The sequence below is a fragment of the Rhodococcus sp. Chr-9 genome (assembly GCF_000801125.1).
Taxonomy (GTDB): Bacteria; Actinomycetota; Actinomycetes; order Mycobacteriales; family Mycobacteriaceae; genus Rhodococcus; species Rhodococcus pyridinivorans.
The window spans coordinates 1-829,447 of the sequence record NZ_JTIZ01000122.1 but is presented as its reverse complement, the minus strand read 5'-3'; the positions used below and the strand labels follow the sequence as shown (position 1 = coordinate 829,447).

Genomic DNA, 829,447 nt, shown 5'->3' with positions numbered 1-829,447 from the left:
TTGATTCGTGGGTAACGATCCGGTGGATTAGCCGGTCAACAGGCAGGCGCCGACTCGGCCCATCGATCCGACCATCGCGTGCCGGCCGAGAGCGTGGACGAATTTCCTGGACCGGAATTGCGATCCGCGGTCGCTGTGGACGATGCAGCCGGCGACCTGATCTCCGGCCGCGGCCCGGCGGGCGACGGCGGAGTCGAGGGCGTCGACCGCGAGTCGGGCTTTCATTCTCGAGTCGATGGAGTAGCCGACGATCCGGTTCGAGTGCACGTCCTTGATCGCGCACAGGTAGAGCTTGCCCTCACCGGTGTGATGCTCGGTGATATCTTTGAGCCACAATCGATTCCGCTTATCGGCGGTGAAGTTGCGGGCGACGAGGTCGTCGTGGACCGGCGGCCCGGAACGGACGTGTTTGGTGCCGCGTTTCTTGCCGAACGAGCTCCACCACTTGTTGGCTGAGCAGATCCGCCACCCGGTGCGCTGCGCCATCGTCTGGCCGGCGTCGGCGGCCTCGTCGACGAGGAACCGGTACCCGAATTCGGGGTCGTCGCGGTGGGCGTCGAACAGGGCGTTGGCCCGGTAGGCCTCGTCGAGTTCGGCAGCGGTCACCGGTGTGGCGAGCCACCGGTAGTAGGGCTGGCGCGCGATTTTGAGGACCCGGCACGTCACCGCGACGGGGATGCCGTCAACGGCCAACTCACGGACGAGCGGGTACATCATTTTCCCGGCAGGTTCGCCTGCGACAGATATGCCGCGGCGCGACGCAGGACCTCGTTCTCCTGTTCGAGCAGCCGGATCCGTTTCGGGGCTTCGCGCAGCTCGGCGTTCTCACTGGCGGTGGTTCCGGGCTTGACGCCGTCCTCGACGTCGGCGGCCTTCATCCAGTTCGCCAGGCAGGACTCGCTGATCCCGAAATCGGCGGCGATCTGCTTCAGTTGCTGACCGGGCTCACGGCCACGGGCAACACGGACGACGTCGTCACGGAACTCTTTGGGATACGGCTTCGGCACAGGGCACATCCTTCCAGCAGTGCCTTGCGGCACCACAGATCAGATGTCACCTATCCGTGCAGCAGTCCCCGGCTTGCTATGAACCATCCCGGGTTTCATGCACACACTGTCATTTGTGTGCGACCGGTTGATCGGCACGGTGTTCAGCGTAGTACCTGGCTTCGTACTCGGCCGGTGGGATCCGCCCGAGGCGATGCATAAGCCGGCCGGTGTTGTACCAGTGCACCCACGCAAAGGCAGCCTCCTCGACGTCACTGATGGTGCGCAACGGGCCCTCGCGGAACGGGGAATCGTCGGCGATGCACTCGGTCTTGTAGAGCCCGATCGTCGTCTCTGCGAGAGCATCATCGTAGGCATCGGCCACCGAACCTATTGACGGCCGAATCCCTTGCAGGAACAGGGTTTCCCCGAACCAAGAAGCCGCATACTGCGAGCCCGCATCTGATTGGTGAATAGTTCTCTCGCGCAACGGATTGCCGTGCATCGAGTGCAGCATGCAGGCCTGATTCACTGCCCGCTGCACAAACGCGGTCTCCTTCGACGTCGACACCTCCCAACCGACGATCGTGCCGGCGAACGCGTCGATCACGAACGCCGTGTATGCGAAGCACGGCACCATTCGCACGTACGTGAAGTCGGCGACATAGAGCGCGTCGGGCCGCTCGACCCGGAAGTTCCGGTCGACCAGATCCGGTGGCCGCGGCGCCGACGGCTCCGAGATCGTGGTGCGGACCTTGGAGCGAGCGGCGCGGACCCAACTTCGGATTCGGGTGGCCGCGCGTGGCGCGCTGTCGTCGGGTGCTCGACTCCGGCCTGCTTCGACCTCTGGGGTGGTAGGACCGGCCGGCGCAACTGTGTCTTCGACGGTGGTGGCTCCTGGTTGTTCCGACCGCGGCTGCAGAGATTCGAGGCGCTGCGGTGGGGATGGAGCCACCTCTGGTGTCCACGACGGCACAGAAGGCCGCCACCATGAAGGTGGAGTCCACTGCGGCGGCGTCGACGTAGGAGGTCGAGGGGGCGGCCGCGAGAGGGTGAGAGTCGGGGCCCGCGGAATGACGACTTCGCCACCCGTTCCACCGGAACCGCGCTTCGAACCGGATCCATCACCTCCCGACGTCCCTCCTTCGGTACCGGACTCGGTCTCTCCTCGGTCGGGCCCCGAACAGGTCGAACACGCGTCGACTCCGGGCTTCCTCTGTGCTGCTGCGTGCATTGTGGACATCCCACCAACGAGAACCACTGCAAGGCAAAGCGTGAACAAGGCGCTGTATCGGCGTGACGGTGTCATCATGGTGCCCTCCGTGCGTGACATCCACTTTCGCGTCGCTTTACGGGCAACTCGCGAGTAGAGCACTACGCGAATCGGCGAACACGGTGGCGCACGCGGTGGCCTGCGGGTCCCCACCGAGGTTTCGATCGCTGCCGCACCGCCGTTCGACGTCCTGCTGGTCTGGCACTGCACCCGGTCTCGCTCGTCGACCACGAACCGGCGTGCCGGGTCGCGCGACAGATGGACTACCGGTGGCAGGAATCCCCGGAACTCGACAGACCGGGACCGGCCGACCTCTGGCCGCAATGCAAAAATCCACCCCCACCGGCCCGGACGTGGCTGACAGAATGAAGCAGCCGGTCGTTCCGACCGGTATCGCTCGCCGGAAGGACATTCACGATGGCGCATGTCAACCTCGGTAAGCAGCACCCGGCCGCCTACAAGAGCGTATTGGCCCTGAACGAGGAGGTCGAGGAGGCCGTCGCGCGAGCCGGACTCGATGCGAAGCTGGCCGAACTGGTGAAGGTCCGGACGTCGCAGCTCACCGGATGCGCGTTCTGTCTGCGCATGCACACACGCGACGCGCTCGACAAGGGCGAGACCACCGATCGTCTCGCGGTCCTTGCCGCATGGTGGGAGTCGCAGTACTTCACCGAACATGAGCGGGCCGCGCTCGCCGAAGACGTCACTCACCACATGGAACCCGCTGGTCACGAGTGGGACAACGGATCACTGAGCGACGAGCAGGTCTCCGCGATCACGTGGCTCACGATCGTCATGAACGCGTGGAACCGCATCGCCGTCCGAAGCCACTACCCCGTCGCTCCGTGACCTGCGCCGGACACCACCTCCGACCGGAAGATCTCCCGCGTCAGAAGTCGGTGAGGTCCGGGAAGAACAACACCTGCCCGACGGTGATCTTGTTCGGATCGGCGATGTGATCGGCAGCCGCAACGATCGGGAACATCTCCGCGTTCCCGTAGTGGTGTTGCGCCAAGACCCGCAGGGTATCGCCGGCGACGGCGGTGTGCCGGAGATTGAGTCCCGGACGGATCAGCACGCGTCCGACCTCGACGTGGTCGGGGTCGGCGATGCGGTTCGGGAACGAAATGATCGGATGCAACTGCGCCTCGCTGTACCAGCGACGTGCCCGTTCCGAGAGCGTCTCCCCTGCGACCACGGTGTGCCCGACGTCCCCGAGTTCGGGAATGAGAAGCGATCGACCTACCCGGACAACGTTCGGATCGCCGATGTGGTTGGCCGCTGCGAGTACCGGAAAGAAAGTCCCGTCATCGTAGAAGTGCTGAGCCAGCCCCGACAGTGTTTCGCCGGACGCGACGGTGTGCCGGCGGGTGATATACGGGATGAGCAGTTCCTGACCCACACTGATCGTGTTCGGGTCGGCGATGCCGTTGGGGACAGCGATGACGGGGAAAAGAGTTGCGTCGCCGTAGAACCTCTGAGCCAGCTTCGACAGGTATCGCCTGCGGCAACTTCGTATTTCGTAACCATGGCCGTGCCCCGGGTGGTGTGGACGTCGGCGATTCGGATCGAGCCGCCGATGACCATGCTGCTCACCATCAGGAGCAGGTACACGCGTAGCGCGCTACCCGAAATCACTACCGAGGAGTCCCTTCGACTACGTCGGTGGCAGCAGTGGTCAGCAGAGAGGAGTGCGGCACCAAACCCGCACGAGTGAGCGCGCTCATCACGATGCTCTCGATGTGTCGCCACCGGCTCGGTCGGTAGGTGCGCTCGGGACGGAACGAACTATCGGTCATGGTCTGCCTTTACGACCGTCGCGCACCCCGGAAAGCGCGCGGAACGTGCTCGAAAAGGTTGGACACCGGCGTCCCACACGCCCCGGGCTCCCTGAGCCGGGGCAGTGTGGCCGACATGTCCACATGTGTCCGGTCGGTCGGGCGACCCGTCAGTGCCGGCTGGTGGATTCGTCGGTGACGAGGCGGTACAGCACGTACACCGCGAACCACGCGATGAGCACCGACGCGATCACGAGCGCGATCTCGTAGAAGAGGACCATGTGCTCGATGCTACGACCCGCCGTGGCTACCTGCCTGTTATCACCGGAATTGTCCGCCGCGCCAGGTCGGCAGGTCGCGCGTTCCGAGTGCCACCTCGAGGGCCGCCTGTCCGGACAGTCGTGTCGAGTCCAGTACCGGTAACGGCGAGTCGGCCGGGGAGACCAACGGCGGGATCTCGGTGCACACCAGCGCAACCGCGTCGCATCCAGAGTCCGCGAGTCTGCCGACGAGGTCCACGAAGGACGTCCGGGTCTCGTCCCTGAAGACGCCGTGCACCAGTTGGTCGAAGATCGTCGCGTGTACCAGGTCCTGGTCGTCGTCGGTCGGGATGACGGCCTCGATCCCGCGTGCCACCAGTTCGCGAGGATACAGAGGGCCCTGCATGGTGAACCGCGTTCCCAGGATGCCGACGCGTCGGTGCCCGGCACGCTGCGCTGTGTCGGCCACGATGTCGATCAGGTGCAGCCCGGGAATTGCGAGTGGCTCGCCGGGTGCTTCGAGCGCGAGGTGTGCGGTGTTGTCCGGGCACACGAAGAAGTCGCAGCCGGCCCGGGCCAGTCGATCGACGCTGGTCGCCGGCACGGCGCGCACCGCTTCGTAGTCTCCGCGCTCCCACGCGGGCATGCAGCGCTCGAAGGAGATGCAGTCCATCGTCACGTCCGGATGTGCCGGGTGCCCGAGACGGTTGCTGTGCTGACAGACCTCACGCCAGCACAGCGAGGCACCTTCCCAGCTGCGGCCCAGGATTCCGACGTCTTTCACCCCTGCACCCTCTCTGTCCTGCACCTGTGGTCGCTCTCCGTGTGACGAGCGGGAGAGCGACCACGGCGGTGACGGATCAGGATCCGGACGACGATCCGGTCTCGATCAGCTGCGTGATGACGGCGACGAGAACATCCGTGAGGAACGTTGCTGCAGAGCCCATTCGATTACCTCTTCCTTCGGTGTACAGGTACGCGCGCTCGGGCGAGCGCAGACTGCCTAGCGCTGCAATGGCTTTCATTGCATCCGCCGGCTGGGGCAGACAGTAGGCAATTCTTGCTCCGCGCACTCGGTGACCGACGCCACAGCCGAGGGGCGCTCCTCCCTCGGCAACCTTCCCGGCCCCGATCCGAGAGGTGCACAGTTTTCGATCCGCGCGCGTGTTTGATCGTCATAAGTGGGGATTATGACGATCAGTACGCACACTCGATCACAGATGAGATCAAGTTGTTTCTACTGCGCTCTTCGTTACGAAAAGCCACATCGTGTGGTTTTTACCCAGTTCACAGCGTTACATATCGTTTCGTTTCATCACAGTCCCACTGCTTAATTACGTAACTAAATGCGGTACGATACCTGCGACCCGGGATTTCGACGCGCCACGACGAGGACCTCCATGACCGACGCACACTCCCCCACTCCCGAAGCGACCACCGACGAGGAGGACTCGAGCAAACCCCGGGTGGGACGCCCTCGGAAGTACGCCACGGCAGCCGACCGTGTGCGCGCCTATCGCGAACGCGAACGCGCCAAGAAAGAAGCCGCCGGCACGGCCCCGGCGGTCGTCGAGAGCCCGGACGATGCGGTCTCCGCGCTCACGGCCGCCACCACTGCCCTACGCGCCCTCGCAACCAACAGCGTCGAGCAGTACTCGGCGATCGCCGAACGGATCACCACCGCGGTCGACAAGCTCACCGACGCCGAGGCTCTCGAGGCGCAGATGACGCGGTCCGCCGCCGAACTCGCGAAGGTCAAAGCCGACGCCGACGCGAAGATCGTCCGTCTACGCGAACAACTCGCCCAGGCACTCGAGGACCGCGACAACGCCGACGCGGCAGTGGCCGCCGTCGACGCCGAACTCGCCGACGCTCGTACCGCACACACCGAACAGGTGCGCCGACTCGACGAGGCGCATCGCGCCGAGTTGACGCGCCTCAAGGACGAGCACGCCGCAACACTGCAGCGGTGGAAGGACGAGTTCGAGGCCGCGACCGCCGAGCACACAGGGGCAGTCGGCGACCTGCGTGCGACGATCGTTCAGCAGGACGAATCCCTCACCGCGCAGCGACGCGAACTCGACGAGGCAGCAGCCCAGCGTGAGCGCGCTACCGTCGAGGTCACCGACCTGCGAGCCGAGATCGCGCGCCTGCAGACCGCACTCGACCGGGAGGTCTCTACCCGCGAGCGCCTCGACACCGAGCTCACCACCGAGCGCGACCGCACCTCCGAGCTACGGAGCCGACTCGAGGAATCGCGCATCACCGCCGCGACGGCCCAGGCAGCCGAGACCGCGGCACGAGCACGCGGCGACGAACTGCGGGCCGAACTGTCGGCACTGCGCGACGAGATCACCGCCTTGCGCGACGAGACGAAGACGCTTCAGACTGAAAATCTGACGCTGAGAACCGAATCGACCTCTCTCCGCGCCGAACTGGATGCAGTGGGGGCCGCCGGGACGAGCTGAGCCGGTCGCCCGATCATCGAGAGGTTCGATGCCGATCTCCGCCGGCGGGGGCGAGCGTCAACCGAGCTGTTCGAACAACGACACGATGATGCCGTCCGGTCCCCGCACGTACGCCATTCGCACGCTGTTCTCGTATTCACCGATACCCCCGACGAGCCCGTAACCCTGCTCTGCTACAGCGTCGACGGCAACTTGGAGGTCGCCGACCTCGAACGACACATTGCGGATCCCGAGCTCGTTCGGCATCGCCGTCGGCGAACCGGGGAGGTGGTCGGGCGCGATGAAGCGCGAAAGCTCGAGCCGGGTCCCTCCGTCCGGGGGTCGGAGCATCACGATCTCGCAGTGCGTGCCGGGGAGTCCGCAGACGGTCGCAGGAAAGTCGCCCTGCACAGAGCCGGTGCCTTCGACCTCGAAGCCGAGGCCGGCGAAGAACGCCGTCGCAACGTCGAGGTCGGAGACGGTGAGGCCGACATGGTCGAAACGTCGTACGTGTGCCATGGGATCCATCCTTCGATGTTGTCTCGTCCGTTTACTGCTGGGACGGAGCCGGTGCTCGGATCTCGGCATTCCGCGGACTCGGTGGGATATCGGATCGTTCCCCACCACCGCATCGATGAGCTACGACGCGCCCCTCTGATCCGAGCAGCCCTGACAAGCATCAGCAGGCACAGCGCGATGCCCCATCCGATCTCCGACAGCATCACACCCGCACCACCGCCCCGTCATATCACACACCTGCTCATCCACATTCAGAGCAGTAGAGCCCGAATTGTTTCTGTGAGAAGTTCAATTCTTCCACTGCGACAGGGCATTTCGTTGTTACGACGCGCTGGTTATCTCCGCCGGTTCGGTGCATCCAGGCTTACCGGTAGCTACGGTCAAGGCCACGAACTCGGGGTGGATGTCTTCGTCGAAGGTCAAGGCACTCCGCTCGGAGCGACAGACCGGCCGACCCCGCGGCCACCGCTTCGGACTTCGGCGCACCCACCCGCACGGGTGCCGCGCCGCAGACCGGCTCGATCGACTGCGTTCGGTTCCCGAGCAGACTGAACAGTCATGTCAAGGTCCTTACCTCTGACTGTGGAAGGCGTCCGGGTAGAGCCGCTCCGCGATGGTTTCGACCGCCTCGACGTTGCCGATGGTGCCGGGATAGAAGTCGCTCTGTGGGACGCCGATGAGCAGACCGTCCCGAACCGCTGTGACGTTCGGGAATGTGGCGCGCAAGTATTCGAGCACCTGCTGTTCCTGCTTGTCGCTGGTGGTGCCGAACACAATGGCGTCGGGGTTGCGGCTGATGATCTCTTCAGGGTTGATCTCGGCCGAGAAGAAGTCCGCGAACTCCGGGGCGTCCGGGTCGAAGACGTTCTCGCCGCCGGCGGTGCGGATGATGTCGTACTCGATGCCCGCACCGATCGCACCGAGAACGTTCCCCTCGACCCAGACCTGGGCCACGGTCACAGGCTCTTCTCCTCTGATCGACTCTTCGACGGCCTCGAGGCGGTTCTGCGCGCCCTCGGCGAGCGCATCGGCCGCGTCGGCAACTCCGAGGATCTGCCCGAGGTTGGCGATGTCGATGAACAGGTCGGTGACTTGTGCGCTGGAGCGACGGTCCGCGCATCCGCCGGTGGCAACGTAGGCCTGGGCGCCGTTTTCGGAGAGTTGTTCGATGCTGGCGTAGCCCTGCTCGGCGGTGAACTCGTACTCGGTGGGCGAGACCACCAGATCCGGTGAGACCGTCAGGAGGTCCTCACGAGCCGGAGGCGTGTCCGTGCTGAGCACAGGGACGTCGGCAGCACGACCGGCGACGTCGTCAGGGAGTTCTGAGGTGCTGACCTGGGCCTGGCCGACGAGCGTGTCCTGGGCTCCGAGGCGCAGCAGCAGATCGGTCTGGGACGGCATCATGCCGACGACCCGAGTGGGCGGTTGCTCGAAGGTGAGCTCGCGCCCGCAGTTGCTGAACGTCACCGTCTCGCGCGTGCCTTCGGAAATGCCACTGCCGGTGGATGTCACGCTCGTGCCGCAGGCAGTGAGCAGAAGTGATGCGAGGACGAGAAGACCGACACCAGCGGTCAGGCCTTTACTCGCTGGTCTCGGGTTGCTGGAAAGAGAGTTCATCGGATGGGGATTTCCTTTCTCAGGGTGATACCGGCTTCATCGGCGGTGCGTACGCGCTCGTCGAAGACGAAGTGCCGTTGTCCGGTACGCGGGTGGACGACCGAGGTGGACTCGACATGGAAGACCGAACGGATGAGGTCGACGTCGAGCACTTCGTCGGGGGCTCCGTAGGCGATGAGCCCTCCGTCTGCGAGCACACCGATCGCGTCGCAGTTGCGAGCCGCGAGGTTGAGGTCGTGGAGGGCGACAAGTACTGTGCGCTCGGTCGTGCGCACAAGGTCGAGCAGCTCGAGCTGATGGGCAATATCGAGGTGATTCGTCGGCTCGTCGAGAATGAGCACCGGCGTGTCCTGTGTGAGCGCCCGGGCAAACAGCACGCGCTGCCGCTCACCGCCGGACAGCTCCGAGAACGCTCGAGATGCGAGGTGACCGGCGCCGACCTGGGCAAGCGCGCCCAGCGCGAGCGCGATGTCCGAGTCCGAGTCACGTCCGAAGCCCGCCCCGTGCGGGATGCGTCCGAGGAGTACAAGATCGAGGACGGGGATCTCGAATTCTTCGCTGTGCTCCTGCGTCATCACCGCCACCCTCTGCGCGAGCTGGCGGCGGGTGAGGGCGGCCAGCGAGGCATTGTCGTAGCGCACCGTCCCTGCTGATGGGATGTCGATTCCGGAGAGGGCGCGCAGCAGAGTCGATTTCCCGCTGCCGTTCGGCCCGAGCAGGCCCAGAACCGTGCCGGAAGGGACCTCGAAGCTGATGTCGCGGAGGATGTCCCGGTCTCCTCGGCGCGCGCCCAGTTGGTCGACGGTAACTCTCATCGGCTCATACCCAGCCGGTCGGCGCGGTCGCGGCGCAACAACCACAGGAAGAACGGGGCGCCGACCAGTGCGGTGAGCACTCCGAGAGGGACCTCCGCAGGTGCGGCCAGCGTGCGTGCCAGCAGGTCGCAGGTCGTGAGGAACACCGCTCCCCCCAGGACTGCGACCGGCAGCATCTTGCGGTGATCGGAGCCGACGATGATGCGGGCCACGTGCGGCACGACCAGGCCCACGAACCCGATGCCGCCGGAGACTGCCACCACCGCGCCGGTCAGAAGCGCGGCGGCGATGAGGACCGTGGCGCGCAACCCGTTGACGTTGATGCCGAGTGAGGTGGCCGCGTCGTCGCCGACGAGCAACGCGTTGAGCGCACGCGCACGGGTCGCGGCGAAGATCGCAACCGCGATCAACGCGATCACCGGGAGGAGCAACTGTGGCATCGTCGCCGCCGAGACGGAGCCGAGCAGAAAAAACATGATGCTGTACACGTTCTGTGCATCGGTTGAGATCGTCAGGTAGCTGGTGACTGCGCTGAACAACGATCCGAGAGCAACCCCTGCCAAGATCAGCCGTTGTGGAGCGATTCGACCGCCCTTGCACGCCAGGAGGTACACCGCACCCGTCGCGATCCCCGCCCCGATGAACGCTGATGCCCCGATACCGAGGGAACCGATCCCGATGCCGAGCACGATGTACGACACGGCCCCGACGCCGGCACCCGCCGAGACTCCGAGGATGTACGGCTCGGCGAGCGCATTGTGCGCCACGGCCTGGATGAGCGCTCCCGCCAGCGCGAGCGACGCACCGGTCAATGCCGCGAGAACGGCACGCGGAAGCCGGAACTGCCACACTGCGTTGTCCTGCATCGTCGTCAGCGAGCCGTCCGTCATCCACGGCATACCCGGCACCAGATGTCCGACAAGGATCTTCACGGCGTCCATCGCAGGTACCGCGATCGTCCCCACGCTCACGGACAACACGAGCATCACCACTAGGAGCACCGACAACGACGGCACCAGGATCCGCACCGCCAGCGCGCCCCTTCGGCGGGGGACGTGCGCGGCAGCGGCTGTGTCATGACCGGCCGCAGCTGAGAGGGAAACGGGCGGCTGCGGCGTTGCCGCAGCCGTCGAAATATCCGGTGTCATGCGTGTCGTCCTTCGGAAGAGCGGGTGCGTCGGGTGGTGTGTGCAGCGAAGCTGAGAAGCACCGAACCCATCGAGTGCAGACTGTCGAGATGATTGGAGCCGTGACCGGCGTGCGGTGCTTCCCACACGAGTGCTTCTGCTCCCGCTTCTCGGAGAACTGAGGCCAACGCATAGCTGTCATCGGGATTCACGCGCGAGTCCTCGGCGAGCACGATCCCGAGGAATCGCGGCAGCCTGTGCTCCGGGTCGATCATCTTCGCGCGGTGCAGCGGTGATATCGCACGAAGTTCCTGCGTGCCTTCGGGACTGCTCGTATCACCGAACTCGTCGAGCCAGATTCGGCCGAGCGGGTGCTTCTCGAGGGAGAGCAGATCCAAAGGTGCTGCCGTGGTGGCGAAGCCCGTGCATATTCCGCGATGGTCGAGAGCGCAACTCGCCACCACGGTTCCGCCGTGAGAAGCACCGGCGAGCACGAGCAATTCGGGGTTCGTCAAGTCTGCGCCGGCCAGACCACGAGCAGCGTCGGCAAGGTCATCGATCCCTCGCCGCTTCCCGGCGCCGTAACCGGCCCGACGCCACTGCTCACCGTGCTCCCCACCGCCACGGATGTGTGCTGTCGCGTATCTGCCCCCGGACTCCACCCACGCGGGAATCGTCGGTTCGAAGACGGGAAGGTCAGGGACTCCGAAGCCGCCGTAACACGTCAAAATGGTCGGGGCCGGGCCGGTGAGCCCTTTCGGAGAGGTGACGACGACCGTCAAAGTCTCCCCATCATCTGCCGCGAACTCGTGCCGCACAGTCTCGAAGTCTCCGGCGACCGTCGCCGCGCCACCGCCGCGGGTGCGCTCGTCGACGGTTACCACGTGCGGAGGCACTGCCGGTGCTTCGATTACGACATACGTTCTGCCGCCGTCGGCGCCCAGATCCGTGATCGATGCGACCGACCCGCCGCTATTCACGGGCCATTCGTCGATCACGGTTCCGTGTGCGAGTCGCAGTAGCACGCTGGCGCCGGCGCGAACCGCGCTCGCATGAACCGTGTCCCCGGTGACGGTGACGGCGGTCAGCCGCACCGCAGGGTCCATCCATCGCCATCGTTCCACCCCCGAATGCGCGTCGAGCACGTGCAATGCATTGCCCCCATACACGAGGACGTCGCCGTCGTTGCTTCCGAATACACCCGTGATCGATGGGAAGGAACCGAGACGCGCACTGTTGTCGAGGCGGATCAATCGGGTCGGGCTCGCTGGTCGACTCTCGGCGAGAAGCATGTGGATGCCGGCAGAGAAGAGTCTGCATCGTGCATCACCGGCGACCGGTTCGACGGTGACTTCGTCGTGGACGACATCGACCTGCACGAGCCGTTGAGGGGAACGAGCAACCACTGCCAGCGACCGGGCGTCCGGAGTCCATTGCATCGGTTCGTAGCGGCAATGGATGTCGTTGTAGTGGCGGAGATTTCCGGAGGTGGTATCGAGCACGGCGAGAACCCCGTCTTCGTCTGCCCGCTCCGCGAGCTGAAGGGCGATGCGGCGGCCGTCAGGCGCCGGCGACATCGCCAGGATGTGCGCGTCCGGTTCGAAGATCGGTTGCTCCGATCCGGCGACGTAGATTCCGCGTGTGCGTCTGCCGGGCAAGCGGCTGAGTACGAACCCCGTGTCAGGTGTGCCGGGGCGGCCGTACTGTTCCCAACGTGCGAGCGCGGCATCGAGAGCATCGTTGATCGGGAAAGAGGATGAGGTCACGACTCAGCGGCCCATTCCGTCGTGAGGGCCTCCCGGCCAGAACAGCAAGCCCCCCTCGTCCACGGGGGTGGGAACAGTGACGGTCTCGAACGATCGGTCGGCGATCAGGTGGAGTTCGCCGTCCCCGCCGCGTGTGACGGCAACAGTGTCACCGGCGGGGGCAAGGGCGACGGCCCTGCGTTGCGCCGGTGCGTCACCGACCGGATCCCAGGGCAGGCGTCCCGGTGTCGGAGGGGCACTCATGTCGGGCAGTGACAGCTGCCGGTGAATGCGTAGCTGCGGTCTCTGCCGTTCGAAGATCGTAAGTTGGTCGCCGTCCGGATGGATCGTTGCGACTGCAGCGCGGTTGCGTGCCAGCGCGAAGCGAAAGGCAAGTCCCGGGGGCAGTGATGCGTGAGCGGTTCGGCCGGTGGTGAGATCGATCTCGACGAGGTGGTTCGTCCATTCCGCCCATGCAGTCGGGTTCGCCGGGCCCCCGCGCACAACACCTAGGGCTTTTCCTGCGTCGGAGTCCATGCGCAGGTAGAACGCACGACCGGGTACCGGCCACGGTACGATCCCCAGTGGCACAGGAACGCCCGCTTCCACCGCGAAGCGCTCGAGACCTCGGCTCGTCGCGGTGGCGAAGATTCCGGTCCGCGCATCTGCGACATCGCCATGCCCGTCGTCCGCGACCTCGGTCATCGCTCCGCGCAGGACGGGAACGTGGGGACCGACCCTGAGCGCTGCCGCGAGCGCGAGCGCCTCAATCGCCCCTGGCGAGCGATGCCGGAGGACGATGAACGGTTCACCGGTCGCTCGATCGCGGACGAGGCCCGCGCCGGGTTCGCCGATGCGTGAGCGGAACCGCCTGGATGTATTCGTATCGAGGTCGACGACTGTCACGACGTCACTCCACGGCTCGGAATTGGCACCGAAGCCTGTAGTTGCCACTACGTATCGTCCGCTCGGGTCACTTGCGATGTGTTCCACAGGCGTTGCGACCGGAACCGTCGCTGCGACGCCCTGTCGCACCACAATGAGTTCGCCGCGCAGATCATCGGCGAAGGCGTGCCCTCCCGATGTTCCCCCCAGGGAAAGAACCCCTGCGTGCTCCGCTGCGTGCCCGCGCCCGGGCCCGTGGAGCGTCGCTGTCGTATCGCTGATGCCGTACACGCGATCGGCGCGGTAATCGACGAGCACGAGCTGCGAAGGTCTCATGCGTCCACATGCTATTGATTCTGACAATCGTTTTCAATTATGCTCCGGTCGTTCGCCTCGCGGACACGGCCACCCCATCCGGTGCGGCCGACAGAACACACGAAGGAGAAGTCCCATGGACAAGCAGATCCTCGCCGAGATCGAAGAGACCGAGCAGCTGGCCCACCTGTCGGCCACGCACTCGAACGCACTCGTCGAGAACCCGTTCGACTGACCTTCGCAGCACACACTGCACACGCCCGGTCGAGCAGCCACCGGGGCTGCTCGACCGGGCTCGTTCGAAAGGCTGCCGATGTCCTCCAATTCTTCCGTTGTTGCGCTCCCTGGCGCTCCAGGCCATCTGATCGCCTCCAGGGACAACACAGTCACGCTCCGCACCACCGCGGGCACGCTCCTGCAGATCCAGAACCCGCCGACCGATCTTCTTCCCGCACTGCAAGATCCGGCGTCAGCGACCGAGACTGCCTGCACCTACGTGCAGCGCCTGAACGAGGAAGTCGCCGAACGCGACACCGCCGACATGCAGGCACGCTGGCCCGAAGCGCGACGTGCAGTCATCCTTACCGGAACGGGACCGATCGCCGACGACACCGCCGACGCGCTCCGCACGTGGGGAGCCACACCGTCGCGTTTCGCCACCACCCAAGAACTCTCGAGAGATCCGATTCTCCGCGACGAAACCTGCGCCGACGATCCGAGCCTGGTGATCTCATACGCGGACTCGCCGAACGAGCGCCAACATTGGGGCCTGCTGGACGCACAACGTCGCCCGTCCGTCGCCTGGCTCCGCACATACCGAGAAGGCGACGTGTGTTTCGTGGACCCATTGACACTCGCTGCGGGCGACGCAACGGCCGACCACGTGCTACGGCGACGTATCGCCGCCAGCCTCACACCCACTGCGATGACCGAGTGGATCCACAACGCACCCGGTGCCACCACGGTGCCCGACACCTACGCCCGCGCCATGACAGTGAGCAAAGTCCTCACCGTCGCGCTTGCATGGGCGCAACAAGCGCCGACGCTGACACACCACCGCCACACACTCTGGAAACTCGTCCCCGCCACAGGCAGGACGACCGAACATCCGATCCTCGGATACGAACCGCCGTACCTCCCCGACCAACCGCAGGCCACGGCATGACCCCGCCACCACTCCCCCGGTTACACACCATGACGACCTCGGACGACATCCGCCTCGGCGGCCTGTTGTGGGAGATCGACGACGCCGCCGGGATCGTCCTGCTCCGCACCCCGTACGACGCCCGGCGTCACACCGAGACCGGCCGATCCTGGGCAGGCCGCGGATACCACTGCCTGATCCAGGACGTACGCGGACGGTATCTTTCGTCCGGCGAATGGGATCCGTATCAGCATGAGACCATCGACGGCGCCGAGGTCATCGCGCAGCTCCGCGCGCACTTCCCGGGTCTACCGCTCATCGCATTCGGGGCCTCGTACGCTGCACATGCAGCACTCGAAGGCGCGTACGGCGCGATGCGGCACGAGCACTCAGCCCCCGACGGGATCATCGTGCTGGTGCCGGCACTGGGATTGGCAGAGACGGCATGGAATCCCGACGGTGCCCCTCAGATCGAACATCGCATCGCGTGGTGGCACGAGCACGGCATCGGCCCACGATCGCGGAAGCCGCTGCCCCCTGACGAGCTCGCCACCCGCGTTCGCCGAACCGAACAAATCGGCGTGATCTCAGCCGCCCGCGAATGGTCCTGGCCGGCAGCCGTGTTCGAGCGCTGGGAACGTCTCTGGACTGCGACGCACCTCAGCGTGCGCACCCGCTACGCAGAACTGATCTCACCATTGCTCGTCGTCACCGGAGCACACGACTTCTTCGACGCCGATGCCCGCCGCCTGGCCGCTTCCTGGCCGAGCGACAGTCATCTCGTGACCGGCCCGTGGGGGCATCGTCTCGCCGCAGACCTCACTGACCCCCACACGCGCGAACAACTCGACAACAGCGGAGGCATCGGGGGCATCATCGACGGCTGGCTCCGCACCCACACACCCTTCGCTGCACGGCTCGGCCGGCTCGAGCCCGCTCGTTACGTTTCTGCTTTCGATCCGGACAGCGGCAGCTGGCAGCAGAGCAGAACGGCAGCATGAGCAGAAAGGACCGCCCATGAACCCCCGAGACAGCGGCAAGAATTCACACAGCAGCGACCTCACCGTCCACGAGCTCCCTACACTGCCGGTCGAGTCACTGGTCGACGCAGAGTGCGGTGTCATCCGATCCGTACGCGCCGTTCCACACCCCGACGGCGCCCCCACCGCCTACCTGGGACTGACCGCGTCGGTAGCGGATGCTCGCCAGCTCGGGGAATGGCCCGCCGATCGCGTCTCGCTCGGCACGTCATTCGACGACCCGGACATTGCGCGGATCGCCGCGATCGCCGAGGGCGTCGAACGGTACTGCGGCAACTGGCTTCCCGCCGAGCTCCCTACCGAACAGTTCAGAATCGCTACATACGCAGACCTGCTGTCCGACGACAACGCCCCACTTCCACTCGACGACCTCCCCACATTTGCGTCGTGGCAGTACCAGCGATCGCGATTTCCCTACGCACCGTTGACGGAAACCACTCCCACGCTGTGGACCCGGTGTCAACGCACGGACGGTGAACACGCCTGGATCCCGGCGTCATTGATCTACCTGAACTGGCGGCAGTCGAGATTCCGACACCTGCCGCGAACGCATCACCTGAACTATGCAGGGATCGCTACCGGTCAAGGCGCCGACGATGCCCGGGACCGAGGTGTTCTCGAAGTCATCGAACGCGACGCACTGGAAGTCTGGTGGCACCTCGACGGGCCGACATACGGCATCGACCCGGACAGTGTTCCTGGCCTGCGTGACGATCTCACCGGGGGCAACTTCGAGGTGTCACTCGTCGCCATGCCTTCCGAGTTCGCTCCCGCTGTCGCCGCTCTCCTCCGCGACACGAAACGAGGGATCTACGCCGCCGGGTTCTCCGCTGCACTCGATCCGGACCGGGCCGCACGCAAGGCCGTCCTCGAAGCCGTGCATACCTGGGTCTACACCCAAGGTTGCACCACAGCCGACGGCTGGGTGTTCCGTGCAGTCGAACAGGGGCTCATGGCTCGCGGCCTCTACCTGGACTTCCGCAGCGACGCGCGCTACCTCGACGATGTCGGGGAACAGTTCGAGCATGTCGTCGACCTCGGCGCTCACGTACAGGTCTGGCTCGATCCGAGGGCCCGCCGCCACGCTCGACGCTTCACAGCCCCCGCACTCGGGATTCGGGCCATCGACGAAATGCCGACGGCCACGATGGCGGATATCTACGAACGGCTCGCCTCGCACGGGCATCAGATCTTCACGCGAGACGTGACCACCGCTGACATCCGGCGTACACCTCTACGCGTCGTTCGTACCTTCATCACCGGTCTCGTCCCGAACGCCCCGGCCGCATTCGCCTACTTCGGCATTCCCAGATTCCGAGCAGCCGCGCAGAATCGCGGCTGGCGCTCGACCTGGGAAGACAACGTCAACGACTTCTCACTCCTACCCCCTCCGCACATGTAGGCCCGCGATGACCACCTCGAATCGACCAGCGCACCCATCCGCACCGAACGAACCCGGTAGCAGCATCGGCCTCCCGCCGACGCTGGCGATGTCATTGACGGCACACACCCCCGGAGCCCCCCTCCCCCCAGGACCGCGGATGAACCCGTGGCGCCGATTCGGTACTCCATGTGTTCCCACAGAAGGACGAATCGAAGAGCTGCTCTGCGCCTTGTGGTACCCGGGCGACTGGCACCTCCGCGACGACGGCAGCGTCACAAGTATCGCGCGCCGGCCCATCCCGTCAGCCGGCGCGACATACGCGGTGCATACTCACGTGATTGTCGGCGGGGATGGAACCGACGGCCTCGATCCAGGCCACTATGCGTACGACCACGACAAAGGACAGCTTCTTCGCAGAGACAACGCCAGGGAAACCGCGGCGGGCTGGGAACTACCGCGCAGCCCTTCCCCAGGCTCGCGGTTGGTGTTCAGTGTGCAGCCAGGCCGTAGCTTCGGCCGATACCGGCACCGCGCGTGGCCGCTGTGGATCGCCGATGCCGCATATGCGCTGGAGGCGGTGCGCTTTCTTCTCGACACGGACTTCCCCACCGTCTTCGGCCCAGGGCCGGAGATCCGTGCACAACTCGGCGTGCCACCTGCTACCGAGACGTCCGCCTGGCTCTCTCGGGGCCTCGTACCCGAGATTCCGCTCGTCTCCATCGAACTGCCCAGCAACTGGGACATCGCCTCACAGCGGAGACATGCGCTTGCGCGGCGACGCTCACCGAAACTTGCCGACTTCGTACGAAATCCGGTCCGCGACACCAACGCCGCACACCTCGCCGAACTCGCAGGCCAGGCCTGGATTGCCCATGCCGACCGCATCGAGACATGGAAGATCATCCCGAGTGCCTCAGCCGAGACCATCTACGACGCCCTCTGGCATGCCCATCGCGCCGCCGCCCGGCTGTGCTACGACGCCGCGCTGTCCCAGAAAGTGAGATGCCGGCCTGTCTCCGGAATCCCTGCTGCGGCAGAGAGCTGGACGATGCACGCAGTGGCAATGCTCGACGGCGTCGAGAATAAGGAGGAAAAGGCCGAATGATGATCGTCCGCGAGCTGTGGCGTGAAGCGAGGCACTTCCCCGGATTGCTCGCCGGGAGCGTGCTGCTTGCTCTGCTGGTGTTCGCCAGTTATGTCGGCCAAGCGGTCGCGATCGCGTGGGCACTGACCGCGACGCTCCAGGGCACCGGCCCTACGGTGATCATCGCGCTGGCATCTGTCACAGGGCTCGCAGTTGCGCGAGTGCTGCTGATGGTGGCGCAAGATTCGGTCTCGGCGCGTCTCGGAGGCCTGGTTCGTCGAGAATTGCGGCATCGAGCAATCCGGTCGGCGTTGACCGCAGAACGGTTGCACGATGCGGGAACCCGCGACGGCTCCATTCGCGTCGCGCTCAGCGACGGCATCGATGGGACGGACACGTACGTCTCGAAGTACATCCCTGCCGTTGCTCTGATCCTCATAGCATGCCCGTGCATCGTCGTTGCTCTCGCGGTACTGAACCCCTGGGCGGGTTTATGGGTCGCGGTCGCCGTGGTCATGGCTCTGGCAGGACCGCTTGCGTGGAAGACGATGATGTCGCGCCGGGGCCTCGAGCATTGGGACTCCTATGAAGCACTGAGCGCGGACCTGCTCGAGTCGCTTCGAGGCATGGCGACATTGCGTGCACTCGGCGACGTGCCCAGCACCCGGCAGCGGATGCACGAGCGATCGGAGGCGCTGCGCACGGCAACCGAACGGGTGATGCGAGTGTCCCTGGCAGAGAACGGCGTAACGGATTTCGCGATCCAGGCAGGTACCGTCGCCGCGGTCATGACGGCGATCGTCCACGCCGCGACCGGGCAACCCCCGGCGTTCGAGGTCTACCTGATTCTTCTGCTGTCCTCGGAAGCGTTCCGCCCGATCCGTGACCTGTCCCGCTACTGGCACGCCGGGTTCCTGGGGCTGACCGCGGTGCCCGGCCTGCACCGCTTGGGCGCGTTCGATTCGCCCGACAACGGTTCGGGTACGTGTGTCGTCGAACACGGAAGGTCCGGCAGGAACATACAGTGCCTGCAAGCTCGAGGACTGCGATACCGCTACCCAGGCTCCGACACCACGGTGTTGGAGAGTTTGGATATGACGGCACATCGGGGCGCACTCACGGCGATCATCGGTCCGTCCGGGGCCGGCAAATCGACGTTGTTCGACGTGCTCCTCGGCTTCCTGACACCCGAGTCGGGCACAGTCGAACTCGACGGCGAGTCCCTGCGCGCCGGAGACATCGCCGTCGTGTCGCAACGCCCCGTCCTGTTCACCGGAACGATCCGCGACAATCTCACCGTCACAGGCGAAACGACGGACGCCGACCTTGTGGACGCGTGCCGGGCAGCGGGCATCCTCGACGAGATTCTGGCCTTACCGTACGGTTTCGACAGCCGCGTCGCCGAAGCCGGCCTGAGCCTGTCCGGCGGTCAGCGGCAGCGTCTCGCGCTCGCACGCGCCCTGCTGACACGGCGTCCGGTGCTCCTCGTCGACGAGCCCACCAGTGCGCTCGATCCCGCACGCGCCGCTGAGGTAATGGAAACGCTCCGACATGCTGCGGCAGATCGGATCGTCGTGATGATCACGCACCGGCCCGAAAGCCTGTCCGGTGTCAACGAGCAGTTCCGGCTCGAGCACGGCCGGCTGGAAAGGAAACTCGTTTGAGCATCCGCAGCTCCCTCCATGCGTTCCGCGCGCTACTTCCCGCACTGCGCCCCGAATACCGCGGCATGCTCGTCAGCTATCTCACCGGCACAGCCAGCGCCCTCGTCCTTGCTGCGCTGGGCGTTCTCACCGCCTGGGGTATCGGACATACGGTCGTCGAACGCACCGTCCCCGGCGCGACGTGGTGGGTTGCTGTAACCGTTCTGGTGCTGGTCCGCGCTGTTCTGACCTGGCAGGAGATGAACGTCTCGCATGCCGTTGCCTACCGGGTGCTGGCTCGGCTGCGCATGGCGCTGTTCGACTCGTACGCACGCAGCGTGCCCGGACGCCGTCGTGAACACTCGGGCCGCGCGGCCGCGGTCGCGATGGACGACATCGAAAAGCTCGAGTTCTTCTACGCACACACACTCGCCCAAATCGCCACATCACTCACGGTGTTCATCTCTTCATTCGCCACGGCGTTCATCTTCCTGCCGTCCGCCGCGTGGATCATGCTGGCCGGAGCTGTACTCATCGCGGCCACCGCACTGGTCGCGCGACACCGGATCCAGCAGCTGGGTGATGCGGAGCAGCGACTGCGCGCGGACCTTTCGACGCAGATCGTCGATGCACTCGGATCGCTCCGAGAAGTCCTCTCCTACGAACTGGAAAGCAAGGTTGTCGCTGACACCCTTAACACGACGGAGCGGGCTACCGACGTCACCCGGCACCAGGGAAAGCTGACACAATTCGTTACCGGACTCCGCGAAGCGCTCGTCACCACGACCATCATCGGTGTCGTCCTTGTCGGTGCTTATGCGACCGGAGCGCTGGGCGGCGCCGCGACCGGAAACTTGCAGCTTGCGCTGCTCCCCTCGATGGTCGCTCTCACCCTCGCCGGTGTCTCGGCGGTCTCTGACGCTGCGACCACGCTCACGCAGCTCCATCCCCTCACGGCCAGCGCCGGACGCGTCCACGACGTCCTCCGGCGCGAGCCGGTTGTTTCCGAGCCGCCCTGCCCGCGCGCGATCCCCGACGGGCCGCTCGGACTGCGAATCCAGAACCTGTCGTTTACCTACGATGACCGTGCCATGGCGGTATGTGGCTGGTCTGTCGAAGTGCAACCGGGAGAACACGTCGGTCTCACCGGGGCTTCGGGAGCGGGCAAAAGCACGATCATCGCGCTGGCCGCACGGCTCTGGGAACCCCTGTCAGGAACGATCGAGCTGTTCGACGATCACGGCGAGCGCGTTCCGCTCCAGGACGTTGACGATTTTGCGCTCCGGCAGAGCGTCGCGCTGGTGGATCAGGAGACCACACTGTTCCATGGCACCGTGCGAGACAACCTGCTCCGCGGGGCAGGCCCGGTTTCGGATGACGAACTTCTCCGGATACTCGAACGCGTCGAAGCGGACGGGTGGGCCGGTCTCGACAGCGAGATCGGGCAGGGAGGGATCACTCTCTCCGGTGGGCAGCAGGCGCGCCTTGTCCTTGCCCGAGCGCTTGTTCGTCGGCCGCGGATCCTTCTCGTCGACGAAGTCACTGCCAGCCTCGATCCCGAGACCGAACACGCGATCTCCGGTGTTCTTGCCAACTACCCGGGCACCGTTGTAATTGCCTCGCACCGGGACGAAACCCTTCAGCGCATGCACCGGGTAGTCCCGATCCGATCTGCAAGTGAAGCCATCGCGTCACCGGCACGATAGGTAACGATCAGCTCGTGGTTCGGCCGCGCGGCGATGCGCGCCGCGCAGTCGACTCTATGGTCGACCCGGTTCAGCCCCTGATCGCCGGACGGCGGGGTCCCAGATTCCCGTCTCATCACCGCACAGTGCATCGTCATCGAAGTTCCCATTGCGGTTGCCGCAGGATCTGGTCCGGGCGGGGTCAATTCGCCACCAAGCGCAGATACAGCAATCTGTCATCAGCGACGATGACGCCGAGCTCGGGAGAACCCACCCGGATCAGCCGTCCGTAACGGACGACCCCGAGCACGATGACGGGCAGCTCCCGCGGCGAAAGGCCGAGGTCGTGCGGCTCCACACCGCGTTCAGAGACGGCGAACCCATCCTAGGGAGTCAACAGGTCCTCGATCATCTCCATCACCGTGGGAGTGGCAGGGGCCAGGCCCAGCAACCGGCCCGCCCGTCTCAGCGGACACCACGACCGTATCGGCACCAGACTGGCGCAGCACATGGCCCCGGCCAAGTGCAACACATCCGACTTGGTGGCCGAGCCCTGTACGGTCACCAGACCCTGCCGCGATGAGGAAGAACGCTCGCAGCGGCGTGATGACCAGGATGTTTACCAGCCGCGCCTGCGGGGTGAGCGGAGTGATGTCGCCGTAGCCGGTGGTCGACAGCGACACGGTGGCGTAGTAGACGCAATCCAACAGCGGCAACGGGGTTGTCCTGTACGTCGCGGTAGCCGTCCCGACCCGGATACACCACGATCACCGCCGCGGTCAGCGCGGCCAGGGCGTAACCGATGCGGCGCACGATCGCCCGGCCCGGGCTGGTCTGTTCCTCCGGGACCCGCAGCACCCCAACCAGAGCGAAGTCGGGACGGTCGGTGAGGGTATCCGAGCGTCGCAGCGGCACCCGCAATCTACTGGGCATCGACGGTCGGATCTGTCGATCGGACGGTGAAAAGCGCTACCCACGGCATGGTCATCAGCGTCTACGTAACCCTGATACTGAACCATCCCGGGTCTCATGCACACATTGTCATTTGTGTGCGACCGGTTGATCGGCACGGTGTTCAGCGTAGTACTTGGCTCCATACTCGGCCGGTGGGATCCGCCCAAGGCGGTGCATGAGCCGGCCGGTGTTGTACCAGTGCACCCACGCCGAGGTGGCTTCCTCGACGTCACTGACAGTGCGCAGCGGGCCCTTGCGGAACGGGGAATCGTCAGCGATGCACTCGGCCTTGTAGAGCCCGATCGTCGACTCTGCGAGGGCATTATCGTAGGCATCGGCCACCGACCCTATCGACGGCCGAATCCCTTGCAGGAACAAGGTTTCCTCGAACCGAAGAGCCGTATACTGGGCGAGTTCAACCGGTCGATGCAACACCGGGCTACTGCAGGGAGCGTAGCTGCTCGGCGAAGACCTCGGCCGGGGTTCGCCAGCCGAGCACCTTGCGTGGCCTGTTGTTGATCGCCGGTCTGCAGGCAGTCAACTACGACGACAAGCTCGACGCTCGGTGGATGTCGCTGGTCACCGATCTCGACGGTCAACTGGCAGCGCAGATGAGCAGGGACTCCGACGCCGGGGCGATCACTTCGCTCTCGGACGACCATGAGGGTCTTGTCACGACGCTGACCGACATGATCGTCATGGCGTTCTCGAGGACCGATCGAACCCGCCGTCGCATCGAGTCGACTGATACGGCGGCGTGCTATCGCCTTCGTGGCGTGATGCGACCGGTCCACGCCCCTCTCTACTACCGGGAGGCAGTTCGCTTTTCCACTACCTCTTCACCTTCGTTTCGTCGCGCGCTCAGAACAGCCCGACTGCTCGGATGATCAGACCGACGGCCACCACCAGGACCACGATCACCACGATCGCGATGGCGATGAGGGCCCCGGCACTGCGGCGCTGCGGCGGTTCGTGTTGCGGACCGCCCACAGCAGTCTCGGCGGGCGGAGTATCTCCGGGCGACACCCCGCCTCCGGGTTCGAGACCAGGAGTGTTCGCGGGATCAGGGTTCTGCGGGTCGAACTCGGACGCGTCGGGATTCTCGTCAGCCATACTCTCCTGTACCCGATTATCGGCGAGCAACGCGTCGACTTTTCTTCTTCGCAGCGCCGCACCTGCGAGTGCGCGGGCTACAACGTCTGGGACAACGGTTCGATGATCCCGGAATCGACGTGGCCGCCGATACGCCGGGATAAGCTGACAACGGCCGAACAATACACCGCTGCAGGCTCCGGGAGCCGGTAACACCGCTGCTCCCAAGCCTTTTGACCTCGGGAGGAATCATGACCGACCCACAGCAGGATCCGAACAAGGACGAAGGTGAGGAGGGCCCGGCGGACGGCGGTGCAGCCGGCGTCCCGGGCGTTCACGATGGCGGAGCTGACGGGGGTTCCGACGGGGGCGCCGACAGCGGTGGCGACGGCGGAGCCGATGAGGGCGCCGACGGCGGGGCTGACGGAGGAGCCGATGGCGGAGCCGACGGAGGCAGCTGAGGGTGAGGACTCCTCGCACCGCACCCAGGACTCCGGCGTCGAAACGGACGCCGGAGTCCTGGAAACCCGCCTGATCGACATCGGTCGGGAGAAGTTCGCGTCCGAGATCTGGGGGCGGGCACCACTGCTGACGCGTCGCGCCGGCACATTCGCCGATCTTTTCTCCGTCGAGGCGGTCGACGAACTCATCTCACGCCGAGGACTTCGCACGCCCTTTCTTCGCGTCGCCAAGGACGGGACGACACTGCCGGACTCGTCGTTCACCTCCCCCGGCGGTGTCGGAGCGACCATCTCCGACCAACTCGACGACACGATGCTCTGGCGTAACCTCGCCGACGGTGCCACCCTCGTCCTGCAGGCACTGCACCGCACATGGGAACCGATCTCGCAGTTCGGCACCGCTCTGAGCGACGAACTCGGACATCCCGTCCAGGTCAACGCGTACATCACTCCACCTCGGAACCAGGGGTTCAGCCACCACTACGACGTCCACGACGTCTTCGTCGTGCAGATCGAGGGAACGAAGAGGTGGGTGATCCACGAGCCCGTCCACCCGGCGCCGCTACGCAATCAACCCTGGACCGATCATCGCCCCGCTGTCGCCCGAGCCGCGACAGAGCCGGCGTGCATCGACACGGTGCTCGAACCCGGCGACTGCCTCTATCTGCCGCGAGGCTGGATCCATGCCGCCGAGGCCCGAGGGGAGATCTCGATCCACCTCACCGTCGGCATCCATACGTGGACGCGCCACGCACTCGCCGAACATCTGACCCGAGCAGCACTCGCTGCGCTCGGCGACGATCCCGGGATGCGCGGCGCACTGCCCATGGGCATCGACGACCCGAATGATGAGGTCACCGCTGTCCGTGAGCATCTCATCGCCGCAATTGCCAACGCGGACGTCACCTCCCTGTTCCATCGTGCCCGGCGGGAGCAGGCGCGTCCGGCACCGCTGGGGCCGCTCGCCCAATTCGCCGCCGTCCACGATCTCGGCCCCGACACCACGGTGAAGCTCCGCAGCGCGCTGTATGCGCGTCTGGAAGGTTCACACCTGGTCACGCGCGTCGGCCGCGTCACCGTGGCGGACGATGAAATGCCGTCTGTCACGCGCCTGCTCGACGGCGGATCCCACCCGACGAAAACCCTCGGGACCGACCTGGTCGAACGGCTGTTGCGCGCAGGGATCCTCGTCCCCGCGGAACAGTGACGGTGCACTGTGGCCTCAGCCGAACGCTTCTTCTGCGCAGACAGTGCCCGACAGCGGGGTGATCCGATGGCCGGCACGGCCCCACGCGGATTCGTTTGGATCCTCGTCGAATATCGGGGCAGATGGCCGGTGAACGGGTTCGAGGGGCTCGATCTCGACGCCGCGACCAAGACGGCCGTGTTCTCCGCCGCGCAGGCGGCTCGCGCACGCATACTGCTGGTCAAGCGCCCGGGCCGTCGTCGCCGCGGAGGACACGACCAGTGGGCGGTGCTCCGCCGCGAGACCTCGGGCACGGTGCGTCAGCAATGGGGAACGTGGGATCGCGAGGAGGATCTGACACAGATCGTCACCGCCCTCGAGACTCCCGGCGACCCCGGTGGCCCCTCCGTCCTCTTGGTCTGCGCTCACGGTCACCACGATCCGTGCTGCGCCGTGCGTGGACGGCCGGTCGCGCGCGCTCTGGCCGAGCGCTGGCCCGATCAGGTCTGGGAATGCTCGCACGTAGGCGGAGACCGGTTCGCCGCCAACGTCGTCGTCGTACCCGACGGTGTCTACTACGGCGGTCTCGACGCCGAATCGTCCGTCCTCACGATCGAGGAACACTTCTTCGACCGGATCCACCACCACCATCTACGCGGCTACACCGATATGTCTCCGCCTCAGCAGGCCGCGCTCGCCGCCACGCTCCGACGCTTCGGTCCGGCCGGGCGCAGCGGTTACGTGATCGCCGAGAGTGTGCGCGAGGGTGATCGCTGGCGGGTCCGGCTCGCCGGTCGTGCACCGCACCCGGAGCGTGTCGACGTCGAACTGCAGGCCCACCGCACTCCCCCGTGCCGATTGACCTGCCGTGGAGCGCCGACGGGTTCCGTCATGCTCTACGAACCCACCTCGGTCCGCGCGGTGTGAGCGGACGGCCGCGCAATCGGCCGCAGGTCGTCACCCCAGCTCTTCCTCCGCCTTCGCGAGGGCCGCGAACTCCTCGTCCGGGGAGTTCGCGACGAGGTGGTGGCGGCTGTAGAGACCGAAGTAAGCCATGCATGCAGCGAACGCGGCGAACGTCCACAGAGCCGCAACAGGATCGACGAGGAAGGTGGCCACCACAGCGGCCGCAGCGATCACCAGCGCGAACGATGTCGTGACGATTCCACCGGGTGTGCGGTACGGACGCCGCATCCCGGGCTCGCGGACGCGCAGCACGATGTGGCTGACCATCATGAGTACATAACTCACGGCGGCACCGAAGACCGCCATGTTGAGGAGCATCGCGCCCTCACCGGTCAGCGACAGGACGAAACCGATCACGCCAGGAACGATCAACGCGAGCATGGGTGCCTTGCGGGAATTCGTCACCGACAGGCTCGTCGGCAGGTAGCCGGCCCGGGACAGCGCGAAAGTCTGCCGCGAGTACGCGTACATGATGGAGAAGAAGCTGGCGATCAACCCGGCGAGCCCGATGTAGTTGACGACCTTCGCCGCTGTCCCGTCACCCAGCGCCTCGACGAGCGGGTTGCCCGAGGTCGACAACCCCTCGGCGCCCAACGCACCGGTCGCCAGGAACAGCACGGTCGCTCCGGTCAGCAAGAGCACCAGCATGCTGGAGATGATGCCGCGCGGCACGTTCTTCTCCGGCTCACGAGCTTCCTCCGCAGCGAGAGGAACGCCCTCGATCGCCAGGAAGAACCAGATCGCGAACGGGACCGCGGCCCAGATACCGAAGTAACCGAACGGCAGGAAGCCCGAGGCGCCGACGGCATCGGTCGGCGCGATGTCCGTGAGATTGTCGGACTCGAACAGTCCCACCGCAGAGACTGCGAAGATCACGAGTCCGACAAGTGCGATGGCGGTGATGACGAACATCGCCTTGAGCGCTTCGCCCGCACCGGTGAGGTGGATGCCGATGAAAATGGCGTAGACAGCGAGGTAGATCCACCATCCGTCGGTGATCCCGAAGATGTTCAACGATTCGACATAGCTGCCGATGAACGTCGCGATGGCCGCCGGTGCGATCGCATACTCGATGAGAATGGCCGTACCGGTGGCGAATCCGCCCCAGGGGCCGAGCGCGCGGCGGGCGAAGGTGTATCCGCCGCCTGCGGCCGGAAGGGCCGACGACAATTCCGCCATCCCGAGCACCATCGCGAAATACATGCCCGCGATGACCACGCCGGCGATGAGCAGACCGCCGAATCCGCCTTCGGCGAGTCCGTTGTTCCATCCGGCGTAGTCACCGGAGATGACATAACTGACACCGAGTCCCGCAAGGAGCACCCACCCTGCGGTTCCTTTACGAAGTGAACGTTTTTCGAGGTATTCGCTCTTCTCGGCGTGGAAGTCGGCGCCGTCGTGGTGCTTGCGGGTCCTCGAACTCTTCGATGGTTCTACGACTGCCATTCCGTCTCCCTGAGGCGATCGGTTCGTACGGCGGCGTCACGCCGAGGTGGAACGTCGCGCGAGCAGCTGCCGGTGTTCATGATCTACCCCCCGGGGGCGTGGAGAATCGCGCAACGAGATGGAGTGCAGCCGTGTAACTCGGATGATCCAGCATCCTCCCGGGCGAACAGGGTGTCTGTTCGTTTCTCGAGTATCGGAGAAGACTGTTGCAACTCTGTTGCGCGCCTGTAATGGAACGCACGGTTACGCAGCCTGCGGGCGGTCTTCTACCAACCGACGACACGTGGAGGATTCGAAGTGACAGCGCCGCTGTGGGCGGTAGCGATCGTGGCCGTGGCTGCGTTCGGATGGGGCGCATCGGTGGTGTAGCGGGCTCATCGAAGTGTCGTGCGCCGATCCGAGGGTCCGCTCTCGGCCACGGGGCGTACCCGCATGGTGTCGGTCAGGCAGGTACAGGTCACCTTCGATTTCGTCGGACCCGAGCGAAGGCTGCGAAGAATCGGGTGCATCTCGATGTGCGCGTCGGCACAGGCTTGGAGAGCGACGAGCGACTGTCTGCTCTGCAAGCGGAGTCCGACCGACTGGTGACGCTCGGCGCTGCGCAAGTGAAGGTTCTGCACGCCGACGGTGTGGACGAGTCCTGCATCGTCGTGCAGGACATCGAAGGCAACGGGTTCTGTCTGGACTGAGCCCGTATACCTCGAAGTTCCGTGATCCGACAAACGATCACAGAGAAGCGGTGTGGTCCTCGACGATTCGCTCGGCAACTCGGGCGAGGGCGACGTTGAGATCCTGTGACAGCGTCCGCAGCATCACGAACGCGCGGGCGGTGTCGACGTCGCAGCGCTGGATCAGAACACCTTTGGCCTGGCAGATGGTGTCTCGGGTGGCCAACGCCGAGCGCAGATGCAGCTCCGCGCGTGCAGCCGTGAGCTCGGCGGCCGCCTGCGCCGCCAGTGCGATGCCCAGCGCTACCGCGGCACCGTCGAAGGCCTGCGGTTTCGATGCGAACAGGTTCAGCGAACCGGCAATGTCGGTGCGGGTGTGGAGTTGGAAGGACAACACGCTGCCGACCCCGACCATCAGGGCTTCTTCCGTGAACTGCGGCCAGCGCATCTCGGATCGGAGGTCGCTGCTGTAGACCACGCTCGTGACCCCGGCAGCGTCGATGCAGGGACCACCGGCGTCGCGTTGGATCCGACCGAGTTCCCGGGACAACGACGAGGTCGCTCCGTGGGATTCGAATGTGTCCTTGCCGATGAGGACGATGTCGGCGCACTCGACCCCGGCGATCGTCACCGCGGCGGCCGGGGTCACCGCACGCAGTGCTTCACCGAGATCGTGCCGTCCGCTCGGCGGTCTTCATAGATCTCCAAGGGCCTTGATCAAGATTTCGATCGATTCGGCCATGAAATGCAGCCTCTTCCGCCTGTTTCACGATGCCGCGTGTCAAGGCGAGAAAGTGGCGGGCAAGATGCCCGTACCACCCACGCTACCCGCGATTGCCGGCACGGGAGTGTGAAGAGCACCCTCTGGGCGTTCGGCGGACGCCTCAGGAATGGGGTGGCCGACCGTGGGTCGGAGGTCAGAGGGTGTGGCCGAGGATGTGGGTGAGAGCGATGAGGGCGGCGAACCAGATGAGAGTTCCGCCGAGTGTGGCGAAGTCTGTGTACATGAGTGGTGTCGAGCGTACGCCGGTTGAAGCATCAACCGGCGTATCGTTCGTCACAGCCTGTCGCGCACGCAATCAGCTTCCGCACGCGCTTACCTCCCGCGGGGAATAGACGGGGATCTGGTCGCGTTGTGCTGGGCGGATCGGGTGTATATTCGTGTCCCCCGGGCTCAACCCTTTGCCTTCACGGAAGTCCCGTTCGACTGGAGCCGTGTTGCGCCTTTCGCCGAGAGGCGACCGAACGCACCCGATCCCTTCACACTTCGTAACGCGAGTCGGCGCACTCCGCCACGCGAGCCTTCGCCACCGGATGCGCTTCCCGCACGGATGTGGCCGACCCGCCCCGGCGACCGAATACCACCGGGTTCGGCCACCGCTCCACCGGGTACCTCCGGAAGACACCGACAGGTTCGAAAGAACAGCAAGTGCAGGAGGACATGTGCCCACCAACTTGACCGCCATCGACCTTCGAGAACTCCTCGATTCGACGCTCGATGACCCCGCACTCGTTCTGGAGGAGGGACGCTTCCGCGTGGTCGGAGGTCAGGAGCTCACGGATGAGAACCGAGCGTTCCTCGTGGTCACCAGGGAAGACCTCCGCAAGCAGCTACCGCAGGATCGGGACCACGACGAGAGCGACCTGGAGCTACAGGCGGGCGTGCTCGGCTCGACCGTCGCGAACCTCGGCGGGTGATCGCCTTGTATCGGCTGCCGACCGGAACAGTAGGTGACACACTCGGAGAATGAGCGAAGAACCCACATCCGCGCCGGTCTGGAACTACCTGATGGACATGGATGGTGTTCTCGTGCACGAGGATCACCTGATCCCCGGTGCCGACGCGTTCCTGACGGAGCTCCGCGACACCGGTACGCCGTTCATGGTGCTCACCAACAATTCCATCCGCACACCCCGAGATCTGCGGGCGCGCCTGCTGCGCTCCGGCCTCGACGTGCCCGAGAAATCGATCTGGACCTCCGCGCTGGCGACGGCGACGTTCCTCGCCAATCAACGTCCCGGTGGCAGCGCTTACGTGGTGGGTGAATCCGGATTGACCACCGCGCTGCACGACATCGGCTACGTCCTCACGGACAGCGACCCGGACTACGTCGTCCTCGGTGAGACACGCACGTATTCCTTCGAGGCGATCACCACCGCGATCCGACTGGTCGAACGCGGCGCCCGGTTCATCGCGACCAATCCGGACCCGACCGGCCCGTCACGAGAGGGTTCGCTTCCTGCCACCGGGGCAGTCGCAGCGCTCATCACCCGCGCGACCGGCCGTGAGCCGTATTTCGTGGGCAAGCCGAACGCCCTGATGATGCGGTCGGCCCTGCGTGCGATCGGTGCGCACTCCGCACACACGCTGATGATCGGTGATCGCATGGACACCGACATCGTCTGCGGCCTCGAGGCCGGTCTGCAGACACTGCTGGTCCTGACCGGCATTTCGACCCGCGAGTCCGTCGAGCGGTTCCCCTACCGCCCGACCCGCGTCATCAATTCCGTTGCGGATCTCGTTGGGTCAACGGCAAACCCGTTCTGAAGAGTATCGGGGGTCCGAACTTTCGGCCGGATCCGATGAGGGTGGGCTTTTCATGCACCGAGAGCGAAGGCGACCAGGAATCCCAGCGAAGTGCAGATACCGACCCACCATCCGCCTTCTCGATAGGCTTCCGGCATCAACGAGTCGGCGATCACCGCAATGGTGGCGCCTCCGGCGAATGCCTGGATCAGCGGAATTCCCGCTTCCGGCAGAGAATCGGCGAACGCAGTGGCCACCACAACCACCGCCACCAGCAGAACGGCCGTCACGCCCCAGATGAGCAGAGCAGAGCGATGCGACAGAGCCGACCGCATCGACGCCGCACCCGCCACCGCCTCGGGGATGTTGCCAACCGCCACGGCCACCAGCAACACGATTCCACCGCTGCCGGATGCGAGAGTGGTCCCCAACGCAGCATTCTCCGGAACGCCGTCGAGGAGGGCCCCGAGCATCAGCGCCCAACCCAGGGCTGCAGGGCCGAGCATGTTCTCGATCACGCGATCGGCAACGACATAGACGACGGTTCCCAGCATCAAGGCCCCGCCGGCCGCCCACAACCCCTGGTCGGCGAAGGCCGGGGCGAACAGTTCTGTGGAGACCGCCGCCACCATGGCACCGGCGCCGAAGGCCATCAACCCCGCGAGCACCGGGCGGGGCAGATTGTAGAGCAGGCCGATCGCAGCTCCGAGGAACAAGGGCACGGCGGTCCCCAGTCCGTACCACAGGGCCGTCAACATCGAACCGAACCCCCGCGTCGGCACCGTCCTCTACTCGCTACGCTCATGTGTACCTCTTCCGTCCCGGCGACCGGGTACCCAGGGACGTCACCGCCGACCGACTCGGCAGGGTCACCTATAACGCGATGATCGACGATTCCGTCGGCAAGGACACGGTGCCCAGGCATAATTTGCTCGAATCAGCGAGTATCGGCCCACCCCATCGATGAAGCACCGAGTCCGAGCGAAGCATCGTGAAGGGCCGAATCGACCGGTGGAGGATTCGTGCGCATGGGCCGTGCACCGATTATTCCGCGCGCCGCTCATCATGTCGGCGCACACTGGCGTGCTCTGTCCGAGATCAGGGGCACCGGTGACCGGTTCGTCCCGGCCCTGACCGAACCCCTGCCGCCTGCTGCGCGGCGTTGGATCAACCATGCGGTGGCCGAGGGCACGCCGATGGCCGCAGCCGCACGACTCGAGATGTCCGGGCAGATCCGGCTCGGATCCTGGCGACCGTTCACCGCTGTCCAACTCCTCGCCCCGACGTCGGGATTCGTGTGGGCTGCGACCACTCGGATCGGCCCGGTATCAGTGTCGGGGTACGACCGCTTCACCGACGGTTGTGGCGAGATGTGTTGGCGAATAGGGGGAATCATTCCGGTGATGTCCGCGGACGGCCCTGATGTCAGCGACAGCGCGGCCGGCCGCCTGGCCGGGGAGAGCATCTTCGTGCCGACGTCGTTTCCCCTCGCACGGTGGCGCGGCGACGAATTCGTCGCCGCGGCGACCTGGACGGTGGCCGGCCGCAAGGAAACCGTGCGTCTGGATGTCGCCGAGGACGGGGCGTTGTGCGGGGTGCGGATGCTGCGGTGGGGCAACCCCGACAATCACGAGTTCGGCCGGTATCCGTTCATCGTCGCGGTCGAGGCCGAACACCGGTTCGGTGGCATGACCATCGCCTCACGGATCCGCGCGAGCTGGGACACGGGTACCGGCACGGACGGCGAGTTCTTCCGCGCCGAGATCACCTCTGCCGACTTCTTCTGACGGTCCACGAGGCCTGCCGCGTAAACCGACGTCGTCACTGTCTGCCGGGTGTCTGTGTGCGGTCCCGCCGGTCGGCCGTCCACACCGATTGCAGCATGTGCCAGTCGGCGGGATGCGCGGCGATACCGGCGGCGAACCGGTCGGCCAGTAACTGGGTCGTGGCTTCTACGCCGCCTGCGGTATCGATCGGGGCGTCGATGTGGAACCCCCAACCGCCCGGAGTGAACCAGCAGTGCACCGGCAGCAGCGGCGCACCCGTATCGATCGCGAGCTTGGCCGGGCCGGCAGGCATGCAGGCCGGTTCGCCGAAGAAGGTTACCGGCACGCCCGCTCCGGTCAGGTCACGCTCACCGAGGAGTCCGACGAACCGTCCCTCCCGGATCCGGGCGATCAGCTGTTCGAACGGTGGAACTGTGCCACCGGTGAGCGGGATGATCTCGAAACCCAGGCCTTCCCGGAACCGCACGAAGCGGCGGAACAACGATTCCGGTTGCAGCCGCTCGGCGACGACGGTCGGTGTGCCGATCCGCTGTACGATCCACACTCCCGCCAGGTCCCAGTTCCCGCTGTGCGGAAGCGCCAGCACTGCGCCGCGCCCACGCGCGACGGCCTCGTGGATGTGTTCGAGACCGGTGGCCGCGGAGTCGATGGTCTCGGCCAGCCGTAGCGGATCCATCGACGGCAACCGGAACGCTTCGCACCAATACCGCGCGTACGAACGTAGACTCGCGCGCACGAGTTCGTCGGGCACCTGAGCGGGAGTGGTGGACAACACCCGAGCGAGGTTGCGTCGTAATTGGATCGGCCCGCCGTTTCGGGCCGCTCGATCCGCAGCCATCTCGAACAGGCGCCTCGCCGGTTTTTCCGGTAGCGCGCATACCGTCCACCAGCCGGCGGCGTACGCGAGGTCCCAGGCTCGATCCTTCATGCGCATCGAGTACCCCGAACGCGGAGGTCGACAACGATGACCATCACGACGGGCGCTGCGCGACGTTCATCCGATCGGCCACCCCGGGAGTCGTCCTGCTTCCTGCCACTTACGGTCCCACCGAGACAGTCTCTGCCGGTTCATCTCGACGTGGACGCCGAACAGCGTGAGCGCGCATGCCACGGTGCCGAGGACGAGAATTGCCAGAGCCGCACCGAGGGCCGCGAGCGCGTTCTCGATTCCGGTGCGGGGAACCGGCATGTAGTCACCGGTCTCGTCGACCCAGATGCGTACCGTCTCCCCTGCACGCCCGCGGGCTTCGAGTCCCACGCGGCCGATGTGCTCGACGCCGTCGACCTCCCACCGGGCGAGTGCCGGACCGGGCGACGACGAGGACTCGGCCAACGGGTTGGGGACCGACGCTTCGTCCGGATCGTCGTCGAGAACGAACGCCGGTACCTGCCGTCCTTCGGCCACCTGCTGATGTGACTGTTCGCTGAACTGCGCATACGACACGGTCCCGACGACACCGGCAACGGGCACCACCAGGAGCATCAGACCCACCAGGAGCATGAACGCGACAGCTTCGACGCGGTCGATTCCGCGCAGGAGCGGATTCGCGCTCCATGGCCGCAGACGCCACCACCGCACCGCCAGGGTGTCTTCGCGGATCATCACACTCTCCGGACATCGAGCTCCTGCCCCCGAGTGTCGATCGTGCGCGCCTGTAGATGTAGTGCCGAAGGTCGTATCCCAACCGGGTCCACCTGCAACGATCGAGGGACCTCGGTAACGAACCACGCCCGCCCGCGAACAGAAAATCCGGCTGCCCGCAGATTCGCTCTGCCGACAGCCGGATTCGGTGTGCCGTATCCAGTTTCACCTATCCCATGGGCTGGGCGGCCGGTGCCTCGCGCGACAGGATCGGAAGCCGCGACGCGAACGGCAGAAGCACCACGACGACCAGCGCGACCATCAACACGCCGAGCGCCATGCCCGACAGCACGTCGTGGACGTAGTGCACCCCCACCGTCACCCGGGAGAAGGCGAGCACCGCGGCGAGCGGAGCGACCAGCCAGATCAGACGCGGAGCCGCGAGGACACACGCCGTGGCGAACGACGCCGCGATGACGGAGTGGTTCGACGGCCAGGACCAGTCACCCACCTCGGGGCATTCCAGCACCGTCTCGATCCCGAGTGCGCGACACGGTCGCGGCTCCGTCACCACGAGCTTGACGAGTTCACTCGACAGGTAGGCACCCACGACACCGATACCGCCGACGGCGAGGGTGCCGAAGCTGCGTCGATCGTTCCGCCACAGCCACGCCGCGAGCACACCGGTGAAGGCGACCAGGACGAGCAGCCCCTTGTCCGCGACGAGACCTGCGAGCGGTCCGAGGAAGGACCCCTCGACGGTCTGAGCGACGGACAGATACAGGCGGTCGCGCATCGGTACCGTCGCCGCCGCGAGAAGAGTCAGCACGAGCGCCACCCCTACGGCAGGGATGAACATCGAGCGGACCAACCGCGGGGATACAGGAGGTGAATTCTCGGTGACGACCATGACCGAAGACGCTATCGCGCCACCTTGCCCGGCGGCAGACCGGCTGGTCGGGCGGGGTGACGGGGAGCTTCGAGCCTGCGACGCGTCCCGTTCCGAGGCGACTGCAGGCCGGCGGACGAAGTGGCTTCTGCCTCCCGCCCGGGCGATAGGCTCGCACGCGTGTGGCGAACCTGGATCCTCTCCGCAGCGATGGTGGCCGTCGCGGCGGTCGTTCTGCTCACTGGCGCATTCGACGTGACCTCGGTGGTGACGGCAGTACTGCTCCTCGTCTTTGCGTGGGTCACCTCTCCCCTGTTCTTCCCCCATCACGTCGACGACGCGACCGCCCGTCGCGACGCCGCAACCCGCGGCGTTCCGGTGGTGTACTGGCGCCCGGGGTGTACGTTCTGCATCCGGTTGCGCGCCACCCTGCGCACTCGCGCGCGTCGCGCGATCTGGGTGAACATCTGGCGGGATCCCGCTGCGGCCGCTCGGGTCCGGGAAGTCAACGGCGGGAACGAGACGGTGCCGACGGTGTTCGTCGGCGACGTGTCGCATACCAATCCCGACCCACGTTGGTTTCGCGATCAACTGGTCTGACGAGCCGACCCCCGACACGAACGAGGTCCCGGATCCGTGTGGATCCGGGACCTCGTTTATGCAGAGCGGTCAGCGGCGCACGCCTCGGCCGGTGACGGCCTTGACGAGGAACAGCAGGATGACCGCGCCGAGGAGGCAGGTCAGGAAGCTGAAGATCAGTCCGCCGCCTTCGACATCCACCCCGAAGACCTTCAGCAGGAAACCACCGATCAAGCCGCCGATGACGCCGACGACGATGTTGAGAAGAATGCCCTGCTGGGCGTCGGTGCCCATGATCTTGCTGCCGATCCAACCGGCGAGACCACCGATGATGATCCAACCGAGGATTCCGAGTCCGAGCATGTGCAGTCCTTTCGTGAACACTGGCTAGTTCGACCCAACTCAGATACCCAGTCGTCCCACCAGTCACACCTCTCACTTCTGACAAGTTCAGAGTGGCACGAATGCGACGCCCGGAAGGACGGATTCGACGGCTCCGACCGTGGCACGTGCCGTCTGCCCGACGGGGACGGCTCGCGCTGGCACACTCGTGCGCATGACCCAGCCTCCCGTCACGATCACCGTCACCGGCCACGCCGAGCGCACCGTCGCACCCAACCGGTGCACGGCGGTGTTGCGGGTGCACGCCGACGGCTCGTCGCGCAAGCAGGCCGCTGAACCGGTGACCGCGGCCGTCGCCACCATCACCGATCTCGTCACCGAACTGCACAAGCGCACCCCGAACCCGGTGAAGCGGTGGACCTTCGATCGGGTACGCCACAGCCGGCGGCGCCCGTTCAACCGCGAAGGCAAGAACCGGCCGTGGGTGTACAACTCGTCGGCGTCGATCACCGTCACCTTCCACGAGTTCGACGCTGTGGGTGCGTTCGTCGAGCAGGTCGCCGAACTCGAGGTGGTCACCGTCGCCGATCTCCAGTGGTGGATCACCCGCAAGGCGCGAAAGAAGCGACTCGCACAGGTCCGCGACCTCGCCGTCCGCGACGCCCTCGACAAGGCGAAGGCGTACACGACGTCCTTGGGTCTCGACACCGTTCGTGCGGTGGCCATCGCCGATCCGGGCATGCTCGGCTCCCAGCCCTCACCCGTCCACGCGGGCGGCGCTCCGATGATGCGCACAGCGATGCTGCGCTCGGATGCGATGAGCGCACCCGAGTCCGCCGAACCCGCGCTGGTCTTCGAACCCGACCGCGTCACCCTCACCGCCGACGTCGAGGCGCGGTTCGAAGCGTCCCCCTAGCGTCGGGGAAACCTCGGTGTTCCGGACCCCGCTCAGCGACGTCGAGAACACCGAAACTCGAGCACCCTCCGCTCGATTCCTTGCGCGCCTTGTACAGACGGTGGCACGATGCCAGCACGCCGCCGATCCGCGCGGCCACAATCGAATAAGGCCCGCCAGGAGTTGCAGCTCCCGACGGGCCGGATGTCCGACTGTAAGGGAGTCGAACGTGGGTCAGAATACCCTGGCCGGCGGCGTGCGTCGTGGACCGCGCCTTGCCGCCAACTTCACCGTCCTCAGCAATGCCGTCATCACCGACGAGCGGCTGTCCTTCCGCGCGCGGGGTGTGCTCGTCTGGTTGCTGTCCAAGCCCGACGACTGGCGCACCCGCGCCGACTCGATCGCGGCACAGTCACCGAAGGAAGGTCGCGACGCGATCCGATCCGCTCTGCGCGAGCTCGCCGACCTCGGCTACCTGGTACGCGAGAAGATCCAGAACGAGCTCGGCCAATGGATCACCATCCAGACCATCTACGAACGTCCCGCCACCGACCCGGCGCCTGAGAATCCGACCCGCGGCAGCGCGGACATCGCAGACCCAGGCGCTCTTTCAAGTACCGATACACCAAGGACGGAAACCAACCGCACACCGCGCGTCGCGAAGACACCGCTCGGTCCGGCGGTGGTCGAGCTTGCGGCAGCCTGCAGGCAGGCCGGGCTCACCGCGACCTTCGTCTACCTCAAACCCGATGCGGCAGCGGCGATCGAAACACTCGTCGCCACACACGGCGTGCCGGCTCTGGTTGCGGCAGCGAAATCCGTGCACAGACCGGGCAATCCGATGCGACTGGCGCACGGATGGTTGCCGTTGTGGCGGTCGCTGTCGACGCCCCGTGTCCTCCACCCGAAGTGCGGCGACTGCGACGAGTACGGGTGGCTTGCCGATGACGAGCAGGGGCGTGCCGTGCGGTGCGGGTGTCGCGCGCCGGCTGCGGCCTGAGATCCGATGCAAAGGCGCTCGGCCGAATTCCGTTGACCGATCGGATGGATCGGTTGTCTCATGAGGGGTAGGTAACGTTCTGCGGTAGACAGTCTCGCCGAGCTATCGACGGCGAGGGATGGTGATGGTGTCGGGAACCCGTATCGAAGTGCCCGTCGACGACGGCGTGCTGTCGGGACTCGATTTCGGTGGCCGTGGGCAGGAAGTGCTGTTGGTCCACGGCAGCGGACACAACGCCGTCACTCGTGATCGCCTGGTGTTCATTCGTGCTCAGCAGAATGGCGTAAATTCCATTGCCCCAGCACTTGTCGAGGAGTACTACTGGACGCTGGCGAATTTCGAGATCCTCGAGGAGAAACACGGCGATGGCCACCACGATCGAACGGCCGGACGGCACGAGCATTCACGGTCCGGGCAAGCTGTCTGCGGAGCGCTTGCAGCACGAGCTGGCGTTGCGTCGACGTGCGCAGCGGATACCGGCAAGGCGACGTCACGACGGAAAAGGCGGGCGTCGGCAGCAGCGACGTGCCGCCGCCGGAGCGTGGTAACTCTGCCCAGCATCGTCGAGGCCGCGGCGTGATCGGTCAGCGGCGCGCCGGCGAGGCGAGAGGAGAATCCCGACGACCTCCGGCGACGGCACTCCCCCACTGGCCGATACAACCGGACGAGCAGGGGGCATCAGCACGATCGCCGACAGCGCGGCGATGGCCACCGAGAGGATGCCGCCGAGGGGAAATCCGACCAGAACGTTGAGCCGGGACTTCGCCAGATCCCGCACCGTCCACTTCTCTTCCACCGCCCCGGAGGAGAAGTAGAACACCTCGTACGGAGTCATCGCCGCACCGAACAACGCGATCGCGTAATACCGATATGCCGCCAGTTTCTCGCTGTCCACCAGGGATGGAGTGAACACCTGGTTCGCGAGCTGCCCCCCAATCCGGGCCGAGAAGGAACACCGCCACTGCGAACATGACCAGGCACAGTCCGACCACCCCGGTGACGTTCTCCATCACCGAGAACTTCACCCGCCAGATCACCAGCCACACCGCCAGGGCGGCTACCGGAATCCACATCTTCGGGTTCACACTGCTCGCCAACTGCAACGCCAGCGCGATACCACCGACCTCGGCGGTCCACGTCGACAGGTTGATCAGAAACGACGCGCTCAGATTCGCCACTGCCATGCGCGGCCCGAGACGTTCGCGAATGATCTCGAAAGTGGCTCGGCCGCTGACCGCAGCGACGCGGCCGGACATCTGCGGAAGACACAGATTCCCAGCACGCCTACCGGCACCACCCAGGCCAGGACAACCCGAAACGCGCGCCCACCACGGCATTGGTGACCAGGTCACCGATGTCGAGAAATCCCCCGATCGCGGTGAGGATGCGGTGAGGATTCTGAGAGCGACGGCGAAGAGACTTTTCATCCGGCCGCCTCGAGACGGTCTCCGAGATCGAGCAACTCCGTACCTGCACGTCCGAGCTCGGCCGCAACCGCAGTCAGGTCGGTCTGCTCGCCGACTCCGGCAACCATGTCTCGTCCCCGGATGATCTGTCCGGTAACCGTGTTCGCCGCCTGCAGGACCTCGGCGCGCAGGGTTCCCTGGCCGGGGGTGTCCACCTCTCGATCCGCGGTTGCCGAGACGGCCTGGTCGACCTCTTCGAGCATGTCCGACAGGGCGGTGTCCGTGGCGGCGGTGGTGTTGTGACCGTCGGCGAAACCTGCAGGCTCAGCTGAGCCGAGACCGCCGCCGAACCGATCTGCTGCGCTGCCCGACCGAAATTGCCTTCCACCCCGCCGCGCATCGAAGCGCACCCTGATGCGAAGACACCCAGGAGCAGCGCTGCAGCGACCACAGAAAGCAGCACACCCCTGCTCCGGCGTCCACCCGTCTCATGCGAGACGCGCCGTGAAGACCACGCTTTCCTCAGCAACCTCACGATAGAAGCCGGTTTCCGTCGCCGGTCGGTTTCGACAGCCGACACTTGCCGCGCTGTCGACCGGCGCCTATCGTTGTTCCCATGGATCCGCCCGTGACGCGGTACTCCAGCGCGACGGCGCCGCACTGACGTATCAGATCGTGGGTGAGGGGCCACATCCGATCGCGTGGTTCTTCGAAGACATGATGCATCCGGACCTGATGTGGACCGATCCGCACTTCCACTACAACTTCGAACGTTGTGCCCGCTTCGCGCGTTCGCTGTTCTTCCAGCGACGCGGATTCGGACTGTCCGATCCCGTCGAGCACGTCCCCACGCTCGAGGAGCAGGCCGACGACGTCGTCGCGGTGCTCGACGACGCCGAGGTCGATCGCGCCACGCTCGTCGGCGCAGCCAGCACCTGCGGGCCCCTTGCCCTGGTAGCCGCTCGGCACCCCGACCGCGTTTCCGGGCTGGTCCTCGCCGAACCCTGGTCCGATACCCTGCTGTCCGACGGTGATCCGCCACCAGGATGGACTGCTGACGAGCGAGACCGGTTCGTCGATTCGTATCGGGATGCGTACGCATGCTGGGGTCAAGGGAAGCTCACGTCCCTGGCACACCCGACCCTCGATGTCCCACACAATCGACGGATCATGGCGCTGCTCGAACGCTGCTCCGCCACACCGAGAACTGCCCAGAAACATCTCGAGTGGGCTCTCCGCGCGAACTACTCCTTGATTCTGCCGGCAATCCAATGCCCGACGAAGGTGTTGCATCAGCCGGACACTCTGTTCGCTCGAGAGGCCGGCCGCAGGATGGCCGCGCAGATTCCGAACGGCCGCTTCTACGAGCTGCCACCGATCGCCCTCGGCTCAACCCTGGGTGAAGTGCTGATTCCTGTTCTCGACCACGTGGAGGAACTCGTCAGCGGCACGGACCATCCGGTCGAGGCCGATCGGTTCCTGGGCGCGGTTCTGTTCACCGATGTCGTCCGCTCCACCGACCTGCTCGCGGAGGTCGGTGACAACCGGTTCGCGAGGTTGCTGGGCGCGCACGACCGACTCGTGCGCGCGGAGGTCGAGGCCGGCGGAGGCACGCTGGTGGGCATCGCGGGCGATGGGACCCTCAGTGTCTTCGACGGTCCAGTGGCCGCACTGCAGTGCGCGCACCGGATCATCCGATCGACATCGACTCTCGGAATCTCTGTGCGCTCCGGCGTGCATGTCGGGTCGGTGACCCGCACCGGTCCCGGGTTGACCGGAATGACGGTCCATATCGGAGCGCGGATCGCTGCCTCCTCCGGGCCTGGCGAGGTGCGATGCTCACAGGCGGTGCGCGAGCTTGCGGTCGGCGGAGATTTCGATTTCACCGACCTGGGCAGGCATCGGCTCAAAGGTGTGCCCGGTCAGGTCCAGGTGTTCAGGGCGACGGTCGGGGCCCGTCCTGCACAGCCTGCGCTGCCACCACGCCCGACCGTCTCGGACCGGGCAGTATTGACCATGGCGCGCCGGGCTCCCGGCATGCTTCGTGAGCTCGCCCGCCTCGCAGACCGTCGCAACAAGGCAGTGAGGCGTCCACGATGATCGTCGCCGACTAGGCTCGGCTCCGTGAGCGTGCGTGCAGGAATCATCGTGACCGGGACCGAAGTGCTGACCGGGAGGATCTCCGACCTGAACGGACCGTGGTTGTCCGACCAACTCCTGAAACTCGGCGTCGACGTCGCCCACATCACGATCTGCGGTGACCGGCCCGCCGACCTGACCGCACAGTTACGGTTCCTCACCGAGCAGGGCGTCGATCTCATCGTCACCAGCGGGGGCCTCGGTCCCACCGCCGACGACCTCACCGTCCCCACCGTCGCCGAGTACTGCGATCGCGAACTGCTGCTCGACCCCGAACTCGAAGAACACATCGCAGGTGTCATCCGCCGGTTCCGCCCGGACACCCCCGATCTCGACACCGGACCGACGCGTATCGGGATCCGAAAGCAGGCGCACGTGCCCGCCGGTGCCACCGCCCTGCCGCCCACCGGTACAGCGCCGGGCGTGGTCATCCCCGCGGTCGCCGGCGAACGGCCGGTACCGACCATCGTCATCCTGCCCGGCCCGCCCGGTGAGCTGCAGGCGATGTGGCCGAGCGCGGTCGCCTCCCCCGCGGTCGCCGACGTGTTGGCGCGAGCCGACGACCTGCAGCAGCACACCGTGCGCGCCTACGGATTGCACGAGGCACAACTCGCCGAGACGCTGCGCCGGGCCGAATCAGAGATCGCCGGCCTCGAACGCCTCGAGATCACCACCTGTCTCCGACACGGCGAACTCGACATGGTGACGCGAGTCGCCTCCGGTGACGCGGACATCTACCATCGCCTTCTCGACGTCCTCACCGAACACCATGGACGCGAGATCTTCTCGACCGACGGTTCCACCATCGACGACCAGCTGATCGCCGTCCTCGACGGCCGCACGATCGCGACTGCGGAGTCGTGCACCGGCGGACTCGTCGCCGCGCGGCTCACCGACCGTCCCGGGTCGTCGGCCTATGTCATGGGTGGCGTCGTCTCGTACTCCAACGACGCGAAGTCCGATCTGACCGACGTACCGGCCGAGATGATCGCGGAACACGGGGCGGTGAGCGAGCAGGTCGCCGCAGCCATGGCCGAGGGTGCCCGACGGCGCCTGAAGGTCGACGTCGCGGTCTCCACCACCGGGGTCGCCGGCCCCGACGGGGGAACCGAGGCCAAGCCGGTGGGCACGGTGTGCTTCGGCGTCGCGATCGAGGGACGGCCGACGTACACGGTCACCCGCCGCTTCCCCGGAGACCGCGAACGGGTCCGGACTCTCACCACCACGGCGGCACTGCATCTGGTTGTCGGACAGCTCGGCCGGGATTGAGCCTGCACGCGCGCCCCTCGGCGGCCGTCAGTTCTCCCCCACCGCCTTCAGCTGTGCCCGAAGAGAATCCACTTCGGCTCGAAGGTCGTTGATCTCGTCGATGTAGGGACGGATCCGGGCGCGGACCGCTTCGTCGGTGTACTGCGGGATCAAGCTCCGTGAGCAGTTCCAGTCGAAGGCCTCGACATCGATGACGATGCTTCGCTCACATCGCGCCGAGATTCTCCGACCGTCACCGAGATCGCGCAGCCGGTCGAGAAGCTGCGGGTCGTCGTCCGCATCGACCACCCGCGCGGTACCGAAGACCTTCAACCGCCTCTTCAGCGGAAAGTCGGCGAGGAACAGCGCGACCCTCCCGTTGTCCGCGATGTTCCCGACCGAGACGAACTGCTGGTTGCCTCGGTGATCCGCAAACCCGATCGTCTGCCCACCGAGGTGGTGCAGGAACCCGACGGGTCCGCTGCGGTACTGGACATAGGGCCATCCGCTCGGGGTCACCGTCGCCATGTGGAACTGGAAGCTTTCGCGTACGAGAGCGAGTTCCCGGTCACCCAACGGCTGAGGTCCTCGGTCGGGTTCGTCGAGGTCGGCACCATAGGCAACGATGCTGCCCGCAGCTTCCTGACGAGCGACCGCCTCCGGGCCGAACGCCAGATGGTGATACCTCAATCCCATACCGATCTCCTCGCCGATGTCCGTTATGCCGACAGCGAGACAGTGCATCACAATCGACCGCGACCGGAAAGACGCGGGTGTCGACCCTGCAGTTCGCCGAACAGCGGCCGCCTGGTTTACGATACGGAACGTGTCGTATCTGAATGAGCCGCCTGCGCAACGCGGACGTCCACGCGACGCCGAACTCGAGCGTCGGATCACCACCACCGTTCTCGAACTACTGGCCGAACAAGGCTACGAGGGCGTGACGTTCGAAGCGGTCGCTCGACGTTGCCAGGCGTCGAAGGCAACGCTGTATCGACGTTGGCCGTCCAAGCGCGACATGGTCCTCGCAGCAGTGAAGGACGCCCCTGCGCATCCCTCGGCGGTTCCGCTCCGGCGCGGCGACACACTCCGCGACGATCTGCTGATGCTTGCGCAACGCCTCAGCCTCACCATGTCCGCAACCGACAGCAACGCCGCCTTCATGCTGCTCCACGCGGGACTCGAAGACCCGGAGTTGTGCGACGCCATCGAGGAGACCGTCGGCCCGACAGGCGCACGTCTCCCCCAGGCGGTCCTCGACGATGCCGTTGCGCGAGGCGAACTCCCTTCGGGCGCTCAACCATTCGCATACGAGGAAGTCGTGGGAACCGTCCTGCTCCTGCGACGAGCGAACGGCCTCACCGTCGACGACACCTACCTCGAAGCCCTCGTCGACACCGTCATCATTCCCGCGCTCACCGCGTCCTCCGACCGAACGGACCTGCCCGCCGGGATCTTCTCCGGCCACCCCGAAACCTCCACCACGACTACGACTACGGAGACCCCATGACCCGCTGCACCATCGAGGACTTCACCTACCGCACGATCACCGTGGACGGCGGCGTGAAGCTCAACGTCGCCGTCGGTGGGCAAGGTCCGGCCGTCGTCCTGCTGCACGGTTTCCCGCAGACCCACTACATGTGGCGCCACGTCGCCCACGCACTCGCTGAGGACCACACCGTGATCGTCCCCGACCTGCGCGGCTACGGCGCCAGCGACCAACCCCCGGTCGACAATCCCGAGTCGTATTCCAAGCGCACCATGGCGAACGACATCGTCGCGGTCGCCCGCGAGATCGGTTTCGACCACTTCGGGCTCGTCGGTCACGACCGCGGTGCGCTCGTCGCCGTCCGTGCGGGACTCGACCACCCCGACGCCGTCGACTACCTCGGCATCCTCGATGTCCTTCCCACGATGGACACCTGGGCCGTACTTCAGGGCGTGAACGCCAAGGTTGCCTGGCACCTCTACCTCATGGCCCAGCCCGCAGGGATGCCCGAGAAGATGATCGCCGCTGTCGCCCCGGAATTCTTCGGCTCGTTCCTCGATGCGTGGGACCCCACCGGAACCACCTTCACGCCCGAGGAGCGCGATCACTACGTCACCAGCTCGATCAGCTCTGTCGACTCGATCGTGGCCGACTACCGCGCCACCGCCGGCATCGATCTCGACATGGACCTCGCCGACCGCGAACGCGGGGCTCGGCTCACCATGCCCGTCGCGGTCATCTCCCAGGACTGGGGCTCGCAACTGGGCTTCGACGCCTCGGCTCTCTGGCAGGCGTGGGCACCCGATCTCACCTACCAGGGCACCACCAGCGGCCACTTCATGGCCGAAGAGAACCCCGACGAGATCGCCGGCTTCATCACCGAGCTGGCCGCCCGAATCCCGGCCGACCAGCCCTGACGGACATGCCACCGGAGTCACCGGTCGGGGGTGACCACGATCACCGAAAAGCACGCATCCTTAACATGACGAACAAACGGGACATCGATATCATCGACCGCAGTTATTGTCTGTCGGGGGCACACGAGGAGAATCGCGCATGTCCCGGATCGATCGCAGACGCACACGCACCGTCGGCCTGCTCGCCGCAGGTCTGCTCACCGCAGGTCTGAGCGTCGCGGGTCCGGTCGGTTCCGCGTCCGCTGACCCGGTCCGCAATTGCCCTGAACGGTACGTCCTCGCCGTCGACGGAACCCGCGGCTTCGAAACCCGCGACTCGATCGACCCGGCATCCCCCTTGGCGAAGATCTCCGCTCGGTTCGAGTCTCCCGGCACCGTGGTCGAACACATCCGCTACCCCGCAGTGGTTGTGCCGTTGCCCGGGACCGGCTCGCACGACGATTTCGACGGCATCGACGACGACGGCACCATCGCCTACGACAGGTCGAAGCAGATCGGGCATCAGCGACTCCGCCAGACCATCACCGTCCGACACAGCACCTGCCCCGACTCGGACCTGTTGGTGCTCGGCTACTCGCAGGGCGCCTCGATCGCGGGCGATGTTCTCGCCGAGATCGCAGCCGACGGGTCCGTTCCCCCCGAACGGATCTCGGGCGTCCTCTATTCCGACCCCCGCGACGACCGCGGCGTCGAGACCCTGTTCCCGGGTCCCGTCGCTCCCGGTGTGACGCTCGGCGGCGGCCGGAACGACTTCGGTGAGATCCACGTCGAACGAGTCTGCATCGAAGGCGACGCGATCTGCGACGGTCGCACACCCGAGGACGGCAAGGACTGGCTCCGCGAGAACGTGACGGGGTACTTCCAGCTGCACACGAAGTACCCCGACTACCAGCCCTGACCGAGTCGGGCCGGAGAGTTCGCCGACCGCGCGGTGTGCATCAGTTCCAGAGTGACGAACTCGGGGGAGGTTGTGTGCGTGTTCTTCGCCGGAACCGCACACAACCTCCCCCGAGTTTCGACGGCCGCTACTCCTCCTCGACGCCACCAATGGCCCAACGCAAAAGGGAACCCATCCTCAGGTAAGGATGGGTTCCCTCGTCGGCGAGTCCCTAGCGGACTGTCGTTACTGCAGTCTGCGCAGGACTGTTATGCCTGTGCAGCGGTAGGTTCCTCGACGTGCTCCACGGGGCCGGCTTCCGTGATGGGATAGACGGGGTATTCCACACCCGACAGGTACTGGACCGTTCGCACCACCTGGCACGAGTAACCGAACTCGTTGTCGTACCAGACGTAGAGGATGGCGGTGTCGCCATCCACGATCGCTGCATTGGCGTCGATGATGCACGCCGCGCGCGAGCCGATGAAGTCGCTCGACACTGCGTCGGTGGCCGAGGTGTAGTCGAGGTTGCGGCGCAGCGCACCGGTGAGCGACTCCTGGTGCAGGTGCTCGAGCACCTCTTCCTTGGTGGTCTCACGAGTCAGCTGAAGGTGAAGGATCGCGACGGACACATCCGGCGTAGGAACGCGGATCGAGTTGCCGGTGATCTTCGCCTTCAGATCGGGAAGCGCCTTCGCGACCGCCGAAGCGGCGCCGGTCTCGGTGAGCACCAGGTTGAACGGCGCGGAACGTCCGCGACGGTCGGCCTTGTGGTAGTTGTCCAGCAGGTTCTGGTCGTTTGTGAACGAGTGCACCGTCTCGACGTGACCACGCACCACACCGAATTTGTCGTCCATGGTCTTCAGCGGCGGAACGATGGCATTGGTGGTGCAGGACGCGCACGACACGATCGTCTCGTCCGGGTCGAGGTCGCGGTGGTTGACACCGTGCACGATGTTCGGGAGATCACCCTTACCCGGTGCGGTGAGCACCACCTTGGCGATACCGGGGCGGAGATGCTTCGACAGACCGTCGCGGTCGCGCCAGATTCCGGTGTTGTCGACCAGGATGGCCTTGTCGATGCCGTACTCGGTGTAGTCGACGCTTTCCGGATCGTTGCTGTAAATGAACTTGATGACATTGCCGTTGGCGACCAAGGCGTTGTTCTCGGTGTCGACCTTGATCGTGCCGTTGAACTGTCCGTGGACGGAGTCGCGACGCAGCAGAGAGGCACGCTTGGTCAGGTCGTCGTCACCTCCCTTACGGACCACCACAGCACGCAGGTTCAGCCCATTGCCCGAGCCTGCCTTCTCGATGAGCAGACGGGCGACGAGCCGGCCGATTCGCCCGAACCCGTACAGGACCACGTCCTGCGGTTTCGCGGGGCTCGTCTGCGCGCCGCCGACCAGATCCGCGAGGCTCTCAGCGACGAAATCCGGGATGGATCGTCCGGCACCCTGGGCCTGATAATCCGTCACCAGCAGGCCGAGGTCGATCTTCGACGGCTGCAGGTCGAGGTCGGTCAATGCCTGGAGGAACGGGAAGGTTGCCTCGACCGACAGCTCGTCGCCGCGGATCTGACGCGCGAAACGGTGCGTCCGCAGAATACCGATCACCGACTTGTTCACGAGGGAGCGGCTGTGAAGCAAGATCGTGACCGAATGCCGGCGGTGCAGACCGCCGATGATCGGGATCATTGCTTCCGCAATAGCCTCTTGCGAGTTCCACTGTGCCAATTCCGGGGTGCTCACTGCGCTCCTCTGCCTTTCCGGCTCGTCTGACACGTCGCAGGCTGTTGGGTGCAGCCCAGACGAGACGCACGTCACTCGCCGGTCGGTGTCCGGATCGGTGGAACCGTACGCGACCGACGCCGATTACGGCGTGCGTACCGCCAAGCATATGAAAGAGCTCTCACGGTTCGACGCCCGGTAGGCGAATCGTGCCCGCGCGTGCGTGAAGCTGATCGTCCCTCCCCGGATAGGAAGGCGTCGTCGACCCTGGAGCTGTAGATGAACCGGCGAGCTGCGTGTGTCGCCAGTCACAACAATTGTGGCGGCATGCCGGATGGTATCGAGAGTCCATCGGCGGGTATTGCGTCATCAATATTCCGGCGCGCAAATGAATCCGGGTCACATCCTATTTCGAAACCTTCGAACCGCCAACAGATCTACTTGTCATTTCACACAACCGGGGCAGAGCCCAGGACTTACTCCGAGCTGCGAGAATCCGCGGCTTGCGCGTTCCGATGCCAAGACCGTGCTGCACGTGGCAAACCCGTGAGAAATGACGAGGCCGAGGAATACTTGATTAGCCTCGATCTTTCGCGCGGATCACGTGTCGGACTGAGCAGCTTCGGATTCGGAGGGGAGACCGTGGATGCGGTGTGCATCCACGGTCGACTGCCCGACACGGTCGGGTGACGCCGAGGTCCACGGCCCCGGAAACAGTTCCTTCGTCTCGATGGAGCAGGTACGCGCACAGCAGATGGAAAACGAAGCCTCGCGTGAACGTCGGGGCGGCCTGTTCCTTCTCGGAATGCGCGGTGACCTTCGGTGGCATCGATGTCGAGGACCAGCGGATGCGCTTCGTCGATGGCGTGCTCGGGGGAGCCGACGCACCGGCGGCGGTCCAGGCGTGGCGACGGGCTGTGGCGCGGGCCCGGTCGATCGCGGCGAGCGCGGTGTCGGCGTCGACGGCCAACACGCTGATCAGGCGGGAGACGGTGGGTCGGAGGCCACCGCACCGAAGATCTCCGGGTGAGCCCGCAGTTGGCTGATGTCGGCGAGGCAGTCCCCACCGATCGCCAATGCCGTCGCGAGATCGGGCACGATCCTGCCGGGATCGTGTCGGGTCAGCGGTTTTCGATACGGTGCGAGCTCGGCCCGAGGTTAGGACGATCCGCTCCCCGATGAGCGTCGGTCCGCAAGCGCAGCACCCCGGCTGTCGTGTCGGTCATGACGGACGCAGATCCGGCCCGTAGCCCTCCACAGTGCGTCGCGCCGCGTCGGCAACCACATCGGTGAAGGAACCCCCGCTCTCGAGAATGCGACGCTGCCTGATCGCCCCATTACCTCGATCCAGGGTTCCCGACAGAGTGTCGTGCACGGAGCGGTAGACGTCGAGTTCCTCCAGGATCGGCCGGACCTGAGCGAGCAGTCGCCAGATCAGGTCGACTGCCGGAACCAACTGCCCAGAGCCGAGATCGACACCGCGCCCGGCCAGACCGTCCCGGGCCGCTCTCCAGCACGCCGCGCGCAGCAGCTCCTGATCGACCGAGGGCGTCGGCTCGCCGCGTTCGATCGATGCCGTCGCCTGGGCGACCAATGCATACACCAAGGTGGCCAGCGTGACGGTCTCCTCGACGGTCGCGGGCACGTCCGCGATGCGGATCTCGAGGGTCGGATGATGCGCGGAGATCCGCACATCCCAATAGACCATTCGAGGATCCAGGATCGTGCCGGTGGTGAGCAGCGATTCGACCGCCGCGTCGTATTCCGCGGCCGAGGCGCACTGCGGGGGCAGTCCCGCGCTCGGCCAGCGCCCCCACCGCAGGTATCGCCAGCTGGCATATCCGGTGTCCCGGCCGTCGGTGATCGGCGAGTTGGCGGTCAGCGCCAGCAGGGCGGGAAGCCATGGGCGCAGATGGTTGATGAGCTGGGCCGCGCGGTCACGATCGTCGACACCGATATGCACGTGGCATCCGCAGATCACGCCGTCGGCGACGCCACGATAGTGCTGTGCCATGCGTTGGTAGCGAGGCGTGGCGGTGACCGATCCGCTCGGAGGTTCGAAGATCGGTGTGCCGACCGCTACGAGCCGGCATCCTGCGCGCGCTGCGGCGTCGGCGGCCGTCGCGCGGGAGCGGCGCAGCTCTTCGCGTAGGTCCTGCAGGTGTGTACATACCGTGGTGGCGGTCTCGACCTGACACGGGGAGAGCTCGACCTCGAGCTCGATGCCGAGTGTGCGTCCGGCCGCGAGCACGTCGAGACTGCGCAGGAGGGGACGACCGGTACGGGGATCGACCAGGACGAATTCCTCTTCGACGCCGATCGTGGCCGCCGCCCCGCCGCGCACAGGAGAGGTGTCGGTCGGTCCTGTGGCGGCCATGGCGTTCTCCCCACTCGAGATCTTTCACTCTACGAAGGAAGAGCGGCCGGCGTGGGTGTACTGCAGTCGGAGATCTGTCTTACCGGACAGTGCGTGCGCGTTGCCGGTTGGCGGCGTGGCGGAGCTGCAGAATCCGCAGGCCCCCGGCGAGGCCGACGATCACCGCTCCGGCGATCGCAGCGAACAGCAGTGCCACACCCAGCGGCAACGAGAAGTCCCACGCGAACAGTTCGAGGGTGACGCTGTCCAGGTTCTGCAGGATGAACACCAACAGCAACAGCAGGATCAACACACCGACGATCAGGGCAGTCCACAACGCCCCGGTGCGGGTGCCTCTGATGCCTTTGCCCCGGGCGACGTCGGGATGCAGCCTGCTGGGAGCGTCCGGATCCGGTGTCGCCCCGGATGGGGGTACCGGAGTATCGCTACGTCGCGCGGGCGGCGAGAAATCGGGGTTCGAATCGCCAGGGCCCCTCGAGCTGGTCGTCATGTTCGATCGGGTACCCCGGCCCTGTTCCGGTTATCCCACCGGCAGAATCTTTGCGGTCAGTTCACGTCCCGGCTCCGCACCAGAATCCCGGTGGCGACCACTGCGACGGCAATGTAGGCGGCGACGGTGATGAGCGCCCTCGGTCCCGAGATCACATCCACCACCCCGGGTGTGCCCTCCCCTCCCCCGGTCACCGCGCCGACGAGCGATCCGGCTGCGGTTCCCGACAGGAAGGCCGTCACGTCCTCGACGAGCTGCAGCGCGGAGCCGACGCCTCGCAGCAGATTCTCGACGACAACCGTCCATACCAGCCCCGGGCCGACCGACAGCGCCGCACTGCGGGCGTAGGTGCCGAGGGCGAAGCCGATCGTTCCCCACATCATGAACACGAGGTACGCCGCACCCGCGGAGCGAAGAAGTGCGCCGGCCGACGGCATCGTGAGCGGTTGTGTTTCGATCGTGGCGAGCGAGACGGACACGACCGTGCACAGCACAGCGGTGACGACCACCATCGCGGCAACGATCACCGCAAGAGCGAGCAGGGCACCGATTGTCGGGCGCAGACGGCCGTGAGTGAACACGGTCTTCCACGTTCCCCAGCTGTACCCGTTCCCGGCAATGAGAGCACCCAGGACGAGCACGAGCGCACCACCGAACAACGGTGTGCCCTGGACCAGGACGTCAGGGATCGATTCGGGCAGGACGCTCTGCAGCAACGCTTCGGTCGGCTCCCCTTCCGTGGGGAAGCCGGCCGTTCGGGTCGTGTAGGAGACGTACGGGAACACGTAGCCGAAAACCATCGCGAGCAGGAACCACGTGCCGACCGTCGTCCACATCGCCGGCCACGAACGCAACCGGTACAACTCGGCACGCAAGCTCCGAGCAACGGTGTTGTGCCGTGCGGCAAGTGAGGTGGGATCGGAGTGCGAGCGGAGTGTCGAGGCGGACATGTCACGCCCCCTTCGTGGGTGTGGAACGAGTGGTCATTTCGAGGAACACGTCCTCGAGGATGCGTTCGGCCGGTCCGACCGACAACACATCCACGCTGTCGGCGACGAGCGCGCGGACGACGTCGGGCCGCGATCGGGCGGCAGATCCAGCAGCACCGAGTCGCCGTCGATTTCGAACCCGTTCTCTCCGGCGAGATCCGATGCGATCGAGACCACCCGATGCCCGGGCGTGCCACGATCTTTCAGCACCGCGTCGCCGAGCAGGGTGGAGACGGTCGTTTCGCGCACCCGGCGCCCGGTGACGAGATCGGCAGGATCGGTATTCGCTCCGCACAAAATGACGCAGGGCCTCGGGTGACACCCTCTCACCGAATGTCCCACCACGGGCGCCGCTTCTGTAGGAACGCCGTCATCCCCTCCGCGGCTTCCTCGGAACCGAACATCCGCGCCGAACGTGCTGCCAGGTCGTCTCCGTAACGATCGAAGTCCTCGAGGATCCGCTGCGTGACGAGGCGTTTCGATTCGGCCAGACCCTGCGGTGAGCAGGCACGGATCTCCGCGAGCAACTCCACCAGGACAGCGTCGGTATCGGACACCGACAGGGTGACGAGACCCTCGGAGGACGCCTCCTCGGGACCGAACCGTTCGCCGGTCAGGAAGTACCGTGCCGCTGCGCGCGGCGACAATCGCGGGAGCACGGTCAAGGAGATGATCGACGCGGCCAGACCGAGCCGTGCCTCGGTAAGTGCGAACGTCGACGCCGGCCCGGCGACCACGATGTCGCAGGCACCGATCAGACCCATGCCGCCGGCGCGGACGTGCCCGTCGATGCGGGCCAAGACCGGCTTGGGGAGCTCCAGGATCTGCCGGAGCAAGGCCGTCATGTCGCGGGTGCGTGCGGCAGCCGTTTCCTGCGCGGATCCGGAGAATCCGCTCAGATCCGCTCCGGCACAGAATGTTCCACCGGTATGGGTGAGGATGACCGCGCGGACGGCGGGGTCGGCGGCCGCGTCGACGAGTCCGCGGCTCAGTTGGGTCAGCAGCGGTACGGACAGGGCGTTGCGGTTGTGCGGGGAGTCGAGGGTCAGTGTCGCAGCGCCGTGGTCGACGACGTAGCGCACCACCACCGGATCGGGTTCGGTCATGACAACTCCTCGATGTGGTGGCCCCCTTCGCTGTCGGGGCTCTCGACCGGTGCGGACACGTCGTGCGGGGTGAGGACAGCGAGGACGGTGCCGACGGCGACCTGATCGCCGACTTCGACGGCGAGCGTCGTGAGCGTGCCGGCAGTGGGTGCGGTGACGGTGTGCTCCATCTTCATCGCTTCGAGCCACACGAGCGGCCTCCCCGCTTCCACCACATCGCCGACGGCAGCGCCGAGCCGGATCACCGATCCCGGCATGGGTGCGAGCAGTGATCCTGCAGCAATTCGGGCGGTGGGGTCCACGAAACGCGGCACCGCAGTCAAGCGCACCGGTCCGAGCGACGAGTCGACGTGCACCGCGTCGCCGTATCGCGCCACCACAAAATGCCGGCGGACACCGTCGACGTCCAGAACCACGCGATCCGGGGCGAACCCGACGACACCGAGGTCGTCACGGCCGTCGACGTGGACACCGTCGCGGGTGACTCGGTAACGCACCACGTGGTCATTGTGGACGCCCGTGAATCGTGTGGCCTGCGGCTGCGAGGGCAGATTCCGCCATCCCGAGGGCAGTCCCGCATTCACCGTGGCAGCGGTGCGATTGGTGGCCGACTCCGCCAGAGCAGCGGCGATCGCGGACACCGCTTCCGCGTGCGCTGAGGCGAGCGGTGCCGACAGTTCCGTGAGTCCGTGGGTGTCGAAGAAGGCGGTGTCGGTCTCCCCCGCACGGAAGGCGGGATGTTTCAGCACCGCGACGAGGAGGTCGCGGTTGGTGACAATGCCGTGGATCTCGGTGCGCGTCAACGTCGATGCCAGCAGCCGCACCGCGCGGTCGCGGGTCGGTGCGTACGAGATGATCTTGGCGAGCATCGCGTCATAGTGGACCCCGACCTCCGATCCCGCGAGGACACCGGAATCGACGCGCACACCGGTGTGCCGGAGCACGTCGAACTCGCGTGCCTCCTGCGGCAGCGCGAAACGGTGCACGGTGCCGGACTGCGGTTGCCAGTCTCGGGCCGGGTCCTCGGCGTAGAGCCTGGCCTCCACGGAATGGCCGTGTACCGGGGGTGGTTCGGGGTCGAGGAGGTCACCGTCGGCGATGCGGAACTGGAGATCGACGAGATCGAGCCCGGTCGTGCATTCGGTGACGGGATGCTCGACCTGCAGGCGCGTGTTCATCTCCAGGAAGTGGAACCGCCCCGAGCGGTCCGCGAGAAACTCGACGGTGCCGGCGCCCTCGTACCCGATGGCCTGAGCGGCGCGCCGGGCGGCGTCGAACAGGCGTGGGCGCATCCCCTCGATCGCGTCGACGAGCGGCGAGGGGGCTTCCTCGATCACCTTCTGGTGGCGACGTTGGATCGAGCATTCGCGTTCGCCCACCGCCCACACCGTGCCGTGGCGGTCCGCGAGGATCTGGACCTCGATGTGCCGCCCGTTCTCGAGATACCGCTCGCAGAACACCGTCGGGTCGCCGAACGCCGACGCGGCCTCCCGGCGGGCCGCGTCGAGTTGCCCAGGCAGGTCGGCCAATGTCCGCACCACCCGCATTCCGCGCCCACCGCCGCCTGCGGAGGCCTTGACGAGCACCGGGAGGTCGGCGTCGGTGATGTCGGCAGGGTCGAGTTCGGCAAGAACAGGGACACCGGTGTCGGCCATGATCTTCTTGGCCTCGACCTTCGAGCCCATCCGTTCGATCGACTCCGGGCGCGGTCCGATCCAGATCAACCCCGCCTCGAGCACTTCGCGCGCGAATCGTGCGCTCTCGGAAAGGAATCCGTAACCCGGATGGACCGCGTCGGCGCCCGTCGTCAACGCTGCCGCGACGATCTTCTTCCCGTCGAGGTAGGTCTCGGAAGGGGTGACTCCCGCAAGTCGCACGGCGGCATCGGCGTCGCCGACATGCGGACTGTTCGCGTCGGCATCGGAGAACACCGCGATCGCCCCCAGTCCGGCCCGACGGCACGACGCGAACACGCGGCGGGCGATCTCCCCGCGATTCGCCACGAGCACCGTGGTGATGGTCGATTCGGTCACGGGAACCTCACATCCGGAAGACGCCGAAGGATTCGGCACCTGTGATCGGGGCGGTGGCAACAGCCGACAAGCACAGTCCCAGCACAGTGCGGGTATCGCGGGGGTCGATGATGCCGTCGTCGTAGAGACGACCGGACAGGAACATCGGCAGCGATTCGGCTTCGATCTGGTTCTCGACGGCCGCGCGCATCGCCTCGTCGGCGGCCTCGTCGAAGTCCTGGCCGCGTGCCTGCGCGGCAGCGCGTCCGACGAGAGAGATGACCCCGGCCAGTTGGGCACCGCCCATGACCGCAGACTTGGCGCTGGGCCACGCGAACAGGAACCGCGGATCGAAGGCACGTCCGCACATGCCGTAGTGACCGGCGCCGTAGGACGCGCCGATGAGGATGGAGATGTGCGGCACCGTGGAGTTGGCGACCGCGTTGATCATCATCGCCCCGTGCTTGATCATGCCGCGTTCCTCGTATTCCCGACCGACCATGTACCCGGTGGTGTTGTGCAGGAACAACAGCGGCGTATCGGCACGGTTCGCGAGTTGGATGAACTGGGCTGCCTTCTGCGATTCCTCGTTGAACAGCACGCCGCGCGCGTTGGCGAGAATCCCGACCGGATAGCCGTGCACCTGTGCCCAGCCGGTCACGAGCGACGACCCGTAGAGCGGTTTGAACTCGTCGAAGTCGGAATCGTCGACGACGCGGGCGATGACCTCACGCGGATCGAAGGGTTGCCGAAGATCCTCAGGGACGATCCCGAGCAGCTCCTCGGCGTCGTACCGCGGTTCGCGTACGTCCGTCCGGGGTGCAGGGCCGGCCTTGCGGTAGTTGAGGCGCCGCACAATGCTGCGACCGATGCGCACCGCGTCCTGTTCGTCGACCGCGAAGTGGTCGGCCAGACCCGAGATACGCGCGTGCATCTCGGCGCCGCCGAGCGACTCGTCGTCGGATTCCTCACCGGTGGCCATCTTCACCAGCGGCGGGCCGGCGAGGAACACCTTCGACCGCTTCTCGATCATCACGACGTGGTCGGACATGCCGGGGATGTATGCGCCGCCGGCGGTCGAATTGCCGAAGACCACCGCGATCGTGGGGATACCTGCCGCCGACAACCGGGTCAGATCGCGGAAGAGCCGGCCACCGGGAATGAACACTTCTTTCTGCGTGGGCAGATCCGCGCCGCCGGATTCGACGAGGGAGATCAGCGGCATCCGGTTCTGCAGGGCGATGTCGTCGGCACGCAACGTCTTGCGGAGCGTCCACGGGTTACTGGTTCCCCCGCGCACGGTGGGGTCGGTGGCCACGATGACACATTCGACGCCTTCGACCACACCGATGCCCGTGACGACGCTGCCGCCGACGGGAAACTCGGTGCCCCAGGCCGCGAGCGGTGAGAGCTCGAGGAACGGCGAGTCGGGGTCGAGGAGTAGTTCGATCCTCTCCCGCGCAAGCAACTTGCCTCGGTCGTGGTGTCGCCGGACGTACTTTTCTCCCCCGCCGGCGAGGGCCTTGCCGTGTTCTGTGTCGAGTTCGGCCAGGCGAGCACGCATTGTATCGGCGGCTGCGCCGTATTCGGTGGAGCCGGCATCCAGGGTCGAGATCAAGGTGCTCACGTGTGCTTCTCCAGCAGGACGGTAGGGATGTCGAGGTATCGGGCGCGCAACCATTCACCGAGGCCCTTGGCCTGGGGGTCGAAGCGGGCACGGGAGGCGACGCCGCGACCGAGGATTCCCTCGATTACGAAGTTCACGGCCCGCAGGTTCGGGAGCAGATGACGTGTGACAGGCAAGGGTTCGATCTCGGGGAGCAGGTCCTTCAGCGTGTCGACGGTGAGAGTGTTTGCAAGCCATTGCCATTCGTCGTCGGATCGGACCCACAACCCGATGTTGGCGTCACCGCCCTTGTCGCCGCTGCGGGCACCGGCGATCGTGCCGAGCGGAACGCGACGAGTCTGTCCGGGCGACAGCGGCGCGGGCACACTCGGGTCCGGCAACGGTTCGAGGGTCCGGGTGGTCGCCGCGGCCGGGATGTCGACGCGGGTGCCGTCGGGCAACACTGCAATGTGCGGCACGCGGGTCGCCTCGACGTACTCGGCCGCGTAGACACCGTAGGCGGTGCCCGGGCCGGGCGGAGCGGTGACGAAGAACCCGGGAGAGCTTGCAAGGGCGAACTCGACCGCCGTGGAGGTGAATGCGCGTCCGACGACGTCGGGATCGGGATCGCGCGCAGTGCAGCGCAGCAGAGCGCTCGCGGTTTCCTCCGTGTCGGCATCGGCATGGTCGGTGCGAGCGAGAGTCCATTCGAGTTCGGCAGGCCGCCTCGGCAGATTCGATTCCATCTGAGATCGCACCAACTGGGCCTTCGCGTCGATGTCCAGTCCGGTGAGGACGAAGACGACCTCGTTGTAGAACCCGGCGAGCGCGTTGAGGCACACCTTCAGGGTCGGTGGGGGCGGCTCGCCCTTCACGCCGGTGATGCGGACACGATCGGGTGCTTCCCGGCTCAGCGTGGCGGTGTCGATGCGCGCGGTGACATCGGGGTTCGCGTAGCGTCCGCCCGTCACCTCGTACAGCAGTTGTGCGGTGACCGTGCCGATGGTGACGGCTCCTCCCGTACCCGGATGCTTGGTGATCGTCGCCGCGCCGTCCGCCCCGATCTCGGCGATGGGAAATCCGGGGCGGACGAGGTCGTCGAGTTCGACGAAGAATGCATAGTTTCCGCCGGTCGCCTGGGTACCACATTCGATGACGTGCCCGGCGACAACAGCACCCGCGAGTGCGTCGAAGTCATCGGGTGCCCAACCGAAGTGGGCGGCGGCGGGACCGACGATCACCGAAGCGTCGGTGACGCGTCCGGTCACGACGATGTCGGCTCCGGCATCGAGGCACCGCACGATGCCCCACGCACCGAGATATGCGTTCGCGGTGAGCGGGCGCGGGTCGGCGACGAAACCGAACTCGTCGATGCGAGTGAGGAGATCGTCGCCTTCGACGTGGGCGATGCGTGGTGACAGACCGAGCCGATCCGCAACCGTGTGCAGCGCCGCAGCCAGACCCGCGGGGTTGAGACCACCGGCGTTCGCGACGATCCGCACCCCCTTGTCGAGAGCGAGCCCCATGCAGTCCTCGGCCTGCCGCAGGAACGTCTTGGCGTAGCCGAGTTCCGGATTCTTCAGACGGTCGCGACCGAGGATGAGCATCGTCAGTTCGGCGAGGTAGTCACCGGTCACATAGTCCAGTTCGCCGCCTTCGAGCATCTCGCGCATCGCCGACAGACGGTCGCCGTAGAAACCGGAGCAATTGGCGATTCGCACGACGCGGCTCACGCGATCCGCTCCTGAACCGTGCGTCCTGGCCGCTGAGGAACGAGCGGACAGAGATCGTCGAGAAGCTCACGCGACTCCACCATGTGGTCAGCGTCACATGTCGCTGCTCTTGGAGCAAGCACTCATGACTGTTTCACGCGGCCCCTGGTCGTACCCCTCACGGCCGATAACGGGCTCACCGCTGTGTGCGGCGACGACGCCTCCCATCCGGCACGTCGGATTTCCCGGACGGTTCTGCAGCTCCCCGAGTGCTCCCGAACTCGACGACATCTGCGTCCGCACCCCGACCGGTCAGTGCCTGCACCACCATCTCGAGGTCGTGCAGCGTCACCTCATCGGCCGACGAACGGCCTTCTTCATCTCGAACGGAACGGGCCATGACAACTCCTGACAGAAGAACCACCGACCGCACCGTCGACCGTTGCAACACGAACAAAACCATCGCCACACGAACCGGCGCCGGCAAGGCACCGGGCCCGACATCATCGGCAGGCCTGCGACACCGGCAAGTCTAATCGCGCCCGGAAGTACTTTCGCCGCGATCGGTCGCGCGCACGTAACTTGCCAGGACGGCGAACCTCGAAATCGTCACGACTCCTCGTTCACGACTCCTGCCTACCTCGCGGCAGATACCGTGGATGCATACTTCACCGAGGTCAGGAGTTGCCGTGCCGAAGCTGGAGATCAAGCAGAAGGCCGAACTTTCCCGCAAGCAGGCATCCGAGCGGTTGATCGCACTCGGCCGCGCCTTGGCGACGGGATCCGAAGTGGAACTGGACTCGGGCGGTGACACCATTTCGCTCGTCGTCGCCGACCGACTCGAATGGGAACTCGAAATCGAGGTGGACGGCGACCAGGTCGAGATCGAGGTCGAATTCAGTTGACGCGACGCACCATCCGACAGCCCAAAAGCCGATGCGGACGAGGAGGAGGACGAGGAACCGGACGAGGAGCCGGACGAGGAAGCGGACACCGCCGAAGGTTCGGATGAGGACCCGGGTGAAGACGAGGACGAAGGCGAGCCGCAGCAAACCGAGCCGCGACGAAGAGCCCCGGTCAAGAAGACGGCGCGGCGTGGCCGGCCACGTAAGCGCGCCGCCGACCGATCGATACACAGCCCCCGGCGTCGCTCCTACCCTCGCGAACACCTCGGGGCCGACACCGCATTCCTTCCTGCCGCCCGACAGCGTCGGATCTTTTCGGGCACTCGACCCCGTCACTGCGGTCGGTCACCCGCTCGGACTGAGCGCTTGGCGCGCTCACGTACCCCCACTACCGCCCAGAACACAGCCGCCACGCGGTATGTTGTCCCTGGTCGAGCCCGGCGACCGATGCGTGCCTAGCGAGCTGAAAGGGATCTATGCGATGACGGTCCAGCGACATCGGGCAGTCATCGAGACCGACTTATCAGCAGTTCCTCATCGAGGCCGGTCCACCACGTGAACCCATCCACGGCCGATACCCCGAACTCCCCCTCGCATCCTTCGCCGAGGACACGATCAGCGTGAAAGTCGGCATCAAGGCCGGACCGGTGAACGTCGCGGTGGAACCCCATGACACGCCAGCGGTATTCGACGGCACCGAGTGGGAGGATGTCGCCGAAGGCGATCTCCTCGCCACCGCAGACCACGCTGTCAACGTGCTCACGTTCTGGGACGACGAACCCGAGGCACCCAGCATCCGCGGCATCACCGAGACCGGCAACCATCGATACCGAGTCCGTATCTGCGCCCGCGGCAGCGATACTCGCCTCGACGGTGACCCCGTCGAGGACTACCTGATTCAGCCGTGGCCGACGACGGACGTGGCAACCCCGCGACAGATCAAACACACCTCGGGGTCGGTGATCTGACGCCGCGCCCCGGCATCGACATCTTCCACCCGTCACGGCCACGCCGGTAATGATCTACTGGACGCCATGAGCACGACACCGGACCCTCCGGCGAACCCGACCGAGGCACTGCTGGCGGGTCCACGCGGTCGTCGTCTACTCCTCGAATACGCGCAGATCGCCGACAACAATACGGGTGACGAACACACCCGGGAGTCGTTCTCCTCGGCAATTTTCTACGCCGCTTACCAGCTCGACGTGGCGCGCGGAACCGCAGGCGTCCTCTACGGGCCCGGCGCCGACCGACCCCTCCCGAACATCACCCCCGACGACGTAGCGCGACGGTTGGCGGACGTGCCGCTGCCGGACGTGACAGAAACCGACCTTCGCGCCGTGCTCGCCGCCACCACCGACTCCGCCCGATACTGGCAGCCACCCGACGGCGACGACATTCTCGCTGCGACGGAGCCGATGCGCCCGCACCTGCGCCGCATCGCCGAGCACCTCGCCGGATCGGAGCACACCTGGTGGTGGACCACCGAGATCGCGCGGGACGCACAGTGGTCACTGGGCTGGACCGAGCGGCAAAGTAGTGTTCCCCGGGTCGGTCCCGCGCTTGCTACCTGGCGGGACAAGGTCGTCGCCGAGGAACAGCGAGCCGCACACCAACGCCCCACCGATCCGACAGCCCACTGGTCCGGGGTGTGGTGGTCGGCGCCACTCGGCGTCCCCTGCTCCACACGGACACTGGTCGGCGGCTCACCCGCATGCTTGTGGTTCGTCGAAGACTCCGGAGGCGACAACCACGCCGGGGCGCGGCGGCATCTCGTTCCTGACACCGTCGACGTACTCGAGATTCACGGCCTCGACGACTGGGCGCAGCTCTGCCGGCGGTTTCCGCTCGAGGTCACCGCACAGAAACGCCACGACTGGTACCGCACCACCGGTCGCGACGGACGATGGGTTCTGCCCGACTGGCAGGCTGTGGCCGAGGTGTACGGCGGAGTGCACCTCACGGTCGCCGGTTATCTCACCGCAGCGGGCACTGCCATCGACGTCGACGGTGACGCGGCGTCGATGATCGCGGGATGGGCACCCGACGAGACATTCTGGCTCACCGATGATGTCCACGCCGATGGCGAGATCATTGACTGGATACGTGACCACCACGACAACACCTGGTCCAGGATCTGATTGCTCGGTTCGAATGGTGAACCGCCTCACGGCGATACCGGATCGCGACACGAACCGCTGACAGACCAGCCCGCCGTAGGGTCGACGTCCGGTCATCACCTCAGCGCGCTACCGCCGCCTACGGGCAGAGCTCAGAAACGTTCCACGAATCGATACCAATCGCCGCTGTACTGCTCGTACCCGATGTCGCCGTCGTGGCGGGGCTTACCCAGATACGGCGCGCCATCGGGCAGATACGCAAGTCCGATCGGGTCGATCAGCCCACCTTCGATGTAGAACAGACACCCTCCGTCGACGGGTTGAATCCGCCACACCTGATACACACCGATCCGCCGACCGTCCCAGGACGGCGCACATTGCGCCGACGCTGCGACCAAGGACCCCTTCGACACCGCAAACGCCACCGTTGACGGAACCGACAAAACTACGAGCACCGCGGTGGCAAGCACCAACGCCGGCGCGATCGCGCTCATGCGCAGAGCGCGAAACTTGAACCAGCCGAACAACCCGACCACCAACCACACCGCCCCCAGGATCAGAAGAACCCAGGACGCCAGAGCAAACCACGGGAAGAACACCACCGGCGGGGCGAACGTCCACACGATCACCCCGCACACCAACCCGACAAGGACCGCGGTCACCCCCGACAGCACAGTCCACCAACGAGCCGGACGCCCAGCGACAGTCATAACTCACCTTCGCACGAACCCTCGCACCAGAGCGCAACCACCGGACTGTGTCGGGCGAGCGGACCCCCTTCGGAGGATCCACGAAAAGCCGGCATCACCTCGGCAATCGGTACCATTCGAACCATGAGCCTTCGAGCGGCGACCCTCTCGGGGATCCTTGCTGCCATCCTGGCCGGCTGCTCGAGCACCGACACCGACGCGGGCACCGATCAACTCGACCCGTCCACGAGTCCCCCGCCACCCAGCGAGCAGTCACAGCTCTATGCCGCCGCCCTGCACCACCTCATCCTCGTCGACAATCCCTTCGCGACAGCACCGACCCCGATCGGGTCCGTCTACATCGTCGACGGCGCTGCCTCACGCAGCGCACACATGTTCACCGTCGCCGACGGGCCACCGTTCGACACGGAACTGAAGAACGAGATCACCGCGCAGTCCGCGGATCTGCCGCCGGTCGAGTTCACCACCGACCCACAGCAGTACGCAGATCGCGCACGGCAGGGCCTGACCGGGGTCGCACACGACGGCGTCATCGTCGGCCTGTCCCCCACCTGGCCGCAGGACGACGGAACAGTCCATATCGGCGCGGGACTCTGGTGCGGCATCGACTGCGGACTCGGCCTCACCTACGTCCTCGACCAGGTCGACGGACAGTGGACCGTGACCGGCACAACCGGACCGCTCTCCATTTCATGACCGAAGTTCACCTCGGGCAAGCGCGACCTCACCGCTATCGACGTCGACAGCGACATTGCCTCGGCGGGCGCCCAACTAAACGCGATATGCGCAGTACTTGTCGATCCGGACATCGACCAACGCTTCCGCCACTATCCCCAGCTCTACAGCCGCCTCGGCTTCTTGCACCGCTACCGGATTCTCGGGAAAGATGACTGCTCTTCGATCCTCGATCGCCGCGCAACACAGAAAACCGACGATCAGGCGTGATGCAAGGATGACCGCATGTCCTCGCAGCCGAGCATCGACCGGTTTCGTGTCAACTCGCGAAATGCGATACCGCAGGATTCGACGAACGAGCGGAACCGAGAACCGGTGAGGACAGTGACCTCGTGCCCTCGATCGCCGAGTGCGGATGCGACCGCCAGGATCGGAGTGACATGCCCTCCCGCGGGAGTGGCACACAGTAGATAGCGGGCCATCCTGGTCAGCCTATCCGCACCGCACTCGCCGGTGAAGACCGTCGGGGTCCCGGCTGTTCGTTCCCGCGTTCACGGCCTCCACGCGTGCCTCCCACCCGATGCCGCCGCTCCGATCTGCCACGCCGACGCCGAATCCCGCTGCGTCCAAAACTCCGCGAAACACCCACCCGCAGAAAGGAATTCGTCGACCGTTCCGCCCTCCGCGATCCGGCCGCGCTCAAGGAACACCATCCGATCAGCGGTCCGGATGCTCGCAAGCCGGTGCGCGACGATCACCCGCGTGCGCGACACCGGATCTGCCCCGAGCGCCTGCACGACCGCCGTTTCGTTCTCGGTGTCCAGCGCACTCGTCGCTTCGTCCAGGAGCAGCAGCGTCGCCGGCGCCATGCTTCCCGCGGTGATCAGCGCGGTGCCGAGTGCGGTGAGCAGCAGCAGGAACGTCGCGGGTCGGGTGGCGAGGTCGATGAGGGTCTTCTTGCCAGCCATCGGTCGCTGCCAGTCCACGAGGAACCGCACGTACTCCCCCAGCCGCGCGCGGAAGGTCGACGCGGCCGCGCCTCCGAAGACCCGGATCACGGGCTGCCCGTCCAGGTAGGCGGCGGCTTCGCCGTCCATGCGTTCGGCCCACCGCGCGGATTGCACTGTGCGCGGCCCGGACTGCGACATCATGACGGTCATCAGCACGAGGTAGACGAGGATCGGGAGGAACAGCACCAGGGCTAGTCGCCAGTCGACGGCGAACAGGTAGACGAGCACCGCGACGGGTGCGACGACAGCGGCGACCGCATCGGACACGGCATGGGTCACCAGGTAGTGCAGCGACAGCGTGTCGTTCTGAACGACGCGCTTGACCTGCCAGGAGTCGCGGGCGGTGAACCAGCCGAGGGGGATGGCCGACAGCGTACCGAGCAGACGGTGCCGCAGGTCGCGTTCGAAGCGCGCGTCGACGAGGTGCAGCCACTGGCTCAGGGCGGCCGCGAGCAGGGTGCCCACCGCGGTGAGTCCGATCGCCCAGAACCCGACGGACCACAGTTCCGAGTTCGGAGCTTCGGCGAGCAGGCGGCGGGCCAGTTCGGTGAGCAGCACGAACGGCACGAGCTGGATGAGGGTGATGACGGCCTGCAGCACCTCGGCGGCGATCAGTGTCCGCTTCAGTGGCGCGAGGAGCCGACCCCCACCCTGGGCCCGCCACGTGCCGCGTGCGGGTGTGGTCTCGGGTTCAGGGACCGGCGGAGCGGTCTCCGCCGGGGCCGGTTCGGCCTCGTGAGTGCGCTCCTTGCCCATGGCGCGTTCGTCGTGCCAGTACGCCTGGGCGTAGACCTCGGACTTGGGGAAACCGAACTCGTCGCGCAGACGGGTGCGCAGGTGTTTGAGCGAGTTCGATTCCGGCGCCACCCATGCGTACCAGTTCGACCAGTCGCGGTCCTCGACGGCGGCGGCGAACGATTCGTGGTCGCGGCGCGGCACCCAGTGCTTGCGCAGCAGCGGGTGGTCCGGCATTGGGATGAGTTCGTCGTTGTCGTCGCACTTCTCGAGATACAGCTCGATCGCGACGTCGCGCGGTAGTGCTTCGATGATGCTGTTGATGCCGGGGATCGACGCGGAATCGCCGATCAGCAGGTAACCGGCGGGACGTTCGTCGGGGATGTCGAAGCCGCGCGACCCGAACGAGGTGACACTGATGACATCACCGGGTTCGGCTCGCTGCGCCCACGTCGACGCCGGCCCGGCCGGTTCGTGCAGGACGAAATCGACGGCGAAGTCCCCGGTCTCCGGATCGCATTCCGAGACGGTTTATCCGCGTTGGCATTCGGTGTCCGATCCGTCGGGGTCGGGAAACCAGATCCGGATCCACGCGGTCGGTCCGGGAACGACGTCCTCGAACAACGACGGGGACGACATACGCACCCGGCGGAAGTGCGGCGCGATCTGTTCGGTGCCCGTGACCACAGCGTCGTGATCACGGGCATCGAACCCGCGCATCATCATTCCCTGAAATCCACGGCGAGCCATCACTTCCCCAATCCTGTCGTCGCGAGATCGGCGACCACTTCTTTCAGGGCCGCCCCGGTGGAGGGACCGCTACGAGTCCACGAATCGTGGTGGCGAGAACGAGCTTGGAGAACTCCCCGGCGTCGACGGCGGGTAGTTCACGGTGGGCCTCGCGTCGGTGTCGAGTTGCTCGCTGACGGCGCGGCGCCGTTCGTCGAGGCCCTCGACGCGCAGCCGCTGGGTTTCGTCGGCGACGGTGGTGTTGATGGTCGATCCCGCGACGACGCTCGCGACCGACACTGCGACGTCCGGGTTGTATCCGGCACGGCACAGTGCCACGATCTCGTCGGCCATGAGGCGACGTCCCGCGTCGCCGCGTGGGAACAAGATCTGCATGTAGGTGCCGAGACCGGGGTGGTCGAGCACGAACGCCCGCAGTTGCAACCCGAAGGACAACAGGTGCCGTTCGACCGTGTGGTGGGGATCGTGGTGGAGCACGAGGTCGCCGAGGATGTTTTCCCCCGCGAGCCGAGCGCGCGACCGACCCGGACGATGTCGTCGAGGTCGATCTTGCGTGCGCGTCTGCCCAGCTGAGCCACCCGATCCCCTCCCCCGAAGCGTTTAAGTTATACCTCATAACTTAGGTGAGTCCAGCAGGCCTTCTCGTTTCCGGATGCAAGACGTATCGCGCGGAAGGTCCACAACCGAAAAGCGAGGCTCACATCACCGAACGCGGCCCCGGGTTCGTCACCGCCTCGGTCGTCGACCCGTTCGGCAACGTGCTCGCGGTGATGTACAACCAGCACTATCTCGACATCGTCGATTCCGTGAAGGTTGTCTGAAATACACCTCGCGACGGACGTGCGCACACCGACCCCGGCGACCGGCGACCTGCACCCGCCTCGCTACGCTCCAGCTCATGAGTGAGCCGACTTCGACCTACGCCAACGTGACGCTCGACCCGCGTGCCAACGTCTACTTCGACGGCAAGTGCGTCAGCCACAACTTCCACCTGGCGGATGGAACCCGCAAGTCGGCCGGCGTGATCCTGCCCGCGACCCTGAACTTCGGCACCGCTGATCCCGAGGTCATGGAGCTGCACAGCGGCGCGTGCCGCGTCCGGCTCGCCGGCAGCGAGGACTGGACCTCCTACGGCGCAGGCGACTCCTTCTCGGTGCCCGGCGACTCGTCGTTCGACATCGAGGTCACCGAAGCCGTCAGCTACGTCTGCCACTACGGCTGACCACACCCTCAGCATGCGAGAACGCTCCCACCGAGTCCTGCTCGGTGGGAGCGTTCTTCCGTTCGTGGCGACCGGGCCACTACATACGAACCCGACTCAGCCGGTGACCTCTGCGCGGTCGGCCGAAGTGCCGGCCTGCGCCTTCCGCTGCGACGAGGCGTGGCCGACGAACATCGCCGACGCCACGATCCCGATGATCAGGACCGAGGCGGGCAGGAGCATCGACTGGCTCAGCGCGGTGCTGAACATCTCGGCGATCTGCTCCGGGAGAGCGGTTCCCATCGCGGCTCCGCCGCCCTCACCGGCCTGCACCTCACCCAATCCTTGGGCGGCCATCCGCGACGAGATCAGAGCACCGATCGCGGCGCTGCCCAGCACCGAACCGACCTGACGGGTGGTGTTGTAGATGCCGGCACCGGCGCCCGCCTGGTGGATGGGCAGGTTGTGCGTGGCAGTGGAGGCCAGCGGTGCCCAGATGCACGAGTTGGACACGCCGGCGATACCGGCGATGAGCAGGAACAGCACGATGGGGCTGTCCGGCGTCATGAGCACCGCGAAGCCGAAGATCGTCGCGGAGAAGAGCGTGAAGCCGACGGTGGGCAGCACCCGGGGCGGCATCCGGTCGGAGAACTTGCCGATGAGCGGTGCCGTCAGACCGGTGACGATCGCCATCGGGGCGAAGATCAGGGCGGCTTTCGTGGGTGAGAATCCGCGGACCGTCTCGAGATAGAAGTAGGCCGGAACCATCAGGGCGGTCATGGCTGCGCCCATCGACGAGATCGCGATGTTCGACATCGAGAAGTTCCGGTCGCGGAACAGGGCCAGGGGCACGAGAGGTTCGCCCTTGTTGCGCGCCTGGTTGAGCACGAACAGCACCATCACCGCGATACCCGCGAGGATCATCGTCCAGGTCCAGACGTCCCAGTCGCGGCTGGAACCTTCCTGGATTCCGAAGACCAGCAGGAACAGTCCGACGCCGCTGAGGATCACGCCGACGACGTCGAACTTGTGCGGTTGGGTCTCGAGGCTGGGCACCAGCCATGCCGCCAACACGAAGGCGATGATGCCGACCGGGACGTTGATGTAGAAGATCCAGTTCCAGCCCTGCCAGTCGACCAGTACACCGCCGACGAGGGGCCCGAGCAGCGAGGCCAGTCCGGCGACCGCGCCCCACAGACCCATGGCGGCGCCGCGCTTGTCGGGCGCGAAGGTGCGGGCGATGGTCGCCATCGTCTGCGGCGTCATCAGCGCCGCGACGAGTCCCTGGACGGCGCGGGCGGCGATGAGCATCTCGATGGTGCCGGAGGTCGCGCACCACAGCGACGCCGCGGTGAACACCACCAGGCCCGCGAGATAGACGTGCTTGGGTCCGAGCCGGTCGCCGAGACGACCGGTGAACAGCAGGGGCACCGCATAGGTGAGCAGATAGGCGCTGGTCACCCAGACGACCTGATTGATGTCGGCCTGCAGGTCGGCCATGATCGCCGGGTTGGCCACCGCGACGATGGTCAGATCCAGCAGGATCATGAAGAACCCGACCACCAGGGCCGACAGGCCCCACCACGGATTACGTTCGGTTTGCATCGATTTCGTTCCTGTTCGTACCGGTCGAGCACGACCGGCGATCTATTGGGTCGAGGTGTTCCGGTTCGGTCGTTGCGTTACGACCGACCGGGACCGCTACTTTCCGCACTGCTCCTCCGCAGTTCGGCGAGAGTCTCGTCCGTCAGCGCCGCACCCCAGTCGCGGCCGAGATCACGGGGCGGGTCCGGAAGTCGTCGATCGGCGGCATCGACGCTCTGCCACACCAGGGAGCCGTCGCGGATCTCCTCGATCAGTGCACGAAGCCACTCCGATTCGTGGGCGGTCCTGTCCCGGAGGAAGTCGACGGCCACCCAGTAGCGACGCGGCACGCCGTTGTCCGCGGCCCACGTGCGGATCGCGTCGAACTCGACAAGTTCCTCCTCGAGCCTGTCGATGCGCTCGCCGAGGAGGACGACGACCTCGTCGGCCGGAAGGTTGTGCGATTCGGCGAGGCCGAGGGGAAAGATCGGATACCCCCCACCGGGCGTCGGATGATCTCGGCGAGGCGGGCCCGCACGGTCGCGGCACCGGCCTCGGTGATGCTGTAGGTCGTCCGCTCGGGCCGATTACCTGCGCGTTCGGTGCCCTCCTGCCGGATCAGTCCGCTTTCCGCGAGACGGGAAACGGTGTGGTACAGCGAGCTCGGCCGGAGCTTGATCAGGTTGTCCTCGCGGCGCCTGAGCAGAAACTGGGTCGCTCGACATCGGCACGCTCGAGCGACCCCGGAATCGGCGCGTCCGGGTGGCAGACTGCCTGGGGGTGGAGGCCGATTCGCCGACGCACACCTGATGGGCACGTCCGAAGGAAGGACTTTCGAGTAGTCCGCTACGCATGGTTCCGCAGCACCGAGGGTGATGCTTCATTCGATGCCGCTTCCGGAGCAGGAGAGGATCCGTCATGGCCGACCTGGACTCCCCATCGACCCGCGAGGTCTGCGGAACGCCGGACAGGGCAGCGCGCACCGGCCCCGACAGGTGTCGGGAGCATTCCGGTCGTCGTTCACGTCGCGCATGATCCCGCGTCGCCGTCCCAGATCCTCAACTACGCCCAGTTCCCCGGCGGACCGGCAGCGACCGACGGTGTCGTCATCGCCCACTCGTGCTTCGGGACCACCGGCACAGCGCGACCTCCCTTCCATCTCGGTCGCACCGCGACATACGAGATCGGTCGCTGGTTGAGCCAGCGCCGCATCTGGGGCGACGGCGGCGATGCGATGCTCATGTTCACCTCCGGGCAGTCGCTCCGCATGCGGGCGTACCTGGAAGGACCGCGTGCGCCGTTCCTGCTCGGGGCGATGGACCCGGCCCAGACNCGGCAACGGCGGGACACGAGCCGATACCTCGGCACTTGTGTCACTCGACGGCGAGGTGGACGAGCTGCGACGTCAGATCGCCTCGCTCCGGTCGCTTCTCGATCAGATCGGCGCAATCCTGGACCGCGTCGGCTGATCACCCACCACGGACCCGTCAGGACGCACTGTGAGCGAACCGTCGTCGATCATCGGTACCTGGTTCCATTCCTACGAGGAGGACACCGACACCGCGAGGGTCTACCGCCCTCGCGGGTTTCCGTTTCCTCGCTCACGAGGTCCTCACGTTCGAATCGGGGCAACCATGAACCTGAGATGAGCGGTTCAGGCCGATGCGACGCACCGGCCGGAACCCGTCGTTCGAATACGGTCACGATCTGTGCAGCCACACATCGACGATGCCGAACCCCATGTGTCCGCGCGACCGTCCCCGGTTGTATCCACCAGGAACCGCGGGGATGCCGATCGATGCGCCACGATCCGGCGTTGTACCCGAAAATGTTGACGGCGAGCTGCGGCACCCATACGAGGTGCCCGCGAGTGAAGCCGCAGACAGTGAACGTGTTGCCCTTCATCAGGCACGGGACGCCACCTGCGGCCGCGCAGTTCTCGAGGTCGGAAACACCGAAGATCGTGTGCGGTCAGTGGTTGAGATGTTGCAGCCGTTCGTGTTCCGACAGTCCACCCCACACTCCGTGCGGTTCGCCGCTGAGTATCGCGTGGGTGCGGCACTCGGCCAGCACCGGGCAGTTCGCGCAGATGCGCTTCGCGACGACCTCGCGCCGCCTGCGGATGTTCGGTGGTTCGCCCTCCGGGGCGAAGAAGAAGTACTCGTCGGAGGTCCGGCAGTTGGCATGCTGTTGCCATCCGAGTCGCGGCCGGACACGCTCGGTCAGCATGGTCATCCGACCATCACCACCTCCAGTGTGCGGGGGCCGTGCACGCCCTCGACGCGTTCGAGTTCGATGTCCGACGTCGCGGACGGTCCGCTGATCATCGTGATCGGCCGCTCCGGGACGAGCCGGGCCAGCGCTTCGGGCACTCCCACCTCGACGTCGCCCATCGCCACCACACACACGTGCAGGTCGGGGACCAGTGTCAGCGCGCGTCGCCCCTGGTCGGGGTTGCCGTCGAGGAAGATCGTGCCCGTCTCGGCGCAGGTGACCGCAGAGCCGGTGACGACCCCGTCGAGATCACCGAGGTCGGCTGCAGGTCGGTCGGTGGAGTCGACCACCACCTCGCCACCGAACTCCGCCATCCACGAGCGTTTCAGGCCCTCTGGGATCCCGACGCGGCGCACCCCGCGATCCGTGAGAATCTTCGCCAGCACGACGGGTAGATCCTCCGGCGTGCTCTGGTGCACGTGGGCCTTGTAGTCGACCAGTCGGTCGACCAACAGCTCACGGCGTTCGGCGTCCGGCAGGGTGCGTCCGAGACGGTAGTCGCGCGGTACCTCGACCGGTACCGGCGGTGCCAGGGTCTGCGCCGAACGGATCCGGCCGAGAATCGCGTCGCGACTGCTCATCGCTGCTGTCCTTCCTCGCGTGCCTTCGCGAGCGCGGCACGTCCTTCGTCGGATGCCCACCATTGCCGGAAGGTCTGTTTCGGCGGGGCCGGCATGTCGCGGGCGTCTGTCCAGCCGGCCAGTGGACCGGGAAGATGGGTGATCTTTCCCTTCTTGCCGGCGAGGACGCGGCCGAGCCCGGCGGCCTTCTGCGCGGCCGTCCAGCGTCGTGAGGTCGACATGGCCAGCGAGGCGGCCTTCATCGCCGCGGCCTCGGGTCCGAAGCGGGCGTGTTCGACCTTCTGGTGGCGCAGTTCCACCAGCAACGAGGGGATGTCGATCTTGACGGGGCAGGCGTCGTAGCAGGCACCGCACAGGCTCGATGCGAACGGCAGGCTGGCGTTGGGGTCGTCGGGTTCGTCCATCCCGGCCAATTGCGGGCTGAGGACGGCGCCGATCGGGCCCGGATAGGTCGAGCCGTAGGCGTGGCCTCCGGTGCGCTCGTAGACCGGGCACACGTTCAGGCAGGCCGAGCAACGGATGCAGTGCAGTGCTTCACGTCCGATCTCGTCGGCGAGCGCGGCGGTGCGGCCGTTGTCCAGCAGTACGAGGTGGAATTCCTGCGGGCCGTCGCCGGGGGTGACACCGGTCCACATCGACGTGTAGGGATTCATGCGCTCTCCCGTCGACGAGCGCGGCAGCAGCTGCAGGAACACCTCGAGGTCGCGGAAGGTGGGCAGCAGCTTCTCGATACCCATGACGGTGATGAGCGTCTGCGGCAGCGTCAGGCACATGCGGCCGTTGCCCTCGGATTCGACGACGGCGAGGGTGCCGGTCTCGGCGATGCCGAAGTTCGCGCCCGACACCGCAACCGGCACCGTCATGAACTTGTGTCGCAAGAATTTTCGTGCCGCGGCTGCGAGATGACGGGGGTTGTCGTCGAGGTCGGGGTCGACGTCCGGCATCTCACGCAGGAAGATCTCGCGGATCTCGGCGCGGTTGCGGTGGATGGCAGGCACGAGGATGTGCGAGGGCTTGTCGTGGCCGAGCTGGACGATGAGCTCGGCGAGGTCGGTCTCGTAGGCCGCGATCCCTTGTTCCTCGAGGTGCTCGTTGAGTCCGATCTCCTGGGTGGCCATCGATTTGACCTTGATGACCTCGTCGGATCCCGTCTTCCGGATCAGGTCGGTGACGATGGCGTTGGCCTCGGCGGCGTCGGCCGCCCAGTGCACCACGCCGCCGCGCGCGGTCACCGCCTCCTCAAGCTGGGTGAGCAACTCCGGGAGGCGGTTGAGCACGTCGGTCTTGATGGCGGCGCCGGCGTCGCGCAGTTGCTCCCAGTCGGCCAGTTCCCCGGTGACGTCCAGTCGCTTGGCACGGATCGTGTGGGTGGCCTTGCCGATGTTGCGGCGCAACTGCGGGTTCGCGAGTTCCTGGTGCGCTGCGTCGGGAAACTTCCTGATGCCGCGCAGATTTCCGGATCCACGCGGCGGGACGACGGGCATACCGAGTGCGGTCACGCGGGCACTCCCTTGGGGGCGACGGCCGGTTCCACGGAGGCGAGGATCTCGGCGAGGTGGATGGTGCGGGTACCGGTGCGCAGTCGTGTGAGACCGCCACCGATGTGCATCAGGCACGACGAGTCGCCGGCGCTGCAGTATTCGGCACCGGTGGCGGCGACATTGTTCAGCTTGTCGGCGAGCATCGCGGTGGAGGTCTCGGCGTTCTTGATCGCGAAGGTGCCGCCGAATCCGCAGCACGAGTCGGCCTCGGGCAGTTCGACGAGGTCGATCTCGCGCACGGCCCGCAACAGCTGGAGCGGCTTCTCCCCCACTCGCAGCATCCGCAGCGAGTGGCAGGTGGGGTGATAGGTCACCCGGTGGGGGAAGTAGGCGCCGACGTCGGTGACGCCGAGGACGTCGACGAGGAATTCGGACAACTCGTACGTCTTGGCCTTGACGGTGTCGACCCGCCCGCACAACGACGCGGAACCGTAACGGGAGGCGACGATTTCGTGCTGGTGGCGAACGGATCCGACGCATGATCCGGAAGGGGCGACGACGGCGTCGATACTGGTGTCGTCGAAGGCGTCGACGTAGTTCTCGACGAGCGGCAGCGCGTCGGGTTGGTAACCGGTGTTGACGTGCATCTGGCCGCAGCAGGTCTGGCGTTCGGGGAAGACGACGTCGTGCCCGAGCCGGGTGAGGAGCAGGGCGGTGGCCGAAACGGCCTTCGGGAACATCGTGTCGCCGAGGCACGTCGCGAACAGGGCGATTCGCATGGAGATCTCCGCATCGGGGGTGTGGTCTGACCACATTGAACCACACGTTCCGGAGATGCACCGCACATTTTCGGATATCGACCGCACATTCCGTCAGGGGGTCGACTGTGACGCGGACCATGGTGTACCTTCACGTGGTCTGACCACATCGGTCGAAATCACATCCGCCGCCGACAGCGGCGCAACCACAGGAGTTTCGTGTGGCAACCCGTATATCGGCGGTGACATTCACTCCCGCCACTGACGCCATCGCAGGCAGCCTCACCGCATCGGCTCTCGTGGGCCTTGCGCCGCTGCTGACCTTCTTCGTCCTGCTCGCCGGCTTCAAACTCAAGGCCTGGTATTCCGGACTCGGTGCCCTCGTCGTCGCGCTCGTCGTCGCGATCATCGGTTTCGACATGCCCGCGCCGCTGGCCGGCCTGTCCGCCCTGCAGGGCATCACCTTCGGGCTCTTCCCGGTGATGTGGATCGTGATCACCGCGATCTGGTTCTACGAACTCACCGTCGTCAGTGGCCGGTTCGAGGATCTGCGGCGCATCTTCAACTCGATCGGTCACGGCGACATGCGGATCCAGGCGATGCTCATCGCTTTCTGTTTCGGCGGCATGCTCGAAGCACTCGCCGGATTCGGCGCACCCGTCGCGATCACCGGCGCCATGCTCGTCACCCTCGGTATGCCCGCCCTGCGGGCCGCGGTCACGGTCCTGATCGCCAACACCGCACCGGTCGCCTTCGGCGCCATGGCCATCCCGATCACCACCGCCGGCGCCCTGACCGACATCCCCGCCACCGAGATCGCTGCCGTCGTCGGCCGTCAGACACCCGTCCTGGCGCTCTTCGTGCCGCTGTTGCTGCTCTTCCTCGTCGACGGTCGTCGCGGTGTCCGGCAGGCCTGGCCGATCGCACTGGTCACCGGCACGACCTTCGCACTCGCCCAGTTCTGGTGCTCGAGCCACTTCTCGTACGAACTCACCGATGTCGTCGCCTCGCTCGCCGGCCTCACCGCAGCCGTGCTCATGCTCCAGATCTGGAAGCCGCGGACCCCCGAGGACCAACTATCACGCACCCGCACCCGCACCGATGCCGTCGCGGTCCAGGCCGGCAAGGAGGGACCCGGAGGCGCTCACGCTCCGCAGCGTCCCGTCGCCGACGAATCGCTGACCGCTTCGCGCGTCGTCATGGCCCTGTTCCCGTACCTACTGGTCATCACGGTGTTCGGTATCGCGAAGCTGTGGACCGTCGGTGTCGATCTGCCGGAGCGTCTCGCCGCCACCGACGTCAAGATCGAGTGGCCCGGCCTGTACGGCAATCTGATCACGGGCAACGGCGACGCATCGAGCAGCGCGGTCTACACGTTCTCGTGGCTGTCGTCGCCGGGAACACTGCTGCTGCTCAGCGGCGCGATCGTCACCCTCGTCTACGCACGGTGGGACAGCGGTGGCATGTTCCCGCTGACCGTCCGCCGGGCCGCGGCCACCTTCGGCACCACCGTCGTGAGGATGAAGCTCGCCATCGCCACGGTGGCCACCGTCCTGGGTCTGAGCTACGTGATGAATCAGTCCGGCCAAACCGTCGCGATCGGCACGTGGCTCGCCGGAACCGGCGCGATCTTCGCCCTGTTCTCCCCGATCCTCGGTTGGCTCGGCACCGCCGTCACAGGCTCGGACACCTCCGCCAACGCCCTGTTCGCCCGCCTGCAGCAGGCCGCCGGGCAGACCGCCGGCATCGACCCGACTCTGCTGGTCGCGGCGAACACCTCCGGTGGTGTGGTCGGCAAGCTGATCAGCCCGCAGAATCTCACCATCGCTGCCACCGCAGTCGATCGGCCGGGCAGCGAATCGGTGTTGCTGCGCAAGGTGATCGGCTACAGCGTCGCGATGCTCGTCATCCTCTGTGTGCTGGTCTACCTGCAGTCCACCCCGGTGTTGTCCTGGATGCTTCCCTGATCCGGAATCGACTAGGCTCTGAAGTCATGTCGTCGTCCGAGGGTCGTGCCTGGGAGCAGGTGCTCAACCACTTGGAGCAGATGCTGGTCACGGGAGAACTCGGCCCGGGCCAGCGTCTGCCCCCGGAGCGCACGCTCGCCGCACAACTCGGCGTCGGCCGGTCCTCTGTTCGTGAGGCGCTGCGGGTGATGGAAGCCCTCGGTCTGCTCAGCACCCACACCGGATCCGGGCCGAACGCCGGCGCGATGATCGTCTCGCGACCCACCGGCGGGATGTCGATGCTCATGCGCCTGCAGGTCGCCGCGCAGAACTTCCCGGTCTCCGACATCGTCCGCACGCGCCTGGTGCTCGAGACGGAAGTGATGCAGACTCTGGCCGACCGGACCCCGGCACCGGAGCTCATCCAGGCCGAGGAACTCTTGGACGCGATGGACGATCCGGAGTTGGCCGCACCCGAGTTCCTGGTTCTCGATGCCCAGTTCCACGTCGCGATGGCCGACGCGGCGGGCAACCTCGTCGTCGCGGCGATGATGGCCGGTCTGCGCGACTCCATCGAGAGCTACGTCCTCGCGGGCGCACCAAGTACCGACTGGCCCATGACCTGCGTGCGGCTGCGTCACGAGCACCGTGGTCTCGTCGACGCGGTCCGCGCCGGCGATGCCACGCTCGCCCGCAAGCGCATCGTCGAGCACATCCGCGGTTACTACACTCAAAGTTTCGGCGCCGACGCGTTCTGACGTCCGACTCGGGCGATGTCCACCGAAGGGTCTGTGACCGGTTCGGGGACGCGTGTGGATCGTCGGCGATCGACCAGCACCGCGAATACCACGATGAGCAGCAGCGACCACCCCCAGGTAGGGCGCATGTACTCGGCATACCGTCCCGCCTCCACCCATCTGCCCGAGTACCATTCGTCGGCACTGAGGAAGCCGTACACCGCCAGCCAGGCCGGCCAGTTCCGCATCACGGACTGTGGGAGGACCACGCTCATGAGCAACGGGAACAGGAGCATCGAGTAGTACATCTGCCCGAGCGAACCGAGCAGGAACGACGCGGTCATCAGCACGCCGGCACCGGTGACGACGAAGAACACCTCGTCGTGCCGGTGGTAGCGGTGGAGCAGATACATCGTGGCCGCGGCGAGGAACGCGAAACCGATGCGCAGCGCGAGGATCAGTGGTTCGGGCAGACCGTAGTAGGTGCCATTGCCGGTGATCGAACTGTTGAAGTAGTCGCGGGACTGCAACAGATACGGAACGGTGCGTTCGACGAACTGCCACGGATCCGCAGCCCACGGCCACGCCAATGCGGTGAGCCCGACCGGCACCAATGCGGCGGTCAGGAGAACCTTGCTCTGGCGGCGCAGCACGGGAAGCAACAGCAACGGCGCGAGAATCGGTTTGATCGCGAAGGTCACCCCGATCGCCGCGCCCGCCCAGAGGTCCCGCCGCGCCAGCAACAACGTCAGGAACGCCACCTGGCCGAGCAGGATCACCCCGTTGATGTTGGTGAACACCAGGGTGTTGATCACCGATTCGGACGCGAAGGCGACCGTCACCGCGATCGGGAACACCGTCGATCGCGCCGTGTACCCGAACATCCGCACGACGAGATACACGGCGACGAGGACGGCCGCCGCGTTGACCCCGATGAACGCCCATCGCGAGAGTTCGTGTTCGAGGACCGCGAACGGTGCGATCAGCAGCGAACCCGACGGCGGGTAGAGGTAGTGCGGGTCGACGTGTTCGTACGTCGCTGTGTAGACCGGTTCACGGTTCCAGAAGGCGACGGCTGCGCGGTAGACGCCAGTGAAGTCGTCCGTGCGCGCACCGTCCACGGCGCGGATCACCGTGCGATGGACGACGAGCATCACGGCGACCGGCCAGAAGACACACTTCAGCAGAGCCTGCGGTGACCGCACGGTCGGCTGGACCCACCACGGCCCACCGTCCCGACCGCGATCCGAGCTCTCGCTCATCGCTGATAAACGTCGGGAATCCCGTCGCCGTCCTCGTCGACCCGCTCGGCTGCCGTGATCCTGCGGTAGGCACGGTTACGGGCGACGAGAACAGTCGAGGCCAGAGCGGCGCTGAGCAACGATCCGCACAGCACGGCCACCTTCACGTGATCGGCTGCGACGGTGCCTGCACCGTAAGCGAGGTCGCCGATGAGCAGGGACACCGTGAAGCCGATACCGCCGAGCAGGGACACACCCAGCACGTCCACCCAACTCAGCTCGTCGTCGAGATGTGCTCGGGTGAAGCGCGCCACCAGGTAGCTGACCCCGAAGATTCCGACGACCTTGCCGACGACCAGACCGGCGATCACCCCGGCGGAGATGGGATCGGTGAGGGCGTTCGCCAGGCCGGTGAATCCGCCGACGGTGACGCCGGCGGCGAAGAAGGCGAAGACCGGCACGGCAATTCCGGCGGACAGTGGCCGGATCCGGTGTTCGACGTGCTCGGCGACCGGAATCGTGCGGTCCCCCACCTGCCGGGCGACGGGAACCGCGAAGCCGAGCAGTACACCGGCGATGGTCGCGTGCACACCGGATTCGTGGACCAGCCACCAGGTCACTGCCGCCAACGACGCCAGGAGCCACCAGGCACCGAAGCCGCGTCGGAGCGCGATGCCGAACAGCGCCAACGGGATCAGCGCCCCGCCCAGGTAGAGCAGGTTCACCTCGTCGGTGTAGAAGACCGCGATCACGGTCACGGCGAGCAGGTCGTCGACCACGGCGAGGGTGAGCAAGAACGTTCGCAGCGCCGACGGGAGATGACTACCGATGACGGCGAGAATCGCTACGGCGAACGCGATGTCGGTGGCCGTCGGGACCGCCCATCCGTTCAACGCGTCGGCGCCACCACGAAGATTGATGACGGCGAAGATCACGGCCGGGACGATCATGCCGCCCAGGGCGGCGGTCACCGGCATGGCGGCACGCCGCAGGTCCCGCAGACTGCCTTCGACGAACTCCCGTTTGAGTTCGACGCCGACGACGAAGAAGAACACGGCGAGCAGTCCGTCGGCCGCCCAGGTGCCCAGGGACAGGTCCAGGTGCCATGACGCCGGACCGATACGGGTCTCCCGCAGGGCGTGGTAGGAATCCGACCATCCGGTGTTCGCCCAGATCAATGCGATGACGGCGCCGATGAGCAGCAGGACACCGCCGACGGTCTCCTTGCGGAGGATCTCCGTCACACGGCGTGTGTCCTCCCATGTTCCGCGAGAGAGGAAAGGGACTCCGGAGAAGATGTTCGGCATCACAGGTCCTCGGAATTCTCGACGGCACGCGGTACGCGAACGTGGACCGGCTGGGTCGGATGCACCCGATCCGCATGGGCGGCAGTATGTTCCGATCCTCGGAGTGGAATCGGATACCGAAAACTAGGGCATCCCTGCGATTTCGGTGTCGGACGCCGACACGCAGCAGGGAGGCCGATGCGACCTCCGGCGCTGCGGTGGGAATGCCTCGCGAGAGTTCCGCTCACTGCGCCGGCCGCAGAGCTCGGGCGCGACGGGTGGCGACGGGACAGACGGGTACAGACACGGGTCCTCCGGTTCGACGACGTAATTCCTTCTGCCGACCAGACTTCCCGGCGCACCGAGATCGACCATACCGCATCGGGTCAGTTCGACGCGGTGCCCGTCACGTTCTCCTCGGGAGCGACCCGAACGGCGACCGTGGGTTCGTTCGTACCCCCATCCGGCGAGATGACGGTGGGATCGACGACGAGCACAGGCACATGAGAGTGCCCGATGAGGTATTCGGCGACGCTACCGAGCATCCGGGAGGACATGCCTCGTCCGCGGCGCCCTACGACGAGAACGTCGGCGTGGTGTTCCTCGGCGAACCAACCCAGGCATCGACCGGCCGGGCCGGCGAGGACGGCATATCCCACCGAAATATCACCCATCGATTCGACGGCCTGCTCGAGGCGTCGTCGCACCGTGGCGAGAAGTTCGGAGTCGGGATCGCCGGCGTCGTCGTAGGAGATCACGACGACGAGTTCGAGCACTCCACCGGCGGGGCCGAACAGTCGTCGCGCCGCATCCAGCGCATGCTTGGCCTCGGTGGATCCGTCGTAGCCGACCATCACGCGAAGTCCGCCCTTGTCGACCTCTCCGGCGTGCTGCCGGGCCACCGTCGTCACTTCGACGGACCGGGGAACACGCTCGATGCGCTCGAAGGCGATGGGGACGAACAGCGGTCCGAGGATGACGGCGATGATCGTCCAGCGAGGGTCGTGGCCTCGACGTGCCATCCACAGACCGGTCACGAGTCCTGACAGCACCCATACGACGAGGAAGGCGACGAAGACTGCCCAGTTCATGGCGTGCCCCCAGATGCGTGCGCCGAGAAGAGGTGTACCGCTGCGTTCATGTCATCCTCCGGGGTCGTCGAAGAAACCTGTTCCCGCCGACCAGTCTTCCCGGCACACCAGGGGAGACGATACCCGACCCGGCCGCGTGATCTCACCTGTTGTTCCGACAGGTCTGTGCGGAGGACGTCGCCGCGAGATCGCCCCCGTCAGCGTCGAGTCGGACCCCCGGCGGTATCCGCCCGATCACTGTCCTGCAACTGCCGGATGGCATCGACCAGCGGCGCCAGGACGGGTTCGGTTGCGGCCTCGTCGAGCGCCTCCCGGAGGGCGGCGTTGTGGGTGGGCCGGGCCTCTTCGAGCAGGCGCCGACCGGCGTCGGTGACGTCGGTGTAGATGCCGCGGCGATCGGTGGGACACAGATAGCGCGCGAGCAACCCACGATCCTCGAGCCGGGTGACCAGCCGCGTCGTCGCGCTCTGACTGAGGACCACAGCGTCGGCGACCTGGCGCATCTGCAGGTGCCCGCCCTCCCCGTCGTGCTGACGGTTGAGCACGTCCAGCAGCGAATATTCGCGCACGCTCAATTCGTGGCCGGACTGCAGAGCGCTCTCGATCCGGTTCTCGATTCGCCCGTGCAGGAGCGACAGCGCCGACCACCTGTTGGCCAACGCGGTCATCGACGGGTCCGTGGCGGTCATGGTGGGCTCCTGGGTCGGCTCGTACGAACAGGTGACGCGGACGGCATGCCGACGTCGCCACATCGCTCACTATACCCGCGCTTGCAGTTAGTCGGCGTCTGCAATTATTGTTTACGCCAGTAAAGCGCGTCTGCGTCTCTTCTCGATCGAAGGATCGTTCTCATGCCACTCGCCCTGCTGGCCCTGGCCATCGGTGCCTTCGGAATCGGCACCACCGAGTTCGTGATCATGGGGTTGCTCCCCCAGGTCGGATCGGATCTCGGAGTGTCGATCCCCACCGCCGGATATCTCGTCACCGGCTACGCCCTCGGCGTCATGATCGGCGCCCCGATCATGACGGCGCTCGGCACCAGGATCTCCCGTAAGAACATGTTGATGCTGCTCATGGGCCTGTTCGTCCTAGGCAATGCCGTCTCTGCCCTCGCGCCCACCTTCGCCGTCATGCTGATCGGCCGCGTCGTCGCNCGGCTCGGTGGTCGCCGCGGAGCTGGTGGCACCGCAGAAGAAGGCCGCTGCCATCTCCCTGATGTTCACCGGACTGACGGTTGCCAATGTCGTCGGCGTCCCACTGGGTACCTTCGTCGGCCACACCGCGGGCTGGCGGGCGACGTTCCTGGTCGTCGCCGCGCTCGGCGTCGTCGGTCTCGTGGGCGTCACGAAGCTCGTCCCCGACGTACCCCGACCCGAGGGCGTCCGGCTGCGCCACGAGATCGCGGCGTTCAAGAACGTCCAGGTCGTGCTGGCCATGACCATGACCGTCCTCGGCTTCGGGGGCGTGTTCGCCGCGATCACCTACATCGCACCGATCCTGACCGATGTCGGCGGTTTCGCCGAGTCCTCCGTCCCCTGGCTGATGGCCGTGTTCGGAACCGGCATGGTGGTCGGCAACCTCGTCGGGGGACATTTCGCCGACCGCAATCTCATGCCGATGCTCTACACCGCCCTGGCCGGCCTGGCCGTGGTGCTCGGTCTGTTCACCTTCCTGGCCTCCGACGAAACCGTGTCCGTCGCGGCGGTCTTCCTGATCGGCGCTCTCGGTTTCGCGACCGTCCCGCCCCTGCAGAAGCACGTGCTCGACCATGCGCACGGCGCCCCGACCCTGGCGTCCGCCGCCAACATCGGTGCCTTCAATCTCGGCAACGCTCTGGCCGCCTGGCTCGGCGGCATGGTGATATCCGCCGGATTCGGGTACACGGCACCCGACGCCGTCGGGGCCGTCCTGGCCGCGTCCGCTCTGATCCCGGCGGTCCTGTCCCACCGACTACAGCGAAAGGACGATCACGCCAACGCAACTCGCCCATCCGCAGAACCCGACCTCCACAGCACCTCCCGTACTGCCGTCGACCCCGTCCGACTCTGATCCCGAACTACGCGAACACCCCCGAAGGAGCACCATCTCGTGACATCGTCCACGATCCCCACCGTCACCCTGAACAACGGCGTCGAGATCCCCCAGCTCGGCTTCGGCGTCTTCCAGATCCCCGAGGACGAGACCACTGCGGCCGTCAGCGCCGCACTCGAGACCGGCTACCGCCACATCGACACCGCCGCGATCTACGGCAACGAGGCCGGCGTCGGCCGCGCGCTGGCGGACTCCGGACTGTCCCGCGACGAGCTGTTCATCACGACGAAGGTGTGGAACTCCGATCAGGGCTACGACGCCACCCTCCGTGCCTTCGACACGAGCCTCGCCGCGCTCGGCCTCGATCGTCTCGACCTCTACCTGATCCACTGGCCGACCCCGGCCCGCGACCTCTATGCCGACACCTGGCGTGCCCTCGAACGCCTCGTCGAAGAAGGACGCCTCCGCGCCGCGGGCGTGTCGAACTTTCAGCCCGCCCACCTGCAGCGCCTGCTGGACGGCAGCTCGCTCATCCCGACGATCAACCAGATCGAATTGCACCCCGGTCTGCAGCAGAGCGAACTGCGCGCCTTCCACGCCGAACACGGAATCGCCACCGAGGCATGGAGCCCGCTCGCCCAGGGCGCCGTGCTGAACGACGAGGCGATCACGTCGATCGCCGAACGCACCGGCAAGTCGCCGGCCCAGGTGGTGCTGCGCTGGCATCTGCAGCTCGGCAACGTCGTGATCCCGAAGTCGGTCACGCCGTCCCGGATCCGGGAGAACTTCGAGGTCTTCGACTTCGAGCTGACCGACGAGGACATGTCGACCATCGCCGGTGCCGATNGGCTCCGGGCGGATCCACCGCCCGGAGCCGGTAAGGCGCTCGAAGAGCTGCGTTCAGGTGTATTCGACGGTCATCCTGTCGATGCCCCCGTCGAACGGGAACGGTGCACGGTCGAAGTAGTCGAGCGAAACCGGTGAACCCAGGCAGGTGCCGATGTCCAGGCAGTCGTTGGCCGTGAACAGCAACGGCGCACTGACCGGCACGACGGTCTCCCCCACCGACTGCCCGTCGACTGACATCCGGACGTTCAACGGACCACCGGGGCGCGCTTCGGCGTACTTGGTGACCACCTCGACGAGGTGGTGCCCGGGTGCGATGCGGGTCGCCGAACGCATCTTCGTCCGCATCAGGATGAAGAGGTTGTACTCGTAGCAGAGGTAGCCGTCGTCGGCGAAGCACGTCAGGCCACCACCGTTGGCGCCCAGCGCATATAGGACGCCGTGTGCCCGCTCCGGGAAGGTCACCTCGATGCAGACCCGGTTGTTCTTGTTTCCCAATGCGGGAGCGCAGAATTCGGGCATACGCGTGACGTCACCGGTGAAATCCCAGCTCGTGTACGGCGTGGTGATGCGTTGCTCGGGATGGATCGCCGCGACCCAGAGACCCCCACCGATGGGAAGAGCGTCGTTCTTGGCCGCTTCGATCGCGAAGATCTCCCGCATCTGGGCCAACTTCTCGGGGTACTGCTCTGCGAGGTCGCGGTTCTGCGTCCAGTCCTCGTCGAGGTTGTAGAGCTCCCAGGTGTCGTCGTCCGGGCTCCAATCGCGGATCCCGCCGGGCAGCCCCGGCAGCCACGGTGCGCGGGGACCGAAGGCCGACGCCATCCATCCGTCGTGATAGATCGCTCGACTGCCCATGACCTCGAAGTACTGGGTGAGTTTGCCCGCCGGCGCGTCACGGTCCACGAACGTCCGGGCGAAACCGGCGCCGTCGATCGGATCCTGCGGAATCCCGTTGACGGTCCGCGGCCGTGTGATGCCCAGCAGCTCGTAGAAGGTCGGCACCAGGTCGTTGCAATGCAGGAACTGGGTGCGTGGGGTGCGATCCGGCGTGATGCGCGCAGGCCAGCGCACCACCATGGGATTGCGGGTTCCCCCGAGATGGGAGGCGAGAAGCTTCATGCCCTTGTAGGGTGTGCTCCCCGCCCACGCCCACCCGGCGTGGTACATGTTGTCCGTTTTCGGGGAGCCGAGAACATCGAGTCCGCCGAGTTCGTCGAGGGCCGCGATGTGCTGGGCCGTGGTCGTGGGGATCCCGTTCTGCGCGAGCAGTTCGCTGATGGTGCCGTTCTGGCCCTCACCGGACGACCCGTTGTCGCCCCAGATGTAGAAGACCAGGGTGTTGTCGCGATAGCCCAGCCGGTCGAGTTCGTCGAACAGCCGCCCCACCTGGACGTCGCAGTGTTCGGCGTATCCGGCCGCAACCTCCATGAGGCGTCGTTGGAAGGGCTTCTCGTCGTCGGGTATGTCGTCCCAGGCCGTCATGGTGGGATGCCGCTCGGTGAGTTCGGCCTCCGGTGGGATCCAGCCCTTCTCCTTGGCCCGCTCGAACACCCGCTCGCGATAAGCGTCCCATCCGTCGTCGAACTTGCCCGCATACCGGTCGGCCCACGGCTTCATGATGTGGTGCGGCCCGTGCAGACAACCGCTGGCCCAGTACATGAAGAACGGCCGGGACGGATCGAGCGCCTTGTGGCGGCGCAACCAGCCGATCGCGTCGTCGGCAAGGTCCTCACTGAGGTGGTAGCCCTCCACGGGAGTCTTCGGAGGCAAGACGACGGTGGTGTTGCGGACGAGATTCGGCTCGTACTGCGACGCCTCGCCGGCGAGGAAACCGTAGAAGTAGTCGAAACCGACTCCGGTGGGCCAGTTGTCGAAGGGACCCGCTGCGGTGGTCTCCTCCGCAGGAGTGTTGTGCCACTTGCCGAAAGCCGCTGTGGTGTAACCGTAGTGGCGCAGCACCTCGGCCCCGGTGGCGCTCGATTTCGGGATGTGCCCGGAATAGCCGTCCCAGTCGTTGGCCAGTTCGGCGATCTGCCCGTTTCCGACGCGGTGATGATTGCGTCCGGTCAACAACGATGCGCGGGTGGGCGAACACATCGCCGTGGTGTGGAAGCGGTTGTAGCTGATGCCTTCGTCGAGCAGGCGGTCGAGCGTGGGTGTGCTCACCTCGCCGCCGAATGCGCTCGGCAGACCGGGGCCCGCGTCGTCGATGAGGACGACGAGGATGTTCGGGGCGTCATCGGGAAGGCGACGGTGCTGTGTGCGTGGGCTGTAGACCGATTCCTGCATGGTCCGTCCTGCGATGCTTCCCGACGGCACCGGTGGGAACGGCAGAGTTTCTCCGCCCGGGATCGGATCCGGACGCAGATCCTGGCTCATGGTGGATGCCTCTTCTCACCCCATCCGTTCCCAGTACACCACCGGTATCGGGCCGCACACACCCCTGATCAGGGTGAAACCTGCCCTGTTACGGGCGAATGATGCAGCGGAATCCGATATGGCACGTCGCGGTCTCCTCGGTGTCACCCTGACGGGCCGCGGGTCGGTACCGCAGGCAGTAGTTCGGGGCGCACAGATGCGATCCGCCCTTGATGACACGGCGCGGATACGCCTCGCGCGGATCGTGTTCGGCCTTGTCGACGCGGGGATTCGTCGGGATGCAGCACGACGACGCCGGCGCGACGTTCTTGCCGCTCGAAGCATGGTTCGCGGTGAAGTAGTCGGCGGTCCACTCCCACACGTTGCCCGCCATGTCGTGGAGCCCGTATCCGTTCGGCCGGAAGTGTCCGACAGGTGAGGTTCCGGCAAATCCGTCCGTTTCGACGTTCTGCCACGGGAATTCGCCCTGCCAGACGTTCCCGCCGGGCCGGCCCTTCGGTTCGTGCTCGTCGCCCCATGTGAAGGCCGTGCGGTCGAGTCCGCCGCGGGCGGCGAACTCCCATTCGGCCTCGGTCGGCAGTTCCTTGCCGGCCCACTCGGCGTAGGCGCGGGCATCGAACCACGACACGTGGGTGACGGGATGGCGTTCCCGCCCGCCGACGGTGCTCCCCGTCCCTTCGGGATGACGCCAGTTCGCGCCCGGGACGAACGACCACCACCTCGTGTAGTCATCGAGCGGTACCGGCCCCGGAGGCGGCGTGAACACGAGCGAGCCGGGCACGAGCAGGGACGGATCGGCGCCCGGATAATCGGCGGGGTCCGGCGCGACCTCCGCGGTGGTGACGTATCCGGTGTCCTTCACGAAGCGCCGGAACTCGGCGACGGTCACCGGGTGCGTGTCCATCCAGAACCCGTCGACCGTCACCTGGTGGACCGGTCGCTCCTCCGGATAGAAATCCTCCGACCCCATCCAGAACATGCCTCCGGCGATGAGAGTCATGTTCTGTGTCGCAGCACGCGTCATGACGTCAGCCTCGCACGGCCCGGGTCGGGGCGCGAGGGACGCACCGACGCGACGAGACCGCGCATTCTCCCGTCCCGCCCCGGCCCCGTACCGCAGACTCGGGACATGCCCTCCACGACGACGGAACTGTCCCCGATGCTGGCGACCCTCGGTCCGCCGCCGACCGGGAACTGGGCGTTCGAGATGAAATGGGACGGCCAGCGCACCCTCGCCACGGTGACCGACGGGCAGTGCCGGCTGACCAGCCGCACCGGCAACGACATCACCCGGAGCTTCCCCGAACTCCCCCACCCGCTCACCACTGCGACGGACGGCCGGGACTGCATCGTCGACGGCGAGATCGTCACCCTCGATTCCGAAGGGCGGCCGTCCTTCGCCCGGTTGCAGCGCCGCATGCACGTCCACCGTCGCACCGAGGAGCTACGCGCCGAGCTACCGGTGCTGATCTACCTGTTCGACGTCCTCGCTCTCGACGGACAGTCCACGACGGAGTTGTCCTATCTGGAGCGCCGGGCCGTCCTCGACGATCTGATCGTCCCCGGACCTCGGGTTCAGCTGTCGCCGTACTGGACCGATGTCGACGCACCGACCATGCTTACGGTCGCGCGCGAACACGGCCTCGAAGGGATCGTCGCCAAGGACCCGGACGCACCGTATCTACCCGGGACCCGCAGCGACGGCTGGATCAAGACGCCGCTGCGTCGGAACACCGAGGTGGTCGTCGTCGGGTGGCTCCCCGGATCCGGCAAGGCTGCCGGCGGCATCGGTTCACTGCTGCTCGGCGCGCACGACGACGAGGAACGGTTGGTGTTCATCGGCCGGGTCGGGACGGGATTCACCGCCGCGACCCGACGTGAGTTGCGATCGCAGCTGCGTCCCTTGGAACGACCGACGACCCCACTGGCGGTTGCGCCGCCGGCACGGGAGACCCACGGCGCCCACTGGGTGGAGCCCATCCTCGTCGGAGAGGTCGAGTACCGGGAGTACGCGGGCGGAAGCCTGCGGCATCCGAGCTGGCGAGGACTACGCACCGACAAGACGGTGCCGGAGGTCGATCTCCCCGGCCGACACTGACCTTCCGGTTACCGTGAGGCGCATGGACCTCCGTCGCAGTGTCGCCGATGCCCGAGTGGCCCGCCTCGCCACCGCCGACGGATCGGGCGCGCCGCACCTCGTTCCGATCGTGTTCGCGCTCGACAGCGACGTGATCCACACGTGCGTCGACGACAAACCCAAATCCACCCGGCGCCTACGTCGCCTCGCCGACATCGCAGAGAACCCGCGGGTGTGCGTGCTCGTCGACCACTACAGCGACGACTGGTCGCAGCTGTGGTGGGTCCGCATCGACGGCATCGCCACGGTCCACGACGCCGATACTCCCGAAGGAACTGCGGGCATCGGCGCTCTCGTCCGCAAATACTCGCAGTACCAGGCGAAACGACCACCCGGACCGGTGATCACCATCGACAGGCTGCGCTGGCGGTCCTGGTCGGCGTGAGCAACTACCGGTCCAGCGTGAGCATCGCCTCGGCGATCTCGTCGACCGCCGCAACGGGGACCGCGGTGCCGGCATCGTCCAGGACGAGCAACCGCGCTCCCAGGATCTCGCGTGCGATGGCTTCTCCGTTGCCGACGGGGAAGAACGGATCCCGGCGACCGTGCACGACGAGAGTCGGGACGTCGACCTGGGGCAAGCGTTCTCGCCAGCGGGGCGTGCAATCGAGTCCGGCGAAGACCGTTCCGAGCTGATTCGCGGCCTGGACCGACGGCTCGTCGTTCGGGGTGCGGTCCCAGATGCGCCCGGCAACCACGCGCGCGGCGTCCGGATCGTTGCCGAGGACCGCGGCGCCGGTAGCCGCGAACTCCGCCACGGCCGTGCGATCGGCCCAGTCGGGCATCGGGAGCGCGAACACCCGCTTCATCGTCGCCGCGTCGTGATCGGGAAGGTCGGGATCGCACGGGCCCGGTGCTACCGGACGTGTCCCGACCAAAGTCAGTGCCCGGAATGCGTCGGGATGGTCGAGCACGGCGACTTGGGCGACCATGCCGCCGACGCCGATACCCGCGAGATGCGCCGGCCTGCCATCGAGCGCGTCGACGAGGGCTGCCGCATCGTCGGCGAGGTCGCGCAGGGTGTAGCCGGGCGCGTCCGGGTCCTTCGTCGTCGACTCCCCACAATCCCGCAGGTCGTATCGCACGACACGACGCCCACCCGCGGCGAGCCGTGTGCACAGTTCGTCGGGCCACGAGAGCATCGTCGTGCCGCCGACGAGCAGGACGAGTGGTGCGTCATCGTCGCCGAAGAACTCGACGCCGAGGTCGACCCCGTTGGCGCTGATGGTGGTCATGACTCGCTCGAGCTTCCGGTGTGCAAGGTCGAGTCCTCGTAGCGGGTGCCGTCGAGCCGCGGTCGATGTCCCATGGTCTCGTCTCCTTCTCGATCGGGTTCCGTCTTGTCCGAATTTGCGTGAACGAAGTCCACGACAGTGGCCACGAGTGGTGGCGTTGAAAGGACAGACCGGAGCAACTCCTCGATCTCATCGGTCCGGCCGTCGAGGTCTACAGAACCGACCGGCCATATGGCATCGCGTATCGACCTCGAGTCGACTCGAGGTGCTGTCCGCACACCGACACTCCTGGAGGAACCGTGATCGCTCTCGGACCACAACTCATCGGCCCCACCGAGAAGACTCTCAACGCTCTGCTCCACGACACCACCTACGCACCGGACACTGCGGAGGTCGTCGATTCCCTGATCGCTCGGGGCCTGATCCGCTACGACCGGCTCAGCGAATCCGGACGAGAAACCGTGGCAAGGATCGAACATCGCATCGAGGAGCTGACGTCCGGTATCTGGGAGGCCGTCTATCCGGCCGACCGTGTCGCCGCGGAACGTGCGCTGAACACTGTGCTCGACCGTGCCCGAACGGTCCTTGTGAGTCGGTAGTTGTCAGCGCATCAGTCCTGTCGATTGCCGCGAGCGAGGCACCTTCTCGACGAGTTTGCAGGACGGCTCGTCGACGTCGAGAGCCACGATCGAGATCGTCCTGGGTGTGCTGTTGTCGGTCGTCGGTGTCCGGCAATGGCGCAGTCGCCGCGCCGAACACGACGCTCCGGCCTCAATGGCTTACCGATAAGATGTAACCTGCAGCACTCGACGTCCGTCAACCGTTGACTTTCCGTCCCGCATGACCCATGCGGGCACAGGCACCGTCGGGTCACCTCCTCCGCTCGAGCGTCGGGCCCTTCGAGGGTGCCTTCCACCTTGGCACGCCCGCACTACCCGCAGGGCAGATACCAGGGCGCGGCAGCGGTCAGTTCACATGGGCGCGCAGCACATCCACCACCCGCCGGACCGCCGGTGCCGGGTTGTCGCGGCGCCACGCGAGCGCGATCGGCAGCACCGGACTGTTCCGCAGCGGGACGTATCGCACGCCCGTCACGGTGATGTCGGTGGTCGACGCGACGACGACCGCTACCCCCACCCCGGCTCCGACGAGGGCCAGCAGGCTGTAGGGATCCGGCGCCTCCCGGGCGATCACCGGGGTGAATCCGGCGGAGTGACACACCGTGAAGGTCATCTCCCGCACGCTCGACCCGTGGGCGGCGGGATACACGACGAACCGCTCGCCGGTCAGATCGGCGGCATCGAGTTCCTCCCGCGCCGCCAGCCGATGGTCGGCCGGCAGCGCGACCATGAGCGATTCCTGCCGCACCGTCTCGGTGGCGACGTCCCGGGGCACCGGGAGGCCGACGATCCCCATGTCGAGCAGTCCTTGCGAGACGAGATCGAGCACTTCCCCCGTGTAGGTCTGCGGACGCAGATCCAGCTCGATGCCGGGACAACGCTCCTCGAGCAGCCGGGTCAGCTGCGAGATCACCGTGTATCCGCTCGCGCCGCCGAACCCGACGCTCACCACCCCGGTGACTCCCGAGGCCGTCGACCGCACGACGGTCCGGGCGATCTCGATCTGCGCGGCGATCACGCGTGCGGGTCCGAGCAGCGATTCACCGGCCGCGGTGAGTTGCACCGAGCGGGTGGTGCGGGCGAACAGCTCGGCGCCGAGTTCGCGTTCGAGCGCGCGGATCGTCTGACTGAGCGGCGACTGGGCGATGTGCAGTCGCTCCGCTGCGCGTCCGAAGTGCAACTCCTCGGCCACCGCCAGGAAGGCCTGCAGTTGCCGAAGTTCCATGCCGGCCTCAATTTTGTCGGTTGATCTACACAATCGTGCTCGATTAGGTCTTGGACTTTACACGGTTGCGCCGGTGATAGTGATCCACGACTCATTCATCCGCGGACCGAGTCCGCTCGACGCCTTCGGAAGTGCAGCGTGAATACTTCGTCAGAGCACACCGCGCCCCCGCCGCCACGCCCGATGCACGACACCCGGGCAGCACGACGCGCCGGTGTCACCGCCTTCGTCGGCACCACCATCGAATGGTTCGACTTCTACATCTACGGCACCGCGTCCGCCCTCGTGCTCGGGGCGCTGTTCTTCCCCGACGCCTCCCCCGCCGTCGGCACGCTCGCCGCCTTCGCGACCTTCGCGGTCGGTTTCATCGCCCGCCCTCTCGGCGGGATCATCTTCGGCCACTTCGGTGACCGCTTCGGCCGCAAGAACGCGGTCATCATCACCCTCGCGCTCATGGGCGCCGGCACCGTCGGCGTGGGCCTGCTGCCCACCTACGACCAGATCGGAATCTGGGCGCCTATCCTCCTCGTCGCCCTGCGAGTGCTGCAAGGCATCGCGATGGGCGGCGAATGGGGCGGAGCAGTCCTCATCGCCACCGAGTTCGCCCCACCCGGCAAGAAGGTTCTCTACGGTGCCTTCGCCCAGCAGGGTTCGCCGGTGGGCAATCTCCTTGCCACTCTTTCCTTCCTCGGACTCACCGCGATGTCCGACGCGACCTTCGAGGGCTGGGGCTGGCGTATTCCGTTCCTGGCGTCCGCCGCGCTGGTGATCGTCGCCCTCTACATCCGCGTGCGGATCCAGGAGACGCCCGAGATGCGCGTCGCCGCGGCCGCCCAGGAACGCACGAAACTGCCGCTCGTCGAGGTCCTGCGCTCCCATCCGGCGGCGCTGCTCCTCGGTGTCGGTGCCGTGGTGGCGGGTGTCGCGATCACCTACGTCAAGACGACCTTCGCCCTCGCCTGGGCCACCACCGATCTCGGGTTCACCCGATCGGACTTTCTGCTCGTGATCACCCTCGCGCTGGTCGCGCAGGTGCTCGTCCAACCCTTCGGGGCGGTTCTCGCCACCAGGATCGACGCGCGACGGGCGGTGCTGTGGATGCTCGGACCCGAACTCGTCGTCCTGCCACTGATGTTCGTGCTGATCCGCACCGGCTCGCTCACCTGGGCGATCATCGGCATGGTGCTCGCCACCGCGCCGCACGCGATGTATTACTCGGCGCTGGCCGGCATCCTCGCGCAGATCTTCCCCACCCACGTGCGCTACACCGGCATCTCGTTGTCGTACCAGATCTCGACGGCGATCTTCGCCGGCACCGCCCCGATGGCGAGCCAGTTCCTCCTCAACCGCACCGACTCGATCTGGCCGGTCGTCGGCCTCGGGATCGGATACGTGCTGATCTCCCTGATCTGCATGACCGCCCTGCTCAAACGCTCACCGACCACCACCGAGCCCGACGAACCACCCCCCGCCCCCGCCCGGACGACGGCCGACGCCTCCTGACACGAACGGACGACCATGAACTACGCCCATACCGACCCGGCCCTGCATGCGGTACTCGACCGCTGGATCTCCGACGCCCACCGGCCGCTCACCGACCGTCTCCTCGCGCGCCTGGGTGCCGATGCCGCCGACCGTCTCGACGCGCTCGCGGCCACGGCGAACGCCCATCCGCCGGTGCTGCACCGGTACGACCCCGACGGCGAGCGCATCGACCGCATCGAGTACCACCCCGCCTATCTCGAACTGTGCCGCGCCGCCTACAGCGAATACGGTCTCTCGGCACTGTCGCACCGCCCGATCCACGGTTGGACGGACACGCCCCCGCATCTCGTCAAGTACCTCGCGTCATATCTGTTCGTGCAGGCCGAGTTCGGCCTCGCCTGCCCGGTGTCGATGACCGATGCCGCCGCGCGCACCCTGCGGATGTTCGGCGACCCCGAGGTGTTCGGCCCGTGGATCGACGGCCTGACCTCCACCGATCCGGCCACCGCTCTGACGGGGGCGATGTTCATGACCGAGACCCAGGCGGGAACGGACATCGCGAAGACCGAGACCCGGGCCGAATTCGACGGCACCACATGGCGATTGACCGGACGTAAGTGGTTCGCCTCCAACCCGGACGCCGACGTCGTGATCACCCTGGCCCGGTTCCCCGGCGGCGACGAGAACTCGACCCGCGGGGTGGGAATGTTCATGCTGCCCAAGCAACTTCCCGACGGCAGCCGGAACTCGTACACGATCGACCGGCTCAAGGACAAGCTCGGCACGCGATCGATGCCCAGTGGTGAGATCACCCTGCACAGCGCGTACGCGCTGCAGGTCGGCGACCTCGACCGTGGATTCCGGCAGATGACGGAGATGCTCAACACCTCCCGCCTGTCGAACGCGATGCGCTCGAGTGCCCTGATCCGGCGCGCCGTGCGCGACGCCGTCGCTCACACGAGGGAGCGGGAGGTCTTCGGGAAGTCCCTGTTCGATCAGCCGCTCATGCGCGCCACCCTGCTGCCGCTGCTGCTCGACGCCGAGGCCGCGCTCGCGCTCGTCGCCTACAGCGGTGCGACCCTCGACCGTGCCGACAAGGGCGACGAGCAGGCCCGCGGTGTCGTCCGGATCCTCACGCCCGTCGCCAAGCACTACATCTGCAAACGTGCCCGCACCGTCACCGGTGAGGCGATGGAGATCCGGGGGGGCAGCGGCTATATCGAGGACCGCGTTTTCGCCCGCCTCGTCCGCGACTCGCATCTCGGATCGATCTGGGAGGGTTCGAGCAACGTCATCGCGCTCGACGTACTCCGGTCCATGCGCAAGAACGGCGCGCACCGGGTCCTCGCCGACGCGCAGCGCACACTGCTCGACGCGGCGCATCCGGAATGCGCCCCGGTCGTCGCGGCACTGCGGGAACGGTGGGATGTGCTCGAGGCGCGCGGCGAAGACCTGCTCGCCGACGACGACGCGCACGCGCAGACCCGCTGCGCCGCCTACACCGACGATCTCGCACAGACGGTGATGGCCACCCTGCTCGTGGACCTGGCGTCGCACCGCATCGAACACGGTTTCGGCCACCGGTCGTTGCTCGTCGCCCACGCCTACCTGGACGGCCTGGCCGATGAGCCGAATGCCGTCGCTCTCGTCCACCTCGCCGCGATCGCCGACGGCACCGACGTCGACCCGTCCGTCGCCGCCGCTGCGGCACCGAGCACCGCCGCCGATGCGGCACCGACTGCACTGACAGGAGCACTAAGATGACTGCGAAGCCCGCTACCGGCCCCGCCCCGCTCGCCGGCGTCAAGGTCCTCGACCTGTCGAAGATCCTCGCCGGACCGTACGCGACCATGTCGTTCGCCGACCTCGGCGCCGATGTCACCAAGGTCGAGCACCCCGAGGGTGGCGACCCCACCCGGGTGTGGGGGCCGCCCTTCGTCGGCGACGACGCCACCTACTACCTCGCGGTCAACCGCGGCAAGAAGTCGGTGACCATCGACCTCAAATCCGAGGAAGGGCAGCGGATCGTGCAGCGAATGCTCGCCGACGCCGACGTCGTGGTCGAGAATTTCAAGCCCGGCAGCGGTCTGCAGAAGATCTTCGACTACCGCGCCCTGTCCGAGCAGTATCCGCACCTGATCGTGCTGCACATCTCGGCCTTCGGTGACGAGGGGCCGTTGGCCGACCAGCCCGGCTACGACATGGTCGCCCAGGCCGCCGGTGGTCTGATGTCGCTGACCGGGGAACCGAACGGAGCGCCGATGAAGGCCGGGTACGCGATGGGTGATCTCGGTGCGGCACTGTTCGGGGTGATCGGGGTGCTCGCCGCGCTGGTCGAACGCACTCGCACCGGTCGCGGCCAGTACGTCACCACGTCGTTGTTCGAATGCCAGCTGGCGATGCACGTCAACTGGGCCACAAACTATTTCGCCACCCGGGAGCGCCCGCATGCCCTGGGCTCCGCGCACCCCAATCTCGCTCCCTATCAGGCGTATCCGGCGAGCGACGGCCACTTCGTCGTCGCGGTCGGGAACGACGGACTGTGGGAGAAGCTGTGCGCGGCACTGGAAAGACCGGAACTTGCGACCGATGTGCGGTTCGTCCGCAATCGTGATCGTATCGAGCATCGCAGCGAACTCGACGAGGTCCTCACCGCGGCGTTCGCGACCGGGACGGTGCAGCACTGGTGCCGCGTCCTGGAAGACCACGGCGTGCCGGTCTCCCCCATCCGGCATCTCGACGAGATCTACAGCGATCCGCACACCGCCGCGATCGGCATGGTCGGCACCGTCGACCATGCGTCCGGGCCTCTCGAACAGATCGCTTTCCCGGTCAATTTCGGTGGGGCACGACCGCCGCTGCGGTCGGCGCCACCGCTGCACGGGGAACACACCGACGAGATCCTTACAGGATATCAGGAGGTCTCCGTTCCGTCCTAGCGACGAACGTCTCGAATGTCGCTGACCTGCGGCCGTTTCCGATCGATCGGAGACGGCCGCAGCGCTGTTCGGACCCGAACCGGAGCGGAGACATCTCGGTCCGGGGGTTGTCGCGTTCACTCAGTGCGGCAGCACTTCTGAGGTCGACGCGTCCGGATTTCTCCGCGATACGCGGGGGTAACGTCCGCGAAACAAGAGCCGCGCATGATCGGCATCGATTGCACGACCGCCGACTCGCACGAAAGAACGATACATGCAGCTGACTCCCGCCGACACCGAGAAACTCCTTCTGGCCGTCGCCGGCATGGTGGCGCGCGACCGGCGGGACCGCGGCGTCCGACTGAACTATCCCGAAGCCGTTGCCCTGTTGTCCACCTGGGTGATCGAACGGGCACGCGAAGGCGCCGATGTCGCCGACCTCATGGTGAAGGGCCGCGAGGTCCTCGCCCGCGACGAGGTCATGGGCGGTGTCGCCGAGATGTTGACCGACGTGCAGGTCGAGGCCACTTTCCCGGACGGACGCAAGCTCGTCACGATCCACCACCCGATTTCCTGAAAGGAGCCCGACATGGCATCCGGACCGACTTCGGGACCCGGAGCGATTCGCGTCGCCGAGGGCTCCCTCACTCTCAACGCGGATCGCTCCGACGACGAGCGCATCACCCTTGTCTTCCTCAACACCGGTGACCGTCCCATCCAGATCGGATCGCACATCCACCTGCCGGACGCGAACGCGGCCCTCGAATTCGACCGCGAACGCGCGCAGGGCTTCCGCCTGGACATCCCGTCGGGGACCTCGCAGCGATTCGAACCCGGCAGCAGCCGCGAACTGGACGCCGTCGCCCTGCGCGGGCGACGCGTCGTACCCGGCATCCAGGTGCGGAAGCAGGAGGACTGAGAACGTGGAGATCACACGCGCCGAGTACGCGGCACTGTACGGACCGACGGTGGGCGACCAGGTACGTCTGGGTGACACCGACCTGTGGATCCAGATCGAGGAGGACCGCACCTTCGGTGGTGAGGAAGCCGTCTTCGGTGGCGGCAAGTCCATCCGCGAATCGATGGCCCAAGGTGTGACGACCTGGGCCGAGGGTGCTCCCGACACCGTCATCACGAACGTGATCGTGCTGGACTGGTGGGGCATCGTGCGCGCCGACGTGGGCATCCGCGACGGTCGCATCGTCGCCCTCGGCCGCGCCGGCAACCCGGACATCGCCGACGGCGTGCACCCGAAGCTTCAGATCGGCCCGTCCACCGACGTCATCTCCGGTGAAGGTCGCATCCTTACCGCGGGCGCCTTCGACTCGCACGTGCACCTGCTGTCGCCGTCGCAGATCGTCGAGGCGCTCGCCACCGGCATCACCACCATCGCCGGCGGCGGAACCGGCCCGTCCGAGGGATCGAAGGCCACCACCGTCACGCCGGGTCCGTGGCATCTGATGCAGATGCACCGCGCGCTCGACGTGCTGCCGGTGAACGTGCTGTTGCTCGGCAAGGGCAACACCGTCTCCGCTGAGGGGCTGCGCGAGCAGGCCCTCTCCGGTGCCGCCGGGTACAAGGTGCACGAGGACTGGGGCTCCACACCGGCCGCGATCGATGCGGCGTTGCGCGCGGCCGACGAGCACGGACTGCAGGTCGCGCTGCATTCGGACTCGCTCAACGAGGCGGGCTTCGTGGAGAGCACCTTGGCCGCGATCGGTGGCCGCTCGATCCACGCCTTCCACGTCGAAGGCGCCGGTGGTGGGCACGCCCCGGACATCCTGAGCATCGCCGGATTGCCGCACATCATCCCGGGCTCGACCAACCCGACCTTGCCGCACACGATCAACACCGTCGACGAGCACCTCGACATGCTGATGGTCTGCCATCACCTCAACCCCGCCGTCCCGGAGGACCTCGCGTTCGCCGAGTCCCGGATCCGGGCCACCACCATCGCGGCCGAGGACATCCTGCACGACATGGGCGCGCTGTCGATCACCTCGTCCGACGCCCAGGCGATGGGTCGCATCGGTGAGGTCGTCACCCGCACCTGGCAGGTCGCGCACGTGATGAAGAATCGGCGCGGGGCGCTCGACGGCAGCATGCCCGCCGACAACGAACGGGCCCGCCGCTACATCGCGAAGTACACGATCAACCCCGCGATCGCGCATGGTGTCGACCACGAGCTCGGTTCGATCGAGGTCGACAAGATGGCCGATCTGGTGCTGTGGGATCCGAAGTTCTTCGCTATCCGGCCGTCGCTGGTCATCAAGGGCGGATCGATCGCCTGGGCCGCGCTCGGCGACCCCAACGCCTCGATTCCCACGCCGCAGCCGGTGCTGCAGCGACCGGCGTTCGGCGATGCGCTCGCCCCGCACACATCGGTGTCGTTCGTCTCCCCCGCCGCCCTCGACGACGGTCTGGAAGAACGACTCGGGTTGCGCCGCAGACTGTTACCACTGCGGCCGACCCGGCACATCGGCAAGGCCGACATGAAGCAGAACGACGTGTTGCCGCGCATCGAGATCCGTCCCGACACCTTCGACATCGACATCGACGGCGAGCGGGTCGTTCCGGAGCCGGCCACCGAACTGCCGCTCGCGCAGCTGTATTCGATGTTCTGATGTTGCCCGACACTCTGTCCCCCACCACAGTGCTGCTCCTCCTCGCAGACGGGCGCGCGCCGGTCGGCGGGAACGTCAACTCGGGCGGGCTCGAACCGGCGCTCCAGGGTGGGATGTCGCCGACCGAGGTGCGTCGCTTCCTCGTCGCGCGGTTGCGCACCTCGGCGGCGGTCGAGGCCGGTGTCGCCGTGGTGACCCGGCACGCGGTGGACTCCGATGCCGGAACCGCCCTGACGCTCCGGATCGACGAGATCGAGGACCACTGGGCGGCGCGCACTCCGGGTCCGGCCCAGCGCGACGCGTCCCGGTTGCTGGCCCGCGGTTACCTCCGCCTGGCCCGGAACCTGTGGCCCTCCACCGTTCTCGACGACCTCGACGCCCGGACCCCGCGACCGTCGCGGGGACTGGTCGTCGGGGCCATCGCGGCGCTCGCGCGCATCCCGGCGATCGACACCGCCCGACTGGTGTTGTACGAGGAGGCGCAGGCGATCGTCGCGGCCTTCCTCAAACTGCACCCCACCGACCCGGCCACCGGTTCGCGATGGGCGCTCGAGGCCTGCGCTCATCTCGAACCGCTCATCGCCGAGCTGTCCGCTCTCACCGATCCGGCGGACATCCCGGCCACCGGTGGTCCCCAGACCGAATTGTGGGCCGAAGCCCACGCATCCGCTCCAGAAAGGCTGTTCCGTGCCTGAACACACCACCACCCGTTCGCTCCGTCTCGGCGTCGCCGGTCCCGTCGGCACGGGCAAGAGCTCGCTGATCGCGACCATCTGCCGCACCCTCGCGTCCGAGCTGCAGCTCGGCGTGATCACCAACGACATCTACACCGACGAGGACGCCCGTTTCCTCCGCTCGGCGGGCGTGCTCGACCCCGAGCGCATCCGCGCGGTGGAGACCGGTGCGTGCCCGCACACCGCGATCCGCGACGACGTGACCATGAACCTGCTGGCCGTCGAGGATCTCGAACGCGACTTCGCGCCGCTCGACGTCGTCCTGGTGGAGAGCGGCGGCGACAACCTCACCGCGACCTTCTCCCCCGCGCTCGTCCACGCGCAGATCTTCGTGCTCGATGTCGCCGGTGGTGGCGACGTCGCCCGCAAGGGCGGTCCGGGCATCAGCCGCGCCGACCTGCTCGTGGTGAACAAGACCGATCTGTCCCCCTATGTGGGTGTCGACGTGCCGCAGATGGTCGCCGACGCCGAGAAGGCCCGCGAAGGCGGACCGGTGCTGGCGCTGTCCCGGACCGACGCCGCATCCGTGCAGGCGCTCGGTGACTGGGTGCGCGAGATGCTGGCGGCCCACCGCGCCGGGTCGCACACCCCTGTCGATCCCGGTCCGATGGCTCCGCACTTCCACGCCGACGAGGACGACGACCACGATCACGGCCATGGGCACGGTCACGGTCACGGTCACAGCCACGATCACGCCGTCGCACACACGCACGACTGATCATGTCCCGCACCACGATCCGTATCGACCGCGCACCGGACCGGGCACGCCTGGCCCTGCGGGCGGGCATGCTCGTCCCCCGCACGGTCGAGGTCGGTCCGGACCACGCGCGTGTCGCCCTCGTCGCCGCCGGCGCGCTGTTGCTCGGTGGTGACTCGGTGACCGTCGACGTCCACGTCGACGCCGGGTGCACGCTCGAACTGCAGGACATCGGTGGCACCGTCGCCTACGACGCCGACAACCGGTTGTCCCGGTGGGACGTGCGGATCACCGTCGCCGAGGGCGGCACTCTCGTCTGGGACACCTACCCGTTCGTGATCGCCACCGGCGCCCGCGTGCACCGCGACACCCGGATCGAACTCGCCTCCGATGCCGCCGCGAGCATGCGGGAGACCCTCGTCCTCGGACGCCACGGAGAAACCGGGGGCGCGATCCGCAGCCGTACCTCGGTCACTCTCGATCGTCGTCCCCTCTTCGTCGAGGAGTTGTACGCGCACGGCGCGTTCCCCGAGCCCGGGATCCTCGGTTCCGCGCGGGTGCACGACGTCATCGCGACCTACGGGCGACGCGCCGAGGGCGACGGCGTCGTCCAGCTCGAAGGGTCCGGCAGCCTGCTGCGGTTCCTCGGTGCCGATACCCACTCCTCGCCACTCGAGTCGACCTGGCGCTCCTGGCGCTCCTGGCGCTCCGCACACGTTCACCCGTCCACCCTCGAAGGGAGTCTCACCCATGCACGTCCCTGACCATTTCCTCCCCATGAGCGCCACCGCGCCCGCCGCGGCGATCGCCACCGGTGCGGTCGTCCTCGCCGCCACCGCCGGGCGGCCGCGCATCACGAGCCGGGACACCCTTCTCGCCGGAACGACCGCAGCGATGATCTTCGGCGCTCAGATGGTCAACTACCCCATTGCCGGCGGCATCAGCGGCCATCTCATCGGCGGCGCTCTCGCGACCGCGCTTCTCGGGCCCCGGCTCGCGCTTCTCGCGATGACCGCCGTCGTCGGTGTGCAGGCATTGCTGTTCGGGGACGGCGGGATCAACGCCCTCGGGGTGAACGTGCTGCTGATGGCGGTGCTGCCCGTCCTCGTCACCGCCGGTGTCCGTACCGGCGCCGAGCGACTCGGCCTCGGGAAGCTGACGCGGACCACCGCCGCCGTCGGCGCCGGTCTGTCCGTGCCGGTGAGTGCCGCAGTTCTCGGCGTCGCGTACTCGGCGACCGCCGGAACCGGCGCCGCAGCAGCGTTCATCGGCGATCTGACTGCGGTCCACCTGACCATCGGCCTCGGTGAAGCCCTCATCACCGCTGCCGTGCTGAGCGCCGTGATGGCGTTCGCGCCCGGCGTCGCCGCGTGGGACGCACGGTCCTCCGTCACTCCTGTTGCCGTCCGACGTGGTCTCGCCGCGATCGGCGGTCTGGGCGTGGTCAGCGCCTGTGCGCTGGCTCTCGGCGCGTCCGGTAGTCCGGACGGTCTCGAGCACATCGTCGGTGCCTATTCGCTGCCGGTCGGTGACGCCGCCTTCGCCGGTCTTCCCGGCCTCGCCGACTACGGCACGCTCAGTGGCACCGAATTCCTCGCGGCACTGGCCGGGCTCGCCGCCACCGCGGTGATCGGCGCCGCCCTCACCGCGATGGGTCGTCACACGCCGGTCCGTCAGAGCGCGTAACGGTCCTCTCGAAGCCCCTTCGAGCGGTGCGGTCGCTGATGCGGCCGCACCGTTCGGCGTTTCGCAACCGATACGATCACCGACCGTTGCAGCTCCGTGACCTGGCGTTTTCACCGCCGATCAGGAATCTCGGAAATTTTTTCGATTCGGCGGGAACCTTTCCGCCTCCCGGTCTCTCTTACCTGTGTCAGTCACCGAGACACCGAAAGAGGCACCCACCATGGCTACCAACTCCTTCCCCGGCAGCAGCTCCTCGAACGCCGACCGCGCCGCATCGCAGTCCACCGCCAGCGACCGTGCGGACTCGTCGTACGGCTCGCAGTCCTCCTACGACGGCAACTCGTCCTACGGCTCCTCGTCGTCCGACCAGTCGGGATCGACGAGCTACGAGTCCTACGAGCGTTACGAGCGGTACGACAGCTCCGGCTCCTCGAGCTCGGACTCGTCCTACGGATCGGCGAGCAACTCGGGTGCGTCGAGCTCCGCCGGATCGGCCTCCTCGGCCTCCGACCGCGCCGCCGCGGAGAACGCCGAGTCCACCTCGAGCGTGACCTCCGGATCGGCCTCCACCGAGCCGGTCGTGCTCGACGAGTACACCCTCGGTGACGGCACCCGCGTCGCCGACGTCGACGTGGACGGCGACGGACAGGTCGACCTGTCGCTGGTGGACTACGACGGCGACGGCAGGACCGACGCGCAGATCAGCGACTCCGACGGCGACGGCAACGCCGACCTGATCGAGTTCGACCGCGACGGTGACGGTTACATCGACGCCGTCGCCGGTGATCTCGACGGTGACGGCCGCCTCGATCTGGCCGTCTTCGACGAGGACGGCGACGGCGAGGTCGACGTGGTGGTGGACCTGCACTCCGGTGCGGTGGACTACGACGGCGACGGCATCGCCGACGACTACGTCGACGTCTCGGCCTTCGACAACGGTTCCGAGTCGACCGACGCCGGTTCCGATCTGGTCTGAGACCCACTCCGACCGATCCGAGACGAAGGGCAAGCAGGTGATGTCACCGCAGATCCGTGAGCGGATCGACGAACTGATCGCGGCGGCGGATGTCGCGGCGGACGGGCCCGAGCGCGCCGCCGCGACCGCACGACTCGCCGATCTGGGGGTCGAACGTCTGGCCGTCGAGCCCGGTACGCGATTCGATCCGAGCCGTCACCGTGCGGTGGCGGTGACGCCGGCAGCGGCACCGGCGGACGAGAACCTGGTCGCCGCAATGATCCGGCCCGGCTGGTGTCACGAGGGGCAGATCCTGCGGTACGTCGAGGTGCGGGTGCAGGTTCCGCCGGCGCAGTACCCCAGTCCGGGGGCGTCGTGACACCCGCCACCGGGCGACGACCGTTCGCCGCTATAAAGTCCGCGGCGGTCATCGCACCGTCCATGCAGGTTTTGTGGGTTCGCATTCGAAAGGCACGATCGAGATGAGCTGGGTTCTGGCGGTCGATTTCGGCACGTCCAACACGTCGGCGGCGCACCGGATCGGGCCGGACCGGGTCGAATCACTGCCGCTGACCCACACCTCCAACCTCATGCCGTCCTCGGTGTACGTCGACCACACCGGGGCGATCACCACCGGCGACGTGGCCATCAACCAGGCCACCGTGGACCCGGCCGGCTTCGTCGCCTACCCCAAGACCCACGTGGCCGTCGGGTCGGTGATGGTCCGCGGCCAGGACGTCCCCGTCGCCCACACCATCGCCTCGGTCCTGCGCACCGTCTACAACCAGGCGCTACCCCGGCACAACAACCATCCGCCGGCGGAGGTCGTGCTCACCCACCCCGAGGCCTGGTCTCAGCGCGAACTCGACGTGCTGCGCCACGCCGCATCCCTGGCCGGACTCGGCGGCAGCGTCTCGCTGATCTCCGAACCCCGCGCCGCGGCGTTCTACTACTCGCGCCAGCACGACGCGAAGATCGTCAAGGGCTCGACGATCGCGGTGTTCGACTTCGGCGGCGGCACCCTCGACATCGCCGTGCTCACCGCGACGAGCGAATGGACCTTCGAGGTCATCCGGGCCGGCGGCGACAACACCCTCGGCGGCAAGAACCTCGACGCCACCGTCGCCCGCTGGGTCGACGAACGCCTGCGTGACGACGATCCGGATCTGGCGGCGTGGTTGCGCACCCCGGACGGGCTCGACGCCCGTCGCACCCTCGACGATCAGATCCGCCGCGCCAAGGAACTGCTCTCCGAGCATCCCTCGGCGACGATCCGGGTCACCGGCAACGGCGCGGATCTGACCTTCACCATCACCCGCGACGAGTTCGAGCAGCTCATCGAACCGCAGATCACCCGTGGCGTGCAGCTCGCCGCCCAGGTGCTGCGCGATGCCGGGGTGGACCGGTCGAGTCTGCAGGCGCTGTATCTGACCGGCGGCTCCTCCCGGATCCCGTACGTGCATCGGCGGCTGTCCGAACTCGGATCCATCGCCACCCTCGACGACCCGAAGACCGTCGTGGCCAAGGGCGCGGCCGGGTTCGTCGCCGGCGGACGCACCACCGAACCCGCCGCCGACCTCGACACCGAGGTGCTGCGACCGGACACTCCCCGCCCCGCAGCACCCCGACCCGGCGTTCCCCGTCCGGGTACCCCGGCGGCGCAACCGAACCCGGCACCGACGCGCGACGTGGAGCGGTCACGGCCGTCTCGGCCCCTGCTCATCGCCGGGGCCGCCGTGCTGGCGGTGCTCGTCGCCGCCGGGGCGGTCTTCGGACTCACCCGTGGGGACGCGGACGACGGAGCGGCGGCCGGCGCCGCAGCCGCCCCCGCTGTGGCCGAGGACAGGTCGGACACCGGAGCACCGCCCCCGGCGACATCGGATTCGGTCTATCGCAGCGAGAGCACCGACGAGGTGGTCGAACTGCTGCCGACCAAGTTGCTCACCGGGTCGAGTTCGTGCGAGAAGTCCGGCTTCTCCTCGGAAGGTGCCATGCAGGTGCGGTGCCAGATCAGCCCCAATTCCAACCTCGGGAAGGCGCTGGGCATGGAGCCCACCGACTACGAATCCGTGTCGGCGTACCGGGACGATCAGTACGCACGCTCGAACTTCATCCGGCTCCGTGACGTCAAGAACGACAACACCAGGATCGTCTCGGCGGACGGCACGCGTATCGCCGACTACGACCACCCACCGGGCGGCAACTCGTACTTCACCGTCATCGACAAGTCCACCGGACTCGTCGCGCAGTTCTCGACGACGACGGAGCGCGGCGAAGCACTGCTCGCCGAACTCGGTTGGAACGCCTGACCTGCCTTACCTCCCATGCCTTCCTCTTCAGGAGTCCTCTTCTCATGCACATCCCTCGAACCGGCCGTCTCGCCCTGGCCCTGGCGGCCGTCACCGTCGTCACCGTGGCCGGCTGCTCGTCCGACAGCGACGCCACCGTCGTCGACGAGACCACGACCGAACAGACCTCTGCCGGTGTGGATCTCGACTCGCTCGATACCGGTGACTACAACACCCAGCCGCGCGATTTCGTTGCGCTGGGCATGGCGGCCGAGGATTTCGGTCCGGCGGTGGAAGGCCAGCGACTCGCCGAGTTCGTCGTCCACCCGCACACCGTCGACCCGGCCCTCACCGTCGGCGGATCGACCAACGGCGTGTTCCTCGGCGGCACGGGCAACATCTTCTCCGGCAGCGAGAACGAGATCCTGAAAGAATTCTCGATCATCAACGCCTTCACCAGCTTCCGGAGCACCGACGACGACAGCCGCGAGTTCGGTGTCAGCGTCTGGCGATTCCCCACCCCCGAGGACGCCGCCGGCGCCGCGCAGGCCCTGTACGAGTACAAGCTCGGGCCCGCGGACGGTCCGTTCTCCACCGGTCCGGAGACCCCGACGACGCTGCCGGAACTGCCCGACACACTGGCCACCACCTACTCCTGGCCGGAACTGGCCACCACGTCCCTGAGCACGCTCACCACACGCGGCATGTTCGTCGTCTACACCTACAGCGGCGACGACAGCGGTGGGACCGAGTGGATCACCGATACCGCGACGCGCGGTGTGCAACAGCAGATCGAGCTGCTCGACCGGTTCCCGGCCACCCCTACCGACGAGATCGCCTCGCTGCCCATCGATCTGGACAAGGTGATGGCCCGGGCCGTGGGATTCGTCGACAGCGAGTACTCACGTAACTCCGACATGGCGGTCTACGGACCGGACGGCTGGTTGCACTACGACTCCGCTCCAGCCGACACCGAGGTGGTGTTCGAGCAGACCGGCACCGATCGTGTCGCGAAGGTCAACAGCGTCGTCTATCGCACCGCGGGCCCGGACGAGGCCGAAGTCCTGAAGGACGCGTTCGCTGCACACACGGCCGAGACGTATCCGGACCTGGTCGAGGACCCCTCGCTGACGCAAGGTCTTCCGAACACCACCTGCTGGTCGGGCGACGTCGCCGACGGTCGAGCCGCCGCGTGCCTGATGACCTACGGCCGCTACGTGGCCGAACTGTCCGGCTTCCGCTCGATCGGCAACGAGAATCCCGACTCCGACACGCTGCGCACCGTGCCGCAGCGCGTGGCCACTCAGTACGTGAAGTTCGTCCGCGCCGAGGAGATGGGCCTCGGCGAGAACTGACCTCCTCGCGGTCCGGTGACCGTCGGTGCACGACACCGAGGGCGGTCACCGGACCGCTGCGCGACGCGGCCGGGTAGGTTACTCCGCGTACAGATGGGGGTGCCATGCACGAGACGGAGTTGATCGAACGGTGCCGGTCCGGCGACCGGGCCGCGTTCGCCGCACTGGTGGAACCGTCGCGCACCCAGGTGTGGGCGGTATGTGTACAGATCACCGGTAACCGCCACGACGCCGAGGACGCCCTGCAGGACGCCCTGATCGCCGCCTGGCAGAACCTCGACAAATTCCGGGGCACCTCCCGCTTCGGTTCCTGGCTCTACCGCATCGCGAGCAACGCCGCGCTGGCGATCGTGCGCAAGCGCCGCGAGATCCCCGACGACGAGATCGACCTCGGTCGGGCCTCCACGGTGCCGGGACCGGCCGATCGCGTCGTCGACACCGACGCGGTGCGTCACGCCCTCGCTCGACTCCCGGAACAGTTCCGCGTCGCGGTCGTGCTCCGCGAATACGCCCAGATGAGTTACGCCGAGATCGCCCAGCATCAGAACGTGCCGGTCGCGACGGTCAAGACCCGCATCAACCGGGGGCGAGCACAACTCGTCGAACTGCTCGATCCCGCCCGCCTCGATCCCGCCGGTCTCGATCCCTGACCGGTAGATTGGGACGTGGCAGGAACATTCCGGGGCCCACACGACTCCAACCTGACGACGACGGACAACGGGGGAAGAAGGAAGAGCCCATGACAAGCGATGAGACCGATCCGCTGCCCTCACTGGGGGAGCTGCTCGGTATCGATGTGCTCGCCGACCTACCGGAACTGCCCGATCAGGTCTGGGAGCGCGCGCTCGACATCGCCACCGACCCCGGCACTGCCGCGGTCGATACCTCGTTGATCCCGGACGACGACGAGATCGTTCCGGAGACGGTCACCGTCGACTCTGTCGACCTCGATCCTGCCCTCGACCCCGATGCCGACCTCGACAGCGCAGGTGGAATCGACCCCGGCCTTGTCGACGACGACAACGGCGAGGCTTCATCCGACGACGAGGCAGCCTCGTTCGGCTTCACCGACAACGTCGACGAACCCGATCTCGGCGCGTAACCCACCGACCGGGTCAGTGTCCGCGGACGATCACCGTATAGGCGTGCGTCAGCGCTGTCAGCGCCGTGTCCTCCGCCGCCGACCGCGTCGACACGCTCTGGGCCTGCACCGCGACAAGCTTCTGTTGCGCCATCGCTCGGATCTGCTCGGGTGACGCCGTCGGCTCCAGCCCCAACGCCTCGGCGATCGTGCCGCCGCGCAGCACCTGGACCAGTTCGTCGACCGCCGGCGCGCTCGGGTCGGCCTGCAGCAGAGATCGCAACGCCCGCAACAACTCCACCGGCACCAGCGCCGGGTCCGTGCGCAGCGCCGAGACGATCTGCCGGATGGCGTCGCGCGCCGGATGCGAATAGACGAGGGCGTCGAGTTCGGCGAGGATCCGGCCGGCGCGGTGCAGCACCGCGAAGCGACGCAACGACTGTTCGAGCACCGCTCGCAGCGGATGGACGCCGGACACCCCGGACAACCACTGGTTGACCTGGTGCGCCCCACCCGTTGCCTGCGCGCGGGCGTGCACGAGCCCGTACTCCCCGATCAGCTCCAGCAGTCGCCACACCTGATCGCGCGGCACCGGCAGCGCGGCGGGATCCGCGTCGAGCAGATCGAACAACTCCAGCGGGGCCAGTGGGGCGAGCGCCACGAGCGCGTGGGCGTCGGCGTCGGTGAACGCACCGGTGTGGGAGGTCTGCGCCAGCAACCCGGCGACCGGCACCACCGTGCCGACCTGTCCCGCCAACCGCCGCGCGAGCACGTTCGCGTGTTCGGCGGCGTGTCCGAGCGGATCGCGGTTGCCGAGCACCCCGCGGCCGAAACCGTCTGCGCGCGACAGCACTCCGAGTGTGTTCAGCGGAGTGAAGCCGAGGCGCTGCAGGAATTCGACCTCGTCGGTGCGCGGCATCGAGTCGAACAGGAACACCGCCGCGTCGGCGTCGACGGACGCCGAGCGGGTCTGCTCGAATCCGTCGATCAGGGCGCGCTCGGTGGCGGCGGCGTTGGTGACGGTCAGTGTCGCCAGACCGGGGGTGTCGACGAGGGTGATGGTGCTCAGCGCATGGGAGGGCAGGTAGCGGTGCACGTACGCGACCTGCTCCGGCGGGACGCCGAGGTCGACGGTGGTGCCGAGTGCCAGCGGCACGGGTCGACGGGTGCCATCGGTGGACACCACGTCGGCGCGGGAGGGCGCACCGTTCTCGTAGACGGTGACGACATTGGTGGCCTCGAGCGCCGCGGTCTCGGCGACCGGCGCCCCGATCAACGCGTTCACCAGGGTGGATTTACCGGCCTTGAGCCGCCCGACGACGACGATGCGCGGCGGTGACCACAGGATCGCGCCGATACGGTTGGCGTGGGCGACGAGATCACCGCCGAGCGCGGCGAGTTGGTGCAGGGCGGCGTCGATGCGCTGGTGCACCGGATCGGGTGCCCCGGTCTGCGGTGGGATGTGCGGGGCGCTCATGCGGCACCTCCCCTCAGAGCCGTATCGATCGGGGTGATGCGGGCGCGAGTGATGCGCAGGTTCTTCTCCAGTCGTTCGATGTTCGCGGTGCGGGTCGCGGCGTCCGCCTGCGCGGCGCGCTTGGCCTCGTCGATACGCTTCTGCAACTCGGTGATCCGGTCCTGCAGGTGTTTGCGGCGACGCAGCACGATCTCCGGGCGGGTGGTGGCCATCGCGGCCTCGAGCATGCGGGTCGTGACGGTCCGCACGGTCGCGAGGGTCTCGCGCAGCCAGGTCAGCAGGTTCGTCTTGCCGGTGCGCATCGCCTTGAACCCGAGATTGATCGCCACCCAGGCGACGCCGGCGATGGCACCGGCCCCGATCACCGCGCCGAGCATGGTGGTGCCGATCATGCCCATCGTCAGCACGCTCGGATCCAGCAGCCCTTGGCGTTTCGAGCCCACCTCCCCGGTCACCAATGGATCGGTCTGCAGCGCCTCGAGGGTGATCTCGCGGATGTGCTCCCACTGCTGCGGGTCGTCGAAGAGGTCGGTGACGATCTTCTCGAGGTCGTCGAGGAAGACCTGCGCGGTGGTGGCCATCGCGTCGAGCAGGTCGGCCTGGATCTGGGCGGTGAACACCTGCGGGGAGCGCCGCAGCACCTGCATCGACGACTTGTTGATGCGTGTCGTCCAGTCCTCGCGCACGCGGGCGAGCTCCTCGTCGAGGCGGGTGATCGCCCGTTGCCGCGCGAGGGTGAGGTCGCGCTGCAGGTGCTGTTCCCACTGCTGCGCCTCGTCCTTGAGCCCCTTCAGCCGTTCCATCTCGGCGGTCAGGTCCGGGATCGCGGATTCGCCGTCGCGCACCACGGAGAGTTCGTCGCTGATTCCGGTTTCGATGCGGCGCAACCCGTCGAGGGCGACGCGCAGCGCATCGGCTTCGGGGCGGTGCCGTGCGGCGGCGACCCGCTCGTCGAGCATCCCCCACAGTCCGGGGAGACCGGAGCAGGCGAGGCTGCGCTCGCGCACCGGGGAGGGCGGTAGCGCGGTCGCGGCCAGGGCTCGCACGCTCGAGACGGCGACGACGGGGATGTCGCGGCCGACGTGTTCCGCGACGGCGCGGCGGTTCTCCGCGACGATCTGTTCCCAGCGGGTGAGGTTCTTGTCGGTCTTGGTGACCACGACCAGCACGTTCTCCACTCCGGCAGCGCTCTCGCGCAGGAACCGCATCTCCGGTTCGGTCAGCGGGGTCGACGCATCGCATACCAGCACGAGCACGGCGGCCCGATCGGCGGAGTGAGCGGCCATCGCCGCGTGCCGGGGGTCGAGGCCGCCGATGCCGGGAGTGTCGACGACCGACGCGTTCGTGAGCTTCTCGGACGCGATCGGCACGACCGCCGCGACCGGCAGCGCCTCGACGGTCGGGTCCTGGACGTAGCGGCCGCCGGTGGTGATCCACTCCCCCAGCTCGGCGCGGTCGATGCGCCGGCGCCCGTCGGGGAACACCAATTCGGCGGTGCCCTCCGGGAAATCGTCGGTGGCGGTGACGAAACGGGTTGCGACGGCGGTCGAGTGCTCGACGTCGTCGAGAGCGGCGCCGTCGCGGCCGATGAGAGCGCTGACCAGCAGACTCTTGCCGCGCTTGATCTCCCCCACCACCACGATCGACGTCGGCCGGCCGGTGTCGGCGAGTTTGCGTTCGGCGCGGTCGGCGACCTCGTCGTGCTTGTAGGCGCGCAGCACCTTGCACGCGCCGTCGATCAGGTCGGCCACAGACGGATCAGGAGACACGCGACGACACTACATACCGGTCGGTACGGGGCCGTGCTCCACTCCGGCGTTCGGACTCGTGGCCGCGTCCACGATGATTTCCGGCTCCTGCCCCGGTCAACATTCGTGAACGGATCCGTCCGACTCCGGGAGACGTCATGACCCAGCAGACCACCCGCGCCCTTCCTCCGATCGTCGACGAGCAGACATGGCGGTCGGCGCTCGACGACCTACGGCGACGGGAGAAGGCCGCCACTCGCGAACTCGACGCCATCGCAGCGCAGCGCCGCCGGCTGCCGATGATCGAACTGCCCGACTACACGCTGATCGGCGCCGACGGCCCGACCCGGCTCGTCGATGTGTTCCAGGGCCGCTCGCAGCTCATCACCTATCACCACATGTGGTCCGACGGTGCCGAATGGCAGTGCGGTGGATGCACGAGTCTCACGACGCAGTGGACCCGGCTCGGCATCCTCGACAACTACGACGCCCGCATGGTCGTCGTCACCAACGGGCCGATCGACGAAGCCCTCACCTACAAGGTGAAGGTGGGCAACACGATGGAGTGGTACTCGTCGTCGGAGAGTTCGTTCGGCGCCGACGTCGACGCACCTCCCGGTGGAGGGTTCGCGGTCAACGTGTTCCTGCGCGACGGCGACACGGTCTACCGCACCTGGCACACCACCGGCCGCGGCACCGAGCAGCTCAGCTACACCTTCGCGCTGATCGACATCCTTCCGTGGGGTCGTCAGGAGGAATGGCAGGATTCGCCCGAGGGCTGGCCGCAGTCGCCGACCTATTCGGGGTGGCTCGATTCCCCCGATGTGGCGCGACTCTACGGTCCGGGCACCGGCGCGCGGTGAAAGCGGATGACATGGTGGACGCGACCCCGTCACGCGCCTGGTACGTGAGAACCGGTGTGTCACAGGAATTCAGTCGGCGAGGTAGCGCAGCATCACGGCGGTGGTGAACTGTCGGGTCTCGACCAGGCGCAGATCCACGCGCTTCTCCAGGGGCGGGAACATCGGTGTGCCACCACCGAGCAGGACGGGTGAGACGAACACCTGGTACTCGTCGATGAGACCGTGTGGGATCAGCGACGCGGCGAGGTTCGCCCCACCGACCTCCATGACGCCGTCTCCCTCGGCCTTGAGCCTGCGCACCTCCTCCACCGCGTCGTCGCTGACGAGGCGACTGTTCCAGTGGACCTCGGTGAGGGTGCGGGAGAAGACGACCTTGGGCGTGGTCGTCCACAACTCGGCGAAGTCGCGTTCGATGGGCGAGGCGTCCTCGGGCAGGTGCGGCCAGTACTCGGCCATCAGCTCGTACATCCGCCGGCCGTGCAACGAGAGCTCGAGCCGGCGGAACCGGTCGTTGTGGAACTGGTGCAGTTCGTCGTCGGGGTCGGTCCAGTCGATATTGCCGTCGCGGTCGTTGATGTAACCGTCGAGGGACACGCCGAAGTCGTAGATCAGTGTTCTCATGCTCCGATAGACCGTCGGCGCACCCCGAACTCATCGGCCCGGTGCGCCCGTGTCGGGCTTAAGGCTGGAGCAGCACGTCCAGACCACGCTCGAACTCGTCGATACGGCGACCGAGGGCATGGTGACCGCCGTTGACCAGCTCGGACACCCGGACGATCCCTGCGGTGTCCGCGATCTCGTTGAGGTTGCGCGACGTCCAGTACCAGGCGGCGGTGGTGAAGGCGTTCTCCGGCGCGGCGAGCAGCTCGGGGTGCGCGACGAAGTCGACGCCGATGTGCTCGCTGACCTTCTCATAGTTGTGGCGGCCCGTGATCTGGATCGCGCCGCGACCCTTGTAGCGCTCACCGTCGCCGGGATGGGTGTTTCCGAGATCGGCGCGACCCTCGTATGCGCGACCGGACGCGTACTCCTCGAAGGTGCGGAAGGAGTCCGATTCGACGGCCAGCTGGGCGATGAACGCCGCCTGACGGACCGGGTTGTCGATGCCGCTGCGCGCCATCGCGTCGTTCAGCGGCGCGATGAACTGCTCGACCTTCTCCGCCGGGATGCCCGGCACGATGCGGGTCAGTTCCTCGGGTGTGACGGCGGGGAGCGGCGCAGGAGTCGTCTCGGCGACGAGTTCGACCACCTCGCTCGCCTCTGCGGATTCGGCCTCTTCCTCGTCGTCGGTCACGGTCCAGCCGTCGGCGGCCAGGGCGTCGAAGTCGAGCGCCCGGAGCAGGTCGCGGGGCTCCTGGAAACGGGTAGGTGCAGGGGTGGTGGGTGCGGTGTCGGCGTGGGCGACGGAGGTACCGACGCCGAGCGCGGCGGTGAGGACGGCCGCGGCGGCGACCGCGGCACGGAAACGGCGCAATGATGAAACGGACAAGGGTCGTGCTCCAAGATTCGCCGAAGCTGGGTTCGGCCTTCGAACGGGGCCGCGGGCATCACCGGCGGGATCGTTACCACCGCACGGAGGGCCAACACACGACCATCAGGTCACAACCAGGTAACGTCGCAGGTCGAGAGGTTTTCAAGCGATCGTGGCCGACGCCATCTGAACCAATGAAAGTGGTGCGTGCCATACTCGGAAGTCGATCATTGCGGCGATCGCATCCGGCCGGCCCAGCGAGAACCTGCCGGAGCGGTACCTGGCCGATCCTGCCCCTTGTCCACCGAGGATCGCTGCACTCTCACCGAATTAGTTGTGCAGCAGTACCTTCGATCACGAAACCGCACGCGCCGAAGGTTCGTCCCGCAGATGGTCGAATCGAGGCCGCGATGGGTCGCCCCCCTCGGGAACAGACCGGTTCGATTCGACCGAAGAGGTGTACACCCCCGAGCCGGGTCGTAATCATTTCGTGTCCGACGACACACCTCGATAACGCGTAGCCGCACGCCGACCGAGACCGTCCGCGTTCACAATACGACGACCCGAGCAGGAAGTACCGATTGGTATGTTCACACAGGTCGAAGACCCCGACCGTTCGGTCGGGTCTTCCATGATCAGCGCGCTGAAGCGGGTCGGCGCGGCGTGCTGCAGTAGCAAGCCCCGGTTCATAGCGCGAACTGCGCGGAGCGGTACCGACCGCCCTGTATGCCGCGCCGAGAACACTCAGCGGTCGCGGTAGTACGCCCGGATCGCGCGGCTCATCACCTTGATCTCACGGGTCCGCTCGTGCCGCAATCGGGCATCGGACCGGGCCGCGATCCATTCGTTCTCACGTCGCAGTTTGCGATGACTCTCCACTCGCCGGGCATCGAGGTCGCCGCGGTCGACAGCGGCACGAACCGCGCATCCCGGTTCGGTCTCGTGCGCACAGTCCGCGAAGCGGCAGTACTGAGCGAGCTCATCGATCTCGGGGAAGGCGGAGGCGATGCCGGCACCGGCGTCCCACATCCCGATACCCCGCAACCCCGGAGTGTCGATGAGGGTCACGCCGCCGCCCAAAGGGAACATCTCCCGATCGGTCGTGGTGTGCCGGCCCTTGCCGTCGCCCTGGCGCACCGGTGCCGTCGCCTGGATGTCGCGACCGCACAGCGCGTTGACCAGCGTCGATTTCCCGGCGCCGGACGCTCCGACGAACACGACGGTGCCGTGGAGCACCTCGCGCAGTTCATTCAGGCCGGATCGATTCGGCGCACAGACCTCGACCACGCTCGCTCCGGGTGCGACCATGGCGACCTGCTCGAATACCGCTTCGGTGGCGATGTCGACCTTCGTCAGGGCGACTACCGGTTGCGCGCCGCTGTCCCAGGCCAGCGCCAGCAGACGTTCCATGCGACCGAGATCGAGGGTGTCGGATGCGACCGTCACCACGACGGTGTCGACGTTGGCAGCGAGAACCTGCTCTTCCGAACGCCCCGACGCGTCGGCACGACGAATCGCGCCGGTACGCGGCAGCACCGCACAGACCGTGCAGGTCATATCGCCTTCGGTGGCCGGTTCGCGCACGATCACCCAGTCGCCGGTGCAGACGTGGGGGCCCGCTGTCCGTANGCGGAGGTCATGGTGTCACCATGACCTCCGCCGACCCTCACGATGCGGCCGGGGGATCCCTGGACGTCGTTGTCCGCGAACCGTTCCGCGATCTGCTCGGACCAGCCGTACTCGACCAGCGGATCGGTTCCGGGTGGGACATCGGGGTGCACGGTGACTCCTGGATCATGACGAGGCGCGGGTGGTCCGCTCCGACAGATCCGATGGTGAACTTCGCACCCTGCAATGCAATCGAATTTCCGCGTGCACCCTCAATCGCGGTGGGCCGACAGCAGCCAGGCCGGGAGCATCGAACGGCCCTTGTCGTCGCGTTGCCACGCGGCAGCCTCTTCGTCGCCGAGAAATGCGTGGATGAAGGCCGGCCGCACGTCGTCAACGGTCCAGAACTCGGCAACCACGTCGCGTAGCTCGTCGTCCGTCACGGGATTGGGTCCCTGGCCCTCTTCGGGGAAGGCGTCCTTCGAAAAGGCAAGGACGAAGAAGGACGCGTTCGGAGCAGCGGCACGGGTGACGGCGCTCAGGTAGGCACGGCGCCGGTCCACGGGCAGCGAATGGAACAGGGTGCTGTCGACGATCGTCGCGAACCGGCCGTCGAAACCCGTGAACGAGCTGATGTCGGCCACCTGGAAGGTCGCGGTCGTCAGTCCCCGCTCCGCCGCCGCGGCCCGAGCGGCCTCGATGGCTGTGGGCGACAGATCGAGACCGATCACGGTGTATCCCTGTGCCGCCAGACGGAGGGAGGTCTCGGCATGCCCACAGCCTGCGTCCAGCACGTCGCTACGGAATCTGCCCTCGTCGATCAATCGGGCGATCTCGGGCTGGGGTTCGCCGATGTTCCAGGGTACGGGGCCCGAAAACCCTTCGGCGACGCCCCGGTAGATGTCGTCCCACGGTGCAACCTGGCCGTCCTCGGTCATGGATCCGACGGTACGCCCGCCGCCGGATCCACCGCACCGATTCCGAATTCGGCACCGGTAACCGGTTCACTCGGCCGGGTTCGTGAGGAAGGATCGACAAGCGCCACCGTTCGAGAGGGGAACTCACTCGTGACCGAAACCGCCGCATCTGCACCCGCCGGCCCCGGCCGCGAACGTCAGGGGGTCGTGTACCGCAACGGCGCGCTGGGCCGGCGTCCGGCCGTCCCGACGTCCTTCGGCGACCTCGAACACGCCGCGCGACGCGCGAGTTCGAAGCGGGCCTGGGCGTATGTCGCGGGCGGCGCCGGCGAGGGACGCACGATGCGCAACAATCGGCGTGCGTTCGACCGATGGGCGATCGTCCCGCGCATGGCCCACGGAGTCACCGAACGCGACCTGAGTACGACCGTGGCAGGCACGTCGCTGTCCTCACCGCTGTTGCTGGCACCGATCGGCGCGGGAGCATTGATGGCCGCGGACAGCGACCTGGCGATCGCGCGGGCGGCCGCCGCGACCGGCGTGCCGTACATCTTCTCCAATCAGGGCTGCAATTCCATGGAGGACTGCGCTGCCGCAATGGGCTCCGCGTCCCGCTGGTTCCAGCTGTACTGGAGTTCCGACGAGGATCTCGTCGACAGCCTGCTGCGGCGGGCCGAAGCGGCGGGCGCCGAGGCCGTCGTTGTCACCCTCGACACGACGATGCTGGGATGGCGTCCGCAGGACCTGAATCTCGGGTCGTTGCCGTTCGCACGCGGCGAGGGCATCGCCCAGTACACCTCGGATCCCCGCTTCCTCGACATCGTCCGGCAGCGGATCGACGCCGCCCGCGACACGCTGACGGAGCGACCCGATGTCACGTTCGGCGCGATCCGCACACTGCTGTCGATGACCCGCAACCATCCGGGTCGATTCCTCGACAATCTCCGCTCCCCCGTACCGCGCGCCGCCGCGGAGACCTTCCTCGACATCTACTCCAATCCGGGACTGAGCTGGGAGCATCTGGCGACGTTGCGGGATCGGACGCGACTTCCCATCGTACTCAAGGGAATTCTGCATCCGGACGACGCGCGTCGCGCCGTCGACCTCGACGTCGACGCCCTCGTCGTGTCGAACCACGGTGGACGCCAGGTCGACGGATCGATCGCCTCACTCGATGCTCTGCTCGACATCCGTGCCGCGATCGGCCGGGAGCCGACCGTGTTGCTGGACAGCGGGATCCGAAGCGGCGCCGATGTCTTCGTCGCGCTCGCGCTCGGCGCGGACGCCGTACTCCTCGGCCGGCCCTACATGTACGGACTGGCGATCGCGGGTCGGCAGGGCGTCGAGGAGGTGGTCCGCAACGTGATCGCCGAGTTCGACCTCACCATGGCATTGACCGGTGCCCGTTCGGTCGCCGATATCGACGAACGGTTCGTCCGGCCGAATCCCTCCTTCTGAAACAGGGTCAGGCCTTGCGCGCACGCACCTTGCGGTACGGGGTCTCGTCGATGCGCGTGGTGATCTCGGCGACCATCCTGTCGTACGACTCGTTCTTGCGGGCGATGCCGATGAGCCGCTTGGTGGTGCGCGCGGCGGCGCCCAGGTTCATCGGGCGGCCCTCGATGCCGTACATCAGGCGCGCCCACTCCGGCAGCAGCGACAACATGTCGTCCTGCACGACGACGAAGGTGAACACCTTCACCGGATTGCCCCACAGGTTCGGCTTCCGGAGCGCGTGCGTCACCTCGGCGGCGGCGAGCGACAGCGACAACCAGTGGCGCTGCTCGTCGACGTACGCCTCGAGGTCGGCGCGGGTGGCGGGAAGACGGGCCGGGTCTGCGCCGACGAGCTCTGCGGCGATGTGCTGTTCGACGACGAACTTGTCCTGTTCGGCGGGGGTCAGGTCGAGGCCGAAAGCCTCCGCACCACGCAGCAGCGCGAACGCGAGAGCGTTGTGAGTCCAGTCGATCCACACGGGCTCGTCTGCGCGCAACGTCGTGCCGATGTGCAGCCGGTACTTCACGGTGTTGCGGTGGAGGACGAGTTCCTCGGAGGTCTGCACATAACTTCCGCCGGTTCGCAGGAACACCCCCGTCGTGTCCCGTAACCGCTCCGCGGCCGGGCTGTCGATCGCGAGCCGGCCCAGCGTATCGGCGACAAACGCGTGGTCGTCGCGAAGTCACGTGCCAGCACCGCGATTTCACCCTCGTCTCGTCAGGCGAGGAGCGCGGCGTCGAGCACTCGGCGCGCCGCTGCGGGATCGTCGACATGGATCGCGAACCGGCTCACGAGCGCTGGACGGCGGCGATGTTCGAAGAAGCCCGGCAAGAGGGCCTCGACGGGTTCCGCGAGGACGAGATCGAGATTGGTGCCGTCGGGACCGGGCAGGAACAGCACCTCGCCGTCCACACCCGTCTCCGCCGGCTGGAAGCGATGGCGCGGGATACATCGCTGCAGGTTGTCGGCGTCGATACGTGCCACGACCTGATGTCCGGAGCGCAGGACGAGGCCGTCCCGTGTCAGAAGATGCGGGTTGACGACACGATCCGCGAGCCACCCCGCGAGAGGAAGAAGCGAGTACACCGAGACGATCAGCAACGTCCAGCGCAGCCATTCCCACGGCACGAGTATGTGGACCACCGCGATCTCGATGACCGACGCCACGAGCCACGCGATCGGCACGCTCATCGTGCCGCGGGTGTAACCGATCGTCGTCACCTCAGGTCCGGCGCCGACCCGACGTCCTCGTATCAGGAACCACAGTGCGCGGTAGCTTCTCAACTCTGCGCGTATCAGGGCCCCGGGCACGCGGCCGACGAGTTCGTCGAGCACCCCCGCCCACGGTGTTCCGGATCGGCGCAGGATTCGAACCCGCAGTGCGCCGACGATCAGCACCAGGATTCCCAGAGGTAGCTCGAATCCGAGCCAGACCTTCAGTGCTGTCACCGGTGTGAGGATGCCCAGTGCAACGAGGAGGGCGTTCGTACAGGCCACCACCACGGTGAGGACGAGAGCGGCTCGGTGGACGAGCCGGACGGTGCGCTCAGTCATGCCCGCGCTCCGTCCTGCTGCGGTCCCGACTGTGCGGCGACGCGCCGGACGAACCCGATCGCGACGGCCTGCTGGGCCGGGTCCGGAAGGAACTCGGCGAGCACCTCGGTGTTCGATTCGAGGGCAGTTGCCGCCTCGGCTGCCCACGAACCGAGCACCTCCGCCATGATCGGGATGTCGTCGAGCAAGGCGGTCATGCCGTCGATGACGGCGCTGACCTCGTCGGCTGCCGCGGTGGGATCTTGTCCGGCAAGTGCACCGAAGCGTCGGTAGACGGCGACCATGGCGTGCCGTTGTTCGGGGTCGTCGAGCAGGGTTCGCATGGCGTCGAGATACTCCGGTGATGCCTGCCCGGTGAGTGCGAGCATCTCCCAGCTGTCGCGTTCGCGGACGAACAGCGTCCGGGTGTGCGGGTCGTCCTCGCCGTCGATGAGTTCGTCGAACGCGTCGACGATCGGTGACGGCAGGGGCGAGAGCCGGTCGCCGGCGCGGTGACGCTCGAGAATCGCGGCGAGTGCCTCACGTTTGACCTGCAGCGTCCGGATCTGATTGTCTGCCGCCTCGAGCAGCGATTCGAGGTCTGCGGTGAGATCGGACTCGGCATCTCGGTCGCTGCCGTCGGTGAAGTGGCCGCCGAGGACGGTCGCCACCGCACCCAGTGGAACACCCGACTGGGCGAGCCAGCGGATGCGCAGCAGACGCACCAGGTCGGCGAGTTCGTAGTCCCGGTATCCGTTGGGTGCCCGTGGGGGTTCGGGCATGAGCCCGAGCCGGTGGTAGTGCCGAACGGCGCGAACGGTGGTTCCCGCGGCCTGGGCCAAGTCGCTGATCCTCATGGCTTCAGCATCGACCCTGNAAGCCATGAATGCGGCGGCGCACATCGGGGTGGGAACAACCCGAGAAGGACTGCGGTTGAGTGCAGTAAGATAGTTGACAGATCAACTACATGACCGAGAGGGGTTACCGTGCCTGCCGTAACCGTCGACAACGTTCTCGCTCTTCCTCGCGTCGAAGAGCCCGCACCCGACGCACTCTCGCGCCCCGTCCTGTCCGTGACCATTGCACCGCGCGGCTTCGAAGGCGAAGGCTTCCCGGTCCGCCGTGCGTTCGCGGGCATCGAGACGAAGTACCTCGATCCTTTCATCCACATGGATCAGATGGGTGAGGTGAACTACGCGCCCGGCGAACCGAAGGGCACCCCCTGGCATCCGCACCGCGGTTTCGAGACCGTCACCTACATGATCGACGGCATCATGCAGCACCGCGACTCCCACGGAGGCGGCGGCACGATCGGTGGCGGCGACACCCAGTGGATGACCGCCGGCAGCGGCATTCTGCACATCGAAGCACCACCGGAACATCTCGTGGTCAGCGGTGGACTGTTCCACGGCGTGCAGCTGTGGGTGAACCTGCCCAAGGCCGAGAAGTTCGTCGCCCCGCGGTATCAGGACATCGGCGGCGGCGCGGTCACCCTGCTGTCCTCGGCCGACGGCGGCGCGCTCATCCGGGTGATCGCCGGAGAACTCGACGGGCACCGTGGCCCCGGTTCGACGCACACACCGATCACCCTGCTGCACGCGACCGTGGCGCCGGGAGCAAGCGTCACCCTGCCGTGGAACCCCGAATTCAACGCCCTGACATACGTGCTCGCCGGTGATGGCGCGGTCGGACCGGAACACCGCCCGATCCGGACCGGACAGACCGCCGTCTTCGGTAGGGGTGAAAGCCTGACCATCTCTGCTGCCGCGACACAGGATTCGCGCACCGACGCCCTCGAGGTGTNGGTGGCAAGCCGATTCGTGAACGCGTCGTCATGGCGGGTCCGTTCGTCATGAACACCCGCGCCGAGATCATCGAGGCGATGGAGGACTTCCAGGCCGGGCGATTCGGTTCCATTCCCGCCGTGCGCCCGTCGGACGAAAATGCCTAGATGGGTAGTTGCGTTAGGGTGGCTTCGACCCCGGAGATCGGGGTTGAAGCCACCCAAGTCGGCTACCGTGCACCGGGTTCATCCTCACGCATGCCACGAATCCGGTGTTCTCGACCGCGCTGAGCGAGGTCGAGAACACCATATCGTCGGCCGCGCCGCTTCTACGCCAGCGCCAGCGCTACGAGCGCGACCAGCGACGGCACGCTCTGACACAGCGACCCCACCACCCCGGTACCTCGTGGACGGCTCATCGCCATCCGGTCCGAGGCGAACAATGCCATGCCGGCCAGGAACATGAACGCGCACGTGTAGACGACGAGGGTGCGGCCCGGGGTTTCGTGCCCGGTCCACCACAGGATCATGCCGGCGAGCGCTCCGGATCCGAGGAAGAGGTTGTAGAAGCCGACGTTGAACGCCCACATCCGCACCGGTGGAACATCCGCAGCGGGGACGCGGAACACGCCCCAGTGGATGCTCGGACGGCGAAACAGGATCGTCTCCCACACGAAGACCATCAGGTGCACCGCGGCAGCGACCAGGGCCGCGAGTTGCGCAACGACGATCATGGCGAGACCTCCTCGGCGAATCGGATTCCGTAACGGGTGGCGATCTGCCCGAACCTGCTCATCAGTGCATCCTCGGGCAGGTGCTCCTCCCCCAGCGCGTCGAGGTCGGTGAAGAAACCGCTCATCCCGGTCCCGGAGCAGACGAGGAGAAAGGCCGCGTCGTCGGTGAGCACCGAGAAGCTGTTCATCGTTCCCGCCGCGATGGTGAGCGTGTCACCGGCGGCGAGTTCGCAGCCCTCGCCGTCGAGGAGGACGAGGATCCGGCCGCGCAGGAGGTGGTAGGTCTTGGGCCAGGGCTCGGAGTGCAGCGGCGGTGGGCTGCTGCAGGGCGCCTCGACCAGCATGAGCTCGTAGGCGTCGCCGGTCTGTTCACCGGACGACAGCACGGTGACGACGGCATCCGGCACCGACAATTGCCCGCCCGTACTGGCACGTTGGAGATCAATCGTGGACACAACTGCGACGCTATGGATCCGGAAACAGCCGGACCATCCCCTGAATCGGGGATGCTCCGTCTTCCGGATCCAGCGCATACTGGGTTCATGCTCGAAGTGCGGGCGGAGCGCCTACGCCGCGAGATCCTGGAGTTCGCGGGCACCGGCGTCGGCGTCACCGCACTGCACCAGCGTGCCATCGAACTGGTCGATCGCACCGTACGCAGCGACTTGACGTGCTGGGCACTGTTCGATCCCCTGACCCTGGCGTTCGGTTCGATGACCAGTGGGCGCAACCGCATTCCCGGTGAGTACGAGCCACTGCTCGCGGAATCGGAATGCGGTGGACACGATCCCGCAACCTTCGCAGACATCGCCCGCAGTGGACGAACAGTGGTGCGGGCCTCGGATCTACCGTCGACCGAAGTCGCCCACAGCCTCCGGAACGCTGCGGTATGGCGTCCACTCGGACTCGACCGCGAGGTGCGAGTCGTCTTCACAGTGGACGGGTTGTGTTGGGGAGCGGCGGGTTTCGTCCGCTCGGGTCCGGACTTCACGGATCGGGAACTGGAGTTCCTGACAATGACCGCACCGGCGGTGGCGGTTGCGACCCGGGTGGCCGCCGTCCACACCCTGCACGCACGCCCCGGAGCCGATCCCGGTCCTGCCGTGATCGTGACGGATCCCGCGGGTGAGCCGGTCGCATCGACGGTCGCGGCGCGGATCTGGGAGGATCGGCTCGCCGGTCCGGTGCGACTGGCGCTGCTGTTGCGGGCGGCAACATTCGGGGCTCGGGCGAGTACGACCGGGGTGTTCCGGGCACGTATCCGCAACGACGGCGGAGGCTGGATCGTCGTCCGTGCGGCGCCGTTGAGCGCCGACGGCGACGAGGCCCGCACGGCGGTCACGATCGAACCCGCGGCCGACAGTGAACTCACAGACATGCTGTTCGCCGCGTACGCGCTGACCGCCCGCGAGTGCGAAGTGTGCACCGACGTGCTGAACGGACTGTCGACGGCCGAGATCGCTCGGCACCGGGGCATCACGCCGAACACGGTGCACGACCATCTCAAATCCGTCTATGCGAAGACAGGGGCGGGTAGTCGCGCGGAACTCGTCGCTCGGTTGGCCGGCCGGCAGATGCCCCGACCGTCCCTGTCGCCCCCATACACGCCGACGATCAGGTCCGCGCACTGAGCGATCACGCTCACTACACATTGAGCGGGGTTGCTCGTTGTATGCCACAGTGCCACTCGGTGCATGCAGCTGCCACGCCCGAAATCCCTCTGTTCCAGAGCAGGTGACGTCGGCCCGTTGTTTTTTGCACCTTGTTGCACATAGTCTGGCGTGAGAGGGACCGCCCTAGACGAAGAAGGAACACACCATGACGCTGCCACCGATCCTGTCCGGCCCGCTGAGCCTGCCCCTGGTCGCTTCCCCGATGTTCATCGTGTCGGGACCGGAACTGGTGTCCGCCCAGTGCCAGGCCGGAGTCGTCGGGTCGTTCCCGGCACTCAACGCCCGTCCCCAGTCGATGCTTGTCGACTGGCTGCAGCAGATCACCGAGAGCAACGCCGACTACGCGGTGCGCCACCCCGAGGAGTACGTCGCGCCGTTCGCCGTCAACCAGATCGTGCACCGCTCCAACGAGCGACTCGAGCAGGACCTCGAGGTGATCGTCGAGCATCGGGTCCCCATTGTGATCACCTCGCTCGGTGCCCGAGAGGAGGTCAACGAGGCTGTTCACTCCTACGGCGGCATCGTCCTCCACGACGTGATCTCGAACGAGTTCGCGCACAAGGCGATCGACAAGGGCGCGGACGGCATCGTCGCCGTCGCCGCAGGCGCCGGCGGCCACGCCGGGACGCAGTCACCGTTCGCATTGCTCCAGGAGATCCGCCGGTGGTTCGACGGCCCCCTGCTGCTGTCCGGCTCCATCGCCCACGGCCGCTCGATCCTCGCTGCCCAGGCCGCCGGTGCCGACCTCGCCTACGCCGGCACAGCCTTCCTCGCCACCGAGGAGGCCCGCAGCGCCGACGACTACAAGAACATGATCGTCGACAGCACCGCCAAGGACATCGTCTACAGCAACCTGTTCACCGGCGTGCACGGCAACTACCTGCGGGGAAGCATCGTCGCCGCCGGACTCGACCCCGACGACCTCCCCGAGTCCGATCCGTCCGCCATGAACTTCGGGTCCGGTGGCAACACCGGCGCCAAGGCCTGGCGCGACATCTGGGGCGCCGGCCAGGGCCTCGGCGCGATCGAGTCCGTCGTCCCCGCCCGCGAGCTCGTCCAACGACTCCGCGACGAGTACGAGCTGGCGTGGACGTCCCTCGAACGACGCCGAGTCGCCATGATCGACGCCGGATAGCGTGACCTAGGCTGACGCGGTGTCTCTCAGGTTCGCCATCCTCACCGCACTGGTCGAGCGCGACAGCACCGGACTGGAACTGACGCGGCGCTTCGACCGGTCGATCGGGTACTTCTGGCCCGCGACCCACCAGCAGATCTACCGAGAACTGGACCGGATGCGGGCGGGCGACCTGATCCGTGAAGTCCCGACGGACGGAAAACCCGGTCGCGGTCAGCCCCGACGTTTCACCATCACAGCGGACGGTCGCCGACTGCTGCGCGGCTGGATCTCCGAGATCGAGGATCCGGACGTGGTGCGCTCCGGTGTCTCCGTGCGCCTGCGCGCGGCCGCGGCGCTCGACGATCCCGACGCCGCGCGTCCCGCGCTGGAACATCAACGCGCCTACCGGACGGCGATGCTCGAGCAGTATCGCGCCATCGAGCAACGCGACTTCGTCGAGGTCCGGGGCGACGCGCGGAGCACCCTGCAACATCTCGTGCTCCGCCTCGGCATCCTCCTCGAAGAAACGTGGCTGACCTGGCTGGACGAGGCGCTCGACACGATCGACCGGCTCGACCCGACACCGGATTCCTCCGCCGACCGCAGCGGAACGGTCCCGTAGACCGGAACACGAGAACCGGGCCGAGGCGTACCACGCGAGGGAGGTCGGCTTGTCTACACGGAGGCAGGTCTACCTGTCACGGTGCGTTTCCGGCCTCAGGGTCGACTGCCGTCAGCGCGGTGATCAAGGTCCGACTCGGCCGCATCACGGCCACGGTCTTGTCCCTGTCCGGCCGGTAGTAGCCGCCGATGTCGACCGGCGCGCCCTGCACCTCGTTCAACTCTCGCACGATCGTGTCCTCGTCCCTGGCCAGTGCCTCGGCCAGCGGGGCGAACTGTTCTGCGAGTTCCGGATCCTCGGTCTGCGCGGCAAGTTCCTGTGCCCAGTACATCGCGAGGTAGAACTGGCTGCCCCGGTTGTCGAGCTCGCCGACCTTGCGCGACGGGCTCTTGTTCGTCTCCAGCAGCTTGCCGGTCGCTGCATCGAGCGCGTTCGCCACGATCTTGGCGCGCTCGTTGCCGGTCTTGATGCCGAGGTCCTCCAGGCTTACGGCCAACGCCAGGAACTCACCGAGCGAATCCCAGCGCAGGTGGTTCTCCTCCACCAACTGCTTGACGTGCTTGGGCGCCGACCCGCCGGCGCCCGTCTCGTAGAGGCCGCCACCCGCCATCAGCGGCACGATCGACAGCATCTTGGCGCTCGTACCGAGCTCGAGGATGGGGAACAGGTCGGTGAGGTAGTCACGCAGGATGTTGCCGGTCGCGGCGATGGTGTCCATTCCGCGGTTCAGCCGCTCCAGCGTGTACCGCATCGAGCGCACCTGCGACATGATGTGGATGTCGAGGCCATCGGTGTCATGATCCTGCAGGTACAGCTCGACCTTCTTGATCAACTCGTTCTCGTGGGGGCGGTACGGGTCGAGCCAGAACAGGACCGGCATACCGGAGTTGCGTGCCCGGGTGACCGCGAGCTTGACCCAGTCGCGGATCGGCGCGTCCTTGACGGTGCACATGCGCCAGATGTCACCCGCCTCGACGTGCTGGGTGAGCAGCACCTCACCGGTCTCGGCATCGACGAAGTTGGCCTCGCCCGCCTCCGGAACTTCGAAGGTCTTGTCGTGCGAGCCGTACTCCTCGGCCTTCTGCGCCATGAGACCGACGTTGGGAACGGTACCCATGGTCGTCGGGTCGAACGCGCCGTTGGTCTTACAGAAGTTGATGATCTCCTGGTAGATGCGCGCGAACGTGGACTCCGGCATGACCGCCTTGACGTCCTTGGGTCGACCGTCGGCGCCGTACATCTTGCCGCCCGAGCGAATCATTGCGGGCATCGAGGCATCCACGATGACATCGCTGGGGGAATGGAAGTTGGAGATGCCGCGTGCGGAATCGACCATGGCCAATTCGGGACGGTGCTCATGGCAGTTGTGCAGGTCCTGCTTGATTTCGTCGCGCTGCGTACTGGGCAGCGTCTCGATCTTGTCGTACAGGTCGCCGAGACCGTTGTTGACGTTGACGCCCAATTCGTCGAACAGCTTCTGATGCTTGGCGAAGGCGTCCTTGTAGAAGGTCTTCACCGCGTGGCCGAAGACAATGGGGTGCGAGACCTTCATCATCGTCGCCTTGACGTGAAGGGAGAACATCACGCCCGTCTTGCGCGCATCCTCCATCTGCTCCTCGTAGAACTCGAGCAACGCCTTCTTGCTCATGAACATGCTGTCCATGATGTCGCCCTCACCCAGCTCCACTTCGGGCTTGAGGACGATCGTCTCGCCCTCCTTGGTGACCAGCTCCATCCGGACCTTGCGCGCCCGGTCCAGCGTCATCGACTTCTCGCCGTGGTAGAAGTCGCCGTGCCGCATGTGCGCGACGTGGCTGCGTGAGGCCATCGACCACTCGCCCATGCTGTGCGGGTGTTTACGGGCGTACTCCTTCACCGCCCGGGGTGCGCGCCGATCGGAGTTGCCCTCACGCAGGACAGGGTTGACCGCACTGCCGAGAATCTTGCCGTAGCGCTCCCGGATGGCACGCTCTTCGTCCGTCTTCGGGGCGTCCGGGAAATCCGGGACCTGGTAGCCCTTGCTCTGCAGTTCCTTGATGGCAGCCAGGAGCTGCGGCACGGACGCACTGATGTTGGGCAGCTTGATGATGTTGGTCTCGGGCAGTTGCGTCAGACGACCCAGCTCGGCCAGGTTGTCCGGGACGCGCTGCTCTTCCGTGAGGTGCTCGGGGAACTCGGCCAGGATCCGCGCCGGCACCGAGATGTCGCTGGTCTCGACCTCGATGCCCGCGGCTCCAGCGAAGGTACGCACGATCGGCAGGAAGGCGTAGGTCGCAAGCAACGGCGCCTCGTCGGTCAACGTATAGATAATGGTCGACTGCTTGTCGGCGCTCATTCTTGTCTCGACTCCCTACGTCGGTCCGGTCCGCCTCACGAAATGCTCCGCGTGCGGGATTGCATCGGGTATCAGGCTACGTGCGAGAACTCGAGAACGACATTTACTCGCCGGTAACTCGAACTCCGCCGACAGGCTTCGACGGCCCCTCGGGCGCCCAACCGTCGACCTCATGTCCGCTCGCGACCGAGAACGCCGCAGTCCTGCGAGCCACCGCTTCGATGGCCCCTCGACCTGTCGTAACGCGGGTGCGACCGGCGCACAGCATCGCCGTCAGGAAAGAAGTCTTCACAAGCAGTGGGAAAACTACTGTCACAAGCGATTCCGTTGTCGAACCGGACTGCGATCCCTCGTCCGTCCGATCGCGGCTCGAATGCCGACGCCGGAAGATGCTGTCGGCGGGGACGATCGTTCCGTCGAGAATCGAGGTTCGTCGATCGTTGCTTGGGGGAGACGACCGCGGACCCGAGAGGGAACCGCACGCCTGCGTCCCGATGAAGTACTTCACATTTCTCGCCGACGACTCGACCCGAGCGTCTACCGACAGGAGCCCGCCACTACTCCGACATCAATCGCAGGCGGGCGCGGGAACATCCTCGAACAGCGGCGACCCGATCGGCACGAGGTACACCACGTCGAGGATCACCGGTTCCGTGCCGAGATTGCGACCGACGTGCAGATGGTCCGGACCCGAGGGCTCGTTGATGAAATCGCCGGTCTCGAACGTGACAGGCTCGCAGTCTCCTTCAGGATGCGTCAAGGTGCCGGCCCGCACGATGCCGAGCACGGGACCATCGTGATAGTGCCAACCGGTGCTACCGCCCGGTTCGATGGTGATCTCCCGGGCCACGGCGTGCACGCCGTCGGGTACGAACGGCAGCAGTCCCGGTGGCACCTCGATGTCCACCCATGTCACCCCTGAGATGCCCTCGCTCGGAGTGGCGTAGGCCCACCCGGGTATCGCCACCGCTACTGCACATGCCGTCGCCGCGAGTACACCCTGCACAGCGCGCTTCATGCGCACGGACGCTACCGTCTACACGACACTGCTGCAGGACACCTCGCATTGCGACCCGCTCGCCTGCACCCGCGTCACTGTCGCCGGGTACGTCGAGCGGCCCGAAGGCGAGGAACTGGCCGCCGCGCGCGAAGCCCACCTGGCCGCTGTCCCCGGGACCCGCGTGTACATCGATTTCAGCGACTTCACGCTCTGGGTTCTTCGGGTTCGGCGCGTGCGCTGGGTCGGTGGGTACGGGCGGATGGATTCGGCCACCGCCGAGGACTATGCCGAAGCATTGCCGGATTCTGTGACCCCGTCGGCAGCTCGTGCGATCGCGCATCTCAACGACGATCACGCCGACGCGCTGCTGGCGATGGCCCGGAAGCTCGGCGGGTTCCCGGATGCGGCGGCGGCAACCTGTGTCGGAGCGACCGATACGGCCTCGACCTCGATGTCACCACGCCGCGTGGGCGAGCCATGACGCATGCCGGCTATCTGTCACCGCCCGACTCCGACTACGAATTGCGCTCAGCAACAGTTGCTTTGGCTCGCGCGGCGCACCGCCAGACCGTCGTGGACACGTCCGTCTGCATCGACGTCGGCGGCGAGGGCGACACGGTAGTCGAGTCCCGCCTCGTTCACCGTGACGCCGACAGGTGCAGGTCGTGCCGGGCGGCGAGCGCGAGGGCGTCGGTGACATCGAAGGGTCTCATGCGGTTCACGCTCTCTTCGCCGCGTCGTTCCGGTCTACCGATATCCTCGGACGGTCGTGGCGGCCCACGTGCTGCTACAGGCGGGGAACAGGTCGGCCCCACACGCGTGTCCTGCCCGGGAATCGCCGCCCACTCGTGGCAATGTCCACAGAATGCATCCGTACGACCAGGGGTTCGAGCCTCCGCAAGCGTGCTCCGAGTGGTGCCGGGCACGCTCGTTCGACCTGCAGGTGCTCGACGAGGGCGTCACTGTCGACCTCAAATGGTGGAACAGCCACCTCGAACGGACCGGGCACGATATCCGCCTCCGGGGACGGAATCTCGACGGACGGATCATCGACGACGGCGACGCGATCGTCCAACGCAACGACCTCCGCCTCGACAGTGAACTGATCGAAGCCGACCACGCCGGTCTGGGGCTGTTGTTCCTGTGCGCGGCCTGGCGCAGCGCACATCCGCGACGACGCGGTGCCCGACGTTTTCCGGACGTCCGCGACGCACACGCCCCGAAGGACCGGGACCGGTTCACCAAGATCAAGGGAGTCCTCGACTACTGCGCGAAGACCAAGTCGCTACCCGACACCGCGCGGCAGACCTGGTCCGGATGGCCGGACACCCCCGGCGTCGGCGTATCGCTCCTGGCGACCTATCTGTGGGCGGTCGAGGTGCGGACCGAGGCGGGCCCGGCGCAACTTCTCGATCAGCACGCGGTGTCGACGCTCATCCACGAAGGGTGGCTCGAGGATCCGTCGGTCGCCGACTTCACGCTGCGGCGCTATCACCGGTACCTCGAACTCCTCAACATGTGGGCGTCGTTGATCGCCACGCGTCCGGAGATGGTCGAGATGTGGCTCGTCGACCGGTGGCACGCCCGAATCTGCGAAGCCCGGGACGGGTCGCACGCGACTCCGCGATTGTTCTGATCCTCTTGGGCGTCGCGGTGAGGCCGCCCGAATCGTCCCGTGGAGGCTGATGCACACTCGCAGAATGGGGTCACCGACTACGACGAGCATCACCATGACGACCGGCGCGCAGCCGATTCCCCAGCCGCGATGGAGACTGCCGCTGGTGGGTGATCTGCTCAGCATCGACGTGGCCAAGCCGGTTCAGCGTGAGATGCAGATGGCACAGGAACTCGGTGGGATCTTCGAACGCAAGATCCTGCAGCACCGGTTGATCGTGGTCTCGGGCGCCGATCTGGTGCGCGAGGTCAACGACGAGGAGAAGTGGGCGAAGTTCCTCGGCAAGCCGCTGCGCAAGCTTCGCGTCATCGCCGGCGACGGACTGTTCACCGCGTTCAACTCCGAACCGAACTGGAGCAAAGCCCACAACATCCTCGGGCCTGGCTTCAGCCAGGCCGCGATGCGTGGCTATCACGACTCGATGCTCACCGTCGTCGACCGACTGGTCGACAGCTGGGACCGCGCAGCGGCCGACGGCGAGTATGTGGACGTGCCGAAGAGCATGACGTCGCTGACCTTCGACGTCATCGGCCGGTGCGGCTTCAGCTACGACTTCGACTCGTTCGGCCGCACCGAACCCGATCCGTTCATCGCGGCGATGAGCCGGGCGCTCGAGTACATCAACCGTTCGTCGAACGACATCCCCATCCTCCGGACACTGTTCGGCCGCAGTGCCAGGGAGCAGCATGAACACGACATCGCGCTGATGCAGGAGACGGTCGATCGCATCGTCGAGGAGCGGATGCGCTCCGGCGAGCAGCACGGCGATCTGCTGGACCTGATGATGCACACCGTCGATCCCGACACCGGCGAGCAGCTCGACCGTGAATCGATCCGCAATCAGGTGCTGACCTTCCTGGTCGCGGGTNGATACGCCAAATCCGCCCGATTTCCGGCGGATGCTACGGCTACCCCGTTACGGGTGGAGGAACGGGGCGACGGTAGCGTTTTTCGTCCTGTCCTGGCTCGTCGCTGCGGCCGTGCCGGTCGCAGCGATGTCCACCGGCGACAGTCCAGCGTTGCTGGCGGGCCTGCTGATTGCAGTTGTTGCCGTTGCAGCGCTTGTGCTCGTCACCGGGGCCGACGATCCGCTGTTCTGCTTCGGACGCAGCGTTCGCGGTCCGACGAGCGAGGAGCAACACCGACGCGGCGAACTCCGTCGACACTCTCATCCCGACACCGCGGGTCGGCCCCGCCCGCGAGCACCCGGGTCCCGGTAACGGGGACCCGCACGCAACCTGTCCTGTCGACCTCGGCGGGGCGTGGCCTCGAACGATGTCACTGCTGCATGGTCCCCATCCTCATGTGTTCTGTTCCTCGAGGATGACCGGAGACCCCTTTTCATGCACACTCCTGATCTGCACGGCGTACCGGCCGTGTCCATTCGCAATGCCCACCGTTCGTTCGGTGACCTGCCTGTTCTGACCGGCGTCGATTTCGATGTCGCCTCCGGCCGATGCTGCGCCGTGGTCGGCGCGAACGGCGCCGGCAAGTCGACCCTGTTGAGATGCGTCGTCGGCGCAGACCGCCTCGACTCCGGTGTCATCGACATCGACGGCACACCCGTGGACGAGACCTCCCGGGCCTTCCGGCGCACCGTCGCTGCGGTACTCGGCGAGGTGCCCGTCTTCGCCCACCTCACCGCTCACGAACACCTGCAACTCGTCGCAACCGGCCACGGGGTGCCCGACCCGTTCGAGGCGGCGACACAGGCCTTGGCCGAGGTCGACCTGCTCGCGGTGGGCGACCGGCTCCCGGTGACGTTCTCGAGCGGGCAGCGTCGCCGGTTGGCGTTGGCCTCAGCGTTCGTCCGGCCCCGCACGCTGCTGGTTCTCGACGAACCCGAACAACACCTCGACACCGCCGGTCGCAGCTGGCTGGCGGCTGTCCTCGCGTCCGAGAAACAGTCGGGCCGAACCGTGCTGATGGTCTCGCACGATGCAGAACTGGTGGATGCGGTCGCCGATCAGGTCGTGGAGGCCGACTCATGGTGATCACCGACAGCCTTCCTTCCGTCCGGTCGATCCGCACGCTGGTTCGACACTTCGAACGACGCCACGCACCGGCCACCAGTCGGGCAGCGACCCTCGTGCTGGGGGCGCTGGGCCTGTACGTCGGTGTCGGCCTGCTGTGGTGGCTGTTCACACTGCCGCCGACCGTGCTCACCGCCTCGAGTGTCCTGGTCACCGGACAGCCGTGGACATCGACCTGGGGATGGGCCGTCGCCGCGGCCGCGGTCGCAGCCGGCGCCGCGGCCGGGCGGGCCGTGGGGCCGGTGACCACCAGTGCAGAGCTCGGCTTCTGGGTGAGCTCGACACTGCTCGACCGCGGTGCCCTGGTCCGCAGCCGGGTGGTTGTCGTACTCGGCTGCGGCGCCCTGGTCGGTGCGCTGACCGGACGCATCGCAGCGTTCGCCGCGGAGTTGACGGTGTGGTTTGCGTTCACCGTCTTGACGACGCTGACCGGAGTCGTCGTCGTTGCGCTCTGCGTTCTCGTCCAGTGCCGACTGCTCGCCCCCGGCACTGTGACCATCCTGAGCCGGATCTGCGCCCTGGGATCGGTAGCGGCGGTGTTCACGGCGACAGCCGGAGTCGATGTTGCGCTGCCGACCGGCTGGTGGCCCGTCGCCGCAGTCGGGGCACTGGCCGCAACTCTGGCAGTCGTCGCCGTGCGGTCGTGCCACAGGATCGCAGCAGCAGACCTGGCAGCCGGAGCCGACACCACGGTGGCCGTATCCGCGTCGGCCACCGCCTTGGACATCTCGGTGCTGCTCGGCGCGCTCGAGCACGCATCGTGGCGACGCATCGGACGCCGACGCACCCGCGCCCTCTCCGGTGGGCTTGCCTGGGCGCTGATCCGATCCGATGTGCTCCGTCACGTCCGCAGACCAGTCTCTCTGTTGCTGGCGTTCTGTGCCATCGGAGCGGCGGGTATTTCACCGATGGTGACGACACCACCGGCGGTGGCCGTGCTGTACCTCGCCGCGGTCTTCATCGTGGCGATGATCTTCAGTGCGGGGCTCCGGGATGTCTTCCGCGACCGCGATTTCGGTTCCGTGCTCGGTGTCGACGACCGGCAGATACGGTGGCCGCTCACCGTCGTGCCGGGTGTGGCCGCGGCACTGGCGGCCATATCTATGACACTCCTGACCGATAGCACGGTCACAACGTTGGCGATCGGGCTGGTCGGGGGCTGCGCGGCCGCGTACCGGGTACGCACCCGACCGTCGATCAGCTATGACGGGTTGATCCTGGAAACCGCCGTGGGACAAATCCCTGTCGATCTGCTCCGGCAATGGCTTCGCGGACCGGACGTGCTGCTCGTCGCGGCGTGGCTGGCTGCGCTATTCAGTTGAACGCTGATGTCGGAATTTCGGTTCAGCTCACCAGGGGTGTTCCTCGCTGGTCAGGACCGGTACGCCGAGATCGACAGGACTCTCGGCCTGCGTCGTGCTCCTTTGTTGCATCCGGTCCACACTGACCAGCTTCGCTGCGGCGGCTTTGAGGCTGACGCGTAGTCCTTCGACCTCGCCGGTCCAGCCGTTGGCCTGCGCTTCGTCGATACGATCGCGCAGATTCGCAGTGATCTCGGCCAGTCGGCGTCGAGCACGCGGATCCACCCGGAGACTGGGACATCGAATGCAGGCATGCTCGTGCTTGCACGGGGTGCCGTAGGGGCGGCCGCAGGTACCGAGTTCGAGTTTGCGCAGTTCGAAATGCTGCTGGAAGTCGCGCCATTCCTCGTCGGTGGGTTCGCGGTATTCGGCGACCGGGCGCACCGCACGGCGGGCATCGAGGAACGAGCGGTAGGAGCGGACCAACTCGTCGTCGAATACCGCCATGTAGGCCTGAGTGGTGTTGAGGTTCTTGTGCCCCAATAGCCGACCGATGATGTGGACGGGCAGCCCGCCGGTGACCGCCTCGGTGGCGAACATCCGGCGGAAGTCATGTGGGGTGTAGTGCGGCGGGTTGCCGGTAGCGTCGGTCAGGCCCGATCGCGCCACGGTCTGGGTGAGCCAGGTCTGCACTGTGGTGGTGGCCGGCACCACCCATTTCCAGCCCACACGGTGCTGAAACAGATGCGGCAGAGGTGGACCGGCGACACGTTCGTGCGGATCGTAACGGGCGCTGAGAGGAACGGTGCCCCCGTTCTGGGCGCGCAGACGTGTGATCATCGAGGCCAGCACACTGGCCAGTTCCGGACTGACGAGCAACAGACGCTCCTCGTGGCTTTTCGACGGCACGATCTGCAGCATCGGCACCAACTCGCCCGTGTCGGGAAGGGTGTAGGAGACCAATCCCAAGTGAGAGATCTCAAGGAGTTCCTCGACCCGGACACCGGTGTGCCGCAACGTCTCGATGCTTGCCCACGCCCAGAACGCATCGGATTCGGTCTTGTCGACATCGATCACCTCCCCACTGACCACATCCTCGATGCGATGAGGCGGCGAGGGCAGCCGTCGCCTGCGTGCAGTGGTGAAGTACCGAGGAAGCACACGCCGATAGCTGCGCCCGGCATAGTCGATCGTTGCCCTCACGGGTGCGGCGTCGACTGCCGCCAGCAACGCTGCTTGCTCGCGTCGGTGACGATCAGCGGTGTCGAGCAGGATCGGCAGATGCGGCAGGCGCTCGCGGACACGTTGGTGCATCTCGGCGGTGGTAGTGCGGCGGGCCTTCGTCTGTCCGCCGACATCGCTTTTGCGGATCGGGTTGGGAACGCTCCATTGCGCCCAGGCCGGGTCCTGTAGGGACCATTCTTGCAGGTCACGATAGAACGAGCGGACACACATCACGATGTCCAGGCTGCACTTGCGTGGACGGGTCGAGCCGTCCTTGGAAGTGACCATCCGGATCCGCTGTTTCCAACCCTCGGCGACGTCGTCGGGCAAGTGGAGCGAGTCGATGCCGGGATGATGTTGTTCGATGTCCGTCCAGAAGGACCCGACCAACCGTCCGACCAGTTCCACGAAGGTGCCGTAGTCGACCGAGGAGCGGCGCTCGTCGAGGTAGCGAATCAGCACTTCTCGTACCGCGACACTGTGGATGCCGTAGGCATCGACCAGTTCGAGTGTCGGTCGCTGCCCGTATCGGACCGCGTCCTTGAGCGTGATGTGTTCCCCGAGGTCCGCGATCCCGTACAACAGCTCCCACGCCAGAGACAGCCCGGTAGGTGACTTGCCGTTGCCGGTGTGGCGTTGATACCAAGCCCGGTAGGTGAACAGGTCGTCGACTGTCAGCTCGTCGATCGCGCGCCCGGTGTGCAGGACCAGCTTGCTGACCACATTGCAGGCGTCGGTGCGTTGGAAGTTGTTGATCTCCAGATGATCTGCTCGTGACTCGATCACCGAGAACAACTTCGGACACACCAGCTTCCGGATATCGGTGTACAACGTGCGGGACTTGTAGTTGTTGAGGAATCGGTACCCCGGCCGCACGATCCGCAACAAGATCAAGGCGTTGATCCCGCAGTTGATCACATCTCGTCGGACGCGGGTCGATCGGGGATCTGCCGGGTCGGTCAAAGTCTCGATCCAGTCGAGATCGTCCTCGGCCCTGGCGGCCACCCAACGTTGCTGCCATCCATCGCCCGGAAAGGTTCCCAACCATCTCAGAAGCGCCGCAGCACCGTCGCGGTGGCGTTGTTGCAGGTGGGCGCGTTTCGGCCAGCTCGGCAGCGACGGCAGCAAGGCCAGGAACTCGCCCAGGAGAATCCGGTCACGCTCCCCGCCGGCGACCGCGACATCGACGACGAGATCGTCATGTCGCCTGAGCAAGGTGCCGGGTCGGACCGTCCGTTTGAGCTGCGGGGGCGCGGACGTCGACCCGGAATGCGCGAACGTCTCGGTCACGAGGGAGTCCCTCCCAGAAGCACGGCCAGATCTGCCGCGTCGTATCCCGGTGCCGCCGGAATCGGAGGTGGAACATGCTGACCACGGGTGGTCAGGTGGTGTTGGACTCGGCGTACCACCTCCGCCTGATCCTCTATCAGATAGATCTCGGCGGTGGTCGACAGATGAGCGTGACCCAGGATGAGTTGGACATCGCGAGCAGACAGGTGGATATCGCGCACCATCCGTAAGGCAGCTGTGTGGCGCAGATCGTGCATCGTCCAGTTCGTTCCCAGAACCTCGTTGGCCCTGGTGAAGACCTTGCGCAAGGCTTCGTAGTTCAGAGGTTGGCGGTGAAGTCCGTTGCCGCAATCGCGGCGCCGGCGGGTCTTCCAGATCACCTCGTGCGGAGAGAGCGCCTCCCCGAGGTCGGCGAGGTAGAGACGTAGCCACACGAACGACTCCTGGCTGGCCGGCAGCCATTGTTCAGCGCGGGTGCCTTTGCGAGTCACTCGGATCAGTTGCTCACCCCAGTCGATGTCGACCGGCCGAACCCGCAGGACTTCCGAGGCTCGAGCTCCATTGCCGACAACCAGGGACAGCAATGCCCGATCACGATTCGAGCGCAACACATCGAACAACTCCTTCCACTGTTCGTCCGTGAGGGCACGAGGTTGCTGCTTGGGCAGCTTCGGGTTGTACCGGATGCGCCCGGCCGGGTGTAGTGAGCGACTGTCTGCAGGGTGTACCGCCGACCACGGGCTGCGCCGATCCAGGGGAATCGGGTTGAGTACCGGCCCCTGGCCCGTTTCGTTCCAGAACTCGTAGAAGGCCCGCACCACGGCGTTCGAGTGCCGGATGGTCCGGGCGGCGTATCGGTCGTCGAGGTAGCGCTTGCGGGTGCGGGTGTTGACCGTGCCTGCGGTCTTCTTCGATTTCGTGCGTGGTGCCCGTCGTAGTTTGGGTGCCTGGGTTAGCCACAGCACCAGATCCCGGCCCTCGGCCGGGGTTGCCTTGTCCCAGTTGACCTCGAGCACGCGGAGCCATCGCCACCACCGCAGCAGGCCGTAGGCGTAGCTGCGCACGGACGCCGGGCTGTGATCGCGCGCAACGCAATCGGCGAGATAACGTCGGACCGGTTCGACCACCTCGCCCGCGTCGTCGTAGACGAGCCAGGGCACGATGCCACCGTCTCGCTCGACCCGTCCCCATTGCGGCAGTTTGATCGATCCGATATTCCGCTGTATCTCGTCGGACAACGTTCCACCACCTCTCGTATTGAGAGATGTCTACGGGGCCGTCCAACGAGTCCGGGGTCGGTAGGACGGCGTGTCGCTGTTTAGTCCGGTCAACAGATCAGGTCTGGTTGGCTTTTTCGGCTTCGCCGCGTTCCTGCGCTGCGGCTTTTTCGTGTTCGGCTGTGCGGCGTTCTCGCTCGGTGTCCAGGTCGTTGTGCTGGGCCGCGGTGGGTAGTGCGCGCATCATGCGGTAGGCGGCGGCGGTGCCTGCGTCTCGTTCTGCGAGGTCGGCGGCGGTGTAGCCCGGGGGTCGGTCGGCTTCTTGGAGCATGGGTCCGAAGATCGCGCGGCAGGTCTGGCAGGGGGTGAGTTCGTCAGTGACGGGCTGTTTGCATCCGGGGATGATGCACTCGGCGAACAGGGATTCGGCGGTCATGGCGTCCTCGCGGCGAGTGTGGACCGGCGGCCGCGAGGGGGTCGCGGCCGCCGGATTGTGGGTTACTGACCTGGGCGGATGGGGGTGTGGGCGTCCTCGGCGCGGGCGTCGGTGATCTTGTCGTAGGGCAGTCGGTCGGTCCAGCTGTAGGCGGTGGCGACGGTGACCGACTTTGCGTTGACTCGGATCACCTTGTGCCAGGTGCCGGAGCAGTTGACGAAGCATCCGGGGCGTAGGTCGGCGCGGCTGTAGAGCTTGGGGCCGTCGGTGGCGTCCTGTTCGGCGCGTACTGCGGTCCAGTATTCGATGTCGCGCTCGAGTTCGGCTTTGTTGAGTTCGAGTTGGTGCATGTGGTTGCTGGTCTCGGCGGTGTGTCCGGCAGCGCGGTACTTGGTGAGGTGGCGTTCGATGCTGCGTAGTTCGGCGCTTTGTCGTTCGATGCGGCGGTGGATCACTGCGGGGGTGTAGCGGTGATCGGTGCTGCGGGCGGCGAGGCGGGCGGATTCGGCGGCTGAGCGGGCGGCGGCGTCGGCTTCGATCGCGGCGCGGGCGGTGGTGTGGGCGCGGTCAAGGGCGCGGCGGTGGCGTCGTTCGCTGTGATGTCCCACTTTGATGGGTTCTCCGCCTTCGGGCAGTGCGGCACAGGCGTGGTCGTGGCGTGCGTGGGCGGCGTGGGCGGCGGTGGCCTTGCGTTCGGCCTTGGCTGCGAGGGCGGCGGCGCGGTCGGTCAGACGCTCGTTGCGGTCGTGGTGGGCGTCGGTGCCGTCGCGGAGGGTGGTGTCGATGTCGGTTTCGACGTCGTAGCCGGCGGCGCGCAGGGCGGCGGCGGTGTGTTCGATGCGGGCGAGGTGGGGGGCGCGGTCGCGGCTGTGCGGGATGTACCAGGCGGTGATGCTGCGTCCCCATTTCCAACCTGCGGTTTTGAGGATCGGCGCGGTGCCGTCGCCTTTGCTGGTGCCGTCGATGATCGTGCCCTCGGTGGGGGTGTGCGTGATGGTGAGCATGTGGGCGTTTCCTGTTCGGGTCGGTAGTGCGCGCCGGGGGGAGTCGCGGTGACTCCCCACCGGCGCGGAGTGTGGATCAGTACTCGGCGATGAAGACCGGCCAGTGGGGGCCGGGGCGGGTGGTCCAGCGGAGGATCGGCCGCCAGTAGGTGGTGGTCCGGTAGGCGCGTTCCTCGTGGTGGGGGCACATGACCCACTCACCGTCGGTGTGGGTGGCTTCGGTGGTGCAGCCGTTGTAGTCGCACCACTGGTCGGGAAGCTCGAGTGTCTGGACGGGGGCGGGAGTGGTCATCGCGTCTTTCCTTCCGGGAGGTCAGCTGAGGCCGGCTTCGATTGCGGCGCTGATTTCGTCCTCGGTCATGCCTGCGGCACGGGCGGCGGCCTTGGTGTCGCGGGACTCGGCCAGGACTACGGAGATGTCCTTGCCGGTCGAGATGTTCTCGAGCAGGGCATCGATGTCGCGGCCGAGGTTGCGGAGCTTCGCGGTGATCTCTTCCNGGGGGCGGAGCCCCCGGGGATCGGTAGAGCCGACACACCGCAGACGAGCCGGGGCACACTCCTAGCCAGAGCGAGGGGGCACTATCCGCCGGCCGCGGGAGCATACGTTTGCCGGCCCCGAGACCAACGAGGCAAAGATCCGACTGCCACACCGACCCTCGAACACACTGCACGTCGACACCCGACATAACCCCAAGGGGGTCCGGGGGCGGATCGCCCCTGGTCAACGCCGGAAACGCGACTCGGCGCACCGAACCGGGGACGATTCCCGAGTTCGATGCGCCGAGGTGAGACTGGCAGGCATCAGACGTGGACATTTTTTGATGTCGGCCTGATTTTTTGTTGATTCAGATTTGACGCTGAAAAGTTGATATTCAGATGTCGTTGTGATGATCAGATGGTGACGGAAGTGTCGGCCTCGGAGAGCCAGCGGTAAACGGTGGCGACGGAGCGGTCGACTTCTTGGGCGATGACGGGCACCTCCACTCCGGCCTGGCGCCGGGCGAGTGCCCATTCGCGACGCTCCTCGTGGGAGTGGAAGGTCGGGATGGCGTTGGTATCGAGGTGGGTGCCGGGCAGGTGGGGCAATGGCACCTCGAGTTGTCGAGCGAGAGCGTCAGCGGTCGCGGTGCGAGTCGACCGCGCGACCGGAGTCTCACTCGCGGTCTCGGCGGCGGCACGGTTCTCGGTGATGGTTGTGACGTGAGTCTTGGGTGCGGTCGCGTTCTCGTGTGCGGTCTCACGGCGCGGCTGTGTCGCGGGCGCGGATTCGATGTGAGTCTCAGCGGGGTTCTCGGTGGGTGCGGCGGTGCGACGGCCGAGAACAGTCAGCGCGTGGGTGGAGGCGAGCAGTGAAATCGGCGGGAGTGTGGCGATCACGGCGGCGAGAACGGAGTTGAAGCCGGGGGTCGTGGTGAGAACGGCGTGGATCGCGTTTCCTGCGATCGAGACGGTGGCGGCGCCGATGAGAATCTTCCAGAAGAATCGTCGCGCCCGGTGGTCGTGACGTCGGGAGACGACTCCCATCGTTGCTTGCAGGATCGTTCCGTCGACGATGACGGGGAACAGGAAGGCGATCTCTCTCGGCTGGCCGGCCTGGATGCACAGGTCTCGCAGTGCGAGGAAGCTGAGAATGAACGCGGCCGCCCCGATTCCTACGGTGATGGTCACGCCTGCGAACCACATGGATCCGCTGACGGCTGCCACATCCGCGGGCACTGAGGTGTTCTTGTTCTTGCGTCGCTTCGTCCACTTCATGGTTCCCATAGTAACAATGAGAACCATGATATGAGAAGGGGTTTCTCAGATGAGAGTCGCAGGTCACGACCGGATCGAGTCGGCAAGGTGAGATGAGAGACGACTGCGCCCCGACCGGTTCTCGGGGGAGCCGGCCGGGGCGCGTGATGGTTCTTATCGTTCGGGTCGGCGTCTCGCGATGTCGACAGGACCGTCGCTTCGAGTGACGATGTTGCATGATCTGTTGATGACCGTGATGCGGGTGGGCTGGATCTTGCTGGCCGTGGTGACCGTCTCTCTCGGAATCGCCGCAGCTACCAGCTCGATGTCAGAGATCACGGATTGCGAAATCGGTGTGTATTTGCGGGAGGTCCCTGGCCTGGCGGCGTGTAATGCTTCGATCTGGAGTTACTTCGGCAGTATGGTCGTGCCTGTTCTCGCGGTTCCGGTGGTGGTGTGTCTGATCCCGGTGCTCAAACCGCGACAGAGTGTTTCCTGGCTGGCGGTGGCCGCCCTATTCACGCTTTCGATAGTCGGGTTCTGCGCTGCATTCATGTCGTCGACACCGAGGCAGGTGGGTCTGTACGGCTTCTTCTGGCCTCTCTTGCCGCTGGCATTGCTCGTCGCTGGGGTCGCGTCGTTGGCGAAGCCACGCCGCAGCGGGTCCACCCGCGACAGCCTCCAACACGGTTAGAGCATGTCTGACAAATCAAGTTTCGGCTGTCGGCGCATCACGACGCGAGTCCGCTGGTGGGTCACCGAGATGGCCCCCGAGCCTTGATGAGAGACGAGTCCGTCCCGAGAACATTTCACCGTGCCAGAATCGCTGCCAGATCTGGTGGGATCGGCATCGGTGTCGTGAGTCCGACCGTTGCCCGGCCGGTGTTGCCCTCGGGATAGCGGCCGGTCAGTGAACCGGGCGCGGCAACGATGATGCGCAGGACCTGCCCGAGGGCTTCTCGCCGATCCCGCTGCCGCAGCGCCAGCGCCAGCATGGCCACATGGTTGCAGGTGTGCAACCACGGATCGGGTTGTGAGGCAATGTGTGCCCGTTCGAGGTGAGCCCATCGCGCGTCGGGCGCGACCGCAACCTTCGCCGCCACCATCTCCTGGTGGTAGAGCGCACGCGCAGCGGCGGTGATTCGTGGCATCAGTCGTCCTTCCGGTCGTCGCAGCAGTGGCAGTCGTGGCCCGGTGCGGCGTCAGTTGGCATGGCCGGGGCCGGACAGCAAGTGTCGCCCTTCCAGGCGTTGATCCCTTCCTTCACCGCGATTCCTGCAATGGCGAGGGCGGCGATGGGATCGGCCCAGGACCAGCCGAACAGGCTGTTCAGCAGCAGGCCGATGAGCAGGACCGCGGACAGGTACGTGCACAGCAGTGTCTGTTTGGAATCGGCCACCGCGGACAACGAGCCGAGCTCTCGACCGGCGCGGCGTTGCGCCCACGACAGGACGGGCATGACCACCAAACTGACCGCCGCCAGCGCGATGCCGACCGTCGAATGCTGAGCTTCGCCGACCCCGAGAAGCGATCGGATTGCCTCGACTGTGACGTAGAGAGCGAGGCCGAAGAACGAGAAGGCGATGATCCGCAGTGCGGTTTTTTCCCGCGCTTCGGGGTCCTTGCCGGCGAACTGCCAGGCCACCGCGGCGGCGGAGGACACTTCGATGACCGAGTCCAGGCCGAACCCGATCAGGGCGGTCGACGATACCCGTGCCCCTTCGGTGAGCGCGATGATCGCCTCGACGACGTTGTAGCTGATCGTGGCGGCCACGAACCAGCGGATACGACGGGCCAGTGCCTGTCGGCGCTGTGTGGTGAGCGGTGTTCGCGACCGGAGAGAGCCGGGTTCGGAGTCCATCAGCAACACCTCTCGGTAGCTGCGTCGGGGCAGCACGAGGGATCGACGGCCAGGACCAGGCCGATCAGATCGTCCAGGGCCCGTCCGATGCGGGGGTCGGCGAGTTCGTAGCGGGTGCGCCGACCTTCCGGGGCCGCGACGACGAGGCCGCACCCGCGCAGGCACGCCAGATGGTTCGACAGGATCTGCCGGGACACCCCGATCTGTTCGGCCAGGTCGGATGGATAACCGGGTCCTGCCCGCAGGAGCAGCAGAATCTGTGTCCGGGTCGTGTCCGACAGGGCGTAACCGAAACGGGCCAGGGCGTCGCGATGGACCAGAGCCTCCATGACGCCAACAATACATGATCTTCTGTATTCAGAAACTTCTGAACTATTGATCTTCCGGTTCCACTCCTTCATTTCGCTCCTTTCGCCGCATGTACTCGCACGCTCCGAAGCAGATGAACGCCGCGACGACCAATAGCCACCACAGACCCGTGAGTCTTCCGGCCAGGTTGTCGAAAGGCTCGGGCGTGCCGTCAACGAAGCCGAGGTCGACGGTCCGGGGGACTGGTCAGGTGCGATTCCAGCGGCCGACGCCGGTCTGGGCGGTGGACTTGACTTCCCCGGTGGCCGGGGCGTCCCAGCTGTGGCCGTTGTTGTGTTCGGCTTCGAGTCGTTCGATTGTCTCGAGGACGGCGGTTTCGAGGAATTCGCTGAAGGTGCTCGGCGGGAGTGCTGCGCGGGTGCCGAGGTAGGCAGCGCGGATGCGTTCGGCCTGGTCGGTGTGGAACCCGAGTTTGGGTCGCGGTGTGCGTGACGCCTCGGTCATTGCTGGTCCTGTTCTCCTGGGCGGCCGGGGGCGTTGCGTCCGACGCCGGTCTGGGAGAGGGATTTGAGTTCGCTGCGGCTGGGGGTGCGCCAGGGCCGGCCGTCGTTGTGTTCGGCTTCGAGGCGTTCGGTGGCCTCGACCAGTAGGTCGGTGATGAACTCGCTGAGGGTGGTGGGGGGCAGGATGGCGCGGGTGCCGACGTAGGCGGCGCGAATCCGGTCGGCGTCGGCTTCGGTGATGTCGAAGGCCATGCGCTTCTTCCCGGTCATGGTTCTCATCGTAACTTCGGTACGTGAGGCACAGCCTCTGCCACGAGTGGACATGTTCGAGGGTTCGAAAGGGAGAAGGCGGGGCGGATACCTGATATGGCTTGGCATGACCTACCCGAATAATATCTGTATATGGCTCGGCGTGTCCTACCCGAATACTCGATCTTGGTAGTGCACAGTACTCGGCATGGAAACGGCGGGGGAGTCCCTTCTCACTGACGAGCAGTGGGGAAACGAGGTGCTACTTCCGCATCGGCCGTTCGCGACGAACCAACTCGAGCACGGTCAGTACCGAATGAGCCGTGACCAGGCATTGATGATGCGCTACATCCAGCACTCTCCACACGCGTTGCTCGGATCGATCGTCATCGACTGTGACCACCCCGATGCGGCGATGCGGGCGTTCGAGAAACCGTCGGATCATCCGACGCCGAGCTGGGTCGCGCAGTCTCCCTCCGGGCGGGCGCACCTGGGTTGGTGGCTGGGCGACCATCGAGTCTGCCGTACCGACTCGGCGCGGTTGACTCCGCTGCGCTATGCCCATCGCATCGAGCGAGGTCTGTGTATCTCCGTCGGCGGGGACTTCTCCTACGGTGGGCAGCTGACCAAGAACCCGATCCACCCTGAATGGGAAACCATTTACGGTCCAGGGGATCCGTACTCGTTGCGGGATCTGGCGACCATCTACACACCTCGTCAGGCTCCGCGCCGGCCCGACCGCTCCGTGGGTCTGGGCCGCAATGTGACGATGTTCGACACTGCCCGTAAGTGGGCGTACCCACAGTGGTGGCACCATCGTCATGGCACCGTAGACCAGTGGCTCCAACTGGTTCTTCAGCGTTGTCACGGAATCAACAGCGAGTTCGCCGACCCTCTTCCTTTCATCGAGGTCCGTGCCACGGCGTACTCCATCGGCAAGTGGATCTGGCGTAACTTCGATGAGGGGACGTTCCGGGCGCGCCAGGCAGCACGTGGGAGCAAGGGCGGCAAGGTCATGAGCTCTGCCAAACGGGAAGCAAACAGGAAGCGGGCCACCAAGTTCGATCTGGCGACAGCATTGGAGTTCGCGCAATGAGGGGCAGTGCCCAGGCACAACAACGGCGGTCCATCACCGCAAAGGAACTGGCACGCCGGCTCGGCTCGTCGGAGCGCACTGCACGTCGCCTGGTTGCCGAACCCCGAGACCAATTCCTCGAACGCGCGGAACGCCGACGCAAGCAGGTGGTCGAACTTCGCGAGCAGGGGATGAAGTATCGCGAGATCGCCGAGAAACTGGAGATGTCGACCGGAGCGGTGGGTCGGATACTGCATGATGCCCGCAAGCTCGAGGGGTAGGAGCGGCTTCCGCGTGAAACGATTCGATTCCCCTTCGCCGCTGTGGTTCTGACCGGAGCGAGAATTTCGTTCAGTAGCGGTGCCGGTCGAAGCGGTCCCCGCGGGTCCGGGTGCGCATGCCCGAGCGCTGGAACAGTATCTGCCGGATCTCGGCGAGAGCGGTGGCACGGGTGTCGTCGCTAGCCGGAGGATGAGCAGCACGCCGGTCGAGTTCGGCGCGACGTTCGGCGGCGCGGCGGTCCTGGATCTCAGTGCGGCGCTCGGTGGGGGTAGGCCCTGACCACACATCGGCGAGGGCACGGAGCTGCCAGCGCAGGAAAGCGGTCGGGGACGCTAGGTGTGGGAGGCTGCGGTCGCGGCGGAACTCGGTGATCTGGTCGGCTACGTCGTCGCCGGTCCATCGGGTGGTGTCGATGCCTGCGGCGGTCAGGGCATCGGCGATCGCTCCGACGTGGTGATGGGTGGTTCCGGGGACGTAGTGGCCATTCCGATCCACGCCGCGGTATTCGGGCATCGTGGCACCGAGTCGGTCGGCCAGGCGCGCTGCGGCGATCTGAGCGTGCAGGGGTCGTGGGTCGCCCTCGCCCTTCGTCGAAGCCCGGGCGCGGCGCGTAGCGCGCGCGTTGGTGATTACTTGAGAACGAGAGATACCTGTAGAACCCAAAGGGTTCTCTGGTAGATCCGCATGATTCGGAAACTGGGGATAAACAGAAGAGTCGGCAGTGAACTTGCTGGTCAAGGCCCACACGGAAGCTGCACGAAGTTGCTTTCCACCGTGGGTGAGGCTGGCTTCGATGCGTTCGGCGATGGTGAGGTAGCGGCCGCGGACGAGCTCGACGGCGGCTCCGATGCGGCGAAGGATCTGGCGGGCACGATCGAGGACGTCGGTGCTGATGCCGGCGTACTCGGCGAGGGTGTCGCGGGCGGCGGTGAGGCTGCGGCCGGTGGATTCGTCGGCGTAAGCGGCGTGAGCGTTGGCGGCGGCGATGAACTTGTCCGGGGCGATGCGGTGCTCGTGGCAGATTTTGATGCCGGTCTCGCTGCGGGCGAAGGTGATGATCTGGCGCATCCAGCCCGCGCGGGAGTCCCAGACGGGGATGGGGGAGTAGGCACCATCGGCTACGCGGAGGTTGTAGCTGCCGCGACGGCGACCACGGCGGGTCTGGGGAGTGGCGCGGCCGGGACCTCGACGGTTGTCCCGGGCGGTGTGTGCGCTCCGTTGAGGGCGACACGCGGGAATGTGATTCGAGACGGAAGTTGGCCCAAACGAGCAGCGCTCGCTAATATGCATAACGAAGGCTTTCTGGAGAGAAAGTTCGAGTGCCCGAGGAGTTTGGCGACTTTGCTCGGTCACATATTCGGTTTGGAAGACCCCTCGCTTGGCAGGCGGGGGGTCTTCTGCATCTGAGGGCGGGCTAGTTGGCGGCTAGCGGCCCTCTCTGGTGGCGTTTACACGGTCACCGCCTTGATCTCGCGGGCAAGGTCCGGTCGACCGGCTTGTAGTGCGAGCAGGTCGGCGACGTATTGGGACAGCGCGACCTTGGCGTCCTTGGCATCGTTGCGGAGCTGTTCGTGCAGCTCAGCGGGGATGCGTAGAGTCATCGCGGCGCGGTCGCCCTTATGCGGCTGTGCCATGCGTAAACCCCCGTTCTTCAAGATCGGCCCGTTGAATCTGACTCAGGTTAGCGGCTGCGAGCGCGGATGTCAGTTACCCCCGTACATCGGCGTGGCGCGTGTCGACTAGTGGGACGGCAGTCAGGGAGCCCTTGAGCGGTGGGAGGCGGCGGTGTGCCTCTCGCCGGCGGTGGGGCACACTCTCACGAATGGCGTCACCGCAGCTTTCGACGAGCAGCCCTGCGACCACCGACTCCCAGCCGATCCCGCAACCTCGATGGAGACTGCCTCTATTGGGTGATCTGCTCAGCATCGACGTGGCCAAACCGGTTCAGCGTGAGATGCAGATGGCGCAGGAACTCGGTGGGATCTTCGAACGCAAGATCCTCCAGCACCGGCTGATCGTGGTCTCCGGCGCCGAGCTGGTGCGCGAGGTCAACGACGAGGAGAAGTGGGCGAAGTTCCTCGGCAAGCCGCTGCGCAAGCTTCGTGTCATCGCCGGCGACGGCCTGTTCACCGCGTTCAACTCCGAACCGAACTGGCACAAGGCCCACAACATCCTCGGCCCGGGCTTCAGCCAGGCCGCGATGCGTGGCTATCACGACTCGATGCTCACCGTCGTCGACCGGCTGGTCGACAGCTGGGACAGCGCAGCGGCCGGCGGCGAATATGTGGACGTGCCGAAGAGCATGACGTCGCTGACCTTCGACGTCATCGGCCGGTGCGGTTTCGGCTACGACTTCGACTCGTTCGGCCGCACCGAACCGGATCCGTTCATCGCGGCGATGAGCCGAGCGCTCGAGTACATCAACCGCTCGTCGAACGACATCCCGATCCTGCGGGCCCTGTTCGGCCGCAGTGCCAGGGAGCAGCACGAACGCGACATCGCGCTGATGCAGCAGACGGTCGATCGCATCGTCGAGGAGCGGATGCGCTCCGGTGAGCAGCACGGCGACCTGCTGGACCTGATGATGCACACCGCCGATCCCGACACCGGCGAGCAGCTCGACCGCGAATCGATCCGTAACCAGGTACTGACCTTCCTGGTCGCGGGCAACGAGACCACCGCGGCCACCCTGGGGTTCGCGGTCCATTTCCTGAGCCGACATCCCGAGGTGGTGGCGAAGGCGCGGGCGGAGATCGCCGAGGTCGTCGGTGCCGACGGTCGGATCGGGTACGAGCAGGTCGCCAAGCTGCGGNCCTCGGCGGACGGACGCTGCCGAAGGGTTCGTGGGTGTTCGTGCTGCTGCCGCAGCTGCACCGCGACCCCCTGTGGGGCGACGATCCCGAGCGGTTCGACCCGGATCGGTTCGCGCCCGAGGCCGTACGGAAGCGTCCGGCGCACATCTTCAAACCGTGGGGGACCGGCATCCGGGCGTGTATCGGTCGGCAGTTCGCGTTGCACGAAGCGGTGCTCACGCTCGCATCGCTGATCCGGCGGTACGACTTCGCTCCGGAACCGGGCTACGAACTCGACGTGCACGAGGCGATCACTCTCAAGCCGCGGGGGTTGAAGGTCAAGCTCTCGCGTCGGTGACGAGGCGGCCGACAGGTAAGTTCCCCCTGGGCAGCCATACTGTGCCCACGGTTCGGGGGAGGTTATAAGTTAATGGTATTTCTCAACGAGTGGCATCTGGTCGAAACGTTGGTCGACGGCGAGATGTCCGTTGTCAGCTGCGGCGGCGTAGTCAAGGATTGGGCGTCGGTGACCCGGCATGTTCAGCCGGCCCCGGACCTTCCGGTCACGCCGATCATCGACTCGGTGATCCGCACTCGACGGCCGGTGACGCTCGATCTGCGCTCGCGTAAGGGGGCGCAGAAGGCGTTCCACATCGAGGCGCTGCCCGTTCTCGGCCCGAGCGCGGAGGCGCACGGTGTCCAGGTGTGGGTGGGTGAGCCCGGCCGGGTTCCCAGCCCGCCTCGGATCGCGGCTGGGATTGCGTGGAGTCTCGAGCGGATGGTGATCGGCCAGACGGTCGAAGCATCGATGATGTCCGGGGTGCTTCCTGAAGAGCACGTTCCGGAGCGAACTCCTGCGGAGTACATCGCCAAGGCGGTGAAGTTCGACGATTCGGCGTCGTTGTTCGAGCTGGGCATCGATCCGGTGCACGGTCGTCGGTGGGAGGCTCCGATGTCGGTTCTGCACGCCGATGGTCGGGTGATGCGCTGGTATTGCTGGGGCAAGGGCCGTACTGATCCGGGCAACGTGGGATTGCGGCTGCTGTGGCACGACGTCTCCGATACGACGTCACCGGAGTTGCCGACGTTGAGCGAGCTGGGAATGCAGGAGATGCTGCGGTCAGCGGGGGTCTACACCGGCGTCTTCGTCGCCGACCTCGCCGTTCTGACGATGTGGCTGCCCGATGCTCCACCGTGGGTGTCCTGGCGAAACGTCAAGGGCGGAAACGAGATCGTGCATCCCGACGACCGGCATGTGCTGGCCGATGCACTGGCAACGTTCCGTTCGGGGGATACCGCGCCTCAATGCGCCCGTGCTCGTCTGCGTTCGGAATCGGGTTGGCGGGCAGCGAAATTGTCGATCAGCCCGTATCCCGGCCCTCTCAGCGACCGTCTCGTGCTCGTTCAGGTTTCAACGATTCCGGATGAATCCGATGCGGCCACAGAGGATTTGCAGGGATCCGATCGGGGGGTGCGAGGCGGGTAGGTTGGTCCCGGACTATCAGCTGTGATCTGGTAGTTTGTCTTCCGCGTCCCCGCCCGTGGGGATTTCCCGGGGCTTGTCCACTCGGCCTCGGATGTAGCACAGCCGGTTTCGGCCGCTTCCGCATGTCCGCGTGAGGCGGGCTGCTATCTCCGCGGGGGGAGCTCAGACGTGGTTATCCGTATTTGTCGTGCGTCGACACACAGTGTGTCGCGCGTGTCAGACGGGTGCGCCCGGCGGTCGGGTTCGGGCCCGTTCGTAGGCGGCGCGGACCTCGGCTGTGTCCACTCCCAGAGCTCGAGCCAGTCGTTCGGCTACCGGCTCTCGCAGCGAGGTTTCCCCGAGCTCGAGGCTGCTGAGCGAGGCCGTGGAAATGCCTGCTTGCAGCGCCAGCTGGGGCTGGGTCAGGCCGGCCTGGACGCGCAGATCGCCCAGATACCGGTCGTGCGGGGATATCCGCACCAGCTCGGACATCGGAACGTCGAGGGCGGCAGCGACACGGGCCAGACGGTCCACCTGCGGGGTCGCCTGCCCGGACTCCCAGGCGCGCACGGCCGCCACGCTCACTTCGGCGAACCTCGCCAGGTCACCACGGGTGTAACCCTTCTCCGTCCGCAGCTCGATCAGCCTCTCCCGGTCGAATCCCCGAAGAGGCCGTCTCGTCATGCCCGAAACCTTTCCACGAGCCATAACACTGCCCTACAGGAATGGCTTGCGTCATTTTCCACTGGAATAGAGTTTGCTGTAATGTTCCGGAATAGAGTTTCAATGAAGGGTTTTGTGGCGAAGGAGGTAACGATCGACTGAGCCGAGGGAAGCGTCTGGCCGGCAACCAGCGCGCGCCACGGTGAGGCCACCGGCAAAAGGGAAAACCCCGGACACGTGTCAGTGATTGGCGTCGGTGTCACGTGTCCGGGGTTGAACCACCTACGTACCAACCCGTCCGGGCTGACTACGCAAGCTCGGGCACCAGGTCACTGCGGACGAGAGCCCACTTCCTTGTCGGGCGCTGCTGTTCTGGCGTTACTCGACTGTGCGCGCCAACGGCAGCGTTCCCGCACCTAGTCGGCGCTGCCGACACGTGCACGAGCGGACTACCTCCCTGTGGTGACCACCCGATCTTCTCGGCCCTGACGGATCTCTTTCTCGCTCAGGTCCTTCACGCATTCGGGACTCGATTCATTCGCAGGAAAGGCGATGTACATGTCCGTATCCAACGAAGATCAGCTGGTTTCCAGCACCGGCAGACACCGGCGCCGCCGAACGACCAGTGCGGTGCTCAGCACCGCGACTCTGGCACCGGCGGCAGCCGGGTTGCTCATTGCCTTTGCGCCGACGGCAGCAGCAGCGCCGACCGGCGACTCCGGCGGCGGGCAGGCAGGTATCACGTCCCCGCCGCAGTCCGGTGGTGGCCAGGCGGGCATCACCTCCACGCCCCCCTCAACTTCTGCTCCTGCACCCTCGACTCCTGATCCGCAGCCCGCCGAGAACTTCTGGGTAGCGCCTCCGGCCGAGTACAACCGCGGCACCCGCGCCTACAACCCGCAGACCGGCGGCGGTGTGTCGATGGCGCAGTACAACGGCTATTCGGGCGGCGACAACTCCGGCTACTCCGGCTACAGCGTTCCTGCTCCGCAGGCGCCGGTCGTGGTGGAAGGCCCGACCCTGCCGATCGAGGCTCCCGTCAACAAGATGCGTTTCGGCCGGGTGATCTTCGACCAGCCGAACTGGGTCTCGGACGTCGATGCCGACAAGACCAACCGCACGACCGCAGTGGTCGAGGCGATGGTCACCGACTACCACCGATCAACCGGTATGGAGACCGAAGAGGCCGAGAAGATCGCATCTGCTCAGGTCGCGGGCACGGCAGTCGGCGCTGGTGCCGGGTTCGTCACCGGCTGCACCGCCGTCGGTATCCCGACGGCTTTGGTCGCGTCCACGGCTGCGGGTATCGCTGGAGCTGCTGCCGGCACGATGGTGCCCATCCCGATTCCGGGCGTGGCCCCGATTACCTCCGGTGTTGCCGCCACGGCCGCTGGTGCAGTGGGTGGCTTTGCAGCCGGATGCGCGGTCGGCGGCACGGTCGGCGCAGTCGGTGGCGGCCTGGCCGGGTACGGGGTCGGCACGGCTTACGGCGCAGGTGAGGATGCCACGCCGATCGAAACCGAGGTGCCCGACATCGAGACCGAACAGGTCACCGAACAGGTCGACACCACGCTCGCGCAGTGGTCGGAAGACCCCATCGGTGCGGCTTCTGCCGACGCCGTGCAAACCTTCGCCACCGAGACCGCACCTGCGATCGATGAGCAGGTCCGCGACTTCGTTCAGGCACAGCCCGGCGGTGAGCAGGTCATCGAGCAGGTCGACCAGGCACTCAACTCGTTCTTCACCTACGCGACGCCGGGACTGGCATCGCGCCTGGTCAGCGAGGCGGTCGGCCTGGGTCTCGGCGCGCCCGCTCCGGCAGTCGACGCCTGAGTCCAGTCGAAGAGGGAGACGAACCGATGAAGCGGAACGACCGAACGGGCTCACCTCGGGTGCTCGATGCGACCGCACCTCGCATCCGCATGGTTCGGGAGTCGGTGCCGGTGTCGGTACCGGTGGCCGAAGAGCGCTTTTCCTCCGGGAGAACCGCGTCCGCCCGTGAGTCGGCGTCTCGAGTGGTCGCGGCGGCCGATGCCGGTCGCCGCGCCACTCACCCGACCACGCAGGTGACCACGCGCCGCCCTGTGGGGAAGGGATCGGCCTACGCCGGTCTCGGCCTCGCGGCCGTGGCCGTCGTGGGACTGGCCGGCTGGGGCATCACCGCTCTCGTCGGCGGCGGTGACGACGACGCGGACTTCGGTGGCCTGGTCCCGGACACCGCAACCGCTGCGCCGACCGCGGCCGCGGCAGCGGCAGATGATCCGTGCTCGCCTGGCGAGGGTGACCAACTCTCCGGCGAAGGGGTGATCGCGGCGCTCGAACACCGCTATTACCTGCTGCGTTCGGGTGAGTCGGTGCGGGAGTTGATGGCCCCTGATGCGCCGTTGCCCGACGCGGCAATGATCCAGCAGGGCATCGACACCGTGCCGCTGGGGACCACGCACTGCCTCGAGGTCACGGCCATCGGGCCGAACACCTACAGCGCGCAGATCACCGAGGTCCGCCCGGATCGGCGCAACGAGTTCAAGCAGCGCATCACAACGACCACGGCAGAGGACGGCCGAGTGATGATCCGCTCCATCGAAGAGGTCGGGGCATGAGGAAAGCAAGTCTCGCTCTGGCAGCAGCAGCAGTGACCACCGCGGCCGCGGTGAGCACACCGACGGTTGCTCATGCAGCGGAAACGAACGGGTGTGCGCGCACGATCGCGCTGATGATTCCCGGTACGACGGAAACGTCCGCTCATGCTGATCCGACCGTGCCGACGGGCATGCTCGCGGCGGTCGGTGACGCACTCGAGCAACGGTTCGGCAAGAACCTCGACGTGGTGTACGTGCCGTATCCGGGCGAGGCGTTCTTCAACGGCACGTCCTATGCCGAATCGAAGTCGCGGGGCGACAAAGCGGCAGCGGAGTTGATGGAGCGGTGCCCGTCGTCGAAGTACCTCATCGCCGGGTACAGCCAGGGCGCGCAGATCGGCAACGATCTGGCCGTCAACATCGGCCACGGTCTCGGCCCCGTCACTCCGCAGCAGGTCAAGGCGGTGATTCTGCTCGCCAATCCGAAGCGGGGCACCGAGGGTGCAACGTTGATCGGCCCGCCCCTGAGCGGTCAGGGCATCGCTGGGCCGGCCCCGGAAGGGTTCGGCAAGCTCGCGGGCAAGGTGTTCGACATCTGCCACCCGGACGATGCGTACTGCAACACCGATGGTCAGTCGACGCCGTTCCTGGCGTCTCTGGGCCGGATCATCGCCAATCCGCCGGGAGCGGTCGATGTCTCTGCCGAACTCGCCTCGACTGCATCACCCCAGACTCCGACGATCACCGGCACGTCGACAGTGGCACAATCCTCCCTGGTCGATGAGCTGTCCTCGCCGGGGACCTGGCGCAACGCGGATCTGTCGGCGGTGTTCGGGGCAGCCTCGCAGCTGGCCGAGTCGGTGTCGTCGCTCGATGCCGCTGGTCCGACGTCGACCACCTCAGCGGCGAACATCGCCCGCATGACGCAGCAGGCGCGGCTGGTGTCGGAGACTTTGACGCCGGTCGACCAGGCGCGACAGTGGATCGACAGCAATCCGGGCGCGCGTGAGACGTTCACCTCGGCTCCCGAGGGATCGCCGGAGGCGACGACGGCGGGCGTGCTCGACATGCTCGAGCAGGTCGATGTCCCGGCAGTGTTGTCGGCCGCCGAAGCGGTGACCGGCGTGAGCACGGCCTTGCTCAAGTCCCGGGCCTCGGGCGAGTCGGTCGATGTGTCGACGCTGGCAGGGTCGGCAGATGCGCTGGTCGCGGGTCTGTCGCCGTTGGCGGCCTCGGGTCCGGTGGAGTTGCGGACGGCAACGCAGGTGCTTTCGGTGGCCAAGCCGACGACGATCATCAATCAACTGCTGGGCGTCGTCTCCGGCGTGACCTCGGTCGACTATCCGGCGGTGGCGGCCGGGTTGCAGCAGCTTCCGATCAAGATTGCCACCGGCGATGTCCATGGGGCGCACGCGGTCGCGGGGGATCTGAACAATCAGCTCTCCCCGCTGGTGAAGATGGCTGCCGGGGTGGATTTCAAGACACTCTCGCGGCTGGTGGCGATGGTTCCGGACCCGTCCGGCACGGCCGCAATCGCCGCGCTGGTGCTTGATCTGCTCGGCAACGTCGATGTGATCCGCTTGGCCCGCAATGTCGGTGAGATTCAGGAAATCGCCTGGTCGGTGGCCGAGAACGGGAATGTGCTCGAGCTGTCTCGGCTGATGCCGGTGGCGGTGGATCTGGCGCAGGTAGCTCTCGGCGTGCTCACCCCGGGCCAGAAGATGAGTCCTGATCAACTGCACGATCCGGGCGATCCGATCGGCTCGCTGATGTCGGTGCAGGCACAGGACAGTGATCTGGCCGGCCTGGGCCAGTCGGTGATGACGCTGGCGAGCAGTGACAGTGCGGCCGAGCTGGGGCAGTTGGTGGCCGAAGGATTCACCGCGGCGAGTTTCTACGCCTCGAATTCGCACATTGCGTATCCGAGCTGGTCCCCGGATGGGAGGGACAACGCGATCGACACGATGGTGAAGGTTTTCGCCAAGGCGATCGGCTGACGCCGGTCGGTCCTGGTCAGCGGGTGGTGCCGCTGCCAGGACCGGGAGCCTTCCACTAACGCGGCATCCGACCTCGGGCGGGCGGATGCGAAGTCACTCACGTGCATGGCCTGGGCGGGCTAGCGACAAGCACTCATGCAAAGGGGGTGAGAACGTGGCTTCTTCGACGACGAAAATTACGCTGGCAGCCAGCGTCGTGGCCCTGATGGGTGCGCTGGTGATGTGCGGCAGCGACACTCCCGATCCGGACAACTGCCTGCCGGCGCAGGGACCGTCCCGGTCACCGAACAGCCTGCGTGCTGCCACCGGCAAGAAGGTGCAGCCGATGGTCACCGGCACCTACACGTTCACCTCCGGTTTCGGCCCGCGCTGGGGTACCTCGCACAACGGCATCGACCTGGCGGCGCCGGTCGGTACGCCCTTCTATGCACCGATCGACGGAATCGTTGTTGCAGCAGGAGATTCCGGCGCGAGCGATGAGAACGGTTTCGACAACTGGATCATCGTCGACTCGGCCACCGCGGACGGGTCGACCATCTCGACGGTCTACGGGCACATGTTCCCGGACGGTGTTCTCGTCTCCGTCGGTGACGAGGTGCGCGCCGGGGATCTGATCGGCCTGGTCGGCAACGCCGGAGGTTCGACCGGACCGCACCTGCATTTCGAGGTCTGGCCCGGGGGCCGACTCGACGGCGGATCTCCGATCGACCCGATGCCGTGGCTGGCCGATGCGTCTGAACTCGACGCCCCGCAACAGCGTCCGACCTCGCCGAATGTGCAGCTGGTCGCGGCCGAGACTCCGCTCGGTGCCGGTTGCACCGGCCTGACGCGCCCCGGCGGACGCTCCCTCGCGCCGGGATCGGTCCCCGAGGAGTTCCGGGAGTGGATCGTCAAGGCGGCTCAGACCTGCGAGGCGATCGACGCTCCTTTGCTGGCCTCCCAGCTCTACGCCGAGAACCAGTTCCGCTACGGTCCCTCCTCGCCGGTGTCTCCGGCGGGGGCACGCGGGCCGGGGCAGTTCATGCCCGCAACCTGGGCCTCGATCGGCCAGGACTACGACGGTGACGGCGTGGCCGACGTGAATTCCATCGGTGATTCGGTGATGGCGATGGCCGCCTACGACTGCCAGATGTGGGAGCAGACGCAGCAGTGGCTCCGAGAGGGAAAAGTCTCAGGTGACGGCACCGAGTTGATGCTCTCGGCCTACAACTGCGGGCCGGGCAACACACTCGCTTCCGGCGGGGTGTGCGGCAACGCGGAGACCACGAGCTACGTCCGCACTATCCTGGCCAGCCGCGCTGACTTCGCCGGTGTCGACCAGCCTCGGCCGCCGTCGGTGAGTGGTTCGCGGGTGGTCGATGCAGCACTTGGATGGCTGGGCACCGATTACGCCTGGGGCGGCGGGGATGCCACCGGACCGACTCGCGGCATCGCCGATGGCGGTGTCGCTGATGAGCACGGCGACCACAACAAGGTCGGCTTCGACTGCTCGGGCCTGGTCGTGTACGCGGTGGCGCAGGCGACGGACGGAAGAATCGTTCTGCCACACCAGGACTCCGCTCAGGTCAACGATCCTCAAGGGACGCCTGTAACCGAGGCGACGGACTTGCAACCCGGAGACATCGTGCAGCCCTACCCCGGCCACGTGTGGATCTGGATGGGAGACAACAAAGTTGTCGAAGCACCCCAGTCCGGAGAGAAGGTCCGGATCACCGAATGGACGCCCCCGAAACAGGTCAGAGCAATCCGATTTCATTGATACACAACGGATTTCATACGCCAGAACATCGAAAACGATGACACACCAGGAAGGAAACACCACACCGTGAGCGAAGAGTGGGACAAGGCGGAATCGGCCGTCCGCACCCTCGGATCGACCCGGACAGTCCAGGCGATGACGGCCTCGGACCTGCGGGCTTGGGCTGCGGAGAACAACCTGATGACGCGCACCCAGTGGCCGAAGATCAAGCGCGAGCTCTACAAGCAGTTCGATGTGGACTACGACGCCCTGCGAGAACGCGAGCAGCGTGAACGGGCCGAAAAACTGGCCGCGGCCGCCGCATCGGCTCCGGTGGTGTCCTTGGCCTCGGCCGGCGACGAACGTGGCTCGTTCGCCGTCGTCGGCGATGCCGACACCAACGATGTCGCCTGGTACGGATCGTTCCACAAGGACGATCGGATCTTCCGGCCCGGCGATCAGGACTCGGCGGATGAGGCCAGCGCCGGTAAAGCCGTGTTCCTCGCTGCGAAAGTCCGCGACCACCTCGAGGTCGAGGCGGTTCGGTTGCGTCTGCGGGTAAGCAGTGAACGCATCGACGGGGTGAAACTGGCCGATCTCGCGGCAAAAAAGCAGGTCATCCTCGATCTTGAGGTGACGCCGACCGGCAATCCGGCCGAGCAGTGGTGCCTCGAACCGGGCTACGGCGAATGGCGGGCGATCCGCCTGTCGGATCTGGTGGTAGCCGAATGATCCGCCGACTGGCACTGATCGGTGTCCTCGCCGGAGCCCTAACGGTGGCCGGATGCAGCTCCGAGACCGACCAGGATCAGACCACTACGAACTCGTCAGCACAGCCGTCGTCGACGGAGGCATGGCCTCCCAGGTTAGGTAGCTGGAAATTAAGGTTCTAGCGGCTCCTGCCTTGGTTGGTGTTGGCGTATACCTATGTACCGCTATCAGTACGCCGGTATAGGTGGCGACACCGTGATAGTTTTTACGGTAGCCTGGTTAAGGGGTGCATAGGTATGTACCTGAAGCAATTAAGTGGTATGTACCGTTGAAGGTAGGGGTGGAAATGAAGATTGCGGTAGTAAACACCAAGGGCGGCGTCGGGAAGACGACAACCGCCGTGTATCTGGCGACCGTAGCTGCAAGTCAGGGTAAGTCGACCGAACTTCTCGATGCGGATCCGCAAGGGTCCGCAACCAGCTGGTCGGATATCGCAGCAGAAGAAGGCACACCGCTCCCGTTTCCAGTCACTCCAGCTAACAAGATCACCCTTGGTCGGGCCGGGCAGCAGGAGCTCACTGTAATCGACACGCCGCCGGGCGCCGCCGACGTTATTCAGGCGGCGATTGATGCGGCAGACGTAGTGGTAGTGCCAACTGCGCCTTCTGGGTTGGATCTCCAACGGGTTTGGCCGACGCTCGAGGCTGCGGCTCACAAGCCGGCCGGCGTGCTGATCACTAGCGCTGAGCTCGGCACAAAGCTCCTCGAGCTGACCAAGGAGACGCTCGAAGCTGAGGGGGTGTTTGTCTTCGAGAACATAATTGGAAAACGGCAGGCGATAAGACAGGCGTTCGGTACCGTGCCAAGCAATTTTTACGGATACCGCGACCTGTTGGACGAGATCTTTGAGGTGACCAGATGAGCAATAAGTCCGAACCCGTAAGCCGTAGCTTGCGTCCACGTTCGGCATCGCCGGGGCGTCCAGTATCCGAGACATTCTCAGCAACTACGGCAGAACAGGGCGAGTCAGTTCGTCGCACTAAGACGTCGCTCGCACTAGATGTCGATGTCTATCGAAGTGCGAAGATCGCTGCAATCGAGCAGGGCGTCACTGTCTCTGAGTTCGTAGAGGACGCGATCAGGAACGCTCTAGATCGATAAAACCAGGCGGTGTATACCGTTCTTGGTACATACCGTTTGCATGTTGGTGTATCGGCCTGCGACTGAGCAACCGTGCATGAAGCCACGTCGTGGTGGACCGTCGCTAACAGCGTGCCTAGGCTTGAGAACCTCCTTGAAGTGCGACAACGAAGAATTGCGAGCTGGTGAGACGGGGGAGTAGTGACCAAGCCGAAGCATCGGAAGCACTTGCGCCTTACGTAATCGCAACTTATCGGCGCCGGCGGGTAGTGCGTCCCCGATTTCCCTGTGAAGACCCCGCGCGGTTACTTGTAGACGTCGCCGCGGTGCCCGATGCGCAGCACGAGCACAACGAGGGCGTCGTCTTCGATGTCGTAGATGATGCGGTAGTTGCCTACGCGGATGCGGAGTTCGCCGTCGCCTCCGGCGAGTTGAATGGCGCCGGGCGGTCGCGGTGTCACTGTCAGGGCTTCGACGGCGCGGACGATTCGTTTCTGCTCGGTGGGATGAACTTTGCGGAGAGCTTTCGCGGCCGAGGGTTTATAGGAGATCGAATAGGGCATCAGCGATCCGGGCGCGGGCGTTTACAGACCCAGTTCCGCCATGAGGTCCTCGTGCGAGACGATGCCGTCCTCGCGGCGGGCGTCGGCCGCGCCGCGCACGTCGGCCTGGTCCTCTAGAGCTTGCAGCGCGCGGTCGAAGAATTCAGGCGAGACGACGACGGCGCGACGACGGCTGCCTCGGCTGAGGATCTCGACCGGCGCCCGCTGTGCGGCGTCGAGTACCTCGCTCTGGTGTGCGCGGAAGTTGCTGAGCGTCGTGGTGACCATGACACTAAGAGTACATCTTGTACAACTTGCGGTCTAGTAGGTGCCCCAGGTGCTCTGTGCGGCAGTGCGGGGTCGCTGTATCTCTCGTGACCTGCACGCTTGATGGAAACCACATTATCGGCGGCGGAGTCGCGGTAGGTCAGGACCCTCTTGCGCTCCAACTGCTCGAGAAATTCGTGAGTGGCGCTGGCGCCATCGGTGTGATCGCAGCCTCGAACATCGCGCGGGTGCCACATTCGGCCAGCGCCGACAACCGGGCCTGGGGAAAGGACGAGCGCTCTCCGTTGGCCGCGCCCGGCCGACCGAAATGCGCATCGCTGGCCGTTGTATCTGGAAGGTCCAAGCGCATCCCGTCGATCGAGACCAGACGCCGCCCCGCAAGCCACAACCCCTCCGACGCGGATTCGTGGGAGTTATCCTCGGGATCGACACGACACGACCTCTGTGTCGCTACATGGCGCCCGAGTTCCACACGGCGGCGGATTCGCTGCCACGGGTCGACGTCGGCGGAGGCTGCGTGGCCGCTGGAGTCTGCGGCTGGGATGCCTGACCCCCTGCGGCCAACCCCGGGGAGGTCGAGGGGGCATCATCCGCAGTGACGGGACCCGCGGGGCCGGCCGCACCGATATTCCCACTGAACAGTGTGTCGTCGCCGTCCAATAGGTGTTTTGTGACCATCGCGCGCGGGCTCATTCCTCGGAGATCGTTGAGCTGCTTGAGCGGTTCGCGGAACTCTTCGAACTCGGTGCCGTACTCGTCCTTAAGCTGCTGCTGGGCACTGCCGGCAAACTCCTTGACCTTTCGGACGGCGCCGGCGAGCCAGCGGGCGGCCTCGGGTAGTCGCTCGGGTCCCAGGACCACGAGCGCGACCACGCCGAGGACCAAGATCTCGGACCAACCCACGTTCGTGAACATTGGTGTCGAGGGTATGTCAGCCGAGGCGAGGGCGGACCGTTAACCCAACGCGGGATCCGCCACGGATCAGTTCGACCGAGACGTTGCAGGTGAGGGGCCGCCACGCGTGCGGCGAAGACGATGGTTAGGTGCGCTTCACGGCGACACCCTCGAAGTCCTCGACGCCGTCACCGGCGAGGTGACCAAGTTGTACTTGTTTGTGGCGGTGCTGCCGCGCTCTATGGCGGGGTGCCGCAGCTGGTGGTTCCGGATAATCCAACCATCGCCACGCACCGCCAGAAACAAGGTGAGGCCGCCCGGGCGCTGAACGCCCGCTACCCGCAGTTAGCCGATAATTACGGAACCACGATCGTGCCGGCTCGAGTTCGGAAACCCTACGATTATCTGGAGGAGTCCGTTATCCCGAATGGTCGCGGTGCGTCGCTGGTGGGAGCAGTTTCCGGTAGTGATTTGTCGGGATAACTACTTCATGCTTGCGAGCTGCAGCAGGAGCTCGTCGCCCCCATTCCAGATTGGTGCGAGGTCAGGGGTGTTGCTGGGGAGGTTCTGGATCTTCTCGCGGACCATCTGATTTTCGGCGTTGGCGCAAGTGCTGGTGGTGGCAATGTTGACGTGTCCGAGGAACTCCTTTACGTTACCCCACTTGGGCCATCAATCAGAGGCAACGTCGCATTTGACTGAAGGCCCCAGCATCCTTGGCAACAGGATATGGTATTCAGAAATCTTCCTCTACTATTCAGTTATTTTTCAATATTATTCGCATACGTTAAGGGTGGCGCGAATCGATTTTGATGGATAGCGTCTGTGGCGTACCGGCCACAGACCGTTCACCCAGAGCGGAACACCGCTTAGCGGGAAGAACGCAGTTTTTTTACACAGGAGAGTTCAGTTGAGCGGAAGAGTTCAGGGAAAAGTCGCGTTTATTACTGGAGCAGCACGCGGACAGGGTAGGGAGCATGCCGTAAGGCTTGCCGAAGAGGGCGCTGACATCATCGCCGTCGACATCTGCCAGAATATTTCCACGATCGGCTACCCCATGGCCACTCGCGAAGAATTGGATGAAACAGCGGAACTGGTTAAAAATCTCGGCCAGAAGGTCGTCGCCTTCGAAGCAGATGTCCGCGATGTTGACGCTCTGCGTGCCGCAGTGGCAACCGGCGTGAGTGAACTCGGCCGGATCGACACAGTAGTGTGCAACGCGGGAATCTTGGGCCATGTGAACGGCTGGGAAATCCCTCCCGAGGCATGGAAGGACACCATCGACGTCTGCCTGACGGGCGTGTATAACACGTGCCAAGCCACCATTCCGCAGCTCCTTAAGCAAGGCGACGGCGGATCGATCGTGATGACTGGTTCACGGGCCGCAAGTAAGGGCCTCCGCAATCTTGGCCACTACGACGCAGCCAAGCACGGTGTTGTTGGCCTTATGCGGGCGATGGCGAACGAACTCGCAGAAGAGAGCATCCGTGTCAATGTCGTAAACCCCCACGCGGTAGACACGATCATGGTTCACAACCCGGACGCATACAAGGTGTTCGCACCGCATATTGAAAATCCCACCAGGGAGGACGCGGGGGCGGCGTTTAGAACCCTCAACGCAATGCCCGTCGACTTTATCGACGCGAGGGAAATTTCCCAGGCAGTGCTTTGGCTCGCTTCGGACGAATCGCGTTTCGTGACTGGACAAACTCTCGGAGTAGACTTGGGCGCGGTTATAAAGTAACTACACTAGCCCAATTCTACTTCGGTGGTGCCGACAACCTCAACACTTTACTCATGCAGAACGCCGAAGCAAGGATTCGAGGTGGCGCGACAGTCCGCCAGCAGGCCCTTGCTGACTAAGCCGTAGTTCATTCGAGCATCGTGGTGGTCCCCGTTCGTGCGTGGGGCTACGACACTGAGGAGGAATTCATCGTGTCAAACAACACCAACGACGTCGTGGCGGTCGCGACTCTGGTCCCCGCCTCCGGCAAGGGGGGTGGAACTGGAAGAAGCATTGCGTGTCGCGATACGGAAAACTCACCAGGAGCCGGGCTGTCGACGTTACGCCCTGCACAGGGCAGTCAGTGGTACCGAGGGACTCGTGATGATCGAGCATTGGGAATCCACAGACGCCTTGACTGAGCACGGCCGCGCCGAGGCGTTCACCTCCCTGGCCGCGCAATTCGAGGATCTGCTTGCAGAACCACTGCACGTGGCGGTGCTCGAGCCCCTGCCGGAAGGCGACCCACACTTGGGGCGATTGTGAGGCCGCTGGTGAGGGCAGCGCCCGCGCTTACGCCACCGTTTCCCACTAGGAGAGTGAGTCCGTAATGGTTCGACTGCCTCGGTGAGTCGAGCATTTCGTGTGCTGATGGGTGGCCAGCGTCTGCTGGCCACCCATCGCTGGTTTCTCACCGAGGGCCAAAATCCAAAGTCCTGCACTCTGGACGTTACCGGTAGGGGGTACGGGCCACTGCGTACCCCTGCCAGGCACCTGCCAGGCCCATTCGGGGTCCGTCATGACGCAATAGAAGAGTTTGAGCAGGTTGTGGCAGCTAGCGAGAAGGTCCCACTCATCCTGGGCTGGCTCCAGGCATCGAAGAGGACGTGTGTGCCCTGCCGGGTATGGATCTGCCCGAATACTGGTTTCACGATCGTCTCGCGTCGGGCCCACGCGGCCCGGCCATTCTTTGTCCGCAGCTTGCGGGCCATCCGCTGCGTCGCGGTGTAATTCTTGGGGATTGGGCCCCGGGGCGGCTCCGGGGTGGTCTGCCCGTGCTTGAGCCGGTCGGTAGCGACGAAGAACTCGGTCTCGCAGGTGCTCTCAAGTCCGGTGACGTAGTCGAGATTGGCCGCCGAGCAATACCNTCCGGCGGTACGACTTCGCTCCGGAACCGGGCTACGAACTCGACGTTCACGAGGCGATCACATTGAAGCCCCGTGACCTACGGGTGCGGCTCTCCCCCGCCTGATCCGTCGCGTCGCCCCGGCAAGAGGGACGGCGGTCGGGTCGTCGACAGAGGCTGGCCGATCGGTGGCGACGAGCACGGCGATCCTTCCGATCATGCACTGAAAGACCACACGTCATCGCTCTATGCTCGGACGATGTTCCTTCTCTTCGGCTTCGGCACCAAGCGACAGAATCTCGGTCCAGGGCAGAACCGGACGTGTCCGCGCTGCCACAACACCACGCAGTGGCTCCGGATCCGGGAGTCCAAGCAGTTCACGCTGTTCTTCGTGCCGGTCGCGCGGTGGGGCCGCCGACAGTTGGAGCAGTGCGGGATCTGCGGTACCGCCGTGGAGATGTGAGCCCGGTCAGTCGGGATCGGCGAAGGCCACGAACGTCCTCGGCTGCCGTTCGGAGACGTGCCGTCATCCAGGCACCGCCCGCCTCCGGCGTGCAGACCGTGACCGAACCGTTATAGTCGGCGTCGTGACTACAGTTCTCGGTGTCTCGGTCGGTGCCAGCGCGGTGCGCTTTGCGCGACGCGACACCGGGAGCCTCGACAGCCCCGTCTTCGGATCCCACTCGATGCCCGCCCTGCTCGACCGGCCGGCCGAGCTGGCCGCGGAGTCCATCGAGACGATGCTCGCCGAAACCGACGAGATCGAGCAGGTGCGCGCCATCGGCGTCGCCTACCAGAACGAGACGCAGGCCGATTTCGTCCAGGGCGCGATGAGCCGCCTGGACATCGACAACTTCCGGCTCGTCCCGGAAGTGACCGCCGCGCTCGAAATGCTGGAAACCACAGGAGATCTCGACGACCACGAGACACTCGTGTTCTACGACCTCGGCAGCTCGGGCCTCACCGTCACCGTCGTCGATCGGGGCACCCGCATCGCATTGAGCACGGCACGCTCGGACCGGATCAGCGGCGACCTCGTCGACCACCTGATCTACGACCACCACGTCGAACTGCAGCGCTTCGCCGAGCCGGCCGACATGGCGGCGCAGCGGGCCCTCACCGCCCGGTGCCGCGACGCGAAGGAGCAGCTGTCCTCGAAGGACGCGGTGTGCATGCCCGGCGAGGGGGGTCTGCTACTGCTCTCGCAGGCCAGCTTCGATTCGCTCATCGACGGACCCGTGAAGGCCTCGGCCCGCCTCACCCTCGACGTCATCCGCCGCTCGGGACGCACTCCCGACGCCGCGGTGCTCATCGGAGGCGGAGCGAACATTCCACTGGTCACCGCCGTGATGGAGTCGTGGCTCGACATTCCGGTGATCGTGCCCTCGCAGCCCGAACTCGTGGCGGCGGAAGGCGCGGCGCTCCTCGCCCGCCCGGACACTGCGAAGGTCGTCGAGACGGCGGAGTTCGCTGCGCCGACGGAGTTCACCGAGACCGCACAGTTCGCCCCGCAGCTGGTCGCGCCGGACGCACCGACCGCAAGCTTCGCTGCCCCCGACATCCGGCAGGAGACCGAGACGCCCGCGCAGCCGCGGAACCGTCGACGCCTCCTGCTCGCCGGTGGTGCCGTCGTCGTCGCAGCGGCGATCGGCCTCGGTGTCGACCTGCTGCAGAATTCCGGTCGCGATCCGCAGCCCACCTCCACGCACCAGGAGACGCAGGAGCCACCGGCAGCGGAACCGCGGCCCATGACCACCACGGACGCATCGCCCGCGCCGGAAACCGTCCCGGCAGTGTCGGACGAGCAGTCGACGGCCATCGATCGCAGCGAGACCCGCAGCACCTACCGGCCGCAGACGACGGCGGAGACCTCCGCGCAGGTCCCCATCACCACCGGCGCGCAGGACGATGCGGCAGCCGACACCTCGGTGCCGTCACTCGAACCGGAGCCGGCCCCAATGGTCCCCGGGCTCCCCCAGTTCGAGCTGCCGCCGCCTCCGCAGATCCAGCTCCCGCAGCTGCCCAGCATTCCCGGGTTCTGATCAATCAGCCGCAGACCGCCGCGGTGCGGCGCGCCGTCTCGGGTTCCGGATGAGGCAGCAGTCGCTGCCACCACCGGGCCACCCGCGGACTAGGAATCAGTCGCGCGATATGGAACCGGTTCGTCTCGGGACCGGTGCGAACCGGCGACGCGGGCGGCAGGATCCGCTTCCGCGGAGGCGGACGGCCGGGGACCGACCGTGGCCGCGGAGACCTTCGAGGCGCTGGGGGCACTCGCCGACGCGGCCGATGCCCACGCCCTGGCCCCGATCGCGTACCGCGACCACGCCGACACCCAACGGTCCGTCGAAGCCGCCGCCGCGGCCGCGGCACTGGCTGCGCGATGCGATCACGCCTCGTCGCCTGCGCTGGACGAAGCGGCCCGCCCACTCCCCTTGACCAGCCCGGAACGGGAGTTCGCCGCAATGGTCACCGCCGGGCTGTCCAACCGGCAGATCGCCGACCGGCTCGTGGTGCCGGTCGGCACCGTCGAGGGGCACATCTACCGGGCGTGCACCGAACTCGGCGTCTCCGACCGCACGGAGCTCGCCGAGTTGATGCGCGACACCGGCCGGCGCTAGCGCGACCTCCGGTTCATCCCATCGACTTCGATCCGTCGAGGGACTCGCGGATGATGTCGGCGTGTCCGGCGTGCTGCGTCGTCTCGGCGACGATGTGCAGCAGCGCGCGACGCACCGACCAGGCGTCCTCGATGTTCCAGGGGGCCTTGGGGAGTTCGTGGACGACGTCCAGCGACGGCAGCGTGCGCACCAACTCGTCGGTTCGGGCCGCCACCTCGTCGTAAGCGCGCAGCGCACCTTCGAGGGTCTCACCGGGCTGCAGCTGGAAGTCCTTGTCGCGTTCGGCGAAATCCTCTTCGGTCCACTCGGTGAAATCCTTCTCCATGTAGTCGGCTCCGACCACGAGGAAATCCGCCCAACCCCGCTCGACCTCGGTGACGTGCTTGATGAGACCACCGATCGTCAAGTTGCTCACCGTCGTTCGCTGCGACGCGTGTTCGGTGGTGAGATCGCGGGCCGTGAACCGCAGGAAGTGCCGAGCGTGGGCGAGGCTCGACAGCAGATCCCGGCGTTCCTGGTCGAGGGTCGGGGTGGCGTTCCGGGTGGTGGTGCTCTCGGTCATCGGGTGCTCCTCGTCGTCGTGATCCGGCAAGATCTACGCTACGAGCCATTGGTGCCAGTTCCTGTCACTTATAGGTCGGCAGGTGCGGAAGAATGAGGTCATGTCCGACACGAGCTCCCGCATCCTGCGGCTTCTGTCGCTGTTGCAGACCCACCGCTACTGGCTCGGCGCCGAACTCGCCGACCGGATGGGCGTCTCGTTGCGCACCCTGCGCCGCGACATCGAACGGCTCCGCGATCTCGGATATCCGGTGCGGTCCGATCGCGGGGTCGGCGGTGGGTATCAGCTCGCGCCGGGCGCGTCGTTGCCACCACTGGCTCTCGACGACGACGAAGCGGTCGCGCTCGCGGTCGGCCTACTCACCGCGGCCCAGACCTCGATCACCGGGATCGCCGAGATCTCCGTGCGCGCGCTGGCCAAGGTCATCCAGGTGATGCCGCCGCGACTGCGACGCCAGGTGGAGGCGATCGATGCGGCGACGGTCTCCGCCGATATCCCCTGGGCGACCCGCGCGACCGATTCGCAGCAACTCGTCACCGTCGCGCGCGCCTGCCGCGACGACGAACGCATCGTCTTCGAGTACACCGCCGCCGATGGCACCGCGACGGGCCGGCGCGTCGAACCCCGGCAGCTCGTCTCCCTCGGGCGACGCTGGTATCTCGTCGGCTACGACCTCGACCGCGGTGACTGGCGCAGCTTCCGGCTCGACCGCATGGCCGAGACCACGGCCACCGGGATGCGTTTCCGACAACGCGAGCTGCCCGGCGGCGACGCCGCGGCCTTCGTCGAACGCGGCATCCGCAGCCGCTCCCAGGTGAAGGTCAGCGCCGAACTGGAGGCGTCGGAGCACGAGGTGCGCCGCCGGATCGGTCAGTGGGCCGAGGTGATCGCGATCGACTCCGAACGGTGCCGGATCGAGGTGGACGCCGACAGCATGGACTGGGCGGTATTCGCCGTGGGTATGTCCGGTGGGCGGCTGCTCGGCGCGTCGCCACCGGAGTTCGTCGAGTACCTGGAGAACTGGTCGAATCGGCTGGTCACCGCCGACGAACACTCGAAGTGACCATCCATCCGGCGCTATGACACATCCCACAATCGGCCGGGCATCGGAATGCCGTCGGGGGTGGGGGTGGTTGCGCCACCCATGGATCTGTTCACACCTGTAGCCCTCGGAGACCTCGAACTCGGGAACCGCATCGTCATGGCCCCGCTGACCCGCCTGCGTGGTGGTTCGGCCGGTGTACCCGGAGACCTGATCGTCGAGCACTACCGTCAGCGGGCGAGTGCCGGCCTGATCATCACCGAGGGAACCTATGTGAACTTCGAATCGCAGGCCTTCGTCGGTCAGCCCGGCATCGTCACCGACGAGCAGGTCGCCGGCTGGCGTCGTGTCGCGGATGCCGTGCACGAGCGCGACGGACGCGTCGTGCTGCAGTTGATGCACGGCGGCCGCGTCACGCATCCCGACGTCAACGGTGGCCGGCGTGTCGTCGGGCCGAGCGCGATCGCCATCGACGGCCAGGTGCACACCGAGCAGGGCAAGCAGCCCTACCCTACGCCGCACGCGCTGACCATCGACGAGATCCCGTCCGTCGTCGATGATTTCGTCGCCTCGGCTCGCCGCGCGATCGATGCCGGATTCGACGGCGTCGAGGTCCACAGCGCCAACGGCTACCTGTTGCACGAATTCCTCTCCCCTGCATCGAATGTGCGGGACGACGAGTACGGCGGTTCGGTGGAGAACCGGATCCGCCTCGTCGTCGAAGTCGTGAAGGCCGTGTCGGCGGCAGTCGGCGCCGGACGTGTCGGGTTGCGGATCTCTCCCGAGCACAACATCCAGGACGCAGTCGAGACCGATCGCGACGATGTGCGTGCTGTCTACGGCTCTCTGGTCGACGCCCTGCAGCCCCTGGGCCTGGCGTATCTGTCGGTCCTGCACAAGGAGCCGACCGGAGATCTGGCGCAGGAGCTCCGGAAGCGTTTCGGCGGCAAGGTGATCGCCAACAGCGGTTTCGGCTCGCCGACCACGCGTGACGAGGCCGTGCAGCTGATCGACGATTCGCACGCCGACGCCGTGGCCGTCGGCCGCGCGCTGATCGCCAATCCCGACCTGGCCGAGCGCTGGCGGGACGGGCATCCGGAGAACGCACCGCGTCCGGAGCTGTTCTATGCATCCGGAGCCGAGGGGTACACCGACTACCCGTTCCTGCAGACCGTCTGAGCGTAAGCCCTACGAGGCGCTCGGATCCTTGCGCGCCGAACCGTTTCTCGCCGCTGCTGTAGCGCGGGCGAGCCTCGGTTCGGCGCGCGAGGTCGTTTCGGTCTCCCGAGACAGGTCGGGCATCATCCGTTCGAGCACCGGCCGCCAGCGCGCCACATCATCCGGGAAACACGTGCTCAGCAGCTCGACCATCGCCGACGGAGCGATCGAAGCGCCGGGCGACGCCCCGAGCAACCCGGCGATGCTGCCGTCCGCGCTCGCCACGACCTCGGTGCCGAAGGTCAGGACCCCGACCCTGCGACGATCGGGTTTGACGAGCTGAGCTCGTTGCCCCGCGTCGATCAACTCCCAGTCGGACTCCCGCGCCTCGGGACAGAATCGCTGCAGCTGCCGGAACTTCCGCGCGCGGGACGCGAGCAGCTGGCCGACGAGATAGCGCACCAGCGACAGATTCTGCAGGCCCACCGCCACCAACGGGGCGATGTTGTGCAGGCGCAGGGTGGTGAACAGATCGGTGAGCCGGCCGCGTGTGAGCAATCTCGTGCTGAACGTGGCGTACGGCCCGAACATCAACCACTCGCGGCCGTCGACGACCCGCTTGTCGAGATGCGGCACCGACATCGGTGGTGCTCCCACGTCGGCCTGGCTATAGACCTTCGCTGCATGCTGGGACACCACGTCGGGCTCGCCGGTGCGCAGGAACTGCGCGCCGATGGGAAAGACGGCGAAACCTCGCACCTCCGGGATCCTGGCCTTCTGCAAGAGTTTCAGGGCGTACCCGCCGGCGCCGACGAACACGAACCGGGATCGGACCGAGAACCGTCCCGTCTTCGTGTGCCCGGAGACGGTCCACCGCCCGTTGGCGGCGCGGCGCAGGCGTGTGACCTCGTGTCCGGTACGAAGCTCGACGCCACGACGACGCGCGTCCGACAGCAGTCGGTGTGTCAGGGCACCGAAGTCGACGTCGGTGCCCGCCTCGTAGCGCGTGGCGGCGACCGGTTCGGAGCCCGAGCGACCGGTCATCACCAGCGGTGCCCACCGCGCGATCGCGTCGGGGTCCTCGCTGTACTCCATGGCCGAGAACAGCGGCGAGCGTTGCAGGGTGGCGTGCCGCTGTCGCAGATAGTCCACATCGCGTTCGCCGAAGACGACGTTCATATGCGGTGTCACGTTCACGAACGTCGCCTCGCCCGGGTCGTCGAGGGACTGCCAGAACTGCCGTGAGATCCGGAACTGTCCGCCGATCTCCTCGGCCCGGGTCGAATCCGCGGGATCGGGCATGTAGTTCAGTTCGCACAGACCTGCGTGGCCGGTGCCCGCGTTGTTCCATGGGGCGCTGCTCTCGGCCGCGACCTCGTCGAGTCGTTCCAGGACGAGGATCGACCGATCGGGTTCGAGCCGTGTCAGCAGTGCACCCAGTGTTGCCGACATGATGCCGCCGCCGATCAGGACGGCGTCGTACTCTTGGTCGCCGTACTGTGCTCCGTCGGCAGAATGCCTCCGATCCACCATCATTCACCTGCTTTCGCCGTTGTCGACCTTCAGCGTGCCCCCTTCCGATTCATCCGTCCAATGAGATCTTGCAGGCAGTACCATGCAGATGTGGATTGGTATGTGACGCCCGAGACCGCAATGGTCGCCCCGCTGCTCGTCGCCTTCGACGCCGCGGCGCGCGAAGGCCACATCACGCGCGCGGCGGATCTGCTCGACGTTCCCCAGTCTTCCGTCAGTCGCCGCATCCGGGCACTCGAGAAGGCAGTGGGTGTGACGTTGTTCCAGCAGTCCGGGCGAGGGGTCGTGCTGACGACTGCCGGGAGGGAGTTGCACGAACGCACCCGGCATCTGGTCCGCGAACTCGACGGTGCGATCACCACGGTGCGTGAGCACGCCGATCCCGACCACGGCCTCGTCCGCTTCGGGTTCCCGCTCACCCTCGGGCCGGTGAGCATCCCGTCGTTGCTGGCCGAGTTCCACCGACTGGCCCCCGGCGTCCGGTTGCATCTGGTCCAGGCACACGGTGAAGAGCTCGCGGAGATGGTTCGCGACGGCCGGCTCGATCTCGCCGTCATCATCCCTCCACCGGAGGATCTGCCGGTCACCGTGCTCGCGCAACAGCGACTGTTGCTCCACCTCCCGAGCAGCCATCGACTCGCCGGCCGTGCCCGCCTCGACCTGCGCGATCTCGCGGACGATCACTTCATCGCCAGCCCACCCGACTATCACATCCGCAGAGAACTCGAATCAGCTTGCGACGAAGCAGGATTCGAACCGTACATCGCGTTCGAGATCAGCGAGTTCGAAACGATCCGGGCACTGGTCGCCCAGGGCCTCGGTGTCGCACTGCTGCCTCGCTCGGAAACGCCTGTGCCCGGAATCGTCACCGTGCCGGTCGCCGGAATCGCGAATCGCACCATCGGATTGACGACCGGGACGAGGACGCCGTCCCCGGCGGTCGCGCGACTGCACGCTCACATCGCCGGGCACGCCGATAGATTCGACGGTCGCCGGCTCGATTCGTAGGTATCGTCCATCGAACGCAAGACATGGCGCACAGCTTCGCGAGCCGTGCGCCATCTCCTGCGTCGCCGGTCCCGACAAGGCGCAAGTCCGGGTTCGAATGGTCGCCGGCGGGGTATGCCACACAGATGCGATCGCCCGCAAACAGTGGTACCCGACGCCGCTGCCTACCACCATCAAGGCGGCGCACTGTGAAAACATGTTCGATCTGCGCCATCCGGGCAGGAGCCGGTAACGATCTGCGACGTGCTCCGGCCGACGCTGGGGCGGTTCCCGTTCGGTCGGCCGGTGAAGACCGATCCGCTCGGGCAGATCGACACCACATTCGACGATTCGGCAGACACATCGACCCCCGAGCCCGTCGTCGCCTTTCTCTGACCTACCTACCATCGAGGAGTTCTCCATGACAGCAACAGATCTCGGTTCCAGTGCCACGTTCGCTGGGCAACCGGTCGCCTCCCAGTTCATCGATGGGCAGTGGCGCGAGGGACGCTCCGACCGCGTCCTGACCGACACCAACCCGTTCGACGACAGCGTGGTCGCCACGATCCGCCTCGCTTCCGCCCAAGACGTCGACGTCGCCTACACCGCTGCCCGGGCAGCACAGACCGAGTGGGCCGCGACCGCTCCCGCCGAGCGCGCCACGGTCCTGCGTCGCGCCGCACAGATCCTCGAGCAGCGCCGAGCCGAGATCATCGACTGGCTGGTCGCCGAGTCCGGCTCGACGCGGATCAAGGCCGATACCGAGGTCTCCCTGGCCATCGGCATCACGCAGGAGGCGGCGTCGTTCCCGTCCCGGGTCCACGGATCGATCTTCGATTCGAACACCCCGAACCGTGAGATGCGGGTGTACCGAAAGCCCATCGGAGTGGTCGGGGTGATCAGCCCGTGGAATTTCCCGCTGCACCTGTCGCAGCGATCGGTGGCACCGGCGTTGGCGTTGGGCAATGCCGCGGTGATCAAGCCGGCCTCGGACACTCCGGTGACCGGCGGCCTGTTGATCGCGCGGATCTTCGAGGAAGCAGGCCTCCCGGCGGGAGTGTTGTCGGTGGTGATCGGCTCCGGTTCTGAGATCGGCGATGCTTTCGTCGAGCATCCCGTCCCGCGGTTGATCTCCTTCACCGGCTCGACACCGGTCGGCAAGCAGGTCGGTGCGGTCGCCACCGGCGGTAAGCACCTCAAGAAGGTGGCACTCGAATTGGGCGGCAACGCACCCCTGGTGGTCCTCGACGACGCCGATCTCGACGCGGCCGTCGAGGCAGCGGTGACCGGGTCGTTCCTGCATTCCGGACAGATCTGCATGGCCGTGAATCGCATCATCGTGCAGGCGCCGGTGTACGACGATTTCCTCGATCGGTTCACCCGAGCCGCGCAGGCCGTGTCCTACGGCGATCCGTCCGCAGACGGCACTTTGGTCGGGCCCGTCGTCAACGATTCGCAGTTGAAGAGCCTCGAGGAGAAGATCGAGCAGGCCCGGGACGCCGGAGCACGCGTTGCGCTCGGTGGGGAGATCGACGGCCGGGTCGTGCCTCCGCACGTGTTCGTCGACGTCACGTCCGATATGGAGATCGCCCGCGAAGAGATCTTCGGCCCGATGGTCGCGGTCCTACGCGCCGATGACGAAGCACACGCCCTCGAACTGGCCAACGACCACGAATTCGGTCTGTCCAGCGCGGTCTTCACGCAGAACATCGACCGGGGACTGCAATTCGCGCATCGGGTCGAGGCGGGCATGACGTTCATCAACGAGATGACCGTTCAGGACGAGGCACACGTGGCATTCGGTGGCGAACGCAACTCCGGTCTCGGACGATTCAACGGCGAGTGGGCGATCGAGGAGTTCACCACAGATCACACCATCGGCGTGACTCGGCTGGTGTAGGCACGCCGCAGCGCCCTCCGACTCCGATACAGCATTTTGCCGTCTGCACCCTGCCCAGCCTCGGGGTGCAGACGGCAAGCTGTCACAGAAGCCTCCTCGGTTGACGGTGAGAACGCCCGGGCCGGCGTGCCGTTGCGTTCGCTGCCTCCTCTTTGTAGGCTCCGTTCATGGCAGGATTGTTGACAATCCTACAAACCCGGAGGCGGCCGATGGAGTTCCCGAACCGACGCGCCCATATTCTCTGCGGTCCCCGATCCTGACGCGGCGCACGCGATGAACGACGACCAGCTCGACATAGGACAGCGCCCCAGCGTCTCCTGCACGGACGAGGACGTCCGGATTCGTGTCCTCGCCGACAGACTCCGGACACTGGGCGTCCCGGTCGACACCTCCACGCGTCGACGGGCCGAGTACTCTTACGACGCCTCCAACTACCGGGTGCCACCTTCGGCCGTGGTCTTTCCTCGGTCGGTGGACGACGTCGTGGCGGTGGTGACCGTCTGCGGCGACACCGGGATTCCGTTGGTCAGCCGAGGGGGCGGGACCTCGATGGCGGGCAATGCCGTCGGCCCCGGTGTGATCGTCGACTTCTCCCGGCACATGAACCGCATCCTCGAGATCGACGAGACGGCCGGTGTCGCCGACGTCGAACCGGGCGTCGTGCTCGCGACCCTCACGCGGGTGGCCGAGGACGCGTCCTCGGGCCGGACGACCTTCGCCCCCGATCCCTCCTCGAAGAACCGGGCCACGGTCGGTGGCGCGCTGGGCAACGACGCCTGCGGCAACCACTCGGTGCGCTACGGCCGCATGTCCGATCACGTCCACGAGATCGACCTCGTCACCGCCGACGGGTTCCGGCTCACCGCGGCGCAGCAAGGTCTGCGTGCCACCGATCCCGACGACGCGGCCGCTGCGGCGCGCGCGCAGCAGCTCGACGCCGAGCTCACCGCGCTGGCAGGCGAGCACCTGTTCGAGTTCCGCACCGAACTCGGGAGGATCCAACGGCAGGTCTCGGGTTACCACCTCGATCATCTGTTGCCGGAGAAGCGGTTCGACGTCGCCCGTGCGCTCGTCGGATCCGAGGGAACCTGCGCGGTGATCGTCGGTGCCCGCGTCGAGCTGGTTCCCCGCCCGTCCAGCGCGTTGCTGGTCTGCCTCGGCTACGACGATGTCGTCGACGCGGCCCGCGACATCGGAACCATCCTGGAGTTCTCGCCTGCGGCAGTCGAGGGTGTCGACGCGGCGATCGTCGAGACCATGCGGCTGCGTCGGGGCGAGAACTCCGTCCTCGGACTCCCGGTGGGAAACGCCTGGCTCTACGTCGACCTGGACGGTGACGACCCGGACTCCGTGGCCGCGGCCGCCGACGCACTGCTCGACAAACTTCGCCGGAACGGCCGCCTCGTCGACGGCCGCGTCGCGGCCGACACCACCGAGCGTGCTTCCCTGTCGCGGGTGCGCGAGGACGGCGCCGGACTGTCCTCCCGCCTGGCATCCGGCGGCGAATCCTGGCCGGGCTGGGAGGATTCCGCTGTCGCGCCGGAGAACCTCGCCGATTACCTCCAGGACTTCCGCGCACTGCTCGACCGGCACGGTCTGCAGGGCGTGATGTACGGGCACTTCGGCGCCGGCTGCATGCACATCCGCATCACCTACGACCTGCGCACCGAGGAAGGCCGACAGGTCTTCCGCGAGTTCACGCACGAGGCCGCGCGGCTGGTGGTCCGTCACGGCGGATCGCTCTCCGGAGAACACGGCGACGGCCGTGCCCGCTCGGAACTGCTGCCGGTGATGTACTCCGCGCGGATGATGAGCGCATTCCGCGCCTTCCGCACGATCTGGGACCCGCAAGGCATCCTGAACCCGGGATCGCTGACCGACCCGGCGCGGATCGATGACGATCTGGCGTTGGCGGACGTTCCCGAACGCACCTGGCGTACCCACTACGACCTGCACCCGATCGAGGCGGTCCGTCCCGACGGCGCGCGGCCGCAACACACCCCCGCCCCGTGGGTGCACGCCGTCCAGGGCTGCATCGGCGTCGGACGATGCCGGGCCGACTCCGGTGGCGTGATGTGCCCGAGCTACCGCGCGACCCGCGACGAGAAGGACTCCACTCGGGGCCGGGCCCGGGTCCTGCAGGAGATGGTGCGCGGCGCCCGCACAATCGAGCAAGGGTGGAAATCCGAGGAAGTGCGTGAGGCACTCGATCTGTGCCTGTCGTGCAAGGCCTGCTCGACCGACTGCCCGGCCGGCGTCGACATGGCCACCTACAAATCCGAGTTCTTCTCGCACTACTACGACAGCACACGACGACCGGTGTCGCACTATTCGCTGGGGTGGCTGCCACGCTGGCTCCGCCTCACGGGGTTGGCAGCACCGCTGGTCAACGCGGTCCTGCGCACTTCTCTCGCCAAGCGCGCCGCCGCACTCGGCGGCATTTCCCCCGACCGGGTATTTCCGCCCTTCGCCTCCCGGCGGGCCTGGAAGAAGGCCGTGCGCGACGCACTACGTGGCCGGTCCGGTTCGACGCCGGTGGTGCTGTTCGTCGACACCTTCACTCGCGGGTTGCGGCCGGAGGTCGCCGGTGCCGCCGCCCGCGTGCTCGCCTCGGCGGATCAGCAGGTGATGAGCTGCTCCGCAGACGCGTGCTGCGGACTGACGTGGATCTCCACCGGCCAGCTCGACACCGCGAAGAAGAAGCTCTCCCACGCCGCCCGCACACTGGACGACGGCACCGACCGGCCGATCGTCGTCGTCGAGCCGAGTTGCGCCGCCGCCCTGCGCAAGGACCTGCCCGAGCTGGTGCCCACCGAGGCTGCGCGTCGCGTCGCCGCACGGGTCCACAGCTTCGCGTCCTATCTGGACACCATGGTGCGCAACGGCTGGACACCCGCCCCTGCACAACCGCTACCGAACGAGATAGTGCTGCAGACCCATTGCCACGAGTACTCCGTGTTCGGCGCCGGAAGCCATCGCCGGATCCTGACCGCAGCGGGAGTCGACGACGTCCGCGACGCAGTCGGATGCTGCGGCGTGGCAGGAAACTTCGGATTCGAGAAACAACACCACGACATCAGCATGAAAGTCGCCGAGACCTCCCTCGCCCCGGCACTGCGCGCGGCCGACGACGACTCCGCGGTGATCACCGACGGCTTCTCATGCGCGATGCAGGTTGCGCAGATCGACGTGTCCGCCCCGGGGCAACATCTCGCAGAACTTCTCGACCCCGGGCCACGAATGTCGATGAACAACGCCATCTCCGAGGAGGAAAGCGCATGACCGATGCAACGATCGTCGGGACACGGGTGGGCGTCTCCGACGCAGTGTCCCGCGTCAGCACAGAATTGTTCATCGACGGTGAGTGGGTCGAGTCGACCACCGGCGAACGATTCGAGGTCGTCGCCCCGGCGACCGAGGAGGTCATCGCGACCGTCGCGAACGGCAACGCCGACGACGCCCGGCGTGCCGTCGAGACCTGTGCTCGCGTGCAGAAGCACTGGGCGAAGACCGCTCCGCGCGAACGCAGCGTGATCCTTCGCCGGGCCTACGAGCTCATCCTGGAACGGCAGGACGAGTTCGCGACCATCATGACCACCGAGATGGGCAAACCCTTCGCCGAGGCGAAGGGCGAGGTCGCCTACGCCGCGGAGTTCTTCCGGTGGTTCTCCGAGGAAGCCGTCCGCATCCGCGGCGATGTGACCAGCACCGGCGACGGCGCGACCCGCATCCTGGTGTCCAAGGAGCCGGTGGGACCGTGCGTCCTCGTCACGCCGTGGAACTTCCCGCTCGCCATGGGTACCCGCAAGATCGGACCCGCCATCGCAGCCGGATGCACCATCGTCTTCAAACCCTCGGAGCTGACGCCGTTGACCTCGCTGGCCCTGGTCGAGGTGCTCGTCGAGGCCGGTGTGCCCAAGGGTGTGCTGAACGTCGTGCCCACCACCGCACCCGGGGAGGTCGTCTGGACCTGGATGTCGAGCGGTATCGCACGCAAGATCAGTTTCACCGGTTCGACCGCGGTGGGCATCCGGCTGCTCGAACAGGCATCCCAGCACGTGATGCGCAGCTCGATGGAGCTGGGCGGAAATGCCCCGCTCATCGTGTTCGAGGACGCCGATCTCGACCGGGCCGTCGACGGCGCGCTCGCCGCGAAGATGCGCAACATGGGTGAGGCCTGCACCGCCGCGAACCGCATCTTCGTGCACCGCGCGGTCGCCGATCGGTTCACCGAGAAGCTCGCTGCCCGTATGGATGCCCTCGCCGTCGGGGACGGCCTGGTCGAGGGCACCCAAGTCGGTCCGCTGGTCGAGGAGAAGGCTCTGACGAAGGTGGAACGTCTCGTCGCCGATGCCGTCGAACGTGGAGCGCGCGTGGTGTGTGGCGGCAGCCGGCCCGAGGGACCCGGCTACTTCTACCCACCCACCGTCCTCGCCGACGTGTCGAAGGACGCCGCGTTGATGAGCGAGGAGATCTTCGGGCCGGTCGCGCCCATCGTCGTCTTCGATACCGAGGACGAGGTCGTCGAGATCGCCAACAACACGCCCTGGGGACTGGCCGGATACATCTTCACCCAGGATGTCGACCGCAGTTTCCGTGTCAGCGAAGCGCTCGAGGTCGGCATGGTCGGGCTGAACACCGGCATCGTGTCCAACCCCGCGGCACCGTTCGGCGGCATCAAGGCATCGGGTCTCGGACGTGAGGGAAGCACCATCGGTATCGACGAGTTCCTCGAGGTCAAGTACGTCGCTGTTCCTCGTCGGTGACGCATGGTCTCACTGCGCCGCCGATCCTTGCGCGCCGAACCGTGTTTCGACGCAACTGCAACGCGCGCGAAGCCCTGTTCAGCGCAAGGTCGGTACGGTCTACCCGCGTAGGTCAGGAATCACCTGCTCACGCAACGGTTCCTGGTCGGCCGGCCGCAGTGCCGCACCACTTCGCGAGCGCGGCGTCGAGACCGTCCGTCGAGCCCCCACCCATGCCACGTGCCCATACGGGCGCACGAGCACAGCCGACGGCGCGTCCCCCTCACCGAGCAACGACAATCCCCAAGCGGCGTCGTAACGCGCCCACATGAGGTCGACACATTCAGGACGATGCCCGGAATCGATTGGTGGACCGTCGAATTGCAGCAGAAGTGGGCGAGCCCGAACACTCGAACCGGCTTCTCCTCGGCAATGACGTCGAGATCCGGCATGCGTCGTCCCAGCAGCGGGTGTCTCTCACCGAGGTCGTAGGCGACGTCGAGGCCGGAGATCAACGCCGCGATCGGTGAGCCGGCATCGTCGACGCGGAGCACCTCGTCGATCAGATCGCGCAGGGCCTCCTAGCGCGAATCGGCCTTCCGGATGCCCAGGCCGACACCCAGTCCGCCGGTGGGGAGTTCCTCGGTGACCCGCACTTCGGCGATCAGGCTGCTACGTGTCGCAGCCGACCCCTCGAATCCGATCCCGGCCTCGCAGCGCACGACACTGCGCCCACCACGTACCGAGCCTGGTGCACCCGAAGGTCGCGGTGTTCACCGTTCGCCCCTCGGCAAGGAGGCGCCCGGCGATCCCTCGATGATCGACGAGCGTCCCGGGTCAGCCCTCGATGATGCGCTTGATCGCGTCCAGGGTCGCCGGAATTCCGCTGCGGGCGGCCTGCTCCCGCGCGGCGATCCGGGCAGGTGCCTCCGCCTCCAACTTCTCGTGGAAGAATTCCTGCCCGGCTTCGGTGAACTCCCAGGTCTCCGTGAGTTCCGTGCCGGCGTCCGCGGGCTTGATGACGTAGCTCCAGCGCACGAGGCCCGGGCCGACCGACCATGCGAATTCGCGGCCCGGGGAGGCGACGACGACCTTCGACCGGGCCTCCCAGGTGCGTTCGGGGGTGACGTTCCGGCCGGTGAAGAAGGAACCGACCTCGGGGCCCTGCCCTTCGTCCCACCAGCACTCCGCGCAGACGGGCGACCATTCACCCGTGCGGGTGACGTCGGAGACGAGGGCGTACACCTCGTCGGGGGTGGCGGAAACGACAACGGAGGACTCGAAGGTCAGGGGTGTGGTCTGCATGGCCACCATCCTGCCCTGTCCCGATCAGTGCGGCGCGACGCACCTGCCTGCCCGCCTGCCCTTGCCGACGACTACGCAGTGACGGCTCTGGTCCCCACACGCGCGGGCACGGGTCCGGCCGCGACCAAGGTGAACGGCGTCTTCACCGGAAAATCGTCGTGAAGGGATTCCACCTCGAGTTTTCGCACCACACTGGCGAGGCCCAGGATTGCTTCGAGCATGGCGAAATGATCTCCGATGCAGGTGCGTGGGCCACCACCGAACGGCAGATACTGCCACCGCGACCTCTCTACCGATTGCCCGGGGGCGAACCGATCCGGGTCGAATTTCTCGGGCTCGTCCCAGAGCGACGGATCATGGTGGAGCGCGTAGGTGCCGACGATCGTATTCGTCCCGGCAGGGATACGGTAACCGTCGACCTCCACGTCGCGCATTGCCATTCGCGCGGCCGTCGCTGCGGGCGGACACATCCTCAGTGACTCATGGACTATCTGGACGGTGTAGGGTAGATCCCCGACATCGCTCGCGCGCAACAGGCGGTCTCCGATGGCTGCAGCCTCCCGCGCCACCCGCTCCTGCATCTCGCGATTGCGGCCGAGCTGCCACAAGCTGTAGGCGAGAGTGGTCGCGGTGGTGTCGTGACCCGCGAAGAGAAACGCGAGCAACTCGTCACGGATCTTCTCGTCGCTGAACGCTCTGCCAGTGACCGGATCGGTGAGCTCGAAGAACAGCTTGATCAATTCGGCGCCATTGCCAGCACCGCTCCGCGCGGCGTCCATCGCCTCGTCGAGCGTTTCGGTGACAACAGCCAACGAAACACGGAAACGATGACGGGCACGTGTCGGCAGCCATGTCGGGGTTCGTATCGGTTGCAGGGCACGTCGTCCCACGAATTGCACCACCTGTCCGAGTGGAACTCCGACAGCTTCGGATCTCTCGCTGAGATCCGTTCCGAAGAGTGACCGGCCAAGGACACGCAGGGTGAGTCGCCGGGTTTCGGTGTCGAGATCGATCGACCCGCCCTCGCTCCACTCTGCCGCCATCGTGTCGGCGACCTCGGCGATCCGGTCGGCGTAGACCGCTACGTGCTTCTTGGTGAACAAAGGCTGCAACGCACGACGGTGCGGCACCCACGAATCGTGAGGAAGATTGAAGAGATTGTCGCCGACCCACACCCGTCCCTCGACGTGGACGGTCATTTCCTTGTCGAAGGAACCGTCGGAACCGCCGAGAACATCGTGGGCGCCCTGCGGTGAGGTGACGATAGCGAAGGTCGGCGCCCACCGGGCAGGACCGATATGTACGAGGGTGACCGGCCCGCCTGCGTCACGGAATTTCTCGGGACCGGTATCGAGATGTCGGAGTGCCCGGATGCGGTCGATCAAATGCATCGGCACGTCGGGCGCAATCGGAAAATCCTGGGCCTGTGCGCTTGTCCTGGCCATTCTCCGAGTGTGGTCCGCCTCGGACGGTCACACCAGACCCACTACCGAGTCATTGCGCAACCGCAACCTTGCTGAACTCGAAGGGCAGGCTCGCATGTAACAACAGTTTGACCCGCGGGAAGACCGGATCTCGAATTGCACTCTCGAGACGTAAAGCGTTGTCCGCGTGAGGATGTCCACTTGTACTCGCGCAATGTTGATCATCGGGATTATTCTGTTCGGGCTGCTCGTCGGCGCGGTGGCACAGCTCGTCGTGGGCAGGTCCGGGACCGGGATCGACTGGACTCTCGCGTTGGTCGCGGGCGTCGGGGGTTCGTTCATCGGCGGTCTGCTCATCAGCCTTCTCGCAGGTGACGGACTCGAATTACGCCCCAGCGGGATCATCGGCCCCCTCGCCGGCGCGATCATCGTGACCGCTGCCTGGTCGGCCTGGAAGTCCCGGTCGCGTCAGGCCTAGCGCTATCGGTATCCCGCGACGAGAGACGATGCCCGAGTGACCTCACGCCCCGCAACCGAGCAGCGACTGCTCGACATCGTTCCCGGAAATCCGGTGTGCCGGGTCGTCCTGGACCGGGCGGGTGAACTCGGCATCGGAGACTGGTATCTCACCGCGGGCGGAGTCTTCCAGTCGGTCTGGAACTTTCTCGACGGCCGCGACCGGCAGGCCGGCATCCGGGACTACGGGTCTACGCTCCGCACGGTTTCGACGACCTGTTCGGGATGGCGCTCCGCCCGAATCCGGTGCTGGCACCTCGCAACGTGTACGAAGCGAAAGCCCGACGATGGCAGGTGGAATGGCCTCGATTGGTCGTCGAACCGTGGCCCGAGCGCTGACATCCTCATTCGCCGAGATCCTCGTCGAATCTGCGTCGCGCTTCCTCGATGCGGGGAAGATTCGTCGACGCCCACATCAACAGAGCGTCGATCGGTTCGCGCACCGTCTTCCCCAGTGCCGTGATGCGGTATTCGACCGCGACGGGACGGGTGTTCACCACCCGGCGTTCGACGATTCCGTTGCGTTCGAGTCTGCGCAACGTGGTCGTCAGGGATTTCTGCGTGACCTCGGGAACGGCGCGCCGCAGCTCGTTGAAGCGGCGCGGAGCCTCGCACAATTCGGTGAGCACGCTCAAGGACCACTTGTCGAGGATCTGCCCCAACAGTTCCCGGTGGGCGGCGACGGCGAGCAGATCGTGGTCAGCGGTATCCGACATGAAACCTGGTTTCGTTGAAGTGACTTCCGGATACCAAGTATAACTCGGATACCATTTGGTTCCGACCCCAGGAGAACTCCGTGTCCGTCACCCTGTTCAGCCCCGAAGGCACGCTGCCGAACGCTCCTTACCACCACGTCGCAGTCTCCACCGGCACGCGACAGGTCCATCTCGCCGGACAGGTCGCATACATGCCGGACGGCTCACCGATTCCTACCGAGCTGGCCGGTCAGGTGGCCCAAGCGCTGCGCAACGTCGCACGAGGCTTGGACGGAGCCGGCGCGACCTTCCGCGATGTCGTGCGCCTGACGTTCTACGTCACAGACTGGCATCCCGAGAAGATCGGACAGTTCATGGCCGGTGTGCAGGCCGTCGCGCAGGAGATCGATCTGCCCGATCCGATGCCGCCGGCATCGCTGATCGGTGTCGCGGCGCTCTACGAACCTGTCGTGCTCGTGGAGATCGAAGCCACCGCGGTTCTCGAGGGATGAGCGTCGTAGATCAGGCCGCGCAGATCCCGAAGACGGGGAATCCGTCGTCACCCGCAGTGGACCGGAACGCGACCCGCACCCGGGCCTCGGCGCAGTCGGGGAACGATCCTTCGATCTTCGAGTAGAGCCATGGCCCGTCGTCGAGTTCGACGATCGCGAGGGTGACCGCGCTGTCGTCCTGCGCGCCGTCGTCGAGCGGTTCGACGACCTTCCAGGACACGATCGAGCCGGTGCCGGAGCAGCGGGCGGACTCGAGGTTCGCGCCGCCGCAGGAGGAGCAGCACGCTGTCTCCGGAGCGTGAAGCGTCGTGCAGCTTCCGCAGCGCAGGATCGTCATGCAGTTCTGCGTCGCGTGGGGCGCCATCGCAGTCCTTCCGTCAACGGAAAATGTCCGAGCCACGAAGCGGTCCGTCGTAGAGGGGGGACCCCGACGGGCCGATGACGTGGCTCCGATCATCGGCCCCCTATTCGAAGGTAGGTCGACTCGGGACCTTTTCCATCGGTACGCGAGCACACAGATCGTGGGGGTTCGCTGGTCGCAGCGCACAATGCCGGGTCGGTCGACAGGGGCTTTCGGGTCGTTCGGGCCACCGGATGTCACTTGGACAAGCGCCCGAAGCAACCTCCCTACCTGCAGATCTTCCCTACTTCGACGTGTTCCAGCTCGCACCGGCACCCAGTGCCACGCGCGGACACTGTGCGCGCAGCCCGAACCACTACCGAAACAGTGTGCAGCCGCACCGGTGAACCGAGGGACGTTCGTCCTTCACGTGGAAGACAGCGGCACCCGATTCGCCGGGTCGACTCGCCCGCAAGCTCGGTCGCTCCAACGCCGCACACTGCGCGCTGTTGCCCGGCAACGCACTCGAAGCGCTGGCCGGCCTTGCAGGACGTCGCCAGGAGTCGGGGCGGATCTGCCCCGCCGAGGCGGATATGTCGGGCATGCCGCCCACGCTCATCCAGGTCGGCTCGCACTAATTGTTCTTGTGGACGCGGAGTCGATGGCCGACCGTCTCGCCGACGCCGGTATGGCGTGCGATCTGCAGGTCTGGGACCGGCAGGTGCACATATTCCAGGCCGCCGCGGATCTGCTACCCGAAGGAGTCCGCGCGATCGGCGAGATCGGACGGTTCGTTCGCAGCACCGTGCCCGCGTCCCGCTGACGCGCAGTCAGCCGGACGCGGGCGGAATCTCCGAATCGGGGGCGAGCACGGCGGCGCCGAGCCAGTGGCACAGCGCCAGCGCGTTCTCGAGGTCGAGCCGACACTCGCGGACACTGTGCCCGATCTGCTCCTCCGCCTTGCTGATCCGGTAGGCGACCGAATTCCGGTGCAGATGTAGTCTTTCCGCTGTGGCGACGAAACTCCCTCCGCTGGAAAGGAATTCCCGCAGCGTGTGCCGCAGTTGCGCGGCAGCGGGATCGTCGGCGGCGAGGCGACCGAGCACATCCCCCACCCAGCCGCGGGCCCACTCGAGATTCGTGCACATCAACGCGACCGCGCCGACCTCGTCGATCGAGACGAGACGCGGACCCGGCAGCGCCGATGTCAGAGCCACCTCCCGCGCCTGCGCCGCCTGCCGATGGGTGCGGACGAAACCGTCGATCCCCTCCTGCGGCGCGCCGACGGCGACACCGACAGGTCGCTGCCATGCCGCGACGATCCCGGACAGTCCCCTCGGGTCGATGCGATCGACCGTGCCGAGCGGGATCCATGCCCAGGCGGTGTACTCGTCGAACTGTTCGAACAGCACCCGACCTCCCCGCCCGAGATGTTCGGCCAGAGTCGTCACTGCCTGCTCTAGACCGTTCCATTCGGTGCCGGACCGGTCCCCACCGACCACCTCGATATCGTCCGTCCAGACGATCACCCCGAGGTGGCGCTGGCCGAGCCGGTAGCCGAGGGTGCGCTCGGCGTCCCCCACCTCGATCGGTCGTCCGGCCAGGATGTCCTGGATGCGGGCGGTCCGGGAGGCGTTGCGGTTGAGCAGCCAGGTATCGCGCTCGGTCTCGTAGACCCCGAGCAGCTTCTGCGACACCCCGTCGATCCCCGCGGAGAGTTTCATCAGGATCTCCACGCCCGCCTGCATCACTGCCGCGGCGTCGTCGCTGAGTCCGGCCAGCACCTCGAGGCACCAGCGCATGATGCTGTCCTGCGCGAGCCGGTTGCTGCGGTCGACCACCGAGACGGGGAATCCCTGTCGGGCCAGCATGCGCACCAGCGAGTAGGACGCCGCCGGGATCTCGATCTCCTCGAGGTCGTCCCGCAGGAACCGGGTCATGGCTGCGACGCCTTCCTCCGCGGCCTGGGCGAGGGAGCGGCGGGTGTGGCGGTCGGTGGACACCGCCTCGATCTCGGCCGAGATCCGCTCGGTCATGTACTGCGTGATCTCGGCGTGCCGCGTCGTCGACAGGTCGGCGACCGCCTCGATCAAGGCACGCGTGGCAGGTCCGGGATCGCCCACGCTGTGGGTGTCCTGTCCGATCTCGTGAGGATTCATCGTGTCCGATTCCGGAGGCTACGGCGTCTGTCCGAGTGCACTGCCTTGCCGAGCGCACCGCCTCGACCGTAACGGCTCGGGACGGGCCGCCACCGCGGATCGGGGCGTCCCTCGGACAACGATCATGCCGACACTCACGCCGGGTGTTGTCCGGACCCGTCGGTTGCGCCGCCTAACCTGTCACGGTGAGTGAATCAGGCCGAGCGCGGTTCGGCGCGATGGAGGACGCGTTGGTGCGGGACGACCGCCTGCGCCTGTTCTCGTTCGCGACGGCCGAGAAAAGGGTGCACTACCTGTGGGTTCTGCGCGCATTCGATCACGCGCGCGGCAACTACTCGGTGCTGTTGCACGCCGGCGACGTCGAGAACGTCCTCACCCGACTGCCCGGCGCGAGCGGCGACGACGTGCCCGATTCCTCCGAGATCCCGGCGCTGCTCGAGCAGCTGCACGCGTGGGGTGTGCTCGAACGCAGCTACGACGGATCCCGGGCAGCGACGCTCGCCGAGTACCGCAACCGGCACTACGTCTACCAGTTCGGGCAGGCGGGCTACCGGGTGTTCCGCGCCGTGGAGGACGTGTTGTCCTCCCGCGGGGAGGACGTCTCGCTGTCACGTCTGGCCCTTCCCGATCTGCTTGCCGATCTCAACGATCTCGCCGACGCGAACGCCGCCGGCGACGGCGAGCTGGTCTACCGGAAGTTGAGCCGCCTCGACGCGACGTTGTCGGACATGGCCGAGCGCGCCGCCCGTTTCTATCTCGTCCTCGGCGAGCTGGTGCGCACCACCGAGGTCACCCCGGAGACCTTCCTCGCCCACAAGGACGCGCTGCTCACCCATATGCGCGAGTTCAGCACCGACCTGGCCCGCTACGCCCCGAAGCTCTCCACGGCGCTCGACCGGGTACAGACCACCGGGGTTCAGAAGCTCACCGCGGCCGCGGCCCGGCACGACGAGCGGGTGCTGCTCTCGTTCGAGGAACGCGAAGCGGACTGGGCGCAGCGCTGGTGGGGCGTCGAACACTGGTTCGTCGGTGTGGGCTCCGAACCGAGCGAATCCGAACGCCTGCGCGGCGCGACCATCAACGCGATCTCCGCGGTGCTCGGGCTGCTGCGCCGGCTCACCGAACAGCGTCGTGGGGGTGTCAGCCGCGAGTCGCAGCTGCGGCATCTCGCGGGCTGGTTCGCTGCCGCGCCGTCCGAGGAGGCCGCGCACGCACTGTTCGATGCGGTGTTCGACCTGGGCCGGCCCCGACACTTTTCCGTCGCCCATCCCGATGCCGACATCGTGCCGGTCACCCGCTCGTGGTGGGAAGCGCCTCCCGTGGAGATCGCCCGCACCCTCGCCGAGACCGGCCGGCGCCCCGCAGCGGGAGCGCCGGGGCGGATCCAGCGCAACGACGCCGGAGTACGGCGGCTGCGCGAGGCGCAACTCGAGAAGCAGCGTCGCCGGGCCGAAGCGGCGCGTTCCCTCGCCGCCGGAGGGGTGCGCGAACGGAAGCTGAGCGAACCGGAAGCAGAGGTGCTGTTGAGCCTGCTCGACGCCGCACTGTCGGCCCGCGTGCCCGTGAGCGGGCGGGTGCGCAGCGACGATGCGTCCTCTGGTACGCAGAACGGCGTCAAGCTCACCCTCCGACCGAGCGGCGAGTCGACGGTGGTGCACACCGCGCGCGGGCGCCTGTATCTCGACGGTCTGTCGGTGGAGGTGCGATGAGGGCGCGTTCGATTCCGTCCGTCGAGCTGGATTCGTATCAGCGCGCCGCGCGGCTGGTGCTCACCCACCACCTCGTCACCGCGACCTTTCCCGACCGGTCGGCGCTGGCGACGGTGCGCCGCTGGGCCACCGAGCTGCGGGAGGATCTGCTCGCCACCTTCGGATACCGGCTCGAGGTCACCGAGACCACCGCGCGGCTGTTCACCGTCGCCGATCGCCTCGACGCGGGGGCGGGCACGTCGACGCACACCGGCCGGCCGTTCGACCGGCGCCGCTATGCCTATCTCGCGTTGGCGATCGCGGCGCTCGGTCGCGGCGCCGGGCAGATCACGCTGTCCGAACTCGCCGAGCACGTCGCGTCCGAGGCGAGCCGGGTGGACGGTGTCGAGCTCGACACCGAACGTGCCGCCGATCGCGATGCCTTCGTCGATGCCGTGACCTGGCTCGGCGTGCGCGGGGCGATCACCCTCGCCGACGGTGATGCGGGCAGGTGGGCGAGCGATCCCGACAGTGGTGAGGCGCTCTACGACGTCGACCGCGCGGTCGTGCATGCCCTGTTCCGGCCACCGCGGGCGTTGCAGCACCTCGAATCGGTGCGCGGTCTGCTCGGCAATGCCGGTGCCCCGCAATCGGATACGGCGGAGGTCCGGAGGCGGGTGCGACGCGCACTGGTGCAGCGTCCCGTGGTGTACGCCGACGATCTCGACGACGACGAAGCGCTGCAGTTGGCGTTGCCGCGCACCACCGACGAAGTAAAGTTGCTCACCGGCCTGGTGTGTGAGCGTCGCGCCGAAGGTGTTGCGCTGGTGGATACCTCGGGACGACTGTCAGATGTACGGTTTCCGAACACGGGGACGGTCGCGCAGGTCGCGCTGTTGCTGGCCGGGGAGATGTGCGATCGCGTCCTCGATCCCGACGCCCCTGCCCCACCCCGGATACCCGTACCTGCACAGACACAGGACGCTCTCCTCGCGGCCGTCGATTCCGCGATCCCGAGGTCGACGGTGTTCACCCCGCTCGCGGCGTCCGACACCCCGATCCCCGACGAGCTGGAGCAGGACGACGCCGCTCGTGCCCCGCTCGAGCATCCCTTGCTCGAGGATTCGTGGCTGGCGGGCACGGTCGGGCGCCTCGTCGACATCTACGGCCGAACCTTCGCCGCGCAGTGGCAGGCCGACCCCGCGGGACTCGCCGAGGCCGCGGTGGACATGCTCGACCGGCTGCGGCTGGTGGCCCGGGTACCCGGCGGGGTGCTCGTCCTGCCCGCGATCGCGCGCTTCCGCGGCGTGACGGTCAGTGTGCGCGAACGTGATCCGGAAATCGACCTGTTCCCCGAGACCACCCCACCGACAGTCCCCGCACCCGATACGAACCCGACGGAGATCTCATGAGCAGCGCCCGATTCCGCCCCACGCGTGCCGGGATCATCAACCTGTGGGACTACCGCGACCAGGAGTTCTCGTTCGCCGACGGACGACTGGTGCTGCGCGGACCGAACGGGTCGGGCAAGACGAAGGCGCTCGAGGTGCTGTTCCCGTTCGTGCTCGACGGCCGGATCGAACCGCGACGTCTGAACCCGTTCGCCGGCGAGGAGCGCACCATGCGCTCGAACCTGCTGTACCGCGGCCAGGACAGCGCCCACTCGTACGTGTGGATGGAGTTCTGCCGCGGCCGCGCCGACGACCCGGAGGCCGTCACCGTCGGCATCGGGATGCGCGCCACCCGCGGCAACGACAAGGTCACCCGCTGGCATTTCGTCGTCGACGGCCGTGTGGGAGTCGACTTCTCGCTGCTCGACGACGAGGACCGACCGCTCACCCGCAAACAACTGGTCGATCAGATCGGAGCCGACGCGATCGCCGATCGTCCCGTCGACTACCGGGCCGCGATCGACGCGCGCATGTTCGGTCTGGGCGCGCAACGCTACGACCAGCTGATCAACCTGATCCTCACGCTGCGCCGCCCCCAGCTCGCCAAGAACCTCGACCCGAAGGGCCTGTCGCAGGCGCTGACCGACGGCCTTCGCCCCCTCGACGAGGATCTCATCGTCGAGGCCGCCCGCTCGTTCTCCGCGATCGAGGAGGTCGAGCGCACCCTCGAATCCCTCGCCGCCGCCGACGATGCGGCGCAACAGTTCGTCAAGGTGTATTCGAAGTACATCCGTCAGCAGGCGCGCACCGCCGTCGACAAGGTCGCCACCCGTCTCGGAGTGGTGGACACCGCCGTCCGGTCGCTGCGCGAGGCGACCGAAGCCCGCACCGAGGCCGCCGCCGCCCGCGCGGCCTCCGAGGAACAGCTCCTGGTGGCCGAACGCGACCACGAACAGGCACGCACCACCCTCGAGGCACTGCACCGCTCCAGCGCCTACGAGGGCAAACAGCAGCTCGACGACCTCGCGTCCGCGGTGAAGAACCTCGAGCGCACCACCGCCGCACAGGCCGAGCAGGCGAACCGCGCCCAGGCCGTCGTAGCCGACCGGCTCCGCGACCACGACAGCGCCCGCGACGCGCTCGAGACGGCGACGGCGGCGCGTCGTCGCGCCGAGGACGGGCTGAGTGCGGCGGCCGAGGACGCCGGCATCACATGGACCGGTCTCGACGGCATCGAACGGACCGAGCAGCTCAACACCGCGATCGACGCACTCGCCGAGGAACGCGACGCCGACGTGCGCGTGGTGCGCAGCGCACTGTCCCAGCTCGACGGTGCGACCGCCGCGCGGTCACGGGCCGAGGCCGCCGCGGTGCGTGCCCGCGCGCAACGCGACACCGCCTCGGCCGCGGTGGAGGCCGCCGAGACCATGGTCGAGCTGTCCCGCAGCGAGGTCGCCGCCGAGCTGGGCCGGTGGTGGTCCGATCGCGCCGAGACCTTCGCGGCCGTGGGCCTGTCCACCCCGGTCTTCGAGGCGCTCGACACCGCCTTCGGCACCGTCGGTCAGGACGATGCCCCGTCCCCCGCGGCGGTGTTCGCCGAGCACACCGGGCCCGTGCTCGACGACCTGCGGTTCCGGCGTCGCGTGTGCGGCTCTGAGATCGAGTCGCTCGGCACCCGCATCGCCGAACTCGAGACCGAACGCACCGCCGTCGCGGCCGAACGCGACGACGCTCCCCCGGCGTTCCCTTCCCGCACCGGCAGCCGCGACGATCTCGTCGGCGCCCCGCTGTGGCAGCTCGTCCGGTTCCGCGACGATGTGTCGACGCAGGACGCTGCCGGTATCGAAGCGGCGCTGCAGGCCGCGAACCTGCTCGACGGGTGGATCACCGACGGCGACCTGCCGGACATCGAGTCGGAGCAGTTACTGGTGCCGTTGGCGCCCGAGCACCGCCCCAGCGGTCTCACCCTCGCCGACGTACTCGTTCCCGAACCCGACACGGCCGTCCCCGAGGAACGGATCGCCGCGGTGCTGTCGTCGATCGCGTGGACCACCGATCCCGGTCCGGACGCGCGAGTGTCGGTCGATGCGCACGGCGGGTTCCGGCAGGGAGTGCAGCTCGGTCGCCACGTCAAGGAGCAGGCCGAGTTCATCGGAGCCACCGCCCGCGCCCGGCGTCGGCAGCGTCGCATCGTCGAACTCGAGACCACCATCGCCGAATGCCGCGCCGACGTGGAGGCGCAGCGCGAGCAGGATCGCGAGATCGGCCACCGGCTCACCGCACTCGACGAGGCCGTGAAGTCGTTGCCGCGCACCGGATCCGTGCTCGCGGCGCTGCGCAAGGTCACCGAATGCGCCGGCGCGTTGCGGACCGCATCCGAATCCGCAGCCGCCGCCGATCGCGACCTGGACCAGGCGATCGCCGCGGTCGCCACCAAGGAACAGCACTTGCGGTCGACGGCCGGCCGGCACCGAGCGCCGCTCACCGCGACGGAACTCGACAGTCTCGACGCAGCCGTGCGGCACTTCCGTTCCCAGGGCCAGGCCCTGCAGCGCGCCCTGCGTGAGCAGGTCACCTGCGGTGATCGACTCCGCGACACCGAAGTTCAGCTCGACGAGGCGCGGGTCTCCGCCGAGAACGCGGCCGAGCTCGCGGCGGAGAACGCCGAGACGCTGGCCAACGAGCAGCAGAAGCTCGAGACGCTGCGCGAGTCGATCGGGGCGAGCGCCGACCGGATCGATGCCCAGCTCGACGAGGCCCGACGCCGGATCGAGACTGCGAAGACCGCCGAGCGAACCGCGCGTAAGGCCCACGAGTCGGCGCTCGAGCGGATCGGCAAGGCAGAGGCCGCCCACACGGGCGCCGAGCAGACACTGCGGTCGGCGCTCACCGAGGCCCGCGCCGACGCCGACGCCCTGGCACCCTTCGCCCGGCGCGACCTGCTGACCCTGCTCGGCGTGGAGAGCGAGCACGTGTGGCCGTCCAGCGCCGCCGCGTGGCTCGATGCCGATCAGCTGGCCTACCGGATCCGGCAGTCCCCCGACGACACGGTCGATGTGCTGCCCACCGAGGTCCTCTCGTTGTTCCGGGCACTCGACGCCGCCACCGAATCGGTCACGGCCTCCGAGTCGACCCGCAAGTCCACCGCGTCTGCACTGACCTCCGCGCTGCAGGAGTTCGACGCCGAACTCGCCCGGGGTCGCGACTACCGCCTGCATTGGGACGCTGCCGACGGCATCACCGTCGTGCAGGTACAGGACGAACAGGGCTACACGTCCGTCGCGGCGTTCGCGCAGCGCATCGCGCGGGCGCGGCAGGAACAGGAGACCCTGCTCACCGACTCCGAACGGCGCATCCTCGAGGACGCGCTGCTCACCGGTCTCGCGCAGCAGATCCACGAGCGCACCGTCGACGCCCGCGACCTCATCGCCCGGATGGGTACCGAGATGCGGCAACGGCACATGTCCTCGGGCAACACCATCGGGGTGCACTGGGTGCTCGCCGACCATCTCGACGAGCCGGCCCGGGCGGTGTGCAAACTCCTCGACCGCGACGCGTCGATGCTGGCACCGGACGATCTCGCGGGGATCCGCGCGCATTTCGCCTCGCGGATCCGCGCGGAGCGGGCCGCGCATCCGGAACGGTCGTACCCGGAGATCCTCGCCGCGACGCTGGATTACCGCCGGTGGCGGGTGTTCTCGTTCAGTCTCGTCGGTGCGGACGGCAGCGAGGACCGCCTCACCCCGGCCCGGCACTCGGCGTTGTCCGGTGGCGAACAGTCCGTCTCCCTGCACCTGCCGTTGTTCGCGGCGGCGCACGTGATGCTCGATTCCGCCGACCCGCATGCGCCGCGCCTGCTCGCCCTCGACGAGGCCTTCGCCGGCGTCGACGACACCGGTCGCAGCGAACTGCTCGGCCTGTCCGTGCAATTCGACCTCGACCTGTTCATGACCGGTTTCGACCTGTGGATCACCTATGCCGGTGTGCCTGGCTGTGCGCACTACGACCTGTCGCATTCGGTGGCCGAGCACACCGTCGCCACCACGCTGCTGGTGTGGTCCGGTGGCGAACTGCTCGCCGAGCACGACGGGTCGGATCTGGAGAGCGCGCTCGGATCGCCGCGCACCCGACGGATCACACGCCCGGTGGAAGGAGCCCTCGAGTTCGCATGATCATGACGACGGTCACTACGGCGTGTTCCTCCTCGATCGAGGCTCTCACCTGCGCCGCGGACCTACGATGCGGAAGATGACGAGGCTTCGGGTATCCAGACTCATCGTCGGCGCCGCGACCGTGGTCGGGCTGCTGCTGGGCACGAGCCCCGCGGCAGCGGCACCGGCACCGGCACCGGGCGCGCGGGTGACCGCGTCGCCGGACGGTTTCGCGCTCGACGGTCGGGCCTGGTGGCCCACCGGGTTCAACGCCTACCAGCTCGCCACCGACTGGTCGGTGAACTGGGGATGCGGAGCGATGGTGAACCTCGACGCCTATTTCGGTACGTTGCCCCCGAATTCGCTCACCCGCTTCAATCTCTTCCAGGCGCTCGCCGTCAACCGGTTCACCGGGCAACTCGACTTCGGACCGATGGACGCGGTCTTCGCCGCGGCCGAAGCGCATGATCAGATGCTGCTGCCGGTCCTGGCACCACAGGACGGCGCGTGCGAGGACGAGGTCTTCAAGGGACGGCAATGGTACGTCGACGGGTGGACCGAATTCACCCCGGGACACGAAAAGGTGGTGATGAGCTACCGGGACTGGATGCACACCGCCGTCGCCCGCTACCGGAACTCACCATCCCTCGCAGCATGGGAACTGGTCGGCGAACCGGAGACGAGTTCATGCACCGACCCCGCGTGCCACTGGTGGACCCGGTCGTGCGAGCCCGGCGCCGCGCAGGTGCTGCGCGACTTCTTCGACACGGCCGGAGCCGAACTGCGCGCCGTCGACCCACGCACCCTGATCACCGCGGGTTACACCGGGGGCGGTCAGTGCGGCACCCAAGGTGACGAGTACCAGTTCGTCAGCGCCTCCCCCTATGTCGATGCCGTGCAGTACCACGACTACGGCGCCGACGGCGTGCCGTTGCCCGGCGATCAGTGGAACGGTCTCGCCCGGCGGGTCGCGCAAGCCGCAGCCGTCGGAAAGCCGTTGCTCGTGGCGGAGATCGGTGAGCTCGCCGGGTCCTGCGGGTCGCTCGGTGACCGCGCCGACCACATCACCACAAAGATCGAGGGCCAACGCGCCGCCGGCACCGCGGGTGCACTGCTGTGGGCGTTCGTGCCCGACCCGAGGGAAGCCGACTGTACCTACGACATCGGATTCGACGACCCGTTGTGGGATGTGGTCGAGGACCTCGGATCCCTCGAACCCTCCACTCTCCCGAACGCGCAGTTCTCTCCGTAAGAGCAGTCCTCACACATCGACGGTGAATCCGAGATCCACATCGCACGCGGCCTGCCCGGCGCGGATCCCCCAGCTCTCGGTCGGGATGTCGCGCACGATCACGGTCACGTGGTCGGCAGGAATCGCGAATGCGCCGAGCCGCTCGGTGATCTCGCGGTAGAGGCGCCGCTTGGCGTCCACGCTGCGCCCGGCGAAGCAGTCGACGATCACGAGGGTGTAGAGCTCGGGCGATGTCAGGGTCGGCGGCACCGCGAAGCGTTCGGGTTCGTGAACCACGAGCCGGATGTGCTTGTCGGCCTCCGGAATCCGGAAGGCAGCGACGAGCGCGTCGTGGACGGCGTCGATCATGCCGGTCTCGACCTCGCGGTCGTGGCGGGTGCGAACCTCGATGAGCGTGCTGGGCATCCGACACTTCTACCCGTCGGAGAACCCCTGTGCAACCTCGTGGGGCAGGGCGTCACCCATCCGCCGCGCCGGTCCCCAATCGGTCGCCGTCGCGGATCGGGAGCGCACGTAGTTCGGCAATGCGTTCATCAGCCGTGCCTGCCGTGCCTCGACCGCTCTGATCGAGTGTTCCGCGGCGGGCCAGTGCTGGGCGAGCAGTTCGTAGGCCACACGGCCGAAGAACATGCCGTCGATGCCGGCGAGGACGTCGGCCATGTGATCGTCGAGGTCGTCGTCCGCGACATCGGTGTGCGGGCACGAATGTCGTCCGACGATCGGCGGCCCCAGCAGGCATGCCGGCGATTCTCCGGTGTCGCCGCAGGTTGCCCACGCACACCCGGCCCACGAGCGCGGGATGCATCAGATGTCCGGGCGGATCCATCAGGCTGCTGACCCGAAGGAAACGGTCGACGACCACGGGATCGTTCTCGGCCGCGGCCAGGACCCGCGCCACGTACGCGTTGCCGAGTCGCGTCTGCACGCTGCGGGGTCCTTCGACTTCGGGCAGCGCGAGGTCGGAGCCGATCGCGAACTGCCACGCAGCACCGATCGGTTTCTTCGCGGCCCGGAAGAACCTGCGGGACAGGTCGTCCTCGCCGAGGGGTTCGGCGGTCCGGAGCGCGGCCACCACGTGGTCGGGTGCGTACGCCTCCACGGCGAAGATCATGCCGGTCAGGCTCGGTGGCGGTTCGCGTCCGGCCATCGCAGCGACCGTGAACAGCCACATATCGTTCTTGTAGCCGAACAGCGCCATGCCCGCCGGACGTCCCGACACAACACCGATCAACACCATCTTCTCCATCGGTGTGCCCGGCGCAAGTCGTAGCAGCCGGCTGCGGTACACGACGTGGACGACGACGTGCTCTTCGACCGGTCGTCGGTAGCCGAGTTTCTCGAGACCCGCCGGGGTGCGGGCGCCCCGTCCCATCGCGTCGACCACCAGATCCGCCGTCATGATCCGAACACCGTCGCGGCTGCCCACCTGGACCCCGGTGATTCGGCGGCGATCCGGTGTCGCCGTCAGGCCCCCGGCGTGGTGGCCGTCGAGAAGCGTGATGTTCGGGATCGCGCGCACGCGCCGCCGGACATGATGTTCGAGCAGTGGCCGACTCGGCACGTAGGTGGCTCGGCGGTCGCGGAAGCGACGGTTCTCTGCACCGGACGGGAGGACGTCGCGTTCGACGACCGTCACCGCGTCGTAGACTCTGCCGGCGCACGGGCCGCGAGCAGACCACCGACGCTCGTGCCCAGAACGATTGCATGGTCCCCGATCTTGTCCATCTCGTCATCTCCGTCGTCCGGTCGACTGTCGCACTCCGTGCCTGTACACGAAGTCTGTGGTGGCGATCGCCGAGGGTCGCGAGTAGCGCACTACTCGATTCGGAATCCGGTTGACCGGCCGCGGCGGCACTGCTTCGATCGGTGCCATGAGCGACCGCACGCGCCTGACCCGCAAACCCGAACGCGGCACCGACGATCCGGCGGTGCTGCACCGGCTTCTCGACGAGGCCCGCATCGCGCACGTGGGTTTCGTCCGCGAAGGATCGCCTGTGGTGCTGCCGATGGCGATGGGCCGCGACGGGGACCGGTTACTGCTGCACGGCTCGACCGGCGCCGGCATGTTTCTCGACGCGCGGTCCGGGATCGAGGTGTCGGTCGCGGTGACGCATCTCGACGGGCTCGTCTTCGCCCGGTCGGCCTTCGACCACAGCATGAACTACCGCAGTGCGGTGTTGTTCGGTGTGGCCACACCGGTCGCGCCGGGCGAGAAGGAACACGCATTGAAGGTGGTGACGGAGCATCTGATTCCCGGTCGGTGGGACGAGGTCCGGTCGCCGACACCGAAGGAACTGGCCGCCACCACGGTCCTGGAAGTGCCGCTCACCGAGGTGAGCGTAAAGGTCCGGGCGGCCGGACCGGGAGAGGACGCCGGGGACGGTGAAGACCACTCCGTGTGGGCGGGAGTGGTGCCGTTGCGGACCGTCGCCGACGATCCGATCCCGTCACCGATCACCGGGTCCTCGACCGCGTTGCCACGCTCCGTGCGCGCATTTCTGTGACATCGAACGGGCTGTCCGTTGTGACATCGAAGGGGCTTTCCGTCGTGTCCGCCCCCGAATCCGACATCGGTGATGAAAGGATGCCCGCGTCGAAGGAACAGATCGGAGTCGCCGCGAGTGCCATCAACGTCCGTGTCCGTGAAAGCCGCACGCAAGCGGCTCGGTGAGCTGGTCCGGGAGGTCAACGACGAGACCGTCGCCGTCGAGATCGTCGGCAAACGCGGCACAGGCGTCCTGATCTCCAAGGACCGCTATGCGGCGCTGCAGGAGGCAACCTTCCTGCTCCGCTCCCCCGAACTAATGGACAGCCTGCGCCGGGAGATGCAACGTTCGCTCGAGGCCGCCGCGTCGACGGGCCGGCGGCAGCCGCCGGCTGCTCGCCGGCGCGCGAAGAACAAGAAGAAGCGCAAGAAACGGCGTCGCGCCCGTTGACCGTCTCCATCCCGTACATCTGCACACCGCCGCCGAGCACTGCGGCCGGGCGGTGCAGATGCCGGAAGTCTCGCCGCGAGGCGGTGAAAGCGGTCGTCCAGCTCGCCGATCCCGCGGCCGCCTTCGACGCGAACTCGCCACCTGCAAGTGCCCGACCGGAGTCGAGTTCGTGCGTAACCGGCCGCGCGATCCGACCCGCACCCGACTGGTCCAGAATCGACCGAGACCGGTGTTGTTCGCGAAATCCGTTGGGAACTCGCGAACAACACCGGTCTCGATTCGTCAGTATCGGGCGGTCAGGTGCCGCAGAAGGTCCGGAAGGACTCGGCGAACGAACGCGGTGCGGGCGAGACGTATTCGTTCCACTTGGCACGCGCCTCGAAGGGATGTGTGACGACCTCGAGCAGCCTCGCGAACGGTTCGAGGTCGCCGCCGGTCGCTGCCTTCAGCGCGGCGTCGACCTGATGATTGCGCGGGATGTACAGCGGGTTGACGCGGTCCATCGCCTCCGCCCTCTCCCCTGCTGCCCGGTCGTCCCGCTCGGCCGCGGCGTGCCAGCGTTCGAGCCACGGCGCCGAGCGCTCACGCGGCACGAGTCCGTCGAGGGGTGCCGGATTGCCGCGCAGTTCGTCGGCGAGGGCACGGAAGGTCACCGTCCAGTCGGCGCGGTGCTCTTCCAGCAGCGTCAACAGATCGTCGACCAGTTCCTGATCGAGAGAGTCCTCCGGGAGACCGAGTTTGGCGGCCAGACCGGACCGGTAGTGACGCTCGTAGCGGGTGTCGAAACTGTCCAGAACAGCGGTGACCGCGGCGATCGCCGCATCCGGAGTCGAATCGACGAGTCTGAGCAGGGTTTCGGCGAAACGCGCCAGATTCCATTTCAGGACGGCGGGCTGGTTGCCGAACGCATAGCGCCCGCTGTGGTCGATGGAACTGAACACCGCCGCCGGATCGAAGGCGTCGACGAAGGCGCACGGACCATAGTCGATGGTCTGCCCCGAGATGGTGGTGTTGTCGGTGTTCATCACCCCGTGGACGAAACCGACGAGCATCCACTGCGCCACCAGCGACGCCTGCGCCTCGACCACGGCGGTGAACAGTCCCAGGTAGCGGTTGTTCTCGCCGGTCTCCGGCAGGTCGAGCAGATCCGGATAGTGCCGGGCGATCGCGTGGTCCGCCAGTGCACGCACGACCTCTCCCTGCCGCGCCGCGAACTCGAAGGTCCCCACCCGCAGGTGGCTGGCCGCGACACGGGCCAGCACCGCGCCGGGCTCGGCACCCTCGCGGTGGACCGGCCGACCGGTCGCCACCACCGACAATGAACGGGTGGTCGGAATGCCGAGGGCGTGCATGGCCTCGCTCACCAGATACTCGCGCAGCATCGGCCCGACGACCGCGAAGCCGTCCCCACCCCGGGAGAACGGAGTGGGCCCCGAACCCTTGAGATGGAGATCGACGCGGTCACCGTCCGCGTCGACGAGTTCACCGAGCAACAACGCCCGACCGTCGCCGAGCAGCGGAGCGTATCCGCCGAATTGATGTCCGGCATAGGCCATCGCGACCGGCTTGGCACCCGCCGGCACCTCCGCGCCGGCCAGGACGGCGACGCCGTCGGCGCTGCGCAACGCCGCCACGTCCAGTCCCAGCGACACCGCGAGGTCCTCGTTGAGCGCGAGCAGTTCCGGGTCGGGGGCCTCGGCGCCCTGCCACGGCACCGACAATCCGCTCAATTCGTCGGCAAAGGAACTGCCGAGACCGGATATCGTGGTGTTCGTGCCGACGGGGAAATCCGGAATCGCAGTCATCCTTCGAGGGTAACCGTGTGAGACCGACGCATGTCGCGGGCGAGGAGCACGCCGGTGGAGCCCGGTCACCGGCGGCGCATCATTCCGTCCCGGACCGGGTATCCGCCCCCGTGCACACCGACCCGGACGATCCTCGCCGTCCCATCCGGCGGATCCAGGTCCGCGACGTCGCCGAGCACCTCCGCGATGTCCTGCGATCCGGACCAGCGGACCGGCACGACCATGTGATCACCGGCATCAGCGACGATTCCCGGACGGTGCGCCCCGGCGATCTGTACGTAGCGCTACCCGGACACCACGCCCACGGCCTGGACTTCGAAGCCGAAGCCGCCACCCATGGCGCGGTCGCGGTGCTCAGCGACCGGCCGTCGCGCCTGCTGCCCGCCTTCGTGGTCGATCGACCGCGCGGCGTGGTCGGCCCGTTGGCGTCGTGGATCCTCGGGCATCCCTCCCACGACCTGCAGGTCCACGGCATCACCGGCACCAACGGCAAGACGAGCGCGACCTATCTCCTCGACACCGCACTCGCGGCCACCGGCGTGGTGACCGGCATGATCGGCGGGGTCGTCGTGCGCGGTCCGGCCGGCACACGACCCGCGACCCGTACCACTCCCGAGGCCTCGGTCGTGCACCGCACGCTTGCCGAGTTCCGTGACCAGGGCGTGCAGGCGGTGACGCTCGAGGTGTCCTCGCACGGCATCAGTCAGGGCCGCGTCGACGGTGTGCGGTTCCGTACCGTCGCCTTCACCAATCTCGGGCCCGACCACCTCGACTTCCACCACACGATGGAGCAGTACTTCGCCGCCAAGGCGGCACTGTTCACCGCCGACCGCACGCAGACGGCCGTGGTGAACATCGACGACGAGTACGGGCGACGTCTGGCGGCCTCCGTCGACGTGCCGCTGTGGACGCACTCGACCTGCGATGCCCGCGCCGACGTGTACGCGGACTCGATCCGGTGCGATCTCCACGGCACCTGCTTCACCGTGCACACGCCGGCCGGGAGTGCGCCGGTGCGACTGTCGCTGCTCGGACCACACCAGGTGGCCAATGCGCTGACGGCGCTCACCTCGGTGGCCGCCGTCGACGGCGACGTCCTGCAGGCCGCAGCGGGTCTGGAGACCCTCGCGGGTGTGCCCGGCCGGCTCGAACGCGTCGACGCCGGTGAGGGTGTTCTCGCGCTCGTGGACTACATGCACAACACGTCCGGGCAACGCGAACTGTTGCCCTTCCTCCGGTCGCTCGCCCCCGAGCGGCGACTGGTCCTCGTGATCAGCGCGACCGGAGAACGCGATCCCGGCAAGCGATTTCCGCTCGGGCACACCGCCGCGACCTACGCCGACGTGGTGGTCGTGACCGACGACAGTCCCCCCTCGGAGGACCCGCGTGTGCTCAGGGATGCGGTCGCCGAAGGTGCCTTCGCAGCGCGCAGCGCGCAGCGCCCGCGTCGTCGTCGAGGCCGACCGACGTCGCGCGTTCGATATCGCCGTCGCCCACACCGGCCCCGGAGACGTCGTCGTCGTGGCCGGACGCGGATGCGAGCCACGCCTGGTCTCCGGGGACACGGTGCAGGTGTTCGACGACCGGGACGAACTGCGGCGCGCACTGCACCGTGCGCAACACCGGTCCGTCTCGCGCGTCCCCCGCCCCTGAGTCATCCGCCCGGTGGCTACGGCTGCAGCCACATGTTGCCGCTGGTGCCCCAGCTCGGATCTCTCATGGCGCCGGTGTTCGGGACGGAGACGAGCAGGCTCACACCCGCACCGGGATTGATGATCGTGCTGGTGCGGCCACCGGCGACGGTCACCGAGTACCGACCGTCCAGGATGTTACGAACGCGGCTGCAGACCCGGCTGACCGGACACGATGACGAACGACGCCACCGTCGACACCGGCGCGTCCGGTTCGGTGACCGTGTCGAGCACCCGGAAGTCGGCGTGCACGGCGTCCGGGGTGATCGTGGTACGCACGTAACCGCGCCGGTCGTTGTGGAACCTCAGGTGCGGGTTCGCCGGCATGTGGTCGACCTGCGTCGCGCCGGTTCCGTTGCCGTTCGACGTGATCGACGTGCACACCAGGTCCGAACCCACTACCGGCGCGTCGGGATCGGTGAAGTCGACCTTGATGTCGTTGGCCCAGTGCCGGTGCACGTCGCCGGTGAGCACGACGGCGTTGCGTACCGGCGAATCCACCCAGCCCTGGGTGATCCGACGACGTGACGCCGCGTACCCGTCCCAGCCGTCCATACTCACCTCGTCGCCCTCAGGGCTCGGGTCCTTGTCCTGTTCGGCGAAGAACACCTGCTGACCGAGGAAGTCCCACTGCACGGTGGAGGTGCGGAAACCGTCGAGCAGCCACTGTTCCTGTTCGGTTCCGGTGAGTGTTCGTGCCTCGTCGTGACGTTCGGCGACGTTCTTCTTCCACCCGTCGCCGGCGGCCTGGTCGTCGCGGTACTGACGGGTGTCCAGCATGTGGAAGTTGGCGAGATTCCCCCACTGGATCCGCCGGAAGATCTTCATGTCGTGTCCCCGCGGTGTCGACGAGGGTCGCAGCGGCATGTTCTCGTAGTATGCCTGGATGGCGGCGGCGCGGCGGGCGAGGAAGTTCTCGGTGGTCTCGTTGCTCTGAGCGGCGTCGGTGTTCTCCGGAATCGTTCCGGCCCAGTTGTTGTCGACCTCGTGGTCGTCCCACACCACCAGCCACGGTGCGATCGCGTGCGCGGCCTGCAGATCGGCGTCGGCCTTGTACTGGGCGTGACGTTGCCGGTAGTTCGCCAGGGTGACCGTCTCGGGTCCGTCGAGCGAGCGGACGAGACCGGTGTCGCTGGTGTAACCGCCGCTGGTGTACTCGTACAGGTAATCCCCTAGGTGCAGAACGAGATCAGGGTTGTCCTCCGCCATGCGCCGGTAGGCGGTGAACCAGCCGTGTTCGTACTGCGCGCAGCTCGCGAACGCCATCGTCAGAGCCGCCGCGGTCTCGGTGGCCGACGGTGTCGTCAGCGCCCGCCCCACCGCACTCATGTGGTCGCCGGTACGGAACCGGTAGAAGTACTCCCGGCCCGGACGCAGCCCGAACAGTTCGACGTGCACGGAGTGGGCGCTGTCGGGGACGGCTCGTTCCTCACCGCGTGCGACGACACGGGTCATCTTCTCGTCCTCCGCGACCTCCCACTGCACGGTGACGGGACGGTTCGGCATGCCGCCGAGTCCGTCCTCGGCGAGCGGGTCGAGCGCGAGGCGGGTCCAGATCACGAATCCGTCCGGCACCGGGTCGCCCGAGGCAACACCCAGCAGGAAGGGGTCGCCCTTCACTCCCGGCGCGTCGGCGCGCGCGTATCCGGTGACACCGACGGAGGTGGCTGCGGTGACGACAGTGATTCCGAGTCCGGCCGAAAGGAACGATCTACGTGACAAAGGCATGGCCACGGAAGGTAGTGGCCGAATCTCCTTCGCACGGACTACGTTACCGAACGTAGGAAGAACACTCGGAAACATTTGGGGATACGCCGACAGGGGTCGGCAGCACCGCATCGAGGTCTACGATGAGGAGGGGCCTCGAACGGAGGAGACTGTCATGGTTTTTCCCGCACTCACCCACGTCGCCGTCACCGTCTCGGATCTGGCCGCAAGCACGGCCTGGTACTCGAACCTCTTCGACGCCACACCGGTCCTCGACGAGGACGACGAATCGGGCACCTTCCACCACGCGGTCTTCGCACTCGACGGTGGCACCTTGTTCGGCTTGCACACCCACCCCGGTACGCCGGCGCAGGCGACTTTCGACGAACGGAACACAGGGCTCGACCACATCGCATTCGGTTGCACGGCGAGCGATCTCGAGAAGTGGCGCGATCGGCTCGACACCCTCGGAATTCCGCATGGAGACATCAAGAACGCCTCGTACGGTTCCGGGTTGTCGTTCCGCGATCCCGACAACATCGCGCTCGAATTCTTCGCGCCGCCGAGCTGATCACCCTCGCCCCCAGCGACGATCCGCCGCGCCCGGATGCTCTCTAGCGCAACCTCCGCCGCGGACGATAGCTCAGTCGCGGACGATAGATCGACGTTGCCCATTGAATGGCGTCCTCGAGTTGCCGCTCGCTCATCTCGAACACTTCGTCGACCTCCGGCTCCACCGGCTCGCAGGGGCAGTAACCGTTTGCAGGTCCGGCATAGGTGGACAGGACGGCACCACCTTCCACGACGAACACCCCGGGGTAGATCTCGCACGCGAAACGCCGGTTCGCCAGGACCCGATGGGTGACCTTGACTTCGTACACCTTCGTTACCTCCTCGGAAGCCCGAGTGTTCGGACCGGGTAATTTGCAAACCTGCAGAACTCCGCAGCGAACCGATCGAGTCGAATACTCGCGGTCGTCCAGCGATTGCTCGAATTCACGCCTGACGGCACGATGCTTCGCTCTGCCTCGACGGGAGTTCCGCGAACGAGGCCAGAGCAGCAGCGGGAAGTTGCCGACAATGCGACGGCTTGTATGCCGACTGACGTTTACGCATCAAGTCGAGGTTGAACTTCGCAGCCGCAGCGCGGACGTGCTTCGATTTCAGAGCTGAACGCACGAAGCGGATGTCATCGACAATCAAGCACTGCTCGAATCCTCCGCCGGACTTGTGGGTCCCCTCGCCGAACATCACTCCCCGAGCGGCGAGCAACACCCGGCCCCACCTACTGACCGGGAGATAGCGACTATCCACGAAGAACACGGCGGCTATGTCGTCCGACTCGTCGGAGACCGCAATGTAGAACGTCTCCAGGGCAGCCATGGAGATGCAGAAGATTCGCCTGCGGTTGGAACTCGGGAAACAACTCACCGTCCAGAATGTCGCCTCGGTACGGCACGGATACGGCACGCAGCGGGAAGGTACAGTCCAAGCGCCGCGACGATCTGGTCGTATCGAGGGTGTTCCTGGAGCCGTCGGAAGTCGCCGGCGTGATCCTTGATACGTTCGAGGCCCTCGCGTTCGTGGTCGAACGGGGAAGGGCTGATTTCGACCCACCGGTCACTGCGCACCGGGTTCCCCCTCTTCATTCCGATCGTTCACGTCCGTCACAACGTACCCGGACACACACACAGTAGGGATCAGCGGCTATCCGGATCAGGACAAGGACTGTCGGACGCCCCAAGCACCAGGAGCATTCGAAGCTGGAGAAGTCAGACGGATTCGGCAAGCAAAGACTCGTCACCGACACGGACCAGCGACTTCTTCAAGCGTGGACTCGGACGATTCGACTCGAGCCAGCGCTTGATCGCCATCTTCTGATCCGACTTCGACAATCGACTCAGACCGAGGTTGTTGATCAACTGGCCGACGGCCCGCGGCTCCGAACGCTGAGTCTCAGGCGGATGAAAGCCTCTGTCGTCCCACCGACGACACCGAAGTCCGACATCAGATCACGTCCGCTTCCAGAACCGGCAGGACAACGCCAGAGCAGTCGGAATGACTGATCCGGCCCACGCGATGGGAGCGACCTGGGCCGAGCAGTGGCTCGCATCGGTACCGGAGGATCCGCTGAATCCGCTCGTAGAGTCGATCTGATCGCTGACACCGCTTCGACGCAGCGCGCTGCGCCTGGGTAAATTCCGCGGGCGCAACACTCCGACAACCACGCGGCCTCGATGGCATTCCCACCCGAGAGCACCAGCGAGCGCCCCACGTCCCCTCCCTCATGGCTTCGTTCCGGTGCCCTTCAGATCGCAGATGTGCCGATCTGCACCACACGCGCCCATTCCGGCGGCCTGTCCGGAACGAAGTCGGGGTTCGATTCGCTGCGGGTCGCAATGCGGGGGAACAGACCGACGATCGTCCGGCACCCCGGACGGCTGCTGGGCCAGGGGGTTTCCCCGTCGGTGAGCACCACCATTACATCCGGCCGGGGCCGAAGACGCAGCATCCGGGCGAATCCGGCGCGCAGATCCGTGCCACCGCCTCCGACCAGCGGAATGTCCTCGGCCTGACACAGCGGGTGCACGATCCGCGCGGCCGCGTCACAGGACAGCACCGTGACCAGGTCACGACGCCCTCCCACGGCCCGCGCGATAGCGGCGACCTCGAGCAGTGCACTGCCCAGATCCGCGTCGCTCACCGAGCCGGAGGTGTCGACGATGACACCGACCCGCGGCGGGGTTCGCCGCAGGCTCGGCAGCACCGCTCCGGGCACGGCAGCAGAGCGCCGCGCCGGCCGGCGGTAGGTGTAGTCGTCACCGGCGCCGGACGCGGAGGTGGCCGAGCGGATCGCCGCCCCCAACAGAGTTCGCCACGGCTGCGTCGGGTGCAGAGCTTCCTCCGCCCACCGCTGCCACCCGCGGGGTGCACTGCCCGGCTGCCCGATGATGCTGTGCGCCACCCGGAAGCGCACAGCGTCCCGTTGCTCGTCGCTGAGCGCGTTCGCCCCTTCCGGTCCCCACTCCCACTCACGGCTCAGTCCGTCGGCACCGCTGCCGCAGTCGAGCCAGGCCAGCCTGTCGGTGCACGGACCGAGGCCGAACTGCTGCAGATAGTCCTCCATGAGCTGACCGGCGGGCAACTGCAGGGTCGACGGCAGAACGGCGTCGTCGGGTAGGGGCAATCCGTCACCGAACGCATCGTCGTCGATCTCCGCGTCGGCGGCGATGTTCATGCGTAGTCGATCGGCGCGACCGCCCAGGTCGTGCGCGCGGGCGTAGCGGTCGCTGCGGCCGTGGTGGTCGCGCAGTACGTGCGAGACCTGGTGAACAAGGACTGACGCCAGTTCCTCGACCGGCCGCTGAGCGACGAAGACGGGTGAGATGTAGCAGCGCCAGTGCCGGTCCACACCGATCGTCGGTACGCGAGGCGATGCGACGATGTGCAGCGCGTGCAAGGCGGTCGCGAGATACGGCCGGGCGCGCACGGCATACAACCGTGCGGCATAGATCCTGTTCGCGTCGAATGCCGGTGACGTCGTCATCGGCCGACCTGCGCGGCAGCGTCGTCCGCTGATCGCGCGACCGAGACGACACCGGCAAGCTCGTCGATCGATGCCGGCACCTCCCAGTCGTCGCGGCGCAAGGTGGCCAGTGTGGTCGCCGGCACAACCACGAGATCGGGCGGCCCGGATTCCACCGCAGTGGCCAGCAGTGCCCACGCCGCGTCCCAGCGGGGTTTGTCCGGCCGTCGGCGGACCGCGGCAACCACCGCGTCGAGCACGGCCTGGCGCAGATCGCCGCGCTCGGGAAGATCGGCAGCCGCCGGATCGGCGAGCAGCGCCTCCGGATCCGGAAGGTCCATACGCTCGATGGCGGCCAGCAGCTCGAAACCGGGTCCGTCACCGACACTCCCCCGAACCAGGAGGGACAGCACATCCTTCGACGACGAGGTGGCGGTGGCGAACGCGATCAGCCGCACGGTCATGTCCCAGCTCCGCGGCGACGGCCAGGCACTGCCACGACGGGTCTGACTGCTGGGGAGTTGATGTACGAGGGCGGGCCGGGCGGCGAGGAGTTCACAGACCGCGCGGCGGGCGAACGTCACGGCGTCGGAGAACTTCTCCGGATCGAGGCGCGGCAGCGTCGCGCGTGGCCAGGTTCCGCCGAGACCTCGGACGACCACGTCGTGGTCGTAGGTCCAGTTCAGATGCACGAATCGGTTCGCCAACGGTGGGCTCAGCTCCCAGCCGTCCGCTGCCGAGGACGGTGGGTTGGCGGCGGCGACGATGCGGATACCGGTCGGGAGTTGCAGTGCCCCGATTCGTCTTTCGAGGACGATACGGAGCAGGGCCGCCTGCACGGCGGGTGGTGCCGTCGACAATTCGTCCAGGAACAACAGTCCCCGCCCGGCCTGCACGAGCCGGACCGCCCAGTCCGGGGGTGCCATGGGGACTCCGTGAGTTGCGGGATCGTCGCCGAGAACGGGCAGACCCGAAAAGTCCGACGGCTCGTGCACACTCGCGATGACAGTGGTCAGCGGCAGGTCGACGGTCTCGGCGAGCTGGGTCAGGGCGGCGGTCTTGCCGATTCCCGGTTCACCCCACAGCAGTACCGGTAGATCGGCGGCGACCGCCACGGCGAGGGCTTCGAGTTGGTCGTTGGGGCGAGGCTCGGTGGTGACCGCGTCGAGCATCGCCGACAACGCTGCAGCACTGTCGAGTTCGTTGTTCGTGGACCGGGCAGGAAGGAGTGGGGACGACATGTGTACCACCTGTGATGTCGGAAGGAACAGCAGGACACGAACGGTAGGACGCCCTGCGGAACAGCGGGCTTCGAGAAGGAAAGAGATTCAGTGTGATCGGGTGCGACGCGACCATCCGAGTCGGCGAGGTCGCGATGCGGGCGGCGGTCCCAGCGGTTCGGAGAGATACCGGTCGTAGATGTTGCGGCGGTCCGCGGAGGTCCGGAGTTCGTCCAGCAGAGGTCCGTCACGGAGGACCGCGTCGGGACCGAGCAGCCCTTCGACGACTGCCAGCGCCCCGGCGGCATCTCCGTGATCCAGGCGTTCACGAACGCCCGGCAGGCAGTCGGGACGGCGATGCGCCTGGTCGATGGCGTGAAGACACGGCAATGGAGTGCCGCCCAGTCGGGCGAGCAGTTCTTCGCGCCGGATCTCGGCGGGATCATGGTCGAGCGCGGTCAGGACGCCGTCGACCAGCCCGAGCCGGTGCCGTTCTCCACGGCAATCGATCAGGTGAGTTCGATTCCCCCGCTTCGGTATCCGGGGTGCTTGCGGCGGTGGCCGACCCGGATCCAGCGCTGCGGCGACCAGCGGGTGCAGACGGTCGGCGGTGATTGCTCCCGACCGGAGCAACGTCAGGTCTGGGGGCACCCAGATCGCGGCCTCGGGCAGCACCGGCAGCGCAGCGAGCCGGCCGCGCGGGTAGTCGTCCACAACACGCAATGCCACGGGATCCGTACCGCCGGCCGGTTCCACCACTACGTCGAGTCGACCCCCGCATCGCACCCGCACGGGACCGTCACGGTGCCCGTCCGTGCGGAGCAGGATGCCGGATTCTGCAGCCCAGCGGTCGACGGCGCAGTTCTCCGGGATCATCGCGGCCAGACTGGGGGCGAACGCGGTGGTGGCCGGCACCTGCCCTGTGCCACCGCGTAGTCGCAGTTCAGCGGACCTGCGGACATCCCACAGGTGCCGGTGGAGGTCGAGGCGGAACCGTCTGTTGGGGCGTGGATGGGGATGGTTCGTCAAATCCGAGCCGTCCCACAACGTCAGCGCGATCCGCTGCCCCGCATCCGCCCAGGCCGGAGCGGTCCGAACGATCAGATGCATGGAACTGTTCGCACCGCAGCGTCTTCTGTGCTCATGCGGCCCGTACCGGGCCAGCGAGATGGTCAGCCCCGGGCGTAGTAGTCCGTCGGGAGCTACGCGCGGTAGGTGCCAGCGCAGCAGGTCGGGGGCCAGGTGTCGTAGATCGTCGAGGACCTGCGACGCAACCTCGACGCCGTGCCTGTTGCGCAGTACGCGTAGGTCGAGGTCGGGGTCGAATCCCGCTGCGGCACAAGCGCCACGCCAGTCACCTGCACGGCGTCGGTCGGTCGCGTCCTCGATCATGGACGGCGGCACGGCGAACTCGCGCACGCGCAGCCAGAAGGACAGTCGGGGATCGGTCCCGTTCGCAGTCGGAGGGTGCATCAGCACTCACCGTGTGCGAACTGGGCCCCCAATCTTTGATCAGAGAAGGTTGTCATCGGCGCAATCGTAGCGTGTCGTGGCACGTGCGGCCAGTACGCGCGGCCGGTTGCCGCCTCGGGCGTGCTTCCGGTTGCGCTGGGGGTCGCATTCGCGCACGAGGTGCTGGACATAGACTGCTCACCCATGTCCGGGAATCCCGCCTTCGACCACCTCATCCGGTCCTTGATCGCCGCGGTCGGCGGGCCCACATTCGACCGCGGCAGCCGTTACGCCGAGCAGGGCGCGGTCGTCGACTGCGGATTCGACGAGGACAATCTCGTCGGTCTCGGACGCATCTCCGGCACACGAATGTACGAGACTGTCGTTCAGCTCCACCCCGGACCGCGGGGACTCGAGTTCGAGTACGGCGAGTGTTCGTGCCCGGTCGGCTACGACTGCAAGCATACCGTGGCGCTTCTACTCACACTGCTCACCCCGCAGGGGGACATGCCTTCTCCCACTCCCTCGTGGGAGGCACCGTTCGAAGCGATGTTCGAGGACCACGACACCGGCAGCGGAACGCCGCTCGCACTGCAACTGGCGTTGACACAACGCGCCCACACTCCTGCACCGGCACTCACCGCGCGGGTGCTGCGGCCCGGCCGCACCGGGTGGGTGTCCGGCAACATCTCGTGGCAGAACCTGGCCTACACCTACGACGTGAACGAGCAACATCGGCAGTTGCTGCTCGAGTTCGCAGCGCTGGTACACGCCTCGACACGGAGTTACTACAGTTCCGCCTCGAGCACCGTCGACCTGTCCGCAGTGTCGCCGCGACTGTGGTCGCTGCTCGACGATGCCCACCGTCTCGGGATCGAGCTGCGCTACGCGAAGAAGAAGCACGGTGCGGTGCCGCCGCCCGGCACCGCAGATGTGCATGTCGACGTCGCCGATTCGGGTGACGGCCTGACCGTCACCCCAGCCCTGCACATCGGCGACGATTCGACCGGGACCGCCGTCGCGTTCATCGGCACCCCCGCCCACGGCGTCATCTACCTCCCTTCAGGGGATCACGACGGCGGCGCGCCGGCAGATCTACCGTTCCGCCTCGCGCAGCTCCGCAACCCCGTTGCCGCCGGCATGCAACAACTACTGCAGAGCAGCGGTGCGCTCACCGTGCCAGCAGATCAGGTGCCGCGGTTCGCGACCACCTACTACCCGCGCCTGCACCGAGCAGCGACCGTCACCTCCACCGACGGCTCGTTCACAGCACCGACCGTCAGCGGGCCGACGCTGCTCCTACACGTCGCCTTCCGTCCCGAACATCGCGCCGATCTGCACTGGCAGTTCGGCTACACCGTCGGCGACGGCGAGTACACGGTCGAGTTGTACGAACGTCTCGGCGACACCGTCCGCGACCGCGACGCCGAAGACGCGCTGCTCACCGAGATCCGGCCGGTGGTCGCCCCGTTCGGCCTGGACAACTCCGTCGACCGGCGGCTGTTCCCCCGCGTCGCCATCACCGACCTCGACACCGCACGACTGGTATCCGAACTGCTGCCCCTGCTGACCGGCCGTGACGATGTGCAGGTGCGCGTCGACGGCACCCCTGCCGATTACCGCGACGTCGGCGACAGCCTGCGCATCGGACTGTCCACCGAGGCCACCGCCGACTCCGACTGGTTCGACCTGAACATCACCATCGAACTCGACGGGGCCACCCTCCCTTTCCGGGAGGTGTTCACCGCGCTCAGCGAGGGCGCGGCAACTCTGATGCTGCCCGACGGGGCCTACCTGCCCCTGGACAAACCCGCACTGCAACAACTGCGCCGACTCGTCGACGAAGCCCGCGCACTGCACGAAAACAACGATCCGGATCGATTGCAGCTGAGCCGATTCCAAGCCGGGATCTGGGAGGAACTGGCGGCGCTCGGTGTCGTCGACAAGCAGGCCGCAGCCTGGAAGAAACAGGTACAAGGCCTTCTCGACATGAAGGCGACAGCGAAGACCCGGGTGCCGAAGGCGGTACAGGCGACGCTGCGGCCGTACCAGCTCGACGGATTCCGGTGGTTGACGTTCCTGTGGACGCACGGACTCGGCGGAATCCTCGCCGACGACATGGGCCTCGGCAAGACCCTGCAGTCGCTTGCACTGATCTGCCACGCTCGCGCGAAGCGACCCGCGGATGCTCCGGTACTCATCGTCGCGCCGACATCGGTGGTTCCGAACTGGGCCACCGAAGCCCGGCGATTCGCACCGGACCTGAACGTCGTGGCGATCACCGAGACATCCGCCAAACGCGGTGTGTCGCTGGGTGATCTGCTCGACGGGATCGACGTCGTCGTCACGTCGTACACGCTGCTGCGCCTGGATATCGACGAGTATCTCGAACGGGCTTGGTCGATGCTGCTGCTCGACGAGGCACAGTTCGTCAAGAACCACCGGGCGAAGGCATATCAGTGCGTGCGGCAGATCGAGGCACCGCTGAAGGTCGCGATCACCGGAACTCCGATGGAAAACAACCTGATGGAGTTGTGGTCGCTGCTATCGATCACCGCACCCGGCCTGTTCCCCCATCCGACGAAGTTCCAGGACTACTACCGCAAACCCATCGAAAGCGGCAGTCACCCCGAACTGCTGGTGCAGCTGCGGCAGCGCATCAAACCGCTGATGTTGCGTCGCACCAAGGAACAGGTCGCCACCGACCTGCCGGAGAAACAGGAGCAGGTACTCGAGGTGGAACTCACACCGAAACACCGTGCCGTCTACGACCGGCAGTTGCAGCGCGAGAGGCAGAAAATTCTCGGGCTCGTCGACGACCTCGACAACAACCGCTTCACGATCCTGCGGTCGCTGACCCTGCTGCGGCAGATGAGCCTCGATCCGGGCCTCGTCGACGACGCGCATAACAAGGTCGGCTCCGCAAAGATCGATGCGCTGCTCGAACAGCTCGACGACGTGATCGTCGGCGGGCACCGAGCATTGGTGTTCAGCCAGTTCACCGGGTTCCTCGACCGCGTCCGGGCACGGCTCGACGCCGCCGGAATCGACTACCTGTATCTGGACGGCAAGACCCGCAAACGCGGAAAAGTACTCGAGGAATTCAAGTCCGGAGCGGCACCGGTGTTTCTCATCAGCCTCAAGGCCGGCGGATTCGGCCTGAATCTGGTGGAAGCGGACTACTGTTTCCTGCTCGACCCATGGTGGAATCCCGCGACGGAGGCGCAGGCCGTCGACCGTACCCACCGCATCGGGCAGACCCGCAACGTCATGGTGTACCGGCTGATCGCCCGCGACACCATCGAAGCGAAGGTGCGGGCGCTGCAATTACGCAAGGCGGAGCTGTTCTCGTCGGTCGTCGACGACGGAGAAATGTTCTCGTCGGCATTGACCGCCGACGACATCCGCGCCCTGCTGGCGTAGCTACGGTGCGTGGTCCTGGTAATGCCTGCTACCAACACCACGCACCGACCCCTCAGCGCAGGTTCACACCGAGCAGCGCGTCGACCGCGTCGGCGAACAGACCCGGCGCCGATGCGTCGTCGCCGCCACGCTCGACGGCGAAGGTCGCCCACCCGTCGAGGGCATCGAGGGCCTTCGGGGTGTCGAGGTCGTCGGCGAGGTGCTGGCGCAGGCGCGCGACCGTGTCCTCGGCGGAGGCGGCCGACGGCAGCGCCGCCGCCTGCTTCCACAACGCCAGTCGCGCCTCGGCGGCGGCGAGGACCTCGGACGTCCACGGCCGGTCGACGCGGTAGTGCCCCGACAACAGCCCGAGCCGGATGGCGGCGGGGTCGACGCCCTCACCGCGCATCTTGGAGACGAACACCAGGTTGCCGCGCGACTTCGACATCTTCTCGCCGTCGAGGCCGATCATGCCGGTGTGCACGTAATGCCGGGCGAAACGCCGGTCACCGGTGACAGCCTCGGCGTGCGCGGCGGAATACTCGTGGTGCGGGAAGATCAGGTCGCTGCCGCCGCCCTGCACGTCGAAGCCGGAACCGATGCGGTTGAGGGCGATGGCCGCGCACTCGATGTGCCAGCCGGGACGTCCGTCACCGAAGGGCGACGGCCAGGCCGGTTCGCCCGGACGCTGCGCGCGCCACAGCAGGGCATCGAGCGGGTCGCGCTTGCCGGGGCGCTCCGGGTCGCCGCCGCGCTCGGCGAAGAACCGCATCATCGTGTCGTGGTCGTAGCCGGACTCGTAGCCGAACTGCTCGGTGGCGTCGGTCCGGAAGTAGACGTCCGGGTACTCGGCGTCGTCGACGATGTAGGCCGCACCGGAGGCGACGAGCTTCTCGACGAGTTCGACGACCTCGTTCACCGATTCGACGGCACCGATGTAGTCGCGCGGCGGCAGCACGCGCAGCGCCTCCATGTCCTCGCGGAACAGGGCCGTCTCGCGCATACCGAGGACGACCCAATCCTCACCGTCGCGCTCGGCGCGTTCGAACAGCGGGTCGTCGACGTCGGTGACGTTCTGCACGTAGTGGACGTCGTGGCCGGCGTCGCGCCAGATGCGGTTGACCAGATCGAAGGTCAGGTAGGTGGCGGCATGGCCGAGGTGCGTGGCGTCGTAGGGGGTGATGCCGCACACGTACATCGTCGCGGTGTCGCCCGAGGTGACCGGACGCACCGCTCGGTCCGCGGTGTCGAACAACCGCAACGGAGGCCCCTGACCGGGGACGGACGGGATCGCGACGTCGGACCAAGATTGCATGACTACGAGCCTAATGGAGTCGCGGGAGTGCTCCGCGCGGGCACCCGGGCGTGCCGCAGGCGAACGGCCGCGGCCTCAGAAGGCGGGCCAGGGAATGCGCCGGTCTCCGCGCGGATGCGGCATCACGGGACGCTCGAGCAAGCGGGAGATCCTGCGTTGCAGGGCGCGCACCTCGATGGCGGTGATGTGCTCGCACAGCTCCTCGGCGAAGCCGCCGTCGAACCGCCGCAGCAGCTTGTCGAGGTCGGCGAGGAGAACCGGGTCGACCGGGTCGCCGCTCCACCCGCACAGCACGGTGCGCAGCTTGTCGTCCTGGTGCAGGCAGATGCCGTGATCGACGCCGTAGACGTGTCCGTCGAGACCTTCGAGGACGTGGCCTCCCTTGCGGTCGGCGTTGTTGAGGACGACATCGAGCACCGCCATGCGCTGCAGGCGCGGATCGTCGGCGTGGACGAGCACCACCTCGGCGCCGTCCAGATCGCGGGCACGCAGGATCGGCAGCCACCCCTGCGCGACCGCACCGGCCGGGCACAGGTCCACCAAATCCAGGCGTTCCGTTCCGCCCTGCGCGGAGTCGACCGTGTCGATCCAGCGCTGCACCATGCCGGGACCGTACGGGCCGTCGCGCAGCACGGTGAGCGGGATGACGTCCCAGCCGAGCGCCTCGGAGATCAGGTACGAGGCGACCTCGCGTCCGGCGAGGGTGCCGTCGGGGAAGTCCCACAACGGCCGCTCCCCGCGGACGGGTTTGTAGACGCACCGCACCTCGGTGTCGCCGAGCTGCGCGTCGCACACGAGGGTCGCGTTGCTTGCGTGTGCGATCTGCCCGACGACGTCGAGGTCGCCGTCGGTCAGCACACTCCGCACGTCCGGCGCCGTCACGCGGTCAGCTTTCTTCCTCGCCGAACCACGCGGCCGGATCGAATCCGGGGGTACGCAGGTAACCGTTGGTGCGGACGCAGATGTGTCCGTCGGCGCCGATCGGTTCGCCGCACAGCGGGCAGGGCGCGCGCCCGGCCGAGACGACGAGTTCGGAGCGGGCCGCGAATTCGCGGGCCTGCACCGGTGTGAGGAATACCCGCACCGCGTCGGGACCTTCCTCGGTGTCGTCGAGCACCACGGACTCGTCGAGTTCGGTGTCGGTGACCGCGAGCAGCTCCACCACCACCGATCCGGCGTCGGCGTCCCAGCCCAGACCCATGGTGCCGACCCGGAACTCGGCCTCGATCGGTGTCACCAACGGGCTGACGTCGACCTCGGGGTCGTCGGGGATCACGGTGCCGAAGCGGCGCTGTACCTCTTCGAGCAACAGCCCCATCCGGTCGGCCAGGATCTGCACCTGCTGCTTCTCCAGAAGCACGCTCACTACACGGGACTCGTGCACGGCCTGCAGGTAGAACACCCGGTCGCCCGGTTCACCGACAGTGCCGGCGATGAACCGATCAGGTGTTCGAAACACGTGTATCGCGCGGGCCATCACACCTCCTCGAGTCCCCACACTCTGCCATGACGGACACTGCCATTATCCGCGTGCCGTCTCCTGTCGGTGCCCCCGCGGTGGGTCGCCGGGTTCCTCGACCGCGCCGGGCACTTCGCCGCCGGGCACGGACTTGGGTTCGGACGGCCCGGCAAGCCCGGACAGGTCCGAACCGGTGTCGTTCACGCGCAGCACGAACGGCCGGGTGTCGGTGTAGCGGACGACGCTGAGCGACGCCGGCTCGGCGACGATCCGCTGGAAGCTGTCGAGATGCGTCGCGAGCGCGTCGGCGAGGATCGACTTGATGACGTCGCCGTGGCTGCACGCGATCCACACGACGTCCTTGCCGTGCGCCTCGCGCAGACGCCGGTCGTGTTCGCGGATCGCAGCGACCGCGCGGGACTGCACCTGCGCGAGCCCTTCACCGTCCGGGAAGACCGCTGCGGAGGCGTGCTGCTGCACGACCGCCCACTGCGGTTCCTTGACCAGTTCCTTCAGTTCGCGTCCGGTCCACTGCCCGTAGTCGACCTCAGCGAGTCGCTCATCGACGACCGGTTCGAGTCCACGATCGGTCGCCAGCGGCTGCACTGTCTGCCGGCACCGCAGCAGCGGCGACCGCACGATCTCGGTGATCTCGAGCCCGGCCAACCGGGTGACGAGATTCTTCGCCTGGACGTGGCCGACCTCGTCGAGTTCGACACCGAGGGAACGACCGGCCAACACGTGCGAGGTGTTCGCCGTCGACCGTCCGTGCCGCAGCAGGATGACCGTCATGCGCCCAGCCTAGAGGTACCGCCTGTCGGCAGCCTCTCAGGTGGCGGAGACCACGCCGGTGGCGAGCAGTCCGAGCACGATCACGCCGAGGATCACGCGGTAGCCGACGAACCAGTACATCGAGTGGTTGACGACGAAGCGCAGCAACCAGGCGATCGCAGCGTAGCCGACCACGAAGGCGATCACGGTCGCGACGAGCAGCTGCGCCCCCGAGGCATTGAGCCCCTCCCCGGCCGGTTCGAAGGCGTCCGGCAGGCTGAACAGACCGGAGGCGACGACGGCGGGGATGGCGAGCAGGAACGAGTATCGGGCGGCGGCCTCGCGGGTGAGCCCGAGGAACAGACCGGCGGAGATGGTGCCGCCGGAGCGGGACACGCCGGGGATCAGGGCCAGCGCCTGCGCCGAACCCATGATCAGCCCGTCCTTGAGGGTGAGCTGACTCACGTCGCGCCGCTGTTTGCCGAAGTACTCGGCAGCTGCGATGACGATCGAGAACACGATGAGCATGGTGGCGACGAGCCACAGATTGCGGGCGACGGTGCGGATGTCGTCCTTGAACAGCACGCCGAGGATGCCGATCGGGATGGTGCCGAGGATGACGTACCAGCCCATCTTGTAATCGTGGTCGGAGCGGTGCTCCTTGTGGAACAGGCCGCGGAACCAGGCCCGCAGGATCCGCCAGATGTCCCCGGCGAAGAACACCAGAACGGCGGCCTCGGTGCCCAACTGGGTGACTGCCGTGAAGGACGCGCCGGCGTCCTCTCCGAAGAAGATCTCCGAGACGATCCGCAGGTGGCCGGACGAGGAGATCGGCAGGAACTCCGTGAGGCCCTGCACGATGCCGAGGACGATCGTCTGCAGCCAGGTCATCGATTCGCCGATCATGCGGCGACCCCCGGCACGAAGGCTGCGGTGGGGACGGATCGGTGGTCGCGGATGCAGGGAGCAGTTCTCACTCGGCGAAGGGTACGTGGAACCCGACCGGTCGGCGCGCCGGACGCTGCCGCGCGCCTGTTGCGCATTAGGGTGCAGTACCAGGGTCGTGGCCGAGCGCGGCGACGTCCCGTCGTGTCGGGAGGAAACGCGGACGGTTATGGAATACAGGACAGTCGGTGCGAGCGGCCTGCGGGTTTCACGGCTCGGCCTGGGCACCTTGACGTGGGGTCGTGGAACGGACGGCGACGAGGCCGCAGCCCAGTTGTCGGCCTTCGTCGATGTGGGCGGCACGCTCGTCGACACCTCCCCCGCCTACGGGGACGGGGTCGCGCAACGGATCCTCGCCGAGCTGCTCGACGACGTGGTGCCCCGCGACCAGCTGGTGCTGTCGGGCAGCTCCGGCATCGACACCACCACACTCGGTTCCGGCCGCGTGGACTGCTCCCGCTCGGGCCTGCTCAACCAGCTCGACGCGACCCTGCGTGAACTCGGCACCGACCACCTCGACGTGTGGCAGGTTGCGACGTGGGATCCGCACACCCCCGTCGACGAGGTGATGGACGCCCTCGAGTTCGCCGTCACCAGCGGGCGCGTGCGATACGTCGGGGTGCGCGGCTATCTCGGCTGGCAGCTCGCGACCGCCGCGGCCGCGGCCCGGCGCCCGGCGCCGCTGATCAGCACGCAGGTCGAGTACTCCCTGCTCGCCCGCGGCGTCGAGGACGAGTTGATCCCCGCCGCGGCCCACCACGGCGTGGGTGTGTTCGCGGCCGTGCCGCTCGCCGGCGGTGTGCTCACCGGTAAGTACCGGTCGGGGGTGCCGGCGGATTCGCGCGGCGCCGACGACGTGCACACCGAGGAAGTGCGCCGTTATCTCACCGAATCCGCGGTGCGCGTGGTCGACGCGGTCGCCACGGCCGCCGACGGGCTGGGCACCTCCCCGCTGGCCGTCGCGCTGGCGTGGGTGCGCGACCGGCCGCACGTGGCCTCGACGCTCGTGGGTGCCCGGGATCTCGCGCAACTGACCGGAGTGCTGGTCGCCGAGGAGTTGGCGTTGCCGCCGGCGATCGCCGCGGCGCTCGACGACGTGAGCGCGTGATCTCCGCGACACCGCCCGCACCCTGCCCTTATCCGGAAGGTTAGGCTAGCCTGCCGAGTACATTCGGTACAGGCAATGTGAGGGGAGGTCGGTCGATGGCCACGACCGAAGTCGTCGGATTCGCCGAACGGATCCGGCTCGAGACCCAGCAGGCGCACAGTGACACCGAGAACTCGGTGTTCGTCTCGGAACTGCTCGGCGGCAAGCTGTCGACCGAGGCCCACGCCGCGCTCATCGCGCAGACCTGGTTCGTCTACGACAGCCTCGAGCGGATCGGCCGCAGCTACGCCGACGACCCGATCGCCGGTCCCTTCCTCAGCGACGAACTGCTCCGCACCGCCGCGCTCGAAGCCGACCTCGACTTCCTCGTCGGCTCCGACTGGCGCGACCGCATCACGCCGCTGCCCGCAACGGTCGCCTACGTCGACCGGCTCGTGCAGGTCGCGGCGGTGTCCCCGGAAGCCTTCCTCGCGCATCACTATCTGCGCTATCTCGGCGACCTGTCCGGCGGCCAGATCATCCGCCGCATGCTCGAACGCGCCTACGGCTACGAGCGCGACGGGTTGCGCTTCTACATCTTCGACGGGATCCCGAAGACCAAGCCGTTCAAGGACGCCTACCGCGCGAAGCTCGACGCCGCACCGCTCGACGGCGACCAGCAACAGACCGTCATCGACGAGGCGAACCTCGTGTACGGGCTCAACGGTGGCCTGTTCGCCGACCTCGCGCGCGATATCGACCGGTATCGGGTGCGTGCCTGACCGATGTTCCGTTCCCTCCTCCGCCTCCCGGTCGCGCTGATCGCAGTGCTGGGTGTCCTCCTCGTCGCCGCATGCAGCGCCCCCACCACCGACGGCACGACCGTCACCGACGTCGCGACCGGTCCGCGCACCGCCGTCGTCGATGCCGAACCCGAGCCGATCACCACCGAACCGGCACCCGCACTGCCGGCCACGGTGCGCGGCGTGGACGGGGTCGAGACCACGATCACCGACATCTCGCGGATCGTGGTGGCCGACCGCTCCGGCACCCTGGCGCAGACCGTGTACGCCCTCGGACTCGGCGACAAGCTCGTCGGCCGCTCCACCGCGTCCTTCCCCGCGATCCAGGACGTCCCCAACGTCACCCCCGGCGGGCACGGTCTCAACGCCGAGGCGATCCTCGCGTTGAACCCGACCGTCGTGCTCACCGACACCTCCATCGGTCCGCTGGCGGTGCAGGAACAGATCCGCGCGACCGGCGTGCCGGTGGTGTTCGTCGACCCTGAACGCTCCCTCGACACCGTCGCCGACGACATCGAGGCGGTCGCGGCCGCGCTCGGTGCGCCCGAGGCCGGCGCCGCGCTCGCGCAGCGGACGCTCGACGAGATCGCCGCGGCGAAGGACTCGATTCCCGCCGATCATCCCGAACCCACCGTCGCATTCCTCTATCTGCGCGGTTCGGCGATCAAGATGCTCGGCGGCCCCGGATCGGGGGCCGATGCGCTCGTCGCGGCCGCCGGTGGTCGCGACGCCGGCATCCTCGCCGGCCTGGACTCGCAGTTCGTGCCCATCACCAGTGAGGCGATGATCGCCTCGGCGCCCGACATCATCCTGGTGATGACGCACAGCCTCGACTCGGTGGGCGGGCCGGAGGGGCTCTCACAACTCCCGGGGGTCGCGCAGACCCCGGCCGGGAAGACGGGCACCATCGTGGACATGGACGATTCGACCCTCCTCAGCTTCGGTCCGCAGACCGGCAAGGTCCTGGCCGCTCTGGTGGAGGCGTTCTACCCGTCGGACCGGTCGTGATCACCGGATGTCCGTGAGCGGAGAAATCACCGAGGCCACCGGCCTTCCCGAGCGGGCACTGCGGAAGGCCGGACGGGGACGCACCACCGTCGTCCTCGTCGGTCTCGTCGTTGCCCTGCTCGCCCTGGCCGTCGCGTCGGCGTGCCTCGGACAGGTGCCCACGAGCCCGGCCGAGGTGGTCGGCAGTCTGCTGCACCGCATCGGGTTGGACCTCGGCCCGATGCCCGCGCATCCCGCCGGGGAAGTGACCTTGTGGGAGGTGCGCTTCCCGCGCGTGGTGCTCGCGATGCTCGTCGGTGCCGCCCTCGGCAGTTCCGGGGCGCTGTTGCAGGGCATCTTCGCCAATCCCCTCGCCGAACCCGGCGTGATCGGTGTGTCCTCCGGCGCCGCCGTCGGCGCGTCCGCGGTGATCGTGCTCGGCGGCGCATTCACCACCGGCTGGGCGCTGGCCGGCGCCGCACTCGTCTCCGGTCTGATCACCACCGTGCTGGTCTACGCGCTGTCCCGATCGAACGGACGCACGGAAGTCGTCACGGTGATCCTCACCGGCGTCGCCGTCAACGCCGTCGCCGGCGGGCTCATCGCGTTCTTCACCTTCGTCGCCAGTCCCGCCGCCCGCGACCAGATCGTGTTCTGGCAGCTCGGCAGTCTCGGCGGAGCCACCTGGGACATCGTCGCGGTGGTCGCGCCGCTGACCCTGGCCGGTGTGCTCGTCGCGGTCCTGCTCGCCCCGAAACTCGACCTGCTGGCGCTCGGCGAGAGCGTCGCCCGGCATCTGGGTGTGGACGTCGAACGCGTGCGGCAATTGTCGATCCTGGCGGTCGCCGTGCTGGTCAGCGGCGCCACCGCCTTCACCGGCATCATCATGTTCGTCGGCCTGGTCGTTCCGCACCTGATGCGCCTGGCTCTCGGCCCCGCCCACCGGGTGCTTGTCGTGGCGAGTGTGCTCGCCGGCGCGGTCGTCCTGCTCGCCGCCGACCTGGGGGCGCGCACGCTGGTCGAGAACGCCGACCTGCCGCTCGGCATGATCACCGCCCTCATCGGTGGCCCGGTCTTCTTCCTGATGCTGCGCCGCACCCGCGCGAAGCAAGGTGGATGGGCATGAGGCTGCTTCCCCGCTCCCTCGGAACCCCGGACGCGGCCGTCCCGGCCCGCTCGGCACCGGGCACCGCGACGATGCGCGCGGTGGCTGTGCGACTGCGGCGCGGAGAGCGGGAGATCCTGCACGGCGTCGACTTCGAAGTGCGCACCGGTGAGGTCGTCGCGCTCGTCGGCCCCAACGGGGCGGGCAAGTCCACCCTGCTCGCGGCGTTGTCCGGCGACCATCCGATCAGCGGCGGCACCGTCGAGGTCGAGGGCCGTGCCCTCGAGCGGTGGTCGTCGATCGCCCTGGCGCGCCGCCGCGCCGTGCTACCGCAGCAGCACACCGTCGGTTTCCCGTTCACCGCCCGGCAGGTCGTACGGATGGGACGGGCCGCGTGGGCGCGCACCCCCAGACAGGACGACGACGACCGCATCGTCGCCGAGGCGTTCGGGACCTGCGACGTCGCCCATCTGGCCGACCGGCCGTTCCCCGCGCTGTCCGGCGGTGAACGCGCCCGGGTGGCGCTCGCACGGGTGCTGGCCCAGGACACCGAGACACTGCTGCTCGACGAACCCACCGCGGCACTGGACCTCGGCCACCAGGAGGCGGTCATGCAGGTCGTGCGGGCCCGCGCCGACGACGGGCACGCCGTGGTCGTCGTGCTGCACGATCTCGGGCTGGCCGCCGCCTACGCCGACCGCGTCTGCGTGCTCGAACAGGGACGCATCGTCGCCGACGGCGCACCCGGCGACGTCCTCACCGAAGAGCTCCTCGGCCGCGTCTACCAGTACCCCGTGGCGATCGGCCGCCACCCCGAGACCGGCACCCCGCTCGTGTTGCCGCGACGTCCGAACCGCGACCGGTCCGCCTCGGCGCAGACCTGAGCAGCAGATCACATCCGGCCCGTCGGACGACCCACTGATTTCTTCCCCGCGACCGGCATCAGGAACACTGAAGGTCGGCGCGCCGGGCGCCGGAGCACGTCCGGCAGGTGCGAATCGAATCCGAGGACGAGGAGCAACGATGGGCAGAGCGGGGATCCGAGCGGTCACGATGGTGGGCGCGATCGCGATGGTCGTGCTGGCCGGCTGCTCGTCGGAGAGCACCCCGGACGTGCTGCAGACCATCGAACCCGCCACTCCTGCGGCCGCCCCCGAGGTCGGCCCGTCCCCTGCCGGCGACGTCCGTCCGCTCGACCTGCAGGTCGATGCGCTGGTCGTCGAACCGTCCACGGGTACCTTCGCCGCGCTCGTCGACGACGGAGCACGGGTCGCGTTGTTCGACGACACGGCGTTCGACGGTCCCGGGACGGAACCGCGCCTGGTGGGCCTGCCGTCGTCCGCCGCCACCGTCGTGACCGGCCCCGAGGGCAGTGTGCTCACCCCCGTGTCCGGGGCCGTGCTGCGCATCGACGTCGCCGACGGCACCATCACCGAGGTCCCGGTAGACGGCAATGCCACGTCGGCGGCCGTGCTGTCCGACGGCCGCTGGGCCGTGGGCACCGACAACGGCCGCGTGCTCGTCGTCGACCCCGAATCCGGCGAGGTGTCCACCACCGTCGGTGGCCTCGCCTCCGTCGACGCCCTCGCCGTCACCGGTGACGCCGTCGCGGCGCTCGACCGCCGGCAGACCTCCCTCACCGAGCTCGACCTCGCCGACGCCCATCTCGGGCCCGCGCTGCGTGCCGGCGAAGGTGCGACGCAGCTGACCACCGACCCCTTCGGACGCGTCGTGATCACCGACACCACCGGCGACGAACTGCTCGTCTACACCCTCGACGCGATCGTCCTGCGGCAGCGTTATCCCGTCGGGCCCGCCCCGTACGCTGTGACCTACGACGAGACGCGGGACCTGATCTGGGTGACTCTGACCGGCAGCAACGAGGTCGTGGGCTACGATCTTTCGACCGGGATCCCGCGAGAACGCCACCGCTTCGCAACGGTGCGGCAACCGAATTCGATCGCCGTCGATCCGGCCGATGCGGCACTGGTGATCGCGTCGGCAACCGGTGACGGACTGCAACGGATCCCGATCGAAGGACAGTGATGGCGAACGAGCGACTCGGCCGGTTGACCCGGATGCCTGTCGGTTGGGACACCAGCAACGACGAATACGAATACGTGCCGCTCAAGCTGCCCCGGGACGTGTCCCGGGTGAGCGCGTCGATGCGTCTGGCGATCTCCGCCGAATTCCACGGCTGGGAACTCACCCGGGTGCGCCTGTATCCGGACGGGAGCCGGCGGGTGCTGCTGCGCCGCCGCAAGACCGCCCATCACGTCCCCGAACCCACCGTTGTTTGATAACAGATCCCGGACCGTCGTGGACCGGGCTTGCAGGGAGTAGTTCGTGTACCGCTATCTTCTTCGGCTCATGTTCCTGTTGCCGCCGGAACGAGCCCACCACCTCGCCTTCCTCGCGATGCGCTGGTCGACTCGCTTCGGGCCGCTGCGCGCCCTGGTGGCGAAGGTGCTCGTCACCGACGACCCCATCCTCCGCAACACCGTCTTCGGCGTGCAGTTCCCCACGCCGGTGGGCCTGGCGGCCGGTTTCGACAAGGACGCGACCGGTGTCGACGTGTGGGGTCCGCTCGGATTCGGGTTCGCCGAGATCGGCACCGTCACCGCCCAGGCACAGCCGGGCAATCCGCAGCCGCGACTGTTCCGCCTCCCCGAGGACCGGGCGATCGTGAACCGGATGGGATTCAACAACCACGGTGCCGGGGAGGCCGCCAATCGGCTCCGGCAACGCCGCCGCACCGTCCCCATCGGCGCGAACATCGGCAAGACGAAGGTCGTGCCGGCCGAGCAGGCCGCCGAGGACTACACCGAGAGCGCACGACTCCTCGGCCCGCTCGCCGACTTCGTGGTCGTCAACGTCTCCTCCCCCAACACCCCGGGCCTGCGGGATCTGCAGGCCGTCGAGTCGCTGCGCCCGATCCTCGCCGCGGTGCTGGACACCGTGACCGTGCCGGTGCTCGTGAAGATCGCCCCCGACCTGTCCGACGAGGACGTCGACGCGGTGGCCGACCTGGCACTCGAACTCGGGCTCGCCGGCATCGTCGCCACCAACACCACCATCCGCCGCGACGGGTTGAACACCCCGCAGAGCCGCATCGAGGAGATCGGCGCGGGCGGCCTGTCGGGCGCCCCGGTCGCCGAGCGCTCCCTCGAGGTGCTGCGCCGACTGCGCGTGCGGGTCGGCGATCGACTCACCCTGATCTCGGTGGGCGGCATCGAAACCCCGGAGCAGGCGTTCGAGCGCATCCTCGCCGGCGCGTCGCTGGTCCAGGGCTACACCGGCTTCATCTACGGCGGTCCGTTCTGGGCGCGGCGCATCAACCGCGGCATCGCCCGCAAGCTGCGCGCGCACGGCTACCGCTCCATCGCCGACGCGGTGGGCGCCACCGCACGGGTCTGANGGGGCCCGGGTCGCATTCGACCCGGGCCCCGTCCGTCACGACCTGTCAGCGCACCTCGTAGGTGCCGGTCAGCAGACCGCGGGCGATGGCGTGCCCGAAGACGTTGAAGCCGAGGAAGGCCGGGCTCGACTCGGGCGTGACACCCTCGAGCGCCTCGACGTCGAGTGCGTGCACCGCGACGATGTAGCGATGGTGGCCGTGGCCGGCCGGCGGAGCGGCACCGATGAACCCGTGGGCTCCGCCGTCGTGGCGCAGCGTGACGGCCTGCTCCGGAAGAGCGTCCGAGTCGGCGCTACCCGCACCCGCCGGCAGCTCCGTGACCGAGGTGGGGATGTTCGCGACGGCCCAGTGCCAGAAACCCGACGCCGTGGGGGCGTCCGGATCGAACACCGTGACGACGAAGCTCTTCGTCTCGGCGGGGAAACCCGACCAGGACAGCTGCGGGGAGACGTCGCCGCCCCCGGGGATTCCGAACGCACCGCTGGCCTGCGGGAGTTTCCATTCCTCGCCCTCGGCGAAGTCCGCGCTGGTCACCTCGAAGGTGGGCAGCTCGGGCAGGAACTTGTACGGGTCGTAATCGAAAGCCATTCCGGTCCTTTCGTGACGGTTTCATGTGTTCTAGGCGTGCATGAGGAAGTGTTCCATGACCCGGGTGCCGAAGCGCAGTGCCTCGACGGGGACACGCTCGTCGACACCGTGGAACAGCGCGGCGAAGTCCAGATCGGGCGGCAACTTCAGCGGCGCGAAACCGAAGCAGCGGATGCCGAGCTTGGCGAACGCCTTGGCGTCGGTACCGGCCGAGAGCATGTACGGCACCGTCCGGCCGATCGGGTCGTGCGCGAGGATCGCGGCGTTCATCGCGTCGACGAGCTCGCCGTCGAAGGTGGTCTCGTACGGCTCGAGGCCGGTGATCCACTCTCTGGTGACATTGGGCCCGATCAGCTCGTCGACAGTGCGTTCGAACTCGGCGAGCCGGCCCGGCAGGATACGGCAGTCGACGACGGCGTGCGCGGTGCGCGGGATGACATTGGCCTTGTACCCGGCGTCGAGCATCGTGGGGTTCGCGGTGTCGCGCAGGGTCGCGCCCACGATGCGGGCGATCGACCCGAGCTTGGCGAGCGCCCCCTCGAGATCGGGCGAGGCCGGGTCGAAGTCCAGCCCGGTCTCCTCGCTCACGGCGGAGAGGAACTCGGCCACGGAATCGTTGACGACCAGAGGGAAGGTGTGGGATCCGAGCCGGGCCACCGCGCGGGAGAGGACGGTGACGGCGTTGTCCTCGTGCAGGAAGGAGCCGTGCCCGGCGACACCCGTGGCGGTCAGGCGCATCCAGCGCATGCCCTTCTCGGCCGTCTCGACCATGTACAGGCGACGTTCGGTGCCGTCGGGACGCGGCACGGTCAGGGAGAACCCGCCGACCTCCCCCACGGCCTCGGTCACGCCCTCGAACAGCTCGGGCCGGTGCTCGACCAGCCACTGCGAACCGAACTTGCCTCCGGCCTCCTCGTCGGCGACGAACGCGAACACCAGATCGCGCGGGGGCACGATGTTCTCGACCTTGAAGTAGCGGGCGACGGCGATCATCATGCCGACCATGTCCTTCATGTCGACCGCGCCGCGTCCCCACACGTAACCGTTCTCGACGGCCCCGGAGAACGGGTGCACGCTCCAGTCCGCGGCCTCGGCCGGCACAACGTCGAGGTGGCCGTGGAGCATGAGGGCACCGCGGCTCGGGTCGGAGCCGGGCAGCCGCGCGAAGACGTTGCCGCGGCCCGGCGCTCCGGATTCGACGTAGGTCGTCTCGTAGCCGACCTCCTCGAGCACGGAGGCGACCCACTCGGCGCATTCGCGTTCGCCGCGGGTAGTGGTGGGTTCGCCGGTGTTCGAGGTGTCGAACCGGATGAGGCGGGAGACGAGGTCGACGACCTCCTCCTCCGCCCGGGACGGCTGGTGGGCGCTCGTGTCAATGGCCATGGCCGTATGTCTACCACCGCCCGTCCGCCATCTCGACAGTTCGGATCACCGCAGGTGGAGGTGGCGATTTGGGACCGTGGGCGTGGTGGGTTACTCTTTCACAGCGCCCACGACGAGTGGGCGCGAGCACCAGGTCCGAGTGGCGGAATGGCAGACGCGCTAGCTTGAGGTGCTAGTGTCCTATTAACGGACGTGGGGGTTCAAGTCCCCCCTCGGACACTCCGAAACCCGAAGGCCCCGAACCGATATCGGTTCGGGGCCTTCGGTCCGTCCGGGGTCCGCTCAGTCCCGGCGGCCCTTGCGGAAGTACCGGATCGGGCCGAAGAAGTTCACCGCGATGGTCAGCGCCCAGCGCAGCTTGCTGCCGTTGATCTTGTCGGCCGGTCGCCTCGCCAGATCGGCCCAGGCCGCGACGGCGAGCGACAACTGCACCACCGCGAGCAGGACCACCAGCACCTGCTGGGGGCGGCTCAGTTCGGCGAACTTCTTCTTGGACAAGGGGGAGCTCGGGCTCATCGTTCCTCCGGTACCTGCACGGGAATTCGGACACGATCATCCTGCCCGATACGATCGGGCATACAGCAGCACACGGAAAAAGGCAGATGAACCCCCACAGCGACACCACCGCCGAACCCGCCACCGACGGCTTCACCCGCATCGACCCCGACGATCTGGCCACCTGTCTGCGGGTGCTCGACCAGGCAGCGGGTCTCGACGCCGAACATCCCGACGCGATCGCCGTGCAGCGGGCCGTGGGGCACATGTTCAAGAAGTTCAAGCGGCTGCGCCGCAACGAGGCCCGCAAGCAGCGCGTCGACGCCGACCGTCAGGTGCTGTCCGCGACCGCCACCGCCTCCCCCACCCGCATCGACGACGAGACCGCCGGACTCCCGCTGGCGTCGTCGACTCGCGGTGCAAGCGCGGGAACGCTGCTGCGTCCGCGGCACTGCTACATCTGCAAGGACAAGTACACCCGCGTCGACGCCTTCTATCACCAGTTGTGCCCGACGTGCGCCGAGGAGAACCACGCAAAACGCGACGCGCGCACCGATCTGCGGGGCCGTCGCGCCCTGCTCACCGGCGGTCGCGCCAAGATCGGCATGTACATCGCATTGCGGTTGCTGCGCGACGGCGCGCACACCACCGTCACCACGCGGTTCCCCAACGACGCGATCCGCCGCTTCACCGCGATGGAGGACAGCGGCGACTGGCTGCACCGGCTGCGCATCGTCGGCATCGACCTGCGTGATCCCGCCCAGGTGGTCGCCCTCGCCGACGATGTGGCCGCGCAGGGTCCGCTGGACATCCTCATCAACAACGCCGCGCAGACGGTGCGCCGCTCCCCCGGTGCCTACTCGGCGCTGGCCGAGGCGGAGGCCGATCCGCTGCCCGCCGGTCCGCGCCCCGAGGTCCTGACCTTCGGCAAGCCCTCGGACGCCCATCCGGCTGCTCTGGCCGGGTCGCTGCCGGCCGAGTTGTCGGCGCACTCGTTGACCTCGCTGGCACTGGTGGCCGGATCGGCGACACCCGAGCGGGTCGCGGCCGGCGTCGCCGTCGACGCCGGTGGCCTGCTGCCGGATCTCGTGCACACCAACAGCTGGGTCCAGACCGTCGGCGAGGTCGAGCCGCTGGAACTGCTCGAGGTGCAGCTGTGCAACTCGGTGGCGCCGTTCATCCTCGTCAACCGTCTGCGTCCGGCGCTCGCCGCGTCCCCGGCCCGCCGCAAGTACGTCGTGAACGTCTCCGCGATGGAAGGGCAGTTCGGGGGTCGCCGCTACAAGGGCGCCGGGCATCCGCACACCAACATGGCCAAGGCCGCGCTGAACATGCTCACCCGCACCAGCGCCGAGGAGATGCTCACCGACGGCATCCTCATGACCGCCGTCGACACCGGGTGGATCACCGACGAACGGCCGCACCACACCAAGATGCGGCTGGCCGAGGAGGGATTCCACGCCCCGCTCGATCTCGTCGACGGTGCCGCCCGTGTCTACGACCCGATCGTCCAGGGCGAGGCCGGCACGGACCTGTACGGATGCTTCCTCAAGGACTTCCGCCCGGCACCCTGGTGATCCGGACCCGGTGATTTGGGGAGACCGGTTCCACACCGTGGATCGTGGCCCACTCTCCGGGCCGCGGCGATAATGGATAACGTCCCCGCAGGCTCGCACGAGGAGAGTCATGACTGTCGCTGTCGTTCACGCCGATACCCCCGAAGGCCGGATCGCTCTGCAGGCCGCGGTGCGGGAGGCCGCCGACCGGCAGCAGTCGCTGGTGGTGCTCCACCCGCTTGACGAACCCGACGAGGTGGAAGGCGTGCGGGCACAGGTGAGCGAGGTGGCCGGTACCGACGGCTGGGAGTTGCTCTCGGCCGTCCACGACGGCGATCCGGTCGGCACGACCGTCGAACTGCTTGCGCGCAGCGGCGCCGAACGCGTGGTCATCGGCAGCCGCGGGCGCACCGCGACCGGCAAGTTCCTCGTCGAGCGGGCGGTGCAGCGGCTGATCACCGAGTCGTCGGTGCCGGTGCTCGTCATCAAGGCCGGCTGAGGCGCCGCCCGCCCTCCGGCAACCGCGTTCGTTCCGAGGCCGTTCGTTCTACCCTGGGCACATGGCGTTCCGGGTGGTCGCCGACCTCACGGCCTTCGTGCATCTGCTCTTCGTGCTCTACGTCGCGTTCGGTGGTTTCCTCGCGTGGCGGTGGCCCCGCACGATCGTCGCGCACGTCGTCGCGGTGGTGTGGGGAGCGGCCTCGGTGGCCGTGGGGTTCGACTGCCCGCTGACCGCGGTGGAGAACTGGGCACGCCGCGAGGCCGGCCAGGAAGGTCTGCCGCCGAGCGGATTCATCGATCACTACCTCACCGGGGTGATCTACCCGGAGTCCGCGCTCGGCGCGGTCCGCGCCCTCGCCGCGCTCGCCGTACTCATCTCGTGGGTGGTGCTGTGGCGCCGGATCCGTGTGACGAAGGTCGCCCCCGAGACTTACTCCTGAGTAGGGTGAGGGGCATGACTGTCTCCCGGGATCTCGACATCGTTATCTACGGCGCCACCGGCTTCGTCGGGCGCCTCACCGCCGCCTATCTCGCCGAGAACCTCCCCGACGGCGTCGCCGTCGGACTCGCAGGACGTTCACGCACCAAACTCGAGAAGCTCGCCGCCGACCTCGGAACCGACTGGCGGCTGATCGAGGCGAACGCCGACGATCCCGCCTCGCTGACCGCGCTCGCCGAGTCCACCCGCGTGGTGATCACGACCGTCGGTCCCTACGCCACGTACGGGCTGCCGCTCGTGCAGGCGTGCGCCGAGGCCGGCACCGACTACGTCGACCTCACCGGCGAGGTGCTCTTCCACCGCGAGAGCATCGACCGCTTCGACGACGTGGCCCGGCGCACCGGCGCCCGCATAGTCCACTCGTGCGGTTTCGACTCCGTCCCGTCCGACCTCGGCGTCCATGCGCTCTACCGCGCCGCGGAGGCCGACGGCAACCTGCCGCTCACCGACACGACCTTCGTGCTCGGCTCCTTCCGCGGCGGGGTGAGCGGCGGAACCATCGATTCGCTCCGGCAACAGCTCGACGCGGTCCGCAAGGATGCCGCCGCACGGAAGATCGCCGCGCGCCCGTACTCGCTGTCCCCCGATCGGGCTCGGGAACCCGATCTCGGTCGCCAGAACGACTTCGCGTTCGTCGACGGCAAATCCGTGGCGCCGGAGATTTCGGGGCGGCTCGCACCGTTCGTGATGGCCTCCTACAACACCCGCATCGTGCGACGCAGCAACGCGTTGCGCGACTGGGCCTACGGACGCCGGTTCCGCTACCGGGAGGTGATGAGTGTCGGCTCCTCACCGCTCTCCCCCGTCCTCGCCGGGCTCGTCGGACTCGGCACGGGAGCCCTCGCCGCCGGCCTGTCGTTCCCGCCCACGCGGTTCGTCCTCGACAAGCTCCTGCCCGCGCCCGGTGAGGGACCGTCGGAGGAGACCCGCGAGAACGGTTACTTCACGGTGGATCTGTACGCTTCGACCGAATCGGGAGCTCGCTACACCGCGCGGTTCTCCGCGCAGGGCGACCCAGGTTACAAGGCCACGGCCGTGATGCTCGGCGAGTCCGCCCTCTCGCTCGCCCTCGGCGGCGCGGCCCTGCACGCCGGTGGCGGTGTCCTCACCCCCGCGGTGGCCTTCGGGGACGTGCTGACCGAACGGCTCCGCACGGCCGGTTTCGAGATCTCCGCGCGCCGCCTCGGCTGACCTCGCCTCCGGCGCGCCCGATCGGCGCGCCGGGCCCGCCGAGTGTGGCTCCGTCGCTTCGACGGGCTATGCTCGACCGGACCGAACGATCCGCGCGCGGAACGAGACCTGAGGACGTGACCATGGCTGCGACGAGTACCGAGATGGCTCCGGCCGCTCGTCTCGCGCTCATGCCGTTCTGGCCGACCCGTCGCGGCGCCTGCTTCGATTGTCTGTGTTGCACCCGGGAGTGTTGCTGAGCGCTTCGCCGCTCGTCCAACTTTTCGGGTTCTTCCAGCTTTCGGAGCCAACGCATGTTCAATCTGCTCATCTTCACGCTCGTCGGTGTCGGCGCACAGCTCGTCGACGGCGCACTCGGCATGGCCTTCGGTGTCACCGCGACCACCCTGCTGCTGTTCAGCGGTGTCGGTCCGGCGCACGCGAGCGCCGCCGTGCACCTCGCCGAGGTCGGAACCACCCTCGTCTCCGGTGCCTCGCACTGGCGGTTCCGCAACATCGACTGGAAGGTCGTGCTGCGACTCGGTGTTCCCGGTGCCATCGGCGCCTTCCTCGGCGCGACCGTGCTGTCGGGACTGTCCACCGAGGCCGCCGAACCGGTGACCGCCGGAATCCTGCTGGCCATCGGCGTATACGTCGCGTTGCGCTTCTCGGTACGACCCCCTGCGGTCGCCCACGCCCGCACCTCCCCGCACACCGCGAAATTCCTGTCGCCTCTGGGCTTCTTCGGCGGCTTCATCGACGCGAGCGGCGGTGGCGGCTGGGGACCGATCACCACCAGCACCCTGCTCTCCCGCGGTAAGACGGCACCGCGCACCGTGATCGGTTCGGTGAGCGCGTCGGAGTTCCTCGTCGCGGTCGCGGCGAGCGTCGGCTTCCTGTTCGGGCTCGGCCACGACTCCCTCGGCAATCTCGTGATCGTCGCCGGTCTCGCGCTCGGCGGTGCCCTCGCGGCGCCGGTCGCGGCCTGGCTGGTCAGCCGCGTCCCTGCGACGCTGCTCGGTACCGGCGTCGGCGGTGTCATCGTGCTGACCAACGCGCACAAGCTCGCCAAGACTGTCGACCTCTCCGGCGCGGCGCTGGCGGTGCTCTACCTCGCCATCGTCGCTGCGTGGCTCACGCTGCTGATCGTGTCCTGGAAGCGTTCGCGCCTCACCCCCGCGGAGAAGAGCGGTTCGCTCGAACCGCTGGCGCAGCCGACACCGGCGGCACTGCTCGAAGGTACCGACGCGACGCCTCTCCCCGGGGCCCGTCCGGAGCCTCGGGAGGTGCCCGGACACAACGAAACTCGCCTGAATTCCACCACGTCACCACGGACTCCCGACGGGGCCTGATATCGCGGTTATGCCCGCGTGCGGTGGTGCTTCCCGATCCCGCCATCGAAGCGGCCGGCGGATTCGCGCACAGCATGCCGATCGACATGGCCCGGCACCGCCTTCACCGCGGCCGGCGTCGAACTCCCCCAGGCCTGCGTGTCGATCACCGTCGGCGGCCGCGATGCCGCGATGGTCCTCGATCCGGCAGTGCCGTGGCGGTCGCCAAGCAGCTTCTCGGGCTGTAACGCACGGTGTCGCAGCCCTCGACCGCCCGGGCGGAACCAAGATCACGTACAACTCGTGCGGACGCTACGATGCGCCGTGGGAATCTGCCCCGATACGCCGTCGCATCCGCGACCCTCGCCGGCGCCCTGCTCCTCGGAGCGTGCTCCTCCGGCGACGACGCCACCTCCGACACCACCTTCGACGCCGACACCGTCAGCGAACCGACCGGCCTCGGCAGCGACATCCTCGCCCGCTTCGACTCGTGCGATGATGTCGCGCCCGCCGTCGCCCCCTACATCGAGCGGCACTGAGCCTGCGCTCCTCGAGCGGCGTGGAGGAGTACAGCGTCTACTGCGCATGGGAGACCCCGGACAGCGTCACCAACCTCGACGAGATCCGGTCGGTGGAGATCGTCCTGCCACCGGGATCCGGCAACGTCCCGTCGGCGAGCGACCTCGAAACCGGCGGTCTCGAACTACTCCCCGACGCACGACGCGTAGATCGCCACCGGGACGACGAGAATCCCTGCCGCCGAAGCGCACACGGCGACCATGGCGAACACTGCGAAGGTGTAGAGACCGACCACCCATGGCGGGTCCGCAGCACGCTCGACCGCCGGTGCGGCCGCAACGCGACGATGTAGGTGAGCTGTCCCCCAACCATGAGACTCCCAGTGCCACAAGCGTGCCCACGACCAGCCGGTCGCGCGGTGCGGACGTGACGAGAACGAGTCCGAGCGCGAGCAGCGGCATGAGGAACCACTGCGAAACGTCGGTGAACGCCGAATCGGGCGCGAGAACCCGAAAACGAGATGAGCCGCCGCGACGATCGCGAACGCACCGAGAACGGTGACGGCGATCGTGCGGCGGCTCACGGGATCAGGAGTCCTCGTCGGACGTTCCGGGGTCGTGCACCCCGTCGAAGGCGTCGAGCAGGCGTTGCGCGGCGAGTGCGGCGGTCAGCGAACCGTCGCGCACCCCGGCCTCGACGTCCTTGCGGATCGCCCGCACGCGCGGGGAGGTCTCGAGACGACGCAACAGCTGGTCGTGCACCATCGTCCACGTCCAGTCCACCTGCTGACGGCGCCGGTTCTCGTCGAACATGCCCGCCTCGGTGAGCACTTTCTTGTGCTCGAGCACGGTGTCCCAGAAGGTGTCCAGACCGTTGCCGGTCATGCCGCTCATGGTGATCACCGGCGGCTTCCAGATCGCGTCGTGCGGATGCACCATGCGCATCGCGCCGGCGAGTTCGCGGGCGGCGACCCGCGCGTCGCGTTCGAACTCCCCGTCGGCCTTGTTGACGGCAACGAGGTCGGCGAGTTCGAGCACGCCCTTCTTGATGCCCTGCAGCTGGTCGCCGGTGCGGGCCAAGGTCAGGAAGCAGAAGGTGTCGACCATGTTCGCGACGGTCACCTCGGACTGTCCGACACCGACGGTCTCGACGAGGATCACGTCGAAACCGGCAGCCTCGAGCAGCACCATCGTCTCGCGGGTGGCCTTCGCGACCCCGCCGAGCGTGCCGGCCGAGGGCGACGGGCGGATGTAGGCGTCCCGCTGCACCGCGAGCCGCGCCATCCGTGTCTTGTCGCCGAGGATCGAACCACCCGTGCGGGTCGACGACGGGTCGACGGCCAGCACCGCGACCCGATGCCCCTGCTCGAGCAGATGCATGCCGAGCGCGTCGATGAAGGTCGACTTGCCGACACCGGGCACACCGGTGATACCGACACGAATCGCGTTGCCCGCGTTGGGAAGCAGGCGCAGCAGCAACTGCTGCGCCCGCTCCCGATGGTCGTCGCGGGTCGACTCGACCAACGTGATGGCCCGCGCGAGGCCGGCCCGCTCGTTGGCGAGCACGGCCTCGGCGAGGGCGTCGACGTCGATCTGCCGTCGGCGGGTCTGCGCGGCGCCGACCGAGGAGTCGCTCATGCCGACGTCAGCCTCCGAGGTGGTGGCCGAGCTGCGCGGCGAGCTTGGTCAGCAGACCGGTCGCCGCATCCGCGATCACGGTGCCGGGCGGGAAGATCGCCGCCGCACCCGCCGCGTAGAGCTCGTCGAAGTCGCCCGGCGGGATGACACCACCGACGACGATCATGATGTCCTCGCGGCCCACCTCGGCCAGCGCCTGCTTGAGGGCAGGGACCAGCGTCAGGTGACCCGCGGCCAACGACGACACGCCGACGACGTGCACGTCGTTGTCGGCCGCCTGCTGGGCGACCTCTTCGGGGGTCTGGAACAGCGGTCCCACGTCGACGTCGAATCCGAGGTCGGCGAAAGCCGTGGCGATCACCTTCTGGCCTCGGTCGTGACCGTCCTGGCCCATCTTCGCGACGAGGATGCGGGGGCGACGACCCTCCTCCTCGGCGAACTTCTCGACCAGTTCGGTTGCGGCGGTGATGTTGGTGGCCTTGCCGGCCTCGTCGCGGTACACGCCGCTGATCGTACGGATCTCGGCCTGGTGGCGGCCGTAGACCTTCTCCAGGGCGTCCGAGATCTCACCGACGGTGGCCTTCGCGCGGGCCGCGTCGATGGCCAGCGCGAGCAGGTTGTTGTCGAGACCCTGGCTCTGCGCACCGGCGGCGCGGGTGAGCGCGTCGAGGGCGGCGCGGGTGGCCTCCTCGTCCCGGTCGGCGCGCAGTTGCTCGAGCTTGGCCAGCTGCTCGGCCCGCACACGCGAGTTCTCGACCTTGAGGACCTCGATCTCGTGGTCCTCGGTCACCTGGTACTTGTTGACGCCGATGACGGGCTGACGACCGGAGTCGATGCGCGCCTGGGTGCGGGCGGCCGCCTCCTCGATGCGCAGCTTCGGGATGCCCTCCGAGATCGCCTGCGCCATACCGCCGGCGGCCTCGACCTCGGCGATGTGGGCGCGGGCCTTGTCGGCCAGCTCGTGGGTGAGCCACTCGACGTAGTGCGAGCCGCCCCACGGGTCGATGGGCCGCGTGGTGCCCGACTCCTGCTGCAGCAGCAGCTGGGTGTTGCGGGCGATGCGCGCCGAGAAGTCGGTGGGCAGTGCCAGCGCCTCGTCGAGCGCGTTGGTGTGCAGCGACTGGGTGTGGCCCTGGGTCGCGGCCATCGCCTCGACGCACGTGCGGGCGACGTTGTTGAAGACGTCCTGTGCGGTGAGCGACCAGCCGGAGGTCTGCGAGTGGGTGCGCAGCGATTTCGACTTCGGGTTCTTCGCCCCGAACTTCTCGACGAGCTCGCTCCACAGCAGGCGACCTGCGCGCAGCTTCGCGACCTCCATGAAGAAGTTCATGCCGATCGCCCAGAAGAACGACAGGCGCGGCGCGAACTTGTCGACGTCCATGCCGGCGTCGAGTCCGGCGCGGATGTACTCCATGCCGTCCGCGAGGGTGTACGCGAGCTCGAGGTCGGCCGTCGCGCCGGCTTCCTGGATGTGGTAGCCGGAGATCGAGATCGAGTTGAAGCGCGGCATCTTCGCCGAGGTGTACGCGAAGATGTCGGAGATGATCCGCATCGACGGCTTCGGCGGGTAGATGTAGGTGTTGCGGACCATGAACTCCTTCAGAATGTCGTTCTGGATGGTTCCGGCCAGCTGCTCGGGCTTGACGCCCTGCTCCTCCGCCGCCACGACGTACAGCGCCAGGATCGGCAGCACCGCGCCGTTCATGGTCATCGACACCGACACCTGCGACAGATCGATGCCGTCGAACAACTGACGCATGTCGAGGATCGAGTCGATCGCGACACCGGCCATACCGACGTCACCCTGTACACGCGGGTGATCGGAGTCGTAGCCGCGGTGCGTGGCCAGGTCGAAGGCCACCGACAGGCCCTTCTGACCGGCGGCGAGGTTGCGCCGGTAGAAGGCGTTGGACTCGGCGGCGGTGGAGAAGCCGGCGTACTGCCGGATGGTCCACGGCTGGTTCACGTACATCGTCGGGTACGGCCCGCGCACGAACGGGGCCAGACCCGGGTAGCTGCCGAGCGGGTAGCCCTCGGCGACGACGGCGTCGCGGTCGGCCTTGGTGTAGACCGGCTTGACGTCGATGCCCTCGGGCGTCGACCACACGACGTCTTCGGTGCTGTAGTTGTTCGCCTCGGCGACGGACTCGACGAGCGCGGCGGCCTGCTCCGCGGTGGGAGCGGTGGGCGCCGGCGCGGCCGGGTCCGTCAACGGGACGTCGGCGAAGCTGCCGATTTCGTGTTCGATGCTCACTTACGCTCCCAGAGTGTTCAGCAGGTCGGTGAGGGCGGCGACGGCGTCGATGCGCGCGGTGAGGAAGCCGTCCGGACGATCGTCCCCCTGCGCGTCCTTCACGGCCTTCTCGGGTCCGGCCAGCAGCACCGTCGTGATCCCCGCCGCACGCAGCGCAGAGGTGGCCGTACCGGCCTGCTCGCCGTAGCGGGTGTCGGTGCCGCACAGCACGGCGACGGACGTTCCGGTGTCGCCCACCAGGGACGACAGGTCGGCGTCGAGATCGAGCGGTCCGGGATTGACCGCTTCGATGCCACCGGCGGCGAGCAGGTTCGTCGCGAAGGTCGCCCGTACGTTGTGTTCGGCGATCGGCCCGAGCGGGGCGAGCAGCACCCGCGGGCGGGCACCGTGCGAGGCCAGGTAGGCATCCGAGCGGTCGCGCAGCGCCTCGAACGGTGCGGCGTACCGCGCGGCGGACGCGCCGGCCTCGGCGACACCGACCGGCAGCGGCTTCTCGGCCAGGTTCGGGAACTCGTTGACCCCGGTCACCGAGAACGTGCGGTGCGCGATGTCGGACTCGCGGCGGGCACGCGTCTGCGCGACACGCTCGGCGATCAGCCCTGCCTCGAGAGCGGCGCGGTAGCCACCGGCCGCCTCGATCTCCTGGAAGAAGCCCCATGCCTTCTCTGCGATCTGCGCGGTCAGTTCCTCGACGTACCAGGAACCGGCGGCGGGATCGAGAACGCGCCCGAGGTTGGACTCCTCGAGCAGCAGCAGCTGGGTGTTGCGGGCGATCCGGGCGGAGAACGCCTCGGACACCTCGAGCACACCGGCCGGCAGTGCGGAGTCGAACGGCAGGACCGTGACGGCGTCGGCGCCACCGACACCCGCGCCGAACGCAGCGAGGGTCGTGCGCAGCATGTTCACCCACGGATCGCGCTGGGCCATCATCGCCGCGGAGGTCACGGCGTGCTGCGGAGCGTTGCCGGCCTCGGGGGCACCGGCGACCTGGGCGACGCGCGCCCACACCTGACGACCCGCGCGGAACTTGGCGATGGTCTGGAACTGGTCGTCGGTCGCGGCGAGACGGAATTCGAGCTGACCGAGCGCGGCCGCAACGGGAACCCCGGCGTCGACGAGTGCTCGCACATAATCGAGGCCGGCGGCGATCGCGGCACCGAGTTCTTCGGCGTCGGACGAACCGGCGTTGTGGAAGGCGGTGCCGTCCACGGTGAGGGCACGCACCGCTTCGGTGCGGTCGGCGGCGGCCCGTGCCAGCTCGACGGCCTCGTCGAGAGATACGTCGGGACGCTCGGAGAACGCGCTCGTGAGCGGCGCTGCACCGAGGAAGATGCGCACGGCGGCGCGGTCCTCGATATCGGTGCGGTTGTCGAGCACGGAGTACACGGCGGTGGTCGCTGCGACCGCGTCGGCACCGGCGTCGAGACGGACCGGCGCGAGGTCGAGGAGCACACCGTTGAGCGCGGTGTCGAGCGCGTCCACGGGGACCGCGCCGGCGCCGAGACCGAGCCACACCGAGCTGACGCCGTTGTTCAGCGCGTCGAGGATGCGCTCGTTGACCGAGGCCGCGTCGGTGCCGGTGAACCGGACGTCGACGAGCCAGCCGGTGTTGACGTCGCGCGTGGACGAGCCGCCGCGGACGAACGGGAACTCACCGGGCAGCGGCGCTTCGTCGCGCTCGTCGCGGACGCCGTACAGCGGCGCGACGGTGACGTCGTCGTAGGTCGTGGTCTCGAGCAGACGCTGCGGCTCGGGTCCGAGTTCGGCCGGGTCGACACGTCGGGACTTGGCCAGCACCCCCGCCACCGCGTCCTGCCACTGCGCATATGCGCGCGCGGCATCCTCGGCTTCTGCAGCTAATGACACGGGCGATTCCTCCTACTGCGGGTTTGCAGGCTTTGTACGGACGGCGTTGTCGGCCGGAGGTGGGCAACCTCGAAATGGGTAGGTTGCCTTCGGTGTGATGCTATCCCCGCACATCGCGCGATCGTTGTGGGGATCACCACAGTTTTTCTAGCGCTCGATAACGACGTCCTCGATCGGAACGTTATCGTGCCGCCTTCGTCACTCTGCTCGCGGGGATGCAAGAGACCGCCCGGCCGGTAGTGTGGACGCTCGTGACGAGGCTTGCCGCAGACCGCAGAGTGCTCGGCATCCTGGGCCTGGTGGCGGCTCTCGTCGTCGTAGCTCTCGTGGTGCCGCATCCGACGATCGCCCAGATCCGGGAGTGGTCGGAATCGGTGCACGGCCCGGCAATTGTCCTGGCGTTCTTCGCCGTCCACGCCCTGGTCACGATCGCCCCGATTCCGCGCACGGTGTTCACCCTCAGCGCCGGCGTGCTGTTCGGCAGTGCCGTCGGTATCGGCGTGACGGTCGCCGCCTCCACGGTCAGCGCCGTCCTGGCGTTCCTGCTCGTGCGGGCCGTCGGACGCAAGGCCGTGGAATCGCGCCTCACGCACCCGGCGGCGAAAGCGATCGATCTGCGGCTGGCACGCCGCGGATGGCTCGCGGTCGGCTCCCTGCGGCTGATCGCCGCCGCCCCGTTCTTCGTCGTGAACTGTTGCTGCGCCGTCTCGGCGGTCCGTCTCGTCCCCTACACACTCGCGACGGTCGTGGGCATCCTGCCGGGCACCGTGGCGGTCGTACTCCTCGGCGACGCCCTGACCGGGCAGACCGATCCGCGGCTGATGGTGATCACCGGGGTGTGCATCGCGCTCGGTCTCGCCGGGCTGTTGCTCGAGGCTCGACTCCCCGAGCCCGCCGGTTCGGCGCTCGACGCCGTCGTCGAGCCGGATCAGGATCCGGCGACGAGATAGTCGGCCAGAATCGGACCGAGGACGGCGAGCGCGGCCGGGGTCATCATCTCCAGATGGTCGCAGTCGATCGTGTGCTCGGTGATCGTGCCGGACACCCACGGCCGCCACAGGGCCGGTGACGCACCGTCGTCCGTGCCGAGCGATCGCGCCGCGGCGACGAACAGCAGGTCGCCGTCGAAACATCGCAGGTCGAGCGTCGGCGCGGCCCGATGGACGTGCGCATAGGCCGTGAGGATCCGCTCCAGGTCGGCGGTGGACAGTCCGGTCTCGTGCCCGAGACTGCGGTTCACCGCGTCGAGCAGCTGCTCGGAGGTCATCTCGTTCGGCGTCGCGTGGGGCAGTTCGATGCCCAGTCCCGCCAGCAGCTCCGCGTGGGTGTGGGCACGCCGCTCGCGTTCGAGCGGGTAGTAATCGAGGACGACCAGGTCGACGGTCTCCCCCGCGGCGCGCAGTTCGACACCCATGTGGTGGGCGATCAGCCCGCCCTGGGACCAGCCGAGCACGGTGTAGGGACCTTGCGGTTGCACGGCCCGCATCTCCTCGACGTAGCGGTGCGCCAGTTCGGCGGGCGTCGCGTCGAGGGGTCCGCCCGAGAGGTACGGCAGTTGCAGCCCGTACACCGGCCGATCCGGCAGGTGGCGCAGCAGTCCCGCGTACACCCAGGACAAGCCGATCGCGACCTCAGCGGCTTCGAGGTGATCGACGTCGTCCACACGGAATTCAAGTCGCGGTTCGTCGAACACGGTTTCATGCTCGGCCAGTTCTACCCGGGCTGCACCCAGCCGGGTCTGTGGAATCACGACTTCCATCCACTCGACGCCCCGTTGCCGATGCTGGTCGCCCGCCACATGATGACGACCGATTTCCCGTTTCTCGTTGGTCGCCAGGAATGGCTGTGCGCCTACTTCAAGAAGTTCGCCCCGGCACTGCCGTCGACACTCCGCCTCACCATCGCGAAACGGATGAAGTACGACGGCGATGCGGTGGACGCGATCACCGCACATCATGAGCTGACGGGGAACGAGCCGGGCCGATAGGCTGTACGCGTCCCTGTCTCACATTCCGGTCGTCAAGCTTCAGGTCTTGATTATCGACAATCAAGCCCTCACACTTGACGCATGTTCGTCTTGACGGTCGACCAGCGGAGCAGCCGCCGAGACATCGACCGCGTGGCGGACCTCCTCACCGAACTGCAGGATGTTCCGCTGGTACGGCCCTTCGATCGCACCGCGGGCGACGAGGTCCAGGCCGTCGCGGACGATCCCGCCCTCGTCGTCGATCTCGTCCTCGACCTCCTCCGGAGGGAACGCTGGAGTATCGGGGTGGGAATCGGCCCGGTGGAGACCCCGCTCCCCGAACAGACACGCGCCGGCCGCGGACCCGCCTTCGAACACGCCCGCACCGCCGTCGAACGCGCCAAGAACGCCCCTGGGCAGGTCGCGGCCGAAGGCGACGACACCGAGGCCACCGCCGACGTCGACGCCGCGCTCACCCTGCTCGCCACCGTCGTCCTGCGCCGCACAGACCAGGGGCACGAGGCGGTCGACCTCGCTCGTCAGGGCCTGTCGCAGGCGCGGATCGCCGAGCGTCTCGGCATCAGCAAACAAGCGGTGTCCCAGCGCCTCGCCACCGCCGGGTGGCAGGCCGAACTGGCCGGACGCGAACTCGTGCGGCGACTCATGGAAAGGGCCGACCGTTGACCGCCCTCTCACTGGTGTGCCTGGCCGTGGCTGCTCTCGGACCCGCACTCGCGCTGCGCCCGAGCATGCCGGTGTGGCCGGCCGCCTCGTTGAGCATTGCGGGTCTCGCCGGTTCAGCCCTCGCCGCCACCGCGACCACACCGGTTCAGGGAGTCGCGCTCGCGGCCACGCTGATTCTCACCGCCACGGCGGCGATCACCGGGGGCGGACCCGCGGTCCTCGTGGCGTTCCGGATCGCGCGCCGGCAACCCGATGCCGGTCCCGAGCCCACCCCTCCCCCGGGCCCGCTCCGCGGCGGACGCGTCATCGGCGTGCTCGAACGCGGAGCGGTCACCGCCTCGATCCTCGCCGGATGGCCTGAAGGGATCGCCGTCATCATGGCGGTGAAGGGTCTCGCCCGTTATCCCGAACTACGCGAACCGAACGCCTCCGAACAGTTCATCATCGGCACGTCCACCTCGGTGCTGTGGGCGGTCGCGGTGTGCGGAGTCGGGCAGGCGCTGATCACCTGACGCCGGGATCTCCACCGTCAGGTCTTCTTCAGCGCACTCCCCTTGTGCATCGCGACGTGATCGGTCTTGTCGCTCCGGATCTCGTACTGCGGCTCGTCCTCGCTGCACCGCCGCGTGCGCCCCTTGAACTCCACGTCCTCCGTGTGCTTCGCAATGATCACACCCTCGACGTATCCGGCTTCGGAGTTCCATCGGACATGGTCACCGACGGAGAAGTGGGTCGCCATGTCGTCGTCCTCCCGATCGGCTCGCTTCCTGTGGCAGTCGGATAACCGTCTCCCATCGGTCCTACACCCCAAGACGATCAGTCCGTCCGATGCTCCGCGGGATCCGCGGACCCCTCGGCGACGGCACGGAAACGTTCGAGGTCCTCCGGACGGAACTCGGGCCGGGCGACCACCGCGTCGACGAGCAGACGCAACTGGTGCTGCAAGGCCGGCACCGACCCGGTGCGCCCCTGCTCGGAGAGATGATCGATGAGCATGCGCAGCACCCGGGCGAGCGCCGTGGCCACGTGCAGCTGCGCCGAGCCGGCCTGCCGGATCTGTTCGAAGGCGTGCTCGATGTACTCGTCGGGCGACAGGATCCACGGACGCAGCAGAATCCGGCCGTCCGCACCCCCGATCGCCGGCACCGGACTGTCGGTGACCAGCAGGGTGCGCAGCAGACTGCCGAGCCGGAGCACCACCTCGGTGGCGGTCGTCGGGTCGTTGATCGCCTGGCTCAGTGCGCGCAGCGCGATGTCGACGAGTTGCCGCAGCGCGAAGTCCACGTCCTGTTGCATGGTGCGCGTGTTCGAGATCTCCACGGCCGCCTCGAGCCGCCGCAGGATCACCGCCCGTTCCGGCTTCGGATGGATCCGCAGCAGCGGTTCCCCGCAGTGAATGTACGCGCCGGGACGCGTCTCCATCCGCACGACCGAACCCGGCGGTACCACGGCGAGAACGAGCTCGGCCGGCGCCTGGGTCACCCAGCCGTCGCGCCGGGCGTACACCGTCGCCCCCTCGGTGAAATCCGGCTCCGGCACCCGGTCGACGTGGATCTCGCCGCGCGAACTCCGGCTCGTGTTCGAGATGACCTTCTCGGCCTCCGAGGCGATGCTGCGCACCACCTCCCCGACCTGCAGACCGTGGGCCAGCCGGTTGAGATAGGCGATGATGAGCACCACGGTCGACACCGCGAGGACCACAGCGAGGGTGGTCGACAGTGTCGGGGCAGGTGCGGCGTCGTCCGCGCCGATGTGGCGCAGTGTCAGCACGCAGTAGACGAAGGTCGCCACCAGCACCCCGATCACCGTCTGGCTGGCCCGATCCCGGATGAAGGACCGCATCACCCGCGGCGAGAACTGGCTGCTGGCCAGCTGCAGGCTCACGACGGTCAACGAGAAGACGACACCGGCGGTGGTGATCGTGGCACCCGCCACGGTGCTCAGCAGCCAGATCGCGGCGTTGCTGTTCATCTTCATGCCCCACGCGAAGGGGCCGAAGACCCGATCGATGTAGCCGCTCACCTCCGCGAGCACGGCTCCGGCGACGACGACCAGCGCGGGCAGCGCGAACAGACTCTCCCGGAATCGGTATACGCCCGCGGCGATCCGCAACTGCATCCACGGTCTCGGCAGAGCACTCATGTCGACCAAGCTAACCATCCGCAATCCGTACCGCGGGCACTCGCAGCGAGCTGTGGGCACACGCACCGGATGTCCCCTACGGCACGGTTACGGCAAGTCCATGAGATACTCGACGGACAATTGAACAGCCACCGAACCGCGGCGGGAGAGTCCCGCACACAGCGGGCGCCGAAGGAGCAACCTCCCCGGGAATCTCTCAGGCCCCCCAGACCGCCACGGCGAGGCTCCTCTGGAAAGCAACTCTTCCGGGTTCACCGAAGGTGTAAGCGGCTCCGTCCGCGAAAGCTCTCAGGTCCGATGACAGAGCGGGGAACGACAACACCCGCTGGTGCTCGTTTCGTGCACCCTGGACCCGAGGTAGACGTGTGACCGTTTCCCTGGGCGCGCCCCTGCGCGCCGATCATGCGCTGCTCGAGCAGCGCCCCGAAGTTGCACCGACCGAGTCGCGTGGCCCTGTTCTCCCTCCCTCCCCCGCCCCGAAGTCGCCGCCGCGTACGAACCGGCGACTCGGGATCGCCGCGATCGTGCTGTCCGCGACCGCGATGGGCGCCGCAGGATTGTTCGGCCGCAAGGCCACTCCCGAAGGCGCGGTGCTCGGTGAAGCACTGACGCTCGGGCGGATGGCGGTCGGAGCGATCGGCATGCTCGTCCTGATCGCGCTGTCCCGCCGCCTCGGACAGTTGCGCCGGACCCGCCTGTCCTGGTCGGTCGTCGGTGGCGGTGTGCTCCTCGGACTGTCCCTCGCGACCTATCTGTCCGCCACGGTGTTGACCGACCTGTCCCGTGCCGTGGTTCTCCATTACCTCGGCCCCGTCGTCGCGACGGCCCTCGCCCGGGTGTTCCTGAAGGAGAGGGTCGGTCGCCTCGACGCCCTGTCGATCGGCACGGCGTTCGCCGGCATGTTGCTCGCCGCCGGCCTGGTGGGCGGTGAATCGTCCGGGGGCGAGCACGAGACGCTGGGTACCGTGCTGGGCGCCGCCTCGGGAGTCTTCTACGGCGGGGCCCTGCTGTGCTACCGCTATCGCACCGACATTCCGTCCGACGTCCGGTCCCTGTGGAACTTCGTCTTCGGCGCCGTCGCGGCAGGTGGGATGGTCGCGGTGACCCGACCCGACATGTCGGGGATGACCGCGACGCACTGGTTGTGGGCCGGTGGATTCTTCGTCGTCTGCGGTCTGTTCGCGCTGGGGCTGCTCGTCGTCGCAGGCAAGCACCTCCGCGCTGCAGAACTGTCCGGCCTGTCCTACCTCGAAGTCGTGGTCGCGCTGACGATCGGCATGGTCACCTTCGGAGAGTCCGTGACCGTGCTCGCCGCCGCGGGCGCCGGTCTCATCGTGGTGGCGATGGCACTGCCNTGACGAGTGGGAGGGCGCGCCGGTCGGCGCGCCCTCCCACTCGTCATCGGTTTCCGTTACTGCTGTTGCGGCGGCTCGGCCGGCTGCTCGGATGCGTCGTTCGTCATCCAGCGCTGCGCCGGCGGCGTTGCGGGCAACGCCGACTGTACTTCACCGGCACCCCTCTGCGTCCCCTCCGTGGCGAGACCCGTCCGCACTGCGGGGTCGACCGGCTTGCGCGCGACCGCCTCGGCTTCGGCGACGGCCTGGGCCACCTCGGGATCGCGCTTGGTCGCGAACCAATCCTCGACCTCGGCACTGTCGTCCTCGGGCCGTTGCAGTTCCTCGTCGACAGGACTCGGCTCGAAGCGGAAGACGCCGTCCTCGCCGGGCGCGCCGAGCGTCCGCGCGAATCCTTCGAGCGCCTTGCCGAAGTCGCTCGGCACCACCCACATCTTGTTCGCATCGCCCTGGGCCATCTGCGGCAGGGTCTGCAGGTACTGGTAGGCGAGCAGCTCCGGAGTGGGCTTGCCGGCCTTGATCGCGGCGAAGACCTTCTCGATGGACTTCGCCTCGCCCTGGGCCTCAAGGTAGCGCGCCGCGCGATCACCCTGCGCGCGCAGGATCCGCGACTGCCGGTCGGCCTCGGCTTCGAGGATTGCGGCCTGCTTCGCACCCTCGGCGGAGAGGATGCGCGACTGCTTGTCGCCCTCGGCGGTCTTGATCGCGGATTCACGGTGACCCTCGGCCGTGAGGATCATCGCGCGCTTCTCGCGGTCGGCCTTCATCTGCTTCTCCATCGATTCCTGGATCGACGGCGGCGGATCGATGCTCTTGAGTTCGACCCGGGCGACACGCAGGCCCCATCGGCCGGTCGCTTCGTCGAGCACACCGCGGAGCTGACCGTTGATGGAGTCGCGGGAGGTGAGCGTCTCCTCGAGGGTCATTCCGCCGACGACGTTGCGGAGCGTGGTGACGGTGAGCTGCTCGACCGCGGCGATGTAGTTGCTGATCTCGTAGACCGCCGCCTGCGGGTTCGTCACCTGGAAGTACACGACCGTGTCGATGCTCAGCGTCAGGTTGTCCTGGGTGATGACCGGCTGCGGCGGGAACGAGACGACACGTTCGCGTAGATCGACCTTCGCGCGGATGCGGTCGACGAAGGGCACCAGGAAGGTGAGCTGACCCGACGCCGTCCGGTAGTACCGGCCGAGACGTTCGATGACCGCGGCCTCCGCTTGCGGTACCAGCGATACCGATTTGGCCACGACCACCACGACCAGTGCCACCACTACGGCGAGCACGATCAGAGCTTCCATCCTCAGACACCCCTCCACACGACGGCAGTCGCGCCGTCTATCTGCATCACTGTCACTGTCGTTCCCGGCCCGTACACCTCGGTGGCGTCCAGCGGCCTGGCGGTCCACACCTCACCGTCGATCTTCACGCGCCCGGAATGCTCCCCCACCTGCTCGAGGACCAACGCGTGCTTGCCCGGGAGAGCGTCGATCCCGGTGGGCAGAGCGGGCGGCTGGGAGTACCGGCGCCTCAGCATCGGCCGGACACCGAGCAGCAGAACCAGCGAGGTCACGGCGAAAATCACCGCGTCGATCCAGACGGGCAGATCGGTCACCGCGGAGACACCGCCGGTGACGAGCGCTGCACCGCCGAGCATCAGCAGCGCGAAATCGCCCGTGAGCGCTTCGCCGGCCGCCAACGCCACTCCGGCGATCAACCAAATCAATGCGGCCACGATCACCATCGAACCACAAATCGGACATCCTGGCAGATGCCCTGGTGGAGGAAGCGGTCTTGGCCCCTCGTCCTCGAGGCTGCTTTCCGCAGGGAAGATCTCAGGTCGGTAATTCTATATTCTTCGGCTTTCCGTCCCGACCGGAATTTCACCCCGGCTTCATAAGTGGAGGCAGCCGAAACACATCCTTTTGCCGTTGGGAAATCGGTGATACCGTCCCCGAACTACCGGCATCACCCCCGCGCGTTCACTCCTCGTGGGAGCTCGATCAGCTCGTCAGGCGGTTCCACGCGGCCATCGACGACATCGAGGACCCGTACGAGCGCGCCGTCGAATGGATCGTCGAAGCGGTCCGCACCGTTCGCTACCACCCGGTCGCACGACGATTCGTCGACAACGAAGCCGCCCTCCCCCTCCACCGACAGCTGATGTCCGCATCCGTTCCCCAGGCTTCGCACCCGAGGAGTCCGGCAATGGAAGTCACTCCCGCACAGCGCGTTCGCGCAAACATCGAGGACGATGTACCCGTCGCCGACCGCACCTTCGTCCGGTCGCCGGCAGACCGCCGCATCCGGCCGATGTTCCTGTTCCGGGCGCTGTCGCTCCAGGACACCCACCCCACCGTCATGGTTGCGCTCGGTCAGCCCTCGTCGGGTTCGGTGACGAAGTCGACGAGGCGCTCCACGGCGCCGATGAGGTGCGATTCGAGATCGCGGAAGGAGTTCACGGCGTTGTAGACGCGCCGCCAGCCGTCCTGCGGCGTGCCCCAGCCGAGTTCACGGCAGACGCCGGTCTTCCAGTCCTGTCCGCGCGGAATGGAGGGCCAGGCGTCGATGCCCACGGCCTTCGGTTTCACGGCCTGCCACACGTCGATGTAGGGATGGCCGGTGACCATCACGTGCGGACCTAGATTCGCGGTGAGATGCTCCTCCTTGGACCCGGTGACGAGGTGGTCGGCGAGCACACCGACGCGTCGGCCCGAGCCGGGTTCGAACTCGGCCAGCCTGGCGCCGAGATTGTCGAGGCCCTCGAGTTGTTCGACGACCACGCCTTCGACCCGCAGGTCGTGCCCCCACACCCGTTCGACGAGGGCGGCGTCGTGCACGCCCTCCACCCAGATCCGGCTTCCCCGCGCCACGCGTGCGCGCAAACCCTCCACCCGGGTGGATCCCGAGGCGGATCTCGTCGGTGCGGAGGCGGGACGGATCTTCGGTTTGACGAGGGTGACGGGTGCTCCGTCGACCAGGAAGGCCGCGGGGCGCATCGCGAACAGACGGGTGCGTCCCTGCGCGTCCTCGAGCCGCACGAAGTCGCCGTCGTGGGTCTTCTCGATTCCCACGATCGCGCCGCACCAGCCGGATGCGGCGTCCTCGACGACGACGCCGCGCTCCGCTGCGAGTTCGGGAACGGCCTTCTTCTTGGTGCGGGCGTGGCCGGCGTAGATGTCGCCGCCGTAGATATCGCGTGGGCTCACGCCAGTCCACCCTAGGACATTGCGCGGGACCGCTCGCGCTGCCACGCCGGACCGCCGTGCGCGGTCGCCGTATGCTTTCGGGGTGAGTTCTCCGAGCCTGACGCTGACCGTGTGGGCGGGGTCGTGGCTGTCCGGTCACGCCTCCCCCGACGATGTGATCGATGCGCTGCACGAGTGGGCGCCGATGCATCTCGTGGGTGCCCACGATGCGGCGACGGCCTCCGCGGCGGATCTGCCCGACAAGGGTGTCGCCGACGGTGCCGCCCTGCTGCTCACCCTGATCCGCCGCGTCGATTCCGCCGCCGGCGCCGGTCTGCATCTCGTCCTTCCCGCCCCGGGCGACGTCCGCGCGTTGCCTGCCGGTACGGCGTTCGCCTCCGCGGCGCTGGCTGCCGGTGAAGGCGTCGTCGTGGGAGCGCCCGGAACCCCGGGGCTGGGTCTGGTACCCGTGATCGAGGGTCCGGACGTCCTACGGTGGAACGTCTTCACGCTGCCGGCGGTACCCGAGATCGCGGTCGACGGTGGTCTCGGTGCGGCCGAGTTCGCGATCCGCGAGGCGGTTCGTGATGCCGCCTCCGCGTTGAGCGGAATCCCGACGGTGGGCACCGACGGGCGCCGCACCGATCCGCGGACGGAGATCGCCGAGAAGGTCGCCGAACTCGCGCGGCACCGCTATCCCCCGTCACTGCCCGCACGTGCCGTGCGCGTCCTCGACACCGCAGACCAGGTCGCGGCGATCCTCACCGTGGCCGGTCGCGGAGGGGGTCTGCGGGCCGGTTCGGTGTCCGCCGCCACCGGCCGCGAGGGCGCGCTGCAGCCGCTGTGGGCCGCGGTCCGCGAGGCCCGCACCGGTGCGGTCGCGGCGGCTCTGCGGGCCGAGCACCATCACTGACCGCGGCCCACAGTGCGCGTCAACTCCAGTGCGCGTCGACTCCAGTGCGCGTCAACTCCGTTGCGCGGTGACCAACAGGTACTCCCAATTCATCGCTCCCCCACCGAGATCGTGACGTTGGGCGAGTTCGAGCAGGTTGAGATCGAGAGCCGCGACCCGATCGTGGTCGTCCGCGATGTTGCGGTACACCGCGATGGTGGGGCCGTAGGCGGACTTGAAGAACTCGCGGAAGTCCTCCCCGGTCGCGAAGCGTTCGACGCGCAGGTTCTCGGTGCGTGCCTGCAGGTCGGTGACACGGTCGCCGATCAGCTCGCGCACGTGCACCTCGTCGCCCCACAGCGGCGGCGGCTGTGCACCCGGCGGGGGCGGTGGCGCATACGGTTTCATCGTCGCGAACATCTGCCCGATGAAGCCGGTGGGGGTCCAGCTCAGTAGCCCGATACGTCCGCCCGGGCGGGTCACCCGGAGCAGTTCGTCGGCCGCGGCCCGGTGGTGGGGCGCGAACATCACTCCCACGCAAGAGATCACGGCATCGAAGCTCGCATCGTCGAACGGAAGCGCTTCGGCATCGGCTTCCTGCCAGTCGAGCGTCGCACCTGCCGCTTCGGCGTCACGGCGGCCGACCTCGAACAGTTCCGGGGTCAGGTCGGTCGCGAGCACCGTCGCACCGGTGAGCGCGGCGGGGATCGACGCATTGCCCGATCCGGCGGCGATGTCCAGGACACGGTCGCCCGGACCGATTCCGGTCGCGGCCACGAGAGCGGGGCCGAGTTCGGCGATGACCTCGGTCGCCACCGCTGGATAGTTGCCGAGTGCCCACATCGCCCGGTGCTTGGCCTTCAGGGCGAGATCGGCGTCGTGTGTCGTGGAGATGTCGGTCATCAGAGGATTCCTCCTGTCGAGGGACCCGGCTTCGGCACCGTCTCGGAAGCGGCCCGGGTCACGAATCGACTGTAGGAACGCGGACGCGGTGTCCTCCAGTACACAATCTGTACTGCACCGCCGCTCATCCGTGCTGGTCGCGGCGGTCGGACCGGCCTACGATCCGATCATGGGCCCGCCCTACCACCAGTTCTGTCCCGTCGCCAAGGCGATGGAGTTGTTCGACGAGAGGTGGACGCTGCTCGTGGTGCGCGAACTCGTGCTCGGCAGCGAACGGTTCAACGACCTCCGACGCGGCCTGCCCCGCATGTCGCCGACGCTGTTGTCGAAGCGGATGCACCAGCTCACAGCGGCGGGCATCGTGCAGCGCCTCGAGGACGGAAACGACGTCCGATACGTGCTCACCCCGGCGGGACGCGATCTCGAGACCGTCGTCGACGCACTCGGTGCGTGGGGCACGCGGTGGACCGGGAAACTCGGCGAGGTCGACCTCGATCCGCGACTGCTGATGTGGGACATGCACCGGCACGTCGACCATGCGGCCCTGCCGGAATCCCGGGTGGTCGTGGAGTTCGTCTTCCCGACGGTCACTCACGCGTCGCGCCGGTGGTGGATGGTCATCACGCCGCACGACGTCGACGTGTGCGACGAGGACCCGGGATTCGAGGTCTCGATCCGGGTGACGACGGGACTGCGGGAGCTGACCGAGATCTGGCGTGGCGAAGCGACCTGGCCGGACGCGTTGCGCTCGGGCGCCGTAGTCGTCGACGGTCCGAGCGCCCTGCGCCGATCGCTGCCCCGCTGGTTCGACTCCCCTCTGGCCTCACCGGCCGGGCACTCCGCCCGGTGAGGCTCGGAGGCATCTATCCGTTCGCGGCGGGCCGGGACGGGCGTTTCGGCGGCTCACAGCACCCGACGGCGCACAGGCTCCCGTTGCACGCGGACCCGAGCAGCGGTTCGGTGCCGCAGCGACGGGCGGTGACCCCCTCCCGCTGTTCCTCGACGAGCTCGCGGACGAGTTGCGCGAAGCGCGGGTCGGTTCCGGCCGTCGCCGCACGAGAGAAGCCCATGCCCAGCTCAGCGGCCCGATCGCGAGCCTCGGTATCGAGATCCCACACGACCTCGAGATGATCGGAGACGAACCCGACCGGCACGACCACGACGGCTCGGACTCCCCGTTCGTGCAGCGCATCGATGTGGTCGACGATGTCGGGTTCGAGCCACGGCACCTGCGGCGGACCGGACCGCGACTGCCACACCAGGTCGTAGTCGCCCTCGCCGAGCGCCTCGGCCACCAACCGCGCCGCTTCGGCGACCTGCCGGCTGTAGAGACGGCCGCCCTCCTCCGGCGGACCACCGGTCGCGTCGAAGGAGGTCGGAACGGAGTGCGCGGTGAACACCACGCGCGCGGAATCGCGCACGTCGTCGGCGAGTTCGACGCGGGCCGCGCGCACGGCGTCGGTGACGGCATCGAGGAACAGCGGGTGGTCGTAGAAGTGCCGCAGCTTCGTCAGCTGCGGGGCGTCCTCGACGGCGTCCCGCGCCCGCGCGATGTCCTCGTGGTACTGCCGGCAACCCGAGTAGCCGCCCCAGGCGGAGGTCGCGAACACCAGGGCGTTACGGATCCCTTCGTCGCGCATCCGCGCGACGGTGTCCTCGACCATGGGATGCCAGTTGCGGTTGCCGAAATAGATCGGCAGATCGATACCGTGCACGTCGAACTCGGCGCGGACGGCGTCGATGATCGCCCGGTTCAAGGCGTTGATCGGCGAGACACCCCCGAAGTGCAGATAGTGCTGCGCGACCTCGTCGAGTCGTTCCGGCGGGATCCCTCGTCCGCGGGTGACGTTCTCGAGGAACGGCCGCACGTCGTCGGGTCCTTCCGGTCCGCCGAACGACAGCAGCATCAGCGCGTCGTACGCCCCGGGGGTGTTCGTCATGGGAGTGCCTTCCGTCGTACGGTCAGCTGCCGAAGCCGACCTGGGAGTGGAAACCACCGTCGACGTAGACGATGGATCCCGTTGTCCCGGGTAGCCAGTCGGACAGCACCGCACACACGGTCTTCGCCACGGGCGTCGGATCGTCGACGTCCCAGCCGATCGGGGACGCCGCCGACCACCCCTCGTTCAGACGGTTCATCTCCGCGCCCGGGCCGGTCGCGTCGCCCGCGATGGCCTTGGCCGCGAGCGTCTTGATCGGGCCGGCGGCGACGAGGTTCGAACGGATACCGCGCGGGCCGACTTCCTTGGCCACGTAGCGGTTCACCGACTCGAGCGTCGCCTTGGAGACACCCATCCAGTTGTAGAACGGCACGGCCCGGGACGGGTCGAAGTCCATTCCGACGATCGAACCGCCCTCGTTCATGACGGGTAGGACGGCCTTGGCGAGCGCGCCGTAGGAGTAGGCCGACACCTCGAGCGCCACCGCGACGTCCGTCCAGGGCGCGTCGAGGAACGGGCTGCCCAGGCAGGACCGGGGTGCGAAACCGATGGAGTGGACGACACCGTCGATCCCCTCCGGTGCGAGTTCGCGGATCTTGTCGGCGAGACCGTCGAGATCCTCCTGGTTCTGCACGTCGAGGCAGATCGCCGGCGGCACCGGCTGCGGGAGACGCTGCGCGATCCGGTCGATCAACCGGAGTCGCTCGAAGCCGGTGATGATCACCTTCGCGCCCTGTTCCTGCGCGGCCTTCGCGGTGTGAAAGGCGATCGAGGCATCGGTGATGATGCCGGTGACGAGAATGGTCTTGCCCTCGAGCAGTCCGCCCATGAGTGTGTCGGTCCTCCAGTGAGATTCGGATGTGGTCGCGAGACCGTCAGTGGCCCATGCCCATGCCGCCGTCGACCGGGATCACGGCGCCGGAGACGTAGGCGGAGTCGTCGGAGGCCAGGAAGCTGACGACGGCTGCGACGTCCTCGGGCTTGCCGAGTCGCTGCAGCGGGATGAACTTCTTCGCCGTGTCGCGCAGGTCGTCTGACAGATCCGCAGTCATGTCGGTCTCGATGAAACCGGGAGCGACGACGTTGGCCGTGATCGATCGCGAACCGAGTTCGCGGGTGACCGAACGGGCGAGCCCGATGACACCGGCCTTCGAGGACGCGTAGTTGATCTGACCGGCCTGACCGGCGAGGCCGACCACGGAGCCGAGGAAGATCATGCGGCCCCAACGGGCACGGAGCATCGCACGGTTGGCGCGCTTGGCGCACCGGAAGGCGCCGGTGAGGTTCGCGTCGATCACCGAGCTGAACTGGTCCTCGGTCATGCGCATCAGCAGGGTGTCGTCGGTGATGCCCGCATTCGCGACGAGCACCTCGACGGGACCCTGATGCTCCTCGACCTCCTTGAACGCGGCGTCGACCGAGTCGGTGTCGGTGACGTCGCACCGCACACCGAACAGGTCGTCGGGCGCGCCCGAACCGCGGTGGGTCACGGCGACCCTGTGGCCGTCCGCCTGCAGGCGACGGGCGACGGCGAGGCCGATCCCGCGGTTTCCACCGGTGACGAGGACGGATCGGGGGGTGGCACCCGCGCGCGTGGACGCTGCGGCACTATCTGCGTCAGTCATGCATTCCAACCTATCTGGTGGCCTGGCCGGGACGGAAAACGCTCCGTGAGCGTGCACAAGGTGGATCAGGGCAGCCGCTGGCGCAACACCATCGCCGCGCCGAGCCCCGCGATCACCGAGAGCGCTCCGAGCATGAGCCACGGACGGCTGGCGTCGCCGCGGGTCGTCTCGAAGCCGATCTGCTCCTCGAGCGTGTTGTAGGCGTCCTCGAGTTCTTCGAGGCTTGCCGCCGTGAAGAAGCTCCCGCCCGAGAGATTCGCGATCTCCTTGAGCGACGGATCGTCGACGGGCACGGGGATCCGATCATCCTCGATGGTGACGGTGCCCGTCTGGGTGCCGAACGAGATGGTCGAGACCGGGATTCCCTTCTCCGCCGCCTGCCGCGCCGCGGTGAAGCCCCCGCGGGGATCGTCGGGACTCTCGGGGACGGTCTGTTTGCCGTCGGACAGCAGCACGATCCGCGCGGGCGGCGCCTGGTCGCTGCCGCCGAGCACGGCGGCGAGCGTGTCGATCGACTGCATCGCCGTGAAGATCGCCTCGCCGGTCGCAGTGCGCTCGCTGAGCTGCAGGTTGTCGATCGCGGACTTGCTCGCCTCCCGGTTGGTGGTCGGCGAGACCAGGACCGAGGCGGTACCCGAGAACGCGACGAGACCGAGGTTGATGCCGGGCGTCAGGTCGTCGGCGAACTGCTTGGCCGCCTCCTGTGCGGCGGCGAGTCGTGTGGGCGCGACGTCCGTGGCCTCCATCGACAACGACACGTCGATGACAAGCACGACCGTGGCCCGGTTGCGCGGCACCCGCTGTTCGGCGGTCGGGCCGGCGAGCGCCACGGTGAGGAAGACGAGCCCGACGAGCAACAGTGCGACGGGAATGTGCCGAGCACGTCCCGGGCGGGCGGGCGCGACCTTCTCGAGCAGCTCGAGATTGGTGAAGCGCAGCGTGTTCGTCTGGCGCCGGCGCTGGACCAGCACGTATGCGCCGCCGAGGGCGGCGACGACGAACAACAGCAGCAGCCACCACGGTGAAGTGAAACCGGACAGGCTCATCGTCCCCCCTGCCGTGCGGGTGCGCCGAAGCTGTGCCGCCGGGCCGCGACGAATCGGACGACATCGCCGATCCAGTCACGGTCGGTGCGCAACGTCAGCACCGGTGCACCTGAACTGCGCAGCGCCTGGTGCACGGCCGCGCGATGCTCGACGGCGGCCTGCGCATAGTCGGCCCGCAGTTCGGGAGTAGTCGTGAATTCACGGGTGCGGCCCGTTTCCGGGTCGTGCAGCACCACGTCGCCCAGATCGGGCAGTTCGAGGTCGCGGCGATCGACGATCTCGACAGCGACCAGTTCGTGCCGGCCGGACAGTGCCCGCAGGGAGCGCTCCCAGTCGAGAGGGCCGAGGAAATCGCTCACCACGACCGCCAGACCGCGGCGGCGCTGGGGACGTCGCAGCGACTCGACGAGCCCCCGGAGATCACCGCGGGTCCCGTCGGGTGCGTGCGGGGTTGTCGCGACGGTACGCAACAACGATTGGGCGTGCAGCCGCCCACCACGCGCGGGGACGCGGGCCGTCTCGTTGCCGGTGGAGATCACCGCGCCGATCCGATTCCCGCTGCCGGTGGTCAGATGCGCGAGCGCGGCCACCGCTGCGATCGCCAGGTCGCGCTTCTCACACATGCCGGTACCGAAGTCCAGGCTGGCCGAGAGGTCGACCGCGAGCCACGTCTCGAGTTCCCGGTCGGCGACGGTCTGCCGCACGTGCGGGTGCGTCGTGCGCGCGGTGACCGACCAGTCCATCTGCCGCACGTCGTCACCCGGCTGGTACTCGCGGGCGTCCCCCGGCTCGGAACCGGGGCCCGGGATCAGACCGAGATGGTCGCCGTGCAGGACGCCGTCGAGACGGCGCCGCACGGTGAGCTCGAGGGTGCGGAGCGCGGCGGTGAGCGCGGGATCGCGCAATTCACCGGTCCGGAACCGCGGTGGCGACCCGTCGTGAGGACGTGTGCTCACCGCGCGCCCGCACCTCCCTGCGGATCAGGTGCACCNGCAGGCGCCGGGCCGGGGGTCGCGGTCGGCACGGGTGCGTTCGCCTGGGGCGCGACCTGCGGAAGACCCACGGTCTGCAGGATTCGGGTGATGATCTGGTCCGGGGAGACGTCGTCCGCGAGCGCGTCGTAGGACAGCACCAGGCGGTGGCGGAGCACATCGGGGATGACGTCGACGATGTCCTGCGGCACCACGTAGTCGCGACCGCGCACGAGCGCCAGGGCACGCGCCGAGGAGATGATGCCGAGCGTCGCGCGGGGCGAGGCGCCGTAGGCGATCCAGCCCTGCACGTCGTGCAGGCCGAGCTCGGCGGGCCGACGCGTCGCGAAGATGACCCTCACCACGTAGTCGACGAGCGCGTGGTGCACGAACACACGGCCGGCGATCTTCTGCAGGCGCAGGAGCTGCTCGTTGTCGAGCACCTGCTTCGGCTCGGGAGCGGCGACACCCATCCGGTAGACGATCTCGCGTTCCTCCTCCACCGACGGATAGTCGACGAGGACCTTGAACAGGAAACGGTCGCGCTGCGCTTCCGGCAGCGGATAAACGCCCTCGTTCTCGATGGGGTTCTGCGTCGCCATCACGAGGAACGGCTCGGGCATCGGGAAGGTCTTGCCACCGATCGTGACGTGGCGTTCGGCCATCACCTCGAGCAGCGCCGACTGCACCTTCGCCGGGGCGCGGTTGATCTCGTCGGCGAGCACGAAATTCGCAACGACCGGTCCGAGTTCTGTGTCGAACTCCTCGCGTCCCTGCCGGTAGATGCGGGTACCGACGAGGTCCGTCGGCACGAGGTCGGGAGTGAACTGCACGCGGGAGAACGACCCACCGACGACCTTCGCGAAGGTCTCGACGGCCAGCGTCTTCGCGACACCGGGAACGCCTTCGAGCAGCACGTGCCCGCGCGCGAGCACACCGACCAGCATCCGCTCGACCAGCAGGTCCTGGCCGACGATCACGCGCTTGACCTCGTAGATGGCCCGTTCGAGGAGACGGACGTCGTCGGCGGGGTCGTACGCCTTCGCAGGAGCGTCGCCGGGTTTCCGCATGTTCGCGCCGGACACCTGCGGAGCCGGACCGTTCGCACCGGCCGCCTTCGGCGCCGGCGCGGCACCCGCCGCAGCCTGGTTGTTCTTGCGTCCGTCGTTACCGCCCTGGTCGCCCGGCGTCGCCGAACCGGACGTCCCACCCTCGCGTGAGGTCACCAACAATCCACCGCTTTCGCCTACGTCGCTCCGCTGGAAACACCTGCTGCACCACTATTGCAGGTGACGGCTCGGTGTGTCGTCGCCCCTGCACCGACCGGGAGACGGCACCCGGAAACGACCGGATGGCACCCGCCCTCGGTGGTACGAGGGCCGCGGCAAACCTCGCCCTCACGACACCATGCGCACCACGTACGGTGTCATGCCGCCCCAGCGTACCGGCGAGATCTTCACGAACGATCCCGACTGCGGCGCCTCGAGCATCTGCCCGTCGCCGAGATACAGCGCGACGTGCTGGCTGGCGTTGGGCCCGTAGAAGATCATGTCGCCCCGTCTCATCTGCGACGACGGAACCTGGGTACCGGCCGTGTACTGGTAGCCGGTGTAGTGCGGGAGCGAGATGCCGATGCCCGCGAACGCGTAGATCATCAGTCCGGAGCAGTCGAAGCCGACCTTGGCGTAGTCGCCGTGGACATCGGCGACGCCGCCGTCGCGGATACCGCGGGTCGGGCCGTTCTCATTGCCACCACCCCACGCGTACGGGACGCCGATCTGGGACATCGCACGGTCGATGACGATCTCCACCGCAGCGGGACCGGTGACGGACGGACGCGACGGGATCCCGGGCGTCGAATTCGGTGTGGAGGGGCGGGAACCCGATCCCCCGGTCCCCGATCCGGGGGTCTCCACGACGGGGTCGCCCGGATCCGGGTTCTCCCAGTCGATCCCACCGTCGTCGCCGCTGTCCTCGTCTTCGTCCTCGTCGGGGATCGTGCCGCTGTCGGTGCCATCCGGGACGGATCCATCGTCGGTACCGTCTGGGACGGTTCCACCGTCGGTACCGTCTGGGACGGTTCCACCGTCGGTACCGTCTGGGACCGTGGCGTCGTCGGTGTAGTCCGGTGCAGCCGTGTCGGTGCCACTCGTATCGGTGCCACTCGTATCGGTGTCACTGCCCTCCGGCGCTCCGGATTCGGTGGTGACCTCACCCGGTGAGGCGACGTCGCTCTCGCCGGTCGACGGAGACTCCTCGATCAGCGTGTGGGGGCGACGGCCGTTGGCGAGTTCCGNCTCGGCTGCGCGGCGACGGTCCCAGTCCTGGTACTGCGCGCGTTGCCCTTCCAGGCCCGCAACGTTCACGCGGGCCCGGTCGAGTTCGCTCTGCGCGTTCGCACGTTCCTGCTCGATGCGCGACTTCTCCGCGGCCTGCCGACCGAGTTCCGCTCGCGCGACGGCAATCGCGGCCTCGGCCTCGGCCCTGCGCTGCTCGGCGGCTTCCGCCGCCGCGTCGGCCTCGAGCTTGGCCGCGCGTGCCCGCGAGTGGGAGTTGGCCTCCTGGGCCCGGGCGCGCTGGAGCGCATCGAGCACCGCGGCGCGCCCGGCGGATAGCAACCGCATGACCTGGGCGCGGTCGAGCAGATCGTCGGGACCGTCGACGTCGAGGAAGGCCGCGAGGGAGACCGAGTTGGCGCCACGGGTGTAGCTGTCGCGGACGAACGCGTCGAAGTTCTTCTGGGCAGCGAAGATCCGGTCGGCGGCGTCGTCGAGTGCGCGGCGGGAATCCACGACCACCCGTTCGGCGAGATCCGCTGCGTCGCGCGCGCTCTGGAGATCGACGAGGGCGCGGTTGACGTCCTCGCGGCGGATGGCGACCTGCGCGTCGAGCTCGGCGAGCTGCTGATCCGCGCCGGCGATCCGGACGATCAGCTGCCCGACCCGGTCGATGTTGGCCGCGACGGCCGCACCAGCGCGGTCGATCTCGGCGTCCGAAGGGTTCGGCGGCGGGGGCGGTGCGGCGGACGCCGTCGTGGTCACGGTAAGGAGCACGGCTGTGACCAACCCCAAACCGGCGAGGAGCGTGCCGGCGCGCGTCCGCGGGGTGCGACCGGGCGTCGGACCGTCGGGTCGACGGCCTGCAGTGAGCGTCGTGGCGGTGCCGTCCGGCCCCGACCGTCGCGGAATCCCTCCGTGGATACCGAACCGTCTCACTTGCATCTCCCTCGGTCGCACCTGGTGGCCGAGACATCCGGCCGGACGACCCGAGGAAGGCAGGCAGCATCCGCTCGCCGTGGGTGCCCCACGGCTCACACGCTGCAGTCGTACACCGGCTGCGGACAGCGTCCCCACGAGCCGGGTTGTGACACACCTTCCCCAAGAGCGTCATGAAAACCGTACGACACCTCAGGGGTATGTCGCATGACAGTCACGAAGATCGGCCGGAAGAACTCCGAAAGAACACGGTGCGGACACCGAGGAACACCGTGAGGACACCGAACGATCTTCCCTGCCGGATTCCGTCACGGTCGGGGCGAGGACAACCCGGAGACGATCTCCGCGGTGACGGAAAGAGACCTCAGACGTCCTTGGCCGATGACGATCCGTTACCTCCGGCAACGGTCGCGTCACCGTCCGCGCGGCGGCGTTTGGCGAGCCAGGTCGCGCCGGCCGCAAGGGCGACCACTGCGACGATCAGCAGCGTCATCAGCGTCCAGGGCGGTGACGGCTCGAGCACCGAGTCGACGAAGTTGCGTGTGGAGACCACCGGATCGCCGGTGTAGGTGCGATCCTGGGCGGCCTCGAGAGTGACGCGGTCGAGATCCTCGCTGAATGTCCCGACCCATCCCGGACTGAGGACCAGCACCGTTCCGCCGTCCTCGGCGCCGACCTCCGTCGCGAGGTCGCGCAGCTGCGAATCCATACGGGGGTCCCGGTCGAGCACGACCACGCTGAGGTCGATCCCGTTCTCCTGCGCGCGCTGCACCTCGGCGACGAGGTCGTCGACGTACTGCGAGGGCGCCGCCACCTGGTCGTCGGCGAGATCGGCGAGCACTTTTTCGACCGAGACCCCGGCGGGAAGATCCGTGAGCGCAGGGCCCGGTATACGAAGCAGTGGCGCAGACATCTCTCTCCGGTGGTGCTGGGGCAGAAGCCGGGCGATACGGCGATCCGGCCGTGCGGAGACGACACGAAGAGCCACACCCGTGGGCAAGGCAGAACATTACGCGATCGCGCGACGGCGGCTCGAAGCACTCGTCGCGAGCAGGACCGATGCCGGCGGGACGCTTCGTCGACACGACGGACCCGACTTCGGTTCAATACAGGACAAGCGTACTGTTAGAATCGAGGGCGAGACGCCACGACTACTGCATCCGGGCCACGGGCCGCGGGCGGACGTCGTGTGCCTCGCTTCAGCCGTCGACACAGCCCCGTCGGCGGCCAGCCGAAACGACGAGTGGAGCTGACGTGAGCACCAGTAGTGATTCGTTCGGCGCCAAGGGTTCGCTGCAGGTCGGAGACAACTCCTACGAGATCTTCCGCCTGTCGGCCGTCCCCGGCACCGAGAAACTTCCTTACTCTTTGAAGGTCCTGGCCGAGAACCTGCTGCGCACCGAGGACGGTGCCAACATCACGACCGATCACATCGGGGCCATCGCCAACTGGGATCCCTCCGCCGACCCGAGCATCGAGATCCAGTTCACGCCCGCACGCGTGATCATGCAGGACTTCACGGGCGTCCCCTGTGTCGTCGACCTCGCCACCATGCGTGAGGCCGTGACCACCCTGGGCGGCGACCCGAACAAGGTCAACCCCCTCTCCCCCGCCGACATGGTCATCGATCACTCGGTGATCCTCGACTACTTCGGTCGCGCCGACGCCCTCGAGCGCAACGTCGACCTCGAGTACGAGCGCAACGGCGAGCGCTACCAGTTCCTGCGCTGGGGCCAGGGCGCCTTCGACGACTTCCGCGTCGTCCCCCCGGGCATGGGCATCGTCCACCAGGTCAACATCGAGTACCTCGCCCCGACCGTCATGGTCCGCAACGGGCAGGCCTACCCCGACACCTGCGTCGGCACCGACTCGCACACGACGATGGTCAACGGCCTCGGCGTGCTCGGCTGGGGCGTCGGCGGCATCGAGGCCGAGGCCGCGATGCTCGGCCAGCCGGTCTCCATGCTCATCCCGCGCGTGGTCGGCTTCAAGCTCACCGGTGAGATCCAGCCCGGCGTGACCGCGACCGACGTCGTGCTCACCGTCACCGACATGCTGCGCAAGCACGGCGTCGTCGGCAAGTTCGTCGAGTTCTACGGCGCCGGCGTGGCCGAGGTCCCCCTCGCCAACCGCGCGACCCTCGGCAACATGAGCCCCGAGTTCGGTTCGACCGCAGCGATCTTCCCGATCGACGGCGAGACCATCAACTACCTGCGCCTGACCGGCCGCAGCGACGAGCAGCTCGCTCTCGTCGAGGCGTACGCCAAGGAGCAGGGCCTGTGGCACGACCCGAGCCGCGAGCCCGAGTTCTCCGAGTACCTCGAGCTCGACCTGTCGACGGTCGTCCCGTCGATCGCCGGCCCGAAGCGCCCGCAGGACCGCATCCTGCTGTCCGAGTCGAAGGTCGCCTTCCGCAAGGACATCCACAATTACGTGGAGGAGAACCTCCCGGCCGAGCACACCAAGCTCGACGAGGCCGTCGAGGAGACCTTCCCGGCGTCCGACCCGGCCGTGCTGTCCTTCGCGGACGACGGTGCCGTCGACGTCCACTCGGCCGCCAACGGTGCCCACGGACGTCCGTCGAAGCCGGTCAAGGTCGTCTCGGAGGAGCGCGGCGAGTTCGTCCTCGACCACGGCGCCGTCGTGGTGGCGGGCATCACCTCCTGCACCAACACCTCCAACCCGTCGGTCATGCTCGGCGCCGCGCTGCTCGCCCGCAACGCCGTCGAGAAGGGCCTGTCCACCAAGCCGTGGGTCAAGACCAACATGGCTCCGGGTTCGCAGGTCGTCAACGACTACTACGAGAAGGCCGGCCTGTGGCCGTACCTCGAGAAGCTCGGCTTCTACCTCGGTGGCTTCGGTTGCACCACGTGCATCGGTAACACCGGGCCGCTGCCCGAGGAGATCTCGAAGGCCGTCAACGACAACGACCTCTCGGTCACCGCGGTGCTCTCCGGCAACCGCAACTTCGAGGGTCGTATCTCCCCCGACGTGAAGATGAACTACCTGGCCTCGCCGCCGCTGGTCATCGCGTACGCGCTCGCGGGCACGATGGACTTCGACTTCGAGACCGACGCGCTGGGCAAGGACAAGGACGGCAACGACGTCTTCCTGAAGGACATCTGGCCTTCCGCCCAGGAGATCGACGACACCATCAAGTCGGCGATCAACCAGGACATGTTCCGCAAGTCCTACGCCGACGTCTTCAAGGGCGACGAGCGCTGGCAGAACCTCGAGACCCCCGAGGGCGACACCTTCGCGTGGGACGAGGACTCGACGTACGTCCGCAAGGCTCCGTACTTCGAGGGCATGACGATGGAGCCGGACGCGGTCAGCGACATCAAGGGCGCTCGCGTCCTCGCGCTGCTCGGCGATTCGGTCACCACCGACCACATCAGCCCGGCCGGTCCGATCAAGCCGGGTACCCCGGCCGCGCAGTACCTCGACGCCCACGGTGTCGAGCGCAAGGACTACAACTCGCTCGGTTCGCGTCGTGGCAACCACGAGGTCATGGTCCGCGGCACCTTCGCGAACATCCGTCTGCAGAACCAGCTGCTCGACGGGGTCTCCGGTGGTTACACCCGCGACTTCACCCAGGACGGTGCTCCGCAGGCGTTCATCTACGACGCCTCGCAGAACTACCAGAAGGCCGGCATCCCGCTGGTCGTCCTCGGTGGCAAGGAGTACGGTTCCGGCTCCTCGCGTGACTGGGCCGCCAAGGGCACCCGCCTGCTCGGCGTCAAGGCCGTCATCACCGAGTCCTTCGAGCGCATCCACCGCTCGAACCTCATCGGCATGGGCGTCATCCCGCTGCAGTTCCCGGCGGGCGAGTCGGCCGCGTCGCTGGGCCTGACCGGCACCGAGGTCTTCGACATCGAGGGCATCGAGAAGCTCAACGAGGGCGTCACGCCGAAGACCGTCAAGGTCACGGCGACCAAGGACAACGGCGAGAAGGTCACCTTCGACGCTGTCGTCCGCATCGACACCCCCGGTGAGGCGGACTACTACCGCAACGGCGGCATCCTGCAGTACGTGNGGCCCGGGACGAGACTCGTCTCGGGCCCGCCGTCTCCATCGAGCCGAAAGGAAGTGGCGCGTGCCCAAGGTCAGTGAGGACCATCTCGCCGCGCGGCGCAGGCAGATCCTCGACGGTGCCCGTCGCTGCTTCGCCGAATACGGTTACGACGGCGCGACCGTGCGACTGCTCGAAGATGCCACGGGTCTGTCCCGTGGCGCGATCTTCCACCATTTCAAGGACAAGGACGGACTGTTCCTCGCCCTCGCCCAGGAGGATGCGAGACGGATGGCCGATGTCGCGGCCAACGAGGGTCTCGTGCAGGTCATGCGCGACATGCTGTCCTCCCCCGACCAGTTCGACTGGCTCGGGACGCGGCTCGAGATCACGCGCCGTCTCCGCACCGACCCCGAGTTCGCGAGGGCGTGGACGCAGCATTCGGCCGAACTCACCGAGGCCACCGTCGGACGCCTCGAACGGCAGCGGGAAGCGGGCCGGCTGCGCGACGACGTGCCGACGGAAGTCGTCCTGGGTTATCTAGACCTCGTGCTCGACGGACTCGTCGCCCGCCTCGCTTCTGGACACACCGAACAGGACCTCGTCGCGGTTCTGGACCTCGTCGAGGAATCCGTGCGCCGGCGCGACTGATGCGCCGGATCCGTTCCTCACGCCTTCTCGTCGCTCGCTGCCGCCCGACGACGGTTCGGGCCGCCGCGGCCCCGCAGCCGCACCTGCGACTCCACGAGAACGTTGTGCACGAAACCGTAGGATCGACCGGTTTCCTGCGCGAGCCTCCGAATGCTCGCGCCTTCCTCGTAGCGGCGCTTCAGATCCTCCTGCAAGCGGTCCCGCGATTCCCCTGTAACTCGGGCTCCCTTCGCGTAGGTCGTCTCTCCACCACCGGAATTTCGCGCCATCGGATCCTCCCTGCGCCCTCGCCAAAGGTCCCTTTCCCAGGCTAGAGGACTGTCAGGTTGCGCGGACGCAGATCGGACCAGCGGGAGCGGATCGGGGGACGGATCCGACCGGAGGCCCGATCAGGCGAGCTGGATGAGCTCGAGGTATTCCTGGGACCAGTGGTCCTCGGTCCCGTCGGGAAGCAGGATCACACGTTCCGGGTCGAGGGCCTCGGCCGCACCCGGATCGTGGGTGACCAGCACGACGGCACCCTCGTAGCTCCGCAGCGCGTCGAGCACCTGCTCGCGAGAGACGGGATCGAGGTTGTTGGTCGGTTCGTCGAGGAGCAGCACGTTCGCCGCGGACGAGACGAGGCCCGCCAGGGCGAGTCGTGTCTTCTCACCGCCGGAGAGTGTTCCGGCCGGCTGCTCGAGCTGCGGACCGGTGAACATGAACGCGCCGAGCAGTCCGCGCAGGTCCTGTTCACCGGCGTCCGGAGCGGCGTGCCGGATGTTCTCCCACACCGTCGCCGAGTCGTCGATGGTGTCGTGCTCCTGCGCGAAGTAGCCGATCTTCAGACCGTGGCCGGGCACGAGTTCGCCGAGATCCGGCTGCTCCACACCGGCGAGCAGTCGCAGCAGCGTCGTCTTGCCGGCACCGTTGAGGCCGAGGACGACGACGCGGCTGCCCCGGTCGATCGCGAGGTCGACGCCGGTGAAGATCTCCAGGGAGCCGTAGACCTTGGTCAGTTCCTTGGCCATCAGCGGGGTTTTTCCGCAGGCGGCCGGCGTGGGGAACCGGATCTTGGCCACCTTGTCGGCGACGCGCACGTCGTCGAGGTCGGAGAGCAGCTTCTCGGCACGCTTGGCCATGTTCTGGGCGGCCGTGGCCTTCGTGGCCTTCGCGCCGAGCTTCGCGGCCTGCTTCTGCAGGGCGGACGCCTTCTTCTCGGCGTTCGCACGCTCGCGCCGGCGCCGCGCCTCGTCGGTCGCGCGTGCGTCGAGGTACTTCTTCCAACCCATGTTGTAGACGTCGGCCTCGCCGCGCACCGCGTCGAGGAACCACACCTTGTTCACCACATCGGCGAGCAGGTCGACGTCGTGGCTGATGACGATGAGCCCACCGTCGTGGTTCTGCAGGAAACCGCGCAGCCAGGTGATCGAGTCGGCGTCGAGGTGGTTGGTCGGCTCGTCGAGCAGCAGCGTGGTGTCGGACTTCCCGCCGGAGCCGTCCGAGGCGGCGAACAGGATGCGGGCGAGTTCGACACGGCGGCGCTGACCACCCGACAGCGTGTGCAAGGGCTGGCCGAGGACCCGGTCGGGCAGGCCGAGGCTGTGGCAGATGCTCGCGGCCTCGGATTCGGCGACGTATCCGCCGAGCGTCGCGAAACGCTCTTCGAGCGAACCGTACTTGCGCACGGCACGGTCGCGGATCTTCTCGTCGACGGCCTCCGCCATGAGCGCCTGCTGCTTCTCCATGCTGCGGAGGATCTCGTCGAGACCTCGCGCCGAGAGCACCCGGTCCTTGGCGAGGACGTCGAGATTGCCCTCCTTGGGATCCTGCGGCAGGTAACCGATGTCTCCGGAACGGATCACGGCGCCGGCGTAGGGTTCGCCTTCACCCGCGAGGATCCGCAGGGTCGTGGTCTTGCCGGCACCGTTACGTCCCACGAGGCCGATCCGGTCCCCGGCCTGCACCCGCAGCCCCGAGCCGGGGGCGGTGAGCAGCGTCCGCACGCCGGCGCGGACTTCGAGGTCGGTAGCGGTGATCACGCACGGGCTCCTAGAACGAAGGACGATGGATGGGTGCCATGTTGGCAAACAGCCGGGCACACGAACCACCCATTTTACAGTGACAGCACCTCGCTCCCACGGTGAGATGCACTACCCCTCGCCACGCGCGGCCGGGTTCTCCCCGTGCGCAACCTAGGCTGGCGCCCGTGACCCACCTTCCCTCCACCGACCTCGTCGTGGCCGGACTCGGCCCCGCCGGCCGTGCATTGGCGTTCCGTGCCGCCGCGGCCGGGTTGTCGGTGACGGCCGTCGACGTGCGTCCACAGCGTCGGTGGACCGCGACCTACGCGGCGTGGGCCGACGAACTGCCCGCCTGGCTGCCCGACGAGGTGGTGGCAGCACGCATCGACAGGCCCGCGGCGTGGACGACCGAGCCCCGGATCGTCGATCGTGCCTACCGGGTGCTGGACACGGCGTGCCTGCAGGACTTCCTCGCCCTCGACGCCGTCACGGTGGTCACGGGTCGGGTACGCGACGTCGATGCGGACGGCGTGGTCCTCGGCGACGGACGCCGGGTGACTGCCCGCTACGTCGTCGATGCCCGCGGGGTTCCCGCCGAACCGGAACGTGCCCAGCAGACGGCATTCGGGCTGATCGTCGACGATACGACCGCAGCTCCGGCACTCGACGGCCACGATGCCTGGTTCATGGACTGGCGCCGCGACAACGGCACGGGCCCCGACGACGTGCCGTCCTTCCTGTATGCGGTGCCGGTCGGCGACGGACGCACGATCCTCGAGGAGACCTGCCTCGTCGGCCGTCCGGCACTCGGTCTCGGCGAACTCGAGCGGCGCCTGCACATCCGCCTCGCAGCGCGAGGAGTGCGCACGACCGGCGACGAGCAGGTCGAACGGGTGCGCTTCGCCGTCGAGAGCGCACCGACGGCCCCCGGGGTGGTCGGTTTCGGCGCTCGCGGTGGTCTCATGCATCCGGCCACGGGATACGCGGTGGCCACCGCCCTGTCCACCGCGGATGCGGTGGTCGATGAGATGCGCCGCGGCGACGATCCGCAGCGCGTCCTGTGGTCGGTCCGCGCCCGCTCGGTGGCGACGCTGCGGCAGATGGGGCTGCGGGTCCTGCTGCGACTCGACGCACGCGGAGCGATCGAGTTCTTCGACGCGTTCTTCGACCTTCCGGTCGAGCAGCAACGCGCCTACCTGTCCGGTCGCGACGATGCGACCGGCGTGGCGGCCACGATGTGGCGGCTGTTCCGGGTGCTGCCGATGGGTGCGCGCGCGACGATTCTGCGTTCGCTCCGCTGATCCGCCGGGCGCGGCGGTGTGGCGAACGTCTCGGCGAACCGGCCGGTGAGTTTCGCAGCTTTCCAGCGTGGCCCCGAGGTGTCGATCATGATGGACACATGCGGTCGATCTGGAAAGGCTCACTCGCGTTCGGCCTCGTCAACGTGCCGGTGAAGGTGTACTCGGCCACCGAGTCGCACGACATCTCCTTCCACCAGGTACACGCGAAGGACGGCGGGCGGATCAAGTATCAGCGCGTGTGCACCGAGTGCGGTGAGGTCGTCCCGTACCAGAACATCGACAAGGCGTACGACTCCGAGGACGGCGAGCGGGTCGTGCTCACCGACGAGGATTTCGAGAAACTCCCCGCGGCCGAGAAGCACGAGATCCCGGTGCTGCAGTTCGTGCCCACCGAGCAGATCGACCCGATCCTGTTCGAGAAGTCGTACTATCTCGAACCCGATTCGTCGTCGCCGAAGGCCTACGGCCTGCTCGCCGCGACTCTCGAGCAGAGCGACCGGACGGCGCTGGTGCACTTCACGCTTCGTCAGCGCACCCGCCTGGCGGCGCTGCGCACCCGCGACGGACTGCTCATCCTGCAGACCCTGTTGTGGCCCGACGAGGTCCGCGCAGCCGAGTTCGAGTCGCTCGACGACATCGAGAAGCCGAAGCAACGCGAGCTCGCGATGGCCGAGACCCTCGTCGAGTCGATGTCCGACGATTTCGATCCCACCGAGTTCACCGACGAATACCAAGTGGAACTGCGCACGCTGATCGACGAGGCCCTCGCTCGTGGCGGCGAGAAGGTCTTCCAGGTCGCCGAACCCGACACCAGCGAAGAGGACGCCGAGGTGCTCGACCTCGTCGCGGCCCTGCAGCGCAGCGTCGACGCGGCGGGCAAGAAGGTCCCGTCCGGTTCGTCCTCCGGCGGGAAGAAGTCCTCGAAGGACGACGACGAAGGCGAGGACGAGGGCGCGAAGAAGAAGGCCCCCGCGAAGAAGACCGCGTCCAAGAGCACGGCGAAGAAGAGTCCCGCGAAGAAGACCGCGGCGAAGAAGACCGCGTCCAAGAGTTCGGCGTCGAAGAGCACGGCGAAGAAGAGTCCTGCGAAGAAGACGGCCGCCAAGAAGACCTCCGGCGAACGCAAAGGCGCCTGACCTCCGACGAGAAGTCGAAGATCAGGCGCCGAGGATCGGAGCCGGAGAAGGCCGGATCAGACGGTGAATCCGAGTGCGCGCAGCTGTTCGCGTCCGTCGTCGGTGATCTTGTCGGGACCCCACGGCGGCATCCACACCCAGTTGATGCGCAGCTCGTCGCACAGACCGCTGCGCACGAGTGCGCCCTTGGCCTGCTCCTCGATGACGTCGGTGAGGGGGCACGCCGCCGAGGTGAGCGTCATGTCCACGGTCACGGTCTCGTCGACCTCGGAGATCCCGTAGACGAGACCGAGATCGACGACGTTGATGCCGAGCTCGGGGTCGACGACGTCGCGCAGCGCTTCCTCGAGTTCGTCGAGGCGGCCCGGATCCAGCGGCGGGGCCGTGGCCGCGACCAGCGTCGAGGTCTCGTCCGCGCCGGCGTCGGCCGTCGGATTCTCGTCGGTGTTCACGGTGCCCGGTGCGGGTTCGGTCATCAGTTCTGTCCTCCGCTCGAAAGGGTGTGCGCGCCGCCCGCCAGGTCGGCGGGGGCGGCGTCCACGGTCTGCGCGACCGCGTCCTTGAAGGCCATCCAGCCCAGCAACGCGCACTTCACGCGCGCCGGGTACTTCGCGACGCCGGCGAACGCGATGCCGTCGCCGATCAGGTCCTCGTCGCCCTCGACGGTGCCGCGACTGCCGACCATCTCGACGAAGCCCTCGACGATCTTCAGTGCATCGCCGAGCGGAACGCCGATCACCTGGTCGGTGAGCACGGACGTCGACGCCTGGCTGATCGAGCAGCCCTGCCCGTCGTAGGAGACGTCGGCGACGGTGTCGCCGTCGATGTGCACGCGCAGGGTCACCTCGTCGCCGCAAGTGGGGTTGACGTGGTGCACTTCGGCGCCGAACGGCTCGCGCAGTCCGCGATTGTGCGGGTGCTTGTAGTGGTCCAGGATCACTTCCTGGTACATCTGCTCCATCCGCATCGGATCACGCCTCCCCGAAGAACTTCTGGGCGCGCCGGATCGCCGCGCCGAGTGCCTGCACCTCATCCGGCGTGTTGTACACGGCGAACGATGCGCGGGCGGTCGCGGCCACCCCGAAGCGGCGGTGCAGCGGCCAGGCGCAGTGGTGTCCGACCCGGATCTCGACGCCCTCGTCGTCGAGGATCTGGCCGAGATCGTGGGCGTGGATCCCGTCCACGACGAACGACACCGCCCCGCCGCGCTGTTCGGCGGTCGTGGGTCCGATGATGCGCACGCCGTCGATCCCACCCAGTTCGGCGAGCGCCGCAGCGGTCAGCTCGTGTTCGTGTGCGGCGACGGCGTCCATGCCGATGTCCTGCAGGTAGCGCACGGCGGCACCGAGACCGACGGCCTGCGAGACCATGGGCGAGCCGGCCTCGAATCGCTGCGGCGGTGCGGCGAAGGTCGTGGCCTCCATCGTCACCGTCTCGATCATCGAGCCACCGGTGATGAACGGCGGTACGTCGGCGAGCAGGTCGCGGCGACCGTAGAGGACGCCGACGCCGGACGGACCGAACATCTTGTGTCCGGAGAACGCCGCGAAATCCACACCGAGGGCGCGGAAGTCGACGGCCATGTGCGGCACCGACTGGCACGCGTCGAGCACGACGATCGCGCCGACCTCCTTCGCGCGCCGCACGATCTCCTCGACGGGAGCGACCGCACCGGTCACGTTCGACTGGTGCGTGAACGCCACGACCTTCACGGCGTCGGTCAGCGTCAGCGAATCGAGATCGATGCGACCGTCGTCGGTGACCCCGTACCAGCGCAGGGTGGCACCCGTGCGCCGCGCGAGTTCCTGCCACGGAACGAGATTCGCGTGGTGCTCGAGCTCGGTGACGACGATCTCGTCACCGGGGCCGAGCCGGTGCGGGAACCGGTCGTCGGCGAAGGCGTACGCGACGAGGTTGAGCGACTCGGTGGCGTTCTTGGTGAACACCACCTCGTCGACGTCGACCCCGACGAAGGACGCGATGACGGCGCGGGCGTCCTCGTACGAGTCGGTCGCCTCCTCCGACAACGCATGCGCACCGCGGTGCACGGCCGCGTTCCGCGTCGCGAGGAACTCACGCTCGGCGTCGAGCACCTGTACCGGGCGCTGGGAGGTGGCCCCCGAGTCGAGGTAGACCAGGGGTTTGCCGTCGCGCACCGTGCGCGCGAGGATCGGGAAATCGGCCCTGATCCGGGCGATGTCCAAGGTCCGCACCGGCACCGTCATCCGATCACGCTCCTTGCGTTGCTGCCTGGGTGAAACGAACGTAGCCGTTGGTCTCGAGCTCGTCGGCGAGCTCCGGGCCACCGGACTCGACGACGCGGCCACCCACGAAGACGTGCACGAACTGCGGCTTGATGTAGCGCAGGATGCGGGTGTAGTGGGTGATGAGCAGGACGCCGCCGTTCTCGTTCTCCTGGTAGCGGTTCACGCCCTCGGAGACGACGCGCAGCGCGTCCACGTCGAGGCCGGAGTCGGTCTCGTCGAGGATGGCGATCTTCGGCTTGAGCAGACCCAGCTGCAGGATCTCGTGGCGCTTCTTCTCACCGCCGGAGAAGCCCTCGTTGACGCTGCGCTCGCCGAAGGCCGGATCGATGTCCAGCTCGGACATCGCCTGCTTGACCTCCTTGACCCAGTGGCGCAGCTTGGGGGCCTCGCCGCGCACGGCGGTCGCGGCGGTGCGGAGGAAGTTCGACATCGACACGCCGGGCACCTCGACCGGGTACTGCATGGCGAGGAACAGGCCGGCGCGGGCGCGCTCGTCGACGCTCATCTCGAGCACGTCCTCACCGTTGAGGGTGATGCTGCCCGAGGTGATCTCGTACTTGGGGTGGCCGGCGATCGCGTACGACAGGGTGGACTTGCCGGAGCCGTTGGGGCCCATGATGGCGTGCGTCTCACCCGAGCGGACCGTGAGGTTCACGCCCTTGAGGATGTCGATCGGCTCGGCGTTCTCGTCGGTCTGTGCGACGCGGACGTGCAGGTCCTTGATCTCGAGGACGTTCGAAGGTGTGGACATCGAAATGCGTTTCCTTAGTGGAGAGGTATCGGGAGTACGGGGAGACGGCCGTCAGGCGCCGACGGCGGCGAGTTCCGCCTCGATGGCGGCCTCGAGCCGTTCGCGGACCTCGGCGACCGTGATGCGCTCGAGCAGCTCGTGGAAGAAGCCGCGGACGACGAGGCGACGCGCTTCCTCCTCGGAGACACCGCGAGCACGCAGGTAGAACAGCTGCTCGTCGTCGAAGCGGCCGGTCGCCGACGCGTGTCCGGCACCGACGATCTCACCGGTCTCGATCTCGAGGTTCGGCACGGAGTCGGCGCGCGCACCGTCGGTGAGCACCAGGTTGCGGTTGAGCTCGAAGGTGTCGGTGCCCTCGGCCTCGGCGCGGATGAGCACGTCGCCGATCCACACGGTGTGCGCGTCGGGCTTGCCGGAGGCCGGATCGCCCTGCAGCGCACCCTTGTACACGACGTTCGACTTGCAGTTCGGCTGCGAGTGGTCGACGAGCAGGCGCTGCTCGAAGTGCTGGCCGGCGTCGGCGAAGTACAGGCCGAGCAGTTCGGCGTCGCCGCCGGGGCCGTCGTACTTGGTGGTCGCCGACACGCGCACGAGATCGCCGCCGAGCGCCACGGTGAAGTGGCGAAGCACGGCATCGCGGCCGACGCGAGCGTGGTGCGCGGCGACGTGTACGGCGTCGTCGGCCCAGTCCTGCACCGCGACGACCTTCAGCTGTGCGCTGTCGCCGAGCACGAACTCGATGTTCTCGGCGTAGGTGCCGCTGCCGCGCTGGTCGATGACGAGCGTGAGGTTGGCGAACGCCTCGAGCCGGATCTGCACGTGACCGTAGGCGACGGCGCCCTCACCCGGTCCCGTGATCGTCACGGTGACGGGCTCGGCGACCTCGACCTCGCGGCCGACGGTGAGGACGGTCGCGGTCTCGAACGACGAGTACGCCTGTGCTGCGATCCGGTCGAACGGCACACCGGCCTGTCCGAGTCGCGCGTCGTCGCGCGCCACGGTCTCGACCTGCACGCCGTCGACCGGGGTGACCTCGATGGTCGCGGTGCCGGTCGCGGGAGCGGTGCCGTCGTGCAGACCGCGCAGGCGGCGCAGCGGGGTGAACCGCCACACCTCGTCGCGACCCGACGGAATCTCGAAGGCGTTCACATCGAAGGACGTGAAGACCTCACCCTTGTTGATTGCCGGCTTGCCGGCGGTGTTGATTGCCGGCTTGCCGGCGGTGTTGATTGCCGGCTTGCCGGCAGTGTTGATTGCCGGCTTGCCGGCAGTGTTGACGGCCGGCACCCGGTTCTCGGCACGCACGGCATCCTGCACGCCCGTCGCGGTAGCCGGCGTGTTCTTCGCTTCCGCAGTCATTTAGCCGACTGCCCCTTCCATCTGCAGTTCGATCAAGCGGTTGAGTTCGAGGGCGTACTCCATCGGTAGTTCCTTGGCGATGGGCTCGACGAATCCGCGCACCACCATGGCCATGGCCTCGTCCTCGTCGAGTCCGCGGCTCATCAGGTAGAACAGCTGGTCGTCGCTCACCTTCGAGACGGTCGCCTCGTGACCCATCGTGACGTCGTCCTCACGGATGTCGACGTACGGGTAGGTGTCGGAACGGCTGATCTGGTCGACGAGCAGCGCGTCGCACTTGACGGTCGACTTCGAGCCGTGGGCGCCCTTGTTGACCTGCACGAGGCCGCGGTAGGATGCACGTCCACCGCCGCGCGCCACCGACTTCGACACGATGGTCGAGGAGGTGTGCGGAGCCAGGTGCAGCATCTTCGCGCCGGTGTCCTGGTGCTGCCCCTCGCCGGCGAAGGCCACGGAGAGCACTTCACCGCGAGCGTGCTCGCCCATCATCCACACGGCCGGGTACTTCATCGTCACCTTGGAACCGATGTTGCCGTCGATCCATTCCATCGAGCCGCCGGCCTCGACCTTGGTGCGCTTGGTCACCAGGTTGTAGACGTTGTTCGACCAGTTCTGGATGGTCGTGTAGCGGCAGTGGCCGCCCTTCTTGACGATGATCTCGACCACCGCGGAGTGCAGCGAGTCGGACTTGTAGATCGGGGCGGTGCAGCCCTCGACGTAGTGCACCGAGGCGCCCTCGTCGACGATGATCAGGGTGCGCTCGAACTGGCCCATGTTCTCCGTGTTGATACGGAAGTAGGCCTGCAGCGGGATGTCGACGTGCACACCCGGCGGGACGTAGATGAACGAGCCACCCGACCACACCGCGGTGTTCAGGGCGGAGAACTTGTTGTCGCCGGCCGGGATGACCGTGCCGAAGTACTCCTTGAACAGCTCGGGGTGCTCGCGCAGGCCCGAGTCGGTGTCGAGGAAGATCACGCCCTGGCTCTCGAGGTCCTCGCGGATCTGGTGGTAGACCACCTCGGACTCGTACTGGGCGGCGACACCGGCGATGAGGCGCTGCTTCTCCGCCTCCGGGATGCCCAGCCTGTCGTAGGTGTTCTTGATGTCCTCGGGGAGCTCGTCCCAGCTCGCGGCCTGCTTCTCCGTCGAGCGCACGAAGTACTTGATGTTGTCGAAGTCGATTCCGTCGAGGTTCGAGCCCCACACCGGCATCGGCTTCTTGTCGAAGGTGCGCAGCGCCTTGAGGCGGATGTCGAGCATCCACTCGGGCTCGTTCTTCTTGGCGGAGATGTCCCGCACGACCTCTTCGGACAGGCCGCGCTGCGCCGTGGCGCCCGCGGTGTCGGGGTCCGCCCAGCCGTATTCGTAGTGGCCGAGAGAATCGATCGTCTCTTCCTGCGTCAGCGGCGCGGTTCCGGACGTCTGATCCGATGCGACGGTCATGCGAGCTCCTTCCGGAGTCTGGTGGGCGTCGGCGCGGGCTGTGCGTCGACGGTCGACGGGTGGGTGGATGTCTTCCTGATGTGCCCTGGTTCGCGGAGCACTCGCGGTGGGATCGTCACGTAGGCGGCTCCGGACGGGGCGCGTCCGCTTTGGAGAGAACGGGCACGTGTGTCGTGCAGAAGGCGTCGCCGTTCGCGATCGTCGCCAGGCGTTGCACGTGGGTTCCGAGGATCCGCACGAAGGCCTCCTGCTCCGCCTCGCACAGTTCGGGGAACTGCTCCGCGACGTGCGAGACCGGGCAGTGGTGCTGGCAGATCTGCACGCCGGTGCCGACGCGGCGGGTCGAGGCGGCGAAACCGGAGGCGGTGAACGCTCCGGCGATCTCCTCGGCGACGCTCTCGACGTCGTCGAGGTTCTCGTCGGCGGGCGCGATGGTGCCGAGGATCGAGTCCACACGGCGGCGTGCGAAGTCCTCCACGGCAGCGTCGCCGCCGAGTTCGCGGAGGTGCCGCATGGCGGCGGTGGCGAGATCGTCGTAGGAGTGCCCGAGGCGGGCGCGTCCGACGGCGGTGAGCTGGAAGCGGCGGGCGGGGCGGCCACGACCGCGTCCTTGCCTGCGCGGCGGCGCGGCGGCCTGCGCCTCACCGGACTCGATGAGCGCGTCGAGATGGCGTCGCACGCCCGCGGCGCTGAGCCCCAGACGCTCGCCGATCTCCGGCGCGGTGATGGGACCTTCTTCGAGCAGCAGCTGCACGACGGCGGCGCGGGTCTGACCCTCCGGGATCTCGCGGCCCGTCGAAGCAGGACTCTTGCGGGTGTCCTCGACGCGCGACGCCGTCGCGGCAGGTGCGTGACCTGCGCGTTCTGCGGTGTCGGTGGTGTCGGACGGGTATTTCACAACACCAGTGTGACGGAATTCGGAAGCACGGTCCACCAAGGGTGCCCTTTGTTACACCTCGTGACGGAGCCGTCGGAGAGCACCCTCGCCGTCCCGTTACGCTTCTGACGTGCCGTCGACTCCTCCCCTGTCCGCCCCGCACACGACGTCTCCGTCGCCGGGCCGATCCGGGGTCCGCGAACGGCTGCACGTGTGGATCCGACGCGCTCTGGGCCTCGACGCCCCGGGACCACACGCCGATGTCTCGGTCGTCCTGCACGGCGACGAGATCGAAGGTCGCGGACTCGACGCGATCGAGAACGTCTACCTCCACCGCATCCGGCTGCTCGGCGCCACCGGTGCCGTCCTCATGGCAGTCGGGGCACTCGGCGCCGGCGCCCAGCCGGTCCTGCAGAACCCCGTGCAGGGCGTCCGCGCCCTCGGACTGGCGGCACGCATGCCGAGCGCCGCCCTCACGACGACCATGATCGGCACGGCGCTGGTGATCCTCGCCTGGTTGCTGCTCGGCCGGTTCGCGATCGGCCGGGGCGCACCGGACGGTCCCGTGCGCCGACTGTCCCGGTCGCAGCTCGACCGCACCCTGCTGCTGTGGATCCTTCCGCTGGTCGTCGCTCCGCCGATGTTCAGCAAGGACGTCTACTCGTATCTCGCGCAGAGCGAGATTGCCGCGCGCGGGCTCGATCCCTACGCGATCGGTCCGGCCGGCGCGCTGGGGGTCGACCACGTCCTGACCCGGACGGTGCCGAACATCTGGCGCGACACCTCGGCCCCCTACGGCCCGGCCTTCCTGTGGATCGGCGAGAAGATCACGTACCTCACGGGCGAGAACATCGTGGCCGGCATCTTCGTCCACCGGCTGCTCGCGCTCGTGGGTGTGGCCCTGATCGTGTGGGCGCTGCCGCGGCTCGCCCGCCGGTGCGGCGTTGCGTCGGTGAGCGCGTTGTGGCTCGGTGCCGCGAACCCGCTGTTGCTCTTCCACCTGGTCGCGGGCATCCACAACGAGGCACTGATGCTCGGGCTCATGCTCGCCGGTGTCGAGCTCGCGCTGCGGGCCGTCCACCCGGACGACGAGGCGGCCTCGCGCCTGCGTCTCGCGGGGTGGCTCGCGGCCGGCACCGCGCTGATCGCCCTGTCGTCGATGATCAAGGTGCCCTCGCTGCTCGCGCTCGGATTCGTCGGCATGGCCCTTGCCCGCAAGTGGGGTGGCGGCTTCCGCGCCGTGCTCGCCGCCGCCGCGATCCTCGGCATCGGGACCTGTGTCGTCATCGGCGCTGTGAGCTGGGGCAGCGGCCTGGGCTTCGGCTGGACGAAGACCCTGGGCACCGCCACGGAGGTCCGCAGCTGGATGTCGATCCCGACCCTGCTCGGCATGGGTACCGGCCTCGGCGGCGTGCTGCTCGGTCTCGGCGACCACACGACGGCCGTGCTGTCCATCACGCGCCCCATCGCAGCGCTGGTGGCCGCTTTCGTCACGATGCGCATGCTGCTCGCGGTGCTCATGGGACGGATCCATCCGGTCGGTGCGCTGGGGGTCTCGCTGGGCGCGATCGTGCTGCTCTTCCCGGTCGTGCAACCGTGGTACCTGCTGTGGGCGGTGATCCCGCTCGCGGCCTGGGCGACCCGCCCGGTCTTCCGGATCCCCACCATCGCGTTCTCGTCGGTTGTCGGCATGATCCTCATGCCCAACGGCAGCGAATACCAACCGTTCATCATCGTCCAGGCGTCGATCGCGACCATCGTCGTGGTCGGTCTGATCATCGTCGCCACACGCTCCCGGCTGCCGTGGCGGCTGCAGGAGCGCACACCACCGCGTCCGGCGGAAACCGCGGACGCCTAGGCTGGAACCCTGTGACCCCGAGTTCTCCCGCCGGTGCGGTACCGGCCGTGCGCCTGGACGGCGTCGTCAAGACCTACGGGGGCGTCACCGCCGTGAACGGTCTCGATCTGACCGTCGAACGCGCCCAGGTGCTCGCCCTCCTCGGCCCGAACGGCGCCGGTAAGACCACCACTGTGGAAATGTGCGAGGGGTTCGTCACTCCCGACGTGGGCACAGTCCGCGTCCTGGGGCTCGATCCCGTCGCCGATTCCGACGCCCTCCGCCCCCGGATCGGCGTGATGCTGCAGGGTGGCGGCGCCTATCCCGGTTCGCGGGCCGGTGAGATGCTCGACCTGGTGGCGGCGTACTCGGCGGATCCCCTCGACCCCGACTGGCTGCTCCAGCGCCTCGGGCTCACCGACGCCCGCCGCACCCCCTACCGCCGATTGTCGGGCGGACAACAGCAACGCCTCGCGCTCGCATGCGCGCTGGTGGGGCGCCCCGAACTGGTGTTCCTCGACGAACCGACGGCGGGTCTCGACGCACAGGCCCGGCTGCTCGTCTGGGAACTGATCGACGCACTGCGCCGCGACGGTGTGAGCGTGCTGCTCACCACCCACCTCATGGACGAGGCGGAAGAGCTCGCCGACGAGATCGTCATCATCGATCACGGGCGGGTGGTCGCCGCAGGGACACCCGACGAAGTCACCCGCGACGGCGCCGAGGGCCAGCTGTGGCTGTCCGCGCCTCCGGGCCTCGACCTGAGTGCCCTGCAGTCCGCCCTGGCCGGCACCTACCGGATACGGGAGGACAATCCCGGGCGGTATCTCGTCGAGGGCACGATCGAACCGTCCGTCGTCGCGGCGGTGGCGACCTGGTGCGCGAATCTGGGCGCACTGGCAACCGAGATCCGGGTGGATCAGCGCAGCCTCGAGGACGTCTTCCTCGAGTTGACCGGTCGGGAGTTGAGAGGGTGAGCGTGACCCACGATCGTCTGGCGAACAACCGGTTTGCGGAAGGGACCTTCACCCCGCGACCGCAGCCGAACTCGCCGTCGAAGATGCTCGCGGCGCAGACCGCCATGGAACTCAAGTTGCTGCTGCGCAACGGCGAGCAGCTCCTACTGACCATGTTCATTCCGATCACGCTGCTGATCGGCCTGTCGCTGCTACCGATCGGCGATCTCGGCGACTCGCGGGTCGACAGCGTGCTGCCAGCGGTGATGATGGTGGCCGTGATGTCGACGGCGTTCACCGGTCAGGCGATCGCCGTGGGCTTCGACCGCCGCTACGGCGCCCTCAAGCGGATCGGCGCGACCGCGCTGCCCAAGTGGGGAATCATCGCTGGCAAGAGCGCGGCGGTGGGCATCGTCGTCGTCCTGCAGGCCGTGTTGCTCGGTGCCATCGGGCTGGCCCTGGGCTGGCGCCCCTCCCCCGTCGACCTGCTCATCGGGGCGGTCGTCATCGCCTTGGGCACGGTGATGTTCGCGACACTGGGGCTGCTGCTCGGTGGAACCCTGCGCGCCGAGATCGTGCTCGCCCTCGCGAACATCGTGTGGTTCGTGCTGTTGGGCATCGGCAGCGTCGTGGTGCTCGGCGACGTGATCCCCGAAGCGGTGGTCCACCTGCTGCGGATCGTGCCGTCGGGGGCGTTGACGCTCGCGCTCGAGAACGCCACCTCGGGTGTGTTCGACTGGTTGTCGATCGTCTCGCTGCTCGTGTGGACGGTGATCGGCGGCACCGCCGCGGCGCGCTGGTTCCGCTTCACCTGAGTCGTGGGCGGCCCGATCGGGCACGACCCAACTACAGCGTGTAGTGGTTCACGCCGTACCATCGAACCGTGTTGTATCGCGGCTACCTGAGCCTTGTCGACCGTCTCCCCCTGCCGTCGCTGCGGACGCAGAAGATCATCGCGTTCCTCACGATTCTCACCCAGGGCGGCATCGCAGTGACCGGCTCGGTCGTCCGCGTCACTGCCTCCGGACTGGGTTGCCCGACCTGGCCGCAGTGCTTCCCCGGGTCGCTGGTGCCGGTGGGTGTGTCGAGCGGGGTGAACACCCTGCACCAGGTGGTCGAGTTCGGCAACCGGCTGCTGACCTTCGTGGTCGTGGCCGTCGCAGCCGCGATCGTCCTGGCCGTCACCCGTGCGCGGCGCCGCAAGGAGGTCATCGCCTGGGCGTGGTTGATGCCGGCAGGCACCGTGCTGCAGGCGATCATCGGCGGCATCACCGTCCTGGCCGGTCTCGCCTGGTGGACGGTCGCGATCCACCTGCTCGCATCGATGCTCATGGTGTGGCTGGCGACAGTGCTCTACGCGAAGGTGAGCGAGCCGGACGACGGCACGGTGGTGCAGGTATTGCCCCAGCCGCTGCGCCGGCTCACCGCCTTGTCGGGTGTCGCGCTCGCCGTGGTCCTCGTGCTCGGCACGATGGTCACCGGCGCCGGCCCGCACGCCGGAGACAAGAGCGTCGACAGACCCGTCCCGCGCCTCGCGCTCGACATCACCAATCTCGTCCACCTGCACGCCGAAGCGCTCATCGGCTATCTCGCGCTGCTGATCGGCCTCACCTTCGCCGTCTACGCGGTCCATGCACCCCGAGCCGTCACGCTGCGTCTGAAGGTCGTCCTGGCCCTGGTGGTCGCACAGGCCGGCATCGGCCTCGTCCAGTTCTGGACGGACGTGCCTGCCGTGCTGGTCGTCTTCCACGTCGCCGGCGCCGGACTGTGCACGGCGGCGACCGCCGCGGTCTGGGCGGCCGGACGGACGCGCACGACCGCACCGGATCGCGAGCCCGTTCCGGCCTGACCGTTCGACGACGCGGCCCCTCCCCGGACTTCCGGGAAGGGGCCGCGTGTCGTCGTACGGATGTCGGGCGGTCAGCGCTCGTTGCGGGCCTTGGGGAACTTCGTCTGACGTGCCACCCAACCGGCCATCTTCGCCCAGTGACCCTTCTGCGGGTTGGCGATGCTGGTGACCTCGCGGTCCCACTCGGAGACGGTGACGTCGGGGATCTCCTCGACGATGGCGCGCGCCGTCGGGAGGTCCTTCGCGACGCGGTCGCCGAGGGTGCCGTCGGCGGCGACCACGGTGATCCGGACGCCGGACAGACCGATCGGCTGCAGCACGGCCTTCCCGGAACCTCCGTGCTCGGCGACGAAGCTGCGGATGGACGAGACGATGTCGGCCGGTGCGGCCACGACCTGTGTTTCGACGCTCATGTCTGCAGAATACTGTGAGCGCTATGCACGCAATCGAAGTGGCACAGCACGGAGGCCCCGACGTCCTCGTCCCCGTCGAACGACCCGACCCCTCGCCCGGACCGGGTGAGCTGCTGGTTCGCACCGACGCGATCGGCGTCAACTTCATCGACACCTACTTCCGCACCGGCCTCTACGGCACGGAGCTGCCGTACATCCCGGGCTCGGAGGGCACGGGCACGGTCGTCGCCCTCCGCGAGGGTGTGCGGGACACGGCGGTAGGCGACCGAGTGTCGTGGTGCGAGGCACCCGGCTCGTACGCCGAACTGGTCCGCGTCCGCGAGCAGGTCGCCGTGCCGGTCCCGGACTCGGTGCCGGCCGAGCAGGCCGCCTCGGTCCTCCTGCAGGGCATGACCGCGCACTACCTGCTGAACTCCGTCCACCCGGCACAGCCCGGCGAGACGGTGCTCGTCCACGCAGGTGCCGGTGGTGTGGGGCTGATCCTGACGCAACTCGCCGTCGCGAAGGGCGTGCGGGTGATCACCACCGTGTCCTCCGACGAGAAGGAGGCCCTGTCGCGGGAGGCCGGCGCCGCGGACGTGCTGCGCTACGGCGACGACCTCGCCGAGAAGGTGCGCGAGCTCACCGACGGCGAGGGGGTGGCCGCAGCCTACGACGGTGTCGGTGCCGCGACCTTCGAGGCGTCGCTCGCGTCCGTCCGCGTGCGCGGCACGGTCGCGCTGTTCGGTGCCGCGAGCGGACCCGTCCCGCCCTTCGACCTGCAGCGGCTGAACCCGGCGGGTTCGCTGTTCGTCACGCGGCCGACCCTCGTGCACTACACCCGAGACCGCGAGGAGCTGCTGTGGCGGGCGGGCGACGTGCTCGCGGCGCTCGCCGACGGGTCGCTGAAGCTCCGCGTGGGAGCGAGCTATCCCCTCGCCGAGGCCGCCCGCGCCCACGCCGATCTCGAAGGACGCCGGACCACCGGATCGATCGTCCTGATCCCGTGATCTNGACGAACGCCCCGGCCGCTCGGCCGGGGCGTTCGTCGTGAAGCGTGGATCAGAAGTACGAGCCGATCGTCGGCAGTGCGAGCACGGAGTCGATCGCCAGGCCCAGGCACACCACCGCGAGGTAGTTGTTGGACTGGAGGAACAGCTTGAGCGGCTTGACCGACGCCCCGCCGCGCACACTGTTGAACAGCTGGTGCGCGACGATCAGGAACCAGGCGCCCGCGAGCAGCGCGACGGCCGCGTAGATCGCACCGGCGGCCGGGACGATCACCAGCGTCGCGATCACGGTCGCCCAGGTGTAGAGCACGATCTGCTTCGTGACGTGCTGCTCGGTGGCGATGACCGGCAACATCGGCACGCCGGCTGCCTTGTAGTCCTCCTTGTAACGCATCGCGAGCGCCCAGGTGTGCGGCGGCGTCCAGAAGAAGATGACCAGGAACAACACGATGGGTTCCCAGCTCAGCGAACCCGTCACGGCGGCCCAGCCGACCATCACGGGCATACATCCGGCAGCCCCGCCCCAGACCACGTTCTGCCAGGTCCGGCGTTTGAGCACCATCGTGTACACGAGCACGTAGAACGCGATCGTCGCCACGACCAGCAGTCCGGCCAACAGGTTGGCGCGCCACCACAACCACGCGAAGGACGCGATGCCGAGCAGCATGCCGAAGACGAGGGCGTTGCGTGTCGGCACCGTCTGCCGGGCGAGCGGACGCAACGCCGTGCGTTTCATCACCTTGTCGATGTCGGCGTCGACGACGCAGTTGAGCGAGTTGGCGCTCGCCGCACCCATCCAGCCGCCGAACAGGGTGCTCAGGATGAGCACGATGTCGACGTTGCCGCGGTCGGCGAACAGCATCGCGGGAATGGTCGCGACCAGCAGGAGTTCGATCACCCGCGGCTTGGTCAACGCTATGTAGGCGAGGACGGTGCCGGAGATCCGGCCCCACGCGGTGTCGGGGCGCGGGGCGCTCGGCGCTTCGGGGGCGCCGAAGCCGTGTCCTCCCGGCCGTCGCCCTGCCCGCACACTGTCTCCTTGTCCCACGCGGATCCGCACCTTCGTTTCGCCCGTTCACGGTCGCCCGGTTCCGGACGCTCCTCTACTACGAACGATGGTAGACCGGACCGTTGCCCGGACCGAATCGACCCGTTCGGAGCAGCGCATTAGTCTGAAGTAGCGCGCGGGCCGACTTCCACCCGCCGGGACCCCGTACACCCATGTCAGGAGACTTCAAGCTCGTGTCGATCACAGACGAGATCCGCACCCTCACCCAGCCTGCGCATCCTGCCGACTGGACCGACCTGGACACCAAGGCCGTCGACACCGCGCGCGTGCTCGCCGCCGACGCCGTGCAGAAGGTCGGAAACGGGCATCCCGGTACCGCGATGAGCCTCGCTCCCCTCGCGTACACCCTTTTCCAGCGTGTGATGCGCCACGATCCGACCGACCCCGAGTGGGTCGGCCGCGACCGCTTCGTGCTCTCGTGCGGACATTCGAGCCTGACGCTGTACACCCAGCTGTACCTGTCCGGCTACGGACTCGAGCTCGCCGACCTCGAAGCCCTGCGCACGTGGGGTTCGCTCACCCCGGGCCACCCCGAGTACGGCCACACCGCCGGCGTCGAGATGACCACCGGCCCACTGGGTCAGGGTCTGGCCTCCGCCGTGGGCATGGCGATGGCCGCCCGCCGCGAGCGCGGTCTGTTCGATCCCGAGGCGCCCGCCGGCTCGAGCCCGTTCGACCACTACGTCTATGTGATCGCGTCCGACGGCGACATCGAGGAGGGCGTGACCTCCGAGGCGTCCTCGCTCGCCGGTGTCCAGCAGCTCGGCAACCTGATCGTCTTCTACGACGACAACAAGATCTCCATCGAGCACGACACCGCGATCGCTCTCGGTGAGGACGTCTCCAAGCGCTACGAGGCATACGGCTGGCACGTGCAGACCGTCGAGGGCGGCGAGAACGTCACCGCCCTGCTCGAGGCCGTCGAGACCGCGAAGGCGGTCACCGACCGTCCGTCCTTCATCTCCGTCCGCACGATCATCGGCTACCCGGCGCCGACGAAGATGAACAGCGGCGACGCGCACGGTGCCGCGCTCGGCGTCGACGAGGTCGCCGAGATCAAGAAGATCCTCGGCTTCGACCCCGAGAAGAACTTCGACGTCGACCCGGCCGTGATCGAGCACGCCCGGCAGGTCGTGACGCGCGGCACCGAGGCACGCGCCGCATGGCAGGCCGACTTCGACGCATGGGCCGCCCGCGAGCCGCAGCGCAAGGAACTGTTCGACCGCCTGCACGCCGGTGAGTTCCCGGAGGGCTGGGTCGACGCACTGCCGACCTACGAGCCCACCGAGAGCGGTCCCGCGACCCGCTCGGCGTCCGGCAAGGCCCTCGCCGCGCTCGGACCGGTACTGCCCGAGCTGTGGGGCGGTTCCGCCGACCTCGCCGGCAGCAACAACACGACGATTCCCGGTTCCGACTCCTTCGGTCCCGAGTCGATCTCCACGAAGGACTGGAACGCGCAGCCCTACGGACGCACCCTGCACTTCGGCGTCCGCGAACACGCGATGGGATCGATCCTCAACGGCATCGCCCTGCACGGCCCGACCCGCCCCTACGGCGGCACCTTCCTCGTCTTCTCCGACTACATGCGGCCCGCGGTGCGTCTCGCGGCCCTCATGCAGACCCCGGCGATCTACGTGTGGACGCACGATTCGATCGGTCTCGGTGAGGACGGCCCGACGCACCAGCCGATCGAGCACCTCGCGGCGCTGCGCGCGATCCCGAATCTCGCCGTGATCCGCCCGGCCGACGCCAACGAGACGTCGTTCGCGTGGAAGGCCGCGCTGGAGAACCGCACCGGCCCGACCGCTCTGGCGCTGACCCGTCAGAACGTGCCGGTGCTCGAGGGCACGCGGGAGAAGGCCGCCGAGGGTGTCGCCCGCGGTGCCTACATCCTGGCCGAGGCCTCGTCGGGCACCCCGGAGGTCGTGATCCTCGCGACCGGTTCCGAGGTCCAGCTCGCCGTTGCCGCCCGCGAGACCCTCGAGGCCGACGGTGTGCCCACCCGCGTCGTCTCCGTGCCGGTGCTCGACCGGTTCCTCGAGCAGGACCAGGCCTACCGCGACGAGGTGCTGCCCCCGTCGGTGCGCGCCCGCGTGTCCGTCGAGGCCGGTCTCGCGATGCCGTGGTACCGCCTCATCGGCGACGCCGGTGAGCCGGTCTCGCTCGAGCACTACGGCGCCTCAGCCGATTACAAGACCCTGTACCGCGAGTTCGGCATCACTGCCGAGGCCGTCGTCGACGCCGCGCGTCGCTCGCTGACCCGAGTGAAGGGATGATCCGATGACCCAGCAGACCTCCACGCAGAACGCTGCGCTGGCCGAACTGTCCGCCCAGGGTGTCTCGGTGTGGCTGGACGACCTGTCCCGCGACCTCATCGACTCCGGCAAGCTCGCCGAGCTCGTCGCGACCCGCAGTGTCGTGGGTGTGACGACCAACCCGTCGATCTTCCAAGCCGCCCTGTCGAAGGGCCATGCCTACGACGCGCAGATCCGCGATCTCGCCGCCGCCGGTGCCGACGCCACCGAGGCGATCCGCACCGTCACCACCGACGACGTGCGCGCGGCCTGCGACGTCCTCGCGCCGGTGTTCGAGGCCACGGACGGCCTCGACGGACGGGTGTCGATCGAGGTCGACCCGCGTCTGGCGCACAAGACGGGCGAGACCGTCCAGCAGGCCCTCGAGCTGTGGCGCATCGTCGACCGCCCGAACCTGTTCATCAAGATCCCGGCGACGATGGCGGGTCTGCCGGCCATCGCCCGGGTGATCGGTGAGGGTGTCAGCGTCAACGTCACGCTGATCTTCTCGGTCGAGCGCTACGAGCGGGTCATCGAGGCCTACCTCGACGGCCTGACCGCGGCGAAGGCCTCCGGTCACGACCTGTCGAAGATCCGCTCGGTCGCGTCGTTCTTCGTCTCGCGTGTCGACACCGAGATCGACCCGCGCCTCGAGGAGATCGGCACCGACCGGGCGCTGGCTCTGCGTGGCAAGGCCGGTCTCGCCAACGCGCGGCTCGCGTACGGCGCGTACCAGCGCGCGTTCGAGGGCGGGACGCGGTTCGAGCAGCTCGCCGAGGCGGGTGCCGTTCCCCAGCGTGCGTTGTGGGCGTCGACGGGTGTGAAGAACCCCGATTACCCCGACACCCTCTACGTCACCGAGTTGGTCGCGCCGAACACCGTGAACACGATGCCGGAGAAGACCCTCGAGGCCGTCGCCGACCACGGTGGGGTCACGGGCGACACCGTCACCCGCAACATCGCCTCCTCCCAGCAGGTCTTCGACGCGCTGGCATCGGTCGGTGTGGATCTTCCCGACGTCTTCCGCAAGCTCGAGGACGAGGGTGTGGAGAAGTTCGTCGTGGCGTGGAAGGACCTGCTCGCGGCGACGGCGGAACAGCTCGCGGCTCACGCGCCGGGCGCGGAGGGCTGAACGTGCCCGAATCCGGTGCGGCGGAGTGGGTGAATCCGCTCCGGGACAACAGAGATCGCAGACTGCCCCGTATCGCCGGCCCGTGCGCGCTGGTGATCTTCGGCGTGACCGGCGATCTGGCCCGGCGCAAGTTGATGCCCGCCGTCTACGATCTCGCCAACCGCGGCCTCCTGCCGCCCGGATTCGCGCTCGTCGGTTTCGCCCGGAGGGATTGGGCCGACGAGGACTTCGGTCAGGTGGTCCACGACGCGGTGCGTGAGCATTCGCGTACCCCCTTTCGCGAGGAGGTCTGGCAGCGCCTCGCGGAGGGGATCCGCTTCGTGCAGGGCACCTTCGACGACGATGCGGCGTTCGCGGAGCTCGCGACGACCCTCGAGAAGCTCGACCGCGAACGCGGTACGGGTGGCAACCACGCGTTCTACCTGTCGGTTCCCCCGGACGCCTTCCCCGTGGTGTGCGGGCAGCTGTCGCGTTCGGGTCTGGCCGCGGAACGCGGCGGCTCGTGGAGCCGCGTCGTGATCGAGAAGCCGTTCGGGCACGACCTCGAGAGTGCGCGCGAGCTCAATTCGGTTGTCGGTGAGGTGTTCTCCGAGGAATCCGTCTTCCGCATCGATCACTATCTCGGCAAGGAGACGGTCCAGAACATCCTCGCGTTGCGTTTCGCGAACCAGATGTTCGAGCCGGTGTGGAACGCGCACTACGTCGACCACGTGCAGATCACGATGGCCGAGGACATCGGCCTCGGTGGTCGCGCCGGCTACTACGACGGCATCGGCGCGGCCCGCGACGTCATCCAGAACCATCTCCTGCAGCTGCTCGCCTTCACCGCGATGGAGGAACCGGTGAGCTTCGCGGCGTCGGAGCTGCACGCGGAGAAGATCAAGGTGCTGTCGGCGACCCGGCCGGCGGAGCCGTTCGACGAGACCACCGCGCGCGGCCAGTACGCATCCGGCTGGCAGGGCGGCGAGAAGGTCGTCGGACTGCTCGAGGAGAAGGGTTTCGCGGCGGATTCGACCACCGAGACGTACGCGGCCATCACCCTCGAGGTCGACACCCGCCGCTGGGCGGGTGTGCCCTTCTACCTGCGCACCGGCAAGCGCCTCGGCCGCCGCGTCACCGAGATCGCGGTGGTCTTCAAGCGGGCCCCGCACCTGCCGTTCGACAAGACCATGACCGAGGAGCTCGGTCAGAACGCGTTGGTGATCCGCGTGCAGCCCGACGAGGGCATCACGATGCGCTTCGGGTCGAAGGTGCCCGGCTCCGAGATGGAGGTCCGGGACGTGAACATGGACTTCAGTTACGGCCAGGCATTCACGGTCTCCTCCCCCGAGGCCTACGAGCGCCTGATCCTCGACGTGCTCCTCGGCGTCCCGTCACTGTTCCCGGTGGACGAGGAAGTCGAATTGTCCTGGAAGATCCTCGATCCGGTGCTCGAGCACTGGGCGGCGAACGGGCGACCGGAACCCTATGAGTCCGGCACCTGGGGTCCGCAATCGGCCGACGAGATGCTGCGGCGTACCGGCCGGGAATGGAGGCGTCCGTGAGGCTCCAGTTGCGCAACACCTCCGCGAATGCCATCAGTCGCAAGCTGGTGGAGCTGCGACGGTCGAGTGGAATGGTCACGCAGGGCCGTGTTCTCACGTTTATCGTGTGCGCCGGCGACGCGCGAGGCCTCGACGCCGCGATCACGGCCGCCACCGAGGCGTCGAAGGAACATCCCTGCCGCGTCATCGTCGTCGGTCGCGGACGACAGGACGGTCCGTCGCGGCTCGACGCGGAGATCCGGGTCGCCGGTGAAGCGGGTGCCTCCGAGGCATTGATCCTCGCCCTGCACGGCGAACTCGGTGAACATCAGGAATCGGTCGTGGTGCCTTTCCTCCTTCCGGACACCCCCGTCGTCGCGTGGTGGCCCAACCAGGCCCCCGCGGTCCCGGCCGAGGACCCGGTGGGTCGTCTCGCCGTCCGCCGCATCACCGACGTGACCAACTCCGACGACCCGCGTGCCGATCTCGCGACCCGCCTGTCCGGTTACCGGCCGGGCGACACGGATCTGGCCTGGGCCCGCATCACCTACTGGCGGGCGCTGCTGGTCTCGGCACTCGATCAGCCGCCCTACGAGCCAGTGCTCTCGGCACGCGTGTCGGGGCTGCGGACCGAACCGGCCGTCGATCTGATCGCGGGGTGGCTCGCGAGCCGTCTCGACTGCCCCGTCGAGCGATCCGTCGGCGAGCTGAGGGTGGAACTGCGCACGGCGTCGCAGACGATCGCCCTGGAACGCCCGCAGGAAGGTCGCGTGGCGACCCTCGAACGCACCCACAAGCCCGATTCGCTGATCAGCCTGGCGCGCCGGAACTCGGCCGAATGTCTCGCCGAGGAACTGCGTCGCCTCGATCCCGACGAAGTCTACGAAGCCGCGTTGTCGGCCCTGCCGAAGGTGGATTATGTCTGACACGGCCCGCACTCCGTCCGAGATCCGGCGTTTCGCCGACGCCGACGAGGTCGCCCGCGCCGCGGCGTCCGCCTTCGTCGATGCCGTCGTCGCCGCGCAGCGCGAGCGGGTGCAGGCCCACGTCGTGCTCACCGGCGGCGGTACCGGTATCGCGATGCTCGAGCACGTGCGTCGCGACCAGGGCGCCATCGACTGGTCGGCGGTGAACGTCTACTTCGGCGACGAGCGTTTCCTGCCGCCCGGCGATCCGGATCGCAACGAGGTGCAGGCCCGTGGGGCTCTGCTCGACCACGTGCCGATCGACCCGGCACGCATCCACACCATGCCGGCGCTCGGCGAGGACGGGTGCAGCACACCGGAGGACTCGGCCCAGCGGTACGCCGAACTCCTCGCGGCGCACTCCCCCGACGGCACCGTGCCGGTCTTCGACGTGCACCTGCTCGGCATGGGCGGTGAGGGACACATCAATTCGCTGTTCCCCCACACCGACGCGGTGCGCGAGTCGGAGCGTTTCGTGGTGGGTGTCGACGACTCCCCGAAGCCGCCGCCGGCCCGGGTGACGCTGACGCTGCCCGCCGTGCAGCGGGCGCGGCAGGTCTGGTTGCTGGTCACCGGTGCCGCCAAGGCGGAGGCCGTCGCGGCGGCCGTGGGCGGTGCCGCACCGGAGGACTTCCCGTCCGCGGGCGCCCACGGCACCGAACGCACCGTGTGGTTCCTCGATCCGGCTGCCGCAGAGCAACTCCCGGCGCAGTGACCGGGCGGAGCGTCGGGAGTCCGACGCCGTGATCGGCGATCCGGCCGTCATGCGCCCGCGCCGTCGAAGTCGGGATCGTCGGCGTCGTCCGTCTCCACACGGCGCCCCTCCGAAGTACCGGCGGTGTCGCCGTCGTCGACACCGGTTCGCACACACCGCATCCGATTCATCGATCGCGGACCTGCCGTCGAGCGCAGTGCGCGCAACGGTGATCGGCCCGGGACACATCGCACCGTTCGTGGGTCCATGCCGGTGAGCTCCTCCCGTCGTGGACCGTTGTCGTCACGGCCCTCTGTCTCGTTCGACGCGCCGGGACGCCCGACGGTTCCACTCGGGACGAAATCGGCCGGTCCGATCCGGGATCGAGCGGTCAGATACCCCGTTCGATCACCGCGGCGGTGACGCGGTCGTCGATCGACGACACCGGGTTCTCCCGTGCCACCCAGGGGTCACCGTCGAAGTACTTCGCGAAGATCTTCTCGGCCGTGCGGGTGGCGATCGCCTGCGTCGTCAACGTCGGGTTCGGACCTCCGAGACTGTTGGCGAGCGCCGAGTTGTCGGCGACGAACAGTCTCTTCACCCACCGGGCCTCCGCGTCGGCGTCGAGCACCGAATCCCGGTCGCTCACTCCCATCCGCATGCTCGACTGCGAGTGCAGGATCAGCGGTGGCCAGTCGCAGCGATGCACCCTCTTCGCGCCCGCCGCTCTCATCAACTCGACGGCCTTGCGGGTCGCGTGGTCACGATTGCGGCGGGTACGCGCCGAGCGCCGACGATGCTGCACGGTCACCCGCGGCGCCAGACCTGCTTCGTCCGGGTACAGGATCGGCGAAAGCGTCACGCGGTTGTCCGGTTCGACGTCGTCGTCCGAGATGACGAGCGCCGCGAGGACCCGGTCGGCGTCGGCCATCGTATCGAGCAGGTCGCGTCCGACGAGCCTCCCCACGCTGTCGGCCCCCGCGGAATCGACGACGCCTCCGGCACGTCCGTACCCGTGGATGCCGGAGTCGCTGAAGTTCAGCGCGTACGCGATCAATGCCGGGGGCAGGCCGACCTGCTCGATCCCGCCGTAGCCGGGCAGATCGACGCGCGCGTTGGAACCCGGGCCGCGCGTCTGCCCGGTGTACTCGTCGAAGACGCCGAAGACCGCGTCCATGTGGTGGTCGGTGAGGCCGCGGCCGACCCAGCCGTTCGGATTCGGCAGCACCGAGTTCAGCCACAATCGTGGGCTCTCGATGCACCCGGCCGCCAGCACCACCACCGGGGCGGTCGCTTCGTGCTCGTCCTCTCCCGTCGTGAACCGCACTCCGCGCGCCACGGTCTCCCCGTTCACCTCCTCGACGAGGATCTCGAAGACCACTGCATCGGCGATCAGGGTGACGGCACGCCCCTGGGGGGACCACGCGTCCGCGGTGAGCATCATCGGCACGTACGAATTGTCGGTGGAGCGTCTGGCCTTGAGATTCCGCGGCGCCCCCAGCGGCAGATAGCAGCCCTGATAGCAGTGCCCGCACATCGTGCAGCCCCGCGCTTCGGGATGGTGCAGACGCGCACGGTCGCGGGTGCGGCCGGCGGTACCACCGGGTTGGAGGATCGCGTTCTGCTGTGCGCGGTGGGCGGCCACGGTGGTATCGAGCGAGGTCTGGTGTGGCAGACCCATGGCCGCTGCTCCCCGCAGGAACAACTGCTCCTTGGCGCCCATCGGGGCAGTCTGCACCGGCAGCGTGGCCTCCACCCACTCGTAGTAGGGACGCAGTTCGTCGTATCCGAAGGGGAACAGGTGCGCCGTGTCGTACATGTCGCGGTCGGCGCCGTCGTATCCGGAGAATACGCCGGGTGCCGCCCGCGGCGAGTTGCCGAAGAAGTGGAGCGTGGTGCCACCGACGCCGGATACCTGCCACACGAACGAATTCTGAGGCAGATCTCGGAGCCACGGCGTGCCCGAGCGGTCTCCCGGTCCGTGGCGGAACAGCCCGGTGATCGGATTGTTGAGGTCGTCCTCGAAATGGGTCCACTCGTTCTCCGGGTCGGCGAAGCGGGGACCTGCTTCGAGAACCAGCACGTCGAGCCCGCGCGCCGCGAGTTCCTTGGCCACGACGGGTCCGCCACCCCCGGCGCCGATGACGATGACGTCGGTCATCTATCCCTCCACCTCGTCGATTTCGCCGTAGTAGCCCAGGAACTCGTCCCACCCGTCACTCGGCCCTGCATAGCGGCTCAACTCCCAGCCGACCGGCCGCCCCGTGAGCTCGCGCCGAGTACGGTTGTACGCGGAGACCTCCGAGAACGCCGCGAAGGCCGCCAGCGTGGGAATCGCGTTGACCACGAATTTCAGCACCAGACCTTCGAAACGCGGGTCGGTGTCGAGCCATTCGAAGACCTGCGCCTTCGCGGCATGACTCAGGTTCGCGAACGGCGCTGCGAACGGACCACTCACCGAACGCGGGTCGGCGGTGACACCGAAAGTGTTGAGCAGCACCGCGATCGCCGCGGCGCCGGGCAGGTTGCCCGCCTCGGGTCCGAGCAGCGGCATCGGCGAGGCCTGGTCCAGGGTTCGCTCGAGGGATTCCGCGGTGCCGGCGGTGACGCCGCCGGGCCGGTCGGTCCACACGCCCTGTTGGTGCGAGTACGGGTCGTTGCCGGGTGCGACGAACGCGAGCACCCCGTTGATCGTGTCGCGTACGGGCGGCGTCTCGTTCAGCGGACTCGCGTCGGCTTCGCTCGCGAGCACCCCTGCGGTGCCGATCAACGCCGCCATCGTCGCGGCCGTCCCGGCGAGAAAACGCCGCCTGTTCCAGTACCCGTGCTGCGTGTCGTCCACGTCGCCCCCTCGTCGTTGCCGTGGTGCAGCGTACGAGATGTCGTGGAACGATTGCGGAATGTCGTCCGGATCGTCCGGCGGGTCGCACGGACCGGTGGAGCGATCCACGGAAATCGGGTAGCTCGCTACCCGTGCCGTCCGCGCACGGGGCGTGCAGGATTCGAACACGGCCGATCGGTGCGACGGGGTGGGAATCATGTTGCAGAAGAAGAGGGAGAGCAACCGGTTCGCGTCCGTCCTGGAGACACTCCGAGGCCGGGACGATGCTCCTGCTGATCGTCCCGGCGACGAGCGGCGCGCCGGCGTTCTTGCGCCGGCCTCGGACACGGAACCTTCCGGACTGCGCAATGCGACGCCTTCGCGATTGCACATCACCGACGCGGACGGCCGGACGCTCGCGTGCGCACCGCTCGAACGTCGCGTACCGACCGACCCGGAGCGGCAGTGGCCCTGGGAGGCGCTGATCCGCCACGATAGGTCGTCCCCTCCGCGCCACAGCGGAGACACATCTCGGCGGCACCGAGGCTCGTTCCCGCCGCCGTCTGCACACTGTCACGTTGGGGTGCATGCTCGTGACCAGCGTGGCGGTGCCGGTGGCGGCTTTCGCCACTGGCTGGTGAGGATCGCGGAGGCTCCCGTCGTCGGTGAACCGGTATCCGTGAGGGCCGAAGGGCCGGACAACGACCTCCACGACTGCCGCCATCCGAGTTCGAGGATCTCGTCCCTGTACCGACGGTTCACCCCGCCGTGCCGATCGGGACGATCCTGTGAACGGATTCGAGCAGCGCACTACACAGCGGGAGGACCCATCGCGGTGAAACGGACCGCACCGGCAGCCGGATGCAGGACAATTTCGATAAGGCGAGCGCCCATCGAGAGGAGCCGTGATGAGCACGCCGAGGACGATCACAGGCGAAGTGAGCCCGGAGCGCGATTGCCCGAGCGACTCGTCGCTGGTGCGGTTGATCTACCACCGCAACTTCCTGCTCCCGATCGGTGAGGTCTGGGCGGCACTCACCGATTCGGAGAAGCTGGGCCGTTGGTACGGCACGTACATCGGCGACCCCGCTACGGGCCGTGTGCTCCTGACCATGACGGACGACCACGATTCGGCCACCACCTACGTCGACATCCTCCGGTGTTCTCCCCCCGAGGGATTCGCCGTCGACGTGGACGGGTGGCAGCTCGAGGTGGTGCTGCGTCAGGTCGGGAAGGTCACCACCCTCGAGTTCACACACCGGCACGTCCCGCGCTCGGAGGCCGGAGAGATCGGGCCGGGGTGGCAGTACTACCTCGACCGCCTCGACGCAGCACTGGCCGGCACCCGCCCGCCGTTGTGGGACGACTACCTCGACCTGGTCGACGAATACCGCTGACCGGCGCCTTTCGCTGCAGTGATCCGCCCGACGAGCACCACCGGAAATCTCCATCGACGAGTACCGCAGGCCGTACAAGGTGGACGAGGTCGCCAACGACCGGATCGAGGAGGTCTGGTTCACGGGCGTCCACTCCGACGTCGGCGGTGGATTCGAGGACTGCCGGAACAGACGAGCGCGACGGCGACGCCGACCCGGATGAGCCGCATCTGGTGGCTCATCGGGCGAGGAACTCGTGAGATCCTCGGCGGGGCACGATCGCCCGAAGGACTGAAGATCCACGAGAGCGTCGAGCTCCGGGAGGACGGTCTGGCGACCCGGCTACGGAATCCGCACTGGGTCGATCCGGAGTGGTACACGCCGAAGCGCTACGACCTCGGGGTATCCGGCCATACGAACCGCCGGACCGCGCCGCTCCGCCCCCATCGGAGGTCTCGGCGCACCGGGGTCGGTCACAACTCCCGTGAACGCGACAGCTCCGCCGACCTCGCCCTGAGGTGGCGCCGCTCGGGTTCGGTACCGGCGAGCTCGAGCGCCCGCCGATACGCTTCGGCCGCTTCACCTTTCCGGCCGACCCGAGCCAGCAACTCGGCTCGTGCCACCACGTACGGTCCGTAGTCGCGGATACTCGGCTCGTCGGCGAGTCCGTCGAGGAGTTCGAGTCCGGCCGCGGGCCCGTCGCGCATCGCGACCGCCACGGCGCGGTTCAGTGCGACGATCGGTGACGGGCTCAGGGCGGTCAGTACGTCGTAGAGGGCGACGATCTGCGGCCAGTCGGTGCTGTCGACGTCGCTCGCCTCGTCGTGCAACGCGGCTATCGCGGCCTGCACCCCGTACGGGCCGGGTGGTCGTCCGGTGAGTGCGGCGACCACCAGTGCGCTGCCCTCCTCGATCATCGCGCGGTCCCATCGGGCGCGGTCCTGCACGTCGAGCAGCATGACGGCGCCGGTCGGGTCGGTGCGTGCGTCCCGGCGGGCATGGACGAGCAGCATCAGCGCGAGCAACCCGCTCACCTCCCGTTCCGTCGGCATCAGACGGTGCAGGATGCGGGTGAGGCGGACCGCCTCCTCTGCGAGGGCGAGGCGTTGCAGATGTTCACCGCTGCTCGCGGCATAGCCCTCGGTGAAGATCGAGTACAGCGCCGCGAGCACCACCGGCAGGCGCTCCGGCAGCTCGTCCGGTCCGGGTACCCGGAACGGGATGCGGGCACCGCGGATCTTCTTCTTGGCCCGCACGATCCGCTGGGCCATCGTCGGCGACGGGACGAGGAAGGCCCGCGCGACCTCGTTCGTCGTGAGACCACCGAGGCAGCGCAGGATCAGCGCGACGCGGTCGTCCGCCGCGAGGGCGGGGTGGGCGCACGTGAAGAACAGTTCGAGGCGGTCGTCCGTCAGTTCTCCGGCATCGGGCGGTTCGTACGACGCGCGACGTTCGGTGTCGACGGCGAGTTCCGCCAGTCGCGTCGCATACACGCGGTCGCGGCGCACCCGATCCAGCGCTCGGCGCCTGGCCGTGGTGAGCAGCCAAGCGCCCGGACGCTCGGGCACACCGTCGACCGGCCAGTGCACGAGCGCCGCCTCGAGTGCCTCCGATGCGACCTCCTCGGCGAGGTCGAGGTCGCCGAAGCGATGGACGAGCGCGGCGAGGAGCCGGCCGTGTTCCTCGCGGAACACCGACTCGACGGCCGAGGCCGGCTCCCCCATCGCTCAGTCCCCGAAGTCGGCGATCGGCCGCACGACGACCGTGCCGCCGTCCCGCGATCCGGGACAGCGTGCCGCCCAGTCGAGTGCCTCGTCGAGGCTGCCGACGTCGATGACGTCGTATCCGCCGAGCACCTCGCGGCTCTCGCCGAACGGTCCGTCGGTCACCGTGCGTCGTCCGTCCGCGTCGACCTGCACGGTCGTCGCGGTGACGAGATCCTGCAGGGCGTGCCCGGACACGAGGACACCCGCGTCGCGCATCGCCTTCTCGTAGTCCTGCCAGTCCTCGACGGTGCAGGTGGCCTCGTCGGTCGTGGATGCGTAGATCAACAGCATGTACTTCATGGCGGTCGCTCCCGTCTGTGTGGTGTTCGTCCTACACCATCACGACGAACGGACACCTGCCGGATCGACGCCCGACGAGAAATTTTTTCTAACCGCTGTTGCGCAACGCCGTGGCGAGACCGTTCATCGTGATCTGGATACCGCGCCGGACACGGTCGGTGTCCTCACCGGCACGGAACCGGCGCAGCAACTCGACCTGCAGGTGGTTGAGCGGTTCGAGATACGGGAACCGGTTGTGCAGCGACCGCTCGAGCGCCGGATTATCCGCGACGAGCGAGTCGTAGCCCGTGATCTGCCGGTAGGCGTCGACTGTACGGGCGTGCTCGTCGACGATGCTGCCGAACACCCGCTCGCGCAGTTCGGTGTCCTCGACGAGTTCGGAGTACCGGGCGGCCAGGCCGAGATCGGACTTGGCGAGCACCTGCGCCATGTTCGACAGCACCGAACGGAAGAACGGCCAGCGACGGTAGAGATCCTGCAGGGTCGCCAACCGGTCCGGATCACCGGCCACCCAGTCCTGCACAGCCGTTCCCGTGCCGTACCAGCCGGGGAGCATCACGCGGCTCTGGGTCCACGAGAGCACCCACGGGATGGCCCGCAGGTCGCTGATCGCCTTCGTCTGCTTGCGGGAGGCGGGACGGCTGCCGATGTTGAGGGCACCGATCTCCGAGACCGGCGTCGCGGTGGTGAAGTACTCGACGAATCCCGGTGTCTCGTGCACGAGCCGGCTGTACGCGGCGCGAGCGAGGTCGGCAAGTTCGTCGAGGATGCGGTAGGCCTCCGGCGCGTCCTTCCCGAGGCCTTCCACATCGAGCAGGCTCGACTCGAGGGTCGCCGAGACGAGCGCCTCGAGGTTGCGGCGGGCGAGCACCGGTTCGCGGTACTTCGCGGCGATGACCTCGCCCTGCTCGGTCAGACGCAACGAGCCCTGGACCGCGCCGGGAGGCTGGGCCAGGATGGCGTCGTAACTCGGTCCGCCACCGCGACCGACGGTGCCGCCGCGACCGTGGAACAGGCGCAGCCGGATCCCGGCGGTGCGCGCCGCCTCGACGAGATCGAGTTCCGCGCGGTAGAGCGCCCAGTTGGCGGTGAGATAACCGCCATCCTTGTTGGAATCGGAGTAGCCGAGCATGATCTCCTGCAGTCCGTCGTGTCCGTCGACGAGGCTGCGGAACTCGGGCACGGCGAGGGCGGCGGTCAGCGTGGCGGCACCGCCGCGCAGGTCGTCGATCGTCTCGAACAGCGGGATGACCTGCACCGTGCTGCGCGGATAGCCGCGGTCGAGGTCGAGCAGCCCGACCTCCTTGAGCAGGACCTCGACCTCGAGCAGGTCGGACACCGAGGTGCACATGCTGATGATGTAGTGCTCGATGGCGGCCGGTCCGATGCGACGGACCACGTCGGCGGCAGCACGCAGGATGCCCAGTTCCTTGGCTGTCTCGTCCGACAGGTGGGCGTCGGGGGTGGTGAGCGGGCGGCGGATCCGCAACTCCGCGGTGAGCAGCGCGACCTTGTCGTCCTCCGGCAGGTCGCGGTAGCGGTCGGTCACTCCCGCCCAGGAGAGCAGTTCGGCGACGACGTTCTCGTGGACCTCGGAATTCTGACGCAGGTCGAGTGGCGCGAGGTGGAAGCCGAAGACCTCGACGGCGCTGCGCAGGTGCGCGAGTCGATCGTCGGCGATCACGGTCGCTCCGCCGGCGCGCAGCGAGGCGTCGACGATGGTCAGGTCGGTGTGCAGGCGGGCCGGGGTGGCATAGGGCTCGCACGGGATACGCACCGTGTGGGGCAGATCCACGCCGGGCAGCAGCCTGTCCGCGGTAGCGGTGAGGCGAGCGCGGATACCGTGTACCGCCCGTCGGTACGGCTCGTCGCTGTGGGCGGGATTGTCGTCGCCCGAGTCGTCGGCGAGCTTCTTCAGGGCGCTGCTGATGGTCGCGGTGCGTTCGGACATCGACAGTTCGCGTTCGAGCGCGGCGAGTTCGGTGAGGTGATGTCGCAGCGCGGTCTCACAGGCGCGATTCGCGGCCGTGGTGACGACCTCGCCGTCGACGTTGGGGTTGCCGTCGCGGTCGCCGCCGATCCAGGTTCCCGGCCGGACCAGCGGTTCGGTGAGCACCGCCGCGTCGGGCCAGCGTCGCCGGAGTTCGCGTCGCACTTCGGCGTTGAGGGCGGGAACGACGTCGAACAGTGCGAGGTCGTAGTAGCGCAGACCGTTGTCGACCTCGTCGATGATCCTCAGGCGCGCGAGCCGGATGAGCGCGGTGTCCCAGAGGGTCAGGATGTGCCGGTACAGGGCGCGGTCGATTTCCTCGAGCGCGGCGGGTTCGTCGGTCCTCTCCCGGCGCCGCATGAGTTCGGTGACGGCGGTCTGGACGTCGAAGACGGTGCGTCGGCGGGTCTCGGTGGGATGAGCGGTGATGACGGGGGCGACGAGAGCCGACGCGAGCGCGTCGGTCACGGTGTCGGCATCGAGGCCCGGACCGGCGGCGTCGAGCTTGGCGTAGGTGGCGGCGAGGCTGCTGTCCTGCGGTGGGTCGCCTGCGCGCACGTGCAGGGCTCGACGTCGTTCGCGGTGCAGATCCTCGGCGAGATTGGCGAGCAGACCGAAATGGCTGAACGCCCGGGCGACAGGAATCAGGTCGTCGGTGGCGACGCCGGCGAAGCGTTCGGCGAGTTCGGTGCGGTCGATCTCGGAGCGCCGGATCCGGAAACTCTCCACCCGGGCCGATTCGACCAGGTCGAAGGTCTCGGGTCCTGCCTGCTCACGGATGACGTTGCCGAGGATGCCGCCGAGCAGGCGGATGTCCTCGCGGAGGGGTTCGGTAGCAGAGGCAGGCACGGTGTCCGTCATACGGCCAGTATCTGTGCCCGGCGGCCGGGGCGCGACCGCGGCAGCGTCCGTGCACGTGCGGGGATCAGCTGAACTTGATCTGCAGTCCGATGCCGAGGATCGAGATCACCCAGATGATGCCGGTGAAGACGGTGAGACGGTCGAGGTTCTTCTCCGCCACCGTCGAGCCCGAGAGATTGGACTGGACTCCGCCACCGAACAGGCTGGACAGACCACCGCCCTTACCGCGGTGCAGCAGCACCAGCAGGATGAGCAACAGGCTCGTGACGATCAGGAGGATGTCCAGGAACAGTTCCATGTCGGTGTTCGATGTCCTTCGGATGGTGGGCGACGTCGGCGTCAGCTTACCCGCTCGTCCTGTGGGGACGCTGCGGGTGTGCCGGGGACGCCGGGTGGGCGANGGGGTGCAGCATCTCGTCGAGATCCTGCACCCCGCCCGATGCCGGTCGCTCTAGAGGAGCGGACCGCCTGCGGCGATCGCCGACAGCTGAGCGAATTCGTCGGCCTTGAGGGAGGCGCCTCCCACGAGGCCGCCGTCGACGTCGGTCTGAGCGATGAGCTCACCGACGTTCTTGGCGTTGACCGACCCGCCGTACAGGACTCGGACCGATGCCGCGACCTCGGGCGAGGCCAGTTCGGCGAGGGTACTGCGCACCGCGGCGCACACCTCCTGCGCGTCGGCCGCCGAAGCAACCTTGCCCGTGCCGATGGCCCAGACCGGCTCGTACGCGACGACGATCTTTGCGATCTCGTCGGCGGACAGGCCGGCGAGCGAGTTCTTCAACTGCTCGACGTTGTACTCGACGTGGTTGCCGGCTTCGCGGACGTCGAGTCCTTCACCGATGCACACGATCGGAGTGAGACCGTGCCGCAGCGCGGCCTTGGTCTTGTCGCGGACGATCTCGTCGGTCTCACCGTGCAGGGTGCGACGCTCGGAGTGCCCGACGATCACGTAGGTGCAGCCGAGCTTCGCGAGCATCGCGCCGGAGATCTCGCCGGTGTAGGCGCCGGAGTCGTGGACCGAGATGTCCTGGGCTCCGTAGGTGATGCCGAGCTTGTCGCCCTCGACGAGGGTCTGCACCGAGCGGATGCCGGTGAACGGCGGGATGACCGTCACGTCGACCTTCTCGAGGTACTTCTCGGGAAGGGTGAACGCGATCTTCTGCACCAGGGCGATGGCCTCGAGGTGGTTGAGGTTCATCTTCCAGTTGCCCGCGATGAGCGGTGTCCGTGCCATGACCGTCAGCCCTCCAGAACTGCGATGCCGGGCAGTTCCTTGCCCTCGAGGTACTCGAGGGAGGCGCCACCACCGGTGGAGATGTGGGAGAAGCGGTCCTCACCGAGTCCGAGCGACCGCACGGCCGCAGCGGAGTCGCCGCCACCGACGACGCTGAACGCGCCCTTGCCGGTTGCCTCGATGATCGCTTCCGCTACACCCTTCGTGCCCGCCGCGAAGTTCTCGAACTCGAACACGCCCATCGGGCCGTTCCAGAACACCGTCTTCGCCGAGCCGAGGAGCGAGGCGAAACGCCGCACGGACTCCGGTCCGATGTCGAGGCCCATCCATCCGTCGGGGATGGAGTCGGCCGCGACGGTCTGCGACTGTGCGTCGGCCGCGAACTTGTCGGCCACCACCACGTCCTGAGGGATGTGGATGACGTCGCCGAAGCGTTCGAGCAGTTGCTTGCAGGTGTCGATCATCGACTCCTCGAGCAGCGACGTGCCGACCGAGTAGCCCTGTGCCGCAAGGAAGGTGAAGCACATGCCGCCACCGATTACGAGCGTGTCGACCTTGGGTGCGAGCGCCTCGATGACCCCGAGCTTGTCGGAGACCTTCGAGCCGCCGAGCACCACGGCGTACGGACGCTCGGTGTCGGTGGTGAGCTTGGCGAGCACGTCGACCTCGGCCGCGACGAGACCACCCGCGTAGTGCGGGAGCAGCGTCGCGACGTCGTAGACCGACGCCTGCTTGCGGTGCACGACACCGAAGCCGTCGGAGACGAATGCGCCGTCGTCGCCGACGAGCTCGACGAGCTCACGGGCGAAGGCGAGCCGCTCGGCATCGTCCTTGCTGGTCTCGCGAGCGTCGAAGCGGACATTCTCGAGCAGGAGGATGTCGCCGTCGGTCAGCCCTTCGGAACGCGCCAGCGCATCCTGGCCGACGACGTCGGAGGCGAGCTGGACGTTGCGGTCGAGCACCTCACCGAGTTTCGCTGCGACGGGCGCGAGCGAGTACTTCGGATCCGGCTCGCCCTTGGGGCGGCCGAGGTGCGCGGTCACGACGACCTTGGCCCCGGCCTCCGCGAGCGTGCGGATGGTGGGCGCGGACGCGAGGATGCGGCCGGCGTCGGTGATCGTGTCGCCGTCGAGCGGGACGTTGAGGTCGGAGCGCACGAGTACGCCCCGACCCTCCACACCTGCGTCGAGCAGATCCTCGAGGGTCTGAACTGCCACTGTTCAAATGTCCTGTTCTACGAGTTTCAAAGAGACTTGCCGACGAGACCGACGAGGTCGGCAAGACGATTCGAGTAGCCCCACTCGTTGTCGTACCACGAGACGACCTTGACCTGCTCGTCGATGACCTTGGTCAGAGGCGCGTCGAAGATCGACGAGTGCGGGTCGGTGACGATGTCCGAGGACACGATCGGATCGGTGTTGTACTTCAGGATGCCCTTCAGCGGACCCTCCGCGGCAGCCTTCAGTGCGGCGTTGACCTCATCGGCGGTGGCCTTCTTGGTGAGGGTCGCGGTGAGGTCGGTGACCGAGCCGGTCGGGACCGGGACGCGCAGCGCGTAGCCGTCGAGCTTGCCGAGCAGCTCGGGGAGCACGAGGCCGATGGCCTTGGCGGCGCCTGTGCCGGTGGGGACGATGTTCAGGGCGGCAGCGCGGGCGCGACGCAGATCCTTGTGCGGTCCATCCTGCAGGTTCTGGTCCTGGGTGTACGCGTGGATCGTGGTCATCAGGCCCTTCTCGATGCCGAACTCGTCGTTCAGCACCTTGGCGAGGGGGCCGAGGCAGTTCGTGGTGCACGAGGCGTTGGAGATGATGTTCTGCGTGCCGTCGTACTTGTCGTGGTTGACGCCCATGACGATGGTGATGTCCTCGTCGGTGGCAGGCGCCGAGATGATGACCTTCTTGGCGCCGGCGTCGATGTGCCCCTTCGCCTTGGCGGCGTTGGTGAAGATGCCGGTGGACTCGACGACGACGTCGACACCGAGGTCGCCCCACGGAAGAGCGGAGGGGCCCTCCTTGATCGAGAGGGCCTTGATCTTCCGATCGCCGACGACGATGTCGTCGCCCTCGACATGCACGTCCTTGTCGAGGCGCCCCAGGATCGAGTCGTACTTCAGGAGCGTCGCGAGGGTGTCGTTGTCGGTGAGGTCGTTGACGGCAACGATCTCGATGTCGGTGGTGCCGAGTGCCTTCTGTGCCTCGACCGCCCGGAAGAAGTTGCGCCCGATGCGTCCGAATCCGTTCACGCCTACGCGGACAGTCACAATGAAGCTCCTTTGCCCAGTATTCCGATGGTCGTACTTGTGTGACCTTCACCCTAGTGGGGTTCGGTCGTACTGTGGGGAGCCGCCCGGCCGTGGCGCGAACTCCCTTGCAAGCCTGCCCCGCTATGCCTCGTCCAGCAACTCAGCGGTGACGGCCGACTCCGTATCGGGGATCCCGAGTTCCTTCGCGCGACGATCCGCCATCGACAGCAGGCGGCGGATCCGTCCCGCGACGGCGTCCTTGGTCATCGGCGGATCGGCGAGCTGGCCGAGCTCCTCGAGGGACGCCTGACGGTGCTGCACGCGCAGCGCGCCGGCGGCAGCGAGGTGGTCGGGCACGTCGGCGCCGAGGATCGCCAATGCCCGCTCGACCCGCGCGGCGGCCGCCACGGCGGCGCGTGCGGACCGGCGCAGATTGGCGTCGTCGAAGTTGGCGAGGCGGTTCGCGGTCGCCCGCACCTCCCGGCGCATGCGGCGCTCCTCCCAGACCAGCCGGGTGTCCTGCGCGCCCATGTGGGTGAGCAGCGCGCCGATGGCCTCGCCGTCGCGGATCACCACCCGGTCGGCGCCGCGCACCTCACGCGCCTTGGCAGTGACGCCGAGCCGGCGGGCGGCGCCGACGAGCGCGAGGGCGGCCTCCGGGCCGGGGCAGCTCACCTCGAGCGCCGAGGAACGGCCCGGTTCGGTGAGCGAGCCGTGGGCGAGAAACGCCCCGCGCCACGCCGCGGCGGAGTCGGAGACGCTGCCGCCGACCACCTGTGCCGGCAGTCCGCGCACCGGTCGTCCGCGACCGTCGAGCAGACCGGTGCGGCGGGCCAGCGCCTCACCGTCCTTCCCGACACGGACGATGTACCGGGAGCTCTTGCGCAGACCACCCGCGCCGAGCACCTGAATCTCCGCGGGATAGCTGTAGAGCTCGAAGATCTCGCGGCGGAGGCGACGTGCGATCGATCCGAGGTCGACCTCGGCCTCGACGACCACTCGCCCGGCGACGATGTGCAATCCCCCGGCGAAGCGCAGGAGGGCGGACACCTCGGCCTTGCGGTTGCTGATCCTGGTGACCGACAACCTGCTCAGCTCGTCCTTGACCTCCGCTGTCATTGCCACGAGACGCTCTCCCTCCCACCCCCGCGTGTGGCACGGACTCCACCGCGCGAGGACAGACATGTTTCCAGTGCCCCCGCCAACTTGGCGGGGTCGTGTCGATGCGTACCGGTCTCGGCGACATCGACGAACGAGACGTCCGCTCCGAATCGGGCCGCGGACCGGCTCAGGTGCTCGCGCTCGCGTCCTTCCGGTACCGAGGCAGCATCCACGACGACCTGGTCGACACGGAAATCGGGGGCGTGCTGGGCGAGAACGTGCAGGTGGCGTTCCGCGGAGAAGCCTGCGGTCTCCCCCGGTTCCGCCGCGAGGTTGAGCACGAGGACCTTGAGCGCCGTCGTGTGGACCAGCGCCTCGTGCAGGTCCGGGACGAGCACGTGCGGGATGACGCTCGAGAACCAGGATCCCGGGCCGAGCACCACGAGATCGGCCTCGCACACCGCGTCGAGCGCGGGCGGGCAGGCCGGCGGATCGGCGGGAATCAGCCGGACCCGGCGCACCTTGCCCGGGGTGGTCGCCACCGCGACCTGCCCCCGGATGCAGCGGCTCACCCGCGGGTCGGATTCGAGTCCCGACACGTCGGCCTCGATGTCGAGCGGGATCGGCGACATGGGCAGCACACGGCCGCGCACGTCGAGGACGCGGGCGAGCATGTCGAGGGCGGTGACGGTGTCGCCCGCGACCTCGGCGAGCCCGGCGAGGATCAAGTTGCCGACCGAGTGCCCGGCGAGGGCGCCCGTGCCCCCGAAGCGGTGTTGGACGGTCTCGGTCCACACCCGGACCTCGTCGTCGCGGCCGGCGAGCGCTGCGAGCGCCATGCGCAGGTCGCCGGGTGGGACGACGCCGAGTTCGGCGCGCAGCCGTCCCGAGGACCCTCCGTCATCGGCGACGGTCACCACGGCGGTGACCCGGTCGGTGAGGCGCCGGACGGCACTGAGCGTCGCGTACAGGCCGTGTCCGCCACCGAGAGCAGTGATCGCGGGGCCGGGCACCGCCCCGGAGCTCGGAGCGCTCTCGGAGTACGGCGTGCTGTCGGAGTCGGGAGTCTCGGCGGCGTTCACTCGCGCCCCAGATCCCGGTGCACCACGTTCACCGTCAGATCCGGTGCCTGCTCGAGGCGTGCAGCGAGGGCCTCGGCCATCGCCACGCTCCGGTGTTTCCCTCCGGTGCAGCCCACTGCAATCGTCATGTAGCGCTTCCCCTCCCGACGGTAACCGGCGGTCGTCAGATCGAGCAGCCGGTGATAGGTGGCGAGATAGTCCTCGGCACCGTCGCGGGAGAGTACATAGTCGCGCACCGCCGCGTCCTGCCCGGTGTGCGGCCGCAATTCGGCGATCCAGTGGGGGTTCGGCAGGAACCGCACGTCGCACACGACGTCGGAGTCCATGGGCAGGCCGTACTTGAAGCCGAACGACTCCACGGTCACCCGGATGGTGTCGGATGTGGCGTCGCCGAAGGCCGCCTCGATCTTGCGACGCAGATCGGGCCCGGACAGCGCGGACGTGTCGATGACGAGGTCGGCCGCGGCCTTCACGGGAGCGAGCTGCTCGCGTTCGACGGCGATGCCGTCGGTGAGCGTGCGATCGGCCGTGTCGGACTGCAGCGGATGACTGCGGCGTACCTGCTCGAACCGCCGGACGAGTACCGAGTCGGCCGCTTCGAGGAACAGCACCCGGGTGTTGACCGGGCGGGCCGCCAGATCGGTGACGACGCGTTCGAGGTCGCCGGTGAACAACCGGCTGCGCACGTCCATCACCACGGCGAGACGTTGCAGCGGAGGTTCGGCCTGCACCGCGAGATCGATCATCGACAGCACCAACTGGGGCGGGAGGTTCTCCGCGACGTACCACCCGAGATCCTCGAGGGCGGTCGCCGCAGTACTCAGTCCGGCTCCGGACAGTCCGGTGACGACGATGACCTCGGCCTGCGCCGGCCGTTCACCGTCGACACCCTGTTCCGAACCGTCCGCCATCCCCGGGATCCGACCCACTTCGGTCACTGTTCCGACTCCGCTCGTACTCCCGACACGCCGACGGAGCCATCATCGCCTACGGGCGTGTCGCCCGCATCCGCGGCCGTCGGGTCACCCGCAGGTGCCGCAGCCGGATCGCTCGCATCCGCGACGGTCGGGGCGTCGGTGTCCTGCGGCGACTCGGCCGGAGCCGGTACGTCGCCCCGCAGCGCCTCGAGGACGGCTTTCGCCGTGGCCTGCCCGATCCCGGGCACCGCGGTGATCTCCTCGACGCTCGCCTCGCGTAGCCGCGCGACCGACCCGAAGTGGGTGACGAGCGCCTTGCGTCGGGTGTCGCCGAGACCACGAACCCCGTCGAGAGCGGAGGCGGTCATGCGCTTGGACCGCTTGCTGCGGTGGTAGGTGATCGCGAAACGGTGTGCCTCGTCGCGGATACGCTGCAGCAGGTACAGCGACTCGCTGGTGCGCGGAAGGATCACCGGGTCCTCCTCCCCCGGCACCCACACCTCCTCGAGACGCTTCGCGAGCCCGACGACCGCGACATCCGTGATACCGAGTTCGTCGAGGACCTCGGCCGCGGCCGCGACCTGCGGCGCACCACCGTCGACGACGAACAGGTTCGGCGGGTAGGCGAACCTGCGCGGACGGCCCGTCGCCGGGTCCAGTGCTGCTTCGGGCGCGAGGTCCCCGCCGTCGCCACCCTCCGGAACGGATCCGTCCGAATCGGCCTGTCGGGCGAGGTCGCGGTTGTGGCGGAGGAAACGCCGGCGGGTGACCTCGGCGATCGAGGCGACGTCGTCGGAGTGCCCGTCGCCCGCGGCGTGCTTGATGGCGTAGTGCCGGTAGTCGGACTTGCGGGGCAGTCCGTCCTCGAAGACGACCAGCGATGCGACGACGTCGGTGCCCTGCACGTGGCTGATGTCGACACACTCGATACGCAGCGGCGCCGAGTCGAGGTCGAGGGCGTCCTGGATACCCTGCAACGCCGCCGATCGGGCATTGAAGTCGCCCGCGCGCCGCAGCTTGTGCTGGGCAAGTGCTTCCTTGGCGTTGCGTTCGACCGTGTCGGCCAGTGCCTTCTTGTCGCCGCGCTGCGGGATGCGCAGACGCACGGGACCGCCGCGCAGACGCCCGAGCCAGCGGCTCATCTCGTCCGGGTCGGGCGGCAGGGCGGGGACGAGCACCTCGCGCGGCACGGCACTGGTGGCGTCCGCGTCGTCGGTGCCGAGCGCGGCCTCCTCGCCGTAGAACTGGGTGAGGAACTGTTCGACGAGCAGCGAGAGTTCTTCGGCGTCGTCGGTCCCCTCGACGCCTTCGACGTCGCGGTCCTCGGGACGGTCGAGCACGTCGCCGGACTTCTCGACGACCCAGCCGCGTTGACCCCGCACGCGACCGCCGCGCACGTGAAAGACCTGGACGGCCACCTCGAGGTCGTCGCCGGCGAACGCCACGAGGTCGGCGTCGGTACCGTCGCCGAGCACGACGGCCTGCTTCTCGAGTGCCTTGCGCAGTGCCCCGAGATCGTCGCGCAGGCGGGCTGCGGTCTCGAAGTCGAGTTCCTCCGCGGCGGCCTGCATCCGCTTCTCGACATCGCGGACGAGTTTGTCGGTGCGACCGGCGAGGAAGTCGCAGAAGTCCTCGACGATGCGGCGGTGTTCGTCGGCGGAGACGCGTCCGACACACGGCGCGGAGCATTTGTCGATGTAGCCGAGCAGGCACGGGCGGCCGATCTGCGCGTGCCGCTTGAAGACCCCGGCCGAGCACGTGCGCGACGGGAACACCCGTAGCAACAGGTCGAGGGTCTCGCGGATCGCCCAGGCATGCGAGTAGGGACCGAAATAGCGCACGCCCTTGCGGCGCGGCCCCCGGTAGACGAACAGACGGGGGTATTCCTCGTTCAACGTGACCGCGAGCATCGGGTACGTCTTGTCGTCGCGGTAGCGGACGTTGAACCGCGGATCGAACTCCTTGATCCAGTTGTACTCGAGTTGGAGTGCCTCGACCTCGGTGCGCACCACCGTCCACTCGACCCGGCCCGCGGTGGTCACCATCTGACGGGTGCGCGGATGCAGCGAGGCGATGTCGGCGAAGTACGAGTTCAGGCGGGACCGGAGATTCTTCGCCTTGCCGACGTAGACGACCCGGCCGTGCGGGTCGCGGAACTTGTAGACCCCCGGCTCCGTGGGAATGGAACCGGGGGCTGGGCGATATGTCGAGGGGTCGGGCACAGGTCCAGGCTAGTCGTCGCCCCTGACGGCTCCGCCGTCGTCGTTGCGCCTGACGGCTCCGCCGTCGTCGTTGTCGCTGACGGCTCCGCCGGTGTAGCGGGACTCCAGTTCGCGGAAACGCTCGAGCGCGTCCACGGCGCGTTCCCCGTCGCGCGCCTGGATGGCGACGACGGGCACGTACTCGTCGAACGGCAGTTCGAGGCGGGCCCAGGGGGCGCCCTGGTCGAAGAACAGCCCGCGCACGTCGGTCCACGGGATGTGTCGTTCGGCGACCACGTTGCGGACGGAGACGCCGTCGGCACCCGCCCGCAGCCGTGGGCGGGTGAACAGCAGGACGCCTCCGGTGAGCACGACACCGATGGCGAGGATCGCGATCTGGTCGACGACCCGCAGGTGCACGCCGGTGTCGCCGCCCCCGCGGAGCACGAGCGCCGCGAAGATGTGGATGGCCATGACGACGACCGCCGCCACGACGACCCAGCGCCGCATCTTCTCCGGGCGTACCTCGAGATCCCAGCCGGTCTCGTCGCGGGTCAACGCGCCGCCTTCCGCAGCCGCCGCAGGGTCACGGCGGTGTCGAGCGCGGCCGCGCAGGCCTGGCCGCCCTTGTCTTCCGCGGAGCCGGGCAGACCGGCGCGGTCGCGGGCCTGCTGTTCGGTGTCGGTGGTGAGAACACCGTTGCCCACGGGGGTGCCCTCGTCGAGCGCGATCCGGGTGAGGCCGTAGGTCACGGCGTCGCACACGTACTCGAAGTGCGGTGTGCCGCCGCGGATCACCACGCCGAGCGCGACGACCGCGTCGTGGGTGCGGGCGAGCTGCTGCGCGACGACGGGAAGCTCGATCGCTCCGGCGACCCGCTCGAGGGTGACGTCGGTGACACCCGCCTGCTCGGCGACACGCTGTGCGCCTGCGATGAGGGCGTCGGAGATCTCGGTGTGCCAGCTGCCGGCGACGATCGCAAGGCTCAGCCCTGCGGCGTCGGCGAGCTGCAGGTCGGGCAGGCCTTCGCCGCTCATCAGGCGTCTCCCTCGTCGAACTCGTCGAGACCGATCAGGTCGTGGCCCATGCGATCGCGCTTCGTGCGCAGGTACGAGATGTTCTCGCGGTTCGCGCGCAACGGCATCGGGACACGTTCGGTGATCTGCAGGCCGTAGCCGTCGAGACCGACGCGCTTGGCCGGGTTGTTGGTCAGCAGCCGCATCGACGAGATACCGAGGTCGACGAGGATCTGAGCGCCGATGCCGTAGTCGCGGGCGTCGGCGGGCAGGCCGAGTTGCAGGTTGGCGTCGACGGTATCGGAGCCGGAGTCCTGCAGCTGGTAAGCCTGCAGCTTGTGCATCAGGCCGATGCCGCGTCCCTCGTGGCCACGCATGTAGAGCACGACGCCGCGGCCTTCCTCGGCCACCATCTCGAGGGCGGCGTCGAGCTGCGGACCGCAGTCGCAGCGCAGCGACCCGAAGACGTCGCCGGTCAGGCATTCGGAGTGCACACGCACGAGCACGTCGGAGCCGTCGCCGTCCGGGCCGGCGATGTCGCCGCGGACGAGCGCGACGTGTTCGACGTCGTCGTAGATGCTCTGGTAGCCGACGGCCGTGAAGTCGCCGTGCCGGGTGGGGATGCGGGCCTCGGCGACGCGCACGACGTGCTTCTCGTGCTTGCGGCGCCATGCGATGAGATCCGCGATCGAGATCAGGGCGAGTTCGTGTTCGTCGGCGAAGACCCGCAGTTCGTCGGTGCGCGCCATCTCGCCTTCGTCCTTCTGCGAGACGATCTCGCAGATGACGCCGGCCGGTCGCAGGTCGGCCATGCGCGCGAGGTCGACGGCGGCCTCGGTGTGCCCGGGCCGGCGCAGGACGCCGCCCTCCTTGGCGCGCAGCGGCACCACGTGACCGGGACGCGTGAAGTCCTGGGCGGTGGAGTTCGGGTCGGCGAGCAGCCGCATGGTGGCGGCGCGGTCGGACGCGGAGATACCTGTGCCGATGCCTTCCCTCGCGTCGACGGTGACCGTGTAGGCGGTGCCGTGCTTGTCCTGGTTGACGCTGTACATGGGAGGCAGACCGAGACGGTCGCAGTCCTCGCCGTCCAGGGGCACGCACAGGTACCCGGACGTGTAGCGGACCATGAACGCCACGAGTTCCGGCGTTGCCTTCTCCGCGGCGAAGATGAGGTCGCCCTCGTTTTCACGGTCTTCGTCGTCGACCACGACGACCGCCTTACCGGCGGCGATGTCGGCGACCGCGCGCTCGATGGTGTCGAACCTCGTCACTTCCCTGGACTCCAACTCTCGTATCCGGACGACTCGTGCTCCGCGTCCACTGTCGATCTCCACAGTACGACGCGTCAGCGCGCGTTCTGCAGGCGCTCCACGTACTTGGCGATCACGTCGACCTCGAGGTTGACGAGGGTGCCCGGCTCGGCGGTGCCGAGCGTCGTCAGCGACAGCGTGGTCGGAATGAGCGAGATCTCGAACCACTCCTGTCCGCGTTCCCCTCCGAGACCCGAGACCGTCAACGAGACACCGTCGACGGTGATCGATCCCTTTTCGACCACGTAGCGGGAGATTTCGGCCGGGAGCGAGATGCGCACCACAGTCCAGTTCTCCGAGGGTGTGCGGGAGACGACGGCTCCGGTGGCGTCGACGTGGCCCTGCACGAGGTGGCCGCCGAGGCGACTGTTCAGCGCGGCGGCGCGTTCGAGGTTGACGGAGCTGCCGAGCGTGAGCTGTCCGAGCGACGACCGGTTCAGCGTCTCCTGCATTACATCGGCGGTGAAGGACCCGCCGTCGAGGACGTCGACGACCGTCAGGCACACCCCGTTGACCGCGATCGAATCGCCGTGCTCGGCGTCGGAGGTGACCAGCGGTCCGCGCACGGTGAAGCGTGCCGAGTCGGCGAGGTCCTCCTTCGCGACGATCTCACCGAGTTCCTCGACTATGCCGGTGAACATGTTCCGCTCCTTAGCTCCCGATCCGCGACCGGGTCCGATTCGGTTGTCCCGGTCCGGGACGAGTGTCGGTTGTCCCGGTCCGGGACGAGTGTCAACAGAATGTCCGAGCCGACGGTCTCGACCCGTTCCCGGCGGAACCGTAGCGCGTCGGAGATCGTGCCCACCCCGGCGTCCTCGACGGCGGCCTCGCCGGCTCCGAGCACGACGGGCGCCAGGTATGCCTGGATGCGGTCGACGCAGCCCGCTGCGAGGAAGGCGCCCGCGAGCCGGGGGCCGCCTTCGAGCAGCACGTCGGGTCGGTCGCCGAGCGCGTCGAGCACCTCCCCGATGTCGTGGGTGCGCAACACCAGCGTCGGCGCCGCGTCATCGAGAACTCTTGCGGAGGTGGGGATCTCACGCATACCGATAACGACCCTCAGCGGCTGGTGCGGCGCGAGTTCGCCGTCGGGCAGACGGGCGGTCAACCACGGGTCGTCGGTGAGGACGGTGCCGGTTCCGACGATGATGGCGTCGAGCCGGCTGCGCTGGTCGTGCACGCGCGCACGCGACTCGGGACCGGAGATCCACTTGCTCGTGCCGTCGGCGGCCGCGCTGCGACCGTCCATCGACGCGGCGTACTTCCACGTCACGTGCGGCCGGCCGGTGTGTTGCCGGTGCAGCCATGCCCGCAGCGGGCCGCGGGCGACGGTCTCGGCACCGAGACCGGGATGCACCGTGATGCCCGCGGCGCGGAGGGTGTCGGCGCCGCCCCCGGCGACGGGATTCGGATCGGCGACGGAGTAGTACACCGTCGCGATCCCCGCCTCGATGAGGGCCTGCGCGCACGGGCCGGTGCGGCCGGTGTGGTTGCACGGTTCGAGGGTGACGACGGCGGTTCCGCCGCGCGCGCGTTCGCCCGCGGCCTCGAGTGCCCGGACCTCCGCGTGTGGACCGCCGGGTGGTGCGGTGGCCCCGACACCTGCCACCGCGCCGTCCGCGTCGAGGATCACCGCTCCGACAGGCGGGTTGGGGCTGGTCGTGCCCCGCACGGCCTCCGAGGCGTCGAGCGCGAACTGGAGGGCTTCGGCGATCTCGGGTGCGGTCACGGCGCGAGCGTCAGGTGCGGGGACGCAGCCCCGGCCTGCGCCCGCAGTTTGCGGACCGCCTCACCGGGATCGGCGGCGCCGTAGACGGCGGACCCGGCGACGAAGCAGTCCACACCGGCTTCCGCGGCGGCCTCGATGGTGTCGGTGTTGATGCCACCGTCGATCTCGACGAGCAGACGCAGTTCACCCGAGTCGACCAGGCGACGCACCTGACGGGCCTTGTCGAGGACGTCCGGGATGAAGGACTGACCACCGAAGCCCGGCTCGACACTCATCACGAGCAGCGTGTCGAACTCCTTCAGGATCCCGAGATAGGGCTCGATGGGGGTGCCGGGCTTGACGGACAGCCCGGCCTTGCCGCCGGCCGCGCGGATGTCGCGGGCCACGGCGACCGGGTCGTCGGTCGCCTCCGCGTGGAAGGTGACGTTGTGGGCACCGGCTTCGGCGTAGGGCGGAGCCCATCGACCGGGGTTCTCGATCATCAGGTGACAGTCGAGCGGGATGTCGGTCGCCTTCAACAGCGACTCGACGACCGGGAGACCGAGCGTCAGGTTCGGAACGAAATGGGCGTCCATGACGTCGACGTGGAGCCAGTCGGCACCGGCGACGGCCTGCGCCTCGTCGGCGAGACGAGCGAAATCCGCGGACAGGATGGACGGAGCGATCATCGGGTGGGCCACAACCGACGAGTCTAGTCGGCGCCCTCCACCGGGTCGGACCTGCGTCGCACGCGCCGCACGCAGCCGAACCCGGCCGGAATCTCCGATCTCGGGCGCATTGGTGCCACCAAGTGGCCGCAATACCCGGAAGGCTGGCAGTCACCTACGAACCCAAGGATCATCGTGACCGATCTCCATCACCGCGAATCCCTCCCTCCCCGTCCGGACGGATCGAACACCGTCGACACCTTCCTGATCTCCGACGGAGCAACCGAACTCGTCGACTTCCTCGTCGCCGTCTTCGAGGCCGAGGAGGTGCCCGAAGCGCGCACCCTCGACCACGACGGGCTCCTCCTCCACTCGGAGGTGCGGGTCGGCGACTCCGTGCTCGTGGTCGCCGACCGGAAACCGGACTGGCCCTTCACCCCCGCCTTCGTACGGGTCCACGTGCACGACGTCGATGCCGTCCTCGAACGCGCCACGCAGCACGGCGCGGCGATCGTCACACGGCCTACGGACTTCTTCGGCGATGTCCTCGCCCGGTTCTCGGATCCGTCCGGCAATCTCTGGTGGATCCAGCGGCACGATCCCGGCACCGACACATCCGCGTGGACGGACGATGCGGCAGCGGACGAGTCGGCGGACTGGTCGCACATCGCGAGTCCGGAACTCGGGTACATCCACTCGACACTCACCGAAGCCGTTCGTACCCTGCGGGATCCACGGTCTTGCGCGGTGTGACCGGCGGTCGCCGGACCGGCGCCGCGGGTCGTCAGACCAGGCGGGCGAGGGCGTCGAAACGATCGATGTCCTCGCGGTGGCAGACGTGGCTTCCGGCGGTGAGCAGTGCCGCGGTGCCGCAGGCGATCCCGAGAGCAAGCGCGTCCCGCAACGATCGTTCCTGCAGCAGTCCGACGACGAGTCCGGCGACCATGCTGTCGCCGGCGCCGACGGCGCTGCGCACCTTGGCAGCCAGGGCCGGCACCCGCACGGCCTCGTCGGCGGTCACCATGATCGCCCCGTCTGCGCCGAGCGAGACGACCACGATCTCCGTGACACCGGAGGTGACGAGTTCGCGCGCGGCCGCGATCTGCTCGTCGTCGGTGGCCAGCTCCCGCCCGGTCCACTCGCACAACTCGTCCAGGCTCGGTTTGACGAGGTAGACACCCGAATCGATGCTGGTCAGCGCATCGCCCGACGAGTCGAGGACGAACCGCGCGCCGGCCTCGTGCGCCGCCGCCGCGATGCGTCGGACGAAGGTGCCGGGTACACCGGGCGGGAAGCTGCCGCTCGCCACCACGTACTTCGCGCCTTCGGCGACCTTCTCGAGTGTCGCGAGGCAGCGTTCCTGCTCCTCGTCCGTCAGCTCGGGACCGGGTGTGACGAAACGGTATTCCTGACCGCTGCGACGGTCGATCGCCGTGAAGCACTCTCGGGTGGACCCGGTGATCGGGACGATGTGTTCCTCGACGTCGTCGTCGTCGAGCAGACCGCTCATCTGTTCACCTCGCGCACCACCGGCCGGATAGACGGCGGCGGCCGAGGCACCGAGCACGCGCGCGACCTTCGCGACGTTCACTCCTCCCCCGCCGGCGTCGTAGAACGGTTCGTCGCAGCGGAGCTTGCGGGTGGGCACCACCGCGTCGGTGAAGGTCGTGACGTCGAGTGCCGGGTTCATGGTCAGGGTGACGATCTCGGGCATGACCGGAACCCTATTCGGCCCCGGCCGGCCGCGCGCGGAACTGCATCACGCCGCCGCCCGGTGCTTGCGCTTCTTCGCCCGGCCCTTGCTGCGACTCGCCACGGCGGAGCCGAGCATCAGCAGACGCATGGACCGCGCGGCGGCGTCGACGAGCAGGTCGTGACCGTTGGCGACGGCGTCCTCGAGGCGCATCGGGACGGGGATGATCGACGCGATCGCGCCGATTCCGACGTCGTGGACGTCGCGCGCCCCCTCGCCGAGCGACCCGGCGATGGCGAGCACCGGCACCCCGGCGCGCTGGGCACGGCGGGCGACCTCTGCGGGCACCTTGCCGCGCGAGGTCTGGACGTCGATGCTGCCCTCGGCGGTGATGATCAGATCGGCGCGCGCGATCAGGGAGTCTAGATCGATACCGGACAGGCCGCTGTCGAGCAGCACGTCGAACCGGGAGGCGATCCGGGCGCCGATGCCCGCGGCCAGACCGGCACCGAGGCCGCCTGAGGCGCCGGTGCCCGCCCCGAACCGCACATCCAGCCCGTGTGCCCGCCCGTCCCGTTCGAGCACCTTCGCCCAGCGCTCCAGAGCGGCGGACAGCTCCTCGACCTGCGCGGGTGTCGCGCCCTTCTGCGGGCCGAAGACCCGAGCGACACCGGTCGGCCCACACAGGACGTTGTGGACGTTGCAGGCCAGGACGATCTCGGTGTCGGCGAGCGCCGGGTGCAGATCGTCGAGATCGAGACGCGCGGCGCGCGCGAGGTGCCGTCCCCCGTCGGGCAGTTCGTGGCTGTCGGCGTCGAGGATCCGGGCGCCGAGTGCTCGCAGTGCCCCGGCTCCGCCGTCGCTGGTGCCCGAGTCGCCGCAGCCGATGACGATGCGGCGGATGCCGTCGTCGAGTGCCGCGGCAACGAGTTCACCGACCCCGCGGGTGGTGGTGGCACCGGGATCACGGCGATCGGTGGGCACGAGACGAAGGCCGGCGGCCGAGGCCATCTCGACGACCGCCGTCCCGCGGGTGACACCACCGAGACGCGCCCAGCTCGCCCGCACCGGCTCGCCGACGGGACCGGTCACGGTGACCGGGACGAGCGTGCCGCCGGTGGCCTCGGCAAGGATCTCGGCGGTGCCCTCCCCACCGTCCGGAACAGGCACGAGGTCGACGGCGGCGCACGGCAGAGCCCGGCGGACTCCCGCACCGATCGCAGCGGCGACGCTGCGCGCATCGAGACTCTCCTTGAAACCGCTGGGTGCGACGAGCACGCGATGAGGAACCTTCAAAGCCATGACGACTCCGATCGTGAAACGGGACAGACCGTGGAACGGGACAACGGGGGAGGGAACAGGGATCAGACGAACAGCGACAGGCCGAGCAGCGGCCAGACGAACCACGCGAACAACAGGACCAGCGCGGCGAGGAGCGGGCCGAGCCGCGCTGCCAGGCGCAACAGGTCGGAGGTCGAGTAGGTGGATGTGCCGGGCACGTCCGCGAACAGCGTCACGGGCTTGGCCGACGACGGCAGGGTGTGGCAGAAGCCTGCGGCGGCCGTCGAGACGAAGGCCGCGGCGAGCGGATCGACACCTGCGCTCGGGGCGAGTGCCACCACGACGGGAACGAGAACGGCGGAACGGGCCGAGCGCGACTGGATGACCAGGTGCGCCGCAGCGGAGATCACGACCACGACGACCACGAACAACGGACCGGCACCCTCTCCGCGCGAGGTGAGCGGGCCGAAAGCCGTCGATGCGAGCCAGTCCGCCGCGCCGCTCGTCGTCAGCGCGGTACCGATCGACAGCGTTGCCGCCATGAACAGCAGCAGAGGCCACGGCACGGTCTTCAGCGCAGGCGCGAGACGCACGGAGCCGTACCGCGGGGAGGTCGCGACGAGCGCACCGAGCAGCGCCACCACCGCCGGGTGGATGCCGTGTACGGGTTCGGTGCACCACAGCACCATCACCACGACCAGCAGAAGGGCGGCGCGGGATTCGGCGACGGAGAGCGGCCCGCAGACCGGGGTGTCGGCCTGCGCGCCGATGTCGGCGGCGGTGACGGTGAGGCGTCCGCGCCGATCGTCGGTGGAGGTGAACAGCAGCAGCACCAGTTCGGCGGCGGCGTGCGACGAGACGATCGCCAGCGGCAGGCCGAGGATCATCCAGGTCGCGAAGTCGAATCCGGTGCCGGTCGCCGTGACGAGGATCTGCGAGGTGATCAGGTGCGCACCGGCGCCGAGCAGCGACGCCACCGCCGACAGCAGGATCACCGTGGGGAAGAGCAACGCGAGTGCCCGCACCAGTCGTGGCCGGTCTGCGAGGACCGTCGCGAGCGCGACGAACACCGGGAGCACCAGTGCGGCGCGACCGGAGGTCGACGGGACCGCGAACGCGGTGACGATCAGCGCAGCCGTCACCAGGTGCACGAGCGCCCGCGGGCTGTGCGCCCCCGTCACCAGGAAGGCCGCGCCCCGCGTCGCCAAACCCGAGGACGCGACACCGGAGGCGATCACGAAAGCGGACAACAGGAGCCACACGACGTCGTCGCCGAGGGTCGCGAACAGTGCCTCCGCGTCGATGACCCCGACGACCGTGAGGGCCGCGGCAGCGCCGAGCGCCACATAGGTGTCGTCGATCCTCGTGAACACCCACAGCCAGACGGCCACGACGAACACGATCATGGTGACGGCGGCCGGAGGCGTCAGGTCGGGGTCGGTGCGCGTGAGATACACGAGGAGACCGACGGTGCCGGCGAGTATCCCGACCGCGACGATCCGGCCGGGCGTCGGGGCGGTGTGTCTGCGCGGCGGACGCTGCTGTGGCGCAACGGAGCTCGGCGGGACGGTGGCGTGGAAGGTCATCGCAACCGGTACCCCGCTCCGCGGATCGTCTCGACCCGGTCTCCCCCGATCTTGTTGCGCAGTGCGCGCACGTAGACGTCGACGACGTTGGACGCGGGATCGAAGTCGTATCCCCACACGTGCCCGAGGATCTGTTCGCGGGAGAGCACCTGCCCGCGGTGACGCAGGAAGACCTCGAACAGGGCGAACTCGCGGCTGGTGAGATCGGCGCTCTCCCCTGCGATCTCGGCGCGTCGGGCCCGCAGGTCCAGAGCCATGTCGCCGTCGCGGATCACCGCTGCCGGATCGGCAGCCGAGCTGCTGTCGCCGATGCGCAACCGGATGCGGGCGAGCAGTTCGGCGAACTGGAACGGTTTGCTCACATAGTCGTTGGCACCGCCCTCGAGCCCCGCGACGGTATCGGTGACGCTGTCTCGCGCGGTCAGCACGATCACGGGGGTCCGCACACCTTCACCGCGCAACCTCTCGAGGACGGTGAAGCCGTCCATGCGGGGCAACCCGATGTCGAGGATCACCAGATCGAAGGCGCCACTGCGAGCGAGCATCAGGGCGGTCTCGCCGTCGGTGGCGTCGGTGGTGGTGTATCCCGCTGCGCGCAGCCCCTTCTCGAGGAAGGCGGTGATGCGGGTGTCGTCTTCGGCGATGAGGATTCTGCTCACTGCGATGCGGTCCTTCGAGTCTCGGCTGTACCGGGGGAACCGGTCGTGCCGGTCGTGCCGGTCGTGCCGGTGGTTCCTGCAGGGTCTCGTAGGGGGAGGTCGATGCCGAAGGTCGCGCCGTGCCCGACCGCGCTCTCGACCCAAGCCGAGCCGTGGTGCGCGTCGGCGATGGCGCGGACGATGGCGAGTCCGAGACCTGCCCCGCCTCGTTCGGCGGCGGGTCCGTGCCGGTCACCGGGGACGGTGCGTCCGCGGCGGAAGCGTTCGAAGATGCGTGCCGCGTCGTCCGGAGCGACCCCGGGTCCGGTGTCCCGGACCCAGATCCGGAGGTGCTCGGTGCCGTTGTGCTCGACGAAGACGGATCCGAGCTGGATGACGTCCCCAGGGTGGGTGTGCGTGACGGCATTGGTCGCGTACTGCAGCACGGCCTGGGTGACGCGTTGGGCGTCGATGTCGGCCATGCCCTCGGCGATCTCCATGAGCTGCCAGTCGCGGGTGCCGAGCATCTGCGCCTTGGCCTCGACGTCGAGCATGAGGTCGGTGACGTCGACCGGTCGTCGCTGCACGAAGTCGGGGCGCTCGGCCTTGGCGAGGACGAGCAAGCCCGGATCGGGAACCGGGGCCGGCACGACGGCAGGCGGGGATGTCTGCGTGCCGGGGACCGACGGTGCGGACGCCGACTCCTGCTCGGGTTCGGGTCGTACCTCGGGCGCCTCGGCCCCGGGGGACGGCGCCGCGGGCTCGGTCGTGGTCGGCACGACGGAGACGGTGACCGATGCATCACCGATCTCGGGGGAGCCCGCCGGTCGTGTCAGGGCCTGGCTCCCCCACGCGAGGGCCGCCGGGATCAGCAGCAGCGCTGCGATCACGAGCATGCGTTTCATCACCGGCATGGAGAACAGCATCCTGCACCGGAGTGAATCGATCGTGAAGACCGGATGAGAAGACTTTCATCTTCCCGGCGCCGGACACGACGATCCGTGTCCGGCGGTCGCGATCAGCGCTCGGGTTTACGCAGCGCAGCCATGAACATGGCGTCGGTGCCGTGGCGGTGCGGCCAGAGCTGGACTCCCGGCCCCTCCCCGACCTGCGGCACGCCGGGGACGAGTTCGCGGGTGTCGAGCTGTTCGACACCGTGGCGGCGCACCGCGTCGGACACGACGGCGACGGTCTCCGAGACGTGCGGTGAACACGTCGAGTAGAGCACCACACCACCGGGACGCAGCAGTCCGATCGCCGATGCGAGCAGTTCCTTCTGCAGCCGCACGAGTTCGGCGACGTCGCCGGGTTGCCGTCGCCACCGCGCCTCGGGACGCCGACGCAACGCGCCGAGACCCGTGCAGGGTGCGTCCACGAGGATCCGGTCGTAGCCCGGTTCGAGTCCGGGCTCGCGCCCGTCGGCGATGTGCACGGTCACCGGCAGGTCGCGCGCGGTCTTGCGGACGAGTTCCGCGCGGTGGTCGACCGGTTCGACCGCGTCGACGGCGAACCCGTCGATCGCGGCGATGGCGCCGAGCAGCGCCGCCTTTCCGCCCGGTCCCGCGCACAGGTCGAGCCAGCGGCCCCGGTCCTCGCCGACGAGGGGTGCGAGGGTGAGGGCACGTGCGACGAGCTGGCTGCCTTCGTCCTGGACTGCGGCCATGCCTTCCCGGACGGGTTCGAGGCGGCCGGGGTCGCCGTGCTCGAGGTGCACCGCATAGGGCGACCACGGTCCGAGCTCACCGCCGGTGACGAGCGCGAGTTCCTCCGCGGTGATAACCCCGGGCCGGGCGACGAGGTGGACGATCGGGCGCGCGTCGTCGGCGGCGAGGACGTCGGCGAGTTCGGAGGCATCCGATCCGAGCGCGTGGGCGAACGCTTGCGCGATCCACAGGGGGTGCGCGTATCGGAAGGCCAGGTGACCCACCGGGTCGCGGTCCGGGTCGGGGGCGAGCAGCGTGATCCACTCCTCCTCCGAACGCTCACCCACACGACGAAGCACCGCGTTGACGAAACCTGCTCGGCCCGATCCGAATTCGGCCCGGACGAGGTCGACGCTCGTGGCGACAGCGGCGTGCGGGGCGACGCGCGTGCGCAGCAACTGGTAGGCACCCAGACGCAGTACGTCGAGCAGCGCGCCGTCGATCTCGCCGACGGGACGGTTCGCGGCGTCGGCGATCACGGCGTCCAGCAGGCCTCGCGCGCGGGCCGCGCCGTAGGTGAGCTCGGTGGCCAGGGCGGCGTCGCGCGCGTCGAGATGCCGCTCCCGGAGCAGCGACGGGAGAACGAGATTGGCGTAGGCGTCCCGTTCGCGCACGGCGCGCAGCACGTCCCGCGCGGCGACACGTGCGGGGTCGGCGGGAGGCTTCCACGGTCGGGGGGCGTGTTCGGACGCCGGATTGCGGTTCGGCTTCCCACCGCCGCTGCGACCCCCGCGACCTGCGGGGTTCCGTCCTCCGGCATTGCGCTTGCCCCGCGGGGGCCTGCCGGATTCGCTCATCGCGCACGCACCTTCGGGTCGAGACGGGCGCCGCGCGCCCAGTCCGTGGCTGTCATCGCCTTCTTCCCGGGCGGTTGCACCGTCCCGAGCCGGACGGCAGTGGTAGCGGTACCGACGAGCACGCCGTCCTTGCGGATGTCGAGCTCACCGGGTTCGAGGGTCTCGTCGGTCACCGTCACGGGACCGATCTTCACGCGCAGGTCGCCGATCATCGTCCACGCACCCGGAGCGGGCGTGACGGCGCGAATTCGCCGGTCGACGACGTGTGCGGGGAGTGTCCACTGCACCTGGGCGGCCTCGACGGTGACCTTGGGCGCGTGCGAGACACCGTCGGCCGGCTGCGGTGCGGGCGTGAGGATGCCGTCTTCGAGGCCGTCGAGGGTGGATTCGAGCAGCGTCGCACCGACCTCGGCGAGGCGGCCGAGCAGGTCGCCGGCGGTGTCGGTGGGACGGATCGTCTCGGTGACGACGCCGTAGACCGGACCGGTGTCGAGGCCGGCCTCGAGCCGGAAGGTGCTCGCTCCGGTGATCTCGTCACCGGCAGCGATCGCCGCCTGCACGGGCGCCGCGCCGCGCCAGGCGGGCAGCAGCGAGAAATGGAGGTTCACCCATCCGTGCACAGGGATGTCCAGGACGTCCTGCGGGATCAGGGCGCCGTAGGCCACCACGGGGCAGCAGTCGGGTGCGAGTTCGGTCAGTCGCGCGACGAACTCGGGGTCGCGCGGAGAGCGCGGCGTGAGGACCTCGATGCCGTGTTCGTCGGCGATCTGCCCCACGGCGGATCGCACGACCTTCCGGCCGCGACCGGCGGTGGTGTCGGGGCGGGTGACCACCGCAACGACCTCGTGGCGTGACTCGATGAGGCGGAGCAGCGACGGGACAGCGGGTTCCGGTGTTCCCGCGAAGACCACGCGCATGTCAGAGCACCGCCGAGCAGGAGGTGGGGTGCGCGGCGTGTGGACTGTGCGGGGATTTCACGGATGCTGCTCCAGTTTTCGACGGCGAGGACCTCTCACAGTCTAGGGAGTCGACGTCGTGCGACCTGCATCACCGCGCCGGGTAGCCGCTTCACCGATGTCGCTGCCGTAACGGGGTGGAGCTCAGGTGTTGGACTGGAGGATCAGTTCGGGGATACCGGTGCCGAGCGCGACGGTGGTGCACTCCCCGATCGCGTACCGGCCGGGGTCGAGCGCGTGCCGCGCGAGCTGCAGAGAGAAGGGGTCGTAGACCATGTTGAAGTGACCGGTCAGGTCCTGCGGGCACAGCTCCTGGATCACGTGGTTGACGGCGCCCTCACCATGGAGTGCGACATTGCCGGCGGGCTGGATGACCTCGTCGACCTCGCTACCGATGGTCGTGTAGCGCACGCCGGGCACGGTGTCGGTGGGTGTGTTGAGTTCGGTGAGCAGTTCCGACCCCTGAAGCTGCTGCACGAGGGCGACGGAGAACTCGCCCTCGACGATGTCGGTCGCTCCGGGCAGCGCGGCGACGGCGGCCCCGATGCCGTAGAAGGTGCCTCCGTAGCTCGGCGACGCGATCCCCACCCACCGGTCGACGACCTCGCCACCCCCGAGTTCGTTGATGTAGTAGCGGGCCACCGTGGCTCCCTGTGAGTAGCCGACGACGTCGACCTCCTCCGCACCGGTCGCGTCGAGGACCTCGGTGACGAACTCACCGAACTGTGCTGCGGAGACGCGGATGTCGCCCGTGCCGTAATCCTCGGCACCGTCGGCGAACCCGTAGTTCAGGGCGAATACGCACCAGCCCGACGCGGCGAGCAGCGGCGAGAGCGCAGCGAAGTCGGAGTAGGCATTGGAATCGGTGCCGTGCGCGAGCACCACCGGATGAGGGCGCTCCTCGGACGGCACGCACGCGAAGTCGTTGCTACCGGCGGGGGCGACATCGGGGTTGTTCTCGGCGTATTCGGCCGCTTCGGCGTGCCCGGTGGCCACCGGTCCCGCCGGGACGGGCACGCTGCTGTACGACCCTTCCCCGAGACCGAGGATCGGTCCGTCGTCGGACGGGAGCGGCTGCGCCGCCGCTGCGCCCACAGTCAGTGCCGCTGCACCCACAGTCAGCATCGCGACGACACACGCTCCGACGACACCACCGACACTCCGCCCGGCACCCATTCGTCCGCCCTCTCCTCCTGCGCCTCCCCGGCACCTACGGAAGTAGATCGGTCACAATCACCGGCTCCGTTACTGTGACAAATAATATCCCCGGCAACGCGTGTCGCTGTCGTCCGTATGTACGGCAGCAGCCGGCGGGACTTGCTCTCGGTCCACGCCGGATCGACACTGGGAACAGCCTCCGTCGACGGACACTCCACCGATCCCGACGGATCCGCCGATACCCGAATCATGGGAATCGCGCACTCCGCCCTCCGCCGCGCCCCTCCTCCGCATCGAGGTCGCCACCTCGACGAAGACATGGCAGCAGACCCACCGAGTGGCTCTCGCCCACCACGTGTTGTGGATGATGGATTTCCTTCACCATCACCACTGGTCCGAGGACCGTGGGCTCTATCCCCGTGGTGCAGTGCAATCCCGACGCGGCACCGCTCGTGGAGAGGATGAACGCCGACCACCGCACCATCGAGCCTGCGATCGCCCCAGTCGAGGAGGCGGCACGCGATCTCCGCGCCGACCACCCCGGCTCCGGCGAAGCACTCGGTGCAGCACTGTCCCGCTTGTCCGAGGTTCTGCTCCCCCATCTCGAACGTGAGGAGCGGGAGATGATGACACTGGTCCCGACCAGCATCACCGACGCGCAGTGGCGCGCGTGGGACCAGGAGTTCAGTATCGAGCCGAAGGGGATGCAGCAGCTCGGCAAGGAAGGGAACTGGCTCATCGACGGTCTCGACGACTCCTCGCGCGATCACGTCGTGCACCTCGTGCCGCCCGTACCGCGTTTCGTCCTGCTGCGCATCCTGGACATTCGACATCGCCACGACTTCGCGGCGCTGTGGAAGGGTACGGACGCCGCACCCATTCCGTCGCAACCGATTCCGAAAGCGGCCTAGGCCGGCAGCGGAGATCCGCGCCCCCTCCGCGGCCGGGTCAGCCGATACGCGGCGGATCCACCTGAACCCGCAGCGGACCGTCCGCGCGACGCGCCGTGCGGGTGGCCTGGGCGTCGCGCAGGGCGCGACCGAGTGCGCGACCGCGCTCGCGTGCGACCCGCACGATCATCCGGTGCACGTCCTCCGGTTCGGGTCCTTCGGATCCGAACGGCAGTCGTTGCCCCGGCGGGAGCGGCACGGGCCCGAGCACCTCGGCTCCATCGGGCAGGTGTGTGGCCTCGAGCAGTTCGGCGACCGCCGCGGACGACCCGTCGATCGCGGCCATGTGGACCGCGGGCGGGAAACCGACCTCGGCTCGTTCGGAGACCTCGGACTGGGCGTGTCCCACGGGATCCCAACGCACGAGTGCCTGCACGGTGGGGATCCCGGAATCGGCGACGACCACGACCTGTCCCCCGTCGGCGAACGACCGTACGAGCGCCGATGCGGTGAGCCAGCGGCGCATCGCCTCCTCGGTGGCGCGCAGATCGGCACGGCCGAGCAGGGCCCACCCGTCCAGGAGCAGCGCCGCCCCGTAACCGCCCTCGGCGACGGGTTCGGCGCCCACGGTGGAGACGACGAGCGACGCCGAACCGGGCACGGTGTGCTTGACGTCGTTGCCGCCGGAGGTCACGACCGGCACGCCCGGAAAGGCGCGGCCCAGTTCTTCGGCGGTGCGGGCCGCCCCGACCACCACGGCCCGCAACGAGCGCGCGCCGCACGCGTGGCAGCGGTGACGCGCATCGGCGACACCGCACCAGCGGCATGCCGGGATCGCGGCACCGTCGGGACCGGCCGCCGTGGGCAGTGCGAGCGGGCCGTTGCAGTGCCGGCAGCGGGCGGGTGCCCGGCACTTTCCGCACGCGAGCGCGGGCACGTATCCGCGCCGCGGTACCTGCACGAGCACCGGGCGGTCGACCGCGAGAGCGGATCGGGCGGCGGCGAACGCGATGGCAGGCAGTCGCGCGGCACGCGCGGCCGGATCCCGTGCGAGTGCGTGGTCGCTGTCGGCGAGGGCCGTGACCTTCGGCGCGCACGCCCGTACGACGTCGCGGGGTGCCACGAGATCGTGTGCCCAGCCGGCCTCGACGAGCGCCTGGGTCTCCGCGGTGCGGGCGTGCCCGGCGATCACGATGGCGGCACCGACCGCGTGGGCGCGCAGAGCAGCCACTTCGCGGGCGTGCGGATACGGGGACCGTGGTTCGCAGTGCAGGTCGTCGCCGTCGTCCCACACCACGAGGAGCCCGAGATCGGGGGTCGGGGCGAAGACGGCGGCCCGGGTCCCGACGACGATGCGCGCGGATCCGCGCAGCGCCGCAAGCCAGCGTCGATACCGTTCGGCCGGTCCGAGGCCGGCGGCGAGGCCGACGACGTGATCGGCCCCGGCGACGTCTGCACACGCCTTCACGAGACGGTCGAGGTCACGCTGGTCGGGAACGACGAGCACGGCCGCCTTCCCCGAGGCGAGGGTCAGTGCGGCGAGTTCGGCGAGCCGTCGGGGCCAATCCTCACCGGGCAGCGCCTGCCAGGACGCGCGCGGGGCGCGGCCGCCGCCGAGCGCTTCGAGGAAGTTCTCGCCGTGCCGGTACCGGCCCCACGCGGCAGGATCGATCTCCGGAACAGGCGGAGGTTCCGGTGGGCGCGACGCCTCGGCTTCGACACGTGCGTGTCGCGGAGGTACCGCCAGACGCAGCACGTCGGCCCGGGTCCCGGCATAGCGGGTCGCGACTTCCTCTGCCAGAGCAGCGATCTCGGGCGTGAGGACCTGCTCGGACGAGACGACGCGGTCGAGTCGGCCGAGCTTGCCGGTGTGATCGCTCGTCGCGGCGCGTGCGAGCAGGAAACCGTCGACGAGACGTCCGGCGAAGCGGACGCGGACGCGGACGCCCGGACGGGCGTCCGCGTCCAGGTCGCGCGGGATCAGGTAGTCGAACTCCCGGTCGAGGTGCGGAACCGGTAGCAGCGGGAGAACCCGCGCAACCGGATCGACCTCGGCGGCGTCGAAATCAGCAGCCACCCGGGCCCGATCGGAATCTACAGACCGGCGGCCGCGCGCAGCTTGTCGGCGCGGTCGGTGTTCTCCCACGGCAGGTCGATGTCGGTACGGCCGAAGTGGCCGTACGCAGCGGTCTGCGCGTAGATCGGGCGCAGCAGGTCGAGGTCACGGATGATCGCTCCCGGGCGCAGGTCGAAGACCTCGCCGATGGCCTGCTGGATGCGGGCCGGGCCGGTCTTCTCGGTGCCGAAGGTCTCGACGAACAGACCCACCGGAGCAGCCTTGCCGATCGCGTAGGCGACCTGCACCTCGATGCGGTCGGCGAGACCGGCGGCGACGGCGGTCTTGGCGACCCAGCGCATCGCGTAGGCGGCCGAACGGTCGACCTTCGACGGATCCTTGCCGGAGAACGCGCCACCACCGTGGCGGGCCATGCCGCCGTAGGTGTCGACGATGATCTTGCGGCCGGTGAGGCCGGCGTCGCCCATCGGGCCGCCGAGGACGAACGATCCGGACGGGTTGACCAGCAGACGCACATCGGCCGTGTCGAGATCGGCCAGGTTCGGGTCGGCGAGTACCGCGTCGACGACGTGGGTGCGCAGATCCGGCGTGAGCAGGTTGTTCAGATCGATGTCGGCGGCGTGCTGCGTCGAGATGACGATCGTGTCGAGCCGGACGGGCTTGTCGCCGTCGTACTCGATGGTGACCTGGGTCTTGCCGTCGGGACGCAGGTACGGCAGAACCCCCGACTTGCGGACCTCGGTGAGCCGGCGCGACAGGCGATGTGCGAGGGAGATCGGCAGCGGCATGAGTTCGGGCGTATCGGAGCAGGCGTAGCCGAACATCAGGCCTTGGTCGCCGGCGCCCTGGCGGGCGACCTCGTCGTCGGTGAGCACACCGCTGCGCGCCTCGTGCGAGACGTCGACGCCGCCGGCGATCTCGGGCGACTGCGCGCCGATCGCGATGTTGACACCGCAGGAGTTGCCGTCGAAGCCCTTCGACGACGAGTCGTAGCCGATCTCGAGCACCCGATCGCGAACGATCTTGGGGATGTCGGCGTATGCCGAGGTGGTGACCTCACCGACCACGTGCACCTGGCCCGTGGTGACGAGGGTTTCCACCGCTACCCGGGCACGAGGATCCTCGGTGAGGAGCGCGTCGAGAACCGAGTCGCTGATCGCGTCACAGATCTTGTCCGGATGCCCTTCGGTCACGGACTCACTGGTGAAAAGACGACCGCCGGTCTTGCTCACGAAACTCCCTCTCGACTGTGCGCCAGGCGCTGGACGGACAAACCGTATGGAGCATGCGCTCCCCGATCGGGTCGGCAGGACCCGATCGCAGTGCCGACGCTACTGCTCCGCAGGCGTCGGCGCGAGTATTGAAATCACCCGATTCTGCTGCGTTCCGCCAGCAGAGGTCCCAGCGCGTCGAGCACGCGGCTGGCCATGAGGGCCTTCGACCCGTGGGCGAGGGCGGTTTCCGAACCGTCCGCGGACAGCAACCAGCCGTTGTTGTCGTCGACCTCGAAGGCCTTACCTTCGCCGACGGCATTGACGACGAGGAGATCGCATCCCTTGCGGGCGAGCTTCTCGCGGGCGTAGGTGAGCACGTCTCCGTGTTCGTCGCCGGTCTCCGCTGCGAACCCGACGATGACCGTCTCGACGGACAGACCGCCTTCGGCACGCGCTCGGACGAGACCGGCGAGGATGTCGTCGTTCTTCGTCAGCGCGATGGAGTCGGGCTCGCCCTCACCCTTCTTGATCTTGCTGGTCGCGAAGGTGGAGGGCCGGAAATCGGCGACGGCCGCGGACATGATGACCGCGTCCGCACCCGAGGCGTGCTTGGCGACGGCGTCCTGCATCTGCGCGGCCGTCTGGACCCGCACGACATCGACCGCGGCCGGGTCGTCGAGCCCCGCGATGCTGCCGGCGACGAGCGTGACGTCGGCGCCGCGTTGGGCGGCGAGACGGGCGAGCGCGTAGCCCTGCTTGCCGGACGACCGGTTGCCGAGGAAGCGCACCGGGTCGAGGGGCTCGCGGGTACCGCCGGCGGACACGACGATGCGGCGACCGACGAGGTCGCGGGGCAGCGCGTCGGCCCGCTCGAGCAGCAAGGAGGCCAGATTGAAGATCTCGTCGGGTTCGGGCATGCGCCCGGCACCGGTGTCCTTGCCTGTCAGCCGACCCGAGGCCGGTTCGACGACCACGGCACCGCGGCGACGCAGCGTCGCGACGTTGTCGACGGTCGCGGGATGCTCCCACATCTCGGTGTGCATCGCGGGCACGAACATCACGGGGCACCGCGCGGTGAGCAGGGTGGCCGTGAGGAGGTCGTCGGCGCGACCCGCGACCGCCCGTGCCATGAGGTCGGCGGTGGCCGGAGCGATGACGACGAGGTCGGCCTCCTGCCCGAGCCGGACGTGCTGCACCTGCGGCACCTCGGCGAACACCCCGGTCTGCACGGGATTGCCGGAGAGCGCCTCGAAGGTGGCGCGCCCGACGAATTCGAGGGCGGACTCCGTCGGGACGACCCGCACGTGGTGTCCGCTCTCGGTGAAGGCACGGATCAGTGCGCAGGACTTGTAGGCGGCGATGCCACCGGCGACACCGACGACGATGCGGCGGCGCTGCACGGATCCGGCCTCGCCGCTCGAAGCGGGGTTGCTCACTCGCCTTCGGTGTGCTCGAGCAGATCCGAGTGGATCTCGCGCAGGGCGATCGACAGCGGCTTCTCCTGCAGACCCGGCTCCACGAGGGGGCCGACGTACTCGAGGATGCCGTCGCCGAGCTGGTTGTAGTAGTCGTTGATCTGGCGTGCCCGCTTGGCGGCGTAGATCACCAGCGCGTACTTCGAGGAGGCGCGCTCGAGCAGCTCGTCGATAGGCGGGTTGGTGATACCCGTGGGGGTGTCGTAGACCGGAAGGGTGTTGCCCTCGAGGTCGGTCGCGGCTGCCTGGATGCTGCTCACTCGGTGTTCTCCTGAGATGTCGCGGGATGGGAGGGCGCCGGAACCGGCAGCCGGACGCGCTCGAGGCGCGGACGGATCAGTCGGCTCCGGGTCCAACCAACAAGGATACCAATTCATCGCAAGCCCGGTCGACATCGTCGTTGATGATCACGACATCGAACTCGTCCTGCGCGGCCAGTTCGCTGCGGGCGGTATCGAGCCTGCGAGCGACGACCTCGTCGGTTTCGGTGCCTCGGCCGGTGAGGCGCTCGACGAGCACCTCCCAACTGGGCGGGGCGAGGAAGGCGAGGACTGCGTCCTGCATCGCTGCACGGACGGCCCGCGCACCCGCGAGGTCGACCTCCACGAGCACCGGATGTCCCTCGGCGAGTGCGTCGAGCACCGGCTTGGCCGGCGTGCCCGATCGCTGCAGGCCGCCGTGGATGTCGGCCCATTCGAGCAGTTCGCCGGCTTCGATCATCCGGTCGAACTCGGCGCGGCCGACGAAGTGGTAGTCCACTCCGTCCACCTCGCCCGGTCGCGGGTCCCGGGTGGTGGCCGAGACACTGAAGTGCAGATCCGGGATCCGGCTCCGCAGAAGGCGTACGACGGTCGACTTACCCACCGCGGAGGGTCCGGCCAGTACCACCAGCCGGCCCCTCCGCGTTGCGGGTGCGCTGTCCGTCACGGGTCGTGCGTCAGCTACCACGTGCTCAGGCGTCGAAATCGAACCTGGCGAGCAGGGCCTTGCGCTGACGGTCGCCGAGGCCGCGCAGACGGCGGGTCGGGGCGATCTCCAGCTCGGTCATGATTTCCTGCGCCTTGACCTTGCCGACCTTCGGCAGGGCCTCGAGCAGAGCCGACACCTTCATCTTGCCGAGGATCTCGTCGTTCTCGGCGTCCTTGAGCACCTGCTTGAGGTCGGTGCCGCCGCGCTTGAGGCGCTCCTTGAGCTCAGCCCGGGCACGACGGGCAGCAGCCGCCTTCTCCAGAGCAGCGGCGCGCTGCTCATCGGTCAGCTGGGGAAGGGCCACGGTTCCTCCGTCTCATCGTTGGCTTTCGAGTCTTCACCGCTGTAACCAGCGGCGATAGCGACCGTACTCACGACCACCGACGAATGCGAACCCACCCCCCGGCGATCCGCTCGAAAATCCGTGCGGTAGTGCACGCCGTTCCCGCAGTGGATCCCACACCCCCCGATCGGCGTCCAGGCATCGCCACGAACTGCCCCAACAGAGAAAAACCCCAGGTCACCGGTAATCTGCTGCGACGGAGGGGGACGCATCGGGTCGGGCGGCTCCCCTACTCACCGGCCCACTGTTCCGGCGCCTCGGCGGGCCGAGAAATTTTTTTCCCATTCCGCGTGTCGCGCCACTCCGAGCGCAGGTCAGAGTGCATACGAGCGGTATGTACGACTCGTGCCCGGACCGCGCGTGGCGATCCGGGCACGAGAGTCGAACGTCTCAGTCCGTCAGGAAGGCGAAGCCGTCCAGCGTGCGGGTGACGGCGGCCCGCAGGTCGGCGACGGACGGGCCGGCCCGCAGCACGTCGCGTGAGACGTTGGGCACGACCGCGCGCAGGTGGTCGCCTGCGAGTCGTCGCACGTCGTCGGCGGTGCCGCCCTGGGCCCCTACTCCGGGCATCAGGATAGGCCCGTGAAGGTCGGACAGGTGCGGTGCCTCGGTAAGGGTCGCACCGACCACCACACCCACGGAGCCGAGCCCTGCGGCCCCGTCCGTGCGGGCAGCGCTGTTGCGATCAGCGCACTCGTCCACCACGGCCTGCGCGACGGTGCGCCCGTCGTCGAGCCGCGCGCGCTGGAACTGGGCACCCTCGGGATTGGAGGTCGCCGCGAGCACGAACACCCCGCGGCCCGTTCCGGCGGCCAGATCGAGCGCCGGGGCGAGCGAACCGAACCCCAGGTACGGGGAGACGGTCACCGCGTCCGAGCACAGCGGAGAGCCGTCCGACAGCCAGGTGCGCGCATAGGCGTCCATCGTGGAGCCGATGTCCCCGCGCTTGGCGTCCGCGAGGACGAGCACCCCCGCATCCCCCAGGTCGGCGATGGTGCGTTCGAGCACCGCGAGACCGGCGGAGCCGTAGGCCTCGAAGAACGCCACCTGCGGCTTGACGACCGCGACGGTGTCGCCGAAGGCCTCGACGCACAGTTCACTGAACCGGGCCAGGCCGTCGACGTCGTCGCCGAGCCCCCACGCAGTGAGGAGCCCCGGGTGCGGGTCGATGCCCACGCACAGCGGCCCGCGGCGCCCGAGAGCGTCCGCGAGTCGCTGCCCGAAGGGTGTCACGCCTGTTCGGCGGGTACGCCGCGCAACCGCGCGTGCATCCGCTGGATCGAGCTGACTCCGATCTCACCGCGCAGTGCCGCCTCGATACCCTGCACGGCCGCGGAGGCACCCTGCACCGTGGTGACGCACGGGATGTTCGCGGCGACCGCCGCGCTGCGGATCTCGTAACCGTCCACGCGCGGACCGGCGTTGCCCCAAGGGGTGTTGATGACCATGTCCACATCGCCGGCGCGGATACGGTCGACGACGTCGAGTGCGCCTTCCGGCTTGTCCTCGCCGGAGACCTTGTAGACCTGCTCGCACGGAACACCGTTGCGGCGCAGCACTTCTGCTGTTCCCACGGTGGCCATGATGTGGAAGCCCAGGTCGGCGAGGTGCTTGACCGGGAAGATCATCGACCGCTTGTCCTTGTTCGCGAGCGAGACGAAGACCGTGCCGGAGGTCGGCAGGGAACCGTAGGCGGCGGTCTGGCTCTTCGCGAACGCGGTTCCGAAGTCGTCGTCGAGGCCCATGACCTCACCGGTGGACTTCATCTCCGGGCTGAGCAGGGTGTCGATGCCCGTGCCGTCGGCACGCCGGAACCGGTTGAAGGGCAGCACCGCTTCCTTCACCGCGACCGGTGCGTCGAGCGGAATGTCGCTGCCGTCGCCCTCGGCCGGGAGGATGCCCGCGGCACGCAGCTCGGCGATGGACTCGCCGAGCATCACCCGGGCGCAGGCCTTGGCGAGCTGCACCGCGGTCGCCTTGGAGACGAACGGCACCGTTCGGGAGGCACGGGGGTTCGCCTCGAGGACGTAGAGGATGTCGTCCTTGAGCGCGTACTGGACGTTGAGCAGGCCCTTGACGCCGATGCCCTTCGCGAGCGCGGCCGTCGAGCGGCGCACGTTCTCGATGTCGGCGCGGCCCAGAGTGATCGGCGGCAGTGCACAGGCCGAGTCGCCGGAGTGGATGCCGGCCTCCTCGATGTGCTCCATGATCCCGCCGATGTACACGTCGGTGCCGTCGCACAGCGCGTCGACGTCGATCTCGACGGCGTCGTCGAGGAAGCGGTCGACGAGCACGGGGCGGTCGTCGGAGATCTCGGTGGCGTTGGAGATGTAGGTCTCGAGCGCCTTCTCGTCGTAGACGATCTCCATGCCGCGACCACCGAGCACGTAGGACGGGCGCACCAACACCGGGTATCCGATGCCGGCGGCGATCTCGCGCGCACCCTCGAAGGTGGTGGCCGTGCCGTACTTCGCGGCCGGCAGGTCGGCCTCCTCGAGCACGCGCCCGAACTCACCGCGATCTTCCGCGAGGTCGATGGCCTCGGGCGAGGTACCGACGATCGGCACCCCGGCGGCCTTCAGGCGACGCGCCAGGCCGAGCGGGGTCTGGCCGCCCAGCTGGACGATGACGCCGGCGACGGTGCCGGACTCGCACTCGGCGCGGTAGACCTCGAGGACGTCCTCGAAGGTCAGCGGCTCGAAGTACAGGCGATCGGCGGTGTCGTAGTCGGTCGAGACCGTCTCGGGGTTGCAGTTGACCATCACGGTCTCGTAGCCGGCCTCCGACAGCGTCAGCGCGGCATGGACGCACGAGTAGTCGAACTCGATGCCCTGACCGATGCGGTTCGGGCCGGAGCCGAGGATGAGCACCTTGGGCTTGTCGCGCTGCTCCGCGACCTCGGACTCGGCCGCGGGGTCGAGCTCGTAGGTCGAGTAGTGGTACGGCGTCTTGGCCTCGAACTCGGCGGCGCAGGTGTCCACGGTCTTGTAGACCGGGTGGATGCCGAGCTCCTGACGCAGGGCGCGCACCTCGTCCTCGGAGGCGAACTGCGCCGGGCGCAGGGCCGCGATCTGCCGGTCGGAGAAGCCGTGGTGCTTGGCGTAGCGCAGCTCGGTGGCACCGAACTGCTCGGCGTTGCGGACGTCCTGGCCCAGCTCGACGATGTGCGCGAACTGCTCGAGGAACCACGGGTCGATCTTCGTGGCGTCGAAGAGCTGCTCGACGGTCGCACCGAGCTCCAGGGCCCGGGCGATCCGGTAGAACCGGCCGTCCGTGGGGGTGCGGATCTCCTCGAGGATCTCGTCGAGAGTGCCCTCGATCTCGGGGCCCGTCCAGAAGCCCGCGGACTTCGTCTCGAGCGAGCGCAGCACCTTGCCGAAGGCCTCGGAGAAGTTGCGGCCGATCGACATGGCCTCACCGACCGACTTCATGGTGGTGGTGAGAGTGCCGTCGGCGCCGGGGAACTTCTCGAAGGCGAACCGCGGGGCCTTGACCACGACGTAGTCGAGGCTCGGTTCGAAGCAGGCCGGGGTCTCCTTGGTGATGTCGTTGACGATCTCGTCGAGCGTGTAGCCGATGGCGAGCTTGGCGGCCATCTTCGCGATCGGGTAGCCGGTGGCCTTCGACGCGAGTGCCGACGACCGCGACACGCGCGGGTTCATCTCGATGACGACGAGCCGGCCGTCGCGCGGATCCATCGCGAACTGGATGTTGCAGCCGCCGGTGTCGACACCGACCTCGCGCAGGATGGCGATCGAGAGGTCGCGCATCTTCTGGTACTCGCGGTCGGTGAGGGTCATCGCGGGAGCGACGGTCACCGAGTCGCCGGTGTGCACACCGACCGGGTCGACGTTCTCGATCGAGCAGACGATGACGACGTTGTCGGCGCCGTCGCGCATGAGCTCGAGCTCGTATTCCTTCCAGCCGAGGATGGACTCCTCGATGAGCACGTTCGCGGTGGGCGAGGCCGCGAGGCCGCCGCCGGCGATGCGCTCGAGGTCGGCGTCGTCGTAGGCCATGCCGGAGCCGAGGCCACCCATCGTGAACGAGGGGCGCACGACGACCGGGAAGCCGAGTTCTGCGACGGTCGCGCGGACTTCGTCCATCGTGTAGCAGACGGCCGAGCGGGCGGACTCGCCACCGCACTTGGCGACGATGTCCTTGAACTTCTGCCGATCCTCGCCGCGCTGGATCGCGTCGAAGTCGGCGCCGATGAGTTCGACGTCGTACTTGTCGAGGATGCCGCGCTCGGACAGGGCGACAGCGGTGTTGAGGGCGGTCTGGCCGCCGAGGGTCGCGAGCACCGCGTCGATCGGGGTGCCGTTGGCCTGCTCGGTCGCGATGACCTTCTCGACGTAGTCGGCGGTGATCGGCTCGATGTAGGTCGAGTCGGCGAACTCGGGGTCGGTCATGATCGTGGCCGGGTTCGAGTTGACCAGGGAGACGCGCAGGCCCTCCTCGCGGAGCACCCGGCACGCCTGGGTGCCCGAGTAGTCGAACTCACAGGCCTGTCCGATGACGATCGGGCCGGACCCGATGACCAGGACGTGGGAGAGGTCGGTACGGCGTGGCATCAGTTCTTCTCTCCCTCGAGCATGCGGGTGAAACGATCGAACAGGTAGGCGGCGTCGTGCGGTCCGGCCGCCGCTTCGGGGTGGTACTGCACGGAGAAGGCACGGCCGTCGAGGAGCTTGACGCCCTCGACCGCACCGTCGTTGGCGCAGGTGTGGCTGACGACCGCGCGACCGAACGGGGTGTCGAACTCCTGGCCGGCCTCGCCTTCGAGCGCGAACCCGTGGTTCTGCGCGGTGATCGCGATGCGGCCGGTCTCGTGCTCGACCACCGGGATGTTGATGCCGCGGTGACCGAACTTCATCTTGTAGGTGCCCAGGCCGAGCGCGCGGCCGAGGATCTGGTTGCCGAAGCAGATGCCGAACAGGGGCAGACCCTGGCCGAGCACCTCCTTGGTCAGGTGCACCGCGCCGTCGGCGGTCGCCGGGTCGCCCGGCCCGTTGGACAGGAAGACGCCGTCGGCCTTCAGGTCGAGGATGTCGTGCAGCGTCGCGGTGGACGGCAGCACGTGCACGCGGATGCCGCGCTGGGCGAACATGCGCGGGGTGTTGGTCTTGATGCCGAGGTCGATGGCCGCGACGGTGAAGCGGGCCTCGCCGTCGGTCGGTTCGACGACGTAACCGGAGGAGGTGCTCACCTCGCCGGCGAGGTCGGCGCCGAGCATCGAGGGCTGGCTCTTCACACGGTCGAGCAGGACGTCGATGTCGAGGTCGTCACCCTTCCAGGCGAGGGCGTCGCCGGAGAAGATCCCGGCGCGCATCGAACCGCGGGTGCGCAGGTGCCGCACGAGTGCGCGGGTGTCGATGCCCGCCAGACCCACGATGTTCTGCCGCTCGAGTTCGTCCTGCAGCGAGCCGGTGGCGCGCCAGCTCGACACTCGACGCGAGGGGTCGCGGACGATGAAGCCGGCCACCCAGATCTTGGACTCGGCGTGATCGCCGGTGGGGCCGACGGACTCGTTGTCCTCGTGGTTCCAGCCGGTGTTGCCGATCTGCGGTGCCGTGGCCACCACGATCTGCCGGTGGTAGCTGGGATCGGTGAGGGTCTCCTGGTAGCCGGTCATGCCCGTGCTGAAGACGGCCTCGCCGAGGGTCTGTCCGACCGCACCGAAGGGGATGCCGCGGAAGACCCGTCCGTCCTCGAGGACCAGCACAGCCGTGCCGCCGCCGAATGTTCTGCCGCTCATGCGTTGTCTCCGTTCTTATCGACCGCACCAGAGCCGGCCGCACGGGCTGAGATCTCGCGTGTCGTGATCGTCGTGTTGTTCGTCGTGATCGTCATCGTCGTTGTGATCGTCACCGTCTCAAGATTTTTCGTCGTTCCCGTTCGTCCAGAGCGGGTAGATCGACTTGTCGTCTCCGCGGAAGCCCGTGTCGATCTCGGTCCCCGAGGGCAGCTCCCAGCGGATGACCAGCACCCCGTCCTGGGACATGACCTTGCCGGCCAGCCCGCGCTCGGTGCGGATCGCACGGATCGAGTCCTGCGGGATCCAGATCGGGGATGCACCGTCGCGTTCGAGCAGCGCACCGGATCGGTAGCGCGACAGTTCCGCGTTCGCGCGGTGTCCGAGGTCGCCGACCGCGACGCGGTCCTGCCAGCTCGGCGCGAGGGTGCTGCCGACGTACAGGCCCGTGCTCGGCTCGACGAGCCGCTCCCCCAGCTCCGCGGGCACGGTCGGCAGTTCGCCGACCGCATCCCGCTGGCGTCGGGCGCGTCCCTTCCAGCCCTTCCACATCAGCAGGACGAGCACCACCCAGAGCGCGAGGAAACCGACGGTGATGAGAAAGCGATCCATGTCGGTTCCTACCTTTCGGTCGAGCGCGGGAACACCGCACCGTCGCGGGCGGTGATCCGTCCGCGCAACACGGTGGTGGTGACCCGGCCCGGCAGGGTCATGTCCTCGTAGGGCGTGTTGTGGGAGATGCTCGCGAGGTCGGGACCGTGCACCGTCCACTCGGTATCCGGGTCGACGAGCACGATGTTCGCGGGTTCGCCCACCTCGAGCGGCCTGCCCTGGTCGTCGAGGCCCACGATCTCCGCGGGACGCTCGCTCATGACCTTCGCGACGCCGCGCCAGTCCAGCAGGCCAGGCCGGACCATCGTCTCGATCACGACGGACAACGCCGTCTCGAGTCCGAGCATTCCCGGACGTGCCTGTGAGAACTCGCAGCACTTGTCCTGTTCGGCGTGCGGGGCGTGGTCGGTGGCCACACAGTCGATGGTCCCGTCCGCGAGGCCGCGGCGCAGTGCTTCGACGTCGGATCTCTCGCGCAGCGGCGGATTGACCCGGTTGATGCCGTCGTAGCTCTCGAGACGCGAGTCGTCGAGGAGCAGGTGGTGCGGCGTGACCTCGGCGCTGATCGAGATGCCCTGCGAGCGTGCCCACCGGACGAGCTCGACGGTGCCGGCCGTCGACGCGTGGCAGATGTGCACGCGCGCTCCGGCGTCGCGGGCGAGCAGCGCGTCGCGGGCGACGATGGACTCCTCGGCGGCACGGGGCCAGCCGGTGAGGCCGAGACGCGCCGCGGTCGGTCCTTCGTGCGCGACGGCACCGACGGTCAGCCGCGGCTCCTCGGCGTGCTGGGCGATCAGGACACCGAGCGAGGCCGAGTACTCGAGCGCGCGACGCATGAGCAGCGGGTCGTAGACGCACTTGCCGTCGTCGGAGAACATCCGCACGCCACCGACACCGGCGGCCATCGTGCCCATCTCGGCGAGCTGCTTGCCCTCGAGTCCGACGGTGACCGCACCCACGGGGTGGACGTCGACGAGCCCGACCTCGCGGCCGCGGCGCCACACGTGATCGGTGACGACCACCGAGTCGGCGACCGGATCGGTGTTGGCCATCGCGAACACCGCGGTGTACCCGCCGCGCGCCGCGGCGGCCGAGCCCGAGTCGACGGTCTCGGTGTCCTCGCGGCCCGGTTCACGCAGGTGCGTGTGCAGGTCGACGAAGCCCGGGAGCACGATCTGTCCGGTACCGTCGACGATCTCCGCGTCGGCGTCGGCCTCGAGGTCGGCGCCGATCGCGAGGATCTGCTCGTCGCCGAGCAGCACGTCGACCGGGTCGCCCTCGCCGTAGAGGCGGACGTTGCGGATGAGCACCTGCGGCGTCACCTGTGTCACTCCTGTTCCTGTGTCTCCCGGGTGGGAAGTGTGGGTCACGACAGGTTCCCTTCCGTGCCCACGAGCAGGCGGAAGAGCACCGCCATCCGCACGTGGACACCGTTGCTCACCTGCTGCAGCACAGCGCTCTGCGGGGCGTCGGCGACGGGGAAGCCGATCTCCATGCCGCGGAGCATCGGGCCGGGATGCAGGATCACGGCGTGCTCCGGCAGCAACGCCGCGCGCTTGGCGTTGAGTCCGTATCGGATCGAGTACTCGCGGGCGGACGGGAAGAACCCGCCGTTCATGCGCTCGGCCTGCACCCGCAGCATCATGACCGCGTCGAGGGTGGGAAGTTCGGCTTCGAGCGAATCGGCGACCGTCACCGGCCAGGTCTCCACCCCCACCGGCAGCAGGGTGCGGGGAGCGACGAGTACGACCTCGGCGCCGAGCATGCTCAGCAGCAGCGCGTTCGACCGGGCGACACGGCTGTGCAGCACGTCGCCGACGATGCCGATCCGGCGGCCTTCGAGCGAACCGAGACGCTGGCGCAGGGTGAGCGCGTCGAGCAATGCCTGGGTGGGATGTTCGTGGGTGCCGTCACCGGCGTTGACGACGGCCGGTCCGGAGCCGGATTCGTTGGTCCACTGCGCGATCCGGTACGCGGCACCGGAGGCGGAGTGACGGACCACCAGCGCGTCGGCGCCGGCGGCGTGCAGGGTCAGCGCGGTGTCGCGCAGCGATTCGCCCTTCTTCACCGACGAACTGGACGCCGAGACGTTGATGACGTCGGCGCTCATCCACTTGCCGGCGACCTCGAAGGACACGCGGGTGCGGGTGGAGTTCTCGTAGAAGACGGTCATGATGGTGCGGCCGCGCAGTGTGGGGAGTTTGCGCACCTCACGCCCGAGCAGTGCCTGCTCGAACCGCTCGGCCTCATCGAGAAGCCCCGTCGCGGAGTCCTTCGTCAGATCCGCGATGGTGAGCAGGTGTTTCACTGGGACTTGCCTCCGGAGATCTCGACGGCGTCGCGCCCGTCGTGTTCGGTCAGCAGTACGCGGACGTCCTCGCTGCGCGCGGTGGGGACGTTCTTGCCGACGTAGTCGGCCCGCAGCGGCAGTTCGCGGTGGCCGCGGTCGACGAGGACCGCAAGTTGCACGGCGCGGGGTCGTCCGAGATCGCGCAGGGCGTCGAGCGCGGCGCGGACGGAGCGTCCCGAGAACAGGACGTCGTCGACGAGGACGACGAGGGTGTTGTCGACGCCGCCCTCGGGCACCGAGGTGCGCTCCAGCGGGCGGTGCGGCTTCGTGCGGAGATCGTCGCGGTAGAGCGTGATGTCGAGCGAGCCGACCGGGACACGCACACCTGCGAATTCCTCGATGCGGTCGGCGAGGCGCTGGGCGAGGGTGATCCCGCGGGTGGGGATGCCCAGGAGCACGACACGCGGCGCGTCCTCGGGGGTGTCGAGAGCGGTCTTCTCGATGATCTGGTGCGCGATGCGCGAGATCGTCCGGTGGACGTCGGCAGCGGAGAGCAGCTCACGCGCCGGCACGCCGGTACCGGAAGACGTAGTGGGGGTAGAAGCTGTGGACCCGTCCTCGGACACGGCCATGCAGCGACCTCCTTCTCCGCCTCACTGGACGGATCGTTAAAGGATGCCTGACAGTTGTCGAGCCTATCAGCGTCGACGTCCGCCCCGGCACCGATGACGGGTGAAGCGCAACACACGCCCGGATGCGTGAGCGGGCCCGGCGGGAAGACTCCCACCGGGCCCGCTCACGGTGCCTCGTGTCGTCGCTCACCCGAGAAGGGTGACGAACTCAGGACTCGTCCGAGCCCTGGTCCTGCGACTCCTGCGCCGGCCGGACGAGGGTGGCAGCGGCTGCTGCACGCACCTGGTCGGCGACAGTGACGATCTGACCGAGCACCCCGTTGACGAAGGCCGGCGAATCGTCGGTGGACAGCTGCTTCGCCAGCTCGACCGCCTCGTCGACGGCCACCACCGGCGGCACGTCGGTCGCGTGGAAGAGCTCCCACACCGCGATGCGCAGGATCGCGCGGTCGACGGCGGGAAGGCGGTCCAGCGTCCATTCGTGCAGGTGATCGGCGATCACCCGGTCGGTCTCGTCGAGGTTGTCGGCGACACCGCGGATGATGGTCTGCGCGTATGCCGGCACCGGCGCGACCTGATCGTCGTCGATCGCGAGTTCGACGCGATCGGCAGCGAGGTCGACGGGGTGCACGTCACGGGCCTCCGCCTCGAAGAGCAGGTCCACGGCGCGCTTGCGGGCCTTGTGGCGGGCCCCGAGCTTCTTCTGGTTACCGGACACTCAGGAATTCACTCGCCCGAGGTAGCTGCCGTCGCGGGAATCGACTTTGAGCTTGTCGCCGGTGTTGATGAACAGCGGGACCTGGATCTCGGCGCCGGTCTCGAGGGTCGCGGGCTTGGTGCCGCCGGTGGAGCGGTCGCCCTGCAGGCCCGGATCGGTGTGCTGGACGACGAGTTCGACCGTGACCGGGAGCTCGACGAACAGCGGGACGTCCTCGTGCGTGGCGACCTGCACGGGCATGTTCTCGAGGAGGAAGTTGGCGCTGTCGCCGAGCAGCTCGGGCGAGATGGTGATCTGGTCGTAGGTCTCGCCGTCCATGAAGACGTAGTCGGTGCCGTCGTTGTAGAGGTAGGTCATGTCGCGGCGATCGACGGTGGCGGTCTCGACCTTGACACCGGCATTCCAGGTCTTGTCGACGGTCTTGCCCGACGTCACATTCTTGAGCTTCGTGCGCACGAAAGCGGGGCCCTTGCCCGGCTTGACGTGCTGGAACTCGATGATCTGCCAGAGCTGTCCGTCGATTTTCAGAACGAGGCCGTTCTTGAAGTCACTGGTATCAGCCACTTGGTTCGTGTCTCCTAGGGTCGAGGAACCGCCCTCAAACGACGGTCAATGTCTTGTCGGTGAGCGTGAGCAACTCCGGAGTATGCTCCCGCACCACGAGCGTGTCTTCGATCCGCACGCCTCCGCGCCCCGAGAAGTACACACCCGGCTCGACGGTCACCGCCGCACCGGCGACAAGTGTACCGGTCGCCGCGGCGCCGATTCCGGGCGCTTCGTGGATCTCGAGGCCGACTCCGTGGCCGAGCCCGTGCAGGAACAGGTCGGCGTAGCCGGCCTCGGCGATCACGGTGCGCGCGGCGGCGTCCACCGCGGCGCAGTCGACACCGGGCGCGAGCGCTTCGCGTCCGGCCTGCTGCGCGCGCAGGACCAGCTCGTACAGGTCGCGCTGCCAGTCCGCGACACGGCTCAGCACGTAGGTGCGCGTCATGTCGGAGTGGTAGCCGCCGATCTGCGCCCCGAAGTCGAGCTTCACGAAGTCGCCCTCCGCGAGGATCGCGCCGGTCGGGCGATGGTGCGGGATCGCCGAATTGGCGCCGGCGGCGACGATCGTCTCGAAGGAGATGCCGTCGGCGCCGTGCTCGAACATGCGCCATTCGAGGTCGCGGGCGACCTCCTTCTCGGTTCGACCGGGACGCAGACCGCCCGCCGCGATCAGGTCCGCCAGTGCGCGATCGGCCGCACCGCACGCCTCGCGCAACAGGCCGATCTCGTGTTCGTCCTTCACGGCCCGCAGTTGTTCGACGAGCCCGGGAGCGGGAACGAAGCGGACGGACACGCCGAGCTCGTCCCACCGCGACCGTTCGTCGACCGTGACGACGTGACTCTCGAATCCCCAACGCGCAGAACCTGTTCCGAACTCGGTGACGAGGTGCGCGGCCGACGACCGGGCGATCACGGCCCGCAGGTCCGGGACCTGCTCCCCCACCTGCGTGACGTAGCGGCCGTCGGTGCAGACGACGGTGCGTGTCTCGTCCTCGTCGTCCTCGGTGGAGACGATCAGCGCCGCGTTGGATCCCGTGAAGCCCGTGAGGTACCGGATACAGGTCAGATCGGTCACCAGCAGCGCATCGAGTTCGCGTTCGGCGAGCAGCGCACGCAGCGCTCGACGGCGGGAGGCGTGGTCGGCAGACATATCGCTCAACCTACCGCGATCACAGCTGTGGGACGGAACACACTGTCGGCTTCGCCACCCGTTACGCTGAGGTACATGAAACCCTGGTTGCTCCGCGGACTCGGGCTCGCCCTGGTCCACGTGGTCGTGCGCGTCCTGCTCGGTGCCGCTCTCATCCAGTGGCCGTTGCAGGGATCGGTACTGCGCTGGCTGGGCTTCGCCGTGGTGGTCGTCGCAGCGTTCGTCTGGGCCGGGCTCGACGGCATCCGCGACCACCGCGCCCATCCCGAACCCGACGAGGGCGACGACCTGACGATGCGGTGGCTCGCCGCCGGTGCGGTCACCGGCCTGGTCGGCGGGGTCCTCACCTGGCTCGTCGACACCGTCACCCCGATCCCGGTGGGCGTGACGTCCCTGTTCTTCGAGATCACTTCCGGTGCCGCGTTCACCGTGCTCCTGGTGTTCCTGCCGGCGATGGCGGCGGTGACGCTGGGCCGGTTCTTCGCGCGCCGGAACGAGCGCAAGGCCGCCCGCGACGACGACTGGTCCGTCCACCNCGCCCACCGAGGTGTTCCCGAGGATCGATCCGAAACAGTGAGACCCGAGTAGCGAAACCACAGCAGTGAGACCACCCGACCCCGCACATCGGGGGCGGGTGCTCAGTTTTCCGGGTTGTGACGGTCAGTAGAGGTAGCCGACCTCGAGGAGCCGACCATGACCGACACCACCGAGACGCTCGACCTGACTCCGGCGACCCGCCGCATGGAGCGCATCCTGACGGGAATCGACGACGCACAGTTGTCGGGGCCCACACCGTGTTCCGAGACCTCCGTCGGTGCACTCGTCGATCACGTGCTGGGCCTGTCGCTCGCGTTCACGGCCGCGGCCCGCAAGGACATCGGCCCGTTCACCGACACTCCCCCGCAACTCACGAGCGAACTGCCGCCGGACTGGCGGCGTCTCGTTCCCGACCGGCTCGGCGACCTCCGCGGAGCGTGGAGCGATCGCGCGGCCTGGGACGGCATGACGCGCGCAGGCGGCCTCGACCTGCCCGCGCCGGTCGCCGGACTCGTCACGCTCGACGAACTCGTCGTGCACGGCTGGGATCTCGCCGTGGCCACGGGACAGCAGTACTCCTGCGAGCCCGACGAGATCGCCGCGTGTACCGCATTCGCGGAGAGCATCACCGACGAGGAACGCGTCGCCGACGGGGGCGGGCTGTTCGGTCCGGCCGTGCGGGTGGGCGACGACGCCCCGCCGCTGGAACGCCTGATCGGACTCACCGGGCGCGACCCGTCGTGGAGACCGCCCGCATAGAACCAGGCGGTCGACCAGGCGGCGGTCAGAGCAGTACGGTTCCCGCGTCGGCCTTGCCCTGGCGCGCGACCTCGGAGTAGGCCGCCGCGAGCAGGGTCGGGTCGGGTCCTTCGAGCCTGCCGGGCTTCGCGAGCCCGTCGAGGACGACGAACCGGAGCATGCCGGCGCGGTTCTTCTTGTCGGTCTGCATGCCCTTGAGCAGGTCGGCGAAGGCATCGGGATCGTAGGTGGTGGGCAGGCCGACGGATTCGAGGATCGCGCGGTGCCGGTCGGCGGTGGCGTCGTCGAGACGCCCGGCGAGCCGGCCGAGTTCGGCAGCGAAGACCAGGCCCACCGATACGGCGGCGCCGTGCCGCCAGCGGTACCGCTCGCGGCGCTCGATGGCGTGGCCGAGGGTGTGGCCGTAGTTGAGGATCTCGCGCAGGCTCGACTCCTTGAGGTCGGCCGCGACCACCTTCGCCTTGACCTCGACCGATCGACGGATCAGCTCGGGCAGCACCGTCCCGGCGGGATCGAGCGCGGCCTCGGGGTTCTCCTCGATCAGGTCGAGGATCACCGGATCGGCGATGAAGCCGGTCTTGATCACCTCGGCGAGTCCGGCCACGATCTCGTTGCGCGGCACCGTCTCGAGGGTCGCGAGGTCGACGAAGACCGCCGAGGGCTCGTGGAACGAACCGACGAGGTTCTTGCCCGCCTCGGTGTTGATGCCGGTCTTGCCGCCCACCGCGGCGTCGACCATCGCCAACAGCGTGGTGGGAATGTGGTAAACCCGCACGCCGCGCATCCACGTCGCGGCCACGAAGCCTGCGAGGTCGGTGGCGGCACCGCCGCCGAGGCTGATGACGGCGTCCGAACGGGTCAGGCCGATGCGGCCGAGCACCTCCCAGCAGAATCCGGCGACGGCCAGTTCCTTGCCGTCCTCGGCGTCGGGGATCTCGATGCGGTGGGCGTCGATGCCGCTCTCGGCGAGCGCCTCCCGCACGGCCTCGGCCGTCGCGGTGAGCGTCGGCTGGTGGAAGATCGCGACGGTCCGCGTGCCGGACAGTTCTTCGACGACGTCGCCGAGCAGTCCCCGGCCGATGATCACCGGATAAGGCTGGGCGGTCTCGACGTCGATGCGTACCGGTTCGGTCACGGTGTGGGGCTCCGATCCTCGCTGATGGTCTGGCTGGTCGCGGCGTCCGCCGCTTCGAGTTTGGCGAGCACCTGCTGGACGACCCGCCCGGGGCTGCGGCCGTCGGTGCGCACCCGGATGGTCGCCGCCTGGCGGTACAGCGGGCGGCGGCGACGCATGAGGTCGCGGTACTTCTGGGCCGGATCACCGCCGGCCAGCAACGGCCTGGTTCCGGCGGCGCCGACCGCGCCGGTGCGACGCAGTCCTTCCGCCACGCTGATCTCGAGATAGACGACGGTGTGTCCGGCCAGTCGCGCGCGGGTGCGCTCCGAGAGGATCGCTCCCCCGCCCAGGGACACCACACCGTCGTGGGTGTCGAGGGCGCGCGCGACGACCTCCTCCTCGACCTCCCGGAAGGCCGGTTCGCCGTCCTGGGAGAAGATCTCGGGGATGGTCCGGCCGGTCACACGCTCGATCTCGGCGTCGGTGTCGAGCAACGGCAGGTCGAGTGCATTCGCGACCCGACGACCGATCGTCGACTTGCCCGCTCCCGGCGGGCCGATGAGTACCACGCGAGGCGACATGAGATCACCGCGGCGGCCGCGCCGCGATGCCCTTCAGGTAGTGGTCGATGTTGCTCACGGTCTCGGCGAGCGAGTCGCCACCGAACTTCTCGAGGGCGGCCTGCGCGACGACGAGGGCGACCATCGCCTCGGCGACGACACCCGCTGCGGGCACCGCGCACACGTCGGAACGCTGGTGGATCGCGACGGCCTCGTCGCCGGTGGTCATGTCGACCGTCGACAGGGCGCGCGGCACGGTCGAGATCGGCTTCATCGCCGCCCGCACGCGCAGGGCCTCACCATTGGTCATGCCGCCTTCGATGCCACCGGCACGGTTGCTCGAGCGGAGCACACCGTCGGGACCGGGCTTCATCTCGTCGTGGGCGGCGCTGCCGCGTCGGCGCGCGGTCTCGAAACCGTCGCCGACCTCGACACCCTTGATGGCCTGGATTCCCATGAGGGCCGCGGCCAGTCGCGCGTCGAGGCGATCGGCACCGCTGACGAACGAACCGAGGCCCACGGGCAGCCCGTGCACCACGACCTCGACGATGCCGCCGAGGGTGTCGCCGTCGCGCTTCGCGGCCTCGATCTCGGCGATCATGGATTCCTCGGCGGCCTTGTCGTAGGCGCGCACGGGGCTCGCGTCGATCGCGGCGAGATCGTCGGCACCGGGTTCGGGGCCGACATAGGGATCGGATGCGCCGATGGAGATGACGTGCGAGACGACCTCGGCGCCGAACGCCTGGCGCAGGAAGTTCCGGGCGACGGTGCCGGCCGCCACGCGTGCTGCGGTCTCCCGGGCGCTGGCGCGCTCGAGGACGGGACGCGCGTCGTCGAAGCCGTACTTGAGCATGCCCGCGAAGTCGGCGTGGCCGGGGCGGGGACGGGTCAGCGGCGCGTTGCGCGCCTGGCCTTCGAGTAGTTCGGCATCGACCGGGTCGGCGGCCATGATGGTTTCCCACTTGGGCCATTCGGTGTTGCCGATCTCGATCGCGATCGGGCCGCCCAGGGTGCGTCCGTGCCGGACGCCACCGATCACGGTGACCTTGTCGGCCTCGAACTTCATGCGTGCGCCGCGGCCGTAGCCCAGTCGCCGTCGCGCAAGTTGCTCCGAGATGTCGTTCGACGTCACCTCGACTCCGGCGACCATCCCCTCGAGCATCGCGACGAGGGCGGGACCATGGGATTCTCCAGCAGTTATCCAACGCAGCACAGGTCCATCCTTCCATGTTCGTCCGCCGACTCGACATGCCGCCCCTGGTCAACCCGTCGAGATCGCCGCCAGTGCCGCGGCGGCGCACATCGACGGTCCGTGCGGAAGCACGCGCGGAGCGGCACGCACACCCCCGCAGCGGGCCTCCCGGAGTCGCAGAATCAGGGCCGCACCTGCGGTGAGGACGGGTGGGAGCAGTGCACCGAGGAGCACCGCCGAGGGGCCGGCGAGTCCGGTGACGGCACCGAGTCCGAGGGCGAGTTTGACGTCGCCCGCACCCACCGATCGCGGTACCGCGAGGTGGGTGATCAACAACGGTGCCGCGAGCAGAAGTGCACCGGCGAACGCCGCCCGGCCGTGCCCCGTCGCCGCGGCCACGCCGAGGATCGTGCCCGCTCCCCCGAGCGTCAGCACGTTCGGCAGACGCCGCACGAGCAGGTCCACGGTGCTCAGGCACACGCACCACCATCCGAACATCGCTGCTCCGACGACCGCGGCGCCCGTGGTGATCGAGACCGCGACGAGTGCGGCTGCCGCGCATGCCGCCTCGCACGAACCCGGGGGCGGCCGACGACCGGCCGTTCTTTCCGCCACCACGCGCACGATCGCTCCCACGCCCACGCCGAGGACCACCATCGCGAGCCCACCCACCGTCTCCCCTGCCACGACCCGGAGCATCCCCCATCCGCACACGTCGGCAGGGTGTTCGCGCGGTGTCCGGCCCGGTCCTGTGGACAGGCGCACCTCCTGTGGACAAAGCCGCACGGTGCGGCGATCGTCCTGCGAGGATTGCCGGAGTCTGTCGGTTCCGGTCGGAAGGTTCTGGTCGAATGGAGATTTCGTCGCTGCTCGAACACGTGGGCACGGCCATCGACGTCGTCGGAGTCGGCGTCATGGTGATCGGCGCAGTGGCGGCGACGNCGGCGACCGCGCGGCGGCGCGGGCCGGGTTCGGAGATCTACGAGCCGTACCGGCGCAATCTCGGCCGGTCGATCCTGCTCGGCCTCGAATTCCTGGTCGCCGCCGACATCATCAAGACCGTCGCCGTCACGCCGACCTTCACGTCGGTGGGTGTGCTGGCGGTCATCGTGCTCATCCGTACCTTCCTGAGTTGGTCGCTGCAGCTGGAGATCGACGGCCGGTGGCCGTGGCAGCGTTCGGTTCCCGAGGCCGAGACGACGACCGGCACGACACCGGCTACCTGAGCGCGTCCCGCAGGTCGTCGCGGCGACGCAGGAGATGTGCGCGTTCGACCGCGTTCTCCGTGCGCGCCGCGGCGGTGGTGTACGCCTCGCTCGCCTCGGTGATCCGGCCGAGGCGGGCGAGCAGGTCGGCCCGGACGGCGTGGAAGACGTGGTACCGCTCGAGCTCGAGGCGGTCGACGATCCCGAGAGCCGCTGCGGGACCCTCCACTTCGGCGAGTGCGACGGCCCGGTGCAACGCGACGACCGGTGTGGGATCCGCGGCCATCAGCAGGTCGTAGAGCGCGACGATCTGCGCCCAATCGGTGTCCTCGAAGGTGGGCGCGTCGGCGTGCACCGCGGCGATCGCGGCCTGGATCTGGTAGGGCCCCGGCCTGTTCCAGCGCAGGGTGCGCCGCACGAGCGCCTGTCCTTCGTCGATCAGCGCGCGGTCCCACCGCGAGCGGTCCTGGTCTGCGAGCAGGACGAGTTCGCCGCCGGGTCCCGTACGCGCCGAGCGCCGGGATTCGCCGAGGAGCATCAGGGCGAGAAGTCCCGTGGTCTCGGGATCGTCGGGAACGAGCCCTGCCAGCAAGCGGGCCAGCCGCGCCGCCTCCGAACACAGATCCGTGTCGACGAGTTCGGGTCCGGCGCTCGTCGTGTGGCCCTCCGTGTACACGAGATAAAGCACGGAACGCACCGCGTCGAGACGTTCGGGAAACTCGTCCGGGGACGGGATGCGGAACGGGATGCGCGCGTCGCGGACCTTCCCCTTGGCTCGGGAGATCCGTTGCCCCATAGTCGTTTCCGGCACGAGGAAGGCTCGGGCGATCTGCGCGGTGGTCAGCCCGCCGAGCAGCCGCAGTGTCAGCGCGACCCGCGACGCAGGCGCGAGCGCCGGGTGACAACAGGTGAAGATCAGACGGAGGCGATCGTCGGGGATCTCGGGCGGGACGACCGCTCCGGAGTCGAACGCGTCGTCGGATGTCGGGTAGAGCAGGTCCGCCTCGGCGTGCTTGACCGGACGTGCGGCCTCCCGCCGTGCCCTGTCGATCGCCCGGCGACGGGCGGTGGTGATGATCCACCCGGCCGGGCTCGGCGGGATCCCCTCCCCGGGCCACCGTTCGACGGCGATCGAGAAGGCGTCCTGCACCGCGTCCTCGGCGGCGTCGAGGTCGCCGAGGACGCGGGTGAGCACGGCGATCGCCCTGCCGTATTCCTCACGGAAGGCACGTGCGATGTCGGCGGTGGACGGCCCGGTCATCGAGCTTCGCACGTCATCCGGCGCAGGAGCCGAACGCCAGGGGCCGCACCTCGATGGGCAGTGTGGTGGCGTCGGCAAGACCGCGCGCCCACCTCAGCGCCTCGTCGAGGTCGGGCACGTCGATGACGTCGAAGCCACCGAGATGCTCCTTGCCCTCGATGTACGGACCGTCGGTCGTCGCCGTGCGCCCCTCGTCCGTGCGCACGACCGTCGCCGTATCCGGAGGGTGAAGGCCGCCGGAGAACACCCAGACCCCTGCCTCCCGGATCTCGTTCTGCCACGCCGCGACCTTCTTCATGATCGGTTCGAGGAACTCCGGTGACGGCGGTTCATCGTCGGGCTGGTAGATGCTCAGCAGGTACTGCGCCATGGCGGGGTCCTTCCCCTCGGCGGCCGGCGGCTCCGGCCTCTCACCCTCTATACGAACGGTAGGGCGCCGATTCGACACCTGCGCGGAGAAATCCGCTGCCCACCCGCTCAGGCATCGCAGGTGGACAGCGGACGGTGTCGGGTGCGGCCTACTGCGACGAGTTCGACGATGGTGGCGTTGGCCTGGCCACCGCCCTCGCACATCGTCTGCAGGCCGTACCGGAGGTTAGTGCGGCGCATGTGGAAGATCATGTCGGTGAGGATGCGGGCACCGGAACCCCCGAGCGGGTGACCGAGAGCGATCGCACCACCGTTGGGGTTGAGCTTGTCCTCGGGTGCGCCGATCTCCTTCCGCCACGCCATGGGCACCGGAGCGAACGCCTCGTCGACCTCGAAGACGCCGATGTCCTGGTGGGGCCGCGCCCCGTCGTACCGGGTTCTCAGGCCGGGTGCGGAGAGTTCAGGTCGAGCCCGACGGCGCGCGCCATCTCCGCGCGCGGCGCGGGCAGCCCCGTGAACTGCTCGACCTGCCCGAAGGCCTGGTTCAGGAGCATGTGCAGACCGCTGACGACGCGGACACCGCGTGCCTCGGCCGCTGTCGCCAGCGGCGTGGGCCAAGGGTCGTAGATTGCATCGAGGATGCACGGCGCCTGCGCGAGAGCTTCTGTGTACGGCGCTACCGCGGGTGCGGGCACGGTGCTCACGAGCGCACCGGCCTCGGCGCAGACCCGGGCCAGTTCGGGTGCGTCGAACGACAACCACCGAGCCTCGATGTCGTCGCCGAGACAATCGAACGTCGCGCGGGCCTTCTGCTCGGACCGCGCGACCACGGTCACCGAGCGCACACCGAGGTCGGTGAGACCGACGAGCGCCGGCCGCGCGGTACCACCCGAGCCCACGACGACCGCCGACGCGCCGGACAGATCACCGACGCCGGCCGAGCGCAGTGCTCCGGACACGCCGTCGACGTCGGTGCAGTCGGCACGCCACCCGTTCTCGATGCGCACGAGGGTGTTCGCCGAGCCGATCCTCACGGCCCGCTCGGTGCGTTCGGTGGCGAACTCGAGAGCCGCGAACTTACCGGGCATCGTGACGGACAGACCCACCCATTCCTCACCGAGCGAGGACACGAGGCCCGGCAGCTGCTCACCGGTGCATTCGATGCGTTCGTAGGTCCACTCGGTCAGCCCGAGTGCCCGGTACGCCGCGAGATGCAACAAGGGCGACTTCGAGTGCGCGATGGGTTTCCCGAGGACCGCGGCCCTCCGGACACCTCCGTTCGGATCAGCGGCCACTGTCGAGGATCCCGCTCGCGAGTGCCAGTTCGGTGTTCTGCAGGTGCTCCTCGTAGGAATTCGCGAAGAGCGTGGTGCCCTTGTCGTCGATCGTCACGAAGTAGATCCATTCCCCCGGTTCCGGGTTCTCCATCGCCTGCAGCGCACCGATGCTCGGTGACGAGATGGGCGTCGCCGGAAGACCGACCATGGCGTAGGTGTTCCAGGGGGTCACCCGCGCGCGGTCGGCGTCGGTGGTCGCGAGTTCGGTCTCGTCGAGTTCGTAGTTGACGGTCGAATCGAACTGGAGCATCTGGTCGATGTCGAGGCGGTTGAGGATCACGCGCGCGACCTTCGCGAAATCCTCTGGCAGAGCCTCGCGTTCGACGAGCGATGCGGAGATGAGCATCTCGTACGGGGTCAGCCCCACCCGTGCGGCCGCGTCGGTGATCCCCGTCGCGTCGTAGTTGGCAGCACTTTCCGACACGAGGCGAGCCAGGATCTCGACGGGTTCGGCCGTCGGATCGAAATCCCAGCTGCCCGCGGCGATGAGGCCTTCGAGCTGCCGCCTGCGGTCGGGCACGTTCGCGACCGCGTCGCGTGCCCATTCCGGAACTCCGAGTGCCTGCAGGTCCGGGGTGGCCCCGGCCGCGTCGAGTTCCTCGTAGGTGACGCAGTTCTCGGCGGCCGGATCGCCGTGGCAGCTCGCCTCGGCGATGAGCGTGTAGATGCCCTTGCGGACGGCACCGGTGTTGACGTCGCGGATGTCGTGGAGCTGACGTCCCTCGGAGATCACGAGCGCACCGACCCGGCTGGCCGGGTCGACGAGGGCCGCGACGGCGTCGACAGCCGGGATGTTGGTGGCCACCTGGTAGAAGCCTGGTTGCAGCGAATTCATCCCCGAGTTCTGCACGGCCGCTTCGTAGAAGGCGGCGGAACTCGCGACGACACCCTTGTCGACGAACTCGCTGCCGATCTCCCCGGCGGTCTCGCCCGGGTTGACCTGGACGACGACGGCCGGTCCGGGAGGTCCGGTGAAGTCCGGCGGAAGATCGGTGCCGAGGAACCGGTCGTAGGCGAGATAGCCGCCACCCACGACGACGAGCAGGAGCACCGCGGCGGCGAGCGCGCCTACGACACGTCCGCGCTTCTTACGCCCGCTCGCCTTCGGATCACGGCGTGCGGCGCGTTCCGAACCACCGACCGCGAGGGGGACCGCACGCTGCTCGGCGGTAATCTCCTCCGCTGCGACCGCGCCGTCGGCGGGGTCGTCGTCACGGCTCGCGTCGCGTGCGGCGTAGGAGTATCCGCCCGGGTACTCTTCGTCGAGATGTCCCCCGTCGGGGTGATCGGCCGGAGCGTGTCCGCGATCGGCGCCGATGGACCCCTCGTACTCGTACCCGGATCCTGCGTAGCCCCCGTCGCCGTAGCCCTGCTCGGCATAGCCCTGCTCGACGTACCCCTGATGTTCCTCGGCGTACCCCTGCTCGCCGTAACCCTGTTCGGCGTGACCGGGCGGCGGGCCATCGAATACACCCGGCTCGAAGTTCAGGACCGTGGTCTCGTGATCGTCGGGATCGGGTCGACGGGCCTCCGGGTGCCCACTCGGGACGCCCTCGTATCCACCACCGCCGTACGGATCACGGCCGTGGGAGTCGTTGCCGTACGGGTCGTGCCCGTATGCATCGTGACCTCGAGGGTCGGATGCGTACGGATCGTCGTACCGGTAACGCGGGTCTGATCGATACGGATCCTCGGATCCGGATCGATACGGATTCTCGGATCCGGTGCGATCCACTGGAGGTTCCGTGTACCCACCGGCGTAGGGATCCGCGAACAGATCCTGCCGTGCGTTCTCCGAATGGTCGTCGTGTCGTCCGTGCCGGCTCACCGGCTGTCCCCCGCGTCACGCCCCGACTCGTTCACTACCGAACTCCGCTCGTCCAACCAACCCTGCAAGATGGCCACGGCGGCGGCCTGGTCGATGACCGGCCGCGCACCTCGCGCACTCACCCCGCTCTCGCGGAGGGCGCGCGCCGCAGTGACCGTCGTGAAACGTTCGTCGGCCAGGCGCACGGGAACGTCGGGTAAGGCACGGCGAAGTCGACGCGCGAAGTCGCTCGCCAGTTTCGCAGCCTTGCCGGGCTCACCGCGCAGTGTCTGCGGCAGCCCGACGATAACCTCAACAGCCTCGTATTCCCTAACGATCTCGACGATGCGCCGGATATCGGGTGCGTCGGGTCCGCGTTCCTTGGACCGCGGCACCGTCTCGACCGGGGTGGCGAGGATCCCGTCGGGGTCGCTGGAGGCGACCCCGATCCGGACGCTCCCGACGTCGACTGCGATGCGGCGACCACGGCCGGGATCGTCCACTCCGGGACGATCGGGGCGCAGCGGTTCGGCCACGCTCAGCCGGCCAGCTCGCTCAGACGGGCACGGAAAGCATCGAGTGCGGCCGGGATACCGGCCGGATCCGCCCCTGCGCCCTGAGCCATGTCGGGCTTGCCGCCCCCGCGACCACCGATCGCGGGACCGAAGCTCGCGACGAGGTCGCCTGCCTTGATGCCCTTCTCCTGCGCAGCCTTGGTGGTGGCCACGACGAAGGGCACCTTGCCGCCGGCGTTGCCGAGCAGCAGCACCACGGCGGGCTCGGTGCCGAGCCGGCCACGGACGTCGGATGCGAGTGTGCGCAGGTCGTTGCCGGCGACATCCTCCGGGGCGGCCTCGGCCACGACGAGCACGTCACCGACGCGCTGCGCCTTGCTCGCGTACGTTCCGGCTGCGGCGGCGACGTTCGCGGCGCGGGTCTTCTCGAGTTCCTTCTCGGCGGCCTTGAGCCGATCGAGCAGGGCCTCGACACGTCCGGGCACCTCCTCGGAGGGAACCCTCAGGGTCGAGGACAGGCCCGCGAGCAGCGCGCGTTCCTTCGCCAGGTGGCGGTACGAGTCGAGACCGACGTACGCCTCGACGCGGCGGATGCCGGAACCGACGGACTGCTCACCGAGGAGCGTGACGGTGCCGACGTGCGAGGAGTGCTGCACATGCGTGCCGCCGCACAGCTCCATCGAGAACGGGCCGCCGATCTCGACGACGCGGACCTCGTCGCCGTAGTTCTCGCCGAACAGGGCCATCGCGCCCATCTTCTTTGCCTTGTCGAGGTCGGTGACGAAGGTGTTGACGGGATAGTTCGCCGCGACGGCCTCGTTGGTGACGGCCTCGATGTCCTGCTTCTGCTGCTCGGACAGGGCGCCGGGCCACGAGAAGTCGAAGCGCAGGTAGCCGGGCTTGTTGAGCGAACCGGCCTGCACGGCGTTGGGGCCGAGCACCTCGCGCAGCGCGGCGTGGACCAGGTGGGTGCCGGAGTGGCCCTGGGTGGCGCCCTTGCGCCACTCGGGATCGACCTGCACGAGGACGGCGTCGCCTTCGACGACCTGGCCCTCGAGCACCGTGACCTTGTGGGTCCACAGTTGCTTGGCGATCTTCTGGACGTCGTCGACCTTGATCTTCAGGCCCGGGCCGGTGATGCTGCCGATGTCGGCGATCTGGCCGCCGGACTCCGCGTAGAGGGGGCTGCGATCGAGGATCAGCTCGACCTGCTGGCCCGCGCCCGCCGCGTGCAGGCGCTCGCCACCGGTGATGACGGCGAGCACGTGCGCCTCGGTCACCAGCTCGCTGAAACCGGTGAACTCGGTGGGACCGCGGTCGAGGAGTTCCTTGTAGACGGTCAGGTCGGCGTGGGCGTGCTTGCGGGCCCGGGCGTCGTCCTTGGCGCGCTGGCGCTGCTCGGCCATGAGCGATCGGAAGCCCTCCTCGTCGACGGTCAGGCCCGCCTCGGCCGCCATCTCGAGGGTGAGGTCGATCGGGAACCCGTAGGTGTCGTGGAGGGTGAACGCCTCCGTGCCACCGAGCACATTCCTACCCTGCGACTTCACGGTCTCTACAGCGCCTTCGAACAGCTTGCTGCCGGTACCGAGGGTCTTGAGGAAGGCCGTCTCCTCGCCCACCGCGACGGTCTCGATGCGCGAGAAGTCGGTGTCGAATTCGGGATAGGACGGGGCCATGGTGTCGCGCACGACCGCCATGAACTCTCGCATGGTGGGCTTGTCGGCGCCGAGCAAACGCGCCGAGCGCACGATGCGGCGGAGCAGGCGGCGCAGCACGTAGCCGCGGCCGTCGTTGCCGGGGTTGACGCCGTCGACGATGAGCATCGCCGCGGTGCGGGCGTGGTCGGCGATCACGCGGAAGCGCACGTCGTCGTCGTGCTTCGCGCCGTAGACGGCGCCGGTGAGTTCGGCGGCCTTGTCGATCACGGGGCGCAGCAGGTCGGTCTCGTAGACGTTCTCGACGCCCTGGAGCAGGAAGGCGACGCGTTCGACACCCATGCCGGTGTCGATGTTCTTCTTCGGCAGTGGGCCGAGGATCGGGTAGTCGTCCTTGGCACCACCCTCACCGCGCTCGTTCTGCATGAACACGAGATTCCAGATCTCGATGTAGCGGTCCTCGTCGGCCTCGGGGCCGCCTTCGACGCCGTAGGCGGGGCCGCGGTCGTAGAAGATCTCGGAGCACGGACCGCACGGCCCGGGGATGCCCATCGACCAGTAGTTGTCCTTCATGCCGCGACGCTGGATGCGTTCCTCGGGCACGCCGACCTTGTCGCGCCAGATCGAAAACGCTTCGTCGTCGTCGAGATAGACCGTCGCCCACAACTTCTCGGGGTCGATTCCGTAGCCGCCGTCCTCGACGGATCCGGTGAGCAGCGACCACGCGAAGGTGATGGCCTCTTCCTTGAAGTAGTCGCCGAACGAGAAGTTGCCGGCCATCTGGAAGAAGGTGTTGTGGCGGGTGGTCTTGCCGACCTCCTCGATGTCGAGGGTGCGCACACACTTCTGCACCGACGTGGCGCGGGTGTAGGGCGGGGTCTGCTGCCCGAGGAAGTAGGGCACGAACGGGACCATGCCGGCGTTGACGAACAGCAGGTTGGGATCGGCGAGGATCAGCGACGCGCTGGGCACCTCGGTGTGTCCCGCCTTCACGAAGTGATCGAGAAAGCGCCTGCGGATCTCGTGGGTCTGCACGTCGATGGTCCTTTGTGGTCTGGCGATGGTGTGAACTTCCCGGGACGGGCGGTCGACCCTGTCGATCGGCCGTTCTTCAGCTTATCGCGCCGCCGAAAGCGGCCGCGGTACGGCGCCGTGAGTACTCGGCGGAGGGCGTCACCGCTCACCGCGCACGATGCGGCGCAGCTTGGGCAGGCGGGCCGAAAGCTCCCGTTCCACACCGCGACCGGTCGGCTCGTAATAGTCGACGCCGACCAGCTCGTCCGGGGCGTACTGCTGCGCGAGCACGCCGTCCGGGTGCGCGTGCGGGAACTTGTAGCCGATCGCGTTGCCGAGCTTCTGCGCGCCCTGATAGTGACCGTCGCGCAGGTGGGCGGGCACCGGACCGGCCTTGCCCGCCTTCACGTCGGCGATCGCGGTGCCGAGCGCGGCGGTCACCGAGCCCGACTTGGGGGCGGTGGCGATGTGGATGGTGGCCTGGGCGAGCGCGAGCTGGGCTTCGGGCATCCCGACCTGCTGCACGACCTGCGCTGCGGCGACCGCCGTCTGCAGAGCGGTGGGGTCGGCCATGCCCACCTCCTCGCTGGCCTGGATCATCAGGCGACGGGCGATGAAGCGCGGGTCCTCCCCCGCGACGATCATCCGTGCCAGATAGTGCAGGGCCGCGTCGACGTCGGAGCCGCGCAGCGACTTGATGAAGGCGCTCGCGACGTCGAAGTGCTGGTCGCCGTCGCGGTCGTAGCGCACGGCGGCCTCGTCGATGCTCGACTCCACGGTCGCGAGGTCGATGACGGCCGCGTCGCCACCGGAGACGGCGAGCGCGGTGTCGGCGGAGGCCTCGAGCGCCGTGAGGGCACGGCGGGCGTCGCCCCCGGCGAGCCGGACGAGGTGGTCGAGAGCATCGTCGTCGATCTCGACCGCATCCGCGAGTCCACGGACGTCGGTGCGCGCACGTTCGAGCAGTGCCCGAATGTCGTCGGGCCCGAGCGGCTGCAACTGCAGCACGAGCGAGCGCGACAGCAGCGGGGCGACCACGGAGAACGACGGGTTCTCGGTCGTCGCCGCGACCAGCAGCACGATGCGGTTCTCGACCGCGGCGAGCAGCGCGTCCTGCTGGGTCTTCGAGAAGCGGTGGACCTCGTCGATGAACAGCACGGTCTGTTCGCCGTGGGTGAGGCGCCGGCGTGCCAGGTCGATGACGGCACGCACGTCCTTGACGCCCGCCGACAGGGCGGACAGCGCTTCGAACCGGCGTCCGGTGGCTCCGGAGATCAGCGAGGCCAGGGTCGTCTTCCCGGTACCGGGCGGACCGTAGAGCACGACGGAGGCCGCACCCGATCCCTCGACGAGCCGCCGCAGCGGTGCTCCCGGTTCGAGCAGGTGTTGTTGCCCGACCACCTCGTCGAGACTCGCCGGTCGCATGCGCGCAGCGAGGGGCGCGTTCGCGCCGCCGGCCGCGACGGGTTGCCGGCGGACCTGCGGTTCGTCCTCGGGTTCCGGTTCGCGTGGCGCCTCGAACAGGGCGTCCGGTTCGGCAGACGGGTCGTTCGCCCCGAAAAGATCACTCACGCATCCGACGCTACAAGCTCGCGCCGACGCCCGGTCGACGGCGGTGTTCGTCGTTCGCGTGGACGGATGACCGACCGTGTGGTCGGATCTTGGTCGTGGCCACGACACCGTCCGCCGAACATGTGTCCCGTCGCGCCGTGCTCCGGTCGTCGATCCTCGCCGCAGGTGCGGCGGCCTTCGCCTCGACCACTCAGCACGCGCAGGCATCCCCCGCCGTCTTCGCGCACGGCGTGGCATCGGGAGATCCGTTGCCCGACGCGGTGATCCTGTGGACGCGGGTGACACCCTCGCCGGAGGCGACGCCCGGCTCGGGTGCGGGACCGGACGTCCCGGTCACCTGGGAACTCGCCCGCAGCAACAGCTTCGACACGCTGGTCGCGAGTGGGACGGTGACAGCGAGTTCCGTCTCCGACCACACGGTCAAGGTCGACGCTCGCGGGCTCGTACCGGGCACGACCTACTTCTATCGATTCCGCGCCGGCGGTGCCGTCTCCCCGACCGGCAGGACGTTCACCGCGCCCTCGCCCGACGCTGCGGTCGCACGCCTGCGCTTCGGGGTCGTGTCGTGCGCCGACTGGGAGGGCGGTTTCTTCTCCTCCTACCGCCACCTCGCCGCACGCGACGATCTCGACGCCGTGGTGCACCTCGGCGACTATCTGTACGAGTACGCGGCCGGGAAGTTCCCCGTCGCCGGTGGCCGCGGAGTTCGGACGCACGAGCCCGCCCACGAGATCGTGAGTCTCGCCGACTACCGCATCCGGCACGCGCAGTACAAGACCGATCCGAACCTGCAGTCGCTGCACGCGAAGGTGCCGTGGATCGTGATCTGGGACGACCACGAGTCGGCGAACGACGCCTGGGCGGGCGGGGCGGAGAATCACGATCCCCTCGTCGAGGGCGACTGGGCCCCCCGCAAGGCCGCGTCGGTGCAGGCCTACGACGAATGGATGCCGGTTCGCCCGAACGGCGGACGGCTCTACCGGCGCCTGCGGTACGGACGGCTCGCCGAACTGTCGATGCTGGATCTGCGGAGCTACCGTTCCCAGCAGGTCCTCGCAGTCGGACGGCAGGTCGACGATCCGGGGCGCACGATGACCGGCCGGGACCAGATGGAATGGCTCACCGCCGGGCTGGCGACCTCCCCCACACGATGGCAGTTGATCGGCAATTCGGTGATGTTCTCGCCGATCGTGTTACCACCGCTCGATCCGCGGACCACCGGAGCACTGACCGAACTCGTCGGAGTGCCGGCCGGCGGACTGCCCTTCAACACCGATCAGTGGGACGGCTACACCGCCGACCGTCGACGGTTGATGGACACCATCACGGCGGCGGGACTGCGCAACGTCGTCTTCCTCACGGGCGACATCCACACCTCCTGGGCGATGGACGTCCCGATGGACGCTGCCGACTATCCGGGTGCGGGCACCGTCGCCACGGAGTTCGTGGTTCCGTCGGTGACGTCGGCGAACATCGACGAGTTGCTCGGTGTGCCTCCGCGGAGCCTGTCGCCCGCGCTGGAGGCGACGGCGACCGCGGCCAACCGGCACGTGCGGTTCGTCGAACTCGATTCGCACGGTTACGGGGTGCTCGACGTGACTCCCGAGGCGACGCAGATGGAGTGGTTCTTCATCGGCGACCGCACGGATCCGAACACGGACGCGCGCCGCGCCGCGGGATACCGGGTGGCCGACGGCGCGACGAGGATCGAACCCGCCGCTCCGCTGGTGTAGACGCCGGTCGGCACCTGGCGGATCGGTCGCTCTAGCCGGCGGCGCGGTCCTCGAGGTGGGCGAGCACGTCGCGGGCATGCGCGGCGACGTCGTCGTGGCCTGTCGCGGTGGCGAACTCGGCGAGCAGCGACCAACGGGCGCGGAGCGCGGGGATGCGCGGCACAGACAGTCCGTGTTCGCGTACCGAGGCGATCCGGGCATGGTCCTCGGGCAGGAACAGGTGCGTGCTCAGCCAGATGCACGCGAGCAGTGCGTCGAGCAGCCGCTCCTCGAGCACCTCGTCGTAGGCCAGCTGCGGCCACATGGCGACGACCTCGGCGCGCCACGCGTCGGCCATCGCACGGATGCGATCGACGGACAGCGGCACCGAGCACAGGCACAGCGGGAAGGAACTGAGGGCGTACGCGATGTCCAGGGTCGCGTCGCGGAAGCCGCCCCATTCGTAGTCGAGGAACTGCACACCCTCGTCGCCGACCACGATGTTGTCGGGGCACAGGTCGGACGGGCTGAAGGCCCGGAAACGCCCGCCGGTGAACAGCTTGGACGCCCGCTCGGCACGCTCGCGTACCGACTCGGGCACCGACAGGCCGAAGTCGGCCTCGAGGAGCTCGGGCACACCCCGCACGGCATCGAGGGCCTGCTGGGACACGGCGTCGGCGACCCGCGCGACGTCGGCGCGACGCAGCAGCGCCGCGAAGTCCTCCTCGCGGCCGACGGTCGCCGCATGCATGCGTCCGAGTGCCTGAGCCAGGGCCATCAGGGTGTTCCCGGCGGCCTCGGAACTGTTGCGGAGCACCTCCGACAGGGTGGTCGCGTCGCCGAGGTCGCTGAGGACCAGCAGGCGAGCGTCGAAGTCGTAGGCGAGCAGTTCGGCACCCGGACGGTGATCCTTCGCGAGGGCCGTCGTGAACTGGTAGGAGACCGCCTCGCGGAGGAAGGCGATCTGCTCGTCCGTCTCGGAACCGCGGAAGTCGACGTGGCCGGTGCCACGCGAGGGCGGTACCTGCTTGAGGACAAGAGTGCGCGGGAGCGAGAACGGATTGGCGGCCACTCGTACCCGTACGACCATCGAGCGGCCACTGCCCCCGAGATCCACCGGATCGGTCAGGGTCACCGTGGCGCCGGTACGGCGGGTGAGCAGCGCTTCGGCGGCGTGAACCACCTCGGACACGGGGTCTGCCAATGTTGCGGTCATCACTGCCCAATCTACAGGTTCTCGGTCACGACGAGGTCCTCCACAATGCTCGGATCGAGCAGGACCTTCTTCACCCGTGCCCGGCCCACCAGGTCGCTTTTGTCTGCTTTGCGAGGGAAAATCGCTGTTCATCCGGGTGTGTCCCCGTCCGCGCCCCGGCCGCTCCGCTCCTCGGACGCCGATCACGATCGGGACACGTCACGATCATTCCGGTGAAACGTGTGTCACCTTCTGAAAACCACGGGCGGTGCCACGATCCACCGCAGCCTTCACGACACCGAAGATCAGACCCTGGAGGGCGGCCGCGATCAGCACGTCCCGGGTGCGCTGCGACAGATCCTGAGGTTCGGGCCGTTCGTCACTGCCGCCGACCTTCTTCCACACTTGGTTGAAGACGGCTCCGGCGAGGATGCCTCCTCCCACACTGGCTGCGAGAGCGAGCGGCTTGTAGAAGATCACGCGTGCGTCGGCCATGGATACCTCCTCGATCCGTCGCCCCCGTTGGCGCCGGACCGACGGAGTACCCGGGCAGGATCCTCACAAACCTCATCGGGCCCACGAACCTCACTCGGGAGCACCACCGGACGGCACACACGACGGCGCGGTGCCCCCGTCCGGAGACGGGCGACACCGCGCCATCGACAGCTACGGGTAATCAGGCCTTGTCAGCGCCCTCGGTCTCGGGTTCGGGCACGAAGTCGATGCCTGTCTCCTTGCGCTGCTCCGGCGTGATCGGGCCGGGTGCATCGGTCAGCGGATCGACACCGCCACCGGACTTGGGGAACGCGATGACCTCGCGGATCGAGTCCATCCCGGCGAGCAGCGCGGTGATGCGGTCCCAGCCGAAGGCGATGCCGCCGTGCGGGGGCGCGCCGTACTTGAACGCCTCGAGCAGGAAGCCGAACTTCTCGTTCGCTTCCTCCTCCGAGATGCCCATCACCTTGAACACCCGCTCCTGGATGTCGGGGCGGTGGATACGGATCGAGCCGCCACCGATCTCGTTGCCGTTGCAGACGATGTCGTAGGCGTACGCCAACGCCGAACCCGGATCGGTATCGAAGGTGTCGATGTACTCGGGCTTGGGCGAGGTGAACGCGTGGTGCACCGCGGTCCACGCCGAATGACCGAGGGCCACATCACCGCTCGCGGTCGCGTCGGCCGCCGGCTCGAACAGCGGGGCGTCGACCACCCACACGAACGCCCATGCGTTCGGATCGATCAGATCGAGCTTGCGGGCGATCTCGTCGCGGGCGGCGCCGAGCAGTGCACGCATCTGCTTGGTGGGACCGGCGGCGAAGAAGATGCAGTCGCCGGGGTTCGCGCCCACGTGCGCGGCGAGACCCTCGCGTTCGGCGTCGGTGAGGTTCTTGGCGACCGGACCGCTCAACGTGCCGTCCTCACCGACGAGCACGTAGGCGAGACCCTTGGCACCGCGCTGCTTGGCCCACTCCTGCCATGCGTCGAGCTGACGACGCGGCTGGCTCGCGCCACCCGGCATGACGACGGCACCGACGTACTCGGCCTGGAAGACGCGGAAGGTGGTGTCCTTGAAGAACTCCTTGCACTCCACGAGTTCGATGCCGAAACGCAGATCCGGCTTGTCGGTGCCGAAACGGCGCATGGCCTCGGCGTAGGTCATCCGCGGGATCGGGGTCTCGAGTTCGTAGCCCACCAGGCGCCACAACGCGTGCAGCACCTCCTCGGCGAGGAGGATCACGTCGTCCTGATTGACGAACGCCATCTCGATGTCGAGCTGGGTGAACTCGGGCTGACGGTCGGCGCGGAAGTCCTCGTCGCGGTAGCAGCGGGCGATCTGGTAGTAGCGCTCGATGCCACCGACCATGAGCAGCTGCTTGAACAGCTGCGGGGACTGCGGCAGAGCGTAGAAGTTACCGGGCTGCAGGCGGGCCGGGACCAGGAAGTCGCGCGCACCCTCCGGCGTGGAGCGGGTGAGGGTCGGGGTCTCGACCTCCACGAACTCGTGGTGGGCGAGCACCGCGCGGGCAGCAGCGTTGACCTTGCTGCGCAGACGGATGGTCTTGCCCGGCTTCTCGCGACGCAGATCCAGGTAGCGGTACTTCAGGCGCGCTTCCTCGCCGACCTGATCGTCGAGCTGGAACGGCAGCGGGGCGGCCTCGTTGAGAACCACGAGCTCGGAGGCGTCGACCTCGATCGCACCGGTCGGGATCTCGAAGTTCTGGTTGCCCTCGGGGCGGACCTCCACCTTGCCGGTGATCCGGACGCAGTACTCCGCGCGGAGCCGGTGCGCCTGCTCGAGGACGCCGGCGCTGCGGAAGACCACCTGCGAGACACCCGAGGCGTCGCGCAGGTCGATGAAGATGACCCCGCCGTGATCGCGTCGCCGGGCAACCCAACCGGTGAGGGTGACTGTCTGCTCGGCGTGCTCGGCTCGCAACGAGCCGGCGAGATGGGTGCGCAGCACGGAATTCCTTTCGAAACGATCAGCGACGGGTTCGTCGGCTGTAATCCTACGAAAGACACGATCGGCCCGAGCGCACCCGTACCGAATAGTTCGTGCCAAGCTTGTCCGAATCCGACGAACACAGGAGAAAGCGGCGGCGATGACGTTCAGAGAAGGTGCACGCATGGATGCGGGCCGTGTCCGTACCGGCGGCGGTGGGCGTGGCGGAAAGCTCGCTCTCGGTGGCGGGGCCGGCGGCCTGATCGTCATCATCCTGGCGCTGCTGTTCGGCGGCGATCCGTCCTCGCTGCTCGGCTCGGGAATGCCCGACACCTCCGGCGATCCGCAAGCCGAGAGCGCACTCGAACAGTGCGAGGTCGGTGGCAGCGCCGCGAACGAGAACGTCGACTGCCGGGTGCTCTACACCGTCGGGTCGCTCGACTCGGTGTGGGAGCAGCAGTTCGCGACACAGACCGGCGTGGCCTATGTGCAGCCGGAGGTCGAGATCTTCACCTCGGCCACGTCCACCGGTTGCGGCAACGCCACCAGCGACATCGGGCCCTTCTACTGCCCGGCGGACCGGACCGCCTACTTCGACACCAGCTTCTTCGACGAACTCGAGACACGGTTCGGCGCCAGTGGAGGTCCGCTCGCGCAGGAATACGTCGTCGCCCACGAGTTCGGGCACCACCTGCAGAACCAGCTCGGCGATCTCGGTCGCGCACAGGCCGACCCGCGCGGCCCCGAATCCGGCGCTGTCCGTACGGAACTGCAGGCCGACTGCTACGCCGGGGTGTGGGCCTACCATGCCGACAAGCTGCCCGAGCCGACCACCGGAGAGCCCTTCCTCGTGCCGCTCACCGACACCGACATCCGCGACGCGCTGTCGGCCGCGTCGGCCGTCGGCGACGACCGGATCCAGCGGGCCGCCACCGGCCGGGTGAACCCGGAAGGATGGACTCACGGGTCGTCCGAGCAGCGTCAGGCCTGGTTCCTGGCCGGATACCGCACCGGCCGGGTCGACGCGTGTGACACCTACTCGGCACGCGATCTCGACAACCCGCCGGCACTGCGCTGAGTTCCGCGGTGTCGTGAACCGCAGAGCGAGCGCCGAGACGCCGTCACGCGACAGTGACGGTCATGTTCGCGCGGTCGGCGACCAGGTCGGCATGCTTCCGCATGCGCAGCGAGATGGGCCAGGTACCGGCGCGGCGCGCCTTGAAACAGAAGACCCGCTCGCCGGTCCCTCCCGGCAACGGGTTCTTCGACGGCAGGAATCGGATGTCGCGAAGGACGAGTCCCTCTCCGACCCTCGACGTCGACCAGCAGTAGTCCCGGGAGGTGTTCTCAGGGAGATGCAGTTCGATCGTGTCCCCGACACCGACCGTGACATCCTTCGGACCAGTGGCGATGTGCTTCATGACCTCAGGATAGCCCGCGAATGTGATTTCCCTCACTCTCGTGACCATGGCGCTAGCACACCCGTCGCGACCGCGATGTGTGATGGGACACAAAACGGGGCATTCGTTCTGCATGCACGAAGAACGAGCCGGAATCACACGCAGCGACGCGGTGATGGGAGGACGCCTTCTCGCTCTCGCACACGAGAACGGCTACAGCGAACTGACCGAAGAGGTCGCGGCGCTGGTGTCGAGCCCCGGTTCGGACCCGCCGTCACAGATCACTCCCCCGCTCTACGGGAACGTGCTGAGGTGGACAGTCTCGACGATCGCCGACGTCGTCGTCGACAAGATCGGCCCGCAGGTGCGTGGCGACGAGAGCTTCGAACTGACCATCCGGACCGAGAGCGGCCGTCACGTCCGGCCGGAGGAACTCCCGCAGCCGGAGAGCACCGTGATGAAAGCGGTCGTCGACGCGCTCGCCGGCGACTCGGTCGCGGCCCGCAGCGAACTCGACGAAGTGGTCTTCGCCATGGACTGGGCGTCGCAGATGGAAGCGCTGGTCGAGGCGGTGCTCTGGCTCGACCGGCTTCTCGACACCCCGGTACCGGACGGGAACGACACGCCGCCCTGGTGACCCCCATACGCGGATGGGCGTGAACGGCGCGCGATGCCCGCCTTCACTCCCCTGACCCCCGAGATACTCACGGCCTCCGTCGCCGATCGCGCCGAGGCGCTCACCGGAAGCGTGTGCATCGCCGTGAGCGCACCGGACGCGGCAGACCCGGTGGAATTCGCACAGCGTGTCGCGACGGAACTGAGAACGCGGGGCCGCGCAGCGGACGTCGTCGATCTCCACGATTTCGTCCGGCCCGCATCGCTCCGGCTCGAGCACGGACGGACCGATCCGTACAGCTACCGCCACGACTGGTTCGACTACGCCGCGGTCGACCGAGAGGTGCTGCGCGCGGTACACGAACATCGACGATGGCTTCCGCGGCTGTGGGACGAACGCACCGACCGTTCGGCGCGCGAGCGCCCGCGTCGAGCGGCGGAGGACCAGATCCTCGTCGTCGCCGGCCCTATGCTTCTCGGCCGTGGTCTCGACTTCGATGTCACCGTCGTCCTGACGATGTCCCGGGGCGCGCTCGAAAGGCGCACGCGCCCCGAGGATCACTGGACGATCGACGCGGTGCTCGAACATGACGCGGTGCTCGAACATGCAGGAGCGGACGCGGACGTCCTGGTGCGCTACGACCACCCCACCCGCCCGGCAGTGCGGACGCGATCCGACTGAGCGGTCCTGCCGTCGCGGATCATCGCCCCGATCGAGGCTTGGCCAGGACCCGGTGAACCGCCGAGGTCACCGCGTCGGGCGCCACCGTGCCGAAGACCGCCATGGATTTCGCGAGCACGGAGCCGGGCACCACAGTCGCCTCGCCGCGCATCAGAGCGGCATAACCGTCGCGCGCGACGTGCGCGGGATCGTCCTTGGGCGCCTTCCCGAGGATCGTGTCGAGCATCCCGGCACGTGTGAAGAAGTGGGTGTCGGTGGCACCGGGGAGCATCGCGGTGAGCGTGACCCCGCTGCCGTCGAGTTCCTTGCGGACGCCGTCGGTGAAGGACTGCACGAAGGCCTTGGACGCGTTGTACACGGCCTGGTAGGGGCCGGGCATCTTCGACACCACCGACGAGGTGACGAGCATCCGGCCCGAGCCCGCCCGCAGCATGTCGTTCAGCAGCAGGTGCGCCAGATGCACCGTCGAGCGCACGTTGACGTCGACGATCGAGAGGACGTCCCCGAGCTCTGCGTCGACGAACGCCCCGCCGATCCCGACACCGGCGTTGAGCGCAGCCGCCGCCGGGACGCGACCTCCGGCCGTCGCAGCCTCGTGGACCGCCCGGACCCCTTTTGGAGTCCTCAGATCCGCGTGGACCGACACCACCTCCGCGCCGGACGTCCGCAGGTCTGCGGCGACCTCGTCCAGAGTGTCCGATCTCGCCGCGAGCACGAGGTCGTATCCGTCGGCCGCGAACAGGGCCGCCAACTCCCGGCCTATGCCTCGCGATGCTCCGGTCACCAGAGCGAGAGGTCGAGCGTCGTTCATATCTCCTCCTCGGCACGTCTGGCTCGCGGGTACCCACACCCCGCCGGGTCGACACGGCGCCGGGATCTCGCAACCGTTTGGGGCGGGCACGTCCTCGGGTATGCGGAGGGCACCCTGCGCGCGCAGTCCCTTCCGAGTTCTGGAGTCCACTTGCAGCACAAGATGTATCGGTCGTCGTCCGACATTGCATCGGAGGATGCACGCGAGGAACTCTGCGCCGCCGCGCAGAAGGTGTTCGGCTGGGACACGCTGCGTCCCGAACAACTGGACGCGATGGTTCCGCTGCTGGGCGGACGCGACGTCCTCGCCGTGATGGCCACCGGCTCCGGGAAGTCCGCGATCTATCAGGTGCCCTCGCTGCTGCTACCGGGGGTGACGGTCGTCGTCTCGCCCTTGATCGCGCTCCAGAACGATCAGATCGCCGGTCTGGACCACTCGGAGGCACCCGAGGCGGTCGCGATCAATTCGCGCCAGCGCGAGTCGGAGAACGAGGCGAACTGGCGGGCCGTGCTCGAACACGATGCCGACTACGTCTTCCTCGCCCCCGAGCAGCTCGCCAAGGACGAGGTCCTGGAGCGTCTGAGAAGCGTGGAGGTCTCGCTCCTCGTCGTCGACGAAGCGCACTGTGTCGCCATGTGGGGCCATGACTTCAGGCCGGAATATCTACGCCTGGGAGACGTGGCCGAGGCCCTGGGCCGGCCACCCGTCGTCGCGCTCACCGCCACCGCCTCACCCCCGGTCCGCGAGGACATCGTCGAGGCGTTGCGCATGCGGGATCCGTTCGTCGTCGCCGGTGGTTTCGACCGCCCGAATCTCGACATCGAGGTGCGCAGGCACACTGACGACGGCGAGAAGCGGCGCGCCGTCGTCGAGGCCGTGGCGTCCCTGCCCGGTCCCGGCATTCTGTACGCCGCGACCCGCAGGGACACCGAGCGATACGCAGAGGCCCTGCGTGAACGCGGGATCGACGCGTGCCCGTATCACGCCGGGATGCGCGCGGCCGAGCGCGAGGACGTTCACCTCGGATTCCTCGACGGTCGCTGCGATGTCGTGGTGGCGACCTCCGCCTTCGGTATGGGCATCGACAAGCCGGACGTGCGTTTCGTCGTGCACGCCTCGACACCGGACTCGGTCGATTCCTACTACCAGCAGATCGGGCGCGCCGGACGCGACGGGGAGCCGGCCACCGTCCTGATGTTCTACCGTCCCGAGGATTTGTCGCTCGCGACCTTCTTCACCACCCACAACCCCGACGAGGAGCTGATCGGCCACGTGTTCTCGGCGGTCCGCTCCGCGTCGCCGATGAGGCTCGGACGGCTGCGTACCGAGCTCGACGTGCGGGGGCGGAGACTGGCCAACGCGGTGAACCTGCTCGAACGGTGCGGAGCGCTCGTCTCCGGCCGGCGTGGACTCTCCGCCGCCGACATCCCCCGACGGAAGGCGGTCGAGCACGCACGCGAGACGGCCGCGTCGGGCGAACGACTGGACCGATCGCGGGTCGAGATGATGCGGGGCTTCGCCGAGACTCGCGGTTGCCGCCGCCGGTTCCTGCTCGGGTACTTCGGCGAGACGCTGTCCGACCCCTGCGGCCGGTGCGACACCTGCCGGGACGGCGCGTCCGACGAGGTTGCGACGGTATCCGTGCTTCGGGGCGCCGATACTGCCCCGGCGTACTGCGAGACGTCCGTGTTCGCCCCGAACACGCATGTCGTGCATGCCGAGTGGGGACCGGGAGTGGTGATGACCTGCGAGCACGATCGCGTCACCGTCCTGTTCGACAGCGAGGGTTATCGGACACTGTCGCTCGATGCAGTCGCCGAGTCGGGGGTGCTGAAAGTCGACGACCCCGCACCGGCAGAGCCCGTACCTGCCCATGCCGAAGAACCCGTGGCGTGAGGGGCCACGGGTTCTCCGGATCCCGTCATCACGACGGGTGGGTACGGATCACGGGCGAACCGTGCCCGGGGTGGTCCGCGTGCGTGTCAGGAGCACACCGAGCGCGATCATGCCTACACCCAGGACGAAGTGCAGCCAGTCGTCCGCGGAGTTCACCGGCACGAAGTTGGCGCCGCTGTCCTTGTCGATGATCAGGCTGTAGATCCAGAGCACCAGGTAGATCGCACCGCCGATGATCAGGAAACTGCGGGCGGTTGCCACGGCCCGGGCCGCAGCGAGCCCCAGGACACCGAACAACAGGTGCACGATGTTGTGCAGGATGGAGACCTGGAAGATCCCCAGGAGCATGGCTTCGGAATGATGGCCTGCGCCCGAGAGTTGATCGTAGTCCGACGTGACCCCCGGGATGAAGCCGAGGATGCCCACCAGGAGGAAGACAGCGCCCACCACGAGCGCCGCAGTCTGCACCGGTGTTGCCGTCATCGAGCCACGGCCGGGGCTTGGGGTTCGAGATGTCATGTTCCGCGTCCTCTCACCGAACGTCCGTTCGGGTCGAGTGATCCGAATTACATTCCCCGGTTAGCCGTGACCGAACGAACCCAAACGTCGGTTTCCGTGTTCGAGGATGGAGGTCGAGAACGGCGGCCGAGGGCGGGTACGGCACTCCACCCTCTGGCCGGACGGACACGACCGTGTCCGGACACGACGAAGGCCCGCGGGATCAACCCGCGGGCCTTCGAGTCTGCGAGGCTCAGGCCTGGCTGCTGCCGAACGCATCGCCGGCCGCATCAGCAGAACCGGTGAAGAAGTTCAGCACGTCGAACAGGTCGGACAGGTTACCGAAGAGGTCGACAAGGAACTCGAGTGCAGGCACGGGCTTCTCCCATCAATGGAACGACATCGAAGTTGTGACGACTCGCGTCGACACGCGATCCAATTGTTACCTGCATTCGACAGCTGCGCAGCGCGAAGAATTGTAATCCGGAACACAAATCGGCCCTAGCAGGGGAAATATGGAAAGTTCGGTGAAAATCGGCCCGATATGTCGTATTATTCGGGGAGTTTCCAGGCCGGACAATACGGCCTATTCGGGGAAGACTCCCATATTACAAGATCGCCTTGTGACCATATCTCCACCCCGCGGGGGGAACTTCCGCCGGTGCCCGTTCGTCCTATCCTGTGAGTACACCTGCCCGCCCGACCCCGAGGGAGTCATGAAACGCCCCAAGCGAAAACCTCGAAGACCCGTCCCGCCCAGATATGACGCTCTGCTCGTCACCCGAGCCCGGTCCCCGAAGTGCTGACCGCCCTCGGAATCGCGGCCGGCATTCTTGTCGTTCTCGCCATCACCGCACTGACCGGCTACTTCGTCGCGCAGGAATTCGCGTACATGGCCGTCGACCGCTCCCGCCTGAAGGCCCGCNCGGTGACTCGGCTGCGGCCCGCGCACTGGCGGTCACCCGCCGCACCTCCTTCATGCTTTCGGGCGCTCAGCTCGGCATCACCGTCACCGGCCTGCTCGTCGGCTACGTCGCGGAACCGCTGATCGGTAGCGGTCTCGGCGAACTGCTCGGCGGGGTGGGTATCCCCACCGCGGTGGGTGTCGCCGTCGGCACCGTGCTGGCCGTGCTCTTCTCGACGGTGGTCCAGATGGTCTTCGGTGAACTGGTACCGAAGAACCTCGCCATTGCCCGTCCCGAACCGGTCGCACGCCGCCTCGCCCTGTCGACGAGCGCCTATCTCGCCGTCTTCGGATGGCTGATCAAACTCTTCGACGCGTCGTCGAATCTCCTGCTACGCGCATTGCGCATCGAGCCGGTACACGACGTCGAGCACTCCGCGACACCACGCGACCTCGAACACATCGTGGCCGCGTCGCGCGAGACCGGCGAACTTCCGCCGGAATTGTCCACCCTCCTCGACCGGATCCTCGAGTTCCCGACCCGGACCGCCGAACACGCGATGATCCCGCGGTCGCGGGTCGACGTCGTCGAACTGGACGAGCCGGTCGCCACCATCCTCGACAAGATGAGCGAGGGGCACACCCGATACCCCGTGGTGGGCACCTCGTCCGACGATCTGCGCGGTGTCGTGCACCTGCACGACCTCCTCGGCCTCGACACCCCGACGGGCACGGCCGCGGGGGTCTGCCGCCCCCCCGTGATCGTGCCGGCCACGCTGGCACTGCCGGAGGTTCTCACCGAACTGGCCCGGGCCGAGGACGAGATGGCACTGGTGATCGACGAGTACGGCGGGTTCGCCGGCGTCGTCACCCTCGAGGACATCGCGGAGGAACTGGTCGGCGAGATCGCCGACGAGCACGATTCTGCGATGGCCGCCGAGGTCATCCGCCCCGAGGGCGACGGCTGGATCGTCCGCGGCGACGCACACATCGACGAGGTGGCCCGCACCCTCGACCACGAACTGCCCGAGGGCGACTACGAGACGCTCGCCGGCTTGGTCATCACCGAGTTCGGTGGCCTCCCCGAGGTGGGTGACACCGTCCGGATCACACTGGATCCGGATCCCGCCGAACTGCTGAACGGGGACGGCCCGATCCACAGGACCCTGGTGGCCGAGGTACGCGACATCGACAAGCACGTGCCGTCGTCCGTGCGCGTGACCGTTCTGACGGACGAGGTGACCGGCAATGAGTAATCCTGTGGTCGTCGCGGTGGTGACGATCGGCCTGATCGCCGCCAGCGCGTTCTTCGTCGCGGTCGAGTTCGCGCTCATCGCGGCGCGACGACACCGACTCGAGGACGCAGCGACGTCGAGCCGCTCGGCGCGGGCCGCCCTGCGCAGCGCGTCCGAACTGTCGGTGCTCCTCGCGGGATCCCAGCTCGGTATCACGGTGTGCACGCTCGCACTCGGTGCGACGACGAAACCCGCAGTGCACCACTGGCCCACGCCGTTGTTCGAGAACTGGGGCGCGCCGCTGTGGCTCGCGGACGTGGCCGGCTTCGTCCTTGCGCTGATCATCGTGACGTTCCTGCACCTCGTCGTCGGCGAGATGGCACCGAAGTCGTGGGCGATCGCCCACCCGGAGAAGTCCGCCACGATGCTGGCGCTGCCGATGCGCGCGTTCATGTGGGTGACCCGGCCGTTGATCGTCCGGTTGAATCATATGGCGAACTGGTGTCTGCGAAAGGTCGGTGTGGACCCGGTGGATCAGGTCGCCGAAGGTCAGGATCCCGATGCGCTGCGGCACCTGGTCGAGCACTCGGCCACCGTCGGCACGCTCGACGAGCGCTATCACGGGCACCTGAGCAGCGCGCTGGAGCTCGAGACGCTCACGCTCGGCGAGATCGTCACGCCGCAGGCCGAGCCGAGCAGCGTGAAGCCGACCTCGACGGCCGTCGAGATCCGTGAGACGGCCCATCGCACCGGGCACCTCCGGTTGCTCGTGCGCGACAACGGCCACGTGGACGGTGTCGTGCACGTGCGCGACAGTCTCCAGGCCGCACCCGGAACCACGGCGACCGAACTGATGCGCCCCGCGCTGACGATCGACGCCGCGACGCCGGTCTACGAGGCGCTGACGACGATGCGGGAGACCAGGAACCATCTGGTCACCGTCACCGAGAACGGACGGATCGTCGGATTGATCACCCTCTCGGACGTCCTGGCCCGGCTGCTGCCGATGAGCGGCGCCACGAGCTGACGTCGTTTCCTGCCCCGGCCGGGACCGTTCAGGAGTGTCCGAGTGCGGCGTGCATCTCCCAGACGATGATCTCGGCGCCGGTGGCTGTGGTGAGCTGTCGGCCGCCACCTCCGGCGATCCGCGCTGCGTCTCCTTGAGCGAGAGGTCCGGCTCCCTCGAGTGCGGCTTCGCCCCGGGCGACGAAGAGGTGCACGAAGGGTGCGTCCGGCAGCGTCACGGGGCGATCCGGACGCATCCGCGCGACGTGCATGGCGGCATATCTGTTGCGGATGCGGATGGCGGAATAGTCGGCGTAGGCGTCCATTCCGGATGCGACCGGCACGAGTCCGCCGGAGAGCAGTTCGTCGTCGATCTCGAGTTGTTCGTAGCCCGGCTCGATCCCGGCTTCGTCCGGCAGCACCCACATCTGCACGAACCGCACCGGTTCGTCGTGCTCGGCGGCATACGACGCAGTGGCACCGGGATGACGCCACGAGTCGTTCTTCTCGGAGTGGAGGATCCCCGAGCCCGCGCTCATGCGCTGCGCGAGACCCGGGTAGATCACCCCGGAATGCCCCGTCGAGTCCTGATGCACGAGCGATCCGCGGAGCACCCAGGTGACGATCTCCATGTCGCGGTGCGGGTGAGTGTCGAAACCGCTTCCCGGACGGACGATGTCGTCGTTGTTGACCATCAGCATCCCGAAATGCGTGTTGTCGGGATCGTAGTGGTGGCCGAACGAGAAGGAGTGCCTCGAATCGAGCCAGTCGATCTTCGTGTGGAGGCGGTCGTCCGCGCGGCGGACGTCGAGAATCGGTGCGGTGCTCATGCGGGGTCCTGTGTCGGGCAGTTCGGATCTGCGGTGGGCGGATTGCGGCGGGGGCGGATACGCGCCTGGGGCAGGGGCGGCGCCGGGAGACGCTCGACCCTCCCGGTGTAGCCGGAGACGCGGCCGAACCGATCGCACCCGCGTTCCCAGGCGTCCCGGTAGGCGACGATCTCGTCGTGGTCGCGGCCGACGAAGTTCCACCACATCACGATCTCCTCGCCGAGGGGTGTTCCGCCGAGGAGGACGATACGTGCGGGTTCGTCGGTGGTGTTGGTCAGTTCGAGGGCCGGCACGCCGGTTCCGGTGTAGCCCAGGGCGGCTCGCGTGAGCACGGTGCCGAACAGCGCGACCGTACCGGTGTCGACGAGCACCCCGTGCTCGAACGACGGGTCGACGTCGAGGGTGATGCTCGCCGCGGGGTCCAGGACGATCTCTGCGCCGAGCAGCGGGGTGTACGTCGTCACGGGCGACTCCTCGCCGGCGAGCGAACCGAGGAAGACCTTGACCTCTGCACCGGGCACCCGAACGACCGGCGGCACGTGGTGCTGGAAGTCGCGGGGCGCATCGCGATGTGCGTCGGGCAGGGCCACCCACAACTGCACGCCGTGCAGTGTCGTGGCCGCGGAGGTGGAGACCTCGGAGTGACAGATTCCGTGGCCTCCGGTCATGAGGTTCAACTCCCCCGGCCGGACCATCGCGTGCACGCCGTGACTGTCGCGGTGTTCGATCTCGCCGGTGAACAGCCACGACACCGTCTGCAGACCGGTGTGGGGGTGCGGTGCGACGTCCATGCCGCCGGTGCGGGAGACGTCGTCGGGGCCGTAATGGTCGACGAAGCACCACGCGCCGATCAGCGAACGCTGCCGTTGCGGAAGCGTACGGCGCACGGGCATGGCCCGGGGGCCACCGAGCGGGACCTCACGCGAGGTGATGATCTCCACGCGGGGGCGGAGCGGGTCGCGGATGGGGAGGTCCTCCGTCCGGCAGCGGATCTCCTCGGGACGGGTGTCGGTGTTGCTCATGCCGCTCGACTCCTCTCGGTGGTCCGTCGGTCGACCCTATCCATTGTGTGACATTTGATTGCGCAGTCAACTAACACGGGTACACTGGGGATCATGGGAGACGCGAAGTGGCTCAGCGACGACGAACAGCGCCTGTGGCGCGCCTATCTGGATGCGACGCGCCTGCTGTTCCAGAATCTCGACAAGCAACTACTGCGGGACTCCGACATCTCCTTCACCGACTTCGAGATCCTGGTCCTGCTGTCCGAGGCACCCGACCGCCGGATGCGCATGCGCGACCTCGCGGACGCGAGCACCACGACCCGCAGCGGCATCACCCGCGCCGTCTCCCGCATGGAGAACGCGGGGTGGGTGCGGCGCGTGGAGTGCGAATCCGACCGACGCGGCGCGTGGGCCGAACTCACGGACGTCGGCTACGCGAGACTCGCCGAGGCGGGTCCCGGCCACGTCGGGGCGGTCCGCGAGAACATGTTCGACCTGCTCTCCCCCGCCGACATCGCCCCCATGACCGAGGTCTTCGCCCGCATGCGCGATCGCATGATCGACGGCAGACGGTAGGCCTCCGCCCCGAAGCGAACTCCGCCCGCACCTCCGGAGCGGGACGTCGATCGGATCACGGATATGTTGACCGGGTCACAGCCACGACCTCCGAAGGCGGTACCTCCCATGCGGCACGACCCGCGACGCACCTCGCTCGACCTGTATCCGTTGCAGCGCACGATCACGCCCCTGTTCGGCGACACCGACGCGCTCGGACACATCAACAACGTCTCGATCGCCCGCTACTTCGAGCAGGCCCGCGTCCTCGTCATGGAAGCCGTGTCGTCGACCTTGGGCGATACCTACCCCTTCGAGCGTGCGGTACTCGCGAAGATCGAGATCAACTTCCTGGCCGAGGTGTTCTATCCGCACGACATCGTCATCGCCACCGGTGTCCACCGCATCGGGACATCGTCGGTGGTGATCGGCTCGGCCCTGTTCCAGCACGGCCGGTGCGTCGCGCTCGCCGACTCGGTGGACGTCGGCACCGCCGCCGAAGGCGGCTCGCAACCGATCTCCGAAGCATCGCGCGTGGCGTTCGAGAAGGTCCGGCTCGCATACGACGACTGACGCGCCGCCCACGAACCGCCTCAGAACAGGGTGAGCGCCGCCTCGGGTTCGGGGACGCGTTCGTCGGCGCGCAGCGCACCCCTCTCCTCACGCCGAGCGGACGCCCGGACCCCGAGGCGGTGACGTTCGAGCAGGGGCGCGACCCGCTCGTCCAACCACTGCGAGTACTCCGGAGCAACGTACGCGCCCCGTCCGTAGAGGCGGCGATATCGTCTCATGAGGGCAGGATGCTCCTGCGCGAGCCACGACAGGAACCACCCGCGGGTCGAGCCGCGCAGGTGCAGCGGTATTACGGTGACCCCCGACGCGCCGGCGGCGGCGAGGGAGCCGAACAGCGTGTCGAGGTGCTGTCGCGAGTCGGTGAGGAAGGGCAGCACCGGAGCGACCATGACGTGGCACGACAATCCGGCGTCGACGACCGCCTTCACGAGATCGAGACGGGCCTTCGGTGACGGCGTGCCCGGTTCGATGTGCGCGGCCAGTTCGGGATCGCCGATCGGGAGCGACACCGCGACCGACACATCGACCTGACCGGCCGCCAGCGACAGGAGCGGAAGATCGCGGCGCAGCAGCGTGCCCTTCGTGAGAATGGAGAAGGGGGTGCCGGATTCGGCGAACGCCCGGATGACTCCGGGCATCAGCCGGTAGCGCCCCTCTGCCCGTTGGTAGGGATCGGTGTTGGTACCGAGCGCCACGTGTTCCCGGGTCCAGGATCGTCGCGCGAGTTCGCGGCGCAGGACGGCGGCGACGTTGGTCTTGACGACCAGTTGCGAGTCGAAGTCGTGCCCGCCGTCGAGATCGAGGTACTCGTGCGTGGGCCGGGCGAAGCAGTACCGGCAGGCATGGGTGCAGCCCCGGAACGTGTTGACGGTGTACCGGAACGGCAACCGGGAGGCCTCCGGCGTCCTGTTCAGCGCGCTCTTGCACAGCACCTCATGGAAGGTGACTCCCTCGAACTCCGGCGTGCGGACACTACGGACGAGACCGGCCCGTTCGAGGCCCGGCAGAGCTCCGTCGTCCGCATCCACAGTCTGACCCGCCCACCTCATACCCCGAGTCGAACATGTGTGCTATTCGCTGTCAACAGATCGTTCGGCATCGTGGTCGATCGGACGGAGCGCACTCGCGGTGCAACGAATACATCGGCATCCCCATCCGTTCATCCACAGGCGGCCGAGGGTCCGGTGGCTCGCCCGGTGCGCTCGAGTTACAGTGCTCGCCACACTGATCTTCGATGGGGGGTTCGATGAGCGGTCTGTTTCCCGGTGCCGGAATCCGGGTGGTGCCCGATGGTATTCGAGCGTTCGGGGCCACGAATCTTCGTGCGGCCGAGCAGGTAGCGCAGGCGGGGACGTTCGATCTGCAGGCCAACATCTCCGCGTTGAGTCCGGCTCTGGGACTCATCGGCGGAGAGTTCCTCGCGGTGTTCGCCGCGGCCCAATCCGAGCACACCAGTGCCGTCGCGCAACTGTCGTGGGCCTACGCGTCCAACGGCATCGCAGCACACGAGGCGGCCACCGGTTACGAAACGACCGACACCGGAACGGCTTCGGCGCTGGCCGACGCTGCGGGAGGACTGTGATGCAGGGATCGGTCATCGACACCGCAACACCCGCAGCGTCACCGACCGTTCTCGACGCTCTCCGCGCGTCGCCGATCGGACCGGTCCTCGACGCACCGCTGCCGGTACTTCCGGAACCCGTTCTTCCCGAGCCGGGTCTGCCCGTCCTCGAGGCGAATTCGATCGTCGAGCTGCTCGAATCGATTCCGGTACCGGTGCTGCCCGATCTCGAGACGATCGTGCGGCCGCTCACCGAACTCTGCTCGATGTTCGGCACCGGTATCCTCGACTCGCTCGATCCGTCGGCGATCCTGCAGCAGGGGTCGCGTCTGCTCGAGACCGCCACGATGCTCGGACGCAGTGCGCTGCACGCACTTCCGGAGTCGTGGGAGGGAGCAACGGCCGACGAGGCCGCAGGTCACGGTGTGCGCGCGCAGCAGTCGGCCCTCGAACTGGCCGACCGCGGCGACCGGATCGGCGACGTCACCCGCGCCGCCACGGCGACCGTCGAACGCGGCAACATCGAATTGACCGGCATCGCACAGTCGTTCGTGACCACGGCGATGGCGGCCGCACCGGCTCTCGCGACGCCGCCGGGCCAGGCCGCCCTGTTGGCGTCCGCCGCGCAGCATCTCCAGGCTGCCCTGGCCGTCGTTGCGCGTACCCGGGGCGAGCTGACGGTCCACACCGCCGCGATGACGGCGCTGACCACGCCGATTCCCGTGCCCGCGCCGGTAGCCGTGGCCGGGGTGCAGGAGATGCGCACGGTCGCCACGGCCGCAACCGATGTCGCGTCGAGTGTCGCAGCGCCGTTCACGGCCGCCGCGCACGCCGCGACCACTCCCACCGCCTACGCGGCGACCGCGCCCACCGCACACGCGGCGGTTCCGACCGTCGGTGCGGCGGTCGCGGGATCGGCCGGAACGGTGTCGGCCGGAGTGGTCACCGGTCACGGCACCGCGGGGGCCGCGTTCGGAACTGCGGGTGTGCCTGCCGCCGCTCCGATTCCGACCGCCCCGGGCTCGGGCGGGAGTGCGCAGGCCACGACCGGCGCGAGCGCGATGGGAAGGGCACCCTCGACCGGTGGGATGGTCCCCGCGACGTCCGCTCGCGGGTCCGACGACGAGGAGCACCGCTCCCCCACCCGTCTGCTGAGTGCCGCCGCGGAGGGCACCGAGGTCGTCGGCGAACTGCCGTTGGTCGTTCCCGCCGTGATCGGTTCGCACGACGACCGCTGAGCATTACTCGTCGATCGGACGAGCCTGTCAGTCGACGAGGGAGGCGACCTCGTGGTCGGTCAGCGTCGTCTGCGGCACCCGGCCGGCGCCGCGCGCGAGTTCGATCGCCCGGTAGAGCGGGCGTTCGCCGAGCGCGGCGTCGCGGGCCTCGGCCCGCAACTGTTCGACGAGCACCGACGAGATCGCCGCCGCCGGAGCGATCTCGCTGGTGGCGAGCGCATCCGCGAGCTTTCGCAGGGCCAGCACGTCGAGTTCGCGACCGCCGCCGTTGGCGTACAGGGCGAGCGGGACCGACACGAGATTGTGCTCACCGTCGTTGACGCGCACGACGGCCNCCCCGCCCACCCGGACGATCAGTTCGACACCGGCGAGTCGCGCGAGATCGACACTGCGCGACCGGAACGCCCCCGACAGCGTGACGACGGTGCCGCGCAGCAGCAGGTGCCGACGCGTGGCCAGGAACGCACCGACGGCCGGCGGCACCGCGAAGACGGCCCCGACGAGCAGCGCGACCCATCCGGGCGCGACGATCCAGACCAGAACGCCGAGGACGACGCCGACGGCGAGCGCGAGCAGCGCGATCCTGCGGGCGCGTGGCCGGAGCAGCCGGGACGGGATCAGATCGAGCGGGACGGCGGCACCGTCCCGGTCGTCATGCGCCGGCAACGACCTCACCCACACGGGCGACGACGTCCGTGAGTGCAACGCTGTGCTGCTCGCCGTTGCGCAGATCCTTGACGACGATCTCACCTGCCTCGAGTTCGCGGTCACCGAGCACGAGCGCGACGACGGCACCGGACTTGTCGGCCGCCTTCATGGCGCCCTTGAGGCCGCGCCCACCGTATGCGAGGTCGACGCGGACACCCGCGGCGCGCAGTTTGTGCGCGACGGGCACGAGGGCGACCTTGGCGGCGTCGCCCATCGGCACCCCGTACACCTCGCACCGCGCGGGGCTGCCGGCGGTCTTGCCCTCGGCGGCGAGCGCGAGAACCGTGCGGTCGACGCCGATCCCGAAACCGATGCCCGAGAGCGGCTGGCCGCCGAGCTGTTCCATGAGCCCGTCGTAGCGGCCACCACCACCGATGCCGGACTGGGCGCCGAGCCCGTCGTGGACGAACTCGAAGGTGGTCTTCGTGTAGTAGTCGAGGCCGCGCACCATGCGCGGATTGACGACGTACGGGACGCCGATCGCGTCGAGGTGGGCGAGTACCTCGTCGAAGTGTGCGCGAGCGGTGTCCGAGAGATGGTCGAGCATCAGCGGCGCGTCGGCGGTCATCTCGCGGACCTCGGGGCGCTTGTCGTCGAGCACGCGCAGCGGGTTGATCTCGGCGCGGCGGCGCGTCTCCTCGTCGAGCGGGAGCGCGAACAGGAACTGCTGCAGCTTCTCCCGGTACTGCGGACGGCAGGTCTCGTCGCCGAGGGACGTGATCTCGAGGCGGAATCCGTCGAGTCCGAGCGACCGGAATCCTGCGTCGGCAACCGCGATGACCTCGGCGTCGAGCGCGGGATCGTCGATGCCGATCGCCTCGACGCCGACCTGCTGGAGCTGACGGTAGCGGCCCGCCTGGGGGCGCTCGTAGCGGAAGAACGGCCCGGAATAGGACAACTTCACGGGGAGCTGACCGCGGTCGAGACCGTGCTCGATCACCGCGCGCATCACGCCCGCGGTGCCCTCGGGACGCAGCGTGACCGAGCGCTCACCGCGATCGGCGAAGGTGTACATCTCCTTCGTGACGACGTCGGTGGACTCGCCGACGCCGCGAGCGAACAGGCCGGTGTCCTCGAAGATGGGCAGCTCGACGTGCCCGTACCCCGCCAGGCGTGCGGCACGGGTCAGACCGTCCCGTACCGCCACGAACTCCGCCGACTGCGGGGGAACGTAATCGGGCACACCCTTCGGCGCCGAAAACGTGGAGGCCTTGCTCACTGGTACTGCCTTCTCTCGGGATTCTCTCGGTTGGTCACCGGACGGATCGCGGTGTTCGTGCCGTCAGCGGGATTCTGCCAGGCCGGTGAGGAAGGGATTCGACTCCCGCTCCTGCCCGATCGTGCTCGCTCCGCCGTGTCCGGGGAGGATGTTGGTGCCGTCGTCGAGCACGAGCAGCTTGCGCGCGATCGAGTCGAGCAGTTGCGCGTGGTCGCCGCCGGGCAGGTCGGTGCGGCCGATCGACCCCTGGAACAGGGTGTCGCCGGTGAGCGCGACGTTCAGGGCGGCCCCGTCCGGGGTGGTGGTGCGCGTGCGCAGGACGACCGAGCCGCGGGTGTGTCCGGGCGTGTGGTCGACGACGAACTCGATTCCGGCGTGTTCGATCTCGTCTCCGTCGCCGAACTCCACGACCTGCTGCGGTTCGACGAACTCGACGCCGTCGAGGAAGGGGGCGAGGCTCGACCCCATGCCCTGCAGCGGATCGGTGAGCATCATCCGGTCGTCGGGGTGGATGTAGACGGGGATCCCGTACCGGTCGGCCACCGGCTGCGCCGACCACATGTGGTCGAGGTGACCGTGCGTGAGCAGCACCGCCCGGGGCGTGAGATCGGATCCGGTGAGGAACTCCACGAGCGGCTCGGCGGCGTCCTGGCCGGGATCGACGATGACGCACTCCTTCGCGTTGTCCTGCGCGAGGATGTAGCAGTTGGTCTGGAACATCCCGGCAGGGAATCCGGTCACGAGCACGAGCATCGCTCCTACGGGTGGAAGCCTTCGAGGTCTCCTACAGACTATGCGTTGCGCCCTGCCCGCGGGTTGCCGGTCCCGGGTGGCAGACTCGGGTCTGCTTCGAAGTCGGTTGGACCACATCGATCGTTCACGGGAGGACTACTGCAGTGCCGAGCAACGCACAACGGCGCCAGGCCGCGAAACGCAAACTCGAACGGCAGCTCGAGCGTCGAGCCGAACGCGAGCGCAAGCGGCGCCGCATGACGATCGCGCTGTCCGCGCTCGGAGTGATCGTGGTCGTCGGCGCCGGTGTTGCTCTGTGGGCGGTCGACCGGGGCGACGACACGGCCACCGAGGCGGCGTCGAACGACACCTCAGGTTCGGAAATGGAGTACGCCGCGCTCCCCGACGGCCGGTCCGAGCCGTTGCCCGAGACGGTGAGCTGCTCCTACACCGCGGACGGCCGCGAACCGTCGAAGCCGGCAGAGCCGCCGCGCACCGAGGGCATCCGCACCACCGGTGAGGGCAACACGGACATCAGCGTCAGCATGGAGACGAGCCAGGGGAACATCGGCCTGATCCTGCACAACGACGATTCGCCGTGCACCGTCAACAGCTTCCTGTCGCTGGCCTCGCAGAACTACTTCGACGACACGCCCTGCCACCGGCTGACCACCTCGCCGTCCCTGCAGGTCCTGCAGTGCGGCGACCCGTCGGGTAGCGGGTCGGGCGGTCCGGGATACCAGTTCGCCAACGAGTTCCCCACCGATCAGTTCGCCGCCGACGATCCCGCCGCGCAGGAACCGATGACCTATCCGCGTGGCACCCTCGCGATGGCCAACGCCGGCCCGGACACCAATGGCAGCCAGTTCTTCCTGGTGTACGGCGATTCGGTGCTGCCGCCGCAGTACACCGTCTTCGGCACGATCGACGAGACGGGTCTCGCGACCCTCGACAAGATCGCCGCGGCCGGCGTCGCAGGCGGAGCCGCCGACGGTGCCCCCGCGCTGGAGACCACCCTCACGTCGGTCAGGATGGACTGATGATCCGATTGCGCACCGCCCTCGCCGCCGGCGCCGGGCTGGCACTCCTGCTCACGGGGTGCTCCGACGATTCGTCCACCGATACCGCCGCGAGCTCGTCGGCACCGGCGTCCGCCGCCGACCGGCAGTCCCCCGCCTACACGGGCGAACTACCGGAGCGACCCAGCGGCACCGACTCCGTCTCGTGCACCTACGACGCCTCGGGTGACGCCGCACGCGACGTGACCGCCCCCGCCTCGGACGACGTCTCCGCCACCGGCGCTGCTGCCGCGCAGATCACCACCAGCGTCGGCGTGATCGGCGTCGAACTCGACCGTGCCGCGGCACCGTGCACGGTCAACAGCTTCGTGTCCCTCGCGGAGCAGGGCTACTTCGACGACACGCCCTGCCACCGGCTGGTGACCTCACCGGGTCTGCAGGTGCTGCAGTGCGGCGACCCGACGGGCACCGGCACGGGCGGGCCGGGTTACGGCTTCGACACCGAGTACCCGGAGAACGTGTACGCACCCGGCGACGCCCAGCTGCGCCAGCCGGTGATCTACCCGCGCGGCACGGTCGCGATGGCCAACACGGGCCGGCCCGGCAGCAACGGCAGCCAGTTCTTCCTGGTCTACGAGGATTCGCAGCTTCCCCCACCTACACGGTCTTCGGGACGGTCGACGAGGCCGGACTCGCCGTGATCGAGGAGGTCGCGGCGGAGGGCGACGACGGATCGATGGCGGCCGGCGGCGGTGCCCCCAACCGCGCGGTGCAGATCGAGTCGGTGACCGTCGGGTCCTGACACCCCCGTTCGCACGGAACGTACGGACGTCCCGTCCCGGAGATTCCGGGGCGGGACGTCGTCGTCCGGCGCGAGACCGAGACGGATTCGGTCAGGCTGCCGAGGTCACCCGGTACACGTCGTAGACGCCCTCGACGTTGCGGACGACGTTGAGCACGTGCCCGAGATGTTTCGGGTCGCCCATCTCGAAGGTGAACCGGCTCACCGCGACCCGATCGCCTGTGGTCGTCACGGAGGCCGACAGGATGTTGACCTTCTCGTCGGCGAGTGCCTTCGTCACGTCGGACAGCAGACGGTGCCGGTCGAGAGCTTCGATCTGGATCGCGACGAGGAACACCGACGACGGCGAGGGCGCCCACTGCACCTCGATGATGCGCTCCGACTGCTCCCGCAGCGACCCGGCGTTGGTGCAGTCGGTGCGGTGCACGCTCACCGCTCCGGTGCGGGTCACGAAGCCCATGATCTCGTCGCCGGGGACGGGCGTGCAGCACTTGGCGAGCTTCGAGACCGTGCCCGGTGCGCCCGGCACGAGGACACCGGAGTCGCCGCTGTTCCGCGAGCGGGTCGGGATGGTCGACGGTGTGGACCGCTCGGCCAGTTCCTCTTCGACGCCACCGACGCCACCAAGCAGCGCGACCAGCCGTTGCACGACGTGGTGCGCCGAGACGTGGTGCTCACCGACCGCGGTGTACAGCGCCGAGACGTCGGCGTACCGCAGTTCCTTGGCGACCGTGACCATCAGGTCGGCGTTCATCAGGCGCTGCAGCGGCAGACCGACGCGACGGACCTCCTTCGCGATGGCGTCCTTGCCGGATTCGAGGGCCTCCTCGCGACGTTCCTTGGCGAACCACTGCCGGATCTTCGCCTTGGCGCGGGGTGAGACGACGAACGACTGCCAGTCGCGGCTCGGGCCGGCGTTGGGGTCCTTGGAGGTGAAGACCTCCACGACCTCGCCGTTCTCGAGCTTGCGTTCGAGGGCGACGAGGCGGCCGTTGACGCGGGCTCCGATGCAGCGGTGCCCGACCTCGGTGTGCACGGCGTACGCGAAGTCCACGGGCGTCGAGCCGGAAGGCAGCGTGATCACGTCGCCCTTGGGCGTGAAGACGAAGATCTCCTTGACCGCCAGGTCGTAACGGAGCGATTCGAGGAACTCCCCCGGGTCGGCCGCTTCCCGCTGCCAGTCGAGGAGCTGCCGCATCCAGGCCATGTCGTCGAGCTCGGCGACATCACCCGAGTGGCGTCCCTTGGTCTCCTTGTACCGCCAGTGCGCGGCGATGCCGAATTCTGCGGTGCGGTGCATCTCGTGCGTGCGGATCTGCACCTCGAGCGGCTTGCCCTCGGGACCGATGACGGTGGTGTGCAGCGACTGGTAGACGCCGTAGCGGGGCTGGGCGATGTAGTCCTTGAACCGTCCCGCCATGGGCTGCCACAGCGAGTGCACGACACCGACGGCCGCGTAGCAGTCGCGGATCTCGTTGCACAGGATGCGCACGCCGACCAGGTCGTGGATGTCGTCGAAGTCGCGGCCCTTGACGATCATCTTCTGGTAGATCGACCAGTAGTGCTTGGGCCGGCCCTCGACGACCGCGTCGATCCGCGACGCGGAGAGTGTCCGTCCGATCTCGTCACGGACGGTGGCCAGGTAGGTGTCGCGCGACGGTGCGCGGGTCGCGACGAGCCGGACGATCTCCTCGTACTTCTTCGGATGAAGGATCGCGAAGGCGAGGTCCTCGAGCTCCCACTTGACCGTCGCCATCCCGAGGCGGTGGGCCAGCGGGGCGATGACCTCGAGGGTCTCGCGTGCCTTGCGGGCCTGCTTCTCGGGAGGCAGGAAGCGCATGGTCCGCATGTTGTGCAGACGGTCGGCGACCTTGATGACGAGCACCCGGGGGTCGCGCGCCATCGCGATGATCATCTTGCGGATGGTCTCGCCCTCGGCGGCCGAACCGAGCACGACCTTGTCGAGTTTGGTGACGCCGTCGACGAGATGCGCGACCTCTTCACCGAACTCCGCGGTGAGCTGCTCGAGCGTATACCCGGTGTCCTCGACGGTGTCGTGGAGCAGTGCCGCGACGAGGGTCGTGGTGTCCATGCCGAGTTCGGCGAGGATCGTGGCGACCGCCAGCGGGTGGGTGATGTAGGGATCGCCGGACTTGCGCTTCTGGCTGGCGTGCCGTTCCTCCGCGACGTCGTAGGCCCGCTGCAGCTGCGAGAGGTCGGCCTTCGGGTACAGCTCGCGGTGGATGGTGACCAGCGGCTCGAGGACCGGCTTGAGGCTCGTGCCCCGCTGACCGGTGATGCGTCGTGCCAGGCGCGCGCGTACCCGCCTCGACGCGGAGGTCGATGCCGGTGTGGGGGTCGGGTTCTGACCGGAATTGTGGGACCGATCGAGATTCTGGGTCATGCCTCAACCTCCCGTCGCGGCTGCGAACCCGGTTCGTCACCGATGCGCATGTCCGGACCGTACGGGCCCGGCGGGTTCACCGGCACCTGTGGCAACTCTATCCCTCAGATCCGCATGAGAGACGTCAGCGGGTACTTCTGCAGTCGCGTCCGGCCGCCGAGGGCTTCGATCTCGGTGACGACGGTGATCCCGACGACCTCGGCGCCGACGCGTTCGAGCAGTTCGACGGTGGCGGCGAGGGTTCCGCCGGTCGCAAGGACGTCGTCGACGACGAGCACCTTGCGGCCCTGCAGGGCCATCCAGTCGCCCGGGATCTCGATCGCGGCGGTGCCGTATTCGAGGCTGTATTCACAGGTCTGGACGGGCGGCGGGAGTTTGCCCGCCTTGCGGACGGCGAGCACGCCCACCCCCAGGGTGCGGGCGATGCCGCCGCCGAGGAGGAAGCCGCGCGCATCGATACCGGCGACGAGTTCGGCGTCGGGTGCCGCGGAGGCCAGCGCCGCGATCACGGCCGAGAAGGACGGTCCGTCGGCGAAGACGGGCGTCAGGTCGGCGAAACGGACACCCGCGGTCGGGAAATCGTCGACCCATCGGGTGTGTTCGGCCACGGCCACGGCAGCTTCTTCGACGAGCCGCGTATCGCCGATCCGTTGAGCGCTCATCCTCCGAGTATCCACCGGTCCATGTTCCAGCCCGCACCCGCGGTCGTCGGGTTGGGCACCCCGGCATGCATTCCCGCCGCGAACCCGATCGTGCGGGGCTGCGCGAACAGGGGCAGGGTGGGAACGTCGCCCCACAGGATGCGTTCGGCCTCGGTCGCGAGTCCCGCGATGGCCGCGTTGTCCTTCGCCACGAGCAGGCCGTCGAGCAGTTCGTCGACGCGGCCGATCGAATAACCGCCGACGTTGCTGCCGGCCCCGGAGTGCAGTGCGTCGCGGGCGTGCTCCATGTCGGCGGCGCCACCGGCACCGGCGGCCGTGGCCGTCCCGACGAGGATCGCGTCGACCTCCCCCGCCGTCAGCTGCGACGGCGTGAAGGTGTCGGAGCCGGCGTCGACGATCTCGATGCCCGCCTCACGGCAGGATTCGCCGATCAACTCGACGGTGCGCGCGCGGCGCTCGTCCGGTCCGAGATAGCCGATGCGGACCTGCATGCGGTCCTGACCGGAGGCCTCACGTTCGGAACGCGCGGCGTCGATGTCGACCTCGGCGTAGCCTTCGGCGGTCGGCACGGTCTGCGGGTACAGCGGCGAGTCGGGCGCCAGGAGCCGCGAGGTGATCGGGCCCGTGACGCCGTTCGACTCGTCGGACACGCCGAGTTCGTCGAACAGCTGTGTGCGAGGCGTGCACAGGGCGACGGCGCGGCGCGCCGCCGGGTCCTGGAAGACACCGCTCGTGGCGAACACCAGTTGTTCGAGGTTGCGTGAGACGACGGTGGAGACGTCGGCGCCGTCGCCGAGGTTGCTGTGGCCGACGGATCCCTCGGCCACGTCGACGACGTGGATGCGGCCGTCCTCCGCGGCCGCGGACGTGTCGGTGCCGCGCGGCCAGACGACGATGCGGTCGGTGCCCGGGGCGTTCCCCCACCACCGCTCGTTCGCGACGAGCGTCAGGCCGTCCTCGGCGGTGTACGACTCGAGGCGGTACGGGCCCGCGGACGGGAACAGCGCCGGATCGATCTCACCCGGGGTGAGGGTCCAGCCGGTGTTCCAGAACTCCGCGATGCGCCGGACGGCCTCGGTGTCGTTCGCCGTGATCGCTCCGACCAGGTCGGACACACCCGACCTTCCTGCCGCCACGTGGGCCGGCATCAGCTCGGTGGCCCCGAACAGCGCCTTCCAGTTCGTGTCCTCGCGGCCGGGTCGGAAGACGACGGTGGCCTCCTTCGACCCGGGCTGACAGTCGACCCGGTCGATGTCGGCGTAACCACCACGATGGGCAGCGTCGAACAGCGGGACCTGCTCGCCGGACTCGTCGGGAGCGGTGAAGCGTCCGCTCGACGCAGCCCAGGCCAGGACGAGGTCGTCGCAGGACATGGGCACACCGTCGGAGTAGACCGCGTCCGGCGACAGGCGGTACTGCACGGTGAGCCCCTCACCGGGCACGACCGAGGCAGTGCCGATGTCGGTGTCCGCGATCACCCGGCCCTGCGGACCGACGTAGCCGAAGCCCGGCAGCACCCGGGCGAACGCCTGGCGCGCGCCCGAGGCCGCACCGTCGACGGTGTTCGCGTTGTAGGTCGTCACCGTGTTGTCGATCGCGTACCCGATCGAGTGCACCGGTTCCTCGTCCGTGCCGCACGCGACGGTGGAGAACGCGAGTGTCGAGGCCACCGCCGCGCACGCGAGGAGCGTGCCGCGGCGCCTCGGCGACCGCCTCGTCGTCGGGTCGTTCCGCTCGCTCACCGCCATGTCAGGACCTTCTCTTGCCGCGCTTTCCGGTGGGTCGTGCCCCGGGGGCAGGGCCGCGACGGACCGTCGCCCGGTCGGGCAGGGGTCCGGCGCCCTGCACCGTCGGCACCACCTTTGCGTCGACCGCGTCGGCCGACTGCGATCCGGCCGTCGTCCCGGCCTTCGCCGCGCGGGCGGCGGCCTCCTCCCGCTTGGCGAGCACCTTGCGGGTGTGCTTCGCGACCGGACCACGCCATTCCTCGAGCGTAACCAGCAACGGGGTCGCGAAGAAGATCGACGAGAAGGTACCGACGACGATGCCGACCAACTGGACGAGGGCGAGGTCCTTGAGCGTGCCCACACCGAGGAGCCACACCGCGATGACCATCAGCGCCAGCACCGGCAACACCGAGATGATCGTGGTGTTGATCGAGCGCATGAGCGTCTGGTTGACGGCGAGGTTGGCCTGCTCGGCGTAGGTGCGGCGGTGCAGGTGCAGGATGCCGCGGGTGTTCTCCTCGACCTTGTCGAAGACGACGACCGTGTCGTAGAGCGAGAAACCGAGGATCGTGAGCAGACCGATGACGGTCGCAGGACTGACCTCGAAGCCGACGAGGGCGTAGACACCCGCTGTCACGATGATGTCGAAGAACAGGGCGGTGATCGCTGCGATCGCCATGTTCCGCTGGTATCGGATCGTGATGTAGATGCTGACGATGACGAGGAAGACCACCAGCGCGATGAGCGCCTTGTTGGTGATCTGGCTTCCCCACGTCTCGCTGACGTCGGCGACGCTGATCGAGTTGCGGGACGGCTCACCGTCCGGCCCGGCGGGCTGGAACTCCTCGAACAGCGCGGTCTGCAACTCGGCGACCTGCTCGCCGTCGAGAGTCTCCGACCGGATCTGGACGGTCGCTCCGTCGCCGGCGCCGACAGTCTGCACCGCCTCGGGTTCGAAGCCGATGGTGTCGCTGAAGACGGTCTCGACTTCCTCGACGGAGACGCCCGGCACGGCCGGCATCTGGATGCGGGTGCCGCCCTCGAAGTCGATACCCCAGCTGAATCCGCGCAGCAGCATGCTGAGCAGGGCGATCAACACGATCACCGCGGTGACGATGTACCACCGCTTGCGGCGTCCGACGATCTCGAAGGCGCCCGTGCCGGTGTACAGACGGGACAGTCGGCTGTGCTGCGGCGCGGCCGTCGTCGTGGTCGTGTCGGTCATCGTCACGCCTCCTTCGCAGCGGTCGCGGCGACGAGACGACGCTCGTCGGCCACCTGCTGGATCGCGCCCAGACCGTTCACGCTCGGCTTGGACCAGAACTTCGACTTCGAGGCCAGGAACACCAGCGGCCAGGTCACCAGGAACACGACGACGACGTCGAGGATCGTGGTGAGGCCGAGGGTGAACGCGAAGCCGCGGACCTGACCGACGGCCAGGACGTAGAGCACGGCGGCAGCGATGAAGCTGACCGCGTTACCGGAGAGAATCGTGCGGCGGGCCCGTGCCCAGCCGCGCGGCACCGCGGAACGGAAACTCCGCCCCTCGCGGATCTCGTCCTTGATCCGTTCGAAGAACACGACGAACGAGTCGGCGGTCATGCCGATACCGATGATCAGACCGGCGACGCCGGCGAGGTCGAGCGTGAACCCGATGTATCTGCCGAGCAGCACCATGACCGCGTAGACCGCCATTCCCGAGAGAACGAGCGACAGCGCGGTGAGCAGTCCGAGCATCCGGTAGTACGCGAGGCAGAACAGGAGCACCAGCGCCAGACCCACCGCACCGGCGATCAGCCCGGCCTCGAGCGAAGCCAGACCCAGAGTGGCGGAGACGGTCTCGGCTTCGGATGCCACGAACGACAGCGGCAACGACCCGTACTTGAGGGTGTTCGCCAGCTCTGCGGCCTGCGTATTCGTGAACTGGCCGGTGATCGAGGTGGCGCTGCCGGCGGGGGTGGCGCCCTGGATCACGGGCGCGCTGACGACCTTCGAGTCGAGCACGAAGGCGGCCTGCTGACCGATGTTCGCGGCGGTGAACTGCGCCCACGTATTGCTGCCCTCGCTGTCGAAGGTCAGGCTGACCTCGTAGCGCGACTGCTGCTGATTGAAACCGGAGGTCGCGTCCTCGATCTGCTGGCCGTCGATGATGCTCGGGCCCAGCAGGTAGATCGCGGTGCCGTCGGTCGAGCACGCGACGAGCGGAAGCGCCGGGTCGTCGTTGCCGGCGAGCGGGTCGGCCGCGGAGCAGTCGAGGGCGAGAGCCGCCGCCTGCTGCACGGCGGGGTCCTCGCTCTGACGGGTGGCCTTGGCCGTGGCGATGTCTGCAGCCGCCTGTTCCTGCGGCGTGAGCGAGCCGTCGTTCTCGGGAGCGTCGGGTGCTCCGGAGGGCTCGGCCGGAGCCTGGGGCGCCTCGACGGGGGCCTCGGGCGTCTCGGCCGGTGCCGGGGCGTCGGTGGGCGCGGTGGGATCCTGCGCGGGGAACGGACGTCCCTGCGGTTCGGGTGCGTCGGCGGGCGGAGCCTGGTCGGCCGGCGCGGGTTCACCGGGTGCCGGTTCGGCAGGGGCCGGTTCTGCGGGCAGCCCGCCCTCGGGGGTACCGGCACCGGGCTGCTCGGCGAGATCCTCGGCGGTCATGTTCGCGTCGATCGGTCCCCCGATCACCGGCCTGATGTACAGCCGGGCGGTCTGGCCCAGCGTCCTGGCCTGGGCGCTGTCCTCACCCGGGACGGTGATCACGAGGTTGTCGCCCTCGACGATCACCTCCGAACCCGACACACCGAGCCCGTTGACGCGGGTCTCGATGATCTGCTGGGCCTGGCGGAGGCTGTCCGGACTCGGGCTGCTCCCGTCGGGGGTTCGCGCGGTGAGGGTGACGCGGGTGCCACCCTGCAGGTCGATGCCCAGCTTCGGGGTGGGCGACTTGTCCCCGGTGAAGAAGACCAGTGCATACAACGCGGCGAGAATCACCCCGAACAGGGCGAGAGCGCGCACGGGATGCACCGATCCGTTGGAAGGTGCCACGGTCTGTCAGTCTCCTCGATGCGAGTGAGTGGTGGTCGGGTGCAGTCGCGCGGCGCTCGGCACCGGCACCGGAGACTCCGGTGCCGAAACCGTGCGTCGCGAATCGGCTGTCAGTATTCGGTCGGACGTCCCTCCGGCGGGTTCGCATCGTCGTCCTTGCGGAGCAGATCCGGATCCTGCGGGGTCTCGGTCTCGACGCGCTCCCGGATGACCAGACGCGACCAGGTCGTGACGACACCCGGCGCGATCTCGAGATCGACGGTGTCGTCGGCGAGGGCGGCCACCGTGGCGTGCAGACCCGCGGTGGTCATCACGCGGTCGCCGATGCGCAGGGAGTCCTGCAGCGCCGTCACCTTCTGCATCTCCTTCTTCTGACGCCGCACGCCCAGAAAGGTCGGGACGAGCAGTGCCAGGATCAGGAGAGGGAAGAGCAGTTCCATCGTTGAAGTCAGTCCTCGGTCGTTGTCGGTGGGTGGTNGTCGTGGTGGCGCATGCGGCACCACGACGTCGGGATCGGCCTCCACGGACCGACGCAGTAGACCAGTGTGCCATTCCCCGGGCGAGGGCCCTACCTCCGTACGTCCGGATCGTCCGGGTCGGACGGATCGACACCGCCCTCGAGGGTCGTGTCCGGGTCGTCCTCGAACAGCTCGAGCTGTGGTTCGCGCGCACGCACCTCGATGCCCCCGGTGGCGGCCTCCGGCGGCGGGGTGAGGCCGAGCTGCAACCAAGCGGCCTGCGTGGCCACACGTCCGCGCGGAGTGCGCGCGACCATGCCGGCACGGACCAGGAACGGCTCGCACACCTCCTCGACGGTGGCGGGCTCCTCCCCCACGGCCACCGCGAGTGTCGACACGCCGACCGGGCCACCACCGAAACTGCGGACGAGTGCGCCGAGAACGGCGCGATCGAGACGATCGAGACCGATCGGGTCGACGTCGTACACCTCGAGCGCGGCCTGGGCCACGGCCCGGGTCACGACACCGTCGGCGCGCACGTCGGCGTAGTCGCGGACGCGGCGCAGCAACCGGTTGGCGATACGCGGCGTGCCGCGGGAGCGACCGGCGATCTCCGCGGCGGCGTCGTCGCGGAGAGCGATCCCGAGGATCGATGCGGAGCGGTGCAGGATGCGCTGCAGCTCGGGGGGCTCGTAGAAGTCCATGTGCGCAGTGAAACCGAACCGGTCGCGCAGCGGGCCGGTGAGGGCACCGGAACGGGTGGTCGCGCCGACGAGGGTGAAGGGTGCGACCTCGAGCGGGATGGACGTCGCGCCGGGCCCCTTGCCCACCACGACGTCGACGCGGAAGTCCTCCATCGCCAGATACAGCATCTCCTCCGCCGGTCGGGCGATGCGGTGGATCTCGTCGATGAACAGCACGTCGCCCTCCGCGAGGTTCGACAGCATCGCAGCGAGATCACCGGCGCGTTCGAGCGCGGGACCGGAGGTCAGTCTCAGTGACGTGCCGAGTTCGGCGGCGATGATCATCGCCATCGACGTCTTGCCGAGACCGGGCGGACCGGACAGGAGGATGTGATCGGGAGTGCCGCCGCGCAGCTTCGCTCCTCGCAGAACGAGCTGCAGCTGTTCGCGGACCCGCGGTTGCCCGATGAAGTCGTCGAGACTGGTCGGGCGCAGACTGGTCTCGATGTCGCTGTCGGAGGGCAGATGCTCCGCCGTGACCGGCGACCGCTCGCGGTCGGCCGATGCAGCATCGAATTCGCGGGCCGCTCCTGAGGCCTCGAACTCACGGTACTCGTCGGTCACCGCGACCTACCCAGCAGCTTGAGCGCCGAGCGCAGTGCCGTCGAGACGTCGGCGCCCGGCTCCTCGGCAAGGACCTTGTCGGCGGCCGGTTCGGCCTGACGCGGCGTGAATCCGAGGCCGACCAGCGCCTCGACGATCTGGTCGCGCAGCGGCGAGGCACCGGCCGCGACAGGCGACGATCCCGTGGCGCCGAAGGCCGCGACCTTGTCGCGCAGTTCGACGATCATGCGTTCGGCGCCACGCTTGCCGATCCCGGGTACCCGCGTCAGCGCTGCGGTGTTGCCGTCGGCGAGAGCCGCCCGCAGCGCATCGGGTTCGAGGACGGCGAGCGTGGCCATGGCGAGCCGGGGGCCGACGCCGCTGACCGTCTGCAGCAGGCCGAACAGTTCGCGCGCCTCGGCGTCCACGAAGCCGTACAGCGTCATGGAGTCCTCGCGCACGATCATCGCGGTGGCGAGTCTGGCCTGCTCGCCGCGCCGGAGACCGGCGAGGGTCGCAGGTGTGGTGTTGATCCGATAGCCGATCCCACCCGCCTCGATCACCACGTGGTCGAGGGCTATGTCGAGTACCTCGCCGTGTACCGAGGCGATCACCGGCTACCTGCCTTCCGTGCGGCCGACTGTTCGCGCAGCCGCTCCTCGTAGCGTTTCTTCTGCTGGGCGGCCGCAGCTTCGGCGGCCGCGAGTCTGGCGATCAGCGGGGCCCGCCAACAGTGTGCGACGGCCAGCGCGAGCGCGTCGGCGGCGTCGGCGGGCTTCGGCGCGGCGTCGAGCTTGAGGATGCGGGTGATCATCGTGGTCACCTGCTTCTTGTCGGCCGTGCCACTGCCGGTGACCGCGGCCTTCACCTCGCTCGGCGTGTGGAACATGACCGGGATCGAGCGACGCGCCGCAGCCAGGGCGACGACGCCGCCGGCCTGCGCGGTGCCCATCGCGGTGCGCACGTTGTGCTGGGAGAACACGCGCTCGATCGCGACGACGTCGGGCTTGTAGCGGTCCATCCACTCCTCGACCGAGTCGGAGACCTTGAGGAGCCGGTGCTCGAGGTCGAGTTCGGGCGAGGTGCGGATGACACCGACGGCGACGGGGATCACGTCGCGTCCGCGTCCCGTGTCGACCATCCCCAGACCACATCGGGTCAGACCGGGGTCGACACCCATCACGCGCACCCGACTCACCTCTCGACACCCGAATACGGCCGGGTTTCCGACGCCTTCGACGGACCCGACCTTGCTTCGCACGATTGCGAACGCCTGTTCGAGAGCATAGCGGCCGGGATCGGGTGCCGGGAGACCGACACGCGACCCCGGCCGCTGTGACAAGTACGACGAGCGTCGCTCGTGGACGACTACGACGAGAGCGTCGCTCAGGCGTCGAGTTCGGCGAGGACGTCGTCGGAGATGTCGACGTTCGTGTAGACGTTCTGCACGTCGTCGCAGTCTTCGAGCGCGTCGACCAGCTTCATGACCTTGCGTGCACCCTCGGCGTCGACCGGCACCTCGACGGACGCCCGGAAATCGGGGTCGGCCGAGTCGTAGTCGATGCCGGCGTCGACGAGAGCCGTACGCACGGCGATCAGGTCGGACGCCTCGGAGACGATCTCGAAGGAGTCGCCGAGATCGTTGATCTCCTCGGCACCCGCTTCGAGGACGACCTCGAGGATCTCGTCCTCGGAGCGGCCGTTCTTCTCGAGCACGACGACGCCCTTGCGGGTGAACAGGTAGGCGACCGAACCCGGATCGGCCATGTTGCCGCCGTTGCGGGTCATCGCCGTGCGGACCTCGCCCGCGGCGCGGTTGCGGTTGTCGGTCAGACACTCGATGAGCAGCGCGACACCGTTGGGGCCGTAGCCCTCGTAGGTGATGGTCTGCCAGTCGGCACCGCCGGCTTCCTCACCGCCGCCACGCTTGCGGGCACGCTCGATGTTGTCGTTCGGGACCGAGCTCTTCTTCGCCTTCTGGATGGCGTCGAACAGGGTCGGGTTACCCGCCGGGTCGCCACCACCGGTCCGAGCCGCCACCTCGATGTTCTTGATGAGCTTCGCGAACATCTTGCCGCGCTTGGCATCGATGACCGCCTTCTTGTGCTTGGTGGTGGCCCATTTGGAGTGGCCGCTCATTCGCTTCGAGCCCCTTCCGGAGAAGTGTGGTCGGCGTCAACCGACAGGTCGGAGAGTCGATTCTACTCGCTCCCGGTGTGGGCCACCGGCACGGTGGCCGTGTCGTCATGTCGCCGAGGCCGTCGGGCGCACCCGAGGTCGGGTCGCCGAGCGCACGGTCTCCACGAACAGCCGGTGCACGCGATGGTCACCGGTGATCTCGGGGTGGAAGGACGTCGCGATCACAGCGCCCTGCCGCACTGCGACCACCCGGCCCGCCGCCGGCCCGTCCGGAACCGTGGCCAGGACCTCCACGTCGGGCCCGATCTCCTCCACCCACGGGGCTCGGATNCACCGGCCCGTCGCCGAGACCCGTCATCGGCAGGTCGGTCTCGAACGAGTCGACCTGCCGGCCGAAGGCGTTGCGGCGCACCACGATGTCGAGGGCGTCGAGGTGTTCGGCGTCCTCGGTGGTGTCGAGCACCCGGGAGGCGAGCAGGATCATGCCGGCACACGAACCGTAGGCGGGCAGCCCGGCCTCCAACCGGGCCCGCAGCGGTTCGAGCAGATCGAACACACGCAGCAGACGGCTGACCGTAGTGGATTCGCCTCCCGGAAGGACGATGCCGTCGACCTCGTCGAGTTCGCGTTCGCGACGCACCGCGATCGTCCGCGCGCCTGCCTCCTCGAGAACGCTGCGATGTTCGCGGACGTCGCCCTGCAATGCCAGGACGCCGATCGTGGGAGAGGAAATGGTCACCGTTGCCTGCCTGTCCGTTCGGGGTCGCCGATGCGCAGGCACTTTGTAGGGACGTCTTCGTCGGGGACGCCCTCGTTCAGGACTCGCGCAGGTACCGCGTGAGTCCTTCCTGCACCACCGCCGCGACCATGTTGCCGTTGCGATCGAAGATCCGCCCCTGGGTCAGTGCGCGCCCCAGCCCGGCGGAGGGTGACGTCTGGTCGTAAAGCAGCCAGTCGTCGGCGCGGAACGGCCGCAGGAACCACATCGCGTGGTCCAGCGATGCACCCTGCGTCCGTTCGTCGTCGTGGCCGACACTCGCCGAGCCGAGCAACGTCATGTCGCTCATGTACGCGAGCGTGCACACGTGGAAGACCGGGTCGTCGGGGAGGATCTCGCGGGACTTGAACCACAGCTGCTGCTGTGCAGCCATCCTGCTCGACGAGTCCATCCGGTCGCGGGGAACGAACCGGAAGTCCCATTCGGCCCATTCCTTCTTCGCCCACAGCAGGGTCGCGTCGTCGACCACAGTCTCCGGATCGGGCAGTTCCTCCGGAGCCGGCACCCGCGGAATCGTGTCCTGGTGCTCGATCCCCTCGTCGCGTACGTGGAACGACGCCGACATCGTGAAGATCGCCTTGCCGTCCTGGACGGCCGTCACGCGCCGGGTGCAGAAGGAGCGGCCGTCGCGGATCCGGTCGACGAGGTAGACGATCTGCATCGTCGGGTTCCCCGGCCGGAGGAAGTAGCCGTGCAGCGAGTGGACCCCGAATGCGGGATCGACAGTGCGGACCGCCGACACGAGCGCCTGACCGGCCACCTGACCACCGAACGTCCGCGGCAGCAACGTCTCCGTCGCTATGCCCCGGAAGATGTCGTTCTCGATCTGTTCGAGTGCCAGGATCTGCTCGATCTTCGCCATGGGAACTCCTTCTGTGCACCGTACGCAAGAAGGCTAGCTGCACGGAGGTGTGCCGAACGCCGTGTCCCCGGAAGGTGGCGAGAGAACCGGGATCGCTATCGAGTAGCGAATATGACACCCTCGGGAGAACGGAGGGGGTGCAATGCGACAAGTCACCGATATGGTGCGCAGGAACAGCGTGACGATCACGGGCAACCGACAGGGCCCGGTGGTCGTCCTCGCGCACGGTTTCGGCTGCGACCAGCACCTGTGGCGCCTGATGATCCCGCTGCTCGAACCCGACTTCACCGTGGTGCGGTTCGACCACGTCGGCTCCGGGCGTTCCGATGCGACCGCCTGGGACTCCCAGCGCTACTCGCGGATGGAGACCTACGCCGAGGACGTCGTGGACCTGTGCCGGAGCCTGGATCTCGGGCAGGTGCTCTTCGTCGGCCACTCGGTGAGCGCATCGATCGGTGTCCTCGCGGCGGCCGCTGCCCCGGAGGTCTTCTCCGGTCTCGTGCTGCTCGCGCCGTCCCCGCGCTTCATCGACGATCCGGCCAGCGGATACCGAGGTGGGTTCAGCACCGACGACATCGACGAGCTGCTCGAATCCCTCGAGGCGAACTATCTGGGCTGGACCGAGTCGATGGCGCCGGTCATCATGGGCAATCCCGAGCGACCGGAGCTCGGCGACGAACTCGCCGAGATCTTCTGCCGCACGGATCCCGAGGTGGCGCGCGTCTTCGCCCGGGTGACCTTCCTGTCCGACAACCGCTCCGACCTGGCCGCGGTGTCGGTGCCCACGCTCGTCGCCCAGTGCGCCCACGATGCGATCGCTCCGCGCGAGGTCGGTGCCTTCGTTCACGAGCAGATCCCCGGGAGCGAACTCGTGACCCTGAACGCGAACGGCCACTGCCCGCAGCTCAGCGCACCCGAAGAGACAGCATCCGCGATCGCGGCGTTCGCGCGCCGATCGGGGTGACGGCGACGACCGATCGAACCCTCGATCCCCGTATCCGACACGGCGATGCGCTGTACGACAACGCGCCGTGCGGATTCCTGACGACGCTCCCGGACGGCCGGATCACGGAGATCAACCGGACCTTGACGGACTGGCTCGGGTTCACGAGCGACGAACTGGTCGGCAAGCGGTACTTCTCGGACCTTCTCAGCGTGGGCGGCCGCATCTACCACGAGACCCACTACGCGCCGCTCCTCCTCATGCACGGACAGATCAACGGGATCGCCCTCGAACTCGTCCGTGCCGACCGGACCCGGCTGCCGGTCCTGGCCGCCTCGGTGGTCGAGCCGGACGCCGAGGGCAGGCCCACGCTGATCCGCACGATGCTGTTCGATGCCCGCGAGCGCCGCGCCTACGAGACGGAACTGCTCCGTGCCCGTCGCGAGGCCGAACTCGAGCGTGAGCGGCTCCGCACGATCAACGCCACACTCCAGGCGACCCTTCTTCCGCCGAGCCTGCCCGCGGTACCGGGACTCGAGGTCGACGCGTACTACCACATCGCGTCCCCCGACGAGGTCGGCGGCGACTTCTACGACCTGTTCCCCGCGCGCGCCGGCACGTGGGGGCTGTTCCTCGGCGATGTGTGCGGAAAGGGCGCTCGCGCAGCGGCGGTGACGTCGATCGTCCGCTACACGCTGCGCGCCGCGGCGGTCTACGAGACGGTCCCGTCCGCGGCGCTCAGGACGCTCAACACCACCCTGCTCGACGAACGCGACAGCGAAACGCGAGCCCCCTTCTGCACGCTCACCTTCGGCACGGTCGCGCCCGATCCGGACACCGGACGGGTCGACATCCGTCTCGCCTCGGGTGGGCATCCGCCGCCGCTCCTCGTGCGCGCGAACGGCAACGTCGACTATCTCCCCACGATCGGCGGACAGCTGATCGGAATGCTGCCCACGCCGCGGCTCGTCGAGCACACCTTCGCGCTGCGCCCCGGCGACACGCTGCTGCTGTACACCGACGGGGTGACCGAGGCCCTCGTCTCCGGTGAGACCCGTGAACGCTTCGGGGAGGACCGGCTCCTCGAGCACGTCCGCGCATCGAAACCGACGAGCGCGGCGGAAGCGGTCGGGGCCGTCCGCGAGGCGCTCGCGACGCTCGGGGCGGGCGTGCAGGACGACGTCGCCCTGCTCGCCCTGCACGCGCCCCGGTAGAACGATCACCAGCCGCGTTCGGCGAGCCGGTGGGGCTGCGGGATCTCGTCGACGTTGATACCGACCATCGCCTCGCCGAGGCCCCGCGAGACCTTCGCGAGCACGTCGGGATCGTCGTGGAAGGTGGTGGCCTTGACGATCGCGGCCGCACGCTGGGCGGGGTTGCCCGACTTGAAGATTCCGGATCCGACGAACACGCCCTCGGCCCCGAGCTGCATCATCATCGCGGCGTCGGCGGGGGTGGCGATGCCACCGGCGGTGAAGAGGGTGACGGGCAGCTTGCCGGCGCGGGCGACCTCGACGACGAGGTCGTAGGGGGCCTGCAATTCCTTGGCGGCGACGTAGAGCTCGTCCTCGGGAAGCGAGCTCAGGCGCCGGATCTCCTGGCGGATCCGGCGCATGTGGGTCGTGGCGTTCGAGACGTCGCCGGTGCCGGCCTCGCCCTTGGAGCGGATCATCGCCGCGCCTTCGTTGATACGGCGCAGTGCCTCACCGAGATTCGTTGCGCCGCACACGAACGGCACGGTGAACGCGAACTTGTCGATGTGGTTCTCGTAGTCGGCGGGGGTGAGCACCTCCGACTCGTCGATGTAGTCGACCCCGAGGGCCTGCAGGACCTGCGCTTCGACGAAGTGGCCGATGCGCGCCTTGGCCATGACGGGGATCGAGACGGCCTCGATGATGCCGTCGATCATGTCGGGATCGCTCATGCGCGACACGCCGCCCTGCGCGCGGATGTCGGCGGGCACGCGTTCGAGGGCCATGACCGCCACCGCGCCGGCGTCCTCGGCGATCTTCGCCTGTTCGGGGGTCACCACGTCCATGATCACCCCGCCCTTGAGCATCTCGGCCATGCCACGCTTGACGCGGGCGGTACCGGTGACGGGGGCGGTGTCGGGGCTGGTCACGATGGGAGTCCTCCTCGGTGGACGGATCGGCGAAAGCTGCCGGCGCACGGGCGACGGGCAGCGGAACCGAGCCTAGGGGCGCAGCCGAGCCGGTCCTATAGCCAGTTCGGAACAACTGGACTGCCGCACACCGGTCCACTCCTCGGACGGGCACTGAAGATCCCGCGCATTCCCCAAAGGAACCGTCCAGTTTCGCGAACTGGATCTCTACGTGAGAGGCCCTGCGGCCGGACCGAAAGGGTTCAAAATTTCACCGGATCGCGCGGATCTCGGGCTCCAGCCGCCGCGTCGCGACCTGCCTCGCCTCATCGAGGAGCTCGGGCAGATCGTGCGGGTAGACCGGGTTCCCGGACCGCACCAGCGCCTGCAGTTCGTCGTCGTCGAACCAGCGATGGTCGAGGCGCATGCTCCGTTCGAGATCGGTGAAGCCGTCTGCAGCGGGTTCGAAGGACGGCACCCGCACCGAGAAGAACAGCTCCTCCGAGTGCAGGACCTCACCGTTGAACGGGAAGACGGCCACGCGCCGCCACATCGGCCCGCACAGGAGGTCGCGCTCGACCCGCAGACCGGTCTCCTCGGCGAGCTCCCGGAGCGCGGCCGTCGCCAGGTCCTCGCCGGGTTCGACGGCGCCACCGATCGTGAACCAGAAGTGCCGCTCGGGCACCGCGGGGTCGTGTCCGCGCAGCAGCAGGACCCGGCCGTCCTCGTCGAGCACCACGACGCGAGCCGACGTTCGTGCCCGATCCGGCACCGGGGTGGTCCGCGAAGCGGGAGCAGTGGCCGCGCCTGAGGAAGGGGACGTGCCGGGAACGGCCGGAGGCGCGGTGGCGACCGCACCCGCCCGCTCGGCAATCTCGAAATAGGTGGGCAGCGGCGCGGTTCCCCCGAGGTGCAACCAGCGGACCGGCCGTCGGGTGCGCAACGCCAGGGTGTCGCGCACCGCGTCGTTGTGGAAACGACGGGCGATGAGCACCCGCGCCTCCGCGTCGGCGAGCTCGGCCACGAGTTGGGGGCGCAGCCGGCCGGTCTCGAGCCGTGCCAAGGAGGCCGACAACGCGTTCTCGGCCTCCTCGCGCCGGGCGCGGTCCGCACGTTCGGCAGTATCGGCGAGCAGGGCGAGAGTGCGTCCCTCCGGGACCGGGATCGACGCCACGATGCTCCGCACGACCGCCGCGCGACGCGCCAGGGCCGCATCGAGTGCCTGCCAGGACAGATCCGAGCGCACATGGAGGCGGTCGAGTCGGTTGGCGGTGGAATAGGCCCACACACCGATCGCCACGACCACGGCGGCGATCAGCGACAGGACGAGGATCGTCACCGCGCTGACGGTCACGACCGGACCTCCCGCACCGGGCCGGCACCGACGGTGACGGTCTCGTAGACCCGCAGGATCTGATCTGCGACCACCGGCCAGTCGTACGCTTCGACCACCGTGGATCCGAAGTCGACCAATGCCTGCCGGCGGTCGTCGTCGTCGAGGACCTCGAGGAGTCCACGCGCGAGCGCATCGGCATCGGCGACCGGGACGAGGACCCCGGCCTGCCCGTCGCGCAGTACCCGGCGGAAGGCGTCGAGCTGGGAGGCGACGACCGCCGTCCCCGCGGCCATGGCCTCGACGAGCACGATGCCGAAGCTCTCACCACCGAGGTTCGGCGCGCAGTACACGTCGGCGCTGCGCATCGCGGACGCCTTCTCGTCGTCGTCGACCTGCCCGAGCAGCCGCAAGTGCCGGAAGTAGCGTCCCGCTTCCTTCCGCAAGCGGTCCTCGTCACCGCGCCCGACCACGAGGATCTCGATGTCGGGATGTCGGGCGACGAGCGCCGGCAACGCGCCGAGCAGGATCTCCATGCCCTTGCGGGGTTCGTCGTACCGGCCGAGGAAGAGCACCGTGCGGCCCGCTCGCGGGTAGCCCGGCAGCAGCGGGGCGTGCCGGAAGAACGGCACGTCCACACCGTTGGGGATCTCGACCGCATCGGCACCGAGAGAGGTGACCTGCCACCGCCGGGCCAGCTCGGACACCGCGATCCGGCCGCTGATCTTCTCGAGATAGGGCTGCAGGACACCCTGGAAGGTGCTGAGCACCAGCGATTTCGTCGTCGACGTGTGGAAGGTCGCGACGATCGGTCCTTCCGCCACCTTGAGCGCGAGCATCGACAGGCTCGGCGCGTTCGGTTCGTGGATGTGGAGGACGTCGAAATCGTTGTCGTTGATCCAGCGGCGGACCCGGGCATAGGAGACCGGACCGAAACTCAGGCGCGCGACGGACCCGTTGTACGGGATCGCGACGGCGCGACCGGCGGAGACGACGAAGTCGGGCAGGGGCGTCGTCTCCGACGCGGGTGCCAGCACACTCACCTCGTGCCCGCGGCCGATGAGGACCTCCGCGAGATCCACGACGTGTGCCTGTACTCCACCGGGAACGTCGAAGGAGTACGGGCAGACCATCCCGATCCTCACCTACGCCTCCATCCGGGCGCGGCGAGCCTCCGACAAGTCGTCGAGCCACAACGGCTGCAGCATGTGCCAGTCCTCGGGGTGGGCGGCGATGTTGGCGGCGAACCGGTCGGCGAGGGCCTGTGTGGCAGCGTCGATCCCGACACTCACGTCGAGCTCCGGATCCACGCGGAACCCCCAGCCGTCCTCGGTGAACCAGCAGTGCACCGGCAACAGTGCCGCACCGGTGTCGATGGCCAGTTTCGCCGGTCCGGCGGGCATGCGGGTGGGTTCGCCGAAGAAGGTGACCGGCACTCCCTTGCGGGCGAGGTCGCGTTCGCCGAGCAGGCACACGATCCGGTTGTCGCGCAACCGCGCGGCAAGCTCCCCGAACGGCGGCGTCTCCCCGCCGCTCGAGGGAAAGATCTCGAAACCGAGACCCTCGCGGTAGTCCACGAAACGGCGGTAGAGGGACTCCGGACGCAGGCGCTCGGCGACCGTGGTCAATCCGCCGAAGTAGCGGACGCACCACACGCCGGCGAGATCCCAGTTCCCACTGTGGGGCAGCGCCAGGATCGCGCCGCGACCGGCGGCGAGCGCCGCCTCGATGTGCTCACGGCCCTCGATGGACGAATCGATCGACTTCGCGGTCGCGTCGAGATCCATCGATGGCAGGCGGAACGCCTCGCGCCAGTAGCGCGCGTAGGACCGGACCGACCGGCGGATCAGATCGTCGGGCACCTCGTGCGGCTGCACCCCGAGCACCCGCGCGAGGTTGCGGCGCAGTTGCTGCGGTCCGCCGCCACGGCGCGCCGCATGGTCGGCGCCGGCGTCGAACAACCGTCGCGCGACGCCGTCGGGCAGTGCCCGGACCAGGCGCCAGCCACCCGCGTACGCGAGATCGGACGCCTTCTCGCCGACACTCACTGTGCTCCCCCGTCGTCCCGGGTCTCCGTCGTCCCCCCGGCCGGGGGCGTGATGGGAAGCAGTTCGCGCGCACCCGCGGAGTTGCGGACGGCGAGCACCCGCTGGAAGACGGTGATCACCGATCCGACGACGAGCAGCCACATGGCGATGTGGATCGCCCAGTCGAGTCCGAGGCCGGTGAGACCGGCGCCGACGAGCACGATCACGAGCCGGTCGGGTCGTTCGATCAGACCGCCGTCGGCGGACAGTCCACTCGCTTCGGCCCGCGCCTTCGCGTACGAGATGACCTGCGAGGTCACCAGACAGAGCAGGGTGGCGACGAACAGCGGACGACTCTGCTCGTGGTAGACGGCCCACCACGCGAGACCGGCGAAGATCGCGCCGTCGGCGACCCGGTCGCAGGTCGCGTCGAGAACCGCGCCGAAGCGCGTTCCGCCACCGCGGGCCCGGGCCATGGCTCCGTCGAGCATGTCGAACATGACGAACAGCCAGATGACCATCGCACCCCAGAACAGGTGTCCCATGGGGAACAGGGTCACGGCGGCGGCGATCGTGGCGACGGTGCCGACGACTGTGACGGCGTCCGGAGTCAGGCCGGTACGGATCAGCGCCTTGCCGAGCGGCGCGGTGACCTTCGACACCGACGCACGCCCGAAGAAGCTCAGCATCCCGCGACCCCTGTCTTCCTGTCCGACCGTTGTGTCCGGAATCCGATCCTGCCACGAGTAGGGCCGGGAATGCGCAGTCGGCCCGCAGCGGATCGACACGCGAACGGCACCACGGCCGTACGATGCGATCGCGACGACTCGGGGAAGGCTGTCACTCGTCCCATGCCGAGGCGAGCAGTGCACGGGTGTCGCGCAGCAACTGCACCATGACCTTCGACCCACCGAGGACGGTGATGAAGTTGGCGTCGCCGCCCCAGCGCGGCACGACGTGCAGGTGGAGATGCTCGGCCAGCGAGCCTCCCGCCGCGGCACCGAGGTTGAGGCCGACGTTGAAGCCGTGCGGACGCGAGACGCGCTTGATGACGCGGAGCGCCCGCTGCGCGAACTGCATGAGTTCGGCGCTCTCCTCGGGCGTCAGGTCCTCGAGGTTGGCCACCCGGCGATACGGTACGACCATCAGGTGCCCCGGGTTGTACGGGTACAGGTTGAGCACCGCGTACACCGTTTCGCCGCGAGCGACGACGAGACCTTCCTCGTCGGACATCTTCGGGATATCGGTAAAGGGTTCGTACGGCTCGTCGCGACCTCGCGGGGACTCGGTGATGTACGACATCCGGTGCGGCGACCACAGGCGCTGCAGGTGGTCGGACTCCCCCACACCGCGATCGACCATCGACGCGGGACTGTCGTCGGTCGCGGGGATGTCGGCCGGCCCCGGAGTGCGATCGCCCGTCACGACGGGCTGCCTTCCCCACCGGAACCGACGAGCTCGGCGGTGGGCGAGGCGTTCTCGCGGCGACGGACCCATTCGGTCACGATCCGCACGGCCTCGTCGACCGGCACGCCGTTGACCTGCGTGCCGTCGCGGAAACGGAAACTGACCGCGCCCGCCGCGACGTCGCGCTCACCGGCGAGCAGCATGAACGGCACCTTCTGCGTGGTGTGGGTGCGGATCTTCTTCTGCATACGGTCGTCGGAGACGTCGACCTCGGCCCGGATCCCCTGAGCCTTCAACTTGCCCACGACGTCGAACAAGTGGTCCTCGAAGTCCGCGGCCACAGGAATGCCCACGACCTGGACGGGCGAGAGCCACGCCGGGAAGGCACCGGCGTAGTGCTCGGTGAGCACGCCGAAGAACCTCTCGATCGACCCGAAGAGCGCCCGGTGGATCATGACGGGCCGGTGTTTCGCCCCGTCGGTGCCGGTGTACTCGAGCTCGAATCGCTCCGGCAGATTGAAGTCGAGCTGGATCGTCGACATCTGCCAGCTGCGGCCCAGGGCGTCCTTGACCTGCACCGAGATTTTCGGACCGTAGAAGGCCGCACCGCCCGGATCCGGGACGAGGTGCAGACCCGAGGCCTCGGCGACCTCACGCAGGGTGTCGGTCGCGACGTCCCACAGCTCGTCGCTGCCGACGAACTTCTTGGGATTCTTCGTCGACAGTTCGAGGTAGTAGTCGTCGAGCCCGTAATCCTTCAGCAGGTCGAGGATGAACTTCAGGACGCTGGTGAGCTCGTCGCGCATCTGCTCCGGGGTGCAGAAGATGTGCGCGTCGTCCTGCGTCATGCCGCGCACACGGGTGAGTCCGTGGATCACACCGGACTTCTCGTAGCGGTAGACGGATCCGAACTCGAACATGCGAAGCGGCAGCTCGCGGTACGAGCGGCCTCGCGACCGGAAGATCAGGTCGTGCATCGGGCAGTTCATCGGCTTGAGGTAGTAGTCCTGACCCGGCTTGCGAACCGTGCCGTCCTCGTTGAGCTCCTCGTCGATGTGCATCGCCGGGAACATGCCGTCGCGGTACCAGTCGAGGTGACCGGAGACCTCGTAGAGGTGGCCCTTGGTGATGTGCGGCGAGTACACGAACTCGTAGCCGGCCTCGACGTGCCGCTGACGCGAGTAGTTCTCCATCTCCTGGCGGATGATGCCGCCCTTCGGATGGAAGACCGGCAGTCCCGAGCCGAGCTCGTCGGGAAACGAGAACAGGTCGAGTTCGGTGCCGAGCTTGCGGTGGTCGCGGCGCTCGGCCTCGGCGAGGAGTTCGAGGTGCGCGTCGAGCGCCTCGGTGGACTCCCAGGCCGTGCCGTAGATGCGCTGCAGGCCGGCGTTGTCCTGGTCGCCGCGCCAGTAGGCCGCGGAACTGCGCGTGAGCTTGAACGCCGGGATGAACTTGGTGGTGGGCACGTGCGGGCCGCGGCACAGGTCCTTCCAGACGAGCTCACCCGTGCGGGGGTTGAGGTTGTCGTAGATGGTCAGTTCCTTGCCGCCGACCTCCATCACCTCGGGGTCCGGCTCGAAGTCACTGCTTCCTGCCTTGTCGTCGATGAGTTCGAGTTTGAACGGTTCGTCCTTCAATTCCTCGCGGGCGTCCTCGAGGCTGTCGACGACGCGACGCGAGAAGCGCTGGGCATCCTTGACGATCTTCTTCATCCGCTTCTCGAGCTTCGCGAGATCTTCGGGCGTGAAGGGACGCTCGACCTGGAAGTCGTAGTAGAAGCCGTCGCGGATGGGCGGGCCGATGCCGAGCTTCGCCTCCGGGAACTCCTGCTGCACGGCCTGTGCGAGCACGTGGGCGGCCGAGTGTCGGATGACGCTGCGACCGTCCTCGGTGTCGGCGCCGACGGCCTCGACCTCGACGTCCGATTCCGGCGTCCACGAAAGATCGTGCAGCGTGCCTTCCGAGTCGCGGACGACCACGATCGTCTCGGGTCCCTTGGTGGGCAGACCCGCGTCACGGACCGCCGCGCCCGCAGTGGTCCCCGCGGGCACCCGGACGATCGTGGCTGGTTTCGCGGATGCGGGCGTGGTCACTGTGACGGACTCCTCGGCTCGATGCCTGATACGTGGTCGTCGCCGGACGCGTGCTGCGGTCGACGATCGCAAGCACACGGCAACTTCATCATGCTATCGACATCCGCCCGGGCAGCGAACACAGGGAGCCGAGCGGAGAAACTCAGAGGTGGTTGAGACCCGTCAGCACCCGTTCGAGCAGTTCGACGTTCGGTCCCACCTTGTCGGCCGTGCGGTGCACGGTGATCTCGCCGGTCGCCGCGAGATCCCCGACGAGCACGCGCGCGACACCGAGCGGGATCTGCGCGAGGGCCGCGATCTCCATGATCGATCTCGGCTGGGCGCACAACGCCAGCACGAGGCGATGCTCGTCCATCGCCGGACCGGACTCACTGCCCATCGCGGAGGGGACGGCCGACACGAGCACTTCGAGAGGCAGCTCCACCTCGGCTCGGGTGCGTCCCCCGCTCCGCACGAACGGGCGCACGAACGACGACGTCTCTGGCTGGTTCATGTCCTCGATTCCCACACTGGTCCCGGTGCCCGCATTCCGGCCGGCCGGCTGCGCTGCACCGCCCGACAACACTCTGTCGACCGGCTGCGCTGTGTCGACCGGCTGCGCTGTGTCGACCGGCTGCGCTGCGGGACGGTACATCTCGGCTGCCGTGACCTCGTCCACGACGGGGCCCGGCTCGCGGTGATTCCGTACCGGCACGGCGTGATCCGCCGGCCGCCGACGTCGACGGGACCGACCGGATCCGAATCTCGCTCCGGTCGCCCCCACGACCGGCCATTCGCTGTCCGCAACGCTCATCCGGACGTGCCCTCCTCGACGACCACGATCCTGCCATCACTACGCGCACTTCGGCCACAAGCACCACAGCTGTGCCCACACGACACGCGTGGTCGGGCCCGAGGGGGCCGTTGCGGTTCGAAGGAAACAAGCGCTCGCGGGCGACCACCCGACCGGGCGCCACGCTCGCTCAACGATTTCATCAAGGTACGAAAAAAGGCACCCCTGCGGGGGTGCCTTTCGTCACTGCCGATCTCGGTGGTCCCGGCTGGGATCGAACCAGCGACCTCCCCGGTGTGAACGGGACGCTCTTCCACTGAGCCACGGGACCGGGCCGCTCCGCAGCGGCTCGAACGAGATGGAACACTAACACGCTCCCGCCATGAAGACGAATCGCCTGGTCCCAGCGTTTCGACGCGGATGTTCCGTGCAGCGCGTTCGGGTGGCGCCTCTCGCGCGCGTACGCGAGCGGGCAGGAAACCGTGCTCGTAGAGACGAGAAGGCGCACCCGGAGCCCCGGGACGTGGACGGCCCTCAACTCGGGAGGACCGGGGAACGCAAGTGTCGGCCGGAGCGACACGAGCGGGGGACGCGGGCTCGGCCTCCGAAGCCCTATTCGTCGCCTCCCGCAGGGGTCATCAGCCCGTCACCTTCGCGAAATCTGCCGGTTTTCTGCCGTTGACCTGCGGATTTGTGCGTTTCGTAGATGCTCGGCTACTGTTTTGAACCGCACCACGGAGAGCACGACGCCGAACGGTGCGAATGCGGATGTAGCGCAGCTGGTAGCGCATCACCTTGCCAAGGTGAGGGTCGCGGGTTCGAATCCCGTCATCCGCTCGAGAGGTTGGACTCGACCTTTTACGGTGGAGTGGCCGAGTGGTGAGGCAACGGCCTGCAAAGCCGTGCACACGGGTTCGATTCCCGTCTCCACCTCGCGCGATTAGCTCAGCGGGAGAGCGCTTCCCTGACACGGAAGAGGTCACTGGTTCAATCCCAGTATCGCGCACAGAAGATGAAGGCTCCCTTCGAATTTCGAAGGGAGCCTTCATTCGTTCGTGGAGACGCATTCGTTCGTGGAGACCGCCGATCGTCCGGGCCACCCGGTGAGAATCCGGCAACGGGTGATCCGGTGCGGAGGTATTCCCCCGCACCGGACCGGCGCGTCACGCGCCGAGCGTGTTGATCCCCGCGATCATCGCCCGCAGCGACGACTCGTTGCCGGTCTCGCCCGTGCCCATCACCCAGGTCGTGCGCTCGCCGGAGCGGCACAGCAGGAAGGTCGCGGACATCTCACCGAGGTCGTGGCGGTGGAACGACAGGATCTCGATGTTCAGCCCGAGGTCGTACAGCATCGCGGTCATCGCGGCGATCGGTCCGCAGGTCGTGGCGGATGCCGTATGGATCGTGTCGCCGATCGCGATCGTCGCCTCGAAGGCGCTGCGTCCCGCACCCAGGGCCGTCGCGGTCCAGCCACCGAGGCGGACCGGGCCGTGCTGCGCACCGTAGGTGGATTCGAACTCCGTCCAACTCATGCCGGAGGCTTCCTCGCGCAATCCCCGAGGAAGGCCGCGTCCGTAGCGGGCGAAGAACGGATCGGCATCAGGGGTGCCAGAGGGGAACATCGGAGCGAAACCCGAGAAGGAGGTGAAGGCGTTCATCGTTCGTAGTGGTCTTCCACGAGAAGGAAGGACCGACGCGTAGCTCAACGACCCGCAGCGAGGGGTCGGTCCGAATCAGACCCCGCTACGGCGGTGAACTACGAGTACGCGCTTCATAGCCGCGACGGTACAACGCACCGACATTTCGTGCAAGTCGCATCCACGGGACCGTGTGACGCAACCGTGACCACGGTCGCTGGAACCTGAGGGATCCCTCATGTAGCGTGGATGTTGCCATCCCCCCGATGGTGTCGAACCCCAGCCATGACCCCCCATCCAAGGCTGGGGTTCAGCCATATCCGGACCCTTCTCCGTCTCGCGTCCGGGCTCGTGTCTCCGTCTCGCATCGACACGCGGGGCACCTGCCGTATCGTCCCGTCCGAGTGCTTCACTGGTGTGCATGTCCATGCCACCACTCGAAGAAGCAGTCTCCGTCGACGAGGCGGGCATCTGGGACGCCGAGGCAATCGCTCAGGTCGCCGCCGCGACCTTCCCGCTCGCCTGCCCTCAGGACGCCGCCGAGGACGACATCGCCGACTTCATCGAGCGCACCCTCAGCGCGGAGAAGTTCGCCGAGTACCTGTCCTCCCCCGAACGCATCGTTCTCGAGGCGCGCGCGGGTGAGGAGATCGTCGGTTATCTGATGGCAGTGGACGCCGCTCCCGAGGATCCGGCGATCGACGCGATGATCACGGCGCGGCCGGCGATCGAGATCAGCAAGCTGTACGTGATGCCGGGCCATCACGGTTCCGGAATCTCTGCGGCGCTCATGGATGCGATCGTCGCGCGGGCCCACACACTCGGGCGTGTGGGCCTGTGGCTCGGCGTCAACCAGGAGAACACCCGCGCCCGGCGCTTCTACGAGAAGCAGGGCTTCGAGGTGGTGGGCACGCGCACGTTCGTCGTGGGGGCGCAGACGCACGACGATTTCGTCATGCAGCGCACCCTCCGAAGGGATGCCGGCCGGTGAGCCGGTGATGGGGTGGAGGTCGACCCGGCGCGCATGAGCGCCGGGTATCCGATCAGCCCGCGGCAACCTCGAATCGGGACAGCGCCAGCAGACGGGACGTCGCGCGCAGGTACTTCTTGCGGTAGCCGCCCGCGAGCATCTCGGGCGTGAAGATCTCGTCGAGCTTGGCGCCGGAGACCGTCACGGGGATGCTCGCGTCGTACATGCGGTCGGCGAGGACCACCAGACGTAGGGCCACCGACTGGTCCTTCGCCGGGTGCACACCCTCGAGGAAGACGGCGGGGACACCCTCGACGAGCTTGCCGTAACGGGACGGGTGCAGCGTGCTCAGGTGCGCGCACAGCTCGTCGAAGTCGTCGAGCGTCGCACCCGGAATCGCGTCGGCGCGCTCGGTGAGCTCTGCCGAGTCGACCGGATCGGGTGCAGGCGGCAGGTCGCGGTGACGGTAGTCGGGGCCGTCGACGCGGATGGTCTCGAAGATCGACGCGAGCTTCTTGATCTCGCGCAGGAAGTCCTGTGCCGCGAACCGTCCCTCACCCAGCTGGCCGGGGAGCGTGTTGGAGGTCGCGACGATCGAGACGCCGCGGGCCGACAGTTCGGTCAGCAGGCGCGAGACGAGCATGGTGTCGCCCGGATCGTCGAGTTCGAACTCGTCGATGCACAGCACGCTGTGGTTCGACAGCTCCTCGACGGCCTTGTTGAACCCGAGGGCGCCGACGACGTGGGTGAGCTCGACGAACGTGCCGAAGGCCTTGGGCGCGGGTGCGCTGTGGAAGATCGAGGCGAGCAGGTGGGTCTTGCCCACGCCGAAGCCGCCGTCGAGGTAGAGGCCGGCCCCCTGCGGCTGGGAGCGGCGGCCGAACAGGCCGCGCTTGCCGCCGCGGATCTTCCCGATCTTGCCGACGAACTCCGCAGCGGTCGTCACCGCGGCCGCCTGGCTCGGCTCGTTCGGATCCGGAATGTACGACTCGAAGCTCACCTCGTCGAACATCGCGGGGGGCACCATCTGCGCCACCAACTGGTCTGCAGGCACCACCGGATTGCGGTCGACGAGACGTTCGTGCATCAGCCCAGGGTACGACCGCATCATGCTCGGATCCTCACTCGAATCCGGAATGCGACCTACTTCACACGGCGTTCACCTCGGCGTCATGCACCGGGAGGACACTTCGGATCGGCCGCTCGACCACCGGTTGCGCGCGGCCGCCGGTGAACCTGGCAGGCTGTGCGCATGCGCAGATCGGGAGTGATCGCCGCGATGTTGATCACGGTTGCCGCGGCGTCGACCGCGTGCGGAGCAGGACCGTCGATACGTCCCGACGTCGCCGTGGTGCGCGACGATCCCGGTGTCGCCGTCGACGGGACCCCGCAGGACGAGACCGAGGTACCCGAACTTCCGGTGCCGTCGGCCGAACCGGCGTGGCGGAACTGCACGGACGAGACGCTCTCCTCGTTCGACGCACCGCCGGGTGCCCAGGGCCTCGTTCTCGAGTGCGCGGAGGTCGTCGCCCCGATCGATGCGGCCGGCACCGTGACGGGCACCTTCCCGCTGGCAGTCATGCGCGCACGACTGCCCGACACCCCCACCGACGTGGCGCCGCTGGTTCTCACGACCGGCGCCGACGTCGCGTCGACGCGCGCACTGACCGCCATGGCGACCGGCGCGATGTCGGGTGCACTGGCGATGCGTCCGATCGTCGCGGTGGATCGGCGCGGGATCGGCAACTCGCTCGCGATCGACTGCATCTTTCCTGCTGATCGTCGCGGTCTCGGCGATCTCGGACAATTCGGCCGCACCGGCGATGCACCCGAACGCGTCGCCGATCTGGGTCGTCAGGCGACCGTCTCGTGCACCGACTACCTGCAGCCGCAGCAGCTGATGTTCGGCGCATCACACGCCGCCGACGACATCGAACGCCTCCGGCAGGCATGGGGCGTGGACCGGATCGGTCTCCTCGGGGTGGGGAACGGTGCGACGGTCGCGCTCGCCTACGCCGCCGCCTATCCGGGCGCGGTCGGCCGTCTCGTCCTCGACTCCCCCGCCGCGGCCACCGCCGACGCCGAACTCATGGCCGAGTCGCAGGCCCGCGGCGCGGAGGCCGCCGTCGATGCCTTCGCCCGGCAGTGCACCGCCCTCGACTGCGCCCTGGGCGACGATCCGCGCGCGGCGATCGAGGATCTGCACGAGCAGGCCACCGAGGGTGAACTCGCGCCGGTCTCGGCCAATTCCTTCCTCACGGCGCTGACGGGTGTCCTCGGCACGCCGCGCGCCGATCTGCAGGCCCGCGTCCGTGAGGTGGCGGACGTCCTCGCAGCCGCGCGGGACGGCGATGTCATGCCGCTCATCGAACTGGTCGGTGTGGCCGAGGAGAGGCTCTCGACGGACGGTCAGTTCGTCGCCCGGTGCAGCGACGGACAGCGCTGGCCGACCCCGACCCACGCGGGCGATCTCGCCCGGAGTTGGTCCACCCTCTATCCGCTGTACGGCGCGGATCTGGCGACGGGCCTGACGGCATGTGCGGCGTGGCCGAGCCTGCCTCCCCCGCCGCTGCCGGCGGCGCTCGACGTGCCCGTGCTCGTCTCCTCGGGGGCCGCGGACCCGGTCGTGGGCAATGCCGGCGTGGAGTCGGTGACCGGTGTGCTCACCGCAGGCGGTATCGCCTGGGCGTCACTGTCGTGGCAGGGTGCCGGTTACTCGGCGGTCCTGCACTCGGGATGCGTGCAGGCGCGGGTGGAGACCTATCTGTCCGACGGAGAACTTCCACCCAACGGGAGCCTGTGCCCCGCGTGACGTTCCCCGGTCGGGGGCAGGGCGTGTGCACGGGTCCGCAGGCCCGCGGTGTACCGTGCCGTAGTGTTCCTCAGAAGTCTCGAACCCCGGACCGCACGCACGACCGCCGAGGTGGTCAAGGCTGTGGTGTGGCCCCTGGCCATACTGACGGTTCTGCACCGGGTCGTAATCAAAGCGGTCAACGGGTTCCGGACGGACGACTTCACCCCGGTCTACAACGCCGCGCTGGCCTTCCTCAACCGCCGGCCGGTGTACACCGCCGAGTTCCAGTGGGTCGATCCCCACTACCTCTATCCGCCTTCCGGCACGTTGTTGATCGCCCCGATCGCGGTGATCGACCCCGAGCGGTCGCGGTGGTTGTTCATCCTCGCCAATGCGATCGCGATCCTCGTCGCGCTCTACCTGTTGCTGCGCATGTTCGGTCTGCGACTCGATTCGCCGATCGCGCCGGTGCTGGTCTTCGCCGCGTTCGCGTCCGAGACGGTGACGAACACGCTCGTCTTCACGAACATCAACGGTCTCGTCCTGCTCGGCGAGATCGCGTTCCTGACGCTGCTGCTCAAACGACGTGATCTGTGGGCGGGGGCTGCGCTCGGCCTGACCTTCGCCGTCAAACCGATCCTCGCTCCCCTGCTGTTGCTCCCGCTCGTGCGCGGACAGTGGAAGGTCTTCATCACCGCCGCGGGTGTCCCGATCGCGCTGACGATCATCGCGTGGCCCCTGTCGGTCGACGCGTGGCAGTTCGTCGAGCACACCGTGCCGTACCTGCTCGAGTCCCGCGACTACTTCAACAGCGCGATCGTCGGCAACGGCATGTACTACGGGCTCCCGGCCTGGCTGATCTTCGGTCTGCGGGCGGTGCTCGCGGTGATGGTCGCGGTGTCGGTGTGGTTGCTCTACCGCTACTGCCGCCACGACGAGGTGTTCTTCGTGTGCACCGCCGGCGGTGTGTTGCTCGCGGCTTCGTTCCTGCTCGGATCGCTCGGCCAGATGTACTACTCGATGATGCTGTTCCCTCTGCTGATGACGGTGCTGCTGCCGAACTCCGTGATGCGGAACTGGCCCGCCTGGCTCGCCGTCTACGGCTTCCTGAGCTACGACTCGTGGCTGTCGAACCGGTGGGTGGAGGCCGGGCGCGCGGCGGAGTACATGAAGACAACCTTCGGCTGGTCGCTGCTGCTCATCGTCGTCTTCGCCGTCCTGCTCGACCGTTACCTCGTCGCGAAGCGCGAAGGGCGCCTGGCAGACGGCATCGAGCCGTCGCACCTGCTCGAGGAGAAGCAGCCCGCACGGACGTGATCGTCCGTGCCGGTGCAGACGTGACGCGCGCGCCGAGCGCGGTTAGCGTGGAGATCATGACGTCTGCTCCTCGATCCGAACCCGCACCCAAGGTCGTCCACACCGACGAGGAATGGCGCGCGAAGCTCACTCCCGCCGAATTCGCCGTGTTGCGTCAGGCCGGCACCGAGCGTCCCTTCGTCGGCGAGTACACCGACACCGAGACCGAGGGCATCTACGAATGCCGCGCGTGCGGTGCCGAACTGTTCCGCAGCACCGAGAAGTTCCACTCCCACTGCGGGTGGCCGTCGTTCTTCGACCCCGCCGACTCCGACGCCGTGATCCTGCGCGAGGACAACTCGCTGGGCATGCGGCGCATCGAGGTGGTGTGCGCGACGTGCCACAGCCATCTCGGGCACGTCTTCGAGGGCGAGGGTTACCCGACGCCCACCGACAAGCGGTACTGCATCAACTCGATCTCCCTGCGCCTGGTTCGGTCGGAGTGATCCCGGCCGCGGCCAGCGCGGTCCACAGTGCGTCGTGCCGCTCGGTGGTCGGTGTCGGTTCGACGAGTTCGAACGCGCATCCGATCGACCGGGCGGCACCGTCCGCCTTCTCGCTGTCGCCGATCATCAGCGTCCGTCGCGGGTCGACACCGAGTCTGTCGACGGCGTGGCGGAAGATCTCCGGTTCGGGCTTGACGGCGCCCACTTCGAAGGACAGCGCGAACACCGACACGAGGTCGTCGATACCGAGCCGCGCGAAGGCCGGCCGCAGGTCGAAGGCGATGTTGCTCACCACGCCGACGGCGATCCCGTCTCCAGCGAGCGCCTCGATGACGGGGACGGTGTCGGGATAGACGGTCCAGCAGTCGGGGTCGGTCACCTTCTCGTAGAGCGCCTGTGCCTGTTCGGGATCGGCCACGCCCGATCTGCGCAGCACCGTCAGGTAGGCCTCGCGGTGCCAGCGCGGTTCGCGGTCGCGGTTGGTCCACGCGTGGTGCTCGTCGGCGTCCATCTCGACGGGCTGCCCGACGGGTTGCGTCAGCCGCCGCATGAGTTCGGCCTGCCGGTGCACGTCGAAGGGTCTGCCCTCGTGGTCGGTGACGTCCGCGAGCCAGCTCTCGTCCTCCTCGAGCCGGAACAGGGTGCCGGAGAAGTCGAACAGGACGGCATCGAAGGGGGTCTCGGCCATGTCCCGAGGCTAACGGCTGAGCGACAGTGGCAGGTCGGCTCGGCTAGATCTCCTCGAGCAGTCGCATCGCCGCCATCGCGGCGGGCCGGCCGCTCGCAGGGAATGTCCCGATGCGGACCGAGTCATGTGCCGCGAGGCTACTGACCGAGGGGCCGGTTTGCCACAATGTCTCGCATGGCTGAGACGGGTACGAGAATCCGGCGACACACGAAGCTGTCCGTCGTCGGCGCCGGGAGCGTCGGTACCGCGGTGGCGTATGCATGTCTACTCAGGGGTTCGGCAGACGCGATCGCGCTGTTCGACACGAACTCCGCGAAGGTGCGCGCGGAGGTCCTGGACCTGAACCACGGCACGCAGTTCGCGCCGTCGTGCCGGATCGAGGGCAGCGACGACATCGCGGTCACCGCCGGTTCCGATCTGATCGTCGTGACCGCGGGGGCCAAGCAGCATCCCGGCCAGTCGCGTCTGGATCTCGCGGCGGCGAACGTCGCCCTGACACGGGACCTGACTCCCGGCCTGCTGTCCGTCTCCCCCGATGCAGTGATCGTCTTCGTCAGTAATCCGGTCGACATCGTCACCCGCGCCGCGATCGCGGCGACCGGCGTCTCGGACGGCCGGATCTTCGGGTCGGGCACGGTGCTCGATTCCGGCCGGCTGCGGTATCTGCTCGCCCACCGCGCCGACGTCGCGGTCGAGAACGTTCACGCGTTCGTCGTGGGGGAACACGGCGACTCGGAGGTCGCCCTGTGGTCGAGTGCGACGATCGGCGGCGTGCCGGTGGAGTCCTTCGCCGTCGACGGACGACCCGTCTTCGGACCGGACACCCGCGCCGAACTCTTCGAGGAGGTCGTGCGCAGCGCCTACGAGATCATCCGCGGCAAGGGCGCCACGAATCTCGCGATCGGACTGTCGAGTGCCCGCATCGTGGAGGCCGTGCTGCGGAACCAGCGCCGGGTGCTCGCGGTGTCGACGCTGCAAACCGGGCGGCACGGTCTGCAGGACGTCTGCCTCTCGCTTCCCACCGTCGTCGACGCGCGCGGCGCGCACACCGTGCTCGATGTGCCGTTGTCGTCGGAGGAGGAAGCGGGGCTGGCCGCCTCCGCGGCCACCCTGCGTGAGGTCCAGTCGTCACTCGGACTGTGACCGCTCAGCGCTGCCGGACGACCGGCGGATCGTAGGCCCGGATGGGCGGCAACTCGCCGTCGAACCGCTCGATGTCGACGAGCACGTGCTGCCCCGTGCATCCGTGCGACAGCGACGACGTGCCGACGTCGGGGGTGAGCACGTTCGCGTTCCCGTGCACGCACATCGATCCTGGATCGGACGGATCCAGCGGGTCGTACCAGGCTCCCGTCGCGAGCTGGACGACGTTCGGCAGCAGACCGTCGTCGAGGACCACCCCGGCGAGGCACGAACCACGATCGTTGAAGACGCGGACGATGTCGCCGGCTTCCAGACCTCGCGCGGCAGCGTCGTCGGGACGCATCCGGATAGGTTCACGGCCACGGATCTTCGACGCCTGGCTCACCGAGCCGTGATCGAGCTGCCCGTGCAGGCGCGTGGCCGGCTGATTGGCGATCAGGTGCAGTGGGAACCGTTCGACCCGCGGGGAGCCGAGCCATTCGTCGGGTTCGTACCAGGTGGGGTGCCCGGCGCAGTCGTCGTAGCCGAACGAGTCGATATCGGCGGAGAAGATCTCGAGCAGTCCGCTGGGAGTCCGCAGCGGGTTCGCCGCGGGATCGGACCGGAAGTCCTCGAAGAGGGTCAGATCGTCCTCGGTCCGCATCCGGACCGGTCCGCCGTACCAGAAGTCGTCGAAGGGCGGCGGGTCCTCGGTGCGCCGGTCGTCGGCGAGGACGAAACCGCGCCACTGCTCGTAGAGGTGTTCGAGCCACTCCCGGGAGGTCCGGCCCTCGGTGAACTGCTCGCCGAAGCCGAGGCGGTGGGCGAGAGCGGTGCAGGTGTCGTAGTCGTCGCGGGCGTCGGCGAAGCGTGGGACGGCAGCCTGCATCGCGACGAGCAGCGGATCGTTGCGCGTGCACGTCAGGTCGTCGCGCTCGAGCGCCGTGGTCGACGGCACGACGATGTCGGCGTGCTTGGCCATCGGCGTCCAGTACGGGTCGTGGACGACGATCGTGTCGGGCCGCTGCAGGGCGCGGCGGAGCCGGCCGATGTCCTGGTGGTGGTGGAAGGGATTGCCACCCGCCCAGTACACGAGCCGGATGTCCGGGAAGGTCAGGCGACGGCCGTCGTAGTCGAACTGCTCCCCCGGTCGCAACAGCAGGTCGGAGATCGCGGCGACGGGGATGAAGTCCTCGACGTCGTTGTTGCCCTGGAACAGGGTGGGCAGCGGATACGGGACGGGCGCGAGACCGGGTTCGTTCATCGAACCGTAGCCGTGGCCGAAACCGCCCCCGGGAACGCCGAGTTGGCCGAGCATCGCGGCGAGGGTCACGCCCGCCCAGGGCGCCTGCTCGCCGTGCCGCACGCGTTGCAGCGACCATGTGACCGACACCAGGGTGCGGCCACGGGCCATGCGTCGCGCGAGGTCGACGAGGGTTCCGGCCGGGATGCCCGACAGTCCGGCGGCCCACTCGGGGGTCTTCGGGACGCCGTCGGTGCGGCCGAGCAGGTACTCCTCGAAGCGGTCGTAACCGGTGCAGTAGCGGTCGAGGAACTCACGGTCGGCCAGACCCTCGGTGGCCAGGACATAACCGAGGGCGAGCATGATCGCGACGTCGGTGCCCGGCCGGGGCGCGAGCCACTCGTGCTCACCGTGCACGTCGCTGCGGATCGGGCTGAACGAGACGATCCGTCCGCCGCGGGCCCGCATCCGGTCGAGGGCGTCGCGGGTGGGGTGATCGCTCGTGCCGCCGTCGTTGACGGCGGTGTTCTTCAGCGGGATCCCGCCGAAGCACACCATCAGATCGGTCTCGCGGGCGATGACCTCCCAGGAGGTCGAGCGCGCGAACAGTTTCCAGTGGGTGCCTACGACGTGCGGCATGATCACGCCGGTCGCGCCGAGCGAGTAGGAGTGCACCGAGCGGGTGTAGCCGCCGAACATCTTCAGGAAGCGGTGCACCTGGCTCTGTGCGTGGTGGAACCGGCCCGGGGCGGACCAGCCGTAGGAGCCGCCGAAGATCGCCCGGTTGCCGTGCCGGTCCTTTACGCGCTGCAGTTCGCCCGCGAGGATCTCGGTGAGTTCGTCCCACGAGACCGCGACGTACTCGTCGTCGCCGCGTCGTGTGCTCGGTCCCGGTCCGTTCTCGAGCCAGCCGCGACGGACGGCCGGACCGGCGATGCGAGCACGGTGCCGCACCGATCCGGGGATGTTCCCGAGGATCGGTGAGGGGTCGCGGTCCCCGGCGTAGGGCCGCACGGCGACGACCTCGCCGTCGCGTGCCTGCGCCGAGAACATCCCCCAGTGCGCCATCTGGGAGAACAGACGACCTTCTCCCTCGGGTGGCACCGCGCTCGTCGAGGTCACGTCAGGGCAGCGACGCGACGAGGGCTTCGACGTCGACCCGCGGTCCGGTGAAGAAGGGGGTCTCCTCCCGGACGTGCAGGCGCGCGTCGGTGGCACGCAGGTCGCGCATGAGATCGACGATGCGGTGCAGTTCCGGCGCCTCGAAGGCGAGGATCCACTCGTAGTCGCCGAGCGCGAAGGCCGGAACGGTGTTGGCGCGGACATCGGGGTAGCCGCGGGCCGCCATGCCGTGGTCGGCGAGCATCTTGCGACGCTGCTCGTCGGGCAGGAGGTACCACTCGTAGGACCGCACGAAGGGGTACACGCACACGTAGTTGCCCGGCTCCTCCCCCGCGATGAAGGCGGGCAGGTGGCTCTTGTTGAACTCCGCGGGTCGGTGCAGTGCGGTGTTCGACCAGACCGGGGTGCTCGCGCGGCCGAGGATCGTGGTGCGCCGGAAGTCGGCGTACAGCTTCTGCAGATCCTCGATGTGCTCGGCGTGCGTCCAGATCATGAAATCGGCGTCCGCGCGGGTGCCGGCCACATCGTAGATACCGCGCACGATCACGTCGGTGTCGTCGAAGCGGGCGAAGAACGCTTTCGCGTCCTCGATCGCCGCGGCGCGGTCGTCGCCGAGGACGCCGGGCCGGACCTGGAAGACCGACCACATCGTGTAACGGAGGGTGGAATTGAGCTTGTCGTAGTCGAGACGTGCCATGACGTTCATCCTTCCATTCGTGCAGTCAGGCGTGCGGCTGCAGCCGTGCCTGTTGCGACACATGCGGGTACACCCACACCGTGCAGCATCGCGCCGGCGACCTCGAGTCCGTCGATCCCTGCGATCTCGGCCTCGAAGGCGGCGACGATCTCGCCGTGGTGTTCGCGGTACTGCGGCAGCCCGCCGTGCCACCGCTGCACGAAGGCGGCCACCGGTTCGGCGTCGACTCCGGTGACGGTCGCGAGATCCGCGCGGGCCAGCGCAATCAGGTCGGCCTCGGACGCGTCGACGAGCGCGTCGTCGCCGAACCGTCCGAACGACGCACGCGCGAGTGCGACGGGACGTTCGGCGAGGTGCGGCCACTTGCGGCTCGACAGCGTGAAGGCCTTCGCCGACAGTTCCTCCCCCGTCGCGACGAGGATCCCGGAGTTCTGCGGCAGGCCGGCGTCGTGCGGCAACGCGAGCGCGACCACCACCGACGAGGCGAGCGGGATCTGCGCGACGCACTGCGCGGCGGATCGGACACTGTCGGAGAGCAGCCGGGCGGCGTCCGGGGCGGGCACGGCGAGCACCACACCGTCGACCTCGCCGAGCGGATCGACCGACCACCGGCCACCGCTGCGCTTCAGTCCGGATGCGGCTGTGCCGTAGAGGAACTCGGCGTCGGCCTCACGGACGAGGGCTTGGATCAGCACGCCGTAGCCCTCGCGCAGCGTCCCGAAGACCGGGGCGTCCGACTTCGGGGGCAGAGCGCGGGCGACGGCGTCGCTCAGGCTCGTCGCGCCGGCGTCGAGGGCCGCGGCGAGCGTCGGGACGGTGGCACGGACACCCGCGGTGTCGGACAGCCCCGAGTACACCCCACCGAGCAGCGGGTCGACGCTGCGCTGCACCACCTGCTCACCGAAGCGGGATCGGACGAGATCCGCGACGGAGACGTCGGAGTCCCGGTCCCAGTGGAACGGCACTGTGGGTTCGGCGGCAATGCGCGCCAGGGTCTCGTCGTCGACGAGACCCTCCACGGCCTGCGCCGAGGCGGGGATGCCCATGAGCGTGCCCGCCGGCAGCGGATGCAGTCGCGCGTCGGCGTACAGGAGCGGACGGGCAGCCGAGGGGTGGACGATGTGGGCGCTCAGGCCGAGTTCCTCGACGAGCGCGACCACCTCGGGTCGGCGTGCGATGAACGCCTCGGCGCCGACGTCGACAGGATCACCCGCGAGCGGGACCGTGCGGAGCTTGCCGCCGAGCCGCGACGATCGCTCGAGCACGACGATGCGGGCGGCGGCGCCGAGCGAACGACGCAGCCGATACGCGGCGACGAGCCCGCTGATCCCACCGCCGACGACCGCGACCGTCGGCGGGGTCACAGCGAATGCACCAGCTCGACCACTCGGGTGATGGCATCGGGATCGGTGTCGGGCAGCACGCCGTGACCGAGATTGAAGATGTGTCCGATGGCGCCGGCCTCGAGAGCACGGTCGGCCTCGGCGACGATGCGGCGCACCTCGCGTTCGACGACCTCCCGGCCCGCGAACAGAATCGCGGGGTCGAGGTTGCCCTGCAGGGCCTTGCCGGGGCCGACGCGGGTCGCGGCGACGTCGAGCGGGATGCGCCAGTCGACGCCGACCACGTCGGCGCCCGCCTCACCCATGGCGCCGAGGAGCTCACCGGTGCCGACACCGAAGTGGATGCGCGGCACCCCCGCACCGGCGATCTCGGCGAAGACACGCTCGGAGTGCGGCAGGACGTACTCGCGGTAGTCGGCGAGCGAGAGGGCACCGGCCCACGAGTCGAAGAGCTGGACGGCGTCGACACCGGCACCGATCTGCGCGCGCAGGAAGGCGATGGCGACGTCGGTGAGCTTGCCGAGGAGGGCGTGCCAGGTCTTCGGGTCGGCGTGCATGAGCGCCTTGGTGCGCTCGTGGTTGCGGCTCGGGCCGCCTTCGACGAGATATGAGGCCAAGGTGAAGGGCGCGCCCGCGAACCCGATGAGCGGGGTGTCGCCGAGTTCGCGGGTCAGCAGACCGACCGCGCGGGCGACCGCTCCGACCTCTTCGGCCTCGAGGGTCGGCAGCGCGGTGACGTCGGCGGCGGTGCGGACGGGGTTCGCGACGACCGGGCCCGTGCCGGCGACGATGTCGAGGTCGATCCCGGCGGCCTTGAGCGGGACGACGATGTCGGAGAAGAGGATGGCGGCGTCGACCTTGTGCCGCCGCACCGGCTGCATCGTGATCTCGCAGACCAGTTCGGGGTCGAAGCACGATTCGAGCATGCCGATCCCGGCCCGGATCTCCCGGTACTCGGGCAGGGAGCGGCCGGCCTGGCGCATGAACCACACGGGCCGGTGGGCCGGCTTCTCACCGCGCGCGGCCGCCAGCAGGGGCGCATGGGGCAGGATCCTCCGCGCGGGGTACTCCGCGGGCACCGCAGATCCGACGTTCGTGTTCTCCAAGCCGGTCATCGATCCTCGTTCTTCGGGCACTGCGCGCCGTCGCGCAGGGCAGCGTCTGCCGGGTCGCACACAGGACGTGTGGTCCGGACCCGCTGCCCATGCTGCCACGCCCGTGCCGTTCGCCGGAATCGGCGCGCCTCCCGCGTGCGGTGCGTCACCGGCACTAACCTCCGCCTGGTGACCACCTCGCCCGCCGAGCCGGCCCGCTTCCGTTCCGCAGTCGATGCGATGAACGCGGCCACCGTGCGCCCGGAGATCGAGGTCGGGCCGATCCGACCCCCGCAACGGCTCGCCCCCTACAGCTACGCACTGGGCGCCGAGGTCCTGCACGACGAGACGGACCGGGTGCCCGAGCAATCCGAGGGCGACGCGTTCGGCCGCCTCATCCTTCTCTACGACCCCGACGGCGACGAGGCGTGGCACGGGACCACCCGGCTCGTCTCGTACATCCAGGCCGACGTCGACGAGAGCCTGGCAGCGGACTCGCTGCTGCCGGAGGTCGCGTGGAGTTGGCTCGTCGACGCCCTCGCCGCGCACGGTGAACCGCTCACGGCGCTCGGCGGCACGGTGACCGCGACGACCTCCGTACGGTTCGGGGACATCGCGGGCCCGGGACGCGCCCACCAACTGGAACTGCGCGCGTCGTGGACTCCGCAGTCCGACATGCTGACCCTGCACGTGGAGGCGTTCTGCGACGTCCTCGCATATGCCGCGGGTCTGCCTCCGGCGGGGGTCGCGCGACTCCAGCGGTGAAAACCTGCGCAATCCGACCGGATTTCTAGAACCTGTTCTACTCTTGATCCATGCAGCGTCTCAGCGGGCTCGATGCCGGTTTCCTCTACCTCGAGACCCCCAGTCAGCTCCTCCACATCTGCGGGCTGATCGTGCTGGATCCGTCCACCGTCCCGGGCGGCTACGACTACGTGAGCCTGCGCAACGAACTCGAAGCGCGCCTCACCGCCGTACCCCAGTTCCGGATGAAGCTCGCCGACAGCAGGTTCAACCTCGACCATCCGGTCTGGGTCGACGACCACGACTTCGACCTCGACCGGCACATCCACCACGTCGGCGTGCCCGCCCCGGGCAGCCGGACCGAGCTCGCGGAGCTGTGCGGACACATCGCCGCGCAACCCCTGGATCGCTCCCGGCCACTATGGGAGATGTGGTTCGTCGACGGTCTCGACGACGGCAGGATCGCCGTCATCGCGAAAATGCATCACGCCGGAGTGGACGGGGTCTCCGGTGCCGCACTCATCGCGCAGCTGTGCAGCCTCGACCCGGCCGATCCCCGGCCCGAACCGGTGCAGTGGGGTGCCGGCGACGCGAACGATCTCGCCATCGCGATCGCCGGAGCCCTCAACGTCGCCCGCCGGCCTCTCCACCTGCTGCGGATCCTTCCCGGCGCGGTCACATCGCTGACCTCCTGGATCGCCCGCGCCCGACGCGGCGACGCCATGCCCGCGCCGTTCACGGCGCCGCGCACCCCGTTCAACTCCACCATCACCGGACACCGCACCGTCGGCTTCGCCGAGCTGAACCTCGACGACGTGAAGCTGGTGAAGAACGTCTTCGGCGTCACCGTCAACGACGTGGTGATGGCGGTGTGCGCCGGCGCGCTACGCCGATATCTGGAGCGGCGCAGCGAGCTGCCCGACTCCCCGCTCATCGGGATGATCCCGGTCTCGGTCCACGGCAGGTCGGATCGGCCGGGACGCAACCAGGTCTCGGCGATGTTCGCCGACCTCCACACACACATCGCCGACCCCGCAGAGCGGCTGCGGGCACTCTCGGAAGCGAACGCGGTGGCCAAGGAACACAACGCCGACCTCGGCGCGAACCTGCTGCAGGACTGGTCCCAGTTCCTCGGCGCGGCCGTGTTCGCCCCCGCGATGCGCGCCTACGCCGGACTGCGGCTCGCCGACCGGCACCCGGTGATCCACAACCTCGTTATCTCCAACGTGCCCGGACCTCCCGTGCCGCTGTACTTCCTGGGCGCCCGCATGACGGCGATGTACCCCTTCGGCCCGATCTTCCACGGCGCAGCGCTCAACATCACGGTGCTCTCCCTCGACGGCAGGCTCGACATCGGTCTGATCTCGTGTCCCGATCTCGTCCCCGACCTGTGGAAACTCGTCGACGACTTCTCTCCCGCCCTCGAGGACCTCATCCTCGCGGCCGGCGCGGAGAACGACGACATCCTCACATCGGATGTGGAGCGCGACGATGTCGTCTCGCAGGAGAGGTGACGGTGTTCTGAGGGGAGTTCGCGAGGCGTCGAGCGGGTCCGTGCGTGTCCACCGATCGGACGTTCCGGACAGGAACGGAATTGCACACGGGGACGACACCGCTAGAGTCACGCCCATGCCGGCACAGAACGACGAGGACGAGCAGAAGAGCACGAGCGTGACCACGGTGCCGCTCCTCGAACCCCGCGACGGCGTCCCGGAGGTCGTCACCACGGCGCGCGGGGTCGCCGACGCGGCAGCGATGCTCGCGCAGGGACACGGCCCGCTCGCCGTCGACGCCGAACGCGCATCGGGCTACCGCTACTCCGGGCGCGCCTATCTCGTACAGCTCCGTCGTGACGGCGCCGGCACGGTGCTGCTCGATCCCATTCCCACGCGGGACGACCTCGCTCCCCTGACCGAGGTGATCAACGACCTCGAATGGGTCCTGCATTCCGCCGACCAGGATCTCCCCGGCCTGGCCGAACTCGGACTCCGTCCGGCGAAGTTGTACGACACCGAACTCGCCGGTCGCCTCGCCGGATTCCCCCGCGTCGGTCTCGCCGCGATCGTGGCCGAGACCCTCGGCCTCGAACTGCGCAAGGGCCACGGTGCGGCGGACTGGTCGACGCGACCGCTTCCCGACTCGTGGCTCAACTACGCCGCGCTCGACGTCGAACCACTCGTGGAACTCCGCGACGCGATGGCGAGCGAACTCGAGCGGCAGAACAAGACCGAGTGGGCCGCTCAGGAATTCGAGCACATCCGGCTCGCGGGGCCGCCCGCTCCGAAGCCCGATCGGTGGCGGCGCACGTCCAAGATCCACGCGATCAAGGACCGACGCCGCCTGGCGATCGTCCGGGAACTGTGGACCACCCGCGACGAGATCGCCGCCCGGCGTGACATCGCCCCGGGGCGCATCCTTCCCGACTCCGCGATCATCGCCGCCGCGGAGGCGAATCCCACGAGCGTCGAACAGTTGCAGGAGCTTCCGGTTTTCGGCGGTCCGCGGCAGCGGCGTTCCTCCCGTGCGTGGTTCAACGCGATCGAGCGGGCCCGTGCACTGCCGGAGGACCGGCTCCCACCTCTCACGCCGCCCCTGACCGGGCCTCCCCCGGCCGGCCGGTGGTCGCGTCACCACCCTGAGGAGGCCGCACGTCTCGCCCTCGCGCGCGGCGAACTCACCGCTCTGAGCGAGGAAGTCGCCGTTCCCGTCGAGAACCTGATCAGTCCCGAACTCGTTCGGCGCCTGTGCTGGGACTGGGACGTCTCCGACGGGGCCGACGTCGAGGAGTACATCGACGGCCGCTTCGCCGAGGGCGGGGCACGGCCGTGGCAGCGCGCGCTGACCGTGCCGCGACTCGCGAAGGCCCTGACGGCGGAGAACTGATCTCCGCCGTCTGCTCTGCGTGCCATCTACTTCCGGCGGCTGCCGCGTCCTGGACATCACATCGAGGCCGAAGAACCGCTCGTACACGTCGCGGCCGCCGTGGAACATCACCGCGGCGATCCACAACTGGAGCCTCGGATCGAAGGCGTTGTATCCGTCGGAGCGGACCGGTGCGTGGGCGCGGTCGACGAAACGCACCACCCTGCGCCGTTCCTCGTCGTCGCCGAACGCCACGAGGAAGAGGTACGCGCTCGTGTTCCGGAAACGTGTGACGGGATCGATGAGCGCCCTGCTGTGTTCCACCACACCGTGCTCTACCGGAGGCAGAGCGATCTCCATGAGGAACCTCCGGGTGAGGTCGGCGGGAACGCCGCTTCACCCACCACACCCCGTACGGTCGCGTCCGGTCGTCGCCGAGTCATGGAACGGGACTGTATTTCCAGATCGCACGGTGTCAAGCGGAGGTCCTCACCGCTCGGGCAGGTCGCAGACAGAGCGACGGCGCGGAGAGAATATTTCTTAACTTCTTACCCACTCGGAGGCGTCGCCACACTCCATGCCGCGTTCGAAGTCCGCCTTGTGGGCGAGTTCTCGCCGGAAACGTCGAGTCGGCCGTTCACCCCGGCGTAATGTTCCCCTGAAGAAAACACACTGTGTCCAACCCTTTTCCCGCTCTCGCGGCCAGTCCGATCCAGGAGTTCCTCGGTGACCCAACCATCGACCGCACACGCCGCGAAAGTCATCGCCGTGACCGTCGCGGCGGCCGTGGGCGGTTTCCTGTTCGGCTTCGACAGCTCGGTCATCAACGGCGCCGTCGACTCCATCCAGGACAACTTCGCGCTCAGTTCGTTCGTGACCGGTTTCGCCGTCGCCATCGCCCTGCTCGGTTGTGCCGTCGGCGCGTGGTTCGCCGGACGCCTCGCCGACAGTTGGGGCCGCAAGCGGGTGATGCTCCTCGGCTCCGCCCTGTTCGTCATCTCGTCGATCGGGTCCGGTCTGGCCTTCAGCGTTCCCGATCTCATGCTGTGGCGTGTGCTCGGCGGCCTCGGCATCGGTATCGCGTCGGTCATCGCACCGACCTACATCTCCGAGATCGCACCCGCTCGCTACCGTGGCGCCCTCGCATCACTGCAGCAGCTCGCCATCACTCTCGGCATCTTCGCGGCCCTGCTGTCCGACGCGGTGCTGCAGAACGCCGCCGGTGGAGCGTCGAACGAGCTGTGGTGGAATCTCGAGGCCTGGCGGTGGATGTTCCTCGTCGGCGTCGCGCCTGCCGTCCTCTACGGTGTACTGGCGCTGACGATCCCGGAGTCCCCCCGCTATCTCGTCGGCAAGGACATGGACGAAGAGGCTGCGGCCGTCCTGGCCAACGTCACGGGCGAGCTCCGGCCCGACGAGCGTGTCCGCGAGATCCGGCTGACGCTGCGACGCGAGTCGAAGGCGTCCTTCGGCGACATCCGCGGCCCGGTCTTCGGTCTGCAGCCGCTGGTGTGGGTCGGCATCACGATGGCCGTCTTCCAACAGTTCGTCGGTATCAACGCGATCTTCTACTACTCGACGACACTGTGGAAGTCGGTGGGCTTCACCGAGAACCAGTCGTTCACGACCTCGGTGATCACCGCCGTGATCAACGTGGTCATGACGTTCGTCGCGATCCTGTTCGTCGACAAGATCGGTCGCCGTCCGCTGTTGATGACCGGTTCGATCGGCATGTTCGTCAGCCTGCTGCTCGCCGCGATCGCCTTCTCGCAGGCGGTCGGCAGCGGTGAGGACGTCGAACTTCCGGCACCGTGGGGTGCGCTCGCCCTCGTCGGCGCGAACGCCTTCGTGATCTTCTTCGCCGCCACCTGGGGTCCGATCATGTGGGTGATGCTCGGCGAGATGTTCCCGAACCGCATGCGCGCGGTGGCCCTCGGTATCAGCACCGCCGCCAACTGGATCGCGAATTTCACGGTGACACTGGCGTTCCCACCACTCACCTCCGCGGTCGGCCTGTGGTTCCTGTACGGACTGTTCGCGTTCTTCGCCCTGCTGTCGTTCTTCTTCGTCAAGGCCAAGATCCCCGAGACCAAGGGCATGGAACTCGAGGAGATGCAGAGCTAACCGATACAGACGCCAGGGGCGGTATCCGGATCACCGGATACCGCCCCTGGCGTTTGCTCACCTGCGTCGGTCGGACTCAGCCCGCTTCGCGGTCGGACTGCTCGACCGCCGACGGTCGCGATCGCTCCTCGGGTTCGCTGTCGAGGCCGGCGACCCAGCCGGTGACCTGACGCGCCACGTCCTGGGCAGTCAGACCGAGTTCGGCGTGGATCTCGTTGCGGGAGGCGTGATCGAGGAACTTCTGCGGCACCCCGAGATCGCGGGCGGGCACGTCGACGCCGTTGCGGCGCAACGCGGCGGAGACCGCCGAGCCGACACCACCGTGGAGGCCGCTGTCCTCGATTGTGACGACGATCCGGAAGCCGCGTGCGAGGTCGACCACCGCGTCGGGCACGGGGAACACCCATCGCGGGTCGACGACCGCGGCGTCGATGCCCTGCCTGGAAAGACGATCGGCGACGTCGAGTGCGAGACCGGCGAAGGCGCCGACCGCGACGATCAGTGCGTCGCCGCGCCGCGACGACGGCATCCGCAGCACGTCGACCGTGCCGTCGAGACGCTCGATCGCCGGGATGTCTTCTCCCACCGAGCCTTTGGGGAACCGGAGGACGGTCGGGCCGTCGGAGACGTCGAGCGCCTCACCGAGTTCCTCGCGCAGTGTCGCCCCGTCGCGCGGAGCGGCGACCCGGATGCCGGGAACGATGCCCAGCAGGGACAGATCCCACATACCGTTGTGGCTGGCTCCGTCGGAACCCGTGACACCCGCGCGGTCGAGCACCACGGTGACCGGCTGCCGCAGCAGCGCGACGTCCATGAGCAGCTGGTCGAACGCGCGGTTGAGGAAGGTCGAGTAGACGGCGACGACGGGATGCATTCCGCCGAGCGCGAGACCCGCCGCCGACGTCACCGCGTGCTGTTCGGCGATGCCGACGTCGAAGGTGCGCTCGGGGAACCGTTCGCCGAACTTGGCGAGGCCGGTCGGTCCGGGCATCGCGGCGGTGATCGCCACGACGTCCTCCCGCTTCTCCCCCAGCGCGATGAGTTCGTCGGAGAAGACCGACGTCCAGTCGGGAGCGGAGGCGGACTTCGCCCGGCCTGTGCGCGGATCCATCACGCCGGTGGCGTGCATCTGATCGGCGAGATGGTTCTCGGCGGGCGCGTAGCCCGCTCCCTTGCGGGTGACGGCGTGGACGAGGACCGGACCGCCGTACGCCTTCGCGCGACGCAGCGCCGATTCCATCGCCTGCTCGTCGTGCCCGTCGACCGGGCCGAGATACTTGATGCCCAGATCGGTGAAGAGCACCTGCGGGCTGACCGCGTCCTTCACACCGGCCTTCATGCCGTGCAGCACCGAGTAGGCCGCCGAGCCGATCCAGGGGATCCGCTTGACGATGCGCCGACTGTTGTCGAGCACCTTCTCGTAGCCGGGCTTGAGGCGCAGCGCCGCGAGGTGCTCGGCGAGACCGCCGATCGTGGGCGCGTAGGAGCGGCCGTTGTCGTTGACGACGATCACCATCGAACGGTTCTGCCCGGCGGCGATGTTGTTGAGCGCCTCCCAGCACATACCGCCGGTCAGCGCGCCGTCGCCCACCACGGCCACCACGGTCCGATCGGACTGTCCGGACAGCGAATAGGCCTTGGCGAGTCCGTCGGCGTACGACAGGGCCGCCGAGGCGTGCGACGACTCGATCCAGTCGTGTTCGCTCTCCGCGCGGCACGGGTAGCCGGACAACCCGCCTTTCTGCCGGAGACCGTCGAACTCGTCGCGACGACCGGTGAGGATCTTGTGGACGTAGGCCTGGTGACCGGTGTCGAAGAGGATCGGATCGCGTGGCGAATCGAACACCCGGTGCAGAGCGATGGTCAGCTCGACGACGCCGAGATTGGGACCGAGGTGACCCCCGGTCGCCGCGACCTTCTCGACCAGGAATTCCCGGATCTCCCCCGCGAGCTCGGTGAGCTCCACAGGAGAGAGTCGACGTAGATCGTCGGGCGACTGGATGCGGGACAGAACACCCAACTGGAACAGCTCCCTCCGGCTCGTGCCTCACGCTCGTCGCGCGAGTGATTTCCTCAGTCTACGGAGCGCGGGAACGGAGCGTCTCCCGCCACCGCCTCGCTTCCGCGTGATCTCCTGGTCACCGGCGGACGGATCGTCCGCCGGTGAGCGAGGTCACCCTCACGAGGAGATGTCGGCGCGATCGGCCGGCGACTTCTCCTCGACGAGGTCGATGGTGGTGCGCAACGCCTGGTTCGGGATCAGCACCACTGCCACCAGGGTAACGACCGCGAACGCCGCCGCCACGAGGAAGAGGGTCGCCGTCGCGTCGCCGTAGGCGGCACGGATGACTTCGGCCACCGGCTCGGGCAGCTGGGAGAAGTCGAGGCTTCCACCCGATCCGCCGCCGGAGGTGTCCACACCGAGCTTCGCGAGACCGTCGGCGGAGATCGTCGCGACACGGGACGCGAGGATCGAACCGAGCACCGACACACCGATCGCGCCACCGAAGGTGCGGAAGAAGGCGACCGAGCTGCTTGCGGCGCCGATGTTGCGCACGCTCACGGTGTTCTGCACGGCGAGGACGAGGTTCTGCATCAGCATGCCGGTGCCCAGACCCACGATCGCGATGTACACGCTGATCAGCGTGAGCGAGGTGAGGTGGTCGACAGTGCCGAGCAGGCCGAAACCGACCATCTGCAGGATCGCGCCGCCGATCAGGAAGCCCTTCCACTTGCCGAAGCGCGTGATGAGCCCACCGGAGAGCATCGACGAGACGAGCGTGCCGGCGACCATCGGGATGGTGAGCAGACCGGCGACCGTCGGGCTGTAGGCCCGCGAGGTCTGGAAGTACTGGCCGAGGAAGGTGGTGGCGCCGAACAGACCGATACCGACGGCCACGGACGCGATGATCGCGAGACCGGTGGTGCGTTCGGTGACGATCTTCAGCGGGATGATCGGATCGGCGACCTTCGTCTCGACGATCAACGTCGCGACGAGCAGGACGATGCCGGCACCGACGTACAGGGCGGACTCGACCGAGATCCACTCGTAGTAGCCGGCCTTGCCGGCGAAGGACACCCAGACGAGCAGGACGCTCACCGCGGCGGTGATGAGCGTGGCGCCGAACCAGTCGATGCTCACGTTCTCCTTGCGGACGGTCGTGACATGCAGCGTGCGCTGCAGCAGGATCAGCGCGACAACGGCGATCGGAACGCAGACGTAGAAGCACCAGCGCCAGCCGAGGAGGTCGACGATGACACCACCGAGCACGGGTCCACCCGACATGGCGACGGCCATGACGGCGCCCATGTAGCCGGAGTACCGGCCACGCTGGCGGGGCGGGATGATGCTGCCGATGATCGCGACGACGAGAGCGGTCAGACCACCCATGCCGATGCCCTGGATCACGCGGGCGGCGAGCAGGACCGGCACGTTGTGCGCGATACCGGCCAGGACCGAGCCGATCACGAAGACCAGGATCCCGAGCTGGACGAGCAGCTTCTTGTTGAACAGGTCGGCGAACTTGCCCCAGATGGGCGTCGACGCGGCGTTCGCCAGCAGCGCCGTCGTGATGACCCAGGCGTACTGGGTCTGCGTGCCGTTCAGATCCGCGATGATCGTCGGCAGGGCGGTCGAGACGATGGTGCTGCTCAGCAGCGCCGTGAAGAGGGCGGCGAGGAGGCCCGACAGCACGACGAGGATCTCGCGGTGCGTCATCTGCTCCTCGGCTGCCGGAGCATCCGGCTGCGCTCCCTGTCCGGAGACTGTGGTCATGAATTGGTCCTTCGAGTATCGATGACGAGCGGAGCCAGGGAGGAGGTGAGACGTTCGAGCGTCGTGATGGCGCCTGCGATCTCGTCCTCGTGCCAGTCCGAGAGTTCTGCGGAGAGCCGTTCGGTCCGGCGCTTCTTCACGATGTCGAGGATCTCGATACCCGCGACCGAACAACTCACCCGATGAGCACGACGATCGTCGGGATCGGGATGTCGATCCACGAGGCCTCGCTCGACGAGTTCGGCGATCTGTCTGCTCAACGACGACTGGCTGACGCACATTTCGACGGCGAGCTCGCTGGGCCGGCACTCCCCCATCCGTGCGAGCACGAACAGCACCGCGACGAGCGCGGAAGGAAGCACATCGGTGTCGTGGTGCACGAGTGCACCGCGCAGCGTGCGACCGAACATGAAGATGGCGTCGGCGAGTTCGTGGGCCTGAGCCTTTTCCGGCACAGCGAACCTCCGTCGGAATGAACTAATTGATTACGTCATGCAACTATACAGATTAGTTGCGTACTACAAGCAATCTCTTTTCACGTCACACCAACTGTTGGATGCGGCCCTCGTCACACCTCGCCCCGAGCGGGTGCGACGGGAACCCGGTTCAACGGGTGAACAGTCCGATGCACTCCACGTGATGGGTGGAGGGGAACGCCGCGAAGGCCCGGACGTCCACCAACTCGAATCCGTGGTCCCGGTACAGCCCCACGTCACGACCGAAGGACGCGGGATCGCAGCCCACGTGGACGATCCGGCGCGGTCCCGCTGCGGCCACGGCGGCCACCACGTCCTTGCCCGCCCCCGCCCGCGGCGGGTCGAGGACGACCACCTCGGGAGCCGGCAGATCGGGAATCACCCGCTCCACGCGCCCGTGACGGAAGGACACCCGGCCGAGGTCGGCGAGCGCCTCGATCCCGTCGTCCACGGCGGTCTTCGACGACTCGACCGACACCACCCGACCGGACGGACCGACCTGCTCTGCGAGCACGGCCGCGAAGACCCCCACTCCGCCGTACAGATCCCATGCCGTCGCACCCTCCGAGGTCTGCGCCCAGTCGGCCACCGCAGCCGAATAGGTCGACGCGGCACCGCGGTGGGCCTGCCAGAAACCGGTCGGCGCCAACCGCCACTCGCGTTCGCCGACCCGCTCGACCACACGTCCCGAGCCTTCGATCACCTTCTCCGGACGGCGCGCGTTCACCGCCGCCCGCCGCGACGCCGCGCCGCGCCGGCCCTGCCGTCGCGCACCACCCGAGAGGACCGGAGGTGCGATCTCCACCACGTGCCGCCGGCCGTCCGCGTCGAGTACGACCTGCAGCTCCGCTCCCGGCTGCCACACACGATCGGTGAGGCCGACGTAGGCGTGCGGATCGATCTGCGGGCACGCCAGTTCCGGGACGACCTCGTTGCTGCGGTACCGGCGGTATCCCGGGTTCCCCACCACGTCCACCGCGAGCCGGACCCGGGTGCGCCACAGGGTGCCGTTGGACGCACCGCCCGGCACCTCCTCGACGGTCACCTCGCGGTCCACCCCACCGAGCCGGCGCAGCTGCTCGGCCACCACCGCGCCCGTGAAACGGCGTTGCGCCTCGACGGTCATGTGCGCGAGGTCGCAGCAACCCGCCCCTCCCGGACCGGAGATCGGGCAGACCCGATCGACGCGGTCCTCGGACGCCTCGAGCACGTCCTCCACGTCGGCGAAGCAGAACGACCCGCCCCGATCCTCGGTGACCCGAGCGAAGACACGCTCCCCCGGCAGTCCGTGCCGCACGAACACGACGCGCCCCTCGAACCGCGCGACACACGCACCACCGTGGGCGGGATTGCCGAGGATCACCTCGATCCTCCGGCCGGACCAATCCGTACGCGGGTGTGCCTGACGATTCACCGCGGTTCCTCCTCGTTGTCCAACTGTCGATCCTGCCCGTTGGGGGCGGCCCGCCCCACCGCACCGGCGTCCGCGGACGAGCGCAGCTGCCAGGGCACACTCGTCACCATCACTCCCGGCTGGAAGAGGAGCCGGCTCTTGAGCCGCAGGGCGCTCTGGTTGTGGAGCAGTTGCTCCCACCAGTGCCCCACCACGTACTCGGGGATGAAGACGGTCACGACGTCGCGGGGAGAATCGCGCCGCACCCGGCGGACGTAGTCGAGGACGGGCCGCGTGATCTCCCGGTAGGGCGACTCGACGACCTTCAACGGCACGGTGAGATCGCTCTTCTCCCATTCGAGTACGAGACGCCGGGTGCTCTCGTCGTCGACGTTCACGGTGATCGCCTCGAGGGTGTCGGAGCGGGTCGCCCGCGCGTAGGCGAGGGCGCGCATCGTGGGCAGGTGCAAGGTCGAGACGAGCACGATCGAATGGGTGCGGCTGGGCAGCACCCCGTCCCAGTCCGCCCTCTCGAGTTCGGCGGCGACCGTGTCGTAGTGGTGCCGGATCGCCTTCATGAGCCCGAACGCGACGACCATGGTCACCACTGCGATCCACGCCCCGGCGGCGAACTTGCCCGTCAGCACGACCAGCAGCACCACCGACGTGGAGACGCACCCGACGCCGTTGATCAGCCGCGACCGCGCCATGCGGCCCAGCGCCGACGGATCCGTCTCGGTGCTCAGTTCCCGCGTCCAGTGCCGCACCATGCCGGCCTGCCCCAGGCTGAACGCGACGAACACACCCACGATGTACAGCTGGATGAGCCGGGTGACCTCGGCCTCGAAGACCCACACGAAGACGACGGCGATCCCGGCGAGGAAGAGGATGCCGTTGCTGAAGGCGAGCCGGTCGCCGCGGGTGTGGAACTGGCGCGGCAGGTAACGGTTCTGCGCGAGAACCGAACCGAGCACCGGGAATCCGTTGAAGGCCGTGTTGGCGGCGAGCACGAGGATCACGGCGGTGACGATCGTGATCAGGACGAACGCGGCCGGCACCCCCTCGAAGACGGTGTGCGCCAGCTGGGAGAGCAGCGTCTTCTGCTCGTAACCCTCGGGTGCACCGCGCAGCTGGGTGTCGGGATGCTCGGCCACCACCACACCGAGCCGCTCGGCGAGGAAGACCACCCCGAGGAACAGCGTGACGGCGATGCCACCGAGCACCAGCAGGGTCGTCGCGGCGTTGCGTGCCTTCGGCTTCTTGAAGGCCGGCACCCCCGTGCTGATCGCCTCGACACCCGTCAGCGCCGCGCAACCGGACGAGAAGGCGCGCGCGAGTAGGAGGACGAAGGCGAGCGCGGTCAGATCCGTCTGCTCGGCGACGAGTTCGAAGTCCGCCGACTCCGCACGCAGGTCGTCGCCGAGGACGAAGATCCGGAACATCCCGGCCCCGAGCATCACCAGCATGCAGCCCACGAAGGTGTAGGTGAGCACGGCGAACGCCCGGCCGGCGCGCCGGAGTCCGCGCAGGTTCACCGCGGTGAGCAGCACGATCGCGACGACGACGAAGAGCACCTTGTGCCGGGCGACGAACGGGACGGCCGATCCGACCGTCGCCGCCGCGGACGACAGCGACACCGCGACCGTCAGGACGTAGTCGACGAGCAGCGCACTGCCGACGGTCAGCCCTGCCGTGGGCCCGAGATTCTTCGTGGCGACCTCGTAGTCGCCGCCGCCGGACGGGTAGGCGCGCACGGTCTGGCGGTAGCCGGCGACCACGATCACGAGCACGAAGGCGACAGCGAGTCCGATCCACGGCGAGAAGGCGTAGGCGGACAACCCCGCGACGGAGAGGACGAGGAAGATCTCCTCGGGTGCGTAGGCGACCGACGACAGCGCGTCGGAGGCGAAGACCGGCAGTGCGGTGCGCTTGGGCAGCAACTCGTGCCCGAGAGTGTCGCTGCGGAAGGGGCGACCCAGCACGAGCCGCTTCGCCGCGGTGGAAAGCTTGGACACGCGCAAAGCCTATGCGGTTCCGGCCCCGAAGTACCCCTCGGCCGGGTCACGACCTCTCGAAGATCGTCACGCGGTACCGTTCGGATCGGCGGTCCACAGCGGTCCGTCTCGGAAAGATCGACCGGAACGGAGTCCACTGGGGTGTACGTGGTGGTGATGGGGTGCGGTCGGGTCGGTTCGGCGGTGGCCACCGCACTCGTCCGGCTCGGCCACGAGGTCGCGGTCATCGACCGCGATGAGAGCGCGTTCGGACGACTCGGCCCGGACTTCCCCGGGCGCACCGTGCTCGGCATGGGCTTCGACCGCGACGTCCTGATCTCTGCCGGCATCGAACACGCCGACGCCTTCGCGGCGGTCTCGTCCGGCGACAACTCGAACATCATCTCGACGCGCGTGGCCCGCGAGACCTTCGGCGTCGAACGCGTCGTCGCGAGAATCTACGACGCCAAGCGGGCCGCCGCGTACGAGCGGCTCGGCATCCCCACCGTGGCGACTGTGCCGTGGACCACCGACCGTTTCCTGCATGCGCTCACACACGACAGCGAGACCGCCCGCTGGCGCGATCCCACCGGATCCGTCGCCATCGCCGAGGTGAACGTGCACGAGGGGTGGGTCGGACGACGCGTCACCGACCTCGAGGATGCCACGGGTTCGCGCGTCGCGTTCCTGATCCGGTTCGGCACCGGGTTGCTGCCCGACCGCAGGACGGTGCTGCAGGCCGACGACTCCGTCTATATCGCGGCCGTGTCCGGTTCGGTCTCGGAGGCGATCACACACGCCGAGAACCCGCCGGTCGACGAGAACTGACCCGTCCACCCGAGAGGAAGCCCACATGAAGGTGGCGATCGCCGGCGCCGGAGCGGTGGGGCGCTCGATAGCGCGGGAACTGCTGCGCAACGCCCACGAGGTGATGCTCATCGAGCGCAAACTCGACCACGTAGAACCCGAGTCCGTGCCGGACGCGACGTGGGTACACGCCGATGCCTGCGAACTCAGCTCGCTCGAATCCACCGGACTCGAGCAGTACGACGTCGTGATCGCGGCGACGGGCGACGACAAGGCCAACCTGGTCCTCAGCCTGCTCGCGACCACCGAGTTCGGTATTCCACGGGTCGTAGCCCGCGTCAACGATCCGCGCAACGAGTGGCTGTTCGACGAATCGTGGGGTGTGGACGTCGCGGTGTCCACACCGCGCATGCTCGCGGCGCTGGTCGAGGAAGCCGTCACCGTGGGCGATCTGGTGCGGCTGATGACGCTGCGCAAGGGCGCGAACCTGGTGGAGGTCACCCTGCGCGACACCACCGCCCTCGCCGGGAAACCGGTCCGGAAACTGGAACTGCCGCGCGATACGGCACTCGTGGCGATCCTGCGCGGCGGGCGGGTGATCGTCCCTCAGCCGGACGATCCGCTCGAGGGCGGGGACGAACTGCTGTTCGTCACGGCGGAGGACGTCGAGGATGATCTCCGGCAGGCGGTGAACCGCTAGTCGCGGAGCCGGTGCCGACCGGGGAGCCGAGGCTGCCCGTCGTGCGTGCCGTGCTCGTCGCGGGGCTTGTTCGACAGCCCGTCGTCCGTCGCCGGATCGTCGGCCGGCGCGTCACCGACCGTCTCCGAGGGCGCGGGTTCGACGATGCGGTCGGCACGCCGGACCGCCCAGAGGGTCACGAGCAGGGCAAGAGCAGTAAGCGGCCAGCCCATGCCGATCCGGGCCACCGCGAGCCAGCCGGTGCGGTCCTCGTCGTAGAGGTGGTTCTGCACGAGATAGCGACCGAGGAAGACCAGGGTCCACGCGAGGGTCGCGACGTCGTAGGCGCGCACCGCGGTGGTATGCGAACGCCACCGCGATCCCTGGCCGTTGAGCATCCCCCAGATCACGCCCACGAGCGGTCTGCGGACGAGCACGGACAACAGGAATGCGCCCCCGTAGACCAGGCTCGCGTAGATCCCGAAGAGGAAGTATCCCTTCGCGTCGCCGGTGCGATGAGCGATGAAGGCACACAGGGCGACTCCGAAGAAGCCCGAGATCGCGGGCTGGATCGGGGTGCGCTGGATCAGGCGCCACACGAGCACCGCGAGGGCGACGCCCAGCGCGGACCAGATGGCGACGGTGAGGCCCCACAGGCTGTTGACGGGGACGAACACCAGCACCGGCAGCGTCGAATAGACCAACCCGCTGATCCCACCGAGTTGTTCGAGCATCGTCTGCTGGTTGGTGTCGCTCACTCCTACGAGCCTGCCACATCCGGCACAGGGGTACGACCCTGCGTGCACCAGGGGCACCACTCCGCGCGCACAGAGGTCAGGCGGGCTCGCGCAGCTCGTAGTAGGGGTTGTAGATCACCTTGCGTCCGTCGCGTTCGCCGACACGACCGCGGACCATCAACGTACGCCCGGGCTCGATCCCCGGAATGCGCCGACGACCGATCCACACGAGCTGGATCGAGTCGGTCCCGTCGAAGAACTCCGCCTCGACGACGGCGGCAGCGGCACGCGAACACGACTCGACACTGCGAAGACGTCCGTACATGGTCACTTCCTGACCGCGGGCGCATTCGACGACGGGTAGGGCGCCCGTGGAGTGCGAGGATTCGGCCATCTGCTCGGCATCGAGTTCTTCGATGTCCTCGGTGAGCCGCCGTGTGAGCCGACGCAGGTAGCCGGCCGGGGAAGCCATAACACGCTCCTGTACGGAAGGGGCACGGATCTCGCGCCACCGGACTCTTCTTCGCCCGCCACTGTAGACCCATTCTCGCCGGATACAAGTTGCACGGTGCACACGCGCGTGCAGCCGTCGGTCGTCCTGCTGTGCGGGCAGGTGAGCGCGGTCTCCGGGGTTCGATGGTGCAGGATCGTCCGCATGTCCCACAGCGAATCCCCGGTCCCCCCGACCGCCGGCACCGCGGTCGTGCTTCCCGGTACGGGTTCGGACGCATGCTTCGCCGAGAAGGCGTTCGGCGCCGAACTCCGACGGCGGAGCATCATCCCGATCGCCGTCGATCCGGATCCGCGCGGTGTGGTGGCGAGCTATCTCACCGCGCTCGACGAGGCGGCCGAGAACGGGCCGATCCTCGTCGGAGGGGTGTCGATCGGTGCAGCCGTCGCGTTGAGGTGGGCATACGACAATCCGGACCGGGTCGTCGGCGTCCTCGCTGCCCTACCTGCATGGACCGGCGATCCGCGGGAGGCGCCGGCCGCCGCGAGCGCGCGGTGGACGGCCTCCGAACTGCGCGCCCACGGGCTCGATACGGTCACCGCTGCGATGACGGCGTCGAGTCCGCCCTGGCTCGCCCGGGAATTGACGCGTTCGTGGAGCGCCCAGTGGCCCGATCTCCCGTCCGCGCTGGACGAGGCCGCACACTACCGGGCACTCGACGTCGACGAACTGCGTGCCGTGACCGTGCCGGTCGGTATCGCCGCCGCGGTGGACGACGCGGTTCATCCGCTCGCAGTGGGGCGGCAATGGTCGCGGGAGATCCCTCACGCGGAACTCGCGACGGTGACACTCGAACAGGTCGGGGACGACCCCTCCGTGCTCGGGAGGTTGTGCCTCGCCGCGCTCGACAGGATCGTCCCCGTCCCGAACCGATGATCGGTACCGGCCTCAGAAGCCGAGTTGCTGCATCGCCGAACCGGATTCGCCGCGGCGCGGCGGCGTCTGCCGGGCGGGCGGGACCTGCTGCGTCTGCTGGGCGGGCTGTTCCGGCGGGGCCGTCCGCGGAGCGGGCTGCGCCGGAGCTGCGCCCTGTTGCTGCTGCGCGGCGGCCTGCTGTTGCTGCTGCGCGGCGGCCTGCTGTTGCTGCTCCTGCGCCGCGACGAGCTGGCGGGTGAGTGCCTCGGGCAACACGATCGGCAGCGGTGTACGGACCGGATGGGGTTCGGATCCGCGGCGGACGACGGTGCCGGAGATCACCGACCGTGCGATCCCGACGAGTTCGGAGTCGGCTCCGGCGTTCCCCGAGGGCGCCGCGACGACGCAGCGGATCATCCAGCGGAAGCCGTCGACACCGATGAACCGGAGATCCGCGTTCGCGGTCCTGCCGTGCAGTTCGCGACCCCACGGCCCCGATTCGATGCTGACCTCGGCCTTGTCGTTGCGCAGCGTCTCCGCGAGCTCGGCGGCGACCTCACGCCACTGTCCCGGCGACTTCGGTGCGGCGTACGCGGAGACCGTGATGCGCCCGAACTGGGTCACGAGATGGACGTTCTGCGGCGTCCCGTTCGGAGCCATCTCGACCTGGATCTGACCACCGGCCGGCAGCGGTACGAGCACGGATCCGAGGTCGAGACGGGAGGCGGTCACCGTCTCCTCGTCGACCTCGTCGATGTCGTACGGGCCGGAATCGGCCGCACTTCCGGTGGCGTACTCGTCGTACTCCTCGTCGGCGGGCTCGTCGTACGCGCCGAGGTCGCCGGCGGAAGCGGCGTCGGTCGCCTCGATGTTCGACCCGCGGTCCTTGCGGCGTCGTCCGAACATGTCAGGAACCCTCCTTCACGAGGCCGGCGTGCCCGCCGCTCGATCCGTATCCGCCGCTGCCCCGCGCCGTGTCGTCGAGCTCGTCCACTTCGACGAATTCGACGAGTTCGACACGCTGGACGAGCAGCTGCGCGATGCGGTCGCCTCGGCGGAGTTCGACGGCGCGCTCGGTGTCGTGGTTGATCAGACACACCTTGATCTCTCCACGGTAGCCCGCGTCGACCGTCCCGGGAGTGTTCACGACGGACAGACCGAACTTGGCGGCGAGGCCCGAACGCGGGTGGATCAGGCCGACCGTGCCCACGGGCAGCGCGACGGCGATGCCGGTGCCGACGAGCGCCCGCTCCCCCGGGCCGAGGGTCACGTCGACCGACGTGCACAGGTCCACACCGGCGTCACCGGGGTGGGCACGAGTGGGCACGGGGAGCTCCGGATCGAGCCGGCGCAGCGGTATCGGGGGAAGATCGGTCACGTTGTCCGAGACTACTCGCGTGCCGGGTCGCTCCGCCGAGGCGACTATCCTTACGGTGTGTCCCGTTCCTCGCGCACCTCACCGACTACACCTCCGACGGCCGACGCTCCGACCTTCTCGGAGCGGATGTGGGTGCCGTGGTGGTGGTGGCCGATCGGGCTCGGTGTGGCCGCCCTGCTCGCGGCCGAGCTGCACATGGGTGCCCCGGGGATGTACGCGTGGCTTCCCTACGTCCTTCTGCTCCCGGTCCCGATCTGGGTCCTGACCTGGCTCTCACGCAGCCGGGTCGAGGTGGTCGACGGCGAACTCGTCGTCGGTCGCGCACATCTGCCCGTCGACGTGATCTCGCGGGGTGTGGTGGTTCCGGCGTCGGCCAAGAGCGCCGCGATGGGCCGCCAGCTCGATCCGGCGGCGTTCGTCCAGCACCGTCCCTGGGTGCGGACCATGGCGCTCGTCGTGCTCGACGACCCGGAGGATCCGACACCCTACTGGCTGGTGAGCACGCGGCGGCCTGCCGAACTGCTCGCGGCGCTGGGTTGCGACGAGTCGGGCCGCAAGGACGATCCGACCCGCAAGTAGGGCTGTTCGAACGGGCACCGGGTCCCCGGATACGACAGGGCCCGGATACGACACGGCCCCGGATGCCGGGAACAGCAGAGGCTGCCGCGGCGCCGGGGCACGCAGGAGGGAGACGCGGGTGACCACGGCGCATCGTCGTCACCCGGCCTCGTTTCGCACCTATGTCCTCACGCTGCCCTATGTCCTCACGCTGCGCAGTCCCGGCAGATCATGACACCGTTCTCCTCGCTCGCGAGTCTGCTCCGGTGATGCACCAGGAAACAGCTCGAGCAGGTGAATTCGTCGGCCTGCTTCGGGACGACACGCACCGACAGCTCTTCGCCGGACAGATCCGCCCCGGGCAGCTCGAAGGACTCGGCGGTGTCCGATTCGTCGACGTCCACCACAGCGGACTGGGCCTCGTTGCGCCGGGCCTTCAGTTCCTCGAGTGAATCCTCCGACACATCGTCGCTGTCGGTCCGCCGGGGTGCGTCGTAGTCAGTCGCCATTTCCTCTTACCTTCTAGTACTCGTACCGGTAGCCGGCCGGGACACGGACGGTGCTCCCGGCCAGGGCAACGCACGGCCGTCCGTTGGAGTTCCCGACGGGTGTGCCATTGCTGTGGCATACCCGAATTGACTCTGTTTTCGCGCCGCACCGCCCATTCTTGGACGGTTCGGCCGCCGAACAATAGCCGACCTCACGCACGAATATGCAATCGATGCGTGGAAACGCCGGGAATTGTCTGGCAATCGTCATCAACAACACAACGACTCGTGACATTTCCTCGGGTCGGCGGTTCCACCGACCACGTCCGCGACCTCTACAGTGAGTGCGACGAACACGGCATGACACGAGAGGCAGGGCCGCGTGGTTTCCCTGATCACCGAAGGAAGCGCAACCGATGACCGCGGCCGCCCGTTCCGTCGGCGCCGGGTGGTCCCGGCCGCCGTGGCGGGTGCCGTCCTCGCCGCAGGCACGATCGTCGTGTGGTCCTCCGTGTTCACCTCGTCCGAGCCCGTCACGACCACCGTGGCGTGCAACGCTCCCCCGACCGAGGCCATTGACCCCGAAGGCCCGCAACCGGCTCCGCTCGGCGAGGTCGTGGACCGGTCGACGCTGCTCGAGGTCGAACCCGCTCCCCTGACGGCCACCCGGGTGCGCGTCTACAACGCCAACGGCGAACGCGGCCAGGCCACGCACGTGGCCGCTCAGCTGAGCGATTACGGTTTCTCGAGCCCGCCCGACGTGCAGGCCGGCAACGATCCGGTCTACGTCGACCAGAACATGCAGTGCCAGGGGCAGATCCGCTTCGGCGAGGCCGGGCGCGCTGCTGCGTCCTCGGTGTGGTTGCTCGCCCCGTGCGCCGAGTTGGTGCAGGACACACGCGAGGACGACACCGTCGACCTCGCGCTGGGAACCTACTTCCGGGACATCTCCCCCGGGGCGGATGCCGAAGAGGTCCTGCGGGCACTACGCGAGGTCCCGGCAGGCGAGGAGACGGCTCCGCTCGACCTCGATCTACTCACGGCCGCACGCAATGCCCGGTGCTGAATCTCTTTTCACAGACCGTGCATCCTGTTTTTCGTCACTGTTGCGGTAAAAGGTGACGAACCACAATTCATGATGTGACGAAACGGTCAATTCGGAATTGCGTCGAGCGCTCCGATTTCGGCGAGCAGAGTTTCGAAATCGGCCGCGATCCCCGGCGCGGCCGCGACCGTGAGTTCCCCGTCGTCCCCGGTGCCGCTCGGGACACGCACCACCGCACCGGCTTCCGCAGCGACGAGCGCCCCCGCCGCCCAGTCCCAGGGACCGAGTCCGTGTTCGTAGTGGGCGTCGACCCTGCCGGCCGCGACCATGCACAGGTCCAGGGCGGCCGCTCCGACACGCCGGATGTCGCGCACCCTCGGTAGCAGCGCTGCCACCAGCTCACCCTGACGTGCGCGTCGTGCCGGCGAGTACGAGAAGCCGGTCGCCACGAGCGCCAGTCGCGGATCCGTCACGGGATTGCATCGCAACGGCACCCGCGTGCCGTCGACGTCCAGATGGGCACCGAGACCCTCTGCCGCCGAGAACGTCTCCCCCGAGGCGATGTCGACGACGGCACCGGCCACCGAGCGTCCGTCGACCCGCGCGGCCACCGAGACCGCCGAGGCGGGGAGTCCGTAGACGAAGTTGACGGTGCCGTCGATGGGATCGACCACCCAGACGACTCCGCTCGCGGCAGTCGCCGTCCCGCCGTCGGCCCCGGTCTCCTCGCCGAGGAAGGCGTCGCCCGGCCGCAGTTCCGTGAGCCGACGCCGGATGAGTTCCTCACTCTCGGTGTCGGCGGCGGTGACGGGATCGGTCACCGTCGATTTCGTCCCCACACTGGCGGCCTCCCCCGAGCCCGGAGGACCGAACAGCTCGACCCGGCGTACACGGACGTAGGACGCGGCCTCACGGGCGACGGTCACCGCCACATCCCTCAGCGCGGACAACTCGGATTCGGGGATTGTTCTCTGTGCGTGCACGAACCGATCCGAACACAGTGCCGACGGTTTCGCCACCGACCCCGCACCCGGTGACACCGGGCACTATCGTTTCCACGAGCGGAGCAGCCGGCCCCACCCAGCGAGAGGAAGTACGCAATGGCACAGGACGTCCCCACGGACCGAGCGACTCCCGTCAACCACGGATTCGGAGTCGACATCGGGGGAAGTGGCGTCAAGGGTGCCGTGGTGGATCTCGACACGGGCCGCTTGGTCGGCGACCGCATCAAGATCCTCACCCCGCAACCGTCCACTCCCGAGGCCGTGGCGAAGACGGTGGCGCAGATCGTCGAACAAGCCGGCTGGACGGGTCCCGTCGGCGTGACCCTGCCGAGCGTGGTCACCGGAGGTGTCGCCCGCACCGCCGCCAACATCGACAAGTCGTGGATCGGGACCGACGCCGGATCCCTCTTCTCGCGGGTGCTCGGCGGCCGGGACGTCTCGGTGCTCAACGACGCCGACGCCGCGGGAATCACCGAAGACCGCTTCGGTGCCGCCAAGGACACCGACGGCGTGGTGATCCTCCTGACCTTCGGCACCGGGATCGGTTCGGCCGTGTTGCACAACGGTGTACTGCTGCCCAACACCGAGTTCGGGCACATGGAGGTCGACGGCAAGGAGGCCGAGCACCGCGCCGCCTCGTCGGTCAAGGAGCGCAACGACCTGTCGTACAAGCAGTGGGCCAAGGAGGTCTCGCGCGTCCTCGCCCGCTTCGAGGATCTGCTCTGGCCCGACCTGTTCATCGCGGGCGGCGGCATCAGCCGCAAGCACGAGAAGTGGATCCCGCTCCTGACCAACCGCACCCCGGTGGTCCCCGCCGAACTGCGCAACGCGGCGGGAATCGTAGGGGCTGCTTATGCTGCGAAAACAGGTGTCACTCCCTGAGTCCGGCGCATCGGCCGCCCGAGGGATCGTTACAATGGTCCCCAGCAGGCCGGAACCGGCCCTCATCCCGACAGACCTCTCCGCCGGAATCACTCTGGCGCGACGCCGCACTACCTCGTCACGAAAGGGCGTACGTGGCAGCCACCGACATCCACACCGCTGATTCCGCCAACGAATCGGCACCCGTTGCGGACGCTTCGAGCGTCGCAGGCGCTGCGGATTCCGCGGAGGGCACCGCTCCCGGTGCCAAGCCGCCGGCGAAGAAGACCGCTGCGAAGAAGGCCCCCGCGAAGAAGGCGGCCGCCAGGAAGGCTCCTGCGAAGAAGGCAGCCGCCAAGAAGACCACCGCGAAGAAGGCAGCAAAGAAGGCCACGAAGGCTGCGGGTTCGGGCGACGAGGACTTCGACGCCACCGAGGAAGCGGACCTCGCAGACCTCGAGGTCTCGGAGGGTGATCTCGCCGGCGCCGAGGATGTGGTGGTCGAGGACGACGAGCCCAGCGAGAAGGACAAGGCCTCGGGCGACTTCGTCTGGGACGAGGAGGAGTCCGAGGCGCTGCGTCAGGCACGCAAGGACGCCGAGCTCACCGCCTCGGCCGACTCCGTGCGCGCCTACCTCAAGCAGATCGGCAAGGTCGCCCTCCTCAACGCCGAGGAGGAAGTCGAGCTCGCCAAGCGCATCGAGGCCGGTCTGTACGCGACCCACATGCTGCAGCAGCTGGCGGCGAAGGGCGAGAAGCTCCCCGTTGCGCAGCGCCGCGATCTGAACTGGATCTGCCGCGACGGCAACCGGGCCAAGAACCACCTGCTCGAGGCGAACCTCCGTCTCGTCGTCTCGCTCGCCAAGCGCTACACCGGCCGCGGCATGGCGTTCCTGGACCTGATCCAGGAAGGCAACCTCGGTCTGATCCGCGCGGTCGAGAAGTTCGACTACACCAAGGGTTACAAGTTCTCCACCTACGCGACCTGGTGGATCCGTCAGGCCATCACCCGTGCCATGGCCGACCAGGCCCGCACCATCCGTATCCCGGTGCACATGGTCGAGGTCATCAACAAGCTCGGTCGTATCCAGCGCGAGTTGCTCCAGGATCTGGGCCGCGAGCCCACGCCCGAGGAGCTCGCCAAGGAAATGGACATCACGCCGGAGAAGGTGCTGGAGATCCAGCAGTACGCGCGTGAGCCCATCTCCCTCGACCAGACGATCGGCGACGAGGGCGACAGCCAGCTCGGCGACTTCATCGAGGACTCCGAGGCCGTCGTGGCCGTCGACGCCGTCTCCTTCACCCTGCTGCAGGATCAGCTGCAGTCGGTGCTCGAGACCCTGTCCGAGCGTGAAGCGGGCGTCGTGCGTCTGCGCTTCGGCCTCACCGACGGCCAGCCGCGTACCCTCGACGAGATCGGTCAGGTCTACGGCGTGACGCGCGAGCGCATCCGTCAGATCGAGTCGAAGACCATGTCGAAGCTGCGCCACCCGTCGCGGTCGCAGGTGCTGCGCGACTACCTCGACTGACATCCGTCACGAAGAACGAGGGCCATCCGATCGGGCGGCCCTCGTTCTTCGTTCCGGACCCCGGGGTCAGCAGAAGAAGGCCGCTGGAGAAGGGGCGGCTAGAGAAGCTCCGGTTCGTCTCCGGGAAGGCGCTGTCGCTCGTCACCTCCGGGGAGTCGTGTGGATGCGAACCGCATCACCGGTTCGACGACCCGCGCGGCCACCGGACCGAGCACGGCGGTGATCATCACGTATGCCGAAGCGATCGCCGCGAGGCGACTGTCGACGTGTCCGGAGGCGACGGCCAGCCCGGCGATCACGATGGAGAACTCTCCCCGGGCGATGAGTGCCGCGCCGGCGCGCGCCCGGCCCATCACGGCGATACCGTGACGGGCCGCCGCGATCCATCCGGTGACGAGCTTCGTCAGCGCGGTCAGCACGGCCAGCAGGATCGCCCAGCCGAGCACCGGCGGTATCGCCGTCGGATCGGTGTTCAGCCCGAAGAAGACGAAGAAGATGGCGGCGAACAGGTCGCGGAGCGGTTCGAGGACCCGGACCGCGTTGTGTGCCGTCGAACCGGAGATGGCGATGCCCAGCAGGAAGGCGCCCACGGCCGCGGACACCTGCAGGGCCGACGCGATCCCCGCCACCAGCAGCGCTGCGCCGAGCAGCTTGAGCAACAGCGTTTCCCGATCGGGGCTGTCGAGCACGACCGAGACGTAGCGCCCGTATCGCACCACCAGCACCAACACCACGGTGACGAGACCGAGTGAGATCGCGACGGCTTCGAGGCCGCCGAGCAGACTCACGCCCGCCAGGATCGCAGTGAGGATCGGGAGGTAGACGGCCATCGCGAGATCCTCGAAGACGAGGATCGACAGGACGACCGGTGTCTCGCGGTTGCCGAGGCGCCCCAGATCGGCGAGGACCTTCGCCACGATCCCGGACGACGAGATGTAGGTGACACCCGCAAGCACGAAGGCGCCGATGGGTCCGAGACCCAGGATCAGCGCGATGGCGGCTCCCGGCACCGCGTTCAGGGCGAGGTCGAGCAGGCCTGCCATCCGGGAGCGTCGCAGGCCGCTGATCAACTCGTTCGCTGTGTACTCGAGACCGAGCAGCAACAGCAGCAGGACCACGCCGATCTCGCTGGCGATGTGACTGAACGCCCCGATATCGCCGAGCTGGATGAAGCCACCATTGCCGAAGCACAGGCCGCCGATCAGATAGAACGGGATCGGCGACATGCCGATCCGCGCCGCGAGCCGTCCGAGGACGCCGAGTCCGAAGAACACCGCACCCAGTTCGATGAGTGCGAGTGTCGTCGTGTCCATTCTGCGGGATCAGCCGTTGCGCAGGATCCTGGCGGCCGCGTCGAGACCGTCGGCCGTTCCGACCGTCACCAGGATGTCCCCACCCGTGAGAACGAAGTCGGGTGTCGGGGACGGCATGACCTGACCGGCACGCATCACGGCCACGACGCACACACCGGTGCGGGTGCGCAACGCGGTGTCGCCCAGTACCGCTCCGTCGAACCGCGAATCCTCGTGGATGTGGAGTTGGCGGGTGAGGATTCCGGGCAGGTCGCGGTGGTCCTCACGCAACTGGGCGACGAGCTGTGGGGCACCGAGCAGATTGCTGAGCGTCGCCGCCTCCTCGACGGTGAGAGGCAGGGAGGCCGCACACGCGTCGGGGTCGCCCGCCTTCGAGATGATGAGGTCGCTGTGACCGTCCCGATGGGTGATCACCCCGATGCGGCGCCCGGAGGCCAGTTCGAAGTCCTTGCGTACACCGATCCCGGGAAGCGGCGTCACGTCGACGATCATGGTCGAAAGACTAGTCCTCCGGACCGACGGCATCCGCTCGCTCCCGGTCGAGGGGCGGGAACCGACCGTCCGGTCCCGGCAGGTAGGGCGTCACCTCCACAACGACGTCGACGGGCAGGGGCCCGTAGAGGTGCGGAAAGCGCATCGACTCCGGGTCCTCCGGTACGCCGGGTTCGAAACGGAGCGGGTCGACGAGGCGCGTCGGGTCGACGCGCAGCAGGAGGAGGTCCGTGCGGCCTGCGTACAACCGGTCGGCGGGCAGGTGCACCTGGTGCGGGGTCGACAGGTGGACGAAACCCTGGGTCCCGAGGGAGTCCGGCACGACCGCCCCGAGGGGTCGGAAGTGGTCCCAGTCGTCGCGGGAGATGATGTGCAGCAGGGTCTCGGTCATGGCGTCATTGTGCGTCGGACAGCCCGTCCGGGGCGTTTCCGGCCCCCTCAGGCTCTGCGCTGTGAGCGAACACACCGTGCGGAAAACGGCCATGTCGAAGCATTTTCGCTGTTCGATGCGTGAAACACGCCACCATTGGGCATCCAGGGGAACAACACGTGAATACGAATCGTCTGTCAGAGTAGATCCACCGCGCCGGCCGGTGCGGCGGACCAGACCCCGGCACCCGATATGAGCGGTGGCCAGTTTGGAGGAGTCATGCCCGGTACGTTGACCAGCCCGAAATTGACCGCTGCAGATCGCTGCGATCGGTGCAATGCCGCCGCTCGTGTCCGCGCCGTCCTTCCGACCGGCGGAGAACTGTTGTTCTGCGGGCACCACGCGAACGAGCACACCGACCGCCTCCGTGAACTCGGAGCGACGATCGTGAGCGAGTCCGACGCCACCGTGTGATCCGCCGTCCGGAACCACGNGGCGACCACCTCGAGGTGGTCGCCCGTTCTCGTCGTCACCAACTGCGCAGGATCGCGATCCGGTCGCGCAGTTGCTCGGCGGTCGCCATCGCCGTCGGCGGACCACCGCACTGGCGACGCAGTTCGCCGTGGATCACCCCGTGCGGCTTCCTGGTCCGGTGGTGCACGACCGCGACGAGCGAGTTGAGTTCGCGACGGAGCTGGGCGAGGGTGTCGGCGGTCTCGACACGCTCGGTCACCTGGGGCGGCGGCGTGGGTGCCGGTTCGGCCTTCGGCTTGTTCAGCTGCTGTTCCTGACGCTGACGCAGCAGCGCCCGCATCTGTTCCGCGTCGAGCAGACCCGGGAGCCCCAGATAATCGGCCTCCTCGTCGGAACCCGCGAATGTCGCGGTGCCGAAAGAGGATCCGTCGTAGATGACCTGATCGAGTTCGGCGTCCGCCCCGAGCGAGTGGTAGGCCTTCTCGTCCTCGCCGGGCTCGTCCTTGCGCCGGTTCGCGTCGGCGAGCAGCTCGTCGTCGAAGCCCTCCTTGACCCGGTGCGGCTTGCCGAGGACGTGGTCGCGCTGGGCCTCGAGCTGGCTGGCGAGCTCGAGCAGCACCGGCACGGACGGCAGGAAGACACTGGCCGTCTCCCCCTTGCGGCGCGACCGCACGAAGCGGCCGATGGCCTGCGCGAAGAACAACGGGGTCGAGGCGCTGGTCGCGTACACACCCACCGCCAGTCGCGGGACGTCGACGCCCTCGGACACCATGCGCACGGCGACCATCCACCTCTGGTTGCCCTCGCTGAACTGCGAGATGCGGTCGGAGGCGGTGGGATCGTCCGAGAGCACCACGGTCGGCATCTCGCCGGTGATCGACTCGAGGATCTTCGCGTACGCACGCGCGGTGGTCTGGTCGGTGGCGATGACGAGCCCACCGGCGTCCGGCATGCCGCCGGCACGCAGCTGCTGCAGACGGGTGTTCGCCGCCCCCAGCACCGCAGGAATCCAGTCGCCTTGGGGATCGAGGGCCGTCCGCCACGCCCGGGCCGTCTGCTCGGCGCTGAGAGGCTCTCCCAGTCGCGCGGTGAACTCCTCCCCCGCACTCGTGCGCCAGCGCGCCTCGCCCGAGTACGCGAGGAATACGACGGGGCGCACGACGCCGTCGGCGAGTGCGTCGGCGTAGCCGTAGGCGTGGTCGGCCTTGGACTGCAGCAGACCGTCCTCGTTCGGTTCGTAGCTCACGAACGGGATCGCACTGTCGTCGCTGCGGAAGGGCGTACCGGTCAGTGCCAGACGGCGGGTTGCGTCCCCGAACGCCTCGAGAATGCCCTCACCCCAGCTCTTCGCGTCGCCACCGTGGTGGATCTCGTCGAGGATCACCAGGGTGCGACGCGCCTCCGTGCGCACACGGTGCTTGAACGGGTGCGAGGCGATCTGCGCGTAGGTGACCACGACGCCCTGGTAGTCGCTCGATGTCTGCCCGGTGGAGTTCGTGAAGTTCGAGTCGAGCGCGATGCCGATGCGGGCCGCAGCACCCGCCCACTGGTGCTTGAGGTGCTCCGTGGGGGCGACCACCGTGATCTGGTCGACCGTCCGGTCGCGCAGCAGCTCCGACGCCACCCGGAGGGCGAAGGTCGTCTTACCGGCGCCGGGGGTCGCGACGGCGAGGAAGTCGCGCGGCTTCGTCGCGAGGTACTTGGTGAGGGCGCGGCGCTGCCAGGCACGTAGCTGGGCCACAGGGGCGGAGGTCGTAGCTTGTCCGACGGTTTCGGTGCTCACCGGTTTCTCGTGCTCCTTGTCCGCTTCGCTCGGGTCGGTGCCACCGCACTCGTCCGGGCGCCGACCGTCATGCAGCCTATCGTCTCGGAGCCCGCGAACCCGCCGAAGCCGCGGCGTCGGCGGGTTCTCCGAGGACTGCGTGGCAGAATTCGAGAGGCCCTCACCTGCCTGTGCGCGCACGCGAGCGTGTCTTCAGGAATTCTGGAAGTAGATGAACGACACACCACGATCCCCCGCACAGGCACCCTCCGGCCGCGTTCGCCGCGCGGTCGGAAAGGGCTGGAAGGTCGTGACGCACACCCTGTCGTCGGCCTGGGACCACTCGATCTTCAGCAAGGCGGCGACCGCGGCCTTCTGGCAGACCCTCTCACTGCCGCCCCTGTTGCTCGGTCTGCTCGGCAGTCTCGGTTACGTCGGTGGCTGGTTCGGTCCCGACACGGTGGAGATCATCACGTCGAAGACCGTCACCTTCCTCCGCTCGGTCTTCAGCGACAGCGTGGTCGACCAGATCATCGAGCCCACGGTCGAGGACGTCCTCCGTCGGGGTCGCGCCGACGTGATGTCGTTGGGCTTCGTGTTGTCGCTGTGGGCAGGATCGTCGGCGATCTCGACGTTCGTGGATTCGATCGTCGAAGCGCACCACCAGCAGGACCATCGCCACCCGGTGTGGCAGCGGATCTTCGGGCTGCTCCTCTACGTGATCTTCCTGATCCTGGCGGTGTTCACGATGCCGCTCGTCGCGCTCGGACCCACTCTGATCGGCCGGTTGCTGCCCGACGCCTGGTTCGATGTCGGCTCACGGATCATCGACACCTTCTACTTCCCCGCGGTGGGTCTGCTCCTACTGATCGGTCTGACGACCCTGTACAAGGTGGCGCTGCCGAAGTCACTGCCGTGGCACCGACTGCTCGGTGGCGCGGTGCTGGCCGGGGTGTTCTTCCTCGCGTCGAGCGTGATCCTGCGGTGGTACCTGACGTGGGTCGCGGCCACGGGCTACACCTACGGTGCGCTCGCCGCCCCGATCGCGTTCCTGTTGTTCACGTTCTTCCTGGGGTTCGCCGTGGTCCTCGGAGCGGAGTTCAACGCCACGGTGCAACAGTTCTGGCCGGCGCGCGCCACGCGTCTGGAGCAGTGGCGGATCTGGCTCGCGGAGCAGTCGGCCCGTGATCCGTCGCCCGACAGCGGACCGGTGACGAACCTCACCCGCCGGTTGACGAGCTCCACGACCATCCGGCTGTCGGACCTGATCCGGCCCGGGGATCGCCAACCCGAGTCGTGGCCGATCGACGGGAAACCCGTCGAGTCGGATGCGGCGCCGGACGATCGGCCTGCCCCCCACGACGACACTGCCCCCCACGACGACACTGCCTCGCACGACGACAAGGCCGGGGGATCCGAAGTTCCCCCGGCCCAGACCGAACTGTTGACGGTGGAGGCAGTATCACCGTCTTCGCCGGCAGCAAGACCGTCGCCGGAATCACCCGACGCCGCGGCGGACGACGAGGTATTCCACCAGGTGTCTCAGTCGCCCTTGCGCAAACCGTCGTAGACTTTCTTGCATTCGGGGCACACCGGCGAGCCGGGCTTCGGCGACCGGGTCACCGGAAAGACCTCACCGCACAGCGCGACCACATGGGTACCCATGACCGCACTCTCGGCGATCTTGTTCTTCTTCACGTAGTGGAAGAACTTCGGGGTGTCGTCGTCGGTCGTTTCGTCGGTGGTGGTATCCGGCCGTTCCTTGATATCCGTGCTCACGTGTCCATGATGCCGCACGGAAGGGCCGGATGTGTATGTGCGTGCGACGGCCCGGCGTGGGAAGGTGGAAGACATGGCGAGAACTCACGGTTTCGGCGGATCCCCCGAGAACGGATCGCCCGACAACCCGGTTCTGATCACCGCGGCGGAGGCGTCGCTCGAGGATCAGCACCGAGCACGGGTTCGCAAGTACCTCACCATCATGTCGGTCCGCATCCCAGCCCTGCTGCTGGCGGCGATCGCGTACGGCGTATGGGCCAATCCCTGGATCTCGATGGCGATCATCGGGGTGTCGATCCCGCTGCCGTGGATCGCCGTCCTCATCGCCAACGACCGGCCGCCGCGCCGCAAGGACGAACCGAGCCGCTGGGACGGCCGCTTCGACGATGCCCCGGCGATCGAGTCGTCCCGCCACCATGTGATCGACGGCTGACAGGGACCCCGGACGGGACGCTTGCGAGAATGTCGTGGTGGACCGCGACCTTCTCCTGTCTCTCTGCCCGGCTCTGCGCACCGCATTGATCCGGTGCCGCTACGACCTCGACACCGTCCGGGAACTGCTCGGCCCCGAGGCGCACGCCGCCCTCGGGCGTAGCGAACCCGTCCCTGCTCGGCGCATCGCGCGCGGTGCGGGCGATCTCGGCGTGCTCGTGCGGCTGTTCCTCCTCCAGGACACCTGCCCCGAGGATGAGGTCGCGCAGGCTCTCGCTCCGGTGACGACGGAGCAGGCCGTGCAGGCGGGACTCGTCGAACGCGACGGCGACGGCGTGCGGGCCGCTCTCGACCTGCGGCCCCTCGACGCCGGGACCGGCAGCCGCTGGGTGCTGTCCGATCTCGACGGCTCGATCCGGCCCGTCCCGACCCGCCCCGATCACGTCCTCGGCGTCGGTCAGGCCTCCCTGTCGCTGCTGCAGGCCACCCCGACCGATCGGGTCGGTTCGGTGCTCGATCTCGGCACCGGTTGCGGGGTGCAGGCGATCCGCGCCGCGGACCACGCGGACGAGGTCACCGCGACCGACATCAACCCCCGCTGCCTGACCCTGGCCGCCGCGAGCGCCGCGTTGAACGAGATCGACATCGATCTTCTCGAGGGGTCGTGGTTCGAGCCGGTCGCCGGCCGGACCTTCGACCGCATCGTCGCGAATCCACCGTTCGTGGTGAGCGCCGGACGTGTCGAGCACAGCTACCGCGATTCCGGTCTCGACCTCGACGGCGCCAGCCGGCTCATGATCTCGCAGGTCGCCGAACACCTGAATCCCGGCGGCACCGCCGCGATGCTCGCGTCCTGGGTGCACGTCGAGGGCGAGGACTGGCGGACCCGCGTCGCATCGTGGCTGCCGTCACACGGCGTCGACGCCTGGATCGTGCAGCGCGATGTCGCCGATCCGGCCCTCTACGTCGGGACGTGGCTGCGAGACGGTGACGCCGATCAACGCGAGCCGGAGGTCGCGGTGCGCGCCGAGCAGTGGCTCGACCACTTCGAGGAGCAGGGCGTCGAGGGCGTCGGGTTCGGGTTCGTCTACCTGCGCCGCACCGACCTGCCGTCCGATGTGATGGCCGAGGACCTGCGGCACGCGTTCACCGACGCGCTGGGCGACGAGGCGATCGACTACTTCCGGCGGCTCGACTGGCTGCGTACACACGAGGTGCTCGACGCCCGTTTCGCGGTGCGGCCCGACACGGCCCTCGAGCGGGTGCACCTGCCCGGCGAGGACGGGTGGAACCAGGTGGTCGTGCGGGTGCATCGGGGTGGCGGTCCGGCCTGGCAGCACGAGGTGGACGACCTCGCGGCCGCCCTGCTCGGCGGCATGCGCGCTGACGGTCTTCCGCTCGGGGATCTCGTGTCGCTGCTCGCGGCCGCGCACGGCGAGGACGAGGACGACCTCCTCACGCAATCGGTGGGCCTCGTGCACGGCTTGGTGCGGCACGGGCTGATCGAGCCCGTCTGACCCCCTCCGGGGCGTTCCTGAGGTTCCACGATTCGGTTCTCTCAGCAACTTCTCAGGAGCTCATCGGGTTAGTGCAGGTCAGCGCGGTGGTACTCCGAGACCGACGGGAACTCCACCGCTTCGCCGGTCGTTGAACCCTGTGAGACACCACCGATGAGGAGGCACGTCATGGCACGCCCCGAAACCACCGCTCGCTTCGATTCCGACCTGGACGGTCAGAGCCCCGCAGCCGATCTCGTTCGCGTCTACCTGAACGGCATCGGACGGACCGCTCTGCTCACCGCAGCCGACGAGGTGGAATTGGCCAAGCGGATCGAGGCCGGCCTGTATGCCAAGCACCTGCTCGAGACGAAGAAGCGTCTGTCGGCGGCGAAGAAGCGCGACCTCGCGATCATCGTCCGCGAAGGACAGGCCGCTCGCAGCCACCTGCTCGAGGCGAACCTGCGCCTCGTCGTCTCGCTGGCGAAGCGTTACACCGGACGCGGTATGCCCCTGCTGGACCTCATCCAGGAGGGCAACCTCGGCCTGATCCGCGCGATGGAGAAGTTCGACTACGCGAAGGGCTTCAAGTTCTCGACCTACGCGACGTGGTGGATCCGTCAGGCCATCACCCGCGGAATGGCCGACCAGAGCCGCACGATCCGGCTCCCCGTCCACCTCGTCGAACAGGTCAACAAGCTCGCCCGCATCAAGCGTGAGCTGCACCAGCAGCTCGGCCGCGAGGCGACCGACGAGGAACTCGCCAACGAGTCGGGTATCCCCGTCGAGAAGATCGCCGACCTGCTCGACCACAGCCGCGACCCGGTGAGCCTCGACATGCCCGTCGGCAACGACGAGGAGGCCCCGCTGGGCGACTTCATCGAGGACGCCGAGGCGACGTCCGCCGAGACCGCCGTCATCGCCGGACTCCTGCACAGCGACGTCCGCAGCGTCCTCGCGACGCTCGACGAGCGCGAACAGCAGGTCATCCGGCTGCGCTACGGCCTCGACGACGGCCAGCCCCGCACCCTCGATCAGATCGGCAAGCTCTTCGGGCTGTCCCGTGAACGTGTCCGGCAGATCGAACGCGAAGTGATGGTCAAGCTCCGCGAAGGAGACCGCGCCGAGCGCCTTCGCGCCTACGCCAGCTGACCGGGCGCGTCAGCGGTATCCGATCCCCGAGAACCGGGCTGGGTTCTCGGGGATCGTTGCCGTTCGGGTGCCTTCTCCGGCAGGTGTTCGGCCGCCGGACTGCCGTCAGCGCAGACGGCGCGGTCCGAGATCGAGCGGGTGCGGTTCGGGCCCGATCCGCACGTGCGCGTCGGTGAGTTCGGCTCCCACCACCGAGGCCAGGACCGGTTCGCACACCAGTTCGCGCACCTCGGGCAGGTCGTCGGCGAGCGCCGAGATCCTCTGGACGAAGTCGACGAGTGCCGGCTTGTTCACCGGTGCGGCATTGCGATAGCCCGAGAGCAACGGCGCCGCCTTCGGCGCGTCGATCAACTCGACCGCCTCGTCCTCCGTGAGCGGAAGAACCCGGTAGGCGCGGTCGCCGAGCAGGTCGGAGATCACACCGGCGAGACCGAACGAGATGAGCGAACCGAACGACGGGTCGTCCTGCACACGGATCGCGCAACCGATGCCCTTGTGGGCCATCCGCTGCACGTGCATCAACGGCTCCCCCGACACCGCGGCCAGGTCGCAATAGGCGATCCGTACCGAATCGGCGTCGACGAGATCGAGCCGGACCCCGGTCAGATCGGGCCGGTGCCGCCACTGCGCACCGGTGGCCTTGACCGCCACGGGGAAGCCGATCTCGTCCGCCGCCTCGACCGCCTCCTCCTCGGTGGTGACGGCGCGGAAGTCCGCGACCTCGACTCCGTAGCAGGACAGCAGCAGGGCCGCCTCGGTATCCGACAGGTAGCGACCCTCGGGAGTCGTCTCGAGCCAGCCGTCCACGAGCGCACGGGCGCGCTCGGGATCGATGCCCGCCGGTCGCACGACCTGCGAGGGCGGACGACTGCGCCATTTCGCGTACCGCCACGCCCGCCCCAGGGCGAGCGCCGCTCGTTCCGGACCGGGATAGGACGGCACGGATCCGCGGGTCGGGTTGCCGTCCGGTCCGCGCACGGCCAGGACGTCGGGGATACCCTCGGTCGCCAGGAAGGTCGTGACCACCGGCTTCTCCGACCCGGCGACGGCGTCGCGCAGGGCCTGCGCGTAGGGCTGGACGTCGACGGCGACCGGCGGGACGAAGACCGCGATCACCGAGTCGACATCGGGTGAGTCGAGCGCCCGGGCGACGGCTTCGGCGAATTCCTCGGGCGACGCCTGCGCGCCGAGATCCACCGCGTCCGGTGCCTGCAGACCCTGGCCGCGGGCGGCGTCGACGGCGAGCAGACCCAGGGCGGTGGAGTTGCCGACCACGGCGACGCGGGGACCCGCGGGCAGCGGCTGGTAACCGAACAGCAGGGCCGAGTCGAAGAGCTGGCCGATGGACTCGACCTGGACGACACCGGCCTGCTCGAACAGGTATCGCACGATGGTGTCGTCCATCTCCCCCGTCCGGGCGGCGAGCGCCGGCGGCACCGCGTGGCGGCCGCTCTTGACGGCGACGATCGGTTTGCTGCGCGCCACCCGCCGCGCGATGCGCGAGAACTTGCGCGGGTTGCCGAAACTCTCCAGATACAGCAGCACCACTTCGGTGGCAGGATCGGTGTCCCAGTACTGCAGCAGGTCGTTGCCGGACAGGTCGGCGCGGTTGCCGGCCGAGACGAAGGACGACAGTCCGACACCCGTCTTGGCGGCCTCGTCGAGGATCGCGATACCGAGGGCGCCGGACTGGCAGAAGAAACCGACGTTGCCGGACGCCGGGAGCACGGGCGCGAGGGTCGCGTTGAGTCGGATGGCGGGATCGTTGTTGGCGACACCGAGAGCATTCGGCCCGATGAGTCGCATACCGTGCGACCGCGCGGCCAGCGTGAGCCGCCGCTCGGCGTCGCGACCCTCCGGTCCGGTCTCGCCGAAACCGGACGAGACGACGAGCAGGGCCTTGACACCCTTCGCGAGACAGTCGTCGAGCACCGAGTCGATCGATTCGGCGGGGACGGCGGCGACCGCGAGATCGATCTCATCGGGGATGTCGCGGACGGTCGGGTAGGCGCGGACACCTCGGACGGACCGGTGTTCGGCGTTGACCGGGTAGACCGGCCCGGTGAACCCGCTGCGCAGCATGTTCACCAGCACGGCGTTGCCCACCTTGCGGCTGTCGGTGGAGGCACCGATGACGGCGACACTGCCGGGACCGAGGATGTTGCGCACGCTGCGCGCCTCGGCGGCGCGTTCGCGGGCGTTGCGGACCGAGACGAGGGCTTCGGTGGGGTCGATCGCGAACTCGAGCCGGACGACTCCCCCTTCGAAGCTGCGGCTGACCTGGTAGCCGGCTTCCCGGAAGACCGTGATCATGTGCCGGTTCTCGGCGAGGACCTCGGCGACGAAGGTGTGCAGTCCGTTCTCGGCGGCCGCGCCGGCGAGATGTTCGAGCAGGATCGGACCGAGACCGCGTCCCTGGTGAGCGTCGGCGACGGTGAAGGCCACCTCGGCGGAGAGACCGTCGCCCTCGTGCGAGAGTCCCTCGTACCGCCCGACGGCGATGATCTCGTCGCCGAGCACCGCGACGAACGCCACCCGGGACTTGTGGTCGACGACCGTGAAGTTGAACAGGTCCTTCTTCGAGATCGTCGGGTACGGACCGAAGTACCGCAGATAGCGGGTGCGTTCGGACAGTTTGCTGTGAAAGGCGACGATCGCGTCAGCGTCCTCGGGGACGATCGGCCGCAGGTGTACGACACCGCCGTCCGAGGCCAGCACGTCGGCGACCCAGTGCCGCGGATAGTCGCGGGCGCGCGCCAGCGCCGCTTCGCGCGCGGGGTCGGTCTCCCCTGTCGTCCCGGCACCCTGCGCGGGGGCCGCGCCCGTCGCAGACGCGGAGTCCGGTGCCGCCGAGGGATTCTGCCGGTCAGTCACGGGGGTCCTCCGGGTCCAGGCCGAGCAGAGGGAAGGCCGCCCGCCTCGTGGCGATGATCGCCGAATCGATGCGGGTCAGTGCGCGGTCCAGGGACGCGATCCCCGTTTCCGGTGTGCCACCGGGACCGTCCCACGGCAGGTACGAGACGTCGGAGCCCTCCCCCATGACCGTGGGCAGTTCGACGCTCGGGGCGAGAGCGCCGACGCGCTCGCTCCAGTCCGCCGGAACCGGGGTGCTCAGGTCGATCTCGCGGTCCAGCGCCGCGGCGATCAGGTGGGTCCAGGCGCGCGGCACCACCCGCACGAGGCCGTAACCGCCGCCGCCCACGGCGAGCCAGCGACCCTCGCAGTAGCGGTCGGCGAGATCGCGCATCGCGAGATACGACGCGCGCTGGCCGTCGACGGTCAGGGAGAGATCGGCCAGAGGGTCCTCGCGGTGGCTGTCGGCACCGCACTGACTGATGAGTATCTGGGGGCGGAACGCCGCGACCGCGCCCGGCACGACGGCATGGAAGGCGCGCAACCACAACGCGTCCACGGTGCCCGGCAGTACCGGCAGATTGATCGCGGTGCCCTCGGCCGGACCCGAACCGACCTCGCTGGACCACCCGGTGTTGGGCCACAGCGTCGCGGGATGCTGGTGCAGGGAGATGGTCAGGACGCGGGGATCGCCGAGGAATGCGTGCTGCACACCGTCGCCGTGGTGGGCGTCGACGTCGATGTAGGCGATGCGGTCGTAGCCGTGGTCGAGCAGCCACGAGATCGCGATGGCGGCGTCGTTGTAGACGCAGAACCCGGCGGCCCAGTCGGCCATCGCGTGGTGCATGCCGCCCCCGATGCTCACCGCACGGCGGGCCCGGCCGCTCGCGATCTCGCGTGCGGCCGCGAGGGTTCCCCCGGCGAGCGTCGCGCTGGCCTCGTGCATACGGGGGAAGATCGGGTTGTCCTCGGTGCCGAGACCGTGGGGTGCGTCGGCCGGGGGTGCCGCTCCCCCCGGAGCGGAGCCCGCGCGCTTGACCGCGTCGACGTAGGACGAGGTGTGGATGCGCAGCAGATCGGTGTCGTCCGCAGGGGACGGGCGGACCGTCTCGACGCCTTCGAGGAGACCGAGACTGCGGGACAGCGCCATCGTGAGATCGAGACGCGTGGGGTTCATCGGATGTGTCGGACCCCACCGGTAGTCGAGGTAGTCGGGGCTCCACACCACTATCCGATCGCCGCTCAGCTGTGTCGTACCGCCCGCCGCGGTGGAGCTCGTGGTCATGGACACAGACGCTACTGGTCCACCCACGGACATGCGAGCCTCGGAGGGCGCCCCCACCGTCCTGTTCGCACGGTTAGAATCGGCCCAGACGAAGGGGTGTGAGAGTGAAGGACCTGGTCGATACAACGGAGATGTATCTCCGGACCATCTACGACTTGGAAGAGGAAGGCGTGGTGCCGCTGCGCGCGCGTATCGCCGAGCGCCTCGAACAGAGCGGACCGACGGTCAGCCAGACCGTGGCCCGCATGGAACGCGACGGCCTGCTCCGGGTCGCCGGCGACCGCCACCTGCAGCTCACCGAGAAGGGCCGCGATCTCGCGGTCTCGGTCATGCGCAAGCACCGGCTCGCGGAACGGCTTCTCGTGGACGTGATCGGTCTCGACTGGGAGAACGTGCACGCCGAGGCCTGCCGCTGGGAACACGTGATGAGCGAGGAGGTCGAGCGCCGTCTCGTGGAGGTGCTCAACAACCCGACCACCTCCCCCTACGGCAACCCCATTCCAGGACTGGCCCAGCTCGGCCTCGACCGCACGGCGGTCCTCGACGAGAAGCTGGTGCGGTTGACGGACATCCCGCACGGCAAGCCGACCGCGGTCGTGGTACGCCGGCTCGCGGAGTACGTCCAGTCCGACCCCGAGGTCATCGCGCGACTGCGTGAGGCCGGTGTGGTCCCGGACGCGCGGGTTACAGTCGAGACGCGACCGGGCTCGGTGTCCATCACCGTGGCCGGTCATGACAGCTTCGAGCTTTCCGACGAGATGGCCCACGCCGTGCAGGTGAAGCAGGTCTGACCCAGGCCCCTTTTCGCATGTCCGGTACGGGCGTGCGAAAAGGGGATGTCCAGCGTGAGACTTCTGGTGACCGGCGGCGCCGGCTATGTGGGCAGCGTGTGCACGACCGTGTTGCTCGAGCAGGGCCACGACGTCGTGGTCGTCGACGACCTGTCCACCGGGAACGCCGAAGCGGTGCCCACCGGTGCCGAGTTCGTCGAGGGCGACATCGCGGCCGTCGCCGACGAACTGCTCTCCGGATCCCGCTTCGACGGCGTCCTCCACTTCGGTGCACAGTCCCTCGTCGGCGAGTCGGTGGAGTTCCCCGAGAAGTACTGGCAAGGCAACGTGGTGACCACCCTGGCCCTGCTCGAGGCCGTCCGCCGCTCGGGTACCCCACGGTTGGTGTTCTCCTCCACCGCCGCGACCTACGGCGAACCCGACAGCGTGCCGATCACCGAGGACGCGCCCACCCGGCCGACCAACCCGTACGGTGCGTCGAAGCTCGCCATCGATCATGCGATCTCCTCGTACGCGCACGCTCACGGTCTCGCGGCGACGAGTCTGCGGTACTTCAACGTCGCCGGCGCCTACGGCGGTGCCGGGGAGAACCGGGTCGTCGAGACCCATCTGATCCCACTCGTGCTGCAGGTCGCTCTCGGTGTGCGCGATCACATCTCGGTCTTCGGCACCGACTGGCCGACCAAGGACGGCACCGCGGTGCGCGACTACATCCACGTCAAGGATCTCGCCGACGCCCACGTACTGGCACTGACGAAGTCCGAACCCGGCCGCCACGGCATCTACAACCTCGGCAGCGGAGAGGGCTTCACCGTCCGCGAGGTCATCTCGGCGTGCGAGCGAGTCACGGGCCTGCCGATCGCAGCGGTCGACGCGCCGCGCCGTGCCGGTGATCCGGCCGTGCTCATCGCCTCGAGCAGCCGCGCGATCTCCGAGCTCGGGTGGAACCCCCAGCACACCGATCTCGACGAGATCGTCTCCGATGCGTGGGAGTTCACCCGGTCTCTCGGCGACCGGCTGCACGCTGCTCGACGCTGATCGAGGACACGGCTCCGGTTCAGGACGGTTCGTCGCCGCGCGGCAGTTCGAGTCCCAGCCGCGCCGCGATCTCGTGTCCGGTCTCCGCGAGGCCACGGATCGACTCGGGACGCAGTCCCGCCTGCAGGGCCTGGTCGAGCAGATCCGAAAGCCGGTGGCGGGGATCGGATTCGAGGGCCGCTGCGAGCGCGACCCCGGCGAGCGGACCGTCGCCGCGCACGTAAGCGCCGAAGCCGACAAGCGCGGCGGCATCGGCCCGCTCGGGATCGGGCAGGGCCCGGGCGAGCTCGGTCCACAGACGCTCCGCCGGCCGTGCGAGCGGTCCGGTCGCAAGTCCCATGGCGGCGTCGCGCACCGTGCGGTTGGCGAGCAGGACGGCCAGCTCGGCGATGTCGGACGCGCTGGGATCCGTTCCGCCGGCGTACGTCTCGATGTGTGCGAGCACGGTTTCGAGTTCGAGACGGTCGGCGCGTTCGCCGCCGCCCTCGCGGGCACAGCGTTCGTACTCGCGGTCGCGGGTCTCGACGACCTCGTCGATACACCGCGCGACTTCCTGTCTCACCGCCGGCGGATACGGCGCGAGCAGTGCGGCGAGCTCGGTGCGGGAGCCTCGGATCGGGCTGCCCTCGAACACCCGGGCCACCGCGACCACCGAGGACCCGGGATCGGCCACGCTGCCGGTGATGTTCTGGCCGGGCACGAACCAGGTCGCTCCACCGGTGATCTCCGGTAGCGCGTACACCCCCGCCAGGTCGATGCCGACGGCGTCGAGATGGTCGGCGAAGTCGTCGACGAGCCTGCACACGTCGGCGATCACCGGATCGTGCCGGTCGATGAGGTCGTCGTCCACGAGAACGGCCACCACAGATTCCGCGCCCTCGCGGGCACAGACGGCGCAGAAGCGCCGGAACGCCGCGCGCATGGGTTCCGGGACCGACTCTCCGGGCCGGGGCAGGACGAGGTCGTGTCGCATCACGGCGCCGATACTCGCCACCTTCCCGTTCGGGCGGGTCGGAGCGTCACCCGTCGGGGTCAGGCACATCACGACGATCGAACGCATCGGCGGGAAGCCCATGAGGGCGGGCAGGGCGGCGATCACGTCACCGACATCGGTGAGACGGAGGGGATGCGACGACGAAGGCGTGGAAGTTGTCATGCTCGAACCGTGGCCCATCGGCCCGAGCGGAAAGCGACTCCCGGGGTCGTTCCGCGGCCTTCTGGGGATGAACCGGCCGGCTGTGGACAACTCCGCGACCGGCATCGTCGACCCGTGCCGAACGGACGATCCCGTCGGTGAACGCTGTTAGGGTGCGCGCCCGGCCCCGTCAGGGGCGGGCGGCGAAGTCGACGGCCTCCCGGAACACGAGGTCGAGATTGTCGGCGTCGGGCGGCGCCGCGTCGAAGGACAGGTACGTGACCGTCACACGCACGTCCCCGATCTGCGCGATCCGCGCGGCCATCGACTGCGTCATGCCACCCGATCCCCTGCCGGAGTCGACCGTGCGGGTCAGGGCCAGCGTCTCGGCCCCGTCGACGGCTATGGCGGGATCGTCGCCGAGGACGGTCGAGACGGTCGAGGTGATCCCCCGCACGGTGGCGTCCACCTGCGAGCACTCGGTGAGATAGGTGCGGTACTCGCCGACGTCCGGAGCGGAACGGGTGACCTCGACACTGATCGTCGCGCGACTGGCGTTGTCGGTACCGACCACCATGGCGGTGCTCTCGGGGCCGTAATTCTGCGCGGGCGGCAGACATCCGCCCGGATCGACCTTCGAGCCGGGCTGGATCCCGGTCAGGTCGGGCGCTGCCTGCGCCACGGCCTCCGGTGGGAGGACCACCGCGACGTACGGTTCGGGAAAACGTTCGGGAGGAAGCACCAGCTCGCCCGGTGCCCGGACAATCGCGGGTGCAGGTGCAGGCGCGGTTCCCGTCAGGGCTGCCGGTTCGGGCCGGGGGTCGCCGGAGACGGTCTGGGAGCAGGCGGATGCGAGCATCAGGCACGCTGTCGCCACCGCGCTTCGGGCGGCCGATGCGCGGCGCCTCGGACGAGTGTCGCGTCGGGTCACCCGAACCTCCCTCGGTCGTCGACGTCGGGCAGGATGTGCGCCCCGGAATCGGTCGTCGTAGCGTCGATTAGACTCGAACACCACCATGCCACGTCGGGTGACCCCGGCGGAGATGCCGAGACGAAGTGTGATCGGAGTGGTTCGCAGATGGACGAACAGTCCCGCATGTACGAGCTGGAATTCCCGGCTCCGCAGCTCACCTCCCCGGAAGGTGAGGGGCCGGTCCTCGTGCACGGTCTCGAAGGTTTCGCCGACGCGGGACACGCGGTGCGCCTGGCGACCACGCACCTGCGCGAGAGTCTGGAGACCGAGCTCGTCGCGTCGTTCGCCGTCGACGAACTGATCGACTACCGGTCGCGTCGGCCGCTCATGACGTTCGAGGCCGACCACTTCTCGGACTACGCCGAGCCCGAACTGAACCTGTACGCGCTCATCGATGAGGCCGGCACCCCGTTCCTGCTGCTCGCGGGTGCCGAGCCGGATCTGAAGTGGGAGCGTTTCATCACCGCGGTGCGGTTGCTCGCCGAGCAGTTCGGGGTGCGGCGGACCATCGGACTCAACGCGATCCCCATGGCGATCCCGCACACCCGGCCGTTGGCGGTCACCGCGCACTCGACGAACAAGGACCTCATCGCGGGGCACCACCGTTGGTCGGGCGAGCTCCAGGTGCCCGCGGGAGTGTCGTCGCTGCTCGAATACCGCATGGGCCAGCACGGGCACGAGTCCGTAGGCTTCTCCGTGCACGTGCCGCACTATCTCGCCCAGACCGACTATCCGGCGGCCGCCGAGACGCTGCTGACGAACGTCGCAGAGGTCGGCGGCCTCGAGCTGTCTCTGCAGGCGCTCGGTGAGGCCGCGGCGCGGGTGCGGGAGCAGATCGACGAGCACATCGAGGACAATGCCGAGGTCCTCGGCGTGGTGCACGCGCTCGAGCGGCAATACGACAGCTACGTCGCCGCCCAGGAACAGCAGACCTCTCCCCTGCCGACCGACGAGAGTCTGCCGACGGGTGAGGAGATCGGGGCGGAGTTCGAGCGGTTCCTCGCCGAATACGACCGGCGCGGCGCCGGTCCCGGCGGCGATCTCCCCGGTCCGGACGACGGAGGAACCGGCGACGGCGGATTCGGCGAGTTCGACCCGGACGACGGGGACGATTCCGCTCCGCGTTGACACCACGGCGGGTTGGCCGGATGTTTCATGATCATCACAATCGTCGTTGTCGACGTCACATACAGACATGTACGCTTCGGCGACATGCCACAGTGGTAGTTGTGTCCGGTTCTCGGCCACGGGTCGGGCAGCCTGACTACCACCACGCGATCACCGACGTCGCAGGAGACGCTCATGGTTCCACCGCGCGCCCGGACGCTCCGCCCGGTTCCGGACAACGAACCCCGTATCGTGTTCCGCACGATCCACGGTTACCGACGCGCGTTCCGCCTGGCCGGAAGCGGTCCCGCACTGCTGCTCGTACACGGAATCGGTGACGACTCGTCGACCTGGCAGGACGTGATCCCGCACCTGGCGGAGAAGTACACCGTGATCGCCCCCGACCTGCTCGGGCACGGTCGATCCGACAAGCCGCGGGCCGACTACTCGGTGGCCGCCTACGCGAACGGTATGCGCGACCTGCTGTCGGTCCTCGGGATCGAATCGGTCACGGTGATCGGCCATTCGCTCGGCGGCGGGGTGGCGATGCAGTTCGCCTACCAGTTCCCGCACATGGTCGAGCGTCTGGTGCTCGTCGCGTCCGGCGGTGTCACCAAGGACGTCCATCTTGCCCTGCGGCTGATCTCGGTGCCGATCGTCAGCGAAGCGCTGCGGGTCCTGCGACTGCCCGGGGCGATGCCCGTCCTGCGCGCTGCCGGCGCGATGCTGAACCGGGTCAACGGATCGCCACTGAGGCCCGGTGCCCTGCTGCACGACACCTCGGATCTGGTGCGCGTACTGGGGAACCTCCCCGACCCCACGGCCTACGAAGCGTATTTGCGCACGCTGCGCGCGGTGGTCGACTGGCGCGGTCAGGTGGTGACCATGCTCGACCGCTGTTATCTGACGGAGAACCTTCCCGTCCAGCTCATCTGGGGCGATCACGACAGCGTCATCCCCATCGCCCACGCCTATCTCGCGCATTCGGCCATGCCCGGTTCACGTCTCGAGATCTTCCGGGGCTCCGGCCACTTCCCGTTCCGCGACGACCCGCTGCGCTTCCTGCGGGTGGTCGAGAACTTCCTGGAGACCACCGCTCCCCTGGAGTTCGACCTCGACCGCTGGCGCCGGCTCCTCGTGTCGGGTGTGAGCGAGTCGCAGATCAGCGGTGGCCCGGAGACCCGCATGGCGGTGCTCGGCGCGATGGGTTCGGACGAGCGCAGCGCCACCTGACCTGCACTACACGCCGGGCCACGCGACCCGCGGCGGTGGGTCGGGTCCTTCCGACTAGCCTGGAGAAGTGCTGCTTCCCGATCTGATACCCGACCCCGTCGACGACGACGCGCTGTTCGACGCGTTCACCACCTGGACGACGGATCGTGGCATCTCGCTGTATCCGGCGCAGGAGGAAGCGCTCATGGAGCTCGTCGCCGGCTCCAACGTCATCCTCGCCACGCCCACCGGCTCGGGAAAGTCGATGGTAGCGCTCGGCGCGCACTTCTTCGCGCTCGCTGCCGGGAAGCGCACCTTCTACACCGCCCCGATCAAGGCGCTCGTGAGCGAGAAGTTCTTCGCCCTGTGTGACGTCTTCGGTGCCGACAAGGTCGGCATGATGACCGGCGACGCATCGGTCAACGCCGGAGCGCCGATCATCTGCGCGACCGCCGAGATCGTCGCGAATCTCGCGTTGCGCGAGGGACCGGACTCCGACATCGGCCAGGTCGTGATGGACGAGTTCCACTTCTACTCCGAACCCGACCGCGGGTGGGCGTGGCAGGTTCCGCTCATCGAGTTGCCGCACGCGCAGTTCCTGCTCATGTCCGCGACGCTCGGCGACGTGACCTTCCTACAGAAGGATCTGACCCGCCGCACCGGACGGCCGACGGTGGAGGTCTCGGGCTCCGAACGACCCGTCCCGTTGACCTTCTCGTACTCGCAGGCACCCATCGGTGAAGCGATCGAAGAACTTGTCACCACCCATCAGGCACCCGTCTACGTCGTGCACTTCACCCAGGCCGCGGCCCTCGAGCGCGCCCAGGCCCTGACCAGCGTGAACATGTGCACGAAGGCCGAGAAGGAGGCGATCGCCACCGCGCTGGGCGACTTCCGGTTCTCCACCGGCTTCGGCAAGACCCTCTCGCGTCTCGTCCGGCACGGTATCGGTGTGCACCATGCGGGCATGCTGCCGAAGTACCGGCGCCTGATCGAGAAGCTCGCGCAGGACGGGCTCCTGAAGGTCATCTGCGGAACCGACACGCTCGGCGTCGGCATCAACGTGCCGATCCGCACCGTGTTGCTCACGGGCCTGACGAAGTTCGACGGCACCCGCACCCGGCAGCTCAAGGCGCGCGAGTTCCACCAGATCGCCGGTCGCGCAGGCCGCGCGGGATACGACACGATGGGCACCGTCGTCGTACAGGCCCCCGAGCACGAGATCGAGAACGTCCGGGCCCTCGCCAAGGCCGGGGACGACCCGAAGAAGCGCCGGAAGGTGCAGCGCAAGAAGGCACCCGAAGGGTTCGTCTCGTGGGGCGAGGGCACCTTCGACAAGCTGATCGCGGCGTCGCCCGAACCGCTGCAGTCACGGTTCTCGGTGAGCAACTCGATGCTGCTCAACGTCATTGCGCGACCGGGCAACTGCTTCGACGCGATGCGGCATCTGCTCGAGGACAACCACGAACCCCGTCCGGCGCAGCGCAAGCACATCCTCAAGGCGATCTCGCTGTACCGGGGCCTGCTCCAAGCGGGTGTGGTGCAGCAACTCGACGAGCCCGACGAGTTCGGGCGCCGGGCCCGCCTCACCGTCGACCTGCAACGCGACTTCGCGCTCAACCAGCCGCTGTCGCCGTTCGCCCTCGCAGCGATCGAACTGCTCGACGTCGACTCCCCCACCTACGCGCTCGATGTGGTGTCGGTCATCGAATCGACCCTCGACGATCCCCGTCAGGTGCTCATGGCGCAGCAGCATGCCGCACGCGGTGAGGCCGTCGCACAGATGAAGGCCGACGGCATCGAGTACGACGAGCGGATGGAACTGCTCGAGGAGATCACCTGGCCCAAGCCGCTCGTGGAGCTGCTCGAGCCGGCCTTCGAGACGTACCGGGGTGGGCATCCCTGGGTGTCGGAGTTCCCCCTCTCGCCGAAGTCGGTGGTGCGCGACATGATCGAGCGCAGCATGACCTTCTCCGAGATGGTCTCGCACTACGGCCTGGCCCGCTCCGAGGGGCTGGTCCTGCGCTATCTCGCCGACGCCTACCGCGCGCTGCGGCAGACGGTGCCGGACGCCGCGCGCACGGAGGAACTCGAGGACATCATCGAGTGGCTCGGCGAGCTGATCCGGCAGGTCGACTCATCGTTGCTCGACGAGTGGGAGTCCCTCACCCATCCCGGGGTGGAATCCGACGACCAGCAGATCGCGTTCGGCGTCGACTCCCCTCGCCCGTTGTCCGCGAACGTCCGCGCGTTCAAGGTCATGGTCCGCAACGCGATGTTCAAGCGGGTCGCACTGGCCTCGCGTCGACGCTGGGACGAACTCGCGGCCCTCGGCGACGGTCTCGACGCCGAGGACTGGGAAGACCTGCTCGAGCTGTACTTCGACGAGTACGACGAGATCGGTACCGGCCCCGACGCGCGTGGACCGCTGCTGTTCACCGTCGAGATGGGTCCCGAGTTGTGGCGGGTGCGTCAGACCCTGCACGATCCGCAGGGCGATCACGGCTGGGCGTTGATCGGCGAGGTGAACCTCCGCGAGTCCGATGCGGCCGGTGAAGTGGTGTTCGACGAGTTCGAGATCGTCGAGGGCTGATCGTCGCAGGCGGCGGACCTCGGGAGCGGTAGCCTGACTCGGTGAGCGAACCGACCGTGCAACCCTTCCGCTTGGCCTACGTCCCGGGTGTCACCCCCGCGAAGTGGGTGCGGGTGTGGAACGAGCGGATGCCGGACGTCCCGATCGAACTGGTCCCCGTCGAACCCACGGCCGGTGCGGATCCGCTACGCGAGGACGTCGCCGACATCGCGCTGCTGCGCCTGCCGCTGCAGCGGGACGGCCTGTCGGTCATCCCGCTCTACACCGAGGTCTCCGTCGTAGTGGTGCCCAAGGAGCACGTGTTCGCGGCGGTCGACGAGGTGTCGGTGTCCGACCTCGCCGACGAGACGGTGCTGCATCCGCTCGACGACGTGCTCGACTGGGTCGCCCTACCCGGTGAGGAGGCGTTCGAGCGGCCCGCGACCACCGAGGACGCGATCTCGCACGTCGCCTCGGAGGTGGGTGTGCTCGTCACGCCGCAGTCGCTCGCCCGCCTGCACCACCGCCGCGACCTGACCTACCGTCCCGTCGTCGACGCGCCCGCGTCCCAGGTGGGTCTCGTGTGGGTCACCGACCGGACGACCGATCACGTCGACGAGTTCGTGGGCATCGTCCGGGGACGGACGGCCAACAGTTCCCGTGGCCGCAGCGATTCCGAGCCGGACGCCGAGTCGGGCAGCACCTCGCGTCGTGGCGAACGCAAGGGCTCGACCCCGAAGCGCCGCGCGCCCGAGCCCAAGACGTCCCGCCGGGCGGGGACGTCCGCGCGGAAGCGCCCCGGGAAGCCTCGGCGTGGTCGGCGCTGAGGGGGTCTTCGTCAGGAGACGGGGCGGCAGGTCGGCGGGACGCAGCCGCGGATGGTCTCGGCGAGGATGCGGTAGTCGACTCCGCGCGGGGACGACGAGCGGAACACCAGTCCGATGCGGCGGCCGGGTGCCGGGTCCGCGAAGTGCGCGACCTCGAGGTCTCCCCGGGCGGTTTCGACGGCGACCGCGGAGGCCGGGACGAGGGTGATACCCAATCGTCCTGCGACGCAGCGCACCACGGTGGACAGGGAGGTCGCGCGGGTGTCGCCGAGTGCCGGTCGCGCGTCGATGGACCGGCACAGGTCGAGTGTCTGGTCGCGCAGGCAGTGGCCTTCGTCGAGCAGCAGCAGTTGTGCGTCGTCGAGCGCGGAGACCGAGAGGTCGGTGCGCCCGGCGAGTTCGTGTCCGGTCGGCAGGACGAGGACGAAATCCTCGTCGTACAGCGGCACTTCGATGACACCCGAGACGTCTGCGGGCAGGGCGAGGACGGCGACGTCGAGGGTTCCGGCGCGCAGGGCGTCGAGGAGACGCGCGGTCTGGTCCTCGACGACCTGCAGCGACAGCGCCGGCATCGTCCGGTCGAGTGCGGGCAGGATCTCGGGCAGGACGTAGGGCGCGACGGTGGGGATCAGGCCCACCCGCAGCGGGCCCGAGAGTCCGTCGGACACTCCTGCAGCCGCGTCGACGAAGCCGTCGGCGGCGTCGAGTACCACCTCCGCGTAGGGAAGCAGGCGCGCTCCCACCGGTGTCACGAGCACGCGGCGGGTGCTCCGCTCGATGAGCTGGACGCCGAGGCCGTTCTCGAGAGCCGCCAGCCCCTGGGACAGGGTGGGCTGGCTGACCTCGAGTCGCGCTGCTGCCGTGCCGAAGTGGCGGTAGGTGGCCACCGCGACGAAGGCACGCAGCTGCGAGAGGGTGGGCTGGTAGCTCTGATCGGTCACGCCTATCAGTGTAGTGCGACCTATCGCCTCTACCTTTCGCAGCTATCGGACGGTCGTGCGTCGACCACGAGACGGGTGCTCGCTGCGCCGACTGCCAGGTCCTACGACGCCGAGCCCGCCGCTCTTCCGGCAGCGAGGTCGTCCTCGTCCAGCACGACCTCGATCTCGCCACCGAACTCCACACCGGGAGCGAGCGGCAGCCGGTCGCCGCTCCAGAACCGGCCGGGGTCGTACCAGTTGATCCCCCGGTGCCGTTGCCGCAGCAACCCCATCTCCTCCAGCGTCAGCCCCACCACTTCGGCGCAGTACGCGCTCTCGAGCCCACCGGACGGTACGGCCGCCCGGCGACGGCGCGGGAGCCGGCCCGCGAACCATCGCCCCGTGAGTTTCGTCGTCGACGGGAACGGTGTGCCGTCGAGCCGCGCGATCGTGCGCAGCAGCTGGTCCTCCTGGTCCGGGGTGACCGCCACCGAGATCTGCCGCAGCCAGCCGCGCTGGCCGTAACGCGCGGCCCACACCTGCACCGCACTGCGCAGGTCGTGCAACTGCACGCCGCGCTGGTGCCGCCCGGTCCACATGTCCGGGAGACTGCGTCCGAGCTCGGCGTGCCACATCAGCGGCGGCAGGTCCTCGAGCGCGACCGTCATCCCCACGTGGTTCACCGGTGCGTTGGTCAGCGTCTGGATTGCTCGGTCGGCCGGGGTGGCGCCGCGGAAGATCCACAGGTCCCCCGTGCGGGTCGTCGCCACGGCCTCGTCGAGGGTGAGACGCGAACGCGCACCGGCGGACCGATCTGCCGACGAAGTGTCCATGCCGTCAGCCTGCCATGCCCGACGGCCGCTGGGGTCGTCCCCATGACCCCGACGGACCGCTAGGGTCGCCCCATGGCACTGCGCGGTGGCAAGTGGTGGAAGCTCGTCGGACTCGCCGGGATCGTGGGAGTCGCGGCGACCGGTGCTGTCGCCGCCCGCAACGAGCGGCAACGACGGAACTACAGCCCAGACGAGGTGCGGTCGGTGCTGCACGAACGCTATGCCCGTTCGCTCGCCGCACGCGACGGCAGCGCCGAACTCCCCCTCGCCGAGGTACCGGTCGGGCCGAAGGAAAAGATCAGCCGAGTGCTGCGGCGATTCCGTCGGCGAGATCGGTGATCTGCTCGTCGGTCATCACGAACGACGGGGAGATCTGCATCGCGCCCTGACCGGCCGCGCGTCCCGAGATCCCATGCTGCCGCAGGGTCTTGACGAAACCGAGCGCCTCGGACGGATCGGCGAGCTGCACGGCCGCCACCGCACCGAGGCCGCTGCGCACCTCCGCCACCCGCGGGTGGTCCGCCAACGGAGCGAGCTTCTCGTGCAGCGTCCGCTCGATCCGCGCCGCCTCGGCGAGCAGATTCTCACGCTCGATGATGTCGAGGTTGGCGAGGGCGGCCGCCGCAGCCGCGGCGTGCCCACCGTAGGTGTAGCCGTGGCGCCACCACACGTCTCCGGCGAAGAACGGTTCGGCGACGCGCGGAGCGACGAACAGGGCGCCCATCGGCAGGTAGCCGGAGGTGAGTCCCTTGGCCGTGGTGACCATGTCGGGAGCCAGGTCGAATCGCGACGACGCGAACCACGAACCACCGATACGACCGAAGCCGGTGACGACCTCGTCGACGACGAACAGGATGTCGTGGTCGCGGCAGATGTCGCGGATCTCGGCGAGATAGCCGTCCGGCGGCAGGTACACCCCGCCCGCACCGATGACGGGTTCGCAGAAGAAGGCCGCGATAGAGTCGGCACCGACCGAATCGATGAGTTCGAGCAGCGCCTTGGCGTCGTCCCAGGCAACCCGCGCGGTGTCCGCCCACAGGCGGCCGTAGCCCTCACCGTTGACGGGGATACCGGCGAGCGAGGTGCCGCCGACATGCATGCCGTGGTACGCCTTCTCGCGCGAGACCAGCAGCCGCTTGCCGGGCTTCCCGAGCTCCTGCCAGTACCGCCGCGCGAGCTTGGCCGCCGAGTCGACGGAGTCGGATCCGCCCGAGGTGAAGAAGATCTTGCTGCCCGGAACCGGGGCGACCCCCGCGAGACGCTCGGCGAGTTCGACGGCGGGCTCGGAGGTCAGGTCGCCGAAGTTCGAGTAGTGGGCGAGTTTGGCGACCTGCGCTGCGATCGCCTCGCCGATCTCGGTGCGGCCGTGACCTACATTGGTGAACCACAGTCCGGCGGTGGCGTCGAGGTAGCGTTTGCCGGCGTCGTCCCAGATGTACGCGCCTTCCCCGCGCGACACGACGAATGCGCCGTCCCGTTCGATCGCGCCCATATCGGCGAATCCGTGCCACAACGCACCCACGACCAACTCCCGTCCACGACGATCACGACACCCGTCATCGTATGCGGAGGAAACGACTCTGGCGCCGGAGGCCCGTACCCGCCACCCGGGTGCCATGACCGAGTTCCGCTTCTCCGTCAACATCTTCGAGGTCGGGTCTCCCGATGCGTTCGTTCGCTGGTGCCGCGCCGTCGAGGACGCGGGCTTCGACGCGGTGTACGCGGCCGACCATCTCGGTGTCCCCACGTCGTTCCCCGTCCTGGTCACCGCCGCCGGTGCCACCGAGCGTCTGCGGGTCGGCACGATGGTGCTCGATGCCGGTTTCTGGAATCCGGCACTGCTCGCCCGCGAGATCGCGACCACCGATGTGCTCACCGGCGGCCGGCTCGAGATCGGCCTCGGAGCAGGGGCCACATGAGATGGGAGTTCGAGGCGGCCGGGATCGAGTGGGAACGCTTCGACGAGCGCGCCGAGCGTCTCGAATCCACCGTGCAGGAACTGCAGCGATCGTTCACCGGGCCCGGTTTCGACGAGCAGGCGGCGTTGCGCGAAGCATTCGACCTGCCCGTGCTCCGTCCGGTGCAGCGGCGCGGATTCGGCGGCTACGGCCCGCCCCTGATCGTCGGAGGCACCGCGACCGGATCTTTTCCGTCGTCGCCGCCCACGCCGACATCGTGAGTGTCGCGGGTGCCGTCCTGCTGCCGGGGAGGCCACCGGGGACGTTCCGCATCGCCACCGCGGCCGAGGCCGACGACCTGCTCGACTCGCCGTTCGTGCTGATCGGCACGGTCGACGAGATGGCCGGGCAGATCCTGCACAGCCGGGAGCGCTACGGGTTCACCCACTTCACGGTCCACGCCCCGTACCGGGAGACCTTCGGTGAAGTGATCGGCCAGGTGCGTGCTCTGGCGGGCCGACCACCTGGCCTGCCTGCCCTCCCCGACCGGCCCCGACCGGGTCGTTTCGCTAGGCTGTGTGGTCAGCATGTCCATCTCCCCCGCCCCGAATCGTCGCGAACTGCGCGCTGCCCTGTCCGAGGTCTCCCTCCGCGACGAGAACCGCCTCCGTCGCAGGCTCGACCGGGCGCGGGGCGGCGAGGCGCTGACCGAGGTCGCCGCCGAGATCGAGACCGCCCGCGCCCGGCTCACGTCCCGTGCGTCGTCGGTCCCGGAGATCCGTTATCCCGAGGACCTACCGGTCTCGCAGCGCAAGGACGACATCGCCGCCGCGATCCGCGACCACCAGGTCGTAGTGGTCGCCGGAGAGACCGGTTCGGGCAAGACGACGCAGATCCCGAAGATCTGCCTCGAACTCGGGCGCGGGGTTCGCGGCCTGATCGGCCACACCCAGCCGCGCCGTATCGCCGCGCGCGCCGTCGCCGAGCGACTCGCGGAGGAACTGGACACCGAGCTCGGCGACGCCGTCGGATACACGGTGCGCTTCAACGATCAGGTCACCGAGTCGACCCTCGTCAAGCTGATGACCGACGGCATCCTCCTCGCCGAGATCCAGCGCGACCGCCTGCTGCGCCAGTACGACACGCTCATCATCGACGAGGCGCACGAGCGCAGCCTCAACATCGACTTCCTGCTCGGCTACCTCGCGCAGCTGCTTCCGCGTCGCCCCGACCTGAAGGTGATCATCACCTCGGCGACGATCGACCCCGAACGTTTCGCGCGCCACTTCGCCGACGCGAACGGCACGCCTGCCCCCATCGTGGAGGTCTCCGGCCGCACCTATCCCGTCGAGGTGCGTTACCGGCCGCTGACCGTCGAGGTGGGCGACACGCTGGTCGACCGCGACCCCGTCGACGCGGTGTGCGAGGCCGTCGAGGAACTCCAGCGCGAGGGCGACGGCGACATCCTGGTCTTCCTCTCCGGCGAGCGCGAGATCCGCGACACCGCCGACGCACTGCGCGACCGCAAGCTCCGCAACACCGAGATCCTCCCGCTCTACGGACGCCTGTCGGCGGCCGAACAGCACCGGGTCTTCGCACCGCACACGGGCCGGCGGGTCGTGTTGTCCACCAACGTCGCCGAGACGTCCCTGACGGTTCCCGGTATCCGCTACGTCGTCGACCCCGGCACCGCACGTATCTCGCGGTACTCGGTGCGGACGAAGGTGCAGCGACTGCCGATCGAGCCGATCTCGCAGGCCTCGGCGCGGCAGCGCGCCGGACGGTGCGGTCGTGTCGCCGACGGCATCTGCATCCGTCTGTACTCGGAGGACGACTTCGACGGCCGGCCGGAGTTCACGGAGCCCGAGATCCTGCGCACCAACCTCGCGTCGGTAGTGTTGCAGATGACGGCGCTCGGTCTCGGCGACATCGAGGCGTTCCCGTTCGTGGAGGCCCCGGATCCCCGCGCGATCCGCGACGGCATCGCTCTGCTCGAGGAGCTCGGCGCGCTCGAACCCGCCAAGAAGGGCGAGACGCCGCGCCTGACCGCGACGGGCCGCGAGATCGCCCGCCTGCCCGTCGATCCGCGCATGGCCCGCATGATCGTCGAGGGCCACCGGAACGGATGTCTGCGCGAGGTGCTCATCATCGTCGCGGCCCTGTCGATCCAGGACGTGCGCGAACGCCCGACCGAGTTCCAGCAGGCCGCCGACGAGAAGCACGCCCGGTTCGCGGTCGAGGGCTCGGACTTCCTGGCCTTCCTGCGATTGTGGGACTACCTGAAGGAGCAACGGCGGGAACTGTCGTCGAGCAGGTTCCGCAGGTTGTGCCGCGACGAGTTCCTGCACTGGTTGCGGATCCGTGAGTGGCAGGACCTGCAGGGGCAGCTCCGTCAGATCACTGTCGACATGGGCTGGCAGACGCACCACCGCGACGTGAATCCCGACGACGTCCACAAGTCCGTGCTTGCAGGTCTGCTGTCGCACATCGGTCTTCGCGAGGGCGACAAGCGCGACTTCCTCGGTGCCCGCGGCGCACGGTTCGCCGTCTTCCCGGGATCGTCGTTGTTCAAGAAGCCTCCGCGCTGGGTCATGGCCGCCGAACTCGTGGAGACCTCACGGCTGTGGGCGCGGACGGCCGCGCGCATCGAACCCGAATGGGTCGAGAAGCTCGCTCCGCACCTGGTCAAGCGCACCTACTCGGAGCCGCACTGGTCGACGCGCCGCGAGTCGGCGATGGCCTACGAACGCGTCACGCTCTACGGCATCCCCCTGGTCGCCCAGCGTCCCGTGCCGTACGGACGGATCGATCCGGAGGTCTCGCGCGAACTGTTCATCCGCCACGCCCTCGTGCAAGGCGAATGGCGCACGCAGCACAAGTTCTTCCACGACAACCGGGCGCTGCTCGAGGACGTCGAGGAACTCGAACACCGTGCGCGCCGGCGCGACATCGTCGTCGACGACGAGACCCTGTTCGACTTCTACGACCAGCGGGTCGGCCCGGAGGCGATCTCGGCCCGGCACTTCGACACGTGGTGGAAGAAGACCCGCAGGCAGCAACCCGACCTGCTGACGTTCACGCCGGACACCGTGGTGAACCAGGACGCCGCCTCGGTGCTCGAGGGCGACTATCCGGACGCGTGGCGCCAGGGCGAGATCCAGTTCCCCCTCACCTACCAGTTCGAGCCGGGCACGGAGGAGGACGGTGTCACCGCCCGCGTCCCCGTCGCGCTGCTCGCGAACCTCAAGTCCGTCGGTTTCGACTGGCTGGTACCCGGGATGCGGACCGAGCTGGTCACGGCCCTCATCAAGACCCTGCCGAAACACCTTCGGAGGCAGGTCGTACCGGCTCCCGATTTCGCAGCGGCCGCCCTCGCCTCGGTGACGCCGCGCTCCGAACCGCTCGTCAATGCGATGGCCCGCGAGCTGTCCCGGCTCGGCCGGTGCACGATCGAGCCCTCGGACTTCGATACCGGTGCGTTGCCCGACCATCTGCGGATGACCTTCGCCGCGGTCGACGAGCGCGGCACCGTGCTCGGCCGCAGCAAGAGCCTGGCGGCCCTGCGGAAGAAGTTGGCTCCGCGGGTCGAAGCGGAGGTCTCGCGCGCCGCTGCGGGCACCGAACGTCCCGCGGCGGTGGTGTGGACGGCCGAGACCCTCGGGAACCTGCCGGAGACCGTCACCCGCGAGGTCGGTGGCCGGAAGGTCACCGGTTACCCTGCCCTGGTCGCGGAGAAGGACGGCGTCGCGGTGCGCGTGCTCAGCACACCGCAGGCCCAGCAGAACGCGACGCGTCAGGGGTTGCGTGCCCTGCTTCTGTCGTCGGCACCGACGAAGGCGAAGGCCGTGACCTCGGGGCTGACCAACATGGAGCGGCTCGCGCTCGGGCGGAACCCCGACGGATCGTTCGAAGCGCTGATCGAGGACTGCCGTGCCTGCGCGGTGGACGAACTTATCGCCGCACACGGCGCACCCGTGCGCACGCCCGACGAGTTCGAGGCGCTCGCGTCCACGGTGCGGTCACACCTGCCGGGGCGCGTGGCCCGTCTGTTGAAAGCGGTTGTGCCCGTGCTGTCCCGCGCCCACGAGGTGGGTGTGCTCCTCGATCGGTCGGACGGCGAAGCTGCCGACGACGTACGCGAACAGCTGCAGTCGTTGCTGTTCCCCGGCTTCGTCACCGATCTGGGGTCGCGGCGGATCGCCGACCTGCCGCGCTATCTCACCGCGGCCGCGCAACGCCTGGAGGCGTTGCCGGCGAGTGCGCATCGCGATGCCGCGGGAATGGATGTGCTCGATCGCGTCTACGGCGCCTACGACAAGCTACTCGCACGACTGCCGGAGGAACGGCGCGCCGCGCCCGAGGTGGTCGAGATCTACTGGATGATCGAGGAACTGCGCGTGAGCCTGTTCGCGCAGGGTCTCGGAACGCGGATCCCAGTGTCGGAGAAGCGCGTCCTGAAGGCGATCGACGGGATCCGGTAGCGACCGGACCGGCCGGCGTGCGGTCGGCTTCGACCGGGCCGCTCAGTCGGTCTCGACCGAGCAGGACTTCTTGTGCTCGCGCAGTTCCTGAATCTCGCGTTCGAAATCCTCTGCAGAACTGAAGGAACGGTAGACCGAGGCGAATCGAAGATAGGCAACCTCGTCGAGATCGCGTAGGGGTCCGAGGATCGCCAGTCCGACCTCGTGGCTCGGGACCTCGGGTGAGCCCTTCGCCCGCACCGCGTCCTCGACCTGCTGCGCGAGCTTGTTGAGTGCGTCGTTGTCGACATCGCGCCCCTGGCAGGCGCGGGCCACGCCGCGCACGACCTTCTCGCGGCTGAACGGCTCGGTCACGCCGCTGCGCTTGACGACGGACAGCACGGCCGTCTCGACTGTGGTGAAGCGGCGCCCGCATTCGGGACACGCCCGCCGACGACGGATCGCGGCACCCTCGTCTGCCTCGCGCGAATCGACCACCCGGGAATCGGGATGGCGGCAATACGGGCAGTACATGTCGGTTCCTTCGTCGTGCCCGTGCGGGTCGCGACGTCGGCGCCGAAGCGATGTCTCCCGACCGGAACCGTCTCCACCCGCGAGTGGGCCGACACCGCCGCAACCACACGGAGTGGTGTGACTGACAGTGTTAGACAATACCCGCCTGTCCGGCTCGGGAGCGGATCGCGGGTCCGGCGGGGCCACGACGCCCTCATTCCCGGCTGGAATCCGGCAAGAGGAGGCGGCTTCCGGCCTGCACGGCCGTACCGTCGAGCGAGTTGAGGTCGGCGATCCTCGCGACCGTGACGTCGACCGGGACGTCGGGCCACACGCGAGCGGCCAAGGCCTCCAGGCTCTCCCCCTCTCGCACGACCGTGGTGCCGGCGCTCTGCGAGATCACCTCATCGGTGCGCACGTGGGCGAGCACGAGGAGCATCGTGGTCGCGAGCGCGGTGAGGAGCACCGTCGTGGCCATCTGCCGCCAACTCGTCCCCTCCGCAGGCCGGCGACTGCGCGGTGCGATCTCCGAACGGCGGTGCAGGGGTTCCCGCGAGGGCGCGGCGACGCGCGGTCTCGTCCGCGCCGGGACACGGGTGCGATTGTGCAGCGTCGACGTCGCGATCGGCCGGATGCGATATGCCGCCGCCCCGGGCGCACCTGCTCCCGGCGGGCCCACGACGGTCCGCCCTGCCGTGCTCGTCCGGACTGAGGCACCGGTTCGGACCACCGCGCCCTGTCGCGCCGTACCCACCGGAACCGCCGTGTCGATCCGAACCGCTCTGCTCATCGGAAATCCTCCGTGTCGCTGTGCGTGGTCTTCCGACCCCGTCCGTGTCGCTGTGCGTGGCCTTCCGACCCCGTCCGACCACTCGATCATGTGTTCGAACGAAAGTCTGTTCGAATGTTTTATCACGAGTCACAGCCTGACGGCAGCTCCTCGGAGGGTGAATCTCGAACATCTGTTTGATATGCGCGCGGGATCTCGATAGATTCGAAAGGCAACTTGCAACCCATCCGACACTCGCCGCACGGAGGTCACGATGAAGGCGGACGGAACATCCACAGCCCGCCGGGGCGGACCCGCGACCGACGATCCCACCGCGAGCCTCACCGAGCGTCAGCGTCGTGTGCTCGAGGTCATCCGCGATTCCGTCAGCGAACGGGGGTACCCGCCGAGCATCCGTGAGATCGGCGACGCCGTCGGCCTCAACTCCACATCCTCCGTCGCACACCAGCTGCGCACGCTCGAACGGAAGGGCTTCCTGCGCCGGGATCCGAACCGTCCGCGTGCCGTGGACGTCCGCGGTCTCGAACCCACCCCCGCACCCGAGTCCTCGCCCGAGGTGGTCGCCGGCTCGTCGACCGACGACATCCCTTCGGCGGCAATGGTTCCCGTCGTCGGCCGGATCGCTGCCGGTGGTCCGATCCTGGCCGAGGAATCGGTCGAGGATGTCTTCCCGCTGCCGCGCGAACTCGTCGGTCAGGGCTCGCTGTTCCTGCTCAAGGTCGTCGGCCAGTCGATGATCGACGCAGCCATCTGCGACGGCGACTGGGTGGTCGTCCGGCAGCAGAACGTCGCCGACAACGGCGATATCGTCGCCGCCATGCTCGACGGCGAGGCCACCGTCAAGACGTTCAAGCGGGTCGACGGCGACGTCTGGCTCATGCCGCACAACCCGATGTTCGAACCCATCCCGGGCAACGACGCAGTCGTCCTCGGCAAGGTCGTCACGGTCGTCCGCAAGATCTGATCCCCGGGCCACCGGAGACGAACGAGACCGGGGTGGCTCCGCACAGCGAAGCCACCCCGACCTTCTCGTACGTGCCTCAGACGTTGAGGCCGCGCCCGATGACTTCCTTCATGATCTCGTTCGTGCCGCCGTAGATCTTCTGCACGCGGGCATCGAGGTACGCCTTGGCGACCGGGTACTCGCGCATGTAGCCGTAGCCACCGTGCAGCTGCAGGCAGCGGTCGATCAGCTCGACCTGCTTGTCGGTGGTCCAGTACTTGGCCATCGCGGCCTCCTGGACGGTGAGCTTCTTCTCGTTCAGCAGCTCGATGCACCGGTCCACGAACACCCGGGCCAGCTGGGTCTCGGTGGCGAGCTCGGCGAGCTCGAAGCGGGTGTTCTGGAACTTGCCGATCGGCTTGCCGAACGCCTTGCGGTCGCGGCAGTACTGGATCGTGTCGTCGAGCACGCGCTCCATCGCAGCAGCGGCGACGACGGCGATCGCGAGACGTTCCTGCGGCAGGTTCTGCATCAGGTAGATGAAGCCCATGCCCTCCTGGCCGAGGAGGTTGGCCGCCGGGACGCGAACGTCGTTGAAGCTGAGCTCCGCCGTGTCCTGCGCGTCGAGGCCGATCTTGTCGAGGTTGCGTCCCCGCTCGAAGCCCGGCATGCCGCGCTCGACGACGAGCAGCGAGAAGCCCTGGGCGCCCTTCTCCGGGTCGGTGCATGCGACGACGATCACCAGATCGGAGTGGATGCCGTTGGTGATGAACGTCTTGGCGCCGTTGAGGACCCAGTCGTCACCGTCGCGCACCGCGCGGGTCTTGATGCCCTGCAGGTCGCTGCCGGTGCCCGGCTCGGTCATCGCGATGGCCGTGATCAGCTCACCCGAACAGAAGCCCGGGAGCCAACGCTTCTTCTGCTCCTCGTTGGCGAGCTCGAGCAGGTAGGGAGCGACGACATCGTTGTGCAGCATGAAGCCCAGACCGCTGAAGCCCAGCTTGGTGGTCTCCTCGGCCATGATGGCGTTGTAGCGGAAGTCGTCCATGCCACCGCCGCCGTACTCCTCCGGCACCGCCATGCCGAGGAAGCCCTGCGCGCCGGCCTTCTTCCACACCTCACGGTCGACGATCTTGTCCTTCTCCCACTGCTCGTGGAAGGGGGCCACCTCCTGTTCGAGGAACTTCCGGTACGACTCCCGGAAGAGGTCGTGCTCGGGCTCGAAAAGGGTGCGTTGCATCTGCGCTCCTGTGTGAGACGTCGTTCGACATACTCACGGTATGCAGACGAGGGCGCAGTGACGCTGACACAACCGAGCGCATTTTGTGACCCGGACGACCCCGGCGGGTACGCGTCGGTATAGAACGACCCGCGGGCACGGGTCGGTGTCGGCCGATGCGCCGGGTTCCGGTCAGCGGCGCAGATCCGCGAGTCTGCGCAGCAGCGGGTACGCGACGAGGATGCCGATCGAACCCCAGGCGATACCGCCGAGTTCGACCGAGCCGATCGACAAGGTCAGGTCGCCGATGCCGGCGACGAGCGCCGCGGCCGCGACCGTGAGGTTGACCGGATCCGTGAAGTCGACCTTCGCCTCCGTCCAGATGCGGACACCGAGGATGCCGATCAGGCCGTAGAGCACGAGGGTCGCGCCGCCGAGGACGCCCTCGGGCACGGTGAACACCAGCGCACCGAACTTCGGCGAGAAGGCCAGCACGACGGCGGTGACCGCCGCAACGGCGTATGCAGCGGTCGAGTACACGCGCGTGGCCGCCATGACGCCGATGTTCTCGGCATAGGTGGTCGTGCCCGAGCCGCCGCCCGCACCCGCGAGGGTGGTCGCAAGGCCGTCGGCGATGAGCGCATTGCCGGCCATGTCGTCGAGGTTTCGACCGGTCATCGCGGCGACCGCCTTGACGTGGCCTACGTTCTCCGCGACCAGCACGACGACGACGGGCAGCGCCAACAGCACGACCGACAGTTCGAAGGTGGGGCCGTGCAGATCGGGCAGGCCGAACCACGCCGCGTCGCGCATGGCGTCGATGCGCTCGGACGCGATCGCCCCGGTGAACGCCGCGAAGATCCATCCGACGATCACACCGACGAGGATGCCGAGGCGGCCGAGCATGCCCGGGCCGACCACCGTCACGAGCAGTGTGACCACGAGCGTGATCGTGGCGACGAGCGGTTGGGCTTCGAACGATCCGGTGGCCGTCGGCGCGAGGTTGAGGCCGATGAGGGCGACGATCGCCCCGGTGACCACCGGCGGCATGACCGCGTCGATGATGCGCGAACCCGCCGCCTTGACCACGAGGCCGACAAGCACCAGCACGATGCCGACGGCGACGATCCCGCCGAGCTGCGCTGCCGGACCGGAACCGGCCGAGGCGCTGAGCGGCGCGATGAACGCGAAAGACGAACCGAGATAGCTGGGCACCCGGCCGCGCGTGATGATCAGGAACAGCGCGGTGCCGATACCGGAGAACAGCAGCGTGGTCGTGACGGGGAAGCCCGTGATCGTCGGCACGAGCAGGGTGGCGCCGAACATCGCGATGACGTGCTGCATCCCGATGCCGATGGTGCGCGGCCACGACAGTCGCTCGTGCGGTGCGACCACCGCACCGGGGTTGATGCGACGTCCGTCGCCGTGCAGGGTCCAGCCGCGGCGTGTGGTCGTGCGTCCGGTCGTGTTCGCTCGTTCGGTCACGACAGGTCATCGTAGAACCGGCAGCCTCATCGGCGTAGAACAGACCGCCCCGGCCGCGTAGAACAGGCCGTCCCGGCCGCGCCGCTCAGTCCAGCAGTTTCGCTGCCGCGGCACGTGCCGCGACGGGGTCGTCACTCGCGAGGACCGCCTCGGCCGCCTCACGGCAACGGTCCATCGGGACCGAGGAGAGCCGGGCGCCGACACCCGTCACCGCCGACGCGGCGCACGACAGGGACGTCACGCCCATTCCGGTCAGGACGCAGGCGAGGAGCGGGTCGGCCGCCGCCTCGCCGCACACCCCCACCGGCTTGCTCGCGGCCGCCCCGGCCTGCGCCGCGCGGGCCACGAGTGCGAGCACCGCGGGCTGCCACGGGTCGGTGAGTGCGGCCAGCTGCGGCGACATCCGATCGGCCGCCATCGTGTACTGGGCGAGGTCGTTGGTGCCGATCGACAGGAAGTCCAGGTGTTCGAGCAACCGATCGGCGAGCAGCGCCGCGGACGGAACCTCGATCATGACGCCGGGTGACAGCCCGCGCACGCGCACCCGCGCGGCGAAATCGGCCGCCTCCGAGACGGTCGCCACCATCGGTGCCATGACCCACGGCGTGGCGCCGGTGCGCGAGGCCGCGGCGGCCACCGCGTCGAGCTGACGATCGAGGACTCCCGGCGCCGTGGTCGTGATGCGGATACCGCGGACGCCGAGGGCGGGATTGTGTTCGTCGGGGTGGTTGGCGAACCGGAGGGGCTTGTCGGAGCCGGCGTCGAGGGTCCGCAGGACGACCTTCCGTCCCTCGAACGCCTCGAAGACCTCCGCATAGATGTCGGCCTGCTCGTCCACCGTCGGTTCGGTGTCGCGGTCGAGGAAACACAACTCGGTGCGGAACAGTCCGACGCCCTGCGCCGGCGTCCGGCGCGCCGCGCGGGCACCCGATCCGTCCTGCACGTTGGCGAGGATCTCGACCGGGTGACCGTCGGCGGTGGCGCCGGGACCGGACCAGCCCGCCACCCGCTCGCGCTCGACGCGGTCGCGTTCGACCTCGGCTGCGGCCTCGGCGCTGTCCGGGGAGATCACGATCCGGCCCGTCGCGCCGTCGACCAGCACCTCGGTGCCGGCAGGGACGTCGTCGAGACCTGCCACCGCGACGACACACGGGATGCCGAGCTGGCGCGCGATGATCGCGGTGTGGCTCGTGGGTCCTCCGAGGGAGGTGGCCAGCGCGACGACGACGGACGGGTCGAGTCCGGCGGTGTCGGCGGGTGCGAGATCGGCCGCGAGGAGCACGGACGGCGAATCGGGCATCTCGAGACCGGGTTCGGGGGCGCCCTGCAGTTCGGCGATCACGCGGTCGCGGATGTCGAGCAGGTCGGTGACCCGCTCGGACTGCAGCCCGCCCATCTTCTCGAACAGGGCCGCGAACTGGTCGGTGGCGGCGACGGTGGCACCGACCGCGTCGGATCCGGACCGGATCTTCGTCGCGGTCGCCCCGCGCCAGGCGCGGTCCTCGACCAGCACAGCGGTGGCTTGGAGCACTTCTGCCGCGGCACCCGATGCACGCGAGGCGCGGGCGCGCAGCCGCTCGGCCACGACCTTCGCGGCGTCCTCGAACCGGCCCACCTCGGCCTCGCGCGCCGTGTCGGGGATCGAGGCGCCCTGCGCCGGGACCACAGGACGCGCGACGGGACGGATGACCGGCCCGTATCCGATACCGGGGACGACGGGGGTGCCGTACAGGACGGACGCCGACTGCTCCATGGAGATCTCCTCACCGCAGTAGTTCGTTGTGACTCAGATTACTCGGAAGCCTTGACATGTCAACACAGACGGGCGTAAAACAACATAAACCAACATTGTTTTCCCCACAGATCGGGTACCCCCAGGAGTGTCGGTGTACGCAGAGGAACGGCAGCAGGCGATCGCAGCACTGGTGGCGGCACGTGGCCGCGTGTCGGTCGCAGTGCTCGCCGACCGGTACGGCGTCACCACCGAGACCGTGCGCCGCGACCTCGCACACCTCGAACGCCTGGGCCTCGTGCGGCGGGTTCACGGCGGCGCGATCCCGGCCGCCTCGCTCTCGGTGGCCGAGCCTGCCCTCTCCGAGCGCGAACACACCCGCGCCGAACACAAGGACCGCATCGCCGCCGCCGCGACGTCCTTCCTCCCGCCGTCCGGCGGAAGCGTGCTCTTCGACGCCGGCACCACGACCGGCAGGATCGTCGGAGCGCTGCCGCCCGAGGTCGACCTCACCGTCGTCACCAACTCGGTGCCGATCGCCGCGCGCCTCGCCGCAATGAGCACCGTGCAGCTGCACCTGCTCGGCGGTCGCGTCCGCGGTGTCACGCAGGCCGCGGTGGGTGCCGAGGCCCTCGCCACCTTGTCGACGGTGCACGTCGACGTGGCCTTCATCGGCACCAACGCGCTGAGCATCGACCACGGCCTGTCCACCCCCGACGCCGACGAGGCCGCGGTCAAGCGCGCGATGGTGCGCACCGCCGACCGGGTCGTCGTGGTCGCCGATTCGTCGAAGGTCGGTCGGCGCAATCTGCTGAGCTTCGCGTCGCTCGAACCGATCGACGTTCTGGTCACCGACACCGATCTCGACGACACCGACCGTCGGCAACTCATCGAACACGGAATCGAGGTGGTGACGACATGATCGTCACGCTCACGGCCAACCCCAGTCTCGATCGCACGGTCGGGCTGACGGGCCCGCTCGAGCGCGGGAAGGTGCATCGCACCGAGCGATCCACCGTCGATCCGGGCGGCAAGGGGATCAACGTCGCGCGTGTGCTGCACGCCGCGACGACCGAGGTCGTCGCCGTTCTCCCGGCCAACGCCGGCGATCCTCTGCTCGCCGCGCTGGACGAGCAGGGCATCGCCCATCGGGCCGTGCCCACCTCCGGGCCGACGCGCAACAACATCACCGTCGCCGAACCCGACGGCACCACGACCAAACTCAACGAACCCGGAACCCCCTGCACCGGACGCACACTCGGCGAGTTGCACGCAGTCCTGCTGGAATGCGCGCAGGGAGCCGCGTGGACCGTCCTGTCCGGTTCTCTTCCTCCCGGTGTGCCCGAGTCGTGGTATGCCGATCTCGTGGGTGCCCTGCGCGGTCTCGGATGCCGCATCGCGGTCGACACCTCCGAGCGGCCACTGCTCGCCCTCGCCGAGCGGTTCCCCGCGGCGGCCCCGGACGTGATCAAGCCGAACGCCGACGAACTGGCCCAGCTCACCGGCGCGGACGCCCACGAACTCGAATCCGGCGCCGCCGCAGGAGACGTCGGCGCCGTGGTCGACGCGGGACGGGTGCTGGTGGAACGCGGGGTCGGCGCGGTACTCGCGACCCTCGGCGGTGCGGGCGCGGTGCTGGTCACCGCCACCGGCGCGTGGCGGGCCACCGCCGACGACGTCACGGTCCGCAGCACGGTCGGCGCGGGCGACTCGTCGCTCGCCGGATATCTGCTCGCCGAGCAGGCCGGTCACCCCCCCGACGAGTGCCTGCGCCTCGCCGTGGCGTACGGAACCGCAGCCGTCACGCTCCCCGGAACAGCCCTGCCCACAACCGATTCCGTCGATCCATCCCGAGTGCACGTCACCGACGTCCACCGCCGACCCCGACCGCTCCCCTCCCACTCCTAAGGAACGTCATGTCCGACACCACCTCCGGCTCCGCAGGCGGTTCCTCGATCATCGGCACGGAACTCGTCTCGCTCGATGTAGACCTGGGATCCGACAAGAACTCCGTCATCGCCGCGCTCGCCGAGCGTCTCGCAGCGAACGGTCGCGCATCCGACGCCGACGCACTCACCGCGGCCGTTCTCGAACGGGAGGCCAAGTCCGCCACCGGCCTTCCCGGCGGAATCGCGATCCCGCACGCACGCAGCGAAGCGGTGACCACGCCGTCGCTCGGTTTCGCCCGGCTGTCCCCGAAGGCCGACTTCGGTGCGCCCGACGGACCCGCCGACCTCGTCTTCCTCATTGCCGCGCCCGAAGGTGCGGGCGGCGACCACATGAAGCTGCTCACCGCTCTCGCTCGTGCACTCGTGCGCCCGGACTTCGTCGCGTCGCTGCGCGCGGCCGCGTCCGCGGACGAGGTCATCGCGCTGGTCGAGGACGTCCTCCCGCCCCGACCGGAGTCGTCGGGCAGCGCTCCTGCCGGCTCGACCGCAGCGCCGGAACAGCCGTCACCGACAGCCGCTGCGAAGCCGGCGGTCGCGCCTCCGCAGAGCGCGGAACAGCCCGGAGGCCGCACGATCGTCGCGGTCACCGCGTGCCCGACCGGTATCGCGCACACCTACATGGCCGCCGATGCGCTGGCCGCCGCCGGTGAACGCGCGGGCGTGACGGTCCGGGTGGAGACGCAGGGATCGAGCGGCAGCACTCCCCTGCCCCCCGACGTGATCGCCGGCGCCGACGCCGTCATCTTCGCCACCGACGTGGGGGTCAAGGGCCGCGAACGGTTCGCCGGGAAGCCCGTGATCGCATCGGGCGTCAAGCGCGCGATCAACGAACCGGACACCATGGTCGACGAGGCCCTGCGGGCCGCCACCGATCCGTCCGCACGCACCGTCGAGGGCACCGCGGGCGCCCCGGCGGGTGAGTCGGAGAGCGGCAGCGACCTCGGTTGGGGTACCCGGCTGCGGCAGATCCTGCTCACCGGTGTGAGTTACATGATCCCGTTCGTCGCGGCCGGTGGTCTGCTCATCGCTCTGGGCTTCCTGCTCGCCGGTCCCGACATCACCGACTCGGCCGCCGACATCGTCCTCGACAACACGCTCACCAACCTTCCCGAGGGTGGGCTCGGCACTTATCTCGGTGCGGCGCTGTACCAGATCGGCTCGTTGGCGTTCTCGTTCCTCGTCCCGGCACTGGCCGGGTACATCGCCTTCGCGATCGCGGACCGTCCGGGTCTGGCTCCGGGCTTCACCGCCGGTGCGGTGGCCGTCTTCGTCGGCGCCGGTTTCATCGGCGGTCTGGTCGGCGGCATCATCGCCGGCTTCGCGGCCCTGTGGGTCGGCCGTATCCCGCTGCCCACTTGGGCTCGTGGCCTGATGCCTGTGGTGATCATCCCGCTGCTCGCGAGCCTGATCGTCGGTGGGCTCATGTTCCTGCTGCTCGGTCGCCCGCTTGCCGCGATCACGACCGGTCTCACCGACTGGCTCAACGGTCTGTCCGGTGGTTCCGCGGTGCTGCTCGGTGCGATCCTCGGCCTGATGATGTGCTTCGACCTCGGCGGACCGGTCAACAAGGCCGCCTACGCCTTCGCGGTCGCGGGTCTCGACGTCGCCAACACCGGTTCGCTCGAGATCATGGCGGCGGTCATGGCCGCCGGTATGGTTCCGCCGCTCGCCATGGCACTGTCGTCGCTGGTGCGTCCGCGTCTCTACAGCACGGCCGAACGCGAGAACGGCAAGGCCGCCTGGCTGCTCGGTGCATCGTTCATCTCGGAGGGCGCCATCCCGTTCGCGGCGGCCGACCCGTTCCGGGTCATCCCGTCGATGATGCTCGGCGGCGCCGTGACCGGCGGCATCGTCATGGCGACGGGTGTCACGCTCACCGCTCCCCACGGCGGATTGTTCGTGCTGTTCGCGATGGACCGCGTCGTGTGGTTCCTGATCGCACTGGCAGCCGGTACGGTGGTCGCCGCACTCGCGGTCAGTATCGCCAAGTCGATCACGCGTCCCGCCCGGGTTGCCGCCGACGAGGCGAACCCCCAGCCCGTAGCGGCACGCTCCTGATCACAGCGGCACGCTCCTGATCACAGCGGCACGCGCCTGATCTACCCGACTTCCTGCACTTCCCCACCACGAAGGAGATTCCCATGCCCAGCACCACCGTTGCCGTCGGTTCGTCCATCGGCCTGCACGCCCGTCCTGCAGGGATCATCGCCGAGGCCGTGGTCGCGGCCGGTGTCCCCGTGACCCTCGCGGTCGACGGCGGCGAGCCCGTCGACGCCGGTTCGGCCCTGATGATCATGACGCTCGGCGCAGAAAAGGGCACGCAGGTCACGATCTCGTGCGATGACGACGCGGTCCTCGCGCAGGTCGCGGAGCTGGTCGCCGCGGACCTCGACGCCTGATCTCGGCCGCGGTCGCGGCGTCTGATCTCAGCCGCGGTCGCGGCGTCTGATCTCGGCCGCGGTCGCGGCGTCTGATCTCAGCGGCGGGCGCGGCGCCGGACGACGAGTCCGAGCACCCCGAGGGCGATGACTCCGGCGGCCACGCCCGCACCGACGACCGGCAGTGCCGCGGGCGACATCTCGTCCGCGGCATCGTCGTCCGCGGGTGCGAAGAGATCGGTCGCACCGCGACGGATACGGATCGGTGGATTCTCCGTGCCTGCCGCGCCGCGCTCGGACGCGGTGACCAGGTCACCGTCGGGCGGTGAATGCGACGGCTTCGCCCTGCGGTTCGTCCGGGACCGGGACGCGGAAGCGCGGACCGGCGACCAGAGCGGACGCGAGATCGCCGTCGGGGACGTGGAACAGGTAGACGTCGGTGTAGGTGCGGACCGCCGCGACCGTCCCGTCGGCGTTGACCGCACCGCCGGTGATCATCGAGGAGGACGCACCGGGAATGGGACCGCCGGGGGTGTCCGACGGTCCGAGTGCCAGCGACCCGACCCTCTCGAGGGGGGCAGGTCCCGGCACGGGGAGGCCGTCGATCGTGAGTCCGCGTGCGGGCCGGTAGACATTGCTCGAGCCGAACAGCGCCTTCGTCACGATCACAGGTTCGCCTGTCGCGGAGACGAGCACGGTCTCGGCGTCGCGGGGACCGTCGGGATAGGTCAGCCGGTGCAGATCTCCCTGCCCGGTGTCGGGGTCGAGGGAGATNGCGATCGTCTCGCGGACGCGGGTGTTGTCGCCGAGATCCCCGAGCCACAACCGGCCGTCGGGCCCCGCGGCGAGATCCTCGACGTCGTAGGGATCGACGGGCGACGGAACGCGTTGCAGCACCGAGCAATCGTCGTCGAGTTCGACGATGCGTTCGTCCTCCCCGGCATCGGGCGTCGCGAGCAGCCGGTCGCCGATCGTCGCGAGGCCGGACAGTTCGGTGAGCACGGGATCGTCGGGGGTACACAGCATCTCGGTCGGCAGATCCGCGACCGGAATCCCGGTGTCCTGCGCGCCTGCGTGCGAGACCGGCACGAACGCCGCGACGGCAGCGAGCAGCGCCGCCCGGCGTACGACCCGCATCAGGCCGCGAAGTCGACCAATGCCGACGCCAGCGCTGCCGGCACCTTCGCGTGCACCCGCGTGCCGTCCACCTCGTGCTCGGACGACAGGATCTGACCGTCCGAATGGATGCGCGCGAGCAGATCACCGCGGGTGTACGGCAGGAGCAGCTTCACCTCGACGTCGGGATCCTCGAGCAGACCCGCGAGCTGGGTCTGCAACTCCTCGACGCCCACGCCGGTGTGCGCGGAGACGAACACCGCGCCGGGGATCGCGCTGCGCAACTGCGTCAGGGTGACCGGGTCGGCGGCATCGATCTTGTTGACGACGATCAGTTCCGGCGGCGGCGGTGCGTCCGATTCGCGGAGTACCTCGGTGACGACTTCGCGCACCGCCTTGATCTGCTCGGTGGGCATGGGGTCGGAGCCGTCGACGACGTGGAGCAGCACATCGGCGTCGGCGACCTCCTCGAGAGTCGACCGGAACGCCTCGACCAGCTGGGTCGGGAGGTGCCGGACGAAACCGACGGTGTCGGTGAGCACGTACTCGCGGCCGTCGGGCAGCGCCGACCGGCGGGTCGTCGGGTCGAGGGTCGCGAACAGTGCGTTCTGCACCAGGACACCGGAGCCGGTGAGCTTGTTGAGCAGGCTCGACTTACCGGCGTTGGTGTATCCCACGATCGCGACGGACGGGATCTTGTTGCGCAGACGCCGGGTGCGCTTGGTGTCGCGCGCGGCCTTCATCGCCTTGATCTCGCGACGGAGCTTGGCCATCCGCTCACGGATCCGGCGACGGTCGGTCTCGATCTTCGTCTCACCGGGACCGCGCAGGCCCACACCGCCGTTGCTGCCGGCACGTCCACCTGCCTGCCGCGACATCGATTCGCCCCAGCCACGCAGACGCGGGAGCATGTACTCCATCTGTGCGAGGGAGACCTGTGCCTTGCCCTCTCGCGAGGTGGCGTGCTGGGCGAAGATGTCGAGGATCAGCGCGGTCCGGTCGATGACCTTGACCTTGACGACCTTCTCCAGCGCGGTGAGCTGGGCGGGGGTGAGTTCGCCGTCGCAGATCACGGTGTCTGCGCCGGTGGACAGGACGATCTCCCGGAGTTCGTCGGCTTTGCCGGAGCCGATGTAGGTGGAGGCATCGGGCCGGTCACGACGTTGGACCAGGCCTTCGAGGACCTCGGAGCCCGCAGTCTCGGCGAGCGCGGCCAGCTCGGCCAGGCTCGCTTCCGCCTGGGCGGCCGTTCCGCCCGTCCAGACACCGACGAGCACGACACGCTCGAGTCGGAGCTGGCGGTATTCGACCTCGGTGATGTCCTCGAGTTCGGTGGACAGACCGGCCACACGCCGCAACGCGCTACGGTCTTCGAGTTGCATCTCGCCGACGGACGGATCCTCGGCGGTCCAGCCTCCGGATGCGTCGTACGCGGTCGGAGTGCTGTCATCTGTGGTTGCGCGATGCATGCGCTGTGTGTTCGTCATACACCTCCATGGTGTCACGAAGCCCGAATCGGTGCATTCGAGTTTTTCTGCCGCATCCGCGCGGGGGGTACCCAAGTGCGCGCCGGCCGGGCCGAGCGGCGCCGATCAGATCGGCGCCGACCACCAGGTGTCGTCGAGTTCTCCCGTCGCGACCAGCACAGACGGCCCGCGCAACCAGGCGCGACCGTTCTCTATGCGCACCTCGACCGAGCCACCGGGGATCCGCACCTGCACCGCGCCGTCGGATGCGCCGTCGAAGCGCAGGGCCGCAGCAGCCGCGGCCACCGTGCCGGTTCCGCACGAGCGGGTCTCCCCCACGCCGCGTTCGTGGACGCGCATGTGGACCGTCCCGGCCGCGATCGGGGTCAGGAACTCGATGTTGACCCCGTGCGGGAAGAAGCCCGGGTCGAAGCCGGGCGAGGTGAGGTCGAGACCGGCAAGGCTCGTATCGTTCAGGTGCGGGTCCACGCACGCGAGGTGCGGGTTGCCGACGTCGATGCCGATGCCCGGATAGACCCGCCCGTCGATGGTCGCCGCCGACTCGCCGAGGGTGCGCACCGTCCCCATGTCCACGGTCACCTCGCCGAGGACCGGTCCTGTCTCGTGCACGGTGACGGGCTTGCCTCCCGCCCGGCTGCCGACGACGAACTCGCGGCGGTCCTCGAACCCGTGCGCGGTCAGATAGTGCGCGAACACCCGCACACCGTTGCCGCACATCTCGGCGATGGATCCGTCGCCGTTGCGGTAGTCCATGAACCAGTCGTCGGCGTCGGTGCCCTCGGGCAGTTCTCCGAGCGCGCCGGCCGACACCAGTGCCCCGGCCCGGGCCACGCGGAGCACACCGTCGGCGCCGAGCCCGCGACGCCGGTCGCACAGGGCCGCGATCCGGCCTGCGTCGAGGTCCAGGCGGGCGTCGGGATCCGGAAGGATCACGAAGTCGTTCTCGGTTCCGTGCCCTTTGCTGAACTCCATGCGCGCTACCTTATCGGGCTGGTGAGGCCGGTGATGTGCGTGCGTCCCGGACGGCCCGCAACGCGACGTCGAGCAGGTGGGGGTCGGCGCCGTCGAGCCAGTGGATGCGCGGGTCGCGGCGGAACCACGAGCGTTGCCGTCGCACGTAGCGCCGGGTCCCGATGAACGTCCGCTCGCGTGCGTGGTCGAGGTCGTACTCCCCGTCGATGTACGCGAGCACCTGTGCGTAGCCGATCGCGCGACGTGCGGTGACGCCCTCGTGCAGCCCGACTTCGAGGAGTCCGTGCACCTCGTCGACGAGGCCGCGTTCGAACATCAGGTCGGTGCGCCGCGCGATGCGGTCGTCGAGTTCGGCGGTGTCGCGGTCGACGCCCAGGATCACGGTGCCCCAGCGGGGCTCACCGATCGTCGGCTGCGACGCCGCGAACGGTTGCCCGGTCAGCTCGACGACCTCGAGCGCGCGGACCATGCGGCGGCCGTCGGTGGGCAGGATCGTCGCCGCGGCGGCGGGATCGGCGCTCTGCAGCGCCCGGTGGACCGCGGCGGGCCCCTCGGTCTCGAGCACCGCCTCCCACTTGGCACGGACCTGCGGATCCGTCGCCGGGAACTGCCATTCGTCGAGCAGTGCCTGCACGTACATCATCGATCCGCCGACGACGATCGGGAGGCGGCCGCGGCCGAGGATCGCCTCGACGTCGGCGATCGCGGCCTGCTGGTAGCGGGCGACCGTCGCGGTCTCGGTGACGTCGAGGACGTCGAGTTGATGGTGCGGGATCCCGCGACGCTCGTCCGGTGCCAGCTTGGCCGTCCCGATGTCCATCCCGCGGTACTGCTGCATCGCGTCGATGTTGACGATCTCGCCGCCGAGCGCTTCGGCGAGGTCCAGTCCGAGATCGGACTTGCCCGTGGCGGTGGGGCCCACCACCGCGATCGGTACGAGCGTGTCGGCGGGACCGGTGCTTTCTGCGCTCACGGTGTCCAGATCCCCACGTGGTAGCCCACGCCGTAGGGCGCGGCGGAGTAGGTGACGGACGCCGAGCGCGGGCGCGCTCCGAGGGTGGCCGCCAGGACGTGCCAGGCAGCGCGGCCGGTCAGCTTGATGTCCGAACACAGGTCGGGGTCGAGCGCCGCGAGCACCTCCGTGTCGCCGGCGCCGAGCGCTGCGGCCAGGGCCGCCTCGACCTCCTCCGAGCGCGGATCGTAGGCGCCGGGCGCCTTGGCGGTGAGGGTCGTCGCTCCGTCCGCGACGACCAGCAGTGCTCGCGGCAGATCGTCGCGGTCGAGCTCCGCACGCAGGTCGCGGCCGAGATCGGCGCAGTGGGCGGCGTCGGCGTCGGCGGCCACCACGTGGGTCGTCACGTGGGTGCCGGGTGCCGTGCGGTCGCGGATCCAGCCGGCCACCAGCGCGGTCAACGCGAGCGCGGGATCGGGTTCACCGGCGGCCTCAGGACCGAGCTGCACCGTGACGTCGACACCGAACCCGAGGAAGGTTCCGCGCGCGGTGGAAGGAACGGTCTGTTCGGCCGTCTCGGCTCCCACGACCACCCATTCCGCGGCACCGGACAGGCTGCGACCGACCTCGAGAACCGCCTCGCGCAGATCGTCGGTCTCGGAGACGGCGAGACCGGTGAGCTCGGGGACGAGCAGCGGTGGGGACGGCACGAACGCCGCGGCGGTCAACACATCGGCAACCGTAGTCCACCGGACCCGGCGCCCTGCATGGACACGACCTGTTTCAATAGTGAGCGGACACGATCGCGGAGCCCCGGGATCGACCGGCGGTAGACCCATGCGACCAGGCAGCCGTGCCGCGCGGCAGAGATGAGGTATCGATGAGCGACCCGAACGCACAGGACCGAACCGGCGAGTCGACGCAGGAGCGGACCCCGCGTCCCGGCCCCGCCACACCCCGAGCCCATGCTGCGACGCCCGGCCCCGCGGGCCGAGAGAACGGCAGTTCCACCGCAGCACCCCCGAAGCCGCATCCCGTCGCGGCCCAGACGCACCCCCACGTACCGGCGGTGCCCGCGAGCGATCCGAGTCGGTTCGGACGCGTCGACGAGGACGGCACCGCATGGGTCCGCACGAGCGAGGGCGAGCGGTGCATCGGATCGTGGCAGGCAGGCGACGCCGCCGAGGGCCTCGCGCACTTCGGACGCCGTTACGACGATCTCGTCACCGAGGTGGCGATCCTCGAGACCCGGTTGACCTCCGGCACCGCCGACGTGAAGAAGACGCACGCGGCCGCCGAGGCACTGGCCGAGTCGCTGCCGACCGCCGCCGTCATCGGTGATCTCGATGCGCTCGCCGCCCGGCTCACCGCGATCATCGAGCACTCCGAGGAGGCTGCGGCTCTCGCCAAGCAGGAAAAGGAGCGTCGGCGCGCCGAGAGCACGGCCCGCAAGGAGGCCCTCGCGGCCGAGTCCGAGACGATCGCCGCCGAATCCACCCAATGGAAGGCCGCGGGCGACCGGCTGCGCGAGATCCTCGAGGAGTGGAAGACCATCCGCGGGGTCGACCGGAAGGTCGACGACGTGTTGTGGCGTCGCTATTCGAAGGCACGCGAGGCGTTCAACCGGCGTCGCGGAGCCCACTTCGCCGAACTCGACCGCGAGCGCGCCGCGGCGAAGAGCCGCAAGGAAGAACTCGTCGCCCGGGCGGAGGAGCTGCAGAACTCCACCGACTGGGGTGCCACCGCCGCGGCCTTCCGCGACCTGCTCGCCGAGTGGAAGGCGGCCGGACGGGCACCGAAGGACGCCGACGACCAGCTGTGGAAGCGGTTCAAGGGCGCCCAGGACGTCTTCTTCGCCGCACGCAACGCCGCGAACGCCGAGCGCGACGCCGAGTTCGAGGAGAATGCCCGCGCGAAGGAGGCCCTGCTCGAGGTGGCCTCCTCGATCGACCCGTCGGCCGATCTCGAAGGTGCCCGGGCGCGCCTGCGCGAGCTGCAGGACCAGTGGGAGGCGATCGGCAAGGTGCCGCGCGAGCGCATGCACGATCTCGAAGGCCGTCTGCGGGCCATCGAGAAGAAGGTGCGCGAGGCCGCGGATTCCGAGTGGCGCCGCACCGATCCCGAGGCCCTCGCGCGTGCGGCCCAGTTCCGTGAGCGGGTGCGTCAGTTCGAGGAGCAGGCCGCCAAGGCGACCGCCGCCGGCCGGGCGAAGGAGGCCGAGAAGGCTCTCGCCCAGGCCGCGCAGTGGCGCGAGTGGGCCGACGCGGCCGAAGGTGCCGTCGGCGAGCGCTGACCCCGCGACATCCGAGACGGACGATCCCCCTCTCCCGGTCCCGGAGAGGGGGATCGTCGTGTTCGTGCCGGAGGCGTCAGGCCTCGGGGTCGTCGCGCATCAGGCGGGGCCGCTCGTGCTGTGCTGCGACCTTCCGCAACTCGGCCTCGGCCTCGAGCTGGGCCGAGGTCCGCGCCCACACCACGCGGGCCCAGTGGAAGACGATCACCATGACGGCGAACCATCCGATCACGAGACCGAATCCCGGTCCCGCGGCGGACGACTCGACGGGAAGGGTCTGGCGCGACCAGATCGCGAGCATGCCGAAGACGATGGTCACCGCCGAGCCGGCCAGGGACACCCACGCCAACGCCCACTTGCGGGTGACGAGCGCGAGAATCGAGCCCAGCCCGGCGAAGACCACTGCGAAGCCGACGAACAGCCGCGACGGCAGACCGATCTCCTCGGTGGTCGCCTCCGGGGCGAAGGACAGCACCTCCCACCCGTTGGCGGATCCGGCGTGGGGCAGGCTGAAGGTCGCCAGCAGGATCAGGACGGCGATCGCGACGAACATCGCCCGGGCGCCCGGGTCGATGTCGCTCGCCACCTTCCGTTCGGCGGCTTCGAGTTCGGCGCGTACGTCACCCGTCGCGTGGTGATCGTGCGGCTTGTCGGTGGTCATGCGTTGCATCCCATCTGAGGCGGCAGCGGGTCGGGGACGCCGATGCTCGGCAGTCCGAGTCCGACACCGATCGGCGGTGTCTTGGGCAACCGGCCCTGTTCGAAGTGGTCACCCGCACGTGTACGGCGGTGCGTGAGGATCGGGGTGTCCGCGACGAGGTGGTGCGGCGCGGCGTCGCTGACGACGATCGTGATGACGTCGCCGGGACGCACCGCGGTGTCGATCGCGCCCTCGGGACGGAAGTGGACGAGGCGGCCGTCGCGGGCACGCCCGCTCATCCGGGCGGTCTCGGCGTTCTTGCGACCCTCCCCCGCCGCGACGAGCAGTTCGACCTCCGTGCCGACGAGCTTGCGGTTCTCCTCGAGGGTGATGCGTTCCTGCAGCGCGATCAGACGGTTGTAGCGCTCCTGCACTACGGCCTTGGGGACCTGACCCTCCATGTCTGCTGCGGGCGTGCCGGGACGCTTCGAGTACTGGAAGGTGAACGCGCTGGTGAAACGCGCCTTCTCGACGACCTCGAGGGTCTGCTGGAAGTCCTCCTCGGTCTCACCGGGGAAACCGACGATGATGTCGGTGGTGATCGCGGCGTGCGGCATCGCGGCCCGAACCCGCTCGATGATGCCAAGGAAGCGTTCCTTGCGGTACGAGCGGCGCATGGCGCGCAGGATCCGGTCGCTGCCGGACTGCAGCGGCATGTGCAGTTGCGGGCACACGTTGGGGGTCTGCGCCATCGCGTCGATGACGTCGTCGGTGAATTCCGCCGGATGCGGGGACGTGAAGCGCACCCGCTCGAGGCCCTCGATGTCGCCGCACGCGCGCAGCAGCGACGCGAAGGCGCCCCGGTCGCGGGGCTGCTCCGGATCGGCGAAGGACCGGCCGTAGGAGTTGACGTTCTGGCCGAGCAGTGTCACCTCGAGCACGCCCTCGTCGACGAGCGCCTGCACCTCGGCGAGGATGTCACCCGGGCGCCGGTCGACCTCCTTGCCGCGCAGCGACGGCACGATGCAGAAGGTGCACGTGTTGTTGCAGCCGACGGAGATCGACACCCATCCGGCGTACGACGACTCGCGCTTGGCGGGCAGCGTCGAGGGGAACGCCTCGAGGGCGTCGAGGATCTCGACCTCGGCACGGCGATTGTGCCGCGCGCGTTCGAGCAGTGCGGGGAGATTGCCGATGTTGTGCGTGCCGAAGACCACGTCGACCCAGGGCGCCTTCTTCACGACCGTGTCGCGGTCCTTCTGGGCGAGGCAGCCTCCGACGGCGATCTGCATGTCGGGGTTGTCGTCCTTGACCGGACGCAGATGACTCAGATTGCCGTACAGCTTGTTGTCGGCGTTCTCCCGCACCGCGCAGGTGTTGAAGACCACCAGATCCGGTGACGCGCCGGGCGCGGCCTTGGTGAAGCCGGCGTCCTCCAACAACCCCGACAGACGCTCGGAGTCGTGTACGTTCATCTGACAGCCGTAGGTGCGGACCTCGTAGGTCCGGGCACCGGTACGGGGGGGTTCTTCGTCGATCAGTGACACGTCTCAGGGTATCTCACCTCGGCGGGTCCCCTTTCCTCGCGCCGGCGGCGCGGGCCCCGTCGAGGTATCCGATACTGCTCGTGCAGTAAAAATCCCGTGACGCGCGTGTCGAAGGTGTCCCGAAATGCGAAGTCTCGGGCGTCGGACGGCATAGGGTCTGCAGATATGACATCAGCGGCCGCCGGAACGGATCGTCCGTCCGAGAAGTCGGACACCAGCTCGTCCATGATCTCCATGAACGGGGTGAACAAGCATTTCGGATCCCTGCACGTACTGCAGGACATCAACCTCGAGATTCCGCGAGGACAGGTCGTCATCGTCGTCGGCCCGTCGGGTTCGGGCAAATCGACCCTCTGCCGCACCATCAACCGGCTCGAACCGATCGATTCGGGAGAGATCCACGTCGACGGCACCCTGCTGCCGGAGGAGGGCAAGGCACTCGCCCGCCTTCGTTCGGACGTCGGCATGGTGTTCCAATCGTTCAACCTCTTCGCCCACAAGACGATCCTCGAGAACGTCATGCTCGGCCCCCTCAAGGTGCGCAGGATCAAGAAGGACAAGGTCCGCGAGTCGGCGATGCAGCTGCTCGACCGGGTCGGGATCGCCAATCAGGCCGACAAATACCCGGCGCAGCTGTCGGGCGGCCAGCAGCAGCGCGTGGCGATCGCACGCGCGCTCGCGATGAATCCCAAGGTCATGCTGTTCGACGAGCCCACCTCCGCCCTCGACCCCGAGATGGTCCAGGAGGTCCTCGACGTGATGGCCTCCCTCGCGAAAGAGGGCATGACGATGGTCGTGGTCACCCACGAGATGGGATTCGCCCGCAAGGCCGGCGACCGCGTTCTGTTCATGGCCGACGGTCGCATCGTCGAGGACACCGATCCCGAGACCTTCTTCACCGCACCGAAATCCGATCGCGCCAAGGACTTCCTCGGCAAGATCCTCAGTCACTGACCTGATTCCCGCACCGACGGGCCACCCGGTCCGTCGGACGTAGTTCCGAACCGCACCGGAGGTATTCGATGAAATTGTCCCGCTCCATCCGCCTGGGCATCAGCGCCGTCGCCGTGGCAGTGGTCGCCACGGCGTGCGGTGGCGACGAGACGCGCAGTGTCTCGCAGTCCGCGGAGAACGGCACCCTGACGGTCGGTATCAAGTTCGACCAGCCGGGCCTGGGCCTGCGCAACCCGGACGGTTCGTTCAGCGGGTTCGACGTCGAGGTCGCCAAGTATGTCGCCGGTCAGCTCGGTGTGTCCGAGGAGAACATCGAATTCAAGGAAGCTCCGTCCGCCCAGCGCGAGACCCTCATCCAGAACGGTGAGGTCGACTACATCGTCGCGACCTACTCGATCACCGATTCCCGCAAGGAGAAGGTGGACTTCGCCGGCCCGTACTTCATTGCGGGCCAGTCGCTCCTCGTGCGCGCGGACGACACCGAGATCACCGGACCCGACTCGCTCAACGGCGGCAAGCGCCTGTGCTCGGTGGCGGGTTCGACCCCGGCCCAGAACGTGAAGGACAACTACGCGCAGGACGTCCAGCTCCAGGAGTTCGACACCTACTCGCTGTGTGTCGAGGCGCTGCGCAACGGCGCGGTCGACGCGGTGACCACCGACGACATCATCCTCGCCGGCTACGCCGCGCAGAGCCCGGGCGACTTCAAGGTCGTCGGTGAGCCGTTCACCACCGAGCGCTACGGCATCGGTCTCGCCAAGGGCGACGACGAGTCGCGCAATGCGATCAACGACGCGATCGAGGAGATGATCGCCAGCGGTGCGTGGGAGGCCGCATTCCAGGAGACGGTCGGCGCCTCGGGCTACGAGCTCCCGGAGCAGCCGAGCGTCGATCGCTACTGAGTGTCGATCGTCACCGAGTACGGGTACCACCCGTCACGTCCGGCGGTGCGGCCGGTCCGTAATCCCACGGACCGGCCGGACCGTTCCGGACTCCCACCCGTCCCCTCGATCCCGGAGTGACCTGTGGATCTGTTGAGCAAGTACAGCAGCCAGCTACTCGACGCGTTCTGGACCACGATCCAGTTGACCGTCATCTCGGCGATCGGTGCACTGATCCTCGGAACGATCCTCGCCGCGATGCGCGTGTCCCCCATCCCGGTGGCGCGTGCCGTCGGCGCCGCCTACGTGACGATCTTCCGGAACACCCCGCTGACCCTCATCATCATCTTTTGCCTGTTCGGTCTGTCCCAGACGCTCGGCATCAAGCTGGCCTCCGAGTCGTCGCCGACCTTCCTGGTGGACAACAACTTCCGACTCGCTGTGCTCGGCCTGAGCGTCTACACGGCGGCCTTCGTGTGCGAGTCGCTCCGCTCGGGCATCAACACGGTCTCGCTCGGACAGTCGGAGGCCGGCCGCTCGCTGGGTCTGACCTTCAGCCAGAATCTGCGCCTGATCGTCCTCCCCCAGGCCTTCCGCGCGGTCATCGCCCCGCTCGGTTCGGTGCTCATCGCGTTGACCAAGAACTCGACGATCGCCTCCGTCATCGGCGTGTCCGAGGCCTCGCTGCTGATGAAGACGATGATCGAGAACGAAGCGGCCATCTTCGTCGTCGGTGGCATCTTCGCGCTCGGATTCGTCATCCTCACCCTTCCCACCGGCCTGCTCTTCGGCCGGCTCAGCAAGCGATACGAGGTCGCCCGATGAGTGCACACGGAACCGTTCTCTACGACGCACCCGGGCCCCGCGCCAAGGCGCTCTACCGGATCCTGTCGGTGGTCGTGGTCGCGCTCCTCGTCCTGGTCGGCTGGATCGTCTACCGCGCGCTCGACGCCAACGGACAGCTGACGGCCGCCAAGTGGGAGCCGTTCGTCGAATCGTCCAGCTGGACCACCTATCTGCTGCCCGGCATCCGCGGCACGATCATCGCGGCCGTCGCGTCGATCGTGCTGGCACTCGTGCTCGGCACGGTCCTGGGTATCGCGCGTCTGTCCGACCACCGGTGGGTCCGCTGGATCGCCGGCACGATCGTCGAGTTGTTCCGCGCCGTCCCGGTGCTGATCCTGATGATCTTCGCCTACCAGGTGTTCGCCGAGTACCGCGTCTTCAAGTCCGGATATCTCGCGCTCGCGGCGGTCATCACCGGCCTGACCCTGTACAACGGCTCGGTCATCGCCGAGATCGTGCGCGCGGGCATCCGATCGCTTCCGCGTGGTCAGAGCGAGGCCGCCTACGCGATCGGCATGCGGAAGAACCAGCTCATGCGACTGATCCTGCTGCCGCAGGCCGTGACGGTCATGCTCCCGGCGATCGTGTCGCAGATGGTGATCGCGCTCAAGGACTCCGCGCTCGGCTACCTCATCGGCTATGTCGAAGTGGTGCGTTCCGGCCAGCAGCTCGGCGCGTTCTTCCAGAACTACCTGCCGTCGCTGCTGGTGGTCGCGGCGATCATGATCATCCTCAACAGTGCGCTGACACAGTTCGCGATCTGGCTCGAGAAGCGTCTGCGATCCGGGAAGCGGAAGAAGGGTGCCGTGGCGGCCGAAGAGCCGCAGACGATGCCCACGATGTCGGTGCCGGGCCTGGACCTGAGCGGCGAGGGCCGCAAGTAGCAGCAGCACTGCGGTTGCGAAGTTCGCAGTCGAGCCCAGGCGTTTCGCAGTCGGGCTCAGTCGTGCGGGAGGTCGCTCGCGTCGGCACCGAACGTCGCGAGTTCTTCCCGCACGACATCGAACGCCATCCCCTGCGCGTAGCCGCGCCGGGCCAGCATCCCGACCAGCCGCCGCACCAACTTGTCGCGTTCGGCCGCGATCTCGCGCCGATCCCCTTCGGTGGGCAGCGGCGGCTGGGTGCGGAGCTTCTTGCGGACCAGTTCGACCGCCCGTTCCCGTTCGTCGGCGGTGTCGATCTGCTCGAGGGCAGCCGCCGCGTCGTCGGCGTCGATTCCCTTGCGGCGCAGTTCGAGTGCGATCGCGCGCTTACCCTTCCCCGCGTGCAGATGCCGTGAACGTGCCCACTGGTTGGCGAAATCCGCGTCGTCGATCAACCCGACCTCGGTGAGACGGTCGAGGGCACGTTCGGCGACGTCGGACGCGAACCCCTTCTGCTCGAGCTTCGTTGCGAGCTCGGATCGGCTGCGTGCCCGATCGGTCAGCAGACGGAGACAGACGTCCTTGGCCTGCGCTTCGGTGCCGCCGCCGGGCAGTTCCTGCTCGGTGCGAGCCGAGCGCCGCCGTCCGCGTCGTTCGCGCCGAGCGTCGGGGCGTCGTTCCTCGGAGTCGTCCATGACGCGCACAGTAGCCGGACGCACCGACAGCGTGGCCGGGTGCGGATACGCCACGGGGGCACGGACGACGTGCGTCCGTGCCCCCGTGGGGCCGTGGGCGGTGACTAGAAGTCGACCGGCTCCTCGACATCACTCGGATCGGTGAGAACGGCACCGATGCCGAGCTTCTCCTTGATCTTCTTCTCGATCTCGTCGCGCACATCGGTGTTCTCGAGCAGGAACTTGCGGGCGTTCTCCTTGCCCTGCCCCAGCTGGTCGCCCTCGTAGGTGTACCAGGAGCCGGACTTGCGGATGAAGCCCTGCTCGACACCCATGTCGATGAGCGAGCCCTCCTTCGAGATGCCCTGGCCGTACAGGATGTCGAACTCGGCCTGCTTGAACGGAGGCGAGACCTTGTTCTTGACGACCTTCACGCGGGTGCGGTTGCCCACCGCGTCGCCCCCGTCCTTGAGCGTCTCGATCCGGCGCACGTCCAGACGCACGGAGGCGTAGAACTTCAGCGCCTTACCGCCCGTGGTGGTCTCGGGCGAGCCGAACATCACGCCGATCTTCTCGCGCAGCTGGTTGATGAAGATCGCGGTGGTGCCGGAGTTGTTGAGCGCACCGGTCATCTTGCGCAGTGCCTGGCTCATCAGGCGGGCCTGGAGACCGACGTGGCTGTCGCCCATCTCGCCCTCGATCTCGGCGCGGGGCACGAGCGCCGCGACCGAGTCGATGACGATGATGTCGAGCGCACCCGAGCGGATGAGCATGTCGGCGATCTCGAGGGCCTGCTCACCGGTGTCGGGTTGGGACACGAGCAGGGCGTCGGTGTCGACACCGAGCTTGCGCGCGTAGTCCGGATCGAGGGCGTGCTCGGCGTCGATGAACGCCGCGATGCCGCCGGCGGCCTGCGCGTTGGCGACCGCGTGGAGGGCCACCGTCGTCTTACCCGAGGATTCCGGGCCGTAGATCTCGATGACGCGCCCGCGTGGCAGGCCGCCGATACCGAGAGCCACGTCGAGTGCGATCGACCCGGTGGGAATGACTGCGATGGGCGGACGGACGTCCTCGCCCAGGCGCATCACCGAGCCCTTACCGAAGCTCTTGTCGATCTGCGCGAGGGCGAGCTCGAGCGCCTTCTCGCGGTCGTGAGCCTGTGCTGCCATCTTGGTCCCCTTAATAGAATCTCGTCCTTGTTGTCGACGACGTTAGAACCCGGCACCGACAAGTTCGCTGTCGCGACCGCGGAAACGCCGTATCTGTGGATGGAATCACCACCTGTGGACAACCCACCCGGCGTTCCCAGCATAGCCGAACACGTGTTCGAAATCCGGTCGCTTCGTGTACGCCAGGAATGGTCTCATCCCGGTCGGACAGAAAATCGATTCCGGCATCTACTCCTGCACCGATTCCGGTCGGGAACAGCCCCGACCGGCTCCGCGGCTACCGCCGCACGGGTGGGACGTCGAACTCGTCGCAGAGAGCGCGCCATACCTCCCGGGGCTCCTGTCCCGCCTCGATCGCCTCGGCCGCCGTCCGTCCACCGAGCGAAAGCAGCACGTGATCGCGCAGCAGGGCATCGCCGTGCATCTGTCCGAACTCGTCCCGGACCACCTCGTAGAACTCCGTCAACCGCACCCCGACCACGGTAGTCGCGCGCGGTGTGGCGCGACAGTCAGTCCGCTGCGGCCTCGCACACCGCGACCGGATCCTCCACGTCGCCGGCACCGTCCGCGGCCGCACGAGCCGCGGCGGCGAAGTCCGGCGACGACAGCACGGTGTCGATCGCGGAGCGGACCGCATCCGCGTCGAGCGGACGCACCACCACCGCACTCCCCTGCCGTGCGGCGCGGTTCGCCAGCTCCCACTGGTCGCCGCCCCCGGGAACGATCACCGCCGGAACCCCCGCACTCAGCGTCTTGGCGAGCATCCCGTGCCCACCCCCGCACACGACGACATCGGCCTGCCGGAGCAGGACGTCCTGCCTGCCGCGACCCGAGACGGCCCAGCTGGGGAGCGACTGCGGCGGAGGGTCGAGCATTGTCGCGGCGACCCGCATCCCGGCCCCGTCTAGTGCGTCGCAGACCGTCTCGACCATCCCGGTCACGCCGGTGACCGCGGTCGACGGCGCGACCATCACGAGAGGTCCGTCCCCTGGCGGCGGATCGAGGATCTCCACGGTGGGTTCCCACAGCAGCGGACCGACGACGTGCGCGTGCCCGGGCCAGTCGGGACGTGGCACCTCGAGTGCCGGCAGGGTGGCGATCAGCCGGGCCCGGGGCCCGGGATCGCGCGCCGGCAGACCGATCCCGACGCGTGCGGCAGAACGCTCGCGCTCCCCCTGCCGCAGCGATCTCGCGGTCATCGCTCGCAACGCGGCATCCCTCAACCGGCCCCGCACGCCCCTGCCCACATCGAGACCGCTGCCGATCGGCGGGAGCCCGCGCGACGGCAGGTACAACGGGTGCGGCGAGAGCTCGACCCACGGGATCCCCAGGCGCTCGGCGGCCATCCCTCCGCCGGCGGTGAGCACGTCCGCCACGACGAGGTCGGGTAGCAGGGCTCCGAGATCCGGGAGCATCTCGCTCGCGATATGGGCGGCGCGGGCGTGGATCTTCGCCCCCGCGTCGCCGTCGTCGTCCCCGAGCCGGGGCGCCAGCCCCTTCAACTCAGCGAACGTCACACCGGGCAGCTCGAGGCCGAGCCATCGTTCGCCCGTGAGGACGACCGCGTCGTGCCCGGCATCCGCAAGCCGCAGCGACAACGCGATCGCCGGAATCGCATGACCCGCATCGGGCCCGGCCACCACCGCCACTCGCACGCGCACAGCCTGCCACAGGCCAACGACGGCGGGACGCTTCCTATCCCGCGAAGGTGTACAACTCGAACCCGGAGGCGCGCTCGGCAGCGAATCCCGGCAGCGGCGCCGATGCGCGCTCCACCTGTTCGCGCGCTTGTGCCTCCACCGGCCTGTCGTCGAGAGCCTGCAGGTACAGACGGTGCGCCGCGAGGGACTCGACTGCCAGTTCGACCGTATCGGTCACGTCCACCGCGTGGGTCGGAGGCGAACCCGGACACACGGCAGCCCATCGCACGCCGTGCCACGGTTCCAGACCGCGTTCGGTGAGTTCCGGGAAGATCCATTCGTTCGCGGCATCGGAGACGGCGTCGAGGACGCTGATCCCGAGCGCCCGATGGTCGGCACTGTTGACCCAGCCGGGCCGGGGCGACAGCCCGAACGCGAGCGTGACCACCATCTCAGGACGATGACGTCGGATGGCGGAAGCGATGTCGCGACGGAGATCGAGACTCGGGACGAGTCGACCATCCGGGTGCCCGAGGAACTCGACGGTATCCACTCCGACGATCCGCGCGGACTCGCGCTGCTCCGATTCCCGCACCGGCCCGCTCTTCTCGGGCGGCAGACCGGCGATGCCCGCCTCGCCACTGGTGGCCAGAACGTAGGAAATCTCCTTGCCCTGTCGGGTCCACCGCGCGATCGCCGCCGCCGCGCCGTATTCGATGTCGTCCGGGTGGGCGACGACGACGAGTCCGCGTTGCCAGTTCTCCGGTACCGCCTCCACAGCTGCCCCCTTCGTCTACAGACGTGTCAGGTCGTGCTTGTCACCTCCCGATACTGCCTTGTACAGCAGGTATCCGCCGAAGATCACGGCGCCGAGTACGAGAAAGCCGAACAGGTTGTCGAGCAGGGCGCCGAGGACGGCGAGACCGACCCACACCACCGCGACGATTCCTACGATCTTCCAGAACATTGGGTACTCCCACCCTCGATGCCGACCCCTTCCGAGTCGGACTCCGTTTGCTCGGTACGCCTCGATCCTGACAGCTCGAGCAATGAAAAACAGCAGGTCAGCGCAGATATCAGGGAAAGATCAGGGGACACCCGGAGGCGCACCCCGGTGTGGCCCACGGGCACCCGGAGACGGGTCGGTGACCCGCGGCACGCCGGTACGGCTTAGGCTCTACGGGTTCGCCGTCCATACCAGAAGGCTGAGTAACCGTGTCCTCGTCCCCCCGTATCCCCGCGCGCGACCTCGCGCAGATCGCCGTCTTCGCCGCCCTGATCATCGCCCTGGGACTGCCCGGTCAGATCAGTATCGGATCGTCCGGCGTGCCCATCACGCTGCAGACCTTGGGCGTGATGCTCGCGGGTGCACTGCTCGGCGCACGCAAAGGTGTCCTGTCGGTGCTCACCGTGATCGTGCTGGGGCTGGCGCTGCCCGTACTCGCCGGCGGGCGCACGACCCTCACCTCGCTGGCAGGTCCCACGGTGGGCTTCCTCATCGGCTGGATCCCTGCCGTCGCCGTGATCGGCTGGCTGAGCATGAAGATGCTGCCGCGATACCGCACGTTGCCCGGTGTGGCCGTCAACGTCCTCGGTGGCATCGTCGTCCTCTACGCCTTCGGTATCGCAGGCATGGTCCTGCGCACGGATCTCACGGTGTGGGCCGCCGCCGCGGCCAACGTCACCTTCCTGCCGGGCGATCTGGCCAAGGCGGTCGTCGCAGCAGCGGTCGCCGCCCAGGTGCATCGCGCCTATCCCGCACTGGCGGCACCGCGCATCGCGCACCGCCCCGCTGCGGATCCCGCGCACTGACGCCGTCCGACCGTCGATGAGCGAGATCCGATTCCGGGAGGTGCGGCACGCCTACGGCGACCGCACCGTCCTCGACGGGGTCGACGTGGTCCTCACCGAACGACGCGTCGGCATCGTCGGAGCGAACGGCAGCGGCAAGTCGACGATGGCGCGCATGATCAACGGCCTGCTCGTCCCGTCGTCCGGCTCGGTGACCGTCGACGGCCTCGACACGGCGCGCAAGGGCCGGGAGGTCCGCAAGAAGGTCGGATTCGTCTTCACCGACCCGGACCATCAGATCGTCATGCCGACGGTCGCCGAGGACGTCGCCTTCTCGCTGCGACGCAGCGGACTCGGCAAAGAGGAACGCGAAGCCCGGGTAGGGCAGGTCCTCGCCGACTTCGGGCTCGCGGGGCATCACGACCACCCCAGCCACCTGCTCTCGGGCGGCCAGAAGCAGTTGCTCGCGCTCGCCGCGATCATGGTGACCGACCCGGCGGTGCTCGTCGCGGACGAACCGACGACCCTGCTCGACCTGCGCAATACGAAGCTCATCGCGCGCACCTTCGCGAGCCTTCCGCAGCAGGTGATCGCGGTGACCCACAATCTCGAACTCCTCGTGGGCTTCGATCGTGTGCTGGTGGTCGACTCGGGGCGGGTCGTCGCCGACGACGAACCGGCGTCCGCGCTCGCGTTCTACCGGAATCTGATCGGGTGAACACGTTCGGCCTCTACCATCCCGGACGCTCCGTCCTGCACCGGCTTCCGGCGGGAGCGAAGCTGCTCGCGGTCGCAGCACTGATCCTTGCGCTGACCCTGTGGATCCGGCAACCCTGGCAGGTGCTTCCCGCCCTGGCCTTGGCCGTGCTCGCGTATGCGGCCGCGCGCATACCTCCGCGTCCGGCGGTTGTGCAGCTGCGGCCGCTGGTGTGGATGCTGGCGATCATTGCAGCGTTCCAGGTGCTCGTGGCGGGGTGGGAACGGGCGGTGGTGATCTGCGGGTCGCTGCTCGTGGCGGTCGCCCTGGCCGCCCTGGTGACCCTCACGACGCGGACCACCGACATGCTCGACGCGATCGTGCGGGCGGCCCGTCCCCTCGCGCGCGTCGGGGTCGATCCCGACCGGGTGGGACTCGTGCTGGTGATGACCGTCCGCGCGATCCCGCTGATCGGCACCGTGGTCACCCGCGTGACCGAGGCACGCAAGGCGCGCGGTCTCGGATTCTCGTTGCGGGCGCTGGTGGTTCCGGTGGTGGTGGGAGCCCTCCGCACCGCGGAGGCGATGGGCGAGGCCCTCGCCGCTCGCGGTGTCGACGACTGAGAGGTGTCGACGACCGACGTGTTCGGCTCGCGGTGTCGATGATGGGGGTGTTCCACCCCTCAGGGGTGGTAACGCTGCTCGATCTGCCCCAACTCGCGCCAGGACTGCGCCCAGCTCTCGAGTTTGTCGGACGTGGCGATCAGCTCGGCGCGTCGCTGGTCGAGCATCGCCAGCGACCGGTTACCCTCGGCGGTCGCGGCGAGGCGTGCTGCGGCGGCGACGAGTTCCTCGAACTGGTCGACACCCGTCCCGAGACGCTCGCCCGCGTCGACGATGGCCGCGGACAGATGGGTCTTGGCGGCCGCACTGCCCTGCGCGGCGGATTCGAGGGCAACGACGTCCTCGACGACGGCATCGAGTGCGGATGCGGCTGCGCGGGCCGCGTCGTCGATCTCGGTGAGGTCGTCGGGGGCCACGGAGTTCGACCGCACGAGCACACCGAGCAGGCGCCGCAGGCTCTCCTCGTTCGCCGCGAGGCGTTCCATCGGGGCGCGGGCGACCGAACCGGCCGGTGGCAGCGACCGGCGGCGCGGCGGCGGTGGGGGCAGCGGCACCGCATCGAGGCGACGGAAGGTACGGACGGCGAGGACGGCAGGCACTGCGAGAGCCGCCGTCGCTCCCCCGGCCGCGACGAGCGTCCATTCGGGAGCCGACGCGACGGCCAGGGTCGCGGTGCCGATCGCCGTGGTGCCCGAGCCGGCACCGAAGAAACTGGCACGCCGACGCGCGCGACGCTTCTTACGCCGCAAGCGGGCGGCGGGATCGCGCCAGCGGCGCGCGGCCTCCATCGCGTTGCCGGTGGCATCGCGGAACGCAGAGACGACCGAACCGGGGATGTTCCCGGTCCGGTCGTCTCCGGAGACGTTCACGGCGGATCAGTTCCGAGGCGTGCGGATCAGCGGCCGGTGGTACCGGCAGCGTTCGGGGGCTCTTTGCGCGTGTCGACGGCAGGGTTGGTGGGGGTGCCCGGAAGCGCCTCGCCCTTCATCGACGCCCGGATCTGCTCGAGTCGGCTGTGACCGGCCATCTGGACGGTGGCCTGCTGAACCTCGAGCATGCGGCCCTGCACCGAGTTCTGGGCGAGCTCGGCCGAACCGAGAGCGTTGGCGTAGCGACGCTCGATCTTCTCGCGGACGGCATCGAGGCTCGGAGTGGTGCCCGGAGCTGCGAGGGTCGAATCCATCGAACGCAGCGACTCGCTCACGCGCTCCTGCATCTTGGCCTGCTCGAGCTGGCTGAGCAGCTTCGTGCGCTCTGCGACCTTCTGCTGCAGCGCCATGGCGTTCTGCTCGACGGCCTTCTTGGCCTGCGCGGCGGCCTGGAGCGACTGGTCGTGCAGCACCTTGAGGTCCTCGACGGACTGCTCGGCGGTGACGAGCTGTGCCGCGAAGGCCTCGGCCGCGTTCGTGTACTGGATCGCCTTCTCGGTGTCGCCCGCCGCCGTGGCCTGGTCGGCCATCATGACGGCCTGGCGGGCACTCGCGTTGAGCTTCTCCACCTCGTCCAGCTGACGGTTGAGCTTCATCTCGAGCTGACGCTGGTTACCGATAACGGAGGCCGCCTGCTGCGAGAGTGCCTGATGCTGACGCTGCGCGTCCTCGATCGCCTGCTGAATCTGGACCTTCGGATCGGCCTTCTCATCGATCTTCGAGTTGAAAAGCGCCATCAGGTACTTCCAGCCCTTGACGAAAGGATTAGCCATGGGTGTGATCCTGCCTCCATCTGGTACGCCGCGCCGAACGCGACCCGGTACGCGGCCCTCGCGCCCCGGTTCGAAGATCGCCGGTCCGCTGCTACCCCCGACGACCCACCTGCCCCGGCCGGGTCCGTGCACGCACCACGCCCCGGCTCGATGTCGCTTACGACCGTATCCGGCGAGACCGGCACGGTTCGTGATCCATGTTAGGCGGCTGCCAGCGCCTGTGCGGCGGGTGCAGGGATCACCATGCGCGGCTCCTGCGCGAGCAACCCGGGCTCAGCGGTGGCGCCGTCGTCGGACCGCTCGGCCGGTGCCGTGTCGGCTGCGGTGGTCTCCATGTCCGTGCGACGGTCGAGGCCGTCCGCCAGCAGACCGCTCACATCGAACAGCACGTCGGACAGCGGGACCTCCAGTGCATCGCAGATGGCCGCGAGCAGTTCGCTCGAGGCCTCCTTCCTGCCGCGCTCGATCTCCGAGAGATAGCCGAGGCTGACCCGGGCGCTGCTGGAGACTTCGCGCAGGGTGCGGCTCTGCGAAACACGGGTGCGCCGAAGGCTGTCACCGAGTGCCTCACGCAACAACAGCGCCATCCCATCCTCCTTCGTCCGTCGTGCCGACACCTCGTCAACGCACGACGACGCTGCGAGGTTCCCGCAGATCGATCGGACCTCGATACTGCGGTGTCCAGACATTACAACGCCGACGGCGGTTGCAGACGCCCGAGTAGTCCCGACACCGCGTAGTCCCGACACAGCGTAGTCCCGACACAGCGGTGTCGACCGCACCGAGCCGGATCCCGCACGTCCCGCCCCGTGGTTACCGGGCGTCCTCACCCACCGTGCGGCCGTCGCCCGGCATGTCCTGGGCAGCGGCGCCCTCCCCCGCGGCGACCTCCCCCGCGACGTCCACCCCCAGGACGTCCTCCGCACGGGCGGTCTCGCTCTCGCTCCGGCGCACCCCGGTACGCAGCCGGATCGCCTGGACCACGTAGTCGAGTCCCGTCACCACCGTCAGGGCGACCGCCAGGATCATCAGGCCGATCGCCACCGGCGCCACCGATTCGGGCAGCGGCAGCAGGTAGACACCGATGGCGAGCGTCTGCACCAGCGTCTTGAGCTTGCCACCGCGACTCGCCGGGATCACGGCGTGCCGGAGCACGGCGAACCGCAGGGCGGTGATCCCCAGCTCCCGAGCAGCGATGATCCCGGTGACCCACCACGACAGGTCACCGAGCATCGACAGCCCGACCAGCGCGGCACCGATGAGGGCCTTGTCGGCGATAGGATCGGCGAGTTTGCCGAAATCGGTGACGAGACCGTGCTTTCGCGCGAGTTGACCGTCGATCCGGTCGGTGATGGCGGCGATCGCGAAGACTCCGGTCGCCGCGAGCCTCCACCCGATGTCGTGCCCGTCGCCGACGAAGAGCAGCACCAGGAAGACCGGTACCAACGCGATCCGACCCACCGTCAAGATGTTGGCGATGTTCCACAACGGCACCGGATCGTGCGGGCTCCCGGCGTGCGGTCCCGGTGCGGCGCCGCTCCCGCCCGACGCGGTGACATGCTGGCGGGGCGTGCTCATGTGCCCCACAATATCGGTAGCCGCACGCGCTACTGTTCACCGCATGACGACACCGCCGACGAACCACGACTCGAACGATCGAATGGTCGTACGGAGCGCCCGAACCTCCGACGTGCCCGAGATCAAGCGGCTCATCGACATCTATGCGGGCAGGATTTTGCTCGAGAAGAATCTGGTGACCCTGTACGAGGCCGTCCAGGAGTTCTGGGTGGCCGAACTCGGGGGTCGGGTCGTCGGGTGCGGGGCCCTGCACGTGCTGTGGTCGGATCTCGGCGAGGTGCGCACCGTGGCCGTCGACCCGTCCGTCAAGGGCCACGGCGCAGGTCACCTGATCGTCGAGCGCCTCATCGAGGTCGCCCGCGAGCTCGAGCTGGAACGACTGTTCGTGCTCACCTTCGAGGTGGAGTTCTTTGCGCGGCACGGTTTCACGGAGATCCAGGGGACTCCGGTGACGGCCGAGGTCTATGCGGAGATGTGCCGGTCGTACGATACGGGCGTCGCGGAGTTCCTGGACCTGAGCTACGTGAAACCGAACACGCTCGGGAACACCCGGATGCTCCTCACCCTCTGATCGAGACCCACGAAAGCGAGGCCCGCATGGCCCTGTTCGCCGTCGAGTACACCTATTCGGATGCGACCGCCTCGGCGCGCGACGAGCACCGCCCGAAGCACCGAGCATGGCTCGGCGATCTCGTCGAACAGGGCATCGTGCGGGCGACCGGCCCGTGGACCGACGGTTCGGGTGCGCTCATCCTCGTCGACGTGGCCGACGAGGCCGCGGCGCGCGAACTGATGGCCCAGGACCCGTTCGCGCAGCGCGACCTCGTCGATACCGTGCGCATCACCGGGTGGAACCCGGTGATGGGCGTGTTCAACTCCTGACGGATTCCTTCTCACCGCGCGTCTTGAGCAGGCTGGCCACCGTCGTCACGGCCAGCACTCCGACGATCACGATCAGGGACACGCCGGTGGAGATCTCCGGGACGGCGACGTGCTCGCCGCCGTTGATCCAGCCGAGCGTGTTCTCATGCAGGGCGTGGAGCACCAGCTTCACGCCGATGAACGCGAGGATGATCGACAGTCCGTAGGACAGGTAGACCAACCGCTCGAGCAGACCGCCGATGAGGAAGAACAGCTGGCGCAGGCCCATCAGCGCGAAGGCGTTCGCAGTGAACACCAGGTACGGCTCGTTGGTCAGACCGTAGATCGCGGGGATCGAGTCGAGCGCGAAGAGGATGTCGGTGAAGCCGATCGCGACGAGCGCGAGCAGCATCGGCGTGACGAACTTCTTGCCGTCGATGCGGGTGACGAGGCGGTCGCCGTCGTACTCGTCGTGCACCGGCAGGAACTTCCGGGCCAGCTTGACCATCCGGTTCTCCGAGATGGCCTGCGGGTCCTCACCGTGGTCGCGGATGAGCTTGACCGCCGTGTAGATGAGGAAGAAGCCGAACAGGTAGAACACCCAACTGTAGGCGTTGATCGCCGCGGCACCGACCGCGATGAAGGCTCCGCGCATGACCAGCGCCAGCACGATGCCGATGGTGAGGACCTTCTGCTGGTACTCACGGGGCACCGCGAAGGTGGCCATGATGATGACGAACACGAAGAGGTTGTCGACCGACAGCGCCTTCTCGGTGATGTAGCCGGCGAAGTACTCACCGCCGTAGGTCGGTCCCCAGACCACGAAGACGATCACGCCGAAGAGGATCGCGATGGCGACGAAGACGGCCGACCAGAAACCGGATTCGCGCAGTGTGGGCGCGTGCGGCTTGCGGACGTGGGCGAAGAAGTCGAAGATGAACAACCCGATGATGACGGCGATCGTGATCAACCAGGTAGTCAGGTTTACGTGCATGGGCACATAGGCCTTCCGGTAGGTATGCGTACCTGCCGGAGGTCTCTCCCGCCCGGACTATCGCCGGACCGACGGCCCCGGGACGGCATCGGTGCCGAACGTGTTGACGAGACCGCCGCGGATCTGGGGATACTCCCCTCCACAGCTCCCACGATTGTGCCACACATCGTCACTTCCCGCCGGAAGGCAACAGGGACGGCCGGTCGAACGGGCATGTCTCACTGCTCTGCGGCAGGCACTTCCACCGGATCCCCGCCGCCACGGATCGAGTACAGCAGGCCGTCGAGTTCCTCGGGTTTGACCAGCACCTCACGGGCCTTGCTGCCCTCGCTCGGCCCGACCACGCCTCGGGTCTCCATCAGGTCCATCAGGCGACCGGCCTTGGCGAAGCCGACGCGGAGCTTGCGCTGCAGCATCGACGTCGAACCGAACTGGCTCGTGACGACGAGTTCGACGGCCTGAAGGAAGACGTCGAGGTCGTCACCGATGTCGGGGTCGACGTCCTTCTTGTCGCCGGCCTTCGGGGCGGTGACGCCCTCGTTGTACTCGGGTTCGGCCTGGTTCTTGGCGAAGTCGACGACCCCTGCAATCTCCTCGTCGGTGATGAACGCACCCTGCAGGCGGATCGGCTTGCCCGCACCCATCGGCAGGAACAGTCCGTCGCCCATACCGATGAGCTTCTCGGCACCGGGCTGGTCGAGGATGACACGCGAGTCGGTGAGCGAACTCGTCGCGAACGCGAGTCGCGAGGGCACGTTCGTCTTGATGAGACCCGTGACGACGTCCACCGAGGGTCGCTGGGTGGCGAGCACGAGGTGGATGCCGGCGGCGCGGGCCTTCTGGGTGATGCGGACGATCGCGTCCTCGACGTCGCGTGGGGCCGTCATCATCAGGTCGGCGAGCTCGTCGACGATGGCGAGGATGTACGGATACGGCCGGTACACGCGCTCGCTGCCGAGCGGTGCGGTGATCTCCCCCGACTTCACCTTCGTGTTGAAGTCGTCGATGTGGCGCACGCGGTTGGCCTGCATGTCCTGGTAGCGCTGCTCCATCTCCTCGACGAGCCAGGCCAGTGCCGCCGCGGCCTTCTTCGGCTGCGTGATGATCGGCGTGATCAGGTGCGGGATGCCCTCGTAGGGCGTCAGCTCGACCATCTTGGGGTCGATGAGGATCATCCGCACCTCGTCGGGCGTCGCGCGGATGAGCAGCGACACGAGCATCGAGTTGACGAAGCTCGACTTACCGGAACCGGTCGAACCGGCGACCAGCAGGTGCGGCATCTTCGCGAGGTTGGCGGAGACGAAGTCGCCCTCGATGTCCTTGCCGAGACCGATGACGAGGGGGTGATGGTCGCGGCGGGTCGACGGTGCTGCGAGCACGTCCGACAGCCGCACGAGTTCGCGGTCGGTGTTGGGGACTTCGATGCCGACGGCGGACTTGCCCGGGATCGGTGCGAGCAACCGGACGTTGTCGGTCGCAACCGCATACGCGATGTTGCGGGCGAGCGCGGTGATCTTCTCGACTTTGACGCCGGGGCCGAGTTCGACCTCGTAGCGGGTGACGGTCGGGCCACGGGTGAAGCCGGTGACCGCGGCGTCGATCTTGAACTGTTCGAGGACCTCGGTGATCGCCTCGATCATCTGGTCGTTCGCGGCCGACCGCGTCTTGGGCGGGTCGCCCTTGGTGAGCAGCTCCAGTGAGGGCAGCGTGTAGTCGCCGTCGACCTCGCGGTCGCGCACGAACGTCTCGGCCGGTTCCGGCTCGGAGGTCTGGTCGACGACCTCGGGTACCGGGGCGGCCTTCGGCTTCTTGCGGGCGGGAGCCGGGGCCGGCGCTGCGGCCGGGGTCTCGGCGACCGAGGGCACCTCCAGTGTGGCCGGCGGTGAGGCGGGCGCCTCGGGTTCGGATGCGCGGTCGTCCCACAGCGGGAGCACCTCGGTCTTCGCGTCGCCGTCGAACTCGTCAGGCGGGTAGTTCTCCACCGGGGTACGCCGGCGGCGGGACCGCTTGGGGGCGGGCGGCTCGTCGATCGGGTAGCCGTCGGCGTCGAACATCGGCGGCTCGTCGTAGCCGTAATCGTCGTCGTAGTCGCCGTACTCGTCGTCGGCGCGGTAGCCGAGGCCGAAGTAGTCGCGGAACAGTTCGGGCAGCTCCCGCACCGTGGTGCCGGTGAGCAGCAGGATCCCGAAGCCCGCCGCGAGGAGCATCAGCGGCACGGACAGCCAGACGGTGAGCCCGGAAGTGAGCGGGCCGCCCACGGCGGCACCGACGAAACCGGCCCCTTCCGAGCGGCCCTCCGCGTCGGTGGGTGAACCGGAGGCGACGTGCCACAGGCCCAGTGCGGGGAGACCGACGAGCAGTCCGCCGACGACGAGCCGGGGACGGATCTCGGGATGCGGTTCGGTGCGCATGAGCGTCACCGCGATGCCGACCGCGACGAGCGGAAGGACCGCGCTCGCACCACCGGTTATGGCGCGGACGGCCGTCTCGACCCACTCCCCCACCGGGCCGCCGACGCCGAACCACACCGTGCCGGCGATGATCACACCGATGGAGATCAATCCGAGCGCGATGCCGTCGCGACGGTGTCCGGACTCGATCTCGGTGGCGCGACCCATCGTGCGGGTCGTGGCTCCGACAGCGCGGGCCGTCATCATCCAACCGGCGCCGACGGTGCGGCCCACGGCGGTGAGGATCCCCCCGGAACTGCGCCGGGGACGGGCGGGCGCGGGGCGTCGACTCGCGGCCGGAGCGCGACGTGCGGTGCCGCCGCTGCGACGGTTCGCGGTCGAGGCCGCGGCGCGCGGCTTACGCGCAGGGGTGGACCGGGTCGATCCGGACGCCTTCGTCTTCGCGGTCGATCTGGTCTTCGAGGTGGAGGCACCCGCGCTGCGAGCACGGGAGGTGCTGCCGCCCGAGCCCCGCGCCCCCGTCCGCGACCGAGAGGTCGTAGACGACGTTCCGCGGCTGCCCGACGACTTTCCTGCCATATCCGCCAGGGTAGCCGCACGGACCTCTCATGAACCATCAGCAACACGGGTACCGGTCGGCGGCACTGGTCACACGCCGTCCGGGCGAGCGCTCACAGGCCGCGTTTCGATCCCGCCAGTTCGGAGACCGCCGACTCGTCGCCCTCGATCTCGAGCCGCACCTGGTCGCGGCCGAAGGCGTGCAGCACGAGTTCGGACGGTTCGCCGCGCAGCACGACGGTGCGCGGACCGCGCTTGCGCAGGGCGACCCGCTCGCCGGAACCGGACCTCTCGAAGATCACCGTGACGTCGCATCCGCCGTAGCTGTTGCGTCCGATCATCCGCGCGATGCGCCAAAGCTGGTCCTGATCGTCCGCCGACAGCGTCCGCGGCTCCCATCCGGGCCGCGCGCGGCGCACGTCCTCATGGTGCACGAACATCTCCGCCGCGTTGGCGACGGCGTCGAACAGGAACATCGGCGACCACTTCGGCGGGCCGGAATCGACGTCGGCGAGCACGTGTGCCCACTGTCGGTCGGTGGCGGAGCGTCGCACCTTCTCCGTGTGATCGGCCAGGGCCGGGACGACGATGCCGGGCATCGCGTCCACGCGGCGCTCGCGGACGAGCAGGTGCGCGGCGAGATCCCGGACCGTCCAGTCGCCGCAGAGCGTCGGCGCGTCGGGTCCGACCTCGGACATGGTGCGGACGAGGGCATGTCGTTCGCTTCGGGCGAGGCTCATTCCGCCACTCTAGCGATCACTCCTGCCCTCGCCCATCGCGCGAGCCCGCGTGTTCGGCGGGCCCGCGCGGACCGAAATCAGGAGACCGGGATCACCGTGGGCACGATCATCGGGCGACGACGATAGGTCTCGGCGACCCAGCGGCCGACGACCCGGCGGATGCCCTGGGCGATGCGATGGGTCTCCGTGACCCCTTCGGCAGCGAGTTCGTTGAGCGCCTTGTCGACGAGCTGCGCCGCCTCGTCGAGTGCGTCCGGGTCGTCGGAGAAACCGCGACCGGAGACCTCCGGGGTGCTCACCGCACGGCCGGTCGCGGCGTCGACCGCGACTGAGATGGAGATGAAACCACCCTCGCCGAGGACGAGACGATCGGACAGCGTGGACTCGCCCACGTCGCCTACCGACAGGCCGTCGACGTAGACGTGACCGACCGGGACGCGCCCGACGATTTCCGCGAGTCCGTCGACCATGTCGACGACCACACCGTCCTCCGCGAGCACGATCCGCTCGCGGGGAACACCCGTGGCCTCGGCCAGTGCGGCGTTCGCCCGCAGGTGGCGCCACTCGCCATGGACGGGCATCGCGTTGGTGGGTCGCACCGCGTTGTAGAGATACAGCAGCTCGCCGGCCGACGCGTGACCGGAGACGTGCACCTTCGCGTTCTGCTGGGTGACGACCTTCGCGCCGCGCTTGGCCAGGCCGTTGACGACCGCGAACACGGAGTTCTCGTTGCCAGGGATCAGCGACGACGCGAGGACGACGAGGTCGTCGGCCCGGATGTTGATCTGCCGGTGCTCGCCGCGCGCCATCCGGGACAGCGCCGAGAGCGGTTCGCCCTGCGAACCGGTGGAGACCAGCACGACCCGGTCGTCGGGCAGGCTCGCGGCGGTGTCGATGTCGACCTCGAGGCCGTCGGGCACGTTCAGGTAGCCCAGATCCTGCGCGATCTGCATGTTGCGGACCATCGACCGGCCGACGAACGCCACACGCCGGTTGTAGCGCTCGGCGACGTCGACGATCTGCTGGATGCGGTGCACGTGGCTCGCGAAGGACGCGACGATCACCCGGTTGGCGGCCTTGCCGATGACGGTGTCGAGCACTCCGCCGATCTCGCGCTCCGGTGTGACGAAGCCGGGGACCTCGGCGTTCGTCGAGTCGACGAGGAACAGGTCGACACCCTCGTCGCCGAGGCGGGAGAAGCCCGCGAGGTCGGTGAGACGGTTGTCGAGCGGCAGCTGGTCGAGCTTGATGTCGCCGGTGTGCAGCACGATGCCCGCAGCGGTGCGGATCGCGACGGCGATCGCGTCCGGGATGGAGTGGTTGACCGCGAAGTACTCGCACTCGAACGGACCGTGCGAGGTGGTCTGCCCCTCGACGACCTCGACGAGGTTGGGACGCTGGCGGTGTTCGCGGCACTTCGCCGCGACGAGCGCCAGGGTGAACTTGGACCCGACGACCGGGATGTCGGGGCGCAGGCGCAGCAGGAACGGCACGGCACCGATGTGGTCCTCGTGGCCGTGGGTGAGGATGATCGCCTCGACGTCGTCCATCCGGTCCTCGATGTACCGGAAGTCGGGCAGGATCAGGTCGACGCCCGGCTGCTGGTCCTCGGGAAAGAGCACCCCGCAGTCGACGACGAGCAGCCGGCCCTGGTGCTCGAAGACCGTCATGTTGCGGCCGATCTCGCCGATACCGCCGAGCGCGACGACCCGCAGACCGTCGCGAGGAGCCTTCGGCGGCAGACCCAATCGCTCGGTGGGATCGACGATGCGGGCGTCCGGACGCTGGGGGTTCGCCGAGTTCTGCGCGACACGCCGCGGAACGCGGGCGGGCGGACCGGCGTTGCGGGTGGCGCGGCCCCGGCCGCGTGCGGGGCGGCTCATCACAGCACCCCCGCAGCCTGGAGATCCGCCGCGAGAGCGTCGATCTGCGCGGTCACCGGGGCGACCTGCGGCAGACGAGGCTCTCCGACGTCGATGCCGAGCAGCCGCAGGCCGGCCTTCGAGGCGCTCACGCCGCCCAGCCGAGCGACGGCGCGATAGATGGGCACCATCGACAAATTGATGCGGCGGGCGAGTTCGAGATCGCCGGCTTCGAAAGCGGTGTGCAGTTCGCGCAGGCGACCGGGCACGAGATGGCCGATGACGCTGACGAATCCGACGGCGCCGACGGACAGCCACGGCAGGTTCAGGGGGTCGTCGCCCGAGTAGAACTTCAGGTCGGTGGTACCGATCAGCTCGGCGCCCGCGTTCAGATCGCCCTTGGCGTCCTTCACCGCGACGATCCGGGGGTGCTCGGCGAGCAGACGCAGTGTGTCGGTCTCGATCGGCACGACGGATCGAGGTGGGATGTCGTAGAGCATGACCGGCAGATCGGTCGCGTCGGCCACCGCGACGAAGTGGGCGTAGAGGCCGGCCTGCGGGGGCCGCGAGTAGTACGGGGTCACCACGAGCAGGCCGTGTGCACCGGCTCGCGCGGCGTCGCGGGCGAGCTCGACGCTGTGGGCGGTGTCGTTGCTGCCGGCCCCGGCGATGATCTTGGCGCGGTCGCCGACGGATGCGAGCACGGCCCGCATCAGCTCCATCTTCTCGTTCTCGGTCGTCGTGGGCGATTCGCCGGTCGTACCGGCGAGAACCAGTGCGTCACAGCCACCGTCGACGAGGTAGTTCGCCAGACTCACGCCCGCATCCACGTCGAGCTTGCCATCGGCAGTGAACGGGGTCACCATCGCTGTGGCGACGGTGCCGAACGGAAGCTCGACAGCAGTTGCGGAATCACCGTTGGTCATGGTCAGAAGGCTACCGCGTGGCAGGGCCGGCTCGACACATGCCTGCCCCCCGAAGACGGATCACAGATCGGTGTAGTGGTCGATCAGAGGTCGGTCGCAAGCGTGGGAGCTGCGATCTCGCTGCCGTCGGCCAGCTTCCTGATCGCGAAGTCCGAGAACGCGTTCGGTGCGGCATCCGCGAGCTGACGCACACATTCGACGGCGAGACGCCGGATCTCGACGTCGGCATGTTCGGTCGCGCGCATGGCGACGAAGTGACGCCACGATCGGTAGTTTCCGGTGACGACGATGCGGGTCTCCGTGGCGTTGGGGAGCACCGCCCGGGCGGCCTCCCGGACCTGCTTGGCGCGCAACGGACCGGCGGGAAGATGCGAGAGCTTCTCGTCGAGCGCCGCCAACAGCGCCACATACGCCTCGCGGCTGCGCTCCGCGGCCGCGAAGAACAACTCCTCGAGTTCGGCATCGCCCGCAATCGCGGGCGGAACCACCACGGGCACCTCACCGTCGGCGACGAAACGCTGCGACAGCTGCGAGAACGAGAAGTGCCGGTGCCGGATCAGCTCGTGCGTGCACGAACGGGAGATGCCGGTGATGTAGAAGGTCGCCGTCGCGTGTTCGAGAACGGACAGGTGCCCCACGGTGAGCAGGTGACGGAGATATCCGCCGTTCGTCGCGGTGCGGGGGTTGGGCTTGGACCAGCTCTGGTAGCAGGCGCGACCGGCGAACTCGACGAGCGCTTCGCCGCCCTCGGCGTCGGTGTCCCAGTCGACGTCGTCGGGGACGTGGAACTCCGTCGTGGCGATGAGCCGGACCTTCGGAACGGCGGGTTCGGGCGCCATCGTCTCCTCCTCGCCTCGGTCGTCGCGCATCCTCCGGACGCGCCGTCTCTTCCGTCCGCACACTAACGCGCCTCGACCTGCGACGATCGATGACATCACGATGACACCTTGCGTGACATCATCGGTGACGTCACACTGGCGTCATGGACATCGACAAGTACACGTCCGCCATCACGGACTCCGTGATCTCCGCAGCCGAACTCGGCGACGAGCAGACCCGACGCACCGCCGCAGCCCTCGCGACCGCCATCGCCGCACCCGTCCGCCTCGCGGTCCTGGCAGCACTGTCCGACATGGCCAACGAGATCAGCGACGAACTCGGCGACCGCACCGTCACGGTGCGCCTCGACGGCACCGATGCCGTCCTCGCCGTCCACAGCGAACCCGCTCCCCCGCACGAGGATCCGACGCCGTCCTTCGAGGAGATGACGGGCGACATCAGCCGGGTCACCCTGCGCCTCGTCGAACAGATCAAGACCAAGGCCGAGGAAGCGGCGCAGCAGAGCGGAGTGTCACTCAACTCCTGGATGGCGCAGGCGGTACAGGGCGCCCTACGGGAGCAGATGCGCTATCAGCGCCGCGCCGACGAATGGCGCCGTCAGGGTGGCTGGGCGAAGCCCACCCCGCCCGCACCCACCGAGCCGCAGCCGTCCGACCCGAGCGACGCCGCGGGCCCGGACGACGCCGCCGGCCGCAACGACACTGCGGGCCCCGACGACACGAACCCGCGCAGCGACGCGTAAGGCACCTCACCGCACGATAGAGTGCCGACGCACACAATCGGGCGACGCGGAGGGCGCATGGCAGTCAGCAGCACCAGGAGTTTCGACATCGACGCAACCCCGGAGCAGGTGATGGCCGCGCTCGCCGCGGTCGAACGCCTGCCCGAGTGGTCGTCGACCCACAAGTCCGTCACCGTCGAGTCCACCCACCCCGACGGACGACCCCACCGCGTACGGATGACCGTCTCGATCGTCGGCATCACCGACGAGCAGGTCGTCGAGTACTCCTGGAACGGCGACGGGTCGATGTCGTGGACCCTGGTGGAGAGCAGCCAGCAGCGCCAGCAGGACGGCGCCTACACCCTCACCGCCAAGGGATCCGGCACGACGGCCGAGTTCTCACTGACCATCGATCCGAAGGTCCCCATCCCCGGATTCCTCGTGCGGCGCGCCGAGAAGATGGCCCTCGAAACCGCCGGAAAGGGCCTCAAGTCGTTCACGGAGAAGAACTTCCGCTGACGTCAGATGTCACCGGCCGCGGTCGCCGCGACGATGGCGCCGAGCTCGTAGCACTGCTCGCGTACCTTCGCGTCGACCGGTCCGGTGATCTCGAGATCGGCAGCAGCCTGCACGAGACCCAACCCGGTGGTCAAGCGCCGAACCGACGCCACAGCGCCGGCGGTGTCGTTGTTCCCGTGCACCCACAGACCGTAGGGACGGCCGGCCACGGCATCGAGACACGGGTAGTAGACCGTGTCGAAGAAGTGCTTGAGCGCACCCGACATGTAACCGAAATTGGCTGTCGTGCCGAACAGGAAGCCGTCGGCGGCCAGCACATCGGGCACCGTGGCGCCCAGCGCGGGGACCACCCGGACGGTGACACCCGTGATCTCCGGGTCCCGTGCTCCCTCCAGGACGGCTTCGAGGATCTCGCGAGTCGGCGGCGAGGGGGTGTGATGCACCACCAGCACTGTGCGGGATCCGTCCTCGCGCCCTGCCTCGCCCGCCCCTGCCCGGTCTTCCACAGCCTCGTCCGTCACATCAGCAGGCTGCTGCACCATCTCGAGGTTGTCAAAGCCGCTCGCCGGTTCAGGAACCGGCGTGGCCGTCCCGTTCGAGCTTCTCGAGCGCAACGGCTCGGCGCATCGTCTCCCGCGCACGACTGCGGTCGCCCGCATAGTCGTAGGCGCGTGCGAGCCGGTAGGAGTTGCGCCAGTTGTCGGGGTCGGCTTCCCATTCCTGCTTCACGGTCGCGAACAGTTCGTCGGCGGCGTCCCGCTCGACCCGCCCCGACGGCATGCGGGGCAGGTCGTCGACGTCGAGTTCGAGGCCTTCGTCGTGGATCCGCCGCGCGAGGTGCTGATGCTGCAGCCCTGCGCGGAGGGTCGCGTAGACGATCCAGGCTCCCACGATCGGGAGAATGAGGATGCCGATCCCGAGACCGATCGCCGCGACCTCACCGGACCGGACCAGTTCCAGGCCGGTGGAGCCGAGCAGAACGAAGTAGAACCCCAGCGCCACCACGATGAACGCAATGGGGACGAGGACCTTGAGCGAGCCGGTTCTCACAGGTCGAGGAGGGGATCGATTCCGACGGTCAGACCCGGTCGCTTACCGATCTCCCGCACACCGAGCAGCACGCCGGGAGCGAAGGAGGAACGGTCGATCGAGTCGTGCCGAATGGTAAGGGTCTCGCCCTGGGTGCCGAGCAGCACCTCCTGGTGAGCGACGAGGCCGGCGAGACGCACGGAGTGCACGCGGACACCGTCGACGTCACCGCCGCGCGCACCGTCGAGTTCGGTGGTGGTGGCGTCCGGACTCGGAGCCACACCGGCCTCGGCGCGGGCCTGCGCGATCAGACGGGCGGTGCGGTAGGCGGTGCCGGACGGGGCGTCGGCCTTGTTCGGATGGTGCAGCTCGATCACCTCGACGGAATCGAAGAACCGGGCGGCGGCCTGAGCGAAGCGCATCGACAGCACGGCACCGATCGCGAAGTTCGGCGCGATGAGCACGCCCACCTCGGGGCGGTCGGCGAGCCAGCTCCGCACGCGATCCAGCCGCTCGTCGTCGAAGCCGGTGGTTCCGACCACGGCGTGGATGCCGTTCTCGACGAGGAAGTGCAGGTTGTCCATGACGACGTCGGGGTGGGTGAAGTCGACGACCACCTGGGTCTGCGAGTTCACGAAGGCGTCGAGGCTGTCGCCCTTGTCGACGGTGGCGACGAGCTCGAGATCGGACGCGGCGTCAACGGCGGCGCAGATCGCCTGGCCGACCTTGCCGGCAGCACCGAGTACACCCACCCGAACCTTTGTTGCATCCACTTGCGTCGTCACGCCCTTTCGTTGCCGTCTCCCCCGGAAATCCTACGCAACCACCCGTAGACGTCCCGAGCGGGTCGAACGCCACCTACTGCTGCGCGCAGAGCGCGTCGAGCCACAGAGCGACCGCCGAACGGATCTCGTCGACGCACGCCGTGGCCGAATCCGAGGATGTATGGGCACGAGCGCCGTGGGTGCGGTCGAACAGAACTCCTTCGAGCAGGGTCACCAGATCGCGCCCCGCGGTCTCGGGGTCCGGCGCACCGAGCTCCCGCACGAGAGCGGTGGCCGCGGAGATCGAGAACATGCAGGCCGCGAGCGCCTCGGCAGCCTCCGGTTCGAGGCGCGCGTCGGGCGCGAGCGCGTAGCGGGCCAGCACATCGGTGCGACGCACAGTGAGCAGGCGTTCGAGATAGCGCGCGATCAGGTCGGCAGGAGGGCTCGGGTCGCCGGTCGTGTCGTCGAACAGCGCGGCGAAATCCGCGCGCGACCGTTCGGCGAGGCGGGTGATCGCAGCCGAGACGAGCGCGTGGCGGGTGCGGAAGTAGTAGGAGGTCGATCCCTTCGGCAGGCCGAGGTGCACGTCGACGCCCGTGTGCGTCACCGCGTGGTTGCCACCGCGGGCGGCGAGTTCGAGGGCGGCATCGCTGATGGCCGTGCGCCGAGAGGGACGTTCGGGTGAAGTCGTCACTCTACGATGATAGAGTAACGGCCGTGAGGTTGCGCCGACGCAGAAACCGCATGTCGCCGAACACCGCCTCGTCGAACCCCGTCCCCCGCACGGTCTTCGAGGACGCCTCGCGCAGCCGGGGGTTCGTGCTCGATCCCGCGCAACACGACGCTGTCGAACAGCTGTGTCATCCCGAGCGCCCGAACGTCTACCTGTGGGGCCCACCCGGACGCGGCAAGAGCTGGCTCGCCGACGTGTACTTCTCGGCCTATCCCGGACGGAACAAGCTGCGCGTCCACTTCCACGAGTTCTTCCGCGACCTGCACGTCGAGCTGCGACGGCACCGCTTCGATCTCGACGCCGCACTCGATCACCTGATCGGCCGCGCCGAACTCGTGTGCTTCGACGAATTCCACGTCCACGATCCGGCGGACGGCACGTTCGTCGCCCGGCTGTTCCCCGCACTGCTCGCTCGCCGCACGCGTCTCGTCCTGACCTCGAACTATCCTCCACGCGACCTGCTCCCCAACCCGCTCTTCCACGACGGCTTCGTCCCGACGATCGAGCTCGTCGAGCGGAGCGCGACCATCGTCGCTCTGGACGGTCCGCGCGACCACCGGCTCGGCTCCGACCATGCGAAGGGATTCGCATCGGGGATCTGGGCCGTCTCCCCGTCCGATCCGCAGCTACGACGGCTCGGTCTCGAGCGGCCGGCACCGGTCGAACATCGGGTTCTGCGCCCGGCGGGGCGTCCACTCCGCGCCCTACGGGCCGAGAAGGACTGTCTCTGGTTCGATTTCCGCGATCTCTGCGGGCATCCCACGGCTCCGGCCGACTATCTGGCGCTCGCGGCGGACCACTTGTTCTGGGTCGTCGACAAGATCCCGGATCTGACGACCGTGGGTCGCGAACCCGCGCAGCGGTTCGCCAATCTCGTGGATGTGCTCCACGACCGCGACGTGCGGGTCGTGTTCGTCTCGGAGGTCGCGGCGTCGGAACTCGCTGCCGCGGTGGGACCCGTCGCGCACGACATCGGACGCCTCCGGAGCCGACTGGCTCAGCTGAGGACGATTCAGGACACGAGCGCGCGCACCGCCGCCGGAAGATCACGCGTGCGCCGGTAGGGGCCGGCGACGGCGACCGCGAACGGCCGGTGCAGCAGGTCGGCTGCCACGCTGCGCACCTCCTCGGTGGACACCGACGAGATGCGTTCGAGGGTCTCAGTGATGCCCCAGTGCTGCCCGTAGCTCAGTTCGCTGCGGCCGATCCGGTGCATGCGCGCCCCGGTGTCCTCGAGTCCGAGCACGAGACCGCCGCGCAGCGACCCCTTTGCGCGAGCGCATTCCGCGTCGGTGATGCCGTGTTCGGCCACGTCGGTGAGCACCTCACGGACCACCGCGGCGACCTCACCGAGATTGTCGGGCTGGCAGCCCGCGTACACGGAGAAGGCGCCGGTGTCGGCGAAGGTGTCGGTGCCGGAGTACACCGAGTAGGCCAGGCCCCGCTTCTCGCGCACCTCCTGGAACAGGCGCGAACTCAGCCCACCGCCGACGGCTGCGTTGAGCACCGACAGCGCCCAGCGACGCCCGTCGTGCCGACCGAAGGACCGCACGCCGAGCGTCAGGTGCGCCTGCTCGTTGTCGCGCTCGACGATGCTCATCGTCGGTGCAGTGCGCAGTTCGAGCCGTCCGTCGCGGCAGGGCGCGGGGGTGGCCGCGTCGTCCAGGTGACCGGCGAAGGCGCGGCGGACCAGTTCGACTGTGTGCGCGTGGTCGACGTTGCCGGCGACCGCGACGACCATCCGCGGCGGGGTGTAGCGGCGCACATGGAACGAGTGCAACTGGGTCCGGGTCATGGACTCGATCGACTCGACGGATCCGATGATCGGCCGGCCGATGGGGTGATCGCCGTACAGCGCGGTGAGCAGCGAGTCGCCGAGCAGATCCTCCGGATCGTCGTCGCGCATCGCGATCTCCTCGAGCACCACCTGACGCTCGACGTCGACGTCCGCGCTCAGGCACCGGCCGCGCAGGACGACGTCGGCGACGACGTCGACGGCGATCGGCAGGTCGTCGTCGAGGACGTGCGCGTAGAAGCAGGTGTGTTCCTTGCTGGTGAACGCGTTGAGCTCTCCCCCGATCCCGTCCATCGTCTCGGCGATGTCGAGAGCGGTACGCGTCGGGGTCGCCTTGAACAGCAGGTGCTCGAGGAAGTGGGCGGCGCCTGCGACCGACGGTTGTTCGTCGCGGGATCCGACACCGACCCACACGCCGACGGCCGCCGAGCGCACTCCCGGGACGTGCTCGGTGACGACCCGCACTCCCCCGGGAAGGACCGAGCGGCGGACGCCGGTGGCCGCGACGGGTGCGGGGGTCGAAGCGTCGTTCTTCACGTGGGAACTGGAAGCCATGGGGATCTTCGGTGGTCCTGACAAGGTCGGAGGGCGCGGAACATTTCACAGTACACCGGGACTGTCCCCCACCATCGGTCGCGCTCACCACCCCCGTCGTTGCGGTTGCGAACCCACGAGCCGGCCGGGACGTGCCTCCTCGCGGCTGCGGTAGACGATGTACGGCCGGAACAGGTATCCGACGGGGGCACTGAAGGCGTGGACTAGGCGGGTGAACGGCCATATCGCGAAGAGCACGAGGCCGATCAGCGCGTGCAGCTGGAAGCTGAACGGCGCCTCCACCATCAGGTCGCCGCGGGGTTGCAGGACCCAGATCGACCGGAACCACGGCGAGACGGTCTCCCGGTAGTTGTGTTCCTCGCCCACGACACCCGACCCCATCAGCGTGGTGGCGAGACCCGCCACGATCGCGGCGACGAGCACGACATACATGACCTTGTCGTTGAGAGTGGTGGCGCTGAAGACGGGACCGCGGGTGCGACGGCGATACACGAGCAGGGAGATGCCGACGAGCGTCGAGACACCCGCGATCGTGCCGAGCGTGATGGCCTGCACGTGATAGGCGTGCTGACTCAATCCCACGGCGTCGGTCCACGACTGCGGGATCACCAGGCCGATGACGTGGCCGACGATCACGACCAGGATCCCGAAGTGGAACATGGGGCTCGCGATGCGCAGCAACCGCGCCTCGTACAGCTGGGACGAACGGGTGGTCCATCCGAACTTGTCGTATCGGTACCGCCACCAGGTCCCCACCGCGACGATCGCGAGCGTCACGTACGGCACCACGTCCCAGAAGATCTCTCCTGCACTCATGATTCCGGAACTCCTCGCCGGGGCGGCACCGTCAGGGTGAAGGGCTGCAGACCGATCGACTCTCGGGGCGGTCCCGCCTGCGCGAGGCGCCGGGCCCGTTCCTCGTCCCGGTCGGTGACCGGCGGGAGCGTCGCGCACACGGCTGCGACGACCTGCGCGTACGGCGAGCCGGCCTCGTGCAGGGAGGTGTGCAGCACGTCGAGGGCCACCCGATACCGGGTGAGGAGTTCCTCGCCCGCGGCGGGATCCACGGTGGCCGCGAATTCGAGGACGACCGGCAGATGGTCGGGTGATTCGTGGGCGGGCGGCTCGACGCCCGCGGCGCGGTAGGCACTCGCGAAGGCGTGCATCTCGGCGCCGCGATTCCGGGTGTCGCCCGCGGTCCAGTAGGTCAGGTACATCGTCGAGCGTCGCCGCAGGTCGAAGGTCTCGACGTACCGCTGGGCCAGGACGAGCAGATCCGGTTCGTCCAGTGCGCGGATCGCCGTCCCCAGCATGTCCTGCTCGGGACCGGTGATGTGGTCGACGAGCTGCCCGGCGACGTCCAGCCGTCCGGCGTGTCCGGCGTCGGGATAGGCGAGCAGCAGCGACGCGGCCTGACGGACGAGGCGACGGTGCAGGGCGCGATCGACGCCGGCGCGCCGTGGACGCAGCAGTCTCATTGCTTCTCCCCCCTCGTGTCGTGACCGCCCGGGAACATGCCCGTCGGTACGCCCTTGCCGTCCCAGTTCAGGAGGTTCACCCGCGACGGGTTCGACGCGTTCGCCGCCATCCCATCACTGGTCTGCCGCTGTGCGAGGGCGTGGAAGGTCTCGACCGCCACCGGGACCGGGACGCCGCTGGCCTCCCCGAACGGACCCGACTCGTACATGCCGGGGCCACCTTCGTAGGACAGCGCGCAGTCCGTCGCCGACTCCTCGAGCCGATGTCCTTCGGCCGCGTAGGCGGTCGGGATGACGTACCGCTCGTCGTACTTGGCGAGCGCGAGGAGCCGGTACATCTCGTAGATCCGTTCCTCGGTCATGCCGACGGCCTCGGGGATCTCGGGGCGGGTCTCGCGGCCGAGATTGATGTCGCGCATGTAGGAGCGCATCGCGGCGAGTCGTCGCAACACCGCCTCGACCGTCGCGGTGTCCCCGGCGGTGAAGAGTTCCGCGAGGTACGCGATGGGGATGCGCAGGGCGTCGAGGGCGCCGAACAGGTTGCCGATGTCCTCGCCGTCGTGTCCCTCCCGGCTGACGGCGTCGACGACCGGTGACAGCGGTGGCACGTACCAGACCATCGGCATCGTCCGGTATTCCGGATGCAGCGGCAACGCGACCCGGTACGTGCTGATCAGGTCGTAGACCGGGGACCGTTGCGCGGCCTCGATCCACTCGTCGGAGATGCCCTCGGCGCGGGCGCCGGCGATCACCTCGGGGTCACGGGGGTCGAGCAGCAGGCCGCGTTGCGCCTCGTACAGGTCGGTGTCGTTCTCCACCGATGCCGCCTCCAGGACCCGATCGACGTCGTAGAGGACCAGACCGATGTACCGGAGCCTGCCCACGCACGTCTCCGAACACACGGTCGGCAGCCCCACCTCGACCCGCGGGTAGCAGAAGGTGCACTTCTCGGCCTTCCCGGTCTTGTGGTTGAAGTACACCTTCTTGTACGGGCATCCGGACACGCACATCCGCCAGCCGCGGCACCGGTCCTGGTCGACGAGGACGATGCCGTCCTCCGACCGCTTGTACATCGCGCCGGACGGACACGACGCCACACACGACGGGTTGAGGCAGTGCTCGCAGATCCGCGGCAGGTAGAACATGAAGGTCTGCTCGAACTCGAGCTTGATCCGGTCGCCGACCTTCTTCAGGATCGGGTCGTCGGGCACGATCGCCGGTGAGCCACCGAGGTTGTCGTCCCAGTTCGCCGACCATTCCACCTTCATCGGTTCACCGGAGATGAGGCTGCGCGGCGAGGCCACCGGGACGTGGTCGCCGAGCGGGGCGTTCGTCAGGTTGTCGTAGTCGTAGGTCCACGGTTCGTAGTAGTCGTGGATCGACGGCATCTTCGGGTTCGAGAAGATGCGGGCGAGTTTCGCGAGGCGTCCACCGTCGCGGAGACGCAGCCGTCCCTTGGTATCCCGGACCCAGCCACCGCGCCAGCGTTCCTGGTCCTCGTAGGTGCGCGGATAGCCCTGGCCCGGGCGGGTTTCGACGTTGTTGAACCACACGTACTCGGTGCCCGACCGGTTGGTCCACGCCTGTTTGCAGGTCACCGAGCAGGTGTGGCATCCAATGCACTTGTCGAGGTTCATCACCATCGCGAGTTGTGCCATGACCTTCACGATCGCCTCGCTTCCTGCTCACGCATCAGTAGACGACCTCCTGGGATCGGCGACGCACGATCGTCACCTCGTCGCGCTGGTTGCCCGTCGGGCCGAGATAGTTGAACGCGTAGGCCGTCTGCGCGTATCCACCGGCCAGGTGGCTCGGCTTGATGAGGATGCGGGTCAGCGAATTGTGGATGCCGCCGCGGCGTCCGGTGGTCTCGCTGCGCGGGACGTCGATGACGCGGTCCTGGGCGTGGTAGACGAACACCACCCCTTCGGGCATCCGGTGCGAGACGATGGCCCGGCACACCACGACACCGTTGCGGTTGACGGCCTCGACCCAGTCGTTGTCGCTCACCGAGATCTTTGCGGCGTCGGCCGGCGACATCCACATCGTCGGCCCGCCCCGGGACAGCGACAGCATGAACAGGTTGTCCTGATATTCCGAGTGGATCGACCACTTCGAGTGCGGGGTCAGGTATCTCACCGTCAGACCGACACCGTCGCCGGAGCCGACCGCCTGTTCGCCGAACAACCGCGACATGTCGAGTGGGGGCCGGTAGACCGGGAGCTGCTCCCCGAGCTCTTCGAGCCAGTCGTGGTCGACGTAGAAGTGCATCCGGCCCGTCAACGTGTGGAACGGTTTCAGCTCCTCGATGTTCATCGTGAACGGCGCGTACCGGCGACCTCCCGTTTCGCTCCCCGACCATTCCGGGCTCGTGATGACCGGTACGGGACGGGCCTGGGTGTCGGCGTAGGTGATCCGCCGTTCCTCGCTGCCCTCCGCGAGGTGCACGAGTCGCCGTCCGGTGCGTTTCTCCAGTTCACGGAAACCCTCGACGGCGAGCCTGCCGTTGGACGTGCCCGACAGCGCGAGGATCGTGTCGGCCATGCGTTCGGCGGTGGTGATCGCCGGACGTCCCTGTCCGGCACCGGAATCCATCACGCCGAATCTCTGTGCCAGTTCGGCGACCTCACGGTCCGGCCGGGTCACGACGCCCTTGGTGTTCAACCCGAGGGACTCGACGAGCGGACCGAGCGTCGCCCACTTCTCCGCGATCGCACCGTAGTCCCGTTCGACGACGGTGAGCGGACCCATCGTCCTCCCCGGAACCGGCACCTCGCCGGTCGAGCGCCAGTCCCGCTCGGTGCCGGACGGATACGCCATCGCTGCGGGCGTGTCGTGCTGCAGTGTCCCCATCACGATGTCGGTGCGGGTTCCCAGGTGGGTCCGGGCGAGGGTGCTGAAGGTCTGCGCGATGGCGCCGAAAGCGTCGTAGTCCGAACGAGTTTCCCAGGGCGGATCGACCGCTGCGGTGAACGCGTGGATGTAGGGGTGCATGTCGGTGCTCGACAGGTCGCCCTTCTCGTACCAGGTCGCGGCGGGCAGGACGATGTCGGAGAACAACGTTGTCGAGGTCATGCGGAAGTCGATCGACATGAGCAGGTCGAGTTTTCCTTCGGGCAGGTCGTCGGGCCACGCCACCTCACCGGGCCGCAGGCCGGGGGCGGTCGGCTCGGCCTGCACGTTGGAATCGGTGCCGAGCAGGTGCCGCAGGAAATACTCGTTGCCCTTGCTGGACGAGCCGAGCAGGTTCGACCGCCACACGCTGAGCACGCGCGGCCAGTTCCGCGGGTCGTCGGGGTCGGTCACCGACAGTTTCAGTTCACCCGAGGCGAGTTGCTGCGCGACGTGCTGCGGGATCTCCCGTCCCGCCGCCCGTGCCTGTTCGGCAATCTCGTGGGTGTTGCGGTCGAACTGGGGATAGAAGGGTGTCCAGCCCATGGCGACCGCGGACGCCATGACGTCCATCGTGTGCTTGTCGCGGAAACGACCTCGTCCCAGCGGACTGGCCAGCGCGTCGGCACGGTAACCGTCGTAGCGCCACTGGTCGGTGTGCACGTACCAGTAGGAGGTGCCGGCCATCTGGCGAGGTGGGCGAGACCAGTCCGTCCCCATCGCCATGGCCGCCCATCCCGTGACGGGACGGCACTTCTCCTGGCCGACGTAGTGCGCCCACCCGCCTCCGTTGCGTCCCATGCAGCCGGTGAGCATGAGCAGCGCAAGTACGGCGCGATAGGTCGCGTCGCCGTGGAACCACTGGCAGATGCCGGCCCCCATGATGATCATCGAACGCCCGCCCGACTCCTCGGCGTTGCGGGCGAACTCCGTCGCGATCCGGATCGCCTGGGCCGCGGGCACCCCGGTGAGGGCCTCCTGCCAGGCCGGGGTGTACGGCGAGCCCGGGTCGTCGTACCCGCTCGGCCACTGCCCGGGCAGGTCGAGCTCCGGACGGTTCACCCCGTACTGCGCGAGCATCAGGTCGAAGACGGTGCACACGAGGTGGTCCCCGATCCGACGGACCGGCACGCCCCGTTCGATGCTTTCACCGTGCCCGTCGACGGTGTCGAAGCTCGGCAGGTACACCGCCGCGGTCTCGCCCGCTCCCCCGCCGCCGGGCGCGACCGTCAAGGTCGGGACGAGGTCGCCGAGTTCGAGATTCCACTTTCCGATGCCGTCGTCGCCGTAGCGGAAGCCGAGGGAGCCCGGGGGTACGACGACGGTGTCGGTCGCACCGTCGACGAAGACCGGTTTGAAGGCCGCGTTCTCGACGCTGTACCCGAGATCGGCGGCGGTGAGGTTCTTGCCCGGCACGAGCCTTCCGTCGCGTTCCTCGACCCGCACGAGGAAGGGTAGGTCGGTGTACCGGCGCACGTAGTCGACGAAGAACGGCACGCGCTGCCGCACATAGAACTCGGTGAGGAGCACGTGGCCCATCGCCATCGCCAGGGCACCGTCGGTACCGGCCGCGCACGCCATCCACTCGTCGGCGAACTTGGTGTTGTCGGCGTAGTCCGGACTCACCGAGACGACCTTGGTGCCGCGGTAGCGGACCTCCGTCATCCAGTGCGCGTCCGGGGTGCGGGTGACGGGCACGTTCGAACCCCACATCATCAGGTAGGAGGCGTCCCACCAGTCCCCGGACTCGGGTACGTCGGTCTGATCGCCGAAGACCTGCGGCGACGCCACCGGTAGGTCGGCGTACCAGTCGTAGAACGACGTCATCACGCCGCCGAGCAGTTCGACGAACCGGGATCCGGCGGCGAAGGAGACCATCGACATGGCGGGGATCGGCGAGAAGCCGGCCACCCGGTCGGGTCCGTACTCCTTGATGGTGTGGACGTGCGCGGCGGCGATCATCTCGGTGGCCTCGGCCCACGTGACGCGCACCAGTCCGCCCTTGCCGCGGGCACGCTGGTAGCGGCGGCGCCGTTCGGGATCGTTCTGGACGTCGGCCCAGGCGAGCACCGGATCGCCGAGTCGCTGCCGCGCCTCCCGGTACATCTCGACGAGCAGCCCGCGCGCGTACGGATAGCGCACGCGCGTCGGCGAGTAGGTGTACCAGGAGAAGGCCGCGCCGCGCGGGCATCCGCGCGGTTCGTACTCGGGACGGTCGGGACCGACTGTCGGATAGTCGGTTTCCTGGGTCTCCCAGGTGATGATGCCGTCCTTGACGTAGATCTTCCACGAGCACGAGCCGGTGCAGTTCACCCCGTGGGTCGAGCGGACGACCTTGTCGTGGCTCCAGCGGTCCCGGTAGAAGATGTCGCCCTCGCGGCCACCGCGCCGCGTGACCGTGCGTGTGTCGTCGGACTGCTCGCCGGAGGTGAAGAACCGTCCGCTGCGCACGAGCAGTTCCTCGATCCGGTTCCCGACTCCGGCGGTGTCCGTCACGGCTTCTCCTCACGTACGTCGCGGGTTCCGGATCGTGCGACAGGGGGCGGTTCATGGGCGTGCAGCCGAAATGCGGTGTAGAACAGGCACACCAGTGCCGTCGCCGCGAGCAGGAGCAGACCGACGGTGTAGTCGTTGCCTTCGGCGTCGTAGGTCGCGCCCATCACCAGTGGCGGGAAGTAGCCGCCGAGCCCACCGGCAGCGGCGACGATGCCGGTGACACTGCCCACTGTGTGCGCCGGGGCGCGGCGCGCCACCCACGCGAAGACACCGCCGGTGCCGATGCCGAGGAAGATCGCCATTGTGATGAACGTCAGCGCCGACCACAGGTCGGGCGGGGGCTGGAAGGTCGCGATCACCGCCATCACGGCGGTGCCGGTGAACGAGGCCAGGACCACGTATTTCGGCGGCACCCGGTCCGACAGCGCTCCGCCCACGGGCCGGGCGAGGACGGCGGCGAGCGCGAAACCCGCCGTGCGCGTACCGGCGTCGACGGCGGAGAAGCCGTAGATCGTCTTGATGTAGGTGGGCAGATAGTTGCTGAACGCCACGAATCCGCCGAACACGACCGCGTACAGGAACGACATCTCCCAGGTCACACCGAGTTTCGCCGCGGCTGTCAGTTTGGGCAGCACCGGGTCGGTGTTGGGACGGAAATCGGGAGCATTGCGCATCACCAGGATGCACACCACGGCGGTCACGGCGAGGGCGGCCGCCACGACGATGTGGGTGGGCACCAGCCCGAACCAGTTCACGAAACGCGGGGTGAAGAAGGCCGACAGGGCCGTGCCCACCATGCCCGCCCCGAACACGCCGGTCGCGAAGCCGCGGCGGGCGGGTTCGTACCAGTTGTTGGCGAACGGGATCCCGACCGCGAAGATCGTGCCGGCGATGCCGAGGAAGAACCCGCAGACCAGGAGCAGCGGATAGGAGCCGGCCTCGGCGGCGAATCCGACCGCGACGACGGGAACGATCGACGACAGCGAGACGGCGATGAACATCGCCCGTCCGCCGTACCGGTCCGTCATCGCCCCGACCGCGATGCGGCCGAGGGAGCCCACGAGGATCGGCGTAGCCACCAGCATCGACGCTTCCGTGCTGCTGAGCGACATGTCGGTGGCGTAGGTCGTCGACAGCGGCCCGATCATGTTCCAGGCCCAGAAGTTGATGGCGGACACCCAGGTTGCCAGAGCCAGATTCGCTCCGCGCAACCTCCCGAGATCCGTCTGCATGCCCGTTCTCACATATTCAGGGAACCATTCCTGGGCGCGGTCCGGAGCCGGTTCGGCGGAACCTCACCCGGATGACGTCCGGCCGTTGCACCCCGGTAACCATGGTTTGCCGGAAACGCCGCACCCGTGGTGCCCGACCGGATGTCGGGCGCCACGGGTGCGGGGTTCACGCGCCCACCGGGAACCGGCAGGCGGGTGGGGTGATCAGGACTCGGCGTTCTCGCCGGTCGCAGCAGCCTCGGCCGACTCGTCCTCGACGGGGACGAGGCTGATCTTGCCGCGGTTGTCGATGTCGGCGATCTCGACGCGGATCTTCGAACCGACGTTCACGACGTCCTCGACCTTGGCGATGCGCTTGCCGTTGCCGAGCTTGCTGATGTGCACCAGGCCGTCGCGGCCGGGGAGCAGGGAGACGAACGCTCCGAACGCCGTGGTCTTGACCACGGTGCCGAGGAAGCGCTCGCCGACCTTCGGCAGCTGCGGGTTGGCGATGGCGTTGATCTTGTCGATCGCGGCCTGCGCGGACGGGCCGTCCGCTGCACCGACGTAGACGGTGCCGTCATCTTCGATGGAGATGTTGGCGCCGGTCTCCTCGGTGATCGAGTTGATCATCTTGCCCTTGGGGCCGATGACCTCACCGATCTTGTCCACCGGGACCTTGATGGTGGTGATTCGCGGAGCGAATTCGCTCATCTCGTCGGGCGTGTCGATGGCCTCGGCCATGACCTCGAGGATCGTGGCGCGGGCATCGTGGGCCTGCGAGAGCGCACCGGCGAGGACCTGCGACGGGATACCGTCGAGCTTGGTGTCGAGCTGCAGGGCGGTCACGAAGTCCTTCGTGCCGGCGACCTTGAAGTCCATGTCGCCGAACGCGTCCTCCGCACCGAGGATGTCGGTGAGGGCGACGTAGCGGGTCTCGCGGGTGCCGTCCTCGAGCTCGACCTCGTCGGAGACCAGGCCCATGGCGATACCGGCGACCGGGGCCTTGAGCGGCACACCGGCGTTGAGCATCGATAGCGTCGAGGCGCAGACCGAACCCATGGACGTCGAGCCGTTCGAGCCGAGGGCCTCGGAGACCTGACGGATGGCGTAGGGGAACTCCTCCTGGCTCGGCAGAACCGGGATGAGCGCGCGCTCTGCGAGGGCACCGTGGCCGATCTCGCGACGCTTCGGCGAGCCGACACGACCGGTCTCACCGGTGGAGTACGGCGGGAAGTTGTAGTGGTGCATGTAGCGCTTGCTGGTCTCGGGACCGAGCGAGTCGACCTGCTGCGCCATCTTCACCATGTCGAGCGTGGTGACACCCATGATCTGGGTCTCGCCGCGCTCGAACAGCGCCGAACCGTGGGCGCGGGGAACGACCGCGACCTCGGCGGAGAGGGCACGGATGTCGGTGACACCGCGGCCGTCGATGCGGAACTGGTCGCGCAGGATGCGCTGGCGCACGAGCTTCTTGGTCAATGAGCGGAAGGCAGCGCCGATCTCCTTCTCGCGACCCTCGAAGTTCGGAGCGACCTGCGCGAGCACCTCGACCTTGATCTCGTCGGTGCGGTCGTCGCGCTCCTGCTTGCCGGCGATGGTGAGCGCCTCGGCGAGCTTCTCCGACGCGGCGGACTCGACCGCGGTGTAGACGTCGTCCTGGTAGGGCGGGAATAGCGGGAACTCACCGGTGGGCTTCGCGGAGGCGGCGGCGAGCTGCTGCTGCGCGATGCACAGGCGGGCGATGAACGGCTTCGCCGCCTCGAGGCCCTCGGCCACGACGGACTCGGTGGGCGCCTGGGCGCCACCGTCGACGAGCGCGATGACGTTCTCGGTCGCCTCGGCCTCGACCATCATGATCGCGACGTCCGCGGTGTCGGGGTTGTCTCCCCCACCGACGATGCGACCGGCGACGACCATGTCGAAGACGGCGTTCTCGAGCTGCTCGACGGTCGGGAACGCGACCCACTGGCCCGACTTGTTGTCGTCGGAGACGATGAGCGCGACACGCACGCCACCGACCGGGCCGGAGAACGGCAGGCCGGCGAGCTGGGTGGAGGCCGACGCGGCGTTGATCGCGACGACGTCGTAGAGGTCGTTCGGGTTCAGGCTCAGAACCGTGACGACGACCTGGATCTCGTTGCGCAGACCGTCGACGAAGGACGGGCGCAGCGGCCGGTCGATCAGACGGCAGGTCAGGATCGCGTCGGTGGAGGGGCGTCCCTCACGACGGAAGAACGAGCCGGGGATGCGACCCGCGGCGTACATGCGCTCCTCGACGTCCACCGTCAACGGGAAGAAGTCGAACTGGTCCTTGGGCTGCTTCGAGGCGCTGGTGGCCGAGAGCAGCATGGTCTCGTCGTCGAGATAGGCGACGACCGAACCGGCGGCCTGGCGTGCGAGGCGGCCGGTCTCGAAACGGATGGTGCGGGTGCCGTAGGCACCGTTGTCGAGCGTTGCGGTGGTCTCGTAGACCCCTTCGTCGATCTCGACTGCGGTAGTGCTTGTCATCTGTATGTCTTCTCTTCCCTCTTCGTCTTCGCCGTACCCGCGCGGGCGCCGCGACCCCCGTGGCCACGGCTGCGCACCGACTCACGGAGGCGGTCGTCGATCGAAACCCTCCGGCGGATTCGGGATACGACACCCGACGGGACCGGAAGGTCACTACCGAGGACCGACACCGTCGGTGCATACGGATCATCACCATTGGAGGCGATGGAAGTCGCCGGCCGAACCGGCACAAACACCGACAGCCAACGAGGCCCAGTGTAGTGGGTACCCCGTCGGCTGCCGGAAAAGATCAGCGAATGCAGATCAGGTCGTGTCCTGTCCGCGTCAGCGACGCAGACCCAGACGCTGGATGAGCGAGCGGTAACGCTCGACGTCGACCTTCTCGACGTACTTCAGCAGGCGGCGACGACGACCGACCAGCAGCAGCAGGCCGCGGCGGGAGTGGTGGTCGTGCTTGTGCTGCTTGAGGTGCTCGGTGAGGTCCACGATGCGCTTGGTGAGCAGTGCCACCTGCGCCTCGGGGGAGCCGGTGTCGGTCTCGTGGAGGCCGTACTCGCCGAGGATCTGCTTCTTCTGTTCGGTGGTCAGAGCCACTGGGTCACTCCTGTACAACTGACGTCCGCGTGACGGTAGACGGACCGGAGTCCGCCCGGTACGGCCACCGCGAACCGCAGCGCGCACCGACGGTCCAGCCTATCAGAGCCGACTTCTGCCGCCGAACCACGATCGGGTTCAGCGCCGGCCGGCACCCGCGCGGCCCACCGCGGCCGACACCTCGGCGAAAACCTGGTCGAGCAACTCGACGTACCGGTCGATGTCGCGGTCGGGACGGAGGTCGTCCCGTGCCGGGGCCAGGACGGTGACCGCCGAGCGCCACGGGTACCGCCGCGTACTCCGAGGGCAGATCCTCCCCGCGCTCGCGGTAGTAGCGCTCGATCGCGAGCGACACCGTCGTCGACGGCGAGGTCGGCCTTCACCCAGTAGGGATAGTCCAGTGAGCCCGGCGCGTCGGCGATCCGACGTGCCAGAGCACTGACCAGGTGCATGCGGGAGGCGAAGAACGACAGAATCGACTCGCGGTCCGGGGTGCGCCCCCGGTCCTCGGAGAAGACGGCGGACAAGACCTTTTTCGTACCGAACTCGCAGTTGCGTTCGTTCGGACGACACCGGACGGTCGACGGACACCCACGTCACTCGAGAGTCGGTGTCACTCGAAGTCGGTGTCACTGGGGAGTCTTCGTGAGAACCTCTCGCGCCCGTTCGGCGTCGCGGTGCATCGCGGAGATCAACGCTTCCACGGAATCGAACTTCTCCATGCCCCGCAGCCGCTCGACGAAGTCGACCGCCACGTGCTGGCCGTAGAGATCGGCCTTCTCGTCGAGGACGAACGCCTCCACCGTGCGCTTGCGTCCGGAGAAGGTCGGATTGGTGCCCACCGACACGGCTGCGAGGTAGCGCTGACCAGCTGTGAGTCCCTCGACGGGAGAACCGGAGTCGAGCACCGTGAACCAGGCCGCGTACACGCCGTCGGCGGGGATCGCCGCGTAGATCGGCGGTGCGACGTTGGCGGTCGGGAATCCGAGTCCGCGACCGCGACCGTCGCCGTGCACGACCACGCCTTCGACCCGGTGCGGGCGACCGAGTGCGTCCGCGGCCGCAACGACGTCCCCGGCGTCGACGCACGAACGAATGTAGGTCGACGAGAACGTCACGGCGTGCTCGGCGACCAGCGTGAGCCCCTGCACCGCGAACCCGAAACGCTCACCGATCGAGCGCAGCATGTCGACGGTGCCGGCCGCCTTCTTTCCGAAGGTGAAGTTCTCCCCCACGACCACCTCGGCCACGTGCAGTCGCTCGACGAGGATCTCGTGGGCGTACCGCTCCGGCGAGAGCTTCATGAATTCCGGGGTGAACGGCATGACGCAGAAAACGTCGATACCGAGTTCCTCGGCGAGCTCGGCGCGTCGCGCGAGGGTGGTCAGCTGCGCCGGGTGGCTGCCCGGGCGGACCACTTCCATGGGGTGGGGATCGAAGGTCATGAGCACGGCGGCCACACCGCGTGCCCGCGCGGCCTCGACGGCACGCGCTATGAGCTGCTGATGGCCGCGGTGTACGCCGTCGAACACGCCGATCGTGAGTACACACCGACCCCAGTCCGCAGGAATTTCGTCCAGACCTCGCCATCTCTGCACATCGGCAGCCTACGGCCCGTGAGCGGGTCGGGCACGCCCGGATGGCTCCCAGAGCGCCCCACATGACGGTGACGGCTCGGCGAATGCATAATTTCGGTGTGCCGAACTTTTCGTCGAGAGCCCACAGAACACGGTCCGTATCCTCCCGTGCCGGTCGCATGATCGCCACCTTCGCGGCCACGGCCTGCGCCGCCGCCCTCGCGGCATGTTCGACCACCGGTTCCGCCGACGATCGGCCCCTGGTCCTGACCACCTTCACCGTCCTCGCCGACATGGCGCGCAACGTCGGCGGCGACCACGTGCGGGTCGAGTCCATCACCAAGCCCGGCGCCGAGGTCCACGGCTACGAGCCCACGCCGGGCGACCTGCGGTTCGCGACCGAGGCCGACCTCGTCCTCGACAACGGACTCGGTCTCGAGCGGTGGTTCGAACAGTTCGTCGCCGATGTCGACGCCGAGCACGTGGTCGTGAGCGAGGGTGTGGACCCACTGCCGATCGGTGAGGGCGCGACGACGGGTCCCTACAACCCCCACGCCTGGATGTCCCCCCTCGCCGCCCGCGTCTACGTCGACAACATCGCCGCGGCACTGGCCGACCTCGCCCCCGAGCACGCGGACGACTTCGCGGCCCGCGCCGAGGCGTACAAGGCCGAACTCGACGGTCTCCACACCGAACTCGTCACCGCCCTCGACAGCGTGCCCGCCGACCGGCGCGCACTCGTCACCTGTGAGGGCGCGTTCAGCTATCTCGCGCGCGACGCCGGGCTGCAGGAGGCCTATCTGTGGCCGGTGAACTCCGACCAGCAGGGCACCCCGCAGCAGATCGCCCGGACCGTCGATTTCGTGCGCACCAACGAGGTTCCGGCGGTGTTCTGCGAATCGACCGTCTCGGACAAGGCGCAACGGCAGGTCGCGGCCGATACCGGAACGGAATTCGGCGGAATCCTCTACGTCGATTCGCTCTCCGAGGCGGACGGTCCCGTCCCCACCTACCTCGATCTGCTCCGACACGACATCGACGTCATCACGACGGGACTGAGGCCATGACTTCGACACTCGACACACCGGCACTGTTCGTCGACGACGTGACGGTGCGCTACGACACCGTCCTGGCCCTGCAGAACGTCACCCTGAAACTCGCACCCGGCCGCGTCTGCGGACTCGTGGGAACCAACGGCTCGGGTAAGTCGACGCTGTTCAAGACGATCATGGGTCTCGTGCGACCCACCTCGGGTCGCGTCACCATCGGCGGGACGACCACCGCCGTGGCGCGTCGCCGCACGCAGGTCGCCTACGTGCCGCAGTCCGAGGCCGTCGACTGGAACTTCCCGATCGGCGTGCGCGACGTCGTCATGACGGGCCGCTACGGCCACCAGGGCTTCCTGCGCCGCCCGCGCCCCGCCGACCACGAGGCCGTCGACGCCGCGCTCGAACGCGTGGGCATGACCGCGTTGTCCGGCCGGCAGATCGGGCAGCTCTCGGGCGGCCAGCGCAAGCGTGTCTTCGTGGCACGGGCGATCGCGCAGGGCTCGCCGCTGCTGCTGCTCGACGAGCCGTTCGCGGGGGTCGACACCACCACCGAGCACGCGCTGACCGGCGTCATCCGCGAACTGGCGGCGAGCGGCCACGCGATCCTCGTCGCCACCCACGATCTTGCAGGTCTGGCGCAACTGTGCGACGAGGCGGTACTGCTGCAGCGGCGCGTGCTCGTGCACGGCTCCCCCGAGGAGGTCCTCCTCCCGGAAAACCTCGCCCGCGCCTTCGGCGCTCCCCCACCTGCGAACGGTGGACGAGCCGAGGACGTCGCACGGGAGACATACGCACAGGAGGCCGGACGATGATCGACGTGCTGATCGAACCCCTGCAGTACGGCTTCATGCAGCGCGCGCTGCTCGTCGCGGTCGCCGCGACGATCGTGTGCGCGCTGCTCAGCTGCTGGCTCGTGCTCATCGGCTGGTCGCTGATGGGCGACGCGGTCTCGCACGCCGTGCTGCCCGGTGTCGTCCTCGCCTATCTGGTGGGGGTGCCGTTCGCGCTCGGAGCCCTCGTCTTCGCCGGCATCGCCGTCGCGTTGATCTGGCTCGTCCGCGGCACGAGCCGCGTCAAGGAGGACGCCACCATCGGCATCGTCTTCACGACACTGTTCGCCCTGGGCGTGGTGCTGATCTCGAAGAACCCGAGCCAGATCGACCTGCACCACGTGCTGTTCGGAAACCTGCTCGGGCTCGCGACGGGCGACGTCTGGCAGGTGTCGATCCTGGCGGCCGTCGTGCTGGCCGTCCTCGTCGCGAAGCGCCGCGATCTGACGCTGTTCGCCTTCGACCGCGTCCAGGCGCACACCCTCGGCCTGTCCCCCGCCGCGCTGTCGGCGTTGCTGTTGTCGCTGCTCGCGGTGACGATCGTCAGCGCGCTGCAGGCGGTCGGCGTGATCCTCGTCGTCGCGATGCTCATCATCCCCGGCGCGACCGCCTATCTGCTCACCGACCGGATGGCCCGGATGCTGGTGATCGCACCGGTACTCGCAGTGATCGCCTCGGTGGTCGGTGTGTACACGAGCTACTACACCGACGCCGCGACCGGCGGCGTGGTGGTGCTCGCCCAGGCCGTGGTCTTCACCCTCGCGTACCTGTTCGCTCCGCGTCAGGGTGTCGTCACCCGGCTCGTGATGCGTCGCCGCGCGCCGGAGAGCGAAAGGACCAGCGAGCCGACGGAGAGCGTGATTCCCGGGTGACGGTTACCTAAGCTGGACGCGTGCCTGAGAGTAACGAGACCACCGCGACCGAGCTGCTGTCCTCGGTCGCACAGGACTATCTCAAGATCATGTGGACGGTCCAGGAGTGGTCCGGGGAGAAGATCTCCACCAAGCTGCTCGCCGAGAAGCTGGGCGTGTCGGCGTCCACGGTGTCCGAAGCGGTACGCCGCCTCGCGGACCAGGGACTCGTCGACCACGAGCGCTACGGCGCGATCTCCCTCACCGACGAGGGCCGGCAGGCCGCCGTGGCGATGGTCCGGCGCCACCGCCTCATCGAGACCTTCCTGGTCCGCGAGCTCGGCTACGGGTGGGACGAAGTGCACGACGAGGCCGAGATCCTCGAGCACGCCGTCTCCGAACGGATGGTCGCAGCGATCGACACCAAACTCGGTCATCCCGAACGCGACCCGCACGGCGACCCGATCCCGGCGCCCGACGGCACGATCCCGTCACCACCCGCCCGCGCCCTGAGCGAGTTCAACGACGGCGACCACGGCCGCGTGGCCCGCATCTCCGACTCCGACCCCGCGATGCTGCGCTACTTCGACGAGGTCGGGATCGCCCTCGACACCGACATCACCGTGCTCGAACGTCGCGACTTCGCCGGAACCATCTCGGTCCGGTTGGGCCGGACCGAGGGCCGCACGATCGATCTCGGTCACCCGGCGGCGGAAGCGATCTGGCTCGTCTGAGCCGGCTGCGATCCGGCCCGTCCGAGCCCGCTCACATGTTGGAGGGACGCACCACGAACACCGCCGCAGCCCGCTTGCCCCTCTCCTGCAGCAGCGCCGCGGCCCGACCCTGCGCATCCACGGCGCCGTAGACGCCGTGGATCCCGACGGGCTCGAGCCAGCGGCCGTTCGCGAGCAGCCCCACCTCCTCGTCGCTGATGGTGCGGCACTCGAAGGCCGTGCGCACGGCCGCGTCGATGTCGAGGCTCGGCGTCGGGTCGTCGGCGAGCTGTTCGAGCGTGCGGGCATGTTCGAGGCCGAACGGGCCGACCTTCGTGCGACGCAGCGCCGTGAGATGACCGCCCACTCCGAGGGCCGCGCCGAGATCGCGTGCGAGCGCCCGAATGTAGGTGCCGGACGAGCAGTCCACGTCGACGTCGACGTCCACGAAGCCGCTCCCGGGCACATCGCGGCGGGCGAGGACGTCGAACCGCGAGACCGTGACCGGCCGGGCCTTCAACTCGACCGCCTCCCCCTCGCGCATGCGGGCGTAGGCGCGCTTGCCGTCGATCTTGATGGCGCTGACGCTGGCGGGCACCTGCTGGATGTCGCCTGTCAGCGCGGCCACGCCCTCGCCGATCTGCTCGTCGGTCACGTGCGTCGCATCGGTGGTCGCGACGGTCTCGCCTTCCGCGTCGTCCGTAACGGTGCTCTGCCCGAGACGGATCGTCGCGGTGTACGACTTGGTCGTCAGTGCGAGCAGCCCGAGCAGCTTGGTGGCGCGCTCGACGCCGAGGACGAGCACGCCCGTCGCCATGGGGTCGAGAGTGCCCGCGTGCCCGACCTTGCGGGTGCCGAGCAGTCGGCGGCAGCGCGCCACCACGTCGTGGCTCGTCATGCCGGCCGGCTTGTCGACGACGAGCAGGCCTGCGCGGGCGAGTGCCGGATGTTCCTGCGGGGGTGCGGCGTCGTTCATCAGCGCACCGTGATCGCGGTGAGGACGAGACCGTCGGCGATGAGCCACCGTCCGTCGAAGCCCGTCAGCGGCTGCCCGTCGAGGGTGTCGCCGGGGACGAGCAGTCGCGAGTGGAAGGTGCCGGTGACCACGTCCGAGGTGGTGTCGCGCTCGAAGGTGATGTGGGCGTCCTCGAAGCCCAGCCACCTCTTCGTCAGCGGGAACCACGCCTTGTAGGTGGCCTCCTTGGCGCAGAACAGCAGACGGTCCCAGTGCAGGTCGTCGCCGGCCGAGGCGAGCCACTCGCGTTCGGGTTCGAGGCTCACCGCGGGCAGCACCCCGTCGGGGAGCACGTCGTGCGGTTCGGCGTCGATGCCGAGCGATCGGATCTGCAGCGAATAGCCCAGCACGGCACCGCGATAGCCGTCGCAGTGGGTGAGGCTGCCGACGACGCCGCGAGGCCAGACGGGATCGCCCATCTCTCCGCGCAGTACCGGCGCGGGGTCGACGCCGAGGGTGCGCATGGCCTGGCGGGCGCAATGACGGGCACCGGCGAACTCGCGGCGCCGCTTCTCCACGGCCCGCGCCACGAGCGGCTCCTCCTGGGGATGCGGCCGCAGTCCCGGTGGGTCCTCGAACAACTCGGCTGCAGCGACGCCGTCCGGCACGATGCGCCCGATCAGCGCGCCACGCGTGTCCGTCTTCTGCCCGGTGTCCGGTTCGGTCACCGCAACTCCTTCTCTCGTTGAGCCCGCATCTTCTCGGCCTCGGCTTCCATCTCGGGGGTCACGGTGAAATGACCGCCCCACTTGTTCAGGCTGCCCGGCGGATACTCCGGGACGGGGAGGATCTGCCGCAGGGGCTGCTCCGGCATGCCGCGTCGCTGCCATTCGCGCGGGTAGCCGACCGAGACCTCCTCGAAGCGCACCCCGTCGTAGTAGGTGGTCCGCGGGATATGCAGGTGGCCGTACACGCTGCACAGCGCCCGGTAGCGCAGGTGCCAGTCGGCCGTCTCGGTGGTACCGCACCACAGGGCGAACTCGGGGTAGAACAACATCCGCGTGGGTTCGCGCACCAGCGGGAAGTGGTTGATCAGCACGGTGGGCAGGGCGGGGTCGAGCGCGTCGAGACGGGCGCGGGTCTGATCCACGCGTACCCGGCACCAGGTGTCGCGCGTGATGTACGGATCCGGCTTCAGTAGGAACTCGTCGGTCGCGACGACGTTGCGTTCGCGCGCCAGCGCGAGCCCGTCCGCCTTCGTCGTGGTGCCCTCCGGCAGGAACGAGTAGTCGTAGAGCAGGAACATCGGCACGAGCACCACCGGCCCGTCCTCGCCCTCCCAGATCGGATACGGATCCTCAGGGGTGAGCACGTCGAGTTCGCGGCACATAGTGACGAGATAGTCGTAGCGCGCGACCCCGAACATCTGCACCGGGTCCTTGGCGGTCGTCCACAGTTCGTGGTTGCCGGGCACCCAGATCACCTTCGCGAACCGGCTGCGGAGCAGCGACAGCGCCCACCGGATGTCGTCGGTCTTCTCCGACACGTCGCCCGCGACGATCAACCAGTCGTCGGGCGACTCCGGATACAGGTCCTCGGTGACCGGCCGGTTGCCCCGATGACCCACATGGATGTCGCTGATCGCCCACAGCTTCGCTGCCACGCACTAACCTCCCGACTCGTCCTGGACGCGCACCTGCCGGTCCGCGCCCGTCACCGCCCATCGTCCCGAGAGCGTGCGCCACACGACGGCGATCATCCGGAACACGATGAACACCGTAAGCCCCGTCCAGATACCCGCCAGACCCCAGTCGTACGCGAGCGACAACCAGATCAACGGCAGGAAGCCGAACAGCGCCGAGGCCAGCGTCGCGGTGCGCAGGAAGGCGGCGTCCCCCGCACCGAGGAGAACACCGTCGAGTGCGAAGACGATTCCCGCGAGCGGCATGATCGCGACGAAGAACCACCACGCGACGCCGATCTGGTCGAGCACCTCGGTATCGGTGGTGAACAGATCAGGAATCACATCCTTCCCCGCCACGAAGACCACCGCGAGGACGACGGCGAAGATCACCGACCACGCCGACAACCGCCACGCCAGGCGAGTCGCGCCCCGGCGGTCGGCCGCACCGAGCGCGGCGCCGACGAGGGCCTGCGCAGCGATCGCCAGCGAGTCCAGAGTGAGGGTCACGAAGGTCCACAGTTGCAGCACGACCTGATGACCGGCCACCGCGGCCGCACCGAAACGCGACGCCACCGCCGCCGCGGACAGGAAGCAGGCCTGGAATGCGAGGCTGCGCGNCCGAGCCGCAACTGTGCCCCGATCACGGCGGGTCGCGGTCGCAGCGGAACCCCGGACCGCAGCAGCGCCACGACGAACAGGACGGCCGTCACGGACTGCCCGATCACGTTGGCGATGGCCGAACCGACGAGTTCCCACCGGGGAGCGCCCAGCAGTCCGTGGACCAGTACCGGGCACAGCACCGCCGACAGGGCGAGGCCGGCGATGACGAATCGCAGCGGCCGCATCGTGTCCTGGACGCCGCGCATCCAACCGTTCCCGGCCAGGCCGACGAGGATCGGGGGAGCCCCGAACAGCGCGACGCGCAGCCACGAGACGGCGGCGTCGGCGATCTCGGCATCGCCGGCGAGCAGCCGCGCGACGGGACCGGCCAGCGCCTGGCCGACGAGCAGGATCGCAAGTCCGACGATCATCGCGAGCCAGGTCGCCTGCACGCCCTCGCCGACAGCGTCGTCGTGCCGGTCCGCACCGTGGAAACGCGCCGCGCGCGCGGTGGTGCCGTACGACAGGAAGGTGAGCTGGGTGCTCACCTGCGCGAGGATCAACCCGCCGATCGCGAGACCGGCCAGGGGCAGCGCCCCCAGCCGGCCGACGACGGCGATGTCGAACAGCAGGTAGAGCGGTTCGGCCGCGAGCACCCCGAGGGCGGGAAGGACGAGCCCGAGGATCCGCCGTCCGGTGACGTCGGAAGCGTGTGAGCCGCCGGGCGTCTCAGAGGCGCGTAAGCCGCCGGGCGTCTCAGAGGCGCGTGAGCCGCCGGGCGTCTCGGAGGCGGGCGACCCGCCGGACGCAGTCAACCGAGCACGCCGCGCAGGGCGGCGACGATCCGATCGGTGTCGCCGTGGGCGGTGTACCCCGCCGCCAGGCGGTGTCCTCCGCCGCCGAGTGCGGTGGCGACGGCGGACACGTCCACCGAGGTCTTCGCGCGCAGCGAGACGGTCCACTCCTCGGGAGCGACCTCCTTGAACACCGCGGCGACCTCGGCCTCGGCGGTGGTGCGCACGATGTCGATGACGCTCTCGACCTCCTCCGGACCGAGATGCGCGGAGTCGGCGCGCCGGACGAAGGCGTAGACCAGTCCCCTGCCCTGAGCAGCGTCGCGTTCGAGTGTGGCGGTGGCCAGCACCGACGACAGCATCGGCAACCACCCGAAGGGATGGGTGTCGAGCAGGGCCCGCGTGATCGACGTGCCGTCGATACCGGTGGCGAGCAGGCGCTCGGCAAGTCCGTGGGCCTGCGGGCGACCCCAGCGGAACGATCCGGTGTCGGTTACCAGTCCCGCGTACAGGCAGTGCGCGAGTGCGGCGTCGATCTCGACACCCCACACGTCGAAGAGGTCGGCGAGCACCATCGCGGTGGCCTCGGACTCCGGGTCGACGAGGTTGTGGGTGCCGAACCGCGTGTTGGACAGGTGGTGGTCGATCACCAGGACGTTCGGGGCGGTCTTCAGACGGTCGCGCAGGACACCGAGACGGCCCGCGGTACCGCAGTCGACGGTCACCACGAGATCGGCCTCACGGCGTACCTCCGCGACCGGCGTGACCAGGTGTGCGCCCGGCAGCGACCGCATCGAGTCCGGCATGTTCGCGGGCGAACCGAACGCGACCTGCACGGTGACACCGCGTCGCTCGAGCGCCAGCCCGAGGGCCAGCCCGCTGCCGAGGGTGTCGGCGTCGGGGTTGATGTGGCACAGCACCGTCACGGTGGCCGCCGCGTCGAGCAGTGCGGCGGCACCGTGCAGGTCGACGGATCCTGCCGGGCCGGACGGGACGCCGGCATCGTCCCGGTGCGACGGGACCACCGGAGGAGTCGGGTCGGGCACCGGTGCGTTATTCGTCGTCGTCACCGGCGTCGCGCTCACGGGATTCCTTGTAGGGATCGGCATCGCCGGCCGGAACGGCGCCCTCACGGGCGCGTGCGACCTCGTCGTCGGCCGCGCGAGCGCGCGCGAGGAGTTCCTCCATGTGCCGTGCCGTGTCGGGCACGGTGTCGGTGACGAACGTCAGCGTCGGGGTGAACCGCACACCGGTGCCGGCGCCGACCTTCGAGCGGAGCACGCCCTTGGCCTTCTCGAGGCCGGCAGCAGCGGCCTCGTGATCGGGTTCGGTGTTCAGATCCGCGCCCCGGACCGTGTAGTAGACGGTGGCGTCGTGCAGATCCGCGGTGACCTTCGCGTCGGTGATCGTCACGAACTCGAGGCGCGGATCCTTGATCTCGAGGTCGATGGCGGTGGCCACGATGGTGGCAATGCGCTTCGCGAGTCGGCGAGCCCGTGCTGGATCGGCCATGTCGTTCGTTCCCTTCTGTAGCCGCCGGCAGGCGGCCTGTCGTGCGGCCGGGATCAGTCCTCGGGCCCGTACAGCCTGCGTCTGACCGACAGCAGGTCGAGTTCGGGCCGCTGGGCGACCAGCCGCTCACACTTGTCCAGTATCTCTCCGACGTGCGCGAGGTCGGGGGCGACGACCGCCACACCCACCTGCGCCCGGCGGTACAGATCGTGTTCCCCGGTTTCGGCGGCGGACACCCCGAGCCGGCGCAGTTCTGCGACCACCGGACGGATCGCCGATCTCTTCTGCTTGAGCGAATGCACGTCGCCGAGCAGCAGGTCGAGTTCGAGCGCTCCCAGATACATTCGCTTCTCTCCTCGAGGACACTCCGGTCGGCCGTCCGGTCGGCTCCGTGCCGGCCGGGTCGGGCGTCCCGACACACCCGTGGCGGCGAACGACGAATCGTTCACCGCCACGGGTGCGGGTGGATCAGTCGCGCGGCTTCTCGCGCAACTCGTACGCCTCGATCACGTCGCCGACCTTGATGTCGGAGTAGGTGATCGTCAAACCGCACTCGAAGCCCTCGCGGACCTCGGTGACGTCGTCCTTCTCGCGGCGCAGCGACGAGATGGTGACCGTCTCGGCCACGACGTTGCTGTCGCGGATGAGGCGGGCCTTCGCGTTGCGCTTGACGATGCCGGACTGCACGAGGCAACCCGCGATGTTGCCGACCTTCGACGACTTGAAGATGGCGCGGATCTCGGCGCGGCCGAGCTCGACCTCCTCGTAGATCGGCTTGAGCATGCCCTTGAGGGCCTTCTCCACCTCGTCGATCGCCTGGTAGATGACCGAGTAGTAGCGGATGTCGACACCCTCGCGGTTCGCGAGCTCGGTGGCCTTGCCCTCGGCGCGGACGTTGAAGCCGATGATCACGGCGTTCGACGCGGCAGCGAGGTTGACGTTGGTCTCGGTGACGCCACCGACACCGCGGTCGATGACCCGCAGGCGCACCTCGTCGTCGATCTCGATACCCATGAGCGCCTCTTCGAGGGCCTCGACGGTACCCGAGTTGTCGCCCTTGAGGATGAGGTTGAGCTCGTTGTGCTCCTTGAGAGCGGCATCGAGATCCTCGAGGCTGATGCGCTTACGGCTACGTGCTGCGAGCGCGTTGCGCTTGCGGGCATTACGCCGGTCGGCGATCTGACGCGCGATGCGGTCCTCTTCGACGACGACGAGGTTGTCCCCGGCGCCGGGCACCGACGTGAAGCCGACGACCTGGACCGGACGCGAAGGCAGTGCCTCGAGCACGTCCTCGCCGTGTTCGTCGACCATGCGGCGCACGCGGCCGTAGGCGTCGCCGGCGACGATCGAGTCGCCGACCCGCAGAGTGCCGCGCTGGACGAGCACCGTGGCCACCGGACCGCGACCGCGGTCGAGGTGCGCCTCGATGGCGACGCCCTGCGCCTCCATGTCCGGGTTGGCCCGCAGATCGAGCGCTGCGTCGGCGGTGAGCAGCACCGCTTCGAGCAGCTGGTCGATGTTGAGGTTCTGCTTCGCGGAGATGTCGACGAACATGGTGTCGCCGCCGTACTCCTCCGCCACCAGCCCGTACTCGGTGAGCTGCTGACGGATCTTCTGAGGGTTCGCACCCTCCTTGTCGATCTTGTTCACCGCGACCACGATCGGGACATCGGCGGCCTGTGCGTGGTTGATCGCCTCCACCGTCTGCGGCATGACGCCGTCGTCGGCTGCGACCACGAGGATCGCGATGTCCGTCGCCTTCGCGCCGCGGGCACGCATCGCGGTGAACGCCTCGTGACCCGGGGTGTCGATGAAGGTGATCAGGCGATCTTCACCGTTGAGGTGCGTCATCACCTGGTAGGCACCGATGTGCTGGGTGATGCCACCGGCCTCACCCTCGCCGACGTTCTCCTTCCGGATCGTGTCGAGCAGGCGGGTCTTGCCGTGGTCGACGTGACCCATGACGGTGACCACCGGCGGACGCTGCTGGAGGTCTTCCTCGCCGCCCTCGTCCTCGCCGTACTGGATGTCGAACGACTCGAGCAGCTCGCGGTCCTCATCCTCGGGCGAGACGACCTGCACGACGTAGTTCATCTCCGAGCCGAGCAGCTCGAGGATGTCGTCGTTCACCGACTGAGTGGCCGTGACCATCTCACCGAGGTTGAACAGCGCCTGCACCAGGGCCGACGGGTTCGCGTCGATCTTCTCGGCGAAGTCGGACAGCGATGCGCCGCGAGCGAGACGGATGGTCTCGCCGTTGCCACGCGGCAACCGCACGCCGCCGACCGACGGCGCCTGCATCGAATCGTATTCCTGCCGCTTCTGCCGCTTCGACTTACGACCACGACGCGGAGCGCCACCGGGACGACCGAACGCGCCGGCTGCACCGCCGCGACCGCGTCCACCGCCACCGCCACCGGGGCGACCGCGGAAACCACCGGGAGCACCTGCACCTGCAGGTGCGCCGCCACCGGCGCCGCCACCGCGGTAGCCGCCGCCACCGCCACCGGGACGTCCACCGGGAGCTCCGCCCGGACGACCCGGACGACCGGATGCGGCCGGACGCGCAGCACGCTGAGGCATCGCACCCGGGTTGGGACGCGGGGGCATCGAACCCGGGGACGGACGGGGACCGCCCTGTCCGGGCGCGGGGCGGGGACCGCCCTGTCCGGGAGCCGGACGCGGACCGGCCTGGCCGGGTCCGGGACGCGGGCCACCGGGGCCTGCTGCGGGACGTCCCTGTCCGGGCGTGGGGCGGGGGCCGCCCTGTCCGGGGGTAGGACGCGGTCCGCCCGGGCCGGGGCGCGGGGCACCCGGACGCGGAGCGGGACGCTCGGCCGGAGCCGAGGAGTACGGGTTGTTACCGACGCGCGGGGTCTTCGGACCCGGACGCGGACCGGCCGGCTTGGGGCCGGGCTTGGCCGCGGGAGCCTGCGGCGTCGCGCTGGGAGCCTGAGCAGCCGGGGACTGCGGTGCCGCCTGGGCAGCGGGGGCCTGCGGCGCGGGAGCCGCAGGCTCCTCCGGTGCCGGAGCGGGCTTGGGAGCAGCCGGCTTCGGTGCGCCGGGCTTCGGACGCGCGGTCTCGGCCGCGGGGGCCGGGCTCGCAGGGGTGGGCCGGGGACCCGGCCGGGGGGCACCGGGCTTCGGTGCGGGGTTGGGTGCAGCCTTCGCGGCTGCATCGCCTTCGGTCTTACCGAACGATTCGCGCAGTCGACGCGCGACCGGCGGTTCGACGGTCGACGACGCGGACTTGACGAACTCGCCCTGTTCCTTCAGGCGTGCGAGTAGTTCCTTGCTGGTGACACCGAGTTCTTTCGCCAACTCGTGCACGCGGGCCTTGCCTGCCACTGCTCTCCTCACTGATGAGGTCGAGCGGCCGACTGCCCGCACGACCTCGGGTTATCTCCGATGGACGTTCATCGCTGGTGCTTCACGGTGTGCTCATGAGTGTTCGTGCCTGTTCTTCTCAGAGTGCGATGTCACTGTTGGTGTTCCTCGTCGTCGTTCCCACGATCGTCGTACCCGGCCGAGGCCGACTCGATGCGTCCGTGATCACTGTGCCGTGGACCCGACCAGCTGATCCAGCGCTGTGGTGTCCGGATACCCGGTCACGCGCAGTGCCCTGCCGAATGCTCGACGCCGAACCGCCAGGCCCAGACATTCCGGGTTGGGATGCAACCAAGCACCTCGCCCGGGAAGCCTGCGTCGGGGATCGGGAATCACGGCGAAACCTGACGGTTCCTTCTCGCGCGCCACCACCCGGAGCAGTTCGGCAGCCAGCGTTCGCTGCCGACATCCGACACAGGTCCGCACCGTAGTGGTGCGTTCCCCGCCGGTCGAGGACAGGTCATGCTGAACCATCGACCACTGTACCGCTGATTTGCCCGGAATCCCGCATCCCACTCCTACGCGCCTGTCGAGCCGCCGCGCGAATCGTCGTTCCCGGCCGGTGCCGCGTCGCTGCGGATGTCGATCCGCCAGCCGGTCAGCCGGGCCGCGAGCCGGGCGTTCTGCCCTTCCTTGCCGATCGCGAGGGACAACTGGAAGTCGGGAACGACCACCCGGGCGGCGCGCGCGTCGGGGTCGACGACCGTGACCGACACCACCTTCGACGGCGACAGTGCGTTGCCCACGAACTTCGCGGGGTCCTCGTCGTAGTCGATGATGTCGATCTTCTCCTCGCCGAGTTCGCGCATCACGTTGCGCACCCGCTGCCCCATCGGTCCGATGCACGCACCCTTGGCGTTGAGGCCGGGGACGGTCGAGTGCACGGCGATCTTCGAGCGGTGCCCGGCCTCGCGGGCGACGGCGACGATCTCCACCGACTCGTCGGCGATCTCCGGGACCTCGAGGGCGAACAACTTGCGCACCAGATTGGGATGCGTCCGCGACAGGGTGATCTGCGGGCCGCGCTGTCCGCGGGAGACGCCCACGACGTAGCACTTGATGCGGTCGCCGTGCTCATAGGACTCCCCCGGCACCTGCTCGGCCGGCGGGATCAGTCCCTCGGCGTTGTTCGTCTCGCCGCCGATCTTCACGACGACCATGCCGCGGGCGTTGGCACGCGAGTCGCGCTGCACGACGCCGCTGACGATCTCACCCTCGTGGGTCGCGAACTCACCGAAGCGCTGTTCGTGCTCGGCGTCGCGGATGCGCTGCATGATGACCTGACGCGCGGTGGTCGCCGCGATCCGGCCGAAGTCCTCGGGAGTGTCGTCCCACTCGGCGATCAGGTTGCCGTCGGCGTCGCGCTCCTCGGCGAGGACCTGGATGGCGCCGGTCTTCGTGTCGACCACGACCCGCGCGTGCGGCTGGTGTCCGTCGACGTGCCTGTACGCCGTGAGCAGGGCCGTCTCGAGCGTCGCGATCAGCTCGTCGAACGGGATGTTCTTCTCCGCCTCGAGCATGCGCAGGGCGGCGATCTCGATATTCACTTGTCCACCTTCGTTTCGTTCGTCTCGTCGTGGTCGTCGCTGCCCGTGTCGTCCTCGGGCCCTTCGGCCAGCTCCCCGGCCGCGACCCGGCCGTCCGGAACCCCGCCCGCGAGCTCGAGTTCCCTCGGTGGCGGCGGGGAGAACTCCACCTCCACCACCGCTCTGCGCACCGCCGAGAGCGGGACCGAACGCACGACCGGCCCGGACCGATCGGGCAGGACGAGCCTGATCTCGTCGCCGACGAGCTCGCCGATGCGTGCGACGAGGGTCTCGTCGGCCAGTTCCACCTTCGTCTTGCGACCCTGAGCGCGCCGCCAGTGGCGGGGCTCGGTCAGGGGCCGGCCGATCCCGGGGCTGGTGACCTCCAGGACGTAGGGCGACTCGCCGAAGTCCGAGACTCCGTCGAAGGCCTCGGAGACGATCCTGCTCAGGCGGGCCGCCTCGTCGAGACCGAGACCTGCGTCGCTGTCGACGAGGAGGCGCACCGTACTGTGCTTTCCGGCGGCCGTGACCACCACGTCCTCGAGGTCGTATCCCTCTCTGGCGAGCAGATCGGAGACGAGCTCGACGATCCTCTCCGGGGGCGGCACAGGCATGGCGGGCGGGCTCCTCGTTCAGTTGTGGTCGCAGCGGACAGCGGGCCGGAACGGATGCGTACCGGCAGACATCAAGCCTAACCCGCGTCTCCTGCTGCTGTGACCAGGGCGGCGTCCTTCGTCGGACGACGCGACTGGCAGGATGGTCCGGTGCCGATGCCACTCGACCGTCCCACCGTCTCCCGACGAACCCTCCTGCGATGGTCGTCGGTCGCCGTCGGTGGATTCGGAATCACGACGATCACCGCGTGCGGCGCCTCCGACGAGGATGCCGCCGAACCGGATCCGCTGGCGGGTCAGGCGACGCGCGCCCGCACCGACGCAGCGATCGCGACCGCGCTGGTCGCGCGGGCGCCGGAGCTGTCCGCGCCGCTCACCACGATCGCGGCCGAGCGGACCTCCCACGCCGACGCGCTCGAGGCCGAGATCGCCCGGATGGAGGGCGCCACCACGAGTTTCACTCCCCCGTCGACCACCGTGACCACTCCCACCGGTGAGCTGCCGACCGTCGAGGCGCTCCGTGAGCGGTTGAACCGGTCGCAGCGCGAAGCCGCCGACCTCGCACGCACGCTCTCGGGTTACCGCGCGGGTCTGCTCGCCTCGATCAGCGCCTCCTGCGCCGTGCAGACGGCGGTGATGTTGCCGTGAGCTCACCCGAACTCGGTTCCGAACAGCAGGCCCTCGTCGACGCCCTCGAGGCCGAACACGCGGCGGTCTTCGGATACGGCGTGGTCGCGGCCTTCGCGGATCCCGCCCGCGCGAACGCCGTGGCGGAGGACACCGCAGCGCACCGCGCACGCCGTGATGCAACGATCGAGGCGTTGCGCGCCGCGAGCGTCGAGCCGCCGGTCGCGGCACCCGGTTACACCGTGCCGTTCCCGGTGATCGACGCCGCGTCCGCCGCGCAGCTCGCCGAACAGATAGAGAGCGACACCGCGGTCGCGTGGCGGTCCGTCGTCGAACGGGCACGCAGCGAGGCCACCCGCGCCACGGCCGTGGACGCACTCACCGAGGCGGCCCTGCGGGCGGCGCGGTGGCGGCAGAGCCGCGGAGTCGTGCCGTCGGTGGCCTTCCCCGGTCAACCTTGATCCGGTCGGCCTCGATCCGGTCGACTCCGAAGCACGGGTCACCCGGTCACGACCGCCAGCGCGAAGCCGTCCCAGCCCTTCGATCCGACGGTCTGCAACGCCGTCGCGTCGAGGCGCGGTTCGCGGGCGAGCAGTTCGAGCACGTCCCGCGACGCGCGGACCCGTTCGTCGTCGCTGCCCTGATCGACGATGGTCCCTGCTCGCACCACGTTGTCGACGACGATGACGGTGCCGGGTCGCGACAGCCCGAGCGCCGCGCGCACGTAGTTGCTGTTGTTCTCCTTGTCGGCGTCGATGAACACCAGGTCGAAGGGATCCTCGTCGACCAGGCCCGGCAGCGAGTCCAGGGCGGGGCCGACCCGGATGTCCACACGGTCACCGACGCCGGCGCGGTCGAGATTGGCGCGGGCCACCTCGGCGTGCTTGCGCTCGTATTCGAGGGTGACCACCCGGCCGGACTCCCCGACGGCCCGGGCAAGCCAGATGGTCGAGTATCCGCCGAGGGTGCCGATCTCCAGGACCCGGCGGGCACCCCGGATCCGTGCGAGCAGGTGCAGGAACTTGCCCTGCGGCGCGGACACGTCGATGGGCGGCAGTTCCGCTGCGGCGTTCGCCTCGAGCGCTGAGCTCAGCGCAGGATCGTCGCCGATCAGCACGTCGGTGAGGTAGTTGTCGGTCGCACTCCAGTTGTCGGCCATGTACCTCATTGTGGTTCGGCGCGCAGCGCACCACGGCGACTTCTGCCACATACGCCGGTGCCCCCGCGACGGCAGGTCGCAGGGACACCGGGTTCCGCCTGTATCGGCGAATAAGAGCGTCAGCGGTTGACGATGCGCTGGACGACCTCACCGATCGGCAGTTCGTCGGCCTCGCCGGAGAAACGGTCGCGGACCTCGACCTTGCCGTCGGCGAAGCCGCGGCCGACCACGACGACGAGCGGCATGCCGAGCAGCTCCGAGTCCTTGAACTTCACGCCGGGCGACGCCTTGCGGTCGTCGAGGAGCACCTCGAGGCCGGCGTTCGAGAGTTCCTCGGCGAGGTTCTCGGCGCCTTCGCGGGTCTGCTCGTCCTTGTTGGCGATGACCAGGTGCACATCGAACGGTGCGATCTCCGACGGCCAGCGCAGGCCCTTCTCGTCGTGCTGCTGTTCGGCGACCACCGCGACGAGGCGTGACACGCCGACGCCGTAGGAGCCCATCGTGGGGCGGACGGGCTTGCCGTTCTCGCCGAGGACGTCCACCGCGAAGGCATCGGTGTACTTGCGGCCGAGCTGGAAGACGTGGCCGATCTCGATGCCGCGGGCGGAGAGGAGCGGGCCGGCTCCGTCGGGCGACGGATCGCCGTCGCGCACCTCGGCGGCCTCGATCGTGCCGTCCGGGGTGAAGTCGCGACCTGCGACCAGCCCGAAGACGTGCTTGCCCTGCTCGTCGGCGCCGGTGATCCAGCTGGTGCCGTCGACCACGCGGGGGTCGACGAGGTAGCGGACACCGTTGGCGAGCAGCGCGTTCGGGCCGATGTAGCCCTTGACGAGGAAGGGATTGGCCTCGAAGTCGGCGTCGGTGAGCAACTCGACCTCGGCGGGTTCGAGCGAGGCCTCGAGGCGCTTGTCGTCGACCTCGCGGTCGCCGGGGATGCCGATGCCGAGCAGCTCCCACTCGCCACCGGGCTGCCGGACCTTGACCATGACGTTCTTGAGCGTCTCGGCCGCGGTGACCTCCCGGCCGAGGACCTCCGACGCCGCGGCGACGAGCGAGACGATCGTCGGGGTGCCGGGGGTATCGTGCACGACCGCCTCGGGCTGTCCGTCGATCGGCAGCGGTTCCGGCGCGAGCGTCTTCACCGCTTCGACGTTCGCCGCGTAGCCGGATTGGAGGCACCGCACGTAGGTGTCCTCACCCGCAGGCGAGTCGGCCAGGAACTCCTCGGAGGCGCTGCCACCCATCGCACCGGAGGTGGCCGAGACGATCACGTACTTCACGCCGAGACGCGCGAAGATGCGCTCGTAGGCGTCGCGGTGAGCCTTGTACGAGTCGGCCAGGCCCTCGTCGGTGAGGTCGAAGCTGTAGGAGTCCTTCATGACGAACTCGCGACCGCGGAGGATGCCGGCGCGGGGGCGCTCCTCGTCGCGGTACTTCGTCTGGATCTGGTAGAGCGTGACCGGGAAGTCCTTGTAGGAGTTGTACTCGCCCTTGACGGTGAGCGCGAAGAGCTCCTCGTGGGTGGGTCCGAGGAGGTAGTCGCCGCCCTTGCGGTCCTTCAGCCGGAACAGGCTGTCGCCGTATTCCGTCCACCGGTTGGTGGCCTCGTAGGGTTCGCGCGGCAGCAGCGCGGGCAGAGCGATCTCCTGCGCTCCGATGGAGTTCATCTCCTCGCGCACCACCCGCTCGATCTGCCGCAGCACCCGCAGCCCCAGAGGCAGCCACGAGTACACACCTGGCGCGATTCGTCGCACGTATCCGGCTCGGACCAGCAGCTTGTGGCTCGCGACCTCGGCGTCGGCCGGGTCGTCTCGGAGGGTGCGGAGGAACAGGTGCGACATGCGGGTGATCACGACCGTGCAGCCTACCGTGGCCACCTTCCGCGACGTCGGTACGGTTACCGGTTGTGCTGGTGCTTCTCCCCCCTTCCGAAACCAAGTCCGACGGCGGCGACGGCGGACCGCTCGATCTCGCCGACCTGTCGATGCCGCAGTTGACGGAGACGCGGGAGATGCTCGTGCAGGCCCTCGTCGACCTCTCCGCCGACCCCGAGGAGTCGAGCCGCGCACTCGGGCTGGGTACGAAGGGCGCCGACGAGATCGAACGCAACGCGAAGTTGTGGGTCTCCCCCACCCGCCCGGCGCTGGAGCGGTACACCGGCGTGCTGTACGACGCTCTCGACGCAGGAGCCTTCACGAAGGCGCAGCGCGACAAGGCCTATCGACGCCTGGGCATCGGGTCGGCGCTGTTCGGCGCGGTCCGGGCTGCGGATCCGATCCCCGCCTACCGCCTCTCCGGAGGGTCGAAACTGCCCGGCTTCGGCACCGTGAAGTCCGTGTGGCGGAACGAGCTCACCGACGCGCTGGTGGCCGAAGCCGGCGGCGACCTCGTGGTCGATCTCCGCTCCGGGATCTACCAGCAGCTCGGTCCCGTGCTGGGTGCGGTGACCGCAACCGTGCTCACCGAGCAGCCCGACGGCACCCGCAAGGTCGTCAGCCACTTCAACAAGCACCACAAGGGCCTGCTGGCCCGCGCGCTGGTCCTCACCCGCGCGGAGCCGAGCGATATCGGAGCGCTCGCCCGCGTCGCGACGAAGGCGGGACTGAGGGTCGAGGTGGAGTCGCCGACCGAGTTGGTCGTGCTCACCTGACCTCGAGTCCCATCGCCGCGACGATCCGGCGAGCCGTGTGCAGGACGGCGCCGAGTCGTGCGGTCAGGACCAGGTCGTCCGATTCGGTGGCGAACCGTTCGAGGTCGGTGAGATTGCTGCGGCACGTCCCGTCGGGGTCGACCTCCCGGCCCGCCCCCACGGCATCGACCATCTCGGCGAGGGCGTCGAGCATCGCTGCGATCCCCGTCCGCAGGCGGCGACGGTCGGCTTCGGCGACGTCGTCGCCGAGTACGGGGTCCAGAGCGTGCGCGAGTTCCTCGACAGCGCTGGACACCGACGAGAGGTCGTCGAGGGTCCGGTCCCAGCGACGTGCCCATTCCCCGGCCCGTGCAGCGGCGGGGCGTGGATTCATCCGGGCACTCTCGTGCGCCCACCGTGATTCCTCGAAGGCGCGCTGCACGAGGCTGTCGACGCCCCGCGCGCGCTGCACCCAGTCCCGCACCCCCGACGATCCCTCACGGCATCCGGACGCCATGTCCCGCAGCAGGTCGCGCAGCTCACCGGTGAGTTCGCGGGCCTCCTTGCCCGCCGAGTACACCGGCGGGAAGACCAGCGCCGTCACGGCCACGCCGATCGCCGCGCCGATCGCCGTCTCCGCGAGTCGTTCACCGAGCAGGATCGGGCTGTCCGAGGCGCCCGTCGCGATCACCAGCAGCGCGGTGATCGCCACCCAGATTCCACTGGCCCCGAACCGTCGCCAGCGACCCGCGAAGTAGCCGATCGCCACGGCGATGCCGATCGCAGCGGTCGTCGACTCCACGAGCCGCGTCACCACGACCGCGACCAGCAGACCCGCAACCACCGCCCCGACCTGCACCACCGCCTGCTGGAGCGAGCGCACGAGTGTCGCCTCGACGAGGAAGACCGCGACGTAGGGCGCGAGGAAGGCCTGCTGGAAGTGGAAGACCTCGGTCACGACGAGCCACGCGACGACCGCGGCGAGCGTGGACCGGAACGCCTGGAGGGCAACGTACCGCTCGTGTCCGGCCTCGCGCACCGCGCGGACCATCCACGATCCGACGAATCTGCCCCGTTCGAGAACACCGACCTGCATGAGTGTCGGGTACCCGGGGGTCGTGCGTGGCAGGCGTGAGCAAACTCATCCGCCGCAGCGGTCGCTCGTCCGCCACGGTGACGGTCCGACGGTCAGGAGGTCTGCGCGGCCTTCTCGGCCTCCTGCGCCTGCGCGACCTCTTCGGGAGTGAAGCGGATGAACAGCGCGGCGACACCGGCGATCACCGCGCAGACCGCGCAGCCGACGAGCGCGAACATGTATCCCTCGCCCTGGGCGACGAGCTGGGCGTCGGTCATGTCGGCGACGGCTCCGGAGACACCACCGAGCGACATCGTCCGCGAGGTGGCCATCGCACCGATCACCCCGAGGCCGACCGGACCTCCGAGAGTCTGGGCGACCTGCGCGATCGCCGAGAGCGGTCCGATCTCGTGCGGTCCCACCCCGGATATCGCGCACAGCGGCAGCGGGACCACGGCCAGGCCGACCCCGAAGCCGACAACGAGCACCAGCACGAACAGGGTCGGGAAGTAGCGGACGCTGCCGTCCATGGTCGAGCCGTAGAGCAGGCTGACAGTCATGATCGCCGAGCCGGTGACCACGAGCCAGCGCGGTTCGATCCGCGCGACCAGCTTCGACGACACCGCGGCGGCACCGCCGAGACCGAAGGCGAACGGCACGAAGGCCAGACCCGCGGCGAGCGGGCTGTAGCCGAGGATGTCCTGCACGAACAGGGCGACGAAGGCCGCGAGGCTGAACATCACGGCGCCCGCGAAGAAGATCGCCACGAAGGTCGCGACGCGGTCCTTGTTGCGGAACAGCACGAACGGCAGCAGCGGGTTCTCCGCCCGCCGCTCGACGAGCAGGAACACTCCGAGCAGCACGAAGCCGGCGACGATCGCGCCGATGACCGAGGGGCTCGACCAACCGACTTCGGGACCCTCCGTGAGACCGAAGACCAGGCCGGTGCATCCGAGTGTCGCGAGGATCGCGCCCGGCACGTCGAGCGCGAGGCGTTCGGAGGCGGTCTCACGCAGCGCGATCGCGGCGAGCACGACGATGAGGACGCCGATAGGGACGTTGATGAGGAAGATCCAGCGCCACGAAAGCTGGGTGAGCGCACCCCCGAGGATCAGTCCGGCGATGGACCCGACACCGGTCATGGCCGCGAAGACCGCGATGGCGCGGTTGCGTGCCGGACCTGCGGCGAAGGTCGTCGCGACGAGCGCGAGGGCGGTCGGGGACGCGACCGCGGCGCCGACGCCCTGCAGGGCGCGGGCGCCGATGAGCATCGCCTCGCCGGTCGCCAGACCGCACAGCAGGGACGCCAGGGTGAACAGGCCGACTCCGCCCATGAACGTGCGTTTACGTCCGTAGCTGTCGCCGAGACGGCCGCCGAGGAGCATCAACCCGCCGAAGGCGAGGGCGTAGGAGGTGAGGACCCAGTTGCGACCCGCATCCGACAGTCCCAGATCACTCTGCAGCGGCGCGAGCGCGAGGTTCGCGACCGTTCCGTCGAGCACGACCATCAACTGGAGGCCGCTGAGGACCAGCATGGCCAGAGCGACCGCGCGGGTGGCCGACGGATGCGAAGTGGCTGACACGTGATCCAACGTTACCCACCGTCCGAGTCGGAGCCGGTCCGCGGATCGAGTCCGAATCCGGCCACCGGCCCGATCACGACGATCGCGGGCGGGCGCACGGCCTCGTCCCGGACACGCTGCGCGACGGTCGACAGATCGGCACGCACCACACGTTGGCTGCTCAGCGTGCCCTCCTGCACGACGACCACGGGGGTGTCGGTGGGACGTCCGCCGGCGATCAGGGCGTCGGCGAACTGCTCGATGCGTTCGACGGCCATGAGCAGGACCAGGGTGCCGCGCAGCTTGGCGAGCGCGTCCCAGTCGGTGAGCGAGTCGGGATGTCCGGGCGCGACGTGGCCGCTGGCCACGACGAATTCGTGGGTGACCCCACGGTGGGTGACGGGGATCCCGGCCGCAGACGGCACGGAGATCGCGCTGGTGATGCCGGGGACGACGGTCACCGGGATGCCGGCCGCGGTGCACGCCTCGAGCTCCTCGTAACCGCGACCGAAGACGTACGGGTCGCCGCCCTTGAGTCGGACGACGAACTTGCCGGCCTTTGCGCGGTCGATGAGGGTCTCGTTGATGACCTGCTGGGCCATGGCCCGTCCGTACGGGAGCTTCGCCGCGTCGATCACCTCGACGTGCGAGTCGAGTTCCGCGAGCAGTTCCTGCGGGGCGAGATGGTCGGCGACGACCACGTCGGCGCGGGTGAGGAGGCGTCGACCGCGCACGGTGATCAGGTCGGGATCGCCCGGTCCTCCGCCCACGAGGGCGACGCCGACCGGCTTCGGCGCGGTCTCGGCGAACTCGGCGACGGCCGCTCCGGCGAGGGCGTCACGGATCGAGGTGCGCACGGCGGCGGACCGGCGGTGGTCGCCACCGGCGAGGACGCCGACGGTCAGACCCTCGTAGCGGGCCGTGGCGGGGGTGACGGCACTGCCGTGACGGGCGTTGTCCGCGCGGACGCAGAAGATCCTGTTGCGTTCGGCTTCGGCGACGACCGCTGCGTTGGTCTCGGGTTCGTCGGTGCAGGCCATGGCGTACCACGCGCCGTCGAGGTCGCCGTCGCGGTAGTCGCGCAGGTCGAGGGAGATGCGGCCCTTCGTCGCCATGCTCTCGACCACGGGGGTCGCGGCCCGGGCGACCACGTGGACGTCGGCACCGGACGCGACGAGCAGACCGAGACGCCGCTGCGCGACGCTGCCTCCTCCGACGATCACGACGCGGCGTCCACGGAGATCGAGTCCGACCAGGTAACTGGTCTCGTCCTCAGCGGCAGCGGACACGGGCATCTCCCCATCTCTCGTGTCGGGGCGAATCCGATCGGACCCACCTTCGGGACACCTGTGGCCCGGGCATCGCCCCGGGCCACAGGTGCAGTGATCGGATCAGACCGCGGCGGCCTCTGCGGGTGCCTCGGCCACGGTGTCGGAGACGACGTCGAGCTGCAGCGACTTCGTGCTGTGGTCCCATACCTGGCGGAACAGGTCGGGGTTGTCGGACAGCTTCAGACCGAGCGACGGGACCATTTCGCGGAGCTTGGACTGCCAGCCCGCCCACTGCTGCGGGAAGCAGCGCTCGAGGACGTCGAGCATGGCCGGAACGGCCGTCGAGGCACCCGGCGACGCACCGAGCAGACCGGCGATCGAACCGTCACCCGCGTTGACCACGGCGGTACCGAACTCGAGGACACCGCCCGCACCCTTGCGGCGGATGACCTGCACACGCTGGCCGGCGACGATGAGCTCCCAGTCCTCGAGGCGCGCCTCGGGCACGAACTCGGCGAGGGTGCCGATGCGGTCGGCGGGCGACTGCATGAGCTCACCGACGAGGTACTTGACCAGGCCGAGCTCGGTGACGCCGACGCCGAGCATCGACATCAGGTTTCCGGGCTTGACGGACTTGGGCAGGTCCATGATGCCGCCCTGTTTGAGGAACTTGGGCGACCAGCCGGCGTAGGGACCGAAGAGTAGACCCTGCTTGCCGCCGATGACGCGGGTGTCGAGGTGCGGCACCGACATCGGAGGGGCACCGACCGCGGCCTTGCCGTAGACCTTGGCGCTGTGCTGCGCGATGACCTCGGGATTGGTGCAGCGCAGGAAGGCACCGGAGACGGGGAAGCCACCGAAGCCCTTGATCTCCTTGATGCCCGACTTCTGCAGCAGGTGCAGCGCGCCGCCGCCGGCGCCGACGAAGACGAACTTCGCCTGGACCTTGCGCGACTCGCCGGTGCGGCGGTTGCGGACCTTCACGATCCAGCTGCCATCGGACTGCTTGGACACGTCGGTGACGTCGTGGCCGAAGAAGACGGTGCCGCCGGAGGCCGCGACGTGGTTGATGAGCTGCTTGGTGAGGGCACCGAAGTCGATGTCGGTGCCGGTCTGCGTCCAATTCAGGGCAACCGGGTCGGAGAAGTCGCGGCCCTTGCCCATGAGCGGCAGACGCTCGGTGAAGACCTCGGGGCTCTCGGTGTACTCCATGCCCTCGAAGAGGGGATGGCCGGCAAGGGCGTCGTAGCGGGCACGCAGGTACTTCACGTTCTCGGCGCCGTGTACGAAGCTGACGTGCGGAACCGGATTGATGAAGTTCTTGGGGTCGGACAGAATGCCGTTGTCGACGGCGTACGCCCAGAACTGGCGCGAGACCTGGAACTGCTCGTTGACGTTGACGGCCTTCGCGATGTCGACCGAACCGTCCGGCTTCTCAGGAGTGTAGTTGAGCTCACACAGCGCGGAGTGGCCCGTACCGGCGTTGTTCCAGGGGTCGCTGCTCTCGGCGGCCGCGGCGTCGAGGCGCTCGAACGCGGTGATCGACCAGTCGGGCTGCACCTGACGCAACAACGCACCGAGGGTTGCGCTCATGATGCCCGCGCCCACGAGCACTACATCGGTTTTCGCTACTACGTTCTCTGACACTGGGAAATCGACTTCCTTGTCTGGTTCGCACGCGCCGCCGAAGTACGGAGGTACCGTCTCGCGTGGGTGTCCCGTCAACGCGGCGCGCGAATGCGACCGACAGGTTACCCGCGCGTGGTCCGGCGTTTCATTTCACCTCATTGTGTACCCATGAGCGGTGGTCGGCGAACACACCTAGGGTGTGATAGTGACTACTTGGCGTCCTGACGTCCTCGGAGACGGCTACGAACAGCTCGAACTGCCGCTGGGCATCGACCCCGACGGCGAAGGCGAGATCTCGGCGACCCTGGTGCGCTACCAGCCTCCGTCTACCGATCTCCCCGACCGGGCGGTGCTCTACGTCCACGGCTTCACCGATTACTTCTTCCAGCAGCACCTCGCCGAGCACTTCGCGGCGCGCGGTTACCGCTTCTTCGCGCTGGACCTGCGCAAGTGCGGTCGTTCGCGGGCACCCGGGCACACCCCTCACTTCGTCACCGATCTCTCCCACTACGACGCCGAACTCGACGAGGCGCTGCGCGTGGTGCGCGAGGAGGTCGGTGGCGGTGTGCTGCTGGCGGCCCACTCGACGGGCGGGCTCGTCCTGCCGTTGTGGCTCGACCGTCTCCGTCGCCGGCCCGGCGGGGTTGCCGCGGCGGGCATCGTGGGTCTCGTCCTGAACAGTCCGTGGTTCGACCTGCAGGGACCGTCCTACCTGCGCAATGTCGGCACGGCGGCCGTCGACATCGTCGGCCGCCTCCGCCCGCGCGCGCTCATACCGCTGCCGAAGACCGAGGCCTACGGCCGCAGCCTGCAGTGCGACGGCTGGCGCTACGACCTCGACTGGAAGCCGTTGACCGGGTTCCCCGTCCGCTTCGGCTGGTTACGTGCCGTGCGGCGGGGCCAGGCCGTCCTGCACCGCGGGCTCGACATCGGGGTGCCGTCGCTGATCCTGCGGTCCGGTGCCTCGCGCTTCGCTCCGCGGTACGACGCGAGCGTCGACACCGTCGACGCGGTCCTCGACGTCCGCCAGATAGCCCGATGGGCGGGATGCCTCGGCAACCGCACGACGATCGTGCCGATCGACGGTGCCCGTCACGACGTGTTCCTGTCCACACCCGGTCCCCTGGCGGAGGCCTTCCGGGAATTGGACTTGTGGCTGGAATGGTTGGACGGAGCGGACGAGGCGGACACCTCCGGTTCCCGAACCGAGGCCGACGACTCCGACGACTCCGCCACCGTTTCCGTACTGCACCGACTCACGGGAGAGCACGCGTGACCCACTACGACCTCGCGATCATCGGCACAGGATCGGGGAATTCGATCCTCGACGAGCGGTACGACGGGAAGCGCGTCGCTCTCCTCGAAGAAGGCACCTTCGGGGGCACCTGCCTCAACGTGGGCTGCATCCCCACGAAGATGTACGTCTACGCCGCGGAGGTCGCCCACACGGTCCGCACCGCGGCGAAGTACGGCGTCGACGCGTCGATCGACGGAGTGCGGTGGAACGACATCGTCGACCGGGTCTTCGGTCGCATCGATCCCATCGCTGCGGGCGGCGAGCGCTACCGCCGCGAGGACTGCGCGAACGTCACCGTCTACGACGGTCACGCGCGGTTCGTCGGCGAGCGCCGCATCGACACCGGAACCGGTGAGGTGATCACCGCGGACCAGGTGGTCGTCGCGGCCGGTTCGCGGCCCGCGATCCCGCAGGAGGTACTCGATTCCGGTGTGAGATATCACACGAGCGACGGCATCATGCGGTTGCCTAAACTGCCCGAGTCCCTCGTAATCCTCGGGACGGGTTTCATCGCGATGGAGTTCGCCCACGTCTTCTCGGCGCTCGGCACGCGGGTGTCGGTGATCGCGCGGACCGACCGTCTACTGCGGCACCTCGACGCCGACGTCTCCGAGCGGTTCACGGCGCTCGCCGCGGCCAAGTGGGACGTCCACCTCGCCAATCCGGCCCGGGCGTTCCGTCCGGTCGGCGACGGCGTGGAGGTCGAACTCGCCGACGGCACCGTCGTGAGCGGCGACGCCCTGCTCGTCGCGACAGGTCGGCAGCCCAACGGTGACCTGCTCGACGCCGCGGCGGCCGGCATCGAACTCGATGCGAAGGGCCGGATCGTGGTCGACGAGTTCCAGCGCACGTCCGCGGCGGGTGTGTTCGCCCTCGGCGACGTGTCGTCGCCCTACCAGCTCAAGCACGTGGCCAACCACGAGGCGCGGGTCGTCCAGCACAACCTGTTGCACGACGCGTGGAGCGGCGACACCACGGGTCTGCAGCGGACGGACCACCGCTACGTCCCCTCCGCGGTGTTCACCGATCCGCAGATCGCGTCGGTCGGTCTCACCGAGGCCGAGGCCCGGGAGGTGGGATTCGACATCTCCGTCAAGATCCAGGATTACGGCAACGTCGCCTACGGCTGGGCCATGGAGGACACCGAAGGTTTCTGCAAGCTGATCGCCGATCGGTCGACGGGTCTGCTGCTCGGCGCCCACATCATCGGGGCCCAGGCGTCGACGGTCATCCAGCCGCTCATCCAGGCCATGTCGTTCGGTCTGCCCGCGCGGGAGATGGCGACCGGGCAGTACTGGATCCACCCCGCGCTGCCCGAACTCGTCGAGAACGCCCTGCTGGGTCTCTGAACTTCGGGGTCTCCGAGCACCTTCACCAGCGCCGTGTGGCCTGCTGCCCTCTCCGGGCCGCAGGCCACACGCGTCTCACCAGCTTCCGGTGCGCAGCGCGATCGCGGACGCGAAGTCGGTGGGCGCCTCGGCGGGCACGTTGGCGACCCCGGCGAGTTCGACCACCCGGAACTCTCCCGTCACGTAGCGCATCGATGCGTCCGCTTCGGGTCGACGCGAGGCATCGCCCACGACGATCGTGGTGGGCACCTCCGCGGGCGGCGCCGACGCGTCGCGCACCGTGCCGTCACGATCCGCGACCGCGGGATGGCCGCGGTCGGCGACCACCAGGCTCGCGAAGCGTCCGAAGCGTCCTGCGGCGACGGCCCAGGCCAGTTCGGCTCCCGCGCCGCTGCCCGCCAGATGAACCCAGGGCAGGGCGAGGGCGTCCAGTAGGGCGAACACGTCGGCGGGCGCGAGTCCGTCGATCTTCTCGACCACGATCGTCCGCAGGTCGGACGTGTGCAGCCGCTCGCACACGACGTCGTACACACCTGCGTCCTCCCCCGCGTCGGGGAAGAGCAGCACCGTGTAACGACTTTCGGGGCCGCCGATCCGAACCTGCACGTCCCCACCGGGCGTGGTCACCGTCCTCGATTCCATGGGCAAACGCTACATGGCCGCAGTCCGTGCTCCGCCTCTTGCCGTATCGACGACGGGCTGGGGAGTGGACATGCGGATGTTCGGGATCCTGCGTTTCGTCACCGACAGTTCCGTGGTGCAGTTCCTGGGCTTCTTCGCCACCATGCTCCTGATCGTTGCGCTGTCGATGCTCGTCGGGGCAATCCAGCACCGTTGGCGCGCAACGGGTCTGCTGACGGCCGCCGCGTCCGTCGTCGTGATCGGCGGTCTCGCCGCGACCCTCGTCACGTGGACCCGGTCGTGGTCGTCGCTGTGGTCGTGGATCGTCGACGCGTCGCCGACGACGACCCTGTGGTGCTCCCCCTGCTGGTGGCCGCGGTGTGCGTGGGCGCGACCTGACAGGTCGCCCGCAACGCGGCACCCCAGGCCGGCCGCCTTCCGGAACAGGTTCGGCCCCGACCCTTTCCGGGTCGGGGCCGAACTCCGTGCTCGCTCAGCGAGCGGAGGTCACGGCAGGGTGAGGATCTCGGCGCCGGTGTCGGTGACGACGATGGTGTGCTCGAACTGCGCGGTCCACTTGCGGTCCTTGGTGACGACCGTCCAGCCGTCGTCCCAGATCTCGTAGTCGGGCGTACCGAGGTTGATCATCGGTTCGATGGTGAACACCATGCCGGGCTCGATGATCGTGTCGATGTCGGGCCGGTCGTAGTGCAGGATCACCAGGCCGTTGTGGAAGGTCTCGCCGATACCATGGCCGGTGAAGTCGCGGACGACGCCGTAGCCGAAGCGGTTGGCGTACGACTCGATGACCCGGCCGATGACGTTGAGGGCCCGGCCCGGCTTGACCGCCTTGATGCCGCGCATCGTGGCCTCGCGGGTGCGATCGACGAGCAGGCGGACGTCCTCGGAGACGTCGCCGGCCAGGAAGGTGGCGTTGGTGTCGCCGTGGACGCCGTCGATGTGGGCGGTGACGTCGATGTTGACGATGTCGCCGTCCTCGACGACGGTCGAGTCGGGGATGCCATGGCAGATGACCTCGTTGAGCGAGGTGCAGCACGACTTGGTGAAGCCGCGGTAACCGAGGGTCGACGGGTAGGCGCCGTGGTCGCACATGTACTCGTGCGCGACGCGGTCGATCTCGTCGGTGGTCACGCCCGGCGCGACAGCCTTACCGGCCTCGACGAGGGCCTGTGCGGCGATCTTCGACGCGAGTCGCATCTTCTCGATCGTCTCGGGTGTCTGCACCCACGGCTCGTTGCCTTCCTTCGCCGTGGGCTTCCACACGTACTCCGGCCGTTCGATCGATGCGGGCACCTCCCGGACGGGAGTCGGAGTGCCGGGGACGAGCGGAGCGCGGGTAGCCATGACTTCCAGATTAGCCGCCGCGCCCCGCTCCCCTGTCATTCACCGATCGGGCCGTCGTGCGCCGATCAGCCCACAGCGCCCGCCTGGCGCAGCTTGAAGCGCTGGACCTTGCCGCTCGGCGTCTTGGGCAGGTGCGGCACGAAGTGCACCGCGCGCGGGTAGGCGTGGGCGGCGTACTTCTGCTTCACGAGCTTCTGCAGCTCCGCCTCGACCGCGTCGTCGCCCTCGACACCCTCCCGCAGCACCACGAACGCCTCGAGGACCTCCCCCCGCAGTTCGTCCGGCAGACCCACCACGGCAGCCTCGATCACGTCGGGATGCATCACGAGCACCGACTCGACGTCGAACGGGCCGATGCGGTAACCGGCCATGATGATCACATCGTCGTCGCGGGACGAGAAGAAGAAGAAGCCGTTCTCGTCGACCTTGCCGGCGTCGCCGGTCAGGTACCAGCGGCCGTCCTCGCTGAACCGGTCGGCGGTCTTCTCGGGTGCGTCGACGTAGCCGGTGAACCACACGAGCGGGCTCGCGTGCACGTCGATCGCGACGCGTCCGACCTCACCGGGCTCGGCGATCTCGTCGCTGTCCTCGCGCAGCACCGCGCAGCTCCAGCCCGGCAGCGGCTTGCCCATCGAACGCGCCGGGGTGTCCTCGCGCAGCTCGTCCGCCCACGCGTCGACGACGAACATGCCGTGTTCGGTCTGTCCGTACTGGTCGCGCACCACGACACCGAGGGTCTCCTTCGACCACTCGAGGACGTCCGGGGTCAGCGGCTCACCGGCCGAGGAGGCACGACGCAGCCGCACCGGCGGGTGCTCGGCGGTGTCGGCCTTGAGGCTGCGGTAGACCGTCGGGGCCGCCGCGAAGTTGGTCACCCCGAAGGTGTCGAGGATCTGCCAGGTGAGCGCGGGCGAGAAACCGGCGTGCAGCAGGAGGCTGCGCCGACCGGCCGCGAGCGGCCCTAGTAGCGCGTAGTAGAGCCCGTACGCCCATCCCGGATCGGCCGCGTTCCAGAAGACGTCGTCCTTGCGCACGTCGAGGCCGAACTCCAGGTAGGCGTGGAAGGACGCCAGCGCCTTCACCGGGACGGGAACACCCTTGGGAGTGCCGGTCGTGCCGGAGGTGAACAGCTGGACCAGGCGCCCCTCGGCGCCGACGGCGACGGCCTCGCCACGCGGGTCGTCGGCCGACTGCGCGGCGACCAGCTCGCCGAAGTCGCGGGCCCCACGCCCGGACGCGTCGGCGTCTCCCTCACCGGCCACGACGACCTGCCACGGCACCTCGGCGGGAAGATCCGATCCGGCGGCGAGCTTGCCGGCCTGATCACGATCGGCCACGACCACCTTGGTGCCGCTCGCGTCGAGCCGGAAGGCGATCGCCGGCGGGGCGAAGGCGGTGAAGAGCGGCACGTGCACGGCGCCGCGACGCCAGATACCGAGAACCGCGACCACCAGGTCTGCCGACTTGCCCATGAGCGTCGCGACGTGGTCGCCGGGTTCGACACCGAGATCCGCCAGCGCCGCGGCGAAGCGGATCGACCGTTCGCGGAGCTCGCCGTAGGTGAGATCGGTGGAGCTCAGGTCCGCGTCGACGACGGTGAACGCCACCGCGTCGGCGGGATGGTCGTCGCACAGCAGTCGGGCTGCGCAGGCGTCTGCCGTGTCGTACCGCTCGAGCAGTGTCCGCACGCGGCTCGCTGTGTCGCCCATTGTGGTCCTTTCGTCCGTACCGGCCAGGGTGTTCCTGATCTGTGGAGCACACCCGTTCGACGTCTATGATTCGAGTCACACCATGTTCCCCGATACCCCCGGAAAGGGGTGGCGTTCGTGTCGTCCTCCTCGTCGGCGCTGCTGCGTCCCCGTGACGGTGACGCCCTGCGCGGTGAACTCCGCCGCACCGCGGCGCAGGCACAGTTGCCGGTGGTCTTCGCCGGCGAGGTCCAGCAGGGATCGCTGCAGCTCAGCGAATTCTTCGGCACCCGCACCAACAGCCTGGCGGGGGTCGTGGTGCCTCCGCGGGCCGGTCTCGGCGGTCGCGTCCTCGCGGAGTCGCGGGTGGTGACGGTGTCGGACTACGGTCGCTCTGCGTCGATCACGCACCACTTCGACCGTCCCGTTCTGTACGAGGGATTGCGGTCCATCCTCGCCGTGCCGGTACTCGTCGAGGGCAAGGCCCGCGCGGTGTTGTACGGCGCCGCGCGCGAGTGCGCGCCGGTCGGTGATCGGGCGGTGACGGCGTTCGCGCAGGCGGCCGCACGTCTCGCGCACGAGATCGAGGTGCGCGACGAGGTCGATCGGCGACTCGCGATGCTCGAGCGGTCGTCCGGCGACCGCGATCCCGTCGCGACCGCGCAGGTCCGCGAGGTCCACGCCGAGCTGCGGGTGCTCGCGCAGGGCACGACCGATCCGGCGCTGCAGGAGAAGCTCCGCTCGTTGTCCGACCGTCTCGCCGGGGTGCTCGACGGAACGGAACCGGAACCGACGGACGTCGTGCTGTCCCCGCGCGAGACCGACGTGCTGTCCCATGTGGCGCTGGGGTGCAGCAACGCCGAGATCGCCCAGCGCCTGTCGGTCGGTGCCGAGACGGTCAAGAGCTACCTGCGCAGCGCCATGAGCAAGCTCGACGTCCATTCCCGCCACGAGGCCGTCGTCGCCGCGCGAAAATCGGGTCTGCTGCCCTGATATCCGGCCGGTCCCCCATCGGCGGACAGGGTGCGGAAGGGGGCCTGCGGTGGCCGAGACGACCGACTCACCCCAGCTCGTCCGCGTCCTCGGACCGGGTCTGCTCCTGCTGTTCGTCATCGGCGACATCCTGGGCACCGGCATCTACGCTCTCACCGGGGAGGTCGCGAACGAGGTCGGCGGCGTGGTGTGGCTGCCGTTCCTCGTCGCGTTCGCCGTCGCGACGGTGACCGCGTTCAGCTATCTGGAGCTGGTCACGAAGTATCCGCGGGCGGCCGGAGCGGCGCTCTACACGCACAAGGCGTTCGGCGTGCATTTCCTGACCTTCCTGGTGGCCTTCGCCGTGATGTCCTCGGGCATCACCTCTGCCGCCACTGCTGCGCGGGCGTTCGCCGCGAACTTCGCCGAGGCCTTCGGACTCGACCTGGCCGGCACGGCCGGGATCACCGTGATCGCGCTGGTCTTCGTCCTCGTCCTGGCGGTGATCAACTTCCGCGGGGTCGGCGAGAGCGTGAAGACCAACGTGGTGCTCACGATGGTCGAGTTGGGCGGCCTGCTCATCATCGTCGCGATCGGCATGTGGGCGTTGGGTTTCGGCGGCGGGGACTTCTCGCGTGTGGTCGAGATCGATCCCGGCGACCGGTCCGTCTTCTCCGCGGTGGTCGCAGGGACGGCCCTGGCCTTCTTCGCGATGGTGGGGTTCGAGGATTCGGTGAACATGGCCGAGGAGTGCAAGGAGCCCACCCGGATCTTCCCCCGGATGCTGCTGCTCGGCCTGGGTCTCGCCGCGTTGGTGTACGTGCTCGTATCGATCACCGCGATCGCGCTCGTCGCGCCCGAGGAGCTCGGGGCGGGCGAGACGCCCTTGCTGCGGGTGGTCGAGGTCGGCGCGCCGGCGTTCCCGGTCGGGATCTTCGCCTTCGTCACGATGTTCGCGGTGGCCAACACCGCGCTGATCAACATGCTGATGGCGAGCAGGCTGGTCTACGGCATCGCCCGCGAGGACGTCCTGCCCGCCGTCCTGGGGCGGGTGCACCCCACGCGCCGCACGCCCTATGTCGCGATCGCGTTCACGACGCTGCTCGCGGTCGGTCTCGTCGTCTTCGTCGGCGGGGTGCCCGAACTCGGAGGGACGACGGCGCTGCTCCTGCTGGGGGTGTTCGCGATCGTCAACGTCGCCGCCCTGGTCCTGCGCCGGGACCACGTGGAGCACCGGCACTTCCGCGCGCCGACGATCCTTCCGGTGCTCGGGGCGGCCAGTTGCCTGTTCCTCGTCCTGCCGTGGGTCGACCGGCCCGTGACCCAGTACCGGACGGCCGGGGTGCTGCTCGGGATCGGTGTGGTGCTGTGGCTGGTGACGCGACTCGCGGGCCGGCGCGACGGTCGGCCCGCGAGTACGACCTGAGCTCAGGCTCCCTCGTCGTATTCCGGCGGCAGGGCGGCGAACATGTCGCGGGTGACCGCGACCGCGTTGTCGGAGCTGCCGCCGCGCACGACGAGCGTCGCGAACGCCAGATCACCGCGGTAACCGACGAACCACGAGTGCGACCCGCCCTCGACCTCGGCCTCGCCGGTCTTGCCGTAGACGTCGCCCTGGTCCCGGATGCGGTCGGCGGTACCGCTCGTGATCACCAGGCGCATCATCTCGCGCAGACCCTCCACCATCTCCGGCGTCACCGGCGGCGGCGAACCGCTCACAACGGTCTCGCGACCCGCGATGAGATAGGGCACCGGGGTACGGCCGGCGGCGACCGTCGCCGCGGTGAGCGCCATCCCGAACGGGCTCACGACCACCTTGCCCTGACCGAAGCCGTCCTCGGTCCGTTCGACGAGATCTTCCGCGGGCGGAACCGATCCGGTGAAGGTCGGCATCCCGACCACCTCGTAGTCCACACCGATACCGAACTGCGAAGCGGCGACGGTCAGCGCGTCCGGGGCCATCTCGGAGGCGAGCTTGGCGAAGGAGGTGTTGCAGGATCGGGCGAAAGCGGTAGCGAGAGAGACCGTCCCGAGCTCGAACTCGTTGTAGTTCGGCACGCTGCGCTCACCGATCGTGATGCGGCCCGGGCACGGCACCATCGTGTTCGGGGTCGCGCTCCCCTCGGCGATCGCCGCACCCGAGGTGACGATCTTGAACGTCGAGCCCGGCGGGTACTGGCCGGCCAGCGCGACCGGGCCGTCCCGGTCGGCGGCCTTGTTCTGGGCCACCGCCAGCACCGCACCCGTGGACGCCTCGATCACGACCGTCATCGCCTGCTCGGTGCGGGCATCGACGGCCGCCTGGGCCGCGAGCTGGAGGGGACGGTCGAGACTGACCGAGAACGACGGCACCGGTTGCGGCGGCGTCTCGGTGAGCACCCCGGTGTCCACGCCGTACTGGTTCACCACGACGACGCTCCACCCGGCCGTGCCGTCGACCTCGTCGATGACGGTCTTCTTGATCTGACCCACGAGATCCGGCGCGAAGTTGCGATCGGTCGCGACGAGGTCGGCCTGCTCGGTCACCACGACACCGTCGATCCCGGCGAGACGTGGGGCGACGCGCTCGTAGTCGTCCTCGCGCAGTCGCATCACCGAGCGCGGCCCGGAGGAGGCCGTCACCGATTCCGCGATCGCCTGCGCCGTGAGCGAGGAATCGAACTCCGACAACGTCGACGCGAGCTGTCGTGCGGCGCCGGCGACGTCGGTGGTCTGCGCGGCGTCGAAGGCGATGCCGTAGACCGTGCCGGGGACGAGGATGTCGCTGCCTGCGTGCTCGTTGACCCGGGCACGCGGCGCCGGGCTGCTGCGGAGCTGCATGGTCTGCCGTTCGCCGAGCTGCGGGTGCAGCGCGGACTTCGCCCACCGCACGATCCAGTCGTTCCCGCTGCGCCCCATGTTGAGCTCACCAGTGTACTGCCATACCCGTTCCTTCGGCAGGTGCCACTCGTAGTTGTAGCCCACGGTCGCGGAGTCGCCGCTGATCCGGGTGGATGTCGTTGTGGCGATGAAGGATTCGGCTTGAAGCCCATCCAGGACCTCCTGCATCGCGACGGCCGCGTCGTCGGGGCGGTCGGTGCGATCCGCCGCCGACGCGACGTCCTGCGCGGCGAACGAGTCGAGAAACGCCTGGGCGGCGGCCTCCGGCCCGGCCGGCCGCGGCGTGCACGCGACGGCCAGGCCGAGGAGCACGACGGCCGCCGACCACACAGCGCCGATCCGGAGAGCGCGTGCGTACGGGGATGCCGGGGTGGAACTTCGAGGTCTCATCGCCCGTCATCGTAGGCAGAGCCGACGGGAAATCAGTCGAGCAGCACCGTGGAGAACGTCGCGACCTGACGGAAACCCGCGCGGGCGTAGGCTCCACGAGCCGGGGCGTTGAAGCTGTTGACGTAGAGGCTGGGCAGGCGACCGCTGCGAGCGACCGCGCAGGCCACGGCGGCCGTGCCGATCGTGCCGAGGCCCGAGCCACGATGCGCGGGATCGACCCAGACGCCCTGGATCTGGCCCACCGCGGACGACTGCGAACCCACCTCCGCCTTGAACACGACCTGTCCGTCCTCGAACCGCGCCCAGGCGCGTCCCGCCGCGATCAGGCTCGCGACGCGGCGCCGGTAACCCGCACCGCCGTCGCCGGTGCGCGGGTCGATGCCGACCTCCTCGATGAACATCGAGATCGCGGCCGGCAGATACACATCCAGTTCGTCGGGCCGCACGGGACGGACCTGCGGGTCGGGCTCGACGAGCGGCTCGCGGTCGAGAACGAGCAGGGGTTGTTCGGCCCTCACCTCGCGGGGAGCGCCCCACACCGATTCGAGCCGCTCCCACATCGGCAGCGCGTACTCGGCGCGACCGACGATGGACGAACACAGTCGCGGCCCGCGACTCGCGCGCTCGGCGAACGCCTGGATGTCGTCCGGACTGCCCAGCAGCGGAATGAGGTTCGCGCCGGAGAAGCACAGCGAGGTCTCGGGGCCTCCGCGGCTCCACATCTCGCCACCGACGGCGCGGCCGTCGAGTCCGTACTCCTCGACGCGGCCGGCCACCATGCACGCGGCCACAGGATCGCGCGCGAGCACCCTGAGCACCGCAGCGGTGTCTCGCCCACCCAACGACCGGACACCCAGAAGCTTGAGCACTCGCTCACCACCCGTCGACAAGCCGATACGAGATCAGGGTGCCATGCCGGGCGGCGGCGTGGAAACCGGCTACCCGGACAGTAGGAAGGCGCCGCCCCGTAGGTCCCATCGGATTCAGCCGACCGACACCACGGGACCGCTGCCGGAAGCGTCGCCCTCCATCTCCTCGGCGATCCGCATCGCTTCCTCGATGAGGGTCTCGACGATCTGAGCCTCGGGCACGGTCTTGATGACCTTGCCCTTGACGAATATCTGTCCCTTGCCGTTTCCGGATGCCACACCGAGATCCGCTTCGCGGGCTTCGCCGGGGCCGTTGACGACACAGCCCATCACCGCCACCCGCAGCGGCACCTCCATCCCCTCGAGGCCCGCCGTGACCTCGTTCGCGAGGGAGTAGACGTCGACCTGGGCGCGTCCGCACGAGGGACACGAGACGATCTCGAGCTTGCGGGGACGCAGATTCAGCGACTGCAGGATCTGGGTACCGACCTTGATCTCCTCGGCGGGCGGTGCCGAGAGGGAGACGCGGATCGTGTCGCCGATGCCCTCGCTCAACAGTGCGCCGAAGGCCACCGCCGACTTGATGGTGCCCTGGAAGGCCGGACCCGCCTCGGTGACGCCCAGATGCAGCGGATAGTCGCACTGGGCGGCGAGCTGCCGGTAGGCCTCGACCATCACGACGGGGTCGTTGTGCTTGACGGAGATCTTGATGTCGCCGAAGCCGTGTTCCTCGAACAGGCTCGCCTCCCACAGGGCGGACTCGACGAGCGCCTCCGGGGTGGCCTTGCCGTACTTGGCGAGGAGCCGGGGGTCGAGGGAGCCGGCGTTGACGCCGATCCGGATGGGGATCCCGGCGTCTCCGGCCGCCTTGGCGACCTCCTTGACGCGACCGTCGAACTCCTTGATGTTGCCGGGATTGACGCGCACGGCCGCGCAACCGGCGTCGATCGCGGCGAAGATGTACCGCGGCTGGAAGTGGATGTCGGCGATCACCGGGATCTTGCTCTTCTTCGCGATGATCGGGAGTGCGTCGGCGTCCTCCTGACGCGGGCACGCGACACGCACGATGTCGCAGCCGGACGCCGTGAGCTCCGCGATCTGCTGGAGGGTGGCGTTCACGTCGTGCGTCTTCGTGGTGGTCATCGACTGCACGGACACCGGATGATCGCTGCCGACGCCGACATTTCCGACCATGAGCTGGCGGGTCTTGCGTCGGGGTGCGAGGACCGCAGGAATTTCGGGCATGCCCAATCCGACGGGGCTGGTCACAGTTCGCCTTCTTTCGTCGCTACTCGGCAAGTCTACCGGCGCAGATCAGAACAGCTTGATGGGGTTGACGATGTCTGCTGTAAGGGTGAGCACCATGTAGGCGCCACCGATGACCACCGCCACATAGGTCAGCGGCAGCAGTTTCATGTAGTCCACGGGAGGGCCGACCGGCAGTCCGCGCAGGCCGCGCAGCCAGTTGCGGGCCTTCTCGTAGATCGCGACGGCCATGTGCCCACCGTCGAGCGGCAGCAACGGGAGGAGGTTGAACGCGCCGAGGAAGAAGTTCAGCTGAGCGAGCAACAACACGAACGACTCCCAGATGCCGCGCTCGGCGAACTGGCCGCCGATGACACTGGCGCCCACGACACTGACCGGGGTGTCGACCGCGCGCTCTCCCCCGGTGACGGCCGTCCACAGGTCGGCGACCTTACTCGGCAGGCTCACGAGGGCCTCGGCCGTGCGGACCGCCAGGTAACCGGTGAAGTCGAAGGTCGCGGGGATCGCCGAGAGCGGCGTGTACTCGATGATGCCCGGCTCTCCCCCGACCCCGATCGCACCGACGGTGCGGGAGACGGGTTCGGCGTCGAGCGACTCGCTCTCGTAGACCCAGCGCTGGACCTGCTGGACCGTGACGGGCACGGTGAGGGTCTCGTCACCACGCTCGACGGTGAACGGTACGGTGCCCGACAGGGGCTGCGTGGCCCGGACGAGGTCGTCGAAGGTCTCGACGGACTGCCCGTCCACGGCGACGATCACGTCGCCCGGTTCGATGCCGGCCTGCTCGGCCGGGCCGGGACCCGAGCAGTCGGCCGGGGTGTAGTCGGGCGGCCCGTCCTGGGTCGGCGCGGCACAGCCGACGGTGCCGACCACCGCACGGTTGTCGGTGTTGGGCAGTCCCGCGCTGGCAGCGAGGCCGTAGATGAGCACGATGCCGAGCAGGAAGTTCATCGCGATGCCACCCGACATCACGACGAGACGCTTCCACGTCTTCTGCTTGTACATCGCGCGCTCGACCTCGTCGGGCGCGAGTTCGTCCAGGGCCGTCATGCCGGCGATGTCGCAGAACCCGCCGGCCGGAACCGCTTTGAGACCGTATTCGGTCTCCCCGCGGCGGAAGGCGAACACACGGGGACCGAACCCGATGTAATAGCGCCGGACCTTCATGCCCAGCTTCTGCGCCGTCCACATGTGGCCGGCCTCGTGCAGGGCGATGGAGACGGCGATGCCGAGGGCGAACACCACCACGCCCAGTACGAACATCATGAGTGGCCGATCCTCCTATACGAGTGTGCGCGCCCGGTCGCGGGCCCAGCCGTCGGCGGCGAGCACGTCGTCCACGGTACTGGGTTCGGCGGACCACTCGTGTGCGTCGTTCAGCACGGCCTCGACGGTCTGCACGATCCGCGGGAACGACAGCGTCCCCGCGAGGAATGCCTCGGCGGCGACCTCGTTGGCCGCATTGTAGACGGCGGTGAGGCATCCGCCGCCCACGCCCGCTTGGCGCGCGAGCCGCACGGCGGGGAAGACGTCGTCGTCGAGGGGTTCGAACTCCCAGGTGGACGCGGTCGAGAAGTCGAGTGCCGGGGCGGCGTGCGGGACGCGGTGCGGCCAGCCGAGGGCCAGCGCGATCGGCAGCTTCATCGACGGCGGCGATGCCTGGGCAAGGGTCGATCCGTCGACGAAGGTGACCATCGAGTGCACGATCGACTGCGGGTGCACCGTCACGTCGATCCGGTCGTAGTCCACACCGAAGAGCAGGTGGGTCTCGATGAGTTCGAGTCCCTTGTTGACGAGGGTCGCCGAGTTGAGGGTGTTCATCGGCCCCATCGACCAGGTGGGGTGGGCGCCGGCCTGTTCGGGCGTCACCGATTCGAGGCGATCGGCGGTCCAGCCGCGGAACGGACCGCCCGAGGCGGTGAGCACGAGACGCGCCACCTCGTCGCCGCTGCCGCCACGCAGGCACTGCGCCAGCGCGGAGTGCTCCGAGTCGACGGGCACGATCTGGCCCGGCCCCGCCGCCTTCGTGACGAGCGACCCGCCCGCGACCAGCGACTCCTTGTTCGCCAATGCGAGTCGCGCGCCGGTGTCGAGCGCCGCGAGGGTTGGTTCGAGACCGAGGGAACCGACCAGGGCATTGAGCACGACGTCGGCTTCGACTTCGCGTACGAGTTCGGTGACGGCGGTCGGGCCGCTCCGGACCGGCAGGTCGAGACGTGCGGCAGCGTCAGGGTCGGCCACGGCGACCTCGCGGACGCCGGTCGCGCGGATCTGTTCGGCGAGTAGGTCCGTCTTGCCTCCGCCCGCGGCGAGACCGACGACTTCGAAGTCGTCGGGATTGGCGGCGATCACGTCGAGTGCCTGGGTACCGATGGAACCGGTACTGCCCAGCAGGAGCACCCGGGTGCGGGAAGAAGATCGAGTCTCGGCCACGCGAGCATTGTTCCCCACGCACCTGAACGGTTCCTGAACCGCCCGGCTTCCACCCGTCGGAACGCACCGCACGCATGCCCCGCTTCGTACGACGCGGGGTCGTATGTCACGATAAGCAGCAACAGCAGCATCTGGTGAGCAGGAGGAAACCGTGGCCGGTACCGAGTTGCAGTCCACTCGTGGTGATGTGGCGGCGGAAGTGCCGTCCGCCGAGTGGGGTTGGAGCGGGGAAGCCCCCAGGTTCTTCCGCGTCATGGCCCTGATCGTCGCGGCGTTCCTGCTGCTGATGCTCATCGGCAACCACGAAGGACACGTGGAGAGCCTGTACCTGATCGGCTCGGCGGCCCTGCTCGTGTTCATCGTCGCGCGCGACGCGGTGCGCCGGCGCCGTCTGCGCTAGTTCCACGAACGTTCGGGGCCCGTCCGGAATTCTCCGGACGGGCCCTGTCGTGTATTCGGTGCCGCCTCAGCCTTCGGCGGCGAGCTGCCCGCAGGCTGCCGCGATCTCCTGGCCACGCGTGTCGCGCACGGTGCACGACACGCCCTGGGCCTGCACGCGCCGCACGAACTCACGTTCGACGTCCTTCGGGCTGGCGTCCCACTCGCTGCCCGGTGTGGGGTTCAGTGGGATCAAGTTGACGTGCACGAGCGACCCGAGCGCCTTGTGGAGCTTCTTGCCGAGCATGTCGGCGCGCCACGGCTGGTCGTTGACGTCGCGGATGAGGGCGTACTCGATCGAGACGCGCCGGCCGGTCTTGTCGGCGTAGTATCGCGCCGCCTCGAGAACCTCGGCGACCGACCACCTGTTGTTGACGGGGACGAGGGTGTCGCGCAGTTCGTCGTCCGGGGTGTGCAGCGACACCGCGAGGGTGACGCTCAGACCTTCGTCGGCGAGGCGCCGGATGGCCGGTGCCAGTCCCACGGTGGAGACGGTGACCGAGCGCTGCGACAGGCCGAGCCCTTCGGGGGCAGGTGAGGTGATGCGGCGCACCGCCGCGACCACCCGCTTGTAGTTCGCGAGCGGCTCCCCCATGCCCATGAACACGACGTTCGACAGCCGTCCGGGTCCGCCGGCGACGTCACCGTCGCGCAGCGCCGCAGCAGCCGCACGCACCTGATCGACGATCTCCGCCGTGGACAGGTTCCGGTCGAGGCCGCCCTGGCCTGTCGCGCAGAACGGGCACGCCATGCCGCACCCCGCCTGGCTCGAGATGCACAGCGTGGCGCGGTCGGGATAGCGCATGAGGACGCTCTCGAGAAGGGTGCCGTCGTGCGCGCGCCACAACGTCTTGCGGGTCTCCCCTCCGTCGCACGCGATGTGCTTGACCGCGCTGAGCAGAGGCGGGAACAGCGACTCCCCCACCTTGTCGCGCACGGCGGCGGGAAGATCGGTCATCTTCACCGGATCCGCCTCGAGCCGCCCGTAGTACTGGCGGGCGAGCTGGTCGGCGCGAAAGGCCGGAAGCCCCAGTTCGCGCACCGCATCACGACGCTGATCGGCGTCGAGGTCGGCAAGATGGCGCGGCGGAAGACCGCGCTTGGGTGCATCGAAGACCAGGGGCAGGGAAGAAGCCATAATCACCTATTATCCCATGATCCGGGACGGATGGGTCCGGGCGTCGCTGTGATACTCGCCCCCATTCCTGTGCCGGTGTCACCGCTCGGTCTCCCTCACGCCGAGTCACCCGGGCGCGGAGGGGGAATACGGGAGCATGGACATCATGACCGGTCTCGTCGCTCCCGAAGTCGCACGCTCGTGGTTGCTCGTTCCGGGCCGCTCCCCCGATCTCTTCGACGCCGCCGCCGACTCGCCCGCCGATGCGGTGGTGCTCGACCTCGAGGATGCCGTACCCGCCGCGGCCAAACCCGCCGCTCGCGACGGCATCGTGGCGTGGCTGCGCGAGGGTGGGAAGGCCTGGGTGCGGGTCAACGACGCCACCACGTCGTTCTGGGCCGACGATCTCGCCGCGCTCGCCGGCCTATCGGGCCTGCAGGGCGTCATGCTCGCGAAGGCGGAGAGCGGTCACCAGGTCGAGGCCACCGCCGACCTGCTGCCGGAGGGCACGCGCATCCTCGTGTTGATCGAGTCGGCGATGGGTCTCGAGGCGGCTCCCGAGATCGCCCGCGCGGAGGGCACCTTCCGCCTGGTCTTCGGCAGCGGCGACTTCCGGCGCGACACCGGCATGAGCGACAGCCCGATGGCGATGGCATACGCGAGATCCCGGTTGGTCATCACCAGCCGCGCCGCGCGCCTGCCGGGACCCATCGACGGACCCACACTCAGCGACGACCCCGAGGTCCTCGAACGTGAGGCCGAGCTGACGCGCTCGATGGGGATGACCGGCAAGTTGTGCATGACCGGCGAACGCGCGTCGTACGCGAACGTGGCTCTGAGCCCGAACAGCACGGACGTGGACTGGGCGGAAGGCATCATCGACAAGCTCGGTGAGGACGGGCGCAACGTCCGCGACGGCAGCGACCTGCCGAACCTCGCGAAGGCGAAGAAGATCACCGAGCTGGCGCGGATGTTCGGTATCGGCCGGTAGCGCTGACCGGTCTCAGCTCAGTTCCAGGCCGATGGGTCTGCGGCGCACGTGCAGCCGGTAGCGGACGGTGAGCGTCGTGCCGGGTGTCTCCCGGATCGCCCGGGTCGCGACGCGGGGTGCGAACTCGATGCCGAGCACCCGCTCGAGGGTCGCGCGGTCCGGGAACTCCCACAGCGTGTCGATGCGGCGCAGATCGAATCCCTGCGCCTCGAAGAACGCCTCGACCGCGGCCGGGTCGTAGTACGGGAGGTCGTCGCGCATCCAGTCGCCGTAGGGATGGGCGGTGGCGTCGAGGTCGACGACGGCGAGCGCCCCGCCGGGACGCAGCACCCGCATGGCCTCGAGGATTCCGGCGCCGCACCCGGGGCCGAAGAAGTAGGCGGTGCGGGCGTGGACGAGATCGACCGAGGCGTCAGGCAGCGGCATGTCCGCGGCGGAGCCTTCCGTCACGGTGACCGACGGAAGACCTTTCACGCGGGTGCGGGCCGCGGCGACCAGCGGCGGGTGCGGCTCGATTCCGGTCACCGTGCGTGCGTCGGACGCGAACATCGGAAGGTGGAAACCCGAACCGCACCCGACGTCGACGACGTGGCGGCCGATCCAGTCCGCGGCCTCCCGCAGCGCCGCGTACACGGCGCCGCGGGGGTCCTGCGCGCGGTTCTCCTCCTCGTACACCTCGGGCCAGTGCCAGATGTTGGGGCTGGCGATCACACCACTTCCCGACTTCGGCGCACGAAGCTTCGACGGACGCACCATCGGCCGACTACACGAAGGCCGTGAGGATCAGCCAGGTGACGAAGGCCGACGGCAGGATCGAGTCGAGCCGGTCCATGATGCCGCCGTGACCGGGCAGCAAGGTGCCCATGTCCTTGATACCGAGGTCGCGTTTGACCTGCGACTCGATCAGATCTCCGGCCGTCGCCGTGAACACGAGCACCGCACCGAGGATCACACCGACCCACCACGGGCCGTCGAGCAGAAGCATGACCGTGAGGACGCCGACGGCGACGCACGCCACGAGCGACCCGCCGAATCCCTCCCAGGACTTCTTCGGGCTGATCGCCGGCACCATCGGGTGCTTACCGAAGAGCACGCCCGCTGCGTAGCCACCGATGTCCGACGCCACGCACACGAGCATCAGGCAGAACACGCGCTGCGCGCCCTGATCCTCGAGGACCATGAGGGTCGCGAACGACGCCAGCAGCGGCAACCAGGCGGCGACGAAGACCGCGACAGCGGTATCGCGCAGGTAGTTGCGTGGCTGCGCGACGAGACCGTGGTCGAACAGGCGCCACAGCATCGTCACGACGACCGTGCCCGCGAACGCGCCGAGCACACCCGTTGTGCCGTACGGCCACCCGAGCCAGATCATCGCCTGACCACCGGCCAGCAGCGGCAGTCTGGGGACGAGCACGTCGGCTTCACGCAGACGCTTGGTGACCTCCCAGGTCGCGATGCCGATGGCGATCGCGACGACGGCGAGCCACGCCTTCGGGGCGAACAGCAGGATCCCGATGACGAGCGCACCCAGACCCCCGCCGACCGCGAAGGCGGCCGGCAGGTCGCGTCCCGCCCGTGAGGGTTTCTTCACCGGCTCCGACGCAGGGTCGGGGGCCGGTGCCGGGTCTGCAGGGGTGGCACCGGAGTCGGCTCCGGCACCGAGTGGAAGCTGCGGGTCGGAGGACCCGTCGGCTCGACCCACTGTCAGACCTCCATCAGTTCGGCTTCCTTGTGCTTGATCAACTCGTCGATCTGACCGACGTACTTGGCGGTCGTCTTGTCGAGTTCCTTCTCGGCGCGGTTCACATCGTCCTCGCCGGCCTCGCCCTCCTTCTGGATGCGGCCGAGTTCCTCCATCGCCTTGCGGCGGACGTTGCGCACGGCGACCTTGGCGTCCTCGCCCTTGGCCTTTGCCTGCTTGACGAGTTCGCGGCGACGCTCCTCGGTGAGCTGCGGGACCGAGATGCGGATGATGTTGCCGTCGTTGGTGGGATTGACACCGAGATCGGAGTTGCGGATGGCGGTCTCGATCGCGTTCAGCTGCGAGGCCTCGTACGGCTTGACGATGACCATGCGCGCCTCGGGAACATTGATGCTGGCGATCTGCGTGATCGGCGTGGGAGCCCCGTAGTAGTCGACGACGATGCGGTTGAACATGCCCGGGTTCGCGCGACCGGTCCGGATGCCACCCAGATCGTCCCGGGCCACCGTGACGGCCTTCTCCATCTTCTCTTCTGCTTCGAAGAGGGCTTCATCGATCACGGCAGTTCCTCCATGTTCCGTTGTCCGTTCATGACCGTACGAGTGTTCCGATCTTCTCACCGGCGATGGCTCGGGCGATATTGCCCTTGGTCAGCAGATTGAAGACCATGATCGGCATGGCGTTGTCCATGCACAGGCTGAAGGCGGTCGCGTCGGCGACCTTGAGGCCCTGTTCGATGACCTCGCGATGGGTGATCTCCTCGAACAGCACCGCATCCGGGTTCGTGCGGGGATCGTCGGAATAGACACCGTCCACGGCCTTCGCCATGAGGACGACCTCGGCGCCGATCTCGAGTGCGCGCTGCGCGGCGGTGGTGTCGGTGGAGAAGTACGGCATGCCCATGCCGGCACCGAAGATGACCACACGCCCCTTCTCGAGGTGGCGGCGCGCACGCAGCGGCAGGTAGGGCTCGGCGACCTGCCCCATCGTGATGGCGGTCTGGACGCGGGTGTCGATGCCTTCCTTCTCCAGGAAGTCCTGCAGCGCAAGGGAGTTCATGACCGTGCCGAGCATGCCCATGTAGTCGGATCGCGCGCGTTCGAGACCGCGCTGCTGGAGTTCGGCGCCGCGGAAGAAGTTGCCGCCACCGATCACGACCGCGACCTCGGCGCCACCGCGCACGACCTCCGCGATCTGCTGGGCCACCGTCGTCACCACGTCCGGGTCGAGTCCGACCTTGCCGCCGCCGAACATCTCGCCGCCGAGCTTGAGCAGTACCCGGCGGAATCCGGGCCGATCGTGGGCGTGGTCGGACATGACTCTCCTCTGGTTGCGCATGAATCGGCCCTTATCATCCTGCCTCATCCGCTCGCGGGAACCGAGATCGGGCGGATAGACACGCCACACCTGTCACCGCGCAGCACGCGCGGGCGCCTCCGGGCCCCGAGGCGGCGTGGCCCGACACACCTCGACCCCGCCGGTAGCAGCACCGACGGGGTCGTGGAGTGGAAGAACTAGCTGGCGCCGACCTCGAAACGCACGAAGCGGACGACGTTCGCGCCGGCCTCGTCGAGGATCGCCTTGACGGTCTTCTTCGAGTCCGTCACGGACGCCTGCTCGAGCAGGACGACATCCTTGAAGTAGCCGTTGACGCGGCCTTCGACGATCTTCGGCAGAGCCTGCTCCGGCTTGCCCTCGGCCTTGGCGGTCTCCTCGGCGATACGACGCTCGTTGGCGACGATGTCCTCGGGAACCTCGTCACGGGTGACGTACTTGGCCTTCAGAGCGGCGATCTGCATGGCGGCAGCGCGAGCGGCCTCTGCAGCAGCGTCGCCCTCACCGGTGTACTCGACGAGCACGCCGACGGACGGCGGCAGGTCGGAAGCACGCTTGTGCAGGTAGACGGCGGTCTGACCGTCGAAAGCGGCAACGCGACGCAGCTCGAGCTTCTCGCCGATCTTCGCGGACAGCTCCTGGACGAGGGCGTCGACGGTCTTGCCGTCGGCCTCGACGGCCTTGAGCGCCTCGACGTCGTTCGCGCGGGCCTGTGCGGCAGCGGTGACGACCTTGTCGGCGAGAGCCTGGAACTCGTCGTTCTTGGCGACGAAGTCGGTCTCGGAGTTCAGCTCGACGAGAACGCCGTCCTTGGCGACGACGAGGCCTTCGGCGGTGGAGCGCTCGGCGCGCTTGCCCACGTCCTTGGCACCCTTGATGCGCAGCTGCTCGACGGCCTTGTCGAAGTCGCCGTCGTTGTCGGCGAGAGCGTTCTTGCAGTCCAGCATTCCGGAGCCGGTGAGCTCACGGAGACGCTTGACGTCGGCGGCGGTGTAGTTCGCCATGGAAGCGAGCCTCCTGTGTCTGTGGTGGAAAAGTCTCTGGGGGCGGCCCTGTCGCGCGGATGAGCTCGGGCCGCGATGCGACGGCCCCGACCCGGATCTCTCGATCGGAAGGTCGGGGCCGGGCAACGAATCAGGCCTCGGGGGCCGCGTCTGCTGCGGGGGCTACGTCCGCTGCGGGCGCCTCGGCGTCGGCGGCGGGGGTGGCCTGCGCGAGCAGCTCCTGCTCCCACTCGGCGAGAGGCTCGGCACCGGCCTCGGGCTTGGCCTCCGCGTCGCTGCTCTTGCCGGCGCGGGCCTGCAGGCCCTCGGCGACAGCGGAAGCGACGACCTTGGTCAGCAACGCCGCGGAACGGATCGCGTCGTCGTTGCCCGGGATCGGGTAGTCGACGAGGTCCGGATCACAGTTGGTGTCGAGGATGGCGATGACCGGGATGTTCAGCTTGCGGGCCTCACCGACGGCGATGTGCTCCTTGTTGGTGTCGACGACCCAGATCGCCGACGGAACCTTCGCCATGTCGCGGATGCCGCCGAGGGTGCGCTCCAGCTTGTTCTTCTCACGCGTGAGCATGAGGATTTCCTTCTTGGTGCGTCCCTCGAAGCCGCCGGTCTGCTCCATCGACTCGAGCTCCTTCAGGCGCTGCAGGCGCTTGTGAACGGTCGAGAAGTTGGTGAGCATGCCGCCGAGCCAGCGCTGGTTCACGTAGGGCATGCCCACGCGGGTGGCCTCTTCGGCGATGGATTCCTGAGCCTGCTTCTTGGTGCCGACGAACAGCACGGTTCCACCGTGAGCGACGGTCTCCTTGACGAACTCGTACGCCTTGTCGATGTACGTCAGGGTCTGCTGCAGGTCGATGATGTAGATGCCGTTGCGGTCGGTGAAGATGAACCGCTTCATCTTCGGGTTCCAGCGACGGGTCTGGTGTCCGAAGTGGGCGCCGCTGTCGAGCAGCTGCCGCATAGTCACAACAGGCATGCCTGTTTCTCTCTTTCGTGTCGGTTTCCGCGGTGGATCTTCCGATCCCCGCCCTGGCGCCCACATGCCCGTCGAACCCTTGCGGGACCGGCCGACGGCCATTTCCGATGCGGCCCGAAGAAACGGGTCGGCATCGATGCGCGGACGCGCGAAGTCGATCTGCGTATACAGACCGCCCGACAAGTGTACGCGGAGCAGGCGCGGATCCCTAACCGGGAGTCACCGGACCTGTGGACGGATCCGGAGTTGTCCACAGATCGCGTCGCCCCCCTGGTGCGCAGCGACTCCGATTCACGAGGCTGGCGGGCATGCTCCTCACCGCTCCCCTCCGGTCGCTCGCCGTCGTGATCGCCGCGGTCGTCGTACTCACCGCTGCGCCGGGACCCGGATCGGCCGACGCCGGACGGTTCGTGTGGCCGCTCGATCCCCGGCCGGTCGTGAGCCGGCAGTTCGACCCGCCCGAGCAGAACTGGCTCCCCGGTCACCGCGGTGTCGACCTCGACGCACACGTGGGGCAGACCGTCGTGGCCGCCGGTGACGGCGTCGTCGCGTTCGCCGGTGTCGTGGCCGGGAAGCCTGTGGTCTCCGTTGATCACGAGGGCGGGCTGCGCACCACCTACGAGCCGGTGGAGGCGGCGGTCGCCGCGGGTCGCCGGGTGACGAGGGGCGATCCCATCGGCACCGTCGTCGCCGGTCACGATGGCTGCGCCTCCCCCGCATGCCTGCACTGGGGACTCCGACGCGGCCGCGACGACTATCTCGACCCGCTGCCCCTCGTCGAGCGCCCGGTGATCCGCCTGCTGCCGGTATGAGACGTCCCGGGGCCCGTGCGCCCCGCCTGGCGCACGGCGTGTCGACCCGACTAGCGCCCCGCGTGTCGACCCGACTAGCGCCCCGCGTGTCGACCCGACAGTGCAGGGAAGTCGTCGGCGACCATCGCGGCGAGTTCGACGAACGCCGTGCGTGTCGCGGGGCGGAGGCGTTCGAGATCGATCTCGGCTCCCTCGGCGAGATGCTCGTCGAAGGGCAGCACCTTCACCGCCCGGCACCGCGCGAGGAAATGCGCGGTCAGCGCGTCCATGTCGATGCTCGCCGCACCCGGGCGCGGCGAGCTGATCACCACGACCGTGCGTTCGACCAGGTCGGAGTAGCCGTGCGCCTGCAGCCAGTCGAGGGTCGCCGCCGCACTGCGGGCCGCGTCGACCGCAGGTGAGGCGACGAGGACGAGGGTGTTCGCCAGGTCCAGCACGCCCCGCATAACCGATTGCATGATCCCGGTCCCGCAGTCGGTGAGGATCACGTTGTAGTAGACCTGCAGAATGCCGACGACGCGGCGGTAGTCCTCCTCGCTGAACGCTTGGGAGGCAGCGGGATCGCGTTCGCTCGCGAGCACTTCGAGCCGGCTCGGCGCCTGGGAGGTGTGGGCACGCACGTCCGAGTACCGGCGGATGTTCGACGCGTTCGCGAGCAGGTCCCGCACCGTCGAGGTGGTCTGCTGCGGAGTTCTCTGCCCGAGGGTGCCGAAGTCCGGATTCGCGTCGACGGCGATGACGCAGTCGCCGCGCAGCGACGCGAACGTCGACCCGAGCCCGACGGTCGTGGTGGTCTTTCCCACCCCGCCCTTCAGCNCCGCGATCCGGTAGTCGCCCGGGATCGGCTGGCGGATCCGGGCGACGAGCTCCTCGCGGCGCTCACTGCCTCCTCCGTCGAGCCTGCCGCCGGTCAGCCGGTCGACCCGCTCCCGCCACCGCCGCGTGGAACGTCGTGACCTGCGGACGAGCACTCCCGACGCGAGGTCGACATTCGACGGCTGATGGTCGAACCGCTGGGCCTCGTGTTGCAGGTCGTCGACCGGAGCGTCCGTTCGCGCCGGTAGCGGGCCCGAGACCTCGGGTTCGACCGGTCCAAGAGCGACCTCCGTAGTCTCCGGGCCCGACACCTCAGGTGCAGGTGCAGGTGCCACAGTGTCGGGCTGCGTCTCCATGGCTTCGGGTGCCGCTTCCGAGAAGACGGGCTCAGGCTCGGGTTCGGTCACGGCTTCCGGAACCACCGCATCGGTCGCTGCCGAGACCGCCGCCTCGGGCTCCGACGATGGGAGCACCGGATTCTCGGGTCGCGCCGGTTTGTGCGCGACGAGCGGTTCGGACGCCTCCGGCTCCGGGTCGTCTGCGCTGATCCGGGGCCGCAACGCCATGCCGAGAGGCACGGAGGCCGTCATCTCGATCGGAGCGGAGGCAGTGGGCGGAATCGCACCGTCGCCAGGCGAAGTGGAGGAGCCGAGCGTCTCGGCGACTCTGGCCGCGCGGCGGAGGCCGCGGCGCGCGTGGTCGGTTCCGGATTCCGGTGGGTCCTGCAGCCAGGCGGGCACGGCAGGACCCGGTTCGTTGCGTCTCATCTGTTCCCCCGATTCGATGGTGCCGGCGCACGCTATCAAACCGGGACGGCTTCTCGGGCAGGCCGATCAGGCGCGGGGATGAGCCTGATCGTGCGCGGCGCGCAGACGCGCCACCGACACGTGGGTGTAGAGCTGCGTGGTGGCCAGACTCGAATGGCCCAGCACCTCCTGGACCACGCGCAGGTCCGCTCCCCCTTCGAGCAGGTGCGTCGCAGCACTGTGCCGCAGGCCGTGCGGTGCGAGGTCGGGTGCGCCCGGCACCGACGAGACGGCGTCGTGCACCACAGACCGGACCTGCCGCTGATCGATCCGGCCACCACGCTTGCCCAGCAGCAGCGCCGCACCCGACGACGGTCGTGCGAGATGCGGGCGTCCGTGACGCAGCCACGCGTCGAGCGCCTCTGCCGCGGGACCTCCGTAGGGAACGATCCGTTCCTTGTCGCCCTTGCCGAGAACCCGGACGACCCGCCGCTCGGCGTCGACGTCGTCGATGTCGACCGCGCACAGCTCACCGACCCGGATTCCGGTGGCATAGAGCAGCTCGACGATCACCCGGTCACGCAGTGCGACGGGATCGAGTTCACGCGCACCGGATTTCGCGGCCTCCATGATCTCCAGTGCCTGGTCGTCGCGGAGCACGGCGGGCAGGGAGCGGTGCGGACGTGGCGAGACCAGACGCGTCGCCGGATCGGCGTCGAGTCGGCGGGTGCGTACGAGCCATGCCGTGAAGACGCGTGCCGACGAGGTGCGCCGCGCGAGCGTGGTGCGGGCCGCTCCCGCCGCCACCATCCCGGCGAGCCAGGATCGCAGCAGATCGAGGTCGAGGTCGGTGATGCGCGCATCGGGATTCCGGTCGGCGAGGTGCTGCAACAGCGAACGGATGTCGGCGCGATAGGCGCGGATCGTGTGTTCCGAGCGGTTGCCTTCGAGGCGGAGGTGGTCGACGAAGTCCTCGAGGTGCACGTCCAGCGTCGCGGGGAGCATGTCGGATTCCTTGCCTCGCATGGGTCTACCGTGCGGCACGACCGCCTCGGGTGCAACGGCCCGCGCCGACTAAGGTGCTTTCGTGAACAAGACGATCCCGGTACCGATGTTGTGCGCCCTGGCGTTGCTGTCGGCGATCGCGCCGCTCGCCACGGACATGTACCTCCCGGGACTTCCCGTCATGGCGGAGAGCCTGGGCAGTTCGACCGTCGGCGTCCAGCTCACACTCACGACGTTCATGGCGGGTCTCGGACTCGGCCAGCTGCTCGTGGGTCCCCTGTCGGACGGCTGGGGCCGTCGACGGCTGATCCTCGCCGGCACGATCGTCCTGGCGGTGAGCAGCGCGATCTGCGCGATGGCACCCACCGTCGAGATCCTGATCGCTGCGCGTCTGGTCCAGGGCTTCAGCGGCGGCACCGGCATCGTCCTCGCCCGGGCGGTCATCGCCGACCGGGCGCGAGGCAATCAGGCCGCCAAGCTGTTCAGCCTGATGATGATCATCGGTGGCATCGCGCCCGTCGCCGCTCCTCTGCTCGGTGGTGTGCTGCTTGGACCGATCGGATGGCGCGGCATCTTCTGGGTGCTCACGGGCCTGGCCGTCCTGATGGCCGTCGGCGCCTTCGCGTTCGTCCCGGAGACCCTGCCGCCGGAGGAGCGGCACGGCGGCGGTCTGAAGACGATGGCCGGCAACTTCGGGTACGTCCTCCGGCAGCGACGCTTCGTGGGTTACGCCGCCGCGATGGCCCTGGGCTTCGGCGCGATGTTCTCGTACATCTCGGCCTCGCCGTTCGTCACCCAGAACATCCTCGGTCTGAGCCCCGGCCAGTTCTCGATGGTGTTCGCCGTGAACTCGGCCGGTCTCGTGCTGGCCAATGCCGTCAACACCCGCCTCATCGGCCGGTTCGAGGTGCGGACACTGCTGCTCTTCGGTGTGACCACCATGTTCACGGCGGGCGCCCTGCTGTTGCTGACGATGGTCGTCGTCGGCTACGTCGCGGCGCTGATCCTGCCGCTGCTGTTCGTCGCGATCAGCATGATGGGCCTGACGCTGGGCAACGCCACCGCGCTGGCCCAGTCGCAGGTCCCGAAGGCGGCCGGTACGGGCTCCGCCGTGATCGGCGCCTCCCAGTTCGGTCTCGCCGCCGTGGTCTCCCCCCTCGTCGGGCTCGGCGGCGAAGGCACAGGTATCCCGATGGCCGTCGCCATCGTCGTGTGCTCGGGACTCGCGCTCACCTCCGCTGCGGTGCTGGCGCGTGACTCGGCCGCGGTGCCGGCGCGCGAGTCCTCGAGCTGACGCGAACCGCCGCCGTCAGTTGCTCTCGACGGCCGCCAGTTCGCTCTTCCATACGCGGAAGCCCTCCTCGGTGCGTCCGCGACGCCAGTAACCCGAGATCGACGCGCGTGCCGGCGGTACGGCCCGTTCCTTCCGCAGGTACGGCCGGAGGTGCTTCATGACGGCCTCGGCCTCACCGTGCACGAAGACCTGCACGTCGCCGCCCGGCCAGGGCAGGGCCTTCACCGCTGCGACGAGCGGCGAGTTGCCGTCGATCAGGTCGGCACCGGCGTCACCGGCCGCGACACCGCGATGGAGCCACGTGATGTCCACACCCGCCGGCGCGTCGAGTTTCAGTTCGTCGCCTGGACCGATGACCTCCAGGAAGACCGCGCCCCGCGCGTCGGCGGGCAGGTCCTCGAGCGCAGTCGCGATCGCAGGGATCGCGGTCTCGTCGCCGGCGAGCAGATGGAAGTCGGCGGAGCGATCGGGCCGGTATCCCGCGCCGGGTCCCCGCACCACGACCTGCGTGCCCGGTTGCACCGAGCGAGCCCACGGCCCCGCGACACCCTCGTCGCCGTGCACGACGAAGTCGATCCAGATCTCCCCGGCGTCCGGGTCCACGCGCCGGACGGTGTAGGTGCGGACGACCGTCTCGTCCCCCGCGGGCAGCTCGATCTTCACGTAGCTGTCGGTCTCCGCACGGGCCTGGAACTCGCCGAAGCCGTCTCCGCCGAGCACCACGCGGACGAAGTGCTCGCCGATCGCCTCGGTCCGCAGAACCGTGAGTGTCGTCCCCATGGGCGCTTTCCGTGCCACCGAACCTCCTATTAGGGTTACCTATCTCGCGTCACCGTACTCTGTCGCGGGGTGCGGCGGGGAGGTCACGATCGGCGAGGCTCTAGGCTCGAGAACATGAGCACCACCGCGGCCGACATCGCCACATGGATGACCGACATCATCACCACCGAACGCAGGGTCACCCAGACCGACATGGTCGACGCGATCGAGGCCAAGTTCGGCTCCGAGTGGATCTACGTGAACGACAACGGCCACCCCTCGATCGACCGCGCCGTCCTCAAGGAGTTCCGCAAGGCCCACCGCGGTGCCGTGAAATGGGACCGCGAGGACCGCGCTTGGTACGTCGAGGACGAGCCGACCGCCGACACCTCGGCCGAGTAGGCGGTCCTCCTCCGAATTCACCCTCGCGCGTCCCCGCGAAACGTCTCGGAGTCTGTGAACATACGGTCACGACTCCTTCGCGCGACCGTCTCCGGCACCGCCGGGCGGATCGGCGCGTCGGCGGCAGGTCGGAGGGCGCCGGGTGGACATCGAGAACGTGCGGGAACCTACCGTTCCCGCTCGCGAACTGGCGACGATCTGTGTGCTGGCGATCGTGGCCGGCGCCGTCATCGGCGTCGTCGGCGGGGCCTTCCGCTGGTGCCTGGAACGGCTCGAGCGATGGCGGATCCACACCGCGGAGTGGGCGCACGAACTTCCCGGTCCGGGATGGCTCGTGCCGGTGGGAATCACGATCCTTGGCGCTCTGCTCGCAGCGCTGATCGTCCGGATGGTCCCCCTCGCCTCGGGTAGCGGAATCCAGCACGTCGAAGCCGTCGACCGCGGGCAGGCCGAGCCCCCACCTCTGTCGGTGCTGCCCTCCAGATTCGTCGGGGCGCTCCTGTCGATCGGGTCGGGTCTCGTCCTGGGACGGGAGGGCCCGATCGTGCACATGGGTGCCGCGGTGGGCGCCGAGACCGCACGCTGCGCCCGGCGTCCCGAGCACGAACGTCTGCTGCAGACCTCGGTGTCCGGTGCCGGACTCGCGGTCGCGTTCAATGCCCCGATCGGCGGTGCGCTGTTCGTCTTCGAGGAGGTCACCGGCAGCTTCCGTTTCCGCACGGTCGTACCCGTCGTCCTGTCGGTGGCCGCCGCGGTGGTGTGCTCGCGGACGATCGTCGGCGACACCCCCGACTTCGCCGTGGACCCCATCGCTCCCCCGTCGATCGTCCTGCTGCCCGTGTTCGTGGTGTTCGGTCTGCTCACCGGACTGCTCGGCGCGGCCTACAACCGGATGGTCCTGGGCTCGCTGAGCGTGGTGGAGTCGGTCCGGTCGCTCTCCCCGGTGATGAAGGCTGCAATCATCGGCGGACTCGTCGGGTTGTTGTCCGTGGTCGCACCGTGGGCCGGCGGTGGCGGCGACTCCCTCGTCCAGCACGTGGTGAGCGGTGGTGCGCTCGCACTGCCGGTGGTCGCCTGGTACGTCCTGCTGCGGTTCGTCGCCGGCCCGCTGTCGTACGCGGCCGGGACACCGGGCGGACTGTTCGCGCCGCTCCTCGCACTGGGCGCTCTCTGGGGTCTGTTGTGCGCCGGGATCTGTACCGCGATCGTCCCCGGGATCGGGTCGTCCCTGGCCGTGCCGATGGCCATCGCGGGGATGGCCGCTCTCTTCGGCGCGTCGGTGCGGGCCCCGATCACCTGAGTCGTCCTCGTCGTAGAGATGACCGCGGCGACGGGAGTGACGGTCCCGATGCTCGCCGCGACGATCTGCGCCGTCGTCGTGGCGTATTCCACGCGGGTCCCGCCCATCTACGACAGCCTGCGCGACCGCATGTTCGGCACCCCTCCCGACCGGGGGTAGACCGCCCCGGGCGTCGATCCGCCGTCACGTCCGCCGCCACCCTCCGTCCGTCACCACCACCAGACCGTCGAGTTCGAGCAGGGGCAGCGCCGCCCGCACCCGCTCGATCGGCAGCCCCGCGGACTCGGCCACCATCGCCGGATCACAGACATCCGACGCCGGAAGCGCCTCGTAGACCAGGGCCATGTCGCCCGACAATCCGTCCAGGTCGCGGCGGAACAGGCCGTCGAGGTCGTCGTCCCCGCCCGCCAGCAGCGGACCGCACTCCTCGACGACGTCGCGCGCCGCGCCCACCAGACGCGCCTCGCCCTCCCTGATCATGCGGTGACAGCCCTGCGAGGCCGCCGAGGTCACCGGTCCGGGCACCGCCATGACAGGCCGCCCGAGTCGTCGCGCCCACGCCGCGGTGTTGCGCGCCCCGCTGCGCCAGCCCGCCTCGACGACGACCGTGCCGGCGGACAACCCCGCGATCAGCCGGTTGCGGGCGAGGAACCGGTACCGCGCCGGAGTCGTGCCCGGGGGATACTCGCTCACCACCAGACCCGATTCGGAGATCCGCCGCAACATCGTCGCGTGTGCCGCCGGATACGCCCGGTCGACACCGCAGGCCAGGATCGCGACGGTGGTGCCACCCACCCCGAGCGCCGCGCGGTGTGCGGCCGCGTCGACGCCGAAGGCCGCGCCGGACACGACCGTCCATCCGTCGGCGGCGAGATCCCCGGCGATCTCGGCGGTGACGTGCTCCCCGTAACCGCTCGCGGCGCGGGTCCCGACGATGCCGATCGCGCGTTCGGCGAGGTCGTCGATCCGCCGGCTCCCCCACACCCACAGCGCGAGGGGTGGCCCTTCGGCGTCGGTCGCGGTGTCGAGAGTGCCGAAGCCGAGCATCTGCCAGGCAGGCCATTCGTCGTCGTCGGGCGTGACCAGTCGCCCGCCGGCCCGTCCCAAACGATCGAGATCCCGTGCCGCGGTATCGAGGTGTGCCCGCACCGAGTACCGCGACGTGAGTTCGTCGAGGCCCCCACCCGACCGGATGGCGGCTGCCACCTCGAGTACACCCTCCGCTTCCACTGCCGCCGACAACGAACGCGACGCACCCTGTGCGACGGTCGACAGATAGGCCCAGGCCAGGCGCCGTTCGTCGCCGTGCCCGCTCATGCGACACCCCGATCCCGGAAGTCGAGTGCGGCAGCGACGTGCGTCGCCGTCGGCGAATCAGAACCGTCGAGGTCGCTCAGCGTCCACGCGACCCGCAGTGCCCGATCCGCTCCTCGCGCGGTGATGGCGCCCTTGCGCAGCGCCCATTCGACGGGTTCGAGCGCAGCACGTGGAAGACGGAACTTCTGCCGCAGAGCCGGCCCGGGCACCTCGGCGTTGGTGGCCCAGCCGTGCTCGGCCCACCGCTCGCGTGCCGCGGCTCTCGCCCGGGCGACGCGCGCCCGTACGTCGTCGGTGCTCTCGCCGGTCTCCCCCATCAACGCGCTGGTCGCGACGGCTTGCATCCGGACCCGCAGGTCGACGCGGTCGAGGAGCGGGCCCGACAGACGCCCCAGATAGCGGCGACGTGCGGTCGGCGCACACACGCAGTCGGCGTCGCGTGGTGGTGCGCACGGGCACGGGTTGGCGGCGAGGATCAGCTGGAAGCGGGCCGGATATCGCGCGACACCGTCCCGGCGGGCGATGCGCACCTCCCCGTCCTCGAGCGGCGTCCGCAGCGCTTCGAGTGTCTTCGTCCCCATCTCGGCGACCTCGTCGAGGAACAGCACGCCACGGTGTGCCCGGCTCACCGCGCCGGGTTTCGCCATGCCGGTACCGCCTCCGATCAGCGAACTCACCGACGCCGTGTGATGGGGCGCGATGAAGGGCGGTTCCGTCACGAGCGGCCGGTCGCTGGTGAGGGTGCCCGCCACCGAATGGATGGCCGTCACCTCGAGGGCGTGACTTTCGTCCAGGTCCGGCAGGATCCCCGGAAGTCGCTGCGCGAGCATTGTTTTCCCGATTCCCGGCGGGCCGGTCAACATCAGGTGGTGCGCGCCGGCCGCAGCGACCTCGATCGCGCGACGCGCTTCGTGCTGGCCGACCACTTCGCTGAGATCGCCGCGCACCGCCCGCGGTGGCAGCGCGCGCGGATCGGGCCGTTCGAGCGGACCGTCGCCCTGGAGCCAGAGCACCAACTCGCGCAGTGTCTCGGCGCCGTAGACGTCGATGCCGTCGACGAGCGCCGCTTCGGTCATCGTCGCGGTCGGCACCACCACGCGCGACCAGCCGTGTTTCTTCGCCGTGAGCACGGCGGGCAGCACACCGCGCACCGGCCTGACGCGCCCGTCGAGCGCGAGTTCGCCGAGCAGCACCGTCCGGGAGACGGCCTCGGTCGGCACGACATCCGCTGCGTCGAGCACCGCGCACGCCAGTCCGAGATCGTAGACACTGCCGACCTTCGGCAGCGTGGCCGGCGACAGTGCGAGCACGACCTTCGAATCCGGCCACTTGGCACCGGAATTCGACACGGCGGCGCGCACCCGGTCGCGCGACTCCTGGAGCGCGGTGTCGGGCAGCCCGACCATCGTCACGCCCGGCAGACCTCGCCCGATGTCGGCTTCGATCTCGACGACCTGCCCGTCGATCCCGGAGACGGCGACCGACCAGGCACGGCCGAGCGCCATCAGAGGACCTGCTTGCGATGGGTGATCTCCGGGGCGTGTCCCCGCGCGAGCAGGACGGTGACCACATCGACGCGGATGTGCGACCAGCGGCGCGTCTGCTCGGACAACCACTGTCCGGCGAGGCGACGGATCCGTTCGGCCTTCGCGGGCGTCACCGCCTCGGCGGGGGTGCCGTAGCCGGTGCCGGTGCGGGTCTTGACCTCGACGAAGACGACGGACGCGCCGTCCTGTGCGATGAGATCGAGTTCGCCGTATCGGCTGCGCCAGTTCCGTTCGAGCACGACCATGCCGGTCGACTCGAGGTATTCGGCGGCAAGATCCTCGCCTCGCGCGCCCAGATCCCGGTTGTGTGATGTCCGATTGGTCCCCTGCATGCCCCCACTGTGGAGGACCGGGGCACGCGGAATCGGGGTCCGAGCACGAAGATCGGGGAAACTGTGGATGAGTGCGGTGCCTGTGCACAACGGCGGGCGACGAGCCACGGAGAACGGCTCGGTGTCGGCGCCCCGGCTAGGATGCGGCCGCTGTGCGCAGGGTCATCCCCGAGGGCGTCAGCCCAGCTTGTCGGGCAGTCTCAGTTCGGGCTTGTCGAGCTCTTCGATGTTGACGTCCTTGAAGGTGATGACACGGACGTGCTTGACGAAGCGGGCGGGACGGTACATGTCCCACACCCAGGCGTCGGACATGCGCACTTCGAAGTACACTTCGCCGTTGGCGTTGTGCGGCAGCAATTCCACCGCGTTCGCCAGGTAGAACCGGCGTTCGGTCTCCACGACGTACGCGAACTGACCGACGATGTCCCGGTACTCCCTGTACAGCGAGAGTTCCATCTCGGTTTCGTACTTCTCGAGATCCTCGGCACTCATCGGTCTCGGTGTCCTCCCAGTCTGGTGTGTCCTGCAATCATCCCGCATCCGCCTCGTCGGTGAACAATCGACGCCCCAGGTCGTCTGCATACGATCGACGAACCAGGTCGTCGGCGAACAGCCGACGTCGCACTGCGGGCACTCCGCACACCGAGCGCACATTGGCCCACGACCGCCGGTGCTGCGGCGACGGGCCGTGCTCGGCCAACGCCGCCATGTGCGTCGGAGTGCTGTAGCCCTTGTGTACTGCGAAACCGTACTCCGGTAGCTCGCCGTCGAGGTCGACCATCATGCGATCGCGTGTAACCTTCGCGAGCACGCTGGCCGCCGCGATGCACGCGGCCGCCGCGTCGCCGCCGATCACGGGCAGCGACGGCGCGGGCAGTCCGGGCACCCGGAAGCCGTCGGTCAGCACGTAACCGGGCGGAGTCGACAGACCTGCCACCGCGCGTCGCATGCCTTCGATGTTGGCGACGTGGATGCCGATCGCGTCGACCTCCTCCGCGGGGATCACCACCACGCTCCACGCCCGGGCGCGTCGCACGATCACCGAGTACAACTCCTCGCGGATGCGTTCGGTGAGCTTCTTCGAATCGTCGAGCCGGTCGAGCGACGCGTGCGGCCGGTCGCCGAGCACGCACGCGGCGACGACGAGCGGCCCGGCGCAGGCACCGCGGCCGGCTTCGTCGACCCCCGCGACCGGACCGAGACCGCACCGCGCGAGCGCGGACTCCATGGTGCGCAGTCCGGAGGAGCGACGGATCACGGGTCGAGGTGGCCAGGCAGTCACGAGGGAAGGATCTCCGGTGAGTCGATGAGGCCCCATCGGCCGGGAGGCAGCACGATGAAGCGGGCTTTTCCGATGACATTGTCCAGCGGGATAGAGCCCTGGTGCTCGTCCCCGACGTGGTAGCGCGAGTCGGCCGAGTTACTGCGGTTGTCGCCCATCACCCAGACGTGGTCCTCGGGCACGGTGACGGGCCCGAAGCAACGCCCGGAGGGGACTTCGGTCTCGCAGGTGACGACACCCGGGGTGAACGGGAAGTCCATGGTCACGTACGGCTCGTCGAGCGGGACACCGTCGACGAGGACGCGGCCCTGGTCGTCGCAGCATTCCACCGTCTGCCCGCCGGTCGCGATCACGCGCTTGACGAGGTCGTTCTCGTCCGGCGGCACGACGCCGACGAGCGAACCGATCTCCTGCAGTCCCCGCACGACGACGTTGTCGGAACGGGTCGAGGTGTAGCCGGCCGACCACGAGTCGGGGCCTTCGAAGACGATGACGTCGCCGGGACGGGGGTCGGTGAAGCGGTATCCCACCTTCTCGACGACGATGCGGTCGCCGGTGCAGCCCGGGCAGCCGTGCAGTGTCGGCTCCATCGACTCCGAGGGGATGAGATAGACCCGCGCCACGAAGGTCTGCAGCAGGAAGCTCAGGGCCAGTGCGACGACGACCAGGATCGGCAGTTCACGCCAGAACGACTTCTGCTTCTTCGCCTTCGGGGCGGTGTCCTTCGCTGCGGGGTCCTCGCGCCGGTGGTGTGCACCGTCGGCTCGATCGCTCCGAGCCGAACCTCGAACATCGTTGCGGTTCACATCCGGTCGAGCCGGATCGTGCGGGGAATCTGCCACCTCGACAGACTAGCGTCTGCGGCACGGCGGCCCGCCGAGGACGACCGTCGACCGGACGGGAGAGGGACAGACCGCTGCCCACAACGACGACGACCCGGCCGGGACGGAAGTCCGGGCCGGGTCGTCGGATGCTGTATCGGGTGGCTCGGGAGCCGTGCCGAGCAGCCCGAGGGGCTGGTCAGCGGCCGAAGATCAGCGCTTCTCCTTGATCTTGGCAGCCTTGCCGCGCAGCTCACGCAGGTAGTAGAGCTTCGCGCGACGGACGTCGCCACGGGTCAGCACGTCGATCTTGGCGAGGTTGGGGCTGTGGACCGGGAAGGTGCGCTCCACGCCGACGCCGAAGGAAACCTTGCGGACGGTGAAGGTCTCGCGGATGCCGCCGCCCTGGCGCCGGATCACGACGCCCTTGAAGACCTGCACACGCTCCTTGCTGCCCTCGATGACCTTGACGTGCACGTCGAGAGTGTCGCCGGGACGGAAGTCCGGGATGTCGTCGCGCAGCGACTTGGCGTCCAGAAAGTCCAGGGTGTTCATCGGTTTTTCATCCTCTTGTTCGCTCGAGCAGAGGAACCTGGCGGCGACCGCCGTGTGGCGGGCTCGACCGGTTCGTGCCCAGGTCAGGTAGGCGTGCCCGAACGGGGCAACCCGTCCATTGTGCCAGACGGAACATCGATCGATGAAATCGGCGGTGGCGCCGGCTTGACGCGACGGTCCAGTTCGGCCTCGGTCGCGGTGCGCGAGTGCTCGACACTGCCCCGCACGGTTTCGAGCGTCGGTGCGCCCGCGACGAGATCCTGCACGAAGATCTTGGCGCGGATCACCGGGCGCCGCAGTCGACGTTCGCGTTCGAGCGCGCGCGCCATGCGACGGGGCCGCTTGCCGTACCGCCAGCGAGCCCAGGGCGCGCCGGGCCGGGAGAGCCGGATCGCGCCGACCCACAGCAGCGGAACGACGAACAGCCCCACCAGGCCCGTCCAGATCTTTCCTTTCGCCAGGACGATCGCGGCGAGCAGGAGGTTCACGAGCACAGCCACCACCAGTGCGGCCCGTCCGGCCCAATCACCGCTGTCCTCGAAGTTCGTGGTGTCCCCGAGTTCGAACGGTCGCAGACCGAGCAACCACATCCCGGTCACGGCGATCGCCACGAAGACGGCGTCGACGGACACCCGTCCCTGTTCTTCCCAGTACACGTCGTTCAGATAGAAGATCAACGCGAACTCGTCGAGTGTCAGTGCGGCGCCGACTCCGAAGAGCGCCGCGAGGATGCACGCGGCGACGCGGTTCGCGTCCTCCGAGATCGCGATCAGTCCCCCACCGGCGATCACCATCGTGACGACACCGAACACCACGTGGTGCACGTGCTGACCGCCCGGGGTGATGTTGCCGGGCCACCAGCGCACCTGCGCGCGGATCAACCGCACGCTGATCCGGATGAAGACGAACGCGGCCACGAAACCGAGCAGGAAGAACAGCAGCGGCAGGCGCCCCTGATCGACGATCTCGCGCCGCATCCAGTCGAGCATCACCGGATCACCCCGGCCACCGTGGATCTCATGTCCACAGCATTGCAGGAGTGACCCGGTGATTCGCGTCAGTTGTTGCCGAAACCGGCGCGTCGCAGGGCGTCGGCCAAGGATCCGGAGGCGGCCGGCGTCGAACGGCGGTCGCCGCCACGCCCCTGCTGCCCACGATTGCCCTGACCGCTGCGTCCACGACCGCCGCCCTGGTTGCCGCTGCCCTGACCTCCGGGGCGACGGCCACCTCCGCGCGGCTGGCCGCCCGACTTCTCGGCGCCCGGGGTGGGGACCTCGTCGTCGAGGCGCAGCGTCAGACCGATGCGCTGGCGCGCGACGTCGACCTCGAGAACCTTCACCTTGACGACCTCACCGGACCGGACGACGTCGTGCGGATCCTTCACGAAGCTGCGCGACATCGCGGAGACGTGCACGAGGCCGTCCTGGTGCACACCGACGTCGACGAACGCACCGAAGGCCGCGACGTTGGTGACCACTCCTTCGAGGACCATGCCGGGCCTCAGGTCGGCGACCTTCTCGACACCGGCGGCGAACGTCGCGGTCTTGAACTCCGGACGCGGGTCGCGGCCGGGCTTCTCGAGCTCGGAGATGATGTCGGTGACGGTCGGGACACCGAAGCGGTCGTCGGCGAACTCGTCGGCGCGCAGCTTCCGCAGGGTCGCGATGTTGCCGAGCAGTTCGCGGACGCTGCTGCCGGTCCGGTCGACGATCCGCCGCACCACCGGATACGCCTCGGGGTGCACCGCGGACGCGTCGAGCGGGTCGTCGCCGTTGGGGATGCGCAAAAAGCCCGCGCACTGTTCGAAGGCCTTCGGGCCGAGTCGCGGAACGTCCTCGAGCGCTCGCCGTGCACGGAACGGACCGTTCTGGTCGCGGTGGGCGACGATGCTCTCCGCGAGCGAGCCGGTGATCCCCGAGACCCGCGACAGCAGCGGGACAGATGCCGTGTTGACGTCGACGCCAACGGCGTTCACCGCGTCCTCGACGACCGCGCCCAGCGACCGCGCGAGCATCGTCTCGGACACGTCGTGCTGGTACTGGCCGACCCCGATCGACTTCGGGTCGATCTTGACCAGTTCGGCGAGTGGATCCTGCAAGCGGCGCGCGATGGAGACCGCACCACGGATGGACACGTCGAGATCCGGGAGTTCCTTGGTGGCGTACTCGGAGGCCGAGTAGACGGACGCGCCCGCCTCGGACACCACGATCTTCGTCAGCCCGGGCACCTTCGCCAGCGACACGAGTTCGGCTGCGAGAGCGTCTGTCTCACGCGACGCCGTGCCGTTGCCGATGGCGATCAGTTCGACACCGTGCCGTGCGACCAGCGCGGCGAGCACCGCGAGGGCCTCGTCACGCTTGTTGTGCGGCTGATGCGGATAGATGGTGGCGTGGTCGACGACCTTGCCGGTCGCGTCGACGACGGCGACCTTCGTGCCGGTGCGGTAGCCGGGGTCGAGGCCCATCGTCGGTCGCGTTCCGGCCGGTGCGGCGAGCAGCAGGTCCTTGAGGTTGGCGGCGAAGACGTCGACCGCGTCCTTCTCGGCGGACTGCCGCAGCCGCATCCTGATGTCCAGCGACAGCGACATCTGCAGCTTGGTGCGCCACGCCCACCGCACAGTGTCGAGCAGCCACTTGTCGGCGGCGCGTCCCTCGTCGGCGATGTCGAAGCGCGTCGCGATCCGGCCCTCGTAGTAGGTGCGCTCACCGGGCACCGGCTCGTCGATCTCGGGATCGAACGACAGTGACAGCACCTCCTCCTTCTCGCCGCGCAGGAGGGCGAGAATGCGGTGCGAGGGCAGCTGGGTGAACGGTTCCGAGAACTCGAAGTAGTCGGAGAACTTCGCGCCGTCGTTCTCCTTGCCGGACCGCACGGTGGAGCTCACCTTGCCGCGCGTCCACATCGCCTCGCGGAGCTCGCCGACGAGGTCCGCGTCCTCGGCGAAGCGTTCGACGAGGATGGCGCGCGCACCGTCGAGCTGCTCGGAGGTGTATCCGGCGGGGTCGGTGGTGGGGTCGCCGATGAGCGCGTCGGCGACAGGTTCGTGACCGGCCTCGCGCGCGATCTGCGCCTTGGTGCGCCGCTTCGGCTTGAACGGCAGGTAGATGTCCTCGAGCCGCGCCTTGGTGTCGGCGAGCATGATCTGTCCGCGCAGCGTGTCGTCGAGCTTGCCCTGCGCCTCGATCGATTCGAGGATCGCGACACGGCGCTCGTCGAGTTCACGCAGATAGCGGAGGCGTTCCTCGAGGGTGCGCAGCTGGGCGTCGTCGAGCCCGCCGGTCGCCTCCTTACGGTAGCGCGCGACGAACGGCACGGTCGCGCCGCCGTCGAGCAGTCCCACGGCCGCAGCGACCTGGTCTTCGCGGACGTCGAGTTCCTGGGCGATCCGCTGGTTCACGGTGTCGAGTTCGGTCGTCACGTCGAACGACCCTACAGTTGCCGTCCCCCGCCCGCGCCTGTGACCGTGGGGCGCCCGCGCGCGTAACGGCACTCGCGCTCGCGAGCGGGGTCCGTGCAGGCTGCCGGGTGGACCGGCGCTATCGTCCACAGCACAATGGAATGCAGGAACCGGACATGAAGCACGGGCGCGGACGCGCACGATCGGGCGCGATGATGCTGTGCGTGGCCACCGCACTGGCCGTATCCGGCTGCGAATCGATGGACTCCCATCCGCTCCCGCACGAGGCGCTCGGTCTCGCCTCGGTGACGGACACCGATTCCGACGAATCGACCGTGACGCTGTCGACGGCCGAACTGCCCCGACAGATCGACGCGGCCGTCGCGCTCGCCGACAGCCGCGGAGCGCGCCTGACTGTCGCCGTGCTCGACCGTGAATCCGGGACCCGCGTGCTCGGCGGTTCGGACGAACCCTTCGAGACCGCCTCGACGGTGAAGCTGTTCATCGCCGAGGAGGTCCTGTACCGCGAGGTGACGGGCGAGGCGACGCTCGCCGACGAGGACCACGAGTTGATCCGGTCGATGCTGCGGTCGTCGGACGACAACGCGGCGACGCTGTTGTGGGAGACCTACGGTGGTCCCGAGATCGTCGAGCACGTCGTGGAGCGGCACAACCTGACCGGCACAACTCCCCCGGATCCGGGGTCCTGGTGGTGGAACACGACCACGACGGCGTCGGACCTGCTGACCTGGTACGACGATCTGCTCGGCGACAGTGCCTCCGGTGATGAGAGCGCGGCCCGGATCGTCGGCAATCTGGTGGAGTTCACCGACGAGGGCATCGACGGATACGACCAGCGTTTCGGGCTTCCCGAGGGTCTCGGCGACTCCACGGACCTGGGTGTGAAGCAGGGGTGGATGTGCTGCCCGGCCGGTGAATGGCTGCACCTGTCCACCGGGTTCTTCGGCGACGACCACCGGTACGCGGTCGTGGTCGCGGCGCGGGAGACCGTCACCTACGAAGAGTCGGATCCCTTCTACGACACCGGTTTCCTGCCCGACACGGCGATGTACGACGCGACGGACGACGGGAGCGCGCAACACGCGCGCGAGACCGTCACGCTGGCGGTCGAGACGACGCTCGGAAGCGCGCACCGGCCCTGAGGACCGTCGGGCCCGGCGTCAGTCGTCGGACGGGAGCAGATCGGGTCGTCGTTCGCGGGTGCGTTCGAGCGACTGCTCGTGACGCCAACGAGCGACCTTGCCGTGGTCGCCGGACAGCAGCACCGGTGGCACCTCGAGGTCGCGCCACACCGCCGGCCGAGTGTAACTCGGCCCTTCGAGCAGTCCGTCGGAAAACGAATCCTCTTGATGCGACGCCTGATTGCCGAGTACACCGGGCAGCAGACGGACGACGGCCTCAACCATGACGAGGACGGCGACCTCCCCACCGATGAGGACGTAGTCGCCGATGCTCACTTCTTCGACGCGCACGCGCCGCGCGGCATCGTCGAAGACGCGCTGGTCGATTCCTTCGTAGCGGCCGCAGGCGAAGACGATCCGCTTCTCCTTCGACCACCGTTGTGCGGTGGCCTGATCGAAGCGGCGACCGGCGGGCGTCGGGACGACGAGCAGTACGTCGGGATCGGTTTCACCGTCGGGCCCGGCGAGCACGTCGTCGAGCGCCGGTCCCCACACGGTGGGTTTCATGACCATGCCCGGTCCGCCGCCGTAGGGCGCGTCGTCGACGGCCTTGTGCACATCGTGCGTCCAGTCGCGCAGGTTGTGCACACCGACGGAGATGAGCCCCTTGTCGATCGCCTTGCCGAGCAGGGCGACGCGCAGGGGTTCGAGATATTCGGGGAAGATGGTGACGACGTCGAGCCGCACGGACTACTGCTTCCCCTCGGTCGACTTCTTCTTCTTGGACGGCGGTTCCCCGAAGTCGGGGTCGAGGAGTCCTTCGGGCGGATCGATCTCGATCACGCCGTCCCGGACCGACACCGTCGGGACGATCTCGGTGACGAACGGGACGAGTAACTCTCCGCGCTCCTGGCCGGCTGGCCGGATCGACAGCAGTTCGCCGGCGGCCGTGTGCAGGACCTCGCGGACGGTGCCGACCTCGGTTCCGCCGTCGGGGCGACCGGCGACGATCCGCACCGTGAGTCCTTCGAGTTCGTGGTCGTAGAACTCGTCCGGGTCGTCGGACGGCGGAAGGTCGGCGCTGTCGACGACGAACAGCACCCCGCGCAGTGCGTCGGCGGCGTCGCGACCGTCGATGCCCTGCAGGCGCAGCAGAAGCCGCCCGGAGTGTTCCCGGGCGGCTTCCACTGTGTACTCGTGCAGGTGCTTGTCGCGAGGCTTACGGCCACGCAGGACCGCGCCGACGGCGAAGCGCTCTTCGGGTTCGTCGGTGCGAACCTCGACGACGACTTCGCCTCTGATGCCGTGCGACTTGGCCACACGGCCCACGACGAGCTCCATCAACGCTCGCCTAGCGGTCGGTGTCGACGACGTCGACACGGATACCTCGGCCACCGATTCCGGTGACGAGGGTCCGCAGCGCGGTCGCGGTGCGACCGCCGCGGCCGATGACCTTGCCGAGGTCGTCGGGATTGACGTGCACCTCGACGGTGCGGCCCCGACGGCCCGCGATCAGGTCGACGCGGACGTCGTCGGGATGGGCGACGATTCCACGAACGAGATGCTCGACGGCATCGGCGACCACGGCGCTCATTACTCGGCGGCCTCGGTGGACTCGGCCTCGGTGGACGCCTCGGCGGTCTCTTCCTTGGCAGCCTTCTTCTTCTTGGGCGTGACGGCCTCGGCAGCCGGCTCGTTCTCGGCCTGCGCGAGGGCGGCCTGGAACAGCTCGAGCTTGGACGGCTTCGGCTCCGCCTTCTTCAGCGTGCCCTCGGCACCCGGCAGGCCCTTGAACTTGTGCCAGTCACCGGTGATCTTGAAGAGGTTGAGGACCGGCTCGGTCGGCTGCGCGCCGACGTTCAGCCAGTACTGCGCACGCTCCGAGTCGATCTCGATCAGCGAAGGCTCTTCCTTCGGGTGGTACTTGCCGATGGTCTCGATGGCCCGGCCGTTGCGGCGGGTGCGCGAGTCCGCGACGACGATGCGGTACTGCGGGTTGCGGATCTTGCCGAGACGGGTGAGCTTGATCTTGACAGCCACTGCTGTGTTCTCCTTCGGGGTGCGCCGAGGCGCGTGTCACGTGCAATTCGGACGACGCGCCCTTCTGGCACGCCCGGTTTTGCCTCTAGCCTGTGACCGCCGCGCGGTACGTAACCGGATGCGACGACAGCGAACCATTCTGCCAGACGCGCGAGCCAGGACGAAACCGGCACCCGGTGACTCCGCGCACCCTCTCTACAGCCGCGGGGCGCCCCGAGACCACCCGGCCGCGGAGCACCACAAGATCGGGACGCGCGGCCGCGGGGTCGCTGCGCGGATCCTCCCGGTACACGACGAAATCCGCCGACGTCCCCGATTCGAGACTCGGGTGCCCGAGCCATGCGCGGGCCTTCCAACTCGCCGCAGCGTACGCCTCGGTCGGGTCGAGACCCACGCGCACGAGCGATGCGATCTCGTCGGCGATGCGCCCGTGCTGCACCTGGTGCCCGCGTAGATCGGGATGCCGGCCTCGTGGGCAGCAGCGCCGATGGTCCCGTCGACGCGCGCGTACCGTACAGAGTGCGCATGTGCGCCGCATACACCGGGAATCGCGTCGCCGATGAGTTTGACCCAGCCGTCACCGGCCCGGGCCTGACGGGCCACTTCGTCGGGCAGCTACGACTCGTCCTCGAGGTCGACGGGTGTAGGGATGCAGCGAAGACTGGCCGGACACGCTGCTGCACATCGACAGATCCCGGGTGTGTCAACAGTACTCGTGCAAATGCGCGACTCGGTCGACCGCAGCGCCGATCGTGCGCGGCGGCAGCGTGTCGGGCACGCTGGCAGGGTGACAGAGCCTGACCAGGTGTGGCGTCCGCAGACTCGGCTACCGGTGTTGGTGACCACCGTGTCGATCGAAGACGGGGAGACACCGCCCCCGGAGGTCGGTGCCGTCGCGGTGTTTCCGTTGTTGTTCGAGGAGATGCCCGCCGATCCGGCGGATCCGTCGATCGTCACGCTTGGCGCTGTGGCCGAGCCCCTGCATTCGGGAAAGCCCGCGTTGCAGCAGCCCGGGGACGGACGGCAGTGGTGGGACTGGACGGTGCTGCTGCGCGGTGTGGGATGGACGGCGACCTGGTACACCCGTCGTCCGGTGCTCGGTCAGGTCGAGGTCACCGGCCGGCTGATCGGCGATTTGTCCTACGCCACCACCGGGCAGATCCGCGGTCGGGTCCGGCGCATCCACGTCGCATCCGATCGATACCGGCGCGAGGTCGATCAGCCGNCCCGCCGCTATCGGCAGGTCACCACCTCCCCACGATCGTTCGCCCATGTTGCCCGGCCCCCCGGCCCCGACCCGCTGGTCGAGCGCACTCACGAGGTGGGCGTGCTTGTCGATCTCGACTTGACCGAGGTGCCACCACCGCCGCTGCGGCCGAGCATGATCCCCGCTGCGATATCCGCGCACGAGTCGGACCTGTGGATCGCCGACCGTGAACTGCCCCTGGTCGTGCATCTCGACGCCGACCGGCGCGTGCGCGAATACACCGTGCCCGGGCAGATCTTCGATACTCCGCCGGCCGATCGCACCCGTTCGGTGTGGGCACACGCCGACGGCTGCTGGGTGGGCGGCTGGGACGGAATCTTCCACTGCACCCGGGGCGGCACCGTCGAGGCGATCACCGACACACCGATTCGAGACGGCGCAGCCCATGCCCAGACCCTGCTCGCCGTGGCGGTCCCGGAGCGCGGCACCGCCGAGCTGATCCTCGCTCGCCCCGGCCAGGACCCGGTGACGCACGGACCCGAGCCGTGGGGCGACCTCGAATCGATGACCACCTGCGAAGGTGGGTTTGTCCTGCTGTTTCGCCGGCGTGACCCGAGCACCGGCGCGCTCGGAGCGGCGCGCCTGGTCCGGGTCGATCTGCACGCCGCCGTGACCGTCGGTCCGCCGCTGGAGACCGCGATGATGTCCTATCGGCCGTTTCTGACGGGCCTTCCACCGACGATCGTCGACGGCACCACCGCATACCGGATACTCGACGATCTCACCCTCGCCCAGCCGAACTCGCTGCCTGATCATGTCCTCGGCGGCGGACAGATCGATGACCTGCTCTGGATCGTCGGCCATCCCCCGGACGGTTCCGGCCGTGGGCAGTGGTGGCCACTGCCGGGGCCGGCCGTGTATCCGGCCGATCACCACCAATACTGGCTGTTCACCCGCCTCGATCCGGTCACCTGGGAGCCGATCGCCAGCATCCCGATCCGCAGTCCCCGCCCGGACGTCACCATCGACGGAGCCGGCACCGTGTGGGTCACCGCTGCGGGCGTGCATTCCTTGCCGCACCAGCACATGAACCCGCCGGAACTGCTCGATGTCGCCGAACTCCTCGACCGCTCCCGCCTCCGGTAGCCGAACACTCACGAGGCGCAGGTCCGTGTACGCACGCCGCCCGATCACCGGTCCGGCCGCGTCCGCCCACCTCCATTCTCCTTGCTCCGCAAGGCAGACCAGTGGTTCGAGGGGGCTACGCTCCTACATAGACCGTGGCACGTTCACAGCACGCGGGAAAACGCAGGTCGGGCGCAGGAACACCGCGGCGGCCACGGGGCGAGCCGATGATTCAGTCGTCCTCCCAGACCAGTTTGTGCAGACGCATCGCTTCGATCAGATCGGAATCGTGCTCCTCGACAGGGCCGTAATCCAGCACCGTGACGTTCTTGCTGACCGGCCCGTCACCGGGACGCTCGTACAGCGCCCAGAGCACCAACCCGTCACCGTGCCAGGACTCGAACTCGATGCCGGCCACCAGCTCACCGCCGGGATCGGAGAGAGTGTTGATCCACTGGGAGATCGCCCGGGTCAGGGCACGCGGGCGGGCATTGCGGATCGCCGCGGTGTCGAGGTCGAGCAGACCGTGTCGGATCGCATGGGGCCGGACAGGGTGCGCAGGGTGGCCACCGATTCGGGATCGCCGGGCACGACGCAGCGGACATCCCCGCGCGAGGTGGAGATCAGCGTGCGGTCCGGTGCACTCATCCGACCGTCGCGAACTGCCGGGCAGCGGCGAGGACCTTCGGGCCGACGTCGGACAGCTCGCCTTCGCGCAGCAGCAGCGCCGGCGGGCGGTCGTCGAGGATCGAGTTCAGGCCCTGGAACCACGTCTGCGCTACGGCGGGGGTGTCGCGTTCGGCGATCAGCCGGGCGGCGCGGTAGGCGATGCGCAGGCGTTCGACGTCGGTGTCGTTATTGATAGTGCGGGTGCCCTCGGCCCACTGGCGGACCGCGCGGGTTTCCTTGACCTTCCCCAGGTAGGCGACGAGCTTGGCGCCGAGCAGGTCGCGCAGTGCGGTGACCAGCTGTGATTGGGCCATGTGGGCGGCGTCGTTGGAGGCGGCGAGGTCAGGGCGTGGGTGTGCGGCTGTCATAACAATCCACCTCCTGATCACAGGGTAAATCACAGTCTTGATGCCGTTGAAGTTCCCACCTCGAGTGACTGTTCAGGGTTGATTCTTCGAGTGTCGGTCCGTGCGAGCTTCGCCGAGTACGGCGCGGGCAACGACTGTGAACATGCAATGTGTCACCGCGCTGAACGCCTACGGATTCCAGGCCATGCCTCACCAGCGTGGACGCGGCTCTGCGGTGACTCCAACCGCAGATCGTCGTCTGTGTGGCTGTGAGTCAGTCGCTGGGGGTGGACGCGGCGGGGTGTGTGGTCAGGGCGGGCAGGACCGTGGCCATGATCGAGGCGGCGAACTCGGTCATCGGCTGCTGGGGATGGTCGGGTCCGTAGAACTGTTCGAGGAACGCCCGCAGGTAGCAGGCACCGGCGATCGATGCGGCGACTCCGTCGATGGGGGCGTCGGCGGCCACGGTGCCGGCGCGCTGTTCGTGCTCGAGGAATCGGGCCACGGCGGCGGGCAGCAGAGCCGGGCCGGCGCCGTGCGCGATGACGGCTTCGCGGTGGCGTTCGAGCAGGGCGGCGTCGGAGAACAGGGAAGCGCCGATCGCGAAGGTTTGCAGGTAGAAGGCGGTGATCTGCTCGATCGTCGCCCCCAGTCTGCCGTCGAGGGTGTCGGCGTCACCGGGGGTGCGGTCGGTGCGGGTGAGGATGTCGACGGTGGGCACTCGTTCGCGCAGGACGCTGAGGAACAGGTCGACCTTGTCGTCGAAGAGTTTGTAGATCATTGCTTCCGAGTAGCCGGCGGACGCCGCGATCTGCTTGGTGGTTGCCTTGGCGATCCCGCGGTCGCGCATGATGCTCGCCGCGGCGTCGAGGATGCGATCACGTGCGGTGGGGGCGTGGTCGGGCATGCCCTGACGGTAACCTACAATTATAGTTAGTGAGTACCCACTAACCAGGGAGTCCGCATGCTGATCCTCGCAATCGAGGTCCTTCTCGCGTTCTGCGTTCTTCTCACCACATGGTTCGTCGGATACGTGGTCTACCGCTTGGTCACCGACGAACAGCGCTGAACGCACCCGCCTGCGCGCACCTTCGCCGCAGCCGGTGAGCGCACCGGCAGCGCGCCACACCATCACCGTCACAGCCGCGCAACGACCCAGACTCCATCACCACCCGGCACCCGCGTCGAAAGGCGCGATCAGCATCGAAAAGGAATACGCGCGTGAACACCACCCCGCCGCTCGGCTACCTGATCAAATCCGTCGACAACGCCCTGCACCGCTACGTCGACCACACCCTGCACCAAGCACACGGCGTCGGCCGCGGCCACTGGCAGGCCCTGCGCACCGCACAGGACGACCCCGAGCTGACCCTCGAACAGTTCTCCGTAGAAGCCGCCGCCTTCTATACCCCCGCCCGGATCGACCGCCTGCTCGCCTCCTTGACCGACAACGGCTGGCTGCACCTCGATCCGGTCGCCCCGGGCACCACCGCCATGCGAATCACCGATGCGGGCCGCGAGCTGCTCGAGCAGATGAGCCGCACGCAAGCGCGCACCGCGCAGACCCTGACCGACGGCGTCTCCGCCGAGGACTACGAGACCGTCCTGCGGACGCTGGCCACGATGCTCGACAACCTCGAAGCGGCGACACCACGATCCGAGACGAACCCGACCGGATGATCGCCCGGAAGTGCTTGTCCACCACGATCGGCGGATGCTCCACACGGGTCTGCTTGTCAACACGGCTGGGTGGGTCTTGGCTATGGTGCCGAGATGACCACTACCGATGCTGCGCACCCCTCGTCCTCCACCATCGACCTCGAGGGCAGAGTGTTCACCGGTGTCAGCAACTCGCCCACCGGACAGGTCAGTAGCGCCACACGTTTTCGGTACCACCAGGACAACGCTGTCATCTGGGCCGACTACGACGGCGGAGAGATAGTGCGGGGTTTCCTCGTCGGGACACGTGACGGTGAACGGCTGCACTTTCGCTACACCCACCTCAGTGTCGACGGCACTACCGCGAGTGGAGTCTGCGACAGTCGGATCGAAGTGCTCACCGACGGTCGCCTACGCGTAGAAGAGAACTGGGCCTGGGAATCCCGCCCCGGAAAGGGTACGAGCGTGATCGAAGAAATCCGCTGACCCGTCGGACCCGCTGCATCGACGGACGCCTACAGCACGAACGCGAACCAGTACGGGATGCGCTGCGCTCTGCGTAGATGACACGTCCCCCGCACCCCCGGGTGGAGAGCGCGCCGGCGGACACAGAAACGAGCCCAACCTCGGCGGTGGTCACGGCGTCGAGGGCCGTCCCGCGGCCGCGCGGGACGATCCGGCGTCGGTCGCGGCGGATCGAGGACCACTGCGCAGGGAAGCGGCCGTCGGCGGAGACCCGGATCGACATTGCGATCGCCGGCGCGACCGTCGGACATCGCCTGGCTGGGATGGAGCGAACCGTAATAGACCGCAGAAGGTTGTCGTGGACGGGCCTGATCCCGGTATGGACGACGTCCTCGAGTCCGTGATTCGTTGTGGCGGCAGCGCCGGCTATCAGATGGGACTCGACGATGCCGGCCAACTACAACTGACCGCAACGGACGATACGCCCGTCGATCCACCGGTGAAATTCGTCTTCAGTGAGCAGGAACTGTGGAACTACTACGTCAGCTGCACCGCGCCCTCCTCGATCAGCCGGGACACCGTGGGAAACATGGCTCATGTCGATCCCGACTCGTCTCGACGAACCTGCCTGGAAGGCAACGACTCTGAACATGAAATGTGTCATCGCGATCAGCCCCTACGGATTCCACGCCGTGTCTCGATCGACGTGGGTGTGACACTCGTGATTGGTCGAATGTGCGCTGAACTGCCCCGACGGCACGGGCCCCTCCGACGCGGTCGAAGCGGTGTCGTTGCTCAGTTGCATCCGTGATCGCGCAACCATTCCAGTGCGGCCACCTCCGCGCCGTCGCTGGAGGTGCGGTGATCGGCAGCGACGGGTTCCTCAGCGAGATTGACGCCGTCGCGGTCGACATACGTACTCTCGGTGAGAACCAACAGTGCTCCGTCGTAGAGCGGGTGCACCGAATTCGCTGACGTGTATCCCGCGCTGTCCGCCCCGAACGACCGGGCGTTGTCGAGACCACGGAACGCCGTGAGCACCGCCTCACCACTCGAGACCGTGTCACCGTCCTGGAGCACCACAACAGGCTGATCGGCGATCTTCGCGACAGCACCGACCGAGATGACGGTCCCGCCCATCCCGGCACCGTCGTCGAAGATGGTCACTGGCATGTCCTCGCCCGCGCGGGTGCGAAAGGTCATCGCGGTCCCGTTCGGTAGCAGCGGGGTCAGGCCGGACAACATCGGGTACATCGTGCCGCCGGTGTTGCCGCGCAGATCGACAATCCACCCGCAGGTCCGATCCGCCGCGCCGAGAATGCCGACCGCCGCGGCGTCGGCGTAGCGCTGCTGCAACTCGTCCGACACCGCACCCAAGGCAGGAATCGTCACGGTGGTGATGCTGTCCACTGTGGTGACCGTAGGTTCGGAAAGCTCGGCGGTGGCAGCCGAGGACGACCGGGCCGCTTTCGCCGGATCGAGGAAGACCGAGTGCTTCCCACCGGCCACTTTCACCGCCGCCGCCAACGGGCCATGCAACTCCTGGATGCTCGCAGCGCCGTCGGCGGCAGCCTGTACGCGGGCCCGCCGCGCGTCCCACTCCAGACCGGTCTCGTAATAGCCGTTCTCCCATCAGGTCCAAAGCGATCTCGGCGTAGCGCTGCGGCGACGGATGCCACCGCCCCGCACTCGGCAGCGTCGTCGCCTGCCGTCGGCTGCGCAGTGAGAACACCGGTGACGACGCCGTGACGCTCGTCCTCGCCGAGTACCAGCAGCCCCGGCACACCCGCCGCTGATCCCTATCTGCCAGGAGGCCCCGTGATCGTAACCGTCGTGCTGATGCTCGGAGCGCTGGTAGCTGCTGGCCGGATTCCTGGGAACCCGCACCGCCACCGAACCCGCCCCCCGAGATCGCCGCGCTCGCCGTCCCAAGCCTGCGGCGCATTGATGCTCGGCGCGCCCGCGCCCGCGCCCGCGCCCGCGCTCGCCTGCGCCTCGTCCTGGACCGCGAAACTATCGATCCTGCTGAGCTCGGCGATCCTGCTGACCACCCGCACCTACACCTACCGGCGTGCCCACCAACACAGTCACAGCCCCGACCGACCCGCTGCGTGGCATCGAACACCTACGCGTGAGCTGCGCAGATGACACATTCCTCGCACCGCAGGCGCGGTGACATCCGCCGGCGCACCGGCGGGTCGGTCCTGTAAGACCAGCCGGGGCCGTCCTTGAACCATTGACGACTCCCCGCGATGGTGAACACGCCCTGCTGACGCATCGCGGTGCCGGCGAGCTGTGGTCCGGGGTGGGTCGGTAGACCTGATGGTGCCGCTGGCCGGAGTTGTCGCTGGCGCGAGACTGGCGACGAGAAAGTCAGGCCGTCCCTGGCGCCGTCCTACCGGCACGGGCATGCCGTGCGACCCTGGCGCGGTTCCCGCACACCGGTGAGCACCACTCTCGCCGAGGATGGGACTTGACGAAGAAGAGGATGCATCCCGGCGCGGGGCATGCCCGCACCTGGCCGATCAGATCCGGCATCAGCAGTCGGCACGCGTCGGACGCGACTTCGCCGAGCGCGATCAACCACGGATCGTCGACCTGCCACCGCCGCGTCACCACTACAGGGTTCCCGGGTGAGATTTCCAGGCGAGATGCGCTGTAGCGGCTGAATCCGTTGATGACCGCGAGGGACTCGCCGTTGGGTACTGCGTGCTCGACAACGGACTGCAGGCAGCTGCGTAGCGCCTCGCGCAGCGAGAGGAACTGTTCGTGGGTGCGCGGGGTGCAGGCTCGTTCCACGAGAACCGCGGGTAGTTCATCACTGAACTGACCGGCATGTTCGCTCGCCCAGGCGGTGAGCTGGTCCGTGGTGGTCAGTGCGTCGACACGATGCCCCCGGAGTCCTCCGTCGATGTAGGTGGTGTTCACCAATTCCAGGGCGAGGGGTTCTCCGCTCAGAGGTGCAGTCGGGGAGGGATGGGGCTGTCGCGTCATAGAACTAATGGTATCCCCGTTTGACTTGCGTTAGATCTCGTGCTGCGATACCTAACTAACGGCCAAGCAATACACATCCATTAGCTTAGGGGGGATTCATGGACAGGTCCGTACTGCACAGCCGCTGGGGCACACGCATCACCGCAGTGGCGTTCATATCGCTGACCGGCGCCTTCGGACTGAATCTGGCAATCGGCCAATTCATCCCGCCCTTGATGGGGCACTTCGGGTGGTCACTCGCAGCCACGAGCGGCACCGTCGCAGCGAGCACCCTCATGTGGGGGCTGGCCCAGCCGGTCATGGGCCGGCTCATCGACCGGTCGGGTCCACGAACGGTGATGACCGCCAGCGCCGCGCTGATGGGCCTGGCTTACCTTCTTCTCGCGGCCATCACCGAGTTCTGGCAGTTCGTCCTGCTCTTCGGAATCATCGTCGCGATCGGATTCGCCGGCTGCAGCTCGATGCCCGCATCGGTCCTGGTGACGCGATGGCACGTACGCCGGCGCCCCCAGGCACTGGCGATCAGCTCGATGGGCATCAACGCCGGCCAACTACTGCTACTTCCGCTCGCAGGAGTCCTGATCCCCACGTTCGGATGGCAAACCGCCTTCGCGATCCTCGGCTGTGTGATGCTCGCCATCGTCGTTCCGGTCACCTGGTTCGGCGCCCGGAATGACCCCGGCGATGTGGGACTGGAAACGGAGAGAACCCCCGTTCCGACGCTCGCTGCAACCAGCCTTCATCAAGCACTGAAAGATCCTCAGTTCTGGCTGATCGGCCTCAGCTTCGCGGGATGCGGTTATTCGCTCTACATGTTCACCACCCACATGCCGAAACTCGCGGTGGAGCTGGGGCTCGGGACCTCTGCCGCCGGATGGCTGATGGCGCTCGTCGCAGTGTGCAGTGCTGCCTCGATGTGGGCTACCGGTCAATGGGCCGCCAAACGGTGGGGCAAGCGCCGCCCCCTGCTGGCATTGCATCTCGTACGCATCGTGAGCTTCCTCGTGTTGGCTTTCGCCGGCACCGGACAGCTCCTCACCGTTGCCGTCGTCCTTTTCGGGCTGTCCTCGTTCCCCGTGATCCCGCTGACCACAGGATTGATCGCGGATCGCTTCGGTGGCACCGCCATGGGCGGGATTCTCGGCTCGACCTGGCTGATCCATCAACTGTTCGCTGCGCTCGGTGTGCTGATGGGTGGCGTGCTCCATGATGCCACCGGCAGTTATGGCATCTCTTTCCTCAGCGGCGCTGCGGTCCTGCTCGTGTCAACCGTCCTGACCTGGCTCATTCGAGAGCAGCGAGTAGCAGCACCGCAGCCGGCGATGCAGCCGAGCTGAGCTCCATCATCGATTCGGCAATCTGTCAATGGACGATCGATTTCGGGAAGCGCTTGCACATACGGCACTTGCACATACAACGTTTTATCGTTGTCCCGGAGCGACAGGCGGGGCCACCAACCCGACCTCGATGGTGCCCGGTGTACCTCCGGGCAGGTTCAAGAAATGTTCCCTGTGCCACTTGTGCGGTCGGTTCTCATGGAACGGGCCACGCGTACTCGATTGCCGCAGATGTCACTGGGAGGCCACTTCGGTCCCGAGGTCGATGCCGCGTGTCTGGCCGAAGAGCCGGCGGTCGACCGCTGGGAGGCGGGCATCGAATATCCGAGTTGGGAGCAGACCGTCGCGCTGGCCCGCTTCCTCGATGTGCGGGTGCGCGATCTGGCCCACCCCGACGCCGAGCCCGGCACCACGAGGTCCGTGTCCACGACTCAAGATTTCGGGCCTGGCGATCCTGTCCTTCGAGCCTGCGGCCGTCTCAGCGGTCACAGCAGGTGCCGGCGCCACCGAGCGCACCGCACACGGCGATCACCCCGATGCCTGAACCGGATTCCGGAGCGGACCGGAGACATACGCGTTGACCTGGCCCGACGGCATGTCCCCGCGCTGCACTGATGACATGCCGCCCTGCGGTGGGGTGGACGACATCGCCACCGGGGAACTATTTGGTCCGATGCAACGGCCGGTGCTGCAATCGCAGGTGTAACTGCGGTCGGCCCGCACGAAGCGGTCCCTCCACATCTCACGAAGTCCGTGAGGTCTGGTAGGGGTGTTCGCTACTGATGGAACCTCGGCGTCCGCTTCCGGCGGAGCAGCTGGGAGATTGAATTTCACGATGTCGAGAAGGGTGTCGCCAGGAAGACCCGGATAGCGCTGGTCCAGGGCTGCGTGAAGTGATTCGAGGCAATCGATGTCGCTTGCCAGGTTGATGGGACGACCTGATTGCCAGAGGGTAGGGACCACCATGGCGCGCTATTGAGGATGCGCGTTGTCGATGCCGGCGTCAACTGTTCCGGGCCGGGTGCGTTGACGATAGGACGGCCCTTCGACGACGAGGGTGTGGGCGCTGGAGGTCAGCCGGTCGATTGCGGATTGGGCAAGAAGGGTGTCTGCGGTCATCGTCAGCCACTCCGACGGCTCCCGATTGGATGTCACGATCGTGGTCTTCTTCTTGTGTCGTTCGACGATGAGTTCGTAGAAGTCGTTGGTTTCGGTGGCGTCGAGCGGTCGCAGCGCGAAGTCGTCGATGATGAGGACGTCGATCGCGGTCAACCGGCGGATCTCGGCGTCGACGGTGTCATCCAATCGGGCTGCGCGGAGCCGGGTGAACAGCTTGTCGAGCGTGCGAACAGAACGCTGTGCCGCCAACGAATCGCCATGTGCCCTAATGCGGTCGCCAGGTGAGTCTTGCCGACCCCGACCGGGCCGAGGACGATCGCGCACTGCTGGTTGTCGAGGAACCGCAACGAGGTCAGATCCCCGAGGAGTGTCCGGTCGTAGCGCAGATCGTCGAGTGCATTCCAGGTATCGAACACCATCGCCGGATCGAGTCCTGCTTTGGTGGCTCGCATTGTCGCCGAACGTGATTCACGCCGGTTCACCTCGTCGGCGAGGAGCACTTCGAGGAACCCGATGTGGCTGAGCTTGTGTTGACGGGCCAGAGCGGCGCGTTCGGGCAGTGTGTCGGCCAACGCCCCGAGTTGGAGGGCTTTGAGCAGGCGGATCATGTCGGTGCCGACAGGTTCGGTGGCTATGGTGCGAGCATTGGCGTTCGTTAGTGGGTCTCCGCATTCTCGGCATTGTCGCCGACGACTGACAGTGCAGGTGCATTTGCGGCAGTGTTGAGTTCGGAAGGATCACGTGAGAATCGTGATGCAGTGTGTCCGAATGCTTTCGGAAGATCCGGCGAGGTCTTTTCGGTGGCGCGCTCGAGCATCGAGGCGATCTTGGTGACCGAGACGACGTCGAGGTCGAGCGACAGGGTGCAGGCCTGCTCGACCCGTTCGGCTCCGTAGCGGCGGACCAGTCCTTGCAGACGGTAGACGCTGCGGATCCTCGTCCACGGCAGCGGATCGTCGAGGATGCGTTCGGCGTAGATGCCGATGTTCGGCCCGTGCGCGGTGCACTTCGCGATCAGGGAGGTGACATCACGCAGCGCGTAGTCGGACTTGTGTTCGGGCAGGTCAGCACGGTCGGTGCTCCGGCCACCAGGTGGGGTGCGGGGGTGGATCTTCACCAGGGTCCCGCGGTGATAGAACTTCACCAGTTCAGTGTCGGCGCGCACCGACAGCGTCGATCCGATCCACTGGTGCGGCAACGAATACAACGCCCGCCTGATTTCTGCGTGGAGATCACGGTGCACTTTCACGTCCTTGAAGACTGGCACATCGTAGACCGCCGGCATCGGCAACAACATGGGTCGTTCGGCGGTGCCGAAGACCTCCAGCGGCCGTGCACAGGTGGTGCCGTGGATACGCATGCCCGCAGTGTGGATGCACCAGCGGACAACGGACTCTTGAGCTTCGGCAAGATCAGTGAAGTGTTCACCGGCCAAGAAGTTTCCGCGCACGTACTGCACGATGCGTTCGACACGGGGTTTGTCCTTCGGTGACCGCACCCGGGCAGGATCGGTGATGAATCCCACGTGGNCGAGCCACCCCTCGCTGAAACGCGGGGTGATCGGGTCCGCCGCGGTCGTGACGACGGGTTTGAGGTTGTCCGGGATCAAGACCGCGAAGGCCCCGCCGAAGAGCGTCCATGCCGCCTCGCATCCGGCGATCACCGCCGCCAGCGTCTGCGAGTAGGTCAGCCACACGAACATGTGCCGGCTGTACACGGCGGTGACGATCAGGGCATGAACTTTCCGGGCCCGACCGTCTTCGGGGTCGGTGAGCATCCCCAGATACCCGAAGTCGACTTGGCATTCGACACCCGGATCTCCGTCGACGACCCGAACGGTGAGGTCCTTGCGGCCGAATCCGCACCGCTCGGTAGCGAAGCGGTGCAGCGTCCGATAGGGCACCACACAGCCTTGACGGGCGAGGAGCACTTCGATTTTGGTGATCGTCAGTGGCTTCCGACCATCGTCTCCTGCCACCCACCTGGTGATCTGCTCCTCATGCGCAAGCAACTGTTCCCACGCCGCCCCGTGGCCGCGAGGCCGGTCGGGCCGCACGGTATCGACGACCGCAGCGATCAACTCGTCGTCGATGTCGGCTGCAGTGCCGCCCCTCGTCAACCCGGCAACCTGGGCGGCGCGACGTAGCGTCGGACGGTTTTGCGGTCCACCCCGGCATGCCCTGCGATCGTGCGCAGCCCAGGCGCCGGCAGAGCGGCCGTCCCGAGCCACAATCGCAGTACTTCTCTGATCTCGTTCACACTGATCTCCCGAAAAGCCATGCCCGTCGAACCTCCGTGACCTCGATTGAGCTGTCACAGACGATCGAACGAGCAAATGACGAGACCACCGGCAAGGCGCGCCGGTGGTCCCATAACTGGCAATCCAGGTGGTCCCATCACCCTGGCAGAATCAGCTCACACTGGTCCCATCCTCATGGCAGACCACAGTGCGGACGGCGCTGTGACCTTCAGGGAGGTCACGGCGGTTAGGGCAGAAACGTCCGCGAAAGACGAATGGAATCGTGAGTGGGTCCGACCGCCTGTAATGCCTAGGTACGGGCTGTACGCAAGCGAACCTCGGAACTCGAACCGAACTGACGATCATTCGACAGGCATCGAGTTTCCTGGGCCAGGGACACACCTAGCTCTCCGCATCGACCCGCTCATCGACCGACGTCGGGACTCCCCTCGACATATGCTGCAGAGCGCTCGGAGTATCCCAGCGGGGCCCCTGTCGATCCAGGTGGCGGCCCGCGTCGGCAGCCGAGTTGCACCGGCATTAGCCGCCCGGTTTGATCCGGGAGATCCACGTCGCCCCTCGCGGTGCCTACAGCCACCGCCGCATGCCCGCCGACCCAACCATGGCTATGGGTGTCACGTGCAGCTCGGTTGCGACCGAACGAGTTGTAGGTCAGCAGCAGTCCCCTGAGCGCTTCGTGCCAGGTGGTTCCCCCACCGAACATACGACGCGCGCGGGAAGGTGTTCTGTGTCGTGATCCCGGACGCGTTCAGTCGGCGGATCAGAGTGGAAGAGCGACTCGCGACACTGTTCTGCATCCGTCATCTGGTGGGTGCGCCTTTGTCTCGGAAACAGCCTGTCGGGCGCCTCACCTTGAGTCCGGTGGGTTATCCGGTCAGCGATCCGTGACGAGTCACCAACTACAACTGAGGGCGAAAGCCCGAGCCTAGCGATCCGTTTTGTTGGACTTGCGAAGCCCCGATCGGGCGCTATAGTTGCCCGAAAGAAACCGCTCGGATGGTTTCTTTTCGATATCCGAGGGCCATCACCACAGCATCTGTTCCGCCTGCTCGTGCACGTCTCGACGCAGGTTTGGTCGATGCCGGGTTCTTTGCCTTCGACGTGATCAGAGGGGGAAATGTGTATCCACGGGAAGTGCTGTTCGGGCGCATGCTGGGGTTGGTTACAGAGGAACAGCTGCGCGCACTGGGCAAGGCCACAGTGGCGATACCCGGTTGCGGCGGAACAGGATACACGTATGCGGAGTGCCTCGCACGGATGGGCATCGGCAACTTCCGCCTCTCGGATACGGACCGTTTCGGGCCGGAGAACATGAATCGCCAATTCGGTGCGACAGTGGACACCGTCGGACGTCTGAAGTCCGAGGTGCTGGAAGAGCGCTTGCGCTCGATCAATCCGGAGATCACCGTCACGCGGTTCCCGGACATCGACGAGGACAATGTCTCCGACTTCGTCGCCGGCGCCTCGGCGCTCTGCGACACCATCGACTTCTTCGCCATGAACGAGCGTCGGATGCTGCACCGTCAGGCTCTCATTCACAAGGTGCCCACCGTGTTGTGCTGCCCGGTCGCGTACGGCGTGACGGGGCACTACTTCAACTATCACGAGAACGATCGAATCGACTTCGACGTCCTGTTCCACCAGTCCGATTCGAACGACGAGCAGCAGAACCTCGAGAACTTCGGAAACACACTCGCTCCGAACGCCTTGCATCGCGCCTATCTCGACGATCCGAATCTCGACTTCGAGAACCACAAGGTCGCCTCAGTGAGCGCCTCGTGCCTGCTGGCCACCTCGTGGGGGTCGATGCAGGCCGTGTGCGCAATCCTCGGACTGCCGTCCCAGTTCCGTCCCGTTCCCGAGATGTACGAGTTCGATCTTCGTGCAATGCAATTCGTTTCCAGCTCCATGTCCACTGCTGTTCTCGGCTGATCCCTTAGCGACCTTCGGAGATCTCATGGCATCACTCTCTTCTGGCCTGCTCGAGCAGCCCGCCGAAATCAACGACCTGCCCGAACTCCTCGACCGCGCATACACGTATGGCGACAGTGACGCCTTGCTGCGGGTTCAGCAGCGCCTTGCGGACGTTCATGCGCGTTCGTTCGAAATTCCTTCTTCCGTGCCCCGGACCGGCTTGGACACCTTGCGTTCCGACCTGCACTGTGCGTTGCAGATCGAAGAGCGCATGCTCTCATACGAGGACCGATTCATCGACCACGCCGCATGCCCGTCAACGTCCGGGGGCGGGCTCGAATTCGTGCGCAGTCTGAAATCGATCGTTCGCGAGCACCCAGCGAACCGGCACCCGTTCTACATCGAATTCCTGCCCGACAGTGCTGAAATCGGCGACATCGCCTACTACCTTGCGCAGGAGTCGGCGCTGGATCCGCGGTTCGACGACTTCATCGCTCTGATGCAAATCGGGATGTCCGTACGCCCGAAACTCGAACTGGCCGGAAACTACTGGGACGAGATGGGAAACGGTACCGAACCGCGCGTGCACACCGTGATGTTCCAGAACGCTCTCAACGAGGTCGGTGCCACCGACGACTTCATCCGCGAGAATCTCAGTGTCGACGCCATGGTATGCGGGAACCTCTCAGCCATGCTGGCATTGCGCAGGCCTTTGATCTTCCGTGCCGTGGGCAGCTTCGCCGTGACCGAATTCCTGTTTCCGCGCCGGTGCGCGCAGCTGCTCGAGGCGTGGCGGCGTAACGCGCTCTCCGTCGAGGGAATCGAGTACCACCGCGAGCACATCGGCATCGATGCGCGCCATGCGTCGGGGTTCTTCAAGAACGTCATCATTCCCTTGGTCGAGGAACGTCCCGAGGTGGCACCCGAGATCTATTGGGGCGCCGTGGCGCGCCTCAACTCGTCGCAGCGCTACCTCGACTCCACCCTGCAGACCCTGACCTACGGAAGTGCCCGATGAACACAGATCTCGCACAGCGCGGCTACGCACTCGTGGACGGCTTGTTCGCCACCGCCGAGCAACTGATCTCCTATGAGAACTGTCCGCACGATCCGTTCATGGGCAACGGCACCCGATACAAGCGGTTTTCCCAGTTCAAGCTCGTCCACGATAGCGATGGTTGGGGCACCGAGTTGCTGCCGGCACGCGCCTACACCGCGCCAAAGGAGTTCAACCCGGTCGGTGGCGGATTCAAGCGCCCGTACGAGCCGCTCGAGGTGGACTTCAGCGGGATCGTCACCGAACTGGCGGACCAGCTCGGCCTCGACCGCACGACCGCCTGGCAGATCAACGTGCACCAGAACCGGAGCATCGCCGAACCCCGGCGCTCCGGCCAGCTGACTCCGGAAGGCCGGCACAAGGACGGTCACGAGTTCGTCACCATCAGCGCGTTCGCCCGTTCGAACGTCACCGGCGGCTGCACTCGGGTGTGGAGTGACGAGGAGGCCGGACAGCCGCTATGGGAACACACGATGACCCCCGGTCAAACGTTACTGCTCGACGATCGGGCGGTCCTGCATGATGTGACCGACATCCAGGCGGCCACCGATGTCCGCGGCACCCGGGACATCCTCATCGTTGCCTACTCACGGTGGGACGAACGGTGGTACGGCGACGAGCACGACACGGCCGTGCTCGAACCGCACGTTGTCCCGGGCCGGATGTGATCGGCCGGCGAGGACATCACTTATGAGCATCTCCTTGTTCCTCGACGGGGCAGCCGGCACCACAGGTCTTCTGATCGAAGACCTGCTGCGACGCCATCACCCCGAGTTCGAAATCCTGCACTTGTCGGACGACGATCGAAAGGATCTCGCCGCCAAGCGCGCTCTCCTCGCCGAGGCCGAATGTGCGGTGCTGTGCCTTCCCGACGCCGCTGCGATGGAATCCGCTGCTCTGGCAGACGAACTGGGTGTGCGCGTGCTCGACGCCAGCAGTGCACACCGGGTGTCGGACGGTTGGGCATACGGGCTGCCCGAACTGGACCGCGGTGCCCAGCGACATCGGATCAGTGGTGCGTGGCGGGTAGCCAACCCCGGGTGCTACGCCACTGGGGCGCTCCTGTTGCTCAACCCGCTCTCGCGCGCCGGTCTCCTCCGCCGGAATGCGCACGTTCCCATCTTCGGAATCTCCGGCTACAGCGGAGGCGGTCGCGCGATGCTGCAGCGCTTCGAACGCGCCGGCGAGACCTTGCGCACCGGCAGCTACACCCACGACCACGAGCACAAGCACGTGCGCGAGATCGTGAGACACAGCCCACTCGGCCGCAAGCCACAGTTCGTACCGTCCGTCGGTGCCTTCGAACGCGGGATGTCGGTGACGATCACCCTCGGTCGCGAAGCCCTGACCGACGAGACCGACGCCGTCGCCGTCCTGAAGCAGTACGAACAGTCCTATGCGGACGAGCAATTCGTCCAGGTGCGCACCGCGCAACCGGATGACCCGAACGGCCTGCTCATGGTCGACGACGTTGTGGGCACCAATAACGCTGCCGTCTACTGCTTCGACGACGGCACCGACCTGACCTTGGTGTGCCACCTGGACAACCTCGGCAAGGGCGCGTCGCTGGCCGCAATTCAGAATCTGAACATCATGTTCGGCTACCCGGAAGGGCTCGGTATCGATGACCAGCACTGAGCATCTCCCTTTCACGAAGTACACCGCGCTGGGCAACGACTACCTCGTCTTCGACGGCGGTCACTTCGGCACGACCTTGGACGTACAGCAGATCGTCAGGCTGTGCGATCGCCGATTCGGTGTGGGCGCCGACGGTATTCTCGTCCACTGCCCGTCCCTGGCGAGCGGGCCGTTCCGAGTGCGCATCTTCAATTCCGACGGCAGCGAATGCGAGCGCAGCGGCAACGGATTGCGCATCTATGCTCAGTGGCTGCTCGATATCGGCGCAGTCGATCGCGATCGATTCGAGATCGACTGCCTCGCCGGAACGTCCCCGGTCGAGGTCAACAACGATGGCACGCTCACTGTGGCAATGGGACCGGCGGTGTTCGAGCCCCACGCGATCGGGCTGACCGACCCCTCGATCGATCCACAGCGGTTCGTGCTCGATACTTCCGCCGGCGCTCTCGACGTGACCGCATTGTCCGTCGGAAATCCACATACGGTCGTGTTCACCCCGGTCGAGCCCCATATCCAGAACACCCTCGGACCGCAGATCGCCACTCATCCTCTGTTCGCCTCCGGCACCAACGTCCAGTTCGTCGCACGGATCGACGCAGCCGGGATGGACATCGACATCTGGGAGCGTGGATCCGGCCGTACTCTCGCCTCGGGTAGCAGCGCGTGCGCCGCCGCGGCGGCCGCACTGTCGCGCGGTTCGACCACCGCCCCGGTGACCGTTCGGATGCCCGGTGGCCAGCTCACCGTCGATCGGCGCGGCACACAAATTTGGCAGACCGGACGAGCGCACCATGTGTTCGCGGGCACCGTCCGACCCCCCTCCCCGAAGGCGGTAGCTGCATTATGACCACACTGACTGTCCGTCACGCCACAGTCGCCGACGCGCAGCGCATATGCGAGATCTACAATCACGCAATCGAATCGCGTGCCAGTACGTGTGACCTCGAGTCGCGTGGCGTGCACGATATCGAAGGATGGTTCTCCGGAAGAGATTTCGGGTCCCGACCTATTTATGTGGCTGTCGACGATGGCACGGTCACCGGATATCTGTCCGTATCCGATTTTTGGAACGATCGTCCCGGTTACCGCGTCACCGCAGACTGCGGCGTCTATCTCGATCCGGCCTTCCAAGGTCGCGGGATCGGATCGACGTTGCTACGCACCTTCCTGGACGACGCTCCTCGCCTAGGCATCCGCACGGTCGTCACCAGCATGTTCGCCGACAACGCTGCGAGCGTCCAGTTGTTCGCCAGATTCGGTTTCGATCGCGTCGGCATGTGCACGGGGGTGGCGGACCTCGAAGGTGTCCGGAAGGACCTCGCTATCGTCCAACGAAGGATCACACCAGCATGACACTGACGATGCAGCAATGGATCTTCGTCGAGAGCTACGGTCGTTACACCCTCGATCTTGGTGACAGCAACGTCGAACTCGCGGACATTACCACTGTCCCGGGCTTCGCCGAGATCACCACCGTGCCACTCGGATATGGTCACCAGGCCGGGCTGCCCGAACTGCGTGCAGCTATCGCTGCGCGCTACCACAATGTCGACCCGGCAGACGTTCTTGTCTGCCACGGTGCCCAAGAGGCATTCTCCCTTCTGGTCCGCAGCCTCGAAATCACCGATCGCAGCGAAGCGGTAGTGATCGGGTCGGGCTGGAGCCAGCACACCTATTATCCGGCCGAGGTCGGGCTCTCGGTTGTGACGGTCGCACTCGATCCGTGTGAGCACACTCTGCTGGCTGCGGTCGCGGAGGCCGTGACCTGGCGAACGAAGGTCATCGTCGTCGCCACACCGGAGAACCCGACCGGTTGGACCGCGTCCCGCGACTTCATCGAAGCGGTCGCCGACATCGCCGATGCCTACGACGCCGTGCTCGTGGTCGACGAGGAGTATGTTTGCGATCCCGATATGTCGGCGGCGGGGATCTCCGACTGCGTTGCCGTCATCAGCGGGTTGTCGAAGCTGCACGGTCTGCCGGGGCTTCGTATCGGTTGGTGTATCGCCACTGCTGACCTGGTCGACCGCTGTACGCAGCGGAAGCACCTGACCACCATCTCCAACTCGGTACTGTGCGAGTCCATCGCGACGGCCGTCCTGCGCGACGGCGACCGGTTTCTCGCCCGAGCCCGCACCCTCTGTCGAAGTGGTGCTCGCACTCTGCAGGAATGGGCGTCTGTGCTCCCGCAGGTCAGCATCGTCAATGCTCGGGACGATCTGCCATTCGCGTGGCTTCGGATCGACAAGTCCCTCGACAGTCTCGCCGTGGCCCGACGGGCGCTTGATGAGGGTGTACTCGTCATCCCCGGGGAGGTGTTCGATCGGCCCGGGTATCTGCGTGTCGCCATCGCTCGGCCTCCCGTAGATCTCGACCGCGGCTTGAAGGTTCTGGCCCGAGCCGTGTGCGGTCCTCGATTGGATCTCCTCACGGCCGGAGGCCGCGCATGAACGATTCGGAACCGACCGCGTCATCCGGGACCATCGAACCAAGCGAGTCCGGCTGGGACATACGTTTATGGGCAGTCCTCGTCGTGGTGTGTGGTGCGTTGTTCCTCGATGGCCTCGACAGCGCCATGATCGGTGTGGCTGTACCGTCGATACAATCCGAGTTTGCGACATCAGCCAGCGCCGTGCAGTGGACCGTCAGCGCCTACGTTCTCAGCTTCGGCGGTCTGCTGCTGTTCGCCGGCAGGCTCGCCGATGCGATCGGCCGCCGTGTGGTCCTGCTCGTCGGCGTGGCGATCCTGCTTGCTGGATCTCTGCTCGGAACGTTCGCTACCACCGTCGAGTTGATCATCGTTGCCCGGTTCGGTATGGGTGTGGGCGCAGCGCTGACCGCACCAGCCGGGCTCGCGATCATCACCACGACTTTCCCTGAAGGACCAGCCCGAAATCGTGCCGTCGGCATCTACACGGCCTGCGGAGCCGTCGGCTTCTCGGCCGGCCTTCTCGGTGGCGGCCTGCTCAGCAGTGTCGGGTGGCGCTGGGTATTCGCGCTGTCAGTGGTGATGGCCGCTGTAGTCTGGGCCGGCGCAGTGACCTTCGTCCCCCCTGATCGACCAATCCGCACCGAGCGGAGAACATTGAACCTGCCCGGATCGCTCGCTCTTACTGCGACGATGCTGCTGCTTGTCTACACCGTGGTTGAAGCGCCACAAGCAGGCTGGACCTCGACGTCGACACTCGCCCTGGCAACCGGTGTGCTCGTTCTCGCCGCAGGGTTCGCATACACGGAACGGCGTAGCGTCGCACCTCTGTTCCCCCGGCACCTGTTCCGCGGGGGGGACTTGCTCTCCGCCGCTCTGTTCAGCGCTGCAATCATGGGAACCTACACAAGCTTTCAGTTCCTCAGTGCGCTATATCTGCAGCAGAACCTGCACTGGTCACCGCTGCAGATGGCGCTTGGGTTCCTCCCGTTGAGTGTCCTGGTGGCAATCATCGGACCTAAGGTCGGCGTATTGATCAGCGCTGTGGGAACCCGCCTCGTCATCGCTACCGGTTTCGGCATCTATGCAGTCGCGTACCTGTTGTTCCTGCGAATCGGCGGTGGGGGTTCGTTCTGGGATCTCGTCCTTCCCACTGTGGTGCTTGTCGGTTTCGCTTTCCCGATGAGTTTTACCGGCGCTTATGTGCAAGCCACCTCCGGAGTTCCCGATCGGGACCAGGGCGTGGCTGCCGCGGTTGCCCAGACCGGCTATCAGTTGGGCTCAGCGCTTGTGCTGGCGGTCGTGACACTCCGGCTCCCGCAGGGAACTTCGGTCGGTGTCGTAGCCACACCCGCCGACTATCGCGACGGGATGATTGTCGTCTGTGCTGTCGCTTTTGCTGCCTTCGCCTGTGCAGTTCTCCGCGTGGTCCGACCTCACCGGCGGGCTCACGCCGTCAGGGTGTCGGAGGACGTGTCCGCAGCAAAGGTGATGCCACGATGACCAACGAGCCGCTCTGCCACGTGCTGTCCGTGTTCGACATCGAGGCCGAACCGGTCACCGACGGCATTCTGCGGCGGCGCATTCATCGTTCGGATTTCGCGTCGAGTTGGCTGATCGAATTCGCCCCCGGCAGTTGTTGGCCCGAGGTCGGTTGTCACACCGGGAGGAATGGTACTACGTTCTTCGGGGCGAAATCCTCGAAGGAAATCGGTGTCATCCCGCAGGAACGTACGTCCGGTTCCTTCCCGGCTCCTCCCACCGTCCCCGCAGCCGTACCGGAGCTGTCATTCTCGGGATAACCCAGGAGCAAGCGGACTATCGGTCGGAGTAGTCACGGTACCTCTGAAAATCGCGAAACCGGCGGAGCACTGTTCGATCGGGTGCCCGTTGAGCGATCCCGACCTCTGGAGCCGGCTTGTAGGGGTCCCACGCACGAGTCGTGAACTCGTACCGGCCGGAATCGCTGGACACCGGGGAAGATGATCATCCGGGGAGACGACATCATGAAGCGCAGTACATTCATAATGCAACGCCATTTAACTGCATCGATGACACGTCCCCGCGCCATCGACGGTGGCAGTGCGGTCGCGTGCGCGGCACCCGCACGCCACGGCGATGAGCCGAATCACGGTCAGCAGACCCGCGCCGACACCGGGACCTGCCTGACCGGAAGCGGCGAACCACATCGCGAAGGCGACCTACAGCACCGCGATCATCATTCCGGTGGCGGTACGCGGCCGGAGCGGCGTCACATCGTCGGTGGGCATCACCACGGTTCCGGATGGGCTCGGGACGCAGCAGGGACATCGAGATCACGGGGCGGTACGGCGGTTTCCGTCACCGGGGGAACAGCGCGCACGGTCGAGGACCACCGCAGCCGACCGGCGCGCACCCCTTCATACTTGCGGCCTTGGGCGCGGGTGATCTCCCGCAACCGGTCCGCCTCGGCGAAGTGCACTAGCTGCCAGTCGCCGGTGACGAGTTCGGCGATCACCGGCGCCGGACCCCGACCGACACCGCCTATGCGGCGCGCGGTCTCGGCGAGAGCGTGCACATCGACCGAGGTTGCCACCGGATTCGATCCGGGTACCGAGAAGTGCTCCCGGCTCGTCCGCATTCCGTACATCCCCGCTCCTCGCTCCACGGACTCGACCGGAGCCGGGCCGTCTCCGGTCTGCACTTGCAGGTGCACAGTGTCGCCTCCACAGTCCTGCCGAGACGAGGGCGGGTCGATACCCGATCCGCACCGCCGCCGACAGCGCCTCTCTCGGTCCATGTCTGCATCGTGCACGACGTCGTTGTTCGCTACCGTGCCGAAGCATGGGCACGACCCTGCACGCACCTCACCCCTGGCCTGCCATCACCGCGGCCCTGCGCCGGCCCGGACCCCGGCGCGTCGCCATCGCCTACCTCGACCACACCGCGCCAGACCTGCTGCCGCTGCGCAGCGAGGGCCAGTTGATCGTCGACACCGCCCGCGCCGCCGTGCGCGCACACGCCACCTCCCCACCACCCTCGCCCACTTCCTCGACGCCGGCGTGCAGGTGCTGTCGACTGCGAACCTGCACACCGGCCTGATCGTCACCGCAGAGAAGGTGATCGTCGGCCCGGCCAGCGCCTCGCACGCCTCCACCGTCGCCGACAAAACCGCGCTGATCGCCGACGATCCCGGCGCCATCGCAGCAGCACATGCCTTCCTCGACCGTCTCGAGGACACCGTCGTCGACGAGGTGTTCCTCGACAGCGCCACCGCCATCTGGCAGATCGGCCGCGTCGTACCCCTGGCCGGGATCGGACCCGGGCTATCGCACCCACTGGGTCCGCGAGGACAACCCCGGTCCCGACCGCCGCACCCGTCTCCAGCCCGGCGACGTCGTGATCCGGATCAGCAACGACGACACCCGGCTGGACCCACCGGCCGTCGTCGCAACCGGCCCCCACCGCATCCCCCACACCCGCCACGCCCGCGCCGACCTCGACCCCATCGCCATATCCGACGCCACGCGCATCCTCACCGACCGCGGTCACTCGAACCCGCGCCTGCACCGCGACCACCGCATCATCTCTGCGAGCCTGCGCGCCGCGGTGCTGGCTCTGTGGAAGATGTGACCATCTTTGGACCGTTGACCGGCGGCCCACCCGGTACACCCCCACTGACATGCGTAAATGGCACGTCCCCTGCGCCTTACACTGCCGGCTGCATCGCCTCGGCGGCGAAGGCTTGTGTCCACCACTGGTCGACGTTGGCGTGCTCTTTCGGTAACGCCAGGGCCGGGGCGACGACGAAGTACCGCTCGACGGTCGGGAACACCGGGCCACGTTCGTGCTGGTAGACACGCACGATTTCCATCGTCCCCGATGTCCGGGCGAACCTTGTTCTGTGCGGCTCCGTCGGCCGCGAGGCGACCGAGGATGTTGTGCATGCTGGCCCGGGAGCCGCGGCCGCGGATGCGGACCGAGCGGGCGGCATCGCCGAGTTCGGTCGGGTCGGTCTTGCGGGGCCGCAGAATGCGGCGAATCTCGTAGATAGCGTGCTCGTGGCTCTCGAGGATTGCCTCGACGGCATCCAGGACGTTGTCGAGCTGGTGCTCGCGGAGCATCTCGATCAGGCGGCGGCCGCCGACGAGGCCCTGCGCTGGATTGAGCGCGAGTGCGAGGTGTTCCATCAACAGGGTTCTCGCGCCGACTTCGGGTGCTTCGGCATAACGAGCGAAGTTCTCGGCGCGACTGCTCTTGTTGGCAAAGCTGAACGGACAGAATGTGCACGCGCTCTTGCCGACGCTGGTGCCGAGGATCGAGCGGGTGTAGTCGATCACGTCGGCGCGTGACCACCCCCAGTCGATCAACGGGTACTCGCCGGTGCGTCGGTCGGTGTTGAAGAGTGCCGCACCGACGACCGCGGCCGCCGCACCGACACCAGCGATCTCGGATCCGGGGCACCCATCGAGCGCCATTCCCACAGCACCGGTGCTTCATCACCAGCGAGGCGAAACCACCATTGTGAAGTCACGAAAGGCCCCAGTTGCCGAGTGCGGGACATGACCGCCCATCCGCAGAACACGTGTGCGGACCCATACACGGGCCTCCCCCGGTCAGGGATGTACTTCCGCCCTTCCCATCATCGAGGGATCGGCTACTTTAGCGGGCTACATCAGCGAGCGCTGGGCAGGGCGATGTGCCGGCCGGCCCGGATGATCCGGGACAGGTCCGCCCGCTGATCGAGGGCCCGGGTGTCGACAGGCGACCCGGCGTCGCGGAGCAGCAGGACACCCGCGTCGCGTTCGGTGACGGCCTGCGCGAGCAGACCCTCCTCGTCCTCCGCTCCCCCACCGAACCGGAGGCCGACATGGCAGTGCGCGTCGACGAGGCCCGGCAGGATCCAGCCGTCGGCGCAGAGCACCTCGGCGTCGCGGCCGGGCTCGGCCGTGAACGCTCCGTCGGCCCCGACGAACAGTTCGACGGGTTCGCCGTCGGCCAACGACCGGCCTCACACGACGAAGGAACGCGCATCACCCTCGGTCACGGTCATCCCCCCGGCCCGGCTCAGTTCTTGGGGAACTTCAGCTTCGACAGGTCGAAGTTCTCGAGTCCCGGAGGAAGCTCGTCGAGGCCCTTCGGCATCTTCGACAGGTCGGGCATCCCGGCGGGCATGCCACCCGGGAGACCGGGGAAGCCGCCGGGCATACCGCCCCGCACCTTCGGCGGCGTCGGTCCGCGACCGCCCTTCTTCCCCTTCTTGCCCTTCTTGCGCTGATTCTTGCGTGCGCCCGGCATGCCCATCTGGCCGGCCATGGCCGTCATCATCTTCCGGGCCTCGAAGAACCGGTCGACGAGCTGGTTGACGTCGGAGACCTTCACACCGGAACCGTTGGCGATGCGCAATCGCCGCGAGCCGTTGATGATCTTCGGGTTGGCGCGCTCCTCCGGCGTCATGCCGCGGATGATCGCCTGGATGCGGTCGAGCTGCTTCTCGTCGACGTTGGCGAGGGCGTCCTTCATCTGCCCGGCTCCGGGCAGCATGCCCAGGAGATTGGCGATGGGGCCCATCTTCCGCACGGCCATCATCTGCTCGAGGAAGTCCTCGAGGGTGAGCTCGCCGGAACCGATCTTGTTGGCGGTGGCCTCGGCCTGCTCGGCGTCGAAGACCTGCTCGGCCTGCTCGATCAGGGTGAGCACGTCGCCCATGCCGAGGATGCGGCTGGCCATGCGCTCGGGGTGGAAGACGTCGAAGTCCTCGAGCTTCTCACCGGTGGAGGCGAACATGATCGGCTGGCCGGTGAGCTCGCGGACGCTGAGCGCGGCACCTCCGCGAGCGTCGCCGTCGAGCTTGGTGAGCACCACGCCGGTGAAGCCGACGCCCTCGCGGAACGCCTCGGCTGTGCTCACGGCGTCCTGACCGATCATCGCGTCGAGGACGAACAACACCTCGTCGGGCTGCACGGCGTCGCGGATGCCCGCTGCCTGCGCCATGAGTTCCTGGTCGATACCGAGGCGACCGGCGGTGTCGACGATGACCACGTCGTACTGCTTGTTGCGCGCCTCGGCGATGCCCTGCTCGGCCACGGCGATCGGGTCGGCGGCGGTGACTCCGAGTTCGTTCTCGCCTCCGCCGATGGAGGTGCCGGGATGGGGCGCGAAGACCGACACGCCGGCACGCTCACCGACCACCTGCAGCTGGGTCACAGCGCCGGGGCGCTGGAGGTCGCAGGCGACCAGCATCGGGGTGTGCCCCTGCGCCTTGAGCCACTTCGCGAGCTTACCCGCGAGCGTGGTCTTACCGGCACCCTGCAGACCGGCGAGCATGATGACCGTCGGCGGGTTCTTCGCGAACTGCAGACGACGGGTCTCGCCGCCGAGGATCCCGACGAGTTCCTCGTTGACGATCTTGACGACCTGCTGGGCCGGGTTGAGCGCGCCATGCACCTCGGCGCCCTTGGCGCGCACCTTGATCTTCTTGATGAACTCGCGCACGACGGGCAGCGCGACGTCGGCCTCGAGCAGGGCGAGGCGGATCTCACGGCAGGTCGCGTCGATGTCCGCGTCGGACAGCCGCCCCTTGCCGCGCAGGTCCTTCAGGACCCCTGTCAACCTGTCGGAAAGGGATTCGAACACCGAATGCGCTCCTGAGCTCTGACGAAGATGCGGACATTGCTGCGAACCAGGGTAACCGCTCCCGATCCCTCGCGATCGCGGGTGGCCACACCACAGCGCGGGCCACCCGCGCTGTCACGATCCGTCGGTCACGCTCTGTCGACGGGTGCGGGCGGCTCGGGAGCAGGCAGGACCGACAACAGTTCCTTCTCGAGATGTTCCCGGGAGACACGGGTGTGGGCACCAGCGAGATCGACGCAGAACGAGTCGATCACCGTCGAACCCAGCGTGCTCACCCGCGCCCACCGCACGTCGGCTCCGACACGCTCGAAGACGTCCGCGAGACGGCACAGCAGACCGATCCGGTCCTCCGACCGGATCTCGAGCACGACCTGGTCCGATTCGGATCCTTCGAACCAGATGATCCGCGGCGGCGCGAGAGCGGCGCTGACCGGAACCGCCCGGGCCGTTCGCTCGGGAAGCCGGCTCTCCCGTTCGGCGCGGTCCTTGGCCTCGAGGGCACCGAGGAGGTCGAGATCGCCGGAGCGCGCCCGCACGAGTTCCTGCCGGAGCAGGGCCGCTTCGGGCGGTGAACCGAATCTCGGAGCCACGACGAAGCTGTTGACCGTGCTGCCGGCGTGACTGCCGATCGAGGCCGACAGCACCCGCAGACCGTGCAGGGAGAGCACACCGGCCTCGTCGGAGAGCACGCCCCGCTCGTCGGGCGCGACGAAGGTCGCGGAGAAGCTGCGGCCGTCCTCGCGTGGTTCGAGCGCGACGTGCAGGGCGCCGTCCTCGGCGAGGTTCGCGAGGGCGGGATCGATCGGATCCGGTGCCGGCAGCTCGTCCCCCGCCATCATCATGCGGCAGCGGCGCACGAGTTCCCGGATCAGCGACGCCTTCCAGTCCCCCCACACCCCCGGGCCGGTGGCCTGCGAATCCGCCTCGGCCAAGGCGTGGAGCAGGTCGAGCAGCACCGGATCCCCGTCGAGGGCGCCGACGACCGCGGCCACGGTCTCCGGATCGTCGAGGTCGCGGCGGGTCGCGGTGTGCGGCAGGAGCAGATGGTGCCGCACCATCGAGGTGAGCAGCGCCAGATCCGAAGGCCACAGGCCCATCCGCCGCCCGATCTGCAGGGCCAGTTCGGCACCGACCACGCTGTGGTCGCCGCCGCGTCCCTTCCCGATGTCGTGCAGCAACGCGCCGAGGACCAGCAGGTCCGGACGGGAGACCCGCGTCGTCAGTTCGCTCGCGTACACGGCGGTCTCGACGAGGTGCCTGTCGACGGTCCACGTGTGGACGGCGTCGCGGGGCGGCAGGTCGCGCACCGCACCCCATTCGGGGAGCAACCTCCCCCACAGTCCGGTGCGGTCCAGCGACTCGATGACGTCGACCGCGCGACGTCCCGAGCCGAGCAGCACCAGGAAGTCGTCGAGGGCTTCCCGGGGCCAGGGTTCGCGCAGCTCCGGTGCGTGATCGGCGAGTCGGGTGAGCGTGGCCGCCGAGACGGGCAGTCCGGCCTGCGCAGCGGCCGCCGCGACCCGCGTGATCAGGCCCGGATCGCGACGCGGATGCGCGTCGCGTGCGAGGGCGACCTCTCCCCCGTGCTCGACGACCCCTTCGTCGAGCGGACGCCGCACCGGTCCGCGGCGCAGACGCGACAGACCCTTGCGCGGCAGCGAATTGGCCGCGGTGCGCAGACCGACGTCGACGGAATAGCTGATCGTGCGGGCCGATTCGGTGAGCACCCGCGCAAGATCGAAACGGTCGCCGATCCGCAGCGCCGCGGCGATCTCGTCGGCGTCCTGCGCGCGCAGCTGGTCGCGGGAGCGGCCGGCGACGCGGTGCAGCTCGGTGCGTACATCGAGCAGTCGCCGGTGGGCGGCCGCGAGCCCGCCGCCCGGGACGTCGGGTCCGAGTCCTGGCATGCCGTCGGTGAGCTGCGCAACGGACAGGGCATTGAGCAACTGCACGTCCCGCAACCCGCCGCGACCGCTCTTGAGGTCGGGTTCGGCCCGGTGGGCGATCTGCCCGCTGCGCTGCCATCGCACCTCGGTCGTCTCGATGAGTTCGTCGAAGCGGGACCGGATGCCGGTGCGCCACTGCCGTCGCACACCACCGATGAGCAGATTGCTCAGCTGGGCGTCGCCCGCGATGTGCCGCGCCTCGAGCATTCCCAACGCGGCCGTCAGATCGGACGAGAACACCTGGAGGGCCTGGGGCACCGTCCGGACACTGTGGTCGAGCTTGATGTGCGCGTCCCACAGCGGGTACCAGAGCTCGTCGGCGACCTTCGACACGACGGACGGCGCCATGTCGTCGTGGAGGAGGATGAGATCGAGATCGGAGTACGGGAGCATCTCGCGGCGTCCGAGACCCCCGACGGCGACGATGGCGAAGCCTCCCTCGCGCTTGATGCCGAGTTCGGAGCCCTTCGTCGTCAACCAGAATTCGTGCAGGTCCACGAGGGCGTGGCGCAGGGCCACGGTGTCGAGGCGGCGGCTGCGGGGGCCNCAGATCGGCGGCGCCCGCCGGTGCGGTTGTGCGGGCCGAGGACACCGAAGGCCCCGATCCCGCTGCCGAAGCAGCGCGATCAGGGCCTCGAGTGCCGGACCCCTGGGGGTCAGAGCGCATCCGAACCTCGTTCTCCGGTGCGGACCCGGACAACGGCTTCCACGGGCGTGACCCACACCTTGCCGTCGCCGATCTTGCCGGTACGGGAGGCCTCGACGATGGTCTCGACGACCTTGTCGACAGCGGAGTCGTCGATGACGACCTCGACACGGACCTTCGGCACGAAGTCGACGGAGTACTCGGCTCCGCGGTAGACCTCGGTGTGGCCCTTCTGGCGGCCGTACCCCTGCACCTCGCTGACTGTCATTCCCAGCACACCGGCCTGCTCCAGGCCTGCCTTGACGTCCTCGAGCGTGAACGGCTTGATGATCGCCGTGATCAGCTTCATATCCTCATCCTTCCCAGAGCCCGCTGGCCGCTGTCATCCCTGCTCACTGTCGTGGTCTTCTTATCACTTGAGAGCCGGCGCGAAGTCGTATGCGGATTCCGCATGTTCGGCTTCGTCGATACCGCGGGCCTCTTCCTCGTCGCTCACACGCCAGCCCATGGGCTTGAGTGCGAAGGCGATCACTGCGGTGACGACGGCGGTGAACACCAGGGCGACGACTGCGATGACGATCTGGATGACGAGCTGCTTGTAATCGCCACCGTAGAACAATCCGGTCTCGGTGCCGAGGAAGCCGATGGCGACCGTGCCCCACAGGCCGGACACGAGGTGGACACCCACGACGTCGAGCGAGTCGTCGTAACCGAACTTGTACTTCAGACCCACCGCGAGGGCGGACAGGACACCGGCGATGACGCCGAGGGCGATCGATCCGACCGGGCTCAGCGAGCCTGCAGCGGGGGTGATGGCGACCAGGCCGGCGACGGTACCGGACGCGGCACCGAGGCTGGTGGCCTTGCCGTCACGGATGCGCTCGGTGAGGAGCCAGCCGAGGATGGCGGCGGCGGTGGCGGTGGTGGTGTTGACCCAGGCCAGGCCGGCAGTACCGTCGGCGGCGAAGGCCGAACCGGCGTTGAAGCCGAACCATCCGAACCACAGCAGCGCGGCACCGAGCATGACGAACGGCAGGTTGTGCGGACGGAAGGCGGTGCGACCGAAGCCGGCACGCTTGCCGATGACGACGGCCAGGACGAGAGCGGCGATACCGGCGTTGATGTGGACGACCGTGCCACCGGCGAAGTCGATCGGCTCCACCGCAGCGCTGACCTCTCCGCCGTCCTCGACGGTGCCGAACATGGCCGCTGCGATGCTGTCCTCGGAGCCCGAGAGCAGGCCGCCACCCCACACCATGTGGGCGAGCGGGAAGTAGGCGCAGGTGACCCAGATGGCCGCGAACGCCATCCACGTACCGAACTTCACGCGCTCGGCCAGCGCACCGCTGATCAGAGCGGTAGTGATGATCGCGAAGGTCACCTGGAAACCGATGTCGATGATCTGCGGGTAGTTGCCCGAACCACTTGCAAGGAACTCACCATCCTCGCCGTACATGGCTCCCTGCAGACCGAACTGCTCGAAGGGGTTCGCGAAGATCCCGAGTACGCTCTCGTTGCCGTAGGACATCGACCAGCCCCACAGGACGTAGATGACCCCGATCACGGCCATCGCGCCGAAGGACATCATCATCATGTTGAGCACGGACTTGGAACGGGACATCCCGCCGTAGAAGAACGCCAGGCCCGGGGTCATCAGAAGCACGAGCGACGCTGCTATCAGCATCCACGCTGCGTCGCCGGTGTTCACCACTTCCTCCACTTGCAACCTCCCTGTAGGCCGCGCCGAGCGGCGCGTTGTCGAGGGAAAGCTTGCTGCCCGGATGTTTCNGTCGGCGCCCTCACCGAGACCCACCAGCTTCACCGGGACGCCGAGTTCGTGCTGCACCTGGAAGACGATGCCGCCCTTGGCGGTTCCGTCGAGCTTGGTGAGCACCACACCGGTGATGTCGACGACCTCGGCGAACACGCGGGCCTGCATCAGACCGTTCTGGCCGATCGTCGCGTCGAGGACGAGCAGAACCTCGTCGACGGCGGCCTTCTTCTCCACGACGCGCTTGACCTTGCCGAGCTCGTCCATCAGGCCGGTCTTGGTGTGCAGGCGGCCGGCGGTGTCGACGAGGACCGCGTCGACACCGTTGTCGATGCCCCTCGCGACGGCATCGAACGCCACCGCGGCCGGATCGGCGGCCTCCTTGCCGCGGACGACCTCGGCGCCGACGCGTTCGGCCCAGGTCTGCAGCTGGTCGGCGGCCGCGGCACGGAAGGTGTCGGCGGCACCGAGCAGCACCCGGCGTCCGTCCGCGACGAGCACGCGGGCGAGCTTGCCGGTCGTCGTGGTCTTTCCGGTGCCGTTGACACCGACGACGAGCAGCACCGCGGGATGGTCCTCGTGCGGGAGGGCCCGGATGGAGCGGTCGAGCTCGGGGCGGAGCTCATCGACAAGCACGCTGCGCAGCACGGCGCGGGCGTCGGCCTCGCTGCGCACGTTGTTCACGACCATCTCCTCACGCAGACGGTCGACGATCTTGGTGGTCGTCGCGGCACCGAGGTCGGCCACGAGCAGCGTGTCCTCGATCTCCTCCCAGGAGTCCTCGTCGAGATCGCCACCACCGAGCAGGCCGAGCAGGCTCTTGCCGACCGCTGACTGCGAGCGGGCCAGACGGCCGCGCAGGCGGACAAGGCGACCTGCGGTGGGTTCGATCTCCTCGATCGGGGCTGCCGGAGGAACAGCGGCCGGTCCGGCCGGTTCGACGATTTCCGGTTCGACGACCTCGGGTTCGGTGACCTCGGGTTCGGCAACGGTCTCTGTCGCCGGGGCGGGCTCGACCTCGGGCTCGACGGGCTCGGGAGCGGGACGCTCCGGCTCCGGGGCGACCTCGGGCTCGACCGGCTCCGGTTCGGCAGGCTTCGGCTCCGCAGGCTCCGGCTCGGGCTTGGGCTTGGGCTCGACCTTCGGCTCAGGCTTCGGTTCGACCTTCGGCTCGGGCTTCGGTTCCGCCTTCGGCGCAGGCGCAGGTTCCGCCTTCGGCTCGGCGGGTGCGGGTGCGCTCGGCGGAGCTTCGGTGATCTCCTCCGGCAACGGCACCGTGCGGGGCGCCGGCTCCGGCTTCACCGCAGGCTTCGGTGCCGGTTTCGGCGCAGGTCGGGGGGCCGGCGCCGGTGGCGCGGCCGTGCCCTGCGAGAAACTGAATCCGCTCTGCGCCTTGTAACCGCCCGAGCGGTCCTTTGTCTCGGCGGAATCGAGCTGCGGGGTCTCGGGCGCCTTCAGCGACACCTGCCGCCGCCGGTAGAGGGTCAGACCGACGACGAGCGCGACGAGAACGACCGCCAGCGCGGCGGCGATGACTATCCAGGCTCCGGTACTCACGCACCCATACTGTCAGGCCTGGAGCTCTTCCTCCGGTTCGGGGACCGGTGTCGCGATCTCGCGTCCGCGCAGTCGCTGCGAGATGACCCGGGTGATGCCGTCGCCCCGCATGCTCACGCCGTACAGCGCATCGGCGACCTCCATCGTCGGCTTCTGGTGGGTGATGACGATGAGTTGGGACTTCTCGCGCAGCTGCTCGAACAGCCCGATCAACCGTCGCAGGTTGGTGTCGTCGAGCGCGGCCTCGACCTCGTCCATCACGTAGAAGGGCGACGGACGGGCCCGGAAGATCGCGACCAGCATCGCCACCGCGGTCAGGGACTTCTCGCCGCCCGACAACAGCGACAGGCGCTTGACCTTCTTGCCCGGCGGGCGGGCCTCGACCTCGATGCCGGTGGTGAGCATGTCGCTCGGGTCGGTGAGCACGAGCCGCCCCTCACCGCCGGGGAACAACTTCGCGAAGACCTGTTCGAACTCGCGCTCGACGTCGGCGTACGCCTCCGTGAACACCTGCAGGATTCGCGCGTCGACCTCCTCGACGACAGCGAGCAGGTCCTTGCGGGCGCTCTTGACGTCCTCGAGCTGGGTAGACAGGAAGTTGTACCGCTCCTCGAGCGCCGCGAACTCCTCCAGTGCGAGCGGGTTGACGCGTCCGAGCGTCGCGAGATCCTTCTCGGCGCGCTTGGCCCGCCGCTCCTGGGTGACCCGGTCGTAGGGCATCGGTTGGGGAGCGACGACCTGTTCGCCGCGTTCGCGGGCCTGCTCGTACTCGGCCATCTCCAGCGGCGTCGGCGGCAGCGGCACGTCGGGGCCGTACTCGGCCACGAGGTCGTCGAGGGCGATGCCGTGCTGCTCGAGGATGGTCTGTTCGAGTTGCTCGATCCGGAGCGAGGCCTGCGCCCGGGCCACTTCGTCGCGATGCACCGCGTCGGTGAGCTGGTCGCGCTGCACGGACAGTTCGCGGACGAGTTCGCGGGCCCGTTCGAGTTGCTCGGCGCATTCGGCGCGGCGCCGGTTCAGGTCGTCGCGCTGTGCGAGTGCCGTCGTCACGGCCACCTCGAGTTGTTCGGCGAGTCGCTGCCCTGATTCGGCCACCGCCGCGGCGACGGCCGCCGCCTGACGACGCGCGACGCGGGCACGTTCGGCACGAGCGCGGGCCTCGCGCTCGGCTTGCGCGGCGCGGCGGAGCGAATCCGCTTTGCCCCGAAGCGCTTCGGCACGTTCCTCGGCCGTGCGTGCCGCGAGTCGCGCCTCGACCTCGACGGCCCGGACCTCGGCGAGCGCGGTCGCGGCCATCTCCCGCTCGGCGGCGGTGTGATCGGTGCCCGCACCGTCGCTACTTCCGGCCGAGTCGTCCTCGGCCAGGCGCAGTCGCTCCTCGAGCTCGACCAGCTTCTCCCGTGCCGCGTCGCGTTCCTTCTCTGCCTCCGTGCGTTGGGCTGCGAGGCGTCCGGATTCGGCGTGAGCGGTGCGTGCCGCCTGGCCGAGCCGACCGAGTTGTTCGTAGACGGCCGACATCGCCGCGTCGGACTCGTTGAGCGCGGCAAGGGTCTGTTCGACGTGTTCGGCGCGTTCGGCCTGTTCCGCGAGTGCGCCCGCGAGGGCTGCGGCCAGTTCCTCGGAGCGACGTTCGGCCTGTTCGAGGCCGGCACGGGAAGTATCGATCGCCGCCTGGATCTCGAGGGTGCTCGGGGCGCGGTGCGAGCCGCCGACCACCCAGCCCGCACCGGCGAGGTCTCCTCCGCGCGTCACGGCGCGCAGATCGGGCCGGGCAGCGCAGACCCCGAGGGCAATGGGCAGGTCGTCGACCACGACGGTGCGGGCCAGCAGGCCGTCGACGCCTCCGCGCAGGTCTGCGGGGCACTCGACGACCTCGCGGAGCCATCGGGCACCGGACGGCAGGTCGCCGGTGTCGGTGGGACCGGCAGTGCCGGGCAGGACGAATGCCACCCGGCCCTGGTCGGCTTCGGCGAGCGCTGCGACCGCCGAGATCGCGGCGTCGGCCGACTCCACCTCGAGGGCGTCGGCCGCGGCGCCGAAGGCAGCTGCGACGGCGGCCTCGTATCCCGAGGACACCCGGAGCCGGTCGGCGAGGCGCCCCACGAGTCCGTCGCCGGAACGCGTGTCGATCAGCCAGACCGCGCCGTCGGTGCGTTCGAGTCCCAGCGACAGGGCTTCGATACGGGCGCCGAGCGAGGCGACCACCTTGCCCGCGGCGCGTTCTGCCTCCTGGAGTTCGGTGACCCGCTCGTCGGCGAGCCGCTGTGCTTCCAGCGCTCGTTCGTGCTGCGCGTCGGCGTCGATCTCACCGGCGTCGAGATCGTCGATGCGTGCCTGAGCGGTCTCGAACTCGGCCTGTGCGGCGACGCCGCGGAGCCGGGCCTCCTCGATGGCGACGGTCAGGCGTGCGATCTCCGCGTCGATCGATTCGGCGCGGGTGCGCATCGTCTCGACCTGGCCTGCGAGACGCGCGAGGCCCTCGCGCCGGTCGGCGACGGCACGCACCGCGGCCAGATGTGCGCGTTCGGCGGCCGCTGCAGCCTCCTCCTGCGCGGCGAGCTGCTCGCGGGCCGCCTCGAGGGCTCCGTGCGCGATCTCGACGGCCTCGACCAGTTCCGCTTCCTCGGCGGCGATCCGGTCGGCGCGGGCTTCCATCTCGTCGGGATCCTGACCGGAACGGTCCTCGGGTTCGGCGTGCAGGTGCCGGGCGCGTTCCTGCGCGACCCGCACGGTCGCCGAGACGCGCTCGGCGAGGGCGGACAGGCGGAACCAGGTCTGCGACGCCGCTTCGGCACCGGGAGTGAGCTGCGCGAGGGCCTGTTCGTGGCGGGCGAGTTCGGCGTTAGCGTCGTCGAAGGCCGCGAGCACGGTGTCGAGCCGCTCCCGGACCATCTTTTCCTGCTCGTCGTGCCCGGCGAGTTCGGCGCGGCGCGTGACGAGGTCGTCGGCGGCCAGACGTAACCGCGCGTCGCGCAGGTCGGCCTGGATGGTCTGGGCGCGACGCGCGACCTCGGCCTGCCGGCCGAGCGGTTTGAGCTGGCGGCGCAGCTCGGCGGTGAGGTCGGTGAGGCGCGCGAGGTTGGCCTGCATCGAGTCGAGCTTGCGCAGCGCCTTTTCCTTGCGCTTGCGGTGCTTGAGGACGCCGGCGGCCTCCTCGATGAAGGCGCGTCGGTCCTCCGGGCGGGATTCGAGGATCGCGGCGAGGCGGCCCTGACCGACGATGACGTGCATCTCGCGGCCGATACCGGAGTCGGACAACAGTTCCTGTACGTCCATGAGACGGCAGGAACTGCCGTTGATCTCGTATTCGCCCGCGCCGTCGCGGAACATGCGGCGAGTGACGGAGACCTCGGAGTACTCGATGGGCAGCGCACCGTCGGAGTTGTCGATGGTGAGCGTGACCTCGGCGCGTCCGAGCGGCGGGCGGCCGGCGGTTCCGGCGAAGATGACGTCCTGCATCTTGCCGCCGCGCAGGGCTTTGGCGCCCTGCTCCCCCATCACCCAGGTGAGTGCGTCGACGACGTTCGACTTGCCGGACCCGTTGGGGCCCACCACACAGGTGATACCCGGTTCGAAACGGAGAGTCGTCGACGAGGCGAAGGACTTGAAGCCCTTCAACGTCAGACTCTTGAGGTACATGGATGAGAACTCTACCGGCGGGTTGTGACCGCTTTCCTAGGCCGGGTGCACCGCGCGGACCGTCCCGTCGAAACCGGTCGTGTACAGGACGTTCGGGTCCCAGCCCGGTCCCGAACCGAAGGCGAGCGAGGACATCAGTGGGATGCCCTCGGCGATGCGGCAGCTGTGCCCGGTCGCCGGATCGACCCGCAGGACCGCGCCGGCGAGGTTGAGCGCGATGTACAGCGCGCCGTCGGGACCGATCGTGAGGTCGTCGGGCATAGAGAGCAGCCCCGGCCCGGGCAGGTCGATGCTGCGCACGGGTCCTTCGAGGTCGCGTGCGTCGAGGATGTGGAGCCGGTTGACGTTCTCGAAGGTCGTCACGGTGTAGACGGTGTCGCCGTCGACGGCGATGCCGTTGACGGATCCGAGATCGGTACGGACGACGCGGGCCTCGCCACCGCCGGCGGGCACGAGGGTGAGTCCGACCTCGCCGAGATCGCGTGAGGTGAGCATCGATCCGTCCGACAGCCGGCCGAGGCCGTTGGGCATGACCAGCCCGGTGCCGTGGGTGCCGCGTTCACCCGTGTCGAGGTCGAGCGTGTCGATCGTGCCGTCGGCGATCCCGGCCAACCCCGAGACGGTCGTGTTGCCCACGTTCAGGTACACGGTGGGAACGTCGACGACGATGCCGCCCGGACCGGTCACCTCGGACAGCACGGTGGTCACGCTGCCGTCGGGAGTGATCCGGCGCAGCGCTCCGGGGCCGACGAAGGAGGTGTCCGAGACGAGCAGACCGCCCCGCTCGTCGAACGCCAGGTTCTCGAGGACACCGAGCCCCGACGCGACCGTCGTGACGGACCGCGGTGCGCAGGCAGCCGGAACGAACGCCGCCGGTGCTGTGGCAGCGGGACCGGCCGCCGCCGGTGCTGCGGCAGTGGGACCGGCCGCCGCCGGTGCTGCGGCCAGGGGTGCCACTGCCACAGCGGCGGCTGCTGCCGCCACCATCGTCGAACGTGCACGCCTGCCCATATGTCTCCTCCTCGCCGACCGCGACCCCCCGGCCGCTTGCACCCGATCGCGGCAGGATACCAAGCCGAACGGACAAACAGGACGGATGTCAGCGTTCGACGAAACCGTCGAGGTCGCCGCGCGCGGGATCCCACGATTCGACGACGAGCCGCACCTCACCGGGGGTGTCGCCGGATCGCAGCCACGCGAGGAGCTGTTCGAGTGCCGGCCGGGGGCCTTCGGCCACGACCATGACGCGACCGTCGGGATGATTCGTCGCGTGCCCGACGAGACCGAGTTCGAGTGCGCGGGCACGCGTGAACCAGCGGAAACCGACCCCCTGGACGCGGCCGTGCACCCACGCCGTGAGCCGTTCGACGTCTGCGGGGGCGCTCATCGATCAGTCCTCGGGGGTGATCGTCAGCGAGACCTCGGTGCCCGCCTCGAGGGTGCGGCCCACCGTGCACACCTTGTCGACGGAGCGTTCGACGAGGGCGATGAGGCGGTCCCGTGCGTCTGCGTCGAGCTCCGACAGGTCGAGGACCATCTCCTCCTCGAGGTGCGGGTAGACCTCGTTCTCGCGGTCGGCGGCACCGGAGACGCGGATCGTCGCGTCGTAGTCGTCGCCGAGCCGGCGGGACAGCGGGAAGTCCGAAGCCATGCCGGAGCACGCGGCGAGCGCGATCTTGAGCAGCTCGCCCGGGGTGAAGACGCCCTCGACGCTCTCCGAGCCGATGAGCACCTCGGCGCCGCGGGAGCTGCGTCCGGTGTAACGGCGCGTGCCGGTGCGCTCGACCCACAGCTCGGTGGTGGGAAGGTCGGAAGTCTGGTCAGCCATGGAGGAAATCCTGCCATGTCCCGTCGACCGGGATGTCGCGCAGGATGGTCACGAAGTCCTCGACCTCGGCGGACGACGCGTCGGCACTGCGTCGCAGCACTCCGACCGGTTCGACGGTGCCCGCGGTGGGTAGGTCCAGGCGCCGGACCACGCCGTCGGCGAGGTCGTCCCGGGCCGCGCGTTCGGTGGTGATCCACACGGCGTCGCTGCGCCGCACCACCCCGCGTGCCACGGCGAGGTCGAGTGTCTCGATCAGCCCGACCGGCAGTCGCAGGCCGTGACGTTCGAACAATGCCTCGGTCGCGTGGCGCGGTACGGTTCCGCTGGTCGCGACCACCAGGGGGTGTTCGAGCGTGTCGGCGACGGAGACGGAACGCCCGGCGAGGGGGTGGCCGGGCCGGACGACGAGGATCAGCGTCTCGGCGTACAGGAGCTCGAACGACAGCCCCACCATCCGGGACGGTTCGGCCATGCGCCCGAGGACGACGTCGAGGGCGCCGGCGGCGAGCGCCGACAGCAGGACGGCATTGGGGTCGGTGCGGATCCGGATGTCCAGATCGGCGCGCACGCGGCGCAGCTCCGCCAGAGCTTCGGGGAGTACGTACCCGGCCACGGTGGGTAGNCGCGGGCGGGTTCGGCCGCTCCCGCCAGTGCGGCCACAGCTGCGTCCAGTGAGGTGGTGACGTCCTGCGCGTATCGCAGGAAGCGGTGACCCGCCGCGGTGAGGCGCGCACCGTGTCGGCCGCGGTCGAGGAGTTTCGCTCCGGCGAGCACCTCGAGCTCGTTGAGTGTCTTCGTGACGGCCGGCTGACTCAGCTGCAACAGCTCGGCGGCCCGACCGACCTGACCCTCGCGCGCGACGGTGACGAAACATCTCAGGTGCCGGAGGCGGATGCGTCGCACCTGCTCCGGGACGGACGAGGACGGACCGAACGCGGATTGCATTACTGAAAGTTATGAATCAACTGCCGTTTTGTCAATTTACATGAGTTTTTATTCACCGTATGGTTGTGTCCACAGCTCAGAGATCGGAGATCGCATGTCCACCGGCGAATACGTCGAGCGCGACCACACACTGCACCCACCCGCGCTCACCCCCGGCTACCGCACGTCGGTGCTGCGCGCACCGCGCAACGCGCTCATCACGCCGAAGCCGACCCTGTCGGAGATCACCGGACCTGTCTTCCGCAGCGACGAGCTCGGCGCCCTCGACAACGACCTGATCCTGAACTTCTCGAAGGACGGCCTGCCGATCGGTGAGCGCATCATCGTCCACGGCTTCGTCAAGGACGAGTTCGGCAATCCGGTCGAGGGCGCACTCGTCGAGGTGTGGCAGGCCAACGCCGGTGGCCGGTACCGCCACAAGAAGGACACCTATCTCGCTCCCATCGATCCGAACTTCGGCGGTTGCGGGCGGATGCTCACGGACGCGAACGGCTACTACCAGTTCCGGACGATCAAACCCGGCGCATATCCGTGGGGCAACAGCCGCAACGCCTGGCGCCCGGCGCACATCCACGTGTCGATCCTCGGCCGTGGGTGGGCCCAGCGCCTGATCACCCAGCTGTACTTCGAGGGCGACCCGCTCATCGAGAAGTGCCCGATCGCGCGGACGATCCCGACCGTGGATCAGCTCCGCAGCCTGATCGCCCAGGAGGACCCCGCCTCCAACGCGCCGTTCGACGCCCGCGCCTACCGCTGGGACATCACCCTGCGCGGTCGCCGCGCCACCTTCTTCGAGAACACCGACCTCCCGGGAGCCCCGCGATGAGCCTGCCCACCGATCCCTACCGGCCCGTGCCCCCGCTGCTCCCCCTCGCGATGGTCACGCGTTTCCCGGAAACGCCCTCGCAGACCGGCGGCCCGTACGTCCACATCGGGCTCGCGTCGCAGCAGGCCGGCTTCGACATCTTCGACAACAACTTCGGCAACGTCCTCGTCACCGACGAGACCGAGGGCGAGCGAATCGTGTTGGAGGGCCGCGTCATCGACGGCACCGGCACCCCGGTGCGCGACGCCCTGCTCGAGAGCTGGCAGGCGAACGCGCACGGCCGGTACGCACATCCGGACGACGCACAGGACAAGGATCTCGATCCGAACTTCCGCGGCTGGGGACGCACCGGCGGCGACTTCGAGACGGGCGTGTTCACGATCGAGACGATCAAGCCCGGGGCCGTCACCAACCCCGACGGCTCCGTCTCGGCACCCCACATCCTGCTGGTGATCTTCGCGCGCGGAATCAACCTCGGGCTGCACACGCGGGTCTACTTCGAGGACGAGGCCGGGCTCAACGCCGAGGATCCCGTCCTGAAGGGCATCGAATGGGAGGTGCGGCGCAACACCCTGATCGCGTCGCGTTCCGAGCGCGACGGACGCACCGTCTACACGATCGACATCCGGCTGCAGGACACTCCGGACGGTGGCGCCGAGACGGTCTTCTTCGACATCTGAACCACCACCTTTCCGAACGGCCCGGTATGCGCGTGCGCTACCGGGTCGTTCGCGGTCGTGGCTGACACTTCGGGCAGCTGTACGACGAGCGGTTCATGAACTTCTCGCGGCGGATCGGCGCGCCGCAGCGTCGGCACGGCTCGTTCTCGCGTCCGTAGACGTTCAGGGAACGCTCGAAGTAGCCGGACTCCCCGTTGACGTTGACGTACAGGGCGTCGAACGACGTACCACCCTGCTCGAGGGCCTCCGCCATCACCTCGGTGGCCGCATCGAGAGCCGACCGGAGCTTCGGACGCGACAGCGCGTCGGTGGGCCGGTTCCCGTGAATCCTTGCGCGCCACAGCGCTTCGTCGGCGTAGATGTTGCCGATGCCGGAGACGACGGTCTGGTCGAGCAGCGCACGCTTGATCTCGGTGTGCTTGGTGCGCAGCACGGCCACGACCGCATCCGGGTCGAACCGGGGATCCATCGGGTCGCGGGCGATGTGCGCGACCGGCAGCGGCAGACGATCACCGTCCACCTCCACGAGCGGGGCCAGGGCCCAGCCTCCGAAGGTGCGCTGGTCGACGAAACGCAGATCGGCACCGTTGTCGAGGACGGCGCGGATACGCAGATGCTTCTCGTCCGGCACGGTCGGAGGCTGCACGAGCATCTGCCCGCTCATCCCCAGATGCACCACGAGAGCCAGATCGGCCGGTTCGAGCACGAGCCACATGTACTTGCCGCGGCGCTCGACCGAAGCGACCTTCTGACCGGTCACCTGCAGTGCGAGATCGCGCGGACCGGGCTCGTGCCGTCGGACGGCACGCGGATGCAGCACCTGCACCGAGTCCACAGTCGCGCCGACGACGTGCGCGTCGAGTCCGCGACGGACCACCTCGACCTCGGGAAGTTCGGGCACCTGCGGTCAGTTGTCCTCGGTGGGCGTGTCGGCGGATCCGGACTGCTGGTCGGAAGCCCCGGCATCACCGGTCTCGGCAGCAGTGCCCTCGGTCAGCGCGTTCCATGCGGCCGACGCGGCCTTCTGCTCGGCTTCCTTCTTGGTGCGTCCGACACCGGTGCCGTAGGGATTGCCACCGATGAGGGCGGTGGCGGTGAATTCCTTGTCGTGATCCGGACCGGTGGCGGTGATCTCGTAGGCGGGAACACCGAGACCGCGCTCGGCGGTGAGTTCCTGCAGACTCGTCTTCCAGTCCAGACCGGCACCGAGGCGCGGGCCGCGTTCGAGCAGTGCGGCGAACAGGCGCAGAACCACTTCGCGCGCGACGTCGATGCCGTGCGCGAGATGGACGGCGCCGAGGAGCGATTCCATTCCGTCGGCCAGGATGCTGGCCTTGTCGCGTCCGCCCGTCAGTTCCTCGCCCTTGCCGAGCAGGAGATGCACTCCGAGCCCGCCTTCTCCGAGGCCGCGCGCCACCTCGGCGAGCGCGTGCATGTTGACAACGCTCGCGCGGATCTTGGCGAGTTCGCCCTCGGACTTGTCCGGGTGGGTGAGGTAGAGCTTTTCGGTCACCGCGAGCCCGAGGACGGCATCGCCGAGGAACTCGAGACGTTCGTTGGTGGGCAATCCGCCGTTCTCGTAGGCGTACGAGCGGTGGGTGAGCGCCAAGGACAGGAGTTCTGCGTCCAGAGGCACGCCGAGGGCGGCGAGGAGAGACTCGTGGCTCTCTTCGCCGCCCTCGGTAGCTGTTTCGGAGGACTTGCTCGTCACGTGAATACCGATTAGACGGGCGCGGTCACCTGACGGCCGTTGTAGGTGCCGCACGACGGGCACGCCACGTGGGGCAGCTTCTTCTCTCCGCAACCCCGGTTCGGGCAGGTGACGAGCGTCGGCGCAGTGGTGTTCCACTGGCTGCGCCGCGACCGGGTGTTGGAACGCGACATTCTGCGCTTGGGGACGGCCACGTCTACTTCTCCTCGTTGTTCGAGCTGTCGATTTGACTGCTGGGTTCTTCGGAGCCCGCGCCGAACTTGGCTGCCAACCCAGCCCAGCGAGGATCCATTGTCTCATGACGGTGCCCGGATTCTGCAATCGCCAGGCGAATGCCGCATTCGGGGCACAATCCCGCACAGTCGTCACTACACAACGGCTGCAGCGGAAGTTCCAGACCAACCGCGTTCACGAGGACCGGTTCGAGATCGATCAGATCGTTCTCGACGCGGTACACCTCGTCGTCCTCGGTGGTCTGCTCAGTGACGCTGTTCGGGTAGGCGAACAGCTCGGTGAGGTACACGTCCACCGGCTCGGTGAACGACTCGAGGCATCGAGAGCACTCGCCGAGGGCGTCGACACGAACACTACCGGTGACCAGGACGCCCTCGGACACCGACTCCAGGCGGAGATCGAGATCGATCTCGGAGCCTTCCTCGATCGCGATCAGATCGAGCCCGATGCGCGAGGGTGACGGCACCTTCCGCTCGACCGTACGCATCGAACCGGGCCGGCGACCCAGGGAGAGCGTGTCGAACACCAGCCCCGAGTCCCGGCCGGAACGGGACGTGCTGGAATCACGGGTGGACACGGGGAACTCACCTTCTTCGGACGACGCAGGACACGACTCGGTCGTGATAGGGCAACCGCTCCATGATACGCGATGGGCGGCAGGAGCGAAAATCCCGCGGGTCAGCGGCGACGGCTCGCCCGGTGGTCGGCCTCCGCGAAGTCGGGAGCACCCGACAGCCGCAGCTGCTGCCGGCCGCGGCCGACGGACCGCAGCGTGGTGCCGAGCAGTTCCTCGAACTCTCCCAGCTTGCCGTCGATGTACTCGTCGCACTCCGTCCGGAGACGGTCGGACTCGGCGTGGGCCGAATCGATGACACGCGCCGACTCGGCGTGTGCGGCCTGCACGACCTCGGTCTGCGACACCAGACGTGCCTTCTCGGCCTCGCCCTCGGCCACGGAACGCTCGTAGGACGCCTGCCCGGACTCGACCAGACGGTCGGCCTCGACGCGGGCACGCCCGGTCACGCTCTCGTACTGCTTGTTGCCCTCGGCGACGAGATCGTCGGCCTCGGCCTGCGCATCGCGCACCAGTTCCTCGGCGTGGGCGCGGGCCTCCTTGACCATCCGGTCCGCTTGGGCCTTCGCGTCCGCGAGCATGCGGTCGGCGTCGGCGCGCGCGTCCTCGAGGAGGGTGCGTGCCTCCTCGTCGGCGTCCCCGACCGTCTTGTCGGCCTGAGCCCGCGCGTCGTTGATCAGCTTGTCACGGTGATCGAGGACGTCCTGCGCGTCGTCGAGTTCGGGCGGCAGCGCATCGCGCACATCGTCGAGCAATTCGAGGACATCGCCGCGCGGTACCACGCAGCTCGCCGTCATCGGAACGCTACGTGCCTCTTCGACGATTGCGACCAGCTCGTCGAGTGCCTCGAATACCCGGTACACGCCCAACCCCAATCACTCGCTCGACACGACCGGTGCGGCCGCGCCGCCGTCCAGTCTGCCGCAGCGCAGGGCACGCTCGTGTGCCCTGCGCTCGGTGTGTCGGGATACGGCCGTCACAGGCCGTGCGGAGGGTCCGGTCTATTTCGCGGCGGCCCGCTCGGCCAGGCGCGTGAGCAGACGATCGTGCACGGAGCCCGGCAGCATCTCGGAGACGTCGCCACCGTAGGTCGCGACCTCCTTGACGAGCGAGCTCGAAAGGTAGCTGTAGACCGGGTTGGTGGCGACGAACAGCGTGTCGACGCCGGTGAGCTTGTGGTTCATCTGCGCCATCTGCAGCTCGTAGTCGAAATCGTTGGCGCCGCGCAGGCCCTTGACGATCGCGGTGATCCCCCGCTCGCGGGCGTAATCGACGAGCAGGCCCTGCCAGGCGTCGACCGTGACGTTCGGCAGGTGCGACGTGGCCTCGGTGAGCATCTCGAGGCGTTCGTCGATCGTGAACATCCCCTGCTTGTTGGGATTGATCGTGACGGTCACGACGACCTCGTCGAACTGGGCCGAGACCCTGCCGATGACGTCGAGGTGTCCGTTGGTGACCGGGTCGAAGGATCCTGGGCAGACCGCGCGGCTCATGACCCAGCACCGTAGCAGGTGGCGATCTCCACTCTCGTCTCGCCGTAGCGCTTCGACCTGCCGACCTCGAATCCCTGCGGCCACACCGTTTCCGGTGATCGCGACGACCGTTCGACCACGACGATCGAGCCGTCCTCGACCCAACCTCCGGACATCAGCGTCCCGAGCACGCCGGTGACGGCCTCCTCGGTCACGGCGTAGGGCGGGTCGGCCAGGACGAGGTCGTAGACGCGGTCGGGGGTGCCCGCAAGCACCGCGGATACCGGTGCGGTGCGCAGCACCGCACCGGACAGTCCGACCGTCGCGATGTTCTCGCGGATCACGCCCGCCGCCTTCGCGTCGGACTCGACGAGCATCGCGTGCTCGGCGCCGCGGGACAGCGCCTCGAGGCCGAGCGCCCCCGACCCCGCGTAGAGGTCGAGGACGGCGGCCCCGTCGATGTCCATGCGTGCGTCGAGCGAACTGAACAGGGCTTCGCGCACCCGTTCGGAGGTGGGCCGGGTTCCGCGGGGCGGCACCTTCAGGCGCCGCCCCCCTGCCCGGCCGGCGACGATCCGTGTCACTCGGCGCTGTCTCCCGTGGACACCTCGACGAGCAGGTCGCCACCTTCGACCTGTTGCACCGGCCCGATCGCGACGCGCGTGATGCGGCCGCCGCGCGGCGCGGTGATCGCGGCCTCCATCTTCATGGCCTCGATCGTGGCGACGGTGTCGCCCGCCGAGACGCTGTCGCCCTCGGACACGACGAGGGTGACCATGCCGGCGAACGGCGCCGCGACGTGACCGGGATGGTTGCGGTCGGCCTTCTCGGCGGCAGGGGTCTCCGCGGCCACCGAGCGGTCGCGCACCGACACCGGGCGCAGCTGCCCGTTGAGGATGCACATGACCGTGCGGTAACCCTTCTCGTCGGCATCGGAGATCGCCTCGAGGCCGATGAGCAGTTCGACACCCTTGTCCAGGCGCACCCGGTGCTCGTCGCCGTGCCGCAGACCGTAGAAGAACTGGTTGGCCGACAGCTCGGTGGTGTCGCCGTAGGTCTCGCGGTGCTGCTCGAACTCCTTCGCGGGGCCCGGGAAGAGCAGGCGGTTGAGCATGCGGCGACGCTCGTCGGACGAACCGCCGAGGGCCTTCTCCTCCTCCGGCGCGAGCGGGGTGATCGGCTTGGGCTCGGCGCGGCCCGACAGCGCCTTGCTGCGGAAGGGCTCCGGCCAGCCGCCGGCCGGGGTCCCGAGATCGCCGCGCAGGAAGCCGATCACCGAATCGGGGATGTCGTACTTGCCGGGCTCGGCGGCGAAGTCGTCGACCGAGACGCCCGCGCCCACGAGGTGCAGCGCGAGGTCGCCGACGACCTTGCTCGACGGCGTGACCTTGATCAGGCGGCCCAGGAGGCGGTCGGCGCCGGCGTAGGCGGCCTCGACTTCTTCGAAGCGGTCGCCGAGGCCCAGCGCGATGGCCTGCTGGCGCAGGTTCGACAGCTGACCGCCGGGGATCTCGTGGGTGTAGACGCGGCCGGTCGGTGCGGGCAGCCCCGACTCGAACGGTGCGTACACCTTGCGCAGCGCCTCCCAGTACGGCTCGAGATCGCACACGGCCTGCAGGTCGAGACCGGTGTCGAACTCGCTGTTCGCCGCGGCGGCGACGATCGCCGACAGGGCGGGCTGGCTCGTCGTACCGGCCAGCGCCGCGGACGCACCGTCGACGGCGTCGGCACCGGCGTGCCAGGCCGCGAGGTAGGTGGCGAGCTGACCGCCCGGGGTGTCGTGTGTGTGCACGTGCACCGGCAGATCGAAGTTGCTCCGCAGCGCCGACACGAGCGTCGCGGCGGCCGGGGCGCGCAGCAGACCAGCCATGTCCTTGATGGCCAGGACGTGCGCACCGGCCTCGACGATCTCCTCGGCCAGACGCAGGTAGTAGTCGAGCGTGTAGATCGACTCGTTCGGGTTCGACAGGTCGCCGGTGTAGGACATCGCGACCTCGGCGAGGGTGGTGCCGGTCTCGCGCACCGCGTCGATTGCCGGACGCATCTGGTCGACGTTGTTCAGCGCGTCGAAGATGCGGAAGATGTCGATGCCGGTGTCGGTGGCCTCCTGCACGAAGGCGCGGGTGACGGCCTCCGGGTAGGGGGTGTAGCCGACGGTGTTGCGTCCGCGCAGCAGCATCTGCAGGTTGATGTTCGGGATCGCCTCGCGCAGCGCCGCGAGCCGCTCCCACGGATCCTCGTGCAGGAAGCGCAGTGCGACGTCGTAGGTCGCGCCGCCCCACGCCTCGATCGACAGCAGTTGCGGCGTCATCCGGGCCACGTGCCCGGCCACCGTCAGCAGGTCCTTGCTGCGCACGCGGGTCGCGAGCAGCGACTGGTGGGCGTCGCGGAAGGTGGTGTCGGTGACGCCGATCGCCTTCTGGTCACGCAGCGCACGGGCGAAGCCCTCGGGTCCGAGCTCGAGCAGACGCTGACGCGAACCGGCCGGCGGCTCGGCGTTCAGGTCGATCGCGGGCAGCTTGTCGTGCGGGTAGACCGTCGTGGTGCGCTCGCCGTGCGGCTTGTTCACCGTCACGTCGGCGAGGTACCGCAGGATCTTGGTGCCGCGGTCGGCGGACGAGCGCAGAGTCAGCAGGTGCGGGCGTTCCTCGATGAACGAGGTGTTGACGTTGCCGCCGCGGAAGTCCTCGTCGTCGAGCACCGCCTGCAGGAACGGGATGTTCGTGGCGACACCGCGGATACGGAACTCGGCGACCGCGCGGCGCGCGCGGGCGACGGCGGTCTCGAAGTTGCGGCCGCGGCAGGTGAGCTTGACGAGCATCGAGTCGAAGTGGGCGGAGATCTCCGCGCCGACCGAGGTGCCGCCGTCGAGACGGATACCGGCACCGCCCGGAGTGCGGTAGCCGGTGATGCGGCCGGTGTCCGGACGGAACCCGTTGGCCGGGTCCTCGGTGGTGATGCGGCACTGCAGCGCCGCGCCGCGGATGGTGATGCCCTCCTGCGACAGGCCCAGTTCCTCGAGCGACTCGCCTGCGGCGATGCGCAGCTGGGACTGCACGAGGTCGACGTCGGTGATCTCCTCGGTGACCGTGTGCTCGACCTGGATACGCGGGTTCATCTCGATGAACACGTGGTTGCCGCGTTCGTCGACGAGGAACTCGACGGTGCCCGCGCACTGGTAGCCGATCTCCTTGGCGAAGGCGACGGCGTCGGCGCAGATGCGGTCGCGAAGCTCGGGATCGAGATTCGGGGCGGGGGCGAGCTCGATGACCTTCTGGTGGCGGCGCTGCACCGAGCAGTCGCGCTCGTACAGGTGGATGACGTTGCCGTGCTTGTCGGCGAGGATCTGCACCTCGATGTGCCGCGGGTTGACCACGGCCTGCTCCAGGAAGACGGTGGGATCACCGAAGGCCGCGTCGGCCTCACGGGAAGCAGCTTCGATGGCCTCGCGCAGCTGGGAGGGCTCGGCGACCCGGCGCATGCCGCGTCCGCCACCACCGGCGACGGCCTTGACGAAGACCGGGAAGTTCATCGTCTCCGAGGCGGCGAGCAGCTCATCGACATCCGACGACGGCTCCGACGACGCCAGTACCGGGAGGCCGGCGGCCTTCGCCGAGGCGATCGCGCGGGCCTTGTTGCCCGTCAGTTCGAGGATCTCCGCCGACGGACCGACGAAGGTGATGCCCGCTTCCGCGCACGCTGCAGCGAGGTCCGGGTTCTCGGAGAGGAAGCCGTAGCCGGGGTAGATCGCGTCGGCGCCGGCCGACACGGCCGCTTCGACGATCTTCTCGACCGACAGGTATGCGCGGACCGGATGCCCCTCCTCCCCGATCTGATAGGCCTCGTCGGCCTTCAACCGGTGCAGGGAGTTCCGGTCTTCGTACGGGAACACCGCGACCGTCCCGGCACCCAGTTCGTAGGCGGCACGGAACGCGCGGATCGCGATCTCGCCACGGTTGGCGACAAGCACTTTCGAGAACATTGGTCGACGGTACCGCGCCGTAACATGCCGACTCGGACGCGCGTTCCACATCGTGGGACGAGGCGTCCGGATGGCACGACTGGAACGATGCAGTCGGCTCCGCCGTAACACGGCGTCAACACGCCGGGCACGGCCACCGAAACCTCACCGCGGGTTCTGGGGCACGGTGTACGGAACGTAACCCGGTACGGGACGTGACTCAGGACTTGTCGAGATAGGCCACACGCTCGGCGTCGAGCGCGGCCCGCACCATGCTCGCGAGCCCCGGGTGGTGTTCGAGGCCGGGATCCTTCTCCGTCACCGTCCGGGAGAAGTCGCGGGCCGCCTCGATGACGTCGGCGTCGTCGACGAGCGAGAGCAGCCGCAGCGTCGACACCGTGCCGGACTGGGCGACACCGAGGACGTCGCCCTCCCGGCGCAACTGCAGGTCGAGCTGGGCGAGTTCGAAACCGTCGGTGGTGCCGGCGACTGCCTCGAGCCGCATCATCGTCGGGGTCGCGGGCTTCGCGTCGGTCACGAGCAGGCACAGACCCTGGTGGCCGCCACGACCGACGCGACCGCGCAACTGGTGCAGCTGGCTGACACCGAACCGGTCGGCGTCGACGATCACCATCACGGTCGCGTTCGGCACGTCGACACCGACCTCGACGACGGTCGTGCACACGAGCACGTCGAGCTCCGCGGCGTTGAAGGCCTGCATCACCGCGTCCTTCTCGTCGCCGGGGAGGCGACCGTGCAGCAGCCCCACCCTCAGATCCCGCAGCGGACCGGAGGTGAGGAACTCGAACTGCTCGAGCACCGAGACGGTCTCGGGCGGGGCCTGCTTGCCCTTCCCCGACCCCGACGGCTCGGACCCGTCCGGATCGAAGAGCGCATCGTCGTCGGAATCACCGTCGCCGATACGGGAACACACCACGTAGGCCTGCCGGCCCTCGGCGACCTCCTCGCGGATACGCTCCCAGGCGCGGTCGACCCACTTCGGATGCACCTTCGCCGGGACCACGCGGCTGACGATCGGCGACCGCCCGCGGGGCAACTCGCGCAGGGTCGAGACCTCGAGGTCGCCGAGCACCGTCATCGCGATGGTGCGCGGGATGGGCGTCGCGGTCATCACCAGCACGTGCGGGGACGCGCCGTCGCGACCTCGCGAGCGCAGGGCATCGCGCTGTTCGACACCGAAGCGGTGCTGCTCGTCGATCACCACCAGGCCGAGATCGAAGAACTGCACCGTGTCCTCGATCAAGGCGTGCGTGCCGATGACGATCCCGGCATCGCCCGTCACCGCCTCGTTGAGTGCGGCCCGTTTGCGCGCGACCCCCATCGAGCCGGTCAGCAGGGTCACGCGGGTCGCGAGTTCGTGGGCGCCGAGTTCGCCCGCCGCGGCGAGATCGCCGAGCATCTTCGTGAGCGAACGCGCGTGCTGGGCCGCGAGCACCTCGGTGGGCGCGAGCAGCGCGCACTGCCGGCCGGAGTCGATCACCTGCAGCATCGCCCGCAGCGCCACGATGGTCTTGCCCGAACCGACCTCGCCCTGGAGCAGCCGGTTCATGGGGTGCTCGCGTGCGAGATCGGCCGCGATCTCGTCGGCCACCGACAGCTGCCCGGCCGTCAGCTCGAAGGGCAGCCGCCGGTCGAACTCGTCGGCGATCCCGCCCTCGCGGCGTGGGCAGGACGGCGCCGACCGCACCTCGACGTCGTGCCGGCGTCCGGCGAGCACGAGCTGCACCGCGGCGGCCTCGTCGAACCGCAGGCGGTCGCGCGCCCGGTCGATCTCCTGCTTCGTGTCGGGCAGGTGGATCGAGCGCAACGCTTCGTCGAGCCCCACGAAGCCGTGCTCGTCGCGCACCCACTCGGGCAGCGGGTCGTCGACGTGGTCGAGCTGGTCGAGCACCTGCCGCACACACCGCATGACGGTCCACGACTCGACCTCGCGGGTCGCGCGGTACATCGGGATCAGCGCACGGTCGAAGACCGACATGTCGACCCCCGAGCCGTCCTGCGCGGTGCGTGCGAGACCCGCCAGGGCTCCGGCGCCCCGCACCCGCGCCGGTGTCGCCGAGACCAGGTCCTCGGCGTCGCGCGGTTCGGGCAACACGAGATAGCTCGGGTGGGTCAGGCTCCACTTGTCGCGGAAGTACTTCACGGTGCCGGAGAACATCGCACGCACGCCGGGCTTGATGTTGTGCTTGACCCGGTGCGGGTTGAAGAAGGTGACGTCGATGCTGTGACGATCGGAGCGCAGCCGCACCGCGAGGCGTTTGCCGGCGCGGGACTTCATCGGCACCTCCTGCGCCGACTCGACCCGCGCGATGATCGTGATGTGCTGGCCCTCGGTGGGCTGACTCTCGCCGAGCTCGGCGCCCTGGGTGGCGTAGCGGTGCGGATAGTGCCTCAGCAGATCCTCGACGGTGGTCATCCCGAACGCGTCGTGCAAGGCGTCCGCCGTCTTGCGGCCGAGGACATGATCGAGCCGGTCCGCGAGTGTCGCCACTGCCGTCCCTTCCGCTACTCCTGCGGTGGCCTCGCGGCGCACCGGCTACTCGACGCCGAGCTGCAGCAGGTCGCTGCGCTGACCGCCCTGGTAGACCGCCACGTCGATCTCCGGGTGACGGTGATCGAGATGAGCGACCAGCTGCTCGACGAGTCCGTCGGGGGCGTCGGCACCGACCAGCATCGTCACGAGCTCACCGCCCGCGGCGAGAATCCTGTCGAGCAGTGACGCTCCCGCTGTCACCAGATCATGCTCGATCACTACGACATCATGGCCGGCCAGTCCGAGACTGTCGCCGGGTTCGCACGTTCCGACCCAGGTCAGCGCACGTTCGTTCGCGTACCGCAGCGACCCCCACCGCACACACGACGCCGCCTCCGACATCGCGAAGGCGTCGTCGACCGTCGCGCGCATCGGATCGTGCACGGCCAACGAGGCCAGCCCCTGGACGACGGAGGAGGACGGCAGGAACATCACGTCACGGTCGTCCCGCCGCGCCCGGGCGCCCACGGCGACGACGTCCTGCGCGGAGAGCGCACCGTTGGGCAGCACCAGGACGTCCCGGCTCGGCAGTGCCCGGATCGCCTCGAGCAGTTCGTCCGGGGCTGAGATCTCCTCGGCCCGCAGCACCCGGGCACCCTCCGCCTCGAACAGTTCGGCCGCGCCCTCGCCGCCCACCACTGCGAGGACCGCCCGGGACTGTTCCTCCGCCGACTCGGCACGGACCCGGGCGAGAGCCGTGCCCAGCGCCACGGGACCGTCGCCGCAGCCGCGACGCGCGGACTCGAGCGCGAAGCACGTGATGTCGATGCGGCTCAGCGAACCCGCCGCGAGACCGGCCTCCACGGCAGCTCCGGGCTCGCAGCAGTGCACGTGAACGGACCAGCACCCCGATCCCCCGGAAACGATCGCGACCGAGTCGCCGAGCGCGTCGAGGGAGGACCTCAAGGCATCCATGCGCGCGTCGTCGGAATTCCCGACGAGATACATCACTTCGTACTCCTGCTGGTCGCTGTCGTGACGTTCGTCGACGATCTCGGGTTCGACGACAGGCCGCGAGGTGCCGGCGAGCACCATCCGGCGATCGGGCCGTATTCCGGTGGTGACCTCCACCAGGCAGTCGAGCAGCACGAGCAGGCCGAGGCCGCCGGCGTCGACGACCCCTGCCTCGGCGAGGACGTCGAGCTGGGTGGTGGTGCGCTGCAGCGCGTCGGCGGCGGCGTCGGCACTCGCGACGGCGACATCGCACACGGTCGCATCCGTCTCCGAGGCGACGCGGGTCGCGCCCTCGGCCGCAGCTTCGAGGACGCTGACGATGGTGCCCTTCGCGGGTGCGCTGAGCGCTCCGGTCACGAGCGTCGCGGCGTGGGAGAAGGCGGCGGCGAGGTCCCGGGCGCCGACCGTCGTCAGTCCCGCGATCGCGTCGGCGAGACCGCGGAGTGCCTGTGCCAGGATGATCCCGGAATTGCCCCGCGCCCCGGCGAAGGCACCACGCGCGAGCCCTTCGGCGACGTCGGATGCGGTGAGCGCGCCGTCCACGGGCCCGCCGATCCGGGCCGCCGCGGCCTGCAGGGTGATCAGCAGATTGTTTCCGGTGTCCCCGTCGGGCACCGGGAAGACGTTGAGCGAGTTGATCTCCGCTCGGCGCTGTTCGAGCGCTTCCACACCGAACTCGACCCACCGGCGCAGCGCCCGCCCGTCCACCGTGTCCTCGGCTCCGAGCAACGATTCCACCCCCTTCGCCTCGTCCTGCGAGCATCGTCCACCTCTGCGATCGGTACCGTTGCGCACGGTGCCGAGCCCTGGCGAACAGGTTAGCCGCGAGTCGTCGCACCGTCCGGTTTGGCCAACCGCCCTCGAGTTCGCTAAGCTTGCCGGGTTGCCTCGCACGGGCGGCTCGTTCCCCGTGTTCGCAAGGCGAAACAACAGACAGAAGATCTATCCACTAGACACAAGGAGTTCGCGACATGGCTGCCGTCTGCGACGTATGCGCCAAGGGCCCCGGCTTCGGGAAGTCGGTCTCGCACTCGCACCGGCGTACCAACCGTCGCTGGAACCCGAACATCCAGAGCGTGCGCGCTCAGGTTGCACCGGGCAACACCCGCAAGATGAACGTGTGCACCTCCTGCCTCAAGGCCGGCAAGGTCGTCCGCGGCTGATTCCCGGTCGAGTCGTCGCGAAGGCCCCCTGCGCTGATTGCGCAGGGGGCCTTCGCCGTTCGATCCTGCGGCCCGATATCGTGCGGGAATGACCGAGAACCAAGTTTCCTTCCCCGACAGCGACTCTCTCCGTTCACTGGTGAGCGTGGAGGACCGCGTCCTGCGGATCGCCGTGGCGACCTCCGAGCACGGCACCTCCCTGTCCCCCGCAGGTATGGAGCAGGGCATCGCAGCCCTGCGTGCGGCAGGCCCGGAGATCGGCGCCGTGCTGCTCGTCGGTGAGGGTGCGAACTTCTGCGCGGGCGGCAACGTCCACGGATTCGCCGCGGCCGAGGACCGTGGCGCCCACCTGCTCGAGATCGCGAACCTCTTCCATGACTTCGTGCGCGCACTGGAGAAGGCGGCCGTGCCGGTCGTCGCCGCCGTGCACGGCTGGGCCGCCGGCGCCGGCATGAGCCTGGCGCTGCTCGCCGACATCGCGCTCGCCGGCCCCGGCACGAAGATGCGCGCCGCGTACCCGTCGATCGGCTTCTCCCCCGACGGCGGCATGTCGTGGACACTGCCGCGGATCGTCGGCCCGTCGCGGGCACGGGAGATCATCATGACCGACGCCGTGATCGGCGCCGACGAAGCCGTGCGCCTGGGTCTGCTCAGCCGGCTCGTCGCCGACGGCGAGATCCAAAGCGAAGGGTTGCGACTCGCACGAACCCTCGCGCACGGCCCCACGCAGTCCTACGCCGCCATCCGCTCGCTCGTGGCGGGCTCGGCCGGACGATCGCTGTCCGACCACCTCGATGCCGAAGCCGCCTCGATCTCCGCGGCCGCGACGACGCCCACAGGTATCGAGGGTGTCGACGCCTTCGTCGCCAAGCGGCGTCCGGACTGGGATTCGGCCCGCGCCTGACATCCGGGCGGCGGATCGGTGGTCAGGGCAGTCGCCAGTCCACCGGTTCGCCGCCCTGTTCGACGAGCAGGGCGTTCGCGCGGCTGAACGGACGCGACCCGAAGAATCCGCGTGAGGCCGACAGCGGGGACGGGTGCGCCGACTTCACGGTGGGCACACCACCGAGCATGGGTTCGAGGGTCGCCGCGTCGCGGCCCCACAGGATCGCGACGAGCGGGGTACCGCGCGCGACCAGCGCGCGGATCGCCTGCTCGGTGACGGCCTCCCAGCCCTTGCCGCGATGCGAGGCCGGCTGGCCCGGCGCGACGGTGAGGACCCGGTTGAGCAACAGGACACCGTGCTCGGTCCACGACGACAGGTCGCCCGTGGAGGGCTGCGGCAGACCGAGATCGTCGGTGTACTCGCGGTAGATGTTGGCGAGACTGCGCGGGATCGGCCGGACGGCCGGAGCCACCGAGAAGCTCAGTCCCACAGCGTGACCCGGAGTGGGATAGGGATCCTGCCCGACGATCAGGACGCGGACGGACTCGAACGGCTGTGTGAAGGCACGCAGCACGTTCGGACCGGACGGCAGGTAACTGCGGCCCGCGGCGAGTTCGGCGCGGAGGAACTGCCCCATCGCGGTGATGTCACCTGCGACGGGTTCGAGTGCTCGCGCCCAGCCCGGGTCGACGAGTTCGGACAGGGGCCGACCGGCACGGGGCTCGTCCGCTCCCCCGTCCGCGGACTGTGTGTCGACGGTGTCGGCCACCTGTCACTCCTGGTCGATGCGGCGGAGAGCGGTCCGGTAGTAGGCGGCGTTCGCCGCATACATCTCGGCGTTGGGGTCGAATTTGTTCTCGGGGATCTCGTAGCCCTCGCGGACCTTCGCGGGGATGCCCATCGCCATGCGGCGGGGCGGAAGTTCGAAGCGCGGTGGGATCAGGGCGCCGGCGGCGACCTGCGCTCCGGCGCCGATGACCGATCCGTTGAGGACGAGCGAACCCGAGCCGATCAGCGCGCCGTCACCGATCGTGGAGCCCTCGATGTGCGCGTTGTGCCCGACGACGCACCGCGCGCCGATGACGGTGGCCTCGATCGCGGTGCAGTGGATGATCGTGCCGTCCTGGATGTTGGTCTTCTCCCCCACGGTGATCGTGCCGTAGTCCCCGCGCAGCACCGCCGAGGGCCACACGGAGGCACCGGCACCGAGGGTGACGTTGCCGATCACGACCGCGTCGGGGTGAACCCACGCGTCGGGATGGATATCGGGGACACGCTCGCCGAGTGCGTAGACAGCCATGACTGCAGAACCTATCTCGAGCGAACCCCACCCGAAGTGGTCGCCCTAGTGACCAGCGCCCGCCGCAAAGCTCTCCCAGCCTCCGGATCCGTCGCGGCGCTGCCCGTCGACGGTGACGCCGAAGCCTTCCAGGACCACGCCGATCGGCCGCCATCCGTCCGGCAGTGCGACCTCGCGAGGGAAGCACGCTGCGAGGGCATGGTCCTCGCCGCCGGTGAGGATCCATTCCCACGGGTCGGCCGCCAGCACCCGACCGGTCTCGCGGAGTTGCGTGTCGGGAGCGAGCGCACCGGAGTCGAGGTCGATCGCGACCTCCGAAGCCGTGCAGATGTGCTCGAGATCGGCGACGAGACCGTCGGAGATGTCGGTGCATGCGTGGGCGCCTGCTGCGGCCGCTGCAGGACCTGCGGCGTAGGGCGGAGTGGGCACACGATGCGCCGCGACGAGTTCGGGGAAGTCCCGGTTGCCGGCCAGCAGCAGGGCCAGACCCGCCGCGGAACGACCGATGCGACCGGCGAGGGCGACGACGTCGCCGGGGCAGGCGGTGGAGCGGAGCAGCGGTGGCCGTCCGTCGAGTTCGCCGAGCACGGTGACCGAGACGATCACCTGACCCGCTTGCACGAGATCGCCTCCCACGACTCCGGCGCCGATCTCCTCCGCAGCCTCCCCGATGCCCGCCGAGATGCCGTCGAGCACGGCGACGGGAGTCTCGGGCGGACAACCGAGGCCGACGACGAAGGCCGTGGGGCGGGCGCCGACCGCGGCGACATCGGCTCCGTTCTGGGCGACCGCCTTGCGTCCGACCTCTTCCGGGCTCGACCAGTCGAACCGGAAGTGACGTCCTTCGACCAGCATGTCGGTCGAGATCGCGATGCGCCCGTCGGATGCTGTCACGACCGCTGCGTCGTGGCCCGGCCCGACGAGTGTGCTGTCGGGTTGCCGCCGTGCTCTCACCGCGCGCTCGATCACTGGGAATTCGCCGATGTCGGCGACGGTGGGTCCGCTCGGGTTCGTCACGGTGACGGTCGCCTCTTTCTCGGTCGGCGGTGGGAGAGAGCCGGCACGTGCCCTGCTACGTTCGATCACGCTACCGCCCCCTGTCCCCGAGCCCGGATGCTGGACACGATGAACGACACCTCTGCTTCCGATCGCGAACCTTCCGACGACGTCGCCGTCGAGGCACCCGGATCGGACGGGATGCGACGCAGTCCCGCTCTGATCGCCACGGCGATCGCACTGCCCGTCGCCCTGCTGGTCGGAGTGGTGGTGGCGGCCGTGATCGTGTCGCAGTCACCGGTGAATACACCCGTGGGTCTCGGTCCCGTGCCCGCTCCGGAGGCGGAATCCGAATCCTGCTCGCAGTTGCTCGACGCGCTGCCGGAGGAGCTCGGCGACTACACGCGCGCCGAACTGGCCGATCCGGCACCGGTGGGTGCTGCGGCCTGGCAGTCCGACGACGGCGAGGAGGTCGTCCTGCGTTGCGGTCTCGACCGGCCCGACCAGTTCGACCGAGCGGCGGCGCTGCAGGTGATCGACGACGTGCAGTGGTTCGAGGTGTCGGGCGCCGAGCAGGGCATCCCGGCGAGTACGTGGTTCGCCGTCGACCGTCCGGTCTACGTGGCCTTGACCGTGCCCGACGGATCTGGGCCGACCCCGCTGCAGGACATCACGGCGACGATCTCCGCGGCGCTCCCGCAGCAGGAGATCGATCCGGCGCCGATCCGCTGAGCCGGACGGACGAGAAAGGTCGGCCCCGGCACCGTGGTGTGGTGCCGGGGCCGACCGTGTTCGTCGCCGCGTCGATCAGGATGCGTGCATGGTCCCCGTGCGCTGGTAGCGCTCGTGGAAGGAGAACGCCTCACCGAGCAGGTGCGGGGTGTGACCTGCTCCGGGGGTGGCTTCTGCGCGCTCGATGTAGTCGAGCAGTTCGGCGCGGTAGTCGGGATGCGCGCAGCGCTCCACGACGACCCGCGACCGACGGCGGGGGGACAGTGCGCGCAGATCGGCGAGACCCTGTTCGGTCACGATGACCTGCACGTCGTGCTCGGTGTGGTCGACGTGCGGCACCATCGGGACGATCGACGAGATCGCGCCGTCGCGGGCCGTCGACGGGCTCAGGAACATCGACAGGTAGCCGTTGCGCGCGAAGTCGCCGGAGCCACCGATGCCGTTCATGATGCGGGTGCCCATCACGTGGGTGGAGTTGACGTTGCCGTACACGTCGGCTTCGAGCATGCCGTTCATGGCGATGATGCCGAGTCGGCGGACGATCTCGGGGTGGTTGCTGATCTCCTGCGGCCGCAACATGATGTGGTCGCGGTAGAAGTCGATGTTCTCGACGAAGTCGTTCAGCCCCGCTTCGGACAGTGCGAGGGAAGTCGCCGAGGCGAACCGGACGGTGCCGTGTTTGACGAGGTCGAGCATGCCGTCCTGGATGACCTCCGAGTAGCAGGTCAGCCCCCGGTACGGTCCGCTGTCGAGACCGGCGAGAACGGCGTTGGCGACGTTGCCGACACCCGACTGCAGCGGAAGCAGCGTGTCGGCGGGCAGTCGTCCCGCGGCGACCTCGTGCGCGAAGAAGTCGAGGACGTGGTCGGCGATGGCCCGGCTGGTGGCGTCGGGCGCCGTGAGCGCGGTGGCGCTGTCGGAACGGTCGGTCTCGACGACCGCGACGACGCGTTCCGGATCGATCCGGAAGTAGGGCTGGCCGATGCGGTCCTCGACGTCGGTGAGGTCGATCGGACGACGGTTCGGGGGAAGCGCGGTGCCGTAGTAGACGTCGTGCACGCCGTCCATGGCGGCGGGGATCCACGAGTTGACCTCGAGGATCACCTTCTCGGCGACGTCGAGCCAGGTCTTGTTGTTTCCGATGGACGTGGCGGGGATCAGCTCGCCCGTCTCCGTGATGCCGGAGATCTCGACGACGGCGACGTCGATGTGTCCGTAGTAGCCCTCCCAGACCTGCTGGGCGACGTGCGACAGGTGTATGTCGACGTAGTCCATCCGGCCTTCGTTGATCCGCCCTCGGGCGGTGGGCTCTGCCTGGTACGGCATACGCAGCGCGATTCCGTCGACGTCGGCGAGCATGCGCTCGGTGTCGGAGGCCACCGACGCTCCGGTGAGCAGGTTGATCCGGAAGTCGCCGCCGGTCGCCCGCGTGCGCCGGATGTGTTCGGCGAGGGCCGGGGTCACTGCCTTCGGGGTGCCTGCGCTGGCGAAGCCGCTGATGGCGACCGTGTCGCCGGGGCGAATCCACTGGACGGCGTCCTGAGCCGACACGATCTTCTTGCGGTAGGTCTCATGACGTACCCGAGCCTCGGCCGGGGTCACGACGACCGACTCCACAGACGGCGCTGCGGGGGATGAAAGGGCTGCGTACATGACGACGACCATAGCGGCGCGGATGATCCGCTCATCACACTCGGTCCGGATCAGCGATCGCCGTCACCAATTCGGACACAGAGTGCCACGAGTCGCACTCCAAGATCGACGCCATCGGAAGTTGTTGTTTCGCAATCTTTTACAGCATGATCTCTGCCACGTCGACTGACACTGGGTGCCACCGCCTTTCGCGAGAGCCGCTCCGCCGCCATCTCTACGGTATCCCCGTTCGCCGCCGCATCAGTACCGTTCGCCGCCCCCGACGAACCGTTCACCGCCGCCGTGACGGAACGCCGTCGGGCACGATTGCAGCATGACGAACTCCACCGACCTGTTGCGCGACGATGCCGAGCACCTTCTCCGCGAGCTGGCGGGCCCCGATGCCCGGCTCCGGGACGACCAATGGGTCGCGATCGAGGCACTGGTGGTGCACCGTCGCCGCGCCCTCGTCGTCCAGCGCACGGGCTGGGGGAAGTCGGCCGTCTACTTCATCTCCGCCAAGCTGCTGCGCCGGCAGGGCCGGGGTCCCACGGTGATCGTCTCGCCGTTGCTCGCCCTGATGCGCAACCAGGTCGCGGCCGCCGAACGGGCCGGGGTCCACGCCGCGACCATCAACTCCGGCAACGTCACCGAATGGGCGGACATCCACGAGCGGATCGCGGCGGGCGAGGTCGACGTCCTCCTCGTCAGCCCCGAACGCCTGAACAACCCCGACTTCCGCGACCAGGTGCTGCCCTCCCTCGCCCGCGACGCCGGGCTGGTGGTCGTCGACGAGGCGCACTGCGTGTCGGACTGGGGTCACGACTTCCGGCCCGACTACCGCCGCATCCGCACCCTCGTCGCCGAGCTCGGCGACGACATCCCCGTGCTGGCGACGACGGCGACCGCCAACGACCGGGTGGTCGCCGACATCGCCGCCCAGCTCGGTGTCGGCGGCAACAGCGATGTCGGCGGGAGCAACGATGCCGCCTCCGACGGCACGCTCGTGCTGCGCGGTGGCCTCGACCGTCCGTCGCTGCACCTGTCGGTGGTGCGGATCGACGAGCCGGCGCGACGCGCGGCGTGGCTCGCGCAGCATCTGAAGGATCTGCCGGGCTCGGGCATCGTGTACGCGCTGACGGTCTCCGCCGCCCGCGACCTCGCCGCGCTGCTCGCCGACCACGGTTACGCGGTGGCCGCGTACACCGGACAGACCGAACCGACCGAGCGCGAACAGCTCGAGGCCGATCTGCTCGACAACAAGGTCAAGGCGCTCGTCGCGACCTCGGCGCTCGGCATGGGCTTCGACAAACCCGACCTCGGCTTCGTGGTGCACCTCGGCGCTCCCTCGTCCCCGATCTCCTACTACCAGCAGGTCGGGCGTGCGGGTCGCTCCACCGAACGCGCCGAGGTGGTTCTGCTCCCCGGCCCGGAGGACCGCCGGATCTGGCAGTGGTTCGCCTCGGTCGCCTTCCCGGACGAGGCACTCGTACGCCGTGTGATCGCAGCGCTCGATACCGAACGGCCGGTATCGACACCCGCGCTCGAACCGCGGGTCGACCTCACGCGCTCCCGCCTGGAGATGGTCCTCAAGGTCCTCGACGTCGACGGAGCGGTGAAGAGGGTCAAGGGCGGCTGGATCGCCACCGGGCAGCCCTGGGTGTACGACGAGGAGCGCTACGGGCGCCTCGAGGAGGCCCGCGCCGCGGAACAGGAGGCGATGCTCGAATACGAGCGCACCACCGAGTGCCGCATGGTCTTCCTCCGCCGGCAGCTCGACGACCCCGATCTCGACGCTGCAGGCACCGGCTGCGGCCGGTGCGACAACTGCATCGGGTCCCGGTGGGAGACGTCCGTCGGCGACGACGAGGTCGCCCGGACCCGCGCCCGCCTCGAACGCCCCGGCGTCGATCTGCCGCCGCGCCGGCAGTGGCCCACGGGGATGTCGACCCTCGGGATCGCGCTGTCGGGCCGGATCACGGACGGTCCGCGCCCGGGGCGCGTACTGGGCCGGTTGTCGGATCTGGGATGGGGACCGCGACTGCGCGAACTGCTCGACGGGCCGGACCGCGAGGTGCCGAAGGCGGTGGTCGACGCGTCGATCGCGGTGCTCGCCGCGTGGGACTGGGAGGAGCGGCCCACCGCCGTCATGGCCATGGACTCCCCCACGCATCCCCTGCTCGTCGAGTCACTCGCGTTCCGATTGGCACAAATCGGACGATTACGAGATCTAGGTGTATTGCGACGCCGAAGCGGGAATACGGAGCCGACGGCAGCGAACTCGGCATATCGGGTCGCCGCACTGATCGATGCGTGGGAGCGACCCGACAACCTCGGGTCGAATGGTCCGATCCTTCTCGTCGATGCGGTGACCGACACCGGCTGGACGTTCACGATGGCGGCGAGAACTCTCGTCGCTGCGGGAGCCGACGCGGTGTTGCCGTACGCACTCGCGAGCCCGAAGTAATCGCCACGAGGAGGACCGACGTAACATGTTTGTGACCGGCATCACAACATGCGCTCGACCTGCACGGACCACAGGGTTCCGATCCCGATTCCGGACACGGGCGTGATCTCGACACCGGAAGTTGTTAGGTTGAAAGGACATATGAGGCCCGTCAAGGAAAGAAGTACCCCGACCCCCGACTCGGCTGAATCGAATACCGCGACCACCCCTTCGGAGGTGGCCGCAACCGAGTCCGGTAGTGAGCCGGCTGCAATCGAATTCCGGCGTCCGCGTATCGCCGACGGTAGACGACTCTGGCAGATCGCGCGTGATTCGCAGGTTCTCGACGTCAATTCCGGTTACGCATATGTGTTGTGGTGTCGCGATTTCGCCGACACATCGGTCGTCGCAACGGATGACACCGATCGCCCCGTGGGATTCGTGACCGGCTACCGCCGTCCCGACTCCCCGAACACCCTGTTCGTCTGGCAGGTGGCAGTCGACGCAGACCAGCGTGGACGTGGAGTGGCCGGCCGTATGCTCGACGCTCTGCTCGACCGACTCGAGCCGCTCGGCGTGACCCGTCTGGAAACGACGGTGAGTCCCGACAACGAAGCGTCGATCGCAATGTTCACCGCTCTCGCGCGTCGCCGCGGAACGCATATCACTCGCACCGAGTTGTTCGCGCCCGACGATTTCCCCGATTCACATCTGGCCGAGGATCTCTACACCATCGGCGAATGATCGCAGCGCGTGTGCGCACGACATCTTCATAATTTTCGAATAATCACAGGAGGACCACGACATGACCATCCTGGAAAACAAGCCCGAGACCACCGGTAAGCCCGATACTGCGATTTTCTCGCACCTCGAATCCGAGGTCCGGAGTTACAGCCGCGGCTGGCCCGCCGTTTTCGACAAGGCATCGGGATCCTGGCTGCGCAGCGAGGACGGCAAGGACTACCTCGACTTCTTCGCGGGCGCCGGAGCCCTGAACTACGGCCACAACAATCCGGTTCTCAAGTCGGCCCTGGTCGACTACATCATGAGCGACGGCGTCACCCACGGCCTCGACATGTACACCGTCGCCAAGCGCAAGCTGCTCGAGACCTTCGAGTCGCACGTGCTCGCGCCGCGCGGCCTGGACTACAAGGTCCAGTTCCCCGGCCCGACCGGCACGAACGCCGTCGAGGCGGCGCTCAAGCTCGCCCGCAAGGTGACCGGTCGCGAGTCGATCATCAACTTCACCAACGCTTTCCACGGCATGACCCTGGGTGCGCTGTCGGTGACCGGTAACTCGATGAAGCGCGCCGGCGCGGGTATCCCCCTCGTCCACGCCACGCCGATGCCGTTCGACAACTACTTCAACGGCGTCACCGAGGACTTCCAGTGGTTCTCGCGCGTCCTCGACGACGCCGGCAGCGGCCTGAACCGTCCGGCCGCGGTCATCGTCGAGACCGTGCAGGGTGAAGGCGGCGTGAATGTTGCTCGCCCCGAGTGGCTTCGCGCTCTGGCCGATCTGTGCAAGGAACGCGACATCCTGCTGATCGTCGACGACGTGCAGATGGGCTGCGGCCGCACCGGCCCGTTCTTCTCGTTCGAGATCGCCGGCATCACGCCCGACATCGTGACCCTGTCGAAGTCGATCGGCGGATACGGAATGCCGCTGGCGCTCACCCTGTTCAAGCGTGAGCTCGACGTGTGGGGCCCGGGCGAGCACAACGGCACCTTCCGCGGCAACAACCCGGCTTTCGTGACGGCGGCTGCCGCCCTCGAGCACTACTGGGCCGACGACAAGCTCGAGCGCGACACCCTGCGCAAGGGCGAGCGCATCCGCCAGACCTTCATGAACCTGTCGGACATGTTCGACGGCGTCTCGACCCGCGGCCGCGGCCTGGTCCAGGGCCTGGTCTTCGACAAGCCGGAGGACGCCGACAAGGTTTGCGCCCTGGCCTTCGAAGAGGGTCTGCTCGCCGAGACCTCCGGTCCGTCGGACGAGGTCGTCAAGCTGCTGCCGCCGCTGACCATCACCGACGACGAACTCGAGTTCGGGCTGAACATCCTGGCGGAAGCGACCGCCAAGGTCCGTTCCTGAGCGGTCCCCCGCTCCGCCCGTTCCGAACCGACTTGCAGAAGAAGGACTTTCGACACCCATGATCGTTCGTACGACAGAAGAGATCACCGGCACCGAGCGCGACGTCGTCTCGGAGGACGGCCAGTGGCGCAGCAAGCGCATCGTCCTCGCCGGCGACAAGGTGGGCTTCTCGTTCCACGAGACCACCATCGAACCCGGCACCGTCAACGAGTTCCACTACGCCAACCACGTCGAGGCCGTGTGGCTCGTCGAGGGCACCGGCAAGCTCCAGGACCTCGACAACGACGTGGAGTACGACCTCGCTCCGGGCACGATGTACCTGCTCAACGGACACGAGCGTCACCGCGTGCTCCCCGAAACGCGCATGCGCATGCTGTGCGTCTTCAATCCCCCGGTCACCGGCCGTGAGGTGCACGACGAGAACGGTGTGTACCCGTTGATCGTCGAACCCGCCTGAGCGCGGTAACCACGTGACCGATGCGGGGCGGACGCTTAGAGTCGAGACCATGACTCCCGAGCGTGCGCCCCGCATCGCTGTCGGCCCCGAGCGCGACCCCCGTTTCGAACGGGCGGTCACGGGCGGGGGCGGCGTGCCCTGCGGACTCGAGGAGACCCCCGACGCGCTCGTCTGGACGGCCGGGCCGCAGGACTTCCCCGAGGTCCTCCCCGCCTCCGTCCGCTGGGTGCAGCTGCCGTCCGCCGGTGTCGAGTACTGGCTGTCGCAGGGCGTCGTCAAGGCCCATCCTCGCGTCACCTGGACGTCGGCGGCCGCGGCCTACTCCACGACCGTCGCCGAGCACGCGCTCCTGCTCCTGCTCGCCGGGGTCCGGGCCCTGCCGGCCCATCTGGCGGCCACCTCGTGGACACCCGAGAGTCTCGCACCGGTCGTCGGCACCCTCCGCGGCGCGACGGTCGGGATCATCGGCGCCGGGGGTGTCGGCCGGGCGCTGATCCCGATGCTGGCCGCGCTGGGAGCGCGCGCGCTCGCCGTCACCCGCAGCGGTCGTCCCGTGCCGGGAGCCATCGAGACGTTCCCCGTCGAACGTATCGACGAGATATGGCCTCTGGCAGATCATTTCGTCATCTCCGCGACGGCCACTCTCGACGTCGAGCAGCTCGTCGGCGCAACCGAGCTCGCAGCGATGAAGTCCACGGCGTGGGTCGTCAACGTCGCCCGGGGCGATCTCGTCGACACCGACGCCCTCGTCGCCGCTCTCCGATCCGGCGCGATCGGTGGTGCAGGGCTCGACGTCACCGATCCCGAACCGCTCCCCGAGGATCATCCGTTGTGGACGCTCCCCAACGCCGTGATCACTCCCCACGACGCCAATCCACCCCCGCTGCGCATCCCGGCCTATCTCGAGCACGTGATCGAGAACGTCACACGCTTCGCATCCGGCCTCGTGCCGATCGGGGTCGTCGATCCCAGCGCCGGCTACTAGGCCACGTCTACCGGGCCACCGTTACCGGGCCACAGCGCTCACTCCGACTCCTTCTCCTGCTTCTCGTCGCGTTGCGCCCATTCCAGGAGCGGATCGAGGGAGAAGACCGCGTCGTCGATACCCGAGTGCAGGTCGCCGAGTTCCTCGAACCGCTTCGGCACGGTCCGGATCGTGAAGTCCCGTGGTTCGAGGTCGTCGATCTCCTCCCACCGCACCGGAGTGGAGATCGTCGCCTCCGACACACCGCGGACCGAATAGGCACTGGCGATCGTGTGGTCGCGCGAGTTCTGGTTGTAGTCGACGAAGACCGCCGACGGGTCGCGTTCCTTGCGCCACCATGCCGTCGTCACGTCGCCGGGCGCGCGTCGTTCCACCTCCCGCGCGAAAGCCCATGCGGCCCTTCGGACGTCGTCGAACTCCCATTCCGGCGCGATCCGGACGTAGACGTGCAGGCCGTCGCCGCCCGAGGTCTTCGGCCAGCCCACGGCACCGAGTTCGTCGAGCACCTCGTGCGCCACCTTCGCGACACGCCGGACCCGGTCGAAATCGCAGTCGGGCATCGGATCGAGGTCGATCCTCCACTCGTCGGGTCGCTCCACGTCGCTGCGCCGCGAGTTCCACGGATGGAACTCCACGGTGGACATCTGCACGGCCCACACGACGTCGGCGAGATGGGTCACGCACAGTTCGTCGGCATCGCGGTCGTAGCGCGGGAAGTGCACCCGCACGGTCTCGACCCAGTCCGGAGCCCCGCGCGGCAAACGCTTCTGGTGTACCTTCCGCCCTTCGAGCCCGTCGGGGAACCGGTGCAGCATGCAGGGCCGTTCGCGGAGTGCCCGGACGATCCCCTCCCCCACGCTCAGGTAGTAGTTCGCGAGGTCGAGCTTGGTCGCCCCGATCTCGGGGAAGTACACGCGCTCGGGGTGCGAGATGCGCACCGTGCGACCGTCCACGTCGAGTTCGACTGCATCGGCGTCCTTGCTCATCCGCGTCTCCCGTCCCTCCCTGCGTGGAGGCGTCCTGTGCACCATCCTGGCCTCTCGATTCCCACCGGCGTGCGGAAATACACCCCGGCGCACGATTTCCTCCGCGTGGCACGTCCGGGCGCTAACGTCGAAGCGATGCTGCTGCACTCGGTTGTCGACACCTCCGTCGCCGTCGCCGCCACACGGTCACGACGCACCAAGATCGATCTGCTGCGGGAAGTACTCGGGCGCGCCGAACCTCACGAGGTCGAAGCGGTGGTCTCATGGTTGTCCGGAGAGATGACCCAGGGTCGCCTGGGTGTCGGTTTCCGCACCCTCGCCGGCCTCTCCGCATCGGTCGCCGACGATCCCGTGCTCGACGTCGACGAGGTGTCCGGCTTCCTCGACCGCCTCGCCGGCATCTCCGGTTCCGGATCCACCGCCGCGCGGCAGCAACTGCTCCTGGATCTGTTCGGACGGGCCACCGAGGCCGAGCAGCGTTTCCTCGTCGCGCTCCTCGGCGGTGAGCTGCGGCAGGGCGCGCTCGAAGGGGTGATGACCGATGCGGTCGCAGCGGCAGCCGGTCTCCCCGTCGAACCGGTCCGTCGGGCGGTGATGTTGTCGGGCCGACTCGCGCAGGCCGCAGCGGCGGCCTTCGAGGGTGGTGTCGACGCGCTGGCGGAGTTCGGCCTGGAGCTCGGCCGACCGGTCCGGCCGATGCTCGCCTCACCCGCCGAGTCGCTCGAGGCGGCACTCATCGAGTTCGACGGGGCGGTGAGCGTGGAGTACAAACTCGACGGTGCACGCATCCAGGTGCACCGCCACGAGGACGCGGTGTGGATCTTCACCCGCACGCTGCGCGACATCACCGCATCGGTCCCCGAACTGGTCGAACTCGTCCGGGCGCTGCCGTGCCGCAGTGTCGTGCTCGACGGCGAGACACTCGCGCTCACCGATGCCGGCCGTCCCCGACCGTTCCAGGAGACCATGAGCCGGTTCGGTGCCCGCTCCGGACGCGAACTGCTTCTCCACCCGTACTTCTTCGACTGCCTGCACCTCGACGGCGCCGACCTGCTCGACGAGCCGCTGTCGGTGCGTCGCGACCATCTCGCCCGCGTCGCGGGTGAGCACCGCATCCCCGCGCTCGTCGCTCCGGACGCCGACAGCGCCGAGGCGCACCTCGGTGACTCGCTCGGCAACGGTCACGAGGGCGTCATAGTGAAGTCGCTCACATCGACCTACACCGCCGGCCGCCGAGGCCGAGCCTGGCAGAAGGTCAAACCCGAGCACACCCTGGATCTCGTGGTGCTCGCCGCCGAATGGGGTTACGGGCGCCGCACCGGCTTCCTGTCCAACCTGCACCTCGGTGCCCGCGACCCCGGCGGTGGTCCGCCGATCATGGTCGGGAAGACGTTCAAGGGACTCACCGACGCGCTGCTGCAGTGGCAGACAGAGGAATTCCCACGCCACGAGACACACCGCGACGAGCACACCGTCCACCTGCGACCCGCGATCGTCGTCGAGATCGAACTCGACGGAGTGCAGACGAGCAGCCGCTATCCGGGCGGGGTGGCGCTGCGCTTCGCACGGGTGCTGCGGTACCGGCCAGACAAGTCGGCCGCCGACGCCGACACCATCGATGCGGTCCGCGCGCTGCTGCCCGCGGCACCGGTTCCCGGAAGCCGCCTACCGTAGAAGGAGTGATCGACGTTCCACTCCGTTCCGACGACCTGCCCACTCTCCTGCACGGCCGTCGGATCGCTGTTCTCACCGGCGCCGGGCTGTCGACGGACTCCGGTATCCCCGACTATCGCGGACCGGACTCGCCGCCCCGCAACCCGATGACCTACCAGCAGTTCGTCGGCGACGCGGAGTTCCGGCAACGCTACTGGGCCCGCAACCACGTCGGTTGGAAGCACATGGACGCCGCCCGCCCGAATCCCGGGCACCGGGCGCTCGCGGCCCTCGAACGCGCCGGTTCCGTCGTCGGCGTGATCACCCAGAACGTCGACCTGCTGCACACGAAGGCCGGCAGCCGGCGGGTCGTCGACCTGCACGGCACCTACGCGCAGGTCCGATGCCTGTCGTGCGAACACCGCATCTCGCGGTTCACGCTGCACGAACGGCTGTGCGCGGCCAATCCGGGATTCGACGACCGGATGCGCGCGACGACCGGTCTCGAGGTCGCCCCCGATGCGGACGCGGTGGTCACCGACACCGAGGACTTCGTCGTCGTCGACTGCGAGCGCTGCGACGGGATGCTCAAACCCGACATCGTGTACTTCGGGGAGACGGTGCCGCGCCCGCGCGTCGATCTCGCCTTCTCGGTGGTGGACGGTGCCGACGCCCTGCTGGTCGCCGGGAGTTCACTGACGGTGCAGTCGGGGTTGCGGTTCGTACGTCGCGCCGTGCAGCGGAACATCCCGGTGGTGGTGATCAATCGTGGCCCCACCCGCGGGGATGCGCTGGCGACCCTCAAGCTCGAGGCGGGTACCTCGGAGACCCTCGCCTTCCTGGCCGACGCGGTGACCGCACCGACTTCGTGAGGTTCTCAGACCACCCGGACGAGGTCGTCGGCGTGCACGACGGGTCGCTGGAGATCCGGCGGCAGCTGACCGGTCGAGAAGCCGATCATGAAATCGAGTTCGGACGCGTCGTAGGCCACCACCCCGCGCGCGACCGTGCGGCCGTCGGGCGCGACGATGCCGACGACGTCGCCGGCGTGGAAACCGCCACTGGTGCCGGTGATTCCGGCGGCGAGCAACGAGCGTCGCCGCTCCATCACGGCCCGCACGGCACCCTCGTCGAGATAAAGCGAACCGTGGACGTCGGCGGCGTGCCGCACCCAGAAACGCCGCGCCGACAGACGCTGTGGGCGGGCCGCGAAGGCCGTGCCGACGTCGGCGGCGCCCAGCGCACGATCGGCCTGGGAGGCCGCGGCGAGCAGCACCGGCACGCCGGAGTCCGCCGCGAGACGGGCCGCGGACAGTTTCGACGCCATGCCACCGGTGCCCAGCGCGCCGCCCGACCCGGCGACCACACCGTCGAGATCCTCGGGGGTGCGGACCTCGGGGATGAGGTTCGCGGAGCCCTTGCGGGGATCCCCGTCGTACAAGCCGTCGACGTCGGACAGCAGGATCAGCGCGTCGGCGCCGATGAGATGCGCGACGAGTGCAGCGAGCCGGTCGTTGTCGCCGAAGCGCAGTTCGACGGTCGCGACGGTGTCGTTCTCGTTGACCACCGGCACCGCCCCGAGCGAACGCAGCCGGTCGAGGGTGCGTTGCGCGTTGCGGTGCTGAGTGCGCCGGCCGATGTCGTCGGCGGTGAGGAGCACCTGGCCCACCGTGCGGTCGTAGCGGGCGAAGGAGGTGCCCCAGGCGTGGGCGAGGGTGAGCTGCCCGACGCTGGCCGCGGCCTGCTTCGTCGCGAGATCACGCGGCCGACTCGTGAGACCGAGCGGTGCGAGCCCGGCACCGACCGCACCCGAGGAGACCACGATGACACTCGAACCCGTGCGGATGCGGGCCTCGATGGCATCGACGAGACGATCGAGCCGGCCACGGTCGAGTCCACCCACCAGGCTCGTGATCGCCGACGAGCCGATCTTGACCACTACGCTGCGGGCGTGGGAGACGACCTCCCGGGTGTCGCTCATGTTCTCCTCGGTACGCTTCGGGTTTCCTGAACGGTGGGGGCGCGCGGACGGTTACTCGAACTCGTCGTCGGTGGCCAGGCCGCGGCGCACCTTCTTCGCGTGGCGACGCTCGGCAGCGCCGACGCGGTCGACCTGGTCGAGACGGGCATCGGTGCCGCGACCGGTGGGCACGACGTCCACGCCGGCCTGCGTCTGCGGTTCCCACTCGAAGCCGACCTCGCCGATGGTGACCCAGCATCCGGGCTCCGCGCCGAGCTTGACGAGCTTGTCCTCGACGCCGAGACGGGCGAGTCGGTCGGCGAGGTAACCCACGGCCTCGTCGTTGTCGAAGGCCGTCTGGCGCACCCACCGCTCGGGACGGGTGCCCCGCACGATGAATCCGCCGGGCACCTCGGGATCGCGGACCACGGTGAAGGCCTCCTCGTCGCGGGCGACGGGACGGATCACCGGGCGGGTGGGCGCGGCCGGCGGATGCGCCGCCCGGTACTCGTCGACCATCCTCGCGAGGGCGAACGTCAGCGGACGCAGGCCGTCGCGGCTCACGGCCGAGATCGTGAAGACCGGCCAGCCACGGGCCTCGAGTTCGGGGGTGACGAACTCGGCGAGTTCTTTCGCGTCGGGCACGTCGGCCTTGTTGAGGATGACGATGCGGGGGCGCTCGGCGAGGTCGCCGAGTCCGCTGTCGCCCGACAGCGCAGGCTGGTAGGCGGCGAGTTCGGCCTCGAGCGCGTCGATGTCGGAGATCGGGTCGCGGCCGGGTTCGAGGGTCGCGCAGTCGACAACGTGCGCGAGCACGGCGCAGCGCTCGAGATGACGGAGGAAGTCGAGGCCGAGGCCGCGACCCTCACTGGCGCCGGGGATCAGGCCGGGCACGTCGGCGACGGTGAAGGTCGTGTCGCCCGACTGCACCACACCGAGATTCGGCACGAGGGTGGTGAACGGGTAGTCGGCGATCTTCGGCTTGGCGGCCGACAGCACCGACACGAGCGACGACTTGCCGGCCGAGGGGAAGCCCACGAGGCCGACGTCGGCGACGGACTTCAGTTCGAGGACGAGGTCGAGTTCCTCGCCTTCCTCACCGAGGAGCGCGAAGCCGGGGGCCTTGCGTGCCTTAGACGCGAGTGCGGCATTGCCGAGACCACCGCGACCGCCGTGCGCGGCGACGAAACGCGTGCCGGTGCCCACGAGGTCGGCGAGGATGCGGCCGTCGCGGTCGAGTACGACGGTGCCGTCGGGAACCTTCAGGACGAGGTCGCCGCCGTTGGCACCGTTGCGGTGGCCGCCGGCGCCCTGGGCACCGTTGGTCGCCTTGGCGTGCTGGTGGAAGTGGAAGTCGAGCAGGGTGTGGACGTTCCGGTCGACTTCGAGGACGACATCGCCGCCGTTTCCTCCGTTACCGCCGTCGGGGCCGCCGAGCGGCTTGAACTTCTCGCGGTGGACGGAGGCGCAGCCGTTGCCGCCCTTGCCGGCGCTGACGTGCAGCACCACCCGGTCGATGAAGCGGGACATGGGTGGACCTTCTCTCGTCCTAAAAAACGAACCTGGTGATCAACGCAACAAGGGCGGGTCAGGGTGTGCGACCCTGGCCCGCCCCTATTGGGAGTATGTCGCGGGAGCTGGTCCCGCGGTGTCCGTTACCGGACGGCAGATCAGGCGTCTGCCGCAGCCGGAACGATGTTGACGGTCTTGCGACCGCGCTTGGTACCGAACTCGACGGCACCGGCCGCGAGGGCGAACAGCGTGTCGTCGCCGCCGCGTCCCACGTTCACGCCGGGGTGGAAGTGGGTGCCGCGCTGGCGCACGATGATCTCGCCGGCGTTGACGGCCTGGCCACCGAAGCGCTTGACGCCGAGTCGCTGTGCGTTCGAATCGCGACCGTTACGGGAGCTGGATGCGCCCTTCTTGTGTGCCATGACGAACCCTCCTGGGGTTGAAGCTCGAAGCTCGGTTTACTTGATGCCGGTGACCTTGACGACCGTCAGCTTCTGACGGTGGCCCTGGCGCTTGTGGTACCCGGTCTTGTTCTTGAACTTGTGGATGCGGATCTTCGGGCCCTTGGTGTGCTCGACGATCTCGCCGGTGACCGAGACCTTGGCCAGCTTGTCGGCGTCGGTGGTCAGTTCGGATCCGTCGACGACGAGGACCGGGGCAAGCGAGACAGCAGCGCCGGGCTCACCCTCGATCTTCTCGACCTTGACGAGGTCGCCTTCAGCGACCTTGTACTGCTTACCGCCGGTCTTGACGATCGCGTACGTTGCCATCGGACGGCTACCCCTTGCTTCTTCGAACGTGCTCGCGCCACAGTGCTGCGGACGCGACTGGTCTGGTGTGGTTGCTGACTCGGGTCCCGCCGGCATCCTGAATCCGGACGCGGCTGGGCACTATCGCCGAGTAGCGACTGAACAAGATTACGGGAAGGTGACTCCCAGGGTCAAACCGGGTGGCACGGTAGTGCCCGCTTCCGGGCCGGTCGTGACCGGCCCGGAAGCGGAGGGTCACGCTTCGGCGTCCACCGGAGGTCCGGCGGGGCGCCCTGCGGCACGCCGCGAACGCGGTCGCCGCACGATCTCCACCGGCGTCTCGACCGGTGTGCTCGGCCGGGAGTCCGACTCGGCCCCCGTGGACGACCCGGTCGTCGCGGGGACGACGAACACCTTGGCTGTAGGCCCACCGTCCCCGGCGGGCGCTGCGGCCGCCCGGGCGACCCTGCGTGCCCGACGGCGACGCGGAGCCGGTCCTGCGGCCTCGACGGAAGCCGCTCCGTCGGTGCTCTCCCCTGCGCCGGAGACGGCCGTCTCGGACACGGCAGCCTCGGGAACAGCGGTCTCCGCGACCGCGGCTTCGGCTGCTGCGACCTCTGCCTCGATCTCGGCGGGCTCGTCGGAGGCGGTCGTCACCGTGGTGGCGTCCTCCCCTGCGACGGGCTCCTTCGTCGGTGCGGCGACCTTCTCGGGCTCGACGGCCCGCAGCGGCTCGGTGACCTTGACCGGGTCGACGTCGCCCGCAGGTGCGGACGCCGCCTCGGATGCGGTCACGGTCGCTGCCGGCTCTGCAGCCGGAGCGTCCGCGGCCGGTGTCGAGTTGTGCGCGGCCATCGCGAGCGCGACGGGGTGCGCGGCACGCTTGACGACCTCTTCGGGCGACGGCGTCGTGTGCGTCTCGGCGGCGGGCTCCTGCGAACTCTTGTCGCGTCCACGCTTACGCCGCGAACCACCGCCGGACGAACGACCGGAGTCGTCCGAGGACTTCGACTCGATCGGCTCCGAGTGCACGATGAGGCCGCGGCCGCTGCAGTGCTCACAGGTGGTGGAGAACGCCTCGACGAGACCGGTCCCGAGCCGCTTGCGCGTCATCTGGACCAGGCCGAGCGAGGTGACCTCCGAGACCTGGTGGCGGGTGCGGTCCCGGCCGAGGGCCTCGGTCAGGCGACGCAGCACGAGGTCGCGGTTCGATTCGAGCACCATGTCGATGAAGTCGACGACGATCATGCCGCCGATGTCGCGCAGGCGCATCTGGCGGACGATCTCCTCGGCCGCCTCGAGGTTGTTGCGGGTGACCGTCTCCTCGAGGTTGCCGCCGGACCCGGTGAACTTGCCGGTGTTGACGTCGATGACGGTCATCGCCTCGGTGCGGTCGATGACGAGCGTGCCGCCGGACGGCAGCCACACCTTGCGGTCGAGAGCCTTCGCGAGCTGCTCGTCGATGCGGTGCGCACCGAAGACGTCCACCGAGTTCTCCGAGCGGTAGCGCTCGACGCGCGGCAGCAGGTCGGGTGCGACGGTCCGGATGTAGCTCTCGACGGTGTTCCACGCCGAGTCGCCCTCGATGACGAGCTTGGAGAAGTCCTCGTTGAACAGGTCGCGCACGACCTTCACGAGCAGATCCGGCTCCTCGTAGAGCGTCTTCGGCTGGCCCGATGCGTCGGCCTGCAGCTTCTCGGACTGCTCGCGGATCGACTCCCACTGCGTCTGCAGGCGGGTGACGTCGCGCGAGAGTTCCTCCTCGCTCACGCCCTCCGCGGCGGTACGGATGATCACGCCCGCCTCGGAGGGGACGATCTCCCGGAGGATGTCCTTGAGTCGCTTGCGCTCGGTGTCGGGCAGCTTGCGGCTGATGCCCGTCGACGAACCGCCCGGCACGTACACCAGGAAGCGTCCGGCGAGGCTGATCTGGGTGGTCAGACGTGCACCCTTGTGACCGACCGGGTCCTTGCTGACCTGCACGACCACCTGGTCGCCGGGCTTGAGGGCCTGCTCGATCTTCCGGGAGTTGCCTCCGAGGCCCGCGGCCTCCCAGTTCACCTCACCGGCGTAGAGCACGCCGTTGCGGCCACGGCCGATGTCGATGAACGCCGCCTCCATGGACGGGAGGACGTTCTGCACGCGACCGAGGTAGATGTTGCCGACCATCGACGCCGAACCGGAGGTCGTGACGAAGTGCTCGACGAGGATGCCGTCCTCGAGCACCGCGACCTGCGTCATGCCCGCGTGGGAACCGCCCGTGCGTTCGCGCACGACCATGACCCGGTCGACAGCCTCGCGGCGTGCGAGGAACTCGGATTCGGTGAGGATCGGGGGCCGGCGGCGACCGGCCTCGCGACCGTCGCGACGACGCTGACGCTTCGCCTCGAGGCGCGTCGAACCGCTGATGCCCTGGACCTCGTCCTTGGCGCGGCTCTTCGGACGCGGCTCCCGCTCGTGGACGACCGTGGGAACCGAGTCGTCGTCGGTGCTCGCGGTGTCGGTGTCGGAACCGCGACGGCGACGGCGACGGCGACGACGACGGGACGTCCCCCCGCCCTGCTCGTCGTCGGTGTCGTGCTCGTCGCTGCTCTGCTCGTCGCCCGAGGCGGACTCGTCGGAGGTGCTCTCCTCGGTGCCGGCGGTCTCCTCGGCGGGAGTCTCCGCTGCGGTGGACTCCGCTTCGGCGGACTTCTCCGTCTCCGCGGCCGCGGACTTCTCCGTCTCCGCGGCGGCGGACTCGGAGTCCTCGCCGGTCGCGGTCGTCTCGTCCTGCTGGTCGGTGTCGGTGCCGTCCCCGCGTCCACGTCCACGACCGCGACGTCCGCGTCGGCGGCGACGCGGCTGGTCGTCCTGGTCTTCGTCCGCCTGGTGCGACGGCGCTTCCTCGGTGGACTCGGCGGCCGGCTCGGCGGTCTGCTGCTCGTCCTCGGCCGGTGCCTGCTCGGTGTCCTTTCCGCGGCGTGCGCGCCGGCGACGCGGGCGGGTCTCCTCCTCTCCCTCGGCAGGCGAGGGTACCTCGGGCTGGAGGAACAGCGGTGCAGCGACGATCGGCTCGGCCGTGGTGGACGGCTCGGGCATCTCGAACAGCGGCGTGCTCTGCTCCACCGACGTGAACAACCCGGTGGGTCCTCCGACGGAGGGGATCTCGACGGCCTGCGGTGCGGTCTCGTCCGCGGTCTTCTCGGCGGGTCGCAGCTCGTCGCTCTCGACCGGCTCGGCCTCGGGAGCCGTCTCCGCCACAGCTTCGGGAGCTGTCTCGGCTGCAGCTTCGGGAGCCGTCTCGGCTTCCTGCACGGCGGGCTCGGCCGTGCCCGTGTCGTCGCTCAACGCAGCGTGCAGGTCCTCCGCGACGTCGCGTGGGAGGGTCGAGTGCGCACTGCGCAGCTCGGTGCCGCGCTCGGCGGCTTTCGCAATCACCTGCTTACTGGTCAGCCCCAGCAGCTTGGCGAGGGCATGGACGCGGATCTTGGCAGGCAGACCGAGGAGGTTCCGTCCCCCTGCGTCCGACGCTTCGATCGAGTTGTTCTCCGGCGGCTCTTGATCGGCCACGTAGGTCTCCTAAGGCCCCCGGGCGCGTCCACCACCGACAACAGCGATGTGAGCGGCCACGCGGGGGCGCAGCTTGTGTACTCGCGCCGGGTGGGCGCGAGTCCTTCCGGTCTCGCATCGCGCGGTCGTCCGGTGCCCGTTTTCACTGCACGGCCGAGCAATGCCTGGCTTGATCGCGGGTCGAGCGCCGGAACATCCAGCGTGCCGCCGAGCGAGGTGTCTCCTTCGTCCTCGGCCACAGCGATGTCGGGCATCGATCCGTGATGTCGTTCGGCCGCTCCGCACGCGGTGTGTGCGGAGCAACCTCTGCCAGTATCCCACACGGAGATGCACGGATACGCCAACGGCGCCCCGGAGGGCGCCGTCGGCGGTGTCGGGAGGCGCGAAGCGCGACGCCCCGAGAGGTTTCGTGAGCGACACGCCAGGCGCCGCTCGTGCGGGGCTGTTACTTCGCAGCCAGGGCGGGGAACCAGAGAGCGATCTCGCGCTCGGCGGACTCCACCGAGTCGGAGCCGTGGACCAGGTTCTCGCCCGGGTCCAGGCCGAGGTCGCCGCGGATCGAGCCGGGCACGGCCTTCTCGACCGGATCGGTGCCACCGGCGAGTTGACGGAACGCCGCGATCGCGCGCGGGCCTTCGAGGACCGCGGCCACGAGGGGGCCGCCGGTAATGAACTCGATCAGCGAGGGATAGAAGGGTTTGCCCTCGTGCTCGGCGTAGTGCGCTCCGGCGACCTCCTCCGTCGCAGTGCGCAGCTCGAGAGCCACGATGTCCAGCCCCTTGCGCTCGATGCGCGAGAGGATCTCTCCGACGTGACGGCGTGCGACGCCGTCGGGCTTGATCAGTACCAGGGTCCGCTCAGTCACGCGACAAGCCTAGAGGTCGTCCCGCTGGCCCGGCAGCAGACCCCTGGATTCGCGATCCCTGATGTCCTTGCGCAGGTAGAAGATGTACGCCCACACCGCGGCGAAGAGCACACCCACCGCACCGAACGCGAGGTCGACGAAGAAGCCGAGCACGGCGAGCACCTGCAGCGTGATGTTGAACGGGATCGCCCACGACTTCTTCTGCACCCCGGCTCCGAGGAACATGAGAACGGCGAGGCCCACGACGTAGGTCGTCGACCACGCGCTCAGTCCCCCGCCGACGGTCGCGATCACCGGCAGCACCAGCAGCACCACGATCGCCTCGAGCACGAGGGTTCCCGCCATCACGCCGCGGAAGCCCTTCCAGGGGTCCGTCGTCGGCGGCCGGAACTTCTGTTCCTCCGGCTTGTCGTTGCTCACGCGGGATCCTTTCCGAACAGACTGCGGGCCGCACCTGCGGTCACCACCGAACCGGTGACCACGACCCCGGCGCCCGACACCGCTTCGCCGGGCTCGCCGACCTCCTCCGCGATCGCGATCGCGGTTTCGATCGCATCCGGGAGCGTCGCCGCGGTGACGACCCGTTCGTCGCCGAATCGGGCGACGGCGATGTTCGCGAGATCGTCGACGTCCATCGCTCGCGGCGACCCGTTGTGGGTGACGACGATCTCGTCGAAGACCGGTTCGAGCGCCTCGATCAGACCTGCGACGTCCTTGTCGGCCATCACGCTCACGACGCCCACGAGCTTGCGGAAGTCGAATTCCTGGGCGAGCGCGGCCGCGAGGGCCTTCGCGCCGTGCGGATTGTGCGCGGCGTCGAGGAAGACGGTGGGCGCATTGCGCACCCGCTCGAGCCGGCCCGGCGTGGTCACCGACGCGAACGCGTCGCGCACCGCCTCGACATCGAGCTGCTTGCCGGGGCCCGCCCCGAAGAACGCCTCGACCGCGGCCAGCGCGACCGACGCGTTGTGCGCCTGGTGCTCGCCGTGGAGCGGCAGGAAGATGTCGGTGTAGAGACCCCCGAGACCCTGCAGGTCGATCTGCTGTCCGCCGACGGCGACCGCACGCCGCACCACCGCGAACTCCGATCCCTGACGGGCCACGGCCGCGTCGGCCTCGACGGCCTGCCGCAGCAGCACGTCCATCGCCTCCGGTTCCTGCTGCGCGATGATCGCCACGGTGTCGCGGGGCACGAGACCGTCGTCGGGTGCCTTCTTGATGATCCCGGCCTTCTCCCCCGCGATCTCCGTGAGGGTGTCGCCGAGATAGCCGGTGTGGTCGATGCCGACGGGCGTGATCACCGCGACCTGCCCGGTGACGACGTTCGTGGCGTCCCACCGTCCGCCGAGACCGACCTCGACGACCGCCACGTCGACGGGTGCATCGGCGAACGCCGCGAACGCCATGGCCGTGGTGACCTCGAATTTGCTCATCTTCGGGCCACCGGCCGCCTCGGACTGCTCGTCGATCATCCGGACGTACGGTTCGATGTCGCGGTAGGTGTCGACGTAGGTCCGCGGCGAGACCGGCGCGCCGTCGATGCTGATCCGCTCGGTGGCGAGCTGCAGGTGCGGGCTCGTCGTCCGGCCGACCCGGTGGTGCATGCGGGTGAGCAGCGCGTCGATCATCCGGGTTGTCGACGTCTTGCCGTTCGTGCCGGCCACGTGGATCGACGGGTAGCTGTTCTGCGGCGAGCCGAGGATGTCCATGAGCGCGGCGATCCGCGCCAGGGACGGCTCGATCTTCGTTTCCGGCCAGCGCTTGTCGAGCTCGGCTTCGACGAGCGTCAGTTCGGCCAGGTCCACCGGGGACGGCGCCCCCGGGGTGTCGGTACTCACGCCGCGCCCAGCTCCTTCAGTCGTGCGGTGATCCGTGCGATCTCCTCTTCCGCGATCTGCTTGCGACCGCGGATCTTCTCGACCACCTGATCGGGTGCCTTCGCGAGGAAGGCCTCGTTCGACAGCTTCGCGGAGGTGCCCGTCAGTTCCTTCTCCGCGGCGGCGAGATCCTTGCGCAGGCGCGCGATCTCGGCGCCGACGTCGATGCTGCCGGAGGTGTCGAGCTCGACGGTGACCGTCGCGCGGCTCAGCCGGACCTCGATCGACGCGGTGGCCGAGAACGAGTCCTCCGGCGCGGTCAGGCGCGCGAGCGACTGCACGGCCGGCACCTGCGCGACGAGATCGGCGTCCTCGACACCGACGAGCCGGGCCGCGACCTTCTGCGACGGCTTGAGACCCTGGTCGCTGCGAAACCGGCGGATCTCGGTGACGAGCCTCTGCAGGTCGGCGACCCGCCGCGCCGCGGTCTCGTCGGTGGCGATGCCGGACGTCTCGGGCCAGGACGCGATGACGACGGACTCGCCGCCGGTGAGCACCTTCCACAGGGTCTCGGTGACGAACGGGATGACCGGGTGCAGCAGGCGCAGCAGCTGGTCGAGGACGGTGCCGAGCACAACCTTGGTGCCGTCGGCGTGGGCGCTGCCCTCGGCGAGCTGGACCTTGGCGAGCTCGAGATACCAGTCGCAGACCTCGTCCCACGCGAAGTGGTAGAGCGCCTCGCACGCCTTCGAGAACTCGTAATGATCGAAGGCCGCGTCGACCTCGGTCCGCACCTGCTCGAGGCGGTCGAGGATCCACCGGTCGGCGTCGGCGAGCTGCTGGCGGGCCGGGAGCTCGCCGATCACCGCGCCGTTCATCAATGCGAACTTGGTCGCGTTGAACAGCTTGTTCGCGAAGTTGCGCGACGACTGGGCGTGGTCCTCACCGACGGCGAGATCGCCACCCGGGTTCGCGCCGCGCGCCAGCGTGAAGCGCAGGGCGTCGGCGCCGAAACGCTCGACCCAGTCGAGCGGGTCGATGCCGTTGCCGCGCGACTTCGACATCTTCTTGCCGAACTGGTCGCGGACGAGGCCGTGCAGGAACAGATCCCGGAAGGGCACCTGCGCCTGGTGCACCGCGTCGTCACCCGACACGTAGGTGCCGAACATCATCATGCGGGCGACCCAGAAGAACAGGATGTCGTAACCGGTGACGAGAACGCTGGTGGGATAGAACTTGTCGAGCTCGGGGGTCTTCTCCGGCCAGCCCATCGTGGAGAACGGCCACAGGCCGGACGAGAACCACGTGTCGAGCACGTCCGGGTCCTGCTCCCAGCCCTCGGGCGCGCTCTCGTCGGGGCCGAAGCACTCGACCTCGCCGTTCGGGCCGTACCAGATCGGGATGCGGTGACCCCACCACAGCTGACGCGAGATGCACCAGTCGTGCATGTTGTCGACCCAGTCGAACCAGCGCGGTTCCTGGCTCGCCGGGTGGATGACGGTGTGGCCGTTGCGCACCGCGTCGCCGGCAGCCTTGGCGAGCTTGTCTACCTTGACCCACCACTGCATCGACAGCCGCGGCTCGATGGTCTCGCCGGACCGCTCGGAGTGGCCGACGCTGTGCAGGTAGGGGCGCTTCTCGGCGACGACGCGGCCCTGCGCGGCGAGTTCCTCGCGGATCGCGATGCGCGCCTCGAAACGGTCCATGCCGTCGAAGCGGGTGCCGGAGTCGGCGATACGACCGGCCTTGTCCATGATCGTGGGCATCGGCAGGTCGTGCCGCAGGCCCATCTCGAAGTCGTTGGGGTCGTGCGCAGGCGTGATCTTCACTGCGCCCGTACCGAATTCGGGGTCGACGTATTCGTCGGCGATGATCGGGATCTGCCGGCCGGTGATCGGGTGCTCGAGCGTCGTGCCGATGATGTCCTTGTAGCGCTCGTCTTCGGGGTGCACCGCGACGGCGGTGTCGCCGAGCATCGTCTCCACACGAGTGGTAGCGACGACGACGTGCGGCTCGTCGTCGTTCAGGGAGCCGTAGCGCAGGGAGACGAGTTCGCCCTCGACCTCCTCGAACTTCACCTCGATGTCGGAGATCGCGGTCTGCAGCACGGGCGACCAGTTGACCAGGCGCTCGGCCCGGTAGATCAGCCCCTCGTCGTAGAGGCGCTTGAACATCGTCTGTACCGCGCGGGACAGCCCCTCGTCCATGGTGAAGCGATCGCGCGACCAGTCCACACCGTCGCCGATGCGACGCATCTGGCCCTGGATCATGCCGCCGGACTCGGCTTTCCACTGCCAGACCTTCTCGATGAAGGCCTCGCGACCGAGGTCCTCCTTCTTCTTGCCGCCGGCGGCGAGCTGCTTCTCGACGACGGTCTGGGTGGCGATGCCGGCGTGGTCCATGCCGGGCAGCCACAGCACCTCGTAGCCCTGCATGCGCTTACGGCGGGAGAGCACGTCCATGAGGGTGTGGTCGAGGGCGTGACCCATGTGCAGGCTGCCGGTGACGTTCGGCGGCGGCAGGACGATCGAGTACCCGGGCTTGTCGCTCGTGGGGTCGGCCTCGAAGTAGCCGGCGTCGACCCACTGCTGGTAGAGCTCCGCTTCGACGGCGCTGGGGTCCCAGCTCTTGGGAAGGGCGTCGGCGGGGTTCTGCGAGTTCTCTGGCGCACTGGTCACCCGTCAATCGTAAGCGTCGCGGCGAACCTCCTGGACACGGGCCACGACAGAGATGGACAAGGGTCGCGACAGAGCCGGACAGGGGTCGCGACAGAAGAGTGTGGCCCGCTCCCCGACCGGGTATCGCAGTGCCGGGCGGCCGAATGCGCGGACGCCGAACGGACAGGACGGAGGACACCGTCATGATGCGGGCATTGATCTTCGCTGCAGGTGCGGCCGCGGGATTCGTCGCGGGGACCCGGGCGGGGCGCGAGACCTACGACAAGATGCGGGGGCGTTCGAACGAGCTGTGGCACAACCCGGCAGTGCAGGAAAAGGTCATTCCTGCGGTACAGGACAAGGTGACGGAAGCGGCCGGCGTCGTGAAGGAGAAGGCACCGCACCTCCAGGAGACGGTCGGTGGTCTCGCCGAGAAGGTCACCCATCGCGGCGGATCGGGTCAGCACTCGGCCGGTTCCGGTTCCGCGACGAGCGAGTCGACACCGGCCACCGACGAGCCCACGCGTCCGCCGGTCTCGCCGGGCGACCGGCCGCGCCCGCCCGAATAGCGAGGCAGTAGACCCCGAGCGGACGTCCTCGGTCAGCCCAGCTCGTCCGGCAGGTCGAGCGGGCGACCGAGCACGTGCTCGGACAGGAACGCCTCGACGGCCCGGTACCAGATCTTCGAGTGCTGAGGCTTCAGCACCCAGTGGTTCTCGGACGGGAAGTACAGGAAGCGGTGGACGGTGGTGCCGTCGTCCTCGGCGGGTCGACCCGATTCGTTGAGCAGCTCGTACCACAGGCGCAGGGCTTCGCCGATCGGGACGCGATAGTCCTTGTCGCCGTGGATCACGAGCATGGGCGTGACGATGTCGGCGACGAACAGGTGCGGTGAGTTCTCGACCGCCATCTCCGGGGTCATCTCCCGCTGCCAGTACCAGGCAACGTCGGTGGTCGGGGTGAACTGGTCCAGCGCCCACAGACCCGCGTGGGTGACGACCGCGCGGAACCGGTCGGTGTGCCCGGCGATCCAGTTGGCGAGATATCCACCGAACGATCCGCCCATCACCGCGGTCCGCTCCTCGTCGATATCCTCACGCGCGACCGCGGCATCCGTGACGGCCATCAGATCGGTGTACGGTTCGTTCCCCCACCGACCCCAGCCACGCCGCACGAAGTCGTCGCCGTAGCCGGTGGACAGTGCGGGATCGGGCAGCAGCACCGCATAGCCGCGGGCGACGAGGAGCCACGGGTTCCAGCGCCACGACCAGGTGTTCCAGCTGCTCAGCGGACCGCCGTGCACCCACAGAAGCATCGGCGCGGGGTCGTCGGCAGACGCCGTGTGCGGAAGCGCGAACCACGCCCGCAGCGGCGTGCCGTCGGCGGCCTCGGTGGTCAGTTCCTCGAGACGTCCCGGCAGTTCCGGAAGCGCAGCGGGAGCACGTAGCGGCGTGACGGTGCCGGCGTCCGGTCCGGTGAGGTCGATGCGCACGGGGTGCGGCGGCGCTTCGTAGGAGGCCCGCAGCGCGTATGCCGTGCTGCCGTCGGGCGCGATACGGACGTCCGTGTAGGCGGCGTCGTCCGAGGTGAGGTGGTCGGGCTGTGCGGACCCGAGCCTCTGCACGAACACCGGCGCGCGACCGTGATCGTCGGCGGTGAGCACGAGACCGGAACCGTCGGGCAGCCAGGTGACGGAAGTGGGACGTCTGTCCCATTCAGGGGCCTCGATGGTCGTGGTTCCGCTCGCGATGTCCAGGACGCGGACGGTGATCTGCGGCGGGTTCTCCGCGTCGCCCATCGATTCGTGCAGGTAGGCGAGCTTCGTCCCGTCGCGCGAGATCGACGGGTGCGTCGCGTCGCCGGTCTCGTCGTCGACGAGCGGGGTGCGCAGGCCGGTGCCGAGATCGACCCGCACGAGCGTGACCCGGCGCGAGGCGAGCGGACCGGGGACCACCCAGGTCGCGGCGGCGAACGAACCGTCGGCAGCGATGTCGACGGAGCCATCACGCAGCGACCCTCGGATCCCGGGCGTGAGGTCGGTGAACCCGTGGCCGCAGTTGTCCGGGACGAGCAGGTGCGGCTGGTCGGGTCCGAGATCGTGGTCCCAGTAGCGCACCGGATAGCCCGTGTGCAGCACCGCGGTGACGACCTTGTCCTTACGGGCGTCCCGGATCCGTTCGTCGTCGGACTCGCTGTGGCCGAGGACGGACGCGACGAGGACGATCCGGTCGGCCTCGGATGCCGCGTGCACCGATGCGAATCCACCCTTGCGGGATCCGACCTGCTCGGCCTCGCCGCCCGCTGCGGGCAGTCGCCACAGCGACACCGGCGGATCGTCCTTGCCCCGGGCGGCGGTGAACAGCAGGTCGCCGGACGCGGTGAAGGTCGGGTTCGATTCACCCGTGGTGCCGTGAGTGAGGCGTCGCGCCGGGGCGTTGCCTTCGGGATCCACCTCCCACAAAGCCTCGGTGTACGAGGTGGCCTTGTCGTCGAGCGTCGACTGCGTGATCACCAGGCGATTCCCGTCCGGGGACATCGTGAGGGAGGTGACGCGAGGAAGCGCCAGGTAGTCGTCGAGCTCGTGGAAGGCCGTCATGCCTGGACGATATCGGGAGCGGCGGTGGGCGGTCCGCAAGGTGGCACCGAGTTCGTCTGTAACCTGGTCGTTCGGCGGGTACATCCCGTGGCAACGCCGTCACCCAGTCCGAACGGAGCACTCACATGGTCGACCTCGCATACGTCATCGCCGGCTCGGAAGCGACCGGTGGCGCCGGTCTGCAGGTCGACCTCAAGACGTTCCAGCAGCTCGGTGTGTACGGGGTGGGCACCACGACGTGCATCGTCTCGTTCGACCCGAAGAACAACTGGGGCCACCGCTTCTTCCCCGTCCCGGCCGACGTGATCGCCGAGCAGATCGAGGCCGCCACCGCCGCCCACAATCTCGACGTGGTGAAGATCGGCATGCTGGGCACGCCCGCGACGATCGACGTCGTCGCCGAGGGACTCGAGAAGCAGGACTGGCGGCACATCGTGCTCGACCCGGTCCTGATCTGCAAGGGCCAGGAGGCCGGCGCGGCCCTCGACACCGACAACGCCCTGCGCGCGCAGGTGCTCCCCCACGCCACGGTCGTCACCCCGAACCTGTTCGAGGCACGGACGCTGTCCGGGATGGACGAGATCACCTCGGTCGACCAGCTCATCGAGGCGGCGCGTCGCATCCACGACCTCGGCCCGAAGTACGTCGTCGCGAAGGGCGGCGTCGAACTCGACGGCGAGGACGCCGTGGACGTGCTGTTCGACGGCTCCGAGGTCACCCTCCTGACGGCACCGAAGGTCGGCAACGAGCGTGTCTCCGGCGCCGGCTGCACCCTCGCCGCCGCGATCACCGCCGAACTCGCGAAGGGCGCGTCGGTCGCCGACGCCGCGGCCCGCGCGAAGGATTTCGTCACGACCGGGATCAAGGGCCGCGTGTCCGCCAACACCCCGTTCGACACCGTCTGGCAGGGCGCCTGATCCGAAGGCGGGAAGCATCCCGTCAGCGCGGCTGCCGCCACATCCCCCACAGGGTCGGCCCACCACCGGGGATGACGATGGCGCGGGTGACCTCGAACCCGAACCGCTCGTAGTAGGGAACGTTCGATTCCTTGCTCGACTCGAGGTAGGCGGGGGCGTGTTCGGCGTCGGCGCGGTCGAGGCCGGCCTTCATCAGGGCTTTGCCGAGGCCGGTCCCCCGCGCATCAGGTGAGGTGCCGATCGTCGACAGGTACCAGTGCGGTTCGTCCGGATGCGCCGCGTCGAGGGTGACGTTGACCTGCCCTCCCCGCTTCATGTAGCGGCCGAGCGCGGCGTAGAAGCCGGGCAGGAGGCGGAGGGAGGTCCACGCATCGGTGCGCCATCGTCCGGGCGGCGCCCACATCGCCGCGCCTCCGACGGTCCCATCGGACTCGGCGATGTCGGTGGCTCCCAACGGCACCATGTGGTGGCGGGCGTCGGCGGCGAAGAAACGGGTCATGCGGCGGATACGGTGCTCCTCGTCCGGGAACATCCACGCGAAGACCGGATCGTCGAAGAACGCCTCGGCGATCACCCGAGCGAAGACCGGAATGTCGCGGCGCGTGGCGGTTCTCGGTTCGACGGCCATGTCGGCAGCCTACGACGAAGACGTGCCCGACGACCTGCCTTCCGTCGCCAGTTCCTTCGCGAGGGGCGTGGGGNCCCCACCCAGCCAGTCGTCGAGGCGGGCGGCTTCCTCGCGTAGCACCGCGGTTCCCTCGGCGCCGATGTCCTCGAGCAGATGCAGGCTCACCGCTCCCGTGTCGGTCTGCCACCACGTGCCGACGATCCGTCCGTCCCACCAGGCGGTGGCACCGCCGTTGCCGTTGGAGTCGAACAGCGCCTCCTTGTACGGCCCGAGATACCACTCGCGTTCGGTCCACCCCATGACCGTGGGGTCCAGACCGGGCAGCAGTGCACCCCACGGTTCGACGGGAGCGGGCTCGTCCACGTCGTCGGCCAGGAGGTAGCCGGGACGGCCGTCGAGATCGACCTCCACCACGTCGAGTTCGGCGAGGGCCGCGCGGACGGCAGTGAGGGTGGAGCCGAGCCACCATTTCAGATCCCCCTCGGTGCCGGGACCGAATGCGCGCAGCCACATCCGCACGAGTTCGCGCACACCCGTCGCCTCGTCGACGGGGTCGACGGCCGAGCCCAGCCACGACTCGGTGGTCGTCCAGGTGGGGCGCGAAACCCGCCACGACCCCTTGTTCGACGCCCGGACCACTTTCCCCTCGGCGGAGAGCACCGTGAGCACGCGAGGCGCGAAGGTGACCGGCCCACCCCAGGATTTGCCGGCACCGAACTCCAGCGCGCCGTCGAGGAGCGGGATCTCGGCTTTGAGCTCGCTCGATGTCGCCTCCCGCCCGTCGGCCAGGGCGGCGAGGATGTGGCGGCTCACCTCGTCGAGCCAGCTCTCGCCGTCGTCGTGCAATCCGGCCTTCACGACGTCCTTGACGACCGTGCGCCGTTGTGCGGCGGCAACCCGGGCGCTCGCCCCGGCCTGCACCACCGGGAGGGTGCCGAGCGGGACGACGAAGACGGTGCGCCGCATGGCCATGTGTTTGACCATGGTGCGGTCGTCGTAGAGCGCCCTGTCGAGGTCGGCCACGGTGAACCCGTCCACACGTGCCCACGCCGACAGGTAGACGGTCGCCGGGTCGGTGCCGTGCAGGCACACCAGGGACGTCGCCGCGTCGACGGCGTCGGGGGCGCGGTGGGCGGGATGCAACCGGTGCCGGACGGCCAGTCGTGCCCGGCGTTCGTCCACGTCGATCCTGGGTGCGGCCATGGCCGTCATCGTAGGACCGGCCACCGACCTCGGGCGCGCGGTGAAGGGGCCCCGCGGCCTCAGGCTGCTCGTTCGCGCAGCCAGGCCATCGCCTCCATCCGGTACTCGTCGATGCCCTTGTACTGCGCGATCTCGCGCGGCAGCTCCTCGACGATGTCGGCGAGCTGGTACGCCCACTGCGGGTAGGCGGCGATCTCGGCGAGGGGTGCCATGTAGGTGCGGATGTTGAACACGATCGCACCGGTCGTCGGCAGCCGGATGAGGTGCTCGAGTTCGATGCGCAGCNCGTCTCGAGGCTCGTGTCGCGGCGCCGCGAGCCGACGGCCGAGAAGGTCCAGTTCACCCGTCGGTAGGGCTGGTCGGCGGTGAGCCGGCGCAGGAACTGCTCGGCCCGGTCGGTGACCCCGTCGCGCGTGAGACCGGGTACGGGACGGTGGATCTCGTGCATGCTCATGCCGATGTCGAACTTCACCGACCAGTCGGCGGAGGAGGTCACCACGGCGGCGTCGAAGTAGAGGTGGCCGTCGCGTTCGGTGACGAGCAGGACGTCGTCGGGGATCTGGCAGGCGACGAACACCAGCGGGTGTTCGGGCAGCGTCTCCGGATCACCCGGGACGAAGGTGCAGTCGATTCCGAGAGGTTGGTTGCGCCAACGGTATCCGGATCCGAGGCGGTCGAGGGTCATGAGGTCGGGATACGACGCGGCCATCTCGCGGAAGTAGAACATCAGCAGGTCCCACGAGGCCGGGGTCATGTGCGGGAGGTAGCGGACCCGGTGCGGGTCCCGCTCGAGGATCCCCTGTCGCAGGGCCATCATCTCGACGTAGTCAGGTCCGAGGTCGACGATGTGTTCGCCCCAGCCGCCGGCGAACGTGTCGACGCGGCGGCGGGCGGGTTCGACGTTGACCCCGTAGCGGAATCTGTTCTCACCTTCGAGAAAAGGCCACGGGAGATAGGACAGGTCGCTGGTAACGGTCACATTCGGTCCTTCCGGTCGGTTCTGTCAGGCGACGGCTCCGAGATAGGTGCCGTGGTGACTCGACAGGTGCGGGCGGATCTCGAGGGAGATCCCGCACCCGGCGCACGAGATCCTGTCGCCGGGTCGCGCGTCGGCCCGCTGTGTCGTCTCGCAGTGGGGGCAGAAAACCGTCAGCGTCACCGTCGACGTGACGTAGGTGATGAGTTCGCAGGGCAGGGCGCCGGCCTGCCGGGCGGCGGCGGTGTAGGCCATGGCCTCGGCGGCCGGACCGGCGACGAGGATGCGTGATCCCGCCCGCAGCGCGGCGACCGCTTCGGCGGCGCGACCGGGTGTCGGGTCGTAGAGGGCGGCGGCGTCGCGTCCAAGTTCGGAGGCGTCGGCCACCCAGTGCCGCACCGCCTTTCGCGCGAGTTCGCAGTCGCTCGCGGCGAGGACGAGGAAGGCGCGACCGGCACGGTCGAGTGCAGGTGGGTCGCCGTGGACGAATCCGGAGGCCTTCACGTCCGCACACCCCCGTAGGTGCGGAGCCAGCGCACCCCCGGTTCGCGGGTGCGGGTGATGCCCTTGTAGTCGGCCATATCCTCGGGCAGCTCCTCGAGGACACGGCACAACCGCTCGGCCCATTCCGGTACGCGGGCGATGTCCTCGAAGGGCAGCAGGTAGGTGCGGATGAGGAACATGATCGCGCCGGAGACACCGAGGCGCACGAGGTGCTGGACCTCGACGCGCAGGTTCAGCCGGCGCCCCACGTCCTCGAGCGGCCCCTCGGCGAGCAGCCGCCGGTCGCGTCCCCACACGGGATAGGTCTCGGTGGACTGGTCGAGGAGGCGGTCGACGCTGAGCGACCAGTTGGTGCGGCGGTACTGCCGGCCGGGCTGCAGGCCCATGAGGAACTGCTGGGCGCGCGGGATGACCCCTTCGGTGTGCACGCGCGGGACGGGCCCGTGGATCTGCAGGAAGCTCATGCCGACGTCGAAGCGCAGCGACCAGTCGGCGGCGAAGGTCACCAGTCCGGCGTCGCCCCAGAGGGCACCCTCACGCTGGTCGAGCAGCACGACGTCCTCCTGGAGGTGCCTGCCGACGAACAGCAGGGGTGGTTCGGGCAGGGTGGACGGATCACCGAACACGAAGGACTGTTCGACGCCGAGTGCCTGGTTGGTGAATCGCCGGGCCGCACCGTCCCCGTCGAGCGAGAACGTCTCGGGGTGGGCGTCGGTGAGCATCCGCATGAGGGTGAGCATCGCGTCCCACTGGGCGATCTCCATGTGCGGCAGAGCCTGGAACCGGGTGGGGTCCTCGGCGAGGATGCGGGTGCGTTCGGCGAGATCCTCCCGGTACCGGCCGTCGACGTCGACGGGGTGGGTCCCCCATCCCCCGACGGGTGTCTCCACGACACTGCCGGCGGGTTCGACGTTGGTGCTGTAGCGGTAGGTGTCGCGGGGGAAGGGGAACGGGAAGCGGGCGATGCGGTCGGGGATCGCCGCGCTGTCGCCGAGGGCCTCGAGGTCGATCGTGGTACTCACAGATCCAGCTCCAATCGGGGTCCGTTCGCGCGGGAGACGCACGGCATGAGGCAGTCTCCGGCCTCCTTCTCGGCGGCGCCGAGATACAGGTCGCGGTGTTCGATGTCGCCGCTCACCACGGGCAGCCGGCACTCCCCGCACACGCCCTGACGGCAGAGGCTGGGGACCGCGATGCCGCGGGATCCGAGCGCTTCGAGGAGGCTGACACCCGAGGCGACGTCCACGTCGACGCCGCTGCGGGTGAGGTGTGCGGTGAACGGTTCGCCGGGGTCGAGGTCGCCGACCCCGAAGTGCTCGTAGTGCACGCGGGCGCCGGGCCAGCCGGCGCGACCGGCACGGTCGGTGAGTTCGTCGATGAGCGCAGCCGGGCCGCACGCGTAGAGGTGGGTGCCGATCGGCTGGTCCAGCAGCGCGGGTCCCATATGCTCCCAGAAGCCGTCGCGGCCGGTGTGGAGGTGGAGGCGGTCGCCGCACAGCTGCTCCAGGTCGTCGAGGTGGGCGGCGTCGCCCTCCCGGTGGACGTAGTGCACCTCGAACGAGCGGCCCCACTGCACGGCGGCGCGGACGTGGGACAGGATCGGGGTGACGCCGATTCCGCCGGCGACGAGCAGGTGGTGCCGCGCGGTGAGGACCGGGGCGAAGGCGCTGCGCGGGGTGCTCACCTGCACCCTGTCCCCCGCTCGCAGGGAGTGGATCCAGCGGGAGCCACCGCGGCCGTCCTCCTCGAGCCGTACGGAGATGCCGTAGTGGTCGGGCTCGAAACCGGGTCCGGTGAGGGAGTAGGAGTTCCGGCGGGATTGCCCCTCCGGCCCGGTTCCGCAGGTCACGACGATGTGACTGCCCGGGGTGAAGGAGGGCAGGAGTGCGCCGTCGGACGCGACCAGCCGCATGTGCCGCACGGTCGGGGTCAGTGCGGTGACCTCGTCGACCGCCAGCACCAGGCCGGCGTCGGACGGCACGTTCGTTGCGGGGCTGTCGGACATCAGGGTCATCAGCGTTCCTCCGCGTCGATCATGTAGCCGAGGTAGGCCGCGTGGTGACGCGAGACATGGTGGTAGACCACGAGTTCCGCGCGGCAGTTCGGGCAGGTGGTGCACCGGCCGACCTCGACGTCGGCGAGATGGGTGGTGTGACAGTGTGCGCAGTAGACCGCGCGGTCGGCGGTGTCGATCGGGACGGGCATGATCTCCTCGTCGACGAGCCCGCCGGCCACCGCCACGGCCCTTGCGGCGAGGACGGCGGCCTCGGATCCGACGAGGACGAGTCGGCAGCCGACCCGGGAGGCGTCGAGCTGCCGTCGGAGGACGCGGGCAGCTGTGTCGCCCCACTCGGCGGGCAGACGCATCCAGTCCACCCGCCGACCGTCGAAGGACAGCAAGAGATTCCGCGCCTGCTCGGCGGCCTCGTCGCCGAAGGACAGGATCGTGAAGGTCCGTCCCCCGCCGGCGATGCTCCGTTCCTCGTCCCACCTCGGCACACTGGTGGTGTCCATACAGACGTTCACGGCATCTCCTAGGGCGCGAAGGAGCGGAGGCCGACGTAGAAGGCGAGCGCGCCTTCGGGGGTGGTGAAGCGGATGCGGGATCCCTTGGGGAAGAAGATCGCGTCGTACGCACGGGCGATCTCGACCTGGCCGGTGTCGAGGTTCTCGAGGCGGAACTCGCCGTCGAGGACGACCTTCATCTCGTCGTATTCGTAGGTGTAGTCGAGGGGCGCCTCGGTGGGTTCGAGACGGAAGTAGCCGGAGGCCATGGGGCAGCCTTCGGGATTCGGGTGGACGTCGTCGATGTAGCCCTTCGTTCCCGGGAACTCGTCGACCGACATCTGCGGGAGGTTCTTCCAGAAACCGGAGGTCACTCGGAATGCGGGCACGGTGGTGGTCTCGGACATGGCAACTCCTCAAAGGGAAGGAATGCGCGAACGCGCGGTGTGCAACGAGAACGTCGATCGCTGACGTGAAACAGACGATAATGGGAAGAAACGCAGCGATGGTTGCAGTTCTGTTAACGCGCGTAACCGATTCCTCTCGAGGGCAAGGGAATCCGGACCCTCGAGGAGGTTCCCCGGAACCTGGACGGAACATCCGTCAGCGGCCGGGATCGAAGAGGGCGCGATGCCAGATACGCGTGACGATCTCGGCGGCCCGTTCGAGCGGTATGGGCGTCTCCTGCAGGGCGTCCTGCGCGTACCAGACGTAGGCCGACCCAGCGCGGGCGGATCGCCCGGTCCGACTCCGGTGCCGTCGCCCGGCTGCGCGCCGCGGGCTCGTCGGGTTCAAGCCGACCACCGGATCGTGCGCGGACGAACGGGGTTTCCGCGCGATGACTGATTTCGTCACCGCCGGCCCGCTGGCCTGGACGGTGGACGAAACCCGCATCATGACGGAGATCCTCGCCGAGACGACCTTCGAACGCACCGCGGTGCGGCACCGGCGGATCGCCTTCTTCCGGCGCCCGGACGGACGTCCGGTCGATCCCGCGGTCGCCCGCACCGTCGAGACCGTCGCCGGAATCCTGTCGGATCTCGGGCACGAGGTCGTCGAGACCGACATCCCGATCCAGGGGTGGAACGAGATCTTCGGGCCGCTCGTGCTCGACGACGGGCTGCGCGAACGCGCCCATCTGCTCGACGATCCGGAGCTGCTGACCCCGCTACGAGCGGGCGAGTCCGCGAGCCGCGATGCAGCTGGCCAGCGCCGAGGTCGCCGGTGCCCGCGGGCACTGGACGGATTCCGCCTCCGCATGGACGATTTCCAGCACCGTTGCCGTCAAGGGCATCGACACCCTGAACGGTACCGAGGTCGACGACCCCTACTTCTCCGACTGCGAGTTGCCCGCCGACTCGGTGGTCGGTGAGGTCGGCCAGGACTGGTCCCAGCTCATGCCCGGGCCGGCGACCGAGCGGCTGATCCTCGCCGCCCAGATGCTCGGCGTCGCCGAACGTGCCTTCGACGACCTCTAGGGTCTGGCGCGGGCGTCGTCGATGGCCAAACTCGAGGCGACGGAGGTCGCCAAGAACACAGCCCTCGAGTGCATGCAGATGATGGGCGGCTACTCCACTGAGTTCGACATGGTGCAGCACGTGCGCGCGGCCCTCGGCGCGACGATCTACGGCGGAACCAACGAGATCCAGCGCGACATCATCGGGAACTCGTTCGGTCTCCGATAGAACCCTNCGGGACGGTCCTTCGACCGTCCCGCCGCTGTTTGTCGTTCGCATACAGGGCGGTTTCCACGCCAAGCGTCACCGCAATCTCACGGTTGCGTAACACGCCCGTCATGGATACCGTGTTTCCTTCTATTCGACAGCGATTCCTACAGTGAAACTTCGTCGAACCGAGGAGCCCCCATGACGCTGGAAGCCACCGACACATCCGTGCTGCGCCTCCCGTCCACGAACGGCCGGTCCCCCGAGACCTCCGGCACCGCCGGTCTGGCCGAGCTCGCACACGCGACCGGCACCCGCTACATCCTCGCCGTCTTCACCACCCTGTCCGGAAAGCCCTGCGCCAAGCTCGTTCCCGTCGAATCCGTCGACGAGCTCGAGACCGAGGGCGTCGGATTCGCCGGCTACGCCGCCGGGTCGATGGGCCAGGTCCCGAAGGATCCCGACCTCGTCGCCATCCCCGATGCCGCGTCGTTCACGCCCATCCCGTTCGTGCGCGAAGGCCTCGCTCTCGTCCACTGCGACCCGCACGTCGAAGGCAAGCCCTGGCCGTACGCGCCGCGCGTGATCCTCAAGTCCGTACTCGCGCAGGCTGCCGCACTGGGCCTCGAGGTCAACGTGGGCGCCGAGATCGAGTACTTCCTCGTCAACAAGGACGAGAACGGAACGCTGCGCACGGCCGACGCGCTCGACACCTCCCGCCAGCCCTGCTACGACGCCCGCGACGTCACCCGCATGTACGAGCACCTGACGTCGATCTCGTCGGCGATGAACACCCTCGGATGGGGCAACTACGCCAACGACCACGAGGACGGGAACGGCCAGTTCGAGCAGAACTTCCAGTACGCCGATGCCCTGACCACCGCCGACCGGGTCGTCACCCTGCGCTACCTGATCTCCGTGCTCGCCGAGCAGCGCGGCATGACCGCAACCTTCATGCCCAAGCCGTTCGCCGACCGCACGGGATCGGGCATGCACATGCACCTGTCGCTGTGGAGCGACGGCGTCTCTGCCTTCCCCGACGCATCCGACCCGCACGGCCTGGGCCTGTCGAAGACCGCCTACTCGTTCATCGCCGGCATCCTCGAGCACGCCTGCGCTCTGCAGGGCGTCATCGCGCCGACGGTCAACTCCTACAAGCGAACCGGTGCAACCAGCACGTCCTCCGGTGCCACCTGGTCGCCGCGCTACGCGACCTACGGTGGCAACGACCGCACCCACTACCTGCGGGTCCCCGACTCCAACCGCGTCGAACTGCGCGGCGGTGACGGTTCCGCCAACCCCTATCTCGCCACCGCCGCGACTCTCGCTGCCGGCCTCGACGGCATCGAACGCAACCTCGACCCCGGGACTCCCGGTACCGGCGGTTCCACGGAGACCCTGCCGATGACGCTACTGCACGCGATGGACGCCCTCCAGGCCGATCCGGTCGTCTCCGGCGCTCTCGATTCGGCGGGCGCGAGTGTCACCGATTACTTCGCCTCACTCAAGCGCGAGGAGTTCTTCCACTGGCACAACACCGTGACCCCGTGGGAGATCGACAGCTACCTGACCGCCTTCTGAGAAGTCTTCGCTACTTCCCTACCCATCGAACAGGAGAGACGACCATGTGCGGAATCGTCGGACTTCATCTGCGGGACACCTCGCTCGAACCCCGACTGGGCAGCCTGCTCACCGGAATGCTCGGGCAGATGGTGGACCGCGGACCGGATTCGGCGGGCGTCGCCGTCTACGGCAACCCGGTCTTCTCCCCCGCCGGGGAGTCGTCGGTCTCGGTACTCGATGCCCCCTCGGATCTCGCCACGATCGTCGGCGACGCACTGGGCGTGACCGTCGGTGCACTCGATCTCGCACCCACCACCGTGCTGCACGCCCCCGTCCCCGCCACTCTGCTCGCCGACACCGTCCGCGCCCTGGCACCCACTGCGACCGTCATCGGCTTCGGTGACGACGTGACCGTCCTCAAAGGAACCGGCGATCCGCGCATTCTCGCCGAGAACTTCGGCCTGCCGACCGCATCCGGATGGCAGGGTGTGGGCCACACCCGAATGGCCACCGAATCCGCCGTCACCGCTGCCGGATCACATCCCTTCGCCGTGGGACCGGACCAGTGCCTCGTGCACAACGGCTCGTTCTCCAACCACCTGTCGATCAAGCGCGAACTCGAGGACGAGGGGGTGGTCTTCGACAGCGAGAACGACACCGAGGTCGGCGCGCGCTTCGTTGCCAAGCACCTGGCGGAGGGCGCGGATCTCGAGAAGGCGTTGCGCCTTCTCGGCGAACGTTTCGACGGGTTCTACACCCTACTGGTGTCAACATCCGATTCCTTCGCCGTGGTGCGCGATCCGATCGCCTGCAAGCCCGCGATCGTCGCCGAGTGCGACGCCTACGTCGCCATGGCCTCGGAATTCCGCGCTCTGGCAGGACTTCCCGGCATCGCCGACGCCCGCATCTTCGAACCCGAACCGGACCGGGTCTACGTGTGGCAACGCTGAAGGTCGCCACAACCCCCGATTCCGCTGTCCGACCCCGTTCCACGGAGGTAATCATGACCACCGACACCCTGCTCCCGACCGCCACCTACGATCTGGCGACGACCACCACCCGCGAACTCAATGCGGCACTGCACGCGACGGAGGCCCCGGCTTCGGTCGAGGTCGCGAACCCGCAGGGCGCCCACGCACTCGCCTGCGGCCTGAACCGGCCGATCGACGTCCGCATCGACGGCCACGTCGGCTACTACGCCGCCGGTATGAACCAGCACGCCCACGTGACCATCGACGGCAACGCCGGCGTCGGTGTCGCCGAGAACATGATGTCGGGCAGCGTGCGCGTCACCGGCGACGCCTCGCAGGCCGCCGGTGCCACCGCCCACGGCGGGTTGCTGGTGATCGAAGGCAACGCCGCCGCACGCTGCGGCATCTCGATGAAGGGCGTCGACATCGTCGTCGGCGGCGACATCGGGCACATGAGCGCCTTCATGGGACAGGCCGGCCGACTCGTCGTCCTGGGCGATGCCGGTGAGGCCCTGGGTGATTCGTTGTACGAGGCACGGATCTACGTGCGGGGCAGCGTCGCCTCGCTCGGCGCGGACTGCGTCAAGAAGGAGATGCGCCCCGAGCACATCGTCGAACTGCAGGAACTGCTCGACGCGGCCGGTTTCGACGCCGACCCGGCCGAGTTCACCCGCTACGGCTCGGCCCGTCAGCTCTACCACTTCCACGTCGACAACGCTTCGGCGTACTGACGCCCCGACGTTCTTCCGCCCGCTCGACCCCGAGGAGAATTCCATGACCTTCCAGCCCGGACTGCGTGAGTCGGCCACGTTCGACCGCAACGTCATCCACGAGATCCAGCGCGCCGCCGCGACCGGCATCTACGACATCCGCGGCTGGGGTGCCAAGCGCAAGGTTCCCCACTTCGACGACCTGCTCTTCCTCGGCGCGTCCATGTCGCGTTACCCACTCGAGGGCTACCGCGAGAAGTGTGAGACCGACGTCGTCCTCGGCGACCGCAACGCGAAGTACCCGCTGCACCTCGACATCCCGGTCACGATCGCCGGAATGAGCTTCGGTGCGCTGTCCGGTCGCGCGAAGGAGGCCCTCGGGCGTGGCGCCAGCGAGGTCGGCACGTCCACCACCACCGGCGACGGCGGCATGACCCCGGAAGAACGTGGGCAGTCCAAGCACCTCGTCTACCAGTACCTTCCGTCGCGATACGGCATGAACCCCGACGACCTCCGCAAGGCCGACGCCATCGAGGTCGTGCTCGGCCAGGGCGCCAAGCCCGGTGGCGGCGGCATGCTCCTCGGGCAGAAGATCACCGAGCGGGTCGCGGGGATGCGTACCCTGCCGGTGGGCATCGACCAGCGCAGCGCGTGCCGGCACCCCGACTGGACCGGCCCCGACGACCTCGCCATCAAAATCCTCGAACTGCGCGAGATCACCGGCTGGGAGAAGCCGATCTACGTCAAGGTCGGCGCGACCCGCACCTACTACGACGTCAAGCTCGCCGTGAAGTCCGGCGCCGACGTCGTGGTGGTCGACGGGATGCAGGGTGGCACCGCTGCCACCCAGGACGTCTTCATCGAGCACGTCGGCATCCCGACCCTGGCCGCGCTCCCCCAGGCGGTGCAGGCCTTGCAGGAGATGGGTGTGCACCGCACCCCGGGCGGCGTGCAGCTGATCGTCTCGGGCGGTATCCGCTCCGGCGCCGACGTTGCCAAGGCGATGGCCCTCGGCGCGGACGCCGTCGCCATCGGCACGGCCGCGCTGATCGCCCTCGGCGACAACGATCCGAAGTACCAGGCCGAATACGAGAAGCTGGGCTCCGCAGCCGGTTTCTACGACGACTTCCAGGACGGCAAGGACCCCGCCGGCATCACCACGCAGGATCCCGACCTGCAGGCCCGCTTCGATCCGGTAGAGGGTGGCCGCCGCCTCGCGAACTACCTGCGGGTGCTCACCATGGAGGCCCAGACCATCGCCCGGGCGTGCGGCAAGTCGCACCTGCGCAATCTCGAACCGCAGGACCTCGTCGCGGTCACGATGGAGGCCGCCGCGATGGCTCGGGTGCCCCTGGCCGGCACCGACTGGATCCCCGGCCGCAGCGCCTTCTGACCGTGGCGACAGGCCTGCCACCGCACTTCCCGAGAGGACACAAGATATGACCGCCTTCGACACGCTCTGGGCATCGATCCTGGATGTCGGTAAGCATCCGACGACCGGGGGCTATCGCCGATTCGCTTGGAGCGACGCCGATCTCACTCTCCGCGAGTGGTTCCGCGGCTGCGCCGCCGAGCGCGGCATGGACGTCGAAGAGGACCGGAACGGGAACCTGTGGGCGTGGTGGCTCCCCGTCGGCTGGGAAGGCGATCCCACCGACGCCTTCGTCACCGGTTCGCACCTGGACTCGGTGCCCGACGGCGGCGCGTTCGACGGACCACTGGGCGTGGTCTCGGCGTTCGCCGCGGTCGATCTGGTCCGTGAGCGCGGCATCGTCCCGACCGTACCGATCGCGATCACCGCGTTCTCCGACGAGGAGGGTGCCCGCTTCGGTGTGGCTTGCGTGGGCAGTCAGCTCACCACCGGGGCGCTCGCTCCGCAGCGTGCGCTCGGCCTGCGTGATCGTGACGGAATAACGTTGGCCGAGGCCATGACCCGCGCCGGTCGTGTGCCCGAACACATCGGCACCGACCCCACCCTCGTCGACCGGGTCGGGGTGTACGTCGAACTTCACGTCGAACAGGGCCGGGCCCTCGACCTCGTCGATGCACCGGTCGCGGTCGCGTCGTCGATCTGGCCGCACGGCCGATGGCAGTTCACCTTCACCGGTGAGGCCAACCACGCCGGAGCCACGCGCCTGGTGGACCGCCGCGACCCGATGCTCGCCTACGCCTCGTCGGTGCACAGCGCCCGCTCGTGTGCCGCGGCGGCCGGTGCGGTCGCCACCTTCGGCAAACTCGAGGTGCTGCCCAACGGGGCCAACGCGATCCCCTCCGAGATCAAGGCCTGGCTCGACGCTCGCGCCGCGGACGAGGAGACCCTGACGACGCTGGTCGCCGAGATCGAGGCCGAGGCCCGCAAGCACTGCCTGCCGGACGAGATCGGACTCGATGTCTTCGCCGAATCGATCACCCCGATCGTCGAGTTCCCGGCCGGACCGCGCGAGCGGTTGCGCCGCGCGCTGTCGCATCTCGGGGACATCCCGGTACTGCCCACCCAGGCGGGACACGACGCGGGCATCCTCTCGGAGAAGGTTCCCACCGCAATGTTGTTCGTGCGCAACCCCACCGGTGTCTCGCATTCACCGCACGAGTTCGCCGAGGCCGACGATTGCAACATCGGAGCGCAGGCGCTGGCCGACATCATGGCGGACTGGACGACGGGCAGTTAGGTGGCTGCGCAGGTGATCCGGTCCGGCGAGCGGCGGCGGGTGCCCTGGCGCAACGGCGCCGGGATCACGGAGGAGGTCGCGACCGGACCCGACGGCCCCTCCGGCCGTCCACTGTGGCGGATCAGCGTGGCCGAGCTGGGCTCCGAGCCCAGCGAGTTCTCGGCCTTTCCCGGCACGGAACGGATCTTCACCGTCATCGGTGAGCACGGCGCCGACCTCGACTCGGGCCACGGACCCCGTTCGCTGGATCCGTGGCGTCCACACTCGTTCGCCGGTGAGGACGCGCCCCACTGCGTCCCCCGAGGCGCCACCCGTGCATTCAATGTCATGACCGAGCGCGGGGGCGCCACTGCGGCCGTCGGGTACTTCGCGCTCGACACGGTGTGCGACACCGCCGCAGATGGTGTCACGGCCCTCTACGTGCGATCGGGCTCGGTGCAGGCCGGTACCGAACGAGCTGCGCCCGGGGACTGCGTCCTGATCCGCGGCGAGGCCGTCACCCTACGAGGCTCGTCGGCCACCGGACTACTGGTCCGCATCGAACCCACTTCCTCCCTCTGACATCGACTCCCCCACCGACCTCCTGATTCGGAGGCCGACCGAACAAAGGATCCTCAGGTGACGGACACGACCAAGTTTCTGATCGTCGGCGGCGGCCTCGAAGGCCTGGCCATCGCCTACTCCCTCGCCGACCGCGGCGAAACCGACGTCCTCGTCCTCGAGCGCGACACCCTCTGCTCGGGCATGACCGGTAAATCGAGCGGCGTCGTGCGGTGCCACTACGGCACCCCTTCGCTGGCCGCGATGTCCTGGTACGGCGTCGATATTTTCACCAGGGCGACCGAAATCTTCGGCGACGACATGGCATTCCGCCGGTGCGGTTACGTCGTCGGTGTCGCGGAGAACAACGTCAAGCCGCTCGAGGCGAACATCGAGATGATGCAGGGCCTGGGCATCGCCACCGAACTCATCTCCCACGACAAGATGGCCGAACTGTGGCCGGGCCTGAACCTCGACGATTTCGCCCTGTTCGCCTACGAACCGCTCGGCGGTCGCGGCGAGGCCTACATGGCGGGAATGGCGTTCGGTGCAACGGCACGTCGGATGGGCGTGAAGATCCGACAGAGCACCCCGGTGGTGTCGTTGCTGCAGAACGCCGCGGGCCGGGTCTACGGCGTCACTCTCGCCGACGGGTCCGAGGTGCACGCCGAGCAGGTCGTCGTCGCGGCGGGACCGTGGACGCCGGCACTCGTCGCCGGTGTCGGCGTCGACATCGACGTCCGGGCGCAGCGCGCGCAGTTGGTTCTCGTCGACCAGGGTGTCCCGACCCCGGAGGTGCCCGTGCTGTCCGATCTGGCGGGTCTGCAGTACATCTGCCGTGAGCCGAACGGTGAACTCCTGGTAGGCAATTCCGATCATCAAACGCCGCAGTACATCGATCCCGACAAGTACGTGAACCGCGCCGACGACTCGACGATCGAGAAGAACATCATGAAGCTCGGCAACCGCCTTCCCGACATGCCGGACCCGCGGATCACCAGTTCGTACGTCGGTGCTTACGACGTCACCGAGGACTACAACCCCGTCATCGGTCCGGCACCGGTCGAGGGTCTGTTCCTGGCGACGGGATTCTCCGGGCACGGATTCAAGATCTCCCCCGCGGTGGGCAAGCTGGTCGCCGACCTGCTGATCGACGGGAAGACCGACCTTCCGAACGTGAACCCGGACGACTTCCGTTTCTCCCGCTTCGAGGAGGGTGATCTGCTCCTGAGTCTCAACCCCTACGAAGGCGCCGGCGAGATGCGCTGATCCCCACCTACTCAGCACTCGTGCCCTCCACGGACCCGGCCGGATCCCTGTCGTCCGGATCTGTGGAGGGCACCGCCATGTCTGCATTGCGGCGTTCACCACCGGTGGACACACGCTACGCTGACGAGATGGCCAGCCCAGATCGTCCCGTCTTGTACGACGATTCCGGACGCGAAGTTCCGCGCGGCACCCCGACGGGTGTGGATCTCGAGCGCGCGATCGCCCACCAGGTGCGGTCGTTGCGGCTGGCCAGCGGCCTGTCCGTCGGCGACATGGCCGCGAAGGTGGGGATCTCCAAGGCGATGCTCTCGAAGATCGAGAACGCCCAGACCTCGTGCAGTCTGTCGACGCTCGCCCGGCTCGCCGTCGGCCTCGACGTCCCCGTCACCTCGCTCTTCCGGGGCGCGGACGCGCACCGCGACGCGGTGTTCACCAAGAACGGGCACGGCGCCGAGATCGTCGGTCGCGGTACGCGGGTGGGCCATCACTACGAACTGCTCGGCGCGCTGCGGGGACAGCACAAGAGACTCGAACCGGTGCTGGTGACCCTCACCGATGCGAGCGACGTCTTCCCGCTCTTCCAGCATCCCGGCACGGAATTGCTGTACATGCTCGAGGGCGAGATGCTCTACGGCCACGGCGATTCCGAGTACCACCTGCAACCGGGCGACGCCCTGCTCCTCGACGGCGAAGGGTTGCACGGACCGAACGAGCTGCTGAAGCTGCCCATCCGGTTCCTCGCCGTCACGGCGTATCCCGACAATCACCAGCCGTGAACGACCGGCAACCGTGAACACGACGGAGCCCTCACCGCCCGGTGCGGTGAGGGCTCCTGCCGTTCGATCGGTGAAGCTCGCCGGTCAGGACTTGGGCACGATCACGTCGCGATCCTCGGCGAACGCCTCGGGACGCAGCGTCGACGGACCGGTGGGTGAGAACGAGTCCATCACGTAGGCCGTCTCCCCATGGACCGGGACGTCGATGCCCCGCATCTCCGTCTCGGTGTCGACCCGGATGCCCATGATCTTGTCGAGCGCCTTCGCGATCAGGAAGGTCACCGCGAACGAGTAGGCGAACACCGCGGCCATCGCGACGATCTGGCGTCCGAGGAAGTCGATCCCGCCGCCGAAGAACAGACCGTCGACACCGGCCGGCGCGGCGGCCGTCGCGACGAAGGCGATGAGGGTGGTGCCTACGACGCCGCCCATGAGGTGGATGGCAACGACGTCGAGTGAGTCGTCGTAGCCCATGCGGAACTTCCAGCTCACGGCGAAGCAGCCGACGGCACCGGAGACCACGCCGATCAGCAGGGCACCGAGCGGGGACACGAGGCTCGCTGCGGGCGTGATGCCCACGAGTGCGGCGATCACGCCCGAGATGGCACCGAGCGTCGTCGCGTGCTTCTCCTTGATGCGTTCGACGATCAGCCAGCCGAGCAGGCCGGCCATCGCGGCGACGAGCGTGTTGAGGACGACGACACCGGCCGTGTGGTTGGCGCCGCCCGCCGAACCGCCGTTGAAGCCGAACCAGCCGAACAGCAGGATTCCGCCACCGAGCACGACGAGGGGCAGGTTGTGGGGACGTGCCACGTGCGGGAATCCACGGCGGCGACCGAGTGCGATGGCGAGTGCCAGCGCCGCGACACCCGAGTTCATGTGCACGGCGGTGCCGCCGGCGAAGTCGTGGGCGGCGAGCGTGTTGGCGATCCATCCGCCCTTCGTGCCCGCTTCCTCGTCGTCGAAGGCGAAGACCCAGTGCGCGACCGGGAAGTAGACGAGGACGACCCAGATGCCCGAGAACACCAGCCACGCCGAGAACTTCATCCGGTCCGCGACACCACCGGCGATGATCGCCACCGTGATGCCTGCGAAGAGGAGGTGGAAGGCCGCGGTCAGTGCGGCGGGCATCCCTCCGTCCGGGTCCTCCTCGAGCAGCGAGCCCAGACCGATGTCGGTGAAGGGATCGCCGATGAGGCCGAGGCCCCCGACGCTGTCACCGAGCACGGCGGCCGGACCGAACAGCACCCACAGGACGGCTGTGACGGCGAATCCACCGAACACCATCATGATCATGTTGAGCGCGCTCTTGACTCCGAGCATGCCGCTGTAGAACAGCGCCAGGCCCGGAACCATCAGTACGACTGCTGTGAACGCCGCCAAAACCCAGGCGGTATCGGCGGCCGCGAGTGCCTGTTCCATATAAGTCCACCCTGTTCGATCCCGGGGTTCACGACCCCTACGTCAGTCGGTGACCCACATTCATCACCGTCCCCTGAGAGTGGACCCACTCTGTAATGTTCCTGCGAGGCGCGGGTGAACTTCGTGTAACGCCACCGCAGTTCACCGGACGGGGATGCCGTTGCGTCCGGGCAGGCAGTATGGAGGACGAGACGCCACATCCCGCGGTGTGCACAACCTGTGCCACCCGGGTATCCCTGCCCTGCCCGGGTTCCGCGGGAACGACGGCTCGAACCGCTGCACGCATCTGGGAGGTAGACGATGGGACGGGTCACGACACGTCGACCGGTACTGCGCATCACTGCGGACAGGGCGACGCGACGTCCCGACACCCTCGCCGTCGAGGAACCGCTCGAGATCAGGGTCGGCGGTGAGTCGCTCACCATCACGATGCGCACCCCCGGTCACGACGTCGATCTCGTCCACGGATTCCTGCTGGCCGAAGGGATGATCGGCAGTCGCGAGGACATCGCCGCCGTTCGCTACTGCGACGGGGTGGACGAGAGCGGCGCCAACACCTACAACGTTCTCGACGTCGCCCTCGCGCCCGGCGTCACCGTCCCCGAAGGGACGGGGCGACGCGCATTCACGACGACCTCCGCGTGCGGGGTGTGCGGGAAGAACTCGCTCGACGAGGTGCGCACGCGCACGCGATATCCACTGAAGGATGCCGGCACCACCTCTATCGGAACGCACACCCTCACCGAACTGCCCGACACGCTGCGTCGGCACCAGCAGGTCTTCGAGTCGACCGGCGGTCTGCACGCGGCCGCACTGTTCACCCCCGACGGGGCGCTGCTGGCCCTGCGCGAGGACGTCGGCCGGCACAACGCCGTCGACAAGGTGATCGGCTGGGCCCTGACCGACAACCGGGTGCCGCTCTCGCACAGCGTGCTCATGGTGAGCGGACGCGCCTCGTTCGAACTCGTGCAGAAGGCGGTCATGGCCGGGATCCCCGTGCTCGCGGCGGTCTCGGCGCCGTCGTCGCTGGCCGTCGATCTCGCCGCGGAGTCCGACCTCACCCTCGTGGGCTTCCTCCGCGGCGACACGATGAACGTCTACACCGTCCCCGAACGCATCAAGACCGACTGATCGGCGGCATCAACCGCACGTGCCGTCCTGCGCCTCGCCCGCGCGTACTCCGTCGACGAACGCCCGCACGTCGTCGACGGACTCCTCGAGTACCGCTCGGTGATCGGCTCCGTCGTATACCCGATAGCTCAGGTCGGCTCCGTTGCCGCACAGCGCCGCGGTCACCTGATCGGTGACCGGACGCAGTACCAGCGCGTCGTCGCTTCCCTGCACGACGAGCGTCGGCACCCTCAGGGTGAGCGGTTCGACCTCCTGACCGGCGTAGTACTCACGGAGCGGTTCGAGGTCCGCATCCGGAGCGAACACCTGATCCACCGGTACCGTGCTCGCCACCTCGCGGATGTCGTCCATGCACCCGGTGCGCGCGGCGTCGAGCAAGGGGCGGGAGGCGTCGGTGAGCATCGCGTCGGCGTCGATGCTCGGGTCCGCCGCCTGCGCTCCGAGCAGCAGCACCGGCAGGAACCCGAGCGCCGGACCGATCGCGGGTCCGGCGGTCGCGTAGTACTCGGCCGTCTCACTCGTGCGACTGCCCGGGGCGAAGGCGACCGCGCCCTGCAGTTCGAGTTCAGGGGCGCGTTCCGTGCCACGAGCCGCCGCATACAGCGCGGCGTGCCCGCCCTGACTGTGTCCCATCGCGATCCATCGGGTGCCGATAGCCGGATCGAGTTGACGAGCGGCACGCACGATGTCGACGACACTGTCGGCTGCGCTGTCTCCGTTCATGTAGGGATGTCCGCCCGGTGTGCCGAGGCCTTCGTAGTCGGTCTGGACCACGGCGTAGCCGTCTGCGACCCACCGGTCGAGCATGGCAGTCGTCCTGCTGATGTAGGAGTGGGCGGGACCACCGGGGGTGTCGGCGGACGGCGCACAGGCGTCACCGACCCCGGTGGTGCCGTGCGCCCAGCTGATCACGGGCCAGCCTCCGGCGGGCGCTTCTCCCTCGGGGATCGCGACCGTGCCCGAAACGAGGGTGGGGCGCCGATCGGCACCATCGGACAGGTAGGTGATCAGATGCGTTCGCGACGCGCTGGGAAGCGCCGCCGTACCGGTGAGGGTGCGTTCGGTGACGAGGGAGCCGGGTCCCCCGGCAGTCTCCTCGGCGTCGTCGCCGAAGTCGGAGCAGGACGTGATGCCGAGCATCGACGCTGCGGCGAGTACTGCCATCACACGCCGGGAAGTACGAGAGAGCATGAATCCTCCGTTGGGATGTCAGTCCACGTTCGGCGCTCACTGCACGCCGTTGACGTGGCTACCGCCGTCGACGAACAGCGTGTTGCCTGTTGGATAGCGGGAGTCGTCGCTCGCGAGAAAGGCTGCGACCGTGCCGATGTCGTCGAGAGGGTCGCCGATGCGGCCCATCGGGTTCGCCGCGGCCTGCGTGGCGGCCATCTGCGGGTCGGCCGCCGCCACCCGTCTGTATGCCGCGCTCGGCACGCCGGGGCAGATCACGTTGCAGCACACCAGTTTCGATGCCCATTCCCGAGCCGCAGTACGGTCGTGCTGCGCAGTGCCGAATTCGCGCACCGAGGCATCCACCATGGCGTGCACCTGTGCGCGGTCGGTGACGTCGGTCGGGACGAAATCCGCGGCCGATCCCCATCCCGGCGCCGGTGACGATCGCCACCCGCCCGTCCAACTTCCCCATGCCGTTCCTTTCCGATACGACGGCGTGTGCGGCGCAGGCCGTCAGCGAGGACGGGGAACCGTCCTGTCGATGAACAGCGCTTCCACGGACACGCACACCGTGCCGTCCGCGGTCCTGATCTCGCCGACCGTGTTGATCTTGCGGCCGTCCTGCTCGACCAGACGACCGGTGATCGTCAGCGGCTCGAACAGTGGGGTCGGCCGGTGGTACCGCACGTTGAGCTGTGCGGTGGCGCCGCTGCGCCCGGCCCAGGCGTTCGCCACACCCAGCGTGTGATCGAGCAGGAGGGCGGAGACTCCGCCGTGCACGTGCCCGGGCGGGCCCTGGTACGGGAAGGTCAGTTCGACGACGCCTTCCACCGATCCGTCTTCGCGACCGGCCAACACCAGCGGCGGAGCGAGCGCGTTCTCCGGACCGGTGACCGGATCGTGCCGGGTGACGCCCTCCCCGTGCCACATGTCGATCAGTCGCTCCCGCACTTCGGGAGCGTGTTCCTCGAGGTGCTCGGCGATATTGTCGAGCTCTTCGGCGACCCGCTCGAGATTCGCGTTGCCACGGTCGGTGCGCAGCAACGCGTCCACCACGCGCCGCGCGGCGGCGGTGGCGCGGTCGACGGCGGTGTCCTGCGGTGCCGAGGTCAGAACCGTACCGTCGGGCGCGTGTCCGACGACGGGGTGGGTGTCCGGGTCGACTCTCATCGAATCTCCATCGTGGCGTGGGTGAGCACCGGTTGCCCGTCGCGCTCGGGACATGTGGCGAGCAGGGTGAGGGTGTCGTCGTCTCGCCAGACCTCCGTCTCGATCGTCTCCCCGGGGTACAGCGTGCCGGCGAAGCGGACCGAGAACGACCGGACCCGGGTCGGGTCTCCACCGAGCACACCGTCGACGACGGCCTTGCACACGACACCGTACGAGGCGAGTCCGTGCAGGATCGGCCGATCGAAACCGGCTGTCTTCGCGAATTCGGGATCCGCGTGCAGCGGGTTCATGTCGGCACTGAGCCGGTACACCAGTGCCTGTTGCGTGCTCGTAGGTGACACCAGGGTCTTGTCGGCGTCCCGTTCCGGCACTGCGTTCGACACATGGGGCCCGGCGTCTCCGCCGAAGCCGCCCTCACCGCGCGCCCAGATCTGCATCGCACTGGTCCACAACGGGTTTCCGTCGGCATCCACTGCGGACTGTTCGAGCACGATCACGGCGGCCTTGCCCTTGTCCCACACATCGGAGATGCGAGACGAGACGGTCGCCGAACCCGAGATCGGGATCGGGGCGTGCACGGTGACGGACTGGCCACCGTGCAGGATCCTGCGCAGGTCGATGTCGATTCCCGGCAGGCTCAGTCCGGCCTGTGTCACCGCACCGGCAGAGACACCCTGACCGGCGACCATCGCGAAGGTCGGCAGGACCCGCAGGTCCTTCTCGTACACCCACCGCAGTTCGGCGGGATCGAGCGAGTCGACGCCCGCACCCAGACCGAGGTGGTAGAGGATCACATCGCGTTCGGTCCACGAGGCGTCGCGGACGGTGGGCGCAGCGGAGAGCGCGACATCGGTATCGATGGGCATGGGCGTCACTTTCCGGGTTCGGGATCGCGGGGCAGGCCGAGAAGCCTCTCACCGATGATGTTCAGCTGGACGTTGGTCGTCCCACCGGCGATGGACATGCACTGCACGTTGAGGAACATGTGGGTCGCCGAAGTTCGGTCCTGGTCGTCGAGCAACGACGCAGTACCGGCCCAGTCCATCGCGAGCTCCCAGACCTGCTGCAGGTGCTCGACACCGAGGAGCTTGGCGACGGAGGACTCGGCACCCGGCTGGGCACCGGCCAGCGAGCGAAGAGCCGTGCGCAGCCCCATGAGGCCACCGGACGCGGCATCACCGAGGACCTTGCCGAGGACGGTGAGCTGTTCGTCGTCCGGCCCACCGGGAATGTCGTTCGCGAGCGCCATGAGGGTCTCGCAGCCCGCACCGAAGGTCGAATCGTGTGAGAGGGAGACACGTTCGTTGGCCAGCGTGGTACGGGCGAGTTTCCATCCGTCCCCCGGCTCGCCCACGAGGCATTCGTCGGGCACGAACACGCCGTCGAGGAACACCTCGTTGAACAAGGCTTCGCCGGTGATCTCCCGCAGCGGCCGGATGTCGAGCCCCTCGGTGTTCCTGATGTCGATCAGGAAGTAGGACAGGCCTTTGTGCTTGGGCGCCTCCGCGTCGGTGCGGGCGAGGCAGATGCCCCAGTCCGCGACCCGCGCCATCGACGTCCACACCTTCTGGCCATCGAGCCTCCATCCGCCGTCCACCTTGACGGCCTTGGTGGACAGGCCCGCAAGGTCGGACCCGGCGCCGGGCTCGGAGAAGAGCTGACACCACACGAGATCCCCGCGCAACGACTGCGGGACGAATCGCTCGATCTGCTCGGTACTGCCGTGCGCGATCAGGGTCGGCACCACCCAGTTGCCGATGATCATGTCGTGCGGTTCGAATTCGGCGGCGCGCAGTTCCTCGGCGACGACGAGTTGCGTGACGGCGTCGGCGGCCTTCCCCCACGGTTCGGGCAGGTGGGGAGCGGTGTAGCCCTTCTCCGCCAGATACGCCTTCCGCGCTGCGTTCTCCAGCGACTTCGCCGGCTCGAGTTCGGCACGGACGTCGGCGCGGATCCGTTCCGCCTCGGGCGGAAGATCGACACTCAGCACGCGGCGGGCACCGTCGAGCGTGAGGTGGGCGACCCGGCGCCGCCACGACGCCGTGGAGCCGAGCAGGATCCGGAGGGACTGCGCGCGGCGCATGTACAGGTGCGCGTCGTGCTCCCAGGTGTAGCCGATACCGCCGAGCACCTGGATGCAGTTCTTGGTGACCTGGAAGGCGGCCTCCGGGGCGATGGACGCGGCGACCGCCACGGCCAGCGACGCCTCGTCGTCCGGCACGTCCTCGCGCCGCGCTCGCGCTGCGTCCCAGGCCACGACCCGAGCCTGTTCGGTGAGGCAGAGCATCCGGGCGACGGTGTGCTTGACACCCTGGAACTGCCCGATGACACGTCCGAACTGCTTACGGACCCGCGCATAACCCGCGGCGGTGGTGGTCGCCCAGTCCGCGAGACCGGCGGCCTCGGCGGCGAACAAGGTCGCGGCGATATCGACGATCCGATGCGGATCCGATCTCAGCACGTCCCCGTCGGACAACCTCAGGGCACTCACGGTGATCTCGGCGTTGCGGCGGATCACGTCGTAGCTGGGCAGGTTCGTGACCTCGACCCGGTCACGGGTCACGACGACGAAGACCCGCTCACCACCGTCGTCGGCCGCGAGCAGGAACACATCCGCGACCTGGCCGCCGAGGGCGACACCGGAGGTTCCCGAGAGCGTGACGGAATCGCCGTCGCGCTCCACGCGCAGGTCCCCCGGCTGCAGGGCGACCGCACCGAACAGCGAACCGTCCGCGAGCCCGTCGAGTTCGCTGCGACGGCCGGCCTCGTCGAGGACCGCGGACACGATCACGGTCGGAAGGAACGGGCCCGGCACCATGGCCCGTCCGAGTTCCTCTGCGACGATTGCTGTTTCGAGCAGACCGAAACCGGCGCCTCCGACCTCTTCGGGCAGGTGCAATCCCAGCATTCCGAGTTCGGCGAACGAGCTCCAGTACGTCGGGCGGGCTTCCGTCTTCGCTTCGACGGCCGTGCGGATCACGTCGGGTGTGGCGTGTCGTGCCGCCCAGCCGCGTACGGAATCACGGAGCTCGCGGTCCTCGTCGCTCAATCCCAGAGTCATGATCGGGTCCCTTCGGATAGCAGAATGTCCGGCGTCAGATGCGCTCGATGATGGTGGCGGAGGCCATCGCGCCACCCGCACACATCGTGACCAGCGCAGTCGAACGGCCCGAGCGCTCGAGTTCGTGCAGGGCACTGGTGATCAGTCGAGAGCCGGTGGAACCGACGGGGTGGCCGAGCGCGATGGCGCCGCCGTTGACGTTGACCTTGCTCATGTCGGCCCCGTGGACCTGCGCCCAGGACAACACGACCGAAGCGAAGGCTTCGTTGATCTCGACGATGTCGATGTCGGACAAGGACATTCCGGTGCGCTCGAGTACCGCGCGAGTCGCGTCGATGGGGCCGTCGAGGTGGTAGTACGGGTCCGAACCGACGAGCGTCGACGCGAGGATACGGGCACGTGGCCGCAGACCCGACTCGCGCGCCTTGTCCTCACTCATCAGCAGTACGGCGGCCGCGCCGTCGCTGACCTGGGAGGAGTTTCCGGCGGTGTGGATTCCGTTCTCGATGACCGGCCGGAGACCGGCGAGTCCTTCCGCGGTGGTTTCGCGAAGACCTCCGTCACGCGTCACGGTCGCGATCTCACCGGTGGGCTCGCCCTCCTTGGTCACGACCGGCGCCTGCACCGGGACGATCTCGCGGTCGAAGCGCCCCTCGGCCCACGCGGCTGCGGCGCGACGCTGCGACTCGAATCCGAGAGCATCGACATCGTCACGTTTGATGCCGCGCTTGTGGGCGATACGTTCGGCAGAGGTGAACTGGTCGCCCATGTCGATCGACCAGTCGTCCGGATAGGGGTTGCCGGTGCCCGGGGCGTTTGCCTGGCCGAGGAACACGCGACTCATGACCTCGACGCCGCATCCGATTCCGGCGTCGATCTGCCCGGACGCGATCAGGCCCGCCACTATGTGGACCGCCTGCTGCGACGAACTGCACGCGCAGTCGATGGTCGTCGCCGCGGTCGTGTACGGGAGACCTGCGTGGAGCCAGGCCTGCCGGGTCACGTTGTTCGACTGTTCCCCCGCCTGGGTGACGGCGCCTCCGACGAGCTGACCGATCTGGTCGGCGGGGAGGCCGGTGCGGTCGAGAACGGCCTTCTGGGCGGCACCGAGCAACACCGCGGGGTGGACCCCGGCCAGCTGTCCGCGGCGACGACCGATCGGTGTCCGCGCGGCCTCCACGATGACGACCTTGCTCATGCCTACTCCCAGCTCTCGAAGATATTGAAATTTATTCTAGTGACGGTGACCGCAGTTTCCTGCGCAGTCCCACCGAGCGGGACGGACCTTGCGGAATGCGGTCTTCGAGAATTGCCCGTCAACGCGTACCGGCGGGCAGATCGACCAGCAGAAGGTCGCACGCGACGCGCAGATCGGACTCCACCTCGGGGATCGATATCCGCCCGTTGAGCGCGGACTGGACGAGACCGAACCACAGCGCCACGACCAACCGCACGACGGTCGCGTCCCGCACCGTGGGTTCCGCGATACCCGCGGCGGCCAGGAGCAGTCCGTCGAAGTGCTGGTCGATCTTCGCCACGTCGGGAATGGTGGCGGCGTTCGACGACGCGGCGGATCGGATCATCGCGTTCGCCAGCAACGGAGTGCGCACGAGCGCCCGGGTGGCCTGCAGCAACGCGTCGTATACGACGTCGACAGGCGACGAGGACGACTGCGAGCGCCTGGAGAGGTGGATCCCCATCCGATCGATCCGATCCACCATGACCGCGACGAACAGATGGGTCTTGGACGGAAAGTAGCGGTAGAGGGTCCCGATGGCGACGCCGGCGAGTTCGGCGACCTCCTGCATCCGAACGCGTTCGAGTTCCTTCACCGCCCCCAACTGTGCGGCAGCGTCGATGATCCGGCCGTATCGCGCATGCTGTTCCGCCGAACTCGGTTCTGCGGCGTCCCGGGCCTCCGCAAGTCTGGGCATGCTCGGTTCCTCCCCTTCACGACCGGTGGCGCATCGACCACCGCCGGCGACGAACGTTCCAGGTGGGCACGTCTCGCATCCCGCCCGATCCCGGCCAGTGGGACCTGTCCCGTGGGTGGACCGACCACCACCCGAGACTAGAATGAATACTAATTCCGGCGCGGTGCACTGACGAACCGCCACAATCGAACAGGAGACATTTCATGGGTGAATCCGTAAGTCTGGCCGGGCGCGCGGCGGTCGTGACCGGCGCCGGGGCCGGCCTGGGCCGCGCCGAAGCCCTCGCCCTCGCCGACGCAGGCGCCGCAGTCGTCGTCAACGACATGGGCGACGCGGCGCACGAGGTGGCAGAGGAAATCGTCGCGTCGGGAGGCCAGGCCATCGCCGTCACCGGCGACGTGTCCGACTGGGCTCTCGGCGGTCGCCTCGTCGAGGAATCGGTCAAGGCATACGGGTCCTTCGACATCCTCGTCAACAACGCGGGCATCATCCGCGACAAGATGATCTTCAACCTCACCGAGTCCGACTGGGACGACGTGATCCGAGTGCACCTCAAGGGCCATGCCGCCACCTCACATGCGGCGGCGGTGTACTGGCGTCAGGCGAGCAAGGCTGCGGGTGGACCGGTCTACGGCCGCGTCGTCAACACCTCGTCGGAGGCCTTCCTCTTCGGTTCCGCCGGACAGCCGAACTATTCCGCTGCGAAGGCAGGCATCACGGCACTGACACTGTCCACGGCGCAGGGGCTGGCGCGCTACGGCGTCACCGCGAATGCGATCTGCCCCCGCGCACGCACCGCGATGACCGCGGAGGCCTTCGGCGAGGCCGGCGCCACGACCGGACTCGATCCCCTGGCGCCGGAGCGCGTGGCCACCCTCGTGCGTTACCTCGCCTCGCCGGCCTCCTCGGAGATCACCGGACAGGTGTTCGTGGTGTACGGAAAAATGGTCGCGCTCATGGCCGCACCCACCGTCGAGAACCGCTTCGACGCAGCCGGTTCGGCATTCACGGTCGAGGAACTCGACGAGCAGCTCTCGTCGTACTTCACCGGCCGCGGCCCGTACGAGACCTACGCCGCCTACAGCATCGCGGAACTCGAGAAGGCCGCGCTGGCCGTCGACTGATCGCTTGACACCGGACCCACGAAGGGAGCACGCCATGAGGCTTGCAGACAAGGTTGCGATCGTCACCGGTGGTGCCGGAGGGATCGGGCGCGGCATCGTCAGAGCATTCGTGGACGAGGGTGCCCGCGTCCTGTTCGTCGACATCGACCGGCCCGCGGGTGAAGCCCTCGAAGCCGAGGTCGGCGAAGCCGGGAAATTCCTGTACGCGGACATCTCCGACGAGTCGAGCGCCGAGACGATCGTCGCGGCGGCCGTCGAACGGTTCGGAAAGCTCGACGTGCTCGTCAACAATGCGCACGCATCCCGACAGGCGCCACTGCTCGAGACCACACAGGAGATGCTCGACCTGTCGTTCGGCACGGGCTTCTATCCGACCTTCCGATTGATGAAGGCAGCGCACGCCCAGCTCGCCGCGAACAAGGGGTCGGTGATCAACTTCGCGTCGGGAGCCGGGATCGAAGGGAGCGCCACGCAGAGTTCGTACGCCGCTGCGAAGGAAGCGATCCGGGCGATCAGCCGGGTCGCGGCGAACGAATGGGCCGCGGAGGACATCAATGTCAACGTCATCTCGCCTCTGGCACTGACCGAGGGCGTCGAGGCGTACATCGCGGCCAACCCCGGCGTCGAGGAGGCGCTACTGGCGAAGACCCCGATGCACCGCTTCGGTGACCCGCAGGCCGATATCGGCCGTGTCGCGGTCTTTCTGGCCAGTGAGGATGCGTCCTACATGACGGGCCAGACACTCATGGTCGACGGCGGGACCATCACACTGCGCTGATCCACCGACGGACCGGATTCGACCGCCAAAGACGACGAGCGCCTCGGCACTTTCGTGCCGAGGCGCTCGTGCAGTTCCGAAGGGTCTTCGGAATCAGGCGGTCTTGTCGCGCCGTTCCCGATCGGTCTTGCGCGGCACGATCGTCGGAAGGACGTTGTCGTTGACGGTCTCGGCGGTGACCACGACCTTGGCGACGTCGTCGCGGCTGGGGATGTCGTACATCACGGGCAGGAGCACCTCCTCCATGATGGCGCGGAGCCCGCGGGCGCCGGTGCCACGGAGGATCGCCTGGTCGGCGATCGCTTCGAGTCCGTCCTGGGAGAACTCGAGTTCGACGCCGTCCATCTCGAACAGGCGCACGTACTGCTTGACCAGAGCGTTCTTCGGCTCCGACAGGATCTGGACGAGTGATTCCTTGTCGAGATTGGTCACCGACGCGAGGATCGGCAGACGACCGATGAACTCCGGGATCAGGCCGAACTTGATGAGGTCCTCGGGCATGACGTCGGCGAAGTGGTCGGTGGTGTCGATTTCGGCCTTCGACCGAACCTCGGCGCCGAAGCCGATACCGCGCTTGCCGACGCGGTCGGAGACGATCTTCTCGAGACCCGCGAATGCACCCGCCACGATGAACAGCACGTTCGTGGTGTCGATCTGGATGAACTCCTGGTGCGGATGCTTGCGACCACCCTGCGGCGGGACGGATGCCTGGGTGCCTTCGAGGATCTTCAGCAGCGCCTGCTGCACGCCCTCGCCCGACACGTCGCGAGTGATCGACGGGTTCTCGCTCTTGCGGGCGATCTTGTCGACCTCGTCGATGTAGATGATGCCGGTCTCGGCGCGCTTGACGTCGTAGTCGGCGGCCTGGATGAGCTTGAGGAGGATGTTCTCGACGTCCTCACCGACGTAGCCGGCCTCCGTCAGTGCGGTGGCGTCGGCGATGGCGAAGGGCACGTTGAGCATCTTCGCGAGCGTCTGCGCGAGGTAGGTCTTGCCACAACCGGTGGGGCCGAGAAGCAGGATGTTGGACTTCGCGAGTTCGACCGTCTCACCGCGGGAGTCGCGGCCCTTGTCGCCGGCCTGGATGCGCTTGTAGTGGTTGTAGACCGCCACGGCCAGCGTGCGCTTGGCGTCGTCCTGGCCGATCACGTAGTTGTCGAGGAAGTCGCGGATCTCGGCCGGCTTGGGCAGCTCGTCGAGCTTGACCTCGCTGGTCTCGGCCAGCTCCTCCTCGATGATCTCGTTGCAGAGATCGATGCACTCGTCGCAGATGTAGACACCGGGGCCCGCAATGAGCTTCTTGACCTGCTTCTGGCTCTTTCCGCAGAAGGAGCACTTGAGCAGATCTCCGCCGTCACCGATACGTGCCATCAGTCAGGTCCCTACTTCCTCGTGTGCGTGCAACCGGTCCCGCAACCACCACACGGGGCGGTCCCGGGGAGCGGGCCCTTTGATCGACCGTACCCGGATGTCGGCGCGCAGGTCGACCGGTTCTGCGCGTTTCCGGTCATATTTGTACACCACAACATGTGTCGGCGATCACAGTCCCGGCGTCGGTGGTTCCGGAAGGCACCGTGCCTTCCGGAACCGCCTGCGACGTTCTACTTCTGGGCCGAGAGCTTGCGGTACTCGAGGACCCGGTCGATCAGACCGTATTCGACGGCCTGCTCCGCCGTGAGGATCTTGTCCCGATCGGTGTCCTTGCGGATCTGCTCGGGATCCTTACCGGTGTGCTTCGAGAGCGTGTTCTCCATGAGGGTACGCATGCGCTCGATCTCGGCGGCCTGGATCTCGAGGTCGGAGACCTGTCCCTGGATGCCACCCGTCGCGGGCTGGTGGATGAGCACGCGAGCATTGGGCAGCGCCAGACGCTTGCCGGGGGTGCCGGCGGCGAGCAGGACGGCCGCGGCGGATGCCGCCTGCCCGAGGCACACCGTGGTGATGTCGGCGCGGACGTACTGCATGGTGTCGTAGATCGCCATGAGCGAGGTGAACGAACCACCCGGCGAGTTGATGTACATGGTGATGTCGCGGTCGGGATCGAGCGACTCGAGCACCAGCAGCTGGGCCATCACGTCGTTGGCGGACGCGTCGTCGACCTGGACGCCGAGGAAGATGATGCGCTCTTCGAACAGCTTGTTGTACGGGTTGGATTCCTTGACGCCGTAGCTCGAGTGCTCGATGAACGACGGGAGGATGTAGCGGCTCGCGGGCGAGGCAGGAGCGGCGCCGCCGAGCTGGCGCGGATCGAACATGTTGGTCATCGCTTCTCCAAGAATTCGGTGGTGTGAGGGCAGATCGGGCCGGGACCTAGTTGGCGGTGCCGCCGGCCTGCTGCGCCCGGGAGACGACGTGGTCGACGAAGCCGTATTCGAGCGCCTGCTGCGCCGTGAACCAGCGGTCGCGGTCGGAGTCCTTGGTGATCTGCTCCACCGACTGGCCCGTGTGCTCCGCGATGAGCTCGGCCATCTCTCGCTTGGTGTGTGCGAACTGCTCCGCCATGATCGCGATGTCGCTCGCCGTACCACCGATGCCTGCGGACGGCTGGTGCATCATGATCCGCGCGTGCGGGAGTGCGTAACGCTTGCCCTTGGTACCGGCGGAGAGCAGGAACTGACCCATCGAGGCGGCGAGACCCATCGCGAAGGTCGCGACATCGCACTCGACGAACTTCATCGTGTCGTAGATCGCCATACCGGCGGTGACCGAACCGCCCGGTGAGTTGATGTACAGGGAGATGTCGCGGGTGGGGTCCTCGGCCGACAGCAGAAGGATCTGCGCGCACAGCTTGTTCGCGATGTCGTCGTCGACCTGGGTGCCCAGGAAGATGATGCGCTCGCGGAGCAGGCGTTCGTACACCGAGTCGCTGAGGTTCAGCCCAGCCGTGGCCGAGGTCATCGCGGGACCGATGGATGTCGCCGGATTCTGAGGAGTCACGGGTACCTGCCTTCTCGTCGATCGTGGGTTGCTGACACTGACACTAACGAAACGGGGCGGCACCGGATGCCCGGTGCCGCCCCTCTTCGCTGAAAGCGGAAATTCGTGCCCCTGGGGTTTCGAATCTCCGCGGGTCGCCCGACTACTCGGAGGCCGAGTCCTCGGTGGTCTCCGCCTCGGCGTTCTCGCCCTCGGCGTCATCGTCCTTCTTGGTGCCGAACAGCTCGGCGGTGTCGACGGTCGCACCCGTGGTGTCGGTCACGTTGGCGCGATCGACGACGGTGCCGAGCGCCTTGCCGCGGCGGACGTCGGCGAAGACGGCACCTAGCTGGTTGGCCTGGCTGATCTGCTGGATGAACTGCTCCGGCGGGATGCCGTAGCGCTGCGCCTGGAAGAAGATGCGCTCGGTCAGCTCCTGCTGCTCGACCGTGGTGTTCTCCGCCTCGGCGATCGCGTCGAGGAGCAGCTGGGTCTTCACCGAACGCTCGGCGGACTCGCGTGCTTCCTTGTCGAACTCCTCGCGGCTCGAACCCTGGGCCTCGAGCAGCTCGTTCAGCTTGGTCTCGTCGTGATCGAGCTCGTGGATCGCGTCGTGCAGCGCGCTGTCGACCTCGGCCTGGACGGCAGCCTCGGGAACCGGGATGTCGACGGTCTCGAGGAGAACCTCGAGGACCTTGTCGCGGATCTGGCCGGCCTGCTCGACCTGCTTGACGCGCTGGACGCGCTCGCGGAGGTCGGCCTCGAGCTCGCCGATGGTGTCGAACTCGCTCGCGAGCTGCGCGAACTCGTCGTCGGCCTCGGGCAGCTCGCGCTGCTTGACGGTGTTGACCTTGACGGTGACGACGGCTTCCTTACCGGCGTACTCGCCGGCGACCAGCGTGGAGGTGAACTCCTTCGACTCGCCGGCGGACAGGCCGATGATCGCCTCGTCGAGTCCGTCGATGAGCTGGCCGGAGCCGACCTCGTGCGACAGGCCCTCGGTGGCGGCCTCTGGAACCTCGTTGCCGTCGACCGTCGCGGACAGGTCGATGGAGACGAAGTCGCCGTCCTGCACCGGACGCTCGACACCCGTCAGGGTGCCGAAGCGCTGACGCAGCGACAGAAGCTGCTCGGCGATGTCCTCGTCGGTGATCTCGACGGGATCGACGGTGACGGCGATCTCGGAGAAATCGGGGAGGGTGATCTCGGGACGCACGTCGACCTCGGCGGTGAACGCCAGCTCGACGTTGTCCTCGAGCTTGGTGACGTCGATCTCGGGCTGGCTGATGACCTTGACGTCGTTCGCGGTCACGGCTTCGCTGTAGCGGCTCTGGATGGCCTCGTTGATGACCTGGTCCAGGACGGCTCCGCGGCCGACGCGGGCCTCGAGGATCTTGCGAGGTGCCTTACCGGGGCGGAAGCCCGGGATGCGGACCTGGCCGGCGAGGGCCTTGAAAGCGCGGTCGAAATCAGGCTGGAGCTCCTCGAAGGGCACCTCAACATTGATACGGACTCGCGTCGGGCTCAGCTGCTCGACGGTGCTCTTCACGGACATGCTCCTTCTGTCGTGCTCTCTTGTCGGTCGTTCGTGTCACTACTGAGCGCGCTGACGCTGTTCGATCTGGTCGGGATGACAGGATTCGAACCTGCGACCCTCCGCTCCCAAAGCGGATGCGCTACCAAGCTGCGCCACATCCCGGTCGTGAAGGCACCGCATCCGACCGCGGGACCCATCGCAGAATCCTACGGCCCCCCGATTATGAAATCCAAAGCGAGGTCCGGTACAGTCTCATCTCGCAAGCCGCAGCACCGGTCGACACCGGCACTGCAGGCGCAACGGGGATGTAGCTCAATGGTAGAGCCCCAGTCTTCCAAACTGGCTACGCGGGTTCGATTCCCGTCATCCCCTCCACGGAGGAAGCCCGCCGGGTGCACACAGCACCGGCGGGCTTCGTCGTTCCGGACCGTCCCGTCCGGCCCAGCCCATCCGCATTCCGACGACCGCACGAACCACCGCGTCGTGATTCCTCGTCGCGTCCCTCCAGCGGACGCGACCACGAACGGGTGGGGCGTCGTCGGATGACACCGCAGGGGGTGTGGAGGGACCGACCCCGCCCCACCTCCGGTCGGTCCCTCTCCACCATCGAATGCCGTTCTCCGGTGTGAAATCCGAGTATCGTCGTCTCACCCCCGTAGGTCAGCGGTCGGTCGAGAAGGCGCCGGCGTCAACGACGGCGCCGGCTGTACCGACGGCGCCTCGCTATGCAGGGAAGCAACGATGCCTCGGCGCCACAGACCGACTCCGGACATGCCCCCGACCCCCGCTCCGACCGTCGGCGTCGAGGAGGAGTTCTTCCTCGTCGACCCGACCTCCGAACGGCTGACCGCGAGCAACGACCTCGTCGTGGCCGCAGCCGCCCGGCTCGGACTCGACATGGACTACGAGCTCAAACGCATCCAGGTCGAGGTGAACACACCGGTCTGCCGCAGCTCGGCCGAATTGCGCGCGCGTATCGTCGAGGGCCGGACCGTCGCAGCCGCGGCCGCGCGGGAGGCGCACGCGGGTCTGCTCGCGTCGGGTGTGTCGCCCACGCTCCAGAAGCTCGCGTCCGTGACGGATGTGCCGCGCTACCGGACGATGGCCGAGCGGTACGGACGTCTCGCCGAGGAGCAGGAGGTCTGCGGCTGCCACGTCCACGTCGGTGTCGCGGACCGCGAAACCGCCGTCCTGGTGTGCAATCACGTCCGGGTGTGGTTGCCCACCCTGCTGGCCGCGACGGCCAACTCGCCCATCCATCGGGGCCGCGACACCGGGTACGCCAGTTGGCGGGCGATCATGGCCTCCCGGTGGCCGTGCGCGGGTCCTCCCCCGCGGTTCACGTCGGCGGAGCACTACGACGCGATCGTCGCCATGATGATCGAGAGCGGCAACATCCTCGATCCGGGCATGGTCTATTGGGACGTGCGTCCCTCGGCGCATCTGCCCACCGTCGAGATCCGGGTGAGCGACGTGCCGGCGACCGTCGACGAGACTGTTCTCCTGGCGATGCTCGTCCGCGCGCTCGTCGCCACCGCCGAACGAGAGGTCCGGGCGGGCATCACTGCTCCCCCGGTCGCCGACGAGGTCGTCCACGCCGCGTACCTGTGCGCTGCTCGCGAGGGGCCGACCGGACGTGCCGTCGACGTGTTCACCGGGCGGCCCACCACCGCGCAGCAGTCCTTCCGCGCCTTCCTCCGGTACATCGGCCCCCGACTCGAGGAGGCCGGCGACCGCCGGTGCGCGGTGGCGATGTGGGAGGCGATCCTCGCCCGCGGCACCGGGGCGATGCTGCAGCGACGCGCGTTCGCCCGCCGTCACGCCGTCGCCGACGTCGTCGACGCGCTCCACCGGGCGTTCGTCGCCGGACCGCAGACCCCTCCACTGTCCGGCGGAGCCCATCCCACCCCGGACGTCCCCGCGCTCTGATCCCGCGACCTGCCGTTTGGAGCGCCTTCCCTCGGGTATTCGCGACCACACGAGCCAGGACGAGGGAGCACGTATGCGCGCGATGGTCTATCGCGGCCCCTATCGGGTCCGCGTCGAAGAGAAGGACATTCCCCGGATCGAGCACCCCAACGACGCCATCGTGCGCGTCGAGTTGGCGGCGATCTGCGGTTCCGACCTGCACCTCTACCACGGGATGATGCCCGACACCCGCGTCGGTACGACCTTCGGTCACGAGTTCGTCGGGGTGGTCCACGAGGTCGGGCCGTCGGTGCAGAACCTGAAACCCGGCGACCGGGTCATGGTCCCGTTCAACGTCTTCTGCGGGTCGTGCTTCTTCTGCGCGCGCGGCCTGTACTCCAACTGCCACAACGTCAACCCCAACGCCACCGCGGTCGGCGGCATCTACGGCTACTCGCACACCTGCGGCGGCTACGACGGCGGCCAGGCCGAGGTCGTGCGGGTGCCGTTCGCCGACGTCGGCCCAACCATCGTGCCCGACTGGATGGACGGCGAGGACGCCCTGATGCTCACCGACGCCCTCGCGACCGGCTACTTCGGTGCACAGCTGGGTGACATCGTCGAGGGCGACACGGTCGTGGTCTTCGGCGCCGGACCGGTGGGCCTGTACGCGGCGAAGTCCGCCTGGTTCATGGGTGCCGGCCGGGTCATCGTGATCGACCACCTCGAGTACCGGCTGGAGAAGGCCCGGACCTTCGCTCACGCCGAGACCTACAACTTCGCGGAGTACGACGACATCATCGTCCACCTGAAGAAGATCACCGGTCATCTCGGAGCGGACGTCGCCATCGATGCGGTCGGGGCGGAGGCCGACGGCAACTTCCTGCAGCACGTCACGGCCGCGAAATTGAAGATGCAAGGTGGCTCGCCGGTCGCGCTGAACTGGGCCATCGACGGTGTCCGCAAGGGCGGCACCGTCTCGGTGGTGGGCGCCTACGGCCCGATCTTCAGTGCCGTGAAGTTCGGCGACGCACTCAACAAGGGGCTGACCTTGCGGATGAACCAGTGCCCCGTCAAACGTCAGTGGCCCCGTCTGTTCGAGCACGTCCGCAACGGCTATGTGAAGCCGAACGACATCGTCACGCACCGTGTCCCGCTCGAACACATCCCCGAGGCCTACCACATGTTCTCGTCGAAGCTCGACAGGTGCATCAAGCCGATCATCGTCGCCGACGGGAGTTGAGGAGGATCCGCCATGGCCTACACCGCAGACAAGCCCGAACCCCCGGAGACCCCCGACCAACTGCGCGCCCGCATCCCCGGATGGGGAGTCGACCTGGATCCTCGCGATCGGCCCTCGGTGCCGAAGGAACGCTTCGCACCTGAGACGACCGGCGCGCACTGGGACTTCCCCGAACGCCAGCCCGGGTACGAGACCCGCGAACGCTCGATCGAGCATGCCTTCGTCACCCCGGTCTTCGGCACCACGGCGCCGCTGAAGGGACTGTCCGGCGTCGTGCGCAGGCACGCCTACCGCCGCTACAGCGAAGGCCGCGCCGCGCACTGGTTGCTCCTGATCGGCGCCGACCGCATCGACGTTGCCGAGAGCCGGGTCCGGGCCCTGATGCAGGGCCGTCCCGACAATCCCGTGACCGAGAGCGGGATCCGGTCGGAGATCACCGCGCACGGCGGGGCGTCGAGGCGGCGGAGTTCGCGGGCCGACGTCAACCACCAGTGGCTCGATCCGTTCGTCTCCGGCGCACCGTGGATCGCCGCAGCGGGTCTGGGCGCAGCGGTGGTGGTACGCCGGAAAGGGCGCTCACGGAGGTGAGAACCGGCACGTGGGGAGATCCCGAATCCAGCAACGACGTGTCACCTTTTCGACTCGATAGTGCAAAGCGAGAGTCAAGCAGGGGTGTGCGTCGTTCACGATATGAGACCGTCCCTCTTGTGAAGGACACCTCCGACGACCTCCTCCGGGCCCTCTCTCCCGGCTCCTCCGTCGTCGCCGCGGTCCTTCTCGATGCCACCCCCGACTGGGATCGGGTCGCCGCCGTGCTCGCGCCCGGCAACCACGAGTCGCCCAGTTTCCGGCACCGGGTGGTGGAACTGCCGTTCGGGCTCGATCCGCCGCGCCGCGCCGGGCATCCCGACTCGGATCCGCCGTGGCATCTCGAGCGGGTCGCCCTGCCCGCCCCGGCGACTTTCGAGGAGGTACTCGCCTACGCCCGCACGGCCCCCGACCCCTCGGGTCTCCGGCACCCGCGCTGGGAACTGACCTTGCTCGACGGCCTCGGCGGTGGCCAGTCGGCGCTGGTGATCCGGCTCCGGCATCTCGGCTCGGCACCCTCACCCGGTCAGTCCGAGTCCATGTTGTCGTGGGCGAGATCGGTGTCCGAACAGGGCGTCGAGTCGTTCCGCACCGCGGCGCACATGTTCACCTCGCTGGGCACCGGATTGATCAACGCCCTGCTCGGACGCACCGGCGACCACGAGGAGCCCACACCCCGCGCGCCGCGACTGCACGTACTCGACGCGGATCTCGCCGCCCTGCGTCACGCCTGTGAACGCGCGGGCTGCCGCGTGTCGAGCGGGTTCTCCACTGCGATGCTCCTCGCGTGCAGCGAGTACCGGCGGCGGCACGGCCGCTCGATCGACGATCTGCGTGTCGTCGTCCCAGGGCCGGACGGCGGGGCGGTGCCTATGGCACCCGAGGACGAGGCGGACATCCACGCGATGGACACGGTCGATCTCATGCGACGCATCGACATCTCGTTCCCGTCCTCCGCCGGAGCACACTCCGACATCGCCGTCGGTCCGCGGGACGTGGTGGTGTCCACACTCCCCGGTTCCCACGCGCCGCTCTACGTCGGCGGCGCGAAGATCGAGCGGTACTACGGCTTCGGTGCGGCCGACGGCGCGATGATGACCGCGTCGGCGATGTCCTATCGCGACACCTGCTGCATGGGCCTGGCGGTGGACCCCACGGTCGTCCCCAACCGCGATTCGTTCGATTCGTGCCTGCAGGAAGGGATGCGCGCGGTCCTCGGGGAGTGACTCCCCGCGTCGGTACGCTGGAGGACAGGACCCCCCCACCGGAAGGATCGGGCCGTGGAACTTCTGCTCATCCTCGCCGCCGTCGGTGCCGTGGTGTACTTCGTCTCCCGCTCCCAGAAGAGCACCACCCGTCACCGCACCGTCACCCTCGACGACGCCAAGGCCGACGCACGGCAGGCGATCGAGCGTCTCGGCGGCCAGATCTACAACCTGACCGGCACCGACGACGCCTCGCGTCAGGCGCTGGCGGACGCCTCCGAGCGCTTCACCGCCGCCGGCTCCCAGATCGAGCAGGCGAACTCGCCGATGCAGGCGCGTCTCGCGAAACAGACCGCGCTCGAAGGTCTGTACTACATCCGAGCTGCGCGCCTGGCGATGGGCATGGACCCGGGGCCGGAGATCCCAACGCTCGACGGACAGAAGTCCGCCGGCGAGGTCACCGAGAAGCGCACCGTCGACTTCGAGGGCCGCACCATCGCCGCGTCGCCGTCACCGTCCTCCGCGACGCCGAACTACTACCCCGGCGGCCGCGTCGCGGGCCGGCCTGTCCCTGCGGGCTGGTATTCGGAGCCGTGGTGGAAGCCCGCCCTGGTCGCGGGCGCGTGGGGCGTCGGCTCGATGCTGCTCTTCTCGACGATGTTCGCCGGGATGGCCGGTGTCCCCTACGACGCGCAGGCATTCGAATCCGGTGTCGGTGATCCGTCGGCGGAGACAGGTGCCGGCGACGACTTCGGCGGTGGTGACGAGTACGGCGGGGGCGACGAGTACGGAGGCGGTGACGACTTCGGTGGCGGAGACTTCGGTGGCGGCGACGGCGGCGGATTCGATTTCGGGGGCTTCGATTTCTGAGTCGGATATGCTGAGTCGGATCTGCTGAGTCGGGTCAGCTGAGTCGGGTCAGCTCGGCTGACAGACCGGGCACCAGAACAGGTTCCGCGCCTGCATGACCGAGTGCAGAACGGGAGTCCCGCAGATCCGGCAGGGTTCGCCGGCACGGCGGTAGACGTACGTCCGGGGCCTGTTCTTGGCGTAGGCCGGTGCGCCGTGGTCGTGTTCGGGTCGCACGACGTGCATGCGCCCGTACTCCACACCGACGTTCATCAGTTCGACGAGGTCGGCCCAGATCGCGTCGAACTCTCTGCGGGACAGCTTGTTTCCCGGACGTTCCGGATGGATGCCGTGACGGAAGAGCACTTCTGCGCGGTAGACGTTGCCGACGCCGGCGATGACGGCCTGGTTCATGAGCAACGCGCCGATCGCGGTGCGTGATCTGCCGATACGGCGCCATGCCCGCTCGGGATCGGCGTCGGGTCGCAGCGGGTCTGGACCGAGCCGGGCCTCGATCGCCTCGACCTCGCCGGGGGTGAGCACCTCGCACGCCGCCGGACCACGCAGGTCGCTGCCGTGGCGCGCGCCGATCATCCGCATCCGCACCTGTCCGACCGGTTCGCCGAGCGGCAACTCGCGGTCGGTGAACTCACCGTAGATACCGAGGTGCACGTGGACGGCGAGACCGCCCTCGTAGTGGTGGAAGAGATGCTTGCCCCACGCGTCCGCGTGGGTCAGGACGCGCCCGTCCACGGCGGCGGCACCGTCGGCGAACCGCCCCTGCGGACTGGACACCCGCACCGGCGCACCCGAGTACCACTCGTGGTGCAGCCGGGCAAGCCGGTGCAGGATGTGTCCTTCGGGCACGGATCAGGCAGGTGCGCCGGGAACTGCCGGAGCCTCGCCGGTCTTCTCGTACTCGGCGAGGATGTCGATACGGCGCTGGTGACGCTCCTCGTTCGACCACTCGGTCGACAGGAAGGCGTCGACGATCGCGAGGGTCTCCTCGAGGCTGTGCATGCGGCCACCGATGCCGATGAGCTGCGCGTTGTTGTGCTCGCGCGCAAGCTTGGCGGTGTCGACGCTCCAGGCGAGGGCGCAGCGCGCACCTCGCACCTTGTTGGCGGCGATCTGCTCGCCGTTACCGCTGCCACCGAGCACGATACCGAGGCTGCCCTCGTCGGCGACGGTGCGCCGAGCAGCCTCGATGCAGAAGGCCGGGTAGTCGTCGAGGGCGTCGTACTCGAACGCACCGCAGTCGATCGGCTCATGGCCGTTCTTCTTCAGGTGCTCGATGATCTCATTCTTCCGTTCGAAGCCCGCGTGGTCGGCTCCCAGGTAAACGCGCATGGGCCGAGTCTAACGAGACTCGTCCGCTCGCCCGCACGCGCCGTTCGCCGTGCGAGGGGCGGGTCGGAGCACACCCCGCCGGGGGCGGGTCAGAGGGCACCACGCCGGGGGCGGGTCAGAGGGCACCGTAGCGCGGCGGGTGGGTGCCGCTGGCAGTCCGGAGGCCGCGAGCCGTGATGCATCACGGTAGTCCGCGCCCGACCCGAAGCCGAGAATCGAATTCGGAGTGAGCACAAGTCTGTACGGCGGAGCGTTGCGACCTTCGGTCCCGAGCGTGGCGAACCCCGCCCCGGCAGGTCAGCGGCGCATCGCCCAGACCTTCGGGCCGCCGTCCGGCAGCTCCACGACACCGGTAACGACGAATCCGAGACGTTCGTAGAGCGCGACGTTCGCCTCCGAGGAGGTCTCCAGACAGGCCGCGACCCCCTGCCGCTCGGCCGCGCGAAGTCCTGGTTCGAGGACGGCCCGTCCCAAGCCGCGCCCCTGCGAGGCGGGATCGACGCCCACCGTGGCCAGGAACCACCCTGGCTCGCTCGGTTGCAGTTCCGCGGTGGCCTGCTCGGCCAGTTCGGCGGCGCGGGCACGATCACCCCGCAGCTCCGTCACCCGATCGGAGACGGACGTGAACGCCTCCTCGAGTCCGGTGGAGCCGGGCGTCGTCCAGACGGCCACGGCGTCGACGTCGTCGGAGACCCATACCTCGCCGCAGCGCATGCCGATCTCGGCGAGGAAGAGCCCTTGGAGGTCGCGGACCCGGGTCTCGTGGTCCCGGCCGTCGACGGTGTAGCGGGTGAACGGATAGTCGCGGAACGCTCGTCCGAGCGTTGCCGTCGCCTTCTCGACATCGTGTACCGTCGCCGGCCGGACCACATGATCGTTCGACACGCCGTTGCACTCTACCGAGCGCCACGGCGGTGCCCGGTCAGGAGAAGTCGGGCTCCTCGTCGCGGCTGCGCTTGAGCTCGAAGAAGTGCGGGTAGGACGCGAGGGCAACCACACCGTCCCATACCTTGCCGGCCTCTTCCCCGCGCGGGATCTTCGACAGGACGGGCCCGAAGAAGGCGATGCCGTTGACATGGATCGTCGGGGTACCGACGTCCTGGCCCACCTTGTCCATGCCGGCGTGATGGCTCGTGCGCAGAGCCTCGTCGTAGGCGTCGCTGTCGGCGGCCTCGGCCAGCGAGGCGTCGAGGTCGAGTTCGGCGAGCGACGCGGCGATCACGTCCGCGAAGTCCTTGTTGCCCTCGTTGTGGATGCGGGTGCCCATCGCCGTGTACAGCGGGGAGAGGATGTCGTCGCCGTACTTCTGCGCCGCAGCGATCGCGACGCGCACCGGGCCCCAGGCTTTCGTCATCAGCTCGGCGTACTCCTCCGGCAGGTCGCGCCCCTCGTTCAGCACGGCCAGGCTCATGACGTGGAAACGCGCCTCGATGTCGCGCACCTTCGTGACCTCGAGGATCCAGCGCGAGGTGATCCAGCACCACGGGCACAACGGATCGAACCAGAAGTCGGCGATGTCCTTGCCGGTCGAGGACGCGGCGGTCAGGTCGCTCAAGAGATCTCCTCACAAGAGTTCGTACGGGCCGGACAACTACAAGCATGTTCAACACGGCCCCGTCGACGATTCTTCCTGAACCGGGCCGTAGTGCGGGCGGTAGCCGTAACGTCGGAGCCGGGAAGCAGGTCCGGCACGCATCACAGCGGAGGCACCACGATGTCGGGTGAGGAAACGTTTCTGATCGTCGGCGCGGGTCTGGCCGGCGCCAAGCTGGCAGAGGAACTGCGCGCCCGCGACTTTCCCGGGCGCATCCTGCTCATCGGCGCGGAGGAGCACCTGCCCTATGAGCGACCGCCGTTGTCGAAGGACTACTTCGCCGGACGCAAGCAACTCGCCGACTTCACGGTGCACGACGGCGACTGGTACCGCGACCACCGCGTCGAACTGCTGCTCGGCACGAGGGTCACCGCGATCGATCCGGCCGCCCACACGGTGACGCTGCCCGACGGGTCGACGCTCCACTACGACAAGCTCGCGCTCGCCACGGGCTCGACGCCCCGCACGGTCCCGATTCCCGGAGCCGACGCCGAACGCGTGTACGTCATGCGCACCATCGAGGACTCCGATGCGCTGCTCACCGCGATCCAGGGCGAGACCGACCACGCGGGATGGCTGGCCGTCATCGGCGCGGGATGGATCGGCATGGAGATCGCCGCGAACGCCCGCGACCGGGGCGCGGGCGTGGTGGTCGCGGAGACCGCGAAGCAACCCCTGTCCGGTGCCCTCGGCGAGGAGATGGGTGCGGTGTTCGCCGACCTGCACCGCGCGCACGGTGTCGATCTGCGGACGAACACCTCGGTGCGCGAGATCGTCGCCTACGACGGTCGCGCGAGCGGCATCCGGTTCGGCGACGACAGTGTGGTGCCCGCCGACGCCGTGCTCGTCGCGGTCGGGGCGCGCCCGAACATCGAGCTGGCCCGCGACGCCGGACTCGCGGTGGACGACGGCGTGCTCGTCGACGCATCGCTGCGGACGAGCGACCCGGACATCGTCGCCGTCGGCGACATCGCGTCGGCGGAGCATCCGCTGCTCGGCACCCGTGTGCGCGTCGAACACTGGGCGAACGCCCTGAACCAGCCGGCCGTCGCGGCCGCGACGATGCTCGGACGTGAGGCGACCTACGACCGGCTCCCCTATTTCTTCACCGACCAGTACGACCTTGGCATGGAGTATGTCGGGCTCGCGCCCCGCGACGCGCGGGTGGTCACCCGCGGCGACGTGCCGGGACGGCAGTTCCTCGCGTTCTGGCTCGACGACGAGCAGCGGGTCCGGGCGGGGATGAACGTCAACATCTGGGATGCCGGGGACGACCTCCGCGCACTCATCGCCTCCGGGCGGCCCGTCGACGTCGGCCGGCTGACGGACACCACGGTGCCGTTGTCCGACGTCGCTCCGTGAGGGTTCGCCGATCATGATGGGATGGACGCCGACCGACATTCCGTCGTGAGAAGGAGTTCTCCCGTGGCACCACCGAATCTGACCCGCGAGCAGGCCGCCGAACGGGCCGCGATCCTGTCCGTCGACAACTACAGCATCGAACTGGATCTCACCGACGGTGCCGGCGCGCCGGGCACCACGACGTTCCGATCGGTGACCACCGTGCGATTCGACGCGACCGAGGGAGCCTCGACGTTCATCGACCTCATCGCGAAGACCGTGCATTCGGCGACCCTCAACGGCGACCCCGTCGACGTGTCCGGATACTCCGAGGAGACCGGCATCGCCCTTACCGGGCTCGCCGCTCACAACGAACTCGTCGTCGACGCCGACTGCCTGTACACGAACACCGGCGAGGGCCTGCACCGGTTCGTCGACCCCACCGACGACGCGGTGTACCTGTACTCGCAGTTCGAAACGGCCGACGCCAAGCGGATGTTCGCGTGCTTCGACCAGCCCGATCTCAAGGCCACCTTCGACCTGCAGGTCACCGCGCCGCAGGACTGGGCCGTGATCTCCAACGCCGACACCGTACAGACGGCGGCCGCGCAGCCGGGTCTGCACATCTTCCGCACCACCCCGCGGATGAGCACCTATCTCGTCGCGCTCATCGCCGGTCCGTATGCCGTGTGGTCCGACGAGTACACCGACGAGCACGGCACCATCCCGCTGCGCATCTTCTGCCGAGCGTCGCTCGCGGAGTACATGGACGCCGACCGGCTGTTCACCGAGACCAAACAGGGCTTCGGCTTCTACCACGCCAACTTCGGGATCCCCTACGCCTTCGGCAAGTACGACCAGCTGTTCGTGCCCGAGTTCAACGCCGGGGCGATGGAGAACGCCGGAGCGGTGACCTTCCTGGAGGACTACGTCTTCCGGTCCAAGGTCACCCGCTACTCCTACGAGCGCCGCGCCGAGACCGTCCTGCACGAGATGGCGCACATGTGGTTCGGCGACCTCGTCACCATGCGCTGGTGGGACGACCTGTGGCTCAACGAGTCGTTCGCGACGTTCGCGTCGGTGCTGTGCCAGGCCTCGGCCACCGAGTACACCAACGCGTGGACGACCTTCGCGAACGTCGAGAAGTCGTGGGCCTACCGGCAGGACCAGCTGCCGTCGACGCACCCGATCGCCGCCGACATCCCCGACCTCGCCGCGGTCGAGGTCAACTTCGACGGCATCACCTACGCCAAGGGCGCGTCGGTGCTCAAGCAGCTCGTCGCCTATGTGGGGCAGGAGCCCTTCCTCGCCGGTCTGCGCGAGTACTTCCGCGACCACGCCTACGGCAACGCCACCTTCGACGACCTGCTCGCCGCGCTGGAGAAGGCCTCCGGCCGCGACCTGTCGGACTGGGGTGCCCAGTGGCTCAAGACCACCGGCCTGAACATCCTGCGACCGGACTTCGAGGTCGACGACCAGGGACACTTCACGCGTTTCGCGGTGGTGCAGGAAGGTGCCCAGCCCGGCGCCGGTGAGTTCCGCGTGCACCGCCTCGCGATCGGTGTGTACGACGACGACGGCTCCGGCAAGCTCGTCCGCACGCACCGCGTGGAGATCGACGTCGACGCCGCCGAGCGCACCGAGGTCCCCGATCTGGTGGGCGTGCCGCGCGGCGCGTTCGTCCTCGTCAACGACGACGACCTGACGTACTGCTCGGTGCGGCTCGACGAGGAGTCGCTCGCGACCGTCATAGACCGGGTCGGCGACATCGCCGAGTCGCTGCCGCGCACCCTGGTGTGGTCGGCGGCGTGGGAGATGACCCGTCAGGCCGAGATGAAGGCGCGCGATTTCGTCGCCCTCGTGCAGCGCGGTATCGCCGCCGAGACCGAGGTCGGTGTCGTCCAGCGTCTGCTCATGCAGGCGCACACCGCGCTGGAGAGCTACGCCGACCCGTCCTGGGCCGCGGAGCAGGGCCGGGCGGACTTCGCCAACCGTCTGCTCGAGCTCGCCCGCGAGTCCGTCGCCGGCTCCGACCATCAGCTCGCGTTCGTCAACGCGCTGACCACCGCGTACCTGTCGCCCTGGCACACCGAGGTGCTCGAGGAGCTGCTGGGCGCCGATCCGGCGACGGTCGGCCTGCCCGGGCTGACGGTCGACACCGATCTGCGCTGGCGGATCGTCCAGGCGCTCGCCGCGGCGGGTGAGGTCGACGCCGAGGGCGTGGAGTCGCCGTTCATCGACGCGGAGGCCGAACGCGACCCGACGGCCGCGGGTGCCCGCCAGGCGGCGGCCGCCCGCGCGGCCCGTCCGCAGGAGGCCGTCAAGGAGCAGGTGTGGCAGACCGTCGTGCACGACGACAGCGTCCCGAACATCACGGCGCGCGCCGTGATCGGCGGTTTCGCCCCGGCCGGTCAGGGCGAATTGCTCGAGCCGTACGTCGCGCGGTACTTCGCGGAGGTGCCGGGAGTGTGGGAGCGTCGTTCGAGCGAGGTCGCGCAGACCGTCGTGATCGGGCTCTACCCGTCGTGGTCGATCAGTGAGCAGTCGGTGGCTGCGGCAGACGAGTTCCTCGCCGGCGACCATCCGCCGGCGCTGCGCCGGCTCGTCGTCGAGGGTCGTGCCGGGGTCGTGCGCTCGTTGAAGGCACGCGCGTTCGACGCGTCCTGACGCGCCGACCTCACCGAACGACCGTGGGCGGTGCCCACATGAGACGCCCACATGAGACGACTGTGGCCCGCCGCCTCTCCTTCGCGGAGTGGCAGCGGGCCACAGATGGTCGTGGGCTCCGGACTAGGGAGCGACCATGGCGTTCGCGATGACGCGGACCGCACTGGTGATGCCGTCGAGCAGATTCCCCTGGCCGAAGGACGACACGGCCGCGGTCACGCCGAGCTGCAGCACCCGGTCGGTGGCGCGGTCGGCGGCGGTGCGACCCGAGCGGATCTCGATGCTCCGCTGGTTCGGGAAGACGGCGACGAGGACCGAGTTGTCGGCGTCCGGCGTCGTCGGCAGCAGGGCGTCGGTCGCCGCGGCCGGATTCTCGTCGTCACCGATGTAGACGGTGAACCGCACATTGGTGATCCGCGTCGCGTGCGTGAGCGTGTCGTCGAGGGTGATGAGGTCGCGGTCCTTGAAGGGCGCACCCGTGAAGGCCTGACCGAGACCGCGCACGGCGGAGATGCGTCCGCTCGCGGTGAGTGCCGCACCGTGCGGCAGGTTCTCCGGCGCGACGACCGGACGCTGGATCACGTCACCACTTGCCACTTGCGGTACCTCCGATCAGCTCCGCCGAGGTCAGAGCGGCATGACCGTGACCATGATGCGGGTATTTCCAGGGATGGGTCGATTCGTCGGTCGCGGTCCACAGGAGCGGTCCGTGCTCCCATTTCCGGTCGAGCGTGTACGGGTCGTCCGACGGCGTGGAGCCCGGGTACTTGCTCAGGACGAAGGACAGCCCACCGAAGACCAAGACGATCAGCAGCGGGATGCCGACGAAGATCAGGGTTGTCTCGAGAATGCTCACAGCCAAACGTTAGCCCAGCCGGGCCCGAAAGGCCTCATACGCCCCGGAGAACGGCCCGATCAGGCCGCGCCCTCCCCCAGATAGGGCAGCCAGGTGGGGTGCAACTCGGGCAGGGTGGCGAGCAGGCGCCAGTGCCGGCCCTTGGGCGGATTCGGCACCACACGCAGGGTCCATCCGAGTTCGGTGAGCAGCTTGTCGGCCTTGCGGTGGTTGCACGGCGCGCAGCATGCGACGCAGTTCTCCCAGGTGTGCTCGCCGCCTCGGCTGCGCGGCACGACGTGGTCGATCGTCTCGGCCTTGCCACCGCAGTAGGCGCACCGGTTCAGGTCGCGGTGCATGAGCGCGGCCCGGGTGAGCGGCACCCGCGCGTGATACGGAACGCGTACATAGTTGCGCAGACGGATCACCGATGGCAGCTGCACGGACCATTCTGCCGACCGCACCAGCGGGGCGAGCGGATCGTCGTGCACGGTATCGGCCTTGCCCCCGGCCATCAGGACCACGGCCCTGCGAGCGGGCAGGGCCGTGAGTGGCTCGTAGGTGGCGTTGAGCAGCAACACTCGACGTTTCAACCAGTCGGGTACCGTCGCGGTGCTGTCGTGCACCACGCGCAGTGTGGTAGCCCCCGGCACCCCTGCAGGGGCGTCCGCGGGCGGGAGTTGTCGATGCGAGCTGCTGCTGTGCTTCATACGACCTCCGAAAAGACTGGGAACAGTGGACCACGGATGCTCCCGAATCGCACCCCGAATCAGCGGACCGGTCCAGGTCGGGCCGGTGAACATCCGGTGACGGTCCCGCCCGGCACGGCTCGTCGGGCGGTGTGCGGTCGGGAGCGGGCACAATGGACGGTCGAGAGGGACGGTGAACGAATACAGATGAGTGACGAGCAGACCTTCTACGAGGCGGTCGGTGGCGCCGAGACGTTCCGCCGGCTCACTGCACGGTTCTACGAGGAGATCGCACGGGACGAGATCGTCCGGCCCCTGTATCCCGAGGAGGATCTCGGTCCGGCCGAACGACGCATGCGGATGTTCCTCGAGCAGTACTGGGGCGGCCCGCGCACCTACTCCGAGGAGCGGGGCCACCCGCGGCTGCGCATGCGTCATCATCCCTTCCGGATCGGGCCGCTCGAGCGCGACGCCTGGTTGCGCTGCATGCACACCGCGATCGCGTCGATCGACGAGAAGACGCTCGACGACGAGCACCGCCGGCAGCTCGTCGACTACATGAACATGGCGGCCGACTCGATGATGAATTCCCCCATCTGACCGAGGTCGGCGCAGCTCAGCGGCCCAGAATCCGGCGCAGGCGGTCCTCCACCTTCTGGGTGAACCGCGCCGCCGGCGACAGGTGACGACGCAGGACGGCGTGCTTGCGCACGTATTCGGGGACCTCCCACAGAGCGGTGGTCCCGGCTCGGAAGAGCGCCGCGTCCCCGGCACGCAAGGTGCGCGGCTCGGAGTCTGCGGACGAGACGATGACCGAGCCCTCCACGATGTGAACAATCTCGTCGACGCCGAAATGCCAGTCGAAGCGACCGGCCGTGCAGTCCCACACGTGTGTGGTGGTGGTGCGGTCGGCGCTGGTCGCCCACTGACCGCTGCGCGCCACGGGGGCGCCCTCGCGGATCCACGCAGGGTCGATCGGGTCGTCGCGCAGCTCCACGTCGTCCAACCGGACCGCGACGATCGATGTCGTATTCATGCCGTTCGTCCTATCATGCGGGCAGGCCCGGACGGAACGGCCGCGGCCACGTTCGCCCTGCCTTTCGCCCTGTCGTCTGACACGATGAGTCCCGTGGCCCACCCCGCAGCACCGACCTCCGGCCGAGGCGACCCGACGGCGCCGTGGTGGCGCAACGCGGTCTTCTACCAGGTCTATCCCCGCTCGTTCGTCGATGCGAACGGTGACGGCATCGGCGACCTCGCGGGGGTGCGCAGCCGCCTCGGCTATCTCGAACTGCTCGGTGTCGACGCGATCTGGCTCAACCCGGTGATGCGTTCACCGATGGCCGATCACGGCTACGACGTCTCCGATCCTCGCGACATCGACCCGCTGTTCGGGGACATCGCCGATCTCGAAGCGCTGGTCGCCGACGCCCACGCGCGCCGCATCCGGGTGGTGATGGACCTCGTGCCGAACCACGTCAGCGTCGAGCACCGCTGGTTCCGGGCCGCGCTCGAAGCCGGGCCGGGCAGCCGTGAACGCCGGCGCTTCCACTTCCGCGACGGGCGCGAACCGGACGGCAGCGCACCACCGAACAACTGGCCGAGCGTCTTCGGCGGGCCGGCCTGGACCCGCATCACCGAACCCGACGGCACGCCCGGTCAGTGGTATCTGCACGTCTTCGCTCCCGGGCAGCCCGATCTGAACTGGGACGACGAGGAGGTCGTCGAGGACCTCGACAAGACCCTGCGGTTCTGGCTGGACCGGGGCGTGGACGGTTTCCGGATCGACGTGGCCCACGGGATGGCCAAGCCCGCAGATCTTCCCGACCACGAGGGGTGGGAGACCAACGAACTGCTCGGGCACTCCCCCGCCGACCCTCGGTTCAACAATCCCGAGGTGCACGACATCCACCGCCGCATCCGGCGGGTCTTCGACGAGTATCCCGACTCGGTGGCGATCGGTGAGATCTGGGTCGACGACCACGAACGGTTCGCCGAGTACCTGCGCCCGGACGAACTGCATCTCGCTTTCGACTTCCACCTGACGCTGTCGGACTGGGACGCCGACGCCGTCCGCGACGCGATCGAGAAGGGCCTGGCGGCGGTGACGTCGGTGCATGCCTCACCGACGTGGACGCTGTCGAACCACGACGTCGACCGCGAGGTCACTCGGTACGGAGGCGGTGAGGTCGGGCTCGCGCGGGCACGCGCGATGATCCTCGTCGCCCTCGCGCTCCCGGGAGCAGTGTTCGTCTACAACGGTGCCGAACTGGGGTTGCCGAACGTCGACCTGCCCGACGAGGTGCTGCAGGATCCGGTCTGGGAGCGATCCGGCCACACCGAGCGCGGACGCGACGGATGCCGCGTGCCGCTGCCGTGGGAGGGCGAAACACCGCCCTTCGGGTTCACCTCCGCCGGGTCCGCGTGGCTGCCCCAGCCGCCGGAGTGGTCGGCGCTCACCGTTGAGAAGCAACTCGAGGATGCGGGCTCGACGCTCTCGCTGTACCGCCAGGCGATCGAGATCCGTACGGAGCGAAGGCGATCCATCAGCACGGAGCGAAGGCGATCCGAGGGCGGTGGGATCGGCTGGTACGGAAGCCCGGCGGGGTGCCTGGCCTTCCGCCGTTCCGACGGCCTGACCTGTGTTCTCAACGCCGGCGACGTCGCGGTCGATCTGCCTCCCGGCGAGGTGCTGCTCGCGAGTGCGCCGCTCACCGGACACGCACTGCCACCGGACACCGCCGCCTGGTTGGCGTGAGGCTCCCTCAGAGGACGCTCAGACCGAGCCCCCCGCCGCGGCGCAGATAGACCGACCCGAAGCGGGCGTCGAGGCGCATCCAGGTGGCGGACGCCCGGACCCGGACCACCTCGGCGGGATCGATACCCGTCGAGTCGACGCTGTCACGACCGGAACCCGGCACGAAGCCCATCGCACCGAGCGCGAACACCATGCGCATCGGCACACCCACGGTCGTCCCGGCACCGCTCACCTCGAGAACCTCTTGGGCGAGCAACGACGCCGGCGGTCCCTGCGCGCCGTGCTCGCGGGTGAGCGCGACGCCGCGTTGCGCGAGTGCGACGAGGATCCGTGCCGGCACGTCGTCGACGTGGACGTAGCCGTCGTCGGGTGGAAGTGCGCCGCGCCAGGCGGAATCCATCGCCCAGCCCGGGTCGACCTCGGTGCGCGGTTCGGACCCGGCGAGAAGCGCGGCCCGCAGCGACTCGGCGGCCACGCAGGTGTCGGCCGGAGCCACGGTTCCGCGGACGACGCGTCCGGCGAGCACCTCGAAACCGGTGCGTGTCCACACACCGAGCAATCCGTCGCCGCGGCGGCGCAACCGCACCACGGCAGCCTCGTCGAGACGCGCGGCCCGGGCCAGGAATGCGGCGAGGTCGACGCTGTCGTCGGGGTCGGCGAGCGTCAGAAGGCGCTCTGCGCGTCGGATCCGGTCGTCGGTCACGTCGGCCTCGTCCCTCGTCAATTGCGGTGCCACCGTCAGTTTCGTTGCCACTGACGCAGGAACTCGCGTTCGTCGTCGCTGAGCCGGCGCAGGCGCTGGGTCTCGATGTCGAACGCCGCGATCTGGGTGGACGCGACCACCGCCGGCGCCGAGTCGACCGGGGCACCGCCCGGCCGCACCTCGTACCCGATCGTGAAGTCGACCGCGCGTACCTTCTCCGTCCACATCAGCACGTCGAGCGGACCGTCGTCGTGGCGCAACTGCCCTCGGTAGCGGACGTGGAGGTCGGCGATGACGGCGCCTTCACGCAGATCGCGGGTGGGGCGGCCGTCGGCGAACAGCCACGGGATCCGCGCTTCTTCGAGGAGGGTGACCATCCGCGCGTGGTTGATGTGCTGGAAGACGTCCATGTCGGACCACCGCACCATCACCTCGGTGTGGAAACCGAACTGTTCGCCCGCACCGCTCACTCGTTACCTCCGATCGGATGCGCGCGTGCGCACCATGCCCCTGATCTGTCGTGCCGCCACCGAGAGGGTGGCGAGGTCCAGACTTCCAGACGCGAATATCTCGTCGAGCGCCGCCCTCGCACGGACGAGTTTGGAGCCGTTGGACGACTCCCAGTCCTCGATCATCTCCTCGGTCGACTCCCCGGGTTCGGCGCCGGCGAGCACGTCGAGGACGAGCGACCGCAACGAGCCGTACAGGTCTTCGCGCAGCGCGAGGCGTGCCAGCGAATGCCAGCGGTCGCCCCGCTCGAGACCGGAGACCGCCGTGAGCAGGCGGTCGACGCCGAGACGCGCGTCGAGGGCGTAGTAGAGATCGGCGACCTCCGCCTCGTCGCGCTGCTCTATGTCGGCGATGTCGATGACGTCGAGCAGCGGGAACTGGTCGAGGAGCCGGAAGACGACGCCCGTGAGCTCCTCCGGTGCTCCTCGTTCGAGGAGCGGGCGGGTACGACGAAGGAAGTCCTCGGCGTGGTGCCCGCGCATCCAGTCCGCGACCCGCGGTGCGAGACGCGCGAAGGCATCGCGGTAACGGCTGATCTCGGCACCGACCGCGAGGGGCTGCGGTCGCGTGGCGAGGAGCCGGCGCGACGCTCGGTCGAGCACGCGGCGGGATTCGAGCAGCAGGTCGTCCTCGATGTCGACAGGCAGCCCGGCGGCCCGGATCTCGTCCCACAGGGCCGGTAGCCCGAAGATGGTGGTGACGGCGGTGTAGGCGCGGATGGCGTCGGTCGCCGTCGCCCCGGCCTCCTCGGCGAGCCGGTAGACGTAGGTGGGGCCGCCGTTGTCGACCGTGGTGTTGGCCAGCATGGTCGCAACGATCTGCCGACGCAGCGGATGCGCCCGGATTCCGGCCCGGAACCGCTCGCGCAGAGCGGGCGGGAAGTAGGCGGGCAGGATCGACGCGAAGGTCTCGTTGTCGGGCAGGTTCGTGGCCAGCAGGTCGTCGACGAGGGCGAGCTTGACGTGGGCGAGGAGCTGCGCCAGCTCCGGCGACGTCAATCCCTCCCCCGCCGCTTCACGACGATCGAACTCGGCCTCGTCGGGCAGGGCCTCGAGGCCGCGGTCGAGTCCACGATCGAGTTCCAGGGCTGCGAGCATCCGACGGTGCACCCCCAGCAGGGACGGCGCGACGACCCGCTCGAGTCCGAGCACGGCGTTCTGCGAGATGTTGTCGGCGAGAACGAGTTCGGCGACGTCGTCGGTCATCGACGCGAGCAGCGGATTGCGGTCCTCCGCCGCGAGTTCGCCGGCGGTCACCATAGCGTCGAGGAGAATCTTGATATTGACCTCGTGGTCGGAGCTGTCGACGCCGGCCGAGTTGTCGATCGCGTCGGTGTTGATCTTTCCGCCGGCGCGCGCGAACTCGATGCGGCCGCGTTGCGTGACACCGAGATTGCCGCCCTCGCCCACGACCCGGGCACGCAGTTCCCGCCCGTCGACGCGCACGCCGTCGTTGCTCTTGTCCCCCACGTCCGCATGGGTTTCCGTCGACGCCTTCACGTAGGTGCCGACACCGCCGTTCCACAACAGGTCGACGGGTGCGCGCAGGATCGCGCGGATCAGTTCGGGCGGTGGGAGTGCGGTGACGTCGTCGGGCAGGTCGAGCACCGCACGCACCTCGGGACCGACGGGCACCGACTTGGCCGTCCGGTCCCACACCCCGCCCCCGGCCGAGACGAGTTCGGTCGAGTAGTCCTTCCACGACGACCGCGGCAGTTCGAACAACCGGCGCCGCTCCTCGAACGACCGCTCCGGATCGGGATCGGGATCGAGGAAGATGTGCCGATGGTCGAAGGCCGCGACGAGCCGGATGTGCCGGCTGAGCAGCATGCCGTTGCCGAAGACGTCACCGCTCATGTCACCGATGCCGACGACGGTGAAATCGTCCGTCTGCGGGTCGGATCCGAGTTCGCGGAAGTGACGCCGGACGCTCTCCCATGCACCGCGCGCGGTGATGCCCATCTCCTTGTGGTCGTAACCGGCGGAGCCACCTGACGCGAACGCGTCGCCGAGCCAGTAGCCGTATTCCGCCGCAACGGAATTCGCGAGGTCGGAGAATGACGCGGTGCCCTTGTCCGCGGCCACCACGAGATACGGGTCGTCGTTGTCGTGACGCACGACCCGCTGCGGCGGGACCGTGTCGTTGCGGGCGGCGTCGAGGTTGTCGGTGATGTCGAGCAGACCGGCGATGAAGCACCGGTAGCACCGCTCGCCACGCTCGCGGACGGCGCGCCGGTCCGCCTCGGCGTCACCGGTCGGACGCGGGGCGTGCTTGACGACGAAGCCACCCTTCGCACCCACGGGCACGATCACCGCGTTCTTCACGGCCTGCGCCTTGGCCAGGCCGAGCACCTCCGTGCGGAAGTCCTCCCGGCGGTCGGACCAGCGCAGACCACCGCGGGCGACGGGACCGAACCGCATGTGGACGCCCTCGACGCCCGGGGCGTAGACGAACACCTCGAAAGCCGGTCGCGGCTGGGGTAGTTCGGCGATCCGTCGCGGATCGAACTTGAGCGACAACGCCCGGCCGTCCGGGCGCTCGTGCCCGATACCGCCGGCCACGTAGAAGTTGGTGCGCAGGGTCGCACGGATCAACGAGAACAGTCCCCGGAGGATGCGGTCGGTGGCCAGGGCGGTCACCTCTGCGATCGTCGTCGTGAGTTCCTCGGCGATCTGCTGTTCGCGTTCGGCGGAGGCGTTCTCCGGATCGAATCGGGACTCGAACAGCCCGACGAGCAGCGCCGCGGTGTGGGGGGCGCCGAGCAGCACACCTTCGATGTTGTACTGGCTGTACGGAAATTCGGTCTGGCGCAAGTACTTCGCGTAGGCGCGGAGAAGCACGATCTGCTTCCAGGTGAGCCCGGCACGCAGCACGAGCTGGTTGAACCGGTCGGTCTCGACCGCCCCCCGCCAGGCCACGGTGAAGGTGTCGGTGAGACGATCCGCCAGGGTCGGATCGGCCTCCACGATGCCGTGCTCGATGTCCTCGGGCAGGCAGAGTCCGAAATCGTATATCCCGCACTCGATTCCGTCCGATCGCGGCAGCCGGTAGGGCCGCTCGTCGACGACCTCGACGCCGAGGCTCTGCAACACCGGGAGGATCCGGCCGAGGGTGACCGTCTCGTCGGCGATGTACAGGGTGAAACGCAACGACAACGGATCGTCGGAACCCGGACGGTACAGGTGCGTGTCGAGATCGCCGGAGTCGAGCGCTTCCAGACGCCGCAGGTCGTCCAGGGCACGTTCGGAGCCGAAGTCCTCCTTGTACGCCTCGGGCACGACCTCGGCGTACCGCTGCACCAGCAACGGATCGAGATCGCCGGTCGCGGCCGCCGCCTCACCGAGCCGATCGGCCCAGTTGCGGGTCACTTCCGCGAGCATCGCCTGGATCCGCAGGCGGTTCTCCTCGGAGGTGTCCACCTCGCGACGTGCGCGCCCGGAGAAACGGATCGTCACGTGCAGCAACGCGAGGTCACGTTCGGATACCCGCGCGGTGTAGTCGAGTACGCCGCCACCGAACTCGCGCAACAGGATGTCCTGGATCGCCACGCGCACCTTCGTCGTGTAGCGGTCGCGCGGCAGGTAGACGAGGCACGAGATGTACCGCCCGTAGGTGTCGACGCGGACGAACAACCGCACCTGCCTGCGGATGTCGACCACCGCCGTGACGGTCTCGTAGAGGGTGTCGGTGTCCATGGAGAACAGTTCCGCGCGGGGCACCGTCTGCATGATCTCGAGCATCGCCTGGCCGCTGTAGGACGACAGCTCGACCCGCGCCCGCGCGACGATCTCCCGCACCCGGCGCGAGACCACGGGGATGTCGAGGATGTTCTCGTGCAGAGCGGTCACGGTGAGGACACCGAGGAAACGATCCTCCCCGACGAGCGCGCCGTCGGCGTCGAGCCGGGCGACGCCGACGAAGTACGGATAGACGGAACGGTGCACGGTGGCGGGAAGCGCGCCCTGAGTGAGCACGAGCAGCGGGCGGCGGCACGTGCCGACCTCACCGGGCAGGTCGAGCGGGTCCGCGACCGAGGCATCGGTGCGCAGCACTCCCCTGCCGCTGCCGGGCACGGGCGTCGCGCGCACGTTGTCGTCGCCGCCGTCGGGAACGAAGTCGTAGCGCCGGTAGCCGAGAAGGGTGAAGTTCCCGCCGCTCAACCAGCGCAGCAGTTCGGCGGTCTCGGTGAGCTCGTCGGCCGTGTAGTGCGCCGGCGGATCGGCGGCCAGGCCGTCGAGCGCGTCCGCGAGGTCGCGCTGCAGGGCGTGCATCTTCCCGGAGTCCGACGCCACCTGCCGCACATCGGACAGTACGCGCCGCAGGCCGTGATCGATCTCCTCGAGCGATTCGTCGTCGACGGGCCCGCGCAACTCGATGTGCATCCACGATTCGGCGACTCCACCCGAGGCCCGTCCGCCTTCGTCGGCCAGGCGCTCGAGGTCGCCCTCGGCGGTGCGGCGCGCAGACAGGACGGGGTGGATGACCGTCGCCACCGAGACACCCAGCCGGGACAGCAGTGCCAGCACCGATTCGACGAGCAGCGGCATGTCGTCGGTGACGATCTGTACGGCGACACCCATGCCCTCGGTGCGGCGCACACCGACGACAGCGGTGCCCGGTGCGCGGCGACGACCGAGACGGACGTGCTCGAGCGCGGCCGCGCCGTGGTCCGTGGTGAACTCTCCGGAGCTCTGATAGATCCACTCGAGGACCGCCTCGGGAGAGGCATCACTGTCCGTTGCATTTGTCTGCACCACAGCCGGATCGGCCATCGACACCCTTCCTGCTCTGTCGGGCGGATACTCCGCGCGCCGCGGACGGACTCGTGATCGAGCCTATCCGCGGCGCGCAATCGGGGGGTCGGAACCGGCGGGTCGGGTAACAGCCGGGCCGGTCGACAGGATGTACCCGCTCAGCCGGTGGGCGTGACGGCGCGGTGCCGGTCGAGCACCGCCCGTACCTCGTCTGTCAACGGCTGCGACGTGTCGGTCTCGGGATCGAAGCCGACGAGCACGGTGTCGGCGACCGCGCACACCACGCCGTCCCGGTCGAGGATCGTCTGACGCACCGTGAACGAGCTCGTGCCGAGACGCAGCACCGTCGTCTCGACCTCGATCGGCGCCGAGGAATCCTTGATCGGACGCAGGAACTCGACGTCCATCTTCCGGAGCACGACGGCATCGCGGGCCGGCAGCTCGCTCCGGAAGAACTTGATGCGCCCTTCCTGCAGGTATTCCACGACCTTGGCGTTGTTGACGTGCCCGAGCCGGTCGGAGTCGCCCCAGCGCACCTCGACCGGGCACCGGTAGGGCCGGTGGCCGTTGCGCTCAGTCACGCGTGAGCTTCCGGTGCGTGACGCGGTGCGGACGTGCCGCATCGGCTCCGAGACGCTCGATCTTGTTCGCCTCGTAGGCCTCGAAGTTGCCCTCGAACCAGAACCACTTGCCCTCTTCGACGTTGCCCTCCCACGCCAGGATGTGGGTACAGGTGCGGTCGAGGAACCAGCGGTCGTGGGAGATCACGACGGCGCAACCCGGGAACTGCTGCAGCGCGTTCTCGAGCGACGACAGGGTCTCGACGTCGAGGTCGTTGGTCGGCTCGTCGAGGAGGATCAGGTTGCCGCCCTCCTTGAGCGTGAGCGCCAGGTTCAGGCGGTTGCGCTCACCACCGGAGAGCACACCGGCCGGCTTCTGCTGGTCGGGACCCTTGAACCCGAACGCGCTCACATACGCGCGCGACGGCATCTCGTTCTGCCCGACCTCGATGAAGTCGAGACCGTCGGAGACCACCTCGAAAACCGTCTTCTTCGGGTCGATGTTCGCGCGGTTCTGGTCGACGTAACTCAGCTTGACCGTGTCGCCCACCTTGACGGTGCCGCTGTCGGGCTCCTCGAGACCGACGATGGTCTTGAACAGCGTGGTCTTGCCGACGCCGTTGGGGCCGATGACACCGACGATGCCGTTGCGCGGCAGCGTGAACGACAGGTCCTTGATCAGGACACGGCCGTCGAAGCCCTTGTCGAGGTGCTCGACCTCGACAACGACGTTGCCCAGACGCGGCGGCGTCGGGATCTGGATCTCCTCGAAGTCGAGCTTGCGGTACTTCTCGGCCTCGGCTGCCATCTCCTCGTAGCGGGCCAGACGCGCCTTGTTCTTCGTCTGCCGTGCCTTGGCACCGGAGCGGACCCACTCGAGTTCCTCGCGGAGCCGCTTCTGCAGCTTCTGGTCCTTCTTGCCCTGGACCTCGAGACGCTCGGCCTTCTTCTCCAGGTAGGTGGAGTAGTTGCCCTCGTAGGGATGCAGCTTGCCGCGGTCGACCTCGCAGATCCACTGCGCGACGTGATCGAGGAAGTACCGGTCGTGGGTGACGGCCAGCACGGCGCCCGGATAGGAGGCGAGGAACTGCTCGAGCCACAGCACCGACTCGGCGTCGAGGTGGTTGGTGGGCTCGTCGAGGAGCAGCAGGTCGGGCTTGCTCAGCAGCAACTTGCACAGCGCGACACGGCGGCGCTCACCACCGGAGAGGTGGGTGACGGGCTCGTCCGGCGGAGGGCAGCGCAGTGCGTCCATGGCCTGCTCGAGCTGCGAGTCGAGATCCCACGCGTTGGCGTGGTCGAGCTCCTCCTGGAGCTTGCCCATCTCCTCCATCAGCTCGTCGGAGTAGTCGGTGGCCATGAGCTCGGCGATCTCGTTGAACCGGTCGAGCTTGACCTTGATCTCGCCGAGGCCCTCCTCGACGTTCTCCCGGACCGTCTTCTCCTCGTTGAGGGGCGGCTCCTGCTGGAGGATGCCGACGGTGGCCTCCGGATCGAGGAAGGCCTCGCCGTTGCTGGGCTGGTCGAGCCCGGCCATGATCTTGAGAATCGACGACTTGCCCGCGCCGTTGGGTCCGACGACGCCGATCTTCGCGCCGTGGTAGAAGCTCATGGTGACGTCATCGAGGATGACCTTGTCACCGTGCGCCTTGCGCACCTTCTTCATCGTGTAAATGAACTCCGCCATGACCACCAGCGTATCGGTCGACGGTCGATAACCCACATCGTGCGACCACGGGATGCCCGGGCCGCGCCCGCGTCAGCGCCGCAGCAGCTCCGCGACGAAGCCTGTCGTGTCGGGCAGCGACGCGAACATCGTCTCCGAGTGCCCTGTCGGATACGTCCGGAACTGCGCGTTCGCGCCCCCGGCCCACAGGTCCCCGATCAGTTCGAACGCGAGCGGCGCGGGCACCGTCGTATCGCGCAGACCCTGCGCGAGGAACAGTGGCCGGTCGTAACCACGGGTCGGCACCGCGACATAGTCGGTGAAGGCGGCGCGGAACCGGTCGTCGCTCAGCGGACGGGCGAGGACCTCGCCGACGCCGACCTCGCCGTAGCGGTCCATCAGGTCGTCGTAGCAGAGGCGTTCGGCGGTGTCGACGATCTCCCGTCCGAGGGGCGTGAGGTATCCGTCGAGGTTCAGGGCCGGATCGGCGTCGCGCAGGCCTGCGAAAATGTAGGCAGCGAAGGCGGTGAGTCCGTCGAGGCCGAGACCGGGGAAGCCCGGGAATCCGAGCGGGAACAGGTACTCGAGGTTGGACGGGGCGCCGGTCGTGAGCGTCCCGCGGAAGTCCAGTTCGGGTGCGCGGGTGGTCGCGGCGTGCGCGGTGTGCAGACCGGTGTGCCCGCCCTGCGACTGACCGATCACGACCCAGCGGTCGGACAGCGACGGTTCGACGGCGCGTCCCGCCCGCACGATGTCGATGACGCTGTTCGCGGCGCTCTGCCCGTCCAGATAGCGGTGCAGCCCGCCCGACCCGAGGCCCGGATAGTCGGCTGCCACGACGGCATAGCCCTGCCCGAGCCAGTGGTCGAGATAGGCAGTGTCGCGCGGTGTGCGCGGCAACCGCGAGGGCGCGCACGAATCGTCGAGACCGACGGTCCCGTGGGCCCATGCGACGACGGGCCACCCGCCCTCGGGCGGCGTGCCGGGAGGGATGAACAGTGCCCCGGTCGCCGTGGTCGGGGTGCCGTCGCGCCACTGCGTGGTGTAGGCGAGGACGCGAGCCGAGGACGCCCCGGGCAGGGACGATTCCGGGTCGAGCGTGGCGACCTCGACAACCTTTCCCGGCGCCGGGTTCGCGCCCACCGCGGGAGGTGACACGACGGTCGTCAGCAGTGCCAGAGCACCGGCGAGCAGCAGGGCGGGGACGTGCGTGGTACGGGTCACGCCGAGGACGATACGGACCGTCCGGCCGCGGCGTCCGTATTCGTCCGATTCGCCGCGGCGCGACAGGATGTGCGTGTCGGATCGGCGCGGCTAGCGGCCTTCGCGGTCGCGGCGCGCCAGCTCGGCGAACATCGCGTTGTGTGCCGCGAGGTCGGCGTCGTCGTCGCGCTCCGCAGCCCGGTCGACGCGACGGGCCGTGCGCCGGTCGGTGCGCGACCACTGGACGAGCAGCGCGAGCATCACGAGTACGAGCGGAATCTCGCCGGCCGACCACGCGATGCTGCCGCCGACCTTCTGATCGGAGAACAGGTCGTAGTTCCACGGCAGGGCCAGGCCACGGTAGTAGCTCTCGGCCATCACCGTGCCCATGCTCATGAGCGTCACACCGAAGAAGGCGTGGAACGGGAGCGAGCCGAAGACCATCGCCAGCTTCGTCACGGGCTGCAGGTCGCGTGGCGACGGGTCGACGCCGATCACCACCCAGTAGAACAGGTAGCCGCTCAGCAGGAAGTGCAGGTTCATCAGGACGTGGGCGGTGTGACTGTCGATGAACGCGGTGAAGATCCCTCCGAGATACAACGCGTAGAAACCGCCGACGAACATCACCGATGCCACGATCGGGTGCGTGAAGAAGCGCGACAGCGGGCTGTGGAGGAACTCGAGGATCCATTCGCGCGGGCCGGGAGGGGCGTTGCGTCCGGCCGGCTTGAACGCACGCAGGGCGAGGGTCATCGCCCCGCCGAGCGCCAGAAGTACGGGAGCGAGCATCGACAGGGCCATGTGCGCGCCCATGTGCACGCTGAACATCGCCGGCGAGTACATCCCGACGCCCGAACTGGTGGCGACGAACAGCACGAAGCAACCCGAGAACCAGGCGATCGACCGGCCGACCGGCCACGAGTCGCCGCGCTTGCGCAGCGTCCACAGACCGATGGCGTAGGCGGCGGCGAACACGAGAGCAGCCGTGCCGAAGATCAGGTCGAAGCGCCACTGGCCGAAGAACAGGCTCACGAACGACGGCGGTACGTCGAGCTGGTAGCCGAGCTCGACCTCCTGGATCGTCGGTACCGAGGCCGGCGGCGGCGGGGGCGTGCGGCCGAGTCCCACGGCCAGGCCGATGGTCGCGGCGAGGACGAACGCCTCGGCGAGGGTGAACCGGACGAGAGCGGACCGGCTGGTGGGGTCGGCCTCGAGGGCCGGAAGCGCCCGGCGTCGCTGAGCCCAGCCGAAGATGCCGAGCAGGACCAGCGCGACGGTCTTCGCGAGCAGCAACCCGCCGTAGGTGGTGGTCGTCAGGTCGTCGAACGACATGCGGACCGCGGCGTTGATCACGCCGCTGACAGCCATCACGACGAACGCGAGTCCGGCGACGAAGGAGAACCGCCGGGCGGCGACATCGGTGTGCTCCCCTCCCCGCATCGAATGGGCGAGCAGCGCGAACAACCCGCCGGCCCAGACGGACGCCGCGCCGAGGTGCAGCACGAGGCTGTTGGTCGCCATATCGTGCGAACCACCCGACGAGGAGTGCCCGGTCAGGGCGATCGGCATGAGGGCGACGAACGACAGCAGCAACAGATACGGCGTCCACGACCAGCGCACTGCGAGTCGGGTCAGCAGCGCGGTGATCAGCGCGAGCACGGTCGTCCAGGCCCAGGCCAGCGCGACCTCCACCTGACCGAGCGCCGAGAACAGGTTCTCCGGACGGATGGCCTCACTCAGCGGACTGCCGGAAGTGTCGGACAAGGTCAGCGGCACCATCAGCGCCGCTGTCACGGCCCACACCGTCGCCGCGACGCCCGCCGTCCGCACGGCGCGATAACCGCCGACGTCGAGTACCCCGCTCCGCTGCGGGGGCACGAGGAAGGCGGCGAAGAACAGCGAGCCGATCGTGATGACCGTCGCGATCTCGGAGATCGCGCGGACCGCCGGGAGACCGTAGGTGGTGAGCGGACCGGGATCGGGGATGCCGAGCAACACCAGAGCCTGCGCAGCGGACAGTCCGACCGCGAACGCCGCGACGAGGGCGGCGAGGAGGCCGAAGAGAATCAGCAGTGCCGGCGGGTTTCCCCTCATGGGGGCGGGCGCCGGAGGCTGCGCGGGAGACGCGAGCTCGGATGTTGCCATGCCTACCAGGGTAGGACGTTCACGCCATGACCTACGACACGCCGTCGGAGTCCCCCGTCCCCCGTATCCGTGGACGTAACAACGTCGACGGCGTGCTGCAGGGCCACGAGTGTGTCGGCCGCCACCATCGCGTCGCAGTGTGGAAGCGCGGCGGACATCGACCCGGTCGAGGGCGTGAAACCGGACTGCCCGGCCCGGGGGTTGAGCCACACCAGCCGGTGCGCGCGACGCCGGATCCTGGCCAGGACGTGGGCGAGTTCGGTGGGATCGTCGCTGTCCCAACCGTCGGACGCGACGACGACGATCGCTCCGCGCATCAGGTGTCCGTGATGGGAGGCGACCACCTCGGCGAGCGAACCGGCGATGCGGGTGCCTCCGAACCGCGTCCGTACCCGCTCGTTGGCGACGCCGATCGCCTGATCGACCGACCGGTGCCGGAGGACCGGCGTCAGACGCGCAGCTGTGGTGGAGAACACGAAGACCTCAGCCGTTCCGGTGTGGGCGAGCGCACGCACGAGATGCAGATACACCCCGATGTAGGGACGCATGGAACGGCTGACATCGCAGAACACGACGACCTGCCGCCGGCGTCGACCCGGTCGCGTGCGGATCAGCCGGAGCGGCTCGAACCCCGTGCCGCGGGAGGCTGCGATGCTCGCGCGGATGTCGACGCGTCCGGTGTGGCGTTGCACCCGGCGGCGGGTGCGGCGGATCGCCCAGCGCGCTCCGGCCGCCTCGATCCATGTCTCGAGGAGTGCGAGTTGCGCCGGGTCGAGGTCGTCGAACCGCTGATCGGCGATCTCGGCCAGTGCGCTCGCCACCTCGCGCCCCGGGCGGCCGGGTGCCCGCTCCCCCTCTGCGGTTTCGACGATCGTCCTGGTGACCCATGGAACGTCGTGCCCGGAAGTGAGAACCCCGATGGGCCGGCTGGGTCCGTCCGGTGTCGACGCCCCCGGCGCGCCTTCGTCCTCGGGTCCCGTGCGACGGGCGTGCGGGTCGAGCGGAACTGGTGCCTCGCCGAACACCCGGTCGAAGACCGTATCGAAGGTGGACAGGCTCTCGTACCGGTCGACGAGGGTGAGCCGCGCGGTCCAGTACAACCGAGTCCGCGTGGTTGGCGGACACGCACGCAAGCCGCGCGTGAAGGTNGCGGACCTGAGCCGGTCGACCAACGCGACTGTGAAGGCGGCGTGATCGACCCCGGGGAGCAGCCCGGCGCTCATTACACTTCGGTGGAGACGAAGCGGGTCAGCGCCTCCCCCAGCGCGTCGCCGTCGTCGGGAGTCTTCGCCAGTGCCGCGAGCGACATCGCCGCTTCGGGCCGGACGAGGTCGGTGACACCGAGCGCGGCGAGGGCCGATACCCAGTCGATGGTCTCCGCGATTCCGGGTGCCTTGTCGAGATCGAGTCCGCGGGCCACCGCGACGAAATCTGTGGCACGTTCGACGAGCGCGAGGTTCGCCGATGGCACCGTGCGACGCAGGATCGCCACCGCCCGGGCGCGGTCGGGGTAGTCGATCCAGTGGTACAGGCAACGTCGCCGCAGTGCGTCGTGTAGGTCGCGGCTCCGATTCGAGGTCAGCACGACAACGGGCGGGCGGGTCGCGGTGAGGGTGCCGAGTTCGGGAATGGTGACGGCGAACTCCCCCAGGAACTCGAGCAGCAACGCCTCGAATTCGTCGTCGGCACGGTCGATCTCGTCGACGAGCAGAACGGCGGGTGTGTCGCCGCGGTGGCGGACGCAGCGCAGGATGGGGCGTTCGAGGAGGTATTCCTCGGAGTACAGGTCGGCTTCGGCGGGAACGTCGCCGCGCGCCTCGGCGAGCCGGATCGCGAGCAACTGGCGTTGGTAGTTCCAGTCGTAGAGGGCCTCGGCGACCGACAGTCCCTCGTAGCACTGCAACCGGATCAGCGGGCTGCCGAGAATCTGCGCGAGCACCTTGGCGGCAGTGGTCTTGCCGACCCCAGGTTCGCCCTCGAGCAACAGCGGTCGCCCCAATGCGACGGCGAGGTGGATCGCGGCGGCGGTGCCCTGATCGAGTAGGTGATCGTGGCTGTCGAATCTGGCCATCACGTCGTCGACGCCGGTGAAGATGCCCGGAGAGGACGGGTCGGTCACGCGACGTCGTCCTTCTCGAAGCGGCTGCGGCAACCCGGGCAGCAGAACCACATCGTCCGGCCCGCAACGACGAGGTGCGGGGTGGACTCGGTGATCGTGACGGTCATCCCGCACACCGGGTCGACGGCCGTCTGCGGCTTCGACTCCGTCTCCCTCGGCACCTCGACGCGTCGACAACTCTCCTCGGAGGGGCGGATGAGGCTGCCGCTGCGCGCGACTCGCACGATGTCGGCCACGATCGACAGACCGATCTCCGCGGGGGTGCGGGCACCGATATCGAGCCCGACCGGGGTGTGCACGTGGGCACGCTCGTCGTCGGTCGGATCCACCTCGTCGAGCACCGCGGCGCCACGGGTGTGACTGGCGACCAGACCGATATAGCGGCTTCCGGCGTCGAGCGCCGCGCGGATCACACTCCCCTCGTCGCCTCCGTGACTCGCGACGATCACCACCGACGCCTCGGCAGGCACTCGCGTCCCGCGAATCCGTTCCACCGAGTAGTCGACGCGCCGCGCGAAGTCGCTCACGGCGTCGGCCACGGGCGAGTCCCCGAAGACGGCCACCACGAGCGCAGGCATCCGCGGCTCGAGAAAGATCTCGGTGGCCCCACCGGACATGCACGGGTTGACCGCGATCGTCGCCCCCGGGGTGTCGGGGAACTCGGCGGCTCCGGCCGGCAGCACCCGTAGGAGCATGCTCTCCCCTCGCTCGAGCACCGTGCGGGACATTTCGCGCACCGAGTTCTCGGTGCACTGTCCGCCGACGAACCCCTCGATCGTGCCGTCGGCGTGGACGAGCGCCCGGTCGCCCGAGTGCGCGGACGTCGGCGGCTGTGCCCGTACGACGGTCGCTTCCACGAACGGGCGGCGTTCGCTGCGCAACTGTGCTGCCCGCACCGCAAGGTCCATGTCCTCGTACTCCGCTCGTTCCACTCGAATCCTTCTGTCGCGTCGCTCAGATCGGCGGGGTCGCGCGACCCTGCATGGCTTCCCACACCCGCGACGGTGTCAACGGCATGTCGGCGTGCCGGACGCCGAGGGGTTTCAACGCATCGACCACGGCGTTGACGATCGCGGGTGGGGAACCGACCGTGGCGGATTCGCCGATGCCCTTCGCGCCGATCGGGTGATGCGGTGACGGAGTGACGGTGAACGCCGTCTCGAGCGTGGGTACCTCGAGGGCGGTGGGGATCAGGTAGTCCATGAACGACCCGCCCAGGCAGGTGCCGTTCTCGTCGAACGAGATCATCTCCATCAGGGCCATGCCGATCCCGTCGACGATGCCACCGTGCACCTGCCCTTCGATGATCATCGGGTTGATGCGGGTGCCGCAGTCGTCCACGGCCAGGAACCTGCGGATCTTCACCTCCGCGGTGCCGGGATCGACGTCGACGACACAAAAGTAGGCGCCATAGGGATAGGTGAGGTTCTCGGGGTTGTAGCAGATCTGCGCCTCGAGACCGCCTTCGAGACCTTCGGGCAGATCGCCGGCGCCGTGGGCCCGCATCGCGATGTCCTGGATCGTGACCGCCGCCGACGGGTCGCCCTTGACTCGGAAGGTGCCCTTCTCCCATTCGAGATCGGCGACGGAGACCTCGAGCATGCCCGATGCGATGATCTTCGCCTTGTCGCGCACCTTGCGGGCTACCAGCGCGGCGGCCGCGCCGGACACCGGTGTCGAGCGGCTTCCGTAGGTGCCGAGCCCGAAGGGGGTGTTGTCGGTGTCTCCGTGGACGACGTCGATGTCGTCGGGCGGGATGCCGATCTCCTCCGCGACGATCTGCGCGAAAGTCGTCTCGTGTCCTTGCCCCTGGGACTGCACCGACAATCTCACCACGGCCTTGCCGGTGGGATGGACACGCAGTTCGCAGCCGTCGGCCATGCCGAGACCGAGGATGTCCATGTCCTTGCGCGGACCGGCGCCGACGGCCTCGGTGAAGAACGACATGCCGATACCCATCAGCTCACCCCGTGCGCGGCGTTCGGCCTGCTCGCGGCGCAGCTCGTCGTAGCCGACGATGTCCATGGCCTTGCGCATGGTGGTCTCGTAGTCGCCCGAGTCGTACTTCCAGCCGGTCTTGCTCGTGTAGGGGAACTGATCAGGGCGCAGGAGGTTTTTCAGGCGCAGTTCCGCAGGGTCCATGTCGAGGTCGTAGGCGAGGCAGTCGACGAGCCGTTCGACGAAGTACACGGCCTCGGTGATGCGGAACGAGCAGGCGTAGGCGACGCCGCCGGGTGCCTTGTTGGTGTAGACCGCGGTCATGTGGGAGTAGGCGGCCTCGATGTCGTAACTGCCGGTGAACACACCGAAGAAGCCGGCCGGATATTTCACCGGGGCCGCGGTGGCGTTGAAGGCGCCGTGGTCGGCGAGGACACGGGACCTGATCGCGAGGATGCGACCTTCCTTCGTCGCCGCGATCTCCCCGACCATGATGTAGTCGCGTGCGAAGCCGGTGCTCATGAGGTTCTCGCTGCGGTCCTCCATCCACTTCACCGGATGACCGGTGACCAGCGACGCGACGATCGCTCCGACGTAGCCGGGGTAGATGGGGACCTTATTGCCGAATCCCCCGCCGATGTCGGGTGAGATGACGCGGATCTTGTGCTCGGGCAGACCCGCCACCAGCGCGTACAGCGTGCGATGGGCGTGCGGGGCCTGTGTGGTGGACCAGAGCGTCAGCTTCCCGGAGATCCGGTCGTAATCGGCGACCGCACCGCAGGTCTCCATCGGCGCGGGATGCACGCGTGGATAGACGATCTCCTGCCGGGTGACGACGTCGGCCTTCGCGAAGACCGCGTCGGTGGCCGCGGCATCGCCGGTTTCCCAGTCGAAGCAGTGGTTGTCGGTCTTGCCGTCGAGATCGGTCCGGATCACCGGTGCCTCGGGCGACAGGGCCGTGCGCACGTCGACGACCGGGTCGAGCATCTCGTAGTCGACGTCGATCAGTTCGAGGGCGTCGCGCGCCGAGTAGTGGTCGTCGGCGACGACGAAGGCGACCTCCTGACCGTGGAAGCGCACCTTGTCGGTGGCCAGCACGGCCTGTACGTCGTTCGACAGCGTCGGCATCCAGGCGAGCCCCTTCTCTGCCAGATCGGCGCCCGTGATCACCGCCCGCACCTTCGGGTGCGCGAGGGCGGCGGACGTATCGATGCCGTTGATGCGCGCATGCGCAACCGGCGATCGGAGCACAGCGAGATGCAGCATGCCGGGCAGCCGGACGTCGTCGACGTAGTTGCCGCGGCCCCGCACGAACCGCGGGTCCTCCTTGCGCAGCATCCGGCCGTGTCCGCACGGCTTGCCATCGTTGTCCTGTTCCTCCGGGCGTGTGTCCGGTTCGACCGCGGTCATCACAACACCTCCGTGGGTTGCGCCTTCGAGGAGTGTTCGGCGGCCCACCGGACCGACCGGACGATGGTGGTGTAGCCGGTGCAGCGGCAGATCTGCCCGGAGATCGCCTCGCGGATCGTCGCCTCGTCGGGGTCGGGATCGCGGTCGAGCAGGGACCGCGCGGTGATCATCATTCCCGGGGTGCAGAAGCCGCACTGCAGTCCGTGGCAGCGCACGAAGCCTTCCTGCACGGGGTCGAGGACACCGTCGCGTTCGAGTCCCTCGACGGTGAGCACCTCGTGGCCGGCGGCCATGACCGCCAGCGTGGTGCACGACTTCACCGGCTCGCCGTCCACGGCGACGACACACGTACCGCAGTTGCTCGTGTCGCAACCCCAGTGGGTTCCGGTCAGACCGAGGTGGTCGCGCAGGAAGTGCACGAGCAGCGTCCGGGGTTCGACGTCGGCGGTGACACGCTCGCCGTTGACCGTCATCGAGATCTGCATCGGTTCACACCCTTTCGGTGACGCCGAGACGTTCGGCGGATTGGCGCAGGGCCCGCACCGTCAACTCCGATGCGAGGTGACGCTTGTAGGCGGCGGTGCCGCGCTGATCGGTCTCGGGATCGCATGCCGACGCGGCCGCCGCTCCCGCCTCGCGGAAGAGTTCCTCCGAGGCCGGCGAGCCGCGCAACAGCTCGGACACCCTCGACAGCGCCGCCTCGTCGGCGCGCACCGCCGTCAGCCCGACACGCGCGTCGGTGATGCGTCCGTCGTCCGACATCCACAGCGCGGCGCCCGCGGCGGCCACCGCCCAGTCGCCGGTGCGACGCTCGACCTTCTCGTACGCACTGGCCCCGGTGCCCTTCCTCGGCAGCCGCACCTCGACGAGCAGTTCGTTCGGGGCGACCGCCGTCTCGTAGGGGCCGAGATGGAAGTCGTGGAAATCGAGCTCGCGCACCCCGCCCGGTCCGCGTACGACACAGGTCGCGCCGAGCACTGCACACACGGTGGACAGATCCTCGGCAGGATCTGCCTGACACAACGACCCACCGAGCGTTCCACGATTGCGGACGACAGGATCGGCGATCACGCGCTCGGCATCGCGGAAGATCGGGAAGATCTCGGCGAGTTCGTCGGATTCGAGAAGCCGGCGGTGCCGGACCAGGGCACCGAGGCGCACGGACCCGGGTTCGAACACGATGTGATCGAGTTCGTCCGCGAGATCGTTGATGTCGATCAAGTACTCCGGATTCGCGAGCCGAAGTTTCATCATCGGCAGCAGACTGTGCCCGCCGGCGACGACCCGGGCCCCCTCTCCGTGCCGGTCGAGCAACTCGACGGCGTGATCCACTCCGGTGGCACGCTCGTACTCGAATGGGCCAGGAACCTGCATGAAGAACTCCCGCCATCAGGTGGCGCGGACCGGTTTCCCCCACCAGCCGCCCACGATTCCCCCTTGGTGCGCTCATAGTAGACCCGACTCGAGATCGATGCGACGAAACGGGCGAATCGGAATCGAATCGTTCCCTTGCGGTCGACGGTGTGTGCCGTAACGCCGCCGTCGTCCGGAGTCCTCGGCGGTGCGAGCGGATAGCGTGGAAGGAGCCGACCGGCGGACCCGACGGGAGCACCACACAGATCCATGGACGTGATCAACGAATTCATCATCGGCCAGGCCGCAGCCCTGTGGGTCTACCCGTTGCTCTTCGCCGTGTGCATCCTCGACGGCTTCTTCCCACCGGTGCCCAGCGAGACCGTCCTGGTGACCCTGTCGTCCCTCTCCGGCTCGACCGGGCGTCCTTACCTGTGGATCGTCATCGTGCTCGCGGCGCTCGGCGCGATCATCGGTGACAACATCGCGTACGCGATCGGACGGAAGGTCGGTACCGAACGGTTCCGGTGGATGCGCCGCCCGAGGGCACGAGCCGCTTTCGCGTGGGCGCGGCGCGGACTCGACAAGCGCGGCGCCGCAGTGATCCTCACGGCGCGATACATCCCGATCGGCCGGATCGCTGTGAACATGACGGCCGGAGCGACCCGCTACCCGCGGCAGAAGTTCGTGCCGCTCACGATCCTCGGTGGCACGACCTGGGCGCTGTACTCGGCGTTCGTGGGGCGCCTCGTCGGCGGTTGGTTCGAATCGCAGCCGCTGTTCGGCGCCGCGGTCGCCATCTGCGTCGCGGTGGTCCTGGGTGTCGGAATCGACCATCTCATCCAACGGTTCAAGACCGGTCGAGTGGACGTTCCGCGGGGCGAATCGAGCCCCGATGACGAACGGGGCAGCACGCTCGAGCGCTGACCCCGGCGGGTACGAGGGTGTGTGCGGCGACCTCGGGGAGCACCCGCTAAGATTCTGGCCGCGCCTCCGTAGCTCAGCTGGATAGAGCAAGAGCCTTCTAATCTCTAGGTCGCAGGTTCGAGTCCTGCCGGGGGCACCTCGACCGCCGGCGGACCACCCGTCGCGGGGCCGCACATCATACCGGTGAACTGGGCATTTCGCCCGGTAGACAGGCCGTTCGGATCGTGTGTTTCTCATCCCACCTTGCCGCAGGGTTAACACATGCTAAGGGCCACGTCCTATAGTTCTCGTCGTAAATCCCGTGTTACAGAATCCTCACAGAGTCAGGTAGGTGGGCGTGTCGACATCGGACCGCATCGAAGAGATCTACGAGCAGGTCAAGGCCCGCAACGCAGGTGAACCCGAATTCCACCAGGCTGCGGCCGAAGTGTTCGAGTCTCTGCATGTCGTGCTCGAGCGGCACCCCGGATACTTCGAATCCGGTCTGATCGAGCGCCTGTGCGAGCCGGAGCGGCAGATCATCTTCCGCGTGCCGTGGATCGATGATCAAGGTAACGTCCACGTCAACCGTGGCTTCCGCGTGCAGTACAACAGCGTTCTCGGCCCCTATAAGGGCGGGCTGCGCTTCCACCCGAGCGTCAACCTCGGCATCGTCAAGTTCCTCGGCTTCGAGCAGATCTTCAAGAACGCCCTCACCGGCCTGCCCATCGGCGGCGGCAAGGGCGGCTCGGACTTCGACCCCAAGGGTCGCTCCGAGCAGGAGATCATGCGCTTCTGCCAGTCGTTCATGACCGAGCTGCACCGCCACATCGGTGAGTACACCGACGTCCCGGCCGGTGACATCGGCGTCGGCGGCCGCGAGATCGGGTACCTGTTCGGCCAGTACAAGCGCCTCACCAACTCCTACGAGTCCGGCGTCCTTACCGGCAAGGGCCTGACCTGGGGTGGTTCGCAGGTGCGCAAGGAGGCCACCGGTTACGGCGCGGCCTACTTCGTCAACGAGATGGCCAAGACCGCCGGCACCTCGCTCGACGGCCGCACCGCCGTCGTCTCGGGTTCGGGCAACGTCGCGATCTACGCCATCGAGAAGATCCACCAGCTCGGCGGCACCGCGATCGCGTGCTCCGACTCCTCCGGCTACATCGTCGACCGCAAGGGCCTCGACGTCGCTCTCCTCAAGGAGATCAAGGAGGTCCGCCGCGGACGCATCTCCGAGTACGTCGACGAGCGCGGCGACGCCGAGTTCTTCCCCGGCGGCAACATCTGGAACGTGCCGTGCGACGTCGCACTGCCGTGCGCCACGCAGAACGAACTCGACGAGGACTCGGCGAAGACCCTTGTCAACAACGGCGTGAAGATCGTCGCCGAGGGCGCCAACATGCCCACCACCCCGGGCGGGATCAGTGTCTTCCGTGACGCCGGAGTCGCCTTCGCGCCCGGCAAGGCCGCCAACGCCGGTGGTGTGGCGACCTCGGCGCTGGAGATGCAGCAGAACGCCTCGCGCGACTCGTGGCACTTCGACTACACCGACGAGCGTCTCGCCGGGATCATGGCCGACATCCACGGCCGCTGCGTCGAGACCGCCGCCGAGTACGGCAAGCCGGGCGACTACATCCACGGCGCCAACATCGCCGGCTTCGTGAAGGTCGCCGACGCCATGTTCGCACTGGGCGTCATCTGACGCTGTGTTCGCACCGGGCGTCATCTGACGACCGATTCTTCATGCGAAGTGCGGGTACCGACGAGTTCGGTACCTGCACTTCGCGTTTCGGGTGAAGGGTCGTCCCGCCGGAGAGTGCGGGGACGGCGACTCTAGCGGACGATCTCGCGGCGGTCGTCGGGGAGCCGGCGTGTGCGACCCGCCTTGTCGAGCCGGTCGAGCAACGGCAGGACCACCCGCCGTGTCGTTCCCAGGCGTTCGCGCGCGGCACTGGTCGTGAAGGGCTGGTCCAATTCGCCCAGCAGCTCCACGGCCGTGTCGGCGGCGTCGGGGAGCAGGACGATGCCCGGGCCCGCCCGCCACAACCGTCCGCTGCGTTCGGCCGCGCCGAGGGCCCGGTCGTCGAGGCCGAGCTCGCGTAGGCGATCGGCGGTCGGGGCCGCGAACGGGGCGGCCGACAGGCCGCGGCGCACCTGCTCGACGGCTTTGCGGATCTTCGGCGGTAGACCGTCGGCGCCGGGAGCGATCACCCGCCCCCCGACCACTTCGAGCGGAGGTCGCACCAGCGCCCGGACGAGGTCCGGTGTGGGAAGACGCAGCTGCGACGCCAGCACCGTCAACGGCGCCGCCGGATCCAGTGGATGGGTGCGGGCATGGGCCTGCACGAGTGTGGGCAGCCGGTCGGTGACGGTCTTCGCGAGACCGGGTGCGACGAGCCACGGCCCGACCGTCAGGTGCTCTCCCCGTGCGAGTGGGATGCCCAACTGTCGCAACCGTTGCCGGTGCAGGAGTCCGCGGCGGGCGAGTTCGTCGGCCAGGTGCGGCGTCCCGTCGGCCCCTGCCAGTTGCAGCGCGCGGCGTGCCGCCGCGCCGCGACGCCGGAATCGGGGTGGATCGGGGTCGAGAACGTCGGCTCGCCAGATCATCCGGCGGCCCGGGTCGCGCAGCAACGCGCGGTCGCCGATCCGCAGGGGCAGCGGGCGGTCGAGGGTGAGCCGGACGAGATCGTCTGCCAGCGGACGGCACCGGACACCGACGTCCGCGGCTCCGATGTGCAGCACCGGAGCGACGGGCGGCCGGTCGTCGCCGCTGATCCGAACGTCGACGACGGTGGTGTGGTGCCACGCGCCGGGCGTGACGAGCACACTGCCCCGTCCCAGATCGTCGACCCGGCCGGTGAGATTGAGGGCGACCCTGGCCACGCCGCTCACCGCGCTCCGTTCGCGACCGAGTGCCTGCACGCTGCGGACCCGCAGCGGCGTGTCCCCCAGCACGAGGGTGTCCCCCACGCGCACCGTGCCCGCGGGAAGGGTTCCGGTGACGACGGTTCCGGATCCACGCACGGTGAACCGGCGGTCCACCCAGAGCCGGACGTCGGCCTGCGGATCGGGGTCCGGAAGCGAGGCGACCATCGTCGTCAGTGCGCTCCGGAGGTCGTCGAGGCCCATCCCGGTGCGCCCGCTCACGGCGACGACAGGCGCCCCCGCCAGACTCGTGCGGGCGACCTCCGCCGCGGCCCGCGCGGCCGCGGGTCCCGGATCGGCGAGATCGGCCCGGGTAACGGCGACGACCGCGTGGCGCACGCGGAGCGCGTCGAGTGCTGCGAGGTGTTCGGCCGCCTGCGGCATCCACGGATCGTCGGCGGCCACCACGAACAGCGCGGCCGGGACCGATCCCACTCCGGAGAGCATCGTCGTCAGGAATCGCTCGTGCCCGGGGACGTCGACGAAGGCGACCTCTCCCACCTCTGGCCAGGACGTCCAGCAGTAGCCGAGCTCGATGGTCAGTCCTCGTCGCCGTTCCTCGGCGAGCCGATCCGGGTTCGCACCGGTGAGCGCCTCGACCAGCGTCGACTTGCCGTGATCGACGTGACCGGCGGTCGCGACGACCTGCATCAGGATCCTTCGCGAGCGGCCACGCGCGTCACGGCGTCGATCAGCTCGCCGTCCTCGGCGGGGTCGACCGCGAGCAGGTCGAGCAGCAACCGGCCGCGTTCGACGCGGCCGACGACGGGGTGCTCACCGAGCCGCAACGGGAGTGCGAGATGTTCGGGCAGGGCGATCGCGACGCTCGGCAGGACGACGTCCGGGGCGCCACCGCCCCCGACGACGCCGTCGGAGTCGACCACCTCGGGTTGGCACTCCGAGGGCAGCGCCACGCAGATCGCCTGTGCGCGGGCGCGGAGATCTTCCGGGCGGGAGGCCAGCGCCGACGCCACGGGTGGCATCGGTCCCGTCAGGGTCGCTTCGAGAGCGGCCAGGGTGAGCTTGTCGACGCGCAGCGCCCGCGCGAACGGGTCGCGCCGCAGGCGTTCCACGAGTTCGGCCCGTCCGAGCAGCAGGCCGGCCTGCGGACCGCCGAGGAGCTTGTCGCCCGAGGCAGTCACCAGGTCGGCGCCGGCACGCAGCGCGGTGGTGGCGTCGGGTTCGTTCGACAGCCGCGGATGCGGCGCGAGCAGACCCGATCCGATGTCGACCACGACGGGCGGTCCGAGTCCGGAGAGTTCCCGGACCGACACCGACGACGTGAAGCCGCTGACGGTGAAGTTCGAGGGGTGCACCTTGAGGACGAAGGCGGTGTCGTCGTCGACGGCCGCGGCGTAGTCGCTCAGGCGCACGCGGTTGGTGGTGCCCACCTCCCGCAGCGCCGCGCCCACGGATTCCAGCAGTTCCGGGATCCGGAAGCCGTCGCCGATCTCGACCAATTCGCCCCGTGCGATCACGATCGAGCGGCCACCGCGCGCGAGCACCCGGGTGACCAGGGCGAGAGCCGCGGCACCGTTGTTGACGACATGGACGCCGCCGGCGTCGGGTACCTGTTCGGCGAGCGCCTCGAGGGCGCCGCGTCCTCGCCGTCCGCGCCGGCCGGTGGCCAGGTCGAGTTCGACGTCGGTGGCACCCGCCGCAGTGGACACGGCTTCGACCGCCGCTCGGGACAGCGGGGCGCGACCGAGATTGGTGTGCACCACCACGCCGGTCGCGTTGACGACGCGGCGCAGGGTGGTCGCCTGCTGCGGCAGCGACTCGACCGCGACGTCGGCGACGGCGTCGGGCCCGATCTCGCCGTCGCGGCACCGTTGCTGGGCCGCGACGACGGTCTGCTTGACCAGTCGGGCGCCCAGCCGGTCGACGGCCTCGCGCAGGCGCGGATCGGCCAGGACCTGGTCGGTGCGGGGAACGTCCCGTCTCGGATCCGGCACGCGCTCCTCATCCCACGGTCGACGAAAACATTTGGCGGAGGCGGACGGGAATCGAACCCGCCCAGCCCAGATACTGGGCCACAACGGTTTTGAAGACCGCGACCGTCACCAGACGAGAACCACCTCCGCGCTCACCCTAACCGAAGTCGGGCCCTCGGTTACGACTCGCCCGTATGTTTGGGTCCATGACCGCACACGTCGACCTTCCCGAGGGCGCCATCCGACTCACCCAGTACGCCGCCGGCGGCGGTTGCGCATGCAAGGTTCCGCCGGGTGAACTCGAACGGGTGCTCGGCGGTCTGCAGGGTGGACGGGCCGCCGGCGAACTGTTGGTGGGTGTGGAGAACGGCGACGACGGAGCCGCGGTCCGAATCGATCCGGCGCCCGACGGCAGCGGCCGGGCCGTCATCGTGACGGCCGACTTCTTCACCCCGGTCGTCGACGACGCCTACGACTGGGGACGGATCGCCGCCACCAACGCCATGTCCGACGTCTACGCCATGGGTGGCACGCCGATCATCGCGGTCAACCTCCTGGGCTGGCCGCGCGAGCTCATCCCGTTCGAACTCGCCGCCGAGGTGATGCGCGGCGGCGCCGACGCGTGCGCCGAGGCAGGTGCTCATCTCGCCGGCGGGCACAGCATCGACGACCGGGAGCCGAAGTACGGGCTGGCCGTGACCGGTCTGGGCGATCCGGATCGCCTGCTGCGCAACGACGCTGCCACGCCCGGCCTGCCGCTCACCCTCACCAAGCCGCTCGGTCTCGGCATCCTGAACAACCGGCACAAGGCCACCGGCGAGCAGTTCGAGGAAGCGGTCGCGGTGATGACGACACTCAACCGCGAGGCGGCGCAACTCGCGCACGAGGCCGGTGTCCGTGCCGCCACCGACGTCACCGGTTTCGGTCTGCTCGGGCACCTGATGAAGATGATGCGGGCCAGCGGCACGACCGCCGTGATCGACTCCGCGGCCGTGCCGTACGTCGCCGGGGCGCGGGAGTCGCTCGCGGAGGGATTCGTCCCCGGCGGGAGCCGGCGCAATCTCGACTGGGTACGCGACGCGGTCGACTCCGAGGTGGACGACGACGAACTGCTCCTGCTCGCCGACGCCCAGACGTCCGGCGGTCTGCTGGTCGTCGGTGAGTTGCCCGGTCATCCGGTCGTCGGCGAGGTGGTTCCCGCGGGCGAACACGCGATCCGGGTGCGCTGACCCCGTTCATCGTCGGACATGCCGACACACCTGCACCGGATTAACCGGCACGAAGCGGGGGTAGACGGTAGCTTCGGAACGAGAGCGCAGGAAAGGAGCACAGATGGCGGAGAAGGACACGTCCCTCCCCTGGCCCGTCCTGCGCCAGTTCCTCGGGAAGGACCTGCTCGGACGCGGCAAGGCCGCACGGTCCCGTCGTACCGAGGAGATCGAACCGCGCACCTCCACCGCCGATCGTGTCGCCCGCAGCGTGTGCCCCTACTGCGCTGTCGGATGCGGACAGAAGATCTTCGTCAAGGACGACAAGGTCGTCCAGATCGAGGGCGATCCCGACAGTCCGGTGAACCGCGGGCGCCTGTGTCCCAAGGGTTCGGCGAGCAAAAACCTCGTCACCAGCGAGCTGCGCGAGACCCGGGTCCGCTACCGCCGGCCCTACGGCACCGAATGGGAAGACCTCGATCTCGACACGGCCATGGAGATGGTCGTCGACCGCGTGCTGAAGACCCGCCGCGAGACCTGGCAGGAATTCGACGACAAGGGCCACCGTGTCCGGCGCACGATGGGTATCGCCAGTCTCGGCGGTGCCACGCTGGACAACGAGGAGAACTACCTCATCAAGAAGCTGTTCACAGCGATGGGGGCGGTCCAGATCGAGAATCAGGCCCGCATATGACACTCCGCCACCGTCCCCGGTCTGGGGACCAGCTTCGGGCGCGGCGGTGCCACCGGCTACACGGCCGACCTGGCGAACGCTGACTGCATCATCATCCAGGGTTCCAACATGGCCGAGGCCCACCCGGTGGGCTTCCAGTGGGTCGTGGAGGCCCAGAAACGCGGTGCCCGCGTCATCCACATCGACCCGCGCTTCACCCGTACCAGCGCGGTGGCGGACAAGCACGTCCCGATCCGGGTCGGCAGCGACATCGCCTTCCTCGGCGGCATCGCCAACTACATCCTGAGCAACGAGCTGGACTTCCGCGAGTACGTCGTCAACTACACGAACGCCGCGGTGCTCGTCAGCGACAAGTTCGAGGACACCGACGATCTCGACGGGCTCTTCTCGGGCTTCGACCCCGAGAAGCGGACCTATGATCCGACGAGCTGGCAGTACGACGTGGAGGACGAATCCGGCGACCTGCACAAGTCGCAGGCCAACGGCTCCGACGAGCACGCCGAGCATCGAGACACGGCCGCGGGCCTGCAGAACGAGTCGCACGGCATGCAGACGGCGAGCCACCCGAGGCGCGACGAGACCCTACAGCACCCGCGGTGCGTCTACCAGGTGCTCAAGCGGCACTTCGCCCGCTACACCCCCGAGGTGGTCGAGCAGGTGTGCGGCGTCTCGCAGGAGGACTTCCTCGACGTCTGCCGCGCGTGGACCGAGAACTCCGGTCGGGAGCGGACGACGGCGCTCGTCTACAGCGTGGGCTGGACCCAGCACAGTGTCGGTGTGCAGTACATCCGCACCGGCGCGATCCTGCAGCTGCTGCTCGGCAACATGGGCCGCCCCGGCGGAGGCATCATGGCGCTGCGCGGTCATGCCAGCATCCAGGGCTCGACCGACATCCCGACGTTGTTCAACTTGTTGCCCGGCTACCTGCCGATGCCCGACGCGAACAAGCACCACTCGTTCACGGACTGGGTCGACAGCGTGCGCAACCCGGGCAGCAAGGGTTTCTGGTCGAAGGCCGACGCCTACGCCGTGAACCTGCTCAAGGCGTACTGGGGCGACGCGGCGAACGCCGACAACGACTACTGCTTCGACTACATGCCGAAGATCACCGGCGACCACGGCACCTACCGTTCGGTGCTCGACATGATCGACGGAAAGGTCAAGGGCTACTTCCTCCTCGGCCAGAATCCGGCCGTCGGCTCCGCCCACGGGCGCGCCCAGCGGCTCGGGATGGCGAACCTCGACTGGCTCGTGGTGCGCGACCTGTTCGAGATCGAGAGTGCCAACTTCTGGAAGGACTCCCCGGAGGTCGAGACCGGCGAGATCGTGACCGAGGAGTGCGCCACCGAGGTGTTCCTCTTCCCGGCGGCGTCCTACGCCGAGAAGGAAGGCACCTTCACGCAGACCCAGCGGATGCTGCAGTGGCGGGAGAAGGCCGTCGAGCCGCCGGAGGACTGCCGCTCGGAACTGTGGTTCTTCTACCACCTCGGCCGCATGATGCGGGAGCGTCTGGCCGAGTCCACCGACGAGCGCGACCGCCCGCTGCTCGACCTGGCGTGGGACTACCCCGTGCACGGCGAGCACGACGAGCCGAGTGCCGAGGCGGTGCTCATGGAGATCAACGGTTACGACGTCGCGACCCACCGGCCGCTGTCGTCGTTCACCGAGATGAAGAACGACGGTTCCACGCTCGGTGGCTGCTGGATCTACACCGGGGTCTATGCCGACGGCGTCAACCAGGCCAACCGTCGCAAGTCCCGGCACGAGCAGTCGTTCGTGGCTCGCGAGTGGGGCTGGGCGTGGCCGATGAACCGCCGCATTCTCTACAACCGGGCCTCCGCCGATCCCGAGGGCCGGCCGTGGAGCGAACGCAAGGCCTACGTGTGGTGGGACGACGACGCGCAGCAGTGGACGGGCGCGGATGTCCCGGACTTCGAGAAGACGAAGCCGCCGAGCTACCGCTCCCCCGAAGGCGCCGACGGTGTCGAGGCGATCGAGGGAATCGATCCGTTCATCATGCAGGGCGACGGCAAGGGGGCCCTCTACGTACCCCAGGGGCTCATCGACGGCCCGATGCCGACGCACTACGAGCCGGTGGAGTCGCCGTTCCGCAATCCGCTCTACGCGCAGCAGGCCAACCCGACGCGCATGGAGTACCGGCGTGACGACAACCCGATGAACCCGTCACCGCCGGAGGAACACAGCGACGTGTTCCCCTTCGTGTTCACGACGAGCCGTCTCACCGAACACCACACCGCCGGCGGGATGAGCCGCTATCTCGAACATCTCGCCGAACTGCAACCGGAGATGTTCGTGGAGGTCTCCCCTGCCCTGGCGGCCGAGCGCGGACTCGAGCACATGGGCTGGTGCCACGTGATCACCGCCCGTTCGGCGGTCGAGGGCCGGGTACTGGTGACCGAGCGGTTGCGCCCGCTGAAGGTGGAGGGCCGTATCGTGCACCAGATCTGGATGCCCTACCACTGGGGTGGCGGCGGCATGGTGACCGGCGACTCGACCAACGATCTGATCGGAATCACGCTGGACCCCAACGTACTCATCCAGGAGAGCAAGGTCGGCACGTGCGACGTCCGGGCCGGACGTCGTCCGTCCGGAGCGGCATTGCGGGAGTACGTCGAGGGATATGCACGGCGGGCCGGGGTAACCGATGACGTGTACCCACCCATCGTGACGGTCCCGGACGGCGATACGGCCTCGGACGATCCACGTGACCCGGAGGAGGACGAGTGACCGGTCCCAACAGCTTCTTCGGACCGATCGATCCGGCACCCGATGCCGGGTACGAGGATCCGCCTGCTCGCAAGGGCTTCTTCACCGACACCAGTGTGTGCATCGGGTGTAAGGCCTGCGAGGTGGCCTGCAAGGAGTGGAACGACGTCCCCGAGAACGCCTTTGCGATGCTCGGCACGTCGTACGACAACAGTCATTCGCTCAACGCCAACCAGTGGCGGCACGTCGCCTTCATCGAGCGCCCTGCGGAATCCAAGCCCGCGGTCTCGCTGGGAATGCCGACCGTCGGGGCGACCCCGACGGAGCTCCCGGAGGAGGAGAAGCCGGACTTCCGCTGGTTGATGTCCTCGGACGTGTGCAAGCACTGCACCCACGCGGCGTGCCTCGACGTGTGCCCGACCGGCTCGCTGTTCCGCAGCGAGTTCGGCACGGTGGTCGTGCAGGACGACATCTGCAACGGTTGCGGATACTGCGTGGCCGCCTGCCCGTACGGTGTCATCGACCGCCGCAAGGGCCCGGAGAGCGACCCGAAGGTCGGTATCGCCCAGAAGTGCACCCTCTGCTACGACCGGCTCACCGACGGCCAGACACCGTCCTGCGCGCAGGCGTGCCCCACGGAGTCGATCCAGTACGGCGACGTAGAAGAGTTGCGCGCCCGCGCCGAGGAAAGACTGGCAACCCTGCACGAGCGCGGTGTGAGCGAGGCGCGGCTCTACGGCAACGATCCCGAGGACGGGGTCGGCGGGACCGGCGCCTTCTTCCTGCTCCTCGACGAACCGGAGGTCTACGGCCTTCCGCCGGATCCGGTGGTGACGACCAAGGACCTGCCGGAGATGTGGACGCGCGCCGCCGTCGCGGCCGTCGCGATGCTGGCGGGCGCCGCCGCGTCGTTCCTGAGGAGGCGCGGATGACCCAGGTGCAGCACGGCGGCAGCCCGGGCAACCCCCGCCGGTCCGGTGGCGGTCGCGGCGGCGACCCGGTGATGGTGCCGGAGGCCGACTTCGAGTCCTATTACGGGCGCCAGATCGTGAAACCGGCTCCGTGGGAACACGACATCGCGATCTACCTGTTCACCGGGGGCGTGGCCGCGGGCAGTTCGCTGCTCGCCGCGGGCGCCGATCTCACGGGGCGGCGCGCCCTGCGCCGGGTGGCCCGATTCGGTTCGCTCACAGCGCTGCTCGTCAGTGTCGGTGCTCTGGTCCACGATCTCGGCAAACCCAGTCGCTTCCTCAACATGCTGCGGGTCGCGAAACCGACCTCACCGATGTCGGTCGGGACGTGGATCCTGTCCTTGCACGGTCCGTTCGCGGGTCTCGCATCGGTCGCCGAGATCGCCGAGATGCTCCCCGCCCGGTGGAAGCGCGGGCCGGTACGCCTGCTGCTCGCCCTCGGCCGGCCCGCCGGGATCGTCGGCGCGCTGACAGCACCACCGGTCGCCGCGTACACCGGAGTCCTGTTGTCCGACACCGCAACTCCGGCCTGGCACTCCGCCTACAAGGAGATCCCCTTCGTGTTCTGCGGGTCGGCCGCTGCCGCGTCGGGCGGTCTCGGACTGCTGGGTACGCCGGTCGCCGAGGCGGGGCCGGCGCGCGCCTTCGCGGTCGGCGGTGCGCTCGTCGAACTCGCGACCGAGCAGCAGATGGAGAAGTCGATGGGCCTGTCGGCCGAGACGCTCCACCACGGCCGTCCCGGGCGACTGATGAAGGCCAGCAAGGCGTTGACGGTGGCCGGTGCGCTCGGCGCACTCGTCGGTCGCCGCAATCGGGTGGTGTCGGCGGTGTCCGGCGCCGCACTCATGGTCGGTTCGCTGTGCACGCGACTCGGCGTCTACGAAGCCGGCATCGCGTCGGCGAAGGATCCCAAGTACACCGTCGTTCCCCAGCGTGAACGAGTCGATCGCGGGGAACCCGTTCGTTACCGCAGCTGAGATCCGGCTCGCGGGCAGGACGAAGGAGAACGCATGGACTCCGGCAAGCCTACGCGCGAACCACACGGCGACGCCGCGACGGCTCAGCCTCCGGGCAGCTTCCGCTGGCTCCTCGTGGCCGGGGGTCTGTTGCTGCAGTTCTCGATCGGCGCGGTCTACGCGTGGTCGGTCTTCGGCGGAGCCCTCGAGAGCGCCGACTCCTGGCAACTGAGCACGGTCCGGGCCTCACTGCCGTTCACCGTGACCATCGGCATGATCTTCATCGGCACCTATCTCGGTGGCCGACTGCAGGATCTGAAAGGTCCCCGAGTCGTCGCGTTGATCGGCGGCATCATCTATGCGCTCGGCATCCTGCTCGCCTCGTTCACCGACGGAGCCGAGGACTACTGGCTGCTCATCCTCGGGTACGGCATCATCAGCGGTTTCGGGCTGGGCTTCGCGTACATCGTCCCGATCGCCATGCTGCAGAAGTGGTTCCCCGACAAGACCGGTCTCATCACCGGACTCGCTGTGGGCGGTTTCGGGTTCGGCGCGGTGCTCACCTCGCCGGTCGCGCAGTGGCTCATCGACCGGAATCCGGACGATCCCACGAGTGCGTTCCTGCCGTTGGGTATCGCCTACCTCGTGATGTCGCTGGCCGGTGCGGCCCTCTTCCGCAATCCGCCCGAGGGGTACACCGTGCCGGGCTTCGAACCCACCGGCAGCGACGGCAGCGGGAGCGACCGCGGCAAGGAGTACACCCAGGGCGAGGCCTTGCGCACGCCCCAGTGGTACCTCCTGACCGCCATCCTCACCCTGTGCGTGACCGCCGGCATCTCCCTGATCTCGCAGGCGAAGCCGAGCGCATCCGACATCGCCGGTTTCAGCGCCTCCGGCGCGGCGGCGCTCGTGGGTGCGCTCGCGATCTTCAACGGCGCAGGCCGGATCGTCTGGGCGGCGATCTCCGACCGTATCGGCCGGATGAAGACCTTCACCGCACTGCTCGTGCTGCAGGGCGTGTGCCTGATCGTGCTGCCGCACGCCAGTGGCGTGGTGCTGTTCTCGATCCTGGCCGCGATCATCTACCTCTGCTACGGCGGCGCATTCGGCACCATGCCCGCCACCGCCGGCGACTTCTTCGGGGTCCGCAACGCCGGCGCCATCTACGGCCTGATGCTCATCGGGTGGAGCATCGGCGGCATCATCGGCCCGATCATCGCGTCTACGCTCCTCGGCGACGACAAGGCCTATACCCTCGCCTACACCACCATCGGCATCATCGCGCTCGTATCGGTCGTGCTCACGATGATCACGAAGGTACCCGCGGCACGCCGGGAGTCGGCCTCGGCCCGGTCCTGATCCGGAGCGCCGCCCTGCTCGCTCACACTCGGGGCGCTTCGTGGGTGTGCAACCACGAGACGACCTGCGTGCGGGAGTGCACGCCGAGTGTGTCGAGGATCCGTTCCAGGACACCGTTCGCCGCGTCGACTGCAGAGCCGAGGCGCCCGAGATGGAAATGGGCGAGCCCCGAGACCCACAGCGCAGAGGCCTTGTTCCACCGCTCGCCGTGCTGGCCCGCCATCTCGACGACACGAGCACACGCCTTCAGGGCGTCGTCGCGTCGTCCGTCGTAGGTCTGCGCCATCGCCAGCTGGAACAGGCAGGTCAGCTGGGCGGCGTGGTGGCCGTGCGTACGATGCACCCGGGCCGCACGGAGGTAGAGGCCGATCGCCTCGGCCGTCGCCCCGCAGAACAGTGCGTGCAGAGCGCTCCAGTGCGCGACGAGGTGGCCGGGTCCGTCACCCCGCACCACCTCGAGCGTCCCCGCGCGGTAGGAACTCGATCCGCCCTTCCGATCCGCTACTCCGCGGGAGGGGCCGAGCGACGATCCGACGTCGCCGGCCCTTCTCCGCGTTCCTCGTCGTCGCGCGCGGCGCGGGCGGCCTCGCGCATCTCGATCGCGTCGGTGATCAACTCACCGATCTCGCGGGTGACGTCGCGGACCGCTCCGGTGATGATCCCCGCGATCGCGCCGACGTGGGTGGCCGCCGACTCGGTGACCTCCTGGATCGTGTCCTTGTTACGCTCGAATCTTCCCACCATGTTCGACCCCCTCGATCGTGTCGTCCGCGAGGGTACCCGCATCGTCGAGCGGGCGATCGGTGGAGCGGTGACGTTCGATGATCACCCGCGACTCGGGTTCGGGCGCGAACCAGCCGGGAGGGAGAGCAAGCGTGAAGATCTTCTTCCACACCGACGTCACCTGGGCGGTGAAGCCACCGGTGTTGTACGGAAGTCCGTGCTTCTCGCACAGTTCCCTGACCTTCGGCGCGAGCTCCGGATAGCGGTGCGCCGGCAGGTCGGGGAACAGGTGGTGCTCGATCTGGTGCGACAGGTTGCCCGACATGATGTGGAACAACGGCGACCCGGTGATGTTCGCGCTGCCCAGCATCTGCCGGACGTACCACTCACCACGGGTCTCCTCGGCGGTCTCCTCCTCCGTGAAGGACTGCACGCCGGACGGGAAGTGGCCGCAGAAGATGATCGAGTACGCCCACACGTTGCGCACCAGATTGGCGGTCGCGTTGCCGAGCAGCGTCGGGAAGAACATCGGTCCGCTCAGCAGCGGGAAGGCGATGTAGTCCTTGATCACCTGACGGCGCGCCTTGCGCCACCAGCCTTTCGCGATCGGGATCACGTCGCGCCACGAGCGTTTCCCGGCGACGATCCGGTCGACCTCCGCGTCGTGCATCATCACGCCCCACTCGAACAGCAGCATGAGGGCGGTCGCGTAGACCGGGTTGCCGAGATAGTAGGGATGCCACTTCTGGGCCGGGTCCATGCGCAGGATCCCGTATCCTATGTCGCGGTCCTGGCCGAGGATGTTGGTGTAGGTGTGGTGCACGTAGTTGTGCGAGTGCCGCCACTGGTCCGACGGGCACACCGTGTCCCATTCGAAGACACGGGAATTCAGCGACGGCTCGCGCATCCAGTCGTATTGACCGTGCATGACGTTGTGCCCGATCTCCATGTTGTCGAGGATCTTCGACACGCTCAGCGCCGCGACACCGGCGACCCATGCGGGCGGGAGGAATCCGACGAAGAGCAGACCGCGACCGGCGATCTCGAATCCGCGCTGCGCCCTGATGATCCGGTAGAGATACTCACGGTCCTCGTCACCGAGGGATGCGAGCGTCTGCTCCCGCAGTGCGTCGAGTTCGCGGCCGATCTCCTCGACACTGTCGTGGTCGAGGACGAGCGGTTCGTTCTCGACCGAAGAGCTGCGGTCGGACAGGAAGGGCAGGAAGGGAACGGTGGGTAGGGACAATCCGAACATGATGTCCTCCAATGATTTCGGTGGTGTCGCCGGACGGCCGGTTCAGAGTTCGACGGCGACGTCGCCGACCGGGGCGCTGACACAGATCTGGATGCGGCGGCCCGGTTCCGAATCGACGTCGCCGGTACGCACGTCGCGCGTGCACCCCGACAGCCGGACGGTGGTGCAGCTGTGGCAGATGCCCATGCGGCATCCGTGTTCGGGCGTGAGACCGGCCGCTTCGGCCTGTTCGAGCAGCGTCGACCCGGTGTTCTGGGCAACCACGCCGGATTCGGCGAAGGAGATCTCGCCGCCGGCATCGTCCGTCGACACGACCGGTGGTGCGAGGACGAATTCCTCGGTGTTCACCATCGTCTCGGCTCCCTGTTCGGCGTAGACCGCGCGGATGCCCGCGACCATCTCCGCCGGACCACACACGAAGGTGGGCGTGTCGGCGTACCAGGGTGCGACGGCCGCGAGGTGGCTGCGGTCGAACCAACCCTGCAGCAGCCCGTCGTCGGAGCGGGTGTGCGCGTGGACGATCTCGATGTTGGGTCGGTCGGCAAGAGCGTCGAGTTCGGCGCGGCGCGGAACATGCCCGGGGGTGCGGGTGTAGTAGAGCAGCACCGCGCACCCGTCGTACCCCTCGGCGACGAGACCGGACAGCATCGACAGCACGGGAGTCAGCCCGGAGCCCGCGGCGACGAACAGCAGACGTCGGGGGCGTGGGCTCGGCAGCACGAACTCGCCTGTGGGAGAACCGAGTTCGATGACGTCTCCGACCTGCGCTCGGTCGTGGAGGTGGCGTGAGACGGTACCCTCGGGATGCCTGCCGATGGTGAACCGCAGGTCGGGCCGGCGCTTCGACTCCGCTTCGACGAGCGTCGGCGAGTAGCAGCGCGTATGCCGCACACCGTCGACACGCACCGACACGGTCACGTACTGCCCGGGTAGGGGTCGGCACGGCTGCGCGGGGCGCACCGTGATCGTGAGCGAGTCGGTGGCACTTCGGTCCACATCTGTAATCCGGGCATAGTTCGCCGACGTGACGAGAAGCGGGTCGGCGAGTTCCAGGTAGCGGTCCGGGTGATGCGGGTAGGACAGCACTCCGAGTGCCTCTACCAGCAATTTTCGCAACGAACCCGAGCGCCGGACGGGCGTCGTACGGGCGCGCACGATCATGTCTGTCCGCCTTTCGGTAGACCTCTGCGTGCTCAGTGAACGGATGTGCACTGAAATCAGTGTGACAGCCGGACACACCCGCCTGTCAACCCCGATGTGACTGCTGACACAGATGTACGGACACCGCTGGGAACGTCATGCCTAGACTCAGGGGGTGTCCACCGCTTCCGCACCTCCGCCGACCACACGCGCCGAACGCAAGGAACGCACACGTCAGGCGCTTCTCGACGCCGCCCTCGACCTGTCCGCCGACCGGGGACTCGGCGGGCTGAGTCTGAGGGAGGTGGCCCGTCACGCGGGCATCGTGCCCACCGCGTTCTACCGGCACTTCTCGTCCATGGACGAGCTCGGCGTCACCCTTGCGGCGGACACGATGCGGGTACTTCGGCGCCTGCTGCGCGACGCGCGTCGCACGCCCGGTCCGGCAGGTGCGCGGCAATCGCTCGACGTGCTGGTCCAACAGGTACGGGCACACAAGGCGGCTTTCCGGTTCCTGGCACGCGAACGCCACGGCGGCGTTCCCGAGGTCGCCGCCGCGATCTCCGTCGAACTGCGCCTGCTGACCAGCGAGCTCGCCGCCGACCTGGGCCGCTCCCCGGGCCTCGAGGACTGGGAGTTCGACGATCTCGAGATGGCCGCCGATCTGCTGGTCACCGCGATGCTCGATTTCGTCCTCGACCTGCTCGCCGTCGAACGTCCCGGCAGTGCGCAGGAATCGGAGGTGGTCACGCGCGCGGAGAAACAGATGCGTCTGATCCTGCTGGGCGCGGCGGCGTGGCGGCCGCGACGGACGTCGAACGACCGGTGACGGGTCGGCTCGACGCCGGTTCGTCGAGGTGGCCAGGAAATCCTGTCGCAGACACTCCTCTTCCGTAACGTGGTTCCCATGGCATCGACCGAACCCGCCACCTACGACGACCTGACCTTCGACGTGCGCGTGGCGGGTCCGAGGGACGGCCCACCCGTCGTGCTCCTGCACGGCTTCCCCGAGACATCACGCAGCTGGACGCCGGTGGCGCGCCTGCTCGTCGAGCGCGGTTTCCGCGTGATCGCCCCCGACCAGCGCGGGTACTCCCCCGGTGCCCGGCCGAACGGCGTCGAGCACTACGCGGTGCCGGCGCTCGCCGGTGATGTCCTCGGCCTGCTCGACGAGTTCGGGCTCGATCGCGTCCACCTCGTCGGACACGACTGGGGCGCCGCTGTGGCGTGGTACTTCGCCGCCCACAATCCCGATCGCGTCTCGGCGTTGACCGCGGTCTCGGTCCCCCACCTCGCCGCCTACGGCTGGGCGTTGCGGGAGGACGCCGACCAGCGCGAACGCTCCTCCTACATCGGTCTCTTCCGCGAGGAAGGCAAGGCGGAGACCCTGCTCCTCGCCGATGACGCGCGGCGCCTGCGGGCGATGTTCACCTCCGCAGTCGACCACGACTCGGTCGACCACTACGTCTCCGCCCTGTCCGCGCCGGGCGCTCTCACCGCCGCCCTGAACTGGTATCGCGCCATGACACGGGATCTCGATTCGACTCCCCCGGTCCGCGTCCCGACGACCTACATCTGGAGCACCGCCGACATCGCGATCGGCCGCGCCGGCGCCGAACGCTGCGGCGAATTCGTCGACGCCGAGTACGACTTCGTGGTCCTGCCCGACGTCTCGCACTGGATTCCGGAGGAAGCGCCGGCCGAGATCGCGAACGCAATCTCGCGGCGACGGAACGGCTGAGAGTCCACCGACCGTGGCTTCCGGCCGCTGCAGCTTCGGTCAGCCCACCACCGGGGCGAGCAGCACCTCGAGTTCGGCGACGACCGCATCGAGCGGAGCCGGACTGCGTTGCGCCGGGGCCGCGACCAGCGCGCCCTCCAGGGCGGCGATGACCAGGCTCGCCAACGACCGGCACGCTCTGCACCGACGCCGGCGGCCGTCAGCGACCGCTCGATCCGGGTGGTTGCCCGGTCCGTCGTCTCTTCGACGAGTTGCGCCTTACCGCCGGGAAAGTGGTGGTAGATCGAGCCGCGCGGCGCCCCGCTGTTCTCGAGCACGTCCCGGAACGACGTGGCCGCGACACTTCGTTCGCTCATCAGCGCGATCGCGCCGGCGATCATCGCCGCGCGCGGTCCGTCCCGCCGTTCTGCAGCGATCACCCGTTCCTCCGGCAGTGGTGGTGGTCCCCCATACTCTGTGTATGTTGTCGTACGGATCCGATCCTGCGCGACACCATCTTCCGAGGAGACCCTGCCAGGACCGACGTCTCGGTGACCACTCACGTCTTCGACGCTGCCGTCGACCTGTTCGAGGTCCGGGACGATCGCACCGAAGGGCACACGCACCCCGCCTACGCGAACATGGTCGGCCCGTTCGGCGGTATCACGGCCGCGACTCTCCTCCGCGCGGTCGAACGACACCCGGACGTCCTCGGCATACCGCTGTCCCTGACGATCAACTACGCCGGCCCCATCGCCGACGGACCGTTCGACATCGCGGTGCGCCCGGTGCGCACGAACCGGACCACCCAGCACTGGTCGATCGAACTGTCGCAGGGCGGCGAGGTCGCCACCACCGCAACGGCCGTCTTCGGTCTCCGTCGCCCCACCTGGTCGTCGACCGAACTGCAGGCGCCGGCCGCCCCGGCACCCGACTCGCTCGAGCCGACACCGCTGCCCGACTTCATCGCGTGGGCACGCAACTACGAGATGCGGTACACCGCAGGAGTCGTTCCCGAGGAGGGCAGCGCGGAGGTCGCCGACTCCACGTCGACGCTGTGGGTCCGCGACGTCCCGTCGCGCCCGCTCGACTTCGCCTCGCTCACCGCGATGTGCGACATCTTCTACCCCCGGGCATTCCTGCGTCTGGGTCGGGTGCTGCCGGCCGGCACGGTCTCGATGACCGTCTCCTTCCACGCGGACCCGGAGACCGTTGCCGCGCAATCCGACAGCCCCGTGCTCGCGACCGCACGTGCGAATCGGTTCGAACAGGGCTTCTTCGACCAGAGCGCACAACTGTGGGGTCGCGACGGCGTTCTGCTCGCGACCTCGCACCAGATCGTCTACTTCAAGGCATGAGCGGGACGCTCGGTATTCGATCGACCCGACCGGTCGGCATTCGGCGCCCGCTCCGGTCACCGGCACACCTGTAGCCTCGGAAACATCCACCCACCGGATTGCGAGGTCCACTGTGACGATGCCGAGACTTCTCCGACGGTCGGGGGTCATCGCCTGCGCCGCAATCGCGTTCACGACCGTGGGCACGGTCGCCTGCGCCGACACGCAGGACATGCCCCCGGCTGCGGACTACGCGTCGTACGTCGCCCTGGGAGACTCGTTCACCTCCGGGCCCGGCATCCCGCCGCAGACCGACGGCGATCCGTGCGGGCGGTCGGCGAGCAACTACCCCACCCTCGTCGCGACCGATCTCGGTATCGAGGACTTCGTCGACGCGTCGTGCGGCGCCGCCACCTCACTCGACTTCGCGATGCCTCAGACCACCTTCCGCGGCGCGACGGTGCCACCGCAGTACGACGCGCTGCGCCCCGACACCGAACTCGTCACTGTGGGTATCGGCGGCAACGACATCGGTCTCGTCCAGCTGGCGCTGGGATGCGTCAATCTCTCGGCGCCACCCGATGGCGCGTCGTGCGCGATCACGAACACCCCGGACGGCACCGACCGTGTCGACGCCGCCATCGACGCCTTCGCGCCCGTCTACACCACGGTGATCGACGAGATCCGCCGGCGTTCCCCGGAGGCACGCATCGTGCTCGTCGGCTATCCCACCGGAATCCGCGACGGCGGGTGCTTCCCCGAGCAGCGGATCTGGCCCGACGACGCGACCTACCTGCAGGAGAAGATCGACCGGTTGAACACCGTCATGCGCGAGCAGGCCGAGGCCGCCGACGTGGACTACGTCGATCTGCGCGATTCGAGCCGCGACCACGACGTGTGCGCCGATCCGGAGACCCGGTGGATGGCCGGCCTGCAGCCGGCCGCCGGATCGATCCCGCTGCATCCGAACGCGGCCGGGCACCGCAACGCCGCCGACCAAGTGCTCGCCACGATCACCGACTGAGCCGGTTCACGCCTGCTCCGGCGTCTCGGGAGCCCGCACGGCGAGCAACGACACCAGGCCCGCGCCGAGCACGATCAGCAACCCCACGATCCCCGCTCGGTCGGTGCCGAACCACCACACGAAGAACCCGAACAGCGTCGGTGCCAGAAACGACACCGCACGTCCCGTCGTCGCGTAGAGACCGAACATCTGCCCCTCCCGTCCCGGCGGGGTCAGGCGCGCCAGGAAGGTCCGCGCCGACGACTGGGCCGGACCGACGAACAGACACAGCACCAGACCGAAGATCCAGAACATCGTCGGACCCGACACCACGAGCAGGACGATGCTGGTCGCGATCATCGCGACCAGCGAGCCCACGATGACCGCCTTGGGCCCGACCCGGTCGTCGACGCGTCCGGCCACCAGTGCGCCCACCGCGGAGACGACGTTCGCGGCGACACCGAAGATCAGCACGTCGCCCGCTCCGATCCCGTAGACCGTGACGGCGAGGACCGCCCCGAAGGTGAAGACGCCGGCGAGACCGTCCCGGAACAACGCCGACGCCCCGAGGTACCAGATGGTGCGACGATCCGCCCGCCACAACTCCGTCAGGTCGCGCCACAGCACGCGGTAGGACTCGACGAAACCGGCGCGGCGGGCGACGTCGCCACGCGCGACCGGCTTCTCCGGGACGGCGAGCAGCACGGGCACAGCGAACACCGCGAACCATACGGCCGCGAACAGCGCGACGAGCCGGATGTTGGTGCCGCCCTCGGTGGGCACACCGAGGAAACCGCGGGTGTCGCCGTCGCCGGCGATGAACCCGGTGTAGCACAACAGCAGGAGCACGATGCCACCGAAATAGCCCATCGCCCAACCGAAGCCCGACACCCGTCCGATGTCGTCCGGCGTCGACACCTGGCGCAGCATCGAGTTGTACGGGACCTGCGCGAGCTCGGCCATCACGGATGCCACGCCGAGCAGGACCAGCCCGAGCCACAGATAGTGGTAGTCGTCGCGCACGAAGTACATCGCCGCCATCGCCGCGACGGTGACCCCGGTGAGGATGCCCAGCGACCATTTCCGTCGCCCGACTGCGTCGTACCGCTGGCCCGACACCGGCGCGGTCACGGCGATGACGAACCCGGCGATGCCGAGCGACCATCCGAGCCAGGTGCTCGCCGAGATCCCACCCGGCAGGTCGTCGCCGACCGCGTCGGTGAGATAGACGGAGAATACGAACGTCAGGATCACGGCGTTGAACGCCGCGGAACCCCAGTCCCACAGACCCCACGAGACGACCTGACGACGTGTCGTGGCCTCCCCGGCCCCGCTCGCCGTGTCCGTGAACGCATTCATGCCCCGGAGCCTAGGCTTCCGGAGCTGCGGTGGCATGGAACGACTCCGTCGCGCGGCACCGAACGACTCGGCCCTATGGCCGGGGCGGGCCCGGTCGCCGCTCCCGAGCCTGCCGCTACGCTGACCCACTGTGACTCTGCCGAATCCCCATCCCGATGCCCGTGCCGTCGTCACCGGAGCGTCCTCCGGCATCGGCGAGGCCCTCGCAACCGAACTCGCCACCCGCGGCCATTCGCTGATCCTGGTCGCCCGTCGCGGAGAGGTGATGGAGGTCCTCGCCGAGACCCTGCGCGCGAAGCACGGCGTGACCGTCGAGGTGCGCGCCTGCGATCTGTCGGACCGCGACGCACGGACACCACTCGCCGACGAACTCGGACGTAGGCGCATCAGCATCCTGTGCAACAACGCCGGTATCGCCACCTTCGGCGCGGTCGCCGAGCTCGACGCGGCCTACGAGCGGGCACAGGTCGAGCTCAACGCCGTCGCCGTCCACGACCTCACCCTCGCGGTGCTGCCGCAGATGGTCGAGCGGAACTCCGGCGCGATCCTCATGGTGGGTTCGGCCGCAGGCAACATGCCGATCCCGAACAACGCCACCTACGCCGCGACGAAGGCGTTCGTCAACACCTTCTCCGAGTCCCTGCGCGGTGAGCTCAAGGGCACCGGCGTGCATGTCACGCTGCTCGCCCCCGGCCCGGTGCGCACCGAGGAACCCGACCCGGCCGAGGCGTCGATCGTCGACAAGCTGGTCCCGGACTTCCTGTGGATCTCGAGCGAACACACCGCGAAGGTGTCGCTCGACGCGCTCGCCGCGAACCGGATGCGCATCGTGCCCGGTGTGATCAGCAAGGCCATGTCGGCTGCCGGTCAGTTCTCGCCGCGGTCCATCTCGGCCCCGATCGCCGGCGCGTTCTACAAGAAGCTCGGCGGCAGCTGACGGGCCACCGCCCAACGAATCGTTCCTTCACCGCCTTCGGCGGCGTCCTGTGCCGAATAGGCTCCGGCCGATCTCGCGGCCGGCTGCGGACGCCGCCGAGCGGATGAAGCTGCGCACGGCTGCGCTGCCGAGCACCTGCTCCACGACCGACGCCCCGGCATCGTCCGGCGCCTGCGACGGCATGTCCGGGATCGGTTCGATGTCGGTGGCCCCGACCACCGATGCGGTGAGCTTCTCGTAGGCCGATTCCCGGTCGATGGTGCGGCCGTACTTCCCGTAGAGCGGGTTCGCTTGCGCCGACGCACGCATCGCGCTCTCCCCCACTGTGCCCATCAGCGAGCGCGGCGGTCGCAGACGCGTCCAGGCGACGGGCGTGGGCGTGCCCAGTTCGGACAGGACCGTCACGATCGCCTCCCCGGTCGCCAGACCGGTCAGAGCGTCGGCGAGATCGTAGGCGTCGGTCTTCGGGAAGGTACGCACCACCTTCGCGAGCGCGGCCTCGTCCTCGGGGGTGAAGGCGCGCAACGCGTGCTGGATCCGCGCTCCCAGTTGTGAGAGCACGCTCCGGGAGATATCGGTGGGCGACTGCGTACAGAAGACCACACCGACGCCCTTGGACCGGATGAGCTTCACGGTCTGTTCGATCTGCTGCAGGAACGCCTTCGACGCATCGGTGAAGAGCAGATGCGCCTCGTCGAAGAAGAACACGAGCCGCGGTGTGTCGACGTCGCCGACCTCCGGTAGCGACTGGAACAGGTCGGCGAGCAACCACATCAGGAATGTCGAGAACAGCGCGGGTCGAGTGGCCTCGTCGCCGAACTCGAACAGGTTGATCGTGCCCTGACCGTCGATCACCCGCAGCAGGTCCTCGACCTCCAGTTCGGGTTCGCCGAAGAATCCGTCCCCACCCGCGTTCTCGAGGTTGACGACCGCGCGGAGGATGACGCCGGCGGTCGCGGGCGACACGGCACCGAGATCGTCGAGTGCACCGCGCCCTTCGTCGCTCGTCAGGTGGCGGATCACCTGCCGCAGGTCGGCGAGATCGAGCAGCGGCAGGCCGTTGCGGTCGGCCCAGTGGAAGATCAACCCGAGAGTGGACTCCTGAATGGCGTTGAGCCCCAGCACCTTCGAGAGCAGGATCGGCCCGAACGAGGTGACGGTGGCGCGGACGGGGATACCGACCCCGTCGGTACCGAGCGAGTAGAAGGCCACAGGGTGCCCCGTGGGCGTCCAGTCCTCGTCGCCGGTGTCGCCCGCGCGGTTGAGCACCGCATCGTCGGGCTCGCCGGCGGCCGACAGGCCCGACAGATCGGACTTCACGTCGGCCATCACCACCGGCACCCCCGCCGCCGACAGTTGTTCGGCCATGACCTGCAGCGTCTTGGTCTTGCCCGTGCCGGTCGCACCGGCGACCAGCGCGTGACGATTCAGAGTGGCGAGCGGGATGCGCACCGGCGCGTCGGGATCGGCGACGCCGTCGAGCACGACGGTGCCCAGTTCCAGCGCCTCGCCGATCACCTCGTACCCGGCCGCGATGGTCGCGGCGGTGATCTCCGGCTTGTCGGTCATGCTCGCCCCCTCCGGCCTCGACCTCGCCCACTGCGACGGTACCGGGCCGTCGAACCCACGGAAGAACCATTCTTATCGGATGCCGGAATTGTCGCATTACAGTGATTCCGATCACAACCGCAGCGGCATGGTTTCCCAGCTAGTACACCGCGTTGACCTGCACTTTCTCTACGAGAATCCGTTCCGTCGACGACGTGAGGATCGTTCGCAAAAACAACGACGTGTGCTAGCAACGAACTACGCGACATATTCCACGAACACAGGAGAAACACATTGACGCCCAAGATCGCCATTCTCGGAGCAGGTCCCAGTGGACTCGCACAGCTGCGTGCTTTCGAAGCAGCCCGAAAGGCCGGTCTGGAGCAGATCCCCGACATCGTCTGCTACGAGAAGCAGCCCGACTGGGGAGGAATGTGGAACTACACCTGGCGCACGGGACTCGACGAGCACGGTGAGCCCGTCCACGGGAGCATGTACCGCTACCTGTGGTCCAACGGCCCGAAGGAATGCCTCGAGTTCGCCGACTACTCCTTCGAGGAGCACTTCGGACGCCCCATCCCGTCGTACCCGCCGCGCGCCGTCCTGCTCGACTACATCATGGGTCGCGTCGAGAAGAGCGACGTGCGCAAGTACATCCGGTTCAACACTGCGGTGCGGTGGGTCGAGTGGTCCGACGAGACGCAGAAATTCACCGTGACGGTGATGAACCACGACCGGGGCGCGCTGGAGTCCGACGAGTTCGACCACGTCGTCGTCGCCACCGGACACTTCTCCACCCCGCAGGTCCCCCACTTCGACGGTCTCGACCGGTTCCCGGGACGTGTGCTGCACGCCCACGACTTCCGCGACGCCCGCGAGTTCACCGGCAAGCGACTGCTGCTCGTCGGCAGCAGCTACTCGGCCGAGGACATCGGAACGCAATGCATCAAGTACGGCGCCGAACAGGTCACCTTCAGCTACCGCAGCGCACCGATGGGTCACCACTGGCCCGAGCAGTTCTCCGAGGTGCCGTTGCTCACCCATGTCGACGGCAAGGTCGCCCACTTCCGTGACGGCAGCACCCGCGTGGTCGACGCCATCGTGCTGTGCACGGGGTACAAACACCACTACCCGTTCCTGCCCGACGAACTCGCACTGCGCACCGACAACCGGCTCTACCCGCGCGACATCTACAAGGGCATCTTCTTCCAGCGCAACCCGAAGCTGATGTACCTCGGCGCACAGGACCAGTACTTCACGTTCAACATGTTCGACGCCCAAGCCTGGTACGCACGCGACTTCATGCTCGGCCGCGTCGACCTGCCCGACCTCGACACCCGCGAGCAGGACATCGACCACTGGCGGGCACGCGAGGAGAAGCTGTTGTCGCCGGTGGAGGAAATCGACTTCCAGGCCGCGTACATCCGCGATCTCGTCGACCGCACCGACTACCCCGAGTTCCACGTCGAACGCCAGGGGGAGGTGTTCAAGCAGTGGAAACAAGATAAGAAGCGCGACATCATGGGCTACCGCAACAACAGCTACCCCTCGACGCTCACCGGCACCGTCGCTCCGCCGCTGCCGGCACCGTGGATGGAGATCCTCGACGACTCCCCCGAGTCCTTCCTTCGGCACGACTTCACCGCCCCGGAAGTGAGCACAGTGGGCCGGACCCTCGACCGGCAGTACACCCCGGCGGCACGTCGTTCCACCCGTCCGGCGGCGCCGCGCACGACCCCCGTGAAGGCGTGAGGGTGCCCGTTTCCTACCGGACCGTCGACGCCGCGCCTCATGGGTGCGGCGTCGGTGGATAGTCTGTCTGTCGTGCAGGACAAACTGGTATGGATCGACTGTGAGATGACGGGGCTGCGTCTCGGCAGCGACAAACTGATCGAGATCGCGGCTCTGGTCACCGACAGTGATCTCAACGTGCTCGGCGAGGGCGTGGACATCGTGATCCACGCCGATGACGACGCCCTCGCCGACATGCCGGAAGTCGTGCAGCAGATGCACGAGCGGTCCGGCCTCACCGAAGAGGTGCGCCGCTCGACGGTCAGCCTCGCCGAAGCGGAGAAGCAGGTCCTCGCGTACATCCGGGAGCACGTCACCGAGGCGGGCACGGCGCCGCTGGCCGGCAACTCCATCGCGACCGACCGCGCGTTCATCACCCGCGACATGCCCGAGCTCGACAACTACCTGCACTACCGCATGGTGGACGTCAGCTCGATCAAGGAGCTGTGCCGGCGCTGGTATCCGCGCATCTACTTCGGCCAGCCGGAGAAGGGCCTGTCGCACCGGGCACTAGCGGACATCAAGGAGTCGATCCGCGAACTGCGCTACTACCGGCGCACGGCCTTCGTGGCGCCTCCCGGCCCCACTCCGGCCGATCTTGCAGCCGTCGTAAAGGACCTGGGACCGGCCTGACCAGCCGATTCGTCTTTTTCGTCTTCGTCAGGCTAGTATCTGTACCGCAGGCGCAAGCCACCGAAAGGTTGCCGGCGAATGCAATGGTGAGTGTAGTTCAGTTGGTAGAGCACCAGGTTGTGATCCTGGCTGTCGCGGGTTCGAGTCCCGTCACTCACCCCGAAGAGAACCCCCGATCGGATTTCCGATCGGGGGTTTTCTCGTTCCCGGAAGAATCCTCACGCACAGCGGTTCCTCACGCGCAGGCCGGTCTATTCGAACGAGCGCGTCACGAAGGCGTCGACGTCGGCCCGGGAGCGCTCCACCGTCGTGTAGTGCCCGGCCATATAGACGCGGTAGTCGACGTCCGCCCCTGCGACCTTCATATCGGCGGCGAGCGCCGCGGACAGCGGCAACGGGACCATCACGTCGTGGATGCCGTGCGCGAGGAAGACCGGCCGGTCGTAGCCGTCCACCGGGGCGGCGAGATAATCGGCCAGCAGCGACGGCATCGGACCCTCGGCCAGCGGGCGCGCGAGCAGATCCCCGACCGGGATGTCGCGCACCGACTCCTCGAGATCGTCGTAGCAGAGCTCTTCGGCGCGATCGACGACCTCACGGCCGATCGGGGTCAGGTAGCCCTCGACGTCGGCCTCGGGGTAGGCGTCGCGCAGCCCAGCGAAGATGTACCCGCTGAAGCTGACGAGGCCCCACAGTCCAGGATCGGGGAAGCCCGGGACGCCGATCGTGAAGGCCCGTTCGAGGTTCGCCGGAGCACCCGTCGCGACCGTTCCGCGGAAGTCGAGTTCGGGAGCGCGGGAGGTCGCGATCGCAGCGGTGTGCAGCGCCGCGTGTCCTCCCTGCGACTGCCCCATCACGATCCAGCGCTCCGACAGCGGCGCCCCACCGTCGCGGGCGGCCCGGACGATGTCGACGATGCTGTTCGCGGCGCTGGGGCCGTCGAGATAACGGTGGAGACCCTCGGAGCCCAGACCCGGGAAGTCGGCCGAGACGACCGCGTACCCGGAATCGAGCCAGTGCTGCAGATAGGTCCGCTCGAGATCGGAACGCGGCGTGCGGGTCGTGAGCGCGCAGTCGTCGCCCACACCGGTCGTGCCGTGTGCCCACGCGATGACGGGCCAGCCACCCTCGGGGGCATCCCCCCCGGGCAGGAACAACGCGCCCGTGGCGACGGTCGGCTCCCCCGACCGCCACTCGGTGGCGTACTCGAGCTTGATGGCCGTCGCGGCACCGGGCACCGACAGTTCGTCGGGCAGCGGCTGTTGCGAGACCACCGAACCCGGTGCCGGAGCGGTCGACGACGCGACCGGCGAGGCCGCCGCCCCTGCCGGTGTCAGCGCCGCGAGCAGCACGGCACCGCAGAAGGCAGCGCTCCACCATCTCCCCCGAACGGCCATCGATCCCCCTTCACCCGTCACGCCGCAGCGTTGCCGGCTTTCCATGTCGACCACGGGATGTTCCAGTCACCGAGTCCGTCCGTTCCGGGGAGAGTGCCGCCCACGGTGTTGCGGACCACGACGATGTCGCCGCGCTTGGTGTTGTCGAAGATCCACTTGGCGTTGGCGGGGCTGAGGTTCAGGCAGCCGTGACTGACGTTGCGCACACCCTGGTCGCCGAGCGACCACGGGGCGGAGTGGAAGAAGATGCCGCTGTAGGACATCCGCGTCGCCCACTCGACCGGCGTGCGGTAACCCTGCGCCGAGTCGGAGGGGACGCCGTAGGTGGACGAGTCCATGATCATGGACTCGAACCGGTCGCCGATGATGTAGACGCCGTTGGGCGTGGGCGTGGAGTCCTTGCCGAAGGAGGTCGGCATCGCGATGACGTCGACGCCGTTGCGCGTGACAGTGACCTGCTTGGTCGCGTCGTCCGCCGTGATGACCACCGCATCGCCGATGGTGAAGGACGAGTGGACGTCGGACTGACCGAAGAGGCCGTCGCCGAGATCCTTGCCGTAGACGTTCACATCGACGGTGATGGCGGTGCCGGGCACCCAGTAGTTCTCCGGCCGCCACCGCACCTCGCGGTTGTTGACCCAGTAGAAGGCGCCCTCGACGGGCGGGTTCGTGGTGACGGTGATGGCCGCCTCGGCCGCGAGCCGATCCGGGATGTTCTCGTCGAACTGCACGGCGATCGGCTGGCCGATACCCACGATCGAACCCTCACCGGGCAACACGTAGGGCTGGGTGAGATTGGCCGGCGACGAGGTGGTGAAGGCCGCCGTCGACGTGGTCGCGCCGCCGAGTCCGTACGCGACGGTCTCGAGCGTGTAGGAGCGGTTGTAGCCGAGCGGTGCGGTGTTCACCCAGGTGAGTCCGTCGTCGGCGAGTTCGCCCTGCACCGGCTCCCCTGCAGGGTTGAGCAGGGTCACCGAGTCGAGCTTGCCGTTGACCACCGAGACCGTCACCGGGTCGATCGGCGAGAAGCCGACCGATCCGTCGGCGACACTCGACGACACCGTCGGCTTGATCAGCGCCGCCACGGGATTGGAATCGATGGGCACTTCTTCGGCGCCCGTTCCCGAACCGCCGGCGCATCCCGTGACGAACGCAACAACGCCGACGACGACCACTCCGAGGATTCCCCGTACCCGACGACCCCGGGGGTTCCCCGCACTCGACTCCGTCACTTCCATACTCCGATCCCGCCTCCCCCAAGGCACCGAAAACGCACGTCACAACACCGAACACGATGATGCCAGCTTCTCTTGCGGCCGACCCGACGCGACTCCCCCGTACGTCGGTAACGTTCGAATGACAATCGCTCCGACCGTCCGATCCGTTACCTCCACAACCTTACAGAAACATTCTGACCAGCCGATTTGGCGCGTCGCGCGACGGTGTGTAATGTTCTTCTCGTTGCTGGGACGGCATCCCGGGAATACATCGTCAAGCGCCATTAGCTCAATTGGCAGAGCAGCTGACTCTTAATCAGCGGGTTCGGGGTTCGAGTCCCTGATGGCGCACAACACGAAGGCCGGACACCGGAAACGGTGTCCGGCCTTCGTCGTTCGCGGCGGTTCGGCCCCGGAACGAGGAACACCCACGCCGGGTCGGCGTGGGTGTTCCTGTGTGCAGCCGGGGATCAGCGCAGGATTCTGCGCAGTACCAGCAATCCGACGACCGTGCCGGCCGCGATCGCCGCGTACTTCTTCACCTGCGGCTGGTTCACCTTCGCGAGGATGGTCTGCTTCGTGCTTGCCACCAGATTCTTCGGGTTGGCGCGGACGCTCAGTTCGTCGAGTGTGCTCGCGAGCTGATTGCGGGCCTTCTCGATCTCCCGCTCGATGTCCTCGGTGTCCCTAGCCACGTGTCCTCCAGAAGGTCGCTGCAGTGTGCTGCGACCACGGTAATGGACGCGCGCCGGGAATGGCTGCACGGTCCACTACTGTCGCCTCCATGACCGAGAACAGCAGACTCGCCCCCGGTGATCCCGCACCCGATTTCACCCTTCCCGATGCCGACGGCAACGAGGTGTCGCTGTCGGATTATCGCGGACGCAAGGTCATCGTGTACTTCTACCCAGCCGCGAGCACCCCGGGATGCACGAAGCAGGCGTGCGACTTCCGCGACAGTCTCGCCGAGCTGAACGAGGCGGGCCTCGAGGTGATCGGCATCTCGCCCGACAAGCCTGCCAAGCTCGCGAAGTTCCGCGACGCCGAACAGCTGACCTTCCCGCTGCTGTCGGATCCCGAGAAGATCACCCTCCAGGCATGGGGTGCCTTCGGCGAGAAGAAGATGTACGGCAAGACCGTCACCGGCGTCATCCGCTCGACCTTCCTCGTCGACGAGGACGGGAAGATCGAGGTCGCGCAGTACAACGTCCGCGCGACCGGGCACGTGGCGAAGCTGCGCCGCGACCTGTCCGTCTGACGCCCGGGTGCCCGGCCGGCAGCGTTACCGCGGCGCCAGCGAGGTCAGCAGCAGCGCCTCGGCTACGGCGAGATTCTCGATCTCGGTGGGGTCGACGCTCTCGTTCGGCGCGTGGATGACGCAGCGCGGTTCCTCGACGCCGATCAGGGCGATCTCGGCCCGCGGCACGGCGCGGTGCAGCGCGGTGCACAGCGGGATCGATCCGCCCTGCCCGGCGGTCCCGACCTCCCGGCCGTAGGCGGCCTCGAGCGCCGCGCGCAGTGCGGCGTAACCCGGACCGTCCGTCGCCGCCCGGAAGGGTTCGCCGAGGACGTCGCGGTCGATGCTCAGATGCGCTCCCCACGGGACGTGGGCCTCGAGATGGGCAACGAGCGCGTCCTGGGCGGTGCGGGCGTCGATGCCGGGCGGCACGCGCAGGTTCAGGCGTGCGGACGCGCGTGGCACGACCGCGGCGGCCGATCCGACCATCGGCGGAGCGTCGATCCCGAGGACGGTCAGTGCCGGTCGCGCCCACACCGCGTCGGCGACGGTTCCGGAGGTGGGGAGCGAGACACCGTCGAGCACGCCCGCGTCGGCGCGGAAACGGTCTTCGGGATAGGGCACACCGTCCCAGGTCGCGGTGCAGTCCAGTCCGTCGACGACGGTGTTGCCGTGCTCGTCGCGCAGGGTGCCGAGCAGATGGATCAGCGCGGCCAGCGCGTCGGGGGCCGCTCCCCCGTACATCCCGGAGTGGATCTCGCCCTTCAGCGTCTCGATGTGGACGTCGACGTTCGCGATGCCCCGCAGCGTCGTGGTGAGGGTGGGCCGGCCCACCTCGGCGTTGCCGCTGTCGCCGATGACGATGAGATCGGCGTCGAACATCTCGGGTCGTTCGGCGACGAGGTGGTCGAGGCCGGCGCCGCCCATCTCCTCCGAGCCCTCGACGACGATGCGGACACCGACGGGCAGTGGGCCGTCCGCACACAGCGCCCGCAGTGCGAGCAGGTGCATAACGACGTTGCCCTTGCAGTCGGCGGCGCCGCGGCCGTACCAGCGGCCGTCCCGTTCGGTGAGCGTGAAGGGCTCGCTGCGCCAGAGTGATTCGTCGCCGGGCGGCTGAACGTCGTAGTGGCTGTAGAGCAGAACCGTCGGGGCGCCGTCGGGGGCGGGCGTGTGTCCGAGTACGGCGAGCGAGCCGTCGGCGGTTTCGATCGTCTCGACGCTCTCGATTCCCGCCTCGGTGAAGGCATCCCGCACCCAGTTCGCTGCACCGACGCATTCCTCCACCGGGAACTGGCGCGGATCCGCGACGGAACGGAACGCGACGAGCCGCGCGAGATCGTCGCGCGCAGCCGGCATCGCCTCCCGGATCCGCTCGCGGATGCGCTGCGTCGCGTCGGTGTCTGTCGCTGTCATGATCCGTCCTCCGCACGTCGGATGAGTACGTCGATTCCGTCCAGCAATCGTTCGAGACCGAAACGGAAGTCCTGCTCGTGCCATACTGCCTCGTCGTCGGCGTCGCTCCCGTCGGGGTCGAACGCGCCGCCCTCGACCGCCGCCAGCACCGAGGGGTACTTCTCGGGATCGAGGATGCGCCGCAGCATCGCCGGGGTGTCGGCCGGGTCGTCCGCGACATCGGTTCCGAGTTCCCACGAGAAGCGTGCGCGACCGATGGCGTAGAGCGAGATCATCATCACCACCTGCACCTTCGCAGGTTCGTCGAGTGGGGTGGCGGACAGCGCGCCGAGTCCCGCGTCGAGCCAGAGCAGGTTGTTGGGATAGTACGGCGCCGTGCGGATCGGGTACTGCGTCAGCCACTTGTGCGCGCGCAGACTCCGGTACTCGGCCATCGCCCATGCCTCGAGCCGTTCCCGCCAGTCGCCTCCGACCGGTAGCTCGGGGGGCGACCCGATGGCGCGGTCCCACGCGAGTTCGACGAGCTGGTCCTTGTTGCTCACGTAGCGGTACAGCGACATGGTGGTGAAACCCAGTTGCTTGGCCACCCGGCTCATCGAGAGCGCTTCGAGCCCTTCGGCGCCCGCCACCTCGATCGCCGCATCGAGGACTTGTTCGAGCGTGAGTCCCCGTCGCGGGCCCCGGGTGCCGGTATCGCTCAATCCCCATGCCAGCTGCACACTCTGCGGCAGCGGATCGTCGGGCTCGGGACTGCTCATGCTCCTCCAGATTTCGGGTCTTGCCGCCATCCTAAAACTGCGTACGCTATACACATCGGTATATTGCATACACAGTTAGTGAGATGCCATGACTCGTTCCGTTCCCGCCATCGACGTCCGGGGCCTACGCAAGTCGTTCGGCCCGACCACCGTTCTCGACGGCGTCGACCTCCGGGTCGACACCGGATCCGTCTTCGCACTGCTCGGCGCGAACGGCGCCGGCAAGTCCACCACCGTCCGCATCCTGACCACCCTGTTGCGCCCCGACGCGGGCACCGTCACCGTGGCCGGCCTGCCCCTCCCCGGCCGCGCCCACGCCGTTCGCGAGAACATCGCACTCACCGGCCAGTACGCCGCGATCGACGACGTCCTCACCGGCACGGAGAACCTCCGTCTCGCAGCGCGCCTCGCGCACCTGCCGTCGGCCGCGATTCCCGGTCGCGTCCGTGACCTGATCGAACGTTTCGACTTCGCGCACGTCGCCGACCGGCGCGCCGGCACGTACTCCGGCGGCACGATGCGACGCCTCGACATCGCCATGAGTCTCGTCGCGTCCCCGCAGGTGTTGTTCCTCGACGAACCCACGACCGGGCTCGACCCGCGCAGCCGCCTCGTGATGTGGGAGGCGATCCGCGAACTCGCCGACGACGGCGTCACCATCTTCCTGACCACCCAATACCTCGAGGAGGCCGACCGACTCGCCGACCGCATCGCCGTCCTCGACGGCGGGCGGATCGTCGCCGAGGGCACACCCGACGAACTCAAGTCGCTTGTGCGCGGCGGCTATCTCGAACTGCGCTTCTCCACCGACGCCGACCTCACCCATGCCGCGTCGGTGCTCGACGGCGAGATCGACCGGGCAGCACTGACACTGCAGGTCCACACCAAGGGCGATCTGCCCCACGTCGCCGCCCTGCTCGACCGCCTCGCCGCCGAGGCGGTCCCCGTCGAGAAGTTCGGGCTGCACTCCCCCACCCTCGACGACGTCTTCCTCACCCTCACCGGCTCCACCGACGAAACAAAGGTCGTCCGATGACACTCCTCGCGCACCCCACCCCGCTCCGCTTCGCCGCGCGCGACCACGCCGCCGTGACCGGCAGGAACCTGCGGCGGATGCTCCGCAGCCCCGACGCGCTGCTGATGGGTCTCGCACTGCCGGTCCTGCTGCTCGTGTTGTTCGTCTACGTCTTCGGTGGCGCGATCGACACCGGCACCGACTATCTCAACTACGTCGTGCCCGGCATCGTGCTGTTGTCGGCGTCCTTCGGGGCGGCACAGACGGCCGTCGCGGTCGCCTCCGACATGCACCGCGGCATCGTCGACCGGTTCAGGTCCATGCCCATCGCCCGCTCCGCCGTGCTCACCGCGCACGTCGTCGCGAGTCTGGTCCGCAATCTCGCCAGCACCGTCGTGGTGTTCGTGGTGGCCGCACTCATGGGATTCCGGCCCGACGCCCACCTCGTCGAATGGGTGGCCGCCACCGGTATCATCGCGTTGTTCGTCCTGGCGATCTCCGCCGTCTCGGCCGCGCTCGGGATGCTCGCGGGCAATGACGAGGCCGCGAGCGGGTTCACCTTCCTCCTGCTCTTCCTCCCCTACGTGAGCAGCGCGTTCGTCCCGCCCGAGACGATGCCCGGATGGCTGCGCGGTTTCGCCGAACACCAGCCGGTCACCCCGGTGATCGAGACCGTCCGGGGACTGCTCACCGGCACCGGGATCGGGTCGTCCGCGATCGTCGCGATCGGGTGGTGCGCGGCGTTCACCGCAATCGGCCTGGTCGCCGCCACAGCACTGTTCCGACAGCGGACCGCACGCTGACCTGTGGCTGCCCGGTTTGTGACACTCTGACTCACAACAAGTATTCGGGAAAGCACGGACGTCCGGCTAGCCTGGGCGCGTGGAGTCAGCAACGAACGGCCGCCGCGCCCCGCGCCGGATCGATCCGGCGCTCGAGGTTCAGGCCGAGCCCCAGGAGCTCGTGCCGCGTCGGCGGCCCACCCAGGAACGGAGCCGCCGCAAGTTCGACGCCCTGTTGGCCGCCTCGCGTGAACTGCTCACCGAGGTCGGCTTCGAGTCGTTCACCTGTGAGGAGGTCGCGTCCCGCGCCGACGTCCCCATCGGCACGCTCTACCAGTTCTTCGCCAACAAGTACGTGATCGTGTGCGAGCTCAACCGGCAGGACCTCGTCGGCGTCCAGAGCGAACTCGCCCAGTTCAACGGCAAGATCCCGTCCGTCGACTGGTTGCGCTTCCTCAACAGCTTCGTCGACCACCTCGCCGGACTGTGGACCACCGATCCGTCCCGCCGCGAGGTGTGGCTCGCGATGCAGTCCACCCCGTCCACCCGGGCCACCGGCGCCATCCACGAACGCGAGTTCGCCGAGCAGGTCGCGCGGATGCTGGCACCGCTCACCCCGGACACCCCGCGACCGCGCCGGAAGCTCATGGCCGAGGTGCTCGTCCACATCGTGTACTCGATGCTCAACTTCTCGGTGCAGGACGACCAGACCCACGCCGACGCCGTCGTCGAACTCAAGCGCATCATGGTCGCCTACCTGCAGATCGCCGAACAGGACTCACGCGCTCAGGCCAAGCGACGCCAACGCCGCGAGGAACGCGAGGAATCCGCACGCGGACAGGCCGGCCGGCAGGACACCGAAACGGATCAGGCCGAGGAAGCCAGCGCTCCCTCGGCCTGAGTCCCCACATCTACGTACGCCGGCCGTCGACCTCGTCGAGGACGACGAACGCGCCGGCCATGTCACCGTCGTGGGTCAACGACACATGGATCCGGACGCCGGTCAGCTTCTCGGCGACCTGCCGGTGCAGCCGGATGCTCGGGCGACCCCACGCGTCCGAGACCACTTCGATCTGCTGATGGATCGTCTCCGGTAGCACCGGTGGGCTGCCGAACAGCGACGCCGACCACGCCTTGATCACCGCCTCCTTCGCCGCCCACCGGGCGGCGAAGTGCCGGGCGGGATCGGAGCTGCGGGTGTTCGCGTCGCGACGCTCACCCGGTGTGAAGTTCGCCAGCATCGTCGTTCCCGTCCGACCCAGCTGTTCCGCGAACTCCGGCACCGACACGAGGTCGAACCCGACACCCGCAACTCCCATCCCGAGACCCGTGCCTACTTGCAGCCGGGCAGACCGGAGCGGTACACGTCGTCCTCACCGAGGCGAGCCTCCGGCGAGAGCAGCATGTCCGCCTCGAGCTGACGCGTGGCCGAAGCCGGCACGTGATCGTCACCGAGACGACGATCCGCGGGCCGCTGGTAGAGCGACGCTCCACCGGTCATCGCGTCCACCAGGCGACGCTTGCCGGCGACGGTGCGCTCGGCCGCCTTCGCCAGGTAGACCTCCCGGCGCTCCGCCGGGATCGCCTCGACGAACGCCTGCGGATGGACCACCGCGATCAGACCCGACACGTGCCCGAAGCCGAGGCTCGTGAGCAGACCCGCCTTGAGCGGGAGCTGCTCGCCGAACCGGATCGGCGTGCGCGGCCACACCAGGTGCTCGAACTCCGCCATCTTCTCGTCGACACAGTCGAGGCTGCGGTTCGGCGGAACCACACCCTGCGCGAGGACCTGGCACAGGCCGATCAGCTGGAAGGCGGCGGCGCCACCCTTGGCGTGACCGGTCAGCGACTTCTGCGAGACCACGAACATGGGGTTGCCCTCGCTGCGGCCCAGCGCACCGGCCAGACGCTCGTGCAGCTCGGCCTCGTTCGGGTCGTTCGCGGCGGTCGAGGTGTCGTGCTTGGAGATCACCGCGATGTCGTCGGCCGTGAGACCGAGCTTGCGCAGTTCCTTCGCGAGACCCGACTCGCGTCCACCGCGACCCGCACCGAGCGCACCGATGCCGGGCGCCGGGATCGAGGTGTGCACACCGTCGGCGAACGATCCGGCCCAGGCGACCACACCGAGCACCGGCAGGCCCATCTCGAGCGCGACATCGCCGCGGGCGAGCAGGATCGTGCCGCCACCGGCCGACTCGACGAATCCACCGCGACGACGGTCGTTGGCGCGGGAGAAGCGACGATCGCTGATGCCCTTGGCCTGCATGTCCTCCGACTTGGCGGTCGCGGACATGTCACCGAAGCCGACGATGCCCTCGATACCGAGATCGTCGAAACCACCGGCGACGACCAGATCGGCCTTGCCGAGCTTGATCTTGTCCACGCCCTCCTCGACGGAGACCGCAGCCGTGGCGCACGCCGCGACCGGGTGCACCATCGCGCCGTAGCCACCGACGTACGACTGGACGACGTGCGCGGCGATGACGTTCGGCAGGGCCTCCTGCAGGATGTCGTTCGCCCGCGACTCGCCGAGCAGCGTGTCGATGTACAGCGACCGCATCGAGGACATGCCACCCATGCCGGTGCCCTGCGTGTTGGCGACCATCGACGGGTGTACCCAGCGCAGCAGCTCGGACGGGGTGAAGCCACCGGTGAGGAAGGCATCGACCGTGGTGACGATGTTCCACAGACCCACCCGGTCCACCGAGTCCGCCATGTCGGCGGGGATGCCCCACTTGGTGACGTCGAAGCCGGTCGGGATCTGGCCACCGACCGTGCGGGTCAGCTTCGCCTTGCGCGGCACGCGGATCTCGGTGCCTGCCTTGCGGGTGACCGTCCAGTCGCCCGACTCGGCGTCGACCGACGCGACCGTGTTCTCCGGATCGGAGTCGACAAACGCGCGGGCCTCGGCCTCGGAACCGACGACGAAGGACAGGTCCTTGTCGAGGAAGACCGAGGTCAGCAGCGGAGCCGTGTTGTCGATCATCGCACCGTCGTCGCCGTAGCGGCGGATGCCGCAACGCTCGACCACCGCGTCGTGGTAGCGGTCGGCAATCTCCGCCTCGGGCACCAGCTCACCGGTCTCGGTGTCGTAGAAGCCCGGCTTGGGATCGTTCTCCCAGCCGATCAGACCCGTGACCCACGCCAGCTCGAGCACACCGGCGGCCGACAGTTCCTCGTCGACCTCCATCTCGAAGCGGGTGCGAGCGGAGCCGTAGGGGCCGAGCTCGCCGGCACCGACGATGACGACCGTGTCGGCGAGGTCGGCGGTGACCGTGCCCCACTCGGGGGTCGGCAGCTCCTCGGCGCGCGGAGGCTCGGGCAGCGCCGCGATGGTCGCGGTGCCGTCCTCGTCGGCCTCGACGGCGTCGGCCGCCTCCTGCGCCTGCTTCGCGAGCGCCGGCAGGTCGACGTCCACCTCGGACAGTCCACCGGTCAGGTCCGCGACGAGCGGAGCCTCGGCAGCGAGACGCGTGGCCTCCGGTCCGACCAGCTTCAGCAGCTCGTCGGCCATCTCGTCCGTCGACCAGGTGCGGACACCGGCAGCCTCGACAGCCTCGACCAACGGGTCGTTGCCGCCCATCAGGCCCGTGCCGCGCACCCAGCCGATGAGGGCGTGGGCGAGGGTGACGCGCTCGGCCCAGGTGCGCTCGGCGCTCCAGCGGTTGATGACCGCGTCGAGTGCGGCCTTGGCCTCACCGTAGGCACCGTCGCCACCGAACTTGCCGCGGTTCGGCGAACCGGGCAGCACGACGTGCAGGTGGGTGTCGACGTCGCGGTCGTACCCGATCTTCGACAGTCCGGCGATCAGTCGCTCGACCGACCACAGCAGCACCCGNGCCCGCGCACCGGCGTCGGCGAGCGAGCCCGCCACGCGCGGCGCGGCGAACGGGAAGAGCAGCGTCGGGGTGAGCGCGTCCTTGATGAGCTTCTTCGCACCACCGGCGACCTCGACGGTCTCGGTGCCGATCCACTCGATCAGGGCGTCGACGTCGCTGTAGGACGCCATGTTCGCGGGAACCACCCACAGCGCGGCGCCGGCACGAGCGTTGCGTGCGTACAGCTCCTTGTAGAAGCCCAGGCGGCTGTCGTTCAGCGAGGACGTGGTGACGACGACCGTCGCACCGCCGGCGAGCAGCTTCGCGGCGACGGCTGCGCCGATACCGCCCTTGCTGGCGCCGGTGACCACGGCGACCTCGTCCGCGTACTCGGCACCCTCGGTGACGACGGCGGTCTCGGCGATCGCCGCGTAGGTCTGCGCGAGCTCCGTACGGCCGGCCTCGGTGGCCTTGCGGCCCCAGAACTCGGCGTGCGCAGCCACGGTCCGACCCGCACCGATGAAGCGTTCGACGTCGAAGCTGTTCGAATCCCCCGTCGCTCCGCTCGCCCCTTCCCCGAGCCAGACGCGGGCCAGGTCCTCACGGGCGGTGGCCCAGCGGTCGTCGATCAGGACGGCCTTGCGCTCGTCGAAGGCCGGAGCGACCAGACGCGGCCAGTCGGAGCCGAGCTCCGCGGAGACCAGGTCGACGAGTTCGTCGTCGGCCTTGTCGGCCAGGCCCGAGACCTGCTCGGTGTGGCCGAGCTGCTCGAGCACGAGACGTGCGGCACTGGCGAGAACCCCGTCGCGGCCGGTGATCTGCTCGGCGAACTCGCCGAGGGCAGCGGCGTCGACCGTCGCTCCCCCGCCGCCACCGGCGGACGGCATCGACACGGCGATTCCGCGACGCGAGGCCACCGACTGCACGGCGGCGTCGATCAGCTTGTCGACCGAAGCGGCATCCGCGAGGGCACCATCGGTCAGGCCCCCCAGGTCGCCGCCGCGGACGGACGAACCGTCGCGGCTGCCGAGAGCAGCTTCGGCGGTGACGTGCGACGCCCAGCCCTCGCCCAGACCCCACACCTTGGCGACGCGGTCGGCGACGTAGGCGGGACGCTTGCCCGACGGACCGAACACCTTGCGCAGGTGATCGTTGATCGAGTCCGACAGCACCGGGCCGAAGGGGCGGTAGGTGCGGGCGAGACGGTCGACCGTGCCGGCGAGGGCACCCATGTCGGCGTCGGCGGCACCGTCGATCGCGCCGAGCGAGAGCTCGGAACCGAGGTCGACGAGCAGCTGGTTGCGGCGCGAGGACACGCCGTCGCACAGCGCCTCGATCGTGTCGGCGGGGCCGATCTGATCCGGACGCAGCTTCGTCCACAGGGCGATGAGCACCTTGGTGGCGTCGGCGGCCTTGAACGCGATGTCGTCCGGGGTCGGGCCACCGGCCGGCGCAGCGGGAGCCGCGGCGGGTGTCGGGGCCGCAGCAGCGGCGGGAGCGGACTCGGCAGCCGGTGCGACCGGCTCGTCGTCCTCGACCGGAGCCGGGTCGGTGTCGGTCGAGTACACGATCGACGCCTCGCGCTCGATGTTGAGCACCTCGACGGGCTGACCGAAACGACCGGGCAGCTTCAGCGTCTGCGACGCGAGGTTCGCGACGGTGGGCGCGCCACCGAGGCCGACCTCGACGAACCGCTCGACACCGAGACCACCGTCGGTCTCGTCGGCGAACAGCAGGTCCTGCGTCTCGATCCAGCGCACCGGCGACGCGAACTGCCAGGCCAGCAACTCGGCGAGCACCACGCGGGTGAGCTCGACCGGCTTGGCCGACCAGCTGTCGAAATCCGCGAGGACGTCGGCGAGCGGCTGCGACGGCACCAGGTCGGCGATCTCCTGGATGAACTCGCGACCCAGGTTGAACGGCTTGGGCACGAGGTTCGGGATGTACCGGCCGATGAGGATGTGCGGGTCGATCTCCTGCGGCAGCAGGGCGAGCAGACGTTCACGGAAGTCGTCGACACCGCCGCGCAGCACGGTCGAGTGGAACGGCACATCGATGCCCGGGACGAGGATGAACGCGCGCTTGCCACCGAACTCGGCGACCTTGCGCTCGATCACGGACTCGAGGGCTTCGAGGCCGGCGACCGTACCGGCGATCGCGTACTGCGAACCGCGCAGGTTGAGGTTGACGATCTCCAGGAATTCCCCGGTCTCCTCGGCGACACCGGCGACGAAGGCCTGCAAATCCGCGTCGTCCACACCGAACTGCGACGGCCGGATCGCGGCCATGCGGTAGTTCGAGCGGCCGTGCTCGTCGCGCGGCACGAGAGCGTGCATCGCGGAGCCACGCTGGAAGACCACCTCGAGGACGGCCTCGAGCGGCAGCACACCGGCGACCGCGGCGAGCGCGTTGTACTCGCCCACCGAGTGACCGGCCAGGAAGGCGTCGTCGACGAACGCACCGGCCTCCTCGAGCTCAGCGATCTGCGCGACACCGAGGGTCGCCATCGCGACCTGCGTGAACTGGGTCAGGTGCAGCACGCCGTCGGGGTGCTTGTGGGTGACACCGCGGGCCTTGAGGACCGTCGGGTTGTCGCGGACCACGGCCAGGATCGAGAAGCCGAGCGCCTCGCGGGTGTGCTTGTCGGCGCGCTCCCAGATCTCGCGGGCGGCCTTCGAGCGGGCACGGGCGTCGAGGCCCATGCCGGGACGCTGGATGCCCTGGCCCGGGAACGCGTAGACGGTCTTCGGCGCGGCGATACGGCCGGTCGCGACCATCACCAGATCACCGTCGACGCGGCAGCCGACCTCGACGACCTCGGCACCACCGTCGGTGGCGATGCGGTCGACGCGCACGTCGATCTTCGCACCCGGACGGACCATGCCCAGGAAGCGAGTGGTCCATGCCGTCAGGCGACGGACCGGCAGCTTCGCGTCCTGCTCGATCGCGGTGACGACCTGCTGGGCCGCAGCCGACAGCCACATGCCGTGGACGATCGGGCTTCCGAGACCAGCGAGCAGCGCGGCGTTGTCGGAGGTGTGGATCGGGTTGTGGTCGCCGGAGACCTTCGCGAAGGCGCTCATGTCGGTCGGCGCGACGATCACGGCATCGCGGCGGCGACGACGCGGCGTGTCGGTGACGGCCTCGGTGAGAGCGCCACCGGCGCGAACCGGATCGGCGAGATCGGCGGTGCCGGTGCGGCCGCGGATCGCGAACCGCTCGGCCAGGGTGGCGACCACCCGGTCGCCCGAGCCGTCACCGCTGTCGGCGGTGATGACCACGTCGACCTCGACGACGCGACCCAGGTCGGTGTCGGAGACACCGGTGACCTCGGCCTTGACGCCCAGGAAGGCGGGATCGGTCGGCAGACCGTTCTTGACGTCGATCGCGTGGTCCAGGTGGACCAGGTCGAGCATGCCCTCGATGACCGACAGGTCGGTCTCGGTGCGGGCGGCGCCCAGCGCGGCGAAGACGGCCGGCCAGCAGGCACCCACGAGCACATCGGGCACACCATTGCCGCTCGGCGTCAGGGTGGCGGGCAGACCCGAACCGGTGACACCGGCGTGGTCGGCGATCTTCTCCGGCAGCCAGCCGAGAGTGATACGGGCAGCGCCCTTCCTGACCTCGGGCAGTTCCTGACCGGCGGCGACACCGAGCAGAGCGGACATCGACGCATCGGCGTCGGCCTCGGTGACGACAGGCGCGCCACCGGAGACGACCGAGGCGGGCACGGTCAGGCGGATCTCGACGGCCTTGTCGCGCACCAGCGGAACCCGCAGGCCGACGTGCTCGTCGTCGAGGATCGTCAGGGTCGCACCCGTCGGGGCGTGCGAGGCAGCGGTCTCCGACTCGACGGTCCACTCGTCCAGATCACCGAGACGGTGGATCGGGTTGCGGGTCTGGCGACCCGCCCACGAGACGTCCGGCGAGGACAGCACGGCGTCGAGCAGACCCGGCGCGATGTCGCGGTGACGACGCGCGGCGAGCTCCACCGGCTCCGCGCCCTCGGCGACGAGCTCGTCGGCCGTGGCCTTCTCGAAACGGTCGAGGAGTTCACCGACCGGCTCGTCGACACGGGTGATGCCGGCAACGGCGACGGTGCCGGGGATCACGCACACCTGGTCGGCGGAGTAACGCGGATCGTGGGCCTGCCACAGCGAATCCGAACGCCACCAGCGACGCACGTCCTGGTCGACGACCGGAACGAAGTTGACGGGCTTGCCGGGGGTGCGGCACAGCGACACGAAGAACGGCACGTCGGCGGGATGCAGCACGACGTCACCCGCGTCGGGATACTGCGCGAGCAGCGACTTGATCGCGGCGTACGGGCGCTCGAGCACCGCGTCGTCTTCGAACAACGTCGGGATCGGGCCCCGGCAGACGGGATGCAGGCGGGCCTCGGCGCGCTGCAGCATGTCGCGGAAACGCTCACGCCACGACACGTCCAGCCACGGGCTGGTGTGCGCCTCGGCGAGGACATCGCCGAGATCGCTGCCGCAGTCGAACTCGGCGCCGTTGTCCGCACCGACCGCCAGCTCGAGGTAGCGCTCGAGCCACTGCAGGTAGGTCATGGTGTCGAGGTCGCCGAAGTACGGCTTCGCCGTTCCGTTCAGCGCATCGACGATCTCGGCTCGGCGCGCGGCCACGGCGTCGGCATCACCGGCGACCTCGTCGAGGAGGCGACCCGTGCGCGATGCGGCGTTGTCGATCTCGTGGATGTCGGCGCCGAGCTGGCTGCGACCGGAGGCCATACCGCCGGTCGCGGTGCCGGCGGCGACCCAGTCGGGGGTGCCGGGGGTGTCGACGAGCAGCTGCTTGACCTCGGGAGCCGTGGTGGCCTCGAGAGTCGCCATCGCGGCGGTGCCGACGAGGATGCCGTCGAGCGGCATCGCCGGGAAGCCGTAGACGGTCGACCAGCGACCGGTCAGGTACTCGGCAGCCTTCTCCGGCGTGCCGATCCCACCGCCGACGCACAGCACCAAGTTCGGGCGCGTGCGCAGCTCGGCGTAGGTGTCGAGGAGCAGATCGTCGAGGTCCTCCCACGAATGGTGACCACCGGCGCGGCCGCCCTCGATGTGGGCGATGACCGGATAGTCCGGGACCTCGTTGGCGATACGGATCACCGAACGGATCTGCGCCACCGTGCCCGGCTTGAAGGCGACGTGCTCGATGCCGGCCTCACGCAGGTCGGAGATGATCTGCACGGCCTCGTCGAGCTCCGGGATACCGGCGGTGACGACGACACCGTCGAAGGGCGCACCGGCCGCGCGGGCCTTGGGTACGAGGCGCTTGCCGCCCACGTGCAACTTCCACAGGTAGGGGTCCAGGAACATCGAGTTGAACTGGACGGCGCGGCCCGGCTCGAGCAGCTCGGTGAGCTCGGCGACGTGGTCGGCGAAGATCTGCTCGGTGACCTGACCGCCGCCGGCGAGCTCGGCCCAGTGACCGGCATTCGCGGCCGCGGCGACGATCTTCGGATCGACGGTCGTGGGGGTCATGCCCGCGAGCAGGATCGGCGAGCGGCCCGTCAGGCGGGTGAAGGCCGTCTCGACGGCGATACGGCCGTCGGGCAACGCGACCGGCTTCGGAGCGAACTCCGACCAGGCACGCGGAACCTCGGGCTCGGCGCCCGGGGTGAGGAGATTGCGCTGACCGCCGCGGGTCGCGGCGGCGATGATGCCGACGCCCTGACCGCGCAGGCCCGAGCTGGTCATGCGGGTGAGGAGCTCGCCCGGACCGAGGTCGAGGATCCACGAGGCACCGGACGCGACGACGGAGTCGACCTGCTCGACCCAGTCGATCGGGGCGACGAGGATGGCCTGCGCCAGGCTGCGCGCGAGCTCGGAGTCGAGCTCGCAGCGGGCGGCCCAGTCGGCGACCTGCTCCACAGCATCCGCGAAGGCGGGGTGATGGAAGCCGACCTCGGCCGCGACGGGCTCGAAGGTCGGGGAGAACACGGCGCCACCGCGCTTCTTGGCCTCGCGCTCACGGGTCTCCGCGGCGGAGATCTGCTCGCAGCGTTGCTGCACGCGCTCGAGAGCGGCGGGCGGGCCCGACAGCACGACGCGACGACGGGCGTTGCGGATCGCGACGACGGCGCTGCGCTCGGGGTCCTGGCCCTCGAAGACCTCGGCGACGATCGCGCGCAGGCGCTCGGGGTCGACGTTGGCGACGGCGAGCATCGGGTACTTGCCGGCGCCGGAGATCAGGCCGCGGCGGCGACCGACGAGGGTCGCGGCGGCACCGATGAGCTGGGCGATCGCGAGGATCTCGGCGTCCTTGCGGCCGGCGGCGGCGACGGACTCGACGGCGAGGACGCCCTGCGAGTGGCCGATAACCGCGCTCGGTGCGACGGAGTCGACGTCGAGGCCCTGGTTCGCGAGCGCGCGCAGCGCGGCGACCTGGGTGAGGAAGACGCCGGGCAGCGACACGGCGGCAGAGGTGAGAGCTGCTTCGGAGGGGCCGGAGGGCGCGTCGTCCTCGTCGGCGAGTTCGGCCTCGAGGATCCACGCGACGGGGTCGAAGCCCGTCGGGCGGACCACGACGAGGTCGCTCGCGACCGGGGCGAGGTGCGCGGTGGCGCGGTTGACCAGGTCGGTGAGGGCCGGTTCGAGTCCGTTGTCGCGGCTGAGCTCCTCGAGCGAGGTGAGCCAGGGAGCGCCCTGGCCGCCGAAGGCGAGCGCGTAGGGCTCACCCGCGAGGAGCTTGTCGACCAGGGCACGGGCCGGAGCGGCTGCCGTGGACCGATCGGTGGTGCGTCGTGATGCCTTCGAGTTCCGTCCGTTGTCGCCTGGTGTGGTCTCGTCGATCGTCACGCGTGTGGTTCCTCTCCTGAACACCCCGGCGTCGAGGCTTCGTGTGTCAGCGCTGCGCGCCGGTGTGCTGCTGGACTAGTGGTCCGCTGTTCGGGCACGCCCAGGTTCGCACAAAATCATGAGGAGTTCCTCATGTTTTGTTTCCCGCAGTTTGCCCGGCACCTCTCCCACCAGTGATTTCGCTCACACACTCGCTCGAAAGTAACTGGTCGGTAACCCGAATCACTCCTGGCTGCGCCGATGCGTGGACGTCCATGAACCCGAGGAATCCCTCACGTTTTTCGTTATCAAATCGTTACCTGTTGACGGGCGTCGCGGATCGTGCATCGCAAGATCGAAAAGGTGTCGGACCCCCTCGATAGCCTTTCGGGCGAATCGAACAAATATTCGATAGGGGGCTCGGTGGGGAGAAGGGTGAAGTACACGCGGGAGGTTCTCGAGGAGGCGGTACGCAGTTGCTCCAACTTCGCCGAAGTCATGCGGCACTTGGGGCTCAGACCCAACGGTGGGCACCACACCCACTTGAGTCGCAGGATCAAGGCACTGGGCATCGACACGTCCCACTTCACTGGACAGGCTCATCAGAAAGGCAGGCCTGCACGGAATCGACTCCACTGGTCCGAGGTGCTCACGCTCGCACCGGCCGGCGCGAACCGGAAGGAGGGCAAGATCCTCAGGCGCGCCCTCCTGGAATACGGACGGCCGCACAAGTGCGAGAAATGCGGTACAGGCCCGGAATGGTTCGGATCTCCACTTGTGCTTCACGTCGATCACATCGACGGCCACCCGCACGACTCTCGACCCGAGAACGTGCGCTTTCTATGTCCGAACTGCCATAGCCAGACACCGACCTGGGCCGGACGACGCCGTGGCGTCGATCCCCTCGTACAAGCACCCCTCAGTTCGAGTCTCCGGCCGCGGACGAAGGCACGATGATGCGGCCGGTCAAATACACGAAGGAGATCCTGGAAGAGGCAGTCGTGAAGTCCACCAGTGTGGCGGGGGTGCTGCGACATCTCGGGCTGAAACAGTCGGGCGGCGCTCATACACATATCAGCCGCCGAATTCGCAGACTCGGCATCGATACGTCTCATTTCACCGGACAGGCCCACCAGAAGGGCCGACCACCGAGAAACCGACTCGCATGGACCGAAATTCTCACCCTCAAGCCGGTCGGATCCAATCGACAGTCCCCGAAACGGTTGCGTCGCGCACTCGTCGAGTCGGGACGTCCCCACAAATGCGAGGGATGCGGAATCGAGCCGATGTGGTGCGGAGCGCCTTTGACGTTCCACATCGACCATATCGATGGCAATCCCCACGATTCCCGACCGCACAACGTCCGCTTTCTCTGCCCGAACTGCCATAGCCAGACGCCCACCTGGGCCGGGCGACGCCGGTTCACCTTCGGCGAGGAGGACCAACTCTCGTGACGTATTGTGTCCGTGACGCGCGAGTGGCGGAATGGCAGACGCTCCAGGCTTAGAACCTGGTGCCCGTACGGGCGTGGGGGTTCGAGTCCCCCCTCGCGCACCACGTGACCTCACCCACGGTGCACCGACCGGTCTTGGCAGGTCGGTGCACCGTTCGGGTACCGTCGAGGGCGTGTCCGAGCATCGCCCTCCCCGCCGGTTGGCCCTGATCATCCTGGTCCTGGTGGCCGCGGCCGGATGCCTCGGTCTCGGCTACTGGCAGTGGGTCCGGTTCGAAGCGGTCGGCGGCACCTACCAGAATCTCGGCTACGCCCTCCAATGGCCGGCCTTCGCCTTCTTCTGCGTCTACGCCTACCGGCGCTTCGTCCGCCTCGAGGCCGAGGAGCAGGAAGCCGAGAGCACCGGCGGACGACGCCCCTCCGAGCCGGACGAGCCCACCGAGATCCCCGAAGATCTTCTTCCCACCCGTCCGCGCACGCTCGCTGAGGCACGCGAGCAGGAGGCCGCGGATCCCGACGCACAACAGATCAACGAGTACAACGAGTACCTCGCGCAGCTCGCGCGCAGGTCCGATAGGAGCGCTCAGTGAGCACGACCCCCGAGCAGGCGTCCGGCCAGGCCACCACGCCGCGCGTCGTCAGTGAGGCCGACCGCAAGAAGATCCGGTCGGCTCTGCTGCGTTACCGCGTGCTCGCCTACGCGACCGGTATCTGGCTGCTGATCCTCACCGGTGAGATGGTCGCCAAGTACATCATCGGTGTCGAGAACGTGCCGGCCTGGATCGCGATCGTGCACGGCTGGGTGTACGCGGTGTACCTGGTCCTCACCTTCGACCTGTCGATCAAGGTGCGCTGGCCGATCGCCCGGACGGTGTGGACGCTCCTGGCGGGCACCATCCCGTTCCTGTCCTTCTTCGTCGAGCACAAGCGCACCCAGCAGGTGAAGGCCGACTTCGGCGTCTGAGCCGGTNGGGCGGATCCTCTCGAAGGATCCGCCCGATTTCGTTGCGAACGAGCGCGCTCAGCGTCGCGGCAGGCGCACCACCTGCACGAAGAACTCGTCGATCTGGCGCACCGCGTGGATGAACTGATCGAGGTCGACCGGCTTCGTCACGTACGCGTTGGCGTGCAGCTTGTAGCTGCGGAGGATGTCCTCCTCCGCTGCCGAGGTCGTGAGGACGACGACGGGGATGTCGGTGAGGTCGGTGTCGGACTTGACCTGCTCGAGGACCTGCCGTCCGTCGTACTTGGGCAGGTTCAGGTCGAGGAGGATCAGGTCGGGCCGAGGGGCGCTCTCGTACTCTCCGCGCCGGTAGAGGAAGTCGAGTGCCTCCTCGCCGTCGCGGACCACGTGAAGGGTGTTTCCGATCTTGTTGTCCTCGAACGCTTCGCGCGTCATCAATTCGTCGCCGGGGTCGTCCTCGACGAGGAGGACGTCGATCGGCCGCCCGGAAACGCTCATGCAGATGCCCCTTTCAGAGCGACTTCGGTTGCAGACATGTCGTCGCCTGCCTTGGGAATCGTAAAGCAGAATCGACTGCCTTCCCGATACTGCGGGTCGAGCCAGATTTCTCCACCGTGGTATTCGACGATCTTGCGGCAGATGGCCAGGCCGATGCCGGTGCCGGTGTAGACGTCCCGGCCGTGCAGCCTCTGGAAGATCACGAAGACCTTGTCGGCGAACTCTTCGGCGATACCGATTCCGTTGTCCTGCACGGAAAATCGCCAGAACTCGTCGTCCCCGTCGACGATCTCCTCGCAGTCGACCCGGATCTCCACGGGCCTGTCCTCGTGGCGGAATTTGATCGCGTTGCCGATCAGGTTCTGCCACAACATGATCATCAGTGTGGGATCGCCCACGATCGTCGGCAGGGACTCGGGCCGGGTGATCTCCGCCCCGGATTCCTCGACCGCCTGGGAGATGTTCGTCAGAGCCGCGTCGAGGGTCACATCCAGTTCGGTGCGGATGTGCGCGTCGCTGACGCGTCCGACGCGGGAGAAGGTCAGCAGGTCGTTGATGAGCACCTGCATACGCTTCGCGCCGTCGACCGCGAAGGCGATGTACTGGGTGCCGCGTTCGTCGAGCTTGTCGCCGTAACGCTTCTCGAGTAGCTGACAGAAGGACGCGACCTTGCGCAGCGGCTCCTGCAGGTCGTGGGAGGCGACGTAGGCGAACTGTTCGAGTTCGGAGTTCGAGCGCCGCAGTTCCGTCGTCTGGTTCTCGAGTTGCTCCTCACGCTCGTGCGCGACCTGCAGTTCGCGCACGATCCGCTCGCGCATGTCCTCGACGTCGCGACCCAGCGCATAGATGTCGGCGGGGCCCTGCGGCTCGATCTCGCGCTCGAAGTTCTGGCCCGCGACGACGCTGCGCGATGCCTGTCGCAGACACTGGATCGGACGGACCACGATCATCTGGAGCAGGACTGCCAGGCCCACGCCGGCGAGCAGGAAAACCACGACCATGCCGGCAAGGATGCGGTCGCGCGTGGTGCGGGTGTCCTCGAGCGTCGCGATGCCGTCCTCTCGGGCCTGCGCGAGATCGGCGTTCTGGACCTCGAACGCCGCCCGGAGCCGGTCGAACGCGACGCGGCCCGCATCGACGACGGCGGGATCCACGAACTGCGGTTCCCCCGGTACGACGGTGGAGATGAGCGGTTCGGCGTACACACGTCGCCACTGCGCCGCGTGCGTTTCGATCGCGTCGAGGTCCGCCATCAGCTTCTCCTCGTCGCCGACGAGAGCGCGCAACTCGGCGGCGGCAGCCTCCTCCTCCCGCCGTCCCTCCTCGTAGGGCGTGAGGAAATCGGGATCGGCGGCGAGAATGTAGCCCCGTGCGCCCGTCTCCTGGTTGATCAGCGCCGATTGCAACCGGTACGCCTCGACGCGGGCGGGCTGGATCCGGTCGCGCACGTAGTTGGAGTATTCGGTCGTCTCACGGAGGAAGTGGCTGCCGACCACGGTGCCGACGACCACCAACACACCCATCACGCCGAGTACGAGCAGGAACCATGCCTGGACCGTCATCCTGCGAGAGGGAGGGCGACGCACGTCCCCCGTCTCCGCCGTTGCGTCGCTGTTCGTCATGCGGTGATGATCACTTCCTGTTCCATTGCACGTGGACGACTGCCACGTCGTCGGACAGCCCTCCCCTACTGTCCGCGAGTTTCTCGGCACCGTCGATCAGCGAGTCGGTGAACTCGGCAGCCGGCAGATGGGCGCGTTCGCGCGCGAGCTCGAGGAGTCCTTCCTCACCGAGTCGTTCCGGGCCGTCGCCTCGATGACCCTCGAACAATCCGTCGGTGAACAACACGATCGCGCCGTCCCCGGGCAGATCCAACTCGTGGACGGGCCAGGTGGCCACTCCCGGCAGCAGGCCGAGAGCGGGACCACCGGGCGCTTCGATCCAGTCGATGGTTCCGCCGTGGCGGAGCAGCAGCCCGGGATGACCGGCCCGCATGACCTCGACGGTGCCGTGGTCGGCACACATCGTGAGGTTCGTCATCGACGCGAAGAAGCGACTCTCCGTGCGCTCGGCGACGAGCAGTTCCTCGAGTTGGTGCAAGCGGCGGGGACCGTCTACCCCGCTGAGCACGAGCGTGCGCCACGCGATGCGCAGGCCCACGCCGAGGGCGGCCTCGTCGGGGCCGTGACCGGAGACGTCGCCGATGAGGACGTGGACGGTGCCGTCGCCGGTCTGCACGACGTCGTAGAAGTCGCCGCCGAGAAGAGCAGACGACCGGCCGGGTCGGTAACGGGCGACGACGTCGAAGTCCTGCCCGTCGCGCAGGAGTGGGGACGGGAGCAGGCCGCGTTCGAGTCGGGCGTTCTCCTGCGCGTGAAGCTGGCTCGCCTGGAGTTCCGCCGCAGCGATCTCGGTCTGCTTTCGCTGGATGGCGTAGCGGACGGCGCGGCCGAACAGATCGGGTTCGACGCGTCCCTTGACGAGATAGTCCTGGGCGCCGACGGACAGCGCGGCGAGGCCGGTCTGTTCCTCCGCGAGGCCGGTGAGGACGACGATGGGGACGGAATCGGTGATTTCCTGGATGCGGGCGACGGCTTCGAGGCCGCTCGCATCGGGCAGGTGGAGGTCGAGAAGTACGCAGTCGGGAGCCGACGTGGCGAGTTCGTCGCGGGCCTGCGCAAGTGTCTGCACCCACACGACGGTCATCTCGGGGGCACTGTCGACGACGAGTTCCTCCACGATGAGCGCGTCGCCCGGATCGTCCTCGATGAGGAGCAACGACGGTGGTTCGACCGACTCGCTCTGCGCTCGGTGCATGTCCACTCGGCGCCCCTCCCTCCCTGCTCGAAAGGGAACATTACAGACTCGGCGACAGCATGGTCACAGGGTGGTCACGGCGGGTCGCGGCCTCGGCCGACGGACCGATATGTGCATCTATCGGCACGATCTTGCATGATGGCAAGGTGAACGATCCCATGACCGCGCATCCGCATATGACTGTTTCCACGACCCGTATCGGCTCCGTGGCCGTACTGTCCGTCAACGGCGAAGTCGACATGACGAGTGCCCCGCTCCTCGAGCAGGAAGCCCTCGCACTCCTCGACACCGACATCTCCGGACTTATCGTCGACCTCAGCGGGGTTGATTTCCTCGCTTCGATGGGTATCGCTCTGTTGGTCGAGTTGTCCAAGCGAGCCGGCGACAACACCGGTTTCGCCGTCGTGGCACATGGCAGCGCCACGGCACGCCCGCTCGAACTCCTCGGCCTCGGAGAGGTCCTGGCGATCCATCCGAAGCTCGACGACGCGCTCGTCGGCCTCGGTAACTCGCCGGAAGGCGTCTCCGAGTAGACCGCCGTACCCGACGAACCGAGGAGCCATGTCGTCTGCGCCCGAGGAGTCAGCTTTGCTTTTTCCCGACGAGATCCGTTCGTCGGGTGTGCGAGCCGACCCGACCGAGATTGCAGGCCTGCGGGTCGTCACGAGGCGGTGGCTGGCGAAGCTCCCCCTCAGCGAGGACCAACGACAGGACATACTGCTCGCGAGCTACGAAGCGCTCGCGAATGCCGTCGAGCACGCCTATGCGCCGGACGACGCGCACGGCACGCTCGACTACGAGGCGACGTATCTGCCCAACGAGGGTGAGGTGGTCGTGCGGGTCGTCGACCACGGCTCCTGGCACGACGCCGTCGACAGCGACGCCCGACGTTCACGCGGTCACGGGCTGACGCTGATCCGCAATCTGGCCAGCGACGTCCAGGTCTCGGCCGGCCCGAAGGGCACGGTCGTCGAGATGCGCTGGGTCCTCGAGGAGACGGACAGGGCAGAGAACGACAGGGTAGGGGACGACAGGGCAGGGGACGAACTCTCGTCCCACGACGCGAGCTGACTGCGCGGTAGGCGCGCGTCGCNCGGGAGGAGCACCATGCTCCTCCCGCGGCCGCTTTCGTCATACCTGCAGGACACCCACGTCCGGCTTCGCGGGACCGAACTTCGGTGCCAGTTCGCGGCGTGCCGCACGGTCGCCGAGGTGTTCGAGCAACCGGCGCCCGGGAGCCGATCTCGTCAGGACCATGTCGCTGCGTTTCCATCTCCGCGGACGCGGTAGCCGCCCTGTGGAGGCGATCGCGTGGATCTTCGTGCGCACGGTCGAGAACGTGGCCGTCTCCTGTGTTCTCGACCGTCCCCCGGTGGATCGGGACGTCGTGGCCGACGAGCTCACCGCCATGGTCACGGCGTATCTGCGGGACATGTCGCTCCCCTGACGGGGCGAACCAGGTGTTCCTCGCTATCGTGGCGGGAACCCTGTGGCCCTGACAGGGGGTTCCCGCCGGACCCTTCGGTTCGAAGGGTCCGATGCGGGACGGTGAGTGAGGAGGCGGCGATGGCGCGTTGGAATCCACGGGTGGTACTGGACTGGTTGCGTGCGGGATATCCCGAGGGGATCCCGGCCAAGGATCACTTCGCGTTGCTTGCCGTGCTCGAGCGTCGGCTCACCGACGAGGAACTTCTCGAGGCGATCGAGACGGCGGCGGCGACCGCGTCCGAGCACCCGGAGCGGCAGGTCGACCACGACACCCTGCGGAAGATCGTGGCAGGGGTGATCCACGAGGAACCGGACCCGCAGGACGTCGAGCGCGTCCGTGAGCAGCTGGTCGCTGCGGGCTGGCCCGTTGTGGGCGGTGAACTCTCCCGCGGCGACGAGGCGACCGAACCCGTCGAACCGGATACGCAACCGACGACCGGGACGACTGCGGCGCCGGCATCCGACGCTGTTGCTGCATCGGATACCGGCGCCGCGGAACCCGTGCGCGAGGAACGTGGGACGCAGGCTGGCGCNGGCGAGCCGCGAATCAGGCGCTTGCGGCGAGCGCAGCGAGGGCGGGCACGAGCTGGGCGAGTGCCCGTCCTCGATGCGACTGTGCGTCCTTCTCCTCCGCGGACAGTTCCGCGGCGGTGCGTTCCTCGCCTTCGGGGCGGAAGACCGGGTCGTAGCCGAAACCGTTCTCGCCGCGCGGCTCGCGCACGATGCTGCCGCGCCATTCGCCGCGCACGACGGTCGTGACGAATCCGTCGTCCGACGGCACCACGAGCGCGCACGCCGACACGAAGGCCGCGCCGCGACGCGCGTCCGGCACATCCTGCATCTGGCCGAGCAGCAGTGCGGTGTTCGCCTCGTCGTCGCCGTGGCGTCCGCTCCAGCGCGCCGAGAGCACGCCGGGCATGCCGCGCAGGGCGTCGACCTCGAGACCGGAGTCGTCGGCGACGCAGGGCATCCCTGTGGCGGCTGCGCCGTCGCGGGCCTTGGCTCCGGCGTTCGCTTCGAAGGTCTCCCCCGTCTCGGGTGCCTCCGGGTAGGGCGGGACGGTGTCGAGACCTACGAGTTCGATGCCGTCGATCCCGGCGCGGTCGAGCACGCGCTGCAGTTCGCGCAGCTTCTTCGCGTTGCGACTTGCGACCAGCACCCGCACGTCAGACTCCGAACTTCTTCTTGACGACCTCCGCCTCGACCGGCTCGGGCAGGGTGCCCAGGTACGGCTCGGCGAGCACCTCGCGCTGGATCCGGCACAGTTCCTCGATGCCGGCGAGCGAGGAGTCGAGCATCGCGTCGAGCGTGGAACGCGGGAAGGTCGCGCCTTCGCCGGTGCCCTGGACCTCGACGAGGGTGCCTGTCTCGGTGGCGACGACGTTCATGTCGACCTCGGCGCGCACGTCCTCCTCGTAGGGCAGGTCGAGACGGACACGTCCGTCGACCACGCCGACGCTGACGGCGGCGATCTGGCACGAGATGGGCTGCGGGTCGGCGAGGCTGCCCGCGGCACGCAGGTAGGTCACCGCGTCGCACAGTGCGACATAAGCGCCGGTGATCGCCGCGGTGCGGGTGCCTCCGTCGGCCTGCAGCACGTCGCAGTCGATCGCGATGGTGTTCTCGCCAAGGGCGGCGAGGTCGATGCATGCGCGCAGCGACCGGCCGACGAGCCGGCTGATCTCCTGGGTGCGGCCGCCGAGCTTGCCCTTGACCGATTCGCGTCCGCTGCGGGTGTGGGTGGCGGCGGGAAGCATCGCGTACTCGGCGGTGAGCCAGCCGAGACCGGAGCCCCTACGCCACCGCGGCACGCCTTCCTCGACGCTGGCGGTGCACATCACGCGGGTCTGTCCGAATTCGACGAGCACGGAGCCCGCCGGGTGGTTGGTGAAACCCCGGGTGATGCGAATGCTCCGGAGTTCGTCGTCCGCTCTGCCGTCTTCTCGTGTCGTCACTCGTCCGAGCCTAGGCGATCCGGGGGCGGGCCTTTCAGATGCGGTACACGTCTCCGGCGGTGACCGCGTGGACCGGTCCGGAGTACTCGGCCTTGGCCTCGGCGATGACGTCCTCGCGGGAGGTCCACGGCGGGATGTGGGTCAGGAGGAGTTCGCCGACACCGGCGAGGGCCGCGACGCGACCGGCCTCGGCGCCCGAGAGGTGCACGCCCTCGGGGCGTTCCCCCGGCGCGTGGGTCCACGACGCCTCGGCGAGCAGCACGTGGGCGCCGCGGGCGAGTTCGACGACCGAATCGCACATGCCGGTGTCGCCGGTGTAGACGAGGGTGCGGCCGGAGTCGCTGGTGATGCGGAAGCCGTAGGCCTCCGGCGGGTGGTGGACGCGGCCGGGGCAGATGGTCAGGCTCCCGAACCGGATCTGCTCGCCGTCGCCGAGCATCCGGACGTCCAGGGTGTCGCTGACGTCGTCGACCTCGCCGGGGATCTCCGCGGACGCCACACCGATGCGGTGGGCGGTGCCGGCGGGACCGTAGGTGAGGACGCGGCCCTGCGGCGGGGACGGCGAGTAGCGGCGCCAGACCAGCAGACCGGGCAGGTCGAGGCAGTGATCGGCGTGCAGATGGGACAGGAGGATCGACACTTCGCCGGGGTCGGCGTGGCGCTGGAGCGCGCCGAGGACGCCGGGACCGAAGTCGATGACCAGGGGCGGGGTGTCCGGTGCCGTCAGCAGGTAGCCGGAGGCTGCGGAATCCGGCCCGGCCACACTGCCCGAGCACCCCAGAACGGTCATGCGCATATCAGCCATGCTGCCATGCCGAAGGTCCCTCGATGAAGCCAACGCGCGTATTGCGGCGCAGACTCACAGTGGCCGGGAAGGTGTGACGCGCGGATCGTTCGGCCACTTCGCGCGGCCGATCGGCGGGTTGTCGGCGCGGGTGGTCAGCGCGGCACGACCGAGGGGGTGGTGCGACGGGCGCGACGCGCGTCCGCGGACAGCGCCCACGCCGCGAGAACGCCGCCGACCGCACCGAAGAAGTGCCCCTCCCAGGAGATCCACGGTTCGCTCGGCAGCACCCCCCACAGCATGCCGCCGTAGAGGAACAGCACCACGACTCCCAGCAGGATCTGCCCGGCCTTGCGGGTGAACACTCCGCGCACGATCAAATAGGTGAGCCACCCGAAGATCAGGCTCGACGCTCCGATGTGGGTCTCGCCCGAGCCCGCGATCAGCCACGTCCCCACTCCTGCGACGACCCAGATGATCGCGGTCGCGGCCAGGCCGCGCCCGATGCCGGAGAGCAGCACCAGGAAGCCGAGGACGAGCGCGGGCACGGTGTTGGCGGTGAGGTGGGCCCAGTCGGCGTGCAGGATCGGCGCGAACAGCACGCCCCACAGCCCGTCGGCGGTGCGGGGTTCAACACCGGCCGCGTCGAGATCGGCGGGGAGCACCGCATCGACGGTCTCGATGCCGTAGAGCATCGCGACGAACCCGCCGATCCACAGTCCGGCACGTTGCCAGATCGGCCGGATGCGGGTGTCGGCGCCGGTGCCGCTGGGAATGGTCATGGCACCATTCTGCCGTCACGTACCGGTCAGTGGCCGAAGACCGAGGGCAGCACGTCGCGATAGGCGGGGATGTCGGCCACGGAGGTCGCGGACAGGATCGCATCGACGATCGCGCGTTCGACCACCACCGCGGCGGCCTCGCACACCGCGGCGAGGATCGGCAGTTCGGCGGCGAAGGCCAGGATCGACGGGGCGTCGCCCAGTGTGTCGGAGACGTCGGCGGTGCCGGTCGAGAGGGCGAAGATCGTGTCGCCGTCGAGCGGTGAGTGCGCGGGACGGATCGCGCGGCCGAGACCGTCGTGCCCGGTGACCGCGACGCGACGGCACGCCGCCTTCGACAGCGGTGCGTCGGTGGCGACCACACCGATCGTGGTGTTCAGGACGGTGCCCTTGTCGCCGAGCGCGCGGGCCGCGGCCAGATCCGCCGCGGAGGGCGACGACAGTCCGAGTTCTTCGGCTCGCGCGGCGTCGACGCCCCAGGGCAGTCCGGTCACGGGGTCGAACACCGAGCCGACGGGGTTGGCGACCATCAGTGCCGCCACGGTCACCCCGGTCGCGGGACCGTCCGTGATCCGCACGCTCGCCGAGCCGATGCCGCCCTTGAGCGCCCCGGCGCGGGCACCGGTGCCGGCGCCGACGCTGCCGCGCTCGAGGTGCGTGGAGCTGGCGGTGGCCGCGGCGGTGCATCCGGAATCGGCGGTCGGGCGCGCGGACCACTGACCCACCGGCAGGTCGAAGATGACGGCGCCGGGGACGATCGGGACGACCGCGCCGGGCGCGCCCATCGGGATGCCCTTGCCGTTCTTCTCGAGATAGCGCATCACGCCGTCGGCGGCGGCCAGCCCGTATGCGCTGCCACCGGTGAGGAGGACCGCGTCGACACGCTGCACGGAATGACTCGGATCGAGCAGGTCGGTCTCCCGGGTTCCCGGTCCCCCGCCGCGCACGTCCACCGATGCGACGGCGGACGGGTCGGCGAGCACGACGGTGCATCCCGTGGCGGCGCCCGTACCGGGAATCTCGGGGGTGCCGACGGTGACCTCGGGATCGAGGCGCTGCCAGTGACCGACACTCAGACCCGCCACGTCGAGCAGCGAATCGGTCGGCCCCGGCACGGTCACGGCTGAAGCGCCTGGACGAGGGAGTCCTGCATCCATGTCAGCCAGTGGTAGACGTCGAGATGCGGGGCACGCGGATCGTCGTCGTCGAGGACGTCGGGGGTGTCGGCGTCGATGCCGAGGGTGGTGCCGAGCGCGAGCCGCACGTCGTTGAGCCCGTACAGCCAGGCTTCGGCCTGTTCGGGATTGAGCACCACCTTGCCGCCGCCTTCGGGCACGGTGCGCAGGATGACCGCGCCGGCGGCGAGCTTCGCATCGATGATGCTCGGTTCGTGCAGGCTCCGCATCGCACCGTTGAGGTCGGCGGCGTCGTCGCCGACATCGGCGACGGCATCGGCGTCGGGGCGGTGGAAGTCGGGAAGGAGTCGTCGCAGCGCCGGGATCTCGGGCGGGGTGGCGTTACCGGTGCGCAGGCCGGTCAGCGCCGCGAGGTCGTCCTGCGGGGTCTGTCCGGCGCGTTCCTCGAGCATGCCCCGCACGGAGGACACGAGCGACCGCAGCACCGACGCTTCGTGGGCGTCCATCTCCGACCGGAGCTTGGGGCCGCTGAGCGAGTTCTTCCTGGTCCACTGCCGCACGTCGGTCGGGCCCTCCTGTGGGGATCATTCGTCGCGTTGCATCGTCGCCCACAGTCCGGCGGCGTGCAGACGCTGCACGTCGTGTTCCATCTTGTCACGCGAACCACTCGACACGACGGCCTTGCCCTCGTTGTGGACCTTGAGCATGAGCTCGGTGGCCTTGGCCTTGCTGTACCCGAACAGCTTCTGGAAGATGAACGTCACGTAGTGCATGAGGTTGACGGGGTCGTCCCAGACCACGGTCACCCATGGCCTGTCGACCGCTTCGATCTCCTCGACGATTTCGGCCTCGGCCGGAACGGCCTGTCCCGCCATGGCCGGAACGGCCTGGCCGGCCATGAATCGGACGTCGAGCGGAGTGGTCGTACTACACGGCGCCATGTTCCCAGGGTACGACTTCGGAGCACGGCGAAAAACCCGCCTCGGAGGCCGTGGCTCTACAGTGATCGGGTGCCCGAAGCCATTCACCGTGCCGGTCGTCCCGGCACCGCACTGTTCACGGACAAGTACGAGTTGACCATGCTCGAGGCTGCCCTGGCGGACGGCACGGGCGACCGCCCGTGCGTCTTCGAGGTCTTCGCCCGGCGTCTTCCCCCGGGCCGGCGGTACGGCGTCGTCGCAGGCACCGCGCGGTTGATCGAGGCACTCGGATCGTTCCGGTTCGACGAGGCCGAACTCGAACTCGCCGCCGGTTTTCTCGCTCCGCGCACCGTCGAGTGGCTGCGCGACTTCCGGTTCTCCGGCGACATCGACGGTTACCGCGAGGGCGACTTCTACTTCCCGGGTTCACCGATCCTGTCGGTGAGCGGCACCTTCGCCGAGTGTGTGCTACTCGAGACGCTGACGCTGTCGATCTTCAACCACGACAGTGCGATCGCCTCTGCGGCGGCGCGCATGGTGAGTGTGGCCGACGGCCGCGCGCTCATCGAGATGGGGTCGCGGCGTACCCACGAGGAAGCGGCGGTCGCCGCGGCGCGCGCGGCCTATCTCGCGGGCTTCGACTCGACGTCCAATCTGCAGGCCGCACAGCGGTACGGCATCCCCGCAGCGGGTACCGCCGCGCACGCGTTCACCCTGCTGCACACCACGACGGCTGGTCGCGACGAGGCGTCCGCCTTCCGCAGCCAGGTCGAGAGTCTCGGTGTGGGCACGACCCTGCTGGTGGACACCTACGACATCACCGAGGGCGTGAACACGGCGATCGCGGTGGCCGGCCCCGAACTCGGTGGCGTGCGGATCGATTCGGGCGATCTCGGTGTGCTCGCCCGCCAGGTGCGCGAACAACTCGACGGACTCGGCGCGACCCGCACGAAGATCGTGATGTCCGGTGATCTCGACGAATACGGGATCGCGGGTCTGCGCGCCGAACCGGTCGACGGCTACGGCGTCGGCACCTCGCTGGTGACCGGCTCGGGGGCTCCGACGGCGGGCATGGTCTTCAAGCTCGTGGAGGTCGACGGCCTCGCGGTCGAGAAGCGCAGTGCGTCGAAGGAGTCCCGAGGGGGCGCGAAGCGGGCCGTCCGGTACGCGCGGAGGACGGGCACGCTCGTCGAGGAGGTCGTGTACCCGGCCCGCGCCGAGCAGGTCCCGCCGGGCGAGGGTTCACAGGTCCACGAACTGATGATCCCGCTGGTCCGCGGCGGCGAGGCGGTCGGCGATCTGCCTACCCTGGAGGAGAGCCGTGAGTACCTCCGGCAGGGCATGGTGCGTCTGCCGTGGGAGGGCCTGACGCTCTCGGCCGGGGATCCCGCCCTCCCCACCCGCTTCGTCCGTGAGGGGTGAGTGCCATGCGCGCATTGCTGGTGGTCGACGTCCAGAACGACTTCTGCGAGGGCGGTTCGCTCGCCGTGGAGGGCGGCTCGCGGGTGGCGTCCGACATCACCCGGTTCCTGCAGGCGCACGGTGACGACTACGCGTACATCGCCGCAACCCGCGACCACCACGTCGATCCCGGAGACCATTTCTCTCCCGAACCCGATTTCGTCGACTCGTGGCCGCCGCACTGCCGGGCAGGGACGCCGGGCGCGGACTTCCACCCCGAACTGACTACGGACCGGTTCGAGGCCGTCTTCTCGAAGGGTGCCGACGACGCCGCCTATTCGGGCTTCGAAGGAATCGACGACGAGGGCACGACGTTGGCGTCGTGGTTGCGCGACCGCGGCGTGACGGACGTCGACATCGTCGGGATCGCCACCGACCACTGTGTGCGGGCCACCGCGCTCGACGCGATCGCGGAGGGTTTCGGCGCCCGGGTGCTGCTGCCGTACACCGCTGGGGTGTCGGAGACGACGATCCGCCCAGCCCTCGAGCGGATGCGCGAGGCCGGTGTCGAGCTGGTCACCGACCTTCCCGGCGTCACCGATATCACCGAAGTCACAGGTAGCTGGGCCGCAGACCGAAGGTGACGGTGGGGACCGATAGCCTGTGCCGGTGCCGGATCTCCCCGAAGTCCCAGAATTGCTGCGAACCGCGGTGCACGCGCTGGGCGGTAAGGAGCGGCGCAACCAGCTGACGATGGCCTCGGCCGTCGCGCACAGCATCGATACCGGCGAACACCTCGCCGTGCAGGCCGGCACGGGTACCGGCAAGTCGCTGGCCTATCTCGTGCCGAGCATCCGCTACGCGGTGAAGACGGGTCGCACCGTGGTGGTCTCCACCGCGACCATCGCGCTGCAGCGNCCTGCCGCGACTCGCCGACGCCCTCGCCGGTTCGCTCGGCCGTCGCCCGCGTTTCGCGATCCTCAAGGGTCGCGGAAACTACCTGTGTCTGAACAAGATCCATACCGGTCTCGCCGAGGAGACGCCCGACGCCGAACTGTTCGACGCGTTCGCCCTCTCGCGCATCGGCCGCGAAGTGCGGCGGGTGACGGAGTGGTCGTCCACCACCGAGACCGGCGACCGCGACGACCTGTCCCCCGGTGTCTCCGATCAGGCGTGGCGTCAGCTGTCCGTCACCGCCCGCGAGTGCCTCGGCAAGTCGCGGTGCCCGGTGGGAGAAGACTGCTTCGCCGAGATCGCGCGCGCCGAGGCCGCGCAGGTCGACGTGGTCGTCACCAACCACGCGCTGCTCGCGATCGATGCGATCACCGGCATCTCGATCCTGCCCGAGCACGATGTCGTGGTCGTCGACGAGGCCCATGAACTCGTCGATCGGATCACGAACGTCGCCACGGCCGAGTTGTCGCCGGGCACGGTGTCGGCGGCTGCGCGGCGCTGCGTCAAGCTCGTCGAGGACCAGGAGATCGACCGGCTCGACGGTGCCGCCGAGAACTGGGAGTCGTTCCTCGAAGAACTGCCGGCTGGGCGCTGGGACGAACTGCCCGAGGGCGCGGCGGCCGCGCTGGCCTCGATCCGCGATGCCGCCTGGGCCGTACACACGGCGATCGGACCGGCCAAGCCCGGCACCGATCCCGAGGTCGCCGCGGCCCGCAGTCAGGCGCTCGCGGAGATCGACGAGGTGCACGACTGCGCGGTCCGGGTGCTGACGACCTTCGAGCAGCGAGACCCTTCGCAGCGACCCGACGTCGTGTGGCTTGCCGCCGACGAGTTCCGCGGCAACGTGCGCCGCACCGTGCGGGTCGCGCCGCTGTCGGTCGGTGGGTTGTTGCGCAGCCGGTTGTTCGGTGAGTCCACCGTCGTCCTCACGTCCGCGACCCTCACGGTCGGCGGGTCGTTCGACGGCCTCGCGGTCAACTGGGGTCTGCCGCCGCAGTCGCCGGCCCGCAGCGACACCACCTCCGCGTCGGGTGCCGAACCTCCTTCCGACAAGGGCGATCTCGCGTGGAATGGGATCGACGTGGGGTCGCCCTTCGATCACGCGAAGGCGGGCATCCTCTACATCGCCAAGCATTTGACGCCACCCGGCCGCGACGGTCTGCCGCCCTCGCATCTCGACGAGATCGCCGAACTGGTCACCGCCGCCGAGGGGCGCACGCTCGGGTTGTTCTCCTCGATGCGCGCCGCGAAGGCCGCCACCGAGGCGCTGCGCGAGCGTCTCGACACGCCGATCCTGTGCCAGGGCGACGACGCGACCGGCGCGCTGGTCGAGAAGTTCGCAGCCGACGACGCGACGAGCCTGTTCGGCACCCTGTCGCTGTGGCAGGGCGTCGACGTTCCGGGCCCGTCGCTGTCGCTGGTGATCATCGACCGGATTCCGTTCCCCCGCCCCGACGATCCGCTGCTGGTCGCCCGGCAGCGCGCCGTGGAGGCTCGCGGCGGCAACGGGTTCATGGCGGTCGCCGCCAATCACGCCGCTCTGCTGTTGGCGCAGGGTGTCGGGCGACTGTTGCGCAGCACCGACGACCGGGGCGTGGTGGCGGTGCTCGACTCGCGCCTGGCGACCGCACGGTACGGCGGTTATCTGCGTGCGTCGCTGCCGCCGTTCTGGGAGACGGCCGATCCGGCGGTGGTCCGCCGGGCACTCACGCGTCTGCGCGGCTGAGCACCCGGCGGGTCCTGATCTCCTACGGGAGCGCGACCATGCCGAGTTCGGCGGGTGAGGCGAGCAGCCCGTGCCTGGGCAGCACCCGCACCGTGTAGCCGACGGCGCCGGCGAGCGGCAGCGGCACGGTCGCGGTGAACTCCTCTCCCAGCGGGTCGGTACCGATGTGCTGCATCGGCACGGTGACGGGGTCGCCGATCGTGTCGTCGGAGCCCACGCGCCCGACCACGGCCTGCACCTCGACATCTTCCGGGGTCAGGTCGCCGAGTTGGACGTGCGCGGTCAGCCCCAGCGGCAGGCCGATCTGCGGCACGTCCGGGATCGGCGTCGAATCGACCTGCGCGACACGCACTCCCGGCCACGCCGCCTCGATGCGGTGCCGGTAGTCGGCCAGCGCCCGCGCACCCGCGTAGTCGTCGGCGGTCACCTTCGAGGCTGCCGCGGCCGCGGGGATGTAGTAGTCGACGGCGTAATCGCGCACCATGCGCGAGGCGAGCACCTTCGGGCCGAGATCCTCGAGCGTGTGGCGCACCATCTCGATCCAGCGGGCCGGCACACCGTCGGAGTCGCGGTCGTAGAAGCGCGGCAGCACCGAGCGTTCGAGCAACTCGTACAGCGCGGCGGCCTCGAGATCGTCGCGGCGGGTGTCGTCGACCCCGTCGGCGGTGGGGATGGCCCAGCCGTTCTCGCCGTCGAACATCTCGTCCCACCATCCGTCGCGGATGGACAGGTTGAGACCGCCGTTGAGAGCCGACTTCATGCCCGACGTACCGCACGCCTCGAGCGGGCGCAGCGGGTTGTTCAGCCACACATCGCAACCCCAGTACAGATAGCGGGCCATCGACATGTCGTAGTTGGGCAGGAAGACGATTCGGTGCCGCACGTCGTACTCGTCGGCGAACCGCACGACCTGCTGGATGAGCGCCTTGCCGGCGTCGTCGGCGGGGTGGCTCTTGCCGGCGACGACGAGCTGCACGGGCCGTTCGTCGTCGAGCAGCAGGGCGCGCAGCCGTTCGGGGTCGCGCAGCATCAGGGTGAGGCGCTTGTAGGTGGGCACGCGCCGCGCGAACCCGACGGTGAGGACGTTCGGATCGAAGACCGACTCGATCCAGCCCAGTTCGGCCTCGGTGGCGCCGCGTTCGAGCCACGACTCGCGCAGCCGGCGACGCACCTCGGCGACGAGCTGGGCGCGCAGCGCGTTCCGGGTGGACCACAGTTCCTTGCGGTCGATGGTCTGGAGCAGTTCCCAGCCGCGGGCCTCCTCGACGCGGTCGGGTCCGGCGAGGCGGTTGGCGAGCGCGATCCATTCGCGCGCGGCCCAGGTAGGGGCGTGCACACCGTTGGTGACCGAGCCGATGGGCACTTCGGCGGCGTCGAATCCGGGCCATAGTCCTTCGAACATGCCGCGGCTGACCTCGCCGTGCAGCTTCGACACACCGTTGCAGCGCTGGCCGAGGCGCAGACCGAGATGTGCCATGTTGAACACGTTCGGGTTGCTCTCGCGTCCGAGCGCGAGGATGCGGTCGACGGTGAGGCCGGGCAACAGTGCCGACTCGTTCTCGCCGTTGGTGCCCGAGAAGTAGTGGCGCACGAGATCGATCGGGAAGCGGTCGATACCCGCGGGCACGGGGGTGTGGGTGGTGAAGACCGTGCCGGCCCGCACGGCGGCGAGCGCTTCGTCGAAGTCGAGTCCGGCGCCGGTGACGAGTTCGCGGATGCGTTCGGCGCCGAGGAAGCCCGCGTGTCCCTCGTTCATGTGGAAGACATCGGGGTCGGGCAGGCCGTGGATGCGCGTGTAGGCGCGCACCGCGCGGACACCGCCGACGCCGGCGAGGATCTCCTGCTTGATGCGGTGGTCCTGGTCGCCGCCGTAGAGGCGGTCGGTGACCCCGCACAGCTCCTCGTCGTTGGACGGGATGTCGGAGTCGAGCAGCAGCAGCGGGACGCGCCCGACCTGGGCGATCCAGATTCGCGCGTCGAGTGTGCGCCCGCCCGGCACGGCGACCTGCACGAGCGCGGCGGTGCCGTCGGCCTCGGTGAGCAGTCGCAGCGGCAGGCCCTGCGGGTCGTAGGAGGGGTAGTGCTCCATCTGCCATCCGTCGGCGCTGAGCGACTGCCGGAAGTAGCCGGACCGGTATAGCAGGCCGACGCCGATGAGCGGCAGGCCGAGATCGGAGGCGGCCTTGAGGTGGTCGCCGGCAAGGATTCCGAGGCCGCCGGAGTAGTTCGGCAGCACCTCGGTGACACCGAACTCCATGGAGAAGTAGGCGATGCCGGCGGGCAGTGTCGTGCCGCGCTCCTGCTGTTCCTGGAACCAGCGGGGGCGGGTGAGATAGTGCTCGAGGTCGGCGGCAGCGGCGTCGAGCCGGGCGAGGAAGTCGCCGTCCTCGGCGAGCGCATCGAGTCGGGCCGGCGGCACCTCGCCGAGCAGTCGGACAGGGTCATTGCTGCACCGGCGCCACAGGTCCGGGTCGACCGATTCGAACAGGTCCTGGGTCTGCGGGTGCCACGACCATCTGAGGTTGGCCGTCAGGGCTCCCAGCGCAGCCAGCCGCTCGGGAAGATGGGCTCGTACGGTGAACCGGCGCAGTGCTTTCACGGGGTGCACACTACCGACCGACCGAGCTTCGTGACGGCCGGGCGGCGGATCTCATGTGCCCGGATCCATGCCGGTCGCGGACAGGATCGCCCGGCACCCGGAGAGGGCCACACCGCGGGGCCTTCTCTCCTGCGGCCGACCTCCCGTCGGCCGGTGGACTCAGAGTCCGCCGAGGAGCAGGTGCAGCAGGTCTCCGACGACTCCGATCAGCCCGGCAACCAGACCCATGTGTTCTTCCCTTCGTCGTGCCTCCGAGGAGGCTGTTGTCGTCTTGCAGAACAAACAGTAGGGAGCGGGGTGTTGCCGTCCGGTCAATTGAAGTGAATGGTGAGTTACAGATAATTTCGCCGCTGCAGAGGGGATCCTTCGCGGGTCCCGCCGCATGCACAGCCGCGCGGCGCGACCTCCATTACGGTGGTTCGAGACACGGTCGTTGCCCCCATCGGCCCTGCTCGTCCACCCGGACCCGCACGGAACGGAGCTAGCGTGACAGGTCGGCTCGCCATCGACGACGTACAACCCTCCATCGACGGAGGGCGTTATCCGACGAAGGCGGTCGTCGGGGAGGTGGTGCCGGTCTCCGCCGTGGTGTGGCGCGAGGGCCACGACGCGATCGCCGCGACACTCGCCGTTCGAGGACCGGCCGACGATCCCGAATCCGCCGGCAGGCTGGTGCGGATCCCGATGGTTCCGGGCACCGAACCCGACACCTTCCACGCCACCTTCTCCCCCACGAGCGTCGGTGCGTGGACCTACCGGGTCGAGGCGTGGAGCGACCCGGTGGCGACCTGGCGGCACGCGGTCACCGCGAAGACCGACGCCGGGCAGGACGCCGCCGAACTCGCGAACGACCTCGAGGTCGGCGCACGGATCTTCGAGAAGGCCGCGAAAGGCGCACCGCGCGGCAACCGTCCCGCTCTCCTCGCGGTCGCTGCGTCCCTGCGCTCCGACCGTCCGCTGGCCGAGCGCATCGCCCCGGCCTTCGCCCCCGACGTCACCGAGATCCTCCGCGCCCATCCGCTCCGCGAGCTGATCACGCGTGGAAAGGCGTTCACGGCGTTCGCCGATCGTCGCCGCGCGCTGTTCGGCTCCTGGTACGAGTTCTTTCCCCGGTCCACCGGAGGCTGGTACGAGGACGGAACCCCGCGGCACGGCACCTTCGCCACGGCCGCCGCAGATCTGCCGCGCATCGCGGCGATGGGCTTCGACGTCGTCTACCTCCCCCCGATCCATCCGATCGGTAAGGTCAACCGCAAGGGACCGAACAACACCCTCGTCGCCGGCCCGGACGACGTCGGGTCGCCCTGGGCGATCGGTTCCGACGAGGGCGGCCACGACGCCATCCACCCCGAACTCGGCACCGAGCAGGACTTCCGCGATTTCGTCGCCCGCGCGAAGGAACTCGAGCTCGAGGTCGCCCTCGATCTCGCCCTGCAGTGCGCCCCCGACCACCCGTGGGCGCGTGAGCATCCGGAATGGTTCACCGTGCTGCCCGACGGCACGATCGCGTATGCGGAGAACCCGCCCAAGAAGTACCAGGACATCTATCCGATCAACTTCGACGACGACCCCGAGGGCATCTACGCCGAGGTCCTGCGCGTGGTCCGGCACTGGATCCGGTTGGGCGTCGACATCTTCCGCGTCGACAATCCGCACACCAAGCCCCCGAACTTCTGGGAGCAGCTCATCGCCGAGATCAAGCGCACCGATCCCGACGTGCTGTTCCTGTCGGAGGCGTTCACCCGGCCCGCCCGCATGTATGGGCTCGCGCGACGCGGATTCACGCAGTCCTACACGTATTTCACGTGGCGGGTCGCGAAATGGGAGCTCACCGAGTTCGGTACCGAGATCGCCGCGAAGGCCGACGAGGCCAGGCCGAACCTGTTCGTCAACACCCCCGACATCCTGCACGAGACCCTGCAGCACGGCGGGCCGGGCATGTTCGCGCTGCGCGCGGCGCTCGCCGCCACCCTGGCTCCCTCGTGGGGCGTGTACTCGGGGTACGAACTGTTCGAGCACCTCGCGGTGCGGCCGGGCAGCGAGGAGTACCTCGACTCGGAGAAGTACCAGTTGCGGCCGCGCCGATACGACGAGGCACGCCGGCGCGGCGAGTCGCTCGAACCGTGGCTGACCACCCTCAACCGCATCCGGCGCGCGCATCCGGCGTTGCAGCAACTGCGCAACATCGCCTTCCACCACGTCGACAACGACGCGCTCATCGCCTACTCGAAGTTCGATCCGTCCACCGGGGACTGCGTCCTCACGGTGATCAACCTCAACCCCTATGGGGCCGAACAGGGCACGGTCTGGCTCGACATGCCGGCGATCGGGCACGACTGGCACGACCACTTCCCTGTTTACGACGAGGTGAGTGGGGAACAGTACTCGTGGGGACAGGCCAACTACGTGCGCCTCGAGCCGTGGCGGGCGGTGGCGCACATCCTGGTCCTGCCCCCGATCGGCATCCCCACCCGCACAACGCTCGCCTACAGGAGGCAGTCGTGACCGTGCCGCCCCAGACGCCGGGCGCCGATGTTCCGCGCCGGCGCCACAGCCCGCGACCGGAGGACCTCGACCTGCTCGCCGCCGGTGAGCACCACGATCCGCACGCGGTGCTCGGGGCTCATTCGCATCCGGAGGGGACGGTCATCCGGGCACTGCGCCCCGGGGCCGAGAAGGTCGCCGCCCGGATCGGTGGTCGCGACCATCCGCTCGAACCCGTGGGCGAGGACGTCTTCAGCGCCCTGATCCCGGTCTTCGATCTCGCCGACTACCGGCTCGTGGTGACCTACCCGTTCGATCACGTCGAGGTCGTCGCGGACGGTTACCGTTTCATGCCGACGCTGGGCGAGCTCGACCGTCACCTGCTGAGCGAGGGCCGGCACGAACGGCTGTGGGAGGTGCTCGGCGCCCATCCGCGGACCTATGAGACCCCGGACGGCCCGGTGACGGGCACGTCCTTCGCCGTGTGGGCACCGGGCGCACGCGGGGTCACCGTCGTCGGCGACTTCGACGGCTGGGGTGGACGCACCGCCCCGATGCGGGTGCTCGGCTCGAGCGGTGTCTGGGAGGTCTTCGTTCCCGGTGTCGAACCGGGCGCGCTGTACAAGTACCGGGTGCACGGCCGCGACGGATCCGTCCGCGACAAGGCCGACCCGATGGCGTTCGCCACCGAGGTGCCCCCCGCGACCGCGTCGAGGGTCACGGAGAGTCGCTACACCTGGAACGACGACGACTGGGTCGCGACCCGCGAGAAAGCGCAGCCCTGGCAGGAACCGATGGCGGTCTACGAGGTGCACCTCGGTTCGTGGCGCCCGGGCCTGAACTACGTCGAACTCGCCGATCAGCTCGCCGAGTACATCCTCGAGACCGGTTTCACGCACGTCGAGCTGCTGCCGGTCGCCGAGCATCCCTTCGGCGGGTCGTGGGGTTACCAGGTCACCTCCTACTACGCTCCCACCTCCCGGTTCGGCACTCCCGACGAGTTCCGCGCGTTCGTCGACCGTCTCCACGCCGCCGGGATCGGCGTGATCATGGACTGGGTGCCCGCCCACTTCCCGAAGGACGAGTGGGCGCTCGCGCGCTTCGACGGCAGCCCCCAGTACGAACATCCCGATCCGCGCCGCGGCGAACAGCTGGACTGGGGCACCTACGTCTTCGACTACGGCCGGCCCGAGGTGCGGAACTTCCTCGTTGCCAACGCCCTGTACTGGATCGAGGAGTTCCACATCGACGGTCTGCGCGTCGACGCCGTGGCCTCGATGTTGTACCTCGACTACTCGCGCCCCGAGGGCGGCTGGACGCCGAATATCTACGGCGGGCGCGAGAACCTCGAGGCCGTTGAGTTCCTGCAGGAACTCAACGCCACCGTCCACAAGCACTATCCGGGGATCGTGACGGTCGCGGAGGAGTCGACCTCCTGGCCGGGCGTGACCCGCTCGACGAACGTCGGTGGGCTCGGCTTCAGCATGAAGTGGAACATGGGCTGGATGCACGACACCCTCGGCTATCTCGGCCGCGATCCCGTGCACCGCACCTACCACCACCACGAGATCACGTTCTCGCTCGTGTACGCGTGGAGCGAGAACTTCGTACTCCCCATCAGCCACGACGAGGTCGTCCACGGCAAGGGCACGCTGTGGACGCGACTGCCGGGCGACGACGCCACGCGTGCAGCCGGCCTGCGGTCGATGCTCGCCTACATGTGGGCGCATCCCGGCAAGCAGTTGCTGTTCATGGGCCAGGAGTTCGGGCAGGTCGCCGAGTGGTCCGAGGAACGCGGCCTCGACTGGTGGCAGCTCGACGAACCGCTCCACGCCGGTATCCACCGCCTGGTGTGCGATCTCAACGGCATCTACCGCTCGCACCCGGCGCTCTACACGCTCGACACCACGCCCGGCGGATACTCGTGGATCGACGCCAACGATGCGCACAACAATGTCCTGTCGTTCCTGCGCTACGGCAGCGACGGCTCGGTGGTCGCGTGCCTGCACAACTTTTCGGGCACGACCTACGGCGACTATCGTGTCGGATTGCCCGAACCGGGCACGTGGGAGGAAGTGCTCAACACGGACGCGACCGCCTACCAGGGCAACGGAGCGGGCAACTTCGGGGCCGTGGAGGCCGACGAACATTCGTGGCACGGGCGTCCCGCCTCGGCTCGGGTGACCTTGCCTGCGCACGGTGCCATCTGGTTGTCGTTGCGGAGGTGACGCTGCCCGACGACAGGAGCACAACGACATGCGACGGACGCATCGGTTCGCGCGACTGGTGGTGCCCGCACTGACCGTCGTCCTGCTGGCGGGTTGCGCCCAGCGGATCGAAGGAACGGCGGTGTCGATCTACGACAACCCCTTCACCGTGGCGGGGCTGCCCGTCACCTCCGGGGCGTCGGGTCCGCGCAGCGGGGTGCCCGATGCGGACATCGAGATCGAGAACACCGACGGCGGTCCCGTCGACGTCCTGGCCGGCAACGCGATCGCCGACATCGAGGAGTACTGGCGTCAGGAGTTCGCGTCGGTCGCCCGGGGCACCTTCCGCCCGGTCGAGACGATCGTGTCGTGGGATCCGTCCGAGCGACGGGGCCCGCGTTTCTGCGGCAAACCCACCTACGACTTCATCAACGCGGCCTACTGCAGCGGTGGTGACGAGATCGGATGGGACCGCACCTACCTGATGCCGCAGCTCATCGACAGCTTCGGACCGATGGCCGCGGTGACGGTCCTCGCTCATGAATACGGGCACGCCGTCCAGCACACGGCGGGGCTGGTCGCCGAGGACGACCCCGGCATCGTGTTCGAGCAGCAGGCCGACTGTTTCGCCGGTGCGTTCATGCGGCACGTCGCGGAAGGCCGGTCGACGCACTTCCAGCTCGACACCTCCGACGGGCTGAACAACGTGCTCGCGTCGATGGTGCTCTTCCGCGACGCCGATCCGAACGACCCCGACTCGATCCACGGCTCGGCCTTCGAACGCGTGACGGCCGTGCAGATCGGATTCACCGACGGGGCCGGCTCATGTGCACGCATCGACGCCGCCGAGATCGAGTCGCGCCGCGCCGACCTGCCGCAGTACTACAACTCCGCAGACGACGGCGAACTGCCGGTCACCGACGAGTCGGTCGAGGCGATCTTCGAGTCGTTCCACCAGGTCTTCGACCTGGACGCCCTGCCGCAACTCGATCTGTCGGGCGCCGACCTCGGGTGCTCGGACGCCCGGGCCACCTCACCGGTGTCGTACTGCCCCGCGACGAACACCGTGGGCGTCGACATGGAGGCACTGAGCGAGCGCGGTACGGCCGCCCCGCCGGGAAGCGGCTTCGATCCCGGTGTCCGCGGCGACTACAACGCCTACGTGCTCGTCGCCTCCCGCTACGCTCTCGCGGTGCAGAAGGAGGCCGGTCAGTCGCTCACCGAGCCGCGCACGGCGCTGCGGGCGGCGTGCCTGTCGGGGGTCATCAGTGCCGCGCTGAGCCCGGACAGCACCCTCGCCTCGAACGTCGACCCGAGCCAGGTGCTGGTGTGGCTGTCCCCCGGCGACCTCGACGAGGCGGTCTCGGGCCTGCTCACCGACGGTCTGGCCGCGAGCGACGTCAACGGCAACACGGTGCCGAGCGGGTTCGCGCGGGTGGATGCCTTCCGCACCGGCGTCCTCGGCGGCGAGGCGGGCTGCACCGGCCGTTACCGCTGAGACGACACCGGCCGCCCACCACGAGTGGTGAGCGGCCGGTCCGGCGGATGCGTAGGGATCAGTAGAGGGCCATCGCGAGCTTGCGGCGCGACGACACCACGACCGGATCCGCGGCATCGAACAGTTCGAACAGTTCGAGGAGCCGGGTGCGTGCCGCGGTGCGTTCGTCCCCGGCGCTGCGACGCACGAACTCGATGAGACGACCGAAGGCCGCCTCCGGCTGCTGCGCGAACAGTTCGGCGTCGGCCGCGGTGAACTGGGCTTCGAGGTCGTTCGGAGCGGCATCGGCGCGCTCGATCGCATCCTCGGGAATCTTGCTCGCGCGGGCCAGGAAACGCACCTGGCGCAGCGCGGCCTGCGCCTCGGTGTTGTTCGGCTCGGAGTTCAGGACGAGCTGGTAGGCCGCCTCGGCGCCCTCGAAGTCGCCGTTCTCGAGTGCCTGCTCGGCAGCCTCGAAACGCGGGTCGGCGGGCTGTTCCTCCGGCTCGGCGCCGGGCGGGCCCGACAGCTTGCCTGCGACGGCGTTCCGGATGGCGTCGAGCCACTGACGCAGCGCGGGCTCGGGCTGCACGCCCTGGAAGTCGGCGAGCGGCTGGCCGGCCGCGATCGCGACGACCGTGGGCACCGACTGGACGCCGAAGGCCTGGGCGATCCGCGGGTTCGCGTCGACGTCGACCTTCGCAAGGACCCACGCACCGTTTGCCTCGTTCGCGAGCTTCTCGAGAACGGGTGAGAGCTGCTTGCACGGTTCGCACCAGGTCGCCCACAGGTCGACGATCACGGGCACCTGCATCGACCGCTGCAGCACCTCGGTCTCGAACGTCGCTTCGGTGACGTCCACGATCGGGGCGATGGCACCGGGTGCGGCGCCGTCGCCACCGGACGGAGGCGGAGGCGGCGGCGCGGAGGCCCTCTCCTTGAGCGGTGAGAGATCCACCGCGCCGGACATCGCCGCGGCGACGGCGGCAGAACGTGCTGGACGGGAACCGGGTCGAGTCACGTCCACCAGTTTGTCACGAGTGGTCCGAATCGTGCTGCGCGGACCGGGGGACGTCGCCGTGAGGTCAGACGGTCGCGGTGGCGTCCTCGCGGGTGGCGGGAGCGGACAGCTCTCCGAGGCGACCGGTGCGCACGGCCCAGCGCTCGAAGACGATCGTGCCGAACGGGGGCACGCTCGAGACGAGGGCGAGGAAGGTCGTCTTGAGATCCCACTTCAACGACCACGCCGTGAGGAGCGCGATGAGCACGAACGGGATGAAGCCGGCCACGCCGTGCACCATGCCCGGGATCGCGATGGCCTCTTCGTAGCCGAGCACCCACTTGAAGAACATGGCGATCAGGAGGGCGAGCCAGGTCACCGCTTCCCAGATCGCGATCAGCCGGAATCGTTTCGCGGGCGTGGACACGTCGAGGATGTTGGTCATGCGGCCATTGTGCCGAAAGGCCTACGACAAGCCGTAGTTCAGTGAGAGACATCACGGCCCCGGCATGCTTGCGCCGGGGCCGTGATCATGCTTCAGAGAAAGGGGTCAGTTCTCGGGCACCCGCACGATGAGCGCGTCGCCTTGGCCGCCACCACCGCACAGGGCGGCAGCGCCGACACCGCCGCCGCGGCGCTTCAGCTCGAGCGCCAGGTGCAGCACGATGCGCGCGCCCGACATGCCGAGCGGGTGGCCGAGCGCGATCGCACCGCCGTTGACGTTCACCTTCGCGGGATCGATGCCCAGCTCACGGGCTGAGACGATGCCGACGGCGGCGAACGCCTCGTTGATCTCGATCAGGTCGAGGTCCTTCGGGTCGACGCCCTCACGCTCGCAGGCCTTGGCGATCGCCCGTGCCGGCTGCGACTGCAGGGTCGAGTCCGGTCCGGCGACGACGCCGTGGCGGCCGATCTCAGCGATCCAGCTCAGCCCGAGCTCGGTGGCCTTGGCCTTGCTCATCACGACGACCGCGGCGGCACCGTCGGAGATCTGCGAGGCCGAACCGGCGGTGACGGTGCCGTCCTTCGAGAAGGCCGGACGCAGCGAGCCGAGCGACTCGGTGGTGGTCTCCGGGCGGATGCCCTCGTCGGCGGCGAAGACGATCGGGTCGCCCTTGCGCTGCTTGATCGACACCGGCACGACCTCGTCCTCGAACAGGCCGTCCTTCCAGGCGCGGGCGGCCCTCTGATGCGAGGCGGCGGCGAAGGCGTCCTGCTCCTCGCGGGAGACGAAGCGGTCGCCGGAGTTGGCCGACTCGGTGAGGTTGCCCATCGCCTGGTCGGTGAAGATGTCGTGCAGACCGTCGTAGGCCATGTGGTCGCGCAGGGTCACGTCGCCGTACTTGAAGCCGGCGCGGGACTTCTCGAGCATGTGCGGGGCCTGGCTCATCGACTCCTGGCCGCCGGCGACGACGACGTCGAACTCGCCCGCGCGGATCAGCTGGTCGGCCATCGCGATCGCGTTGATGCCCGACAGACACACCTTGTTGATGGTCAGCGCCGGGACGTCCATCGGGATGCCGGCGGCGACGGCCGCCTGACGGGCCGGGATCTGGCCGGCGCCGGCGGTGAGCACCTGGCCCATGATGACGTATTCGACCTGCTCAGGAGCCACACCGGCGCGCTCGAGCGCACCGGAGATCGCCACGCCACCGAGATCCGATCCGGAGAAATCCTTGAGCGAGCCCTGAAGACGCCCCATGGGCGTACGGGCTCCGGCGACGATGACAGAACTGCTCACGGGACATTCCTCCGAAAGATCGGCATGTGATCGGAAAACTCCACTCGGATATTCACCTGAATCCCGATAGGAGTGCACTCAACGGTACCGCTACCGTCTAGAGCATGACCGAGACCTCTCCCACATCCGCTCCGGCGGCGTCCGTTCTCGCTTCCGGACTCGTCACCGCCATCGATCACGTCGGCATCGCAGTGCCCGACCTCGATGCCGCTCTCACCTGGTACGCCGAGAACCTCGGTCTCGTGTCCACCCACGAGGAAGTCAACGAGGAGCAGGGCGTGCGCGAGGCGATGCTGGCCGTTCCGGGGACCTTCGAAGGGTCCACCATGATCCAGCTGCTCGCCCCGCTGAACGAGAAATCCACGATCGCGAAGTTCATCGACCGCAATGGCCCGGGTCTGCAGCAGCTTGCCTACCGCGTCTCCGACATCGATGCCGTCTCCACTGCGCTTCGTGAGCGCGGCGTCCGCTTGCTGTACGACGCACCCCGTCGCGGCACCGCCGATTCGCGCATCAACTTTTTGCATCCGAAGGACGCGGGCGGCGTCCTCGTCGAGCTCGTCGAGCCGGCTGCACATCCCGCTCACTGACGGCCGTTCCGGTGCGCTCCCGAAGACGGATGGGGCGGGAGCGCATCCGGGTCGTACCCGCAGGGACCGGGTAGATTGTCTCCATGGTCTTCGATCGTGATCGCGCACCCAGCCACCTGCCGTTCTCCATCGTGCGGAAGGGATTCGACCGCGACGAGGTGACCAACTACTTCGCCCGGTTCGAGGCCGAGCTGCGCGTGACTGCCACCGACCGCGACGCCGCCGCCGCGCAGGCCCGCGATCTGGCCCGTCAGCTCGAGAACGCCCGCAACGAGATCGACGAACTCCGCAAGGACGTCGACCGTCTGTCGGTGCCGCCCACCACCGCCGAGGGCATGAGCGACCGCATCTCCCGGATGCTGCGTCTCGCCTCCGACGAGGCCTCCGAGCTGCGGGCCCGCGCCGAGGCCGACGCCGCCGAGATGATCTCGCTGGCGGAGCAGGAGGGCATCCGCCTCCGGGGAGACTACGAGAAGAAGCTCGCCGAACTCGAGGACACCCGCGTCGCCTTCGCGGCCGAGCACGAGCGGACGATGACTGCGGCCCGCGCCGAGGCCGAGCGGATCGTGGCTGCTGCCCGCGCCGAGGCCGAGCGACTCGACGCCGAGGCCGAGGCCAAGCGCGAGCAGGTGCAGCAGGACTTCGAGATCACGATGTCCGAGCGTCGCACGAAGCTGCTCGGAGCCCTCGACGAACTCGAACGGACGAGTAAGGCCGAAGCCGAGCGCCGCATCGAGGAAGCCACGCAGGAAGCCGAACGACGGCTCGCCCGCGCCACCGAACAGTCCGAGCGGAAGGTTGCCAACGCGCGCGACCTCACCGAGGAGCTCCGCGTGCTGCGCGGACGCATCCTCGGCCAGCTCGACGCCGTTCGCGAGCAGCTCGACGACGTCCCCACGCTGCTCGCGGGCATCAACCGCGAGGGCGAACTGCTCGACCGGGAGATCTCCCTCGACGAGCCCCGCACGACCGTCCTCGGTACGGCGCGCGACAACAAGCAGGGGGGCGACAAGCAGAGTTCGGACGACGAGAGTCCGAAGGAGCCGGCATCCCCCGAGGCCGACGCGAAGGCGGACAAGACCGCGCCGCTGCCGCAGACCGACAAGACCACGCCCATGCCGCAGGCCGACCGGACGGTGCGGATCCCGAAGAGCGATGCCCCCGGCTCGGCCTCCGACCCGAACTCGGCCGCGCAGCCGAACAGCGGCGCACAGGGATCCCAGTCCACTCCACGCACGCCGAACGCCTCGGCACCGCATCGCTCCCCCTCGGTCGGTTCCGGTGCGCAGGGTCGCTCTCCCGCCGTGGCCAGCAAGGTCCGCAACTGACGGTCGCCGGCCGTCGGGCTTGACCTTCGAGTCGGTCGAAGCTCCATGATGGGCCGGTGACCGACCCGGAGATGATGTCGATCGGCGTGTTCGCCGAGCTCGTCGGACTGACCGCGAGCGCATTGCGGTTCTACGACGATGCCGGCCTGCTGCGTCCCGAGCAGGTCGATCCGTCGACGGGATACCGGTTCTACAGCCGCTCCCAGGTCCCGCGTGCGTGCCGGCTGCGGCAGTTACGGGAGATCGGGATGCCGCTGCCCGCCATCGGTGAGTTCTTCGCCGCCGACACGGACGAGGCCGCGCGACTGCTCGACGACCACGTCACCGGGATGACCACGGAGGCCGAGCGGCTCCGACGGGCCGCCGAGACCCTCGCGGCGTCCCTGCGTGCCGAATCGCGCCGCGTGATCTGCACGGTGCCGGGACCCGTCCTTGCCGGCGCCGTCGATCAGGTCTCCGCCTCCACCGGTCACGACCCCGACATCCCGGTACTGAACGGCGTGCACATGGAAACCGGATCCGGCTGCGTGAGGCTGACCGCCACAGACCGGTACCGGCTCGCCACCCGGACGCTCGCGCCCACCGATCCGACCTGTACGACGATCCCGCCGAGTCCCTGGTCTGGGACGTCCGCGCCCTCGACGCTGCCGATGCCCTCACCGACGAGCGCGCCCGGGAACACCACGAATCTCTCCGCGTCGCGGGCTTCTATCCGAGCCTGCACCTGAACCTGGCCGACGACTTCCGTCGTCTCGGGTCGTTCCGGGCAGCCACGGAACACCTCGACCGCGCGCAGGACCACCTGTCCGCACTCCCCGACGATCCCTACCGCGACATCGTCCGCACGGCCGTCCACGAGGTGCGTCGGGCGATCGCCGACCGCGACACCGCACCGCGAGCGTCCGCGCCGGGCACCGTCCGCTAACGGGTGCCCTCGGACCGGCGTGCAGCGACCGGTGAGGGTGGCTAGGACCAGCGTCGGGTCGGTCGGCGGGTCCCGCGTCCCGCCCAGCATCCGCTGTGCCAGTGCCGCCGGTCCTCCGCACCGCCGAGCGCATCGGTGGGCCACGCGACGACATGGGGTGTTCCCGGCGCGATCTCGTGATCGCATCCCGGGCACCGGTACGGCTTGGTGGCACGCGAACCCGGCACGGTGCGCACGGTGAAACGCTCACCTTCGGCCCCTGCGGGACCGTTCTCGGTGCGCACCGTCGCCCCGAAGTAGGTCGGGGATTCGTCGGTCGCCCCACCGCGCTTGCGGCCGGTGCGGGATCTGTTGCGGCGCGGCACGATCAGAACAATCTGAACTCGGTGCTCTCGGTGCCCCGCAGCGCCTCGTAGTCGAGCACGAGGCAGCGGATGCCGCGGTCCGTGGCCAGCGTCCGTGCCTGCGGCTTGATCTGCTGAGCCGCGAACACGCCGCTGACGGGAGCAAGCAGCGGATCCCGGTTGAGCAGTTCGAGATACCGGGTGAGCTGCTCCACGCCGTCGATCTCGCCGCGACGCTTCACCTCCACGGCGACGGTCGCTCCGTCGGCATCGCGGCACAACAAGTCCACGGGTCCGATCGCCGTGGGGTACTCGCGCCGGATCAGGGTGAAGCCCGTCCCGAGGGTCTCGACGTGCTCGGCGAGAAGTTCCTGCAGGTGCGCCTCGACACCGTCCTTGATCAGACCGGGGTCGACACCGAGTTCGTGGCTCGAATCGTGGTCGATCTCTTCGAGAGTGATGCGCAGCTGCTCGCCTGCCTTGTTGGTGACCACCCACAGGGCCTCGGCGTCCTCGACGGACTCCTCCTCGAGCCAGCAGGGTGGGCTCATCCAGTTCAGGGGCTTGTAGGCACGGTCGTCGGCGTGGACACTTACCGAACCGTCGGATTTGACGAGGAGGAGACGTCGGGCCGTCGGCAGATGAGCCGTCAGGCGTCCGATGTAGTCCACACGGCAACGGGCAATCACAAGACGCACACAGCCACCCTAGAGGATCCACTCGACTAGTCTCGAACGACCATGCCCGCACGCAGTCACCGCACGGCCCCGCTCGGATCGGCCATCCTGGGAGAGCCTGCCGAACCGATCCGACGGCAACGCATCAGGATCCAGACCCTGTTGACGTTCTCCCTGATCGGTACGCATCTCGTCGGTGCCCTGATCGTGGCCGCTCTCATCAACGTCGTGATCCCGGGCCCGTCCGTACTGACCGCCGACTTCCTCGTCATCACCGCGATCCTCGCTCCTGTCTACGTGGTCTCGGCCGTCGTGGTCGGATCGGTGCTCGGTACCCGGGCGACCCTCCGCAGGCTGCGGTGGGCGCTGGAGAACCGGCCGCCCACCCCGCAGGAACAGCGGATCGCGTTGCGGATGCCCTGGCGTACCACCCTCCAGCAGGGAGCACTGTGGTTCATCGGGTTGATCCTGTTCACCGTCGGGTTCGGGGTCATCGACCCGCAGACGATCCCGAAGGTCGCGCTGACCATCACCCTGGCCGGTGTCACGGTGTGCGGATTCGCGTACATGTTCACCGATTTCGCGCTGCGCCCCATCGCGGCGCGCGCGCTCGAGGTCGGGACGCCTCGTCGCCCGCGCCTGGCCGGCACCACCGGACGCGTGATGCTCGCGTGGGCCCTGGGCAGCGCAGTGCCCGTTGTCGGTCTGCTGTTCATCGCGGTGTTCAGCTTCATCCGTCCCGTCACATCGACGCGCCTGGCGATCACGATCCTCGCCATCGGCGGACTCGGTCTGCTCACCGGCTCGCTGCTGATGTTCCTCACGATCCGGTCGACGATCGCGCCGATCGAATCGGTGCGCGCCGGGATGCAGCGCATCGCGTCGGGCGATTTCGATACCGCGGTCGTCGTCTACGACGGAACCGAATTGGGGCAGCTGCAGACGGGGTTCAACCGGATGGCCGAAGGCCTGCGCGAACGCGAGAAACTGCGCGACGTGTTCGGCCGCCATGTCGGACGGGAGGTCGCGGCTGCGGCGCTGGCCAATCCCGGTGTCCTCGGCGGTGAGGAGCGGGATGTCGCGGTGTTGTTCGTCGACATCGTCGGGTCCACCGCGTTGGCCGCGAGTCGCCCGCCGACCGAGGTGGTGGCGCTGCTCAACCGCTTCTTCGCGGTCGTCGTCGAAGAGGTCCACGCGGCCGAAGGATTCGTCAACAAGTTCGAGGGCGACGCGGCGCTCGCGATCTTCGGCGCGCCGGTCGCCCTCGACAACCCCGCCGGCTCCGCGCTCGGCGCCGCGAGGAGGATGGCGCGACGTCTCGCCGACGAAGTGCCGGAGTGTCGCGCGGGCATCGGGGTCACGGCAGGTCGTGCGGTCGCCGGGAACATCGGCGCGCAGGAACGCTTCGAGTACACCGTGATCGGCGATCCGGTCAACGAAGCAGCGAGGCTGTCGGATCTCGCGAAGACCGTTCCGGGTTACGTCGCGGCGTCGGCCCGCACCGTGCAGCTCGCCCCCGAGGACGAACGCGCACGGTGGGAACTGGGTGAGGAGATCACCCTGCGCGGTCGTTCCGAGCCGACGCGCCTGGCGATTCCGCGCGCGGACTGACGGCAGGCCTCACTCCCCCGCCAGCACCGCGTCGAGGAACTTGCGGGTGCGTTCCTCCCGGGGGCTGGTGAAGATGCGCTCGGGCGGCCCCTCCTCCACGATGCGACCCCGATCGAACATCAGCACTCGATCGGAGACGTCGCGGGCGAAGTGCATCTCGTGCGTCACGATCAGCATCGTGATGTCGGTCGTCTCGGCGATCGTCCGCAGCACGTCCAGCACATCGGCGACGAGTTCGGGGTCGAGGGCCGAGGTCACCTCGTCGAGCAGCAGGATCTCCGGATCCATCGCGAGGGCACGGGCGATCGCGACCCGCTGCTGCTGACCACCCGACAGTTGCGTGGGGTGGGCGGTCTCCTTGTCGGACAGACCGACCATCGCGAGCAGCTCCCGCGCACGGTCGCGTGCCTCGGCCTTACTGCGACCGAGGACGTGGACCGGAGCCTCGGTGAGGTTCTCCATCACGTTCATGTTGGGGAAGAGGTTGAACTGCTGGAAGACCATGCCGATGCTGCGGCGCATCGTCCTCAGGTAGCGCTCGGAGGCCGGGACGAGACGCGTCCCCTTGCGTTCGTGGCTGAGTGGTTCGCCCTTGACCCACACCACACCGTCGTCGATCTTCTCGAGGGTCATGAGCAGGCGCAGGATGGTCGTCTTGCCCGAACCGCTCGGACCGATCAACGTGACCCGTTCCCCCGGCGCGACGGTGAAGTCCAAGTGGTCGAGTACTACGTGGTCGCCGAATCTCTTGACCACGGAGTCGAAACGGATCATGGATCCATCGGAGCTGGCGGCGGGAAGCGAGTCGCCGTCGGCACCGGCTTCCTTGTGCATCTCAATAGGCAAGGCGACGCTCCAATCGGCGGACGAGCAACGACGTCGGGTAGCTGGCGATGAGGAAGATCAGGCCGGCCAGCGTGAGCGGCTCGAGGTACTGAAAGTTGCGCGCACCGAACTGCTGGGCTGCGGTCACCATCTCCACGACGGAGATCGTGAACAGGAACGGGGTGTCCTTGAACAGCGACACCGCGTAGTTGCCCAGCGCGGGCACGACACGGCGCACGGCCTGCGGCAGGATCACCGCACGCCACGTACGCATCGGCGACAACGACAGGGCGCGGCACGCCTCCCATTGTCCCTTCGGCACGGCGTCGATGCCCGCCCGGTACACCTCGGCCATGTAGGTCGAGTAGTGGATCCCCAGTACCGCGATGCCGATCTGCAGCGCACTGAACTGCGGGAGCAGGTAGTACACGAACAGGAGCTGCACCACGAGTGGTGTGAGCCGGATGAACTGGACGACGGCGGACAGCGCCGTCGCGAGCACCTTCGGCAACGAGCGACGGGCGACGGCCACGACCAGCCCGAGCACCGCAGCGACCACGAATCCGAGGACCGTGGCCAGCAGGGTGATCCGGAATCCTTCGAGCAGTACCGGAAGGGCCTCGGCCGCGCGTTCCCAACTCCAGTCGACGGTCATGAGCGTGCCCCCAACGGCTGATCGAAGACCGGGGCGAGCCCGAAGATCTCACGCAGAGTGGGACCGGTCCCGAGTCGGCTCTTCGCCCGCACCTCGAGCGCATTCATCAGCAGCGTCAGCAGATAGCCGAGCACGAAGTACAGCACCAACCCCACGCCGAACGCGAAGATGGTGTCGCCGCTTCCTCTACGGAGCTGCTCGATCTGGAACGTGAGGTCCTGCAGGAGGATATAGCTCGCCAGTGCCGTTCCCTTGAGCAACTGGATGAGCAGATTCGTCAGCGGCGGGATCATCTCGGCCCAGGCCTGCGGGAAGATCACTCGTCGCATGCGCTGCCAGTAACCGAAATTCAGCGCCGTCGCCGCCTCCAGTTGCGGCTTGGGCACCGACGCGATCGCACCGCGCACCACCTCCGCTCCGTAGGCGCCGTAGTTGAGCGACAGGGCGAGGATCCCGCACACGATCGATTCGAGCCGGAACCCGAACAACGGAAGGACATAGAAGAACCAGAACAGCTGGACGAGAAGCGAAGTGCCGCGGAAGAACTCGATGAACACCCGCGCACTGCCGCGCAGGGCGAGGTTCTTCGCGCCTGCCGCCAGTCCGAGGGCCACGGCGAGCAGGAACGCGAAGACCGCACTCCCCACGGTCAGTTCGACGGTGACGAGCAGACCGTCGAACAGTTGCGGGAAGGAGTTCCACAGCAGTTCGATCTTGGAACCGAAATCCATTACGACGCAGCCGAGATCAGGAAACGCCCTCGCAGAGCATCTCGGTCGTCAGCCCCGGATCGGGCATCTCCGCCTCCGTGAACCCGAACTCGCCGACGATCGACAGGTACTTCTGCGGGTCGGACGTGATCTTCGCGAGTTCCTCGTTGTAGGCGTCGCGCAGTTCGGTGTCCTCCTTGCGGAAGACCGTTCCGCCGGCGCCCACCTGAGGCACCCCGTCGATCTCCGCGACGAACGACTCGGTGACGTCGACGGGTGCACCCTCGTTGTTCTGCTTCATCCAGTTCAGGGAGATACCCGTCAGCGCGAAGACGTCGGCGCGTCCGTTGACGACGGCATCCATCCCGTCCTGGGGAGACGCCACCTGCATCGCGTCGATGCCGAGCGCAGAGGCGTAGTCGGCTTCGATCGCGCCGGTCATGACCGCCATCCGGACGCCGCTCTCGGCGATCGACTGCATGTCGGCGAGCTGTTCCGGATTGCCCTGCGGGACCATGAGCGCAGTGGTGTAGTTGAACTCCGGCTCGCTGAACAGTGCCTGTTCGCAACGCTGCGGCAGGATCGACATGCCGGCACTGACGACATCGAACCGTCCGGCCTGCAGGCCGGGAATGAGCGCACCGAAGTCGGTGGCCACACCTTCGACGTTGTCGATGCCGAGGTTCTTGAAGATCTCGCGGTGCAGAGCGACGGTGGCGCCGGTGAGTTCGCCGTCCTGCATGAAGCTGTAGGGCGCCTCGCCGGCGAAACCGACGGTGACGGTGCCTTCCTGCTGGAGTCGTTCGAGGGTCGAACCCTCGCTGTCGGTGTCGACGCTCGTACATCCTGTGACGGCCGCGCCGATGAGTCCCAGTCCCGCGATCACCGCCGTGAACTTGCCGGCGGTACCCGTAGTCGATCGATTCGTCATCGTCTCGCCCCTCCTCGTCGTCGACGAGAACGCCCCCGACAGGCGCTCACACGCCGAACCCACACGAACCGTGCGATCGTGCATGAGCGGACGTTACCGGCATAAGTGGCTCTTCGCAGTTAGCAGTGGTACTGGTGCCGGCTGGGTGCG

General features: G+C 68.3%; 753 protein-coding genes, 12 tRNA genes, 52 pseudogenes and 1 riboswitch. Of the genes and pseudogenes, 330 read left to right on the top strand and 487 right to left on the bottom strand.

What is annotated here, in order from left to right; translation table 11 throughout:
* Window positions 1–42: 42 nt before the first annotated feature.
* Both QR64_RS23040 and QR64_RS26955 read right to left on the bottom strand, forming a co-directional pair.
* Window positions 43–1,007: pseudogene (locus QR64_RS23040) on the bottom strand (IS3 family transposase); the annotation flags it as partial.
* Window positions 1,008–1,116: 109 nt separating this feature from the next.
* A pseudogene (locus tag QR64_RS26955) lies at window positions 1,117–1,776 on the bottom strand (IS3 family transposase); the annotation flags it as partial.
* A 900-nt stretch (window positions 1,777–2,676) separates the two neighbouring features.
* Here QR64_RS26955 and QR64_RS23025 point away from each other — a divergent pair.
* Window positions 2,677–3,108 (top strand): carboxymuconolactone decarboxylase family protein, encoded by a 432-nt coding sequence (locus tag QR64_RS23025; RefSeq protein ID WP_019289498.1) that lies wholly within the window; start codon window positions 2,677–2,679, stop codon window positions 3,106–3,108.
* 40 nt (window positions 3,109–3,148) lie between these two features.
* Here the strand turns inward: QR64_RS23025 and QR64_RS23020 are convergent, their stop codons facing one another.
* Together QR64_RS23020 and QR64_RS23015 are read right to left on the bottom strand one after the other, a co-directional pair.
* The gene (locus QR64_RS23020) at window positions 3,149–3,661 is read right to left on the bottom strand and encodes a LysM peptidoglycan-binding domain-containing protein (protein ID WP_052227399.1); all 513 of its coding nucleotides are present in this window, start codon (window positions 3,659–3,661) and stop codon (window positions 3,149–3,151) included.
* A gap of 697 nt (window positions 3,662–4,358) precedes the next feature.
* A complete protein-coding gene (locus QR64_RS23015) occupies window positions 4,359–5,081 on the bottom strand; it encodes an aspartate/glutamate racemase family protein (protein WP_039587348.1) in 723 nt (240 codons plus the stop codon).
* A gap of 616 nt (window positions 5,082–5,697) precedes the next feature.
* Between QR64_RS23015 and QR64_RS23010 the strand changes: the two genes are divergently transcribed.
* Window positions 5,698–6,765 carry a hypothetical protein gene (locus QR64_RS23010; protein ID WP_039587347.1) on the top strand — a complete coding sequence of 356 codons (1,068 nt, stop codon included), beginning with the start codon at window positions 5,698–5,700 and terminating at the stop codon, window positions 6,763–6,765.
* A 57-nt stretch (window positions 6,766–6,822) separates the two neighbouring features.
* On the opposite strand, the gene QR64_RS23005 is transcribed toward QR64_RS23010, so the two are convergent.
* The 6 genes from QR64_RS23005 to QR64_RS22980 all read right to left on the bottom strand — a co-directional run bounded on the left by QR64_RS23005 (window position 6,823) and on the right by QR64_RS22980 (window position 13,770).
* Window positions 6,823–7,263, bottom strand: a complete 441-nt coding sequence (locus tag QR64_RS23005) for a VOC family protein (protein WP_019289494.1) — start codon at window positions 7,261–7,263, stop codon at window positions 6,823–6,825.
* Window positions 7,264–7,833: 570 nt separating this feature from the next.
* On the bottom strand, window positions 7,834–8,730 hold the full coding sequence (locus QR64_RS23000; protein WP_230810866.1) for an ABC transporter substrate-binding protein: 897 nt from the start codon (window positions 8,728–8,730) through the stop codon (window positions 7,834–7,836).
* Window positions 8,731–8,876: 146 nt separating this feature from the next.
* The gene (locus tag QR64_RS22995; RefSeq protein ID WP_052040130.1) at window positions 8,877–9,695 is read right to left on the bottom strand and encodes an ABC transporter ATP-binding protein; all 819 of its coding nucleotides are present in this window, start codon (window positions 9,693–9,695) and stop codon (window positions 8,877–8,879) included.
* Window positions 9,692–10,843, bottom strand: coding sequence for a FecCD family ABC transporter permease (locus QR64_RS22990; RefSeq protein ID WP_231780617.1), 1,152 nt, complete (start codon window positions 10,841–10,843; stop codon window positions 9,692–9,694). The genes QR64_RS22995 and QR64_RS22990 overlap by 4 nt, the downstream gene beginning before the upstream one ends.
* Complete coding sequence (locus tag QR64_RS22985; protein ID WP_039587345.1) at window positions 10,840–12,588, bottom strand: prolyl oligopeptidase family serine peptidase; 1,749 nt, start codon at window positions 12,586–12,588, stop codon at window positions 10,840–10,842. Before QR64_RS22985 ends, QR64_RS22990 begins: the two co-directional genes overlap by 4 nt.
* Before the next feature lie 3 nt (window positions 12,589–12,591).
* Window positions 12,592–13,770: a hypothetical protein gene (locus QR64_RS22980; RefSeq protein WP_235367291.1), complete on the bottom strand. Its 1,179-nt coding sequence runs from the start codon at window positions 13,768–13,770 to the stop codon at window positions 12,592–12,594.
* 133 nt (window positions 13,771–13,903) lie between these two features.
* On the opposite strand from QR64_RS22980, the gene amiA reads away from it, so the two are divergent.
* From amiA to QR64_RS22950, 7 genes are all read left to right on the top strand, one after another.
* The gene (amiA, locus tag QR64_RS28625; protein WP_016691944.1) at window positions 13,904–14,002 is read left to right on the top strand and encodes a streptamidine family RiPP; all 99 of its coding nucleotides are present in this window, start codon (window positions 13,904–13,906) and stop codon (window positions 14,000–14,002) included.
* A gap of 78 nt (window positions 14,003–14,080) precedes the next feature.
* Window positions 14,081–14,932 (top strand): hypothetical protein, encoded by an 852-nt coding sequence (locus QR64_RS22975; protein WP_039587342.1) that lies wholly within the window; start codon window positions 14,081–14,083, stop codon window positions 14,930–14,932.
* 29 nt (window positions 14,933–14,961) lie between these two features.
* Complete coding sequence (locus tag QR64_RS22970) at window positions 14,962–15,912, top strand: CocE/NonD family hydrolase (protein ID WP_019289483.1); 951 nt, start codon at window positions 14,962–14,964, stop codon at window positions 15,910–15,912.
* A gap of 16 nt (window positions 15,913–15,928) precedes the next feature.
* Complete coding sequence (locus QR64_RS22965; protein WP_039587341.1) at window positions 15,929–17,353, top strand: YcaO-like family protein; 1,425 nt, start codon at window positions 15,929–15,931, stop codon at window positions 17,351–17,353.
* Window positions 17,354–17,492: 139 nt separating this feature from the next.
* Complete coding sequence (locus tag QR64_RS26685) at window positions 17,493–18,440, top strand: hypothetical protein (protein ID WP_152640992.1); 948 nt, start codon at window positions 17,493–17,495, stop codon at window positions 18,438–18,440.
* Window positions 18,437–20,083 (top strand): ABC transporter ATP-binding protein/permease, encoded by a 1,647-nt coding sequence (locus QR64_RS22955; protein ID WP_039587338.1) that lies wholly within the window; start codon window positions 18,437–18,439, stop codon window positions 20,081–20,083. The genes QR64_RS26685 and QR64_RS22955 overlap by 4 nt, the downstream gene beginning before the upstream one ends.
* Window positions 20,080–21,768 (top strand): ABC transporter ATP-binding protein, encoded by a 1,689-nt coding sequence (locus QR64_RS22950; protein WP_039587336.1) that lies wholly within the window; start codon window positions 20,080–20,082, stop codon window positions 21,766–21,768. The genes QR64_RS22955 and QR64_RS22950 overlap by 4 nt, the downstream gene beginning before the upstream one ends.
* A gap of 181 nt (window positions 21,769–21,949) precedes the next feature.
* Here QR64_RS22950 and QR64_RS22945 read toward each other — a convergent pair.
* Both QR64_RS22945 and QR64_RS22940 read right to left on the bottom strand, forming a co-directional pair.
* Window positions 21,950–22,680: pseudogene (locus QR64_RS22945) on the bottom strand (potassium channel family protein).
* 108 nt (window positions 22,681–22,788) lie between these two features.
* Window positions 22,789–23,112, bottom strand: a pseudogene (locus QR64_RS22940) (integrase core domain-containing protein); the annotation flags it as partial.
* A gap of 101 nt (window positions 23,113–23,213) precedes the next feature.
* Between QR64_RS22940 and QR64_RS26680 the strand changes: the two are divergent.
* The gene (locus tag QR64_RS26680) at window positions 23,214–23,588 is read left to right on the top strand and encodes a hypothetical protein (RefSeq protein ID WP_162483973.1); all 375 of its coding nucleotides are present in this window, start codon (window positions 23,214–23,216) and stop codon (window positions 23,586–23,588) included.
* Here the strand turns inward: QR64_RS26680 and QR64_RS22930 are convergent.
* Window positions 23,563–23,814 carry a DUF6480 family protein gene (locus QR64_RS22930; protein ID WP_019289476.1) on the bottom strand — a complete coding sequence of 84 codons (252 nt, stop codon included), beginning with the start codon at window positions 23,812–23,814 and terminating at the stop codon, window positions 23,563–23,565. The genes QR64_RS26680 and QR64_RS22930 overlap by 26 nt on opposite strands.
* 230 nt (window positions 23,815–24,044) lie before the next feature.
* Between QR64_RS22930 and QR64_RS26950 the strand changes: the two genes are divergently transcribed.
* From QR64_RS26950 to QR64_RS22915, 3 genes are all read left to right on the top strand, one after another.
* Window positions 24,045–24,254, top strand: a complete 210-nt coding sequence (locus tag QR64_RS26950) for a hypothetical protein (protein ID WP_039587332.1) — start codon at window positions 24,045–24,047, stop codon at window positions 24,252–24,254.
* Entirely contained in the window at window positions 24,229–25,461 is a 1,233-nt protein-coding gene (locus QR64_RS22920) for a cupin domain-containing protein (protein WP_200886528.1), read from the top strand. The genes QR64_RS26950 and QR64_RS22920 overlap by 26 nt, the downstream gene beginning before the upstream one ends.
* A gap of 129 nt (window positions 25,462–25,590) precedes the next feature.
* The gene (locus tag QR64_RS22915; RefSeq protein ID WP_230810875.1) at window positions 25,591–26,367 is read left to right on the top strand and encodes a sucrase ferredoxin; all 777 of its coding nucleotides are present in this window, start codon (window positions 25,591–25,593) and stop codon (window positions 26,365–26,367) included.
* A 30-nt stretch (window positions 26,368–26,397) separates the two neighbouring features.
* Here the strand turns inward: QR64_RS22915 and eat are convergent, their stop codons facing one another.
* A complete protein-coding gene (eat, locus tag QR64_RS22910; RefSeq protein WP_039587328.1) occupies window positions 26,398–27,852 on the bottom strand; it encodes an ethanolamine permease in 1,455 nt (484 codons plus the stop codon).
* 230 nt (window positions 27,853–28,082) lie between these two features.
* Here eat and QR64_RS28620 point away from each other — a divergent pair, with 230 nt between their 5' ends.
* Complete coding sequence (locus QR64_RS28620) at window positions 28,083–28,541, top strand: VOC family protein (protein WP_306672622.1); 459 nt, start codon at window positions 28,083–28,085, stop codon at window positions 28,539–28,541.
* A 37-nt stretch (window positions 28,542–28,578) separates the two neighbouring features.
* On the opposite strand, the gene QR64_RS22900 is transcribed toward QR64_RS28620, so the two are convergent.
* Entirely contained in the window at window positions 28,579–29,169 is a 591-nt protein-coding gene (locus QR64_RS22900; RefSeq protein WP_235367290.1) for an ANTAR domain-containing protein, read from the bottom strand.
* Window positions 29,170–29,963: 794 nt separating this feature from the next.
* On the opposite strand from QR64_RS22900, the gene QR64_RS22895 reads away from it, so the two are divergent.
* Both QR64_RS22895 and QR64_RS22890 read left to right on the top strand, forming a co-directional pair.
* Window positions 29,964–30,218, top strand: coding sequence for a hypothetical protein (locus tag QR64_RS22895; protein WP_039587326.1), 255 nt, complete (start codon window positions 29,964–29,966; stop codon window positions 30,216–30,218).
* A gap of 49 nt (window positions 30,219–30,267) precedes the next feature.
* Window positions 30,268–31,068 (top strand): HAD-IIA family hydrolase, encoded by an 801-nt coding sequence (locus QR64_RS22890; RefSeq protein ID WP_006552097.1) that lies wholly within the window; start codon window positions 30,268–30,270, stop codon window positions 31,066–31,068.
* Window positions 31,069–31,118: 50 nt separating this feature from the next.
* Here QR64_RS22890 and QR64_RS22885 read toward each other — a convergent pair whose 3' ends face one another.
* Entirely contained in the window at window positions 31,119–31,805 is a 687-nt protein-coding gene (locus tag QR64_RS22885) for a ZIP family metal transporter (protein WP_033098221.1), read from the bottom strand.
* A 270-nt stretch (window positions 31,806–32,075) separates the two neighbouring features.
* Here QR64_RS22885 and QR64_RS22880 point away from each other — a divergent pair, with 270 nt between their 5' ends.
* Entirely contained in the window at window positions 32,076–32,834 is a 759-nt protein-coding gene (locus QR64_RS22880; protein ID WP_235367288.1) for a DUF6920 family protein, read from the top strand.
* Window positions 32,835–32,868: 34 nt separating this feature from the next.
* On the opposite strand, the gene QR64_RS22875 is transcribed toward QR64_RS22880, so the two are convergent.
* The 3 genes from QR64_RS22875 to QR64_RS22865 form a co-directional block, all read right to left on the bottom strand.
* Window positions 32,869–33,768 carry a phosphatidylinositol mannoside acyltransferase gene (locus tag QR64_RS22875; RefSeq protein WP_033098185.1) on the bottom strand — a complete coding sequence of 300 codons (900 nt, stop codon included), beginning with the start codon at window positions 33,766–33,768 and terminating at the stop codon, window positions 32,869–32,871.
* A 60-nt stretch (window positions 33,769–33,828) separates the two neighbouring features.
* A complete protein-coding gene (locus tag QR64_RS22870; RefSeq protein ID WP_039587323.1) occupies window positions 33,829–34,437 on the bottom strand; it encodes a hypothetical protein in 609 nt (202 codons plus the stop codon).
* Window positions 34,438–34,645: 208 nt separating this feature from the next.
* Window positions 34,646–35,326 carry a phosphatase PAP2 family protein gene (locus tag QR64_RS22865; RefSeq protein WP_230810883.1) on the bottom strand — a complete coding sequence of 227 codons (681 nt, stop codon included), beginning with the start codon at window positions 35,324–35,326 and terminating at the stop codon, window positions 34,646–34,648.
* Window positions 35,327–35,485: 159 nt separating this feature from the next.
* Between QR64_RS22865 and QR64_RS22860 the strand changes: the two genes are divergently transcribed.
* A complete protein-coding gene (locus tag QR64_RS22860) occupies window positions 35,486–35,905 on the top strand; it encodes a glutaredoxin domain-containing protein (protein ID WP_006552091.1) in 420 nt (139 codons plus the stop codon).
* Window positions 35,906–35,974: 69 nt separating this feature from the next.
* Here the strand turns inward: QR64_RS22860 and QR64_RS22855 are convergent, their stop codons facing one another.
* Window positions 35,975–36,247: a GlsB/YeaQ/YmgE family stress response membrane protein gene (locus QR64_RS22855; protein ID WP_019289453.1), complete on the bottom strand. Its 273-nt coding sequence runs from the start codon at window positions 36,245–36,247 to the stop codon at window positions 35,975–35,977.
* 193 nt (window positions 36,248–36,440) lie between these two features.
* Here QR64_RS22855 and QR64_RS22850 point away from each other — a divergent pair, with 193 nt between their 5' ends.
* Window positions 36,441–37,142: an SIMPL domain-containing protein gene (locus QR64_RS22850; RefSeq protein WP_033098183.1), complete on the top strand. Its 702-nt coding sequence runs from the start codon at window positions 36,441–36,443 to the stop codon at window positions 37,140–37,142.
* Window positions 37,143–37,350: 208 nt separating this feature from the next.
* Window positions 37,351–38,121, top strand: coding sequence for a helix-turn-helix domain-containing protein (locus tag QR64_RS22845; protein ID WP_084222388.1), 771 nt, complete (start codon window positions 37,351–37,353; stop codon window positions 38,119–38,121).
* A gap of 58 nt (window positions 38,122–38,179) precedes the next feature.
* Here the strand turns inward: QR64_RS22845 and QR64_RS28425 are convergent, their stop codons facing one another.
* The 3 genes and pseudogenes from QR64_RS28425 to QR64_RS22830 all read right to left on the bottom strand — a co-directional run bounded on the left by QR64_RS28425 (window position 38,180) and on the right by QR64_RS22830 (window position 39,790).
* Entirely contained in the window at window positions 38,180–38,524 is a 345-nt protein-coding gene (locus tag QR64_RS28425; protein ID WP_039587321.1) for a hypothetical protein, read from the bottom strand.
* 243 nt (window positions 38,525–38,767) lie between these two features.
* Window positions 38,768–39,507, bottom strand: a pseudogene (locus QR64_RS22835) (Nramp family divalent metal transporter); the annotation flags it as partial.
* 37 nt (window positions 39,508–39,544) lie between these two features.
* A complete protein-coding gene (locus QR64_RS22830; protein WP_232333350.1) occupies window positions 39,545–39,790 on the bottom strand; it encodes a hypothetical protein in 246 nt (81 codons plus the stop codon).
* Window positions 39,791–40,244: 454 nt separating this feature from the next.
* Here QR64_RS22830 and QR64_RS22825 point away from each other — a divergent pair, with 454 nt between their 5' ends.
* Window positions 40,245–41,627 carry an adenylate/guanylate cyclase domain-containing protein gene (locus QR64_RS22825; RefSeq protein ID WP_152640989.1) on the top strand — a complete coding sequence of 461 codons (1,383 nt, stop codon included), beginning with the start codon at window positions 40,245–40,247 and terminating at the stop codon, window positions 41,625–41,627.
* A 24-nt stretch (window positions 41,628–41,651) separates the two neighbouring features.
* A complete protein-coding gene (locus tag QR64_RS22820) occupies window positions 41,652–42,935 on the top strand; it encodes a competence/damage-inducible protein A (RefSeq protein ID WP_006552083.1) in 1,284 nt (427 codons plus the stop codon).
* Window positions 42,936–42,962: 27 nt separating this feature from the next.
* Here QR64_RS22820 and QR64_RS22815 read toward each other — a convergent pair whose 3' ends face one another.
* On the bottom strand, window positions 42,963–43,610 hold the full coding sequence (locus tag QR64_RS22815; protein WP_230811066.1) for a pyridoxamine 5'-phosphate oxidase family protein: 648 nt from the start codon (window positions 43,608–43,610) through the stop codon (window positions 42,963–42,965).
* Window positions 43,611–43,740: 130 nt separating this feature from the next.
* Here QR64_RS22815 and QR64_RS22810 point away from each other — a divergent pair, with 130 nt between their 5' ends.
* The 3 genes from QR64_RS22810 to QR64_RS22800 all read left to right on the top strand — a co-directional run bounded on the left by QR64_RS22810 (window position 43,741) and on the right by QR64_RS22800 (window position 46,218).
* Window positions 43,741–44,424, top strand: a complete 684-nt coding sequence (locus tag QR64_RS22810; RefSeq protein ID WP_039587318.1) for a TetR/AcrR family transcriptional regulator — start codon at window positions 43,741–43,743, stop codon at window positions 44,422–44,424.
* Window positions 44,421–45,320, top strand: a complete 900-nt coding sequence (locus tag QR64_RS22805; protein ID WP_039587316.1) for an alpha/beta fold hydrolase — start codon at window positions 44,421–44,423, stop codon at window positions 45,318–45,320. The genes QR64_RS22810 and QR64_RS22805 overlap by 4 nt, the downstream gene beginning before the upstream one ends.
* Window positions 45,321–45,459: 139 nt before the next feature.
* Window positions 45,460–46,218, top strand: a complete 759-nt coding sequence (locus QR64_RS22800) for a cutinase family protein (protein WP_019289445.1) — start codon at window positions 45,460–45,462, stop codon at window positions 46,216–46,218.
* 248 nt (window positions 46,219–46,466) lie between these two features.
* Here QR64_RS22800 and QR64_RS22795 read toward each other — a convergent pair whose 3' ends face one another.
* From QR64_RS22795 to QR64_RS22750, 9 genes and pseudogenes are all read right to left on the bottom strand, one after another.
* Window positions 46,467–47,948: a glyceraldehyde-3-phosphate dehydrogenase gene (locus QR64_RS22795; RefSeq protein WP_039587315.1), complete on the bottom strand. Its 1,482-nt coding sequence runs from the start codon at window positions 47,946–47,948 to the stop codon at window positions 46,467–46,469.
* A 694-nt stretch (window positions 47,949–48,642) separates the two neighbouring features.
* Window positions 48,643–49,076 (bottom strand): annotated as a pseudogene (locus tag QR64_RS26230) (transposase); the annotation flags it as partial.
* 73 nt (window positions 49,077–49,149) lie between these two features.
* Window positions 49,150–50,304, bottom strand: coding sequence for a glutamate--cysteine ligase (locus QR64_RS22785; RefSeq protein WP_052227395.1), 1,155 nt, complete (start codon window positions 50,302–50,304; stop codon window positions 49,150–49,152).
* A 79-nt stretch (window positions 50,305–50,383) separates the two neighbouring features.
* Window positions 50,384–50,794, bottom strand: a complete 411-nt coding sequence (locus tag QR64_RS26225) for a lipopolysaccharide assembly LapA domain-containing protein (RefSeq protein ID WP_024100963.1) — start codon at window positions 50,792–50,794, stop codon at window positions 50,384–50,386.
* A 56-nt stretch (window positions 50,795–50,850) separates the two neighbouring features.
* Window positions 50,851–51,744: a hypothetical protein gene (locus tag QR64_RS22775; protein ID WP_039587314.1), complete on the bottom strand. Its 894-nt coding sequence runs from the start codon at window positions 51,742–51,744 to the stop codon at window positions 50,851–50,853.
* A gap of 365 nt (window positions 51,745–52,109) precedes the next feature.
* Window positions 52,110–52,889, bottom strand: coding sequence for an enoyl-CoA hydratase family protein (locus QR64_RS22765; protein WP_039587312.1), 780 nt, complete (start codon window positions 52,887–52,889; stop codon window positions 52,110–52,112).
* Window positions 52,886–54,922 (bottom strand): acetyl/propionyl/methylcrotonyl-CoA carboxylase subunit alpha, encoded by a 2,037-nt coding sequence (locus QR64_RS22760; RefSeq protein WP_039587311.1) that lies wholly within the window; start codon window positions 54,920–54,922, stop codon window positions 52,886–52,888. Before QR64_RS22760 ends, QR64_RS22765 begins: the two co-directional genes overlap by 4 nt.
* Window positions 54,923–54,929: 7 nt before the next feature.
* Complete coding sequence (locus QR64_RS22755) at window positions 54,930–56,528, bottom strand: acyl-CoA carboxylase subunit beta (protein ID WP_019289437.1); 1,599 nt, start codon at window positions 56,526–56,528, stop codon at window positions 54,930–54,932.
* Complete coding sequence (locus QR64_RS22750) at window positions 56,525–58,180, bottom strand: acyclic terpene utilization AtuA family protein (protein WP_235367303.1); 1,656 nt, start codon at window positions 58,178–58,180, stop codon at window positions 56,525–56,527. Before QR64_RS22750 ends, QR64_RS22755 begins: the two co-directional genes overlap by 4 nt.
* A 728-nt stretch (window positions 58,181–58,908) precedes the next feature.
* On the opposite strand from QR64_RS22750, the pseudogene QR64_RS28945 reads away from it, so the two are divergent.
* The 3 genes and pseudogenes from QR64_RS28945 to QR64_RS22735 all read left to right on the top strand — a co-directional run.
* A pseudogene (locus QR64_RS28945) lies at window positions 58,909–59,340 on the top strand (amphi-Trp domain-containing protein); the annotation flags it as partial.
* Between the two features lie 404 nt (window positions 59,341–59,744).
* Window positions 59,745–60,092, top strand: coding sequence for a hypothetical protein (locus QR64_RS22740; RefSeq protein ID WP_019289432.1), 348 nt, complete (start codon window positions 59,745–59,747; stop codon window positions 60,090–60,092).
* 66 nt (window positions 60,093–60,158) lie between these two features.
* The gene (locus tag QR64_RS22735; RefSeq protein WP_235367287.1) at window positions 60,159–61,265 is read left to right on the top strand and encodes a hypothetical protein; all 1,107 of its coding nucleotides are present in this window, start codon (window positions 60,159–60,161) and stop codon (window positions 61,263–61,265) included.
* A 131-nt stretch (window positions 61,266–61,396) separates the two neighbouring features.
* On the opposite strand, the gene QR64_RS22730 is transcribed toward QR64_RS22735, so the two are convergent.
* On the bottom strand, window positions 61,397–61,906 hold the full coding sequence (locus QR64_RS22730) for a hypothetical protein (RefSeq protein ID WP_235367285.1): 510 nt from the start codon (window positions 61,904–61,906) through the stop codon (window positions 61,397–61,399).
* A 171-nt stretch (window positions 61,907–62,077) separates the two neighbouring features.
* Between QR64_RS22730 and QR64_RS22725 the strand changes: the two genes are divergently transcribed.
* Window positions 62,078–62,650: a hypothetical protein gene (locus QR64_RS22725; protein WP_039587306.1), complete on the top strand. Its 573-nt coding sequence runs from the start codon at window positions 62,078–62,080 to the stop codon at window positions 62,648–62,650.
* 239 nt (window positions 62,651–62,889) lie between these two features.
* Here the strand turns inward: QR64_RS22725 and QR64_RS22720 are convergent, their stop codons facing one another.
* From QR64_RS22720 to QR64_RS22710, 3 genes and pseudogenes are all read right to left on the bottom strand, one after another.
* Entirely contained in the window at window positions 62,890–63,111 is a 222-nt protein-coding gene (locus tag QR64_RS22720) for a glycosyltransferase (RefSeq protein WP_039587304.1), read from the bottom strand.
* A gap of 69 nt (window positions 63,112–63,180) precedes the next feature.
* Window positions 63,181–65,124 (bottom strand): annotated as a pseudogene (locus QR64_RS22715) (SIP domain-containing protein).
* Between the two features lie 69 nt (window positions 65,125–65,193).
* On the bottom strand, window positions 65,194–65,601 hold the full coding sequence (locus tag QR64_RS22710; protein ID WP_235367283.1) for a hypothetical protein: 408 nt from the start codon (window positions 65,599–65,601) through the stop codon (window positions 65,194–65,196).
* 227 nt (window positions 65,602–65,828) lie between these two features.
* Here QR64_RS22710 and QR64_RS26220 point away from each other — a divergent pair.
* Window positions 65,829–65,945 (top strand): annotated as a pseudogene (locus QR64_RS26220) (VOC family protein); the annotation flags it as partial.
* Between the two features lie 77 nt (window positions 65,946–66,022).
* Entirely contained in the window at window positions 66,023–66,346 is a 324-nt protein-coding gene (locus QR64_RS22700) for a pyrimidine/purine nucleoside phosphorylase (RefSeq protein WP_019289422.1), read from the top strand.
* Window positions 66,347–66,442: 96 nt separating this feature from the next.
* On the opposite strand, the gene QR64_RS22695 is transcribed toward QR64_RS22700, so the two are convergent.
* From QR64_RS22695 to QR64_RS22665, 7 genes are all read right to left on the bottom strand, one after another.
* Window positions 66,443–67,930 (bottom strand): DHA2 family efflux MFS transporter permease subunit, encoded by a 1,488-nt coding sequence (locus QR64_RS22695; RefSeq protein ID WP_039587302.1) that lies wholly within the window; start codon window positions 67,928–67,930, stop codon window positions 66,443–66,445.
* 77 nt (window positions 67,931–68,007) lie between these two features.
* On the bottom strand, window positions 68,008–68,259 hold the full coding sequence (locus tag QR64_RS27080) for a hypothetical protein (protein WP_052227394.1): 252 nt from the start codon (window positions 68,257–68,259) through the stop codon (window positions 68,008–68,010).
* Window positions 68,181–68,726, bottom strand: a complete 546-nt coding sequence (locus tag QR64_RS28940) for a PadR family transcriptional regulator (protein WP_161793640.1) — start codon at window positions 68,724–68,726, stop codon at window positions 68,181–68,183. The genes QR64_RS27080 and QR64_RS28940 overlap by 79 nt, the downstream gene beginning before the upstream one ends.
* Window positions 68,727–69,880: 1,154 nt before the next feature.
* The gene (locus QR64_RS22680; RefSeq protein ID WP_006552065.1) at window positions 69,881–70,144 is read right to left on the bottom strand and encodes a WhiB family transcriptional regulator; all 264 of its coding nucleotides are present in this window, start codon (window positions 70,142–70,144) and stop codon (window positions 69,881–69,883) included.
* Window positions 70,141–70,764 carry a lactate utilization protein C gene (locus QR64_RS22675; protein WP_039587298.1) on the bottom strand — a complete coding sequence of 208 codons (624 nt, stop codon included), beginning with the start codon at window positions 70,762–70,764 and terminating at the stop codon, window positions 70,141–70,143. The genes QR64_RS22680 and QR64_RS22675 overlap by 4 nt, the downstream gene beginning before the upstream one ends.
* Window positions 70,761–72,263, bottom strand: a complete 1,503-nt coding sequence (locus QR64_RS22670) for a LutB/LldF family L-lactate oxidation iron-sulfur protein (RefSeq protein ID WP_039587297.1) — start codon at window positions 72,261–72,263, stop codon at window positions 70,761–70,763. Before QR64_RS22670 ends, QR64_RS22675 begins: the two co-directional genes overlap by 4 nt.
* Window positions 72,260–73,024 (bottom strand): (Fe-S)-binding protein, encoded by a 765-nt coding sequence (locus QR64_RS22665; protein ID WP_024100947.1) that lies wholly within the window; start codon window positions 73,022–73,024, stop codon window positions 72,260–72,262. The genes QR64_RS22670 and QR64_RS22665 overlap by 4 nt, the downstream gene beginning before the upstream one ends.
* A 200-nt stretch (window positions 73,025–73,224) precedes the next feature.
* Between QR64_RS22665 and QR64_RS22660 the strand changes: the two genes are divergently transcribed.
* Window positions 73,225–74,970, top strand: coding sequence for an L-lactate permease (locus tag QR64_RS22660; protein WP_039587295.1), 1,746 nt, complete (start codon window positions 73,225–73,227; stop codon window positions 74,968–74,970).
* Window positions 74,971–74,996: 26 nt separating this feature from the next.
* Window positions 74,997–75,707, top strand: a complete 711-nt coding sequence (locus QR64_RS22655; protein WP_006552060.1) for a FadR/GntR family transcriptional regulator — start codon at window positions 74,997–74,999, stop codon at window positions 75,705–75,707.
* On the opposite strand, the gene QR64_RS22650 is transcribed toward QR64_RS22655, so the two are convergent.
* The 4 genes from QR64_RS22650 to QR64_RS22635 form a co-directional block, all read right to left on the bottom strand.
* Window positions 75,680–76,948, bottom strand: coding sequence for a glycosyltransferase family 87 protein (locus tag QR64_RS22650; RefSeq protein ID WP_039587294.1), 1,269 nt, complete (start codon window positions 76,946–76,948; stop codon window positions 75,680–75,682). The genes QR64_RS22655 and QR64_RS22650 overlap by 28 nt on opposite strands.
* Window positions 76,945–78,171, bottom strand: coding sequence for a Na+/H+ antiporter NhaA (gene nhaA, locus QR64_RS22645; protein WP_006552058.1), 1,227 nt, complete (start codon window positions 78,169–78,171; stop codon window positions 76,945–76,947). Before nhaA ends, QR64_RS22650 begins: the two co-directional genes overlap by 4 nt.
* A 428-nt stretch (window positions 78,172–78,599) precedes the next feature.
* On the bottom strand, window positions 78,600–79,304 hold the full coding sequence (locus QR64_RS22640) for a universal stress protein (RefSeq protein ID WP_006552057.1): 705 nt from the start codon (window positions 79,302–79,304) through the stop codon (window positions 78,600–78,602).
* A 197-nt stretch (window positions 79,305–79,501) separates the two neighbouring features.
* Window positions 79,502–79,993, bottom strand: coding sequence for a MarR family winged helix-turn-helix transcriptional regulator (locus tag QR64_RS22635; protein WP_039587430.1), 492 nt, complete (start codon window positions 79,991–79,993; stop codon window positions 79,502–79,504).
* 162 nt (window positions 79,994–80,155) lie between these two features.
* On the opposite strand from QR64_RS22635, the pseudogene QR64_RS28415 reads away from it, so the two are divergent.
* From QR64_RS28415 to QR64_RS22625, 3 pseudogenes are all read left to right on the top strand, one after another.
* Window positions 80,156–80,457, top strand: a pseudogene (locus QR64_RS28415) (MFS transporter); the annotation flags it as partial.
* Window position 80,458: 1 nt separating this feature from the next.
* Window positions 80,459–81,353: pseudogene (locus QR64_RS22630) on the top strand (MFS transporter); the annotation flags it as partial.
* 39 nt (window positions 81,354–81,392) lie between these two features.
* A pseudogene (locus QR64_RS22625) lies at window positions 81,393–82,181 on the top strand (aldo/keto reductase); the annotation flags it as partial.
* Window positions 82,182–82,235: 54 nt separating this feature from the next.
* Here the strand turns inward: QR64_RS22625 and QR64_RS22620 are convergent.
* Together QR64_RS22620 and QR64_RS22615 are read right to left on the bottom strand one after the other, a co-directional pair.
* Entirely contained in the window at window positions 82,236–84,563 is a 2,328-nt protein-coding gene (locus tag QR64_RS22620) for an arylsulfatase (RefSeq protein ID WP_039587292.1), read from the bottom strand.
* Window positions 84,564–84,651: 88 nt separating this feature from the next.
* Window positions 84,652–85,587, bottom strand: coding sequence for a formylglycine-generating enzyme family protein (locus tag QR64_RS22615; RefSeq protein WP_039587290.1), 936 nt, complete (start codon window positions 85,585–85,587; stop codon window positions 84,652–84,654).
* Window positions 85,588–85,692: 105 nt separating this feature from the next.
* On the opposite strand from QR64_RS22615, the gene ligD (QR64_RS22610) reads away from it, so the two are divergent.
* The gene (gene ligD / locus QR64_RS22610) at window positions 85,693–86,661 is read left to right on the top strand and encodes a non-homologous end-joining DNA ligase (RefSeq protein ID WP_039587289.1); all 969 of its coding nucleotides are present in this window, start codon (window positions 85,693–85,695) and stop codon (window positions 86,659–86,661) included.
* 22 nt (window positions 86,662–86,683) lie between these two features.
* Entirely contained in the window at window positions 86,684–87,085 is a 402-nt protein-coding gene (locus QR64_RS22605; RefSeq protein ID WP_039587287.1) for a TIGR03668 family PPOX class F420-dependent oxidoreductase, read from the top strand.
* A gap of 4 nt (window positions 87,086–87,089) precedes the next feature.
* On the opposite strand, the gene QR64_RS22600 is transcribed toward QR64_RS22605, so the two are convergent.
* Window positions 87,090–87,935 carry an alpha/beta fold hydrolase gene (locus QR64_RS22600; RefSeq protein ID WP_024100937.1) on the bottom strand — a complete coding sequence of 282 codons (846 nt, stop codon included), beginning with the start codon at window positions 87,933–87,935 and terminating at the stop codon, window positions 87,090–87,092.
* Between the two features lie 299 nt (window positions 87,936–88,234).
* Here QR64_RS22600 and QR64_RS22595 point away from each other — a divergent pair, with 299 nt between their 5' ends.
* Entirely contained in the window at window positions 88,235–88,534 is a 300-nt protein-coding gene (locus tag QR64_RS22595; protein ID WP_039587286.1) for a hypothetical protein, read from the top strand.
* 367 nt (window positions 88,535–88,901) lie between these two features.
* Here the strand turns inward: QR64_RS22595 and QR64_RS22590 are convergent, their stop codons facing one another.
* Window positions 88,902–89,780 (bottom strand): LysR family transcriptional regulator, encoded by an 879-nt coding sequence (locus QR64_RS22590; protein ID WP_006552047.1) that lies wholly within the window; start codon window positions 89,778–89,780, stop codon window positions 88,902–88,904.
* Window positions 89,781–89,963: 183 nt separating this feature from the next.
* Here QR64_RS22590 and QR64_RS22585 point away from each other — a divergent pair, with 183 nt between their 5' ends.
* The 16 genes from QR64_RS22585 (at window position 89,964) to QR64_RS22510 (ending at window position 105,624) form a co-directional block, all read left to right on the top strand.
* Window positions 89,964–91,283, top strand: coding sequence for an MFS transporter (locus tag QR64_RS22585; RefSeq protein ID WP_052227393.1), 1,320 nt, complete (start codon window positions 89,964–89,966; stop codon window positions 91,281–91,283).
* A gap of 15 nt (window positions 91,284–91,298) precedes the next feature.
* Complete coding sequence (locus QR64_RS22580) at window positions 91,299–93,029, top strand: acyl-CoA dehydrogenase family protein (protein ID WP_039587284.1); 1,731 nt, start codon at window positions 91,299–91,301, stop codon at window positions 93,027–93,029.
* Window positions 93,026–94,204, top strand: coding sequence for a CaiB/BaiF CoA transferase family protein (locus QR64_RS22575; RefSeq protein WP_039587283.1), 1,179 nt, complete (start codon window positions 93,026–93,028; stop codon window positions 94,202–94,204). The genes QR64_RS22580 and QR64_RS22575 overlap by 4 nt, the downstream gene beginning before the upstream one ends.
* A gap of 253 nt (window positions 94,205–94,457) precedes the next feature.
* Window positions 94,458–94,760 carry an urease subunit gamma gene (locus QR64_RS22570; protein ID WP_006552043.1) on the top strand — a complete coding sequence of 101 codons (303 nt, stop codon included), beginning with the start codon at window positions 94,458–94,460 and terminating at the stop codon, window positions 94,758–94,760.
* Window positions 94,761–94,772: 12 nt separating this feature from the next.
* Window positions 94,773–95,102: an urease subunit beta gene (gene ureB / locus QR64_RS22565; RefSeq protein ID WP_024100932.1), complete on the top strand. Its 330-nt coding sequence runs from the start codon at window positions 94,773–94,775 to the stop codon at window positions 95,100–95,102.
* Window positions 95,103–95,106: 4 nt separating this feature from the next.
* Entirely contained in the window at window positions 95,107–96,807 is a 1,701-nt protein-coding gene (locus QR64_RS22560; protein ID WP_039587282.1) for an urease subunit alpha, read from the top strand.
* Complete coding sequence (locus QR64_RS22555) at window positions 96,807–97,502, top strand: urease accessory protein UreF (RefSeq protein WP_033098156.1); 696 nt, start codon at window positions 96,807–96,809, stop codon at window positions 97,500–97,502. The genes QR64_RS22560 and QR64_RS22555 overlap by 1 nt, the downstream gene beginning before the upstream one ends.
* Window positions 97,495–98,259, top strand: a complete 765-nt coding sequence (gene ureG / locus QR64_RS22550) for an urease accessory protein UreG (RefSeq protein ID WP_039587278.1) — start codon at window positions 97,495–97,497, stop codon at window positions 98,257–98,259. The genes QR64_RS22555 and ureG overlap by 8 nt, the downstream gene beginning before the upstream one ends.
* A gap of 2 nt (window positions 98,260–98,261) precedes the next feature.
* Entirely contained in the window at window positions 98,262–99,002 is a 741-nt protein-coding gene (locus tag QR64_RS22545; RefSeq protein WP_039587277.1) for an urease accessory protein UreD, read from the top strand.
* The gene (locus QR64_RS22540) at window positions 98,989–99,924 is read left to right on the top strand and encodes an energy-coupling factor ABC transporter permease (protein ID WP_033098153.1); all 936 of its coding nucleotides are present in this window, start codon (window positions 98,989–98,991) and stop codon (window positions 99,922–99,924) included. Before QR64_RS22545 ends, QR64_RS22540 begins: the two co-directional genes overlap by 14 nt.
* Window positions 99,925–100,144: 220 nt before the next feature.
* Window positions 100,145–100,900, top strand: coding sequence for a hypothetical protein (locus QR64_RS25295; RefSeq protein ID WP_016692262.1), 756 nt, complete (start codon window positions 100,145–100,147; stop codon window positions 100,898–100,900).
* Window positions 100,901–100,940: 40 nt separating this feature from the next.
* Window positions 100,941–101,258, top strand: a complete 318-nt coding sequence (gene grpE / locus QR64_RS22530; RefSeq protein ID WP_033098152.1) for a nucleotide exchange factor GrpE — start codon at window positions 100,941–100,943, stop codon at window positions 101,256–101,258.
* Window positions 101,259–101,361: 103 nt separating this feature from the next.
* Entirely contained in the window at window positions 101,362–103,188 is a 1,827-nt protein-coding gene (locus QR64_RS22525) for an Hsp70 family protein (RefSeq protein ID WP_039587424.1), read from the top strand.
* Between the two features lie 44 nt (window positions 103,189–103,232).
* The gene (locus tag QR64_RS22520) at window positions 103,233–104,522 is read left to right on the top strand and encodes a hypothetical protein (protein WP_039587275.1); all 1,290 of its coding nucleotides are present in this window, start codon (window positions 103,233–103,235) and stop codon (window positions 104,520–104,522) included.
* 104 nt (window positions 104,523–104,626) lie between these two features.
* The gene (locus QR64_RS22515) at window positions 104,627–105,172 is read left to right on the top strand and encodes an RNA polymerase sigma factor (protein ID WP_039587273.1); all 546 of its coding nucleotides are present in this window, start codon (window positions 104,627–104,629) and stop codon (window positions 105,170–105,172) included.
* An 89-nt stretch (window positions 105,173–105,261) separates the two neighbouring features.
* Window positions 105,262–105,624: a hypothetical protein gene (locus QR64_RS22510; protein WP_084222385.1), complete on the top strand. Its 363-nt coding sequence runs from the start codon at window positions 105,262–105,264 to the stop codon at window positions 105,622–105,624.
* Window positions 105,625–105,637: 13 nt separating this feature from the next.
* Here the strand turns inward: QR64_RS22510 and QR64_RS22505 are convergent, their stop codons facing one another.
* Window positions 105,638–107,080: a GTPase gene (locus tag QR64_RS22505; RefSeq protein ID WP_039587271.1), complete on the bottom strand. Its 1,443-nt coding sequence runs from the start codon at window positions 107,078–107,080 to the stop codon at window positions 105,638–105,640.
* Window positions 107,077–108,849, bottom strand: a complete 1,773-nt coding sequence (locus tag QR64_RS22500) for a dynamin family protein (protein WP_232333348.1) — start codon at window positions 108,847–108,849, stop codon at window positions 107,077–107,079. The genes QR64_RS22505 and QR64_RS22500 overlap by 4 nt, the downstream gene beginning before the upstream one ends.
* Window positions 108,850–108,986: 137 nt before the next feature.
* Between QR64_RS22500 and QR64_RS22495 the strand changes: the two genes are divergently transcribed.
* On the top strand, window positions 108,987–109,691 hold the full coding sequence (locus tag QR64_RS22495; protein WP_033098148.1) for a DUF899 domain-containing protein: 705 nt from the start codon (window positions 108,987–108,989) through the stop codon (window positions 109,689–109,691).
* Between the two features lie 69 nt (window positions 109,692–109,760).
* On the opposite strand, the gene QR64_RS22490 is transcribed toward QR64_RS22495, so the two are convergent.
* The 4 genes from QR64_RS22490 to QR64_RS22475 form a co-directional block, all read right to left on the bottom strand.
* Window positions 109,761–110,312, bottom strand: coding sequence for a dihydrofolate reductase family protein (locus tag QR64_RS22490; protein WP_006552034.1), 552 nt, complete (start codon window positions 110,310–110,312; stop codon window positions 109,761–109,763).
* A 58-nt stretch (window positions 110,313–110,370) separates the two neighbouring features.
* A complete protein-coding gene (locus tag QR64_RS22485; protein ID WP_232333347.1) occupies window positions 110,371–111,180 on the bottom strand; it encodes a glycoside hydrolase family 19 protein in 810 nt (269 codons plus the stop codon).
* Window positions 111,181–111,906: 726 nt separating this feature from the next.
* On the bottom strand, window positions 111,907–112,719 hold the full coding sequence (rsgA, locus tag QR64_RS22480; RefSeq protein ID WP_235367301.1) for a ribosome small subunit-dependent GTPase A: 813 nt from the start codon (window positions 112,717–112,719) through the stop codon (window positions 111,907–111,909).
* Window positions 112,720–113,042: 323 nt separating this feature from the next.
* A complete protein-coding gene (locus tag QR64_RS22475; protein ID WP_033098146.1) occupies window positions 113,043–113,708 on the bottom strand; it encodes a class I SAM-dependent methyltransferase in 666 nt (221 codons plus the stop codon).
* 129 nt (window positions 113,709–113,837) lie between these two features.
* On the opposite strand from QR64_RS22475, the gene QR64_RS22470 reads away from it, so the two are divergent.
* Entirely contained in the window at window positions 113,838–115,145 is a 1,308-nt protein-coding gene (locus tag QR64_RS22470; RefSeq protein WP_033098145.1) for an alpha-hydroxy-acid oxidizing protein, read from the top strand.
* A gap of 7 nt (window positions 115,146–115,152) precedes the next feature.
* Here QR64_RS22470 and QR64_RS22465 read toward each other — a convergent pair whose 3' ends face one another.
* From QR64_RS22465 to QR64_RS22455, 3 genes are all read right to left on the bottom strand, one after another.
* Window positions 115,153–115,749, bottom strand: a complete 597-nt coding sequence (locus QR64_RS22465) for an oxygenase MpaB family protein (RefSeq protein WP_232333346.1) — start codon at window positions 115,747–115,749, stop codon at window positions 115,153–115,155.
* Window positions 115,750–115,901: 152 nt separating this feature from the next.
* Entirely contained in the window at window positions 115,902–116,738 is an 837-nt protein-coding gene (locus QR64_RS22460; RefSeq protein WP_033098144.1) for a hypothetical protein, read from the bottom strand.
* Window positions 116,735–117,574, bottom strand: coding sequence for a MerR family transcriptional regulator (locus tag QR64_RS22455; protein ID WP_039587267.1), 840 nt, complete (start codon window positions 117,572–117,574; stop codon window positions 116,735–116,737). The genes QR64_RS22460 and QR64_RS22455 overlap by 4 nt, the downstream gene beginning before the upstream one ends.
* A gap of 129 nt (window positions 117,575–117,703) precedes the next feature.
* Between QR64_RS22455 and QR64_RS22450 the strand changes: the two are divergent.
* Both QR64_RS22450 and QR64_RS28410 read left to right on the top strand, forming a co-directional pair.
* Window positions 117,704–118,520, top strand: a pseudogene (locus QR64_RS22450) (pirin family protein); the annotation flags it as partial.
* A 1-nt stretch (window position 118,521) separates the two neighbouring features.
* The coding region (locus QR64_RS28410; protein WP_318025585.1) for a pirin-like C-terminal cupin domain-containing protein at window positions 118,522–118,668 on the top strand (147 nt) is incomplete at its 5' end.
* Window positions 118,669–118,829: 161 nt separating this feature from the next.
* On the opposite strand, the gene QR64_RS22445 is transcribed toward QR64_RS28410, so the two are convergent.
* Both QR64_RS22445 and QR64_RS22440 read right to left on the bottom strand, forming a co-directional pair.
* Window positions 118,830–119,234, bottom strand: coding sequence for a DUF1304 domain-containing protein (locus tag QR64_RS22445; RefSeq protein WP_019289386.1), 405 nt, complete (start codon window positions 119,232–119,234; stop codon window positions 118,830–118,832).
* Window positions 119,231–119,689, bottom strand: coding sequence for a hypothetical protein (locus QR64_RS22440; RefSeq protein WP_039587265.1), 459 nt, complete (start codon window positions 119,687–119,689; stop codon window positions 119,231–119,233). Before QR64_RS22440 ends, QR64_RS22445 begins: the two co-directional genes overlap by 4 nt.
* Before the next feature lie 87 nt (window positions 119,690–119,776).
* On the opposite strand from QR64_RS22440, the gene QR64_RS22435 reads away from it, so the two are divergent.
* The 3 genes from QR64_RS22435 (at window position 119,777) to QR64_RS22425 (ending at window position 122,646) form a co-directional block, all read left to right on the top strand.
* Window positions 119,777–120,865, top strand: coding sequence for a helix-turn-helix transcriptional regulator (locus tag QR64_RS22435; protein ID WP_019289384.1), 1,089 nt, complete (start codon window positions 119,777–119,779; stop codon window positions 120,863–120,865).
* 187 nt (window positions 120,866–121,052) lie between these two features.
* Window positions 121,053–122,042, top strand: a complete 990-nt coding sequence (locus QR64_RS22430; RefSeq protein ID WP_024100901.1) for an NAD(P)H-dependent flavin oxidoreductase — start codon at window positions 121,053–121,055, stop codon at window positions 122,040–122,042.
* Window positions 122,043–122,061: 19 nt separating this feature from the next.
* Window positions 122,062–122,646 (top strand): PadR family transcriptional regulator, encoded by a 585-nt coding sequence (locus tag QR64_RS22425; protein WP_006552020.1) that lies wholly within the window; start codon window positions 122,062–122,064, stop codon window positions 122,644–122,646.
* A gap of 76 nt (window positions 122,647–122,722) precedes the next feature.
* On the opposite strand, the gene QR64_RS22420 is transcribed toward QR64_RS22425, so the two are convergent.
* Both QR64_RS22420 and QR64_RS22415 read right to left on the bottom strand, forming a co-directional pair.
* On the bottom strand, window positions 122,723–124,981 hold the full coding sequence (locus QR64_RS22420; protein ID WP_019289382.1) for an NADP-dependent isocitrate dehydrogenase: 2,259 nt from the start codon (window positions 124,979–124,981) through the stop codon (window positions 122,723–122,725).
* 568 nt (window positions 124,982–125,549) lie between these two features.
* On the bottom strand, window positions 125,550–125,999 hold the full coding sequence (locus QR64_RS22415) for a cupin domain-containing protein (protein ID WP_037216705.1): 450 nt from the start codon (window positions 125,997–125,999) through the stop codon (window positions 125,550–125,552).
* 49 nt (window positions 126,000–126,048) lie between these two features.
* Between QR64_RS22415 and QR64_RS22410 the strand changes: the two are divergent.
* The 3 genes and pseudogenes from QR64_RS22410 to QR64_RS22400 form a co-directional block, all read left to right on the top strand.
* Window positions 126,049–126,539 (top strand): annotated as a pseudogene (locus QR64_RS22410) (DUF2470 domain-containing protein); the annotation flags it as partial.
* 307 nt (window positions 126,540–126,846) lie between these two features.
* Complete coding sequence (locus QR64_RS22405) at window positions 126,847–127,617, top strand: hypothetical protein (protein ID WP_019289378.1); 771 nt, start codon at window positions 126,847–126,849, stop codon at window positions 127,615–127,617.
* A gap of 49 nt (window positions 127,618–127,666) precedes the next feature.
* A pseudogene (locus QR64_RS22400) lies at window positions 127,667–128,524 on the top strand (cytochrome P450); the annotation flags it as partial.
* A 40-nt stretch (window positions 128,525–128,564) separates the two neighbouring features.
* On the opposite strand, the gene QR64_RS28405 reads toward QR64_RS22400, so the two are convergent.
* Window positions 128,565–128,828, bottom strand: a complete 264-nt coding sequence (locus tag QR64_RS28405; RefSeq protein WP_235367281.1) for a hypothetical protein — start codon at window positions 128,826–128,828, stop codon at window positions 128,565–128,567.
* Here QR64_RS28405 and QR64_RS28935 point away from each other — a divergent pair.
* From QR64_RS28935 to QR64_RS22390, 3 genes and pseudogenes are all read left to right on the top strand, one after another.
* Window positions 128,829–128,876: pseudogene (locus tag QR64_RS28935) on the top strand (hypothetical protein); the annotation flags it as partial. It lies immediately after the preceding gene.
* A 123-nt stretch (window positions 128,877–128,999) separates the two neighbouring features.
* On the top strand, window positions 129,000–129,650 hold the full coding sequence (locus QR64_RS22395; RefSeq protein WP_039587264.1) for an ABC transporter ATP-binding protein: 651 nt from the start codon (window positions 129,000–129,002) through the stop codon (window positions 129,648–129,650).
* Window positions 129,644–131,011, top strand: a complete 1,368-nt coding sequence (locus QR64_RS22390) for a DUF6297 family protein (RefSeq protein WP_039587263.1) — start codon at window positions 129,644–129,646, stop codon at window positions 131,009–131,011. The genes QR64_RS22395 and QR64_RS22390 overlap by 7 nt, the downstream gene beginning before the upstream one ends.
* 27 nt (window positions 131,012–131,038) lie before the next feature.
* Here QR64_RS22390 and QR64_RS22385 read toward each other — a convergent pair whose 3' ends face one another.
* The 6 genes from QR64_RS22385 to QR64_RS22360 form a co-directional block, all read right to left on the bottom strand.
* Entirely contained in the window at window positions 131,039–133,504 is a 2,466-nt protein-coding gene (locus QR64_RS22385; RefSeq protein WP_084222384.1) for a tyrosine-type recombinase/integrase, read from the bottom strand.
* The gene (locus QR64_RS22380) at window positions 133,501–134,520 is read right to left on the bottom strand and encodes a tyrosine-type recombinase/integrase (protein ID WP_235367280.1); all 1,020 of its coding nucleotides are present in this window, start codon (window positions 134,518–134,520) and stop codon (window positions 133,501–133,503) included. The genes QR64_RS22385 and QR64_RS22380 overlap by 4 nt, the downstream gene beginning before the upstream one ends.
* 319 nt (window positions 134,521–134,839) lie before the next feature.
* A complete protein-coding gene (locus QR64_RS22375) occupies window positions 134,840–135,157 on the bottom strand; it encodes a hypothetical protein (protein WP_039587419.1) in 318 nt (105 codons plus the stop codon).
* A 62-nt stretch (window positions 135,158–135,219) separates the two neighbouring features.
* Window positions 135,220–136,161: a DUF3560 domain-containing protein gene (locus QR64_RS22370; RefSeq protein ID WP_039587259.1), complete on the bottom strand. Its 942-nt coding sequence runs from the start codon at window positions 136,159–136,161 to the stop codon at window positions 135,220–135,222.
* 76 nt (window positions 136,162–136,237) lie between these two features.
* On the bottom strand, window positions 136,238–136,453 hold the full coding sequence (locus QR64_RS22365; protein ID WP_029547350.1) for a hypothetical protein: 216 nt from the start codon (window positions 136,451–136,453) through the stop codon (window positions 136,238–136,240).
* Window positions 136,454–137,052: 599 nt separating this feature from the next.
* Entirely contained in the window at window positions 137,053–137,916 is an 864-nt protein-coding gene (locus QR64_RS22360) for a DUF2637 domain-containing protein (RefSeq protein WP_235367279.1), read from the bottom strand.
* A 202-nt stretch (window positions 137,917–138,118) separates the two neighbouring features.
* Here QR64_RS22360 and QR64_RS22355 point away from each other — a divergent pair, with 202 nt between their 5' ends.
* Window positions 138,119–138,589: a hypothetical protein gene (locus QR64_RS22355; RefSeq protein WP_084222383.1), complete on the top strand. Its 471-nt coding sequence runs from the start codon at window positions 138,119–138,121 to the stop codon at window positions 138,587–138,589.
* Window positions 138,590–138,704: 115 nt separating this feature from the next.
* Here the strand turns inward: QR64_RS22355 and QR64_RS22350 are convergent, their stop codons facing one another.
* The 5 genes from QR64_RS22350 to QR64_RS22330 all read right to left on the bottom strand — a co-directional run bounded on the left by QR64_RS22350 (window position 138,705) and on the right by QR64_RS22330 (window position 140,838).
* Complete coding sequence (locus QR64_RS22350; RefSeq protein ID WP_039587257.1) at window positions 138,705–139,046, bottom strand: DUF3703 domain-containing protein; 342 nt, start codon at window positions 139,044–139,046, stop codon at window positions 138,705–138,707.
* A complete protein-coding gene (locus QR64_RS22345; protein ID WP_039587254.1) occupies window positions 139,046–139,756 on the bottom strand; it encodes a cation transporter in 711 nt (236 codons plus the stop codon). The genes QR64_RS22350 and QR64_RS22345 overlap by 1 nt, the downstream gene beginning before the upstream one ends.
* A complete protein-coding gene (locus tag QR64_RS22340; RefSeq protein WP_039587253.1) occupies window positions 139,756–140,085 on the bottom strand; it encodes an ArsR/SmtB family transcription factor in 330 nt (109 codons plus the stop codon). Before QR64_RS22340 ends, QR64_RS22345 begins: the two co-directional genes overlap by 1 nt.
* A gap of 226 nt (window positions 140,086–140,311) precedes the next feature.
* Complete coding sequence (locus QR64_RS22335; RefSeq protein WP_039587252.1) at window positions 140,312–140,569, bottom strand: ParB family protein; 258 nt, start codon at window positions 140,567–140,569, stop codon at window positions 140,312–140,314.
* Window positions 140,566–140,838: a ParB family protein gene (locus tag QR64_RS22330; RefSeq protein ID WP_039587249.1), complete on the bottom strand. Its 273-nt coding sequence runs from the start codon at window positions 140,836–140,838 to the stop codon at window positions 140,566–140,568. The genes QR64_RS22335 and QR64_RS22330 overlap by 4 nt, the downstream gene beginning before the upstream one ends.
* A 187-nt stretch (window positions 140,839–141,025) precedes the next feature.
* Here QR64_RS22330 and QR64_RS22325 point away from each other — a divergent pair, with 187 nt between their 5' ends.
* Both QR64_RS22325 and QR64_RS22320 read left to right on the top strand, forming a co-directional pair.
* On the top strand, window positions 141,026–141,913 hold the full coding sequence (locus QR64_RS22325; RefSeq protein WP_039587247.1) for a replication initiation protein: 888 nt from the start codon (window positions 141,026–141,028) through the stop codon (window positions 141,911–141,913).
* A complete protein-coding gene (locus QR64_RS22320) occupies window positions 141,910–142,173 on the top strand; it encodes a sigma factor-like helix-turn-helix DNA-binding protein (RefSeq protein ID WP_039587245.1) in 264 nt (87 codons plus the stop codon). Before QR64_RS22325 ends, QR64_RS22320 begins: the two co-directional genes overlap by 4 nt.
* Window positions 142,174–142,243: 70 nt before the next feature.
* Here QR64_RS22320 and QR64_RS22315 read toward each other — a convergent pair whose 3' ends face one another.
* Complete coding sequence (locus QR64_RS22315; protein WP_039587243.1) at window positions 142,244–143,242, bottom strand: hypothetical protein; 999 nt, start codon at window positions 143,240–143,242, stop codon at window positions 142,244–142,246.
* A 380-nt stretch (window positions 143,243–143,622) separates the two neighbouring features.
* Entirely contained in the window at window positions 143,623–143,808 is a 186-nt protein-coding gene (locus tag QR64_RS22310) for a toxin-antitoxin system HicB family antitoxin (protein ID WP_033098656.1), read from the bottom strand.
* Between the two features lie 188 nt (window positions 143,809–143,996).
* Here QR64_RS22310 and QR64_RS28400 point away from each other — a divergent pair.
* The 3 genes and pseudogenes from QR64_RS28400 to QR64_RS22300 all read left to right on the top strand — a co-directional run.
* Window positions 143,997–144,986, top strand: a pseudogene (locus tag QR64_RS28400) (cytochrome P450); the annotation flags it as partial.
* 1 nt (window position 144,987) lies between these two features.
* A partial coding sequence (locus tag QR64_RS28395; protein ID WP_235367278.1) for a cytochrome P450 occupies window positions 144,988–145,324 on the top strand: 337 nt, incomplete at its 5' end.
* 72 nt (window positions 145,325–145,396) lie between these two features.
* Window positions 145,397–146,452, top strand: coding sequence for a GAF domain-containing protein (locus tag QR64_RS22300; protein WP_052227392.1), 1,056 nt, complete (start codon window positions 145,397–145,399; stop codon window positions 146,450–146,452).
* A gap of 216 nt (window positions 146,453–146,668) precedes the next feature.
* Here the strand turns inward: QR64_RS22300 and QR64_RS22295 are convergent, their stop codons facing one another.
* Window positions 146,669–147,115, bottom strand: a complete 447-nt coding sequence (locus QR64_RS22295; RefSeq protein ID WP_039587241.1) for a helix-turn-helix transcriptional regulator — start codon at window positions 147,113–147,115, stop codon at window positions 146,669–146,671.
* Window positions 147,116–147,652: 537 nt separating this feature from the next.
* Between QR64_RS22295 and QR64_RS22290 the strand changes: the two genes are divergently transcribed.
* From QR64_RS22290 to QR64_RS22265, 6 genes are all read left to right on the top strand, one after another.
* Window positions 147,653–148,927, top strand: coding sequence for an insoluble domain protein (locus tag QR64_RS22290; protein WP_235367276.1), 1,275 nt, complete (start codon window positions 147,653–147,655; stop codon window positions 148,925–148,927).
* A 251-nt stretch (window positions 148,928–149,178) separates the two neighbouring features.
* A complete protein-coding gene (locus QR64_RS22285) occupies window positions 149,179–149,694 on the top strand; it encodes a hypothetical protein (RefSeq protein ID WP_235367275.1) in 516 nt (171 codons plus the stop codon).
* A 32-nt stretch (window positions 149,695–149,726) separates the two neighbouring features.
* A complete protein-coding gene (locus tag QR64_RS22280) occupies window positions 149,727–151,670 on the top strand; it encodes a cutinase family protein (RefSeq protein ID WP_235367274.1) in 1,944 nt (647 codons plus the stop codon).
* Window positions 151,671–151,824: 154 nt separating this feature from the next.
* Window positions 151,825–153,429, top strand: coding sequence for a peptidoglycan DD-metalloendopeptidase family protein (locus tag QR64_RS22275; RefSeq protein WP_235367273.1), 1,605 nt, complete (start codon window positions 151,825–151,827; stop codon window positions 153,427–153,429).
* A gap of 135 nt (window positions 153,430–153,564) precedes the next feature.
* The gene (locus tag QR64_RS22270) at window positions 153,565–154,140 is read left to right on the top strand and encodes a hypothetical protein (RefSeq protein WP_235367272.1); all 576 of its coding nucleotides are present in this window, start codon (window positions 153,565–153,567) and stop codon (window positions 154,138–154,140) included.
* Window positions 154,141–154,465: 325 nt separating this feature from the next.
* On the top strand, window positions 154,466–155,041 hold the full coding sequence (locus QR64_RS22265) for a ParA family protein (RefSeq protein ID WP_039587413.1): 576 nt from the start codon (window positions 154,466–154,468) through the stop codon (window positions 155,039–155,041).
* 523 nt (window positions 155,042–155,564) lie between these two features.
* Here QR64_RS22265 and QR64_RS22260 read toward each other — a convergent pair.
* From QR64_RS22260 to tatB, 3 genes are all read right to left on the bottom strand, one after another.
* Window positions 155,565–155,822, bottom strand: a complete 258-nt coding sequence (locus QR64_RS22260) for a type II toxin-antitoxin system RelE family toxin (protein ID WP_039587229.1) — start codon at window positions 155,820–155,822, stop codon at window positions 155,565–155,567.
* A 21-nt stretch (window positions 155,823–155,843) separates the two neighbouring features.
* A complete protein-coding gene (locus QR64_RS22255; RefSeq protein ID WP_039587227.1) occupies window positions 155,844–156,089 on the bottom strand; it encodes a type II toxin-antitoxin system prevent-host-death family antitoxin in 246 nt (81 codons plus the stop codon).
* Window positions 156,090–156,539: 450 nt separating this feature from the next.
* Window positions 156,540–157,004 (bottom strand): Sec-independent protein translocase protein TatB, encoded by a 465-nt coding sequence (tatB, locus tag QR64_RS25290; protein ID WP_052227391.1) that lies wholly within the window; start codon window positions 157,002–157,004, stop codon window positions 156,540–156,542.
* A gap of 889 nt (window positions 157,005–157,893) precedes the next feature.
* On the opposite strand from tatB, the gene QR64_RS22245 reads away from it, so the two are divergent.
* The 5 genes from QR64_RS22245 (at window position 157,894) to QR64_RS22225 (ending at window position 162,453) form a co-directional block, all read left to right on the top strand.
* Window positions 157,894–158,727 (top strand): mycofactocin-coupled SDR family oxidoreductase, encoded by an 834-nt coding sequence (locus tag QR64_RS22245; RefSeq protein WP_039587225.1) that lies wholly within the window; start codon window positions 157,894–157,896, stop codon window positions 158,725–158,727.
* Between the two features lie 174 nt (window positions 158,728–158,901).
* Window positions 158,902–159,252: a putative quinol monooxygenase gene (locus QR64_RS22240; protein ID WP_411908099.1), complete on the top strand. Its 351-nt coding sequence runs from the start codon at window positions 158,902–158,904 to the stop codon at window positions 159,250–159,252.
* A gap of 839 nt (window positions 159,253–160,091) precedes the next feature.
* A complete protein-coding gene (locus tag QR64_RS22235) occupies window positions 160,092–160,295 on the top strand; it encodes a zinc-ribbon domain-containing protein (RefSeq protein ID WP_024100896.1) in 204 nt (67 codons plus the stop codon).
* Window positions 160,296–160,419: 124 nt separating this feature from the next.
* Window positions 160,420–161,874: an Hsp70 family protein gene (locus QR64_RS22230; RefSeq protein WP_039587224.1), complete on the top strand. Its 1,455-nt coding sequence runs from the start codon at window positions 160,420–160,422 to the stop codon at window positions 161,872–161,874.
* A 198-nt stretch (window positions 161,875–162,072) separates the two neighbouring features.
* Window positions 162,073–162,453 (top strand): helix-turn-helix domain-containing protein, encoded by a 381-nt coding sequence (locus QR64_RS22225; protein WP_197483210.1) that lies wholly within the window; start codon window positions 162,073–162,075, stop codon window positions 162,451–162,453.
* 13 nt (window positions 162,454–162,466) lie between these two features.
* On the opposite strand, the gene QR64_RS22220 is transcribed toward QR64_RS22225, so the two are convergent.
* Window positions 162,467–163,015: a DinB family protein gene (locus tag QR64_RS22220; RefSeq protein WP_193903725.1), complete on the bottom strand. Its 549-nt coding sequence runs from the start codon at window positions 163,013–163,015 to the stop codon at window positions 162,467–162,469.
* A 100-nt stretch (window positions 163,016–163,115) separates the two neighbouring features.
* On the opposite strand from QR64_RS22220, the gene QR64_RS22215 reads away from it, so the two are divergent.
* Together QR64_RS22215 and QR64_RS22210 are read left to right on the top strand one after the other, a co-directional pair.
* Window positions 163,116–164,078 (top strand): helix-turn-helix transcriptional regulator, encoded by a 963-nt coding sequence (locus QR64_RS22215; protein ID WP_024100892.1) that lies wholly within the window; start codon window positions 163,116–163,118, stop codon window positions 164,076–164,078.
* Window positions 164,079–164,159: 81 nt separating this feature from the next.
* A complete protein-coding gene (locus QR64_RS22210; RefSeq protein ID WP_019289372.1) occupies window positions 164,160–165,236 on the top strand; it encodes an alkene reductase in 1,077 nt (358 codons plus the stop codon).
* A 9-nt stretch (window positions 165,237–165,245) separates the two neighbouring features.
* Here QR64_RS22210 and mqo (QR64_RS22205) read toward each other — a convergent pair whose 3' ends face one another.
* Window positions 165,246–166,751: a malate dehydrogenase (quinone) gene (gene mqo, locus QR64_RS22205; RefSeq protein WP_006552008.1), complete on the bottom strand. Its 1,506-nt coding sequence runs from the start codon at window positions 166,749–166,751 to the stop codon at window positions 165,246–165,248.
* An 87-nt stretch (window positions 166,752–166,838) separates the two neighbouring features.
* Here mqo (QR64_RS22205) and QR64_RS22200 point away from each other — a divergent pair, with 87 nt between their 5' ends.
* From QR64_RS22200 to QR64_RS22185, 5 genes are all read left to right on the top strand, one after another.
* Window positions 166,839–167,756 (top strand): LysR substrate-binding domain-containing protein, encoded by a 918-nt coding sequence (locus tag QR64_RS22200; RefSeq protein ID WP_235367269.1) that lies wholly within the window; start codon window positions 166,839–166,841, stop codon window positions 167,754–167,756.
* Window positions 167,757–167,999: 243 nt separating this feature from the next.
* Window positions 168,000–168,131 (top strand): hypothetical protein, encoded by a 132-nt coding sequence (locus tag QR64_RS28615; protein ID WP_268814381.1) that lies wholly within the window; start codon window positions 168,000–168,002, stop codon window positions 168,129–168,131.
* Window positions 168,132–168,156: 25 nt separating this feature from the next.
* Entirely contained in the window at window positions 168,157–169,635 is a 1,479-nt protein-coding gene (locus QR64_RS22195; protein WP_039587218.1) for an aldehyde dehydrogenase family protein, read from the top strand.
* Window positions 169,636–169,908: 273 nt separating this feature from the next.
* Complete coding sequence (locus QR64_RS22190; protein WP_235367268.1) at window positions 169,909–172,917, top strand: FAD-binding and (Fe-S)-binding domain-containing protein; 3,009 nt, start codon at window positions 169,909–169,911, stop codon at window positions 172,915–172,917.
* Window positions 172,914–174,401, top strand: coding sequence for an NAD-dependent succinate-semialdehyde dehydrogenase (locus QR64_RS22185; RefSeq protein WP_052227389.1), 1,488 nt, complete (start codon window positions 172,914–172,916; stop codon window positions 174,399–174,401). Before QR64_RS22190 ends, QR64_RS22185 begins: the two co-directional genes overlap by 4 nt.
* 560 nt (window positions 174,402–174,961) lie before the next feature.
* On the opposite strand, the gene QR64_RS26880 is transcribed toward QR64_RS22185, so the two are convergent.
* From QR64_RS26880 to QR64_RS22175, 3 genes are all read right to left on the bottom strand, one after another.
* The gene (locus QR64_RS26880; protein WP_153811635.1) at window positions 174,962–175,102 is read right to left on the bottom strand and encodes a hypothetical protein; all 141 of its coding nucleotides are present in this window, start codon (window positions 175,100–175,102) and stop codon (window positions 174,962–174,964) included.
* 115 nt (window positions 175,103–175,217) lie between these two features.
* Complete coding sequence (locus QR64_RS22180; RefSeq protein WP_052227388.1) at window positions 175,218–175,694, bottom strand: SRPBCC family protein; 477 nt, start codon at window positions 175,692–175,694, stop codon at window positions 175,218–175,220.
* A 62-nt stretch (window positions 175,695–175,756) separates the two neighbouring features.
* Entirely contained in the window at window positions 175,757–177,076 is a 1,320-nt protein-coding gene (locus tag QR64_RS22175; RefSeq protein ID WP_411908098.1) for a cytochrome P450, read from the bottom strand.
* 247 nt (window positions 177,077–177,323) lie between these two features.
* On the opposite strand from QR64_RS22175, the gene QR64_RS22170 reads away from it, so the two are divergent.
* The 3 genes and pseudogenes from QR64_RS22170 (at window position 177,324) to QR64_RS28610 (ending at window position 177,964) form a co-directional block, all read left to right on the top strand.
* On the top strand, window positions 177,324–177,587 hold the full coding sequence (locus QR64_RS22170) for a GlsB/YeaQ/YmgE family stress response membrane protein (protein WP_033096671.1): 264 nt from the start codon (window positions 177,324–177,326) through the stop codon (window positions 177,585–177,587).
* A gap of 36 nt (window positions 177,588–177,623) precedes the next feature.
* Window positions 177,624–177,761: pseudogene (locus tag QR64_RS28765) on the top strand (hypothetical protein); the annotation flags it as partial.
* Window positions 177,728–177,964 carry a nucleotidyltransferase family protein gene (locus QR64_RS28610; RefSeq protein WP_306672643.1) on the top strand — a complete coding sequence of 79 codons (237 nt, stop codon included), beginning with the start codon at window positions 177,728–177,730 and terminating at the stop codon, window positions 177,962–177,964. The pseudogene QR64_RS28765 and the gene QR64_RS28610, both read left to right, overlap by 34 nt.
* A 5-nt stretch (window positions 177,965–177,969) precedes the next feature.
* Here QR64_RS28610 and QR64_RS22165 read toward each other — a convergent pair whose 3' ends face one another.
* Complete coding sequence (locus QR64_RS22165) at window positions 177,970–178,341, bottom strand: winged helix-turn-helix transcriptional regulator (protein WP_039587212.1); 372 nt, start codon at window positions 178,339–178,341, stop codon at window positions 177,970–177,972.
* Window positions 178,342–178,421: 80 nt separating this feature from the next.
* Between QR64_RS22165 and QR64_RS22160 the strand changes: the two genes are divergently transcribed.
* Window positions 178,422–178,832, top strand: coding sequence for a RidA family protein (locus QR64_RS22160; RefSeq protein ID WP_024100879.1), 411 nt, complete (start codon window positions 178,422–178,424; stop codon window positions 178,830–178,832).
* A gap of 10 nt (window positions 178,833–178,842) precedes the next feature.
* Here the strand turns inward: QR64_RS22160 and QR64_RS22155 are convergent, their stop codons facing one another.
* Window positions 178,843–179,196, bottom strand: coding sequence for a Zn-ribbon domain-containing OB-fold protein (locus QR64_RS22155; RefSeq protein ID WP_006551994.1), 354 nt, complete (start codon window positions 179,194–179,196; stop codon window positions 178,843–178,845).
* A 485-nt stretch (window positions 179,197–179,681) separates the two neighbouring features.
* Between QR64_RS22155 and QR64_RS28605 the strand changes: the two genes are divergently transcribed.
* A complete protein-coding gene (locus QR64_RS28605) occupies window positions 179,682–179,810 on the top strand; it encodes a hypothetical protein (protein WP_258913444.1) in 129 nt (42 codons plus the stop codon).
* 23 nt (window positions 179,811–179,833) lie between these two features.
* Window positions 179,834–179,995, top strand: coding sequence for a hypothetical protein (locus QR64_RS27380; RefSeq protein WP_183079132.1), 162 nt, complete (start codon window positions 179,834–179,836; stop codon window positions 179,993–179,995).
* Between the two features lie 7 nt (window positions 179,996–180,002).
* Here the strand turns inward: QR64_RS27380 and QR64_RS22145 are convergent, their stop codons facing one another.
* Window positions 180,003–181,331 carry a PucR family transcriptional regulator gene (locus QR64_RS22145; RefSeq protein WP_052039975.1) on the bottom strand — a complete coding sequence of 443 codons (1,329 nt, stop codon included), beginning with the start codon at window positions 181,329–181,331 and terminating at the stop codon, window positions 180,003–180,005.
* Window positions 181,332–181,549: 218 nt separating this feature from the next.
* On the opposite strand from QR64_RS22145, the gene QR64_RS22140 reads away from it, so the two are divergent.
* From QR64_RS22140 to QR64_RS22125, 4 genes are all read left to right on the top strand, one after another.
* Window positions 181,550–183,040, top strand: coding sequence for a TIGR02677 family protein (locus QR64_RS22140; RefSeq protein ID WP_039587209.1), 1,491 nt, complete (start codon window positions 181,550–181,552; stop codon window positions 183,038–183,040).
* Window positions 183,037–184,431 carry a TIGR02678 family protein gene (locus QR64_RS22135; RefSeq protein ID WP_006551991.1) on the top strand — a complete coding sequence of 465 codons (1,395 nt, stop codon included), beginning with the start codon at window positions 183,037–183,039 and terminating at the stop codon, window positions 184,429–184,431. The genes QR64_RS22140 and QR64_RS22135 overlap by 4 nt, the downstream gene beginning before the upstream one ends.
* A complete protein-coding gene (locus QR64_RS22130) occupies window positions 184,428–188,582 on the top strand; it encodes a TIGR02680 family protein (RefSeq protein ID WP_039587206.1) in 4,155 nt (1,384 codons plus the stop codon). The genes QR64_RS22135 and QR64_RS22130 overlap by 4 nt, the downstream gene beginning before the upstream one ends.
* Window positions 188,583–188,658: 76 nt before the next feature.
* Window positions 188,659–189,813, top strand: a complete 1,155-nt coding sequence (locus QR64_RS22125) for a beta-mannosidase (RefSeq protein ID WP_039587406.1) — start codon at window positions 188,659–188,661, stop codon at window positions 189,811–189,813.
* A gap of 9 nt (window positions 189,814–189,822) precedes the next feature.
* Here the strand turns inward: QR64_RS22125 and QR64_RS22120 are convergent, their stop codons facing one another.
* Together QR64_RS22120 and QR64_RS22115 are read right to left on the bottom strand one after the other, a co-directional pair.
* Window positions 189,823–190,218 carry a tautomerase family protein gene (locus tag QR64_RS22120; protein ID WP_024100872.1) on the bottom strand — a complete coding sequence of 132 codons (396 nt, stop codon included), beginning with the start codon at window positions 190,216–190,218 and terminating at the stop codon, window positions 189,823–189,825.
* Between the two features lie 52 nt (window positions 190,219–190,270).
* Complete coding sequence (locus QR64_RS22115) at window positions 190,271–191,449, bottom strand: hypothetical protein (RefSeq protein WP_052227387.1); 1,179 nt, start codon at window positions 191,447–191,449, stop codon at window positions 190,271–190,273.
* A 235-nt stretch (window positions 191,450–191,684) separates the two neighbouring features.
* Between QR64_RS22115 and QR64_RS22110 the strand changes: the two genes are divergently transcribed.
* On the top strand, window positions 191,685–192,317 hold the full coding sequence (locus QR64_RS22110) for a pyridoxamine 5'-phosphate oxidase family protein (protein ID WP_006551988.1): 633 nt from the start codon (window positions 191,685–191,687) through the stop codon (window positions 192,315–192,317).
* A gap of 132 nt (window positions 192,318–192,449) precedes the next feature.
* Window positions 192,450–192,749, top strand: a complete 300-nt coding sequence (locus QR64_RS22105; RefSeq protein ID WP_019289349.1) for a type II toxin-antitoxin system Phd/YefM family antitoxin — start codon at window positions 192,450–192,452, stop codon at window positions 192,747–192,749.
* Between the two features lie 296 nt (window positions 192,750–193,045).
* On the opposite strand, the gene QR64_RS22100 is transcribed toward QR64_RS22105, so the two are convergent.
* Together QR64_RS22100 and QR64_RS28380 are read right to left on the bottom strand one after the other, a co-directional pair.
* On the bottom strand, window positions 193,046–194,554 hold the full coding sequence (locus QR64_RS22100; protein WP_039587204.1) for a protein adenylyltransferase SelO: 1,509 nt from the start codon (window positions 194,552–194,554) through the stop codon (window positions 193,046–193,048).
* 65 nt (window positions 194,555–194,619) lie between these two features.
* Entirely contained in the window at window positions 194,620–194,778 is a 159-nt protein-coding gene (locus QR64_RS28380; RefSeq protein ID WP_024100866.1) for a hypothetical protein, read from the bottom strand.
* On the opposite strand from QR64_RS28380, the pseudogene QR64_RS22095 reads away from it, so the two are divergent.
* Both QR64_RS22095 and QR64_RS28375 read left to right on the top strand, forming a co-directional pair.
* A pseudogene (locus QR64_RS22095) lies at window positions 194,779–195,915 on the top strand (Mur ligase family protein); the annotation flags it as partial.
* 52 nt (window positions 195,916–195,967) lie between these two features.
* The gene (locus QR64_RS28375) at window positions 195,968–196,207 is read left to right on the top strand and encodes a hypothetical protein (protein WP_235367304.1); all 240 of its coding nucleotides are present in this window, start codon (window positions 195,968–195,970) and stop codon (window positions 196,205–196,207) included.
* A gap of 16 nt (window positions 196,208–196,223) precedes the next feature.
* Here QR64_RS28375 and QR64_RS26875 read toward each other — a convergent pair whose 3' ends face one another.
* On the bottom strand, window positions 196,224–196,361 hold the full coding sequence (locus QR64_RS26875) for a hypothetical protein (RefSeq protein WP_153811634.1): 138 nt from the start codon (window positions 196,359–196,361) through the stop codon (window positions 196,224–196,226).
* Between the two features lie 22 nt (window positions 196,362–196,383).
* Window positions 196,384–197,973 carry an alkaline phosphatase D family protein gene (locus QR64_RS22090; RefSeq protein WP_039587203.1) on the bottom strand — a complete coding sequence of 530 codons (1,590 nt, stop codon included), beginning with the start codon at window positions 197,971–197,973 and terminating at the stop codon, window positions 196,384–196,386.
* Window positions 197,974–198,127: 154 nt separating this feature from the next.
* On the opposite strand from QR64_RS22090, the gene QR64_RS22085 reads away from it, so the two are divergent.
* The gene (locus QR64_RS22085; protein WP_039587202.1) at window positions 198,128–198,523 is read left to right on the top strand and encodes a VOC family protein; all 396 of its coding nucleotides are present in this window, start codon (window positions 198,128–198,130) and stop codon (window positions 198,521–198,523) included.
* 43 nt (window positions 198,524–198,566) lie between these two features.
* Here the strand turns inward: QR64_RS22085 and QR64_RS22080 are convergent, their stop codons facing one another.
* From QR64_RS22080 to QR64_RS22055, 5 genes are all read right to left on the bottom strand, one after another.
* Window positions 198,567–198,833 carry a hypothetical protein gene (locus QR64_RS22080; RefSeq protein WP_033096661.1) on the bottom strand — a complete coding sequence of 89 codons (267 nt, stop codon included), beginning with the start codon at window positions 198,831–198,833 and terminating at the stop codon, window positions 198,567–198,569.
* A gap of 115 nt (window positions 198,834–198,948) precedes the next feature.
* Complete coding sequence (locus QR64_RS22075; protein ID WP_094980503.1) at window positions 198,949–199,335, bottom strand: hypothetical protein; 387 nt, start codon at window positions 199,333–199,335, stop codon at window positions 198,949–198,951.
* A gap of 925 nt (window positions 199,336–200,260) precedes the next feature.
* Window positions 200,261–201,499, bottom strand: coding sequence for a DUF2201 family putative metallopeptidase (locus QR64_RS22065; RefSeq protein ID WP_039587196.1), 1,239 nt, complete (start codon window positions 201,497–201,499; stop codon window positions 200,261–200,263).
* Window positions 201,496–202,719 carry a sigma 54-interacting transcriptional regulator gene (locus QR64_RS22060; RefSeq protein ID WP_039587195.1) on the bottom strand — a complete coding sequence of 408 codons (1,224 nt, stop codon included), beginning with the start codon at window positions 202,717–202,719 and terminating at the stop codon, window positions 201,496–201,498. The genes QR64_RS22065 and QR64_RS22060 overlap by 4 nt, the downstream gene beginning before the upstream one ends.
* Window positions 202,720–202,806: 87 nt before the next feature.
* Entirely contained in the window at window positions 202,807–204,177 is a 1,371-nt protein-coding gene (locus tag QR64_RS22055; protein ID WP_200886526.1) for a hypothetical protein, read from the bottom strand.
* 177 nt (window positions 204,178–204,354) lie between these two features.
* Here QR64_RS22055 and QR64_RS22050 point away from each other — a divergent pair, with 177 nt between their 5' ends.
* Window positions 204,355–207,573, top strand: a complete 3,219-nt coding sequence (locus QR64_RS22050; RefSeq protein ID WP_039587193.1) for a DEAD/DEAH box helicase — start codon at window positions 204,355–204,357, stop codon at window positions 207,571–207,573.
* Window positions 207,574–207,625: 52 nt separating this feature from the next.
* Here QR64_RS22050 and mshC read toward each other — a convergent pair whose 3' ends face one another.
* The 5 genes from mshC to QR64_RS22025 all read right to left on the bottom strand — a co-directional run bounded on the left by mshC (window position 207,626) and on the right by QR64_RS22025 (window position 212,000).
* A complete protein-coding gene (mshC, locus tag QR64_RS22045; RefSeq protein ID WP_039587192.1) occupies window positions 207,626–208,867 on the bottom strand; it encodes a cysteine--1-D-myo-inosityl 2-amino-2-deoxy-alpha-D-glucopyranoside ligase in 1,242 nt (413 codons plus the stop codon).
* 75 nt (window positions 208,868–208,942) lie between these two features.
* Window positions 208,943–209,749, bottom strand: coding sequence for an SCO1664 family protein (locus tag QR64_RS22040; protein ID WP_039587190.1), 807 nt, complete (start codon window positions 209,747–209,749; stop codon window positions 208,943–208,945).
* Between the two features lie 4 nt (window positions 209,750–209,753).
* A complete protein-coding gene (locus tag QR64_RS22035) occupies window positions 209,754–210,344 on the bottom strand; it encodes a DUF3090 domain-containing protein (protein WP_006551966.1) in 591 nt (196 codons plus the stop codon).
* A 45-nt stretch (window positions 210,345–210,389) separates the two neighbouring features.
* Window positions 210,390–211,118 (bottom strand): histidine phosphatase family protein, encoded by a 729-nt coding sequence (locus QR64_RS22030; protein ID WP_039587189.1) that lies wholly within the window; start codon window positions 211,116–211,118, stop codon window positions 210,390–210,392.
* Window positions 211,119–211,154: 36 nt separating this feature from the next.
* Window positions 211,155–212,000 (bottom strand): undecaprenyl-diphosphate phosphatase, encoded by an 846-nt coding sequence (locus QR64_RS22025; protein WP_170318513.1) that lies wholly within the window; start codon window positions 211,998–212,000, stop codon window positions 211,155–211,157.
* A gap of 211 nt (window positions 212,001–212,211) precedes the next feature.
* Between QR64_RS22025 and QR64_RS22020 the strand changes: the two genes are divergently transcribed.
* From QR64_RS22020 to QR64_RS21985, 8 genes are all read left to right on the top strand, one after another.
* A complete protein-coding gene (locus QR64_RS22020) occupies window positions 212,212–213,150 on the top strand; it encodes an aldo/keto reductase (protein WP_006551962.1) in 939 nt (312 codons plus the stop codon).
* 95 nt (window positions 213,151–213,245) lie between these two features.
* Window positions 213,246–213,911, top strand: a complete 666-nt coding sequence (locus QR64_RS22015) for a heme oxygenase (biliverdin-producing) (RefSeq protein ID WP_039587184.1) — start codon at window positions 213,246–213,248, stop codon at window positions 213,909–213,911.
* Between the two features lie 3 nt (window positions 213,912–213,914).
* Window positions 213,915–214,940, top strand: a complete 1,026-nt coding sequence (locus tag QR64_RS22010) for a hemin ABC transporter substrate-binding protein (protein WP_039587182.1) — start codon at window positions 213,915–213,917, stop codon at window positions 214,938–214,940.
* Window positions 214,941–214,947: 7 nt separating this feature from the next.
* The gene (locus tag QR64_RS22005; protein WP_039587181.1) at window positions 214,948–216,045 is read left to right on the top strand and encodes a FecCD family ABC transporter permease; all 1,098 of its coding nucleotides are present in this window, start codon (window positions 214,948–214,950) and stop codon (window positions 216,043–216,045) included.
* Entirely contained in the window at window positions 216,036–216,908 is an 873-nt protein-coding gene (locus QR64_RS22000; RefSeq protein WP_033096648.1) for a heme ABC transporter ATP-binding protein, read from the top strand. The genes QR64_RS22005 and QR64_RS22000 overlap by 10 nt, the downstream gene beginning before the upstream one ends.
* A gap of 139 nt (window positions 216,909–217,047) precedes the next feature.
* Window positions 217,048–218,070, top strand: coding sequence for a lipoprotein (locus QR64_RS21995; protein WP_039587180.1), 1,023 nt, complete (start codon window positions 217,048–217,050; stop codon window positions 218,068–218,070).
* A complete protein-coding gene (locus QR64_RS21990) occupies window positions 218,070–218,324 on the top strand; it encodes a DUF5703 family protein (protein WP_039587178.1) in 255 nt (84 codons plus the stop codon). Before QR64_RS21995 ends, QR64_RS21990 begins: the two co-directional genes overlap by 1 nt.
* A 46-nt stretch (window positions 218,325–218,370) precedes the next feature.
* Window positions 218,371–219,441: a quinone-dependent dihydroorotate dehydrogenase gene (locus QR64_RS21985; RefSeq protein WP_006551955.1), complete on the top strand. Its 1,071-nt coding sequence runs from the start codon at window positions 218,371–218,373 to the stop codon at window positions 219,439–219,441.
* 46 nt (window positions 219,442–219,487) lie between these two features.
* On the opposite strand, the gene QR64_RS21980 is transcribed toward QR64_RS21985, so the two are convergent.
* Complete coding sequence (locus tag QR64_RS21980; RefSeq protein ID WP_006551954.1) at window positions 219,488–220,030, bottom strand: YbhB/YbcL family Raf kinase inhibitor-like protein; 543 nt, start codon at window positions 220,028–220,030, stop codon at window positions 219,488–219,490.
* Between the two features lie 30 nt (window positions 220,031–220,060).
* Window positions 220,061–221,413, bottom strand: a complete 1,353-nt coding sequence (locus QR64_RS21975; protein WP_006551951.1) for a M20/M25/M40 family metallo-hydrolase — start codon at window positions 221,411–221,413, stop codon at window positions 220,061–220,063.
* A gap of 133 nt (window positions 221,414–221,546) precedes the next feature.
* Between QR64_RS21975 and QR64_RS21970 the strand changes: the two genes are divergently transcribed.
* Window positions 221,547–221,632: transfer RNA gene (locus QR64_RS21970), tRNA-Leu, on the top strand.
* A 63-nt stretch (window positions 221,633–221,695) separates the two neighbouring features.
* On the opposite strand, the gene QR64_RS21965 is transcribed toward QR64_RS21970, so the two are convergent.
* Window positions 221,696–221,929 (bottom strand): PLDc N-terminal domain-containing protein, encoded by a 234-nt coding sequence (locus QR64_RS21965; RefSeq protein WP_033096644.1) that lies wholly within the window; start codon window positions 221,927–221,929, stop codon window positions 221,696–221,698.
* 86 nt (window positions 221,930–222,015) lie between these two features.
* On the opposite strand from QR64_RS21965, the gene QR64_RS21960 reads away from it, so the two are divergent.
* From QR64_RS21960 to QR64_RS28365, 7 genes are all read left to right on the top strand, one after another.
* A complete protein-coding gene (locus QR64_RS21960; RefSeq protein WP_006551546.1) occupies window positions 222,016–223,485 on the top strand; it encodes an SDR family oxidoreductase in 1,470 nt (489 codons plus the stop codon).
* Between the two features lie 109 nt (window positions 223,486–223,594).
* The gene (locus tag QR64_RS21955; RefSeq protein ID WP_006551545.1) at window positions 223,595–223,963 is read left to right on the top strand and encodes a universal stress protein; all 369 of its coding nucleotides are present in this window, start codon (window positions 223,595–223,597) and stop codon (window positions 223,961–223,963) included.
* Window positions 223,964–224,024: 61 nt separating this feature from the next.
* Entirely contained in the window at window positions 224,025–224,405 is a 381-nt protein-coding gene (locus QR64_RS21950; protein WP_006551544.1) for a DUF2784 domain-containing protein, read from the top strand.
* A gap of 14 nt (window positions 224,406–224,419) precedes the next feature.
* Window positions 224,420–225,655, top strand: coding sequence for a saccharopine dehydrogenase family protein (locus QR64_RS21945; protein ID WP_033096643.1), 1,236 nt, complete (start codon window positions 224,420–224,422; stop codon window positions 225,653–225,655).
* A gap of 293 nt (window positions 225,656–225,948) precedes the next feature.
* Window positions 225,949–226,986 carry a sulfite exporter TauE/SafE family protein gene (locus tag QR64_RS21940; RefSeq protein ID WP_006551542.1) on the top strand — a complete coding sequence of 346 codons (1,038 nt, stop codon included), beginning with the start codon at window positions 225,949–225,951 and terminating at the stop codon, window positions 226,984–226,986.
* Window positions 226,987–227,282: 296 nt separating this feature from the next.
* Entirely contained in the window at window positions 227,283–227,504 is a 222-nt protein-coding gene (locus QR64_RS28370; RefSeq protein ID WP_006551541.1) for a hypothetical protein, read from the top strand.
* 20 nt (window positions 227,505–227,524) lie between these two features.
* On the top strand, window positions 227,525–227,836 hold the full coding sequence (locus QR64_RS28365; RefSeq protein ID WP_235367267.1) for a hypothetical protein: 312 nt from the start codon (window positions 227,525–227,527) through the stop codon (window positions 227,834–227,836).
* Window positions 227,837–228,071: 235 nt separating this feature from the next.
* Here QR64_RS28365 and meaB read toward each other — a convergent pair whose 3' ends face one another.
* The 3 genes from meaB to QR64_RS21920 are packed head-to-tail and all read right to left on the bottom strand — an operon-like array spanning window position 228,072 to window position 233,241.
* Entirely contained in the window at window positions 228,072–229,121 is a 1,050-nt protein-coding gene (meaB, locus tag QR64_RS21930) for a methylmalonyl Co-A mutase-associated GTPase MeaB (protein WP_019289316.1), read from the bottom strand.
* A 7-nt stretch (window positions 229,122–229,128) separates the two neighbouring features.
* Window positions 229,129–231,375, bottom strand: a complete 2,247-nt coding sequence (scpA, locus tag QR64_RS21925) for a methylmalonyl-CoA mutase (RefSeq protein WP_006551538.1) — start codon at window positions 231,373–231,375, stop codon at window positions 229,129–229,131.
* On the bottom strand, window positions 231,376–233,241 hold the full coding sequence (locus QR64_RS21920) for a methylmalonyl-CoA mutase family protein (RefSeq protein ID WP_033096641.1): 1,866 nt from the start codon (window positions 233,239–233,241) through the stop codon (window positions 231,376–231,378).
* Between the two features lie 278 nt (window positions 233,242–233,519).
* Here QR64_RS21920 and QR64_RS21915 point away from each other — a divergent pair, with 278 nt between their 5' ends.
* Window positions 233,520–234,191: a TVP38/TMEM64 family protein gene (locus QR64_RS21915; protein WP_006551536.1), complete on the top strand. Its 672-nt coding sequence runs from the start codon at window positions 233,520–233,522 to the stop codon at window positions 234,189–234,191.
* Here the strand turns inward: QR64_RS21915 and QR64_RS21910 are convergent.
* On the bottom strand, window positions 234,170–234,904 hold the full coding sequence (locus QR64_RS21910) for a thioesterase domain-containing protein (protein ID WP_235367266.1): 735 nt from the start codon (window positions 234,902–234,904) through the stop codon (window positions 234,170–234,172). The two genes, QR64_RS21915 and QR64_RS21910, sit on opposite strands and share 22 nt — an antisense overlap.
* Between QR64_RS21910 and QR64_RS21905 the strand changes: the two genes are divergently transcribed.
* The 3 genes from QR64_RS21905 (at window position 234,887) to QR64_RS21895 (ending at window position 236,403) form a co-directional block, all read left to right on the top strand.
* Window positions 234,887–235,228: a DUF6875 domain-containing protein gene (locus QR64_RS21905; RefSeq protein ID WP_019289313.1), complete on the top strand. Its 342-nt coding sequence runs from the start codon at window positions 234,887–234,889 to the stop codon at window positions 235,226–235,228. The genes QR64_RS21910 and QR64_RS21905 overlap by 18 nt on opposite strands.
* An 81-nt stretch (window positions 235,229–235,309) precedes the next feature.
* Window positions 235,310–235,891: a SatD family protein gene (locus QR64_RS21900; protein WP_039587175.1), complete on the top strand. Its 582-nt coding sequence runs from the start codon at window positions 235,310–235,312 to the stop codon at window positions 235,889–235,891.
* A complete protein-coding gene (locus tag QR64_RS21895) occupies window positions 235,888–236,403 on the top strand; it encodes a hypothetical protein (RefSeq protein WP_039587173.1) in 516 nt (171 codons plus the stop codon). Before QR64_RS21900 ends, QR64_RS21895 begins: the two co-directional genes overlap by 4 nt.
* 17 nt (window positions 236,404–236,420) lie before the next feature.
* On the opposite strand, the gene QR64_RS21890 is transcribed toward QR64_RS21895, so the two are convergent.
* Entirely contained in the window at window positions 236,421–236,630 is a 210-nt protein-coding gene (locus tag QR64_RS21890; protein ID WP_006551530.1) for a DUF2945 domain-containing protein, read from the bottom strand.
* A gap of 77 nt (window positions 236,631–236,707) precedes the next feature.
* A complete protein-coding gene (locus tag QR64_RS21885) occupies window positions 236,708–238,033 on the bottom strand; it encodes a DUF2254 domain-containing protein (protein WP_183079134.1) in 1,326 nt (441 codons plus the stop codon).
* 132 nt (window positions 238,034–238,165) lie between these two features.
* A riboswitch (glycine riboswitch) is annotated at window positions 238,166–238,256 on the top strand.
* Window positions 238,257–238,398: 142 nt separating this feature from the next.
* Between QR64_RS21885 and QR64_RS21880 the strand changes: the two are divergent.
* Window positions 238,399–239,387: pseudogene (locus QR64_RS21880) on the top strand (DMT family transporter); the annotation flags it as partial.
* Between the two features lie 57 nt (window positions 239,388–239,444).
* Here the strand turns inward: QR64_RS21880 and QR64_RS21875 are convergent.
* From QR64_RS21875 to QR64_RS21860, 3 genes are all read right to left on the bottom strand, one after another.
* A complete protein-coding gene (locus QR64_RS21875) occupies window positions 239,445–240,686 on the bottom strand; it encodes an SPFH domain-containing protein (protein WP_006551527.1) in 1,242 nt (413 codons plus the stop codon).
* 2 nt (window positions 240,687–240,688) lie between these two features.
* On the bottom strand, window positions 240,689–241,129 hold the full coding sequence (locus QR64_RS21870) for an NfeD family protein (RefSeq protein ID WP_033096636.1): 441 nt from the start codon (window positions 241,127–241,129) through the stop codon (window positions 240,689–240,691).
* Window positions 241,130–241,760: 631 nt separating this feature from the next.
* Window positions 241,761–242,594 (bottom strand): DUF3097 domain-containing protein, encoded by an 834-nt coding sequence (locus QR64_RS21860; protein ID WP_006551524.1) that lies wholly within the window; start codon window positions 242,592–242,594, stop codon window positions 241,761–241,763.
* 82 nt (window positions 242,595–242,676) lie between these two features.
* Here QR64_RS21860 and QR64_RS21855 point away from each other — a divergent pair, with 82 nt between their 5' ends.
* Window positions 242,677–243,486 (top strand): hypothetical protein, encoded by an 810-nt coding sequence (locus tag QR64_RS21855; protein WP_033096634.1) that lies wholly within the window; start codon window positions 242,677–242,679, stop codon window positions 243,484–243,486.
* 51 nt (window positions 243,487–243,537) lie between these two features.
* Here the strand turns inward: QR64_RS21855 and QR64_RS21850 are convergent, their stop codons facing one another.
* Window positions 243,538–244,368 (bottom strand): class I SAM-dependent methyltransferase, encoded by an 831-nt coding sequence (locus QR64_RS21850; RefSeq protein WP_039587168.1) that lies wholly within the window; start codon window positions 244,366–244,368, stop codon window positions 243,538–243,540.
* Between the two features lie 169 nt (window positions 244,369–244,537).
* Between QR64_RS21850 and QR64_RS21845 the strand changes: the two genes are divergently transcribed.
* Window positions 244,538–245,218: a winged helix-turn-helix transcriptional regulator gene (locus tag QR64_RS21845; protein WP_024100829.1), complete on the top strand. Its 681-nt coding sequence runs from the start codon at window positions 244,538–244,540 to the stop codon at window positions 245,216–245,218.
* Between the two features lie 13 nt (window positions 245,219–245,231).
* Here QR64_RS21845 and QR64_RS21840 read toward each other — a convergent pair whose 3' ends face one another.
* From QR64_RS21840 to QR64_RS21805, 9 genes and pseudogenes are all read right to left on the bottom strand, one after another.
* Entirely contained in the window at window positions 245,232–246,308 is a 1,077-nt protein-coding gene (locus QR64_RS21840) for a ferrochelatase (protein WP_006551520.1), read from the bottom strand.
* A gap of 22 nt (window positions 246,309–246,330) precedes the next feature.
* On the bottom strand, window positions 246,331–247,137 hold the full coding sequence (inhA, locus tag QR64_RS21835; protein WP_006551519.1) for an NADH-dependent enoyl-ACP reductase InhA: 807 nt from the start codon (window positions 247,135–247,137) through the stop codon (window positions 246,331–246,333).
* Between the two features lie 46 nt (window positions 247,138–247,183).
* Window positions 247,184–247,933 carry a 3-oxoacyl-ACP reductase FabG1 gene (gene fabG1, locus QR64_RS21830; protein ID WP_006551518.1) on the bottom strand — a complete coding sequence of 250 codons (750 nt, stop codon included), beginning with the start codon at window positions 247,931–247,933 and terminating at the stop codon, window positions 247,184–247,186.
* Between the two features lie 65 nt (window positions 247,934–247,998).
* Complete coding sequence (locus tag QR64_RS21825; RefSeq protein WP_006551517.1) at window positions 247,999–248,979, bottom strand: VWA domain-containing protein; 981 nt, start codon at window positions 248,977–248,979, stop codon at window positions 247,999–248,001.
* Entirely contained in the window at window positions 248,976–249,935 is a 960-nt protein-coding gene (locus QR64_RS21820) for a DUF58 domain-containing protein (protein WP_039587166.1), read from the bottom strand. Before QR64_RS21820 ends, QR64_RS21825 begins: the two co-directional genes overlap by 4 nt.
* Window positions 249,936–249,971: 36 nt before the next feature.
* On the bottom strand, window positions 249,972–251,176 hold a 1,205-nt coding region (locus QR64_RS21815), incomplete at its 3' end, for an AAA family ATPase (RefSeq protein WP_411908096.1).
* 171 nt (window positions 251,177–251,347) lie between these two features.
* A pseudogene (locus QR64_RS28360) lies at window positions 251,348–252,246 on the bottom strand (NlpC/P60 family protein); the annotation flags it as partial.
* Window position 252,247: 1 nt separating this feature from the next.
* On the bottom strand, window positions 252,248–253,165 hold a 918-nt coding region (locus tag QR64_RS28355; protein WP_411908095.1), incomplete at its 3' end, for a coiled-coil domain-containing protein.
* A gap of 364 nt (window positions 253,166–253,529) precedes the next feature.
* Window positions 253,530–254,078, bottom strand: coding sequence for a DUF6676 family protein (locus QR64_RS21805; protein ID WP_024100824.1), 549 nt, complete (start codon window positions 254,076–254,078; stop codon window positions 253,530–253,532).
* 341 nt (window positions 254,079–254,419) lie between these two features.
* Between QR64_RS21805 and QR64_RS21800 the strand changes: the two are divergent.
* Window positions 254,420–257,200: pseudogene (locus tag QR64_RS21800) on the top strand (aconitate hydratase); the annotation flags it as partial.
* Between the two features lie 61 nt (window positions 257,201–257,261).
* Window positions 257,262–257,828, top strand: coding sequence for a TetR/AcrR family transcriptional regulator (locus QR64_RS21795; protein ID WP_006551512.1), 567 nt, complete (start codon window positions 257,262–257,264; stop codon window positions 257,826–257,828).
* Window positions 257,829–257,845: 17 nt separating this feature from the next.
* On the opposite strand, the gene QR64_RS21790 is transcribed toward QR64_RS21795, so the two are convergent.
* Both QR64_RS21790 and QR64_RS21785 read right to left on the bottom strand, forming a co-directional pair.
* A complete protein-coding gene (locus QR64_RS21790; protein WP_026061044.1) occupies window positions 257,846–258,097 on the bottom strand; it encodes a helix-turn-helix domain-containing protein in 252 nt (83 codons plus the stop codon).
* Between the two features lie 120 nt (window positions 258,098–258,217).
* On the bottom strand, window positions 258,218–259,849 hold the full coding sequence (locus QR64_RS21785; RefSeq protein ID WP_039587163.1) for an ABC-F family ATP-binding cassette domain-containing protein: 1,632 nt from the start codon (window positions 259,847–259,849) through the stop codon (window positions 258,218–258,220).
* Between the two features lie 167 nt (window positions 259,850–260,016).
* Between QR64_RS21785 and QR64_RS21780 the strand changes: the two genes are divergently transcribed.
* Both QR64_RS21780 and QR64_RS21775 read left to right on the top strand, forming a co-directional pair.
* The gene (locus QR64_RS21780; RefSeq protein ID WP_039587161.1) at window positions 260,017–261,132 is read left to right on the top strand and encodes a lycopene cyclase family protein; all 1,116 of its coding nucleotides are present in this window, start codon (window positions 260,017–260,019) and stop codon (window positions 261,130–261,132) included.
* Between the two features lie 98 nt (window positions 261,133–261,230).
* Window positions 261,231–262,268, top strand: a complete 1,038-nt coding sequence (locus QR64_RS21775; RefSeq protein ID WP_039587160.1) for a Ku protein — start codon at window positions 261,231–261,233, stop codon at window positions 262,266–262,268.
* Between the two features lie 56 nt (window positions 262,269–262,324).
* Here the strand turns inward: QR64_RS21775 and QR64_RS21770 are convergent, their stop codons facing one another.
* From QR64_RS21770 to QR64_RS21740, 7 genes are all read right to left on the bottom strand, one after another.
* Entirely contained in the window at window positions 262,325–262,744 is a 420-nt protein-coding gene (locus QR64_RS21770; protein ID WP_016691730.1) for a metal-sulfur cluster assembly factor, read from the bottom strand.
* A complete protein-coding gene (gene sufU / locus QR64_RS21765; RefSeq protein ID WP_026061042.1) occupies window positions 262,744–263,235 on the bottom strand; it encodes a Fe-S cluster assembly sulfur transfer protein SufU in 492 nt (163 codons plus the stop codon). Before sufU ends, QR64_RS21770 begins: the two co-directional genes overlap by 1 nt.
* Window positions 263,236–263,239: 4 nt before the next feature.
* Window positions 263,240–264,493, bottom strand: coding sequence for a cysteine desulfurase (locus tag QR64_RS21760; RefSeq protein ID WP_016691728.1), 1,254 nt, complete (start codon window positions 264,491–264,493; stop codon window positions 263,240–263,242).
* Between the two features lie 4 nt (window positions 264,494–264,497).
* The gene (sufC, locus tag QR64_RS21755) at window positions 264,498–265,286 is read right to left on the bottom strand and encodes a Fe-S cluster assembly ATPase SufC (protein WP_016691727.1); all 789 of its coding nucleotides are present in this window, start codon (window positions 265,284–265,286) and stop codon (window positions 264,498–264,500) included.
* A gap of 51 nt (window positions 265,287–265,337) precedes the next feature.
* A complete protein-coding gene (sufD, locus tag QR64_RS21750) occupies window positions 265,338–266,645 on the bottom strand; it encodes a Fe-S cluster assembly protein SufD (protein ID WP_039587159.1) in 1,308 nt (435 codons plus the stop codon).
* A complete protein-coding gene (gene sufB / locus QR64_RS21745) occupies window positions 266,646–268,091 on the bottom strand; it encodes a Fe-S cluster assembly protein SufB (protein ID WP_024100815.1) in 1,446 nt (481 codons plus the stop codon).
* A 115-nt stretch (window positions 268,092–268,206) separates the two neighbouring features.
* Complete coding sequence (locus tag QR64_RS21740) at window positions 268,207–269,025, bottom strand: helix-turn-helix transcriptional regulator (RefSeq protein WP_039587158.1); 819 nt, start codon at window positions 269,023–269,025, stop codon at window positions 268,207–268,209.
* 73 nt (window positions 269,026–269,098) lie between these two features.
* On the opposite strand from QR64_RS21740, the gene mptB reads away from it, so the two are divergent.
* From mptB to QR64_RS21720, 4 genes are all read left to right on the top strand, one after another.
* Window positions 269,099–270,826 (top strand): polyprenol phosphomannose-dependent alpha 1,6 mannosyltransferase MptB, encoded by a 1,728-nt coding sequence (mptB, locus tag QR64_RS21735; protein ID WP_371850703.1) that lies wholly within the window; start codon window positions 269,099–269,101, stop codon window positions 270,824–270,826.
* An 11-nt stretch (window positions 270,827–270,837) separates the two neighbouring features.
* A complete protein-coding gene (locus QR64_RS21730) occupies window positions 270,838–271,782 on the top strand; it encodes an ABC transporter ATP-binding protein (protein ID WP_039587157.1) in 945 nt (314 codons plus the stop codon).
* Window positions 271,779–272,576: an ABC transporter permease gene (locus tag QR64_RS21725; protein WP_006551497.1), complete on the top strand. Its 798-nt coding sequence runs from the start codon at window positions 271,779–271,781 to the stop codon at window positions 272,574–272,576. The genes QR64_RS21730 and QR64_RS21725 overlap by 4 nt, the downstream gene beginning before the upstream one ends.
* A gap of 68 nt (window positions 272,577–272,644) precedes the next feature.
* A complete protein-coding gene (locus tag QR64_RS21720; protein WP_024100811.1) occupies window positions 272,645–273,610 on the top strand; it encodes a COX15/CtaA family protein in 966 nt (321 codons plus the stop codon).
* A gap of 71 nt (window positions 273,611–273,681) precedes the next feature.
* On the opposite strand, the gene QR64_RS21715 is transcribed toward QR64_RS21720, so the two are convergent.
* Window positions 273,682–274,023 (bottom strand): hypothetical protein, encoded by a 342-nt coding sequence (locus QR64_RS21715; protein WP_006551494.1) that lies wholly within the window; start codon window positions 274,021–274,023, stop codon window positions 273,682–273,684.
* Window positions 274,024–274,046: 23 nt separating this feature from the next.
* Between QR64_RS21715 and QR64_RS21710 the strand changes: the two genes are divergently transcribed.
* Window positions 274,047–275,012 (top strand): quinone oxidoreductase family protein, encoded by a 966-nt coding sequence (locus QR64_RS21710; protein WP_039587155.1) that lies wholly within the window; start codon window positions 274,047–274,049, stop codon window positions 275,010–275,012.
* 52 nt (window positions 275,013–275,064) lie between these two features.
* Here QR64_RS21710 and QR64_RS21705 read toward each other — a convergent pair whose 3' ends face one another.
* On the bottom strand, window positions 275,065–276,042 hold the full coding sequence (locus QR64_RS21705) for a heme o synthase (protein ID WP_039587153.1): 978 nt from the start codon (window positions 276,040–276,042) through the stop codon (window positions 275,065–275,067).
* Window positions 276,043–276,254: 212 nt separating this feature from the next.
* Here QR64_RS21705 and tkt point away from each other — a divergent pair, with 212 nt between their 5' ends.
* From tkt to pgl, 5 genes are read left to right on the top strand one after another with little or no spacing between them, the layout of a single operon-like run.
* The gene (gene tkt, locus QR64_RS21700; protein WP_039587395.1) at window positions 276,255–278,357 is read left to right on the top strand and encodes a transketolase; all 2,103 of its coding nucleotides are present in this window, start codon (window positions 276,255–276,257) and stop codon (window positions 278,355–278,357) included.
* Window positions 278,358–278,361: 4 nt separating this feature from the next.
* On the top strand, window positions 278,362–279,507 hold the full coding sequence (gene tal / locus QR64_RS21695; RefSeq protein ID WP_039587151.1) for a transaldolase: 1,146 nt from the start codon (window positions 278,362–278,364) through the stop codon (window positions 279,505–279,507).
* Window positions 279,508–279,509: 2 nt separating this feature from the next.
* Window positions 279,510–281,051: a glucose-6-phosphate dehydrogenase gene (gene zwf / locus QR64_RS21690; RefSeq protein ID WP_006551489.1), complete on the top strand. Its 1,542-nt coding sequence runs from the start codon at window positions 279,510–279,512 to the stop codon at window positions 281,049–281,051.
* Window positions 281,048–281,956, top strand: a complete 909-nt coding sequence (gene opcA / locus QR64_RS21685; RefSeq protein WP_024100808.1) for a glucose-6-phosphate dehydrogenase assembly protein OpcA — start codon at window positions 281,048–281,050, stop codon at window positions 281,954–281,956. Before zwf ends, opcA begins: the two co-directional genes overlap by 4 nt.
* Window positions 281,949–282,710, top strand: a complete 762-nt coding sequence (gene pgl / locus QR64_RS21680) for a 6-phosphogluconolactonase (protein ID WP_019289290.1) — start codon at window positions 281,949–281,951, stop codon at window positions 282,708–282,710. Before opcA ends, pgl begins: the two co-directional genes overlap by 8 nt.
* Before the next feature lie 370 nt (window positions 282,711–283,080).
* On the opposite strand, the gene QR64_RS21675 is transcribed toward pgl, so the two are convergent.
* Together QR64_RS21675 and QR64_RS21670 are read right to left on the bottom strand one after the other, a co-directional pair.
* Window positions 283,081–284,850: a GMC family oxidoreductase N-terminal domain-containing protein gene (locus tag QR64_RS21675; RefSeq protein WP_006551486.1), complete on the bottom strand. Its 1,770-nt coding sequence runs from the start codon at window positions 284,848–284,850 to the stop codon at window positions 283,081–283,083.
* A complete protein-coding gene (locus tag QR64_RS21670) occupies window positions 284,851–285,531 on the bottom strand; it encodes a twin-arginine translocation signal domain-containing protein (RefSeq protein ID WP_230826300.1) in 681 nt (226 codons plus the stop codon).
* Between the two features lie 887 nt (window positions 285,532–286,418).
* Between QR64_RS21670 and QR64_RS21665 the strand changes: the two genes are divergently transcribed.
* Together QR64_RS21665 and QR64_RS28930 are read left to right on the top strand one after the other, a co-directional pair.
* A complete protein-coding gene (locus tag QR64_RS21665; RefSeq protein WP_019289288.1) occupies window positions 286,419–286,907 on the top strand; it encodes an SRPBCC domain-containing protein in 489 nt (162 codons plus the stop codon).
* A gap of 46 nt (window positions 286,908–286,953) precedes the next feature.
* Window positions 286,954–287,109: a phospholipase effector Tle1 domain-containing protein gene (locus QR64_RS28930; protein ID WP_094980519.1), complete on the top strand. Its 156-nt coding sequence runs from the start codon at window positions 286,954–286,956 to the stop codon at window positions 287,107–287,109.
* A 250-nt stretch (window positions 287,110–287,359) separates the two neighbouring features.
* Here the strand turns inward: QR64_RS28930 and QR64_RS21660 are convergent, their stop codons facing one another.
* The 17 genes from QR64_RS21660 to rpe all read right to left on the bottom strand — a co-directional run bounded on the left by QR64_RS21660 (window position 287,360) and on the right by rpe (window position 305,315).
* Window positions 287,360–288,610, bottom strand: coding sequence for an RNA polymerase sigma factor (locus QR64_RS21660; protein WP_039587148.1), 1,251 nt, complete (start codon window positions 288,608–288,610; stop codon window positions 287,360–287,362).
* Window positions 288,611–288,613: 3 nt separating this feature from the next.
* Complete coding sequence (locus QR64_RS21655; protein WP_019289286.1) at window positions 288,614–288,952, bottom strand: YciI family protein; 339 nt, start codon at window positions 288,950–288,952, stop codon at window positions 288,614–288,616.
* Between the two features lie 88 nt (window positions 288,953–289,040).
* Window positions 289,041–291,803: a phosphoenolpyruvate carboxylase gene (gene ppc, locus QR64_RS21650; RefSeq protein WP_039587146.1), complete on the bottom strand. Its 2,763-nt coding sequence runs from the start codon at window positions 291,801–291,803 to the stop codon at window positions 289,041–289,043.
* 64 nt (window positions 291,804–291,867) lie between these two features.
* Window positions 291,868–292,101 (bottom strand): preprotein translocase subunit SecG, encoded by a 234-nt coding sequence (gene secG / locus QR64_RS21645; protein WP_006551479.1) that lies wholly within the window; start codon window positions 292,099–292,101, stop codon window positions 291,868–291,870.
* Window positions 292,102–292,254: 153 nt separating this feature from the next.
* Entirely contained in the window at window positions 292,255–293,040 is a 786-nt protein-coding gene (gene tpiA, locus QR64_RS21640) for a triose-phosphate isomerase (protein ID WP_033096619.1), read from the bottom strand.
* Between the two features lie 5 nt (window positions 293,041–293,045).
* Window positions 293,046–294,257: a phosphoglycerate kinase gene (locus tag QR64_RS21635; protein ID WP_006551477.1), complete on the bottom strand. Its 1,212-nt coding sequence runs from the start codon at window positions 294,255–294,257 to the stop codon at window positions 293,046–293,048.
* Window positions 294,258–294,283: 26 nt separating this feature from the next.
* Entirely contained in the window at window positions 294,284–295,300 is a 1,017-nt protein-coding gene (gene gap, locus QR64_RS21630) for a type I glyceraldehyde-3-phosphate dehydrogenase (RefSeq protein ID WP_006551476.1), read from the bottom strand.
* Window positions 295,301–295,423: 123 nt separating this feature from the next.
* On the bottom strand, window positions 295,424–296,407 hold the full coding sequence (gene whiA, locus QR64_RS21625; protein ID WP_006551475.1) for a DNA-binding protein WhiA: 984 nt from the start codon (window positions 296,405–296,407) through the stop codon (window positions 295,424–295,426).
* Window positions 296,398–297,465: a uridine diphosphate-N-acetylglucosamine-binding protein YvcK gene (locus tag QR64_RS21620; protein ID WP_033096618.1), complete on the bottom strand. Its 1,068-nt coding sequence runs from the start codon at window positions 297,463–297,465 to the stop codon at window positions 296,398–296,400. The genes whiA and QR64_RS21620 overlap by 10 nt, the downstream gene beginning before the upstream one ends.
* Window positions 297,462–298,376 (bottom strand): RNase adapter RapZ, encoded by a 915-nt coding sequence (gene rapZ, locus QR64_RS21615; protein WP_006551473.1) that lies wholly within the window; start codon window positions 298,374–298,376, stop codon window positions 297,462–297,464. Before rapZ ends, QR64_RS21620 begins: the two co-directional genes overlap by 4 nt.
* A gap of 23 nt (window positions 298,377–298,399) precedes the next feature.
* Window positions 298,400–300,604, bottom strand: coding sequence for an excinuclease ABC subunit UvrC (gene uvrC, locus QR64_RS21610; protein ID WP_039587144.1), 2,205 nt, complete (start codon window positions 300,602–300,604; stop codon window positions 298,400–298,402).
* A 9-nt stretch (window positions 300,605–300,613) separates the two neighbouring features.
* The gene (locus QR64_RS21605) at window positions 300,614–301,141 is read right to left on the bottom strand and encodes a PH domain-containing protein (protein WP_033096616.1); all 528 of its coding nucleotides are present in this window, start codon (window positions 301,139–301,141) and stop codon (window positions 300,614–300,616) included.
* Entirely contained in the window at window positions 301,138–301,620 is a 483-nt protein-coding gene (ribH, locus tag QR64_RS21600) for a 6,7-dimethyl-8-ribityllumazine synthase (RefSeq protein WP_006551470.1), read from the bottom strand. The genes QR64_RS21605 and ribH overlap by 4 nt, the downstream gene beginning before the upstream one ends.
* Window positions 301,620–302,870 (bottom strand): bifunctional 3,4-dihydroxy-2-butanone-4-phosphate synthase/GTP cyclohydrolase II, encoded by a 1,251-nt coding sequence (locus QR64_RS21595; RefSeq protein ID WP_006551469.1) that lies wholly within the window; start codon window positions 302,868–302,870, stop codon window positions 301,620–301,622. The genes ribH and QR64_RS21595 overlap by 1 nt, the downstream gene beginning before the upstream one ends.
* A 74-nt stretch (window positions 302,871–302,944) precedes the next feature.
* Window positions 302,945–303,550, bottom strand: coding sequence for a riboflavin synthase (locus tag QR64_RS21590; protein WP_024100797.1), 606 nt, complete (start codon window positions 303,548–303,550; stop codon window positions 302,945–302,947).
* Complete coding sequence (ribD, locus tag QR64_RS21585; protein WP_230809443.1) at window positions 303,535–304,635, bottom strand: bifunctional diaminohydroxyphosphoribosylaminopyrimidine deaminase/5-amino-6-(5-phosphoribosylamino)uracil reductase RibD; 1,101 nt, start codon at window positions 304,633–304,635, stop codon at window positions 303,535–303,537. Before ribD ends, QR64_RS21590 begins: the two co-directional genes overlap by 16 nt.
* The gene (rpe, locus tag QR64_RS21580; protein ID WP_006551466.1) at window positions 304,632–305,315 is read right to left on the bottom strand and encodes a ribulose-phosphate 3-epimerase; all 684 of its coding nucleotides are present in this window, start codon (window positions 305,313–305,315) and stop codon (window positions 304,632–304,634) included. Before rpe ends, ribD begins: the two co-directional genes overlap by 4 nt.
* A 162-nt stretch (window positions 305,316–305,477) precedes the next feature.
* Between rpe and QR64_RS21575 the strand changes: the two genes are divergently transcribed.
* On the top strand, window positions 305,478–306,035 hold the full coding sequence (locus tag QR64_RS21575) for a VOC family protein (RefSeq protein WP_039587142.1): 558 nt from the start codon (window positions 305,478–305,480) through the stop codon (window positions 306,033–306,035).
* Between the two features lie 31 nt (window positions 306,036–306,066).
* Here QR64_RS21575 and QR64_RS21570 read toward each other — a convergent pair whose 3' ends face one another.
* The 8 genes from QR64_RS21570 to QR64_RS21530 form a co-directional block, all read right to left on the bottom strand.
* Window positions 306,067–306,996: a 1-phosphofructokinase family hexose kinase gene (locus tag QR64_RS21570; protein ID WP_006551464.1), complete on the bottom strand. Its 930-nt coding sequence runs from the start codon at window positions 306,994–306,996 to the stop codon at window positions 306,067–306,069.
* Between the two features lie 45 nt (window positions 306,997–307,041).
* Window positions 307,042–308,277: a glycerate kinase gene (locus tag QR64_RS21565; RefSeq protein ID WP_039587141.1), complete on the bottom strand. Its 1,236-nt coding sequence runs from the start codon at window positions 308,275–308,277 to the stop codon at window positions 307,042–307,044.
* A gap of 62 nt (window positions 308,278–308,339) precedes the next feature.
* Window positions 308,340–309,842, bottom strand: coding sequence for an SLC13 family permease (locus tag QR64_RS21560; protein ID WP_006551462.1), 1,503 nt, complete (start codon window positions 309,840–309,842; stop codon window positions 308,340–308,342).
* Complete coding sequence (locus QR64_RS21555; RefSeq protein WP_006551461.1) at window positions 309,839–310,501, bottom strand: response regulator transcription factor; 663 nt, start codon at window positions 310,499–310,501, stop codon at window positions 309,839–309,841. Before QR64_RS21555 ends, QR64_RS21560 begins: the two co-directional genes overlap by 4 nt.
* Window positions 310,498–311,394 carry a sensor histidine kinase gene (locus QR64_RS21550; RefSeq protein ID WP_235367265.1) on the bottom strand — a complete coding sequence of 299 codons (897 nt, stop codon included), beginning with the start codon at window positions 311,392–311,394 and terminating at the stop codon, window positions 310,498–310,500. The genes QR64_RS21555 and QR64_RS21550 overlap by 4 nt, the downstream gene beginning before the upstream one ends.
* A 104-nt stretch (window positions 311,395–311,498) precedes the next feature.
* On the bottom strand, window positions 311,499–312,980 hold the full coding sequence (locus QR64_RS21540) for an RsmB/NOP family class I SAM-dependent RNA methyltransferase (protein ID WP_039587139.1): 1,482 nt from the start codon (window positions 312,978–312,980) through the stop codon (window positions 311,499–311,501).
* Window positions 312,977–313,897: a methionyl-tRNA formyltransferase gene (gene fmt, locus QR64_RS21535; protein WP_024100791.1), complete on the bottom strand. Its 921-nt coding sequence runs from the start codon at window positions 313,895–313,897 to the stop codon at window positions 312,977–312,979. The genes QR64_RS21540 and fmt overlap by 4 nt, the downstream gene beginning before the upstream one ends.
* 183 nt (window positions 313,898–314,080) lie before the next feature.
* On the bottom strand, window positions 314,081–315,112 hold the full coding sequence (locus tag QR64_RS21530) for an esterase/lipase family protein (RefSeq protein ID WP_039587138.1): 1,032 nt from the start codon (window positions 315,110–315,112) through the stop codon (window positions 314,081–314,083).
* A 386-nt stretch (window positions 315,113–315,498) separates the two neighbouring features.
* On the opposite strand from QR64_RS21530, the gene QR64_RS21525 reads away from it, so the two are divergent.
* Entirely contained in the window at window positions 315,499–316,005 is a 507-nt protein-coding gene (locus QR64_RS21525; protein ID WP_230826299.1) for a hemerythrin domain-containing protein, read from the top strand.
* 37 nt (window positions 316,006–316,042) lie between these two features.
* Here the strand turns inward: QR64_RS21525 and QR64_RS21520 are convergent, their stop codons facing one another.
* The 16 genes from QR64_RS21520 to QR64_RS21445 form a co-directional block, all read right to left on the bottom strand.
* On the bottom strand, window positions 316,043–318,061 hold the full coding sequence (locus tag QR64_RS21520; protein WP_039587137.1) for a primosomal protein N': 2,019 nt from the start codon (window positions 318,059–318,061) through the stop codon (window positions 316,043–316,045).
* Between the two features lie 17 nt (window positions 318,062–318,078).
* Window positions 318,079–319,293: a methionine adenosyltransferase gene (gene metK / locus QR64_RS21515; protein ID WP_039587135.1), complete on the bottom strand. Its 1,215-nt coding sequence runs from the start codon at window positions 319,291–319,293 to the stop codon at window positions 318,079–318,081.
* Window positions 319,294–319,427: 134 nt separating this feature from the next.
* Window positions 319,428–320,711, bottom strand: a complete 1,284-nt coding sequence (coaBC, locus tag QR64_RS21510) for a bifunctional phosphopantothenoylcysteine decarboxylase/phosphopantothenate--cysteine ligase CoaBC (protein WP_039587133.1) — start codon at window positions 320,709–320,711, stop codon at window positions 319,428–319,430.
* Window positions 320,708–321,010: a DNA-directed RNA polymerase subunit omega gene (gene rpoZ / locus QR64_RS21505; RefSeq protein WP_006551452.1), complete on the bottom strand. Its 303-nt coding sequence runs from the start codon at window positions 321,008–321,010 to the stop codon at window positions 320,708–320,710. The genes coaBC and rpoZ overlap by 4 nt, the downstream gene beginning before the upstream one ends.
* A 76-nt stretch (window positions 321,011–321,086) precedes the next feature.
* Window positions 321,087–321,638, bottom strand: coding sequence for a guanylate kinase (gene gmk, locus QR64_RS21500; RefSeq protein WP_039587131.1), 552 nt, complete (start codon window positions 321,636–321,638; stop codon window positions 321,087–321,089).
* Window positions 321,639–321,702: 64 nt separating this feature from the next.
* On the bottom strand, window positions 321,703–322,023 hold the full coding sequence (gene mihF / locus QR64_RS21495; protein WP_006551450.1) for an integration host factor, actinobacterial type: 321 nt from the start codon (window positions 322,021–322,023) through the stop codon (window positions 321,703–321,705).
* 429 nt (window positions 322,024–322,452) lie between these two features.
* The gene (gene pyrF / locus QR64_RS21490; RefSeq protein WP_039587130.1) at window positions 322,453–323,295 is read right to left on the bottom strand and encodes an orotidine-5'-phosphate decarboxylase; all 843 of its coding nucleotides are present in this window, start codon (window positions 323,293–323,295) and stop codon (window positions 322,453–322,455) included.
* Entirely contained in the window at window positions 323,292–326,636 is a 3,345-nt protein-coding gene (carB, locus tag QR64_RS21485; RefSeq protein ID WP_039587129.1) for a carbamoyl-phosphate synthase large subunit, read from the bottom strand. Before carB ends, pyrF begins: the two co-directional genes overlap by 4 nt.
* Complete coding sequence (gene carA / locus QR64_RS21480) at window positions 326,636–327,820, bottom strand: glutamine-hydrolyzing carbamoyl-phosphate synthase small subunit (protein ID WP_039587127.1); 1,185 nt, start codon at window positions 327,818–327,820, stop codon at window positions 326,636–326,638. The genes carB and carA overlap by 1 nt, the downstream gene beginning before the upstream one ends.
* 117 nt (window positions 327,821–327,937) lie before the next feature.
* A complete protein-coding gene (locus tag QR64_RS21475) occupies window positions 327,938–328,429 on the bottom strand; it encodes a hypothetical protein (protein ID WP_039587126.1) in 492 nt (163 codons plus the stop codon).
* 8 nt (window positions 328,430–328,437) lie between these two features.
* A complete protein-coding gene (locus QR64_RS21470; protein ID WP_039587389.1) occupies window positions 328,438–329,751 on the bottom strand; it encodes a dihydroorotase in 1,314 nt (437 codons plus the stop codon).
* A 44-nt stretch (window positions 329,752–329,795) separates the two neighbouring features.
* On the bottom strand, window positions 329,796–330,737 hold the full coding sequence (locus QR64_RS21465) for an aspartate carbamoyltransferase catalytic subunit (protein WP_039587125.1): 942 nt from the start codon (window positions 330,735–330,737) through the stop codon (window positions 329,796–329,798).
* Window positions 330,734–331,351 (bottom strand): bifunctional pyr operon transcriptional regulator/uracil phosphoribosyltransferase PyrR, encoded by a 618-nt coding sequence (gene pyrR / locus QR64_RS21460; protein WP_024100783.1) that lies wholly within the window; start codon window positions 331,349–331,351, stop codon window positions 330,734–330,736. The genes QR64_RS21465 and pyrR overlap by 4 nt, the downstream gene beginning before the upstream one ends.
* 208 nt (window positions 331,352–331,559) lie before the next feature.
* Complete coding sequence (nusB, locus tag QR64_RS21455; protein ID WP_033096596.1) at window positions 331,560–332,069, bottom strand: transcription antitermination factor NusB; 510 nt, start codon at window positions 332,067–332,069, stop codon at window positions 331,560–331,562.
* A complete protein-coding gene (gene efp, locus QR64_RS21450) occupies window positions 332,070–332,633 on the bottom strand; it encodes an elongation factor P (protein WP_006551441.1) in 564 nt (187 codons plus the stop codon).
* A 34-nt stretch (window positions 332,634–332,667) separates the two neighbouring features.
* Window positions 332,668–333,765 carry a M24 family metallopeptidase gene (locus tag QR64_RS21445; protein WP_039587122.1) on the bottom strand — a complete coding sequence of 366 codons (1,098 nt, stop codon included), beginning with the start codon at window positions 333,763–333,765 and terminating at the stop codon, window positions 332,668–332,670.
* A 75-nt stretch (window positions 333,766–333,840) separates the two neighbouring features.
* On the opposite strand from QR64_RS21445, the pseudogene QR64_RS21440 reads away from it, so the two are divergent.
* Window positions 333,841–334,300 (top strand): annotated as a pseudogene (locus QR64_RS21440) (B-4DMT family transporter); the annotation flags it as partial.
* Window positions 334,301–334,458: 158 nt separating this feature from the next.
* Window positions 334,459–335,061: a TIGR03086 family metal-binding protein gene (locus QR64_RS21435; protein WP_039587119.1), complete on the top strand. Its 603-nt coding sequence runs from the start codon at window positions 334,459–334,461 to the stop codon at window positions 335,059–335,061.
* Window positions 335,062–335,086: 25 nt separating this feature from the next.
* Here QR64_RS21435 and aroB read toward each other — a convergent pair whose 3' ends face one another.
* From aroB to QR64_RS21415, 4 genes are read right to left on the bottom strand one after another with little or no spacing between them, the layout of a single operon-like run.
* A complete protein-coding gene (aroB, locus tag QR64_RS21430; protein WP_033096593.1) occupies window positions 335,087–336,196 on the bottom strand; it encodes a 3-dehydroquinate synthase in 1,110 nt (369 codons plus the stop codon).
* The gene (locus tag QR64_RS21425; RefSeq protein WP_033096592.1) at window positions 336,193–336,759 is read right to left on the bottom strand and encodes a shikimate kinase; all 567 of its coding nucleotides are present in this window, start codon (window positions 336,757–336,759) and stop codon (window positions 336,193–336,195) included. Before QR64_RS21425 ends, aroB begins: the two co-directional genes overlap by 4 nt.
* A gap of 4 nt (window positions 336,760–336,763) precedes the next feature.
* The gene (gene aroC / locus QR64_RS21420) at window positions 336,764–337,951 is read right to left on the bottom strand and encodes a chorismate synthase (protein ID WP_026061033.1); all 1,188 of its coding nucleotides are present in this window, start codon (window positions 337,949–337,951) and stop codon (window positions 336,764–336,766) included.
* 48 nt (window positions 337,952–337,999) lie between these two features.
* Window positions 338,000–338,629 carry a prepilin peptidase gene (locus QR64_RS21415; protein ID WP_039587118.1) on the bottom strand — a complete coding sequence of 210 codons (630 nt, stop codon included), beginning with the start codon at window positions 338,627–338,629 and terminating at the stop codon, window positions 338,000–338,002.
* 243 nt (window positions 338,630–338,872) lie between these two features.
* On the opposite strand from QR64_RS21415, the gene QR64_RS21410 reads away from it, so the two are divergent.
* On the top strand, window positions 338,873–339,156 hold a 284-nt coding region (locus QR64_RS21410; RefSeq protein WP_235367263.1), incomplete at its 5' end, for a DUF1622 domain-containing protein.
* On the opposite strand, the gene QR64_RS21405 is transcribed toward QR64_RS21410, so the two are convergent.
* The 8 genes and pseudogenes from QR64_RS21405 to QR64_RS21370 all read right to left on the bottom strand — a co-directional run bounded on the left by QR64_RS21405 (window position 339,149) and on the right by QR64_RS21370 (window position 348,665).
* On the bottom strand, window positions 339,149–340,396 hold the full coding sequence (locus tag QR64_RS21405) for an RNA polymerase sigma factor (RefSeq protein WP_039587115.1): 1,248 nt from the start codon (window positions 340,394–340,396) through the stop codon (window positions 339,149–339,151). The two genes, QR64_RS21410 and QR64_RS21405, sit on opposite strands and share 8 nt — an antisense overlap.
* Window positions 340,397–340,409: 13 nt before the next feature.
* Window positions 340,410–340,766 (bottom strand): YciI family protein, encoded by a 357-nt coding sequence (locus QR64_RS21400; RefSeq protein WP_039587113.1) that lies wholly within the window; start codon window positions 340,764–340,766, stop codon window positions 340,410–340,412.
* Between the two features lie 107 nt (window positions 340,767–340,873).
* Window positions 340,874–341,170 (bottom strand): annotated as a pseudogene (locus QR64_RS21395) (hypothetical protein); the annotation flags it as partial.
* A 35-nt stretch (window positions 341,171–341,205) separates the two neighbouring features.
* Entirely contained in the window at window positions 341,206–342,060 is an 855-nt protein-coding gene (locus tag QR64_RS21390) for a shikimate dehydrogenase (protein ID WP_039587107.1), read from the bottom strand.
* Entirely contained in the window at window positions 342,050–343,930 is a 1,881-nt protein-coding gene (gene mltG, locus QR64_RS21385) for an endolytic transglycosylase MltG (protein ID WP_039587100.1), read from the bottom strand. Before mltG ends, QR64_RS21390 begins: the two co-directional genes overlap by 11 nt.
* The gene (gene ruvX / locus QR64_RS21380; protein ID WP_006551427.1) at window positions 343,927–344,445 is read right to left on the bottom strand and encodes a Holliday junction resolvase RuvX; all 519 of its coding nucleotides are present in this window, start codon (window positions 344,443–344,445) and stop codon (window positions 343,927–343,929) included. The genes mltG and ruvX overlap by 4 nt, the downstream gene beginning before the upstream one ends.
* 2 nt (window positions 344,446–344,447) lie before the next feature.
* Window positions 344,448–347,114 carry an alanine--tRNA ligase gene (gene alaS / locus QR64_RS21375; protein ID WP_039587098.1) on the bottom strand — a complete coding sequence of 889 codons (2,667 nt, stop codon included), beginning with the start codon at window positions 347,112–347,114 and terminating at the stop codon, window positions 344,448–344,450.
* Window positions 347,115–347,252: 138 nt separating this feature from the next.
* Window positions 347,253–348,665, bottom strand: a complete 1,413-nt coding sequence (locus tag QR64_RS21370; RefSeq protein ID WP_039587096.1) for a replication-associated recombination protein A — start codon at window positions 348,663–348,665, stop codon at window positions 347,253–347,255.
* A gap of 95 nt (window positions 348,666–348,760) precedes the next feature.
* Here QR64_RS21370 and QR64_RS21365 point away from each other — a divergent pair, with 95 nt between their 5' ends.
* Window positions 348,761–350,398 carry an alkaline phosphatase D family protein gene (locus tag QR64_RS21365; protein ID WP_039587095.1) on the top strand — a complete coding sequence of 546 codons (1,638 nt, stop codon included), beginning with the start codon at window positions 348,761–348,763 and terminating at the stop codon, window positions 350,396–350,398.
* Between the two features lie 31 nt (window positions 350,399–350,429).
* Here QR64_RS21365 and QR64_RS21360 read toward each other — a convergent pair whose 3' ends face one another.
* The 3 genes from QR64_RS21360 to aspS all read right to left on the bottom strand — a co-directional run bounded on the left by QR64_RS21360 (window position 350,430) and on the right by aspS (window position 354,036).
* Window positions 350,430–351,593, bottom strand: a complete 1,164-nt coding sequence (locus QR64_RS21360) for a kinase (protein WP_033096583.1) — start codon at window positions 351,591–351,593, stop codon at window positions 350,430–350,432.
* A 204-nt stretch (window positions 351,594–351,797) separates the two neighbouring features.
* A complete protein-coding gene (locus QR64_RS21355; protein ID WP_006551422.1) occupies window positions 351,798–352,067 on the bottom strand; it encodes a DUF4235 domain-containing protein in 270 nt (89 codons plus the stop codon).
* Between the two features lie 181 nt (window positions 352,068–352,248).
* Window positions 352,249–354,036, bottom strand: coding sequence for an aspartate--tRNA ligase (gene aspS / locus QR64_RS21350; RefSeq protein ID WP_024100767.1), 1,788 nt, complete (start codon window positions 354,034–354,036; stop codon window positions 352,249–352,251).
* A 139-nt stretch (window positions 354,037–354,175) separates the two neighbouring features.
* On the opposite strand from aspS, the gene QR64_RS21345 reads away from it, so the two are divergent.
* Window positions 354,176–355,093, top strand: coding sequence for a neutral zinc metallopeptidase (locus QR64_RS21345; RefSeq protein ID WP_024100766.1), 918 nt, complete (start codon window positions 354,176–354,178; stop codon window positions 355,091–355,093).
* Window positions 355,094–355,136: 43 nt separating this feature from the next.
* Here the strand turns inward: QR64_RS21345 and QR64_RS21340 are convergent, their stop codons facing one another.
* Window positions 355,137–355,436 (bottom strand): protease inhibitor I42 family protein, encoded by a 300-nt coding sequence (locus tag QR64_RS21340; RefSeq protein ID WP_006551419.1) that lies wholly within the window; start codon window positions 355,434–355,436, stop codon window positions 355,137–355,139.
* Between the two features lie 112 nt (window positions 355,437–355,548).
* Between QR64_RS21340 and QR64_RS21335 the strand changes: the two genes are divergently transcribed.
* Window positions 355,549–356,052, top strand: coding sequence for a hypothetical protein (locus QR64_RS21335; protein ID WP_006551418.1), 504 nt, complete (start codon window positions 355,549–355,551; stop codon window positions 356,050–356,052).
* A gap of 33 nt (window positions 356,053–356,085) precedes the next feature.
* Complete coding sequence (locus QR64_RS21330) at window positions 356,086–356,712, top strand: hypothetical protein (protein WP_006551417.1); 627 nt, start codon at window positions 356,086–356,088, stop codon at window positions 356,710–356,712.
* A 19-nt stretch (window positions 356,713–356,731) separates the two neighbouring features.
* On the opposite strand, the gene QR64_RS21325 is transcribed toward QR64_RS21330, so the two are convergent.
* Window positions 356,732–357,523 carry an SDR family NAD(P)-dependent oxidoreductase gene (locus tag QR64_RS21325; RefSeq protein ID WP_039587093.1) on the bottom strand — a complete coding sequence of 264 codons (792 nt, stop codon included), beginning with the start codon at window positions 357,521–357,523 and terminating at the stop codon, window positions 356,732–356,734.
* Window positions 357,524–357,685: 162 nt separating this feature from the next.
* Here QR64_RS21325 and QR64_RS21320 point away from each other — a divergent pair, with 162 nt between their 5' ends.
* Window positions 357,686–359,419 (top strand): RecQ family ATP-dependent DNA helicase, encoded by a 1,734-nt coding sequence (locus QR64_RS21320; protein WP_052227385.1) that lies wholly within the window; start codon window positions 357,686–357,688, stop codon window positions 359,417–359,419.
* Between the two features lie 48 nt (window positions 359,420–359,467).
* Here the strand turns inward: QR64_RS21320 and QR64_RS21315 are convergent, their stop codons facing one another.
* Together QR64_RS21315 and QR64_RS28600 are read right to left on the bottom strand one after the other, a co-directional pair.
* Window positions 359,468–359,902 carry a DUF4383 domain-containing protein gene (locus QR64_RS21315; RefSeq protein ID WP_039587091.1) on the bottom strand — a complete coding sequence of 145 codons (435 nt, stop codon included), beginning with the start codon at window positions 359,900–359,902 and terminating at the stop codon, window positions 359,468–359,470.
* A gap of 268 nt (window positions 359,903–360,170) precedes the next feature.
* On the bottom strand, window positions 360,171–360,293 hold the full coding sequence (locus tag QR64_RS28600) for a hypothetical protein (RefSeq protein WP_016933989.1): 123 nt from the start codon (window positions 360,291–360,293) through the stop codon (window positions 360,171–360,173).
* 550 nt (window positions 360,294–360,843) lie between these two features.
* On the opposite strand from QR64_RS28600, the gene QR64_RS21310 reads away from it, so the two are divergent.
* Window positions 360,844–362,077: hemolysin family protein (locus QR64_RS21310; protein ID WP_235367262.1), on the top strand; the 1,234-nt coding region annotated here is incomplete at its 5' end.
* Window positions 362,070–363,083 (top strand): hemolysin family protein, encoded by a 1,014-nt coding sequence (locus tag QR64_RS21305; protein WP_200886525.1) that lies wholly within the window; start codon window positions 362,070–362,072, stop codon window positions 363,081–363,083. The genes QR64_RS21310 and QR64_RS21305, both read left to right, overlap by 8 nt.
* A gap of 28 nt (window positions 363,084–363,111) precedes the next feature.
* On the opposite strand, the gene QR64_RS21300 is transcribed toward QR64_RS21305, so the two are convergent.
* Together QR64_RS21300 and QR64_RS21295 are read right to left on the bottom strand one after the other, a co-directional pair.
* On the bottom strand, window positions 363,112–363,891 hold the full coding sequence (locus QR64_RS21300; RefSeq protein ID WP_039587088.1) for a pirin family protein: 780 nt from the start codon (window positions 363,889–363,891) through the stop codon (window positions 363,112–363,114).
* Complete coding sequence (locus tag QR64_RS21295) at window positions 363,888–364,913, bottom strand: pirin family protein (RefSeq protein ID WP_039587085.1); 1,026 nt, start codon at window positions 364,911–364,913, stop codon at window positions 363,888–363,890. The genes QR64_RS21300 and QR64_RS21295 overlap by 4 nt, the downstream gene beginning before the upstream one ends.
* A gap of 93 nt (window positions 364,914–365,006) precedes the next feature.
* Here QR64_RS21295 and QR64_RS21290 point away from each other — a divergent pair, with 93 nt between their 5' ends.
* Together QR64_RS21290 and QR64_RS21285 are read left to right on the top strand one after the other, a co-directional pair.
* Window positions 365,007–365,471 (top strand): MarR family winged helix-turn-helix transcriptional regulator, encoded by a 465-nt coding sequence (locus QR64_RS21290; protein WP_006551408.1) that lies wholly within the window; start codon window positions 365,007–365,009, stop codon window positions 365,469–365,471.
* A 108-nt stretch (window positions 365,472–365,579) separates the two neighbouring features.
* Entirely contained in the window at window positions 365,580–366,023 is a 444-nt protein-coding gene (locus tag QR64_RS21285; protein WP_006551407.1) for an acyl-CoA thioesterase, read from the top strand.
* Between the two features lie 20 nt (window positions 366,024–366,043).
* Here the strand turns inward: QR64_RS21285 and QR64_RS21280 are convergent, their stop codons facing one another.
* The gene (locus tag QR64_RS21280; RefSeq protein WP_024100755.1) at window positions 366,044–367,072 is read right to left on the bottom strand and encodes an Rv2578c family radical SAM protein; all 1,029 of its coding nucleotides are present in this window, start codon (window positions 367,070–367,072) and stop codon (window positions 366,044–366,046) included.
* Between the two features lie 197 nt (window positions 367,073–367,269).
* Between QR64_RS21280 and QR64_RS21275 the strand changes: the two genes are divergently transcribed.
* On the top strand, window positions 367,270–367,605 hold the full coding sequence (locus tag QR64_RS21275; RefSeq protein ID WP_006551405.1) for a type VII secretion target: 336 nt from the start codon (window positions 367,270–367,272) through the stop codon (window positions 367,603–367,605).
* The gene (locus QR64_RS21270) at window positions 367,605–368,822 is read left to right on the top strand and encodes a hypothetical protein (RefSeq protein WP_039587385.1); all 1,218 of its coding nucleotides are present in this window, start codon (window positions 367,605–367,607) and stop codon (window positions 368,820–368,822) included. Before QR64_RS21275 ends, QR64_RS21270 begins: the two co-directional genes overlap by 1 nt.
* Before the next feature lie 27 nt (window positions 368,823–368,849).
* Here QR64_RS21270 and QR64_RS28350 read toward each other — a convergent pair.
* The 4 genes and pseudogenes from QR64_RS28350 to QR64_RS21255 form a co-directional block, all read right to left on the bottom strand.
* Window positions 368,850–369,156: pseudogene (locus QR64_RS28350) on the bottom strand (hypothetical protein); the annotation flags it as partial.
* A gap of 1 nt (window position 369,157) precedes the next feature.
* A pseudogene (locus QR64_RS28345) lies at window positions 369,158–369,488 on the bottom strand (hypothetical protein); the annotation flags it as partial.
* On the bottom strand, window positions 369,475–370,749 hold the full coding sequence (hisS, locus tag QR64_RS21260; protein ID WP_039587079.1) for a histidine--tRNA ligase: 1,275 nt from the start codon (window positions 370,747–370,749) through the stop codon (window positions 369,475–369,477). The gene hisS and the pseudogene QR64_RS28345, both read right to left, overlap by 14 nt.
* Before the next feature lie 63 nt (window positions 370,750–370,812).
* On the bottom strand, window positions 370,813–371,496 hold the full coding sequence (locus QR64_RS21255; RefSeq protein WP_183079234.1) for an MBL fold metallo-hydrolase: 684 nt from the start codon (window positions 371,494–371,496) through the stop codon (window positions 370,813–370,815).
* A 149-nt stretch (window positions 371,497–371,645) separates the two neighbouring features.
* Between QR64_RS21255 and QR64_RS21250 the strand changes: the two genes are divergently transcribed.
* Complete coding sequence (locus tag QR64_RS21250; RefSeq protein ID WP_006551399.1) at window positions 371,646–372,521, top strand: peptidylprolyl isomerase; 876 nt, start codon at window positions 371,646–371,648, stop codon at window positions 372,519–372,521.
* Window positions 372,521–373,302: pseudogene (locus QR64_RS21245) on the top strand (peptidylprolyl isomerase). The gene QR64_RS21250 and the pseudogene QR64_RS21245 overlap by 1 nt, the downstream one beginning before the upstream one ends.
* Window positions 373,303–373,393: 91 nt before the next feature.
* Here QR64_RS21245 and QR64_RS21240 read toward each other — a convergent pair.
* The 13 genes and pseudogenes from QR64_RS21240 to QR64_RS21185 form a co-directional block, all read right to left on the bottom strand.
* Window positions 373,394–375,706, bottom strand: a complete 2,313-nt coding sequence (locus QR64_RS21240) for a RelA/SpoT family protein (protein WP_006551397.1) — start codon at window positions 375,704–375,706, stop codon at window positions 373,394–373,396.
* Window positions 375,707–375,810: 104 nt separating this feature from the next.
* Window positions 375,811–376,368: an adenine phosphoribosyltransferase gene (locus tag QR64_RS21235; protein ID WP_006551396.1), complete on the bottom strand. Its 558-nt coding sequence runs from the start codon at window positions 376,366–376,368 to the stop codon at window positions 375,811–375,813.
* On the bottom strand, window positions 376,365–378,116 hold the full coding sequence (locus tag QR64_RS21230) for an ABC transporter substrate-binding protein (RefSeq protein WP_006551395.1): 1,752 nt from the start codon (window positions 378,114–378,116) through the stop codon (window positions 376,365–376,367). Before QR64_RS21230 ends, QR64_RS21235 begins: the two co-directional genes overlap by 4 nt.
* A gap of 1 nt (window position 378,117) precedes the next feature.
* Window positions 378,118–379,320, bottom strand: a complete 1,203-nt coding sequence (secF, locus tag QR64_RS21225; protein ID WP_230809464.1) for a protein translocase subunit SecF — start codon at window positions 379,318–379,320, stop codon at window positions 378,118–378,120.
* A 2-nt stretch (window positions 379,321–379,322) separates the two neighbouring features.
* Window positions 379,323–381,119: a protein translocase subunit SecD gene (gene secD / locus QR64_RS21220; protein ID WP_039587077.1), complete on the bottom strand. Its 1,797-nt coding sequence runs from the start codon at window positions 381,117–381,119 to the stop codon at window positions 379,323–379,325.
* A 110-nt stretch (window positions 381,120–381,229) separates the two neighbouring features.
* A complete protein-coding gene (gene yajC, locus QR64_RS21215) occupies window positions 381,230–381,559 on the bottom strand; it encodes a preprotein translocase subunit YajC (RefSeq protein WP_006551392.1) in 330 nt (109 codons plus the stop codon).
* A 128-nt stretch (window positions 381,560–381,687) separates the two neighbouring features.
* Window positions 381,688–382,785, bottom strand: coding sequence for a Holliday junction branch migration DNA helicase RuvB (ruvB, locus tag QR64_RS21210; protein WP_230809613.1), 1,098 nt, complete (start codon window positions 382,783–382,785; stop codon window positions 381,688–381,690).
* A gap of 95 nt (window positions 382,786–382,880) precedes the next feature.
* The gene (gene ruvA, locus QR64_RS21205; protein ID WP_006551390.1) at window positions 382,881–383,477 is read right to left on the bottom strand and encodes a Holliday junction branch migration protein RuvA; all 597 of its coding nucleotides are present in this window, start codon (window positions 383,475–383,477) and stop codon (window positions 382,881–382,883) included.
* A complete protein-coding gene (ruvC, locus tag QR64_RS21200) occupies window positions 383,474–384,052 on the bottom strand; it encodes a crossover junction endodeoxyribonuclease RuvC (RefSeq protein ID WP_033096573.1) in 579 nt (192 codons plus the stop codon). Before ruvC ends, ruvA begins: the two co-directional genes overlap by 4 nt.
* A 197-nt stretch (window positions 384,053–384,249) precedes the next feature.
* Window positions 384,250–385,002: a YebC/PmpR family DNA-binding transcriptional regulator gene (locus tag QR64_RS21195; protein ID WP_006551388.1), complete on the bottom strand. Its 753-nt coding sequence runs from the start codon at window positions 385,000–385,002 to the stop codon at window positions 384,250–384,252.
* Window positions 385,003–385,107: 105 nt separating this feature from the next.
* Window positions 385,108–385,332 (bottom strand): annotated as a pseudogene (locus QR64_RS28340) (pyridoxal 5'-phosphate synthase glutaminase subunit PdxT); the annotation flags it as partial.
* Between the two features lies 1 nt (window position 385,333).
* Window positions 385,334–385,741 (bottom strand): annotated as a pseudogene (gene pdxT, locus QR64_RS28335) (pyridoxal 5'-phosphate synthase glutaminase subunit PdxT); the annotation flags it as partial.
* Between the two features lie 76 nt (window positions 385,742–385,817).
* On the bottom strand, window positions 385,818–386,642 hold the full coding sequence (locus QR64_RS21185; protein ID WP_006551386.1) for an acyl-CoA thioesterase: 825 nt from the start codon (window positions 386,640–386,642) through the stop codon (window positions 385,818–385,820).
* Between the two features lie 142 nt (window positions 386,643–386,784).
* Here QR64_RS21185 and QR64_RS21180 point away from each other — a divergent pair, with 142 nt between their 5' ends.
* Entirely contained in the window at window positions 386,785–387,606 is an 822-nt protein-coding gene (locus QR64_RS21180; RefSeq protein ID WP_039587074.1) for an alpha/beta fold hydrolase, read from the top strand.
* On the top strand, window positions 387,603–388,799 hold the full coding sequence (locus QR64_RS21175) for a SpoIIE family protein phosphatase (protein WP_033096571.1): 1,197 nt from the start codon (window positions 387,603–387,605) through the stop codon (window positions 388,797–388,799). Before QR64_RS21180 ends, QR64_RS21175 begins: the two co-directional genes overlap by 4 nt.
* Window positions 388,800–388,804: 5 nt before the next feature.
* Here QR64_RS21175 and pdxS read toward each other — a convergent pair whose 3' ends face one another.
* The 9 genes from pdxS to QR64_RS21130 form a co-directional block, all read right to left on the bottom strand.
* Entirely contained in the window at window positions 388,805–389,707 is a 903-nt protein-coding gene (gene pdxS, locus QR64_RS21170) for a pyridoxal 5'-phosphate synthase lyase subunit PdxS (RefSeq protein WP_006551383.1), read from the bottom strand.
* 250 nt (window positions 389,708–389,957) lie between these two features.
* The gene (locus QR64_RS21165) at window positions 389,958–391,040 is read right to left on the bottom strand and encodes an NUDIX hydrolase (RefSeq protein ID WP_019289238.1); all 1,083 of its coding nucleotides are present in this window, start codon (window positions 391,038–391,040) and stop codon (window positions 389,958–389,960) included.
* A complete protein-coding gene (locus QR64_RS21160; protein WP_024100742.1) occupies window positions 391,037–392,164 on the bottom strand; it encodes a glycosyltransferase family 4 protein in 1,128 nt (375 codons plus the stop codon). Before QR64_RS21160 ends, QR64_RS21165 begins: the two co-directional genes overlap by 4 nt.
* Window positions 392,165–393,067 (bottom strand): phosphatidylinositol mannoside acyltransferase, encoded by a 903-nt coding sequence (locus QR64_RS21155; protein WP_006551380.1) that lies wholly within the window; start codon window positions 393,065–393,067, stop codon window positions 392,165–392,167.
* Window positions 393,064–393,735: a phosphatidylinositol phosphate synthase gene (gene pgsA, locus QR64_RS21150; protein WP_006551379.1), complete on the bottom strand. Its 672-nt coding sequence runs from the start codon at window positions 393,733–393,735 to the stop codon at window positions 393,064–393,066. Before pgsA (QR64_RS21150) ends, QR64_RS21155 begins: the two co-directional genes overlap by 4 nt.
* 151 nt (window positions 393,736–393,886) lie before the next feature.
* Entirely contained in the window at window positions 393,887–394,408 is a 522-nt protein-coding gene (locus QR64_RS21145; protein ID WP_051121556.1) for an HIT family protein, read from the bottom strand.
* Window positions 394,409–394,467: 59 nt separating this feature from the next.
* On the bottom strand, window positions 394,468–396,546 hold the full coding sequence (thrS, locus tag QR64_RS21140; RefSeq protein ID WP_006551377.1) for a threonine--tRNA ligase: 2,079 nt from the start codon (window positions 396,544–396,546) through the stop codon (window positions 394,468–394,470).
* A 142-nt stretch (window positions 396,547–396,688) separates the two neighbouring features.
* Window positions 396,689–397,339, bottom strand: coding sequence for a DUF742 domain-containing protein (locus QR64_RS21135; RefSeq protein WP_039587072.1), 651 nt, complete (start codon window positions 397,337–397,339; stop codon window positions 396,689–396,691).
* 238 nt (window positions 397,340–397,577) lie between these two features.
* Window positions 397,578–397,649 (bottom strand) — tRNA-Val (locus tag QR64_RS21130).
* Window positions 397,650–398,082: 433 nt separating this feature from the next.
* Here QR64_RS21130 and QR64_RS21125 point away from each other — a divergent pair.
* The 3 genes from QR64_RS21125 (at window position 398,083) to QR64_RS21115 (ending at window position 398,324) form a co-directional block, all read left to right on the top strand.
* Window positions 398,083–398,155 (top strand) — tRNA-Gly (locus QR64_RS21125).
* Window positions 398,156–398,180: 25 nt separating this feature from the next.
* Window positions 398,181–398,251, top strand: a tRNA-Cys gene (locus tag QR64_RS21120).
* A 1-nt stretch (window position 398,252) separates the two neighbouring features.
* Window positions 398,253–398,324 (top strand) — tRNA-Val (locus QR64_RS21115).
* 157 nt (window positions 398,325–398,481) lie between these two features.
* Here the strand turns inward: QR64_RS21115 and QR64_RS21110 are convergent.
* The gene (locus QR64_RS21110; protein ID WP_006551375.1) at window positions 398,482–398,976 is read right to left on the bottom strand and encodes a 2-isopropylmalate synthase; all 495 of its coding nucleotides are present in this window, start codon (window positions 398,974–398,976) and stop codon (window positions 398,482–398,484) included.
* Window positions 398,977–399,376: 400 nt separating this feature from the next.
* Here QR64_RS21110 and QR64_RS21105 point away from each other — a divergent pair, with 400 nt between their 5' ends.
* Window positions 399,377–399,946 carry a GNAT family N-acetyltransferase gene (locus QR64_RS21105; RefSeq protein WP_006551374.1) on the top strand — a complete coding sequence of 190 codons (570 nt, stop codon included), beginning with the start codon at window positions 399,377–399,379 and terminating at the stop codon, window positions 399,944–399,946.
* 52 nt (window positions 399,947–399,998) lie between these two features.
* Here QR64_RS21105 and zapE (QR64_RS21100) read toward each other — a convergent pair whose 3' ends face one another.
* On the bottom strand, window positions 399,999–401,012 hold the full coding sequence (gene zapE / locus QR64_RS21100; RefSeq protein WP_006551373.1) for a cell division protein ZapE: 1,014 nt from the start codon (window positions 401,010–401,012) through the stop codon (window positions 399,999–400,001).
* 165 nt (window positions 401,013–401,177) lie between these two features.
* Between zapE (QR64_RS21100) and QR64_RS21095 the strand changes: the two genes are divergently transcribed.
* The 3 genes from QR64_RS21095 (at window position 401,178) to msrB (ending at window position 404,521) form a co-directional block, all read left to right on the top strand.
* On the top strand, window positions 401,178–402,737 hold the full coding sequence (locus QR64_RS21095) for an alpha/beta fold hydrolase (protein ID WP_033096718.1): 1,560 nt from the start codon (window positions 401,178–401,180) through the stop codon (window positions 402,735–402,737).
* A gap of 63 nt (window positions 402,738–402,800) precedes the next feature.
* Window positions 402,801–404,036 (top strand): glycosyltransferase family 87 protein, encoded by a 1,236-nt coding sequence (locus QR64_RS21090; protein ID WP_230809471.1) that lies wholly within the window; start codon window positions 402,801–402,803, stop codon window positions 404,034–404,036.
* 56 nt (window positions 404,037–404,092) lie between these two features.
* Window positions 404,093–404,521, top strand: a complete 429-nt coding sequence (gene msrB / locus QR64_RS21085) for a peptide-methionine (R)-S-oxide reductase MsrB (protein WP_033096717.1) — start codon at window positions 404,093–404,095, stop codon at window positions 404,519–404,521.
* Here msrB and QR64_RS21080 read toward each other — a convergent pair.
* Window positions 404,484–405,209 (bottom strand): HAD family hydrolase, encoded by a 726-nt coding sequence (locus QR64_RS21080; protein ID WP_019289229.1) that lies wholly within the window; start codon window positions 405,207–405,209, stop codon window positions 404,484–404,486. The genes msrB and QR64_RS21080 overlap by 38 nt on opposite strands.
* A gap of 174 nt (window positions 405,210–405,383) precedes the next feature.
* On the opposite strand from QR64_RS21080, the gene QR64_RS21075 reads away from it, so the two are divergent.
* A complete protein-coding gene (locus QR64_RS21075) occupies window positions 405,384–406,352 on the top strand; it encodes an L-lactate dehydrogenase (protein WP_006551368.1) in 969 nt (322 codons plus the stop codon).
* 4 nt (window positions 406,353–406,356) lie between these two features.
* Here the strand turns inward: QR64_RS21075 and QR64_RS21070 are convergent, their stop codons facing one another.
* From QR64_RS21070 to hemE, 4 genes are read right to left on the bottom strand one after another with little or no spacing between them, the layout of a single operon-like run.
* On the bottom strand, window positions 406,357–408,642 hold the full coding sequence (locus tag QR64_RS21070; protein ID WP_039587383.1) for a molybdopterin-dependent oxidoreductase: 2,286 nt from the start codon (window positions 408,640–408,642) through the stop codon (window positions 406,357–406,359).
* A 55-nt stretch (window positions 408,643–408,697) separates the two neighbouring features.
* Window positions 408,698–409,393, bottom strand: a complete 696-nt coding sequence (gene hemQ, locus QR64_RS21065) for a hydrogen peroxide-dependent heme synthase (RefSeq protein ID WP_024100734.1) — start codon at window positions 409,391–409,393, stop codon at window positions 408,698–408,700.
* A gap of 5 nt (window positions 409,394–409,398) precedes the next feature.
* The gene (locus QR64_RS21060; protein WP_019289226.1) at window positions 409,399–410,757 is read right to left on the bottom strand and encodes a protoporphyrinogen oxidase; all 1,359 of its coding nucleotides are present in this window, start codon (window positions 410,755–410,757) and stop codon (window positions 409,399–409,401) included.
* On the bottom strand, window positions 410,754–411,851 hold the full coding sequence (hemE, locus tag QR64_RS21055) for a uroporphyrinogen decarboxylase (RefSeq protein WP_039587069.1): 1,098 nt from the start codon (window positions 411,849–411,851) through the stop codon (window positions 410,754–410,756). Before hemE ends, QR64_RS21060 begins: the two co-directional genes overlap by 4 nt.
* 168 nt (window positions 411,852–412,019) lie before the next feature.
* Here hemE and QR64_RS21050 point away from each other — a divergent pair, with 168 nt between their 5' ends.
* From QR64_RS21050 to QR64_RS21040, 3 genes are all read left to right on the top strand, one after another.
* Window positions 412,020–412,595 (top strand): DUF3000 domain-containing protein, encoded by a 576-nt coding sequence (locus tag QR64_RS21050; RefSeq protein WP_033096715.1) that lies wholly within the window; start codon window positions 412,020–412,022, stop codon window positions 412,593–412,595.
* A gap of 50 nt (window positions 412,596–412,645) precedes the next feature.
* Window positions 412,646–414,088, top strand: a complete 1,443-nt coding sequence (locus QR64_RS21045) for a WS/DGAT/MGAT family O-acyltransferase (protein WP_039587067.1) — start codon at window positions 412,646–412,648, stop codon at window positions 414,086–414,088.
* A gap of 115 nt (window positions 414,089–414,203) precedes the next feature.
* Window positions 414,204–415,457, top strand: coding sequence for a ribonuclease D (locus QR64_RS21040; RefSeq protein ID WP_039587065.1), 1,254 nt, complete (start codon window positions 414,204–414,206; stop codon window positions 415,455–415,457).
* Between the two features lie 123 nt (window positions 415,458–415,580).
* On the opposite strand, the pseudogene QR64_RS28330 reads toward QR64_RS21040, so the two are convergent.
* Window positions 415,581–415,796: pseudogene (locus QR64_RS28330) on the bottom strand (oxygenase MpaB family protein); the annotation flags it as partial.
* 366 nt (window positions 415,797–416,162) lie between these two features.
* Here QR64_RS28330 and QR64_RS21035 point away from each other — a divergent pair.
* Window positions 416,163–417,560: a sugar porter family MFS transporter gene (locus tag QR64_RS21035; protein ID WP_024100730.1), complete on the top strand. Its 1,398-nt coding sequence runs from the start codon at window positions 416,163–416,165 to the stop codon at window positions 417,558–417,560.
* A gap of 76 nt (window positions 417,561–417,636) precedes the next feature.
* On the opposite strand, the gene dxs is transcribed toward QR64_RS21035, so the two are convergent.
* The 5 genes from dxs to QR64_RS21010 form a co-directional block, all read right to left on the bottom strand.
* Window positions 417,637–419,580, bottom strand: a complete 1,944-nt coding sequence (dxs, locus tag QR64_RS21030; protein ID WP_084222380.1) for a 1-deoxy-D-xylulose-5-phosphate synthase — start codon at window positions 419,578–419,580, stop codon at window positions 417,637–417,639.
* Window positions 419,581–419,739: 159 nt separating this feature from the next.
* Entirely contained in the window at window positions 419,740–421,335 is a 1,596-nt protein-coding gene (locus QR64_RS21025) for an MDR family MFS transporter (RefSeq protein WP_006551358.1), read from the bottom strand.
* Window positions 421,332–421,790, bottom strand: coding sequence for a MarR family winged helix-turn-helix transcriptional regulator (locus tag QR64_RS21020; protein ID WP_006551357.1), 459 nt, complete (start codon window positions 421,788–421,790; stop codon window positions 421,332–421,334). Before QR64_RS21020 ends, QR64_RS21025 begins: the two co-directional genes overlap by 4 nt.
* A 151-nt stretch (window positions 421,791–421,941) precedes the next feature.
* The gene (locus QR64_RS21015; protein ID WP_039587063.1) at window positions 421,942–423,225 is read right to left on the bottom strand and encodes a class I SAM-dependent RNA methyltransferase; all 1,284 of its coding nucleotides are present in this window, start codon (window positions 423,223–423,225) and stop codon (window positions 421,942–421,944) included.
* Window positions 423,222–425,219, bottom strand: a complete 1,998-nt coding sequence (locus QR64_RS21010; protein WP_039587061.1) for an APC family permease — start codon at window positions 425,217–425,219, stop codon at window positions 423,222–423,224. Before QR64_RS21010 ends, QR64_RS21015 begins: the two co-directional genes overlap by 4 nt.
* Window positions 425,220–425,360: 141 nt before the next feature.
* Here QR64_RS21010 and QR64_RS21005 point away from each other — a divergent pair, with 141 nt between their 5' ends.
* Together QR64_RS21005 and QR64_RS21000 are read left to right on the top strand one after the other, a co-directional pair.
* Window positions 425,361–426,026 carry a potassium channel family protein gene (locus QR64_RS21005; protein WP_006551354.1) on the top strand — a complete coding sequence of 222 codons (666 nt, stop codon included), beginning with the start codon at window positions 425,361–425,363 and terminating at the stop codon, window positions 426,024–426,026.
* A gap of 25 nt (window positions 426,027–426,051) precedes the next feature.
* Window positions 426,052–426,705, top strand: a complete 654-nt coding sequence (locus QR64_RS21000) for a potassium channel family protein (protein WP_033096558.1) — start codon at window positions 426,052–426,054, stop codon at window positions 426,703–426,705.
* Here the strand turns inward: QR64_RS21000 and QR64_RS20995 are convergent.
* Together QR64_RS20995 and QR64_RS20990 are read right to left on the bottom strand one after the other, a co-directional pair.
* A complete protein-coding gene (locus tag QR64_RS20995) occupies window positions 426,702–427,442 on the bottom strand; it encodes a DUF3159 domain-containing protein (RefSeq protein ID WP_006551352.1) in 741 nt (246 codons plus the stop codon). The two genes, QR64_RS21000 and QR64_RS20995, sit on opposite strands and share 4 nt — an antisense overlap.
* A 76-nt stretch (window positions 427,443–427,518) precedes the next feature.
* Window positions 427,519–427,893, bottom strand: a complete 375-nt coding sequence (locus QR64_RS20990; protein ID WP_006551351.1) for an OB-fold nucleic acid binding domain-containing protein — start codon at window positions 427,891–427,893, stop codon at window positions 427,519–427,521.
* A gap of 183 nt (window positions 427,894–428,076) precedes the next feature.
* Between QR64_RS20990 and QR64_RS20985 the strand changes: the two genes are divergently transcribed.
* A complete protein-coding gene (locus QR64_RS20985) occupies window positions 428,077–428,808 on the top strand; it encodes an alpha/beta fold hydrolase (protein WP_063714178.1) in 732 nt (243 codons plus the stop codon).
* A 12-nt stretch (window positions 428,809–428,820) separates the two neighbouring features.
* Here QR64_RS20985 and QR64_RS20980 read toward each other — a convergent pair whose 3' ends face one another.
* Window positions 428,821–429,693: a DUF3710 domain-containing protein gene (locus QR64_RS20980; protein WP_039587058.1), complete on the bottom strand. Its 873-nt coding sequence runs from the start codon at window positions 429,691–429,693 to the stop codon at window positions 428,821–428,823.
* Between the two features lies 1 nt (window position 429,694).
* Complete coding sequence (gene dut, locus QR64_RS20975) at window positions 429,695–430,165, bottom strand: dUTP diphosphatase (protein ID WP_006551348.1); 471 nt, start codon at window positions 430,163–430,165, stop codon at window positions 429,695–429,697.
* Between the two features lie 126 nt (window positions 430,166–430,291).
* Here dut and QR64_RS20970 point away from each other — a divergent pair, with 126 nt between their 5' ends.
* The gene (locus QR64_RS20970; protein WP_006551347.1) at window positions 430,292–430,744 is read left to right on the top strand and encodes a DUF3093 domain-containing protein; all 453 of its coding nucleotides are present in this window, start codon (window positions 430,292–430,294) and stop codon (window positions 430,742–430,744) included.
* A gap of 185 nt (window positions 430,745–430,929) precedes the next feature.
* On the opposite strand, the gene QR64_RS20965 is transcribed toward QR64_RS20970, so the two are convergent.
* Entirely contained in the window at window positions 430,930–431,232 is a 303-nt protein-coding gene (locus tag QR64_RS20965) for a DUF4193 domain-containing protein (protein WP_006551346.1), read from the bottom strand.
* Window positions 431,233–431,593: 361 nt separating this feature from the next.
* Here QR64_RS20965 and cei point away from each other — a divergent pair, with 361 nt between their 5' ends.
* Window positions 431,594–432,277 (top strand): envelope integrity protein Cei, encoded by a 684-nt coding sequence (gene cei, locus QR64_RS20960; protein WP_039587056.1) that lies wholly within the window; start codon window positions 431,594–431,596, stop codon window positions 432,275–432,277.
* Between the two features lie 86 nt (window positions 432,278–432,363).
* On the opposite strand, the gene QR64_RS20955 is transcribed toward cei, so the two are convergent.
* Window positions 432,364–433,257, bottom strand: coding sequence for an inositol monophosphatase family protein (locus QR64_RS20955; protein WP_051121554.1), 894 nt, complete (start codon window positions 433,255–433,257; stop codon window positions 432,364–432,366).
* 99 nt (window positions 433,258–433,356) lie between these two features.
* On the opposite strand from QR64_RS20955, the gene ppgK reads away from it, so the two are divergent.
* Complete coding sequence (gene ppgK / locus QR64_RS20950) at window positions 433,357–434,142, top strand: polyphosphate--glucose phosphotransferase (protein WP_039587054.1); 786 nt, start codon at window positions 433,357–433,359, stop codon at window positions 434,140–434,142.
* 134 nt (window positions 434,143–434,276) lie between these two features.
* Window positions 434,277–435,650: an RNA polymerase sigma factor gene (locus QR64_RS20945; protein WP_019289209.1), complete on the top strand. Its 1,374-nt coding sequence runs from the start codon at window positions 434,277–434,279 to the stop codon at window positions 435,648–435,650.
* Between the two features lie 98 nt (window positions 435,651–435,748).
* Here QR64_RS20945 and QR64_RS20940 read toward each other — a convergent pair whose 3' ends face one another.
* Genes QR64_RS20940 through QR64_RS20930 form a run of 3 tightly spaced genes read right to left on the bottom strand, consistent with a single transcriptional unit; the run spans window position 435,749 to window position 437,846 of the window.
* A complete protein-coding gene (locus QR64_RS20940) occupies window positions 435,749–436,963 on the bottom strand; it encodes a cation:proton antiporter (protein ID WP_019289208.1) in 1,215 nt (404 codons plus the stop codon).
* Between the two features lie 9 nt (window positions 436,964–436,972).
* Window positions 436,973–437,455, bottom strand: coding sequence for a cation:proton antiporter regulatory subunit (locus tag QR64_RS20935; RefSeq protein WP_039587051.1), 483 nt, complete (start codon window positions 437,453–437,455; stop codon window positions 436,973–436,975).
* Window positions 437,456–437,465: 10 nt separating this feature from the next.
* Window positions 437,466–437,846 (bottom strand): DUF952 domain-containing protein, encoded by a 381-nt coding sequence (locus QR64_RS20930; RefSeq protein ID WP_006551339.1) that lies wholly within the window; start codon window positions 437,844–437,846, stop codon window positions 437,466–437,468.
* A 258-nt stretch (window positions 437,847–438,104) separates the two neighbouring features.
* Between QR64_RS20930 and QR64_RS20925 the strand changes: the two genes are divergently transcribed.
* Window positions 438,105–438,299: a hypothetical protein gene (locus QR64_RS20925; RefSeq protein ID WP_006551338.1), complete on the top strand. Its 195-nt coding sequence runs from the start codon at window positions 438,105–438,107 to the stop codon at window positions 438,297–438,299.
* 55 nt (window positions 438,300–438,354) lie between these two features.
* Here QR64_RS20925 and QR64_RS20920 read toward each other — a convergent pair whose 3' ends face one another.
* A complete protein-coding gene (locus tag QR64_RS20920; protein WP_024100707.1) occupies window positions 438,355–440,082 on the bottom strand; it encodes a DEAD/DEAH box helicase in 1,728 nt (575 codons plus the stop codon).
* A 211-nt stretch (window positions 440,083–440,293) separates the two neighbouring features.
* Here QR64_RS20920 and QR64_RS20915 point away from each other — a divergent pair, with 211 nt between their 5' ends.
* Window positions 440,294–441,631 carry a YihY/virulence factor BrkB family protein gene (locus QR64_RS20915; protein ID WP_039587049.1) on the top strand — a complete coding sequence of 446 codons (1,338 nt, stop codon included), beginning with the start codon at window positions 440,294–440,296 and terminating at the stop codon, window positions 441,629–441,631.
* Here QR64_RS20915 and QR64_RS20910 read toward each other — a convergent pair.
* A complete protein-coding gene (locus tag QR64_RS20910; protein WP_006551335.1) occupies window positions 441,604–441,840 on the bottom strand; it encodes a DUF3039 domain-containing protein in 237 nt (78 codons plus the stop codon). The two genes, QR64_RS20915 and QR64_RS20910, sit on opposite strands and share 28 nt — an antisense overlap.
* A 73-nt stretch (window positions 441,841–441,913) precedes the next feature.
* Between QR64_RS20910 and QR64_RS20905 the strand changes: the two genes are divergently transcribed.
* From QR64_RS20905 to QR64_RS20895, 3 genes are all read left to right on the top strand, one after another.
* Window positions 441,914–442,273, top strand: coding sequence for a DUF3099 domain-containing protein (locus QR64_RS20905; protein WP_006551334.1), 360 nt, complete (start codon window positions 441,914–441,916; stop codon window positions 442,271–442,273).
* A 37-nt stretch (window positions 442,274–442,310) separates the two neighbouring features.
* Complete coding sequence (locus QR64_RS20900) at window positions 442,311–443,789, top strand: methyltransferase (protein ID WP_039587047.1); 1,479 nt, start codon at window positions 442,311–442,313, stop codon at window positions 443,787–443,789.
* A 168-nt stretch (window positions 443,790–443,957) separates the two neighbouring features.
* Window positions 443,958–444,920, top strand: coding sequence for a sigma-70 family RNA polymerase sigma factor (locus QR64_RS20895; protein WP_006551332.1), 963 nt, complete (start codon window positions 443,958–443,960; stop codon window positions 444,918–444,920).
* A gap of 105 nt (window positions 444,921–445,025) precedes the next feature.
* Here QR64_RS20895 and QR64_RS20890 read toward each other — a convergent pair whose 3' ends face one another.
* Together QR64_RS20890 and QR64_RS20885 are read right to left on the bottom strand one after the other, a co-directional pair.
* Window positions 445,026–447,680: a bifunctional GNAT family N-acetyltransferase/acetate--CoA ligase family protein gene (locus tag QR64_RS20890; protein ID WP_052227404.1), complete on the bottom strand. Its 2,655-nt coding sequence runs from the start codon at window positions 447,678–447,680 to the stop codon at window positions 445,026–445,028.
* Window positions 447,681–447,786: 106 nt separating this feature from the next.
* Complete coding sequence (locus QR64_RS20885) at window positions 447,787–449,058, bottom strand: acetoin utilization protein AcuC (RefSeq protein ID WP_039587044.1); 1,272 nt, start codon at window positions 449,056–449,058, stop codon at window positions 447,787–447,789.
* A 104-nt stretch (window positions 449,059–449,162) separates the two neighbouring features.
* Here QR64_RS20885 and QR64_RS20880 point away from each other — a divergent pair, with 104 nt between their 5' ends.
* Window positions 449,163–449,849, top strand: a complete 687-nt coding sequence (locus QR64_RS20880) for a metal-dependent transcriptional regulator (RefSeq protein WP_006551330.1) — start codon at window positions 449,163–449,165, stop codon at window positions 449,847–449,849.
* Between the two features lie 45 nt (window positions 449,850–449,894).
* Window positions 449,895–450,887, top strand: coding sequence for a UDP-glucose 4-epimerase GalE (gene galE, locus QR64_RS20875; protein WP_175427942.1), 993 nt, complete (start codon window positions 449,895–449,897; stop codon window positions 450,885–450,887).
* Window positions 450,888–450,906: 19 nt separating this feature from the next.
* Here the strand turns inward: galE and QR64_RS20870 are convergent, their stop codons facing one another.
* Entirely contained in the window at window positions 450,907–452,043 is a 1,137-nt protein-coding gene (locus QR64_RS20870; RefSeq protein ID WP_024100702.1) for a DUF4192 domain-containing protein, read from the bottom strand.
* 169 nt (window positions 452,044–452,212) lie between these two features.
* On the bottom strand, window positions 452,213–452,881 hold the full coding sequence (locus QR64_RS20865; protein ID WP_019289199.1) for a DUF5642 family protein: 669 nt from the start codon (window positions 452,879–452,881) through the stop codon (window positions 452,213–452,215).
* Between the two features lie 219 nt (window positions 452,882–453,100).
* On the opposite strand from QR64_RS20865, the gene QR64_RS20860 reads away from it, so the two are divergent.
* The 4 genes from QR64_RS20860 (at window position 453,101) to QR64_RS20845 (ending at window position 458,713) form a co-directional block, all read left to right on the top strand.
* Complete coding sequence (locus QR64_RS20860; RefSeq protein ID WP_006551326.1) at window positions 453,101–454,123, top strand: proteasome assembly chaperone family protein; 1,023 nt, start codon at window positions 453,101–453,103, stop codon at window positions 454,121–454,123.
* A gap of 174 nt (window positions 454,124–454,297) precedes the next feature.
* Window positions 454,298–455,335 carry an alpha/beta fold hydrolase gene (locus QR64_RS20855; RefSeq protein ID WP_006551325.1) on the top strand — a complete coding sequence of 346 codons (1,038 nt, stop codon included), beginning with the start codon at window positions 454,298–454,300 and terminating at the stop codon, window positions 455,333–455,335.
* 67 nt (window positions 455,336–455,402) lie between these two features.
* Window positions 455,403–457,907 carry a DEAD/DEAH box helicase gene (locus tag QR64_RS20850; RefSeq protein ID WP_039587042.1) on the top strand — a complete coding sequence of 835 codons (2,505 nt, stop codon included), beginning with the start codon at window positions 455,403–455,405 and terminating at the stop codon, window positions 457,905–457,907.
* A gap of 41 nt (window positions 457,908–457,948) precedes the next feature.
* Window positions 457,949–458,713, top strand: coding sequence for a LysR family substrate-binding domain-containing protein (locus QR64_RS20845; protein ID WP_039587040.1), 765 nt, complete (start codon window positions 457,949–457,951; stop codon window positions 458,711–458,713).
* Window positions 458,714–458,724: 11 nt separating this feature from the next.
* On the opposite strand, the gene QR64_RS20840 is transcribed toward QR64_RS20845, so the two are convergent.
* Both QR64_RS20840 and QR64_RS20835 read right to left on the bottom strand, forming a co-directional pair.
* Window positions 458,725–459,654, bottom strand: a complete 930-nt coding sequence (locus tag QR64_RS20840; protein ID WP_039587038.1) for a hydrogen peroxide-inducible genes activator — start codon at window positions 459,652–459,654, stop codon at window positions 458,725–458,727.
* Window positions 459,655–459,755: 101 nt separating this feature from the next.
* Window positions 459,756–460,466 carry a hypothetical protein gene (locus tag QR64_RS20835; RefSeq protein WP_039587036.1) on the bottom strand — a complete coding sequence of 237 codons (711 nt, stop codon included), beginning with the start codon at window positions 460,464–460,466 and terminating at the stop codon, window positions 459,756–459,758.
* Between the two features lie 72 nt (window positions 460,467–460,538).
* Here QR64_RS20835 and QR64_RS20830 point away from each other — a divergent pair, with 72 nt between their 5' ends.
* Window positions 460,539–460,805, top strand: a complete 267-nt coding sequence (locus QR64_RS20830) for a hypothetical protein (protein WP_019289192.1) — start codon at window positions 460,539–460,541, stop codon at window positions 460,803–460,805.
* On the opposite strand, the gene QR64_RS20825 is transcribed toward QR64_RS20830, so the two are convergent.
* Entirely contained in the window at window positions 460,765–461,958 is a 1,194-nt protein-coding gene (locus QR64_RS20825) for an aspartate aminotransferase family protein (RefSeq protein WP_052227403.1), read from the bottom strand. The genes QR64_RS20830 and QR64_RS20825 overlap by 41 nt on opposite strands.
* 124 nt (window positions 461,959–462,082) lie before the next feature.
* Between QR64_RS20825 and QR64_RS20820 the strand changes: the two are divergent.
* Both QR64_RS20820 and hrpA read left to right on the top strand, forming a co-directional pair.
* A pseudogene (locus QR64_RS20820) lies at window positions 462,083–462,878 on the top strand (LLM class flavin-dependent oxidoreductase); the annotation flags it as partial.
* Between the two features lie 73 nt (window positions 462,879–462,951).
* Window positions 462,952–466,845 carry an ATP-dependent RNA helicase HrpA gene (gene hrpA / locus QR64_RS20815; RefSeq protein ID WP_039587381.1) on the top strand — a complete coding sequence of 1,298 codons (3,894 nt, stop codon included), beginning with the start codon at window positions 462,952–462,954 and terminating at the stop codon, window positions 466,843–466,845.
* Between the two features lie 42 nt (window positions 466,846–466,887).
* Here the strand turns inward: hrpA and nrdR are convergent, their stop codons facing one another.
* Window positions 466,888–467,358: a transcriptional regulator NrdR gene (gene nrdR, locus QR64_RS20810; protein WP_006551317.1), complete on the bottom strand. Its 471-nt coding sequence runs from the start codon at window positions 467,356–467,358 to the stop codon at window positions 466,888–466,890.
* A 193-nt stretch (window positions 467,359–467,551) separates the two neighbouring features.
* On the bottom strand, window positions 467,552–468,127 hold the full coding sequence (locus QR64_RS28325; protein ID WP_232333336.1) for a LysM peptidoglycan-binding domain-containing protein: 576 nt from the start codon (window positions 468,125–468,127) through the stop codon (window positions 467,552–467,554).
* A 253-nt stretch (window positions 468,128–468,380) separates the two neighbouring features.
* Here QR64_RS28325 and lexA point away from each other — a divergent pair, with 253 nt between their 5' ends.
* Entirely contained in the window at window positions 468,381–469,091 is a 711-nt protein-coding gene (gene lexA / locus QR64_RS20800; RefSeq protein WP_006551315.1) for a transcriptional repressor LexA, read from the top strand.
* Between the two features lie 76 nt (window positions 469,092–469,167).
* Here the strand turns inward: lexA and QR64_RS20795 are convergent, their stop codons facing one another.
* The 3 genes from QR64_RS20795 to ptsP all read right to left on the bottom strand — a co-directional run bounded on the left by QR64_RS20795 (window position 469,168) and on the right by ptsP (window position 473,527).
* On the bottom strand, window positions 469,168–470,310 hold the full coding sequence (locus QR64_RS20795) for an acyl-CoA dehydrogenase family protein (protein WP_006551314.1): 1,143 nt from the start codon (window positions 470,308–470,310) through the stop codon (window positions 469,168–469,170).
* Window positions 470,311–470,481: 171 nt separating this feature from the next.
* Window positions 470,482–471,774, bottom strand: coding sequence for a solute carrier family 23 protein (locus QR64_RS20790; protein ID WP_052039972.1), 1,293 nt, complete (start codon window positions 471,772–471,774; stop codon window positions 470,482–470,484).
* An 85-nt stretch (window positions 471,775–471,859) separates the two neighbouring features.
* Complete coding sequence (gene ptsP / locus QR64_RS20785; RefSeq protein ID WP_033096545.1) at window positions 471,860–473,527, bottom strand: phosphoenolpyruvate--protein phosphotransferase; 1,668 nt, start codon at window positions 473,525–473,527, stop codon at window positions 471,860–471,862.
* 133 nt (window positions 473,528–473,660) lie between these two features.
* Here ptsP and QR64_RS20780 point away from each other — a divergent pair, with 133 nt between their 5' ends.
* From QR64_RS20780 to QR64_RS20765, 4 genes are all read left to right on the top strand, one after another.
* Window positions 473,661–474,428 carry a DeoR/GlpR family DNA-binding transcription regulator gene (locus tag QR64_RS20780; RefSeq protein WP_019289185.1) on the top strand — a complete coding sequence of 256 codons (768 nt, stop codon included), beginning with the start codon at window positions 473,661–473,663 and terminating at the stop codon, window positions 474,426–474,428.
* On the top strand, window positions 474,425–475,414 hold the full coding sequence (pfkB, locus tag QR64_RS20775) for a 1-phosphofructokinase (protein ID WP_039587031.1): 990 nt from the start codon (window positions 474,425–474,427) through the stop codon (window positions 475,412–475,414). Before QR64_RS20780 ends, pfkB begins: the two co-directional genes overlap by 4 nt.
* A gap of 8 nt (window positions 475,415–475,422) precedes the next feature.
* Entirely contained in the window at window positions 475,423–477,513 is a 2,091-nt protein-coding gene (locus QR64_RS20770; RefSeq protein WP_039587029.1) for a fructose-specific PTS transporter subunit EIIC, read from the top strand.
* Window positions 477,514–477,596: 83 nt separating this feature from the next.
* Complete coding sequence (locus tag QR64_RS20765; protein ID WP_006551308.1) at window positions 477,597–477,854, top strand: HPr family phosphocarrier protein; 258 nt, start codon at window positions 477,597–477,599, stop codon at window positions 477,852–477,854.
* Window positions 477,855–477,931: 77 nt separating this feature from the next.
* Here the strand turns inward: QR64_RS20765 and QR64_RS28925 are convergent.
* From QR64_RS28925 to QR64_RS20740, 6 genes and pseudogenes are all read right to left on the bottom strand, one after another.
* A pseudogene (locus QR64_RS28925) lies at window positions 477,932–478,607 on the bottom strand (hypothetical protein); the annotation flags it as partial.
* A gap of 1 nt (window position 478,608) precedes the next feature.
* A pseudogene (locus QR64_RS28920) lies at window positions 478,609–478,970 on the bottom strand (hypothetical protein); the annotation flags it as partial.
* Window positions 478,970–480,436 carry a GTPase HflX gene (hflX, locus tag QR64_RS20755; protein WP_006551306.1) on the bottom strand — a complete coding sequence of 489 codons (1,467 nt, stop codon included), beginning with the start codon at window positions 480,434–480,436 and terminating at the stop codon, window positions 478,970–478,972. The gene hflX and the pseudogene QR64_RS28920, both read right to left, overlap by 1 nt.
* Before the next feature lie 105 nt (window positions 480,437–480,541).
* Window positions 480,542–481,408 carry a diaminopimelate epimerase gene (gene dapF, locus QR64_RS20750; RefSeq protein WP_006551305.1) on the bottom strand — a complete coding sequence of 289 codons (867 nt, stop codon included), beginning with the start codon at window positions 481,406–481,408 and terminating at the stop codon, window positions 480,542–480,544.
* 10 nt (window positions 481,409–481,418) lie between these two features.
* Window positions 481,419–482,381: a tRNA (adenosine(37)-N6)-dimethylallyltransferase MiaA gene (gene miaA / locus QR64_RS20745; RefSeq protein ID WP_006551303.1), complete on the bottom strand. Its 963-nt coding sequence runs from the start codon at window positions 482,379–482,381 to the stop codon at window positions 481,419–481,421.
* A complete protein-coding gene (locus tag QR64_RS20740) occupies window positions 482,378–483,091 on the bottom strand; it encodes a hypothetical protein (protein ID WP_039587028.1) in 714 nt (237 codons plus the stop codon). Before QR64_RS20740 ends, miaA begins: the two co-directional genes overlap by 4 nt.
* Before the next feature lie 149 nt (window positions 483,092–483,240).
* Here QR64_RS20740 and QR64_RS20735 point away from each other — a divergent pair, with 149 nt between their 5' ends.
* A complete protein-coding gene (locus QR64_RS20735) occupies window positions 483,241–484,653 on the top strand; it encodes a DUF349 domain-containing protein (RefSeq protein WP_039587027.1) in 1,413 nt (470 codons plus the stop codon).
* Window positions 484,654–484,729: 76 nt separating this feature from the next.
* Here QR64_RS20735 and QR64_RS20730 read toward each other — a convergent pair whose 3' ends face one another.
* Window positions 484,730–485,323, bottom strand: coding sequence for a hypothetical protein (locus QR64_RS20730; RefSeq protein ID WP_039587025.1), 594 nt, complete (start codon window positions 485,321–485,323; stop codon window positions 484,730–484,732).
* Window positions 485,311–486,840, bottom strand: a complete 1,530-nt coding sequence (miaB, locus tag QR64_RS20725; RefSeq protein WP_006551299.1) for a tRNA (N6-isopentenyl adenosine(37)-C2)-methylthiotransferase MiaB — start codon at window positions 486,838–486,840, stop codon at window positions 485,311–485,313. The genes QR64_RS20730 and miaB overlap by 13 nt, the downstream gene beginning before the upstream one ends.
* A gap of 225 nt (window positions 486,841–487,065) precedes the next feature.
* On the opposite strand from miaB, the gene QR64_RS20720 reads away from it, so the two are divergent.
* From QR64_RS20720 to QR64_RS20705, 4 genes are all read left to right on the top strand, one after another.
* Window positions 487,066–487,794, top strand: coding sequence for an amino acid ABC transporter ATP-binding protein (locus tag QR64_RS20720; protein ID WP_200886530.1), 729 nt, complete (start codon window positions 487,066–487,068; stop codon window positions 487,792–487,794).
* A gap of 68 nt (window positions 487,795–487,862) precedes the next feature.
* The gene (locus tag QR64_RS20715; RefSeq protein WP_039587021.1) at window positions 487,863–488,696 is read left to right on the top strand and encodes a glutamate ABC transporter substrate-binding protein; all 834 of its coding nucleotides are present in this window, start codon (window positions 487,863–487,865) and stop codon (window positions 488,694–488,696) included.
* Between the two features lie 123 nt (window positions 488,697–488,819).
* Window positions 488,820–489,500: an amino acid ABC transporter permease gene (locus QR64_RS20710; RefSeq protein WP_006551296.1), complete on the top strand. Its 681-nt coding sequence runs from the start codon at window positions 488,820–488,822 to the stop codon at window positions 489,498–489,500.
* Window positions 489,497–490,405, top strand: a complete 909-nt coding sequence (locus QR64_RS20705; protein WP_006551295.1) for an amino acid ABC transporter permease — start codon at window positions 489,497–489,499, stop codon at window positions 490,403–490,405. Before QR64_RS20710 ends, QR64_RS20705 begins: the two co-directional genes overlap by 4 nt.
* A 56-nt stretch (window positions 490,406–490,461) precedes the next feature.
* On the opposite strand, the gene recX is transcribed toward QR64_RS20705, so the two are convergent.
* The 6 genes from recX to QR64_RS27205 form a co-directional block, all read right to left on the bottom strand.
* Window positions 490,462–491,079 carry a recombination regulator RecX gene (gene recX, locus QR64_RS20700; RefSeq protein WP_033096537.1) on the bottom strand — a complete coding sequence of 206 codons (618 nt, stop codon included), beginning with the start codon at window positions 491,077–491,079 and terminating at the stop codon, window positions 490,462–490,464.
* A gap of 104 nt (window positions 491,080–491,183) precedes the next feature.
* Window positions 491,184–492,227, bottom strand: a complete 1,044-nt coding sequence (gene recA / locus QR64_RS20695) for a recombinase RecA (RefSeq protein ID WP_006551292.1) — start codon at window positions 492,225–492,227, stop codon at window positions 491,184–491,186.
* A gap of 277 nt (window positions 492,228–492,504) precedes the next feature.
* The gene (locus tag QR64_RS20690; protein WP_006551291.1) at window positions 492,505–492,699 is read right to left on the bottom strand and encodes a DUF3046 domain-containing protein; all 195 of its coding nucleotides are present in this window, start codon (window positions 492,697–492,699) and stop codon (window positions 492,505–492,507) included.
* A 37-nt stretch (window positions 492,700–492,736) separates the two neighbouring features.
* Window positions 492,737–493,882, bottom strand: coding sequence for a glycosyltransferase (locus QR64_RS20685; protein ID WP_193903622.1), 1,146 nt, complete (start codon window positions 493,880–493,882; stop codon window positions 492,737–492,739).
* Window positions 493,883–493,922: 40 nt separating this feature from the next.
* The gene (locus tag QR64_RS20680) at window positions 493,923–494,645 is read right to left on the bottom strand and encodes a PIG-L deacetylase family protein (RefSeq protein ID WP_006551288.1); all 723 of its coding nucleotides are present in this window, start codon (window positions 494,643–494,645) and stop codon (window positions 493,923–493,925) included.
* A 15-nt stretch (window positions 494,646–494,660) separates the two neighbouring features.
* Complete coding sequence (locus QR64_RS27205; protein ID WP_006551287.1) at window positions 494,661–494,834, bottom strand: hypothetical protein; 174 nt, start codon at window positions 494,832–494,834, stop codon at window positions 494,661–494,663.
* Window positions 494,835–495,082: 248 nt separating this feature from the next.
* Between QR64_RS27205 and QR64_RS20670 the strand changes: the two genes are divergently transcribed.
* From QR64_RS20670 to QR64_RS20660, 3 genes are read left to right on the top strand one after another with little or no spacing between them, the layout of a single operon-like run.
* Window positions 495,083–495,679: a biotin transporter BioY gene (locus QR64_RS20670; RefSeq protein WP_006551286.1), complete on the top strand. Its 597-nt coding sequence runs from the start codon at window positions 495,083–495,085 to the stop codon at window positions 495,677–495,679.
* 16 nt (window positions 495,680–495,695) lie between these two features.
* Window positions 495,696–496,376 (top strand): energy-coupling factor ABC transporter ATP-binding protein, encoded by a 681-nt coding sequence (locus QR64_RS20665; protein ID WP_033096532.1) that lies wholly within the window; start codon window positions 495,696–495,698, stop codon window positions 496,374–496,376.
* On the top strand, window positions 496,373–496,978 hold the full coding sequence (locus tag QR64_RS20660) for a CbiQ family ECF transporter T component (protein ID WP_039587019.1): 606 nt from the start codon (window positions 496,373–496,375) through the stop codon (window positions 496,976–496,978). Before QR64_RS20665 ends, QR64_RS20660 begins: the two co-directional genes overlap by 4 nt.
* 59 nt (window positions 496,979–497,037) lie before the next feature.
* Here QR64_RS20660 and pspM read toward each other — a convergent pair whose 3' ends face one another.
* From pspM to pgsA (QR64_RS20640), 4 genes are all read right to left on the bottom strand, one after another.
* The gene (gene pspM, locus QR64_RS20655; RefSeq protein ID WP_006551284.1) at window positions 497,038–497,847 is read right to left on the bottom strand and encodes a phage shock envelope stress response protein PspM; all 810 of its coding nucleotides are present in this window, start codon (window positions 497,845–497,847) and stop codon (window positions 497,038–497,040) included.
* Between the two features lie 26 nt (window positions 497,848–497,873).
* A complete protein-coding gene (pspA, locus tag QR64_RS20650; RefSeq protein WP_039587018.1) occupies window positions 497,874–498,680 on the bottom strand; it encodes a phage shock protein PspA in 807 nt (268 codons plus the stop codon).
* Between the two features lie 200 nt (window positions 498,681–498,880).
* A complete protein-coding gene (locus QR64_RS20645; protein ID WP_006551282.1) occupies window positions 498,881–499,267 on the bottom strand; it encodes a helix-turn-helix domain-containing protein in 387 nt (128 codons plus the stop codon).
* 226 nt (window positions 499,268–499,493) lie between these two features.
* Window positions 499,494–500,258, bottom strand: a complete 765-nt coding sequence (gene pgsA, locus QR64_RS20640) for a CDP-diacylglycerol--glycerol-3-phosphate 3-phosphatidyltransferase (protein WP_039587016.1) — start codon at window positions 500,256–500,258, stop codon at window positions 499,494–499,496.
* A 43-nt stretch (window positions 500,259–500,301) separates the two neighbouring features.
* On the opposite strand from pgsA (QR64_RS20640), the gene QR64_RS20635 reads away from it, so the two are divergent.
* Both QR64_RS20635 and QR64_RS20630 read left to right on the top strand, forming a co-directional pair.
* Complete coding sequence (locus QR64_RS20635) at window positions 500,302–500,829, top strand: amino-acid N-acetyltransferase (RefSeq protein ID WP_170318496.1); 528 nt, start codon at window positions 500,302–500,304, stop codon at window positions 500,827–500,829.
* A 26-nt stretch (window positions 500,830–500,855) separates the two neighbouring features.
* On the top strand, window positions 500,856–501,140 hold the full coding sequence (locus QR64_RS20630) for a YciI family protein (RefSeq protein WP_006551279.1): 285 nt from the start codon (window positions 500,856–500,858) through the stop codon (window positions 501,138–501,140).
* On the opposite strand, the gene QR64_RS20625 is transcribed toward QR64_RS20630, so the two are convergent.
* The 6 genes from QR64_RS20625 to thyX all read right to left on the bottom strand — a co-directional run bounded on the left by QR64_RS20625 (window position 501,130) and on the right by thyX (window position 509,449).
* Complete coding sequence (locus QR64_RS20625) at window positions 501,130–502,113, bottom strand: TerC family protein (RefSeq protein WP_039587015.1); 984 nt, start codon at window positions 502,111–502,113, stop codon at window positions 501,130–501,132. The two genes, QR64_RS20630 and QR64_RS20625, sit on opposite strands and share 11 nt — an antisense overlap.
* 218 nt (window positions 502,114–502,331) lie before the next feature.
* Complete coding sequence (locus QR64_RS20620) at window positions 502,332–505,103, bottom strand: DNA translocase FtsK (RefSeq protein WP_174556273.1); 2,772 nt, start codon at window positions 505,101–505,103, stop codon at window positions 502,332–502,334.
* A 92-nt stretch (window positions 505,104–505,195) separates the two neighbouring features.
* Window positions 505,196–505,822, bottom strand: a complete 627-nt coding sequence (locus QR64_RS20610) for a TIGR03085 family metal-binding protein (protein ID WP_039587011.1) — start codon at window positions 505,820–505,822, stop codon at window positions 505,196–505,198.
* Window positions 505,823–505,899: 77 nt separating this feature from the next.
* Window positions 505,900–507,705, bottom strand: a complete 1,806-nt coding sequence (locus QR64_RS20605; RefSeq protein ID WP_039587010.1) for a ribonuclease J — start codon at window positions 507,703–507,705, stop codon at window positions 505,900–505,902.
* Window positions 507,705–508,610 (bottom strand): 4-hydroxy-tetrahydrodipicolinate synthase, encoded by a 906-nt coding sequence (gene dapA, locus QR64_RS20600; RefSeq protein WP_006551247.1) that lies wholly within the window; start codon window positions 508,608–508,610, stop codon window positions 507,705–507,707. Before dapA ends, QR64_RS20605 begins: the two co-directional genes overlap by 1 nt.
* An 83-nt stretch (window positions 508,611–508,693) precedes the next feature.
* Window positions 508,694–509,449: an FAD-dependent thymidylate synthase gene (gene thyX, locus QR64_RS20595; protein ID WP_039587377.1), complete on the bottom strand. Its 756-nt coding sequence runs from the start codon at window positions 509,447–509,449 to the stop codon at window positions 508,694–508,696.
* Window positions 509,450–509,592: 143 nt separating this feature from the next.
* Here thyX and QR64_RS20590 point away from each other — a divergent pair, with 143 nt between their 5' ends.
* On the top strand, window positions 509,593–510,192 hold the full coding sequence (locus QR64_RS20590) for a hypothetical protein (protein WP_039587009.1): 600 nt from the start codon (window positions 509,593–509,595) through the stop codon (window positions 510,190–510,192).
* 57 nt (window positions 510,193–510,249) lie between these two features.
* Window positions 510,250–510,690: an SRPBCC family protein gene (locus QR64_RS20585; protein ID WP_006551250.1), complete on the top strand. Its 441-nt coding sequence runs from the start codon at window positions 510,250–510,252 to the stop codon at window positions 510,688–510,690.
* A 2-nt stretch (window positions 510,691–510,692) separates the two neighbouring features.
* Here the strand turns inward: QR64_RS20585 and QR64_RS20580 are convergent, their stop codons facing one another.
* From QR64_RS20580 to QR64_RS20565, 4 genes are all read right to left on the bottom strand, one after another.
* Window positions 510,693–511,196 (bottom strand): flavodoxin family protein, encoded by a 504-nt coding sequence (locus QR64_RS20580; RefSeq protein ID WP_051424906.1) that lies wholly within the window; start codon window positions 511,194–511,196, stop codon window positions 510,693–510,695.
* Between the two features lie 64 nt (window positions 511,197–511,260).
* Window positions 511,261–511,740, bottom strand: coding sequence for a hypothetical protein (locus QR64_RS20575; protein ID WP_039587008.1), 480 nt, complete (start codon window positions 511,738–511,740; stop codon window positions 511,261–511,263).
* Window positions 511,737–512,492, bottom strand: a complete 756-nt coding sequence (gene dapB, locus QR64_RS20570; RefSeq protein ID WP_170318494.1) for a 4-hydroxy-tetrahydrodipicolinate reductase — start codon at window positions 512,490–512,492, stop codon at window positions 511,737–511,739. Before dapB ends, QR64_RS20575 begins: the two co-directional genes overlap by 4 nt.
* An 85-nt stretch (window positions 512,493–512,577) precedes the next feature.
* Window positions 512,578–513,180 (bottom strand): TetR/AcrR family transcriptional regulator, encoded by a 603-nt coding sequence (locus tag QR64_RS20565; RefSeq protein WP_039587006.1) that lies wholly within the window; start codon window positions 513,178–513,180, stop codon window positions 512,578–512,580.
* A 23-nt stretch (window positions 513,181–513,203) separates the two neighbouring features.
* Here QR64_RS20565 and zapE (QR64_RS20560) point away from each other — a divergent pair, with 23 nt between their 5' ends.
* Window positions 513,204–514,283: a cell division protein ZapE gene (zapE, locus tag QR64_RS20560; protein WP_411908094.1), complete on the top strand. Its 1,080-nt coding sequence runs from the start codon at window positions 513,204–513,206 to the stop codon at window positions 514,281–514,283.
* Here zapE (QR64_RS20560) and QR64_RS20555 read toward each other — a convergent pair.
* The 9 genes from QR64_RS20555 to QR64_RS20515 form a co-directional block, all read right to left on the bottom strand.
* Entirely contained in the window at window positions 514,232–515,569 is a 1,338-nt protein-coding gene (locus QR64_RS20555; protein WP_039587002.1) for a M16 family metallopeptidase, read from the bottom strand. The two genes, zapE (QR64_RS20560) and QR64_RS20555, sit on opposite strands and share 52 nt — an antisense overlap.
* A gap of 84 nt (window positions 515,570–515,653) precedes the next feature.
* A complete protein-coding gene (gene narI, locus QR64_RS20550) occupies window positions 515,654–516,385 on the bottom strand; it encodes a respiratory nitrate reductase subunit gamma (RefSeq protein WP_006551257.1) in 732 nt (243 codons plus the stop codon).
* Window positions 516,382–517,047, bottom strand: coding sequence for a nitrate reductase molybdenum cofactor assembly chaperone (gene narJ, locus QR64_RS20545; RefSeq protein ID WP_006551258.1), 666 nt, complete (start codon window positions 517,045–517,047; stop codon window positions 516,382–516,384). Before narJ ends, narI begins: the two co-directional genes overlap by 4 nt.
* On the bottom strand, window positions 517,044–518,714 hold the full coding sequence (gene narH / locus QR64_RS20540; RefSeq protein ID WP_006551259.1) for a nitrate reductase subunit beta: 1,671 nt from the start codon (window positions 518,712–518,714) through the stop codon (window positions 517,044–517,046). Before narH ends, narJ begins: the two co-directional genes overlap by 4 nt.
* A gap of 25 nt (window positions 518,715–518,739) precedes the next feature.
* Window positions 518,740–522,435 carry a nitrate reductase subunit alpha gene (locus QR64_RS20535; protein WP_039586999.1) on the bottom strand — a complete coding sequence of 1,232 codons (3,696 nt, stop codon included), beginning with the start codon at window positions 522,433–522,435 and terminating at the stop codon, window positions 518,740–518,742.
* The gene (locus QR64_RS20530; RefSeq protein ID WP_039586998.1) at window positions 522,432–523,667 is read right to left on the bottom strand and encodes a nitrate/nitrite transporter; all 1,236 of its coding nucleotides are present in this window, start codon (window positions 523,665–523,667) and stop codon (window positions 522,432–522,434) included. Before QR64_RS20530 ends, QR64_RS20535 begins: the two co-directional genes overlap by 4 nt.
* 204 nt (window positions 523,668–523,871) lie before the next feature.
* On the bottom strand, window positions 523,872–526,157 hold the full coding sequence (locus QR64_RS20525; protein ID WP_039586996.1) for a polyribonucleotide nucleotidyltransferase: 2,286 nt from the start codon (window positions 526,155–526,157) through the stop codon (window positions 523,872–523,874).
* A gap of 324 nt (window positions 526,158–526,481) precedes the next feature.
* The gene (gene rpsO, locus QR64_RS20520; protein ID WP_006551263.1) at window positions 526,482–526,751 is read right to left on the bottom strand and encodes a 30S ribosomal protein S15; all 270 of its coding nucleotides are present in this window, start codon (window positions 526,749–526,751) and stop codon (window positions 526,482–526,484) included.
* 629 nt (window positions 526,752–527,380) lie between these two features.
* A complete protein-coding gene (locus tag QR64_RS20515) occupies window positions 527,381–528,349 on the bottom strand; it encodes a bifunctional riboflavin kinase/FAD synthetase (protein WP_006551264.1) in 969 nt (322 codons plus the stop codon).
* Window positions 528,350–528,507: 158 nt separating this feature from the next.
* Here QR64_RS20515 and QR64_RS20510 point away from each other — a divergent pair, with 158 nt between their 5' ends.
* From QR64_RS20510 to QR64_RS20495, 4 genes are read left to right on the top strand one after another with little or no spacing between them, the layout of a single operon-like run.
* A complete protein-coding gene (locus QR64_RS20510) occupies window positions 528,508–529,395 on the top strand; it encodes a metal ABC transporter substrate-binding protein (RefSeq protein WP_006551265.1) in 888 nt (295 codons plus the stop codon).
* Window positions 529,392–530,189, top strand: coding sequence for a metal ABC transporter ATP-binding protein (locus tag QR64_RS20505; protein WP_006551266.1), 798 nt, complete (start codon window positions 529,392–529,394; stop codon window positions 530,187–530,189). The genes QR64_RS20510 and QR64_RS20505 overlap by 4 nt, the downstream gene beginning before the upstream one ends.
* On the top strand, window positions 530,186–531,079 hold the full coding sequence (locus QR64_RS20500) for a metal ABC transporter permease (RefSeq protein WP_033096522.1): 894 nt from the start codon (window positions 530,186–530,188) through the stop codon (window positions 531,077–531,079). The genes QR64_RS20505 and QR64_RS20500 overlap by 4 nt, the downstream gene beginning before the upstream one ends.
* Window positions 531,080–531,099: 20 nt before the next feature.
* A complete protein-coding gene (locus QR64_RS20495) occupies window positions 531,100–531,792 on the top strand; it encodes a metal-dependent transcriptional regulator (protein ID WP_006551268.1) in 693 nt (230 codons plus the stop codon).
* Between the two features lie 31 nt (window positions 531,793–531,823).
* Here QR64_RS20495 and truB read toward each other — a convergent pair whose 3' ends face one another.
* From truB to rimP, 12 genes and pseudogenes are all read right to left on the bottom strand, one after another.
* Window positions 531,824–532,747, bottom strand: coding sequence for a tRNA pseudouridine(55) synthase TruB (truB, locus tag QR64_RS20490; RefSeq protein ID WP_039586994.1), 924 nt, complete (start codon window positions 532,745–532,747; stop codon window positions 531,824–531,826).
* Window positions 532,747–533,409, bottom strand: a complete 663-nt coding sequence (gene npt, locus QR64_RS20485; RefSeq protein ID WP_033096709.1) for a 4'-phosphopantetheinyl transferase Npt — start codon at window positions 533,407–533,409, stop codon at window positions 532,747–532,749. The genes truB and npt overlap by 1 nt, the downstream gene beginning before the upstream one ends.
* 41 nt (window positions 533,410–533,450) lie before the next feature.
* Window positions 533,451–534,389, bottom strand: a complete 939-nt coding sequence (locus tag QR64_RS20480; protein WP_006551271.1) for a metallophosphoesterase family protein — start codon at window positions 534,387–534,389, stop codon at window positions 533,451–533,453.
* Window positions 534,390–534,392: 3 nt separating this feature from the next.
* Window positions 534,393–535,027, bottom strand: a pseudogene (locus tag QR64_RS28320) (MATE family efflux transporter); the annotation flags it as partial.
* A gap of 1 nt (window position 535,028) precedes the next feature.
* Window positions 535,029–535,696, bottom strand: a pseudogene (locus QR64_RS28315) (MATE family efflux transporter); the annotation flags it as partial.
* Between the two features lie 125 nt (window positions 535,697–535,821).
* Window positions 535,822–536,829, bottom strand: coding sequence for a DHH family phosphoesterase (locus QR64_RS20470; protein WP_052227384.1), 1,008 nt, complete (start codon window positions 536,827–536,829; stop codon window positions 535,822–535,824).
* 28 nt (window positions 536,830–536,857) lie between these two features.
* Entirely contained in the window at window positions 536,858–537,316 is a 459-nt protein-coding gene (gene rbfA, locus QR64_RS20465) for a 30S ribosome-binding factor RbfA (protein ID WP_006551274.1), read from the bottom strand.
* 53 nt (window positions 537,317–537,369) lie between these two features.
* Window positions 537,370–537,660: a DUF503 domain-containing protein gene (locus QR64_RS20460; RefSeq protein WP_006551275.1), complete on the bottom strand. Its 291-nt coding sequence runs from the start codon at window positions 537,658–537,660 to the stop codon at window positions 537,370–537,372.
* A 124-nt stretch (window positions 537,661–537,784) separates the two neighbouring features.
* The gene (infB, locus tag QR64_RS20455; protein ID WP_039586991.1) at window positions 537,785–540,664 is read right to left on the bottom strand and encodes a translation initiation factor IF-2; all 2,880 of its coding nucleotides are present in this window, start codon (window positions 540,662–540,664) and stop codon (window positions 537,785–537,787) included.
* Between the two features lie 204 nt (window positions 540,665–540,868).
* A complete protein-coding gene (locus QR64_RS26175) occupies window positions 540,869–541,177 on the bottom strand; it encodes a YlxR family protein (protein WP_084222392.1) in 309 nt (102 codons plus the stop codon).
* Window positions 541,178–541,221: 44 nt separating this feature from the next.
* Complete coding sequence (gene nusA, locus QR64_RS20450; protein ID WP_006554228.1) at window positions 541,222–542,250, bottom strand: transcription termination factor NusA; 1,029 nt, start codon at window positions 542,248–542,250, stop codon at window positions 541,222–541,224.
* Entirely contained in the window at window positions 542,247–542,846 is a 600-nt protein-coding gene (rimP, locus tag QR64_RS20445) for a ribosome maturation factor RimP (protein WP_019289143.1), read from the bottom strand. Before rimP ends, nusA begins: the two co-directional genes overlap by 4 nt.
* A 150-nt stretch (window positions 542,847–542,996) precedes the next feature.
* On the opposite strand from rimP, the gene QR64_RS20440 reads away from it, so the two are divergent.
* Both QR64_RS20440 and QR64_RS20435 read left to right on the top strand, forming a co-directional pair.
* Window positions 542,997–543,494, top strand: a complete 498-nt coding sequence (locus tag QR64_RS20440) for a hypothetical protein (protein WP_006554230.1) — start codon at window positions 542,997–542,999, stop codon at window positions 543,492–543,494.
* Complete coding sequence (locus tag QR64_RS20435; protein ID WP_006554231.1) at window positions 543,491–543,934, top strand: ferritin-like domain-containing protein; 444 nt, start codon at window positions 543,491–543,493, stop codon at window positions 543,932–543,934. The genes QR64_RS20440 and QR64_RS20435 overlap by 4 nt, the downstream gene beginning before the upstream one ends.
* Window positions 543,935–543,972: 38 nt before the next feature.
* Here the strand turns inward: QR64_RS20435 and QR64_RS20430 are convergent, their stop codons facing one another.
* On the bottom strand, window positions 543,973–544,632 hold the full coding sequence (locus tag QR64_RS20430; RefSeq protein WP_039586990.1) for an O-methyltransferase: 660 nt from the start codon (window positions 544,630–544,632) through the stop codon (window positions 543,973–543,975).
* A gap of 119 nt (window positions 544,633–544,751) precedes the next feature.
* A complete protein-coding gene (locus QR64_RS20425) occupies window positions 544,752–546,485 on the bottom strand; it encodes a proline--tRNA ligase (protein WP_039587376.1) in 1,734 nt (577 codons plus the stop codon).
* Window positions 546,486–546,538: 53 nt separating this feature from the next.
* Here QR64_RS20425 and yaaA point away from each other — a divergent pair, with 53 nt between their 5' ends.
* Window positions 546,539–547,282: a peroxide stress protein YaaA gene (gene yaaA / locus QR64_RS20420; protein ID WP_006554234.1), complete on the top strand. Its 744-nt coding sequence runs from the start codon at window positions 546,539–546,541 to the stop codon at window positions 547,280–547,282.
* On the opposite strand, the gene QR64_RS20415 is transcribed toward yaaA, so the two are convergent.
* The 4 genes from QR64_RS20415 to mqo (QR64_RS20400) form a co-directional block, all read right to left on the bottom strand.
* Window positions 547,275–548,357 (bottom strand): FUSC family protein, encoded by a 1,083-nt coding sequence (locus QR64_RS20415; protein ID WP_039586987.1) that lies wholly within the window; start codon window positions 548,355–548,357, stop codon window positions 547,275–547,277. The genes yaaA and QR64_RS20415 overlap by 8 nt on opposite strands.
* A gap of 92 nt (window positions 548,358–548,449) precedes the next feature.
* Window positions 548,450–549,871, bottom strand: coding sequence for an MFS transporter (locus tag QR64_RS20410; RefSeq protein ID WP_228045118.1), 1,422 nt, complete (start codon window positions 549,869–549,871; stop codon window positions 548,450–548,452).
* Window positions 549,872–549,930: 59 nt separating this feature from the next.
* Window positions 549,931–551,193 (bottom strand): uroporphyrinogen-III C-methyltransferase, encoded by a 1,263-nt coding sequence (cobA, locus tag QR64_RS20405; protein WP_006554239.1) that lies wholly within the window; start codon window positions 551,191–551,193, stop codon window positions 549,931–549,933.
* Window positions 551,194–551,289: 96 nt separating this feature from the next.
* A complete protein-coding gene (gene mqo / locus QR64_RS20400; RefSeq protein ID WP_024100652.1) occupies window positions 551,290–552,816 on the bottom strand; it encodes a malate dehydrogenase (quinone) in 1,527 nt (508 codons plus the stop codon).
* 187 nt (window positions 552,817–553,003) lie between these two features.
* Here mqo (QR64_RS20400) and QR64_RS20395 point away from each other — a divergent pair, with 187 nt between their 5' ends.
* Together QR64_RS20395 and mtr are read left to right on the top strand one after the other, a co-directional pair.
* The gene (locus QR64_RS20395; protein ID WP_039586985.1) at window positions 553,004–554,074 is read left to right on the top strand and encodes an alpha/beta hydrolase; all 1,071 of its coding nucleotides are present in this window, start codon (window positions 553,004–553,006) and stop codon (window positions 554,072–554,074) included.
* A complete protein-coding gene (mtr, locus tag QR64_RS20390; RefSeq protein WP_006554243.1) occupies window positions 554,071–555,444 on the top strand; it encodes a mycothione reductase in 1,374 nt (457 codons plus the stop codon). Before QR64_RS20395 ends, mtr begins: the two co-directional genes overlap by 4 nt.
* A 75-nt stretch (window positions 555,445–555,519) precedes the next feature.
* Here mtr and QR64_RS20385 read toward each other — a convergent pair whose 3' ends face one another.
* The 3 genes from QR64_RS20385 to QR64_RS20370 all read right to left on the bottom strand — a co-directional run bounded on the left by QR64_RS20385 (window position 555,520) and on the right by QR64_RS20370 (window position 559,139).
* A complete protein-coding gene (locus QR64_RS20385; RefSeq protein ID WP_024100650.1) occupies window positions 555,520–556,086 on the bottom strand; it encodes an alpha/beta fold hydrolase in 567 nt (188 codons plus the stop codon).
* 486 nt (window positions 556,087–556,572) lie between these two features.
* The gene (gene map / locus QR64_RS20375; protein WP_039586983.1) at window positions 556,573–557,430 is read right to left on the bottom strand and encodes a type I methionyl aminopeptidase; all 858 of its coding nucleotides are present in this window, start codon (window positions 557,428–557,430) and stop codon (window positions 556,573–556,575) included.
* Window positions 557,431–557,495: 65 nt separating this feature from the next.
* On the bottom strand, window positions 557,496–559,139 hold the full coding sequence (locus QR64_RS20370) for an AMP-binding protein (protein ID WP_019289131.1): 1,644 nt from the start codon (window positions 559,137–559,139) through the stop codon (window positions 557,496–557,498).
* Between the two features lie 108 nt (window positions 559,140–559,247).
* Between QR64_RS20370 and QR64_RS20365 the strand changes: the two genes are divergently transcribed.
* Together QR64_RS20365 and QR64_RS20360 are read left to right on the top strand one after the other, a co-directional pair.
* Entirely contained in the window at window positions 559,248–560,111 is an 864-nt protein-coding gene (locus QR64_RS20365; RefSeq protein WP_006554249.1) for a LuxR C-terminal-related transcriptional regulator, read from the top strand.
* Window positions 560,112–560,160: 49 nt separating this feature from the next.
* The gene (locus QR64_RS20360; protein WP_019289129.1) at window positions 560,161–561,516 is read left to right on the top strand and encodes an APC family permease; all 1,356 of its coding nucleotides are present in this window, start codon (window positions 560,161–560,163) and stop codon (window positions 561,514–561,516) included.
* A 2-nt stretch (window positions 561,517–561,518) separates the two neighbouring features.
* Here QR64_RS20360 and QR64_RS20355 read toward each other — a convergent pair whose 3' ends face one another.
* The 5 genes from QR64_RS20355 to dxr all read right to left on the bottom strand — a co-directional run bounded on the left by QR64_RS20355 (window position 561,519) and on the right by dxr (window position 567,928).
* Complete coding sequence (locus QR64_RS20355) at window positions 561,519–563,360, bottom strand: penicillin-binding transpeptidase domain-containing protein (RefSeq protein WP_200886523.1); 1,842 nt, start codon at window positions 563,358–563,360, stop codon at window positions 561,519–561,521.
* Between the two features lie 32 nt (window positions 563,361–563,392).
* On the bottom strand, window positions 563,393–564,229 hold the full coding sequence (locus QR64_RS20350; protein ID WP_039586978.1) for a GNAT family N-acetyltransferase: 837 nt from the start codon (window positions 564,227–564,229) through the stop codon (window positions 563,393–563,395).
* A 114-nt stretch (window positions 564,230–564,343) separates the two neighbouring features.
* Window positions 564,344–565,498, bottom strand: a complete 1,155-nt coding sequence (ispG, locus tag QR64_RS20345; RefSeq protein ID WP_039586975.1) for a flavodoxin-dependent (E)-4-hydroxy-3-methylbut-2-enyl-diphosphate synthase — start codon at window positions 565,496–565,498, stop codon at window positions 564,344–564,346.
* A 45-nt stretch (window positions 565,499–565,543) separates the two neighbouring features.
* Window positions 565,544–566,761 (bottom strand): M50 family metallopeptidase, encoded by a 1,218-nt coding sequence (locus tag QR64_RS20340; RefSeq protein ID WP_019289125.1) that lies wholly within the window; start codon window positions 566,759–566,761, stop codon window positions 565,544–565,546.
* Between the two features lie 15 nt (window positions 566,762–566,776).
* Entirely contained in the window at window positions 566,777–567,928 is a 1,152-nt protein-coding gene (dxr, locus tag QR64_RS20335; RefSeq protein ID WP_039586973.1) for a 1-deoxy-D-xylulose-5-phosphate reductoisomerase, read from the bottom strand.
* 151 nt (window positions 567,929–568,079) lie between these two features.
* Between dxr and QR64_RS20330 the strand changes: the two genes are divergently transcribed.
* Window positions 568,080–568,328, top strand: a complete 249-nt coding sequence (locus QR64_RS20330) for a DUF2631 domain-containing protein (RefSeq protein ID WP_006550982.1) — start codon at window positions 568,080–568,082, stop codon at window positions 568,326–568,328.
* A 66-nt stretch (window positions 568,329–568,394) separates the two neighbouring features.
* Here QR64_RS20330 and rlmN read toward each other — a convergent pair whose 3' ends face one another.
* Window positions 568,395–569,504 carry a 23S rRNA (adenine(2503)-C(2))-methyltransferase RlmN gene (gene rlmN, locus QR64_RS20325; RefSeq protein WP_039586972.1) on the bottom strand — a complete coding sequence of 370 codons (1,110 nt, stop codon included), beginning with the start codon at window positions 569,502–569,504 and terminating at the stop codon, window positions 568,395–568,397.
* Window positions 569,505–569,640: 136 nt separating this feature from the next.
* On the opposite strand from rlmN, the gene QR64_RS20320 reads away from it, so the two are divergent.
* Window positions 569,641–570,474, top strand: coding sequence for an HpcH/HpaI aldolase/citrate lyase family protein (locus QR64_RS20320; RefSeq protein WP_039586971.1), 834 nt, complete (start codon window positions 569,641–569,643; stop codon window positions 570,472–570,474).
* A 12-nt stretch (window positions 570,475–570,486) separates the two neighbouring features.
* On the opposite strand, the gene QR64_RS20315 is transcribed toward QR64_RS20320, so the two are convergent.
* From QR64_RS20315 to rpsB, 6 genes are all read right to left on the bottom strand, one after another.
* A complete protein-coding gene (locus tag QR64_RS20315) occupies window positions 570,487–571,230 on the bottom strand; it encodes a class I SAM-dependent methyltransferase (protein WP_052227383.1) in 744 nt (247 codons plus the stop codon).
* 7 nt (window positions 571,231–571,237) lie between these two features.
* A complete protein-coding gene (locus QR64_RS20310; RefSeq protein WP_006550978.1) occupies window positions 571,238–572,176 on the bottom strand; it encodes a phosphatidate cytidylyltransferase in 939 nt (312 codons plus the stop codon).
* Window positions 572,177–572,178: 2 nt separating this feature from the next.
* Window positions 572,179–572,736 (bottom strand): ribosome recycling factor, encoded by a 558-nt coding sequence (frr, locus tag QR64_RS20305; protein WP_006550977.1) that lies wholly within the window; start codon window positions 572,734–572,736, stop codon window positions 572,179–572,181.
* 28 nt (window positions 572,737–572,764) lie between these two features.
* On the bottom strand, window positions 572,765–573,493 hold the full coding sequence (gene pyrH / locus QR64_RS20300; protein ID WP_006550976.1) for a UMP kinase: 729 nt from the start codon (window positions 573,491–573,493) through the stop codon (window positions 572,765–572,767).
* Between the two features lie 197 nt (window positions 573,494–573,690).
* Entirely contained in the window at window positions 573,691–574,515 is an 825-nt protein-coding gene (gene tsf / locus QR64_RS20295; protein ID WP_006550975.1) for a translation elongation factor Ts, read from the bottom strand.
* A 130-nt stretch (window positions 574,516–574,645) separates the two neighbouring features.
* Window positions 574,646–575,488: a 30S ribosomal protein S2 gene (gene rpsB, locus QR64_RS20290; protein ID WP_024100637.1), complete on the bottom strand. Its 843-nt coding sequence runs from the start codon at window positions 575,486–575,488 to the stop codon at window positions 574,646–574,648.
* A 308-nt stretch (window positions 575,489–575,796) separates the two neighbouring features.
* Between rpsB and QR64_RS20285 the strand changes: the two genes are divergently transcribed.
* Complete coding sequence (locus QR64_RS20285) at window positions 575,797–576,300, top strand: M23 family metallopeptidase (RefSeq protein WP_006550973.1); 504 nt, start codon at window positions 575,797–575,799, stop codon at window positions 576,298–576,300.
* Between the two features lie 74 nt (window positions 576,301–576,374).
* Here QR64_RS20285 and QR64_RS28310 read toward each other — a convergent pair.
* From QR64_RS28310 to QR64_RS20275, 3 genes and pseudogenes are all read right to left on the bottom strand, one after another.
* Window positions 576,375–577,116 (bottom strand): annotated as a pseudogene (locus tag QR64_RS28310) (MinD/ParA family protein); the annotation flags it as partial.
* Window position 577,117: 1 nt separating this feature from the next.
* Window positions 577,118–577,883: pseudogene (locus QR64_RS28305) on the bottom strand (ATPase); the annotation flags it as partial.
* A gap of 66 nt (window positions 577,884–577,949) precedes the next feature.
* Window positions 577,950–578,888: a tyrosine recombinase XerC gene (locus tag QR64_RS20275; RefSeq protein ID WP_039586967.1), complete on the bottom strand. Its 939-nt coding sequence runs from the start codon at window positions 578,886–578,888 to the stop codon at window positions 577,950–577,952.
* 85 nt (window positions 578,889–578,973) lie between these two features.
* Between QR64_RS20275 and QR64_RS20270 the strand changes: the two genes are divergently transcribed.
* Entirely contained in the window at window positions 578,974–580,161 is a 1,188-nt protein-coding gene (locus QR64_RS20270) for a multidrug effflux MFS transporter (protein WP_033096707.1), read from the top strand.
* Between the two features lie 15 nt (window positions 580,162–580,176).
* Here the strand turns inward: QR64_RS20270 and QR64_RS20265 are convergent, their stop codons facing one another.
* Window positions 580,177–580,941, bottom strand: coding sequence for a siderophore-interacting protein (locus QR64_RS20265; protein ID WP_039586965.1), 765 nt, complete (start codon window positions 580,939–580,941; stop codon window positions 580,177–580,179).
* Window positions 580,942–581,055: 114 nt separating this feature from the next.
* On the opposite strand from QR64_RS20265, the gene QR64_RS20260 reads away from it, so the two are divergent.
* Window positions 581,056–581,322 (top strand): DUF6953 family protein, encoded by a 267-nt coding sequence (locus QR64_RS20260; protein WP_006550968.1) that lies wholly within the window; start codon window positions 581,056–581,058, stop codon window positions 581,320–581,322.
* 142 nt (window positions 581,323–581,464) lie between these two features.
* Window positions 581,465–582,781: pseudogene (locus QR64_RS20255) on the top strand (ClC family H(+)/Cl(-) exchange transporter).
* Between the two features lie 24 nt (window positions 582,782–582,805).
* Here the strand turns inward: QR64_RS20255 and dprA are convergent.
* The 9 genes from dprA to QR64_RS20210 form a co-directional block, all read right to left on the bottom strand.
* Window positions 582,806–583,939, bottom strand: coding sequence for a DNA-processing protein DprA (gene dprA / locus QR64_RS20250; protein ID WP_039586962.1), 1,134 nt, complete (start codon window positions 583,937–583,939; stop codon window positions 582,806–582,808).
* A complete protein-coding gene (locus QR64_RS20245; protein ID WP_006550965.1) occupies window positions 583,936–585,444 on the bottom strand; it encodes a YifB family Mg chelatase-like AAA ATPase in 1,509 nt (502 codons plus the stop codon). Before QR64_RS20245 ends, dprA begins: the two co-directional genes overlap by 4 nt.
* Window positions 585,444–585,818, bottom strand: coding sequence for a YraN family protein (locus QR64_RS20240; RefSeq protein ID WP_019289117.1), 375 nt, complete (start codon window positions 585,816–585,818; stop codon window positions 585,444–585,446). Before QR64_RS20240 ends, QR64_RS20245 begins: the two co-directional genes overlap by 1 nt.
* A gap of 177 nt (window positions 585,819–585,995) precedes the next feature.
* Window positions 585,996–586,310 (bottom strand): DUF2469 domain-containing protein, encoded by a 315-nt coding sequence (locus QR64_RS20235; protein WP_006550963.1) that lies wholly within the window; start codon window positions 586,308–586,310, stop codon window positions 585,996–585,998.
* Between the two features lie 37 nt (window positions 586,311–586,347).
* A complete protein-coding gene (locus QR64_RS20230) occupies window positions 586,348–587,100 on the bottom strand; it encodes a ribonuclease HII (protein WP_024100630.1) in 753 nt (250 codons plus the stop codon).
* Window positions 587,097–587,906, bottom strand: coding sequence for a signal peptidase I (lepB, locus tag QR64_RS20225; protein ID WP_039586960.1), 810 nt, complete (start codon window positions 587,904–587,906; stop codon window positions 587,097–587,099). The genes QR64_RS20230 and lepB overlap by 4 nt, the downstream gene beginning before the upstream one ends.
* A gap of 228 nt (window positions 587,907–588,134) precedes the next feature.
* Window positions 588,135–588,476, bottom strand: coding sequence for a 50S ribosomal protein L19 (gene rplS / locus QR64_RS20220; protein ID WP_006550960.1), 342 nt, complete (start codon window positions 588,474–588,476; stop codon window positions 588,135–588,137).
* A gap of 83 nt (window positions 588,477–588,559) precedes the next feature.
* Window positions 588,560–589,465 carry a hypothetical protein gene (locus tag QR64_RS20215; protein ID WP_024100629.1) on the bottom strand — a complete coding sequence of 302 codons (906 nt, stop codon included), beginning with the start codon at window positions 589,463–589,465 and terminating at the stop codon, window positions 588,560–588,562.
* A 68-nt stretch (window positions 589,466–589,533) separates the two neighbouring features.
* A complete protein-coding gene (locus QR64_RS20210) occupies window positions 589,534–591,894 on the bottom strand; it encodes a Tex family protein (protein WP_039586959.1) in 2,361 nt (786 codons plus the stop codon).
* A gap of 155 nt (window positions 591,895–592,049) precedes the next feature.
* On the opposite strand from QR64_RS20210, the gene QR64_RS20205 reads away from it, so the two are divergent.
* Window positions 592,050–593,036 carry a hypothetical protein gene (locus tag QR64_RS20205; protein WP_235367261.1) on the top strand — a complete coding sequence of 329 codons (987 nt, stop codon included), beginning with the start codon at window positions 592,050–592,052 and terminating at the stop codon, window positions 593,034–593,036.
* An 18-nt stretch (window positions 593,037–593,054) separates the two neighbouring features.
* Here the strand turns inward: QR64_RS20205 and trmD are convergent, their stop codons facing one another.
* The 9 genes from trmD to QR64_RS20160 all read right to left on the bottom strand — a co-directional run bounded on the left by trmD (window position 593,055) and on the right by QR64_RS20160 (window position 599,310).
* Window positions 593,055–593,762 (bottom strand): tRNA (guanosine(37)-N1)-methyltransferase TrmD, encoded by a 708-nt coding sequence (gene trmD / locus QR64_RS20200; RefSeq protein ID WP_006550956.1) that lies wholly within the window; start codon window positions 593,760–593,762, stop codon window positions 593,055–593,057.
* A 3-nt stretch (window positions 593,763–593,765) separates the two neighbouring features.
* Window positions 593,766–594,356, bottom strand: a complete 591-nt coding sequence (rimM, locus tag QR64_RS20195) for a ribosome maturation factor RimM (protein ID WP_039586954.1) — start codon at window positions 594,354–594,356, stop codon at window positions 593,766–593,768.
* A gap of 10 nt (window positions 594,357–594,366) precedes the next feature.
* Window positions 594,367–594,609, bottom strand: a complete 243-nt coding sequence (locus QR64_RS20190; protein WP_006550954.1) for an RNA-binding protein — start codon at window positions 594,607–594,609, stop codon at window positions 594,367–594,369.
* Window positions 594,609–595,055 carry a 30S ribosomal protein S16 gene (gene rpsP / locus QR64_RS20185; RefSeq protein ID WP_039586953.1) on the bottom strand — a complete coding sequence of 149 codons (447 nt, stop codon included), beginning with the start codon at window positions 595,053–595,055 and terminating at the stop codon, window positions 594,609–594,611. Before rpsP ends, QR64_RS20190 begins: the two co-directional genes overlap by 1 nt.
* 85 nt (window positions 595,056–595,140) lie before the next feature.
* Window positions 595,141–595,494 carry a hypothetical protein gene (locus QR64_RS28915; RefSeq protein WP_052039968.1) on the bottom strand — a complete coding sequence of 118 codons (354 nt, stop codon included), beginning with the start codon at window positions 595,492–595,494 and terminating at the stop codon, window positions 595,141–595,143.
* Between the two features lie 2,125 nt (window positions 595,495–597,619).
* Window positions 597,620–597,805, bottom strand: a complete 186-nt coding sequence (locus tag QR64_RS28300) for a hypothetical protein (RefSeq protein ID WP_006551243.1) — start codon at window positions 597,803–597,805, stop codon at window positions 597,620–597,622.
* A 53-nt stretch (window positions 597,806–597,858) separates the two neighbouring features.
* Window positions 597,859–598,035, bottom strand: a complete 177-nt coding sequence (locus QR64_RS28295) for a hypothetical protein (protein ID WP_019289107.1) — start codon at window positions 598,033–598,035, stop codon at window positions 597,859–597,861.
* Window positions 598,032–598,424: a hypothetical protein gene (locus QR64_RS20165; protein ID WP_039586951.1), complete on the bottom strand. Its 393-nt coding sequence runs from the start codon at window positions 598,422–598,424 to the stop codon at window positions 598,032–598,034. Before QR64_RS20165 ends, QR64_RS28295 begins: the two co-directional genes overlap by 4 nt.
* A 253-nt stretch (window positions 598,425–598,677) precedes the next feature.
* On the bottom strand, window positions 598,678–599,310 hold the full coding sequence (locus tag QR64_RS20160) for a TetR/AcrR family transcriptional regulator (RefSeq protein ID WP_039586950.1): 633 nt from the start codon (window positions 599,308–599,310) through the stop codon (window positions 598,678–598,680).
* A 314-nt stretch (window positions 599,311–599,624) separates the two neighbouring features.
* On the opposite strand from QR64_RS20160, the gene QR64_RS20150 reads away from it, so the two are divergent.
* From QR64_RS20150 to QR64_RS26640, 3 genes are all read left to right on the top strand, one after another.
* Entirely contained in the window at window positions 599,625–600,083 is a 459-nt protein-coding gene (locus QR64_RS20150) for a MarR family winged helix-turn-helix transcriptional regulator (RefSeq protein ID WP_033096494.1), read from the top strand.
* A gap of 93 nt (window positions 600,084–600,176) precedes the next feature.
* On the top strand, window positions 600,177–600,548 hold the full coding sequence (locus QR64_RS20145) for a hypothetical protein (RefSeq protein ID WP_052227382.1): 372 nt from the start codon (window positions 600,177–600,179) through the stop codon (window positions 600,546–600,548).
* A gap of 358 nt (window positions 600,549–600,906) precedes the next feature.
* Complete coding sequence (locus QR64_RS26640; RefSeq protein WP_152640983.1) at window positions 600,907–601,338, top strand: hypothetical protein; 432 nt, start codon at window positions 600,907–600,909, stop codon at window positions 601,336–601,338.
* Here the strand turns inward: QR64_RS26640 and QR64_RS20135 are convergent.
* Entirely contained in the window at window positions 601,323–601,937 is a 615-nt protein-coding gene (locus QR64_RS20135; protein ID WP_200886522.1) for a S41 family peptidase, read from the bottom strand. The genes QR64_RS26640 and QR64_RS20135 overlap by 16 nt on opposite strands.
* 963 nt (window positions 601,938–602,900) lie before the next feature.
* Window positions 602,901–603,521, bottom strand: coding sequence for a CGNR zinc finger domain-containing protein (locus QR64_RS20125; protein WP_230826424.1), 621 nt, complete (start codon window positions 603,519–603,521; stop codon window positions 602,901–602,903).
* A gap of 98 nt (window positions 603,522–603,619) precedes the next feature.
* On the opposite strand from QR64_RS20125, the gene QR64_RS20120 reads away from it, so the two are divergent.
* Window positions 603,620–604,858 carry an MFS transporter gene (locus tag QR64_RS20120; RefSeq protein WP_039586943.1) on the top strand — a complete coding sequence of 413 codons (1,239 nt, stop codon included), beginning with the start codon at window positions 603,620–603,622 and terminating at the stop codon, window positions 604,856–604,858.
* Window positions 604,859–605,830: 972 nt separating this feature from the next.
* On the opposite strand, the pseudogene istB reads toward QR64_RS20120, so the two are convergent.
* The 3 pseudogenes from istB to QR64_RS28285 all read right to left on the bottom strand — a co-directional run.
* Window positions 605,831–606,585 (bottom strand): annotated as a pseudogene (gene istB / locus QR64_RS20115) (IS21-like element helper ATPase IstB).
* Window positions 606,586–606,632: 47 nt separating this feature from the next.
* Window positions 606,633–607,506 (bottom strand): annotated as a pseudogene (locus QR64_RS28290) (Mu transposase domain-containing protein); the annotation flags it as partial.
* Between the two features lies 1 nt (window position 607,507).
* Window positions 607,508–608,257: pseudogene (locus QR64_RS28285) on the bottom strand (IS21 family transposase); the annotation flags it as partial.
* Window positions 608,258–609,356: 1,099 nt separating this feature from the next.
* On the opposite strand from QR64_RS28285, the gene QR64_RS20105 reads away from it, so the two are divergent.
* Genes QR64_RS20105 through QR64_RS28280 form a run of 9 tightly spaced genes read left to right on the top strand, consistent with a single transcriptional unit; the run spans window position 609,357 to window position 617,076 of the window.
* Window positions 609,357–610,169 carry a ThiF family adenylyltransferase gene (locus QR64_RS20105; protein WP_198162495.1) on the top strand — a complete coding sequence of 271 codons (813 nt, stop codon included), beginning with the start codon at window positions 609,357–609,359 and terminating at the stop codon, window positions 610,167–610,169.
* The gene (locus tag QR64_RS20100; RefSeq protein WP_235367260.1) at window positions 610,120–611,169 is read left to right on the top strand and encodes an iron-containing redox enzyme family protein; all 1,050 of its coding nucleotides are present in this window, start codon (window positions 610,120–610,122) and stop codon (window positions 611,167–611,169) included. Before QR64_RS20105 ends, QR64_RS20100 begins: the two co-directional genes overlap by 50 nt.
* Window positions 611,166–611,876, top strand: a complete 711-nt coding sequence (locus QR64_RS20095; protein ID WP_006551232.1) for a 2OG-Fe dioxygenase family protein — start codon at window positions 611,166–611,168, stop codon at window positions 611,874–611,876. The genes QR64_RS20100 and QR64_RS20095 overlap by 4 nt, the downstream gene beginning before the upstream one ends.
* A gap of 22 nt (window positions 611,877–611,898) precedes the next feature.
* Window positions 611,899–612,846: an N-acetyl-gamma-glutamyl-phosphate reductase gene (gene argC, locus QR64_RS20090; protein WP_033096491.1), complete on the top strand. Its 948-nt coding sequence runs from the start codon at window positions 611,899–611,901 to the stop codon at window positions 612,844–612,846.
* Window positions 612,833–613,693, top strand: a complete 861-nt coding sequence (dapF, locus tag QR64_RS20085; RefSeq protein WP_006551230.1) for a diaminopimelate epimerase — start codon at window positions 612,833–612,835, stop codon at window positions 613,691–613,693. The genes argC and dapF (QR64_RS20085) overlap by 14 nt, the downstream gene beginning before the upstream one ends.
* Window positions 613,690–614,199 carry a GNAT family N-acetyltransferase gene (locus tag QR64_RS20080; protein ID WP_006551229.1) on the top strand — a complete coding sequence of 170 codons (510 nt, stop codon included), beginning with the start codon at window positions 613,690–613,692 and terminating at the stop codon, window positions 614,197–614,199. The genes dapF (QR64_RS20085) and QR64_RS20080 overlap by 4 nt, the downstream gene beginning before the upstream one ends.
* A complete protein-coding gene (locus QR64_RS20075) occupies window positions 614,196–615,296 on the top strand; it encodes a pyridoxal phosphate-dependent aminotransferase (protein ID WP_019289092.1) in 1,101 nt (366 codons plus the stop codon). Before QR64_RS20080 ends, QR64_RS20075 begins: the two co-directional genes overlap by 4 nt.
* Window positions 615,293–616,777 (top strand): MFS transporter, encoded by a 1,485-nt coding sequence (locus QR64_RS20070; RefSeq protein WP_006551227.1) that lies wholly within the window; start codon window positions 615,293–615,295, stop codon window positions 616,775–616,777. Before QR64_RS20075 ends, QR64_RS20070 begins: the two co-directional genes overlap by 4 nt.
* Window positions 616,778–616,806: 29 nt before the next feature.
* Entirely contained in the window at window positions 616,807–617,076 is a 270-nt protein-coding gene (locus QR64_RS28280; RefSeq protein WP_235367257.1) for a hypothetical protein, read from the top strand.
* Between the two features lie 467 nt (window positions 617,077–617,543).
* Here QR64_RS28280 and QR64_RS20060 read toward each other — a convergent pair whose 3' ends face one another.
* A complete protein-coding gene (locus tag QR64_RS20060; RefSeq protein WP_039586941.1) occupies window positions 617,544–617,903 on the bottom strand; it encodes a hypothetical protein in 360 nt (119 codons plus the stop codon).
* 194 nt (window positions 617,904–618,097) lie between these two features.
* Here QR64_RS20060 and QR64_RS28760 point away from each other — a divergent pair, with 194 nt between their 5' ends.
* Window positions 618,098–618,355: a hypothetical protein gene (locus QR64_RS28760; RefSeq protein WP_264721985.1), complete on the top strand. Its 258-nt coding sequence runs from the start codon at window positions 618,098–618,100 to the stop codon at window positions 618,353–618,355.
* A gap of 297 nt (window positions 618,356–618,652) precedes the next feature.
* Window positions 618,653–618,886 carry a hypothetical protein gene (locus QR64_RS28755; protein WP_052039964.1) on the top strand — a complete coding sequence of 78 codons (234 nt, stop codon included), beginning with the start codon at window positions 618,653–618,655 and terminating at the stop codon, window positions 618,884–618,886.
* A 76-nt stretch (window positions 618,887–618,962) separates the two neighbouring features.
* Here QR64_RS28755 and QR64_RS26870 read toward each other — a convergent pair whose 3' ends face one another.
* Window positions 618,963–619,118, bottom strand: a complete 156-nt coding sequence (locus QR64_RS26870; protein ID WP_024100467.1) for a hypothetical protein — start codon at window positions 619,116–619,118, stop codon at window positions 618,963–618,965.
* A gap of 190 nt (window positions 619,119–619,308) precedes the next feature.
* On the opposite strand from QR64_RS26870, the gene QR64_RS26865 reads away from it, so the two are divergent.
* Window positions 619,309–619,605 carry a hypothetical protein gene (locus tag QR64_RS26865; RefSeq protein ID WP_153811633.1) on the top strand — a complete coding sequence of 99 codons (297 nt, stop codon included), beginning with the start codon at window positions 619,309–619,311 and terminating at the stop codon, window positions 619,603–619,605.
* A 335-nt stretch (window positions 619,606–619,940) separates the two neighbouring features.
* Here QR64_RS26865 and QR64_RS20045 read toward each other — a convergent pair.
* The 12 genes and pseudogenes from QR64_RS20045 to QR64_RS28270 form a co-directional block, all read right to left on the bottom strand.
* Window positions 619,941–620,255: pseudogene (locus tag QR64_RS20045) on the bottom strand (amidohydrolase family protein); the annotation flags it as partial.
* Window positions 620,256–620,320: 65 nt separating this feature from the next.
* Entirely contained in the window at window positions 620,321–621,889 is a 1,569-nt protein-coding gene (ffh, locus tag QR64_RS20040; RefSeq protein ID WP_024100624.1) for a signal recognition particle protein, read from the bottom strand.
* Window positions 621,890–622,017: 128 nt separating this feature from the next.
* Window positions 622,018–624,381: pseudogene (locus QR64_RS20035) on the bottom strand ([protein-PII] uridylyltransferase); the annotation flags it as partial.
* A 110-nt stretch (window positions 624,382–624,491) separates the two neighbouring features.
* The gene (locus QR64_RS20030) at window positions 624,492–624,830 is read right to left on the bottom strand and encodes a P-II family nitrogen regulator (RefSeq protein WP_006551220.1); all 339 of its coding nucleotides are present in this window, start codon (window positions 624,828–624,830) and stop codon (window positions 624,492–624,494) included.
* 63 nt (window positions 624,831–624,893) lie between these two features.
* Window positions 624,894–626,201, bottom strand: coding sequence for an ammonium transporter (locus tag QR64_RS20025; protein ID WP_006551219.1), 1,308 nt, complete (start codon window positions 626,199–626,201; stop codon window positions 624,894–624,896).
* Window positions 626,202–626,270: 69 nt separating this feature from the next.
* On the bottom strand, window positions 626,271–627,809 hold a 1,539-nt coding region (gene ftsY, locus QR64_RS20020), incomplete at its 3' end, for a signal recognition particle-docking protein FtsY (RefSeq protein WP_039587370.1).
* A 12-nt stretch (window positions 627,810–627,821) separates the two neighbouring features.
* A complete protein-coding gene (gene smc / locus QR64_RS20015; protein ID WP_039586938.1) occupies window positions 627,822–631,448 on the bottom strand; it encodes a chromosome segregation protein SMC in 3,627 nt (1,208 codons plus the stop codon).
* Window positions 631,449–631,484: 36 nt separating this feature from the next.
* Window positions 631,485–632,459, bottom strand: a complete 975-nt coding sequence (locus QR64_RS20010; protein WP_081263439.1) for an SMP-30/gluconolactonase/LRE family protein — start codon at window positions 632,457–632,459, stop codon at window positions 631,485–631,487.
* Window positions 632,460–632,547: 88 nt separating this feature from the next.
* Window positions 632,548–632,835: an acylphosphatase gene (locus QR64_RS20005; RefSeq protein WP_019289083.1), complete on the bottom strand. Its 288-nt coding sequence runs from the start codon at window positions 632,833–632,835 to the stop codon at window positions 632,548–632,550.
* A 3-nt stretch (window positions 632,836–632,838) separates the two neighbouring features.
* Window positions 632,839–633,276: an OsmC family protein gene (locus tag QR64_RS20000; RefSeq protein WP_006551214.1), complete on the bottom strand. Its 438-nt coding sequence runs from the start codon at window positions 633,274–633,276 to the stop codon at window positions 632,839–632,841.
* Entirely contained in the window at window positions 633,269–633,844 is a 576-nt protein-coding gene (locus tag QR64_RS28275; RefSeq protein ID WP_235367296.1) for a LysR substrate-binding domain-containing protein, read from the bottom strand. The genes QR64_RS20000 and QR64_RS28275 overlap by 8 nt, the downstream gene beginning before the upstream one ends.
* A gap of 55 nt (window positions 633,845–633,899) precedes the next feature.
* The coding region (locus QR64_RS28270; RefSeq protein ID WP_235367255.1) for a LysR family transcriptional regulator at window positions 633,900–634,221 on the bottom strand (322 nt) is incomplete at its 3' end.
* A gap of 94 nt (window positions 634,222–634,315) precedes the next feature.
* Here QR64_RS28270 and pcaH point away from each other — a divergent pair.
* Both pcaH and pcaG read left to right on the top strand, forming a co-directional pair.
* A complete protein-coding gene (pcaH, locus tag QR64_RS19990; protein WP_006551212.1) occupies window positions 634,316–635,047 on the top strand; it encodes a protocatechuate 3,4-dioxygenase subunit beta in 732 nt (243 codons plus the stop codon).
* Complete coding sequence (gene pcaG / locus QR64_RS19985; RefSeq protein WP_039586933.1) at window positions 635,044–635,727, top strand: protocatechuate 3,4-dioxygenase subunit alpha; 684 nt, start codon at window positions 635,044–635,046, stop codon at window positions 635,725–635,727. The genes pcaH and pcaG overlap by 4 nt, the downstream gene beginning before the upstream one ends.
* 37 nt (window positions 635,728–635,764) lie before the next feature.
* Here pcaG and mutM read toward each other — a convergent pair whose 3' ends face one another.
* The 10 genes from mutM to QR64_RS19935 form a co-directional block, all read right to left on the bottom strand.
* Complete coding sequence (mutM, locus tag QR64_RS19980; protein ID WP_039586931.1) at window positions 635,765–636,628, bottom strand: bifunctional DNA-formamidopyrimidine glycosylase/DNA-(apurinic or apyrimidinic site) lyase; 864 nt, start codon at window positions 636,626–636,628, stop codon at window positions 635,765–635,767.
* 6 nt (window positions 636,629–636,634) lie between these two features.
* Window positions 636,635–637,438 (bottom strand): ribonuclease III, encoded by an 804-nt coding sequence (gene rnc / locus QR64_RS19975; RefSeq protein ID WP_006551209.1) that lies wholly within the window; start codon window positions 637,436–637,438, stop codon window positions 636,635–636,637.
* Window positions 637,439–637,449: 11 nt separating this feature from the next.
* Window positions 637,450–637,632, bottom strand: a complete 183-nt coding sequence (gene rpmF / locus QR64_RS19970; RefSeq protein WP_006551208.1) for a 50S ribosomal protein L32 — start codon at window positions 637,630–637,632, stop codon at window positions 637,450–637,452.
* A 2-nt stretch (window positions 637,633–637,634) separates the two neighbouring features.
* A complete protein-coding gene (locus tag QR64_RS19965) occupies window positions 637,635–638,249 on the bottom strand; it encodes a YceD family protein (protein WP_006551207.1) in 615 nt (204 codons plus the stop codon).
* Window positions 638,250–638,350: 101 nt separating this feature from the next.
* A complete protein-coding gene (locus tag QR64_RS19960) occupies window positions 638,351–639,109 on the bottom strand; it encodes a DivIVA domain-containing protein (protein ID WP_006551206.1) in 759 nt (252 codons plus the stop codon).
* 138 nt (window positions 639,110–639,247) lie between these two features.
* A complete protein-coding gene (gene coaD, locus QR64_RS19955) occupies window positions 639,248–639,739 on the bottom strand; it encodes a pantetheine-phosphate adenylyltransferase (RefSeq protein ID WP_006551205.1) in 492 nt (163 codons plus the stop codon).
* Complete coding sequence (gene rsmD / locus QR64_RS19950) at window positions 639,736–640,302, bottom strand: 16S rRNA (guanine(966)-N(2))-methyltransferase RsmD (RefSeq protein WP_039586930.1); 567 nt, start codon at window positions 640,300–640,302, stop codon at window positions 639,736–639,738. The genes coaD and rsmD overlap by 4 nt, the downstream gene beginning before the upstream one ends.
* Complete coding sequence (locus QR64_RS19945; protein ID WP_039586927.1) at window positions 640,299–643,700, bottom strand: pyruvate carboxylase; 3,402 nt, start codon at window positions 643,698–643,700, stop codon at window positions 640,299–640,301. Before QR64_RS19945 ends, rsmD begins: the two co-directional genes overlap by 4 nt.
* Before the next feature lie 199 nt (window positions 643,701–643,899).
* Window positions 643,900–646,191 carry an ATP-dependent DNA helicase RecG gene (recG, locus tag QR64_RS19940; protein WP_016691906.1) on the bottom strand — a complete coding sequence of 764 codons (2,292 nt, stop codon included), beginning with the start codon at window positions 646,189–646,191 and terminating at the stop codon, window positions 643,900–643,902.
* A gap of 45 nt (window positions 646,192–646,236) precedes the next feature.
* Window positions 646,237–647,925: a DAK2 domain-containing protein gene (locus tag QR64_RS19935; RefSeq protein ID WP_039586925.1), complete on the bottom strand. Its 1,689-nt coding sequence runs from the start codon at window positions 647,923–647,925 to the stop codon at window positions 646,237–646,239.
* A gap of 233 nt (window positions 647,926–648,158) precedes the next feature.
* Here QR64_RS19935 and rpmB point away from each other — a divergent pair, with 233 nt between their 5' ends.
* Window positions 648,159–648,350: a 50S ribosomal protein L28 gene (rpmB, locus tag QR64_RS19930; RefSeq protein ID WP_006551201.1), complete on the top strand. Its 192-nt coding sequence runs from the start codon at window positions 648,159–648,161 to the stop codon at window positions 648,348–648,350.
* An 88-nt stretch (window positions 648,351–648,438) separates the two neighbouring features.
* Entirely contained in the window at window positions 648,439–649,254 is an 816-nt protein-coding gene (locus QR64_RS19925) for an enoyl-CoA hydratase/isomerase family protein (protein WP_006551200.1), read from the top strand.
* A 22-nt stretch (window positions 649,255–649,276) separates the two neighbouring features.
* Here QR64_RS19925 and QR64_RS19920 read toward each other — a convergent pair whose 3' ends face one another.
* Genes QR64_RS19920 through QR64_RS19910 form a run of 3 tightly spaced genes read right to left on the bottom strand, consistent with a single transcriptional unit; the run spans window position 649,277 to window position 651,553 of the window.
* On the bottom strand, window positions 649,277–650,005 hold the full coding sequence (locus QR64_RS19920; RefSeq protein WP_052227380.1) for a uracil-DNA glycosylase: 729 nt from the start codon (window positions 650,003–650,005) through the stop codon (window positions 649,277–649,279).
* A gap of 3 nt (window positions 650,006–650,008) precedes the next feature.
* The gene (locus QR64_RS19915) at window positions 650,009–650,536 is read right to left on the bottom strand and encodes a gamma carbonic anhydrase family protein (protein WP_006551198.1); all 528 of its coding nucleotides are present in this window, start codon (window positions 650,534–650,536) and stop codon (window positions 650,009–650,011) included.
* Window positions 650,537–650,581: 45 nt separating this feature from the next.
* Window positions 650,582–651,553 carry a thiamine-phosphate kinase gene (locus QR64_RS19910; protein ID WP_052227379.1) on the bottom strand — a complete coding sequence of 324 codons (972 nt, stop codon included), beginning with the start codon at window positions 651,551–651,553 and terminating at the stop codon, window positions 650,582–650,584.
* A 96-nt stretch (window positions 651,554–651,649) separates the two neighbouring features.
* On the opposite strand from QR64_RS19910, the gene QR64_RS19905 reads away from it, so the two are divergent.
* A complete protein-coding gene (locus QR64_RS19905; protein ID WP_039586923.1) occupies window positions 651,650–652,264 on the top strand; it encodes a DUF3515 domain-containing protein in 615 nt (204 codons plus the stop codon).
* A gap of 75 nt (window positions 652,265–652,339) precedes the next feature.
* On the opposite strand, the gene QR64_RS19900 is transcribed toward QR64_RS19905, so the two are convergent.
* Window positions 652,340–653,881, bottom strand: coding sequence for an acetyl-CoA hydrolase/transferase family protein (locus tag QR64_RS19900; RefSeq protein WP_039587366.1), 1,542 nt, complete (start codon window positions 653,879–653,881; stop codon window positions 652,340–652,342).
* Between the two features lie 349 nt (window positions 653,882–654,230).
* On the opposite strand from QR64_RS19900, the gene QR64_RS19895 reads away from it, so the two are divergent.
* The 5 genes from QR64_RS19895 (at window position 654,231) to QR64_RS19875 (ending at window position 659,879) form a co-directional block, all read left to right on the top strand.
* Window positions 654,231–656,363, top strand: coding sequence for a RecQ family ATP-dependent DNA helicase (locus QR64_RS19895; protein WP_039586922.1), 2,133 nt, complete (start codon window positions 654,231–654,233; stop codon window positions 656,361–656,363).
* 216 nt (window positions 656,364–656,579) lie between these two features.
* Complete coding sequence (gene ectA / locus QR64_RS19890; protein ID WP_006551193.1) at window positions 656,580–657,086, top strand: diaminobutyrate acetyltransferase; 507 nt, start codon at window positions 656,580–656,582, stop codon at window positions 657,084–657,086.
* A 61-nt stretch (window positions 657,087–657,147) separates the two neighbouring features.
* Entirely contained in the window at window positions 657,148–658,437 is a 1,290-nt protein-coding gene (gene ectB, locus QR64_RS19885) for a diaminobutyrate--2-oxoglutarate transaminase (RefSeq protein WP_039586920.1), read from the top strand.
* A gap of 58 nt (window positions 658,438–658,495) precedes the next feature.
* Window positions 658,496–658,894 carry an ectoine synthase gene (locus QR64_RS19880; protein ID WP_006551191.1) on the top strand — a complete coding sequence of 133 codons (399 nt, stop codon included), beginning with the start codon at window positions 658,496–658,498 and terminating at the stop codon, window positions 658,892–658,894.
* Between the two features lie 49 nt (window positions 658,895–658,943).
* The gene (locus QR64_RS19875) at window positions 658,944–659,879 is read left to right on the top strand and encodes a D-isomer specific 2-hydroxyacid dehydrogenase family protein (protein ID WP_024100603.1); all 936 of its coding nucleotides are present in this window, start codon (window positions 658,944–658,946) and stop codon (window positions 659,877–659,879) included.
* 38 nt (window positions 659,880–659,917) lie between these two features.
* Here QR64_RS19875 and ligD (QR64_RS19870) read toward each other — a convergent pair whose 3' ends face one another.
* Complete coding sequence (ligD, locus tag QR64_RS19870) at window positions 659,918–660,865, bottom strand: non-homologous end-joining DNA ligase (RefSeq protein WP_039586919.1); 948 nt, start codon at window positions 660,863–660,865, stop codon at window positions 659,918–659,920.
* 135 nt (window positions 660,866–661,000) lie between these two features.
* On the opposite strand from ligD (QR64_RS19870), the gene QR64_RS19865 reads away from it, so the two are divergent.
* Together QR64_RS19865 and QR64_RS19860 are read left to right on the top strand one after the other, a co-directional pair.
* The gene (locus QR64_RS19865) at window positions 661,001–662,539 is read left to right on the top strand and encodes an ATP-dependent DNA ligase (protein ID WP_039587364.1); all 1,539 of its coding nucleotides are present in this window, start codon (window positions 661,001–661,003) and stop codon (window positions 662,537–662,539) included.
* Window positions 662,540–662,544: 5 nt separating this feature from the next.
* Window positions 662,545–663,390: an NAD-dependent protein deacetylase gene (locus QR64_RS19860; RefSeq protein ID WP_052227378.1), complete on the top strand. Its 846-nt coding sequence runs from the start codon at window positions 662,545–662,547 to the stop codon at window positions 663,388–663,390.
* A 5-nt stretch (window positions 663,391–663,395) separates the two neighbouring features.
* Here QR64_RS19860 and proB read toward each other — a convergent pair whose 3' ends face one another.
* The 9 genes from proB to QR64_RS19815 all read right to left on the bottom strand — a co-directional run bounded on the left by proB (window position 663,396) and on the right by QR64_RS19815 (window position 675,651).
* A complete protein-coding gene (gene proB, locus QR64_RS19855; protein WP_006551186.1) occupies window positions 663,396–664,499 on the bottom strand; it encodes a glutamate 5-kinase in 1,104 nt (367 codons plus the stop codon).
* Between the two features lie 51 nt (window positions 664,500–664,550).
* The gene (gene obgE / locus QR64_RS19850; protein WP_019289071.1) at window positions 664,551–666,008 is read right to left on the bottom strand and encodes a GTPase ObgE; all 1,458 of its coding nucleotides are present in this window, start codon (window positions 666,006–666,008) and stop codon (window positions 664,551–664,553) included.
* Between the two features lie 140 nt (window positions 666,009–666,148).
* Window positions 666,149–666,412, bottom strand: a complete 264-nt coding sequence (gene rpmA, locus QR64_RS19845; RefSeq protein WP_006551184.1) for a 50S ribosomal protein L27 — start codon at window positions 666,410–666,412, stop codon at window positions 666,149–666,151.
* 36 nt (window positions 666,413–666,448) lie between these two features.
* The gene (gene rplU, locus QR64_RS19840) at window positions 666,449–666,760 is read right to left on the bottom strand and encodes a 50S ribosomal protein L21 (protein WP_006551183.1); all 312 of its coding nucleotides are present in this window, start codon (window positions 666,758–666,760) and stop codon (window positions 666,449–666,451) included.
* A 234-nt stretch (window positions 666,761–666,994) separates the two neighbouring features.
* Entirely contained in the window at window positions 666,995–670,291 is a 3,297-nt protein-coding gene (locus QR64_RS19835; protein WP_039586917.1) for a translation initiation factor IF-2 N-terminal domain-containing protein, read from the bottom strand.
* Window positions 670,292–670,736: 445 nt separating this feature from the next.
* The gene (ndk, locus tag QR64_RS19830) at window positions 670,737–671,156 is read right to left on the bottom strand and encodes a nucleoside-diphosphate kinase (protein WP_006551181.1); all 420 of its coding nucleotides are present in this window, start codon (window positions 671,154–671,156) and stop codon (window positions 670,737–670,739) included.
* A gap of 9 nt (window positions 671,157–671,165) precedes the next feature.
* Window positions 671,166–671,576, bottom strand: coding sequence for a DUF4233 domain-containing protein (locus QR64_RS19825; RefSeq protein WP_006551180.1), 411 nt, complete (start codon window positions 671,574–671,576; stop codon window positions 671,166–671,168).
* Window positions 671,573–672,994, bottom strand: a complete 1,422-nt coding sequence (gene folC / locus QR64_RS19820; protein WP_006551179.1) for a bifunctional tetrahydrofolate synthase/dihydrofolate synthase — start codon at window positions 672,992–672,994, stop codon at window positions 671,573–671,575. The genes QR64_RS19825 and folC overlap by 4 nt, the downstream gene beginning before the upstream one ends.
* The gene (locus tag QR64_RS19815) at window positions 672,991–675,651 is read right to left on the bottom strand and encodes a valine--tRNA ligase (RefSeq protein WP_039586915.1); all 2,661 of its coding nucleotides are present in this window, start codon (window positions 675,649–675,651) and stop codon (window positions 672,991–672,993) included. Before QR64_RS19815 ends, folC begins: the two co-directional genes overlap by 4 nt.
* A 182-nt stretch (window positions 675,652–675,833) precedes the next feature.
* Between QR64_RS19815 and QR64_RS19810 the strand changes: the two genes are divergently transcribed.
* Window positions 675,834–676,199, top strand: coding sequence for a hypothetical protein (locus QR64_RS19810; RefSeq protein WP_006551177.1), 366 nt, complete (start codon window positions 675,834–675,836; stop codon window positions 676,197–676,199).
* A 32-nt stretch (window positions 676,200–676,231) separates the two neighbouring features.
* On the opposite strand, the gene QR64_RS19805 is transcribed toward QR64_RS19810, so the two are convergent.
* A complete protein-coding gene (locus QR64_RS19805) occupies window positions 676,232–678,226 on the bottom strand; it encodes an alpha/beta fold hydrolase (RefSeq protein ID WP_039586913.1) in 1,995 nt (664 codons plus the stop codon).
* Between the two features lie 125 nt (window positions 678,227–678,351).
* Between QR64_RS19805 and thiD the strand changes: the two genes are divergently transcribed.
* Entirely contained in the window at window positions 678,352–679,143 is a 792-nt protein-coding gene (thiD, locus tag QR64_RS19800) for a bifunctional hydroxymethylpyrimidine kinase/phosphomethylpyrimidine kinase (RefSeq protein ID WP_039586911.1), read from the top strand.
* A 22-nt stretch (window positions 679,144–679,165) separates the two neighbouring features.
* On the opposite strand, the gene QR64_RS19795 is transcribed toward thiD, so the two are convergent.
* From QR64_RS19795 to QR64_RS19755, 10 genes and pseudogenes are all read right to left on the bottom strand, one after another.
* The gene (locus QR64_RS19795; RefSeq protein ID WP_006551174.1) at window positions 679,166–679,771 is read right to left on the bottom strand and encodes a GNAT family N-acetyltransferase; all 606 of its coding nucleotides are present in this window, start codon (window positions 679,769–679,771) and stop codon (window positions 679,166–679,168) included.
* A 74-nt stretch (window positions 679,772–679,845) separates the two neighbouring features.
* Window positions 679,846–680,974 (bottom strand): winged helix DNA-binding domain-containing protein (locus QR64_RS19790; RefSeq protein WP_235367253.1); only part of this gene is annotated, 1,129 nt, incomplete at its 3' end.
* 59 nt (window positions 680,975–681,033) lie between these two features.
* Window positions 681,034–681,259: pseudogene (locus QR64_RS28265) on the bottom strand (heme-dependent oxidative N-demethylase subunit alpha family protein); the annotation flags it as partial.
* Between the two features lies 1 nt (window position 681,260).
* A partial coding sequence (locus tag QR64_RS28260) for a heme-dependent oxidative N-demethylase family protein (protein ID WP_268814377.1) occupies window positions 681,261–681,953 on the bottom strand: 693 nt, incomplete at its 3' end.
* Window positions 681,954–681,977: 24 nt separating this feature from the next.
* A complete protein-coding gene (locus tag QR64_RS19780) occupies window positions 681,978–682,454 on the bottom strand; it encodes a dimethylamine monooxygenase subunit DmmA family protein (RefSeq protein ID WP_039586906.1) in 477 nt (158 codons plus the stop codon).
* The gene (locus QR64_RS19775; RefSeq protein WP_084222377.1) at window positions 682,451–683,476 is read right to left on the bottom strand and encodes a heme-dependent oxidative N-demethylase family protein; all 1,026 of its coding nucleotides are present in this window, start codon (window positions 683,474–683,476) and stop codon (window positions 682,451–682,453) included. The genes QR64_RS19780 and QR64_RS19775 overlap by 4 nt, the downstream gene beginning before the upstream one ends.
* On the bottom strand, window positions 683,473–684,468 hold the full coding sequence (locus tag QR64_RS19770; RefSeq protein ID WP_006551169.1) for a PDR/VanB family oxidoreductase: 996 nt from the start codon (window positions 684,466–684,468) through the stop codon (window positions 683,473–683,475). The genes QR64_RS19775 and QR64_RS19770 overlap by 4 nt, the downstream gene beginning before the upstream one ends.
* Window positions 684,468–684,980 carry a dimethylamine monooxygenase subunit DmmA family protein gene (locus QR64_RS19765; RefSeq protein ID WP_230809554.1) on the bottom strand — a complete coding sequence of 171 codons (513 nt, stop codon included), beginning with the start codon at window positions 684,978–684,980 and terminating at the stop codon, window positions 684,468–684,470. Before QR64_RS19765 ends, QR64_RS19770 begins: the two co-directional genes overlap by 1 nt.
* Window positions 684,981–684,988: 8 nt before the next feature.
* On the bottom strand, window positions 684,989–685,366 hold the full coding sequence (locus QR64_RS19760; protein ID WP_006551167.1) for a cupin domain-containing protein: 378 nt from the start codon (window positions 685,364–685,366) through the stop codon (window positions 684,989–684,991).
* Between the two features lie 196 nt (window positions 685,367–685,562).
* Window positions 685,563–685,754 carry a hypothetical protein gene (locus QR64_RS19755; protein ID WP_152640982.1) on the bottom strand — a complete coding sequence of 64 codons (192 nt, stop codon included), beginning with the start codon at window positions 685,752–685,754 and terminating at the stop codon, window positions 685,563–685,565.
* Window positions 685,755–685,776: 22 nt separating this feature from the next.
* Between QR64_RS19755 and QR64_RS19750 the strand changes: the two are divergent.
* From QR64_RS19750 to QR64_RS19705, 10 genes and pseudogenes are all read left to right on the top strand, one after another.
* Window positions 685,777–686,331 (top strand): annotated as a pseudogene (locus QR64_RS19750) (hypothetical protein); the annotation flags it as partial.
* Window positions 686,243–686,644, top strand: a pseudogene (locus tag QR64_RS28255) (acyl-CoA dehydrogenase family protein); the annotation flags it as partial. The pseudogenes QR64_RS19750 and QR64_RS28255, both read left to right, overlap by 89 nt.
* A gap of 180 nt (window positions 686,645–686,824) precedes the next feature.
* On the top strand, window positions 686,825–688,204 hold the full coding sequence (gene glnT / locus QR64_RS19740; protein WP_039586902.1) for a type III glutamate--ammonia ligase: 1,380 nt from the start codon (window positions 686,825–686,827) through the stop codon (window positions 688,202–688,204).
* A 44-nt stretch (window positions 688,205–688,248) separates the two neighbouring features.
* Window positions 688,249–689,136, top strand: a complete 888-nt coding sequence (locus tag QR64_RS19735) for a glutamine amidotransferase (protein ID WP_039586900.1) — start codon at window positions 688,249–688,251, stop codon at window positions 689,134–689,136.
* Between the two features lie 53 nt (window positions 689,137–689,189).
* Window positions 689,190–689,888: a protein glxC gene (locus QR64_RS19730; protein ID WP_039586897.1), complete on the top strand. Its 699-nt coding sequence runs from the start codon at window positions 689,190–689,192 to the stop codon at window positions 689,886–689,888.
* A gap of 43 nt (window positions 689,889–689,931) precedes the next feature.
* Window positions 689,932–691,260 carry an FMN-binding glutamate synthase family protein gene (locus QR64_RS19725; RefSeq protein WP_006551158.1) on the top strand — a complete coding sequence of 443 codons (1,329 nt, stop codon included), beginning with the start codon at window positions 689,932–689,934 and terminating at the stop codon, window positions 691,258–691,260.
* Window positions 691,261–691,306: 46 nt separating this feature from the next.
* A complete protein-coding gene (locus QR64_RS19720; RefSeq protein WP_039586895.1) occupies window positions 691,307–692,536 on the top strand; it encodes an allantoate amidohydrolase in 1,230 nt (409 codons plus the stop codon).
* The gene (locus tag QR64_RS19715) at window positions 692,537–693,097 is read left to right on the top strand and encodes a HutD family protein (RefSeq protein WP_024100582.1); all 561 of its coding nucleotides are present in this window, start codon (window positions 692,537–692,539) and stop codon (window positions 693,095–693,097) included.
* A gap of 57 nt (window positions 693,098–693,154) precedes the next feature.
* On the top strand, window positions 693,155–694,345 hold the full coding sequence (locus QR64_RS19710; protein WP_006551155.1) for an NAD(P)/FAD-dependent oxidoreductase: 1,191 nt from the start codon (window positions 693,155–693,157) through the stop codon (window positions 694,343–694,345).
* A gap of 128 nt (window positions 694,346–694,473) precedes the next feature.
* Window positions 694,474–695,121: a helix-turn-helix domain-containing protein gene (locus tag QR64_RS19705; protein WP_024100581.1), complete on the top strand. Its 648-nt coding sequence runs from the start codon at window positions 694,474–694,476 to the stop codon at window positions 695,119–695,121.
* 84 nt (window positions 695,122–695,205) lie between these two features.
* On the opposite strand, the gene QR64_RS19700 is transcribed toward QR64_RS19705, so the two are convergent.
* Complete coding sequence (locus QR64_RS19700; protein ID WP_006551153.1) at window positions 695,206–696,543, bottom strand: ammonium transporter; 1,338 nt, start codon at window positions 696,541–696,543, stop codon at window positions 695,206–695,208.
* Window positions 696,544–696,843: 300 nt separating this feature from the next.
* On the opposite strand from QR64_RS19700, the gene fdhD reads away from it, so the two are divergent.
* Window positions 696,844–697,674: a formate dehydrogenase accessory sulfurtransferase FdhD gene (fdhD, locus tag QR64_RS19695; RefSeq protein WP_019289053.1), complete on the top strand. Its 831-nt coding sequence runs from the start codon at window positions 696,844–696,846 to the stop codon at window positions 697,672–697,674.
* A gap of 9 nt (window positions 697,675–697,683) precedes the next feature.
* Here the strand turns inward: fdhD and QR64_RS19690 are convergent, their stop codons facing one another.
* From QR64_RS19690 to QR64_RS19660, 7 genes and pseudogenes are all read right to left on the bottom strand, one after another.
* Entirely contained in the window at window positions 697,684–698,865 is a 1,182-nt protein-coding gene (locus tag QR64_RS19690) for an alpha/beta hydrolase family protein (protein ID WP_039586891.1), read from the bottom strand.
* 36 nt (window positions 698,866–698,901) lie between these two features.
* Window positions 698,902–699,319, bottom strand: a pseudogene (locus QR64_RS28750) (SDR family oxidoreductase).
* A gap of 41 nt (window positions 699,320–699,360) precedes the next feature.
* The gene (locus tag QR64_RS19680; protein ID WP_016691875.1) at window positions 699,361–700,017 is read right to left on the bottom strand and encodes a PaaI family thioesterase; all 657 of its coding nucleotides are present in this window, start codon (window positions 700,015–700,017) and stop codon (window positions 699,361–699,363) included.
* Window positions 700,014–700,883, bottom strand: a complete 870-nt coding sequence (locus QR64_RS19675) for a MaoC/PaaZ C-terminal domain-containing protein (RefSeq protein ID WP_039586890.1) — start codon at window positions 700,881–700,883, stop codon at window positions 700,014–700,016. Before QR64_RS19675 ends, QR64_RS19680 begins: the two co-directional genes overlap by 4 nt.
* A gap of 5 nt (window positions 700,884–700,888) precedes the next feature.
* Window positions 700,889–703,078, bottom strand: a complete 2,190-nt coding sequence (locus QR64_RS19670) for an acyl-CoA dehydrogenase (protein ID WP_039586888.1) — start codon at window positions 703,076–703,078, stop codon at window positions 700,889–700,891.
* A 34-nt stretch (window positions 703,079–703,112) separates the two neighbouring features.
* Entirely contained in the window at window positions 703,113–704,276 is a 1,164-nt protein-coding gene (locus QR64_RS19665) for a steroid 3-ketoacyl-CoA thiolase (protein WP_039586886.1), read from the bottom strand.
* A 118-nt stretch (window positions 704,277–704,394) separates the two neighbouring features.
* Window positions 704,395–705,012 carry a TetR family transcriptional regulator gene (locus tag QR64_RS19660; RefSeq protein ID WP_039586885.1) on the bottom strand — a complete coding sequence of 206 codons (618 nt, stop codon included), beginning with the start codon at window positions 705,010–705,012 and terminating at the stop codon, window positions 704,395–704,397.
* Between the two features lie 203 nt (window positions 705,013–705,215).
* On the opposite strand from QR64_RS19660, the gene QR64_RS19655 reads away from it, so the two are divergent.
* Both QR64_RS19655 and QR64_RS19650 read left to right on the top strand, forming a co-directional pair.
* A complete protein-coding gene (locus QR64_RS19655; protein WP_039586883.1) occupies window positions 705,216–706,136 on the top strand; it encodes a 3-oxoacyl-ACP reductase in 921 nt (306 codons plus the stop codon).
* 34 nt (window positions 706,137–706,170) lie between these two features.
* Window positions 706,171–706,914, top strand: a complete 744-nt coding sequence (locus QR64_RS19650; protein WP_039586882.1) for an SDR family NAD(P)-dependent oxidoreductase — start codon at window positions 706,171–706,173, stop codon at window positions 706,912–706,914.
* A 93-nt stretch (window positions 706,915–707,007) separates the two neighbouring features.
* Here QR64_RS19650 and clpX read toward each other — a convergent pair whose 3' ends face one another.
* The 5 genes from clpX to QR64_RS19625 all read right to left on the bottom strand — a co-directional run bounded on the left by clpX (window position 707,008) and on the right by QR64_RS19625 (window position 711,529).
* On the bottom strand, window positions 707,008–708,285 hold the full coding sequence (clpX, locus tag QR64_RS19645) for an ATP-dependent Clp protease ATP-binding subunit ClpX (protein WP_006551142.1): 1,278 nt from the start codon (window positions 708,283–708,285) through the stop codon (window positions 707,008–707,010).
* A gap of 230 nt (window positions 708,286–708,515) precedes the next feature.
* On the bottom strand, window positions 708,516–709,178 hold the full coding sequence (locus tag QR64_RS19640) for an ATP-dependent Clp protease proteolytic subunit (RefSeq protein ID WP_016691867.1): 663 nt from the start codon (window positions 709,176–709,178) through the stop codon (window positions 708,516–708,518).
* Between the two features lie 46 nt (window positions 709,179–709,224).
* A complete protein-coding gene (locus QR64_RS19635) occupies window positions 709,225–709,851 on the bottom strand; it encodes an ATP-dependent Clp protease proteolytic subunit (RefSeq protein ID WP_016691866.1) in 627 nt (208 codons plus the stop codon).
* 142 nt (window positions 709,852–709,993) lie between these two features.
* Window positions 709,994–711,379, bottom strand: coding sequence for a trigger factor (gene tig / locus QR64_RS19630; RefSeq protein ID WP_346772272.1), 1,386 nt, complete (start codon window positions 711,377–711,379; stop codon window positions 709,994–709,996).
* 73 nt (window positions 711,380–711,452) lie between these two features.
* Window positions 711,453–711,529: transfer RNA gene (locus QR64_RS19625), tRNA-Pro, on the bottom strand.
* Window positions 711,530–711,668: 139 nt separating this feature from the next.
* On the opposite strand from QR64_RS19625, the gene QR64_RS19620 reads away from it, so the two are divergent.
* The 6 genes from QR64_RS19620 (at window position 711,669) to QR64_RS27075 (ending at window position 717,181) form a co-directional block, all read left to right on the top strand.
* Window positions 711,669–711,742: transfer RNA gene (locus QR64_RS19620), tRNA-Gly, on the top strand.
* Window positions 711,743–712,138: 396 nt separating this feature from the next.
* Window positions 712,139–713,296 carry a glutamate--cysteine ligase gene (locus tag QR64_RS19615; protein ID WP_039586881.1) on the top strand — a complete coding sequence of 386 codons (1,158 nt, stop codon included), beginning with the start codon at window positions 712,139–712,141 and terminating at the stop codon, window positions 713,294–713,296.
* A 73-nt stretch (window positions 713,297–713,369) separates the two neighbouring features.
* Window positions 713,370–714,518: a zinc-dependent alcohol dehydrogenase gene (locus tag QR64_RS19610; RefSeq protein WP_039586879.1), complete on the top strand. Its 1,149-nt coding sequence runs from the start codon at window positions 713,370–713,372 to the stop codon at window positions 714,516–714,518.
* 12 nt (window positions 714,519–714,530) lie between these two features.
* Window positions 714,531–715,106, top strand: a complete 576-nt coding sequence (locus QR64_RS19605) for a hypothetical protein (protein ID WP_024100567.1) — start codon at window positions 714,531–714,533, stop codon at window positions 715,104–715,106.
* A 119-nt stretch (window positions 715,107–715,225) separates the two neighbouring features.
* The gene (locus tag QR64_RS19600; RefSeq protein WP_039586877.1) at window positions 715,226–716,332 is read left to right on the top strand and encodes a wax ester/triacylglycerol synthase domain-containing protein; all 1,107 of its coding nucleotides are present in this window, start codon (window positions 715,226–715,228) and stop codon (window positions 716,330–716,332) included.
* 54 nt (window positions 716,333–716,386) lie between these two features.
* Window positions 716,387–717,181, top strand: a complete 795-nt coding sequence (locus QR64_RS27075; protein WP_006551135.1) for a hypothetical protein — start codon at window positions 716,387–716,389, stop codon at window positions 717,179–717,181.
* A 48-nt stretch (window positions 717,182–717,229) separates the two neighbouring features.
* Here the strand turns inward: QR64_RS27075 and QR64_RS19590 are convergent, their stop codons facing one another.
* The 4 genes from QR64_RS19590 to QR64_RS19575 form a co-directional block, all read right to left on the bottom strand.
* Complete coding sequence (locus QR64_RS19590) at window positions 717,230–718,027, bottom strand: Fpg/Nei family DNA glycosylase (protein WP_039586875.1); 798 nt, start codon at window positions 718,025–718,027, stop codon at window positions 717,230–717,232.
* A gap of 3 nt (window positions 718,028–718,030) precedes the next feature.
* Window positions 718,031–718,510, bottom strand: coding sequence for a ribose-5-phosphate isomerase (locus QR64_RS19585; RefSeq protein ID WP_006551133.1), 480 nt, complete (start codon window positions 718,508–718,510; stop codon window positions 718,031–718,033).
* A gap of 297 nt (window positions 718,511–718,807) precedes the next feature.
* Window positions 718,808–719,395, bottom strand: a complete 588-nt coding sequence (locus QR64_RS19580; protein WP_024100565.1) for a GNAT family N-acetyltransferase — start codon at window positions 719,393–719,395, stop codon at window positions 718,808–718,810.
* Window positions 719,396–719,432: 37 nt separating this feature from the next.
* On the bottom strand, window positions 719,433–720,065 hold the full coding sequence (locus QR64_RS19575) for a DsbA family protein (RefSeq protein ID WP_006551131.1): 633 nt from the start codon (window positions 720,063–720,065) through the stop codon (window positions 719,433–719,435).
* Between the two features lie 159 nt (window positions 720,066–720,224).
* On the opposite strand from QR64_RS19575, the gene QR64_RS19570 reads away from it, so the two are divergent.
* Window positions 720,225–721,466 carry an NAD(P)/FAD-dependent oxidoreductase gene (locus tag QR64_RS19570; RefSeq protein WP_039586872.1) on the top strand — a complete coding sequence of 414 codons (1,242 nt, stop codon included), beginning with the start codon at window positions 720,225–720,227 and terminating at the stop codon, window positions 721,464–721,466.
* Window positions 721,467–721,529: 63 nt separating this feature from the next.
* Window positions 721,530–724,112: an aminopeptidase N gene (pepN, locus tag QR64_RS19565; RefSeq protein WP_019289038.1), complete on the top strand. Its 2,583-nt coding sequence runs from the start codon at window positions 721,530–721,532 to the stop codon at window positions 724,110–724,112.
* A gap of 123 nt (window positions 724,113–724,235) precedes the next feature.
* Here the strand turns inward: pepN and QR64_RS19560 are convergent, their stop codons facing one another.
* From QR64_RS19560 to QR64_RS19550, 3 genes are read right to left on the bottom strand one after another with little or no spacing between them, the layout of a single operon-like run.
* The gene (locus tag QR64_RS19560) at window positions 724,236–724,709 is read right to left on the bottom strand and encodes a DUF5130 domain-containing protein (RefSeq protein WP_006551128.1); all 474 of its coding nucleotides are present in this window, start codon (window positions 724,707–724,709) and stop codon (window positions 724,236–724,238) included.
* Window positions 724,696–724,968 (bottom strand): membrane protein, encoded by a 273-nt coding sequence (locus QR64_RS19555; RefSeq protein WP_006551127.1) that lies wholly within the window; start codon window positions 724,966–724,968, stop codon window positions 724,696–724,698. The genes QR64_RS19560 and QR64_RS19555 overlap by 14 nt, the downstream gene beginning before the upstream one ends.
* Window positions 724,969–725,027: 59 nt before the next feature.
* Entirely contained in the window at window positions 725,028–725,657 is a 630-nt protein-coding gene (locus QR64_RS19550; protein ID WP_024100561.1) for an HNH endonuclease, read from the bottom strand.
* Between the two features lie 186 nt (window positions 725,658–725,843).
* Between QR64_RS19550 and QR64_RS19545 the strand changes: the two genes are divergently transcribed.
* On the top strand, window positions 725,844–726,236 hold the full coding sequence (locus QR64_RS19545) for a globin (protein ID WP_006551125.1): 393 nt from the start codon (window positions 725,844–725,846) through the stop codon (window positions 726,234–726,236).
* Window positions 726,237–726,252: 16 nt separating this feature from the next.
* Here QR64_RS19545 and QR64_RS19540 read toward each other — a convergent pair whose 3' ends face one another.
* Window positions 726,253–726,672, bottom strand: coding sequence for a cupin domain-containing protein (locus QR64_RS19540; protein WP_006551124.1), 420 nt, complete (start codon window positions 726,670–726,672; stop codon window positions 726,253–726,255).
* A gap of 84 nt (window positions 726,673–726,756) precedes the next feature.
* Here QR64_RS19540 and QR64_RS19535 point away from each other — a divergent pair, with 84 nt between their 5' ends.
* On the top strand, window positions 726,757–728,394 hold the full coding sequence (locus QR64_RS19535) for a glycoside hydrolase family 13 protein (RefSeq protein WP_039587360.1): 1,638 nt from the start codon (window positions 726,757–726,759) through the stop codon (window positions 728,392–728,394).
* A 7-nt stretch (window positions 728,395–728,401) separates the two neighbouring features.
* Here QR64_RS19535 and QR64_RS19530 read toward each other — a convergent pair whose 3' ends face one another.
* The 13 genes and pseudogenes from QR64_RS19530 to QR64_RS19470 form a co-directional block, all read right to left on the bottom strand.
* Entirely contained in the window at window positions 728,402–729,130 is a 729-nt protein-coding gene (locus QR64_RS19530) for a hypothetical protein (protein WP_006551123.1), read from the bottom strand.
* A 2-nt stretch (window positions 729,131–729,132) separates the two neighbouring features.
* Window positions 729,133–729,567, bottom strand: coding sequence for an acyl-CoA thioesterase (locus tag QR64_RS19525; RefSeq protein ID WP_016691845.1), 435 nt, complete (start codon window positions 729,565–729,567; stop codon window positions 729,133–729,135).
* A gap of 3 nt (window positions 729,568–729,570) precedes the next feature.
* Entirely contained in the window at window positions 729,571–734,379 is a 4,809-nt protein-coding gene (locus QR64_RS19520; protein WP_039586870.1) for an NAD-glutamate dehydrogenase, read from the bottom strand.
* Window positions 734,380–734,519: 140 nt separating this feature from the next.
* Entirely contained in the window at window positions 734,520–734,942 is a 423-nt protein-coding gene (locus QR64_RS19515) for an acyl-CoA thioesterase (protein WP_019289031.1), read from the bottom strand.
* The gene (gene ettA / locus QR64_RS19510) at window positions 734,935–736,608 is read right to left on the bottom strand and encodes an energy-dependent translational throttle protein EttA (RefSeq protein ID WP_006551119.1); all 1,674 of its coding nucleotides are present in this window, start codon (window positions 736,606–736,608) and stop codon (window positions 734,935–734,937) included. The genes QR64_RS19515 and ettA overlap by 8 nt, the downstream gene beginning before the upstream one ends.
* Window positions 736,609–736,680: 72 nt before the next feature.
* Entirely contained in the window at window positions 736,681–737,811 is a 1,131-nt protein-coding gene (locus QR64_RS19505) for a lipase family protein (protein WP_411908092.1), read from the bottom strand.
* Between the two features lie 90 nt (window positions 737,812–737,901).
* On the bottom strand, window positions 737,902–739,935 hold the full coding sequence (locus tag QR64_RS19500) for a cytochrome c oxidase assembly protein (protein ID WP_039586867.1): 2,034 nt from the start codon (window positions 739,933–739,935) through the stop codon (window positions 737,902–737,904).
* A 2-nt stretch (window positions 739,936–739,937) separates the two neighbouring features.
* Window positions 739,938–741,083: pseudogene (locus QR64_RS28245) on the bottom strand (vWA domain-containing protein); the annotation flags it as partial.
* A 74-nt stretch (window positions 741,084–741,157) separates the two neighbouring features.
* Complete coding sequence (locus QR64_RS19490; RefSeq protein WP_138845521.1) at window positions 741,158–742,006, bottom strand: AAA family ATPase; 849 nt, start codon at window positions 742,004–742,006, stop codon at window positions 741,158–741,160.
* Window positions 742,007–742,050: 44 nt separating this feature from the next.
* Window positions 742,051–742,962 (bottom strand): XdhC family protein, encoded by a 912-nt coding sequence (locus QR64_RS19485; RefSeq protein WP_037216509.1) that lies wholly within the window; start codon window positions 742,960–742,962, stop codon window positions 742,051–742,053.
* A 46-nt stretch (window positions 742,963–743,008) separates the two neighbouring features.
* Entirely contained in the window at window positions 743,009–745,402 is a 2,394-nt protein-coding gene (locus QR64_RS19480) for an aerobic carbon-monoxide dehydrogenase large subunit (RefSeq protein ID WP_006551114.1), read from the bottom strand.
* A complete protein-coding gene (locus QR64_RS19475) occupies window positions 745,402–745,887 on the bottom strand; it encodes a (2Fe-2S)-binding protein (RefSeq protein ID WP_039586864.1) in 486 nt (161 codons plus the stop codon). Before QR64_RS19475 ends, QR64_RS19480 begins: the two co-directional genes overlap by 1 nt.
* 4 nt (window positions 745,888–745,891) lie before the next feature.
* Window positions 745,892–746,776, bottom strand: a complete 885-nt coding sequence (locus QR64_RS19470) for an FAD binding domain-containing protein (protein ID WP_024100552.1) — start codon at window positions 746,774–746,776, stop codon at window positions 745,892–745,894.
* Window positions 746,777–747,025: 249 nt separating this feature from the next.
* Between QR64_RS19470 and QR64_RS19465 the strand changes: the two genes are divergently transcribed.
* From QR64_RS19465 to gdhA, 3 genes are all read left to right on the top strand, one after another.
* Window positions 747,026–747,682 (top strand): DedA family protein, encoded by a 657-nt coding sequence (locus tag QR64_RS19465; protein WP_006551111.1) that lies wholly within the window; start codon window positions 747,026–747,028, stop codon window positions 747,680–747,682.
* Window positions 747,683–747,744: 62 nt separating this feature from the next.
* Window positions 747,745–747,818 (top strand) — tRNA-Arg (locus tag QR64_RS19460).
* Between the two features lie 201 nt (window positions 747,819–748,019).
* The gene (gene gdhA / locus QR64_RS19455) at window positions 748,020–749,363 is read left to right on the top strand and encodes an NADP-specific glutamate dehydrogenase (RefSeq protein WP_019289021.1); all 1,344 of its coding nucleotides are present in this window, start codon (window positions 748,020–748,022) and stop codon (window positions 749,361–749,363) included.
* 131 nt (window positions 749,364–749,494) lie between these two features.
* Here gdhA and selB read toward each other — a convergent pair whose 3' ends face one another.
* From selB to QR64_RS19440, 3 genes are all read right to left on the bottom strand, one after another.
* Window positions 749,495–751,237, bottom strand: coding sequence for a selenocysteine-specific translation elongation factor (gene selB / locus QR64_RS19450; protein ID WP_039586860.1), 1,743 nt, complete (start codon window positions 751,235–751,237; stop codon window positions 749,495–749,497).
* Window positions 751,237–752,541, bottom strand: a complete 1,305-nt coding sequence (gene selA, locus QR64_RS19445; protein WP_039586858.1) for an L-seryl-tRNA(Sec) selenium transferase — start codon at window positions 752,539–752,541, stop codon at window positions 751,237–751,239. Before selA ends, selB begins: the two co-directional genes overlap by 1 nt.
* Before the next feature lie 32 nt (window positions 752,542–752,573).
* Window positions 752,574–752,668: transfer RNA gene (locus tag QR64_RS19440), tRNA-Sec, on the bottom strand.
* Between the two features lie 58 nt (window positions 752,669–752,726).
* Between QR64_RS19440 and selD the strand changes: the two genes are divergently transcribed.
* From selD to QR64_RS19410, 5 genes are all read left to right on the top strand, one after another.
* Window positions 752,727–753,749, top strand: a complete 1,023-nt coding sequence (gene selD / locus QR64_RS19435) for a selenide, water dikinase SelD (RefSeq protein ID WP_006554389.1) — start codon at window positions 752,727–752,729, stop codon at window positions 753,747–753,749.
* 103 nt (window positions 753,750–753,852) lie between these two features.
* Complete coding sequence (gene fdh, locus QR64_RS19425) at window positions 753,853–757,170, top strand: formate dehydrogenase (protein WP_235367250.1); 3,318 nt, start codon at window positions 753,853–753,855, stop codon at window positions 757,168–757,170.
* Window positions 757,167–758,081 carry a 4Fe-4S dicluster domain-containing protein gene (locus QR64_RS19420; protein ID WP_039586853.1) on the top strand — a complete coding sequence of 305 codons (915 nt, stop codon included), beginning with the start codon at window positions 757,167–757,169 and terminating at the stop codon, window positions 758,079–758,081. Before fdh ends, QR64_RS19420 begins: the two co-directional genes overlap by 4 nt.
* The gene (nrfD, locus tag QR64_RS19415) at window positions 758,078–759,097 is read left to right on the top strand and encodes an NrfD/PsrC family molybdoenzyme membrane anchor subunit (RefSeq protein ID WP_039586851.1); all 1,020 of its coding nucleotides are present in this window, start codon (window positions 758,078–758,080) and stop codon (window positions 759,095–759,097) included. Before QR64_RS19420 ends, nrfD begins: the two co-directional genes overlap by 4 nt.
* Window positions 759,098–759,130: 33 nt before the next feature.
* The gene (locus QR64_RS19410; protein WP_033096441.1) at window positions 759,131–760,435 is read left to right on the top strand and encodes an OFA family MFS transporter; all 1,305 of its coding nucleotides are present in this window, start codon (window positions 759,131–759,133) and stop codon (window positions 760,433–760,435) included.
* A gap of 22 nt (window positions 760,436–760,457) precedes the next feature.
* Here QR64_RS19410 and QR64_RS19405 read toward each other — a convergent pair whose 3' ends face one another.
* The 4 genes from QR64_RS19405 to QR64_RS19390 are packed head-to-tail and all read right to left on the bottom strand — an operon-like array spanning window position 760,458 to window position 763,574.
* Window positions 760,458–760,886: a hypothetical protein gene (locus QR64_RS19405; RefSeq protein ID WP_232333329.1), complete on the bottom strand. Its 429-nt coding sequence runs from the start codon at window positions 760,884–760,886 to the stop codon at window positions 760,458–760,460.
* 50 nt (window positions 760,887–760,936) lie between these two features.
* Window positions 760,937–761,179 carry a hypothetical protein gene (locus tag QR64_RS19400; RefSeq protein ID WP_006554382.1) on the bottom strand — a complete coding sequence of 81 codons (243 nt, stop codon included), beginning with the start codon at window positions 761,177–761,179 and terminating at the stop codon, window positions 760,937–760,939.
* Window positions 761,157–762,413 carry a fatty acid desaturase family protein gene (locus QR64_RS19395; RefSeq protein WP_033096439.1) on the bottom strand — a complete coding sequence of 419 codons (1,257 nt, stop codon included), beginning with the start codon at window positions 762,411–762,413 and terminating at the stop codon, window positions 761,157–761,159. Before QR64_RS19395 ends, QR64_RS19400 begins: the two co-directional genes overlap by 23 nt.
* A gap of 42 nt (window positions 762,414–762,455) precedes the next feature.
* Window positions 762,456–763,574 (bottom strand): ferredoxin reductase, encoded by a 1,119-nt coding sequence (locus QR64_RS19390; protein WP_039586849.1) that lies wholly within the window; start codon window positions 763,572–763,574, stop codon window positions 762,456–762,458.
* Between the two features lie 154 nt (window positions 763,575–763,728).
* On the opposite strand from QR64_RS19390, the gene QR64_RS19385 reads away from it, so the two are divergent.
* Window positions 763,729–764,382, top strand: a complete 654-nt coding sequence (locus tag QR64_RS19385) for a TetR family transcriptional regulator (RefSeq protein ID WP_006554379.1) — start codon at window positions 763,729–763,731, stop codon at window positions 764,380–764,382.
* Window positions 764,383–764,460: 78 nt separating this feature from the next.
* Window positions 764,461–765,294 carry an alpha/beta fold hydrolase gene (locus QR64_RS19380; RefSeq protein ID WP_024100537.1) on the top strand — a complete coding sequence of 278 codons (834 nt, stop codon included), beginning with the start codon at window positions 764,461–764,463 and terminating at the stop codon, window positions 765,292–765,294.
* Window positions 765,295–765,333: 39 nt separating this feature from the next.
* Here the strand turns inward: QR64_RS19380 and QR64_RS28745 are convergent, their stop codons facing one another.
* Window positions 765,334–765,459, bottom strand: a complete 126-nt coding sequence (locus QR64_RS28745) for a hypothetical protein (RefSeq protein WP_019289009.1) — start codon at window positions 765,457–765,459, stop codon at window positions 765,334–765,336.
* 134 nt (window positions 765,460–765,593) lie between these two features.
* Window positions 765,594–765,650 (bottom strand): annotated as a pseudogene (locus QR64_RS28740) (TetR/AcrR family transcriptional regulator); the annotation flags it as partial.
* Between the two features lie 174 nt (window positions 765,651–765,824).
* Between QR64_RS28740 and QR64_RS19370 the strand changes: the two are divergent.
* Both QR64_RS19370 and QR64_RS19365 read left to right on the top strand, forming a co-directional pair.
* Window positions 765,825–766,631, top strand: coding sequence for an acyl-CoA thioesterase (locus QR64_RS19370; RefSeq protein ID WP_039586848.1), 807 nt, complete (start codon window positions 765,825–765,827; stop codon window positions 766,629–766,631).
* A gap of 112 nt (window positions 766,632–766,743) precedes the next feature.
* Window positions 766,744–767,634: an SGNH/GDSL hydrolase family protein gene (locus QR64_RS19365; RefSeq protein WP_006554375.1), complete on the top strand. Its 891-nt coding sequence runs from the start codon at window positions 766,744–766,746 to the stop codon at window positions 767,632–767,634.
* A gap of 6 nt (window positions 767,635–767,640) precedes the next feature.
* Here the strand turns inward: QR64_RS19365 and QR64_RS19360 are convergent, their stop codons facing one another.
* Window positions 767,641–768,972: an MFS transporter gene (locus QR64_RS19360; RefSeq protein ID WP_019289006.1), complete on the bottom strand. Its 1,332-nt coding sequence runs from the start codon at window positions 768,970–768,972 to the stop codon at window positions 767,641–767,643.
* Window positions 768,973–769,102: 130 nt separating this feature from the next.
* Between QR64_RS19360 and cmrA the strand changes: the two genes are divergently transcribed.
* Window positions 769,103–769,909 carry a mycolate reductase gene (gene cmrA, locus QR64_RS19355; protein WP_006554373.1) on the top strand — a complete coding sequence of 269 codons (807 nt, stop codon included), beginning with the start codon at window positions 769,103–769,105 and terminating at the stop codon, window positions 769,907–769,909.
* Window positions 769,910–769,936: 27 nt separating this feature from the next.
* Here the strand turns inward: cmrA and QR64_RS19350 are convergent, their stop codons facing one another.
* Window positions 769,937–771,478 (bottom strand): helicase HerA-like domain-containing protein, encoded by a 1,542-nt coding sequence (locus QR64_RS19350; RefSeq protein WP_019289005.1) that lies wholly within the window; start codon window positions 771,476–771,478, stop codon window positions 769,937–769,939.
* 273 nt (window positions 771,479–771,751) lie between these two features.
* On the opposite strand from QR64_RS19350, the gene QR64_RS19345 reads away from it, so the two are divergent.
* The 3 genes from QR64_RS19345 to QR64_RS19335 all read left to right on the top strand — a co-directional run bounded on the left by QR64_RS19345 (window position 771,752) and on the right by QR64_RS19335 (window position 774,040).
* Window positions 771,752–773,209 carry a flavin-containing monooxygenase gene (locus QR64_RS19345; RefSeq protein WP_039586846.1) on the top strand — a complete coding sequence of 486 codons (1,458 nt, stop codon included), beginning with the start codon at window positions 771,752–771,754 and terminating at the stop codon, window positions 773,207–773,209.
* A 72-nt stretch (window positions 773,210–773,281) separates the two neighbouring features.
* Window positions 773,282–773,881: an oligoribonuclease gene (gene orn, locus QR64_RS19340; protein WP_024100533.1), complete on the top strand. Its 600-nt coding sequence runs from the start codon at window positions 773,282–773,284 to the stop codon at window positions 773,879–773,881.
* Between the two features lie 86 nt (window positions 773,882–773,967).
* Window positions 773,968–774,040 (top strand) — tRNA-His (locus QR64_RS19335).
* Window positions 774,041–774,132: 92 nt separating this feature from the next.
* Here QR64_RS19335 and QR64_RS19330 read toward each other — a convergent pair.
* Both QR64_RS19330 and QR64_RS19325 read right to left on the bottom strand, forming a co-directional pair.
* Window positions 774,133–775,278: a lipase family protein gene (locus QR64_RS19330; protein ID WP_039587356.1), complete on the bottom strand. Its 1,146-nt coding sequence runs from the start codon at window positions 775,276–775,278 to the stop codon at window positions 774,133–774,135.
* 17 nt (window positions 775,279–775,295) lie between these two features.
* Complete coding sequence (locus QR64_RS19325) at window positions 775,296–776,516, bottom strand: Ig-like domain-containing protein (protein WP_183079146.1); 1,221 nt, start codon at window positions 776,514–776,516, stop codon at window positions 775,296–775,298.
* A gap of 257 nt (window positions 776,517–776,773) precedes the next feature.
* Between QR64_RS19325 and QR64_RS19320 the strand changes: the two genes are divergently transcribed.
* A tRNA-Lys gene (locus tag QR64_RS19320) sits at window positions 776,774–776,846 on the top strand.
* Between the two features lie 119 nt (window positions 776,847–776,965).
* Here the strand turns inward: QR64_RS19320 and QR64_RS19315 are convergent.
* Window positions 776,966–777,190: a DUF3618 domain-containing protein gene (locus QR64_RS19315; protein ID WP_006554762.1), complete on the bottom strand. Its 225-nt coding sequence runs from the start codon at window positions 777,188–777,190 to the stop codon at window positions 776,966–776,968.
* Between the two features lie 89 nt (window positions 777,191–777,279).
* Here QR64_RS19315 and bcp point away from each other — a divergent pair, with 89 nt between their 5' ends.
* Window positions 777,280–777,753, top strand: a complete 474-nt coding sequence (gene bcp, locus QR64_RS19310; RefSeq protein ID WP_006554761.1) for a thioredoxin-dependent thiol peroxidase — start codon at window positions 777,280–777,282, stop codon at window positions 777,751–777,753.
* Window positions 777,754–777,777: 24 nt separating this feature from the next.
* Here bcp and QR64_RS19305 read toward each other — a convergent pair whose 3' ends face one another.
* A complete protein-coding gene (locus tag QR64_RS19305; RefSeq protein ID WP_039586845.1) occupies window positions 777,778–779,148 on the bottom strand; it encodes a dipeptidase in 1,371 nt (456 codons plus the stop codon).
* On the bottom strand, window positions 779,145–779,906 hold the full coding sequence (locus tag QR64_RS19300; RefSeq protein WP_033096434.1) for a TetR/AcrR family transcriptional regulator: 762 nt from the start codon (window positions 779,904–779,906) through the stop codon (window positions 779,145–779,147). The genes QR64_RS19305 and QR64_RS19300 overlap by 4 nt, the downstream gene beginning before the upstream one ends.
* 88 nt (window positions 779,907–779,994) lie before the next feature.
* On the opposite strand from QR64_RS19300, the gene QR64_RS19295 reads away from it, so the two are divergent.
* The 3 genes from QR64_RS19295 (at window position 779,995) to QR64_RS19285 (ending at window position 782,604) form a co-directional block, all read left to right on the top strand.
* Window positions 779,995–780,942, top strand: coding sequence for an ATP-binding cassette domain-containing protein (locus QR64_RS19295; RefSeq protein WP_019288999.1), 948 nt, complete (start codon window positions 779,995–779,997; stop codon window positions 780,940–780,942).
* Entirely contained in the window at window positions 780,939–781,724 is a 786-nt protein-coding gene (locus QR64_RS19290; RefSeq protein ID WP_052227377.1) for an ABC transporter permease, read from the top strand. The genes QR64_RS19295 and QR64_RS19290 overlap by 4 nt, the downstream gene beginning before the upstream one ends.
* A gap of 79 nt (window positions 781,725–781,803) precedes the next feature.
* Window positions 781,804–782,604, top strand: coding sequence for a TetR family transcriptional regulator (locus QR64_RS19285; RefSeq protein ID WP_006554758.1), 801 nt, complete (start codon window positions 781,804–781,806; stop codon window positions 782,602–782,604).
* Between the two features lie 10 nt (window positions 782,605–782,614).
* Here the strand turns inward: QR64_RS19285 and QR64_RS19280 are convergent, their stop codons facing one another.
* The 3 genes and pseudogenes from QR64_RS19280 to QR64_RS19275 all read right to left on the bottom strand — a co-directional run.
* Window positions 782,615–783,022 carry a holo-ACP synthase gene (locus QR64_RS19280; protein WP_006554757.1) on the bottom strand — a complete coding sequence of 136 codons (408 nt, stop codon included), beginning with the start codon at window positions 783,020–783,022 and terminating at the stop codon, window positions 782,615–782,617.
* A 14-nt stretch (window positions 783,023–783,036) separates the two neighbouring features.
* Window positions 783,037–785,541, bottom strand: a pseudogene (locus QR64_RS28240) (beta-ketoacyl synthase N-terminal-like domain-containing protein); the annotation flags it as partial.
* Window position 785,542: 1 nt separating this feature from the next.
* Window positions 785,543–792,336: fatty acid synthase subunit beta domain-containing protein (locus tag QR64_RS19275; protein WP_235367293.1), on the bottom strand; the 6,794-nt coding region annotated here is incomplete at its 3' end.
* Between the two features lie 414 nt (window positions 792,337–792,750).
* On the opposite strand from QR64_RS19275, the gene QR64_RS28235 reads away from it, so the two are divergent.
* The 5 genes from QR64_RS28235 to QR64_RS19255 all read left to right on the top strand — a co-directional run bounded on the left by QR64_RS28235 (window position 792,751) and on the right by QR64_RS19255 (window position 794,732).
* Window positions 792,751–793,272, top strand: a complete 522-nt coding sequence (locus QR64_RS28235) for an HNH endonuclease signature motif containing protein (RefSeq protein ID WP_033096430.1) — start codon at window positions 792,751–792,753, stop codon at window positions 793,270–793,272.
* A complete protein-coding gene (locus QR64_RS26140; protein ID WP_084222375.1) occupies window positions 793,269–793,769 on the top strand; it encodes an HNH endonuclease in 501 nt (166 codons plus the stop codon). Before QR64_RS28235 ends, QR64_RS26140 begins: the two co-directional genes overlap by 4 nt.
* A gap of 17 nt (window positions 793,770–793,786) precedes the next feature.
* Window positions 793,787–793,872 (top strand) — tRNA-Leu (locus QR64_RS19265).
* A 69-nt stretch (window positions 793,873–793,941) separates the two neighbouring features.
* Window positions 793,942–794,358: a hypothetical protein gene (locus tag QR64_RS19260; protein ID WP_024100522.1), complete on the top strand. Its 417-nt coding sequence runs from the start codon at window positions 793,942–793,944 to the stop codon at window positions 794,356–794,358.
* On the top strand, window positions 794,355–794,732 hold the full coding sequence (locus QR64_RS19255) for a DUF3817 domain-containing protein (RefSeq protein WP_006554752.1): 378 nt from the start codon (window positions 794,355–794,357) through the stop codon (window positions 794,730–794,732). Before QR64_RS19260 ends, QR64_RS19255 begins: the two co-directional genes overlap by 4 nt.
* 57 nt (window positions 794,733–794,789) lie before the next feature.
* On the opposite strand, the gene QR64_RS19250 is transcribed toward QR64_RS19255, so the two are convergent.
* The 3 genes from QR64_RS19250 to QR64_RS19240 all read right to left on the bottom strand — a co-directional run bounded on the left by QR64_RS19250 (window position 794,790) and on the right by QR64_RS19240 (window position 798,047).
* The gene (locus QR64_RS19250; protein ID WP_006554751.1) at window positions 794,790–795,230 is read right to left on the bottom strand and encodes a response regulator; all 441 of its coding nucleotides are present in this window, start codon (window positions 795,228–795,230) and stop codon (window positions 794,790–794,792) included.
* Complete coding sequence (locus QR64_RS19245; protein ID WP_039586842.1) at window positions 795,227–796,792, bottom strand: sensor histidine kinase; 1,566 nt, start codon at window positions 796,790–796,792, stop codon at window positions 795,227–795,229. Before QR64_RS19245 ends, QR64_RS19250 begins: the two co-directional genes overlap by 4 nt.
* A gap of 70 nt (window positions 796,793–796,862) precedes the next feature.
* Complete coding sequence (locus QR64_RS19240; protein ID WP_235367292.1) at window positions 796,863–798,047, bottom strand: PP2C family protein-serine/threonine phosphatase; 1,185 nt, start codon at window positions 798,045–798,047, stop codon at window positions 796,863–796,865.
* A gap of 176 nt (window positions 798,048–798,223) precedes the next feature.
* Between QR64_RS19240 and QR64_RS19235 the strand changes: the two genes are divergently transcribed.
* Window positions 798,224–798,580 carry an STAS domain-containing protein gene (locus tag QR64_RS19235; RefSeq protein ID WP_019288992.1) on the top strand — a complete coding sequence of 119 codons (357 nt, stop codon included), beginning with the start codon at window positions 798,224–798,226 and terminating at the stop codon, window positions 798,578–798,580.
* Window positions 798,581–798,635: 55 nt separating this feature from the next.
* A complete protein-coding gene (locus QR64_RS19230; RefSeq protein WP_024100519.1) occupies window positions 798,636–799,118 on the top strand; it encodes an ATP-binding protein in 483 nt (160 codons plus the stop codon).
* 60 nt (window positions 799,119–799,178) lie between these two features.
* On the opposite strand, the gene QR64_RS28595 is transcribed toward QR64_RS19230, so the two are convergent.
* Complete coding sequence (locus tag QR64_RS28595; protein ID WP_255027026.1) at window positions 799,179–799,304, bottom strand: hypothetical protein; 126 nt, start codon at window positions 799,302–799,304, stop codon at window positions 799,179–799,181.
* Between QR64_RS28595 and QR64_RS19225 the strand changes: the two genes are divergently transcribed.
* Complete coding sequence (locus QR64_RS19225; protein ID WP_019288989.1) at window positions 799,303–799,494, top strand: hypothetical protein; 192 nt, start codon at window positions 799,303–799,305, stop codon at window positions 799,492–799,494. The two genes, QR64_RS28595 and QR64_RS19225, sit on opposite strands and share 2 nt — an antisense overlap.
* A 119-nt stretch (window positions 799,495–799,613) precedes the next feature.
* Window positions 799,614–799,904: pseudogene (locus tag QR64_RS28735) on the top strand (DUF3349 domain-containing protein); the annotation flags it as partial.
* Window positions 799,905–800,082: 178 nt separating this feature from the next.
* On the opposite strand, the gene rdgB reads toward QR64_RS28735, so the two are convergent.
* From rdgB to clpS, 7 genes are all read right to left on the bottom strand, one after another.
* Window positions 800,083–800,694, bottom strand: a complete 612-nt coding sequence (gene rdgB / locus QR64_RS19215; RefSeq protein ID WP_039587351.1) for an RdgB/HAM1 family non-canonical purine NTP pyrophosphatase — start codon at window positions 800,692–800,694, stop codon at window positions 800,083–800,085.
* A gap of 7 nt (window positions 800,695–800,701) precedes the next feature.
* Window positions 800,702–801,490 (bottom strand): ribonuclease PH, encoded by a 789-nt coding sequence (gene rph, locus QR64_RS19210; RefSeq protein ID WP_006554744.1) that lies wholly within the window; start codon window positions 801,488–801,490, stop codon window positions 800,702–800,704.
* A 34-nt stretch (window positions 801,491–801,524) separates the two neighbouring features.
* Window positions 801,525–802,286 carry a cyclic nucleotide-degrading phosphodiesterase gene (locus QR64_RS19205; protein WP_033096427.1) on the bottom strand — a complete coding sequence of 254 codons (762 nt, stop codon included), beginning with the start codon at window positions 802,284–802,286 and terminating at the stop codon, window positions 801,525–801,527.
* A gap of 143 nt (window positions 802,287–802,429) precedes the next feature.
* Complete coding sequence (locus QR64_RS19200; RefSeq protein WP_006554742.1) at window positions 802,430–803,056, bottom strand: rhomboid family intramembrane serine protease; 627 nt, start codon at window positions 803,054–803,056, stop codon at window positions 802,430–802,432.
* 26 nt (window positions 803,057–803,082) lie between these two features.
* Window positions 803,083–804,213, bottom strand: coding sequence for a P1 family peptidase (locus QR64_RS19195; protein ID WP_052227376.1), 1,131 nt, complete (start codon window positions 804,211–804,213; stop codon window positions 803,083–803,085).
* Window positions 804,174–804,752, bottom strand: a complete 579-nt coding sequence (locus tag QR64_RS19190; protein ID WP_039586832.1) for a DUF2017 domain-containing protein — start codon at window positions 804,750–804,752, stop codon at window positions 804,174–804,176. The genes QR64_RS19195 and QR64_RS19190 overlap by 40 nt, the downstream gene beginning before the upstream one ends.
* Before the next feature lie 24 nt (window positions 804,753–804,776).
* The gene (gene clpS, locus QR64_RS19185; RefSeq protein ID WP_024100510.1) at window positions 804,777–805,133 is read right to left on the bottom strand and encodes an ATP-dependent Clp protease adapter ClpS; all 357 of its coding nucleotides are present in this window, start codon (window positions 805,131–805,133) and stop codon (window positions 804,777–804,779) included.
* 69 nt (window positions 805,134–805,202) lie between these two features.
* On the opposite strand from clpS, the gene QR64_RS19180 reads away from it, so the two are divergent.
* The 4 genes and pseudogenes from QR64_RS19180 to QR64_RS19170 all read left to right on the top strand — a co-directional run.
* Window positions 805,203–806,534, top strand: coding sequence for a nicotinate phosphoribosyltransferase (locus QR64_RS19180; RefSeq protein WP_033096424.1), 1,332 nt, complete (start codon window positions 805,203–805,205; stop codon window positions 806,532–806,534).
* A 5-nt stretch (window positions 806,535–806,539) separates the two neighbouring features.
* The gene (locus QR64_RS19175) at window positions 806,540–807,157 is read left to right on the top strand and encodes a nicotinamidase (RefSeq protein WP_006554737.1); all 618 of its coding nucleotides are present in this window, start codon (window positions 806,540–806,542) and stop codon (window positions 807,155–807,157) included.
* 25 nt (window positions 807,158–807,182) lie between these two features.
* A pseudogene (locus tag QR64_RS28225) lies at window positions 807,183–807,430 on the top strand (DEAD/DEAH box helicase); the annotation flags it as partial.
* A 1-nt stretch (window position 807,431) separates the two neighbouring features.
* Window positions 807,432–809,193 (top strand): ATP-dependent DNA helicase (locus QR64_RS19170; RefSeq protein ID WP_235367248.1); only part of this gene is annotated, 1,762 nt, incomplete at its 5' end.
* A 22-nt stretch (window positions 809,194–809,215) separates the two neighbouring features.
* On the opposite strand, the gene glgP is transcribed toward QR64_RS19170, so the two are convergent.
* The gene (gene glgP / locus QR64_RS19165; RefSeq protein WP_024100507.1) at window positions 809,216–811,792 is read right to left on the bottom strand and encodes an alpha-glucan family phosphorylase; all 2,577 of its coding nucleotides are present in this window, start codon (window positions 811,790–811,792) and stop codon (window positions 809,216–809,218) included.
* A 486-nt stretch (window positions 811,793–812,278) separates the two neighbouring features.
* On the opposite strand from glgP, the gene QR64_RS19160 reads away from it, so the two are divergent.
* The 3 genes from QR64_RS19160 to QR64_RS19150 are packed head-to-tail and all read left to right on the top strand — an operon-like array spanning window position 812,279 to window position 817,981.
* Complete coding sequence (locus tag QR64_RS19160) at window positions 812,279–814,297, top strand: maltotransferase domain-containing protein (protein WP_024100506.1); 2,019 nt, start codon at window positions 812,279–812,281, stop codon at window positions 814,295–814,297.
* On the top strand, window positions 814,294–816,504 hold the full coding sequence (gene glgB / locus QR64_RS19155; RefSeq protein ID WP_006554733.1) for a 1,4-alpha-glucan branching protein GlgB: 2,211 nt from the start codon (window positions 814,294–814,296) through the stop codon (window positions 816,502–816,504). The genes QR64_RS19160 and glgB overlap by 4 nt, the downstream gene beginning before the upstream one ends.
* 28 nt (window positions 816,505–816,532) lie before the next feature.
* On the top strand, window positions 816,533–817,981 hold the full coding sequence (locus tag QR64_RS19150) for a neutral zinc metallopeptidase (protein ID WP_019288979.1): 1,449 nt from the start codon (window positions 816,533–816,535) through the stop codon (window positions 817,979–817,981).
* 58 nt (window positions 817,982–818,039) lie between these two features.
* Here QR64_RS19150 and QR64_RS19145 read toward each other — a convergent pair whose 3' ends face one another.
* From QR64_RS19145 to QR64_RS19135, 3 genes are all read right to left on the bottom strand, one after another.
* Complete coding sequence (locus QR64_RS19145; RefSeq protein WP_019288978.1) at window positions 818,040–818,930, bottom strand: tetratricopeptide repeat protein; 891 nt, start codon at window positions 818,928–818,930, stop codon at window positions 818,040–818,042.
* Between the two features lie 115 nt (window positions 818,931–819,045).
* Window positions 819,046–819,405 (bottom strand): DUF3817 domain-containing protein, encoded by a 360-nt coding sequence (locus tag QR64_RS19140; RefSeq protein ID WP_006554730.1) that lies wholly within the window; start codon window positions 819,403–819,405, stop codon window positions 819,046–819,048.
* Window positions 819,406–819,510: 105 nt separating this feature from the next.
* Window positions 819,511–820,701: an acetyl-CoA C-acetyltransferase gene (locus QR64_RS19135; protein ID WP_024100503.1), complete on the bottom strand. Its 1,191-nt coding sequence runs from the start codon at window positions 820,699–820,701 to the stop codon at window positions 819,511–819,513.
* Window positions 820,702–820,805: 104 nt separating this feature from the next.
* On the opposite strand from QR64_RS19135, the gene mce reads away from it, so the two are divergent.
* The 3 genes from mce to QR64_RS19120 all read left to right on the top strand — a co-directional run bounded on the left by mce (window position 820,806) and on the right by QR64_RS19120 (window position 823,347).
* On the top strand, window positions 820,806–821,291 hold the full coding sequence (gene mce / locus QR64_RS19130; RefSeq protein WP_033096419.1) for a methylmalonyl-CoA epimerase: 486 nt from the start codon (window positions 820,806–820,808) through the stop codon (window positions 821,289–821,291).
* Between the two features lie 83 nt (window positions 821,292–821,374).
* Complete coding sequence (locus QR64_RS19125) at window positions 821,375–822,619, top strand: hypothetical protein (RefSeq protein ID WP_006554727.1); 1,245 nt, start codon at window positions 821,375–821,377, stop codon at window positions 822,617–822,619.
* Between the two features lie 56 nt (window positions 822,620–822,675).
* Entirely contained in the window at window positions 822,676–823,347 is a 672-nt protein-coding gene (locus QR64_RS19120; RefSeq protein WP_411908090.1) for a MerR family transcriptional regulator, read from the top strand.
* Between the two features lie 238 nt (window positions 823,348–823,585).
* Here QR64_RS19120 and QR64_RS19115 read toward each other — a convergent pair whose 3' ends face one another.
* A complete protein-coding gene (locus QR64_RS19115; protein WP_006554724.1) occupies window positions 823,586–823,909 on the bottom strand; it encodes a hypothetical protein in 324 nt (107 codons plus the stop codon).
* 2 nt (window positions 823,910–823,911) lie between these two features.
* Entirely contained in the window at window positions 823,912–824,586 is a 675-nt protein-coding gene (gene nucS, locus QR64_RS19110) for an endonuclease NucS (RefSeq protein ID WP_006554723.1), read from the bottom strand.
* A 42-nt stretch (window positions 824,587–824,628) separates the two neighbouring features.
* Here nucS and QR64_RS19105 point away from each other — a divergent pair, with 42 nt between their 5' ends.
* Complete coding sequence (locus tag QR64_RS19105) at window positions 824,629–826,176, top strand: adenylate/guanylate cyclase domain-containing protein (protein ID WP_039586830.1); 1,548 nt, start codon at window positions 824,629–824,631, stop codon at window positions 826,174–826,176.
* Between the two features lie 9 nt (window positions 826,177–826,185).
* Here QR64_RS19105 and ehuA read toward each other — a convergent pair whose 3' ends face one another.
* From ehuA to ehuB, 4 genes are all read right to left on the bottom strand, one after another.
* A complete protein-coding gene (gene ehuA / locus QR64_RS19100) occupies window positions 826,186–826,950 on the bottom strand; it encodes an ectoine/hydroxyectoine ABC transporter ATP-binding protein EhuA (RefSeq protein WP_024100498.1) in 765 nt (254 codons plus the stop codon).
* A gap of 61 nt (window positions 826,951–827,011) precedes the next feature.
* Entirely contained in the window at window positions 827,012–827,656 is a 645-nt protein-coding gene (ehuD, locus tag QR64_RS19095; RefSeq protein WP_039586827.1) for an ectoine/hydroxyectoine ABC transporter permease subunit EhuD, read from the bottom strand.
* Entirely contained in the window at window positions 827,653–828,387 is a 735-nt protein-coding gene (gene ehuC / locus QR64_RS19090; protein WP_039586825.1) for an ectoine/hydroxyectoine ABC transporter permease subunit EhuC, read from the bottom strand. The genes ehuD and ehuC overlap by 4 nt, the downstream gene beginning before the upstream one ends.
* Window positions 828,388–828,403: 16 nt before the next feature.
* Window positions 828,404–829,297: an ectoine/hydroxyectoine ABC transporter substrate-binding protein EhuB gene (gene ehuB, locus QR64_RS19085; protein WP_039586823.1), complete on the bottom strand. Its 894-nt coding sequence runs from the start codon at window positions 829,295–829,297 to the stop codon at window positions 828,404–828,406.
* Window positions 829,298–829,447 lie beyond the last annotated feature (150 nt).

Excerpts from the sequence above, each read along its gene's own strand:
- cobA (WP_006554239.1), bottom strand. The coding sequence starts at position 551,193 with ATGCCCGTGTCCGCTGCCGCTGAGGACGAGACCAGTTACCTGGTCGGA.
- nrfD (WP_039586851.1), top strand. The coding sequence starts at position 758,078 with ATGACCCAGGTGCAGCACGGCGGCAGCCCGGGCAACCCCCGCCGGTCC.
- QR64_RS20010 (WP_081263439.1), bottom strand. The coding sequence starts at position 632,459 with ATGGGCAGGCGTGCACGTTCGACGATGGTGGCGGCAGCAGCCGCCGCT.
- QR64_RS19225 (WP_019288989.1), top strand. The coding sequence starts at position 799,303 with ATGTCGCTGCGTTTCCATCTCCGCGGACGCGGTAGCCGCCCTGTGGAG.
- QR64_RS21940 (WP_006551542.1), top strand. The coding sequence starts at position 225,949 with ATGTTCAATCTGCTCATCTTCACGCTCGTCGGTGTCGGCGCACAGCTC.
- QR64_RS22195 (WP_039587218.1), top strand. The coding sequence starts at position 168,157 with ATGACAGCAACAGATCTCGGTTCCAGTGCCACGTTCGCTGGGCAACCG.
- sufD (WP_039587159.1), bottom strand. The coding sequence starts at position 266,645 with ATGACTGCGGAAGCGAAGAACACGCCGGCTACCGCGACGGGCGTGCAG.
- QR64_RS19480 (WP_006551114.1), bottom strand. The coding sequence starts at position 745,402 with ATGACCGCGGTCGAACCGGACACACGCCCGGAGGAACAGGACAACGAT.
- QR64_RS19770 (WP_006551169.1), bottom strand. The coding sequence starts at position 684,468 with ATGACCCTGATGTCCGACAGCCCCGCAACGAACGTGCCGTCCGACGCC.
- QR64_RS21295 (WP_039587085.1), bottom strand. The coding sequence starts at position 364,913 with ATGAGCAACACCGACACCCGTCCCGAGGAGATCCGCTGCCGGACGGAG.
- QR64_RS21425 (WP_033096592.1), bottom strand. The coding sequence starts at position 336,759 with ATGTCGCCTCGCGTGGTACTCATCGGCCCGCCGGGAGCGGGCAAGTCG.
- QR64_RS22365 (WP_029547350.1), bottom strand. The coding sequence starts at position 136,453 with ATGACCACTCCCGCCCCCGTCCAGACACTCGAGCTTCCCGACCAGTGG.
- QR64_RS21045 (WP_039587067.1), top strand. The coding sequence starts at position 412,646 with ATGCAGCGTCTCAGCGGGCTCGATGCCGGTTTCCTCTACCTCGAGACC.
- QR64_RS22340 (WP_039587253.1), bottom strand. The coding sequence starts at position 140,085 with ATGGAGGCTCTGGTCCATCGCGACGCCCTGGCCCGTTTCGGTTACGCC.
- QR64_RS22990 (WP_231780617.1), bottom strand. The coding sequence starts at position 10,843 with ATGACACCGGATATTTCGACGGCTGCGGCAACGCCGCAGCCGCCCGTT.
- QR64_RS20240 (WP_019289117.1), bottom strand. The coding sequence starts at position 585,818 with ATGCAGGGGACCAATCGGACATCACACAACCGGGATCTGGGCGCGCGA.
- QR64_RS22120 (WP_024100872.1), bottom strand. The coding sequence starts at position 190,218 with ATGCCCAGCACGCTCATCGAGGTTCGCACCCGCCACGACCGCGAGGTC.
- pspA (WP_039587018.1), bottom strand. The coding sequence starts at position 498,680 with ATGGCTAATCCTTTCGTCAAGGGCTGGAAGTACCTGATGGCGCTTTTC.
- QR64_RS22255 (WP_039587227.1), bottom strand. The coding sequence starts at position 156,089 with ATGGTCACCACGACGCTCAGCAACTTCCGCGCACACCAGAGCGAGGTA.
- QR64_RS20885 (WP_039587044.1), bottom strand. The coding sequence starts at position 449,058 with ATGACCACGAGCTCCACCGCGGCGGGCGGTACGACACAGCTGAGCGGC.
- QR64_RS20930 (WP_006551339.1), bottom strand. The coding sequence starts at position 437,846 with ATGACCGAGACCCTGCTGCACATCATCTCCCGCGACGACTGGGACCAC.
- QR64_RS21885 (WP_183079134.1), bottom strand. The coding sequence starts at position 238,033 with ATGAGTGCTCTGCCGAGACCGTGGATGCAGTTGCGGATCGCCGCGGGC.
- QR64_RS22875 (WP_033098185.1), bottom strand. The coding sequence starts at position 33,768 with ATGCGCATGAAGGATCGAGCCTGGGACCTCGCGTACGCCGCCGGCTGG.
- QR64_RS22145 (WP_052039975.1), bottom strand. The coding sequence starts at position 181,331 with ATGAATCCTCACGAGATCGGACAGGACACCCACAGCGTGGGCGATCCC.
- QR64_RS20870 (WP_024100702.1), bottom strand. The coding sequence starts at position 452,043 with ATGACAACTTCCACGCCTTCGTCGTCGCATCCCCTCCGTCTCACCGAT.
- ureB (WP_024100932.1), top strand. The coding sequence starts at position 94,773 with ATGGCATCCGGACCGACTTCGGGACCCGGAGCGATTCGCGTCGCCGAG.
- QR64_RS19105 (WP_039586830.1), top strand. The coding sequence starts at position 824,629 with ATGCCCGCACGCAGTCACCGCACGGCCCCGCTCGGATCGGCCATCCTG.
- QR64_RS20730 (WP_039587025.1), bottom strand. The coding sequence starts at position 485,323 with ATGCAACGCATGACCACCGACAAGCCGCACGATCACCACGCGACGGGT.
- QR64_RS20430 (WP_039586990.1), bottom strand. The coding sequence starts at position 544,632 with ATGGCCGACAACTGGAGTGCGACCGACAACTACCTCACCGACGTGCTG.
- QR64_RS22110 (WP_006551988.1), top strand. The coding sequence starts at position 191,685 with ATGAGCGACCGCACGCGCCTGACCCGCAAACCCGAACGCGGCACCGAC.
- QR64_RS19205 (WP_033096427.1), bottom strand. The coding sequence starts at position 802,286 with ATGCGCATGACCGTTCTGGGGTGCTCGGGCAGTGTGGCCGGGCCGGAT.
- map (WP_039586983.1), bottom strand. The coding sequence starts at position 557,430 with ATGGCTACCCGCGCTCCGCTCGTCCCCGGCACTCCGACTCCCGTCCGG.
- QR64_RS21300 (WP_039587088.1), bottom strand. The coding sequence starts at position 363,891 with ATGAGCACCGCACCGATTCTCGACGTCCGCCGCGCGGACGACCGCCTC.
- QR64_RS22800 (WP_019289445.1), top strand. The coding sequence starts at position 45,460 with ATGTCCCGGATCGATCGCAGACGCACACGCACCGTCGGCCTGCTCGCC.
- QR64_RS22430 (WP_024100901.1), top strand. The coding sequence starts at position 121,053 with ATGACGCTGCCACCGATCCTGTCCGGCCCGCTGAGCCTGCCCCTGGTC.
- QR64_RS20645 (WP_006551282.1), bottom strand. The coding sequence starts at position 499,267 with ATGGCGCTGTTGTTGCGTGAGGCACTCGGTGACAGCCTTCGGCGCACC.
- QR64_RS22125 (WP_039587406.1), top strand. The coding sequence starts at position 188,659 with ATGACGAGGCTTCGGGTATCCAGACTCATCGTCGGCGCCGCGACCGTG.
- QR64_RS21900 (WP_039587175.1), top strand. The coding sequence starts at position 235,310 with ATGTTCGTCTTGACGGTCGACCAGCGGAGCAGCCGCCGAGACATCGAC.
- QR64_RS20905 (WP_006551334.1), top strand. The coding sequence starts at position 441,914 with ATGGCGAGAACTCACGGTTTCGGCGGATCCCCCGAGAACGGATCGCCC.
- QR64_RS20260 (WP_006550968.1), top strand. The coding sequence starts at position 581,056 with ATGAGCACCACCGCGGCCGACATCGCCACATGGATGACCGACATCATC.
- thyX (WP_039587377.1), bottom strand. The coding sequence starts at position 509,449 with ATGGCGCCCGAACCCGCCGTTCCGAAGGTCCGGCTCATCGCCACGACG.
- QR64_RS19585 (WP_006551133.1), bottom strand. The coding sequence starts at position 718,510 with ATGCGCGTTTACCTGGGAGCCGACCACGCGGGCTTCGAACGGAAGAAT.
- QR64_RS22590 (WP_006552047.1), bottom strand. The coding sequence starts at position 89,780 with ATGGAACTTCGGCAACTGCAGGCCTTCCTGGCGGTGGCCGAGGAGTTG.
- dapF (WP_006551305.1), bottom strand. The coding sequence starts at position 481,408 with ATGGAGTTCAGCAAAGGGCACGGAACCGAGAACGACTTCGTGATCCTT.
- QR64_RS28620 (WP_306672622.1), top strand. The coding sequence starts at position 28,083 with ATGGAACGCACGGTTACGCAGCCTGCGGGCGGTCTTCTACCAACCGAC.
- QR64_RS22075 (WP_094980503.1), bottom strand. The coding sequence starts at position 199,335 with ATGGCTGCCCTGGAGACGTTCTACATTGCGGTCTCCGACGAGTCGGAC.
- QR64_RS20915 (WP_039587049.1), top strand. The coding sequence starts at position 440,294 with ATGAACGACACACCACGATCCCCCGCACAGGCACCCTCCGGCCGCGTT.
- QR64_RS19615 (WP_039586881.1), top strand. The coding sequence starts at position 712,139 with ATGCCCCCGACCCCCGCTCCGACCGTCGGCGTCGAGGAGGAGTTCTTC.
- QR64_RS21235 (WP_006551396.1), bottom strand. The coding sequence starts at position 376,368 with ATGAGCGCTCAACGGATCGGCGATACGCGGCTCGTCGAAGAAGCTGCC.
- QR64_RS21270 (WP_039587385.1), top strand. The coding sequence starts at position 367,605 with ATGCAGGGATCGGTCATCGACACCGCAACACCCGCAGCGTCACCGACC.
- QR64_RS19520 (WP_039586870.1), bottom strand. The coding sequence starts at position 734,379 with ATGGCCGATCCGGCTGTGGTGCAGACAAATGCAACGGACAGTGATGCC.
- QR64_RS20530 (WP_039586998.1), bottom strand. The coding sequence starts at position 523,667 with ATGCAGACGGATCTCGGGAGGTTGCGCGGAGCGAATCTGGCTCTGGCA.
- pcaG (WP_039586933.1), top strand. The coding sequence starts at position 635,044 with ATGAGCCTGCCCACCGATCCCTACCGGCCCGTGCCCCCGCTGCTCCCC.
- QR64_RS21890 (WP_006551530.1), bottom strand. The coding sequence starts at position 236,630 with ATGGCGACCCACTTCTCCGTCGGTGACCATGTCCGATGGAACTCCGAA.
- QR64_RS22675 (WP_039587298.1), bottom strand. The coding sequence starts at position 70,764 with ATGAGCAGTCGCGACGCGATTCTCGGCCGGATCCGTTCGGCGCAGACC.
- QR64_RS19945 (WP_039586927.1), bottom strand. The coding sequence starts at position 643,700 with ATGTTCTCGAAAGTGCTTGTCGCCAACCGTGGCGAGATCGCGATCCGC.
- ehuC (WP_039586825.1), bottom strand. The coding sequence starts at position 828,387 with ATGGATTTCGGTTCCAAGATCGAACTGCTGTGGAACTCCTTCCCGCAA.
- QR64_RS22010 (WP_039587182.1), top strand. The coding sequence starts at position 213,915 with ATGTTCCGTTCCCTCCTCCGCCTCCCGGTCGCGCTGATCGCAGTGCTG.
- QR64_RS21315 (WP_039587091.1), bottom strand. The coding sequence starts at position 359,902 with ATGACGGCAACACCGGTGCAGACTGCGGCGCTCGTGGTGGGCGCTGTC.
- QR64_RS22615 (WP_039587290.1), bottom strand. The coding sequence starts at position 85,587 with ATGACGCGTGCTGCGACACAGAACATGACTCTCATCGCCGGAGGCATG.
- QR64_RS20830 (WP_019289192.1), top strand. The coding sequence starts at position 460,539 with ATGGCACTGCGCGGTGGCAAGTGGTGGAAGCTCGTCGGACTCGCCGGG.
- QR64_RS21095 (WP_033096718.1), top strand. The coding sequence starts at position 401,178 with ATGCGCAGATCGGGAGTGATCGCCGCGATGTTGATCACGGTTGCCGCG.
- QR64_RS22060 (WP_039587195.1), bottom strand. The coding sequence starts at position 202,719 with ATGTCGTCCCCACTCCTTCCTGCCCGGTCCACGAACAACGAACTCGAC.
- QR64_RS21415 (WP_039587118.1), bottom strand. The coding sequence starts at position 338,629 with ATGCTCCGGGTCGTGGCAGGGGAGACGGTGGGTGGGCTCGCGATGGTG.
- QR64_RS22765 (WP_039587312.1), bottom strand. The coding sequence starts at position 52,889 with ATGACCGAACCCGATCCGGTGGTGGTGCGCTACGTCGTCGACCACGGC.
- QR64_RS20825 (WP_052227403.1), bottom strand. The coding sequence starts at position 461,958 with ATGGGCGCGATCGAACGGGACGGCGCATTCGTCGTGTCGCGCGGGGAA.
- QR64_RS20865 (WP_019289199.1), bottom strand. The coding sequence starts at position 452,881 with ATGCTCGCATCCGCCTGCTCCCAGACCGTCTCCGGCGACCCCCGGCCC.
- QR64_RS20990 (WP_006551351.1), bottom strand. The coding sequence starts at position 427,893 with ATGGCTTCCCCGGCCGGCTACCTGCGTCGGCTCACACGGCGGCTCACC.
- QR64_RS19250 (WP_006554751.1), bottom strand. The coding sequence starts at position 795,230 with ATGAGCGTTTCCGGGCGGCCGATCGACGTCCTCCTCGTCGAGGACGAC.
- QR64_RS20070 (WP_006551227.1), top strand. The coding sequence starts at position 615,293 with ATGAACGATTCGGAACCGACCGCGTCATCCGGGACCATCGAACCAAGC.
- recX (WP_033096537.1), bottom strand. The coding sequence starts at position 491,079 with ATGGACGACTCCGAGGAACGACGCCCCGACGCTCGGCGCGAACGACGC.
- dprA (WP_039586962.1), bottom strand. The coding sequence starts at position 583,939 with ATGAGCGGGCACGGCGACGAACGGCGCCTGGCCTGGGCCTATCTGTCG.
- QR64_RS21550 (WP_235367265.1), bottom strand. The coding sequence starts at position 311,394 with ATGCCGGTGATGAAACGCATGCTCGTGATCGCAGCGCTGCTGCTGATC.
- QR64_RS28760 (WP_264721985.1), top strand. The coding sequence starts at position 618,098 with ATGGGCACGACCCTGCACGCACCTCACCCCTGGCCTGCCATCACCGCG.
- QR64_RS19875 (WP_024100603.1), top strand. The coding sequence starts at position 658,944 with ATGACTCCCGAGCGTGCGCCCCGCATCGCTGTCGGCCCCGAGCGCGAC.
- QR64_RS22540 (WP_033098153.1), top strand. The coding sequence starts at position 98,989 with ATGCACGTCCCTGACCATTTCCTCCCCATGAGCGCCACCGCGCCCGCC.
- QR64_RS22620 (WP_039587292.1), bottom strand. The coding sequence starts at position 84,563 with ATGAGCCAGGATCTGCGTCCGGATCCGATCCCGGGCGGAGAAACTCTG.
- QR64_RS20000 (WP_006551214.1), bottom strand. The coding sequence starts at position 633,276 with ATGGCTGACCAGACTTCCGACCTTCCCACCACCGAGCTGTGGGTCGAG.
- QR64_RS22515 (WP_039587273.1), top strand. The coding sequence starts at position 104,627 with ATGCACGAGACGGAGTTGATCGAACGGTGCCGGTCCGGCGACCGGGCC.
- QR64_RS19390 (WP_039586849.1), bottom strand. The coding sequence starts at position 763,574 with ATGATCGTGCGCGCCCGTACGACGCCCGTCCGGCGCTCGGGTTCGTTG.
- rimM (WP_039586954.1), bottom strand. The coding sequence starts at position 594,356 with ATGGAGCTCGTCGTGGGCCGTGTGGCCAAGTCGCACGGCATCAGAGGC.
- QR64_RS22700 (WP_019289422.1), top strand. The coding sequence starts at position 66,023 with ATGAGTGAGCCGACTTCGACCTACGCCAACGTGACGCTCGACCCGCGT.
- QR64_RS20235 (WP_006550963.1), bottom strand. The coding sequence starts at position 586,310 with ATGAGTGCCGAGGATCTCGAGAAGTACGAAACCGAGATGGAACTCTCG.
- QR64_RS22345 (WP_039587254.1), bottom strand. The coding sequence starts at position 139,756 with ATGGACTCCGAACCCGGCTCTCTCCGGTCGCGAACACCGCTCACCACA.
- QR64_RS19125 (WP_006554727.1), top strand. The coding sequence starts at position 821,375 with ATGGTCTTCGATCGTGATCGCGCACCCAGCCACCTGCCGTTCTCCATC.
- QR64_RS19325 (WP_183079146.1), bottom strand. The coding sequence starts at position 776,516 with ATGGAAGTGACGGAGTCGAGTGCGGGGAACCCCCGGGGTCGTCGGGTA.
- QR64_RS28325 (WP_232333336.1), bottom strand. The coding sequence starts at position 468,127 with ATGAGCAGAGCGGTTCGGATCGACACGGCGGTTCCGGTGGGTACGGCG.
- dapF (WP_006551230.1), top strand. The coding sequence starts at position 612,833 with ATGACCAGCACTGAGCATCTCCCTTTCACGAAGTACACCGCGCTGGGC.
- QR64_RS19730 (WP_039586897.1), top strand. The coding sequence starts at position 689,190 with ATGACCACCGACACCCTGCTCCCGACCGCCACCTACGATCTGGCGACG.
- QR64_RS22155 (WP_006551994.1), bottom strand. The coding sequence starts at position 179,196 with ATGGCGCCCCACGCGACGCAGAACTGCATGACGATCCTGCGCTGCGGA.
- truB (WP_039586994.1), bottom strand. The coding sequence starts at position 532,747 with ATGAACGACGCCGCACCCCCGCAGGAACATCCGGCACTCGCCCGCGCA.
- QR64_RS19235 (WP_019288992.1), top strand. The coding sequence starts at position 798,224 with ATGACTGTTTCCACGACCCGTATCGGCTCCGTGGCCGTACTGTCCGTC.
- QR64_RS21565 (WP_039587141.1), bottom strand. The coding sequence starts at position 308,277 with ATGGCTTTGAAGGTTCCTCATCGCGTGCTCGTCGCACCCAGCGGTTTC.
- QR64_RS26685 (WP_152640992.1), top strand. The coding sequence starts at position 17,493 with ATGAACCCGTGGCGCCGATTCGGTACTCCATGTGTTCCCACAGAAGGA.
- QR64_RS21675 (WP_006551486.1), bottom strand. The coding sequence starts at position 284,850 with ATGACCGACGTCATCGTCATCGGCGCCGGGGGTGGCGGACCCGTCGTG.
- QR64_RS22320 (WP_039587245.1), top strand. The coding sequence starts at position 141,910 with ATGAGGGGCAGTGCCCAGGCACAACAACGGCGGTCCATCACCGCAAAG.
- QR64_RS19610 (WP_039586879.1), top strand. The coding sequence starts at position 713,370 with ATGCGCGCGATGGTCTATCGCGGCCCCTATCGGGTCCGCGTCGAAGAG.
- tatB (WP_052227391.1), bottom strand. The coding sequence starts at position 157,004 with ATGTTCACGAACGTGGGTTGGTCCGAGATCTTGGTCCTCGGCGTGGTC.
- secG (WP_006551479.1), bottom strand. The coding sequence starts at position 292,101 with ATGGAACTGTTCCTGGACATCCTCCTGATCGTCACGAGCCTGTTGCTC.
- QR64_RS21360 (WP_033096583.1), bottom strand. The coding sequence starts at position 351,593 with ATGACCGCAACATTGGCAGACCCCGTGTCCGAGGTGGTTCACGCCGCC.
- QR64_RS20630 (WP_006551279.1), top strand. The coding sequence starts at position 500,856 with ATGGCCCTGTTCGCCGTCGAGTACACCTATTCGGATGCGACCGCCTCG.
- QR64_RS19490 (WP_138845521.1), bottom strand. The coding sequence starts at position 742,006 with ATGGCCAGATTCGACAGCCACGATCACCTACTCGATCAGGGCACCGCC.
- QR64_RS20190 (WP_006550954.1), bottom strand. The coding sequence starts at position 594,609 with ATGAGCGCCGTGGTCGCCGATGCCGTCGAGCATCTCGTTCGTGGAATC.
- QR64_RS22825 (WP_152640989.1), top strand. The coding sequence starts at position 40,245 with ATGATGCATCCGGACCTGATGTGGACCGATCCGCACTTCCACTACAAC.
- QR64_RS19395 (WP_033096439.1), bottom strand. The coding sequence starts at position 762,413 with ATGTTCGGATTGTCCCTACCCACCGTTCCCTTCCTGCCCTTCCTGTCC.
- QR64_RS22955 (WP_039587338.1), top strand. The coding sequence starts at position 18,437 with ATGATGATCGTCCGCGAGCTGTGGCGTGAAGCGAGGCACTTCCCCGGA.
- QR64_RS19735 (WP_039586900.1), top strand. The coding sequence starts at position 688,249 with ATGTGCGGAATCGTCGGACTTCATCTGCGGGACACCTCGCTCGAACCC.
- QR64_RS21960 (WP_006551546.1), top strand. The coding sequence starts at position 222,016 with ATGAACCCCCACAGCGACACCACCGCCGAACCCGCCACCGACGGCTTC.
- QR64_RS21185 (WP_006551386.1), bottom strand. The coding sequence starts at position 386,642 with ATGGCGAAGATCGAGCAGATCCTGGCACTCGAACAGATCGAGAACGAC.
- QR64_RS21845 (WP_024100829.1), top strand. The coding sequence starts at position 244,538 with ATGGGCCCGCCCTACCACCAGTTCTGTCCCGTCGCCAAGGCGATGGAG.
- QR64_RS22330 (WP_039587249.1), bottom strand. The coding sequence starts at position 140,838 with ATGACCGGGAAGAAGCGCATGGCCTTCGACATCACCGAAGCCGACGCC.
- QR64_RS22520 (WP_039587275.1), top strand. The coding sequence starts at position 103,233 with ATGCACATCCCTCGAACCGGCCGTCTCGCCCTGGCCCTGGCGGCCGTC.
- QR64_RS19570 (WP_039586872.1), top strand. The coding sequence starts at position 720,225 with ATGTCGGGTGAGGAAACGTTTCTGATCGTCGGCGCGGGTCTGGCCGGC.
- QR64_RS21340 (WP_006551419.1), bottom strand. The coding sequence starts at position 355,436 with ATGAAGCACATCGCCACTGGTCCGAAGGATGTCACGGTCGGTGTCGGG.
- pyrR (WP_024100783.1), bottom strand. The coding sequence starts at position 331,351 with ATGGCCGTGTCCGAGGACGGGTCCACAGCTTCTACCCCCACTACGTCT.
- QR64_RS19290 (WP_052227377.1), top strand. The coding sequence starts at position 780,939 with ATGACACTCCTCGCGCACCCCACCCCGCTCCGCTTCGCCGCGCGCGAC.
- QR64_RS19545 (WP_006551125.1), top strand. The coding sequence starts at position 725,844 with ATGAGTGACGAGCAGACCTTCTACGAGGCGGTCGGTGGCGCCGAGACG.
- QR64_RS19640 (WP_016691867.1), bottom strand. The coding sequence starts at position 709,178 with ATGACCAACATGTTCGATCCGCGCCAGCTCGGCGGCGCCGCTCCTGCC.
- QR64_RS19805 (WP_039586913.1), bottom strand. The coding sequence starts at position 678,226 with ATGACGGCCTTCCACGAGCTCGACGACTACCTGGCGCTTCCTCGCGTC.
- QR64_RS20285 (WP_006550973.1), top strand. The coding sequence starts at position 575,797 with ATGCTCCTCACCGCTCCCCTCCGGTCGCTCGCCGTCGTGATCGCCGCG.
- QR64_RS19680 (WP_016691875.1), bottom strand. The coding sequence starts at position 700,017 with ATGAGAGTCGACCCGGACACCCACCCCGTCGTCGGACACGCGCCCGAC.
- QR64_RS19140 (WP_006554730.1), bottom strand. The coding sequence starts at position 819,405 with ATGACCAACATCCTCGACGTGTCCACGCCCGCGAAACGATTCCGGCTG.
- QR64_RS22585 (WP_052227393.1), top strand. The coding sequence starts at position 89,964 with ATGCACGACACCCGGGCAGCACGACGCGCCGGTGTCACCGCCTTCGTC.
- QR64_RS20735 (WP_039587027.1), top strand. The coding sequence starts at position 483,241 with ATGAGCGACCCGAACGCACAGGACCGAACCGGCGAGTCGACGCAGGAG.
- QR64_RS28405 (WP_235367281.1), bottom strand. The coding sequence starts at position 128,828 with ATGAGAGTGTCGACGGAGTTCGCCGCGTCGGTGTTGCTCCTCGCTCGT.
- rpsB (WP_024100637.1), bottom strand. The coding sequence starts at position 575,488 with ATGCCTGTTGTGACTATGCGGCAGCTGCTCGACAGCGGCGCCCACTTC.
- rpmB (WP_006551201.1), top strand. The coding sequence starts at position 648,159 with ATGGCTGCCGTCTGCGACGTATGCGCCAAGGGCCCCGGCTTCGGGAAG.
- QR64_RS21945 (WP_033096643.1), top strand. The coding sequence starts at position 224,420 with ATGACTGTCTCCCGGGATCTCGACATCGTTATCTACGGCGCCACCGGC.
- QR64_RS21950 (WP_006551544.1), top strand. The coding sequence starts at position 224,025 with ATGGCGTTCCGGGTGGTCGCCGACCTCACGGCCTTCGTGCATCTGCTC.
- QR64_RS19470 (WP_024100552.1), bottom strand. The coding sequence starts at position 746,776 with ATGCAGGTTCCTGGCCCATTCGAGTACGAGCGTGCCACCGGAGTGGAT.
- zapE (WP_006551373.1), bottom strand. The coding sequence starts at position 401,012 with ATGCACGAACGTCTCGTCGACCGCAATCCGGTGGTGCCTGCAGACCAG.
- QR64_RS21325 (WP_039587093.1), bottom strand. The coding sequence starts at position 357,523 with ATGAACGACGCTCGACCTCTCGCTCTGGTGACCGGAGCATCGCGAGGC.
- QR64_RS26640 (WP_152640983.1), top strand. The coding sequence starts at position 600,907 with ATGGACGACGTCCTCGAGTCCGTGATTCGTTGTGGCGGCAGCGCCGGC.
- QR64_RS20500 (WP_033096522.1), top strand. The coding sequence starts at position 530,186 with ATGATCGACGTGCTGATCGAACCCCTGCAGTACGGCTTCATGCAGCGC.
- QR64_RS20270 (WP_033096707.1), top strand. The coding sequence starts at position 578,974 with ATGTTGTGCGCCCTGGCGTTGCTGTCGGCGATCGCGCCGCTCGCCACG.
- QR64_RS22295 (WP_039587241.1), bottom strand. The coding sequence starts at position 147,115 with ATGACGAGACGGCCTCTTCGGGGATTCGACCGGGAGAGGCTGATCGAG.
- QR64_RS20855 (WP_006551325.1), top strand. The coding sequence starts at position 454,298 with ATGGTTCCACCGCGCGCCCGGACGCTCCGCCCGGTTCCGGACAACGAA.
- QR64_RS22605 (WP_039587287.1), top strand. The coding sequence starts at position 86,684 with ATGGACCTCCGTCGCAGTGTCGCCGATGCCCGAGTGGCCCGCCTCGCC.
- QR64_RS19655 (WP_039586883.1), top strand. The coding sequence starts at position 705,216 with ATGGGTGAATCCGTAAGTCTGGCCGGGCGCGCGGCGGTCGTGACCGGC.
- QR64_RS20985 (WP_063714178.1), top strand. The coding sequence starts at position 428,077 with ATGTCCCACAGCGAATCCCCGGTCCCCCCGACCGCCGGCACCGCGGTC.
- QR64_RS19895 (WP_039586922.1), top strand. The coding sequence starts at position 654,231 with ATGACGAACTCCACCGACCTGTTGCGCGACGATGCCGAGCACCTTCTC.
- inhA (WP_006551519.1), bottom strand. The coding sequence starts at position 247,137 with ATGGGCGGACTGCTCGAGGGCAAGACCATTCTCGTCACCGGCATCATC.
- QR64_RS19175 (WP_006554737.1), top strand. The coding sequence starts at position 806,540 with ATGCGCGCATTGCTGGTGGTCGACGTCCAGAACGACTTCTGCGAGGGC.
- QR64_RS21665 (WP_019289288.1), top strand. The coding sequence starts at position 286,419 with ATGAGCACGCCGAGGACGATCACAGGCGAAGTGAGCCCGGAGCGCGAT.
- ehuB (WP_039586823.1), bottom strand. The coding sequence starts at position 829,297 with ATGACGAATCGATCGACTACGGGTACCGCCGGCAAGTTCACGGCGGTG.
- QR64_RS21965 (WP_033096644.1), bottom strand. The coding sequence starts at position 221,929 with ATGAGCCCGAGCTCCCCCTTGTCCAAGAAGAAGTTCGCCGAACTGAGC.
- QR64_RS21995 (WP_039587180.1), top strand. The coding sequence starts at position 217,048 with ATGGGCAGAGCGGGGATCCGAGCGGTCACGATGGTGGGCGCGATCGCG.
- QR64_RS19300 (WP_033096434.1), bottom strand. The coding sequence starts at position 779,906 with ATGAGCAGTCCCGAGCCCGACGATCCGCTGCCGCAGAGTGTGCAGCTG.
- secF (WP_230809464.1), bottom strand. The coding sequence starts at position 379,320 with ATGACCGACACGACCACGACGACGGCCGCGCCGCAGCACAGCCGACTG.
- galE (WP_175427942.1), top strand. The coding sequence starts at position 449,895 with ATGTCCAGCGTGAGACTTCTGGTGACCGGCGGCGCCGGCTATGTGGGC.
- argC (WP_033096491.1), top strand. The coding sequence starts at position 611,899 with ATGAGCATCTCCTTGTTCCTCGACGGGGCAGCCGGCACCACAGGTCTT.
- QR64_RS21290 (WP_006551408.1), top strand. The coding sequence starts at position 365,007 with ATGGGAGACGCGAAGTGGCTCAGCGACGACGAACAGCGCCTGTGGCGC.
- smc (WP_039586938.1), bottom strand. The coding sequence starts at position 631,448 with ATGTACCTCAAGAGTCTGACGTTGAAGGGCTTCAAGTCCTTCGCCTCG.
- mqo (WP_006552008.1), bottom strand. The coding sequence starts at position 166,751 with ATGATGGTGGATCGGAGGCATTCTGCCGACGGAGCACAGTACGGCGAC.
- QR64_RS21435 (WP_039587119.1), top strand. The coding sequence starts at position 334,459 with ATGACCGACACCACCGAGACGCTCGACCTGACTCCGGCGACCCGCCGC.
- QR64_RS28295 (WP_019289107.1), bottom strand. The coding sequence starts at position 598,035 with ATGAGTGCACCGGACCGCACGCTGATCTCCACCTCGCGCGGGGATGTC.
- QR64_RS22975 (WP_039587342.1), top strand. The coding sequence starts at position 14,081 with ATGTCCTCCAATTCTTCCGTTGTTGCGCTCCCTGGCGCTCCAGGCCAT.
- QR64_RS20005 (WP_019289083.1), bottom strand. The coding sequence starts at position 632,835 with ATGAGCGCCCCCGCAGACGTCGAACGGCTCACGGCGTGGGTGCACGGC.
- QR64_RS22680 (WP_006552065.1), bottom strand. The coding sequence starts at position 70,144 with ATGACCATGCTGACCGAGCGTGTCCGGCCGCGACTCGGATGGCAACAG.
- QR64_RS22970 (WP_019289483.1), top strand. The coding sequence starts at position 14,962 with ATGACGACCTCGGACGACATCCGCCTCGGCGGCCTGTTGTGGGAGATC.
- fdhD (WP_019289053.1), top strand. The coding sequence starts at position 696,844 with ATGGGACGGGTCACGACACGTCGACCGGTACTGCGCATCACTGCGGAC.
- QR64_RS20665 (WP_033096532.1), top strand. The coding sequence starts at position 495,696 with ATGAGCGAGATCCGATTCCGGGAGGTGCGGCACGCCTACGGCGACCGC.
- QR64_RS20215 (WP_024100629.1), bottom strand. The coding sequence starts at position 589,465 with ATGCTCGACTGGATGCGGCGCGAGATCGTCGATCAGGGGCGCCTGCCG.
- QR64_RS22655 (WP_006552060.1), top strand. The coding sequence starts at position 74,997 with ATGTCGTCGTCCGAGGGTCGTGCCTGGGAGCAGGTGCTCAACCACTTG.
- QR64_RS20275 (WP_039586967.1), bottom strand. The coding sequence starts at position 578,888 with ATGCGAGGCAAGGAATCCGACATGCTCCCCGCGACGCTGGACGTGCAC.
- QR64_RS19305 (WP_039586845.1), bottom strand. The coding sequence starts at position 779,148 with ATGACAGCGACAGACACCGACGCGACGCAGCGCATCCGCGAGCGGATC.
- QR64_RS22775 (WP_039587314.1), bottom strand. The coding sequence starts at position 51,744 with ATGTCCGCCTCGACACTCCGCTCGCACTCCGATCCCACCTCACTTGCC.
- QR64_RS22640 (WP_006552057.1), bottom strand. The coding sequence starts at position 79,304 with ATGAACTGGGCAGTCTTCGTCGCCTTCCTCGTCGTATGGGTGCTGTCA.
- QR64_RS22085 (WP_039587202.1), top strand. The coding sequence starts at position 198,128 with ATGGTTTTTCCCGCACTCACCCACGTCGCCGTCACCGTCTCGGATCTG.
- ettA (WP_006551119.1), bottom strand. The coding sequence starts at position 736,608 with ATGGCGGAGTTCATTTACACGATGAAGAAGGTGCGCAAGGCGCACGGT.
- QR64_RS22260 (WP_039587229.1), bottom strand. The coding sequence starts at position 155,822 with ATGCCCTATTCGATCTCCTATAAACCCTCGGCCGCGAAAGCTCTCCGC.
- QR64_RS28370 (WP_006551541.1), top strand. The coding sequence starts at position 227,283 with ATGCGCCGTGGGAATCTGCCCCGATACGCCGTCGCATCCGCGACCCTC.
- QR64_RS21275 (WP_006551405.1), top strand. The coding sequence starts at position 367,270 with ATGAGCGGTCTGTTTCCCGGTGCCGGAATCCGGGTGGTGCCCGATGGT.
- ligD (WP_039586919.1), bottom strand. The coding sequence starts at position 660,865 with ATGAGCAAGGACGCCGATGCAGTCGAACTCGACGTGGACGGTCGCACG.
- QR64_RS20415 (WP_039586987.1), bottom strand. The coding sequence starts at position 548,357 with ATGCAGGTCGGTGTTCTCGAACGGGGCAGATTCGTCGGATCGTGGATG.
- QR64_RS20835 (WP_039587036.1), bottom strand. The coding sequence starts at position 460,466 with ATGGACACTTCGTCGGCAGATCGGTCCGCCGGTGCGCGTTCGCGTCTC.
- QR64_RS22335 (WP_039587252.1), bottom strand. The coding sequence starts at position 140,569 with ATGACCGAGGCGTCACGCACACCGCGACCCAAACTCGGGTTCCACACC.
- QR64_RS20965 (WP_006551346.1), bottom strand. The coding sequence starts at position 431,232 with ATGGCGACTGACTACGACGCACCCCGGCGGACCGACAGCGACGATGTG.
- QR64_RS19605 (WP_024100567.1), top strand. The coding sequence starts at position 714,531 with ATGGCCTACACCGCAGACAAGCCCGAACCCCCGGAGACCCCCGACCAA.
- QR64_RS21770 (WP_016691730.1), bottom strand. The coding sequence starts at position 262,744 with ATGACCGAACCCGCACCGGGCACCGTGAACACCGACGAGAATCCGACG.
- QR64_RS20525 (WP_039586996.1), bottom strand. The coding sequence starts at position 526,157 with ATGACAAGCACTACCGCAGTCGAGATCGACGAAGGGGTCTACGAGACC.
- QR64_RS19725 (WP_006551158.1), top strand. The coding sequence starts at position 689,932 with ATGACCTTCCAGCCCGGACTGCGTGAGTCGGCCACGTTCGACCGCAAC.
- QR64_RS19705 (WP_024100581.1), top strand. The coding sequence starts at position 694,474 with ATGGCCAGCCCAGATCGTCCCGTCTTGTACGACGATTCCGGACGCGAA.
- QR64_RS19540 (WP_006551124.1), bottom strand. The coding sequence starts at position 726,672 with ATGAATACGACATCGATCGTCGCGGTCCGGTTGGACGACGTGGAGCTG.
- QR64_RS21955 (WP_006551545.1), top strand. The coding sequence starts at position 223,595 with ATGACTGTCGCTGTCGTTCACGCCGATACCCCCGAAGGCCGGATCGCT.
- QR64_RS22785 (WP_052227395.1), bottom strand. The coding sequence starts at position 50,304 with ATGGCCGCCACAGGACCGACCGACACCTCTCCTGTGCGCGGCGGGGCG.
- QR64_RS22725 (WP_039587306.1), top strand. The coding sequence starts at position 62,078 with ATGAGCCTTCGAGCGGCGACCCTCTCGGGGATCCTTGCTGCCATCCTG.
- QR64_RS21105 (WP_006551374.1), top strand. The coding sequence starts at position 399,377 with ATGTCCATGCCACCACTCGAAGAAGCAGTCTCCGTCGACGAGGCGGGC.
- pcaH (WP_006551212.1), top strand. The coding sequence starts at position 634,316 with ATGTCCACCGGCGAATACGTCGAGCGCGACCACACACTGCACCCACCC.
- QR64_RS21850 (WP_039587168.1), bottom strand. The coding sequence starts at position 244,368 with ATGACCGACATCTCCACGACACACGACGCCGATCTCGCCCTGAAGGCC.
- QR64_RS25295 (WP_016692262.1), top strand. The coding sequence starts at position 100,145 with ATGGCTACCAACTCCTTCCCCGGCAGCAGCTCCTCGAACGCCGACCGC.
- QR64_RS20635 (WP_170318496.1), top strand. The coding sequence starts at position 500,302 with ATGACGACACCGCCGACGAACCACGACTCGAACGATCGAATGGTCGTA.
- QR64_RS21530 (WP_039587138.1), bottom strand. The coding sequence starts at position 315,112 with ATGGGTGCCGGGCGGAGTGTCGGTGGTGTCGTCGGAGCGTGTGTCGTC.
- sufU (WP_026061042.1), bottom strand. The coding sequence starts at position 263,235 with ATGCGGATGGAGCAGATGTACCAGGAAGTGATCCTGGACCACTACAAG.
- narJ (WP_006551258.1), bottom strand. The coding sequence starts at position 517,047 with ATGAGACTGCTGCGTCCACGGCGCGCCGGCGTCGATCGCGCCCTGCAC.
- sufB (WP_024100815.1), bottom strand. The coding sequence starts at position 268,091 with ATGACCGTCGCATCGGATCAGACGTCCGGAACCGCGCCGCTGACGCAG.
- QR64_RS22220 (WP_193903725.1), bottom strand. The coding sequence starts at position 163,015 with ATGACCGAGAGCACCACCACCCGGAACGCCACCCCGACCCTCGACCAG.
- QR64_RS19675 (WP_039586890.1), bottom strand. The coding sequence starts at position 700,883 with ATGCCCATCGATACCGATGTCGCGCTCTCCGCTGCGCCCACCGTCCGC.
- QR64_RS22170 (WP_033096671.1), top strand. The coding sequence starts at position 177,324 with ATGTTGATCATCGGGATTATTCTGTTCGGGCTGCTCGTCGGCGCGGTG.
- QR64_RS21330 (WP_006551417.1), top strand. The coding sequence starts at position 356,086 with ATGCCCGCCTTCACTCCCCTGACCCCCGAGATACTCACGGCCTCCGTC.
- QR64_RS22325 (WP_039587247.1), top strand. The coding sequence starts at position 141,026 with ATGGAAACGGCGGGGGAGTCCCTTCTCACTGACGAGCAGTGGGGAAAC.
- QR64_RS21025 (WP_006551358.1), bottom strand. The coding sequence starts at position 421,335 with ATGACCACAGTCTCCGGACAGGGAGCGCAGCCGGATGCTCCGGCAGCC.
- QR64_RS26225 (WP_024100963.1), bottom strand. The coding sequence starts at position 50,794 with ATGACGACCAGCTCGAGGGGCCCTGGCGATTCGAACCCCGATTTCTCG.
- QR64_RS20590 (WP_039587009.1), top strand. The coding sequence starts at position 509,593 with ATGGACATCGACAAGTACACGTCCGCCATCACGGACTCCGTGATCTCC.
- QR64_RS23025 (WP_019289498.1), top strand. The coding sequence starts at position 2,677 with ATGGCGCATGTCAACCTCGGTAAGCAGCACCCGGCCGCCTACAAGAGC.
- QR64_RS22830 (WP_232333350.1), bottom strand. The coding sequence starts at position 39,790 with ATGCTCGAAGAGGTCGACCAGGCCGTCTCGGCAACCGCGGATCGAGAG.
- QR64_RS21655 (WP_019289286.1), bottom strand. The coding sequence starts at position 288,952 with ATGAAGTACATGCTGTTGATCTACGCATCCACGACCGACGAGGCCACC.
- QR64_RS21475 (WP_039587126.1), bottom strand. The coding sequence starts at position 328,429 with ATGGATCGCTTTCTCATCACCGTCGGTTTCCTCGCGCTCTGGGTGGTG.
- ptsP (WP_033096545.1), bottom strand. The coding sequence starts at position 473,527 with ATGGAGCAGTCGGCGTCCGTCCTGTACGGCACCCCCGTCGTCCCCGGT.
- QR64_RS22090 (WP_039587203.1), bottom strand. The coding sequence starts at position 197,973 with ATGCCTTTGTCACGTAGATCGTTCCTTTCGGCCGGACTCGGAATCACT.
- tal (WP_039587151.1), top strand. The coding sequence starts at position 278,362 with ATGACCCAGCAGACCTCCACGCAGAACGCTGCGCTGGCCGAACTGTCC.
- QR64_RS21355 (WP_006551422.1), bottom strand. The coding sequence starts at position 352,067 with ATGGCCGACGCACGCGTGATCTTCTACAAGCCGCTCGCTCTCGCAGCC.
- QR64_RS20080 (WP_006551229.1), top strand. The coding sequence starts at position 613,690 with ATGACCACACTGACTGTCCGTCACGCCACAGTCGCCGACGCGCAGCGC.
- clpS (WP_024100510.1), bottom strand. The coding sequence starts at position 805,133 with ATGGCGCCGTGTAGTACGACCACTCCGCTCGACGTCCGATTCATGGCC.
- QR64_RS22695 (WP_039587302.1), bottom strand. The coding sequence starts at position 67,930 with ATGCAAACCGAACGTAATCCGTGGTGGGGCCTGTCGGCCCTGGTGGTC.
- QR64_RS19330 (WP_039587356.1), bottom strand. The coding sequence starts at position 775,278 with ATGGCCGTTCGGGGGAGATGGTGGAGCGCTGCCTTCTGCGGTGCCGTG.
- QR64_RS21570 (WP_006551464.1), bottom strand. The coding sequence starts at position 306,996 with ATGCCCGAGATCGTCACCCTGACCATGAACCCGGCACTCGACGTCACG.
- QR64_RS22460 (WP_033098144.1), bottom strand. The coding sequence starts at position 116,738 with ATGACTGAGCGCACCGTCCGGCTCGTCCACCGAGCCGCTCTCGTCCTC.
- QR64_RS19200 (WP_006554742.1), bottom strand. The coding sequence starts at position 803,056 with ATGACCATTCCCAGCGGCACCGGCGCCGACACCCGCATCCGGCCGATC.
- QR64_RS21875 (WP_006551527.1), bottom strand. The coding sequence starts at position 240,686 with ATGGAAGCTCTGATCGTGCTCGCCGTAGTGGTGGCACTGGTCGTGGTG.
- QR64_RS19865 (WP_039587364.1), top strand. The coding sequence starts at position 661,001 with ATGCTGCTGCACTCGGTTGTCGACACCTCCGTCGCCGTCGCCGCCACA.
- QR64_RS22815 (WP_230811066.1), bottom strand. The coding sequence starts at position 43,610 with ATGGGATTGAGGTATCACCATCTGGCGTTCGGCCCGGAGGCGGTCGCT.
- rplS (WP_006550960.1), bottom strand. The coding sequence starts at position 588,476 with ATGAACACCCTGGACTTTCTGGACGCCAAGTCGCTGCGCGACGACATC.
- QR64_RS21145 (WP_051121556.1), bottom strand. The coding sequence starts at position 394,408 with ATGGTCGATCGCGGTGTGGGGGAGTCCGACCACCTGCAGCGCCTGTGG.
- QR64_RS19880 (WP_006551191.1), top strand. The coding sequence starts at position 658,496 with ATGATCGTTCGTACGACAGAAGAGATCACCGGCACCGAGCGCGACGTC.
- QR64_RS20385 (WP_024100650.1), bottom strand. The coding sequence starts at position 556,086 with ATGGAATCGAGGACGGTGACCACGCCCGGTGGGGACGTGCAGGTTCGG.
- QR64_RS28380 (WP_024100866.1), bottom strand. The coding sequence starts at position 194,778 with ATGGTCGTGCCGGTCCGCTGGTCCGGATCGCAGGACATCGCGGAGGTG.
- QR64_RS20245 (WP_006550965.1), bottom strand. The coding sequence starts at position 585,444 with ATGGCGCTCGGCCGTGCCTGGTCGGTCGCCGTCTCCGGGATCGACGGG.
- QR64_RS21305 (WP_200886525.1), top strand. The coding sequence starts at position 362,070 with ATGAGTAATCCTGTGGTCGTCGCGGTGGTGACGATCGGCCTGATCGCC.
- QR64_RS22850 (WP_033098183.1), top strand. The coding sequence starts at position 36,441 with ATGACCCAGCCTCCCGTCACGATCACCGTCACCGGCCACGCCGAGCGC.
- QR64_RS22570 (WP_006552043.1), top strand. The coding sequence starts at position 94,458 with ATGCAGCTGACTCCCGCCGACACCGAGAAACTCCTTCTGGCCGTCGCC.
- hflX (WP_006551306.1), bottom strand. The coding sequence starts at position 480,436 with ATGACGAACACACAGCGCATGCATCGCGCAACCACAGATGACAGCACT.
- QR64_RS20505 (WP_006551266.1), top strand. The coding sequence starts at position 529,392 with ATGACTTCGACACTCGACACACCGGCACTGTTCGTCGACGACGTGACG.
- QR64_RS20625 (WP_039587015.1), bottom strand. The coding sequence starts at position 502,113 with ATGCACGTAAACCTGACTACCTGGTTGATCACGATCGCCGTCATCATC.
- obgE (WP_019289071.1), bottom strand. The coding sequence starts at position 666,008 with ATGTCCCGCTTCATCGACCGGGTGGTGCTGCACGTCAGCGCCGGCAAG.
- QR64_RS19465 (WP_006551111.1), top strand. The coding sequence starts at position 747,026 with ATGGACGTGATCAACGAATTCATCATCGGCCAGGCCGCAGCCCTGTGG.
- QR64_RS19810 (WP_006551177.1), top strand. The coding sequence starts at position 675,834 with ATGATGCGGGCATTGATCTTCGCTGCAGGTGCGGCCGCGGGATTCGTC.
- QR64_RS22495 (WP_033098148.1), top strand. The coding sequence starts at position 108,987 with ATGACCCAGCAGACCACCCGCGCCCTTCCTCCGATCGTCGACGAGCAG.
- QR64_RS21080 (WP_019289229.1), bottom strand. The coding sequence starts at position 405,209 with ATGGCCGAGACCCCCTTCGATGCCGTCCTGTTCGACTTCTCCGGCACC.
- QR64_RS22880 (WP_235367288.1), top strand. The coding sequence starts at position 32,076 with ATGGGCCGTGCACCGATTATTCCGCGCGCCGCTCATCATGTCGGCGCA.
- QR64_RS19905 (WP_039586923.1), top strand. The coding sequence starts at position 651,650 with ATGCTGGACACGATGAACGACACCTCTGCTTCCGATCGCGAACCTTCC.
- QR64_RS19350 (WP_019289005.1), bottom strand. The coding sequence starts at position 771,478 with ATGACCGACAAGCCGGAGATCACCGCCGCGACCATCGCGGCCGGGTAC.
- msrB (WP_033096717.1), top strand. The coding sequence starts at position 404,093 with ATGACGTCTGCTCCTCGATCCGAACCCGCACCCAAGGTCGTCCACACC.
- QR64_RS20510 (WP_006551265.1), top strand. The coding sequence starts at position 528,508 with ATGATCGCCACCTTCGCGGCCACGGCCTGCGCCGCCGCCCTCGCGGCA.
- ppgK (WP_039587054.1), top strand. The coding sequence starts at position 433,357 with ATGGCACAGGACGTCCCCACGGACCGAGCGACTCCCGTCAACCACGGA.
- QR64_RS20205 (WP_235367261.1), top strand. The coding sequence starts at position 592,050 with ATGAAGCACGGGCGCGGACGCGCACGATCGGGCGCGATGATGCTGTGC.
- QR64_RS22505 (WP_039587271.1), bottom strand. The coding sequence starts at position 107,080 with ATGAGCGCCCCGCACATCCCACCGCAGACCGGGGCACCCGATCCGGTG.
- QR64_RS20030 (WP_006551220.1), bottom strand. The coding sequence starts at position 624,830 with ATGAAGCTGATCACGGCGATCATCAAGCCGTTCACGCTCGAGGACGTC.
- QR64_RS19665 (WP_039586886.1), bottom strand. The coding sequence starts at position 704,276 with ATGAGCAAGGTCGTCATCGTGGAGGCCGCGCGGACACCGATCGGTCGT.
- QR64_RS20720 (WP_200886530.1), top strand. The coding sequence starts at position 487,066 with ATGATCTCCATGAACGGGGTGAACAAGCATTTCGGATCCCTGCACGTA.
- QR64_RS20315 (WP_052227383.1), bottom strand. The coding sequence starts at position 571,230 with ATGGTGCGTCCGTCGAAGCTTCGTGCGCCGAAGTCGGGAAGTGGTGTG.
- pgsA (WP_006551379.1), bottom strand. The coding sequence starts at position 393,735 with ATGCTGAGCTTCTTCGGGCGTGCGTCGGTGTCGAAGGTCACCGCGCCG.
- QR64_RS20980 (WP_039587058.1), bottom strand. The coding sequence starts at position 429,693 with ATGTTCGGACGACGCCGCAAGGACCGCGGGTCGAACATCGAGGCGACC.
- yajC (WP_006551392.1), bottom strand. The coding sequence starts at position 381,559 with ATGGAACTGCTCTTCCCTCTCCTGATCCTGGCACTGCTCGTCCCGACC.
- QR64_RS22185 (WP_052227389.1), top strand. The coding sequence starts at position 172,914 with ATGACCGATGCAACGATCGTCGGGACACGGGTGGGCGTCTCCGACGCA.
- QR64_RS22290 (WP_235367276.1), top strand. The coding sequence starts at position 147,653 with ATGTCCGTATCCAACGAAGATCAGCTGGTTTCCAGCACCGGCAGACAC.
- QR64_RS28425 (WP_039587321.1), bottom strand. The coding sequence starts at position 38,524 with ATGCTCGTGCCGTCCGGCCGTTCGATCGTGGTGGCCATCGCCGTGTTT.
- QR64_RS20320 (WP_039586971.1), top strand. The coding sequence starts at position 569,641 with ATGGACATCATGACCGGTCTCGTCGCTCCCGAAGTCGCACGCTCGTGG.
- QR64_RS21975 (WP_006551951.1), bottom strand. The coding sequence starts at position 221,413 with ATGGCCATTGACACGAGCGCCCACCAGCCGTCCCGGGCGGAGGAGGAG.
- QR64_RS20160 (WP_039586950.1), bottom strand. The coding sequence starts at position 599,310 with ATGCCCGACCACGCCCCCACCGCACGTGATCGCATCCTCGACGCCGCG.
- QR64_RS20795 (WP_006551314.1), bottom strand. The coding sequence starts at position 470,310 with ATGCAACGCACCCTTTTCGAGCCCGAGCACGACCTCTTCCGGGAGTCG.
- fabG1 (WP_006551518.1), bottom strand. The coding sequence starts at position 247,933 with ATGACTGACGCAGATAGTGCCGCAGCGTCCACGCGCGCGGGTGCCACC.
- QR64_RS20585 (WP_006551250.1), top strand. The coding sequence starts at position 510,250 with ATGGCAGTCAGCAGCACCAGGAGTTTCGACATCGACGCAACCCCGGAG.
- QR64_RS19410 (WP_033096441.1), top strand. The coding sequence starts at position 759,131 with ATGGACTCCGGCAAGCCTACGCGCGAACCACACGGCGACGCCGCGACG.
- QR64_RS22555 (WP_033098156.1), top strand. The coding sequence starts at position 96,807 with ATGTTGCCCGACACTCTGTCCCCCACCACAGTGCTGCTCCTCCTCGCA.
- QR64_RS19670 (WP_039586888.1), bottom strand. The coding sequence starts at position 703,078 with ATGACTCTGGGATTGAGCGACGAGGACCGCGAGCTCCGTGATTCCGTA.
- QR64_RS19240 (WP_235367292.1), bottom strand. The coding sequence starts at position 798,047 with ATGCACCGAGCGCAGAGCGAGTCGGTCGAACCACCGTCGTTGCTCCTC.
- QR64_RS19245 (WP_039586842.1), bottom strand. The coding sequence starts at position 796,792 with ATGACGGTCCAGGCATGGTTCCTGCTCGTACTCGGCGTGATGGGTGTG.
- QR64_RS22310 (WP_033098656.1), bottom strand. The coding sequence starts at position 143,808 with ATGGCACAGCCGCATAAGGGCGACCGCGCCGCGATGACTCTACGCATC.
- QR64_RS22735 (WP_235367287.1), top strand. The coding sequence starts at position 60,159 with ATGAGCACGACACCGGACCCTCCGGCGAACCCGACCGAGGCACTGCTG.
- coaD (WP_006551205.1), bottom strand. The coding sequence starts at position 639,739 with ATGAGCCGCGCGGTCTGCCCAGGATCCTTCGACCCGGTCACCAACGGA.
- bcp (WP_006554761.1), top strand. The coding sequence starts at position 777,280 with ATGACCGAGAACAGCAGACTCGCCCCCGGTGATCCCGCACCCGATTTC.
- lexA (WP_006551315.1), top strand. The coding sequence starts at position 468,381 with ATGAAGGCGGACGGAACATCCACAGCCCGCCGGGGCGGACCCGCGACC.
- hemQ (WP_024100734.1), bottom strand. The coding sequence starts at position 409,393 with ATGGCACGTCTCGACTACGACAAGCTCAATTCCACCCTCCGTTACACG.
- QR64_RS22855 (WP_019289453.1), bottom strand. The coding sequence starts at position 36,247 with ATGCTCGGACTCGGAATCCTCGGTTGGATCATCATCGGTGGTCTCGCC.
- QR64_RS20705 (WP_006551295.1), top strand. The coding sequence starts at position 489,497 with ATGAGTGCACACGGAACCGTTCTCTACGACGCACCCGGGCCCCGCGCC.
- QR64_RS21335 (WP_006551418.1), top strand. The coding sequence starts at position 355,549 with ATGCACGAAGAACGAGCCGGAATCACACGCAGCGACGCGGTGATGGGA.
- rpmA (WP_006551184.1), bottom strand. The coding sequence starts at position 666,412 with ATGGCACACAAGAAGGGCGCATCCAGCTCCCGTAACGGTCGCGATTCG.
- QR64_RS22930 (WP_019289476.1), bottom strand. The coding sequence starts at position 23,814 with ATGGCTGACGAGAATCCCGACGCGTCCGAGTTCGACCCGCAGAACCCT.
- QR64_RS22865 (WP_230810883.1), bottom strand. The coding sequence starts at position 35,326 with ATGGTCGTCACCGAGAATTCACCTCCTGTATCCCCGCGGTTGGTCCGC.
- carB (WP_039587129.1), bottom strand. The coding sequence starts at position 326,636 with ATGCCACGCCGTACCGACCTCTCCCACGTCCTGGTCATCGGGTCCGGC.
- QR64_RS20355 (WP_200886523.1), bottom strand. The coding sequence starts at position 563,360 with ATGAGACCTCGAAGTTCCACCCCGGCATCCCCGTACGCACGCGCTCTC.
- QR64_RS22995 (WP_052040130.1), bottom strand. The coding sequence starts at position 9,695 with ATGAGAGTTACCGTCGACCAACTGGGCGCGCGCCGAGGAGACCGGGAC.
- QR64_RS22525 (WP_039587424.1), top strand. The coding sequence starts at position 101,362 with ATGAGCTGGGTTCTGGCGGTCGATTTCGGCACGTCCAACACGTCGGCG.
- tsf (WP_006550975.1), bottom strand. The coding sequence starts at position 574,515 with ATGGCGAACTACACCGCCGCCGACGTCAAGCGTCTCCGTGAGCTCACC.
- rlmN (WP_039586972.1), bottom strand. The coding sequence starts at position 569,504 with ATGGCTTCTTCCCTGCCCCTGGTCTTCGATGCACCCAAGCGCGGTCTT.
- QR64_RS21760 (WP_016691728.1), bottom strand. The coding sequence starts at position 264,493 with ATGACGGTGCCGGTGCGGACCTTGGACATCGCCCGGATCAGGGCCGAT.
- QR64_RS22215 (WP_024100892.1), top strand. The coding sequence starts at position 163,116 with ATGTCCGACACGAGCTCCCGCATCCTGCGGCTTCTGTCGCTGTTGCAG.
- QR64_RS22885 (WP_033098221.1), bottom strand. The coding sequence starts at position 31,805 with ATGTTGACGGCCCTGTGGTACGGACTGGGGACCGCCGTGCCCTTGTTC.
- mce (WP_033096419.1), top strand. The coding sequence starts at position 820,806 with ATGACCGAGACCTCTCCCACATCCGCTCCGGCGGCGTCCGTTCTCGCT.
- QR64_RS21320 (WP_052227385.1), top strand. The coding sequence starts at position 357,686 with ATGTATCGGTCGTCGTCCGACATTGCATCGGAGGATGCACGCGAGGAA.
- rbfA (WP_006551274.1), bottom strand. The coding sequence starts at position 537,316 with ATGGCCGATCCAGCACGGGCTCGCCGACTCGCGAAGCGCATTGCCACC.
- selD (WP_006554389.1), top strand. The coding sequence starts at position 752,727 with ATGACCGCACACGTCGACCTTCCCGAGGGCGCCATCCGACTCACCCAG.
- ligD (WP_039587289.1), top strand. The coding sequence starts at position 85,693 with ATGCCCTCCACGACGACGGAACTGTCCCCGATGCTGGCGACCCTCGGT.
- fmt (WP_024100791.1), bottom strand. The coding sequence starts at position 313,897 with ATGCGCGTGGTCTTCGCGGGAACACCGGAACCCGCTGTCCCGTCGCTG.
- QR64_RS22720 (WP_039587304.1), bottom strand. The coding sequence starts at position 63,111 with ATGGCCCGCTATCTACTGTGTGCCACTCCCGCGGGAGGGCATGTCACT.
- QR64_RS19915 (WP_006551198.1), bottom strand. The coding sequence starts at position 650,536 with ATGGCTGTCTACGCACTCGGCGAGCGTGTCCCCGATATCCATCCCGAC.
- QR64_RS22455 (WP_039587267.1), bottom strand. The coding sequence starts at position 117,574 with ATGAGGATCAGCGACTTGGCCCAGGCCGCGGGAACCACCGTTCGCGCC.
- QR64_RS22005 (WP_039587181.1), top strand. The coding sequence starts at position 214,948 with ATGTCCGTGAGCGGAGAAATCACCGAGGCCACCGGCCTTCCCGAGCGG.
- QR64_RS22420 (WP_019289382.1), bottom strand. The coding sequence starts at position 124,981 with ATGAGCGCCGACAAGCAGTCGACCATTATCTATACGTTGACCGACGAG.
- QR64_RS21400 (WP_039587113.1), bottom strand. The coding sequence starts at position 340,766 with ATGGCGCAGTACCTGCTGAGCATCTACCAGCCCGACGATGAACCGCCG.
- recA (WP_006551292.1), bottom strand. The coding sequence starts at position 492,227 with ATGGCAGCACAGGCTCACGACCGCGAGAAGGCGCTCGAGCTCGCCCTC.
- rapZ (WP_006551473.1), bottom strand. The coding sequence starts at position 298,376 with ATGGCGGACGGTTCGGAACAGGGTGTCGACGGTGAACGGCCGGCGCAG.
- QR64_RS19360 (WP_019289006.1), bottom strand. The coding sequence starts at position 768,972 with ATGAATGCGTTCACGGACACGGCGAGCGGGGCCGGGGAGGCCACGACA.
- clpX (WP_006551142.1), bottom strand. The coding sequence starts at position 708,285 with ATGGCACGTATCGGTGACGGCGGAGATCTGCTCAAGTGCTCCTTCTGC.
- QR64_RS19145 (WP_019288978.1), bottom strand. The coding sequence starts at position 818,930 with ATGTCCGGCGCGGTGGATCTCTCACCGCTCAAGGAGAGGGCCTCCGCG.
- QR64_RS21240 (WP_006551397.1), bottom strand. The coding sequence starts at position 375,706 with ATGACCCAGAATCTCGATCGGTCCCACAATTCCGGTCAGAACCCGACC.
- QR64_RS22020 (WP_006551962.1), top strand. The coding sequence starts at position 212,212 with ATGGAATACAGGACAGTCGGTGCGAGCGGCCTGCGGGTTTCACGGCTC.
- QR64_RS21070 (WP_039587383.1), bottom strand. The coding sequence starts at position 408,642 with ATGGCGCACTGGGGGATGTTCTCGGCGCAGGCACGCGACGGCGAGGTC.
- rimP (WP_019289143.1), bottom strand. The coding sequence starts at position 542,846 with ATGCCTGTGCCGCCCCCGGAGAGGATCGTCGAGCTCGTCTCCGATCTG.
- QR64_RS21805 (WP_024100824.1), bottom strand. The coding sequence starts at position 254,078 with ATGTCTGCGCCACTGCTTCGTATACCGGGCCCTGCGCTCACGGATCTT.
- QR64_RS22600 (WP_024100937.1), bottom strand. The coding sequence starts at position 87,935 with ATGACCACCATCAGCGCCAACGGGGTCGACCTCGGCGTCGAGTTCTTC.
- carA (WP_039587127.1), bottom strand. The coding sequence starts at position 327,820 with ATGAGCGGCAGAACATTCGGCGGCGGCACGGCTGTGCTGGTCCTCGAG.
- QR64_RS19795 (WP_006551174.1), bottom strand. The coding sequence starts at position 679,771 with ATGGCCGTCGAACCGAGAACCGCCACGCGCCGCGACATTCCGGTCTTC.
- selB (WP_039586860.1), bottom strand. The coding sequence starts at position 751,237 with ATGCAGGTCGTCGCGACCGCCGGTCACGTCGATCACGGCAAGTCGACG.
- QR64_RS19400 (WP_006554382.1), bottom strand. The coding sequence starts at position 761,179 with ATGGTGGGAAGATTCGAGCGTAACAAGGACACGATCCAGGAGGTCACC.
- QR64_RS22545 (WP_039587277.1), top strand. The coding sequence starts at position 98,262 with ATGTCCCGCACCACGATCCGTATCGACCGCGCACCGGACCGGGCACGC.
- QR64_RS20925 (WP_006551338.1), top strand. The coding sequence starts at position 438,105 with ATGCCCGGTACGTTGACCAGCCCGAAATTGACCGCTGCAGATCGCTGC.
- QR64_RS20970 (WP_006551347.1), top strand. The coding sequence starts at position 430,292 with ATGTGGGTGCCGTGGTGGTGGTGGCCGATCGGGCTCGGTGTGGCCGCC.
- QR64_RS19690 (WP_039586891.1), bottom strand. The coding sequence starts at position 698,865 with ATGCTCTCTCGTACTTCCCGGCGTGTGATGGCAGTACTCGCCGCAGCG.
- QR64_RS22265 (WP_039587413.1), top strand. The coding sequence starts at position 154,466 with ATGAAGATTGCGGTAGTAAACACCAAGGGCGGCGTCGGGAAGACGACA.
- QR64_RS21660 (WP_039587148.1), bottom strand. The coding sequence starts at position 288,610 with ATGGGGGAGCCGGCCTCGGCCGTCGAGTCGGTGTTCCGCGAGGAACAC.
- narI (WP_006551257.1), bottom strand. The coding sequence starts at position 516,385 with ATGAGTGCAGGAGAGATCTTCTGGGACGTGGTGCCGTACGTGACGCTC.
- pfkB (WP_039587031.1), top strand. The coding sequence starts at position 474,425 with ATGATCGTCACGCTCACGGCCAACCCCAGTCTCGATCGCACGGTCGGG.
- QR64_RS20610 (WP_039587011.1), bottom strand. The coding sequence starts at position 505,822 with ATGAGCCTCGCCCGAAGCGAACGACATGCCCTCGTCCGCACCATGTCC.
- QR64_RS22390 (WP_039587263.1), top strand. The coding sequence starts at position 129,644 with ATGGTGATCACCGACAGCCTTCCTTCCGTCCGGTCGATCCGCACGCTG.
- QR64_RS22370 (WP_039587259.1), bottom strand. The coding sequence starts at position 136,161 with ATGCTCACCATCACGCACACCCCCACCGAGGGCACGATCATCGACGGC.
- QR64_RS21710 (WP_039587155.1), top strand. The coding sequence starts at position 274,047 with ATGCACGCAATCGAAGTGGCACAGCACGGAGGCCCCGACGTCCTCGTC.
- QR64_RS22000 (WP_033096648.1), top strand. The coding sequence starts at position 216,036 with ATGGGCATGAGGCTGCTTCCCCGCTCCCTCGGAACCCCGGACGCGGCC.
- QR64_RS21560 (WP_006551462.1), bottom strand. The coding sequence starts at position 309,842 with ATGACCTTCCACGCCACCGTCCCGCCGAGCTCCGTTGCGCCACAGCAG.
- QR64_RS21840 (WP_006551520.1), bottom strand. The coding sequence starts at position 246,308 with ATGACGAACACCCCCGGGGCGTACGACGCGCTGATGCTGCTGTCGTTC.
- hemE (WP_039587069.1), bottom strand. The coding sequence starts at position 411,851 with ATGACCGGCTTGGAGAACACGAACGTCGGATCTGCGGTGCCCGCGGAG.
- QR64_RS22035 (WP_006551966.1), bottom strand. The coding sequence starts at position 210,344 with ATGGCCCGCGCGATACACGTGTTTCGAACACCTGATCGGTTCATCGCC.
- QR64_RS20370 (WP_019289131.1), bottom strand. The coding sequence starts at position 559,139 with ATGGGCGACACAGCGAGCCGCGTGCGGACACTGCTCGAGCGGTACGAC.
- QR64_RS19650 (WP_039586882.1), top strand. The coding sequence starts at position 706,171 with ATGAGGCTTGCAGACAAGGTTGCGATCGTCACCGGTGGTGCCGGAGGG.
- QR64_RS27205 (WP_006551287.1), bottom strand. The coding sequence starts at position 494,834 with ATGTTCTGGAAGATCGTAGGAATCGTCGCGGTGGTGTGGGTCGGTCTC.
- QR64_RS19720 (WP_039586895.1), top strand. The coding sequence starts at position 691,307 with ATGACCGCCTTCGACACGCTCTGGGCATCGATCCTGGATGTCGGTAAG.
- QR64_RS27380 (WP_183079132.1), top strand. The coding sequence starts at position 179,834 with ATGGCCGACCGTCTCGCCGACGCCGGTATGGCGTGCGATCTGCAGGTC.
- ehuD (WP_039586827.1), bottom strand. The coding sequence starts at position 827,656 with ATGACCGTCGACTGGAGTTGGGAACGCGCGGCCGAGGCCCTTCCGGTA.
- QR64_RS20410 (WP_228045118.1), bottom strand. The coding sequence starts at position 549,871 with ATGCTGGTCCTCAGCGGCCTCCAGTTGATGGTCGTGCTCGACGGAACG.
- QR64_RS20075 (WP_019289092.1), top strand. The coding sequence starts at position 614,196 with ATGACACTGACGATGCAGCAATGGATCTTCGTCGAGAGCTACGGTCGT.
- QR64_RS21230 (WP_006551395.1), bottom strand. The coding sequence starts at position 378,116 with ATGGCGGTGAGCGAGCGGAACGACCCGACGACGAGGCGGTCGCCGAGG.
- QR64_RS20940 (WP_019289208.1), bottom strand. The coding sequence starts at position 436,963 with ATGGACACGACGACACTCGCACTCATCGAACTGGGTGCGGTGTTCTTC.
- QR64_RS21345 (WP_024100766.1), top strand. The coding sequence starts at position 354,176 with ATGACGTTCAGAGAAGGTGCACGCATGGATGCGGGCCGTGTCCGTACC.
- QR64_RS19760 (WP_006551167.1), bottom strand. The coding sequence starts at position 685,366 with ATGTCCGAGACCACCACCGTGCCCGCATTCCGAGTGACCTCCGGTTTC.
- QR64_RS22650 (WP_039587294.1), bottom strand. The coding sequence starts at position 76,948 with ATGAGCGAGAGCTCGGATCGCGGTCGGGACGGTGGGCCGTGGTGGGTC.
- QR64_RS20120 (WP_039586943.1), top strand. The coding sequence starts at position 603,620 with ATGGACAGGTCCGTACTGCACAGCCGCTGGGGCACACGCATCACCGCA.
- QR64_RS22050 (WP_039587193.1), top strand. The coding sequence starts at position 204,355 with ATGTCCGGGAATCCCGCCTTCGACCACCTCATCCGGTCCTTGATCGCC.
- QR64_RS19280 (WP_006554757.1), bottom strand. The coding sequence starts at position 783,022 with ATGGGAGTTGCGGGTGTCGGGTTCGACCTCGTGTCGGTGCCGGAGTTC.
- QR64_RS22190 (WP_235367268.1), top strand. The coding sequence starts at position 169,909 with ATGAACGACGACCAGCTCGACATAGGACAGCGCCCCAGCGTCTCCTGC.
- hrpA (WP_039587381.1), top strand. The coding sequence starts at position 462,952 with ATGTCCATCTCCCCCGCCCCGAATCGTCGCGAACTGCGCGCTGCCCTG.
- QR64_RS22360 (WP_235367279.1), bottom strand. The coding sequence starts at position 137,916 with ATGAAGTGGACGAAGCGACGCAAGAACAAGAACACCTCAGTGCCCGCG.
- QR64_RS22435 (WP_019289384.1), top strand. The coding sequence starts at position 119,777 with ATGCTCGAAGTGCGGGCGGAGCGCCTACGCCGCGAGATCCTGGAGTTC.
- QR64_RS21405 (WP_039587115.1), bottom strand. The coding sequence starts at position 340,396 with ATGACCGGGCCGTCCACCGCCGACATCGCACGTGCCTTCCGTGAGGAA.
- QR64_RS21590 (WP_024100797.1), bottom strand. The coding sequence starts at position 303,550 with ATGTTCACCGGCATAGTCGAGGAACTCGGTGAGATCGTCGCGAAGGAG.
- QR64_RS21540 (WP_039587139.1), bottom strand. The coding sequence starts at position 312,980 with ATGAGCGAATCCGGCAGGCCCCCGCGGGGCAAGCGCAATGCCGGAGGA.
- QR64_RS20460 (WP_006551275.1), bottom strand. The coding sequence starts at position 537,660 with ATGTATCTGGGAGCGCTCGAACTCGACCTGCTGCTCGGCGACGTGCAT.
- QR64_RS21180 (WP_039587074.1), top strand. The coding sequence starts at position 386,785 with ATGCGACAAGTCACCGATATGGTGCGCAGGAACAGCGTGACGATCACG.
- QR64_RS19475 (WP_039586864.1), bottom strand. The coding sequence starts at position 745,887 with ATGCAGATCTCGATGACGGTCAACGGCGAGCGTGTCACCGCCGACGTC.
- QR64_RS22920 (WP_200886528.1), top strand. The coding sequence starts at position 24,229 with ATGGCGGAGCCGACGGAGGCAGCTGAGGGTGAGGACTCCTCGCACCGC.
- QR64_RS21285 (WP_006551407.1), top strand. The coding sequence starts at position 365,580 with ATGCGGCACGACCCGCGACGCACCTCGCTCGACCTGTATCCGTTGCAG.
- QR64_RS21790 (WP_026061044.1), bottom strand. The coding sequence starts at position 258,097 with ATGGCGCGAAATTCCGGTGGTGGAGAGACGACCTACGCGAAGGGAGCC.
- QR64_RS21870 (WP_033096636.1), bottom strand. The coding sequence starts at position 241,129 with ATGGTGATCGTGGCCGCATTGATTTGGTTGATCGCCGGAGTGGCGTTG.
- QR64_RS22315 (WP_039587243.1), bottom strand. The coding sequence starts at position 143,242 with ATGCGCCAGATCATCACCTTCGCCCGCAGCGAGACCGGCATCAAAATC.
- QR64_RS20935 (WP_039587051.1), bottom strand. The coding sequence starts at position 437,455 with ATGATCGTCGACGTGACGCCGCTTCCCGGGATCGGTGTACGCAAGGAC.
- QR64_RS20770 (WP_039587029.1), top strand. The coding sequence starts at position 475,423 with ATGTCCGACACCACCTCCGGCTCCGCAGGCGGTTCCTCGATCATCGGC.
- QR64_RS22475 (WP_033098146.1), bottom strand. The coding sequence starts at position 113,708 with ATGACCGAGGACGGCCAGGTTGCACCGTGGGACGACATCTACCGGGGC.
- QR64_RS22445 (WP_019289386.1), bottom strand. The coding sequence starts at position 119,234 with ATGATCGTCGTTGCGCAACTCGCGGCCCTGGTCGCTGCCGCGGTGCAC.
- QR64_RS22375 (WP_039587419.1), bottom strand. The coding sequence starts at position 135,157 with ATGACCGCCGAATCCCTGTTCGCCGAGTGCATCATCCCCGGATGCAAA.
- QR64_RS26175 (WP_084222392.1), bottom strand. The coding sequence starts at position 541,177 with ATGGTTCAGCATGACCTGTCCTCGACCGGCGGGGAACGCACCACTACG.
- QR64_RS20555 (WP_039587002.1), bottom strand. The coding sequence starts at position 515,569 with ATGGCTTCCAGTTCCCACGTGAAGAACGACGCTTCGACCCCCGCACCC.
- pgl (WP_019289290.1), top strand. The coding sequence starts at position 281,949 with ATGTCTGACACGGCCCGCACTCCGTCCGAGATCCGGCGTTTCGCCGAC.
- QR64_RS22140 (WP_039587209.1), top strand. The coding sequence starts at position 181,550 with ATGGAGGACGCGTTGGTGCGGGACGACCGCCTGCGCCTGTTCTCGTTC.
- QR64_RS20765 (WP_006551308.1), top strand. The coding sequence starts at position 477,597 with ATGCCCAGCACCACCGTTGCCGTCGGTTCGTCCATCGGCCTGCACGCC.
- pgsA (WP_039587016.1), bottom strand. The coding sequence starts at position 500,258 with ATGAGCACGCCCCGCCAGCATGTCACCGCGTCGGGCGGGAGCGGCGCC.
- QR64_RS22175 (WP_411908098.1), bottom strand. The coding sequence starts at position 177,076 with ATGCATTTGATCGACCGCATCCGGGCACTCCGACATCTCGATACCGGT.
- QR64_RS21195 (WP_006551388.1), bottom strand. The coding sequence starts at position 385,002 with ATGAGCGGCCACTCCAAATGGGCCACCACCAAGCACAAGAAGGCGGTC.
- glnT (WP_039586902.1), top strand. The coding sequence starts at position 686,825 with ATGACGCTGGAAGCCACCGACACATCCGTGCTGCGCCTCCCGTCCACG.
- QR64_RS19150 (WP_019288979.1), top strand. The coding sequence starts at position 816,533 with ATGCGACGGACGCATCGGTTCGCGCGACTGGTGGTGCCCGCACTGACC.
- QR64_RS19500 (WP_039586867.1), bottom strand. The coding sequence starts at position 739,935 with ATGGCAACATCCGAGCTCGCGTCTCCCGCGCAGCCTCCGGCGCCCGCC.
- proB (WP_006551186.1), bottom strand. The coding sequence starts at position 664,499 with ATGAGCGACACCCGGGAGGTCGTCTCCCACGCCCGCAGCGTAGTGGTC.
- rplU (WP_006551183.1), bottom strand. The coding sequence starts at position 666,760 with ATGGCAACGTACGCGATCGTCAAGACCGGCGGTAAGCAGTACAAGGTC.
- QR64_RS20125 (WP_230826424.1), bottom strand. The coding sequence starts at position 603,521 with ATGACGCGACAGCCCCATCCCTCCCCGACTGCACCTCTGAGCGGAGAA.
- QR64_RS21110 (WP_006551375.1), bottom strand. The coding sequence starts at position 398,976 with ATGAACGCCTTCACCTCCTTCTCGGGTTTCGCTCCGATGTTCCCCTCT.
- meaB (WP_019289316.1), bottom strand. The coding sequence starts at position 229,121 with ATGAGCGACTCCTCGGTCGGCGCCGCGCAGACCCGCCGACGGCAGATC.
- QR64_RS28595 (WP_255027026.1), bottom strand. The coding sequence starts at position 799,304 with ATGGTCCTGACGAGATCGGCTCCCGGGCGCCGGTTGCTCGAACACCTC.
- QR64_RS22065 (WP_039587196.1), bottom strand. The coding sequence starts at position 201,499 with ATGACGACGTCACCGGCATTCGACGCGAACAGGATCTATGCCGCACGG.
- QR64_RS22015 (WP_039587184.1), top strand. The coding sequence starts at position 213,246 with ATGGCCACGACCGAAGTCGTCGGATTCGCCGAACGGATCCGGCTCGAG.
- QR64_RS22135 (WP_006551991.1), top strand. The coding sequence starts at position 183,037 with ATGAGGGCGCGTTCGATTCCGTCCGTCGAGCTGGATTCGTATCAGCGC.
- QR64_RS21775 (WP_039587160.1), top strand. The coding sequence starts at position 261,231 with ATGCGGTCGATCTGGAAAGGCTCACTCGCGTTCGGCCTCGTCAACGTG.
- QR64_RS22805 (WP_039587316.1), top strand. The coding sequence starts at position 44,421 with ATGACCCGCTGCACCATCGAGGACTTCACCTACCGCACGATCACCGTG.
- QR64_RS21135 (WP_039587072.1), bottom strand. The coding sequence starts at position 397,339 with ATGAGCGTTGCGGACAGCGAATGGCCGGTCGTGGGGGCGACCGGAGCG.
- QR64_RS21715 (WP_006551494.1), bottom strand. The coding sequence starts at position 274,023 with ATGAGCGTCGAAACACAGGTCGTGGCCGCACCGGCCGACATCGTCTCG.
- QR64_RS22210 (WP_019289372.1), top strand. The coding sequence starts at position 164,160 with ATGGATCTGTTCACACCTGTAGCCCTCGGAGACCTCGAACTCGGGAAC.
- nrdR (WP_006551317.1), bottom strand. The coding sequence starts at position 467,358 with ATGTACTGCCCGTATTGCCGCCATCCCGATTCCCGGGTGGTCGATTCG.
- QR64_RS20860 (WP_006551326.1), top strand. The coding sequence starts at position 453,101 with ATGGACGAACAGTCCCGCATGTACGAGCTGGAATTCCCGGCTCCGCAG.
- QR64_RS19485 (WP_037216509.1), bottom strand. The coding sequence starts at position 742,962 with ATGGACCTTGCGGTGCGGGCAGCACAGTTGCGCAGCGAACGCCGCCCG.
- QR64_RS21075 (WP_006551368.1), top strand. The coding sequence starts at position 405,384 with ATGGCTGAGACGGGTACGAGAATCCGGCGACACACGAAGCTGTCCGTC.
- grpE (WP_033098152.1), top strand. The coding sequence starts at position 100,941 with ATGTCACCGCAGATCCGTGAGCGGATCGACGAACTGATCGCGGCGGCG.
- QR64_RS23010 (WP_039587347.1), top strand. The coding sequence starts at position 5,698 with ATGACCGACGCACACTCCCCCACTCCCGAAGCGACCACCGACGAGGAG.
- thiD (WP_039586911.1), top strand. The coding sequence starts at position 678,352 with ATGGTCGACCTCGCATACGTCATCGCCGGCTCGGAAGCGACCGGTGGC.
- QR64_RS21825 (WP_006551517.1), bottom strand. The coding sequence starts at position 248,979 with ATGAGCCTGTCCGGTTTCACTTCACCGTGGTGGCTGCTGCTGTTGTTC.
- QR64_RS22350 (WP_039587257.1), bottom strand. The coding sequence starts at position 139,046 with ATGCCACGAATCACCGCCGCTGCGCGTGCGCTCTACCACCAGGAGATG.
- QR64_RS22405 (WP_019289378.1), top strand. The coding sequence starts at position 126,847 with ATGCATCCGTACGACCAGGGGTTCGAGCCTCCGCAAGCGTGCTCCGAG.
- ppc (WP_039587146.1), bottom strand. The coding sequence starts at position 291,803 with ATGACGGACACCGTGCCTGCCTCTGCTACCGAACCCCTCCGCGAGGAC.
- amiA (WP_016691944.1), top strand. The coding sequence starts at position 13,904 with ATGGACAAGCAGATCCTCGCCGAGATCGAAGAGACCGAGCAGCTGGCC.
- QR64_RS19550 (WP_024100561.1), bottom strand. The coding sequence starts at position 725,657 with ATGAAGCACAGCAGCAGCTCGCATCGACAACTCCCGCCCGCGGACGCC.
- QR64_RS22030 (WP_039587189.1), bottom strand. The coding sequence starts at position 211,118 with ATGACGGTCATCCTGCTGCGGCACGGACGGTCGACGGCGAACACCTCG.
- QR64_RS20095 (WP_006551232.1), top strand. The coding sequence starts at position 611,166 with ATGAACACAGATCTCGCACAGCGCGGCTACGCACTCGTGGACGGCTTG.
- QR64_RS22510 (WP_084222385.1), top strand. The coding sequence starts at position 105,262 with ATGACAAGCGATGAGACCGATCCGCTGCCCTCACTGGGGGAGCTGCTC.
- pyrH (WP_006550976.1), bottom strand. The coding sequence starts at position 573,493 with ATGTCCGACCACGCCCACGATCGGCCCGGATTCCGCCGGGTACTGCTC.
- mshC (WP_039587192.1), bottom strand. The coding sequence starts at position 208,867 with ATGCAATCTTGGTCCGACGTCGCGATCCCGTCCGTCCCCGGTCAGGGG.
- sufC (WP_016691727.1), bottom strand. The coding sequence starts at position 265,286 with ATGTCCACACCTTCGAACGTCCTCGAGATCAAGGACCTGCACGTCCGC.
- rsgA (WP_235367301.1), bottom strand. The coding sequence starts at position 112,719 with ATGACCTGCACGGTCTGTGCGGTGCTGCCGCGTACCGGCGCGATTCGT.
- QR64_RS20605 (WP_039587010.1), bottom strand. The coding sequence starts at position 507,705 with ATGAGCCGCCCCGCACGCGGCCGGGGCCGCGCCACCCGCAACGCCGGT.
- QR64_RS19535 (WP_039587360.1), top strand. The coding sequence starts at position 726,757 with ATGAGTCCCGTGGCCCACCCCGCAGCACCGACCTCCGGCCGAGGCGAC.
- eat (WP_039587328.1), bottom strand. The coding sequence starts at position 27,852 with ATGGCAGTCGTAGAACCATCGAAGAGTTCGAGGACCCGCAAGCACCAC.
- QR64_RS22870 (WP_039587323.1), bottom strand. The coding sequence starts at position 34,437 with ATGATCCGCGAAGACACCCTGGCGGTGCGGTGGTGGCGTCTGCGGCCA.
- ehuA (WP_024100498.1), bottom strand. The coding sequence starts at position 826,950 with ATGATCCGTTTCGACTCCGTGGTCAAGAGATTCGGCGACCACGTAGTA.
- QR64_RS19295 (WP_019288999.1), top strand. The coding sequence starts at position 779,995 with ATGACTCGTTCCGTTCCCGCCATCGACGTCCGGGGCCTACGCAAGTCG.
- QR64_RS19660 (WP_039586885.1), bottom strand. The coding sequence starts at position 705,012 with ATGCCCAGACTTGCGGAGGCCCGGGACGCCGCAGAACCGAGTTCGGCG.
- QR64_RS20620 (WP_174556273.1), bottom strand. The coding sequence starts at position 505,103 with ATGGCAGGAAAGTCGTCGGGCAGCCGCGGAACGTCGTCTACGACCTCT.
- QR64_RS21990 (WP_039587178.1), top strand. The coding sequence starts at position 218,070 with ATGGCGAACGAGCGACTCGGCCGGTTGACCCGGATGCCTGTCGGTTGG.
- QR64_RS19195 (WP_052227376.1), bottom strand. The coding sequence starts at position 804,213 with ATGGATGCAGGACTCCCTCGTCCAGGCGCTTCAGCCGTGACCGTGCCG.
- QR64_RS26950 (WP_039587332.1), top strand. The coding sequence starts at position 24,045 with ATGACCGACCCACAGCAGGATCCGAACAAGGACGAAGGTGAGGAGGGC.
- QR64_RS21000 (WP_033096558.1), top strand. The coding sequence starts at position 426,052 with ATGAAGGTGGCGATCGCCGGCGCCGGAGCGGTGGGGCGCTCGATAGCG.
- QR64_RS22130 (WP_039587206.1), top strand. The coding sequence starts at position 184,428 with ATGAGCAGCGCCCGATTCCGCCCCACGCGTGCCGGGATCATCAACCTG.
- QR64_RS20340 (WP_019289125.1), bottom strand. The coding sequence starts at position 566,761 with ATGATGTTCGTACTGGGCGTGGTGGTGTTCGCCCTCGGCATCGCCGTC.
- QR64_RS22180 (WP_052227388.1), bottom strand. The coding sequence starts at position 175,694 with ATGGTGGCCATGCAGACCACACCCCTGACCTTCGAGTCCTCCGTTGTC.
- QR64_RS22270 (WP_235367272.1), top strand. The coding sequence starts at position 153,565 with ATGACGGCCTCGGACCTGCGGGCTTGGGCTGCGGAGAACAACCTGATG.
- QR64_RS20145 (WP_052227382.1), top strand. The coding sequence starts at position 600,177 with ATGACCACTACCGATGCTGCGCACCCCTCGTCCTCCACCATCGACCTC.
- QR64_RS19700 (WP_006551153.1), bottom strand. The coding sequence starts at position 696,543 with ATGGAACAGGCACTCGCGGCCGCCGATACCGCCTGGGTTTTGGCGGCG.
- QR64_RS19925 (WP_006551200.1), top strand. The coding sequence starts at position 648,439 with ATGACCGAGAACCAAGTTTCCTTCCCCGACAGCGACTCTCTCCGTTCA.
- QR64_RS21280 (WP_024100755.1), bottom strand. The coding sequence starts at position 367,072 with ATGAGGTGGGCGGGTCAGACTGTGGATGCGGACGACGGAGCTCTGCCG.
- QR64_RS22965 (WP_039587341.1), top strand. The coding sequence starts at position 15,929 with ATGAACCCCCGAGACAGCGGCAAGAATTCACACAGCAGCGACCTCACC.
- QR64_RS21040 (WP_039587065.1), top strand. The coding sequence starts at position 414,204 with ATGCCGGCACAGAACGACGAGGACGAGCAGAAGAGCACGAGCGTGACC.
- QR64_RS26140 (WP_084222375.1), top strand. The coding sequence starts at position 793,269 with ATGATGCGGCCGGTCAAATACACGAAGGAGATCCTGGAAGAGGCAGTC.
- QR64_RS22395 (WP_039587264.1), top strand. The coding sequence starts at position 129,000 with ATGCACACTCCTGATCTGCACGGCGTACCGGCCGTGTCCATTCGCAAT.
- QR64_RS20715 (WP_039587021.1), top strand. The coding sequence starts at position 487,863 with ATGAAATTGTCCCGCTCCATCCGCCTGGGCATCAGCGCCGTCGCCGTG.
- QR64_RS22165 (WP_039587212.1), bottom strand. The coding sequence starts at position 178,341 with ATGTCGGATACCGCTGACCACGATCTGCTCGCCGTCGCCGCCCACCGG.
- QR64_RS22890 (WP_006552097.1), top strand. The coding sequence starts at position 30,268 with ATGAGCGAAGAACCCACATCCGCGCCGGTCTGGAACTACCTGATGGAC.
- QR64_RS20165 (WP_039586951.1), bottom strand. The coding sequence starts at position 598,424 with ATGACAGCCGCACACCCACGCCCTGACCTCGCCGCCTCCAACGACGCC.
- QR64_RS20265 (WP_039586965.1), bottom strand. The coding sequence starts at position 580,941 with ATGGGGACGACACTCACGGTTCTGCGGACCGAGGCGATCGGCGAGCAC.
- QR64_RS19380 (WP_024100537.1), top strand. The coding sequence starts at position 764,461 with ATGGCATCGACCGAACCCGCCACCTACGACGACCTGACCTTCGACGTG.
- QR64_RS22750 (WP_235367303.1), bottom strand. The coding sequence starts at position 58,180 with ATGCGCGAGATGCTCGAAGGCGGCGAACTGGACTATGTGACCGGTGAC.
- QR64_RS21445 (WP_039587122.1), bottom strand. The coding sequence starts at position 333,765 with ATGTCTGCCGACCACGCCTCCCGCCGTCGAGCGCTGCGTGCGCTGCTC.
- QR64_RS22665 (WP_024100947.1), bottom strand. The coding sequence starts at position 73,024 with ATGCGAATCGCCCTGTTCGCGACGTGCCTCGGCGACACGATGTTCCCG.
- QR64_RS21980 (WP_006551954.1), bottom strand. The coding sequence starts at position 220,030 with ATGGCTTTCGATTACGACCCGTACAAGTTCCTGCCCGAGCTGCCCACC.
- QR64_RS23005 (WP_019289494.1), bottom strand. The coding sequence starts at position 7,263 with ATGGCACACGTACGACGTTTCGACCATGTCGGCCTCACCGTCTCCGAC.
- tpiA (WP_033096619.1), bottom strand. The coding sequence starts at position 293,040 with ATGGCACGGACACCGCTCATCGCGGGCAACTGGAAGATGAACCTCAAC.
- dapA (WP_006551247.1), bottom strand. The coding sequence starts at position 508,610 with ATGACCAACGGTGATTCCGCAACTGCTGTCGAGCTTCCGTTCGGCACC.
- QR64_RS22490 (WP_006552034.1), bottom strand. The coding sequence starts at position 110,312 with ATGAGAACACTGATCTACGACTTCGGCGTGTCCCTCGACGGTTACATC.
- QR64_RS22575 (WP_039587283.1), top strand. The coding sequence starts at position 93,026 with ATGACTGCGAAGCCCGCTACCGGCCCCGCCCCGCTCGCCGGCGTCAAG.
- QR64_RS22635 (WP_039587430.1), bottom strand. The coding sequence starts at position 79,993 with ATGACCGCCACGGACCCGTCGATGACCGCGTTGGCCAACAGGTGGTCG.
- QR64_RS22580 (WP_039587284.1), top strand. The coding sequence starts at position 91,299 with ATGAACTACGCCCATACCGACCCGGCCCTGCATGCGGTACTCGACCGC.
- QR64_RS22235 (WP_024100896.1), top strand. The coding sequence starts at position 160,092 with ATGTTCCTTCTCTTCGGCTTCGGCACCAAGCGACAGAATCTCGGTCCA.
- ribH (WP_006551470.1), bottom strand. The coding sequence starts at position 301,620 with ATGAGCGGCGAAGGCCTGCCCGACCTGCAGCTCGCCGACGCCGCAGGG.
- QR64_RS22300 (WP_052227392.1), top strand. The coding sequence starts at position 145,397 with ATGGTATTTCTCAACGAGTGGCATCTGGTCGAAACGTTGGTCGACGGC.
- ectB (WP_039586920.1), top strand. The coding sequence starts at position 657,148 with ATGACCATCCTGGAAAACAAGCCCGAGACCACCGGTAAGCCCGATACT.
- QR64_RS20060 (WP_039586941.1), bottom strand. The coding sequence starts at position 617,903 with ATGTACGGAATGCGGACGAGCCGGGAGCACTTCTCGGTACCCGGATCG.
- QR64_RS20895 (WP_006551332.1), top strand. The coding sequence starts at position 443,958 with ATGGCACGCCCCGAAACCACCGCTCGCTTCGATTCCGACCTGGACGGT.
- QR64_RS22415 (WP_037216705.1), bottom strand. The coding sequence starts at position 125,999 with ATGAAGCGCGCTGTGCAGGGTGTACTCGCGGCGACGGCATGTGCAGTA.
- QR64_RS22100 (WP_039587204.1), bottom strand. The coding sequence starts at position 194,554 with ATGACTGCGATTCCGGATTTCCCCGTCGGCACGAACACCACGATATCC.